The organism is Nitrosomonas communis (assembly GCF_001007935.1).
GTDB lineage: Bacteria > Pseudomonadota > Gammaproteobacteria > Burkholderiales > Nitrosomonadaceae > Nitrosomonas > Nitrosomonas communis.
Window position 1 is genome coordinate 2,710,561 of the sequence record NZ_CP011451.1, and the last position, 922,746, is coordinate 3,633,306.

The window sequence follows — 922,746 nt, forward strand, 5'->3', positions numbered from 1 at the left end:
TTTATCCTTGAGACTAGCCACACCTATCGATACCTTGAAATAAAGCGCCATGCCTGTCTCCAGCGTCACCGCGGTGCAGGCCACTTCCTCGCGCAAGCGCTCCGCAACTTCTGTCGCTTTTTGCAGATCGGTCTCAGGCAGCAATACGGCAAACTCTTCCCCGCCTATACGTCCGATGATATCAACTGTACGCAGCATTTTACGCATGACATCAGACAGCCGTTTGAGCACAGTGTCACCTGCCTGATGCCCATGTCTGTCGTTGATTTTCTTAAAGTTGTCGATGTCGAGCATGAGCGAGGAAAGAGTGTGATGATACCGCTGTGCGCGCATAAGCTCGGCGTTACCCTGTTCCATGAAAAAGCGCCGGTTGAACAATCCGGTCAGATAGTCCTGGCGTGCCTGCTGCTCAAGCTTTTCTTTCAATAGCTCCAGCTCTGTAATATCTGTAGAAATACCGCATAGCCCGCAGATGCTGGTTTTCTTGTCGTTTTCATAAATCGGCGTCTTGATCTCCCAGTAGATACGAAGGTGGCCGTCCTTACCCTTGCAGGTGACTTTCTCTGCAGTATCTTCGCCATGTCGCAGCACACGTATGTCTGTTTCATGCAATCTCGCCACTGTTTCGGGTGGAAAAAAACGTGAATCGGAGCTGCCCGCCAGATCCTCTGCCGAACACTTGAATAGCTCCAGCATCGACCGGTTGGCGTAGATATAACGCCGCTGTTGATCCTTCATAAAAATATACGTGGGGATACGATCCAGTGCAAAACTGAACCGGTCAACCAGGATACGAGCTTGTGCTGCCTCTTTCTCGAGCTTACGCTGGCGGTGTTGGTGGAGAAATAGGCCAATGGTGGAAGCCAGTACAATGACGCCGAAAAATATTCCTTGAGCTAAAATGTGCTGTCGCCATGACTGGAAGATGGAATCGGAATCACGATTGACAGCAACGACCAGGGGTTTGTCCATCTTGAGATCGGCCGGATAAATAGTGCGCAGCGCGAGCATACCATGCTCCTTAGTGGCATACATGATATTCGTGAAGACTTGCTCCTTCTTGCCGCTATTCTGATGTCGCGTAAAGAACGAATCAGGAGGCCTCAGATTCACTCCCTCCATATTTTCTCTTTCGTCAGGTATTGTGAGGAACACCAGGCCATCACTATGGATAAGCGCCACCCACATGCTTGACGCATATTGCACCGACATCATAAGGGTTTTGAAATATTCCGGATCAAGCGTTGCAGAGACAATGCCGGCAAATTCGCCCTGCTCCCCCGCAATCATGCGGATGACGTTAATGACGAATATCCCATCTATGGTTTCAAATGGTGGTGAGACATAAAGCATATCCGCATTGGGATGCTGTTTGACTTCCTGGAAATAATCGCGGAAACCAATATTCATTCCGATCAATTCAGCACGCGTCGAAGCAGTGATGGTGCCTTCTTTATCCACGATGTTCATGGTGCGTATGCCCGGTATGATGCTGGCTGCCTTGAGGTGGCGTATTGCCGCTTGCTGCCCTGCATCGTCTTTCCAGTAAGCCAGATTGCTGCGAACGTTTTCCAGCGCAAGATTCGCACTCGTCAACTGGTACTCCGTGTTCTCAGCAATTACACGCGCCTGAGTCGACAATCTGTCATGCTCACGGACAGCAGTGCGCTCATGCTCAAAATACAGATTAAATGTAATTACCGTACCTAAAGTAATCAAGATCAAGCCAAGCCCAAGCCATTGCACATAAAAAGGTCTTCTTAGCGGAATGATCTGCAACGGCATAGTGCTCTCCTAATTGGTTACTCACCCAATTGACTCTAAGAACACCTGTTCGTTCATATATCAGCCACAGATTCCAATCCACAAACGCGACATGTAGTAGATAATATATCTGGTATTCTTGGCAATTTATATTTTATTACGCCATGCTAAGATGCATGCTGCCAGTCGCAACGATACTTAGAGCGAGGAAGAAAGGATGGGGAAGGTGCTATCAATAAATTTATCAGCTCTCCTTGCCGTATATTGTTTGTATTGCCTGTAATCAGAATGCTTGATTTGACATCAACGCGGTCGCGGTAAATTGCAAAAAACCTTACCCTTCCTCCGAACGCTTACTTATTTTGTCAGGCAAATTCCAGAGAAACCGCCCAGTACTGAGCAGTTGACGGCGTAGCATAGTCCAGTCTTCTGCACGCTTTTTCGCATCCAGGCAGCGCAGCAGTCGCACTCGGAGTGCAGCATTCTGATGGTGCAGTATGGCGGCCCAGAGTGCGTCATTGACGTTGTAAACCCTTCCTTCCTTGAGGCATACCGGGATAACTTGCTCTATTGGTATCGCAAGATCATTCGCAATTGCCTGTACCGCTGCACGAATGCTGATAGCTTTGACATCCTGCTGGTTGCTCAAATCATAGGGAGGCTGCCATGCGCTTGCCGGCCGTAAGAGATCGATATGGCTTACGGCGACCAATATGGGAGGTAAGCGGCGATTCAATTGTGTACTCTGGAATACGCGCAGTGCGTCCAAACAATGCCGCTCAGTTTGTCGATCAGGTCGATTTGCGGGACTGACCCATAGAATAAGATCGGCATTCAGCGCAGCAGTGAGTACTTGTTTCTCATTAAAAAGCGTACTGTCACAGCCTGGGCTATCAAAGATCAGCGCCTGGGTTAATCCTTCGCGTTGCAGTACAAACGGGGTGATGGTCTCGGTAGTATCGGGCAATACATCAGTTGCAGTGGTGAGCTTTCCGAACAGTGCATTGATCAGGCTCGATTTACCGGCGTTGGTTCGTCCCAGCACAAGGATGCGTAGGGGTTCTTCGGGTACGGTAGCAGTTAGTTCGATTTTTTTTAAATCAGCGTGTGAGACCGGTGTTCTCTCTGCAGCCTGTTTGGAGCTTTCCTCCAATGCGACTGGCTGACGGCCACTGTAGAGATCGATCGCATAGTAACCGACCTTGCGCACATAAGCACGTAAAAACCAGCGATGTAGCTCACTGCGAGCGAGACTGAAACTGCGCTCTTGCAGATGCCGCCAGATCTCGCCAAACAGTGCACTCATTGGATTGATCAGTATTCTGCCTGCCCGATAAATGTTGTATGCTTGCTCAGCTTTGGCTTTCCAGCGATGTAATCGAAGCAAGTCACCAATTGTCAGGCGGTCACTAAACGGTATATTTTCAGTTATATCTTTACGTAAATCACGGCTTGCCTGCTCGATAATTAACAGTGTATGCGGCACAGTAAGTTCCAGAAAAGGCTTCTCAGCCTGGGGATAATAGTAGTGTGATACAGTATCCAGCGTGCGCCTGCCTAATACTAATATCCAGGATGAATCTTCGATCGGCCAGTCTTCAGGGTTACACGTCTCTGCCAGTTTTTCAACCTGCTGCCACACGGCCTCCGCCTTGGGTGGCCAGTCTGGATTAGGTTCGGTAGCAATTCCCTCAAGCATTTGACGATCACGTTTCGCTTGCCAATAGAGCAAGCCATAGCTCAACACGCTAAATACCACCATTGCGGTTGCCCAGTAAAGCAGATTGCCTGTCTGCCACAACCATACCATTCCTAGCGCGAATACCGCGAGTGCGGGCACTGCTAATAAAATTAATGCAAATACCCGTAGTAGATCAATTTTGTGCAATAATGTTCTCATTTATTGCGTAATCGCTCCTTAAGCAGGGAAGCTCCACTTTTCAGCGCCTCCATATAGATTCGCCGCAGGGTCTCAGGATCGACATTGAGACCATTCTTACGTCGAGTAAAAAAATAAACTGCAGCCTTACCTAATGCATAAGTGGTTGCGCCGCTGGAGCTGGCACCCCACACTGCTCCCACTGTCTGCCCTAGAACAGGAATAATCTTGGTGACGGTACGGCCCACCAGTCGCGCGAGATAGCTGGACGCGATACCTGCTCCCAACAGCGTAAGAAACTCGGTGGTGGTACGTTTATCCCAGCTTTGTCCGTAAAGAACTGCGAGGCCATGCAATAGCTTTGCCTGAACGGTAGATACTGTCACTAAATCCACGACTGGCAGAGCACCTAGCCCGGCCGCTGTTAGCGAATAGCCGACAATATGCTGATGGGCAGTGCGTTCATAAAGGTCACGCACTTCTTTTTCACTCGTCAACAGGTGCTGCAAGCCAAACGGCAAGAGAGACTCAATTGCCTGCCATAATGCTTCCAGACCATAATCAACAGGCTCATAACCATCTTCAGGTAAAGTGAGATCCACAGCTACGCAGCGCGCAGGCAGGTAACCAGGTAATTTTTCTGCTACAGCACGCTGAGCAAGTAGGGCACGCCGTAGCTCGGTCGGAATCGTATTCGGCAGGGGTTCATCACCATAGGGCCAGGGGCAGATATGCTTGCCATCGGCAGGATAAAGTTCATGCAGGCCAGTTTGTACGATTATCAAGGGCCATTCGGGATGACGCTGACGAACTGTCCGTAGCACTTGATAAACAGGTTCTTGGTGCACGTCTGCCACCTTCATCACAGCAAGCAGCAGATGCGCCTGAGATTCACAATACTGAATATCGTCTGTCGGGTCATAGGCAATTTCCCCAAGACCGCGCGTATCAAGAAACCGCACTAGCGGCATTTCATCAGGGCAATCATAAAAATGGGAATGGCGCGTACATGGCTGGAATCCATTGCCTATCTCCGCTGCTTCATTACCAGTAAGCGCTCGAATGATCGAAGTTTTTCCTGCCTGTGCTTTGCCCAGCAGCCACAATACCGGAAGCGGCAATTTTTTCCGTGCTTCACGCAAAGAAGACTCCAGCGCAGCTTCATCAACCTTCGGTTCGAGTAAAGCTGACTGAAGTTGTTTCCAATATTCTGACCAGTTTTTAAGATTATCAAATTTCATCAATATGGATAAACTATTTGATTATCAGATAGATGAGTGTTGTGAAGCTTTTTTCAAGACTATTTTACGCATTTTGCTATTATTCCACTTAGAAACAAAAAAATATAATTCATGACTCATCTCATTATTACCACTCAACTGCATTTAATGTAATCGATAAAATTAATATTTCTAAACTAGATTGGAGCACAAAGTAAGGGATGATATTCAAGAAATAACGAGAGTTCTTGAAATAATGAAAACTCCCAAGTTATCTGAATTTTTATCGGCAGGTAAAGTCTTTTGCTTTTCGGCAATTACACTCTCCACTCGTAGCTGCACTGTTCATGAACGCTATGGCGATACGGTAGTCCATTATGATGATAACTCTCTGGAGGAACTTTGCATGTTTACTTCGAAATTTTACATCATGGCAGGTATTTTTTTTCTTTGTTTAATGAAAGTGAGTCTGATTTTCGCTGATACATTCAAAGCTGGCACATGGACAACCGTTTCTTCCGCTCCTACTAAACGAACAGAAGTGGTTGCGGCTACGGTCGAAGGTAAAATATATGTGGTGGGTGGATTTAATGAGCCCAAGCTTCAGAATGTGCTGAAATTTGCTATTAGCAGCGATGTGGAAGTATATGACCCCGTTTCTGATTCCTGGTCAATTACCACACCCCTACCAGAGGGACGGCACCATGCTGGTATTGCCTCACATAATGGCATGTTGTATGTAATTGGTGGATTCACCAAATCTTTCTTGTCCATCTGGCATGCAGTTCCTACAGTCTATCAATATAACCCTTCAACAGCAAAATGGCGTGAATTAGCTCCCATGCCAACAGCCCGTGGTGCCTTAAGTGTTACAGTTTATCAAAATCGCATCTACGCTATTGGCGGATACGATGGAAAACATAATTCTGCTGCAGTGGAAATTTTTGATCCAGAAACGAATAGCTGGTCATCCGGTACTATGATGCCTACTCCCCGAGACCATTTGGCAGTAACAGCAGTTCGATCTCGAATCTATGCCATTGGTGGCCGGTCCGATCTGGACTATCACCACAATATGGGGACAGTGGAGGAATATGATCCACAAACTGATCAATGGCGTGCTCGCGCACATCTGCCTACTGCTCGCAGCGGCATTACCGCTGGTGTAATTAATGGCTGGATTTACGTGCTCGGGGGCGAATCTGGTGAGGGTACCTTTGCTACTAATGAAGCATATGATCCAGCGCAAGATCAATGGCATACTATGGCTCCAATGCCGACTGCACGTCATGGTCTCGGGTCCGCCGTAGCCGATGGGCGTCTATATGTCATCAGCGGTGGTCCAACGCCTGGCGGCTCATTCAGTCAAGCAAATGAAGTGTTTACCCCTCCACCGATTAATACCCCTTTAAATCAATGATATTTTTCTGGTAACCACTAGCAGAATATTGAAAAATTATTTATGTTGCGTTGCCACTGCGTGTTCGGTACAAAAAACAGGCTCAGCCTGTTTTTTGTCTATTATCGACTGCCTCAAATACGCTTTTCAACTGCCTGTTAAGAGCTTTATATAACTTTGTATACTTTAGAGGTCATGTTATACATGCCTAATTCCATTTCAAAGAGGACCACAAATCACTGTTAAAAGGCAGAAGGTCTATTCGAATTTTACCCTACGAGATCTTACTTTTGACGTAATATATCACTTCACACTTGAAAAGCTTATTTAGTTAGATCTTGGAGATATGAATGGATATTATAAACATGGTATTTAGCTTTCTAATCGGTACAGCTGTAGGCGTTATTATTGCGCATTCATGGCGCGCGCACGTAGTTAGCCAGGCGGTCACAAAAATAAAGAATATTTTTGATCGATTGTGGCATCAACATCCTAAGCTTTTACAAGAGATGAAGCAGGACATGGATAATCCAGATTACAAGTTTCAAAGAGAATTTTATATTCTCAATAAAAAACAGCGTCTTAATCTGAATCTTCCTAAACCTTGCCTAGCATATTTCAAAGAGGAGCACGATGGCTTACAAGATCAACTAAAAACTTTGGAAGATTATGGCTTTGTTAGTAAAGTAACTGAATCTAATAAAAATAATTTCACCAAGTACCAGTTTAGCGAAAAATTTGTTGAATTGCTTCGTAATAAACAAACTTAGTTGGTAAGAAGGTCATCATCTTCTAGACGATGACCTTTGATAGCAAGCTTTTATTAACAGACTACACTACTCATCCAGACTTTAATATGAACCTCGTTTTGATTCTAAACAAGTAACGATAATTAGATAGTGTGTGTTATTTCGCTACCTGCTTTTCTTTTATTTCTTCCAGCGTTTTACAGTCAATACAAAGTGAAGCAGTAGGACGCGCTTCAAGACGTTTCAGTCCTATTTCGATACCACAGTTATCACAATAGCCATACTCGCCTGCATCAATTTTTGCGAGCGTTTCATCAATCTTTTTGATAAGTTTACGTTCCCTATCTCGATTGCGTAACTCAAGTGTCATATCTGATTCTTGACTAGCTCTATCATTAGGATCAGCAAAAACTGTCGCTTCTTCTTGCATTGTGTGAACCGCCCGATCTATTTCCTGCCCTAGCCCAATTCTAAGATCTTCTAAGATATTGCGGAAATAGGCGAGTTGCTCAGCACTCATATATGGCTCGCCTTTTTTTGGTTTGTAAGAAACAACTGGTTCATGTGACATACTGAACGCTCCCGTTTTTTATTAATTTTACTAGCATAAATCAAACCATACAGGAATAACAGAAAAAGATACATATAGCAAGCCCGCGCTGCCAGATTACTAAAATTCTTACCCGCTACGGTTATTAAAAGTACAATTTTAGCGGCGTAGTATTATACAGAAATAGTCCTGTTCATGCTAATTTTTAAAAATAATCATCCAGAAGTGAGAAAAATGGGCAAGGGTGAAATCCTAGTAAACATTTAGCTCACTCATCGTAACAATAAAAGCCTGATACTTAAATAGAAGATTATTGCCGACTTTATGGACGCAATAAAGTGGCTTTGCGGAAACAGTCTATGGATCACTTTATTCTGACTCTCATAATTCCAGTTTATTTCAAAAAATTAAGAATTGGTCAGCTATAAAAAATTTTTTATCATTAATATCCCTAACAGCATAAACCAATTCATAGCATTCTGCCCCCCCCCCCCCACAATTTCCAGCAAGCAGTTCGCGACCAATAAAAAGAAATATTACAGCCAAACGTGTCATAATAAATCACGTTTGAGCCTTTAAGTGCGTCGCATCCCTTGTCTAGGTACCCCTGTATCATATATATAACGCTCAAGTTCTTTGATGACGAATTGGTTTTCTGAAATGGTATCTTTTACCAAATCACCAATAGAGAGTATTCCTATCACCTTGTCTGCATCTATGACGGGTAAATGACGTACTCGCATCTCGGTAACTAATGACATGCAATCTTCATTCGTGTTATCTAAACCTACATAGATCACTTGTTGCGTCATAATTTCTTTGACCTGCATATCTTTCACAGGTTTATCCAATAAATAGGTTTTACGTGAAAAATCTCTTTCTGTCAGAATCCCAACCAGCTTATCGTCACTCATAACTAATAATGAACCAGTGTTATTATCCGCCATTAATTGCATAGCATCATAAACCGATGAATCTGGATCAATGGTAGTAACTGTATGTCCTTTCTGCTGGAGTAGTTGCTTTACAGTTTTCATAATAATGCTCCTTTATGAGTTAAAAAACCGCCAGTTCATCATTCTCAATATATTGTGTAGTCTATAATATATGAAATACCTCTACCAAGTGACTTATAAACGAAAGAATATAAAATATTAAAAAAGCAGACAAGAAAGATAAATACCTCTGCTTTGCATAATTCTAAAATAGTAGAATAAATGATTCTTATATTAAAATTATCTATTTACACAATATTACAATTTCATAAACATCGTTGAACCTATGATGTGTGAGCCCTAAAAAACCTAGAAGTATTTGTGATTTCTTTTAATTATGGTTGCATGGAGTGTCTGTGATACTCGTACAACCATCTTAAAGGCTAAAAAGACGGCGCTAGCCAAATACATTTGCCAAAATACTTAGAAACTGTTTGGAAACTCCTGTTTTATGTCAAGCGCCTCAACAGAATGCGGGTCATGGTGATTGTAAACCCAGGCTTCATCCGTCCGGGTGAGGCGCTCATAGCTTTTACTAAGCCTGTGTGAATGATTCAGCCGGCCAAAAGTAGCTCGACTAACCAGCGATGAGGCAATAGCACAAATTTCCTGGTTTCCCCTGGGGCGCAACACCACTTCCAGACAGAATTTAAACCGTTGTGCGACCCAGTCTACTAAACGACCGCCATAGCTACTATCCAACCAAATCTTCCTCAATTTTTACACCCTCTGGGCAGATGTCGCAACAGCAGGCGGGCATCGTCACGGTCCTGCACACTGGCAGCAGTTACTGCCACCGTCAACAGTCAATCTAATGCGTCTATCAGAATGTGGCGTTTACAACCATTGATCTTCTTGCCTGCATCGAAAACACGTTGCCCAGGAACTGCACTACATTTGACGCTTTGACTGTCCAGGCAGCCTGCCGTCGGCTGTTTATGTCGGCCACATTTTTCTCGCAAGCGAGAGCGCAATAAATGATGAAGACGTTTCCATGTTCCGTTATAGGGCCAGCGGTAGAAATAGTAATAAACCGAGCTCCAGACTAGAAATTCACGAGGCAATTGTCGCCATTGACAACCTGTTTTTAGAACATACAAGATTGCATTTCCCACCTAACGCATACTCAACTCTCGTGGCCTTCCTACGGCTGATACTGGCAGATGGGGTTTCAAATAACGCCATGTTCCATCACTTAAGTTGCTCGAATAACGTTTCTTTCGTTTTTTTTGTTGATTCATGATGTTGCTTACTAATAGCAAAAAGACGCTACATTAACCCAGAATTCACAATTTCCAAACGGTTTCTAAGTCTTCTGATGCCCAAGCTATAACTGAGAAGTGCAAACAAATTATAACGACAAGCAACAGCATCAATGAATGCCTAAATCTTCCATACTTTCATTTCACTTTCAAAATTCATGTTGTAATCTCTCCTTCAAAAAATTCCTTTAAATTTAATGATCTTCCTGCTTATGCCCAGATATGCTATCTGGGAAAAATGAAGATAGCGCAGCAATGTAGGCAGTTTATTCCCATGAAAAAATCAGTAACAGTCTGTTGAAATCGGATGAGATAGGCAGCAATATTGCAATCGCTTATAAATTTATCCAGCATCAGATTCGGGCACTTTGACCTAAATGAGACATCAGTATTTTCATTTTTTTTAGTTCACTACTATATTTTTTAAAAGTTTTTAACTTCAAAAAATGGCATTATTAAATTTAATATACGATCGATATGATTAAATAGGAGGCAGCCATGAGTCGGTTTTTTATAGCTCTTTTATTTGTTCTATTTGTTACTTTTCCGGTTTATGACGTAAAATCAGCACACGAGAAGCGACTTGATGAGATTGCCGAGCGTGGATCTCATGTCATGCCATTTGATCTCGATAAAACAATCCATATTTTTACTAAAACAAATGAAGGCGGCCTTCAACAAGTTATCGCTAAAGATAAATCCGATTCCGAGCAAATTCATTTAATCCGTAAACACCTCTTAGGCATTTCGACAGAATTCAGCCAGGGTGATTTTTCCAAACCTGCCCAGATTCATGGTGACGATATGCCAGGGTTGGCAGTATTGCAATCTGCCAAAGTAGATCAGATTTTAATTGAATATAAGGAACTTCCCGATGGCGCACAGATTAGTTACTCCTCGCAATCTCCGCCATTTATCGAAGCAATTCATCAATGGTTTGATGCGCAGTTAAGCGATCATGCCCGTCATGCAATGCCTGGACACCCACACAAGCATCAGCATTAATCAACCGACATTCCGCACCTCATTCGCAATTATCTGAATTTTCTTGAGATATGGCTTAATCAATTAAAAATGAGTCAGAATGTATAGAATATGAAGAGCATATCGACGGTTTAGTTTTGTTATTTACTCAGTATTTTGCACAGCGCTTATTTGTATTAACATGGGACTATGAGAATATTTTTTGAATCATTCTTAACTGATCAGGTTATATTTTTTCATACCCATTTTTTCGGAAAAATTAATGAGGAATTATCAGCGAGTTATGGAAAGGGTGCGGAATGTCGGATCAATTATTTTCTCAAATAATTTGGGTTTGCTCGCTTATTCATACTTATGGCACTTGAAATAGCTATCAGATTAGGATTCTTTTGGGTATCTTTGTGCTTTATGGCGATATCGGAAGTATATATACCCAGATGCATTAGACTGTTTCAAAATGTTGTTCTGGCGAAATAATCTAGCACTCACCCTATTCACTTAATACTTCGGTTGGTATTGTCTATAAGAGAGTCTGATGTAACTGCTTATGCTCAAATCAATGGATGGCGATCATCCAATCAGATACAGTCCCACACCTGGTTTGCCATTATAGTAAGCGTAATTTTGCTGGATTGAGTGATTTACTAGCAATACGTGATGATGCATGCCCTTCCCTTATTGTAGCGGATACACTGCGCTCATCATGCTGATCTGGATATCGAGGTAATTCCATTTTCAGTTCAAAAATGTCGCAAAAGCGAGCCGCAGACAGGATCAATAATACGGCAAGGTGAAGCCGACAAAGTCAGTTTGGATTAGAAATGAAACAACAACGGAGGCAAGTTTTCATCCACTAGAAATACTGCTTTCCAAGCTCATCAAATTTGCAGCTATCTTAATCTTGGGTGTATCTGTAGTTGCAGTACCGTTTCTGAATGAGTGCTTAACGCCTTAGCCATGTTCAATCACGCAACATCTGCCTATCGTCCATATTGGATCAGATATTGCATCAGTGACTTGTCATACCTTGTATGGGTTACGTGTATTATTTTATCAACGTGAAAGAAATGAACAGCAATTTCGGATTTATAATCTAGCCATCTGAGATAAATTATTTAGCACATACATAAAAAGGGAAATCTTTAAAGTATTAAATCAAGCTAGAATAATCAATACTTATTTAGTTTTGCACATAAAGTGAATTAAGGGGTACTACACTGTTCGGTAATAAAGCCGTTAATATCGATATAGCACTTCACTCCAGTTCATGGCAGCAGATATCCATTACTCCATAGCAAATAATATTTGATAAATATAAGGAACAATTGATTTGACAAAATATTTCGATGTTTTTAACGGCGATGCGGATGGTATCTGCGCGCTAATTCAACTTCGCCTAGCCGAGCCACTCGATGCGGAATTAATTACTGCCGTTAAGCGCGACATTACACTACTGCAACAAGTGAATGCTACAGCGGGAGACCGTATCACCGTTCTGGATATTTCGCTTGATCGTAACCGTACAGATCTTCAGCGATTGCTTGCAACAGGGGCAAATGTTCATTATTTTGATCACCATTATGCCGGTGAAATTCCGGTACATGGCAACCTACAGGCTATGATCAACGAATCGCCTGATACCTGTACCAGTCTGTTGGTTGATCGCTTTCTAAATGAACGCTATTCCCTTTGGGCTATTGTCGCCGCTTTCGGCGATAACTTGGTTTCTATAGCACAAAAATACTGCTCCGAACTCGGTCTAAATGCAGTCGATATTCAATTATTACGTCAGCTGGGTGAATTACTCAACTACAATGGTTATGGTTCTTATATCGAGGATCTTCATTTTCACCCCGCATCGCTTTTTCGCGCGCTACAGCATTTTGACGATCCACGTGAAGCTTATGGCAGTTCACCTGAAGTAGCTATTCTGGCAAGAGGTTATGCTGCAGACATGCATCACATCTCAGCATTGACACCTTTATTTGTGACTAATACAGCCGCGGTTTATCAGCTTCCGGATGAAGCCTGGGCACGCCGTACAGTCGGTACTTTGGCAAACAATTTATCGCAAACATATCCCGAGCGCGCTCATTTGATTCTTTGTTCTGATGGGCAAGGTTCGTTATCCGTTAGTGTGCGTGCCGCAAAAACGCACCCATATGGCGCATCGGCATTCTGCCGCCACTACCCAGAAGGAGGTGGACGTGAAGCAGCAGCTGGAATCAATCGGCACCCAGAAGTAATGGTAGGAGATCTCATTGCTGATTTTGTGCGAACATTCGGTAGCCCATAAAGGGAAGATCACTATTGTTCGATTTGGTAGAATTCAGATTTTTTGTCGGCTTCACCTTGCCGTATTATTGGTACTGTCGGTAGCTCATCTTCGCGTCAGTTTTAATGTGGAATGGAATAAATCATCCAGAAACGCACTATTACTGAAACTACTATCTGCCCGTGAAGCAACAAGACCTGTTTACTAGATGACTTATCCAAACTGTCATCCGAAAAGGCCAATGCATTATTGATAGCATGGTTGTTGCCCGAACTTAGCCATAAATTGGCTACTTACCAAGTAGATCACTGCGATAAAAGCGATTAAGAGATAATGAGAATAACGCTCGTGCTTACGCGAGTATAACCTCGCACCGCGTCTTCCTGCTGCCTATAGCGCATCATTACCGTTGAATCCAGCTCCAATGCTAATTCGTTAACATGAAGATTGCCAAAAACTAGCGGTATAAATTATCAAATACGCGCGTGTTCATGCTTAATCAAACTTCCTGAGTGACCGCTTGATTGCTTTGAAATTGGCTATTCGTTTAAAACCAAACAGCTTCTTCAACACAATATCATGCCACGAGTCACTTTCTAATTAGGCCCAGCATCCGCTTCATCAGCTCCATGCCACACCAAGCGTTATCTCTTTATTGATAAAGCGAAGCTCAAAATCCACAAAGATTCTCTGGAAGAAAAATGCGCATGAGTCAGGTACCTTAACCTAATATATTATCCATATTTTTCATAACTTATTCTAATGGTCTTCATTAGAAAATCTTCCTAATGCAAAACCTAGCTTTAATGCTGAATATGATTAGAATTAGCTCACACCGAGTAAGTATTTGCTGCGTTACTTGCGACCCTGCGACTCAAGCTAGAATGATCAACCATAACGCTGCGCTTTCGCCTCATTTCCTCCAATTGCCGATAGCTTATGGGATATGGTACATGTCTGAGATATACTGAATTTCATGACCTTATTTGATAGCACATAAATGGACGCAGCATTGATTCTTGTTGCAAAAAAGCCCCTGAGGCCTCATACCTGGGTATCCATACCTTTATTCTGTCCAACCGCTTTTCCTAGAGGTTCATAATCTAATCGGCTTCGTAATCTAACACCATGCGAACAATCATCTTGCTAAATTTGAGTAAATTTATTATCGATTTATTCATAGCTTCATTCTCAAGAAATGAAACCTCCGATAATTCGAAGACAGTTCAATAATGCAATAGAGCCTTCTTAATCTCCCCTTGTATCCTTCTTAGCGCTTGCGGTAGAAAATATGTTCACCATCAGTGATGTGATGGCGCATTTTACGTGACCACTTCGGTTTGACTTTTTTGCTGTGATACCACAGCACTCCATTCATCGCCTTACCATTATCGGTGTATTTATTCCCAAACCGATAATCAGAAACCATTGTCCCGGCCAAGAATAATGCCCGGGCCCAGGCATCACCGTCGTATACCTTATCGGTTTTACCATCGCGAGTCCATGAAAACTGGTGCGGTTGCCAGACCACGCCGCACAGGGTCCTTGGGTAGGCTGGACTATCAAGCCGTTCCAGCGTTACTCTCGCAACATTGATCTGCGCCCTTAATGACTCGCCACGTGCCTCGAAGTAAATATTGCAGGCCAAGCAAACCGTTTCGTCCTGACGCGCCACGTTGCAGTCAAGCACGGCGCTTTGCCGAGGTGCCTTTACCTCAAGCGCTGATGCAGTACGATTCAGAACACATACCGCCGCTAAGGATGTAACCAAAATTTGTGAACGAAAACCCATTTTAGAAAAAATAAATACTTATTTGTACTATCTCTGGTCTAAGCTGGTTAAAAGTTGGGTATTTCTAGTCGCGTTTGTATGTTTCAGATACTGTTTTGAAGAATAATTTTAGGTTTGAAAAGAATAAATAAACAGTCTGCATTTGCATTAAATGATCAAACCGATTTTTATTTGAAGCCAGAGGGATTAAGAGCCGAGACAAACGAAGTTGTTACACGAGAGGCTAATAACAAATCTTGCAGAGGTATATAAAAATCTGAAAACAGATTTTTCCTATAGTTGATGCATTATGGTAGCATTCTCATAATCTACAAGTGCGGTATGAATAGATTTGATCGAGATTGATATTTCATAATTAGAAGCGATAACAATGTTTGTCATTTACCGATAAAGTAAAATAAACTGAGGAATACTTAATTTAATACTTATTAATTAAAATGCGAATTAAGAGCTGAAATAGAAGCCAGTTCATCGATAACGTTAAACTATTGAGGAAGATATCACCCAACCTCAATCAATGTAACGAATGAACTGGCAAGAGCGATTAATAACGATTTATCTCTATGTTTGCAAGCATTATCAGCAAAATCTTTGGACTCATAGTCAAAGAATGAGTCATTACGCAGATTTAAGCTTTAGTGATGAAGAAGTCATTACTCTCTTCCTGTTCGGTGTAATGGACAAGCATCGAGAAATCAAAAGTATTGATGAGTATGCGGATCGTCATTTACGTGATGGGTTTCCGCGACTCCCGAGTTATGTAGCTTATGTTCAGCGCCTGAATCAGGTGGCTGATGTATTTGCGCCCTTATTGGCACTGATTCAGCAGGAACAGGAAACCAGGGATCCCGGGCAGTTTTGGTTGAGCGATTCATTTCCAGTGGCAAAGGCCCCAAGCAAGGCCATCGGTTTAAGGCGTGTGTAGCGAAACAGTTGGCGGATTCAGGCTACTGCTCTACCAGGAAGTTGTACTATTATGGTGTGCGGGTTCATATCATAGGACACCGTCAACCAGGCTCATTGCCGGTCCCTGAGTACATCGGTGTGACTGGCGCCAGCGATCGTGATGGCAAGATATTTGATCAGATTCGGCCACAATTGCACCACAACGAACTGTATGGTGATAAAGCTTATCAACGGCCTGACGCCGAAGAAGTTAGACAAGCTCATAATCTGACTGTCCTGACACCAGTTAAAAAACAAAAAGGGCTACACCATCTGGAACCACAGGATCAATGGTTGTCTACAGCGGTGTCTCGCGTGCGGTAACCGATTGAAGCCTTATTTGCCAGGATTGAAGAAAAGACAGGCATTGAATGTGCCAGCAAAGTGCGTTCTTATAAAGGGCTTATGGTGCATGTCTTCGGAAAGCTGGCTGCGGCTTTATTTTTCTGGAATTATTTGCGAGTTAGCTCTTAATTCGCATTTAAGAGCTCACGTTTCCTTTATTTGTTAAAACCGAGTTCTCGTTTTTCTTCTTCAGCCATTTTTCGATGAATAGAGGCCTCTTTCAAATTCTCTTTGATAGAATTTTCATACTGGCGGATTTTAGCAGTAATATGTGACTGACGGTCTTGGCCTCTCCGGCCATAAGCGTTACTATGACCTTCATATTCCTCAAGCAGTTTTTTCTGTTCCTGCAGCTTTGCTTTCATCTCATTAGCCGCATCTTCGTAATGTTTTGCTATGGCATCATGATTGTTAGGATCTATATTACGCAGCTTAGCACTATAAGCTTCATTGCTCTGAATGCTCCCTATTGTATTCATTTGTGCACAACCAACTAGGGAACCAAGCGTTATTCCAATCATCAATAAAGTCAGTTTTTTAATCATCTTATCTCCGTCAACTTACTTTAATTTCACCCTGTTTCTTTATTTAAAAAAATTATTATCAAAATAATACGTCAGTATTTTATTAACAATAACCGCAATGAAAATGCGTTCTTTGAAGGAAACGATTATAGTTGAATAGACAATTTCAAATGGCGCTTTACTTAATATTTGGATGTGATTTTTTATATTTTTACTCACAATAACGGCATGTTTTTTAATGTATTAACCTCATGATCCGTATTAAAATTCACTCCTATGCTATAGGATACCGATGCAAAAAACAAAAAATAAGTCTTAATAATAGAAATAAATCGTTTCCATAATAGAAACAATTAAACTTTATAAATGCTTAGCTTTAATCTAGATATAGATATAGATAGCTGAGTCAAGCAGCTAACTAGATGAGAGAACATGACATTGAATACATAAAAATGGAATAATTGTAAAGATTCTGTCGCAAAGTCCAGATTCTTCCAAGAATAAACATTCTTACCGATGAGTCCTCCGAATTTCCGGAAAACTCGGAAGTTTGAGTCAAAACCACTATGCCTGGGTCTTTCTACTGAAAATAATATGCCCTTCCCAGCTTTATCGCTAAATGCAGGTTGTCAATCGGGTCCAGCACCCGCGATCGCTGAGCCAGTTTATCCACTCCGTGCTTGACATATTCATCGGTAAGATCAATTGGTATATATCACGATGCCGAATCGCTTCCGCTTTACATAGCCCGATGATAGTCCTTGCCAGCGCATTTTTTAAGAATCTTCTGTAGGCACTATAGAATATTTTACGCCAGCTCCCACTGGAGCGTTCATATTGGAGGGTACTTTGCGCTCATTTACCCTATCGCATCTATTTGCCAAATTTATAGCAATGAAGCTTACTCGAGATCTCCTAGTTCATGCTTTTAGCAGACACACAGACTGGCCGAATGCTTGCAGTCCTTCAATTATTCCGCCATTGTCTAGCTTAACTGGATACTGCAAGAAGATAAATGGTTCATTTCCCCCAATTATTGATACGATTGTCAGACCCAACCGATCCGCCCAACGCTCGATCCCATCATGACCAATAAATAAGGATCGTCTCGAGTTTTCCACAGACCCTCTAATTTCAATCAAACTGCAATGTACGGCTCTCTCTATGGCTCGCTCATGACCAAAACACGCTCTTTCCAACTCTGCCATTAATAATGATTTATTGCCAAGGACCATATTATCTGATCACTTCCAGTTATGCAGGCCGATAAGGGTCCTCTGCCAGGAGATTATCGTAAGGATCTCCTTTTGCCTACAAGCAACTCTAACCACAATAACCATCTTGCGCTAGTATTAGCTTTCTATCTATAGTTTTTTAGTTTTGAATGTATCACACTCACTAATTTTTCCCGATTCCAGCCCCCTTTTAAACCAGCGAACTCGCTGTTCTGAAGTTCCATGAGTAAAAGACTCAGGAACAATATAGCCCTGTGATTGTTTCTGTAAACGATCATCACCAATAGCTGTGGCAGCATTTAAGCCTTCTTCAACATCACCACTTTCCAGAATATTGCGTGCACGTTGTGCATTATTTGCCCATACACCAGCAAAACAATCTGCCTGTAATTCCAGTCGAACAGATAGTGCGTTTCTTTGGGTTTCATTCATACTCCTCCTCAAGGTCATAACATGATTAGAGATGCCTAACAAGGTTTGGATATGATGACCAATCTCATGGGCGATAACATATGCTCGTGCAAAATCTCCAGAAGCACCTAATTTTTTTAAATCATCAAAAAAATCAAGATCTATATAAACCTTCTGGTCAGCGGGACAGTAAAATGGACCCATTGCGGCTTGTGCAAAACCACATGCGGACTGTACAACACCACTGAATAAAACAAGCGTAGGTTCTTTGTAACTTTTATTTAACTGCTCAGGAAATAATACTTTCCAAGTATCCTCTGTATCTGCAAGAATCACGGATGTAAATTCCCTTGCCTCCTCCTGACCAGAAATAATAGGTTGAGTTTCTGTTTGAGATGATTGAACCCCGCCCTCTAAAATTTCTGCTCCTTGCATAATGATACGTGGATCGATATCCAGAAACATCGCTAGAAGGACTAAAATGACGATTCCTATACTTCCGCCCCCAAGTCCAGCTCTAGAGATACGTAATCCACGCCTGTCTTCAATATTCTGACTACGACGTCCAGTTTTCCAGCGCATAAATTTCTCCAATAAGTATTGAACTTAATGCAAGTTTTAAATGTACATCTTATCCCATTTCTAAATCAAACCTGATTTTGTTGGGTTTTTTGTCGTATTGTTTATATAATGTCTACAGTTTGTCTTCGTGTTATTTCTGATTGGGAAATAGAATTATCGGGTCCAGGTCTATCAATAAAGCAAAGACGCGGCCCATACATATTGAACACATCACGCTATCTTTCATCAATTGCTCAAGCACATTCACTGTTATTACCGTAATCGGGTAGATAAGCGTTATAAGAGTAATGGCCAAGTATGCACACTTAATTGTTTGACCCTATTTATAGCACTGATTTATGCGAAATTAGCGCAAAGATTTTTTACTTCATGATCTACAAATGAATTTAAGCAGTCTGGTCTCTTGCTATTTTTCTACCTAGGAACAACACTGATTCAACATTCAACGCTTGCAAATGCTTATTCACAGCGCTTCTTGCTATCTTTTGTGAAAATATCCATTAAATGAATGCATAAGTACGAGACAGACATTCACTCTTGGCGCATGCATCAGTGCAGTTCCGCAATGTACTTATTACACTATATATTCTGCATAGATAACTCATCAAGCCGGATAAACCTGAATATTGGATTACCATGGTTCTAGTTAGTTACCTTAAAAAGCTGAGCAACTCTACTGGCTACTTAAATGCGAATTAAGAGCTAACTCGCAAATAATTCCAGAAAAATAAAGCCGCAGCCAGCTTTCCGAAGACATGCACCATAAGCCCTTTATAAGAACGCACTTTGCTGGCACATTCAATGCCTGTCTTTTCTTCAATCCTGGCAAATAAGGCTTCAATCGGTTACCGCACGCGAGACACCGCTGTAGACAACCATTGATCCTGTGGTTCCAGATGGTGTAGCCCTTTTTGTTTTTTAACTGGTGTCAGGACAGTCAGATTATGAGCTTGTCTAACTTCTTCGGCGTCAGGCCGTTGATAAGCTTTATCACCATACAGTTCGTTGTGGTGCAATTGTGGCCGAATCTGATCAAATATCTTGCCATCACGATCGCTGGCGCCAGTCACACCGATGTACTCAGGGACCGGCAATGAGCCTGGTTGACGGTGTCCTATGATATGAACCCGCACACCATAATAGTACAACTTCCTGGTAGAGCAGTAGCCTGAATCCGCCAACTGTTTCGCTACACACGCCTTAAACCGATGGCCTTGCTTGGGGCCTTTGCCACTGGAAATGAATCGCTCAACCAAAACTGCCCGGGATCCCTGGTTTCCTGTTCCTGCTGAATCAGTGCCAATAAGGGCGCAAATACATCAGCCACCTGATTCAGGCGCTGAACATAAGCTACATAACTCGGGAGTCGCGGAAACCCATCACGTAAATGACGATCCGCATACTCATCAATACTTTTGATTTCTCGATGCTTGTCCATTACACCGAACAGGAAGAGAGTAATGACTTCTTCATCACTAAAGCTTAAATCTGCGTAATGACTCATTCTGATATGGTCTAATAGACCCGGACACTCCAGTTAAGAGAAAATAGTCTTAATTGGAGGATGAAATGGAACCTAGGAAACACTATACAAAGGAATTCAAGCTGGATGCAATCAGCTTGGTACTGGATCAGGGATTAACGATAGCAGAAGCTGCCAGAAACCTGGAAATCAGGGCTAACATGCTTGGGCGATGGATCAGGGAAAGCCAGGCGGATACTAATGGTCAGGCATTCCGCGGTAATGGGAAACTGACACCGGAGCAGGAAGAAATCCGGCGGCTTAAACTAGAAAACAAGCAATTAAAGCTTGAGCGGCAAATACTAAAGGAGGCGGCGGTCTTTTTCGCGAAAGAAACGAAGTGAAGTATTCGTTCATCACCCAAAAGAAAAAGACCTACCCGGTCGGCCTCATGTGCCGGCTATTGGGTGTCAGTCGCAGTGCTTGACTCATGACTATGAACAACGCTGCTGCAATTGCCCGGATGATCTACACCACAGGCAACTACTTAATGCTGTGCAGAATATTGCAAAATCATGCGATTATACCTATGGCAGTCGCAGGATGAAGCGAGCGCTAAGTGCCTTGGGCTATCGGGTTGGTCGCTGGAAGGCGAGAAGACTAATGCAAGAAGCCGGGATACAAGTGAAACACCGGAAGAAATACAAGGTGACGACGGACAGCAATCACCCGTTGCCAGTGTTTGAGAACCAATTGAATCGGCAATTTACGGTTGCCAGACCGGATCAAGTCTATGTTTGCGACATTACCTGCATTTGGACTCAGGAAGGCTGGCTGTATCTGGCGATTGTTATCGATTTGTTCTCCCGAAAGGTGGTGGGCTGGAGTATGAGCTCACGGATGAAAGCAACACTGGTTTGTGATGCATTACGAATGGCGATCTGGCTACGCCGGCCACCGCCTGGCCTGATCGTGCATTCGGATCGTGGGTCGCAGTATGCTAGTAAAGCATACCGCAATCTACTGAAAGCATACGGTTTTATTGGCAGCATGAGTCGTCTGGGAAATTGTTGGGATAATGCGGTTGCGGAAAGTTTCTTTGGCAGCCTCAAGCAGGAACGCTGCCAATGGCGGCATTACCAAACCCGCCATGCAGCACAGCAGGATATTTTGCAGTATATCGCCGTGTTTTATAACAACCAAAGACTGCATTCATACCTGGATTACAAAAGTCCGAATCAATATGAAGCAGAAGCAGCAGAATCGATAAAAGCAGCTTAACTGAGGTGTCCGATTTTACTTGACCACGTCATTCTTTGACTATGAGTCCAAAGATTTTGCTGATAATGCTTGCAAACATAGAGATAAATCGTTATTAATCGCTCTTGCCAGTTCATTCGTTACATTGATTGATTGAGGTTGGGTGATATCTTCCTCAATAGTTTAATGTTATTGATGGACTGGCTTCTATTTCAGCTCTTAATTCGCATTTAACCCGATGTAATTTATATATAACAACACCTCTCACTCATTCTTTAATCCTATTGAGAAGCGAACAAGGATAATCTTTCAAATGCTCCTGCAACTCCTCCTCACGGTAGCGGTTAACTCGCATAACAGCTAAGATTATTACCATGAGAATTGGTAACGTAAATATAAAGACGCCCGTTAATACAATCAGATACTCACCAATATAAAACGATACCACCCAGTTGAAGATAAGCACTGATAAATAGAGAAGCGGCCCTAACAGCGAGCGAAATGGCATAGCAAAAATTCCGTAAGGGGCTTTTTCCTCACCTCTACGGTCTATCTGTTGAAGAACAGCTACTAGCACCAAACTGGTTAACAACCAGCCAGCATAGTTTGAGACCGGTACTCCAAAATGTAACCCTGGCTCGTGATAGTTATATATTTGTCCGAGGAACCAACGATCGCCTTGTAGTGCTACCGGATCTATTATGATATCTAGAAAGGTCTGCAAGAAAGCCCCTAGTATTAAAGCTGCCCATGAATGTCGAATGGCACGCGTCTCTAGTGTAATTAGATCAAAACCGCGTGTAGCCAAGGGCGATAAAATGAATAGTGCTGTAGTGTAACTGCAGTAAGTCAGGAAGACATAGGAAAGTGAATCGAAGAAGGGCACTCCCCAAACCCATAACTCTTTATAGCTTGTGATGTCTATGTAATAGTACCAACCATAAGGAAATCCGGTGCTAATGGAAAGTTTCTCTGATATAAAAGCTATCAGATATGCTGCGCCGGTGAAAGTAAAAGTCTTACGCCAACCTATATGTGGTATACAGATCAAAAGAAATACCATGAAAAAGACAAATACATAGGGACGCATAACAACAGTGTCGAAAAGAATATCAAGCATAAGCAACTCTTTGAAGAAGGAAAAGATGTCACAATAAGATGGATTGCCAGATGTAGAAACTATCTGTTATGCCGCGGATAAAGATCTCACATAAAATCGATAAGTAATACAGCAAGTATGAGTTGAGAACTTACAAAAAAACTATCGTAGAGTTTTTGATTTATATTAATTACTGATGTTACGCAGCCTTTAACTTTTGCAACTCAGCATAAGCCTGTTGGGTTGCCTTAATAGATAGCTTCGCCCGCAGGGCGAAATGGTTGGCCTTATGCTTGATCTTCAAACATTCCAGCTTAAATACGGCGTAAATGGACATGAACACGTGGTTACATTGCGTGGTTACCCCGTCCGGGTCGGCGGCTTTGCTAGCGCCGCATTGGATTTCAACGACTTGTGAAACGCTTCGACTTTCTACCGTTTTTGGTAGATCGCCGCTATTTGTCCACCTTCGCAGAAAAAGCTACTCTAAACCAGATTCAACGTGCCTGTGCTGCCGTCCTTGTTGGTAAAGACCCGCCGTACCAAAAGCACTTCCTGATCGAAGCCTTTCAGCCAGCAGCGCACTGCCTGCCGATCCGATAACGCCAGTTCGCTTACCTTGACGAAATGGCCTTGTTGTTTGTCTTCCAGCGTCAGTGCTACCTGCCGGTTATCCTTCAACGCCGCCACGAAATGCTTACCTGAACGCAGTACCGCCTCAAAGTTCTCTGTCGCCGCGAACTAGATATCAGCACATAACGAAATTTAAGTGGGTTGTTCACGCATGTCTTGAGCATGTCTCGCAGCAACTCGTTCTTGTTGAACTCACTGGCGCGCTTGATTTGGCGCGTTTTGACGACGCAATATTGCAACGGCTTGCGAATCATTTCGTAAGCCACCGGGATCGCTACCTCATCATTGTAATACAGCGCATTCAAAGGCTAATGCCCTTGACCGTCTGCCCTTTACAAGGGTCATAATGCCAGCAAACAACCTCGTTCTCGTCTGTCCAGGCTTTCTGCTGCACCGACTCATCAAAAATCAGATAGCCTTCCTCCTGCTCGATTTGCCGCACTACTGACTTCACTTCCCGCCATAAGTCCCAGGATGTGTATTTTCGTTCCGACAAAAATCGTGTCACTTGATCATGACTCATCTCCCCGTCTAACATGGCCGATAATTCGGTCGCCCTCGCGTAGCCGGTAGTGCTGATCAAATAATCCGTGTATAAATCTAAATACTTTGTTTTCATGCCGGGAATCTTACGCTATCAGAGTGAGGCTGCGTAACATCAGTTAATTATAAAAATAATCTTTTGTATCTCGACACGTCCGATGTACCACATGCGTTTCTGAGCAGTCAGGCAGCGGCACAGCATGAGTGACAGGTACCCAACGAGAAACCGGAGGGCAAGAACCTGAAAAAACTGAAAATCTTCTATCCTAACTCCTCCCTTCCCCATTTTCTTTGGATTTCAGATTTTCAGAATTTCAGGACTCGCTCCTTCACATTCTATATCAACTGATGACCTCCAGAATCCGATGGTTTTCGGGATGTTCCATCCTGCTGACATGAGAAATGGTGTCATAGACTATATTGCAGAGCAAGAGAAAAAAGTATTGTACTGAGGTACATATAGCCAACCTCATATAAATCAATTATAGTTAACGGATAATAGATTTGTTATTCGTTAACTATAAAATTTTATCCGTTCGAGAGAACGGAGGACCTTACCCTCGCACAAGTGGCCAAGCGTTTTTGTGTAGGTCTAGCCAGCGTGACGCGTTAGATCAAAACTCCCGACCCCAGTACAATCCGCAACGAATCTTCAACTAAGATCAGATCGATATGGACATTTTGGCGCAGAACATAAAAATCATCCGGGCGCGCGTATCAGTACGAGCGCGTCGAGCGTGCCAGGCCGTTTAGAGTCAGTACCGAGGGTATCAATCATGCTTTAAGATATCTGGACGTGATCTATAATAAAAGCCTGCGTGTCACCCAAAGACTAGCGAAGAAGAGCGGAGCATTTACCGGGAAACCGCGTCATCGTTTACCTTGATGAAAGCGGCTTTGCTCATGACATGCCGCGCACGCATAGCTATGCGCTTGTGTGTAGGTGTTGCGATAGTGTAAAAAATTGGCATGCAAGAGGCAAAACCAATGTCAAAAGCGCCCTGATCAAAAAGACGCTCCTATAACCATGGATATCTGTTCACAGCCAATATCACCATCGGGTGAAGGGGCTTTTTTCATTAAGAATCAGGATTTAATGATCCCAGAAATTATGCTGGCAGATGGAATAGCAACATAATTCCATTTCGGTAAAAACGGGTCAAACTCAATGGTGATATTTTCTTTAAAGCCATCAGCCACTTTGCGCCCAATTTCAAATACCCTATCCATAATTGAGATAAAGACCTTTAATGCGAATTAAGAGCTGAAATAGAAGCCAGTTCATCAATAAAGTTAAACTATTGAGGAAGACACTACCCAACCTCAATCAATCAATGTAACGAATGAACTGGCAAAATCGATTAGTAACGATTTATCTCTATGTTTGCAAGCATTATCAGCAAAATCTTTGGGTTCATAGCCAAAGAATGAGCCATTACGCGGATTTAAGTTTTAGCAACGAAGAAGTCATTACCCTCTTCCTGTTCGGTGTAATGGACAAGCATCGAGAAATCAAATGTATTTATGAGTATGCGGATCGCCACTTACGCGATTGGTTTCCACGACTTCCAGGTTATGTGGCTTATGTTCAGCGCCTGAATCGAGTAGCCGATGTGTTTGCACCCTTATTAGCACTGATTCAGCAAGAACAGGAAACCAGGAATTCCGGACAAGCTTGGCTGATCGATTCATTTCCAGTAGCGTTGGCCAGGCAAGGCCATCGGTTTAACGCGTGTGTAGCGAAACAGTTGGCGGATTCAGGCTGCTGCTCAACCAGGAAGTTGTACTATCATGGTGTGCGGGTTCATATCATAGGGCGGCGTCAACCAGGCTCATTGCCGGTCGCTGAGTATATCGGTGTGACCGGCGCCAGCGACCACGATGGCAAAATATTTGATCAGATTCGGCCACAATTGCACCACAACGAACTGTATGGCGATAAAGCTTATCAACGACCCGATGCCGAAGAGGTCAGACAAGCCCAGAATCTGACCGTCTTGACACCGGTTAAAAAACAAAAAGGGCAACTCTATTCTCAAACCACAGGATCAATGGTTGTCTACAGCGGTGTCTCGCGTTCGGCAACCGATTAAAGTATTATTTGCCTGGATTGAAGAAAAAACAGGCATTGAATGTGCCAGCAAAGTTCGTTCTTATAAAGGGCTTATGGTACATGTCTTCGGAAAGCTGGCTGCGGCTCTATTTTTCTGGAATTTTTTGCGAGTTAGCTCTTAATTCGCATTTTAGCGTTGTATTAACGTAATGATTCTTGAATCTTCTGAGCATGTTCTAAATGCGAGACGAGCGAGGGCCGAACTTTTTGCAGGAGAGCTTTTAATTCCTCGTTCTGTACGCTAGGTACGAGCTTGGTATCAGCAACATCAATAACCTGCTTGTGAAGCTTAACCTCTGCATCGATATAAGCTTTGTCAAACTCTTTTCCGCTCATATCTTTCAATTTGTCGATATTTTTCTCACCATCTGACTTAAGCGTCTTACTGATCTCATTATCTTTTGGAGTTACATTGAGTTTTTTTACTAGACTCTCTGCTTCCTTATTGACATCTGTATGATCACTGATCATGCGATGCGCATATGCCTTAACGTCTTCATTTGAAGCCTTTTCCTTGGCAAGCTGGCCATTTTTTATGTCTACCTGATTGGCGGTAACGACAATGTGTGCAATTTCTGCATCACTAAGATCGCCTTCTTTACTCTTGGTCTCTGCGTAAACCGCAAAAGTAGTAGGCAGCATTAAAGCAACGGCTAACATGAGTAATTTTTTCATAAGATCTCCTTTTGAAGGTTGATATTACCGGACGGACAACGTGTCTTCCGATTAGCTATCATGAGGGAGAAGGCAAACTTATTCTGTTCGTTACCACACACAAGCCAAACAATAAAGTCAATTACACATAGATTAATTGTAATTTTCAGATGACATATCTGCTATCATTCCGCCGCGAGGAGTATCTGCTCGAGAAAAAGAGGGCCTTATCATCGCGCAAGTGGCCAAGCGTTGTTGTGTAGGTGTAGCGAGTATGACGCGCTGGATCAAAGCGCCTAATCCCAGGGCAATCCGCAACAAGCCTTCCTCCTTTAGGTTACGCAGGCCGTTTTGCCCAACTCCGCCCGTTTGCTAATCGTCATGGACAGTGTGCGACATTCCACAAACAGCAGGATATTAAAACAACCATCACTAATCCGGGCACATACTTGAATACCCGCCATCTTATTCCCCAGACTTCAATGACATATAGCCCAAGTGGACTCAAGCCAAAATAATCAGAAAAAAGAAGGATGTTCCGTTGATCAGCTCTTTAGCGGCTACATGCCTTGAGCCATTTTATGTAGTAGGATCAGCTATAGCTTGACTCAAACTAAAAAGTTTCCAGAAGAAACGGGCCGATAATCAATTTGTGGTTCTATTTGGAAAACAATTTAGGCGTGCTCTAAATTAAGATTTTAAACCGCCCCAACACACTGAATTTCTGACACTACCATCCCATCATAGAGAAAGCACGCCCTCCATACTAAGGCCCTAGCTTTTTCTACAATTAACGACAAGAATCACGCATATGACTCAGTGCATCTTCAGCATGTTTCGCTGTAATTTTGGGATAATTTAATGATGCTTGTTTGATAACTTCTTCTAACGATTTGATAGCTTGATCCATATGCTTGTTATCTTCACCATACTCATTTTTTGCTTCTTTGGCATGTGCCAAGCTTTCTTTTGCATACTGGAGTGCTTCTTTAGTATTTCCCATTTCCGCGTATGCCTGTGCTTTTCCTGCATGCCCCATTGCTTCTGCTACGTGGCAAGCAGCAAATGCATAAACTTGGGTACTCGAAAGTAACGCCAACATTCCAGTTACTATTATAGTTGCCATCATTTTCATGAAAATTACTCCTTCATATAGTCAAGATAAATAATTTCGGAACGCTCTCAACAATTAAGCTATTATCGAGCTTTTAAAAAATATTTGATTGCAAACGTAATCAAGTAAAATCCGAATCAATCTATAACTCATTAACTGTCAGTACCTATCGCATAGGTCAGTTTTCCTTCCTGAATATTGGGACTGTTTTGATCACAGTTATTAAGATTTCCACTTATTTATTTGCTTAACTACTCTTTACTGAACGTTCTATTTGTTTGTTGTTCAATTACAGCCTAATTTTCCGTTTTAGGTCCATATTTTTCTTTAAGTTGTGCAAATACTGTTGGCCAACCTAATCCGATCGCAACCGCTGCTTGAGCAGAGGCTTGAAATAAGCCTACTAAATTTCCCAAAAAACCAACTATTGATGCCGACAAAAACCACAGAAACCATTCTAGAAGTGTTTCTTTCTTAGTAAAGCTTTGTATTTTTTGTGTGTCATCCACCTTATTTATTTGAATTGCATGATCAACTATCTTGACTAAAATACTTATCACACCACAGCCAAAAACAAAAAACCAAAACTCAAAATTTTTAAATTGATCATAAATGGTTTCATTATTTGCTGCACCTTCAGCATAAATATCATGCCATGCGCCTAATAACAGCAAAAGAACTACCCCATTTAAGGTGGATATTTTTAATTTCATATTTCCTCAAAATCATTAGGCTAATTCACGAATCTGATAATTTATGTTACATATCAATTATTTATTATAAAATAAACCAAACTAATATCAATCAAGCCTGCATCTACTAATATTCATGTAGGCTCTCTCCGGGAATCTGACTGTGTTGGGGCCTATTTTGCCGCGTCGCTAGGAGGCTTGTAGAAGTCATGCTTGCCCACTTTTATCGTCTTAAATGCGAATTAAGAGCTGAAATAGAAGCCAGTCCATCAATAACGTTAAACTATTGAGGAAGACACTACCCAACCTCAATCAATCAAAGTAACCAATGAACTGGCAAAATCGATTAATAACGATTTATCTCTATGTTTGCAAGCATTATCAGCAAAATCTTTGGGTTTATAGTCAAAGAATGAGCAACCACGCGGATTTAAGTTTTAGCGACGAAGAAGTCATTACCCTCTTCCTGTTCGGTGTAATGGACAAGCATCGAGAGATCAAAGGTATTTATGAGTATGCGGATCGCCACTTACGCGATTGGTTTCCACGACTTCCAGGTTATGTGGCTTATGTTCAGCGTCTGAATCGGGTAGCCGATGTGTTTGCACCCTTATTAGCACTGATTCAGCAAGAACAGGAAACCAGGAATGCCGGGCAGGTTTGGTTGACTGATTCATTTCCGGTCATCCTTGCGAGGCAAGGTCGTCGGTTTAACGCGTGTGTAGCGAAACAGTTGGCGGATTCAGGCTACTGCTCTACCAAGAAGTTGTACTATCATGGTGTGCGGGTCCATATCATAGGGCGCCGCCAACCAGGCTCACTGCCGATTCCTGAGTATATTGGTGTGACTGGCGCCAGCGACCATGATGGCAAAATATTTGATCAGATTCGACCACAATTGTACAACAATGAGCTGTACGGTGATAAAGCTTATCAACGGCCTGACGCTGAATGCATCAGGCGAGCTCAGAATCTGACCGTCTTGACACCGGTTAAAAAACAAAAAGGGCAGCACCATCTGGAACCACAGGATCAATGGTTATCGACAGCAGTTTCTCGCGTGCGGCAACCGATTGAAGCCTTATTTGCCTGGATTGAAGAAAAAACAGGCATTGAATGTGCCAGCAAAGTTCGTTCTTATAACGGGCTTATGGTACATGTATTCGGAAAGCTGGCTGCGGCTCTGTTTTTCTGGAATTTTTTACGAGTCAGCTCTTAATTCACATTTAATATATTTTCCAGACCAACTAGGAGATGCGTTATGATGATGATAATATAATGCTCCATTGGTTCGATCCGGTAGTTGCCGATTGAGTGCTTTTCTAGCTATTTCCTTGGCGATTGCATAGGGTTCATCCTCCTCTGCATCATCCAAGCGGCCATCACACCACCATGAAAATTGGCAGGCTCCTTGTTCATGTCCTTGTTTGACTACGCCACAAATCGTATTGGGAAAACCTTCATGGCCTAACCGGTTCATAACAACATTAGCAATGGCTTCCATTCCATCAGTCCCATCGCCTCTGGCTTCCCAGTAGATGGTTCGTGAAAGACAGGTGATCGCATCATCTAAAGGCTTTTTGCCAGCAGGGTCGACCGCCTGCGCTTCAGGCTTCGTGACGATTTCAGTAGTTGATTGAGGATTATTGCCACCCTCGGTTGCAGCTCTCTGTTCCAGCACCTCCGCCTTACTCTCAGCATTTTCCGCTTTCTGTGTTTGACCTGCTGCGATCGCCTGGTCCAGGAGAAGGAGCATGGCAAAATAGGCTGCAATGTATTTAAGCTGCATGTTCATTCTGCCTATGGATAAGTTAAATATGACTTCATGTATGGTCGATACTTCAAACGATCTTTCATAACGAACAAGTAAAAACGACTATTCCGACCGTAAGCAACGAGTCATTATGCCGTTTACCTCTTCGGGGCAGCCAGCCTTCTTTTCAGTTGTTAACCCCTACTAATCTTTTAAGTCAGTACTCAAGCGATAGACCTGGTGGCAAGACACATATTTACTCGTCAATTCAGATAATCGATGAATGATTTGATCCTTGTTTATTCCAGCTTGGGTATCTGCTGACAATTTATCAAAATCCTTATGCAAGCCCATACCCAGCATTTTAAATTCAAGCGGTAGCTTCACCATAAGTAAAGGTGAGGCATTGACGGCCATGCCCATATCCGCTGACTTTGCGGCTTTGGAGATAGCAATCATATCGTCTTCATGGAGTCCCTTTAATATGCCATTAATAGATAAAAGCAAACTCTTCATCTCAGCTAACACAAAATCCTTTTCCTCAGCATCCAATTGAATGGCATAGTGCTCATCCGCGCTGATGGATAAGTTGCCTCGTACAGAATAGAAAACAAAAGCGCTCACTGTCACCACCCAAAGCGCAACAGCTATTTTTTTCAACGCTCACATCAATCTTCTTTGACACTCCCTTTCAAGCACGATGCATATCTTTTGTTCAGGTTAAAATCCATGTGCCGCGTTATACGTTAAATAACTCCTGCGATCCTCGTTACACTACGTTTTTGTTTGCCCTTCTCTACCACCATCGTTCCTCTTTCGTTATGAGTAATAATGAACCAGAAATGTTTCTTAAGCAATCTAGTTAGGTTGTCCAGCTTGGGCTGATAAGATAATCTGAATGGTGAACCGTATCTACAATCAGAAAATGCCAAAAAAACAAACTATACAGCTCAAATTTACAAATCATAGAATATATACTCAGCGCGGTAACAATTGCGGATTTTAAAGGTATTGAAGGCCTTAAATTATAAGAGTTTTTCGCATTTCTATTTTCTGCATCTGTGGCCGTGCGGAGTATAGTTAAACACCATGAGTTAGGGATAAGAAAATCAGCAAAAGAAAATTGACTTCCTTATGCTGAAAAGATTTTCAAAAATTGTTTCATCATCAGAAGAATCAGACTCAAGTGGATATTATAGTGTTGATTTTTTGTTTAATTGACGGTTGAGAATTAGAATTACACCTTTCGCAAGAAGAAGCCCCCGCTTAATATCAGACTTCCTCAAGCTCTTCCAATCGTGATGTGATCATTCTTATGTCGAACTCACGTTATATTAGTGTGACCGGCGCCAGCGACTATGATGGTAAGATATTTGATCAGATTCGGCCACAATTGCACCACAATGAACTGTATGGCGATAAAGCTTATCAATGGGCCCGACGCCGAAGACGTCAGACAAGCTCAGAATCTGACTGTCTTGATCCCGGTTAAGAAACACAAAAAGAGTAACATTATCTGGAACCACAGGATCAATGGTTGTCTACAGCGATTTCTCGCGTGCGACAACCGATTGAAGCATTATTTACCTGGATAAAAGAAAAAACAGGCATTGAATGTGTGAGTCAAGTTCGTTCTTATAAAAGGTTTGTGATGCAGTATTCGCAAAGCTGGCTGCGGCTCTGTTTTTTTGGAATTTTTACGAGTTGGCTCTTAATTCGCATATAAATAATACGGCAAGGTAAAGTTGATAAAGCTAGTTTTAATTTAGAAATAGAATAACACTCCTCAACTATTGAGCCGAGAAATTAAATTGGTTACTCTGCGTTGTGATCGCTGATTCTTAACCGCCATGGCTAGCGCTTTGGGTTGCGCAATCATCACAACCAATTGCTTGCCACGCGTAACACCTGTATAGAGTAGATTTCGCTCCAACAGCATATAATGCTGCATCGCCAGAGGTATAACCACCGCAGGATATTCGGAGCCTTGCGCCTTATGGATGCTGATGGCGTAAGCCAACGAGATTTCATCGAGCTCATTAAAATCGTAATCCACGATGCGCTCATCAAATTGAATCTGCAACAAGCTCTCTTCGATATCGACCGAAAGGACGATTCCAATATCCCCGTTAAATACTTCCTTATCATAGTTATTGATCTGCTGAATGACCTTATCGCCTGGCGCATAAATTGAACCGTAACGCATAACCTTAGGTTCACTTGATCCATTCAGTCGCTGCTGCAGCTCAATATTGAGTGAACGCGCACCCAACCCTCCTCGATTCATTGGTGCTAACACTTGTATATCATGAACCGGGTGCAGATTAAACCTCTGCGGTATCCGTTCGAGCACCACCTGTATTAATTTGCTAAAAATCTCCTCTGGCGTCTCAGCATAGACGCAGTAAAAATCACTCAAACCCTGAGCATGAGTGGTTATAGGTAACAGCCCCTGGTTGATCCGATGTGAATTTGTAATGATTTTTGAAGTGCTCGCTTGCCGGAAAATCTCGGTCAACCTGACGGTAGCAATTTTCCCCGAGTCAATGATGTCTGCCAATACTGCACCCGGCCCCACGGATGGCAGTTGATCCACATCACCCACAATCAATAGTGCTGCCTTTGAAGGCATTGCTTTTAGCAATTGATTCATCAATGTTACATCCATCATGGATGATTCATCGATTACCAGACAATCCAATTCCAGTGGGAATTCTTCATTATGTTTGAAGGCAAAGATGGCTGGATCAAACTCCAACAGGCGATGAACAGTTTTGGCTTCCAATCCCGTGGATTCAGACAGGCGTTTGGCCGCTCTGCCAGTAGGCGCACACAGGGCGATTTGGATCTGTTTGGCTTTCAAAATTTTCAGGATACTATTAACCAACGTGGTCTTGCCCACGCCTGGTCCACCTGTGATGACCGCCACTTTATGCCGTAACATTAATTCGATAGCGGCACGCTGGGAAGCTGACAAAATAAGCCCCGTCTTCTCTTCAACCCAGGGGATAGCCTTGTGCGCATCAATGGTTCCCCACGGAGGCTGGCCTTGATTGAGACGTAGCAGGTGATTGGCGCATCCTACTTCCGCTCTATAAAGCGGCGTCAGAAAAATACTTTCTTGTTGATTAATGGTTTCAGCTGTTAGATTGCCTGCAACGAGCTCGGCAGTGATTCCCTCCTCGATAACCGGTGCAGGTATGTCCAGCAGCTTCACCGCCATGTCGCGTAAAGTATCGCGCGCAGCAGCACAATGGCCTTCATTTGACCATTCTTGCAATACATGACGGACACCAGCTTGTGAGCGCATCAATGAATTTGGCGCAATGCCCAGTTTCTGTGCCAGTGTATCGGCTATTTTGAACCCGATACCGTGAATATCCAACGCCAATCGATAGGGATCTTCTCTTACTTTTTCGATAGCCTGTTCACCATAGGTTTTGTAGATACGCACAGAGCGCGATGTGCCGACACCATGCGATTGCAAGAACACCATGATTTCACGAATGACTTTTTGTTCAGCCCAGGCACCGGTAACGCGCTCTAACCGCTTCCGACCAATGCCGGGCAATGTCATTAGCCGATCAGGTGTACATTCAATCACATCAAACACGTCTACACCAAACGCTTTCACTAATTTTCTGGCAAAATGAGGGCCAATTCCTTTGATCATGCCGGAACCCAGATACTTCTCAATCCCTTCTAAAGTAGTAGGCGGAACAATCTTGATAGAGACAGATTTAAACTGTTGCCCGTGTTGCCGATCATTGACCCAGAAACCTAGACAATCGATATATTCGCCTGGCGTGACAGAAGCGGCTGAACCAATGACGGTGACGAGCTCTCTCTGACCTTTGACTTTAACTCGCAAAACACAGAAACCGGATGATTCACTGTGAAAAGTCACTCTTTCTACTGATCCCTGCAGTTTTTCTTGAGGATGATCTGTGTCATGCGGTAAATAAGATGAAGCTTTCATCGATAGCTGCCCATTTAGAAATTCATTCATTTACCGGCTGAATTAACTGTTCTCCTTGATTACTTATCCGTCCTACTGCAGGTGACACTGCCCATAACTGCATGTGTTCCGGAGCAAGTGGTTTCATAAGAATAGACATTAAAATATCATCAGGTAGCTGTGAAGGAGTCAGCCAGGTATCCCAAGCTTGGGGAGGAAGTATTACAGGCATGCGATCATGGATGGTACGCATCAATTCGTTACTATTAGTAGTGATGATGGTACAGCTATTGATAATTACCTTATCTACTGTCGCGGTTTCCCATAATCCTGCGAAGGAGAGCGGACCGTCTTTGGAAGAAATATAGAACGGCTTTTTACTTTTGCTATCTGATGATTGTTTCCACTCGTAGAAACCAGAAGCTGGAATAAGACAGCGCTGCCGACGAAAGGCGTGTTTGAACGTTGGCTTTGTTGCCAGCGATTCGGCACGTGCATTGAGCAGCAAGGGCAGCTTCTTGGTGTCCTTGGACCAAGGAGGGATCAGCCCCCAATGCATCATCAATCCTTCACGACCAGTGACGCTGTCACGAATAACGACAATATCGGTCGAAGGCGCGATGTTATAGCGCGGCTCGATCTCTGGCATCGTCAGCGCATGATACCATTTGATCAGGTTGGCACGTGGATAAGCAAGAGCAAAACGTCCGCACATATTGTCAGTCGTCAAATGAGAGTTTTTTTACATTGTCAGCCTCATCATTTATTAAAGACACCTCATAGCAACCATCGTTCCCTTTGTACTTATACCATTTTCAAATCAAAAATGACGCGAATGTGATCCACAGGCAGTATAAATAATACGGCAAGGTAAAGCCGACAAAGTCAGTTTTGATTTAGAAATGAATAAGTAGTTTATGACCCAGGGTCGGCTGTACCTTTTCACGCGGAAGATGCTGGTATCGCCCGAGATAGAATGTCTAGTAAAAGAACAACAATATTAACTTCTCCATTCAGTTAAGAATATATTCAGTATTTGAAAGAGTATCCTGTTTTTAATTCTCCAGGTTTAGATTATTGCCAGCATTGATCTAAAGCACAAACAAAACCAATTGGGTGATGGGTAAAATGAAGCACTGACATTCGCGCACCGCCATGTGCGTATGCACGGTCTCTGGTAATCCATTCACCGCGTAGCCTCAGCATTGATCCGTTTTGCACTCCTGGAACAGGTCTTGGAAGACCAAGCCGGTCACCAAAACGGATTGAAAGAAAAACTTCCTCCTGATTGGCAATTACCCTCTGAATATCATCATTTACATCTACATCTACATCTATGTCACCTTCGATCGACTGGGTTACTGTCAGCATTATATGCTGATGACGATCTCCACCATTATTATCGATACCGAGGTACTGCGCTACTAAAGCTTCGATTTCAACGATATCTCGTTCGCGACGTTTGCGCATTTGCTTACGACGTGCTTCCAATCCAAGCAAAGCGTTTTCCTGTTGTGCTTCAATACCCTGAGCTCTGGTATAGGCAGTAAGGAATGCCTCGAAACTGTCAAATTGTCCGAAACCAGCCTTGGGTATGCTTGACCTGCGCGGATGTTGAATATCAACAAGACCTCGCAGCGGTCGATCAGTCGTTTCTCCTTTAATTACGTCTGCTGCAAGAACATTAGTACCGAATGAAATGCCTGTGCGTTGTTCGAGGCGAGCAATCGATACTTGGAAATTATTGAAATTACCGACTGGTAGCCGCTCGAAAGGGATATTATGAGCATATTGTTCTTGACTGACAACATACGCGCTAGAGTAGAGCTTGCCTGAGCCATCTACCACGACAACGACTTTCCAGAAGGCTTGTGGGATCTTGACGCCACGGTGAATCTCATCATTATCTTGAAACAAAGGGCCGGTAAAAACGGTGGCACGCAAGTCATCTTGATCAGTATTGGTGAGAATGAAGTTTTCGAGCCCTTGCCAAAGAGATTGTCGTTGGTTGAATTCCCAGTATTGTGGGGTACAGTTTGTCCAATGGAAAGTATCTTCATTTGCGCGCGTCAAAATCGCTACATCACCCCAAACAGGGTCGAGACGCCGCACCAAATGGCCGCGATCAAAATAGTTACCCCCCGATTCATTGCTATATAGTTCATCACCTACCTGAAGATCTTCTGGCAGGCGCGGGTCATAGAACCATGTATCACTTCCTCGATTAAGGCTAACCGATTTCGTTCCATCGATATTCACTGCTGTGAAAAAAGCAAGCCGCCGGTCTGCATTGAAAACAATTGAGAAATGCTCATAGCGTAACTCCCCATCAGTACTACCTTCGATTGGCGCAACTTGGCCGAAACGTAATGCCCGTTCGGTAAGCGTTGGCAAGGAAACTTCTATTCCCAGAAAATTTCGATCATAGCCAGCTCTCCCGGCATAATAACTGATCGGATGAGTACGACGACGTGCACGACGCTCGGCTTCGGCAAACTCAGTAGAGATGACCGTCGGAGCAGGACTCACAATGCTAATTCTCTCGCTGCGGCCAGATAGAGGACGAATTCCATCGATGTCATCCAGAAACGCTTTTACCAGGAGCGAAGGTGCTGCTGCGATCTTTTGCTGTTCTCGGATATGGTTAACGATAGAACTGACTCGAATACCCTCATTCGCCTCCCAGCGTAGTAAATCTTCTGGTAAATTGCTCGCTGTCTCTTCTGATACCCATTCTCCCGTTGTCCGCTGATATTCGGTTGCGCCATTATTTATCCTAGTGACTGGCACCCCGCTATGATGCACCGCGACGACTTGCCAATTATCATTGAATGTTGGTGCACCTGATGATCCGGGTGCAGTGTCTGAGGCATACCAAAGAAAGTCCTTGCGAAACCCGGCCTGACCATCACCAATCTGGATTACTTTGTTCTCCCGAATCGCAATGAACTTTTCATCACCATTGGGATGCTGTATCACAGTAATGAATTCACCTTCCTGCACTTTATGAATGCCGGGTTCCAGTCGCAGAAATCCAAATTTATCGATAGTTGCCATCCCATCGATAGATTCCTCCATAACGGCAACCAACGTAAAATCAAGACTATCTTTTGGTACAGTGATAAAAGTATTGTCTGGATCAAGGCGGAAACGGCGGCTCGTTTTGAATTGACCATTTGCCTCCCGCTCATAACCAAATTCAATTACAGCACAACGCGCTTCTTCTATGGAACTAATGACATGATTATTGGTAATCATCAATCTTGGAGTAATCAGGAAACCAGTACCCCAGTTGCCGCTACCGCCGAAATCTTCAGGAACATCAACTCGTCCGACTGCCGCAGAGGCTAGTTGACCTCGAGTGAGGTAATTGATGGGCAAAAGATCATTGCGACCGATCGAACGTTCAAAGTCGCGGCCCGTAAATCCACCCCCACTTCGCGCAAGATGCGTCAGCCGCGCACCGAGAACAGCATCACTTGGTCGCGAAACAGGACGAGCCTTTAATGATCTGATCAGATCAACAAATTCTTGATTATACTTTTTCTTAATATCAAAGTAAGCCATGGCAATTTCCTCCTGTATTAATAAAAAAGTTTTATACGATTACGTCGTTGTGAACAGTAAATTATGGTTTATAAATACTCCGCGCAGTAAGAGCAAAAGCGATATTAAAATCGCGTGCTAGACCAATTGGCTCTACTAGAATACCCCCATCGTACTTATGCTTATATCTGAGTCCGCATGAGACTTGCTTCAAGGACACCGCCATTTTCATTTATTCGAGCAAGTCGAGAAATTCTGAAACGAATTTCAAGGGGGCCTATGACTTTGAGCTTCATCTAGTGATTTTTGCACGTGAGCCCGTAAGGTGAAGCCACTTGGCTATTGCGTCGGCGTCGAGGAAAGCCTGATAGAGACGCTCCGGATTTGTCTGGAACACGCGGTAAAGCTGGCTGTTACCTGTCGGCATGATCGTGTCTCCTTTCAGGTTACGGCTAAAGAGAGCTGGGCTTTCATGCTAGCATTGATTACTGATGGATGCCATCATGTTATAGTCTGCGAAGGCGGGTAAACTTCTAGTGGGCATCATTTTGCTGGCAAGCTTTAGCAAATGCATGCTGACTGTTGATCTGGTATTCTTTCCTCTTATTAGAATAGACAGAGCAGAAATAACAGAGTCAGTCTCATAAGAACATTTGACAATAACTGTGTCCATTATTCCATTTCTAAATCAAAACCAACTTTGTCGGCTTCACCTTGCCGTATGATTGATACTGTCTGCAGCTCGCCTTCGCGTCAGTTTTGATCTGGAAATAGAATTAGAAAGCAGGCAGTGCTGTTTCGGGTTTTGCTGGTTAGGAAAAGATACGGATTGTCCCTTGAGCAGCAAGCGTTTAGTGTCGATTTGGAGAAAGCGATGAAGATCTCAGTAAAAATCTCTGGGCTAATGTTGGGATTACCGTTGCTGGCCATAGCGGGTCAGTTTGAAGTAAGCGAATTCAAGTTGGACAACGGCCTCAAGGTGCTGGTAAAAGAAGATCACCGCGCGCCCGTGGTGGTGTCACAAGTCTGGTACAGAATTGGTTCCAGCTATGAACACGATGGTATTACCGGCATTTCTCACATGCTGGAACACATGATGTTCAAGGGCACGGAACACCATCCGGCCGGCGAATTCTCTCGTATCATCGCAGCCAATGGTGGAAGCGAAAACGCCTTTACTGGCGAAGATTTCACAGCATATTTTCAGAGCCTCGAAAAATCACGGCTGGAGGTAAGCTTTAAGCTGGAAGCAGACCGCATGCGTTATCTCAAATTGGATGAGGTTGAGTTCGCTAAGGAGCGAGAGGTGGTGCTGGAAGAGCGCCGCTTGCGCACAGAGGACCAGCCTCGTGACAAAACTATGGAGCTGTTCATGGCTTTGGCATTCAGTAATGGCCCCTATAAAAATCCGGTTATAGGCTGGCCGGAGGACATTAAGGAATATACTCTGAGCGATCTGCAAAAATGGTATCGACAGTGGTATGCTCCCAATAACGCCACTGTGGTAGTAGTAGGCGATGTACAGCCAGAGGCTGTGCATGATTTGGCACAAAAGTATTTCGGTGTGCTGGCGCCCAGCCGTTTGCCGAAGCTGAAGTCTCGCACCGAGTTGGACCAGACTGGCTTGCGCCGCATGATTGTAAAGCGGCCAGCCAAGCTGCCGTTTCTCGTAATGGGATATAAAGTGCCGGTGTTAAAGGGTACTGTCAAGGAATGGGAGCCTTACGCCTTGGAAGTGCTTACTGGCATCCTCGACGGTGGCAACGGCGCACGCCTGCCATCCCGCCTGGTACGCGGCAAGGAAATCGCTGCTGAAGCCAATGTCGGTTATAACTTGTATTCGCGACTGCCAACACTGCTCACGATAGAAGCAGTTCCGGCACAAGGTCATGACACAGCGACTCTGGAACAGGCCTTACGTGAGGAAATACGTCAATTGCTGGAAAAGCCGGTAACGTCAGAAGAATTAGCACAAGTCAAGGCACAGGTGGTAGCGCACAAGGTTTACGAACAGGACTCCGGTTTTTATCAAGCGATGGAGTTGGGTATGTTGGAAACTGTCGGCCTAAGCTGGTCCAAGGCCGAGGAGTACGTGGACAAAATCAAGGCCGTCACCCCCGAACAAGTACAAGCTGTAGCGCGCAAATATTTAGTGGAGGATCGATTGAGTATTGCTTATCTAGATCCCCTACTTATTACCGATGGCACGACGACTGCCGAAACGCTGCTGGAGGACACGCATGCACGCTAAATTCTTAAGCGCATTCATTGCCCTGCTGACTCTACTCAGCCCTTGCATGACCCAAGCCACTCCGAATATCCAGCACTGGACGACAGCCCAAGGCACACGGGTGTATTTCGTGCGCACCGAAGGACTGCCAATGGTCGACTTGCACGTGGTATTCGCAGCGGGTAGCGTTTATGACGGCACACAACACGGTGTAGCATCACTGACTTCAGCGTTGTTGGATAGCGGCGCGGGTAAATGGAACGCTGACGACATCGCCCAGCGTTTGGAAAGCGTGGGAGCAGTTATGGAAACTTCAGTCTCAAAGGATACCGGTTCCCTTTATCTGCGCAGCCTGACCGACCCGGACAAGCTGAATGTGGCCGTGGGAACTCTGCACGCGATATTGACCAAGCCTCTTTTTACTGCCGAAGATTTCGAGCGCCAAAAAAGACAGGCACTTCTGAGCCTTCAGGAAAAAGAGGAGTCACCAGGCAATCTAGCCGAGGTAATTTACACCAAAGCTATCTACGGCGACCATCCCTACGGTCACCCGACTGACGGTGAAATTGGCACCGTTACCCAACTAACTCGTAATGATCTGGTCAAGTTTTACCAACGTTATTACGTGGCTGCAAATGCAATGGTGGCCATAGTGGGCGATTTGGCTCGTGCTGATGCGGAAACCCTAGTCGAGCGATTACTGGCTGGACTGCCGCAAGGCGCACCAGCAGAAATTCTGCCAACTGTAGCGGAACCACTTGCTGCTACTACGGTAAAACAATTCTTCCCTTCAACTCAGACCCATGTACTAATAGGCGAGCCGGTGCTGGTTTACAATGATCCCGATTACTTCCCTCTTTATGTAGGAAATCACATACTTGGCGGCAGTGGTTTGGTTGCACGCATTACCCAGGAAGTGAGGGAAAAACGTGGCCTTTCCTATAGCGCCAGCAGTTATTTTTCCCCACGGGCCGACAAGGGACCATTCACCATGCGCTTGCAAACGCGTAACGAACAAACCGACAAAGCGCTGAAAGTCATAATGGAAACGGCCAACAAATTCATCGCCGACGGCCCTACCGACAAAGAGTTGGAAGCGGCCAAACAGAACCTCGTCGGCGGCTTTGTCCTTCGCATCGATAACAATCGGAAAATTGCTGAATATGTGGCGACTATTGGCTTTTACGGCTTGCCGCTGGATTATCTTCATACCTTCACTGCCAAGGTGCAGTCCGTCACTGTGGCCGATATCGTCAAGTCATTCAAGACCCGAGTTGATCCGGCCCGCTTCCAGACAGTATTGGTGGGTGGAGCGGTTGGGAAGTGATGGGTGACACTTTAATCTGCCTGTTGCTTACACTCGAAATGACATAAAGGGGAGCCGCAGACAGTATCAATACTACGGCAAGGTGAAGCTGACAAAGCCAGTTTTGATCTAGAAATAGAATAATGGCTGATATTGAAAAAGTTACTTTGCGAAAACAATACAAAAAGTAAACGATGTCTAGATTGGATTGCAGAAAATATGCTAAGGTTTAAAAGTGGTGTTATCAGCTAATTCAGATTTTACTAGCGACGGTTTATCATGGGAGTTGTCATAACAGTGCAGCGCCATGAGGTAGTGATTTTCTGAAATACACAAACACTACTTTTAAATGGTTGTTATATCCAATCAAATTTTTAGGAGAAATTGCCATGATCAGCAAAAAATCCATCATTTCTATCGCTATTGGTTCTGTGTTTGCCACTACATTAAGTACTGCCACTATCTCAATGGCGAGCGACGATTCGGCCATCATTCAATTTGGAGATAAAAGTTTCATGCTTGCCCAGTCTCATCAGCATGGGCAAGAGAAAGGTAGCGCACAAGGTGGAGATGGCAAGTATGGTGAAGGTCAGCGGGGCGAGTGTAGTAAATACAGGCATGGTCAGGATAAAGAAAGTGGCGGTATGATGAAAGGTGGGCATGATTATGCTCATATGATCATCTCTCATGCTGATGCATTGAAGCTAACCGATGAGCAGTTGGGAAAAATTACCCGCCTGCATCTAAAAAACGAACAAGAACACGGGCAGCTCAAGCAGAAACTACGTAAAAATATGAAAGCGCTTAAAAAGGAAAGCATGAAACTTGACACAAGTGATACCGAAGTGCGTAACCTTGGCAAACAACTTACAGCTGCTTTCAATGAAATGATTGAATTTCACATTAAAGAGCGTCAAGCAATCCAGGCCATTTTATCAGACGATCAAAAAAATCAGCTTAAGACCATGAAAATGGAGCACAATCCACATAGCGATCAGCATGGTCGGCATGGGGATCACTAAATCTATTCATAGCTTTTAACTGTTACAGTGTAAAGCTTACATATAAACAAACTGTAGCTTCATGAGCAAAATGAAAAATTGGTAGTCATATTTGCTCCTTTGCGTGTTGATTATGTTGATATAAGAAATGGAGAGCAGCGCGAATGAACGCACTGCTCTCCCATGTGTCGACCTGTTCATAGCTTTTAACTGTTACAGTGTAAAGCTTACATATAAACAAACTGTAGCTTCATGAGCAAAATGAAAAATTGGTAGTCATATTTGCTCCTTTGCGTGTTGATTATGTTGATATAAGAAATGGAGAGCAGCGCGAATGAACGCACTGCTCTCCCATGTGTCGACCTGTTCCTCTCCCTACTCCATATGTGCATGGCCATCCGCAGGAACCTGGAGCGAGTTTATATTGCTGGAAAAAAAAGTCGTAGGAAGCTGGGAAAGAAAAAGAGATGAGCAGGAACAGTCGTGAGCGCTCTCCATGAACTCTTCTGGTCTGAAGTAAGTTCGCCATCAACCCGGCCTGCGCCTTGACGGCATCGGCCGACACCTCATTCGGAATGTTCCAGGTGAGTCCTTCGTGGACTGCGTCAAGCAAGAAGTTTCGGTATGGCATGGTGGTTCCTTTTTTAGTTGCTTTGGTTGAAATAAAGGACACCACCCGCAAGAGCAAGTGATGTTGCGAATGAAAATAGATCGAGCTTCCAGCTCGGAGCCGCCAGACCCCTCACTCCCATCCAGCGAGTAGTAGTGCTTACGAGGCGGCACAATTAGATCAATAAAGAAGTTAAATAACGTGAGTTCGGCATAAGAATCATTACATCACGATTGGAAGAGCTTGAGGGAGTCTGATATTAAGCGAGGGTTTCTTCTCGCGAAAGGTGTAAGTCACCACCCCGGCTATCTCAGATTAACAAAGAAGTTAAATTGGGATTAAGATCAGGAGAATAAGCGGGTAAATATTCAAGGGTGTGCCCAGCGTTTTGTATGGCATCGCGCATATCCTGCCTCTGATGGAAGGTGGCATTGTCCATCACAACGACGGCATGTGACGGCAATTCAGGCAACAGTTCCTGCCTCGCCCATCCGTGAAACATACATGGACGCCCACTTTTTGCCAAGCCTTCAACTGATGATTTTGAGCAGGTAAAGATTGCAGCCATACCTCCGGACTTTGTATGAGGCATATTGCCTCTGTCCCTGATGGAATTCGCTGAGTAGCGCCTTATCACATCAGCGTGCTCGATGCACTGTGTTTCAGTTAGGTTTAGCCACTCACGGTCTGACCAGTCTCGCCATCATGTCATGATTGCCTGTGCAATCGGTGGTCATCTTTCTCCTTAAACTCGTTTTTATTGCAACATGACCAATACGCTTTTATTCAACCCTTACCATCAATGAGCTGCCTCAGTTATTGCCATAGTGTGATCGGGGTGAAATGTCGCTTTTTTGGTGAGAATGCCCAGATGACGCGAGCATTCTTGTTTGCCAGGGCAACAGCAGCAATGTTTTTATTGCGCCGTGTTATCAGCTTGCATAGCCAGCTTCCGGGCTCGGCCTTTTTCTCGGAAATGCGGATGACTGCTCTTGCTCCGTGGATCAACAGGGTGCGAAGATAAGTATCGCCGCGTTTGCTGATACCGAGCAATAACTGTTTGCCGCCGCTTGCATGCTGCTTGGGCACCAACCCTGGCCATGCTGCTAATTGTCTGCTGCCCTTAAACTCCGTCGCATTTCCTACGGTTGCCACCATGGCGCTCGCTGTAATCGGGCCAACCCCCGGAATGGCTTCAATCTTCGAGGCTGGCCTCACTTTCCTTGTGCCAAAGCTTGATTTGCCACTCTAATTCGTTCACCTGGCGGTCCAGTTCCCTCAGGTGATCATTCAGTCTTTCCAGCAATCGGCGCATTATTTCAGGCAAACCATTTTCAGCATCTTCCAGAATGCCAGGTATACGTTTGCTAATCGATTGGATGCCCTGAGGAATCACGATACCAAACTCAGAGAGTAGACCGCGTATCTGATTTGCCTGTGCGGCCCTGGCCTTGACAAAACCCTGTCTGGCTCGATGCACTGACAGCATGGCTTGTTGCTCAACATTCCTGATCGGGACAAAGCGCATATCAGGTCGAGTGACTGCTTCGCAAATTGCTTCCGCATTAGCCCTATCATGCTTGTTGGTCTTGACATAAGGTTCCACAAACTGGGGTGACATAAGTTTGACGGTGTGCCCAAATTCAGCCAGCTTCCTTGCCCAATAGTGTGAGCTACCACAAGCTTCCATGCCTATCAAACAGGGCTCTGGATTGACGAAATACTTCGCCATTTCACTGCGACGCAATTGCTTCGAACACGGCCTTGCCATGCTCATCTACACCGTGAATCTGAAATACTTCTTTTGCTGAATCAATTCCTATTGTTGTAATCTTCATGTCAGACGCTCCTATCTGGTTGAGTGATTACTGCACCACTACTTTGGCACCTTGATGCCGTTTTGGGTAATGGGCGTCCATTACATCAGCGCTGGTATTGACTGCAAACAGGCTGACGGTGAGCAATAGCTTTCCGATCAGGGCGCTGATCGCGTTGTACGACCTAGCGCATGCCAGTCATGGGTGCCATGGCATCTCTGACCAGCAGGTGCATAACTGTCGTGCGCGGTGCATCCTGCGCAAACCCACTTTCATCAATGTAGACAATGGCCCGGCCTGCAGATTCATAGGCAGCGATCTTCTCCTGGAAGATGCGCCGTGCGTGAGCAATTGCTTTGGGATGCTTCAGAGTTTTTTTATAGGTGATGCCAAGCTTTTTGAGCGCCATAAAAATAGCGTTTTGCGCCACACCCAAACGTTTTGCCCGCTCGTACTGATAAGCATCAGGATAATCGAGAACATCCTGCCGCAATACCTCAAGATCAATCTTGCGTTGGCGAAACCCTTGAGGTTTACGATGGATGTTCTTAACCCAGCGTGTCACGCTTGCCACCCCAATATCAAACCGGGCCGCCACCTCGGCTATCGTAAATCCTTCTTTCTCTCGGACAGACAGGACTTTACGGCGGAAATCCAGTGAATAGGCCATTTCTAGACTATAATCAAAATTATCTGGTTGCGCTATAGTGTCCCAAATAAGGAGCGCGTCAACTCCAGTACCGGATCACGGTCATCCACATTGCCCGCCGTGATTTTGTACTTTCAGCAATTCCCCTTGGTCATTGATGACCAAGTGCAACTTGAATCCATAAAACCAATCCACACTGGTCTTTCCCTGGGCAGCAAACTCTGCCATTACTTGATGCGACCCAATGCGGCGATTGTGGCACACACTGATCCTGGTCGAATCAATGAAGCTGATTCCACTGCATTGCCCAAAGCGGCTAGTTAGAAAACAGCAAAAGGTACCAGGCAACCTTACAATAGCTCAACAAAGCGGTGGTAGTTCACCAACCCTGGAAAATAACCCCGCTGGTACCTCAACACGTAATTCAGGTAATAGTGCTTAAATGTTCGGTAACCAGACAGATGAAGCCCCACCATGATGGTCATGACTTCGCTTAGACACAACGATCCTTGCCGCCGACGCCGTTTCAGAGACGACTCTAATAAGTGCTGCTCCCAACGCGGCTCAAACTCTTTACAAAATTCGTCACTCGCACAAAAAAACCATTCTAGTATCCATGAGAATCTGACTCCTTTCATGATGAAATTCTTTTCCAAAACCACTTCATCATAAGGAATTCAGGTTCCTTTTGCTGCTTTGCTTATCCCGAACTCACGTTAAACAAGGTAAATCCACCGGCTTGGAACCGGAGGATTACCTTATTTATTCACTATTGCTGATTGTGCCATCTATAAGAGTGTTGCAGCATGTGCTTAATGTGCTATAGCTAGCGATAGAGCTGTACTATCGCAAAAAAAACACCGGTTTTCTTTTATTCATTATTTCTTCTCTCATCCTCCAATTAAAAGGCAAGTATGGGACAAGAATCCCACTTTTTCGCTACTCGATAAGTGATTATGCAAGGCACACTCTGTTCCGACCATTCTCCTTCGCTTGATACAGCGCTTTGTCGGCCTGATTGAGCAGCGTGTTCAAGTCGGTGTCTTTATCCTTGAGACTAACCACACCTATCGATACCTTGAAATAAAGCGCCATACCCATCTCCAGCGTCACTACGGTGCAGGCCACTTCCTCGCGCAAGCGCTCCGCAACTTCTGTTGCTTTTTGCAGATCGGTCTCAGGCAGCAATACGGCAAACTCTTCCCCGCCTATACGTCCAATGATATCAACTGTACGCAGCATTTTACGCATGACATCAGACAGCCGTTTGAGCACAGTGTCACCTGCCTGATGCCCATGTCTGTCGTTGATTTTCTTAAAGTTGTCGATGTCGAGCATGAGCAAGGAAAGAGTGTGATGATATCGTTGTGCGCGCATAAGCTCGGCTTGGCCCTGCTCCATGAAAAAGCGCCGGTTGAACAATCCGGTCAGATAGTCCTGACGTGCCTGCTGCTCAAGCTTTTCTTTCAATAGCTCCAGCTCTGTAATATCCGTAAAAATACCGCATAGCCCGCAGATACTGGTTTTCTTGTCGTTTTCATATATCGGCGTCTTGATCTCCCAGTAGATACGAAGGTGGCCGTCCGCACTCTTGCAGATGATTTTCTCTGCAGTATCTTCGCCATGTCGCAATACACGTGTGTCGATATCATGCAATTTGGCTACTGTTTCGGGTGGAAAAAAACGTGAATCGGAGCTGCCTGCCAGCTCCTCTGCCGAACACTTGAATAACTCCAGCGTCGACCGGTTGGCATAGATATAACGCCGCTGTTGATCCTTCATGAAAATATACGTGGGGATACGATCCAGTGCAAAACTGAACCGGTCAACCAGGATACGAGCTTGTGCTGCCTCTTTCTCGAGCTTACGCTGGCGGTGTTGGTGGAGAAATAGGCCAATGGTGGAAGCCAGTACAATGACGCCGAAAAATATTCCTTGAGCTAAAATGTGCTGTCGCCATGACTGGAAGATGGAATCGGAATCACGATTGACAGCAACGACCAGGGGTTTGTCCATCTTGAGATCGGCCGGATAAATAGTGCGCAGCGCGAGCATACCATGCTCCTTAGTGGCATACATGATATTCGTGAAGACTTGCTCCTTCTTGCCGCTATTCTGATGTCGCGTAAAGAACGAATCAGAATGTCTCAGATTCATTCCCTCCATATTTTCTCTTTCATCAGGAAGCGTGAGGAACACCAGGCCATCACTATGGATAAGCGCCACCCACATGCTTGACGCATATTGCACCGACATCATAAGGGTTTTGAAATATTCCGGATCAAGCGTTGCAGAGACAATGCCGGCAAATTCGCCCTGCTCCCCCGCAATCATGCGGATGACGTTAATGACGAATATCCCATCTATGGTTTCAAATGGTGGTGAGACATAAAGCATATCCGCATTGGGATGCTGTTTGACTTCCTGGAAATAATCGCGGAAACCAATATTCATTCCGATCAATTCAGCACGCGTCGAGGCAGTGATGGTGCCTTCTTTATCCACGATATTCATGATGCATATGCCCGGTATGAGGCTGGCTGCCCTGAGGTGGCGTATTGCCGCTTGCTGCCCTGCATCGTCTTTCCAGTAAGCCAGATTGCTGCGAACGTTTTCCAGCGCAAGATTCGCACTCGTCAGCTGGTACTCCGTGTTCTCAGCAATGACCCGTGCCTGAATCGACAATCTGTCATGCTCACGGGCAGCAGTGCGATCAAGTTCAAAATACAGATTGAATGTAATTCCCACGCCCAAAGCGATCAGGATTAGACCGAGCCATAAACATTGAGTATATAAAGGTTTTTTTGGCTGGTGAATTCGAAGCAGCATGGGTTTCTCCTATTCAGCATAGTCAACGAGACCATTCCTTATATGATGTAAAAGATGCAGAACTAGCCAGTTTAAGTGAGTGCTTACGCAATAATTTGGCAGCAAACTTACCAGCATGCTGCGCTCATAATTGCGAATATGGACTTATGCAAGATGCACAAATCCATTTTCAAATCGCTCCACTAACATTCCTCATTCTGGAGATTTAAACTGATTTCTTATCTTTTTTTTAATTGTTTAGGAATGGAATAGCAATCTAAAGAAGTTAGGTACGGAAATCTATTGTACTTTGGAACAAGTGATGTTTTTGATCAGTTGAAAAAAGCCATGACCATCAGTGATGACCCCTAGTGCAACCTACAAACAGATCACAAAGTGATTAAAATCTCACTGTTGTGCAATCATGACCGAATCTAATCAAATATTTTGCCATCATGGTCGCTGGCACCAGTCACACCAATATACTCAGGCATCGGCAATGAGCCCGGTTGGCGACATCCTATGATATGAACCCCCACACCATGATAGTACAACTTCTTAGTTGAGCAGTAGCCTGAATCAGCCAACTGTTTCGCTACACACGCTTTAAACCTATGGCCTTGTTTGGCCAAGGCCGGTAGGTGTCAACATACTTTTCGCTTGAATACATTATTTAAGCAACCTTTTCCATCGTGGTTTTTGGTTGCGTATTACCGGGATTAAGCCTGACTGTTGATTCGTGTGACCAGTTTCGGGTTTCGCCTGACCAACGTTCCGGATGCTTCTTTTTCGCTTCCTCATAGAGACGTTTTCACTGTTCAAGAAGAGTCACATCATCACCATGATGGCGCTGTGTTGGTGTCACATATTTTATGCCGCCATGGCGATGACAGTGGTTATACCAGTCAACAAAATGCAGCACCCATTGGCGTGCCTCGTCAAGACTTTCAAAAGGTTTGGATGGATAAGCAGGTGTATATTTCAAAGTTTTGAATAATGCCTCTGAATACGGATTATCGTTACTCACCGAAGGGCGGCTGAATGATGGAACAACACCCAGCTTCTGCATTGTTGCCAGCATGGTGGCCCCTTTCATCGGGCTGCCATTATCTGAATGTAATACCACCTTCTGGTGGATGGGTAATACTTCAGTCAACCGGGTTTTTCGCAAAACATCAGCAGCTCGTTCCGATGATTCATTCTCATAGACTTCCCAGCCTACAATTTTACGACTATAGATATCCATGAACAGATACAGGTAAAAGAATACGCCTTTGAGCGTACTGGCCAGATAGGTAATGTCCCATGACCACACCTGATTGGGTCCATCTGCCATATAGGTTGTCGGTTTCTTTGTCGTGTCTGGATTGGCCGTACGGCCTCGGCGATGCAATTGGCCAGCATTACGTAAAATGCGGTAGAAACTGCTTTCTGACGCCAGATAAATAGCTTTGTCTGCTAGGGCAGGGACAATCTGTTTAGGTGTCTGGCTGCAGAATTCTTTACTGTTACAAACGTCGAGGATATGCTTTCTTTCCTGCTCACTGAGTTTATTGGCAGGCGTTTTCTCGACTATCTGCCGACGATCTTCCAGGCCAATGTGATGCCAGTATTGCAGCGTGCGGCTGCTGATGCCGATCACCTCACAGGCCAATCGTTGCCGTACACCTTGATTCACTGCTTCTGTTATTAATTGTATGGCCATCTGACGATCCTGCGCGCAGATCAATCTTCCTCGCTCACCCCCCAGATGGCTTCGCACTTTTTTGACAGCACCAGCAGCGCGGCTGTTTCTGCCAGTGCTTTTTCTTTGCGTCTGAGTTCAGCTTCCAGACGCTTTATCTGCTTCCGCTCTTCCTGACGATAGCGATTCTTTTCTTTCTCAGCCTGGGCATGGCGTTGATACCCTGACAGTGCTGCCGTTTTCCATTGATCAATCTGTTCTGAGTACAAGCCTTTACTGCAGCAATATTCACTCAGTTGTGCGCTATTCAAACCAGCTGTTTCTATGACAACCGCCAGCTTATCTTCTGCTGTCCAGTCATCTGCTTTACTGTTATCTCCCGGCACTGCGATCCCCCTATTCCTGTATTCTTTTCTCCATTTATACAGCGTAACATCAGATACGCCTGTTTCTTTACACAATTGGGGAACAGATACCGCATTGGGTGGCATCATCTTCTTGATGACTGATTCCTTAAATTCTTTTGAATAACTCTTTTGCTTCATGTCCTCTCACTTCGCCCTTCAAGTTTTTAGGTTTCAACTGCGGTGAAAGGTATCCTGACACATAGGGGTAATACACGACCTAATTTTCTTACCCTCTTCTTGTTGTGCCCATCGAGGTTATTGAAAAACTTATTAGGGAGCATGAATTTATGGAAACTATTGAAGAACAGCTTCTGCTGTTGAAGGATCGAGTCATAGCTTATAAAAGTGAGCTTTCTATATGCAGAATAAATGCTTCTGCTTTGGCTTATATGATAAGCAACCTTGAATCTGAAAATCAGAATATTAAGCATGAAAATCTCGTATTGAAGGAGAAGATAGAAAGCTTTTATCACGCAAATCTTTATAGTCATCAGTGTAAACATTGCGGTTCGGTAAAGCTAAAAAAAAAATTATTTGTATAGCTGATACTTTCTTCACTTGCCTGGATTGTAAAAAAGAGTCAATCATCACAATCGATACTGTAATGTAGTTTTATTTCACATTTGCTGAATAAGCGGTTTCAGCTATGCTGAGAGAATAGAAATTCGAGTAACTAATCATCATAAAAAGAGGAACCGCGGAAGTTTATCTATCCAAATTATAGTATATCCCCTATAAATTAATTATAATTTAGAGGTCTCTGCATGACTGGGTTTTTAGAGTTTTTCTCTGTATGTGTCACTCATAAAAGCAGTCACTTAGAAATACCAAATTATCCAAAAAACCAGTTATGCAGGAGCCTAATTTAGGGATGACCTATCCGATATCATTTCGCCGTAAAGTATTATCCGTTCGAGAGAAGGAGAATCTTACTATCGCGCAAGTGGCCAAGCGTTTTTGCGTAAGTGTGGCCAGTGTGACGCGTTAGATCAAGACTCCCGATCCCAAGACCACCCGCAACAAGCCTGCCACCAGGATCAACATGGAAATTTACGATCTTGGTTGTAATAGTTAATAAAGGTTATTGGGATGAAAAAAGTATATAGCAGCGTAGAAAATATTGCCGAGCTTAGACGTAAATCAGGCTTGACTCAGGCTGAATTTTGGAACAAGTTGGGAGTAACACAAAGCAGCGGATCACGTTATGAGTCAGGTGAAGGCATACCAAAGCCCATTAGAGAGTTAATAAGGCTGATTTATGTTGAAGAAATTGATTTGGCCAACATCAACAGAACTGATTTGGCCATCGCTGCAATGCTAAAGGCCCAGCATCCTAAAATTTACAAAAGACTCAAAGAGGCGATTAAAATAAAAAATGTATACCCGCTGGACTGAGGACGAGGAAAAACTGTTGGCACATTTCTACCCTGACAGTCACCCTAATGCATTGGTTAAGCTGTTTCAAGGACGCTTTGATCATGGCAAGATCAGAGACAAAGTCCTCAAAAAAGGATTACGCAAATCAGAGCGCTATTACCAAGGAATCTATACCAAAAATGCCAACCCCTGGAACAAAGGGCTCACCCTCAATCCAGCGTTAAAACAATACCAGATGCCAGGCTTTGGCCGTATCACAAGAAATCGTAACGGCTATCTGGAAGTCTGGCATAAGGGAAAATTCCAGGTGCTCTCACATGTCATCTGGGAAAAACACCACGGCAAGCCGGTGCCACATGGCATGACCTTGCGCTATGCCGACGGTAACAAAGGACAACGTAGACCCAAGCAACCTGGTACTGGTGAGTAGAAGTGACGTAATACGCGAACACTCATTCAGCAAATATCCAAAAGAAATCAGGGAAATTCACCTGATGAATAAAGCAATCAATAGGATCATCCATGAATAATCAAAACAATATCACCGAACTGCGCGGATTGAAAGATAAATCTATCGACATCAAGCACGCCAAAGCGATCTCTGACACAGCTCAAGTCATTATCAACTCAGCCAAAATCGAAGCAGACTATGCCAAACATAACAAAAAGAAAACCACATCATTTATGCACGACAAAATCGTAGATTCATCGTCAGACGAATCTAATGACATTGATGATGACGATACATATGATCGACGCGAGCTGGCAGACGTTAACCGCATGGAACCCAAATTAACTAGCCCGAATATTGCACGAGCATCAAAAATAAGAGCGAATTTGCCAGAAACTCATTTTACAATTGGATAAATCAGATCTCTATTCAAAATTTGTTGTGATGGAATGCGTTTTTCTGAGGATTTTGTTGGAAATTATGACAAAAAAGAGGTTTTTCTTTGTTGACAGGCGTAGCCCATCCACCCCATTGCTATTTTATGCGGTAAACGGCGATTCATAATCCTGGGAATGAGTTACCCAGGAGCAAGTCTGGCTGCGGTTTGGAAGAACAGTTTTTGGTAGGGACAGCTGCTTGCCAGTAGAAAGCGAATACGGCGGGTATTACGTAGCATGACGGCACCGATTTTGATCAGTTTGAGGCGTAATGTGCTCACATAGGCCTGAGCCAGTTCGGTACCTTGCAAGGCAAGCCGCCGTATGGTTTCCAGCAAGATGTAAGCCAGCGAGGACAGGAGTAGACGAAATTGATTTGACCACCACCGATGGCAACTGGTGCGGTCTGCAAACAGATCGAGCTGTTGTTCCTTGAGCCGGTTTTCCATTTCACCGCGTAAACAATAAATCTTATCGTACAGAAGCTGCGGTTTACCGGTCAGATTGGTGACGAGATAACGTGGATGACTGCCTTTGTCAGTGTGTTCGATTTTAACAATGATGCGCCGTGTCCGCTGCCAGCTTTTTGCAGCATATTGAAACTCGTCAAATCGTCGTACTTTCTCACCTGATTCAACATACTGCTTCTCTGCCGCTTGCTGCCATTGCGCAGTGATCTCATTCAGCCGCTTGTTTTGGGCGATACCCACGATATAACCCACCTCATGCCGCTCACACCATGCCAACATTCTGCGGCGGCAAAAACCACTGTCACCTCGAAAAATGATACAAACTGCAGGCCAGCTCTGCCTGAACCGTTTTACCAGCAATGACAGAATGGCCCAGGCATGTTTTGCCCCATCAATATTACTTGGCCGCAGGTAGCTTACCAGCAGTTGATCCTGGCAGAACACATACAGCGGCAAAAAGCAGTAGTGATCTGAATGCCATGAAAGAAGCGGCCTTCCTGTTTGCCATGAACCGCATCATCAGTAACATCAAAAATCCAGCATCAGTTCCTTGGGTGGCTGTTTAAATGAAGCCATAAACCGCTCTACCATTACTTGATGAACATGCCAGGCCGTTTGCCGATTCGCCCGATTCTCCCAGCGGCATAAGGTAGAGCTGCTTGCCAATACCTCTGCGCGTTCAACCGCTGATTGAATCGCCAAATCATGGCGTAATTGCTGATGATCATTGAGGTCTTCATAGCCACATGCCAACGCATAAACCCGTTGGCGCAATAGCGTCAAACTATCATGCCTGCAACTTGCCTGCCGACGATTATCGTCCAGCGCTTGAGCAACCGCTTTGCTCAACCCAATGCGTTTATCCATCTGGCGCAATAACATGACACCACCATCTGAAGTAATATCCCCGCCCTGGAAATTCACTTCAACAGTACGCTTTTTTACCTCTGGAAAATTAAACGATTCCTGGGTACACTTTGTCACTGGCAATTCCTTTTCTTTATTCAGCTTAGGTAACTGAATTATAAAGATTTAATGGGGAATTGCCCCTTTCCTTCGTGCAATATTCAGGCTAGCTACGTGCACCGCACTGGCGAGGGAAAGCAGCGTATTCAATGTGAATATCGATTGGAACAAATGATTGAAACGGAACTTACCGCAATGATCGAGCACGAGTCTGTACCTCGGAAACTAAATACTCTGCTTGATTCTGGCTTGTTTCAGGATGGCGTTAGCAAGATTTCTGGAAACAATATTCATGGGCACGGTAAATCGCTTACCGAAGAATGGGTTTTCCCATATTTCATGACTGCCTTTTTCTTGTCTGGCGAATACGCATCCATTTTCGAGCAAAATACTTCGCAATCTGGGATAAATGCTGCCGCCCATAAGTTACAAAGAAATCCGGTCTTTGGCTGTTTGATTTTGTTGAAAGCTTATGATCATAGTGTCAATACTTACATCAACGCCATTTTCTGCGGCAATCTCAGGGGCGATTTTCCACACGCGTTCGGTCAGATCTTCGTATGTCTCGGATTCGGTAGCCAGTCCAATTTCGTCGCATACGGCAATCCACATGCCGGATTCGTTGTCGTGACTCACTTTTACAATAAAGAATGAAGTGTTCATAACTCAAAAGACTACAGCAAATTCAAATTATTGACAAACTCCGCTATGGCTGGGAAAAGCAGCGTATTTAATATGAATACCGGCTCAAATAAATGTTTGAATGGAACTTATCGCAATGATCGAGCACGAGCTTTCTCTTAATTTAAGGCACCTGCTGGGGTCACAACGAAAATTAGAACTGGAGGATCTATCTCAGGATACTCCCAAACCTCAACAACTCGTACAGGAATCGGCTCATATGTTTCAGGATTAACAAGGCAAGGTAGCATAATTAAATCGCCATTGCCTGGCAGCGTATAAGATGAATCACATAATGATTCACATAAAGTCTCACTATGTGCAACTTTACCTTCATCCCATGGATATACTGCCCATTTTACATCAGGTTCAACCATTGTCGTCTCTAGGCAACATTTGTGAATGTGAATGTAAAGGTTATAACAAAATTATGATATTGACAAACTCAATCTATAACGTATTGCACCACTTCGGCCGATCAAACGGCAAATAAAACTAAGCATCTTAAAGGTGCAAGCAGCTTTTCAATGCACGGACTTAATTTTCAAATAACTGAACCGTTTAAAAAAAACCAAAAATCATAACAACTGATGAGGAAAGCAAGGGGCTGTCATTTATGATTGCAAACTATGTAACCATTGAAAAATTCTGTCAGGTGACAGGATACACGCCAGATGCTATCAGGTCTAAAATTAATCGTGGTGACTGGGTTAAAGGTCAAGAGTACACTAAAGCGCCTGACGGCAGAATCTTAATCATTGTAGAGGGGTATCATTCATGGGTGGAAACAAGTATCCAGGAGTCAGAGAGTCAAGCGACTCGTCCATTGAAATTGACTTCTACTACAAAAGGCAGCGTTGCCGCGAGCGTCTCTCACTCAAGCCCTCCCCCACTAACCTGAGAAAAGCTGCCCAGCATCGAGCAGCCATACTCAATACTATTGATGCTGGTGCATTTGATTACTCGTACACATTCCCTGAATCAAAGAATGCTATTAAATTCGCGCCGTCACAGTATATGATCAAAACTTATTTAGCTGAATGGCTTGCTAATAAAAAGCCAACGATCAAAGCCAGTACATTTAATGACTACAGAAAGATAATAAATAATCTAGTAATACCTCAATTTGGCTCTAAATTATTAACATGCCTGAGCCGCAATGATGTAAGAACGTGGGTTGCTAGTATGGATTGCTCAAATAAGCGCATGGCTAATATTCTGAGTCCATTGCGCGCTGCGCTGCAAGATGCCCTCCATGACGATCTTATCCAATCAAATCCCCTGTTGGGATGGACATATCAACGCAATGAAGCGCCAGCAACTAAAGACCATGTGGATCCATTTAGGAACGAGGATTCAATAACTCCAGAGCTTTGAGTTGTAAATTAAGTTGCCGCGGATAGAGTATTTCGGTTATGTTCTGACAATGAAGATAACCACCTATGCCCCGGAAGTCGAAGCGCAAATGCGCAATTTTTATCACAGCTTATCGGAAAAAGACCGCCGCCGCTATGCTGCCGTTGAGGCGGCAAAGCTGGGTCACGGAGGGATCACCTACCTTTGTCAGGTATTACACTGCGATGAAGGCACCGTTAGCCGTGGCCTGAAAGAGTTAAAGATGCCGTTGCTTGAAAAGGAGAAACGTATTCGGCAAGCAGGAGGTGGGCGAAAGTCAGTTGTGGAGACGATGGCAGGGCTGGATGAAGCTTTTTTAGAGATGTTAAAAAATCATACTGCCGGCTCACCAATAGATGAATCCGTAAAGTGGTCAAATTTGAGCCGCAGCGAAATGGCTGAGAAGCTAAAACAGTGCGGATTTAGCGTGAGTGTGACCGTTGTTGATCAATTGCTCGACAAACATCATTTTCGCCGCCGTCAAGCCTTCAAGGTTGAAGCCGGGAAAAAGAACCTGCCGCATCGGGACGAGCAGTTCAAAAATATCGAGCGCCTCAAAGAAGAGTACCGGGTCCAGGGTAATCCGGTGATGAGTATGGACGTTAAAAAAAAGAATTGATCGGTAATTTTTATCGCCCCGGAAAGCTCTATACCACTGAGGTCGTGCGGATCAATGATCATGATTTTGCATCCCTGGCAGACAGTAAAATTGTGCCTCATGGGCTGTATGACATCCATCGCAAAAGCGGCTATATCGTATTAGGCACGAGCCATGATACCTCTGAATTTGCTTGCGCCTGTATCCGGCATGGGTGGTTGAACTATGGTCAACTGGACTATCCAAAGGCGACGAGTATTTTATTGCTCTGCGACTGTGGAGGCAGCAATAATGCACGCCACGCTATCTTTAAAGAGGATTTACAGAAATTGGCAGATGAATTGGCTATTGAGATTCGTATCGCTCACTATCCCCCGTACACGTCAAAATATAATCCCATAGAGCATCGATTATTTCCTCATATCACCAAAGCTTGTAGTGGAGTTATTTTTACCAGTGTCGAGCGGGTCAAAGCAGTCATGAGTAAAGCAAAAACTTCTCAGGGACTAAAGGTCTTTATCTCAATTATGGATAGGGTATTTGAAACTGGGCGCAAAGTGGCGGATGGCTTTAAAGAAAATATCACCATTGAGTTTGACCCGTTTTTACCGAAATGGAATTATGTTGCTATTCCATCTGCTTGCATAATTTCTGGGGTTATTAAATCCTGATTCCTTATTAAAGAAGAACAGCAGGTCATCATTGAAGAGGCAACCGGACAAATCAAGAATCAGTGTATCGTATTTTTCTGGACCGGGATGAGAACATCTGAGTTAATTGCGCTTGAATGAATTGATATTGATTGGAATAAAAAGAAAATAAAAGACAATAAAATGCGAATTAAGAGCTGAAATAGAAGCCAGTCCATCAATAACGTTAAACTATTGAGGAAGAATCACCCAACCTCAATCAATCAAAGTAACCGATGAACTGGCAAAACCGATTAATAACGATTTATCTCTATGTTTGCAAGCATTATCAGCAAAATCTTTGGGCTTATAGTCAAAGAATGAGCAACCACGCGGATTTAAGCTTCAGCGACGAAGAAGTCATTACTCTCTTCCTGTTCGGTGTAATGGACAAGCATCGAGAGATCAAAGGTATTTATGAGTATGCGGATCGCCACTTACGCGATTGGTTTCCACGACTTCCAGGTTATGTGGCTTATGTTCAGCGTCTGAATCGGGTAGCCGATGTGTTTGCACCCTTATTAGCACTGATTCAGCAAGAACAGGAAACCAGGAATGCCGGGCAGGTTTGGTTGACTGATTCATTTCCGGTCATCCTTGCGAGGCAAGGTCGTCGGTTTAACGCGTGTGTAGCGAAACAGTTGGCGGATTCAGGCTACTGCTCTACCAAGAAGTTGTACTATCATGGTGTGCGGGTCCATATCATAGGGCGCCGCCAACCAGGCTCACTGCCGATTCCTGAGTATATTGGTGTGACTGGCGCCAGCGACCATGATGGCAAAATATTTGATCAGATTCGACCACAATTGTACAACAATGAGCTGTACGGTGATAAAGCTTATCAACGGCCTGACGCTGAATGCATCAGGCGAGCTCAGAATCTGACCGTCTTGACACCGGTTAAAAAACAAAAAGGGCAGCACCATCTGGAACCACAGGATCAATGGTTTATCGACAGCAGTTTCTCGCGTGCGGCAACCGATTGAAGCCTTATTTGCCTGGATTGAAGAAAAAACAGGCATTGAATGATGTGGTTCCCTGTAACTGGACAACCTGAAAGAAAGTTCAGCTCTGATATGTATAGTTAAACAGGTTCAGGCAACCCGATCAATTCTTGGATCACTATAGTAGATTTCATCAGGCGTAAGACGGTCAAGGCTTTGATGAAATCGTTCTTGATTGTACCATTCAAACCATGTGGATAAATTCTGCTTTATCTCCTTCAGATTATTGAATTCTCTGGTATATAAAAGCTCATACTTAACTGTCCGCCAAAGTCGTTCAACAAAAATGTTGTCATAGTAGCACCCCTTGCCATCCATGCTGATCTGAATATGATGATCTTTTAGTATGGAGGTAAATGCTTCGCTGGTAAACTGTACGCCCTGGTCGGTATTCATGATCTGTGGACAGCCATAATCCTGGATGGCTGCCTCCAGCGCCTGAGTACAAAAGTCAGTATCCAAGGTATTGGACAAGCGCCAGCTCAACACCTTACGCGAATGCCAGTCGATGATGGCAACCAGATAGCCAAAGCCTTTCTCCATGGGGACATAGGTTATGTCGGCAGCCCAAACCTGATTGGGTTTATTAATGACAAGTTCTCTAAGCAGATAAGGATAGACCTTATGCTGTTTGCTTGAGATGCTGGTCCTGGGTTTTGGAGCTATGCTGACAATACCGAGTGTCTTCATTAAGGAAGAGGCTTTCTTGCGCCCTAACATGATTCCCTGGCGCTGAAACCAGGTAGCATAACTGCGTGAGCCATATTGTGGCGTCTTTAAGTACTGTTCATCCATCATGCGCAGCAGAACCAGATCAGCATTACTGATTGGTTGCGGTTGATAATAATAAATTGAGCGCGCCAGATCCAGCAGCTGACATTGACGAGTTTGACTAAGTTTGCCATGGGGCTCAATCATCTCTTTGCGTTCTACAAGACTTAATGATTGAGCTTTCTTGCTAAAAAATCGCGTTCTACCGCCAATTGACCAATAACCCGGTGCAGGTCATCTGTTGTAGGCTGCTCCTTATTGGCGGCAGTATTATTTTTACAAAACAGCTCGGCAGCTTGCTCAATGAGTTGCCGTTTCCAGCTATTGATCTGCGTGGGATGTACATTATAACGCGCTGCTAATTGGGGGACAGTTTCATCACCACGTATCGCTGCCAGCGCTAGTTTTGCTTTGAATTCGCTCGAATATTGTATGCGCTTTTTACTCATTGTTATTAAGCTCCTTTTTAATTCTGCCAGAGCTTAACAACCTGTACAGTTTTTGGGTACCACTTCAGAATGTGCCAGCAAAGTTCGTTCTTATAACGGGCTTATGGTACATGTATTCGGAAAGCTGGCTGCGGCTCTGTTTTTCTGGAATTTTTTACGAGTCAGCTCTTAATTCACATTAAAGCTTTTACTTCAGCATCGCAGTTGATGAAACCACAAAAGCTAAAACAGGAACGCGAGAGATTGATATGCTGCCCCCAGTTGAGCAAGCCTTGATTAGTCAAAAGCAGCATACCTTATTGCGAGGCGGCAAAATATTTTTTAATCCGCTCACCGGAAAGCCTTGAACTGGTGATCAGCAAATTAGAAAATCGTTTTGGATTCCGTTACGGAAACGCGCAAATGTGAGATATAGAAATCCATATCAAACTAGACGCACATTCGCATCTATGATGTTGTCTGCCGGTGAAAATATAGCGTGGGTATCTCAGCAAATGGGGCATTCTAATGTGTTAATTACTGCACGTACATATGCTCGCTGGATACCTTCCAATGAACAGAAAGGAAGTAAAGCTCTGAATATGTTTGGTCAACATTTAGCCAGCATCAAAAATAAATCATCAAATAATCAATATCCTACAAGGAATATGCGCGGGTTCGAATCTCGCCTTCCCAATATTCCAGTATTTGAGCGGTTATTGGGGTAATTCATGTTTTTTTCCTCTTAATATTCATATTCCCATCAAGAAATATCTTTAATTTTCCAAGTGAAGAAAACCACACACCCGTGGTAATCAATGATTTTGCTTTAGCCAATTGGAGAAATAGACAACTTAGTTTTCTTGCCACGCTTGGCCGGCTGGAACACCGATTCAGATAGCTTCCCGCCCTGCTCTATCTTCTGGTCGACAGTCGAGCTCAAGAGATCCTTGATTCTCGATATGAATCCAGCATATTGACGCGCTCATAATTCCGTTGCTTCTCTCCCGTTGGTCTCACCAGTTCTTCTGCCTTCGCCTCCATTATCGCCAGTAGTTCGCCCTCGACGTCCGGTCGCTCAGGAATGAAAGTATTGATGCCGAAGCCTTCGTCGTTGAAGATGTAGTTCATTTCGTAGTTAACTGGCGTGCTCCTCCATCGCTTCGAAGGAAGGTGAGAAATCCGGTCCTCCGTAGCGGGTGCTGTCAAAGGAGTTGCGCAGAATGGGGAAGTCAATTTCCTGCTCCACGGCAGCGGCGCTGTCGCCGGGTTCCACCATGATCGCATAGCTGTACAGTCGTAGTTATAGGGTTCCCCGGAGCAGGCTTTCGAGATCTGCTGCTGCATCAGCTTTCGAACATCGGGATTGAGGATGCGACTGACCAAGTTAGGATCATTGAGGACTAGTATGGTGTACCCTCTTGTAATTCTAATTCTTAATATAAAAGCCAGCAATTTTTAGCATAAAACTTATTTTTTACAAGGCATGACGTTATTTTATAACTGCTGTTTCTATTGAAAATTAGAATAAGATGGATGAGAAAAAAACAAAGTGCCCAGGATCAATACCTGACCGAGCGCCTGGCAAAGTGCAACACTTTCGGATTATTGAGCTCCAAGCATTGCTAAAGGCTCTTGTGGCAGTTATTGGGTTAAATTGTTTTTGAGGTGATTTATTTTAAGGGTACCTCTAAAAATTCATATTTGCGAGTATCCGCTTCGCGGATTGCCTACTTACCCTGTTTCGTCACGATACTCCGCTGTTCACAAAAAATGTTGACGTAACATATAACTGATATGCAAGGAAACATTTTTTGTTCTCGCCTGGTCTTGTTCAGAATTCTGGATTTTCAGAGGCGTCCTTAAGTACATTAGAAATGGTTTGATTAAGAAGCGGCCAAGTTATTGACGAGTGATAGGGTAATTACAACAATTTTATTGATCAGGTTCGGTGAAGCTTTTGCATCTTTTTGAAGCACTCAAAATAAACATTAGCTCTACTCGACATAGAGCACTTACCCACAGCCTTATTCACGGAAATTGTGAATAAAAGCTTTCATCAATGAAAAGCTAGATTGGCCTTATCTTCACACTGAGACTTCAAGCATTTGTTAGTTACCAAGCTGTAAATCTCTCTTTTTATGTAAGAATAGGTAGATAGCCGGTAACTTAATAATTAATTCTTGCTACATAACACAATCGATGCTAGTAGAAAAAATAGCAAAAAATATTTTTCTTGACGCTCTCGCTCTAATTCCAAGAGAAAATTTTGAAATTAAAGACGAATTAAGTAGCCAGTCGTATTGCTCGCCGACAACGATAAATCGATAAGCTACTCTAGAAAGATCAAATCATCTTTAAACAAGTCAACAGATTTATTAATCGGGTCTATTATTTGTTGTTGCCTCACTTTCATCCTCCTGTGATTCGTTAAGAAATGCCATAAAGGCAGAATAACGAAAGATCAGGTTAAGAAGTAAAACTATTTCCCTTTTCCAAAAAGGAATATGAGGCGCATATTCCTCAATATGAGGATAGAAAATTAAAAACATTGCTTGAATATTATTGATACGTTGCTTTATATCAATCAATAAAGCTATAAAAAGCATATATATCCTTACATGGTTGTTGTTTGTTATAGTTGATTTTTATCTGGTTATCTATGTTTATCGGCTAAATGGCAAGTTTCTGTAGGAATAATTTTATTCAGCATTAAAAAATAAAATAACAAGCAAAAATAAAATAACAAGCCATAAATTGCGAGGAAGAAGTTATGGCGGGAAAAGTAAGTGAAATAATTCAATTAGTATCGACGCGTGAATTATTGAGAACTGTCAAAAAGCAGAAGAGTTGAGATCAGCGCAAGCAGTATGGCTTCCCTTGGAACTAGGTATGTCGACAGAGCAAATAGCGAAGGTCATTGGTCGTTCAGTCAGATGGACGTGTGTAGCCAGCGCATGCGCTACTGTAGAATTGCTCGCTGCGAGGAAGAGGCGCCTCGAACAAAACGGAGTCTGCGTAACCGTGCGATTGTCACGCTTGAGTAGGAAGCACAAATCCTGAATGAGGCTTAATTGCAAGCGACTCGAGGCGGCGTAGTAGTTGTTCCTCCGCTTAAAAAGAAAATCGAGAAATAACTGGACAAGCGCGTAGCGCTCTCAGCAATTTATCGAATGCTGGTACGCCATGGCTGGCGTAAACTAGCGTGCCGGCTACCGCTCATCCGCAAGGAGATGCTGTGCTGTGGGAGGGCTGGAAAAAGAACTTAAGGAACAGCTAAATGAAATGATAGCTAACTGGGGTAATTATCGCCCACTCCGTTTGATGTCTCAGAATAAAGCCCGCTTCGGCCATATTACGGACAAATGTTATTGCTGGTGCCACCGTCCAGATTGCTCGCTGGTGAGTACCATGGTGACGCAGCAATATACTTATGCTTATGGAGCAGCCAGTCCTCACTTGAGACCTTCGACAGTCTGGGAGCGATTACATGCAGGTTTTCATTAATGAGATGGCCAGCCATTACTCTTGTCAGTTGTTATCCTGATGATAATATCGTTCTGATCCTTCATAGCGCTGGTTAGCATAAAAGCAAGGATTTCCATTTGCCTGAAACCTCCGTTTATTATGCCTGCCCTGTATTCACCTGAACGAATCCATAGGCTCATCTTTAGGATGAGCTGCGGTAAAAATACTTTCATAATCGTGTGCTTGACAGTATTTATGCGCTCGAGAATCATTTAGTTACTGCATGAAGTGATTTCGAAAATGCCCAGGCTTTAATTACGAGGGGGTATGTTAACTTCTCCAAAATCGCCGTACACTTTTGACTCAGCGCTATAAATTGGCAGAAAACTTTCCGTTTGTCCAAGGACTTACTACTAATTGTCAAGCTACTGCGTTGCTATCTTTGAACTCATCCTCCTCACATCATCAGAACACTAAATGACCTGCTTTCATGAGACTACTCGCCCACACTGTAATTGCACTCTCATCATTCCTTGCTGATCCAATGAGGTACACCGATAATTCATATTGATTAAGCTAATAACAGTTGAGGAAGGCACTAACTATTCCGTTTTTCTAGCTTTGTTTATTTTGTCTTGTAAATGTTCAGTAACAAACTTCTTGCCACTTATAACGGTAAAGGTTGTCATCGTAGATTTGTTTTTGAACACAATTAGATGTACCAATTGGGGAAATCCGTAAACTTTGAATGGGTTCAACAGAAAGTGGCATTACTGGACAAATTCTCGGTGAACATATCGGTGGAACATCCAAAGTGCTAGAGCAAATGGCACTAACTTCGCCATCCATACATACACACTGACACCCTTGCTTTTGGATAGCGCTAATAGGAATAATTTTTTTATTTTGATGTATGCTATTGAAAATAGATGAACGTGAATGAGTTGAACCAGCTGCACCCCCTTGACTTGCATAATAAAGCGTTACCCCAACAGCAATACCCAGAAGAGTGTTTATTATTATTCTCTCAGTCTCTTCCCTTTGAAGTTGGGTGGGATGCTGACCAACGAGATCAGAAGGGGGAATATCTTCACCCATAGCTTTTAGCGTCAATTTGGCATTTTGGTCGCCGTAGCGACTCGCTTTTTTAAACCAGTATATCGCTTCTTCTTTACGGTCAACCATAAGTAAAGATACACCTAGGTTATTCATTGATGATGGGTTGCCTTCTTTTGCAAGCTCAGCGAAGTGGAAAGAAGCAGTTTCAAAATCTTTTCTTTCAATAGCTGCTAGTCCTATAGTAAAGGAAGGAGGTACCTTGCTACCTAATTGTGAGTTTGATTTACACCCTAATAGAGTAAAAATAATGATAGCTAAAGCCACAATTATTTTATGATCTTTCATCACATCTTCCTTTTTTGGAGAAACAGATTAGATTTAGATTGGTTCGTCTTGCTTAAGGAGGTGGCTCTCAAAAGCATTCCACCATTTATCTAATCCTTTTTTTACAGATTCTGGTGGAGGATTATGGCCATACACAAAACCTTTTACTTCTTTTTTAGGTTCTATATGAAATGTAAGCTGAACCAAGGTTTTATCAAGTTCCTTTGAAGTAATGCTTACGATAGCAGTAATATAAAAATTTCCTTCTGAATCTAGTGAATAAAAATTAGAATAAAATTTACCGACATGATTAGCTGCTATTGCTTGCATCATTGGCTCTTCGATTACTCTAATATTTTTGTACTCGTCCATTGTAAATGGGAGAGGTGTTGGAGCTTTGGCAATAAGTTTCGAATAAATGTCTTCTTCGGTAACCGTAAAACCAAGTTGGGTTATTGCCTTCTTAGCGGCATCCCAACATTTGGGCTTATCTGCAGAATAGATTCTAGAACCTTTGGAAGAAAGTATATTTTTGTTCACCTCACCCCAAAAGGAATCAATTTCATCCATTCCGCTTTGCATTTGCTGCATACTTACGCATCCAGCCACTAATATAAATAAAGTTACTATTAATATCTGTCTGCCAAAAAATTCCATCTTCAAATCCTCTATGAGCAACTAACTTTAAAGTCAAAATTTCTATTTGCTTGTGATGTTTTAGTTTGTTGGTACCCAATCTAATGCAGCAATACACACCTTTATATCTTCCTGTACAAGAATGTTGCGAAACGACTCAACATGATCTGCGCCACACACAAACAAGAGTGGCCATTGATTAAGCTTCTGAATTTGCTCCATCCAATATCGCTCACGTTCTACATGGCTTTCGGCAATTCGTTTCTTGATTTCAGTTTCAGACCAGCCTGAAAGAAATCCTTTCGAACTAATATCAATTATGTGTGCAATGCCTAATTTGGCTCTTTCAGACTGACCTGGATCACAAAAGCGGTGTTCTAGACCGAGTTTAGTCGCAAGTTGCTGAGGAATTGTTGCAAGATGATTAATTGCCATGAGTGATTCATAACTCATTTCCTCTGCTATTGAGCAAATTTCATGCATTTCACATAAATTTTTGAGAAAGACTTCGAATCCAAAATTTTTAACTTGAATAGAATGGCTCGTACCAACAAGAAAAACTTTCATTTATAAGCTCATTGAAATTTATGCAGAAAGGATATGCAGTCTGATCTAAAAACACAATAAAGCTTGGATCAGATCAATAGTTTGAGTTAAAAAACATTATTGCAGCCAACTTGCAGGTACTTGCTATTCTAGCCAACTGCGGGCTAAATGGCTGACTTCAATGATCTGTTGCCCAGTTTCTTAAGTAGTTCTACATAAACATTGATTTCTTCCCGAACGACCACTTCCGGCAACATGGCTTTCATCACAACTGCCTGCCCTAACTGCGGATGAACTCTTATTACCCCTTGACGATCCACTACAAAATCAGCCCGCCGCCAGCGCTGCTTTGCCACCCAGGTAAAAATTACCTGATCAACAACAGGTCTCAGCGGCTCCATCAAATCAAACACCAGCGATGCCCGTCCGTCTTGGTCAGCATGGAGACTACCGACAGCAGTATCTAAGCCAGTAATCTGCAAAGCCCGTTCCACTTGCCCAGCCAATATTGCATAAGCATAATTCAGGATTGCATTAACTGGATGTGTGGCTTTATGACCTTTGCCGGAAATACTGGACGCCCGCTGGGTAAAACTTTTCCATTCAGTTGGAGCGCCTTTCTCTTTCCACTTAAGCGGCCCCTTCCATGCAGACCAATAGGCTAACGCTGCACGGGCCTCAAACAGACGCAGCGCTTCCAACGTTTTAGCCTCGGTAATCGATGCAGCAAAGGTAGCAAATGAGGCGGCTAATTCCGGTTTTACTTTAATGCACGCTTCCAGTTTGCGTTGCAAAATTACTTTCGCCAAAGCAATCGGCTCTACGGTATATTGCAACCGCCGCAGCGATATGACGTGAGGAATGATGGGATGGGTCAAAGCCGTCAAATTGGCATCTCTATCCAATACATACAGGGCAATGCGTTGATCAGAGCACCATTGAATAGCAGCCGTGGACAGATTCCCAGTGGTATTCAATACGATAATCGCCCGGATCGCATGCACGCCACGGGATAAGCGCCTTTCCCGGTCAGGTACTTTAGATGAGGAAAATCCAGAGCGTAACACCAATTGCCCTTTATCTACGTTCAGACTGCACCCATTACCCGCCAGTGTTATAACGTCTTTTTCCTTGATTTGATCTGACCAACGCTGACTAGACTCGGCATATTCTTTACCATTGAGCGTAAATTGAGTAAAGGCCGGAAAACCATCGGTTGGGGTAACGTCAACCGGACGATGGTCGTCAAATGTTACATGAGGCTTTAAAACTCCATTAACGGGAGTCACTTTGATCATGGATAATGCTTTCTCAGCTTGATTGTTCAGTTGTGTAGCAATCTGTTTTCTTTCAAGTGTTCTGCCACTGTTGGAGCAAGGCTTGGAGCAATATTTCGCGCGCTTATCTTTTGTGGCAAATTCACTGTGGCATTGAGGGCATATCAAATAATGCATTCAATTCCTCCGTTGCGCTGTTCAGTATCTTTTTAAAATTTTCCGGAATAGCAAATTCTGGCCAATCCAGCATGTCATTTATGACTTGTTTAATATGTGGCAAAAGCGCTTGCCCGTGCTGAAGGTAGACAAGATAAAAAAGAACCATGACCAGATGTGTGTAGTATCTCAACTTATCTTCCGTAAAAGGATAGGGTTTCTTGCGTCGCAGCTTGCCGGATGGTCTGGGTGCCAGCGTATCGATTAGCCTGGTAATGAGGATATCGTCAGCCACACCTAGCATGGGAAGCTCTTTATTGCTTCCACCCACCAGCAGAAAGAAGCTCGTACCTAAATTCGCAAAGAAAACCACAAGCGGATTTTCATAGATTTGTTCTAGTTGATCAGGCTTGCTGTTTTCGATTAATTTCCGCAAGGCATCCGGCTGAAAGAAACTCGCAAGCTCAGCAATGGATTTAAAACATTCCGCTTCTTGACTCAATCCCTTATAGCCCAGGTTGCACGCGGTAAAGATTGCTTTCACCAGTTCGCCATGGGTTGACATGCGCTGACTGGTCGAGCGTTCAACCTTATCAGCTCGGTCAACCGACTCCAAATTGTGGCCTCTTTCCTGTTTATTCAAGTCGGCAGCCATCTGCTTGCTCAGCGCCAAAAGATGTTTACGTAACAAGTCTCCCCGCACACCCACTCCAGCGGCAATCAGAGCCTGTTCTGCCGCCTTGCGGTTGAGTCGTTCCTCTTTGATGTATCCGGCAATAAGCTGCAATCGCTCGATGCAGCTTTTTTCCCAAAGGCTTTCTTTACGCTCTCCTGGCCCAGCTCCACGTGTTTGTTGTCTAGGTAACAAACCATCCCGCTGCCAGCGTAACAACTTGCCATGGCTGAGCTGTACACCCGGCATTTCCTCGACTTCCATCAGCCTTTCGGCTTCCTTGATCAACTCGGATGTAGTCAAAAGTGTTTTCATAAACTATTTCTCAGATTTTCATAATATTTTCAGATTTTCATTATTTGCCCATTTCTGCATTTGCTAATGACTTCCAGATATCCAAGAATAACGCTCATATTCTAACAAATTAATTAACTACTTAGATTTTCATTAATGGAGACTTTTATGTCAAATATCACTTTCTCAAATCAGCGTTCGAGCACATTACCCGTCGTGCTCCCCATCAGCTGGATAGACCGTCTGACTCAATTAGCCCGCGAACGCGGTATCAACCGCAGCGCTTTGGTACGCGAAGTGTTGCAACAAACGCTGTTTGCTGATGAACAGACTCACTCGGTCGATAACAAGGACGCATAAACCATGGCAAGCAAGCAACGTAACTATAAAGCCGAGTATCAACGACGGAGGCAATTGGCACAGCAGAGAGGACTGACCATTGCACAAGCCAGAGGTCATGCTAGGAAGGATGAAACCAAGGTTTCCGAGCTGAAGCGCTCAGGTGTGATCGATAGCACACGCCTACCCACCCTCAAACGCTTCTACCAAGCAATAGAGGGAATTGCCTCCGGTAAATCCTTAACGCAAGCAGCCAAGGACGCCCATATTTCTGCAGCCACCATCAAGAAGCTTAATGCTGACCGGCATATCTTGTACCGAACACCGGATGGCAGGCATTGGGAAACACGCAGCGCTGCCCAATTTCCAATCCTCACCAAGGAAGGTAAATTGTTCCAGGAAATTCCACTTGATCGCAAGAATGCCAACTTAGTTGGCCTTTATTGGAATGCTACGCAGAAAGCGTACTTGGGAGACGCATCAGCCCTTAATTCTTTCATCCATATAACGGTGTTCGATATGCATGGTAATGATTATCAATTGTTGACTTCAGTCGATGATCTGATTTCCATTTTTGATCAGATAAATGAAGCTGACCGTGAAGGGTACGAACGATCATTTGCTTCCGATCAACGAGCCTTTCGGGTGCTGAATCATGCAGCCTGACTATATAAGCTGTAAACAATGCGGCGAATATCGCAAAGCCGCATTCAAAAAAGCTGAAATCAGCCTTTGCAATAACTGTGATAACCAAACGCACCGGAAAGGGTTTTGCTGGGTCTGCCGCCGCAAACATTTGCCCGTGGAAATACACCATTTGGCAGGCAGAAAGCATGCCTCAAATACCGTTCCCGTATGTCTCAACTGTCATGCCATGCTAACCCGTCGCCAATGTGATGAATGGCCTGATTTTTGGCGGGGTGAGCGGTGTGCTGCATTCTTACTCTTGGGTTTTCTCGATTATTGTGTGCTGGCCAGCAACCCTGCCATACCGTTAGAGCTGTTCAGCGAGCAATGTGAAGAAATGAAAGTGGCAGCTGTTGACAAAGCCGCAGCAGCACTAGTTTTTTTAATCAAAATCATATTGCCTGTCATTCTCCTGGCGCTGATCATAAATGTGCTCATGCAATCAGCAAGCAAACCAAAAGGCTGAATTCATCATGTCAAATAATCACAACAATCCTAAACCTGCCGCGCAATATTTGCGCTGTTTCATTGAAAAAATCGATACAGCGAAAAGTAACTCAGCGGACAAGGATCAGGAGACTAAAAAGAAGCATCAATCTGAAGAACTGAGTGCAGAAGCTCAAGCCATAATGGCAATCGGTCACCCCTATGAAGGTTACTGCCTGGTGTTCGACACCGAAACCATTACCGATCATCGGCAAGCTTTACGTTTTGGTGTATATGCCATTTATGGTATCGGTCCCGAAAAACGTGTCTGGCTTTATCGGCAAGGAACATTGACCCGTAAAGCTTTGGATCATCAGCAAGAAATGGGTATTTTTTATAATCCGGCTGAAATCAGCGAGGACGAGCTTTCAATCATGAAGCATTATGCTTATTTGAATAAACTCAAAGTCTACGAAAAAGCCGATTTTATTCGCAAAGTCTTTTATCCATGGGTTTATCAGAAACAAGCCCTGTGCATCGGACATAATCTGCCGTTCGATCTAGCACGTCTGGCGATGTGCTGGGGGGAAGCAAAGAGTAAATTCTACGGCGGCTTCTGGCTGACACTGTGCGATTGCCGTAATGATGACTCCTGCTTCGACCATCCACCCGTGCGGGTAAAATCTCTGGGTAATAAAAAAGCCTTATTTGATTTTCGCTCGCAGCGCAAGCCCACCGGAAAGATCAATCGCTACCGTGGCCGATTTCTGGATACGGCTACTTTTGGACGTGCTTTACTCGGGCCGGGTGATGCGTCATTGGCAGGTATGGGTAAGCGTTTTAAGGCTAAGGTACCAAAAAAAGAAGGTGACATTAAACACGGTGGGCCTTTATCTGAAACTTATCTACATTATGCCATACAGGATGTCGCAGCCACCTGGGCGCTATACCAGGCGGAACGCGAAGTTTATCGACAGCATGGCCTCACCAAAGCACCTTGGCAGATTTTTTCGGAAGCCTCTATCGGTAAGGCGTATTTAAATGACTTAGGTATTCCACCCTTTTTGAAGCAACACGCAACCTTTCCGAGAACCATCATTGGACAGGCTATGACCGGCTATTACGGCGGGAGAACTGAAGTTCGGATTCGATTACAACCCACCGAAGTAATTTATACCGATTTCACTAGTGAATATCCGACAGTCAATGCGTTAATGAATATTCAAGAGCTGTTGCTTGCTGAAAAGATCGAGGTACAGCCTTGTCTGGAAGAAGCGCAGCATTTTTTAGCGACTATAAATCTTGATGATTTGTTGGAGAAACAGACATGGCCACTCCTGCGCACTTTTGTCAAAGTAATACCGGATGGTGATCTGTTGCCGGTTCGAACTAATTATGGTGATCAATGTGCAGCGACTAATATTGGGTTAAATTATGTTAATTCTGGGCCCGCCGTCTGGTATAGCCTGGCCGATGTATTGGCTTCAAAACTGTTGACCGGCAAAATGCCCCATATTGTAGATGCGTTTAAACTGATACCTCAAGGGCGCATTAAAACCAAAGTATGGAAATTGTTTGATGATGAGCATTTTACTATTGATCTGGAAAAAGATGATTTATTTGCTCGTGTCATTGAGATGCGAGCGGACATTAAGCGACAAATGAAACACCAGGAACGAGATAGTGATGAATTCCTTTATCTGGATGGCCTGCAACAAGCACTTAAATTAATCGCCAATTCGACCAGCTACGGCGTGTTGGTCGAGATCAATCCCGATGACAGCCTGGATAGAGCAGTCCCAGTCAAGGTTTATACCGACCAATGCCAGCATTCGAAAACGAAAGCGCTGGAAGAGCCCGGTCCTTATTTTATGGGGCCATGTGGCGCTTTGATTCCAGCCGCCGGACGTCTATTGCTGGCGATAGCTGAAAAATTAGCTGCCAATCGCGGGATTGATTATGCCTTATGTGATACCGATTCGATGGCCTTTGCCTGGCCTGAAGGCATGGATAGAGCTGTCTTTCATGCAAAGGTAAAGGAAATTTGTGACTGTTTCAAACCGCTGTCACCTTATCGTAATCTTTCTGAGCTGTTGAAGATGGAGGATGTCAATTACTTTAATGGGCAACCTGAACCGTTGTATTGCATTGGGATTTCTGCCAAGCGTTATGCCTCGTATAACCGTACCGAGACAGGCTATCGAATAAGAAAGTTTTCTTCGCATGGTACCGGAGGATGGATGAAGCCGGCTTCCTATGAAGCCACTACGCCCGAGCCCTGTGAAAATGTTTACAAGCTCGGCGGTCACCGCTGGATGTATGATTTATGGTATAGCGCCATTGAAAAAATCGAGCAGGGTAAAACGCGAGTAACAATGGGACATCTGCCATTTCTATCTGCACCAGCTCTTACTCGTGTGACTGCCTCCACGGCAAACCTGCTGAGGCGGTTCAAACACATTCAAGATATTCGACCATTTTCGTTTATGATAATGCTTCCGTCATTGAATCAGTTGGAGCTTCTTGGCAGAATTGGGAGTATTTTTGAGAAATTCAGCGAGCAGACGCCACTCAAATCAGATCAAAACGTTAATTTTTTAGAGTTGAAAGGGGTGGCTTTTTATGCCCCCTATGGAACCGATATTGAGGCTGTTCGCAGTCAGATTCGGCGCATGGACAACAATGAATTAGTCATTATCGAACATAAAACGTTGGCAGAATGCGTGCTACATTATTTTTCTCATCCGGAAGCGAAAGCGGCTCATCCAAAAGGTTTAGGGCGGCTAGAAAGGCAGCACTTAAAAATTATTGAACATGTTTATATCGGCAAGGAAACGCATCGCATCAAGGATGATATTAGCGAAGCAAGCGAAGGTATTTTCGATTATGAGGATGCGGCGGAGTATGGCCGCACGGGGTTGGCTGAATTACTTAAGCAGCGGCCTATGAAAGAATGGGTGCAGTTAACGGGAATTCCTCGGCAGACGCTGTATGATATTCGAAATGGTGCCAAACTGAGTTTTGATACCAAGAAGAAAATCTTAAGTGCTTTGAAGTATAGGTAATAAATCCCGATTTGATCATGCCAAAATTTCACCCCGAATCATTTATCATTTTCAGCAAATCGGTAGTGTACCCGTAACCATTTGGTGGGAACTGTGTCGGTTGAGTAATGCACCCGAAGGCATCCTGCAGCAAGTTCAACAAGTAGCCAATCAAGCGCAATGGGGGCGCTTCATCTACTCATGGGTGGCACAACTACAAAATGCGATGACATTTCAATTAAGCTTATGAAGAAAGAATGCACCGAACCAGGAAAATATGTCGACTCGAAAGGAAAATGAATCTGTGGTCTACAAACCGCTACGATTTTATTATCAACCCGTTTGTATCATGGTCGGTCAAAAAAGTAGCCGAAGAAGACAAAACAAGAACGGCTAGCGCAAATTAATCAGGGATTCGACGCAAAGCATATGTGCAAGAGCAGAAGCGACCTGCACGGACACGGCAGCGAAGAATCTCCCTTGGAGTTCAAGTTCTGTTAATAGCTGCCCTATCAATAAAAAACTGATCTAGAAATTTATGAATTCTAAATCAGATTGAGAATACAAATTAGTTTACAGAACCATCAAAGCCATATTGAATTAGTTCTTCAAATTTACGCGGCTGAACTTTGTCTACTATTAAAGCTAGAATGTCTCCAACATGGTGTGTAAAATCCTGCATTAATTTGAATTGTCTGAAATCATCTACCCCTAAAATATCAGCACCATTTTTTTCAATCAGTTCTTCCAGATTTTTCTTTTCATTCTTCCAGAATACGGCATATTGCCCTCGGCCCAGCGGCGTGTATATATTTGTACACGGCAAAATATAAGTTCGTATGTGCTGTAAAAATTCATCCTCTTCCTGACGACTATTTCGCCAGATTTCGAATAACTCGAACATACAATAAGGTGATTTTAGATATTTATCGCTCAGAATCACAAATACCTTGTCAGCTTTGCCTATGCGTTTCATAAATTTTAAAATACTTTCACCTAATCCAATATTCTCTTTGTCTCTTATGATTTTGATACTATGGTCCTTTTCAGCCACGTTACAGAGCTGATCAACGGTAGCTTCACGTTCTGTGCCTTCTGGTGATGAGTCCTTCCAAGCATAGGAAATATAATATTCGGATTGTGATGCTGCTTCCTGCACAAACTCCAGTTTTGGCTGTGGTTTTTCCGATGCCTCCATTTCTGATGCACCCGCTTCAAAATAGCGATGCTGTGTTTTAAGCGGATTTGAAAGGCTGTGGACGCCCCATCGTTCTTGATCATCACTTAATATTTTGCACAACTGTGTCAATAAAGTTGCTGCTTGTCCTTTCTGGGTTGGACACGAATCTTACCTTGCCAGTCTTCTATGGTTTCCTGTTCAATAAGCGCACGGCTACCCGTATTTTTTTCATAGAGACAAACGCCATTCTTCCAATACAGCGCATTGAGACCTGCCTTACGACCAATCTTTGAAATGAAACTGCGCAATAAGCCTGGATGGTACAATTCATATTCAAACTCCATTCCTTCCGAGGGAAATCCTGAATCCCATTTTTCTTCTAGCTCAGCGCTGATTTCATCTTTATCTGGCAGCAAATCAGGAGCAATATATTCATCTTCAGAATCTTCTGCTTCGTTGCCTTCGTGATGGATAAAACAAATGCCGCAGGATTGCATCATGCTTAGAAAAAGCATTTGCTCATCTTTGCTATAGTTATTCCACACCAGAATTTCAAGTAAAGAACGCGTAAAACGTCCCCGCAGCTGGCGCAACTGCTTATAACATTTTTTACGATGAAATACAGTATAAATGGCCTCTAATGCCCAGCTTTGATCCAGGATTATGCGATCATCAAATAAGCCTTTACGGTAGAAAATAGTCCCAGTGTTATGCAGATACTCCAGTAAATGTTCGGGTGAGCTAATTTTTCCATTGCTTTCCTCGCAAAGCTCACGGAAATATTCCTGACTTAATGTCCGATACTGACGATTCTCTGGTGGAACTGCCATATCGGCATTCCGTAACTCTTCCAATTGACACTTTACCCGGTAGCGCCCAATACCAATCAAGTTTGTTTCTTGTTGCTCCTGTAACCAAATCAATGCGTCTTGCAAGGCTGCATTCAAAGCTTCGCGTCCACGGTTTTTTAAGCTGCTGTAGTGCAACAGTGGCTTACAAAAACGAAAGGTTTCTAGCAATTCACGAGGTATGCCGGGTAAATATCGTGCTTCATCTTCGGGATGGTCACATTGCGTCTGAACGATCAGCACCGGGTTGTTAGATCCACTTAAGTATTTGATATAGTTCAACCAATAACCCAATGGTTCATCGCGGAAAATCATTCCGTCATAAACATGCTCTTGAGCAGAGCTTTCCTGTTGAATCCAGACCAGCATAAAGATCGCCCTGGTGCGCATGAACAAGGCATGTGTGCCATGGTAAATATCCTGCCCACCAAAGTCCCAAATATTTAGCTGGACAGTCTTGCCATGTTTTCGCAGTGGAAAGGGGGTAGAACTGATCAAAATGCCATGAGTCGAAGGAATCTGATCATCAAACTTTTCTCCACGCAAATTGCGGCAGATCTGTGTCTTACCGATTTGTCCATTGCCCAGTACCATCAACTTAACCTCAGCAACCTCAACTGTACCCTGCTCCAGATCAGCAAAATGACTGCGTAAAAACTCAAGACAATTAGCGGTCTTCCTTTGGGATAGCACTTCAGATGGTATGCCGGGAATTTTTGTTTCAAACAAAACAAGTTCCGTTAGAGTTGCTCTGTTTAATAATTCTTTAGGAAAATATGTCAGTGAACAATTAGAGCAATCCAATTTCTTCAGTGCGCTGAGCCCCGCCAACGGCCGCAAATCGTTGATTGGCGTATCGCCACAATGCAATACCTGCAGTGCGCTGAGTCCCGCCAGCGGCGACAAATCGCTGATTGGTGTACTGCTGCAATCCAATACCTGCAGTGCGCTGAGTCCAGTCAGTGGTGACAGAGTCATGATTGGTGTATTGCTGCAATCCAATACCTGCAGTGCGCTGAGTCCAGTCAGTGGCGACAGATCGCTGATTTGAGTCTGTCTGCAATCCAATTTCTGCAGTGCGCTGAGTCCCGCCAGCGGTGACAGAGTCATGATTGATGTATTGCTGCAATCCAATACCTGCAGTGCGCTGAGTCCAGTCAGTGGTGACAGAGTCATGATTGGTGTATTGCTGCAATCCAATACCTGCAGTGCGCTGAGTCCAGTCAGTGGCGACAGATCGCTGATTTGAGCCTGTCTGCAATCCAATTTCTGCAGTGCGCTGAGTCCCGCCAGCGGTGACAGAGTCATGATTGATGTATTGCTGCAATCCAATACCTGCAGTGCGCTGAGTCCAGTCAGTGGTGACAGAGTCATGATTGGTGTATTGCTGCAATCCAATACCTGCAGTGCGCTGAGTCCAGTCAGTGGCGACAGATCGCTGATTTGAGCCTGTCTGCAATCCAATTTCTGCAGTGCGCTGAGTCCCGCCAGCGGTGACAGAGTCATGATTGGTGTATTGCTGCAATCCAATACCTGCAGTGCGCTGAGTCCAGTCAGTGGCGACAGATCGCTGATTGGTGTACTGCTGCAATCCAATACCTGCAGTGCGCTGAGTCCCGCCAGCGGCGACAGATCACTAATTAGTGTATTGCTGCAATGCAATTTCTGCAGTGCGCTGAGTCCCGCCAGCGGCGACAAATCGCTGATTTGAGTCTCGATGCAATGCAATTCCTGCAGCAGGCTGAGTCCCGCCAGCGACGACAGATCGCTGATTAGTGTATTGCTGCAATTCAATACCTGCAGTGCGCTGAGTCCCGCCAGCGGTGACAGATCGCTGATTGGTGTACTGTAGCAATGCAATTTCTGCAGTGCGCTGAGTCCCGCCAGCGGTGACAGAGTTCTGATTGGTGTATTGCTGCAATACAATTCCTGCAGTGCGCTGAGTCCTGCCAGCGGCGATAGATCGCTGATTTGAGTAATGGAGCAATCCAGTATTTGCAATTTTTTTAACTCATTCAACCATGCTAAACCAGCAAGGTCGGTTTTTCCTAAAAACAATTTGTTAAGTTTAGGCAGTTTACTGAGCTGTCCCAAACCGAATTGGATTTTATTTGAAGAAATATTACTGTTTGCTGACAACCACTCATATTCATCATTAATGTAATAAGATCCCAGGTTTAATGACTGTAAATGCTGTAGTTTATATATTTCCTCTGGTAAAGCTGTCAATCCAAGCTGGCCTAAGTCAAGAAAGCCTGTAAAAGCTTCCGCCTCATGAGCAATTCGTTCCCTAGCGATGTGAAATCCATCAGAGTTCTGTTTCACGATAAGAATGATAAAGTTGTAGATTAACTATGATAATGAATTTCTTTATCAGTACCGCACAAATTATAAAAAGACATGCAGATGAAAATAGTTGTTATGTTAGAGATAATAGTAACTTTAATCATTCACTGAATGCCATTCATATAGCATCTATTACATCGAGGTATGTTAACTTGTAGTGATATGCTGTTTGTGAAAAGGCACGTGTTCTGCTCAGGTTATACTTTTGGTCAAAAGTGTACGGCGTTTTTGGAGAAGTTAACATACCCCGCTTTAATTACGAGTATTACCAGATGAAATTGGATTTTTAATACGGTTTTTTTTAATGCAAATTAGAATAAATAAGCCAATACTTTGTACCAAAAAAGTTATATATATATTTTATTCCGCAAAAAATCAAAAAAGTAGTAAGCTAAGATCGTTTATTTAAATAGTACCTATAATTTTTGCGGAAAAGATTTAATTAATCTTGGAGGTATAAATGAACGAAGAATCTTTTAAAACACAATTTATTTCATCATTCTTAGCTGCATGGTGCGCCAATAAATATGAGGAATGCAGCCGTACAGTCGACCATGAAATATTAAGCCGACCTCCAGTTAAAGAAGCTGAATTTCTAGCAAATGCTGCATGGGATGAGTATGTTGATAAGATTATTAATGTGAATACAGGATGAGCATGTTGATAAGATTATTAACGTGAATACAAACTGAGATAATTATTCAGCTCATCCTGAGTCCCGGATGAGCTTGCCATGTGGTCATAACTTTCAGGCTTCATGTTTGCACCAGCGAGAAAAACTTTCAAAAAACGTTCATAAACTGAATTTCACTTGCCCAATGACTATAGCAACCAACGCTATTGTGTGCCATTACATAAAATCCACAATACTCCATTCAACGAACGGTGGCTGTTTCAATGCATCCCGTATACATTCATTCTTGAAGAAATAAGTATCGATATAAATTACTTATTGTTCATCCATTAACTCCTTCTTGTTTATTCATTCCAGCACAAAATGGACCTGGATTTCCATTAATAATATTTACAAAACATCAACAATACCTAATAAACCATATCCTACTTAAAATTCAAAAGCCTTCATTACCTGCCAGAAACATACAATTGTTCGACTGAATTATTGCCTATATTCTCATTGAATAATATGAACAGTTTAAAATTTTCCACGAGATCTTGATCCAGAGAAAATAAGCTACTATGAAGTAGTGAACAATTCTACAGACGAAGATGAGATGTCAAAGACTACCTATGGAAGAACTCATCATACCAACCGTCCATCATTTGTAGCACTCTCAAGAAATCCTTTTTTACAAGGAACAAATTCCGCATAGCCAGTTCCAACATACAAGGCACTGTTGCATAGCGGGCGTTTTGGATAATTGAGTATTTTTAAGTGATTGAGTTTATTAGTCAGATTTAGACAGAAAAGTCTAAAAACAGTTATGCAGAAGTCTCGTCTCTATAAGCAATGTACTTTCATTTTCAGGGGATTGAGTATGATTTATTCTCCTGAATACTATAAATAGGAATTCTTATGCTTGAGACCTGCAATTACAATAGCTCGTCAGGGATCTCTGCAATTGATTTATTTTTGTTTTCAGGAGATTGCTCATGGTCTATTCTCCTGAATATTGTGAATATTAGAAATTCTTACATCTGAGACTTGCAATTATGATAGCTCGTTCTAGAACAGAGAAGTTTTCTTCATCAGAGCTTTAGTCCAATCTTTAATATAACCCTAGATCTCTCTGAGGAGGTTATTATGAAAAAGTCAAATATTTTTTTTCTTGCTATAACTGGAGTCAGCTTATTCGGTTTTATAGCGAATAATGCTATTGGTAAGAACGATAAAGAAGTGTCTAAGGATTCAGATGATGCAGTCGTACGGGCACAAGAAGCTCGAACAGTTGAAAAAAAAGAAATAGACAAACAAACTGAGACTCACGATAAATCGGATATTTTTAAAGCTTCCAATGCCACTCCTCTTTCAGATGCATTTAAAAATCAACCGGATAATGGAAAAATTTCAGGATTTGATTTTTATCGAGATGCGTTAAATTCTAAAAAACCGTTTGAAACTTTTGAAGAAATAAAGAACAAAGATATCAAAGAACGCCCAACCGTTACAAAAACCCAGCAAGCCCTTCTTCAAAAACGTTATGACTTAACTCCTCGTTTAGATCCTGATGCAACGATGACGCGCGGCAAGCCGCTGGCTGTGGGTCCAACTGCAAGATTACCAGATGGTTTAACCTGGCAAAAGCTTGCAAAAATGTCCAGCGACGAAATACGTAAGAAAAATGTTTTCCCCTATCCTTCTCTTCCGCATCCAAAACAGGCAACCGGTGGACAAGTATTCCCCGCTGTTCAGATTAGCATGTTTCCAAGACTCGAAAGGTTCGATGTGGAATTTGATTTACCGGAAGCCTTTTTGCCAGAATTCCCACCCGCAATATTTCTGCAAAATCGTCCAGAGTTAGGAGATGTTTCCCGCGGAGAAGTTGTTTCAATTAATAATTTTTATGAGCTTTTCAAAGATATTTTGACCCCTGTACAATTAAATGGCCTACAAATGCTCCTTACGCCATTACCACAGGAAGAATTTAACCCAACGGATGATCGTAAAACTGAACAACCCAGTCTCGGAGTAACTTGTTTCGATTGTCACGTAAATGGCCATACGACAGGTCAATTTCATCTGAGCCCAGATATCCGACCACAAGAAAGAAGATTCCGCCTTGACACCACAAGTTTAAGGGGAATGTTCAATCAACAGATTCATGGCTCAAAACGAAGCTTGCGATCCGTTGAAGATTTTACTGAATTTGAATTCCGCACAGCTTATTTTAATGGCGATCCTATTCACGCGATGAAAAAAGGATTCCCAGTACTGGATAGAATTCACGTAAGTCATATGGCCCAGTTTCAAAATATGCTGGATTTCCCGCCAGCACCGAAATTAGACAGATTTGGTCATCTCGATAAGGACAAAGCTACGGAACAGGAACTACGCGGTGAAAAGGTTTTTTTTGGTAAAGGCCAATGTTCCACTTGCCATCAACCTCCTGCGTTTCTCGACCATCAAATGCATGATCTAAAGCTTGAACGATTTTTGAATGAACCAGGAGATGGGCCGATCAAAACGTTTACACTTCGCGGTATCAAGGACAGTCCCCCTTATTTACATGATGGGCGTCTATTAACCCTGGAAGATACTGTCGAGTTTTTTAACCTGGTTTTACAACTTCAATTGACGGACGAAGAGAAATCTGATCTTGTGGCATACATGAGGCAATTATAATTTCTCAAGGTCTGTTGGCAATTTGAGATAAGTATTTTAATAAGGTGCAAACTCATCATATTGAGGTTCCTAACCTATAATGAAACGAGTTTGCACTGTCTCCACTGATAATTTGATCATTTTTTACAACTTATCTCAAAATATCACCTTCAGGCTTCAGTGCTTCAGGACGATTGCAGTCATTCATCAATTCAAGCAGGTTGATTTCAATATTCCGTGAGATTGCAGCTAACGGCAGATCGTTCGGATGCAGGCCAAACGGATCTTCAAGCTCATCGCCAATAGCATCGAGTTCAAAGAATGCATACGAAATCATCAGTACCACGAGCGGTGTCAGGATGCCCGTTGTCTCAACTAATCCAAACGGTAAGAGAAAGCAGTAAGAAGCCACAATGCGGTGAATCAATACCCTATAACTAAATGGAATTGGGGTATTTTTAATACGTTCGCAAGCACCGAGTATATTGGATAATTCGTTGAGCTGCACGTCCATAAAGGGGTAACTGAATTCGTTTAGCCAGCGCCGATTGCGTGCGAATGCAAGATCACGACCCAGTTGCTGCAGAATGGCAAGTGGCCGATGTGCGGATTGAATAACCGTGTTTAAATCTTCCGAGGGTAAAAATTTTTTAATTTCTCCTGTCGGATCTTCATTACGCAAATGACAGCGTAGCGCATGTGCAAACGCAATGACACGTTTGACGAAAGCTTCTCGTAAATGTTGCAATTCTACCCTATCCTGGACAGAATCCAGCATAAAGCAAGCTTGGCGCGTCAAGCTACGCGAGGTATTAACTAAGCCCCCCCAAAGCTTGCGACCTTCCCAGAATTTATCGTATGAGGCGTTATTGCGGAAAGCCAAGAAAATGCCCATGATCACCCCGAGCAGCAAAAATGGTGTGGTAGTAAGCGTATAGGCTTGAATATTATAGTACAGTTCTATATAGGTAACAATCATCGAGGTAACCGTTACTGTAAGAATGCGGGGCCACGTTATCATAAAGCTGCTGCCTCGAAAGTGAAATAGCAACCGTACCCACGAAACTTTATCTTTATCTTTAACTATCACGTTAGTAACAGTCTCTTATTGAATTCAATTCGTCCATTTCAGTTAACAAACCACTGATTTCGAAATACTATCCCCAAAAAAGCTACGATAAGTTCATATCATAATCATAAGCCCATACTGTTTATTAAATGAGAATACCTGCCAGCCAAAGCAAATAAAGATGAAGTATGATAAAAGACAGTCCGAGATAATTGACGGGAGAGTTTATGACATACGAACAGCTTGCCTTTGAGAGGAGAATTATATCGAAAACAGATAGTACGCAAAATCCTATATATACGATATAAAGCCCTCTTGATCCATTATTAACCAAGTAGCTTATTCAGAACACAGGCTCTTCGCTACCGCTATAATTTAACTAGGAAATGAACTTAACTATAGCATCAGTGCACAGTAGCCCGGTTAAGGTAGCGCTAGCTGAATCTGAGTAGTTTTACTATTGACGTCGCAAGATTTCGCGCATCGCTAGATTCGCCTCGATCTCGTCCAACATACGCCAGGCGGGGCGAAGTTGCTGTTTAGCAGCTAGCGGTAATTGACTCCCTATCTCGGAAATAGGGTGCTGACTGGCATTGCCATAAGTTGTGAGCACTTGAGCGCGCACAGGCTGTGAGAATTCAACCAGAGCGATATAAGTATCTCCGGAGAATGATTTATATTTGCCATCTTCATCTGGTTCATAAACAATTTCACGAAAGACACCTAATGCAGTGCCGGCACCGTTACCGGGCAAATCAGTCTTGCCACGGCGCAAACGGGCAATCTCGCCCCACGCCACATCGAGTGTGCCTTTAGTTGCCTGCAATTCACTCGCAGCATCCTGCAAGGCCAGTAGCGCCAGCGGTATATCCGCCAAACCATAAGGAGTGGTCAATGGTTGAGTTGCATCAAAAGGTTGAGTATAGAAAAGACTGCCGACAAGCTGATCCGGGGTAAAACTGTAATTGGGATCAGCTACAGTGGCTTTAGCAATCGTTCTTTCCAGCCATTTCTCAAACCACATGCCGAAAAGCCATGCTCCTCGACTTTCCGCCAGATACTGACGATCCCAGTGACCCAATATATCGGCTGCCTGCAATAACAATTGGCTATTGCTCTCGCGCGCAGCGGTGATCAGGTCATCGAGCAATTGATCAGCTACCAGTGCATGTGTTGAATGCTTGGCCGCGATCAATTCTTCGTAACTCATCTGTTGGTATGCATTCAGCATCTTCAATCCACGTAGTTCACGATTATTAGTAACATCAGCTGCGATGTTAGGGGAGTAAAGGCTTTTGTCAAGGAAAGGCATCGTCATATACCACGGTGCGCCGTTGGAATTTTGCACCCAGCCACTGATGGGATCAATCGCTTTGGGCAGATCCGCATAGGAATGCGTCCTACTCCAAATCAGATTAGAATCATTTCCGGGGACAGGCGCTCGCCAGAATGCTGCATCGCCTGTAGTTCGCACAGGAATAATACCATTGTAGACAAGCATAATATGTTTGTCCGCATCTGCATAAACCACATTGAATAAGGGTAGATGCTGACCTTGCAGCACATCCTGGAATTCTTCCAGGTTACGCGCATGCCCCATCTCCCACCATTGTCGGTTCATGCCAGCCAGTAATGGTGTTTCCAATAACGCAAAGCGCACCGCCAGTATCTGGTCATCCACCTCGATTACTGGCCCCTGCTTGGCCCGACGGATGAGTAAAACCTCGTTCGTCATGCTACCATCCTGTTCGCGGCTTTGAATAATTTCGCGAGTAACAGTGAAGGACTGTGTTATCCCATCGAGCAAATATCCGTCATCCAGCTCAGCCCCTGCCCGCTTTAGTTGGTAGAGATCGCAACCATCCATGGTGTTGACAGTGTGCGTCCAGCCGAGGTAATCGTTAAAAGCAATCTGTAGAACCGGAGAGCCCACCAGCGCTGTGCCATAAAGATTCACATCCGCCAGCAGGAAGTGTGACTCATAGAATGTCTCCAGCCCGCGCCAGTCCAGATGCGGATTTGTCAGTAACATGGCATTACCGCTGGCTGAATAGGAAGAACCCAGTGCCCAGCCATTCGAGGCAGCTGGCTGATCAGAAAAATCGAAACCAGGTATTACTGCACCGCATTCGGAAGTACCGGCAATAAAAACGGTCATCACACGCGTAGTGTGTGCAATCACATCCTGCGGTGTCACTGGCAATACCGCTCTGACTGTGTCAGAAATAGTCTGCGGATACTGTTGAGCAAAATCATTGATACCGGCGGCAAATGCATCCAGATTGGCACGAAAGGCAACATCTTGTTCCCTATACCATTTTTCAGCTAGACCTGGAATACCCAATATCCGGACAGACCGGTCCGCGGGCAAATAATCTTCACCAAAAATTTCTGCACCACGACCACGTGCGACGGCGTAGAGCTTAAGTAGCAAATCTGCATGGCTTCGCATCTGTGCCCAGCCAAATGCATAGAAGGCATCGTTATCATTATGTGCAACGATATGCGGCACACCCCAGCTATCCCACAAAATCTCCGGACTGCTATGGATTCGTGTAGGAGGCTGAACGGGTTGGCAAGCACTCAACAATAGCGCTGCCCATAATATGTGCCACAATGCACGCAGCGCGGATTGAATCTTCATTTTAGTTTTCTCAATGGGAGCTGATTATCTAATGAAATCAAAATATATTTGTTGATGAGGATCTGGAAATACAGGCTATTTAAGGCACAGTAGCATGCTCAGCACGCAAAGCTTTTTTATCTATTTTGCCGACACTGGTTTTGGCTATGACTTCAACTAATTTAAATTGCGTGAGTAGCGCGTGTTTTGAAATCGATCCACACTCAATTAGTGAGCGCATTTGATCATGAATAACCGACTCTCTAAACAAAGCTTTATCCACGACCAGCAATGCCATCGGACGCTCACCCCAGCGCTTATCCGGTACGCCGATCACGGCAACTTCCTTGACGCCTGCAACCAAGGTCAAGGCGTTTTCCAATTCCAGTGATGACACCCATTCACCGGCAACTTTAATGACGTCTTTCAGACGGTCAGTAATGTACAAATAACCATCCTGATCAATGGTGCCGATATCCTGCGTATGTAAATAACCACCTTGCCAAAGCACTGTGCTGGCTTCAGGATTATTTAGATAACCCTGCGTCAGCCAAGGTGCACGTACGATGATTTCACCGCTGCCTTGTCCATCATGAACCTGCGGATGCATCGTGTCATCGACGATCCGTAAATCCACCAGCGGTATTGCACGCCCGGCGCAGCATAATGTAGACAGCGCGTCATCCGTAACCGACTCTCGTACACTGTCAAGGGTATTTAATTGTGCCAATGTCAAAATAGGAGCAGTTTCTGATAAACCATAGCCGGAAAAACAATCGACCCCCATTTCCAGTGCTAGTTTAGCTAGCGCTTGCGGCAATGCGGATCCGCCAACGACCACTTTCCAACCACAAAGATCCACACCGGATGATTGCGCTGCAGTCAATATCATTCTTAATAAAGTAGGAACACAATGCGAGAAAGTAACTCGCTCTTCACGAATCAGTTTCAGCAGCATGTCAGGTGTATAACGTCCCGGATAAACCTGTTTCACACCTAGCAGCGTAGCGATATAAGGAATGCCCCATGCATGCACATGAAACATCGGAGTAACCGGCATATATACATCTTCGTTATGGAGGCGTTGTCGTGCAGCCGGTGCAGCTAACGCCATACCAGCTGCCAGCGTGTGCAGCACCAGTTGCCTATGTGTATAGTAAACACCTTTGGGCGCGCCGGTCGTACCGGTGGTATAGAAAACCGTCGCCCGCATATTCTCATCAAAATCCGCAAAGCAGAAATCATCGGCCCGGTCAGCTAGCCAGTTTTCGTATTCATCATCAAATTGCAAAGAGGTTTGTGGCACTGTCGCTCCCTCCGTCATAACGATAATTTTTTTTATGTTAGATAAATTTGTACGGATATTTTCGATAACCGGTATGAAATCAGCATGTAGCAACAATATAGCGGCACCCGAATGATTCAGGGTATAAGCAATCTGTGCCGGTGTCAGCTTGGTGTTGACCGTCATCATAACCGCGCCATACATCGGTATCGCGAAATAGCATTCAAGATAACGGTGACTATCATGATCCATGACCGCGATCACCTCTCCCCGGCGGACACAAGAAGCTCTCAATGCAGCGCCAAATTGACCAATCCGCGTATATACATCGCGATAACTCAGGCGCAGTTGATCACGGTAGACGATTTCCTGATTGACGGCATTTACCAATGGCGTATGCCAGAGCTGTTTCAATAGTAATGGTGACGATGTCATTTTTTCTAAGATTTCAACTTGAGAGTCCACGTATCTGTTTATGAATTTTCTTCTGGCCGGATACTTTCTTTAAGACAACACAACTAACGGGCACCAGCAATAAAGTAACAAATGCTGAGAAAATTTGACCAAATGCAAGCGAAATGACCATTGGCATCAGTTTCTCCGCATCGGAGCTTTGCTCGCTCATGAGAGGCAGCAATCCCATCACAGTCGTTACTGTGGTAAGAAATATCGCACGGAAGCGTGATTTACCCGCCAAAATTACTGCTTTATAAATCGGTATGTTTTTCTGGAGAATTTCATTGATTTTCGCAATCAATATCAGGCTATCGTTGATGGCAACCCCTCCTACGGCAAATAAAGCGACATAAGATTCCAACGATAGAGGAATTTTCAATAACAGATGACCTGCTACTGAGCCGATAAAACCAAAAGGAATGGCTAGCATAATGATGAGCGGTTGCGCATAAGAACGCAGGGGTATTGCCAACAGCGCGTAAATTCCCAGTAATGCCAGCGCTCCATAACTCCATAGATCCGACATTGCTTTTTCTTGTTTTTGCCGAGTTTGACCTGGTTCAATTCTTAGTCCGGGATATTGCGCTTCCAGTTCGGGAATCACATTTGCACGCAAATCGGCAAGAATAGCTTCAACGTGGGCCTCTCCTTTAAAGATATCAGCACTGATTAATTGAATTCGTTCCCGGCTTTGCCGGGTAATGCTCGCAAAACCGGCAGTATATTCAGCTTCTGCTACTGTGGTGAACGGAACAGTATTGCCATTGGTCAAGCTGATTGGCATGCGGTATAAATCATCCAGAGAACGGCGATGCTCGGCAGGAAAGCGTAGCATCACCCTCACTTCATCCCGATCCAGAAAAAAGCGCTGTACTTCCAGCCCAAAAAATCCATGGCGAACTTGCTCACCTAGACTCTGCATTGTTAATCCATAAAATGCTGCTTCTGGTTTAAGCTTGAGGCGCAACTCGGATTTACCTGTTTGCATAGAACTTGTTACGCTGTGCACGCCAGCATAAGAAGAAAGTTTGGTTTTAAGAATTTCACCGACTGTGCTTTGTAGCGCAGCATCTGAGGCAACCAATTTCAATTCAATCGCTTTTGCAGAATGCGTCGTTGGCATGCCAAGATCTTTGGGCCAGAAAGTCTGGAAAGACAGCGTCGCACCGGAAGGAAGCTCACCGAATCGCTCCTGCCATTGTTTCTTCATGCTATCCATCCGGGAACGAATACGCTCATCAATCGCTATTTCGATATCAACAAATCCGGTATTGTCGTCGCTGACAGCAATAATATGCTGAAAACTGTCTTTTAATTTAGTCGATTCGTCGATTCCAAACTCTGTGTTTAACTCAGAGCGCATCTCACTGGCAATGCGCTCCAGCCGCATTATTTGATAATCAACTTCCTCAAATGGGGTGCCCGGCGGAAGTTGGAGAATGGCAAACAAATAATAGTCATTGACAGGTGCTTCCATCACGCTTTGAATACGTCCGGAAAAAACGAGTGCAGCAGTAATCAGTAATATAATGGCAAACACGGATAGCGTGATATAACGAAGCCGTACCAGTCCTTTCAGTAGTGGCGCATAGACATCATCAATAAACCATTGCAATCCTCTATCCACTCGATCTTGCACAGAACTCATAGCAGCGGACCAGATATTACGATCTGTTTTTGAAGGGAAGCTGGCTGCCAAGTGCGAAGGCAAGATCAAAAGTGCTTCCAACATGGAAAATGCCAAAGTTACAATAACCACCAGACATATGTTGTACATCAGATAGCCGCTGAGCCCCGGCAACAAAAGGCCGGGAACAAAAGCAATCATCGTGGACAACACCATCAACACCACTAGGGGTGCCACCTCGAGTGTGCCACTGATTGCACCCGCTAAACCGGGACGTCCCCGCTGCTGATGCGTGTAAATATTCTCACCTACAATAATAGCATCATCCGCTAAGACACCCAGGATAAGAATCAGAGCGGCAATCGAATAAGTATTTAAAGAAATTCCCAGCATCGGCATCAGCCAAAGTGCTCCTAGCAATGAGATCAAAATACCACTGCTTACCCATAACGCCAGATAAAACCGCATGGTAAACATCAATATCAGAAAAACCAGAATAAAACCTGATACTGCGTTTTCCCATAACATGGACATATTATGTTTGTAATATTTTGACCAGTCATCCCACGTTGAAATGCCAATGCCATCAGGCAAGTCAGGGCGGAATGCTTCAATGATTTCATTGACCGCTTCGACAGTTGTCGCAATCCGGTCTTTTGACATTACGAAGAGCTGCGCAGCCGGCTTGCCATCGATTCTTGCCAAAAAATCTTTTTCACTCACTATTTCGCGAATCTGCGCAATATCACCAAGCAGCAAGTGCGCACCATGCGGTTCAGATCGTAGCTTGATCGCAGCATAATCAGCCAAAGACATGGCCTGATTCTTACTTCGCAATAGCAGTTTGCTATCGGATTGCTTAAGCTCTCCTGCCGGTATGTTATTAGATGCAGCCCGAATAGCCTCGGCAATTTCCTCAAAAGTCAGCGCATAGCGGCGTAAATTAGATTCTGTGATTTCAATCGATATTTCATAAGGAGGTTTCGGCCAAGGTGTCAATAATCCGATATCCGGGTGTTTGCTTAGCATGGCTTGCAATCGATCGCGTTGACGCATTAGGGCTAGCATACCAACCTCACCATGCACCATTATAGTTACTGCAGTTGTGCCGATTTTCATTTCCTGAATTTTCAGCTTCTCAGCTTCTTTTGGAAAAGACGTAATGCGATCCATCCTAGCCTGCACGGCAGACTGGAAACGTGTCGTTTCAATCGAGGGATCAAACTCAACGATAATTTCGCATTCTGCCTGGTTAGCAACGGTATTGATATGCCGAACGCCTTCCAAATCATGGATAGCTTCCTCAATAGGAATGCATAGCGCTTGCTCCACTTCTGCAGGTCCTGCGCCAGGATAGCCCATCTCGATTTTCAGTTGATTCTGTGGTGCAGGGGGAACAGTATAGCGCTTGGACACGGTTAGCCCCATCAATCCGCCTGCGACAATAATCAGCATGAGCAAATTGGCAGCAATAGGGTTCCTGGCAAACCAGATGATCAGTTTCATGGAACAATCTCAGTAGGGATGACTTCTATTCCCTCAACCGGATGATGCAGGCCGGACACAAGCACATATTCTCCTTCCTGTAATCCCGTTTTAATGATCACTTGTTCTCGTTCTCTACTGAGTACTTCCACTGTGCGGAAACGTAACTGCTGTTTCTGATCAACGATAACTACCCGATTATTATTGCGTAATGCACTGGCAGGTAAAATAACAAAATCTTCAAACCAGCGCCCTTCAATGGTGGCTTCTACGTACAAGCCTACCGGTAAACTAGTAGTAAACGATTTCGTGCTTTCTGTGCCAGACGAGTTAATTTTTTTTGCGCCAAGACCGAATGGATCCGGGATTTGTGCAACCAGCACTACCATGCCGGTATCTTGCTCAACCACGCCTTCGCTTCGCACAATATGGCCTAGCCAGGTTTGTTGCTGCCCCTGGTAGTTTGCTGTGAACCTTACTGGTGCACCCTGCCTGGATTCATTACGAGTGGGGGAGTCTGAGAAATCGATGAAAGCAAGTTCATGTGTGCTTAATGGCAAGCGCACTTCGGCCAGATCACTGCTGTAAATTCTTCCCAATACCGCACCGCTACTCAGATACTGACCCATCCCTACTTCCTTATTACGTACCCGACCATTAAAAGGAGCGCGTATATCTGTGCGTTGACGTAATAACCTGGCATTCTTCAGCTCTTCTCGCTCTGCTGCCAGCTTAGCTTTCTTTTCCTTAAGCTGCGGAATCCTCAGATTTAACGAATTAGGCTTTCCCTGTCCGAGATGTTGCCATTCATCACGTGCCTGTTCCGCTTCTGCTTCTTCTCGTGTCAGCTGATACTGGGCTTCCATTACCCTGGCTTGTGCTTGCGCTACCCGCAAATCATATTCTGCTGGATCGATTGAAATCAGCAAATCCCCTTTCTTGAAGAATCCACCGCTGACAAATTCAGGTGATATTTTGATGATATTGCCTGAGACACCAGTCACCAGGTCTATTTCTGTTTGCGCCATGACACGCCCTCGCGACCGGACATCCATACGCAGCCGCTGAGGCTTTACTTTGATGACCTGAACGGATAGCGGTGTAACAATATCCTCCTGCTGCTCGGTTTGCGGCGGTGAAGTAACAATGGCAAAGGCAGCCAGTCCCCCCCCAATCGCAATCAGTAGCGCGATGAGTAATTGCTGGCGTGTTTTCATGGAGTAGTAACGATTAAATACCGGTTTCGGATCACTGCATCTGCCTCGTTACACATCTCCACCCAGAGCCAAATAAAGATTGATGCGATTGCTAAGTAACTGCCGAGTGACAGACAAATGGGCGCTCTGTGCATTGAGTGTGCTGCGGTAACTGTCGAGTAAGGTGAGAATTCCGATCAGATTGTTACGATAAGAATAAACAGCCAATCTCTGGCTGGATTCAGTTTGTTCAACCGCTTTCCTAAGGGACGCTTCTTGTTGCCGTAGCCACTCTTCTGCTGCCAGCGCTTGTTCAACTTCGCGGAAAGCATTAAGTGCGGTATTTTTGTAAAAATTCAGTGCTTCCTCTGCGCGTGCCTGATTCCGGAAAATTTCACCTTGGATACGTCCTCCGGTAAACAGAGGTTGCATGAGTCCGACAAATACATTCCAAGCCACTGCCTTAGGGTCAATCAGTTCAGTCAGATCGCTGCTGCGCGTCCCGCCGGCAGCAGTCAGGGTAATACGCGGCAGACGCAGTTTTTTCGAGCTGGCTGTTCGGAAATCTGCAGCCTGCAGACGGTCAAATGCTGCAACTACGTCCGGTCTCCGTTCTAGTAATTCGGAAGGTAATCCAGCAGGGATATCAACAGGCAATTGCGGCAAGGCTATAGCATCTATTTCATTTCCACCCGGATAACGTCCCAGTAAAATTTCCAGGCGGCGCGTGATCATCTGTATTCTATTACGCGTTTGCTTGAGTTGCGCTTCTGCATTGGCCAAATCAGTGAGGGCCAGGCGTAAGTCGAGACCGCGCTCCAGACCTCGTTGGAAACGTCCCCGGACTAAACTCACTATAATAGTTCGATCTTTGACCGATTGCTCGACCACCTTTGCCTGCAGATTTGCTTCAACTAACTCAAAATAGCTTTGTGCTACCCGTGCTGCCAAGGACAGTTTTACTCCATAATAATCGACAGCGGTTGCATCAGCTTCCAAAACTGCAGCCTGCTGAAAATCACGTATTCTCCCCCAAACATCCAATTCCCAACTCATCCCGAACAGAACTTCAAATACATCGAATCTTGATGATCCAAACCCTGCTTCCCGAATTTGAGCTCGCTCATGTTCAGCTGTGAGAAAAAGCTGCGGCCAACGGCCTGATCCATCAATTCGTGCCTGGGCTATCGCTGCATCGACCCTTGCTGCTGCCGCTTTCAGTTCATAATTATCAGCCAGCGCATTGTCAACCAAAGCACTTAGCTGAGGATCACCAAAAGTTTCTACCCATTTAGTCGGCATCGGTTGGCCGAGTGCTTTATCCTCAACCCATTGATCTGGTATCTCTGCGCCTACTTCCTCAACATGTCGCTGCGGCAGCATGTTACAACCTGTCAGGATAAGAAAAAGGATGATGCAAATAAAAATCCTAATCACTTAATCCATCCGATTCTAGTTATAAAAATGTCTAATAAACGCTGAAGGATAAAGATGCATATCTGATCTAACAGTTATTCCGGTTTGGGTAAAACTCATTAGCGAGCGCATTAGCGATATCCTTACGTACCTGATAAGCCTCATTAACAATGCTTCCAAGACGCGCGAAATCATGCGTCATTCCAGGATAAATTCTGACGAGCGTGGAAACATCTGCAGCCTTGAGCCGATCGGCATATGCAATACCTTCATCTATCAGGGGGTCATATTCGGCTAGAATCAGAAAGGAAGGAGCGAGACCACTCAGATTACTCGCTTCAAGAGGCGCAAAACGCCAATCTTTTCGATCTGCTGCATCACGTAAATAATGAGTAAACATCCATTGCAGAGTTGTTGCTTCAAGCAGATAGCCTTGTGCAAAACGACGATGCGACTCGGTATTCTGCCATGCGCTGGTACAAGGATAAAGCAATACCTGATATACAGGTTGTGGCCAACTGCTATCACGCGATGCTAAACACAGCCCGGTTGCCAGCGTCCCACCCGCACTATCTCCTCCCACAGCAATACGTGTAATATCCCAATTATATTCAGTACCTGCTGATAACATCCACTGATAGGCATCCTGTGCATCATAAACAGCTGTCGGGAAGCGATATTCAGGTGCCAGCCGATAGGCAACATTGAGCACACAGCAGGGCGTTAATGCCGCCAAAGATCGACACAAAGAATCATGAGAATCCAGTCCGCCTACACAATATCCTCCACCATGAAAATAGAGTAATACTGGTAAAGGTCCCTTTTCTTCTGCTAACTTAATTGGCTTATAAAACCGTGCATGGATGTGCTGACCATCTCGGCATGGAATACTGATAGAGGTCACACTCTCAACAGCCATCCCAGGAACATCCAATATCTGCGTTGAAGCATCATATTCTACCCGCGCCTGCGCAGGTGTTAACTCATGCATGCTGGGTTTACTTCCGCTCATGACATTAGCTTCAACCAATTCAAGAAATGCAGCGAGATCCGGGTCAAGCGACATTCAATCTTCTCCGATAGTTAATAAAATCCAGCGCTATCGCCTGGCAAGGATACGAATACAACCTAACACCAACTAGAATCTATATTTCAAAGTTCCTACGACGGTTCGTTGTGTTCCAAGAAAAAAATTACCACCAAGATTAGACGATACATATTGGTTATTAAAAATATTGCTAGCGTTAATATTAAATAGCCAAGGTCCATAATCGTAGCGCAGCGTGGCATCGAATAAAGTAAATGCCGGGGTCGTACTGGTATTTTCCGGATCATTGTATACTCTACCGACATAACGAACGCCTCCTCCGATCCCTAATCCCCGCAGCCAATCTATGCCCAGACTCCTGAAAGAATAATCCAGCCAGGCCGAAGCCATGGTATTAGGCACTAAAATAGGCATTTTGTCTAAGTCGATATCGTTGCTTTTGGTAACGGTTACTTCCTGATAGGTAAATGAGCCAATAAAATTCAAGCCAGGTAACAGGTCAGGTAACAGCTCTGCTTTAGCTTCCAGTTCAGCGCCGCGCGAACCGATCTCGCCTGTTTGTATGCTACGAAACGGATCATTGGGATCACGTGTCAGTACATTGGTTTTAGTCAGATCAAATAATGCAAGTGTATAGAGGCTTCTGCCACCCACTGGCTGGTATTTAACCCCCACTTCATATTGAGCCCCACGCGTTGGATCAAATGGATTATTGCTGGAATCAAAACCCGGTTGTGGTAAGAATGATTGTGAATAACTCACATAAGGGGCAATGCCATTAGCAAACCGATAGGTTAAACCAGCCCGGCCGGTAAATGCATCCTGTTTGGCTTTTGTTGTGACAGCACTCAGAAGATCGTTATCAGTAGAATGAATTCTGTCATAACGACCACTTAAGGTCAGAATCCAATTGTCATCGTATCGAATTTGGTCTTGTAAATAAACACCAAATTGATTAATTTTCTGCTTGGCATGGGTACCCAAGATATCAGGCTTAGCAATCGGTAGTGAGTACACCGGATTAAGAATGTCGATGCCAGGTGTAACAGAGCCATCCTGGCTTCCTTCAAAGAATTTGAGTGAAGCATTGGTTACATTCCAGTCTACTCCTGTAAGCACCGTATGATGGACTGGACCAGTATTGAGTTTAGTCTGTAAATGGGTGTCGATTACTGTCTGATTCAGCCGTTCTCTTGTAATAAAGGCCGAACGATCCTGCAATGTAGGTTGATCAACCGTATTATAGCCGAGCGGAAAGAAATCATTAAACCGCCCGTCTTGATCCGTATGGCGAAAATTCTGTCGTGCCGTAAACATCTCATTAAAGTGATGCTCGATCTGATAGCTGAAAGAAGATTGATTTGTCGAGTATCTAACAAATTCTGGATCTACTACCAGAACATTGGTACGTCTGCCACCCGGGTCTCCTAGATAAAAAGCGGATGAATTCGTACGATTGTTAAGCACATCGCCCATGAGCGTGATAGTCGTGTTTACTGTTGGCCGCCAAGTCACCGAAGGAGCAATATAAAAGCGTCTAAGAAATGCGCGATCTCCGCCAGTATTGGGAAATTTAACCTGCGTATCCGTATCCAGTCCCAAGCTTACAAGACGGAACATCAACGTGCCATCACTGTTTGTGAATCCTAAATCGGCAGCAACCCGTTTACGGTCAAAATTGCCATACTGCAACTCTATTTCCCGGATTGGATCAGCACTGGGACGCTTGGTCACACGATTGACGATCCCCCCTGCATCACCACGACCAAATAATATCGAGGATGGTCCGCGTAGCACATCAATTCGTTCCAATCCATAGGGATCGGTAATATAAGAACCAAAAAACAAACCAGTCCCTTGATTACTCAAGCCATCACGAAAATTTGCAGTGTTCAATGCATCGAAACCACGCATGAATAGATTTTCAAAGCCACGCCCCTCAAACCCGAAGTTATCAACGGTAACACCCGGTGTATAGCGTAAAGCTTCAGTAAAATTCTGTACGCTGCGCATATCAAGCTCATCACGCGTAACCACCGAGATCGATTGCGGGATTTCAATAATCGGCGTATCTGTCTTGGTCCCAGTCATACTGCGTTTGGCAGCATAACCATTAATCTGATCAGATGCTTTGCCTTTAACTGTCACCGCAGGTAATACGGTGACATTCGACTTATCCGCGTCTGGCTCAGTTGAGCTGGCAGTAGTCTCTGACTGTGGTTTTTTTGCTTCTGCTGCTTTATCCGCTATTTGTTTTGGTTCTGCAGAACTATTGAGTGATATTGTCAATAACGCCAGTTGCACGGCTGATAATAGGATTACGTTTTTTAGTTTAATTGTTCCTTCGGGAGGCGTTATGATGCTATTCATATTAATATGCTGACTAGTTTAAGAAATATTACCTATTAAGCGAATGCTGTAGAAATTCCACGTTTTGCCTGCATAACGCTTGTTTGATTAGAGTTATTCATGAGTGCCTGAGCAATTTCGTTCGTTCGTACAGCTGTTACTGAGAGCAAGGTATCGCTCAATCCATGGCTTGATTCACAAGCACCTTGCAGAAAAACCGCTGGCTTGAAATTAGGTGTACTGCATAGTCGGTATTGACGGTCCACCGTAAAATCTCCGAAATAGGGAGTGAGTGGCGCTAACAAGGATTTGTGATGATCCCGGTGATAGCCCGTGGCAAGCACCACAGCTTCATAAGTTTCTGTTCGTTCACAATGGGTATTCATATCATGTAAAACAAACTGAATACCTTCTTGCAGGGAAAGCGCCTGCCTGACTTCATGTCGCCGCAGAAAACGATGGCGCTCGCTACCTGACACTTTCTGCCGGTAAAGCACATTGAAAATTTGTTCAATTAAAACCAGATCAGGCGCGGCATAGTTGGTATGCCAGAAGTCATTAAGGATTTCAGCGCGATCTTGCTCAGAGCTATTAAAAACAAAATCCGTGAAGTCAGCATTGAAAATCTCATTGACGAATGGACTGTCATCCGATGGCTTAATCGAGCGCGCACGCATAATCAGATCAACCTGAGTTGTCTGGAAACGATCATGCAAATCCATGAAAATTTCTGCTGCACTTTGCCCCCCTCCCACTACTGCAATCCTATTGGCTGAGGGAAATTGTTTAATCTCTTGCAGATAACTACTGGAATGAAATACACGTGGATCACCCTTGAGTGACAAGAAACTATCTGGAATTCTCGGCTGACCGCCGATACTGATTACCAAATTTCGTGCCAATCGCTCGTGCATAATTTGTTCACTATCGCGCGAACGGATACGCAGCAGCACAGTCTCCTCTCCACGTTTTTCCGGTAATATCTCGATTACTTCCTCGCCATAAGCGCAACAGTGGTCAAAATGCGATGCTGCCCATGACAGATAATCATTGAATTCATGGCGACTCGGGAAAAAGGTCTTGAGATTGATAAAATCCTGCAACCGGTTCTTTTGATGGAGATAATTGATAAACGTGAAATGACTTGAAGGATTGCGCATCGTAGCCAAATCCTTGAGAAAAGAAACCTGCATATGCGCGTTATTCAGCATCATGTTGGCATGCCAGGCAAAACTGGGTTGTTTCTCAATGAAAAAAGACTCGATGTTATAACCAGCTTGCTTTTTTTCTTGGAGCGTAATAGCAAGCGCTATATTGGATGGGCCAAAGCCAATACCGATCAAATCGTAAACTTTCATGATGAAATCCTCAGGATAAAAAAACAGAATGGAGTGGTAACGTGCTGCGTGGCACCCACAATTGTTCAGCAAAAAAGCGTTCTCGTAACAACATCCCGAGCATGGCGCGTTTATGGGGGAAATCGAACTCCTTGAGAAGCGCGTAACCGCATTGAGCAAGATTCCGCATCATCTTGTGATTGTCAGCGCGGGGTTCGATGACAATGCGCTGAGTTCTATCATCATCGAGAAATAAATAGTGGGAAATAGACGGCAGCCAAGCGGTTACGAAAGGTTTGCCTCGTAAATGGGGCTCTCCAATTAACACATGCCAGCCACGATCAAAATTTTCTACATCATAATAGGGAGCAATCCGATCTTCTTTGGCCCAATATATTTCAAAATAACCAAAAGGTTCATCATCAAGGCAAGCGATGAGATTGATCACATGTGGATCACTCTGGATACCCTCGAGGTATGAACGGTGTTTAACGAGATCACCCGTTTCCTGCCAGAATTCTGCCACAACCGGATCATTCATCCAGCGACTGAAACGTGCGAGATCGGTCGCGAGATCGACTGTTCGAAATGACAAAGTGCGCCCCAGCCACGTGATATAACGCCGATAAACTATGCCAGCTGGCTTGGGGGGCCGTAGCGGATGGCGGCGGCCATGACTAAAAACAGGATAAATTGGGTATGGCTGGGATCGCGATGAAGAAAGCCATACTCTAGCCTGCTGCCAGAATAGCCCCACATGCACAACATCTCGGCCGCTTTCAGTCTTAACCACTACCCCCGAGTTGAATAACTCACCACACTGCTTAATGGGTGCAGAGAGATATAACTTTTCCTGATTGGGGTAGTAGACCAATGCTGTTTCAATTGCCGCCAGCAATTCAGTGACATCCGGATGTGCTGTATAAGGATCAGCCCACTCTAGCGTTAATTGATCAGATTGCTTATATAAATGCCAGACCGTTCTTTTTTTATTTTCGCAACCCTGCACGCTCAATGTGGTACCTTCACAGGTAACGACGCAACGTGTTTGATCTGGGAAAGATAACAAGTTCACCGGACACATCGACTGCTCCAATAACGTCTCACAAGCTTGCTCGTTTAATTGATACCGTTCCATTTGTCTCCCAGTTAACTGATTTTGGTAAAACCCTCGTTATACTGATTGAAGACGAATGAGAAGTATTATTATTTACATATTTTATAAAATTTTAGTTATCTAGCATGTAGGGAAGAAATAGAAGATAGTTATGCCATTGATAAGCAGAGAAAATTGTCTGCAATGAGCAGCAGCTAGATGCACTGCTTTAGTAAAAATTAGTGAAAGGATGGCTATATTGGTGTTAAACATTTACCGTGACCATTCGTCTTTTTTGGTATATCTCCTCTCTTTTATGTATAAACCATGCTTAAGTATCTTATCAATCAATCCAAACTATTGCTGTTAAGTGCCTCGTTTGCTAGTATCGTGCATGGCATTTGCAGTGTACTGCTGCTTGCTCAAATCAGTGAAGCACTTACTTCGACAGCATCTGATCAGGATGAAATGGCACTCATTTTTGCAGTAACGGCACTCTGTGTCATGCTGAGTTATATGGTGGCAGCAATTCTCTTTGAACGTCTAGGGCAACGCGCACACTCCGAACTACGCAGTTTTATCGCGCAAAGAGTGATTGCTGCCGATTACCGGCAGCTCGAGCAACTCGGCGCTGCACGAGTACAATCTGCCCTTTCCGAACACTGCACACGAGTGGCTGAATTCTTTGTCAGTTTTCCGGTCATTCTTACCAACGCCGTAGTGGTCGCTGGTTGCCTGGTTTACATGGCGTTTTTATCATGGCAGGTATTCCTGCTCGCCCTCGCTGTGATTGGGTTCGGTTCACTAGGCTATCACCTCGCCCATTTACGTGCTATTAAACACCTTGATATTGCCGCCCAGGAACAAGATAACTTATTTGCCTATTTTCGTTCACTTACTGACGGCGCCAAGGAATTGCGCCTCAATCGCGATAAACGCACTGCTTTTTATGATGATGTGCTTAAACGCTCTATCGAAAAGGTACGTAAGGAGCGAACATTTGGTATGTCTGTTTTTGTAGCCTCAGCAAGCTGGGGTAATTTCCTGATTTACGCATTTATTGGTCTGGTGTTATTTTTGCTGGTAGGCGATGTACCTGATCGGACATTGATCATGACGGGCTACGCCCTGGTGTTCGTTTATATGGTAGGACCGCTCGAAGCATTACTGTTGAATATTCCACGGGCTAACCTTGCTCAGGTATCAGCCAATCATATTGAGGAAATTACGCATTCCATGTTCTCTTCTGAATCCCAGACAGACAAAACCGATCTGCCGCCTCTGCAATCTATTGCATTACAGAGGGTGTTGCACCGTTACTATCATGAGCAAAAGGATGAAATGTTTACGCTCGGACCAATTGATTTACAGTTCTGTCCGGGTGAAATCACTTTTCTGATCGGAGGCAATGGCAGTGGTAAAACGACCTTGGCAAAATTGCTGGTGGGACTCTATCCACCAGAAGAAGGTAGCATCAGCCTTAATGGCAAAGCTATCGATGATACAAACCGTGATTACTACCGACAGTTCTTTACCACTATTTTTTCCGACTTTCACCTTTTTGAGCGGCTGCTTGAAACGGATCATGGCAACGATTTGGATCAAAGGGGAAATCAGCTATTAGCTAAACTTCATCTGCAAAATAAAGTAAAAGTCCAGGATGGCGCCTTTACCACGCTCACCTTGTCGCAAGGACAACGTAAACGTCTCGCGTTAGTGATCGCTTATCTGGAAAACAGACCCTTCCTGGTATTCGATGAATGGGCAGCCGATCAGGATCCAGCATTTAAGGAAATCTTTTATTATGAATTGCTTCCAGAATTGCGCGCGATGGGTAAAGCCATCCTGGTTATTTCACATGACGACCGCTACTTCCATTTAGCCGATCGTGTGCTACGCATGGAAAATGGCCGTTTGATCTTTGATCATCGAAAAGCAACCAATACCCAAGCTGAAATAACCACACCCTCTGTGGTGACTGCCAATAGTGTCACTTAACATCATGAAAAAACATGAAAAAATTTGTTGAATCCACGATAACTGCTGATATCACGCAGCAGGAAAAACAGCCCAGCAAATCCAGAGCAAGTCGCCAACTACTCACACTATTGCACCGCTGGGCGGGTCTCTTTCTGGCATCCTTCCTATTCATTTCAGGATTGACTGGCGCTATTATCTCTTGGGATCATGAGCTGGATGAGTGGCTTAACCCTCAATTATTCGAACGACAAAGTCAGGGAAATCCGCTTCCACCCTTGACGCTCGCTAACCAATTCGAAGCATCTCATCCCAAAATTCTGATTACCTGGCTACCGTTGTCCCTGGAACCCGATCAGAACCTTGGGTTAAGTGTAAACTCTCGCCTTAATCCTGATACTGGCAAAGCATATGAGCTGGATTTCAATCAAGTGGCACTTGATCCCGTAAGTGGCGAAGTACGCGGTACCCGCATGTGGGGTGAAGTCTCACTCAGCCGGGAAAATTTCTTGCCCTTCCTGTATAAATTACACTATAGCATGCATATCCCGGATGCTTTTGGACTGGAATTAGGCATATTGTTTATGGGCATACTGGCGATGGTATGGTCAATCGATTGCTTCATTGCACTCTGGATCTCGTTTCCCCATTTTCAGGCATGGCGCAAATCATTTGCTTTCCGCTGGCAGCAAGGCGGTTACAAACTGAATTTCGATGTGCATCGCTCAGGTGGGGTGTGGTTATGGGCTTGTTTATTGATACTTGCCGTAACCGCTATTTCTATGAACCTTAAACAGGAAATCATGCGCCCTCTGGTCTCTGTCTTTTCCACCCTCACCCCAGATCCGTTTGCGCACCGTACCCCCAGGCCACATGATGAGCCGATCGAACCTTCGATCACACGGCATGAAATCATTCAACTCGCCACGACAGAAGCGCAAAGAAGAAATTGGAACATTCCGCCAGGTGGCATGTTTTATGAACCAGAGTATGGCATTTATGGTGTAACATTTCATGAGCCAGGTCAAGATCACGCAAACTTTGCTCTCGGTAATCCTTGGCTTTATTTTGATGGCCAGGACGGATCCTTTCTCGGTGACAATATCCCGGGGGCAGGCAGTATGGGCGACCTATTCTTGCAAGCCCAGTTTCCCTTGCATTCCGGTCGCATCCTTGGCTTGCCTGGACGTATCCTGGTTTCCTTGCTAGGAATAGCAGTCGCAATAGTGTCCGTAACAGGAGTGATTATTTGGCAGAGGAAACGTTGTGCGCGTGCGAGAATCATTAGAAATTACTGTAAATAGTCTTTATTTATTAACGTGAGTTCGACATAAGAATCATCACATAACAGCTGGATAGTTTGAGGAAGCTTGATATACGGATGTGTGCATGTCTAAAGACCAGCATCAATTCATCTCGCATCATTACATGATGGAAAGACAAACCAATCATAGGTGATTTTAAATGTTGTGCTGCACTGGCTTATTGTCTCCAAAAATGTCCGCCAAATTATGGAGCATGAGCTAAGCTATAAAACTATTTTAGAGCACCAGCGAGTAGCTTAAGCTTTCCAGGTAACGCAAGAAATCGTCTGATCGCACGCAAATAGTAGTGAGTGTTGAATAAAAATTATATTTTTTATGCCATGCCTCACAAAGAATACAATCTGGGGCTTTTTAGATGCATGGTTTCATTGCATTTATACAAAGATAAAGTTAGGTAACTTGAAGATAAAAAAATGAGGATGCCGAACTGGCACTCGCTATAGGCCTCAAGGATAAAGAATGTACAGTAACTTAAGAATAACCTGGTGAGGCCAATAGCTCACCAGGTTATATACGAGCATAATAAAGTTAACACAAATTTTTCGACCCGATTTGCAAAATCTTTACTATTTTCTGGTGGCCGTCATTTTTATTCGACCGTAAAAGTCGTTGACATGCCAGCACTGATGTGATCATTGACATGGCAATGATACATCCACTCGCCCTTGACATCTGGCTGCATATCCAGCGTTTTGGTAGCTGCTGGCAACACTTCAGTTACATCCAGGCGGTTACCATTATGCAATAAAGTGGCGCCATGCCAATGCGGCGTATGAAGATCGACCTCGCTCCCCATGCTTATGATATACCAGCGTACCCGTTCTCCAGTGCGCATCACATAACCTTTATTATTGCCATAAAGCAATCCATTGATTCCATGCTTCAGATTACTTTCCTCAAATTCTTCGCTTTTCGGGTCACAAGAACCAGTGCAAGTGGAAAGATTAATATCTTTATATAAGCTGGCGTTCTCATCAAATACCGTAAAAAGAGAAATAAATTCACGATCTACATCCAGTGGTTTCTCTTTATGGCTTGAGATAATGATCGGGCCAATTAGCCCGGCGTTGGTATCGGCAGGTTCATTGACGTGACCATGGTAAACCCATGCGATGGAAGAAGGATCATTTGGACCAGGACCGGCACGCTCTGGAACCTCCCAAATATAAGTGTGCTCCCCTCCCGGTTCCACGATCCCACCAGATTTATGCTTATCATCTGCTGAATGGGCAGCGCCTTCGTGTGACTTGGAATAACGCACGCCATGTGGATGGATACTTGCCGGAAAACGGGTATTGTTTTTAAAATGAACCGTAATTCTGTCTCCCACGGCTGCCCGAATGACAGGCCCAAGTATACCAAGATGCTCCTCCTCAGCGACGCGCGGTTTTACCGCACCAAACCCGGCGGTATATTCCCGATAGACCGACTTTAAATATCGCCGGCCAATTCCTTGCTCGACGAATACACGCTCTTCCGCAGTAAATTCATTGCCTGTCATCGAATTAACAGGAAATGAAGGTGCATAATCCCACACTACTTCATCCGCTGCTATCCAATAAACTCGGTTTCCACCGTTAGCCCAAACAGGATTGCTGATAAATATAGTCAGCATCAAAACTGAAACAAGTGAAATAATTTTATTTTGCAACATCGAATAATCCCTCCTTAAATAGAGAATCTAATGATTAAAGCAATGTATTATTTGTTGAATTGATGCATTTCATTCTTTGAAGAGCAACAGAAATAGCGATTGTTAATGATAATGAATATTATTTAGCTTTACAAATTAAATTAGTAGTAATGCGATTTCTGTATAACTGTATTTCTAGAGCTCTTTTGTGTATGTGTGGCTCATAAAATGAAACACTTAAAAATACCGAGTAACGTGAGTTCGACATAAAGAGCATGCCACTACAACAGGAAGAGTTTGAGGATGTCTGATATTTGGGAAGGTTTCTTCTCATGAATAATGGTGAAACTCTTTTCCAAAATCCATTTATCATAGGGAATTCAGACCCCTTTTGCTGCTTTTCTTATCCCGAACTCACGTTAACTAAAATTACCTGAGCGCAGCCAGCGCTGCTTTCACCCAATCAAAGCCGATGCGTTCCTGTTCCAGCCGCAAATTCTTGCGCAAGCGGTTATCGCGTAAATCATCGTACAGCGCTTTCTCTTCCGGTGTCAGACGCGACAATTCCCGGCCCGTGGGTTGAGTCTCTATCCCCCACTGTGCTTCGAATGCCAGTAAGGTGGCGCGGTCCATTAGAAACGAAGCAACATGCTGGAACTGACTGCGCAGTTGATCAAGCATAGCAAAGCCATGGGTATCAATATCCCCCCAATAGTAAATACGACAATTCTCTAACTATGTTTTCTTGCGCAACATTTCGAAGCCGTAGCCTGCACCGAAGATAATCAAGCTGTGTTCGATATTGGGGAAAGCCAAAAAATTGATCTCATTTTCAGTGATGAAGACGCGCGACAATTTTGGATTGAGCCGGGCAAAACTGTCGGTATCCAGCGAAATATCTCGTTCACCTACCTCGGGTAACAAAGCATGGGTTCGATCCAGAACACGGAAGCGAATACACAGCGGTTTATCCAAAAAGCCGTAACGCTGTGCAAATTGGTTGGTGCCAGAAGCAATGGGATCAATTGCTTCGGCTGGCAGCACGAGGTCGAGCAATTCGCCGAGCACGCCACGATGGTGCTCGATAAATTTGCTGTGTACTCCTGGGATATCGACTTGCCTGAGATAAACGCCAGGACGCGGATGGACTTTGAGCCAGGCAACAATGGCCAGCAAGCGCTGCCATTTATCGACCAACTCCAGCGCACGCTGCGGCTTTTTAGCGAGCCAATCCAGCAATTCTGGCTGTTGTTGGCGTGTCATCATAACCAGGTCAGTGAAATGGGCAGCTTCGCGTTGCTTGCTGATCAGGCTCAAGGCATCCCCGACTGTGTCGATCCAGACCTCATGGGGGAGCGTGTTAGTGCCGAATAGCCGGTGCTTGAATTCGCGCATTTCCAGTCGGCAGCGCGGCATCTTCCTGAGTGCTTCGATCCAGACGCGCACCTCGCTAAAGTATTCTACTATTTCCGTTGAGGTGGGGCGCTTGAGAGATAAACGCCGCGGGAATAAGGGTGCACCCGTGACAAGACTGGCCAAAATCTCTCCGCGCTCCCATAGCTTATGTAGTTGCGCGCGTAGATCAGCTGGCGTGGTCCAGTTCATCCCGTCATCCTTGCCTTTTCTTGTTGGTATGCTTCGATCGAGAGATTGCGCAATTTGGAGGTACGGCCATCTTCGTTATGAACAAAACCAACACTGGAGACGAAAGGCTCGATGATGTGGATTTTTTGCAAGGGAGTGACGATGAGCAGTTGCAAATTAAGCTGGGCAAACAAGCGCAAGCCATATTGCGCTGACTCGTCCGAACCTCGCCCGAACGCCTCGTCGATCACGACAAAGCGAAATGAGCGCGAGCGCACTGCTCCCCATTCCAGACCAAACTGATAAGCCAAGCTCGCGGCCAAAATGGTATAAGCCAGTTTCTCTTTTTGACCGCCAGATTTGCCGCCCGAATCAGAGTAATGTTCATGTTCACTGTCGTCCTCGCGCCAGCGCTCGCTGGCAGCAAATAGAAACCAGTTGCGCACATCGGTAACCTTGGCTGTCCAGCGCCGGTCCTGCTCGGCTAATCCTTGTCGGCCACGAAAGCGTTCGATGATGTGTCGAACTTGCAAAAATTTAGCTTCGGAATATTGACTATCATCAGATCCGGTCAAAGCCCCTTCGGTGCAAGCGCGCAACTCGTTTTGAAAATCGCGGATATCGGCATCCAGCGTTGACTGGGCTTCCAGGATGATGTAGCGGCCTGGGTTGTAGTCGATGTCGGTCAGTGATTCATTTATGTAGGCAATCCTCTCCTTGATCGTTTCCCGTTCGCGCACCAATTGCGAGTGAAAATTCGCTACTTCCCGTATCGTGTTCTCGTTAAGTAATTCCTTGAAGCGCGCCTCAAATCGTGGCAGATCGTCGCTTTGGAGATGATGCAACATATTACGGTATTCGAAAGCCGCTTCAATACTGGCATCGATCTCTGCAGTCTCCAGCTTGAATTCTTCTTTATAGGAAGTCATTGCCTTGATGATCCGCTCTGCCAGCGAACTGAGCGTGCTGGATTTGCTATCGATCTGCTTTTGCAGCCAGTCGCGCATGTCACGTTCACGTGAATCGCAGGACTCGATCGTGAGCGGCTGCTCACCCAGCGCCTGGCTGCGCATCGTGTCAAGCAGCTCGAAGTAGGCAGCGTGAGTAGCCTGCGCCGAATCATCCACGAGCGCTTGTGTCTGCGCACGCAAAACCTCGGTATCGCTTTTTTTCTGCTCGATTTTGGAGCGCTTGTCCTTGTGCACCTCGAGCTGGCTTTCTGTTTTCTGCAAGGCTGCCACGGCTTGATTTAGCCGTTCAGTCAATTGTTTAAGCACATCGGAAGTCAATTCCAGCTTTAACTTTTCATCCTGTAACTTTGCGAGTTCCACGGCAACCAATTGCCAGTCGAGTTCACCAAAATCAGTATATTCATCCAATTTCGACAACGCGGTCAGCCGTGCCTTGAGTATGCTCTGCTCAGCCTGGATTTTGCTGATGAGGCTAGCCAATTCGCCAAGCTGCCTCTCCAGCTTTTTTGCTTTGGTTTCGAGTACAGCGATCTTGGCCGCATTGCTCCAGCCCAGTACATAGCGGCTGCGGTCATTGAGCCGATGGCGATCGTCTTTTTCATGGCGCTCGCCGGGCGCTTTAATCTGTCCCGTACGCGTGATGGCACGCGTCTCGCGCCGAAACTGCTCTTGTGTGGTGCAGCAGGCAAGGTCAAAACGGTGGGACACCTCCCGTTCAAGCCAATCATAGAAAGGCGAGTCAGGTTTGATCACCAGCTTGCGTGCGAGCGAATCCCGGTGCAAATCTGGAGGTTTGTTGCGAGCACTTGCTCGTACCCGGAAATAAACCAGGCGTCCCTGTAAATGGGTATTATCCACCCAATTTACCACAGCAGGATAATGCTCATCCGGCACCAGCAACGACAAACCAAAGTTGCGCAACAACCGCTCTACTGCGCCTTCCCAGTCGCGCTCATCATCACGTATTTGCAGTAACTCGCCAGCAAAGGGCATCTTCTCCTCAGGCAAATCCAGCGCCTGGCAAAGGGCAGTACGCAGGGTGATTTGTTCGGCCGGGACATTGCTGCGCCTTGCTTTTAAGCTGATGATTTCGGCAGTCAGAGCATCATGTTCCTGCTTGCTTTGGCGCAAGCTGACGCCATACTCGGTCAAATCATTTTGCAGCTGGACATCGCGTGTTTGTGCTGTTTCCGCCAGCGCCGCCAAGCGTTGTCGTTGAGCAAGAAAATCGACCTCATTCTCAGCAGGCATATCATCAATCGTACGCACCAGTTCGGCATAACGCTGCGCTTTGCGCTCCCGCAGCTGGCGTTCCTGCTCTTTTTGATGGATCTCAAGGGCCAACCGTTCCAGGCGCTCGCCGCCGTTATCAGCAATGCTGCGGTTGAGTTCATCCACTTCTGCGCGCTGAGTATCACGACGTGCTTCACTACGTTTGACCAGGGCATCCTGATTCATCCATTCAATGGCTAAGGCTGCAAGTCGGTTTTCCAACAAGTCGAGCTTAAGGCTGGCAAAATAGGGTTTAAGCGCCTCGCGACAGGCACGGCGTTCTTCAATCTGTGCACGCAATGCGGCATGCTGTTCACAGTTGGCGATCAGTGGGGTGAGCAATTCCACTTGGCGTTTCGCTTTCAGCACAGCTTCATGGGCGCGACTGAGGTCATCGAAGTGAGAAAGTAGCGCCGTGATGCGTGGCGCAACGTCGAAAGGTTCCAGCATGTGGTTGCGGACGAAATCGGTCAGATTACCTATCGATTTCATCGATACTGTTTGATGAAACAGCTCTAGCGCCTGTTCGTTTTCGATGCCAAAGCGGCGGCGAAACCAAGCGCCGTAGGGTGGAAAGCTTTCAAATAGTTCGACATCCCGGTTCTCGTTTCCAGCGCGCAGTTTTTTGCGCAACTGCGCAATATCGGAGCCAAACTGGGAAAAATCGGTGATGATCGATAAGGCATGTTCCGCGCAGACATAAAAGCGTGCAGGTTGCCCTTGCCCATCCTTCATCCAAAATACTTGCGCCAGCGTGATCGTCTGGTCGTAGCCCACATTATGAAATACCCCCAGAATCACTGAATAGTTGCTGGCATCGCGTAGTGCCACCGGTTTGGCACTCACCCCCATCTCACTGCGCTCGGATTTGTAATGCCCAAGTACATAGGAACGCAATGTGCGCTCCTTGTTGTCAGCACCGGCTGCCTTGTTGTAAGCGATGCGATGCGCAGGAACCAGCAGGGTCGTGATTGCGTCGACCAGGGTGGATTTGCCCGAACCGATATCGCCAGTCAGCAGACTGTTTTTGCCATTGAGTTGCAAGTTCCACACGCGACTATCGAAGGTCCCCCAGTTGAATACTTCCAGACGCTGCAAACGGAAGCCCGATAGAGTATCATCGGCCACAAAATCAAATTCCAGGGGTTGTCGTTCAGCCATCGCTACTTTCTCCATGTTCATTTGCAAGATATGCCTGGTAGTCTGCTAGCCGTGCATCGAGATTTGCCAACCATTGAGCATCGACAAACGCCTTGAGGATGCGCTTTACTTCGAACACTACGGCTTGTTTGCCAGGAGATGCAGTAACCGGTTTTAGCCGGCGCAGGAATCCCAGTTCCACGATCTTGTTGATATACGTTTCAATCTGATCGATTAAGCGCGCCTCATTGCTCCTTTCAGGCAGGAATACTCGCATCAGCTCGACGATCTCCTCACGGTTGAGCATCAATCGCGTATCGCTGCCACCCGCATCGAATTCAGCCAGCTTCTTGCGCAATAGTGCCAGCAATAAACTTACCGGAAACGACAACGGTCTTCTGGCGATCAGCCGTGGCAGCTTGGGAGCTGCGTCATCATCCGGTTCTTCTTTACGCGCACGCAGAAAGGCGTAACCCTCGGCTTCATCCAGCACCAATTCCAACCCCAGCACGCCCACATAGTCTCGCACGCGTGCTTGGAGTTGTAACAGGGCATGCCACAGAATGGCATCATTTTCCTGATAAATCACGCCTTTGAGTAACGGAATGACCAGTGCTGACAAGTCATAGTCAGTTGTGGTATTTTCAATGGTTGGTTCTGTCATGGCTATTTTACAAAAATTACGCGCGGCACACGCGCTTGCTTGATCTTTTCTTCACCTGCCGTGTCGGTGCCTGGCCAAACGATCGTTTCGGTCACTTCTTCATCCACCACGGTCTTGAAGGAATTGCTGGCAAGTTCCAGGTAAGCTACCAGTTCCGCCAGTCCATGCTGGAGTGGCTGCAGCTCGCACAGCTTGCCTAACGTGATTTGGGAGCGATCCTGTAAAGCATGGCGGATATGTCGCGTCAACCGTCCTTTGTCGATCAGCACTTGTGAGTACAACGCTTGCATTGACCCTGCCTCACTTTCTTCAATATCGCCTGCTTGCAGTTCGATCTCTGCGATAGCCGTTTTGGCACTGACTGTGTACAACGGCCGTTCCATTGGTAGCTCGATGGTAGCAGCCATGTCGATAATGTCCATTATCTCACCTGGCGGAGGTGATTCCCGCAGTGCCAGCGCCTTGACTTCCAGTCCGTGTAAGATATCCATGATGCGACGGTTTTCCAGCCAAGCTTGATCATCCAGAAAGCGCCGCAACTGTTGCGAGAGTTGGGCGACTGTACGCTGCGTGTGCTCCCCTGCTTCCAGCCAGTCATAATGTATCCGGCGAGTGCGGACGTCTGGTTTGAGTTCAGTGACCGGTGGCAAGGATAAAACGCGTTCGAGCAAAGCCGTAAGTTCCTCCTGACGACTGCTTGACATCAGAAAATCCCAGAAAGCACGAAAACTGCGCCCCTGATCCGAATCGGCAATGGCATCGCGTTCACCCATGATTTCTTCTAATAAAGCGCCTTTGGCGCCTTCCCATAGCGCAATGCGTTCGCGCACGCGTCGATCTAAACTGCGAAAATTGTGCTCCACTTCGCGGAAATCGGCGAGCAACTCTCGTGCCAATTGCGTGAATTGTTGAAAGCGCTCTTTTAGCGCGGTATTGTCCAACAGCGAAATGTCGCCAGCTTGCACGCGCGCAATCTCGGCATCGATCTCATCACGGCGTTTGTTTAATTCGGCAATACGTGCCTGCGGATCGGTTTCGCTGCCTTCACTCATTTGTTTAAGTAACTCAAACAAGGTAAGCAGGCGCGATTCCGTGCCGACAAAACTGCGCTCGATCAGCGTGGCTAACCAAGCAATGGCTTTTTCACTGGCTGGGGTCAGATCGAAATGTGGCTCATCCGACCCACTGGTGTAGAATTTGCGCAACCAGCCTTTCTCAGTACTGGCCCAGTCATTGAGGTACTCCAGTGCAGCCTTGGGAAATGCGTCTGCTCCTAATCGTTCGCGCAGAGCAAACAACTCATCTTCCAGCGCCTCCGACAAATCCGCTTGCGCCATCACGCGCACATTGGGCACGATGAAGACGCGCTGTAAAAAGCTCGCCACCAATGGTGCGTGATCGGAGCGCAGTAAACGCCAGGCCGGATGGTTCTGACGCAGCAAATCAAAGGTAGCGTAATCAAGAGTCATTGAAGCATGATAGAAATCGTAGTTCAACCGTTCAATCAGGAAGCTACATTTGGAAAATTGCGCAGAGGGTATGTTTGTGGGGTTTCACTTCGTAAATGTATGTCCACCTCCTTAGGTACCCGTAGAAAGGCACAAAAATTATAACCTCAATACCTTAATTGACAAAAACTAGTTTCCCGATTTTCTAAACTCGTTTAATCCAAACAAGTTCATATTACACTACTACCAGCACCCTATGGTTTCCTGTGTGCGTTACCAGTGTAAACAGCATATCAAAACAAAATACTGAATTTATCGGTTTGTTACACAAAATATCGCATGGCCATGCCATCCAATCGCGCTTTAATCCTCTCCCACTGTGGCATCTCCTGCTTTATTTGCAGAAGGTGCACTCAGGAACAAAGCCTTTCATGACGATGTAATGAGCCGAGGAAGGAAATGCCTGGCCTGTAATCGGTGTTTTAATCATGGCGAGGCTGCTGTTTTTTCTAGGGTCGAAAAGCACCATCATTGTTGTTTGCGACTTTGCATTAGCCAAATCCTTGCTTAGAGTTCAAAGGATATTTACAAGCCAGTCGAAAAAGGTGAATTCCCACATGTGCCGCGGATTGCAGGCAATGTAAGATTGATCATCCCGAATATTATGGAAGCTGCATCAAAAAAATCTTTCCCGTTTACAGCCAGCGTCATGAAGATATTTACGAAGTTGAAAGCTATCTGCTCATAAAGCTGAGTAATAAATTACTGGCTGAATTTATGCAGGTCGCATCAGAACATAAAGAGTAATTAATTTTCATGAAAATCCTTATAATAAATTATTTTTCATGGGCTGTGATCGTTTTTCATGATACTGTTACACTGGCAAGCATAAAATCACAAAGAGCAACTGTTTTTCATGAAAAACAAAAAAAATAATCGATTTTCAGAAGAAGTGAGTATTTTTCAGGAAAGACGCTTGCCTGAAAAGGCGATTCTTGCTGGATATTCTGCTCTGATCAATGCTTACGATTTGGCCGTACCTTTGCCGCACAAATTGTCTGCCATAGGTGCACGTCATAAAATTTATGAAGAAGATGATTGGTATATTTATACGCCTCGCCACATGCCTGAGGCTTCCATCGAAGGACATCTCGTTTTTGCCCTGAAATATGAAGGGCTCGACCTGGCTGTTTTGAAACGGCTTTTTGAAGCCGTTACTCCGGAAGAAATTGAGCATATCATCAAAACAAAGCCTACCAGCAGTTACACCCGGCGTCTCTGGTTTTTATATGAATGGCTTCTGGGTCGGGAGCTGGATTTGCCTGATGCTAAAACCGGCTCATACATCGATATTGTCGATTCGAAGCAGCAATGGGCAATTCATGGCATTACATCTACACGGCACAGGGTACGTAATAACTTGCCAGGTACACGGGCTTTCTGCCCGCTGGTTTTTCGCACGAAAACAATCGAACAGTACGTGGCCAGCAATCTTGCTGAGCGGGCACAGGAAGTCGTAGGCAGAATTTCTGCCGATATCCTGGCTCGAACAGTAGCTTTCCTGCTGCTCAAAGATTCTAAATCCAGCTACGCGATTGAAGGGGAAGCGCCGCCACAAAACCGAATCCAAAGATGGGGGCGGGCTATAGGTGAAGCAGGACGAAGGCCTCTCGATCTGGATGAATTACTGCGCCTTCAACGTATAGTTATTGGTGATAGCAGATTTATTACAATGGGCCTTAGAACAGAGGGCGGATTTGTTGGTGAGCATGAGTTCGGAACGCGCTTGCCTCTGCCGGAGCATATCAGTGCCCGGCCAGAAGACCTTCCTGACCTCATGCGGGGTATGATTGATTTTGACCGCTATTATGCTGGAGAATTGGATGCTGTTATAGCCGCTGCCATTCTTGCTTTCGGTTTTGTTTATATTCATCCGTTTGAGGATGGGAATGGGCGGCTTCACCGTTATTTAATTCATCATGTTCTGGCGCAACGCGGTTTTAACCCGGCGGGAGTTATATTCCCAGTGTCAGCAAGCATTTTAGAGCGAATTGATGAATATCGCTTAGTTCTGGAAAGTTATTCAAAACGATTACTTTCCTTCATTGAGTGGGAACCTACGAAAAAGATGAACGCACATGTTCTGAACGACACAGGGGATTTTTACCGTTATTTCGATGCTACGCCGCATGTGGAATTCCTCTATGCCTGTGTTGAAAAAACAATTGATTTCGATTTGCCACGGGAAGCAGATTTTCTTAAACGCTGTGACCTTTTTAAAACGCGCGTGGAATCTTTCATTGAAATGCCCGATTCTATGATTGATCTACTGTTCAACTTTTTGAAACAAAATAACGGGCATTTATCAAAACGGGCAAAAGAAAAAGAATTTGCTGCTCTTACGGCTGGTGAAGTGGACTATATTGAGAAAAACTACGCTGAAATATTCCAGAATGCCTATGAGGTATGCTGAGTTTTATGGAGTCCAAAGTTTCATAAAATATAGACATGAAATGGAGGATATAGATGGAACAATTACCCCGAACACGATATAGCCAGGAATTTCGCGAGCAATCGGTCAAGTTTTTTTAAAGAAAGTGGATTAACTCTGGTTGAAGCAGCAGAACGATTATCTTTACCTAAAGGAACGTTAAAGAACTGGGTTTATGCTGACCGGCAAGGCGAGCTCATAACTGTAGGTAAAAAGCAGAACTTACTGACTGAGCTTGAACTGGAGTTATCCAGGATCAAACGTGAGCTGGCAGAAGTGAAGATGGAGAGAGATTTCATAAAAAAGTGTGCGGCCTATTTCGCGAAGGAGTCGCGGTGAGATACGGCATGATTGATACGCTGCGACAGCAATATCCGGTTGCACTTATAGCATGTCCCCTATAAATTGATTATAATTTACAGATGACCTATCCGATATTATTTCGCCGTAAAGTATTATCCGTTCGTGAGAAGGAGAACCTCTCAATGGCGCAAGTGGCCAAGCGTTTTGGTGTAGGGGTCGCCAGCGTGATGCGTTGGATCAAAACTCCCGATCCCAAGACCACCCGCAACAAACCTGCCACCAAGATCAACATGGAAATGTTGGCGCAGGACATCAAGAATTATCCGGACGCGTATCAGTACGAGCGCGCCAAACGGTTGGGTGTCAGCAAGCAAGGCATTAACCATGCTTTAAAGCGTCTGGGCGTGACTTATAAAAAAAAGCCTGTGTCACCCCAAAGCCAGCGAAAAAGAGCGGCGTATCTTCCAGCAAAAAATTGAAGACTATGAGCGAGCAGGCCGCGTTATCGTCTACCTTGATGAAAGCGGCTTTGCGCACGACATGCCACGCACGCATGGCTATGCGCCAGTGGGTGAGCGCGTCCATGGCGTAAAAGACTGGCATGCACGAGGTCGAACCAATGTGATTGGCGCTCTCATCGGAAAGACGCTGCTGACCATAAGTCTGTTCATCGCCAATATCACCGCTGACATTTTCTATGCGTGGATAACACAGGACCTTTTGCCTAAACTTCTGCCCGCTTGCGTGATTGTCATGGACAACGCAACCTTTCATAAACGGCAGGATATCCAAACCGCCATTGCCAATGCCGGGCATACACTTGAATACCTGCCGCCTTATTCCCCTGACTTAAATGACATTGAACCCAAATGGGCTCAGGCCAAAGCCATCAGAAAAAAGGAAGGTTGTTCCATCGAGCAGCTCTTTGCCGCTTATGAAATTTAAATCATTTTATATGGGATCTGCTATATGTGCCGTGTACTCGATGTTTCAGAGAGTGGTTTTCATGCCTGGAATACTCGCCCACCTTGTGAGCGTGAACAGAAAAATGCACGGCTGGTAATAGAAATACTGGCAGCACACCAACGCACCCGCGAGACCTACGGCGTGAAACGCTTGCATAGTGAGCTGGTAGATCAGGGGGCCAAATTACAGCATACCGTGTTCGAGCGCTTCGCAAGAAGCTAAATTTGCGTTGTAAGCAAAAGCGTAAATTCAAGGTCACGACCGATTCTAAACATCATTTACCGTTCGCTCCTAATATTTTGAAACGAGAGTTTGCTGTTAGCGCACCTGGCAAAGCGTGGGTCAGCGATATCATCTATAGTGCGCCCATCCTTCGAAGGCGTTATTGATGACGTTGACGAAGCTTGAGCATGTTTGGAATGTATTTTAATCATACTGTAATGAATGGAATACCCGTCTTCTGCTATGAGAAGGCGCGAGGCGAAGTCGTTAAGCCAAGATGCGTCTCCAGGCTGAGTATTGGAAGGTGGAGGAACACGAACCGATTAAACCGCGTCTGTGGGTTGAAATGTCACCACCACCTACACGGCTTAACAGGTGGTATACAAATTGGAACGAACCATATGTAGGGGCTCGTTCCCAAATGCGACTGCACACAAATGGCAGCACGCAGGGTGTAACGGAGAGAACATAGCCAGACCGTTACATTTGTATCGACTTGCAGCAAGCAAGGGTAAAGACTGCGATCGGCAGCCTCACCAATACGTTTGAGTCCGGCATGTGGAATGGGGAAGGTTTATCGTAATGGCAAGGGAATGTGGCCCCGATGAACGATAAACTGGCGGAGTTCCCATAGTAGTCTGAGGCAGGGAGAGCCTGCTACCTGGCGAAGGGGAACAGTTTAAGTAGCTTGTTTGGCAGAATAACTGCCCGTAAAGAGGTGAAGACCTTTGATAATCAGTGAAATGCAGTGCAAGCTGGCAAGATAGTCTTCAGAAGATAAAGAACGCAAGTTTGACCGTCTTCTGAGATATTGCTATGGCTAGAGCCATACTTGAATGAAGAGCCGTATGCACTGAGAGGTGCACGTACGGTTCGGTGAGGAGAAGCAGGGAGATAGTTCGACTACGCCCTGCTTCTTACTCTACTTCCTACAGACGAAGGCTGGCTGTACCTGGCTGGCATAAAAGAGCTATTTAATGGCGAATTAATAGGCTATGCCATGAATGAGAGGATGACGACGGATCTGATTTGATTATACAGGCTTTGTTTCGCACAACTGATAGAAAACTGCCGGAAAAGGGATTAGTTCTTCACTCGGATCGTGGTAGCCAATATTGTGCGCATGATTACCAGGACAGATTGAAACAACTGGACATAGTCTCTTCTATGAGTGGCAAAGGCGATTGCTGGGATAATGCTCCTATGGAAAGCTTCTGGGGAATTCTTAAAAACGAATTGGTACATCATCGAAAATTTAAAACACGACCACAAGCAAAACAGGAGATTACCGAATATATCGAGATCTTTTATAACCGGCAGCGCAAACAGGAAAAATTGGACTACCTATCGCCAGCAGAATTTACACAGCGATACTATGCAAATCTACTCGCTACTTAATTATATGGACTCCATATTTGACAACACATACATGGACGCCCACTTTTTGCCAAGCTTTCAGCTAATGATTTTGAGCAGGTAAAGATTGCTGCCATACATCCGGGCTTTGTATGAAGCGCATTGCCTCTGCCCCTGATGGAATTTGCTGAGTAGCGCCTTATCACCTCAACGTGCTCGATGCACTGTGTGTTGTTCAGGTTTAGCCACTCACGGTCTGACCAGTCTCGCCATCATGTCATGATTGCCTGTGCAATCGGTGGTAATCTTTCTCCTTAAACACGTTTTTAATGCAACATTACCAATATGCCTCTATTCAACCGTCGCGATCAGCGAGCTACAGCAGTCGATGCCATAGTGTGATCAGGGTGAAATGTCGCTTTTTTGGTAAGCAATGCCCAGATGATGCGGTCATTCTTGTTTGCGAGGGCAACAGCAGCAACGTTCTTGTTGCGCCGTGCTATCAGCTTGTACAGCCAACTTCCTGGCCCGGCCTTCTTTTCGGCAAAGCGGATGACTGCTCTGGCTCCGTGGATCAGCAGGGTGCGAAGATAAGTATCGCCACGTTTGCTGATACCGAGCAATAACTGCTTGCCTCCACTTGCATGCTGCTTGGGCACCAACCCTAGCCATGCTGCTAATTGTCTGCTGTTCTTAAACTCCGTCGCGTTTCCTACGGATGCCACAATGGCGCTCGCTGCAATCGGGCCAACACCAGGAATGGCTTCCAATCTTTGGCTGGCCTCGCTCTCTTTGTGCCAAAGCTTGATTTGTAACTCTAATTCGTCCACTTGGCGATCCAGTTCCTTAAGGTGATCATTCAGTCTTTCCAGCAATCGGCGCATTGTTCCTGGCAAACCATTTTTGGCATCTTCCAGAATATCAGGCATGCGTTTGCCAATCGATTCGATACCCTGAGGGATGACGATACCAAACTCAGAGAGTAGACCGCGTATCTGATTTGCCTGTGCGGTTCTGGCCTTAACAAAACCCTGTCTGGCACGATGCACTGATAGCATGGCTTGTTGCTCAACAGTCTTGATCGATACAAAACGCATATTGGGTCGACTCACCGCTTCAGAGAATCGCTTCTGCATCCGCCATATCATGCTTGTTAGTTTTAACATAAGGTTTGACAAACTGAGGAGACATGAGCTTGATGGTGTGCCCAAATTCACCCAACTTTCTCGCCCAGTTGTATGAACTACCGCAAGCTTCTAAGCCAATCAAGCAAGGCTCCAGATTAGCAAAGAACTCAGCTATCTTGCTGCGGCGTAATTGCTTACGCAACACGGCCTTGCCATGCTCATCTACACCGTGGATCTGAAACACTTCTTTTGCCAGATCAATACCTATTGTTGTAATCTTCATACTGGACGCTCCTATCTGGTTGAGTGGTTATTGCACCATTACTTGGGCACTTTTATGCTGTTTTGGGTAGTGGGCGTCCATTCCATTACCTCGTTATGCCATAGCCGAGGTCAGATTGTCTGGTGTATCTGGAGCGTGTATGATTTGTTCGAGTTCAGACCTGATTTCCAACAATAAGGATTCAGACCTCACGATATCAAAATGATCTGCTTCAATCTCAACCGAGTGTATCTCGGCAGGTTTGATTTGTTGTTCAAGCACCAGCCGATCATTCATCTCACGTGTCGTTGCCCACCAACACGTTGTTTGGCATTTCAAAGGACGCAGTGCGCTGGTTTGCAACGACAGCATTTTTAAATGACGTGCCACAAGAAAGATATTCGCCAGTTCTTCCGTTCCCATCTCGGCATAACCTTGCATAGCTGTTTGCCCATTCGTTCGGCTTTCAGCTTGCCGGATAGCGAGTACGCTTTCCAGTAAATCAACGATGACCTGTTTCGACACCGCTCCCACAGATTGACTAGATTGGCTGGCTAACGTTGTCTGAAGTGCGACATTGGGCGTCACGCCAGGAATCGCCACTGAAACAAAATCAGTAAAATCTTGTCGCCAATCATCTTGCTGCGGTGATTCCGTTCCAGGAACGTAGAGATCGATCAGGCCCAGAAACGCGACCGTCTGCCCTGCATCTTCCAGCAACGCGGCAATCATGGCAGCCAGTGTCCCACCCAATGACCAGCCCAGCAAATGATAGGGGCCTTCTGGTTGAACAGCGCGAATCATGCGGCAATAATCTTCTGCCATCTGATTTAAAGAGGTGTCTCGGTGGGCAGAATCGGCAAGCATACGGCAAGGTAAACCATAGACCGTTCGCAGCCCTTGCAGGCGCCGGGCAAGTGGCTGGTAATCAAATACCGTGCCCAGACCCGCGTGCAGGCAGAACAACGGTTGAGTTCTGCCATCGTCAGCCGCCTGGTTGAGCATCAATAATCCCTGATTGGGTTGCGATCGTTTATCCAGACCAAGTAAACCCACGATGGTTGGACGTTGTATTAAATCCCTCAGTTTGAAATCCAACTTCACATCGGTCAGGCTGCGCATGCGTGCCATGACCTTCAGGCTGGATAGAGAATCTCCGCCGAGCGCAAAGAAATTGTCCGTTTCCCCGACACGTTCAACGCCTAGAACTTCCTGCCATATGTTTGCGATCAATCTGGCTTCCAGTGTAGAAGGCGCTTGATAGTGCGCTCCTGGTAAGCAATCAGGCTCTGGTAATGCTTTGCGATCAAGCTTGCCGCTCGGTAAGCGCGGCAAGTTAGTCAGTGTTATAAAATGGGCAGGCAACATATATTCAGGTAATCGCTCGCCAAGCGACTGTCTGAGTTGCGCGATCAAATGTTGTGATGATTGTTTGGTCACATCTTGTTTGGCTGGAACGATGTAAGCTACCAACTGAGCGCCACTTGCTGCCGGGTGAACCGTCACAGCTGCTTCTGCAACACCAACTGCTTCGCGAATACGAGCCTCGATTTCACCGAGCTCGATACGAAATCCGCGTATTTTGACCTGATGATCTGCACGGCCAATATATTCGATATTGCCATCCTCCAGCCATCTAACCAGATCACCCGTACGGTAAAGGCGGCCGCCTTTTTGGTCGAAAGGATCGGCGATAAACCGTTCTGCCGTCAGACCAGCTCGTCCTAGATAACCGCGTGCCAGTCCATAGCCGCCAATATAAAGCTCACCCACGATGCCCATCGGCACCGGCTGCATATCGACATCCAGCACATACACGGCGCGTTCTCCCACTGGGCGTCCAATCGGCGCATAAGCGCATTCGAAGCTGTTGTTGGCATCGGTTTTCCAGATCAGGGGAGTGACGACGGTTTCGGTGGGCCCATAGCCATTGATCAGCATTTGCGGCCGCAATGTCTGGCGTATCAAGTCATAAGATGCTTTTGGCATTGCTTCACCACCAAAGACATAGAGCTCTACCGGTGGCGGATCATTGCGTGGGTTAGCCCATTCCGCAACCTGACCAAGATAGGCGGGAGGAAAGGCAGCATTGGTAATACCGTAATGACGCAAAGCATCATAAGTCTGCTCGGCGGTCCATAATTCCTGATCGCGTACCGCAAGCCCCGCCCCTACCGTCAACGCAGTAAGCCAACGTTCATGCGCGCCGTCGAAGGAAAAGGACATGAACAGCAGTTCACAGGAGCGAGGCGTCATCTCATAAATGCGCGCAGTTGCCTGACAATGCATGGCAAGTGGGCCATGGGTAACCGCCACACCTTTAGGTAGCCCAGTCGATCCCGAGGTGTAAATTACATAAGCGAGATTGTGCTCATGTACTGGTATTTCGGGATTGCACACCTGTTCGGCTTCAAGCTCGATTGTATCCAGAACAAGGATAGGGACAGGCACAGTCGCATTGAATTGGAGCTTTGCGAGTGTCTTACTTTGCGTGATCAGCAGCGATAAGGCGCTGTCTCTCATCATGAACGCAAGCCTATCAGATGGGTAGTCTATATCAAGCGGCACATAAGCTGCGCCTGACTTGAGAATAGCGAGCAGCGTTACGATAACATCCAAGGAACGTTCCATCGCAACGCCAAACCGTATCTCCGGTTTAGCACCCAATTGAATCAAACGATGTGCTAGCTGGTTTGCGCGCCTGTTCAGTTCTGCATAAGTCATTTCTTGTTCGCCCATCAACAGCGCGATAGCATCGGGCTGGTGCACTGCATTATGTTCGATCAGATAATGAACAGGTTGATAGGATTGCGGCCAGTTACTCATTGTCTCCGTATCGCTACGCAGCATTAGCAGCCGATTAAGTTTCTCCTTGGCGAGCCCCCTCAATTCACCCACCACACGCTGTGGGTAAGTCATCATTTCCCGCATCAGGCATTCCATGTGGCTGCGTAATTCAATTACAAATTCATCGGTAAAATCATGGCAACCATAGGCATATTCGATGTCTAACGTATCCCCGACTGTCACTTGTAAATCCATGGCATAGCCGGTCAATCCTTTGCCGGCAATTTCACCGAAACGCAGACCATACAATTCATTGTTGCGCAAGGACGCATCGATCGGATAGTTTTCAAAAACGATGATGCTATCGAATAGCGGTTGTCCAGGAAAACCTGCCCAGCGCTGAACATCCGCAAGCGCACTATGTTCATGATCGCGCAATCGGGCGTTCATTTGCTGTAGCGACTGCAAATATTCGCTTACCGTTAATTCGCTGCGACGTGTTACGGGTACCGGGATCATATTAATGAACAAGCCTAGAATCTCGTCTGCTCGCGGCAGGCTGGGCGGGCGCCCGGCCACAGTTGCGCCGAAAATGACTGTCTGTTTTCCAGTGTAACGCTGTAACAACAACGCCCAAGCTGCCTGGACAAAAGTGTTTAAGGTCACACGCGCTTGTTGCACAAAGGCTTGTAAACGGCGGGTTTCTTCTGGACTCAAACATGTATATATCTGGGCAAAACCAGACTGGTTCTTATTTTTTTCAATCTTAGGGACGGATTCTGCTAACAGTGTCGGTCCGTCGGTGCTACTAAGCTCGGTTTGCCAGAAATGCTGAGCTGCCTGACTGGTTTGCTTGGCCAGCCAGCGTACATACACGCCGTATCCCGGTCCCGCTGGTGGCAGCGTTTCTCTGTTATAGCAGCGCAGCCAATCGCTGATCAGCATAGAATCTCCCCAACCATCCACCAGGATATGGTGTTTGGTCCAGATCAACTGGTGGCGCTTATCGTCTAACCGGATCAAGCTCAAGCGCGCCAAGGGAGGATGAAGAAAATCGAATTCCCGCTTCAGCTCCTGATCAGCATAGGCAATAAGGCATTCTTCTAGGTTATCCTTATCCCGCCAATCCAAATGGATTACTGGAGCCTCGCTTTGCTTGAAGACAATCTGTAAAGGGCGTGCCAATCCCGTCTGCCATAAAAACCCCGTGCGCAGTACAGGATGACGGGCAATCATAGCCTGCCAAGCTTGCGCCAGTCGCGGAGTATCGAGGCCCTCGACTTCGACGCTAATCTGATTCACATACAATCCAGTACCAGGTGCCTCCAGGGTATGAAATAGCATTCCTTCCTGTGTCGGCGACAGTGGGTAGATATCCTCGACATCATCGTTGCTAAAAGGTAATGTTGCCAAGAGACTTTCATCGAGGTAATCTTCTAGACGCGCACGCTCAAATAGAGGTATCAATGAAGGCGTTTCTCCCATAGACTCTGACAGGGGCTCAGCGACTGGTGCGAGTGCAGCGATTGTTTGCCGTTCAAACAATTGGCGTGGCGTGATTTTCCAGCCTGCGCGTCGCGCCTTAGTCACAATCTGCAGACTGAGGATGGAGTCGCCCCCCAGTTCGAAGAAATTATCGTTGCGCCCTACTCGTCCAAGAGCTAATCCTTCGGCCCAAATTGCCGCCAAGGTTTTTTCTACTTCCCCTTCGGGCGCTGCATATTGCTTATCGCTGACAAGTTCCGGTTCAGGCAAGCGTTTGCGATCCACTTTACCGTTTGCATTCAACGGGAGATTTTCCAGCACGACAATTGCCGAAGGCAGCATGTAATCTGGAAGGGTTTGCGCAAGCGCCTCGCGCAATGCTTCCGTTGTCAATGTGCTTGTGCTGCCTGCATGTAATGAAACATAGGCTGCCAGCCGCGTGCCGTTTGGCCCATCCTTGGCGACTACCACCGCTTCCCTCACAGCTGGCTGATGCAGCAATTGTGTTTCGATTTCACCTAATTCGATACGAAAACCTCTGATTTTGACCTGATGATCCACCCGCCCCAAGTATTCGATTTGTCCATCCGGGCGCCATCTCGCCAGATCGCCCGTGCGATAAATCCTTCCTCCCTGCTCCCGGAATGGATCAGCCACAAACCTCTCCGCTGTCAATCCAGCTCTGTTGAAATAGCCACGCGCGAGCAATTCTCCTCCAATATACAACTCTCCCGCTACGCCAGGCAAAACGGGTATCAGATTAGCATCGAGCAGATAAATATGACGTGCAGGCAGCGGTTTGCCAATGGTGACCGCCGGCTCCTGACCGTAGTCCTGTGTCCCTCCTGTGCTTCCGCCACAATCAGCAATGGTTGCTGTCACGATTGCTTCGGTGGGTCCATAAGTGTTCAGTAAAGTTATTCCCTCCAAACCAGCTTGCCGCCAAGCCTTGATGCCTTCGGGGGACATCGCTTCACCGCCTGCATGCACTTGTCGCAATGCACCAAAATCCCGTGGCCCTTCTTTGGCAAAGTCTTGCACGAGCAAGAACCAGTATGCAGTGGTTAAATCGGCAACCGTTATCCGTTTATCGATCAATTCGTGGTAGAACGTTTCACTGTCCCAAAGTGCGGAGCCGCGTAACACGATCGTAGCGCCAACACATAGTGGTGGAAAAAGTTGCTCGATAAAACCATCGAAATTGATAGTGGAAAATTGCAGCATACGATCACGACTGCTTAGCTTAAAGAACTCAACGGCGATCAGTGCATGTTCAACAAGAGCATGATGCGCAACAGCTACCCCTTTGGGTTGGCCGGTAGAACCTGAAGTATAGATGATATAAGCCAAGTGCTCACCATGCAGGGTAACAGTTGGATTATCCTCGGGGGAATAGATTAAATCCAATTTATCCAGTTCCAGCACATGACCTGAAATCGGTTCAGGAATCTGTACTCGAAGAATACTTTGGGTCAGCAGCAGCTCAATGGCGCTATCTGCGACCATATGGTGCAGTCGCTCCCGTGGATAATTCGGATCGAGCGGCACATACACTCCCCCTGCTTTAAGAATCGCCAGCACTCCCACGATCATGTCGATCGAACGCTCAACCGCAATTCCGACCCTGCTTTCAGGTCGAATGCCCAATGTGATCAGCCGATGCGCCAATCGGTTCGCCCGCCGGTTAAGCTCCGCATAGCTGAGCTCGGTATCATTAAAAATCAGCGCAGTTGCTTCCGGACGCATCAAAGCTTGCTGTTCGAAAAGACGGTGGACGGGCTCGACCGATGTAAATCGCTGCTCATTGATTCCCCACGCCTTGAGTTGGCCCTGCTGCGCTTTACTCAAAAAAACCAGATCGCCTAACCGCCTGGCAGCGCTTTGCATAATTTGACGCAGCAGTCTCTCAACTTGCAGCGCGATGCCATTGACCGTCTCTTCTGAAAAATACTTGCAATCGTAACTATACTGCAGAGTAAAACCATGACTCTCAATGACTGATACAGTCATGGGGTAATTCGTTTCCTCACGCCCCTGCGCGTTTGTGATCACGAGCCCACCCGGGGTATCGTGCTTGAACGCCTCATCGAGCGGATAATTCTCAAATACCAGAATACTGTCAAATAATTCCTGCTGACCTGCCCAGCGCTGGATTTCGTATAGTGGGGTGTGTTCATGCTCCCGTGAAGCCAGATTCTGCGCTTGTAGGGCACGCAGCCATTCCCCCACGGCAAGCTCTGGTTTGAGTTCAACCTTCACGGGCAAGGTATTGATGAACAGACCTAGCATCTGATCCGATCCGGGCAAATCGGTCGGTCGACCCGCTACAGTCACGCCAAAAGTCACCATACGCTGGCTCGTGTAATGACCGAGCAATAAAGCCCAGGCTGCCTGCACGAGGGTATTGACCGTAACTCGTTCCTGTCGGGAAAAATGAATCAGCGCTTCGGTAAACTCATGATCGAGTGGACAGGCCGCTTGCTGGTAACCTTCATTGACTGATGGAGATGCAATTGACCCAGCCAGCTTGGTAGGCTCGTCGTTGAATTGACTTAACCACGCCTGCCAGTAATCTTCTGCTGTTTTTCGCTCATGCCCTTGCAACCATGCGATGAAATCCCGGTAACGGGCGCGTGGTGAGGAAGGAAACGCGCCGCCATACTGTCGCAACACTTCACCTAGCAATTGAGAAGTACTCCAACCATCCACTAACAAATGATGAATTGTCATAATGACGTGATAGCGATCATCAGCCAGGTTTACCACAGCAATACGCATCAGCGGCGGCTTCTTCAGATCGAATCCCTGCGCATGTTCCGATTGCGCAAGGTCATCGAGCGCCTGCTCCAAGACCGCTGCAGAAGACATCGTGCGATCTCGCCAATCGATGATGACAAAAGGAAGCTCAGCTGTTTTAGCGACCCACTGTAAAGGAGTATTGCCTTCTTGCAGGAAACCGGTACGCAATATTTCATGCCGGTCAATCGCCGCCTGCCAGGCGCTTCTGAATCGTTCTACCGACAGGCGTCTAATGTCCGCTCTGAGTTGACTGAGATAAGCACCGCCCTCGGTATCGAAGACACTATGAAACAGCATCCCTGTCTGCATCGGAGAAAGCGGATAAAGATCCTCAAGCTGATCGATAGGAATGGGCAGGTGATCCAATTCACCCTGGGTGATCTGGAGTAAGGGGAAATCAGAAGGGGTAACCGCACGAATGCCTTGTGTGCAATGGGCAATCACAGATTCAAGCTCGACCAGGAAAATACGAATAAACGCCTCAATGTTTGCTCGCGTATAGCGCGCTTTGCTGTAGCTTACTTCCAGGCAGAGTTGACCTTCATAAATGTGGCTATTGATCGATAAATCATGTGCTTGCAGCGCATCCCGATCCATTGTGTCACCGCTAGGCTCACTGGCCAATTGCCAGAGACTATCCGATTCAAAACTGGTATCGAATTGCCCCAGATAGTTGAATACGACTTGCGCTTGAGGCAATTTGCTCAGGATTCGTTGCTGCGCTTCCGTTCCATAATATTTGAACAGGCCATAGCCCAATCCTTTGTGCGGCACTTGGCGCAAACATTCTTTGATACGTTTGAGCCGTGTAGCTAAATCGCCTGCAGGATCAAGTACCACTGGAAACAGGGAGGTGAACCAGCCTATCGTGCGGGATAGATCAATATCAGAATAAAGATCTTCGCGTCCATGACCTTCCAGATCGATCAAAATTTTTTCATGCCCACTCCATTGGCATAGCGCGCTACCCAGGGCGGTGAGCAGCAGATCGTTCACTTGCGTACGATACGCTGCTGGTGCGTCCTTGAGCAGAGCCTGCGTATTTGCCTGATCGAGTTTCATAGCCGCACGATCAATGTGCAGCATGGCATTTGAGCCTTCCGGGTAATCGCGAGGAAGTGCAACAGGAATATCTGTCAGATTCTGCCAATAAGCGAACTCGGCAGCATGCGTCGCGGGGAAATGCTGCAGCTGTTGGGACCAGATGGCATAATCGGTCGTCGCCTCAGGCAAGACGATGGTTTCACTGTGCATTGCCTGATCATAAGCGGTTTCGAGATCTTCCAGCAGAATCCGCCACGAAACCCCGTCAATCACCAGATGATGAGCAATTAATAACAAACGCTGCGTATTGTCAGCCATGTCGATCAGCACAGCGCGCAGAAGTGGTCCTTCATGCAGATGCAAGCTGCGCTGTGCTTCATGGCACAGCGCCATGAATTGCTCGCTATCAGCCACGTAACGTATCCACAGCAGATTCTGTGCAACCGAATCAGTCGCGCGCTGCAGCCATTGACCATTGGCTTGTGTGGTATAACTAAAGCGAAGCGCCCGATGATGTTGTACGACCGCTTGCAATGCCTGATCAAGCCACTCGGTTTGCAACCGCTGGTGGCTTTTCAGCAATACGGCCTGATTCCAGTGATGCTGTGCAGGTATGGATTGTTCAAAAAAATCAAGCTGAATCGGCAACAGTGGGACAGGGGCGGCTGCATCAAACCCGACCTCGTTGGTAAAGCCGGTTTTCACGCCTTGTTCCACGGGCTTGGCTAAAACCGCCAGTGCAGCGATCGTTTGCCGTTCAAATAATTGCCGTGGCGTGATTTTCCAGCCTGCCTGGCGCGCTCTGGTTACAATCTGCAGACTGAGAATCGAATCGCCTCCCAGTTCGAAGAAATTATCGTTGCGCCCTACCCGGCCAAGACTCAATACTTCCGACCAGATCCTGGCAAGCATTTCCTCTACTTTCCCTTCAGGTGCGGCATATGCGCCTTCGCTGACAAATTCCGGTTCGGGCAAGCGTTTGCGGTCCACTTTACCGTTCGCATTCAGGGGAAGACCGTCCAGCACCACGATCGCTGAGGGCAGCATGTAATCAGGCAGGGTTTGCGCAAGCGCTTCACGCAATTCGCTAGTGGTCACCACACTGCCTGTCTGCAGCGAGACATACGCGATCAGCCGCATACCGCTCGGCCCTTCCTTGGCTCCCACCACGGCTTCCCTCACATCGGGCTGTGCCAGCAGTTGTGCTTCAATTTCGCCTAATTCGATGCGGAAACCTCTTACCTTGACCTGATGATCCACTCGCCCCAGATATTCAATTTGCCCATCCGAGCGCCATCTTGCCAGATCACCCGTTCGGTAGAGTCGACTTCCCTGTCCTTCAAATGGATCAGCAATAAATCGCTCCGCTGTCAATCCAATTTGGTTGAGGTAGCCACGCGCGAGTCCCATTCCTCCAAGATAAAGCTCACCAGTCACTCCACAAGGCACCTGATTCATTTCTGCATCGAGAATATAGGCAGTCCGGTTACCTACGGGTGAACCAATCGGCAAGTAACTTGAATTGAAGCGGGTTGCAGAATACGCTTTGAAAATGAGCGGTGTAATGACTGTCTCAGTAGGACCGTAGCCATTGATGATACGCGGGGGTTGTAACGTTGCCTGAACGAAATCGTAGCTGCTGCGGCTCATGGCTTCGCCGCCTACGGTGTAGGAACGGATGGGTAAATTCCGGCCTGCACTGCCGGTAAATTCAGCCAGCTGCTGCAGATAGCTTGGAGTAAAGCAGGCAATAGTAATTCGATGCTTCGCGATCTCAGTGGCAGTCCGGTCTGCCGACCATATTTCCTGGTCACGTGGCATCAGCGCAGCACCAAAGGCTAAAGGCACCAACCAGCGCTCATGGGCACCGTCAAAATTGATTGAGGCAAACTGAAGTTCGCGATCGTCTGGTGTCATTCCATACAACTCACCGATGGCTTGCACGTGCATTGCTAGCGGCCCATGTGCAACAGCCACGCCTTTCGGCTGACCAGTAGAACCGGAGGTATAGATAATATAGGCCAGATGTTCGTCATGCAACGTGACAGCCGGATTATCCTCGGGCAAATCAGTCGCATCCCATGTATCCAGCACCAGTACGTTACCGGATAATGGCTCAGGGATACTGTCCTTGACAGAATTTTGTGTCAGCAGCAGCTCGATGGCGCTGTCCGCTACCATGTGGTGCAGCCGCTCCCGTGGATAATCCGGATCGAGCGGTACATACGCCCCGCCTGACTTGAGGATGGCGAGCAGCCCCACGATCATGTCGATCGAGCGCTCCACCGCAATCCCCACCCGACTCTCCGGTTTTATTCCCAGGGCAATTAATCGGTGCGCCAATCGGTTCGCCCGCCGGTTCAGTTCCGCATAGCTGAGCTCGGTATCATTAAAAATCAGCGCAGTTGCTTCCGGACGCATCAAAGCTTGCTGTTCGAAAAGACGGTGGACGGGCTCGACCGATGTAAATCGCTGCTCATTGATTCCCCACGCCTTGAGTTGGCCCTGCTGCGCTTTACTCAAAAAAACCAGATCGCCTAACCGCCTGGCAGCGCTTTGCATAATTTGACGCAGCAGTCTCTCAACTTGCAGCGCGATGCCATTGACCGTCTCTTCTGAAAAATACTTGCAATCGTAACTATACTGCAGAGTAAAACCATGACTCTCAATGACTGATACAGTCATGGGGTAATTCGTTTCCTCACGCCCCTGCGCGTTTGTGATCACGAGCCCACCCGGGGTATCGTGCTTGAACGCCTCATCGAGCGGATAATTCTCAAATACCAGAATACTGTCAAATAATTCCTGCTGACCTGCCCAGCGCTGGATTTCGTATAGTGGGGTGTGTTCATGCTCCCGTGAAGCCAGATTCTGCGCTTGTAGGGCACGCAGCCATTCCCCCACGGCAAGCTCTGGTTTGAGTTCAACCTTCACGGGCAAGGTATTGATGAACAGACCTAGCATCTGATCCGATCCGGGCAAATCGGTCGGTCGACCCGCTACAGTCACGCCAAAAGTCACCATACGCTGGCTCGTGTAATGACCGAGCAATAAAGCCCAGGCTGCCTGCACGAGGGTATTGACCGTAACTCGTTCCTGTCGGGAAAAATGAATCAGCGCTTCGGTAAACTCATGATCGAGTGGACAGGCCGCTTGCTGGTAACCTTCATTGACTGATGGAGATGCAATTGACCCAGCCAGCTTGGTAGGCTCGTCGTTGAATTGACTTAACCACGCCTGCCAGTAATCTTCTGCTGTTTTTCGCTCATGCCCTTGCAACCATGCGATGAAATCCCGGTAACGGGCGCGTGGTGAGGAAGGAAACGCGCCGCCATACTGTCGCAACACTTCACCTAGCAATTGAGAAGTACTCCAACCATCCACTAACAAATGATGAATTGTCATAATGACGTGATAGCGATCATCAGCCAGGTTTACCACAGCAATACGCATCAGCGGCGGCTTCTTCAGATCGAATCCCTGCGCATGTTCCGATTGCGCAAGGTCATCGAGCGCCTGCTCCAAGACCGCTGCAGAAGACATCGTGCGATCTCGCCAATCGATGATGACAAAAGGAAGCTCAGCTGTTTTAGCGACCCACTGTAAAGGAGTATTGCCTTCTTGCAGGAAACCGGTACGCAATATTTCATGCCGGTCAATCGCCGCCTGCCAGGCGCTTCTGAATCGTTCTACCGACAGGCGTCTAATGTCCGCTCTGAGTTGACTGAGATAAGCACCGCCCTCGGTATCGAAGACACTATGAAACAGCATCCCTGTCTGCATCGGAGAAAGCGGATAAAGATCCTCAAGCTGATCGATAGGAATGGGCAGGTGATCCAATTCACCCTGGGTGATCTGGAGTAAGGGGAAATCAGAAGGGGTAACCGCACGAATGCCTTGTGTGCAATGGGCAATCACAGATTCAAGCTCGACCAGGAAAATACGAATAAACGCCTCAATGTTTGCTCGCGTATAGCGCGCTTTGCTGTAGCTTACTTCCAGGCAGAGTTGACCTTCATAAATGTGGCTATTGATCGATAAATCATGTGCTTGCAGCGCATCCCGATCCATTGTGTCACCGCTAGGCTCACTGGCCAATTGCCAGAGACTATCCGATTCAAAACTGGTATCGAATTGCCCCAGATAGTTGAATACGACTTGCGCTTGAGGCAATTTGCTCAGGATTCGTTGCTGCGCTTCCGTTCCATAATATTTGAACAGGCCATAGCCCAATCCTTTGTGCGGCACTTGGCGCAAACATTCTTTGATACGTTTGAGCCGTGTAGCTAAATCGCCTGCAGGATCAAGTACCACTGGAAACAGGGAGGTGAACCAGCCTATCGTGCGGGATAGATCAATATCAGAATAAAGATCTTCGCGTCCATGACCTTCCAGATCGATCAAAATTTTTTCATGCCCACTCCATTGGCATAGCGCGCTACCCAGGGCGGTGAGCAGCAGATCGTTCACTTGCGTACGATACGCTGCTGGTGCGTCCTTGAGCAGAGCCTGCGTATTTGCCTGATCGAGTTTCATAGCCGCACGATCAATGTGCAGCATGGCATTTGAGCCTTCCGGGTAATCGCGAGGAAGTGCAACAGGAATATCTGTCAGATTCTGCCAATAAGCGAACTCGGCAGCATGCGTCGCGGGGAAATGCTGCAGCTGTTGGGACCAGATGGCATAATCGGTCGTCGCCTCAGGCAAGACGATGGTTTCACTGTGCATTGCCTGATCATAAGCGGTTTCGAGATCTTCCAGCAGAATCCGCCACGAAACCCCGTCAATCACCAGATGATGAGCAATTAATAACAAACGCTGCGTATTGTCAGCCATGTCGATCAGCACAGCGCGCAGAAGTGGTCCTTCATGCAGATGCAAGCTGCGCTGTGCTTCATGGCACAGCGCCATGAATTGCTCGCTATCAGCCACGTAACGTATCCACAGCAGATTCTGTGCAACCGAATCAGTCGCGCGCTGCAGCCATTGACCATTGGCTTGTGTGGTATAACTAAAGCGAAGCGCCCGATGATGTTGTACGACCGCTTGCAATGCCTGATCAAGCCACTCGGTTTGCAACCGCTGGTGGCTTTTCAGCAATACGGCCTGATTCCAGTGATGCTGTGCAGGTATGGATTGTTCAAAAAAATCAAGCTGAATCGGCAACAGTGGGACAGGGGCGGCTGCATCAAACCCGACCTCGTTGGTAAAGCCGGTTTTCACGCCTTGTTCCACGGGCTTGGCTAAAACCGCCAGTGCAGCGATCGTTTGCCGTTCAAATAATTGCCGTGGCGTGATTTTCCAGCCTGCCTGGCGCGCTCTGGTTACAATCTGCAGACTGAGAATCGAATCGCCTCCCAGTTCGAAGAAATTATCGTTGCGCCCTACCCGGCCAAGACTCAATACTTCCGACCAGATCCTGGCAAGCATTTCCTCTACTTTCCCTTCAGGTGCGGCATATGCGCCTTCGCTGACAAATTCCGGTTCGGGCAAGCGTTTGCGGTCCACTTTACCGTTCGCATTCAGGGGAAGACCGTCCAGCACCACGATCGCTGAGGGCAGCATGTAATCAGGCAGGGTTTGCGCAAGCGCTTCACGCAATTCGCTAGTGGTCACCACACTGCCTGTCTGCAGCGAGACATACGCGATCAGCCGCATACCGCTCGGCCCTTCCTTGGCTCCCACCACGGCTTCCCTCACATCGGGCTGTGCCAGCAGTTGTGCTTCAATTTCGCCTAATTCGATGCGGAAACCTCTTACCTTGACCTGATGATCCACTCGCCCCAGATATTCAATTTGCCCATCCGAGCGCCATCTTGCCAGATCACCCGTTCGGTAGAGTCGACTTCCCTGTCCTTCAAATGGATCAGCAATAAATCGCTCCGCTGTCAATCCAATTTGGTTGAGATAGCCACGCGCGAGCCCTGCACCACCAAGATACAATTCTCCTGATACTCCTTGCGGAACTGGATTTAGGCTGGTATCCAGAATATATGTTTTAGTATTGCTTATTGGTTTCCCAATTGGGATACTGTGAAATGCTTCAGTGCGGCAAGTCCAATGAGTTACGTCGATGGCTGCTTCTGTTGGCCCATACAGGTTGTAAAGTTTAACGCCGGGAAGCTTTTTGAACACTGCCTCCTGCATTTCCAGTTGAAGTGCTTCTCCGCTACAAATGATTCGTTTTAAATCAGCGCAGGTTGCAACCTCGTTATCCGCCATAAATGCCTGCAGCATTGAAGGAACGAAATGCAGGGTCGTTATTTTGTGCTGCTGAATCAGCGCAACCAGCCGGGCCGTATCGCGATGATCTCCTGGATTAGCCATAGCCAAGCGGGCACCGTACATTAATGGCCAGAAAAATTCCCAGACTGACACATCAAAGCTGAATGGTGTTTTCTGGAGCACAGTATCTTCATGATTTAGGGGATAGGCTTCTTGCATCCAAACTAATCGGTTATGCAATGAGCTATGGCGATTAATGGCTCCTTTAGGTTGACCAGTTGAACCAGAAGTATAGATGATGTAGGCCACATGCTCACCATGCAGGGTAATAACCGGATTATCCTCAGGTAAATCAGTCAAATCCAATGTATCCAGCACGAGCACGCTACCGGATAATGGCTCAGGGATACTGTCCTTGACAGAATTTTGTGTCAGCAGCAGTTCGATGGCGCTGTCCGCTACCATGTGGTGCAGCCGCTCCCGTGGATAATCCGGATCGAGCGGTACATACGCCCCGCCTGACTTGAGGATGGCGAGCAGCCCCACGATCATGTCGATCGAGCGCTCCACCGCAATCCCCACCCGGCTCTCCGGTTTTATCCCCAGGGCAATCAATCGGTGCGCCAATCGGTTCGCCCGCCGGTTCAGTTCCGCATAGCTGAGCTCGGTATCATTAAAAATCAGCGCAGTTGCTTCCGGACGAACCATCACTTGGCGTTCAATTAGGTGATGCACTGGCTCGACCTGTCCATATCGCCGCTCGTTAACTCCCCATAACTTGAATTGAGTCTGCTCTACTTCGCTCAGGAAGGTAACATCGCCTAGACACTGCGTTGGTCGCTCCGCCAGCTGTTCCAGCAGACGCAGATAATGATCACCAAGCCGCGCAATGGTTTCTGCTTGAAACAGTTCGGCTGCATAGGTGAAGCGCGCACTGAAACTGCCATCCGCTCGTTCCAACGTATCTAGCGTCAATTCAAACTGCGCACCCCGTCCCCCGAGTTCAATTTCCTCGACAGTCAATCCTGGCAGCTGTTCCAGCGCGCGATAATCTTCGCGCAAATGATTGAACATCATCTGAAAGAGTGGATGTTGGTGCAAACTGCGCTCAGGCTGAAGCGTTTGGACCAGTTGCTCAAAAGGCAAATCCTGATGAATTTGTGCACCCAGAGCAGCTTCACGGGTTTGCTCGAGTATCTTGTTCAGCGACATACGTCCGTCGAGCTGGCTACGCAATACCTGAGTATTTACCAGACAACCGACCAGGTTTTCGGTTTCTACCCGGTGACGGTTGGCGATCGGCACCCCTACGCGTATGTCGCTTTGCCCGGTATAGCGGTATAACAATGCCTGAAAGCCTGTCAACAGACCCATAAAGAGCGTGGCTCCTTGTGCTTGCAGTTTCTGTTGCAAACGTGCCATCAGTGGAGAAGGCAGCGCAAAATCATGCTGGGCAGCCCGGTAGTTTCCGATTGATAAGCGCGGGTGATCGGTTGGCAATGACAATACAGGGTGAGTTTCGCCTAACTGGTTACGCCAGTAGGTCAATTGTCGTTCTTTCTCGCCTGTTTCTAGAAAATTACGCTGCCAAAGCGCATAATCGGCATATTGAATGGAAAGTGATGGCAGCACAGCAGATTGTCCTTCGCGATGAGCACGGTAACACGCAGCGAATTCATCAATAATGAGACGGTTGGACCAGGCATCCGAAATGATGTGATGCATCACCACCACCAGATAGTGCTCTTCCGTTTCGAGCCGGATCAGCGCTACACGCAATAGCGGTCCTTGCGTAAGATCGAATGGCGTGGTATAGATGCGGATCGCTTCTGCATGTGCACGTGCTGTCCGCTGCTCAGCTGGTAGATCGATCAAATCAATCACCGTCAGTTTGAAGTGACCTTCCGCCTGAATTATCTGCTCAGGCTGACCTTGCGCATTAGCACGGAAAACTGTACGTAGCGCTTCATGCCGCGCGATCAATGTTTGAAAGCTATCTTCCAGTGCTGCGTGATTAAGCTTGCCTCTCAGCCGCAATGTACCGCCTAAATGATAGGCCGTACTATGCGGATCCAGCTGCCATAAAAACCAATGCCGCTGCTGTGCATAGGAAAGAGGTACAGGTTCACCAGCCGCTCGGCGGTGAATGATAGAATCTTGCTGTACCCGCCCTTTACCTGTTTGGAGTCTTTGCGCTAATCGTTGACGCTGTTCTGGGCTCAGGCGCGCTCGCCGTTGCGCAAGATTGTTATTGTCTGTCATAAATAATATTCTTTGAGTTATGAATTAATATGGAGAATTGCTTATGAGCATTCGATTTCATCGAGCAGTTTGGTCTCAATTAATGCCGCCAAACTCGCGATCGTAGGCGATCTGAAGAAATCGGCTGGATGCAAATCGACGGAAAAACCAGTCCGGATTCTGGAAAGCAGTTGTATCCCCAATAGCGAATCACCCCCTAATTCAAATAAATTATCGTCCACGCCAATGGCATCAATTCCGAGCATGTTTTGCCAAATCTCTGCAATGTTCATTTCCAGCTCACTTTCGGGAGATTTGAATGCCGTTGACAACGTTGGTCTCGAAAATCTTCCTGTCTTACCGGGACTGGGCGCCGTAAAAGCAAACGTTTGCGCAACCAAGTCGTGCTGTGTTTGGCTCAGCAGAGTATGCAAATCGTTCGGCGAAACGATTACTTGAGGCATATGCGGACCGTTCACGATCCGTTCGAACACTGCTGCGCCTGCTTGCGGTTCAATTCCTACGCCCTCTGGCATGTCCATGTTTGCAGCCATACCAACTTCCCGCCAGCTATCCCAATTAACTGAAATGACCGGATAGGCAGATTCACGGTAAGCGGCGCGCGCCACCGCATCCAAATAAGCGTTAGCAGCACAATAATCGATTTTATTGAGTCCGCCCGCGATCGTAGCTAGTGATGAGCATAACAGCATGAAATCGAGTGGATCATCCTTGAAAACTGCTTGCAACGCGCGCATTCCATTTATTTTAGGTGCAAATACTCGTGCTATCGCTTCATCCGATTTGGCAGAGATTAATCCACCGCTGAATTCACCCGCAGCATGGATCACACCATTAATCGCACCGAAATATTGCCGTGCCTGTGTCACTGCCGCCTCTAATTCACTCTGACTACCCATATCCGCATTCACGACCAGGATTTCCGCACCTAATGCTTCCAGCTGCCTGATTTTTTCCAGCTTTCTACCTAATGCGCTGTCTTTGCCAATTCCCGACAGAATCTCCAGCCAGCGTTCGCGTGCAGGGACAGGAGAACGCCCCAGTAGCACCAATTTAGCTTGTTGAGTACGTGCCAAATGTTCTGCCAGTGTCAGGCCGACGCCACCTAATCCGCCGGTAATCAGATAAACCCCACCTGATTTGAAGCGGTTCTTTACGATGGTAGAAGGTTGCAGAGGTTCGAAACATTGAAGCCAGCGATGAGGTCCCCGATAAGCAACCACAGCCTTTCGGGCATCCGTTTGCGACTCAGCCAGAATCTGCCTAGCCAACTGCAGTGGAACCATAATACCCTTTACCTGAAAGTCAATATCGATCAGGCGGCAAGTAACATTTGAATATTCCTGTGGAATGACTTTGTATGGTCCGTAGATCAAAGCCTTTTCGGGACACAATATTTCGCTACCGGTAACATCCTCCATTTGATTCGTCACCATGGAAATACTGATTTTTTTAGCTGAAGGAGCGAATGCCTGAGTAGCCTCCAATGCTCTTGCAAGATAGAACAGACTATAGAAATTGCTGTTCATACTGCTTGTCTGAGACTCAGCTTTATCCTCCGTACTCAGACTCCAAAGATAAAAAATATGACCGATCGTTTTACCTTCTGCGCGTATCGACTGTAGTAACTGGTCGAAATCGCGAGAATTTTCCTGAGAAATCCGATAGCGATGCGAACTTTCTCGCTGATAGGTGGTACCAGCAAAAACTTCGATAGGCTCAATTCCAAATAGACGTAAATGACTAGCTAACGCTTCTCCTATTAAATATTCATCGCTGAATATCAAATAAGTACCGGCTTGCTCCGGATGGAAGCTATCGAAGTCAATTTGTTCAGTGCGCTGCCAGGACGGTACATAGAGCCATCCATTTATCGACTGTGCGAAAGTCTGTTCCCGTTTCCTTGCTGCTAAAGTCGGCTGCACACCGGCTTTTGATTCGGATTGCTCATCATCGGCTTTGATCCAGTAGGATTGACGATCAAAAGGATAGGTTGGTAACGGTACGCGATATCGGCGTTCATGCGCATAAAATTGCTTCCAATCGATAGCCACGCCATTTAACCATAGCTTGCCGAGTGTGAGATATAGGTGCTTCTGTGCCGAATGGCTTTTATTGGGATGGGGTAAAGATGACAAAATAAGCTGCCCGGGATTTGCCAACGGATGACGTTGCGCGAGTGTCGTCAACGTTTCTCCCGGTCCAACCTCAACTAATACTTGTGCCGGATCAGCCATCAATGTGTGCAAACCATCATTAAAGCGCACCGTCCCACGTACATGTTGTCCCCAATAATGCGGATCTATCGCTTCTTGAGGTGTAATCCAATCACCGCTCAAGTTAGAGAAAAATGGAATTTTAGGCGATTGACGTTTAACCTGAGCGACCTGCTCAATAAAAGCTGGCAGCAGTGGTTCTACCATATGCGAATGAAAGGCATGCGAAACATGCAGCCTTCGGTAGCTGACATTGTGTGCAGCCAATTTTCTTTCAGCTGCTTCGATCGCCGCAAGCGGACCGGACAATACACAAAGTGCCGGTCCATTGATCGCTGCCAGATCACATCCTTCGAACTGGTAGGATGCGAGTTCTGCTTCGGATAGCATAACAGCCAGCATGGCGCCTGTTTCCATTTGCTGTAACAAGCGCCCACGCAAGGCTACCAAGCTCAGGGCATCCTGCAAAGAAAATACACCCGCTAAACAAGCAGCCACATATTCGCCTACGCTATGACCAATCATCGATGCAGGCTGGATTCCCCATGACATCCACAATTGTGCTAAGGCATATTCAATAACGAACAAGGCAGGTTGTGTGACTTCAGTTTGTTCGAGCCGCGAGGAAGCTGCCAATCTATTGGTTTCATCCGAACCTGGGTACAGAATGGCAAGAAGATCGAAATCAAGGTGCGGCCGCAGCAATTGCAGACATTGATCAAATTGCTGGCGGAAGACAGGCTCCTTTTGATAAAGATCCCGCGCCATATCGATGTATTGTGCGCCTTGCCCTGGAAACAAAAATATTACAGACCGGTGCTCGACTACATTGTATTGAATAAGAAAGCGTTCACTCTCTCTGTTTTGCAATAATGTAATGGCATCCTCGTGATCATGACAAAGCGCAATTGCCCTCTGAGCAAATTGTTTTCTCCCGACCTGCAGCGTATAAGCAACGTCAGCTAACGGCTGCTCTAAATGAGCTTCAAGGTGCTGCTGCAATCGATTCGTGGCTCGCTCCAATGCTTCTTGACTGCGCGCCGACAACACGAGCAGCTGCCAATCGCGCGATGCACCCGAAGGGATACGGTTGGGTGCTTCCTCAACAATCATATGCACATTGGTGCCACCGATACCGAACGAGCTGACCCCGGCGCGCCGTGATGTGGATTGTTCTGGCCAAATTCTGCATTCAGTATTGACGTAAAAAGGACTGGATGCAAAATCGATTTGCGGATTGGGCTGCTCAAAATTCAGGCTTGGAGGCAACATCTGATGTTTCAATGAAAGGACAGTCTTGATCAGCCCGGCTACTCCAGCAGCTGAATCGAGATGCCCCACATTGGTCTTGACCGAGCCGATGGCACAAAACCTGCGTTGATCAGTACTTTCACGAAATGCCTGCGTCAAAGCTGCGATCTCGATCGGGTCACCGAGTGTCGTACCTGTTCCGTGCGCCTCCACATAACTGATCGTATCGGCAGAAATGCCAGCAATGGCTTGGGCAGCCAGAATCACTTCCGTTTGCCCTTCTACACTCGGAGCGGTATAGCCTACTTTGGCTGAGCCATCGTTATTGATCGCCGATCCCTTGATTACTGCATGAATAGCGTCCCCGTCTGCTAAAGCATCTGACAACCGCTTCAATACTACGATACCGACACCACTGCCAATTACTGTTCCTGCAGCCTTTGCGTCAAATGCACGGCAATGCCCATCGGGTGAAAGAATGGCGCCGGGTTGATAGTAATAGCCATCTTCATGCAGCAAGTTAACCCAAGCGCCGCCTGCAATGGCCATGTCGGCCTCATGATTAAGCAGGGCACGGCAAGCAACATGTGTCGCGGCAAGCGAAGTGGAGCACGCAGTTTGGACGGTGATCCCAGGTCCGCGTAAGTTGAGCTTATACGCGACGGTCGTCGTCATGGAATCTTTATTGTTACCATTCATCAACCCCTGCAGCGAAGAAATATCTTGCTTGTCCATTCTGCGCCCGCTCGATAGCAAATTAAGCAGCAGATAAGTATTCACGCCGCATCCTGCGTATACACCGATTGGATCGGTATACCGCGAAGGATCATAGCCGGCATCCTCCAAAGCTTGCCATGCCACTTCCAGGAAAAGCCGATGCTGCGGATCGGTCTCCGCAGCTTCCCGCGGGGTATAACCAAAAAAAGACGCATCGAAGCAATCGATATCATCCAGCTGAGCAACCGCTTTTATGTAATGGGGGTCATTCAATACCTCCGCTGGCACACCGCGTGCATGCAGTTCTTCATCGCTGAGGAAAGTGATGGATTCGACGCCCTCTCGCAGATTGCGCCAAAAAGACTCGATATCGTTCGCGCCGGGGAAACGGCATGCCATTCCGATTATGGCGATATCAAGTTCTGCATCTTCCAGTATTTTTTCAGGATTATCCATTACTGTATCCTCTCTTGTTTCCGTTGAATGAAAGCGCCACGTTGCCGCTGCGCACGCGCCTGGTGGCGTGATAAGGAAGCTGTACCTGTTTTCCCTTGACTCAGAAATTTTGCCAGACTGGCAACGGTGGTATATTTGAACAAATCAACCATGGCAATCTGCTTGGCTAAATGTTCTTCCAGCTTTTGCTTGATTTTGATCAACAGCAGTGAATGCCCTCCCAAATCAAAAAAGTTGTTGTGCAAACCGACTTGAGGCATTTCTAGGGCTTCAGCCCAGATTTCTGCAATGGTTTTTTCCATCAGATTGACAGGTGGGTCATAATCCGGTGTATCAAACTGTTCAGGGGAAGGTAGCGCTTTCCGGTCTAGCTTGCCGTTCGGATTAAGAGGCAGCATATCCAGGAAAATGAACTGGCTGGGTATCATGTAGTCCGGCAGCGTAGCTGTCAGCGCTGTTTTTAATAGTGACGCGTTTAATTGAGTATTGTCGTGCAAAACGACATAGGCAAGCAGGCGGAGACCATGACGTCCCTCGTGGGCAATCACCGCAGCTTCACGTATCCCGGCTAACGTGAGCAAGCGTGCCTCGATTTCTCCCAATTCGACACGAAAACCACGCAGCTTGATCTGATCATCAAGGCGACCGAGATACTCAAGCTGTCGATCGTCTCGCCAGCGCACTAAATCTCCTGTCCGATAAAGACGGCCTCCCGACTGATCGAATGGATTAGCTACAAAGCGTTCACTAGTCAAAGCGGGACGATCGAGATAACCGCGCGCCAATCCTTTCCCTCCAATATAAAGCTCACCGGCTGTGCCGGGTGGCACAAGCTTGAGCTCAGCATCAAGCACATAGAGCGTGCGTTCACCCACCGGCTGGCCGATCGGTGCGAATTCACCGATCACTGACGTTAACGCATTCTCATTGCTCTGATCAATCCATGCGGTTGGTGTGACCACTGTTTCAGTTGGGCCATAAGCATTCACCAAACGAGCTTTCTGAAATATCGCACGAGCCGCGATCACATCTGCTGCATACCATGCTTCACCCCCTGCTATACAGGTACGCACCCATTGCCGGGTACGATCAATTTGAGGGAGTAATAAGCGCAAATAAGCAGGAGGAAGGTGCAGGATCGCTATTTTGTGCCGCTCGATCAGCTCAACAAAACCCTTTCCTGCCAAATGATGATTAGAAGAAAGCACCAGCGTCGCCCCTTCAGTCAGCGGTCCCATCCACTGCTCTGCTGCTGCATCGAAATTCATCGAAAAAAACATTAATTCGTGATCGCCCTGTTGGATCCCATAGATTTTTTTGATAGCAGATAAATGCATGGCTAGCGGACCATGAGAAACCGCCACGCCCTTAGGTCGACCAGTCGACCCCGAGGTGTAAATCACATAAGCGAGATGGTCGCTATGTAAGGTAATATCAGGATTAATTTCATTTACTGCACTCAGATCAAGCGTATCAAGTTCGAGGATCTGTATCCCTTCGCGGTAAGGCAATCGCTCGCTGAGATAAGATTGAGTTAACAACAGTCGAGTCCTACTGTCTTCCATCATATAAGCCAGACGATCATTAGGATACTCAGGGTCAAACGGTATATACGCCCCCCCTGCTTTTAGAATAGCCACAAGCCCTATAATCAACTCGACGGAACTTCGCTCGAGTGCAACGCCTACCCGCACTTCAGGTTTGACACCCAAGTCGATGAGCCGATGGGCGAGCTTATTCGCCCGACGATTGAGCTCGGCATAACTCAGCTCGATATCACCCGAGATTACCGCCGTCATGTGCGGACATCTGTCTGCCTGGTGCTCAATCAGATGATGAACTGGGTGGTTGATGAATGAAGTCTGCTGATGGCCTCCCCAGAGTGTAAGTTGCTGTTTATCCGTTTCATCCAGCAAATCGATGTCGCCGATGGCAATGGTTGGCTGCATTGAAAGATGCTGCAAAATTTGTAGATAGTGGCGCGTAAAGCGCTCGATCAGAGCAGGATGGAACAGGTTAGACGCATAAATGAAACTGGCGGATACATTCCCATCGGGTAATTCAACGGTTTCAAGTCTCAGTTCCAACTGGGCTGCCTGCTCAGGAAGGACATAATCGGTAACCGCCAGTCCAGAGCATTGCTGCAAACTACGGTAGTCTTTCTGTAAATGATTGAGGGTAGTTTGAAATAATGGATTATGGCGTAAATCTCGCTGAGGATGCAGTGCTTCGACCAGTTGTTCGAATGGCAAATCCTGGTGAGCCTGGGCATTGATCGCATCCTCCCGCACTTGATCCAGCAGTTCAGCAAGCGGCATACGCCCATGCAATTGACTCTGTAAGACCTGTGTATTGACGAAAAAACCGATCAGGCTCATCGTTTCGATACGGTGGCGATTAGCGACGGGTACACCGATGCGAATAATCTGTTGCCCTGTATGACGAAATAACAATACCTGGAAGGCGGCCATTAGTGACATAAAGAGGGTCGCTCCGCGATCAAATGAGAATTGGCGAAGTTTTACCAATACCGCTTGTGGCAGATCGAAACTGTGACGTGCGGCAGGGTAACTCGTTACAGGCCGTCGTACTCGATCAGTTGGCAATGTTAAAACCGGATGTGACTCACCTAGGTAACTTCGCCAGTAAGCGAGCTGCTTTTCCTTTTCGCCTGCTTCAAGCCATTTTTGTTGCCAAACCGTGTAGTCTACATACTGAATAGGTAAATGAGCGAGTTGAGCTGGTTTTCCTTGGATATACGCCTGATAATAAGCTGCAAACTCATTCAACAAGATTTGCATGGACACACCATCGGCAATGATATGGTGCATGACAATAACGAGAATATATTCGTACTCAGCTACCCGGATCAATGCCACTCGTAGCAAAGGGCCTTGCGTCAAATCAAAGGGCATCAAAATGATGTGCTGCGCTTCCGCTGTCGCTTGCTCTTCACGCTGCGTAACATCCCAATCCAACAAATCGACATCCGTTATTGCTAATGACGATGTCGATTGTATTACTTGCTCGACCACGCCTTCCGTACTGATACGAAATAAGGTGCGTAATGATTCATGCCGTTCGATCAATGCCTGAAAGCTCGCAACAAACGCTTGTTTATCCAACATCCCTGATAATCGCAGCGCATGCTGAACGTGATAGGCCGTGGTGTCAGGATCGAGTTGCCAAAGAAACCAAAGACGCTGTTGGCCGTAAGATAATGGCAAGCTATAGTGCTCATTCCGCATAGGCATAAGGCGACACGTATTGGCTTCTTGTGAAACTTCCTTCAAAGATGCCAAACGCTTAATTTCCGCAGCACACTCTTGCAGTCGTGGGTGCTGAAATAGATTACGCGGAAGAAACGGAATATGCCAACGATCTGAAATGTGCGCTACGACCTGAACAGTAGAAAGTGAATTACCCCCAATAGCAAAGAAATGATCTCCACGCTTCAATCCCGTACGGTGCAGCACAGTTTCCCAAATAGCTGCCAAAGCAAGCTCTGTTTCATCTTCCAACAGACAAGGGAGCGGTTTGCTCCCACCGAGCACAAAATGACCATATTCGTAGATGGCATAAGCATCCAGCGTGCGCTCGCGCCAACCTTGACGGCAAGCTGAGCGTTGTAACTTGCCACTCGAAGTTTTGGGAAGTGCACCAGGGTTTAGCAGTACCACTACAGACAAGGGCTCATGACAAATTGCACTGACTACCTCGCTGAGGGCTGCCACCAGAGCCTCGGCAGAAACGAGTTTCTGCATGTTGCGTGACACTTCCACTGCAACACCGATCCCTTCCCCTTCTTTTCCTTCGACTGAAAATGCCGCAATCCGCCCTTTACGTACAGCATCCACTTCTTCCTCGATAACTAACTCAATGTCCTGGGGATAAATATTTTGTCCACGAATAATGATGAGATCTTTGAGTCGCCCCATGATGTATAACTGGCGCGCATGGATAAAACCCAGATCACCGGTACGTAACCAGCGTGCGCCTTCATGATCAACAAAGGTTTCAGCAGTTTCCTGTGGACGCTGCCAGTAGCCTTGTGCGAGGCTGAGCCCATCCGTCCAAATTTCGCCGACGTGACCGTCTGCCAGCGGAATCTGCTTTTCAGGTTGCATGATTTTTACCGAATGATTGGAAGCAGGAAAACCACAGGCAACGATCGGGACACCTTGCGTCGCCACCTCTGCTTGACCTTGTGCCAGCTTGTCGGGCAAAAATTCATGCACTATCATGCCTTCTCCACGCACACCTCCCGTCACGAACAGTGTCGCTTCAGCCAAACCGTAGCAGGGATAAATAGTGCCAGCCGGAAATCCAAGTGCACTAAAACGCTCGATAAAAGCACGCATCGTGTCTCTGCGCACGGGCTCGGCACCCGAGAAGGCAACACGCCAGGTCGATAAATCGAGTCCCTGCAATTGCGAGCTTCTCACGCGCTCGATACATAACTGAAAGGCAAAATTAGGTGCGCCACTTACTGTGGCGCGATAGCGTGAAATGACTTCTAGCCAGCGCACAGGACGTTCGATAAAAAACTGTGGCGTCATAAGTATTGCCGGAATTCCTCGGTGTAACGGCTGCAATAATCCCCCAATCAATCCCATATCATGGTAAAGCGGCAGCCAACTGACGAAGATATCGTTCTCCCCGATCGACATGCCTTCTTCAAAAACCCGGGCATTGATCATTAGATTATGATGACTGACCATTACACCTTTGGGTGTAGAAGTCGATCCAGAAGTATATTGCAGAAAAGCAATCTCATCTTTCTCCGGCATGCGCTCATGCCATGCGGACGCCATACCAAACCTGTTATTTTTCATTATGGCGTCAACCGCTAGAATATCAGCGTCTGCCAATTGCGTAATCGCTGCCTCGCTAATCAGCGGTATAATTTCGCTAGTCGTCAGAATGCATCGCGCCTTTGCATCGGTTGCAATTGCGAGCAGCCTTGTCAGATGTTGCTCCCGCATTGATTCGGGTGGAAAAACTGGTACCGCGATCATCCCTGCATAAAGACAGGCAAGGAAACCGACTACATAATGTTCATCGTTATCCATTAACAATAGTATTCGATCACCTTGATCGAATCGATCCTGTAAAACAGCGGCAACAGCCCTGACATACAAATTGAGCGAAACATAATCGAACTGTTTGTCAATGAGTGTATCGCCATTCGCACTCACTACGATCAGAGCTATATCTGTCGGTCGCTCACGAGCGAGCGTTTGCAGATGCATCACAATATTGTCAGGATAACTGCGAGAAGGAATCAGTCTTGTATTCATGATTAATACTTAAAATAAATGCATGCTTCACTGAAAAATTATTAACCCAGCCTGGTTTTGCATACTTCATTGCTTCTGGGATTAATTAGGATAGAAAAGGCTGGCGCTTTGCTAGCGATTGACTTTTATGGGTCAATGCTAATGCTGCCGCGTAGTGAATGGGTACACTAATTGACCAGGCGTTGACTTCTGCCCATTCAGTTTGATCGTGGGTAATACGATAGCTGCCATCATGATTTGGCAGAACAGTTATGGCTGGCAGGTATTCGGAAATGCCACATCCCAATGCTTTCAGCACCGATTCTTTCACGACCCACAGCTCAATGAAGTTCTTGCTTGACCAGATTCTCCACGCCCGTTCTACCGAAGAAAGCACATGCGCCCCCAGATTGGCAACATCCCGATGACACTGCTCAATATCGACACCCACTTCCCCATGAGTAGATAACGCAATCAAAGCAAAATTATCAGCATGGGAAACGTTGAACTCGATGCCGGAATGCGCTGGCAAGTACGGCTTACCAAAGCTGTTCGTTACAATGCGTAATGTCTGAGGTGGCGCCATCACACATTCCGCCAGCAGACGGCGGAGCGCTGCACGTGTCGCAATAAAGCGCACCCGGTCCCGCAGTTGACGAAAGCGAAGTGCGCGCGCTTTTTCTTCAGCGCTCAGCAATGCCCAGTCAACAGCAAGCTGCTTCGAATCGAAATCGAACTCGAGCAACCAAACATCGACTCCAATAGGCATCGTTTCAGGCAATTGCAGGCACTTCAGGTGCTTCATGAGGGACTCCACTTAAACTTTCTGTCAGACGCTTTACCAGAGTGTGCAGAAATACTTCTTCAGACTGACGAAGAAAGAAATGACCACCCTCAAACCAATCCAAGGTGAACGCTTGAGCACCTGCCAGTCGCCAATCATCCAGCTTTGCCGCTTCAATCTCATCCGCACGCCCGCCAAAAACATGGATGGGAATGGGCAAAGGCGGTAGCTCCACATGCTGGAAGCTCCCACATAGCCGGTAATCGATTGCCAATAAATCCAGCGTCATCGCCAGCAATTCCGGATGATTGAACACTTCTTCCGGTGTACCTGCCTGTTTTCTTAGTTCTGCGATCAATGCTGACTCACCCTGTATTTTGCTATAGCGCTCGCTATCCTGGCGATTGGGTGCTGCGCAACCTGAAACGACCAATGCAGTGGGAAGCGGTAATTTCTGAGCAGACAAGCGGTGGGTAATCCCATAAGCTAGCAAGGCGCCCATGCTATGTCCAAAAAAGGCATAATTTTCGGGCAATATGGGCACAAGCTCATTGCTTAAGCATTCAGTCAGCGCTAGATAATTTTCTTCAGGGAATTCATCTATCCGGCTATCACGCCCTGGCAACTCGATCGGCTGCACCGTTATCCAGGAAGATAGTAACCGTCGCCAGCGGAGGTACATAGCACTACCCGCGCCTGCACACGGTAAACAGAACAGGGTGAGTGATTTGCGCATAGATATATTGCTCTAAACCTGGTTATCCATAAAAAGCCGCAAACTGAGCGGACGCATATCAGTCCAGACTTTCTCAATATGATCGAGACAGGTCTTTTTGTCGCCTAGCACACCGGTATCCTGCCAACCACCAGGAATTGCTTTCCATTCCGGCCAAATAGAATATTGTTCTTCATGATTGACTAAAACGCGAAAAACACCATCTTCGCGATCAAAGCAATTCGTCATAGCACACCCTCAGATTTATAAACAAATAGGATTTTTTAATTCTTCTAAATAAGAATGCTTCTTATTCATACTAGATTAGACGAACCGGCTTATTGAGAATACAAAGAAATGTTAAAAATCTTTTTACAAACCCCTAATGCCCTGTTTATTAAATGAGTTAGGAAGTTTCATAGAGAAGTTATTCCGGCTATATCCAATACAGTAAGTGTTTGGGCCTACAAAAAATTGAAAGCATGAAGCTTTTCTTCACTGAGTCAGAACAAATCAGCACCACATGTACGCTAACTTGGAAAAATCAATTGCAAAATACCTTGCTCGATCTGGCTAGAGCTCATATGAAGTACAGATATTGCTCCACTGTCTGCTTTTTTTCGTGCATTAGATGATGATGATTCCAAGTAATTGTGCGCAATTTATGATCAAGAAATAGCCAGAGAATCTTTTGAACCTGCTGGCTATTTAGCCCCAATATTGCACAAAGAGAAGTGGCGATTCCTCAATAATTCTTTATAATTCAGTTATCTATGCTGAGTAAAGAAAAGGAATTTTTTGCCATTGTATGTGTTCTGCCAGGATCAACTGCTGGTAAGCTACCTGCGGCCAGACAATATTGATGGGGCAAAGCATGCGTGGGCTATCCTGTCATGGCTGGTAAAGCGGTTCAGGCAAAGCTGGCCTGCAGTTAGTATCATTTTTCGAGGTGACAGTGGTTTCTGCCGCCACAGAATGCTGGCATGGTATGAGCGTCATGATGTGGGCTACCTCGTGGGGGTCGCCCAGAACAAGCGATTGAATGAGATCAGCGCAATGGCAGCAAGCGGCAGAGAAGCAGTATGCCCTATCAAATAAAAAGGTACGCTGGTTTGACGAATTTCACTATGCTGCCAGGAGCTGGCAACGGACACGGCGCATCATTGTTAAAATCGAACATACTGACAAAGGCAGTCATCCCCGTCATGTCGTTACCAATCTGATAGGCAAACCGCAATTTCTCTATGATAAGCTCTATTCCGCACGCGGTGAAATGGAAAACCGCATCAAGGAACAACAGCTTGATTTACTTGCAGACCGTACCAGTTGCCATCGGTGGTGGTCAAATCAATTTCGTCTACTCCTGTCCTCGCTGGCCTACATCCTGCAGGAAACCATCCGGCGCCTTGCCCTGCAAGGCACCGAACTGGCTCAAGCCTATGTGAGCACATGCGCCTTAAGCTGATTAAAATGGGTGCCGTTATGCTACCAATACCCGCCGTATTCGCTTTTTACTTGCAAGCAGCTGTCCTTATCAGAAACTATTCTTCCAAGTCGCAGCCATGCTGACTTCTCGATAACTCATTCCCAGGATTATGCACTTCCGTTTACCGCATAAAATAGCTATGGGGTGGATGGGCTGCGCCTGTCAACAGAGAAAAATCTCTTTTCTGTCATCATTTTCACCAAAATGTGCAGAAAAGCACATTTCATCGCAACAAATTCTGAATAGAAATCCGATTTATCCACTTGAAAAAGGATCTCTGGCAAATTTACGCTTATTTTTGATGCTCGTGCAATATCCGGGCTAACGCTCAGAAAATACAGCCCACTTTCTGTTAATGTCGAGTCGTGTGAATGTTCTTTCAACGATACTCCGTTTTCGCAGAATAACGAACCCTTTGGTCTGGATTCGAATGTTTGAAGATTTCAACAAGCAAATGTTATTCCTTCTCGCTCAACCCTACAGGCATACTGGCTGACGAGCTAACTCGATAAAAGCTGTTAAGTAATCAATCCCGGCGTCTGTGTCTGTTTTTCTTATACCAAGAAAAATCTGTTTGGCTATACCTTGCCGCCCTAGCCGCACAGGAACAATGTCCATTTTACTTGCATACTCTTCTACCAGCCAGCGCGGCAAAGCTGCTACCCCCCGACAGCTAGCCACCATCTGTAGCATAATGTCTGTCGTTTCAATGATTTTATGACGTTTAGGGCTAATGCCTACAGGCTGTAAAAACTGAGTATAGATATCCAATCGATCAGTTTCTACCGGATAAGTGATCAATACTTCGCTGCTCAATTGTTGCGGCTCGACATAGGTTGCCACAGCCAGCAAATGCTGGCGACTCACCACGAGTACCTGCTCGTAGTCGAACACTGGCTCAAAGTGCAATCCTGGCTTGTATAGTGGATCTGGCGTAACCAGTAAATCGATCTCATGGCCAAACAGCGCACCGATGCCCCCAAACTGAAATTTCTGTTTAACATCTACATCTACATCTGGCCATTGTGCCAAATAAGGCGATACCACTTTAAGCAACCATTGATAGCAGGGATGACATTCTATCCCGATGCGTAACGTACCGCGTTCTCCCTTTGCGAATTGACGCATGCGCTCTTCTGCATGGTCCAGTTGCGGCAGCAGCCGGTTAGCGACTGCCAACAGATACTGGCCAGCCTGGGTTAGCCGGAGGCGATGCCCTTCACGCAACCATATATTCGTGCCAAATTTCTGCTCGAGTTTCTTCATTGCATGGCTCAAGGCGGATTGGGTCAAGCACAACACGCGCGCAGCTTCTGTAAGGGAACCTTGTCGATCAACCTCTCGAATAATAGCCAAGTGAATTCTTTCGAGCATAGTATATGAATAAAATTAATTGATTATTGAAATATTATCATTTTACTTCATCAATTAACGCATCTACCATGTTTTCTTTTTTCCAAATGTTTCAAAGAAAAGGTAAGGTAATATGGTCACCACTCATAATTTAGGCTTTCCACGCATTGGCGCGAAACGTGAATTGAAATTTGCCCTTGAGTCCTACTGGAATGGACAATCCTCCCGGGAAGAACTTGAGATGGTCGGCGCGCAGCTATGCCAACGTCACTGGCAAAACCAATCCAAGCTGGACTGGGTACCGGTCGGTGATTACTCTTTTTATGACCATGTACTGGACATGAGTTTTATGCTAGGCAATCTACCCGAGCGTGTTCAGAGCTTCCATGGCAATGCGCTTGACAACTATTTCCGGGTCGCACGAGGACGCTCAACCCAAACGACAGAAGAGCACAGTGCTTGCTGCAGCAGTGTACAGGCAGGAGAAATGACCAAATGGTTTGATACCAATTATCATTATATTGTCCCTGAGTTCACCGCCAAAACCACCTTCTCTTTAGATGCTTCGCGTCTGATCGCACAAATAATAGAAGCTAAGAAGCAGGGGATCAAAGCCAAACCCATACTCATTGGTCCGGTCACCTATTTATGGCTCGGTAAGGCGAAGGACAATTCCAACAAGCTTGCGCTACTAGAAAAACTATTGCCAGTCTATGCTGAATTGCTGGATCAATTGGCAGCACAGGGCGTAGAATGGGTACAAATGGATGAGCCTGTACTCGTCACTGAGCTCGATCCTGATTGGCAGCACGCTCTTACCCTTGCCTATCATCACCTCAAAACCAACCGCGTCAAGCTACTCCTTGCCAGTTATTTCGGACAGTTACAGGAAAACCTACATCTTGCAACTACCCTGCCAGTCGCAGGCTTTCACTTGGATGCTATCAATGCACGCGATGAAGTTATTCCGCTACTTAACCTGCTGTCTTCTTATAAAGTACTATCGTTGGGGGTAATCAACGGTCGCAACATCTGGAAGACTGATCTGAATGCCGTGCTCGATTGGCTAAAACCCATACATGATACGCTGGGCCATCGCCTCTGGATTGCACCGTCATGCTCACTGCTGCATGTTCCTGTGGACCTCGACAGCGAACAGAAGCTTGATCCCGAGATTCGTTCCTGGCTCTCATTCGCGCTACAAAAGTTAGATGAACTCAAAGTGCTGGCGACCGCGCTAAATGAAGGTCGTGAAGCGGTCAAGACAGAACTGACAGCAAACCAGACCGCTATTACTTCACGCCGTGCCTCTCAGCGGGTAAACAACCCGGCAGTCAAGGCCGCCGCTGCCAACATTACTCCAGAACTGGGCAAGCGTAAGAGCCCGTATGCAATACGAACAACTAAACAGGCTGTCCTACTCGATCTGCCCATCTACCCAACCACCACGATTGGTTCATTCCCACAGACCGCCGAAATACGCAGGGCGCGCAGTCAGTTCAAAAATGGTGAACTCGATGAAGCCGACTACAAGGCAGCCATGTGTGCTGAAATCGCCTATGCGGTGCGCGAGCAGGAGGCTCTTGGCCTGGATGTGCTGGTGCATGGCGAAGCCGAACGCAATGATATGGTGGAATATTTTGGTGAACAGCTTGAAGGTTATGCCTTTAGTCAATTTGGCTGGGTTCAGTCTTATGGCTCGCGCTGCGTGAAACCACCAATCCTGTTTGGCGATATCCGCCGCCCCAAGGCGATGACCGTTGAATGGATCCAATACGCACAGTCGCTGACGCATAAACCGATGAAAGGCATGCTGACCGGCCCGGTAACCATGTTGAATTGGTCCTTTGTGCGGGATGATCAGCCACGCTCGGCATCCTGTTATCAACTGGCTCTGGCAATTCGCGATGAAGTGTTAGATCTGGAAAAGGCCGGGGTGCGTATCATTCAGATCGACGAAGCAGCTCTACGCGAAGGCCTGCCACTGCGTAAAAAAGAATGGCAGCAGTACCTCAACTGGGCAATAGATTCGTTCCGTATAGCAGCCAATGGTGTCTCTGATGAAACCCAGATCCATACGCACATGTGCTACTCAGAGTTCAATGACATTATTGCGTCGATTGCCGGCATGGATACGGATGTAATTACGATTGAAACTTCGCGCTCCGACATGGAGTTGCTCGATGCATTTGACAGCTTTAAATATCCCAATGAGATTGGTCCAGGCGTGTATGACATCCACTCACCGAACATTCCGACTGAGTCACACATCATTAATCTGATGAAGAAGGCTGGCGAGCGCATCCCGGCTAAACGACTATGGGTGAATCCGGATTGCGGTCTCAAAACGCGGAAATGGGAAGAGGTCACCCAGGCGCTAACCAATTTGGTTAATGCCGCCAAGAATTTGCGTGCGACAAAATCAATTTAGATCAATCAACTTGATCAATGCAGACACGGCGATAAATAGCATATATCGTCGCGCTTTTTGTCCCATAAGCACATTCTTTTAAAGTAACCTTGCTGCTTCGGGTATGTCACGGCAGCCCTGAGTATATGGACATGCAGTGGTTCCGGGAACCAATCTCTGGGAAAGGTTAACGCAGCACAGTTCCAATCGTAGTATATATACTCCGCGCGGCCACAGATGCGGAAAATAGAAATGCGAAAAACTCTTATAATTTAAGGCCTTCAATACCTTTAAAATCCGCAATTGTTACCGCGCTGAGTATAGGTTGCCTAGTAAATGGTTTAGAATGTTGCACTAATCAACCGAAAAACGGAAATATTATGCAGCAGCAAAAAGATCTTTTTACGCATCAGGATACCTTGGCTAATTTGCACGAAAATATCCCATTAACAGAAAAGCTGCGTTTCTTGCATCAAATCATTCGCCAGGATTTTCCGTTCCTCGATCGTTTTGCAATTGCACTATTTGATGAAAAAACGCAAATTCTCAAAACTTATACGCACAGTACTGAAGAAAATGATAGCCCCGTAACAATGTATGAAGCCCCACTCAGCTCGGCACCTTCGTTGCATGCCATCATCGAACATCGCCGCCCTCGTTTGGTACAGGATCTTAATATTTTTTCCCAAGGCACACATGAGCACACCAGGCGTATCGCTGCCAAAGGGTACAAATCGAGTTACACCATGCCGCTGTATCAAAGCCGGACCTTTATTGGTTTTTTGTTCTTTAACTCGCTGCAGGAACATCCTTTTACCCCGCAATCATTGCGTCAGATTGATATTTATGGGCATTTAATCGCGCTGATGGTGATCAATGAACTGACGGCTATTCGCACGCTCATTGCCGCAGTACGCGCAGCGCGCAGCATGACGCACTATCGTGACTTGGAGACCGGTTCGCATATCGATCGCACCGCGCACTACGCACGCCTGATTGCTCACGAACTTGCCAGTAAATATAACTATGACATTACGGATGAGCAGATTGAGCATATTTTTTTGTTTTCACCGATGCATGATGTGGGCAAGATCGGCATTCCGGATAACATTCTGCGCAAACCCGGTCGGCTTGACGATAGTGAATTCGATGTCATGAAAACGCACCCGGGAAAAGGCCGCGAAATTGTCGATGCCGTGCTGAAAGACTTCAGTTTAGGTACTTTTGGTCATGTCGATATTTTGCGCAATATTGCGGAATATCACCATGAAGCGATCGATGGTAGTGGCTATCCCAAAGGTTTGAAAGGCGATGAGATTCCAATTGAAGCACGCATCAGCGCCGTTGCAGATGTGTTTGATGCATTGACATCGCGCCGCGTATACAAAGCAGCATGGACGAATGACGAAGCCTTTGCAGTCTTGCAGAAAATGTCGAATGCCAAACTGGACCGTGATTGCGTCAATGCATTGATCAACAATCTCGATAAAATATTAGTGATCCAGCGACAGTTCCGCGATGAGGATTTGATTTGATGGCTTGTTGCATTGACCGCAAAAGCGTACGTTTCAGATGAACAGGTTTGCTATTCTTCAAAACTAGACTCGGCCTATCATTTGTTGAATATTTCATTGGTCAATTAGGTGTGCAGTAAATCACCATTCACTCTCCTACTATCGTCATTAATCTCAAGGAACCGCTAACTTTCCACATCTGTTAGCAATCTTACGTATAAGTGTTCATCTCCCCTAATTATAACCAATACCCAAATCCAACCCTTTACTCAGTTGGTTTTTTGTGCCTGCTCTCGAGTATTTGAGAGTGTTCATGTGGACTATTGCGGACTTCGAGGTTTCATGAAATCCCGTAAATTTACTCATTTTTTCTCTCTTTGCGTCATTATTCTCCTCATCAAAGGTCGCCTATTGCAGCGCTTTTATCGGCAGTGTCAATATGGGAGGTCCTGCTCCTAATCATCATTTACTGCTTGTTGATGCAATTCTTCCGAGGATAGGAAATTAAAATAATCTTGTATCACTTCCACACATTCAAAATCATGTCAATTATATTGAGCCATTTTGGCAGCGATTACAAATTCCATGCAGCTCAAGTTGCTGATGGGCCAGGGTAAAGCCAGTGTTTTGAATGCCGCGCGCGAGCTCCGCCATGACATGCTTTTTGACACCGATCTCTTTAACGCTATGGCAGCGGTCACAAATCAGAAATTGCGGGGTTTCATGTTGATGATCACAGGCAATGTGGGCGCAAGCTATATACAGACTGGCCGTTTCAAGCTTATGAACCAGTTTTTCATGAATTAGAAAATCCAGTATGCGGTAAACCGACATGACCGGCAATGTTTCATTCAACTGCACTTTATATCTTTCCACGATTTCATATGCGGATAGAGGTATCGGGGAACGCAGCAACACGATGAGCACATTTTTGCGCTTGGTGGTTAGTTTAACTCCCGCTGATGCGCATGCCTCTTGAGACTTCTGGATGATATGGTCGATATCGACAGTCATTTCTCACTACTTCCTGTGATTTAATAAATGATTAAACAGTATTCATTACTGGTTCAAGCAAAATCTAAAGTAAGCAGTAGTCGCGTTTCGTTTCTCTCAAGCGCAGGTGAACGATGAACTACGCCCTGATCATTCTGTTCTCCCCATCGCTCACCTTTGAATAAAGCAATATCCCCTTCCTGCAAGCTCTGAATTAGGTATTGTTTTGCGAATGCTTCTGCCTCTTCTTTGGATTCGTTGCAAGCTGCAAGCATAATACGATCAATAGTTTTGTTATCTAACCATTCCGTTCCTTTGCCAGCATAAGTCGTGATCAAGCGGCAAGGTACTTTGTCCGTATGGAAACGCGGACACATGGTTTTAGTAAGAATATTCAGCCGCAAGCCGACGCTTTCCAAATCAAATAAGAAGGCAAACATCTCAACCAGCCAGCTTACATCCTCAATAAAAGCATTAAGCGCGTGATGTTGGGGCAGCCATGTGTTCAAGCGCTCTCTTATGTGCGCTATATTGATTGGCTGCGCCAGCTCGAAGCCAACGTATTCTTGCAGCAAATACGCGATAAATTGTTTGATATTGGCACTGAGCACACGCTGCAAAATGCATATTTTGACAGAGTCATCATAGACTCGCGAAAGTATTTCTGGTTCGTGGCCTACTACGCTTATACTTTGTCTTATTGAAAAATGAGCGGGTAAATCGGTTGATAATGTAGAGGCGCGCATATCAATTTCTCTCCCAAGAAGGAAATGGGTCCTGCAATGTCGTCCAATAATCTTTGCCAGCATTAAATTCGGTATCGGTCAGCAGGCATTCGTCTAGCCATTGACAGATTGCTTGTTCGTCCAGATTCTGCCCGATAAAGACCAGTTCCTGTCGCATATCCCCAAATGGTTCTACCCACTGCTCATGGATTGATGCCAAATAGTCCTCATCCGTGGGCCATTGCTCCTTCGGCACCGCTTTCCAGAACATTCCACCATAACCATAGCGCGCGATACCCCCTGCCTGATTCCATTGCCCGGCATAATCTGGTCGCGTTGCCAGCCAGAAATAACCTTTCGAGCGTAGCAGTTTTCCCTCTGTCCTGGGTTGGTGAAGAAAATCGTAAAAACGTTGAGGATGAAACGGCCTTCTCGCTGTGTAAACAAAGCTGTTGATGCCATATTCCTCTGTTTCCGGAATATGTTCTCCACGTAATTCCTTGAGCCAGCCCGGCGCTTGCTGGGCACGCTCAAAATTGAATTTATAGGTATTCAGCACTTTGGTTAAATCTACCCGTCCATTTTCAATCAGGATGATCTCAGCTTGCGTATTGAGACTGCATAAAATACCACGTAATTTTGTTAACGTGTCTGAAGTCACTAAATCGATCTTATTGATCAGGATAACATCGCTGAACTCTACTTGATCAGTCAGCAAATCGGCCACACTACGCTCATCTCCCTCTCCAAGGCTCTCCCCCGTCTCTTGCAGTATTTTGGCTTCCTCAAAATCTTTAAGGGCACCTCTAAAAATACCTAAAAAAAGCAAATCAATTCAACCAGGAGGGCAATTTCACTTGATTCTCAAAGTTTTTCTGTCCAATAATTAAATTTTTCTAAATTCAAGGTGATTCGGGTTGTTATCTTCTCGTTTTTGCTCCCTTTAAGCCATTTCGGGCGCACTAACCCTATCGAAACTGAAATACCCTTTTCGAATCAGCGTCGCTACACGCTTGATGTTATAGACGAGGTTGAGTAAGCCTATTTGTACTTTTGCTCTCCCATAACCTATGGTACGAATCGTGATTCCGCCCAGTTCATTCGTCATCGAACCAAACACATGCTCGACTCGTGCACGCACCCGTGATTTCTCTTTGTTACTGGATTTTTGTGCTTGCGTGAGGGGATGATTGCGAGCGCCTTTTTCGTGAATCTGACTCGTGTATTTTGAGGTGACCAGACTTTCTTCCTGTGCATTGCTGCGGTATGCTGAGTCCGCATAAATATCTGCGCCTCCCACTTCAGGGGATTGCAGCACTTCTTCCAAAACCTGACTGTCATGAATTTGCGCTGAAGTAACTTCCCATGTGGTTATCAGCTTGGTATCGCGATCCATATTGACGTGATCTTTGTAACCATAAAACGATTCGCTGTTCTTCTTCGTCCAACGCGCATCAATGTCTTTTTGCGCCAGTTTGTGGGGATTCTGTCCCCATTCAATCGGAACGGCATCTTCTTTAATCATCTTGTTTTCTTCACGTGTATTGCGTTGTTTAGGCACACTCACAAAGGTCGCATCAATGATCTGACCTGACTTCAGTTCTACCTCCAACTCTCGTAAACATTCATCGAATTTTGCAAACAGACGATCCATCAGATGGTTCTCTTTTAACTCTTCCCGGAACGACCACATGGTCTTTGCGTCAGGCACTACCCCTGCCAGACCAAGTCCCAAAAACCGCATGAAACTCAACCGGTCCCGGACTTGATACTCCAGCCGATCATCCGACAGATTATTCATTCTTTGTAATACCAGCATTTTGAATAGCATCACCCGATCAAAGGGTTTGCGGCCTGCTTCACTTTTCCGGGGCTTCGTCGTTGTCTCTGCAAGAAGATCAGCGAATAGATTCCAATCGATTATGCGATTCAGCTCTTCAAGCGGATCATTTAACTTACTTAGCTGAGCATATCGATTGTCAAGGTCAAAAAAACCGAGTTGCATGGTGAGGACTCATATCGGGGAGCATAATCTCATTATTATACATTTGAAACAACGTGTTATCCTGGACAAATCAAGAAAATACTACTTTCTCCTAACGCGCCTCATTTTATAGCTTGAATTTTTAGAGGTGCCCTTAAGAAAATTGACCGCATCAACTACGGTGACCATGGTATCCAGCCGCGCGATATCGGATAGGCTGACACCGTTTTCATCTGCAAAGGTAAACGTCTCTGCAATCGGCAATGGCTCAGAGATGCCCGTCGACTCGATCACCAGATAATCAAACTTCTTCTCTGCAGCGAGCTTGCGTACTTCGACCAAGAGATCTTCACGCAATGTACAGCAAATACAACCATTACTCATCTCAACCAATTTTTCTTCGGAGCGGCTGAACGAGATTTCTTTCTCGATCATCAAGGCATCGATATTGATCTCGCTCATATCGTTCACAATAACTGCCACACGCTGGCCTTGCCGGTTATGAAGAATATGATTCAGCACCGTGGTTTTCCCTGCACCTAAGAAGCCTGAGAGGATAGTAACGGGTAAGCGGTAGGTCGGTGTATGTGAAGCATTCAGAACGGGCATACAATCTAACTCCAGTGTTATTTAGTATAAATGATATGATATAACATATCATCATTAAATGACTAATATTTTCTATTTCATTAACGTGAGTTCGACATAAGAATCATCACATCACAATTGGAAGAGCTTGAGGGAGGCTGATATTAAGCGAGGGTTTCTTCTCGCGAAAGGGGTAAGCCACCAATCCGGCTATCAGATTAACAACGAAGTTAAATACGCTGCGATGACGGAAATGGTCAATTTGCGAACTATTCTTCAATTGATCATTGACGGTCTCAATAATCGAGCGTTTACGTAACAGCAGCTTGTCAACAGCGGCAACAGCTTGTTTTTCATGTTCTTGCGTACATTGGTAACGAGTTGCACACCTTGCTCCCGGAGTTGCTCAAAGAGTGGCCGCGAAAAGTAGCCCTGATAACCGCAGAGTTTGCCGAATAAGGAGCGCGTCAACTCGGGTACCGGGTTACGGTCATCCACATTGCCCGCCGTGATTTTGACTCCCAGCAATTCCCCCTGGTCATTAATGACCAGATGCAACTTGAACCCATAAAACCAATCCACACTGGTCTTTCCCTGAGCAGCAAACTCTGCCATTACTTTATGGGAGGTAATGCGGCGATTGTGGCACACGCTGATTTTGGTTGAACCAATGAAGCTGATCCCAACTGCATTGCCCAAAGCGGCTGGTCAGAAAACAGCACAAAGGCACCAGGCTACCTTGCAATAGCTCAACAAAGCGTTTATAGCTCACCAACCCTGGAAAATAACCCCGCTGATACCTCAACACGTAATTCAGGTAATAGTGCTTAAATGTCCGGTAGCCGGACAGATGAAACCCCACCATGATGGTCATGATTTCGCTTAGACACAGTACTCCTTGCCGCCGACGCCGTTTCAGCGATGACTCTAATAAGCGCTGCTCCCAACGCGGCTCAAACTCTTTACAAAATTCGTCATTCGCACAAAAAATCGTTATAGTATTCATGGGAATCTGACTCTCCTCATGATGAAATTCTTTCCAGAACCACTTCATCATAAGGAATTCAGGTGCCTTTTACAGCTTTTCTTATGTCGAACTCACGTTACATAAAGGTTAAAGTTCCGGATTCTCAAACAACTTCTCAATCTCAATTAGAAAAAAATCCATTCTTGTTATTAAGATACTCGGCATAATATTTTTTACATGGAAAAGAATATACCTACTTCTGTTTCTTATGCCCTGCAGCCTTCATACTGGAGGTACGTGACGATGGCAATCCTTGTGGGCATAGCGTGCTATGTCGCACAAGTGTTTTTCACCCTGCCCGATATTAGTGCCCTTCGGGCAACAAATCCTGCATCGACAGCACTCATGGATATGCGTGCTGCTGAGACGCAGCAGAAGGGCATAATAAAGCGGCGTATTCAGTTCTGGGTTCCGTACGAACAGATATCTCCTCATCTAAAATATGCGGTATTAGCAGCGCAGGATGCTACTTTTTTTTCGCGCAAAGGTAGCGACTTAGGCAAGCTGCTTAATTACGTTGATATGAATGGAAAGGAAAAGGAACTAACGAACCAGGGAGGAATTACCCTCACACAGCAGTTAGCCAAGAACCTTTATTCTTCATCTTCGGAAAATCAGTTCTTCAAGTTGCGTGAATTCCTCATCGTCCGGCAGCTCGAAACTGAGCTTAGCAAGCATCGTATTTTTGAGATCTACCTGAATGTGATTGAATGGGGTGACGGTATTTGGGGGGCAGAAGCCGCAGCCAGGATGTATTTCAGAACTCCTGCCTTGAAACTAAACCGCGAACAGGCGGCTTTGCTAGCCGCAGCTATTACCAATTCAAGACTGCCTGCTAATCCATCGAAAAGGCTATTGCGTCGCCAGCAATTCATCCTCGAGCGTATGGATAATGTTGAACTGCCATAATCCAAATGAGCATGATATGCTCTGAAACCATACAAGAATTGACATACAGGCCAGGCTAGCATAAAGGAAGAGGCCTACCAACAGTCGATTCTCCTTTAAAGACTCCTGCACAACTCACTTGGTGCCGGGAACGGATCTTGCTTTCCTCCGTTCATGATTCCTCCCTTAAACTCTATCGATAATTTTGGTTTGTTCGTGCTCTGTGATCTATGCTATTTACGTTGGAATTGCTCTGTGATCGCATTGTATGCAGTAGCGTCAAGGCGCATCCTGAACCCAGGGAGATAAGTTATTGGAAAAATAAAATATTTTTTATAAATAAGGATATGCGTACAGTCAGATATAGCTGATCCAATATAAAACGAATTAAATGCGAATTAAGAGCTGAAATAGAAGCCAGTTCATCAATAACGTTAAACTATTGAGGAAGACATCACCCGACCTCAATCAATTAAAGTAACCAATGAACTGGCAAGAGCGATTAATAACGATTTATCTCTATGTTTGCAAGCATTATCAGCAAAATCTTTGGACTTATAGTCAAAGAATGAGTCATTACGCGGATTTAAGTTTTAGCGACGAAGAAGTGATTACTCTCTACCTGTTCGGTGTAATGGACAAGCATCGAGAGATCAAAGGTATTTATGAGTATGCGGATCGCCATTTACGCGATTGGTTTCCACGACTTCCAGGTTATGTGACTTATGTGCAGCGCCTGAATCGGGTTGCCGATGTGTTTGCACCCTTATTAGCACTGATTCAGCAGGAACAGGAAACCAGGAATTCCGGGCAAGTCTGGTTGACCGATTCATTTCCGGTCATCCTTGTCAGGCAAGGCCACCGGTTTAAAGCGTGTGTAGCTAAACAGTTGGCAGATTCAGGTTATTGCTCAACCAAGAAATTGTATTATCATGGTGTGCGGGTCCATATCATAGGGCGCCGTCAACCAGGCTCATCGCCGATCCCCGAGTACATCGATGTAACCGGCGCCAGCGACCACGATGGCAAAATATTTGATCAGATTCGGCCACAATTGCACAACAATGAGCTGTATGGTGATAAAGCTTATCAACGGCCAGACGCCGAAGAGGTCAGACAAGCCCAGAATCTGACCGTCTTGACACCGGTTAAAAAACAAAAAGGGCAACACCATCTGGAACCACAGGATCAATGGTTGTCTACAGCGGTGTCTCGCGTTCGGCAACCGATTGAAGCCTTATTTGCCTGGATTGAAGAAAAGACAGGCATTGAATGTGCCAGTCAAGTTCGTTCTTATCAAGGGCTTATGGTGCATGTCTTCGGAAAACTGGCTGCGGCTCTGTTTTTTTGGAATTTTTTACGAGCTAGCTCTTAATTCACATTTAAGCTGATTAAAATAGGTGCCGCTATGCTACGCAATACCCGCCGTATTCGTTTTTTACTTGCAAGTAGCTGTCCTTATCAGAAACTATTCTTCCAAGTCGCAGCCAGACTGACTTCTGGATAACTCATTTCCAGGATTATGCACCATCGTTTGCCACATAAAATAGCTATGGGGTGGATGGGCTGCGCCTGTCAGCAGAGAAAAACCTCTTTTCTGTCATCATTTCCACCAAAATGTGCAGAAAAGTGAATTTCATCACAACAAGTTCTGAATAGAAATCCGATTTATCCACTTAAAAAATGAATCTTTGGCAAATTCACACTTATTTTTGATGATTGTGCAATATCCGGGCTAAATTAAAGAGCATTCTTGCAGTGATTCATTGCTTCATGGATGAGAATATTTGCTAAGGAAGTAGAAATACCCAATTCATCTGCAATCATCCGATGCGTATATCCATGTATCCGATAAAGCTCAAAAACCCGTTTTGTACGCTCCGGAAGCTTAGCTAACGCTTCTGCAATCAACTCGAGATGTTGACGATTGATTGCATGAGTTTCTGGTGTTCCCGTCAGAGCTGGAACCTGCAACCCCTCCTCGTCTGTTCCAAAAAGCTCTGACTCGAATACATCACGCCTATAGTGATCGATAGCCAAATTGCGTACGATCTGAAATAGATAGGCCAATGGCTGTCTAACCTTCTGCGCAGCTGCCATCTCAGTGATTTTGATATAAGCGTCTTGCACTACATCATCTGATCGTTCCCAGTCGCCTAAAATTTTATACGCTGCCCGGAGTAATTGGGTGCGGTTCGCGATAAACAAGGTGCCTAATCCTTGAGACCATTTGTCTACTGGCATCATCATAAATTTTGATATTCTTATTGTAGCAATGTTAATGAAAATGACTATGATAATTATTTTTATTTAAATCTTTATATCATCGTTTCTAGCAACCCATTCTTATTTAAATGAATATCCTAAAAAATTAATAATATGAATAAACTTTAATGATCACTTACTGATGCCTTCTGCCAACAACTCGCGAGTATCAGCATTCAAACTTACTTGGCCTAATGACAACCGTATAAGTGCAGAAGCAAAGCTAGCAACTCCTTTACCTTTGAATAACAAGCAAGGCTTACCATGACGTTTGCAAAGCCGTTTTAACTGGTAATAAGCAGCATGGCTGACGCAATCTGTAGGGCAAATAACTGCATCAGCACTATTGATCATTTCTGGTAAACGAGAAAGCGCATGTTGCTGGCCACCATCATGGTGAGTTAAGCGGATACCCATCTGTTCCGCCAACATACGATATTGCGGGAGTTGGGCAATACGCCCACCAACACAAACTACGCAGCAATCCTTTAGTTGGGATGTATCATGAGCGTTCGGATGATTACAAGAATCCTTGCAAGAACTATCGGATAAAAGGAACCTTTCTAGTGCATCACGTTCGGTGGTCAGTACTTTACACTCATCAATTAAAGCTGCTATTTGGTTATGAGCATCTTGCAGTAATTGATCGAGATTATCAGCTTGATGAGCAACACTTTTTAATCGCTCATTTTCCATGGATAATTTCATCAAACGCTGCCCCATTTCAGTCATGGTTTTACCAGACTCAATTGCAGACAGACGGGCTTTTAACGCGACGATCTCTTTCTGATTATGACGTAAATGCTCGCTTTCGGCCAAAGCCTCCTGAAACCGCAGGCGCAATTTTGCTTCGATCCGCGAATGGTGTTGTTTCTGGAGTTCCATCGCTGTTTCTAATTCGGCATACTCTTTCTCCAGCTGAGCTAATCTACGAGTATCAGCAGCCTGATTTGCTCCCATATGGTGAGAATGCATATGCATATCCGCATAGATTTTTCCTCTGGTATCATCGCTAATTCGTTTGTGCGTCAGAGCGGCCCACAAAGCGCCTGCAATTTCTCCCTGTACAAAACATTTTTTCCACAGATCGAATACTGCAGCATCTGTTTTAGCAGATTCGAAACGAGTAAGCGCAGTCTGATACTTTGAGTCGAGGTACTTCTGAATCGCTTCGGAGGCGGGGTTACGTGTAGCCACACAATTCACTGCTTCGACATGCAATAAAAATACATCGGTTATCGACGCTTCAAAATGAAATCGCCGGGCAAAACGTATTAACTCATCTTTCGATAAACAGGTGCCCACAATCGGGCAGCGATTAGCTTCTTTAAGCTCCCAAATTTTGCTGCGTTTGATTGGCGATAATTCAGTTTCAGTGTTTAATTGGGGGATAGGAGCCAAAATCTGATTGTCTGCCAATAAGGGGTCTACTATTGACAGTATCGGCAAGAAAGGTGCATTCATAGCAAAGCCGTCTCCATTCGTATTAGTTACGTACTCAATCAAGTAAAGCAGAAAAAGAATGATGTTCGAGAGATACACTCCCAGTTCAAGCGGGTACGTACCTGGCACCTAATCGCCCACAAATCTGATAACGAGCTATATATCGCTTTACGAGATTAGATGTAATTACGCATGCAGTTAGTTGTTTAATTAAGCAAGCTGCAAAGCGTAGACTTGAAGTTTGTGAGAAATGACACCCTCTGCTCTCAATCAGCCCTAATTTTTTATCCATAAAACCATCTCCTAGTCATTGAAATAATGGCTGGCTGACAAGCAATATGCGCTTTTGTTGGCTGGCTAAATCAAATTTCTTTTTAATGAAAAATCAATAAGGTTGCGGTAGTAATAATATGAGTGCTCGCGCCCCTTTTATTTTCAAATCATATTTGACATTAACATCAAATTCAAATGACTCTTCATGATTTGCAAATAATAATCATTATTATTTGCAGTGTAAATAACATTTATCGCTTATTTTTCTGAAAATAAATTCAGGAGCTATCTTGCATAACACAAAGTCTTGAAAATTCACCCGGCCTATGCCCTCCTCTAACAGGTTTGTGAGTGAACACAAGTACGCCAGGAAAGATTTAATTATGCTGGTGCTCTCTTTATTCTTGATTACTTTCTATCAGAAAATAATAAAATTGGAGCTGAGGATTTTTATTGCCTAACTTGATTTTTTTGATCTGATAGACAGAAATAACAGCTCGATTCATTTTCCTTGCTTTATGAGATTAAAAAAATTACAAATAGGTAACCCATAATGCAAATGCATATAATTTGGAATGTTAGAATTATTTCTATTTTTACATTTTGCAGCACGCACACTGAGATTTTATAATGTAATGAAACCCAAAAATGTTGGATATCTCATATATTAAAGCGCTCACATATACTTATTCTCCTTGCCTGAAATTTTTATAATGCGCCCCATACTGGACATCGCCGCAGCACTTGATCTACACCCAGATGCACTGATGTGCTATGGCGAGCATATGGCAAAACTTCGGTTAAGTGCCTTACCAAAGAAAGAGGCTAAGCCAAAGGGAAAAATCATCCTGGTTTCAGCGATTAATCCCACTCGTAGTGGTGAGGGAAAAACCACAGTTTCTATCGGTTTGGCACAAGGTCTTGCGCGCATCGGTCAGCGTGTAGCACTTGCCTTACGCGAACCCTCGCTGGGGCCTATCTTTGGCGTCAAGGGAGGCGGTACCGGTGGTGACCGTTGCCAGCTCGAGCCTTCAACACGCATCAATATGCATTTCACGGGGGATCTGCATGCCATCGGCGCCGCACACAATCTGCTGGCCGCCTTACTGGACAACGCTATCCATTTTCGCAGCGAACTTGATCTGGAGCACCGCCAAGTGTTTTGGCGCCGTGTGCTGGATGTGAACGACCGCGCCCTGCGTCAGACCGTGATTGGACTAGGCGGACGCCTTAATGGTGTCCCGCGCGAGACCGGCTTTGACATCACCGCAGCTTCAGAAGTCATGGCCATCCTGTGTCTATCTGAGGACTTGGCTGATTTAAAGGCTCGGCTGGGACGTATTCTGGTTGGATTTGATCGCGCAGGCAATGCGGTCACAGCCCAGAGTCTTCAGGCAACAGGCGCAATGGCAGCGCTGCTGCAGGATGCCATTCTGCCGAATCTAGTGCAATCTACCGAAGGTGTGCCCGCTTTTGTGCATGGCGGTCCATTTGGCAACATTGCCCACGGTTGCAATAGCGTGATCGCTACCAGGACCGCCGCCGCCTGCGCGGATTTTGCCGTGACAGAAGCGGGCTTCGGCTTTGACCTGGGGGCCGAGAAGTTTTTTGACATAAAATGCCGCAGCTCTGGCCTATGGCCCAGTGTGGTCGTCCTGGTAGTCACCGCCCGTGCTTTAAGAATCCATGGTGGCGGTGACCCGGCCTCCCCCGGCCCCATTCAGGAAATCGAACGAGGCTTGGCACACCTGGAGCATCATGTTCATAGCGTGCGCGCCTTTGGCTTTGAACCGGTCATCGCCATCAATTGCTTTGAAGGCGACACCCAACAAGAACTGGCTACCATCGAAAAAGGGTGTACCCAGCTTGGACTCACTGCCGCCCTCTTTACCGGTTATACCGATGGAGGCGCTGGGGCTGAAGCGTTAGCGCATGCAGTTATTGCTGCCGTCGCTCAGTCGACACCGCCTGTACGTTATCTTTATGATTTGGATTCTCCTCCTGAAGAGAAGATCGCCGCCATCGCTCGCACTATCTATGGCGCTAGCCATATCGAGCTCAGTCGCACCGCAAGAAAGGATCTTGAACGGATTCGCTCACTGGGTTACGATCAACTCCCCATCTGTATTGCCAAGAGTCACTTATCATTGAGCGGCGACCCAACTTTAGGGAATCATCTTAGTAAATTTATATTGCCAGTTGAATCAGTACGCATCGCTGCAGGTGCCGGTTACCTGCTGGTACTGACTGGTGACATTGTCACTATGCCTGGGTTACCGCATGATCCGGCTGCACATCGAATTGATTTGTCTGAGGATGGAGAGATTATGGGCATTTGACTGTCCTGTCTTGTTGTGCATTCCTAAAAAAGCTGTTTTCTCAGCCGCAGAAATGCATGTTGCCGAACAGTATAGTTTGTTAAGATTAATCCCTAAAAAGCGCCAACTGACGCAGAATGTTGCATAAAGTTTATAGACTGCGCTACACAATAAAACATTCAAAATGTGTAGTAATTTCATTTCCAAATCAAACCTGATTTTATCGATTCTCCTTGCCGTATTATTCATACTGACTGCAGCTCGCTTTCGCGTCATTTTAGCCCATGCGGGAGAATCTATAACATGCATAGTATATGCGAATGTTTCCTGTAACTTACGTTTCTTACTTCATGTGCCTCCTTCCATGGCCTAACGCCTAGTTAACCGGCAGCGCGTGCGGAGAACGTGACGTACGCGTTGAACTGATAGTCATGAATAGATGTTTGCTCCCAAGGAAAATTCATTGAAGGCAGGCCAGCAGACTAATTGAAGGGAATATCTTTGCTAAGAGCTTGATTGCAATTACTTGCCCGGGCGTTGTAAGGGTGAGTTGGTGGAGATTATTCTGATCGTAGAATTTCAGAGCCTCAACCATCCTTGGGTGATTTAATTCAACATCAGTTTGTTGTAGATGAAGGTATTTCTTCTTCATCTCGCTAAAGGTGTTGCCACCCATGATATTTATATAGTTGCCAACTCCAATTGACGCCATGGTTTTTAGCTTTGACGACGTCATGCCCACACACTTCGATAGGAATCGATCATATATAGCGCCGAAAGCTGCATCCAACTCGGCTGGGGTATTGTAGTTCAGTGCTTGGATAAAGTGAAGCGCTGGCAACAGTGCAAGCATCTCGCTGGTTAACTTTGGCACCATCTCAACTGCGGCCTCTATGCAGTTATCAATATAATCTGAGCTCTCTTTTTCGATCCTTGCCTCTAATAGCTCGGCTAGTAGATCAATGTCTATTTTGTGACCTTTTTTTGCAGCGCTTTGGACTGCTGTGTTAAATGTGCATTGAACATCAGGCTGTGCGAGTTTTTCTGCGCTGACTTGATCAATCCTTGACTCAATCTTTTCGAAGGTACTCTTAATCAATGCGTCAACGTTTTCCTTGGCCTTTGTGGCTGCAATGGCTTCCAGCCGGGGGAAATTTTCTGTCATCAATAAATTGAAAAGCCTCTCACAATCGGCAAAACTAATACCTTGATTGAAGTTTCCTGTAACCTGTATTACTTTTGCGCCATCAGTCGCTTGAGCTTTTTGATTCATTGATTTTTTCTGCTCGAACATTTCCGCCTACTTGGATCACTGTGCCGCCTTTAACATTGGCGATTTGCGAAATCGATTTACTTCTTAAAATTTTACTCCCACCCCACACTAATGATATTAATGACACAAGCCCTAAAATTACCCCTGTATAAGTGGCCCAATCGGTGCCGATGTTTTTGTTTAACCAATCAAGCATATGTTTCCTCTACGGTAGGTGTAAGTTTAAATGCATAACGTTCGAAATAACCTGACTAACCTGACCGAAGAAGGCAATTTTTAACCATTTGTTCGCTTCATCATTTCCTATCGATTGAGAGGAACTTAGTCTCGCGTTGAGGTCAGGTAAGGGATCGACGTAAAGTACTCGCCGCCGGATAGCCTCGATCTTTCCCGAGGCGCCGGTGGCTGCGACGTCGAGCAAGTCAGGGTGAGGAAAGCGCTTCCGGACATGAGGCCGCATCTCTTCTTCACTCGAAAACATGTTGTATCGCAGGAAATCCACAACATCCTCACCAGAAAGACCTTGCATCATTTGTATTAGTTTGGGGTCGGGATCGGGCAATGTACTGGCAAAGGATTTAAAGTCCTCGAACGTCTTCGTCGGGACGGAGAAGATTGCCCAATACCAGAACAGCTCTCCGATCTCATCGTATTTTACTTCGCGTTTAAAAAATCGTTTCTTCGGAAGCTCCGGACGTTTAGCTTGGTGTTTGAGACTGACGTATTTCGCGGCTTCCTCAAACGAGAAAATTGATAGGGCAATTGTCGCTGCAAATTGCTCGCGTTCTAGTGCACCAAATGCCTCAAGGTATAGGCGTCCGGAATTCACTTCGATCGCATCAAGTGCAAGCACGATGAAATCTAACGTTTTCAATCAGTGGCGCGAGGTACGAGCGTCCAGCGCCAGAAGGGAGCGTGGTTAAGCGCAGGGTTAGAACGCTTCATCGGTGAGCACTCCAGTAGTTGCATAAAGCCAGTGCGCTTGGTGAACTCCAAACAGCTACACAGTATTGCGATTATTTTCTGGGTCAATACCGAATCTGTACTTGAATGCGCCTTCGACAACAGTATGTGCCTCTAAGGCTTTTAGATCCGGAGAGTCCAAGTCAGGCATGCTGACCAGTAGTTGAATCTTCACTGAGGTATCTCTTGGGAGAATAGAACTAGTGTGCCAAAAGAACAAGCCTCGGGTCACGCGCTCAAAAACTCGCTTGTAAAGTGCAAGAGGGACCAAAAATGTAAGACGGTTGGCTACTTCACCGTTTGGAAGAACCACGGGCACTTCACGAAGTGTGCTCATGAAAGTGGACCGCAATTGCGTGCTACGGAGTATGCTCTTATGCGCTCCCTTCTCCCACAGGATTTTCGCGGCTTCCGTTTGTTTTCCGATTTGCGCGCTAATATACAGGCGCAGTTCTTCGTCGTCTTTAGAACTTCCGTTGTTGCAGGCGCTGCACGCGGGCACAGTACGGAACTGCCCGGATAGTCCCTTAAAGAAACCACGCGGTGGCACATGTTCATCCGTAGTGGCGGGGTTTGTCTCGCATATGACGCAGATATCACTCTTGGGCGGCTGCATGAGGTAAGCGCTCTAACAAGTAATTATATAGTTTCAGCATATTTTCCATGCTTTAGAAATTAACAACAACAAAATTGTTACGTTTGTCAGAATAGCTAACTGTATATCATCCTAAAGAAAAGTTATACAGTTCTGCAGATCATTAAAGTATTCGCTGTCTCATACTATTTAGCTAGATTATCGGAGATTTATTGAGAGAAATTGACTGGATGATTCTGGCCAGAAGCAGCCATTTCAACAGTGCTAATTTAGTGAGGATCAAAGTGAATTATTCCGTATACTTGTCATTCTCCTATTCTCTCAAGGTTTTGGCAACATTCCAGGTTTTCAATACATCCCAATCACAGTATGAATTACTTCTATTTTCACCAAAGGCAATCACATGCGCGCAGTTTTTCTTGATTTCGGTTCCGTCACCCGTGGTGATATCGATTGTACGAGGCTGGAACAGGCTATATCTCCGTGGCATTATTATGAAGATACCGCCACAGAACAAGCTATTGAGAGAGTCAAGGATGCAGAAGTCGTTGTCATCAATAAAGCGCTGTTGGATCGTGCTGCATTATCATCTGCAAACCGCTTGAAATTGGTCTGCATTGCCGCTACCGGTTATAACAATATCGATCTCACAGCCGCGGCTGATTACAATATTCCTGTTTGTAATGTACGCGACTATGCCACACCTTCTGTGGTAGAGCATGTTTTCATGCTCATACTCAATCTTTCACGCCGTTTTATTGAGTATCAGCATCTGGTCAAGAATGGAGGCTGGCAGACAAGCGCCCATTTCTGTCCGCTTGATTTCGGTATTGAAGAGCTGTCAGGCAAAACGCTCGGGATAATCGGCTATGGTATGCTAGGAAAAGCAGTGGCAGAAATAGCCCAGGCATTTGGGATGCAATTATTAATTGCTGAGCATAAGGGCCAGCCTGCCCGCCCAGGACGTACGACATTTGATGAAGTGATTAGTCAGTCAGATTTTATTACCCTGCACTGTCCGCTTACAGACGCAACCCGCAACCTGATCAGTCAAAGAGAATTTGAGTTGATGAAACCATCCGCCTATCTCATTAATACAGCACGCGGTGGCTTAGTGAACGAAGCCGATTTACTAAAAAGCCTGTCTTCTGGCCGCATTGCCGGTGCAGCCACTGATGTTTTACAAAATGAGCCGCCTGTTGCAGGCAATGTATTATTGGAGTACCCGCAGCCCAATTTGATCATCACACCGCACATTGCCTGGGCCAGTAGAGAATCTCGTCAGCGCTTGCTCGATCAGATTGCAGGCAATATTCAGAATTTTTTCCTGAATAAACCGTTTAATCAGATCAAGGATGCATTAATCTCACGCCATAAGCATGATCAATAGCCTATTTCTCAAGGATAAATTCAACCTTATCTGATGGGAGTAAGCTTATTTCCCTGATTCCAGCCGATAATCACTTCGCGATCATGGCTGCGCTGTTTGTCATTGCCACGCTCGCTCTACTTGCAGAAAGAACCCGTGTGGGCGCGCTGCTAACCAGCGCTGTCATCGCGATACTTACTGCCATCATCACAGCGAATGTGAATATCATTCCGCATACAGCCCCTGCTTACGATTTTGTCTTCGCCTATTTTGTGCCTGTGCTGATTCCGCTCTTTCTGTTCAAGGCTGATCTCAGGCGACTCTTTTTTGAAACGACGCGCATGACGATGGCGTTTTTGCTAGCGTGCTTCGGCACTATCAGCGGCACAATCGTGGCCGTGTTGCTGCTCGATCTCTCCTCACTCGGAACAGGAGCGGCAATTGATGCTGCTTCGCGTGAGCCTGCGATCGCAGGGCTGTTTACCTCCACCTACATCGGTGGTTCAGTCAATTATGCAGCCTTGGGGGAAATCACCCGGCTGCGTAAAGATGCCTCATTTTTCTCAGCGGCCACGGCTACGGATAATCTGTTCAGTGCATTATATCTGGCCATGTTGGCGGTGCTGCCAAGTTGGCGCTGGCTTGCGCGACGCTACACTCCCCGCAATCACCATATCGCAAATTCAGAGCTTGAGCTGGGGCGCCCTACTCCATTGACTTTAGCCATGTCTCTAACGCTTGCGCTGCTGGTTGTGGCCACTGGGGATGCGCTGACGGGCTGGCTAGCTATTCCAGACTGGCGTTACGCAATGATTACGCTGCTGGCTGTCATGCTTGCCACCTTGTTTCCCAAGCAAATGGCGCGGCTGCATGGTGACTTTGAACTGGGCATGCTTTTGTCGTTGATATTCTTCGCAACCATCGCTGCAGGAGCCAATGTTTTGGCCATGATACAAATTGCACCGCTGCTGATCCTGTTGGTAGCCATTCTTTTGGTCGTACATGCGTTGATCACTTTCGGCTTCGGCAAACTGCTCGGATTTTCATTGCCAGAACTGATTACTGCTTCAAATGCGGCAGTGCTCGGTGCAACCACCGCGCCCGCCTTAGCCGCTGCCAAAGAGTGGCGCGATCTGATCACCCCTGGCGTGCTGGTAGGTGTTTTGGGTTATGCATTGGGAACCTTTGCCGGTACTGCGGTATATCAATTCTGGTCTTGGGTTGTGAGTTAATTCCATTTCCAAATCAAACCTGGCTTGGTCAGTTTCACCTTGCCGCATTATTGGTCCTGTCTGCAGCTCGCCTTCGCGCCATTTTTGATTTGGAAATGGAATAAGAAACTGATACTGCCATTCGGCTTGTTCAGGTCGAACGCTACGCTACTATTGTAAATGCTATTCCGGTTCGCCCTCCTCATAATGTGGTTAAATCAGTTAAATAAGATTAAGGTTAGGAATTAATCATAGGCTGCTACGGTCATATTGATTGCTATTGTTAATCTGCCATATATCAGGAGGCGCTATGGCACAACAGAGTGAAACAATTGCCTTACCCCAGCCTAATTTAACTGGCTCAACTTCTCTTGAGGCGTTACTAGCAAAACGTCATTGCATCCGTGAATACTCAGTTACTACACTCAAGTTAGCCGAAATCGGACAATTACTATGGGCAGCACAAGGTATTACCCACCCGCAAGGGTATCGTACTGCACCATCAGCCGGCGCCTTGTATCCACTGCAGTTGTACCTGGTCGTGAGGGCGTTGGAGGATCTGGCTCCAGCTGTGTATGGTTATGATCCTGATCAGCATCATTTAGAATGGATGCAAGAGGGTGATCGGCGCAATTTATTGGCGAGCGCTGCCTTAGGTCAGGAGTGGCTGGCCCATGCGGCCGCCATTGTGGTATTTGCTGCAGATTATAAGCGTACTACTCATAAATATGGAGAGCGCGGTAAACGTTATGTTCATATGGAAGCAGGGCATGCAGCGGAAAACCTGTTTTTACAGGCCAATGCACTGGACTTAACTACAGTAATCGTCGGCGCCTTTGATGAGGAGGAGGTTGCTAATGTATTGGGCCTACCGATGCAGGAACATCCGCTTATCCTGATGCCCATCGGCAGGAAATAGTCATTTTCTCTCATAATCTTATCGTATCGCATCCAATGAACGCTCATTTTTCGGTAATGTCTATTCAGTTGCAGAAATATTGCCATGACAAGTCTTTCACTGATCGCAACAGAAGCTCAGGAGCTGGTCAAGCAATTACCTGAAGCGCAGCGCCAAGCATTACAGGATGCCATGGTTGAGCTTTGTGAAGCGCATTGGCAGATTCTGCGCGGACCACAACCGACGACACGATTGGCACAGACACTGTGGTTAATCACTCCACCACTAGCAGATTTGCTGATCGATCTATACACCACAGGTGATACACGATTGAATGATGTATTGCCATGTTATGATTTAGCAAGAGAGCTCGCGCTCCTTGTTTTGGCGGAAATCCAGCATGGTAATGAATTTGGCGTGCAGATCGCCCATGAACCGATGAAAGCATTCGAAACGGTATCGCCACCTGTCGCATGGCTTAATCGTATCGCCGCATTGCTGCGAGGGACGCTCGACGCACCCCCTCTGCATCACCATGAGCGGCATGATGCGCTGTGGAAAGCCCTGGCTGTGATCACCTCCCATACCAGGCGCCTTGATTTGCCTGCAGTACTACAAGTTGTTTATTACCTCACCGAATCTCCGGTTCAGTCTTATGGCTCTAGCGACGCAGCATTGGAAAAATTGCGCCACGATGTGGAGGATGTCGGCATTCACTTTTTAAAAATTAAAAATAACTTGATTCACTTTGAACAACACCATTATCCTCACAAACCTGTACGTGCCAGGCAATTAGGTGAGCTATTGTTGGAAATCAGGCAGCAGTGGTTCAAGTGAATAAGGAAAAATTAGAATACCCAAGGCTATATTTTCTTCACGAATTCTGATTTCAGCTTCATAGCACCAATACTATCAATTTTACAGTCAATGTTATGATCGCCTTCGACCAGGCGGATGTTTTTGACTTTGGTTCCCACTTTAACTACCGATGACGAGCCCTTAACCTTTAAATCTTTGATAACGATGACAGTATCACCATCTCGAAGAATATTGCCAAACGCATCACTAATAATCGTTTCATTATCGATAGGTTTCGTTATCGCTTGCTGTGCCCATTCATGTGCACACTCCGGGCATATATACATATTTCCCTGTGCGTAGGTATATTCTGAACCACATTCAGGGCACTTTGGTAGATCTATCATGTTATCTGTTCTTCCTTTGAGTCACTCTTATTTGAGCTTTACTGGCTTGTCTTCCTGATCAGTTTGATCGAGATAATTGATCAGCTTTTTTTAGCATGGTTGGAATTCTATAGATGCCGTGCATGGAAAGAATGTGCCATTTTGCAGCAGAAAGCGCTTGGCCTATACTTGTAATATAGAGTGGCTGCTTGCTTTTCCCTCTATATAACGCATAGGTTTCGCTAATGCCAGCAAATCGTTTTTTCGCTACACCGATCACCTTCACATTGCCCTGCAATGCATCGTATAGATGCTTACCCAGACCGGGCTTGGCATATCCATCTAAATAAACATAGCCATCAATCACAATGTATTCTGGCTGTAAGCTGTGTTCGCTTAACAGCTTGAGAATACCAGGGAGCTCCCGTTGATAAAACTGCCCAGGAACATAGTCACCAACCTGCTCGATCCTGGTAACATACACATTATCTGGTTCAGCATCAGTCCATTGTTTAAAGGCAACCCCTGCAACCAAACCATTATAGTTATCGTAATGTACGTCTACCGCTAATATCAAAGTTATCTATTGTCAATATTGCCAAGTAAAAACTGCTGCCAGGAAAAGTCATATTTTGGCTATCTTGTAACGACTAATCAAATACTTCTCAGCTTCAACTACCAAAAATAACAGCACACCAAATAACATCACTTTAGTCCAGGCAGCAGGATCAATTGTCGCTGTACCGAACAATTGCTGCATCAAGGGATGGTAGGTAAACAAAAGCTGAATTACTACCGTTTAGCGCCATCTGACCATCCTCAATCCCAAGTTGCATCCCAACTGCCCGTGCGATGGTGATATGATCACCCTTAAATAAACGTATCCATGCACTTCGTTTCCGCGGTGGCCTCAGCCGGTTGAGTCCATACTGCTTGAACCGCTGCTCCGCTTCCGTCTGCATAAGACCATGGTGCCTGATTTGAAGGATTGCCCTCACTTTTAAAAATGATGCGAAGGGGAACCGACAATGCCAAGTTTGATCTAGAAATAGAATGAGTTAATTTGCTCTTCAAATAATGCTACCTTACGCATTAGCATTATTTCTCTGAAACCATTACATGAACTCAATATGAATTCGACACATTACATTATTATATTGCTACTGATCTCTTTCATAAGTATTACTCAAGCAGCTGAACAAGCTCCTTTTGGCAACCAGATTAAAGCAGTCACCAACTACAACCGCGCCACCACACAAGTTGCTACTGGGGGTAAATTGAATGAAGGGGGTGTGCAGGAGCTGGCCGAAAAAGGCTTTAAAACAATCATTGATCTACGCACCGAAGCTGAGGGCACTCTGGCAGAAAAGCGAGCTGTTGAAGCTGCTGGTATGCGCTATATCAATATCCCGGTAACTAGTGCCGGCATTAGCGAGGAACAATTGACTAATTTTAGTAGCATAGTTGAGCAAGCTGCCATCCCCGTGCTGCTACACTGTGCCTCAGGGAATCGCGCCGGTGCGATGTGGACGGCTTATCGCCTGAGCAAAGGAATAGTACCAGATATCGCTTTTGAGGAAGGCCGTACTGCAGGTATGCAAATCGGCATGGAAGAAAAAATCAAAGCTAGCTGTCGTATGAAAAATATGTGTTGAAAATCAGTCAAGAGGATAATCCTGCTGAATCTCTCCACCTTGTTTTCCTAGCAACCACAAGATTCTAAAATCTTTTTCGAAAGGCATAAGGGGTGCGGAATATGTTTTTATCTCACCCACAAATCCATTCTCCTCCATATTCATTGATGGCAACTTACCATAAATACGCTTCACACACTATACACTAACTGATACCTTTTCAGTTCACATGCTGTACAGAAACATAAAATACATAAATACTTATAATCATTGTTGGGCCAAATTCCTGATCCGGTGAATTTGATATTTTCTTAAATCTTTTGCAAGGAGGTGATTAGGCATAGGGCGAAGATGAGTAAGTGAGATAACGTAACTCTCTTCGGTTTTAAATGGAAATTCCAAAGTGCATGATATGCCACCTTCATCTCCCAAATAATGAACATCGATAATTTCTAGGCGTTGATTAGTTTTGAGTTTTATATTTCGCTGTTCTAATAGCGAAACAAATCTTTTAGATGGATAAACAGGAATTGGTAAACAATTCTTCATTTTATTCATCAATTCCATTGCTTCTTGATAATCATCGATCATGACGCACAAACACTTATATTATTATTTACCAATCTGCCGATTCATAGCCATTTTGAGCTAGGCCTAACGAATAACTTTATCCGGTGTCATCTTCAAGTTGCAATAAGCGCTGCTCTATCGACGGGGGATAAACTTTGTTGAACTAAACTCGCGGGAAAGATATGCTTATGAGAATTGTAAGTTTGCGGAAGGAAAAGTCAACTAACAGTTGTGACGAGCAGTATCGGGTGTGCTAAAAAAGAGCGCTCTGGTGTAACTGGACTGTTATGTTTGCTTCTAGATCTTTGTCTGGATGGATCCATCTCAGACCTACTCAGCCTACATGAGCGCACGCATCCTCGACGGATTCATGAAAAGATGGCACTTATTGTCTTACAAAATGAATGAATTAACCGACAAATAAGCTTAGCGGAAAGTAGTTGACTGAAGCATCAAGTTATATCTTTAAAACACCTATTTTTATGTTTCAGAATCTAGAATTCTACATATATCCCCGATTACTTCTTGCAATTTCTTACTGGATAATGACTTCATAGAATACTCTTTATTTAATTCTCTGGCGTTTGAGCTATTATTGAAAGTCTCAATTAATTTTTTCTTTGTCCATTTTTTTGTAACAAATCCAGGGGACAAAATATATTGCTCTGGAAAATACCAAAATTCACTTCCTGTTGAATCAACTATCCGAGTTTTGTTTTCAGCTCCTTCCAAGGGCAAGGATACACAGATTTCAGCCAATTGCTTAAGGTTATGTGCAGAATACAATTTTTCGGAGGATATAATAAGTACAGGATATTCTGGTCTCCTGAGAAAGATTCTAAATTCCACTTCTTCCATAAATTCAATTTCTAGAAATAGTGTCAGTCATTACATCTTACAAAATAAACAAAAAATTAACTGACTGCTTGGTAAGCATAAATTATACTTCATGCACTATGCAATGACTGCCCCCATTCTGTACTGCAATTGCAAACCTGGCGTAATGGTCAACCATATTGCGCTTTGTCGAAAAAAAGTCGCTCAATCTGGAATCTCATTTTTTCACTCAATGACTTCTTGCTCACATATTTAATTTCATAAATATCGGCGTCTTTGCTGCTTTCCAGCAAGTAATCGTCACTAGTTTTCAACTCATCGACCAGCTTCTTTTCCAATGCACGTGTTCCTGGCCAACTTTCACCTGTAGAGACCTGAACGATGTCAATTTCAGGTCGGTGCTGAACGATAAATTCTTTAAACAACAGGTGAATATCCTCTATTTCTTCACGAAATTTAGCCTTCGCTTCATTGGTATTTTCACCAAACATGGTCACAGTTCTTTTAAATTCACCTGCTGTAAACTGTTCAAATTCAATGTCATGCTTTTTCAATACTTTATTAAAATTCGGTATCTGGGCAATTACACCAATAGAGCCTATGATAGAAAATGGCGCGGCCATAATACGATTCCCGACGCACGCCATCATATAACCGCCACTGGCAGCGACTTTATCAACTGAAACCGTGAGTGGAATGTTTTTCTTCCGAATACGCATAAGCTGGGATGCCCCCAGCCCATACCCATGGACTATGCCGCCACCGCTTTCCAATCGTACAAACACCTCATCGTTTTCAGTAGCCACCGTCAAAATAGCAGTAATCTCCTCTCTCAGTGATGATACGGCCGAAGCACGAATATCCCCATGAAAATCCAACACATAGATACGCTTTTTTGGGATGCCATTATTTGTACCGGCAACAATTCCTTTTAGTTTTTCTTTTTCCTCTTTTAGATATTTTTTTAATCCATTCTTATGTAATATGCTGGCATTCATCGCCATCGCCATATCATCATATTTTTTATTCAATTTTTTAATTTCAATAGACTCTTTTTTGCCTGATCGCTTTCTGCTGGACATAAACGCGAAGAACAGCGCCACTGCTATAATAGCAAGGATAATTGTTACGGTTTTCGCCAAAAATAATCCATAGTTAGTAAAGAATTCTGACATTGTCTTAATACCACCTTATATACTAAAGAAGTTAATTATTTCGCCATCTATTATCATCATATTTTTAGCATTATTCTTCAATGAAACTAAGGCACCTGTGTTTACAGTCATCAGCCTCACTTATCTGCTCAATCATTTTGTAAAAATTGATTATCTGAAGTAAACATTTTATTTTTTATCAATACCACCCCCCGATAACAACGCCACATTTCCCCCTACCGCTGCCGTATTGATGGTGACTACCCGTTCAGTAGCAAAGCGTTGCAAGTAGTGCGGACCGCCGGCTTTGGGTCCGGTACCGGAGAGCCCTTCACCACCGAAGGGTTGGGAACCAACCACAGCACCGATCATATTGCGGTTGACGTAAGTGTTACCGCAGCGTACGTGCCGCGTGATGTAGTCGATGATAGAATTGATGCGGCTGTGGATGCCGAGTGTCAGGCCGTAGCCGCTGTGGTTGATCGCATCAACTACTTCATTTAAGTAGCTGGCCTGATAGCGGATGATATGAAGAATGGGGCCAAATACTTCATGCTGGAGTTGACTGAATCTTTCAATCTCATAAATACGCGGGGCGAAGTAACTGCCCTGCTCGCTTCCTTGCGGTAGCGGTATCGCTTTGATCAGGCGCGCCTCCCGATCCATGCGTTCACAGTGCCGTTGCAGTTCGTCGCAGGCTGAAAGGCTGATAATGGGGCCAATATCGGTGCTGAGGTGAATAGGGTTGCCGATAAGCAATTCATCCATCGCGCCACTGAGCATTTCTATGATCTGTTCTGAGACTTCCTGTTGCAGAAAAAGTACGCGCAGTGCTGAGCAGCGCTGACCCGCACTGTTAAAGGCAGAAGTAATTACATCTTTCACTACCTGCTCCGGCAATGCTGAACTATCGACGATCATGCCGTTCTGCCCCCCCGTTTCAGCAATAAAAGGGAGTATACGCTCACCTTGGGTTAGCGCCTGGTTGATCTGGCACGCAGTGCTGTTAGAACCGGTAAAAGCGACACCGGCAATGCGCGCATCGCTTACCAGCTTCATGCCGATTTCGCTACCACTACCGGTAATGAAATGGAGCACCTTTTTAGGAACGCCGGCTTCGTGCAACAGACGCACCATATATGCGCCGCATAAGGGCGTAAGAGCCGCGGGCTTGGCTATCACGCTGTTGCCCGCAGCAAGTGCGGCAGTAATTTGGCCGGTGAAAATGGAAACCGGGAAATTCCATGGGCTGATGCAAATGAACACACCACGCCCGGTCAGCCGCAATTGATTACTTTCACCCGTGATCCCGGGCAATATAGCGGGATGGACAAAATGGTGGCGAGCCTGAGCAGCATAGTAGCGGCAGAAATCAATGGCTTCGCGCACTTCTCCGAGCGCATCATGAATGGTGCGCCCGCCTTCACGAATAATGAGCGCCATCAATTCAGCGCGTTGCTCTTCTAATAAATCAGCCGCTCGCTCCAACCGGGCGGCACGTTCGCTCGCATGCGTATTGCCCCATTCAGGTGCTGCTTGATAGGCAGTCTGGAGTGCTTTGTCAGCTGCGCTGCTATCAGCAAGGGTTACTTCACCGACAACATCAGTGTGATCGGCGGGGTTGAGAATAGTTTTTACCCTTCCTGTGAGAGTATGGCCATCCACTATCGGTGCCGCATGCCATAGTTGCTTAGATGCTATTTCCAATGCTTGCTTGAGGTGTATCTGCGCATCGGAATCAGCAAGATTGATGCCACTGGAATTAAGCCGCTCCTTACCGTAGAGCTGACGTGGCTGCGGAATCCATTGTTGGTGGCGTTCCAGTTCACTTAGCGGATCAGTTATGGTCTCATCAACTGTAACCTGTTCGTTCGCAATTTGATTGACAAAAGAACTATTGGCGCCATTTTCCAGCAACCGCCGCACCAGGTAGGGTAGCAACTCCTGGTAGTGGCCAACAGGTGCATAAACGCGGCATTTAAGCTGTGGGTATTCATCGAACACGGCGGTATAGAGAGCTTCACCCATACCATGCAAACGCTGAAACTCAAAAGACCGCTGCCCGGCCATGATAATAAGGGTGGCAACAGTGCGAGCATTATGCGTAGCAAATTGAGGATAAAAGAGTTCACCATGGTCGAGGAGCCGGCGTGCGCAGGCCAGATAGGAAACATCGGTCGCTGCCTTGCGAGTGAATACCGGATAACCGTCGAGACCGCGCTCCTGTGCCTGCTTGATTTCAGTATCCCAGTAAGCTCCTTTCACGAGACGGACAGGAATCTGGCGTTTACCCTCGCGAGCCAATTGTGCCAGCCAATCGATCACATTAATGGCTCGCTTCTGGTAAGCCTGCACCGCCAAGCCGAAACCGTGCCAACCGCTAAGTAATTCGTGACGATATACCGTTTCAAATAAATCAAGCGAAAGATCGAGCCGTTCTGCTTCTTCTGCGTCGATAGTCATGCTGATGTTGGCAGCTTTGGCAGCAACCGCCAGTTGCAGTATTCGTGGTGATAATTCATCCAGCACTCGCTGCCGCTTGGTATATTCATAACGAGGATGGAGTGCAGAAAGTTTCACTGAGATACCGGGATGCTTATGCAAGTCGCCAGGACTGATCTGTTCGCTAAGCACCGTAATAGCATGGTAATAGTGATCAAAATAACGCTCTGCATCGGCAGCAGTGAGTGCCGCCTCTCCGAGCATGTCAAAGGAATAGCGGTAACGTTGGTTTCTATCCTCCCGACTGTGCCTCAATGCCTCATCCAGGGTACTGCCCATCACAAACTGATGGCTGATAAGGCGCATCGCCTGCTTAATCGCCAGCCGAATGACCGGCTCGCCGCTGCGGCCAATAAGACGGCTGAATAGCGAGGAGGATTCCTCCAGCCTAACAATCCTACCTGTTAACAACATACCCCAGGTGGAAGCATTGACAAAAAATGAAGAGCTATGCCCAAGATGGCGCTCCCATTCAGCATTGGAAAGCTTATCCTGAATCAGTCGGTCAGCGGTCGCAGTATCAGGGATACGCAGCAGTGCTTCAGCCAGAGACATCAACAACACGCCTTCCTGGCTGCTGAGGTCATATTCATGCAATAATGCCCCAATGCCACCCTCTTCCCATTCTCTACTGCGTACCTTGTTCACCAAATGCCGCACTAGTGCCTGCACTTGCGCCTGTTCGCGCTCATTGAGCTGGATGAAGGGAAGTAAACAATTCAGCTGCTCAGCCTCCTCGCAGAGATAAGCATGATTGATAGCAGCTCGAACGGAGGTCAAGGATTGAAAGGGCGGGTCATGACTCATGATAAAGAACTCCCTCTTTTAGTCATTCGATAAAGATATTCAAGTTGCTTCCATCACCTCACGCCAGGTATTTCCACCAGCCCGCTTGGCTTCATACATCGCCAAATCCGCATGACGGCTCAGCTCCGCCAGGCTGCGACCATGGGTAGGATAGTGAGCCAGCCCCACGCTGGCTGATAAGCGATGACTGCGTGTGCCGACATGAACTGGCGCGCGAACCGCTTCCAGCAACCGTTTAATGACAGCTGTGACGATACCCGTACTGGCTGAAGGTGAAAGCAGCACCGCAAATTCGTCGCCACCTACCCGCGCCACCAAATCTTCCTGCCGCACACAAGCCTGCATACGCCGAGTCAAGGCGCACAGCACCTGATCACCTTCAGCATGGCCCCATTGATCGTTGACAGGTTTGAATTTATCCAAATCCACACTCAACAAGCTGAAGCCGTGATCAGCCTCACTTTCAGTATATAGCTTGAAGCGTTGTTCGAGGGCTCGGCGGTTAGGCAAACCGGTTAACTCGTCGATAAAAGCTGCCTTACTTGCATTGCGGAGACTCTTAATGCGCCCTGTCAGGGCTAATGAAAAAACCAAACTCGCCAGAGTCGCTGTCATCGGTATGGCCAGCTCGGTTAATCGGTTCGGTATTAACCACCCGCAGAGACTTAACAGCAAAAGGGTTATACCCGCCAATAGCAAGATATAAGCAACCAGGAAGTAGCGTGCTGACGTCATGCCCTGATACCAGCGCCGAATTGTGATATAAAGCACTAAAGCTGCAACCGGTAACGCTAGCCCAGTCAACACCAGAGATGGTAATTCATGCAAGCTAGCTACACGCATCGCAATGATCAGTAAGTAACTCAGCATGATGATCTGTAACAACCGGTGGGTGTTAGGCAGATAGGTGCGGGTACGAAAAAAACTCATAATGAAACCAGCCAAGGTCAACCCCCACAGGCTGGGTAATACAATGCGCCCCATGACTAGCCAGTGGGGCTCTTCGCGCCACCACCATTGAGCCGCGTGACCGTGCAAATAAACCAGGAGAGCGCCTAAGGCCAAAGTAGTCATCACATGCCAGCCGTAAACCGAGTCGCGCAAACTCAGCGCCATAAAAAGGTTATAGAGGCACATGACCAGCAATCCGCCATAGATGCCGCCTAACAGCAACTCACCCAGATGCTCATGGAATTCAAGATCATCCTCGTGCCACAATGTTACCGGAAAACTTGCACAACCCGGGTCATAGGCACGCAGATAAACTGGTCCATGCTCAGGCAGGACAAAAGCGTACTGACGCCACTCGCGTTCGCGTCCAGCCTTGAACGGCACCCGTTCACCAGATGTGATCTCCTCAAATTCTCCGAGTGCATTGCGTCGGTATAAGCGCAAATCATAGAGGCTGAATGGCTCAACGACCAGCCACCAGGGAGCGCTATATTCTGTCTCGGCGCGACGAAAATCCAACCGCAGCCACTGCGCGCCCGATCCAAGGCCCACGCCGCAGCGACCGCTGGCAGGAATGAAGTGCTGCGGTTCAGCCAGGATCTGTGACCAAGATAGCTGTGCAGTGGCATCGCTTGCTGCTGCTATTTGCTTGTTGATCACCACACCACTCAGCCCTCGTTCGATGAGCAACTCATCGGCTTGCGCTGGTGCGGGCAATCCCAGTAGCAGAGCTAATAGCAACAGTAGCAGACGAACATAATATTCATCAGGTGCGCAGTCACTCAAACGGCTTATTCGAAGCATTGGGCACCAACTGACCAATTGCACTTGTATAAGGATGGGAAGAATACTTAATTTATTTTGCATTATTGCAATGTGCTCAAAACATACGATATGCGTCTAAAAATACTGACAAGAATTGATGGCACCAGGTTGCATCTGGCTATCATCGCACAAACCCAAGAAGACTCGATTGTACTCTGGTGCTATTTAATCCATAGCAGATAAACCAAGTTGTACATCACATCAGCATAAAACCAATCGCTCATTAGTGATGAATGAACCTTATTCCATTCCCACATCAAGAATGACGCGAAGGTGAGCCGCAAGCAATATTAAAAATACGGCAAGGTAAAGCTGACAAAGTCAGGTTTGATTTAGAAATGGAAGTAATTGGCTCAATACAGGAAGACCATCGTTTTATCCGCTAATAACCCACTAGGTTGCGGACAGCGCTTCTCTTTGCCAAACCTTTTCTGGTAAGCAAACCGTGGATGCTGCAGCCACTTTTGTGAAAATCGCTGATTGGTAACAGCAAGATCAGCTTGATTACGAGAGACACTAAAATGCGCACAAATATGCTGATATGAGACACGCCGTTTCCAATAAACATAATGAATGCCATCCATACTCATCCATTCCGGTTGCTGTTCACAGAGTATCAATTGCTTACGTGCTGCTAACTCAATCAAACCCTGATGGATTACCTTTGCTCGTTCAACTGCTTCATTCCTGGAAAGCTGGCAAGAGGGATAAAACAGATTCCGAAAAAGCTGATAGCGCCATTCTGGCATCGATTCAATCGACACAATCGGCAAATTGGTCATGACAATATACGCTGACTGTTTCTGCAATTGCTCGACACACCAGGTAACCCACTGCAGAATTTGGTGTGGCGGGAATCCATAGAGGACATCGTTGCCAATATCAGTCAAAAAGGCATAGGTGGGTCGTGTATTCCCCGCCTCGAGTTGTGACCATAAATCACAAGCAATAATACCTGGTAATTCGCGTATCAGCACTTGACTGCTCTCTCCATAAGAACGACCATGGCCCACAGCAGCCAGCACTTCACTGGGTCCACCACAATGATGTTGAATCTGCTGAATAATCAAGCGCAAAGACAAGGTCAAATTACTGGCACCTAACAGGACAATCCGATTTACTGGAGAAGACTGCTGATATAAGGCCGTTAGCATCGCTTGATTCATGAAGTCATTCACTCTTGTTTTTTTCATATAAATCAAATTACAAGCTTAACCCAGATAAACCTCTCAAGAATAGTGTACGATTTAATCATATTTAGTCATGATAGGCGCTTCTCATATGTATTCTGTTGGTTAAAAGGCTAAAACAGCCTACTATAATTAAACTTATGTTGGTAAATGTTTCAAACCATGCAAATCATTTCGGTAAAAAATCAATTGCGCGATTGCGCACATTTTGCGAAAAAATTTTGATGAAAAAATGCTGCTTTCTCAATATCAGTACTTTTCTTCTGGTATGGATTCTGATCACTGAACCAATTTTTGCAAGTTTATTAATTATTGATACGAAAGGTTATGCTTCTGGCAGATTGAGTAGCGTAAGTCTTGAAAGGACTTTTAACAACGCCTATGTTGGCGAGGTACTACTTGGCTATGACAGCATAACTTTTATCAGTTTTGGCAATCAGCCGCCTAATTTAGTTTCTAATCCGTGGCAGTTTTGTTTTGAAAAAGATCGTTATAAAGCGATCGAAAAGTTTATCGGCAATAATGTTGTGCTTGAATTTAAAACACCCAAGAAAAATTCATTACTTTCTTGTTCTGCAACGAATGAATTAATGGCAATCTATCCAGTAGATGAAACCCAGGCAATAGAACAAGCTCATTTTATTGGCAGCATTCATACCAATGATCCTGAAATATCCTCTGGGGTCGAATTTGGTAGAATAGTCAACGTGATTGAAAATAAAGATCGCTTTAGAAATTATTTCTTGACCATCCAGATGGGAAGTGGAGGAAGCAAATTCCGCCATTTTGTTATGGATGACCCTGATTTATTTGATTTTGCTGTCAAATGCCTAAAAATGGCGGCAAGGGTAAAAATACATTATAGTGAGCGTTTCTCTATGAGAAATCTTTTTGGACTGAGCTCGATGTCATTTGTCTCGGAAATAGAAGTGGTTGATTAAAAACTTCATCCATAAAAAGTAAAGATCAAAATGGACAATGATTCCCAGATGATAAAATTGGTGCCATTAAGTTTTTTGAAAGTCCTTAACAGGCAGTTGAAAAACCAACCCACGACGCTGCTGTTGCGAAATTAAAAACAGGCTCAGAATGCTCATTTATCAGGTATAAACTTCGCTTTTTTTGCCTGTTTTCATCTATCATCAACTACCTCAAATATGCGATTCAACAGCTTATTACTTTTCCTGGTTCGAAGAGCGCCCAGTGCTCTCAAGAAGACAAGATCAAACGCTCTTCGATAATTACCACTAGCTTGCTGGCGTACCTTTTAACTGTATCAACTTAGCTACACTGGGAACACCTTTATCATCCACCACAAACAGCATGTAATGCATAGGGACGGCAAGACCAGGAAAAGCTGGTGCTTGTACCAACAACTTATCCTTCTTTTGCTCAAACCATAGTTTCACATAACGCTTACCCCAGTCCCAGTTATGAGTGATTGGTCCAAATGCAATGAGGGCGACTGATTTGATGTTGCCCGCTCCCTCTGAAAGCTGGATATTAAATCGCCGATGATAGGAAATCTCCTCAGGTGCGTCTTTTATCTCAGGACGGGATCCTCCTTTAAAGAAATAGGGGGGTTTGTAAAGTTGGGCCACTGGTATGCCAAGGTCGATATGTTGCTCATCTCCATGCAAATCCGTCGCATTGCCGCCTAGCAAAGCGACAGTACCATCCGGTAGCAAGGCGATCGTCGAATGATCGTGCCCAGCGATTTTCCGATCGACAAGCGTTTCAATTGTGTCAGTCTGTGGATCATACAGCTGCAGGTGGAACGAATTAACCCACGGTCCCCGTCCTGACACTACCCCACCTGATATAAGTACTTTGCCATCAGGCAGGACGGTGGTATTGTTTTGTTGGACAGGCAAATAAAGTTTTGCATTGCTCTGCTTGTATTTTGGCGACGAATCCTGGAAGTCGATCGTTTCAATTAAGTCCCTGGCACATGTTTCCGGTACAGGGTCTGCATCTGTACCGCTACAATCCCCACCGAAAAGAACCACTTTCTGCGAGACGCCATGGCCTATATTATCAGTTTCCCACAATTGAGCGCCTGCTCCAAAATTATGAGCATTTTTGGCCTGGTCCACGAACTGATAGTAATTCTCAGCCGGGGTGTCACGGCTGGAATCTGCCTTCGTGGCTTTCACGTCAAGCAGATAGGTCTTGCCGGTGTAGGTATATGGATCATATTGTCTGGCGACGCTCAGAAGCGGGCGTCCCAATATTGGCTTGCCGTTTCCATCTTTTTCAAGCGAATTTGGGCTTACCTCACCGATAATCGCTACCTTCCAATCTTTTACTTTATTACCCGTTTGTACCGGGTAAACGCGCGGAAAGGTATTATGGTGCTTTCTCGCATTCTCGAGTGCTATAGTGCTGTCTGTTTCAGGATCATAAATCTCTGGCACTACCTGAGTAACCAAGGAGCAGTTGACGTGCGTGTTGCGCGTCTCTGCGGTGCAACCTCCAGGAGGGTTTCCCGGAAGCAAACTGGTATTACGATCTGTGCCGGCAACGATGAGCACTGTCTCGTCGGGCAATAGAGCCCCGCTCGGGTACCAGCGCTGGTATTTCATGTCGGATGGATCCACAGGATCGGTGTTGTTTTCATTGTTAGCGTTTGGAAAATCAGGAAAATCCTGTGGGAGGCTTTGTGGTGTAAGCTGATCAAAGATATCGAGATAAGCTGCCTTGACCGGCGGGACCACCCGTTGTGCCCAGGATTCGTCTCTAGGATCGAAGACAGTCAGTTTCCGGATACCATTGTTGCCCCCTTTGTCGTGACCGCCAATAAACAGCCATTTTCCATCTGAGAGCGCGACGTTACCGGAACAGAACATGTTATAATCCAAACCCTTACTATTGCCGGCATCGGAGAAGGCGGCATCATTCAAGGCGAAGTCCGCCTTAGTCACTAGTTCATTAGGCGGATCATTTTCATCGATCAGACTGAAGTGATCAGTTTGCTTGAACGCATCCGCATGGGTGACATCCCAACATACAAAATTTTCGCGAGCTGTGTTTCCTTTAGTGTTGCTTTCATCCAGCCCATGCGTTCCCTCACTGAATCCGGCACCACCATAAACAAAATGCCTGAAAGGTTCGAACAGTTGGTCATGCCCATTCTCATCTTTGAAAGTAAGATGAAATCCTGCATACTCCGATGGTCGCATCCCCATGCAGATCTTCGGTTTTGATGCTTTAGTCCATGTCAAGCCAGCATGAATGGCATCTTTTGGAACTGGAATAAGCTTACTAAGTTCACCACACTTTACCGGATCAGTCCCCTTGTCGAATTCGCAAGTGCCGTTAGGGTCATGATGGGCAACTGCGAGTGGTACGCTAGCAAATGCCACTGCTATCGCGGAGAGCACCGCGAGCTGGATTTTTCGTGGCAAGAATAATTTTGAACTAACCATTTTGCTTCCTTTTCTCAAATTGGAAATAAATCATGTCTTTACCAAAACACCTATAAACTCCTTCTTAAAAAGTGAAGTTACAAAAAATAATATTGAGGATAGCCCGGATGGGTTAAGAATCGATCAATTTCCTATACTTCATATAAAGCAACGCAGCAGCAGTAGATGAAAATACAATTCTACAATCCTGTCATATTACAAATGGATATTAAGGGATAGCAAAGAGGCAGACAATAATGCAATTGCATCCATTCTTATCTCTCATTATTAAGATTAAAAAATAAAGCACCAGATTATTATCGAAGTGTTACCAAATAATGGGCACCTCTAAAAATTCAGATTTTTAAACAGGACGAGTCGAGAACAAAAGATGTTGACGCAGCATATAGTTGATATGTAATAATAATTTATGGTGAGCAACAAAGTATTGTGACGAAATATGAATTTTTAGAGGCGCCCTAATAAAAAACCTGCAAAAGCTCTTGACTAACTTTTTAGTATCGTCAGCTATTTATGCTTATGTGTAAGCTCTACGACCTACATATGCATGTTTTTTGTGGCATCTGCTATCCGGAATATCAGCGACCGAACAAAAATCCAAAAACAATTGAAACAGCATGTTCGTGAGTTTAGTCGCTCCAATGCCGAGCTGGAACAATTTATCTATGTTGCTTCCGATGACTTACAAGAGCCTCTACGCATCGTCGGAAGTTTCGCCCAGTTTAAGCCAGCGATATGAAAGAAAATCAGATAAGGACACTAACGAATTCATTGGTTATATTGTCGACGAGGCAAACAGAATACGGGTATTGATTAATGATTTGCTTACTTTTTCCCGAACTAGTACCAGTGGAAAGGAATTTGAGCCTATGGATATCAATGAAGTAGTCAACGTGTATTGCAAAATTTGCAGTTCTCCATTAAGGAAATCCATGCTGAAGTGACATGGGATTTCCTGCCAATATGGCGGCTGATGCCTCTCAAATACATCAGCCTTCAAAATTTAAACGGTAATATCATCAAGTTTCATGAAGAAAAATCACCGTAAATACATATATCAGCAAAGCAAGAGGTAAATAAATTTATTTTCACCGTAAGGAATAACCGTATTGGTATTGAACCCGAGTACGCAGAAAGGATTTTCATACCTTTCTACCGACTGCATGGCAAATGTACAAGACTAGGTTTGACGAGATTTAAAAAAATGCTGAACGCCATGGGTGCGTATCTGGATTGAATCGAAGCCAAGCCAAGGCTCAAGCTTTTTCTTCACTATTCGATATTAAATTAACCTGATGTGGGAACTCAAGCTATAGTTACCACTCAAATCAGACTACCCTTCCGTATCCTCTTAGTGGAAGGCAATCGTTGCTAATTTGCGTTTAACTCAAGAGTTATGTAACGAAACTAAGGAACCTGGATTAGTTCGTCAAGGTAGTCCGTAGTATTGAAGATTTGTAGTTGACCGAAGGCAGATTGCCTTCGAGAGTTGAAGTTGAATAGCAACGATAGTCATGGCATCAGGGATGTCTGATCATGAACAATGAACTCATCAAAGTCTTATTGTTAGAAGATAATCAAGTTGATTTGCCTCTCGTGCATGAGATGCTGAGCGAATCAAGACGAGAAAAATTCGTACTTAAATACGTCGATCGCTTGCAACATGCGCTAGATCTTCTTATTAAAGAACAGTTCGATGTAATGTTACTGGACCTCCAATTACCTGATGCCTATGGGTTATCAGCATTAATTGGAGTACAGACCTTAGCGCCGAATTTACCTATCGTGGTGCGCAGTGAGGTCAATGATGAACAACTTGCTATTGATGCCGTTCATAGTGGAGCGCAGGATTATATCGTTAGAGGTGAAGAAAGTAGTCCTTTACTTATCAAGGCGTTACGATATGCGATTGAGCGCAAACGTAGTGAGCAAAGTCTTGCTTATTTGGCGCATTATGATCCCCTTACCGATTTGCCTAACCGGGAATTATTTCGAGAACGCTTGAATCGAGCACAAGAGCGCACTAAGCGGTCAGGATATATGGTTGCCTTGATGTTTCTGGATTTAGATCACTTCAAGGATATCAATGATACATTGGGACATGACGCAGGCGATCAATTGCTGAAATTTGCAGCCCAAAGATTGAAACACTGCGTGCGAACCGAGGACACCATTGCACGTCTGGGTGGCGATGAATTCACAATTATTCTGGAACAAATAGAGCACAAAAAAGATGCTGCCAATATAGCGCAAAAGATCGTCGATGAAATGTCGCAATCATTTTTATTGAATGATAAAGATGTTTTCGTAACCATGAGTATCGGCATTGCGATATATAAAGAAGGAGACCAGACCTCGGAAGAATTAATAAAACATGCTGATATGGCGTTGTATGCAGCCAAAGCGAAAGGACGTAGCAATTATCAGTTCTTTGAAGCAAAAATGAATACTCTGATTACCCAACGCATGGCGATGATAAAAAATTTAAAGCTTGCCTTGGAGCGAAATGAATTTATTTTACATTACCAACCTCAGGTAGATCTGAGCATAAATCAACTGGTTGGTGTGGAAGCGTTATTACGTTGGCAACATCCTGAAATGGGATTGTTGCAACCTAATAATTTTATTCCTCTATTGGAAGAAACCGGCTTGATTATACCAGTCGGAGAGTGGGTGTTACATACAGCTTGTCAGCAATGTCGCCTATGGCGAGAGGCTGGTTTTCCCAGAGTTCGTATATCAGTTAACTTATCAGCCAAACAATTTCGCCAGCTTCAATTGGCAAATACCGTTAAGAAGACGCTTGACGAAACAGGAATGGATCCAGAACACCTTCATTTGGAAGTGACAGAGAGTCTCTTGTTATCTAATGTTGCCGAAACAATCTCCATCTTAAATGAATTGAATGATCTCGGCGTGCATATATCTTTAGATGATTTTGGAACAGGTTATTCATCATTAAACTATCTGCATCGCTATCCTTTTGCCAGCCTGAAAATCGATCAGTCCTTTGTAAAAAGTATTACTCGCAATTCTAAAAGTGCAGCTATTATTTCTGCGATCATCTCGCTTGCCCACAACTTGGGATTGAAGGTAGTAGCTGAAGGGGTTGAATACCATGAACAATTACCAGCCTTGTTGAATATGAAATGTGATGAAGCGCAAGGATATATTTTTGGTGTTCCCCTGTCTTCAGCAACTTGTGAAACGATGTTCAAAAATATCTTCAATCAGAACTCGAAATTCTATGTTCGCAAGCCCTAAAATTAATGGATGAAAAAAGGACCATAATCATCACCACTTCTTTTTTCTGATTTACTTACAGCACTAATGGCGCGAAGGCGAACCGCAGACAGTATCAATAATACGGCATGAAGCCAACAAATCCAGTTTTGATTTGGAAATAAAATTAACAGAACGTTTCCTCATGGTTCTATATTTACCCAAATACTGCGAAAAACTTTTTCCTGAGACTGAGCCAAATCTTTACAATACTGGCCTTTTCTCAATTTCGATCCATCATCACTGAGAATCTGGACTTTGTTTTTTTCCTTCGGATAAACGATCAATGCCTCTGGATTCATCCCCTCAAAATCAATCTTACTAATTAGTCTGGGTGGCTCGGATGAATTACCTGACCATTGATAAAATTGGAACTTCCCATTATCATCATACGGTCCTGCGATAATAAAGTACGCGCCGTTAATATCTGAATATTCGATACTGCGTATGCCTAAACCATCCAGTGCCAGGTAAATCGGTTTGCCCAACTTTGGCTGTTCATTTCCAGTAATGACTTCTTGCGGATTTTCCAACGGAACCAGTAGTGCCTTTCCGCCTGGAATAGGATTACGGAATCCAATTAATAAATTGCCTTGAGGGGTTCTTGTTAACCCTTCTATGTTGAGCCCATTCATGGATTCTGGCGCTTTTTTGGCAGATTTTCCAAGTTGATAGGGCTTTAGTTCTGCGGAATCGTCGAGAGCTTTAGCTAACCCAACATAAGGTTTGCCAATAGGTTTCAAATAGAACTTACCGTCAATAGTTTCAATTTCCGTCGCAAAGAAACGGTGACGGTTGAGACGCTCCTTGCCATCTTTGTTTGCACCATGCGAGGCGATCCAGTAGATGTAGTTTTGAATAAGAGTGGCTCCTTCAATATCGATTTCTCGGTGCTTTGGATCGATTTCCAGAAATGAAGAAAGATCCTGCGAATAAATCGGCTCACCGGATTTATCCCTCTTATAGATCCTCAGTAGGTTGTCTTCGTCGTTGGCGACGATAAACATATCCGGTTCGACAGGAACAGCTGCGGATGCATCACACATGCCATAGTGCTGGGTAACGGACAAGGACTTATCTGCGATAACAGATGGCACAAGAAATGTGGCCGTGATAGCAATTGTCAAACTGAAAGGTTTTATATTCATAAAAATGCTCCTGGCTTGTTGAGCCATTATTTACCCTGGCATCATTATTGATAATTAAATGAAATTCTTGCATCCTCCGACCAGCTTCTGAAGTCTTGCTAATCACTGTTTTATTCTCTTCTTATTCATCTCTGCTAACTATAAATGAATAAAAAATATAAGCTGGTCAATTCTTCTCGACTATCTGCTTATGGACAGTAAAAACTTCTGGTGAATTGGGGTCAACCACTACTCGCACCCAGTGGATATCCCTGTTACCAAACGTTTCTACGCGGGTGACATTCTCTATGTGCTTCTTACCTGCTCCACTACTGAATAAAGGTTTGTCTAAGCGAAAGTGGTGCGAATCACCATGCGCAAGCATGACGGGTTTGCCAAATTCGACTGATTCTTGTTCTAAAAGGTTAAGAATTTCCTCAAAACCAAGCCGCTTGTCGTTACCTTTAGCTAATTCAAATCTTGGGTTCGCCTGAAAAAGTAAGAATACACCATGGGCATTACTTTCCCTGGCTTCGGTGAAAGTTTGTTTTATCCAAAAAAGGGCGGCATTGATACGGCGCTTGACTTCATCGTCATCAGCTTGAGTGCGCGCTGAAAAAGGCAGTAATCCATTATTACTGCCAACGATATGTAATGTGGCAAATATGACACGATTCTTCTTCCAGCGTATATTTTCCACGAATTCTGAAAAAGCTGCATCCCTCGACTGGGTCGTGACAGTCATTGTGCTCTGTCCCAGACTTACACCGGGCTGCGGATAAAAAAGTTTTCGTAAATAAGCGAGCCTTTCGAGAGGATGATATGAACCTGCAGTGAAACGATGGCAATCTGTCCATTCATTATCGCCCGGCGTCAAGATAAAAGGAAGCTGGAATTGCTGAAAGCGTTTCAGGCGATCGCGCAGCAGCTCATCTGAACAAGGAGATAAACCTGTTTTAATATCTCCTGCATGAAGCACCCACGCTAGCTTTTGATCAGCATTAATTTCCTTAATTAAACGATCAAATTTACGAAAATCCGCGTTAGCATAAGGCATATCGCCAATCAGCGCGAATTCGAATGGCTTAACGTCTTCGCTTTCAGTTCCGCTTGATTGTGCTGAAACAATAGCGGAAAAAAATACCAGAAGAAGTGCTGAAATAATACAAAATCTAAATTGAACCATTGTTTGTATTTTGTTGAACGAGGAACGTTTGTTTGAGTTGCTCAGAATGATATACCACAAGTAATGGATGTTTGGTAGAACTCTATAACTGGTACTTGCTGGCTATACAGATAGGTCTTATTCCATTTCTAAATCAAAACTGGCTTTGTCAGCTTCACCTTGCGTATTATTGATACTGCCTACCTTTCTCATCTTTTTTCAGCTTCCACTTCATAATTAAGAAAACCTTTGTTGCTGGCGGGCATTCACCTGGAAAAAGATATTTTAATCTTTTGTTTTCTTATATTACTGGATCAAAATTAAGTAATTTTCCAATTAATAATTAATATAATTGACAGTCCATTTGGCTTTCGGTACATTGGACTTAAGTAAAAAATCATCTGTTATTCTCTGGGCATTAGCTCAATCATTAAGTTGAACTTAGGTGCAATTCGCGCAGCAAACCTTTGATCGATGCATTGGCAGAACTTCAATCTCAACAGATAGTAAGGTTATCAATAAGGAGATATCACAATGAATCAACAAAATGACAAGCCGAAATCACCGTTACCTGAGCAATCTCAAGAAAAGCCCGGGTTAGATTCTAACATGACCCCGCAGCCGCGCTATAAAGCGCCATTTTATAAGGGTTCCGGCAAGCTTAAAGACAAAGTGGCCTTGATTACCGGTGGGGATTCTGGAATCGGACGAGCAGTAGCTGTGCTGTTCGCTCGTGAGGGAGCAGATGTAGCCATTGTCTATTTGCCTTCAGAGCAGTCGGATGCGGAAGAAACCAAAATTGCAGTAGAAGCAGAAGGCCGCCAGGCTCTCCTCCTTTCTGGGGATGTCACATCACGCAGCTTTTGCGAGCAGGCTGTAGAGCAAACTGTCACGCGCTTTGGAAAGTTAGACATTTTAGTCAACAATGCTGCCTATCAAGAAACACGGTACAGTTTAGCCGAGATCTCTGATGAGGATTGGGATACCACATTCAAAACGAATATCTATGCCTATTTCTATATGGCCCGGGCCGCGTTGGCGCATATGAAAAAAGGAGCGGTGATTATCAATTGTGGTTCGATCACGGGCCTGGAAGGAAGCAAAAATTTGATTGATTATGCTTCGACAAAAGGGGCTATCCATGCCTTCACCAAATCGCTCGCCCAAAATTTAGCCGAACAAGGCATCCGTGTTAATTGCGTTGCTCCTGGACCGATCTGGACACCATTGCAGCCCGTATCGAAACCCCCCGAAGCCGTGGCCCAGCATGGAGCTGATACGCCCATGAAACGTCCAGGACAACCCGAGGAAGTTGCACCTGCCTTTGTCTTTTTTGCTTCAGAAGCCGACTCCAGTTACATCAGCGGAGAAATTATGACAGTCTTAGGGGGTGAAACGCGGGCTGGCTAGATCAACTTTACCTAGAGTGTGCGCTACTCAAGGGCGCACTTCTTTGTAATACTTTAGTTTATTGCTTGCTCATGATTAGTAGCGTTGGCTCTTGCACCGCTAATTCTTGACAATTATCAATTGGATTTGCTGAATTGAATCATTAACGGTGCAAGCTCCATGAGGTCAGCAAGTAAACGAGATATTTAATAATCTGCTTGCTCGCCTTACTGCCGTATCTGCAGATGTGGTTAAACGATCGCAAACAGACCATCCAACTACGCAGATTATCTCCTTACTGCCTAATCCCATAGTAAGAATTAACTTTATTCACCCAGGACTCGTCTGCCATGTCGGGCCAGTCATTCTTATCGAATCCTGGTGCATCTTTAAGACGCTCTTTATCCACATTTAACACAAAACGCTTATTCTCAGTATCGAGCTTCAATGCTTTCCAAGGCACCGCAAAAAGCTTTTCTCCTATACCAAGAACGCCGCCAAAGGACAATACTGCATAACTTACAGTGCCATTGGTGGTATCTATCATGATTTCTTTAATATCACCCAGATCTTCACCCGCTTGATTGCAGACATCATCTCCAATCAATGTATCGGCACCCATCAGTCGAGGTCCAGGCCCCTCTTTTCTGTTTTTGTACATACCATAGGTATCGCGATCTTCATAACTCATGTTTATCTCCTATCAAAACGACTTTTGAAAAGGTTCTTGCGATCATCTTGCGATCGCTAAACCTAGCGAGTTAAACGTGCATGACTATCTCGGCACGCTGTATATAAAACAATACACATAGAACTGAACATGGTCTGTACGCTGGCACACTTATGCGCTAAGCATGTTAACGAGATATTAAACAATCTGCTCAGCATCCTCCTATTATTCCATTTCCAAATCAAAGCTGACTTTGTCGGCTTTACCTTGCCTTATTATTGATACTATCTGCGGCTCGCCTGCGCCTCATTGTTAATTTAGAAATGGAATTACTGCTGTATCTGCAAATAGGCCAGCGAAACACGCAGACCTTCTCCTTACTGCCTAATCCCATAATAAAAATTAATTTTATTCACCCAGAACTCGTCTGTCATGTGATGCTTGCTTTAGGACTATGTCTTACATACAGACCGGTTAAAGAGAAAAAGAATAATGTGCGCTTCCGAACAGACTGATTTTCTCCGGAATGAGAAGCTTATTAAAAGAATTGTTTGTCTTGCATATAAGAGCAGGAAAAGTCAGCTATACACTCCACTCACACCTCCACTAAATGGGTAGATATTAAGGTTCTCCGGAGTGAGTAATTAATGAGGATAAAAATGGCTATCATAAAATGGATTGGAATTGCCCTCCTTACGCTGGTTATTCTAGTTGTATTGTTGCTCGCGTTAATGAGTTCAAATTGGGTGCGGGATATAGCTGCGCAACAGATCAGTGAGCGAACAGGTCGAAAACTCACAATTAATGGTGATTTGAGCATCAATTGGTCCTTGACGCCCCACATAAGGGTTGAACAAATACAGTTTGAAAATGCAGCATGGAGCAAACAACCGAATATGCTAGAGCTTGCGGCTCTTGATCTCAGTATCGATCTGATTGAACTCATTCATGGCCGTGTAATACTCCCTGAAATTATCCTTACTAAACCCAATATTATTTTAGAAAAATCTCCCAATGGCGAACCTAACTGGGAATTACCAATCGAGAAAGAAGATACTAAGGATCGTGCAGAATTACCAATTATTGAGCGATTGCAGATTGAAGAAGGTCACCTCCGTTATCATGATTTATCCGCAAATACAGAGATAAGCGCAAATTTTGAGACGTCTAAAGGACAGGCTGACGGCGAACAAGCGACTCATTTACAAGCCAAAGGAAAGCTTAAGGGAAGCCCATTAGCCATAAATTTAACTGCGGGGCCATTAGTTGCGCTTCGCGAAGCAAAAGCACCTTACCCGTTGACCTTAGATTTTAAAACGGGGGACACCGCGATTAGAGTTAAGGGTACTGTGACAGAGCCTCTGCAATTTAAAGGCGTAGATTTGCAGTTTGCCATGAAAGGCCCTGATCCTGAGCAATTATCAGACATACTCGGGCTACCAATGCCCAGCCTACCGCCTTATCAGTTTAAAGGGCACTTGTCCTTTCATGAAAATACCTTGCAAGTTAAAAAATTAAATGGGCGCGTGGGAGATAGTGATTTTGCGGGAAATGTTAGCGTGAAGATAGGTGAGCAGCAACCTTTTATAAAGGCGAATCTGACCTCAAAAAAAATAGATTTAGATGATTTTGGGCCAATAATTGGCCTGGCTCCCGAGACTGGACCTGGAGAAACTGCCTCTGCAGAACAGAAAGAGCAAGCAAAAAAGCAAGCCGCCAGCCCCTATGTACTGCCTAAAAAGTCTATCAAATTTGATGACTTACAGAAGATAAATGCCGATATTACTTTGCAAAGCAAGCATGTTAAGTCAAAGTTGACATTGGATAACCTTTCTATGGGAGCAGCCATTAAGAATGGTCATTTAATTCTTAATCCTCTAAATTTTAAGATTGCCACTGGAAGTATACAGTCTTCTCTTGAGCTAGATACAAGAACCAAACCTGTCAAAAGCAAAATAGAAACTAAAATACATCACGTTCGTTTAAATGAAATTTTGCGCCGCCTTAATATTTCTGATGAAAGTGCAGGTTTAATCGGTGGCGAAGCTACCTTTTGGTTCAAAGGAAATTCTGTCGCAGAAATGCTAGCCTCGGCTGATGGCGGCTTATTAATGTTAATGACAGGCGGCCAGCTTGATGATTTGTTGGTAGAACTCGGTGGCCTTGACGTTGGGGAAGCTTTGGTATCTTTGTTCGATAAAGAGGATAATACCGAAATCAACTGTGCTTTTATTGATCTTCCCACCACTGGTGGAATCATGGAAATAGGTAATTTTGTTATAGATACTGAGGACACTGTATTTTTCAGCAAAGGGTCTATTGATTTCAAGAAGGAACAATTAGATCTGGTCATTGACCCTAACCCTAAAGACTTGAGTGTATTTTCAGCTCGTGCGCCTCTCTACATAAAAGGTAGTTTTAAAGAACCAGATTTTACTCCTGGTGCAAGAGCGATTGTACGGGGCGCATTCTCACTTGCGTTAATACCCACAGCGCCAATTGTAAGTCTATATGCACTACTTCAGGAAAAAGAAAAAGGCCAGAAAGATAATAATCAACAGAGTGACCGCTGTTCCCGTTTTATAGACACATTAAAAGAAGCTCAAAAATGAAAATTATATTTATTTTCATAAAATATGGAGAAATAAATGAGCCATATAGCACTCCCTATCATAAGAGTAATTAGTTACCTACTCATTCTATGTGCATTGAGTGGCTGCGCTGGTTTATTTTCCCGTGAGCCATTTACCCATGAGCCTTTAATTAAAAAAGAAGATCAAGAAGATCTAACTTTAGCCATGCAAGTAAAAGCAAAACTGATTGAAACGAAGGAACTTAGTGCCGCCGCTATACATGTGGAAGCATCTAATGAAGTGGTGATATTAAGTGGCTTTGTTGAAACAGAATCTCAACGTAAATTAGCCGGTTCTATTGCGGAAAAAGTACCTAATGTGAAGCAAGTAGACAACAAGATTAAAGTCAAATAAGCAAAGCGATTAAGGCGATAGATGGAAGTGGAACTAATTTATAGCTAGAGCGCGCAATTTTCGGCTGAAACTAGTCTGTTTATTCGTCAACAATAGATATAAAAAAAATGGATCTACTTGGTAACTGGCAATTCCAGCTCACCTTACTGGCAACCGTTGCGTTCGCAATGCTGCTCGGAGGTTGCATAGGGTTTGAGCGCGAAATTAGTCAACGCCCGGCCGGCATGCGCACCCATATGCTGATCGGAGGTGCTGCCGCGCTGCTGCTTGGTATTGGCGATCTCCTGGCTGAGCACTTTAGCGAGGAAACCTATTCACAGCTGATCAGAGCCGATCCCATACGTATTATCGGATCTGTAGTCACAGCAGTGGCATTTATCGGTGCGGGCACCATCATCCAGCACGCGCGACATAATTCAGTCCTAGGACTTACAACGGCGGCTTCACTGTTACTGACGGCATCCATCGGCATTGCAGTAGGTCTGCGCCAATACATCCTTGCGATCGGTGTGACTTTCCTGGCGTTAGTGGTTCTGCACTGGCTGCCTAAGCCCAAGGATACAGATTCCTGACCATACGCAGCTACGATTGGTATTAATTTTGTTTTGGATTCATTCAGACTTGGCAATATTTTTAATCAGTATTAGGAAGTCATGCAAAATCTGGTTTCGGGGATGAACATGTAAGTTTCATACTATGGTGCCCCCTATTCCACACATGTGTTTGACAGAAAATTTAACTTCCAGTACATTTCTTATTATCAAAAGGCGTTTATTCTTCCTATATTGCATACAGGAGATGGCCGATGCGTTATTATGCGCTTGCTTGCGATTACGACGGCACTATTGCATTGAATGGGAAAGTGGACGAGCAGACCATGGCAGCGTTGGAGCATACGCGAAACTCTGGCCGCTCGCTTATTCTAGTCACCGGGCGCGAACTCGACGATCTGATGCGGGTTTTTCCTCGAATCGATCTGTTTACCCGCGTTGTCGCTGAAAACGGTGCGCTATTATACCGTCCTGAATCGCGTGAAGCAATTGCACTTGCCCCGCCGCCGCCCCCAGAATTAATTGCGGAACTACAAGCTCGCAAGGTGGCGCCGCTTTCCGTAGGTCAAGTGATCGTTGCAACATGGGAGCCACACGAGACAACAGTCTTGGAAACTATCCGCGATCTCGGTCTCGAGCTAGAGGTTATCTTCAACAAAGGAGCTGTAATGGTGTTGCCGACTGGCGTTAACAAGGCTAGTGGATTGCTTGCAGTGTTGGACGAGCTAGGACTGTCGCCTCACAATGTGGTGAGTATCGGCGATGCGGAGAATGACCATGCCTTTTTACGTATAAGCGAGTGTGCAGTCGCGGTCGACAATGCGTTGCCCAGCTTAAAAGCACGCGTTGATTGGGTAACTACACGTGATCATGGCGCCGGAGTGGAGGAGCTGATCAAGCGATTGCTTGCTGATGACCTGCGCAGCTTGGCCCCGAGCCAAGCACGCCATCAGATCGCTTTAGGCAAGCGTGACGATGAAGTGGTGAGCATTGATTCGTATACTACTACTATCTTGCTGGCTGGTCCCTCGGCTAGTGGGAAATCCACTTTTGCGACTAGTTTTATGGAACGCTTGCGAGAGCAAGCGTATCAATTCTGTATTGTCGATCCGGAAGGTGACTATCAACAATTGCAGGGGGCGATTTCACTAGGCGATAGCCGCCAACCGCCAGTTCTTGATGAAGTACTTAAATTATTGGAACAGCCTAGCCAGAATGTAGTTGTCAACCTGCTAGGTATTGTCTTGGAGGACCGCCCTGCTTATTTTGAAAAACTGCTATCGGCGCTTGTGTCCCTGCGTGCACGCACCGGACGCCCGCACTGGCTGGTAATCGATGAGGCCCACCATCTGCTACCAACGTCGTGGAGTCCAGTTAGGGTAACGTTGCCGCAAGCACTGCATGGTCTTATGATGATTACAGTACACCCTGACCATGTCTCAGGCGCGGCTTTGTCTTTCGTTCAGTTGCTAATTGCTATTGGCCCCACGCCGAAAGAAACGCTGCGTTCTCTCGCCCGTGCCCTGGATCGTCCGGTACCGGCTGACCCACCCGGCCATCTTGAGGCCGGAGAGGCGGTAGCCTGGCGGTTGAACTTAGATGTGCCGCCGTTCGTATTCGAATCGATTCCGCCGCAGGGTGAGCGTAGACGCCACGTACGCAAGTATGCAGCAGGGGAATTGCCCCCGGAGCGGAGTTTCTACTTTCGAGGTCCAAAAGGCAAACTAAATTTGCGAGCTCAAAACTTGTCTCTCTTCTTGCAATCGGCCGAAGGTGTGGATGATGAGACCTGGATGTTCCATCTGCATCAAGGTGATTACTCGCGCTGGATACGCACTGCCATCAAGGATGACGAATTATCCCAAGAGATTGCGCAAATCGAGCGTCTTAATTTATCGCCTCAAGAAAGCCGCGCGCGTATTCGAGAGCGGATAGAACTGCGCTATACCGGGTCGGCTTAGCGATCCCTGTTTCATGAATTGGCGACCTTCACACTCATAGCTTTCAATTTTTTCCTGAAAGATACGCCTCTCTTCTTCATTAGCCTTTGGGTGACGCAGGCTTTTTTATAAGACACCCCTAGACTCCTTAAAGCATAATTGATACCCTGGGTCTGACTCCAGGCCGTCTGCGCACTCGTACTGATACATGTCTAGATAATTCTTGACGTGCTGCGTCAAGGTCTCGATGTCAATTTTGGTGGAAGGCTTATCCGGGTTATCCTGGGATTGGGTATTTTGATCCAGCGCGCCATACTGCAACACCTATGCGAAAACACTGCGCCACTTACACGATGATAAGGTTCACCTTCTCTCGCACGGGTAATCCCTTACGGCAAAATGATATCGGATAGGTTATCCGTAAATCATAGTCAATTTATAATAGAGGCATTAATATAATGACATTTAGATTTTGTTATAAAGATTATAGCTAAGAAAATGATTAAATAAAGAATCGAATCTATAAGGCTCAAGCAAGATTGGGATTATTTCTGGCTTCGTCTCTCAGTTGGCGCACACGCTCGTGATTTCTTTTCACTCCTTCGTATAGTCGCTCTAGAAGTGCACGAAGATTATCGGGCATTTCTTGTCTCAGCGCATTTTCGTAAGCCATAACTGCTGTAGCTTCGCCCATTTCGCATTCTTCCAATACCGCGAGGTTATCTTTTTTAGTAAGTGCCGTCTTAAGATTAATCCAAGTACGATGCAGGCCTCCTGCAGTCGTTCCACTCGTATCTGGATTTCCGCCATAGTGCATGACTTCGACACTTAAAATTCTCACAGCTTCTTCACAACTATGCGCACAGTCATTGAAATAAGCTTTCAAGGCTGGGTCACTTGCATTGTCTGCGCATGTTTTATAACCTTCTGTACCATCGCACGAAATCTCGACAAGTCCATTTAGTAACGTTGCAATTTCTATATTATTCATCTAATCCCCCACAAATAAAGGCTTACATAAAAAATAAAAAAAGCCTAGAGTTGGTTATAAGATTCAGGCCCATTTTAAGGAGTATTGTTTATATTCCACTACGCTGATTTAGCTATGCTTTTTATATAAGAAATAAATAATGTGGGCATTTTTTAATTTAATGTAGGAATCATTCTAAATAATGCCCGTACGAAAACTCTATTTTATTCACCTGCAAGCTGCCTAAATTTTATCAGTCTGGTAAAAGCGCACTCAAAATCATGTATCTAAAAAAGCTATAGATTGTATTTTTTATATTGACATCCTGAAGTAATCCACATTGCTTTCTAAAAAGCGTCTTGAATCAATTAAAACTGCAGAAATAAACAATAAAACAATAAATGATTGATAACAAATAATATTAATATGTGTTTAAATTTTAATCGATCTAGAAAAGGTTATTACAGATAACCATCTTAGCAACAGTATTTACAAGTTACCCACCAAGTTATCCACAGAAATTGTGGACAAGTAATAATTTGATGCAAATCAATTTGCAGAACTATATAAATTACAAATACTTATGTAGCAAGCTAGCTATCTTTATGTTAATGGATACAGATAATAGAAAACAAAAAGCAAAATCTATATTAATAATTGATATCGCGGCCGTTTTAAGGTTCCCTAATTGGTAGAAATTAGGTGCTTTTTTAAGTGGTTATTAATTAATTGAGAGTTTATGATCTATTCAGCTATTAAACTGAAATCTTGTCTTTGCTGATCTTGTGCATTTTTCGATGCATGGCAGCCTCTTCCAAATTTTCTTTGAGAGAGTTTTCTAGATGCCTGATATTAGCCCAAGTATGGAGGGAAATTTTGCCCTTTTCTTACATAATAATTGTATCTTTCATATTCCCCGAACTGTTCTTTTTTTTGGTGCCTTTAATACGGCATGCTTTCTGATGCAAAAAAAGAATGGTTGGATCGTATCATAGAAATGCAAATAAACCGGCTATGATTACACTAGTATCACAACACATAAACAAAAAAACATTGTTATACTGATGAGGCACGTCCACCCTGCCACGAGGAGTTGATCATACGTCAGACCGAATTGTATCTCACCGACGAGGATCGCCAACTGATGAATCGTACCGTACGAAGGGATTGCTCTCAGCGCGAGAGGTTAAGAGCCCATATTCTTGCTGCGCTGGATCGTAGCATTCCCGAAAAAACAAGCGGCTGAATAAGATCAGCGCGCAATGGCAGCAAGCGGCAGAGAAGCAGTATGTACTATCAAATGAAAAGGTATGTTGGTTTGACGAATTTCACTATGCGCCAAAAGCTGAAAACGGACACGGCGCATCATTGTTAAAATCGAACATACTGACAAAGACAGTCATCCCTGTTATGTGGCTACCAATCTGATACGCAAACCGCAATTTCTCCTCTATGATAAGCTCTATTGCGCACGCGGTGAAATGTAAAATCGTATCAAGGAGCAACCACTGGATTTGTTTGCAGACTGTACCAGTTGCTATCGGTGGTGGTCAAATCAATTTCGTCTACTCCTGTCCTTCCTGGCCTACATCCTGCTGGAAACCATACGACGCCTTGTCCTGCAAGGCATAGAACTGGCTCAGGCCTATGTGAGCACATTGCGCCTTAAGCTGATTAAAATGGGTGCCGTTATGCTACGCAATACCCGCCGTATTCGCTTTTTACTTGCAAGCAGCTGTCCTTGTCAGAAACTATTCTTCCAACGCACACCGCCAGACTGACTTCTGGATAACTCATTTTCAGGATTATGCACCATCGTTTGCCGCATGAATAGCTATGGGGTGGATGGACTGCGCCTGTCAACAGAGAAAAACTTCTTTTCTGTCATCATTTCCACCAAAATGTGCAGAAAAGCACATTTCATCAAAGCAAATTCTGAATAGAAATCCGATTTATTCACTTAAAAAAGGAATCTCTGGCAAATTCACTCTTATTTTTGATGCTCGCGCAATATCCAGGCGAGAATGATTATTTTTTGGCAGGAATGTTTTTTATATAGGTCTTACTCTTTTTTATCCTAAAGTTTTAGAAATAAGAGCCGTTAAAAGTATTTCATGGCAGTGCTTGTCATGAAGTTCATATTATATGCTTCTCCCCACCGAATTTATTAGCTGGTTCGGTGGGGTTTTTTAGTTACGGCTAGTCCTCTTTGTATTTTTAAAGTTTTAGCTTTTACTGTGGATACTGACTGCCTACCCTTCCATAGTTAAACGTCTACAAGAAAGTAATTCAGGTTTAAAAAAGTTTACAAGAAATGGCTAAATCTGAATTAGCACATTCTTTAATTATTTTCCGAACAATGATTTCTCAATTGATTGCTCAGAGTATGCCTTGCAATTCTTTGGAAGCCACTATCTACTAACGAAGAAAAAACCTTAGCCCATCCAAAATAAAAGATTATAGAATGTAGTTAAACAAAATATTGATGAGGCTGGAAAGGCGTTAGGATTGCGCTAGAACATTTATTTTTTGGCGGAAATGTGTTTGCGTATACAGCATTATTTAGCATTATTTCAGGCAACGTTAACGGGTTATCAAAATCAATGTTGCAATTTGTTTCATATTTAAAATGCAGAAGGAAATACTGCTAGGCCTTTAACAATCTGGTGGGTTTGTTGTTTCATCCCTTTGCACAAGCAGACAATTTACAGCACCAATACACCGATGCTTTCTTGCCATCGTTAAGACAACAATGCTATGAATGAAAGACCGGTAGCACGTGACCTGTTCGAGAGTACCGATTGAATAAGTCATTACCATGACGCTCAACGTAACATGAATGTTTGGCTTTTTGCTGGCGATGGTAGTATTCATAATGCACTCTTTAATCCACGTCTAAAGTATCCGGTTCATCCTGCCAGCGTATCCGGTTGATGAATTCAGATACAAACTGGCTTTTCACGGTGCAATATAATTTAAGACTTGCGATCGTCTCGTTTTATCAGCCCATGACAACCCCATACCACGATTATCACTACTTGATGCCTTGGCGATCAGCTTACTAGTAAATGACAGCTTTATTCCATTGTCACGTTCGAGTACGATCTTTTCTGATGTGTTATTGGCAGAGGTGTATTTGCTGTGATGATTTCCATGCCGCATTCTCCATAATAAGAGTTAGAAAAATGCTTTTTGGAGTGAGCAGGATTTTCTAGGGCAAGAACAATGGGCAAAACTTAAAAGGCTTGTTAGATAATTCAGCCTTATTAATCAGTAAATTATTTTGCCTATACTGGCGGAGAGAGAGTCCTTCATACAAATGTCTTACAGTATCTTTCTAAATCCAGAAATCATTATGCTATATAGCATGTTGCAAGCTTTGTTGTCTATTAGAGTCTCATAGTGTATGCTCAAATCTTGGCAAATGGGTACGGTAGAAGGTACGGTAAGTATAAGGGTGGATCATGGCGAGGCGAATACAAAATTTGACAGCACGTAAATGCGAAACTATCAAGAAACCAGGCTATTATGCTGATGGACAGAATCTTTATTTGCAGGTAAGCAAAACATTAAGCAAGTCCTGGCTTTTCATTTATAAGTTTCAAGGAAAAAAACATGAAGTTGGCTTAGGTAGCTATCCTGATATTCCACTTGTACTGGCAAGAGAAGCTGCAGCAAGGTGGCGAAAGGTATTAATCGAAGGTGACAATCCAATTGAGATCAAGCGTACCCTGGAAGCTGAGAAACAGCGCAATAGAGTCGATAACCCAACGTTTGCTCAATGTGCGGATAAATTCATCGCAAGCCATCGAGCAGGTTGGAAAAATACAAAACACGCACAGCAATGGGAAAATACATTAAACCAATATGCCTTTCCATTTATCGGCAGTAGACAAGTTAAAGAGATCGACACCAGTTTGGTAATGTGTGTACTTGAACCGATATGGCTAAAGAAAAACGAAACGGCTTCACGTCTTCGCGGACGGATAGAAAATATTCTGGATTGGGCAAGTGTTCACAAATACCGCCAAGGAGACAATCCAGCACGTTGGCGCGGGCATCTCGACAAATTACTAAGCAGCCCAAATAAGGTACAGCGCACACAACACTTTAAGGCCCTGCCCTACCAAGAAATAAATGATTTGCTTTTGGCATTGAGATCAAACGGCAGCGTTTCAGCAATGGCCCTCGAATTTTTAATTCTTACTGCGGCTCGAACTGGTGAAGTTATCGGCGCACAGTGGAGTGAAATCGATCTCAATCAAAAAAATTGGATTATCCCGGCTGAACGCATGAAGATGAAGAAAGAGCATCGAGTGCCGTTAACAAGCCGAGCACTGGAAATTCTGGCTAATGTAAAACAGTTACAGGGAAATGATTATATTTTTCCAGGACGCACTAAAAGCGGTGGTCTAAGTAATGCAGCAATGGATAAGTTACTGCAGGTTACGCTCAATTACGATGTTACTGTCCACGGCTTCAGAAGTACATTTCGCGACTGGGCCAGCGAGATAACAAACTTTCCCCATGAATTGTGTGAAATGGCCTTAGCACACACCATCAAGAATCAAGCTGAGGCCGCCTATCGGCGTGGCGATATGTTGGAGAAACGGCGTGTCATGTTGGAAGCGTGGTTGACATATATTGAAACTAAACCAATACAGGGCAAAGTTATATCTCTGCGAAAAACTAACTTATATTCATAAAATATTAAAGACTTGGATCAAGTATGCAAAATTAGTCCTGATGGGCTCATCACAGCGGATAAATCTGGGCACCGTAGTTCGGTACCATCCTCCTGCAATCAATTTAATGAGTAATTCCTCATTTTAAATGCAAAGCTAGATCAACATCTATAAGAAAACTCACCTCTTTTAGGTTGCTAAAGCAACGATAGGGCAACGTCATCAAGCGAATAATCAGGATTCAGTAGGAAATCCAATCCCCATTATACCCATTCCGGCTCAATCCCATGCTGTCTCAGAAATTCGAGGGCAAGCTCATTCATTCGCTCTTCCCTATAATTGAAGTATGCCTTCACTGCGTCATCATCTTGCACATTCTTTAACCAGTAACCGATTGACTTTGGTCCATAGTAAACACCTGCTGCAGCTTGATATTGCACCTTGTCATCTGTCCAAGGACTAGCAAGAAACTCCTGAAGAATTTGGTGGTGCTTGCCGTGAGATAGGCTAGCGACTTCAAGGAAATTCTCAGGGTGTGTATCAATCAACGCTTTATTCTTTATATTTTCTTCAGCTGAGCACCCATCCCATTCAGCTTTTTGGTCTTCGCTGTATAAATAAAGTATTTCTCCATTCGTTAAATCAAGATACACAGTCCGATCAAAGGGATTTTGGAAGTCAGCATCTGGAAAAAATGCCAAACTGAACAATGATTGGTTAATCTTAAGTCTAGTCATGTTTTGTATCCATGTTAATAGCCGTAAGTTATTTCTAGGATGTGCATTCAATATCACCCACCATAAGACATTTCATAAATATAACGAGAATCTTGGTCGATTTTGTACAGAAATAAATAGCAGGGTTTAACTAACTGATGAGCAATAGGAAATTTTATATCAACTCTTATTACTTCAAAAGTGATTTTATGTCGAAGTCATTGATGACTATCATGGTGTACCTCCTTGAACAATGGATGAGAAAAAGCAAAACGCCCAAGGCCGATTGATGACCGAGGGCGCTTTGCAGGATGCGACACTTTCAGACTATTGAGCCCATAGCGTCGCCGAAGGCTCTTGTGGTTATTGGGTTAGTTCATTGATTGCATTGGAATATTGGAGAGGCTTAGATATTTTGAGTTAGTACGACCAAAGTACAATTTCAATCTGGCTAAGGTAATAAGAAAATCATCATCATCTAATTTCATTTACTGAGGTGGATGATCATGAACTGCAAAACATGCGGTAAAGATCTCGGATTAGGCCCTCGATATGTTCTTCTAGATGAAACACAAATGTGCCTTTGGCGAGCACCCGACGCGATGCCGGAAGTCAATATCGGGGAAGCAGCCATACTCGGTTATTATTGCTGTGAGCAACATGCGATTGAGGCGTGTAGCTCATATTTAACCCTTGCAGGTGCCGAAGCTACATGGCCAGATGTGCTACCGATTGAAAATTGCGGCATTTGCAAAGAAAGTTTTAATACCAATACATGGCATAAAGTACTTGCGTTGAGTAAAGAGCGTGGTCATGAAGACAAACCTGAAACTATCGGTATTAAATATGTGGCTCGATTTTGTCAGAAATGTTATACCGTAGTTTGATGCTCTCACTGGTATAGGACAGCAAATGCCTGATTGAACTAAAAGGAGATCAATATAAACAGCCTAATTCTTCATACCCCACCAGACTGGCTATATTGCTCATTGATTAGAAGATATGAAAAGCGGAGCATCTTTTTAAAGCACTCTGAATAATCATTACTCCTCCTGGACATAAAGCAGTTACCCACATCCTTATCCACGGAAATTGTGGATAAAAGCTTTTTAATATTAGCTAAAAGCTACTATTAAAGGCTCTAAGTATTTTCTGGAATCTTCCCATAATAGATTTTGCTTTTAACGCAATTTATCTTGTTGTTTTGAAAACCGGATTTTTAGCTAGGGTCTGTTGACGTTTTAAGATAACGTGAGTTCGACATAAAAATCACAACACCACGGCTGGAGAAGCTTGATGGAGTCTGATATTAAGCGATGGTTTCTTTTCACGAATAATGATAAAGCTCTTCTCCAAATTCTGATTGCTGAGTCGTGACGATAGCAGGCAGTCTCAGTCAAATCAGGCGTGCTGTGCCAACGCACACTTATTTTGCTTCTGCCTATAACGCCGGGATTTAGATTCATCAGGTTAAAGAAAATCCCTTTGATTCTTCGTCTCACGCAACCGCGTGGGATGTAACAGGTAGGGTTGAATGACGGGAACTGTTGGAACGATCAGAAGGTTGTACCACAGCGGCTGGAAATTGCCGGGCAATTGTCATTTTTTTGCATACTCTCTCATGTTTTTTACACATTTTCTTTATAGCTAATTAAGGTTTTTGCTTATTTTAATGTTCATCAAGAGAATATATTTTATCTGACTTAATTTAAGTATTAAATCAGGTATTTAGCTCAACCTGAGCTGTTAAATCTAAATTAAGTTTGATTTTGCGTGTGATTTAACGAAGGCAAAGGCGTTAGTTCTAACGCTTAAGTAGTTGCTGGTAAAAACAGTCAGTGCATGTTTTTTATTTACTTAATATCCAAGGAGAAGATTCAATGAAAGCTAAATCATTAAAAATGTTTGTCGCTAGTTTTATATCATTGTGCGCCTTTACCGCAACGATGCCTGTCCTTGCGGTTAATAATCAGACCAACGGTGGTGGGGGGACAGCACAAGATAGTACAGCAGCTCTGATCATCGCGGGAAGCGAAAAGTGTGGAATTACAGCCAACAATTCAAATGGTGGGTTGGGAGTAACAGTAACACAGGTTACCCCGGGAAAGCCGTGTGGTGACGCTGGTATCGAAGTAGGTGATATAATCATTGCTGTCAATACTAAGGCAACAAGTACGTTGAGACAATTGGATGACGCAATATCCAATGCAACTGGAGCCGTTCCTGTTATCGTTCAAGATGTCAACTCAGGAGATATCTTTCAGATCATTGTGACATTCTCGTAACGACAATATATGGTTTTCGGCCAGGCATATACTCTTCCCATGGATTCCAGCGATCGTCTTGCAGTAATGACGTGATGACGAATCTATGTGAGGAGTATCAATGAAGAACTTACTGTCACAGCCTTAGTATTCGATATTTGCGTCCATCAGCCAGGGCCGACGTGTTTTTAGAACTATAGCCAAATATGGTGTATGGAGATTCAAGCAGTTATCTGTTTTTGATCTCCTGCTTGTTTAATGCCGTTAACAAATTTAACTCTAGATTCAACAAGTTAATCAAAAAGATGTTATGACATCTCTTATCTCAACACTATTACTGTTATTCCTACTGTTCCCGCCTTTATCTTGGAGCGAGGATGCATATTTTTATGAAAATATCCTGAGTATTGAAGAGGTTTCAGTTCCACCTGGTAAAGTTGTAAATGCTAAATTCAAATTAGCAGAAGATGGTCGATGGGATTTATTGCAATACCAATATGCTGAAGAACAAAAACAAAAGGAAGTAAAACAGATTGCATTTGGGTTTGATAGCGGCTTTTGCTTTGGATATTGCAATACTCATGTATTGATTAATCCATACAAAATTATACTAACAAAGATACCCAACAGATTAAATTCAGCCGACGAACAACTGCCAAACATAATTACAGAAGTTACGCAAAGTTTAGATTCTTGGAGTGCTTTGGTTAAATTAATAGATTTTTCATCATTTGAATCATTACCTGACACTATTGGATGCCCTGGATGTGCAGATGCTCCTAGTTATTTCATCCAGATTGATTATGACAACAAAAATAAGCGCATAGTCTTCGAAGAACAAGACGCACCTAGCGGCGAGTTATTTGTCAGATTGAATCAAATCCTTTTAGAACAGGATGCCAATTTACAATTGGGGATTGAGAAACTTTTCAGAGTTCAAGCTGGAACTCCGTAGCTGAAAAATAGTCGAAAACGCTTTAATTTTGCCTGCACCTACAATGTAAGGGATTAGATTCCATATTTTATCGCCTACTTTCCGCCATTCCCAAATCGGAACTTGCTGGGCTTCCGGTAAACTCCATAGCCCCGCCCTATTCTGCCTAGCCTGCTTCTCCAAAGCGTAGAAGCGTTGATAACGGGCATATTTTCGATACACCCAAGCTGCACCAAGCCTTACCATTTCTGCATTGACATCAGTACCGTCCGTATAGACACGCCCGACTTTACATCCATAGCGATCTGTATCCTGCACTTTGACACTTACCGTTTTTCCATAGACGAGCCGCGATAATTCCTGCTTGGCACGCGATCCATAAGGCTGTGCAGATTCTGGTGTATCGATCTGACCTGGTCTAATGGATCTGGACAGTCCAGTTAAGAGAAAATAGCTTAATTGGAGGAAGAAATGGTAACGAGGAAACAATATACAAAGGAATACAAATTAGATGCGATCAGCCTGGTATTAGAACAGGGCCATACAACATCAGAAGTATCTCGAAGTCTGGAAATCAATGCCAATATGTTGAGGAGGTGGATCAGGGAGTACCAGGCGGATGATGCTGATCAGTCATTCCGGGGGAATGGGAAACTGACAGCGGAGCAGGAAGAGATCCGGCAGTTGAAGGCGCAGATCAAGCAACTCAAGCTGGAGAGGGAAATACTAAAGGAAGCGACGGTCTTTTTCGCGAAAGAAACGAAGTGAAATATTCGTTCATCACCCAAAGGAAGAAGACCTACCCAGTTGGTTTGATGTGCCAACTCGTGGGTGTGAGTCGTAGTGCCTACTATGATTATGTCCGGTGCACTGACAATTGTTCTGCAGACCCGTATCACGAGGAAATAGTTGAAACGGTTCGAGGCATAGCGAACTCCAGCAATCATAGCTACGGCAGCCGCAGAATCGGAAAGGCGCTCAATGCGTTGGGTTATCCGGTTGGTCGCTGGAAAGCTCGAAGTCTGATGCGAGAAGCGGGTGTGCAAGTGAGGTACCGGAAGAAGTACAAAGTGACCACTGACAGCAATCACTAACAACCGGTGTTTGAGAACAAACTGAATCGACAGTTCGATGTTGAAGCCCCAAATCAAGTCTACGTTGGCGACATAACCTATATTTGGACTCAGGAAGGCTGGCTGTATCTGGCTGTTGTCATTGATTTGTTTTCCAGGAAGGTAGTTGGCTGGAGCATAAACTCAAGAATGAAAGCGAGACTGGTGTGTGATGCATTGAGAATGGCTATCTGGCAGCGCCAGCCACAACCAGGATTGATGGTACATTCAGATCGCGGATCGCAATATGCCAGCAGGGAATACCGACGGCTTCTGGAAATACATGGCTTTATGGGTAGCATGAGCCGCACCGGTGATTGTTTCGATAATGCTGTGGCTGAAAGCTTCTTTGGCAGCCTTAAACAGGAACTAGTGCAGTGGCGGCATTACCAAACCCGCTATGCAGCACAGCAAGATTTGCTGCAGTATATTTCCATGTTTTATAACAGTCATCGATTACACTCATACCTGGAATACAAAAGCCCGAATCAATATGAGATAGAAACCGAAAAATTGAAAAAAGTCGCTTAACTGGGTTGTCCGGTTTTACTTGACCAGGTCACTTATAGATCTTTTATCTTCGCTTATTTTCATGACTTCTCCTTCGCTGTGATAGTTTGGTGGAACTTACTATTCTATCAGCATAGGAGAGGGCGCCAATTCAGCCAATGTGTAACAGAGCTATAGCCTAACCAGTTAAGACTGATCAAGATGTATAAGATTTGAAGAGCATCTCAACGGTCTGGCCTTGTTGTCTACGCAGTGCTTTGGCCTGTGCTCATGTATGTTCGATGGGGTTTAGATCAAGCAAATCAAGCGGGCAAATATTCAAGGGTGTGCCCAGCATTTTGTATGGCCTCTTGCGTATCCTGCCTCTTATGGAAAGTGGCATTGTCCATTACAACGACGGCATGTGACGGCAATTTAGGCAACAGGTACTGCATCGCCCATTCGTGAAACACATCCGCATTGATATTGAGTGCAAACAGGCTGACGGTGAGCAATAGCTTTCCGATCAGCGCGCCGATCGCGTTGATACGACCTGGCGCATGCCAGTCATGCGTGCCATGACATCTCTGACCAGCAGGTGCATAGCCATGAGTGCGTGGTGCATCATGGGCAAAGCCACTTTCATCAAGGTAGACAATGGCCTGGCCTGCAGCTTCATAAGCGGCGATCTTCTCCTGGAAGATGCGTCGTGCGTTTGCGTCTGCTTTGGGATGCTTCAGAGTTTTTTTTATAGGTGATGTCAAGCTTCTTGAGCGCCAGATTGCGTTGGCGAAACCCTTGAGGTTTACGATGGATGTTCTTAACCCAGCGTGTCACGCTTGCCACGCCAATATCAAACCGGGCCGCCACCTCGGCTATCGTAAGTCCTTCTTTCTTTCGGACAGACAGGACTTTACGGCGGAAATCTAATGAATATGCCATCTCTAAATTATAATCAAAATTATCTGGTTATGCTATAGCATGTCCCCTATAAATTGATTATAATTTACAGATGACCTATCCGATATTATTTCGCCGTAAAGTATTATCCGTTCGTGAGAAGGAGAACCTCTCAATCGCGCAAGTGGCCAAGCGTTTTGGTGTAGGGGTCGCCAGCGTGATGCGTTGGATCAAAACTCCCGATCCCAAGACCACCCGCAACAAACCTGCCACCAAGATCAACATGGAAATGTTGGCGCAGGACATCAAGAATTATCCGGACGCGTATCAGTACGAGCGCGCCAAACGGTTGGGTGTCAGCAAGCAAGGCATTAACCATGCTTTAAAGCGTCTGGGCGTGACTTATAAAAAAAAGCCTGTGTCACCCCAAAGCCAGCGAAAAAGAGCGGCGTATCTTCCAGCAAAAAATTGAAGACTATGAGCGAGCAGGCCGCGTTATCGTCTACCTTGATGAAAGCGGCTTTGCGCACGACATGCCACGCACGCATGGCTATGCGCCAGTGGGTGAGCGCGTCCATGGCGTAAAAAACTGGCATGCACGAGGTCGAACCAATGTGATTGGCGCTCTCATCGGAAAGACGCTGCTGACCATAAGTCTGTTCATCGCCAATATCACCGCTGACATTTTCTATGCGTGGATAACGCAGGACCTGTTGCCTAAACTTTTGCCCGCTTGCGTGATTGTCATGGACAACGCAACCTTTCATAAACGGCAGGATATCCAAACCGCCATTGCCAATGCCGGGCATACACTTGAATACCTACCGCCTTATTCCCCTGACTTAAATGACATTGAACCCAAATGGGCTCAGGCCAAAGCCATCAGAAAAAAGGAAGGTTGTTCCATCGAGCAGCTCTTTGCCGCTTATGAAATTTAAATCATTTTATATGGGATCTGCTATATAACGCGGGTTCGCGCGGATTATTGCGGACTTCGAGGTTTCATGAAATCCGGCAACTTCGCTCATTTTTTCTCTCTTTGCACCATTATTCTCTCCACCCCTACCCCTCATGCATGTGCGAAGTCCGCAAGTTTGTATTTTTTAGATGATAATAATCAATGAATTGCGCGCGGACTATTCAAGTGGTTTATTTTCGGCATTGGTAGGCGGAGAAAACAGCTCGTTTTAGGGTGAGAAAATGACACATACTGACCAGTTTCGACATGCCTAATATCAACGCCGACATCTTCCATGCATGGGTTATACCGGACCTCTTGCCCAAGCTCCTGACCGCCTGCGTGACTATCATGGACAAAGCGACCTTCCACAAACGGCAGGATATCAAAACCGCCTTTGCCAATGCCAGGCATACGCTTGAATACCTGTCATCTTATTCTCCAGACTTTAATGATATTGAGCCAAAATGGGTTCAGGGCAGAGCCATTTAAGGCGAGTTCCGAGAAAGGCCATTCCCATTGAGGTAGAATTGGGCTTCCACTTATTTAACCACTGAGCTTGATCATGCTGTCCGCCTCTGCCCCGACTGTTACGCCCCTGAGTACGTCCCAAATCGAAAACCTGAGACTGGCGAGTTCGAAAATGCTCGGACCGGAACGCCGATCCTTTCAGGCGGCGATGACGTTGAAATATTGCCGGGGCAACTCCCGCCAGGCGGAGCAGGTGTTTGGCTGAAATCGCGACACGATCGAACTCGGGTTGAATGAACAGCGCACGGGCGTGATTTGCCTGGGGGCGCACGCAGCGTACTGCGGAAACCGCCCCTGGGAGGAGAAGCACCCTGACGTGGCGCAGGCCCTATGGGCATTGGCGCAATCTCACTGTCAGCAAGGCCCGACCTTCCGTACGTCGCTATCGTATACTCGGCTGACTGTGGCGGCGGCGTTGGATCGGTTACGCGCCCAAGGCTTTTCAGAGGATTGCTTACCATCGCCCAGCACGATGGCGCAGGTGCTGAACCGGAATAGCTACCGCCTACGCAAGGTAGTCAAGGCCAAACCCCAAAAAAAACTCCCGGAAACGGATGCCATCTTTGCCAATATCACGGACAAGGACGGAAAACCCATAGCGGACCCAGCGTGTGTGGAAGTTGGGCAGGTCATGCGCCTGAGCATCGACTGCAAGGCCACTGTAAAGATCGGGGAATACTCCCGGGGTGGAAAAACCCGCGGTGACTCCCAGGCCGCCGATCACGATATGGGCTGCGAGGAAAAACAGGTTCCGTTTGGGATCGTGCAAGAGTATAGTGGGCAGTTGCATCTGACGTTTGCAAGCTCCTTCAAGACCAGTGACTTCATCGTGGATGGCTTGGAGGACTGGTGGCAGGCCATCCCCAGGGAAAAGCAGGCCGTGATGACACACATTCAACTCAAAGTGGACAATGGCCCGGAAAGCAGCGGGGTGCGCACCCAGTTCCTCAAGCGCATGGTGGAGTTCGCGGATACGACCGGAAAAATCATCCAACTGCTGTCCTATCCGCCATACCACAGCAAATATAATCCCATCGAACGATGTTGGGGAATTCTGGAACAGCATTGGAATGGAGCCCAACTGGTGGATACCGCAACCATGCTGGCATGGGCGAAAAGCATGACCTGGAAAGGTAGCCACCCGATGGTAAATTGAGCCGTAGGCTCTACCAGAAAGGCGTTGCTCTATCCAGGAAAACTATACGGGAGATCGAAGCCAGATGGGAGCGCAATCCGCTTTTGCCCAAATGGGACATTCTGATTCGGCCTGCCTGATGGGGATGTTTACTTTCGGAAATCGCCTAAGCGATTCGCTCAATGATGAATTTTCCACTCATCTACTCAAGGATGCTGCCATACTGATGAATGACTATTCTTAATAGCAGACTCAAGGCCACGTCGACAATTTTTGCCGAGTGGGTATCGTACATTCTGACCCATCGCAGGCTTAATAATTCTTGTCTTGGTTATCGATCTGCTGCAAGGACGTTGAAAACCAAAATGAGCTACGATTTAGAGTTGTTCAGTGTCGAAGATTTTGTGTTATTGCGTTTAATCGAACGCAACACGGCTTTCTCGATCAGGTAGGCAATGACCATCATTACCATGCCTACCAGTCGCCGTTCCATTTTTCGAGTGAAAGACCCTTTAGGGATCGAATTCATAGAAGTTCCGTTCAACATAACTCTAATTTCAATTGAAGAGCGCACAGAAAAAATAAAATCCTTCTTTTAAAATTCATTATACGCAACCCCGATGTTTAAGCAAATATGGTGCTGAACGGTAAAATAGGCCACCTGAAGAGCCCTTTATCTTTTACGAAAGTGCAGTAGATGCAAAACCATATTCAGATGAACTGCAGTAGGTATGGGTGTGGGTCGGAGTCGATGAACGAATATTTCTCTAAGGACTCTTCTGTCGATAAATTTACTAAGATAGTACGCGCCAACTCATTATAGAGCTCCCTCGTAACATCTAGCTCTAATCCTTTAGCCGTCAGTATGTTTCAGGTAAAAGGACACTCGTACATGGCATCGTAAAGCATCAGCAAGACCGGACTGCCTTAAAACAGATGCATCTCAGGTATTTCTAACTGTTCAGAAAAAATTGGCTAAGCTCGATAGTGAAGAACAACTGGAAATCTGACAGAAAAGGCTCTCTGCCAAATGGAAGCACTCTAATCTCGAACCATTAACTAGTCAGAGTAGCCACATTTTGCAGCAAGACAGAACAAAAATTATAGATAATGTGATTCTTTTTCAATTTTGAGTTCCCATGTTTTTGTAAAATATGCGCTGCAACAAACCAGTTAAAGAATAGGCCCATATAGAGAAAGGATGAAGGCATTCCTGGCTTCGGCCTCTGCAGAGAGCATCGTATCATCAAGAGGATAATACTTTCGTGCGTCTAGATAGATTCTTACCAGATAATAATAGTTTGCGTAACTTTCCGAAATATTAACATTATTGATATCTATGAGGGGGAATTTTTCGAAGAGGTTTAGTTCTATGATAAGGTGAGAGCCAGAACTGGTACAGCGTGCGCTCAATATTTGATGAATCGAATATGAAATGTTCCTTCTACGCACAGCTTAAATTAAATAGGTAGCTTATTAAGATAATAGGATGTACCTCCGGCAATAGTACCAGAGCATTTCAGTAAAGTTCAGTTAAGAATTAAAAAATAGGAGTATTATTTAATATTATGGAGTTGATTAGATTGTGAATGCTGAACTTCAAGACGAAGCTCGCTTTTTGGAGCTGCTCTCCAGTGATTTAAAGCCATTTTATAAGCCGCGTTTACCCTATCACAACTGGGATGAGCATATTGAGCAAGGTCTCGGTTTTATTGGCAACCTTTGTAAGCAGGAAAAGGCCAAAGGCAACCCTATTAACTCTTTAATGGCCAAGGTTGCTTATATGGGCCATGATGCTGGTTTTCCACATGACCTCATAAAACCAGATATTTGGGAAAAGTATGGCAGTAAAGAGAGATATTCAGCCCATATAATGAGTGTTCTCTTGCAAAATTACGGGTTTGAGGAATCATTTATTCGAGGTGTTCAAACATGCATAATGTTTACAAAGATGGGCGAGCAGCTACCAGAAGATGTGGAAGAAGAACTTAGTAACACAGCTGAAGCTGTGCGCACAGCTGACCTTTCTCATGTCTTTGGGCCTTACAAGGACTTTGTCGTCGATAGCTTCAAACTCATGGAAGAAGCCAAAATGTACGGCCGAGAACCGGCCTTAGCAGAATTCAAAAATATCACCAGATTTGTGCTTACAAATTACTTGAGCCTCGGTTTTATTCCTTCTGGTACCTGCAGTATTGTTGATGGCATGAAAAATATTGAACGCTTTGATAAAGATTCACCAAGCCATTTATTGGAAGTTGTCGGGAACCAGGCGAACCGTTTCGCAAGTCTTGTAAAAAGAGAATATGCTTAAATATCTTTAAATACCAAGTTGCTTTCAATAAGTAATTGTGTAAATCTTGGGTTGACTTGTCCTTTTGGTTCTATTATCACTTTTTGCTTAACTGTTCAATAAAAGCCGAGTAGTTAGAAGCATTTTTGCCCTTCATTCGGATCAGCTGGGCTCAAAAAGAACCTGGAACTTCTCAGGTGACCGTGGAAGTGCCTGGATAGACAAGCTGAGATGGTTTAGGATTTTAATGATTGCTGTTTTTTTAGAATCGCGGCAATGATTTTCATGGTTCAGTTAGTCTGCTGGTTTTGCTCAATGTCGATTTCAAGCACCTGCTTGAGCAAATGCACTCCACTGATACACACAGTATTGACCGCCTCAAATAAGATGTTGACTTGTCTCAGTAAGGCAGATTACAGCAACAGCGATTTCACGTACCGAGCTGTTCAAGGACTGTTTTCGCTTCAATCAAGTCGAGGTTGTCGATGCATTCTTTGAATCGGGGGTACAAAGCATTCAAGATGTGTTTGGCATCATCCAATTTGTTGAGTTTCCTCCATAGCTTAGCCATGCTCGTGGCGGCTCGAAGTTCAAGCATTGCTGCATGCTGATTCTGCGCAATCTTCAGCGCTTCATAAAAACACTCTTCCGCTGCTTGTACTGAGTGATCGGATTGTTCGAGCAGCAGTTCGCCTTTTAGTCGAATTAGTTCCGCGTGCCAAAACAGTTCTCCCCCAGTGACAGCAAGCGTCAGTGCTTCCTCTATTGTGGCCAAGCCCTCGTCAATACGTTGTTCTCGTAAATATATGTCTGCCAGCAGAGACAAGGTAAAGGTATTATTGGTACTTGCCCCTGTGGCCTGAGTAGCGGACAGCCCGTTGAGTAATTGGCCGAGCCCTTCTTTATGTCCATTTTCCGCCAACACCCAGCCTTGAAAGGACGTCGCCCACGCCAATCCCAATTCAAAGGAATGTTGTGTGGAAACTGCAATGGCTTCCCTGGTGAGCTCCCCCGTTCTCTCAGCGTTATGGAGAGTGGAATAAATCCAAGAGAGGGACATTAAGGCAAAGACCAGGGTGAATGGGTGCTCTAACTTCCTTGCCAAACCAAGGGCTTCCAGCGCTAGCGGTTCAACATGCTCAATTTCACCTAATATCCACAATGTTCTGGCCAGAAAAATCCTCGCGGTTATTCCCGGATCTTGGCCATAGAAGAAGACCTGTGAACGCTGTTGATTCGGATCATTAACAGATTTTGCAGCAAACAGATGGGTTCTGGCTTCGTCAAATCGGCCAAGAAAGAAATAGGTCACACCCAAATCAAGATGAGCTTCAATCAGCAGATCCGCGCTTTGCTCACGTTGAGCCAGCGCGTGGAGATTTTCAGCTAGGCCGCACGCATTGGCGAGGTGACCTCTTACCAGATGAAATGCCCATAATCCCCGCATGGCTAGAAACTGATGCAAGGAACTGCTGTGCTCCTGTAACAGATCTTTCGCCCTTTGGTAATTTTGTTCCATATCGTCGGAAGCATAGCCTTTGACAGATAGCAAGGGGACTCCGCGTGCAAGTAGGAGCTCCAACTCAAATACGTTTCGCTCCTCGCCATGCGGCAGCTCCTTGAGTAACTTTAGCGCCTGATTAAAATGATTGAGCGCTTCGAGGTTGGCTGATCGTTCAGCATCTCGACAAGCCGCACGATGCCAGAACTCCACGGCCTGACCGGTTAATTCCGCCTGTTCATAATGATAGGCTAAGAGTTCCGGTTCAATGTTTACCCGTTCGGGGAACCGGCTCTCCATGGTTTGGGCAATGCGCGCATGGAGTGCGCGCCGGGGTTTCTTGGGGAGGGTGCTGTAGGCAGCTTCCTGGACGAGTGCATGCTTAAAGTGATAGGTCGCAAGAGGAATCTCGCCCTCCTGGAGTATGAGCCCGGATGCAACGAATCGGTCGAGGGCATTCTGCAACTCGCTGTCCGGTACTTCGACTGTAGCCTGCAACAGCTCGTAGCTAAATTCGCGCCCAATTGCGGCCCCGGCTTGGACAAGATTTTTGGCCGGCCCCAGCCGATCCACTCGTTCCATGAGCAACGCTTGGAGACTGTCCGGGATGGGTAATTCCTTTAATAGACCTTTCAAGGTAAATACATCCTTACCCTCAGTCAGCAGTCCGGATTCCAGCATATTCTCCGTCAAAGCTTCAATATAGAGGGGCACGCCATCGGTCTTAGCCAGAAGCGCCTGCTGCACCTCCGGCGGAAGCGCTTTTCCTCCTATGATAGCCGTAATGAGTTCAGCGCTTTGCCGACGCGGCAGCCGACTGAGCGTCAGAAACGTCACGTGACTGTATTCCGACCACACCGGCTTGAAGTCGGGCCGAAATGTGATCAGCAACAACACGCGCATCTGCCGAATGCGGTTAATGATTCGCGTCATGAGATCTAGTGTTGTAGGATCGATCCAGTGGGCATCTTCCACAATGAACAACACGGGGCTGCGATCGGCCAGCCGTTCTAGATAATACACGAGCGCTTCCAGTGTCATGTGTTTGCATTTTTCGGATGACACTGGAAGTGACGGGTACCGGCAATGTTCTTTGATCGAAAGCAGATCCGCAAATAATGACACTGTCTCCTGGTTCTTAATTCCTCTCTCGCGAGCCAAGGCATCAAGCTTTTCCAGTTGTGCATGAGCACTGTCCTGACTTGCGACTCCCGCTTCATGCCGCAGGAAATTAGTCACTGGATAGAGCGCCGTATTGGTATGGTACGATGAGCATTGAAAGTAAATTGCCTTGTATTGTATATCGGCGAGACGGTTACACAGGCTATTGGCAATTCGCGATTTGCCAATGCCGGCCTCACCACAGAGGAGCACGACCTGTCCTTCGCCCTCGACGGCTTCGCGCCAGCGACCTAATAAAAGTGCGAGCTCCTGTTCTCTGCCGATGAAATTGGTAAAGTGGCCGGCTCGAGAGGCTTCGAACCGGCTGGCCGGCAATAGCCTGAGACTCAGCACCTGCCAGGTTTGAATGAAGGTGTCGAACCCTTTCAGCGACAAGGTGCCATGATCGCCAAACTCGAACTCATGTTCGACAAGACGTTTCGTCACCGTGTCGATGATCAGTTGATTGGGTTGTGCAAGGTCTTGGAGGCGGGCAGCCAGATTCGGGGGCTCGCCGAATACGGATCGTTCCTTGGCGATGTCATTTCCCATAACTTCACCGACGATGACGTGACCCGTCGCGATCCCGATGCGTACTGCAATGGCAGTCTCTGAATGAGGATTATCTAGATTAAGGGACCTCACTGTATCTAGAATAGCCAGTCCGGCATGAACCGCTCGTTCCGCATCATTTTCGTGGGCATGGGGGTACCCAAAATAGACCAACATCCCATCCCCCATGTATTTTGCGATATAACCATTCAACCGGCCAATCTCTTGGCTACAGGCATCTAAAAACCGCCGGATCACATCCTGGAGATCTTCAGGATCCAACCGGCAAGACAGTGCTGTCGAATCCACAAGATCACAAAACATCACTGTCAACTGGCGACGTCCTGCTTGATCTTGTTCGGGAAGTAATGCTTGCTCTTCCGGAGGGACGCCACTGGCGTTTAGACTCAGGACTCACAACTTCAGCGCTCTGTGACAATTGAGCGATCGCGCGCAAGATTTTTTTCCGATGTCCTAGTAAAACGCCCAGCGCCTCCAGATCGCCCTCATTCAGCTCGTGTAGAACATCCCAAGTGATCGCATTGTGCTCAAACGACTCGCCATATATACCGAGACCAAGGCTATCCAGCCATGCTGATACACGACCATTCATCTTGGACAACGCCGATGGTCGATATTCCGCCCCGTCATGGGTAGGAGTAATTGCATTAAGCGTAGGCAGTTAATCGTTATGGATCGTAATCCTTCAATCATTAATAGACCGATGGTGAATGGCGATTCCACAAATAAGATGCCTAAAGGGCCTTTCACTCGAAAAAAGGAACGGCGACTGGGAGGCATGGTAATGTTGTTCTTAACATACCTGATCGAGTGAGCCGCGTTGCGCTCGACCAAGCGCAGCGGCATAAAATCTTCGGCACTGAACATCTCAGCATCGTACACCATTTTATCTTCAACGTCCCCGCATTAGATCAATAATTATACCAAGGGTCAGCAGACTTGCGACAACCCCGAATGTTATCGGTATCCACTCGGCAACAACCGCCGATGTGGCCGTGAGTCCGCTGGATAGGACACTTGCCGCTGCGATTAGGCCGAGCATCAGCCGTCGTCCCGTGTGACGCACTATATCCTCCAGTGAATTGGCTCGGAAGTTCACCACAAGCTTTGAACCGCCAGGTCGGACACCAACGAGGTGCTCGATCGCCTCGACTATGCGCAAGGCCCGTAATTTAAATTTCTGCGATTGAAACAACAATGTCTTTGGGTTGAGCGCGACACCCATGCGTTTGATCATCAGGCGCGTCAAGTACTTGCCTGCCACGTCGTAAGGATCGAGTGCTGGATCGAGCTCGGCAGTAGCTAGCTGTACCTGCGCGAGTGCCTTGGTGGCGAGCGCGAGCGAATGCGGTAGCGGTACCCCGTGCCTTAACGAGACCGCGCTCATTTCTTGCATAAGTGGACCGATCTGCATCTCGGCAAGCGAGGCAGCGCGATATTTTGCCATTACTTCACCGATCTCACTCTGGAATCGGGCCACATCGAGATCGCTGCTATTGACGGCACTTGTCATCATCAATGTGACATCAGTAAGAAATTCGGCATCTTCCTGCCACAGAGCCATCAACATTAACAGGAGATGCTCACGGAGGTCGGCTCCTACCGCGCCGACCATTCCGAAATCGAGAAAATAGATGCGGTCTTTCCACCACATCAGATTGCCTGGGTGGGGATCGGCATGAAAGAAGCCATCGACTATGATCTGTTTGTAGTAGCTCTCCAACAGTTGACGAGCGGCCTGAATGCGTTCTGGACCAGCTGGCGCCTGCTTGATCGGTATGCCTTGGATTTCTTCCATTACTATTAATCGGGACGTAGATAGATCCCGATATACGCTGGGTACAGCAAGGCGATCATAGTCTGCAAGTACCGCCTGCATCCGCTCGATGTTGCCAATCTCCTGAAGGAAGTCGAGCTCACGATGGAGCGAGGTGGAGAGGTGTTTGAACACGGCCTCCATATCGATCACCTGGTTGAGCGCAGGACGCTTTCCAACTTTCTCCGCAAACACCTCGAGTAGGGCGAGATCCTGCTCGATATCATCACGAGAGTTGGGGCGCTGAACCTTGACTACGACCCGATCACCACTTTCAAGTATCGCACGGTGAACCTGAGCGATTGTGCCAGCGGCGAGGGGCTTCGGGTCAATCGACTTGAAAACATCCTCCCATGGGACGCCCAGTTCACGCTCTGCAACCTGTACGACTTCACTCTCAGCCATGGGCGGTACATGGCTCTGCAACAATGCAAGTTCCTCAATATACTCTACCGGAAGGAGATCCGGACGGGTTGACAACACTTGCCCGAGTTTCGAGAATATCGGACCCAGCTCTTCCAAGGCGGCGCGCAAACGCTTGGCTTGCCGCCGGCGGATGGACATATCCGGTTCGTTAGATTGGCCGAACAGCTCCGTGAGGCCATGTTTCGCCATAACAGCTGCGATATGCGTTACACGCGCTACCAGTCGAGGCTCGAAAGGCGGAACTTCAACCTTAGATAGGCGCGCTCGCACCGAGTTCGGGACAGACGCATCGGCCGGTGGAAAGGTGTTCACGATAACCACGGTGCAGTGAGCATTGTGACTGATGCGGTTCGGTACGTTGCCGAGTAAAAACTCCTTACGTCCTGCCATGCCAAGATTGCCGACTACCAGCACATCAATTGCCTCTTGCGCAGCAGCGCGAACAATCGCTAATGCGGGATCGACATCAATAAAGGTCATAGCATGACCCCGCTCTCCCGCGACCTGTCGAGTGAACTGTACCAAGTTATCATTGGCCAAAGCTGCGCGTGTGCGTTCGACTTGTCCGAATTCTGTAGCATGTGGATACTGCGGCACCACCACCTCTACCACGAATAGCTCTGCGTCGTAGCGATCGGCCAACTCAGCTGCCCAGCGGACAGCCTGATCCGCGCTTTCGGAACGGTCGGTACCTACCATAACCCGTCGTATGGCAGTATTTTTCAAATGGTTTTTCATAAACGGTGTAACTGTTTAGTGAGAACAGGATCAGTCTGAATTAGTCTTTAGCTTTTTTAAGTTTAAAAGCTTAGATTGAGCTAGGAGAGCTAAGAGCCTGATTCCAAAATTAATTTAAGTCACATTAAAAGTTATATACTTTTTTAATGAAAATTAAAATAAGCAAAAACCTTAATTTAATCTAAAGAAAGTGTGTGGAAAACAAGAATAGGAAGTTTTGTAAAATGATAGGCCGCTAGACTTTGCAGTATCCCCTGCATGAATTTTTATTCAGCGTGCATGGAAGCAGCTAGCGTGACGATTTATGATGAACCTATATAGCCGCGTAATGCTGTAATTCATGCAAAGAGCGGTGAAGTGTTTTATGTCCTGCCCATTGGGACAATAGTGAACTGGCGATCGTGTATAGGAAAAGTAACACCCTTTTTAATAATAACGTGAGTTCGACATAAGCACATAAGCACATAAGCACATAAGCACATAAGCATTATTTTATGCGGTTAGAAGAGCTTGAGAGAATCTGTTATTTAGTGAGGGTTTCTTCTCACGCATAATGATGAAACTCTTTACCAAAATCCAATTATCATAAGAAATTCAAATTCCTTTTGCTATTTTCCTTATCCTGAACTCACGCTTTTAATAGGAAGATCTAGTGAGGCTCATAAATTCCAAGAAAAATTTATTCTTGCTATTACTTTACCTTGCGTTCCTGTTGCTATTTGCAGCGGCCCAGGAGCATATTGGGCGAGTCGTAGGTGTATCAGATGGAGATACACTCACGATCATCGATAACCGAAAACAGCAAATCAAAGTACGACTCGCTGAGATCGATACGCCCGAATCAGCTCAACCTTATGGAACGCGTGCAAAGCAGGCATTATCTCAGCTTGTTTACGGCAAGACTGTATGGGTCAAAGTACGGGATATCGACCGCTATGGACGTACAGTTGGACGCGTCTATGAAGGTGACATCGATGTGAACGCAGAAATGGTTAGGATTGGCGCTGCCTGGGTATACCGGAAATATGCCAGTGATCAGAATCTCTACACTTTGGAAAAACAGGCTAGACAGAATAAATCTGGGCTATGGAGTCTACCGGAAGCTCAGCAAGTCCCACCTTGGGAATGGCGAAAAATAAGAAGATAAATAGGATCATCGCCATCACGCTATCACCGCTGATTGATGATTTGATCCAACTCGTCTTTCAGTTCCGTAACGCGAAACTCGGCCCAAAGCGGCAGGTGATCGCTAATTTCTTTGCGTGCTGCATTTTTTGGTTGTCCAGCCTCCTGATAGAGCACCTTACCGAAAGGAATTACGCCAAACTTACCGGTGAACTCAAACTCGTCACTCGGTATCCAGGCAATTTTGTCGAAGGTCTTCGTTTGATCAAAATTGGTTCCCAGGCTGTTCATATCGTCTGGCATCTTAAAGTGAGGCGCATCTCCACCGGTGAGTGCCTGAAAGAAACGATCACCATCAATTTGAATGTTAAAATCGCCCACCAAAAAGAAATCAGGATCAAATACTGTGTCCTGCGCACGCCTAGCCTCGCGTTTAATGAATTTAACTAGCTCCTTTATTTCCTGTTCCCGTAGATTGACACCAATCTCTCTATGACGCGATCCTTCAGCGATGTGGACAGAAACAAGTGTGAAATCAAATCGTCCGGCGCGGAAAGATGCGCAATAGGGTGATCGTTGAAACTGAAATACATTTGGATTGGTGATTGTTCCATTGAAGGCTATTTCACAGACCAACCCGGTACTGATTACAGTTCGCTTATCGTAGAGAAATGCCATTCGCTTGTTGTTCCCGGTAGGGTCAGACACGAGACATCTTGTAATTGCCAGGTAGAAGCTCCTGTAACTTTGCCAGTCCACGTAGATTAGACTTTACCTCTTGAATAGCTACGATATTGAAGCGTTCACAGATGTCAGCGATATATTGCAGGGCGCGCTTTTTTTTCTTGTCGGAAAACTGTGCGATATTCCACGACGCAATGAGTACGTTCTCATCAACTGACCGCAATGGAACTTTAGCCAGCAATTTCATTAGTTCCTGGCGTTCACTAGCGATGATTTGCTGTTCTGTAAGCATACTGCGATTTTCCCTTTCATCTTGGTGAAATGGATGCATAGTTAGTTCATAACACCACATCTTCATCACTTAGGCGTCTTGTTAAATAACGTGAGTTGACATAAGAGCCATCACACTATTACCTGCATACGGTATAGCACACCTTTTATCGTCATGCACAAATTGCTCTTGTTATCAATAGCCTCTGGGAACAGAATCTTCAAGTGTTCCAATATTACGAGCTTGCTTTTATTTATGAAATATTTACTTTAAGACGTCAACAGACCCTAGGTCAGTCAGGAAGCAAGTAAGCTAAGAATCAAAAAAAAATGAATAAAACCCTAACGCTCAAAATTCAAAATAGAGTGACCTCGATTATCTTGGAAGAGCGCAAGGCTTTAAATGGACGAAACCATCCGGCGTTCGGGCAGGCCACTATCGGCCGATTCGGGCCAAGAGTGGCCATGCTATCTGGCTTCACGGCTGTTCCCTATCCAGCGGTCGTTTTGGATAAGGAAGACGCCCAGGCTGCTCGCCCGGAATCACGTGTGAACGAAGCCCGGTGTCACACATAGCGTAACCCCAGTTGATCAAGCGCTCTTGGAGATCATCGTCCATTTCATCCAGTCGTGTCGGTATCGCTGCAAGTTTACGGGTTAGGTCGAGGTCCACAGGGATGGGACTGGCTACCGGATAGTCATGGATGTTGCTTCGAATGCCGACGTACATCCCACTGCGGCTGCCGTTCTTGAATGAATCGATGACTTGGCGCTTGCGCAGGGAACGAATCTGGTTGTCAATGACGTCGAGGACGCGCAGCGTGTGTCGTGCCCAGTCAGTCGGTGGAGTTGAGTCGGCTCCCAGATGACTGCCCGCATCACTGACCAGGATGGTGGAATAACGTTTCCAGGCGGTTTCCAGCCCTAAATTGTCATACACCCCTCCATCGCTGAGTTGAATCTCATCGCGGAAGTCATCTTCGGCCAAATCATTACCCTGGTCAGTGACCCACTTCTCGTGGTGCAGGTCGATGGTGCAGGGAGACAGAAACGGTGGAAACGCCGAGGAAGCAGCACCCGCAACAGCTAGCGAGAGATCAGGATGATTGATCCGGCCCACCCTGTAATCAGCGAGGTATCGTTTGCTGAACCGCATGAGTACGCCCGACTCGAGGTTGGTTGCATTGATCACGAATGTGGGTTCATCCGGTAAGTCCTGGAGAGTCGTTTTCGCAAATAAATGCTTGCGGTAGGCTTTAATGGCACGGTCCGAGATCGACGTAAATGGGAGTCCAATGCCAGCGAGTACGGAGGTCAAGTCGATGCTCTCCCTTGCCATTGCTCGAAGGGGGTCCACCACCTGCGGCACAAACATCTCGGCTACCCCGTTCTGGTTAAAGGTCAGGTGCTGCCAGTTCATCGCGAGTACCCCTGCGGTAATAGACCCGCCGGAAACACTGGAAACCCTGTTCAGCTTGGCAAGTATACCCACCTCGTTGAGTCGCCAGAGCACTCCAATGTGAAACAGCATCGCCCGGTAGCCCCCGCCGGATAGGCATAGGGCGGTGCCCTCCTCCAGCTTCTTTGCTGTCTCATTACTGATGTGCCTGACAGGTTGGTCGGTGGCATGTAACTCATTGGGTGCTGGCAGCGGACTCTGCTTCTCTGCGTTCATGATTCCTCCCTTAAACTCTATCTATTAGTTTAGGATTATTGGGCTCCATGGTCTGTACAGATTGCGCGTTGAAACGGCGTTAATGACCATATTGCCTGCAGTAGCGCCAAAACGCTTGCTAAACTCCAAGAGCCAGGTGATTGGAAAATGAAATGCCTTACTAATAAAGTGAAATATACGTACAACCAGATGGAGAGTCAAACTCACTCTTGAACGTCCAAACGAAACTATTTTTGATGAAAGTAGAAATGACTCGACTACTATTCTAGAAAAAACAGCAAAAACTCCTATACCTGATGCTTATTTGATCCTTTCCCACTGTTTATCCCACAATACCGGCGGATCAACCGTCAGATCGAACAAGATAATATTATCTGGCAAAGTATCATCCAGAATCGCAGCGACAATATCCGGCGCAAGCGTAGTTAAATTGACCATGCGACTGACGTAGCTGCTATCTACCCCTTCCCGGGCAGCAATTTCCCTCAAAGATTTGACTTCACCCGATTCCAGCATGGTATGCCAACGGTGGCCTCTAGCCAGGGCCAATTGCAGTGTTGTCACCACCGTGTGGTCCCGAGGTCGAGCCTTTGCAGTTTCGCCGTTGGGCAACGTGACCAGCTTGCGTCCACTTCGACGTTTGATCTGAATTGGTATCGACAGGGTCAGTCTGCCATCACTTGCCTGGAGAATGTCCGGCTCGCCTGTTTTGTGGATTCTGATATCACTCATACCATTGCCTCCTTTTCCTGCTCAATTGACTTCGGACTCATTTCCAGCACCAGCCGCTCTATACCGTTGGCACGAAGCCGTACTTCTAGATCGTTGGGTGATACGATCACCTTTTCAACCAGAAGCTTTACGATACGCGCCTGCTCCGCCGGAAACAGCTGCTCCCAAATCGCATCGAGCCGCGTCATCGCCACAGTCACTTTTGCCTCTTCCAATGTTGGGTCAAGCTTGATCGCCTGGGGTATCACTTCACTTAGCAGATCTGGTGCTCGCAGTATTGCTCGCAACTGGTCAAGCACTGCTGATTCCAGCTCTGCGGCTGGCAGACGCGGCAATCCTGATGCACCCGCATGCTCCTTAGTATCATGCTGCGGAATGTAGTAACGGTAGCGGCGCCCATTCTTTTTGGTCGTGTGCCATGGGGACAAAGCTCGCCCATCATTGCCAAACACGATCCCTTTGAGCAGATACGGCACCTTTGATCGTGTATCGTTGCCGCGAACTCGACTATTGGTAGCAAAGATGGCGTGCACCTTATCCCACAGCTCACGGTCGATGAGAGGTTGATGCTCGGCCTGATACCACTGCTCCTTATGTCGCAATTCCCCCAAGTAAGTGCGATTGTTGAGTATTTTGTATATTAAACTCTTATCGATCAGTCTACTCTGACGGACTTTGGCATCCTGAGTTACCCAAGATTTTTTGTGGCGGCGCTTCCCCTTCAATCGCGTAGCTGGATTTAGAATCTTTGAGCAGCAGGAAAGCTACTGTTCGAGCCAGGATATCGGCAGAAATTCTGCCTACGACTTCCTGTGCCCGCTCAGCAAGATTGCTGGCCACGTACTGTTCTTCAGTTCTTTAACCAAGGTTGTACTGGAACCGAGTTCAGCAAAACGCTGGAAGATATGCCGAATAATCTTGGCTTCGCGCTCGTTAGGTACCAGTCGACGATTTTCCACATCGTAGCCGAGTGGTAGAATGCCACCCATCCACATGCCCTTGCGTTTACTGGCGGCGATCTTGTCACGGATGCGCTCGCCAGTCACTTCTCTCTCAAATAACTTCGATCATCATGGAGAAAACCTCCAGGCAGTTAGTGAACTAAAACAATACTGCCAATCTCGATGTTATTCATCAGGTGCCTCCGAGCAAAGCAAGAGACATTCCCGCCGCAATAGCCGTGATAGTCATGGTCGTCAGCGAATGGTATTCAGTTTTCAGAAGGGAGTTTGATGACAAAATTGTTTTCAGCGTAATGCAGATAATTACTGAAGCCGAGGGTTGGTTTACTGCTGTAAGCTGGCTTTAGACTAGATTAATACGGCTGACTACAACAGATCGAATTCTTACCAGTCAATGTTAGATCCCATTCAGATTAATTTCTGAAGCTGCCAGCTCAAATCCAGAGCTTTTATAGGTGATATGTAGTTAGGTTTTGTATGGCAGTACGGTAGTAAGTACGGTAGAAATATTTAATAGATTAAATTCAATCTATAATCAGCCACTTATCTAGGCAAGTGGCGGAGAGAGAGGGATTCGAACCCTCGATAAGCTTTTTGAGCCTATACTCCCTTAGCAGGGGAGCGCCTTCGACCACTCGGCCATCTCTCCTTGAGAGCCGCAAGGATAACGGGTTAAAAATGTCAGGTCAAATTTTTTATGATTTTTTGCAGCTTTATTGGGCCCGATCTAGATCAAAAGCCTTATGCAGAACCCTGACTGCAAGTTCCATATATTTCTCGTCCACTACTACTGATATCTTAATTTCTGAAGTTGAAATCATCTGAATATTAATTCCTTCCTCAGCCAAGACACGAAACATCTTACTAGCAATACCCGCATGCGAACGCATGCCCACACCTACTACTGAGACTTTAGCAATTTTATCACCACCAATGATATCTCGTGCACCAATATGAGGCAAAATCTTATCCTTCAATATACCCATTGTATTGGTAAATTCGCTACGATTAACAGTAAAGGAGAAATCAGTAGTTCCGTCGTGGCTTACATTCTGAATAATCATATCCACGCCAATATTGGCATCAGCAACAGGACCAAGAATTTGGTAAGCAACACCCGGATGATCTGGTGCACCCAGTATGGTTATTTTTGCTTCATCGCGATTAAAAGCAATGCCTGAAATTACAGCCTGTTCCATAATATTATGATTTTCCTCAAAAGTAATCAGTGTGCCTTCTCCTTCTTCTTCAAAGCTAGAAAGCACTCTGAGCTTAACTTTGTATTTGCCGGCAAATTCAACTGCACGTATTTGTAATACCTTAGAACCGAGACTGGCCATTTCGAGCATCTCTTCAAAGGTAATTGTTTTTAATCTTCTTGCTTCTGGTACGATACGAGGATCGGTTGTATAAATACCATTAACATCTGTGTATATTTGGCATTCATCAGCTTTAAGCGCTGCTGCAAGCGCCACGCCAGTAGTATCCGACCCCCCTCGCCCTAGCGTAGTTATATTATTAGCTTCATCAATGCCTTGAAAACCGGCAACTACCACAACGTATCCCGCTTTAAGATCAGATCGAATTCTGTCTTCATCTATTTTTAGAATTCGTGCTTTGGTGTATGCGTTATCAGTTAATATTCTAACTTGTGCGCCTGTATAACTCTTGGCTTTAACATTAAGCTCTTTCAATGCCATCGCTAATAATGCAACGGTAACTTGTTCACCAGTAGAAACCATTACATCTAATTCACGAGGATCAGGATTAGTTTGAATTTCTTTAGCTAATGTGATTAGGCGATTAGTTTCTCCGCTCATAGCAGAGACCACTACCACTAATTCGTGACCCTGAGCATAGTATTTAGCAACACGTCGGGCTACATTTTTGATACGCTCGGTACTACCAACCGATGTCCCACCATATTTTTGAACGAAAAGAGCCACTGAATTACCCGATCTTACTTAAAATGAAAATAATCGAAACTAATTTTAATTTTACACATTTCTTAAAAAGAACACTATCTCCTTACTATAAATTCAAATAAAAAATCACTTGCGAAATCGTTATGTTGGCTTGTAATATGCCAATAAGGACTTTCATCATGTTGATACTAACTCATAACAAAAAACATGGCCGATCAGAAATATATCATCAGGCAACAGGATAAAAATACTGCGGTAAACTTTATTGATGATCAGATAGCGAGTAAATCATATTGGTTAACTGTAGATGATACTCAACGCCTAAGTGCTGAGCGTGAATATCGAGATGCGAAACACGATTCTATAACACTTAATAAATGGTGCCAAAAATGGTTGAATGAAACCCAGTGGGTACAGCTAATAAATGTGATTTGTATTGAAAGGAATCGCATTGAAAGTCAAAAGCATAGATCACCACTCAAAGTTATTAGTATAACGCATACAGCATGGCAAATTCTTTCCGAATTAGCAAAACATGATGATATGACCATTTCTGAAGTCATCATCAACAGATTGGGAAGTAGCCGGTTAGATCCATATAATGGCACAGAGCTTAGTAATTATAGTAATAATTCAAATCAATCCTGAAACAATATCCACTAATACGTGCTTTAACCATTTTGGATAAAATTAATTCGAAATTACGTTATCACAATAAGTTCTACGATAAGATAAGCAAGCTCTTAGCTTAAAAATAACCTCATCACTTGCGCAGCATGACTAGCAAGTTATAATTATTCAATTACTTATGTTACCATCTATTGCCATTGCTGCTTTTAATCATGTATTAGACGGAGAATCATGGGCATGCAGGCGTCTACAATCTTTCGCAGGTAAATCTTTCCATCTTTCCATTTTCCCACTCATTGATGTGAACATAGTGATACAAACTGATGGTAAATTAGCCATAGCCCCGCCGGCTGGTACCAGTACAGACACTACCCTTAGTGTCGCGCCAAGCTTGCTACCTCGTCTGATTTCTCACGATGAAAGCGTTTTTCATGAAATCAAGATTACGGGAGATACCTTATTTGCGAATGAATTACTATCCACTGCCAAAAATCTGCATTGGGATATCGAGCAAGATATAAGCGTCATTTTTGGCGATGTGCTTGCTCACCGCTTGGTTGAAACCGGGAAAAATTTAATTCATTGGCAATCAGAAAGCATGCTTAATCTACCTCAAGTGCTGACCGAATATCTTACAGAAGAAAAATCTATTTTACCCAACCAATTTCACATGGATCGCTTTACTACTGAATTAAACTCATTACAAGATCACGTGACACACTTGGAAAAACGAATTTATCGTTTAATTAGTTTATTACCCATCAAAGCAGAAAAAAATATTTCTTTATAAATAAGGAGTAATAAAGCGACTCGGAAAAGAGTGAATAATAATTGGTCATCTAATCGACCTATTATTCAGGTTCTTTGTCAGCCATAAGAATAAATGCTTATTTTTCGCTTCTTAAAAATTATTCTAATCGGATTTCGTTTTGGCTTAGATGACATTTTACTTAGCCATCCTCGTTTGCGATTATTGAGACCAGTCTTCACGTTAATACCTTTCAGAGCACGTCTCAAATTACCCCGCGCGGTGCGTTTACGTCTGGCGCTGGAAAAATTAGGGCCTATTTTTATCAAATTTGGCCAAATGCTCTCGACTCGTCGGGATTTATTAGCTCAGGATTTCGCTGATGAACTGGCAAAACTTCAGGATCAAGTCCCTCCGTTTCCTTCAGATTTAGCCATTACCACTTTAGAAAGCGTTTATGAAAAACCCATCGATCAAGTATTTTCTAAATTCCAGAAAGAACCCATAGCCAGCGCATCAGTCGCTCAAGTTCATTTTGCAACTTTATACGACGGTACGAAAGTTGCCGTTAAAGTTTTACGCCCCGATATTGCGCCTGTTATTTCGCACGATATTGCCTTGATGGAAACAGGTGCATGGTTACTTGAAGCTATCTGGCCAGATGGTAAACGCTTAAAGTTACGTCAGGTAGTAGTAGAATTTGCACGTCATTTAGCAGATGAGCTTGATCTCATTCGCGAAGCATCCAACTGCAGCCAATTGCGACGCAATTTCTTAGATTCTTCCTTATTATTCGTGCCAGAAGTTTATTGGGATTATTGCCATTCAGAAGTCATGGTTATGGAACGCGTGCAGGGTATTCCTATTAGCCATGTCGACATCCTCCGTAAGCATAGTATAGATATCCCCCAGCTAGCACGTGTTGGTGTTGAAATTTTTTTTACTCAGGTATTTCGGGATGGTTATTTTCATGCCGACATGCATCCAGGTAATATTTTTGTTGGATTGGATGGACGCTATATTGCAATAGATTTTGGCATTATGGGAACGCTCAGCGATGAGGATAAAAATTATCTGGCACAAAACTTTCTAGGCTTCTTCCGTCGTGACTACAGACGTATAGCACAAGCGCATGTCGAAGCTGGCTGGGCACCAAGAAATACACGGGTTAACGATTTTGAGGCGAGTATTCGCGCTGTTTGTGAACCCATTTTTGATAAACCGCTGAAGGAAATCTCTTTTGGACGTGTTTTATTACGATTGTTTCAGGTTTCACGTCAATTTAATGTAGAAATTCAACCTCAACTTGTCTTATTACAAAAAACCCTGCTCAATATTGAAGGACTTGGGCGTGATCTTGATCCCGATCTTGATTTATGGAAAACAGCGAAACCATTTTTGGAAAGCTGGATGTCGGAGCAAGTAGGTTGGCGAGGCTTGGAAAGCCATATTCAAAAAGAAGCGCCTAATTGGGCGAAGATGCTGCCAGAAATTCCACGCTTGATACACTATCAGCTAGGCCGAGAACGTGCTCAAATAATGGAAGATAGGCTCACTGAACTGGTCGCGCAAGAAAAAAAACAAAGCCGCTTGCTCGCCCTAGTAGCCGTATTGCTTGCGGCCCTGCTTGCTACCCTGGTATTCACACAGTTCTATCTTTAAAATAAAAAATTACATTTGCTAACTCCTATTTTTGAATGATAAGGTTATAGTGCTTCTTGAAGTTGTAGCCATGTAATTTAGTGCTTTGCTAATTAATCGTATAATACGATTAATTATGTTAGCCTACGTCAGCTCTGATCAATCCTTTATCTTGGTAAAGCAATTCCAATAATGCCTCAAATATTGAATTACAAACAGAGATGGCAGCATAGCCAGTTTTGAATTGAAATCAAATTGAGATTGCTCCGATGACTTATTATCATAAACATGTTTTTTTCTGCGTCAATCAACGCAAAGCCGGTGAAGCCTGCTGTAATGATCATAACGCCCAAGCAATGCGTGATTATGCGAAAGATCGTATTAGTGCACTTAACTTGAGTGGTAAAGGAAAAATCCGCATTAACAACGCTGGCTGCCTTGATCGTTGTAACGAAGGACCTGTCATTGTGATCTACCCGGAAGATATCTGGTACACCTATATTGACGAGGAAGATATTGATGAGATTATTAATGAGCATTTGATCAACGGCCGTATTGTTGAACGTCTAAGAATATGAATTTTGCCGCATCTACTTTCATCAGATATACTCCGCGCGGCCACAGATGCGGAAAATAGAAATGCGAAAAACTCTTATAATTTAAGGCCTTCAATACCTTTAAAATCCGCAATTGTTACCGCGCTGAGTATAGATAGATTTGAAAACATCGATTGAACATAAGTTATTTGTTAACGGCCCGGTTGGCAAGTTGGAAACGATGGTCTTAGTTCCAGCTTCTGAACCTTGCGGAATTGCCATCATTGCTCATCCACACCCGCTTTACCATGGCAATATGGATAATAAAGTCGTATATATTCTCTCTAAGGCATTGATTGAATCAGGTTATATCACCGTTAAATTCAATTTTAGAGGAGTGGGTGCGAGCGAAGGAAATTATGCCGAAGGTATTGGCGAAGTGGAAGATGTGCTGGCGGTCGCTCAAGCTATCCGTCATCAATATGACATTGCCCCCTATCCATTACCATTATTACTCGCGGGTTTTTCCTTCGGTGGAGCGATACAAACCTACGCCGCCCAACAACTTAACCCCCACAAACTGGTGCTCATTGCACCTTCTGTTGATCGCCTGAATGCGCCCGCTGTCAACAACCATGCCGATAGCGTACTCATCGTACATGGCGACCAGGATGATATTGTTCCTCTGCGCTCTATTCTTAAGTGGGCCACACCGCAAACAATTCCAGTGATCGTCATTCCAGGAGCTGAACATTTTTTTCATGGTAAACTCACCACTCTTAAGCAAGTAATTTTAAATGCTTGCCAAGTGTAGCTTATCCTTTGTAGTTCTTTCAGGGCATTAAACCTGATGCTTCTTTCAGCAAAAAATCTTTGAATGTCTTCGCTACATTTGAAAAACGCTTATTTTTACGATGGACGATATACCAATAACGCATAATTGGAAACCCTTGTACATCCAGCACTTTGAGTCGGTTTGCCTCCAACTCCAATTCGATTGTATGTTGTGACATGATACCCAACCCCATGCCTGCTTGAACGGCTTGTTTAATTGCTTCAGTAGTATCCGCCTCCATCCCTCTGTGGATTTTGATCTGCTGTTCTGCAAAAAACCGCTCCATCGCACTGCGTGTTCCAGACCCCGGCTCACGTACCAGAAAAATTTCCTGTTCAAGGCGTTTTACAGGAATTTGCTGCTTATCACACAGGGGATGATTAGGCGGCGCAATGATGACCAGTGGATTTTCCATAAAAGATTCAGAGATGATATCTAACCCTTCAGGAGGTTGTCCCATAATTGCCAGATCAGTTAAATTATCTGCCAAATGTTTTAGTACAGTTTCTCGGTTAGAAACGTTAAGGCTCACTGTCACGCCGTGATAGCGCTGATAAAATTTGGCTAATAAGTGCGGAGCAAAATAATTAGCCGTACTCACTACTGAAATATTCAATTTACCCCGCTCCAATCCTTTCAACTCATCCAGAGCAAGCTCCATATCAGCCAATTGCTGTGCAATCGCACGGCTATACTGATACAACTCCTGCCCTGCTTCAGTCAGATATATCCGCTTGCCCATTTGTTCAAATAAAGGAAGCGCTACATTATCTTCAAGTTGCTTGATCTGGATCGAAACAGCAGGTTGCGTCAGGAACAGCTCCTCGGCAGCCCGAGAAAAACTTAAATGACGGGCGACCGATTCAAATACTTTCAATTGACGAAGAGTAATATGCAACATAGACTAAAAATTGAGAGTGAATAAAGGGGTTATTTGATATATAAATAATATCTTATCATAATCATCAAAATTATTAATTTGCTCTTATGTTTAATTCTTAATATAGTAGTTACTGACTTACGAATAGTCTTTTTTAATAATATTTCGTCCTGTTTTTTTCTCTAACTGGAGGAATTATAGGCAGGACTCCCACTAACAGGAGATAGTAAGATGGCTGTTAAAACCTATAGTGCCGGTGTTAAAGAATATCGGCAAACCTACTGGGAACCCGACTATAACGTTCAAGATACCGATATCCTGGCCTGCTTCAAAATCACTCCTCAACCCGGTGTTGACCGTGAAGAAGCAGCAGCGGCAGTTGCTGCTGAATCCTCCACTGGAACCTGGACGACAGTATGGACTGACCTATTGACCGATTTGGATTACTATAAAGGACGCGCCTACCATATCGAAGACGTGCCTGGCGATGATACTTGTTTCTATGCATTTATTGCCTATCCGATTGACTTATTTGAAGAAGGGTCAGTCGTTAATGTATTTACCTCGCTAGTCGGTAACGTGTTTGGCTTCAAAGCAATTCGTGCATTACGTCTTGAGGATGTCCGCTTCCCGATCGCCTTTGTAAAAACCTGTGGTGGCCCACCCTATGGTATTCAAGCTGAACGTGACAAGCTCAATAAATATGGTCGTGCCTTGTTGGGTTGCACTATCAAACCTAAATTAGGCCTCTCTGCTAAGAATTATGGTCGTGCTGTTTATGAGTGCCTGCGCGGTGGCTTGGATCTCACCAAAGACGACGAAAATATTAATAGTCAGCCTTTCATGCGTTGGCGCCAACGTTTTGAATTTGTGATGGAAGCCATTCACAAAGCAGAACGCGAAACCGGTGAACGTAAGGGCCATTATCTCAACGTAACGGCGCCTACCCCTGAAGAAATGTACAAACGTGCTGAATTTGCCAAGGAATTGGGCGCACCTATCATTATGCATGACTATCTGACAGGTGGTTTCACTGCAAACACAGGTTTGGCTAACTGGTGCCGGAATAATGGCATGCTGCTGCACATCCATCGTGCTATGCACGCTGTACTGGATCGTAACCCTCATCATGGTATCCATTTCCGCGTATTGGCTAAAGCCTTGCGTCTATCCGGTGGTGATCATCTGCACTCTGGAACTGTAGTCGGTAAACTGGAAGGTGATCGTGAAGCAACCTTGGGTTGGATTGACATTATGCGAGAATCCTTTATCAAGGAAGATCGTAATCGTGGTATTTTCTTTGATCAGGATTGGGGATCCATGCCTGGTGTATTCCCAGTTGCTTCAGGCGGAATTCATGTTTGGCACATGCCAGCACTTGTTGCAATTTTTGGTGACGATGCATGCCTGCAGTTTGGTGGTGGAACATTAGGGCATCCTTGGGGTAATGCAGCAGGTGCTGCAGCCAACCGTGTAGCGCTGGAAGCCTGCGTAGAAGCCCGTAACGAAGGCATACCAATTGAGAAGGAAGGCAAAGCTATTCTGACTCAAGCTGCCAAACACAGCCCAGAACTTAAGATCGCCATGGAAACATGGAAAGAGATCAAGTTTGAGTTCGATACCGTCGACAAGCTGGACGTAGCACATAAATAAGTAGCCTACTTGTTTCTCTGAATTAGGATAATTCAGAGAAACTTTTACTGATTATCTGGAGTTTAAGAATGTCTGAAATGATTGATTATAAGAGTCGTCTGAGCGATCCAGCCAGCCGGAAATTTGAAACCTTTTCCTATCTGCCTGCATTGAGCGAGGAGCAAATCAGGAAACAAGTTGAGTATATCGTGAGCAAAGGCTGGAACCCTGCGGTCGAGCACACTGAGCCAGAATACCTCATGAGTAATTACTGGTATATGTGGAAATTACCTATGTTCGGCGAAACGGATGTAGATCGTATTCTTGCAGAGGCTGAAGCATGCCATAAAGCAAACCCAAATAATCATGTTCGCCTGGTTGGTTATGATAATTTCTCCCAAAGCCAGGGCACAGCGATGGTTATTTACCGCGGTAAAACTGTTTAATCGCACAGCACGGGATATCCGTTTTATCAGCCCCCGTTGCTGAAAAGTAACGGGGGTCTTATTTTGTACTGAATTATCAAGAATATGATCTACGCCTTACGTGTTAACGCTGGAGAATGAAATGAGCGACGCTATCGAGCAATACCTGATCAAAAATGAACCTTACTACCATCCGGTTGCTGATGAAGTAACGCTGTATGAAGCAGCTTACTCAGCCAGGATACCGATGATGCTTAAGGGTCCTACTGGCTGTGGTAAAACCCGTTTTGTTGAATTCATGGCATGGAAACTCAAGAAACCCCTTATTACCGTAGCTTGTAATGAAGATATGACCGCTTCTGATTTGGTGGGAAGGTTCTTGCTGGATGCACAAGGTACACGGTGGCAAGATGGACCATTGACCACTGCTGCGCGCTATGGTGCGATTTGTTATCTGGACGAAGTAGTTGAGGCCAGGCAGGATACCACTGTCGTCATCCATCCTGTAACCGACAGCCGCCGGATATTGCCTTTAGAAAAAAAAGGCGAGTTAATCAATGCACATCCTGATTTTCAGCTAGTTATTTCCTACAATCCTGGTTATCAGAGTTTGATGAAAGATCTGAAACAATCTACCAAGCAGCGCTTTGGGGCATTGGATTTTAATTACCCAGATCATGACACAGAAACAGAAATTGTGTCACATGAATCTGGTATTGATAAAGCCATCTCCACCAAGTTAGTATCAATCGCGGAACGTGCCCGCAACTTAAAAGGGCATGGGCTGGACGAAGGAATTTCTACTCGCATGCTGATCTATGCAGGTAACTTGATTGCCAAGGGTGTGGAAGCTCACGCTGCATGCCGCGTAGCACTCGTTCGCCCTATCACGGATGATCCTGATATGCGCGATGCACTGGATGCAGCCGTAGCGACCTTTTTCTAATTAGAAATTCATTTTCTTTAGACTCATTTTTACAAGATACGGTATGAGCGTTAACCTGACTGACTACAAAGAGTTACTGGAATCATTGCCATCAGAATCCATGTCATTGCTTGAGAATACTTGGCATGATGCGACCAAAGTTTTCTCACCCCGAGGACTTGATAATTACTTGAAAGGAGCGGCTGCTCTGCAAGGACTGGGACGTGGACGCTCACTGGTGGACACATGGGTTGATGAAGCTCCGCAGGTTGCTAAAGAAGTCGGTGAAGATGTCATCAGTGACCTTGCAACTACGGCTTTGATGCTTGCATCGAAAACCTCTGGAGCCGTGATTGAACTTATCATTGCAACAGCTGTTACTGCAGCCAAGAGGCTCGGCGACGAAGATTTATTTCGTAACTATCTTCAGTTTGTCAGCACCCTCGTTGCTCAGGCACCTCGCGGCGTTCGTCCGATGCTGGATAAACTCGATATTTTACTCGGCCAACTGACGCTTGGCGGCCTGCGTCGATGGGCATTATGGGGAGCACATGCTCATCGCACCAATTACGGGGAACAGATCCAGTATTTCAGTTTAAGCTCAAAGGAATCACAGGCAGTTCTCCAAAAAGAAAGAAAAGGCACGCTATTTGTTGATATCCAGCGCCGCATCAACATTTACTTACGTGCTTTGTGGGCTCGTGATTTCTTTATGCGCCCTACCTCAGGAGACTATGAAACTCGTCAAGGTTATCGACCTTATATTGAAAATTACCTTATTCATCTACCTGATGCCTATGACGCTCATGGTGAAATTGCAGCAAGTGAAGTATACCGTGCTGCAGCTGCACATGCAGCAGCGCATCTGGTAGAAACGAAGTCTCCTATTTCTGCCGAGGCCCTGAATCCGTTACAAATGGCGGTTATCTCAGTTATTGAGGATGCCAGAGTAGAAGCGCTCTCAATCAAGCGCTTCCCAGGTTTGCGCCAGATCTGGTCAAGCTTGCACGATGCAACGCCTGACATGAAAACTACAATCGGTGATTTTCTCAATCGGTTGGCACGTGCACTGCTCGATCCTACTTATGAGGATAACGATGATTGGGTGATGGAAGGCCGTTCCTTATTTACTCAAGCGCAGGGGCGCTTGGAAAATAATCAGACTTCTTGGGACATCGGCGTCCAGCTTGCCCACAAGATCATGGACAAGAGAATCGCGTTCAATCCCCGCACCGATATTTTGACAGCACCTTATCTGGACGATAATCGCTATTTCTGGAAATTCGAAGAATTCGATTTTGAACAATCGCTAACCGCTGGCTATGAAGAGCCCAAACAAATACGCAAGTACGTCAGTGTCATGGAGTTAGCTAATGAAGTCGATGTCGAAACGGCTGGGGATGATGCCCAGGAAATCTGGGTGATGGGAACAGAGTTCTTTCCTTATGAAGATAGCGGCGTTTCTTACAACGAACTGGAAGGTAAAGAACCTGTCTCCCCACCCTATCATTACTCAGAATGGGATTACCAAATTCAGCTGGAACGCCCTGCATGGGTCACGGTTCAGGAAAAACGGGCTAAATTGGGCGATATTCAAACAATTGATAACATTGCTGTTCAATATAAGCGTGAGATTTCGCGTATGAAATTTTTGCTCGACGCCATGCAGCCACAAGGGGTGCAACGTATCAGAAAACTGGAAGATGGCGACGAAATCGATATCAATGCAGCGATTCATTCCACGATTGATATTCGCATGGGCCTGCAGCCTGATCCTCGTATCATGATGCGCTCTGTCCGTAAAATACGTGATATATCCGTCTTAGTGCTGCTTGATTTGTCTGAATCCACCAATGATAAAGTCTCTGGGCAGGATTTTTCAGTGCTGGACTTAACCCGCCAAGCGACTGTATTGCTCGCCGACGCCATCAATAAAATTGGCGATCCCTTCGCGATTCATGGGTTTTGTTCAGACGGCCGGCATGATGTGGAGTATTATCGATATAAAGATTTTGATCAGCCGTATAATGAAATTCCAAAAGCCAAGCTGGCAGGCATGGCAGCACAACTGTCGACGCGTATGGGTGCTGCTATTCGACATGCCAGCTATTACCTGAAATCACAACGATCCAGCAAGAAACTATTACTGGTCATTACCGATGGCGAGCCTGCAGATATTGATGTGCGTGATCCTCAGTATCTGCGTTATGATACTAAAAAAGCTGTGGAAGAAGCTGGTCGTGCAGACATAATCACCTATTGCATGAGCCTGGATCCGCGTGCCGATCAGTATGTTTCACGTATCTTTGGTGCGCGTAATTATATGGTAGTTGATCACGTAGAGAGATTGCCAGAAAAATTACCGTTACTTTATGCAGGATTAACTCGGTAAATTTTTTATTTGGTAAATACTACACATACTTTTATGCTTTTTTATCAGTAGGATGAACGAACAATTTTACGTGGGTATTAATGAAGATATACATGGCGGTCTAACCCATCTCGGACGCATCGTCATCGATGCCTGGATTTTTGGCATCTTGCCAGAATCAGAAACATGTGCAGGCTGGAGCCAGTCACAAATGCAGAACCTATATGAAAAAGTTTATGCCGCATGGGAGCCATATGCTCATTTGCCTAGCCGCTTACCAGCCGATTTACAACAACGGCATATTAAGCTTTATTCACAAATTATCAATGTTGCAAAGAGTAAAGGGTGGAATGCAGAACTAGGTGAGGATGACTGAACGTAAATAGAAAGTACGTTTAAACCTGTGCTCACCACGAACACGTGATGAGCACTTAGTCATTAACTTTGAGCGACAGGAAATTTGATTACTCGTGCAGGCGTTTTGGGTATCTGCTTATCGGCAAGTAATTGCAATGCTTTTGGAAATTCCTTCTGAAGCCTTAGCATAATATCTGCTTGATTCTCTCCATAATAAACTACTTCATATGCCACCGGCTGACCAAGATTAGTGCGATCTTGGGAGTGGAAATTCTGCCATGCAATGTCAATCCAGCATTTACGTTCGCCATCGATAAAAATGAATTCTTCCTTGTCCAGAATAGCCAAGTATTGCATGGACCGAATGGGAACAAATAGATAATCATCAGCACAACGAGTAAGTAGCTGGCGTGCTAGGTTATAAGTGCTAGCAGGTAGAAAATGAGATTCCCGCTTGATCTCAGTATCGCGATAACAAGTAATCTCCATTTGTCAATTCTCCTTCTATAATTTTTGAGATTAGATTGGAAAAGAAACCTTTAATTCATGCGCGCCACACCTTCGAATAAATTACCTTCCAGCCGTCATGATTGGAAAACTATCCGCTCGCTCTTACCCTATTTATGGGAATTCAAAGGGAGAGTCATTGCTGCTTTAATGTTACTGCTTCTGGCCAAACTTGCCAACGTCAGCGTGCCTTTAGTGCTGAAAGAAATTATTGATACGCTTAATCAACCCCTAGTCACCTTACCGTTATTTCTTTTAATTACGTATGGTGTTTTACGCTTTTGCAGTACCTTATTTGGCGAACTGCGTGATGCTGTTTTTGCCAAAGTTACACAGCGTGTAATCCGACGCGTAGCCATCAAGACTTTCAGTCATTTACACGCCTTATCACTACGTTTTCATTTAGCACGACAAACCGGCGGAGTATCACGCGATATCGAGCGCGGTTCGCGTGGTATATCTTTCTTATTGAATTTCATGCTGTTCAATATTTTGCCTACCCTACTGGAAATCGGGTTGGTCATGCTCATTCTAATTAGTCGGTATGATATCTGGTTTTTTATCATTACCCTGCTCACATTGCTAGCCTATATTGCGTTAACGCTCTTCGTCACCGAGTGGCGCATGATTTTCCGCCGCACCATGAACGATATGGACTCCAAGGCTAATACCCGGGCGATCGACAGTTTACTGAATTACGAAACGGTTAAATACTTTGGTAATGAAACCTTAGAAACTCAGCGATATGACGAGCACTTACAGCAATGGGAAAAAGCAGCAGTTCGCAACCAAACTTCTTTGGCCGCGTTGAACAGCGGGCAAAGCGCTATTATTGCAATCGGAATGACCTTCCTGATGCTGTTAGCAGCCGATAAAGCCATCACTGGAGAAATGTCATTGGGTGATGTGGTTTTAGTCAATGCTTTTCTATTACAGCTTTATATGCCTTTACATTTCCTTGGCTTCGTTTATCGTGAGATCAAGCATTCCCTGGCAGACATGGAAAAAATGTTCAGTTTATTGGACGAGCGCCAAGAAATAACGGATCGACCAAACGCGATTGAACTTCCAGCCAATTCTGCTACTGTTACGTTTGAGCATGTGGGCTTTAGCTATGAAATCAATCGCCAAATCTTGTTTGATGTCAATTTCAGTATCCCTGCTGGACACACTATTGCAGTGGTAGGACCTAGTGGCTCAGGAAAATCAACGCTCGCACGTTTGCTTTTCCGTTTTTATGATGTCACTAATGGCAGGATACTTATTAATGATCATGATATACGCAACGTAACACAAGAAAGCCTAAGAGCAATGATTGGGATTGTGCCGCAAGATACTGTCTTATTTAATGAAAGCATCTTCTACAACATTGCTTATGGGCGCTCAGATGCTACCCATGAGGAAATCCTTGCTGCAGCCAAGTCAGCACATATTCACGACTTTATTGAAAGTCTGCCTGATCAATATGAAACACAAGTCGGCGAAAGAGGACTTAAGCTCTCTGGCGGTGAAAAACAGCGGATTGCTATTGCGCGTGCAATTCTCAAAAAACCAACCATACTTATTTTTGATGAAGCTACATCAGCGCTAGATTCAAAAACAGAGAAAAAAATACAAAGAGAATTGAAGCAATTAGCCAAGAATCGTACTACGCTCGTTATTGCGCATCGTCTTTCTACTATTATTGATGCTGATCAAATTTTAGTCATGGATAATGGCTACATAGCCGAGCGCGGAACCCATCAACAGCTTCTTACGATAAATGGTATTTATGCCCATATGTGGGAGCTTCAGCAGCAAGAAGAACTGATTCTGCCTCATGAGCACAGAATGATAAACTGATTATCCCGGCTATCACGTAAAATTGAAATCAAAATCAAATATTAATAAATGTTTTAGCTTACGGTTTGGTACTTCAATGACATCAGTGTATATATTTAGAACAGCAAATAGATTACCTGTACTCTTTTTCCATAAGAAAGCCAGCCAGCTCTAGCTTACCAAATCATCATTTAATACATGGGCAATCTCTCCGCAGCCACATGATAGATAAATCCTCTCATGATCTAAATTTCCCCCATTTAGTATTTCATGCAAAATAATTATCAAGTAATATTATACGAAGTTAGCTAACCACAAGGGAGGGTAAGAGCATGTTTGAAAAATTGAGAAGTATGGTAAGATTTTTAGATAGTGATTCTAAAACAGATTTAACAAAAAAAAGTGATAATGACCATATGACACAATTCATGACTTTAGGTAACTTCAGCTTAGGAATGGGAAAAATTGGCCCCGCCAACCGAGATGATATTGATAAACAAATATTAAATATGATGTATGAACGTGTTGCAGCAGGCGATTTCAACATCCCAGTAGAAAGTAATTTACCAGAAATTTGCGTAGATGGGCGCACAGATAAGAATGGTAGCCGTAAGAGAGTTCCATCGGCTGCGGGTGGTACACTTAGCATAGTTTACGGATTTGATCTTGGAAATTCTGAGTCCGTGGATAAAAAAACAGAAATAGAACTTACAGCTGAAGTAATAGATATCCTTAAAAATAAGAAGCACACAACAGCTGTTCATGGCGATGATCATAGCGATTGTGGTTGTGGAGCATGCGCAAAAGCTCCGGATATTTATCGGTATATCATTAAGGAAATCGACGCTATTGCAACCTTAACCAATAATTATGGTATTTCTATCAGTGATACAGAAAAAGCATATGTTACTAAGACAGCTGAGAAACGCTTGAATCAGTCAGATTTTTTTGCTGAAGATCGCTCCTCAGTTATTGAAGCTGCACGAAGTCATGGTGCCGATTACGAAGAATTAGTTGACGCTCATAATGAACTTGGCATCGCACTAAATGTAAAAGCTGGCACGACTGTTGATCGTGCTGCAATTCGTCGTGAGTTTGGCCACCAATATGATCTTTTCGTTGTTGACGCATGGACTTTTGACAACGCTGCTCGGGAACTCAACGCAGAAAACCATCCCGAAGTCGCTGACCGTATTTCTAAAGCAATTGCTATACAAAATGTAGCGACAGCCTCAATCTTAGGGCATTCCTCTTTACCCATCATCCCTATTAAATAGGAATTATAAGATAAATAACCCTGCTGTAAATAGCGGGGTATTAGAGAGTAGTTATTAGTTATCCTCGCATAACTATTGTAGCTTTGCTCTTCGGGCCAACCGTACTTTAACCGTTCTTTTTGAATAATCTTTTATCCACGGCTTCCAATCTACAACTATTTCTTCACATGAGAGTAATAACGAAATATTTTTTCAGCATATCAATGCAAATTATGTGACCATATTTATGCTTGTATACTAATAGAACGGCACCTTATTCTATTATCAGCCACCTCAGAAATAATTAAAACTAAAAAAGATCAAATGTAAATTGATTTTTTGAGCTCAAACTATATCTTTATCAATGACCAACTAGAATTACTGGGAATAAAAATTGCGGCACGCAATGTGGAGCACTAAGATCTGTTACCAGAGTTGACGCACTCTTTGTTTAGCAAATTCTCAGGTGATCGGATCTACTTCTTCCAGTCACTGTTTGACAAACTCCCAACTCCTGTTACATAAGCGTTCGATCATTGAGACTGCCAATGATCAATTGAAGAATATCTCGCAAATCGTACATTCTTGTCACCTTAAGCAATTTAACCTAAATCCCTCTTTTAACCCGAATTGGAGGCTAAATGAAAGCAAATAAAAGGTTGGTGAATCGATTATTGGCTGATTTTTTGGTCTGGCAGTAAAGATTTTATCGATAAGGTAGCGTACCAAGGCAGGCCAACGTTCCATTTTTGGCAACTGAGGCGCATTTGCCAGAATGAAATCGAACTCCTTACGGATACGGCTGATCATCGTTTTGACTTGATCACCGGTCACGTGAGTTATTGTAAGCAATAGGCAAGATTGACCCGCATGTCGAGTCAGGCGGGCAGCCCCGTTTAATAGCAAAGGGCGACTGGTAATCGCTTCCAGATGTGTTTTGGGGTGTGCCAGGCGAACATACCAGCTCCACCAGTTATAAACGAGCGAGACAACTCGTGCTGAGAGCTTACATCGCTCCAGGTCATGCGTGATATCACATCCCAGCCCCATTGGTTTTTCAACTCATCAAAGCCATTCTCGCAATCTGCCCGGTCCCGATACAATTGACCAAAGGCTTCCAATGAATAATCCGCATTGGTCACTAAAACAGCCTATTCCCATACTTTGATCTTATCTGGATGATCAACGAAGTGCAGAGTTCCTGGTTGGTTACCTGCGTTCATTTCAACTGCCAGATTATCTTTGACCTGACGCCGCAGCATCACTATCCGCCGCGCACGACTCGAGCCTGCCAACCGGATTTGATCTTCTACTGCGTCAAAGCCTTGCCCCACAGGCTGCCACTGGTTTTGCTGCCATTTCCGCTCGATCAAACGTTTAATTCCGGCCGTCTGGCGAAGCTTGAATAGATAGCGCTGACCGATCTCTTCCATTTCAGCCATTACGCCTTCATTGCCACAAGGGCTGTCGCCACGCACCAGCGTGGGACGCTTTTCAGCAGCAAGCCCTTCGATCAGCTGCCGCAGACGGGGTAGGCTATGTTTGGCAGCATGAGATTTACCGCTTTGCATTTCGACATCCAGCACCAGCCTGACATTGCTGATCCAATAGGTATGCAGGGTGTGGCTTGGTCGTCCCGGCTTTCTGGGGTTATAGCTGATATCAGCGCCTGCTTGATGGCCATACAGCAGCTTGACACTGGTATCAGCATCGAGAATCCAGGCGGTATTCAAGGCTTCACCAGTACTCTCGCTGAGCACTGTATCCATCCAGTTCGTACTCTCAATCAGCTGAGCCAAGCAGATAGCGCGTTGCGCCTCATCGCAACGTTTAGGTAAGCTTGGCGCAAGCGCACTCAGCGCGCGACGCAAGCTCTTATCGCTGACAACCTTGCCCATGCCAAGTATCTCAGAAGCCACTTTGTCTCCTCCTAGCCCGACGATGTGGGCGTAACGTCGCTGCCCATCAAGAATGGAGAGTAAACCAGGTACCCAGTAAATCAACTACGGCAGGCGCATTAGGACGCGTGTAAGGCAGCGGGCATCCCGCTACCCAACGGGCAAATAAGCCAGTAACTTCCAGGAACTCGGCAAAAAATGCCAACTGGCCCATGCTGTGGTACTTCCGTTTTCATCCCAGTGCACGTGAACTCGGCCACCAGGCGTCGACAAACACAACTCCTCACCCATTGGGAGACTCCTTTATTCAGCCATAAAGCCTTTACAGTACAATGTTTGCGGTTGTTTTTATAGGTTCAACTAAGGAAAATATATTAAATCGTTTTATTTTGTTATAAACTAATTGACCACTAGTTTGTAAGGGCCGAAAACCCATTGCTGCGATAAAAAAATAAGTTACCTTTAATTTAAGAAATGGAGGTTTCTCAAAAATTGAGTCAAAGTGACGTTATGAGATAGTTTTTGGCGTATTTCAGCTAGCGCAAAAATCACCTGATTGTGAATAATCAGGTGTAAGTATTGGATAAAAATCGTGTTTATTATGCTCTGCCCCCCAGAATTTAATCAGAACCTTTTTTTTAATACATAGTCTCATTGTTTTTTTCTAAAGCGCTTAAAAAGACTGGTAGCTTGCTGGTGAAAAAATGAGGTTTTTTGGCTGGCATTAGTTAATAAACCTAATAAACGTAGCAATTTTGTTGCAGTTATATTGTTATAAGCATAAAAATTGTATGGAAATTTCATAGTTAATCGCTAGGCTCAACTCATATGGCTAAGATAAATACCCACTACGATAACCTTGAGGTGCCACGCAACGCTTCACCGGAGGCGATTGATGCAGCATACAAAAAACTTTCCAAAAAACTTTATTCGGATAAAAATCAGGAAAATACCGAGGCTGCTAGAACCATGTCGATTATCAACACTTCATATAAAGTGTTATCCGACCCTGACAAACGCCAAAAGCATGATCAATGGATTGCCACAATGGAAGCAATAAATTCGGTTAATAAGCAAATGGGTCAGGCATACCACACAACCACTCAGCGTTCTGCTGACTTGGTCGGTAGCATAACTTTATTCAAGTCATTTCTGCCAAAATTCGGTTTTGTTAAGTTATTTGTTATGTGGGCATTTTTTTACATCCTCGGTGTTTTCATCTTACTAGGCGCTCTTTGGTTCATTTATAGCATAGACAATTTTTTTGTAGAAAAAAACCTACCTTCTCATAGCCACAACCACATCAAGCCTCCCCTGCACCAGTCCGCCTTGAATATGTCAAACTTAGCCCTAATATTGTACGAGCATCAAAAATAAGGGCCAATTTGTCAAAAATTCATTTCTGAAATATAGATCGGTTTAATAGCATTATTACCTTATCTAAACCCTGTAGCACATCCACCTAATAGTTATTTTATGCGGTAAATAAATGTTAGTGTAATTCCATTTCTACTTCATAAGTCAACTAATAGAAGCAACTTATGAAAAGAACTATGATCATCGCACGAGTAGCAAGTGGTAAAGAAATTTTGGTGCAAGCCAAGAAATGATGGTTAACAAGCACAATAGAAGAATTAAACTAGTCACAAGCTCGGCGTGCCAGTTTCGAATGCGTCTTATCCGCAATGTCGGCAGACGTGATACAGCCAGGCCTACCCGCGGTGGACAATGGCGCGAAAATCTTTCCCGTGGAGGAGAAGTTGCTTTTCTAGCCCCTTTTATAGAAAAAGCATCGGCAGGAGGTATCTTGATTGTGAGCGTAATCCATGCAGGCATTGGATGCCCGCTTAAAGCGCAAGACATCGCTCGCAGCTACCTATAACCTACTGCACCGTCATGGCTGGCGCAAGTTACTTATGACAAACGCCGCCCCAAAGCAGACGTGCTCGCTCAGGATGAGGGAAAAAAACTTCGCGATGCCCTCATAGAGATTGACCAAGCGTAGCAAACAGAAGGGCAACTGCGCCTGTTGTTTCAGGATGAAGCTCGCTTTGGGCGTGTTTCCGATACAAGATGTGGGTGTCCTCAACCTATATGACCATTATACAAGGCAATGGTCACTCAGGAATATTCTATGCTTATGCTGCTGTCTCGGCCGCTGATGGTGAACTGGATACACTTATCCTACCTCAAGTTAATAGCCATTACATGCAGCTATTTCTGGATGAAGTAGCGTCACGTCATCCCAGGACCGGATTATCCTGGCGCTCAATGGAGCAGAATGGCATCACAATCATACTCGCAAGCTACCACATAATCTGCGCTTACTAATGCTGCCACCCTCCTCACCGGAAAACAATCCTGTGGAGAATCTTTGGGATGAGCCACGAGAGGAATCATTGCACAATTGCGTATTCGACAGCTTGGACGCCCTTGAAAATCACTTGGAAGCAGAAACGCGGGACATGGTAACAGACTCGTGAATATATCTAATCTATCGTTGCATGACCTGGATTATAAATTCATCTACGAAATGAAATGGAATTACATAAGCCATTGCCTCCACCCGGAACGGGAGCACCATTTGTGCCAAAGCTCTCATCGCATCAACTTATTTTATCACCCAATCTGTGACAATTTCGATGGCCCTAATTCTACCGGATCGCTTATGTAGCGAAGCATTCTTTATTTACCATCCTTGGATCGCGGATCTTGGCGAACGTGTGATCGCATACCGTGCGCAACAATGCTGCCTCCGCTTGCGTGTTACTCCCTCTCCTATAGCCTTTATACACTTCCTCAAAACTCATTTACCTGGTCTCTAGCAATTACTTTATTCGTTTCACTTGAAGTCTTCCTTGTATTTCCTCTTAAGCCAGACAAATCTCGTAGTACAAATCCGGACAAACTCGATCAGTTTATTTGTGCTTTATTCTCTACATTGATAGAAATTAAATCTTTACAAAAATAAAATATTGTGAAAAAATTGTGAACAATATGTGAAAAAATAGTAAAATATTTGTAAATATTATATAAACAAATAATATAACCTATTATTTTGACGATATATTTAATCTCTTCGGGTTAAATTCCTCGCCCTTTTAGGGCATTGAAACAGGAATCGCGGCGTCCCTGAAGAGAAAAACGATGCAACTCGCTACCCAAGGTGGGAATAGTCGTTTTTAGGTCATCGCCGCAGTTTTATTAATTTAAATTTATGATTTATTAATTAAAGAGGAAAATTATTATGAGAAAGATTATGAGAAAGAAACAATCTACTACCTATTCTTTGACTATGTCTATGATTCTTGCAGCAATGTTAACTTTGCACGGATGGTTAACTTTTGTTGCACTTAGCTAAAAATAGCAACAAACTAAGATTTCATAACATTAGTTTTTAATATCAATTAGATTAATCTCCCTGCTGTGTTGTTTGAGGAATCTTATTTAGTGTTTAACCAAAAATTCTGACATCCGATAAAGAACGAAAGGTTGCACATAATCTGAAAAATAAAGATTTCCGCAAAATTGAGTAAAACTAGCTGCAAATAAATAACCCTCCCCCGGCAAAGCCGGGGGATTTTTCGTTATGGTTTAAATTTAAAACGACATTATTAGTTGCTTTTTGGCGTATTTTCAGCAAAATGATTTCATACTTCGGCTGAAATTTAAAAAAATATCAGCCTGAAAGACAAATTCCATTCAAGGAAATCAAATATGCGTGGCTCAAAATATCTAGATGCAATTAGATAGAGCTAGAGCTGATTTGATGAATCCCAAATAAATTTGATATGCAATAACACCCCAAGAATATTGCACAACTTATTCCATTTCCAAGCCAAAAATGACGCGCAGGCGAGTCGCAGGCAGTATCAATAATACGGCAAGGTGAAGCCGACAATGTCAGTTTTGATTTAAAAATGGAATACAGTACTTGTACCTGAACGAAGCATTGCTCGTCAAAATTTTGCCTCGCTGGAAAGTGAGCTGCTACTGTCACCCTTGCAGAGCTGAGGATTTCCCCTCATGGATTAAATAATCTGAACAATAGAATACATTTATGAGGTTGATATTTAATTCATTTCTAAATCAAATCTGACTTTGTCCGCTTCACCTTGCCGTGTTATTGATACTGTCTGCGGCTCGCCTTAGTATCATTTTTGATTTGGAAATGAAATAAAAAGAAGAAAGCGTCGTATCTACTGTTCATTTTGATCGCGGCGCTTTCCTTTAATATCTTTTATTTTATCTAATATGAAATTTTTGGCCCTTTGACCCAATCACAGTCAGAGATTAAAAAAATCCCACCTTTTTCTTTCATTCCCGAAGATATATTTTTTGCTAATGTCTCGGCTTGATCTTCCGTACAGGCAATAATTACGAGAATATTTTTCTCCGGAAGAGACATATCATTCGGTCGCCGATTTCCACGAGTTCCAAAACCTCCGGCCTGCGATATGTATGTATAACCTCGAATATTAATAGCCCTGCAGATCTCCTGGAATTCTTCAAAATCATCTTCATCAATAACAATTTCCACTCTTTTTAATGGTACCAGCATCTCTTTATCTAAAACCATAATCCTCTCCTTTCATTTATAAATGAATAGCCTTTTGGAATTAATACTTAGATAAGTATATATTGCCATCTTTATATTGCTTAATTAAGTCGATTAATAATTATAAGCTAGCCATTGAGCAGCGCCATAATATATAGGTATGCCAACCAGTACATTAAATGGAAAGGTTAATCCAAGAGACAAGGTTAGATAAAAAGAAGGATTAGCTTCAGGGACTGCCAAACGCATAGCAGGTGGAACTGCGATATAAGAGCAACTAGCTGCCAGAACTGTTACTAGAGTGACACCTCCGATTGAATATTGAAGCCAAAAATGCCCTATTAGAATCCCTGCAGTTGCACCAATAATTGGCATAATAACGCCAAATATTACCAAGAATATTCCAACATCTTTAAATTCGTATATTCGTTTACCTGCTTCCATACCCATATCAAGTAGGAACAAGCACAAAGCACCCATAAAGATCGTATCAAAGAATGGCTCAATTTTATGCATATTGGTCTCATTAATTATCGACCCAATTGCCATAGATCCGAAAAGCAACAAAATACTACCATTAGTAAAGGATTCTATAACCAAATGCTTGAGCATTCCTTTTTGATGACCGTCCCCTTCTACAGCAGCTACAGCTGGGCCGCCAATACTACTTTGTTGAGCGGCAAGTATACGTCTTGAATAGCCAGCTAATATTAAGCCAATAATAATAGCGGGTGATTCCATGATAGCTAACATAATCACGGGATAAGCTTCATAATCCACACTAATCCCATTTAAAAATGCGACAGCCGTCATATAAGTACCCGCGCTTACCGAACCATAATGCGCTGCAATTGCCGCAGAATTCATTGGATCAATTCTTCCAAGAAATCTCATGATTAAGTAAGCAACAATGGGCAATCCAAAACCTAGTAGTAACGCCGCCATAACGGCCGGAATGGCAGAACTCATCGAAGCCTCGCTCAACGCCTTACCACCGTGTAAACCAATTCCTACTAACAAATAAATTACAATCATTTTGTGCATATCAGGCGGGAATTTCAAATCCGATTTGATAATACACGCAAACATACCGAGCGCAAAGAATAGCACTGCCGGGACTAAAATGCTGGATATTGACATAATAGGCACCTACCTTTCATATGGTCATTATTAAATCTCAAAGATCATTTCGTAAAATTGAAATTCTCTTCAAGTCCAATAAAATCAAATTCTTTCTGTAAGTAATACCTCTTTACCAATTCTTCAGTCCATTCAAAGCTGTTAATCTGAGACTTTAAATTCATCTTACCCATTTATTTCTGCCCCATCTCAATATATAATATCGATCTGGCTTTTTCCCGATCAAAAAATGATGAGGTAAATTGAAGATTGGATTGTCAAAAAATCCTCTTTTAATTAACGCTTCATAAATATGGGCCGAACAATTGGCCTGAGTCTTATGCAAAGACTATGATCATCTCATGTTCATACCATGAGTCGAAAAATCTATTGCTGGATACAAATTAACATACGGGACGTGAAGATTCTGTGAATCTAAACGTGATTAAAATTGATTAGATCAATAAACTATGTAGGAGTACTTCAAAAGCGGTAATGACGAGTATCCGTTGATATATTCTGGAGATGATAAGCATCCTTGATACTGACTCTTGTAGAGAAACTAACGGCCTGATGAGTGGTTCCTCTTGTATTATCACGTGATGGAAAAACAGACCGATGATCAGATTGTAGAATTCATGATCATAAAAGCAATAAAAACACTTTCCCACCCTCAACGCCTGCAGTTTTTCGATATGGGGCTTTCATTTACCATGAACCAGCTGCTTTCACATCACCCCGAGCATTACTTTCTCATTCTCCGGAATAAATACGATAGGATATTATAGTCTCATGTTATATGGACCAAGCTCTGATATCTCTCATTCTATTCTTCCAGGTCTTGATCAAGCGAAGAGAATCTGGGTATCGTCTCACACGGTCAAGTTTTTAATAATCCTCTGATATATCGAAGAATTATCTTATTTAAAATAGTGTGATTCTTAAATTTCTAATGAAGCAGACTTTTCAACGATAGCCTGCTGACCCGAACCATTACTAAAAAAATCAAGGGAAAGTGATATGGAAAGTTGCACCATGCCCTGGTGAGCTCTCTACATCAATCTTCCAGCCATAATAATCACAAATCCGCTTTACAATGACTAGTCCGATTCCTAATCCTTGCGTTTTTTTAGATCCTCGGAAAAAACGCTCATAGAGAAAAGGCATAAAAGCTGGTTCAATTCCAATGCCTGAATCAGCGATTGATAAACGTTTATTACTATAACTTACACGAATAGACCCTTGCTCAGTGTACTGAACAGCGTTGCGCAGTATATTAACAAGCGATGTGTACAATGCCTGTCTGTTTAAGGTCAATACTTCACCCGATTTGATCACCACATCCAGTAAAATTTTTTTCTGATATATTTCTTCACAAAATGGCTCAACTGCATCAAAAACGCACTCAGCAATGGCTACAGGCTCCATCGTTCCCAAGGCTTGCTCACGCGCCAGAAACAACAATGCTTGCACTTGCTCCCCCATTCGGGTAGATACTGCCTCGATATTTTTTATTCGAGCATAAGTTTTGTTGGATAAATTTTGTTCAGCGAGCAATAATTCACAACTGGTCAGAATGGTAGTAATAGGGGTACGGAGTTCATGGCTAATGTTGGCAGTAAATTCCTGCTCACGCTGCAACATTCGCATGATGCGGTATTGATAATCTTCTAAGGTACGGGCAAGCTGAGCCACTTCCTCATCTTGACCAGGCTGACTCAGTGATACGCAATGTAAATTATTTGTTACCAAGCTTTGTCCATTCTGATTAGCTGGTAGTAAACGCTTTACGCGTTCAGCTAAATCTGTCACTTGCTTTACAAGTAAGCCTGCAAGCAAATATCCTATAAAAAAAGCAATCACCACGACGCCAACGAGCGATAAAATGACCAGCAATCTAAATTCACGCTGGCGCTGCTCATGAAATCCAATTTTGTAAGCAACGAGAAATTTTGTTCCATCAACATATTTCACCAGAACGCGCGTTTCTTCATCATGATAAAAAATCTTATGTAATCCACGGTCAAGATTCTGTAGGTGGCGCGGTAATTGCGATTCTTCTTTATTGTTACGTATTACGTAACTTTTAAGACTGGATCCTACCTGTGGCGTAAAATTTGCAAGCTGGCGAAAATGAAAAACTATATGATTCATTTCAGCTTCTATAATCTGTTTGATATGCGCTTCTTCAATGTCATCAGCAGCAAAATAGAGACTTATAGCGAGCGTACCCACAATGATGGTACTAAAAATTGCGAGGGCAAGCGTCACACGCAGACGAATGCCATATTTAATTTTGAACACTTGAAGTTAGACAGTAATCAAGATTTAATTTTGAACACTTGAAGTTAGACAGTAACCAAGACCATGAACAGTTTCAATCGGATCATATCCACCAGCTTTCAATAAAGCTCGTCTCAATACATGCATATGGCTTCGCAAGGTATCACTCGTTTCCAGCTCTTCTTCCCAAGCCTCAAGCTCTAGCTCTTTACGACTAAATACTCGCCCAGGCTCACTCATTAGTAATGCAAGCAATCGCATACATTTCGGTGGAAGCTTAACATCATTATTTGCAAAACGAACGGATAAGGTCTTAGGATCAAAACTAAGATCACCTACCTCCAGTTTGCGTGCAGCGACTTTCCCTTTGTACCGTTTATGCATAGCGATTAAACGCGCTTCTACTTCTTTTAGTGCAAAGGGTTTTATGATGTAGTCATCAGCGCCACTTTCAAAACCTATCAACTTATCATCCAGCGTATCACGCGCAGTCACCATTAATACTGGAATATCAATCTGACATTCTTGGCGAAGTTTTCGACACAACGTCAAGCCATCCAGATGAGGTAGCTTGAGATCAAGAAGAATCGCATCGAAAGGTTGCGTACTGGCCAGACGAAATCCAGTCGCGCCATCAAGAGCAGCATCAACACTATGCCCGCGTGCTTCAAAAAAGTCATAAAGATTCGAAGCTATTGCTTTATCATCTTCAATAATGAGTATACGCATAAATAGAAAAAAGTGGATCGCGTTAAAAATACTTAGCTAATCTATATGATACTTACGACTGAGTGTATGAACAGCTTCCACAAGAGCCAATGCATTCTCAGGAAGAGTAAATTGAGAAATGCCATGGCCAAGATTAAAGACATGCCCCGCACCATGACCATAACTTGCCAAAACTTTTTCGACCTCGGCAGTAATTGTATTGGATGAAGCAAATAATACCGCAGGATCAAGATTACCTTGCAGTGCAACCTGATCATTAACGCGACGTCGCGCCTCGCTCATATCTATTGTCCAATCAAGGCCAATAGCATCACATTTACTATTGACCATACGCTCCAACCATAACCCTCCACCCTTGGTAAAAATAATATTGGGAATGCGCGCACCTTCGTGCTCACGCTTTAACCCCGCAATAATCTGAGTCATATAATGCAAAGAAAATTCCAGATAAGCAGAATGTGACAATGCTCCACCCCACGTATCAAAAATCATGACAGCCTGTGCGCCTGCTTCAATTTGTGCATTGAGATAGGCTGTAACAGCCTGAGCATTTACATCAAGAATATGATGTAACAAGTCAGGGCGTTGATATAGCATCGTCTTGATTTGACGAAAATCAGTGCCGCCACATCCTTCTACCATATAGCATGCAAGTGTGAAGGGACTACCAGAAAAACCAATGAGCGGAACCTGACCATTTAATGCTTTGCGAATTTGCGAAACAGCATCGATGACATAACGCAAATGCACGTCGGGATCAGGTACAATCAGGGAACGTATTTCCCATTCTTCACGCAAGGGACGTACAAATCGTGGCCCCTCCCCTTCGGCAAAATATAATCCCAATCCCATTGCATCAGGGATAGTAAGAATATCAGAAAATAAAATAGCGGCATCTAGTGAAAAACGCGCTAATGGCTGCAAGGTCACTTCTGTCGCAAAATTAGGATTTTTGCATAACGACAGAAAATCGCCTGCACGTGCACGGGTTTGATTATATTCAGGCAAATAACGCCCAGCTTGTCTCATGAGCCATACAGGCGTGTATTCGGTAGGCTGGCGTAGCAATGCTCGAATTAAAGTATCATTTCTTAATTTTGTCATTGAATGATTTATCTAATTCTTATCGATAATAACGGTTAACAGGAAAAATTTAATTTTTGGTTGGAAATTTTTTAATTTCAAAATTAGCTGCATATGTTACCAGTGATTGACTTTGGGTTTGTAAATTTAATATAAGGAATCCTGGAGAAATCACTAAGCAAACTCAATTTCCTCGTTTTTTTCTGTCTAGGCGAGAACCAAGAAAATAAACTGCTTCTACTTAACCTCACTGTGAGATATAAAGATTTTGATGTTTCTCTATTCATTCAGTAAAATATGTGGCGCTGCAGCGTTATGTTATGGCAGTACTTTTTAACCTTGCTTCACCGTAGACATGCAAATTAGCGGGAAGCTTTACCCATAAGGATATTATGAGACATTACGAAATTGTTTTTATTGTCCACCCAGATCAAAGCGAACAAGTACCTGCGATGATTGAACGCTATCGCGGGATAGTGACCGCCAAAGATGGAAAGATCCATCGTGTAGAAGATTGGGGGCGACGTCAACTTGCTTATCTTATTCAAAAAGTACACAAAGCGCATTATGTCCTAATGAATATTGAATGTAACCAAGAAACACTGGATGAGCTTGAGCATGCTTTCAAGTTCAATGATGCTGTGCTTCGACATCTTACAATCAGAATGGACGAAGCTGTCACCACTCCATCTATTATGATGCAAGAAGATAAAGATAAATCATCGATGGCTAGTGAGGACACAGAGGATAATCCAGCGGTCGTACCAAGCACAGAAACCGAGGTAGAGGGTATCTCTGAAAAAGCCGGTGCTGAGGCTTAAAAACAGGTAATTTATTGAATTGTAACCAGACTATTATTTGCGGAAAAATTATAAGAATTGATCCATTGCGTTATACCCCGGTCGGTAAGGCAGTTATAGAATTCGAGGTAAGCCATGCTTCAAGGCAAATTGAGGCAGGTATTGAGCGTCTGGTAGTTTGCAAAATTTTTGCCGTAGCATTAGCTGATATGGCTAAAGCAATTTCCGGTATGGAAGTCGGTAGCTCCGTTAAGTTAACTGGATTCCTTGCAAAAAGAAACAAAATCAGCTCTCAGTTAGCATTACATGTAACGTATATCGATATCTTATAAACATTCAAACATTCAGAAAAAATAGGAAAATCACGATGAGATTTACAAGAAATAAAGATAGTAAATTGAAGAATAAAGAAAAAATGGCAAATCGCCCTTTGTTTAAACGCAAAAAGTTTTGTCGTTTTACAGTAGAAGGCATCAAAACGGTTGATTATAAAGACATCAACATACTGAAAGACTTTATCAGCGAGAATGGCAAAATCATCCCAGCTCGTATTACTGGAACCAAATCATATTATCAACGCCAGCTAAATACAGCGATAGAGCGCGCACGTTTTCTCGCCCTGCTACCCTACACTGATCGGCATTAAGAACTGAGGAGACATATCGTGCAAGTAATACTGATGGAGAAAATTGCAAGCCTCGGACAATTGGGCGACATCGTCAATGTTAAAAGAGGATTTGCGCGCAATTACCTGATACCGCAAGGTAAGGCTAAATGGGCTACTGAAAGCGCGATCGCTGATTTTAAAGCCAGACGCGCTGAGTTAGAGAAAAAACAGGCAGAAGCTATGGCAAACGCTCAGGCATTGGCAGCAAAACTGGATGGTTTGCTTGTGCAAATAACCCAAAAAAGTGGAGTGGATGGTAAATTATTTGGCTCAGTTACCAATGCAAATATCACCGAGGCACTTAAAGAACAAGGTTTCTCAATTGATAAATCGATGATTCGTATGCCAGAAGGTCAAATCAAGCAAGTGGGTGATTATCTCATCATTATCGCGTTACATAGTGATGTATCGGCTAATATTACCGTATCAGTCTTAGGTGAAACAGCCACTTAAGTATTTTTGACTATTTTATGAAAAAGGACTGGCAACAGTCCTTTTTTTATTTCAAACATTCAATGATAAAATTTGCTTCTTTAGTGTTTGCAGATTCTGTCAAATTCCTATGGTTCAATTACCCTCTAGCACTGCTTATAATGAATTATTAGATATTTACAAGACCCCACCTCATTCTGTTGAAGCAGAACAATCAGTATTAGGTGGCTTGATGCTGGATAATCATGCATGGGATAAAATTGCAGACATTATCACCCATACTGATTTTTATCGGCAGGATCATCAGCTCATCTATCATCATATCTGCAATCTTATAGAGCAAAATAAACCTGCTGATGTGATTACTGTCGCGGAATCACTCGAAAATTCAGCTGAATTACAGAATGTTGGCGGGCTCACTTATATTGGCTCAATAGTACAGAATACCCCAACGGCCGCTAATATTCGCCGCTATGCTGAAATAGTAAGAGAACGAGCTATCATGCGTAGGCTTGCTCAGATCAGTACACAAATTGCTGACTCAGCCTATAATCCGGCAGGACGCTCTGCATCAGATCTATTAGATGAAGCAGAAAGCAAGATATTTGAAATTGCTGAAATTGGCGCACGGGGTAAGCAAGGATTTATCGATATCCAGCCTCTCTTAAAGCAGGTAGTCGAGCGCATTGAAATGCTATACAGCCGCGACAATCCGAGTGATGTCACGGGGATTGCATCCGGTTTTCATGATTTAGACCAGAAAACTTCAGGCTTTCAACCCGGAGACCTGATTATTGTTGCAGGCAGACCTTCGATGGGTAAAACAGCCTTTTCTCTTAATATTGCAGAACATGTGGCATTAGGGCTCAATAAGCCAGCCGCTGTATTTAGTATGGAAATGGGCGGAGCACAGCTTGCGATGCGTATGCTGGGCTCAATAGGCAGGCTTGATCAGCACAAGGTTCGTACTGGACGATTGGAAGATGAAGATTGGCCAAAGCTTACTCATGCACTGGGCAAACTGAATGATGCGCCTATCTTTATTGATGAAAGTGCCGCATTGAATGCGCTGGAGCTTAGAGCCCGGGCACGGCGACTTTATCGTCAGCATGGAGAACTGGGATTGATCGTTGTCGATTACCTGCAGCTCATGTCTTCACATACCCACAGTGAAAACCGCGCTACCGAAATTTCTGAGATTTCACGGTCGCTTAAAGCCTTGGCAAAAGAGTTACAAGTACCCGTCATCGCATTATCACAGCTTAATCGCAGTCTGGAACAGCGGCCTAATCCGCATAAACGCCCAGTAATGTCTGATCTGCGTGAATCTGGCGCCATCGAACAGGATGCGGATGTCATCTTATTTATTTATCGCGATGAAGTATATAACCCTGATACCCCGGACAAAGGAATTGCTGAAATCATTATCGGAAAACAGCGAAATGGCCCCATTGGCAAAATCAACTTAACCTTTCTGGGTGAATATACACGCTTTGAAAATTGTGCCCGGCCTGAGTATTATTAATCAAATAGGCAATTGCGTTGCACTCTTCAGCAAGAAGAATGTCTTTCTGTTAATTCCGATCGAGTCGCCGATATTGTATGGCTTCTGCAATATGTCCACTGTTAATCTGCTCACTCCTTGCTAAATCTGCGATAGTTCGCGCCAGTTTCAAGATACGATGGTATGCCCGTGCAGAAATATTTAAGCGGGAAAATGCACGCTCCAGCAACTGTTTACCCTGCTCATCCAACTGGCAATGATGATCTATTTCATGTACCCTCAAACCAGCATTGGTACCATTCTGTCGCACGAGTTGATATTGGCGGGCGGCTTCGACTCGTGCTCTTATTATCCGACTTGACTCACCTGTTTCTTGCTGCAGCAAATCCTTTTTCGGCACAGCGGGCACCTCTATCTGCATATCGATACGATCAAGCAAAGGGCCAGAAATTTTTCCACGATAGCGCGCTATCTGATCAGGTGTGCAGCGGCATTTCCCTCCATAATGACCTAAATAACCACAAGGGCATGGATTCATTGCAGCAATTAGCTGAAACCGTGCCGGAAAATTTGCTTGCCGTGTTGCCCGTGAAATAGTTATTTGGCCCGATTCAAGTGGCTCACGCAGCACCTCCAAGACTCTACGATCAAATTCTGGCAGCTCATCGAGAAATAACACCCCGTGCATTGCCAAGGAAATTTCTCCTGGGCGAGGAATACTACCACCCCCTACCATGGCTACCGCAGAGGCAGTGTGATGAGGTGAGCGGAAAGGACGATGTTTCCAATTTGCAACATCGAAGTAACCGTTGGCAAGCGACTGCATGGCAGCAGACTCAAGCGCTTCTTGCTCTGTCATAGTAGGAAGAATACCCGGAAGACGTTCAGCCAGCATCGACTTGCCTGTTCCTGGCGGCCCAATCATCAATAGACTATGACCCCCAGCTGCGGCAATCTCCAAGGCACGCTTAGCATGCACCTGACCTTTTACTTCAGTCAGATCTGGGTGATAATTTGAATTAGCCTGACTGAAAGTTGTTTCAGCAGGTATTGTGTGCGGCTGCAATAATTCATGTCCGGTTAGATGCGCACAGATCTGAAGTAATGATGTCGCTGGATAAACGCATGCTTCTCTAACCAGGGAAGCTTCTGCAGCATTATGTTGCGGCAGGACAAAATTACGTCCTGATCGTGACGCACCATAGGTCATGGCTAATGCCCCATGGATAGGACGCAATTCCCCACTTAAAGAAAGTTCACCTACCCATTCATACTGATCAAGTTTATTAGCAGGTATTTGACCCGTTGCCGCAAGAATACCCAGTGCAATAGGCAAATCAAATCGGCCACTCTCCTTGGGCAAATCTGCTGGTGCAAGATTGACCGTGATCCGCTGTGTCGGAAATTTAAATCGCCCATTTTGTAGCGCAGCACGTACCCTGTCTTTACTTTCCTTTACTTCCGTTTCAGGTAATCCAACAATCGTGAAGCTGGGTAAACCATTAGATAAATGAGTTTCTACCGTAACCAGTGGTGCTTCGATACCTGATAGTGCGCGACTATAAAGGATAGCCAGTGACATGAAGAATAAGAAATGCGATAAATACTGCTTGTTATCAGAGGATTAACAAATACATGGCAAGACAGTTAAGCAACCAGAAATCTATCCGGTAAAAATGTTTAGTTTAATTGTTAACCTTCATAATTCACATCGCTTGTAGTGGTTGCTGGCGTAGTTGGCTTAAGCTGACTCTCATAATTTACTTCGCTTGTAGTGGTTGCTGACGTAGTTGCCTTAAACTGATTCTCCAAGGCAGCAACTTTTTCCTCTAGCTCAGTCAATTTTGCGCGCGTCCGCTTAAGCACTTCTTGTTGCACATCAAACTCTTCACGCGTTACGACATCCAAACGAGAAAGCATACTCGTCAACATGGCACGCATATTCCTTTCAATATCCTTGGCCGGACTTTGAGCTATAATTTCACTAATCTTGGAACCGATTTCGTCCAGAACATTTTTATTAACCATTTTCTCTCCATTTATATTGGCTGATTACTAAGTATCCATTATATAAGCTTGATTTACAGCATTTACAACATAAAATCTCATACTTCAAACAAATAGGCAACCTGAAAAAGAGTATTCAACATTGTCACAACATAAAATCGTGTGCGATGATCGCCTCTTTTTCATACCATATTGATTCATGACTCTTGATCGTTTACAGCTCCTGGAAAATTGGATAAAAACAGAATTTCCTGGTAAATCTTTTGAACTCTCCGCTGCTTCTGCTGATGCAAGCTTCCGTCGTTATTTTCGTATCATAATAGATCAGCAGTCTATTATTGCCATGGATGCGCCACCACAACTGGAAAACTGCGTACCATTTCTGCATGCAGCTGAAGTATTTGCTACCGCTAACATCCATGTACCGACCATATTAGCCCAGAACCTGACACAAGGTTTTTTATTACTTTCAGACTTGGGAAATACGACTTACCTGCAGACACTGGAAACCAATCCGACTGCTGCAGATAGGCTTTATGGCGATGCAACCGATGCACTCATTAAAATTCAACTGATCAGTCAGGCAAATACATTTCCTGAATACGATGCAACGTTACTCAGAAAAGAATTAGACTTATTTCCAGAGTGGTACATTGCCAGACATTTACAAGTAATACTCAATCAAAAGCAAATCAATGACATGATGGCTATTTTTTCACGCATTCTTGAAAATAATCTTGCCCAGCCTAAAGTATTTGTTCATCGGGATTATCATTCCCGCAATTTAATGATGACTACCCCTAATCCTGGTATTCTTGATTTCCAGGATGCAGTATATGGTCCAATTACATACGACCTTGTTTCGTTATTTAAAGATGCCTATATCCATTGGGAAGAAGAACGCATATTAGACTGGGCCATTCGTTACTGGGAAAAAGCACGTAAAGCAGGACTTCCCATTCCAACGGATTTTGCTGATTTTTACCGAGACTTTGAATGGATGGGTGTCCAACGTCATCTTAAAGTATTGGGAATTTTTGCGCGATTGTTTCATCGAGATCATAAAGAAGCCTATCTCAAAGAGATGCCATTGGTCATGACCTATTTACGCAAGGCATGTGAACGCTACCGGGAGCTTCATCCATTGTTTACTCTATTGGATCAGCTTGAAGGCATACAACCTGATACAAAAATGGGTTATACCTTCTAATTAATGCCAAGTCATTCCTTTAAAGCCATGATTCTTGCAGCAGGAAGAGGTGAGCGCATGCGCCCCCTCACCGATACATTGCCCAAACCGTTGCTTCGGGCCGGAAAACACATGTTGATCGAATATCATCTGCAAAATCTGGTACAGGCTGGCTTTAGGGATATCGTCATTAATCATGCTTATTTAGGTTACATGATTGAGGCCGCATTAGGTGATGGCCAGCGCTATGGCCTCCATATTACCTACTCCAAAGAAACGACTGTACTGGAAACAGCAGGTGGCATCACCAATGCGCTACCGCTATTAACCCGTTGCTCAGCAAACCAGCCCTTCCTGGTCGTCAACGCCGATATCTTTTGCCAGATAGATTACGCCATCTTATTACCGGCATTGCAGCGATTACAAATAAATTCCGATGGTGAGCTTGCCCATTTGGTCCTGGTCGATAACCCCCCTCATCATCCTGATGGCGATTTTTTTCTGGAGCAAGGACGCCTCACTGCAAGGGGGCTTCACAAACTCACTTTTAGTGGAATCGGTGTTTATCATCCCGATTTCTTTAGTCAGGTTGCGCCTGGAACTGCCACCAAACTTTCACTTTTGTTAGGCCAGGCGATCCCTTTAAATAAGATAAGAGGAGAATATTACTCAGGAATATGGATGGATATCGGCACACCAGAACGGCTGCAATGGCTTACTGCACACATTAAAGATATTAAATGGCAGTAAGTTATCCCTTTGGCTAGGTCAGCATGTTATACAACCCGAAACTGTACAGGTATTTATAAATTCCATTTCCAAATCAAAATTGACTTTGTCGGCTTCACCTGGCCTTATGATTGATAGGGTCTGCGGCTCGCCTTCGCGTCATGTTTGATGAAAAATGGGATAGGACCTAACAATAAGCTTTGAATTTATGAAAATGCTACCAAGTAGATATATGAGAAAATAATGAATTAGAAAATTTCAGCATTTCAGCAATTCGCATCCTATGTACCCCATAACCTCCCGCGAGCATGCTCTCTTCAAGCAACTGGTTAAGCTGGAAAAATCGTCACGGGCACGACGATTAAAAAGTTTGACATTGCTCGATGGGGTCCATCTCATCCAGGTTTACCATGCGAGCAAACATATACCGCTAAAGTTGATCGTAAGCGAATCCGGGTATGATCATGCTGAAATCAAATATTTGATACGCGAATTCAGCAAACAATCTGGCATCGATACCATACTATTCAGTGATGCCTTGTTCAAGCAAGTTTCCCCTGTCAGAACACCAACCGGTATCCTGGCGCTGATCACTATTCCCTCATGTGAAGCGAATGCAATCGATAAAAGTCAGGTATTTTGTACCTTACTAGAAGCCATACAGGATCCTGGCAATCTCGGTTCGATGCTGCGTTCGGCAGCCGCCGCTGGTGTAAGTGATGTTTATTTATCCAATGATTGTGCCGATGCCTGGTCACCCAAAACTCTACGAGCAGCCATGGGAGCCCATTTCTCGCTAACCATACACGAGCAATCTAATCTGGTGCAAATAGCTCAGCAGTTCCATGGCAAAGTCATTGCAGCGACTCTACAGTCTACCCGGCACCTTTATCAGACCGATCTCAAAGGCCCGGTTGCCTTTGTATTTGGCAATGAAGGCGCAGGATTATCGCAAGAACTACTCAGAACGGTCAGCGAGCAGGTTACCATTCCTATGACAGATAAGACAGAATCACTCAATGTAGCTGCCGCAGCAGCCATCTGTTTTTTTGAGAAGATGAGGCAGCAATGCTATTGATATTGGATTGCTCTATTTAAACTTTAACTAATATTTCTTGTTTCAGTTCACAACAGGAGAAGAAAACGACAGTCTTACACCTAGGCTATCACCCACCACTGGCTTGGAACGCCTTGGTCGCTTTTCTTTGTAGTCGTGGCAGCCGCTACGTAGAGCAATTAATTGGTAATCGCTATTTGCGCACAATTAAACTCGGCAATGATGCCGGCTGGATTGCTGCTCAGCAGGATCCGATACGTAACCGAATCAATGTGGAAGTATCCCCGTCACTGTTACCTCATCTGGCTCAGCTACAGACTCGTTTACACATTTTATTTGATCTGGATGCGAATCCAGTCCTTATTGAAAACCATCTGAAACGCGACAAAACATTGAAGCCACTCATTATCCATACCCCTGGCTTACGCGTTCCGGGTACTCTGAATGCCTTTGAGTTGAGCTTACGTGCGATAGTAGGCCAACAAGTCTCTGTCAAGGCAGCCACTACCTTGTTCAATCGTTTCGTTACAGCTTTTGGTGAGTCGGTCGATACCCCTTTTCCGGAACTCAATCGCACCGGCCCCGTTGCGAGCGCGATCGCTGATGCAAAGCCACAAACTCTGATCAATCTGGGTGTAACGCAACGCCGTGCTTTAACTATTCAACTGCTTGCCAAGCAAATAACTGATGGAAGACTGAAGCTGGAAGCAGGCAATTCACCTCAGCTCATTGAACAATTGATGGCGCTGCCGGGAATCGGTCCCTGGACTGCTCAATACATTGCTATGCGCGCTCTGGGAGACTCTAATGCAATCCCGGCCTCAGACCTGGGACTCATGCACGCATTACAAGTAGAAAAGTCAGCGGGTGTTCTGAGTCGTACAGAAAAATGGCAACCCTGGCGTGCTTACGGCGTAATCCATTTATGGCATTATTTAAGTATAGGAGGCTAAACAATGCATTACTACACAATTATGGAAAGCCCTATCGATCCACTTTTACTCACAAGTGATGGTGAACATCTTACGGGCTTATATATGGATGTACAAGATTATTTACCTCATATGAAAGAGAATTGGCTATGTGACCCTGCGCTCTTTAAAGAAACCGTTTCCCAATTAAAGGCTTATTTTGCAAAAGAATTATCTGACTTTGAACTCCCGCTTAAGGCAACTGGAACAGCTTTCCAGAGAAAGGTGTGGCAATCACTCACCACCATTCCTTACGGCGAAACGACCAGTTATAAAAGTATTGCCGAACATATTCAAATACCAAAAGCGGTACGGGCAGTGGGTTTGGCAAACGGTAAGAATCCTATCTCCATTATCATCCCTTGTCATCGCGTGATTGGTGCTAACGGTAAACTGGTGGGCTACGGCGGTGGCCTCTCCCGCAAGCAATGGTTACTGGCACATGAAGCAAAACAGGGTGAGCTACTGGCAAGGTAAAGCCGCCCTGCCGATCTGATGAAATTAATCAGCCATCAGTAAAACTACCGGTCTGATAAACCCCAGATAGAGGCTGTGCCAACAAACTCACACGTTGGCAATCAATAGCAGATCAAACCAGCTCACACTTCATAGGGCTCTGGATCTTCGGCTAAAGGTGATTCTGGTCCTGCGGAGGTCGTGGTCATAGCGCTACTGTTCATTGTTCCTGGAATTTTAGGCGTATTGCATACCACATCAGCATTTTGTGCACGATGACGCAAGGCATGATCCATAAGCACCAAGGCCAGCATAGCTTCAACAATAGGAGTAGCACGTATGCCAACACAAGGATCATGTCTGCCATGTGTTTCGACAATGACTGGCTTTCCTGCTTTATCGATAGAGCGTCGCCCGAGGCGTATGCTGGATGTGGGCTTAATTGCCACATTAACAGTGACCGGTTGACCAGTCGAAATACCGCCAAGTATACCGCCAGCGTTATTGCTCAGAAATCCTTCAGGCGTCATTTCGTCCGAATGCTCTGTTCCTTTCTGGCTGACACTCTCAAATCCCGCACCAATCTCTACTCCTTTGACGGCATTGATACTCATCATAGCGTAAGCAATTTCTGCATCGAGGCGATCATAGACGGGCTCTCCCCAGCCAACGGGCACGCCCTCAGCAATGACGCTGATTTTTGCTCCCACCGAGTCACCAGATTTCCGCAGGCGATCCATAAAATCCTCGAGCTCCGGTACGATACGGCAATCCGCCACAAAAAATGGGTTCTGATTTACATCCCCCCATTGTTTGAATGGGATGACGACAGGCCCCAACTGCGCCATATAACCGCGAATGGTTATACCATAAGTTTCATATAACCATTTCTTGGCGATGGCAGCTGCTGCAACCCGAACGGCAGTCTCGCGCGCAGAGGCGCGCCCACCCCCGCGGTAATCACGAATGCCGTATTTCTGCCAATAGGTATAATCCGCATGACCGGGACGAAACACTTCCATGATTTTGCTGTAATCCTTGCTACGCTGATCCTCATTACGAATCAGCAAGGCAATCGGTGTGCCGGTGGTTTTACCTTCAAACACCCCCGAAAGGATTTCTACCCGATCAGCTTCGCGACGCTGGGTAACATGGCGCGAAGTGCCAGGTTTGCGTCGGTCCAATTCTTGTTGTATAAATTCTTGTGATAAAGCTAATCCTGGCGGGCATCCATCGACTACACAACCAATCGCCGGTCCATGCGATTCACCAAACGACGTGACACAAAAAAGTTTTCCAAGCGTATTCCCAGACATTCTCTTTTACTCGTTAAATTGGTGAACCAAGTCTAACATATGCTGGTGTAGATTTTTACTGTTGCTCGCTGACGGATCATTTTATATCAATGCTTACGGCTGAATTTCTTTCCTAGTCGTATCCCTCTAGGTAAAATGATGTTTGCAGATAAAGATTATTATCTAATTGATGTTACTGAGCTAAAAGAGGAGCAATCATGAATACAGCAGAAGTCAAAGCGTTTCTCACTAATTTACAAAAAAGAATTGTTGCAGGATTAGAGCAACTAGATGGCAAGCCTTTCCTGCACGATGCCTGGGAACGTCCAGAGGGAGGCGGTGGACTAAGCTGCGTGATTGAAGAAGGTAATATATTTGAGCGAGGGGGAGTTAATTTTTCTTATGTCCATGGCAGCGGTCTCCCTGCATCAGCTACGGCTGCACGGCCTGAACTAGCTGGCCGTTCATTTGAAGCGACCGGGGTGTCACTGGTTTTGCATCCACGCAATCCCTATGCTCCCACTATACACATGAATGTACGTTTCTTTGAAGCCAAAAAAGAAGGATCAGAATCCGTTTGGTGGTTTGGTGGCGGAATGGATTTAACACCGTATTATGGCTTTGAAGAAGATGCCATTCATTTTCACCAAACGTGTAAAAGCGCACTTCAGCCTTTTGGTGATGAATACTATCCTCGCTTCAAAAAATGGTGCGATGAGTATTTTTACTTAAAGCATCGCAAAGAACCGCGCGGTATCGGCGGTATTTTTTTCGATGATTTCAACCAACCTGATTTCACCACCTGCTTTAATCTAATGCAGAGCGTGGGAGATCATTTTTTATCCGCCTATGTTCCGCTCCTGGAAAAACGCCTCAATACACCGTATAGTGAGCGTGAGCGTGATTTTCAGGCGTATCGTCGCGGACGTTATGTCGAATTCAATTTAGTTTGGGATCGAGGTACGCTATTTGGATTGCAAACAGGCGGGCGTACCGAATCGATCCTGATGTCTTTGCCCCCAATTGTCAAATGGCGCTATAACTGGACTCCTCCACCAGGCAGTGCAGAAGCCGCACTTTATACTGATTTTTTGATTGGCAAAGATTGGGTATAATTGTTAGAAAAATTCTGGTTGAACGCTTCTTTATTAGTATGGTATTCAGCTTTCCTGTTGCCGTCCAATATAAACGTATAGTTTTAGATGATAAATTAGCAAACGTTAAGGAACTTTAACCAGATAATTCACGATCCTGGCATATTGCACTATGGATAAATTCTCTGCCCGTAACCCGGAATCTAAGGCTAAAGCATCAAAATCTTCAGGCATGAGATAATCACGTAACGTATTGCGCAATGTTTTACGTCGTTGTGAGAAGGCAGATGATACAATTTTGCTAAATAACGAATCTTGCTCAGCAGGAATAATCGTTTGCGCCAATGGGCGCATGCGTACAATAGCTGATTGTACTTTGGGGACAGGACGAAACGATTCTGCCGGGACCATCAGGATCTGTTCCATTTCAAAATAATTCTGTAGCATGACAGATAAACGCCCATAATCCGGCGTAGAGGGAAAAGCTACCATGCGCTCGACCACTTCTTTCTGCAACATAAAATGCATATCGGCGATATAGGAACAGAATCGACTGAGATGAAACAAAAGGGGAGTGGAAATGTTATAGGGTAAGTTACCGATGATGCGTAAGCGGTTACCCAATTGAGAAAAATCAAACTTCAGCGCATCTGCTGAATGAATGGTTAGTTTTTCTTCAGGAAATTCCAACCTTAGCTGCTTAACAATATCCCGATCAATTTCTATGGCATGAAGATGATCGACAATTTGCAGTAATGGTCGCGTCAATGCGCCTAATCCAGGGCCAATCTCAATAAGCCGGTCGCCCGAGGATGGTCGGATAGCATGAATGATTTCAGCAATAATCTGTGGATCGATCAGAAAATTCTGACTAAAACGCTTGCGTGGAGTATGCTTCACAATCTATGATGATGAAATCTCAGGATGATTGCCGAGCACACTGCTTTTGAGCCAGCATGATTGCCATTTCTATCGCTACTCGTAAACTACCTGGATCAGCTCGTCCCGTTCCAACCAAATCAAGGGCGGTGCCATGGTCCACCGATGTACGAATAATGGGAAGTCCCAACGTGATATTAACCCCCGTGCCGAAGCTTGCATACTTAAGCACAGGCAATCCCTGATCATGATACATGGCAAGAATGCAATCATAATCCTTTAACCGCACTGGATTGAACAAAGTATCGGCCGGCAAAGGCCCCAGCAAATTCATGCCTTCTGCACGAAGTTTGGTCAGCACTGGGATGATGGTGTCAATTTCTTCACGACCCATATGTCCTGACTCACCTGCATGAGGATTAAGCCCCGCAACGGCAATACGTGGATGATTAATAAAAAAACGATTAGCCAGATCATGATGGATAATACGTAATTTCTGCTCGAGCTTTTCAGGCGTAATCGTTGCAGCGACTTCTTTCAAGGGCAAGTGCGTAGTAGCAAGCGCTACCCGCATGTGGCCCCCTACCAACATCATCACAACTTGACTGTGCGTCATCTCTGCTAGATATTCAGTATGGCCTGTAAAGGGGATGCCCGCTTCGCTGATGATTCCCTTGTGAACCGGTGCTGTCACCATAGCATCAAATATTCCATTTTGACAACCTTGTATAGCATATTGCAGTGTTTCAATGACATAACTTGCATTCGCTGGCTCCAATTTGCCAGGGGAGACAGGTGCGTTTACCGGTATATGCACAAGTTGCAGGCTACCGGGTTTATGTTCACTGAAATGAGCAGAGGGTTTTTCGATTAATTCCATGGGCAGTTGTAACAATGCTGCGCGCTGTTGCAGCATGTCACGGTCTGCAATAACCACGAGTTGGCAAGATAAGGCTTCCTGGGCAATTTGTATGCACAAATCAGGGCCAATGCCAGCAGGTTCCCCTGCCGTCAAGGCAAGTATAGGTATATTATTCATCGACTGGCTATACTGTTAAATATCTTCGGCTCGATATTCAACATAAGCCTGATCGCGTAGCTGCTGTAACCACTCCTGCATCACCATTTCTGCCTTTCTTGCATGAATCGCCTTGCGTGCAGTTTGGCGTTCCTGCTCATTACTGACATCTTGTGATCGACGCTCGATCACTTGAATCAAATGCCAGCCAAATTGGCTCCTTACAGGAGAGCTGATTTGGCCAGGTAAAAGCGCATCCATAGCCTGTTCAAATTCAGGAACCGTATCACCAGGAGAAAGCCAGCCTAGATCTCCGCCGCTTGAGCCGCTGGCATCTTCAGAATGAGCTTTCGCTGTTTCTGCAAAATTAGCCCCTTTATCAATGCGATCTTTAATTTGCATGATCATGCGATGCGCATCATCTTCTGATATCAACTCACTGATTTTGATCAGAATATGACGGGCATTTGTTTGCTTGATAATGACCACCGGAGTTTCCTGTGGACGTCGACCCAATAATTTGAGAATATGAAAACCGACAGGACTTTGAATGATGGGCGTTACTTGACCACGCTGCATTTTCACCAGTATTTCAGCAAAAGAGGGTCCCATCTGCATAATGGGTCGCCATCCAAGGTCTCCTCCCTGCATCGCATTGGGGGCATCGGAAAATTCCGCTGAGACTTGCGCAAATTCCACACCTTCCTGTAATTTTCTCATGGCAGCTTCTGCGCGTTGGCGCTTCGCTTCAATCTGTGCTGCATCCATTTGTTCCAAGATCTGGATCAGAATATGGGCAACATGATATTCATCATTACCAATTGATGAGGTTTCCTGAGTCCGCAGAAAATTATCTATTTCCCCTTCTGTTACATTAATCCGGCTGTTTACCTCACGTTCTTTTAATCGAGCCATAAGAACTTCATTGCGTATCTCATCCCGGAATTGGCTCAAACCAATCCCTTCTTGATCGAGCGCTGCATAGAATTCCCCCATCGATAACTTATTTTCCTTAGCGATATTGCGTATCGTTTTGTCAAGCTCAGTATCATTAACGGATATGCCCAGTTCTTTGGCACGCTGCAACTGGGCTCTCGTCAGGATGAGACGTTCTAGCAATTGTTTTCCCAACACATCAAAAGGTGGCAGTTGTATTCCCTGTTTCTGCAATTGTCTGACGGTATTTTGAATCACATCATTGAGCTCAGTACGAGTAATCACTTCTTCATTAACGACAGCAACAATATGATCAACTGGTATGGCTTGGCTGAGGGCAACAACAGTTTGTTGTGCAACCGCTTTCCCGGTTATTGCCATAATGATTAGCATCAACATAATCTGACAAGCAAAACTTGCCTGGTTAATATGATGGTTAGCTATTCTGCGTATATTTTTCACCATTCCCATTTATTCCGATTATGTATGAGTAAGTATTCATCTTATTTAGAACTGTTGGCTTGTATGTGTATAGCCTGGAATACCCTGGCGCAATACCCGTATCGGATTATTCCCTACTCGCATCAGGCCATTTAATTCGAGTTGGACAAAAAATGCCGTAGAAGTTCTCTCCGTTGCGGTAATAAACCTATTTAGCACCATACGCAATGTCCAGCAACATGAATTGTATTCTACCCCTACCAGTCCAGCTAAAAGCTTATCATCCTGCAATGAGTAGTTCACGCTTGCCATCCCTTGCCAGTTTTTCAGAAAGGGCCATTGAGTGGATGCATCGACCTGTTCCAGAGGTGCTCCTGGAACCGGAAATAGTAAATTAGTACTTTGCACTACTCCAGGCACTCCTCTAGTATAACGATAGCCTAGATTGAATACTTTACCGGGCTCTGGATGATAACTTACGCCAGTGCGAATTTTTTCTATGCGGAATTCTCTTTCATCGAGTTGCACACTCGTGTCAGTCGTGATCATCGGGGTGATTTTTCCAGAAATAGCTGCAATAAAGTCTGTTTTATTACTGGTGGTTTGTTGCCCGCTTAGCACCACGTCGCGATCTGAAAAACGTACTTTCTGACCGACTGCAAGCCGTAGTCGCTCATTCCCTGTTGTTGATTCAATAAGACGCGAAGTCAATGCCAAAGTAATCTCATTGGCGTCATTGATCCGGTCATGCCCGCTGAACCGGTTTTCAGTAAAAATTTGGGCAAAACTGAAATCCATCTCCGCTGATTCAAAGTTGGGGAAGATACTATTATCCTGATTGCGGAAGGGAACATAGAGGTAAAAAATGCGTGGCTCAAGCGTTTGTACAAAATTTTCATTTCTGAATTTGGTATCCCGCTCAAATACTACACCCGAATCGAGGCTGAATAGTGGTACAGTACGATTGATATTGGAATCTCCATTTTCACTTACAGGTTCATTTAAATTATATCGCGTGTGATGCAAGCTTACCTTAGGTTTAATATAGCCAAATGCCGTTTGCAAAGGCAAGCTAACGCTGGGAAAAAGTACTAAGCGCAATCCATCGGCCAGCTTTAATTGCTGCCCATCTGGCAATCGTTGGGTTTCGAAAAAAAAGTTCGTCCAGATACTCGTCAAATCAAAATCCAATCCATAAACATCACGCTGTGATGCTGTCAAGGTAAACTGAGGCAAACGCTTGTAGGGCGGGACAATGAGACTTCTAGGGTCTTGAAGTGTTTGAAAACTCTGGACAAGTGTGGTAAAACTTATCGCACCCTTCTGGCCTAAGCTACCATTATAGGAAGTACTCGCCTGTTGTAAAAGGTTGGTTCTGGCAGTGAGGTTAACGTTAGTGCCAAGATCACGAAAAAAATCACGATCAGAAACGTGATTATAGTCAACATTACCTGACCAGCCTTTACCGAAATACTGAGCATGATTCAAGAAAACACCATAACGCGTCTCATTAGTGATCAGATCATTAGGCAGTATATCGAGAAGCGCTTGCCCACCCAGCGTTTCGCCTATATAGCGGAACTCATTTTCGAACATGATGCCGCGCTTACTCATAGCACGTGCCGTAATCGTTGCATCGTAATTAGGTGCAATATTCCAATAAAAAGGCAGTGACACTTCCACACCGCTTCGCGCCGTATTGCCCATAACGGGTGCAAGAAAACCTGTTTTTCGTTTACCGCTATAGGAAAAATTTAACCACGGTAAATAAAGAAAGGGCACATCCTTGAAGGCAACCCTAACATGACGTGCAGTACCGACTTCTTTCTCTTCATCAATTTCCAAGTCTTCCGCCCGGATGAACCAATCATCGTTTCCGATTGGGCAAGTGGTATAATTACCGTTTTTTAGCCGGTAATGATCTTCTCCTTCAAACAAAAATAAATTTCCACTGCCGCGCCCTCCCCCTTCTTTTAAATAATAATTCGGCTGGCCAAGCTCCCCTCTCAGCGTTTCGAGATTCAACCTGAGATGAGATCCTTCCAACACATCTTTCTCACGTTCAAGATGGACTTTGCTATCAATAATCGCATCTTTTGTGTCTGGAAGATATTTCATATAATCGGCTGATATCACTTGATCGCCACGTTGCAATTTAGCTTTTCCTATCGCTTCCACTTCTTCGTGAGGATGACCTTTTATTTCATCAGCCTCTATAAATACCGGTAGTTTCTTTTTTGAACCACTCAACTGCTCGGCTGCAACCACGACGACAGATGAGCCAAGTAAAATGAAAAAAACGAGAATTTGAATATAATAATTGTTCATTACACGTGTAAGTCATCCTGAAAATCTTTTTTTCAGGAAAATGCTTGTTATAGTCAGGTTGTCAGCCTATCCACATCATAGGAATAATATGAAATAGAGACGGTACAAAAACGAGATAAAGATAATCATTTCACATCAAGCGTGCTAAATGAAAGCTCTTATTCCATTTCCAAATCAAACATGACGCGAAGGCGGGCCGCAGACCGTATCAATAATACGGCAAAGTGAAACCGGCAAAACCAGTTTTGATTGAGAAAATGGAATTAATAGGGTTTTATCACATAAAAGTAATCAACCCGTTCATGATTATTCTCAGGAGTTGTTTTAAAACGTGCAGAATAGAATTTAGTTCATTTATCGTGTCCATTACCCATTCTAAATAAGAGTATCATTTTAGCTGACAAAATTTATTCCATGTCCGATCTTGCTACTATTTTTTCTGAAAACGGCCTGCTAGCCCACACAATACCAGGGTATCGAGTTCGTACTCAGCAATCGCAAATGGCTCAAGTCATTGCTCATATCATTGAACATCATGGTGTATTAATAGCAGAAGCTGGCACCGGAACCGGGAAAACATTTGCTTATCTGGTACCCACCTTATTGATGGGCGGCAAAGTGATTCTCTCTACCGGCACTAAAACATTGCAAGATCAACTGTTTAATCGGGATATTCCTACCATTCGTGCAGCACTTAAAATCCCGGTCACCGTGGCACTGCTCAAAGGACGAGCTAATTATATCTGTCATTACCATCTGGAAAAAACATTACAATCTGATCACCTTAATTTCGCATCGCGTGAGGAAGTCAAATATCTTGGATTGATCGAACGTTATGCCAAGTCGAGTTACCATGGTGATAAAAGCGGGCTCAGCAAAGTTCCGGAAAATGCAGCGATATGGCAATATGTGACTTCCACTCGAGATAACTGCCTTGGTTCGGAATGCCCGAATTACAAGCAATGCTTTGTAATGGAAGCACGCAAACGTGCGCTCTCAGCCGATATGGTTGTAGTCAACCACCATTTGTTCTTTGCTGATGTGATGCTGCGCGATGAAGGGTTATCAGAGCTTCTACCTGCCTGCAATACGGTCATCTTTGATGAGGCCCATCAGTTGCCAGAAGTGGCCAGTCTGTTTTTCGGTGAATCAGTCAGCACCAGTCAGTTGTTGGAACTCGCGCGCGACACCGAAATGGAAGCCTTGCTCAATGCCAAAGACTTCACGCCACTTCCTGAAGCAGTGGCTGCTATGGAAAAGGCAACGCGTGACTTACGATTAACTATAGCTGGAGAAAACACGCGCTTGCCATCTGCTGCCGTGATGCAAAACCCTGACTTTAAAGATACGCTCGCGCTTCTCCAGGAAAAACTCATGCTACTGGTCAGCCTGCTTGAAAATCAAGCGGTACGCTCACAAGGGCTGGAAAACTGCTGGCGCCGTGCTACTGCCCTTCATGCCAGCATCAAACGCTGGTGTGAACAAATTGAAAATGAAGGTTATGTTCGCTGGGTGGAAACGTTCAATCATGCTTTACAGCTCAATGCCACACCCTTATCTATTGCTGAAATATTTAATAAACAATTAAACGCCTCGCCGCGTGCGTGGATATTTACTTCAGCCACTTTGGCAGTCAAAAATGATTTTTCTCATTACCAGCATGCGATGGGATTAGGGGCGGCTCAGTCAATCTGCTGGAGCAGTCCATTTGATTTTCCGAATCAAGCTCTACTTTATGTCCCAACTCACCTTCCTCATCCTAATAACCGCAGCTATTCCGAATGCGTAGTCAAAGCTGCCCTGCCAGTATTGCGGGCAAGCCGTGGCCGCGCCTTTTTTTTATGCACCAGTTTGCGCGCGATGCAGCAAGTTTATGAGCTATTACAAGCAACATTCGGACAGGAACAGCTTGATTATCCGCTCTTGCTGCAAGGACAGGGATCACGCTCCACGATGTTAGATCGCTTCCGTGAGTTAGGCAACGCCATTCTCATTGGTAGCCAATCCTTCTGGGAAGGGGTCGATGTACGGGGTGAAGCACTCTCATTAGTCATCATCGACAAGCTGCCGTTTGCCTCCCCAGACGATCCAGTCCTCTCGGCACGTATCGAAAAAATCAATAAAGAAGGTCATAATGCCTTCATGGAGTACCAGCTGCCTCGCGCCATCATCAGTCTGAAACAAGGGGCCGGGCGCCTCATCCGGGATGAAAAGGATCGAGGAGTGCTGATGATCTGTGATCCCCGTCTGATTACTCAATCTTATGGCAAGCGTATCTGGCAAAGCCTGCCCCCGATGAAACGCACCCGGAATTTAGCTGACGTAGAAATTTTTTTTGCTGAAAAGAGTAATCAAAGCAACCTGGAAGAAGCCACCGGACTAAATCAAGTAAAAGGCAGTTATAATTGCTAATTCCATTTCTAAATCAAAAATGACGCGAAGGCGAGCCGTAGGCAGTATCCAATAATACGGCAAGGTGAAACCGACAAAGTCAGTTTTAATTTAGCAATAGAATAACACCTCGTGCGAACCAGCAACCCCTCATGGTGAGGGTATTGAGGTGTGAACGGACTCTAATCTACTATGCAACAAGTGGGCTAATCCTTTGGCTCCTTGTTGCATCACCTGGTGATGATTCCATCTGAACAAAGGCAGCGCAAGTGGAGCAACGAGATTCATCCACAACCGATTAAGGTGCACATCCCACTCATAGCGCACAACCGTCACACCATCCTCATGAAAAAAATTCCATCGCCCAGTTCCAATCACTTCACCGTTGGCCCGCCCTTCTATTAACTTCAAAGGAACGATTCGCGTCACACGTATATCGAAAACAAGCCGATAAGGAATCCGCCCTTTCCAGATAAAACGATGCACACACTCTACTCCATTCTTATCGCCCGTAACAAGTTTTTCCACTTTCTCACTGCCCAGCCACCATTTTGGCCAATCAAGGCAATGAGTAATCGCCTCAAACACCTCGGCTAAAGAGGCACTGATGCGCCATTCAGTGACCAATTGGAATTTTGTCATGCTTACCTTATTAATCGAAGAAGAAGAAAAATTCTTAATCACCTCAATGGGCTTATTCCATTTCCAAATCAAACATGGCGCGCAGGCGAGCCGCAGACAATATCAATAATACGGCACGGTAAAGCCGGCAATGTGGGTTTTAATTTAGAAATGGGATTACTATCTTTTTCTACACGCACCGCTTGCTAAGGAATATCACGAATTGCTATCTGATTCTCCTCGAATCTATTTCCTCTCTCCCCTTGATTATTGATGACGATAGAATCAGCCAATGCTGCTTCATTGGTACAGATCCGCAGCCGTTCCTCTGCACTTGCTTTAGTATCCCATGACACAGGTCGTATATTCCTGCCTTGCAGCGTTATAGCAATTTGACCGCTTCTGATCCATAGCCATGTTGAGAGCATGCGCCTTGCATCAGATCTCAGGTTGGATAGCTCCAGGAAAATACCCCTTCTATTACCTATTGAAGCGACCTTGAGCATTTGCTTCTCGTCTTTTGCAGAAACTTTTATCGGGTCGTATTTTGCGATATCGTTGCTGCCGCTTTTGTCAGAATGCATCTTCCAGCCGATCACTGGGAAAGCAGATAAAGGTTCACAGCTCCCTTTTCTTTTTTTACTCTCACAACTAGCTTGAGCGCTGGTGTTGCAGTTCTCAAAACCAAGGTCAATTGCGGGGTTTTGCCCAGAGTTCTGAGCGTTTACCGCTGAATATATTGCTATTGTTACAGACTCGGCGCTACTTGGCGCAGAAATAATAATTACAAGCGCTCCCACACAAAGAGTAAGGACTAATCGCTGCATGATTAATCTCCTTCTGTCTATGCGCAGCGTCGATACCGATTTAAAACCGAGAGAGTGTCATAATTGAAGTAATCAGCTACTGCGTTACCTCATCTTTTCCATCTCAGCCTGTAGCCTGAATGCTTATTACCTAAGTCACTATCAGTAGCCGTAATGATCGACGCTCTAACCTCTTAAAGTAGATAATTGATTTTTTTCAGATCAATACCCATAAGTTTTTTCATAAGTTAACTCCAATTATGAAAGTGAGTAAATACGTATAAATACTTATGGATTATCTTTAGGACGCCTCTAAAAATTCATAGTTCTGAACGAGACAAAGAGAGAACAAAAAATGTTGACGCAGCATATAGCTGATAGCTAAGGAAATATTTTTTGTGGACAACCAAGTATTGTGACGAGACGGGGTAAGTTGGCAATCCGCGAAGTGGATGCTCGCAAAAATAACTTTATTTTATCCATGAGTGCCTGTCAGTGCTTGTCACTTGATTCTGGTATCAGAAAGAGAACCAGATTAAGCAAAAGATATTACGAGTTATCCTTCAGATTACAGCTTAGATGCCGCTATAAATCATGATGATTTGGAATATTTTATTAAAACGAAAAAAATAATGAATTTATTAGCGAAATCTATAATATTTGGCCTATTGCTAAGCGTTTCTGTGACACATAGTCACGCTGCTGACTACCGAATATGTAATATGTCAGCCAATGTCACGTTGAGCGGTTATCCTGATTGGTGGTATTTTGACAACAGCTCAAGCTATAATTTCAGCCTGGCTCCTGGAGGATCTACCGATTTAGAGAAAGGATCCTGTATCAAAGGATTATATTCTTCCTACGGAGCATCACCCGGTTGTTCTTATGAAAACCAGGAAAATTGCACCTGGAATAGAAGTTCCACATGCGAATCAAGCACGTTTGTTTATGGCACATCCACTGACGGCACTGTCGAAGGTTGGCAAAGTGTCGATGGTGTGATGGATTGCTTGGATGCAGCTAATCAAATCATGCAATGCCAACAGGCTGGATATGATTCGGTCGGCCCGTGTAGATGCACACGAATAGGCAGCCATTGTAGCAGCATCTTTTCTGAAGTCGCTTGCATGTTTGCTTGCATGCTTTCTAATGCTGGGCAAACTGGCGGTGGGGAACCCGTCGGTGGAGAGGGAGGAGAAGATACCGTGAAGGATGAAAAGCTGAGAGCCTATATCAGGCAACAAAACATACCTAGCTTGAAATAAGCGAAATAGATACAAACTCAATCGCAAAGAAATGAGTAGGTAGGGTGTAATAAGCGAAGCGCATTGCACCATTTGTATCAAAGGCGCAATAATGATTGCGTCCTACGCAGTACACGGGCTCATTAGATTATATAAGAGCATGATAAAGTCATTATAAATTTGTTATTGACCCGATTTACAAAACCTTTACCATTTTTCTTCTGGTGACCGCTATTTTTATTCGACCGTAAAAGTCGTCGTCATGCCAGCCTTGATGTGATCATTGACATGGCAATGATACATCCAGTTGCCCTTGACATCTGGCTGCATATCCAGCGTTTTGGTAGCCGCTGGCAACACTTCAGTTACATCCACGCGATTACCATTATGCAATAAAGTGGCGCCATGCCAATGCGGCGAATGAAGATCGACTTCGCTTCCCATGCCTATGATATACCAGCGCACCCGTTCACCACTGCGCATCACATACCCTTTATTATTGCCATAAACCAATCCATTAATTCCATGTTTCAAATTACTTTCCTCAAATTCTTCGCTTCTGGGATCACAAGAACCTGTGCAAGTGGAAAGATTGATATCACGATATAAGCTATCATTTTCATCGAATACCGTAAAAAGGGAAATAAATTCACGATCTACCGCCAGTGGTTTCTCTTTGTTACTTGAGATAATGAGCGGACCAATCAGCCCGGCATTGGTATCGGCAGATTCATTGACATGACTATGGTAAACCCAGGCGATGGAAGAAGGATCATTTGGACCAGGGCCTGCGCGCTCTGGCACTTCCCAAATATAAGTGTGCTTTCCTCCCGGCTTCACGATTCCACCAGATGTATGCTTGTCATCTGCTGAATGGGCAGCGCCTTCGTGTTCCTTGGAATAACGCACGCCATGCGGGTGGATACTTGCTGGAAAACGGGTATTGTTCTTAAAATGAACCGTAATTCTGTCTCCCACGGCTGCCCGAATGACAGGCCCAAGTATACCCAGATGCTTCTCCTCAGCGACACGCGGTTTTACCGCACCAAACCCGGCGGTATACTCTCGATAGACCGACTTTAAATATCGCCGGCCAATTCCTTGCTCGACAAATACACGCTCATCTGCAGTAAATTCATTGCCTGTCATCGGATTAGCAGGAAAGGAAGGCGCATAATCCCATAATACTTCATCCGCGGCTATCCAATAAACCCGGTTTCCACCTTTAGCCCAAGCTGGATTGCTGATAAGTATAGTCAGCATCAGAACGGAAACAAGTAAAAGAACTTTATTTTGCAACATCGAATAGTTCCTCTTTGATAAAAAATAGCGAGCTTTCAGACTGATCACATAATCTTCGCTCTGACAAATGTGATATCGGTTTAGGAGGTAAGGTGTAATAAGCGAAGCGCATTGCACCATTTGTATCATAAAGCGCATAATGATTGCGTCCTACACGGGCTGATCGTGCTGCAGATCTAAGACCGTTAGTATTGCTTAGTTGACAATGCCATCCTAAAATTACCGATGACAGCAGCTATGTTCGCTCACAGTTTTATGAAAAGCTCTATTTATTCCATTGCCTCAGCAAGTTTTATATCGTCCTTCTGTAGTTCGTTCACTACCGTGAATCGATCAACCTCTCTCTTTAAGGCGATTTTCTCCACAAAAGCTAAAACATCTTCCTAACTGTTTAGGGTGATCGCTTTATGAAGACCCTTATCTCTTCAGTTAATAGAATCATCATACATACCTTAGTTTATAAAATATCACCGATAGTTATCATACAAATGATCCACAGCTTGGCAACACCTTCTCCAAGAGCAATATTGAATTTGCTGAAGGATTAGCCGTAAAGACAAGGTAAAATTACTCGCACTCAACAACATAATTCGGTTTAGTAACTGGGTTACTGATGCGAAGCCGTTAGTATTGATTTACTAGTAAGATTACCTCAATTTGGTCTATAGGTGCAGTAGGTAGGATCGGTTGAATAGTTCCAATCTTGTTGTTCCTATGCAGGCGGAAACCCTGGGTAGTCAACAAGCTGGATACCCGCTTTCACGGGCATGACGATTTTAGGGCCTCAGCGTGTTTATTTCACCCGCATCCCCGGCTGCGCACCCTCATCGGGTGAAAGTAAAAACAGCCCTCCCCCACTGCCCTCATCACTTGCTGCCAGCACCATCCCTTCCGACAAACCAAATTTCATTTTTCGCGGCGCGAGGTTAGCGACCATCACGGTGAGACGACCTTTAAGCTTTTCTGGATCATAAGCTGACTTAATACCAGCAAACACGGTGCGCTGCTCTGCGCCAATATCCAAGGTCAGTTTGAGTAGTTTCTCCGCACCTTCCACATGTTCGGCATTAACAATGCGAGCAATGCGTAGATCGATCTTGCTGAAATCGTCGATCGAGATGATTTCTGCGATCGGTGTAATCGCGCGTTGCTGGATATGCTGTTGCGCTTCTGAATGACGCACGCGTGAGTGAGAATCAGAAGCTGGGGCAATAGTTTGTTTATTGGCTTCAATCAATGCATTGATTTGTTTAGCATCAATGCGCGTCATCAGATGCTGGTAGGGATTGATCACGTGCCCTGCAGGCAAGAGCACGGTAGATAAAGCTTGGCCGGTTTCTTGTTTCGGCCAGAGAAGTGATGCGCAGTTGAGGAAATGTTCAATTCTTGCTGCTGTGGCAGGCAGAATCGGTTTCAGGTAACACGAAAGCAAATAGAACAGTTGAATGCCCAGGCTGCAGGCCAGATGTAATTCGTTGTTGCGCGCAGTCTCTTTGGCGATGTCCCAGGGCGCCAGCTCTTGAATCAGTTCGTTTACTTCATCTGCGCGCTTCATGATTTGCCGCACGGCGGCAGAAAAATCCCGCTCTTCATAGGCTTGTTCGATAACGCCAGACTGCCAGGAAGCGAAGCGCTCATCGATCATTTGCTGCAACGTGCGATATTCTTCGCCCGCTACCAGTTTACCGTCAAACCGTTTAGTAATGAATCCTGCGCAGCGGCTGGCGATATTGATGTACTTGCCGACCAGATCCGAATTCACGCGTGCGGTGAAATCTTCCAGATTGAGATCGATATCTTCCAGTGTGCCGTTCAGTTTAGCAGCATAGTAATAACGCAGCCATTCCGGATTAAGCTGTTGCTGTAAATAGCTTTCCGCAGTAATAAAGGTACCACGTGATTTGCTCATCTTTTCACCATTCACAGTAAGAAAACCATGCGCAAAAATCTGGGTGGGTGTGCGATAGCCTGAATTCTCCAGCATGGCCGGCCAGAAGAGCGCATGAAAATACAGGATGTCTTTGCCGATAAAATGATACAGCTCGGTAGTGCTATCTTTCTGCCAAAATTCATCAAAATCGATGCCACGCTGCGCACACAAATTTTTGAAACTGCCCATATAACCAATGGGCGCATCAAGCCAGACGTAAAAATATTTGCCGGATTCACCGGGTATTTCAAAGCCAAAATACGGCGCATCACGTGAGATATCCCAGTCAGACAGTTTGTTTTCTCCAGCCTCCCCTAACCATTCGTGCATTTTGTTGGCCGCTTCTGCTTGCAGATGGTTAGCTTCCCGTGTCCAACGGCGCAGGAAATCTGCACAGCGGCTATCGGATAAACTGAAAAAGAAATGCTCAGAGGCTTTTTTCACGGGGGCCGCACCCGAAACCGCAGAGTAAGGATTTTTTAATTCTGTCGGCGCATAGGCTGCGCCACAGGCTTCGCAGGAATCACCATACTGATCTTGCGCACCGCACTTTGGGCATTCCCCTTTTACGAAACGATCCGGCAGAAACATATTCTTAACTGGATCATAAAGCTGCTCAATGGCGCGCACTTTGATAAGCCCCATGGCTTTCAGTTTCTGGTAAATGTCTTCCGAATACTGACGGGTCTCTGGTGAATGCGTACTGTAGTAGTTATCAAACTGGATATGAAAGCCGGTAAAATCACGCAAATGCTCACCATGCACCCGGGCAATCAGTGCTTCCGGCGTCATGCCTTCTTTCTCGGCGCGCAGCATGATAGGCGTACCATGTGTATCATCAGCACACACGTAGTAAACGGTGTGCCCTTGCATTTTCTGGAAGCGAACCCAGATATCGGTTTGAATATATTCCACCAGGTGGCCAAGGTGAATGCTGCCGTTAGCATAAGGCAGCGCGGAAGTAATCAGCATCTTGCGTGTGTTCATCGATCGTCGGTATGTTGAATGTTCGGGAAGGTGAATTGTAACAAACTGGATACTTTCCCCCGATATTTGTTAACATCAATCATTTCAATAAATCATGCTCTGCATAAAGGAGTGGCATCGTGGCGATTACAGAACAACAAATAGAAACCGCCCTCAAAGAAACCATCGACCCTACCACGGGTAAAGACTACGTCACCAGCAAGGAAGTACATAACATCAAAATTGATGGCAACAATGTTTCGCTTGATATCGAGCTGGGCTACCCGGCCAAAAGCGTGATCGAATCGATCCGCCAGCAAGTCAGCAATACTTTGAAAACTATTCCGGCTATCGGCAATGTCACTGTCAATGTCAGTAGCAAGATTATCCCGCATAGCGTGCAACGCGGCGTTAAACTGATTCCCGGGGTGAAAAACGTGATTGCTGTCGCTTCCGGCAAAGGGGGTGTTGGCAAATCGGCGACTGCGGTCAATCTTGCGCTTGCGCTCGCTGCTGAAGGCGCCAATGTCGGCATCCTGGATGCGGATATCTATGGCCCATCACAACCCCAGATGCTTGGCATCAGCGGTCAACCTGAATCACCGGATGGCAAAACGATTGAGCCGATGCGTGCCCATGGTATTCAAGCCATGTCCATCGGGCTATTGATCGACGTAGAAACTCCGATGGTATGGCGGGGTCCGATGGTAACGCAGGCCTTGCAGCAACTGTTGAATGATACCCGCTGGCATGACCTCGATTATCTTGTGATTGACCTACCGCCCGGTACTGGCGATATTCAATTGACGCTCGCGCAGAAAGTGCCCGTGACCGGTGCGGTCATCGTGACCACTCCCCAAGACATCGCATTGCTAGATGCCCGCAAGGGATTGAAAATGTTTGAAAAAGTCGGCGTCCCGATTTTGGGTATCGTGGAAAACATGGGCATGCACACCTGCTCAAAATGCGGCCATACCGAGCCGATTTTTGGCACAGGAGGTGGAGAAAAAATGTGCAAAGACTATGAGGTCGAGCTGTTAGGCGCCCTGCCGCTGGATATTAAAATCCGCGAGCACACCGATTCAGGAAAACCCACAGTAATCGCTGAACCAGACGGACAGATTGCCGAAATTTATCGTACCGTTGCACGGCGGGTAGCAGTCAAAATCGCCAACCTATCAAAGGACTACTCTGAGGTGTTTACTAAAATAATTATGGAGAATGACTAATTCCTGATATGACCATTAAATCAGACAAATGGATCCGCAAGATGGCCATCGAGCACGGTATGATCGAGCCATTCGAGCCTGCACAAATCAAGCACAAAGATGGCAACAGCATCGTTTCCTATGGCACTTCGAGTTATGGCTACGATATTCGCTGCTCAGATGAATTCAAACTTTTTACCAACCTGAATTCGACGATTGTCGACCCCAAGCAGTTTGATTCGAATTCCTTCGTGGATGTTAAAAGTGAGGTCTGCATCATTCCCCCCAACTCCTTTGCTCTTGCGCGCACCGTCGAGTACTTCCGCATTCCGCGCAGTATTCTCACAATCTGCCTCGGGAAATCCACTTATGCCCGCTGCGGAATCATTGTCAATGTCACCCCTTTTGAGCCAGAATGGGAAGGTTACGTCACCCTCGAATTCTCCAACACCACCCCGCTACCCGCCAAGATCTATGCTAATGAAGGTGTTGCCCAAGTGATCTTCTTCGAAGCGGACGAAATCTGTGAAACCTCTTACAAGGATAGGAACGGTAAATACCAATTTCAGCAAGGTGTGACGCTGCCTAAGATATAATTTCAGACTAAAGGGTACTTCCTCTAAAAATCCAGAGATGCCCTAAAATCACTGCTTATCTTACACAATATAGAAATGATATATAGCTTAACCAGTTAAGAATGATTTAGAATATATAGGATTAAAGAACATATCGACAGTTCGGTTGTTTACGCAGTTCTATGGACAGCGCTTATTTGTGTTCGATAGGGCAACCCGCGTAAGGCGCAATAACTATCGGGCATTGCGCCGTATGTGCTACCTTACCATCTGGTGCAATGCGTTACACTTATTGCACCTTACCAGCTAAATCAAACATAACTTTGTCGGCTCTTCTTGCTGTATTATTGATATTGTTTACAGCTTGCCTTCACTTCATGTTTGGTTTAGATGAGAATTCTTTTTGAATCATTCTTAATAGGCTATAACAGCTTTGTATCTTCATGACGACAGCGCCTGGTGCGTAACTAGGGAGGGAAATCATGTACATACCCAAGCACATCGTAATCCTGAAATACTTTTACCAGACAAGTCTGTTTGTTTTAGCGCTGATAATTTTGGCTAGCCATGCTCTAGCCAATAAAAGTAATCCATCCCAGAATCAGACTGGTTTTACTCGTTTTGGCTTCGGATCGCGGTTTTGTTAGCAATGAAGAGATTCGGGATGCATTTGCGTCCATTTGCAGAGAATAGAATCATAATTTATTTCCGCAGCCAACCCACGTTACCAGCTCGCGCGTGAGCTGGTGTCACGTCAGCCATTGGCTGTATCTGTTTCATATACCCATCCTTACGGTGAAAGTTTTTTTGCAGTTGAAGATTTGATGGATAAGTTCCATGTTATGGAACATCCTTCGAACGCCCATGTCCTTGTTGTTAGATATAGCGCAACTGATCCCGTCAATGCACAAAAAATGCAGAAGGATTGGCAGCGCATCACAGAAAAGCCGCTGCTGGTTTTAGTTTTAAATCACTTGAGGTAATCATCGCTTATGAGGTAAAAGACGAAGAAACAAAACAGCACGCTGCGCTACTGCAACAAGCAATCATTAACAGCCGTGCAGCACAGGAATGGGACGATAATACCCAAGCCATCGTCGTATCGTTTCATCTTGGCCCCAAGCATGACAGCATGATCTTATTTGATAGCAAGCTCAAACAATTGTTACCCGCTGGCATGCGTTTATTACCCGATAATCAAAGCGACATCGGCAGCCTGAGCGTTTGGTTACAGCGCGAAGCCAGCCTGAGTCAGCCACTCACATCGGAGGATATTAGGGTGGTGCTCTGGCACATGGCGCGGATTTTGACTGGAATGAGCAAATGCGCGAAGCAGCACAGCTATTGATGAATCGCTACCAGATCGAATTCGTATTTTCGATGGCAGATCAGTCCACTATTGAGCGTGCTATACGCAAGCTGGAACGACGCGGTGCCAAAGCAGCCATTATCGTGCGGAGCTTTACCATGATGGAAGAAAGCTTTCGGCGCGAGATTGAACGCATGGTCGGGCTGGATATAGAAAACAAGGCTCAAAACACATCTGCCCATGAAGTTCATGTCGACAAGGATTTGTACAGCATGGCATAGTAAAAAACATTCCTACCCGCATCCGCACTCCTTTACCCATCCGAACAACAGGAGGAATGGGAGCACATCCGCTATTCGCGCCGCCCTGCTTGATCGTGCGCGCACCTTATCTAAAGATGCGGCCAAAGAAAACATCACTCTGGTGGCACATGGCTCAGAAGATGACCAGCAAAACGAGCAATAGCTTCAAACACTGGAAACACTTGCTATGCAGATGCGCAAAACAGGCGTAATGAATTTCGTGCAATCAGAGTCGCAACCTGGCGCGAAGACTGGCCAGATAAGCGTGATCCTTGGATTGAAAAAATTCGTACCATGAGTAAAGAAGCGCAAAAGCAAGCAGGAAGCGCGCTTGTTATTTCTGCACGGATTAATTATGAACGAAGGGCATGAGAAAAAGTTTTTGGCTGGATTGGAATATGAGCTTGTCTCAGGATTTGCGTCACATCCCTTGTTTGTCCAGTGGGTTGAGGAGCAAATCAAAGCAGGCATGGTGCAGCTCGGGGTCAATAAATGAATCTGCTGTATGCTACAATTTTGTATTAGCAAAACTGCATTTTAGCGAAACTTCGTTGTATCGAAACTGCGTTTTATCGAAACTGCGTTTTCACTAACTCATGCTGAATTCTTGACAAAAAAACTTCCTATCACGCCAATGATACGTTAATATTTTGACCATAGCTGGCTCGACTTTGAATGCTGACTACCTGACGTTCTGGAAGAGCACTTAATATCATTTGATCAAACAAAAAGGAATCATCGAGTATGAAAACACGTGCCGCTGTTGCCTGGCAGGCAGGACAACCTCTCACGATTGAAGAAGTCGATTTGATGGCTCCCCAAGCCGGCGAAGTCCTGGTTGAAATCAAAGCAACCGGCATTTGCCATACCGATTATTACACCCTTTCCGGCGCTGATCCGGAAGGATTATTTCCAGCCATCCTGGGACATGAAGGCGCAGGTGTCGTGGTTGATACCGGTCCTGATGTCAAATCGTTGCAGCAGGGCGATCATGTCATTCCCTTGTATACGCCGGAGTGTCGTGAATGCAAATTCTGTCTGTCCCGAAAAACCAATCTATGCCAGGCCATTCGCAGTACTCAGGGTCGCGGCATGATGCCGGATACCACCTCCCGCTTTTCACTCAATGGAAAACTGATCCTGCATTATATGGGTACCTCCACTTTTTCCAATTATGTAGTCGTACCTGAAATTGCACTGGCCAAAATTCGCAAGGACGCCCCCTTCGATAAGGTCTGCTATATCGGTTGTGGGGTCACTACTGGCATTGGGGCGGTCGTTTTTACCGCTAAAGTAGAAGCCGGGGCCAATATCGCGGTATTCGGCCTTGGCGGCATTGGTTTGAATGTCATCCAGGGCGCCAGGATGGTCGGAGCTGACAAAATCATCGGTGTGGATATCAACCCGGCGCGCGAAAAAATGGCGCGGGAATTCGGGATGACGCATTTCCTCAACCCCAATGAAACAGAGAATATTGTCGATGCCATCGTGCAATTGACAGGCGGGGGTGCCGACTATAGCTTTGAATGCATCGGCAATCCGCAGGTCATGCGTCAGGCACTGGAATGTACGCACAAGGGATGGGGGCGCAGCATCATTATTGGTGTGGCAGCAGCCGGCGCTGAAATCAGCACGCGCCCGTTCCAGTTGGTGACAGGTCGTAAATGGGAAGGTTCTGCCTTCGGTGGGGCTCGTGGTCGCACTGATGTTCCCAGAATCGTCGACTGGTATATGGAGGGAAAAATCAAGATCGATCCCTTGATTACGCATACACTGAAGCTGGAAGATATCAATGAAGGCTTCCAATTGATGAAAGCAGGCCAATCCATCCGTTCGGTCGTCATTTACTAACAGCATGACGACTCATCTGGAAACGCGCAGCACCCATCGCTGTTTTGGAGGCACACAAGGTTTCTATCAGCATTTATCAGAAACCATCGGTTTGCCAATGCGATTTTCGGTCTATCAACCCCCGCAGGCTCAGCACGGCTCAGTACCCGTCCTTTTCTTTCTTGCCGGACTGACCTGCACGGAAGAGACCTTCATGATCAAGGCAGGCGCACAACGTATGGCTGCTCAACTCGGTATCATGCTGGTCAGCATGGATACTAGCCCTCGCGAGACAGGTATTCCAGGTGAAGCAGGCGATTGGGAGTTGGGTGCGGGTGCAGGATTTTATCTGGATGCAACTGAAGCACCTTGGTCAAAGTATTTCCGGATGGAAAGTTATGTGACACAGGAGCTGTACCAGCTCATTTTGTCCCATTTCCCGGCACAGCAAAATCGTGTCGGTATCTTTGGCCATTCGATGGGCGGCCATGGCGCCTTAACACTTGCGCTGCGCAATCCAGATCTGTATCGATCCGTTTCAGCATTTGCTCCGATCGCTGCTCCGCAACACTGCCCGTGGGGCCAGAAAGCATTCAGTCATTATCTGGGCGCATCTCGCGAAAATTGGTGCAAACATGATGCAACCGCCTTAATCGAAGCGGGGCATCGACTACCTGCGCTCCTCATTGATCAAGGTCTCAAGGACCCTTTCCTGGCAGAACAATTGCAGCCAGATCGTTTTGAAGCAGCCTGCCGGCTGCATGGGCAACCCCTGACAATCCGCCGCCATGATGGCTATGACCACGGCTATTACTTTATCAGCACCTTCATGACAGATCACTTACAGCATCATTATGATCAGCTTAGTCAGCTATAGCAACTTAATCAGTTTGTGCTAACTACCAAAAGCTCCGTTTGTACCCTGTTTAGCCACACTTTTATCCATTCTGGAATTTCTTCGGCCAATAATGGTTTTGAGACAAAATTACCTTGCGCGAGATCACAGCCAGTACGGCGCAGTAATTCCCAGTCATCCCTATCTTCAACCCCTTCCGCCACTGATTCCATATTTAATTGTTTGGCCAATGCCAGACTAGCATCATAAATCACACGCAGCGTTTCATCTTTCCAGGCCCGGTGGACGAATCCTTGATCGATCTTGAGCTCATCAAAGGGAATATCGCGTAACTGCGCCAATGAAGAATGTCCGGTACCAAAATCATCGATGGAAAGCTGAAAGCGCTTCAAGCGCAGTCGCGTCAGAATCTCGAGCGATACGCGCATATCCCCCATCAACTGACTCTCAGTGATTTCCAGCACCAGTTTTTGCGGTAAAATTCCGATGTCGGCAGCAAGCTTAACAACGTGATCCTGGAAATCCAGAGAAGTCAGATTATCCATAGAAACATTGACGGAAACGCGTAACTCAAACCCTGCCTGTTGCCATTTTTTGGCTTGTGTAAATGCCTGTAAAAGGACGAACTGAGTTAAATCATTGATCAGGCCGTGTTCCTCCGCTACATGGATAAATTGATCCGGAAAAACGAGGCCATCTTCAGCATGATGCCAACGCACCAATGTCTCGACCCCCACGACTGCACCACTGGCAACCGATACCTTCGGCTGATAATAATTGATCAGTGCGCCTTCTTTAATGGCAGTTTTGATTTCTTCCGCGCTATATATTTTTTTAGCTTTAGATGGTTTTGCTGGCACTGGTGGCGCCCATTGTGTCAACAATGCCAGCATTGCTTCAGGCTGGACAGGTTTTTGCAGATAACCAAGCATATGTATTTTATGCGCCTGCACCAATCTCTCAGCCGTTCTCAGCATGCGCTCATCCTCGCCGCTCACGAGAATCAAGCTGCCCGTAAACTGCCGATCAACCAGATAACGCACAAATTCGATCCCGTCCATTCCCGGCATGTTCAAATCAAGCAATATCAGATCAGGCCGGGTTGCCTCGTTATCCACCTGCACTAATGCATCTGGCCCATTATCACAGCAAACAACGGATGTAAATCCGTGTTTTGCCAGCATCCGTGCCAACAATTTGAGCATAAACTGCTCATCGTCAAGAATCAAAATCTTGATCGCAGATCTTTCGATCATGATGTTCCTTTCCAGGGAAAATAATGCGTCATGAGCTAGAATAAACATAGCTCAAACCCGTTTAATCAATCCAAAAAGCGCCTTTTTGACGTTGCAAATACCACTTAGTGCTCCCGTCTTCTCTGCACCCGCCATAGCGAAACGATGGGGGCAGTATGGGAAATTTAAACCGTAAATCATAAAACCAGATACATACTCCTTTTTCAGAGGTGTCAATTCTATCGAATTGTGGAAATACCGCAAACCGTCGGAAATCTGCCAAGGCAGGCTGATGCCAGGCTTCACGTACCAGCATGGTATCAGCAGGAATATCACCAAACCGCTTAACTTGTTGCCACTTTGCTGAATTCAGCGGCTGATAAACGGCAAGCATTTCCGATAGCACGCCATGATCAGGAAACGCCGCCGAGAAATCAGATGACAATTTAACTAATAGAATATGATAAATTTCTTCCTGCATGACAACGATTTGCCAGTTAAAAGGCGAAAAAGGCTGTGGTAACACCCTGATTTCTGCGGCAGGGAGAGCCATTTTCTGGACATAAGCCAGACCAATGCCCCTAGCCCGTTCATGCAAAGAGACTAAAAATATCACATACATCGTCAGGCAAATGAGCGCAGAACCAGCGATAGACTTCTTTTCTGGAAAAATGTAACTCATGACCAGCCCCAAGATGATAATGGCACTGAACCATAAGTCAACGACAAACGCGAGCGGCAGAGAAAATCGTTCGGTAGAAAAAGGCGCCAGCAGCATCACTCCATAAGACGTCATCAAATCTTCTGTGATATGAATGGCAATTCCAAGACCGGACGGAATCAAAAAAAGCTGCCATGAATAACGGCCACGCGCAACCTTGGAAAATAAATGTGCCAGCAGAAATGCCCACAGCGGCAACATCACGAGCGAATGGGTGGGGCCTTGATGCCAATTAAGATAGATCAGCGTATCAATTAACCGTAATACCACATCCATATCAGGAAAAGCTGCCGCCGTCATGCCGGCGATGAGGCGGATACGCACTGGTAGCGCTTTTAATCTCGGCAGCACTGGCTCGGCTGCACGCACCAGCAAGGCACCGCTTAAGGCATGAGTCAAGGTATCCATCGCATGGGATGATCAATGGGTCGAGTATTTGCTGGAAGATGGGCTGATACGAGGCACTAGTGTCAGGATGGCACTTGGCTTGGCACCACCATAAATAGTCTCTCCCAGCCACATTGCTAATTCTAAATTGCGATTCAGGAATTGTCGCGTACGCTTCGATCCAGGTGTTTCATCGCGCATCCAGAAAAAGAACGTCATCAGATAAACAGTGGTCAAAGCCGATTCCTCCAGCGCACGCCGCAGAAATGTGGCATCACGTTGCGCTGCTTCACGAATCCATTGCACAGTTCGGCTAATGCGCATCACTGCCGGAATCTGAATATGGATGTGCCCGGGTTCAAGCTTTGCCAAAATCATTTGGCATGTTACCTTGCGCTGAACCGCCAGGGCATCCAGCCAAATCATGATGAGATCATGAATACGCTGCTGCGGTGTCAGTGCTGAGAAATCAGCAGTCTTTGCCTCTCTGAGCATGATGCCGTCTGCCCGATCAAACCAGGCATCCACCAGTTCTTCTTTTTCACGAAAGTAATTGCGTATCTCATCCAAGGAAATATTCATTTCAGCCGCAATATCATAAAAACGAACGGCCTCCCAAGAAGTACGCGCAGCAATTGCAACAGCAGTATTGACAATGTCATCACGGATATTTTCACTTTCTGTTATCATCTTGCCCTCCTTAAGCGATTGCTTCTCGATTGCGAGAAATACACTTTAATTAGCTAAATTGTGCTTTATATCCTATAAGAAATAAGAGAACATGCTCGCAATTTTTTATCTCGATATAAAGATAGGATACTCTAACCAATTCAATAAAAATAAATTTCAACAAATTAAATTAGAGGTTATTTATATGAAACAATGCATGAAGCCGTTTATTTTATCTGCCTGCTCCCTTGCTCTGCTGGGCAGCACCCATTTTGCATCAGCAGATACTGCCGGTGATGCTGAAACCTTGCTCAACTGGGCTGAAAATACTTATCGTAAATTCTTCCCAAGCCATCAGGCTACGCAAAGTATTGAGCCTTGGCTCTTCAGACATTACCCTGAAGTGGGAATTTATGCAGGCGTCAATAAGACTGATAACGGCGTTTATGTATTAGGCGGACCTTGGGGCAATAATCCTACCTTCATTGACAACCTGCCCAATATGCTCAACCATATTGCCAATTCAGGTGGCAATGGCAGTATCCCTGCCTGCAACACCGCCAATATCCCTGACGGTCTGTTTTACACGCAAAGTGGCAATGTCGTCAATGTCACGACTAATGGGCAATGCATTCCACTTCCCACGAATAGCAATTTGTGTGAGCCCCCCCGCCAGGCTGTTGCAACAGGTATTTCCTTACTCACCACCAGCAACGGTACTCCCCCTGATATAAAAGGAATTACCATGAGCATCCCGGGCATTCCCAACCCATTTCAATCTCTTGCAAGTGATTTCTCCAACATCAAGCATTGCACCATTAATGCACCGGCAGAAAACGCCAATTTAATCATCAACTCAGATGTTTGCTACGACATGACATCCGCATTCGAAGGACAATTTGGCAGTATTCCTGGTATGACGATTACTCCGCCCATCACTATGGCAATCAAAAATACTGTTACCAGTCAGACTGTAGCCGACTGTTTCGCCACAGATGCCAGTAGTATCTCCGATGCCTTCACTAATGAAGTGTGGGTCAAACAAAATGGTTCTTTTATCAAAGTTAACAATTAACTTATTCTACTTTTAACACCCGCTCTTCACCCTTATGTCGCCTGAACGGTGACACAAGGGTGAATTGGCACCCAAAAACTGTACAGATTGTTAAGCTCTGGCAAGATTAAAAAGAAGCTTAATGAAGGTGAGTAACTAACATACTCTATTCGGGCGAACTCAAGGCAAAACTAGCGCTAGCAGTTATACACGGTGCTGAAACTGTCCCACAATTAGCAGCGCGTTATCGTTCTATTTCCAAATCAAAATTGACTTTGTCGGCCTCTCTTTGCCTGTCTGCCGTATTATTGATATTTCTGCGGCTTACCTTCGCATCATGTTTGATGTGGAAATGGAAGAATAAGTAAGAGTTTTTATATACCAAAGAATTCAATCACCTGCTGGAGGTAAAGCAGGATGTATTCATATAATTGGGCAGGTACCCTCAAGAACGATTTCATCAAAGGCTTGACAGTCTTACGCCTGATGAAGTCTACTACCCTTACGGAAGAACCAATCACGTTATAGGGAGCCACTTCAATCCCGTCTTTTTCCTTCAGGAGAAGAATCATGGCATCTTCTTTAATATATGCGAAATACGCTTCAATACGCGCACGCACACTGCAACTAATTGAGCCTCTGAGCGAAGAGGATTGCTGCGTAAAGTCAATAATGCCGGAAATGAGTCCAGTGAAATGGCATCTTGGTCATATCGCCTGGTTCTTTGAAACCTTTATACTGCAGCATTATGAGAAACCATTCAAACCTTTTCACCCGGCATTTCACACCATGTTCAGCTCTTACAATAAGTCTGGCCAGACCCATCCGGATCCCTTGCGTGGGCTATTCACACGTCCATCCTTATCCGTAATTCGCGACTATTGCCGGACAGTGGACGAGCGCATGGCACAGGTCCTGAACTACCATGCTGATGATAAAATGGTAAACACCTTAACCATCCTCGGAATGAATCATGAGCGACAGCATCAGGAATTGATACTCACCGACATCAAGCATTTGCTATCGCAGAATCCGCTTAACCCTTGCTTTATCGTAGCGCAAGATCCTGCACCAACAGCTCCTAAATATCCGCTTGCTTCAGCCCCTCCTCCACTCGAATGGTGCCACTTCGAAGGGGGGCTTGTGGAGATCGGATATAAGGGAGAAGAATTTAGCTACGACAACGAGTCACCTCGACACAAACAATACCTGCTCCCTTATCAACTGGCATCCAGGCTCGTCACCAATGGAGAATATCTTGAATTCATTAAAGCAGGCGGCTACCATAACCCCAGCTTCTGGTTCTCCGAAGGATGGGACTGGATCAAAGCCCACCGTCGCGAGCATCCCCTCTACTGGCGTGGTAATAATGGCAGCTGGCAGGAATTTTCACTCAGCGGACTAGCACTGCTAGATCCGTCTTTGCCAGTTATCCATATCTCGCTTTATGAAGCTGAGGCCTACGCTCGATGGTCGGAGGCAAGGCTTCCTACCGAAGCCGAATGGGAACATGCTGCCTCCCAACAAAAAATAGAAGGATGTTTTGCCGAGAATAACCGGTTTCACCCCTCTACCGCAGTAGTAACCAGTAGAACCGAGCCTGCTCAACTCTACGGTGATGCATGGGAATGGACGCAGTCAAGCTATTCACGCTATCCTGGCTATAACCCTGCAAAACCGAACGATCACGAGCCCATGTCCATCGTCTGGGATGAGGCAGTAGGTGAATATAATAGTAGATCCATGGTGAACCAATACGTATTGAGGGGTGGATCCTGTATTACCCCACAAAAGTGGATCCGTGCGAGTTTCCGCAACTTCTTACCTGCTAGTACTAATTGGTATTTTACGGGCATCCGACTGGCACGCGACGCAACCTGATCATTCGCTTCAAACTGGATGGTAAGTATTTTTCTGACAAAACAGAAAACCTCATGGTCTTCTCACAGAAACTTACTCATCCAATAGCAAGAAAAATTAGGAGTAGTATATCTTTTTGCACATTTCTTAATAAAATATATGCTTAACGAATGAATTTTAATCGCTTATTGGTGCGCCAGCGCACAGAAAATAGTAAATACAGCGGCTATACTCTTAAATAGCTCTTATATTGAACCTATCTAATCCAGGTTCGGGCGCTAGTAAATTTTTCCGCTCCTTACTATTCAGTGAGGAACTTCACTCTTAATTATAATGAGGTAATCTATTATGAATAATCATTTGAAAGTGGTGTTTACTGTCGTGATGTTAGCGTTCATTCTTTCCGCATGTGATTCCAGGGAAGAAAATAGGCGCGAAAACGTACTGGAGCAGAAAGCGGATAGAATGGAAGAGAAAGCGGATATGACGCGTGATCGTGGAGAAGCCGCGGCCGATCGGATAGAAAAACGAGATCCAGGACTGACTGATTCTCCCTCTATTGACCGTGCTGCCGAGGCCACTCGTAAGTCTACAGAGAGAAGCGCCGATCAAATGGAAGAGCAAGCTGATCGTATACGTGAGCAGAAGTAACGGTTGATCTGATCAACACCGGCTCCTCCTTTTAGCGGGGAGCCGCAAGAACACAATATATGCTGGTTACAAAAAGTAGGAAAGTAAGAGTCAAACTCTACGAAATGCTTGATTATGTATATAATTTATTTACACATAAATTTTGGCATATATTTGTACTTTTCAAAAAACCGGGGCACAAGCTGGTACTCAGCTCAGAACTATCAATTTAGTTAGAGTGTAGGACTTTCTAATAAAGAAGAGTCTGAAAGAAATTGGTGAATTTGAGTATTCGAACTTGATTCCGTTTTGGTCTGATTAAAAGTATCTCACTCATATTTTTACCATTGTTCAGCTCTTTACCCTTGGTATCGATAGTTGCCTCAGGAAAGAAGCACGGGCGGTAGAATTAACAGGCGCTCGAAGTTAATATACGGGTTAAAGAGATCGGTACAGAACACATTGACTTTTCTATCAAACCATTACCAAATATGGGTATATCCCTGATGTGTACGCACAACAGCATGGTGTTTGAATTCAACCAGAGCACATTATTGAGTGTTACAAATAGAGTAACTTAGTATTTATAAGAAAGTTGTTATAAACGAAACATTTTTTTCTTAATAAATCTAATATTTTCATCCTCCTAATGTGCGATCCTGAGATTTGAACCATTCGAGCGCGTTTTCAAAGTGTGATGGCTCAAAATCGGGCCAATATTGCTCTACCACATAGATATCCGCATATACTGACTGAGCAGGCAAGAAACCGCTAAGTCGCCTGCCTCCTCCCCAGCGGACGATCAAGTCGATGCGAGAGACCTCTTCGGAGCGCATCCGTCCGGCTCTTAAACCTTTCAAATCCCAATCCCAGCCGTAGTTAACTAAAAAATTCACCTTGATACCCCTTCCTTGCCGTGAACGAAAGCGACGCAAGGCAGCTGGAAAGTGAGATGACTCATCGTCTCCTAATACAAGTAGTGCTGCTCCGCGCGCGGCAATCTCTTCCGCGAAAATGATGCAGGCATTACGGAAGGCTTCTGCCTGAGCGGCCGGTCGATGAGTGTTGTCCTTAGTGAAGCCATAGATTGAGAACTCTTTAATGTCCAGTTTACGGCACATTTCGTACAGCTCTATTCCAGGCAGAATACCATGGGCGTAACCTTCCTCCTTAGCGAGATTCCGTGACTGGGCCCAACGTCGATTGCCGTCGGGAATGAAACCTACATGACAGGGGAGCATGCTTTTCATAATTATGGATTATATTATTTGTGTGAGAGAACCTTTATTTGCTTCTATCGGATAATGTTTAAGTATATTTAGTATCTCCTTACTTTTTTACAAATACAATACGTGTAAGCCCCTAGTCAATCAGACGGGACTTGACATTTAATGATTAAAAAACGCTTGAAAACCATTTTCAACGGCTTATTAAACATCCTCTACCCCGGCATGATCTTCTATCAATAATTTGATGGGATGGCACTTTGCTCTGCGCGTAGTCGTTTGCTGAATCGTAGCTTCTCTTATTGTATTGCTTTGAGTGGTAGGTACAATCAGTCTCCTTGAATTAATGGATGAATATTTGAAAAGATTTACTGACGACACGAATTACCGTGGTGAGTTGCATATATAAGCGAGAATCTATTGTAGAAGAACATACGTCGATTATCTTGTTCTGTTCACCAAAGGACATTGTTTTATTCATTCTCATCTTGCCTGCATAACGAATATTAATTGCATAGTTAGAGCTGTTACCAGCCGTTGGCTATAAATTTCCAACCAAAAGCTCTTTAATGTGTGTTAACGAACAGAAGTTAAGAAATTTGCTAGCTAGTATTGAATCATTCTCCTTTTAAGACGGAGATAAGATCCCAAAAACATTACAGGAAGCAGATAATAGATTTCGTTTGTTGAGGGAAAAATTGCGAAGTTAAATATGAGGAGCTATATCATGACTTCAGATAAAGAGAAAGAAAAAAACGGTGGTGATGGCGGCAATACTGATAAACGAGGTTTTGCTTCCATGGATGAAGAGAAGCAGCGTGGAATAGCCAGCAAGGGCGGCAAAGCAGCCCATGAAAAAGGCACTGCGCATGAGTTTGATTCGGAGGAGGCACGCGAAGCTGGCAGAAAAGGTGGTGAGACAGTCAGCAAGGACAGAGAACACATGGCGGATATTGGCCGGAAAGGTGGTGAATCAGTCAGTAAGGATAAGGAGCATATGTCCGAGATTGGTCGGAAAGGTGGTAAAAGCAGCCATGGTGGCGATAAGGATGAGTAGAATGCCAACAGCTAGCCAGAGCCATTAGTACAAGCGCTGCCTTCCAAAGTGAAATTTGAAGCGTTTAATTGTGATCGCGTTACTCATGCATTGAGTTGATTGCGAGCACTTCATTAATAGCTAAGTCTAAGTTTTATCTGGTCGAATCAACACCCCACTTATCAATTTAACCAAAATATCGACGATAGCGCAAACGGTCGATTAGGTTGTTTGCGCACAGACACGACAAATTTCAATACTCTATTTTCAAGCTTCACTCATTCATCGGCCTATTACTAGAGATTATCGATTAGCCGGACCAACATTTACATCTATTAATATTCTTCAGGTTAGCGCAGGATGGGTTACCTTGAGGAATAAAGGAGAACAAAATGGCACTCAATTTATTTGAAGATAAAGGTTGCCCGTTAGACAGGCAGCGGTTTACCTGGAAGGAACTGGTTCAACCTCCAATCAGCAAACTCGATGATGACGCGTTCACGCGGGTTCGAGTTATTTTGATGAACGGTATGGAAATGGAGGCGATCCGTTTTTCGCATGGGTGTGCCCGAATGAATCGGGAATGGCAGCTACCCCTTGCCCAACTACGCATTGTCGAGCAGCACCAGGCAACGATGATCAATGGACTTTTGGGAGCGGATCATTCAACCCTCGAGACAACCATTGCTTATGAACAAGTTGCGATCGAAGTAACGGCTGCAGTCGCACAGAATGAACCTGATGAGTACCTGGCCCAGGTATACCGTTTTGGTATGTTGGAGGATTTCGACCATCTCTACCGCTATAGCGCAATGTTGGATCGGCTGGAAGGTAAAGATGCCAATAATATTCTTCAATGCTATACGGATATTGTGCCAGGCCGTCCCACGATAGTAGAGCACCGGGCACCTCAAGACAACCTGCGGGAGCATTATGATCGCCTGCGCGCTGCGCCGATTACCAAATTGCATGCGCTGACCATCATGTCAAGCGAGCAGCAAACGCAGAATTTTTATCTGAATGTCGCTCCCATGTATGCTGACCCGGTAGTGCGGCAGTTATATACGGAAATCGCATCCATTGAGGAACAGCACGTGACGCAATATGAATCGATTATCGACCCACGTGAAACCTGGCTTGAAAAATGGCTGTTACATGAGGCTAACGAGGTTTATAACTATTATAGTTGCGTACAGCAGGAAACAAATCCACGTATCAAAGCCATCTGGGAGCGTTGCCTCGATTATGAACTGGGGCATTTGCAGGTTGCGATAGAAATGTTCAAGCAATATGAACGACGCGACCCGGCCGAAGTTTTACCGGGGGACTTGCCCGAACCGATCAAATTCGAGAGCCAGCGCGAATTTGTACGCCGCATTCTTAACCAGGAAGTCGATCTGCGCGCACGAGGTACTCAGTTCGTGAATAAATCTCAGGAAGGAGTGGAATCGCAACAATACCGGCAGCACCTTAACGCGTCAGGTTCACCAACCAATACGGTTGCAGCAGGCTATGAATGGTTTGCGGGCACAGAACTCGCACGTGATGGGGAAGCCACAAGAGAAAAATATGTACGTGGCCAAAAAATCGCCCACTAGGGTTTCTAGGTATGGACAACGAGAGGTGAATAACCATGGATAAAACCACTGTTTTAGGAAAGAATCGTTCAGGAGTAGACATATCCCCGATTGATATAAAGCAAATGATGTCGCTAGCTAAAGTGACTCCCGCTTCCTCACCGGGAGATGAGAAAGCTATTGCACAGATGCGCGAGGAATATATCGCCGAAGCTGACGTGATAGGATCAGTTCCACTGCCAGGCACACTGAAAGGGATGGCAAGCACTGCAATGGAAAAACTGATGGGCAAAAGTCCTGAAGGATTTATAGACAAGCTCGGCTGTCGGCTTGCGTTTGAGCGTACCGGAGTGAGGCTTTATGATGCTCTCATAACAAAGTGTTCAACTGCACCGATGAGCTCCAATATTTCACTCGATAGGCTGAACGAGTTCCGGAATGAAGAGTTTCAGCATTTTAAGCTCGTGGAAAACGCGATCCGATCCATCGGCGCGGATCCAACTGCACAGACACCATCGGCCGATGTAGACGGGGTGATTTCGCTCGGCCTGATACAGGTGCTGACCGATCCGCGCACATCGGTAGCACACTGCCTGGAAGCCATGCTAACCGCGGAGCTGGCAGATAACGATGGCTGGCGGATGCTTATCATGCTGGCCGAAAAGATGGGTATGGAAGATATGGCTCGGGATTTCCAGCAGGCGTTGCGGGAAGAAGACGAGCATCTTGTTTCTATTCGCCAGTGGTTTAAGGAGATGGTCATAAAAGACACGGTCGGAACCTAAGCAATTGTTATAAATTTTGCATCCTGGCGCTGAATGTAACGTACTGATGAAGCCTGGGTTTACATCGCCATGTTTCGTATTATGTTGAGGAAACCAGCTTAAAAGCAGGCACTTCCAAACAGTTTCTAAAGGAGAGTTAACTTCCTTTTTAACTGACTAATACTACATAAGCTAAGCGTCGTGTAGAAAGCTATGATGTAAAAATAGCTTTCTATCCAGTATGTTTTATACGAACCAACTGAATTGATAGCGAAAAATCTGCCACGGCTGAACTCGAAATGCAAGTCAACCTACCGCGCGGCCCTTGATATTCACTGGCGCAAACCGAGCCAACAAGGTACGCGCCGCTTCCATGACAGGACCAGTAGTCTTACGCGGATAGCATTCGCTCAAGCACTCCGCGGTACCACCACGGATGGAATTCAGCAATGCTTGCGGACATTCCGAGGTATTATCGAACCACTTGATATTTTCACACGGCATATAACTCTCGGTCGCAAGCCCTTCCGAGAAGATCACGGCGTGCCGGTCAAGCAGCAAGTGGAAGTATTCGATGTCCTTGATACGAGTATCGCGAAACACAGTCACGCCGTTAATCAGAAATTTGGCGGGAATAAGCTGATTGCGGAAAAAAATTGCATGTTCCTGCGAGACGCAGACATCCCGCTCCGGCAGCGCTGGCCCGAAAGCGCCAGCGGTAATGCGCACTGGAGCACTCTTTGCCAGACCGAAAGGGGTAGCGATGCGTTGCTGTCCAATCCATCGCAATGGTTGCCAGCCGCTGTTCAACGTGTGCACCTCGTCACCCACAGCCAACTCCTCCACCGGGCAGTAACCATGCCTGGTCAGGATGCGGGTGCCGCGAAGGAAACAGGCATGGCCATAGTGATAAGTTTCACTACCACTTATAGAGCCGGGGAATGTTACCGTAACGGTGCCTTCACCAAAATTGAGTCCGGCGCCAGTATACTCATTTTCAAAAACTTTGTTTTCCTCAATGTGCCAATTAAACGTGCCTTTATTTTTATTAACACCATCCACTACGGCATCCATGTGTTGAACTAAAAGAATGGTTTCCGTCAGACCATGTGACCGTAACCGCAATTTCATCCTCTTTTTCTAGAATGCTGTTTTCCCCGTTTATTGCAAAACTACCTTCGCCCCGCACTTTAAAGCCATTTTTAGTAGCATCGTTCTTGGAAATAGAGTTATTACCACCTGCAACATTCTTGATAGTGATACTTGTATAAGTGATAGCCATGCTGTCATCATGATCATCATTTTTAGCCATGTTACTATTCTCCCTAGTACATGAAATAGTGGATAATTCTCCGCGCGTGCATTGCCAATAAAGTTTTGCTTAAACTTCTTTTTGGCAAAAGCGGATCTCAAGCAGCTTCCAGCACTGCTTAAAACGCTATTCGTTTTGCGCAAGCACTTATTCAAGCCTTTCTTCATTTCTTTAATCGAAATAATGAGTGTTACAGGGAATTATCCTGTTCTGATATAGGAATTGTTCCTACATGAACAGTAGATTATTTCGAATGATAACTATATCGGCAACAGTGACTAATATCTGTAGTGTAAGTATTAAAAATTTATTTGCACAATTGAAATTACTAGAGTCTGGATTTTCCACCAGAACCAATCAAGGAAAAAATCTTGGGCAGATTTAACTGATAAATCAGAAAATAATACCTACAACGGTTTTTTGTTCGTTCGTGTAGGTGAGAGATTAAAATTCGGAGAGAATTGGAGCAAAGGCTTGGAAACATTGCATTTATGTCAATGCTAGCGCTAGAGGTTTGCTACAAATCGGCATATTGTGCACGCACTATCCTGGCCGATGGCAGTTTCCGCCATCGGCCAGGATTTAAATTGCTAGTTAACCTACCGCGCGATTCTTGGCATCTGCCGGCGCAAAACGGGCCAACAGAGCACGCGCCGCTTCCACAGCAGGGCCAGTGGTTTTGCGCGGATAACATTCAAGCAAACACTCGGCGGTACCGGCGCGGATGGCGTTCAGTAAAGCTTGTGGGCATTCCGCGGTATTATCGAACCAATCGATATTTTCACAGGGCACATAACTCTCGGTGGCCAATCCTTCCGAGAAGATCACCGCATGCCGGTCGAGCAGCAAGTGGAAATATTCGATGTTATCGATACTAGTATCGTGAAACACGGTCACGCCGTTGACTAAAAATCTGGCGGGGATAAGCTGATTGCGAAAAAAAACTGCGTGATCCTGTGAGACGCAGACATCCCGCTCAGGCAATGCTGGCCCGAAAGCGCCAGCGGTAATGCGCACCGGCGCACCTTTTGCCAATCCGAATGGCGTGGTGATGCGTTGACGGCCAATCCACCGCAGCGGCTGCCAGCCACCGCTCAGTGTGCGCACTTCGTCACCCACCGCTAGTTCCTCGACCGGGCAATAGCCATGCCGTGTAAGGACTCGTGTGCCGCGAAGAAAGCAGGCGTATTCAAATGCTATAGAAGGAGAAGATGCAGTCCCAGAAGGTGTTCCATCTTGTATTTTCGAAGGAAATATAACTTGAACAGTATGATTTGAAGAACCAATTTTAAGAGTGGGAAAAGTCGAAGAGAAACTATTTTCGGAAATTTCCCAAGTAAAATTATTTTTACCAGAACTTGTAACTAAAGCTTTAATATCTTGAGAAAAAATGTTAGTTCCATCAAACCATTCAACTGTAACTAAGATTTCTTGGCCAATGAAGGGAGGAGTATTTCCCGCATAATTACCTGAACCTGTAATTTTAAAGCCTGAAGCATTACCTTCATTTACATCAATTATATTATCTCCAGCAACGCCATTAGTATCTATAGCAATATTTGAGATATTTGTTGTGTTAGCCATGTTATTGTTCTCCGGGGTTCATAAAATAATTGGTAATTCGCCGTGCGTGCATCACAGCAATAAAAAAAGTGTATTAGTCGTTAAATTTCCTAAGTCATAAGTCTTTAAATCATTCGCTTCCTTATCAGGAACGCGCTATAAAACGAACCCAGAGAGTTTTACTAAACTTCATTTTGGCGAAACGTCTATCAATCAGCTTTTGAGTATCGCCTAACAACCTTCGCTTAACACCGTCATTCGTTTCGCAAGCTTTTATCTCAAATCTCCCAAACTTATTTAATCAGAAAGAGAAGAAAGAGATAAGGAATTTACTTTTCTTAATGTAGGATGTTTTCCTACATTAAGAAATATTATAAGCGGTTTTCTAAATATGATGTAGGAATTTTTATTACTTGTATTAAATATTTTATGATTTTTTCTTATTCACATATAGGAACTTTTCCTATATGTGAGAAATATTATTAGATGTGGGTATTGCAGGCGTTTTTCCTATATCAATACAGGAAATATTCTTATATGGATGGTTTGTTATTTTGGAGTTTTATAATGCAGGAGGCTACAGTAACCTATGCATGTGCTATAAAGGTTACCAATTTAACTTCCGGTAGTTAAACCGGGTTGAGGTGCTGTTAATTATTAGAAAATTAAATTACGGATAGAGTAACAATTGGTAAGAAATAATCTATTACGATGAGTCAACTCACTCATTGCAAACGCAACGAGCTGAAAGAACTTATGGAATGGAAATTTTTAATTATGAAGGAATATCAATAATATCAGGCTCTTGAAGCATAGATTCTTGCCCTGAAACCCTGAGTAGTTCGAGTCCAGCCAGCCCCAAACCCAGTTTGCGTGAGTCATTCTTTCCCCAAGCCTGAGGTGAACTGGCGTCTGGTAGTTGAAACTTAATTCGGTACGTACTTTTCCCATCCAGATATTCCGGAGTCAATGGCAGGCGAAAAGGCACGTTGTTCATGGTGCGGTCTAATCTCCAGCATAATAGAGGACGGCTGTTAATACTCACCATCACTCGTTGAAACAAGCGGTCCGGTGGCAAATATGTACGAAGATGGAGTAACAGCTCAATGTGATCGTCCACTGTCTCGGTTTCGAACTGGATAGCCGCATCAGAACCGTCTGTCCAGCGGCCCCATGGCTCATTGGCAGACCAGCCCTCGCCAAAAAATCCCGTCAAAGTGTTTTCTTCATTGGCAGCAATATAACGGCTTAACGGTAGACGTGGCTGGGGAACGATTTTGACGGGCGTGCTGCACTCAACTAACACTTCGGTAGAAGGTGACGAAGAGAAGGAACGGCAATTTTCTTGCAAGGCCGGGGTTAGCGTCGTGCTTATCTTACAAGCTGCCATACTCGTCATTGCCGCGATGCTGTGCAATTGAGGTTTTTTTGCGGCGTCATTTCGGTCGGAAACGCCTGCTTCTGCATTCTGGTGTGTCTGCCGTATCCAGACAAAGAACTGATGCGCACGTGCTGTCTCACTGTGACTTAAACAAAGTTGCTGAGCCAGAACGTCTGTCTCCACAGCCTGGCTGTCTCCCAGAGCTGACATAAAGGCTTCTGTCCCAGCAGGGTTTTCAAAGCAGGCCGGTCCCGCATGTGCATCAAGCACCCGAGTCAGGTTTTCCCGCGTCAGCAGCCCAGCACTGCCCCGCTCATCCGCTATGATAACGGCAGCGCCAGCTGCCGCGGCTTGAAGCGCCGGTTGTCCGGTTGCGATCACACAGCTATAACGTACATAAAACTCGGATGCAATACCCTGCAAGCATGTGGCATAGGACAAGCGTTCGAGCTGCATGCCTAACACTTCGCAGGCAGCCGCTACGGTTGAACTAAAGGCAGCGTCATCGGATATCACGAGTACGCTATTCCGCTGTACGCCATTCCGTTGAGCAGCCATTGACCCGGAAGAAAGACAGTTCTTCTCCTCTATCCCGGCGGCAAGGCTGAATTGCCGATTCAGCGGAATACCGCACTCCACCAAAATCCCTCGCAGCAAGGGTATATCGGAGAGATAACCCACGATGCAGGGATGCACCGGGAAAACACCTTGTAAGATGCCGTAGACCGTTACGCCGTAAACCACAGGCTGACAGGAAGTCCTGCCCAGTATTTCATTGATCGCCGACAGATCCCAACACAGATACATATCTGGCTTTCTCTCCTCCGAATCAAGATCTGTCAGAGACTGGAAGGTTGTCCAACCCGTTTCCTCCTGTAGCGAGCTTGATCCTCTGTTGATAATGATAGCACCGACTGATTCCCGGCTCTGCTCTAAAAAACGCAGAACCCGGCGATAAGCATCGCAAAGCGCCGGTTGAATGGGCGCAATCAGACATAGATTTAAAACCTGTTTTTCCATTGCTTATAAGAAAGAAGGGGAGTAGAACGCCTCCAACTGCTTTTCTGGATACTCAGAACAGTTTTAGCATGACCGCAAGCATTCCATTACCATAATTATTAAGTCGGCATATTGTATGCTAATAATGAGTGATGAATCGAGTTGTTTAACCGCCCAGGAAGGTTGGCAATGTGCTATAAGGATTGGAGAAGCAGAACAATGATTTCCAGCCTTATCTTCTCCTTTAGATCACTCCCTTTATCCGACTTTGCGCAATGTCCACAAAGGAGGATGTGTCAGGGTTGAGCGCGTTCCCAGCAATCCTGCAATAGTTACACCTATCATCCCCACCAAAATACCGACGAGCCAAATCCAGGCGTTAAAGGTATATGGAACATTCAAGACATACTTAGCAATCACATAAGCGAGCACGCTTGCACCGGCTGACGCAAAGATTCCCACCAGACCACCCAGTATGGCAAATTCAGCCGCCCAGGCACGGACCAGTTGCCTACGTTTGGCACCTAACGTGCGAAAAATCGCCGCCTCATAAATGCGCTCATCCTGGGTTGCTGAAATAGCGGCATAAAGCACGATAAAACCAGCCAATAAAGTAAACAAGAACACAAATTCTATCGCGCGGGATACTTGCACAATCATTTTCTGTACCTGCTCGATCACAGTTGCCACATCAACCACCAGCAAATGGGGGAAACTTTTGACCAATTCGTGCATCACGCCGACTTGTGAAGGGGGCAAATAAAAGCTGGTTACATAATTAATTGGATACGCATCCAGCTCGCCGGGACGGGCGATTACAAAAAAATTAACGCGAAAGGTATCCCAGTCAACTTTCCGCAGGCTGGTAATCGTGGCGGAGAACGGGCTGCCCGCAATATCAAATGTTAACCGGTCACCTAATTTGACCCCAATGATTCCGGCGACTTCCTCCTCCAGGGATAATTCGTTCTCAGGCGAATCTGCTCCCTGCCACCAGCGGCCTGCCACAATCTCATTATCCGACTGGAGTTTATCTGCCCAGGACAGATTGAATTCACGGTTGAGCAATTGCTTCTTCCGTGCCTCGGTATAATCATCGATGCGCACTGGCTGGTCGTTAATTGTCATCAAGCGACCCCGCACCATCGGATAGAAATCAGGCTGCTGCATCCCATGCTGTACAAAAAATTCTGCCAAAGGCTGTAACTGATCAGGTTGAATATTGATCAGAAACCGGTTAGGGGTATTCGGCGGTAAGCTGGTGCGCCAATCCCTTAGTAAATCACTCTGAATCAGGGTGAGTACTAGCATCGCCATCAAACCCAGCCCCAACGCAATCGATTGAACCAGACTCGCAATGGTGCGGCGCCGGATATTAGCCAGCCCATAACGCCACGCACTTGCCGCTTGCTGACGTACCAGCATTAATAACTTAATCAATACCCAACCGAGTAATGCAAAAATTGCAATCGCAGCCATGAATCCTAGCATGACCAAGATACCCATGCGCAGTTCGCCTGCTTCCCATATGAATAAAATTGAGAGCGCCAACAGGCCAAAGGCGTACCCTGCCAGACCATGCAGATTAGTTATGCCGAAATCGCGACGCAACACCCGTAACGCAGGCACACGCCGTAAATTAAGCAAGGGGGGCAGGGAAAAGCCGAGCAGCAATACCATACCACTCAATAAGCCATGCACTGCGGGTAAGCCACTGGGCAAAGGTAATGAGGTTTCCACCAAGCCGGCCAACCAATGCGATAGAAACTCTTGTGCAACAAAACCCAGCAAGCAACCTAACCCACTGGCCACCAATCCCAATATGACGAAATGATACAGATACAGGTGCAATATCGTTGACTGGCTTGCTCCCAGGCAGCGCATAATGGCACACCCATCAAGGTGACGCTGGGTAAAACGGCGCACAGCAAGCGCCATGGCTGCAGCAGCAACCACTACACTTGCTAACGCAGTCAGGCTCAGAAATTTTTCTGCACGCTCCAATGCGGAGCGGATTTCCGGACGCGCATCACGTATGCCTTCGATGCGTTGTCCAGGCACGAGTTCCTTCTGCGCCCAGCTACGAAACTCGGCAACCTGTTTTTCTTCCCCCGCCACTAACAGTTGATAGGTGACTCGACTACCTGGCTGAATCAGATGGGTCGCAACCAGATCATCTGCATTCATCAATAATCTAGCTCCCATATTGATAAAGCCGACCGAATAATCCGGCTCACGCGCAACCAATGCAGCTACAGTCATGCAGGTAGCGCCTAGTTCCAGTGTTTCACCCGGAGTAATATCGAGACCCGCCATTAGTTTTTCATCGATCCAGACGGTACCTGGAGAAGGAATCCCTTGCGCCACATAGGTCCTTTCCTCCGTGATGATTTCACTGGCAGTGTGCGCAAGCCGCAATTCACCCCGTAGCGGATAGCCAGCCGATACCGCCCTGATTTCAGCCAGAAGATTATTCTCTTCCTTGCTCGCCATGCTGGAAAACCGGGTCAATGTAGCGGTCTTTAAACCGAGTTGCTCGGCTTTATCCGCATAATGAGCTGACAAAGGGCGATCGCCAATGACGAGTAAATCAGCACCCAGTAATCGATTACTCTCTCTGGAAAGAGCAAGCTGCACTCGATCAGCAAAAAATCCAACCGTGGTGATACTGCTAACCGCAATCATGAGTGCCAGCACCAGTATGCGTAATTCACCTGCGCGCCAATCACGACGCAGCATACGAAAGGAGAGTCGAAAAAGATTCATAAAGAGGATTCCATCAAAAATTTACAGCATGCTATTCATTTTATTCTATTTTCCAATCAAACATGACGTGAAGGTGAACCGCAGACAGGATCAATCATACGACAAGGTGAAGCCAACCAAGTTAGTTTTGATTGGGCAAGGAAATGACTTCGGTAGTGGTCAATCACTCAGGAAGCAGCGCGCGAGGCTGCTTAGACTGTTCGTTGACAGGTGTCTGCCGACTGCCTGAGAATCGGTCCAGATACAGGTAAATCACCGGGGTAATAAACAAGGTGATCACTTGGGAAAACAATAAGCCCCCTATCACTGCCAGCCCGAGCGGTTGCCGCAACTCGGCGCCGGCACCGAGACCAAGGGCAATCGGCAGCGCACCCATCATAGCAGCGAGTGTGGTCATCATAATTGGACGAAAACGAAGCAGGCAAGCTGTATGAATTGCTTGGTAGGGTGTCAGATGTTGCTCCCGTTGGGCGTCCAGTGCAAAATCGATCATCATGATGGCGTTTTTCTTCACAATACCGATCAGCAATAAAATACCGATCATAGCCATGACAGAAAGCTCGATATTGAAAAACCATAAAATACCCAGCGCACCCACCGCTGCGGAAGGAAGACCTGCAAGAATCGTAATGGGATGAATATAGCTTTCATAGAGCACCCCGAGTAACACATAAATAACCAGCAGTGCCGCCACAATCAGGATGAGCTGGCTTGTCTGGGAGGATTGAAAAGCTGCCGCATCGCCAGCAAAGCTGGTCAGAATGCTGTCAGGTAGATTGATTTCATGTTTGAATTGTTCGATCAGTTTAGCAGCTTCCCCCAAAGCAGCGCCTGGCGCAAGATTAAATGAGATGGTCAAAGATTCAAGCTGCCCCACATGATTGATTGCCAGCGGCCCCATTTCGCGCACTACCGTTGCCACGCTCGATAACGGTACGAGCGCACCATTTTTTGCTCGCAAGTGAATGTTATCAAAAGCACTCTCATCGGTACGATACTCCCCTGCCACTTGCAGAATGACGCGATAACTATCGCTTGAGGTGAAAATGGTCGAAACCTGCCGCTCGCCAAAAGCACTGTACAACGCTGACCGAATCGCAGCGACTTCTACACCCAGTAAATTGGCTTTATCACGATCAATTTCGAGCCGCGCTTGTAACCCTTTGAGTTTCATATCACTCGTCACATCCCGGAACACGGCGTGCTGCTGCATACGTGACATGACAGCATCTGCTGCCGCATACAAATCCTCAGTCCGTACGCTGCGCATCACGTATTGATAGCGGCTCTTACTGGGCATACTGCCAATCCTCAGATTTTGCGAGGGCGTCATGAATATCCTGACGCCAGCCATACCGCGTACTTCTTTACGCAATACTTCCAGCACTTTGCTCATCACGGGGCGTTCGCTACGCGGTTTGAGGCCGATAAACATACGTGCGTTGTTAGCGCCTTCGGTAAAGGTAATGCTATTATCAACAAAGGGATGAGCCTGAATGATTTCACTGGTTTGTTCTACCAAGCGGGTCAAGGCGGGAAAGGAAATATCTTCTGCTGCTTCAATCGAAATCATGATTCGGCCCGTATCTTCTTCGGGAAAGAATCCTTTGGGCAGCACCAGAAAGAGTATACCCGCCGCAACAAAGGTACTCAGGGCAATTGTCAGCACGGTGCGCCGATGACGCAACGCCCAGTCCAGCACATAGGTATAGGCTGCCAACAGATGATTAAATCCGTTCTCAAACCATTGCGTCAATCTCATACTCCATCCATCTGATGAATCCAATACCAGATAACGACTTGCCATCATGGGAACCAGCGTGAGCGAAACAACAGCCGATACCAGTACTGCAATACTGACGACCGCAGCAAATTCGTGAAACATCATGCCGATAACCCCTGGCATGAAAAAAACCGGGATGAAAACAGCTACCAGCGAAATCGAAATGGAGAGGATGGTAAAGGTAATCTCTTTCGAGCCACGTAATGCTGCCTGCATTGGCGGCAAGCCATTTTCGATATGTCGCACGATGTTTTCCAGCATCACAATAGCATCGTCCACCACCAGCCCAACAGCGAGGGTAATGGCCAGCAGGGAAATATTATCGAGCGTATAGTCAAAAACGCGCATCAGCATCACCGTACCCAGCAATGAAATCGGTAACGATAACGCGGGAATAAGCGTGACAGCAGGTTTACGCAGGAACAGGAACATGACCAGAATCACCAGCGCAACGGTTAAGCCAAAAGTCAGTTGCACATCAAAAATCGCATCCCGGATAGATTGGGAGCGATCAAGATAAAAGGCCAATTGCACCGAAGCAGGTAATTGCGCACTTATTTTCGGTAAGGCGACCTTGACAGCATCGGAAGCGGCTACGACATTCGCTCCAGGCTGTGCATAAACAAGCAAGCCGATGGATGGCTGGCCATTTGTCCAGCTCGCAGTCTTGACCGATTCCACACTATTTTCCACCATGGCCACGTCTGATAATTTAACCGGATGACCGTTGGGCGTGGTAGCAACAATCAACTCTGCAAAGGCATCCGCGTTATCAAGCTGGCGATTAGCCTGAACGATCAAGGTCTGACGAAGCCCATCCAGTGTACCCACAGGCGAATTGTCATTGGCTCGCGCCAATGCATCTGCGATATCATCCACTGTTAAGTTGCGCGCGGCCAGTGCCAGTGGATTGACCTGCACGCGTACGGCATACTTTTTCTGACCATTAGGTCGTATTTCACCGATGCCCGGCAGCGTAGACAAAGCCGGTACAATCAGCTTATCAGCAAAATTATTCAGCTCGGGTAATGGCATCGTTTCTGATGTCAGCGAAAGGATGGTAACCGGCGTATCGGCTGGATTGACTTTGCGATAGGAAGGCATTGTGGTCATTTCAACCGGCAGCGATTGCTGCGCCCGCAATAGTGCCGCTTGCACATCCACTGCTGCACCGTCCATATCACGATCCTGGTTAAATTCCAGCGTGACCACGGTAGTCCCCTGCGTACTGGTTGAGCTGATGACTGATAAACCCGCAATCGCTAAAAACTGACGCTCAAGAGGAGTAGCCACAGCTGAGGCCATCGTATCCGGGCTTGCCCCCGGTAACACCGCATTGACGGTAATGGTAGGGGTATCAAAACGGGGTAATGCTGCAATAGGAACACCGCTATAAGCCAGAATGCCCGCAATGACGGCTGTCAATGACAACAATATTGTCATTATCGGACGGCGTATACATAATTCGGCCAGATTCATTGCTTATTTAGAGCGATGGAAGGAGTGAAGGGGATGGAGTATTGTTATTGCCAGAATCCGATCTCAACCCACCCTGATCAGAATCAGACACTTGCCCGCAAGTTCTGCTCGGGTTTACCGTAGTACCAGCACGAAGATGCTGAGCTCCTTCAATCACGACACACTGACCCGCTTCTATCCCTTTTACCACCGCAATACCCTCCTGGATCAACTTGACATCAACTCGTTGGGGCATTGCTTTATTATCTTCTCCCACGACAAAAACAAGCTGACCGTTGGGTCCGGTTTGTAGCGCCTGAGTGGGGACGGTTAATGCCTTAGGCAATATACTGGCGATCAACGTCACATTAGCAAACATGCCAGGCCAGAACTTTCCGTCTGCATTAGCAAATTCGGCTTTGATCTGGATCGTGCCACTGGCCGTATCGACTGCACTATCAATAAATACGATACGTCCCTCTCGCTCCTGTTTGTCAGAAAGGTTAAGCTGGGCACTAACGGTTACTTCTCCTTTGGCAAGCGCTTGTTTCAGAGTGGCTAATTCACGTTCAGGCAACACAAAACTCACATAAATCGGATCAATCTGGGTAATGCTTACCAGCAGAGAAGCTTCCGGTCGGACCAGACTGCCGGGATAAACCTGGATAGCGCCCGTCCGGCCTGCAATCGGTGCCACTATCTCTCCATAACCACGGGTAACACGGTCTACCTGCACAGCAGCCTCATCAAATTTCAGTTGATTCTGCAACAACTCAACCTGGTTTTCTGCAACATCCAGTGCTGCCTGAGAAATAAAATTTTTGTGAAACAATTCCTGTTGGCGATGGAGCTGACGCATTGCATTATGCAATTCGACCCTTGTCTTGGCGAGCTGCGCAGCGGATTTAGCTAGATTGGCTTCCTCGGCACGTGTATCAAGGGTAAACAATCGTTCGCCCTTAGCCACGAACTGGCCTTCCTTGATATGAACTGTTTTGATCGCGGCTGCGACCTGCGGCCGTACCTCAACTATTTGTATAGGCGATACGGTACCTTTAGTCTTAAATTTGACCGGCACATCCCGTTGCGAAGTCAGGGTTGCTACGACTGGAATCGGCATGACACTTACTTCATTTTTTGGGATGCGATTGGCAGCTGAATCATGAGTTCGCAAAAACCAAAAACCCGCTGCCAGTACAATGAGCAAAAAACTGATGAAAGCCATCCTCGAATAACCTTTGCCAGCGGCCGAATCCTTCTGGGAAATTGCTGCTGCCGATACCTTATTTGTCATTACTCTATCAAAAATGATCTGAATATAGAGCCATATCTTTTCAATGGATTATTCTACCGCTGGCCATTCGTATTTGCCGCGAGCAGCGAGTAGATAAAGCTTCATCATGAGTCACGAGCACTAGCGTGGTTCCTCGTTCCCGATTTAACTCAAACATCAGTTCGATAATTTGTGCACCCGTTGCAGAATCGAGGTTACCCGTTGGCTCATCGGCAAATAACATTTTCGGCTGAGTTACGAAAGCACGAGCAATCGCAACACGTTGCTGTTCACCGCCCGAAAGCTGCCGCGGATAATGTTTAAGCCGCATTCCCAGTCCGACACGCTCAAGCAATGCCTGTGCTGCCCGTCTCGCATCATTTATACCGGCAAGCTCCAATGGCAACATTACATTCTCGATAGCGGTCAACGCAGGCAGTAATTGAAATGACTGAAACATAAAACCAAGCAATCTACTGCGTAAAGCCGCCCGTTCATCCTCATCCAGCAGAAAAATATCCTCACCATCCAGGTAAACATGGCCACTGGTCGGAACATCCAGACCGGCCAATAGTCCAAGTAAGGTAGATTTTCCCGAACCAGAAGCACCTACTATAGCGATCGATTCGCCTGCATTTACTTTCAGGGAGATATCCTGCAAAATCGTTAGTCGATTATCGCCGGTATCGACTTGTTTAGTAAGGGAGTCTGTTCGCACGATAGGATGTGCCATTTGTTTAGCACGATTATTCATCATGAAAAATTTTTTGATCATTCTTTTTTTTCTATTCCCTATTACGTCTTATGCCGTAGCTAACCCAGCTAATGGCATCACTGTCATGATTTTTGGAGATAGCTTATCGACCGGCTATGGTTTGCCAGCAGAAGTTGGATGGGTTAATCTGCTCAAACAACGAATGCAGGCGCTCTCCCCTCATTATCAAGTCATCAATGTCAGTATCAGCGGTGAAACAACGCTGGGGGGACGTCATCGTATTGAGCAAGCACTCAAAACGCATCAACCGGACATCGTCATCATTGAATTAGGTGGTAATGATGGTTTACGCGGCGCATCCATTCAATCTATCCATGATAATCTAGAGGCCATCATTCAAGTTTGTCAGCGAAATAATGTCACGCCTTTACTCGCTGGGATGCAACTACCGCCCAATTATGGCACAGCCTACACCCAAAAGTTCCGCAATATTTATCCCCAGCTTGCTGAGCGCTATCAATTAAAGCTAGTTCCTTTTCTGCTGGACGGATTTGGAGATAAGCGCGAGTTTTTTCAAGCGGATGGCATTCATCCGGACGTAGCTGCTCAAAAGTTGATTACAGAAAATGTATGGGAAGTGTTATACCCGATGCTGGAATCAAACTACTCTACTGTGCAGAAAAGCATACAACTCGAACCCGCATTTGATAACTAATTTGATAAGAAAAAACAGGATGTCCGTAGATTGTTCACAAGCTGTGAAGAAACAAAGCAAGCGCCCCAAGCGCGAGGTGGGCGAAATGCAGTTCCATGGGAAAACTCGTAAGCTCGTTTTTACGGCCTGGTAACAGGATTCTCCTCATCCAATCTCTGCAGAAAAGTTGTCAGATCATTGGGTAATGCCGCTTCGAGGCCAATATATTCCCCGGTTGCTGGATGCGTCATCTTCAAACTAGCCGCATGCAGAAACATGCGTTTTAAAGCAAGCCTTTGTTTCCCTTTCATCAGTTTTTTATTCAACTCAAAATCGCCATATTTATCATCCCCTACAATCGGAAAACCTAGGTGTGCCAAATGGACCCGAATTTGATGGGTACGGCCGGTTTTTAATTCTGCTTCGAGCAAGCTGAAGTTTTGCCAATTTTTTTTCAAAGTAAACACGGTATGAGCTGGCAATTCTTTTTTTTCCTCATTCTTCCCTGACATCACCATGACACGTCGCTCACCGTCAGCGGTAACAAATTTATTAAGTGATAATTTCACACTTTGTTTAGCATTGCGCCATCTTCCCTTGACCATTACCGAATAACGTTTTTGGACGATTCCCTCTCGAATCTGTCGATGTGCCTCGACCAATGCGCTGCGTTTCTTGGCCAGCAGCAGAACGCCAGAGGTTTCCCGATCCAGGCGATGTACCAGTTCCAGGAATTTCCAGTCAGAGTGATGAGCGCGTAACTGTTCGATCACACCATAACTTATGCCACTACCACCATGCACTGCGATGCCGGAGGGTTTATTAATAGCCAACAGCCATTCATCTTCAAACAACACTTCAAAAGCAGCAAGCGGAGGTTTTATTATTTTTTGAGCGCTTTGGAATGTTCTGATGGGCGGAATACGCACCTTATCATTCTGCTGCAAGCGATAATCTGCATTGATTCGCTTACTGTTGACACGTACCTGACCGCTGCGCAGGAGTTGATAAATGTGACTCTTGGGCACCCTTTTAAAACGCTTGAAGAAAAAATTATCAATGCGTTGCCCATCGGCTTCTTCATTGATATTTTCTACAATGACCATATCTGGCATAATATTTTTGTTTAACGTATTAATTTTACCTATACTCTTCATTTAGAATTCACATATTTACCCATATACTACATAAATCATGTACTAATTACATGATGAGCATAATGACACCGGGTAATGGTTAACTCACTCGATAGGTTTAAAGTTTTGAAGTGTTGAAGAAAATCAGCACTGATTTGGTTAATGTCGCTCACCACCTAAAGTAGCGATAGTAATTGATTTGCGCGCTCAAAGCACATATGAATTTAGTTTCCGGTTTCGTAGTACCCGCCGACGGGATAGACTTTGTCGAAACCTTGTATAACTTGATTTCAATCCTGTTTCCACAATTTACAGGAACCAAGCTACACGCTAGAAATTGGCCAATCTTCACGGAAGGGAAAAATAAAAAAGGTCTGAATAAGAGAAAGAGTGTTGGAAGCACCCAGAGCATGAGCTCCCATATAACAAGCCAGGCAAATCTTGGCGTGGCTCCCTATCATCGAGAAAAACTCAAGGGGTTAAGCTCCGCGATACTGCGATGTACCACTATAACCACTCCATACCGTCCTTTCCTAATACCATGATCCAATTACTGAACAATAAATTCTATTATGCGTAAACGATAGGAAGCTATGCTGCCTGATATGCAGCAATCTGCCCGTGAATTGAGCGCGGGAGGCATAAAATGAAACGCATGTTATTCAATGCGACACAGCCAGAAGAGTTGCGTGTCGCAATTGTAGATGGACAAAAACTGATTGATCTCGATATTGAGACAATTGGTAAAGAACAACGTAAAGGCAATATTTATAAAGGAGTGATTACCCGCTTAGAACCAGGATTAGAAGCCGCTTTTGTTGATTATGGTGGAGACCGCCATGGTTTTTTGCCTTATAAGGAAATCTCCCCCACCTGCTTCGGTGAGAGCCCTGATTTACCGGGTCATCATATTCCAAGCTTACTCCGAGAAGGTCAGGAGCTGATTGTTCAAGTTGATAAGGATGAGCGTGGCACGAAAGGTGCTGCATTAACTACCTACATTTCCCTGGCAGGGCGTTATCTCGTGCTGATGCCCAATAATCCGCATAGTGGAGGGATATCCCGCCGCATCACCGCAGAAGAGAGAACTGAGCTGCGGGATGTCATCTCGCACCTGCAGATTCCGCCCGGGATGAGCATTATTGCACGTACTGCAGGCATTGGCCGCAATGAAGAAGAGTTGCAGTGGGATTTAAATTATTTGACCCAGCTTTGGTACGCGATTGAAGAAGCTGCTAAGAATCAAAGCGGTATCTTTCTGATTTATCAGGAAAGCAGTCTCGTTATTCGTGCCATTCGCGATTATTTTCATCACGAAATCGGTGAAATTCTGATCGACAATTCTGAAATTTATGAACAAGCGTGCCAATTCATGGCTCACGTCATGCCAGACAATGTCGATCGTCTCAAACTGTATCAGGATGATATCCCCCTATTCTCTCGCTTCCAGATTGAACACCAGATAGAAACGGCTTACTCCCGGCAGGTATCCCTGCCTTCAGGCGGAGCTATCGTCATTGATCACACAGAAGCGCTCGTATCTATCGATGTCAATTCAGCACGAGCCATTCGAGGTGCTGACATCGAAAGCACCGCACTTAATACCAATCTGGAAGCTGCAGACGAAGTTGCCCGGCAGCTGCGTTTACGCGACTTAGGGGGATTGGTGGTCATTGATTTTATTGACATGGAAGTCGCCCGTAACCAGCGGGAGGTGGAATCACGTCTGCATGAAGCGCTGCATCATGATCGTGCACGTGTCCAGGTCGGAAAAATCTCACGCTTTGGATTATTGGAGCTATCGCGCCAGCGCCTACGTCCATCGCTTGGAGAAAGCAACTATATCACCTGCCCACGTTGCCATGGTACGGGACATATCCGTGGTACTGATTCATCCGCTCTGCATATTCTCAGAATTATTCAGGAAGAAGCGATGAAAGAGCATACCAGTGCCCTGCATGTGCAGCTTCCTGTCGATGTGGCTACTTTTCTGTTAAATGAAAAACGTTCTGATATCCATAGTATCGAAGCACGCCTGAAAGTTAATATTATCCTCATTCCGAATATCTATTTGGAAACGCCCAATTATAAAATTACTCGGCTACGCCAGGAGGATATGAAATCAACTGAAATACAAGCCAGTTATGAGATGGTAGAGAAAGTTGCAGAGGAAATTATTCTGCCGACAGCGCAGGAAGCCAAGCCAACACGTCCACAGGCCGCAGTAAAAGGAATTACACCCACGCAACCTGCGCCAGCACGTGAAGAAAAAACTCGCGAACAAGCCTCATTCTTGGATAAATTCTTTGGCTGGTTCAAACCAACCAGCCAGGAGCATGCGCCAGAAGAACCTGCTCCACCCAGCCATAAAGAGAAATCCCAGCGTCACGAACGGGGTCGGGGACGTCGGGATCGTGGTCGTGGTGGCCGCAGTAAAGAGCTCCTTACTCATGAACAACGCAAGCATCATGATCTACATGAGCCTCTGCAAGAATTGCCCCAAGAGCCTGCGGGTGTCCTGCTAGAAGAGCAGATTGCTTCTGAACCCCATGGAAGAGCCGTACAGAAAAGTCGTGATAGTCAGCTTGCGCGAAGAAAACAAGCCCATCCGCCGCGTGAAGAAAAAGTACATACAGAGGTAGAAGTACCGACCGAAGAAGGCATCTCGCCAGTTGAGGCATTACCTGAGCAAATGGAAGAACGTGAAGAGCGTGGTCGTTCACGCCGCCGTCGTGGAGGGCGGCAGCGTGATCGCTCTGAGCGATCACGTCTGCATAAAGTAGCTGATACTGAGGAAGCCGCTTCCTTGGAAGAAACTCAGCCTGAAAGTCAATCTGAAAGCCACTTAAATGATCAGGCATCAGCGCCCAAACTCATTACTTTTAAGGCAGAAAGTGTCCTCACTGAAATGAGTGAAACCAGCGAGAAATCTGAATCAGCCGATTATTCTCCTGATCTGCCAGCAACAGCACCACCTGCTCCTATTCCACAATTTGATTTGCCATTCAAGCACATCTCGACGCCAGCAGAACAGGAATTATCTGCTTCCCCACCCAGCTCGCCTCAATCGGATGAGCCGGCTGAGCCATGTCCGGCTTCCGAATTCCCGGATTTGTCCAAAAGTGGCTTAATCATGATTGAGACCGCCCCTGATAAAATTTCTGAAGCAATGGAAGATCTGACTTCTCCCAAGAGACAACGACGTAAGCCAGCAGTCATAAAAATGATTGAATCTGAGCCATTAATTCAGGTAGAGACAAAAGATTAATTTTCTGAATAAAAAAATGGGGCTGTGATTACTTAATTTAATAAGATAAGGATATGAGCGATTTTCCAGAATACGACGAAATCCATGTTATTTCAGACATTCACATGGGTGGCAATAAGGTAGATTTTCAAATTTTGCGTGAAACCGAGCGCCTCGCCAACTATATCGGTTGGGTCGGACAGCAACGGCCTGGCGGACGCGTGGCATTGATATTGAATGGCGATATCATCGATACATTGGCAGAAGACATTCACGGCTATGTGGCCACTGATGAAGCCATTGCCACCGTACAGCGAATCATGAAAGATGCATCTTTTTCCAATATCTGGAAAGCTTTGGCTGATTTTGTCAAATCGGAAGGACGCACCCTGATCATTATCATTGGCAATCACGATATTGAATTATCTTTTCCTGTGGTACAACGCCTGATTATCACGTATCTGGCAGGAGCTGATCAAACAGCGCGCGCACGCATTGAATTTTGCACAACCGGCGCAGGCTACACCTGCATGGTTGGAAATGCACACATCTATTGTACTCACGGGAATGAAGTGGATGCGTGGAATTACAACCGTTATGAAGATCTCGCAAAAGTGGGGCGACGCTTGAATGTGGGCCGTTCACTTAGTCCCAGCGAATGGTACCCCAATGCCGGTACGCGCATGGTTAAAGATATCATGAATGAAGTGAAGCGCAAGTTTGCCTGGATCGATCTGCTTAAACCAGAAACATCTGCCGCCGTCGGTACCTTATTGGTACTTGACCCATCACAAGCAAGTAAAATCAATAAGCTGCTACCGATTGTGGGTGAAAAGGTAGAAGGACAAAAGCAAATTGATCAACGGCTTTCCGCTGAAGGCTTTCACCAGCCCAGTCAGGATGCTGCCATCCCATTTACCGCCGATCGTTTATTAGGGCCCAACCTTAAAGCTGGTGTATTAGGCGCTACCGCAACTGACACCCGTAGCGCTGATGACATGTTGCTCGCTGCGGAAAAGAGCTTTCGTACTGGTGCACAGACTGTCTTAACCGCTAACAGCACCTTAGGCACACCACAACTCATCTGGGATAGTTTAACTGGTTGGATGAGGGGTGTCGGTAAAGATGAAGCACTGCGTCGTGCGCTTAAAGACTGGTTGGAAGATGACAAAACATTTGATATTTCCGATCAGGATGATACTTACAAACAGGTGACGGCCGCAGTCGGATCATCCATTGACTTTATTATTACCGGTCACACGCATCTTGAACGTGCCATCAACATGGGAGGCGGGCGCTATTATTTCAATAGTGGTACCTGGATTCGTTTGTTACAGTTTACCGAAGCCATGTTAAAAAACACAGCTTCCTTCAAACCAGTATACGATGTACTCATCAATGGAAAAATGGAAGCGATTGATCAGGCAAGATTTGATAATCAGCCATTTGTGATGGACCAGACCAGCGCTATATCGATCAAAGAAGAAAGCGGTAAAGTAGTTGGGAGGTTGACCCATGTTGTGGGTGACGGCTCAGGCCTACCTCTTGAGATAAAAAAATTCCCGGAGTAATGATATGAGCACTATTCCCAGCAAAGCCATCCAAAAAGTCAAACTTGAATTTCTCAGACCGGGACCCTCGCACAATCAGTTACTCTCTCCCCTTACGCCATATATTGCGTTATGTGGCGAAGAAGGGCCAGTGACGGTGCAAATGCCATTTGAGCACCGACAATTATTAATGCGCTTGCGCAGGTTACGTTATGAATCCGATAAGGACCCCGCCAAGGATGAGCAACGCCAGGCTGAAGTTCGTGATTTAGGTGAAGCGATTGGGAGAGTGCTCGGTCAGATTCCAGCGTTGCTTTCCGAATTGGGTAATGCCGCAGTGGAAGCCGGAAAACTGGTTCATCTGCGCCTTTCCTTATCTGCGTTTGAGCTTGGCCTGGTTCCATTTGAGCTTGCCGTCGGCGTGGATGGATTCCCAGGCTCTGGCTCCCCGTTATTCCTACAAACACGTGCACCGATCTCAATCACACGAGAAATCCGCCGCGGGCGGCCTCTTCCAATTAATTGGAACCGGCCACCCCGTATCCTCTTTGCTTTTGCAGAACCCGATGGACTTTATGTTCCCGCTCAATCTCATTTACAAGCCCTACGTTCAGCCATCGAACCGTGGGTAAAAATCAGAAACCCAGGGAGGGATAAGGAACGCGTAGAGGATGTTAAAAAGATTTTGACTGTCCTGCCTAATGCGACCTTGAAACAGATCCGTGAAGCATGTGCCCAAGCTGAGTATACTCATGTACATATTCTGGCACATGGTGCACCCTTGGAAAATTCCGGTAATAAACGCTACGGCGTAGCGTTATGTAGCGATTTTGATTCAAGCAAAGATATCATTGATGGTGAAAGGCTTGCCATTGCGCTGACAGCGCGTGATTCATCAGGAAATACAAAATTCTGTCCGACACTCGTTACGCTCGCAACCTGTGATTCAGGCAATATCGAATCGATGCTTACCCCTGGTGGCAGTATCGCACATGAACTGCATGCTGCAGGTATTCCCTGGGTGATTGCATCACAGTTCCCGCTATGGATGAGTGCTTCAGCAATTGCTGCCGAAGTACTTTATCAACGACTACTGGATGGCAACGACCCGCGCTGGGTCATCTATGAATTACGTCAGCGCTTACGCACCGATGCAGCAGGCACTCATGATTGGGCCAGTATCGTCGCTTACGCCACCGTACCATTAGATTTTGAAGACCAGGTCGATGCCTTCCGCGACAAACAAATCAGAAGACGACTGGAAGTCAAATTTGATCGGATCGATGAACTGGTAGGGGCTAATATCGAGATTGAACAAACCCAGCAAACGTTCGATTCTGCTGAACTTGAAGAAGAAATCGGTTTCTTGTGCAAGTCGATTCGTAACGAACTCAAAGCATGGCGTGAGGAGCCTGAAGCAGTGGCATCTTTCGAAATCAAAGCCGAACGCCTCGGCATGAGTGCAGCCAGTGAGAAACGTATTGGCATCGCCTATTCATTACTTGCAAGTAACCATGCGGTTGATCCCAGCAAAATTCCGAAGTGGGCAAAGGAAAGCAAAAAAGCCTATGAAGCTTCTCAAGCATACTATCGCGAAGCCTTGGAATTCGAGCCGCATAATTATTGGGTGATGACGCAATTTCTTTCCATTACAGCCATACCTGCCTTAACCAGTAGTGCAGCTTTTAAATGCTTATCAGAAGAGTATGGTCAATGGTGGATCACGGCTCGCCAAATTGTCGAGTGGGAGTTGAATAAGGCCAGCGGAGATAATCGGGCGTATACCTTAGCAACAATGGCCGAGCTCGCTTTGCTCGGTGTAGCCTATGGTGTACCAGATTTCAATGATCCACACGCAAAAGAGGAGATTATTCGTTATTGCAATGAGATGCGGGCGCAGCTTGATCCTGATGACTTCCCGCTCCTGTCAACACAGCGTCAATTCAGGCGCTACATCAGATATTGGGATAGAGAAGAATGGAGAGGTTTGGCCTATACTGCCTTGGAAACGTTAGGAGGTAGATTATCAGAAGAATCTCTGGAAGATTGATGAGAGCAATCAACCCTGGTATCGCGTCGGCGCCATTACCTTAACGTAGCAAAGCAGCATCTCTTCCAGAAACAATTTGGCGTTGAGAGGATGACGCGCTAATTGCTGGCTCATGATCAAATTGCGCCAGAAGCTGGCAAGCAGCTTGGGATCTGCAGTTGAGGCCAATTTTCTTATAGTGGTTTCTTGATGGACATGGTAGCGAATTTTTCCTATGGTACAAACACATATCAGGTCATAGCACCACTTTTGTAACCAACTGACAATCTCGGGTAAATCCAGTTTATGCAGACTGTTGGCCAGAGAAATAGGGTCAAAGCTGGCTGGCATGCTGATTTTCCGGATAAAATCTGTATGCTGGTTAAAATAATCTTGCTGGCTGAATGCCGCAGCTTGCAAAGGTGAAGCACCTGACAGAGCCAGACAGATATCGGCATGTTCTACTCCCTGCTGTGTCAACCACTTACGCGCAGTGGCCGCATCAGGTATGGGCAGCGTAATATGCTGGCAACGACTACGAATGGTTGGCAGCAGATCTTGCGCACGATGCGCCACCAGAATGAAAAGAATATGGGATGGAGGTTCTTCAAGTTTCTTCAATAAGGCATTGGCTGACGCTACATTCATGGCTTCTGCTGGATGAATCAGAATTACCTTGAGCCCATCCTGATGACCTGAAAGATAAACGAAATCGTTCAGCGCTCGCACTTGCTCGATGGTAATATATTGGCTGGGCTTTTTCCCTGATTTGGTATGATCTGCCTCTTGCCTGTCTATGCCGCTGCTTGCGGAACCCGCTTCGCCAGACGATTCAATAAGTGCTTCTGGTGTCATTAAATAAAAATTTGGATGGGTTTCCTGCTCAAACCATTTGCAGCTTGCACATACGCCGCAGGCAATCTGTTCCACCGTTATCTGCGTACACAATAATGATTTGGCAAGGCTTCGTGCAAAGCCTAGTTTGCCTATTCCTTTTCTGCCTTTCAGCAACAAGGCGTGTGTCTTCAAAGCCACCGAGCCTCTCACTTGTTGCCAAATAGTATATTGCCAGGGATAAAGTTCATTCATTTGCATTTCTAATTCCATTTCTAAATCAAAAATGACGCGAAGGCGAGCCGCAGACAGTATAAATCATACGGCAAGGTGAAGCCGACAAAGTCAGCTTTGATTTAGAAATGGAATAACAATCCATTTTGTGAGCGAATCGCTTCTTTTTCGTAGTATGTTTGCTCATTCCTCACCCTATGGTAGATTCACTCAAATAATGCTTGCTGGATGATAGCTTCCAAGGCGATTGTCACCTCATGCAGCGGTTGGCTTGAATCGACCAAGCAAATTCTTTCGGTAAATTGCTGCGCTCGCTGTAGATAAGTTGCGCGTACCTGGAGAAAAAATTCATCCTGTTCTCTCTCGAACCGATCAGTTATTTTGGCCGATTGCACACGCTGTCTAGCCATTTCTATCGGTACATCGAAATATAATGTAAGATCAGGCTGGAACACGCCCTGTACCCACTGCTCCAGTATGTGCAACTTATCGAATGGCACTCCTCTGCCCCCTCCCTGATAAGCAAAACTCGCATCAGTGAAGCGATCCGAAATGACCCACTCCCCTCTATGGAGTGACGGCAGAATAACTTTATCCAGATGCTCCCGCCGTACTGCAAACATCAGCAATGCTTCCGTTTCCGCATGCATGTGCTGACCAGGATCGAGCAGCAAGGTGCGCAATTGCTCACCCAGTAAGGTGCCACCTGGCTCACGTGTTGTTACGACATCAATTCCTTTATCTTCTAAAAAATTTTCCAGCCAGGCCAAATGAGTGCTCTTGCCTGCGCCATCAAGGCCTTCTAAAGTAATGAATTTCCCCCGCTGCATAAGGTAGCCTGCTTATCTAAATATTCATAAATAAAATCCAACCCCATCTGCTTTGCCTTATTATATCTGTTCAATAACTTAAATTCTGTCATCAGAATAAAACAACATATGCAAATCAATCCTGCCGGTTATCTCGAGAACGTGCGTTTCATTTCTTCACCGAACTGTGATGAACGCCCAACTGAATGTGCTATCAGTTTATTGGTAATTCATAACATCAGCCTGCCACCGGATGAATTTGGCGGAAATGGTGTAATCGAGTTATTTACTAACCAGCTTGATCCGCAAGCGCATCCTTATTTTGAATCATTGCGTCATCTCAGGGTCTCCAGCCACTTTTTCATTCGCCGCGATGGGGAAATCATCCAGTTTGTTCCGTGCATACAGCGCGCCTGGCATGCGGGGGTGTCCTGTTGGCAAGGCAAGGAGCGTTGTAATGACTTCTCCATCGGGGTTGAATTGGAAGGAAGCGATGCTCTACCCTTTGAACCTGTTCAGTACGATCAGCTCATTGCGCTCACGGTCTCTTTGCTCAAGGCCTACCCCATTATCGATATTGCAGGGCATGCCGATATTGCCCCCACGCGTAAAACCGACCCAGGTCCTTATTTTGATTGGGGGCATTATCGCCAGGGATGTTCTAGCGATGATATTCACCAGCACGTTCAGGTTGGTAGGTGACTTCTACGATACGAACGCGCAATACGCCACCGCCAGGTTTTGGCCATTCGATTTCATCTCCTTGAGAAAGACCCAGCAGCGCACTGCCGACCGGCGCAAGAATTGAAATCTTGCTACCGCTGGCGTCAATGTCTCTAGGATAGACCAGTGTTAATTCAAATTCTTCAGACGAAGATTCAACTTTAAACCTTACTGTAGAATTCATAGTCACCACAGTAGGTGGCACATCCATCGGATCAACGACTTCCGCTCGCATCAATTCAGCCTCTAGTTCATCCTTACCCGGGAAAGCATTGCTGGGTAATGAATCAATAAGCCTCTCCAATCTCTCCGCATCAAGCGTTGAAATAATAATTTTTGGTCTGGTTTTCATTTTTACCCTCTTGGCTTTTGCTTAATACAGCTTATCCGCATTATGAAAGAAGATCTCATTCCGTTTCTCAAACAAATCTAACTTTGTCGGCTTTCCCGTGTCGCCTTATTCTGCCCGGGCTCACCTTTGTGTTATATTTGATTTGAAAGGAAATAGCAAGCAGACAGAAGAAACGCACATCATGCGTCATGCCCCTATCGAGACTACAACAGATTGATTGATTAACCGGCGTTTTTTCCAACCCCGATTTTATCTAAACCTCATTATCACATATGTTCAATACGATAATTGGCAATCAGTCTAAATTCACTGCCTGGTTGTATTGTAATGATATCCGTGGCGGCATTGGTCGTTTCCACGCACAACATGCGCAGATAATCGTCATCTTGCAAATCAGCCATCTCTGCCGAAATTCTGGCCCATGGGTTCCACACCACAGCCGTTTGACTGCCTTGAGACGCGATATGAATCCGACGCTTCATAGCAGGATCATGCACGATGATATCGTCTAAGACATCCAGGTAAATGCGATCCACTTCCGAGCTGATGGTCACAGCACCTGATTGCATTTTTTGCTGTCCCCCATCGGCCTTGTCGAGGTACTGCCTGCCCTCCAACCCTGAAACACGGACTTGATGAATATCACCCACACTGAAATAGGTGTGGAAGGCTTGCGTAATGGAGATTGCCTGATCTCCAGTGTTGCGTGTCACTAGTGCTAGATTAAGCGTTTCTCCGATTATAATTTCCAGTCTCAAAATAAAGGCATGTGGCCAGATAGCCTGCGTCTCCGGTGTATCTGCCAATCCTAATACCACTTGATTATCACCATTAGCCGTCACACTCGTTTCAATCACATCCCACATGCGGTTACGCACAAAACCATGCGCCGCGCGGCCTTTTCCTTCTGGATCAGGGCCAAACCAAGGCCAGCAAATCGGTACGCCCCCTTTAATTGCTTTTCCTGCCTGATAATAAGCCTTCTGGCTGAGAAACATCAAATCATCTGTTTTACCAGCCGGCTGAAAAGAAAGCACCTGACCGGCGTAGACTGAAATCAGTGCACTGGCCTTAGCGTTTTTTACTCGAATAAATGGAAAACCACCCTGTCCTTCAAAAAATTCAACCTGCCCAGCAATGCCATGATCTCTATTTAATTGTGCAATACCCATTTTTTACCTTATTTTTTGTCGCAATAAGTTTGGAATGATAAACTCAAACCCAAACTTCATAAACTGCTATTAGTAAATCATCCCGCTTACTTTTAAGGATATGCCATGACTCACACTTTATTCAACTCACTGCAATCGCTACCACTCCCTGATGGCAAAACCGCTCAATTTTACTCTTTATCAGCGTTGGAGGAAGCCGGTCTTGGTAAGGTATCGCGACTTCCTGTTTCTATCCGCATTGTGCTGGAATCGGTGCTGCGTAATTACGATGATAAAAAAGTCACTGAAACGCATGTTCGACAGCTGGCTGGCTGGCAGCCGAATGCCGTTCGTACGCATGAAATTCCGTTTGTGGTTGCGCGTATTGTGTTACAGGATTTTACGGGTGTGCCGCTTCTGGTTGATCTGGCGGCCATGCGCAGTGCGGCAGAAAGGCTAGGGAAAGATCCCAAGCGTATTGAACCGCTGGTACCGGTTGACCTGGTAGTCGACCACTCCGTTCAGGTCGATTACTATGGCGATAAAAATGCACTCGCACGCAACATGGAAATGGAGTTTGTTCGCAATAAAGAACGCTACCAGTTTATTAAATGGGGCATGCAAGCGTTTGATACTTTCAAAGTTGTCCCACCCGGTATTGGTATCGTGCATCAGGTCAACCTGGAATATCTGGCACGCGGCGTGCATCAGAAAAATGGCCTGGTTTATCCAGATACGCTGGTCGGCACCGACTCGCACACCACCATGATTAATAGTATCGGGGTGGTAGGCTGGGGTGTGGGCGGGATCGAAGCAGAAGCAGGCATGCTAGGACAGCCGGTTTACTTTCTCACCCCGGATGTCGTCGGTGTCAATCTAACGGGTCGGCTACGTGAAGGCGTCACTGCAACAGATCTGGTTTTGGCCGTTACTGAAATGCTGCGTAAAGCAAAAGTAGTCGGCAAATTTGTAGAATTCTTTGGCGAAGGAACCGCATCATTAAGCTTACCTGATCGTGCCACCATCGCTAACATGGCGCCCGAATACGGTGCCACCATGGGCTTTTTCCCAGTTGATGACGCCACCCTTCAATACTTTAGATATACGGGTCGCATGAATGAAGAAATCGATGCATTTGAAGCCTATTTCAAGGCACAAGGGCTATTTGGCATGCCAAATAAAGGAGAGATTGACTACAGTCAGGAATTGCAACTGGACTTGAATTCAATTATACCATCGCTCGCCGGACCAAAACGCCCGCAGGATCGTATTGCAATTGGCAATCTTAAATCAACTTTTACTGAGCTTTTCAGTAAACCCATGGCTGACAACGGTTATGGTAAGCTAGCGGAAGATTTGACTCGCCCCTATGCCACCCGCGATGCAACCTACCCGAATAATGTAGTATGCGTCACCAGTCCGATGAATCAGGATGAAACCACTCTTCCGCCTGGCTCTGAGAGAAATGTGGCTGAACTGGTCAATAATCGCCCCACTCAGAATCCTGTCAAAATCAACGGCAAGGTAGATCACCCTATGGAACTGCACCATGGCGACGTCCTGATCGCTGCGATCACATCCTGTACCAACACCTCCAATCCTACGGTACTAATCGCTGCCGGGCTGCTGGCAAAAAAAGCGGTTGAGAAAGGTCTGAGTGTCAAGCGCCATATCAAGACTTCACTTGCACCCGGTTCGCGTGTGGTCACAGAATATTTGACCGCTGCCGGCTTATTGCCCTATCTGGAGCAGCTTGGCTTCAGTCTGGCGGGTTACGGCTGTACCACTTGTATCGGTAACTCGGGGCCGCTGCCCGAGATTGTTGAAGAATGCGTCGTCAAGGAAGACCTCGTATGCTCAGCAGTCCTGTCCGGTAACCGAAATTTCGAGGCAAGGATTCATGCCAATATCCGCGCTAACTTTCTGGCTTCGCCCCCTCTGGTAGTGGCTTATGCTATCGCCGGCACGGTATTGAAAGATCTCGATACCGAACCGCTAGGTGTAGGAAAGGATAATCAGCCTGTGTGGCTGCACGATATCTGGCCAAGCAGCGCAGAAATCGCCTCTCTCATGGAATTTGCTACCCAGGCCGACACTTTCCGCCAACTCTATAGCGATTTCACCAAAGATATCCCTCTTTGGAATAACATCACCTCGGTCACTGGCAAACTGTATAACTGGCCAGACTCCACCTATATCGCTGAACCGCCTTTCTTCCAGGATTTTTCACTGCAACCAGCACTTAACAACCAGTCTGGAGGCATCATGGGTGCGCGAGCATTAGCGATCTTTGGCGATTCCGTTACCACTGATCACATCAGCCCGGCTGGTGCTATCAAGGAAACCTCACCGGCAGGTCAATATCTGCTCACCCATGATGTGACTCAAACAGACTTCAATAGTTATGGTTCTCGCCGCGGTAACCATCATGTCATGATGCGCGGCACTTTCGCCAATGTGCGCATTAAAAACCTGATGGTTCCTGGCAGTGAAGGTGGGGTCACATTATTCCGTGACAACCATACTACTGATGGTGAACAAATGCCCATCTACGATGCGGCTATGCGATATATTGCTCAAAATGTGCCTACCGTAGTGTTTGCCGGTAAGGAATATGGCACGGGCTCTAGCCGTGATTGGGCAGCCAAAGGCACCCAGTTGTTAGGAGTCAAAGCGGTCATTGCGGAAAGTTATGAGCGTATCCACCGGAGTAATTTAGTAGGCATGGGGGTCTTACCTTTACAATTCATGGGCAATCATAACGCCTCCTCCCTTGGCATCAAAGGGGACGAACAATTCGATATTGTTGGCATCGACACCATTCACCCCCAGCAAGAAGTTACTCTTGTTATCCATTACAAAGATGGCAGCCAGCACCGCATCCCGCTGCTCTGCCGCATTGATACCGCAATTGAAGTCGATTATTATCGGCATAGCGGTATTTTACCTTATGTACTCAGGCAGTTACTGGTGAGTTAGAAAATTTCATGCGCGCTGGAGGATATTCTCCAGCATGTTTGAAGCCAACAAGAGCAAGTGCTCTCAACTGATTTGAAAGTATTTAATTTACAGTAGCATCTGGCAATACCACTTATAAATGATCATCTTGGCTGCCTTCGCGCAGACTCAGTAGAAGCTATGAGCGCCTCACTCGGACGGATGAAGCCTGGGTTTACATCGCCATGACCCGCAGTATGTTGGAGCGCTTGACATAAAACAGGAGTTTCCAAACTGATGTGGCTACACTAAACCGGACACATTCCTTAAAATATAGCATGTCCCCTGTAAATTATAATCAATTTATAGGGGACATGCTATATTTTTGATTTCAGCCATTGCATATTCTCCTTTCAATAATAGTGAGCGATACATCCCGTTTGGATGGAGTCGATGGCGCAAGGCAGTATTAGCTGTAAAGGATGATGCGCTCAGCACGCTGTAACTCATCCGGTGAGCCATGCATCACTAGGATGTCGTTTGCTGCAATACTTGTTTCTGAGGATGGCATCACGAGGCGGTCCCCATGTCGAACGATAGTGATGAATGTGATGCCACCCGGGTTAACCTCGCCAAGCTGTCTTCCGATGGACTTACAGTTGGGCGGAATCTCAATTGAATGCACGTGCTCTTCGCTGCTATAGCTCGCTGTCTCAGTCAGCGTGTCACCTCGGAAGAACTCCCGTATCAATCGATATTTTCCGGATCTTTGCTCCTGAATACGCCGCATAACTTGTGATGGCGGGACGTCAAGTAGTAGCAACGATTGTGATGCGATCATCAAACCCGCTTCTAGCGTTTCAGGTACAACCTCTGTAGCACCTGCTTTCTGTAATTCACTCACTCGACTCTCGTCGCGCGTACGAACCATCACAGGCAGTTCAGGGCGAGCCCTCCTTATATACTCAAGGGCTTTTAGGGATGCCGCAACATCGTCGTGACTGATAATAACGAGGCGTGCTCGGTCAAGGCCCAGCAAATCCAAGACATTCCGATCGGTCGCATCACCGTAGTAAACAAGTTCGCCAGCAGCGTGAGCCTGGCGCACACGCGCTGGATCGAGGTCAAGCGCAATATAAGGAATACTCTCCTCGTCGAGTAGGTGCGCCACACTTTGGCCAATTCGGCCGTAGCCGAAAATAATTACATGGTCTTCAAGCTGCGTAATTATACCAAGCTCTAATGTTGGACTCATGGGTGAGTTGCTGGATCGAGACAGGTCTCGCACGAGTAGGCTAGCGATGGCGTGGTTGTGCCGGATGATAAATGGTCCGGCGATCATAGAAAAAAGCACTGACGTGAGCGCAATCTGACCTAGCAAGGTATCGATCACGTTAGCGGAGAGTGCTATGGCCAGGAGGGCAAACCCGAATTCTCCACCAACAGACAACAATAATCCGGTTCGCCAGGCCGTTAGCGGGTCAGTACCTACTTTTCTCACCATAAACGAGACAAGCAGTGCCTTGCTCGTTAGCAAAACTACTGCTCCGAGAATCGCCCAGTGCCAGATACGAGGAAGGCTAGCTGGATCTAGCAACATGCCGATGCCGATAAAGAAAAGACCGAGTAAAACGTCTCTAAATGGCCGAACGGTTGACTCCACTTGGTGGCGGAACTCTGTTTCACCAATTACCATCCCCGCGAGGAATGCGCCGAAAGCAAGGGACAGGCCTAGGCTGTTGGTCGTCCACGCAGCCAGCAAAGCAATAAGCAAGACTGTAAGCGTAAAGATTTCCGCAGAGCGTCGCTCTGCAATGAAATGGAAAATAGGACGAAGAAGCCATCGACCCACGAAGAAGACCAAGGCAAATGCCAAGAGCGCCTTGGCCAGTGCCCAACCCAACGCACCCAGCACGAGTTCCGCCCCCACGGCCATACCGAGAACTGGAATGACTACCACAAAAGGTACGGCCGTGACATCTTGAAACACCGACATCGCAAGCCCAAGCTTCCCATGCCGGCTGTTCTCCTCACCTTGTTCCGCAAGTTGCTTGCCAATAATAGTTGTGGAAGACTGCGCGAAGACGGCACCGACAACGAATGCCGCCATAGGAGTAAGCCCCGCCCACCAAGCCACCAGCCCAACGATAGCGGTGGTAAAGAGGACCTGACCCGTTCCCAAGCCAAGGACTTGATGCCGCAGCGCATGAATTTGCGGCAACGAAAAATTCAAACCAATCGTAAACAGGAGAAACACAATACCGAATTCGGCAAGTGCTCTGATCTGCGGGATGTCGATCACCGGCCCCATTGTGTATGGCCCGAGTATCAATCCAACAAGCAGATAGCCAAGACTGCTTGGAATATCGAATCGGTTGAATGTAACAATCACCGAAACAGTCACCCCCAGCAAGAGCAATACTTGCGCGAAATTCTCCATCAAGTACCGCCTTCTCTTATAGCTTGAGTAATACCAGAAGAAAATTCCTGGACGTCTTTTGTATGCAGCCGAAGGTGCAGCTGGGTATGCGTTATCATGCCATGCGCCAATTCACATTCATCTAGAAATACTGTCCCCAAGCTTTTTTTTCTCAAAATCTCCGCTTCTTCCTCGCTATGTGTACGCAAGATGACGAATATCGATGAATTGAGCGTTTTGGCTATCTCGACCATTTTGCGAATATTGAACGTGTCTGAGATCGCAATGAACAGCCTCGCGGCTCGTGCGACGTGGACCTGGGTCAACACTTCATATAGGATTAAGACCAGCACCATCACGAGGCCTTCAACGATAAACCTACCCACAACTATCTGGTCATTGACTGACTTGAGCAGCCCTTTGGCTTCCGGTGTACGAAGTAACACGACCGTGCTGGCGATAGAGATACACAATCCAAATACCAGGGATACGTTAATGCTCCAGCCCCAGAAGGAGGCTGTCGCTATGCCGGATGCTACCGCCAACGCAATTTGGACAATGGTACTTGGTACGGCAATGCATCGAACAGCCATCAGATCGCCAACAGAAAAGTATAGACCGACACCAAACGTCAGCAGCACCACGCCAATCTCGTCTGGCTGGCATGCAAAGCCGACATCCGCAAGGAAGCCTGGTGTGACGGGGCTAATCATGATGCCGGTAAGCAGATAGCCAACCAATGACAGCATACGAAAGCGCGTAGCAATGAAAGCCAAACACCATCGCGAGGCCAGAATTGGCAGCGATGACAGCAATCAGATTGATGTCGTTAGGCATGCACTATCTCCGAGCAGACTCATCAGCTGCGCCGAGTCGTCACTCGACGCTATTCGTACTTGCGGTCAGCCACGATTGGGTGAAAAATATAGAAAAATTCTACCAGAGTCAACTCTCCATTGGACACCTCACATGCCTCAGAAATCCGCGTGGAATTTCCAGCAAGCTAATTTGTCAGCCAACGCGCCCCAATTGTATGAAGGAACAGATGGTGGAGATTCTTACCTTCGAACAGGTCGCCGGCTATCTGGAGGTGATGCCTCCCAAAAAAAGCAAACTATCCAAAAAGCGCAAGGCGGTAGAGAAAATGGAAGAATTTGTTAAAGCTCGTCGTGCGCACTCAGCAGTAGAGCCAGCAATTGATGCGCTGGAGGCACACGGACGAGACAAATGCCCAGACCATGGCATGGTTGGTTTTAAACGTTACGTTGCACTGGCTATTGTCGCCAGAAACAACCGTTGTATACGTGATATTCTATGGCAGCAGGATGTGGAGTGTGAGTGGCAAAGCTATAAAATATAACTTACAGCACCAACAGGCAGCTTAAGCTAGCCAACTAACGCAAAAGACCGCATGATTGCGAACAATCAGTAGTGAATGCTGGGTAGAAATTAGAATCGTATTTTTAATGCCATGTCTCACAAAAAGTACAATCATGGGCTTTGGGTATGTATGGTTTCAATGTATTTTTACAAAGGCGCTTAAAGATCAGGCTCCATGTTGATAAAAAAATGAGGTTTTCAGACTGACACTATTTATCCTGCCTGCGACTTGTTTTCGCATCATTTTTGGTTTGAAAATGCAAATAGGAGGTAAAACAATTGGTGACTCCTCAACGTAATTCAGAGACTGCGTGGCATCATCGAACAGCCGATGAAGTGATGGCAATCCTTCAAACTAACCGTCATGGTCTTACGCAGACGGAAGCGGAGCAGCGGCTCAAGCAGTATGGACCCAACCGGCTGAAGCCATCAAGAAAACGAAGTGCATGGAGTCGTTTCTTGCTGCAATTTCACAATGCGCTGATTTATGTGCTGTTAGCCTCAGCTATGATTGCCGGATTGCTGGATCACTGGGTCGACACGGCCGTGATTGCCGGGGTGGTGCTCATCAACGCATTGATTGGCTTCATCCAGGAAGGTAAAGCCGAAAAAGCGTTGAATGCGATACGTCAAATGCTTTCACTGGATGCGATGGTTTTGCGAGATAGCAAGCGCATACAAATCCACGCAGAAGAATTAGTTCCTGGTGATATTGTGTTGCTGCAATCCGGCGATAAAGTGCCTGCTGATTTGCGTTTATTCAGCATCAAGAACTTGCGTGTGGAAGAAGCTGCCCTGACGGGAGAATCCGAGGCTATAGAAAAAACAACTGAAGCCGTACCGGCACAGGTAACGATCGGTGATCGTCTGTGCATGGCCTATTCAAGTACCTTAGTGGTCTATGGCCAAGGTGCAGGGATTGTGGTAGCCACTGGTGATCAAACTGAAATAGGACGCATCAGCACCTTGCTGGAACATGTCGATACCATTGAAACTCCCTTGCTCAGACAGTTAGCGATATTTGGACGCTGGCTGAGTGGTTTGGTTATCGTTCTGGCTATTGGCATGCTGAGCTATGGTCTGATTTTAGGTGATTATCACTTAGGTGAGATGTTCATGGCTGCTGTCGGTATTGCTGTTGCCGCCATTCCGGAAGGGCTGCCTGCCATCATGACCATTACGCTGGCGCTAGGAGTGCAAATGATGGCCAATCGGCATGCCATTATTCGTCGCTTGCCAGCAGTGGAGACTTTGGGTGCGGTAACCGTTATTTGCACCGACAAGACAGGGACGCTGACGCGTAATGAAATGACGGTGCAGCGTGTTATTACAGCTGATCATCAAATAGAAGTGAGCGGAATAGGTTACGCACCTGTTGGAGGATTCAGTATGCAAGGTACCGAGCTTCTCAAGAATGAGTTTACCGGGACACTTGAGCTCTTTCGAATAGGGCTGCTGTGCAATGATGCGCAATTACGAGAACACGAGAGCAACTGGACAATTGAGGGGGACCCAACTGAAGGCGCTCTGATCACGCTCGCCTTAAAAGCAGGGCTGGATCCCTCATTCGAACATCAATCGCTGCCGAGTACCGATGCCATCCCTTTTGAATCTGAGCACCGCTTTATGGCCACCTTGCATCATAATCATGCAGGGCATGGCTATATTTATCTCAAAGGAGCGCCTGAAGAAGTTTTGGCTATTTGCAGCAAGGAACGAAGCCTAGATGGCGAGCATCCGCTGGATACCAGTTATTGGCAAGCCGAGATGCAGGAAGCAGCCGCATTGGGGCAGCGGCTACTGGCCATTGCAGTCAAGGCTGCTGAAAAAGATCAGATGACGCTGACTTTCGATCATGTACGTACTGATTTTACCTTGCTTGGGATAGTTGGCATTATTGACCCTCCGAGGGAGGAAGCGATTGAGGCGGTGCATCAATGTCGATCAGCAGGCATACGCGTCAAAATGATTACCGGGGATCATATCGCCACCGCACAGGCAATTGGTATGCAACTTGGCATTGGGGATGGTCAGATGGCATTAAGCGGAGTTGCACTGGATCAGATGAATGATGCGCAATTGCGTGAGGCGGTTAGCACAACAGATGTTTTTGCGCGCGCCAATCCAGAGCACAAGCTGAGATTGGTGAAGGCATTGCAGGCTAACGGTGAAATCGTGGCCATGACGGGCGATGGTGTGAATGATGCACCTGCCCTGAAGCGCGCAGATATCGGTGTAGCGATGGGCAAGAAAGGCACTGAAGTCGCCAAGGAAGCATCTGAGATGGTGATCACGGATGATAATTTTGCCTCAATTACGCATGCGGTGGAGGAAGGCCGTAGGATATACGATAATATCAGAAAAACAATCATTTATATTATGCCCACCAGCGGCGGTGAGGCTGGTATGCTGGTCATCGCCATTCTGCTTGGGATGACACTACCGATTTCTCCTGTGCAGATTTTGTGGGTCAATATGGTCACTGCAGTCACCCTCTCACTATCCCTTGCTTTTGAAAAAGCAGAATCAGGCATCATGCAGCGTCCGCCGCGTGACCCAAGTGCACCTATTCTGTCACGGTTCATGATGTGGCGTATTGCATTTTTGTCCCTGGTTCTTACCAGCGGTGGGATTGGGTTGTTTTTATGGGAACAGGCACAAGGTGGCAGTGTTGAAACGTGCCGGACTATTGCTGTCAATGCACTGGTAATGGGAGAGATCTGGTATCTATTCAATTGCCGTTACCTGTTGACGCCAGCATTATCCTATAAAGGATTATTTGGGAACCCTTATGTATTGCTTGCTATTAGTGGCTTGGTAGTAATTCAGCTTTTGTTTACCTACCACCCCCTGATGCAGCAATTGTTCGGTACAGCGGCAATTGATCCTGCTGCCTGGACTAAAGTGATGCTATTTGGTGTGCTGCTATTTCTGGTGGTTGAAGCTGAGAAGTATTTGATTAGCCGTTACAAGGTAGCCAAAATATGAGTTTTCCTGGCAACAGCTTTTACTCGGCAATATTGACAATAAGGGGCACCTCTAAAAATTCAAGCTATAAAATGAGGCGCGTTAGGAGAAAGTAGTATTTTCTTGATTTGTCCAGGATAACACGTTGTTTCAAATGTATAATAATGAGATTATGCTCCCCGATATGAGTCCTCACCATGCAACTCGGTTTTTTTGACCTTGACAATCGATATGCTCAGCTAAGTAAGTTAAATGATCCGCTTGAAGAGCTGAATCGCATAATCGATTGGAATCTATTCGCTGATCTTCTTGCAGAGACAACGACGAAGCCCCGGAAAAGTGAAGCAGGCCGCAAACCCTTTGATCGGGTGATGCTATTCAAAATGCTGGTATTACAAAGAATGAATAATCTGTCGGATGATCGGCTGGAGTATCAAGTCCGGGACCGGTTGAGTTTCATGCGGTTTTTGGGACTTGGTCTGGCAGGGGTAGTGCCTGACGCAAAGACCATGTGGTCGTTCCGGGAAGAGTTGAAAGAGAACCATCTGATGGATCGTCTGTTTGCAAGATTCGATGAATGTTTACGAGAGTTGGAGGTAGAACTGAAGTCAGGTCAGATCATTGATGCGACCTTTGTGAGTGTGCCTAAACAACGCAATACACGTGAAGAAAACAAGATGATTAAAGAAGATGCCGTTCCGATTGAATGGGGACAGAATCCCCACAAACTGGCGCAAAAAGACATTGATGCGCGTTGGACGAAGAAGAACAGCGAATCGTTTTATGGTTACAAAGATCACGTCAATATGGATCGCGATACCAAGCTGATAACCACATGGGAAGTTACTTCAGCGCAAATTCATGACAGTCAGGTTTTGGAAGAAGTGCTGCAATCCCCTGAAGTGGGAGGCGCAGATATTTATGCGGACTCAGCATACCGCAGCAATGCACAGGAAGAAAGTCTGGTCACCTCAAAATACACGAGTCAGATTCACGAAAAAGGCGCTCGCAATCATCCCCTCACGCAAGCACAAAAATCCAGTAACAAAGAGAAATCACGGGTGCGTGCACGAGTCGAGCATGTGTTTGGTTCGATGACGAATGAACTGGGCGGAATCACGATTCGTACCATAGGTTATGGGAGAGCAAAAGTACAAATAGGCTTACTCAACCTCGTCTATAACATCAAGCGTGTAGCGACGCTGATTCGAAAAGGGTATTTCAGTTTCGATAGGGTTAGTGCGCCCGAAATGGCTTAAAGGGAGCAAAAACGAGAAGATAACAACCCGAATCACCTTGAATTTAGAAAAATTTAATTATTGGACAGAAAAACTTTGAGAATCAAGTGAAATTGCCCTCCTGGTTGAATTGATTTGCTTTTTTTAGGTATTTTTAGCGTAGTAATCCGCTAGAGGCGGCAAGGCGCGCAGAAGAAACAAGCGGCGTCAGAGCTTGAGGAGTAAAGTTGGAATGTCGCGCTGGAGAAGACCGACACATCACTGGTGCTAATCCGCCCGTTTTTTAGCGTGGTCATGGGTCACGTCGGCGACATTGGTGAGTCCGTGGCAACGGACATCCCGTTTGAAAGAGTGAGTACAACGACGTACCTGAACCAGCGCGACATTCCAATAGAGATAATGGAGGATGTCATGGCAAAGTTCAAGCAAAGTAAATTGGAGTTAATCCATCCGAATGCAGCGGGGATTGATATTGGCTCTGCGAGCCATTTTGTGGCGGTACCGCCGGATCGAGATAACAAGCCGGTAAGGGAATTCAAGAGTTTCACCGCAGACCTGAATGGTTTAGCGGACTGGTTAGAGGCCTGTGAAATTGACACTGTGGCAATGGAATCGACGGGGGTATACTGGATTCCACTGTATGAACTTTTGGAGTCGCGCGGGCTGACTGTGTATCTAGTAAATGCGCGGCACGTTAGAAATGTTTCTGGCCGGAAGTCGGATGTACTGGACTGCCAATGGTTACAGCAACTGATGAGCTTTGGGTTGTTGTCTGGCGCATTCCGTCCGAAAGATGAGATATGTGCACTACGAGCCATATCTCGTCAACGCGATATGCTGATCCGTTATCAGGCGCGACATGTGCAACATATGCAAAAGGCTCTGGCGCAAATGAACATACAATTGGCGAACGTGATTTCGGATATTGTGGGCGAAACCGGTCAAAAGATCGTTCGTGCCATCATTACTGGTGAGAGAGATGGGCACATCCTGGCGAATCTCAAGAGCAATCGCATCCGGGCTGGCAAAGACGAGATTGAGAAATCGTTAGTCGGGAATTGGCGGGAAGAACACCTGTTTGCACTCAAGCAAGCGATGTCACTCTATGACGCCTACAGCGAACGACTCACCGAATGTGACCGGCAGCTTGAAACCATGCTGGCGGCACTTCAGGTGCACAAGGTAGAGATCTGCCAGAAGAAGCGCCGCTCCAATGTCAAGAACGCTCCCAAATTTGATTTGCGTGCCCATCTGATTGGCATGTGTGGGGTTGATTTGACGCGAATTGACGGCATCGAAGTGATGACTGCGATGAAAGTCCTGAGTGAAGTGGGCGCTGACATGAGCAGGTTCAAGAGTGCGAAGCAGTTTGCCTCGTGGCTTGGGTTGTGTCCTGGAACAAAGATATCGGGCGGAAAAGTGCTATCGGGGGCAAGCAAGCGCACAGCGAACCGTGCGGCTCAGGCACTGCGCATGGCGGCAGTTTCATTGAAATCCAGCCAGTCTGCACTGGGTGCCTATTACAGAAGATTATGTGGCAGACTCGACAAGGCAAAGGCAATCACAGCGACAGCACACAAACTGGCGCGCTTGATCTACACGATGCTAACGAAAGGAACCGAGTACGTCGATAAAGGGCAGGAGTACTATGAGGAGCGATATCGTCAACGCGTGTTGCATCATCTGACTGTTCGCGCTCGGAAGCTGGGGTTTAATCTTACCCCTGTTCCTGAGGCTACTTAATATTTGCTGTAAAACCATTGTGTTACATTTGTTTCTTGAAAGAGGTGCCCTAAGGTAAGTTCGACTTAAGAATTATTACACCAAGGCTGGAAGAGCTTGAGAGATTGATATTAAGTGAGGATGTCTTCTCACGAATAATCATGAAACTCTTTTCTAAAACTTTTTATCATAAGGAATTCTAGTTCCTTTTGCTGCTTTTCTTGTGTCAAACCCACGTTATTTATACTGTCTGCGGCTCGGCTTCATGTCATTTTTGATTTGGAAATGGAATTAGGCGTTATTCTAATTCTCAATAGAAATAGTAATTTTAGGATTACATAATATATTGTAATTAAATAATTTTATATAAAAATTATTGACTTTTTTATTCGGAATTGGAATTAGATTATGAGATCTGGTGGCAGACAAGATAATCATTTATAGTGGCCTTGCCAGATTCTACTGGAAACTAAATACCTTTAAGTCAGTAGAAGAGTACTTGCTCTTGTAAGCTTCCAACATGCTGGAGGATCCTCCAGCCTGTCTGAGTAAATGATTATCTTGGCTGCCATGAAATACCACAATATAACGCTTAACAAGCAGTTAAATCCATTTCCAAATCAAACATGACGTAAACGCGATCCACAGATGAAAGTATAAAAATAATATGGCAAAGAGAAGTCAGCAAGGAGAAGTCACCAAAGCCAGGTCTGATCTAGAAATGGAATAAATCCTTGCTCACGCTATTTGAGACTTTTGCAACATATCATTTTGCATAATTAACCCTAGCAGTAACGCAGTTTGTTATTCCCACTAATATCTTATTGAATCTCATTAGAAGGTCTAGCTGCTGATTGCTTCTCAGCGATCTGGACAGCGCGGTGTAACTGCCAGGCAAAGGAAGTTCTGCTGAAGGCCCAGAATGGGGAGAGAGGTAACCCCGCCTCTCTCAAGGCGTAAGCTGCATACTGATGACAGGTATGGAGAACATGGTACGAACGTTTTGCGGGATAAAACAAAGAAGTTCCAAAAGCAGTAACAGAGTTAGGGTCCGCTATCGTAGTATCGAGGTGGTGGCGTAGCCGCTGGTAACCTTCTTCACTCAGGCGAAATATGAAAAGATCAGAAGGAGGCTGAGGCGTACGATTGGCCCACACTTGATCATACCAGCCAACTTCAACCACTCCTTCTGTTGGCCAAAAAAGCGCTCGCATCACCCCAGTCAGACCCCATCTTCCTTCTAAATACCAGGCTCGCTCGGCATAACCCCACTCCTCGAAACGCTGATTGCGAATGAAAGGTAAGAGATGGCCTAGGGAAGAAGGCAATTGAGGAAATTGATGTTCTTCTTGGTGTGTACTATTTACTGTCATTTCCTCGCTTTGAGGGAAAGCAATCATTGCATGCCATGTATCAAGCGATACATAAACAGTTCGTGCAGCAGAATCGGGAGGGGGCGGCCATAAATTTTCAACAGGCAAGGCACAGGCCGTGAGCAGAACGCATGCACTTACTAAAAGGAACATCGTTGCATAACGAGTAAAATTTTTCATTGTTGTACAATCTGAGTCAAATTTCAATACAATAAAAAATGATTAAAAATAAGATAATTGTCCGCTATCATTGGAACTACTCTAAATAATTCCATTGCATTTACTCTCTAGCTAGATTTGCATCTTGCCGTTTGATGCGAAGAACACGTATCTTGAATTAGCCATCAATCAACTTGAGGATTGCCAAATATAATGAACATACTCATTACTGGCGCAACAGGGTTTGTGGGCCGACACCTCGTACAGCGCCTCAAACAAGACCATCATACCATTAAGGTACTCAGCCGGAATGGGGTACGTGCAAGCCAGAAGCTGGGTGTACCAGCCTTTAGCTGGAACTATGCAAAAGAGGATGCGCCTGCTGAAGCATTAGAAAATATCCAGATCATCATCCATCTGATGGGCGAGAATATAGGTAGTGGCCGCTGGACTAAAGAACGTAAGCGCGAAATGTATGATTCACGCATAGTAAGTGCTCGCAAGCTGGTAGCCGCAGCCCCTGCCAGTCTGGAATGCTTCGTCTGTGCCTCAGCTATCGGCATCTACCCAGGTGAAGGAGATGATGTTTATAATGAATCCTATGACGTACCTGCCCAAGCAGGTTTTATGCAGACCATTTGCCGTGACTGGGAGGTGGAAGCCGCAAAAATCGAAAGCAAGGGTGTGCGTCGGGTTAGCATCCGGACGGGTATAGTATTGGGTGATGGCGGCATGCTGGATAAACTCCTGCCATTATTCAAAATAGGATTGGGTGGACCGGTCGGTGACGGGCGGCAATGGCTTCCATGGATTCATATTGATGATCTGGTTTCGATATACAGCAACGCTGCACTGGATACGCGCTATCATGGCCCGATTAATGCCGTTTCACCCAATCCGGTTCGATACGGCGAATTTGCAGCTGCACTTGGCAAGACGCTGCACCGGCCAGCGTTCTTTCCTACACCGGCTTTTGTACTAAAACTGGCATTAGGTGAAGCAGCTGCTCTTGCGCTGAACAGTTATTACATCGTCTCTACCAGACTACTGCAAGAATATAATTTCAGATTCAAATTTACTGATTTACCCGCAGCGCTGGAAGACTTATTTGGCAAAAGGTGATGCTGGGTTGTGATAAATTGACGCGCTTGAAATAACAACACTACAGTCTGTTTTCTGGTTTATGTGACATCTGTGTCCAGATGGCAATGTGCGTCTCTCACAAGCTTTGGCAGTTAGTCGACCAGTCTTATCCATTCTTTTTTGATGCAAACATTTTGGATAACCTACCCCATAACAATGTTTTTACCGCGACCCTTCACGATGATTTACAAACAAGTGAAACTTCTAAGAGCGCTGTCTGAAAATTTACCGGCATGCAGTGAATAAAAGCTAAATAGCATGAGATCGATATAATAATCATTACACCACGGCTGGAAGAGCTTGAGGGAATTTGATATTATTTCTTGTCGTAGCTTCCCTCACCGTAACACTGTTTAGTGATAACTCCAACAAGCACTGCTCCCACTATATCTCAAACCCTTCAAAAAAATCGCCAATCGCACATTAAATCACCACTATAGTATCCATCGGAATCTAAATATTCCATAAATCAATTCATCATAAGAAATTCCGATTCCTTTTATCACTTTTCTTATGTCGAACTCACGTTACAATAGAAAACTATTAACCTCGTACCACCATGGTATCACACTCCAGTAGATGCAATAGATTTTGAGCTGTACTTCCAATCATAGCTTTAAGCAATCCTTTGCGGCCTTGTGTACCAAGCACCACAAGGTCAACCTCCTCATGACGTACATAATCGCAGAGCAATACTTCCGGGTATCCTTTCTCAATCACACGATGAAGACGATTTATAACTGATGGTTCTAATGCCATTTCAGCAAGGAAGCTGTCACACTGATCGTTGGCGGTAGCTTTCCGCTTCTCGTTTACCATTGCGTCTCCTCCTAAACTAGCACCCTCATATGTGTGGAAGAGCGTTAGCTGTGCATCACTGAACCAGCGCACCGCAATCTCAAGAGCAGGTTGCGAAGCTGATGAGAAATCTGTTGCTATTACCACATGCCGATACGGCCCTCGAACACGACGGCGCACGATCAACAATGGAATCGATAACTCTTTCAGCAGCTCATCTAGAGTGCTTCCAAATTGAGTACGGGCGACAGGTTCATCGCGTCCTACGCCAGTGATCACTAAATTGCTATTTTCTCTGCTTGCAGCTTCAATTATGATTTTGTGGGGCACACCTTCAGCCATGTATATCTCAGCGTCAATGTTATCTTCCTTTAAGTCCCTGTTTAATCGACGTGATGCAATAGTCTGGTAATCCTCTGAACGGTGCCACGAAGGTAGCTCCTGCGTAATCTTCGTATAGCGAGCAGCATAAGCAGGATCAATTGCATGCACCACTCGTAATGTAGCTTCCCAAGATTTAGCTAGTTGCGCCGCACGGTCCAATGCACGGTCGCATCGACAGCTAAGGTCGGTAGCAAGCAGTAGGTTATGATCAACAGAATTATCTTCCATAAATTAATTCCTTAAAAATAGCTATCATATCTAACCAGTAAAACCAATTTAAGTAATGAAGCATCAAATGTTTATAATTATGTTAATTTTTTCTTAATACTTAAGTTTCTTAATGTAGCGTGAGTTCAACATAAAAGAAACTGTAAAAGGAACCTAAATTCTTTGTGATGAAAGGATTTTGGAAAAGAGTTTCATCATTGAAATCAGAGGAATCAGATTCCGAGAAGATTATAATAATAATTTTTTGTACGATTGAAGGCTTTTGCAAAGGGTTTGTGATGTAATGAGAGTAGCGCTTGTTGGAATTATCGCTGAAACGACGTCGCGGCGAGGGACGCCGTCCGCGACAAGAAGCCCTTACTTAATATCAGTCTCCCTCCAGCTCTTCCAGCCGTGTTGTCGTGATCCTTATGTTATGTTGAATTGATTTTATTCCATTTCCAAATCAAAAATAACGCGAAGGCAAACCGCAGACAGTATAAAAAATACAGCAAGGTGAAGCCGACAAAGTCAGTTTTGATTTAGAAATAGAATTAAATAAGCTATTAATTCTATTTCAGCAATACCATTCCAGTTTGAGTATATAATTTAACGAATACCACCGAAGCTTATTTTTCTCCGATAAAACTCAGACGGTTTTGATCATTTTTTAAATTCTGAAAAGTTATAGCGAGTGAAATTTCTCGAATTTACTTCATAATACTGTATTTTCATGTTTCATCAATTGATACCTACACAATTTATCGCATGAGTGATCCAACTTCTACTCAATTAATCGCCGCTGTGTTGTTTGCAATTGCAGTGATTCATACTTTCTCTACAAAATATTTTGAGCATTTAGCCCATATCCAGCCGCGTCATGCGGGTATTTGGCATCTGCTGGGAGAAGTCGAAGTAGTATTCGGTTTCTGGGCAATGGTTTTGATGCTTTTTATGTTTGCCATAAACGGCAAGCAGGAAGCCACTAGCTATCTCAACTCACGCGACTTTACTGAACCGTTATTTGTATTCGTGATCATGGTAATTGCAGGTACGCGTCCCATTCTTGAGTTCACTGCATTTACCGTACGATGGACTGCACGCTATTTACCATTAAACCAGGGCATGGCCATGTATTTTCTGGTGTTAGCTTTGGTGCCACTAATGGGTTCATTTATCACTGAACCCGCCGCAATGACGCTGGCGGCGCTGATGCTGCGTGACACGCTGTTCAGTAAGGAAATCTCTACTAAACTAAAATACGTCACAGTCGGTGTATTATTCGTAAATATCTCGATTGGCGGCACACTCACACCTTTTGCAGCTCCGCCAGTATTAATGGTAGCTGGCAAATGGAATTGGGATATTTGGTTCATGATCTCTACTTTCGGCTGGAAGGCCGCGCTGGCAGTGGTTATCAATGCAGGATCAGCCATGCTGTTATTCCGGCATGAACTCAAACATATGGGTCAACAAGATAGCACCAATACATCCACAGTTCCGATATCTATGATTTTTGTTCATTTGGTGTTTCTGACAATAGTCGTCGTATTTGCTCACTATCCTGCTGTATTTATAGGAGCATTTCTCTTTTTCCTGGGATTTGCAACGGCTTATCAACGGCACCAGAATCCGCTTATCTTACGTGAAGCATTACTGGTAGCCTTCTTCCTGGGTGGATTGGTAGTACTCGGTGGTCAGCAACAATGGTGGCTGCAACCCATCTTGATGAATATGGATGAGACAGCCGTATACTTTGGCGCTACCGCATTAACCGCGATTACAGACAATGCTGCACTCACTTACTTAGGGTCATTAGTCGAAGGTTTAAGCCAGGAATTCAAAGTAGCATTAGTAGCCGGCGCAGTAACAGGTGGCGGCTTGACCGTCATTGCTAATGCCCCAAACCCTGCTGGTATCGCTATTTTGCGTGGAAAATTTGAGGAAGGAACTATCCACCCGCTGGGACTCCTTATTGCTGCACTACCCCCTACATTAGTAGCCGTACTCGCATTTCGTGTGCTGTGATCAACAGTGACTCGTAGAACCTGGTATAAGATAAGATCACATAATCAAACAACACCTAGATTCTACGAGTGATACTTTATCCCTCGATTACATTGGTTTCCAACATTTTGGATGTTAGGCTTTTCCCGAGAAAGTAATCAGACTTTCTTAAAATTTTGCGTAATCATGGATTTGGTCCGGTGCTAAGGTTGAGTTAATGTGTGCAGGCTTATCATCAAACCAGCGATACAGCATGGGCATGACCACCATCGTCATCAGCGTCGCTGTTGTCAAACCACAGACCACCACAATAGCGAGCGGTTTCTGTACTTCAGAACCCAGGCCTGTCGCTACCAGAAATGGCGCCAAACCCAGAACGGTTGTGGCTGCGGTCATCATCACAGGACGGAAGCGCTGCGCACAAGCTTTTCTCACTGCCTCCTCTACACTCAGTCCTTGCTCACGCAATTCACGAATAAAAGAAATGAGCACCACACCATTCAAAATGGATGTGCCCCATACTGCGATGAAGCCCACTGAAGCCGGGACAGAGAGGTACTCGCCCGTCACAAAGAGACCAACAACTCCCCCCACTGAAGCAAACGGCAAAACTAAATAAATGAGCCCGGCAAGTTTGACTGAGTTAAACAACATGAACAGCAAGAAGAAAATTGCCGCCAGAGTAACGGGCACAATCACACTGAGCGTTGCCATGGCACGCTCCATATTCTCGAACTGTCCACCCCAGACAAAATAATAGCCGGGAGGTAATTTTATTTCTTTCGCAGTACGCTTCTGAAGCTCCGCGACAAAACCACCCATGTCGCGCTCATGCACATTAGCGCCCACCACCACCCGGCGTTTAGCAAATTCACGTGAAATAATCGCAGGACCGTCAACTACCTGAATATCTGCTACTGCACTGAGGGGTATCAGCATGCCACCACCCTTCGCTCCAGCCGCCGGTGCAGCAATGCTGGCGGGCCTTAACAAGAGAAGATCCTTGATCGCTTCCACATCATGGCGAAATTCTTCCGGGAACCTCAAAAGCAGCGTAAAGCGGCGCTCACCCTCAAAAACCTGAGTCACTGCTTTACCACCAATGGCGGTAGCAATCAGCTCGTTGACATCAGACACATTGAGGCCATGGCGGGCAATCGCGCGACGATCAATATTAATGGTCAATTCCTGCTGACCTGATAGACGTTCAATGCGAATATCCCTCGCTCCGCGCGTTGACTTGACAATGCGTGCGACTTGCTCAGATAGCTTGCGCAATTCTTCCAGATCATCACCGAAAATTTTAATTGCGACTTGGGAGCGCACTCCGGTTACCATCTCATCTACCCGCTGTGCAATCGGCTGGGAAAGCACGATATTGACCCCTGGCAGATCTGCCAGCGCTTTACGAATATCTTCTTCAATTTCTGCCTGGGTGCGACCGGACCCTGCCAGATCCAGATCCGCAATCGGGTCAGACTCATTCTGTGAGGCCGGATCAGCGGGCGATTCACCTCGTCCAAGCTTGGACACCACAGATTTAACCCCCGGTATGGTGGCAATCTTCTGCATGGCTTCCATTTCCAGCTCGATGGCTTCTTCCAGTGAGATGGAAGGCGCCCGAATAATAACGGGGGTCACTGCCCCTTCTTTCATGATCGGAATAAACGATTTACCCAAGAGCGGGAACAATGCAAAGGCAACCATCAACGAGCTGATTGCAATGATCATGGTTTTTTTCTGATTACGCATGGCCAGATTAAAGATATGCAAGTAGCCATGCTTGAGAGCAGCAACAATTCTGGTGTCATGCTCACTGCCACCAGTCAATAGATAGTCACTCAGCACGGGTGACAACAGCACAGATACAAAGAGTGCAACCAGCAATGAGATCGCAATGGTGATCGCCAGTGGACTAAATGTTTTTCCTTCCATGCCTTCCAGGGTCATGAGCGGTAAAAATACTAAAATGGTAACGAATACGCCAAAAATAACCGGCGTGCCGACTTCAGCCACTGCCTTAACGATAATCTCGAATTTGGATTGATCCGTTCCGTTTGCTTGGCCCAGACGCTGGTAAATATTTTCAACCACTACCACAGTGGGATCCACCATCATCCCTAAAGCGATCGTTAACCCACCTAGCGACATCAAATTAGCAGGCAGACCGTAGTAGTTCATCACTATAAAGGTGACCAGCGGAGTAATGATCAGTGTGAAGCATACTACGATACTGGTCCGAACAGTTCCAAGAAAGATGGATAGCACCACAATGACGAGAATCAGTGATTCGACCAAGGTGCTCTGAACAGTTGCTAAGGCACCATCCACCAAATCCGTTCGATCGTAAAACGGTACGATCTGCAGGCCGTTTGGCAGCAAGCCGCGCTCATTAATTTCAGCGACTTTTTCTTTAATCCGCCCCACAATCTCCTTGGCATTGCCCCCGCGCAGCATCATGACGATACCCGCAACCGATTCAGTGTAGCCATTTTTAATGCTTGCGCCCTGGCGAACTTCTCCACCAAATTTTACCTCCGCCACATCGCGCACATAAATCGGTACCCCACCCACTTCCTTAAGGATAATATTACGGATATCATCCAATGTGGCAATTAAGCCCACTCCGCGAATCAGGTATTGCTCATAGTGCAGTGCTAATATATTCCCGCTGGCATTGGCATTGTTACTGGCCAGTGCACGATCAACCGCGGTGAGTGTTAAATCGTAATGCCGCAACTTGTTAGGGTCGACGTATACCTGATATTCCTTGACATGTCCGCCAATGGAATTGATTTCTGCCACACCGCGGATCGAGCGCAACATTGGGCGCACCACCCAATCCTGAATCGTACGCCGCTCAGTCAGCTCCTCTTCAGTCAGCGCCCGCTTACCATCATTCGGATGTTCTATCGTGTATTGATAAACTTCACCCAAACCAGTGGAAACGGGCCCAAGTACCGGTGTAATGCCCCGGATCAACCGTGGCGTCACATCAATAATCCGTTCCATCACGAGCTGGCGCGCAAAAAACACATCGGTTTCATCCGTGAAAACCAATGTGATGAGTGATAATCCACTCTTATTCAGAGAGCGCATCTCGACTAATCCCGGTAAGCCTGTCATGGCAATTTCAACCGGCACAGTGACTAATCGCTCCATTTCTTCCGGGCTGCGGCCTATTGCGACAGTAGCTACTTGCACCTGAATATTGGTCACGTCAGGAAATGCATCGACAGAAAGGTTTTTAGCAGCAAAACCTCCAGCAATACATAGCGCTAACCCAATCACCAAAACCAGCAGGCGCTGGTTTAACATAGCACGTACAATTGCTGCCATCACAGATTACTCCAACTCAGCAAGCTTACGCTCGCTGTCTAAATGATAAGCGCCTTCTATCACAATACGCTGATCATCTGTAAGCCCACTCAGCACCGGACGGAAATCCGCAACTTCGGGCCCCAATTCAACCGGTACTCGCTCAAAGCGATCATCGCCTTGCGCGAGAAAAACATAATCCTGGTTCAATTCACGTACCACCGCCGCCTCTGGAACAACCAATGTTTTATGCTGCGCATCGGTAATGTGCATATTCGCCAGCATATCGGGCTTTAGTTTACGATCTCGATTCTCCACTAAAACCCGAGTCATCACAGTGCGCGTTATGCGATTGACGATATCCGAGACAAAAATGATTACCCCATCACGCCCAGTACTGCCTATGGCAGGAACATCAATTTGTACGTGCTGACCGAGCCGAACATCTCTGGCAATTTGCTCCGGTACATCTCCAACCACCCATACGAAAGAAAGGTCAGCAACCTGAAATAATGGGTCAGAAGGCTGCACCACCTGACCTACAATGACGTTACGCTCAATAACGTAGCCTTCTCTGGTTGACTTGATATCAAGCCACGGTAGAATCTTTCCTTCTTTAGATAATTCTTTTACTTCAGCACCACTCATTCCAAACAATCTTAATTGATCTGTTGCCGCTCCAAGCTCGGCCTGGGCAATTTCAAACTCGGACTGCCGCCGCTCCACCTCTGCAAGCGGTATCACATCGGCGGCCAGCAGGTGATGTGCACGCTCAGTCGCTTTCTGAGTCACGATGACACGCGATTGAGCACGTAAATAGGCAAGTTGCGATTGCGTTAACTCTGGGCTGGTAATACGTGCCAGTCGATCACCTGCTTTAACGTAATCCCCCAATACGACAAACAAATTAATGATCCGTCCTGTTACATAAGAGCCAATCTTCGCTGTCCTTTCCTCATCCACTTGAACTCGGCTGGGAACTTGTATCCTATCAGCCAGATCCACCAGCATGGGTTGGCCAATTTTCAGTCTATTTGCCAGCTCTGGTCGGATAGTAATACTATTAATATCCCTTTCAGTTTCTGATTCCTGTTGTGTAACTTCCTCATTTTGAGAAGATTGAGGAGACTCATTCTGATTGCACCCTGCTAGCAGTAGTGCAAATAAAACGAAGCCCACTATAGGTAACGTAATTTTCATTCTGGAATCAACTCCTTGGGGTAATATGCACGTAGCCGGTCAATTTCGGCTGCGGCTGCTTGCAGATCAAAACGCGCTTGTAAAGCATCACCCAGGATGCCACGAAGGACACGTTGAGTATCTAGCAACTCGAGCAAACCACGCTCACCAAAGCGATAGGCAGCCTGGGCAACTTCTACTGCATTCTCGGCTTCCTTGATTAAGCCGCTCTCAAACATTTCAACTCTTCGCTGGGCAATCTGTAAAGCCTGCCATGCAGATTCAAATAACTGGCCCACTTCGTAACGGCGATAATCTAGGGTTTCCCGTATGCGCGCGGAATCAAAGATTGCACTATCAATTTCGCCACGGCGGCGATAAAAAATGGGAACTCTCACGCTTAAACCAGCCGTGTTAGCGGTAAATTGGGTATCTTGAAAATTAGAATATAGAACGTTTACAGAAGGAAGCACAGAAGCACGTTCCTGATCAATACGCAACTTAGTGCGTTCTTGCTCGGCTTGCAAACGTACTATCTCTGGGTTCGTTTCTGGGATTTCCTTTCGCAAGATATCTAATGGAGGCAACGCTACTGTGTCTTTCAAAGAGGCTTTGACTTCAAAATCAGCCGGTAACGCACCTGCTGTAAACTGCAATAAAGCAACCCGTGCCCGCTCGGCATTCAGTCGCGCTGCCTCTTTACGGTTCTCTACACTCTTAAGCTCGGTCTCTGCCCGAATAAGCTCAAAACGGGCCGATTCTCCTCTCTCTACATTTAATTTGATACGCCTGTGAACTTCCTTAAGCAGATCAAAAATACTTTGTTCCAATGCAGCTTGTTCTTGACGCAGTAATAACTCATAAGCCCGCACTCGTAATTGTGCAGCCAAATCAGCCCGCACCTGATCCAGGCTTGCACGTCCAGCCTCAACTCCAGCCTCTGCCGCACCAATGCGTGCGCTGCGCATAAAAGGATTTTCAATCGGCTGGTTAACTGTAACTGTGCGTTGGTCTGTCATTGGTCCGGTTAGGGATTCCGGGATTCGCCTATCGACCGGACCTGCCATTACCACAACCTCTGGATTTGGATAGGCGGATGCAGCGACTACGCCTGCGCTAGCAATATTCACTTGCGAACGTGCAGCCAGGACTAAACCATTTGCTTCCAATCCCAAACGCTGGATTTCTTCGATGGAAAACTTTTTAGCTGACTCTTGAGTCCATACTTTGCCTGGCTCTTGAGCCCATACAATAGGGCTTAATAAAAAAAACAAGCTGAGTAAGATAATAAATTTCCGCATATAGTTTCTAATCAACTTTTAATTTGGATCTTAGGAAAGTTAAGGCAGATTTAAACAAAATGATGATGTATTGCAATGTAAAGGCTATAAAGGCTATCACTGTGATGGCTGGAAAAATAGAATTTTTTCGACAAAAATTAAAAGTAGGTAGAAGATTCCTGAATTTTACTAGGTATTATCAAGCCAGATAATTATTTATGTTCTATTTGTTGCGATGAGCTAATTGCTATTGCTTTATTCCATTTCTAAATTAAAACTGACTTTGTCGGCTTCACCTTGTCGTATGATTGATACTGTCTGCGGTTCTCCTTCGTGTCATTTTTGATTTGAAAATGGAATTAGCAATGAGCACTTTATCTGTTTGACATAATAAAAATAAAATTACTACTAATTGTGATATCAGAATCACATCTAACTAAAAGTACAATTATAAATTTAAAAAATGAATATAACCTGAACAAGCTGTAAAAAAATATAATGCGCCATCATAAATAATTTAGGATTGATTGAATGCTTTAAATATCCTACTTCCAACCTGCTTTGTTTTGAAAAGTAACGAGTTAATTCCGAGAAAAAATAGAGCATCCTGCTTGCTATGAGGTATTAGAATTGAACCTGGATTATAATTATTTACTCAGAATAATCTGCCACCAAGCTACCCATATGGAAGTTATATCATGGCTTCACCCTCTTCCTGATATTTCTATTCGTAATAATTTTTACTTACCTCTTTGACCTTTCTTTAATTTATGCATATACATCTTCTAATTCCAGGATTATTTTGGCCTGAAGCTGGAAGGCCTGAAGTTTATAGCGACTTGTCTTTGTCTGCTTTAGAAGTCATCCTGGCTAAAAGCCGTTATACCGAGAGTCAGCCTCAAGGAATAGAAGAATGGCTATGCCGGTCGTTCGGTGTGTCGAAACAACAAGATTGGCCAGTTGCACCCATCATGTTACAACTTGATGGGGCAGGCAAAGGATTTGATCAGAATGGGTATTGGCTGCGCGCTGATCCAGTTCATCTGCGTATTCAGCACAATCATATGCTGTTAGCTGACAGCCAGGTTTTCTCAATTTCCTTAAAGGAATCGATACAATTTACCGATACGCTCAACCAGTATTACAGCAAAAATGGTATCTTATTTTTACCACTCCACGCTGATCGCTGGTATGTGCGTATTCCCAAAATCCCTTCCTTGCAAACCCGACTGCTCAGCGAAATGATTGGTAAAAATATCAATAATTTGCTCCCACTTGGAAAAGAGAGCTCAGCATGGCACAACATTTTTAATGAGATACAAATGCTGCTACATCAGCATCCGCTTAACCAGGAAAGAGAAGAGCATGGCGAATTGGCGATCAATAGCATCTGGTTCTGGGGAGGAGGAATGATGCCACAGAATATACGCTCAACTTTTAACCAAATATGGTGTGATCACCCTTTTACTCATGCCCTGGCAGTTGCAAGCGGCGTAAACCGTCATCCACTTCCTCCTGATGCAAAAGCGTGGCAGCACCAGGCCATACCAGGTAACCATTTAATCGTGCTTGATTCTCTATGGGGGAGAACCCAATATAGGAATATATATGAATGGCGCGAATATTTAGGCTCGCTAGAAAAAAACTGGTTTATACCCTTGCTGGAAGCAATGAAAAAACGAATAACTTCTCAACTGACGATTACCGTTTTAAATGAAAGTGGCATAAAAAACTTTATAATGACACCCAATAATTTATGGAAGTTCTGGGCAAGAGCTAAATCCTTATCAAATTATGGGCAAAATTGATTAAGATAAAATAAGGGTGCTCTAAAAATTCAGAGTTCTCAACAATACAAGGCGAGAACAAGAGATGTCGGCGCAGCAACCTATCACTGATAGGTCACTCCATTTCCAAATCAAACATGACATGCAGGTGAACCACAGACAATATCAATCATACGGCAAGGCGAAGCCGACAAAGTCAGGTTTGATTCAGAAATGGAACTAAAAAATATACCGCTATGGTAGCTACTATAGCGGTACGCCTTTTCCTACTATATACCAGAGAATAGTTTTCTTCTTTATGACCACTCTACAACCTCTAAGCCTGCTGCTCAGCTTGTTTATATTCTTCCCACTGTTCAGGCGTAAGTGTTTTCATGGATAATGCATGGATCTCTTCTTTCATTTTATCCCGTAAGGCCCGGTAAACCAGTTGATGTTGCTGAACCATACTTTTTCCTTTGAATTGTTCACTAACGATGACAGCGCTAAAATGACGCCCATCTTCTCCTTCTACCTGAATCCATTCACATGGTAAAGATGTTTCAATACATTGTTTAATATAATCTGAGGTAATCATTTTCGATCCTTTAGATAAATAAATTTCATGTTGCTGTACTGAGAATAAACCAGGAAAACGCTTATTCTATTTCAAAACCCAGACTGCTTTATCGCTTTTCCGCGTCGTATTATTAATACTATCTACGGCTTATTTTCGCGCCAGGTTTGATGTGGAAATGGGATGAATAAATTAATCTGTTCACGTTTAATGGCGAATTTTATAACCGCTCTTTAACATCCATACTGTTAGCCAAGAAATCACAATTAAACACGATATCACAACTCCTAAACTAAAATACGGGGAAATATCGGATGTTCCCAGGAAACCATAGCGAAGCCCGTCAACGATATAAAAAAAAGGGTTCAAATGTGATAAATATTGCCATCCGGAGGGAAGTGAATGGATCGAATAAAATACACCTGATAAAAATGTCAATGGCAAAATAATAAAATTCTGGAAAGCAGCAAGTTGATCAAATTTTTCTGACCAAATACCTGCAATAATACCCAGTGCACCTAATAGCATGCTACCTGCAATCGTGAACAATAAACTCCATAAAGGCAACTGTAGTGGCACGTCATATAATAGCATCGTTACCCCGTAAACCCCTAAACCTACTAATAAGCCACGCACTACTGCTGCTCCGATATAGGCCAGGAAAATCTCCAGATAAGATAAAGGCGATAACAAAATAAATACAAGATTACCGGATATTTTGGATTGAATCAGGCTGGAAGATGAATTTGCAAAAGTGTTTTGCAAGACAGCCATAATCACTAAACCTGGAATCAGGAATGACGTATAAGAAATTCCTGGATATACCTGTACACGGGTTTCCAGTACATGGGAAAAAATCAGCAGATAAAGTAAGCTCGATAAAATCGGTGCCAATATTGTCTGAAAGCTTACTTTCCAGAATCTCAATAACTCTTTATAAAATAATGTGTAAAAACCAATCATGATACATCCGAAGATTCGGCTCCCATGATTTTTATAAATACTTCTTCCAGATCAGGCTGCTGTAATTGCATTTCTAGAACTTGGATATGCTCCGAACGCAATATGGCAAGTAAGGTTTCAACCTGGAAATAATCTTTTATTTTGAAGATATGCAACCCCTCATGACGGCTACCAGGCCATTCTTGCAAAATAGGCGGCAGTGCCTCGGAAGATAGCCGAAGCTGGATTGAGCATCCCTGAATCCCATTAATAAGATTCCGGATACTATCCAGTGCAACAATTTTACCCTGCTTGAGCATCGCAACACGATGACATAATGCTTCTGCTTCTTCCAGATAATGGGTAGTCAGAACAATCGTATGTCCCTCTCGGTTTAACTGATTAACAAAAAACCATAGTGCCTGCCTTAGCTCTACATCGACACCGGCAGTGGGTTCATCCAGAATGATGACAGGCGGTTTATGTACTAACGCCTGAGCTACCAATACGCGCCGTTTCATTCCGCCCGAGAGCGCTCGCATATTGGTATCGGCTTTAGCAGTAAGATCCAGACGATGCAAGATCTCATCGATCCAAGTCTCATTCTTTCTAATGCCGTAATAGCCAGATTGAATGATGAGCGCTTCTCTGACAGTAAAAAATGGATCAAACACCAATTCCTGGGGCACTACCCCAAGATTTCTGCGTGAATTAACGTAATCAGAAACAACGTCATGCCCCATAATTTTAGCGTGACCGCTCGTTGCCAACGTCAACCCTGCAAGAATACTGATAAGCGTGGTTTTTCCCGCACCGTTAGGGCCTAGCAGAGCAAAGAATTCACCCGGATGGATTGAAAGATTAATATTTTCCAGGGCAGAAAATGCGCCATAACGCTTATAAAGCTGGTGGATTTCAATTGCTGCAATCATGGCAGAACGAGCTTTGAAGAAAAACGACAATCAGATGGAATAGAGGAAGAGCAGTTTATTGCGTAATAGTATGATCAAACGGAACAAAGTCAGTCACGCCGTATAACTGCATAAGACTGCCTAAATTCGCAGGTAAATTGACATAATAGAGCTGCTGATTCCTGGTATGAGCGACACGCAACCATTCGAATAACATGCTGATCGCGGATGAATCAAGTTCAATCACTTCTGCCAGATCAACTATCAGGCCATCTTCATCAAGAAGAGCGATTCCCTGTCGGGTCATTTCGACTACATTATCGAAAATGACCGGGCCACGCACGTAAATTCTTCTACCTTCACGCTGAATTACCATTGCTTTAAAAGAATGATTGAAGAGAATGCAATCGCTTATTGTCCTTCTAATGATTTATTTTTCTTTGTAAGTGAAGCAATCAGACCCTCTACCCCTGCTTTTTTAATCTCACTATTAAAAGTGCTCCGATAATTTGTTACCAGGCTGACTCCTGCAACGGTCACATCATATACTTTCCACCCATTGCTTGTTTTTTCCATGCTGTAATCGATTGGAACGGGTTCTCTGCCACGGCCTTGGATGACACGTGTTTTGACAGTTGTCGTTTTGGTATCAGGTTGAGATGCCAATGGCGTCACTTCGATCACTTCATCACGGTAATTCGTTAGTGCGTTGGAGTAAGTTCTCACAAGTAAAGTCTGAAATTCACCGACCAGCTCTTTTCGTTGCTGAGCCTCAACCTTAGACCAGTTTTTTCCCATTGCGAGTTGAGTCATACGGGTGAAATTGAAATGAGGAAGTATCTTGGTTTCAATTAAATCCAGTACACGATCTTTCTGACCCTTTTTAATACCATCATCCTGCTTAAGAATAGTGATAACTTCATCCACCGTATTTCTCACTAGCTGATCAGGAGGTATCTCTTTGGCTGATACTGGAACAATCAATAAAAAACAAGTTACTAGAATAATAATTTTTTGAAAAAGTGCTTTCATGTTTACCTTATCAGAATTTATCAATCATTAAGAAATGTTAATCCTCTGCAGCCTTATCGAACAGAAAACGTCCAATCATCTCTTCCAGTACCATGGCTGAATTGGTTTTCATTATCTTATCGCCTTCCGCTAACATCTCTTCATCTCCTCCTGGTGATAGACCAATATATTGTTCCCCAAGTAATCCAGATGTCAGAATGCTCGCAAAAGTATCTTTAGGAAATCGATAATGAGCATTGATAGCCATTGTCACCAGCGCATCATAGGTTTCCAGGCTAAACTGGATATCTGTGACCCGCCCTACCACTACTCCCGCGCTTTTGACAGGCGCTTTAATTTTAAGGCCACCAATATTTTCAAAATTTCCTGTAAGGGTATAGCTTTCGCCAGTATTATAACTCGTGAGATTCCCCACTTTTAATCCGAGTATCAGTAATGCTCCAATACCGGCTATTACGAACAATCCCACCCAAAAATCGATTATTGTTCGTTGCATCAATCTACTCCTCTAAACATAAAAGAGGTTAAAACAAAATCCAGTCCCAAAATTGCCAGCGCAGAAGTGACTACCGTTCGGGTGGTCGCACCTGAAACCCCCTCAGCTGTAGGAGGCGCATCAAACCCTTCAAAAACGGCTATCGCGGTCACTGTCACACCGAAAAAACAACTTTTGATGACGCCATTTACAATGTCATAGCGGAAATCGACTGCATTCTGCATGGAGGACCAAAATGAACCTTCATCCACCCCAATGAAAACGACTGCCACCAGATACCCTCCAAATACGCCTAGAACAGAAAAGAGGGCTGCCAATAGTGGCATAGAAATAACCCCTGCCCAGAAGCGTGGGGCCACCACGCGTGCAACCGGGTCCACCGCCATCATTGCCATGGCAGACAACTGTTCAGTCGCTTTCATCAAACCTATTTCCGCAGTAATGGCAGAACCCGCGCGACTTGCAAACAACAGTGCTGCCATCACTGGTCCCAGCTCTCGCACCAGTGACAATGCCACGAGCGTCCCGACTGCTGATTCAGAACCATATTTCTGCAGTGTCTCGTATCCTTGTAAACCTAGTACCATTCCCACAAAAAGGCCAGACACCAGAATAATGATGAGTGATAATACGCCGACAAAATAAATTTCACGTATAACGAGACTAAAACGTAAGAAGCTTGTCGTTGATTTCAGGAGTACCAAGGCAAAAAAGCGCGCGGCGCGACCTAAACGCCAAATACTATCTATCACCCGATGCCCGACAGCTTGAATACTGGTAATAATGCGTTTAGGCAAAATGATTCTCCAGCCTCAAATCCTCTTGATAAGCTTCTGCAGGATAATGAAAAGGGACCGGCCCATCTTCTTCGCCGTGCACAAATTGGTGCACAAATGGAGTAACCGAATCCTTTACTTCTTGCGGAGTTCCATGTGCTGCGATGACCCCATCTGCCAGAAAATAGACATAATCTACAATTTTTAAGGATTCTTGCACATCATGCGTCACTACGATTGAAGTCATGCCCAGTGCATCTGTCAATCGGCGAATGAGACTACCAATAACACTCAATGAAATGGGATCCAGTCCGGTAAAAGGTTCGTCATACATGATCAGCATGGGATCAAGCGCAATCGAGCGAGCTAAGGCAACACGCCGCGCCATACCTCCTGAAAGCTGTGCCGGCATCAGATGATACGCTCCGCGCAAGCCCACCGCATGTAGTTTCATCAATACTAAATCACGGATCATAGATTCGGGAAGGTTAGTATGCTCACGTATCTGAAAAGCAACATTGTCGAACACAGATAAATCAGTAAACAAGGCGCCGAACTGGAACAGCATCCCCATTTTTCTGCGTAATTTAAAAAGATCATTTCTGCTGAGTTTATGTACCACCTGATCAGCGACTTTGACATAACCGGCAGTTGGTTTGATTTCTCCACCAATCAAACGCAACAAGGTTGTCTTGCCAGAACCACTTCCCCCCATGATAGCAATGACCTTGCCTCGAGGCATAGTCATATTGACACTTCTCAGAATGGGACGAGTATTATATGAAAAAGCAAGATCTTTGATTTCGATCAGTGGGGCAGACATTACTTACGACTAACTATGAATTGATATATTTTAAGCAGAATGCTGGATTTTAATCCATATTGCTCATGGATATGATTTTATCTTCTAATTATTTATAAAGAATCAGTAACTCAATGCTATTTTTATGTTTTTCACAAAAAAAATCAATGATATGTTCAAAATGTAAAAATTACCAAAACTTCAGTAAAGATTGTAATTCCATTGCTAAAATTGTGACAAGACAGAGTAAGCAGGCAATCCGCGAAGCGGATGGTCGCAAATATGAATTTTTAGAGGTGCTCATAATAGAATTATACCGCTACTCAATAAAAGGCACTGTCTAAACTTCATTGTAAAACCATGCAATAGATGAAACCGATCATAACAATATCATTATTCTGGTTGTTGACTGTTTTCATTGGCCTGCATTTACCTGGTTGTGCTGCTGACACCATCTATCGTACCCAAGATGCACAAGGCAATATCACCTATTCAGATATCCCCGCTCCTGATGCCAAACCATTAAATCTCTCACCAATCCCACATCGCACCCGGCATCAAGTAGTTAAAGTATTGGATGGAGATACCGTTGTGTTAAAAGGGGGAGAACGCGTAAGATTGCTGGGTATTAATGCGCCCGAAGTCAAAAGCCGTTATCGCGATGGAGAAGCTGGCAGTATAGCTGCTAAAGAGTGGTTACAGGAAAAATTAAAGAATCAGAAAGTATACCTGGAATATGATCAACAAAAACACGATCATTATAATCGCTTGCTTGCTCATCTCTATCTGCCAAATGGAGAGCATCTTAACCTTATGCTCGTGGAAAAAGGGTTGGCGGTAGTCAATTTACTGCCGCCAAATCTCAGATATGCTGATGCAATGATCAGGGCGCAGCAACGAGCTGAAAGACAAAAATCAGGAATTTGGTCGCTACCTGAATATCAAACGCGGCCGCTTACGCAAATATCGCAGAAATCACGTGGCTGGCAACGTTTCCTCGGAACACCCATGTCATTGAAGAAAAATAAGCGGTATACTCAATTGGTTTTAAATAATCAAGTAGATATTCGAATCGATAATAACAATCTCGCCTTATTTCCAGCACTGGAAACTTACCTTCATAAATCGCTGGAAATTCGTGGATGGGTATCTCATCGAAATGATCACTACTCAATATTGATCCATCACCCTAGCGCACTTGTACTGCACTAACCGCAGCAGTTAATGACCGGAAGTTTCGCCTGTCCGGTTGCCGAGCATTTAAAGTCCCTCACTTTTGAAATCATGAGTGAGCGTGTCTTAATCCATTTATAACTCTAAACCGACTTTACCGGGTTCTCCTTGCCGTATGATTGATACTGTCAGCAGCTCGCCTTCGCGCTATGTTTGATTTGGAAATGGAATGATATGGAATGCAAAATCAAATGCTTTAAAAGAAAAAAAGCAAAAAACTCTCTTCAAATCCAAAAACTACTTTTAGGTTAAAGACAATCCTGAAAATCAATCACTCTAAAAATAAAATTACACCTGCTTAATGATGATTCAAATAATTCAGGTATTTCTAACTCCCCTGAATAATAATTCTACTAAAAATAACCAATAAAAATCAAAGATATATAGTACAACCATCAGATTCTCGAATAGATGAATCAATATCAATAAAATTGTTGTCAGCATCCAGCATGCTATTAACATTACAAAAATCAATATAATCAGTACCATAAAGCTTGCTAATAACTTACACAAGCTTTATATTATTGTATTTATTAAGGTTATTATTTCTGTTTAAACAAACAGCTAAAAAATAGTCGGAAAGCTTTCGTAGTTTTTTGCCCATAGCAATCATGTTTTTTCTTTTTTATTAGTAACTTGGCAACAATATCACATAATATTTAAATAAAACCATGAGCAAACCTAAACGGCAAACACTTAAATTCAAATCGAATGACACCTCTATTATGGATAGACCAGCTCAGGAATTTGCTCGTACTGAGATCGTATCAAATAGCCAAGATTTAATACGATCTAAACCATCAAAAAATTTAGCGAACGATCTTAAAATCATTCGCGCATGGCTTTTTCAGATTGGCGAACCTGAAGAAGACCATCACTTGGTGATCGATAAATGCAAGACAGATCCCGAAGCATTGGCTTATTTTTTACATTACGCCAGGAAATGTTTGCACAAAACTATATGCTATAACACTTAGCCTTCATGGTCCGATAAAACATATTAATGATTTATATCTCTGGTGAATATTATTGCCAGCAATACAGCGTCATCTAATTCAGGTATAATTATGAAAGTGCTTTTGTTGGTCGACCAACGCTCAGCAATCAAGAACTCTAGCATGCACATCAAGCCAGAGTAGAATTTTATATAGGAGAATATTTTTCAGATGAATATTAAATTTAGTTTCGTTTGTATAATTGGCCTTAGTATCGCTCTCATCGGTTGCGACGGAGGACCTCCCGAAGCCAATGCAGTCAATTGTTCGGGGAAAGGAATGGAGAAAGCGCTTACAGCTTTTAGAAATAATGAAACTGAACGGCAAGCATTTATCGATAAATGCAATGCTTTGAACAAAGAAAATTAAACATACCATTAGAAATTCACACCCGATTCAGAAATAGTTTCTAGAACTTTGGAAAAAGCTAAGGTTAAGGTCAATTTTGAGTTTCAAAGAGCAAGAGCAGCAGATCCGGTTTTAGCAAGCTTTAGTCAGACCATACATTTGGCATGAGTAGGTTGAAAAAAGAAAAAGAATGCCAAATGTAAGGTCTATTACCAAGATTTTCCCTTGCGTCAGCTACTGCTTTAATGTCGCTCAATTTGGAAATTTTCCAAAGTAATGACCTTGCTTATGAAAGTCTTACTGAAGCATTTAACGAATGCGCTCCTTTATTTAAAACAGAAACATAGTTTTTTCAGTTGCTATTGACACCGTTTTAATTGAGGGCTCAATTATTCCATCTCAAAATCGAAGCTGACTTTGTCAGCGTCACCTTGTCATATATTATTTGTCCTGTCTGCACCTCCCTCCCCGCGGTATGTTTAATTGGGAAATGGGAGGAATAAGTTCGCCTTGTCTATCAGCACAAACCCAATTCTTTAAGGCTCCATTGGAGAGAGAAAGATAGCTACTTTGCTGTCTCAACCAGGATTTACTTTATTGCTTCTTCAAAAACTCGACTGACTATTCGCAAAATTCCTGACTATAGCGTATCGGGTAATTGTTCTATTTTTATTCTCCATTTCATGGCTCTATTTTAGAAGCTTTGAGTTCCATGCAATTCAGCCTGCCTCGTACGGCACAAAAGAGCGCATGACCTTAGAGACATCGAATTCTTCAAAATAAGAATTATAGCGCCGCATGAAACTCACTACATTCAGCCGGTTGGACGCAAAGTACGTATTTGTCGGTATAGCGCCGCATGAAACTCACTACATTCAGCCGGTTGGACGCAAAGTACGTATTTGTCGGCTGAGTCTTCATTCTTAAAACCTACAATGATGCATTGAATTCGCAGACATCTTGATCTTGGCGTGGATTTCTCAGGGCCAGCTTCCTTCTTATATCACAACTCCTAATCAACGACAAAATAAAACATTCATAAACATTTGCTTACACATTGAATATAAAACTAGTCGCTAATTTGAGACAAATAAATTTCTTTAGAAACATAGTCTTATATATTAAATAGTTATTTATATGAAAATTGAGTAATTATTGACGACATTTTCTGCAATTTTCTTGCCGAAAGGATAGCTCAAGATATTGATAAATAAATAAAATATATCTTGGCATGAATATTGCTTCATATAATAAGTGTAGCAGCTTTTATACGCATCAAAGGAGGACATAAAGGATTTTAAGATAACAATTTTCGATATTAATGTGATAGTAAAAATTATTTAGTTACATGAGCCTGCAATAAAAGGAGAAAAACATGGCTACAAGCAGTGAAAATATGACGAGCACAAGCGGTGACAATGTAAATATTGAAGCTACTAAAAATTTGGCTGGAAGTGACTCCCAACAAGAGAATACTTCTACCAACAGCACGGGTGGCGTTGATGCTACTGCAGTTGATACTTCTACCAACAGCGCGGGTGGCGTTGATGCTACTGTGGTTGATACTTCTACCAGCGGTACGGAAGGCGTTGATACTACTGCAGTGCTTACCTCTACCAACGGGACAAATGGCGATGATACTATCGCAGTACTTCCAGATAAACATTACGCTGGTGGATCGGGGGCAGATAAATTTATTCTCCACGATGCGGGTCATTACAAAATTAACGACTTTAATGCATCGCAAGGAGACAAGCTGGATTTCTCCAAGTATGGTTTATCGCGCGAAGAACTAACTAATCGTGTCACCAATATCAAAATAGAGGCAGATAATCTCATCGTTAACTTTGGCGATAATGTAGAGATCACATTGGCAGGGGTCCAACCTGGTCAAATCAGCTGGGATGATATCATTGTTGACCATGGCGGCAAAGATGATCACCATGGCGGCAAAGGCCCAGGCGGCAAAGATGATGATCATGGCGGTAAAGGCCCAGGCGGCAAAGATGATGATCATGGCGGTAAAGGCCCGGGCGGCAAAGATGATGATCATGGCGGTAAAGGCCCAGGCGGCAAAGATGATGACCATGGCGGTAAAGGCCCAGGCGGCAAAGATGATGACCATGGCGGTAAAGGCCCAGGCGGCAAAGATGATGACCATGGCGGTAAAGGCCCAGGCGGCAAAGATGATGATCATGGCGGTAAAGGCCCGGGCGGCAAAGATGATGATCATGGCGGTAAAGGCCCAGGCGGCAAAGATGATGATCATGGCGGTAAAGGCCCAGGCGGCAAGGATGATGATCATGGCGGTAAAGGCCCGGGCGGCAAAGATGATGATCATGGCGGTAAAGGCCCGGGCGGCAAAGATGATGATCATGGCGGTAAAGGCCCAGGCGGCAAAGATGATGATCATGGCGGTAAAGGCCCAGGCGGATCAGGCGGCAAAGGTGATGACCATGGTGGTAAAGGTCATGGTGGTCATAAACATGTCGACGCTCGTCCTAATGAACATTGCCAAGGTGGCGAAGGAGCAGATAATTTTGTGTTCCATGATCTGGGCCACTGGAAAATTGACAAATATAATGGCCAAGAAGGAGATATGCTGGACTTCACCGGTTATGGTTTAACTCGTGATGAGATAGCCAGCCATATTACCAATATCAAAATAGAGGCCGATAATTTCATCGTTAACTTTGGCGATGATGTATCGATCACGCTGGTTGGTCAACCGCCTACCTGGGATAATGTGATTACTCCAGAGGGTTAATAACGTATCAAGAGAGGGGATCCACTCCCCTCTTAGTAAGTCTGGGGTTTGTAGCTATGGAACTCCAGACATTACTCACCTTTACCGTAAGCAGTAACTATCTGGATTAAAATAACTAGAATTTTTATTTTCTGTAGTTAAAGCAGTTCTCTATGTTGCTCAATAACAGCCATTTCTTGCAAACTGCTTTCATCCTTTAACGTTACACCCGACAGCTTTCGCCGTATCGCTTCTTTTGCCAACCAGAGTAGTTCTTTTGCAGCAGCTTCATAATTCCATTTCTAAATCAAAACTAACATTGTCGTCTTCACCTTGCCGTATTATTTATACTGTCTGCGGCTCGCCTTCCCGTCATTTTTGATTTGGAAATGGAATAAGATAACCGCTCGGAACAAATATTAGTAATGCAAGTTCCGGCCTGCATTACTACAACCAGCCTTGGGCGCATGGTCATATAAATACTCAAGCTGTCAGACGATCGCAATCCTGGGCGTTCGCCAATCAGTATGGCAACGATATCGGCCGACAGCAACTCCCCAATTTCACCAGCCAATGCTACCCATGCCTGCGAGGCAATCACGACGGAACTTACTTTCATTAGTTTGAAATATTCTTTTTTATTCGATAAGCAATAGCTTGGTATGTCGTTCAGCTGCTGATGAGGATAACCCATCGCTAACGATTATGACCGAATTGACTGTACCGAATGGAAATAAACATTTAATAGCCTGTAGCTGCTGTCTACTCTGCTGATTAGCTGCCGTCTATAATCTCGTCGTAATAAATAACTCATGCGATCAGGTGCATTGCTATATACCAACTGGATAGAGAACCCCTGCCCTTCTAACTCCTGCGGCGCGTTTGCTCAAGCGAGTGTTCGATATCGACATCGTGCATTGTCCGCATTGCGGTGCAGCCTTGGAATCATCGCCGCCCTTCTGGAAAAAGCTGCCATCTCCAACATTCCTGATCATCTCGGCTGTCCTCTCGGACGCCGCCCAGAACACCTGGGTAGGTATTTGATCCGTTCGAGCCTATCTGAATCGCAGTCCGGCTTTTTGAACTCTCTTCATGATTGAGCTGACCTTCCCCTTTGGTATTTTTCATGCAGATAGCGAAGAAAAAGGCCTAGACCAACCCTTTTTATTGCTGATTGAACACAAATTTTGCCAATTTCGGATGACTTTCCATTTAGTTGACGATCAAACCGTTTCCCGGTAAATTCAATTGTGATTAAAAAGGTTATTTATTTTTTCTATACACGACCCGCGCGACATGATCGAAGACCTCTGGTATAAAAATGCGGTGATCTACAGTCTCGATCTCGAGACTTTCATGGACCTCGATGGCGATGGCGTCGGCGACTTCAACGGATTGATCCGGCGGCTCGATTATCTGCAGTTTCTTGACGTCGATGCCGTCTGGCTGGCCCCCTTCCAGCCGACACCGAATCGAGACAATGGGTATGACATCACCGACTACTTCGGTGTCGATCCCCGCCTCGGCTCCGGGGGCGATTTCGTTGAATTCATGCACCAGGCGGAGAAGCGCGGCATCAAGGTGCTGATCGACCTCGTTGTCAACCACACCTCAGACGAGCACCCGTGGTTTCAGGACGCACGCGATCCGGAATCATCCAAGCGCGACTGGTACGTCTGGTCGGAAAAGCGGCCGGAGGACTGGAACGAGGGAATGGTATTTCCCGGCCGGCAGGAGGCCACCTGGACCTACGACAAGAAGGCGAAGGCATACTACTTCCACCGCTTCTTCAAATTCCAACCTGATCTCAACATGGACAATCCGTCCGTACGCCAGGAAATCCGCCGCATCATTGGATTCTGGCTGCAGCTCGGCGTAAAGGGGTTTCGCATCGATGCGCTGCCGTTCATGATTGAGAGTGTCGAACCTGGCAAGCAAAAGAAAAAGCGGAGGTACGACTACCTCACCGAATTCCGGACCTTCATGCAGTGGCGCAGCGGGGATGCCATCATGCTGGGGGAAGCCAACGTGCTGCCTGAGGAGAGCCAGAGGTACTTCGGTGACGAGGGGGACCGCATCCACATGATGTTCAACTTTTACGTCAATCAGCACCTGTTCTACGCGCTCGCTAGCGGCGACGTGAGGCCGCTGGCCGAAGCAATTGAGGCGACGTCTGACATGCCGGAGACCGGCCAGTGGGCGCAATTCCTGCGCAACCACGATGAGCTCGATCTCGGCAGACTGACGGATGAGCAGCGTAAGCATGTGTTTGAGCAGTTCGGGCCGGAGGAGCACATGCAGCTATTCGGCCGCGGCATCCGGCGGCGTCTGGCTCCAATGCTCGGCGACCGACGGCATGAGGAGTTAGCCTACAGCGCTATGTTCTCGCTGCCCGGCACACCGATAATCCGGTACGGCGACGAGCTGGGAATGGGCGACGACCTCGATCTCGAAGACCGAAACGCTGTACGTACACCCATGCAGTGGGCGGACACGCTGAACGGCGGGTTTTCCACCGCCGACGATCTCGTCCATCCAGTCATCAGCAAGGGGGTTTGGAGCTACGAGCACATCAATGTAGCAGCGCAAAGGCGCGATTCGAGCTCGTTGCTGAACTGGACAGCGAAGATGATACGACTCCGCAAGGAATGCCCCGAGATCGGATGGGGAAAGTGCACGATCCTCGATACTGGGTCGCCTCATGTATTGGCCCTGCGATATGACTGGCGCGGCAATACGGTGATTGTCATGCACAACTTCGACAAGATCCCGCACGAAATCACCCTCGAGCCAGGTGTAGAGGGTGGTGAATGCCTGTCGAATCTACTTGCCGAGGAGGAGCACGAATCCGGCGAGGACGGCATCCACCGGATGGCCCTCGAAGCGCTCGACTACCGGTGGTTTCGTGTCGGCGGATTGGATTACGTCATCAACCGGGGGCGAACGATGATAAAAAAGTAACGAGCGGGTGATCAGCTCGTGACGGCAGCTCAGGCGATGCAGTATTCTTTCAGATAGATCGGGCCGAAAAAGACCTGGCATGTTCCGTACTCGCTGCTCTCCGCGGGCGCTTTGAACAGCCGGCAAAATTGTTGAAGCGTCTTTCAGCATCCAGCGAGTGCGCAGTATCGTAGTCATTCGTGTACCTTCTTCTGTTTGGTGGAGAGACTCCATACTATTGCCGTGGAAAATCTTGCTCACACAGAACGCATAATAAATAGCCTCATTCCAATTCTTAATAGAAACTGAAATTATAATTCCACATAACGCTATGTAAATAAATAAAAATATATCTAATATTATTTACTTTTCTATTGGGATTTAGAATCAGTCAAATCAGGCATCGTGCTGTGCCAAAGCTCATGGCTTTTGCGTCTGCCTATAACGCCGCAGTTTAAATTCATCAGGCTAAAGAAACCTCTTCCCATTCTTCCTCCAACGCAACCGTGAGGCAGGGTACAAGCGGGGTTGAACAGCGTGGACTATGAGACCGGATAAAACGACGCAACGCTGGCCGCTGGAAATTGTCGGACGATTGTCCGGTATACCGCAACGGTTGCTTCGGACACTGCTCAGTCGAGTAGCTCTTTTGGGATACTAGTTTGTGTTTGCTTCCGAAGGCCCAACTTCTCAAGAATTGTGCTAAAAAACGACATAAGAGATCTCCTCCGTATTGCAAGATGAGCGAAGTTAACTGGGTAAGGAACGGTCATCTACGATCTATAATCAACCTAATAAACCTCTTGAATTCTCAGCGCCATCTTCAGCGCACGAGAAATCAATCGAATATTTGCTTTGTTTTCCAACTGCCGCTCAGGCGTCAAGCGCAAGATCGGCTCACGCACCGCTTTTTCATAACCAGCTGACGGAGTTTCGTAAACGACTATAAAATACTGCAATAGCTTATAGCTTAATACTTCTCGGTCCAAATCGCCCTTTTTCAGCCGCCCCTGTTCGTAAAGTAGTTTGCCGGATTGCTGGTATTTTTGAGTCGCAGCGTCCATTAGTAGTTTCTATAGCCCCATAAATCACCTCTGAAAAACTGCATGATCGCATCAGCCATTCAACTCGTGATTACATGCAGAGACTTTTCCATCATTACTGCTAGAATGTTTGAGCCTCAACGGGGGGATAGCATGCTCCATATCGTGAGGTTGCTGCTGGAATTGATGCCACGGCTGGCTGCGCTGGCTCCCCAACCAAGACTCAACCTCATTCGTTCCATGACGTACTTACGCGAATGACAAGCTTTGCTCCGAGATTATCCCTGGCAGCAAAAAAAAAACAAAAATACCCATCCGATATGAATAAGAATGCACCACTTTCTGTAGTTTCTATGCGCATCAGTTGGGCGCGTTTGCTCAAGCGTGTATTTGATATCAACATCGTGCATTGCCCATATTGCGGTGCAGCCCTGAAAATCATCACTGTCCTTCTGAAGAAAGCTGCAACCACCAACATTCCTGATCATCTCGGCTTGTCCTCACGGACGCCACCCAGAGCACCTGTGCAGATCCTTGATCCGTTCGAGCCTATCTGAATCGCAGCTCGGCTTTTTCACCTCTCTTCATGATTGAGCTGACTTTTCCCCTGGTCATCTTTCATACTAATAGCGAAAAAAGGACCCAGGCCAACTTTTTTAGCTGTTTGAACACAAATTTTACCAATTTCGGATAACTTTTCGTTCAATTAACGATCAAACTGTTTCCCAGTATATTCGGTTGTATTAAAAAGAGCGTTTATTTTTCTTATATACATCAGCGAGACGAAAAAAAGCCTCATCGATATCATTTCTTTGGGAGAACTCAGCGCTATTTGTGAAAACAAAGAAGTTAATCTATTTTTGAATCTGAAGTGTATATTTATTAAGTTTTTTATCGATTTAATTTCAATGACTTGACACACTTAATAATCAATTTTGATTTAGAAATGGAATCAGCGGTAAGGTAAAGGAGAATTTGTAAAACCTCGTAAATAACTTTAAATTTGGAGAAGTAAAAATTGAAAATAAGATGATATGGAAAAGGGATTATGGCTGTTTTGCGACTACGTTCGTCCTTTTTCAAATGGCTCTGTGTGCGAATTTAATATTATTGCCAGCGTTGTTGACCAAATTCACTAACTCTACTGTCTTATTATGAACACTTTATTTCTGTTTCTGTTGTGCCTTCCAACCCTGTTCGCTGCAGTATGGGCTCACCACCGCATAAGTACCCACTCATCCAGTACCCGCTGGATAACGAGAGGGTTTCTGATCGTGCTAGGCCTTGCCTTCGGCTGGGCAATGGCTTTCGTATACACGGAAAGTCAGGGGCTGGAACAGGCCCTGATCTTTATCAGTTCTTTCGGTATGGCTCACGTGCCAGCTGCCTTTGTATTGCAGCTAAAGCACTGGCGCGGAGGCGAGTCGGATAAAGACTGAGGATTCATTCATAAAACGTTGATTATTGCGAAAGTTCAAGGCACTTCTTAGCGCCGCCACCGCAAAAAAGTATTGTGGCATGGGATTGATTTTCCCCAAGGCCGATAAAGGCGACAATCACATCAACAAGATCACTTTTTGCCATAACAGCAATATGTAACTGCAATCATCCAAAATTCGGTTATTGTCACGATCTGCCTGAATACCCCTTTCTTTTTCTCCAGGATCTTCGGGCGCGTTTCTTGTAGATTAGTTCTTGCTCACTTAGTGGATGTAGTTTTAACTGATTCCTCCCATCCGCTTACAAAATTTATAGACTATGAATCCCTCCAGAAGCTTACCGCGCCATCAGTATCTCTGAACCAATACAAACTGCACCAGATAGCTGCAATAAGATAGGGTAAGCCTGCCGGTACCCACATGATCAGACCAGCTAGTTGTTGATCGTTAAAATCTCGCGAATCGTTGTAAAGAGGGATTTGCGCAAAAGTAAGCAAAGCACCAAGCATGCCCGTGTGCATGAGGGTAAACAACAAGGCCAATAAAGTGACCGCCGTGCGCCTGTTTAATACCGACCACCAGAATACACAGGCGCCTAGCGCAAGGCAAATATGTTCGATCAGATGCCACCATGGGTTTGCCAATGCTAAATTATAAAATTTGGGCGTATGCCAGAACCAGATGATGACACCTTGCAAAAAAGCTGTATGCATTGGATAGCGGCTAAAATATAGTAGTGGCTTAAGTAACCAGACAACCGGCCATCCACCTACTGCCACCCATTGGGGTAATGGTCGTGCCAGCATATAAAGCGGCATGATCACAGCCATAATCAACATGTGTTGAATCATATGCATGGCTGAGCTTTCTTCCACCCAGCCACCCAACGGAATGAGCATGGTCAAAACCGCGACCAGGCTAGCCACGTTGAATGCTAACCAACGCTCAATCAGAGATGGAATGCGTCGCGCTCCAATACCATACATACACCAGAAAACCATAAGTGTTATCATGCTGATAGTAAACGGCAGCCACGCATCCCCTACACCTTTAATTCCATCATGCGCCTCTACAGAACTGGCCGGTAGGACCACAGCAACTAACAGGACAAATATTACAAACATGGCGGTAATAGCAATACCATCAAACCCAGACTCAGTGTGGCTATTGCACCCACCAAATTTATACTGGCTCCTAAGTTGGCGATAAACGTGCGTGATGGATCTTTTGGCTTGTTTACTGCATGCGCCGCGCGCCAGCATTGATGGGCCCAATAAAAAAGTAACCCAGTAATCGCTAACGTTGTCAACAATAATGCAACATTAATCCAGGTAAACGAGCCCTGTTCAATCGGTGGTGGCGCTACTTCACACGCGATTCCTAATGCGCCGTACATCAATGCAAACCAGGTAATCCATATCGTTAATCCTAAAGCCAGTTGTAAAGGATGATAAGGAGAAAGCATTTCAATTCACTCCCCAAGCGATAGGTAACAGTAAGATAGCAGCAACACCCAACCAGAACACACTTGTTGTATATAACCACCAGGGTTCCACCACTGCAACTTCATACGGGACAGTTTTTCCGACATAGTCATAAGCGACTCGCCTTGCTTGTAATACTGTCATGATGGCTGCAAGTGCGCTGTGAAATAGAAGATACATCAAGATGACAGTAATAACCGCATCATGCGCAGTTTGTGTTATTGTCAAAGTCGAATTTATCCAAATTCCAATTAACTGCAAACAGTGCACAAAGCCAATTAAGGCGATACCCCATAGTTGACTTTGAAGATGCCTCCCCTCTCCTTCACGCAATCTTCGCAACAGGCGTTTATACCAGATCGCAGCAACCGTCAGCACTCCGCCAGTTATCAATAACGGCAACCAGGGCAGTGGTGGTACCTCGGGTGCTCGCCAATGCGGTGCGATAATCATCAAAAAGAACCAGCCGAATAACAAGGATAAAAACAGTGCACTATCGGCCAGCAGCGTTACGATCATGCCCCATAAACCAGGGCTATCAAAGGTACGTGAATGTAAAGGTGGGTAACCAGGCACAACAGTGGCATCAGGCGCTGCGCCGGGATGTGCACCATTTATCCAGGACCAGCGCAGCAATAATATCGAGCTAATCCCTACCGCGGCCAAAGCTAAATCATAAGTTCGAAGCAAAAGACTAATGCACAATACTGCCAAGACCAAAGCCGTAAAAAAAGGCAACCAGGAGTTCCCGGGCAAATGGATAATTTCACGTATTTTGCCAGTGATGGGATCCGACCCCCAGGTCTCACGTCGTCCATGATCGATCTCGGAAAGTGTGTGACAACCTTCTGCAATCGACGTTTGCAAATCGGGTTTGCGCCACATTGGGTGACGTGTTGGATTATCCGGCAAGCTGATAAAATTATAAGGCTGAGGTGGGGTACTTGTTGCCCATTCCAATGTATCAGCATGCCATGGGTTTGACCCAGCCGGGCGACCCATACGGAAATGCAATAGGATATCGAGCAGAATCATCGCGATCCCCATGGCAAATATAAATCCGCCCACTGACGATATACTATTCGGCAAATCCCAGCCTAGACCAGCATCATAGGTGTAATTTCGTCGTGGCATACCGAGCAGCCCGGTTAAATGCATCACCAGAAACGTGGTGTTGAAACCGATAAATGTTAGCCAGAAACCCCAGCGCGCCAGCTTATCAGATGGCATCCGCCCCGAAAAATGGGGTAACCAATAATACAAACCAGCTATCAAGGGAAAAAGCACGCCGCCAACTATCACATAATGCAAATGAGCAACGACAAAATGCGTGTCATGTACCTGCCAATTGAATGGCACCACTGCTAACATGACACCCGTCAATCCCCCTGCTACGAAAATTACTAAAAAGCCAGTCAGCCAGAGCATGGGAATATGATACACTGGTCGCCCGGTCCACAATGTCGCTAACCAGGCAAAAAACTGAATTCCAGTGGGGATCGCGATCAACATACTGGCCACCGAGAAAAAAGCCTGCGCCAGTTTTGGGATCCCAATGGCAAACATATGATGTACCCATAGGCCGAAACTGAGAAAACCGATCGAAATAACCGCCAGCACAACCCATCGATAAGCTACGATAGGCCGACCCGCAAATACCGGCAATAACGTGGAGACAATTCCAGCGGCTGGCAGAAAGATAATATAAACTTCCGGGTGACCGAATAGCCAGAATAGATGTTGCCAAAGGATGGGGTCTCCCCCGCGTGCGATATCAAAAAAGGGCATACCTGCCGCCCGTTCCAGTTCCAGCAGGATACTGCCAAGAATCAGTGGAGGAAAACCAAATACAATCATAAATGCCATGACTAGAATGTACCAGCAAAACAGCGGCATTTGCAGCAAACCCATGCCGGGACTACGGCTACGCAGAATTGATACGACCAACTCGACACCGGCTGACACTGCCGAAATTTCAACAAAAGTGATGCCGAGCAACCAAAAGTCGATATTGGGTCCAGGTGAGTAAACGGCATTACTCAAGGGTGTGTAAGCGAACCAACCGGCGTTTGGAGCGATTCCCAACAACAAACTAGATAGCAGAATAATGCTGCCAAACAAATAACACCAATAACCAAAAGCGCTGAGCCGAGGAAACAATAAATCACGCGCTCCAATCATTTTAGGAATCAAATAAAGCGCTAATCCTTCGAGCATTGGCACTACAAATAAAAACATCATGATGGTGCCGTGCATCGTAAACAATTGATTGTACAATTCGGCATCGATGATTTCTTGCTGTGGCAACGCTAACTGGGTACGCATTAACATGGCTAATAAGCCACCAATCAGAAAGAACACCCCGCCTGTGACCATAAAGCGGAAGCCGATCGTCGTGTGATTAACAATAGTCAATGCCCGCCAGCCACGCGGATTACCCCACACCTTCATAAAATCGTCATGGAGAGCAGCCGGATCTTTTCTAATTGTCTCATTCATAGCTCTTTTCCTCTTTCCTCCAGCCATGCTTCAAATTCTTCGGGCGTATGCACCACAACTGACAATATCATATGAGCATGACCACGACCGCAAAATTCCGAGCATTGTCCACGAAAATGCCCCGGCGCATCGGCTTGAAGTCTCAGAATATTAGTCCGCCCCGGGATGACATCAATTTTGCCGCTCAATCTTGGCACCCAGAAGGAATGAATCACATCAGCACTGCTCACGTGTACATCCACCGGTATGCCAGCCGGCAAATGCAGCTCATTCATCGTCACCACGCGTGTATCAGCATAACGAATCTGCCATAACCATTGGCGTGCAGTCACCTCTATGCGTAGCGGCGTTTGTTCCTCCAGCGGTAACGGTAACATACGAAAGCCCATCGGAATGCTAAAGCTCAATAGCGTAATTATGCTAATAGTAGGCAGCGCTACCCCTCCACCAATAATCCACCAACTGGATATTCTGCGCGCTTGCGCCTTAGTCATTGACACAGGCTTACGCCACATGGCATACAACCATAATGCCACCATAGTTAGCAGTACTAATACAAAAAAGCCTAGCATTCCCCACCATAAATCGGCTACAGCATGCGCTGAGGGGCCAGCTGGATTCAAGGCAGATTGAGGACCGCTGCAGCCAGCTAGAAAAAAAAGAATGCTAATCGCCTCTAACAGCACTAAACTATGACTAATCGTTAACGTTTTTATTCTTAACTTTTGCCGAGGAGTATAGCCATGGCACAACAACCGATTATCAGTCGTATGTCTATTGGTGGACACCCAATTCATCCCATGCTGATTCATTTTCCTGTTGCCTTCTTGCTTGGATTGGTAGGTGCTGATTTGGTTTATCTGTACACAGATGACCCTTTCTGGATACGCGTAGGTCTGTGGCTGGCTGGCTTGGGCAGTTTGGGTGGCTGGCTGGCAGGAATAGCCGGCTTGATTGACCTGGTATTTGTACCGCGTATTCGTTCCCTGCTTATTGCCTGGATTCATGCATTGCTGGCCATCATGACGCTGGCGCTCGCTTCGTTCAACTGGTTGCTGCGCTATAACAGCGAAAGCAGCTTCGACCCTTGGGGTTTGCATATCTCGCTGCTGACAGCTGTGCTGATAACCATCACCAGCCTTCTGGGAGGACAAATGGTTTACCACCACGCCGTTGGTGTTAATATTAAATCCTGATTTGTTATCCCATATAGATAGCTCCAGATATCGCATGATCAACTCCTAAAAAGGTTTAGTCAGCACAACCCAGATAATAGTTAATATCAGTGTCACGATCCCTATGCCTAAAAATAGGCAAGATAGAATTACTTTTTTGTAGGATGCCTGCTGATTATGCAAAATAATCCAACCGCTGAAGGCATGGCACAAAACTAAGAAAAAGACCAGCGTAAGCTTAAGTATCAGCCAGGAATCTGCTATTTCCTCTAGCAAAAAGATGGTTGTGCCAGAGATAATCGCAATCAACGCAGCGGGTGTCGTGAACAACTTGTAGATCATAACCACTACGTCCATAAGGCGCTGCTGAACGCTGGTAGATTGTTGAGATGCCGAACTAACGATTAATGCGGGCAGATACAGCAATGACGCGCACCAACATAACACGGCAACAATATGTAATAGCAAAAGCCAGACCATAATTTCCCTTTTCCTTTCGATATTTGTGAATCGGGGAAGTAATACTTATCTGTGTTTGCTGCTTTACCGATGTAAAAAGCAATTGGCACTACAACATTTTGTACATCGGTGCTTTAAAGTGTCGACCAATAGACATTAATTGTCAATATAATTAGATCCTGGTCATGTTTTCACTTGCGATTCACCAGCTTGCTTAATTTATAATCTGTTCACAGCAGGCTTGGAATGATTTTTCTCAACTAGTCAATGAAGCCAGCAAGAGAGGCATCCGGATCATCATTGATCTGGTTGTAAATCACACTTCTGTAGAACATCCATGGTTTTTGGATACGCAAAACAGCAGAGATACTAAATATAGGCATTTTTATATAAAAGTAAATGTTTTTGATCAGCAAAATCATCCTGATTCTTTTCTAAATTTTTTTGGCATCTTTCAAGAAACAAATGTAACACAATGGTTTTACAGCAAATATTAAGTAGCCTCAGGAACAGGGGTAAGATTAAACCCCAGCTTCCGAGCGCGAACAGTCAGATGATGCAACACGCGTTGACGATATCGCTCCTCATAGTACTCCTGCCCTTTATCGACGTACTCGGTTCCTTTCGTTAGCATCGTGTAGATCAAGCGCGCCAGTTTGTGTGCTGTCGCTGTGATTGCCTTTGCCTTGTCGAGTCTGCCACATAATCTTCTGTAATAGGCACCCAGTGCAGACTGGCTGGATTTCAATGAAACTGCCGCCATGCGCAGTGCCTGAGCCGCACGGTTCGCTGTGCGCTTGCTTGCCCCCGATAGCACTTTTCCGCCCGATATCTTTGTTCCAGGACACAACCCAAGCCACGAGGCAAACTGCTTCGCACTCTTGAACCTGCTCATGTCAGCGCCCACTTCACTCAGGACTTTCATCGCAATCGTCACTTCGATGCCGTCAATTCGCGTCAAATCAACCCCACACATGCCAATCAGATGGGCACGCAAATCAAATTTGGGAGCGTTCTTGACATTGGAGCGGCGCTTCTTCTGGCAGATCTCTACCTTGTGCACCTGAAGTGCCGCCAGCATGGTTTCAAGCTGCCGGTCACATTCGGTGAGTCGTTCGCTGTAGGCGTCATAGAGTGACATCGCTTGCTTGAGTGCAAACAGGTGTTCTTCCCGCCAATTCCCGATTAACGATTTCTCAATCTCGTCTTTGCCAGCCCGGATGCGATTGCTCTTGAGATTCGCCAGGATGTGCCCATCTCTCTCACCAGTAATGATGGCACGAACGATCTTTTGACCGGTTTCGCCCACAATATCCGAAATCACGTTCGCCAATTGTATGTTCATTTGCGCCAGAGCCTTTTGCATATGTTGCACATGTCGCGCCTGATAACGGATCAGCATATCGCGTTGACGAGATATGGCTCGTAGTGCACATATCTCATCTTTCGGACGGAATGCGCCAGACAACAACCCAAAGCTCATCAGTTGCTGTAACCATTGGCAGTCCAGTACATCCGACTTCCAGCCAGAAACATTTCTAACGTGCCGCGCATTTACTAGATACACAGTCAGCCCGCGCGACTCCAAAAGTTCATACAGTGGAATCCAGTATACCCCCGTCGATTCCATTGCCACAGTGTCAATTTCACAGGCCTCTAACCAGTCCGCTAAACCATTCAGGTCTGCGGTGAAACTCTTGAATTCCCTTACCGGCTTGTTATCTCGATCCGGCGGTACCGCCACAAAATGGCTCGCAGAGCCAATATCAATCCCCGCTGCATTCGGATGGATTAACTCCAATTTACTTCGCTTGAACTTTGCCATGACATCCTCCATTATCTCTATTGGAATGTCGCGCTGGTTCAGGTACATCGTTGTACTCACTCTTTCAAACGGGATGTCCGTTGCCACGGACTCACCAATGTCGCCGACGTGACCCATGACCACGCTAAAAAACGGGCGGATTAGCACCAGTGATGGGTCGGTCTTCTCCAGCGCGACATTCCAACTTTACTCCTCAAGCTCTGACGCCGCTTGTTTCTTCTGCGCGCCTTGCCGCCTCTAGCGGATTACTACGCTAATAAGGATCAGAAAGCAAAATTCTATTACCAGCGAGGGAAATTCAGATGTGATGCAATCTGATAGCAAAAGGTTATAGCATGGTTTTTCAAATATAAAGAAACCTTATTCCATTTCCAAATCAAAAATGACGCGAAGGCGAGCCGTAGACAGTATAAATAATACGGCAAGGCAAAGAAGACAAAGTCAGGCCGCCGAAGTCAGTTTCGATTTAGAAATGAAATGACTTATGGTAGCCTATAATTCATCCTCAAATAAGGTAAAAACCAGCTTTACAACAGATATTATCCCCTTTAGGATGATTCCAATATTTGAGGATGAGCAGTATGGGGATGAAATAAGCTTGAGTGAATTCAATCTAAACTCATATAGTTTTAGATGGATATAGATAATTCCAAGAAAAAAACTAATACTCGTTTAATGCAAATAATATGCTAAACCTTGGCTATCACATATCCCATGAACAGTTTTCACCTGGAGAATTACTTAAATTAGCCAAAAAAGCCGCTGAGGCAGGTTTTTCATTTGGGTTGTCTTCAGATCATTTTTCTCCATGGAATTTTGATCAAGGCCACAGTGGTTATGCCTGGTCATGGCTGGGAGCGGCTTTAAGCCAGACAGATCTTAATTTTGGAATAGTTACTTGTCCATTCTTCCGCTACCATCCGGCAATAATTGCTCAGGCCGCAGCCACCTTGGATGAAATGTTTCCACAACGATTCTGGATTGCAGTGGGCAGTGGTCAGGCACTTAACGAATCTATTTTAGGTGAATACTGGCCAACCAAACCTGAAAGAAATGAGCGATTAAAAGCTTCTGTGGATATTATGAGAGCATTATGGAGGAGTGAAACAGTTACCACTAAAGAACCAATAAAGGTAGTGGAAGCTACCTTATATACCACTCCAAAATCAAAAATGTCGGTAACAGGTGCTGCTTTAACACCCGAGACCGCAAAATGGATGGCTTCATGGGCTGACAGCTTAATTACTATTTCTCAACCAGAGGAAAGACTGAAAGAAATAGTAGATGCATGGAAAGAAAATGGAGGAGAAAATAAACCCATCAAGCTAAAAGTACAGTTGTCGTATGACAAAAAATTTGATGATGCTTTGCATGGGGCGCACCAACAATGGAGAACAAACATTTTTGCTAGTGATTTGCAGTCTCAGCTCCGAAATCCTCAACAATTCGAACAAGCTGCCCAGCATGTTAAGCCTGAAGAATTAAAAAAGATGGTAAATGTCTCAGATGAGCCAGATCAACATATTGAATGGCTCATAAGATATAGAAATATGGGATTTTCTGATCTGATTCTCCATAACGTGAATAAAAAACAGGAGCAGTTCTTAGAAGTGTTTGCTGAAAAAGTTATCCCTGAACTCAAAAGCTTATGATTTCCATTATTATTAACTTTTAACCCAATCTTATAAAAAATTCGGGCTGATATTTAAAGTTACATGAATACATGGTCAAACTGGTCGGGAAGTCTAAAATTTACTCCAGGCAAAATTATTGAACCTGCCAGTGAACAGGAGTTATTGGAGATTGTTGAGACTATTTTAAAAAATAACCAAAAAATCAGGATGCTGGGAGCAGGACATTCCTCCTCTCCCCTGGTGGTTACAGATGAAAATCTTCTTTCTCTTAAACATTTTAGATCAGTTGATAATATAGATAAGGAAAATTCAACGGCATGGATAGGAGCCGGGCTGACTGTAAAAGAGGGGGGAAGCAGATTACTTGACCATGGCTTATCATTCCATAATACCGGTGATGTAGACATTCAATATATTGCTGGCGCAATCAGTACCGGAACTCATGGCTCAGGGATAAAATTGAAGAACCTTTCTTCAATGTTGGTTGGTTGTAGGATGATTTGTTCTGATGGGCATATAAAAGAATTTACTGAAGATCAGCACGGGAAAGAGTTCTTTGATGCATTACGCGTATCTCTGGGCACATTTGGGATCATGACCCAAATGAAACTCAAGCTTTTACCTGCTTTCCAACTCATAAGAAAAGAATGGTGTACGCATATTGAGGATTGTCTTGAACATCTTGTAGAGCTCATCAATGAAAATCGTAATTTTGATTTTTACTGGTATCCACGTAATGATCTGGCGAAATTACGTATTCTTAATGAGCCGGGCAAGGGATTACAAAAGCTGGCCTATGCAAAATGTGTAGAAGAGAAATCAGGTTGGGCTATTGATGTTCTTCCTAAGCAACGAGATTTAAGATTTGATGAAATAGAATACGCGCTCCCCCTCGAGGCTGGTCCGGAATGCTTCAAAGAAATACGAAAAATAATCAAGGCCAAGTTCAGAAAAATCGTTGCCTGGCGAGTTCTTTACAGAACGATAAAAGCAGATGATTTTTATCTTAGTCCCTGCTTCGGACGAGATACAGCTACTATTTCTTTACATCAAAATGCCGGCGCTCCTTTTGAAGAATATTTCAGAACGATTGAAGCCGTTTTTAGAAGCTTTGATGGACGACCCCACTGGGGTAAAAAGCATAATTTAGAAAGCGAAGAAATCAGCCAGTGTTATCCGAGATGGAATGACTTTTTGGAGATAAGAAAAAAAATGGATCCGAGAGGGATATTTATAAACAGATACTTACAAAAGCAAATTTTTGATCTGTGATGCAAGCGATAGGTAAAAAGAAATGGGTAATCCCGGCAGGACATATTCCATTACAAACTACAGGGAAAGAACCTGACTTTTTAAGCCAAGATAGAATAGCCATATTGAATACAGGCATGAGTACAGTGAAATTAAAGTTAACTGTATATCATCCTGATCAGGAGCCTATAGAAAATTATTTTTTTGAAATCAAAGGTCAGCGCTTAAGGAAAATTCGCATCAATGATCTGATCGATCCTTTTCCTGTTTTCCTTGCAACAGACTATGCATTGGTAATTGAAGCAGAGCATGAGGTTATTATTCAATTTCTGCGAATGAATACAGGACATAAAAATGTAGCAATTATGGGAACAATGGCTTATGGAACAGATGGCTGATAAATATGGAAGAGGTTTCAGTTAGCGTAACTGTCCTTACCGCCATGATCACTCCCGCAGTATTAATTCTTGCTTGCGGGTCACTTTTATTGACTACTTCTCAAAGGCTCAATAGAAGCATTGACAGAACAAGAAAAATATCTTTTGAATTCAAAGAGATAAAACAAGGAAATAAATCAGCGCCGGAGCCGGAACAACGAATGCTGTTCCGGCAATTGGAGAAAGCAGCAAAGAGATCTATTTTATTGCAGCGTGCAATGACACTTCTCTATATCTCATTATTTTTTTTTATTGCCACCAGTTTGCTTATCGGTATATTTGAAATTTTGAACTGGATCAGATCTTGGATTTTAATTTCATTCTTTATAATAGGTATTATGATGTTGCTTTGTGCAAGTTTCTTTCTGGTTATGGAAACAAGGCTGGCTCTTAGCGCTGTCCATGATGAAATGAAATTCAGATTAACGATAGATTAAGCATCTGATCGCTAAATTATCAGTAATATACAGGATATGACGATTTCTACAGTCGCCTGTTATTCATGGTTATTCTATTCCCAATCAAAAATGACACGAAGACGAGCCGTAGGCAGTATAAATAATACAGCAAGGTAAAGCCAACAAAGTCAGTTTTGATTTGGAAATGAGATTAGATAGGACAATCCATAAAAATCATCTTAGTGATTCATTCATTCACTGAATAAGCAATAGTCGTTAATAATGCATTTTCTGCTTGTCGAGAATCCAAACGTGTATGTTGAACCACAATAGGAACATCCGATCTGATAACACTTGCATAATCAGTATCTCGGGGAATCTCTTGAGGATCTTTCAAATTATTGAACCTTAAATGCAGGGTGCGCCTTGCCGGCACTTTCAACTTGTAAGGACCAACCGGATCTTTATCAGTAAAGTATATGGTTATTTCGATATTGGCTTCATTATCCCCGGCATTCAAAATACAAGCAGTCTCATGACTGGTAAATTCCGGGTCGGGTCCGGTACTTTGTGAAGGTATATATCCTTCCGGGATAGCCCAGATTTTATGTCCGATAGGTGAATTCATATTAAGCGTTTTCTATTTTTTCATAACATATTCTATGTTATCCCTTTGGCTGATGCCAAATAGTTTAAAAGCATGGCGCACGGTATCAATGGCAGAATTACTTCATGCTTCCATCTGAACTTAACACAGATGAGTAATGATAGAAATAACTATCAATATTTAATGTGTGATAACGAACCGACTAAGTAATAGATATTCACTATCATGATTTACATAAAAACCCTGTTCTCATGATAGTAGCTGTACTACAGATACAAGTAACCCATTGAAGGAGCAAACATGCCTAAAAGAAATATCGACATCGGACCAGGTGATAATGCACCTTGTGTAGAACCAACTGTTCCCCCTATTCCTAAAGACAACCCGCCTCAAAAGGAACCGCCTCGAAAGGAACCTCCTCAACAGGATCTCCCGAGAAGAGATCCTGTTGAAAATCCTCCTGAGCGGGAACCTGATAAAGATATTCCTTTTGAACAAGCCATTCCAGAAAATCCACCGCCTCGCAAGAATATTCCTGAAGAGCCTACCATCAAGGATCGTGACGGTAAAAAATAATGAGTAACTGTTTTCGAAATAAGCTTTTGTTAAGTTTTCCTTAAATAATAAATATTCTTAGATAGGGACAGTTAAAGCAGTTTTCTATGCTGGTCAATAACTGCGATTTCTTGTAAACTACCTTCATCTTTTAGCGCTACGCCGGACAGCTTTCGCCGTATCGCTTCTTTTGCCAACCAGAGTAATTTCTTTGCGGCAGTGTCATAAGATAACCCCTCGGAACAAATATTAGAAATACAGTTCCGGTCTGCATCACTACAACCAACCTTGGGCGCATAAGTCATATAAATGCTCAAGCTGTCAGGTGATCTCAATCCTGGGCGTTCCCCAATAAGTATGGCAACGATATCAGCTGCCAGCAACTCCCCAATTTCATCAGCCAATGCGACACGTGCCTGTGAGGCAATCACAACAGGACCCAGTTTCCATTGCTCAGGAATATTCTTTTTTATTTCGATAAGCAATGGCTTGGCATGGCGCTCAATAGCCAATGAAGATAATCCATCGCCAACGACAATAACCAAATTAACTGCACCAGATGGAATGACAGGTTTGATGGCCTGTAACTGCCGTCTACTTTGCTCATTTAGCTGCCGTCCATAATCTGGTCGTAATAAATAACTCATGCGATCAGGTGCTTTGCTATGTACCAGCTGAATAGAGAACCTCTGCTCTTCTAGCTCCCGCGCAAGGGCTGTCACATTCAAAGCCAGATGGACCGCATCTCTCGCCATGGCATGCGACAAAGTAAAATCCAGTAACTCTTTGGTTGGCAGACTGCTGCCAGCCCTTCCCAAGGCAATCCGTGCGCGAGTGAACCTCTTTAACTGTTGCCAGGGATCTCTGCTCAGGATGGGTTTATCAGGCTTTCTCATTGGGCGTTTTAAAAGTCAACAAATGCTCAGGTATCCCTTGTAATAAAGGATGCGCCGGTTCCACCGGCTGGATCTTACCTTGATCATTCATAATATTCACACGCTTCAGCCACTGTTCGAACTCTGGAGCCACACCCAGCCCCATAACCTTACGTAAATAAAGCGCATCATGGAAAGAAGTAGACTGATAATTAAGCATGATGTCATCCGCACCGGGAACGCCCATGATGAAAGTGACACCCGCAGCAGCAAGTAAAGTCATTAAGGTATCCACATCATCCTGATCAATTTCGGCATGATTCGTGTAGCAAACATCGCAGCCCAGCGGTACCCCCAACAATTTGCCACAAAAATGGTCCTCCAGCCCCGCACGAATGAGTTGCTTTCCATCGTATAAATACTCCGGTCCGATAAAGCCAACGACCGTATTGGTCAGCAAGGGAGAGAAATGACGTGCAACCGCATAAGCTCGTGCCTCACACGTCTGCTGATCTATTCCGAAATTGGCATCGGCCGACAATGCTGATCCCTGCCCTGTCTCAAAATACATGACATTATTGCCGACAGTACCGCGATTAAGAGAGAGTGCGGCCGATCTGGCTTCATGCAGCAACGAGAGATCAATGCCAAAATGCTTATTCGCCTTTTCAGTCCCTGCAATCGACTGAAAGACCAGATCGACCGGTATATTTTTTTCAATTAACTGAATCTGATTGGTGACATGAGTAAGAATGCAGGATTGGGTGGGAATATCGTAGCGTTGAATGATCTCATCTACCAAATAGTACAGATCACTCATAGCAGACAAACTGTCTGATGCCGGATTAATGCCAATGACGGCATCACCTGAACCGTATAACAAGCCATCGAGAATGGAAGCAGCAATGCCACGCGCATCATCAGTGGGATGGTTAGGCTGCAAGCGCACAGAAAGGCGACCAGGCAAGCCAATCGTATCGCGGAAGGCGGTAATCACCCGGCATTTCTTCGCCACTAAAATCAAATCCTGATTGCGCATCAGCTTACACACAGCAGCGGCCATTTCCGGGGTAATGCCTGCTGCCACATGCTTTAAAATGACGGAATCAGTACTGTCTATAAGCAGCCAGTCGCGAAAATCACCCACTGTCAGATGGCTGATCTCGCTAAACGCCTGCTTATCATGCGTATCAATGATTAAGCGCGTCACTTCATCCTCTTCATAAGGAATCAGCAATTCCTCCAGAAAGCGTGTTAAGGGTACTTCCGCTAAACACATTCGTGCCGCCACTCGCTCGGCATAAGTCTCAGCAGCAACCCCTGCCAGGCAATCACCCGAACGAGCGGGAGATGCCTTGGCGAGCAGCTCTTTCAAACCATTAAATTGATAGCGAAATGCGCCTATGCTGAAGCGGTAGACCATAAATAGCTCAATGAGGTTTTTTTTCAGTGTAACACGAGCTGATAGCCTATCCAACCGCCGCCTCTTCCCCTTTACTTCCCCTTTACTCCATTTCCCAATCAAACTTGACGCGAAGGCGAGCCACAGACAAACTCAATAATCGGCAAGGTGAAACCGGCAAAGTCAGGTTTGATTGTGAAAGGTAATTAGCAGTTAAATTCTAGTCAAATCTCATCCAATCCCTCAAAATAGCTCCCCCTGAAATTAAGTCAATTTGATCCATGAGAAATGTTTTTCTATTCCTCCTGCTTATCGCTACTTTGGTCATGCTTCATGGTTGCGCCACAGATAAACAGATCGGGCGTCACCCTCCACAAGTAGATACTCCGCTCACTAGCAAACCCTATAACCGCAAAGACTGGCCGCACTGGATCGACGCAGATGGAGATTGCCAGAATACACGACAAGAATTACTGATTGCGACGAGTACAGCCCCTGTTAAATTCAAAGATTCCCGTCGCTGCACGGTTATAGCCGGGAAGTGGTTTGGTGTCTATACCGGCAAAATATTTACCCAGGCTTCAGATGTCGATATCGATCATATTGTGCCCCTCGCGCATGCCCACCGGCATGGCGCCGATAGCTGGACAAAAAAGCGGCGTAGAGCATTTGCGAATGACTTCGACAATCTTATTGTGGTAAGCGACAAAGCTAATCATGCCAAATCAGATAAAGCGCCCCATGAATGGTTGCCCCCTCGCAAAGCCTATTGGTGTGAATATGGCAAGCGATGGAAGCACATTAAGCATAAATACCAATTGATCTCTACTCAACAAGAACAAGCTGCCTTGAACTCATTAGCCAAAACCTGCCGTTAGCAGTCAGATTCATTCATTGATTTAATGCTCTTTCTGTTCGATTCGTTTAAGCAATCAAAAACAGCTCACTATCGGTTGAAAGCACCAGGCTAGCATCGCCATTTACAATCTTGCGGTAGGTTTCCATGCTCTTGATGAATTTACAAAATTCGGCTGCTTCAGGTTTCTGCGCATAAGCCTGGGCGTAGATTTCCGACGCTTTGGCATCCGCTTCACCACGAATTTCCTGAACACGCTTGTAAGCGGTCGATGCGATCAACTCATCTTCATTGATGAATTCCGGGCTCGGCTTGCGCCAGTATTGCAGGTCATTTCGCGCGTCATTTCTACTTTTTTGATCAAACAGGTCGGATTCAAAAAGTGTGACGTTAAAACAAAATCATCGCCGCCATCCTGGAGAAAGCTGCATCACCAAAATTCTTGATCATCTCGGCTTGTCCTCTCGGGCACCACCCAGAGCATCTGTGCAGGTCTTTGATCCATTCGAGACTAGCTAAATCGCAGCCCAGCTTTTACAGCTCTCTTCATGATTGAGCTGACCTTCCCCCTGGCGTCTTTCATGCAAATAGCAAAAAAAGAGCCCCAACCCAACACTTTTTGTGGCTGATCGAACACAAATTTTGCCAATTTCAGAAGACTTTCCGTTCGGTTGACGATCAAACCGTTTCCCACATATTCGGCTGTTATTAAAAAGAATGTTTATTTTTCCTATACACTCGAAAGGACAAAGCCGAATTTTTCTTCGGTAATTTGTTAAAATTCGTATTTTTGCAAAAAAAGAATTATTGTTTAAGTTTTATTATTTATAGATCTGCAATTACCAGGAAATAACTTTACCTGAAAATCGCTCCTTCTTTTTGAGGACAGAACTGCAGAGTCTTAATTGTTTATAATTGTCTGAAAAATACTTAACTTCTTTCGTTTCAGTAATTAAAAATTTCTGAACGACTGCCCTTGTCGGGAAAAATATCTTACACTGATTTAATTATGGCAGATGACTTGATTCCTGAAGAGGTGCGGCAGTTTATTATTGATAAGATTGATTCCGTCGCTGAATTGGAAGGACTTCTGCTCCTTCGCAATCAAGCGGAAATTGAATGGGACAGCGCGACATTAGCCCAAAGGCTCTATATAAATCCACAGCAAACCCAAGAAATTTTAGCGCACCTTCATGCACAGGGATTTCTGGCAGTCAAGGAAAACAATTTAATCAGTTACATTTATCAACCAAACTCGCCTGAACTGGCAGAAATGGTAAATCGTGTTGCTGAAATTTATGCGAAATATTTAATCCCAGTCACGAATTTGATTCACAATAAGCCGCAAATCAAGGTTCAGAAGTTTGCCGATGCCTTCAAATTCATAAGGAGAGAGGATAAATAAGAATGATCGGAGCGGTTTATCTATTATGCGCTTTAACCGCCTTGTTATGTGCCTGGCTTCTGCTGAAAGCCTATCGTCGGAGCGGATATAAACTGCTGCTCTGGGGTGGTTTATGTTTTATCGGCTTGACGTTGAACAACGCGCTTTTGATTGTTGACAAATTGCTAGTACCGTATTTTGACTTTTCAATGATTCGTTTATTGGTGGCATTTGCGGCAGTTCTGGTGCTTTTGTATGGGCTGATCTGGGATTCGGAATAAGGATAAAATTATGAGTCAATTGTTGCTGGGTGCGATAGCCATGACGAATTTGACGATCGGATTGTTTTTCCTGCGTTTCTGGAAAAGAACGTACGACCGCTTCTTTCTTTTTTTCGCGGTGTCTTTTACTCTGGAAGGAATAAACAGAGCTTTGCTCGGGCTGAGCTACAACGCCGACGAGAATGAACCGGTTTACTATTTGGTCAGACTTCTTTCCTTCGTTCTGATCCTAGTGGCGATTATTGATAAGAACCGGATAAATAAGTCTCAAGGCGATAATTAGTATTTGAAATCTGTTTCTGAAGTGATTTGGCGTCTATACCCGAAAAAATATTTACCAAAGCTTCAGAGGTCGATATCGACCATATTGTGCCCCTCGCGCATGCCCACCGGCATGGTGTCGATAGCTGGACAAAAAAGCAGCGTAGAGCATTTGCGAATGACTTCGACAATCTTGTTGTGATAAGCGACAAAGCGAATCATGCCAAATCAGATAAAGCGCCCCATGAATGGTTGCCTCTTTGCAAAGCCTATTGGTGCGAGTATGGCAAGCGATGGAAGCACATTAAGCATAAATACCAATTGATCTTTACTCAACAAGAACAAGCTGCCTTGAACTCATTAGCCAAAACCTGCCGTTAGCAGTCAGATTCATTCATTGATTTAATGCTCTTTCTGCTCTTTCTGTTCGATTCGTTTAAGCAATGCAAACAGCTCACTATCGGTTGAAAGCACCAGGGTAGCATTGCCATTTACAATCTTGCGGTAGGTTTCCATGCTCTTGATGAATTTATAAAATTCGGCAGCTTCAGGTTTCTGCGCATAAGCCTTGGCGTAGATTTCCGACGCTTTGGCATCGGCTTCACCGCGAATTTCCTGGACACGCTTGTAAGCGGTCGATGCGATTTCGTTAATATCGCGCTCCTTGTTACCATTGATACGTGCTGCCTCCCCCTCACCTTCCGAACGGAAACGCTGCGCAATCTGCAACCGCTCACTGATCATCCGTTGATAGATACGCTCCAGTACTTGCTGATTGTAATGAATGCGCTTGAAGCGAACATCGAGCAATTCAATGCCAAACTCTGCCAATTTAGGCGCGGCTGCGTCGAACACTTCTTGCTCGATCGCAGCACGGCCCACTTTGATCGGCCGTAATTGACCCAGTGTGCCTGTGCCTGTGAGAGAACCCAGGCTCTCATCCTGCAGTGGTTGCCGCTCTTTATCGGAGCACACTGCTTCGATAAGTTCGTGCCGCGCAATAGCTGTGCGCGTTTCGCTACCCAGGATATCTTCCAGGCGTGACTGAGCGCTGCGTTCGTCCCGCAGTCGCAGGTAGTAGCGCATCGGCTCTTGAATCCGCCAGCGGGCAAACGTATCGACCTGCACATAAGTTTTATCCTTCGTTGACATTTCCACCATCGGTCCATCCCAGGCCAGATAGCGTTTATCAAAACTGTTCACGCGCTGGATAAAAGGCACTTTGAAATGCAATCCCGGCGTCGTAATCGGATCCCCTACCGGCTTGCCAAACTGGGTAATAATGACCTGCTCGGTCTGATTGACCGTATAAGTAGACATCGCTACCAGAATCACGACCGCCAGGATAAATACGATGCTTTTTATCGACTGTTTCATTGCGGCATCTCCACTGGGTTGGTTGGAAAAGGCAGCATCGGCAAGATCTGCTGCACCGTATCATCCACGATAATTTGCTGCCTGGCTTGCGGCAAGACTTCACCCAAGGTCTCCAGATAAATACGAGTGCGCGTCACCTCCGGCGCCTTGAGATATTGTTCCAGCAACTGATTGAAGGCAGCCACATCCCCCTCGGCCTCATTAATGCGCTTAAAGCGATAGCCATCGGCTGCACGTATTTTTTGATCGGCTTCACCGCGTGCGCGCGGCACAGCTTTGTTGTACTCGCCATTGGCCAGGTTAATGACATTTTCCCGATCCTGCTGCGCACGGTTGACTTCATTAAAAGAAGGCTGCACCGGCTCCGGTGGATTGACATTTTTCGACTGCACCTGGTTAATGGTCATCCCCAACTGATAGTGCTCTGCCAGCAGGCGAATACGCGCTAACGCAGTTTCCTCAATCTCTTGCCGACCGATAGTAATGATCTCATCGACCGTCCGATCGCCTACAACTTCGCGCATCACTGCCTCGGAAATATCACGTAAAGTCAAGCCAGGATCGCGCACATCGAACAGGTATTTTTCGGGATCAGTAATGCGATACTGTACGATCCATTCCACCAGGGCTGAATTCAGATCGCCGGTCACCATCGATTTCTCCAGCTCTGGCTCATCACCAGCCTGATCGGGGTTAGTATACCCAGGTGTGGCAAAACCGAATTCCAGTTTCTGCTGCCGCTGCGTCGGTACTGAGATAACAGTATCAATTTCTAACGGCAACTTGACGTGTAAGCCCGACGGAACTTTTTCGATATATTTGCCAAAGCGAAGTACAATCCCTTCCGATTCGGCCGGAATGGTATAAAACGCAGAAGTCAACGCCACGACCAGCAGCATAATACCCAACATTCCCAGCAACGGAGAAATGGGCAGTGCATTTAAAGTGCGTCCCAGAATCGACTTGAGATCGTTCATTTACAACCTCCCGTTAAAAAGAGTAATGAGCTTGAACAGCGTTAGAGAGCCTAACTTCAGCTACTCCTTTTGATCAAAAAGAATTGAACGTACTGCTATGGAATGGGAAAGCTAGAACCGTAAACCGAAGCGTCCTCCCAAGGTATCCATACCTTCATTCTCATCTGCGAGAAAGGCATTGGACACGTGATCAAAATAAACCGACAACGAGGTTCTGGCACTGAGGCGATAGCCTATCTCAATCGGAATGTGAAACAGCACACGTGACCCGAGCGCCTTACGATCATGCTGCTCAAAATGAAGTTTACCGTTGTGCACGGCCCCGCCTATACCAATACCGAAAAAAACCCCACTGGTGTGCTCGTATTGCCAACGAATATCCGTATACAACTTGGAGGTATCCCCCGCTGTATTTGCCGACCCGCCAAAGGCGGGACGAATGCTGCCCCCGAGAAATTTGATATGAGGAGAAAAGATGGCTTCCAGATTGAAATCAACCCCGCTCTCGCGATTGAAACCACTCCACAAACCGCCGGTATCATGGTGCAGTATGCCGAACTTGACCTCATGCAACCAGGCAAACGTCTTCTGCTCCTCTGCAGATCCAGCAGACGAAACAATACAAGCCAGGCTGAAAACTAATACCCTAATAATTTGAGTGTGCATAATCAAACGAATATCCCTCACATTTCTATGAAGGTAATTTAACAACAGATGAGATATTTGGTCTATCCATCTTTGCTGAAAAAATTTTTATAGACTTCACCGAATCCTCCAATTCATCTCAAATTCATCCGTCTCTAGATCAGCTTCACTAGATTTTCAGGTTATTCCATTTCTAAATCAAACATGACGCGAAGGCGAGCCGCAGACAGTATAAATAATACGGCAAGGTGAAGCCGACAAAGTCAGGTTTGATTTAGAAATGGAATTAGAGACAAAAAAACGCTGACAGAAATAGCAGTAAATATATGGTACAAACTGCCAGCCTCATTTTGAGGCACTTGAAATAATCATTATCCTACCTCAACATAAAGCAGTTACTCACAGCCTTATCCACGAAAATTGTGAATAAAGGATTTCAATTGATAATATTCAAATTAACCTGCTCATAATTTCAAAACGCAAACGTACTTTATTTTCGGTAGATAGTTAGCCAAACGGATTAATATCAAGATATTGCGTTTCCTTGTTTATGTGTATAAGAAGGTAAATAAAACCTTTATTCCCTTTTTAAATCAAGAATGACGCTAAAGGGAGCCGCAGATAGTATGAATAATACGGCAGGGCAAAACCAACAAAGTCAGGTTTGATTTAGAAATAGAATTACAATTGCACGCTATACATAGAGGTATAAAAATGTCTTTGAAATTTCTGATTTTTCTTGGTTCAGTGCGTGACAGTACACCACCCAGCCCTCCCCGGCTTGGTTTGAGGGTAGCGCAAGCTTGTGTAGTACATATCCAACAGGGAGATCACTTTGCGGAATTGATTGATCCGCTTGCTTTTAATCTGGAGCCCATCTTCAAACCCCACTTCACTTACGCGCGAGGCAAGGCACCCTCTCAGCTCCAATCCTTGGCGGAAAAGATTGAAAATGCGGATGGTTATGTCATGGTGAGTCCCGAATATAATCATTCAATGAGTCCCGCTTTGGCTCACCTGCTCAATCACTTTGGCAGCTCGCTTTTTTCGTATAAACCCAGCGCGATTGTCACCTATTCAAAGGGCCAATGGGGTGGTGCACGAGCTGCAGTGGGAATGCGCACTTTTTTGTCGGAGCTGGGTTGCTTGCCAGTTTCCGCCATGATTCATATACCAAAAGCTCATGAAGTACTTGCTGAAAGCGGAGATTTTGTCAGAAAAATAGATGCTGAGGAATGGAACGACTATTTCGCTCGTACCTTTACTCAGCTCAAATGGTGGGCATCAGCTACCCAAAACCAAAGGCGCGCAATCGATCCGCACAAACTGATACGTGCTTTTAGAAGAGATCCCTCTGAAAGAAACGCTCCGCAGGCATCTGAATAATAACAATGATGATAAAGGTTAGGCATGAACCTATCTGCATAAAATCAACCTGGACAGATCAATCTGAATCTGACAACCTTACCTACCGATCGATAAACTGGCAAATAGTCTGTGCCACGCTTCAAAGGAAAGCTGACAAATCAGTTTTGATCAAGAATGGCATAATGAAAATAAAGGCAGACCATGTGCAAATGCTAGCTTCTTTTTAAAGCAGTCGAAATAACCCTTATTCTCCCTCGGCATAATCCAGTTACCCACAGCCTTATCCACGAAAATTGTGGATAATAACTTTTAGCTATCGGTACAAAGGCTCGAGCTTAGCATCCCTCTGATCTAAACCTTAAAGAAGCAGGTAGCCGGAGAGAATTCATCCCGAAAAAAGCATAAAATTGATGCGGTCTAATAACTTTCATAGGTAAATCTGATGGAATCAAATCGCTACACACGCGGTCAGGAAGCCCTTGCCAGAATTCATGGACATATCGGTGAGGGTGTCATGGATACCCTCAAGGATATCGCACCTGACTTTGCCCGCTTCATTATCGAATTTCCATACGGTGATATTTATTCGCGTGGCGTTTTGTCCCCGAAAGAACGGCAAATCGCCACCATTGCCTCCCTCACCACCCTCGGCAATGCGCCTACCGAATTGAAGGCCCATATCCAAGGGAGCTTAAACGTTGGCTGCACCCGACAGGAAATTGTGGAGGTGATCATTCAAATGGCCGTATATGCCGGCTTTCCGGCCGCGGTGAATGCGCTACTGGTAGCAAAAGAAGTTTTTGCAGAGCTTGATAAAAATAAAGGTTCTATGTGAAATACTGTGGGTAAGTAAACCGAAGTTTTCCACATAAGATAGAAAGTGTAAGCACCTGCATTATTGCTTTGTTATTTATTACTGCTTTATATTGTCAAATAACAAAGTGTGTTTACCTTGATTGTGTCTATTCATTGCTTCAAGGATTTATATGCTTTGTCATATTTCTGGTTTTTAAATCATTTCTTTCTTTGTATTAATTTCTTGCTTATTAGTCAGCTCAAAAAGAATTAACTAATGCAGTTTTCATGCATTAAGCTTATTTCTATGAATGAGCTATAAATTAAGGAGACAAGTTATGTATAAATTAACTTTAACATTGACAGGGACAATCATACTGGCTAGTACATTCATGTTTACCAGCATCGTATCTGCTCAGAATATTACAAATGATCAGAGCCCTGCTGGAAGTACTAGCACGCCTGGAACCCCTTATAGTTCTGGTACACCTGTTAGTCCGGGTACTCCTGGTACGCCAAGTACGCCTGATCGCTCTGTTAGTCCAGATACCCCTTCTAGTCCTGGTACCCCTGGTAGCTCTGTTATTCCAGGCGCCTCTTCTAGTCCTCGCCCTACTGACACTCCGCGTAGTCCTGGTACTCCTATTAATCCTTCTATTCCTAGTGCTCCTGGTAGTCCTACTACACCTGATGCCTCGCGTTATTAATAATCAGCTCGATTATTAACTACTTACTCGTTACCAGAGTAATATTTTTCGGATGAGCAATTCAATCTCAACCTACTGATTCTACAAAGAAGAGTAACGTCACAATGTTATAGATCAGATTCAGAAGCAAAATCCGAAAAAATAGTGCACAACGGGACCACACAGGAACTGTAAATTATCTAGTCTCACCTTCTAATACTACCACTTAGTAAGATGATAGAGCTGAGCACCGTAAACTACTAGTGAACTTCACCATTTTTCCTTAGTAAGAAGGTATTAGAACGTAGCTTGAATAATTTACAGTCTTCGAGATAGATATAGAAAAAGGCCGCATATGCGGCCTTTTTCCAGGTATTGTGTTTGCAAGTATTAAATTACATCAGGTTCTGTCTTGACTCGCTCCTATCCTGATTTTGATGCGCTCTAACATATTTGTTACCAAAAGGGTATATTAGCACGGACAAACCTGGCCGCCATAAACAAGATAAGCAACATGGGCTTGTCGGAAAATTCGACCAAAACGAATAGAAACAAAAATCCAGCAATGTCAGGCCAAGAAAATCGCAAAATTAACGGAAACTTTGGCCTGGGAATCTTTTCCCTCTCAATTTGCCTAATTTCATTTCCAAATCAAAAATGACACGAAGGCGACCCGCAGACAGTATAAATAATATGGCAAGGTGGAGCCGACAAAGTCTGTTTTGATTTAGAAATGGAATAAGCTGGCATATTGAGAGCGAATTTGCCCTATGTATGACATAACGTTATTAGATCAAATTCAATGTCATAAGCGCTTGAGGTTAAAAACCAGCGTGTGGACGCCTACCTGAAACTGCAATTTCACTAGCCCGCTCTATTTCGCCTGGAACCCAAATAAGCAACTTGATTATAAGACTAAATGATCACCCTCAACTTAAAACTTTTGATACCAGCGAATTGTCACCGTGCCATTCCGTAAAAGCGGAGGTGGTTATCCAGTATTCTCACCAGAAAATGATATGCTTCTTTCACGAAAATTTAATTCATATTTTCAAAATATCATTTTTAAAGATAATTAATAGGAATGTACTATGTGGGGGCTCAAACTCGCCGTATGCATACTCTTTGACTTAATTGATTTCACACTGGGGCGCACGCTTTTCATCATTCCCTTTGGAGGAGAACTGATCGGCTGTGCCCTTTGCGCAGCCATGTTTGGTCCAAGCGGATTGCTCTATGGGCTAGAAGCGCTCGATGTGACTGAACAGATTGATGGGTTTATTCCCACTGCAACGATTATTGCGCTGATGAACAGGCCTAAATCTGATAGTAACGCTAACGCGTAACACAGGATAAGAAGGATTTTTAGTATGCAGAAAATGAAGAAAAACAACTGATGCTCACAAGAAAGAGGATCTTACTTTACTACTTCAGTTAATAACTCGGATTCCTCGGCATTTGGGAAATTCAGCACACCCCCAAAATGGGATGCCTGCCTTCTCCCCTTGCTTGGCTATCCGTTTTACCATTGAGCCGCCACATTTGGGGCAGTTGGGCGCATCGATTGGTATGCTAGACGTTGGTGAAGGTACCTGAGAAACCTTCCTTCCAGTAGCAGAACAAATTGACACATTCGCACGCGCTTTCTCGATCATGATCGAAAGCGCAGAGCCGTCAATCAATTCAATATTTCGACCCTTAGCAAATGACGTTGCTTCCGTTGTAAAAACTCCAGAGGTTACCACGAATCCACCCGCTGCTCCTTTTGCTACCATCACGCCAAGCAGCTCGCGTACCACATTGACTGAAACTTTATAAGCTCGCCACTGCTTGCATTGAACGAGAAAAACTTCTCCTTCTTTTTTAAGGACCAGATCAATGCCACCATCAGCTCCTCCCCTGCCTGTCTCAACAACTGAAAATCCATGCATGCGGAAAGCTTCTCCTACCAGCAATTCAAAATCTCTCCAGCTAATATCGCGCAGACTATTACTGGGTTTTCCCTTGCCAACAGTTTGGATAAGATGCTTACGCTTGCGCCGTTTGATAAAAGCTCCCAATGCACCGAATAAAAATAGCAGTGGCAGAATATATTGCCCATAGTAAGCGAAAGTTCGCCCCATTTGCTCAATAATCACATGACTCATCTTCCCCGGAATAAGATTAGTTGGCAGTTCAAGTACAGCATAATGCTGCAAAACACTGTAGGCTAGAACAGCAAGAATAACTCCCATCCACCACGGCAGTGCGGCTGTTATATCCATCAAATCTTCTGCAAGGCTGGTTTTTCTTCTTCCCATCATTTTCTCCAGTAGCTTGAAATTAACTTATACAAATTACATTACTTTATATTGTGATGTTTTACTGCCATGAGACACTTGACGGCTATCTCGCAAACTCATGTATGCCTTTAAACAACAGCAACAACCAAACCAAATTTAATTCGAATTTTATGGTTATTTTTCAGCCACTTCAAAGATAACAAGCGATGTAAGGTAACCGAATAGTATCCGTACCCATCAGAATATTTATGGTTTTTGTGTTAATGCCATTAGAATATAAGACTGGAAGAAAAATGAAGTTCAAAAAAGAATAAAAATAAATGGTCATATCAAATTTTTCAGTATTGAGCCAGCACGATGAGCAATTGCTGCGTCTTGGTATGCTTGCTGAAAAGTATTTCGCAGATAATAAATAATGCATGTTTATTCAAGCAATTACACCGTATTTTTTACCGAAATAGAACTCTCCTGATACTAAGAAATTTTGCAAACTAAATCGAATAATGTCACGTTTTTATGAAATAGAACCTATTGCTGAAAATTATTGGCGTGCCATTATTCTTTTTGGACGCAACTCGGCTTCATACAAATTTGCTCTTGCAAAAACCCTTTTTGATTTTCATTCACTGGGAAAAACATTAATTACCCTTGAAGAACTCGCAGTGCCCTACGCTTCCCATCTCTGCGAACACCTAAAAATACATCCAAAACAAGGTACGAGTGAGCAGAGTACATTTCTGGATAAGCTACGTGCGTTTAATAGCGGTGAAATAGAAAAAAATGAGATGATCTCTCACACTTTACGCTATGGTTTCGTAGATGTGCTGGATGCTTTCCATAACGTACATGGTAAAGAAATTGGTGTTCGTTTTTTTATCAAAGAACGTAACAAGAAAAATGCAATTCAATTAACTGATGATTTTATGCTTCTCGGAGAACGGCAACAATTTGCGAACCTTGCAGAAGAAACCGAGTCACGCTGGCGCTTGGTTGAGTCTGCATGGGAAAACAGTTTATCCCGCAATCTCATGCTTGTCGAATATGAAGAAAAAGATAATTTGCTGATAGGTATCAATACCATACAATGCAGCACAGTCACATCGGCACGACCAGCATTGAATGGTTATCAGAAAGGTCGCTGCTTTTATTGTTTTCGTGAAATATCTATAATGTTAGGAAGCGAAGAAATAGCCGAAGTTGATCATTTTTTCCCCCATATACTCAAGCAGTGCGATAGCCGTAAACCAATTGATAGTATAGCAAATTTGGTTTTAGCTTGCCGAGAATGCAATCGCGGAGTAAATGGCAAGTTTGATAGACTTCCATCGATTGAATTGCTGGAGCGCCTTTTTAATCGAAATGAATATTTGATCACTTCACATCATCCGCTTAGAGAGACCCTTATTTCTCAAACCGGAAGTACCATTGAGAAACGCCAAACCTACTTGCAAAAAGCGTACAACTGTTCAACTCTCCATGTTGGAGCAGGCGGGCGTAAATGGCAACCTAAACAGCAAGGAGTGGCAACTTTTTAAGAACAATATTAGTCCATTCCACGTCCCTATCTTCTTGGTAATCAATTTCGCTGTGCAATAATGTAGTCCCAGCTTGAGTAAACAAAGCAACCAACTTATCCACCTCGATAACACTGTAGAGCTTACCGTTTTCGCGGTGATCTTTACTTTTTGTCCCACGAAAAGAAATAATTAACACACCGTCCTCAGCAGCAATACGTACTAGATTTGTTACTGCATAAGCTATCTGATTATCTGTCAAGTGCATGATAACCGCGGAGCATAACACGTTGGTGAAGGAGAAATCAGCCTGTTTCTTCAATAATGGCAGGCTATCTTGGATAAAATAAGCATTTGGGTTAAGCTGCCTTGCTTGTTGCAACATACCCTCGGAAGCATCAATACTTATAACCGGATACCCTTGTTTGGACAACCATGCACTATCACGCCCTATACCGCAACCAACATCAGCGCAAACCCCTCCTTTAATAAAAAATTTATTAACAAGTTGATAAATACGAGCCGGTACTAGCATTTTGTGTTGCGCAGCAATTTGCTCAGCAGATCTGTCATAAACTGAAATGGTTTGTAAGTCCATAATCTATAATATGCAGTAACTCAAAATCGGCTCCAACTAATAACCTTACACTGTAAGGCATCACAGCTACCGTACATTGCGCTGTATGTGCTATCTCACCATCTGGTGCAATGCGTTACACTTATTGCACCCTACAAGCTTTTTTCGAAGCGTGCTAATTCCCAGAATATTATTGGTCTACTCAGGAGGCGCACCCGTCTTGAATAAAATCATTATTTCTCAAGCAAAAACAAACGGCTGAATCATTACGAACTTTACCAGGAATTTTACCGCTGGAATACTATGCTCAATTGTCGCTTTGTTAAGGTAGCAGGCCACTAGGCATCCAGCCAGAAAGATGAGATCAACCAACTGTTTGCTCTGGTTGACCAGGCGACCAGGCATGCATTGCGAGAAAATTCTTAGCGCATGGAGTAAGAAGCTAATGAAAGCCTGGATTTACTCCCCTACAGGGCGCGTACTTTTACCGTCTTGCCTTTGACCTTGCCCGCGGACAATCTGCGCACAGCTTCACGGGCGATATTGCGTGCGACAGCGACGTAGGTTGATTGATCAGTCACAGTGATTTTGCCGACTTGCTCACACGTAAAACCTGCTTCACCAGTGAGCGCACCCAGAACATCGCCGGGGCGGATCTTTTCCTTACGGCCGCCGAGTATTTGCAATGTCACCATGGGTGATGCCAGTGGGGTAGTGCTATCACTTGGCAGCGTAGCCAGGTCGTGCCATTCTGGTTCGAAGCCCATCATTCTTGCTATCACCTCTACCCGGGGCATTTCGGACGGGCTGCACAAGCTTAATGCCCAGCCGTTTTCATCGGCACGGCCCGTGCGGCCAATGCGATGGATATGGATTTCCGGTTCGGGCGTAACCTCGACATTAATGACTGCTTCGAGTCGTGAGATATCCAGGCCACGTGCGGCCACATCAGTTGCAACCAATACTGAGCAACTGCGATTGGCAAACTGGATCAGCACCTGATCACGCTCACGTTGTTCCAGATCGCCATTCAAGGTCAGCGCATGAATGCTCTGCGCCTGCAACACTTCCAACAGATCACGGCATTGCTGCCTGGTATTGCAAAACGCCAGCGTACTGGCTGGCCGATAATGCCTGAGCAACTGACCCACAGCCTGCAAACGCGTCTCATGGCTTACCTCGTAAAAACGCTGGCGTATCTTGTTTTCCTCATGCTGCTCCAGCAGTTTTACTTCCTGTGGATTACGTAAGAATTGTCGCGCTAATCCCGCGATACCTGCGGGATAGGTGGCCGAGAACAGGAGGGTTTGGCGCTTGGGCGGGCAGCGTTTTACGACGAAAGCCATGTCATCGTAAAAGCCCATATCCAGCATGCGATCAGCTTCGTCAAGCACCAGGGTATTGAGTTGTGTCAGATCCAGACTGCCACGCGCCAGATGATCCATGATGCGGCCGGGAGTACCGACGACAATGTGGGCACCATGCTCCAGGCTGGCCATCTGTGGACGCATGGTACTGCCGCCGCACAAGGTAATAATTTTGATATTGTCTACTGATCGTGCCAGCCGGCGAAGCTCCTGCGTGACCTGATCTGCCAGCTCGCGCGTTGGACACAGCACCATGGCTTGTACTGCAAAGCAGCGTGAATTTAGCCTGGTAAGCAGCGACAACGCATACGCTGCCGTCTTACCACTCCCCGTCTTTGCCTGCGCGATCAGGTCGTGTCCCGCGAGCGTAATTGGTAAACTGGCCGCTTGAATCGGCGTCATCGTCAGGTATTCAAGCTGCTGTAATGTTGCCAGTAAGCCGGGCGATAGCGGCAATTCGTTAAAAAGGCGCCCGACAGAGTTCACTGCGGACGAAGAGGTTGTCTGGATAGTATTATTCATCCGCAATTATCCCAGATATCAGCGGAATACGCATAGAATTGTATGGTCGGCAGAAATAGTGATGCAAAACACGTTGCCTTAGTCCGCGTAAGGCGCAATAACCATCGGGCATTGCACCGTATGTGCTACCTTACCATCTGGTGCAATGCGCTGCGCTTATTGCACCTTACAAGCTGGTGTCGCGAGACACCAACAACGAACCCGTCAGCGTGTTGTTGGAACGTATCCGATTGAGCCATGCAGAAAATGCAGCAAAATCGCAACGTCCCCGCCGCAAGGCGCATGCCAAGGATGCCGTATTTGCGCCAGACCTGCCATCAGGGCAAGTTAGTGTGCTAGAGGAATCCTTATAGAATCGAGGTTGCATGCCAGCGGCTGCAGGCTACCGCAAGGATGCGTTGCTCATGGTCTGAAGCGGGAGTCAAACTTGAATGGGCGTACGATGTTCATCGTGACGCTGGTAAAGTCCGGGTGGTGAGGATTGATCATGATATTGCTTGCTTCCGGTATGACTACTGACGGAATGATGAGGCCTAACTGCTTCCCCTTCATGAGAAAGCCGCTGCCCAGGCTGGCGGCAGCAACTGAGCTAGGTAATTCATTCCATCCAGCCGGTAAGGCCGCGAGGGCGGGTGTCTCGTATAGCGTGGCATCATCTGGCAATTCAATCAGCACCAACACCAGATCAGCCGGAAGAATATCGCCAGTATGGATCAGTTTTTCCAGCGCGGCGATCTCGGGCGTCAGGCCAGCATAGATGGCATGCATGCCAGCATTATTCCAGCGCCCGCCATGCCGATATGCGCCTGTTCCGCTTCGATCTAGAGCAAATTTGTGCTTGGCGATGCGCCAAGCCCGCATCAGACTGCGCCGCCATGGGCAATGGCTGACAGAATCCGCCGGACTTCAGCGGAACCGGCATCGGTATCCAGCAAGGACAAGGGAGATTCGCCCAGTACCAGATTGTTGCTTAGCATCCATTGTTTGGCCAGCTCCGCCGAGCCAAACACCTGTTCTGCTTCTGCCTCGATCAGCGCAATGCGCGTGAGCCGCTCTGATTCTGCTGATCCCAGCTTGTCGCCTGCTTTAATTTTGCGGTCTGCCGTGGCGCTCGATAAACCGATAATCCTGGCCAGTTTGGCGCGCGGCATTTCATAATATTCGCTGGCTTTGACCAATAGCATTGCATCGACGCCTGCCCGAATCAGACGTATTCTTTCGCCAGCATTGCTTTTGAGAATTTTCTTGCTCCAGCGTGAAAATTCCTGGCTGGGGCTTGTACGTTCACTAGTTTCTGCGGCGACAGGAGTAACCAGTTTTTCTTTTGCTGCGCGTGTTGTTTCCATGAAGTCACCTTTACTCATTTGAGTAATGATCATAACTCAATTGAGAGATTCTATCTTGATAAGTTCACGCGAACGCCGCAAGCGCTGCTTTTAGCCACTCGAAGCCTATGCATTCCTGTTCAAGCCGCAGATTCTTGTGCAAACGGTACTCGCGCAAATCATCGTACAACGCTTGCTCTGCCGGCGTCAGGCGCGGCAGGTCGCGCTGGGTTAGTTTGGTTTCCGTGCCCCAGTGTGCTGCGAACGCCAGCAAGGTCCCGTGATCCATCAGGAATGGCGCGCATGCGGAAACTTAACACAACCCGCGTAAGGCGCAATAACCATCGGGCATTGCGCCGTATGTGCCTCACTTCACCATCTGGTGCAATGCGTTACACTTATTGCACCCTACCAGTTATATTATGAGTCTGACTGCTCGCCAGCCATTTCTCTTTCAGAAGCGACCGGCTTCCCGCCAACAATTTCTATTTCCGAGACATATGCCATAGAACTCAGGCCACTCTGGCCAAAAGGATTACTCATCAATAACCGTTCACTATAATGAATTTTTGCCATTACCCCTGCTTGCAGACTTATGACTGCAAAATTATATAAATCATGATCATCGATAAAAAAATGACGAAAGCTATTGCCGCTACTTCCCATCTGCACTGTCATGAAATAATTTCTATGTCCATTTTTATTCTCAATGACATTGACTATTCTGCCAAACTCAACACCACGGGAAATTTCCTGATCATTCGTATTGATGTCTCCAATAAAATGCATTTGATCCAATCCTTGATTTTCCCCAACCGAATGGATGGCGACTAATTCTTTAGTGGCAGAACAAGAAAGCAGTTCATTACTTTTGGGTGTTTTGAATTCAAGCACAACGTAATGACCGATGAGATTTTCAACTTCTTCATAACGGTCTTTTTTAAAACAAAACTCCCATGGATTAGAAACTAAATTAGGAGGTTGATTGCCAACACTGGTGAAAGTGGTACTGTCATGGCCCAGTAAGATGTCGCCTACGTAGGCGCTGCCAGAAGTTCTTTCCAGATTCACCGTACTCAATCTGCCATAAATATAGCCTTTATTATCAATAAATAGAGTTTCTGCAAAAACCAGTTGAGGAAGTAGGGCCAAAATCAAAATCCATAACCAGAGAAAAGTAACTGAATGGGGACTGCAATATTTTTTCATTATGCCCTTTCGCAAAAATGCTTAAAGTATATTTTGGATATTAAAATTAGTGAGTCATAACTTTATACTGAGAATCTTGAACACAAGCTGAACAATCTAAAGTGAGAGAACATGCTTACTTTGCTAGATGACTTATTTTTCTTCCAAATCAAATCTGACTTGGTCGGCTTCACCTTGCCGTATGATTGATACCGTCTGTGGCTCGCATTCACATCAAGATTGGTTGGAAAATGACATAACACGCGAAATACTCAAGCAACCAATAGCTTAAGAACTTTGTCATGAAACTATTTGTCATGAAAAGAAATGTTACAGCAAGGAACCAAGCGGACCTTGCGTTCTTCCATTAAACTGGTTAGCATGCACAATCTTTTTAGTTTATAGACAAGAAACCAGGCTCATGGCGATGCCTGCGCCGCGTTTCTAACTGTCTTCTTCCTTAACCTAACTGCATACCCGATATGGATATGCTTTACTCGAAGGAGAAGTAATGCGTGCTGCACAGATTCTTCGCCATTTTGCCACGGATGGTAAACTCCTGCCCCATGCGGCACTCAGGCTTGCCAAGGCAGAAACCCTGCCTTCCTCTGCTTTACTCAACCTTGAATTTTCTCCGCGTGATTACATCGCGTTTCTGCTCTCAATCGATGCTGAAATCGAACATTGTTTGATGGTGCAGTACTTGTATGCTGCTTATTCCCTCGGTGGGCCGCAGGTGCCGCCGGAATTTCGTGACGCAGTGCGTAGTTGGCAGGAGGTCATTCTCGGCATCGCCAAGGAAGAAATGGGGCATTTGATTTCAGTGCAGAATATCCTGCGTTTGATTGGTGCGCCGCTGCATATGGAGCGCGAGGATTATCCGTGGGATGTACCGTTTTATCCTTTCCCGTTCATGTTGGAGCCTCTTACGCTCGATTCGCTGGCTAAATATGTCTATGCTGAATCACCGGTGGATTGGGATGGGGGTGAACTGGGCGATGAAATCCGGCGACGGGTCGACTCGCAAACTTCAAGCCCTCACCAGGTATCGGAATTATTCAATACGCTGATTCCACTGGTCAAGGATCCGAATTATCTGCCGGATGAAGCATTTCAGGCCGATACCTACCCCTGCCAGGCCAATTGGGCTGAATGGGGACGTGGTTACCAGGGGGGTAACCGGGGCAATAGCATGGGAGCTCAGCCAGCCAGTACCCCTGATGTCCTGGTGGCACCGGTCACCTGCCGGGATGATGTCGTTAACGCGCTCACCGCCATTGCGCAGCAAGGCGAAGCGACTTCGGGTTCAGACCCTTCACATTTTGTGCGCTTTCTGCGTATCTATGTCGATATGCGGGAAAAAATGACGCAGCAAGCCTGCGACACCTGCCTATGGGATCAAGCGCGCCCGGCTGATTTTTCCGAAGAAAAATGGAATCAACTGTATCCCGCCGCACACCTCGGCTATCATGCCAGCGCTGCACCCTGGTCAGCTTCGCGTAAAGTGGCCATCAACCCTTTTGTCTCGCTTGATCCGAATAATGACCCTGCGTTGAGCAACAGCCCGACCACTCCCATTACCCATCCCGAATCAGCGCTGTGGGCGACCCTGCACAACCTGCGTTACCGTATGCTGTTGAACTATTTAATCCATAGCTTCACGTTATATGGCGGCTTGAATGTGGCCGGTTTGATCACGCCGCGCGGTACTATTGTCAATGCAACATTTGGCGAAATGTATAACCTGCGTGCGATTTCAGAAATCCTGATGCAGTTGCCGGTTTCAGCCACTGATCCGAAAGCGGGCTTCGCTGGTCCACCGTTCCAGATGCCGTATACGCTGAATAGCCCATTCGGAGAAGCCAATCGCTGGAGAGCTCACCTGGATTTGTTGAGCGCCGCGGAAAATTTAATTGCAGCGCTATTTCGACTTGCCCCACCTGAACGTCATCCGTTTTTATCGACCTTACGTGAAGCTGACAAAAATATGATGCAAATAGCGACCCGCATCCTGTCCGGCGATATCGATCGTGCACTGCTTTAGGAGATAATGATGCCCATTCTGGAATTACGTATTCTGCCGCCCTTTGCCATTGCCCGCTTAGGGGGTGCCGCCGAGCCGCTGGAAGCCTTCGAGCTGGAAACCAATCCGGGTAATCCCTTTGATTACCGTCGTATCGTACCGCGTCCCAGTTTCCAGGTTGACCCAGAAAGCGGTGAAATTACGTGTTGTTATGTGCCGGAGAGCATTCGTTTTAAAGATGATAACCAACTGGTACGGCCAGTCGCCCCGTTTCTCGAAGTGTATGCCCGCACCAGCCATCAGCCCGATCAATTAGTACCGCTGACAGTCGATTTGCTGAAAGCTGAAAATTTGACGTTGCAAGCTGTGCATTGGAAAGTGGAACTCGGCAATATTAAAATTTACCGCCGTACCAATGATCAGAATGACAAGATTTATGCCAAAATCAGCCAGTTAAATGATCATAAGCTCCATCCAATCAAGGGTGAATGCGCCAATTTCCTACCCAACAAAACGCTGCCCCTTGGCCATGTGCAATTCATCAAGCCCACTGAATGCTTTCCAGAAATACGCCTGCGTTTCACACCTGCCAAAGGATTAGTGTATGGTGCCAGCCTGAAGCGCCATATTTCAGACACTGAGGTGGAAGATGATCCGGTGTTCATTCACAATGAAGACCTGATTTTATACGATTGCAATAAAGGTTCCTGGCGCGGCTATAAGGAAAATCTCGGGCCGGAACTGACCATGCCCGCCCAGATCTATGCCGGCTACAACGATGATGCCGGCAATCATGTCAGTTGGGGTTATTTCGATGATGAATGTGATGGGGTGGTCCGCGTCATATTGAAGCTGGCCGATGGCAACGAATTGCGGGCGCAGGGGCATATCGGTGCAGGGCCGCCCGCCTATGCACCGGATACTCTGCCCGTTCGTGTCATTTCGGATGAAATGGAGCAGATTCTATATGGACCAAGCGTAGCTGAGGAAGAAGTCTCGCTCGATGATGCAACAGAACTGGTGTTGCGCGCGCTGGAATCGGTGCGCCTGATGAATACGGCCGTAATGAACGGCAACCCGGTAAATGGCCGCCTCAATACCGCAAGCACCATGGTGCGGCAAAATACCAATGATTTTGAGCGTTACTATGAACCCATCGCCGCGAGCTCGCTGGTGGATAATCTGGCATTGCGTGCGTTGCATGAACGTGTATTCAGCGCCCTGACGGCTGGAGGGGCGCCCTGGTTTCCCCAGTTGTTGCGCCAGCCGGAAGAAATCGGCGATTTGTCCGCCAAGGGTTTGCGCAAGATGCCTGCCTTGATGCGCGGCGCGGATGGGCGCAGCCTGACGCTGACACGGCGTCATATCGATATGGTGACCAAAGCCGCAAAAAATGCAATGTTTGCCGCTGCTAATCCAACCCATAAGGGAGCTAAAGATGAATGAGAAGAAAATGACCCCTGCCCTCAGTGCCAGTAATCTGACGGCGCAAATCCATCATCGTGGCGCCGGTAACCCGGCCTCAGTGTTGCCGCGTAGCGCGATTTCAAATTGTTTCCCTGGTCTGGAATTTGATTATCGTAATGTCTGGCGACGTGCTTTTGAAGGCATTGTGCTGATCGAAAATAATAATTATGTGATTGCAGCTGAAGATCCCAAATACGATGATTTGGTGACACGGCGTTTATTGCGTTTTGCGGGGCTCGATGCGATGGTGCCGACCAGCGGCCCGGTGTTTCCAGACGGCGATTCCAGCACGCTCGCTACCGGCACTAACCCTAATGCGGTATCGTTCATGGAATGGTCGAATTCATTAGCACGCATTATGCATCTGCAAGGGCAAATGGTTGAGTGTGAATTCACCGCGCACAAGCATGCAGATACGGAAGTACTGGCTGAGGGCACAGAAACCATCAAAGTGCCACTCAAATTACGCGTATTTTTCACGCCCAATACTGCCGCGCTATCAGAAGATCTGCTGCAACCGGGTGAATTGACGCAGGGTTTGTGCTCGCCATGGCAGAATGATTACCGCGAATGTGCCTGCTATTATTGGGCGGCCAGCCGACCGGATTATGTCAATGTAGAAGTGGGTTCCGATGGTTTGAGCCAGGGCGATATGTGGTTTGCCAAAAAGCGTACTGGTAACTATATTCCTGACAATCGAACTGATACACGACTTTGGTCGTACGATGATTTATTCATGGCCTGGCAACAACATTTGCAATTCATCATTCGGGGAAAGGATGCGGATAAGTCTTAATAATCGATTGACACCGCACATCACCCTTTTGGTGGATTAGACCATGACCACCCCATCCATGGACGCCAGCTTTACGGCTGCATTCACGCAGCACATTGTGACCGCCTCGCGTCCGCATCATCCTGATGCGCATCTGGTTGAGGATGCGAACGGTGCGCACTTATTGCTGGTCAACGGCAGCCGCCTTTATCATTTGCCGCCAGAGCTGGCAACTGAATTCCGTGCCGCGTTGCACGATGCCGATGTCCGTGTACTGCAAAGCTTGATCGCCTGGCATGGCTTGCAAGCTGCGTCGCTCATTGATGATACACCGCTTGCGCCCCCTCCTATCCACGCGCTCTCGCTGGCAATTGCACAAAAATGCAATCTTGGCTGCACCTACTGCTATGCCCAGCAAGGCGAATTTGGCGGCAGGGCAAAAAACATGGAGTTAGCGACTGCACAGCAGGCAGTGGATCTGCTGCTGGCGAAAGCGGCACCCGGCTCAAAGGTCAATCTGGCCTTCATGGGTGGCGAACCGCTCGCCAATCGCAGAGTCCTTCGCACGGTCACCGAGTATGCACGAACCCAGGCGGCTCAACGTGACATCCGCTGCCATTTTTCAATCACGACTAATGGTAGTTTATTACAGCGGGAAGACGCTGATTTTTTTGAGCAGCATGGTTTTGCAGTGACGGTCAGTTTAGACGGACCGGCCGAGCAGCATGATCGCCTGCGCCCGTTCAAAGGCGGCAAGGGTTCATTTGATCAAATTGTGGCGCGCCTTGCGCCCTTGCTGGAAAAGCAGCGCCAGATGCAAGTATCAGCACGTGTCACTGTCACACCTTTTAATCTGAATTTGCCGCAGACACTGGACCTGTTTATAGGTATGGGATTTCATAGTGTCGGTTTTTCACCGTTATTGCGTGCCCCCAATGGACAGGCAGAAATGGGGTCAGACGATATGACTAATATGCTGGAAGGAATGATTGCCTGTGGTCTGGCGTTTGAACAACATGTGTTGCGTGGTGAGCGCTACCCTTTTATGAATATGCAGAATGCACTGCGTGAATTGCAGCGCGGTACCCATCGACCGTATCCGTGTGGCGCGGGGGCTGGGTATTTCGGCGTATCGGCTGAGGGGGAGCTGTCCGCTTGCCATCGCTTTGTCGGCGATGCACAAGGGAAAATGGGCGATTTGACGCATGGAGTTGATCCGGCAAGACAAACCCAGTGGCTGGCGGAACGTCATGTACACCAGCAACATCCATGTCATACCTGCTGGGCGCGCTATTTATGTGGAGGCGGCTGCCACCATGAAGTATTGGCGCGTGGACGCAGCGCTTGCGACTATATTCGAGGCTGGTTGCATTACACGATCGGCGCACACCAGCGCTTAAACCAATTGGCGCCTGCATGGTTTACTGGTCCTGGGGCCGGGCGCGTGACCGGCGCAGATGATCCCCTCGGTTGACGTCTTTATCATGGGCGCTGGCCCGGCAGGATTGTGCGCCGCCCTGCGCTTACAGCAATTAAATTACCGCGTAGCGCTGGTTGAACGCAGCCCACGCTGGCCAAGACCTCAGATTGGCGAAGCGTTAACGCCAGGTGTAAAGAACATCATTGATTTCCTCGATGCCAACCAAGCCCTGGAAAAAGTGCCTCATCTCGCACGTTTACCGACCCGCTTGCGTTGGCAAAGCCACACGCCAGAGATCGTGGCCCATTCAAATTCGGCCGTGGTAAACCGGGCAGCATTTGATGCCGCGCTGTTGCAATTGGCGCGTGAGCGTGGTGTACAAGTTTATCAGCCTGCCTCCCTGACCAGGGTAAGCGGTCAGGCTGGTGCCTGGCAGTTGAACTTTGCGACTCCGGCCGGCCAGCAACAGATCCAGGCTTGCTTCATTCTGGATGCACGCGGCCGCAGTCCGCAACATATCGCGTGTGCGCCGCGTTTATCAGCTAGTTGGGTCGAGCTTGCCCATACTGATATACCCGTTGGACTAGCCCACCTGACGCAAGTAGAAGCCGTCGAACACGGCTGGCTTTGGGGTACACATCTACCCGACAAACGTTACCGTGTGATGCTGCTGTGCGACCCGGCCACGCAACATCAATTGATGCCAGGTCGCCCCGAAGTATGGCTACGTGCAAATTGTGCCTCCAGCCAGTTATTCACGGCTATCGCCGAGCTGCCGTTTGCGGGCCGCTTACAGGCTTGCTCCGCTACGCCCTATCTGGCGTATGACAGTTGGCAGGAAGGTCGCTTAAAGCTCGGCGATGCGGCCTTTGCATTAGATCCTATTTCATCGTCTGGAGTGGAAAAAGCAATGCGCTTTTCCCTGCAGGCGGTGATTGCAATTCACACTGTCCATCATACTCAACAAGCCTCGCGCCATGAACTGGCACGTGAGTTTTTCCAGCGGCGTTTAATTGAAACCTGTGCACGACATAGCTTATGGACGCAACGGTATTACGCGCAAGTCTGGTGTAGCCACCACGCATTCTGGCGTGAGAGGGCCGTGCCTTATCCCGATACGCTCAAGTTAACTGCGGATGCCAGCACCCATGCACTATTCGATGCGTTGCAGCAGGAATTTGAGCATCTGCAAAACTATCGCCAGCCGGAACTGAAGCGGCAGCCTTTTTTACGCGAGCATCAAGCGATCCGGTTTAGTCGCGATGTGAAAGTCATCAAAGCACCATGTGTGATGAATGATCAAGTGCAACTATGGCCCGCATTGCAGCATCCGCATTTGGAATCTCCCCTTGCATTTTTGGAAAATGAGGCCTTGCTGCCACGTCTAGCTATCTTATCGCACCAGCCGACGCTGGCCGCAGTGCTGGGTATACTCAGTCAATCGATGAGTATTCACAAAGCACGGCGCTTGCTGGAGTGGCTGTGGCAGCGTGGCTTGCTGGAAGCCACCCACTAAATCAGGCAGGTTCTGTTAGAATCTGTACTCACATCAGTATTATTTTATTAACTCTGCTCAGATTATAACAATTTGAATCATATCCATATTTTTACCGACGGCAGTGTCAATACCCAATCAAAAACAGGGTATGGTGCTTACTTTGCGATAGCTGACTTGGTTACGCCGATAGAAACGCTAAAAGATGCAGTGAAAGTGAAGCGCTTTGAACAAACCAGCTCGACTAAATTGGAATTGCAAACGTTGTTATGGGCGCTAAATGAAACGTATGAAACCATTAACTTAACTGATGCTGGCGATATGCCTTTGGTGATTTATACCGACTCACAAAATATTATGAGTCTGCCAGAGAGGCGAGCCCGTCTTGAACACAATCATTTTTTCTCAAGTAAAAACAAGCCACTGAATAATTATGAGCTCTACCAGGAGTTTTACCGCTTGCATGCCAGGCTCAATTGCAGGTTTATAAAGGTGGCAGGTCACTCAGCCTCTCACCAGAAAGATGAGATTGACAAACTGTTCAGTTTGGTTGATCGCTCATCCAGGCGTGCGTTGCGAGAAAATCGTTAATCCATGATGTAGAGAGTGGATAAAGTATGTGAAAAGAGCAGGCTCTCATTGGAACATAAGTTTCTACTCCCTGTCTTATTTCATTCCAGCTCAAAATTGACTTGGTTCGCTTCACCTTGCCTGATTCGGAAACGGAATGATTCGCTTAGCGCTTAGCAATTTCCGTTTTGACAGATATTGTCGGATTAAATGAATACAATAAGATCACATGAACCCAGATAGAAAATATGCGAAGGACAGCGTCGGCTGGCAGTTTGATAACAGCTATGCCCGTTTGCCAGAATTTTTTTATGCACGTCTGAACCCAGTGCCAGTGCGCGCTCCACAGTTAGCGATGTTGAATCATACGCTCGCAGCATCGCTTGGACTGGATTTCCACATGCTATCCGAAAAAGAGGCTGCCTTGCTGTTTGCAGGTAATGTGCTGCCTGAGGGATCAGAGCCTATTGCGCAAGCCTATGCTGGCCATCAATACGGCCATTTCACTATGCTCGGTGATGGGAGAGCAATATTGCTGGGTGAGCATCTTACGCCCACAGGGGACAGATTTGACATCCAGCTAAAAGGTTCTGGTCAAACCCGATTCTCACGGCGTGGCGATGGCCGCGCAGCACTGGCGCCGATGCTACGTGAGTATCTCGTCAGCGAAGCAATGCATGCATTAAATATTCCCACTACGCGCAGTCTTGCCGTGGTCACCACTGGCGAGTCAGTCATACGCGAAACCCTGCTGCCCGGTGCGATACTCACGCGGGTGGCTGCCAGTCACATTCGGGTGGGTACGTTTGAATATGTTGCGCGGCTGGGCAATAGTGAAGCGATCAAAATTCTGGCCGATTATACTATCGACCGGCATTACCCCGATGTTGCCACGGCTGAGAATGCCTACCTTGCGCTGTTGCACAACGTCATACAACGTCAGGCCTCGCTGGTCGCACAATGGATGCTGGTGGGTTTCATTCACGGCGTGATGAATACGGATAATATGACCATCAGTGGTGAAACGATTGATTATGGTCCGTGTGCCTTTATGGATGCCTACGATCCGGACACCGTTTTCAGCTCGATTGATCAGCATGGCCGCTATCGCTATAGCAATCAGCCCCTGATAGCACAGTGGAATCTCGCACGTTTTGCTGAAACATTATTACCGCTGCTACACCCGGACCAGGAGAAAGCAGTCGCGTTGGCGGAAGAAGCGATCCATACTTTCTCCGCTATCTTCCAGCACCACTGGTTAACAGGGATGCGCAAAAAGCTGGGATTATTTACTGAAGAAGCAGAGGATATTGAATTGATCAAAACCGTGCTGGCATGGATGCAGCAGCATCAAGCTGATTACACTAATACCTTGCGCGCACTGGCCGCGGACACTATGCCGCAAGATGCCCTATTTCAGAATGCCGAGTTTATGGAGTGGCATGGGCGCTGGCAGGCGAGATTATTGAGCCAGGCCGAGCCCAAGCAGGCTTCCTTGAGTTTGATGCGGGCGCATAATCCTGCGATCCATCCGCGCAACCACCAGGTTGAAGCGGCACTGGCAGCAGCTACAGAACGGGGTGATTATTCTCTGCTGCAACGACTGCTGGCAGCAGTAACAGCGCCTTACACCGATGCACCGGAGTATCAGGATTACCGCACTCCTCCGCTACCGTCAGAACGCGTCTGTCAGACCTTCTGTGGCACTTAATTTTATTTGCCGCAAGTACATTATTTCAGGAAGGAGCAGCAATAATCAGTGGGAATTTTTACTTTCATGGTAAATTCACTATTCGCGGGTACGTTAAAAGCTTCCCCACCTTTAACGCTTTGCCAACCAGAGGCCGGCAGGCGAACTTCCAGTTCACCGGCCAGGATTTCCATCAATTCAGGATCAGCGGTATGGAAGGTGTATTCGCCCGGCTGCATGAAGCCCAAGGTTTTTTTGCTGCCGTCGGCAAAAATAAGGGTGCGGCTGTTGATTTTGCCATCGAAATAAACGTTGGCTCGCTTGACGACAGTGACATGTGTGAAGTCTGACATAACGATGCTTTACGGTTGAAAAATTGGGCATGATAACAGATCAATTCATTTTCCGGATCACAAAAAGTCGTGGCGCATGAGGTTTTAGGTAATAGCTCAGCACAGTATCGACCTGAAAATGACGCGGATCAAGTTGTTGACACCATCTGCTCAGGCGCAGGGTTTCTTCATCGCCGCCCACATGACCAGGATAAGCCAGCACGGTCACAATCCCTTGTGCGGTAAGCAACCGACAAGCTATCTCAATAGCTGTCAAAGTCGAGTCGGCTCGGGTAATAAAGCTTTTATTTCCCCCTGGCAAATAGCCCAGATTAAACATAATCACCTGTATCTGGCCGTGGAATGCTTGCGGAATATGCTCATCCATCAAGGAATGACTGGCGTGAATCAGCGTGACTCTGTGCAGCAAATCCCGCTGCTGCAGTAGCTGTGCGGTAATGTGTATGGCCTGAAGCTGCACATCAAAACCAAAAACAGTCCCCCTGCCACCGACCAACTGGGCTAGAAAAGTCGTGTCATGTCCGTTTCCGACAGTGGCATCGACTGCACTGCCTCCCTGCAGTAAATGCTGGCGAACGATGTGATGCGCTGTTTCAGGCAGAGGGAAAATGCGAGTCATAATAACGCCGCACATGCACGGTGTCGGGGATGGATGCAGCCTGATTCAAAGCTGCGGCAAATTGCTGCGCATACCAGGGAATGGCCAGGCTGCCTTTGGCACCAAAGCCGTTAAAAATATGCAAGTGGCGGTAGACTGGATGGGAACCGATAAAAGGCCGTTTATCCTGCGTGGCTGGGCGAATACCTGCCTGATGTTCAACAATCTCAACCGGGTGTAAACCGGGATAGACTTCAGTCAAAGCCTGTATCAACTGGTGACGAGCACGCTCAGTAGGTTGCGTATCCAGATTGGTGTAATCAAAAGTCGCCCCTAGCCTGAATTGATGCGGCTCGGTAGGAATCATCCAATACCCAAAATTGAGAATTCGGATGGGAGAAACTGCCTGGGTTTTACAGTAAAGAATCTCTCCTTTCACCGGTTGGAACGGTAATTTACCAAACCAGGGATTGACTGTCCCCTGATGACCTTCGCAAAACACGATGTGCCGTGGCTGCCAATCCTGCCATTGCAAATGCGGCTGGAACATGATCTCACGGTAATCTAACCTGGCTTGCCGGTAGCAGCCGTTCGCCACAAAAAAATCCTGCAAGCACTTCAGTAGCTGGCGAATTTTTATATAGCCGGTCTGCAGCTGCTGCAGCACGCCAAAAGCAGAGTTAATACCAGGAGGGCAAGATGGCTCATCTGTTAAAAATGCTTGATACTCGGCTTGTACCAGCCTTTGCTGGGCAATATGCCGTTCGTGCTCGCTTTTTAATAAGCGTACCATGGGGATCGGCACAAAAAACTGCTGTTTGAATGCTAACGCCAGTTGTTGGTAGCAATCCATGGCAGCCGGCAATAATTGCTCGATTTCAGCAGCTTTGACCAGCCGCTTACCGGTAACTGGATTGATCAGTCCGGCAGCGACCTGCGACGCATTGGTCTCACCGCTATCGATCACCATGACACGAGCCTGCTGGCGGATCAACTCCCAGGCCAGCAAGCTGCCAGCCAGGCCCTGACCAACAATCAGTACATCAACCGGCCTGCTTGGCAGTTAACACCTCGCCTTGAAGAACAATACCGGCCCAACCATCGCGCATAAAAATGCGGATATTCTGGTGATCATGACCAGCAGGATTTCCCAGCACATCTTTACGATAATAATCACCAAACAAAGCCAAGGTCTGGTTCTGATCTAATCCATGCAGTTTGGCAAAGGCAAAAATCTTGCACGAGCCTTCATTGTGCCCGGCTTCATTCATTAATGGCTGGTGAAGACCATTGCTGAATGTTGTCGGCTGGTAATCATACGCTTCTGCAATCACTGCCAGCGTTTCTTTAAAATCAACCGCCTGCCCGGCTTTAATTCGATCGATAAAATCATTCAACATTAAACCATTACTCTAAAAGTGCGTTAATATTAAGGTATTCTGGATGATAGAAGCTGGCCTGCAAGCGGCAATTATTGCCAGCCGGTCACCTCGTAACCTTTCTCTTGCAAACAGCGGTTCACGAAATTAGCATAAGCCCGATCAGGCTGCGAGGGTTTTGAATAAAGCAACCCTCTCATCAATCCCCACACAGCGCCGCTGACCGCTCCCACCATGGAGCCCGTGCCCGCTGCACCGGTCACAGCTCCGCCAGCAGCACCGCTCGCAGCCCCAACCCCTGCTCCCATCACAGTACTTGAAGCAACATCGCCACTCTTGCCATAGCTTTTTTCCTTAGCCCCAGCTGATTTGGCGAGTTGTTCACACGCATTGATATCTTGCTCCGCAATCTCCTTGCCCACCGATAAAAAATGCGTGTTGGGATATAAGATAGGTTGCATGCTGGAGCAAGCTGAAAGCAATAGCAAGATCAATCCACTACTCAACATCATTACTAACTTCATTGCTTCCCCTTACTACAAATATATCTGATTGAACAAGTATAGCTTGAACTTTACAGGGTAATGGAGTTATTCCCAACTCACTATATTCTATTTTTCTATCCATAATCATCCATAATTCCGTTTCTAAATCATGCCTGACTTTGTCGGCTTCACTTTGCCGTATTATTAATATTGTCTGCGGCTCGCCTTTGTGTCATGTTTGATCTGGAAACGGAATAAAAGGTAAAGCAGAACTAGACGATCCTGCTGAATGCTGAATGACTTAATCGGCAAATCACTTTACAAGTTGTAACCGGAGGGAGAGAAGATATTTTAATGCAGCTATTTTTTCTGGCTGTTACTGATGCAATGATTTCAGAGTAATTTTTACCAATTATTGATATTGCTATCACTCCCTTGTGAACTGCTGTTTATAGATAATTCTATTTCCAAATCAAACATGATGCGAAGGTAAGCCACAGACAGAATAAGGACATCTCTAAAAAATCATATTTGTGGGCATCCGCTTCGCGGTTCACAAAAAATGCTTTCTTACCTATCAGTGATAAGCTGCGTCAACATTTTTTGTTCTCACCTGGTTTTATTCAGATCACTGAATTTTTAGAGGCATCCATAAATAATACGGCAAGGGAATAGCTACGATAAAATCAGGCTTGATTTAGAAATGGAATTGCCTTCTATCCTTTTTTAGGGCGAAACAACAGCACAGAAGCATTAACTTTGGTAATGAGCCGTTCGGCAACTGAACCAATGTAAAAACGCTCTAATCCTTGACGGTGACTCGTTCCTACTGCCAGCAAGTCTGCTCCCCATTCAGAAACAGCAGCGGCAATCGCATCAACAATACCCGCTAAACCATACTCAGCTTCAGCCTTTAAAAGGCTGGTCTCTACGCTTAGAGCGTCAATATTTGATTTGGAGCGCTTCAATATCTCTAAACCTGCCCCTCTATCAACTTCAGTATCACCGCTTATGCAATGGACAATACGCAAGGTTGCATTATAAGTTTTGGCAATATTAACTGCCTCTTCCAGTGCCTGCTGAGCAGCATCACTGCCATCAACAGCGACCATTATTTTTTTGTACATAACTCTACCCCTCTTATTAAAATTTATTTTGTTCGCGGACGACGTTTCGGCCTTTCCGTCCGCAAAGCAATGAATAATTTACTTATTCAATATTTAAATATTCTAGAGATAGTTACTGTAAATGACTGCTGCTGTCTTTTTTTAAATTTTCAAAGTATCGTTTGATGACTTCTTTACCTGGGATATGGTCATGGTTGGTGTAAACTAGAAAATGTATGACACCGTGCACCGCCATAGCAATCAACAGACCTTCAAAAATACCCACCTTGTAAACTAGGCCGCCGGTTAAAATGGCCAATATGAGTGCATAAGGACCATGGTGCGTAACGTGTACCAGCCCTGCAATCATCTTATAGCCAGTAAACATCATAATCGCCGCCAGCGCAAATTTCGGGAGGTAATTGAGATAATGCGGGTTGAAGGTAAAAAAGCCTACTACCCCACCAATAACCAGAACCGAAAACTTAGTCATAGCACCCGCCAGCTTATTAGTTGTACTCTTAGCCAGACCGTCCAGATTGGTCATTCCATGGAAGAAACTTGAGCCCAAATTCGCAATCCAGATAGCAAGCAAGCTATTATTGCTGTTTGTCTTACGTTTTAATGGATCTATTTTCTCAATGGCCGCGTTACTCATGACCTGCTCGATGACATCAACGATGGCCAGCATGGCACAGAAAAGCACCATATAACCAAACATGAGAAATGTTACATCAGCTTGAGGTAACGGCAGTTTAAAATGAAGATCAATATCTTCCACGTTTATCATAGGCACATTAACAAATTGCGCCAGCAATGCTCCCCCAATAATCAGCACGAAATAAGGAATAGCGGGTTGAGTATCTTTGAATTTGGAAAACAAGAATAAAAATAATCCGAGACCTACCGCGGAAATCGCAGCCATCTGGATACGCGTAGCATTCCAGAAAATTTCAGTAACCAGTTCTTCAGGTATTTCGTAAGTAAACTCTGAGAATTTCAGTAGTATCTTTAGCCCAACACCAGCCAACAAGCCTTCGACCAGATAAACCGGAACCGCGACGAGTAAAAATCGTTGCCAGTTAAACTTCCAGATGATCGCTTGCATTACGGCAGTCAAGAAAATACAGAATGCCATATTTTCCCACCCAAAAGTGGCTACGCCCATAGCCAGCACCGGAGCGAGCCCTGCCGCAATTCCAGGTGCTCCAATAAAATTGCCTGGTCTAAGCCAGGCATTAATCCAGCCGATTAGGCAGGCGAAAGCCACAGTTGCCAAGCCTACCTTAATCGGATAATCTGACATAATGGCAATCCCAATCGTCAGTGGAATTGCCATGGCGCCCGTTATCACACCCGCAGCAGTATCACGCAGAAAATATTGAGACTGAAAAGCGGCAGAACCTGGCAAAGTAACAAATTCCCTATCTAGGGACTCGTTTTCCTTCAATTTGGACATAAACTCCTTTTCTCCTACAAAATTGTAAATAACTAACTACAAATCATCATTTTAGCCAGAGCTTGAATAAAAACTGGCTTATGATATCTATATATCTGACATCCGTCCTCACTAAAGATTCTTTATAGCTGACGGTTTTTCTTTGAGGTTTTTCTTTGAAAGAGGAAGCTCATCAACTCAGCTACTGCATGATGAACTTGGATTGTTCCATGGATAACGCTAACTTTTCGTTCATGACTCAATGTTAAATATTCCTTGTAATGCCACGTAAATCCACTTCCAAATCAAAACTGATCAAAACTGATGCGAAGAAGAACAGCAGATAATATAAATTATACGACAAGGTGAAGACGACAAAGCCAATTTTGATGTGGAAATGGAATAACAATTGTTATGGCACTTGGATTGGAACAACTAGATGTTTAAGGTTGGATATTAAAGAGCGTTATTGAGTCTTGCCCTTTTAATCATTTCCTCTCCAACATAAATAAATATCTAAGAGAGGCACTTTCTTAACATAAACTTCATAAAGCCTATGTTAATAATATTGCAACAAAGTAAATCTTTGTCGCGTAATTATTAACTTGGAGGTTACCTGATCATGAAAATAATCGGTATTGTAGTTCTTATTATTGCCATGTTAGATAACATTATAGCGGTAAATGCACAGTACAGCCTCTTATTTGCGCTTGTCATTTCCTATGCTGGCGTAATGCTATTAAAATTTGGTACCAAAAATACTCCAGCCATACCTTACCAGAGCAAACTTACATTAAACAGCAGAAATCAATTTACCCAGATAAGTTCTTTTGGGTTAGAGCGAATTAAAATTAAAGTTGCTGAAGTACTACATAAGATAAGTTCAAGCGTAGATGAAAGAATTGAAATTAATATTTCGGTTGAGAACGCACTATCTATTTGCAAGAAAATCGTTGAAGAAAATGATTGGCGCATTTTAGATACAAGTCCAAATCGTATTCAATGTAAAGAGTTTTTCCAAATATTTTCCTTTTACTGGCCAATTAAAGTTGAAATTATTGTATCTAGTGATGATTTATCGCATACCACCATTTTTCTTCATGGCTCTGTTATTGGGGGTGGCTTGATACAAAATCGACATCTTGAGAATCAGATAAGTAAGCTTAAGAGCAGAATAGAAATAATAGCAATGCGTGAAACACCTGTTTCTTTTTTTGTTGTCTCTTCAGATGATACTCAGAATACAGTTAAAAAAGGGGTGGAAAAGCTGCTAGCACTTCGCCCAGAAAGAGGTACGCTTACTGATAAAGAATTTACCGAAGCAGTAAATGATAAATTATTGAAAGGAGATTAAAGCCAAAAACCTAAATAAATCAATCCTAATATCCTAATTTAATGCGAAGTACTAACGTTATGATTTTACATTATGATATTTTCAGTTGAATTACCTCTAGAAAGTTCGGAGGTAATTCAACCTATTATTAAGTAATTTTTAAACTACCATCTTATTTGTACTAAAAATTAAATTAGCCTTTTTGGGACGAACCAATAGTATCAAAGAGCCAACTTTAGCGATCAGTTGTTCGGCAACTGATCCAACATAAAAATACTCAAATCCTCTACCATTAGCTGTTCCAACTACTAGTGCGTCTGCTCCCCACTCAAAAGTAGCAGCAGCAATCGCATTAGAAATACCATTTATTCCTTCTTCTTTTTTAGCATCCAAAAGTCGCGTTTCGACATTTAATTCGTTAAGATAAATTTTTGCTTTTTCCAGTATTGTAATATTGGTCTTTTCATCGACTTCAATATCATTACCATCCTCTGAATGGACGATACATAATGTTGCATTATGATTACTGGCAATATTTATAGCATCTAATAATGCGGAAATCATATTTTTTATCCTTTCTGTGGACGAATCAATAATACTGAAGCATCAACTTTAGAAATCAGTTGTTCGGCAACCGATCCGATATATAGACGCTCCAACCCCCGACGATTACTCGTACCTACTGCCAGCAAATCTGCTCCCCAATCAGAGGCAGCCGCCGCAATCGAATCAGCAATACCAGTCAAACCATACACGGCATCTGCCTGCAAAAGACTTGTTTCCAGGTTCGCTGCATCAACATATGATTTAGCTTGTTCCAGTATCTGAGAGCCTGTACTTTTATCGGTTTCGGTATCACCAGTTACGCAATGAACAATATGTAATGCTGCGTTGTAATTATTGGCAATATTTACTGCTTCCTCTAATGCCCGCTGAGCAGTATTGCTACCATCAATAGCGATCATTATCTTCTTATACATAAGGTTATTCCTCTATCAGCATTTATTCTATTTATTCTGTTTGAGGACGAAGTCATGTTTTCTTCGCCCTCAAGATCACCGAGTAGCTTATTTATCCAATACGTACCAAGTATATGTATAAATTGTTACTGTAAATTACTGCTACTATCTCTTTTCAAATTATCAAAATATCGTTTTACAACTTCTTTTCCTGGCATATTATCGTGCTTGGTGTAGACCAGGAAATGGATGATTCCGTGTACCGCCATTGCAATCAACATGCCCTCAAAAATACCCACTTTGTACACCAAACCGCCAGTGAAAAGCGCTAACATCAAAGCATATGGACCATAATGTGTCACATGCACCAAGCCGGCAATCATCTTATAGCCGGTAAACATCATAATCGCTGCCAATGCAAATTTCGGTAAGTAATCTAAAAACTGGGTATTGAGCATAAAAAAGCACACTACACAACCAACGATCAGAACAGAAAATTTGGTCATTGCACCTGCTAATTTATTGGTTGTGCTTTTAGCCAGACCATCCAAGTTGGTCATACCGCCAAAGAAACTTGAGCCTAAATTAGCAATCCAGATGGCAAACAAGCTATTATTGCTGTTTGTTTTGCGTTTAAGCGGATCTATTTTTTCAATGGCCGCGTTACTCATAACCTGCTCAATGACATCAACAATAGCGAGCATGGCACAGAAAAAGAACATATAAACCAGCATCATTATCGTTACGTCTGCGGTTGGCAATGGTAATCTCAGTTCAAGAGGAACATCTTCCACCGATATCATCGGCACAGAAACAAACTGCGCCAAAACTACGCCCCCAATGATCAGTGCGAAATAAGGAATAGCAGGTTGGGTATCTTTGAATTTGGAAAATAAGAATACAAATGCCGCAAAGCCAACTGCAGAAATCGCAGTCATTTGGATACGGGCAGCATTCCAGAAGGTTCCTTCAGTAACTAATTCTGCTGGTATTTCGTAGGTAAACTCTGAGAATTTCAAGAGTATTTTTAATCCTATACCTGCTAACAAACCTTCTACCAGATAAACCGGGACAGCAACAAGTAGAAATCTTTGCCAATTGAACTTCCAGATGATCGCCTGCATAATCGCGGTCAAGCAAATACAAAATGCCATATTTTGTATTCCAAAAGTAGCCACCCCCAGAGCCAACACCGGGGCCAATCCAGCCGCAATACCAGGTGTACCAATATAATTACCTGGTTTGAACCAGGAATTGATCCAACCAACTAAACAGGCAAAAACCACAGTTGCCAAACCTACCTTGATTGGATAATCAGACATGATCGCAATACCAATCGATAATGGAATGGCCATAGCACCCGTTATCACACCTGCAGCGGTATCGCGCAAAAAATATTGTGATTGAAAAGCGGCAGAACCTGTTGTTACTGGAGCAGCGCTTTCCGCCCCGCTTGGTCCTACTGGAGCAGCGCTTTCCGCCACGCTTGGTTGTCCGTCTGTCAACGGTTTACTATCTATTTGTGTAGCCATAATATTACTTTTCTCCTATGCTGTATAAGTAATAGATAGACTATAAAAAATACTTTTTGCCCGTAGATTACTGAGACTGCTGTTAGCTTTGTCCTTTGTGAGCAATCAGTTAGTCCGAATGTTGTTAGTCCGAATGTTTTATATAATATTTTTCTTTTTTATGATCTTTAAAGAAGATTCTTATTATTTTCTTACGCTTACTTTTACAAGCGCTGATCAATCGTATCTCAATCAAAACCATGATGTATATTAGGGAAACCATTGTTTTATCATGATGGTTTCCCTGTATTAAAAATAAGCAAAACCCTTATGTTTATAAGTTAATCTATTACTCATAAATAATAGAAACCATTAGATAACGTGAATTTGGAAGATTTAATTGAGATAAATCACTGATTACTTCGTCTATTGTCGTTTGATGAAGTCATAAAAACCGATCCAGTCTGGATGAAAATGAATCTCAGATGCATGCAAGTAAAACCCTTATAGTGGTAGGAAAATCTATTACTCATTAATAATTGAATCCATTAGCTAACGCAGGCTGAGAAGATCTAACTGAGATATATATTAATGAATCACTGACCACTTGATCTGGCAGCATTTCATAATAATTACTAATACTGGTCCATTTGAATAAGGGTGAATCTCAGAGCGAAACTCACCGACAAATAGTGAGGAATGTATATTGGAATTACATAGATCGATGATGTTACCTTCGGATTAGAGCAAAAAATGCAAACTTATTTTGCAGAGTTACTCCCTCCGAAAAAGAGCGCATAATATGAATACTCAAAGCTCGAGATCATGAATAGGCTATCTGGAGGGCGGAATCAATAATGACCCATTGCTTTACCCAGCAGGCGTGAGCCTATCAGTTAGTGCGACTGTTGATGTCGCCAGGGAGACGGCTGATATGATGCTTCTAGAATCGAACTTAAGTATCATATATACCGATGTAATACCGGCGTGCCAGGATGAAGGCGCACCTTCGGCAATATAATCACGTATATCATGATGGGCACCAACACCAATTGTGGCAATAGATTTAACATGGCCGGCTCAGCCCTATTCCTGCTTATGCCACCCACTCAAATATTACTCAATAGTATTTTATATGATTTGCCGAAATGCCGAGCCCTTTGAATAAAGGAGATCCTGAAAAGCCCCGCAAACCGAGAGAATTAGATATAAACTTTATACAAAATTACATGCTGACGATTGGTTCTGTCGGCTCAATGTATGATTCCGGACTCGCTGCGTCACGCTCGCAGCACCAAAATCATACGAAGCGTGGTTCCAGATTGGCTGGTTTATGGAATCACTATACGTTCATGTACTGGTGACCTTCATTATAAATGGAATTAATCGTAATATTCTTTTTGCTTGTAGCGTTTACTGCCATCGTTCCATTTACTCTTTTAGGGTCATACCTTGGTTTCGTTTCACTGCTACTCAGTTCTATTCACTTTTAGCAGCGGTGGCCATGATTCACTTTGTAATAGTTGAAGTTATCAAGAGAACAAGAGAAATTTTATCGATGGGATTACCCATGCGTCGATTGGTGAAACATAAAAGGGACTCAATGGAAGAAACTTAATTCCAAATTCGATAAGACGCTTAAATGCATAATAGTCGAGATAGTCGAGAACTTTCCTTGATATGATTTATGTCACTAGGGCAAAGCTGACTAAACCAAAATAGTGTGTTGACTAATGTCATCCAGTAAATCAGAGTTGAGGAGTTTACTGAAATCACGCTCTCCTTGTTCATTAGGTCACCTAAAGCTATCTATGAACCTGATCAATAGGTTCTTCTGAAAACCAGCGAGTGGCGTAGCGTATCAAATCAGCGCCATTTTTCAAATTCAACTTAGTGCGGATATTGAAGCGATGTGTTTCGATCGTTTTAATGCTACGGTTAAGTAGCGTGGCAATTTCTTTACTACTATGTCCACATCCAATCAAATGCAACACCTCAAACTCACTCGGCGTTAGACTATTAATCAACTGCTCATGCTCTGGATGCCCTGCTACTATGCGATTCAGCAACTTTGCATTCATTTCTTTGCTCAGGTAAACATTCCCTTTCAAGACTTCACGGATAGCCGTAAGCAAAACTTCACCCGGCTCCTGCTTCATGACATAACCTGAAGCACCTGCCCGCAAGGCACGCTCGGCATAAACCGTCTCATCATGCATCGACACAAACAATACTGGCAATGCGGGTTTCAACGCATGCATATATTTAATTACTTCAAAGCCTGAACTTGTTTTGAGCGTGACATCCAATAAAACAATATCAACCCTATCCGCTTTCTTGAGTAACGCCAAGGCCTCATTCCCATCGCCAACCTCAGCGCAAACCTCCAAATCCGGCTCCAAATTTATGAGCATCGCCATGCCATGGCGTAACATGGCATGATCATCCACTAACATTACCTGTGCTTTTGAATTCGTCATATTAAATCAGTTTAAATAAGTTGCATTTCCAAACGCACTTCCGTACCCCCTTCTGGACGCATTAATATTTCTAACTTGGCACCTAGCTGCTTTGCACGATATTGCATAATTTTAATACCCATTCCCTGGGTCACTTCATGCTTTTTATCCACCTCGACAATACCGCTTCCATCATCACATATGGAAAGGGTAAGCATTCCTTCTTCAAGGTTCAAAAATATTCTTAGAGATCGTGCTCCACCATGACGTATTGCATTATTAGCAGCTTCCTGTGTAATTCGATAAAGATTGAGTGCAAGATTATTATCATTAGTAATAGCTTCATTTATAATAGCTTCATTTTCACACACAAATTCACAATCAATCATATAAGTCGAAGCGATTCTCGACGCAAGAGCTTGTAATGCCGCTACCAAACCATTTGCTTCCAGTTCAAATGGTAGCAGTCCCTGAGCGAGTTGTTTGATTTGTACTACAGAAGCCTGGGCTTGCGATGCAATGGAAGCCGCAACGCCTGCCAGATCATCTTTTCCTAAAGCAAAGATTTTTTTCTCCAATGCTCTGGCCTGATAGCCAATTGCAGCAACCCGTTGCCCCAGATTGTCATGCAATTCCTGCCCGATGGTATGCGCCTGCTCCTCGGCAACAAAAACCAACGCTTGTTCCAACCGTTTGCGCTCAAGCCAACCTGCCAGATCGCTTGCAATGGCATTGATAAGTTTTTGCTCCTCAATTACTGGGAATGTTTTGTCTTCTGAATAGAATAAACGTAATTGGCCGCAGACCTCATCGTTGACGATAATTTCAGATAAATAGGTACAAAAAGAGTTTCGATCCTTATGCCAATGATAACCAGCAATCTTATCGGTGATTTTAATCTTTGATCGCAAAGGGTATATAAAACCGTGATCATACTTGCCAGAAATGTATCGCCAGCCATAAAGCTCAATGATGGCAGTCGCTATTTTCGGGAATTGCATGGCTGGAATCAAATGCTCAAAAATATTCTGGCAAACATTATCAATTGATACATCTAATCCCATACCACGACGAATTTCATAAAGACAGGTGATTTCTTTCAGACGTTTACGTAATTCTAATTCCTTATGACTCAATTCTATCGAAAATAGCTCAGCCTTTTCTTTAGCTTCTTGCGCTTCCCGCCTGGATTTAATCAGTTTACGCACAAACCAGTTTAATAGCAGTATTTCTGCAGCGATCAATCCCGCAAGATATAATATGACAAATTTTAATTGCTCAGCTGCTGGCCTAAGTAATTCTTCCTCATCCAACTTCAATACCATGCCTAAACCAATCTTCTCTAATGGAGCATATGCCGCAATTACTTGCATATGGCGATAATCTTTTACAGCCATAACCCCACTTTTTCCTGTTAATGCATTATTTATCGGCAACAGCTCATCTCTCGTTGCCTGAAACAAATGTTTGAATTTGACACCATCCATCTGACTCATCAGACAAGCCATTTCTTTCGCGCTATCCCCTGGAGCTGGAGGTGCGCATAACATAAACTCCCCAGTTTCACCAATTGATCTTATTCCACTAAATCTACGAGTCAGGTACGGCAAAAAACTCTCTGTCGTAATTCTGCCAATGCGATGCCCATCCTGGTCTAACACATCTTCACTAGTGCGCAAAATAAATTGATCATCCCACAAGAGAAAAGTGTTATTTTGTATAGTCAGCGGTAACGAGTGAGTTTGTTTATCAGAAAAATGGCCTACCTGTGACAATACTCTCCCGTGCACATCATAAACGATAGCAGCCGAAAAACCGATTTGTGTTAATGAATTAACGTTGCGATCAAGGTCGTGCAGTGCATTGAAGTTGTCCGGTTGAACATTAAGCTGCTGGATTGGCTGAATCATGAAAGGCCGCATGGCTAGCGCACGTGTGTCCGCGAGACCTTTTTCAATTTGAATCTCGAATAAATACGTTTTGCCTTCTAATACTGCACCCAGTCCTCTACCGAGTGCGGATTCAATCTGGCGATGCATTACATCATAAACTGCAATGCCTGTTGTCAGAGTCAACCCTAGCAGCAATAGACCGCCAATAATACTGATGCTTCGGTGTTCACGAATCATAACCAAGTCACCCGTTTTGTTTTTTTATGTTTATTTGGCTTAATATCATGTGCTTATATGCAAGGCCAGTAAATATAGGGTGTTAAGGCTATCACGGTTAGAATTGTAGGTACAATTACCATACAACTTCAGAGAGGAAAGTCAGCTTTAATATTACAAATAATTAGAAATTGATGACTAAAGATTCTTCTTTGAAGCATTTGTTCCCATAAATATTTGGGTATAAGATTTATCGCAAAAATAAGGCAGCTAATATTCATTGCCTAATTCCATTTCTAAATCAATCATGACGCGAAAACGAGCCGCAGACAGTATTAATCATACAGCAATGTGAAACCGACAAAGCCAGTTTTGATTTAGAAGTGGAATAGTGAGATTAAAAAATATACATAGTCTATAAAGAAAAATAATCAATATGAAAAAAGCTGTACTCGTTATTTTAATGACTACTTTGGTACTATCTGGTTGCAGCACAACTTATTATCTTGAAGGCGCAGAATATAAAGGTAAGAAAAAATATATCGCAGCGAGAGCTGCGATGCATACCCGCTGTATCGAAAGCACCGAACCGCTTCCTACGCCGCTTATTGAGCGAAAGCTCATTGCTTTGATTCCTTCTCAGGAATTGATCAATACAACTATTTTAACGAATCTTAAAGCGATTTCCCCGGATTATCCTATGACCAGGGAAGACCTACGTTATGATCCATTATATTCAGGCGTTAATGAAAATTTCAAAATGGTAGTTGAACTGATAAAAAGGAAAAATTTGTATCAAACAGTTGAAATGATTGAGTACGAAAATTTATCAATCCCCGAAGCTAGCGTAGATACCGATATATTTCATGTTGTGCTGGCTACTGCTACCAACCGGAATGATCGATATTACCTCACCAGAGAAAAGAGAGGAAAGCTAAGAATCGATTATGGCGCGATAAATCCGCCCTGTGTGCATGAGCGCGTTAGCTTCATGTACGTGACTCAATGTGAAACATTCCGTGATAATTTGCTATCTTCTCTTCAGACGCTTGCCTTGCAATAACGCGTTAATATATAACCGAACTTGATTGCTTTTAGGTTAATTAAAATAACATGGGTGCCACAGCTTTGGACGAAACAATCGACCAACAGATGAGTGACAAGCTATGCCACCAGCCAAGCGGTTTCTGGGCAAGACAGACGAGGTAATTGAAGATTAACTTAGAGAGTCTCTGATTTTGAATTGCAAATAATTATCCAAATGGAAAAAACTAGTCCAGAATACGACTTGCTTGCGCGGTATCTGTAATGTAATAGCTATAGCGATGCCGGGTTTTATCCTTCTTCATGCGCAAGATAGTGGTTATAGTGGTTAGTAGTGTTTTGTCACATGGCAGCGACCACCACAAAAGGGTCGATTAAGCTCAGCAATATTCTTCTGACTGATATAAAGCTCACTATCCAGCGGGAGAAACACTTCTTCAGTAGTATAACTTATCGTCAGAACCTGTTGACCCTTGACGGTACGCCCCGTCAATTGATCAAAATGACTGGAAATCCCTGTTATCTTTTACCACGCCTTGTTTTGACTGAATCATCCAGCACAAAAGCTTTCATCTCATGGCCTTCAAACTTATGTTCTATCACGACTTGTCGTGCAATCTGGTAGTGTAGGCGTCGCCTACTGACATCTTCCCACTTGAGATAATCATACATCACATCTTTTCGGGCATCGCTGAAACTTTGCATGGATTTGCGGGAAGTCATGTCAATCGAATCAACCTTTAACCACACCCACATTAACAACCAATAAACAACTTGCGTAAATGTCACCCCCGAGCACTTATGCAAGCCAGCGCGATGCAGCAAAATGACTACATACAATTGATTCCGCAATGATGCGAAAATATTATCAATCTGCAGTTCCGACTGGTCAAATAAATCACCAATTAAACTTGGCAAGCCTAATCGTTTTGTATCACGATTCATCAAAGCCCTCTTGTGGTTAGTTAAGTTCGTCAAGCAAACTATATTTTACCACTTAGGAGGCTTTTATTTTATGTTAATCAATTGGTTATAATGATCTCTTTACCAAAAATGAATTCCAATACTTAAGTAAGAGATAATGACGAAGCATAAACTCGTCATTATCTCTTATTTGACATTAAGCTAATATGCAATTATACTTTCGTTGCTTTTGCCAAGAATCATCAACACGTATAGTATTACAAATCAATGTGTTGGAATTATTTTTTAGTATTATAAAAAGTAGTTTTAAGGAGAAACACAAATTCACCTAGTCCAAAACATAATTCGTTATGTTTATGTCAGAGGTATTAGTAGTGATATATTACAAATATATGCAAAAACAATTATTCATTAATTCTGTCATCCTGATATTTTTCGTGAGCATGCTCACGAATACATTTGGGTGGTCTTTTAATGATAAGGTTTTTGCTCATGAGTTAGATCATCACTACCGTGCTTCTTTGTTTTCCGCTGATCCACAAAAGCATATCGATTTGCATGTTGCTCTTGGCGACGATAATGGAGTGTTGGATGAAGCAACTCATTTATGTCTTCATGCAGCTGGACAATTCATTCCCTTATTCTTTAATGCACCCTTAACTATAATATCTATTCCCGCTAGTAAAGAAGTTTTAGCTTCACTTACTTCCGTTACCGCTCCAGAATTTATTCTGGATTCCTTATTTCGCCCTCCAAAAAACTTCGCAAGCTAGACGACTTCAAGCCAAGCCAAATGTAGTCTTTGATGTTGCCATAGCGACTATGGCCGCTCAAAATAACGCTGAGCACTGAATTAAGCTGACTTTTAGAGAGTATTTAACAATAATTTGATTTTTTGCCATATAGTTGAAATCATAATTTCAACTATTGTATGAGTCTAATGTACCAAAGGTACTAAAGCGATTTATCAGGCAAAGAATGAGCGCTAGTCAGCCACTATTTAGTTCGCAAAGAACCTCGTGGGAAATAGCCGGTTCATAGCAAATGTGCTATCGTCCTTACGGTTCTCTATATCAGCAAAACTGGTGGAACTTAAATTAATATTTTAGAAAGGTTGTGTTAATGAAGAAGTTTTCTATGAAGAAGCTAGCCCAGGTAATCTATATGTAGGCTCACGTTATCAGCTAGCTCAGTTAGCGCGAGGAATAATAACGCACGGTTGTTAACCTTTTTAAGCACTTATAATAATTGTATTCAGCCGATAGTAATGGCTATCGATTATTTCAGCGGCAATGTTTATCTCTTTAATTACGAGAATGATAAACTAATAATATAGGTGAATGACAGGATCATGCTTATCAAAACCAAAGCTCAACACAACAAAACTATGGTTAATTTTACAAAAAGATAAGCATGAACACCCTCCCTTGAGGGAAGGTGTTCATTGCTGATGAATGCAAGAGTTTTATAGCGCTGCTAAGAAAGCGACAAGATCTGCTCTCTCTTTTGCGGTAAGGCCGATATTAAAACGATTATTGTAAAACTCAACTACTGCAGGCAAATCAGCAGCTGAACCATCATGGAAATATGGTGGTCGTGATGCTACAGAGCGCAGAATAGGTCCTTTGAAACGATCAATATCTTTCCATTTACCTGTAACCAAAGCGCGTCCCGGGTCGGTTGTCTGGATCGTTTCACCGGTCTCTTTGTTTCTCAGGGTATAGAGCGGCATATCCGGTGTACGGCGTGAGGCATCAGAGATACCGATATCCAGCGGCACCGGTGTAGAATGATTGCCAGAATTAGGGGTGTTATGGCATGTCGTGCACGTACCTGCAATTACGGGCTCGTCTAAATCATCATTAAGCCCCTTAACACCGGTGATATTGATAGGTTTTGTATTAAATAACGCTTGACCGCGCGCAATAGCAGCACGCGCCTGCGTAGTCCTTTTTGCTGATCGAGTGCGTTTATTAAAACGATTCCAACTATCATAAAGCGACATCGCATTGGGATTAAAAGCCGCACCAGTTTGATAATCACCTTCTATAGTATCATTTATACCAAAATAATAATCTTGTTCCAAAAGTGCTTGAGGACCACCGCGTGCTTTCTCTGCGGTTAGAGAACCTGCCTCATTATCCTCTATCTGTGCGCTGAACAAACTTAATTCAAAATCCACGATCGCTTTTCGCTCCTCTGCGCTCAAATCATTCAACGCTTCAGCATGACCTAAGGTAGCATTGTTGGATTGAGTATTTAAATCTACAGATACAGGAGAAAAACAATGTACAGTTCCAACAATACAATTCGTAGAAGTCAGATCCTCCGTAGTTTCCCGACTATCCCACATGACAGAGCTTAAAAATTTAAGATTGGTACTTGGCATGGGACGGCGGAACAAAGACAGTTCGGTTTCGCTTGCAAAACCGTAAGGATCATCAACATCTGTTAATTCAAATTCTGCGTTAGCAGGAATGCCGATCCCTACGCGTATATTTGCTTTATTCAGCAGCATGCTGTAAGCGTTGCGGCGTTCTTCAAGCGTTAATTGATCCGGATGAGGAGACTCAGGATTATTCGCGCCATCTACCGGCCTAAAGAGTGGATCTAACCCTTCTGTTTTTTCGAAGAGCTCTTGCACTCCTGTGGGTGTAATCGTCCATCCCTGCGAAGAAACATGACAGGAAGCACAGCTACGGCCATTAGATCCAAAACTTTTAAAAAATGGATTATCAAGATCTATAAAACCGGCAGTACTAAATGTTGCTTCGGTACCATGGCTATTCTTCACACGAAGCATATTTGGCTGGTGATTTGAGCTGCTATTGCTTTCCTCAGAGGCTGTTCTTTCCTCAGATGCTGTTCTTCCCGCAGATGCTGTTCTATCTGCAATTACTGGCGCTGCTAGCAACAAAAGTACAGCGGATAATGTTTTCAATTTAATTTTATATTTACTACTCACTACATACTCCTATGATTAGAATCAAATTAATTTGCAAAAATCTTGATGAACCTAAATTTTCACCAAGCACCAAAATCAAGCCGAAAAACTGAAGAATAGCCTTACAACTTTACTGACGACTAAGATTTTGAGATTGTGATTCTTTTTAGTATTAATTGATTAAATAAAAAAACAACAACTACTAATAAAAAGAATTAGTATTAGCGTTATGCAAAGCACTATTCATGCCATGATATATTAATCGATATAAATCAATAAGTTATTTATAGTAAATAGAAAATATAAAGAAATAATTGTCACTGTCATACGACAATCAAAGTTGGTGTTTCATATAACCGTTTATTTTTAAACAATTTATTTTGTATAAAATTAGAGACATATTACTATAGCGTCGCATAACCAGTTAATTTTTAGAAATTTATTTTGTCTTTGTTAAAAATTCTTGAATTCAAGTAATAAGTGCATAACCCATCAATTTTTCAGCATCTGTGCCTGATAATTCGCGTAACACTTCGTAAGGCGTCCTAAACCCCAAGCACTTTCTTGGCATGCTGTTAAGTTTGTGGACAGCCTCCAACACCTGCTGGGTAATCACATCCAGCAGCCCACTGCTTTGGGAAAGTACTGTCGTAACAGCCCGTTGGCGTTCTCGTTCTGGCCACGCTCCCACGAGTGGCAGGATTTGGCAAAATAGGTTTCACATCAATAGCATCCGCCACCTGTTCATGCTTAGCAAACTCCTTACCATTGTCACAGGTAAGGGTACGCACCCTGTCCTTGAATACACCCATCAGGGTGGATGATCCTGTATGTCACCGCCTCTGCAGTTTTATTTGCCACTGGTTAGTGCGCTCTTGTGTCCCTTGCCAATCATGGTGTCTGCTTCCCAGTCACCTAACCGTTCTCGTCGGTTTGCTACCTCAGAGTGTCTATCAATATCTATCCGATTGGGAATGCCCTTACGGCTGCGTGTGAGGCCACCATAGCGTTTGCGGTATTTCCTCGCATGGTGGCGTAAATTCAGGCACAGCTGACCACCTGCCGCCCGTTTAACCTTTAAGGCATGTTGGTAGATGGTCTCATGGCAGATACTGGCCCAGCCTTCCTGTTCGCTTGCGCATGGCGGTAACGGCGCATCCCTGTGTTCCGCGCAAGTTCCCGACTAATGGTGGATTGAGAACGGTTCATATCCCGTGCTATCCGACTCTGCCAATCCCCATGTTTCAGGCGTATTTCGATATAATTCCTTTCCGTAAGGGTAAGTTGTGTGCATAAGCCATAAGATCTCCCGTCAGTGGTATGTCGGAATGCCTTTTACCATACCTTGCTCTTGACTGCCTCGCCTGGCATGCATCTCAGCTTGATAAACAGGTTATGTATTTAGGATACGAATTCAGCACTTATAACGATTGGGAATATTTGCGAACCTTCAGCGATTTAGTGGAGAGGTTTCAAAATCGAATAAACAGGAGAATTTGAGCATGGCACAGCCGATATTTTGAAAAATTGCTTCAATATGCTGGCATTAGAAGCAGATAATGCTCTAATTTACCTGCCAAATGCTTGAGGAGCAGGAGCAGACATCAAACATCTGAATTTCTATGTCTATGGCAATAGAAGAAGCAGACTTTGGTAGCACAATAAACTCAAGGATCAGTTGGGCAATGAGAACAATTTTTCTATCCAATAATACTTTGAGCATATTGCGGAACAAAACAGCATCAATGCTTTCTTCACTTTTACCACAAAGAGAAAACGCACCAGCTTCAGGCAAGCCGTAAATAGGGGGGGCAATAGATTTATGATTTATCTAAGCCAGAATGAGCGGATTTATTTCTTAAAGGATAAATAACTCAACAAGAAAGACGACAAATTCATGACTAAATCGCGGCTTCAGATTAACCAAGTTTTTGCTGTCACGAACTAGCGTTCGAGATTTCTATCAAGTAAAAGAAGAGAGTTCTACGAATTATCGCGCTTACTGTACCAGCAACTGAAGCAATATTTTGTCGGTTATCGGGTAGACTAAGAAAAGATTAGAGATATAGTGCCTAATTCCATTTCCAAATCAAACATGACGCGAGGGCGGGCCACAGACAACATAAATAATACGGCAAGTTGATGCCAACAAAGCCAGTTTTAATTTAAAAATGGAAGAAAACTTCTAAGAAAACTACTTCGGCTCATTCTAAAATAACTCCAAGGCATTAGAATGGTTGATGAAATTCGAACCCATGACAATCGGAATCAGAAATTGGATAAACCAAAAGAACCAGCGCAGTCCATAATACATAAATGAATACTTATTCTGACTCACTTTAGTTTTTTGTCATTTTTTACCCATCAGTGCCCCACTATTTATTTTTTTACCAATCATCTGACCGATAATGGCGATAATCACTATTATCCGTTCATTCGACCATATCCAGGGCCAGGCGCAATAATCGTTGGCAGATTAGTTGCCTCGTACGGGTTTATTTGGAAATCATCGGAAAGCCCTGAAGTAGGGCTTTTCCGCAAGACTAGAGTGGTTTAATACCGGCTACCACCCCCGGTTCCCGAAGGAGCTCCCGTTCCTCCTGATCCCGGAGTACCTGATGGTGATCCATAGCCACCTCCGCTTGATCCACCACCTGAGGTGCCAGAAGAGCCCGTGCCCGGTGTAGTGGAGCCTGGCGTACCTGGCGTGCCCGGCGTGCCCGGCGATCCTTGTCGTTGAGTAGAGGTTGACGATGAATCCCTTGATCCTGACGTGCCGCCGCTACCCCTCATGCTGCTGTCGCCCTGGCTAGCTCCTTGGTCGGACATTGAACCACCTGGCTGCCCAGATCCACTGGTTTGCGCTTGGGCAAAACCCACTAAGCCTACAATCAGGCCTGTCATTAGAACGGATGAAGCGAGATTTTTAACAATAGAAAAAGTTTTCATGTTTTATTCCTCCATATCACATTACACATCACAGCAAACTTGCTGTCCTTATACTCTACTCCGGCGTTCAGCAAATTACTGTTCGCTAGCCCACAGAGCAAGAATATATTTCAGCACCCAATTGATTAATATAAGAATAAGAACAAAACATAACCATACTGAACGCATGATTATCATCGATAGTAAAAGAATTTGGCAGTTTGTTTGAGTGTGGATCAAATATATACCCAGAGTTTAATACGAAATTTGGCTTGAAGAGAGAGCACGGTATCTGCTTTAAAGGCATACAAAGAAAGACACAGACTTGTTTGTGTTATTTCAATTCGCATTAAAAAATGAAGAAATCAAATAAAATAGCCATGTATTATGAGGAAAAAATCATAGCAGGAAGAGTGACTCACCATATTGAAAAAAGACACCTGCAATGTGATAGCTATTATTAAAAAAATGGCTCAATTAAACATAATAGAGAGCGCCCTCTTAAGCTCCAAATTTTGCCAACACATCATTTCTAGGGCACCTCTAAAAATACCTAAAAAAAGCAAATCAATTCAACCAGGAGGGCAATTTCACTTGATTCTCAAAGTTTTTCTGTCCAATAATTAAATTTTTCTAAATTCAAGGTGATTCGGGTTGTTATCTTCTCGTTTTTGCTCCCTTTAAGCCATTTCGGGCGCACTAACCCTATCGAAACTGAAATACCCTTTTCGAATCAGCGTCGCTACACGCTTGATGTTATAGACGAGGTTGAGTAAGCCTATTTGTACTTTTGCTCTCCCATAACCTATGGTACGAATCGTGATTCCGCCCAGTTCATTCGTCATCGAACCAAACACATGCTCTACTCGTGCACGCACCCGTGATTTCTCTTTGTTACTGGATTTTTGTGCTTGCGTGAGGGGATGATTGCGAGCGCCTTTTTCATGAATCTGACTCGTGTATTTTGAGGTGACCAGACTTTCTTCCTGTGCATTGCTGCGGTATGCTGAGTCCGCATAAATATCTGCGCCTCCCACTTCAGGGGATTGCAGCACTTCTTCCAAAACCTGACTGTCATGAATTTGCGCTGAAGTAACTTCCCATGTGGTTATCAGCTTGGTATCGCGATCCATATTGACGTGATCTTTGTAACCATAAAACGATTCGCTGTTCTTCTTCGTCCAACGCGCATCAATGTCTTTTTGCGCCAGTTTGTGGGGATTCTGTCCCCATTCAATCGGAACGGCATCTTCTTTAATCATCTTGTTTTCTTCACGTGTATTGCGTTGTTTAGGCACACTCACAAAGGTCGCATCAATGATCTGACCTGACTTCAGTTCTACCTCCAACTCTCGTAAACATTCATCGAATCTTGCAAACAGACGATCCATCAGATGGTTCTCTTTCAACTCTTCCCGGAACGACCACATGGTCTTTGCGTCAGGCACTACCCCTGCCAGACCAAGTCCCAAAAACCGCATGAAACTCAACCGGTCCCGGACTTGATACTCCAGCCGATCATCTGACAGATTATTCATTCTTTGTAATACCAGCATTTTGAATAGCATCACCCGATCAAAGGGTTTGCGGCCTGCTTCACTTTTCCGGGGCTTCGTCGTTGTCTCTGCAAGAAGATCAGCGAATAGATTCCAATCGATTATGCGATTCAGCTCTTCAAGCGGATCATTTAACTTACTTAGCTGAGCATATCGATTGTCAAGGTCAAAAAAACCGAGTTGCATGGTGAGGACTCATATCGGGGAGCATAATCTCATTATTATACATTTGAAACAACGTGTTATCCTGGACAAATCAAGAAAATACTACTTTCTCCTAACGCGCCTCATTTTATAGCTTGAATTTTTAGAGGCGCCCTCTATATTTCTATGCTTAGCACGAAGACAACGAGCAGGCGAATCTGCTCGTTGTTATTGCTGATTAGCGATTTTTATGGCTTTGCCTGCCTGCTTCCGCATGCTGCTCAGATGTGCCGCCACGAGTAGAGGAAGAGATGATTTACCTTTATCCTCGGAGTCGCCTTTACCACGCGAATATCTACCTTTGCGGCCCGCCTCACGCGCTTCTTCCGAGCTAAATTCATGGGCTGTAACTTTTTCATGGGTAGCATGACCTCCTTTCCTGCCTGCTTCGCGTACTTCCTCCGAGGTAAACTCATGTGCAGCACCCTTCTCGTAAGCTGCATGGCCGCCCTTGCTCGCAATTTCACGCTGTTTTTCTTCGTTTATGGAAGCAAAACCACGCTGGCTGGTGCCCTTGTTGTCCTCATCCTTTCCTTTATTCGAAGACATAATACCCTCCTATTCGATAAGTTCAAAAAACACTCATGATATGTTTGGGTTCTTTATCTCTGATTTGATAAAACAAAGATTAATTTAGAGCACTCTTCGAATCGGGCTTTATCTGTACGTAAAAGCACATAAGCCTAGAATTAAAGCTTGAATACAGGTTGGGATTTTATCTACAAAAAATTCAATGCCTTGTCATCATGTTACAAGTGGGGCAGGATCTTGAATGCGCTGAACATTGATCATGATTAGGAGTGGAAATTTATTGAGGACAGCTCCTAATCCCCTTCCCAAATCAAAAATGCGGCGAAGACGAGCCGAAGACAGTATTAATAATAACGTGAGTTCGACATAAGAAAAGCTGTAAAAGAAACCTGAATTCCTTATGATGAAATGGTTTTGCAAAAGAATTTCATCATGAGAGGAGTCAGATTTCCATGGATACTACAACGATTTTTTGTGAGAGTGACGAATTTTGTAAAGAGTTTGAGCCGCAATGGGAGCAGCACTTATTAGAGTCATCGCTGAAACAGCGTCGGCGGCAAGGAGCGCTGTGTCTAAGCGAAATCATGACCATCATGGTCGGGTTTCATCTATCCGGCTACCGGACGTTTAAACACTATTACCTGAATTACGTGTTGAGGTATCAGCGCGATTATTTTCCAGGGTTGGTGAGTTACCACCGCTTTGTGGAGCTGTTGCAAGGTAGCCTGGTGCCTTTGTGCTGTTTTCTGACCAGTCGCTTTGGGCAATGTAGTGGGATCAGTTTCATTGATTCGACTAAGATTAGTGTGTGCCATAATCGCCGTATTGGGTCTCATCAAGTAATGGCAGGGTTTGCTGCCCGGGGAAAGACCAGCATGGGTTGGTTTTATGGATTCAAGCTGCACCTGGTCATTAATGACCAGGGAGAATTGCTAGGGGTAAAAATAACGGCGGGCAATGTGGATGACCGTGACCCGGTACCAGAGGTGACGCGCTCCTTGTTTGGCAAACTCTTCGGTGACCGGGGCTACATTTCGCAATCACTCTTTGAGCAACTCCGCGAGCAAGGTGTGCAGCTCATCACCAAAGTACGCAAGAACATGAAAAACAAGCTGTTGCCGTTGTTTGACAAGCTGCTGCTACGTAAACGTTCGATCATTGAGAGCGTCAATGACCCATTGAAGAATATCTCGCAAATCGAGCACTCCCGCCATCGCAGCCCAGTTAACTTTTTTGTTAATCTGATAGCCGGATTGGTGGCTTACACCTTTCGCGAGAAGAAACCCTCACTTAATATCAGGCTCCCTCAAGCTCTTCCAGTCGTGATTTGATGATTCTTATGTCGAACTCACGTTAATAATACGGCAAGGTGAAGCCGACAAAGTCAGTTTTAATTGAGAAATGGAATAAGACACACCAGCATAATGAGGAAACACAGCATATCAAGAAGCCGCAGGCCATCCGGTAAAAGCCATGCAAAAAATACCGCAAAGATTCTCTGGTGGTTGTAATTATGGTTTAACAGTTGAATTTGAAGTTATTGATAGAAATGTGAGTGATCGTTCTGTAGCACCGAGGCTGATTGCCAAATTACCTGATGCGCAGGCAATGGTGGCGAACAAGGGGTAAACCAGTGGGTGCATATGGGAGCAAATCGTAAAAAAAGAGCTAGAGCGGTAAGAGCAAGAGAGGTAACTCGGCTAAAGGTAATACAGACATAGATTGGGGTTTATATAGAGTCGTCATTGAGTGAAAAACACTTTTGCCCGATTAAAGCAGTATCGAGTAGTGACAACACAAATGACAAGCTAAAGAGAATTTAGGAAAGCATAATGGCCATGGCTTGCGGATATCTCTTGTTATCTATGAGAAATACCAACAAGCCCTAATGAAATATCGGATTTAATAACCAAACATAAAGTTGGCATTACCAGTACTAATACCCATGAATAAATGACCCGGTGCTACGCCATACGCAGGCGCAGGCGGATAATACACAGGTGCAGGGGGATAATAGACAGGCGCAGGGGGATAATAAGACTGGTTGTAATAAATGTTCGGCGGGTTGTAATGATGATGGTGACGATGATGGCCATGGTGATGGTGATGGTGATGACCATGATGGTGGTGATGGTGATGGCGATGGCCTCTTCCAGCTTCAACTATCATGGGAGCAGCCAGAACAACACTCAACAACATTCCAGATAATAATTTTATCGGCATGTCTATTTTAATGCTCGTTTTCATGTTAAACCTCCTCCATTGTTATTTTGTTTATCAGAATTTCTCATGATAGCAACAACTTTATACTGAAGAACATGAATACAAGCTGAATAATCTGAGAAGAATAAAAGCAGGATAGCAAGCACTTTGTTAGACAAAGATTGGGAGGCTTACTATTTAAAAAACAATATGCTTTTTGTGCCTGAGTGGTGGCACGGTTTGACTCTTGGTGAGATTAACGCCTTGGAAGCGTTAGCTTGTTGCGGTGCCAAAAAGTAAAATCTGTCTATTAAAAAATCAAATTGAGCAGTGTGATGAGAAAAGCGAAGCATTAATGTCCCGTAATTTACGGAACAGTTGGGTTAGAAAGATATCATTGCTTGACTTTATTGGGGTGGCTGATGGGGATTGAACCCACGACAACCGGAATCACAATCCGGGACTCTACCACTGAGCTACAGCCACCATCTACGCTAAATCGGTATGCTAATCACTTTAGCAATGACATTTTTTAATTTAAAGATGTAACCTTGGCGTGCCCGACAGGAATCGAACCTGTAACCCCCAGCTTAGAAGGCTGGTGCTCTATCCGGTTGAGCTACGGGCACTACTCAAGCCGGGTTTAATCCAACACAGCAGAATATACTGGTCGGGGTGGAGAGATTTGAACTCCCGACATCCTGGTCCCAAACCAGGCGCGCTACCAGGCTACGCTACACCCCGGAAAGTCGGCTAATATACCTTCTTAGAAAGTATTCGTCAAATTCCAATTTATATTTACTCGCACAGCAAATTTTTATTTCTACAGGATGGCCGGCTAATAAGGCTAAAGCAAAGACTTTTCCAGCTCATTTGCAGAATTAGTATCAGGATAAATATGAATGATTCAATATTAATTGAAATAAACCATTTTGTCTCTATTCAACAACTTTTATTTATTACTATTGAGCAGCCACAAATTATTGATTATTGACCTGTCACAAATGGATAAAAAGCTAATAACAGATAACATCTACGCCCTCCTCCGTCCTTTATTTCTAATATTTCTTGATTAATACAACACCTTATCTATTCCTTTAGATTCTTCATTGTATGAGAAAATCCAGATACGTTGCCGCTTACTGAAAATAATATTTTGATAGCTTGATACCTGAAAAGAGAATGATTCATACAACCATCTTGTTTCACTAACTTAGCTAAGGTATAGTGGCGACCTGCCATTTAATATATCCAAGCAGGAGAGCGCGCTTTATTTAAGCGCCGCCGAAGGCGTAACCCCCCCGGAATCGCTCAGGTATAGTTATGAAAACAGCATTGACTAAAAAACTGCTTGCGACAGGCAATCTGGAGAGCGCCGAACTAACTGTGAGTTCAGCCACCGAAGGGGCACGCGGACAGAATTCTACCGTAAAACTCTCAGGTAAAAGGACAGAGGGGTGAAGCCCAAGAGAAGGCTTCATTTTTTATCTTAGGGAGAAAATCTGTGCTAAAAATAACCCCTCTTAATCAGACCCACCGAGAAATGAACGCAAAAATGGTTGATTTCGGTGGTTGGGATATGCCGCTTCATTATGGATCACAACTAGAAGAACACCATAAGGTCAGGCAGGATGCAGGCATGTTCGATGTGTCACATATGCTGGTTGTCGATATTCATGGTGAGAATGTTCGTCATTTTCTGCGGCAACTGGTTGCCAATAATGTAGATAAGCTTACTGTATCAGGTAAAGCACTTTATACCTGTATGCTTAATCCTGATGGCGGGATCATTGATGATCTTATTATCTATTTTTTATCAGAATCCTGGTTTCGATTAGTAGTCAACGCAGGTACTGCAGATAAAGATGTTACATGGATCACCTCACAGCGTGATAAAACCGCACCTCATCTCGAAATAAAACCACGCCGTGACTTGGGAATGATTGCCGTACAAGGCCCCAAAGCACGCGTTAAAGTCTGGCAAGTCATACCCGGTGCCCAGGCAACCACGGAAAATCTAAAGCAATTCCAAGCAGCCACATTCGAGCAATATTTTATTGCACGCACGGGCTATACCGGGGAAGATGGCTTTGAGATCATTTTACCCGCCAATGACGCTGTGGATTTCTGGAAAAAACTATACGCAGCGGGTGTAGCGCCGGCAGGGTTAGGTGCGCGCGATACGTTGCGTTTAGAAGCGGGAATGAATCTTTATGGTCAGGACATGGATGAAACCACTAACCCACTCGAATCAGGATTAGCCTGGACAGTCGATCTGAAAAGCGAGCGGGATTTTATTGGTAAGCAAGCGCTCTTGCAAACTACTACCAAACGACAATTATTCGGTCTATTATTATTGGATAAAGGTGTACTTCGTAGTCATCAGAAGGTGGTAACGCACCATGATCAAGCTGAGGATGAGGGAGAAATTACCAGTGGTGGTTTTTCACCCACGCTTAATCAATCAATCGCTTTGGCACGCCTGCCAGCAGAAGCCGCCATTGGTGAAGAAGTTCATGTACTGGTACGAGATAAAAAACTTGCTGCCAAAGTCGTAAAATATCCATTTGTACGAAACGGTCAAATTTTGGTTTGACCCCGAGACCAATAAAATTTTCCTAATTTTGGAGTTAAAAAATGAGTATCCCAACACAACTAAAATATACAAAATCACATGAATGGGTAAAATCCGAAAGTGATGGCACAATCACGGTAGGCATCACCCAGCACGCTCAAGAATTACTCGGAGACATGGTATTTGTTGAATTACCAAAAATTGGCCGCACGCTTGCACAAAAAGAGGAATGCGTCGTGGTTGAATCTGTCAAAGCTGCCGCCGATGTTTATTCTCCTGTAGCAGGTGAAGTGGTTGCAGTGAACTCTGAATTGGAGTCTTCACCAGAGAAAATCAATCAAGATTCCTATCAAGCATGGTTATTTAAATTGAAGCCAGCCAATGCTGCTGACCTAGCAGGTCTACTTGATGCGCAAGGGTATGAAAAAGCATTGGAAAGCGAAGGGCATTAGTTTCCAGTTCTTTTCTTTTTGATTCATTGCAACAAACTATTTTAAAAACTATCAATCATGCCGTTCATTCCTCATACTGAAGAAGATGTCAAAGAGATGCTTGCCAGTATCGGAGCAAGCTCTATTGAAGAATTATTTGATGAAATTCCGTCTGACCTAAAAACAGGCGCATTAACACGTGTACCTCCAGGCATGTCTGAGATGGAGATCTCAAGGCTCATGCTGGAGCGCGCGCAAGCTGATGGCTTTTATCTCAGCTTCATTGGCGCGGGGGCCTATGAGCACCATATTCCTGCAGCAGTCTGGCAAATCACCACTCGCGGTGAATTCTATTCTTCCTACACGCCCTATCAAGCTGAAGCGAGCCAGGGTACGCTCCAATTATTGTATGAATACCAGACAATGATGGCCTCATTGACTGGCATGGACGTATCCAACGCCAGCCTATATGACGGTGCCACAGCACTTGCTGAGGCTGCTTTGATGGCTGTTCGCCAACATAAGACATCGCGCCGTATTCTGGTGCCGCGCACGGTTCATCCTGTTTACCGTAAGGTATTAAGCGCTATCGTCAGAAACCAGGATATTGAGGTGGTGGAAATTCCTTTCTGCCCTGAGTCAGGACAGGTTCTGCTTGAACATCTTGAACCATTTGGGCAGGAAGATTTTGCTGCACTCGTCATTCCTCAACCTAATTTCTTTGGTGTTCTTGAGCAAGTCGATGCGATGACAGACTGGGCGCACGCAAAACATTCATCAGTTATTGCTGCCGTTAACCCAATGTCATTGGCAATGCTGGTGCCCCCAGGTGAATGGGGTGCTCAAGGCGCAGATATTGCAGTGGGTGAAGGTCAACCTCTGGGTATTCCTCTTTCCAGCGGTGGACCTTATTTCGGGTTTATGACCTGCAAGCATGACTTGGTTCGCCAAATGCCAGGGCGCATCATCGGCCGGACGGTTGATTTAGATAATAAACCAGGTTTTGTGTTGACTTTACAAGCACGCGAACAACATATCCGTCGTTCCAAAGCCACCTCGAATATCTGTACTAATCAAGGATTAATGGTAACAGCAGCCACCATTTATATGTCTTTATTAGGCCCTGAAGGATTACGGCAGGTAGCGGCTCAATCACATGCCAATATGTTACAGCTGGCAGAGCAATTGGAGCAATTACCTGGGGTAAAACGAGTCTATAGCGGACCTTGTTTTCATGAGGTCGCACTGACACTGCCGGGACCGGTTAATGAAATTCTGCAAGCCCTTAAGGAACAAGGAATTCTTGGCGGATTAAACTTGCAAGAGCATTACCCTGAATTGGAGAATGCTTTGCTGGTATGTACCACCGAAACGAAAACAGCTGATGATTTGAACAAGTACAGCGAAATGCTCGGGAAGATTCTTAAAAAATACGGTTGAATCGAATTCCCATTATGATGCAGTTTTAGTTGCTTTGAATTAATCTCCCATTATGTAAAGATTATATGTTGATATTTGAACACTCACGACCTGGACGGCGTAATCGCTCGCAATTTTCAACCACCACAGCAGAAAAAAAGAATATTCCACAAAATCTGCTACGCAAGTCGCCCATGCTTCTGCCGGAGGCTTCAGAGATGGATGTAGTGCGTCATTACACCCGTCTTTCTCAAAAGAATTTTTCGATCGACACGGAATTCTACCCACTGGGTTCCTGTACTATGAAATATAACCCGCGCGCTTGCAATGCGCTCGCGATGTTACCGCAGTTTCTGGCACGACATCCTTTGGCGCCCGAAGACACAGGACAAGGCTTTCTTGCCTGTATGTATGAATTGCAGGAAATATTGAAGGATGTGACCGGGATGGCAGGGGTCAGTCTGACACCTATGGCAGGTGCACAAGGTGAGCTCATCGGAGTCATGATGATACGCGCCTACCATGAAGCGCGCGGTGACAAAAAACGCACGGAAATCATCGTGCCTGATGCTGCGCATGGCACCAATCCGGCTACTGCTGTCATGTGCGGCTACAAAGTTGTCGAAATAGCCACAGATAAAGAAGGCAATGTGGATATGGCTGCATTAAAAGCAGCGGTCGGGCCACAGACTGCAGGTTTGATGCTGACCAATCCCTCAACTTTGGGAGTTTTTGAGAAAAATGTTTCCGAGATGAGCCGTATCGTTCATGATGCAGGTGGGTTATTGTATTATGACGGAGCCAACCTTAACGCTGTACTCGGTAAAGTCAAGCCAGGCGATATGGGGTTCGATGTTATTCATATCAATTTACACAAAACTTTTTCAACACCTCATGGCGGCGGTGGCCCTGGCGCGGCCCCAGTAGGTGTCGCCGAGCGTTTGCTGCCCTATTTACCTGTACCTATGGTTGCTCATGAAAAGGGAGTTTATCGCTGGTTGACTGAGAAGGATGTACCACACACAATCGGTCGATTATCCGCACATATGGGGAATGCGGGGGTATTGCTGCGAGCTTATGTTTATGTACGTTTGCTGGGCGTAAAAGGAATGAACCGTGTTTCTGAGTACGCTACGCTCAACGCCAATTATTTAATGGCAGAATTGAGCAAAGCCGGCTTTGAGATTGCCTTCCCGACACGACGCGCCAGCCATGAGTTTATCGTCACACTGAAAGATATCAAAGAAAAAACAGGTGTCACTGCGATGAATTTAGCTAAACGACTCCTGGATAAAGGCTATCATGCGCCTACCACCTATTTTCCAATATTAATTCCCGAGTGTTTGCTCATTGAACCTGCCGAAACAGAGTCCAAAGAGACGTTAGACGCATTTACTGCTGCCATGAAGGAAATTCTGGTAGAAATTCAGGAGCAAACAGAAATGGTAAAAAGTGCTCCGCATGATATGCCTTTACGCAAACTGGATGACGTCAGAGCTGCCCGGGAATTAGACTTAACCTGGAAGCCATAATCAATTGCGATTGTACTTCACATATTAGCTGACTCCCCGACTGATCTGTTTGAATATTGATTTGTTCGGGGAGAAGCTGTTCTAAGGTATCTTCAATACTCTCGAGCTCTCATACTTATAATCCATGCATACACTTATATGCGGCTCTATTGCTTATGACACCATAATGGTGTTTCAAGATCATTTTAAGCACCATATTCTACCCGACAAGCTTCATGTGCTAAATGTGGCTTTTCTGGTGCCCGACATGCGTCGTGAGTTCGGAGGATGTGCTGCCAATATTGCTTATAATCTAAACATGCTGGGTGGAAATCCGATGATCATGGCCACCGCAGGCAATGATTTCCAACCTTATGCCTATCGGTTAGAGAAATTGAATTTGGCAAAAACCTATATTCGTCAGATAAATGAAGCATTTACTGCGCAGGCATTTATTACGACTGATTTAGATGATAACCAAATTACGGCCTTTCATCCTGGTGCTATGAATTTTTCGCATTATAATTCTGTAAAAGAGGCCAAGAATATCAGTCTGGGCATCATTGCACCTGATGGTCGCGAGGGGATGATTGCTCATGCACGCGAATTCCAGGAATGCGGTATTCCTTTTATATTTGATCCTGGTCAAGGACTACCGATGTTCAATGGTGACGAATTGATTGATTTTGTCGCTAAAGCTGATTATATCGCAGTCAATGATTATGAAGGCCAGTTGCTGCAAGAACGTACAAAATACACTTTGAGTGAGCTTGCCGATAACGTGAAAGCCCTGATCATTACTAAAGGCGCACAGGGATCGACAATTTATGCAGAAGGTCGCCAACTTGAAATTCCTTGCGTTAAGTCCGATACTATTATCGATCCCACGGGTTGTGGTGATGCTTATCGAGCTGGATTACTTTATGGCATCGCCCATGATATGGATTGGCAAACCACTGGCCAGCTTGCTTCGTTATTAGGTGCCATCAAAATTGCACACCGTGGCGGCCAGAATCATCGGTTTAGTCATGACGAAATCGATCAGCTTTATTTTGAAGCATTTGGGAATCGAATCTTCTAGAAGAAACGGAATTTGGATCAGGACTGAGATAAATCTACTCTACTCTTCCTCAAGGTGCATTAACCGCCTTATGATCTCATGAACAGCATCCAAACTTCTAAAATGATTCAGATCATCCGACTTGTGAGGTTATTGCTGCATATCTTTTCTGGTTTGTTTCAGTCCATTGCCTATCCTTATTTTAGTCGACCCAGGCAAAGATATATGGTACGCAAATGGGCAACAAAACTGCTTAAAATTTTGAATATTAAATTAAGTTGTCATGGCTCCTTGCCTACTGAAGATAAGCAGCGTGTCATATTAATTGCCAATCATATCTCCTGGCTGGATATCATAATTATTTTGGCGCTCTATCCTGTCAGATTTGTAGCTAAAACTGAGATTCTCAGCTGGCCCTTACTTAATATCTTATGTGATAGAGCGGGGACCATTTTTATTGCACGCGGGAAACGCAATGATACGCGACGCGTTAACCAGGATATCGGCGAAGTACTGGTTGCCGGAGATAGTGTTGCCATCTTTCCAGAAGGCAGAACCAGTGATGGGACAGTCCTTCTGCACTTTCATGCCTCTTTGCTCCAATCTGCGGTAACCGTGCAAGCCATTCTATACCCGGTTGCCATCAGATATCGTGATATGGCAGGAGCGTCTAATACTAACGTTGCCTATGTCGACTCGACTATCGTAGAGTCACTAAAACTTATACTGAAGCAACCTACCATTAAGGCGGAATTATATTTTCTGGATCCGATCAACTGCACAGGCAAGAATCGACGAGAATTAACGCGCTTATCAGAGCATGCTATTGCTGAAACGCTGCAATTACCTGTTTTGCGCAAGGTACCTGAAAAACTTTGCGGTCTTCCAGACGAATAGCAGTAAGCTTTCCTTTCCAAAAACAACCTGTATCCAACGCTATCAAGTTTTCCCTTATCTGTAGGCCAAGCGCAGACCAATGACCAAAAATAACGGTAGTTGATTTGCTGGCACGATCAGGTACCTCAAACCACGGTAGGTAACCTTGAGGAATAGACTGCAGCGGACCTTTATAGGTGAAATCCATTCTACCGTCCGCTGTACAAACACGTAGGCGAGTCATCGCATTAATAATGACGCGCAAGCGTTCATAGCCAGTCAAGCCGTCATGCCAGAAATTGGGTTCATTGCCATACATATGTAACAAAAATTCCTGATAATTTTCTTTACATAATGCAGTTTCTACTTCATGTGCAAGCTCTGCTGCTTGAGGAATATCCCAGCATGGTAATATCCCAGCATGGACTAAAGCATATTCATCCTCAACATAAAACAATTTTTGATGGCGCAGCCAGTTGAGTAAATCATTACGATCAGGCGCATCCAGTATATCCTGCAACGTATCACCTGAATGCTGTTTGCTCAAGCCTTCTGCAACCAGAAGCAAATGTAAATCATGATTACCCAATACTGGAATAACTGCGTTGCCTAGTTCTATGATGGAACGCAACAAAATGAGTGAATCCGGCCCACGGTTGACGAGATCACCCACTAACCACAATTTATCTCTTGTAGCGTTAAACCCAATTAATTCAACAAGCTGTTGGAATGATTGATAGCAACCTTGCACATCGCCAATAGCGTAAGTCGCCATAATGAGACCGGATAATTAGGATTTGATTTTCTTTACCGCAGGCCTAGCACATCTTGCATATCAAACAAGCCATTACGTTGCGTAGCAAGGAACCGGGCAGCGCGTAATGCTCCGACAGCAAATGTTTTGCGACTACTAGCCTTGTGAGTGATCTCTATGCGTTCACCTATACCCGCAAAAATAGCAGTATGATCACCTACTATATCGCCGCCACGAATCGTTGCAAAACCAATTGTTTCAGCAGCACGCTCTCCGGTGACGCCTTCACGGCCATAAACTGCGACTTTCGTGAGGTCTCTGTTCAATGTTTGCGCAATTACTTCGCCCATACGCAAAGCCGTACCAGATGGTGCATCTACTTTATGCCGATGATGTGCTTCTACAATTTCTATATCGTAATCATTAAGTAACTTGCTTGCAGCCACTTCTAATAGTTTGAACATGACATTTACACCCACACTCATATTGGGAGCAAATACGATCGCAATATCCTCCGATGCCGCCTTGAGTACTTCTTTCTCAGCTGCCGAAAACCCAGTGGTGCCAATGACCATTTTTATGCCAGCATTACGGCAGATGGCGAGATGTGCCAGTGTGCCGGCTGGACGCGTAAAATCTATCAACACATCACTACCAGGTAACGCTGACACAAAATCACTCTTAATCGGGATACCACAAGGTGATCCAATCAGCTCACCCGCATCCTTCATCAAGAATGGATTATCTTTTTGGTCCAATGCAGCAGATAAGCGCATATCTGATGACTCAGCAATCATTTCCAGCAGGACTCTACCCATGCGCCCGGTACTTCCAGCCACAGCAATATTCAGAATTGTCATTTTTCCAGAAAGACTATCTAATTAGTTAATTCCATTCTACCCCATTCCGAGATTGAACTGATTGGATATCTGTAGATCCAATAATAGGGTTAATTATTCCTCACCACTTGCTACAGCCTGTTTGTCAGGCTATTCTATTCATGGGAACCTTTATCATTTTCACCCTGATCTTCTTTCAAGTATGGCAGACGCTCTTCTCCCAGACGAGGCGTCGCTGACAACAAACTATCTGAAGAAGGAGAAAGTGAAAAATCGCCGTTAATATGAGAAAGCCGATCGCCATCAAAAATTACAGTAAGCGTTCGCTTCTCAGACAATGTTCCACGTGGTGCCAAATAATAAAAATAGTCCCAGCGATTGTTATGGAATACATCAGTAATAAGTGGTGTCCCTAAAACAAAACGCACTTGCGACCGGGTCATCCCCGGTTTTAATTTCTCTATCATTTCTTGAGTAACTACATTACCTTGCTGGATATCGATTTTATAAGGCAGTGCAGGGATATAAGTACAACCAAAAAATAAAAAAGCAACCAATAACAGTAGTATTTTTAGATGCATACTAAGCACGAGTGTGATGTTCAAAAGAGTATTTTCAAAGTGAACTAAGCACTATACTATATGATACAGCAAATAATTTCTCGGATTGATTAAACCATGAGCAAATATGAAGATCTCAAAGGCATTGACCTCAAAACAATTGGCTTAAAAACGACCCTGCCCCGCCTCAAGATACTCAACCTGTTTGAGAATAGCTCGGTTCGTCACTTATCGGCAGAAGATGTCTATAAGGAATTACTCAATGAAGGAGAAGATATTGGTCTTGCGACAGTCTACCGTGTATTAACGCAGTTTGAGCAGGCTGGTTTACTTGAACGCCATCATTTTGAAAGTGGCAAAGCTGTGTTCGAACTGAGTAGTGACTCCCATCATGATCATTTAGTTTGTTTACAATGCGGTCGTGTAGAAGAATTTTATGATGCAGAAATCGAGAAACGCCAAATCAGAATCGCCAAAGACCGTGGATTCAGTTTGCAGGCGCATTCACTGTCGCTCTATGCTGATTGTACTAAAACAGATTGCCCTTATCGAAAATTATGAAATACCCGCTGCGAAATATTAGGAACAGGGTATTACGATTTATCGGAATCAGTTATGGATGGAGTACAACATCATTTGTTTTCCTTCCTCTTTGCTTGCTGCTGATTTCACTTTCTGCACAAGCACAATCTGTTATTGACGAGCAAATTCGTCAACTAGAAACTGACTTATTACAAATAAATCAGAATCAACAAAATATCTATCAGCAATTCCAGATGACGCAAGAGCTTCGTCGTAATGAATTACAACAGCAAGAAGAAATCACTTCTATTCCTCCCGTGGGAACATATCCTCAAACAGGAGCATCTCCCGAACTGGGGTCAGCCAGAATGAGCGATTTTTTACCAGAAGTAACGATCGGCGGTTCTCCACCAAGTTACGAAGAAATGGTCCGAAAAAAGCGAGAGCGCCAGAAACGGATACAGCAATACAACTCGGATCTGGATCGACTCCATGCCCAATACCAAGAGTTGGAAACTGAAAAAAGAGTTCTAATGGAACAAATAACTGACTTGAGGCGAAGCAAACAACAAGAAGAACTCACTCGATAAAATAAAATGGCGTGACCTAGGTTAAATAAGCCTTCTAGTCACGCCTCAATTCACACTACACTTTATCATTTTATTATTATCAATATATTTTCTTCTCAGTATTACTTCGATCTTTAGCGATATTCCCTGTTTTTACCGTATTTCCACAGTGATAAGCATCACCAGAAGCATGTGGATAAGAATCAGATTCTGTTGAATTTTCTCGCCATACGAGATGGGTAGCTCTAAGCTCCGAAGCCATTCTTAAGGCTCTGTCTTCCGCCTTGTGCTTTCTCGCATTCATAGATAATTTACCCCAATCTGAGCTTCCCCAGACTTTCCCCAGATAATTACAACTTTTACTCTCTATCTCGGCTTTGGCAACTTCAACAATGTTATATGAATTTCCTGCTGCTACGGCAACTGCTGTCACAAAGCTGATAGAGATAACCAAGGCTTGTATGCCGATCAGAATTATCCGCGGTAGTGCAATTATGAAATTAAATAATTTAATTTTCATTTCACTTATACCTGTAAATTTTCAATTATTTTCTACTCAGTATAATTGCATTAGTATACGTGCTCATCCGTCAACAGTAATATGCTTGCTTTATACGAATAATAATTTCACTTCCCGTCTCTATTAAAAATTATACTAATCAGGTGCTCTTGAATTTCACCTGTAAATTCCAATATAAACAAATGAAATTTTTTATGATCTAACTTTTGAGCTTCTTCTTAAGGATGAATGATATTGATAAGAGAGTCAGAAAATAAGTAGGCTAGAATGAAATATATTGTTGTTTGTAAGGACACAATAAAATAATTTATAATTTGATATTTGGTTATGATGAGAAATTAATTTATGCAAGATCTTAATCTGATTGCCACCTTTGCACGTGTTGTAGAAGCAGGCAGCTTTGCTGAAGCAGCCCGCCGCATGGATACTTCTCGCTCTGCAGTAAGTAAAGCTGTAGCTAAACTTGAAGTTGATCTAGGCGCAAGATTGCTGAATCGCAGCACGCGTCATCTTAGCTTGACCGAAGTAGGTAGTGCCTTTGCCGAACATTCGGTACGCATCCTGGAAGAAGCAGAGCATGCTGAGCAGGTGGTTACAAGCCTACATGCCGAGCCGCGGGGTATGCTGAGAATTTGTGCCTCGGTGGCATTTGGTACCCTTCACGTTGCACCTGCCCTGGCTGATTTCCTTGCTCGATATCCCGAAATTCGAATTGATTTGACCATTACGGATCGTCCAGTAGATATCGTGGAAGAAGGATACGATGTCATCATTCGTGTCACTGGCGAACCAAACCTTAATTTGATTGCTCGTAAGCTGGCTCCCGTACGTCGAAAACTGGTTGCCACACCGGACTATTTTCTTAGACGCGGCGTGCCACTCACACCGAGTGACCTGGTCAAGCATAATTGCCTCGACTACACCCTTTCAGGTGAGCAGGGTTACTGGCGCTTTAAAGGGCCGGAAGGAGAAATTGCCGTACCTGTTTCAGGAACACTGCGTATCAACGATGATGATGCGCTTTCTCAAGCTGTGCTCGGTGGTCTGGGGATTGCTCTGTTACCCACCTTTACCATTGGAAAAGAACTGCAAAATGGTCATTTACAGGCAGTATTGTCTGAATATATCCCGGTAGAACGCTATGTGTATGCGTGTTATCTTCCTAATCGTTATCTGCCAGCCAAGGTTCGCTCATTTATTGATTTTCTTTTAGCACGGATTGGCAAAGAACCTTATTGGGATAGCCCATCTGCACAACCCGAACCTAAAAATCACTCATCAGACTCAATGAAACATGAATGATAAAATTATCGCCTAGGCATATATAAATCGGTTATCGTATTCTCTGCCATTTCCGCAGAGAAGAAAATCGTTTCAGATAAAGTCGGATGAGGATGAATGGTCAGGCTGATATCTTGCGCATCGACGCCCATCTCCAGTGCGAGTACGGTTTCTGCAATTAACTCACCAGCATGCGTTCCGACAATACCTGCACCCAGGATTTGCCGAGAATTTTTATCTAATAACAACTTGGTGAAGCCTTCTTCCCGTGCCATGGCAATCGCGCGGCCGCTGGCTGCCCAAGGAAATATCGCTTTTTCATAATCAATTCCTTGTTTTTTGGCTTCGATCTCAGTCAAACCCATCCAGGCAATTTCTGGATCAGTATAAGCCACTGAAGGGATAGCACGTGCATCAAAGGCTACTTTATGCCCAGCAATCACCTCGGCAGCAAGTTTACCTTCATGCGTCGCCTTATGCGCCAGCATAGGCTCTCCTGCAATATCACCAATCGCAAAAATATGCGGGATATTGGTGCGCATTTGCCCATCCACCGGAATAAAACCACGCTCGTTTACCTGCACATTTGCATGTTCTGCACCAATCATTTTTCCATTAGGACGACGCCCAACTGCAACCAGAATACGATCATATAATTGAGGCTCAGGGGCATGATCCCCCTCGAAAAACACGTTTAATCCTTTCTCCCCGGCTTCAATCTTACTGACCTTGGTGCCGAGATAGATCGCTTCATAACGTTTCAATATATGCTGGTAAAGCGGCTTGACTAGATCATTGTCAGCCCCTGGAATGAGTTGATCCATCTGCTCGACTATGCTTATTTGACTGCCCAGCGCATCATACACGGTCGCCATTTCCAGGCCGATAATGCCCCCACCGATCACCAGCATCCGTTTAGGAATATCCCGCAATCTCAATGCATCAGTAGAATCCATCATACGATCATCATCGTAAGGAAAACCCGGAATACGCGCGGCAGTAGAACCTGAAGCGATAATACAATGATCGAATGAAACCGTTTTGATACCGTCAGCGGTGTTCACTTCCATCATGTTAGGGGAAACAAACTTACCGGCACCCTGGATAATTTCTACCTTGCGCTGTTTAGCCAGTGCTGCCAACCCTTTAGTGAGCTTACCCACAACAGATTCTTTCCAAGTTCGCAACTTATCGATAGCGATCTGAGGTTTGCTAAAAACGATGCCCTGTTGCTCGATTTCTTTAGTCTCAGCAATCACTTTCGCCACATGCAGCAGCGCTTTAGAAGGAATACAGCCCACATTCAGGCATACTCCCCCTAATGTTGGATAACGCTCTATCAGTACCACTTGCTTACCCAGATCAGCTGCACGGAAAGCTGCCGTGTAACCACCCGGCCCTGCCCCCAGCACAACGACTTCGGCATGTTGAGTCCCACGCGTGGTTGCTGCTGGCCGAGTCTCAGTTGTAGTAGCTTCTGGTTCTGGTTCTGGTTCTGGTTCTGGTTCTGGTTCTGGAGCGGGAGCATTAGCTTCTAACGTTATAATCGGTGATCCTTGCGATACTTTATCTCCCACCTTAACGAGCATTTCCTTGACAACCCCTGCTTCAGGAGAAGGTACTTCTATCGAGGCTTTCTCCGTCTCCAGGGTAATTAATGAAGTTTCTTTTTCAATCTTATCACCTGGTTTAACCAGCACTTCAATGACGGAAACCTCTTTGAAATCGCCAATATCGGGAACTTCTACTTTAACTAGATTTGCCATACTTCTTGTTTTTTAAATTGAGAAGATTTGAGGGTGATCAATTCATCGGTTACTGTCGTATCTGGCCATCACCGAGCACGATAAATTTCTGACTTGTCAGTCCTTCCAATCCTACCGGACCACGCGCATGAATTTTATCGGTGGAAATACCAATTTCTGCCCCCAGCCCATATTCAAAGCCATCAGCAAAACGTGTGGAGGTATTGACCATGACTGAACTTGAATCCACTTCGCGCAGGAAACGGCGAACGTGACTATAGTTTTCTGTCACAATTGCATCGGTATGCTGAGACCCATAGGCGGTGATATGCTCGATCGCCTGATCCAGACCACTGACAACGCCGATATTCAGGATAGGCGCCAGATATTCGGTGCCCCAGTCTTCTTCCGTGGCCAGTTTCATTTGCGGAATAATGGCACAAGCCGCCTTGTTACCTCGCAGCTCGACCCCTTTATCCAGGTAGATCTTGCAAAGAGGAGGCAAAACTTGTTTGGCAATACCTTCATGCACGAGCAAAGTTTCCATGGTATTGCACGTGCCATAGCGCTGAGTCTTGGCATTGTCAGCAATACGAATAGCCTTTTCCAGATCGGCTTGATCATCAATATAAACATGACAGATCCCATCCAGATGCTTGATCACAGGGATGCATGCCTCATTGGAAATGCGCTCAATGAGTCCTTTGCCTCCACGTGGCACAATGATGTCGACAAATTTTTTCATGGTAATCAGCTCACCCACTGCCGCACGGTCGCTGGTTTCAATTACTTGCACGGCTGTTTCCGGCAGCCTGGCAGCCCGTAGCCCTTCTTTCACACAAGCAGCAATGGCTTGATTGCTGTGCATCGCTTCCGATCCGCCGCGCAATATCGCTGCATTGCCTGCTTTCAGGCATAGACCCGCCGCATCCGCGGTTACATTCGGTCGCGCTTCATAAATGATGCCGATCACCCCCAATGGCACGCGCATTCTGCCTACTTGAATACCGGAAGGACGATAATTCAAATCGCTCATCTCGCCAATAGGATCAGACAAAGCCGCAATTTGCAGCAAGCCATCTGCCATGCTTGCGATACTCTTAGAAGAAAGCGCCAAACGATCAATCATCGCTGAGCCTAATCCTTTGGCTTTCGCATTCTCGAGATCACGTGTATTGGCTTCTAACAAATTTTTCTCATCGTGCCTGATCGCTTCGGCCATCGCAATGAGCGCCTGGTTTTTGCTTGCCGTATCCGCTTTTGCCATTAAACGCGAAGCGGTTCGGGCATTTTGTCCAACCGCTTGCATGTAAACTTTAATATTTGTGATATCCATCAAGTAACTCCAAAGTGAGCAGTAGCCCGAAACGGACAGCATCTTAAGAAATCAGATAATTTTTCTCACTCTAATTTTTAAAAATAATTGATTCTATCCAAAGCTAATAAGAAATATAGCGCATTATTTTACATGGCGTATTGATATGTCACATGCTTTTTTGGATGCAGAGTAATCTACTCTAATCGATTAACCTGGGGAAAGTACCAACCAAATTTATGCAACTTAGAAAACTTGGCATTTTAATAGACTTACGGCTTACAACCATTGTGCCCACAAACGCCCTGCTCTTTCCAAGATGCGCGTACTGATTGGGCGTTTTCTCCATTCTTCTAATGTAACCAGCGTGGAAGATTTCAAATCATTCTCAAATAATGTTTGCATTTGCGTACCGAAATCCTGCCCCAGGATGACTGCGTTGACTTCCTCGTTGTTAAGGAAACTAAGCCAATCGAGGTTAGCTGAGCCTATAGTCGACCATACACCATCGATAAGCGTAGTTTTAGCATGTAATAATGCATCCTGCCGCACATAAATTTTCACGCCGGCGCTCAATAGCTCATCATAATATGAACGCGAAGCATAATACACCAGGGCCGAATCTGTTTTCCCGGGTAATAATATTCTCACGTCTACTTTGCGCTTAGCGACTGCCTTTAATGCACTAAGCAAGTTTGGATCCGGCACAAAATAGGCACTGGTCAGAAAGATCTGGGTTTCTGCACTATTAATGGCTGAAAGCAAAGTTATATAGATCGGGTTATAAGCTTTTTCTGGCGAGCTGCCGATTGCGCGCACTACCTCAGAACCTTTATTAGCGAGCTCAGGGAAATAATTTCGCTGGGCCAATAACTCACCTTTTTGCTCATTCCATATGGACATAAACAGCTTCTGAAATTCACTCACCACTGGGCCTACTATTCGCACATGGGTGTCTCGCCACGGATTATCACTTCTGGTTGATTTAGATCTGGCGGTTGGTTTAGATCTGACGAGTGACCCCCTCGAGTACTCGGTGCTGATATTGGCACTACCCACAAAAGCAATCTGTCCATCGACAATCAAAAGTTTTCGATGATCACGCCGGGTAACCTGCCAATTTTTTGGGGCAATGAGTGGGTTGACAGGATTGAATTCCAGGACATTAACACCACTTTCTTTCAGTGAATCGAAGAACTCACGGGGTGTATCAATAGATCCTACACTATCATAAATGAGGTTTACTTGTACCCCATTCTTTTGCTTTCTAATCAATAGCTCAGCAAAAAGATTACCAATTTCATCATCCTTTAGAATGTAAATCTCCATATTGATATGGTCCTTGGCATTCTCTATGGCTGCATACATGGATCGATAAGTGTCTGGACTATCTATCAACAGCTCTACTTTGTTGCCTATCATAAGATGGCTGTCAGTAATTTCTGATGCGAATGGCAGATGCCTATCGAAGATATGGGTCTCTACATCATTATTTTTCAGTCTGGAAAGAATCTCGTTGCTCTGCTTTTGAGATAAGGGTCCATGAGCGTCAAAAAGCTGTACAGGATGCGATGACTGCATTGCCATGTCTGGCACTATGAGGGGTATTGTTGAGCTACACCCTATAAGAAGGGTCAGGCAAAGAACTGCTAGGAGCCTAACAATATTGATATACCCGATTTTCTTTAAATACATCAGTTTTCCCTCTAAGCAGTTTTTTCTCAATTTTATGAATTAAAAAAGTGAAATCAGCGAATATTTTCAGTGGATACCTTAACTTGTGCAAGGTAAGCCTAAGCATTGTTCTTAAGCCACATTATAGACATGTGTTATCTATTTCTAAGTTTCAAACATTTATAGAGATTAACAATGCCAGGCTGGCTTTGGTGGAAGCCTGTTCTTCATAAAAAGGGGACTTGGAATGGAAATTAGCAATAGTTTTGCTGCATCAATCAAGCGGTAAATACAATTCCCCTTATCCTTAACCATTGGGTGGATTTAGGGTATGGCATGTCGGGGATCAAACCAATCTTAAAGGCGAAGGCTGCTTGATTGATATATTAGCTAACGAAATTCTAGAGAAGAAAGAGCACAAAGGTTGGCTGACTGCTAACGCCTATTTTCCCGTGATGTATTTGCTCACCTGAATGCCTCCTTCTGATCAATGAAGAAAAAATAAATACTTCATTGACTAATGAAAGAATATCGATAAGCCCGGATTTTTCATTAGAAGCCTTGTTATTTGATCCCTAAGAGGAGACTCAAAAAAGAATAGTAAGATAATTTATCGATTTCATTAAAAATGATTCTCATAGAAAATTTTAAATAAATTGAAGCCTTCTTAGTTTTTGACCTAAACAATCACTGTGTCTTGAATAAGCTTAGGAAATAACAAATGAAAAATGATTATTGGCTGGATCGATGGAAACATGGAGAGATTGGTTTTCACCAGAACGAAATTAATCCTTATTTGTGTCAATATTGGCAAGAGTTACATCTTGCTCCTGGTAGTGAGGTATTTGTACCATTATGCGGAAAAAGTCGTGATATGCTGTGGCTGCGTGAACAAAAACATTCAGTGCTCGGGGTTGAATTGAGCGCTATCGCTGTGCAGGCGTTCTTCGAGGAAAACAGGCTCTCACCACATCACATGATTAGCGGAAAATTCGATCGCTATGACGCGAACTTTATCAGTATTCTGCGCGGTAATTTCTTTGACTTGAGCAAAACTGATCTGGCGAAAGTGAGTGCAGTTTACGACCGTGCATCACTGGTAGCACTACCGCCAGAAATACGTAAACGTTATGTATCCCATCTGCTGAGCATCCTGCCACCCGCAACAAAAATTCTACTCATTACCTTTGACTACCCTCAAGCAGAAATGTCAGGCCCGCCGTTCGCTGTTTCTCCAGACGAAGTAGCAGCACTTTACCAGGAGCACGCCGAAGTACGACTATTGACTCAATTGAATGTACTCGTACAGAATCAACGCTATCGAGAGCGTGGACTGAGTCAATTACATGAAAACATTTTCCTGCTGACTCTACATTAAGGAAACAGAGCATCTCACTCGTAATTCCATTTCCAAATCAAAAATAATATGAAGGCGAGCCGCAGGCAGTATATAAATAATAAGGCAAGGTGAAGCCGACAATACCAGTATTGATTTAGAAATGGAATAAAAGACGAAAGTATCGATTATTTTTAAACTTTATCGGCCTATTAAACGGCCTGATTCGTCAGGAGGAAAATAAATGCGTTACTGGCTAATGAAATCTGAACCAACAGAAGTCAGCATCGATGATCTGGCGTCAAAACCCGAGCAGACTGTTGCGTGGGATGGGGTAAGAAATTATCAAGCACGTAATTTTATGCGTCATCAAATGCAGGTTGGCGATCAGGCATTCTTCTATCATTCCAGTTGCGCTGAGCCTGGCATCGTTGGAATCACGACAGTTTCCAGGCTGGCTTATCCCGATGTCACGCAATTTGATTCCAAAAGTAAATACTATGATCCCAAAGCCACACATGAAAATCCACGCTGGTTTAATGTCGAAGTCACGCTCGTCAAAAAAACCCGCCTACTTTCCCTCAAGGAATTACGCAGCCACCCCGAACTCGCTAATATGAGAATCCTGCAAAAAGGTAATCGATTATCCATCACGCCTGTCGACCCGGCAGAATGGGCATTTATTATGGGTATATTATGAGCAAGTTGCTTTTATTACTTGCAGCGATGCCATTTTTAGTGCTAACAGCTTAAGCTGGATACCTTTAGCTAAACAGCATGGAATGTGGTTAATTTATTTATTGCTCGGCGCTGGGGTTGGCTTTCTCGCGGGTTTGCTGGGAATTGGCGGCGGCTTGGTCATTGTCCCCGTGCTGGCTTATATCTTTACCGCCCAGGATTTTCCGTCAGACCGTATTTTGCATCTGGCACTCGGTACCACTATGGCGACGATCATTTTCACTTCACTTGCCAGCTTGCGCATGCATCATGCCCATGACGCGGTTAACTGGTGGATCGTCAGATATCTGGCGCCGGGCATTATCCTGGGAACGCTGGCTGGTTCTACATTTGCCGGACGATTATCCACCGAAGTATTGGGCATGATCTTCGTCATCTTCATCTATTATGCGGCAACGCAGATGTGGCTTAACATTACGCCCACTTCCAGGCATGCCCTGCCTGGCAAATTTGGAATGGTGGTGGCAGGTAGCCTGATCGGTGCACTTTCCAGTCTGGTCGCGATTGGCGGAGGTCTGCTGACGGTGCCTTTTCTTTCTATGTGTAATGTCAAGCTGCAATACGCGATTGGCACATCGGCTGCAGTGGGTTTTCCGATTGCACTAGCAGGTACGATTGGTTACATTATCAATGGCCTGTTACAGACGCAGCCGCTTCCCGATTACAGTTTGGGCTATGTTTATCTGCCTGCGCTCGGCTGGATTGCAGGGGCGAGCATGCTGACCGCTCCACTTGGCGCTAGAGCAACACATCGCATGCAGACAGCAACGCTCAGAAAAATATTCGTAGTTTTACTTTATTTCCTGGGTACTAAAATGCTGTTTAATTTATTTTAGGATTAGCAAGTTTTACCTGGTTAATCGATATAGCGCTTCCTCATATCGCTCTATCGTTTGGGTAAGAATGTCATCAGGAATAGGCGGTGCAGGAGGTTGTTTATTCCAATTGAGCTGTTCCAGCCAGTCACGAACAAACTGTTTATCATAACTTGGAGGATTTTTACCCGGCTGATACTGATCGGCTGGCCAGAAACGTGATGAATCCGGTGTCAACACTTCATCGATCAGGTAGAGATTGCCTGCCCCATCCTGGCCAAATTCGAATTTGGTATCAGCGATGATCACTTCGTGGGTAGCGGCATAATCGGCGGCTTCAGTATACAGTGCGATTGCTTTACTGCGCACTTCTTGAGCAAGCGCTTGACCCACTAACTGTTCACATTGCTCAAATGAAATGTTTTCATCATGGGCCCCTGCCACCGCCTTGGTAGAAGGCGTAAAAATAGCGCCTGTTGGTAGTTTTTCTGCTTCCTGTAAATTTTGCGGTAACATAATGCCGCTGATGGCGCCTGTTCGCTGATAATCCTTCCAACCTGAACCGACAATATAACCCCGCACGATTGCCTCGATTGGCAACGGCTTTAATCGTTTGACAACAAAGGCGCGGTCGATCACCTGCTCGCGCTCTTCAGGCGCTACCACAGATTCAGGCGAAATGCCGGTTAAATGATTGGGCAGGATGTGATGCAGCTTTTTGAACCAGAAGTTGGATAATTGCGTCAAGACCTTACCTTTGCCAGGAACCGGTGTTGGCAATACCACATCGAATGCTGACAGACGATCGGTCTGAACAATCAATAAATTATTCTCATCAACTGCATAAATATCACGCACTTTGCCCCGGTGCAGCAAAGGGAGGCTTTTCAGGTTGGTTTCAAACAAAGCGATGGAATGAGTCATGGATCAATTTTAATTAAATTTTTCAATAATAATTTAGCAATTTTTTAACGATACCTTGATCGCTTCTGCTTGTTGCAAAGCCTGTTCAACCGTATCAGCGAGCACCGTAAAATGCCCCATTTTTCTGCCCGGCCTCGCCTCATGTTTGCCGTATAAATGGAGTTTGGCATTGGGATTGCTTAATACCTTATTCCAATCCGGTTCTCCTGATTGCCATAGATCACCCAGCAAATTCACCATCACGACCGGCGTGTGCAGCGCAGTGCTTCCTTGCGGCAAGCGGCACAATACCCGAGCTTGCTGCTCGAATTGTGAAGTAATACAGGCATCCAGGGTATAGTGGCCACTATTATGCGGACGGGGCGCAATTTCATTGATAAATAACCGCCCGTCGGTAAGCACAAAGAACTCGATGCAGAGCACCCCGCGGTAATCCAGTTGGATCGCGACGTCAGTGGCCATTTTTCTGGCTTGTTGCACAATGCCTGCCGATATTCTGGCAGGAACAATACTCATATCGAGAATGCCATGCATATGCTGATTCTCAGCTACTGGAAACAGGCTGATCTCATCGTCAAAGCCACGCGCAACAATCACGGAAATCTCGCATGCAAGGGGTAGCAATTGCTCCAGCACACAAGGCTGCTGTTGCAAGTAAGTGAAAGCATCCGATAATTCATGAGGAGTATGGATTCTTACCTGCCCTTTGCCATCATAACCGAACTGGCTGACTTTAAGGATGCCAGGAAAAAATAGCGCATCGATTGCAGTCGACAAATCATCCTTATTTTGAATTGCCAAAAAGGGCGCAACCGAAAAACCATTTGCTGCTAAAAACTGTTTCTCCAGCAGGCGGTTTTGTGCGATAGAAACACTTCTCGCAGGGGGACTCACGACACAATGTTGTTCCAGAAACCGCAGTACGTCAGCAGGAACATTTTCGAATTCCGTGGTGACGCCTGCACAGGTAGTACTGAGTTCATGTAAAGCAGAAGCATCATGATAATCCGCGCATAAATGCCGTTCAGCGATACTGCCAGCAGGACTGCCTTCAGCAGGATCCAGAACCGTCACGCGATAGCCCATACTTTGTGCGGCCATGGTAAACATGCGTCCAAGCTGGCCACCACCCAGCAAGCCCAGCATTGCTCCGGGTATAATACTACTCATGATTCAGGCAAAGTCATGGCAGCCACTGAATCTGCCTGTGCTGCTCGAAATGATTCAAGGCGCTTGGCCAGTGTGCTGTCTCCCATCGCCAATAATGCAACAGCAAAAAGCCCGGCATTGGCTGCGCCTGCTTCACCAATGGCAAAAGTGGCAACGGGCACCCCTTTTGGCATCTGCACAATAGACAGGAGTGAATCCACTCCTTGCAAGTACTTGGAAGTCACTGGCACACCAAGTACCGGCAAGGTGGTTTTGGCCGCGATCATGCCAGGTAAATGCGCCGCCCCCCCTGCCCCTGCAATGATGCATCGGATACCCCGTTCTATTGCTGTCGCTGCAAATTCAAACATACGGTCCGGTGTGCGATGCGCTGACACGATCAAGGCTTCGTGCGGGATATCAAAATCTTTGAGGATCCGGGCAGCCTGTTGCATGATACTCCAATCACTGCTACTGCCCATGACAATACTGACTAATGGATTATCCATTCAGAACGGAATACTGGATTAACAATCTTAAATAATGACGAAAGTGGTAATAATAAACTAGAATTTGATTTTGAAACCGGATGTTTAACAGTTTATTCCACATCTTGTGGTAATCTCACCCATTAGCACGTATTAATTGGCAAGCAACTTTATGAATTTTCAGCGTGGTCAAAAAAAAGAAGAGCCGGAGATCAATCTTGTTCCGATGATCGATGTCCTGCTGGTCATCCTGATTTTTCTGGTGATTACTACGACCTACTCGAAATATGCCGATCTCGAGATTACGCTGCCAGAAGCAACCGCTACGGAAGCTGATAAACAAAGCGAACGACCTCATACCATTGATGTGACCGTAAGCGCAACAGGTAACTACACCGTCAATCGGGTACCCCTAACCTTTTCTAACACTGAAGGATTACGCAATGAATTGCAATCTGCCGCCAAGGATGAGAAAAATCCAGTTATCATTATCACTGCAGATGCAAAGGCTACACATCAATCGGTGATAACGGTCATGGAAGCTGCTCGGCTTGCCGGGTACAATCAGGTGACATTTACTACAGAAACTACAGAAGCAAAAAATACCCCCAAGTAATTTAACTTCGGATAATATTTTTTATTGATCGATTATTAATCATATGCCAATAGCTTCTTTGTTCAATTTCATTTTTAAAGGAAGAAAAATGAGCACTAATCTGGAAAATTTTTCTAAAGCTGCACAATCCGGTAACACTTATGTCCTCGCTCCCCTCCCCTATGCAGACAATGCACTGGAACCGGTTATTTCTGCCCATACCATGAGCTTCCACTATGGCAAGCATCACAAAGCGTACGTTGATAATTTGAACAAATTGCTAGCAGATAATAATGCATTGGCTGGACAATCACTGGAAAATATCATCACTGCCACTGCAGGTCAGGCAGATAAAGCAGGTATTTTCAATAATGCTGCTCAAGTCTGGAATCATATGTTTTATTGGCACAGTCTCAGCCCTGAAGGTGGTGGCGAGCCTCCTGCGAATTTGAAACAAAAAATTGAAGCCTCATTTGGTAGCGTGGACGCCTGTAAAAAGGAATTTGCCAATGCCGCCGTCACGCAATTTGGCAGTGGCTGGGCTTGGCTGGTGCAGGAAGGAGACAAACTGGCTATTCTCAAAACGAGCAATGCGGATTCGCCGCTTACCAAAAATAGCAGACCTTTGCTGACTATTGATGTTTGGGAGCATGCCTATTATCTCGATTATCAAAATCGCCGGCCTGATTATGTCAATACGATTCTCGATAAACTCATCAATTGGGAATTCGCTGCTTCAAACCTGCGTTAATTTCTCGTATTTATGGCAAATATTACCATTGCGCTTTCAAAAGGACGTATTTTCGAGGATACTGCGCCTTTTCTGAAAGCAGCCGGGATCGTCGCACAGGACGATCCCGACACCTCACGGAAACTGATCATTGCAACCAATAATCCGAAGGTGCGTCTTATCATGGTACGCGCCTCGGATGTACCGACTTATGTGCAATATGGCGCAGCTGATCTGGGTGTTGCCGGAAAAGATGTCATGCTGGAGCATGGTGGCATGGGTCTTTACCAACCGCTCGATTTACAGATTGCCCGCTGTCGCATGATGGTCGCCGTACCAGAGGATTTCGATTATGAATCAGCAGTTTTCCAAGGCGCCCGCTTACGGGTCGCCACTAAATATCTCAAAACTGCACGTGATCATTTTGCTGATAAAGGAATGCATGTCGACCTCATCAAATTATATGGCTCAATGGAGCTTGCGCCGCTGGTCGGTCTGGCAGATGCCATTGTCGATCTCGTGTCGAGCGGTAACACCTTGAAAGCCAATCAATTGAAAGCGGTAGAAGAGATCATGACCATTTCAGCACGATTGATCATTAATCAGGCAGCGCTCAAACTAAAACGTGAAGCGATTCAACCGCTGCTTGAAGCATTTAAAACAGCCATTAAAACCGTTTAAAGCAGAGGCAGGGGTGCTTATATCCTCGTTGCCTACTGCCATTATTCTTCAAAGCCCATAGTGATATGATTAAACTCAACCGATTGTCTTCCACCGATGCTACATTTGATGAAGCCCTGCACGCTTTATTGGCTTTTGAAAGCACGCAGGATGAAACCGTTAATAATACGGTCAACCACATCCTGACCGATATCAAAAAACGTGGAGATGATGCGTTACTTGATTATACTCGCCGCTTTGATCATTTAGAGCTCTCCTCAATCAGCGAGGTTGAACTGCCTAAAAGCGACTGGCAACACGCTTTACAGCGGCTTCAAACCGCCGAAAGAGAGGCACTGGAACAAGCTGCGCAGCGCATACGTCTCTATCATGAAAAACAATTATCACAATCCTGGCAATATACTGAGCCAGATGGTACCTTGCTGGGGCAGAAAATTACTGCACTCGATCGCGTAGGATTGTACGTACCCGGTGGTAAAGCTTCGTATCCCTCCTCTGTACTGATGAATGCCATTCCGGCCAAGGTAGCGGGTGTTAACGAACTGATTATGGTCGTTCCCACACCCCATGGTGAAAAAAATGACCTGGTGCTTGCTGCCGCAGCCATTGCTGCAGTCGATCGTATTTTTACCATTGGAGGTGCTCAGGCAATCGGTGCCTTGGCCTATGGCACAGGGATCATACCTAAAGTCGATAAAATCGTAGGACCTGGCAATGCTTATGTAGCAGCGGCCAAACGCTTCGTATTCGGTCTGGTGGGTATCGATATGGTCGCGGGCCCTTCAGAAATACTGGTAATTTGTGATGGCAATATTGATCCCGATTGGATCGCCATGGATTTATTTTCACAGGCCGAGCACGATGAACAGGCACAAGCCATATTGCTTTGTCCTCATCAAGATTTTCTTGATGCAGTGGCGGCAAGCATCACCCGGCAGCTTGAAGCCATGCCTCGAAAAGAGGTCATTCGCGCCTCGCTGGAAGCACGGGGAGCTTTAATCAAGGTACGCGATTTAGAGGAAGCCTGCCTCATCGCCAACCGGATTGCCCCCGAGCATCTGGAGTTATCCGTATCCAATCCAGAGCAGTGGATTGACAAATTGAAACATGCCGGTGCAATTTTTATGGGGCATCATACTTGTGAAGCACTGGGTGATTATTGTGCCGGGCCCAATCACGTGTTGCCGACTTCCGGTACCGCGCGTTTTTCTTCACCCCTGGGTGTTTACGACTTTCAGAAACGCACCAGTCTGATCCAGGTATCCCCGCAAAGCGCCTCTACACTGGGTACGATCGCGGCTACTCTGGCCAGAGGCGAGGGATTACAAGCCCATGCTATGTCTGCTGAATTTCGCTGTAAATAACTCGTTGAAACAGAGCAATACTTACATGAGCAAAGCATTTGTCAAAGAAACGGATACAGCTGACGAGTTTGATGAAGAAGTATTTCTTTCGCCACTCCCGCCTGCTAGCAAGAACTATATTACTCCAGGTGGTTATGCTCGTCTGAAAGAAGAATATTTATGGCTGCTCAATAAAGAGCGACCTGATGTGACTGCAATGGTGGCATGGGCCGCTGGCAATGGAGATCGCTCTGAAAATGGCGACTATCTCTACGGGAAGAAACGTTTGCGTGAAATAGACAAGCGGCTACGCTTTCTATCCAAACGGCTGGATATGGCTGAAATCATCGATCCGACAGCACCGCGTGAAGATCCCTCACGTATCTTTTTTGGTGCAACCGTCTGCTATGCTGATCAAAACGGCCATGAAAAAACCGTTTCTATCGTCGGAATAGATGAAATCGATCCCTTGAGCGGCTATATCAGCTGGATCTCTCCTGCAGCGCGCGCGCTGATCTCTGCGCGGGAAGGTGATACTGTTACTCTGCTCACGCCTGCCGGCACCGAGAGACTCGATATCCTGTCAGTCGATTATCAACCCATTTTTATTCCGCCCTTTAAACCTGTTACCTCAGAATAACTCTCTTTCGAATTGAGCTTTCCACACCCAGGCCTCTTATGCCGCCATGTGTTAATTTAGGAATCTCATGCTACTCGAATCATAACCTATTGAATTTTATTATAAAAATAAAATTAATATATATTGATTCATTTGGATTTGTTACCAAAATAATTAAATAAAGTCTAATTAGCTGTCGAATTATCGATTTAATAATTATTTATCATAGTATACTTAAATTGGATAATGCTTTACATAATTAAATAAATCGCAGTCATATTATAAACCAGATTGCATAAGCTTATTTTGATATAGATCATAATTCCATGAAATATTTACAATATCTTCCTTAGTAATACTTTAGTAATATCAAGATTCATCAGGATATTACAGATAGTTTGCTCGATGATTAGGCTCATCTTACTACTATTCGGGCAATCACTACTCGGCCAGAAAATCTTGATTTCACCGTAACAGCTATATAAGGAATTAAATGAATCACGCTATGAGAATAGCTGATAGCGATGAGTTAAAATTTAGCTCATCACTTCTCAGTTTCAAGGGAACCACACAGGCATTATTAGAAGCTTGCCATCAAGAAGATGCGCCAAACAGTGAAATTGCCAGGCTCATTCAAACTGATTCAGTGCTCTGCAGCTACCTTATTCGTCTAGCTAATGTATCAAACCAGGCTACCCATGTTGTTACCTCACTATCAGAGGCTGTTTCTCTTGTGGGTATACCCGTTATCAAGCAATTAACTATAGGATTTTCACTGGTAGATCAATTTCGAAGTGGTTCCGTTAATGGGTTTGATTATCAAGAATTTTGGTCACATTCGTTGTTGATGGCGCTTGCTATGCAGGAATTAGGTAAAACAGCTCGAATTTGCGCACAAGATGAGCTATTTGCTTGTGGTTTAATGGCACGTATCGGGTGTTTAGCATTGGCTACCACTCATCCAGATAAATACGCTACATTAATCAAGCAAAAACAAAACTCGAGTATTTCTCTGGCTACACTTGAGCAGCAGTATTTGCAGACGGATCACAACGAATTAACCGCCACCCTGTTGAGTGATTTTGGTCTTCCCAAGATTTTGGTAGAAGCGGTTTATTACCATGAAATACCCGCAGAGTCGGGCTTTTCTGAAGGTTCTTATCCATTTCAACTCGTGAACCTGATATATTTAGCTAAACAAATCGCTGATTTTGGACTAGCTTCGGAATCAGAGCGTACTGTTCGAATTTCTGAGCTTATGTTACTCAGTGGAAAAATTGGTCTTGACACAGAATCATTTGGCAACCTTATAGACCAGATTATTCAGGAATGGCACGCTTGTGGAAAAATACTTCAGGTAAAAACCATCAAGCTTCCGTCTTTCCATAATATGATCAGCGCTTCTGTACCCTACCTGGAAATGACAACGAGCGACGCTCCTTGGAAGGTACTTTTAGTTGAGGATGATCCATTCGGCCTTGAAACTGCTGAAGAGGTGCTGGCCGATATGCTCGGTTACACCGTATTCTCAGCCACTAATGGCAAACAGGCATTATCACTGGCCATGGATATCATGCCTCATATTATCGTAACAGACTGGGCTATGCCAGTCATGGACGGCCTGGCACTAACTCGAGCCTTACGCACTACAGCCTGGGGTCAAAATATGTACATCATCATGCTTACAGGCTACGAAGATGATAAGAAAATTGTAGAGGCTTTTGAAGCCGGGGTTAATGATTATGTGACAAAACCAGTCAATGTTCCCGCCTTTCGTGCCAGATTACATGCTGCCTGGCATTATAGAAAACTACAAGAAGCTTGGGAACGTGACCAACTTCATCTCAAACGTTTTGCCGCTGAATTGGCTGTCACTAACCAGAAGCTCAAACATGATGCACTAACCGATATGCTGACAGGCATACCTAATCGTCGTGCTGGCATGAAAGCATTAACTGGAGCCTGGAATAGCGCTAACCGTTCTGGTCAATCCATCGCAGTCATGCTGATCGACATTGATCATTTCAAAAAAATCAATGATACCTATGGTCATGCCATCGGTGATAAGGTACTCAAAGAGGTGGCTACTTCCATCCGAAATATTACCCGTAAGGGAGAAATTTTTTGCCGTATAGGAGGAGAAGAGTTTTTGATGATTTGTCCGAATGGCTGCACCGATGCGAAATCTGCTTTTCCTCTCGCAGAAAGGCTACGTCAGCATGTAAAAATGCAAGAAATCAATATTGATGAAACCCGTATTCAGATTTCTATCAGTATCGGCATTGCCTTAAAAGATGCAGCAATGAAAAGTGATGAACAGCTGGTAAAAGCAGCAGATAGAGCCCTGTATGCGGCTAAAAATTCCGGAAGAGACAGAGTTTATTTAGCTATTGAAAATCAACTGATTAGCTCTAATTTTTACTGAGAGATTTTTTACTCCATTTCTCAATCAAAACTGACTTTGTCGGCTTCACCTTACCGTATGATTGATACTGTCTGCGATTCGCCTTCGCGTCACGTTTGATTCGGAAATGGAATAATCAACTTTACTGCCTGATAAGGATTAAATAATAACTTAATCTTTAGCCGATAAATGACAAGGTGGATGCGTGCTTTCTGTTGTGCGGGTCAACCTTTTAGTCTTGCCAACCATCGGAATACCGATATAAGCACGTAAATTGATAGTATTTTCATCTGCCAGACGTAAATTGGCACTGTAATATTTATTTTCATCCGCTTTGTAAAGGGTACCTCCTACCCATTCAGTAGGGTCACCCTTTTTTGATCGCATATTCCACAATACTTTAGTGCCACAGAGTGCCGGATTTTCTGTATTGGCTTCAGGGCTGAGCCAGGCAATGTGACCGCACAAATTCTCATTATCGCAGTATTCTAATCGCACGGCAACGTCCTTTTTTTTGCTTAACCACAAACCCGTCACTTCCTTATTGCTGTCAGCATACAGGACTGCTGGGAATGTCAGGATGACAAATAATGAGATTATAATCGAATATGGCATGGCGTACTGTCTATAAAATTTATTTTAAAAAGTAAAAATACCTAGCAAAATCAGATATCGCCAGATAAGAACCCGTTGTTTATTTGCCCAATATACCAAAAAATGAGAAGACATGTCATAGACTTATAGTTAATCGTGTAACCATAGTTTTTTCAATTTTTACAAGACTATTTTCACTGTTCAGCCGTAAGCTTTCTTACTAAAATGTAGTGTCCCAGGTCTTATCTCAGTCATAAATCATTTTCATTACTAAGAGAAATCATTATGCGCCCCATCCCTCCTCGCCCTCCAGGTTCTGATTTCTTTGTGCGTCGACTGGCAGCGTTGACGTTGGCTGTTATTATTTTGATGCTGCTGTGGCGTTCGCTGCCCATGATCGAGTCACTTTTCACACCTGAATATAGTAGTGTCCGCACGGTGACTGCACGCGGCGACCTGGCCGCAGACGAACGTGCAACTATTGAGCTTTTCGAAAAATCCCGTGACTCGGTGGTATTTATCTCAACATCCAGGTTAGTTCAAGATATTTGGACACGCAATGTTTTTGCCATTCCTAGAGGCACAGGCTCGGGCTTTATCTGGGATGATGCGGGTCATGTCGTCACGAATTTCCATGTGATCGAGGGCTCCAGTGAAGCAACGGTTAAGCTGGCTGATGGGCGTGATTATAAAGCTGCGCTGGTAGGTGTGAGTCCAGCACATGATATAGCCGTCTTAAGAATCGGCATAGGCTTTAAACGCCCTCCTCCTGTTCCAATTGGCACCAGTCATGATTTAAAAGTAGGACAAAAAGTCTTTGCCATTGGTAATCCTTTCGGGCTCGACTGGACATTGACCACGGGGATTATCTCTGCACTGGATCGCTCGCTCCCTAGCGAAAGCGGCACGACTTCCATTCAACATTTAATTCAGACCGATGCAGCTATTAACCCTGGAAATTCGGGCGGACCTCTGCTGGATTCAGCGGGTCGCCTGATTGGCATTAACACTGCAATCTATAGTCCAAGTGGAGCATCTGTTGGTATCGGCTTCGCTGTGCCGGTCGACACTATGATGCGCGTGGTACCCCAAATCATCGCCAAGGGTAAATACATACGTCCGACACTGGGCATTGAAGTTGATGAACGCCTCAACGCACGCGTTACAGCCATGCTGGATATTGAGGGGGTAGTCGTGTTCCGCGTAACCCCTGATTCAGCGGCTGATAAAGCGGGTTTGGAAGGCGCCAGCTTAACCCCGGATGGCGGTATTATTCCGAAGGATGTGATCGTAGCCATACAAGGTAAGCAGGTAGATTCCGTCTCTAAACTGCTAGCAATAATAGATGATTTCAACGTGGGCGATCGAGTGCAGCTGACCATCTTGCGCGATGGGAAAACAAGAGAGACCGACGTCATTCTCCAGCCAGGCGCGTAAACTTGGCACAGTGCTAACGCCAGAAGCCACCAAAATACCAGCGCGGTGAAGAACGCACCCGCCCATGCGATGTAAAGGAAATGGGTTGAGCAGGCCACTGAATAGTGGGAGTAGCGCGAAGTGATAGTAAACGCTTAATGCGTTCTTCCGTCGCGGGATGTGTTCTAAGCCAGGAAGGTTGAGGATTGCCCCAGCCAGGAAATAAAACGGCACGCCAAGATTGACTGGCTCGTTCGATCTTGGCGAGCGCCAATGCTAGTGCTTCGGGATCTTTGGTAAGTTCGCTCGCCCTCAGATCAGCGTTAAATTCCCGTACACGCGAAAGCCCCAGTTGCAACAGCACAACCAAATGGGGTGAGAAGAGTAGCAGGAACAGCACAGCCCAGTTAATGGTTGCATAACCGAACAGAATAGAAGGTAACGCTAAAAATAACAATATCTGGCCAATCAGTGATAATATGCTTGTCAGACGACTAATATAATCTGCTAAACCCATCACTAAAAGATCGCCATTTGCCACGTGAGCAGTTTCATGCGCCAGCACAGCAGCAAGTTCACGTGTCGACAAATGACGCAACAAACCATCAGTAAGCGCAATAGCAGCCTGCTGGCGGCTACCGACAGTGAATGCATTGACCATGGGGCTTGCAACATAGTATAGCGTGGGCACATTGTTCAATTCGGCGCGTGCTGCGAGAAACGTCATGATTTGCCATAATTCCGGCGCTTCATGGCGTGCAATGGGGCGGGCGCGGTAGAGCGCCAGCGTCAATCGCGAACCTAATGCAGGTTCCATCAACACGATGATCACACTGATCAGAGCAATTATCCATAAACCATTTTCGCCAAATAATAACCAGCCAGCGAGAATAAAAACACTCAGCAACAAACAAACCAGCAAAAGAGTTTGTAAGCGGTTAAGCCAAGAATGTGCACAAATACTTAACATAATCTATTCCAGCTGCCTCCCATCCGGTAATTGCTAACCCTATCTGAGTAATGCACCAGCAAAAAACATTCGATACAATATTCATGAATCCGATGCCAGTTCTTGTGGGGTAAAGATAAACTACTTTGCTCCCAGCTCTATACCTGTGGGGCCGACAAAACAGGACTGATTCAGAGCCCCTGCAGTTTGTTATTGCTATAACACTTTGGAAAAACACATTTGCTCATGGTTCAATGTAATTTAATCACAATTTTGGATGTACAGTTGGCTGAACGCTAGATATTGACCTCTCACAACCTAGTATTATCGGTTAATCTTGCTGTCGGCTATTCTCAAATCTGGCATAAGCAAAAAGTGAAAGGGGAATCTCATGGCACATAAATCTGAGCAGATGCAGGAATCGGTCGTTGCAGAAATACAAAAAGAAATCCTACAACAGGGTTGCCCCGATGATATTCAGCAGGTCAAACAGTATGTCAAAACCCTGAAAAAACACTCAGCATTCTATGGAGCAAGTAAATTATTAAATCTGGCGCGGGATAAACAACGCACATTGCGTCAGCAGCAGGAAAACAACCAACAAGTAGATGGGTCAGAAAAAGTGTGGTGGCAAGAAGATATTGCCCAGAGTGAAGTTTGGATCATCCAGCAACAAGCTCAGTGCATCTATAAAAATGAAGAACTCCCCCCTAGGACGCGTCTGGATCAAGCTCTGGTTCTGTTGGAAGAAATTGGTTTGCGCGACCCTAACAACAAGAATGCGGAAACCCTGGGTGTGGGAGGTGCCATATACAAACGCAAATGGCAGCAATTTGGCCAATTAGAGGATTTGCATGAATCTCTGTCTTTTTACCGCGCTGCTTTTGAGCGCAACCGACAACAGGATATGGGATATGGCGGCATCAATGCCGCATTTATTCTGGATGTGCTGGCAAATCGAGCTAGACTCATTGCACAACGCAGCGGTACTTCGTTAAATGAAGCAAAGCGTTTGCAAAAAGAAGCAACAGAATTACGGCAGCAAATTGCTGAGCTAATATCCAAACAGCTAGCTGAAGATCAAAACCTAGATAAAGAAAATCTCTTCTGGTATCAAGTTACGCTGGCTGAAGCATATTTTGGCATGCAGGATTATGCGAAAGCCGGTGAATGGCTTTCCAAGGCAAATGAAGCCAAACCTGACCCCTGGCAACAACAAACCTTATTTCTCCAACTGCTGCAAATCACAAATCTGCAAGGGATCGCTATCCCACAAGAAACAGACAATCCCGCTGCTTGGCATCCAGCCTGGCAAGCGCTCTCTGTGGTGGTAGGCAAAGAAAATGCCTTGCGGGCATTTACAACAAGCACCGGTAAAGTTGGGCTCGCGCTCTCGGGCGGAGGGTTCCGTGCCTCCTTTTTCCATTTAGGCGTAATGGCACGGTTAGCGGAGATCGATGCCCTGCGCAGCGTGGAGGCTTTGTCCACTGTATCTGGCGGCAGCATTCTCGGCGCATATTATTACCTTGAAGTGCAAAACTTGCTGCAAACCAAATCAGACAATGAAATTACGCGCGAGGATTACATCGATATCATCCGGAGAATTCAAGAAAAATTTATGGAAAGTGTCCAGACCAATATCAGAATGAAAACTTTCGCAAGACTGAAGGATAATCTGGATGTCCTTTTTCGCAAAAAACACTACTCACGCAGTCATCGGCTCGGTGAGCTGTATGAATCCGAGTTGTATCAGAAAGTAAACGATGGCCATGCTTATGACTCACCACGAACGATGGCTGAATTGTTGGTGCAGCCAAAGGGCGAATCCGATGCAGCCTCATTCAAACCGAAATTTTCCAACTGGTTACGACGCGCCAAAGTTCCCGTATTAGTCCTTAACAGCACCTCCCTCAATTCCGGTCACAACTGGCAGTTTACCGCCCGCTCGATGGGCGAGCCACCCAGTTTGATCGAGGAAGAAATTGATGCCAACGAGCGCTATCGGCGTATGTATTACGAAGATGCACCTGAAGATTTGCAAAAATACCGCCTAGGCTATGCCGTCGCTGCATCGGCTTGTGTGCCGGGTTTGCTTGAACCTCTCACTATCTCCGGCCTTTACCGAGAGCGCATTGTTCGACTTGTGGATGGTGGTGTGCATGATAACCAGGGTGTAGCTGGTCTGCTCGATGAAGGTTGTACTCGTATTCTATGCAGTGATGCAAGTGGACAGATGAATGATGTTCATAACCCATCCGATACGCCTGTAGGTGCTATTTTACGCGCTAACCGTATTCTGCAGGACCGGGTGCGAGAAGCTGAATATCTGGATTTACTTAATCGCCTGGATAGTCATGCTTTAAATGGTTTGTTTTTTGTCCATACAAAGAAAGAACTGGAAACGGCCCCGCTAGACTGGATTAACTGCCAGGATCCGCAGATACCAGCAAAACCAGTAAGCAACGTAACTTCCTATGGGGTGGATCGGGAATTACAAAAAAAGATTGCCGGCATGCGTACTGATCTGGATGCGTTTACTGAAGTCGAAGCATATGCATTGATGGCGAGCGGCTACCGAATCGCCAAGCGCGAATTTGAATTGATGCAGGAGCAACACCGCAAAGATGGTAATCCCGGCACTTGGGGTAGCTATCAGATTGACGCGGCTGAAGTAGAGTGGCCATTCAGGCCGTTGGAACCCCTCCTTGCACTGCAACCAGATACCAATGCTCAAAGCAAAGATCTAAATTTGCAATTGCATGTCGCACGCAAGCTTTTCTTCAAAGCATGGGATTTGATACTGGTTTACAAGATTCTGGCTGCACTCACTGGGATGCTTGTCCTGGCGGGTTTGGGTATTCTGATAGTGCTGGCTTGGGATACAACGGTTATTCCGGCATTTTCAGTAGGGGCTTTGATTACCTTGAGTATTATGGCACTCATTGGCTTTCTTCTACCGATATCCCGCTGGCTAAACCCAGGGGACGAAGCGAAAAGCGCCTTACTTAAATTTGCCATTGCTGCTATAGGCTATATTTTGGCCAACATCCACCTCTACTTGGTTGATCGATGGTTTCTAGCCCGAGGTAGACTGGATCGATTGTTAAAACTAAAGCCATAAACCAAATGATGCCATTACATAACCCTTGAACCTCAAGGACGTATGTATATTGAAGTGCGCTTTATATTGGACAGAGTTTTATTCTTGTCAGCGATATAATACTTTACAAGGCCAGCAAACCTCTGCTGGCTAACCGAATAAGTTTATAATTTTCTCCAACTCATCGGTATTTTCATTTCGTGCTTTTCTGAAATTGAGGATTTTCTTCAGATTGTCCTTTGTGGTACCAAACATCCAGCTTTCGCTTGCCATAGGTTTAGCGTCATAAAAAAATGTCTCCGCCTCGGAATATCTAGTTTCGATCACCGCCAATTCGAGTAAGGTTGCATAGTCCCAGTAATCAGGTGTCTTTCGTTTCATCTTGGCACATACGGCATACTCTACCGCAGGCGCTAAACGCAGCGCTTTTTCCCTTTCTCCCAGCAATTCCAGGCAAGTGACATAATTGACACCCGGATAGGCATCGCGCGGATCAGATTCAAATCCCTTTTCATAATACTTTAAGGCGTTCTTTAGATGGAATTTAGCCTCATTGATATTGCCGGCTTTGTAGGCCCTTTCAAACTTGTCTTTGTGTATTCTTCCCCAAATGCCATAAGATTCACTACTCGCCTTCCCTTCCTGTTCCAGCTTTCTCAGAACTGATTCAGCTTCCTGTATCATCACTTCATCAACGGGTCTTGCTTTGCCAGCGTTGCGGTTGAGAACAAAGGCATATTGCTCCTGCACCATCACGGTTTCAAACACATAGCGGGGTAATTGTTTAATAAAGTCATACATTTCATTGAAGGCCTCAATGTTCCGGTAGGAAATCATGATATCAATCAATACGGCTGTTTCCATGTTTTCAAGCGGCTTATATTTATCAATCACCCGATTAATAGCCTCAATTCGTAACGATTTGATCTTGCTCGGGTCATCATTTGTTAAATTACGGGCATAGGCCAATTCCTTTTTAATTGCTTCATCGTATTTGACTCTCTCCCGGAAAATATCCGTCTTTTCATGGGCCACTGCATTTTGGAAAGCAATCCCATTGATCATGTCATATAGCGGACTGTCGGTTGACCTGTTCTTCTTGGCATGCTGCAGGATATCCGCCAGCTTGTTTATGTCATTTTCTTTATCAGACAGATTAAAATCCTTGTCCACCTGGTATGGAAAGGTACGGTTAGAACCAATGTCGAAAGGCAGCGGAAAATGAGAAGAAGCGATAATCGGAATCGTGGTAAACGGTTTAACCGCATAACGCATACCGAGCTCATAAAAGGCGTTCGGATTCAAATTAGTCAGATCAGCGATGCAGAATTCACACAAAATGATTTTTTCGTACATCGTCTTGTGAATAGACCCGAAGCCCTTTTCTTCTCTTTCTATCAGAGGCTCCAAGCCCGCTTTGATTATGGCAGGTTTGATCAGATCATCGTAGATTTTATCGAAATCAATCTTCTGTACAGGATCATGCTGCCCCGCCAACTGTTTCGACCTCAGGTCATTGAGGTTTTCTTTCTTACCAAACGAAGTGATAACAAAGCAATAAGGATTCATGACGACACCTTTTAAATAAGCAACTGATTCAGCATAATGTTAACGAATAGACCATCAGGTAAAAAATATCCGAAACCCTATTCCATTGCTAAATCAAAAATGACGCGAAGGCTAGCCGCAGACAGTATCCATAATACGGCAAGGTGAAGCCGACAATGTCAGTTTTGATTTAGAAATGGAATTATTTATTCCAGAACCCCAAAGAACTGAACTTATTGAGTTTAGAACTAGCAAATACCTCAAATTAGTGTTGCAACTCCATCAAGGCACATACCCTTCTGCAGTAAAAACCTAGAAACATAAACTAGAGATACTTCAATAATTTATGAGCTAAGTCAGTGATATTATTTAGGTTATCTATGCGGAAATATTGATATTTACTCAAACTGGCTGGCAGGTGGCTATCTTGCCCGACAAGGATCGGTATCAAAGGTTTATTACTGTGTTTAGCAGATTCAATTTCCTGACAAAGCCATAGACTGGGGCGCCCGGATATCACGAAGACGACGACATCTGCTTTGGCAATAAGGCTGTCGATGTAAGTCTGCAATGGGATACCGGCAGGAACATCCGTCGCATCCTTAATACACAGATTCAGCTTCTTCAAGGACTCACGTAGATGTCCTAATACTTCGGCATCAGCAGCTCCTCCTGAAATGAATATCATTTTTTGAGGAAGATGTTTTACAGTTACATCGATCGCCTTGCGAGAGAATGCTTGTGCAGTATTTTTAAGAACTGGCATAACTTTACCTATGTCCGAAATTAACTCTTTACCTTCTTGCTCCGTATTATCTTCAGAATCAATCTCTGACGTCAGTCGCAGATCATGGCTGAGTTGTTGATGCTTACCATCCTTGTATGCAATATCAATATAAATGGTAAATTCACCCCAGCCATTGGACTCTAATCGAAATCCCCCTTTCCTTGTATGAATTTCTCTGACCGGGTTAGGAAATGTTGGATGTAAGGTATACGTCACGTGGTCTATCTGGTCCAGATCTGCCGTAGAGCCGGTGATCCATACCGACCAATTCCACCGCCTATTACCTGCATAAGTCGAGCTTTGTTCGATACAAATACTCATTTATTAGTACCTCCCGCCTTGAGTTGAATCATCATCCACTGTGAAGTGGCTGGTGATTGCCAGACTTTGCCAGGTTCTTCCACACGTATCTGGATAAGCTGATCTTCCCTCACCCCGTCAATATATATAAATGTGCCGCCAGTTTCGGGTACCGGAATGACTTCTTTCCAATCAGTAAATTTACCTTTTTGCCAGAGCCGATGCCGGCATGGAATCTCACCCTCTCCCAGCTTTGCTGCAATATCTTCAGGGGCGAGCTGTACCTTGATCGATCGACCAGCCTCCTGCTGCCAGCCTGCCACTGTCTCTGCGAGTCTCAAAATGGCCTCCAGCGGATTTTCCCGCTGCAAGGGGATATATTCATGAGGCTGGAACATGCCGTCTATGGCCACACCTTCCTCAATTAGCGCGATAGCCGGTTTACCTTTTCCACGTGCCCATGCTAACTCGTCCTTGACCCATGTATGGGTAGTCCAGCCACCCGAAGCAAGTTGATCACGTTTTGTAAGCAGCGCTATTAGTGCATCACTATCTTCAATGCGTCTTTGCACTATAGGTGTCAGCATCTCACCACCAAGGTTTTCCCCTGTTTTGCTTTGCACGAATTGACTAGCAAGCAGCCGATCTATATAACTGACCAAAGGCTTGTCCACGTCCCTGAATGCAAATGCGAGAAATATGTTCATTCAATCTCCTTGCCGCTTTTCCCATTCGCCATAATAGATTTGAAAAAGATACCTACCAGCGGCTGTGTTCAAGCTGTCCTCGGACTCAAAGCTGACTTCCAGCCTTTCTGCCAGTTGTTTCGCAACGTAAGAGTAACATAATGCGTTTCACCATCGATATCTACCTTGAGCAATTCTGGGCACTAAGCATGCTCACCACCTGCAAGTACTTTTAATTCCATTTCTAAATCAAAACTGACATTGTCTGCTTCACCTTGCCGTATTATTTATACTGTCTGCGGCTCGCCTTTGCGTCATTTTTGATTTGAAAATGAAATAACGCCAAATATTTTTTCATCTTGTGAGAAACCCCATTTTAAAACAGCTTTCCAATGAATTGGAATATTACAATAGAATAGCTAAAGATTACTTAGCAACGATAAGGATATGTACCTGCCTGCAACCATTCGGAAAAAAGGAGGCCTTATAATGTCTATCTTAGAATCCGTTGCTGACCGTCAGGCGATCTGGTCAGAAACAGCGAATGCTCTAAAATCAGCCACCGATCGCGCACGTTACTCCACCTTTATTGCTTCATTCCTAGGTGCTTTGTTTGCCGCATTCGCAGTCCAGCAAATCAACCCCAACATTGCCACTTATCTGGCTATACTCAGTGCGGTCAGCCTTGCATTTGTCACGTTTATCACTGCAAGATGGCTGAACAAAGATGTCCTCGACCGCCACTTGCGTGCACGCATCGCGTCGGAAGCATTAAAAAGAGAGGCTTTTCTCTACGCTACCCAGTCTGGCCCCTACCATGATCCTCAAACACGCGACAAAATTCTGCTGAATCAGAAAGGTGAGATTGAAAATAAGGTAAATGATCTGCTTCTTTTTGAGCGGATAGTTAAAGGTTTGGGGAGTTGCCCCAGGCAGGACCTGAGTCTAAATGAATATGTGGAGCAGCGGATCGATAAGCAAATCAAGTATTACCGCGATCGGTCGACGAAATATGACACCTACTCCCAACGATTGCACGCGCTGGAATGGATGCTTTCGCTCCTCGCTGCCATCATCGCTGCACTCGCCGCATCCCCTCTTCTCAATATTGATCTGGCAGCCATTACCGCTGTGCTAACCACGTTAGGCGGTGTTGTGGTATCGCATCTGGAAGCCACCCGCTTTGACAAGCTGATCCCGATCTACCGTGCAACCGCTAACCGGCTGGAAAACCTCAAGCTAAAAATACAGATTGATAAAGCAACCCCAACCGATTGGATAAAAGAATGCGAAACCGTGCTGGTCGCAGAAAACAGCGCCTGGATGGGTTTATGGATGGAATCTTAGGTTCTGAAAATAGTGATGGGATTGAGCAATCGACACGATTGCACACTATGGTTATGAGGAATAAATCATGAGAGGGGCTACTCGACCCACTCCTGAGAACGCTGTTTTTATCAGCTATGCCCGCGCGGACAACGAACAGCCACCCGATAAAAAAGCAGAAGGATGGGTTTCATTTTTCTGGAATCAATTGCGGTTTGAATTAACGGATCGCGGTGCCGCAGAAGCCAAACTTTGGCTTGATCGCTATGAGATTGAACCGCACGAAGCCTTCACCCCCAAGATTGAACAAGCTTTGAAGCAAGCAAAGCTTTTGCTCCCGATTCTTTCAAGAAATTGGATACAGCGGGAATGGTGCCAGCGCGAATTGGAATTATTCGTTGAGCAGCATGCAGATGACGATGACTGCTATATCCCCGTTTTCAAGCATCGGCTTGAGCGGAAACACTTACCGTCACTCATGCAAAACAGCAATGCACGTACAGGCTACCAGTTTTTCGAAATTGATCCCACGGGTAAAACACGCGAATTTTACTGGCGCGGATTGAAAGACGAAACGGCCTACTATGATCTCGTCAGAACAATTGCAGAAGTCATTTCTGACAAGCTGGGCATCGTTCGACCGGTCACTATGGCTTCCTCTGTGACCCCGGCGAGTCAGACTGTATTTATCGCGCTTGCAGCCAGTGACCTGCATGATGCACGACAAAGACTGGTCAATGATTTGCAAAAAAATAGTATCAAGGTCGTGCCGGAAGTGGACACATTGCCTGATACGGCCGAAGCATTTGAAAGCATGATCAGAGAGGCGCTATCTCAAGCCGTGTTTGCCGTGCATCTGCTCGGTGAAAAAAATGGCAGCATGCCAGAAGGCGCTACCGAACCGATTGTTCCGCTCCAATTGCGGCTGGCACGCGAAATGCCCTACCAACGCATTCTGTGGGTGCCCCGCTGGCATCGTACGGAAACCGGGGACAAACGGAATCCTGTCGATGTCGTCACGAAGCATTTTGGGGCACTTCAGCAAAATGAAGAAATATTTGGTAAAGAGGTGACTGATTTATCGCAATTGTTGCGTGAGCGACTCAAACCAGCCTCGCAGGCCGAGAAATCTTCCTCGGGTGCAACATTTAACCAGCTATTGATCGCAGCAGCCGACCCTGAAGATGAAGAGCTGGCAACTGAACTGGCCAATTTAATCCAGGAATGCAAACTTAACGTTCAGTTATTCGACCCTGAAACTTACGCTGAGCTTACACCGGAGACCTCTGCTGTTTTAATACCCTGGGGTATGGCCAGTAAAGAAAACCTGCAAGCCCTGTTATCCAGATTGTTACCGCCTCCCGCCAAAATAGTGTGCCTGCGACTGCCTGGCGGAAATGAGGTCGAAAAACGGCGATTTTTTCAGAAAGGGATTATTTCGAAAAAAATAGAGGTATTGCCAGAGAATACTCAGAAATGCCAAGATCTGCTGGAATCACTGGAAATTCTACTCCCTTACGGGAGCGAATCATGACAAGCTCATCCATCCGGCCTCCTTTTGTCGGGCTACGGCCGTTTGAAATGGCTGATCACCACTGGTTCCGTGGTCGTGACCAGGAAATTGCCGCTTTACTGCACAAAGTCCGCAGCAACCGCTTTACGGCAGTCGTCGGCGCCTCAGGTTCAGGAAAGTCATCACTGGTGCGCGCAGGTATTCTGCCCCTACTCACGGATAAAGGGTGGCAAACGATCATTACCAAACCGGGCTCAGCACCGATTGCAAAACTTGCGTTGGCTCTTTCAGAGAAAGCGCGCGAGGATGAAATCGACCCACTGACCAGCGCCCGCACCTACCGTTACGACATGACTCTGCGCCAATCAGCCTATGGCCTAAGCGAGACTACTGACAAGTTAACGCCTGACGCTCCAAGACTGCTGTTAGTCGTCGATCAGTTCGAGGAACTGTTCCGTTATGGAGAAGAAGCGCAGGGGCTTAAAAAAGCCGCGATGGCAGAAGAAAGCCGCGCATTTGTCGAACTCCTGCTGACCGCAGCGAAACAATCCAATAACCGCCTGCATGTGATTATTACCATGCGCTCGGATTTTTTTGGCAACTGTGCGGCCTATACCGGCCTGGCTGAAGCCGTCAGCAGCTCACAATATCTGGTGCCGCTGCCTGGCCGGGATCAACTGGAAGCGATCATTCGAGGACCGATCCATGATGCAAGCGGCAAGATCGATAACTTGCTGGTGCAACGGCTATTGCTGGATATCGAAGAAGAAACCGATCTGCTGCCTACCTTGCAACACACCTTGCGGCGCTTGTGGGAAGTTGCACCAGGAGAACCCAAACGCCTGCGGGATGAAGATTACCAAACGATTGGCGGCATCAAAGGCTCCATCCATGTCAAAGCAGAGCAATTAACCGATTCACTGGCACAATCCCATCCCGATGATTTCATAACGCTGGAACGATTAATGAAAGCCATCACGCAACTGGATGAACAGGATCGCGCCACCCGCCGTCCCCAACAATATAGTGCGCTGCTCGCATTGATCACGGAGAGATTAGATGATGAGCCTGATCGTGCCAAAGCCTCGCTCGATCGGGTACTGGCACAATTCAGCAGTGAGGAAGCAAGCTTCATCCAGCAAGGCAGCGGCGAGGATCCTGAAATCGATATCGGTCATGAAGCGCTGATTCGAAGCTGGCAGCGGTTATGCGGAAAAAAACGTGACTTCAAGCAAGGCTGGTTATTTGAAGAGCGGGATGATGGGCGGCAATGGTGGGATCTGATACGACGCGCAGAAAAAAACCGCTACCCTTCACTGCGCGATAGTTGGCACATTCGCCGCTGGATAAAACAGAAAAAAATTGGTCCGAACTGGTGTCAACGCTATGGCGATGCCTGGCAGACTGTCGGGCAATTCCGCAATAGATGCTTCATCTTAAATAGTATAAAAGTCAGCGCTTCTCTACTCGTGCTCCTATTGCTAGCAGCGAAGGGCATATCTTTGCACCAAGAGAATCAGGCGCAGCAAGCTGAAATTCAGCGCCAGGCAAATGAAACTCTTCGCCAGGCACGCGCCGGCGCCTTGGCAGCCGCAGGCTTGTCGCGTAGTTATGCCAACAATGGTAATGCGCGGATCGGCGCGCTAATCGCGCTCAGCGTCACGCCAGAAAGCCGACGCAATGATGACCCCCGTTATGTGCATGAAACCAGTGTAGCGCTGACTAATGCGCTGACCCGCCCGATTGAAATCATGCGCCGTTATCACACTGGAATTATCTCGAGTGTCGCTTTTTCCCCAGACGGCCGCCGCGTCGTGTCAGGCAGTGCAGACAATACCCTACGCCTGTGGGATGCTGAGTCGGGACAACCTATCGGCCAACCCCTGCAGGGGCATACCAGCTCTGTTTTGAGCGTCGCTTTTTCCCCGGAGGGCCGCCGCGTCGTGTCAGGCAGTGGGGACAACACCCTACGCCTGTGGGATGCTGAGTCGGGTCAACCCATCGGCCAACCCCTGCAGGGGCATACCGGTCCCGTTTGGAGCGTCGCTTTTTCCCCTGACGGCCGCCGCGTCGTGTCAGGCAGTTTGGACAATATCCTACGCCTGTGGGATGCTGAATCGGGTCAACCCATCGGCCAACCCATGCAGGGGCATATCGGCCCCGTTTGGAGCGTCGCTTTTTCCCCTGACGGCCGCCGCGTCGTGTCAGGTAGTGCAGACAACACTCTACGCCTGTGGGATGCTGAGTCGGGACAACCTATCGGCCAACCCCTGCAGGGGCATACCAACTCTGTTTCGAGTGTCGCTTTTTCCGCGGACGGCCGCCATGTCGTGTCAGGCAGTGCAGACAACACCCTACGCCTGTGGAATGCTGAGTCGGGACAACCCATCGGCCAACCCATGCAGGGGCATACCGGCTCTGTTTCGAGTGTCGCTTTTTCCGCGGACGGCCGCCATGTCGTGTCAGGCAGTGCAGACAACACCCTACGCCTGTGGAATGCTGAGTCGGGCCAACCCATCGGCCAACCCATGCAGGGACATACCGGCCCTGTTTGGAGCGTCGCTTTTTCCCCGGAGGGCCGCCGTGTCGTGTCAGGCAGTTGGGACAATACCCTACGCCTGTGGGATGCCCAGTCGGGTCAACCGATCGGCCAACCCATGCAGGGGCATAATCAGCTTGTTTCAGGTGTCGCTTTTTCCGCGGACGGCCGCCGCGTCGTGTCAAGCAGTGCAGACAACACCCTACGCCTGTGGGATGCTGAGTCGGGACAACCCATCGGCCAGCCCCTGCAGGGGCATACCGGCCCTGTTTCGAGTGTCGCTTTTTCCCCGGACGGCCGCCGCGTCGTGTCAGGCAGTGCAGACAACACCCTACGCCTGTGGGATGCTGAGTCGGGCCAACCCATCGGCCAACCCATGCAGGGACATACCGGCCCTGTTTGGAGCGTCGCTTTTTCCCCGGACGGCCGCCGCGTCGTGTCAGGCAGTTGGGACAACACCCTACGCCTGTGGGATGCTGAGTCGGGCCAACCCATCGGCCAACCCATGCAGGGACATACCGGCCCTGTTTGGAGCGTCGCTTTTTCCCCGGACGGCCGCCGCGTCGTATCAGGCAGTGCAGACAACACCCTACACCTGTGGGATGCTGAGTCGGGTCAACCCATCGGCCAACCCATGCAGGGGCATAATCAGCTTGTTTCAGGCGTCGCTTTTTCCGCGGACGGACGCCGCGTCGTATCAGGCAGTGCAGACAACACCCTACGCCTGTGGGATGCTGAGTCGGGTCAACTCATCGGCCAACCCATGCAGGGACATACCGGCCCTGTTTGGAGTGTCGCTTTTTCCCCGGACGGACGCCGCGTCGTATCAGGCAGTGCAGACAACACCCTACGCCTGTGGGATGCTGAGTCGGGACAACCCATCGGCCAACCCATGCAGGAACATACCGGCGAGGTTGGGAGTGTCGCTTTTTCCCCGGACGGCCGCCGCGTCGTATCAGGCAGTGCGGACAACACCCTACGCCTGTGGGATGTCAGCTCTTTTATGCTCTCACTCAAAGATTTGGCAACGCGTGCCGAAAAACTCTGTCCGTTGAGTGAAGCTGAGCGTCAGCAGCTAGGGCTTTTTGATCCGCGAAACCAAACCACAACTCAAGCGTTGACACCCGAGCAACGCTCGGCGTGCGGAGGAGAAGAAAGATAAGAAAACATTGATCCAGTCATTTTTTAAACACCAGGAGAATGCATCATGCCCAAAATCTATTATGGAACAAAGGATGAGCCTGCTTTTGAATTGGAACAAAGTGAGGATTTGATTGTGGTGAGGACGCGCAGTGGACGATCACTGACACGATCGGCTAGACCTGTCGCACAACCGATCTCAGCCGAGCTGGATGATAGTGTTCTGGTGGTGTCTTATCCTGAAGCCGGAGTGGAGGTGTACCGCGTGCCAACCGGCCGCCATGCCAAATCAGTCACTGAGCGCAAATCCGCGCTGCGTGCTTCACCTGATGTACAGTTTGCCGGTGGTGTGCTGGTCGATCCGGCTTCCAGAGAGCCTGTACTGTATACTGAAAACATTTTCATCAAATTCATCGATACCGCCGATCCAGATGACTGCACGGAGATCATCCGCAACGCGGGTATGACCGTCAAGTCGCAGCTTGATTACGCGACTAATGCCTATTTCCTCCAAGCACCTGCCGGCACAGGCCAGCATGTTTTCGATATAGCGAATGATCTATTAAAACTGGACAGCGTTGAATATTGTCACCCGGAATTGATTCGTCCACGTGCGCGCAAACGAATCTTTCCACAGCAATGGCATCTGAAAAAGACCATTATTAATGGGTTTACGGTTGATGCCAGTGCCAATGTCGCAGCTGCGCACGAGATTACCCGTGGCGAAGGGATGATCATTGCCATCATTGATGATGGTGTTGACATCGATCATCTGGAATTTTCTAGCGATAGCAAGATTGTCGCGCCGCGCGATGTGACTTTTCAAATCAATGATCCGCGCCCGAAAGACCGCTTTGGAACCGGGCCGGATGGTGATAATCATGGTACCGCCTGTGCTGGCGTGGCATGTGCCAATGGTGTGGATGGTGCATGTGGAGTAGCCCCCAAAGCCCGGCTGCTCCCGATCCGGCTTGCCTCGGGTCTCGGATCTCTGCAGGAAGCAGAAGCTTTTAAATGGGCAGCAGACAATGGTGCCGACGTGATCTCATGCAGCTGGGGGCCATCCGATGGTCGCTGGTGGGATAAAAACGATGCTCAACACCATAGTGTTTTTCAATTGCCTGCCAGCACGCGACTGGCGATGGATTATGCTACCCAGAAAGGACGCAATGGCAAAGGCTGTGTCATCTTGTTTGCCGCCGGCAACGGCAATGAGTCGGTCGATAATGATGGTTATGCCAGTTACGAGAAAGTCATTGCGGTCACGGCGTGCAATGATCGCGGTACCCGTTGTGTGTACAGCGACTTTGGCAAGGCGGCCTGGTGTGCCTTTCCTAGTAGTGACTTTGGCCATGCATCCTTCAATCATCCTGAACCCCTCACACCGGGTATCTGGACAACTGATCGGATGGGGAAACAAGGCTACAATCCGGATGAGAGGGAGCATGCAGCAGGTGATGCGGCCTTTAATTACACAAACAGTTTCGGTGGCACATCAAGCGCATGCCCGGGTGCAGCTGGGGTGGCAGCATTGATTTTATCGGTGAATCCTGATCTGAAATGGCTGGAAGTTAAAGAATTACTCAAACGAGCGTGTGACAAAATCGATCTTCAAGGTGGGGATTACGATGCAGACGGTCATAGCCCGAAATATGGTTATGGCAGGCTGAATGCGCGTACTGCAGTTGAACTCGCCAAACCACAACCGATCAATGCTGTAACCATCAGCCGCAGATTCGATGCACCTATTCTGGATATGCAGATGGTATCGTTTTCCCTGCAAGTGGCTGATGATACGCCTGTCGAATCACTGACTGTCAGCGTAGATATCCAGCATACCTATATTGGTGATTTGATTATCTCCTTGCTGCCACCTGAGGCAACTGGCATGGATAATGTCTTGCTCTATTCCAGAGCCGATGGTTCCGCAAAAAATCTGAAGCAGACATTTGATGCCATGACGACACCTATGCTCGCTAAATTCTCTGGTAAAAAATGTCAAGGAAGCTGGACACTGCAAATTCAAGATGCCGCTGCTCAGGATTCCGGTGTCCTGATATCGTTTGGCATCAGCCTATCGTTTCCGCGTACCGATCGGGTTGTGCCTGCGCCAGAAACGAAAAAATCTAAAACAGCCAGTAAAACTTCCAGATAGCTGCTCTCCTCCATTAAGTACATTCAGAAAAGAATTGACTGAATGGAGCTTGTGTAATTCCATTTCTAAATCAGAAATTACGCGAAGGCGAGCCGCAGCAGTATGAATAATACGGCAAGATGAAGCCGACAAAGTCAATTTTGATTTAGAAATGGAATAATACTTAAGGAGTGAAGGTATCTCCCTTATTGAAATGTTCCTCCTGATGAAATTTTATCTTCAGGAACTGGCAAATCAGGGCATTGCTTCCGATATTTGATCTCAGGCGACACCCACTCATGCCATTCCATTTGACTCATATTGCGTGTCAGTTTATTGCAAAGTGTCTCACTCCAGGTTACCGTCGCTGGCCACAGACGTACCGTCTTATCTGCGCTGCCCGAGACAATGCGTGTACCATCAGGGCTGAACACAGCGCTCGATACCCATCCCAGGTGTCCAGGCATCGGATTGCCCATGGGCAGGCCACTGTTGACATCCCATAAGCGGAGCATCATATCGTGGCTGCCTGAAACGATACGATGGCTATCAGGACTGAAGGCAACGCTATTGACACGTGCTTCATGCCCTAGTAACGGTTCGCCGACAGGCTGACCGGTATAGGCATCCCATAGTCGCACCGTTTTATCTTTGCTGCCTGAGACAATATACTGCCCATCCGAGCTATAGGCGACATTAACCACAGGCCCTTTGTGTCCGCGCATAGGTTCCCCTGCGGGTTGTTGGCTGTTCGCGTCCCACCGCTGCAAGGTATGATCGTAGCTGGCAGAAACTATAAATGCACCATCCGGGCTGAAAGCGACACTTCTAACCATTTCCTCATGTCCTCGCATCGGTTGCCCGATCGGTTGGCCAGTGTGCGCATCCCACACGCGTACCGTATTGTCTTTCCCTCCTGACGCAACCCGCATACCATCAGGACTGATTGCAACCGTTTCTACGCCGTCTTCATGACCATACCATGGTTGCCCCATTTGCCTGCCGTTAATGGCATCCCACAGCCGCAAAGTCTTATCGCTGGCAGCCGAAACAATGCGTGCGCCATCGGGCGTGAACACGGCGCCATTGAGCGTGCCTTCATGTCCTTTCATCGGTTCGCCAATCGGCTGGCCCGTGCTCGCATCCCACAAACGCAATGTTTTATCATCACTCGCCGAGAGAATGCGGTTGCCATCCGGGCTAAAAGCCACACTCGTCACCATATCTTCGTGCTCCTGCAACGGCACATCGATCAATTGGCTATTGCTTGCGTCCCATAGCCGCAATGTCGCATCACGGCTGACTGATGCAATTTGTTTTCCGTCTGGGGAGAACGCAACACTGACCACCGCACTTTCGTGCCCACGCATGGGCTCACCAATGAGTTGGCCGGTACGGGTATTCCACAGTCGCAAGGTCTTATCCTCGCTGCCCGAAACCAATTGTGCGCCATCAGGTGAAAAAGCAACGCTGGTAATGGCGCCATTATGCCCCGTTAATACCTGCATCAGCTTTTTTGTCTGAACATCCCATAGCCGCAGTGTTTTATCCTCGCCACCCCATACCACCAGACCAGCGTCAGGAGAAAAGGCAGCGCTGCGTATGGCACCCTCATGCCCCAGCAACGGTTCACCCATTGATTCACCAGTCCGAAGATCCCACAACCGAAACGTGCTCTTACTTACCGTCATCAACTGGTTACCATCAGGGGAAAAAGCGAGACTGTAGATGGGCTCATCGCTTGATAACCCATCCAACTTATTACCAATGGGTTGCCCGGTGTCGATATCCCATACACGCAGCGTTCCATCCGTATTACCTGTTGCCAGCCGTTTGCCATCAGGCGAAAAGGTGAGACTGATCACACCTTTCTCACTGATAGCTATCGGCTCCTCGAGTAATTGGCCCGTCTGAATACTCCACTCCCTGAATATCCCATCATCACCAGCAGAGAGCAAACGCCTACCATCTGGACTGAATGTAATCGCACTAACCGGAATACCTATATTCCAGATTTTCTGGGTATTGGATGTTCTGTTCAATGTCGTGATAAGTGCCGCATCCACTTTTTTGTTGCCCGGTGCGATTTGTTTTGCTGCCAGCAACTGCAGCAGGGCACGCTCATCCCCGCCTGGGCGAATGCCATTCGAGATATCCAGGCTTTCAGACACCAAACGCAGGCTAAGGGCTTCGCGTTGTGCCAGCTTTCTCTCTTTTTTTTCAAAATTAGCATGATACAGCCCATAGCCTGCCACTCCGAACAAAATAATGACCGTCAATAATGCGCCTTGCAGTTGTCGCGCCTGCTTGCGTAACCGTGACGCATCTGCTAGTGCTCTTTCTGTGGCCCTCAGCCGTTCTGCTGCCAGTGCTTCTGCCGCCGCCTGTTTTTCCAGTGCAGTTTCGAGCACCATCCGGCGTCGCTGTTCCTCCTTCTCAGCCTGAAGCCGCTGGAGTTCCGCCTGCCGTAGGCGTTCGTCACGAGCTTTACTCACCACACTGACCAACCGGTCGTGAATCAACTCGATCCGATTGATGCCTGACTGCTGATCAATACGTAGCAGCCGGTGTTTATTTGCCAGCAGTGAAAGTTGATCCCTTGTCAGAAACCCATCCTGCAACGCTTGCTCAACAGGATAGCTGCTGCGATAACGATTTCCTTGAATCAAATGGGTTTCAATGAACTCTGAAACAGCTGCCGGCATACCCGCCAATGCCTGGTGATAAAAATCCTGAAGAATATCCTGGCCAGCCTGGCGCAATAGCGCGATATCAATCTTCCCATCCGGTGAGCGACGCTGATTAAGCTGATAGCAACACAAACTCAGCAATACTGGTTCGATTACAGGCAGCACACCGCTTGTGGTGGAATCAAGATTGCCGACAAAATCAACCAGTGGTTCAGCCACGTCCGCTGTCAGCACAGCCGCGCCCTCGGCCATAACCGCCTCAATGGCCCGCTCACGGGACATGGGCAGTAAACGCAAGCGGTTGCGCAATAAAGAGGGGACTCGCCCCTGCCATCCTTCAATTTCCGGAAGAAAATCTTCACGAAAGGACAATACCATACGATAGCGTTGCGCCTGCAATGCCAACTCAGACAGAGCACGCCGACTGGCATCACCAATGGTGAGCTCACTCGGAATTCGGTTTTCAATCAAATCGGCCAACGCATTCAGAGTATGCTCAATCTGATCAGGTGTTTTCTCTCCTTGAGAGAAAATTTCTTCGAACTGATCAAATACCAGTACCGGGATCAGCAGATAATTGTCTCGACTCCAGATTTCGAGCTCACGACGATGTAGATAGTGCCACAAGCTTTCCTCTTTTGCCGGCGCTGGAAATTCTGCGCCTGCTTCGGTCAGCGTATCCTGTAATTTCTGCATCGCTTGTTCGAGCGGAGAGAGTAACGCCGATGGCGCAAAATCGAGCCGCAGATGAACAGGAAAATAATGCTCAGCCCGCAATAACGGATACAACCCTGCCTGTAATAAGGATGTCTTACCCAGGCCGGATTTACCATAGAGGACGGTTAGCGGCGCCAGTCGAATCATGCGCAATAATTCGGCTGCTTCCTCTTTACGGCCAAAAAAGAAGTTACTTGCGCTCTCACTGTAAGCTGCCAACCCTGGCCACGGTGATTGCTCGCTGAGCATAATACCTGTCTTTGAATCACCGCTGTTAGAAGCAGATCCAGGAACGTTAGCTAACAAAGGTTTGTCTGGCGTATTCATTGCTTAAACACTACGCTGTCGCTCAGCCCGGATAAGTTTCTTCAGTAACGCATTCGTCTGTTCATCTGGAAGGCCAGCTGGCGCATAACCAAAATGCAAGGCATCCTTCCATTGGCGCGGCACACGCTGGTATTGTTCCGGATCATAAGTTTGATCGACGATGATGGGAACGACAAAAGTTCTTCCTTGAATCGATTTACTCCGGTCTAGCGCTTCGTTCCATTCACGTCGAAAAAATTTTTCGTCCAATTGATCAGCCGAACTGGAGATGACTGGTACGAAATAGCGGCAGGTGCGAATACCACTCAGAATACATTCCCGAAAATCTTGCCCTGGCTCGATCACGGATTTATCGAACCAGATTTCGTTATCTGCCACACCCAGCGACTTCAACGATTCAACCAGCTTAACGGCGGCAGGATAATCTGGCGCACGACAATAGCTGATGAAAAACAGCGTATTATGAGGAACAACCTCAGCTTGCGCAGGCGCTAACACCTCTGTCTCGCCATAACGCGCCAGCCAGCGCTGATGCAATTCGGCGATAAATGCTGTCGGTGATATATCAGACAGAACTTCTGTCCCCTCGCTATAGCTTTTTAGAAAATAGATTAGCTCCTCTTCCGGTTTTAGTGCTTCAATCATCCATTCGCGTTTTCTTTGCGTATTCGACAGTCGATGCAGGTTAGTAAGACGCAGAAAGAACCGGTTCAGCCAGCCAGGAAAATTGCAGCCAATCAACAGCAAATTACGCTGCTGCAATTCGGCAAAAAACTTGATCGGGACATGGCTGCCGCGTGCAATGATGTTATGCACATATTCCAGAATGTCTTCATCATGAATGGCAAACATGGGTGCAGGCCGTGATTTACCGAACATATAGAGCAAGTACACCTCTCCCTGGCGCGATAACCAGTCAGTGGGCAAATCTGTGCCTTCGCTCGTGGGCAGATAGGGAGAATGCACAATCTCATTAACTGCGCATCGTGTCCTCAGGCTACGGGCGAGCAAATCGTCGGATGTAAGAGTTACAAATAGCCGGAAATGGGTAATCGCGGCAATTTGTCTGACCGGTTCCGGAATGGCCGTATCACTTTTTGGTGCCAGTTTCCCGATGGCATCATGAATATCGCCATACAGGTCCTGTATGGGATGATCGTGCTTAAGACGCGTGACCACCTCATTTAATTCGCGAAATGGCGGCAACGGATTACTACCCGGCTCACTGCTATAAAATTCCAAAAGTTGACGCGCTACCTGCGCCTGAAAGGAATCGTTGCTGCCTGTGGCAATCAGGGTTTGAGCACCGAGCACGGGCACCACCAATCCATCTTCGATCGATTTCAGTAAACGGTCCCAGCTTCTTTCGTTCATTGCGTGTTTACCGTTTTTCCATATGACAATTGAAGTGGATGTTATGAGAGCAGCAACTATGATTAAAGTCTACCATACTGCCGCATCAACCTTTTAATACAGCGAGTAGAAAAGCCTCACTTATTATGCTTATTTAATCAGTAGCGCTAATGTGCTGCAATGTATTTACCCATCACTCATTGATCTTTTTAAACAAGAATTTTATTCCATTTCCCAATCAAACATGACGCAAAGGCGAGCCGCAGACAGTATCAATAATACGATAAGGTAAAGCCGACAAAGTCAGTTTTAATTTGGAAATGGAATGACAACTCCCTTGCAATGGCTTTGTGTCTTTTCTCTGCATGCTGATCAGCACATCATTTTTTATCGGCTGGCATATACGAAAAAGTGATAAACAAATGAAATAATATTATTTCTATGCATAAAGAATGACTGTTAAAGTGCGTAGCCATAAAACAATACACTCTCTCAATGCAATGATACATAGCGCGACACCACAAAGCAGTCAATTGATTCCCCAGGATATCAAGCAGGAGATCCTGCGAGCGATTGCCCGTATTCAATTTGGCTCAGTCGAGATCATTATTCATGATGGTCAAGTCATGCAAATCGAGTGTCGTGAAAAAATTCGCGTCCGTCACGCTGATCCTATTCAAAAAACCAAATAACGCATTAGCCATTTAATTCAATTATGTTTGCTCAGAAACTTAACATCACCTCGACCAGAAGACTGGAGAAAGAAAAAAATAAACAGCAATGGCTTGACCGGATGACCGGAAAGACATTGGGGAGAGAAGAATGAACTATTCCTGGCGAATCATTTTGCTTTTTACAGCAAACATGTTGCCTCTTGCCTCGACTCAAGCAAATGGAAGTGTTACATTGCTTGAAAATTCTCAAGTAGGACAGCAACCCATGTTGCAAATAGTACAAGCAACTGGAAGTGATACCTATAAATGGGCGATCAAACCCAAGGAACAACCTGCAGCCGCAAAACCAGAAACACCCCAAAAGACCACTTATTTTCAGCGTGCGCGCAGCTATGCTACGACACCTGAATCTGATCCCCCTCGCTATGTGCGTAATATGGCCAAGACTGAATATCCCACATTCAAGGATCTTCACTGGCTGGATTTTGGGGTGGATCATCGTACACGGTTTGAGTTGCGTGATGACGATATCCGGCGCAACAATCTTTTAACGGATTACCCCTTCCTGCTGCGTACCCGCACGTACGTGGGAATTAAAAATATTCTCGATCCGTTTCGTATGGCAGTCGAATTTCAAGATTCGCGCGGTTATAACAGCGAGTTTCCCAGAGATAACCGTGACTGGAATCCATATGAGTTGATTCAAACCTATGGTGAACTGTATTTCAAGGATGCGCTGGGAAAAGATGATCTGGGAAATAACCGCCCAATCCGAATTCGTGGTGGCCGCATGGCTTGGGAGGCAGTAGATCGACGCTTGCTCGGTAATAACCAATGGCGCAATACCACCAATAATTTTGAAGGTTTTCGTGTGACCTTCGGGCAGGAAGCCAATGATTGGGAAATCGATACCTGGGGCGTACAGCCAGTCATTCGAGACATTGATGATTTTGATGGGCGCAATAAAAGCCAATGGTTTTACGGTGCAATTGGACATTGGCGCAAGTGGTCTGACGTTATCACAATCCAGCCTTATTTTATGGGCCTCAAGCAGGATGATAGAGAAGGACGTCAACCAGAGCGCGATATCTATTCACCCGCCATCCGTGCTTACGGAGTGCTGCCAAAGACTAACATCGATTTTGATCTGCATACCATCTATCAGTTTGGCCGCGATAATAGCTTGAAAAAATCAGCCTGGTCTTATCTGCTTGAGTTTGGCTACACCTTCAAGCATGACTGGAAACCGAGGCTAAGCGCGTTTTATGGTTTTGTCAGCGGTGACCGCGATCCTAATGATAATGTCGACAATCGTTTTGAACGCTTCTTCGGATTTGCTCGTCCCTGGTCACCTGATGACTACATCGTCATGGAAAATATCAAAGCGCCCAAAATAGTATTTGAGTTTTCACCTCATAAGGATGTGTCCATCGACGGCGGTTATAGCTGGTTCTGGCTAGCCAGTGACACTGATCGATTTAACAATCTGTTAAACATTTCAACCCCTAACCCCTTCAATCGCGATGCAACCGGCCAAAGCGGCGACTTTATCGGGCAATCGATCAATGCACGCGTCAATTATAAATTAACGCCGCTGGTCGACACCACTATCGGGTATTCGCATTTTATGAATGGAGAATTTACCAAAAACCGGCAAATGGCAGCTTTAGGAGAATCCAGAGACAGCTCAAATTTTTTCTACGTGGAAGTCTCCATCCGAGCATTTAAATAAGCGTGTTCAAATTACTCAAACTTATACATTAAAGGAAAAACATGAAAAAAAATAAATGGTTAAAGATTCCCCTGTTGGCAGCAAGCTTACTGATTGGCAGTAACGCATTTGCGGACAAAGCGCTACTGAATGTATCCTACGACCCAACACGCGAGCTGTATCAGGAATTCAATCCCGCCTTCAGCAAATACTGGCAGGCACAGGCTGGCGAGAAGGTCACTATCAAGCAGTCGCATGGAGGCTCCGGCAAACAAGCACGCTCTGTAATTGATGGGCTGGATGCCGATGTGGTCACTCTCGCATTGGCGGCAGATATCGATGCCATCGCAGCGCATGGCAAGCTCCTGCCGGACAATTGGCAAACACGGTTGACCCATAACAGCTCACCTTATACCTCAACCATCATTTTTCTGGTACGCAAAGGCAACCCGAAAGGCATCAAGGACTGGAACGATCTCGCGAGACCAGGTATCGCGGTGATCACCCCTAACCCCAAAACATCCGGGGGCGCGCGCTGGAATTATCTGGCTGCGTGGGAATACGGCAAACAGAATTTTGGTGAAGCCAAAGCGAAAGAATTTGTCTCGGATATCTTTAAAAATGTACCTGTACTGGATTCCGGCGCACGGGGTTCAGCCACGACATTCATCGAACGCGGTATCGGCGATGTGCTCATTTCGTGGGAAAACGAGGCGTTCCTAGCACTTAAGGAATATGGCCAGGATAAATTTGAGATCATTGTACCTTCGCTCAGTATCCTTGCCGAGCCTACTGTTGCCCTGGTCGACAAGGTGGTCGACAAAAAAGACACGCGCAAAGTCGCTGAAGCTTATCTCCAGTATCTTTATTCGGATGAAGGCCAGGAGATTGCTGCCAAACATTTTTACCGGCCGATCAATGAAAAGATCGCGGCAAAGTATGCCAATCAGTTCCCGGCTATCAAGCTGTTCAAGATCGATGACGCATTCGGGAATTGGAAAAATGCACAAAAAACTCACTTCGATGATGGTGGTACGTTTGATCAGATCTATCTGAAATAACTAAACAGGGGTTAGGCAACCCTCCTCGTAAACAACATTTAAGGAAAAAAACATGAGTGTGTTAATTGTTGGCGGTGATCAGGTTGAGTCGCTGAAACGTCAAGTAGTTGCGCAGGGATATACTGAAGTCGAACATTGGCATGGGCGTAAGAAAGGATTTGTGAAACGCACGTTCTCTAATCATACCCGCCTGATTGTTATGGTGTGCGATTACGTCAATCATAGCCTGGCCATTTCACTGAAAAATCAGGCTAACCGCAAAGGCATACCCCTCATTTATTGCCGCCATTCCATTCATGAGCTCAGACATAAATTATTGCACTGGGGAAAAACTGATGAGGACTGTTGTGCTTGCTATAGTTTTTGAGCAATGAGTTTTCAGTGGCAGAAAAGTTATCTTGATCTGGTAAATGATTTGAAGAAATCAAATTAATCGTTCCTCATAAATAAAACTCTGCTGGCTATGCAGAAATAGAAACTGGAATGACCACCGCCCAACAATGAAACAACTTCTGCCACGCAGATCAATACCTCATTTAACAGGAGTTTTTCCATGTCTATTCCTACGATTGATACTTTTGCTAACGAAGCGAGCTTGTCACGTAAACTCGAACGTATTCTGGGAGCTACCGACTATCCGGTGCAACGCTCCGGAGAAGGTTGGGTTACAGGATCTTTCTATAATTGCCAGTTGTCCAGTGTTTTCCAGCCTATCTTTGGCACTGACGAGAACAAGACCATTGGCCATATAGCTTATACCCGCTCTGAATCAAATGGGCAATTCTCTACTGCTCCATGGCATATTTCTGCTCTTACACCAGAAGACAGCCCAATAGCTAAACTCGATCGTTTATGCCGTACGATCCACGCCCTGAATTATTTTAATCATATGTCCTATCAGAAAGGTAAATTATTTGTCAGTGTGCAGCCACGATTATTGGAGAGTGTCAAAGACGATCATGGCCAGGCATTTGAGCATGTATTGAACCTGATTGAAGTTCCCACCTCACGCGTGGTGATCGAACTGCCGAGTGAAATCAATCGTGATTGGAAAATGCTCAGAAAAATCATTCAGAACTACCGCTCGCGTGGCTATCAGATTGCAACTCATTTTAATAGCGGCAGTAACGACTGGATGTTAGAACTGATGTTGGAGCTTGGCGGTTTATATCCAGATATCTTACGTATTCCAATAGGTGATCTGTTACGGTATAACGCAGTAGCGCCCCTGATAGAAACCATTCATCGCTTTGGTGCAATCGTGATGGCCTACGATATAGGAACCTCCGATCAAGCCGCTGAGGCCGTCAAGACTGGAGTAGATTATCTGCAGGGAAATTTTCTCAGCAAGCCAGCACGAGCTATTCATATGATTGCACCAGAGTTTATTAAAGAAAAAACAGGATTAACAGGAGTTTTTCCATGAATACTTTTGCTCCCCAAAATTTTGTAGTTAAAGATGAATTTGAGTTAATCCGATCGGCTACAGACTACTCTCTGGAACGAGACCAGGGTGGCTGGATAAGTGGACAATTTTATCGTTGCAGGTTAACCAGCGCTTTTCAACCTATTATCGATATGGCTCAAAATAAGACGATAGGGCACACTGCTCATATCCGCTCAGAGTCGGATGGAGAAATTTCACTCTCGCCCTGGCAAGTTTTTGCTCAAGCGACAAATGATGAGCAATTGGTTCATTTGGATCGCTTATGCCGGGCAGTGCACGCGCTCAATTATTTCAATAATAAAGCTACCAGATCAGACGAAAAATTATTTGTAGGGGTACACCCGCTTCTTCTGGAAACGGTTAAGGTCGATCATGGGCGTGCGTTTGAAGACTTTCTCAATTTGATTGGGGTGAAAACTTCCCGAGTCACCATTGAAATCCCTCCCACCATCAATCATAACCGAGAGTTACTGCAGAAAATAATTAACAACTATCACTTACGCGGCTACGCCATTGCAGTTACTTATCATAGTGGTTCGAATAACGCTTGGATGCCAGAGCTAGGTAGCTTATATCCGGAGATCATACGGATCAAAGCATCCTATCTGTTCAATTATCGTGTCATCGATACCATCATTAAAGCTGCTCACCATTTCGGATCCAAAGTTCTGGTATGGGATATTGCCACATTTGAGCAGTTAACTATCGCCAAACGTCTTAATGCTGATTATTTGCAAGGTCATTTTCTCAGCGAGCCAGCGCGCGCCATTCACACCATTTCACCTCAACTGATCCAAGAAACCCTTGATCCGAATTTGGCACAAACACTGGAAGAGTCAAGGAAATTTGAATCTAAGAGGAAGTATAAGTGAGTACATTCAAACAGCATAGCGTATTGCCGGGGTTTAACCTCGCACTGGGTTTTACCATACTTTATCTTAGTCTGGTCGTGCTCATTCCACTTTCGGCGGCGTTCATTAGAACTGCCGAACTGACCTGGCCGGAATTCTGGGCGACCGTGACGACACCGCGTGTGTTAGCCTCGTATCGGCTAACCTTTGGCGCTTCATTTGCTGCCGCACTCACCAACGCAGTATTCGGGCTGCTGGTAGCCTGGGTGCTGGTTCGCTATCATTTCCCTGGCAAACGAGTTGTCGATGCACTGATCGATCTGCCATTTGCTCTGCCGACTGCTGTAGCGGGAATTGCCCTTACCGCCCTTTATGCCGGCAATGGTTGGATCGGTCAACTGCTTGAGCCGCTTGGGATCAAAATTGCCTTTACCCCGCTTGGTATTTACGTGGCACTGACATTTATTGGTTTGCCATTTGTGGTGCGCACAGTACAGCCTGTCCTGGAAGATATCGAAACTGAACTGGAAGAAGCCGCGGCCATGTTGGGTGCCAATCGGCTGCAGACTTTCTTGCGCATCATTTTCCCGACTATTTTTCCAGCATTGATGACAGGTTTCGCTTTGGCCTTTGCGCGCGCTATTGGAGAGTACGGGTCCGTCATATTCATCGCGGGCAATATGCCGATGATTTCGGAAATCACCCCATTATTGATCATTACCAAGCTGGAGCAGTATGACTATACCGGCGCCACCGCCATTGCGGTTGTCATGTTGGTGATCTCTTTTATTCTGTTACTCATTATCAACCTGTTGCAATGGTGGAGTCGCCGCCGCAACGCATTAGCATGAGAATTTTGCCATGACCACGTTCACCATCACTTATCCCAGTAAAGTACAACGAACGGCTCTTACCCAGGAACCGGTATGGGTACGCTGGGGGTTAATTGCGATAGCACTTACGTTTCTGACAGTATTCCTTTTTGTACCCTTGCTTTTGGTATTCTATGAAGCGCTCAAAAAAGGCGTCGATGTTTATTTTGCTGCGATCACGGACCCGGATGCAATTGCGGCCATCAAACTGACACTGACTGCGAGTGCCATTGCAGTACCACTTAATCTGGTATTTGGTATCGCGGCGGCCTGGGCGATCGCCAAATTTGAATTCCGTGGCAAGCACATCCTGATCACGCTGATTGATCTCCCCTTCTCCGTCTCGCCCGTCATTGCCGGTCTAATCTATGTGCTGGTTTTCGGTTTACAGGGATGGTTAGGGCCATGGTTAGCCGAGAACGATCTCAAAATCATCTTTGCAGTACCCGGCATCGTCCTGGCGACGATTTTTGTGACCGTCCCATTTATTGCGCGTGAATTAATCCCACTCATGCAGGCACAGGGAACCGAAGAGGAGGAAGCAGCTGTGGCATTGGGGGCAAGTGGCTGGCAGACCTTTTGGCGTATTACTATCCCCAACATCAAGTGGGGTTTGTTATACGGGATTATTCTGTGCAATGCACGCGCCATGGGTGAATTTGGCGCTGTCTCGGTGGTGTCGGGGCATATACGCGGCAGCACTAATACCTTACCGCTGCACGTTGAGATTCTCTATAACGAATACAGCTATGCAGCCTCCTTTGCAGTCGCATCCCTGCTCGCATTGCTGGCCCTGATCACACTCATCATCAAAACTTTCTTAGAGGCAAAAGTAGCTCATCAAAAAGGAGAATTAACTCATGAGCATTGAAATACGTCATCTCTCCAAGCAATTCGGCTCATTTGCTGCATTGCGCGACATCAACCTGAACATTCATTCAGGCGAACTCCTTGCGTTGCTGGGGCCTTCAGGATCTGGTAAAACGACATTACTGCGCGTCATTGCCGGGCTGGAAACCGCCGATTCAGGTCAAGTGCTGTTTAATAATGAAGACGCCACCAGTCAACCTATCCGGGAACGGCAGGTGGGCTTTGTTTTCCAGCATTACGCACTGTTCCGTAACATGACGATTTTTGAGAATGTCGCGTTTGGATTACGTGTTCGTCCCAGACAGAATCGTCTGAAAACTCAGGAAATCCACGAACGCGTCACCAATCTGCTGAAACTGGTGCAACTCGACTGGCTGGCAGACCGTTACCCCCATCAACTCTCTGGCGGGCAACGTCAACGCATTGCTTTGGCACGCGCTTTGGCGGTAGAACCCAAAGTATTGCTACTGGATGAACCATTCGGCGCGCTGGATGCCAAAGTGCGCAAAGAATTGCGTACCTGGTTAAGAAGATTGCATGATGAGATGCATATTACCAGCATTTTTGTCACTCATGATCAAGAAGAAGCGCTGGAAGTCTCCGATCGCGTTGTGGTCATGAACGAAGGACGCATTGAGCAGATTGGCACACCCGATGAAGTCTATGAGCGTCCAGCCAATCCGTTTGTGTATGAATTTCTAGGACACGTGAACCTGTTCCATGGCCGCATACATCAGGGCCGTGCCTGGATAGGTGATGTGGAAATCGATGCGCCTGAACACGCCGAAGCCGAAGATCTGGCTGCGGTTGCCTACGTACGGCCACACGATATTGAAGTTGACCGCGTCATGAATGGAGAATCGGCATTGCCAGCACATGTTGTTCATATTCTCTCGGTAGGTCCGGTCGTCAAACTAGAATTGGTGCAAGAAGGTAACCAAAACAAGAATCTCATTCAAGTTGAAATCAGCAAGGAGAGATTCCGCGACTTGCAGTTAGTCAAGGGTGACCAGGTTTTTATTAAGCCACGCCGTCTTGATTTGTTCCTCCATCAACTGCATTAATATAGCGCAATTCGATATTAACAAAGGATTTAACCATTGAATTTCCAGCAACTTCGTATCATAAGTGAAACCGTTCGTCAGCATTACAATCTGACGGAAGTCGCCAATGCCTTATTCACCTCACAATCCGGGGTCAGCAAGCATATTAAGGATTTGGAAGATGAATTAGGTATTGAATTATTTATTCGCAAAGGCAAGCGATTGATTGGATTAACTGAGCCCGGTAAAGAACTGATCAAGATCGTTGAGCGTATCCTGCTGGATACGAGGAATATCAAACGCTTGGCTGAGCAGTTCAGCCAGCACGACCAAGGTCAGCTAACGATCGCTACGACCCACACCCAGGCACAATATGCCTTACCTCCCATGGTGCGGCAGTTCAAGCAAGCATTTCCCAAGGTGCACCTGGTGCTGCACCAATCCAGTCCAAGCGAAATCGTATCCATGTTGCTTGATGGCCAGGCAGATATTGGTATCGCAACGGAAGCATTGGAAAACACAGCCGATTTAATCTCTTTTCCCTACTATACATGGCACCATGCCATTATCGTACCTGCAGGACATCCGCTGCAGTCGGTCGCTCCCCTTACGCTCGAAGCCATTGTAGAATTTCCGATTATTACCTATCACCACGGATTTACCGGGCGCTCAAGGATCGATAAAACATTCGCTCAGGCAGGGCTAGAGCCTGATTTTGCCATGTCTGCTTTGGATGCCGATGTAATTAAAACCTATGTCGCACTAGGACTGGGTATTGGCATTATTGCATCGGGAGCGTTTGTGCCAGAGCGAGATTCCATGCTGGTCAAATTGGATGCCTCCCACTTATTTGAACAGAATACCACTTACATTTCGATTCGTCAGAACCGTTATCTACGCGATTTTGCCTATTATTTTATAGAGCTTTGCATTCCTACGCTCAGAGGATCCAGTGAATCTCCTCTCGTTTGGTTGAGATCAGAAATACCCTAAACCGCAGCGAATAATAAACTTTAGCAAGTCCTTATTCCATTTCCCAATCAAAACTGACTTTGTCGGCTTCCCCTTGCGGTATTATTGATACTGTCTGTGGCTCGCCTTCGCGTCATTTTTGATTGGGAAATGAAATTACTCGAGATCAAGCATTGAATCATTTATAAATGAAATTCCAGCATCTAAACGCTTCAGGTAAGTCTCGCCACGGGCAACCAATCATCCATATCCGGTATAACACGCTTCCTATCGTCATGCGCAGATTGCGCTTGTCATACATCACTTCATGAAGCAAAATTTTCTCTAGCTTCGGCCAGAATTCCTCTTTGAGGATCAATCAGAGCATCGCACACTCGTTTTAATGGATATGAGCTTCTCAATATTACAAGTTTGCTTCTATTTATGAAATACTTATCTCAAAATGTCAACCAGCTTTAATTAGATCAGGATATTTGGTTATTTTCCCATTGTCCTAATAAAGTATCTATCTACCGTATGGAGATAAATAATGATCGGTATAGCAAATATCAAAGGAAAAATAAGACGAGTAAATAGACCCGTAATGAACTTCATTGGACTCTTCAATATTTTATAGAAGATAGTAATCCATTTACCCGTTCCTTTGAGAAGTAGATCAGCAATTTTCGATAGAATAACTACTACTAAAAACAAATAAAGAGCGGGTGCCATATCAAACATGAATTGTTGGAAGCTTTTTGGGTCACTTATAATCTTCCATATATTGATATCTAACATGCTCTCTAGAAAATAATGAACAAGAAAGAAAATGAGAACAAGGCTTAGCATAACAGGCAAACTTACTAATATTAAACCCAATGACTGCATCATACCTGTAGCTCCCTTGATGACGTACATTAGCGGTTTGAAAATTCTGTAGCGGCCTTGCTCCAGCTGATTCAGTATTTCAGGATCACCTGCTTTTAGCATAGGTTGATACTGACTGAATTGCCAGTTTGCTTGAAGAGGTTGAGAGGATACATACGGTTTCAATTTTAACAGCTCTGGTTTTGACATTTGATAACCGTCCGCTTCCAGACATCCAGCCTCCACATCGGTGAAAGAATCCAGATCTGTACGGATTTTTGATAATGCACGTTGCGCTTCCTCAGAAACATCAAATTGGGAGGTTAAAGAATCAGCCTCTATCTCTATTTTGTCGCTGGGCGCCCAATCGATCTTTCTGGCAGATAACCCACGCGTTAAATGGAAATAAGCAACGCGTTTACCTCGGGTTTTTATTAGATTATTGACTACCTCCTCTCGCACTCGCCTTAACAAAATGGAGGTAGTCAAGGAAAGTATCGGTAACAGATCGGTTCGAGGTTTATTAATCGCCTCAATTTGACCAGATGCATCGCTGAGGATAAAATCAGAACATACGCAATCAGGATCGAGCAAACTTGCCACTCCCTGATTGTCATAAACTCCACCGTCAACAAGTTGTACTCTACGATCTTTGTATAAATTAGAAATAGCCATAGGTGGAAATAGACCTGGCACACCCGCCGAAGCAGCCACTGCATTTCCTAATAGAAAGTAAGGTTTCCTTCCAGTGGAGGCTTCATCAATCTCATCATAGTTCATACGTCGATATCGATCCTTTTTATCAATATCACGGAAAGTTAAATCTCGTGGAGGTACTTCACCCATACTCATGGCGGTAAAGTACCAATTGTGACCGGAATTCAGACTGGTTGCATTGATCATTAGTACAGGCACTTTGTGTTTACGCTTGGGATTACCATTTACAGCATCCCATGGATGGAAGGGCTGTTTTACCCCCTTTGGCTGAATTAATAAATCACTCATCCGTATGCGGCGATTACCCGCGTTTATCAATGGCCGGTAAATGTAGTATTCGTACAATTCACCTATGGTATCTGAGCGGGAATAATTAGGCATACTCATGCGTATATTCTTGAGTGGATTAGCAAAAGTCCGCATACGCAAATTTTTTTGTATCGCGCTTAGGAAATGCTTTTCCAATTTTTGCACTATTTCAATATAGTCCGAATCAGTAATCTCATGGTCAGTTTTGGATTCCAGCAAGTCTTTCAGCAATAGATAATAAGCTGCCCCTACTATAGAACCACCCGATACCGTTGAAAGAGATTCAACGTGCTTCAACATACCGAACTCTGCCATTCTCGCAAGAACGCCGATATGATAGAATGATGCTCTAAACCCTCCTCCCGATAAAGCTAGTCCCAAGCGTTGATTACTTTCTATAGCTTTCATCATTTTCTCCCTTTCGTGAGAATTTTACTAAAGTATGTATTTTCTAAATACTCTTGGTACCCGGGAATTTTTTGGAATAGCTTAGATTAGCGCCTAATTAATCATAACGGCATAAAAAATGCTAATCGAATTTCTCATCCCCGGTTGGTTCGAGATGGGTAGTCTCATTCATCTCTTGACGGAATTTGGATAACTCATAATACATTCTAAAGCGGGCTCGATTTATATTACCTAATGGCCGATGTTCAGGAAGGCAATGCCAAGGATTCATTTTCAATCGTCTACCAAACTCAAACTGCGCATCCGAATCAAACTTTTGTTTCGGAATATGAATGGTGGCAGCAGGGATAAACGGAGAAAGCTTTTCAGGCCAGCGTACTGAGCTATCTTCAATAGGCATTAAATGAGGATCGGTTTGTATTTGAATCATAAGATCAAATTCAATATCTTTCTCATTCAGCGTCTTGATCATATTTTCCCGCAGATAATTGAATGGCGGTGTGCCAAAAGGCAGGCCGGGGATATGTCTTTCAACGTCTTTTGTTTGTGGTACAAATGAATACATCATCGCCTGCCCTTCACCTAACAGATAAGGCGTGCAACTCCAGTAGCGCTGTCCCAATGGATTATACTGAGTAGCAGTCCACAGACTTTGCATAAAGAAGTCAAGCAAATGGGAGTCTTTAGGATTGAGAAAATAATAAAGTGTCATATCCACCAGACTCCAGTATTGCAGTTTAGCGTTTTCGCGCGTATTGGGGGTAACAAACGTCGCGCCCCCGCTGGTGGCGATAAAGTCTTGCGTAAATTTTTCTTCACTCGTGAGTTTCTTACCTGGGACACCCATGAGTTTCACCGCCATACTCATAAAGCCGACATCGTTAATATCAGCAGGCACATTCGGCCCCGGTCCGGAATAACGGACATAGGCTGGATAACTGCGTGGATTGGCGAAAATACCTTTACGGCAATGCTCTGGCAGATCATCACGTATGGTTACCGTGGCACGCACAATACCATGTGTTTTGGTATTACCACCTCGCTCATACCCCCCTGGCTTGAAGCGTCCACGCATCTGATCCATCATAAGGTCGATAATTTTATTGAGACTTTCTTCTTCATCAGGATCAAATCTTTCCTCAGCCAATTTAAGATTAAGATCCTTGTTCTTGCGCCGCCGATTAATCAAAAACTGGATAAATCTTGAGCCAGGTTCGCGGAAAAGATAGTCCCACTGTGGCCGAAACCAAGGTTCTAACCGGCGTTCAATACGCAGCAGCAAAATCAGAAAATTGTGAATAGCTTTGAGAATTCGATCCTTGATTGTCCTCATGATGATCTATTACCTCCGTTAGCAGGTAAGGCTGAAATGTACTTTAATGCACGCAACCCAGGCATAAAAAAATATCCACCACCATGAACAGCAACAAACTGCGGCAAATGGCAGATTTTCTGCATCGGTCCGGATGGATCAGGACGATTAAAATGATCGGTACTTTCCCCACTCATTAACGGCTCACGATTTCCGAGCAAGGGGTCGGGTTCCTCGTGCAGCCCATTAAATTTACTATTCGCAATCCAGGCATTCTGGACAAATTCAAACTGCCGCGATATGTTGGCTACCAGGCAGATAAACTGGAGGCCATGTTTGGCAGCAGGAATATCCGGCTTGATCGCATCTTCCGGTGCAAGGACATTACCGTAGCTGCGACCGCGTCGGAACAAACGATGGAAACGGGAGGAAGCAACCAGATCTTCTTCCGGTTTTTGCCCAAACCCCAGGATTTTAGTCAACCGGCGGATAAAGCCGATTATACCCACATCTGTTATATTGCCTGGCAAGTCGCCTGTACGAGGATTAGCCCTGCGAACATGGGCACTGATCGGACAATGATTTCCTGTGGCATCTAAGTCATAAGTAAAATGATTACCATGATCTTTGCGTGAAATGCCTGGAATGTGTTCCGCGATCAATGGCGTACCATTACGCTCTCTCCCAACCATCGCAGCGGCAAGTTGTTCACGTTTTTTCGGCTTTGAATCCGATGCCTTGTCGAGAAATTGCCAAAAACCGGGAACATCCTGACCTAACTCTCGCAGCACTAAATATGTGCCATTACGCGCAAAATCCTTTAGCGTGGGATCATCTTCAGCATCTGGCAGATCGGTTGCAAGGTGGTCTTTTTTGGGATCAACGAGTGGTCGCGCAGTGTACTGCCCATATTCATTTGGGTAGCCAAGCACCATCTCTCCCACAGCCAATAAATTAGAGTAACGATCACGTTCATGTGGGTCTGTGCTTTGCCGATAAGTCCAGTCAATCGTGGGCTGACTGATACTATCATCGAATCCGAAAGGTTCAAATCGCCCTAAATTTGAAGTAGGTAATTGTCTCAGTAGCTGAAATGCTTGTGAAAAACGTTCATCTTCAACAGTTTTCCGCCAAGCTTCGAGCTTTCCTTTTTTGGCATAAAGCAGCAATAAGATATGCGGCATCGTTGTTACCGAATCATTCCCCCACTCCCAGCGTTCAGGCGCATTACGACCAATATCACCTAGTCGTCGAGAACAATTTTCATTTCTGGTCATGCCATAAATGAATTCATCAGAGAAATCGCTTATAATCGATTCACCTATTCCCAATATACGTAAACCATGCACAGAAAAAGCAATCTGCAGCACCGTATCAGGCGGAGAATCCATCGTAACAGCATTACTGATGGGTGCCGTCTTCAACCATTGCTTAGCTGCCTCAACATTTGCAATATTCAGCAACATGAAACAGCTATCGGTTAATTTTCCATATCCAAAGCGCAACAATCCCTGCAGATCATCGAATTCAAAATCGTTTGATTTTTTCATTTCCATACTCCCAGTTCAGATCAGGCTGAGCCATTCACGGATTTCTGCATCGTTGGATTGACGAATCTCAACACCCTGCCGGATGCGGCTATTACGTGCCAAATCAACGGCTGTTAGCCCTGGATAAGCCTTATACCAGACTTCTGTAGGTATTTGATGTCGCCTTTGCGTATATTTGAATGCAAGCTCCCGCTGAGCACCTTCTTTAATGATCCATCTCGTGGTAGGGTAGCCTACCGCATTACTGAAAGTAAGATTCAAACCCCAGCCAACCTTGTTAATGAAATCATCCATATAACTCTCATGGCTACCATCATAATTGCTGGCAAAAAAAACTCTATGGTTATTATCCATAAACACCCAGCGCGCAAAATGGATGGTTTTTATTCGAGCGAGAAAACCACGATTGTATACATGTCTTGCAAACCAGTTGGTCAGCAGAAGTATAAATTTGAAAGTCAGCAGACGGAACAACCCCGGCTTCACATCCCCAAACACGCTATACTGATTACTGACATCCCAATCTTCCTGTTTTGAAAGTTCATTGATATGTTCATAGCTAGGCCGGATAAAGAGCTCAGGGTCGGAACGCTCCAGCATTCTCAGACGTAGGGCAAAGAAAGGTGCGATAGCTAACAGCAGCGGGGATAGCAGAAGTAGAATTAACGGCACCCCAATCATATGCAGCAGATTGCGTATTTTCCAGTCTGTGGGTGTTGGTTCGGGTGGTGATAATGTAAGTCTACCTTTATATTTTTCCATTTCGACATGTGACAAAAGCTTTTGTCGTAAGGTACGGACATTTTCCCGGCCAACATCATCAACGATTTTCTTTAAATAGGTAGACAGGCTTCGATGGAGTGCAGCTTCTTCATGTATTTGTTTGACCGTTCGACCAATCCAGTTAACATAATTTGCTTTGGGATTGATAGTGTGCGCTTGCATCCATTCAAGCAAATTTTGATCTTCCTTAGAAAAACCATCGCAATGGGAAAAGATTTTTTTCAGACCTGATTCTGCTTGTTCCGCAAGTTCTGCTAAAAAAGTATGCATATCCCCATCAATGTCGCCCAGAAAGGCGAGAGTCGGTCGCCAAAGTCTTGGTTTTACGCCAAATTCTTTAATTTCGTGTGTCGTAGTGGCTTCTATGATGACAAAGCGCGCAAAATGCAAGCGATTAAAACGACTGAATGGAATCAAGCTATTATCGGGGTCAGCATGACCAGGCACTTTGTTCATTGAAGCCAACAAAGCACGCAGGTTTTTCAACTGCCCAACACGCACAGTCGCGACAATCATGAAGGTAGATTGAGGTGTCATAGTTTTCTATCTCAAGTAAACATTTACATGATTTCTTATCTAGCATCATTTCGTGTCAGGGCAAAATCCAGAACGCGTGTTTTACCCCACCATACTTTCCCAAGATAAACACCAGGCTCGATCTCACGAATTTCATCGCGGATCACTTTAGCAACGAAGGAAGTTTTAGAATAATCGATGACGATGGTATCTTTCCCATCTAGCCAGCTTTTGTCACGATATACCTTGGCAATAATGAATGTCAGGCCAAATGGTGTAATCTTGTTGACAAGAACACCAGCCTGACCGCCTGGGCAAAATAAATCAAACACTTTACCTTGCCAAGCAAAGAGACGGGCAAAGGCTGCCACGAGTTTTGAGAAGATTGATCCTGCCAGAATTGCTGTGCCTTGTGTATCGCCAGTTGGAATGTTTCCTGGGTTGGCATTACGATAAATTTCATCTAATTCTTCACGTGATTTACTCAACCAAGTTCTTACTGTATTGTTCATTTTAGTTACTCCTCATAGAGTTATATCAAAAACAAGTAAACAGAATGCCTGACAACACTTGATTTGTAATAATCCAAGTAACTCTAAAGCACATACACAATGATAAAGGCTTAGAATCAATTAAAAATTTTTTAAACTAATAATCTAGATTTACCCTTCTCCTCTTTCTATTTAATTGCTAACGGTTTTTTTATAACAGGAAACCCGCTCTCGCTTATCTGTAAAAATTTATTCTAAATGACTTTATTCTAAGTTTGTTTAATGTGCAAGAATTAAATACGCGATAAAAAGATCTTTGCAAAAGGCATATTGAATATTAATTAAAATTTATATAGTAAAAATTGTAAATAAAGTAATATAGTTACTGAAAGAAAAGAGAGATTATTTTAAGTGTTTTGCTAGTGGTAACTTCGAATTCCAGTATGTTTGATCAATCACTAATTCTGGAGACTGCCATGAAAAAATATAAAAAAATCCTGCCCTTTATTGGATTCAGTTTAGCTTTATTTCTTGCAGGGTGCTCAGACGACCGATCGCTAAAAATCGCGAGCGAATGTATCAAAGGTGGTAATGCCAAGTCGGGATCAATCATGGACGAGGCGCAATGTGTGAACAGATCTGCAGAAAGTTTTCCCGCGGCAGATGAGGATTATTTCATAGATATGGATTATGGAATCAGCCAAAAACCTGATGAAGTAGTCGCTGCGTTACAACCATTTTGGTCTCCTACTACCGCTATATCCCCTGAGGAAGCGGTTACCCGTATAGTCAAAGGCCGCAACAACTGGATTGTTTGGACGGGCGGTAATGACAAGCTCTGGGATAACATGAATGCGCAGAGCTTTGGCAGTTTTGATCTGCTAAAAGTATTGTCGAACCACCCTAAGCTCCAGGAGAAGAATCCGAAGCACAGTCGTGATCATCGATGGGAGTGGTTTGGCCTCGTCAATGAACCGTGTTTTATGAAAAATACTGACCCGGAAGGCAAGCTGGCTGGCCGCGAGGATCGCTTCGGCTTATATCTGGATGTACGAGACCCGGATTGTGCTGCCGATCCTTTCGAGAACGAAAAGAAATATCCAGGCGTCAAAATCGGGGCACGTGGCAAGACTGTGCCTGTGGGTTCCTATTATGGCTACGCAACCGGGATTATAGGGCTTCGTTTATTTCCCAACCCTGATTTTAATGAGGCAGCAAAAAAACGCTGGGATGCAGAAAAATATTATTCTGATCCTGCATACTACAATGATCCCAAATTAGTTAAACCTTACCGGGTAGGGATGTCCTGTGGCTTCTGTCATGTGGGACCCAATCCAACCAATCCGCCCAAAGACCCGGAAAATCCACAATGGGCCAATCTCAATTCCAATCCCGGCGCGCAATATTTCTGGTTTGACCGTGTGTTTGCATATGAGGCGGATAAAACCAGTTTCGCCTACCAGACTCTCCATACTAATCGACCAGGCGCACTGGATACCTCCCTTATTTCCACCGACTATATTAACAATCCTCGCACTATGAACGCGATCTATAATCTTCCTGCACGCATGCTCCATGCATTACGTTGGGGAGAAGAAGAATTAACCGATGGTGAACGAGGTAATAAACAGTTCAATCATTTTGAAGAGGTTCCTGCTGACAGCTCACTTAGAGCATTTTTCAAAGCATCAAAAGAGGTTGATAAAGTGCTGACACCACGTGTGCTTAAGGATGCTGCAGACTCAGTGGGTGGATTGGGCGCACTGAATCGTGTTTTCATTAATATTGGTTTATTTAGTGAAGAATGGCTACAGCATATTACTCCTTTGGTAGGTGGCAAGCCTTTTACACCTTTTCCGATCAAAGCAGCAGAACAAAATTCCAGCTATTGGCGGGCGACTGAGCAACAAACTCTGGATGGCGCGTTATTTTTTCTCGCTGCAACCCCTCCTGATTATCTGAAGAATGCGCCTGGGGGTGAACGCTACCTGACCGATGATGAAAAAACTCTCGAGCGCGGCAAAAAAGTATTTGCCGAGAACTGCGCTGCTTGTCATTCAAGCAAATTGCCAGAGGAAGCATACCAGTTTTTCCCAAACAACGGCTGTGTCGGCCCTGATTACCTGGATTGCTGGAACCAATACTGGCACTGGACCAATTCCGCTGAATTCAAGGAGAAAATGACAAAAATTGTATTAGAAGAGGATTTTCTTAAGGAAAATTTCCTTTCTACTGAGTTGCGCGTGCCGGTTACTTTGCTGGAAACCAATATCTGCGCTTCTATAGCGACCAATGCAATCGAGGGAGACACCTGGGATAATTTTTCGTCTACTTCTTACAAAAATCTGCCTTCGGTAGGCGAGGCCATCATTCACCATCCGATTACTCGTGAGCAAACATTTTATGAAATACCTCCTAACGACAAGGACAACAAGGGTGGACGTGGTTATATCCGGCCACCTTCTCTTACCAGTATATGGTCTACCGCGCCGTTCCTGCTAAACAATACGCTAGGTAAATTTTATTGGTCAGGCTCGGTAGAAGACCGTATGAAATCCTTCCGGATCAGCATAGAGCAATTGCTGTGGCCCGAGAAGCGTTACTGTGATCAAAAAGATTTGTATGCTGCTGAGTACGATGGGAAGGAAGGCGCATACACTGAGGAAGGGGCATATATTTATGGCTCGGAAACAGCAAGCAGCTGTGAGGGAAAAACCTACCTCACCCGATCAGGCAAAGAAGTTCCCGGGATTATCGACCGAACCACTGAAAGGAGCGAGTTAAAAATACTAAAGAGTTATCTTCCTTGGTATATAAGAATATTTCCTATTGGCGATGGACTGGAACTTGGTCCATTTCCTGAAGGTATCCCGGTGAATCTGATTTCCAATATCAATATGGAAATGGACCTAGGTCAAAAAATTTCCCTGTCGTGGGATGTCTTAAAGTACGTTGGATGGGATATCTTTACTTTGTGGAAAGCACAGGAAGACCCAAAGAGCATTACCGATGAAGAATTGCGCAAAATCCTGAGTGGCATACTCGATCCTCTACTGGAAGTGAATAAATGTCCAGATTTTGTGGTCAATCGGGGGCATTATTTTGGTACGGATTACCTGCCAGCAGAGGAACACAGAACGGCACTCAATGACAGTGATAAGCGTGCTTTGATTGAGTTTCTTAAAACCATGTAATTTTTCATAAATGAGATACCCCGCTATAAGCAGCGGGGTATCTACTGTGTTTCTGAGTTTCTAAGCTTATTTGGTTTTCAACCAGCCTTCTTCTTCGGAAGAAAGAATCATCTAAGTATTGCAAACCAAGCTCTTGATTAATTAAGCACAAATTGATTGTGGTGTTTATCGGTACAATGACGCTATTCCGGAAAAATCTATCAAAAATTTTTGAATCATATTGGAGATAATTTGTGGATAAGCCTGGCCCTTTGAAAGACCATCAGAGCGATAGTAACGATTGCGAAAAGTTTGATTACATCGTAATAGGCTCCGGTGCGGGTGGAGGACCGCTTGCTTGCAACCTGGCCATGGAAGGTTTCCGTGTATTGTTACTGGAAGCGGGTGGCGATGATGAGCCGTGTGATTATAAAGTCCCGGCATTTCATGCCCGCGCATCTGAAAATGAGGATCTTCGCTGGGATTACTTCGTGCGTCATTATGACGACAAAACTCAGCAAGAGCGGGATTATAAGTTTAGTAAAGAAAAAGATGGGGTGCTCTACCCTCGCTCAGGAACACTTGGTGGATGCACCGCACATAATGCTATGGTTCTGATGTATCCCCACAATAGTGATTGGGATTACATTGCAAAACTAATGAATGACCCAAGCTGGGATAGCCGAAATATGCAAAAGCACTTCCAGCGCTTGGAACGCTGTGAATATGTTCCAAGATGGAAAATCTGGAGTCATCATGGATTTGATGGCTGGTTGCCAACTAACCAAGCTAATCGCTGGATGCTATTGAAGGACAAAGTACTCACAAAACTGACGGTCGCTACCGTATTAGAATCCCGGCGCATGATGAATCCGCTAAAACGTTTTTTTCTAGGAATTCTGAAATTTATTATTCGCTTCGATCCCAATGATTGGCGTTTAATTCGCATTATTCCTGAAGGTTTATACAAAATTCCGTTAACTACTCAACACGGCAAGCGGGTGGGCGCCAGGGAGTACATCCTGCGGGTTCGTGAACAATGCCCTGACAAATTGATCATAAGAACCCACTCATTGGTTCAACGTATTTTGCTCAACGAGCATAACAAAGCTTACGGTGTGGAGTACCGTGTAGGTGCTCATCAATACCGCGCTGATCCTCGGCACAACGAGGCAGTTGTGTCCGAAGCAAAAACAGTTCGTGTGAAACACGAAGTCATTATAGCCGCTGGTGCTTTCAATACCCCCCAACTGCTCATGCTATCCGGGATTGGTCCGCGGGAAGAGTTGGAAAAACATAAGATTGAGGTAAAAGTAGAATTGCCAGGTGTAGGAAAAAATTTGCAGGATCGCTATGAAGTAGGAGTGGTAACAAAACTTAAAGAAGATATTCCCCTGATCAAAGGAATGAAATTACGCCCTCCTGAACCTGGAGAAGAACCAGACCCACAATACGCCCAGTGGCTGCAGGAAAAAGGACCTTATACAACGAACGGTGCCACGATTGCCCTTATCACACGCTCCTCTTCTAAGCGTCCAAATGGTGATCCGGATCTATTGATTTTTGGATTGCTCGGAAATTTTAGTGGATATTATCCAGGTTACTCTAATGACATTTGTAAGGAAAATAATCGCTATCCTAATGCTCTATGTAATAAGAATGGCGACCACTCTGATACTTGCAAAGAAAATATCTTTACCTGGGCCATTCTTAAAGCGCACACCAGCAACACAGGCGCAGTTACCTTGCGGTCTAACGATCCACGCGATGTTCCTGACATTCATTTCAATTACTTTCCTGAAGACCTAGAGGGCAACGATGGTAAGAAAGATTTAGATTCAGTAGCTGAGGGAGTAGAAAGTGTCCGTAACATCATTGGACATTGCAGAGATTTAATTGACGAGGAGATTCTTCCAGGCACAAAAGTCAGAAGCCGCGATGAAATCCGTCAATTCATTAAAGATCAAGCTTGGGGGCATCATGCCTCCTGTACCTGTAAAATGGGACCAGAAAGCGATGAAATGGCAGTCGTTGATAACCGGTTTCAGGTTTATGGCACGAGTAACTTGCGCATCGTAGATGCTTCGATATTCCCTAAAATACCCGGTTTCTTTATTGTATCCGCTGTCTACATGATCAGCGAGAAAGCCAGTGAAATTATCATTGAAGATGCGAGAAAGCGTGCTTCATAACTTTTTTACATGCACATAGGGATTACTTAGCGAACGCGCTATCCCCCTCAGCACCACGCCGAGGTTCCCATTCGGTGCTGTAATATTTCCCCCGATCTCGCGCCCAAGGATCAAATACATTCATTACTCCTGCGAGTTCATCTTCCAGTTCTGGTAACGTTCTCAGAAGAACACGCTTTAAAGGAGAGACCGGCTGTTGATGACCATTCGACATCCCCTGCTCCATCTTTTCCAGACCCGGCCCATTGTGCATTACCCACTCGACTCCAAGAGTGCTATAGAATTCCGGGCGAAAACTTGATGTAAAAAAGCGGTCGCTGAAAAGTCTGCGTGAAGCATTGAGAATGAACACAACAAATTGAGTTTCTGAAATAGCAAAACCATGCGGCCGCTTGAATTCCGCCAACCAGCCAACCATCGTATCCACATCCTCAATATTGTCAATGAGGCTGCCGTTTGGATGCCCTAAACAATCATTGATGGGTGAGTTATCGTTGTTCAGTTGAGCATTTGTAATCTGTTTGGATTCATCACAGCGGTGCTGCCCGTATACCTCGCGCAACGTCTTCACAAGCTGCTCCTGCTCGCGCCGAGCGGGAGAATCCTCGGGCAAACGCGGATCGATAAAGTCTTCAAAACGAGTCAGCTGCTTTAACCCGTACTGTCGGCGAAACTCGTTATAACGCGGAATACCTCGTTCCCGATCGCGAAGGAGGTCGAGTGCGGCAATATCAATCTGTTGTGTGAACGATTGCAAATGCGGCATCTTCAGGTTTTGCAAAAACTGCGGATGGTTCTGAAGCGTCAGCTCTCCCGCCCGCTGGCGGCCCATGCTGAGCGCCCAATTCGCCAAGCCCTTCTGCCGTATCGCCTCAGTTGCTTTTCCGCGAAACGTATCAATAATAGGTATTTTTTGCTGAATGACATTCGGATCCTTATTCCATTCTCGGTATTCGATCAGATCCGGCAGCAAAGGATGCAACCGGTAAACGGTGACAAACTCTTCAGGAAAATTGAAAGGAGAGCCAAAATGGTTGACCCCGCCGTTGATGTCATCATCGCTGGAAAGTGTCCAGAGATCCTTCCTGCTGCGATCGACTAAAGAATAATAAGATGTTCCTTCATATCGGTGGTTACCTAGCCCGAAAATGCCCGCTCCGACTGCAAAAACTGTATAGAGACTGTTGTTGGCAGCATCTACGTCATCAAGTTGGCGGATAATTTCTCTTAGCGCCTCAGATACCGCTGTATGTTCATGAAAAAGACCATGCCAATTAGCATTCATGCCCCGATACAATGGTTCATTATACAGCAGTTGCGTCGTCCATTCGATGGTATGGATCTTGGCTATTTCAGCAGAAACAACCAGCCGGGCAACATTAAACAACTCGTCCGGTGTAACATCTTGATAGTGAATAATAACCTCTGGTCTGCCTGGGTTTCTTAAACCGCTGTCGGCATCGGGAGTTTTCGCTGCCTGCTTGTGGAACTCATCAACAAAAGCATTGTGCTCTCTCGCAAATACGTTGTGAAAGAAGCTCAGCCCGAAAGACCAGTTATCGGGGAAAGCGGTAGATTCCTGACCTGACCATTCTGGTTTGATGGGATCGCTAGCGTCGAAGATCGGCAAGTATCCACCCTTATCTCCCTCACCTCCCCCCTCTCTCACCGGCACCAGCAGTATCTTGGCTGGATCTCCGGGATCTCGCTTCACTCGTTGACTAGATCGTTTATCATAGCCATACAGTTGTGAAGCATCCCACCAGGCTGTCACATGATTGCGTGTGGTCTTCGGTGCGCGTGTGAGGTAGGTTCGATCGTTATGCATAAACGATTCGGGCGGCGTATCGTCAGCAACAGGCGCAACATTGATTTTGTCATCCGGCCGACAGCCCAGTTGCGTGACCTCCTCCACCGTTAATGGTTGTTCGCTATTGTCGACCCGTTGAGTCGCACAACCAACTTTCATCCACTCTGGCTGACTGGATTCTTCATCAACATGAGAAAACCAATCATGGGTCATGAATTGAATCCAAAAAGCTGCCAGCACATTAAAGGTTGGAGCCTTTTTGTAATCACACTCGGCTTCTTCAGGGCTGTTGAGCAAGCCGTAACCGTTCTGGCATTTGTCAGGGTGAGATTGCATACGTGTCAATATTTTCCGGCTAATCACCTGTGGATCGGGCTTCAGCAAGGCTAATCGTTCGCCATGGCGATTTCTGGTCAATTCGTGGAGGCCCAGGTCAGGGAAAGTCGTGTCAAACTGAACGTTGCGCGCAAAGAGCTGATGAGTTGAACCCATCAATGGGTTGTAAATATCATTGCAGATGCCAGTAACAGTGCGAAAACGGATTAAATCACCCCTGCAGACTTGTTTTTGCTCACTCTCCACATCCTGATAATTGAGATGAGTTGGCGGCAACTGCATTTCTGGCCAGGCTTGCAACATGGGACCCGCCTTACCATCACGGCCTGTGATATAAGCCTGGTAAGTTCCATTATTGTCGAAAAGATTGAACTTGATGAGTTCAATGCGTTGTAACTCTAGTTCATAGAGTGCACCATTGATACCGCGCGCATTGGGGCCGAAAAATGTGCCATCTAGTAAAGTAAGCGGGAATAGTGACAAGCCATCACCTGTAGCCCAGAAATTTGGCCAATCCAGCCAGGGGCTCTGGTTGAGCGTAACGGCACGATCTCCACCAAGACAATGCGCCCGCTTTTCTGGAACCTTGCCAAGAAAACGCTGCTCTCTGGTTTGTGCCACATGCTGAATATCACCTTGCAGGAGAATCTCAAAACAGGAGAGCTCAGAATTCCAAGTATTGCAGCCACTGAGCAGAAGCAGACCTGCCATTGCAGAAAGCAGCGATGAGCGGCAACATCTGAAGTAGGGATAAATCAAATAATAATTACTACGATCATGAAAGCAAGTATCCATTCTCTCTTTTCCCTGACTGATTTTATTTAACCGTATTTCTAATTGCCGATTACGCTTAGAAATTCATTAGGATGTCTCCTCAAATGATATTGTTATTTGCATGGTTTATGATTAATCCATCATAATGAATATAGTCAATGATTGAACGAACAAACAGCCTCTGCACCCTAAACCCAGGTTTGCCCATTTGTGTTCTGACCCGTGACCGCCATCGAACCAAAGGTGAGATTAGCACCCTTTTGATCGATGAAGCCAGCCCTAGCGCTTCTGCTATCATTTTCAAATTCATGTACCCCTCCGTGCATAGCCGTGGAATAATGACGGGAATAAACTTCTTTGTGCTAATCGCATAGCTGATTTCAGCTCCCAAAGTGCTCATTAACAGAAGGTAGGTTTTGTCTATTAACCTGCATCGCCAGGGAGAGACTGTTCCCATCCTTATCAGTGGCAAGCGCACTTTTTTACTTTTTTCTTGGAAGCTTTTGATATCGATATGACATAATCGCCGCGAGCGTAACCGCGCAGACTCCAACCTGCCTTTTGCCAAGGTGTAACCCCCGCACACACTCGGAAAAAACGATCTGCATCATATTTGGCGGTAGCGTTGTTAAATGTGATGCTACTAGAACTTAAAACGCTCCGAGTGGATTCATAATTAACTAAAGCATGATCACCTGTTAAGCTCAGATAACTTGTTAGTTTGAGCGTATTATCTTCCTGTACTTTGCACTCCCACGCAGGAATAATTGCTGGCCTCGGTGGAATCCCCCATTATTGATGCATACCGATCACAATAACTTGGCCGGGCAGCAGACAACAGACTGCCAAAAGATCGTCAGCATTATTCAAAGCTTCTGGCGGTAGCTCATACGTCTTAGCTTTTTGATTTCCCAGAGAAGCTTTTTTAGGCTCACCCCCATCGTACTTATTTTATTAATTGCCATCCGCCAATCACTTCCAGAAGTAAAATAAGGTATAAATACATAGAATTTAATTAGTATCATAGCAGCCTCTTATTAAACTGTTACACCATTTGGGATGGACCTTGGATTCATGCGATCATAAGCGACGAAACGCTTACTATTTCTTTGATCGATTTCCCTTTCTATTTCTTTTAGCCGATTTCTGAACCGTTTTATTACATCGCACGCTGGTGGATCGAATTGCCGTAATGGATATTGACCAATACGGTTGACAGTAAAATTCGTCTGGAAATAGGTCCATGTTTGCGAATAAGCAGCTCGAAATGCTGGTTGAAACTTCAATAGCCCAGCCTCATCCATTTCAGTGCATTTTCCCGTCGGGGGTGGCACATAAGCCGCATGCGGCATATTGGGAACAAACCCCGGATATTTATATTGGTTGAAATGAATGCTCGAATGAAAAGCAGTGCATAGAAAAATAATATGACCAAGCGTCTCAGCCAGCTCTTGTTTGGATTCAAATTTAGCAGGAAACCCGGGTATCCTACCGCGATCTTGTGCACTGATGTCATTGGCCCATGCCTGGATTTCGTAGTCTTCACTCACATCTGCATCAGAACGGTAATAGACATCTACATAGTCTCTAATAAAACTTTGAATGGCATTCCATAACAACATACCGTCATCACGGTAGGGATAAAAAAGATCAGGGTTATCTACTTCCCGGCTTGCTATATCATCAGGAAAGGCAGATGCTCTAAAGTTAAAGCTCGTCATGCCATTGGCCATGCACTGGGTGGTCGCTTCATAGTCCCCAGCAAATAACTCACCAAACCGTCCAGGACGCCCTTTTTGATCCTTTAGGAAAGTATGCTGATGATTCACATTAAGGGTATGTTGCAGATGTGGATTTAACAGAACAGAGAGTGGGTGGGATTTATATAGCTGCCTGCGTGAGGCCATGATAATAGCTTCCATGACATAATGAATCCGGGTAGCATGGGTATATAGAATATGGTGGTTACCGTCTGCGACTTGGGCAAACAGTTTTGCTACCAGCCAGAGGTTGCCGTCCCTTGCGGTATAAATTGGATTATCAAACTTAGAATCTTGATATAGCTGTATGGCGATCGGTCGCAACATACCATCTGATTGCATAAATAACACCACTATCGGAGTGGTAGTATATTGTTTACGTCCGCCATCAATATGCCCGGGGTTTTGCTGCAATATATCCAACACTGCATAATCCAGGACGTACATGCGCTTCTGTTCGATGGCTGTCGCATAGTCAATTTCCTTAATGTATTCAACAAAAATGCGCTGGATTTCAGATTCTGTCAGTTTTTCTGGAAGAGAATGCCGAGAAGTCACAGCGCGCAATACAACAGGATTTACTCCAATGACACGCTGCAAACCAAATATCAGATCTTGTTGAAAATTATTAACCAGATCGGGATTCGGCGGGCTAAACGGATAAAAAACATAGTCTTGATAACTTTCCATGGGCTTGCCGAATAAGTGGCGCAAATAAGTAACTGCTAAGCTTGGCAAGCTTGGAATCAAGCGTAACAGATTTAGTCCTCCCCGCAGCCAATATCCAAGCCCCGGTATTTCCCGATACGGTAATTTACGCACGACAGCGATCGTATTGGCATACTCATAGGCATACTGATATTGAGCTTGCCTTTCCAGAAGATAATTTTTCCGATTTTCTACTTTACGTCTATTGTCTTCATGTTGTGGTAGCTTATTCATTATACGGCGCTCCTTTACATAAAATAAAATCCGTCCGGTTTCGCTATTACTTCCACATTTAAGTTAAAAATCAATTAGCTCTCTGATGGCACAGTGGATGTTCTGAAGCTTGCAACGACCGTGTCGCTATCCTTCACGTTACGTTTAACAATGTCTGCAAGCGAATTTGTTTCTTCGATGATCGATTGCCCAATTTTGGTAAATGTTTTTTCATTGAACACGTAGGTCGATACCAATGGATTGGTCAAGGCATGGGTAAATGCATCGTAACCAACCATACGTACCATAAGACGACCAAGACTAAAACCTTCATCATGATCTTCAGCAAAGATACCCACAAGCCATTCCAGATCATCGATCTGGTCATTATAGAGTTCCTTCAGTTCTCGCTGCAGTTCAGCATCTTCCGTTAATTCTTCAAAACTTCTCAAGCGCGGCATGCTAAATGTTTCGCGATAATCGTTGAATGATCGTAGTTTAGCCTGACGAGCCATCTCAACAGTGCGCTCCATGATGCTTCGATTATCATCGCCAATAGGCAGTGGATGGAAAAAGAAACGATGGGTATTGTAAAGACCAACACGACCGGCTCTTTGCCTCGAAGCAGCTGTTATTAATGGCCCAATGCCATATTGCAAAACTAAAGGTGTATTGTTACGAAATTCATCAAGCTCGTATGCTTCATTACCGACCAGGTAGTGCTCCGGTACCATTGGGTGCCAACGGTAAAGGAGATTAAATTCCAAGGAGATCCAGTTAGTACGGTACCAGCGCTGTCTTTCCGCCATACCTGGTGTGGGATCAAGAGTGAAATTAAACTGTGTAAAGTGCGAAACGTAATCCCGTAACACAACATTGATCAGTAGCACAATCATGATGTTACGGGTTGTCTGGAATAAGCGTTCATCATCCCAATTTGGGAAGGCTGCTTTTAGCAAGTCACAAATGCGATTGTGTTCGCGCAGCATGATGGTATTCATGATGGTATAACCAATCGACGAATTGCCATGTTCCAATCCAGTGGCAAACATGCGTTTTAGTCGCTCTTCAGGAACATTGTTAAAGACATATTCCAAAATATAGCGTGAATGCAATTTCTCAAACTCTTCACTAGCGAACACCCAATTACCCGTGGTCGTTTCTTCAATTTTAAAAAGGTAGGGAAGAAATATTTCTCCATCGATGACTTGATATTTCAACTTTCCATCTTTTTTTAGCCGCAACAAATGGGTAGTTTCTTCACGCAAGCCATAAATCTGGCAAAGATCAATTTCGTGATTTGAGGTATTTTTTCGACGATCGCGAAAATCAGTCCTCAGAAAACTATCCGTGAACCATTGGGCAAAGAAAGAAAATAATATGCTGGTATCAACCGACGGAATTTCTTTATTTTCTTTTCTTTTCCATAGGTTAATAACTCTCTCCAGACTCGGAAGATTCTGTAACCCTTCTGCTTCTGGCAGATGCCGTCCGGTAAATGTTCTGTCCGTCAGTGATTGCCATGTTGTATACGGTGCAGCCATGGAAAACGGTCTAGGACGAGGATTCGTAGCATAAGCCTGCCAATTGATAAATTTATCGCTCACAAACCGCCGCAGCCAAGTTATGCGCGAGGCAATGCTACTTATCCAGGGGAATCTATTTATAAGCCGAAAAACTATCTGAAAAAAAAATTCATCCATAGCTTCACCCCTATTTTTTCATTTATGATCTGGTTAAGTTTTTATTGAGAAATTATTTGTCATATCAGAACAGATAGACAGATCCCTATTGAAATATCTTTCTGTGCATTCTCCATCCTAAGTCGGGAAAGCTAGACGCAGATCCGAAATCTTTTTCTACTTCGGGTTAATGCAATATTTAATTTTGTTCAGTGCAGCTACCAACTTCTCACTTCATACTGCTTACCTCACACCATTGAATCAGTTTGAATAGAATGTCTAATCGCTTGCCAATCTCAACATTGGTCTGATTACGCTAGTATTTATCCACTTTAACCTTAGAATTCAGCATGAATGTTCAGCGCCTTGATCTCTCTATCTTTTTAATCTCTGCAAATTCTAACCCTCCCCCCAGTTGACCAAATGTATATACCCTTAGACGTCGAATTGCTGGTTCTTGACTCCTTCTCCTAGACTCAGACGAGCCGCAGCCAGCGTCGCCAAAATTCCATCTAGGCTTTAGCTGGTGACCCAGATTGCTTGATTACGGGTTTATGATGGGTACGCAGTTCTGTAATTGAGGCTTCCAACTGCAGCCAAACCGCATCCAGCACTTCATAGAAAACTGGGGCATACCATATTCTTAGCATTTTTCTCGGTCCAACAATTAGATCGAACTGTGCATCAGTTGGCCAATCTTTTAGGTCAACAGGCTCCGTACCGCAAAATGTAATTATTAAAATATGAGAATCAGCGCGAACAAATGCCTGGGTATCGATAAACCGTTTCTTTGAGGCACTAATAGTCTCGAATTGATCAAATTCCCACTTTATCAAATCTGCTGCCCGCATCGAATCATACTCTTCATACACCAGATTCGAAGCCGAGGCGATGCATAATGCATTATTTGGCGCGAATCCGGTTGATGGAGGATTACAAGGTTTTTTTTCGCGATCATAATAGCAATCTCTCTGGCTCATTAGGAGCTCTCCTACAAGCACATGAATGTTAATAAAAATCAATGACTCTATATAAATCTTTATAATTATTAGGAAAATATCCTAAAATAGGAAGTAAATAAATACGTGCAAATACGTAGAAGAGTAAAGGACAGCAAGATCTAATTCCACTTCTATTTCATAAGTAAAATAATAGATGCCTCTTATGAAAGGAAGTGCTGTGATGGCGCGTATAGCGAGTGAAAGAGCAGCTGGAACAGGCGCAGACTGTAGTGCTGCTTTTGGAGTTTGGCTTATCAATAGAGCAGACAGCTACCGCAATAGGTACTTCAATAGGCTGGGTGTGCCAGCTTCGAAGGCGTCTTATCCGCAATGGCGGCATACGTGATACAGCCAAGCCCACCCGTGGTGGACGACGGTGCCAGGATCTTTCCCGTGAAGAAGAAGTTGCTTTTTTAGCGGCCTTGATAGAAAAAGCATCGGCTGAAATGGTCAATATTATAAGACATGTCGCTATTCCCTCATGGTGGAATGCAAAATGTAAAAAATTCATGCCACCAGATTGGAATAAAAACTGGAACTCAGGATGCAAATAAAGCAACAACATGTAATACAACAAAAAAAGATCAAGCGCATTACATTATTCAAGTTGGAAAAAATTCCAACTGTGGGAGATGGTTTACTCTAAACTCTAGGCTCTTATTTCACATTCAAATACACAAAAAAGCCCATTCCATCGCAACAAATTCTGAATAAAAATCCGATGTATCCACTTAGAAAATGAATTTCTGGCAAATTTGCTCCTATTTTCGATGCTCGTGCAATATTCGGGTTGCACCATTTTAGTTCTTTATTTGGCTAACGGGTAAGTTGTGCAGGAGTCTCTCAGACATGCTCGTTGCGATCATTTGGTAATCATTCTAGCTGGCCGTTTAGCTTCTGTTGCTGTTGGAGAACTTGCGAGAGTTTGAGCGTACACATACCAATGTGTTTCCATCAACCTGTGGCTGTGGGGCTGACGGAAACACCTATTACCTGCTCTGGTATTCCTACGTATATTTCACACATGGACTTATTTCAATTGCTCTCTTAACCTATTGAACTCAGGATCATTCTGTAATAGCTCAGCAGCTGTACTTCGCAATGCCTTAACCGTGTCGACAGGAAGCTTGAATGTAGTTGACAGATTTTTAAAATAAAATCTGGTTTTTGGATCTTCAATAAGATCTAATGAGATGTGGCTGACATATATATCCACGGCGTAGAGATCTTTTCCTGGGAGCTTTGCTTCTGGGCAAGTGTTTTGAAGAATGCTTTCACATGCTTTGCGGGTGCGTACTGCATCATTGTATTCCTTTGCGATGGCACGCGCCCTTTCCACCGTGTCAAACGAATATCTATCTAATGGGATAGTTGCTGCCGTCATCAGCGTATCAACCAACCCCGGTACTTTTGCTTTGGTATCGCGATTTGTCTCGGGATCAGTTGCTGCATTGACAACGATGATAAGCAGTTTTTGAATCTCCTGTCTGTTAATACGTTTTTGCAGACTATAGGGCGAGTCGCCGCTCTGAAGTGCAAATAAAATCCCGCGTAATCCAATATTATCAGACACACCTCCATCAATGAGATGCACGTAGCGTTTTTCTACTTCCCATGCGTTATTCGAGTAATAGCTTCGCTGACGTTCAGCTATCTTCGCCCGTTCTGGAGCAATGCGGTGATCTTGACTAGCGAGCTCGACCCATTGCGGTTCCTGATAATCACATGTACCAGCAAAGTTCCGGTACGTCAAGGGGGTCAATATGCCCGGAAAAGCAGACGACGATGCCACAGCACGAGCAATAGGTAATTTAGTCAGGTCGGAGCAAATCAGATCGAATTGATCCTGAATGAAAGCAAACGGTTCTCCAATACTCATATTACTCGCATTCAAGATGACGAACGGCCGCGTGTTCTTCTTGATAAGATCAGCATAGGTTGCGCCATGAAAAATCGATGTATCATAGTATTCGGCAGCCAGATCGCTCCTTCCGTAACTCCAACCAGCGAGCTTCAGCCAGTGAATCGGCCACAGGGTTTGCATAAACAAATCATGCTCAATATCTTTGTTGAGAAACTTACGCTCGAAGCTACCGTCAAACAGTCCGTCGCCATGTAATGCATAGTAGGCTGAGGTAAAGCTACCACCGGATACGGAGGAAATGATGTCGACCTCATCGAGTAGGCGTTTCTTTTGGTTAGCCCATATAATTTCGGTATCGCGCAGCACCTCCATCACGCCATAGGAAAAAGCAGCAGCACGGGTACCACCGCCCGAGAAGGTCAGAATGACAAACAGACTATCTGTATTCTTCGCATCTGGACGCAAGTTATCGAATCGGTATCCTTGTGCAGGATCATGCTTTTCAAGTTTTGGGTTTTCGGGAAAAGTAGCACAGGCGAAAAGGCCAACAACGAGCAGAAGACCAACACAAAGGCGAAGAACTGATTTCATGTGCTCACCTCCTTCTCAAACACGATGACTGCAGGCTCTAATGGATTCGTATTCCAGATGGTTTGCACGATTTCGCTCGGATGATAGTTTTTTGGCTCACCCAAATGAAACCGATGTGTTCCCGTTTGTATGTACAAGGTAGCATCCGTCAGACCACACAGTTGCCCATCAATGAACACTTCCCGCTTTTCTGGATACTGCACCACGATGAACTCCAAAGCCATCCTGACTTCCTCCTTCATTGCTGTTTACAGAACCTATGAATAACTGATTATTCCTGCAGAACGAGAAATTGTCTAGTAAGCCTTTGAAAATAAATATATCTTCAGTTTAAAAATCTGTTTTTAAAAAAACCTTTCATTACTGAGTGGTACTATCCATCTGATCGATAAATTTTAAAACAGAAGACCAAATTGTTTTCCAGCAGCACTGGTGAGTAAAGTTCTCAAGGTACAAAATCTGTGGCTCAGGCTGACGCTGTAAAGCAAGCTTGACAATTGTCGGTGGTATATTGCTATCAGCATTGCCCAGTAAATGCAATTGCCTGATATGAGAAGGAAGTGGTTCTAATGAGGCGGGGTTAAGAGAACCTTCTAATGGGCTATATGTATGTAATTTACTCCAAGCATCGATATCTAGATTGCCCGCAATAGTAATCACTGCTTTTACATGTTGCAAGCGCGGAGCAATTAACATTGCTAGAGTTCCTCCTCCGCTATAGCCAATTAACGTTACCTTACAATCAGGATGCTCAGCAAGTTGCTGACGCAGGGCAGAACTCATAATATCGACTACAGATGCTGAATACCTCCAATATGTCCAGTATAAGGAATGACAAGCTTCACTCTGATGCTGTCCATGGTAACAGGGACGCCCAAGATATTGTGAGGCTGTATCATCGAGCGCCATTAAATCTAGAAGCAATGAGTAACGTGAGTTTGGATCTAAAGCGATACTATTACGTGTACTCCATGGTGCACCATCATCTGGGATGTAAATATGTATTTTATTTTCAATGCAAAAAGGTTTATTAAAATACGAAATTAGAATAAATTGTTTGCTAATTAATTGTTGACTCATAAAATCATGCGAAATTGCCTGCTTATGAATCAACTCTGAGGGTGTTGCGCAAGCAGTTAGCAGTAAAGCAAAATAGAGATACCAAAAATGATTAGCAATTCCCTGAATATATTTAAGAAATTGGCGATACATTGCATTATGATTTAATAATTACTTTGTAAGTATTCAGCCATTAGATATGGAATTTAACGGTGTTTTTCTAGGCAAAAATACAAAATATAGTATGCTTTGGTGACAGCAAAGTCTATGTAGTAGATGAATAGCTTTGCTTTATGTTGATCAAGACGCTATATGTTGTAACTGATGGGCTTGAAAAGCCGTTATATAGTATTTGAATAATTACGATACTTTTATTGCCATCATAAAGCAAAAACCACCATCTTTCTTGGACTCATACGCAGGTAATATCAGCGGCATAAGCTTGGTTTTGTTAGCTGATTGAAAACTGTCTGTTTAATACATTTTCAAACACCGGTTATTGATTGGCCAATCGAAGCATCTTCTGATACTCAGAATCACGGAAGCTTTACTGCTCTCATTCTGATAACGATATAAATCATTAAAAGTTACACTCAAGAGTTGACGCATCGGGTCAACAGGTCAAATCTTTTTATGTATGGCGATAAACGAGTATTTTATCTCGTTTCTTTGACTTGGATTCCCGCCCTCTTTTTAACATTTTTTCTCCATCTTTAAGCGCCGGCTCTCTTCTTTTGGTGGAGGATTTCTTCCTGCTCCCATATCAACCTGCCATTGCCATGCAAGGCTTAGCCGCCATCAACCTGTTACTCATTCTAGAGTAAAAATAAATTACGCCTTAACTAGGTTGATCAATTCTATTGAACAACATCAAGATTTTAACATCTATAGTCAAGGAGTAAGCCATCTCTACCGGATTTTTTAAGTCTTTAATTCTTTGCACTTTGATAAGTTATGCTAGAGCCTCGTACAATAAAAGGTAAACCAATTGTAATTTTCACGAGCCAAGCCAGCCAACGCTGGCCGCAACAGTGCGCCTGTTTTCTCCTTAGCTTGTTATCAGCTTATATTTTAATAAGCTGTGCTTCCAGCAGATCTATTCATACAGAAACAGAAATTAATGCTGAAAATGTTAATAAATTACAAATTATTGATTGTTTATTGCCTGGCCAACTCAGACAACTGGGAACTAGTATGACTTATCTGACAGCTAGGCGGCCGCTGCGTACATCAGCTGCTGATTGCGAAATACGAGGTGGTGAATATGCGGCATTTGATCGTGCGAACTATGCAACCGCCTTAAAAATTTGGCTCCCTAAAGCATCTGAGGGTGATGCAGAAGCACAAACCTATGTGGGTGAAATTTATGAGAAAGGTTTAGGTATTGCTCCTGATTATGCTATGGCTGCTGTTTGGTATCGAAAAGCTGCAGAGCAGGGAAATCCACAAGCTCAAACTAATCTGGGCTATCTTTATGAAAAAGGCTTAGGTGTTGTACAGGATCCAATTATGGCTTTGAACTGGTATCGCAAGGCATCAGGATTAGAAAACACTGATATCGCTTTTTCAGCTAGTGTTGAAGCCTCCAATGCTGAAATTGATAAGCTACGCCAGCAAGTATCACAGTATAAAATCGAGTCAGCTCATCATCAGCAAGAATCAGCTGCACTTAAAGAAAGGCTGTCGGATACCCGTCAGCAGCTTAATATTACCCGTGAACAATTAAAACAGCGCAAACAGGATTTGTTAAGAGAACAAAAAGCTGCTGACCAAATACGTGAAGAATTACAGCAGAAATTACAACAAATTGATCTAGATACAACTCCCAATAAAATCAAGTCAAGTGAAATAGTAAAGTTCGAGCAGGCATTAAAACAAAAAGAAGCTGAACTGGAGCTTAGCCAAAGAATCATCGACAAATTGGAAAATGAAGCTCAAGAGCAGAGCAAAAATCTGAATGTTCTCAAAGAGGGCACTGAACGACTTACCATCGAAACAAATCGCGAACTAACCGCATTACGCACTGAACTTGAACAAAGTAAAGTAACTTCTGCTCAGTTAGAGTCCGAGTTACAACAAACCCAGATTCAGCTATCTTCATCGCAAAATGCTCTCAGCGAGAAAAACGATCATTTGAAAAAACGAGAAGAAAAACTAAAAGTATTACAGGAAGAACTCAATATAAAAAGAAAAAATGCAACCACAGCACAAGATAACACCGAAGTGGAAAATTTAAGTAAGGCATTGAACGATCTTGAGCTTGCCTTTCAATCCCAGAAGCAGACACTAGACAAGTTAAACAAAGAACGAGCAACGCTGATTAAACAGAGTCATGAAAAACAGAGAATCTTGAACGAGAAAAACGAACAAATTAAGATTCTGCAGGAACGTATTACACGCGAGAAAAAAGAAAAAACTCTGCCAGAGGTCGCAACAAACAAACTGAGTCGATTAACTGGACCACAAATTGAAATTATCGAGCCGCCACTGATTCTTCATAGCGGCACATTATCAATCAACACCCGTTCAGGATTGGCTAAACGAACGATCATCGGCAAGGTGACTGCTCCTGCTGGATTAGTTTCTCTAGTTGTGAACGACAAAGAAGAAGCAGTGGATAAAAGTGGTGTATTTAAGGTAAACGTGCCCCTAGTATCAGTAACTACACCTATTGAAATTGTTGCGGTTGATCAAAATAGTAAACGCACTGAAATGAAGTTTACCATTGAGCAGTCTAAAGTTGACATGCAATCAACTGTCGCAACTTCGACATTTGAATCAAGTTCAGAATCTTCGCTGAAGAGTGTATTGCCACATTCATTGTTCGGAAAATACTACTCACTATTGATTGGGAACAATACCTACTCCAAATTACCTCACCTTGCTACGGCAATTAACGACGTAGAATCGATTGCAAAAATATTGAAGAGTAAATATGGGTTTGAAACAAAAGTGTTACTCAATGCAAACCGTTACGATATTCTAAAAGCATTAAACGACTATCGTAAGATACTGACAGAAAAAGATAACTTATTAGTCTATTACGCTGGCCATGGAATATTGGACAAAGTGAATGACAGAGGGCACTGGCTACCAGTTGATGCTGAACCTGACAGTTCAGCTAACTGGATATCAGTAGAGAATGTTACAGATCAGTTAAAAATTATTGAAGCGAGGCATGTTTTAGTAGTTGCCGATTCATGCTATTCCGGTTCACTTACACGTAGTTCCGTCGCTCGACTTGAAGGCAACATGACAACCGAAAAACGAGCACACTGGATAAAGTCCTTACTAAACGCCAGATCTCGCTTAGCCTTATCATCAGGGGGCTTAGAGCCTGTGCTAGATGGAGGTGGTGGAAATCATTCCGTTTTTGCCAAAGCATTTATTGCGACTCTAACAAAAAATAATGACATAATGGAATCGCAAGCTCTCTATCGTAAAATTTCAGGAGTGTTTGCAGATGCTGCTAAAGAATATGATTTTCAGCAAGTACCTGAATATGCTCCGATCCGCCATGCAGGGCATGGTGCTGGAGAGTTTTTTTTCTACCCCAGGTAATCATCATTATAAGTCCTTACTGAGAACACGGAGAACGTTTAAATGTAAAAAGTAATTTTCAATAAAATAAAGGAGAATCAGATATGCAAAAAGAGCTTTTTATGTTTTTTCCATGGATTTTCCTGGTTTGTTTTATATGTTTGACAGGCTTGGTAAAAGCTGATGATGTAAGGCTTGTTAATAAAACACAAGAAAGCATGTCAAACGCCATGGCCGATGTTTGCTCACAGGAAGGATTTAATCAGCAAAACTTGAACAATCGATGTGCCGAACTGTTAAGAGAAGTTAATGGTAATGCTGATGAAATCAGACTTGTTGTTGGTACTGATGCTAGCCAAAATCCTGTAAATGATGCCATTACTCAGATCGCACCTGAACAAGCAATTGTCCCAAGTGTACAAGCAACACGTACCATGCGAGGAATGTTGGGCGCCGCTAACGCAACTATTATTTCGCGCATGATGTTATTACGCGCACAAATGCGTAATCCTCATGCCATTCGATTCGCTAACCGATCACAACACAATCCGGGGCTTTTCTCCTTTGATTTTAGACCAACGCAAAGCGGTGGCTCTGCAGGTATTGCTGACATCAGTCGCTTGGGGATTTGGGGTAATGGCAATTACACCGGCGGTAATGTTGATACTTCAACTAATCAATTAGGATTTAGCTTTAATAACTGGGGAGGAGACCTGGGCGCAGATTATCGTATTAATAATAATATCGTAGTTGGTGCTGCATTTAGTTATATGGGCACTAATGCAAACGTTGTTAATTCAGCAAGTACTGTAAAATCTGACTCGTATACTGGTTCGATTTTTTCTATGTATACGCACGATAGCGGCTTTTATGTTGATGGTATTGCCTCTTATGGTGGTGTTAATTACGAACTTTTTAGAAGTATTCAATATGATACGCTAAATACGGCAGGTAATCCGTCTCTGGCTAGTATACAAATTACAGGTAAACCAGATGCTTTACAGTATTCATTTGGAGGAGGAATTGGTTATCAGTATAGTATCGGCGCTACCTCAATTGAGCCATTTGCACGGGCTAATTATCAAGAATTAATAATTGATTCATTTAATGAAAGTAATGCTGCCTGGGCTATGCATTTTAACAAGCAACACATTAGCTCTTTGCCTACCACTGTTGGTTTAAGACTAAGTCATGCTTTTAGTACCTCTTGGGGCGTCTTTCAACCGCAAGTCCATGGAGCCTGGAATCACGAGTTTTCGGATGATCAACATATCATTCAGGCTCGCTACATAAATAGCACCAGCCCTGATAATACATTTAGTGTCGTAGCGCAAAGCCCCGATCGTGATTATTTTACAGTTGGTGCGAGTTTGGTTGCGACTTTGTCGCATGGTATTTCTGTATTTACCCAATATGGCACGATACTTGGTTATCAGGATCTTTCAAGTCATCGTGTAGCTTTTGGTGGACGTATTGAATTTTAATTATTTATTGTCAGATAACATTGGTCACTGTATCGAATGAGCAAATCCCTACATGGGAAATTCGAAATATATAGACTGCTTCATTAGGTGATTCTGAATTGGGGAGTGCCTAGCCTCCCATCTGGGTTGCTCTTCTAATCATGTGTAAGAATCAGTTGGCTTATTCACAGTTTGATGACATAGCCTGAAAAAAAATGACATGTTCAATTTTGTAACAATTGTGACTTTTCAATTTAAACTTTTATGATTTTTTTCTGTTAATTAAGTACTTTTTTACCTTGTTAGTTATTATTTTTGTAAAGCATTGCGTGCTTCGTTATGCCCTTGTATAGCTGCTTTTAGATACCACTCCACGGCTTTAATTTCATCTTTAGTAACACCTCTACCATTTTCATACATCAAGCCGAGGTTGTATTGCGCAGTGGCATATCCTTGCTCAGCCGCTTTTCGATACCACTCCACAGCTTTGACTTCATCCGGGGTAACTCCCTTCCCTTTTTCATACATCAAGCCAATATAGGTCTGTGCCCAAGCATCGCCTTGCTCAGCTGCCTTCCGATACCATTCCATAGCTATGGTATCATCCTGGACAACTCCCCTTCCCTCTTCATACATTACACCGAGACTGTTTTGTGCAGTAGCATTTCCTTGCTCAGCCGCTTTCCGATACCACTCTACGGCTTTAGCTTCATTTTTGGCTACACCCCTACCACTGGCATACATTAAGCCAAGGATGTTTTGCGCCTCGGCATCTCCCTGCTCAGCGGCTTCCATTAATTCAGAGATAGTAGAATCTTCTGTCAATTCGGTTATCTTATCAGTTTTGGCCAACTCAGAAGATGCTACATCCGTTTTCTCTCTTGTTTTTTGTTCATTCAGCAGCAGACTTCCCATAATTTTCTTTAAGGATATTTGGTCGGTCAGCGTCAGACCTCCTATTAAGATTATTATTAACACGCCAATGATAATTTTGACTTTACGCGGCTTTTTCTTACTTAGTTGATCTTTTAAGGTTTGAGTATCGTCCGGGCCGTGTGCATGAGTTGGTTTGGTGAAATTAATTGGTGTCAGGTCAGGCAATACTTTTTCCAGCGCGTGGATCAGTTTATTAACATCATCATGAAAACGCGTATCACTGATTTCATAAGCATTGCGTCGTACTAATGAAGCAAGCACTTCAGGAAGTTGTGATGACTTAGGCATCACTGCATCACCAACTAAAACTGGGATGGCATGTATCTTTCTTTCCAAAATTGTTCCGATTTCGAGACGCACGAAATCATCTGGGTTATCCAGACGTTCTTGTCCAGTCGCATCAGTAATATTAAGCCAGTGCTTGCCAATCAAGATGATGGCTACCTGTGCAGAAGTCAATTTCTTTTGAATAACCTCAACGAAATCTTCACCTGGCTCAATATGATCGATATCCATAAATACATGATCATGACCAAAATATTCCGCCAACTGGTCATACAATCGACCAGCGTATGCTGCACTATCATCTCGGCGGTAACAAATGAATATTTCTGTCATAGCTGGCCGATCCTATTTCCTCAGAAGCTATTTGGAAATTGTGAGCTCTAGGTTAATGTAACGTCTTTTTGCTATTAGCAGACAATATCATGAATCAACAAAAAAACGAAAGAAACGTTATCCGAGCAACTTAAATGACGGAGCTGCGTTATTTGAAACCACCAGTATCAGCCGTGGGGAGACCACGAGATTTGAGTATGCGTCAGGTAGTAAATGCAATTTAGTATGTTCTAAAAACAGGTCGCCAATAGCGACAATTGCCTCGTGAATTTCTGGTCTGGAACTCGGTTTATTACTATTTTTACCACTGGTCCTATAACGGGACATGGGGACGTCTTCATCATTTGTTGTGTTCTTGCTTGCGAGAAAAATATGGATGACGCAAGCAGTCGACGGCAGGTTGCCTGGACAGCCAGAGCGTCAAATGCGCCACGAAGCAAGCCATAGGTCATGAGTTGTTGCAGCCATTGGCAGTCGAGCATATCGGATTTACAGCCCGAGACGTGCTTGACGTGGCGTGCGTTGACTAACAGCACGGTGAAGCCGCACGACTCCAGCAACTCGAACAAAGGAATCCAGTATACACCAGTAGACTCCATGGCAACCGATCTACGTCGCAGGCGTCGAGCCAGTCGGCCAAGGCATTAAGGTCATCCGTGTGAAGCTCGGAAACTCCCGTATCGGTTCATCATCCCGGTCGGCTGACACAGCAACAAAGTGAGAGGCGCTGCCAATGTCGATGCCAGCTGCGTTGGGGTGGGTGATGGTCAGGGCGGCCCAAGATTTGCCCGGTCATGGTTTGCTCCATCATTCATGGTGAAATGTGGCGCTGCATTGGGCACATTGTCTTGCTCACTCTCTCAAACGGGATATCGTCTCTATGGTTATTTCGCCGAGCCGATTCACCAATGCCGATGATGTCACCCATGACATGACCACGCTACTCTACGGGCAATATGCACTATTGCTCTATCGGTCTTTTGCAGCGCTACATTCCACTTTGCCATAATCTAGCCACTTTGTGTTTTTTCCGCACGATTCGCAGCATCGAGCCGATTACTTCGCTATCCTCTCAAGAAATAGAGTCTCCTGTAAACCCGGGGCGATTATTTTCACATGAGAACACAAGCGTAATATCTCCCGCGCCCTGATGCTCTTAATCAGCAGTACCAGCTTTGTACCGCTGTAGGTGGAAATCAATTGCTCTAGAAAATGCACATGATCTTTATCTGTTTTATCTCCAGAAATTTCAGCTGATAATGATTTTCCAGCTCAAGACAAATACCTTGTAGCATCTTGTCCACAGCATTATCAAATAGCCTACCGATATTTCGCTGCAAATACCTGATGGTATGTATATCAGCACCGTAATATTTTTTCTTGCTTGCGCAAAATATTGGTATAGACGAGTACTTTTCGCCCCAATAGCGGGGAAACGAACCCGAAGAAATTAATCCACAACAACATCATCATTTAATGCTTTCCATTTTGCACAGGCAAGGAAGAAAGCACAATCAGGTCACGAATAAAATCACTTATGCTATCGCCCCAGATTTTAATGTGATCTGGTATCAGTTTGCCATCGACATATATATTGAGATACGGGTTCAATGGTTTCGTATTTCCCAGATGGATCAAATCTACATCTTCAAAATGCAAAGTGCCTTCATTGATTTGTTTTGACCAAATGTTTTTCAGATGGCTATACTTGGCATCATCGCTACGTAATTGCTTTGTTGTAGCAGGAACCAACTCGTGAGTGTGATAGGGTTTAAAATGACCAATTGCATTTCGGTCTGCTTCGCCTTGCTTAATAAATATTTCTTTTGGTCCATTCGCAGTACAGTGATGCCGCTTAGATGTTGTATGGGTTTCAAATATAGTTGAGAAAGAACGGCCAAGCGGAAAAGCAAAACGAGTTGCATAATCTTTTTCTGAAGTCAGAATCACCATGCGTGGTAACTGACTGGGGAAATAGTTGCGGCAATCTTGTTGCGAGATGTCATAAAGCGTGGCAAAACGTATTGCTTCAAATGCCGGGTTCATCAGTATCACCAGGTCACCAAAACCCTTGGCATCATCGCTATAGGTTTTGTTCGGGCGACTATCAATAAAACGATCAGCCATAATTTGTTGCAATGCAGTATACAGTACTGTACCACCAAAGCTGTGGCCAATGACAATGAGACGATTATTGCGGGTTTTAGGTTCTTCAGTAGATGCTATCCCCATTTTAATATTAGTAATTTCTTCCATTTTCAACAATAGCTCGGTGACGCCCTCCAAACCAATCTCATGAGCTGTATTTTTGCGCTCCCAAAATGTTATTTTATTGAGAATTGGGATCTCAATTGATTCCCCACGCCACCCTACATACAAGCCCAATATCTTTCGAGGAGCATGGCTATTAAGATTAGCACTAGTATTTTCGATACGAGCAATTTTTTCCAGCAATTTTCGAAATTCATGAATATTATCATCCCCGGGTCTGGCACTATGATGCCACCCATGGATAAACAGAATGAGCAGCACATCATCTTTTGCTGCAACGGTAAAATAATTGTCGAGCACTGCTTCCATTTGTTCACGTTGACGTAATTGACCCTGATCATCAAATTCAACAAATCCCAAGCGATATTCTGCTGCTTGGCTGGGTGCATAATACTGTAAGGCGTTCTGTGAACAATCCCCCGGTTGGTTAAATGTGCAAGGGGCAAAATTGATTCGATAGGCATCATTTTGTGCACAGCCATTGATAATGAGAAAAACAGAAAAAATTAAATATAATTGAATACATGATTTGATATTAATGTTAGTTGGATTTTTTATCATCTCTTCTCCTTCTTAAGAAAGAATCCACATTCTCAAATCCTAATTTCATATTACACTCGATTATCAACATCTGGATTTGGGCCATGCATTTATTGATCCGACCAGATGAAGTTTTAACTACCTAACATGGGTTCGACATAATATAAAAGCTGTAATTCCATTTCTACTTCATAAGTGAATAATTGAAGCAGCTTATCAGACCTCTATCCTGTTGAGAATTTTTGGGATGAGATACGAGGGAAATCATTCTACTACCGTGTATTCGACAGCCTGGATGCACTTAAATCACCTGGAAGCAGCAATGCGGGACATAGAAAAAGATCATGAATGTGTTCAATCACTCGTTGCATGGCCCTGGGTTATAAATTTACTTATGAAATAGAAATGGAATAAAAGGAACCTGCACTCCTTAAGATGAAGCGATTTTAGAAAAGAGTTTCATTACTGAAGAAGCCAAGATTCAGACGGATACTATATACTGTCCAGCTCGCAATAGACCTGAAAACCTTTACTTTATTAATCCACTAGCCCTTGGAAGAATTATTTTGTTCCAGCGCCTAAATACAACTTTGCTTTCGCATATTACGTAGTCGGGGCCTCAGTTAATGGCTTATTGATCGTATTCAATAGAAATTACCCATACGTGTTTGCACGTATTTTTTTTATCAGTAAATCTCGATAGTCTAATGAACTATCAAAGCTTGAGTAGGGAGTTTACTAAACTAACCTACGAGTTCCGAAGCGCCATTACCACAAATGGTTGAAACAAAAAGAGCTTGAGCTTGGTTGCAAATTTTTAGAAGCTTTCAGTAGTGCCCTGAATAACAATAAACATTTACAGAAGGACGAACAGATGATTAACATACGATATTCGTTGATTATTAGTCTGATAGTAAGTATTGCAATGGTGCTCTCTCCCGTTACTCAAGCTGCGGAATTCAGCCAGGTTACCCAGCAAGCTCAAATAAAACTTGCACAACTGGGTTTCGCTCCCGGTACGGCAGACGGCATTCTCGGACCGCGTACCAGTGCTGCAATCAAAGCATTTCAGCGACAATCTGGACTGCCGGAGACTGGCAAGCTTGATAATGTTACTTTGAAGCAATTAGAGCTCAGTACCCCGGCTCCTCAAGTCAGCACAGTCGAAGACTGGAGATCTGTTCCATCACAGGACGAGCTGGATGATCTAGTTGCCCATACGATCAATAATCCCAATTTTCCCTACACCGATTATCGGCCGAACGCACCAGCAGCCAATCTGGATCTTCCAGGATTAGCCATACTAGCTGCTATGAAGACGAGCTCGGATACTTTTGGAAGTGGACCACCCGGAACTCCCAATTCTACTCCTAAAACCCGTAAAACCATGACAGATTGTCTAATGACCAAACCAACGCATTGGGCAGATATTACCCTGCACTACTACTGCCAAATGGCATTACCAAGGCAGTGTTACACTTATGCACTCCGCGGGATGAACACTCCTGGTAACAAAAAATTTACACGAGTAGAAGCTTATGAGAGTTGCGCATTAAATAAGTTACCCCATTCGACTCATTTTACTTTTGTAACCAAAACACAGCCACAGGTTTTCCAATATGTGATGTTCGGCCAGACCAATGCATTCAAACCTGAGCAAGAACAAGCCATCATTAATGCATTCTATGGGGTAAAAAATCCTGCGGATCCAAGAGAATGCCGTCTCAAGCGGCCCCGGCGCGCAGAAGATCCTAATGATGGAACACATTGTCTGGTAAACAAAAAGATGACGCCAATGCTGAAAGGAAAAGATACTTAATCTATGATGGGAAATACCTCAGTATAGCCCTGATCTTTACCCGGAATTCACCTTGCTGGACACAGCGTTATGTATCATAAGGTTCATCCCGAATTCCTGACGAGAAAACCAGGCTGCTATACCACCTGCATGCTCCAGATTCTAGGCCGTTATGCTCATAGTATGACACGAGCAGCACACAGCAAAAATCCGGCTGGAAGCCACGCCTGCTCCAGGAGACAGGAAGATACCTTGCACTCGTTATGCGAGAACAAAACTTAATACCGCAAAAACTGCAAAGAGAATCAGATTGGATGCGGCCAGCGTCCAATCCATCATCAGAAACCAATCTTAAGGCTTATCGCATATAAATTCTGCTCATCCATTTTCAGTGCGCTACGCCGCTCCAACGAACCGAGTCTGAGCATTGCACGCAGTGATTCCTGCATGGTGATCTCTGAAGCATAGCGGCCAAGACACTTATGCCGTCCATAGCCGTGCTGCAGGTAAACCAAGCTTTGAGGCGCTTCTCGGGCACGCTCATGATCCTGCAAATAAGGCTGCAGCTGCTCATCACGAGTAATATCAAAGGCGGTTGGATTCGGCATCACTTCCGTATCCAGCATGGCTGCAGCATAGGCGGCAAATACGAGTGTTCCTTTACGCAGAGGAACGCCAGCGAGCACATCATTGTCTTTTACGCACATCCGCAATAACACCTCTCCTTGGGGCTTGAGACGTAAGGCTTCCAGAGCATATTTACGCAGTCCTTCCAGACTTTGCGCATAATCTGCCTCATCCGGTTTTACTGCAGCCCAATGTAATGCTTGTTCAAAGCTGGTGCCGTTTAACATTTCGTACTTACCTTCCTTTAAACAAAGCATGGAATCGAGAATACGCGCAGTCGCCTCTTGAGGGTTCACTACCGCACCGACCACCGTACCGAATACATTAGAACGGATCATTGAATCCGACAGGCGTCGTGCTAACTCACCTGCTGGTAGCGATGCACCCAGTAGCGTGGCAAATTCCTTTTCCAGCTTATCGGCATCTCGTTCCAGCTCAAGCTGCATGCAAAGCAGTCTCGTCAGCATGGTATCTGGTACAGTCTCCCCCTGCTGCAAGTGTGCTTTGTAGTGTTGAAGTAAAGCGAATACGTAGGCGCTAAGATATTCGGTCGCAATAATGCCGCGCTCACGGAATTCAGCAAATTTTGGATAAGCTTGATTAAAGTTATTGAAGATATTTCGAAAAGCATCTTTCACCCAGCTGAATAGATCCTCCGCGGTAGGCACTTTACCTTCTTTTATTTTAGTAAAGGTAAAGACTTTCTGCAGGTTATCGTCAAGGGGAAAAGAATCTCCTCCTTGCAGTCCAGGTAACACTGACGGGGCGCCCGCATCATAATAGTGGACCCCCAGATAATCGCCTACGATACGTAGTGGTACAAACTTAGCGACCGTGGTAACCACATCAATTTCACCTACACCCTCGGCTTGCGCCTGGCGTATCCAGCGTTCAGCTTCATCACGTGTCAAGCGTAAGAGCGTATCTTTGTCAGTGCGTGATACTGCGCGCCGCAATATCACGTCATCCAGCCGGTAAAGATCATCGCGGTCAGTACCCAGCATAAAATGCGAGTAAGCATCGGAATGCTTCGCTTCGTCATCCGTGGCCCGCGCCATTTCTGCTGCGTATGGATCCACAGTAAAGAGATCGGTGCGCTCCAGGCAACGGATGACTTCCGAATGACGCATAACCACTACAGGGCCAATCGCTGGTTTGAAGATAGGCATCGTCTCCCTTGGTTGTGCCAGCAGCTCGTGGAACATCGCATAGGGCATAGTAGCTAACCATTGGGAGATCACTTGCGCGACAGCGGCACCACGTACCTTCACGGCTGCGGTAAAAGCCGCAGCTGCTGCTTCCGCCGCCTGCTTATCTCTGGTGTAAGCATCAGGATCGTCAACATACTTGGGATCATCTGGACTGGGAAAAACAGGGGGCGGTGAAGGTACAGGCGAACCTGCTTCAGCTTTTGCAATATCGTTTAAAAAGCTTGTCCTTTGGGTGGGAAGAGGTGGAGAATCTGGTGTCTCCCCTTCCCCATGCGATGAAGCTCCTTGCTTCTTTCCCAATGCAATTTTGATCAGCTTGATTATTCTGCAAGCCATACCATAAAGCTGTTCCTTTATCGTCATACCGTTTGGTTTGGCCATAGCGCCTCCTGTCTTTATAACGTTTTCATGTATTCGATAACGGCACGAACCTGATCATCAGTCCATTCACTGCCATAGATATGACCAGCATTCGAGTTGCCGCGCAGTGTCGTATCATGTTCAGCAAAATGCACGGCATCGCCAGGGCCATATTCATCGAGCGCAGGCGCTTTGTCCCAGATAAAACCAACCTTTTCTTCGTCATACCTGATATTTCCGCGAATAAACTTGATTGGCCGCTCAGCAGGTCGGAACATGTGCCATAAAGTTGGTACCGAACCGTTGTGGAGATAAGGCGCCAGCGCCCAAGTGCCGTGGAGAACATCAGCTTTATAGCCCGATTCCTCACCGCGTGGCGTGATGAAATACGCTTCATCATCAGCAGCACGGCTACCTCGCTTAGGCAGGCACCAATCACTGCCGCCTTTCTCCACGTAAAGCTCGCAAGCCTCACGAGTCAATTCAAGCAACCCCAAACGCGCTGTTGGCGTGATCTGTATTGCTCGATTCATGTCAGTCCCCACGTTATAGACCTTTTTATTCTGAGAAAAATGGCACGCAGATGCGCACTGTTGCTCGAAAAGTGGTTTCCCTTTGCCGGCCAGATCAAGATCTACTGTAAAGGGATAAGGAGCGGGTGGCAAATCATTGATAAATGGATTCATCGCTTCATGAATGCGAACATTCACCTTAGATGGATCACCTACCGAAGAAACACCCGATGCAAGTACCCGAGCCTCAGGTGCCTGATTTGAGTCCCAATTAGCAAAGCCATGGTCACGAGAAAACCACAAGCTCTTAATATCTGAAGCACCTGGATCATGCGGCATCCATTCAGCAGCGGTCTTAAATAATCGCTCGCCAGCTTGTTTAATCCGCTCTTCCTTTGGTAGGTTTTCCAAGTCGGCAAAGAAGGGGTGATCATCCGGTAAGCGCGCAAAGAAGCTGTCTCGTTTAGTATGCAAGGCGACCAAACCCGCAGCAATACCAAACGCATCCATGCGCCCCGGACGCGGGCCAAATACACCGGGTGCTTTTTGTCCATCTTTGTCGGTATACATCAGCTTCGAAGCCAGCGCCAGATACATCAATTCCGTCTTTTTGGCCGAACCAATCAGAATCTTGGCTGCATCTTCCATGTGACTTAATATACGTTCCACCTGAATCCTGGCACGCTCGGCATTGGCTGACCGCTGCTCCGGTGTCTTGCCGCCATAAAACCAGGCTGGATCAGCTTCAACTTTGTTCCTGAGAAATGCGGCAATTTTGGCAACTTCATCAGAATCAACCTTTATTTTGCTTGGATCAGGACTATCAACTTTGATGAGCTTTTTACCGGTCTGATATAGGAGTCCTGCATAAGCTTGCGCATCGATTTCGCTATTGGATGCACCTATAAAATGCCGCACCCGGTCTTTAACGTATACCCTACCGGTATGGCATGCGCTGCATGAGAAAAAGACATTATCAGTCCGATCATCTTCCGGAACATCGGTATCTGGCACAGTAAAGAAGCCATAAGGTAGAGGATGACGCTGCTCTGGCGGAAGCAGCTTACCTGATTCAGGATCATAATCGTCCGGGTGGGGGCCGAACCCCAAATTACCCAATGAACCTTCACCTTTCCATATTTCAGGGTATACTTCGATGATGGCGCGCAGCAGTATATAAGGCACGCCATTGAAAGCGAGCGGATAGGCTTTGAACCATTCGTAGCCTAACTGATTGCTGTACCAGGATTCACGGGTTTCGCCGTCAGTCTCGATTCGCTTGACGGTCGTATCTTTTATATAAGTAGCTTGCTGTTGTTCTCGTTGCGCGCGCTCCTCATCCCAGCTACGAGCCTGCTGATCGGGTGGCTGGCCATCTCCTGTCTGGGAGTCTTTACACGAAATGAGCGCCGCAAGGATAAACATGATTACTCCGCAGCGGATCATGGTGAAAGTAAAAGAGCTCGGATTCTTCATTAAAGCCTCCCGAGTAGTTAGTAAGAAATTATTCTAACCTACTTTTTCCAGAATAACGGTGTCAATTGAGTAGCGGAATATTTTACGGAAATAGCTGTATTTCTAAATTTGACTTTTATTACGCTTATTGCAATTATGGCGGCCATTGCAAACGTTGAATTCCTTTCTTTTGCGCTCGGCCAGAACTATTGAATGCGACATTTTCCAAATAAGTACCGCTGGATACAGGTACAGCAGATGCAATCGAGGAAAATTCAGGGTCTTTATAGAGAGCCGAATATAATGGCTTGCTTCCATCTGGGCTCAATACAGCAACACCAGGGCGCGTGTTGCGACAATAGCAATGAAGTTGGCAAACGCATCAAAGTGGGGTGATCCAAGCATTCTCATGCAACCACGTCAGCAATAGGCTTATTTCGGTGAACGTTGAGAGCCAGATTCGCTCCTTTACATCCCGATCCATTCCATCGCGCATTCCCGGAAGAGTATCAATTACGACCGCGAAATTTCCCGCTTTAGTGCCATTGATATAAAACCGTTATCCGGAAGAGCGATGTTTGAGTAACAATTACCGACTCTTCACAGGCAAGACCTGGAGGCGGGTCATAGGGTATACCATTGATAAATTGAAAACCTTCAGTAATAAACCGGGTCGTACCACTCTAGGTATCATAGCACCATAAACGGCCATTGGGAGCAAGTGCAATGGCTTCATCAATTGCGTCATCTGCTAAAGCATTCTCATAAGAGAAAGACTCGGAAAGTAGATAAGACGACCATCTTCACTTACTCCCAGATTGTCACAGACAGCAATCTTACGAATAGCAGTGCCGCTGCCATCGCCCGCTATTTCAGAAGCATTTGCATCGCTATCAGCGTAAACGACGGGTTGCTGGAGATTAATTTTTGAATCCGAGACTTTCAGACAAGCAGCTCTATTGAATGCGTGCTGATATCAAGTCGATATAAACCAGCCACTTCACCAGGCGGTCTGTTTTTATAAGAGCCGGAAGCACAGAAATAGATATAGGACAGATTGCCAGGAGCCTCATGAATACCCCAGGCCATTAACGGTACATCGACTAGAGTTTCAGCGGCAATGCCAGCCAAATCTACTTTCCAGATTTTTCCATCATGCGGTAACTAGCGCAGTTACCCATCATCCAGGAAGACGGCATCATCATATGCCGGCAAGCTCCAGAAAAAGCGTTTCTAAACCAGCAGGAAACTTCTCAGATTGGTCTACTGCAACAATCTTTTGAGCAGTGGCAGGGATGATAAGCCATGGAATCTGCAATGCAACAACAAATCTCTTCCCGCGGTGCAGCCATATTCCCTCATGCTATCAACACACCAACTAATATCGCAGCAATAACCCATTTTTTCATCTACCCTCTCTTCTATTTCATCTTGGCCAGAAAAATTGCGCAACGAACCATCTAATCACTCGTGGAAAGAATTAGGTCAAATAAATCAATGACCTTTGACGGCTTCCGATATTGCTTTATTACCGCGATATTTTAGTCTGTCATATTTCTATCATACATTTAATTTAATATCTATCTCTAACCGTTCACTGTATCCATATCATCAACAATACAGTTCATCTACTAATACTTATTTTTTACCTGCTTAGTAGATATTATTTAACTTAAGAAGTTAGATTTACCCAAGATTGAATAATGGAATAGGGCTAATATATTAAAAATAATAACCTTATTATTAGTAATTTTATTTATGTTTGATTCCAGGTGATGACACAGCACATCACGCCTAACTGGTGGAACTGGCAAATTAATTAGCAATATGTTTCCTGTCAAGAACGTATTCATAATATGGTTATTCTCAGCTTTTCAATAAAATAGTTAAATAGAAACTTTTAAAGGTAGAAAGGAGTGGAATTTAAGTTGTTTAATGGAGGTAGCATCATGAAGAGAATATCTTTTTTGTTGTCCGGGCTGATGTTTATGATTTTGTCTGCCTGCGCACAAATGAATCCTGTAGGAAGTGTTCAAAATAACGAAATCCATAATACTCACCGTCTTACCATAGACCATAGCAATCACGAGTCTTTAGCAAAATATCATGAAAATATAGCTAAAGAGATGCAAACGAAATTAGAAAAGCAAAAGAAACTACTTCAGGAATATGAAGATCATAGCCAATACTATGGCAGGAAGGGGTTAGATCTCAGATCTCATGCCAAGGCTAACATACGCTATTATGAGCAATCAGTAAAAGAAAACCTAAAAGAAGCCGCCACTCATAGCAAAACGGCAAAAGAGCAAAAAGCGTTCAATTATACTGACGCAGAGAGAAACACAATTCCGATTCAATTAAAAGAGGGAGTATCATCCCCCCTTAAAGCTAAATCTCCTGAAAAATCTGAAGAATCATTATAGAAATTAGAAATTGAGCAAGCTGTGTAATCAACAGATGAGCAACGTCCGTAGCTTGCTTCATAGTTTTTTATTTTATTTCCAAATCAAACATGAGATGAAGGCGAACCGCAGACAGTATAAATAATACAACAAGGTGAAGCAGACAAAGCCAGATAAGATTTACATTAAAGAAAGCCTCGTTAAAAAGGCAACAAAAAATCAAGTGAAAATAAAATTTGATCCTTATTGCCAGCAAACGGTCTATAAGCAGGCGCTTTATAAGCATCAACCCTATCATAGCGTATATTAGGGCGGATATTGAGTTTTCTTAATGCGTCCCATTTAAGTTTTAGCGCCTTAGCTGCTTTCCAGTTCATTCCAATAGTAACTGCATAATAATCGGCAGGCGTGACCGTTACACTGTTAATATCGCCAGCAAAACTGGCTACTCTTCCATCAACAATATTGGTGGCAGCCGCTACTCGGAAAGGTGATGGATTACGAAAACCATCAGCATCACGATACCATTCGCCACGAATACCTACTGATAAATTATCAGTTAAATCATAGTACAGATGCATGATAAAGCTATACCATTCTGCATCTTTAACGACATTGGTATATTTCAAATTATTCAGCAAGACCCCGCCAGCATGCCCATATACATGATGGAGAACAAGCAGTGTTTTAGGAGTAATTTTATGCTGCAACACAATGTTATAAAAGCCCCATAGCTCGCTGCTGTGCGTGGAAGTTTCACTATAAGTACCAGAAAGATGAAATGTCGTAGCGTGATTGTCGCTGGTCCAGGTAAAACCACCAATCCCTCCCCAGTTACCTAATTCTTTATCCCACCCACCATCCCATCCACCCATCGCGCTGCCAGTAATCCCGCCTCCCATGATTAACCAATTCTCATTAAGATTATAGTTAACCAGAAAACCTGTGTGGGTAAAAGGTTCCCCGATATTCAAAGTATAAGCACGTGAATAAAAAAAGTTATTGGGTGCTGGAACTGTTTCAAAGCCTGTTGGAGTATAGAAGTGGCCTAGCTTGATATTGATCCCATTTCCAATGGGTGCATAAGTCTCCAGGTAGGCCTGTGGAAGTGCAATCCCGTAGGTACGTGTAGAAGAACAGCACAAATCCAGATCCCAATTACTTCTACTTAATGGTTCGCCGGTATTGACATCAAATGGCGGCACACCAAAAGCCTGAGTGAAAATGGCGTCTGTACCAAACAGGAAGTCGAAGCGCCCGCCAACATCCCATGACTCTCCCGTGGACACCACAGGACGCTGCATAAACACATTAAATTGATTGAGCTGAAACTTGTTGGCTTGATCATTAAAAACAACAGGACCATTATATCCATCAATTTGACTGGGGTTAAAAGTTGCCCCCGCATTAAGCCAGCCACCAAATTCTATCCTCTTTTCTTTAATAAAGTTGATTAAATTATTAGCCCGAAGGTTATCACAGTGCAAGACGATAAATGGCATACTAACTGTCAAGACACATAACAGCCATTTTAGATATTTCAGTATGTATTCCAACTTAGCAACTACTCCGCAAAATCAAGAATAAAAAGCTCTGTCACTTTTAAAAATTGAGAGTTGCTCACTCTATTACTGCAAGGGGAAGCAACTCATTGGGGCAGGATATTATTGAAATAATTATTAACTGTAGTCACTCATATAAAGATACATACCTATAGTATTTTATGCGGTATTCTCTGTTTCACTTTCTTTTCAACCAATGCCGACTAATGAAAAAAGCTAAGCAATCCACAAGAAATCAATCCCAATACTATACTTAGCTTTATTCTGAGAAAAATTCACGCGCTTTTTCCATCCATGATTTTGCCCGTGGGCTATGACGGGAATCATCTTTCTGACTAATATCCTCAAGTTCCTGTAATAATTCTTTCTGACGTGATGTTAGATTGACAGGTGTTTCTACTACGACATGACATAGGAGATCACCAGCAGCATGACTACGAACCCCTTTTATTCCTTTGCCCCGCAAGCGAAAAATTTTGCCTGTTTGCGTTTCTGGAGAAATCTTGATCCTTGCATGACCATCCAGTGTTGGCACCTCAATTTCTCCTCCCAATGCTGCAGCAGTAAAACTGATAGGTATCTCACAATGTAAATCATTGCCATCACGCTGGAACACAGGGTGGCTTGACAAATGAACCACCACATACAAATCCCCTGGCGGGCCGCCATTGATCCCTGCTTCACCCTCGCCAGTGATGCGAATACGATCACCTGTATCCACACCTTCCGGAATTTTAATATTCAAGGTTTTATGCTGCTTGACTCGACCTGCACCATGACACGATGAACATGGCGTACTAATTATTTTACCACTGCCATGGCATTTGGGGCATGTTTGCTGAATAGAGAAAAAACCTTGTTGCATTCTGACCTGGCCATGTCCATCACAAGTCGTACAGGTTTTGGGAGTAGTTCCAGGCTTGGCACCGTCACCGTGACATGTATCGCAAACCACCATAGTTGGAATGCGAATTTTAGTTTCAGCACCGCGAGCAGCTTGCTCCAAGGTGATCTCCAAGTTATAGCGTAAATCAGCACCGCGCTGAATATTAGAGCGCCCACCACCACCACCACCACCACCACCTCGCATACCAAAGATATCAGTAAAAATATCACTGAACACATCACTAAATCCATGCGCTCCGGCTCCTGCCGCACTCGCTTCTACCCCTGCATGACCGTATTGGTCATATGCCGCCCGCTTACTGGGATCAGACAGTATCTCATAGGCTTCTTTAGCTTCTTTAAAACGCTCCTCAGCCTTGGCATCACCGGCATTTCGGTCTGGATGATATTTCATTGCCAGCTTACGATAAGATTTTTTTATTTCATTTTCGTCAGCATCTCTGCTGACACCAAGAACGTCATAGTAATCACGTTTACTCATAAAAGTTTCCGACTTATCAAGACATATCATCAAAGCAGCAAAATTTATTGGTCAAATATTCTGCTAGATATACCCATATCCCGATTGAATTCTGATTTATAAAGTTAACCACCTTTTAATAAACACCAAGACGCAGAGTAAGCAAGGCATCCTTTTATACCTTTGCATCTCCGCGTCCTGGCACTAATACAACAAATTGAGAAAATTATTTTTTGTCTTTTACTTCTTCAAACTCAGCATCAACCACTTCACCTTCTACTGGCTTCTCCTCTTTTTTTGCAGAGGCTGATTCAGCAGACGATTGTGTCGACTGTGCCTGTGAATAAATCTTTTCTGCCAGTTTTTGAGAAGCTTCAGTCAGCTCTTGAGTCTTTTTATCAATAACATCTTTGTCATTCGATTTAAGCGCTTCTTCCGCTTCTTTCAGTGCAGCTTCAATTTTTGATTTTTCATCTGCCGTCAGTTTGTCGCCATATTCTGTCAGAGATTTTCTGACTGAATGGATCATAGCATCACATTGATTACGGCTATTGACGAGCTCCAGCGCTTTCTTGTCTTCTTCAGCATGCGCTTCAGCATCCTTGACCATGCGTTTAATTTCGTCTTCTGCCAAACCCGAGCTTGCCTGTATTTTGATTTTATTCTCCTTACCGGTCGCCTTATCTTTAGCTGACACATGCAAAATACCATTGGCATCAATATCGAACGTTACTTCGATTTGCGGCATACCACGTGGGGCAGGCGGAATATCCGTCAGGTTAAATTGTCCCAGGCTTTTGTTCCCAGACGCCATTTCCCGCTCACCTTGCATCACATGAATTGTTACCGCAGTCTGATTATCATCAGCTGTTGAAAACACCTGTTGCGCCTTGGTCGGGATCGTCGTATTCTTCTGGATCAGCTTGGTCATGACACCCCCCAGGGTTTCAATACCCAACGACAACGGTGTCACATCCAACAACAATACATCCTTGACTTCTCCTTGCAGGACGCCGCCTTGTATAGCCGCACCAATTGCAACAGCTTCATCGGGATTGACATCCTTCCGGGGTTCTTTACCAAAAATCTCCTTGACTTTATCCTGTACTTTGGGCATACGGGTCTGCCCTCCCACCAGGATCACATCATCAATATCTGAGAAAGACAAACCGGCATCTTTAATGGCAGTACGACATGGCGCAATGGTACGTTCGACCAATTCTTCAACCAGACTTTCCAATTTCGCACGCGTGATCTTTATGGCAAGATGTTTCGGCCCGGAAGCATCCGCTGTGATATAAGGCAAATTGACCTCTGTCTGCTGACTGGAAGACAATTCGATCTTCGCTTTCTCTGCCGCATCTTTCAAACGCTGCAATGCAAGCATATCTTTTTTCAGATCAATACCGCTTTCTTTCTTGAATTCATCAACCAGATATTCGATTACACGCGAGTCAAAGTCCTCACCGCCAAGGAAGGTATCCCCATTGGTAGCGAGCACCTCAAATTGATGCTCACCCTCCACCTCTGCAATTTCGATAATGGAAATATCAAAGGTACCACCGCCCAAGTCATATACCGCAATCTTACGATCACCTTCTTTTTTATCCATGCCGAAAGCCAAAGCTGCTGCAGTCGGCTCATTGATAATGCGTTTGACTTCCAAACCAGCAATCCGGCCTGCATCCTTGGTAGCCTGCCGTTGTGAATCATTAAAATAAGCGGGGACTGTAATCACTGCCTCCGTTACCGATTCTCCCAAGTAATCTTCAGCAGTTTTCTTCATTTTCATCAATACTTGTGCTGAAATCTCTGGTGGCGCAATTTTTCTGCCACGCACTTCAACCCAAGCATCACCATTATCCGCACGAACGATGCTGTATGGCACCATTTTAATGTCTTTCTGTACCATCTCTTCGTCAAAACGACGACCGATGAGCCGTTTTACGGCAAATAAGGTATTCTTTGGATTGGTCACAGCTTGACGTTTAGCCGCCGCACCTACCAGAATCTCATTATCTTCCGTATAGGCCACGATGGAAGGAGTTGTGCGTGCACCTTCTGAATTTTCAATCACCTTGGGCTTGCCACTCTCCATCACTGCTACACACGAGTTGGTAGTACCCAAGTCGATCCCAATTATTTTTCCCATATTTACTCGATCCTTTAACAAGTTAAAACTAACAATTTATCTAAAATCTGGAAATGGAGACTTCTGCCGAAATCTCAAGTATCTTTACCCTTTGCAACCGCTACCATTGCCGGACGAATCACCCGATCATGCAGCATATAGCCTTTCTGTAATACCTGGGTAACCGTATTGGGGGCAAGCTCTGATTCCACCATACACATTGCCTGATGCTGATGGGGATCAAATTTCTCACCCTTTGGATCGATGGACTTAATATTAAATTTCTCAAAAGCAGCCGTCAGCTGCTTGTGTGTCAATTCCACCCCATTTTTAAAATTTTCCAGTGTTGCATTCTCGACTACCAGCGCAGCTTCCAGGCTATCCATAACCGCCAGCAATTCACTCGAAAACTTTTCAATAGCATATTTATGCGCATTGGTAACATCTGATTGAGCGCGCTTACGGATATTTTCGGTATCTGCCTTGGCACGCAACCAAGCATCGTAATGTTCCGCCGCCTTTAACTCGGCCTCTCTTAATAACTCCTCCATAGAGGGCATGATCTCTACTTGAGACTCGGTCTCTTGGGCCTTTCTCTCTTTGGAAGCTTCAGCTTCATTTACTTCATTATTTACCGATATCAACTCTTGTTCGTCTGTTTGTGGTTTGTTTGATTCTTGCATATTTGCCTCCCGTTTTTGGGTAGTTAATTGGGGCAGTTACACCAATTTCAATCCATTTCACCCATTTAACATCAAAAAAATAACATAATCACGAGTAAAACTGATAAAGCACTTTTATAAGGCATTGATATTTTGAAAAAATATCCTCGCTAGCTATCAATTCTCGCAGCCAACGGAGTTGCTAATCCTGTGTAACTTTGTGGGGTTAATTCCAATAAACGTTGCTTATCAATTGCTGGAATATCTAGATTATCAATAAACTGACGCAACGTTTCTTGAGTAATCCCTGCTTTTCCACGTGTCAGTACCTTAAGCTGCTCATAGGGATTAGCTATTCCATAACGACGCATCACTGTTTGAATAGGTTCAGCCAGCACTTCCCAGGCATCTTGTAAATCTTGTTGCAATCGTGTGCGATTGACCTCTAGTTTACTCAATCCTTTCGTACAGGAATCATATGCTAACAAGGTATACCCAAGTGCTACGCCCATGTTGCGTAACACGGTAGAATCGCTCAAATCGCGCTGCCAGCGAGATATGGGGAGCTTGTCGCTCAAATGCCTGAATAAGGCATTGGCCATCCCCAAATTACCCTCCGAATTCTCAAAATCGATTGGGTTAACCTTGTGTGGCATGGTAGATGAGCCTACTTCTCCTTCCTTGGTTTTTTGTCTGAAATAACCCAGTGAAATATATCCCCAGATATCGCGGTCCATATCCAGCAAGATTGTATTGATACGTGCATAAGTATCAAACAGCTCCGCGATGGTGTCATGCGGCTCAATCTGCGTGCTATAAGGGTTAAAAACCAGGCCTAGTTTCTCTACAAAAGCGCGGGCAAATTTTTCCCAGTCCAGCATAGGATAGGCTATCGTGTGCGCATTGTAATTGCCTACTGCTCCATTGATTTTGCCTAAAATGGACACGCTCGCAAGTTGCTTATAGCCACGTTGCAGCCGATACACTACATTCGCGATTTCCTTACCCATGGTTGTGGGGGTAGCAGGCTGGCCGTGCGTACGAGCCAGCATGGGAGCATCCGCCAGTTGATGCGCCAAGTGCGTCAGGCTATCGATGATCTTTTTGAGCATGGGTAGCATGACCTGGTTGCGGCTGGCTTGCAGCATCATGCCATACGAGAGATTATTGATATCCTCTGAAGTACAAGCAAAATGAATAAATTCAGTGACTCGGCTGACTTCAGTATTTTCAGCCAAAGCTTCTTTCAGCCAATATTCGACCGCCTTGACATCATGGTTTGTACGTACTTCGATAGCCTTGATTGCTTCTGCATCAGTGATGGAAAAATTGTCTGCCAGATGATTCAGTTGTTGAATCGTGGTAGCAGAAAAAGCAGGTACTTCGGGGAGGGCCGGTTCATTACTCAACGCCTTGAGCCATTCAATTTCTACCCGTACCCGATAATGAATCAATGCGAACTCACTGAAATAAGGCCGTAAATCTGCTACCTTACTGTGATAACGACCATCCAGCGGAGAAAGTGCGACAATAGATGAAAAACTCATTTTTGCAGTATCCTTGTTTTAGCAGGTATTTTAACATAGGCCGTTATACCCATGAATGACGCAGACACCTATAATCAGCAATTAAGGCATCGTCAAAGGATAACACTATGAAACTGATTGGCTCGTTGACCTGTCCCTATGTACGCAAAATTCGCATCATTCTGGCTGAAAAGCAGATTGGCCATGATTTTGATCTAGACACGCCCTGGGATACCAATACACACGTTGAGTACCACAATCCACTCGGTAAAATACCTGTGCTACTCATGGATAATGGGAGAACACTGTTTGATTCACGTGTCATTGCAGAATATCTGGATTCTCTCGAGAATACCGGCTCCGCTTTTCGCCTTATTCCAGAGCCTGGCCCTCAGCGGTGGAGCGTCAAGCGTTGGGAAGCACTAGCAGATGGTATTTGTGATGCGGCAGCCACCATTTTCCTGGAACTTAAACGCCCTGATATTCAGCAAAGTCATGCATGGATAAGCCGTCAGCAAAATAAAATTGATCTGGGTTTAGCAGCTGCCGCAATGGAATTGAGCAATGATGACTGGTGTGAAGGAGAAACCATGACGTTAGCCGATATTGCACTGGGTTGCGCGCTCGGCTACCTGTCCTTTCGTTTCCCACAAATTGAGTGGCGCAACACTTATTCCAATCTTACCAAGTTGATTGACAAACTGGCACAACGTGACTCATTTATCAGCACGGCACCTAAGCATTAAGCCAAAGCATGCTGGATATTTTGCTTGGGCACAAAAAATAGATAGGCGAAGAATGAGTCCTACCCACTACCGTAATAAATCATTCGCTGCCAGCAATCACCCCCCCACCCAGACATACCTTGCTTTCATACACGACCACTGATTGTCCGGGTGTGACTGCCCATTGAGGCTGTGCAAAATCAATCTGGCAACTGCCTTCATCAATACGATTAATAGCACAGGGTGCATCAGTCTGTCGATAACGTGTTTTAGCGGCATACACCCAGTTGCAATGAGGCGCTTTACCGCTAATCCAGGATAGATCGGTTGCCCATAAGGTGGAACGAAGCAATGCCGGATGATCATGCCCCTGTACCACGATCAGGACATTTTTCGCTCTATCCTTACCTGCAACAAACCATGGCTTGTCATTGCCATCTTTTACTCCACCAATACCTAACCCCTGCCGTTGGCCAATGGTGTAATACATCAAACCGATATGCTTGCCAACCCTTATTCCATCTGGTGTCTGGATTTCACCTGGCTCATGCGGTAGATATCGGTTGAGAAATTCACGGAAAGGACGCTCGCCGATAAAACAGATACCGGTACTATCCTTCTTGGAAAAATTGGGTAAATTATGCGCACGCGCGATTTGACGCACCTCGCGTTTGTAAAGATGCCCGATAGGAAATAGCACTTTAGACAGTTGTGCCTGGTTTAGACGATAGAGAAAATAGCTCTGATCTTTGCTGCCATCCTCACCTTTCAACAACCGATACGAACCATGAATGTGACATACCTGCGCATAATGACCCGTGGCAATAAAATCCGCACCCAGCGTAATAGCATGATCAAGAAATGCCTTGAATTTAATTTCAGCATTGCATAATACGTCCGGATTGGGTGTTCGCCCCGACTTATATTCTGCAAGAAACAAACTGAATACACGTTCTTTATACTCAGCCGAGAAATTGATAACTTCCAGCGGGATATTGATGATATCTGCCACTGATACTGCATCAAGGAAATCCTGGCGGGAAGAACAATATTCATCAGTATCATCCTCTTCCCAGTTCTTCATGAACAAACCAATGACCTCGTAACCCTGCTCTTTCAATAGTAAGGCAGCAACAGAAGAATCCACTCCACCGGACATCCCTACTATGACACGTTGTTTTTTCATATTTTCAATCGTAATGTATAAGAATTTCCAGAGGATAGCGTTTGCCAGCCAAATAATCCTCAATACATTGCATGACGAGCGGGCTGCGATGGCAATTTCTTCGTTCACGAATCTCATCCAGATCAAACCAGGCAGCACGCAAAATCCCAGTATCCAGCGTACGATTTGGATCAAAGCCGGTCACGACACCAGACAGCGCGAAGCGCAAAAAAGTCGTATCAGCAGCACGAGAATGCCAATGATAAATACCAATCAGCCATTGCGGAATAAAAGTATAAGCGGTTTCCTCTAGAGTCTCCCGGATACTGGCCTGAATAATCGACTCGTTGGGCTCCAAATGGCCGGCGGGTTGGTTAAGTTGCATCCCCAGTTCCTGTTGATCTTCCTCTACCAATAGATATTTGCCATTTTGCTCGATAATGGCAGCAACCGTAACATTAGGTTTCCAAATCATAGTGGTTGTACGGATTAATTTAATAAAGAAACGTATCTACAAAACTTGCTATCATCATGCCAGTAATACATTGATGAGAGTATATTTTTCATGCATATTTCAATCATTATTCCAGCTTTCAATGAAGAACGTTTGATTGGCCAGTGCCTACGATCTGTTACTGAAGCGCTTGCGGCCAACCATGACTTTGGTTTTACTCACGAAATCATTGTGGTCGATAACAATTCTACCGACAACACAGCCAATCTGGCAAAACAGGCCGGGGCGCGCGTCGTTTTTGAACCCATCAACCATATTGCGCGCGCACGCACTGCCGGCGCTGCCGCCGCGACCGGTGATTGGCTGATATTTCTGGATGCAGATTGCAGGTTGAATACCGAATTATTAACCGACATCTTTCGATTGATCAAGCAAGGCAAGCATGTCGGCGCTGGCAGCACGCTGCTGATGCGAGGACTGCCTTGGTGGGCAAATGCAATATTAAAGCTCTGGACCATGCTGTCTGTTCTATTCGGCTGGGCGGCGGGTGCATTAATGGTATGTAACAGCAGGGCATTTCATGAAATAGGGGGGTTTAATCTGGAATTATATGCAGCAGAGGAAATTGAATTCAGCCAGAAACTCAAGAAATGGGGGCAAGCCCATCATCTCAAATTCACCATTTTAACAGCACATCCACTTGAAACCTCTGCAAGAAAAATTAAACTCTATAGCAGACGAGAAGTTTTTGGACAATTTTTGCGTCTTATCCTTCACCCCTACCGATCGCTACATAACAAAAAATGGTTATCGATGTGGTATGACGGACGACGCTAGCACTTAATAACACCTATGAATCCTACGGAAAATACCGATAAAAGAACGGCTCCTATACAATGGCCCCATGTCCTACTCATCGTTTTATCTACCATTGTCATCACCATCGCCGGCACTTACTGGGTACTTAAAACCTATATTTTCGCTACCGCATTTATCCCAGTGGTACTGAACACCCAGGAAGAAAAAACCCTCCAGGCTAAACTGCATGCCCTCGGTTATGAAGCTGGATTTTCATCAAATACTACCGATACTACGCATATTACGAATCTGAAAAAAAACGGCGAAATCGATGAAAGCGGATTCCTGAAACCAGAACCCTACTCCGAAGAAAATGCCCCGCGAGCAATCAGTTTCACCGAACGTGAACTGAACGCGTTACTCGCTAAAAATACCGATCTTGCACAAAAACTGGCTATTGATCTCACTGATGATCTCGTAAGCGCAAAACTGCTTATCCCACTTGAAGAGGATTTCCCGGTACTGGGCGGCAAAACGCTCCGTTTCAATGCCGGCATCGGCATGGCCTATCAGCATGACCAACCTGTCATCATCCTCAAAGGTATCAGCATCATGGGTACCCCCATCCCTAATGCCTGGCTGGGTGGAATAAAAAACATCGATCTTGTCAGTGAATTTGGTGTCGATCCAGGATTCTGGAAATCCTTTTCGGAAGGAATCGAGGATATTCAGGTAACTGAGGGCCAAATCAATATCAAACTCAAAGAATAGCCTGCTTTCTTGCAATAAAATTGGGGTGAACTCTATAACCTTATAAACCATCATCGAAAAAAGAACCGCTTTCAGGATGATTGGCTTATTATCACTTTACTTTTGAACGTGCTAATTCCATTTTTAAATCAAACCTGACTTTGTCGGCTTCACCTTGCCGTATTATCGATATTGTCTGCGGCTCGCCTTCGCGTCATTTTTGATTTAGAAATGGAATAACTGGCAGTCTCGGACAATTGTCTTTATATTCTTGAACGCTATCTTTTCTTTTCCAAAAATTTAAGGATTACCCGCTATGCTTTGGATCAAATCGTTACATATCATTTTTATGGTTACCTGGTTTGCCGGATTGTTTTATTTACCCCGGTTATTTGTTTATCATGCCATGTGTACCGATCAAGCAGGAATTGATCGCTTCAAAGTGATGGAGCGTAAACTTTACTACGGCATCATGACACCTGGCGCACTATTGACGTTGCTATTTGGAACTTGGCTATGGCTTGGTTATGGTTTTTCCGGGGCCTGGCTATATGCTAAATTAGCTCTGGTCGTGCTGTTAATCGCCTACCATATATATTGCGGTAAGCTATTAATCGATTTCAAGCATGATCGTAATCAACACGGCCATATTTATTATCGTTGGTTCAACGAAATGCCTGTTGTCATCCTATTTGCAGTAGTCATCCTCGTCGTGGTCAAACCCTGGTGATCTCTGACGTGAATTAGTCATCCATGACTTCTTGCCCGGGAAACAGCACATCGGTAAAACCGAACGTGCGAAAATCTGTGATTCGCATCGGATAAAGTATACCATGCAGATGATCACATTCATGTTGAACGACCCGTGCATGGAAGCCTTCTACCCTTCGGTCTATTACATTCCCAAACTGATCAACTCCCTCATAACGAATCCGGGTATAGCGCGGTACCATACCGCGCAGACCGGGAACACTTAAACACCCTTCCCAGTCTTCTTCCATTTTTTTCGATAATGGCGCCACAACAGGGTTAATTAACACAGTGAAAGGAACGGCTTCTGCCTCTGGATAGCGTGGATTATAGTCCACACCAAATATCACCACTTGCTGGTCGACACCAATTTGCGGAGCAGCCAGCCCTGCACCATTGAGTGCCGCCATAGTATCCTTCATATCCTGAATGAGCGCATCAAGTTCAGGCGTATTGAATTTATTCACTCTCCTTGCCTCTTGCAGCAGGCGTGGATCTCCCATTTTTAAAACAGCTCTAACCGTCATTTATTTTCACCAAATGTCCTAATATATTTCGCACACTTACCATGGCTTTTTCCAAGACAGCGTAAACCTCTTCTAGTGGAATTGCGCGTACGCTTGTGCCACGTCCTGCTGCATGATTCGCAACAGCCGCAATCGCAGCATAAGGCAACCCTAACTCCTTGGCAAGTGCCGCCTCCGGCATACCTGTCATGCCTACCATGTCTGCCCCATCCTGTTCCAACCGGTTTACTTCTGCTACTGTTTCAAGTCTCGGCCCTTGGGTCACCGCATAAACTCCCCCATCGATAATTTTCTCGTTGGCCTTTTCCGCTGCTAATAGCAGATGACGGCGGGTTTCCAGACAAAAAGGATGGGTAAAATCAGTATAAGTAATCGGCCTGTCGGTTTTATCAAAATAAGTGCATTTCCGACCATAGGTATAATCAATGATTTGATCCGGAACAACCACCGTGCTTGGAGTCAAATCTGCGCGTATACCACCTACTGATACGACCGCGATTACACTTTTTGGTTTAAATAAACTCAACGCCCAAATATTGGCCTGGTAATTTACTGCATGCGGCGGAATAGTATGACCATGACCATGCCGTGCCAGGAATACAATTTCTTGATTATCTATTTTGCCAAAGGTTAATGGACCAGATGGTTCACCATAAGGTGTTCTCACAATCTGACGATGTGATATCTCGAGAGAAGCGAGTTTGGTCATTCCGCTCCCACCAATAATTGCAAGCATACCTTTTTCCACTTTCTTCCATTTCCCAATCAAACATAACGCCAAGATGAACCGCAAACAGTATGAATAATACGGCAGGGCGGAGCCGACAAAACCAGTTTTGATTTGGAAATAGAATTACTCTTTCAGAGCAAAGATCGCAGGTAAATTCCGCCATAGACCCTTTATATCCATACCATAACCAAATATATACCGGTCTGGTAATGACATACCTATAAAATCCGCACTGATCGGCTTCGTTTTACCGATAACTTTATCTACAAGTACGGCGCTATAAAAAGCTTTTGCACCTTCTTCCATAATGCGCTGCCGGATTGCCGCAAGCGTGAATCCTTCGTCAAGAACATCATCCAAAACAAGCACGACTCTTCCCTTTAAATGAGCCGGAGGCAATACTTTCCATTCAATAACACCGCCTTGCAGCATATGATTATAGCGAGTCGGGTGCAAGTAATCGAAATCCAGGGGAAAATGAAGTAACGGTAACAATTGTCCTGAAAAAACCACGGCACCGCTCATTACACAAAGAACCAATGGATATTGCCCTGCTAATACCGTTGTAATATTTTTAGCCATCCGCTCAACTGTTTCTGACAACATATGAGCAGAAGCGATCAATTCTGCATGTATTAAAAATTGATTTGCTTCTTTATCAACGAATACGGCCATATCAATTGCCGACTCCAGAACTGTCTTGCAACAATTTCACTAGCCCTGCCTCATCAAGTATCTTAATACCCAACTTTACCGCTTTGTCATATTTGCTACCCGGATCGGCTCCTGTCACTACATAATCAGTTTTTGTAGAAACACTGCTCGTGACTTTTCCACCCAAGTGTTCAATTTTTTCTGTCGCCGTATCTCGTGTCATATTGGATAAAGTTCCTGTCAGCACAAAGGTCTTGCCATAAAGTAGATGACTCACCTGCTTTACCTTTCCTGAATTCTCTTCCCATCTGACCCCACAGCTACGTAACTGCTCGATCACCTCCAGATTGTGCTTCTCTGCAAAAAAATCAACAATACTTAGCGCCACCACAGGCCCGATATCTGACACCTCCTGTAACTGCTCCACGTTCATACCCATCAGTTGGTCAAGCTCGCCCACATAATTCGCCAGATCCTTGGCAGTAGATTCACCTACATGACGAATGCCCAGTGCGTAAACGAATCGAGCGAGTGTGGTCTGTTTACTTTTTTCAATCGCTACTAGCAAATTATTCGCTGATTTCTCTGCCATACGCTCCAGATCAGCCAGCGCGGAAAGACCAAGCTTATAGAGATCAGCAGCCGTACGCACGATTGAATTTTCCACTAATTGATCTACCAGTTTTTCACCCAGCCCTTCGATATCCATCGCCCGGCGTGAAGCAAAATGAAGAATAGCTTGCTTGCGCTGTGCAGGACAAAATAACCCCCCAGTACAACGTGTCACCGTTTCTCCTGGCAGACGCACTGCTCGAGCGCCACAGATGGGGCAGTGATCAGGCATCAAGAAAGGTTTTGCATACAATGGGCGCTGCTCAGGAACCACAGCCATTATCTCCGGAATGACATCTCCAGCTCTGCGCACAATTACTTTATCGCCTATCATAATTTGCTTTCGCTTGATTTCATCTTCGTTATGTAAAGTTGCATTGGTGACTGTCACACCACCAACAAAAACAGGTGCTAATCTTGCAACCGGCGTGAGCGCTCCTGTCCTTCCCACTTGAACATCAATGCCTACCAGGTCAGTCACAGCTTCTTGCGCAGGAAATTTATGGGCAATGGCAAAACGAGGCGCACGGGCAACGAAACCAAGTTTTTCCTGCTGCGCAAAATCGTTCACTTTATACACGATACCATCAATCTCATAAGGCAGCTTATCACGTAATGTAGTCATCTCATGATAGTAAGCAAGTAATGCTTTTACACCAGTGACTACTTTATAGCCGCGGGCTATTGGAAAATGCAGTAATTGCAAATAATTCATCACTTCACTTTGTTGAGTATAGGGAGGAGTTACCCCTTCATGGACACCCACGCCGTAGGCAAAAAAAGCCAATCTGCGCTTCGCAGTAATAGATGGATCAAGCTGCCTGAGTGAACCTGCTGCAGCATTGCGTGAATTAGCAAAGGTTTTTTTACCTTTTTCCTCTTGCTCCAGATTGAGTTTGTCAAAATCTGCTTTCAATATGAGCACTTCACCCCGCACTTCAAACAAAGATGGCGGCTCTTCAAGAGACAATCTTAAAGGAATCGATTTAATGGTACGCAAATTGAGGGTAATGTCTTCTCCTTGATAACCATTGCCACGTGTAGCACCACTTTTCAATATACCTTTTTCATAAGTCAAATTAACAGCTAATCCATCGTATTTAGGTTCTACCATATATTCGATCTGATCAATTTTTAATTCTTCACAGATACGCCGATTAAATGCTTCCACCTCACTATCTTCAAACGCATTATTCAGTGAAAGCATGGGTGTGTGATGCGTTATCTGTGTAAATTCTTTGAGCGGTGCAGCACCTACGCGCTGAGTAGGAGAATCAGAGGTAATGAGCTGAGGATAATGCTGCTCGAGCTGCTGCAATTCGCGGAACAACCGGTCATATTCTGCATCAGGAATGGTCGGTGCATTTAAGGCGTAATAACGATAATTGTGCATATCAATCGTTTCACGCAATATCTGAATTTGCTGTTGAATTGTTTTGATGGAATCGTTCATATCAATTTTGAGACACCCATGCGTAATCATAACTCTGGGGGCAAGTCAAGTTAGAAATAGTGCTGCGAATTCTTTTTATTCTAGATATTTTTCAACCAATAATAACTCTAGAATAGCAATTTTTTTTTGAAATACTCAAACTTGAAGAAGGCACCGTTAGACGAGATGGTGCGTACGATGAGACCACGATGTCATCCCCTGCAGTAAAAAGCACGCTGTCTTCGTACCTGGAGCAACCCATGATACACCTCGAAGCCGCATCACTCTTCCGGTGAATAAGAAAATTCCAAAAATGTCTGCCTGTATCATGGGCTAACTCTCCAATTAGGCGGTCAGTTGCGGGCTTAAGCTAACTATATTTCTTGGAGATTTATACTTTTCCTATCGATTTTATTATTGAAACAAACCATCACTTGACAGCGGTATATTCCAAGAGCATTATTTAAAAAAAGCAATCTATTATAAAAAATAAATTTAATTTCAATACTTTATTTCAGACCAAGAAAAAGCTTATGAGTATATCTTTGACGTTCAAAGAAACCATGTCGGGTTATTTTACCCTCGGAGTAACTGATCCGGCTGAAGGAGCTAAGATAGGTAAGCAAAATAACACTCAGCTCGCCATGCATGCCAAAGTTAGTTTAGATGACCTGGATCGCTTTTTAAGCGACCCGAACCATCTAGGATCGTTGAGCGGCACGGTAGATTTTCCACCTTTTGGAACTGGCATTGCGGCGAATTCTGGCATTTTCAACCTGTTCAAACCTACCCATGATCCCGACATGACCTATATGGTGTATGAATTAGCGTTTCAGCATCAAGGACAAGATTATTATTTAGCGGGTCATAAGAACGTCAAGGACGATCCTGGCTTTGATCTCTGGTCTGATACGACCACTTTGTATACCTGTTTATATCAAGGTAAAGACAAGAATGGTCCGATCGTTGGTGCGGGTATATTGACATTAGGTGTTAAACAACTGGCTGATCTGCTTTCCACTATTAAAGTACCGGGAGCGACCAGCCTGGCTGAGAAAGCACACACTATTGAAAAGTTTGGCGCGTTTTTTGCCGGAAAACTATGGGATAGTTATGTTATTCCTAAATTCGGTAAGCAGTTACTCGATAAATCTCATGATGAGACACTGCATTATGATGTAATCGTCATTGGTAGTGGCTTTGGTGGTGCGATAACTGGCTGTAGATTAGCGGAAAAGGGACTGAAAGTCTGTATTCTCGAACGAGGTCGCCGCTGGGAAGTCAAGGATTATCCACGCGATCCAAAGAACGCTTGGTGGTGGTCCAATGAAAAACCAGCTGAATTGAATGGGTGGATTGATCTGCGCACCTATCCTAACATGTCGGTTGCCCAGTGCAGTGGCGTGGGTGGCGGCTCACTTATTTATGCAAATATTTTTGTTGAAGCGGAGCCATTTGTTTTTGATATGGGCTGGCCCAAGGAGATCACTTACGAATCCTTAAAGCCTTATTATGAAAAAACCGGCAAAATGCTCAACGTCCAGGAAGTTCCTGATAATCAGTGGCCAGCCAAGATGAAGCTGATGCAAGAAGCCGCTGAGAAAAGCGGTTACAGTCACCGTTTTCGTAAAATGCCACTCGCCGTCAACTTTGACCCTGATTTTAGCTATGATCGTGCCGATCCCTTTGGCAATCAGCATACTAAATATCACATCAATGCGTTCGGTCAGGAGCAAGGAACCTGTATTCACTGCGGCAACTGTGACATTGGGTGTCCAGTCAAGGCCCGCAATACCCTTGATTTAAATTATATTCCTCTGGCTGAACAGCATGGTGCTGTGGTCAGACCACTGCATTTAGTGCAACGGATCACACCATTACAGAGCGGTACAGGTTATCGTGTTGATTTCAATGTAATCGATATTGACAGAAAAAAACTGGCCCCTGGCTTTCTCAACGCTAAAAAAGTAATTGTTGCAGCCGGCACCATGGGAACTAACGAATTGCTCCTGCGCTGTCGTGATCAATATGGCACCTTACCCAATCTTAGCTCCGTTCTCGGAACGGGATGGAGCTCTAACGGCGATTTCCTGACGCCGGCTGTTTTTAACAATCGTGATATTTCACCGACTCAGGGTCCGACGATCACCAGTGCCATTGATTTTCTGGATGGTTCCTTTAAAGGGCAGCGATTCTGGGTACAAGATGGTGGTTTACCCAATTTGATCAAAGATGCCGTGACTAGTTTAAGTACGGATCATCAATTTAGTCATTTTTTTAGTGTTCTGCAAACTCTGGTTAAAAACAATAGCCCTTTATCTTGTGTCATGCCGTGGTTTGGGCAGGCAGTTGATGCTTCTGATGGCGTGCTTAAACTTTCACGCAGCCGGATTCCGCCATTCCGCCACAAGATGCAACTGAATTGGAATATTAAAAACTCAGAAAGTGCTGTGCAAGCATTAATCGATATGCATAAAGAACTCTCAAAAGCGACAGGAGGATCTGCTGAAGTTCCTTTAACTTGGACTGTTCTGAAAAATTTAATTACCCCGCATCCGTTGGGAGGTTGTCGGATAGGTACGAATAGTACAGATGGTGTTGTTGATCATAAGGGAGAAGTATTTGGACATACTGGCCTTTATATTGCCGATGGGTCCATTATCCCTAAAGCCATTGGATTAAACCCTTCTCGCACGATTGCTGCCTTAGCAGAACGTATTGCAGAACTTATCAAGCCTTGATTCAAGCTATAACAAACTATATTGAGAGAATAACATCATGAGTCTGATGGAGCGCACGGTTCCTTTCACGGCTGGCGACGGCATGGCGTTGAACCTGATTAATGTTCGCTCAGCCACTCAGCCACCTAAGCAAGGGCCCATAATCCTGGTTCACGGCGCAGGAGTTCGGGCAAATATTTTCCGTGCACCCGAAAAAGAAACGATTGTCAATGCACTTATCGAAGCTGGTTATGATGTCTGGTTGGAAAACTGGCGTGCCAGCATCGATTTTCCTGGCAATACCTGGACGCTCGATCAAGCCGCACTTTACGATCATCCTTACGCAGTGCGTAAAATCTGCGAAAAAACAGGGTACAAAACCATGAAGGCGATTATTCATTGCCAAGGTTCTACCAGTTTTATGATGTCTGCCATGGCAGGCCTCCTGCCGCAGGTGACGACCATTGTTGCCAACGCAGTAACCTTGCATCCTATAGTCCCCGCCTGGTCAGCGTTTAAGCTGAATTTTGTTGTACCAGTGGTAAATATGTTGACCCCCTATGTAAATCCTCATTGGGGCGTAGAGGCGCCTAGCTGGATTGCCAAGATAATGACATCTCTGGTCAAATTGACACATCATGAATGTAATAATACAGTCTGCAAGTGGGTGAGTTTCACTTATGGCAGCGGCTTTCCAGCTTTATGGCGGCATGAAAATCTCAGCGAAAATACCCATGAGTGGCTTAAGGAGGAATTCGGTAACGTACCCTTGAGATTTTTCCAACAGATGGCTCGTTGTGTCCATAAGGGCAATCTGGTGTCAGTAGAAGGCTTTCCTGACTTACCAGCAGATTACGTTGCGACGCCACCCAAAACGGAAGCGCGTTTTTCATTCTTTTGTGGTGGTAAAAATCGCTGCTTTTTACCGGAAAGCCAAGAAAAATCCTGGGCCTATTTTGATAAATTGCGGCCTAATTTCCATACTTTTCATAGGCTTCCCGAATACAGTCACTTGGATATCTTCATGGGTAAGCATGCTGCGCGTGACGTATTTCCCATCATGATCGAAGAACTCTCTAAATAATGAGGAGATAACTAACTACATGGGCATTCCAAAGCGAATCAAAGCAATTTCTGGCCAACATTCCCTGGTTGACGGCATCCCTTTTCAATTACCTGTACAATGCGCGCCTTCCCCCGTACTGATGGCTGCATTTCCCATCAATGCAGACAAGGCCAAAGCAGTATTGCCAGCAGAGGTCCATCCGCTGCGGCTCCGCAATAATAAGGGACTGCTGGTGATAACCGTCATCAATTACTTAGGTACCAACATCGGTAAATATATCGAATATAGCATCGGCATCGCCTGCACTCATGGGCTTAAACCTGCTCCACCGTTACTTCCCTTGTTACTGATGAATACTTTCGGTACAGGGCAATATGTGCTCGAATTACCAGTCTCTACAAAGATTTCTGTAAAAGGTGGCAAGGGTATCTGGGGTATGCCCAAACATCAAGGTAATCTGAACTTTAATATCAGTGATAAAACCGTTAGCAGCCAATATGATCTGGATGGAAAATTGGTGACTTATATAGAAATCGCTCGTCCCTCATTCTCTTTCCTGCCATTATTGAACATCCCTGCTGTCAATTACTGCGCTTTCCGCGGTATGCTACTCAAATCCAGCATTTACATTAGAGGAACAGCGGGCATGAAGCTGTTTAAGTTTGCCAATGCCAAACTCGTGCTGGGTGATCATCCACGTGCTGATGTCTTGAAAACCCTGGAAATTGAGAATCAACCTTTGATGACTGCATTCATACCGGATGTTATCGGCACGCTTGATGATCACATCGAATCCTGGTTCCTTCACGAAGCCACTTCCCCATCAACCCTGCCAGAAGGATTTGAAAGCGTTATAGATTTGCCGCTGGATGAAACGTGGCCATCACCGCCAAGTGCACCGATTATCGGTGAAACGTTTGGTAACCTCAACCGCTAAAGATCACTAGCATGAATACAGACGCATTCATCTCCCTGGCAGCCCCGCAAAAAACCGGTGAACCCAAGCGAGCCCTGGTATTGCCGGGTGGTGGCCTGCGCTTATCTTATCAAGCAGGCATCCTGGTGGCACTCGAGGAAGCAGGCATGGCCTTTCAGTTCATGGATGGTACCTCGGGTGGTAGTTTGAATTTATCCATGCTGTTATCAGGCATCTCGCCAGAAGAAATATCTCGGCGTTGGCGCACTCTGCGTATGATGGACACCATTTCATTCTTACCACTCGAGGATTATCTCAAAGCTGAGAATTTACAAGGTATGGGTGATGCAGATGGTTTCCGCAACAAAGTACTACCCCATTTTGGGATCAATTTTGCCACCATACATCAGGTGAATACGGTCAGTGCCAACTATAACGTCCTGGATTACGCGAATAAAACCGTTAAGACCATTTCCCATCGGAATATTGATGAAGATATGGTCATTGCTGGCATGTCTTTACCAGGTGTCTTTCCTCCCGTATACAAGGATGAAGGGATTTATCTGGATACAGGTTTTGTTCAGGATGCCAATCTCATCGAAGCAGTCAAGAATGCTGCTGAGGAAATTTGGGTACTTTGGGGGCTGGGCAACACGGGAGTATACCGTGGTGGAGTATTACATCTTTACGTGCAAATGCTGGAAGTCAGCGCCAATACCGCTTTGAACAACCAATTGGAACTCATACGCCAACTCAATCACCGTATTGAGAAAGGTGATAGTCCCTATGGACAGACTCGCCCAATTCAAGTCCACGTGATCCGGCCTGATTACCCTTTGCCATTGGACCCAGATTTGTATCTTGGCAAAATTAATCATGCCACTTTGATCGAAATGGGGTATGCTGATGGCAAGACTTATTTACAGAACCTCACCAAGATACCTAATCACACTATCCCTGGCAACCCTTCCCGTATGAAGAATCCGGTGCCAGGCATTCGTTTTTCGCAACAGCTACAGGGCCGCCTAAATTTTCAGGAACAGACACCCTTTACCAGTGAGGAGTTGAAACTGAGTCTGACCGTTCACATTAACAACCTGAACGCTTTTATTGATGATTCATTACACAGCGCAAGAGTGACTGGTCATCTGGAAAGCCCCACTCTCGGACCTTGCAGAATGCTCACTCATGGTAATTTTACGCTGGAAAATATATCTAAAAAAATGCGGAGAATGAACTATTTGTTTGATGTTGAAAAAGATCATCAAAATTACAGTTTTCTCCTTGAGCAAGTTCTCAACGACGATCCAGGCCTCGATATGTGGCGCGATTTATCAAACATGAACCTAAAATTATTCAAAGGACAGGCACGGGATGGAAATCTTGTAGCTAGTGGCACGCTGCATCTGCCTTTGAGGGGTATCAAAGACTTAATCAAGGGCTTTCATGCTACGGAAGCCACCTCGTTCACTGAAGAAATTGCAATCAAAGGACGTTTTGCCCGCTTTTTTCTAGGTGAATTGTATGATGTTTATTGTTAATATTTGCGAACGAAGCTTTTTCTTACTTTCATGAAAACGTATTGATGTCTACAAAACTTTCCTTTCAGAAAATTTTGCCTTGCTGCACGATATACTAAATTTATCTAACCCTGATTAGACCGGCGGTACAAATTGTGTTTGCCTAAATCTATCTAGAAGCGCTTGTTCATTAGCACCTGCATCATGTTTCAGCCAGCTTATTCTATTTTTAAATCAAAATTGACTTAGTCAGCTTCACCTCACCGTATGATTGATATTGTCTGCGGCTCGCCTTCGCGTCATGTTTGATTTGAAATGGAATGAATGAATGAATGAATGAATGAATGAATGAATGAATGAATGAATTATTCAGGATGATAGCTTGCTGAGATATTTTTAAACAGTGATACTATTAAAATCTTCTCGCTGTTTAATCTATTGGGCTCTACAATAGTCAGTAAAGCTCATTAAGTTCTAATCTATTTTCATTATGAATGACCAGCAACTCAAGATTCGCATCAAACTCAATCAAGTTCCACAATTCTCCGAAGCCAGCAACTCAGAAGAAACAGTCAATCAAACAAAACCTCCTTTTGATTGGTTAAAAATATCTACAGCAGTATTGCTATTTGTGATAATGCTGAGTGGAACTTTATTGTGGTTGTTTTCCGAAGAAAATGAACAGCCGATTAAGGAAACTTTATCAGCAGAAAATACTCAGTCCAAAAATTTGGACAGTTTAGCTCATGATAAGGATATAGAACCCAATGATCTATCGACTAGCAATAGCAACACAAGCAGTGAAATCCCCGCTCCTACTATGAAGCTAATTCCTGTAGACACACGCGCTCCAGAGTCTATTAAAGCAACGGCAAATCTTGGACATACCATTATTCCCCTCAGAAAGCCTGAAATAGCCAAGAATAAAATAAACAACCAATCAACCAAGACAAAAGCTACTACCACTGATTGATCTCATGTTATCAAAGCCCAATTGACAAGTGCTATTCAGCAACCAGAACCCATTGACAATATCGATCATGTCTGGCTTGCTCAAGATCAAGATCAAGATCAAGATCAAGAAATCAGTATAAATTGGTTTTATCAAAATAAAGAAGTTGCGAAAATCCCGCTGGTAATTAAAAATGATGACTGGTGTACGCATTCCCATAAAATATTGAATAAAACACAATTCACTCCATAAAACAATAGATGAGTATACCGATATCAAAAAATTTACTATGCTTAAACATTGCTCATCGACTGAAGTAAAATTATGAAATTTTGTAGTAGCTGTAGTGCCACAGTCGAGTTATATATACCAGAAGGTGATACGTTACCACGTTTTGTTTGCTCTACTTGTCATACCATTCATTATCAGAACCCAAAAATAATCGTGGGATGCATTCCTGAATGGAAAGACAAGATTCTACTATGCCGCCGTGCAATTGCACCCCGCGAAGGGAAGTGGACTGTGCCGGCAGGATTTATGGAAAACAACGAAACCTTAGCGCAGGCAGCTGCCCGGGAAACGCTGGAAGAAGCCAATGCGCGGGTAGAAATTGGTGAGCTATACGCTGTCTATAGCTTACCTCATATCAGCCAGGTCTATCTCCTGTTTCGGGCTCACTTGCTGGATCTGGATTTTTCTCCTGGTATAGAGAGTCTGGAAGTCAAGCTCTTTGATGAGCGCGAAATTCCATGGAATGAAATCGCTTTTCGCGTCATTCATGACCCTTTGAAACGCTATCTGCAAGAACGGCGTAAAGGGCAAATCAGCTTTCATGAGGGTGTTATTGACCAGCCTTCACCGTAATTTCTTTCAGTCTGTTGAAGTAGTTACCAAGCAGATAATGAAATCATCAATAATGCGATACTTGTCAGAAACAACCGCTCGTGGTTGCTAGTGGGCTGGACGACGATATGCTTGCATTTGTTTATCGAGCAAAGTGCTGCTTTCCAGGAAATGAATACTGGATCTGATCACGCTTGCTCATGACCGCCTCCGATAGCTATCAGCAAGCTAGCGTCATTGTATCTGCTCTCGCGAAATGCTGGAGCATACCAGAATCTGTGTAAAAGTATTTAATACCCAGTTACTTTTATCGAAATTTATTCCAATCAATATAAATCTACTAAAATAACACGGACAATTAAATCCAAAAAAGACTATTTTATGGTGCAGCATTATTCTATTTCCAAATCAAACATGACGCAAAGGCGAGTTGCAGACAATATCAATCATACGGCAAGGTGAAGTCGACAAAGTCAATTTTGAGTTAGAAATGGAATTAAATAAACTGCTAAACAATTTTTCAATATCGAGAAAATTCAGCTTCTCCTCTCGGTGCAGCAAAAGCTAAAAATGATCATAAAACGGTCTGATCTTAAAAAAGCGAAATAAACGACTGATAACGGATTGCAGCACATCATTCTAACTGCAAAGGTTTAAGGCCAGTTACTGACATTAATTTATCAAAATGAAACGCATACGCTCTTTGCTGGAATCTTTTATTCTCACCAAATTGAAATTAACCTTCCTATCGCAGCTAACAGTTTGTTCGCTTGCGATAAGCGGAGCTTCTCCCTCTTTTGCAGGAACATTTAACTTCGCTGGGGAAGAATATGGCGTAGATGTCATTACTCATCCCCCAGGTTATAGAGGTGCAGGTGCCAACTTGACCGTAACACTTGGCATCTCCCCTTCATCCATTCATGCAGAAGAGATGGTGATTCCTATCCAGAATATCATCAGTACTTGGAATAATTTACTTCCCACCATTAATAATACTGTTAAAGAAGGAAGCAATGTTCCTGCTGATCACTTTGATTTTGAATCAGTTGTCCTGCACGAAGTGGGGCATTGTCTTGGGCTGGGGCATCCTAATCTGGCATCCGAATCAGGTTTAGATCCCGAAAATAGAAACTTCACTCAATCTATTAAGGGAGTTGACAATCAATTCAACCTTGACAGAGGCCCTGACGGTATTAGTGGTTCGGGTGATGATTTACGTGGTGATGATATTAATCTTCACTGGTTTCGTAAACATAACAATAACCCATTTAATATCGCGACAACGGTGGATATGACCACCTACAGTCGTGAGCTATCTGATCTACCGCCTGGTAATACCTTTGCTATTAATGCTGATCGTAGAGTTGCTGCATTATTCGGTCTTCAGAATACTGAAGCTATTATGCAACAAGGAGCGCGTCCCGGTGAAGCCCAACGCACATTAGCAGCAGATGATGTGGCCACGCTACGACTCGCCATGAATGGCTTAGACAGAGTGGCAGGTACAGCAGACGACTATTCGTTAAAGCTAGAATTTGTCGGGTTCACTGACATGGCAGATATCGTTTTTATTTTCGATGACAATCGAACATCATTTTCAATGAGTGAAATTATGGCAGAGCAAATCACCCCTACACACTTTGTGATCACTCAGGCACGAACTTACTTTAACAGCAATAATCTATGGTTCTTTAATAACATTCCTTCCCCCTCTCCTCCTCTGCATTCAACCCCTGCACCTACTATTTTTGTCAATAACGCAACTGGTTCTATAACTTTGTCACAGAATGATCGCTTAACTCTTACCGTATCACTTAATCCTGGCGCCTATGGGGGAAACCAAGTAGACCAATGGATACAGGCAATTACTCCGATGGGAACCTTCTGGTTAAATAATAGGCTTGAATTTATCCCGTCAGATCAGCCTCTTCGAGTATATGAGGGTGAATTATTTGCTATGGATCACATTCCCATTGCGAGTATTGCTGCTAATACGCTGCCTGTGGGTACTTACAACCTAACTTATGCTGTTGATGATAATTTGGATGGTATCGCTAATGGCACTTTTAGCAGTTCAGTCACAATCACGATCACTCCTTAATGTGAATCTCACATGGTGAGGCCCCGCTACGAGGTGGATCCTCTTGCACCAGGCGCGAATGCGGCGTTGCTCTGCGTTACAGGAAACGGTTGTGCATTCATCGCATCTTGCCGCACACCTAGGATCGCTTCTTCGCTCCACCCCATCCAATTACGGTTTTTAGGTTAAATCCAGGGTTAGCCTTGCAAAGAAGAAACAGCAATAACTCGCTTACTGGTTAATCTCAATAGGTGTTCCCACTATTACTCGATTAAATAAATCCAGCAGGTCACCATTGTGCATGCGAATACAACCAATCGAACCAGGTCTACCCATTTCTGCGCTATCGGGGCTGCCATGAATATAGATATAACGGCGCATCGTGTCAACCAGGCCTAGCCGATTGAAACCAATTTCACAGCCTGATAACCACATGATACGCGTCAGGATCCAGTCCCGACCAGGATAGCGGGCAGCCAGCTCCGGGGTATATATTTCTCCGGTAGGACGACGTTTGACAAATACTGTATTGATCGGTTGCTTATCACCAATTTTAGCGCGGATAATATGCTTTCCCAGCGGGGTGCAAAAGCTCCCTCGTTGCTGACCGTTACCGTTTCTGGCAGAAGAGATTAAATAGCTCCTGACAATCTTATTTTCATCATTTATCAAGTTGAGTTGTTGTCGAGCAATACTGATATGAATTCTCATAATAAAAGGGCCTTGCCTGAATTTCGCTTTGAAATAAAAAACTGTCTTAGCAGGCTGCCTGCTTCGGTTGCCAGCACACCCCCGATGACTTCCAGATGATGATTAAGTCTTGTCTCTGCTGGTAAATTTAACAGGCTTCCACAGACACCGGTTTTGGGATCGGCAGCAGCATATACCAAGCGCTTGATCCTGGCATGGAAAAGTGCTCCGATACACATTACACATGGTTCAAGTGTTACGAACAATGTGCAATCCAATAAACGGTAATTACCCAAATTCTGAGCTGCATCACGTAATGCTACCACTTCTGCGTGTGCTGTCGGATCCATGGCTATGATAGAGCGGTTATAGCCACGACCTATAATTTCATCATTTCTGACGATTACTGCACCCACTGGCACTTCTCCGAATTCCTGCGCTTTGAATGCGAGATCAAGTGCTGCATGCATAAAATATTCTTTATCCATCAATATCATTAATAGTGTTATTTAACCTACAACCGCAATTGGACGGGGTGGAGCGTAGGATAATCCCGGTACGAGACAAGCCATAATGAAGTCACACACGGCCGTTCCAGCAACGCGAGCAACGCGCTGCATTCCGCCTGCAACAGCATAGAATACACCCCTTAGCGGTTTCACCATTCGGTGGATGAAAAAAATTCGGAAATGCCTTCCTATATCATGAGCTTAGCTGTCCAATCAAGGGGATCAACTCGGCTCTCAGGTTTAATCAAATAATTTGAGCATCAGCGTACCTTTTATGCTACATTCGCTTCCTATGCAAACACTCCTTTATTGCCAGATATGGTGATCTCTTCCCAAGAATCTAGAATTTCAATGATCAATCATGCTAGCAACGAACTACGCACTTTGCGCGATCTGTTGCGTTTCACAGTGAGCTATTTTAATCAAGCTGACTTATTTTATGGTCATGGATTCCCCACAGCTTATGAGGAAGCTGCTCATCTGATTTTAAACGCGCTGCATCTTATCCCTGATCAATTAGACTTGTTTTTGGATGCACACATTACCCAGCCTGAGCGCGAACAAATCCTCTATCGCATAGAACAGCGTGTAACAGAAAGAATTCCAGTAGCTTATTTGACGAATGAGGCCTGGTTGAGCGATTTCAGTTTTTACGTCGACAAACGCGTTATCATCCCGCGCTCATTTATTGCTGAATTATTGCAAGACCGGCTGGCACCCTGGATTAAACAGCCTGATGCCATTCATACCACACTGGATCTGTGTACGGGTTCAGGTTGTCTGGCTATATTACTAGCTCATGCGTTCAAGCATGCAAACGTTGATGCCGTGGATATTTCTGCTGAAGCGTTGGAGGTCACGTTTAAAAATATAGCTCGTTATAATCTAGCGCACGTGATCGAGCCGATTCAATCTGATTTATTTAATGCATTAGCTGGGAGACGCTATGATGTAATCATTAGCAATCCACCCTATGTCAACGCAGAATCGATGGCAGCACTTCCTGAAGAATATCGCCATGAACCACGAATTGCGCTAGCAGCTGGTCCGGATGGATTGGCATTAATACAAACGATACTGAGTGAAGCTGCCAATTATCTGACCGAAGAAGGACTATTAATCGTAGAAATTGGTCATAATCGAGATGCCCTTGAGCAATCCTTCCCGCATCTACCTTTCACCTGGCTGGAAACAAGCGCAGGTGATCAATTTGTTTTCATGTTGAAGCGCAGTGATTTAATTACCACGTTTCGCAATAACGCCAGAGGAAGCAGTACCATTAACGAGTGCTAACAGGTTGGCAGTTTCATTTTCATCCAGCTCATGCCACATGCCGCGCTTCAATCTGGGAGGTAGATGAATCGGACCAAACCGTACGCGAATCAGCCGACTGACGGTTAAACCCAATGCTTCAAACAGACGTCTCACCTCCCGATTTCTACCCTCTTTTAATACTACGTGATACCAACGATTAGCACCTTCCCCACCTTGTTCCGACAAATCACTCAATTTTGCCAACCCATCTTCCAGCTCAACACCCATCAATAACTGGCTCTTTTGCTCTGGCGTCAAACGCCCGATGATTCTAACTGCATATTCACGTTCGACTTGGAAACGTGGGTGCATAAGCCGGTTTGCCAAGACACCGTTAGTGGTAAATATCAATAGCCCACTGGTATTGAAATCCAATCTACCAATAGCAACCCAGCGAGATGATTTCAATTGTGGCAATTTTTCAAAAACAGAGGGACGCCCTTCGGGATCATGACGACTCACGATTTCACCTTCTGGCTTATGATAGAGAATAATGCGCGGTAAACGTTCATTGGTATTGAGCCGTATAATACGCTTATTCACACGCACCAGATCTCTTGCCCCTACTCGATCTCCCAATTTGGCACTCTTGCCATTGATGCTGACCTGACCTGAGGCAATCAGAGCTTCCATCTCACGCCGGGAACCCAAACCGCTTTGTGCCAATAACTTATGAAGCTTATGGGTAACCATTAAATCAGGCTTGATGGCAGTATTGTCACTCAACGGTACCGAAGCCTGCTTTTTCCTCGCACTGAGAGCTCGCTTAATATACATTTACTTTACTTCGCAATAGGGAATCATCTAATTGAAAAAAAGGCGCTGAATTTCAATAAACAAAATAAACAATCTAAGGTTTAATTTGATGCATTCGATCTGTTACTCAGAAAGGCAGCTTCATGCCGGGAGGCAATCCCAATCCACCTGTTAAACTCGCCATTTTTTCTTGTGTGGTTGCCTCTACCCGACGCACCGCATCATTCACTGCAGCAGCAATCAAATCTTCCAGCATTTCTTTATCGTCGCCGATCAGACTATTATCGATATGGATACGCTTGACATCATAGCGGCAAGTCATCACCACTTTAACCATACCCGCTCCTGATTGCCCTTCAACTTCTATCGTCGCCAGCTGTTCTTGCATTACTTTCATATTTTCCTGCATCTGCTGCGCTTGCTTCATTAAATTGCCTAAATTCGCCTTTATCATTATTCTGTCTCCATTATTCAATTGGTTTAATCGAAGAAATGATGAGTTTCGCATCAAAATTTTTTACTATTTCTCTTACAAAGGGATCTGCTTCCATTGCCGCAATCGTTTCTGACTGCTTTGCCTGTTTTTCACGCTCCTGTATGACGAGTGACGTCATCCCCGTAATAGTACCGATCGAAAACGTAACTTTAATTGGTTTGTTAAAATAGTGTTCTAATGCAGCTTTCAGTTTATCCTGATAAGCCTTTTCTAACAGATATTTATGCATTTCCGGCACACACAACTCAATCACATCAGTTGTGAAGAGCTTAGCTTCACAATGCTGCGCCAGCATCTTAGTCATCCCATTCAAGCCCAACTGATTTACAATTGATAACCAGCCTTCATTAGAAGAACTAGCAATCTCAGCCTCGTTTTTATGGGCTGGTTGGCTTTTATCTGCTGCCTGATTCATTACTTGGATAGGTTCTTGCCTGATATTCCTATCTTCTCCAGAATTCTTAGCAATCTCTCCTGGGACTATTTGCTCGGGTATAAATGCCAGCATCCGTATTAAAGTCATGGTAAAACCCGCATATTCATCTGGCGCCAGATTCAAATCATTACGTCCATGAAGCACGATCTGGTAATACAATTGGACATCTTCAGCTGTAAAATACTTTGCCAATGCAAAAAGTCGCTCACATTCAGGCAATGTCTCATCAATCGCCTGAGGTGCAATTTGCACTAATGCAACACGATGAAGTATAGCTGCGAGCCCTTGTAAAGCACTATCGAATGCTAAGCTGCGCGCTTCCATCTCATCAGCAATTGATAACATTTTTACACTGTCTTTTCTCGCGAGCGCTTCTAACAAATCATATAAACATTCTTGATCTATTACACCCAGCATAGCATGGACATCAGCTTCTTGGATAACCCCATTGCCATAGGCAATAGCTTGGTCGAGCAGGCTCAGCGCATCTCGCATACTTCCTTGGGCAGCTCTTGCCAAGAATTGCAAGGAGGCAGCATCGAATACAATCTGCTCTTGCGATAATATTTTGCCCAGATGCACTGCAATCAAAGAGGAGGGAATTTGCTTTAAATTAAACTGAAGGCAACGCGATAATACCGTAATAGGAATCTTCTGCGGATCGGTGGTTGCCAGTATGAATTTGACATGTTCGGGAGGCTCTTCCAGAGTTTTGAGCATAGCATTAAAAGCTGATCTGGAAAGCATGTGCACTTCATCAATGAGATAAACTTTATACCGGCCGGCGGTGGGCGCATAACTTGCGCTCTCAAGGAGTTCGCGCATACTGTCAACTTGGGTATTGGATGCGGCATCCAATTCTACCAGATCAATAAAATTTCCCTTATCAATTGATATACAAGCCGGGCATGCTCCACAAGGCATGGATGTCACGCCAGCTTCGCAATTCAATGCTTTAGATAAGATTCTGGCAATGGTTGTCTTACCGACTCCACGTGTTCCTGTAAACAGATAGGCATGATGCAATCGATTCTGCTCAAGTGAATGAGTAATTGCTTTAACGATATGGTCTTGCCCAGTCAATTCAGAAAAGTTTCTTGGGCGCCATTTCCGAGCAAGAACTTGAGTTTGAGACACGATATTAATCAAATGAAGGAAAAAGAGTAGATCATTATCAATAACCTATCTATTAGTTAGGGTGGCGAGCCGAACCCCCGGCACTTGCAAAAAATAGCTGTGGCTGCTTCCTTCCGGACCTGACCAGGTTCACTACCCTGCAATGCGGGGAGGCCCGCCATAAGACAATTTTACATCAATCAACATTACTGATTGGTAAATAACAATAGCCCGGTTAAAATTTTTACAAACTATTCAATAGATCTTTTGATAAACCGCCGCCACAGCAGAAACCAAAATTTATATATAATTTACGGCGCTAAAGATTCTGTTAAAAAGCCCTTTGCCAATATTCAGCAAAGGGCCTGTAAATGCTTGGTGTCATCTTCCGAGTAACTTAAACCAGTCATTCAATGGTCGCGGTAACTCGCTCTAGCCTTGCCCTTCAATCAGGCAATTTTGCCTATTACAAGCAAAAGGAAAACAATGGGTGCGCGAGCACACAATCATCTTAACCTGCTCTATCGCAAGCGGCCTTTCAAAATGCAATATTACCATACAACAAATAGAAATAGGAGGTTTTAGCTTTAATCGTGTTCTAATGGCTATTTTTAGATGTGTGTCATTCCATTTCCGAATCAAACATGACGATAACGCGAAGGCGAGCCGCAGACAGGATAAATCATACGGAAAGGTGAAGCCGACAAAGCACTTCTGATTTAGAAATGGAGTGGCATATTCTCTATGGCTGCATGAATGCAGTAGATATGATAGTAAGCAAGATATACTTGTATATCAACTATAGCAGAATCTCAGTGTAGAGAACAAATAAACTGTCCGGACTTGTAGCAAATGATCTGTCCGGTTTATATGGAATCCTGGGAGGATTTCAGATGAAACGGACAGAATGGCTACAGGAGACCAGGAAGATGAGATTTGAAGAAGCGTATGAAAGCTATAGAAAAAGGAGCCTTACGCAAATCGGAAGCGGCGTTATTGCTTGGAGTATGTGATCGCACATTCCGGCGCTATATGAACCGGTATGATGAGGATGGTTTGGATGCGTTATTAGATAGGCGTCTTGTGCAGGTATCACACCGACGGGCACCAGTAGATGAAGTCATGCGGTTGGTCGAGCACTATCGCAATCGCCACATGGGTTGGAATGCCAAGCACTTCTATGCCTGGTATCGTTCTGGCGGTGGTAATCGCAGTCATACGTGGGTTAAAAACCGGCTACAGGAAGCCGGACTGATTGAACATACCAAGAAGCGAGGCACGCACCGTAAGAAGCGTGAGCGGGCTCCTTTGATTGGTATGATGATTCATCAAGATGGCAGTACGCATGAATGGGTTTTGGGACAGAAATGGGATTTGATTGTCACGATGGATGATGCCACCAGTGAGCACTACTCGATGTTTTTCGTTGAGGAAGAAAGCACTATGAGCAGCTTCCAGGGCGTACAGGAAGTCATTGAGAAGCACGGGTTATTTGCCTCATTTTACTCCGATCGTGGCAGCCACTACTGGTACACGCCAGAAGCAGGAGGCAAGGTTGACAAACAGAATCTCACTCAATTTGGACAGGCCATGAAACGATTAGGAATCGAGATGATTGCAGCCTATTCGCCAGAAGCACGCGGACGCAGTGAACGCATGTTTCGCACGCACCAGGAACGTCTGCCTAAAGAACTAGTATTAGCTGGGATTACCGATATGACAGCAGCTAATCGGTATCTGAAAGAAGTCTATATGCCTACTTTCAATGCCGAGTTCGTACAACCGGCATCCGAGGAAGGTAGTGCTTTTGTACCATGGATTGGTGGAGAGCTTGCGGACATCCTCTGTGAGCGTCATGAGCGCGTTGTTGGCTATGATAACTGTGTTAGCTTTGAAGGTTTAAAGCTTCAAATCCCGGCAGATCGTCATCGCTGCCATTATGTGAAAGCAAAAGTCATCGTACTGCGCTATCCAAATGGACAAATAGCTATCACGCACGGCCCAAGGAAGCTTGCGACATATGATTCGTCTGGCAAGGAAATAAAACTGAACAGTACAGTTGTTGCGTAAATCCGCCGCCACAACTGCGCAATGAATTAATAGACAATTCATTGCGTTTCAAAGTGGACAATTTATTTGCTACAAAACCGGACAATTCTATTTGTTGCTAACACTATAGCAGAATCTCAGGATTGATAAGCATGCATTACCTATCAACTATTCGCGTTTCAGGCTGCTAAAGAAGCTTTCTGTAGTAGAATTATCTCAAAGTCTCCCTTATAGCTTTTAGCTACTCTATGCCACGTTCTTCAAGCTATTGTTGATATTTTGTATATACCGGCTGAAGATCTTTGTGGGTATCGATATTTCCAATGATGATTTAATGTAATATTTTAATGAGGTTGATTAGCCACATTTCCAAAAAGAATGGTTTGTAATTACTGAAAAATATATTACTAATAGATAATATTTCGATAAATACCCTTAAGTAAAATTACCACAAGCTAAATGCATAGCCTCCTTTTAAAATGAATAAAGAAGCTAATTCAAATACAGGAGGAAATGTTTGCTTAAGCTTGCTCAATGACCAATACAGAGAAAGCAAGGTGGAGCTTTCAAGAAGAGCTGGAATAAATGACAACTATTCAATTGAATTGCTTTATAAGCCAAAAAAAGGGAGGGAAGAATATAGGCGAAGATAGAGTAGAAAAAAAATAGAAATATTTTTTCTTGGATGGTTTGAACAATCCAAGGTAAAATCATCAGCATGGAATTTTTTATGCAAAGCCAATACCTATTTCTGTCGGGATATAAAGCGGAGATGGTGGGCATCCAAGTGTTCAACAATATCCGGAAGGTTTCGCCACCCGCTGCGTCATGTGCCCGGCTGATAACCCAAGATGCTCCGCGCTAAAGTTAAGGGAGATGATGTCTCCTTGTATTAAATACGACAAACTCATTGTGATCGACCCAATCATATACCCAATCCAGGCAAAGACTTTGTAGTAAATTTACGGGATGGCAGATAAATACTAAAAATTTACCTCTACCAGAGACGCAGAGAAATTACACTTGGACCAATCAATAACAATCACGGCAATATCACTGTTGGCCTAAATCAGATCGAAGACAGGCATGTCATCGCAAATCTGCCAAGCGGATCGGTTTATAAGATCACCAGATCGATTTAAAAAATTAGGGGCTGTAGTTGATTAGCTTAGCATCCAAGCTAGTCAACTACAGCCCCTAAATTAATAACAATAAAAGGAGATCCATTCAATATGGGAATATCTGACCCATTTTACTACACCATTGAAAAGGGACAAATTGCTGTCAAAATCAAAGGGAACCCAGTTGTTGAACAAGAAGGTCAGTTTAATTATGGAAGCCTATTGGCTGATGATTTTATTATTAAGCGTGCTGGCCATTTTAGAATTGAGGATTTTCACAATGACCAAGGAGATCAATTAGTATTTGATACAGGTTATGGATTAGTTTCGAGGGAGCAATTGATAAGTTTTGTGACTGATATGCGTTTTGAGGATGATAATTTTATTGTTAACTTTGGAGATTCCGCGTCTATAACTTTAGTGGGAGTTCATCAAAATCAAATTAGCTTTGATGATATTGTGGTATTAAGTTGACATTGACTTAATGAGGATAGAACACAGCGATAAGCGACATTAGGTTTAAAGAGCAGATTCTAAGATGTCATATGCGGGCGCGGTACATGACTATGAGAAAAAAGATAGGAAACAATATGCCAGCACCGCATGGCAACCCAATTAAAAAAACAAAGAACAAGGTACACGACTGCACAAGGCGAAATGGAAAGACGCCAGCAGATATGTACCGCCATATTTCTAAAATTTAGCTTGGTAGCGCTTGCCAGAAAAGCGAGAGTAACAATGAAGACCAGGTTATGTAATCGTTTTATATTATTGGCTTTTTGGAGCGGGCCAAAGCAATGTAATTTTTTTATGATGTTCTTTTTCCTGAACATATAAATCACGATGCAAGGTATCCCCCTCGTAAGTAGCATCAAGTGAATATTTTCCTGGAGGAAGTTTAGCAAGCAGATAAGGTCCTTTGGACATCGTTTCCAGCACAGTGGAACCGGATGCATCCCTGATAACAATCTGGACATTACTAATATATACCGCCTGAGCCGTACCAGCTTTGGCAAGTTCAAGCATCAGTGGCCATTTTTTCCCTTCCTTGAATATCGCATGGGATTCATCTTGACCAATGCCTCCAGTCATAAACACGACTTCACCTTGATTCTGCACTGGTGGAAGCGCAGATTCTGTTGGTACAAGCTCAACTTGTGAAAAACTGGAAGTACTAATGATACCAAGTAAAATCATAACAGAAGCTATCCGAACGAGTTTAGTAGTATTCATTATTATTTAATCCTTTTAGGTTTATGAATGCGTCCTGTCAAAAAAATCACGCGATAAACGAACTGAGCCTCAATGCTTAATCTTTTGTCTCTCTTAGATTGCCTTGCTTTCTGGGTATTGACCTCCTCATTGCTTATTGCCTCTAGCATTATTTCCGCAACAAAGCAAAGTATCATCGGGTTTATTAAAAATTAACCAGCATGGCATACATAGCGAGAAAAAGAGTAAAAATAAACTATGCACTGCAATGGATAATACATATACACAACCATCATAATTCCATTTCTAAATCAAAACTGACTTTGTCACCTTCACCTTGTCGTATTATTGATACCATCTGCGGCTCGTCTTCGTATCATGTTTGATTTAGAAATGGAATAAGATGTTAAGAGAGGACGCCACTGAAGTGTATTGAAACATTCTTAAATTACAGGAATATTAATAAGACTGATTCTCAACAAAAGAAGTTCAAGCAAAATCAAAGCCAAAGCTGGCGACTGCCTGCTGCAAATTTTCAAAATTAAGGAATCATGGCTGAGTTGAAAACAACCTGATAATGGATGTGTAGCAGCAGTAAGCTTGTTAGCAGCAAATGCAAAAATCAGAATCTTTTCCGTCAGCTCCAGTTCCAGAATCTTGCTTTTTAGTCCATTTAGAGAGAACTATGGGTTTTGATTCGATTTCTAAATCAAAACTGACTTTGCTGGCTTCACCTTGTCGTATTATTGATACTGTCTACGGCTTGCCTTCGCGTCATTTTTGATTTAGAAATGGAATGACATTGAGATTGAAACACTCATCTAGAAAATACCCTACCACTAACAAGCAAGCTGGCCATCAGTCTACTGATTCTGATTACCGCCTTGACCCTGAGTATTTGTGACAATCTGAGCGAATACTATACCGGTAAACCTGAAAATAACAGTCAATGCTATTGTAAGGGTGCATACAATTTTTATTTACAAAGAAATATTTAGGAAAAATAGATTGGCAGATCGGATTGAAATACCGGTCAAGTGAGCTGTACTAGTATCTGTAAAATCCAGCGAAAAACAGTAAATAAGTTGCTATATTTTACTTCTGTGATTTGAAATCGGCGAGCAGAAGTTCACGCCTAATGATTTGGGCTTGCTGGAATTACTAAGACAATAAAAGTATGAGGTTGCATTTCAGGATGCTCCTGAATTTCAACAACACGGACGAGAGTCGGCTCAAATGTCTCAGGATCAACAATAAAAGGCCGAATGATGAAATCGCCTACCCCTGGCAATGAGTAGGGGGAGTGGGATGGATCATATAACTCATCGACATATAAAACTTTATCTACATCCCATGGAAACACAGCCCATTTTACAGCCGGAAAACTCATTGTCGTCGTTTGGCAACATTGTGAAATGAATGCCGAAGACTACAACAAATTTATGATATTGGCAAACTAAAATAGATATATCAACTATATGAATCAAAATAATTTATTATAAATCACATTACTCAAGATCAACGACCAAATAGCCGACTGACCAAGAAGAAAAATATGACTGATCATATCATCAAGACGACATGCCAGATATATCGGACATGCCTGATACTAACGTTTATTTACTAGATGTGAACAACTGAATTAACTACAATCGAAAAAGCTGATTCTTAATGATTTAGGTCTGCAGGAGTCACTACAAAAACGAGAGTATGGGGCTGCATTTCAGAATGATCCCGAATCTCAGCAACACGCACAGGAACTGGTTGACGTGTCTCAGGATCGATAAGAAAGGGCCGAATGATTAAGCTGCCCTCGCTTGGCAGTGTACAGGGTGAATCCCATAATTCTTCGATATATGAGACTTTACCTTCATCCCCTGGATACACAGCCCATTTTACAGCAGGAGTATTTATTGTTGTCATTTAGCAACATCATAAAACAAATATGAATGTTACAACAAATTTATGACAAAATTATGATAAAATTATGATATTGATAAACTCAATTCATCATCCTTGTTCTTGCACTCCGGTTCTTCAAAGACCTACAGTTGAGCCAAAGCAGTCATCCACGCCAGAAAGCAGCAGCTTCTTACGTTCATAGCTTTCTATGGTCGACTATGGTCGAGCGTGAGATGAATACAATAATGGCAAGGGAAACCACTCCACCTGTCTTTGGTCAGGCTCGAAGCGAGACTACCCGATGCCGCTGATGGTCAACTCTTTTTAAAGTAGCAAAGATCATGATTAAGCAAAGCACGGCATATTTACGCGCATCGTCTTTTCATTCCAATCCACCCATAACCGTACTTTTGCCAAAGCTCACGGCGAGCCGTACCTTTGTGTCAAGGATATTTGTGAAATATTAGGTGAGCTAAATAATAGCAAGGCAATAAAAGATGATGGCCATGAGTACATTGATAATCACACGATCTAACACGATCAGCCCCTTATTCCATTTCTAAATCAAAACTGACTTTGCCAGCTCACCTTACTGCATTATTGATACTGTCTGCGGCTCGCCTTCGCATCATGTTTGATTTGGAAATGAAATCGATCTTATGTACCGCTTGATAGCATAAACATTCTTAGCTCCGCTTAGCCTATATTCTTCTTGCTGCATTGTACTTGAAAGAAATGAATGCTACAGCCATATCGACTGCGGTCAGCTTCACGATTATACTTTTCTAAAAATGTGATAACTGTATCGCATCGTAATCTGGTTAGGAATCAGGATTTAATAACCCCAGAAATTATGCAAGCAGATGGAATAGCAACATAATTCCATTTCGGTAAAAACGGGTCAAACTCAATGGTGATATTTTCTTTAAAGCCATCAGCTACTTTGCGCCCAGTTTCAAATACCCTATCCATAATTGAGATAAAGACCTTTAGTCCCTGAGAAGTTTTTGCTTTACTCATGACTGCTTTGACCCGCTCGACACTGGTAAAAATAACTCCACTACAAGCTTTGGTGATATGAGGAAATAATCGATGCTCTATGGGATTATATTTTGACGTGTACGGGGGATAGTGAGCGATACGAATCTCAATAGCCAATTCATCTGCCAATTTCTGTAAATCCTCTTTAAAGATAGCGTGGCGTGCATTATTGCTGCCTCCACAGTCGCAGAGCAATAAAATACTCGTCGCCTTTGGATAGTCCAGTTGACCATAGTTCAACCACCCATGCCGGATACAGGCGCAAGCAAATTCAGAGGTATCATGGCTCGTGCCTAATACGATATAGCCGCTTTTGCGATGGATGTCATACAGCCCATGAGGCACAATTTTACTGTCTGCCAGGGATGCAAAATCATGATCATTGATCCGCACGACCTCAGTGGTATAGAGCTTTCCGGGGCGATAAAAATTACCGATCAATTCTTTTTTTTAACGTCCATACTCATCACCGGATTACCCTGGACCCGGTACTCTTCTTTGAGGCGCTCGATATTTTTGAACTGCTCGTCCCGATGCGGCAGGTTCTTTTTCCCGGCTTCAACCTTGAAGGCTTGACGGCGGCGAAAATGATGTTTGTCGAGCAATTGATCAACAACGGTCACACTCACGCTAAATCCGCACTGTTTTAGCTTCTCAGCCATTTCGTTGCGGCTCAAATTTGACCACTTTACGGATTCATCCATTGGTGAGCCGGCAGTATGATTTTTTAACATCTCTTTCAAGAAACAAATGTAACACAATGGTTTTACAGCAAATATTAAGTAGCCTCAGGAACAGGGGTAAGATTAAACCCCAGCTTCCGAGCGCGAGCAGTCAGATGATGCAACACGCGTTGACGATATCGCTCCTCATAGTACTCCTGCCCTTTATCGACGTACTCGGTTCCTTTCGTTAGCATCGTGTAGATCAAGCGCGCCAGTTTGTGTGCTGTCGCTGTGATTGCCTTTGCCTTGTCGAGTCTGCCACATAATCTTCTGTAATAGGCACCCAGTGCAGACTGGCTGGATTTCAATGAAACTGCCGCCATGCGCAGTGCCTGAGCCGCACGGTTCGCTGTGCGCTTGCTTGCCCCCGATAGCACTTTTCCGCCCGATATCTTTGTTCCAGGACACAACCCAAGCCACGAGGCAAACTGCTTCGCACTCTTGAACCTGCTCATGTCAGCGCCCACTTCACTCAGGACTTTCATCGCAATCGTCACTTCGATGCCGTCAATTCGCGTCAAATCAACCCCACACATGCCAATCAGATGGGCACGCAAATCAAATTTGGGAGCGTTCTTGACATTGGAGCGGCGCTTCTTCTGGCAGATCTCTACCTTGTGCACCTGAAGTGCCGCCAGCATGGTTTCAAGCTGCCGGTCACATTCGGTGAGTCGTTCGCTGTAGGCGTCATAGAGTGACATCGCTTGCTTGAGTGCAAACAGGTGTTCTTCCCGCCAATTCCCGACTAACGATTTCTCAATCTCGTCTTTGCCAGCCCGGATGCGATTGCTCTTGAGATTCGCCAGGATGTGCCCATCTCTCTCACCAGTAATGATGGCACGAACGATCTTTTGACCGGTTTCGCCCACAATATCCGAAATCACGTTCGCCAATTGTATGTTCATTTGCGCCAGAGCCTTTTGCATATGTTGCACATGTCGCGCCTGATAACGGATCAGCATATCGCGTTGACGAGATATGGCTCGTAGTGCACATATCTCATCTTTCGGACGGAATGCGCCAGACAACAACCCAAAGCTCATCAGTTGCTGTAACCATTGGCAGTCCAGTACATCCGACTTCCAGCCAGAAACATTTCTAACGTGCCGCGCATTTACTAGATACACAGTCAGCCCGCGCGACTCCAAAAGTTCATACAGTGGAATCCAGTATACCCCCGTCGATTCCATTGCCACAGTGTCAATTTCACAGGCCTCTAACCAGTCCGCTAAACCATTCAGGTCTGCGGTGAAACTCTTGAATTCCCTTACCGGCTTGTTATCTCGATCCGGCGGTACCGCCACAAAATGGCTCGCAGAGCCAATATCAATCCCCGCTGCATTCGGATGGATTAACTCCAATTTACTTCGCTTGAACTTTGCCATGACATCCTCCATTATCTCTATTGGAATGTCGCGCTGGTTCAGGTACGTCGTTGTACTCACTCTTTCAAACGGGATGTCCGTTGCCACGGACTCACCAATGTCGCCGACGTGACCCATGACCACGCTAAAAAACGGGCGGATTAGCACCAGTGATGTGTCGGTCTTCTCCAGCGCGACATTCCAACTTTACTCCTCAAGCTCTGACGCCGCTTGTTTCTTCTGCGCGCCTTGCCGCCTCTAGCGGATTACTACGCTAAAAAAGCTTCATCCAGCCCTGCCATCGTCTCCACAACTGACTTTCGCCCACCCCCTGCTTGCCGAATACGTTTCTCCTTTTCAACAACGGCATCTTTAACTCTTTCAGGCCACGGCTAACGGTGCCTTCATCGCAGTGTAATACCTGACAAAGGTAGGTGATCCCTCCGTGACCCAGCTTTGCCGCCTCAACGGCAGCATAGCGGCGGCGGTCTTTTTCCGATAAGCTGTGATAAAAATTGCGCATTTGCGCTTCGACTTCCGGGGCATAGGTGGTTATCTTCATTGTCAGAACATAACCGAAATACTCTATCCGCGGCAACTTAATTTACAACTCAAAGCTCTGGAGTTATTGAATCCTCGTTCCTTATCGGGCAAAACAATTTGCTCATCATTGGTTATTCTGTTTCTTTACTTTGGGAGAATGCTATGAACAACCAACAACGAAAAGCAACCCCTTGCTCGCAAGTGTACTAAAATTAATAGTTCTCTTGATGTTTTGCAACACAGCAGCGGCTATTGACTCTTCGGTAAAATCTAATACCACAACGATGCCCAACACAGAGTGTTTGTTAAACTGGGCGCAGCCATTCTACCCTAGTTTATTTTCGTCAGCGCTGCAAGAGGTGCAATTGTCCGACTGTAGAGAACAAATAAACTGTCCGGACTTGTAGCAAATGATCTGTCCGGTTTATATGGAATCCTGGGAGGATTTCAGATGAAACGGACAGAATGGCTACAGGAGACCAGGAAGATGAGATTTGAAGAAGCGTATGAAAGCTATAGAAAAAGGAGCCTTACGCAATCGGAAGCGGCGTTATTGCTTGGAGTATGTGATCGCACATTCCGGCGCTATATGAACCGGTATGATGAGGATGGTTTGGATGCGTTATTAGATAGGCGTCTTGTGCAGGTATCACACCGACGGGCACCAGTAGATGAAGTCATGCGGTTGGTCGAGCACTATCGCAATCGCCACATGGGTTGGAATGCCAAGCACTTCTATGCCTGGTATCGTTCTGGCGGTGGTAATCGCAGTCATACGTGGGTTAAAAACCGGCTACAGGAAGCCGGACTGATTGAACATACCAAGAAGCGAGGCACGCACCGTAAGAAGCGTGAGCGGGCTCCTTTGATTGGTATGATGATTCATCAAGATGGCAGTACGCATGAATGGGTTTTGGGACAGAAATGGGATTTGATTGTCACGATGGATGATGCCACCAGTGAGCACTACTCGATGTTTTTCGTTGAGGAAGAAAGCACTATGAGCAGCTTCCAGGGCGTACAGGAAGTCATTGAGAAGCACGGGTTATTTGCCTCATTTTACTCCGATCGTGGCAGCCACTACTGGTACACGCCAGAAGCAGGAGGCAAGGTTGACAAACAGAATCTCACTCAATTTGGACAGGCCATGAAACGATTAGGAATCGAGATGATTGCAGCCTATTCGCCAGAAGCACGCGGACGCAGTGAACGCATGTTTCGCACGCACCAGGAACGTCTGCCTAAAGAACTAGTATTAGCTGGGATTACCGATATGACAGCAGCTAATCGGTATCTGAAAGAAGTCTATATGCCTACTTTCAATGCCGAGTTCGTACAACCGGCATCCGAGGAAGGTAGTGCTTTTGTACCATGGATTGGTGGAGAGCTTGCGGACATCCTCTGTGAGCGTCATGAGCGCGTTGTTGGCTATGATAACTGTGTTAGCTTTGAAGGTTTAAAGCTTCAAATCCCGGCAGATCGTCATCGCTGCCATTATGTGAAAGCAAAAGTCATCGTACTGCGCTATCCAAATGGACAAATAGCTATCACGCACGGCCCAAGGAAGCTTGCGACATATGATTCGTCTGGCAAGGAAATAAAACTGAACAGTACAGTTGTTGCGTAAATCCGCCGCCACAACTGCGCAATGAATTAATAGACAATTCATTGCGTTTCAAAGTGGACAATTTATTTGCTACAAAACCGGACAATTCTATTTGTTGCTAATAGAGGTGCAATTGTCCGACCCTTATACTATCGCTATTACCCTAACACCAATTCTTATGTGGGTGCTTCCTCTGCAGATAACCATGTTTACTACCAAGGACCGACCGATCTCTCACCAAGAGACATGGGTGATTTATCCATTTTCTTAAAAAAGTCAGGATGTGGAGCATTGGCATACCCTGTTATTTTTATTCATGGCTTAGCCTCTTCAGCCGAAACATGAGCAGCATTTAGAGACTATCTAATCAATAATGCTAAATGAACATTCGGTGGAATCCCTTCTTACACTCATGACACAAAAACGGTTAATATTAGCTGCCCATCAAATCCTAGCCCGCCTATTAGATGTACGGGTGATGTGGGCGATTTTTACACGTTAAGTTTCTCTGATAATCAAGGACTCTCTTTAGATGTCCAAGGCGGTAAATTAGCAGCCATCATTAAAACCGTTTTAGATAACAATCTCCAAGCCACAAAAGTTCTTCTGATTGGGCATAGCACGGGTGGGCTTGCTGCAAGAGAATATCTGCAAGGATTAGCAAGAGTACTCGATGCAGAAACTCCAATCCTATACCGGGAGGATGTCGCGAAAATTATTACTATTGGAGCCCCGCATCAAGGAAGCTTTTGGGCCGAGGCATGTAATGCCCAATTCGATATTCTTAATAATGCCGGTATCTGCAAGCTTTTTCATTTGAATATTGATCCGAATAATATTGTAGTCGAGGAACTCCAACCAAATAGTTCAGCTTTAAACAATCTTAATGATTTAGCTACTCACCCGCTTCCATCCAATATAGTTTATGTTTCGGTAGTTGGAATAGGCCAACCTATTTTGTCTAGTTTAACTGATTTCCACGATGGGGATGGTATTGTATCGGATAGCTCCCAGAATCTAATATCAGTAACTGAGAGTCTACCTCTCCAACAGCAATCGATTAAAGTTAATATTCCTTTCAGAGAATGCAGTAATAGAAAGAAATACCGGATGTCGGGAGTGTCGGTTAAACTCACACCTGTGAGACAACCGATATAGGTGTAGGGGCAGAAATTTTAAGAAATTTACAGTGAATTTAACAAACAAACGCACTGATTTTCTCTGCATCACAAAATAAACAGATAGAAGATACTCCACCCGGCTGACAATATACTATTGATCTACCTCTTAATCATGAGGACTATTTTCTCTGCAATCATTCCCAAAATTGGAATGATTACAGTGGCTCTACCTAACTTGCGGGGAACTCTGCGCTCTGTATCATCCTCGATATATCTGATAAATGCTGCAGCATCATTCTTTTTGGAATTAGCTTTAAAACAAATAACGGAGACCCGATGCGAGCGTAATTTAACACCGTCGAGTATAAAAATTTTATAGCAAACGAAATTATTATCTATATACAAGCTTCTAAATTATATCATCGACCACTTAATTAATAAGGGGATGGAAATGAAAAACTTAACCCAAACTCAAATCAATTATCTCAGGGAAAAGCTTGAATTAATCAGTTCTGACGAGGAATTATTCCGTGGGTCTTTGCCTGAATTATCAGCGGAAGATAAGCTGATACTGGTAAGGGACCAAATTAAAAAATTACTTGCTTGGGTAGAATCTGGAATGAGGGTACATGAAGAAGCATACGTAGGCAAAGAGGTAGAGCATAGTAATTTTGGGAAAAGATAGTAGAAGATATACAAAAGCACGGCGGCACGCTCGGAAGAGAGCTGTCGCAGGTCAGAAGGAAAGATTGCAGTAATTTACCAATCTGCACCAGATGTAATTGAATTCTTGAGCAAAAAAGAGAAATAAGCTAGTCAATGGCGAGTTGTGGACTGAAATAAAACAAGACAGGTTAGCCGCTTTGAGTAAGATAATAGGTGATGGTTGCGGGAGTAGGATTTGAACCTACAACCTTCGCGTTATAAGTCCGAAAAATTTAGCATTTATCTGTATTGATCATTATTTAATTTAAATTAGATTTGTTTAGAAGGTTGCTGTGATGTTTTACCATGTAGCATTCCCCCTATGAGTTAGAAAATGCTTTTTGGAAGTAGTAGAATCTTCCAGGATAAGAAGAACAGCAGGACCAAGGAAGGCCAATGAATTATTTTCTTTATTTAATTAATCAATCCATTATTTAACTATAGCTGGCGAAGAATACTGAGACCAAAGCAACCTTATCCTCATTTACTTCGGCCCCAAATTTTCCAGTATTAGCAAGAGAGGGAATGAGGTTTCCCTTTCTATTGATACGCTATCAAAATAGCTGAGCGCAAATTACGTGATCCCAGGTGGGCGGTTGACCTACCACCGTAATCGATACATCGTCACCAAAGTTGACGATCAAGGTATCAGCCTGAATGGTGACATCTGTGACATGACTAGCGATCTCATCACGAGTCAAACCATACCCACTGAGATCCAGCCTATCGCCTTCCTGCCAAGCAAAGTTGTCAATTTCCCAGTCTCCCATCCCCTGAAAAATAAAATTATCTGCCCCCTGCTCACCATGGCAAGGTTGATCTGGACGTGTGTCGACATTCCTCTGATAGTAATTTTTGTCTTGACCGCCTAGGTTACCTTGGCTATCGTTACCATTGACATCATTACCACCCTGGTCTTTATTACCTTCTTTGTTGCTGCCTTGATCTTTACTGCCAGGCCCACCACTCATTCCACTAGATCCTAGGTTATCTTGGCTATCTTTACCACCAAGGTCATTACCGCCCTGATCTTTATTGCCTTCGTTTTTGCCGCCTTGGTCTTCACTGCCAAATCCACCACTCGTTCCATTGGATCCTAGGTTACCTTGGCTATCTTTACCACCAAGGTCATTACCGCCCTGATCTTTATTATTTTCGCCGTTGCTGCCTTGGTCTTTACTGCCAGGCCCACCACTCATTCCACCGGATTCATGAACATCATGTTTATGGCCATCATTTCCTTGCTGATCTTTTCCTTGCCCGTCATGTCCTTCTCGATCATATCCTGGTCGATCATATCCTTCTCGATCGTATCCTGGTCGGTCATATCCTTCTCGATCATACCCTGGTCGATCGTATCCTTTTTGATCATACCCTGGTCGGTCATACCCTTCCCGATCATATCCTGGTCGATCATACCCTTCCCGATCATATCCTGGTCGATCATATCCTTTTTGATCATATCCTTGTGCATCATATTCTTTTTGCTGTTCATTGCCAGTACTCATGATTATCTCCTATAATGAGCGGAATTCATGGGGTAAAAGCGTCCATAAAAATAAAGTACATCCTGTTTCTCAACAATACCCCTCCAGCGAGACATGCTTTAATAAACAGCCCAATTAACTTTATAGTAAAACCTTAAAAATAAGCTATGACCCTGATGAACAATTGTTTTCTTTTAAGCATTGCCTGCTAAATAGATAAGCGGAATAAAGCAAGCGGACTGAAATGTGCCATAAAGTAAAGGTAAACACCGAGCTAATTAATGCTCCAGCTTTATCTACGAGTATGCTATTAAAGATAAAATGTCATATCAATAATGCAATTGCATACATTTATATAATAATTAGGGTTTGTGTCTATATCCTATCAGACCAGTTTAGACAACTGAACTGATTGACCAAGAGATAGAAGATAGTTTTGGTTCATCGATAACCATAATAAGAGAGGAGCGATAGTGATAGAGAAAGATAACCAGAACCGTAGTGTTGAGAAACCGTGCGAGATATTCAACGCGCAACACACCGCAAAAAAATCCTGCACAACCCCCAGTCAGCCAAATAAGTAACTAAGCCAGCGCCCCGTTTCACCTGACCGTGAAGAATCAATAGCGCGGCTAGGCTACTTGATGCGTTGGCAATTAGCTCACTAGTGAATGATAATTCCTTCCATTATCACGCTGTACTACGATCTTTTCTGATATGTTGCTAGTGGGTTCACTGTGATGGTTGCCATGTAGTCCTTTTTAGTATTGAGAAAAATTTCCTACATAGAGCCTACACAAGCGTACTAAATGAAAAAAGCACTTAACACGATATCGGTTAAATGCTTGATTTGATTGGTTGCGGGGGCAGGATTTGAACCTACGACCTTCGGGTTATGAGCCCGACGAGCTGCCAGACTGCTCCACCCCGCGCCAGAACTGAGTAGATTAACAGGTAATGCCTATCCCGTCAAATCATAATGCTTTACTATTCGTTTGATAAGGCAATGATTGGATCAACACCCCAGCCCTTAGAATAGAATGATGCGCTCATATCTCTTATTAATTTAGTGATCGAGGCTATTGCTCATATCAATACTGTTGTAGTCGACGACTTGTCCAACGCTCCCGCTTGTATTTTTGCCAAGCCATCTCCTTTTTTAAGGTCACGTTAATAGCATCCAAAACACTATTTAAATTAACCGGTTGAGTTTTCTCCTCAGTATTTCCGCTCAAATTAACGTCCAAATGCAATTTTCCTCTCTGATAAAGAGACCAAATCTCGGAACCATAATCGGTATATGCCAGTTCTGGAGCAAACCGGCTTAAATAGGCAGTAATATTATTAACATCGCGTTTAAATATTCTTTGGGAATTGTAATTATTTGCTGCAGAAATCGCCTGAGGGAAATCGATGATAACAGGACCTTGGTTACCGATTAACACATTGTATTCAGATAAATCACCATGAACGACATCATGGCAAAGCATACGGACAATCTGCCTGATTAAGAAATCATGATATATCCATGCCAGCGCAGGACTCAATGTCAAATCATTCAACCGGGGAGCAACATCACCATTGCTATCAGTAATCAGCTCCATTAATAATACCCCTTCAAAAAAATTATAATATTTTGGTGTTGGCACACCGACTGTAATCAGATGAGACATGGTATCTACTTCGGTACTTTGCCACGCTTCTTTCTGTGCCATACGACCAAAATGACTTCTCCTTTGAATCGCATGCAGAGATCTCCCTTTTCTAACCAATCTGCCCTTGGTATAGCTTACATTCTGGCGGAAATTTTGTTTGTTTGTTTCTTTATAAACTTTGGCACATAGGAGCTCGCTGCCACAACGCACAACGTACACCATCGCCTCTTTGCCACTCATAAGTTGGCAAATTACTGAATCAATCAGACCTTCTTCCACCAATGGCTCAATTCTTTTTGGGATTTTCATTAGCTCTTATGTAAACATGTCAATACAGCACATGTTTTCCATACTCCTGTCAAATAAATAATTCTCTCTACTTAACTGGTGAGAAATCACGTAGCTATTACCTCACCTTCCACTATTAATTAATTCTGCTGAAACCTTGGTGACTTGCTTCGATGCCAGACCGTATCCTCGGGCGCAATATCAATATGTTTGACAATAACGAGGGCTTTACTCACGCTATTCTGGTCTGTTGTTAATGACTGCTTTCTGGTTGCAGTAAACTTCATATGAAACTTATCCAGCAGAATCTGATACAAATTAATTACTTTATGTTTAAAAAACATCTCCATCTCCTTGATTGCAGTTATTACTTGTTACGGTAATAATCAACCACGTGATTTGCATTGTAGAAAGAAAAAAACACTCTTGGAATGTGGCAAATTGCCGCAGGGCAATTTGTCGCAGCCATTTATTTTTAGTTGACATAAAACAACCGCCCAAACAGTTGTCTTAATATAATAGAACTGCTTGATGACAAAATTATTACCTTTTGATCCGTTATTCTCTTATGACATAATGGTTTACGCTGATAGAACCACAGCAGATTTCAAAGCCTGGTATCATAAGGAGTGCTGCTATGACTTCCAAGAAAGAGGATTTGTTTTCACATCAGGATGCACTCGCCCAATTGCATGAGAGCCAGCCCCTGTCTGCTAAATTAGATTTCTTACATCAATTGATCCGTGAAGATTTTCCGTTTATCGACCGTCTAGCCATTGCCTTACTCGATGAGAAAACTGGCATACTGAAGACTTATATCCATAGCACTACCGGTAGCGAAAGCCCTTTAATTGCCTATGAGGCACCGCTTGATAGCGCCCCCTCATTACGCGAAATCATGCAGCATCGCCGTCCACGGATCGTACAAGACCTGGCAATTTTTAAGAAAGGTGCTCACCCACACACAGAGTTGATAGCAGCTAAAGGTTATAAAGCAAGCTATACCCTACCGCTTTACCAAAACGACGTTTTTGTTGGCTTCTTATTTTTCAATTCGTTTGAATCCCATCCATTTGTACTCGCCGTGCTACGCCAACTCGATATTTATGGCCATTTGGTCGCGCTTGTGGTCATCAATGAGCTAGCGACTATCCGTACCCTTCTGTCGGCAGTTAAAGCGGCCCGCAGCATGAAGCATTATCGCGATGTAGAAACAGGCTCACATATCGATCGGACTGCCCATTACTCACGTTTGATCGCACGTGAATTAGCCCCGCGCTATCATCTCAGTGATGAGCAAATCGAACATATCTTCATGTTTTCGCCTTTACATGATATTGGCAAAATCGGCATTCCTGACAGTATCTTGCGGAAACCAGCCAAACTGGATGAACGCGAATTCGATATCATGAAAACCCATCCGGAAAAAGGCCGGGAAATCATTGATACTATTCTCACAGATTTTAATCTTGGCGCTTTTAGTGATGTCAATATCCTGCGTAATATCGCTGAATATCATCATGAAGCAATCGACGGCACAGGTTATCCTAAAAGTCTGAAGGGTGAAGAAATTCCCATTGAAGCCCGCATCAGCGCAGTGGCAGATATATTCGACGCATTAACTTCAAGTCGCGTCTATAAACCAGCCTGGTCGAATGAAGAAGCTTTCGCTATGCTACGACATTTAGCCGGTGATAAACTGGACCGGGATTGTGTCGATGCCTTGCTCAACAATATCGATAAAATTCAGGCAATACAGCAACGTTTTCAGGATAATTAACGAAGCAAGTTCCAACCGAACAAAGCGTTATCAGTATACGCACAGCTTTTAACTTCCCCAGCAAAATAGAATCTATGACCTCATCCATCACACAAACACTTTCAGATGAAACACAACAAAAAATCGTACAGCTTATTGCTAAGGAACTCAGCGTTGCTCCTTCGCAAGTAGCAGCGGCAATCAATCTGCTCGATAGCGGCGCAACCGTACCTTTCATTGCGCGTTATCGCAAAGAAGCAACCAATAATCTAGATGACACGCAACTGCGGGAAATTGAAGAACGTGTTCAGTATCTGCGCGAACTGGAAGATCGGCGCATGACGATCCTGGCTTCGATTGAGGAGCAAGGCAAACTTACCGATGAACTGCGTCTTGCCATCGAACAAGCTGCAACGAAGCAACTGCTGGAAGATATTTATCTACCTTACAAACCCAAACGACGCACGCGTGCCCAAATCGCACGTGAGGCAGGACTGGAGCCGCTAGCTGATGCGTTGTTGCACGATCCGACGCTCGTTCCCGAGCAGGAAGCAGCCAAATACATCAAAGTACAGCCAGCCGCTGAAGGAGTGGAAGCGATCAACATTCCAGACGTGAAAACCGCGCTCGAAGGCGCGCGTGATATTCTGGCTGAGCGTTTCGCCGAAACGGCTGAGCTACTCGCTGCCCTGCGAAATAAACTCTGGAATGAAGGGATTGTGACTTCGAGGGTTGTAGCGGGTAAAGAAATGGCAGAAGAAGAAAAATTCCGTGACTATTATGCCTATTCGGAGCCGATTCGCTCCATCCCTTCGCATCGAGCGCTGGCATTGTTTCGTGGCCGCGCCTTGGGTGTACTCAAAATTGTTCTCGGTCTGGATGAAGCGGCTGAAACTATGGTACCGCATCCCTGTGTCGCCATGATCGCGGCTCATTTCGGCATTGAAAATCGCGGTAGAAATGTCGATAAATGGCTGGGGGATGTCTGTCACTGGACATGGCGGGTCAAAGCACACCTGCATCTCAGCACCGAATTGTTGTTGCAATTGCGCGAAGCAGCCGAAGCGGAAGCCATCAAGATTTTCAGCCGAAATCTGCGTGAATTAATGCTAGCCGCCCCGGCAGGTCCCAAGGCTGTACTCGGTCTTGACCCTGGCTACCGCACCGGCTGCAAAGTGGCGGTAGTCGATGCGACCGGGAAACTACTGGCAACAGACACGATTTATCCCCATCAGCCGCGCAATGACTGGCAGGGAGCCCTGGCCACCCTCACACAATTAGTGGTCCGCCATGGCGTTGAACTGATCTCAATTGGTAATGGCACTGCCAGTCGTGAAACGGACAAGCTGGCTGCCGAGGTCATCAAGCTGGTGGCAGAACAAAAACCAGAGCTTAAAGTAACCAAAATCGTCGTGAGCGAGGCCGGTGCCTCGGTCTATTCCGCTTCAGCTTTTGCCGCAGCCGAATTTCCAGATCTCGATGTCAGTCTGCGCGGTGCCGTGTCCATTGCCCGGCGTTTGCAGGATCCATTGGCAGAGCTCGTCAAAATAGAACCCAAATCGATCGGTGTCGGCCAGTATCAACACGATGTCAACCAACGCGTCCTGGCGCGCTCGCTCGATGCCACTGTGGAAGACTGTGTTAACGCAGTCGGTGTGGACGTCAATACTGCATCAGCCCCCCTGCTGTCGCGGGTTTCCGGCTTGAACCGCATACTGGCTCAAAACATTGTGGAATATCGTGACACCCATGGCCCCTTCCCAAATCGTCAAACGATACGCAAGGTACCACGCGTCGGCGAAAAAACCTTCGAACAGGCAGCAGGCTTTTTGCGTATCAACGACGGCGACAACCCCTTGGATCGCTCGGCCGTGCACCCGGAAGCCTACCCTGTGGTCGAGCGCATCCTGGCGCGCCTGAAAAAAGGCATTGAACATGTCATGGGTCGACCGGAAGTGGTGAAAGAACTCTCCCCCAACGAATTTACCGATGACACCTTTGGCCTGCCGACAGTTAAAGATATCCTGACTGAATTGGAAAAACCCGGTCGCGACCCACGCCCGGAATTCAAAACAGCCCTCTTTCAAGAGGGTATCGAGTCGTTCGCGGATTTACAACCCGGCATGATCCTCGAAGGGGTTGTAACTAATGTGGCTGCCTTTGGCGCTTTTGTCGATATCGGTGTGCATCAGGACGGCCTGGTGCATGTGTCCGCTTTGGCAAGCAAATTTGTCAAGGATCCCCATCAAATCGTCAAACCCGGCCAAATCGTTAAAGTGAAAATACTGGAGGTCGATGCCGCCCGGCAGCGTATCAGCCTGACCATGCGTCTGGAAGATAAAGCGGACATTCCCTCCCCTAGTGCCGACAACCGCGATCGCCGCCCTCATGAACAACGCAAACGGCAGTCACGTGAAGCACAGCAAAAGATCTCGCGCAGACCTGAGCCTGTTAGTGCGCTTGCATTAGCGCTGGCACGGGCTAAAGAGAAAAAGTAGGCAAATACTTTTGTAAGATCACAGATTAAAGTCTTGCATTGCAGCAATCTTTGGGCTATTTTTCGGTTCGTTGAAATTAAGGAATTTACAATGACGAGATCGCTAAAAACAGACCATGGGCTAAATTGGGTTACATCACTCTACTATTTAGTTGGATTATTTATAAAGCACAAATCAGTTTCTGCGCGCGAAGTTCATTAAAAGCAATCCACTGCCGAAAGACGCAGGTTTCTATGAGCTCTGGGTTTGGTTCGACAAGTTCCACGCAGCAGAAGCGGACACCAATGCGAACAGCATATAACAGCGCCTTTGAGAGTGACCTCAGAAAGCGCTGCGCGCTTTTCTCGGTACCTCAAGGCGAGCGTTGGGCCTGAACGAGAAAATAATATGGCAACCTGCTTTGTTATTCAGCCGTTTGACGCTGGTAAGTTCGACAAGCGTTTCGAGCAGGTCTTTAAACCGGCAATCGAAGCAGCAGGACTCGAGGCCTACCGCGTAGATAAGGACCCAAGAGTAGATATTCCCATTGACGCAATTGAGGAGGGCATTCGCTCAGCAGCCGTTTGCCTCGCTGATATCACCACAGATAACCCCAATGTTTGGTATGAACTCGGTTATGCGTTTGCGTCTGGTCGCCCGGTGGTTATGGTTTGCTCAGAAGAACGTACCGGTAAGAAATATCCTTTCGATATCCAACACCGCACAGTGATCTCGTACCTCGTCAAGGCGCCAGGTGACTTCGATAAACTCCGTGACACCCTTACTGAACGGATAAAGGCGCTCATCGAACGAGGAGCCGCATTGGAAAAAATAGCGGAGTCAGAGCCGGTAGCAACTTTAGAAGGCCTATCTCAGCCTGAGTTGCTCCTTCTTGCATTGGTAGCCGGTGACGCATCTCTGCTAAGATCTAGCACCAGCCTCTACTCGGTAAGACGAAGTGCGGAGCAGTCTGGTTTGACTAACGTTGGTTTTTCTCTTGGTGTTCGTCGTCTTGTGTCAAAGCGATTTGTCGATCTTGGAGAGGACACCGACTACAATGGTGAGCCCTACGACATTATGATTATTACGGAAGTCGGTTGGTCTTGGATCGAATCGAACGAAAATCTGTTCGTGATTCATCGTCCCAAGAAGCACGCAACAGCTCCAGACGTAAAAGGGTTTGAGGATGATATCCCGTTCTAAGAGCAGCCCAACAACCGCTTTCAACCGACGCCGAAGCTTTCGCAACGTCGCTGCTGAAGCAGGGTGTTAGGCATTTCGTCACCCTGCAACCAAAGGAGTAAATTTATGGAATTATCGGCCGTTTTAAGCCTTGTCCCGGAAGGGGATATGTCGCATTCAACCCTGACACCGGCACGGCTACGCAAGGCGAAACCGCAGAAGAAGCTTTAGCCAATCTGTGCGAGGCAACAGAGCTATATTTCGAAGAATTTCCCCTTGTTGTTTCAGGTCGACCATTGCTGACTACGTTCGAAGTGCCAGAAAATGTCTAAATTACCGGTTGTATCTGGTGCCGAGGTCGTGCAGGCCTTGGAACGACTCGGCTTCGTCGTCGCCCGTCAACGTGCTAGCCACATAGCCATGCGTCGCGGTTTGTCTGGCTGCGTTATTCCCAACCATTGAGAGTTGAAGATTGGTACGCTGGCTAGCTTGCTCAAGGCAGGCGGGCGTTTCCACCGAAGAGTTTGTTGAAGCCCTTCATGCCTAGCCTGCACTTCCGTAACCTGAAATAGTGGAAAAGGTGTCAATAAGTACCAGTTATTAAGCGACCCTGAAATTTAGACAGAACCGTATTCGATCTGGCAGTCGATCTGCCAGCGTTGAGGCAGAGCAGCAGGTTCGGATCGAATGCGTTTCATCAAAATGAATTATCACATATACCCTATAAATCAGGTATTTTCTGCAGGATAAGTTGTTGTGATAGAACCAAGCTTGTGTTTAGATTTATTTGTAAGCAAGCTGAAGTAATATAATATTTTGTTTATTTTAAGTGTCTTATGTCTAAATTACTCACTAAGTGAAATCGACGACATAATCTACGCTATTTTTACCTCAATACAAGTAAAGTTAGATCTCATGAAGGGGTTTTCATGCTAGGCGGTGTTCTCTTTTGTGTACATTTGTCAGTAGACACAAATTTTCTCGCTATAAGGCCTTCAGACTTAATGGGAATAAAAAAAACACAACTCTATATTCTCTTTAATATTGACGACTCGGTGCTAACAGTAATTAAAAGTGTCAAAACTACAAAAGCTTCTTAAAGATTAGGCTATGTCAAATTCAGTTAAGGAAGAACGTCGGCAACTATTTGAAAGCTATCATCAATGCACTCCTTCGGAACAGGCCGCAGTTAATTTATTGGCAGTTGCTTGGGGCGGGCTTAGCAAATCGCAGATTACAACGCCATTACGCAGAATTTTGAGTGCGGGTGAGGCAGCTAACATCAAGCTGGAGCGTCTGCAGCACAGCAGGCTGCTCAAAATCGAGAAAACATCGTGGAATAATCAACGCCTAAGGTGCAATAAGCTTATCGTTGAACTGGTGACGCGCGAACTTGTCGCAAGCGGCGCATTCGAACGCTATGTCGATCTGGTACACCTTGCCGCACCTTTGCAAACAGCCTATCAGAAAACCGCCAAGGATGACATCCAGTTCCGCGACGATGACGAACTGATCCGGGAAGTACGCATCGGTATTTACCGGGCGGACGTGCTTTACATTGATCGCTTGTTTGAGATGCTGGGGCGGGTGCAGTATTCCTACTGGAACGGTCTACCCCAACGCTGGTCTGAACCTGCGCCAATTTACGCAATGGTTTGTGATAATCCCTTCGAGCGTGACTGGTTTGTACGCTTACCCGCAAAAATCAGAGAACCTGCCTTGCCGTTGATCTTGTTGCAGCAGGCTGCAGGTTGGGAGCAGGAGGCAGCGGCCTTCGATCTGTTGCGCGAAGCATGCGAGGAACCAGCTACGTCGGTGCCCGAAGATTGGCTACTATGCCTGACCCTGATCTCGATTCTAAGGGGTGAGATGCAGGCCGCGCAGGCTGCATTGTCCCGTTGTCCGGTCAGCTTCCGTGAGCGTACCTATCATGGTTTGCTTTTGCTACTGGAAGGAGATCATGACAATGCGCTGCGGTATTATCGGGAAGGTCTGAGCCTGCTGCGCAAAGGACAAGTTAAACGCAGGTTTTTCTTTCCGGGAGTTACGGGGTTTTTCTTCGTGTTGGGTTTGTTTCAGCGCAACCAAGCCGGCGACCTGGATGAGGCTCAAAAACTTCTGGAGATGGTTCCTGAAGATCACTCCTTTGACTCAGTCTTTATGCTGATGAAGTCCGTTCCAGCGTTGGAACGAGATCAGCCCGGTGCGCTGACACAATTGAATATGCGATTTGAGCAGATTCTACACTATGGCCATATGAGCCCCTGGATTTTCTGGATCGGCTTGTGGCTGCTCCATCAATACGAGCAGGCTACAAAATTAGCTCCCTATTTGTCGCAAGCGAAGACTTATCAGGAACAAGCCAGTCATTACGGTTATGGCTGGCTTGCAGCGGAGCTAGCGGCACTGATCGCGCGCATCGAACCGAGGCAGACCGACATGAAAAGTGCGGCCGAGGCCTTCGAGCACTCTAAGGGTATCAGGCTGCTGGTCAATCGTATCCAATACCAGGAACCTTGGGAGCGCGCTCTGAACGCCATCAAGAATACCGTGGTGCGTGCTACGGCAACAGGTAAGCGGGACGAAACAGCCGAGTATCGTCTCGCCTGGTTGTTGTCACGCGGGCACGCCTATCTTGGCTTCACGTTGGAGGCACGGGAACAGAAACGCAATGCCAGTGGCGGCTGGAGTAAGGGCAAGCCCTTGTCGATGAAGAAAGTGGCTGAAATGGCAGAATCGACAGCTTATTTTTCCGAGCAGGATCGCCGCGTAGCCGCGCATATCGCTCCCGACCCGTACACAGGAGGTTATGCCTTGTCCAGCCGCGGCTGGCTAGCGATGGTGGGCGCGCCCAATGTGTCATGGAAGGATAGTGGCGTCGCTGTGGAGCTGGTCGCTGCTGAGCCGGAACTGCGGGTCAAGAAAAAGCCTAAGGACGAGCAAGTCAAAATCGAATTCTGGCCGTTGTGCGATGAGGAAGAAAGTGTGGTGCTGGCCGAAGATGGCCTGACCCGTCTCAAGATTGTCGAACTTAAGCCAAAGCACCATCGTCTCGCGGAAATCATCGGTAAGGGAATCGAAGCTCCGGTCTCCGCCCAAGAGCGCATTCTGGCCAGCCTGGGTTCAGTATCCGCCCTGGTGACCATCCATTCAGACATCGGTGGCGGAGAATTGGCTGCCGCCGAGACAGTCCCGGCTCATGCGCGTCCCCACGTGCAACTGATTCCAGAAGGCGAGGGACTACGCCTCGCTATCCTGACCCGACCCTTTGGCGAACAGGGTTCGTATTGCACCCCCGGTTCCGGTGGCTCCAGCTTGATTGCGGAAATCGGTGGCAAGCGCCTGCAAACCCTGCGTGATCTCAAGCTGGAGCGAAAACTGGCGAATGAACTCATCGCGCTTTGTCCCAGTCTCGGCACTCAGGCGCAAGAGGTAACCGCTTTTCACTGGCTGCTGGCAGATACTGAAAGTAGCCTGGAGTTTTTGCTGGAACTGCAGAAAGCAGGTGATAAGACCCAGATCGAATGGCCGCAAGGAGAAAAATTCAAGGTGCTGGGACAGGCTGGGTTAAGTCAGTTCAGCATTAAGGTCAAGCAGCAGCGTGACTGGTTCAGCGTCAGCGGCGAGCTCAAGCTGGACGATGGACAAGTGTTGAATATGCAACGCTTGTTGGAATTGACGGAAGGCGCCCAGGGCAAATTCATCCGCCTTGATGAAGGACGCTTTTTGGCCCTGACCGAGGCATTCAAGAAGCGCTTGGACGATCTGCGTGCTTATTCGGAAAAACATGGCAAAGATCAGCGGCTCCATTCGTTGGCGTTACCGGTCATGGGTGAAATCGCCGAAGAAGTGGGTGAGTTCCAAGGTGATGCCACTTGGCGCGCGCAATTGAAGCGATTGCGCCAGGCAGAACAAATCCAGCCGAAGCTCCCGTCCACTTTACAGGCGGAGTTGCGAGATTACCAACGCGACGGCTTCGAATGGCTGTTTCGGCTGGCCACTTGGGGCGTAGGAGCTTGCTTAGCCGATGACATGGGTTTAGGAAAGACCTTGCAAGCCTTGACCATGATCCTGTGCCGCGCCAGCGAGGGGCCGACACTGGTAGTTGCGCCGACTTCGGTTTGCATGAACTGGCAGAGCGAGGCGCAACGTTTTGCGCCGACCCTCAACGTTCACATCCTGGGCGGCGGTGATCGGCAAAAGCTGATCGAGAGCTTACGTCCAATGGACCTGTTAATTTGCAGTTATGCTCTATTGCAGCAGGAATCGGTCGGTAAATGCCTAACCGCACCTACCTGGCAAACCATCGTACTGGATGAAGCTCAACTCATCAAAAATCCGGCAACCAAGCGTTCCCAGCAAGCCATGGCTCTCCAGGGCCTGTTCAAGATCATCACCACTGGAACACCAGTGGAAAACCATCTGGGCGAGCTTTGGAATCTATTCCGATTCATCAATCCCGGCCTGCTCGGTTCTCTGGAAAGCTTCAACCGCCGCTTTGCGGGCCCTATCGAACGCAACCAGGATCGGGAAGCGCGCCAGCGGCTAAAACGCATGATTCAACCTTTTATCTTGCGGCGAACTAAGACACAAGTGCTGGATGAGCTGCCGCCACGTACCGAGATCGAGCTGCAAGTGGAACTGAGTGAGCAAGAAGCAGTATTTTACGAAGCCTTACGCCGCAAGCTGTTGAATGAGCTGAACGAAACTCAGGCAGCCGAGGAAGATAAACGTTTCAAAGTATTAGCAGCAATCACCAAGCTGCGTCGGGCCTGCTGCAATGTGCAGCTTGTTGCGCCGGAGCTGGGCCTTTCGAGTAGTAAGCTGGCGTTGTTTGGCGAGGTTATGGATGAGCTTCTCGATAATCGCCATAAAGCCTTGGTGTTCAGCCAGTTCGTCGATCACCTCAACCTCATTCGTCGCTATCTGGACGAAAAAGGCATCGACTATCAGTACCTGGACGGCCAAACCCCGCCAGCGGAACGCAAGCAACGGGTAGATGCCTTCCAGGCAGGACAGGGCGATGTCTTTCTCATCAGTCTTAAAGCCGGTGGCGTAGGACTCAATTTAACGGCTGCGGACTATGTCATCCACATGGATCCTTGGTGGAACCCGGCTGTCGAGGATCAAGCCTCCGACCGCGCCCACCGCATCGGTCAGCAACGCCCCGTCACCGTATACCGGCTGGTAACGAAAAACACCATCGAGGAGCAAATCGTGTCGCTGCACAAGCACAAACGTGATCTTGCCGATAGCGTGCTGGAGGATGGTGAAATCAGCGGTAAGATCAGTACGCAGGAATTGCTGAATTTGATCCAACTTGGATAAGTTTGGTAGCTCGAGAGAAATGGCTGGAGTTCCTGCTTCTGAGTTTTCTCATAAAGCATAAGGGGTCAGGTACAGAGTCAAGAATTCCTGTTCTTGCGAACCATAGCTTCAATCATCGTTGAATGCAATTAATCAAACTCTCCCATTTATCGCTGGCTGTATGCGCCTGTCTTGTAAGCAACACTAATCGCTGTTTTACAGTTTTTGTATTGCGCCGCAACTTCCGACCAAGGTTTTGCCATCAACTCTTTTTACTGCTTGGGTATATTTAAACCGTCTTTTTTTCCCAATTCTCTTCTACTCATTTTTCTTCTTTCGCAACCTGTCCCCAATTCTAAGCAAGAAGTGTTGCGTTTTTTTCATGAGGACTATTCAGAACCCGACGGTATCGTAATCGCAACTACGATTCGTGAGTAGTCCTTTTGCTTTTGTCAAGGACGGCAACAGCATGGCCGAGTCCTTGCAATCGTTTGCCTATCCTTCAAACACCAGCAGAGCAAAGGGCTTGCCGCTGCCGTCGCACACGACATGAAATTTTGAGTTCAAGCTGCCTTTTGTACAGCCGATATAGTAGTGAGTATTCCTCTTTTAGCAAGCTGGCTGCTGTGCGGTGCATCTTGAGGTAGTTGCGCTAACCATCAGCCGATCCGGTGCTTTGGCCTTACCGGCCAGCTTAGCAAGGATATGGTTGAAGACACCCACACGGCTCCAGCGCACAAAGCAGTCATATAGCATCTTGTGCGGCCCGTACTCTTAGAGCTCATTCTCTCATTGCAGGCCATTCTTGATGTCATAAACGACCCAATGATCACGCGCAGATCATCCCCACGTGCAACGCCGTGAGGATAGCCAGAAATAAGACTTCATACTTTTTATCTAAAGCGCATAAAAAAATTGCCGATAGCATTTTTAATTGAAGGATTCACCAAATACTTCAATTAGATTTTATAAATTCCAATGTGAGAGGAATTAACCAATGACCGGACTTAAAACGATCAACGTCTCTAATTTTTCTTTTATCACTCCCCCTTCACTTAATAAAAAGATTTTCAGTTTAGAAACTATTTATCCCAAAAAGTAAAAAGCCAGCATTACTTAAAAGCCGTTTCACGCATCAATTTTTACCAACCCAAAAACCGGAGCTTCGCTTATGTCACAAGCTAATGCCTACGAACAACACATGCTACAACTTATCAATGCTGAACGGGCTAAGGTTGGCGCTCAACCGCTCGCTTTCGATGACAATCTTAATACAGCAGCAGAGCGTCATAGTAACTGGATGATTGATACAGACACATTTTCTCATACTGGCATAAATGGATCAGATCCAGGCGATCGCATGGAATCAGCAGATTATGATTTCTCCGGTTCCTGGGCCTGGGGAGAAAATATTGCCTGGAGGAGTGCTCGCTCACCGTCCGGTTTTGCAGACGAAGTAGAGCAAATGCACATTTCATTGATGAACTCACCCGGCCATAAAGCCAATATCTTAAATGACAATTTTCGTGAAATTGGGATTGGCCTGGAAGTCGGCCCATACAGTAGATTCGACGACGCTGCTTTCATTACCCAGGATTTTGCCAAAACATCAACCAATCCTTTTTTGGTGGGGGTCGCCTTTGATGATCTGGATGGTGATAAGTTCTATGATATCAATGAAGGATTAGATAACCTCACCGTCACTGCCAAAAACAATACCACCGGCACCATCACAACGACGCAGACAAGCCCCGCTGGTGGCTACCAGTTGGAGCTTGCTGCCGGTAATTATACTGTCAGTTTTACTGGTAACGGGATAGCCACAACGACCTATCAAGTTAGCATCAACAGCAAGAATGTGGAGCAGGATCTGGTCGACCCAACCTTGAATGGAGGTACTTCTCAATCTAGCACGGATACTTCTATTCCTCAACTTAACACAATCATTGGGACATCAAGTTCAGATGAACTGGAAGGAACATCTGGCGCTGATGCCATCTCAGGTTTGCGCGGTTCAGATCAACTTCATGGCCACGAGGGCAAAGATACCCTTGATGGCGGCAGCGGCAATGACATTCTATGGGGCGGAGCAGATGCTGACACCTTAACAGGTGGAACGGGCAGAGATATTTTTGTTTTTGATACGAAATTGGACGGTACTGTCGACAAAATTACGGACTTTACCCCGGGCAACGATATTATCTATTTGGAGAACAACATTTTTACCAATCTGACCAGCGGAGACTTTCTCAGTGCCAGAGCCTTCTACATCGGCACTCAAGCACACGATAGCACGGATCGAATTATTTATAACACACAAACTGGCGCTCTCAGCTATGACGCCGACGGTATTGGTGGTGCTAGCGCCCAGCAATTTGCCCAATTAACGGGTGGGCTTGCACTGACTAATGAAGATTTTTATGTTGGCTGATTAAGTTGAACCTTTAAATAAAAACTGTGGGAGGATGCATACTTAAAGCGAAGCGGGTGCAATTTTGAATCAGATAATTCAATACACGAGTGGAACTGCACCCGCTTTTTTGATGCTAAGATAAGATAACGCTGGCAGGCAGATGAAATCCAGCAGCAATTGTTTTTACTTATCATAAATATTGGTCAAAGAGCGAATGGTACGCCCGCTAAATCTGGTCCAGATGGGTTTATTCATCTCATTGGCACTCATTCTGATCTCTGATCGCTGAGCTAAAAATTAACATGTGATACTCCTCCGTAAACAGACCGCAATCTAATAAAAGGGAGATTGCGGCCTGTGCTTTCCAAGAACAAGCTCAAACTCTGAATCATAGGCAGCTTGCCACGTAGCTTGTGAAACTCACGATTGTCAATCGGTCTCACTATTTCAACAAAACCAATCAGACAGCATCTTCACCCCGCTTCAAGCTGGCCTCGATAAAATCATCCAAATCGCCATCCAGAACTGCTTGCGTATTGCCGATTTCAACATTAGTCCGTAGATCCTTAATGCGCGATTGATCCAGCACATAAGAACGAATCTGATAGCCCCATGCAATATCAGTCTTGGCGTCTTCAACAGCCTGCTTGGTCTCATTACGTTTGCGCAATTCCGCTTCGTAGAGGCGTGATTTCAGCATGGCCATGGCATCGGCCCGATTCCGATGCTGAGAGCGACCACTTTGGCATTGCACTACGATATTGGTAGGAAGATGAGTGATCCGGACAGCCGAGTCGGTCTTATTGATGTGCTGGCCACCTGCCCCAGATGCTCGAAAGGTATCGACACGTAAATCTGCCGGATTGATGTCAATCTCGATACTATCATCGACTTCCGGATAGACGAATACACTGGCGAAAGAGGTATGGCGGCGGTTGCCTGAATCAAACGGCGATTTACGCACCAGGCGATGTACCCCTGTTTCGGTTCGTAAATAGCCATAGGCATAATCACCCGTTACCTTAAGCGTAGCACTTTTAATCCCTGCAACGTCACCCACAGACTCTTCAAGCACCTCTACCCCAAAGCCGCGGCGCTCGCAATAGCGCAAATACATTCTTTCCAGCATAGCTGCCCAATCTTGGGCCTCTGTGCCCCCTGAACCAGATTGAATATCAACAAAACAATTGCTGGGATCCATAGGATTTGAGAACATACGGCGGAACTCCATATCCGCTACTTCCTTCTCAAGTTGTGCTACATCCAATAGGATGCTTTGCAAGGTTGCTTCGTCATTTTCTTCTTTCGCAATTTGCAGTAATTCATCGGCATCCTGTAATTGCCTGTCGATCGCCTCAAGTGTCAATACCACACTTTCCAGTGTTTTCTTCTCGCGCCCTAGCTCCTGAGCGCGCTGCGCATCGCTCCAGACTGCGGGATCTTCTGCTTGCCGCGTGACTTCAGTCAGACGTAACCTCTTATTATCGAAGTCAAAGATACCTCCGCAATGCTTTTTCTCGATCATTGAGACCCGTAAGTTGGTGAATCAGGCTGTTGAGTTGTTCTGCTTCCATACGTTTACAATCCGAAATAAATAATCAAGGGAATATTGTAGCGTTTATTCGGTTAAATTGCCTGATTACAAGGTAAGCTCAGTTTACAAGGTGAGCTCAGTTCCTGACGGGATTAAGCAGACTAGAATGATGCTATTAATTTTTACCCTGGTATCTTGGCGTAAATACTATTAATGTAGCCTCTATTAATTAGCCTTCTACAGCTATCAATCATTTAGCACTAACATATTTGGCCAAAGCAGAAGCGATTGCTATGATATTAAACTTAGTGTTTCTCATTGTTATCATTAGTTGGGAAAGTGTATGAAATCTGAAACCAAGCTAATCTAAATACGTTCAATCTGAGCTAAATGTTCTCTCGCGGGGATTAAAAGACCATTGAGCACCCTTAAAAATATCATAAAGGTGGATGATGACGAGAATAGAATCAAGATTCACTCTGTTTAAAACAGAAATAATTCCGGTATGCAATCTATTTACAATCAAATTGATAGAATTGCGAACGACTATCAATTTACCGCTTGCAAGTATTACCGGGATATTGATATTGCTGATCGCCTTTTTATCCAGTGGCTGTTCTATTCCTACCAAATCTTCTACCTCATCCTTATCTCGAAGCAAGCAAAATGCACCGTACAATAGACCCTACAAAGTAGGAGGCAAGACATATTATCCAATATCCTCAGCAGTAGGCTATCGTGAGAAAGGGATTGCTTCATGGTATGGCAAGGAATCGGGTAATCGAACTGCAATGGGTACACGTTTTAACCCGCAAGGCTTAACTGCTGCACATAGAACTCTCCCCCTGCCCACCAAAGTAAGAGTTACCAATCTTCGTAATGGACGTGCTGTAGATGTCATTGTTAATGATCGCGGCCCTTTCAAAAGAAACAGATTAATTGATCTATCACATGGTGCAGCTAAAAAGATTGGTCTACATGGTCTTACCGAAGTAAGGGTAGAATACCTCGAAAATATGGCCAGCAATCCATAATAGTCCACTGTCACGGATCCATCGTTCGGAATAGCTATCGCTATAATATTGATATTTTGTGTGTGATTCCATTTTCAAATCAAACATGACGCGCAGGCGAGCCGCCGACAGCATCAATCATAGGGCAAGGTGAAGCCAACAAAATCAGGTTTGATTTAGAAATGGAATGACTAAGATTAAATAAAATTTTCATCTAAATGATGAGACATAAAAGGTATTATTCCGTTTACAGGTATCATTCCCTTTAGGATATACACTACTATTTTCTAATAAGTATTACCGGAAAGATTTTAACTCGAGGTTATTAAGGAGGACTCTTGGAGCGCGGATTCTATACAATAATGGTGGCACAATTTTTTTCGTCATTAGCTGATAATGCATTATTGGTGGTAGCGATCGCGCTATTGACTGACTTACAAGCCCCTACCTTTCTTACCCCCATGCTCAAATTTGTATTTGTGCTGTTTTATGTCATGCTGGCACCCTTTGTGGGTGCATTTGCTGACTCCATGGCGAAGGGTCGAGTCATGTTTATCAGCAACTCGATTAAAATAGTGGGCTGTACCCTTTTGTTCTTTGCGATAGACCAATATGTTGCGCTCAGTGCTTATGCCATAGTGGGGCTGGGTGCAGCAGCTTATTCTCCTGCAAAGTACGGCATATTGACTGAATTGCTGCCCCCGGAAAAATTGGTCATTGCCAATGGCTGGATTGAAGGATTAACTGTAGCCTCTATTGTACTTGGCACAGTGTTTGGCGGGCTTCTCATTACCCCAGCCATTTCGGCTGCTTTACTATCGCTTGATTTTCCTTTTATTGATACAGGCATCGATACCCACATAGAAGTAGCGCTTCTGCTTGTTGTAGTGTGTTATACGATTGCAGCCACTTTTAATTTATACATACCCAATACAGGAGTCGATCATCGCATACTCAAAAAGAATCCTTCATTCCTGATTCACGAATTTGCACACTGTGTCAAATTGCTATGGACCGACAAGCTTGGGCAGATTTCGCTTGCTGTCACAACTTTGTTTTGGGGGGCAGGCGCGACTTTGCAGTTTATTGTTTTGAAATGGGCTGATATTGCACTGGGCTTTCCACTCAATCAAGCCGCGCAATTGCAAGGCGTAGTGGCAGTCGGCATTGCTCTCGGAGCGGTTTTAGCAGCTAAATTAGTTTCTCTGCGGGATTCAGTAAAAGTCATTCCACTCGGTATTGCCATGGGTATCGTCGTGATGACGATGATTACTGTGCGAGACTTATGGATTGCGGTGGTGTTGCTTGTCTTGATCGGCGGTCTAGCAGGTTTTTTTGTGGTACCAATGAATGCCCTGCTACAGCATCGCGGACATATTTTGATGGGTGCCGGTCATTCCATCGCAGTCCAGAATTTCAATGAGAATTCCAGTATTCTGGTGATGATATTGCTGTATGCGCTGCTCATCCTGCTGGATGTGCATATTTACGTTGTGATTGCGCTATTTGGTTTATTGGTGGCTATCGCTATGCTTCTCATCCGTAAATGGCACCTGTTCAATCAAAGCAAAGAGGACTCACTTCATCTGATTGGCATGCATAAAGTCCATTGATGATCATACTATTCCATTTCCTCATCAGAAATGATGTGAAGACGAGCCGCAAATAGTATAAAAACTAATATAGAAGGAGAAGCTGACAATGCCAGGTTTGATTTAATAATCGGATCAGGGGTTTCCTGAGAAAATCATTGCGCCAACAATGATTGCATGGTTGCTTTGGCGAAGCATAAATCTTCCCACGCCTTGGCTTTGTCCGAGAGCGAACGTAACAGATAAGCTGGATGATAAGTAACAATCAAAGGAATATCTGCATAGGAGTGTAGCATGCCACGCAGATTGCCAATATTTTCATTAGAATGCAATAAATTCTGGGCTGCCACCTTTCCCAACGCAACAATAAGTTTAGGTTTAATCAGAACGATTTGTCGTTCCAGATAGGGCCGACACTGTTCAGCCTCGTCAGGTTGAGGGGCTCTGTTATTGGGCGGTCGACATTTTACGATATTGGTAATATAAACTTCCTCGCCACGCCGTAACTGAATAGACCTCAACATATTGTCAAGCAATTTACCCGCTTGACCAACAAATGGCTCGCCTGTTTTATCTTCTCGCGCACCGGGCCCTTCTCCGATAAACAACCAATTGGCTTGCTCATCCCCCACCCCGAACACCGTTTGCGTTCTTGACTCACATAACGGACATGCTATGCAGCCAGCAACGGTAGCTTTGAGCTGCGCCCAATCCATCCTTGAAATTTGTGCTTCTCGATCATTGGTTTCTCGATCATTACTGACTTCTTTTGCAGCATTGACTTTTGAAACAGACTGATCACTCCCCAAAATCAAGGGTACTGACTCGCCCAGAGCACTGTTTGCCCTGCGATGCCAAATAGGGGTTAAACCAAGCTCGTGCAGTGTCTCCTTGCGTCGTCGACTCATAACTCCAGCCTCATCACCAGTGCATCTTCACGCCCACACATGGCAGGATAATATCCTGTACGTATCGCGATTTGTTTAAAACCTAGTCGTTGGTACAAATTGGCCGCAGCAATATTGGACTCACGCACATCCAACAAGACTGCTATAGCCTGCTGTTGTCTGGCAAGATCAATGAAATACTGTAGCATCTTGCAACCCAAGCCTTGATGCTGCCATTGAGCGGAAATGCCAATTGTTAGAATATGGGCCTCATCGGGACCTCTCATCATAATAGCATAGCCTATCAGCAAATCGTTGAGTTCTATCACGCGGCAGTGGTAGCCTGCTCTGATCGAATCAGCAAAATTCATTTCTGACCAGGGGAAAAGAAATATCTCACGTTCGATGAGAATGACGCGACGCACATCTTCCAAGCGCATTTCCCTGATCTGATAGGTTTGCTGCAAGGAATGGCTCATCGCTCATTTTCCTTCAAAGCGACCTTATTTCGTATATAAACAGGAGCAGCCTCTTCGGGAGCGATGCCCAACCCTTTCAACAATTTTGGCGCAGCCAGTCGCGCAATTTCCTGGGCATGGGGATAACATCCCTGTTCAATCCGATACAAATTATTGCTGTAAAGATGGCTTAGCAATTCATGATGCTGATCGAAACCACTACCACACCCAACCCAGCAGCGCCCGCCCGGTAGCTGAGGTATATGCTGGGGCAAACAGAGAATAGGTGCTTGTATAATTGACCAGCCATCAGTTGTTTGAGTATAAGCAGCATAATAAATTTCACCCATACGCGCATCCAGCGCTGCCATGACATGGTTTGCACCAATTCTTTGGGCCAATGCTTCCAACGTGCTAATCCCAATAACAGGCAGGTCTGTCGCAAATGCCAATCCCTGCACTATGCCACATGCTATGCGCAAACCCGTAAATGATCCTGGACCGGCACCGAAAGCAAAGCCATCCAATTGGGTCAAAGCCAGTCCGGATTCGGCTAACATTGCTTGCAACATCGGCAGCAGTAACTCAGTATGCTTTTGCCCTGCCAATACTTCTTTGCACAGCACGTTACCATCCAGCCAGAGTGCGAGTGAACAATATTCAGTAGAAGTATCGAGCGCTAGGATTTTCATTAGGTACTCAAGGAATTTTATGAAACAAAATGTAATAACGGGATTCAGGTTTCTTCCAGAGGCCAGCGATCAAGTGACAAATAGACCGTGCCCTGATCGGTCTGTTTGGATTGCACTAATGCCCATTCATTGACGTGCCAGGCGATCGAAGCCGTCAAATGTGGCAAATTTCCGCATAACGCTTTTCTTACCAAAGTAATATGTGGAATATAACGGCGTTTTTCCAGCGAAAAGCCAGCCTGAGACAATCTATTCTGTAAATCGTTTACTAATGCAGAAAGCTTAGCAGGACATTGGCTTGGACCAATATGGACAATGCGATTATGTTGCCAGTACTGAATTTCATCCATAGTCAAATAGAAACTTGATTGTTTGACTTCATTCGCTACTTGGCATAGTGTTTCAAGTTGCTGACCAGTTACATTTCCAACAAATACTAAGGTGAGATGGATCAAAGGGAGGTTGATTGCCCTCCCCCTACAAAGGCTGGCGAGTTGGCTGGCTAGCTTGCTCAGTCTTTCTTGAGCAGCGGCATCAGGCCAGACTGCAAAAAAGACTTTTATAGTCTCTTCGGGAGAAATATTGGTTTTAATCACAAATGTCGTCAGTTTTTGTGATTAAACAGATGGCTTCGGCTACAATCCCCTCACCCCGACCTATAAAGCCAAGCTTCTCCGCAGTTTTTGCCTTGATATTAATGTCGCTGGTAGACATATTCAAATCCTGGGCAATGTTAGTCACCATCGCCAAGATATAGGGGGCCATTTTAGGTGCCTGAGCAATAATAGTGGCATCGATATTGATGACCCTGTAGCGCTTGCTGATCAGCAACCGATGCACCTCACGTAATAGTACGCGGCTGTCAATATCTTTGTAACGTGCATCCTTGTCGGAAAAATGCTGACCGATATCCCCTAATGCAGCTGCACCGATTAATGCATCACACAACGCATGCAGCAGAACATCTGCGTCAGAATGCCCCATTAGTCCTTTCTCGTAAGGAATCGCTACCCCACCAATGATCAGATCACGACCTTCTACCAGTGGATGCACATCAAAACCCTGACCAATTCTTATATTCTTCAATTTGTTTCCTTTTTTTGCAAAATAAGTTCGGCTAAGGCCAAATCTTGAGGATAAGTCACCTTGAAGTTATAAGCATCGCTCAGCACCAATCTGGGATCAAGACCTAAAGCTTCGATCGCGCTGGCATCATCCGTTATAGCGGCACTATTCACTTTACTCAGTGCATCCATTAACAGGCCCAGGCGAAACATCTGCGGTGTTTGCGCTTGCCATAAGCCATTTCTGGATTCTGTCCCCATCACACGTTGATTTAAATCGGCGCGTTTTAAGGTATCTGCAACTGGGATCGCCAATAAGCCACCAACCTCATCCAGTGCAAGTGCATCAATGAGTTGGTCAAGTTGAAAGATAGTCAGGCAAGGGCGGGCTGCATCATGTACAAGAATCCAATCATCCTTAACGATAGATCCGTCTGTTTGTTGCATTGCCTTCAATCCATTCAATACACTGTCAGCGCGCGTTGCTCCTCCGCAATACTTCACGACTAATTTATCAGCAAAGGATGACCAGTCGTAACGGTTCCATTCATGATCATCCGGGGCGAGAATAACAAATACTCTAAAGATATGCGAGGAATGGCACAAAGTGTGTAAAGCATGATAAATCATTGGCTTCCCAGCCAATGATAAATACTGTTTTGGTAATTCATTATTCATGCGCGAGCCGGTGCCTGCAGCAGGAATCAAGGCGATAAATCTAGGCATGCTTGGCTTTTCAACTGGTTTAATGGTTTTAATGGAAATAAGACTAGACGGTATTTAGGTTCTATTTTTTTAGCTCAAAAATCAACCTTACTTAATGCTGCGGATAGTTCATGGTGCCTTATTACTTATTAAAGTATCTTTTCCTCATTATCGCATATCCTTTCTGATCTGACGCATTACAGCACGTAGCACTCAGGCAGAGGAGCATTGCGCAGCAATAAAAGATGCACAATTTAAGACAGAAATAGTCTGAATTGCAAGAATTTCTATTAACGCTTTATTCGGATGATAAAAGACACTCCAATGTTCTTACCCGGCTCAATAAATAAGGCACCATCATATGCCTGAGCAATATCCCGTACAATAGCCAAGCCAATACCGTGACCTGGCATCGCTTGATCAGCCCTGACCCCACGTTCAGTGAGTCTGCCTATTTCTTCTTGCTTGACACCAGGACCATCGTCTTCTACTTTAAGCACGATATCATCGTGCACACACTGGGCTGATATAGTGACTGTCCGTCGACACCATTTGAAAGCGTTATCAATCAAATTGCCAAGCAATTCCATCAAATCGCCCTCATCTACCCTCAAACAAAACTCAGACCCAATTTCAATGACAATCTGCGGGCATTTGTCATAGTGGGCACGATTGACCGTATTCACAATTTTCTCAACGACTGGACGTAATGCGATCAGCCTTGTTCCAGGCGAACTGCCAGCTGTCGCCGCACGACGTAATTGATATTGAATGATACTATCCATCCGGTTGATCTGTTCATCGAGAACAGTTTTCATATTCACGGAAAGCTTTTCAGTTCTGATTGTACCCTGCAGGATAGTCAGCGGTGTTTTAAGACTGTGCGCTAGATCAGCTAGCGCATTGCGGTAACGCTGCTGATGTTTTCGTTCGTGTTGAATGAGCGAATTGATATTGTCGGTAAGGCGTTTTAATTCGACTGGATAGAGCCCTTGCACGCTTTCCTGCACGCCTGATTCAACGGCATTTAACTCAGATGAGACCTGTCGCATCGGTCGAAGCCCCCAATGCAATACCAGCATCTGCATAATCAATAATAAAAATCCCATCACTCCCAACCAACCCCACAAGTCTGTACGATAGCTGTCTATTTGCGCCTCAAGCGATGCACTCTCTATGATCACATGAAAAGTAAAGGGATAGTCACCTCCATCTGTTTCCCAGGCTACAGCAAAACTGTAGATAAAGTGAGGCTCATCATTAAGCATAATCTGCTCGAATTTTTTCTCACCTTCTAATAGAGGGGCTCGTGACGGTATGGGAATACTTAAAGTAGAAAACGATTTCCAGACAAGAGTATTGGTTTGATCGGTAATAAAGGCATAAACACCTGAATTGAGCTGCTCAAATTCAATCAGAGCTGGCAGTTCTTCTGGCATGGATAGACTACCCTTCCGGTCAACTTCAACCTCTCCCATCAGCAGAAAAAGCTTGCCAAGCATGCGGTCCTGTAGCGCCCTCTGGCCGCTATCGTAAAAGGCACGATCCAGCGTCAACGCAGTACCTACAATAAAGATAAAAAGTACTAATGAGGCACTGAATAAAATCCGCTGATTGAGTGATCTCATAATGATGAGGATTTGATCGCAAAGCGATAACCGCGTCCACGTAATGTTTCTATTGGGTTAAGTTTTCCGTCAGGATCAAGTTTACGGCGCAAGCGTCCAATCATAACCTCTAACACATTACTATCATGATTATCATTGTGGGAATAAAGATAGTCAGTAAGTGTTTGTTTGGAAATGACCTCACCTTGATGGCGCATTAAATGCTCCAGCAAGCGATATTCAAAAGTAGTCAGATCAACCACGTCATTACCTAACTTGACCGTTTGTTCGGCTGTATCCAGTGTGACAGGCCCATACTTCAATGTTGTACTCGGAATGGCAGTTGCACGGCGTAGAAGCGCCTTGAGTCTGGCCTGCAACTCTTCCATTTGAAATGGCTTGGCAAGATAATCATCCGCCCCCATCTCCAAACCTTTAACCTTATCTTGCCAGCTATTACGCGCGGTAAGAATAAGTATGGGCAGTAAGCTGCCTCGCTTGCGTAAAGCAGCAATCACTTCAAGGCCAGATAAACCAGGTAAACCAATATCAACAATGGCTGCATCTAATGGATATTCACTTGCAATATACAAACCTTCCTCGCCGTTATCACAAGTATCGACCATGTATCCATCTGCCTCCAGTTGCTGACTAATTTGCTTTTGCAGCTTGATTTCATCTTCAATAAGCAAGATTCGCATGATGTCAATCGAGTAGCTTAAATAGTCAAATACTGTGTTAAACCTAAAAATCTGCAAACGTGATCATACTAGCTTATTTCACTCAATCACTTAGATAGGCAGAATTACATGGGAATTTTTCTATTCTAATGAGTAGCAATAACGGCGCCGCTATTAGCGTTTATGGTCACAATGCGTACAGTTCCTCTGTTACTTAAAATCTTGACACGATAACTATCAGGCACACGCTGAACAGATAGAAGACGCCCTGGAATATGCTGCTGTGCAATAGCAACGGCTTGCTGTTGGGAAATTTCCATGTGCTGATTGCTCGGTTGATAATAAAGAGAATCTTTCTGCGCAAGCGTAGCGGTAGGCATGATAAATAAAAAAAAAATAGCAATCACCAAGCAATATCGATAGGTCATCATTTTTCAATAGCTATAAGCCAGCCAGTGGCAGAATAAGGGTTTCTGCTACCGGCTATGATGCTTAATAGCCTAACATAAAACGGGCATTTCCCGTGTTAATGCCAAAGAAAAAGTTTCTCGGGGCGACACCGTAATAACCACCGTAAGCAGGCGGATAAGCGGGAGGATAGTAGGACTAGTTGTAATAAATATTTCGTGTATTGTAATGATTATGGTGATGGTGGCGATGATGATCATGATGATGATGATGGCGATAATGATCATGATGATGGTGATGTCCTCTTCCAGCTTCAACCACCATGGGAATCACTAAAACAATACTTAGCAACATTCCAGATAATAATTTTATCACTAAGTCTATTTTAGTTCTCGTTTTCATGTTACACCTCCTTAATTGTTTTTTTATTGATCAGAATTTCTTCTGTTGGTGATTACTTTATCGCGGGGATCATGAATACAAACTGAACAATTTATAAAGAGAAATAGGATGACAAATGCTGATACCTTAACTTGGCTTAAGTAATTGACATCAATCTTTACAAAGATGAAACAATTCCCACTTGCTCTTTGAGGTTCATGCTTGTAATCTTTTGAGCGAAAAGCTTGAAATAGTCATTTAAATAAGATGTAATCAAGCAATGATGCAGAAATGTGCTGCATTAGCAGCTTCATCCAATAACCAGATCAGGCGGAGGGAGAAAATTGAGTAACTATCGCTTTATTGTGCGCAAGGCCGCAGTGCTGGGAGCAGGAGTCATGGGAGCGCAGATTGCAGCGCATTTGGTAAACGCTAATATTGAAACACTTTTATTTGAGCTGTCTACTGAAGAATCTGGTGATCCTAGTGCGCTTGCTACAAAAGCAATCGAAAAACTGAAAAAACTTGAGCCTGCTCCGCTATCAGTGGCTTCCAAAGCAGCTTGTATTCAGCCGGCCAATTATGATCAGCATCTGGGATTACTCACGGACTGTGATCTTGTCATTGAAGCGATCGCTGAGCGTATGGATTGGAAAACCGATCTGTATACCAAGGTTGCGCCTCATCTTGGTCCGCATACCATTTTTGCCAGTAATACATCCGGTCTATCGATCAATCAATTGGCGCAGGCTTTTCCTGAAGAATTACGTCATCATTTTTGTGGTATCCATTTTTTTAATCCCCCGCGTTATATGCATTTGGTCGAGATGATTCCTTGCAAGGAAAGCGATGCCGGAATACTTGATAATCTGGAAGCATTTTTAGTGACTTATCTGGGTAAGGGAGTCATTCGTGCGAAAGATACCCCTAACTTTATCGCTAACCGTGTAGGTGTGTTTTCTATGCTGGCGATTATGCATCATGCAAAAGAATTTGGCTTAGGCTTTGATCTGGTTGACAAGTTGACGGGGCCCCTCATTGGTCGCCCCAAGAGTGCTACTTTCCGTACTGCGGATATCGTAGGCCTGGATATTCTCGCCTATGTCATCAATACTATGCATAAAGCACTGAGCGATGATCCCTGGCATCGCTATTACGTCATCCCCAACTGGCTACAAACCTTGATCGATCAAGGCGCACTCGGCCAGAAATCAGGCAAAGGAGTTTATCGGAAAGTTAATAAAGAAATTCAGGTACTTGATCTAGCTACCAATACTTATCATCTTTCCGAAAGCACATTGGATAGCGAGGTAGAATCGCTACTCAAGCAAAAGAATCCAGTTGAAAAATTTGCAGCTCTGCGACTCAGCGAGCATCCACAAGCTCAATTTTTGTGGGCAATCCATCGTGATCTGTTCCATTATTGCGCTTTTCATTTATCATCCATCGCAGATAATGCGCGCGATCTGGATCTCGCGATCCGCTGGGGGTTTGGTTGGAATCAGGGGCCGTTTGAAATCTGGCAGACTGCTGGTTGGAACCAGATTACTGCCTGGATCAATGAAGATATTGCCGCTGGCAAAAGCATGAGCAACATTCCTCTTCCTACCTGGGTACAAGAGGTAGGGCAAAATGCGGCGCCAGAGGTCCATACCGCGCAAGGCTCCTACGCACCGGCAAACCATGCGATGCAACCGCGATCCACATTGCCGGTATATCGCAGACAAGCATTTCCTGATCACTTGGCGGGTGAAGAAAGGGTATATGGTGAAACCATCTTTGAAACAGATGCAATACGAATGTGGCATACTGGAGATGAAATAGCGATTGTCAGCTTCAAGAGCAAGATGCATACGATCGATATCGAAGTACTCAATGGATTGCAGCGGGCAATTGAGGAAGCAGAGCGTCACTGGCGTGCACTCGTGATTTGGCAAACCGAACCTCCTTTCTCGGCAGGTGCTAATCTGCAAAAAGCGACAGAGAAACCCAAAAGTGAGGAACCTCCCTCCGCTTTTGATCAATTCGTGAAGAAAGTTAAGAAAACAGCTCAATCGACCATTCTGCAAGCTGCGCGAAGTCTGGATCTAGCAGATGCATTGATGGCTGGCAAACTCGCAGAAGTAGAAACGCTGATCACGCGCTTCCAGCAGCTATCGCAGCATCTGCGGTACTGCATGATTCCAACGGTGGCGGCTGTCGATGGACTTGCTCTAGGAGGAGGCTGTGAGTTTGTAATGCATTGCGATCGAACTGTAGCCACCTTGGAAAGCTATATCGGTCTGGTTGAGGCAGGGGTGGGCTTGCTACCTGCCGGCGGGGGATGCAAAGAACTGGCATTGAGAGCAGCACGAAATGCAATAGATGATGATCCTTTTCCTCAACTAAAACATTACTTCCAGACAGTTGCAATGGCTCAACTTGGAAAAAGTGCCGAGGAAGCAAAAAAACTGGGTTATTTACTCCCGGCTGATCCGATCATCATGAATCGTTTTGAGCTTCTTTACACAGCAAAAACACAAGCACTTGCATTGACACAGTCAGGTTATCGTCCGCCTTTGATGCCACGCGGGATTCCAGTAGTGGGATCTACCGGCATTGCGACACTCAAAGGAACATTAGTCAATATGCTAGAGGGGCACTTTATTTCTGAGCATGATTACCTGATCGCCAGCAAAATTGCTTATGTCATGTGTGGAGGAGATTTGACGCCGGGCAGTCTGGTAGATGAAGAGTGGTTTCTCAAGCTGGAGAGAAAAGCATTCATTGAATTGCTGGCAACAGAGAAAACTCAAGCACGTATCGCGCACACCTTGAAAACAGGGAAACCACTCAGAAATTAGCCATCGTGATGAGATCCTTATTTAAAGATTGATGGAGAAAAACATGACCAAACAAACTCAGGATGCCTATATCGTCGCTGCTGCACGTACACCTGTTGGTAAAGCCCCACGCGGTATGTTTAAAAATGTTCGCCCCGATGACATGCTTGTCCATGTTCTCCAAGCAGTATTGAAACAGTGTGAAGGACTTGATCCGGTTGCAATCGAAGATGTCATCGTCGGTTGCGCTATGCCGGAGGCGGAACAAGGAATCAATGTAGCACGTGTAGCATTGTTGCTGGCTGGGCTGCCCAACAGCGTGTCAGGCATGACAGTCAACCGCTTTTGTGCATCCGGACTGCAGACAGTGGCATTGGCTGCAAACCGTATTCGCCTCGGGGAAGCAGATGTGATGATTGCGGGTGGCACTGAAAGCATGAGCATGATACCAATGATGGGTAATAAAGTTGCCCTGAACCCAGCTATGTTCCTGCACGATGAAAATGTAGCCATTGCCTATGGAATGGGCATTACCGGCGAAAAAGTAGCGCAGCGATGGAAAATCTCTCGTGAGCAACAGGATGAGTTTGCGCTGACGAGCCACACACGAGCCTTAAAAGCCATCGAAACGGGCGAATTCAACCAGGAGATTGCCCCCTACCCGATCGAAGAAAAAAGACCGGATTTAACTTCACATGAAGTCGTAACTGTAAAATCTGTGAAAGACACTGATGAAGGACCTCGTGCCGATACCAGTTTAGAAGCGCTTGCGAAATTGAAATCAGTCTTTGCAGCCAACGGCTCGGTCACGGCAGGAAATAGTTCACAGATGTCTGATGGTGCAGGTGCGGTAGTACTCATGAGTGCTACCGCATTACAACGCTTCAATTTAAAACCAATCGGAAGGTTTATTGGATACACAGTTGCAGGCGTTCCACCTGAGATAATGGGAATTGGTCCAATCAAGGCGATTCCTAAGGTCCTGAAACAAGTGGGTATGAAACTGGACGATCTTGATTGGATTGAGCTGAATGAAGCATTTGCTGCACAAAGTCTCGCTGTTATTGATGAGTTAGGGCTGGATCGCGCTAAAGTGAATCCTTTGGGAGGGGCTATCGCACTGGGTCATCCACTTGGTGCAACAGGTGCAATCCGTGTCGCGACACTGCTGCACGGCTTACGTCGGCGCCATCTGAAATATGGCATGGTTACGATGTGTGTAGGTAGTGGAATGGGAGCAGCTGGGGTATTTGAAGCATTATGACTAGCCTGTAATAAGGTTGTCGTTTCTTTGAGGCATTCCATTTCCAAATTAAACACGACACTCAAGCGAGCCGCAGACAGTATAGAATAATATGGCAAGGTGAAGCTGATAAAGTCAGGTTTGGTTTAAAAATGGAATAAAAAATCAAGAATAAATTTATTTTTTTAATACGAGAACGTATTCATTTTTTGTAATTTTGCTTTTTTTTGAACGAATTCCACTTTATGGAAATATCCTCCCACAGCTTCCGCGACTCGTCTAAATTCAACAGCAGGAATATCTTGAGGAACTATAAATACTTGACTAGCCCCTGATCTAAAATAAACCAGAACTCTCATAATATCTCTCCCTGTAGCTCGTTTTTGTTTAATTCAATATTTCTCTTTGGGGAGAAATCCCCGAGTTTTCTCCTCATGGCCAAGATGAATGATGGCTTTTACCGCATTAACCGGGATTGGGTGAGCAACATGTTCAGACACTACCTAAAAAGAATCTGATGACCTCAGGCATGGCGGTTAGTAGTTACTTAAGTGGTTCACCCCATGATATCTCACAATAATTCTTTATCTCAAGACCGACCTAAGTTTCCTGCTTGTTTTATTAGAGAATCGACAACTGAACATGAAATAAAATCAATAATAGCCATAGGATAATTTTACTCATCAGGTGAATAATTTTTTTCGCTATAATTTCGCTGCAATAATCTGCTCACTTATCAATTCAATGATACACTGAGAGGTGAGATTGCTTGCTTTGCAAGTTGAGCTGTTAAGCTAGCACATTTCTGATTAGCCATACTATAATCAATAGATGTAAAAGATGTTCTCCTTGAGCGAATTCAACCTTGCCTTATCTCTATCAACCGTTCTGTACTCCTAATATATCCTCATCTGGCAGTCTTTTTGGCTTATAAAAACGGTGATAACTCGCGATCCAACTCAAATTGTTAAATATCAATGATGAAAGATTAAATTAAAATCGGCAGCGATTAAATACGTACAAACACGTAAGGATTAACCCTTATATGACATACTTTTTAACTGAGATCGAACCTGAGAAATCAGCATTAATATATAATTGATTTCATTCATCTATTTTGGTTTTATCCAAAACAGGGAACATTTATGGTATTTGTGAATCTTAAGGCGATAATAATATTAATATTGGCACCCATCCTATGCAAGTTGAGAAAATAGCTCATAAAAATATTGATAAATAATAACTTATAACCAGATAGACGTACTCATCATAATGTCTTTTCGGTCATTATCTTATTGACTATTAAGAGCAGGCATTGCCGGTCATTAGGTTTGTTCGCACATTAAAACCTTCAACTAAAAGATGAGTAATATCGTGATTAACTATCATTGCATGCTATTGAAGGCCTAAATTTAATGAAGTGTAACCAATAAACGCGTAATTCCATTTCTAAATTAAACCTGACTTTGTCGACTTCACCTTGCCGTATCATTGATACTGTCTGCAGCTCGTCTTTGCGCCATTTTTGATTTAGAAATGGAATAATAATCAAATTAACTACCGGGAAATGGGCTGGTAAAATATACAATTTTCCAGCCTAGGTGCGAAAGCAAAGTTCATTATTCGGTATCAGGCTAACCAGCACAACAAAAAAAGCCCAAATTTTAGAGTAACGATTAAATACAAATTCCTAATCATCCCTATCTTTCCTTTACTTTATGACTCAATATGTTTTAACCATGAATCGTTTAAGCAAGGTTGTTCCACCTAAGCGCACGATTCTTAAAGATATTTCACTCAGTTTCTTTCCCGGTGCAAAAATAGGGTTACTAGGCCTAAATGGCTCAGGCAAATCCACGTTATTAAAAATTATGGCTGGTGCAGACAAGGATTTTGAAGGTGAAATTACGCCAATGCCTCATCTCAAGATTGGGCATTTACCGCAGGAACCCCAACTCAATCCGGAACAGACTGTACGTGAAGCCGTTCAGGAAGGGTTAGGTGATATATTCAGCGCTCAACAGAAATTGGAAGAAATTTACGCAGCTTATGCTGAACCAGATGCAGATTTTGATGCGCTGGCTGCAGAGCAGACACGGCTGGAAGCCATCATTGCAACAAGTGGGGGTGATACTGTCCAGCAAATGGAAGTAGCCGCTGATGCGTTGCGTCTGCCTGAATGGGACGCTGTCATAAACACTCTTTCTGGTGGTGAGAAACGGCGTGTAGCACTGTGCAGGCTGCTGTTATCGAAACCGGACATGTTATTGCTTGATGAACCTACCAACCACCTTGATGCTGAATCTGTAGAGTGGTTGGAACAATTTCTAGTGCGTTTTCCTGGTACGGTAGTCGCTGTAACGCACGATCGCTATTTCTTGGATAATGCCGCGGAATGGATACTGGAACTTGATCGTGGCCAGGGCATTCCCTGGAAAGGCAATTATTCAAGCTGGTTAGATCAGAAAAGAGTCCGCCTCAAACAGGAGGAATCTTCTGAATCTGTCCGGCAGAAAGCGCTCAAAAAGGAGCTGGAGTGGGTACGACAAAATCCTAAGGGACGGCAGGCCAAATCTAAAGCGCGGATTGCCCGTTTTGAAGAGCTCAACTCCCAGGAATATCAAAAGCGCAACGAAACACAGGAAATCTTTATTCCGGTGTCCGACAGACTAGGTAATGAAGTCATTGAATTCAATAATGTCTCCAAAGCATTTGGTGATCGATTGCTGATTGATAATTTGAGCTTCAAAATACCCCCTGGCGCGATTGTCGGTATCATTGGCCCCAATGGCGCGGGTAAATCAACGTTATTTCGCATGATTATCGGTCGTGAGCAACCTGATACGGGGGAAATCAATCTCGGCAACACGGTCAAAATCGCTTATGTTGATCAGTCGCGTGATATCCTCGATAGCAATAAGACTGTCTTTGAAGCCGTATCAGATGGGAACGATATCCTCACGGTCGGCAAATATGAAACGCCATCTCGTGCTTATATTGGCCGCTTCAATTTCAAAGGACCTGATCAGCAGAAAATGGTCGGACAGCTTTCAGGAGGGGAACGGGGACGTTTACATTTAGCCAAGACACTGATTTCTGGCGGCAACGTTCTGCTGCTTGATGAGCCATCGAATGATCTCGATGTAGAGACATTGCGCGCGTTGGAAGATGCGCTGTTGGAATTTGCAGGCTGCGTGCTGGTTATTTCGCACGATCGCTGGTTTCTGGATCGTATTGCGACGCATATTCTGGCGTTTGAAGGCAATTCTCAAGTCACCTTTTATGCCGGTAATTATCAGGAGTATGAAGCAGATAAACGCCAACGATTGGGTGAAGAAGGCGCAAAACCGAAACGGATCAGATATAAACCGATTACGCGCTAACAAAGCCTCGCATAGTTGCCTACATGCACATTGCTACATTAGATAGTACTCGTAGTTTCGCTTATTTATCAGCATGTGGCTACGGTAAAACTTCGTTTGCCCGTTTTCCAGACGCCGTCTATCTTGCGTAGCAACTTATTCAGTACTTTTCTGGCTAGACCATTGACTCTGGTTATCAAGTTATGTCCTCTGCACTCAAAATCTGGACGTTACTCACCGGAAGCATACGCTATGAGAAAACTATTTCAACGCGTAATCGTGGTCAGGGGCAGTGGATTGAAGCACCTATTCTGGCTTATCTGATTGAGACATCCAATGGACGCATCCTATATGACGTAGGGTGCGACTACCGGAAATTGACCAACCCTGCTCTTCGCACCCGCTATTTTACTTCCCTGCCCTCTTCTATAGAAACGCCCAGAATGCAAGCAAACCAGCGTATTCCACACTATCTTGAACGATTAGGTTTGACGTCTTCCGATATTGATTTAGTATTTATCAGCCATTTGCATTTCGATCATGCAGGTGGTTTGTGTGATCTGCCTGGATGCGAGGTTCACATCCATCGGGATGAGTTGACAGCAGCCAAGAGTAGATTAGATAGCGGAGTATTCGCAGATGAGCTGGTTAAATCGGATCAGTGGTATGTACAAACAAGTGAATACGAAGTTGCGCCAGGAGTACAGGCTATTACCACACCTGGTCACACTGCAGGGCACATGTCACTGCTCATCCAATTGCCCAAAGGCCGCCCCGTCATTCTTTGTGGTGATGCAGCCGATCTGAATGAGAATTTATCCGATGAGATTGCACCTGGCTGCTGCTGGCAGGATAATGTAGAGCAGGCACTGGCCAGTATCCGCAAGCTTAAATCAATTGCTCTCATCGAGAACGCGCAGCTCTGGCCCAACCATGACCTTGCTTTTTTTAAAACCTTGCCTGAGTTTCCACTATGGCGCGACTAATAAGTCTGCCCCTATCATCACCCGTTTATCCGCTACTACTTTATAATTTTACTCATGCTCGAATTGCTTATTATTTCATTTCCAAATCAAAAAAGACGCAAAGGTGGGCCGTAGACAGTATCAATAATACGGCAGGGAAAAGCCGACAAAGTCAGTTTTGATGTAAGCATGCAATATGTTGTTATCTTTAATTACCCTGCTATTTTTATAACTTTAATCAGGTGATCTTCACCTTTAGCAATCAATAAATGAATATGCGTAATAAAATCCCACGTGTTGGTTTCGTTTCGCTTGGTTGTCCCAAGGCAACTGTTGATTCCGAGCGCATCCTGACGCGTCTGCGGACAGAAGGCTATCTTATTTCACCCAACTATGAAGATTCAGATTTAGTCGTGGTCAATACTTGTGGCTTTATCGACAGTGCCATTGCTGAATCGCTCGACGCAATTGGTGAAGCGCTCACCGAAAACGGTAAAGTCATTGTCACTGGTTGCCTTGGCGCGAAAGGGGATGTGGTGAAGCAAGCCCACCCCAATGTATTGTCTGTCACAGGCCCGCAGGCAACTGATGAAGTCATGGAAGCCATTCATGCATATTTACCGAAATTGCACGATCCTTATGTTGATCTAGTACCCCCACAGGGGATAAGGCTGACACCTAAACATTATGCCTATCTAAAAATTTCCGAGGGCTGCAACCACCGCTGTACCTTCTGCATTATTCCCAGTATGCGTGGCAATCTGGTCAGTCGTCCAGTAGGTGATATCATGCAGGAAGCACAAAGCCTGGTGGATGCTGGTGTCAAGGAATTATTGGTTATTTCACAGGATACTAGCGCCTATGGGGTTGATCTGAAATACCGCAGTGGTTTCTGGAAAGGTAAATTTGTTAAATCGCGGATCACTGAACTTGCCCAAACTATGGGTGAATTGGGCGTATGGATACGCTTGCATTATGTCTATCCCTATCCTCATGTCGACGAGCTCATTCCGCTGATGGCAGAGGGTAAGATCGTTCCCTACCTGGATATCCCCTTTCAGCATGCAAATGCGCGTATTCTAAAGCTTATGAAACGCCCTGCGGATAGTGAGGATGTGCTTAGCCGTATCCAACAATGGCGCACGATTTGCCCTGATCTCACATTGCGCAGTACGTTTATCGTTGGTTTCCCGGGGGAGACAGAACAAGAATTTGAAGAACTACTGGATTTTCTTAAGGCAGCTCAACTGGATCGCGTCGGTGCATTCATGTATTCTCCAGTTGACGGTGCAGTCGCCAATAGTTTACCCAATCCTATTTCACCCGAATTGCAGCAGGAACGTTTAGCACGTTTGATGGCGTTACAGGAAAAAATCAGCGCACAACGGCTTGCACAGAAAGTAGGCAAAACTATCCAAGTGCTGGTTGATGAGGCTGATAAGCAAGGTGCGGTTGCCCGCAGCTATGCGGATGCACCGGAAATCGATGGGCTGGTTTATATAGAGAATGGCCAGTCATTAAAACAGGGGAACGTCATAACCGTACGCGTCACACATTCTGACGAACATGATCTTTGGGCGGAAATCATTTGATAGATCAGCATTAGCTGTTATTTTTGTTTAAGGAGGACAATTTGGAACTTATCCTATGGCGCCATGCGGAAGCAGATGATGGATTCCCTGATGCCGCACGCAAACTGACTGAGAAAGGAGTGCAGCAGGCTCGCAATATAGCTCAATGGCTTAAACCAAGATTACCCAAGAACACGCGCATTCTGGTCAGTCCCGCAAAACGAACTCAGCAAACGGCTTTGGCACTGAGCAATAATTTTGAAACAACGCTGGAAGTAGGAACCAGTACTACTGCCGATAGAGTACTCGCCGCGGCTAGCTGGCCTTACGAGGAAGGTACCATCCTGATAGTTGGCCATCAACCTACCTTGGGCAATGTTGCAGCTTCATTGATCTGCCCTGACCGTACCGGCTTTAGCATCAAAAAAGGAGCCATCTGGTGGTTTAGCTATAAACAAAATGCCGATACTGAAAATACCATCTTGCGTGCTGTTATCTCTCCCGATATAGTGAAAACATAACCATGCATTTTCTCGCTGGAATTAAGCCATGGCACACTTGATTCTTTTCAACAAGCCATACGGAGTAATTTGTCAATTTACACCCCAAGCTGGATATCAATCATTAAAAGATTTTATTCCGATAACTGATTTTTACCCAGCTGGACGACTAGATGCCGATAGTGAAGGATTAGTCATACTCACTGATGCTGGAGTATTACAGCATAAAATCAGTGATCCAAGATTCAAGCAAGCAAAGAAATATTGGGTACAAGTAGAGGGTATACCCGATCAATCAGATCTCCAACCATTACGCGAAGGAATAATATTAAAATGTTATAGAACTCGACCTGCAAAAGTTCGTCTAATACAACAGCCATCTCATATTTGGTCACGAAACCCACCCATACGCTTTCGCAAAAATATTTCTACTTCCTGGTTAGAACTTATCCTTACCGAAGGCAAAAACAGGCAGGTACGTCATATGACAGCAGCGATCGGATTCCCTACCTTACGTTTAATTCGAACAACAATTGGCAAGTACACACTGACAAACCTTCCCCCAGGTAAGTGGAAGATTATTAAATAATTTTATACCACGCTATCTATTGGAAAATTTCATAAAAAAAATTGCATAACTTTTGTAATAAATCATTACGAAATATCTTGACTAACCTTATACATCTCTTTAGATTTCATTATTGAACCATAGTCTGTTTTTCACGGAGGAATAAAAATATTATTATGGACATAGACATCGTTTCAGCATTATCAGGACTTATAGATTTACCGTGGTGGGGGTATATCGTGGTTACGTTAGTAATCACCCATATCACGATCGCAAGTATCACCATTTATCTTCATCGACATTCAGCTCACAGAGCGCTAGATTTGCATCCTATTCCCAGCCATTTTTTTCGTTTCTGGCTATGGTTGACTACCGGTATGGTTACCAAGGAGTGGACCGCTATTCATCGCAAGCATCACGCAAAATGTGAAACTTTAGATGATCCACACAGCCCTCAAATTTTTGGAATTAAAAAAGTATTGACCGAAGGGGCAGAGCTTTATCGGTTAGAAGGAAAAAACAAAGAAACCTTGGAAAGGTATGGGCACGGTACCCCAGATGACTGGATAGAACGCAATGTTTATAGCAGATTTAGCGCAAGTGGCGTTGGATTAATGCTAATTATCAATTTCATTCTATTTGGCCCTATCGGTCTTACCATTTGGGCCATACAGATGATGTGGACACCTGTATTTGCTGCAGGAGTCATCAATGGCATTGGTCACTATTGGGGATATCGTAATTTCCAGGCAGAAGATGCCAGCCGTAATGTAGCTCCTTGGGGCATTCTGATTGGGGGAGAAGAATTACACAATAACCATCATGCCTACCCTACTTCAGCCAAACTATCCAATAAATGGTTTGAATTTGATATTGGCTGGCTATATATACGTATCCTGGAAATGATGGGATTAGCAACCGTCAAGAAAATTGCACCCAAGCTTAATATCAACAAAACTAAAACCCAGTGCGATTTCGATACCCTGCAAGCTGTAATTGCTCATCGTTATGAGGTACTGGCGAAATATACCCAATCTCTCCAAGCAATGTTTAAGAAGGAAGTAGAGCATTTACGAGAAGTCGCTTCCCACCATGGAATAGATGGGAACACACTTAAACGTTGGATATTGGCAGATGCGAAAACCTTGCAAGAAGAGGAACGTATTAAACTGAATCTGGTTTTAAGTAAAACCAAAAATCTTGATAAAGTTTATACCATGCGTGAAGAACTGGTAGCCATATGGCAACGCTCTACCGCTTCGAAAGATGAATTAGTTAAACAACTCGAAGATTGGTGTCATCGTGCGGAAGAAAGTGGAATTGAAGTTCTGGAAAAATTTTCACGTCGATTACGTTGCTATGCATAAATAAGCTATAACACCACGCTATAACTTCCGGGCAAAGGCTATAAGATTAATGCTTACCTTTTGCCCGATAATTCTTATAACTCAGCGGCAATCTCAGCATTTATTTATTATTTAGATCAAAATAACATCATACTGCTCTTGTGTATAAGACGCTTCCACCTGCAAACTAATAGGTTTTTCAATAAAGTCAGCAAGTTGCGCCAAACTTTGTGACTCCTCATCCAGAAATAAATCGATCACATGCTGCGAAGCAAGGATACGGAATTCATTCGCTTCAAATTGTCGTGACTCACGTAACAGTTCACGCAAGATTTCATAACAGATCGTTTGCGCTGTCCGGATTTGCCCTCGTCCTTGGCAAATTGGACATGGTTCACATAAAATATGAGCAAGACTTTCACGTGTACGCTTCCTTGTCATCTCTACCAAACCTAAGGCAGAGAAACCATTGACCGTCATACGTGTCCTGTCCTTCATCAATGCTTTGTTGAGTTCTGTCAATACTGCCTTTTTATGCTCTTCATCCTCCATGTCGATAAAATCGATGATGATGATGCCCCCTAAATTTCGCAAACGGAGTTGCCTCGCTATGACTTGGGCTGCTTCCAAATTGGTCTTAAATATGGTGTCATTAAAATTACGCACACCAATGAAGCCACCCGTATTGACATCCATGGTAGTTAGCGCTTCGGTCTGATCAATAATGACATAGCCACCTGATTTGAGATCAACCCGCCGAGCAAGTGATCGTTCAATTTCTTCTTCGACCCCATATAAATCGAAGAGGGGGCGCTCTCCGGTATAATGATCGATTCTGCTTGCAACATTGCTCATATAGTTTTGAGCAAAAATGATCAGTTTCAAGTAAGTTTCGCATGAATCTACCAGAATGCGGTAAGTATCATCATTAACAAAATCACGCAACATGCGATGACTTAGATCTAAATCCTGATAAAGTAGCGCAGGAGCGCTAACTGTTAATGCTTTATTTTGAATATCATGCCAAAGCTTATGCAGGTACTCTATATCTGCATGCAGATCCGATTCGCTTGCCGCTTCAGCCATCGTTCGTATGATGTAGCCTCCCTTGGCATCAACTGGAAGAATATGTTGCAGTTTCTCACGTAATGATTCACGCTCGACATTATCTTCAATACGCTGAGAAACACCAATATGGGATTCCTGCGGTAAATAAACAAGCATTCGACCAGCAATACTGATTTGGGTAGAAAGTCTTGCTCCCTTTGTACCAATGGCATCTTTAATCACTTGTACGAGAATATTGTTCCCCTCGTGCAGCAATCGCTCAATAGGTTTATCCTCTGTAGCGTTTGAACTTAATTCCTTGATATCTCCTATGTGGAGAAATGCTGCTCGTTCCATGCCAATGTCGATAAAAGCCGATTGCATACCTGGCAGGACACGGCTAACCCGGCCACTATAAATATTACCAACAATTCCCCGGCTGCTCGCTCGCTCTATATGTAACTCCTGTACAACCCCCTGCTCTATAACAGCAACACGTGTTTCCTGTGGGGTAACATTAACAAGAATTTCATTACTCATTTAGAAGGATAGCGCAATCTATTTTTCTAGCTCTCGGGAAACACTTTTATTCCAGACTCTTCCAGTAATTGAGCTGTTTCAAACAATGGTAAGCCCATAACCCCACTATAGCTACCAAAAATCTCAACAATAAAGGCTGCTGCCATACCTTGAATTGCATAAGCCCCTGCTTTATCAAAAGCCTCGCCGCCCGCAATACATGCTTGAATTTCTCGTTTACCAATCTCACGAAAACGCACTGTAGTAATTGACAAACGATGCTTGATCGTCCCCTGCAAATTCAGAGCAATCGCAGTCAAGACCTGATGCGTTCTGCCTGAAAGTGCAGTCAACATCTCCTCGGCATGAATGGCATCCTTCGGTTTTCCGAAAATACATCCATCCAATGCAACAATCGTATCAGCCGCCAAGACAGGAAATAATGGCAACTTGCGCTGGATCAAACGTATCCTCCCTGCTTCCGCCTTGGCATGGGTAATACGATAAACATAATCAGTTGGAGATTCATCCAGAAGGGGGGTTTCATCAATATCAACAGCTCGAGATACTGTTTCTCGCATGAGCAACACACTATGTCTTACCCCAATTTGTTTCAGCAGTTCCCTTCTACGGGGGCTGCGCGAAGCTAGATAGATATAATGTCCAGCAAACGTCATGATGTTTAAAATTTATAGAGTAAGTGTTTGTTAAATTTATTCTTTAATAACTTCTTTTTACACAGTAGACTCATTACAACTTTTATAAACTCTCTACCGCAGGCTACACACGATGATAAGGATGCTGTCTGATAATTGATAAAGCTCGATAAAGTTGCTCTGCCAATAATACACGAACTAGACCATGGGGAAATGTAAGTCTGGAAAGTGCCAGCATTTCATTAGCCATAATCTTGATATCACGGTGTAATCCATCTGCACCTCCAATAACAAATACAACATCTCTACCATTTCTCATCCAATCAATCAGCGTCTCAGCTAACTGAATGGTAGTGAACTGTTTACCTCGCTCATCCATGACAACAATGTAACAAGCCGATGGGAGGGCTGCCTGAATACGTTCTCTCTCAGCAAGTAACAACTGTTCATTTTGCTTACTGCCCCGTTTATCTGGTTTAATTTCGATCAGATGAATGGGTATTTCCCTTGGCATGCGCTGGGTATATTCCATAAAACCAGCCACTACCCAATCAGGCATTTTATTTCCTACAGCCAAGATATAGAGTTTCATTATTTATCTCATTTCTAAATCAAACCTGACTTTGCCGGCTTCATTTTGCCGTACTATTTTTACTGTCTGCGGCTCTCGCCTTCGCGTCATTGTTGATTTGGAAATGGAGTAAAATACGCTTGCTCTTTTCATATTACCTCAAAGCATTTTTTTCTTGACTGCATTGGATTCTGCCCATAACGATTCCAAATCGTAGTATTCACGAATAGTAGGCTGCATGATATGCACTACGATATCGCCTAAATCTACCAATAACCATTCTCCAGCTTGCTCGCCTTCAATACTATAGACTTTACCTCCCGCAGCTTTCACTTTTTCCTGCACATGATGAGCTAACGCTTTGGTCTGGCGTGTTGAAGTTCCGCTAGCAATGATCATATAGTCAAATAATGAGGTAATTCTTCCTGCTTCCAATACAAGAATATCTTGTGCTTTCAGATCTTCTAGTGCAGCAATGACTATCTTTAGTAGCTCATCTGTTTTCATTTTCCCTCGTGTAAACATGGTGTGTGCCGATGTAATTCAGTACATTATCGGGAAGCAGATAACGTGCACTTTTTTCTGCTGCGATATAGGCTCGGATGGTGGTCGAAGAAATGTCCAATAATGTGGTCTCTGCTGTAAAAACAAATCCAGATGATACATGCTTCAAGGCGTTTACATCATCTGTCCAGCGATCTGAGCATGCCTCCTGTAACTTTGGTGGTAAGCACGCTTGATGCTGAAAAGAAATATGACCTGGACGATTGACAATAACCAAATGACTTAATTCAAATAACTCACGCCAAAGATGCCAATTTGGCAGTTTCAGAAATGCGTCTACTCCTATAATAAAACAAAATGCCACCTTTTTTCCTTTGAATTCCTCTTTTAATTCACGTAGCGATGCTACACTATAGCTTTCTCCAGAACGCCTGAGCTCTCGATCATCCAGAAAGAATTTTTTATTATCACGAATAGCTTCATAAAGCATGATTTTACGGTGATGCTGCGAAGCAATAGGCTCATTGCGCAAGCGTGGATGCCCTGCAGGAACAAAACGAATTTCATCCAATTGTAAAATTTCAATAAGTTCTTCTGCCACCCTTAAATGTCCAAAATGAACTGGATCAAATGTCCCTCCATAAATCCCAATCAGGGAGAATGTTTCATTAGACATTACTTAAGAAGAAATTTAGAGGAAGAGAGGTTAAGAACAATGTGCTCTAGCTGAATAATGCTATCTTGGAAACTTTAAAATAAAGCAAGGCGCATATCCGCCAATATATTCGCTAAATGTGAAGTAAAACGTGCAGCCGATGCCCCATCAATGACCCTGTGATCATAAGATAGCGACAGAGGAAGAATCAAACGAGGAACGAACTCACCATTACGATAAATTGGCTTCAAGTTCGCCCTTGAGACTCCCAGGATGGCCACTTCAGGGGCATTGATAATAGGCGTAAAGGCCGTGCCACCTATCCCGCCAAGACTAGAAATGGTAAAACTAGCCCCTTGCATGTCAGTCGGTTTTAATTTCCCTTCTCGCGCAACTGAAGAAAGTTTACCTAACTCATCAGCTATCGCAATTACACCTTTCTGATCAGCATCTCGAATAACAGGCACGACAAGACCATTGGGTGTATCTACCGCAAATCCTAAATGATAATAGCGTTTGAGTACCAGAGAGAATTCTTCATTATGCCTATCCAATGAGGAGTTAAATTCTGGATATTTTTTTAATGCTGCAGTCACAGCTTTCATGAGAAAAGCAAGTATGGTTAATTTGATCCCATTCTCTTGCTGTTTTTCATTATATTCTTTTCTAAGCGATTCTAGATCAGTAATATCCGCCTCGTCGAACTGGGTTACGTGTGGAATCATGACCCAATTACGGTGTAGATTAGCAGCTGAGATTTGCTTAATGCGACTTAACGGCTTCAATTCAATTGGCCCAAATTTCGCAAAATCGACCTGAGGCCAGGGTAATAAATCCAGTCCACCACCCAAACCTGATGTTGGTGATTTCATTAACTCTCGTTTGACAAAAGCCTGGATATCTTCCTTAAGTATGCGCTGTTTGGGACCGCTGCCAACTATCTTGCTTAAATCCACACCCAATTCCCTGGCAAAACGTCTAACTGATGGGCCAGCATGGGGCTTAGCCACAGGTGTAAGAATGGACTGTCCCCCTTCCGCATACTGTGCAGGCAACTGTAATAGCTTGCTTGAGTAGGTTTCTTGACTTGGAGCAGGCATTTCTACTGCGGTTTCAGGCTTAGTGCTCACAGTCTTGCGATCCGTTGCTGTTTCTTCAGAAATGGCTCCAGCCGAAATCGTTTTACTCTCTTCTTCAGAAATAGCTTCAGTAGCAGCCGGCTTATTCTCTTCTTCGGCTGAAACTTCCATAACAAGAATTTCTGAACCTTCAGATACCTTATCACCTACTTTGACAGTAATTTCCTTGACAGTACCGGAATAAGGGGAAGGAACTTCAATAGTAGCCTTGTCTGATTCCAACGTAATAAGCGAATCCTCTGCCTTAAGTTTATCGCCAACATTGATAAGAACTTCTACGACTGGCACATCCTTAAAGTCGCCAATATCTGGAATCATTACCTTTTTGATCTCACTCACGCCCTATCCTTAATCTACATTTAATCTATCAATGAGCAACAAAAGACCACCATGATGTAGGCAATCAATATACCCGCCGTCTATTGCGTAACGGGATCTGGTTTATCCGGATTGATGCCGAACGCCTTGATTGCCTGAGCAACCTGTTCTGCTGGGACCTTACCTTCTTCTGACAGAACATTCAATGCTGCAACGGTAATGTAATAGCGATCCACTTCAAAAAAATGTCTGAGTTTTTCACGCGTGTCAGAACGCCCAAATCCATCTGTACCCAGCACACAATAGCGACCTGGTATAAATGCTCGTATCTGATCCGCATAAATCTTCATGTAATCAGTGGCAGCCACCACAGGCCCTTCACGATCTTTCAAACAACTTTCTACATAGGGCACTCTAGCAGATTCATTCGGGTGCAGCATATTCCAACGCGCGATACTCAACGCCTCACGTCGTAATTCAGTAAAGCTGGTGACACTCCAGATATCTGCAACCACCCCATAGTCCTTTTGCAAAATGTCTGCTGCCGCAATCACTTCGCGTAATATCGTCCCCGAACCAAGCAACTGGATACGTGTACTTTTATTATTCCTAGCACCTTCACGCAGCAAATAAATTCCTTTCAATATTCCTTGCTCAACTCCTTTAGGAAGATCAGGCTGAGCGTAATTTTCATTCATCACAGTAATATAATAAAACACATCTTCCTGCTCTTGATACATACGCCGCAAGCCATCCTGGACGATCACCGCCAGTTCATAGCCATAAGTAGGATCATAGGATATGCAGTTGGGAATAGTAGAAGCAGCAAGGTGACTATGGCCGTCTTCATGTTGCAGACCTTCACCGTTCAATGTGGTTCGCCCAGCTGTTCCACCTAGCAGAAAACCACGACAGCGCATATCGCCCGCAGCCCAAATAAGATCCCCTACACGCTGAAAGCCAAACATGGAATAAAAAATATAAAAAGGAATCATTTGCACATGATGGGTGCTGTAGGCTGTGGCTGCTGCAATCCAAGAAGACATAGCGCCAGCCTCATTGATGCCTTCCTGGAGAATCTGGCCATTCTTATCCTCTTTGTAAAACATAAGCTGATCAGCATCCTCGGGGATATAGAGCTGCCCTACTGATGACCAGATACCGAGTTGACGGAACATTCCTTCCATACCAAACGTCCGTGACTCATCCGCGACGATAGGCACAATATGTTTACGGATATTTTTATCCTTGGTCAGAATATTAAGAATACGCACAAATGCCATAGTAGTAGAAGATTCTCTTCCTTCACCTCCCCCTTTCAATAAGGTCTCGAATGCTGACAAAGGGGGTATTTGCAAGGCTTCTGCCTTCCGTTCACGATGATGTAAAAACCCACCCAAGGCTTTACGTCGATCTTGCATATAAGTAAATTCCGGTGAATCCTTATCAAATTTAAGGTAGGGAATCTCGTCGATCTTGTCATCCGGGACGGGCAAACCAAATCGATCACGAAATGCCTTGAGTGAGGTTGTGCCCATTTTCTTCTGCTGATGAGTGATGTTCTGTGCCTCACCTGACTCACCCATTCCATACCCCTTGACAGTCTTGGCAAGGATCACGGTAGGTTGCCCTTTATGTTTGACTGCAGCAGCATAGGCAGCATAGACCTTGTGCGGATCATGCCCACCCCGATTTAGTCGCCAAATATCATCGTCTGACATATTAGCAACCATTTCGAGTAACTCAGGATATTTACCAAAAAAATGCTTTCTGACATAAGCCCCATCTCGGGCTTTGAAAGTCTGATACTCTCCGTCCACACATTCCATCATGCGTTGCTGAAGAAGCCCTTTGGTATCTTTTGCCAGAAGAGGATCCCAGTAAGAACCCCAAATGACTTTAATAACATTCCAGCCCGCTCCTCTAAACGTTGCCTCCAATTCCTGTATGATTTTGCCATTGCCCCTGACAGGGCCATCCAGGCGCTGAAGATTACAGTTCACTACAAAGATCAAGTTATCAAGCTTTTCGCGTGAAGCAAGTGAAATGGCCCCTAGCGACTCAGGCTCGTCCATTTCACCATCACCTGTGAAAGCCCAGACTTTACGCCCCTCGGTATCGGCTAATTGGCGACTACCCAAGTATTTCATAAAGCGCGCCTGATAAATCGCCATGTGCGGCCCCAACCCCATTGATACGGTTGGGAATTTCCAGAAATCCGGCATCAGCCATGGATGTGGATAGGATGACAGTCCTTTACCCCCTATTTCTTGACGAAAATTATCAAGATACTCCTCAGTTAATACTCCCAGTAAAAATGCATAGGCATAAATTCCAGGCGATGAATGTCCCTGAACATAGACGAGGTCAGCTCCCTTCTCCTCACCCGCTGCTCGCCAGAAATGATTGTAACCAACATCATATAAGGTTGCCGCTGAGGCGAAACTGGCGATATGTCCTCCCACATTGGTATTTCGATTGGCGCGAGCGACCATCGCCAGCGCATTCCAGCGTACGTAAGAACGAATACGGTGCTCTATGGCGTGATTACCCGGCGAACGCTGCTCTTTACCCACCGGAATGGTGTTGATATAAGCCGTATTAGCACTATAAGGAAGATATGCGCCAGAACGTCGCGCTTTTTCAACTAATTTTTCCAATAAGTAATGTGCTCGCTCTGCTCCTTCATTGGTAAGAACAGATTCCAATGCCTCCAGCCATTCCTGTGTTTCCTGTGGATCAATATCTTGTGAATTCATATTGAATTGCAGCTCCGTCTTTCAGTTTGGTAATAATATACTGGTCAATTTTAGACAAAAATCACATAACCGCCCTAGCGCGCTCAGCCGCTTCAATGGTATTACTCATTAACATGGTAATCGTCATCGGTCCAACTCCTCCAGGAACAGGTGTAATATAGCCGGCTTTTTCCTTTATCGACATAAAATCCACATCTCCGCATAGTGTCCCATCCTCCATACGGTTAATCCCAACATCAATTATAGTTGCGCCTGACTTGACCATTTCAGCCATAATCATACGTGGCTTCCCGGTAGCGACGACTAAAATATCTGCGTTGCGAGTGTGTTCAGCCAAATTTCTTGTTTTAGAACTACAAATGGTGACGGTAGCTCCTTTCTCCAGAAGCATTAATGACATTGGCTTACCCACAATATTACTGCGCCCTACAACCACAGCATGCTGTCCTTCGATTAATACTTCGTGCTCTTTTAACATCATCATGACACCATAAGGGGTACAAGGAAAAAATAAAGCATTGCCCGTTACGAGTGCACCGACGTTACAAGGATGGAATCCATCCACATCTTTCTCAATCGCGATAGCAGCAATGATTCGATGACTTTCAAAATGTCGTGGCAAAGGTAGCTGCACTAAAATGCCGTGAATCTCAGGATTTGCATTTAATACATGGATCTGCTGGAGCACGGTTTCTTGAGACGTTTTACCAGGAAAATTGTACACCTCAGAGCGAATTCCTGATTCTCTACAGGCTTTGGCCTTGTTACGCACATAAATACCAGAAGCTGGATCATCGCCTACTAGAATAACAGCCAAGCCCGGCTGTATACCCTCTTTTGCAAGATTCTCAGCACGTATTTTTAATTCTGCACGGATTTTACGCGCTATAGTATTGCCATCAATGATATCAGCACTCATTACTTTGCAAGAAACAGGCTAAATTAAATAATTGCACAAAAAAGCTCTTTTTAGGTTCCAACTATTATTACCACATGTATGTATCACAACGACATCTACCTTTAAACTGCATTTATTATGCAGCAGGGGGTATGTCTGGATGTTTTCTTTTCTTGAATTTAATACGATAAATCAGTAGTCCAATTACAGATACTGAAGCTATAAAAAGAAAGGCTGTCAGCAGACCAAAAGCTAAAATAAAAATATCACTGCTTTCAGGCAAAAAAATGGTGACAAACCATACTCCAGCAAAGCCCGTCAATAATCCACCAAATAATATGATTTTTTTTCCAAGATCATAATGCCGCCATACAGAACCAGAAACTCCAATCTCATCAACATAATGATCAAAAACCTCCGCCAGACTCTCATCTCCAGGCGACGATTCATGACCAATTGCTATCGCCAAAGCATCATCCCCATCTTCTAGTTTAGATATTCTCTTAAGAAAATCTACTTGTTTTTGTGCTCGCTTAGGTTTGATACCATCCTTCATCATCATTGAGCATAGCGTTGAGAATGCTTTCTCACGAGCTATTTCTGTAGAATCATGCTTTTCATAGAACTGCCACATCACGCCAACCAGATAAAGTTGAATGGTCATCTCCTTGAATTGAGGAGCAAAATCATATTTTTTACTCTTAATATGCGCGATCTGTTCATCCAGCACTACTTTCGCATGCTGAATGCAATCATCTAGTGTTACTGCTTCTTGATTGACTATTGAATCATTCATGCTTATAACCTTTATTTTTTCCGAGCAAAATTTACAACCCAATACATTATAACCTGCTAGCGAACACTAAACCCAGAAAATACGAGACAAGCAAATTATGGGCGCCTCTAGAAATTCAAAATTCTAAACAAGACAAGGCGAGAACAAAAAATGTTGACGCAGCCTATAACTGATAGGTAAGAAAACATTTAAAACATTTTTTTTGTAAACCACGAAGTATGGTGGCGAGACGGGGTAAGCAGGCTATCCCCGAAGCGGATGCTCGCAAATATGAATTTTTAGAGGTACCCTTAAATATAATAGTGACTGTGCCTAGGGCATCAACCACTTATACGATAGACTTAGCTTATCTCTTCCTCGTTATAATAGCGCCTTATTAAATTGATTTTCTTATTATGACAGTATCAACTCAATGTAATTATAAAATCCATCTTTCCCAATTACTGCTTCTGGCTACCCAAAAGATTCTTCCTCAAAATTATGAAATTAATATTGAATTAGCACGTCCCAAGCAAGCTAATCATGGCGATTATTCCAGTAATCTGGCAATGCAATTAAGCAGGTATTTGCACAAAAACCCACGTGAAATCGCAACAGCACTCATTGGTGCATTACCTGATTCACCTTATTTAGAAAAAGCTGAAATTGCCGGCAATGGATTCATCAATCTCTTCTTGAAAATTTCAGCAAAACAGCAGTTTTTATCCGGTGTGTTATTACAGGGCGATAAATTTGGCCATAATAATTCAGGAAAAGGGGAAAAAATTCAAATTGAGTTTGTTTCTGCCAATCCTACTGGGCCTCTACATGTTGGGCATGGCCGTGGTGCAGCCTATGGTGCCAGCCTGACAAACATTATGGTGGCTAATGGTTATTCTGTCACTCGAGAGTATTATGTGAATGATGCGGGTAGACAGATGGATATATTAGCACTCTCAACCTGGCTACGTTACCTTGAGCTCTGCGGGTATACCTTCCCTTTCCCGGAAAATGCTTATCAGGGCAAATATGTGGCCGACATGGCCAAGCTAATTCATGAGGCGCATGATAATCGCTATGTATCCCAAGCTAATTCGATTCTGCAGGAACTCACCCAAATTGAAACAAGACTTGATGCTGATGAGCATTTAGACAAGTTGATTGCTATCGCAAAACAGACATTAGGAGAAGATTACGTTTATATTCACAATTTTGTGCTGACTGAACAATTGGGTGATTGTCGCAATGATTTAATGGAGTTTGGCGTGGAGTTTGACACCTGGTTTTCAGAACAGTCGCTATTTGATAGCGGCATAGTAGCACGTGCCATTCAATTACTCGATGAAAAACATACTTTGTATAAGCAAGACGGGGCTACTTGGTTTCGCTCTACTTATTTTGGGGATGAAAAAGATCGGGTAGTACAACGCGAAAATGGGCAATACACTTATTTTGCTTCCGATATAGCCTATCATCTTAACAAATTTGAACGCCATTTTGCCCATATCATCAATGTGTGGGGAGCAGATCATCATGGTTATATCGCACGAGTAAAAGGCGCAATCGAAGCATTGGCTCTTGATCCCGACAAACTTGAGATTGCTTTGGTTCAATTTGCTGTGCTCTATCGGAATGGAAAAAAAGTTTCTATGTCTACCCGTTCTGGAGAATTTGTTTCACTACGGGAATTACGCCAAGAAGTTGGCAATGATGCGGCGCGATTCTTTTATGTATTACGTAAAAGCGATCAACATTTAGACTTTGACTTGGATCTTGCAAAATCACAATCCACTGATAATCCGGTATATTACGTTCAATATGCTCATGCACGCATCAATAGTGTACTAACTCAATGGGGAGAAAATGAAACCACACTCTCGACTGTGGATACCGATTTGTTGACGAGCCAGCCAGAGCTGATGCTTCTACAAAAATTGATCGATTACCCGGATATAGTCGAAGCAGCAGGAAGGGAACGCGCTCCTCACCTGATTGCCTTTTATCTTAAAGAATTAGCTAGCGAATTCCATAGTTATTATAATTCGACTCGTTTTCTCGTGTTAGAAGAATCTGTTAAATTGGCGAGACTAGCATTAATTGCAGCGATTAAGCAGGCTCTGGCAAATGGGTTGAAATTATTAGGCGTAACCGCTCCCAGCAAAATGTAATAGAAATCATATATAGTATAGGAATTTTCATGAGCAGAGACTACAAATCCAAGGGTATGGCAACCGCGAAAAGCAGTGGTTCACTTATTCTAGGACTCTTTATCGGATATGCACTTGGTATAGCAAGCGCAATAGGCGTATGGGCACTCATCAATCAAGCTCCAAGCCCGTTCCTAACTGAAGAAAAATCAGCCAAAACTAAGCCTCAGGAAAGTATTGCCAAAAATTCACAAAATAGTAGTACTCACAAGGAAACTGAGCAGGCCAGTGCAAACAAGCCTCGTTTTGATTTCTATAATATACTTCCAGGTATAGATGAGCCTTCAGCCGAAGAACCCTTCAATCAAGGGAAGCGGCAATCACTACCTGCCGTAACAAATGACGCAGGTTCGGCAAGTGATTATTTCCTACAGATTGGTTCGTACAAGAATCCAGGTGATGCGGAAAGAATGAAAGCAGAACTGGCATTACTCGGCGTCATTGCTTCTGTTCAAACAGCAGAATCTTCTGATAAAGGCACACGATATAGGGTACGTATAGGTCCTTATGCAAAAATCACCGAGATTGATCAAATACGAAGCTCATTACATGAAAATGGAATAGAAGCCAGCTTTGTCAGAGTTCCTAAGAAAACGCCATAGCCATCATGATTCAGTAAATTTTATGATTGGATAATCGTTAGCTAAACAATTTATAGAAGAGCACAATAAAATATGAATAAATTATTTAAATTTTTCCTAGTCTTCATTACTCTTAATCTCTCAGGAATATTGTTTGCGCAGGCAGAAATCATTGAAGGGCGCGATTATATTGTTCTCGCAACTCCTCAGCCAACCGAAGATCAACGAAGCATTGAGGTCATTGAGTTTTTCTGGTACGGTTGCCCACATTGCTATGAATTACATCCACATATCGATAATTGGCGCAAAAATGCGCCCAAGGATGTAAAATTTCGATATGTTCCCGCAATTTTCCGTGCTAATTGGACGCCTGCAGCCAAAACTTTTTATGCAATGGAAGCGTTAGGTATTACAAAAGAACTTCACGATAAGGTGTATAAAGCGATTCATCGTGACAAAATTGATTTATCAAAAGAAGCCGTACTATTTGATCGGATTGAGAAACAAGGAATTGAGCGCGCAAAATTTATCAATGCGTATAATTCATTTTCCGTTCAAAACCAGGTTGCCAAGGTTTCACAAATGATAAGGCAATATAAATTAACCGGTGTACCAGCTTTAGTAGTGGAAGGAAAATATATCACGAGTGGAAAAATGAGCGGCACACCGCGCGACACGATTCAGGTATTGAATGAATTAATCGATAAAGCGCGAAAAGAGCGAGCCTCGAATTAAACCTAAAAGCATCTCGTTTACTATTTTATGGAAAAATTGAATCGATGTGATTTATATAGGCTTTTGAAATTTTCTTACTCACCAGAATATTAAGGCCGCTATAAGACACATCCTATATTGCACCAGCTACAAATGCGGTCTTGCTCTTCGCCATTCCCTCTTACAAAACAAACATAACGCGAAGGTAAACCGCAGACAGCATCTATAATCCGGCAAGATGAAGCCGACAAAGTCAGTTTTGATTTATAAATAGAATTACAGGAAGTGATCCTACGGGCCTCATCATACCTTATTTTACATTTAGATTACTCCCCCTCTACCCCGCCCAACTGATTTTTAGAGGTTAAATTATCCCAAACATCATTATAGAATGGTGACGTGGTCAAGTAAAATCGGACACCTCAGTTAAGCTGCTTTTATCGATTCTGCTGCTTCTGCTTCATATTGATTCGGACTTTTGTAATCCAGGTATGAATGCAGTCTTTGGTTGTTATAAAACACGGCGATATACTGCAAAATATCCTGCTGTGCTGCATGGCGGGTTTGGTAATGCCGCCATTGGCAGCGTTCCTGCTTGAGGCTGCCAAAGAAACTTTCCGCAACCGCATTATCCCAACAATTTCCCAGACGACTCATGCTGCCAATAAAACCGTATGCTTTCAGTAGATTGCGGTATGCTTTACTAGCATACTGCGACCCACGATCCGAATGCACGATCAGGCCAGGCGGTGGCCGGCGTAGCCAGATCGCCATTCGTAATGCATCACAAACCAGTGTTGCTTTCATCCGTGAGCTCATACTCCAGCCCACCACCTTTCGGGAGAACAAATCGATAACAATCGCCAGATACAGCCAGCCTTCCTGAGTCCAAATGCAGGTAATGTCGCAAACATAGACTTGATCCGGTCTGGCAACCGTAAATTGCCGATTCAATTGGTTCTCAAACACTGGCAACGGGTGATTGCTGTCCGTCGTCACCTTGTATTTCTTCCGGTGTTTCACTTGTATCCCGGCTTCTTGCATTAGTCTTCTCGCCTTCCAGCGACCAACCCGATAGCCCAAGGCACTTAGCGCTCGCTTCATCCTGCGACTGCCATAGGTATAATCGCATGATTTTGCAATATTCTGCACAGCATTAAGTAGTTGCCTGTGGTGTAGATCATCCGGGCAATTGCAGCAGCGTTGTTCATAGTCATGAGTCAAGCACTGCGACTGACACCCAATAGCCGGCACATGAGGCCGACCGGGTAGGTCTTTTTCTTTTGGGTGATGAACGAATACTTCACTTCGTTTCTTTCGCGAAAAAGACCGCCGCCTCCTTTAGTATTTGCCGCTCAAGCTTTAATTGCTTGTTTTCTAGTTTAAGCCGCCGGATTTCTTCCTGCTCCGGTGTCAGTTTCCCATTACCGCGGAATGCCTGACCATTAGTATCCGCCTGGCTTTCCCTGATCCATCGCCCAAGCATGTTAGCCCTGATTTCCAGGTTTCTGGCAGCTTCTGCTATCGTTAATCCCTGATCCAGTACCAAGCTGATTGCATCCAGCTTGAATTCCTTTGTATAGTGTTTCCTAGGTTCCATTTCATCCTCCAATTAAGACTATTTTCTCTTAACTGGAGTGTCCGGGTCTATTAGACCATATCATGGTTACCTACTGAGCTTTTAAAATAATAAAAAACGCCTAATTCTTCGCTCGACCGAGTTTCACAACTTCGTCAATATGCCTCAACCCTCGCATGATTTGAGCAAGATGCTGACGATTTCTCGCCTGCAGAATGAATTGCATCGTGGTGTAATCCTTATCACTTTCCATAGTGACATCATCGATATTCGAATCTGCTCTGGCAATTTCTGCAGCAATTCGAGCAAGCACACCACGTTGATTGACCGCTGTCATGTTAATGCCTACTTCAAAAGTTCTGGCGATCTCTTTGCCCCACGCTACATCCAATACATTCTCAGATTTTTTCTGAATTCTCATCACAACAGGGCAATCATGCACATGAATCACTAATCCCTGATCTTTTTTAATCAGCCCAACGATAGTATCCCCAGGAAGGGGATAGCAGCACCGCGCAAACTGCACTGTCATACCCTCCGTTCCGAGAATCACAACAGGATTACTAGCATTAGTGACTTCAGATATGGTTTCTCCAGGTACGACCAAACGTTTAGCAATGACGGCCGACAGTTGTTTGCCTAAGGTAATATCGGCGAGTAAGGCTTTCTTTGACTTGGCACCACTGTCCTTGACAAGTCTTTCCCATTGTATGTCAGTAATAGCATCAGGGTTGACCCCAAATGAGAGTAGAGCTTGATTGAGTAAACGCTCACCTAACTTTACTGACTCTTCATATTGAATGTTTCTAAGAAAATAACGTATACTTGAACGCGCCCGTGCGGTAGCAACATAAGAGAGCCAAGCAGGATTAGGGTTAGCATAGGGCGCAGTTATAATTTCAACACGATCACCATTCATTAATTCAGTGCGCAAGGGTATATTTTCCCCGTTAATTTTAGCTGCAACACAACAATTACCCACATCGGTATGTATCGCATAAGCAAAATCCACTGCGGTAGAACCTCTTGGTAACTCAAGTATTTTTCCTTGTGGCGTAAACACATAGACTTCACCAGGAAACAGATCGACCTTGAGGTGCTCCAGAAACTCAATTGAATCGGAAGAATCGCTTAATGTTTCCAGCAAGCTTTTTAACCATTGATTGGTTTTTAGATGTAGCTCATTTACCTCTGCACCATTGCTTTTATAGAGCCAATGGGAAGCTACACCCATTTCAGCAATCCGATGCATCTCATAGGTTCGGATTTGTATTTCTATTGGTAATCCATAAGGCCCCAGCAAAGTATTATGCAGCGATTGATAGCCGTTAAGCTTAGGAATCGCAATATAATCCTTAAATTTACCAGGAATGGGTTTATATAAACTATGTAAGGCGCCTAATGCTAAATAACATGAAGCAATATCCTTCACCAGCACACGAAAACCATAAATATCCAGTACTTCCGAGAAGCTCAGATGCTTCTCACTCATTTTTTTATAGATGCTATAAAGATGCTTCTCCCTTCCAGTTACTATTGCATCTATCCCTGCATCTTTAAGTCGGTTTTTTATCGCATCCAGGATTTTACCCACTATTTCGCGACGATTGCCACGAGCTGCTTTAGTCGCTTTTACCAGTACTTTGTAACGATTAGGGTAGAAATAACGAAAACCAAGTTCCAGCAATTCCTGGTAAATGCTATTCAAACCCAACCGATGAGCAATAGGGGCATATATCTCCAAAGTTTCCCGTGCGATGCGACGCTGCTTGTCAGGACGCAAAACTTCCAGCGTACGCATATTGTGTAAGCGGTCAGCCAGTTTAATAAGGATAACCCTTACATCCTGCGCCATAGCTAATAACATCTTGCGGAAATTTTCAGCTTGAGCATCAGCTTTGGTCTGGAATTCAATCTTCTTTAATTTTGAGACACCATCTACTAGCTCTGCCACTGATAGGCCGAATCTTTCACTGATTTCTTCCTTGGAGATAGTCGTATCTTCAACCACATCATGTAATAATGCAGCAGCAAGCGTGATGACATCTAGATGGAGCTCACTGAGGATATGAGCAACCGCCACAGGATGAGAAATATAAGGTTCCCCAGTTATACGGAATTGCCCAGAATGGGCACCTTGACTAAAAAAATACGAACCTTTGAGTAAAGCTAGTTCTTCAGGCTTAAAATATTTCGATACCTCAAAAAATAATGACTCAGCTTCAGGCATTATTACATGAGAGTTCGACAATGAAAGCTCTGACATATAAGCGTTTCCCAATTTTTTGCGGTAGCTAATTCAACTTTATTTACAAATAGTAGGATAAATTCTATGTTTGCAACGACAATATTAGAACAATAAATATTCCTGATCGATTCGATGGAGATAATAATCAGCATCATATATCCAGAATATCACTGAATTTATAGCGAATTCTGTATTATGCAAGATAGGGGAAATGAAATAAAATACTTAATGAATAATTTGATAATGCTACCGTTCTATCGCCAGGGAATCTGTTACTTACAATATAGTAGATTACTTCAATTTTTTCTGTTACAGCTTAATCTTGTTACCGTTATCTTTTAACGTATGGTATTAAGAATTTCAAGCCCTACCTTCCCTTTAGCCAATTCACGTAGCGCAATGACAGTAGGTTTATCTCGAGCAGCATCGACCATCGGCGTAGAACCAATTGCTATCTGCCTTGCGCGTGCAGTCGCAGCCATTGTCATATCAAAGCGATTGGGAATCATTTTTAAACAGTCATCAACAGTGATACGAGCCATCATTCATTCCTTTTTTATTTAAAAAATTTACTCAATCAATATTATTTAGGCAAATTGTGCTAATAGTGTATGCTGTTTGACCAGCTGATGCATCATTCTGAGGCGTTCTGCCCGAATAATACAACAAATATCTTTGAGTGCTTTATCCAATTCATTATTGACCACAGCATAATCAAATTTGTTCACTTGACCTACTTCTTCCCGAACTGCTTTTAAACGTCGCGCAATAGCTACTGGATCATCTTGCCCACGCTGTTGCAGGCGAGCTTTTAACGATTCTAGAGAAGGAGGCAAAATAAAAATGCTGACTGCTTCAGGAAAAATTTGTCGTACCTGTTGCGTGCCCTGACAATCAATCTCCATCAAAACATCTTGACCTGACGCCATGGTTTCCTTAACCCAATGATGTGAGGTGCCATATAAATTTCCATAAACTTCTGCACTTTCAAGGAATTCCCCTCGCTCCAACATTTGATTAAAAATATCCCGATCAATAAAAAAGTAATCTTGCCCATTTATCTCATTAGGACGGGGTTGGCGAGTGGTGTGAGAAATCGATAGGCTCAAACCCATACGAGTCTGAAGTAATGCTTTAATCAAGCTGGTCTTACCAGCCCCTGAAGGAGCACTGATGATAAATAAGCTACTCATATCATAATTATATTGAATTTCTCCTACATTTTGACAAAATAATTTCCATTAAAACTATTTTAATGCACCCCATGTTTTTTAAATAACGCTGGTGATATTCTTCCGCAGGATAAAACTCAGGAGCTGGTAAAATTTCATTTATGCTCGGATCGCGCCGCTGTCCGCTTTGTTACAATTTATCCCGCAAAGTTATCGCAGCGGCTTTCTGTCCTAGAGCATATAAGAAAACATAGTCGATCGATATTAATAACCTATATCAGATTTTTGACAATTAAGCGTAGTAGGATCAAGGCAACACCAGAAAGTATCCAGTAAATTCTCGAAAGAAGTTAACTAATCTTAAACCCCCAGGATGAGAAGAAACGTTTTATCAAGGCAGAAAAATAATAGGTCGATGTGCCTTGAACGCGCATCGACCTTCCCTCCAAGATTCGTATTACTTAAGCGTCAAAATGAATTCTGCTAGCTTTTTAGCGTTTTCATCGCTTACATTGGCGTTAGGTGGCATTGGAATGGTCCCCCATACTCCATTACTACCATTTTTAATTTTTCCTGCCAAGTAATCAGCTGCATCAGCTTGACCTGCATATTTCGCAGCAACATCTTTAAGTGACGGGCCAACCAATTTAGTATCAACATTATGGCAGTTTAGGCAACCACTGCTTTTTGCTAATTCAGCATCTGCTTGTGCACTGCCAATCCATAATGCAGCAGATGCTGCCATTACACCTAACAACACTTTTCTCATCTTATTTTTTCCTTATTTGAATTATAAAGGGAATATCATTCTACCCTTAACTTTGCAGGCTTGCAGCAATTCCTGTAAGTTTTTGATTTCGGGCAAGCATGTCTCACCTTGACAAACCCAGGCATTGACACTTTGATCTACAGGCAAGGCTTTGTTCAAACTTTGCGGTAATCCAGCCAGCTCTATCGGTAATGCCAGCACAATGGCAGCTGGCGCATGCAATGTCAGTGCGCGATGCCACTCACTGAGGAGAGCGCCTTTTCCACGCAAGATAACAATTTGTGGTGGTGTCAGCCATTCTTTCAATGCAAGCAATAAACTACAGTAAGCACTAGGATGTCGCTGTATTTCAGGATAAAACAATTTAAGTGTATGTTCAGCTGATTGCAAATAACGATATTCCCCGAGCAAATAACCAAGTCGTTGAAGCGATATCGCTGCCACACCATTGCCAGATGGAATGGCATTGTCCTGACCTGCTTTGGGTCGATGAATGAGCTTTTCATGATCGCGACTCGTAAAAAAGAATCCACCTAACTGCTTATCTTCGAACTGATCCAGTAATACCTCTGCCAATGCTCTAGCCAACTCCAGATCAGACTGACGAAATTCGGCTTGCATGAGCTCCAGCAGACCATCTAGCAAAAAGGCGTAATCATCGAGATAAGCATTGTGGCGCGCCTTGCCATCCTTGAAGGTGGCGAGTAGCCGATTATTTTTCCAGAGGGTGGTGCCGATAAAATCTACCGCCAACATGGCGGATTTTATCCATTCGCTCTCCTCAAAAATCCTGCCTGCTCGCGCCATGCCCTTGATCATCAAACCATTCCAGCTAGTCAGAATTTTTTCATCACGACCAGGGTGAACACGTTGCTCCCGTTTACTGAAAAGTTTGCGCCGCGCCGTTTCAATCCATTGTTGCACTTCCTCTTGACTTATTCCCCTATCGCTGGCTATAGCTGCAATGGCTTGCATGATTTCGAGATGCCAATATTTATTTTCAAAATTGGGAGGGCGTGAAAGACCAAAGTAAGGGGCGATGACAGCATACTCATCAGCTGTCAAGACAAGCTCGATTTCATCTTTATCCCAGACGTAAAATTTTCCTTCTTCATGTTCCGAATCTGCATCTAAGCTCGCAAAATAGCCTTCTTCCTTGGGCCCGGATTGCATCTCACGCATTAACCAGCCAACTGTCTCATGGGCAATCCGTTTAAACAGGGAATAATGGGTTGCAAGCCAGGCGTCGGCATAGAGCTGTAACAGGAGTCCATTGTCATACAGCATCTTTTCAAAATGGGGAATACGCCAGTACTGATCGGTACTATAACGAAAAAACCCTCCTCCTAATTGATCGTAAACACCCCCATTAGCCATTTTCTCCAAAGTATAAGCTGCGATATGCCAGGCTTGCTTATCCTCTTCAGAAAAATACCACTGCAGGCAGAATTTCAACTCTGCAGGATGAAAAAATTTTGGCGCAGCACCAAAGCCCCCATGCGCTTGATCAAAGTTTTCTAGCAGCTGGGCACTTGCCTGCTCGATAAGATGGCAGGAAGATGCAGAAATATCGGTAGTTGTTGCAGGTAAAGTCTCAGCAAGCATTGCCAGTAGCGCGCTATTTTGCTGTTCAATATCTTCTCTGCGCGTACGATATAGCTCAGCAATTTTTGGCAGTAACTCAAGAAAACCAGGCAGGTTATAACGAGGCTCTTTAGGAAAATAAGTACCTCCAAAAAAGGGCTTCTGTTCTGGCGTAAGAAATATCGTCAATGGCCAGCCACCATGGCGATGGTTAAGGATGTAATGCGCCGTCTGATATATTTGGTCGAGGTCAGGACGCTCCTCACGATCTACTTTAATATTAATAAAGTATTTATTCATCGCTGCAGCGACTTCGTGATCCTCGAATGATTCGCGGGCCATCACATGGCACCAATGGCAGGCGGAATAACCGATAGAAAGTAAAATGGGCTTATCTTGAGTACGCGCCAGTGCGAGCGCTGTCTCTCCCCATGGGTACCAATCTACCGGATTATCCGCATGTTGCAACAGATAAGGGCTGGTTTCACCTGCCAGATGGTTGGACATAGCATTGGTCAATAAATGATTCAATCATGCATTCTTAGGATGAGTCATACCAATCCTGGTGGAGAAGCTATAAATAAATTTATTACGCACTCCAATCGCGGTATTGGGCGGGACTCGCCTTACCTATTTTTATCTATTTAATAGGTCACTCCGCTGAAAATTTGATTGATCGAAACTTACTTCGTTCCTTCTCTCGTCACTATGTTCCGTCCATCTTGCGTTTGGAGTTTCTTGCAATTTTTGGCGAAAACTGCGTTTCCGCACTATCTGCGTCATTCCGCTAATCGGTAATTGCTCCGCGGCTGGCAGTCGATACCAGTTTGGCATATTTTGCCAGCACACCGCGTTGATAACGCGGCTCACGCGGTTGCCATGCTGCACGGCGTCGTGCGAGCTCATCTTCAGAAACATTAAGTTGCAACAAACGCTGGTTCGCATCAATCGTAATTGAATCTCCCTCCCGCACCAACGCAATGGTTCCCCCCACAAAGGCTTCCGGTGCCACATGGCCCACCACCATGCCATAGGTTCCGCCGGAGAATCTTCCATCAGTGATCAGCCCAACCGAATCCCCTAACCCTTCCCCGATCAGCGCTGACGTGGGCGATAACATTTCCCGCATACCCGGCCCACCTTTTGGACCTTCATAGCGGATTACCACGACATCTCCTGGCCGAATTTCCTGGGCAAGGATGGCATTCATGCACGCTTCCTCAGACTCGAATACACGCGCAGGTCCCGTAATTTTTGGATTTTTTACGCCGGTAATTTTGGCGACTGATCCTTCCGGTGACAGATTGCCTTTAAGGATCGCCAGATGACCTTGTGCATACATAGGATTTTCCCATTGCCTGATGATATCCTGATCCGTGCGTGGTTTCTCCGGCACATCACGTAATATTTCTGCTATCGTTTCACCACTGATCGTCATGCAGTCACCATGCAACAGCCCATGCACCAATAACATCTTCATGACTTGAGGAATGCCTCCGGCATGATGTAAATCTGTGGTTACATAGCGTCCAGAGGGTTTCAAATCACACAATACGGGCACTCTTGCGCGTATTGTTTCGAAATCATCAATACTCAGGTCTACATCAGCAGCATGCGCTATCGCCAACAGATGAAGTACCGCATTAGTTGATCCACCTACTGCCATCACCACCGAAATCGCATTTTCCATAGATTTACGTGTAATCAGATCGCGTGGACAAATCTGCTTTTTGATGGCGTTGACCAAAACTTCTGCAGAACGTGCGGCACTGATTAGTTTTTCCTCATCTTCCGCCGCCATAGTGGATGAATAAGGCAAGCTCATTCCCATGACTTCGATGGCCGACGACATGGTATTGGCGGTATACATGCCACCACAGGCACCCGCGCCGGGACAGGCATGCCGCTCTACTTCCAGTAATTCCTTCTCATCGATTTTATGGGCAGTATACTGCCCCACGGCTTCGAACGCGCTCACGATGGTCAGATCGCGCCCTTGGTAATGGCCCGGTTTGATGGTGCCGCCATAAACAAAAATAGCGGGCACATTCATTCGCGCCAGCGCAATCAAGGCGCCCGGCATGTTCTTGTCGCAACCCCCGATCGCAATCACGCCATCCATGCTTTCACCCTGTACCGCCGTTTCAATGGAATCAGCGATCACTTCGCGTGATACCAGTGAATATTTCATGCCTTCGGTTCCCATGGAAATACCATCGGAAATCGTAATCGTGCCAAACATTTGCGGCATTGCCCCGGCCTTTCTCAAGGCACGCTCAGCGCTGAGAGACAATTCATTGAGCCCCATATTGCAGGGCGTAATCGTCGAAAATCCATTGGCAACACCAACGATGGGTTTATCAAAGTCGCCATCGGCAAAACCCACTGCCCGCAACATGGCGCGGTTGGGTGAACGTTTTGCTCCTTGAGTGATGGCTTGACTGCGTTTATTGTCTGGCATGATTTCTCCTGAAAAACCAAAAATGCGATCTAATTGATTAAGCAGTTGCACACTGCTGCGGCAGGCTTAGTTACCGTATAATACATATTTTACCGTAAATCAGCTTGTAACCTATGCTTATCCATCCTCAGTTCAATCCGGTCGCAATCTCCGTTGGTCCGCTTTCCATCCACTGGTACGGCCTAATGTATCTGATAGGTTTCTTTCTCTTTATTGTGCTGGGCCGTTATCGAATCAAACACAATCCACAATCAGTTATTACCCCTACCCTACTCGATGATGCGCTCTTCTATGGCGTGTTGGGAGTCATTCTGGGAGGGAGGCTCGGACACATTCTGTTTTACCAATTCAGTTATTACTTACAGCATCCCTTGGAAATATTTGCAATCTGGCAAGGCGGCATGTCATTCCATGGCGGCTTTATCGGTGTCATCTTGGCGATGGCGCTGCTAGCACATAAGCACAAATTACCTTGGCTGGCAGTAACTGATTTTATTGCACCGCTGGTGCCGCTTGGGTTGGGAGCAGGCCGCATCGGCAACTTTATCAATGGTGAATTATGGGGACGCCCCACAGACGTTCCCTGGGGCATAATTTTCCCCCATGTCGACAATCTGCCGCGTCATCCTTCTCAACTGTATGAATTTGCTTTGGAAGGGATTGCGCTGTTCATTTTGCTGTGGATTTATTCCAGCAAACCACGACCAGTAGGGGCTGTCTCCGGTATGTTTTTGATTGGGTATGGTGTATTCCGCTCGTTTGCAGAATTTTTCCGCGAACCTGATGATGGCTTCATGGGGATATTAACCTGGGGTGTTAGCATGGGGCAATGGCTGTCACTGCCGATGATCGCTGCAGGTATCGGAATGCTGTTTTGGGCATATCGTTCCTCGAACAAACCATTGCCAAAAACCAGAAGTCGTCGTTAGTAAGCTGGCAAAACAGATTCTCGCTTTCACTACACTGTTCTTATGTTATCAATACATCATAAGAATACTCAGTTAGCAGATCGTAACGCTATGCTATCTAACAAAGAGTCTTTATCTACCACCAAATAAGGCTTGTGGATAAGTGCGAGCTTGAGAAGTTGTCGGATGAACGCTATTTATTGGAGCCTATGGATATATTTGTCACGTATCAGTCAGCTGCGGATTGGTTAAATAATAATCAAGGTGTTCTTGGCTTACTGATATTCGTCTTTACCCTTCTTCTAGGGTGGGTTAGTGGAATATTTTCGGCTTTGCGCCGGAAACCGAAATTTAAAATCAATCTGATTGACGGGCCGACTTACTGTTGTACTTATCTCACAGGAAAGAGCCACAGAGACTATGAAGTGCACCGAACGGGAATAGTTCTTTATCTATCTATTGCGAATGTTAGCTCATCAGCGTCTAGGATCGAGAGAATTTCAGTAGGTTATCACTGGCATCTACGGCCTTTCAGTAGCCTATGGATGCGAAACACGCTAGGCTGGTTCTGGCTAACAGATCAGGCCATTGCCTTGGAGGACTTCCAAGTTCGCATTGGTAAAAGTATCAAGGTTTATCCGTTTCTGATACAGAGAAACAATCTTTCTCCAGTAGAGAATAAGACATACCTCGAAGTTGGCAGCGCGACGAGTGGTGTTGTGTATTTCGAGCAAGCTGATAGTTGGGGTGGCTGTTTCCCAAGTATTCAAAATGGCCAAGTTAAAGTAAAAGTGAAAATTGAAGATGTATTTGGTAGAAGTCACTTGATGATAGCGTGGATACCAGCAGTTTCTTTTGAAGATGCCTGCAAATTCAATCCTTCGTTCGGCAAGACTCTTGCAAATCTACATAGACAGCCCCTTTCCACAGAACAAATCTAACTGTAGGTTGCAAATGAGGCCGATAATGCTCCTTGGCAAAAGACACATAAGCACGCACATAAGGGCCAATCTTGCGATGAGATATCTAACTTTTTTCTATTTTTTTTTAACAACCCGACTGACAGCACCGTAGGGTGCAATAGGCGAACCGTATTGTGCCGTCATGAAAGGTTTAACATTCGGCGCAATACGCTTCGCTATTACGCCCTACACGAGCCACACGAGCTGCTAGGCAGGCTCTCTCTTTAAAATATTGAAAGCACAGTATATTTTCCATTATGTGCGGCACCGCACAGACAGTTTTTAGCTTTGTCACCAAAATTGAAATGCTAGATATGCGTTCGAAGGTATCGCTCATGGGTATGCTTGGGGAACCTTAAACACAGGATAGAAATTGCTTGGAATATATTAAAAATGGCTGCTCTAGTGAAAGAGAAGTTTAATTGGCCTGTTGAGTAACATTAATATTGAAATCGTTAGCGCCATTATTGGCAGCCTCCTGTCCTGTTAGGTCTGCTACTTCATCGGACCAGTATGGGCAGTCATAGCAGGAGTTGTTGTGTTATTAATTGTAGTGAAGTGATCGTGAAGCTTAAAGAATCAATCCTAACTTTATATGATAAAGGAGAGACATTATGAGCGAGCTAGATGCATACAAACAAAAGCTAGAAGCCGAGATAGAACAAGCAGAAGCTAAATTGAAGGACTTGAAAGCCGAAGCGAAGAGTTCTGCAGCCGATGCCCAGATCCGTATGCAATATGATCAACGCACTCAAGAACTTGAACAACATATTGATAATGCGAAAGCCAAGCTGAAAGAGCTCGGAGGAGCAGGTGAGGACGCTTGGGAGGAGCTTAAGGAAGGTATAGAAAATGCTTGGGATTCATTAAGGAATGCTGTGCGAGAGGGCGCCGCCAAAGTGAAAGAGAAATTTAAAGATTAAATACCTCTCTCATATTAAAATCCAGAACATATTCAGGGGCAGGAGGCGATCGAATTTATTCTTGATTACATGGCAACATTCACAGATTTACGCTTCCAGCCCCGAGCGATCCAATACTTTGATGTGCCCGCGGCTGTAATCAATCAATCCGGCTCACTACAATTTTCCAGCAGTCTCTGTAATACCTTCACTACGCCTACCCGGCATATAGGCGAACCCAGCATATAGGCAATCATTTCCTGAGTCATGGTTACTCAAGGGCAGGAGGCGATCGAATTCATCCTTGACTACATGGTAACATTCACAGACTCGTGCTTCCAGCCCCGATCGATCCAGTACCTTAATGTGCCCACGGTTGTAATTAATCAATCCTGCTTGCTGCAATTTTCCAGCAGCCTCTGTAATCCCTTCACGGCGTACACCTAGCATATTGGCAATCAATTCCTGAGTCATGGTTAACTCGTTTGAATGAAGCCGGTCAATGCTGAGCAGCAGCCTCCGGCAAAGTTGCTGGCCTACCGAATGATGCCGATTACAAACTGCAGTTTGAGCCATTTGAGCAATGAGTGCCTGGGTGTAGCGCAACAATAAATGAAGTAGCGCATCATGGCGGTTAAATTCCTGCATAAACAAAGGTTGCCGTATCCGATAGGCGTAACCCGCACTCTGCACTAAAGCTCGATTAGTCATGGTTCCGCCGCCCATGAATAACGTAATCCCGATTGCACCCTCATTGCCGATAATGGCGGTTTCTGAAGACCCTCCGTCTTTCATGGCGTGAAGCTGCGATACGATGCAATCCGTAGGGAAATAGACGAAATGCAACTTTTCTCCTGGTTCATAAAGAATATCACCACAGCTCATCTGGGCCAGCTCTAGATGAGGTAGAAGACGTTCATATTCGGTTGAGGGTAAAGCATTGAGCAGTTGGTTTTGTCGGGGGCTTGGTATGTTAATCATAATTTCTACTCCTCCCAATAAAGTAAGGTGCTATAGCTCTAATAAACTTATTAAATTAGTAGAAAACTAAGGGCCTTGATTATGAATTAAACTCAGCTCTGTCCTGTAACGCAGAGCATTCTGATCTTCAAGTTGTCAATAGGCTATCAAGTCTCTGCCAAGCGTAACGGGTGCTGACAATTCAACTCAATCACCGTCAGTAGAATTATCCTAAAAAGTTTTCAGGATAATGTGTGATACCGTACAGATAATGCCCAATCATACCTTTAAACTGTTAGTGACATTTTCCCTCAAGGAGGTTTCATGAATACCGCAACCTAACTTGTGTTAACACTGATGAAAGGGATATTAATTTTGTGAGTACCGAGATAATTTTTAATTATCTTATGGCTGTCAATTTAACTGCCAACAGGTATTTTGGAATTAATACAGTATCGTTTTGTGTGAAGCAAGCTCCTCCAAAAATACATGTACAAATTATGGGACAATATCATTTTCTGACAGTTCCCTTATTATGTATTTATCTGCTTGAGATGCGATTGCAATCTTTTCATTTTTATTGCTAAAGGATAAATAATAGGAAAGTGATTGAGTTCTTGCTCTTGTGAATAAAACGGGGGAGATATTCAAGCGTATGCCCGGCATTGGCAATGGTGATTTTGATATCCTGCCGTTTGTGGAAGGTCGCGTTGTCCATGACAATCACGCAAGCGGACAGGAGCTTGGGCATAAGGTTCTGCGTCACCTACGCATAGAAGATGTCAGCGTTGATATTAGTGGTAAACAGGTCCATGGTCAGGAGCGCTCCTTTGATCAGAGCGCCGATCACATTGGTGCCACCTGTTGCATGCCAGTCTTTTACACCATGACAGCGTTCACCCACAGGCGCATAGCCATGCGTACACGGCATGTCATGCGCAAAGCCGCTTTCATCAAGGTAAACGATGACGCGACCTTCGCGCTCATAGCCTTCAATTTTTTTCTGGAAGATACGCCGCTCTTCTTCGCTGGCCTTTGGATGACGCAGGCTTTTTTTTATAAGTCACATCCAGACGCTTTAAAGCGTGATTGATGCCTTGAGTACTGACGCCAAACCGTTTGGCGCGCTCGTACTGATACGCGTCTGGATAATTCTTGACGTCTTGCGCCAACATCTCCATGTCGATCTTGGTTGCAGGCTTGTTACGAGTTGTCCTGGGATCCGGAGTTTTGATCCAGCGCATCACGCTGGCTACCCCTACACAAAAACGCTGCGCCACTTGCGCAATTGAAAGGTTCTCCTTCTTGCGAACAGATCATACTTTACGGCGAAATGATATCGGATAAGTCATCCATAAATTACAATCAATTTATTGGGGATATGCTATACAATGACTAATCCCTTTTCAACTTGTTGCTAGAGCGTGTTGAACATTACCGAGTAGAGTTTGCTATGAATCGGAAGAAATACAGGAATATAAAACCAGGTGGGAAGCAAATACATAATGATGCATCCGCCCAAAATTTCGCGATGCTTCTTCGTAATCACATCCCGCCTTTTGTGATCGCTCAATTGAGACCAATTAAGGAAAAATTACGAAATAACGCACAAGGATTTGCCGAAACCGAATGGACAGCAGCCTTGCATGCGGAGATTTCGAGTGCAGCAGTATCGAATGACACGGAGTGGAAAGATTGGAGCAACAAGTACCTAACTGCCTTTGCTAAAATGGATGATTCAGGCTTTACTGACTCTTTCAAGCAAATTCCCGATCCACCGCCAGAGCCGCCGGAATTGTGGTTGAGGTTAGCCACGCAGGCGAAAGAGGCAGGAAATAAAGGAATAGCGGCTTGCTTGCTACTATACACGCTAGCCTGCGCACGTGCCCTGCGAGAGTTTCGGGTTGGCAAGCACACAAATGGTGACGAACCTAATTTTACCCAACGAGAAGGTTAAGAAAACGCTCGTTCTAACCATACAGCTGTCTTTTCAAACCACTGCGCTCAAGGATATTGGTGCTAATTTCTTCAATAGAAATGTGCGTTGTATCCAGGTAGGGAATATGAAATAGTTGAAACAAGGATTCCTGTCATTTAATTTCAAGTTGACACTGGGCGAGCGATGCATACTGACTTTGAGGGCGACGTTCTTGGCGAATAAAATGCAATTGTGCCACGTTGAGTGTCAAGCCAAAGAGCTTGTTTCTGACAGATTCAAGTACTTTGGGAAGTTGGTTAGCAGACATATCTTCCTGCGTGAACGGATAATTTGCGGCAACAATACCGTATTGTAATGCTAGATAAAGACAGGTAGGGGTTTTACCGGTGCGGGAAACACCCACCAGAATAATGTCTGCTTCGGTAAAATTTTTTGGATTAACGCCATCATCGTGCGCCAACGCGTAATTGAGCGCTGAAATCCGCTTGAAATAGGACAGAGATTGCTGAAGACCATGAGCGCGTCCAACCATTCGGGCAGAGAGTTGCTGAAGTTCTTGCTCGATTGAGCTAATAAATGTTTCAAAAAAATCATACACTCGGCAGTTTGCCTGTTGGATCACTTCCAGGATATCCTCTCTAAGCAAGGTACTAAAAACTAATGGTCGATGGCCATCAGATTCGGCAGCACGATTAATTCGTTCCACCAAAGTCCGGGCTTTTGCCATATTATCCAGAAAGGGAACGTTGATTTTTTTCCATTCAATCCCGTCAAACTGGGTCAATAAGCTGTGCCCAAGCGTTTCCGCAGTGATGCCGGTACGATCCGACAAATAGAAGACAGTACGCTTCTGTTTGTTCACTATTTGTTCAACTTGGCGAGATGCAGCCAGGTATCCACAACGGTATCGGGATTCAGCGATAAACTCCCAATCCCCTGCTCAACCAGCCAAACTGCAAAATCAGGATAATCAGACGGCGCCTGACCACAGATACCGATATATTTACCTTGTTCGCGACAAGCGTCGATCGCCATCTTCAGAATCTTTTTAACGGCCGCGTTGCGCTCATCGAATAAGTGGGATACCAGACTGGAATCACGATCGATGCCCAGCGCCAACTGAGTCATATCATTTGAACCAATGGAAAAGCCGTCAAAATATTGCAAAAACTCTTCTGCCAGCACCGCGTTGGAAGGAATCTCACACATCATAATCAAACGTAAACCATTCTGGCCACGCGCCAGCCCGTGCGAGGCAAGCAGTTCCGTAACTTGCCGGGCTTCTTCCACAGTACGGCAAAACGGGATCATGACCTCAACATTAGTCAGCCCCATCTCATCGCGTATCTTACGCAGCGCCCGGCATTCCAGCTCAAAACAATCACGAAACGCGTTTGCCAGGTAGCGTGATGCTCCACGAAAACCAATCATGGGATTCTCTTCGCATGGTTCATAACGTTCCCCACCGAGCAGATTGGCGTACTCATTGGATTTAAAGTCGGACGTGCGCACGATCACAGGGTGGGGATGAAAGGCTGCGGCCAAAGTAGCAACCCCTTCCACCAGTTTATCCACATAAAAGCTGACGGGATCAGCATAACCGGTTATACGTTGCCCAATCTCATCTTTCAATTCCTGCGGTAATTGCTCAAACTCCAGCAATGCTTTCGGATGGATGCCGATCATATTATTAATGATAAATTCCAGTCGCGCCAACCCAACCCCTTGATTGGGCAAACGGGAAAAGGAAAATGCATGGGATGGGTTACCGACATTCATCATGATTTTAACGGGTAGATCGGGCAGTTTGCCGATATCGGCAGTCGTGTGCTCAAACTTGAGTAATCCTTCATAAACATAACCGGTATCTCCTTCAGAGCAGGAAATAGTGGTTTCCACTCCATCCTTGATTTGTGTCGTAGCATCGCCACAACCCACCACTGCCGGAATCCCTAGTTCGCGTGCCACAATCGCAGCGTGACACGTGCGCCCTCCACGATTGGTAACAATAGCGGCTGCCCGTTTCATGATTGGTTCCCAATCCGGATCAGTCATATCGGTAACCAGCACCTCTCCTGTTTGAAGGTGTTGCATCTGGTCAGTATGCATGATCAGACGCGCCACCCCCTGTCCTATTTTTTGCCCGATGGCGCGGCCTTCAGTCAATACCTTTCCTTGCTCACTTAATTTGAAATGCTCTACTGTGAGGCTCTTTCGGCTTTCAACCGTTTCTGGGCGAGCCTGGACAATATAAAGCTGCTTATCGAGTCCATCCAGCGCCCATTCAATATCCATTGGACGGCCATAATGCTTCTCAATGAGTAACGCCTGCTGTGCCAGTGCTTCCACTTGCGCATCAGACAAGCAGAAAAGCTGGCGGCGCTTGACTTCAACATCACGTATCAGCGTGGATGCGCCCTGCTCACCTTTTTCATCATAAATCATTTCAATGGCCTTAGCCCCTAAACGTCGCGAAAGAACGGACGCACGGCCTGCCTCCAACCCTCGCTTATAAACATAAAATTCATCCGGATTGACCTTTCCCTGCACAATGGTTTCTCCTAAACCATAAGTTGCCGTGAGGAAAATCACATCCCGAAACCCTGATTCGGTGTCCAGTGTAAATATCACACCACTCGCGCCCAGGTCGCTACGCACCATTTTCTGAATTCCTGCGGACAGATGTACCTTATCATGCTGAAATTTATGGTGAACGCGATAAGCGATAGCGCGATCGTTATATAACGATGCAAACACAATTTTGATCGCCGCAAAAATTTGATCGAGGCCATGCACATTCAACAAAGTTTCCTGTTGCCCTGCAAATGAGGCATCAGCCAAATCTTCAGCCGTTGCTGACGAACGTACGGCAAAGGAAATAGCATCATCGCTATCAGCCACCAATTGCTGATAGGCCTGAGTTATTGCTTGCAGCAAAGCATCGGGCAATGTGGCAGCCAGTAACCAATTACGAATCGTTTTGCCTGTAGTGGTCAGCGCGTTGATATCACTGACATCCAGTTTATCCAGTAATTGCTTAATGCGCTCAGTGAGGCCATTACTTGCCAGAAAATCACGATAGGCGTGCGTGGTGGTGGCAAAACCATTCGGGACATTGACCCCTGCTTTGCTAAGGTGGCTGATCATCTCGCCTAATGAGGCATTCTTACCACCCACAATGCCAAGATCATCCTTACTCAACTGGTCAAACCACATAATATAGTTATTCATTATGACCTCCTGATTTTTGGGATAAAAGTCTCCAGTTACCATCATTATAACTACGGATGTGGGCACTCCGTGAATGTCTTCTCATTCAGAATGCGATCCAGCTAACAGTTCATCTTGTGCCTGATCTTTTTAACAGCCATAGCCTACCCACACCCCGGCGTCAAAGGGAGTCAGCTTGATGCGGGACCATTGACTTATTGGCTCAACAAAAGTTGACCCGGTAAAGTACATTGATCATTACACCATGGCGATACTGGATTCCAATCCAGTCCATGATCTCAGAATAGCATTTTGAATATTTCATCTGAGCTAGGCCACAACTTAGGCAATACTGAATATTTGGCTTGGGATCATTACTAAGTGATGCATCAGGTGTAACGGTTGCCGTTACCATATATAAAAGGTTCTTATAAAGGCACCACCACCTGCGCGTGAAATAGCTTCTGCTGTGGCTCAGTCTCAGTTCTTATCAAACTCTGCCAGAGAATATCCACAGCCGAAAAGATACCAGCCATACGATAAAGCACCGATTCAGCTGGCCCAAGGATAGCAACAATTGATATAGCAGATCCCATATAAAATGATTTAAATTTCATAAGCGGCAAAGAGCTGCTCGATGGAACAACCTTCCTTTTTTCTGATGGCTTTGGCCTGAGCCCATTTGGGTTCAATGTCATTTAAGTCAGGGGAATAAGGCGGTAGGTATTCAAGTGTATGCCCGGCATTGGCAATGGCGGTTTGGATATCCTGCCGTTTATGAAAGGTTGCGTTGTCCATGACAATCACGCAAGCGGGCAAAAGTTTAGGCAACAGGTCCTGCGTTATCCACGCATAGAAAATGTCAGCGGTGATATTGGCGATGAACAGACTTATGGTCAGCAGCGTCTTTCCGATGAGAGCGCCAATCACATTGGTTCGACCTCGTGCATGCCAGTCTTTTACGCTATGGACGCGCTCACCCACTGGCGCATAGCCATGCGTGCGTGGCATGTCGTGCGCAAAGCCGCTTTCATCAAGGTAGACGATAACGCGGCCTGCTCGCTCATAGTCTTCAATTTTTTGCTGGAAGATACGCCGCTCTTCTTCGCTGGCTTTGGGGTGACACAGGCTTTTTTTTATAAGTCACACTCAGACGCTTTAAAGCATGATTAATGCCTTGCTTGCTGACACCCAACCGTTTGGCGCGCTCGTACTGATACGCGTCCGGATAATTCTTGATGTCCTGCGCCAGCATTTCCATGTTGATCCTGGTGGCAGGTTTGTTGCGGGTGGTCTTGGGATCGGGAGTTTTGATCCAACGCATCACGCTGGCGACCCCTACACCAAAACGCTTGGCCACTTGCGCGATTGAGAGGTTCTCCTTCTCACGAACGGATAATACTTTACGGCGAAATAATATCGGATAGGTCATCTGTAAATTATAATCAATTTATAGGGGACATGCTATATTTCAATCGGTGTTTCACTGAAATTGAGTCAACCACCTCACAGTCGGTGGCATGGATTGGCTGAGCGGTAGTCACAACCAATCCACTATGTCGGGATTTTATGATTATTTCATTTCTAAATCAAAAATCACTTGGTCGGCTTCACCTTGCCGTATTATTGATACTGTCTGCGGCTCACTTTTGCGTCATTTTTGACTTGGAAATGAAATTAAAAGAATTAACTAAATTTTCAACTGTAAATTGATGTGGTGCTCAATTCAGTGCCGGCAAAGGTCAATATCGAGATTTATTAATACACTATCGGGGCAGATGCTGGTAAACGAAGTCAAAATCAAACATGGCATTAGGATGTTGAGAAGATGAAGCTAGCTCAATTCAGGTATCAATCGTGCAATGAGTGTTTGATCTCAACTTGGGACGACATAAAAAAGCCTCCGGTTAACGGAGGCAATTAACTCTCTTAAAGTACCTTTAATCTGGTTTATGACGTGATTATCTTTATCTATTGATTACGAGAACCAAGCCATTGGCGCCAGCGTCCTGATTGTATCAGTCGATACATTAGCCACGATAAGAATAGCACTGCTATGAGAGGACCTGCCCAGGCACGGGCTACCTTCCCATAATCGATCATATCCACGCGAAGTTGATAAGCGTATTGCAAAGGCGGGATACCTTCTGCTGTCACCACTACTGAATAGAGCCCTTTATCCAGCTTACCTATTCCGCTGATCACACCATCAGGATGATAATCAGCCATTACCTGGGCAACGGTCTCACCCTCATTATCATCGCCACGAAAAATTTTTAAACTCACAGGCATACCCCGCAACGGCTGATCGACCAGATCCACCACAAAGTAAGTATCTCCTGCTATCGGAATCTCTGTACAGTATTGCTCCTTTTGGTCATATTGTGGCTGGTATGCACTTAAGTGCACCATATTTCCCCCTACATGACGCGCACAGGGATCTTCTGCCATCGCAACTCTCCCATGACCCATAGCTGTGCTTGCATAAAATATCACAACTAAAAGGCAAACCGCAGTAATTGATTGTATTGATTGCTTAATCAAAGCAAACCCCCGTTAAAATAAATGAATAATAGTCCTTCTGCTATCCAAGCAAGAGATCGCCATTCATTTTTATATAGCTGCTTCTTACTTTAAAATGATCCGACAATACAAGCTGTATTTTGTTCTGAGAAACAAAAAATATCGGTTCCCTTCTAGTTTTGGACTAAATCCCACCGCATCCTATTAATTAAAGGACAAAACAATTCTACAATATTGCAATTCCATAAAAAATGGTGCAATAATCTATAAGTGCCAGCTTGAAAGCAAATTATTCCATTATTTAACCATTTACTTTAGCAGGCGTCAGCTATCCGCTCATGGATGTGCCCAAGTGCTTGTTCCACCTGATCAACCAGGATGAGGCAAAGTTCGCCTGCTTGCAGATTGGTCAGCGCCGTATCGATCGCTTTGAACTCCCCATGTATTTCGCTCACTTTACGCACACGCTTGGCATTCTCCAACCCTGCTCGTAACAATCCTAGTACTTCACCATCGTCACGTCCACGTTGGCATTTGTCTTGATAAAGCACCACTTCATCAAACACTTCTCCTAGAATCTGGGTCTGTAACCGAATATCTTCGTCACGGCGGTCACCCGCAGCGCTGATGACGACCATCCGCCTTTTCGCGGGTATACTATCAATCGCACTTGCCAGCGCTTCCATCGCATCTGGATTGTGCCCATAATCTGCAATCAATGTAGCATTCCGGTAATTGAAAAGGTTAAATCTCCCTGGAGCAGTTTGCGTATCACTGATGAAATCAGTTAAACCGGCACGAATAACAGCCCATTCCAGTCCCAGTGCCCATCCGACGGCAATCGCTGCCATAGCATTTTCAACCTGAAAACTGATGAGACCATTCTTGGTAAGGGGAATTTCACTCAGAGGTATCTTTTGCTCAACTTCTGCTTCTGATGCAACAATAAAATGATCCTCAAGATAAATGACGCGTTTACGTTGTGCACGTTGCGATAATATCACTGGATTATGGCTATCTCGAGAAAAGAACATAACAGTACCCGGGCAATGAGCAGCCATTTTGACAATATGAGGATCATCTGCATTGAGCACAGCGATACCTTTCTCAGGTAAGACGTTCTCTACGACAAGGCGTTTAACGGCTGCTAATTCATCGATGGTATTGATATTAGCCAGGCCGAGATGATCACCCCGGCCGATATTGGTTACGACAGCCACCTGGCAATAATCAAAACCTAACCCTTCACGTAACATGCCCCCCCGCGCGGTTTCTAGCACGGCAGCATCGACATCAGGATGGAACAGAACATTTCTGGCACTTTTCGGTCCACTGCAGTCCCCGGTATCGATACTTTGCCCATTGATGAAGACTCCATCCGTACACGTCATACCAACACGCAACTGGTTATTTTCCAAAATATTGGCTATCAAGCGCACCGTTGTCGTTTTGCCGTTAGTGCCTGTTACTGCAATAACCGGAATACGCGCATCATCACCTTGCGCGAACATATTATCGATAATTGCCGCTCCTACTGGACGTCCCTTACCATATAAAGGCTGCAAGTGCATACGCAAACCAGGAGCTGCATTGACTTCAATAATGGCACCGCCTTGCTCCTCCAATGGTCGCATGATGCTCTCGCAAATCAAATCAATTCCGCAAATATCTAGTCCCACCATTTGTGCAGCAGCAACCGCGTTGGCTGCAATTTCAGGATGAACATCGTCCGTGACATCAGTTGCCGTACCACCTGTGGACAAATTGGCATTATTGCGCAACACAACCCGCATGCCTTTAGCTGGAATAGATTCTGCTGCCAGTCCTTGGCTAGCAAGGTGCGTCAGTGAAATCTCATCCAGATGGATTTTAGTCAGTAGATTTGCGTGACCTTCACTGCGCAGTGGATCACGATTGATTTGCTCCACTAATTGATAAATGCTATGAACGCCATCCCCTACTACTTGCGGAGGATCACGTCTCGCAGCAGCCACCAGCTTTTTGCCCACAACCAGCAAACGATAATCATGCCCGGTCACATAGCGTTCAACCAGCACATTGTCACTAATTTCCGTAGCTTTCACATAAGCTGCTTTGACCTGTTCATGATCAACGAGATTAGCGGTTACACCTTTACCCTGATTGCCATCCTGTGGTTTAACCACCACTGGCGCACCAATTTCGCAGGCAGCAGCCCATGCATCCTCAGCATCGATGACTGGCCGCCCCACAGGAACAGGAATTCCCGCCGCAAGCAAGAGCGCTTTGGTTAGTTCCTTATCCTGCACAATAGATTCGGCAACCGCACTGATTGAATCACTTTCAGAAGCTTGAATACGCCGCTGCTTGCTTCCCCAGCCAAACTGTACCAAGCTTCCGTTTGTCAAGCGACGGTATGGAATACCACGCGCGACAGCTGATCGCACAATAGCGCCAGTGCTTGGTCCGAGACGGATATCCTCATAAAGCGCGTGTAAGCGGAGTAACGCTTTGGATAAATCAAAGGGTAAATTTTCTATTGCAGCGTGACAAAATTCTAAAGACAGCTCAAAAGCAAGTCTTCCCACTGCTTCTTCACTGTATTCCACAATAATCCGGAAAGTATTGGCTTCTGATGTCTGAGTAGTCTGACTGAATGTAACTGGACAACCTGCTTGTACTTGCAAACCAAGTGCAGCAAATTCAAGAACATGGGCCACAGTCGCTATTTTATAACGATCGGCGGGCAGGAGCAGTGCAATTTCAGGAAAGCGTTCACGCAAGCGGGTTTCAAAACCCGGGATTCTGTCGATAGTATATGCGTTCTCGCTAAAAACAACTGTTGCTTCAATAGAGGTATGCTTACTCCACAGATTGGGACCGCGCAATGCACGGATTTGGATCACTTTCATAGTAAATTTCCTTAAATTTCTTGTTTTTCTAGAAAATCCTGATATTCAGTTTTACTCTTTTCTTGGCCGAATCCGAATGTTTCAATGCCCAGCCGAATAAGCCCAAGCGAAATACCCAATGCCCAGGCAGCGCCTACTGCAGCTAATACATACTCTATTTCTCTCACTGCGCGATCACCCACAGCAGGCTGCAACTCAGCCAGTTTGATTAATGACGTCTCATCCGATCCATTAGCCAATACAATTCTTCCATTACGAACAATGACAGCTCGTTTACCCTGGGTAGGACCTGTCCCTTGCTGGCGATGTAAGTTGACAACCGGTAACTCTGGATCACAGCTGAAGTAAATGACTTCACCATGGCATAATTCCGACATTTCGATCAGCATAGGATCTTTTGCATTAAGAACTGCCACTCCTGTCGGCAAGACCACCTCTTTCAGAACATCGCCAATCGCAGCCGCGGTCGGTGACACGACATCAACCTGGGTACGCAGCACAGTAAAAACTTGTTTAGAGGTTTCAATGCCATGCCGGCCATAATATAAAGTCGGCTCAACATTGGTCACGACACCTACCTGACAGCTATCGTAAGCCAATCCTTCTTGCAGAATAGTATCCAAGCCGTTCTCAAAAACTGCCGCTTCAACAGTACGATTCATTAATGTGCGATTAGCTGCGTGCCAGTTGGCACAATCACTTTTATCAATTTGCTTATGATCGAGATAAAGTCCGTTGCTGCATGCTAACCCTGTACGCTTACCTGAAAGCGTAAGTAATCGGGCAATCAGATGAGCAACTGTGGTTTTACCATAACTGCCGGTAATGCCAACAATAGGAACTCGACCATGGTCTTGATGCGGGAAAAGATGATCTACAATCGCCTGACCAACGGGTCGGGATTTCCCTACAGCAGGTTTGATATGCATGAGCAGGCTAGGACCAGCATTTACTTCAACAATTGCACCGCCTTGTTCTTCCAGTGGGCATGAGATATCACTGACTACCAGATCGATACCAGCAATATCCAGCCCCACCACACGCGCTGCTAAGGATGCCATTTTGGCAATGCTTGGATGAACGTCATCCGTTACATCAAAAGCATGATTACCATTGCGTTGAATCAGTACTTTGACTCCCACTGGCACAACAGAATCAGGAGTATAGCCTTGATGAGCAATCTCCATCCTGGCTGCACTATCCAGACGGATAATGTTGAGAGGATGGTCTTCAGAAGTTCCTCGCCGTGGATCCGAGTTAATCTGCTTTTTAATTAAGTCAATTATAGTAGAGACACCATCACCGATGACCGATACCGAGTCACCCCGCGTCGCTGCTACGAGTTGCCCACTGACAATGAGTAAACGATGCTCAGTCCCCGGAATGTAGCGTTCGACCAGTACGTCAGTTCCTTCTTCTAATGCAATGGAAAAAGCGGATTCGATTTGTTCACGCCTGCTTAACTCAATAAACACGCCTCGCCCATGATTACCATCACATGGTTTGACCACTACCGGCAAGCCTATCTCTATAGCCGCTTGCCATGCATCTTCTTGACTGGTCACCATACGTCCTTCCGGAACAGGTACGCCACAGGAACGGAGCAATGTTTTGGTCAGATCTTTGTCACGGGAAATGCTTTCAGCAATAGCAGATGTCCGATCTGTTTCAGCCGTCCAAATATGCCGACTGTGCGCACCATGTCCCAATTGAACGAGGTTTCCTTTGGAAAGTAATCGCATCGCTGGAATATTACGGGCTACCGCTGCATCTACAATACAAGCGGTTGAAGGACCAAGCCATAACGAATCGACCATGTCGCGCAAATGCTCAATAGCCCCTTTCACATCATAAGATTGCTGATGAGGATCAAATCCCATCGCTGCCAGAATGAGCTCCCGAGCCAAGAATAAAGCCTTCCGTGTAATCTCTGCATGCCAGGCACTCACAACGACTTTGTAGACGCCTCTGGTCGAAGTTTCGCGCGCCCTGCCAAATCCACCGCGCATACCTGCAAGGTTTTGCAGTTCGAGCGTCACATGCTCAAGAATATGGCAAGGCCATGTACCTTCTTTGACACGACGCAAAAAGCCGCCACGTTCTTCATAGCTGCAGCGATGCTCAATCAGGGTTGGCAGCCACAAAGATAAGCGCTCATAAAAACCAGGAATGGTATCGGATGGAAAATCCTCAAGTTCACCAATATCGACAATTGCTTCAAGTACCGGATAGTAGGTCCAGATATTGGGCCCATTTAAATGGCGGATTTCAAGAATTTTTAGATCTTTTTTACTACTGCTATCCAAATTGGAATTATTTGACATAATTTGAAGTTGGGAATGAGTAACACTTCTATTAACGCAGCGGGTGCCAATGGGTTTACATCAATATAAAGATTTATGTTTTTTTCCTATAAATAGGAAAGTAGGTACAGAGGAATTCAGTTACAGAGAAGCGTTTATAAAGAAGAACAAAAACGTAGATTCAGTCTTCAGTATGATATTTTATGACATAAAATATCGATAAACAGAAAATTCCATTTCTAAATCAAAACTGACTTTGTCGGCTTCCCTTGTCGAATTATTTTTATACTGTCTACGGCTCGCCTTCGCGCATTTTTGATTTGGAAGTGGAAAAACAACTCGTACATATAAATATGTACAGCAAATGTTGCATTAGAAATTATATGACTTTTGCATACAGCAAACAATCATATCTCTAAAATAACTTGTGCTATGGCATTAAACTTAAAAGCAGTTTTTAGGTTTAAATAAATAATGATTTTCTTCATCCAAATTGCAATCTTTGACGCGGTAGGCAATCAGTCTGTCCGTCAAGGAAAGTAACTATTTTGAAATGGAATCAACCAAAATCGTTGAAGAATTTTGGATGCATAGTTATCAAGATTTAAAGAAAACGATCCAGCAACCTGGCGCTGTGGCGATCAAGCAGCAAACGATTTCGAATCAGGAAATTTATCCCATTACTATCAGCAATTAACAAAGCAGTAGGCGATAAACGACGAATATCTTCTTCACCCTTGAGCACGAAGGTGGTATCTCCTCGATCTGTTTTAACCCACCAGGTGCTCGGCGTGACAAAACTGGATACTTTATCAATATGCTTTATCTCTGGCATAAACTCACGATTAGCAAGCTCTGTTTCGAGCAATATACGAAATTCTTCGGGTAACTCAGCCAGACATTCGATCCAGGCTAGTTCTTGACCATGTGCATTGACGAGCGCGATGCCCTCATCAGATGCTGTAATTGGAAATGCTCGTACTGGCACGATACCTTCATGTAGCTGCTGATCCTTATCCAGAAAAACTAGCCGTCCAAAGGCATTTCGACTCAGTTGATAATCAGGCTTACTCATGTCCGTTCTCCCTTAGCACCCCTTTCGGTATCCAACCTGAGCAAAGGAGACTCCGTATCAACATTACGCGCCTGAGATTGGTAAAGGTGATAGTAAAATCCGTGACGGTCCATCAATTCGGCATGATTACCCATTTCGATGATTTTTCCCCCATCAAGTACCACCAATCTATTGGCTTCACGCAAAGTAGACAAACGGTGGGCAATGGCGATCGTGGTGCGACCATGGACCAGATTATTGAGTGCTTCTTGAATCTCTTTCTCGGTTTTACTATCGACAGAAGAGGTTGCCTCATCGAGAATCAGGATACGTGGATCAATCAACAAGGCACGGGCTATCGAAATACGCTGGCGCTCACCCCCAGAAAGCGCTTGCCCACGTTCACCTACCAGAGAGTCGTAACCATGAGGTAACCGCAGGATAAATTCATGCGCATACGCAGCACGAGCTGCAGCGATAATCTCTTTGCGCGTTGCGCTGGGCTTACCATAAGCAATATTTTCTGCAATCGTGCCAAAGAAAAGAAATGGCTCCTGTAGCACCAGACCAATATGTTTGCGATATTCTGCTACAGGTAGTGAACGAATATCTACCCCATCGATCAGAATGGCGCCTTCGCTCACGTCATAAAAACGGCAGATTAGATTAATAAGGGTACTCTTACCTGAGCCGCTATGCCCAACCAAGCCAATCATCTCCCCGGGCTCAATTGTCAGGCTGATATCTTGCGTGACACTACGAGTTCCATAGCGGAAACCGACATTGCGCAATTCAATGTGGCCTTTAATCACAGGCAAATGAACCGGTTTGGTGGGTTCTGGTACACTGGAAACATGATCAAGAATATCAAAAATACGTTTGGTTCCGGCAGCAGCCTTCTGCGTTACGGAAACTATCCGACTCATTGAGTCCAGTCTCAGGTAAAAACGACCAATATAAGCTAGAAAAGCAGTCAGCACCCCGACGGAAATCTGATTCTCCGATATTTGCCAGATACCAAAAATCCATACCACCAACAAGCCAATTTCAGTTAATAGCGTTACGGTAGGCGTAAACAACGACCAAATCTTGTTGACCCGATTATTTATTTCCAAATTATGCTGATTAGCTGCACGAAAACGTGCTACTTCCCTATTTTCTTGCGCAAAAGCTTTGACCACACGAATGCCGGGAATGGTGTCTGCCAGTACATTATTGACCTCTGCCCAAACTCGATCGACTTTCTCAAAACCAGTGCGCAATCTGTCGCGAACCAGATGAATTAACCAGGCGATAATTGGCAGCGGACACAGTGTCACGAGTGCTAACCAGGGGTTAATCGAAAATAGAATAATGACCGTCATGCTCATCATGATCACATCTGTGGCAAAATCAAGCAAATGGAGTGAAAGAAAGAGATTGAGACGGTCTGTTTCCGCACCGATACGTGCCATCAGATCACCTGTTCGCTTACCGCCAAAATATCTATGTGAAAGCTTAAGAAGATGCTCATACGTCGTCGTTCGTAAATCTGCACCTATCCGCTCGGATACTTTCGCCAGCAGATAAGTTCTCGACCAGCCCAGTATCCAAGCAAGAAAAGCTGCCCCCAGCAAACCAGAAAGATACATGACGACAAGATCCACGTCGATTGGCTTACCATTCTGATAGGGAATCAGCACGTTATCCATCAAAGGCATGGTCAGATAGGGAGGCACCAATGTAGCAGCCGTACTGCCCAGCATCAGCAGAAAGCCAGTGAGTAAGCGCCATTTATAAGGTCGCGCAAAACGCCATAGACGAAACAAAGTCCATGTAGAAGGAGCAACATGAGCCCCCTGATCGCATACCGGGCAAATTGCCTGATCATGGGTTAAAGCTGCTCCACATTTTGGACACTTAGCAGCTATGGGCTGTATCTGATTTTCCCCGGTTAACTGGGCATTAAGAAGTTGGGTGAATTGTGCGATAAGATGGCTCGCTCGAGCACCCTTGCTCAATGTATAGCACCAATGAGCCAGCCGTGCATGCGCATCAAATAGCTCAAGATTGCCTACACCGGCATAATCACGGCACATTAATACCAAATCCGGTTGATAATTCCAATCATGCCAATTTTCTTCTTCCGCCATTTTTGCTATCAGTCGTCGATTAGTTAATACGATGAAGCCGGAAGAAAAATGTAATTGAATATCAAGATCAACTTCTAGCCAAGCCAATACGGTTTCTTCCCTTGCCAAATGCGCCTCAACTTGAGAAGCCCAGACGGAAGGAAGCGTAAGCGTAGCGTCATTATGTAATGGATAAAAATTCTGCTGCATTTGCTTAAGTACCATCAAAAAGAAGGAAAAGGCAAAATGGTTTAGGTCATTCCATTTCTAAATCAAAACTGACTTTGTTGGCTTCACCTTGCCGTATGATTGATACTGTCTGTGGTTTGCCTTCGCGTCATTTTTATTTTTGAAATGGAATAAGATATTTTTAACAGACAAAGCTTATAGTTACAGTACCTGACTACGAGCCCTTTTAACTCAATCAAGGCCTAATGTCTCATCATCCGACAAAGTAGTCATCACTTGAGCTTAATAATGGTGTAAATAATGACTATTTACTGTTATTTCCTAGTAACCCTTCGGGTTTGCGCCATTTTTTCTTAACTTCCTGGCGCTTGTCAGTTGGTAATTGCTTTATTTTTTTATATCGTTCCCGAGCCTGCGTTCGTTGCTCAGGAGTCAAAGCACTCCAGCTTCGCATCTGAGATTGTATCCGCTGTTGCTCCTGTGGCGTCTTCTCTAAATAATATTTAGTCATCTTCACCCATCTCTTTTTCTGGTCTGGTTCCAACGTATCCCAGTCCTGTTCAAGAGGATGCAAGATTATTTTCTGATAAGGCTGAAGCTCCGCCCATGAAGGCTGCTTTAATTGCGCTAAAGTTCCCGTAGAAAATGTAATACATACATACAACACCACTATCGAGGGGAATCGAGCCATAAATCAAACTCATCACTAAGATAAACATCAATGGGTAAATCGTCAGCAAGTAGCATCGTATCGAGTGCAGCATTTTCATCAATATCGTAATTTGATTTTAAATGAAGACTTACCATCAGAATAAGCAATATAACTAATGAAAAAACCAATTTGTTGGCGCGAGCAAAAAACCAGCCATATCCGCTATGTGCAGAAATTCCTCTGCCGACATGAAATATCTGCTCGTTTGGTTGATAATTCTCTAGAACAGATCTGCGTACCATTTGCAACCGATAAAGCGTATTCTGATCAATATCAGCTAAACCAAGATTCAATAGTTTGGCGACCTCTTTTCCCATTCTATCTTCTTCATTCATAATTTGACCCCTTTTTTCTCCAGTAGAGTAGCAAGTGTATGTACTGCACGAGAACAATGTGTTTTTACACTTCCCTCCGAACAGCCCATCACCTTGGCGGTTTCACTCACATCCATTCCTTCCCAATAACGCAGCAGGAATGCTTCTCGTTGACGCGCAGGTAATGTTTTAAGTCCTTTCTCGACTAAATTTAAGAGTTGTGACTGCTCCAGTTCCTTATGTGGATCGTTATTTCCATAAGAGTCTTCAGCTATCGGTAATGTTTCCAGTAAATCATAATCTTCATTTCCTTTTTCATCATCGTCGGATTTAAAAGCCGAGAATAGTGTGATCCACATCGATCTGGATTTCTGCCTTCGGTAATAATCACGAATGGTATTTTGTAAAATACGCTGAAACAAAGGAGGCAGCTCTTCGAGTGGTTTATCCGCATATTTCTCGATGAGCTTCATCATTGAGTCTTGTACAATATCTAATGCTACATGCTCATCAAGTACTGCAAATAGCGCTTGTTTATATGCACGTAACTCAATCTCACTCAAGAAATCTGCAAATTCTTGTCGCGTAGCCAGAATGGTTTACCTTAAATGAAGAACTAGAATCAATTTTTAGGCGACATAGTATCAAAATATTTTTGATTCTTTTTAGGAATAAATAATCTTAATATGGTCTAGTCTTGAAAGACGATTTGAAATAAATAGCACTAACATTCCAGCTTAAAAAAAGTAAGATATTTTTTTCTTCTTGTTACAAATAATAGCCGATTATTTCAATGACAAAATCATTTTTTTCTCCTGACTGATAACATCAATGCAAGCTGGTTCACCGAGAATACCGCTTATTGATGTGCTCAAGGCGACTTCATGTTTGCTGATTGTATCTCATCATTTGGCATGGTATGGTCCAATGTCGGATTATGCCTATCCCTTAATCCCCAGCCTGATTAACTGGCTTAGCGAATATGGACGAATTGCCGTACAAGTCTTTTTTGTCACAGCAGGGTTCTTGTCGGCCAAAAAATTTGCACCCACGAAGGGATATCTCTTATCACTGATCCATTTCATCTCATCAAACGACGTTATCTTAGGCTGGTCACACCCTATCTTGCTGCACTCACTTTAGCAATCGGATGTGCAGCATTGGCAAGAGCATGGATGATTCATGACTCTATCCCCAATCCACCCAATTTTTTTGAGCTCCTTGTGCATATATTTTTGTTGCAGGATCTTCTCAATCAGGAAGCGCTCTCCGCAGGTATCTGGTATAGGAAAACCAGTTAGCAATGATGCAAAGGTATTCTCATTGTCTTATAGAACACAAATGGGAGCAGGCCAAGGCACTGAGTAAACAACAAAACCAAACCTCGATATGTTCTTCAAATCCTAAACATTCTGAATCATTCTTAACTGGTTAGGCTATATGTGGCGATTGATTTTCAATTGTATACCTTTTTTGTTACCGTGCTTGGGTTCACAAGCCGCATCGAAAACCGCAACCTCGATCTCAAATTAATCAACTCAATCTTGATTACTGGACAGCATTAATTTATTTGGGATGATTCTTGCCCTGTGCGTCAGTAGTATTATGGGCGCCATTTGCTATTCAAATTGATTGAAAATCGCCCTTTCACGAGCAAGATACGTTTATGGTTGCCCCTGAGCTTCATGACGAGCGGCCTACTCATAGTGCTGATCAGCCATAAGGGATAGTGGGAAAGAAGATATGTCTTTGGAAAGAGAATCACTGTGAGAGTTAATTTTTAGAAATAGGGACAGATAAGGACCATGTCCATTTTCTGATTCAGTTAGTGTCAATGTATTTTTGAGGAAGATTGTACAAGTGATTTTATGAAGACAAGCAGATGAGGCTATTCCAGGCACAGACTCTAATCCACCGCAGCTTGCTGCGGGGATACTTTATTGAAAATCTCCGCAGCGAACGCTACAGAGATTTGGCTATATTTATTTTGTATAAGATTAGGCTTACTGAATAGAATGAACAGAAGAAGCCAATTTCTTAGCTCCATATCTGGCGCCAAGAATGCTTGCAATTAAGGCGACAATATAACTAATAAACATTAACCAGAGAATTCCAGCTGCATACTCTCTGGCTTCATCAGCTTTCCTCTGAATATCTTTACCAATTTTATCAGCTTTGGTTTTTACTGAGCTGACCAGTTCGTCGACTTCTTTTTCATCTAAATCGGTATTACTTGCAATAATTTCCTTCGCCTGCTGCTCATCACCTCGTATTAATGCGGTCGCGATTAAACCTAAAGCTTGTGGATCAATTTGTTCGGCAGCTTTCTCTAATTTTTTTTCATCTTGAGAAGCTCCTTTCCTAATCCCTTGTTTAATTGAGGCGATCAAAGGCTGGAAAGAGGAAGGTAATTGTGATGTGGCTCCTTCTCTATCGGATGCCACTGCTTTCGTTATATTCGTACCAGCTGTAGCTGTGGTTTTTATTGCCCCAGCCGCAGAGCTCAACAAGTTAGTAACGCCCATAGAGGCCAATGTAACGGTAATAATAATTGTACATGACCACACCACTACGCCATGCAATGTCGCCGCACGGTGATCAATATTACCCGAAAGCTTACCAGCAAGGATGCCGCCTAAAAAATACGTGATAAAGGCAGTCACAATGAACCATGCATACAGTGCAAAACTAACGGTTAATCCCTCTGATTCAGTATCTATATGCTTGATGTCTGGAACTTCTATGAGACTGAAGCCGATCGCCGAGCTCAGAGTGAATATTAGCCAGCTTAAGGCATAAATGAAAACCAAGCTTGCAAAAACAGCGCCCCAATTAATTGTCCACCAGCCTGTTTGTGAAGATAGCACTACGTCTCTTTGTGTATTAATACTCATAGTAAACTCCTATTAAATGACTTTAGAAAGTGTTTTTGCGATCATCTTGCGGTCGTTAAACCTAACGAGTTAAACGTGAACGACCATCTCCACACGCTTAAACATAACAATACCTACGCAACTGAACACGGTCTGTACGCTGACTCACTTATGTGCTCAGCATGTTAACCAGCCTTAACCCATCTACTCAGAAGTTCCCTCTCCGAGTCTGTTTCAAAACTCAACATTCGGAGCAAGTCTTCGTGATAGCAAGTCTTCGTGATATGAGGATTATTATGGAGGTGTAAAGAATGAAGAGAAGGTAATCCCCCTGCTATGTCGGGGAATTATTAAAGGTTTGACCGTGTGATACAGTCACCATGGTTCTTTTAGCTTGATCAAGAGCTAGGAGAATCAAATGAGAGATTATCAGAGTTTGCCCCATACGACATGGGACTGTAAGTACCATATCGTATTTATTCCAAAAAAGAAGGAAGATTATGGGGAAATCGAGGAATTTCACGGGTGAAAATATTTGGGCACGTGGTTATTTGGTACCCACGGTAGGATTAGATGAAGAGAGAGTCAGAGGATATATCCGGCACCAAGAGAAAGAGGATAAGCACTATGAGCAGCTCAAGCCTGGTATATGATGCCACTTTTAGGTAGTAACAATTTTTGTCCCTTGAGGACCTAACAGTAATAAGCCTCCGTCTTTGCCGTAGGTAATTTAACTTTAACAAAGCCAGAATGATACCGATCAAAGCGTTTGAGCTATTCTCATATCACTACCCCTGTATGTACTTTCTTAGCATAAATAAAATCTTATTTCACTTGGATCCCGGATGATCATGAATAAGCGCAAAACAGAATCTACTCGGCATAAATTATCGATATTTCGCCAACATTTTGAAACAGCTGGTCGCTATTTGGTGGCATCCGTACCACGCGCACTTCCAACCGAAACCGTTGCCACTGTCTGTACAAATTTATCTAAGCAAGTTTACGAAAATATTGAGCTGATATGTGTAACCGAGCCGACTGGCAAGTTGGTTGGCGTTATTTCGGTTTCCGAGTTGTTTGCTGCCGCACCCAATGCACATCTCGAGGATGTCATGCACAAAAATCCGCCATATGTGTATCCAGAAGTTGATCAGGAACGGGTAGCATCGATCGCTTTGCATCATAGACATAATGCTGTGGCCGTCGTCGACCATCATCACTTTTTGTTAGGCACTGTCCCTTCTGATGCGTTGATGCATATCTTGCGGCGTGAACACGTCGAGGATTTACACCGTTTGGTTGGTATCGGACGCGAGTCCGATGTCGCACGTGAGGCTCTCGAATTGCCGCCACTCCGACGCGTGCGTCACCGTTTACCATGGCTGATCATCGGTTTGCTTGGTTCGATGATGTCAGCATTGCTGGTTTCATCATTCGAAGCGGAGCTGACCCGGAATGTTGCGATCGCGTTTTTCGTACCGGGTCTGGTGTATATTGCTGATGCAATAGGAACACAAAGTGAAGCTGTTGCAGTACGCGGGTTATCCCTGTCTCAAGCCAATTTGCGTCATCTGGTGAGGGGGGAATCACGCACGGGGATGATTATTGGCGCCATACTAGGTTTACTAATTTTTCCTTTCGTATGGATATTTTTTGCTGATTTCAATTTAGCAATAGCTGTCTCACTATCACTTATCATTGCGTCTTCGATAGCCTCAACGATCGGGATGGTTCTGCCATGGTTACTGCAGCGATTAGGCACTGATCCTGCCTACGGAAGTGGTCCACTTGCGACGATCATCCAGGATATTCTGAGTTTGCTGGTGTATTTCCTGATCGTAAGCATATTTGTCTTCTAAGGTAGAGGTGTGTCAGCATGACTCAGAACCACCCCATTTACTGGGCCTGGTCATCCGAGTAATGAAAATCACTAGAATCAATAAGTTTGCCACCTTGCGAAGGAGTGATGAGGGCGGCGCACGTGATCCTCAGCAGTAGACTGCAGCTCTTGCTGGACATACCTGACTAAACGCAGGCGGAAGGAATACTGCTTCATTGCCCAGCATCAATGCTCATACAGATAAAGAATATAGGTGTTGAACAGGTAGACAGCGAACATACAGAGACTCGTCCAGCCGACAGTATAGAGAACACGACCGTTGGGCCGGTAGAAAAGCCCGATAATGGCCAGACTAATCATCATCACTGCGGAAAATGCTGAGACTCCATGTACGGGTGAAACATGCGCCAATAGTGGGCCGCGAGTATAAAACACATCGTCGATTGCAAGAATGAATATATTAAACAAGTTGCTGCCCAATAAATTGGCCACTGCCATATTCAACGCGCCAATGCGCATAGCAGCGATGGAAACCACAATCTCTGGAATAGTGGTAGCGAAGGCGATGAATATCGTTCCTACAAAGCTCTGGTGCCAGCCCATATCCTGCGCAATATGCTCACCGACGAAAGGGAGTGCGGTAGCCGCGACCACTACTACTATAGCAGCGGCTGCAAAGCGTGCTACAGACTGGAAGAGACTCAAGTCTGGCCGCCGATCTGGCGCATGATCGGCAAAAGCTGCCATGTGTTTTTTTTCGTAATAGAAGACACTGCGTACCATCACACCGTACATTATAACTATTATAAATGTGTAAAGCCCTACATATCCGAAACTTAGCTGATAGCCATGGTGGGATAGCAAGAGACTGAAGCCAACAAAACTTATCATCAATACGCCGAAGCTGGCCGAGAGGATGTGTCCCTGACTCGATTTCTGAAAGACAGACTCGCCACGATGCAAAAAATCCAGTAGCACAAAAATAAAAAGGTTCATGACACAAGCACCCAAGACATTACCAACGGCGATATCCGGCAGTCCAGCGACGCTCACGGAAATCACGCCTGTCACCAGCTCAGGCAGCGAAGTAACAGTAGCCAGCATTATCAAACCCACCCAGCTACCACCCAGGCCGGTTTTGTCGGCGATCACATCGCCGAATACTGATAGTTTGACGCCGGCATAACCGATTACGATCAGGCAGAGCAGGAACTCCAGCCAAGGTGAAGCGTAGGTCGATATCAGCAAGCAGAGTCCTCCCTTTTTTTCAAGATATTGTACTTTGGACGTCTATAAACAAGTTAAACATCCTTTTTCTCTTTTAATCGAAGCTCAAACTACTTAAACTCGGATTGACTGCCAAACACATTAATAAGCATGTAAATTGACAATGAGCTGTCTATTTTTATACCATGATTTTATACAATATATCGATTGTTAATGATTAACTATAAGAAATCATCATATAAAAGCATGCAATCGGCAACAATCTAGTTGAACCACTTGCTCTTAACTTGCTCTTAACTTGAGTTAATCATTAAAGGATTCAATTATGCTCAGCTTCCCAGGCATCAAAATCATGCATTTCTTGCCAGGGCGTGTGCGCCTAAAAGTGGAGAAAATAAAAAATAATATAACTTTTGCAAAGAAAGTCGAAACGGAACTGTTGAATACATTGTGTATCACTGGAGTAGAAATTAATGTGCTGACAGGCAGCGTATTAGTCAAGTACGATAAGTGTGCCATTAAGGATACAAAAAATTCTAATCACTTATTAGTAACTTTGAAGAAATTATTTCCGGATTTGGATACGGAAAAATTACGGCCATATCTGGATGAATAAGTATAATTTATTGATATATATAAATTCGCGCAACGCTTGGTGAAGTAGGGAACATTCGCCTACAACGTATTGTCTTTAAGTTTATGCTAAAAATAATATTTTTAATTCATCGAATAAACACAGCGCACTTTTTATTACGAGGTGATGATGGCAGTTGAAGATTTCTTTAAAAACAATACTGGAAAAGGTATTGCAATAGGCATTGCTGCAGCCATTCTGGCGCCAGCCATACTACCCGTGGTTGTACAAGCTGCAAGACCTTTAGCGCGTGCAGCAATTAAATCCGGTCTCCTGTTTTTGAATAAGAGTCGCGAAACCGTGGCCGAAATGGGAGAAGTTGTTGAAGATCTGGTCGCAGAAGCTCGGGCAGAAATTGATGAGGAACGCACGAAAGCAAACTCTGCAACGGTAGCAACCGAGGATATTATCGAGGATAGCGTAGACATTGCTGAAGCAGAGTCTGAAGCAGAGTCTGAAGTAGTTTCAAAAAAGACGATCTCGCCATCATCCTAGTTTTATGAAACTATCCGCTCAAATCATTCATACCGCTCCAGGAAGAATTCGTTTCCGAGTACCCGCAAAACGTCGTGATACTTTTTTTTTTGAAGAATTGCAAAACGATTGCAGTGGCTTTAGTGGCGTAAAGCAGGTCTCGACGAATGTTTTAACCGGTAGTGTTTTGTTGCTATATGAAGATATCGAACCAGACGCACTGATTGGGCATATTAGGAACCACCCTTTACTTGACTTCGAATCCAAAGATTATCCGATCGGACCATCTGGCGAGATATTGACAGCAACTCACCAACAAACTGCTGCGCAAAAAGCCTCAAGCACGTATGCATCATTGGATTCTACTCTAAAGGAATTCAGCAATGGTTTTATAGACTTACGTTCCGTGCTATTTATTAGCCTCGTAATATTTGCTGTCCGACAGCTCACACAAGGCGCTGTGTTTGGCAACGCAATCACCTTGTTTCTGTATGCCCTTCAATTGATAAGACCTAAAGAGCCATAACATAGCGAAAAGGGTCATCCATTAATTACTGCAAATTTTCGAATATTGCCTAATGCAGGCAAGCTATTTCCCCGCAAAGGAACGAGCTTATAGGTTCTAACACTCTAGCCGGATAATAAATTAATTAAATCTGTTTTTTCCCAAGGCAACTCGATATCATCCCTTCCTACATGACCATACACCGCGAGCTTCCGATAGAAACCCTCTTTATTAGCAGACAAATTTCGCAAGTCAAACTGTTTAATCACAGCACCAGGTCGAAAATCAATGACATCGAGTAAACGCATCGCAATGTCATGATCAGAGACAGTGCCAGTACCAAACGTGTTGACTTGAACGGTTACTGGCCTCGCCTGACCGATACAGTAACTCACCATCACTTCACACTCTTCAGCCAAACCTGCCGCAACGACATTTTTTGCGGCATAACGCGCGATATAATTGCCAGTACGGTCAATGCGCAAGGGATCCTTGCCACTCAGTGCAGCACTGCCCATACGGCAATATTGACCATAGCTATCGATAGCGACTTTTCTGCCGGTAAGTCCAGAATGTACTTTTGGACCACCGCCGAAGAAAGGTCCTTGCGGATTGATATAAATATGAGTACTTTCATTAATACCAATACCATTTTGCTCTATGACTGGCTCAACTACATGTTTGATTAATGCCGCATTTAAATCTCCGGCATTATCGCTATAAACCTCATTGTGACTAGCAACCAGCACCATACTGTGAATGCGTTCCGGCTTGTTGTTTATATATTCAACTGCGACTTCCGACATTCCATCGGGCAACAAACCGGATATAAGTTTACTTTCACGCACTAGCGACAATTGCCGCGCGAATTGATGTGCCAGCCAGATTGGCATAGGTAGCATGGTTGGCGTTTGCTTACAGGCATAGCCAAACACGGTTGCATGATTTTCCGCAGTAACCTTGTCTAACTCCACATCACTCATTTGAGTTTCGTCACCTAAGCTACATCCATCCGCAGGTAACTCAGCGAAATTGGTGAGTATGGTACAGTCTTTAGCATTAAAATCAGGCTGATTGTAACCCACATTTCCAATCACATAGCGAGCAATCTCAGGAATATCCACCACCGCATGCGATGCAAACCGTGCCGCAATGAATACTACCCCACTCGCGACTGCACACTCTGCATTTATGCGCGAACAAGGATCATGCTGCAGAAATTGATCAACAATAGCATCGCTGATTTGATCACATAGTTTATCAGGATGGCCTGCAGTTACCGACGCGGAGGTAAATATGAAGTTTGCTGTCATGCAGCCGTCTCCTTATTTGTTTGTGAAACATTAATGGTAGATGTGTATGTGTCACTTTGATTATGTGGGTTGTGTATTTCAGGTTGGATGATGTGCTTGAAACTGTCATTGATCAGCATGGGTGCTACAGCTCCTCCTGCAATGGCCAGCAAATCGAGCACATTAAGCGGCGTTGAACCGAGCCCACTGCGTAAACCAGGAATTAACATTGCCATAACTTGTAATAGGCCAGACCCGGCAATAGCATAATTCAAATAGGGATTACGCGGCAATGTGCCACGATTAAATATGGAATGGCTTTCTGAGCGGCAGGTAATCGAATGGAGCAATTGCGCGAGTGTCAGCGAGTTGAAAAGTATAGTATTAGACTGCGGACCAATCCCGTAGCGTAAAAATCCATAGCCATATGCTGCCATAGATCCGGTGGTGATGATGGTGGACTCCCGCGCCATACGTATTAAATCCTGGCGTCTGATGATTTTCTCTTGAGGATCACGTGGCGGCTGCCGCATTAAATCTGCTGCTGGCGCTTCCATGGATAAAGCAAGCCCAGGGAATATGTCAGTGACAAGATTAATCCACAGAAGTTGCTTCGGACTTAATACTTCACCCGCCCCCACCGCAATACCGGCCAGCATCACTTCGATTTCGGACATGTTGGTGGATATCAGATAGTGAATAGATTTGCGGATGTTGTTATAAATAGCACGCCCCTGTTCCACAGCGGCAACCATGGTATGTAAGTTGTCATCTTCCAATACGACATCTGAGACTGAGCGCGCCACATCGGAAGAAGCGCCACCCATAGCAACCCCGATATTAGCTGCCTTTAGCGCGGGACCATCATTAATGCCATCCCCTGTCATGGCAACAATCTTGCCGCTCTTCTGGATAGCTTGCACAATTTGCAGTTTGTTGGCTGGGCTGACACGGGCAAACACATGCACATTGTGAATCAAGCCACTTAATATTTTTTGATCGAGTTTTTCCAAGCGGGTGGAATCAAGAATTTGCAAGGGCTTCCCGTTACTTAAATTCAGTTGCTTGCCAATTGCATAGGCAGTACTGGATTGATCTCCGGTAATCATGACGGTATGAATGCCAGCACGGTGGAACAAGCGCATCAAATCCGGCATACCGGTGCGTAAAGGATCCGTCATTCCCACCAAACCAAGCCATATTAAATTTACAGGCGCACCTTCGTCTTTTATTGGTCTGATTGGCCTTTCAGCGTAAGCCACAGCCAGCACACGTAGTGCATCTCCTGCCATTTGATTGTTAATGTTGCTCATCGCTACACGAAACGCATCGTCTATCGGATGTATACCATCTTGGTCCTGATAAGAATCACACAACATTAATACTTCCTGCGGACTACCTTTCACGGCAATCAAATGCCGTTTTCGCGGCAAACGGTGAAAAGTGCACATATATGGCCGGTTTTCGGCGCGATACTTGATTTTATAGTGAGGGTAGTGCTGCCGCAGCGCATCAATGTTCAAATCACTACATCTGGCAAGCTCCAGCAAGGCGTTTTCTGTCGGCGTGCCATTTATGCGAATCTGCTGCCCGCTATTCTGTTGCACTGATTCATTGCACAAGCTGATAATCTCTAAGAAGCGACGATAGCAATCATCAAAAAATCCGGCAAAAGGTTGATCCTCCACGAACAATTGCTCGCCTGACACAAAATAGTGCTTTCCGCCCACATAAGCTGTAACAGCCGTCATACGGTTTAAAGTTAAGGTGCCGGTTTTATCCAGACAAAATACTTGCACCGAACCGAGCGTTTCGACTGCGTCAAGATGGCGCACTGCCACGTTATATTGGCGCATTTTGCGAATACCGAGTGCAAGCGTAGTCGTGGCCACAGCGGGCAATCCTTCCGGCACGGCTGCTACCGCTAGCGAAATTGAACTCTTGAGCATTTGCAATAAACCATAGCCGCGTAACATGCCAAGGGCGAATACCCCCAAACAAATCGCACCACTGGTGAGTGCCAATCGGGTACCAATATGATCGAGTTCCTGCTGCATCGGCGTTTCAGGCGCGTGCGCTTCGCCAACAAGATTATGTATCTGTCCAATCTGAGTGTTAACACCGGTCGCGATAACCACACCTACGCCATTTCCGCCAGTTATCATGGTGCCCATATATACCATGTTGCGCCGGTCAGCGAGCGGCGTGTCCTGCCTGGCGATGGGTGACGTATTTTTTGAAACAGGCATGCTTTCACCGGTTAAGGCTGACTCATCCACGGTGAGCTGACTGGTTTTAATCACACGCGCATCGGCTGCAATAAAATCGCCCGGCTGCAACACCAACACATCCCCCACAGTCACATGCGCATGCGGGATCGATTGCATTTCACCATCGCGTATCACTTGTGCATGCCGTGGCGTAATTTTAGTCAGTAAACTAATAATCTTTTCCGCCTGCATTTCCGTGAAGAAACCAATACTCGCGTTAATCAGCACCACGCCCACAATAATGCCTGCATCCAACATCCCACCTGTTGCCAGCGAGACTACCGCAGAAACTGCGAGTAGCCCTACCGGCAACGTAAACAACTGGCCAAGAAACATGCTAAGCGGTGAGCGCCGGGCCATCTCCGGCAATTGATTCAAGCCATACTGTTGCAGCGCCCGCTGCACTGCATGCTTACTCAGTCCCTGGTGCACCTCTACCTGAAGTTTTTCAAGAATAGGGTTTACCTCAAGGACATGCCAATCGCTATTATCTTGAGGTGCCTTTGGGCTTGCGGAGATGCCTTGCGTGGAAGCGAATAAGCTTTGCGTATGTTTCCACAGCGCATCGAAATAGGCCTTGAAATGGATTAACGCTTTAGTATCAGTTTTGTTGAATGATCTGGTAAAGCGAACATCTTTAATGGCTTGCTTGCAGGCTTCAAGTAGCAAATAAGGCAGCTTATCCAGTGCGATATCTTTGCCATAAACAATCACTACTGATCCACTCAAGCTATTCACTCTAATGGTCATAATGCCTGAGATCGCTCCCATTTGCTGCTCCAGCTGCTGCCCCAACGCACTCGCACGGTGTAAGATATTGACATGATAGCGCGCTCTACCCGGCACACAAGTATGAACAGGTTTGATCTGAATTTTAACGGATGGTTTACCCAAACCAGGCGAGACTTGCGGCGTAGATTTAGATTCTGTATGGCTGATCATCATATAATATTTTATTGTACAGATGAGTTCACTTTATTGCTAAATCAAACCTGACGCAGGTACGCTGCAGACAATATAAATAAGACGGTAAGCACAAGCTGTTAATATCAGCCTTGAATTAGAAATAAATTATTGGTTGGACAACACTACAGCGTATTAGTGTACCCACAAAAGGAGCTTACTTTATAGTCTAGCTATTATCCTTTGACCTAGCCTTTTCTAATTATTTCCGCTCCGCCCGGCTGAAAATATCGTATTCGCGCCGTACCAGGTCGGGGCCGTATTTGCGCTCCAGCCGGCGCATCGTAAAGTGAGCACGAGCAACGTCTTGAAAATGCTGAATAAAAATAATATTCACCATTGCTCCACTCAGGGCGCCCAGAATGGGCACCATCTGAGCAGCCGCCTTCTCAGTCACCACGACCCCGAAACGGGCAGCAATAGCAGCGATCAATACCACTAAGGCTGGGTGGGAGGGCTGAAGGATGCCTTTTTCTAAGGCCTTTTCCGGGACCTTGGATAGGTGCAGAGCCAAGGCTATGCGGATGCCATAGTAGCCGGTTTCTGCAGCGTCATCCTCTTCAGTGCGGCCGCCTAGGGCCAGGACTTCCAGGCAAGCAAGGCGGGTGTGCAAGTCACCCAGATTTTCACCTTCACTGCGCGCGATATCAGCAATAGCGCGCAAAGTAATGATGGTAGACATCGGTAATTCGGCAATAACAGCGGGTAAACCAAAAAAACCACCGACAGCCCCTGAGGTCGCTGCCAATAACTTATGGTAGCCTTCTTGCGCAGCTATACCAGAATGACTATCGAGTGGGCTGATAACGCTTTCCAGCGCAGTCAGCAGAGTACGGTTCATGCCCTGACGCAAATTCGCGTGCCAAGTCTTAGGCAACAACTTGAGACTGCGCTCAATGGGCATACCAACAAAATGGGTCAGACGAACAGCCATGCTGGGATGCTCCAGATGCTTATAGGCAACACTGAGTGCCTTCACATCTTCAGGTGTGAGTTGCAGGGTTATAGTCATTTCTTACCTGGTAAATGAGAGATTATCCACAATGCCTCTATATGTCATGAGTCTAGCCCCTTCCAAACAAGCGGCCAATTACGGCCCTTTAGTTGAATATTCATCACTTATCCTAGTAAAACTAGAACCAGCATAGCGATACTGAAGATAAATAAATGTACTGTGAGAAAAATTCTAGACCAAACTATTCAGTATTGGTTCAAGTCTGTTCCATCTCAGAATGTCGAATATCCTCCCCGCTAACCATATATACTACATACTCCGCCAAATTACGCGCGTGCTCACCAATACGTATGAGTGATTTCATGACGAGTACAATATTGATGATGTGCCCAACGTTTCTTGCATCTTCCAGCACATATGTGGCAAGTCTTCGCAAGCCTGCCTGGAATTCTTCGTCCAGATCATCGTGACTGTTCAACAATTTTTCAGCTCTCTCCAGATCAAGCAGATCCAGAGTCTCAATGGCCTCTTTTAATAAAGTACATGCCAGCTTGCCTATTACCGCGATGTCACGCAGCAAGTAACTGCTTGGGTTAGAGTGCTCGTTGTTATACAGGGTGGTTGCTATGTAGGCTATTTTAGCAGCCTCATCGCCCAACCGCTCAAGGTCGGTAACCAATTTTGAGAAAGCCATGATGGCCCGCAAATCACGCGCTACCGGACAGCGTTTTGCCAATATTTCAGTAATGGTACTGTCTATGCTTTTTTCCATAGCATCTACCTGTGTTTCTCGTTCGGTGATCACGCGTATGATATCCAGCTTTTGTTGCTGAAAAGATTCAAGTGCCATTTGAACTTGATCATAGACAAGATCAGCCATTTGGAGTATTTCAGTATTAAGGCCATACAACTCACCATCGAAACGTCGAAAGGTATGACCTTCAAGTCGGGTAGCCATGTTTATTCTCCTCGATTCGCTTTAAGCATTTAACCAAAACGGCCAGTAATATAATCTTCAGTCAATTGATGCGCGGGAGCGGTAAAAATCTGCTCGGTGGTGCCGACCTCGATGAGATCGCCGAGGTGAAAATACGCGGTACGGTGTGACACACGCGCAGCCTGTTGCATGGAATGCGTTACAATAACGATCGAATAATTGGTACACAGTTGATCCATCAATTCCTCAATTTTGGCAGTCGCGATGGGATCAAGCGCAGAACAAGGCTCATCCATGAGAATGACTTCCGGATTCACTGCAATCGTACGCGCGATACACAAACGCTGCTGTTGCCCGCCTGACAAGCTTGTTCCTGGCTGATCCAGACGGTCTTTGATCTCTTCCCACAGCCCCGCTCTTTTCAAACTTGTCACCACGATTTCATCCAGCTCGACCTTGTCTTTGGCCAGGCCATGAATACGTGGTCCAAATGCAATATTTTCGTAGATGGATTTGGGAAAAGGATTGGGTTTCTGGAAAACCATTCCAATTTTGGCACGCAAGGGCACCACGTCAATTGATTTGTCATTGATATCCTGTCCATCCATCATAATGCTTCCGGTCACACGACAGCTTTCTATGGTGTCATTCATTCGATTAAGACAACGCAGAAAAGTGGATTTTCCGCAACCGGATGGGCCAATCATGGCAATAATCTCTTGGCAACCTATATCAATTGTCACATTCCTGAGGGCATGCTTGTTCTCATAATAAACATTAACATCCGTGCAACGTATACGAGGGTCAGCGACAGTCACCTCTCCCACGGTTTGCCTGTCATCACGGGAAACTGTGGCTCTTGACAAGTTTTTTCTAGCGTATTTTCTTCGTTCTACTTTTCGCCGTTCAAGCTGATTGCCTGGTAGTGCTATTTTAGCGATATCGATCATAAAAAATCCTATCCCAAATCATCTCACCAGCGATGTTCGAATTTCTTGCGAAGAATGATCGCCAGCGCATTCATGGCAAAAAGAAATCCGAGTAACACGATAATTGCTGCTGAGGTACGTTCAACAAATGCTCGTTCCGGACTGTCTGCCCATAAAAAGATTTGTACTGGCAGTGCCGTCGCTGGATCAAATATGTCTGACGGAATATCCACGATAAAAGCGACCATGCCGATCATTAACAAGGGTGCTGTCTCACCCAATGCACGAGCCATGCCAATGATCGCTCCGGTGAGCATTCCTGGGATAGCAATGGGCAACACATGAAAATAGACTGTCTGCATTTTTGATGCACCCACACCAAGGGCTGCATCACGTATGGAAGGGGGTACCGATTTTAAAGCTCCACGGCTGGCAATGATAATCGTAGGCAAGGTCATGAAGGCAAGCACCAATCCTCCAACCAGCGGCGCTGAACGAGGAAAGCTCATGAAATTAATGAATACGGCCAGACCAAGCAGTCCAAAAATAATGGACGGCACAGCAGCGAGATTATTGATATTAACTTCGATTAAATCTATCCATTTATTTTTGGGAGCGAATTCTTCCAGATAAACTGCTGTGGCAACCCCCATGGGAAGCGATAATATCAAGGTGACGATCAGCGTATAAATCGATCCCATCAATGCTCCCCATATTCCAGCAAGCTCCGGTTCACGTGAATCACCGTTAGTAAAAAATGCCGTATTAAACTTAAGCGTCAGCTTTTCTTTGGCTTCTAACTGATCAAGCCATGCAATCTGTACATCCCGCAGACGGCGTTCTGCCTCGGGCACATCTCGCATGATATGTCTTTTCATTAACATATCGACTTCATCATCCGCCGGCACCCATACCTGTTGGGTCTGCCCAATCAGGGCGGGGTTATCCATCACCCTCTTCCTCAACTGATAAGCCGCACCCGTACTGACGAGACTATATAACAGGCGCTTTTCATTACGATTAGTTACCTCAGGGAACTGCTTGCTCAAACTTACTTTGACTAAACTACTATAGTCGGCAGTAGAAAGTGCATCGGGTTGTCGTGTTCCTGCCGGATTGAGCAACTGTTCGTCAAAATTCACTTCCAGTTGAATAAATGTTTGCTGAAAAGCCGTGTAGCCTTTTGACACAATGGTGTAGAACAGCACAAAAAGAAACATCAGACTTATCATGATCGAGATCAGACCCATGCTGCGAAACAACTTTTCAGATAAGTGTCGTTTAGGCAGACTTGCCTTGACCTGATCAATCGTTTTTGTTCTGGAGGAGGCTGATTTATTCATATTGCTCCCGGTATTTTTTGACCACATACAATGCAATCACATTGAGTATGAGGGTGACCACAAAAAGCACCAGCCCCAATGCAAATGCTGCCAATGTTTTCGGACTGTCGAACTCCTGGTCGCCAACCAGCAAAGTCACGATTTGGACAGTTACAGTCGTAACGGATTCTAATGGATTGGCGGTCAAATTAGCTGCGAGGCCCGCGGCCATCACCACAATCATGGTCTCACCAATCGCACGTGACACTGCCAGCAGAATACTGGCGACAATTCCGGGAAGCGCTGCGGGTATCACGACTTTTCTGATAGTTTCCGATTGCGTCGCTCCCAGGCTATAAGCACCATCTCGCAATGATTGGGGCACTGCATAGATCACATCATCAGAAAGTGATGATACAAATGGAATAATCATGATCCCCATCACCACACCTGCAGCCAGGGCGCTTTCAGATGAAATCTCCAGTCCCAGTGATTCCCCCCAACCTCGGAAAAAGGGAGCAACCGTTAATGCTGCAAAAAATCCATATACAACTGTGGGAATGCCTGCAAGAATTTCTAGCATGGGTTTGCTCAAGGCACGCACACGTGATGAGGCATACTCAGATAAATAAATGGCGGACATCAGGCCGATGGGCACAGCGACCACCATGGCAATGAGCGATACCAGCAGGGTGCCAACAAACAAAGGTACAGCACCAAATGCGCCCGATGCACCAACCTGACCAGGCCGAATAGCAGTTTGAGGGCTCCATTCCAGTCCAAATAGAAAGTCGGTAAAAGGCACCGACTGGAAAAAGCGTATTGCCTCGAATAAAACTGACAATATGATACCCATCGTGGTAAATATTGCGATGGTCGAACAGGCTATCAGAAAAACCAGTATCGTATTTTCAACCTTATTGCGTGCCTTCTGTTGCTGATCAACATGAGATAATGCATAGGTAGCGCCAGTCAAACCGAGTGCTGTCATCACGACGAGTAATGCAATGTCACTGATGGTTTGTAAATGCCGATAATGGTCAGCCGCTGCGGCAATTTGTGGGAGAGCCGTGTCAGCTACCATGTTTCCGCTTACTACATTGCGAATTTCGTTGATGACAAGATTTAACTGTTGTTTTGAAGATGAAGTGACATCTTCTGGAAGACCTGCAATAACTAAATTGGTGATAATCGCTGACTCAGAAAATTGCCAGAAAGTAAAAATAATGAGTGCCGGAATACCGCACCAGAGCGCTACGTAATAGCCGTAGTAACGGGGCAATGAGTTTAGCTTACGAATATTACCATTTGAAACCACTAAAGCTCGCCGACGTCCATAGTAGAAACTGGCCACTATTAATACAAGTATAATAAGAAAAAGGATGAGCATATGCATATGCAATCTCAAGTCAGTAAAGGTGGCGCAGATACTATTGAATCCGATTAAAATCTGTTAATTACAAATTATGTTCGCCTTTAGCTGCTTAACAGTCTGAGCAACTTCAGCACGCTCTGCGGCTGGCAAAGGAACCAAGCCTCTGTCTGACAAATAACCTTCATCGCCCCAAGCTTTCTCACTGGTAAACTCGTTTAAATATTCCTTGATTCCTGGAATCATGCCAACATGCGCTTTTTTCACATAAAAGAACAGCGGACGGGAAATTGGATAGCTGTGATCTGCGATGGTATCGAATGTTGGTGCAGCATCATCTATAATTGAACCCTGTACCTTGTCAATATTCTGATCCAGGAAGTTAAACCCGAAAATACCCAACGACTTTGGATTTGTCTGCAGCTTCTGCAAGATCAGGTTATCATTCTCACCCGCATCGACATAAGCACCATCTTCACGGATGGTTTGACAAATTGCCTTATATTGCTTTTCATCCTTTTTTTCTATCGCAGCAATCCAGTCAAAGTTTTTACATCCTCCCTCCATGGCAAGCTCAACAAAGGCATCGCGGGTACCGGAAGTTGGGGGCGGACCCAGCACTTCAATGGCAACATCGGGTAATTTTGAATTGACCTGTTTCCAGGTCTTATAGGGATTGGGAACCAGTTTTTCGCCCCCCCTGGGATCGGGTACATTCTTGGCTAGCGCTAAAAACAAATCTTTCCGTGAAAACTGCAATGCCGTGGTTTTCTTGGAATTGGCGATGGCAATACCGTCATAGCCAATTTTTACCTCAATAACTTCAATGATACCGTTTGCTCCACACAAATCGATCTCTGATTTTTTAATCGCACGAGAAGCATTGGTGATATCAGGATGCGCCACCCCTACCCCACCACAAAAAAGCTTAAAACCGCCGCCTGTCCCTGTAGATTCAATTTTCGGCGTTTTAAAACCGGTTGTCTTACCAAAAGTTTCCGCCACTACTGTAGCAAAGGGATAAACCGTGGAGGAACCAACAATATTAATATAATCACGCGCAGCTTGAGCAAAACCGGGACTGGCAATCATCAGCATAATTGCTAGAATAAATGATTTTTTAAACATTTTTTCTCCTGGGCACAACACGCTGGTCAGTTTCAGAATGGGTAAATAGATTCTCCATTCACGACAAGGCTATACTGTATACTGCGTTTGTTACATAATTATGACAATACGAGCCTACGAGTCCCAAGGCATACACCATCCTGAAACCCAGGACTTGCTTTCCCAACCATGAAATTCCCTGACTGAAAGTTTTCAATTTGCTCAGATAACTTCACTTACGCACAGCCATATATTCCCCAGACAGACATAAGTACGCCTACTCTTGCCATCAATAAACAAACAAGAAAAATTATTCTTTCTCCAGGCAGGAGAATTTCTTAATTACTGGATTGCGAGTTCCTTGATAGCTCTCACATGTTTTTTTGGCAGCGTCAATTCTAGTACGCCGTTTTCATATCTTGCCTCAGCCTTATTCACATCGATTTCCTCATCTAATTTAAATGTCCGGGAAAGAGGTTCCTGAGAGCGTTCGAAAGAAATTATTTTTTCACCTTCTTTTTGGCCTACCTTTTCCCTTCTTTCTACATTAATAACAACACAGCTACTATCCAATTGAACTTTTATGTTGCTTTTATCTACACCAGGAATATCTACATAAAGCGTATAAGCAGAAACATTTTCAGTTAAATCAGCTTTCATTTTTGGAATCTCTCCTATATGTATGCCTAAATTATTGAGCCAATCTCCAAGCGTAATAAGTACGTCAGTTACATTACCGGGCAGCACTGATAATGGTTTTATAGTCGTCTCTTCACAAGGCAGTGGCTTGGCACTTATCTCACGAGGGGATTGCTGTGGAGTTGTTGTCTCGCCACGCGAACTAGAAGGTGACTTTTTGGCACCTGTTTCCTGTGTAGTGGTTGTCTCGCCGTGTGAAATTGAGTGTGACTTTTTGGTACCTCTTTCATCTTCCTCAGATATAGTTGATGTCTCGCCATGTGAAGTAGAGTGTGACTTCTTGGCACCTGTTTCATCTGGGTGAGATGAAGAGTGGTGTTTAGTACTTGTCATAATCGTTCTCCTCTCATCTATGAAAAGCGACCCTTTCTTTAAATCAATGCGTTTCTCAAATCAGTAACTATAGAAAGAGTATGGATTACACCTCATCGTCTTCATTTTATTCGTAGGGAGATATTGATTTGAGTTTACGCTATGCCCTTTCATACTCGACCCGTTTCCAAGTATTAATAAAAAAAGATTAGATGAAATAAGAGTCGAATACCAAAAGTAATATCCATAATACGCACCTAAAAAGAAAAAAAAATACGTATTAATACGTATCTAACGAGAGTTCAAGATAAGAAAAGAAGCAAAAGGAATTTGAATCGTTTATGGTCAAGCTGTTTTGAAAAAGGGTTTCATCCTAAGAGGAGTGAGATTCCGATGGATGCGATAGCGATTTTTTTGCAGTTGGCGACTTTTGTAAAGAGTTTGAGCCGTGGGGAAGTAGCACTGATGTTTATGTAAATGCTCGATCATTGAAACCGTCAAGGCCCCATTGAACAGCCCTCGCAAATCGAGCATTCTCGCCATCTCATCCCATTTAATTTTTGTTAACCGGTAGCCTGATTAGGGGCTTACGCATTCCCTGAGAAAAAACTCTTCAATATTAGGCTCTCTCAGGCTCTTCCAATCGTGATGTGATGATTCTTATGTCGAACTCACGTGTCGTTAATAAAAGCGTAACGTTCTTACACCAGAATTCACAGCGCCAGATGGATTTAATCATGTACTCTCTGATTTATCCGGCAAAATTTAATTTATTCTGCTAGGAATACTGTTATGAAAAATAAATCTTCTTTTATATTTGTGGTTGCTGCTTTGGTTGCTGGTTCTTCAATGCATACTGTTGCCGAAGGTGTTACCGGACCTTCTAGCTCTGCCTCCCCTTATCTGACACCCTTAACCAAGGGTGTAGAATTTACTTCTATTCTGACGGTAGGCGACAGCGTCAGGCTCAAGCATAAAGGCAACGAGACTTATCGCATGGTCGGCATTCCGGATGGTTTGGGTGCCTATGACAACAATGATGACACCATTACCGTAATGATGAATCATGAATTGCGCAACACAGCCGGGGTGGTACGTAACCATGGCGACAAAGGCGCGTTCGTGTCCAAGTGGCAAATTCGAAAGAACGATCTCAAAGTACTTAATGGCGAAGATTTGATCAAGAAACTTGAACTAACCAATCCCGACCAGACTGCCATCAATCGTCTATGCTCCGCCGATCTCCCAATGCCAGGCGCTTTCTTCAACAGCAACACCGGCAAAGGCTTTAGCGAGGGGCGCATCTTCATGAGTGGCGAAGAAGTTGATGCTGTCGGCCGCGCCTTTGCACATATAGCGGAAGGCCGTCAACATGGCATCTCTTATGAACTGCCCGCTTTGGGCAAAGCAGCTTGGGAAAACTTGGTAGCAAGCCCCTATGAGCAGGATAAAACCATTGTGGCTGGATTGGATGACGGCAGCCGTCTTGCCAGCAAGGTCTACTTTTATGTCGGTAATAAGCAAGAAGCCGGTAATCCAGTTGAAATGGCCGGTTTGACCAACGGTATCAGCTATCAGCTTCTGATTGGTTCTCATGTAACTGAGGCCACCATCCCGAATGGCCATACTGATCAATTTAACTTGGTCGCATCCGGCGGTACTGGTCTCAATCGCGTCGAAGACGGTGCATGGGACACAAAAAACCCAAATCGTTTCTATTTTGTAACTACTGACCAATTTGATGGTAATAGCCGTTTGTGGAGCGCTACATTTCAAGACATCACTAAACCAGAATCAGGCGGTGAAATCAAGGTGCTGATCGACGGGGCCGTGAGTGGTCCACAAATGATGGATAACATGACGGTCGATAGTGCCGGCAATGTCTGGATTCAGGAAGACGTTGGCAATCAGGTTCACCTCGGCAAGATCTGGAAATTCGAGCCGACTACCGGCAATCTGACCACCATTGCTCAACATGACGCCGAGCGCTTCATCTCTGACGCTTCAGCCGACATTGATGGTGCGGGCAATAAGCAATCTGACGAAGAGTCCTCCGGCATTATAGAAGTTACTGAGATGTTTAACGGTGTTCCTGGCTACGACACAGAGAATAGCCGTTATTTCCTGTTAGATGTGCAGGCACACTACAGTACCGTTAATGGCGTCGCACTTGATCCGGAACTGGTAGAGGGTGGTCAACTGTTGATGATGAAAGCGCCCAAGTAAAAGATCGCAGTCATGTCAGGGGGGCGCTTCCTGACATGATATTTTAACGTGAGTTCTACATAAGAATTATCGCCTTCCAGCTGGAAGAGCTTGAGAAAGCCTAATATTAAAGAGTTTTTTTCTCAGGGAATGCGTAAGACCCTAATCAGGCCACCAGTTAACAAAAAATTAAATGGGATGCGATGGCGGGAATGCTCGATTTGCGAGATGTTGTTCAATGGGTCGTTGACGGTTTCAATGATCGAGCATTTACGTAAACATAAGTGCTACTTCCCCACGACTCAAACTCTTTACAAAAATCGTCGCTTGTTTAAAGGTAATGTAAGGGGAAACACAGCAGCACCAGCAAATAAATCAACCGATAAGTTAATGACACACTGAGATATAAGAGCGGCCTTTGAAGGATGTATCGCTATTCATACATAAAACCTCCATGTTTGTTAACGGAGGCATTCAACTTTCTAAGAAAGCAGGGATGAGCTAATTTAAAAATCGTTTCTGATCAGCCTTACCTCGTTAGTACAAAAATCGTCTATCTTCATATTTCTGCAATAATCCATCAGTATTATAAAAGCCATCTAGGAATTGTCAGAAAATCATGGAATCGATTTCTAGCCATAGGTAGCTACTAGCTAAACTTCCTCCCATCAGGTAGTTACCTATTTTAAACCCTCAAGGGAGACGCAGCTGGCGAAGTGTATACCACTTGCATAACCTTTGCCGGGTATTTTTAAAATACGCTTACGAATCAGGTTGTGAAAAGTATTTAACCTCGTACCTATGCCGATCAATAAGCAATAACTTGTTATAGAAAGGATTATTAAATGATTAAAAGTACAAATTCAGCTACTCAATTATCAATCGAGAACAGGCCAGTTGATTATTTTTCTTCGGTGCATTCTTTGGGGCCAATTTTACACATGTTGAATACTCCATCTTCTACAGTTTGCGCAAACCGTGAGCCAAATTCACAGTCTTTCCTATATTTGAAACTAGCTAATTATTCAATGCTCGAAGCGATGGCAAGACATATGGGTATTAGTCTAAACGAGATGACAAATGAAGTAGTGACTATAGGTATTGCATATATTCTCAGTCATCTGAAAAAAAACTCAAAGAAGGAAATTAATGAATTGGCTGAGAAGGTTGTTCAGGAGGTTGAATTAGAAAATCTGTTGTGGGAAGAAAAAATGCCTAACGAACTGAATGATACAGTAGCTTAAATGTGTTTTGATAAAGCATATGAAAAATTAAAGTGATTTTTAGCGGCAAAGAACACGGAAACTATTGGAACTAAAAGCTTCCGCCTTAAAATTGATCAAGTTCCCAGAATTTTTAGAAATGTGAGTCCGATATAAGGATCACGTCACCACATCTGGAAGAGCCTGAGGGAATCTGATATTAAGTTGATGCTTTTTTCACGAAAGGGATAAGTCACTAGTCCAGCGATCAGATTAACAAAGAAGTTAAATGGGCTGCGATGGTGGAATGCTCGCTTTAACAGCACAAAGGTACCACAAGCCACTTTATAGCAGCTCAACAAAGCCGTTTTAACTCATTACTTGGAAAATAGCACCGCTGATGCTTCAAAACTTCACTAAAGAAACCATGCCATGGTTATCATGACTTCGCTTAGACATAGTTAGTTCTCCTCATCGCCGGTGCCGTTTCAGCGATAACTGTGATAAGCGTTGCCCCTACCACGGCTCAAATCCTTTACAAAAGTCATCAATTGCACAAAAAGCCACTACTATACTATGCATTAAAACCTCACTCCTCTTGTGATGAAAGCTTTTATCAAAACTGCTTCACCATCGGGGATTCAGATTGCTTTTGCTGTTCTTCTTATCCTGAACTCATGTTATCTAGTTACCTGCAAAGCTTTCTCAAATCATATGCTCAGAAACATACCAGGGACCACTAGAATTACTATTTGCACAATCAATTTCAGATAACAGTATGCCAATGTCGTTATCCTTACTCTTACTTTCATATTCATTTTTTCTAATATAAAAAGTTTATCAAAATCATACCTTCAGGGATATCTTCAGGACTAAGCCTGAAACATTACGATATCTCTTTCATGTGACAATTTAATGACGCTTATAAAAAACATTAAACAATGCTTCGTCACTAGACAAATTGCTAGAGAAAAGTTACTGAAATGCGTTGATTAATAAGTAATTTAGATTAATATCTATGCGGAAATCATACTAAGGACACTGGCAGAGAGAGTCATAAAATTGACTGAGCAATACTACAGTTACGATTCAAGTGAGAATGTCAAGCACTTCTATGCAGGCACCCATTGAAGCTAAGAAAATTAAAAAAGACCAGTATTTTGGGCAAAATGTTTTTATCTGTTTTTTTTGATAAGAAGAGGTGTATATTTTCTTATTCCATTTCCACATCAAAAATGACACGAAGGCAGGCCGCAGATAGTGGAAATAATATGGCAAGGAGAAGCCGATAATGTCAGTTTGGATCTAGAAATGGGATCAGCCCCCTTTCAGCGATAATCAATCACATCAAAACTATGGCGAAACGTGCTAAAAAAATTTATGTATTGGATACTTCTGTTTTACTCTTCGATCACAACTCCATCAAAAATTTTGAAGAAAATGATGTAGCCATTCCTATTACCAGTTTGGAAGAGCTGGATCGCTTTAAAGTAGGAAATGAAACAAAAAACTTTGAAGCAAGAGAAGCCATCCGATTTCTGGATAAGCTTTCAGGAAATTATGGTCTTAACAACTGGATCGCGCTGGGAACAAAAAAAGGAAAACTGAAAATTGTAATGTCGAATCTAGTTAACGGAATGGATGCAGAAGAGATCTATGGAAAAGGAAAGAATGATCATAAGATCATTAATGCTGCGCTGACGCTAGCTCATTCCGAAAAGTCTGCCAAAGTTATTTTGGTCACCAAGGATATTAATCTACGCCTGAAGGCCAAGGCCATAGGGCTACCTTCAGAAGATTATGAAACTGGCAAAGTAAAAAACGTCAAAAATATTTCGACTAGCTTTCCAGTGATCGAAGATATCTCTTCCAATATGATTAATGAGCTTTTTAGGAAAGGCAGTATTAATGCAGGAGATCTACTCGGCAAACATAAAATTGCCAATGGTTATTACATCCTTAAAAATGGTAGTGACTCTGTTCTGGCACGATACAATGAAGCTCTGGATACGATAGAACGGGTCGAAAAAACGTATGTTTATAATATTAAACCTAGAAATGCCGAGCAGGCTTTCGCTGTGAATGCCTTATTGAATGACCATATCAAGCTTGTTGCTCTGCAAGGTGTGGCCGGGACCGGAAAAACGCTATTGGCGCTAGCATCTGCACTCGAGCAAAAAAATAAATATGACCAGATCATTCTCGCCCGACCTATTATTCCATTAAGCAATCGCGAGATCGGATTCTTGCCTGGTAGTGCTGAGGATAAGATTTCTCCCTACATGCAGCCATTGTGGGATAACCTGAAATACATCAAAAGCCAATTCCGTACTACTGAAAAGAAAGCCAGGATTTTGGATGACATGGAAGAAAGCGGTAAGCTTTCAATCACTGCGCTGGCCTTTATCCGGGGACGAAGCTTGTCCAATATCATGTTCATCATTGATGAAGCGCAGAACCTGACACCTCATGAAGTGAAAACGATCATCACGCGTGCCGGTGAGGGAACAAAAGTAGTGTTTACAGGTGATATCAACCAAATCGATACCCCCTACATGGATGAACAATCAAATGGCCTTACTTACCTGATCGATCGTTTGAAAGGGCACCCTTTATTCGCGCATATCCGGCTTGAAAAAGGGGAACGCTCAGCGCTGGCAAATCTCGCGAACGAGATGCTGTAATTCTCATGCGGTGTGTTATTAAGGCAAGTGCTTTTAACTTAAAAACCACTTTAAGTTAATACCATTTTCATCCCAGCTCGAGACTTGGATAAAAAATACTGAGAGCATCTCAAGCACACGCTCACAGCGGCTGGCTTATCCTGGGTTAAGTTCTTAACCGACTGAAGCCCTGGGTAGGTACGGTCTTAGTTAGGAAAACCAAAATATTGAGTTATGCCATCTCTAAATCAAAACTGACACGAGTTGAACCGCAAGTACTGGAAAGCTGATAAAGTCAAATTTGATTTCGAAATGGCAATTAGTTATAGATAACTTATTATGCAAAGCTAAGATTTTCAATAACCCTTGCATGACTTTCAATATAGCGTTGATGTTTTTTTTCTTTAATGCTATCGATATGGACAAGAATCAAAGCATCCACACAATTAGAAAAATCAGGATCAATATTAAAACCCAGAAATTCGCAACCTCCTGGATGACATAGCTCTACATACTGTTTATATAGTATAGGGATCTTTACACCTAAACTATCCAGCTGTTCTTTAAGAATGGCAAATGCATACTTGTATTCAATTTCGCTTGATACCTTTTTAAATGGTATAAATTCCTTAATCTGTATAAAATTAAATGGAAGTCTGGGAACGGAAAGCATTTTGTCGTTGCCAAAAAGTTCTGTATAAAAACTTGCAATGACTTTTTGTGCGGGTTCAGGCAATGAAGTGCTCAAGGAAACAGGCCCAAACATATATTGTATTTCCGGGTGCAAATAAAGATAAGCGCCAATCCCATACCAGAGATAATCCAGACTACGTTTTCCCTGATATCTGGGTTGGATAAAACTACGCCCCAGTTCTATAGCATTTTCAAGATAGGGAATGAAAGACTGATCAAATTTAAACAGGCTGTTAGTATACAGACCCGTTTCGCCGTATTTCCTAAGAATCTTGGCTGCTTCCCCTATTCGGTAGGAACCAATAATTTCCAGCTCATCTTCGTCCCATAAAATAAGGTGCCGGTAATAGCGATCATAATTATCGATATCTAAAGAATTACCCGTGCCTTCCTGCACTTGGCGGAAGGATAATTCGCGCAGACGTCCAATTTCACGCATTACACTGGAATTGGAAATGTAATCGAATAGATAAATATGCTTGCCATCCTGTGTTTTACCGATTAATTGTGAAGCTTTTAGTTCTTTACGAATGAGCTTGGTTTTAACTGGATGGATAATATTCTCAATGGGCTTAAATAGCTCCTTTTTCTTCTTCTTACCCAATAAGTAAACCTGCTTGCGCATTAATTTCGCAATACTTTTTTTGGGCATATCCATTGCTGCTATGGATTCCCACGGGATAGGCTTGCCAATCCTGAATGAAATTTCACAGCCTTTTTGATTAAACATTTCATTGACCAGCATCATGGTGCCCAACGGTTTATAGATACTGGAAAGACCATAAAAAAGCATGGAATTTTTACCGCCAATATATACAGGAACAATCGGTGTATTGGTTTTTTTAGCTAGAGATAAAAAACCGGTTTTCCACTTGCCATCACGGATCCCAAGAGGAGAGATACGTGAGACCTCTCCAGTAGGAAACATGATGACAGCTTGTTCTGCTTCCAGTGCTTCAACAATTTGCAGCATACTATCGCGGTGCTTCGCTGTTTTTGATAAATTATCAACCGAGAGAAATAAGCCTTGCAGGGGATCGATACAGCTCAGCAATGTAGTCGCAACAATTTTTACGTCAGTTCTGATCTCTGATATCAATTTAAGAAGCGCCAATGCGTCCAGAGAACCAAGCGGATGATTAGCAATAATCAATACACGACGCTGGTCAGGTATATAAGCCCGGTCTTTGCTAGAAACCTGAAAAGTAAAATTAAAATGTTCAAGAACGGCATCATTGAATTCTAATCCTTCCAGATATTGGTGAGTTTCAATAAAAGAGTTAATTTCATCCTGATGGAAAAGTTTTTTTAATACAGAAGAAGCGACCTTCATCAGAGGTTGATCAATGGTCTCATCCACACTCTGAAAGTAATCTTTCAGCAAGACATCAACATCAAGCATATACCTTCTCCCAATTACACAAATTTAATACTGGATAAGATATAGGATCAATATGACCAAGAAATGACGTAGAAATTACTCGAAGAAAATGAACTCGAAGAATTGAACTAAGATATTACATTTGGAAAATTTTTTAATGAAAAATATGGATTTATTTAACGTGATTTCAAGATAAGGAAAGCAGCAAAAGGAATCTGAATTCTTTATGATAAATGGATTCTGGTAAAGAGTTTCATCATTATGCGCGAGAAGAAACATTCGCTTAACATTAGGTTATCTTAAGATCTTCCAATCGTAGGTGAATAATTCTTATGTCGAACTCACGTTAAATATGTTTCCTATGGCTGCTTCCTGCGCTTTGTTTCACAATGAAGTTGGCAAAACCCATGCGTGCCTCGAAATCGGCATTCAGGCCTTGCGAGCGGCACCAACCAGAAAACATTTTGGGATCGATACGGGTGCGCACAACGGTATACCCATCTTGCTTAAGATTGTCCTCATCTTGCTCCGCTTCAGCAAGCCATACGTCGAAGCTTTGTGGCAGCTTATGACTATCAGTCATGATTCTGAGGATGGCATCGTAATCTTCGCGATAGTACCAGACCATGCCTATTTTAAAACGAGTTGATTTTTCCATGGTGTTTCTTTTGTTAATGAATAGCTGGTGCAACTTCATGCTTTATCGGTATCAGGCAACCAATCCTAAGCACAGGGTGTGCTGGATATTAGAAAATCATGGAAAGTTCAATAATACATCGGGCCCAAGAGAATTTAATATGGAGGAATTCAATGTTAATTATTGTTGGTGACAATTTCTCTAAATCATTGAAGCGTGTTTTTGTCTCCGATGTCATTTATGAAGAGATCACTGACATCCGGTTGAGTATTGGCAATGAGGTAGTCACGGATGGAGCAAGCTTTTTTGCTGGGAATGTTAAAGACAAGCCAGCCGAGTCCTGCATTCCTGCACCCGAATCTGATTCTGTCATCTTTGAGCTTTACAATGATTAGCCGTGGCTAGTCTTGCCCAGACATACCTTCATCACTTTTAACTGGTGGTGTTTTTGGCGCTTCATGGAGCATATTTGCTCTGACAACTGCGAACTCGGCTATTAATGTTTTCAGCTCGTGTGCTGACAATGTTTCATTGATTGACAAGCTCACAGGTTTTTTGTTTTCGCTTAGTTTCATCGGTTCTCCTTTGTTGTTAATAGTTGGGTGGAACTAACTATTCTATCAGCATAAGAGAAGATGCCTATTCAGCCAATATATATATAAAGAAGCTATTTAAGAGCATCAAGCGTAATTACTGATTCTTTATCACAATCCAGACAAGTGAAGGAAGCATCGACTATGCCCATATCTCCAAATATTCTATGTGGTGCACCGCCTGTGCTTATTAGCTTTGTCGAACTGCAATATCTACATCGATAAACCTGAGGATTTCTGCTATGGAAACTTTCAATCCTTTCATTCAATGCGCCGTTTTCGAGCTTAAGATTCTGAATTTCAGATTCAAGATTACACATCAGATTCGCCAAAGCAGAAGTCTTTATTCTGTATGCACAAAGCTCATTCTCGTAAGCTACGATCTGGTCCTTCAAAAGCAGAAGCTGCTCTTTAAGATTTTCAATAGATTCATGTTCATTAATAAGTTTTTCAATAATTTCAATGGTCATGATAGGGCGAGGGTAAAAAGATTAGGTTGTGTAATACTCACGAATCTTGCTACCAAAAAAGTAGTGCAGTTTGATAAGTCTGATTTCCATCATTCTGTCATTACTAAAATTGCCATTCTCAAATCGATTGAAGTGAGAAAATAATTTATTGCGGATTGTCAGAATTAGTTTACTGGCTATTCGTTAAATTTTTGTGTAGCAATCAAGTCATATTGGCAGTAGGTGGATAAGGATGAGTAATAAGAAAATCCTGTACGTAACCAAATGTATCAAATATAAGGCTAGTGCAAGTCGGGTCTGTCATATCAGTTTTTCTGCTGCTTTGCGTAACGAGCACGAAGGATTTTTGCAGTTTTCTTTTGATGTCGAGACCTAAGTGTCAGCGGTGATGAGCCGCAATCGCTAAGCTATGCGGCTTTTTTATTGCCTTATGTGTGCCCTCCATAGCCGGACCTGGCGGGGAGCCAGAAGGCTCATCGGCGTCTGTTGGAAGCGTAGCTTGTGGTTCGTTCAACGAACAAGAATCAGCACATTATCATCACTAACGTGAGTTTGGGATAGAAAAAGCAGCAAAATGAATCTGAATTTCTCATGATGAAGCAATTTTAAAAAGAACTTCATCACTAAAGGAGTCAGATTCCTATGGATACCATGCTATTGATTATTTGTGCAATTAACGATTTTGCAAAGGGTTTGAGTCGCAGTGGGAGGAGTGCCTGTCGGAGTCATCGCTAAAACGGCATTGTCGACGAGGGAATCTGTGTCTAAGTGAAGTCATGACAATCATGGGCGGAATTTTATCTGTCGGGCTACCAGACGTTTAAACACTATTATCTGAATTACATGTTGAGGTATTAGCCACCTATTTCCCAGGATTAGGGAGCTACAACCGCGTTGTTGAGTTGCAACAAAGGCAGCTTGTGGTACCTTTATGCTGTTAAAGCCAGCATCCCCATCGCAGTCCATTTAACTTTTTTGTTAATCTGATAGCTGAATTGGTGCCTTACGCCTTTCGTGAGAAGAGACCTTCAATTAATCTCAGACTCCCACAAACTCTTCCAGATGTGATGGTGTGAGCCTTATGTCGAACTCACATTTTTATAAGGTTCTAGAGGCTTGACCAACTTAAACCAAAAGCTTCTAGTTTTGATGTTTTCCATGCTATTTGTCTCTAAAAATCAATTTAACTTTTCATATGATTTACCAAAACACATTTAAGCTGCTGTATCATTCAGTCCGTTAGGTATTTTTTCTTCCCTCAAAAGGTTTTCTAATTCGACCTCCTGAATAATTATCTCAGCCAATTCATTAATTTTCTTCTTAGAGTCTTTTTCCAAATGACTGAGAATGTATGCAATCCCTATATTAATCACTTCATTTGTTATATCGTTTAGACTAATACCCATGCGACTTGCCATCGCTTCGAGCATCGAATAATTAGCTAGTTTCAAATACAGGAAAGACCGGGAATTTGGCTCACAGTTTGCGCGAACTGTTGAAGATGGAGCATTCAACATATGCAAAATTGGTGCCAAAGAATGCATCAGAGAAAAATAATCACTTGGCCTGTTCTCGATTAATAGTTGAGTAACTGAATCTGTACTTTTAATCATTTAGTAATCCTTTCTATAACAAGTCATCGCTTATTGATCGGTATAGGTATGGGGTTACATGCTTCTCACAACCTGATTCGTAAGCGTATTTTTAAAATACCCTCAAGGGTTTTGTGCAAGGACGTATGCACTTCACCGACTACGTTTCTCTTGGCAGATTAAAATAGATAGCTACCTGATGGGAGGAAGTTTAGCTAGTAACTACCTATGGCTAGAAATCGCTTCCATGATTTTCTAACAATTTCTAGATAGCTTTTATAATACTGATGGATTATTGCAGAAGTATGAAGCTATACGGTTTTTTATACTAACGAGGTAGCACTGACTAGAAACGATTTTTCATTTAGCTCATCTCTGCTTTATTAAAAAGTTGAATGCTTCCGTTAATAAACATGGAGGTTTTATGTATGAATAACGATATACCCTAAAAGACCGCTCTTACATCTTCATGTGTCATTGAGTTATCGGTTGATTCATTTGCTGGTGCTGGTGCTGCTGCTGTGCTTTCCCTTACATTACCCTTAAACAAGGGACGATTTTTGTAAAGAGTTTGAGCCGTGGAGGGCAGCACTTATGTTTATGTAAACGCTCAATCATTGAAACGCCGCCAATGACCAATGGAAGAATAGTATCTCGCAAATCGAGCATTCCCACCATCGCAATCCATTTAACTTTTTAATTAATTGGTGGACTGACTAGTGGCTTACACGTTCCATGAGAAGAGACTCTTTAATATTAGGCTTTCTCAAGTTCTTCCAATCGTGGTGTGATGATTTTTATGTCAAACTCACGTTATTTAAATTCCAGCAGTTGAAGAAAAATCAGAGTTAAACCATTGCTTGATGATATTTGCCAGCCACTCTGGCTCATCCAGTGATAGATCATGGCCAGCCGTATCATGCTGCATATAGTTTGTTTGCCAAGTCTGCGCCAATTTCAGGCTACAGCGATAATCGACCAGGCGATCAGCCCGACTGGCTACAATAAGTACTGGTTGCTTCGGTTTGGAGGTTACCGAAAATTTTAACGCAGCCAGGAATTGGTTTCTCGCGCTGACAGTTGACACTGGGTTTTCTTGTTGCCATTGTTGCCAGGTCGCCAGCAATTTACTGTTGTGGCTGTGACGATTTGAAGTCAGAGTCAGAATATCCGATTCCTTTTGCAAAGATGACCGAAAAATCATTTTTATAACATGGGGGTAAATCGCCCAGCGTAGACGGTGATAAAACGGTGAAAGCGGCCTGGCACTGGTATTGATTAAAACGGCCGCTTCCACTTCATCCGGATAGCGCATCATCCAATCAATCGCAATCATCCCTCCCATGGAAAGTGCAATCAGTCTGAACGGCTGGTTGTTGGACACTTTCTCGCGCAATGCTTCTGTCATGCCTGCAATCGTTTTTGGGCTAGTAACATCATGCAACCGACCATTACCAGGAATATCCAGCATAATAATATTCGCATGAGGAAACTGTTGCTGCAGATACTCGGTAAACCCTCCCCAGTGTCTGGTTTCACGCAACAATCCTCGAATCAATACAAAATGCTCGGAATATTTCATGTGTACCACAGCGCCCGCGCTTGTTGCTCTAATTCCAGTGAGTCACTCTTAATAAGCCAGTTTTCATAAGATAAAGTCGCGTGTAGCAAAAATTCCATCAGTATTAAATGACCCCTCAGCACTCGGTTAAGCCGGTGTGGTTTTATCGGATGATAAAGCCCCTGTAATTGACGTAACTGCAGCGGATTTTTGCGAATCCATCGCCAAGACCCCATTTCCAGCGTTAATGGCAGAAAAATATGATCACTTGCCAACGATTTCAGATAAAGAAAATCCCAAAGATCACCATGTACCAGGTAATGTTGTGATTGTGGCTCAAAAAGATAATCTTGATAGGGATAAGTCTGCATAAAAAGCTTACGCAGATAAAAAACTTCTTTTAAATGTTTAATAGGTTCAAGTCGGCTTCTGGCATAAGGAAACCAGATCTGATTACGTGTCCCAAAACCGGAATGGCAATCCAGAACCAGGCTGAACGGGGCAGAAAAAACCTCCCGGGTAATAAAGTCACATAACGCTTGTGCTTCAGGCTGCATCCCTTCAGAAGCCTTCCCACGGTACCATGGCAAATAAGATGAAATCCGGTGCCCCCCTGCCAGCCAGATGGTCTTTTCATGGCTATCTACCGGGGCATTACGCATCAGGTCAACCCCTTGCCCATTCGCACGGGTATAGTTAAGCATACCAACCGGATTGATGAGCGGTAAAAAATTAATGCATACCCGCTGCAGAATATCACTCAAAACCTGATCCCACTTCAAGCGTTCCAGCAGAGCTTCCAGAAAAGCAATAACGACTTGTGTTCCAATGCGCTCTAGCCCATGGACACCTGCAACATAGGTAATACAAGGAATAGTTCGTGCCCTGTTACCGAGTGTTATGGCATAAATTGGCAAGATACCATCATCACAGGATACATGACAAAGCACTTGACTGCTTAAACCTGCTCTATCACCCAAATGAATCATTGCTTCAATTTGTTGTAGCTCAGGTAACAACTGTTTCAAGGTATTAGTGGTATTAGTAGCAGGCATAAAAACTCGTTCTCGGCAAACTATCTCATCTGTGATAGATCATTTTTTCCTAACAAAGATTTCATCAATATTTAACATAAACTTCAAGAAAGTTTAATCAATTCTTTTTAGAATTCATTTCCCTACTCAACTTTTTAAAAGCGATTTATAGGGTAATAATGAAAAGTATAGTTCCCCTTGAAAAATTTTGCTGTACTGCAGAACCCAGCAGCCATGAGTTCAAAAATACATCCACCTCGCAGCTAATAGCATACATCTCATACGTAGTAACATAAACTCCGGGAGATCTGTTGTGCAACACAAATATGTTTTGAGTTTAGATGGAGGCGGTAGCCATTTGTTAATTCAACTTAGCGTATTAGCTTGTCTGGAAGAGGATAGCAGTTCTTCAACCTACAATTTATTTGACATGGTTGCTGGCTCATCATCCGGGGGACTGATTGCATGTTTAATTTTGGGCCGGACATTGACTGCCAAAGAGATAATCCATACTGTTCTACAAGAGAAAATGTTAGAAAAAATGATGGCAGAACATAGGATGAGCAGATTGCTAAATCTACTGCAAATTCGCCCCAAATATAAAGGCACACCCAAAAGCCTGGTATTAAAAAAGGCATTAGGAAACTTAAGGCTTTCATCACTTAACAAACGAATATTGATTCCCAGCTTCAACCTTAATCGGGATCAATTAGAAATTTTCACCAATGAGAGCCAGCCGGATTTTCTTCTTAGCGAGGTGGCAGATGCTTGCACGGCTGCACCAGCCTATTATCCTCCAGTACAAATGGAAGATGGAAGCTGGCGAATCGATGGAGGCATAGGTATGAATAATCCTGGCCTTAGTGTCTATCTTCATGCTAAAAGGTTTTGGAAGGAATACGATATAAAAGTACTTTCCATTGGATCAGGCTGGCGCAGTTTCGCTATAAATGGCATAAAAGCCTGTGGATATGGCGGAGTTCAATGGTCAGCAAAAGGAGTCGCTTCATTAATTCTTAGGGAAAAAATGATTGCCAATGTCAAAATTACTGAGGAGATATTGGGTGATCGTGTGTTATATATTAATCATTATCTAAAAAACTATGATATGCCAGGTAATATGGATTCTGCAAATAATCCAGTATTCCAGCAAAAGGCATTAGAAATTGGCAGAATGTGGTATGCGCAACATCGGGAACAGATTCAACAATGGTTGCAAATCTGATTAATCACGAGTGCCATAATCCCAAGAGCGATCTTTAGGATTATCCCTCTCTTAACAAAGGGGAAAATATATTGAAAGATTTCAGACTGGATGTCCACATATCCTTACTCATGACCAAGCATCAAACTATTTCCCGGATTTGTAATTTCATTTCTAGATCAAACTGATTTTATCGGCTTCTCTTTGCCGTCGCCTTCGCATCATGTGTGACTTCCAAATGGTATTAGGCACTTACATCCATCCCCCAGCTCTGTTTAATTTATTTAGCTTGCTTTATACGGCTTGAGCCTCCTCAGATAAGCCAGCGATCATGATATTGGCACTAAGAATCAGACCGGCAATTGAAGCGGCATTCTGCAAGGCACAACGTGTCACCTTGGTGGGATCGAGAACGCCCATTTCCAAAAGGTCACCATATTCCTCAGAGGCCGCGTTATAACCAAAGTTACCGGTGTTTTTCAATACATTGGCCAGCACGATAGAGGGATCACCTCCCGCATTGGTTACGATCTGCCGTAAAGGCTCTTCTAGTGCCCGCAGTACAATCTGAATACCAGCATCCTGTTCAGAATTATCACCTTTTAGTAGCCTGATCGCTGTTCTGGCTCGTAATAAGGCAACCCCTCCTCCTGGTCCAATCCCCTCTTCCACAGCAGCGTGAGCCGCACGCAAAGCATCTTCAATCCGGCTCTTTTTCTCTTTCATTCCCGTTTCAGTAGCGGCACCAACTTTGATGACTGCCACTCCGCCAGAAAGCTTGGCGAGACGTTCCTGTGATTTTTCTTTATCGTAACCGTTTGAAGCTATTTCAATCTGTTGGCGAATTTGTTGGATACGACTTTGAATCTGTTCAATCTTTCCCATTCCGCCAATCAAAGTAGTCGTTTCCTTATCCACTTCGACACGCTTGGCCTGTCCAAGATCTTGCAGTGTCATCTTTTGAAGTAGAAGACCGGTTGTCTCAGCGATTACCGTGCCGCCAGTGAGAATGGCCATATCTTCCAGCATCGCCTTGCGTCGGTCACCCAATCCCGGCGCTTTGACAGCTATAGATTTAACAATGCCGTGAATATTATTGATCACCAGTGTTGCCAACGCCTCTCCCTCAACATCCTCTGCAATGATCAGTAATGGGCGATTAGCCTGGGAGACTTGCTCCAGTAACGGTAATAGGTCATGGATATTGCTTATTTTCTTTTCAGACAGAAGGATATAAGGATCATCCAGCTCTGCCTTCTGCTGGTCTGGGTGATTGATAAAGTAGGGAGATAAGTAACCTTGATCAAACTGCATTCCTTCTACTATTTCCAATTCGTTTTGCAGGCTCTGGCCATCTTCGACCGTAATGGCCCCTTCCTTGCCTATTTTCTCTATGGCTTCAGCAATAATTTCACCGACCTCAGTATCTGCATTAGCAGATATTGTCGCCACCTGAGCAATTTCTTTTCGGGTTGAGCAGGGTTTGGATACTTCCTTAAGTGCTTTCACTATAGCCGTAATCGCTATGTCGATGCCGCGCTTCAAATCCATTGGATTCATTCCTGCTATCACAAACTTCATCCCTTCATGCACGATCACCTGGGCCAGGATAGTCGCAGTGGTAGTCCCATCGCCAGCCACACTGGATGTTTTACTGGCCACTTCTCTCACCATGAGCGCACCCATGTTTTCAAATTTGTATTCAAGCTCGATTTCCTTCGCCACCACCACGCCAGAATTGGCAACAAGAGGTGGGCCATCAGGGCGCTCGAGAATGACGTTGCGGCCGCACGGGCCTAGTGTGATCCTGACTGCACTGACCAGAATATCCATGCCCCTGACAATTTTACTGTATACCGAATCCGGAAACAGGATTTGCTTTACCGGCAACGGAGCCTCCTGAATGAATTTTTTATGGTCTTGATCTGATTTTTTATTACAGCAGAACTATCCAATAAACTGAGCTGAGGCAAAAATCCAGTTCATCTTCTTCATCTGATCATAATTTATACTGAGGTTAGAACAAGAACACAAGAACACAAGAACACAAGATCAAAGTGACACGTAGCCCCAGTTTGTAAACCGTCATTTTCCTCTAGGCATACGTACCTCGGCAGCAAAAAATGCTCGCCTCTCTTTAATTATTTGATCTCAAGCTGCTTGATAGCTTTCACATGTTTTTTTGGCATCGTCAATGTTAGCACACCATTTTCATACCTAGCTTGAGCTTTATTCACATCAATTTCCTCATCCAGTCTGACTGAACGGGAAATAGATTCCCAAGAGCGTTCTCTGGAGATAAACCTTTCCCCCTCTTTTTGTTCCACCTCTTTCTTTTTCTCGACTTTGATGGAAATACGGTTACTTTCCAAATCAACTTTTATATTCTCTTTATTTACACCAGGAATATCAGCAAGAATAGTATATTCAGTATCATTTTCTGATAAATCAAGTTTCATTACAGATAACTCTCCTATACGTATGCCTAAGTTACCAAGCCAATCCTCAACAGTAGCAAGTAGATCAGATCGAGCAACGATACTGGGCTGAGTTGAAGATGGTTGCGTAGCACTTGGTTTACTTTGCAGAGATGAAGGGGGGCGCTGGGCACTTTTCATGATAGTTCTCCTTATCTAAAGCGGCGAAATTTTTTGGAAGCCTCGTCAGCCAGTCTCCATAACATCGCGACTGATAAAATCGGCATAAATTTACTCAATCACTGTTTTATCAATTAGCAACGTAATTCTGACTGACTCCCTCGTCATCTATTTTCTCTCTTATCTTGTTATGCCTGCTCACACGATTGGCTTTGCAGAGTTTTAAGAGGCAAGAAAGATTAATAGCCGAGATAATGATTTATCTTAGACTACCCATAAAGAATAATAAATAAGTAGAAACACGTATTTCTGATGGAGAAAAATACCGAGGTTTTTTCTCATTTCGATGGATCGCTTATACACGAAACTTTAATAATACTGTCATTTGTTTGTCATCATCAATTGGTAGCGTTCCATTAGTGTTAATATTTTATGATTTAGGTTGATTTCCACTAATCGAGTGAAAATTTTTGCAATTCAGAAAATTATTCAAGATTTATTCTAGTTTTAAAAGTTATTCACTTGAAAGAAAGTCAACCCAATTTTAGTCAAATAAAATCCCGCCGTGATTGATTCGCTTACCCATTTATTAAAAAACTAAATTAACGAAGTATTTAGTTAATCAGATATCTATTAATTTTCCGTGAAAAATGAAAGCGCATTTCTGCCAAAGGGAACACTGATTACCATTCCCTCTCCTCAAAAAGTATTAATTATTTTCAATCCTATTTCCAGTGCGGGCAATACAGAAACATTAGCCCATGAATATGGGAAATTTCTTGCTCATCATGGGATGGCGGTGGAGGTCTGCGAGTCAAAGAAAAAAATGAAATCTTACCTACTTCTCGAGACAGCCATGACAGGACATGATCTTATAGTAGTGGTCGGGGGTGATGGAACAGTCAGAAAACTCCTTCCTTTACTTAGTAAAACAGATACCCCCGTTTACATGGTTCCCGGTGGAAACGAATCCCTATTTGCCCATTCCTATGGAATGAGTGCAAACCCAGAGGATTTGCTGCGAGCGATAACGGATGGAAGATGTCTGGAGCAGTTTTATGGCCTGATCAGCGGCAATGGGATTCAGGGAGAAAAGCCATTCTTTATCATGGCTTCGATGGGTTTTGATTCGCTCACAATCAAGCAGATTGGCAAACGAAAAGGACCGATCAGTGATTCTGCTTATGTTTGGAGCGGACTTAACGCCCTGGTTTTTTTACACCACCCTATCGTGACAGTCCATGTTGATGGGCAAGCTGTCATTGATTGCCAATCAGGCTATGTCATAGTGGCTAATAGCGCAGCTTATGCAAGAAATTTACAACTTGTTCCTACTGCCAGCCCATCTTTAAAAAAGCTTGTCCTTGGTTTTTTACCTGGCGCAAAGCGTCAACATGAATTGATTAAAGCATTGCGTATGCTTCAACACAAGCCCGCAGGATTTCCTCTGCAATATTTTTCAGGAGAAAGCATATCCCTTACCTTACACAGACCCTCCTACCCTCTGCAGGTAGATGGCGATTATTTCCGCAACCGTGATATTGAAGCAGGAAGCACAATAAAATTCAATATCAGTCAAAAACCAATCAAAGTATTGATTCATACAGACCTGCCTCCATGCGTTTAGCAGGTGAGTAAAACCGTATCCTACACTAGGCCAATATCCTCAACTATTGGCACGAAGCAGGAACGGAAAAATGCGACCAATTTCCCCAGCATCTGCGAAAGCCAGCGGTATCAATTGGGTTGGGAAAAATTTGTCCAGAAGCGTTTGTTCATCTCCGTTTACATTATGGTACAGGGTAGCTGATGAAATATAGGACTCATTACTTTTTTCATTCCCCCCAAACATGACACGGAGGTGAGCCGCAGACAATATAAATATCCTACGACAGGGAGGAGCCGACAAAATCAGGTTTGACTCTTTGGAATTTCATAAAAGCGACATAATAAATTCATGAAGTTCCTCAAGAATGCTAGGTAATGAGTGAGAAAAATAATCAGTAACCTAACATTAATAAAAGGAGTCAAACATGATTGCGCCACTTACATTTAATAGCGAATCATCTATTTTCCCACAAAAAATAATTCCAGCTCCGAGGGCTGCACCACTCATTTCTACAGATAGAGTGAAAAAATCCAATATCGTGACCACATGGGCAAAACGTCAAAGTGAGGTTCGTGAAGCGCAGAAGTTGAGATATGAAGTGTTCACAGATGATATGGGTGCAATTCTTCCCACTCATATTCCTGGTTTTGATATCGATGACTTTGATGAGTATTGTGAGCACTTACTCGTGCGAGATCGTGAAACCTGGCAGGTCATTGGCACTTGCCGCGTCTTGACCCCTGCACAAGCCCAGCTTGCAGGTCGAACATATATCGAAGGCGAATTTGATCTATCTCCCTTGCAACCGTTGCGAGAGCATATGGCTGAATTAGGCCGAAGCTGTGTGCACAAAGATTACCGTAATGGCATGGTTATCCGAGCGTTATCGAAAGCATTGATCAGCTTTATGATACTTAAGAAGTTAAGCTATCTGATAGGTTGCGTGAGCATACCGATGAATATGAGTTTAGCAAGCAATAAACGAGTATGTTCGGGAGATGTAGCTGCAAGTATTTGGCGCCAGGTTAGGGATCGGCATATGGTGGAGACTCACTATCAAGTCAGACCCCGTTTTCCCTTGCCGGTTGATTGCTTGGATCAATCTTTAAAAATTGACCCACCTCCCCTGCTTAAAGGGTATCTCCGCTTAGGGGCAAAAGTATTAGGAAAGCCTGCCTGGGATCCTCACTTTAATACTGCTGATTTGCCTATGTTATTGCAAATAACAGATTTACCAAGCCGCTACCGTAAACATTTTCTGAGGTAATCATGAATAAGCTCAATGGTTATTTTTATGCTAATGCTTTAAAAGCTTCCATCTTAGACAACAAAGATTCTTCAACAATAATTACTAAACCCAGAGTTCGTACAGTTTTTATCTCCGATATTCATCTGGGTACCCCAGGTTGTCAGGCACAAGCCTTGTTGGAGTTTTTGAGAGCTTATCCAAGCGAACAGCTCTATCTAGTAGGAGATATTATCGATGGCTGGCAGTTACGCCAAGGTTGGTATTGGCCACAGTCTCACAATGATGTCATACAGAAGTTACTACGCCGTGTCCGGAAGGGTTGCAAGGTAGTGTATGTGCCAGGTAATCACGATGAGTTTGCCCGTCAGTTTTTGGGTCACTCTTTTGGTGGGATAGAAGTCGTAGAGGAAGTTATCTATCAGACTGTTGATGGTCGGAAATTCTGGATAATACATGGTGATTATTTTGATGGCGTTGTGCAGTGTGCTAAATGGCTTGCTTACGTCGGTGATAATCTTTACGAATTAACCTTAAAGCTCAATCGTTATTTGAATTCTCTTCGCGCTCGGTTAGGTATGCCCTATTGGTCGCTTTCTCGCTATCTTAAACATAAAGTCAAAACAGCAGTGAGCTATGTTACTTCTTTTGAGCAAGCCGTGGCTATGGAAGCACGTCATCGTGGGTTGGATGGTGTCATATGTGGACATATACACCACCCTGAGATACGCGATATCAATGGGATTACATACTGTAACGATGGAGACTGGGTCGAGAGCCTTTCGGCATTAATCGAACACTTCGATGGACGAATCGAACTCGTTCACTGGCCTCAGTGTCAGCGAGAGCTGGAGAATCAAAGTTCGGCTAGTGTGGACGATACTTTGGTTATCCCTGACCATATGCCTGCTACGGCAAAAGTCAAAGAAAAAGATGAGGCACTCGCATGAGACTGGCCTTAATAACGGATGCATGGCACCCCCAAGTTAATGGTGTAGTAACCACTCTGATAGAGCTGGTTAGAGAGCTCGAAAAACTCAATCATAGTGTGAAAATCATTCACCCCAATCTTTTCAATACTCGTCCTTGCCCAGGTTATCCAGGAATTGATCTGGCGATTCGCCCCAAAAAGCAAATGGCGCAAATACTGAAAGCACTTAATCCTGATGTCGTTCATATTGCTACTGAAGGCCCGCTGGGCTGGGCAGCCCGTTCCTTATGCCTGCAATCAGGCTGGCCTTTTACCTCTGCATTTCATACAAAATTTCCAGAGATCTTTAATGCATCGGTCAAAGTCCCCGTTTCCTGGGGATATGCTCTGCTTAGACGCTTTCACCAACCTTCAGCAGGAGTGATGGTTCCGACACAATCTGTTTTATCTGGTTTGGAAAAGCGAGGTTTCCAGAATCTCAAACCTTGGACGCATGGAGTAGATACTGATTTATTTAAATATCATCACCGGTCCGTTTTTTTCCCAGCTTTAGGTACGATACCCAGACCTGTCGCATTATTTGTGGGCCGTATTTCATATGAAAAAAATATTGAAGCATTCCTGGAAATGGATTTTCGGGGAAGTAAGATCATTAGCGGGGCAGGACCACTGGAGAAGCAACTCAGGCAACGCTTTCCTGAGGTATATTGGTTGGGAATATTGCCACGCAATGAATTAGTTACGTTATATGCAAGTGCTGATGTTTTTGTATTCCCTAGCAAAGCGGACACCTTTGGATTGGTTCTACTTGAAGCGATGGCAACAGGTACACCTGTCGCTTGTTATCCTGTTGATGGTCCGTTAGAAGTGATTGGTAATAGCGGCGGCGGGGCCATGTCAAATGATCTGGAAGATGCCGTTTCAAAAGCCCTGCAAATTTCCCGGGAAGAAGCACGAGCAAGAGCCGAAGCTTTCAGCTGGTATGCTGCTGCGAAGGATTTTATTGATTATTTAGAACCTATTCGGTAATAGAAAATATTCTATCTTTTAAGCGTAGTAATCCGCTAGAGGCGGCAAGGCGCGCAGAAGAAACAAGCGGCGTCAGAGCTTGAGGAGTAAAGTTGGAATGTCGCGCTGGAGAAGACCGACACATCACTGGTGCTAATCCGCCCGTTTTTTAGCGTGGTCATGGGTCACGTCGGCGACATTGGTGAGTCCGTGGCAACGGGCATCCCGTTTGAAAGAGTGAGTACAACGACGTACCTGAACCAGCGCGACATTCCAATAGAGATAATGGAGGATGTCATGGCAAAGTTCAAGCAAAGTAAATTGGAGTTAATCCATCCGAATGCAGCGGGGATTGATATTGGCTCTGCGAGCCATTTTGTGGCGGTACCGCCGGATCGAGATAACAAGCCGGTAAGGGAATTCAAGAGTTTCACCGCAGACCTGAATGGTTTAGCGGACTGGTTAGAGGCCTGTGAAATTGACACTGTGGCAATGGAATCGACGGGGGTATACTGGATTCCACTGTATGAACTTTTGGAGTCGCGCGGGCTGACTGTGTATCTAGTAAATGCGCGGCACGTTAGAAATGTTTCTGGCCGGAAGTCGGATGTACTGGACTGCCAATGGTTACAGCAACTGATGAGCTTTGGGTTGATGTCTGGCGTATTCCGTCCGAAAGATGAGATATGTGCACTACGAGCCATATCTCGTCAACGCGATATGCTGATCCGTTATCAGGCGCGACATGTGCAACATATGCAAAAGGCTCTGGCGCAAATGAACATACAATTGGCGAACGTGATTTCGGATATTGTGGGCGAAACCGGTCAAAAGATCGTTCGTGCCATCATTACTGGTGAGAGAGATGGGCACATCCTGGCGAATCTCAAGAGCAATCGCATCCGGGCTGGCAAAGACGAGATTGAGAAATCGTTAGTCGGGAATTGGCGGGAAGAACACCTGTTTGCACTCAAGCAAGCGATGTCACTCTATGACGCCTACAGCGAACGACTCACCGAATGTGACCGGCAGCTTGAAACCATGCTGGCGGCACTTCAGGTGCACAAGGTAGAGATCTGCCAGAAGAAGCGCCGCTCCAATGTCAAGAACGCTCCCAAATTTGATTTGCGTGCCCATCTGATTGGCATGTGTGGGGTTGATTTGACGCGAATTGACGGCATCGAAGTGATGACTGCGATGAAAGTCCTGAGTGAAGTGGGCGCTGACATGAGCAGGTTCAAGAGTGCGAAGCAGTTTGCCTCGTGGCTTGGGTTGTGTCCTGGAACAAAGATATCGGGCGGAAAAGTGCTATCGGGGGCAAGCAAGCGCACAGCGAACCGTGCGGCTCAGGCACTGCGCATGGCGGCAGTTTCATTGAAATCCAGCCAGTCTGCACTGGGTGCCTATTACAGAAGATTATGTGGCAGACTCGACAAGGCAAAGGCAATCACAGCGACAGCACACAAACTGGCGCGCTTGATCTACACGATGCTAACGAAAGGAACCGAGTACGTCGATAAAGGGCAGGAGTACTATGAGGAGCGATATCGTCAACGCGTGTTGCATCATCTGACTGTTCGCGCTCGGAAGCTGGGGTTTAATCTTACCCCTGTTCCTGAGGCTACTTAATATTTGCTGTAAAACCATTGTGTTACATTTGTTTCTTGAAAGGCTGTGAATATAAAAGATACTGGAAGGCTAGGCATACGTGACATCGTAGCCAACATAATTTTTTTCAGTAAAGTAATTGCCAATGATACGGTCGAACTAACTTACATTAAGTAAGTCTATTACATCTATATCGACAGATATATTCCCTTTGAGTCGGGAACATTGATCTCCACTCTCGGACCCAAAATTATCCCAGATTTTCCATTAAGGCAATTGTCTTATGGAAACTATTAAATTAATAAATTGTTAAAATAAAGATAACTTGTTAAGTTGTTAGTTTGATTCATGCACGTTTTTCTTCCGGAGGATCTCCGTGGATTTTGAGCTTCGCTTTATCAATAAAGAGATAATACTTTTGGGTAGGCATAGGGTTGATGAAGCGGATTCTGGACCCACGAATGGGATTCAGTGAAGCGTGGTTTGCCGCAATCTACTACGAATCAAGGTTATGCGTCGATTCAGTTACTTTTACAGTTCATGACATCAGCCTGTTTGGTAATCTACACCGCTGGTTTTTTGGCAACCTTCACGTTGACGGATTAACATTGGATCTGGATTCAACAATAATGACCCCCTATGGCAACAGTAAGGCACAATGCGAGCACAATCTGCACAAGCACACGCGCTATTCTCATCATCCTTTCATGGCTTTTATCGCGAATACTTGCATAGTAGCCAATGTATGTCTAGGGCTCGACAACGGCCATAGCATTAATAATGCATTTTCCTTTTTGGACGGCAGTTTAGATAAGCTGGATGGTAGCCAGGTCGTGTTGCTTCCGGCTGATAGTGGTTTTAGTGACAGTGCGTTTTTCGATAATTTAGACTGGCGTGACATACATTCTTTGATTACCTTGCACCTCAATCAGCCATTAATTGCTTCTAATGAAGCTCTGTAAATACTTATGATGTTTTAGGATGGCAAGGCTGACGGCAAATTGTTTTGGTAAATACAGGCATTTACTTTGCTTCATACAGAAAGGCTAATAATAATACCTGGATCAAAAGTTCTCATCGTTAATAACCATCCAATTAGTTTGTTTGCATAAAATAAGACTAATCATATTATAAAAGAACAATCATATGCTCAGACCGAAAGTTCTTATCGTTAATGACCACCCAGCTAGTTTGCTTGCATTGGAAAGTCTCTTAACCCAAACGGCGGAAGAAAATGGCTTTGATATGGTGACTGCACAATCCGGTGAAGTAGCCTTGCGGCATGTACTGCATCAACAGTTCGCCGTCATCTTGCTCGATATCAACATGCCTGGAATGGATGGTTTCGAAACTGCGGAGATCATTCATTCCCATCCGCGCTCGGCTTCGATTCCCATTATTTTTGTCACGGCGCATCATGATGACGAAATGGATCGCCTTAAGGGGTATCAGAAAGGTGCAGTCGATTACCTTTTTATTCCTGTGATTCCCCAGATATTGAAAAACAAGGTGCTGGTTTTCGTCGAGCTTGCCAAAAAGAACCTGCAGCTGCAATATCAGACTAAGCAGCTGGAAGAACTCAATTACGATCTGCAGATAAAGCAGATGCAGGATCTCAAGAAAATTAATGCCGCGCTGGAGGCCGAGATCATTGAGCGTCGGCAAGCGGAAGAACGTGCGCATAGCCTGGCAACTCGGGATGCGCTTACCGGTTTGCTGAACCGCCGCTCGTTGGTGGAACACCTGAAAGAGGCGATCGCGCGCGCTAAGCGTCAAAACAAAAGCCTGGCAGTGCTGTTCCTTGACATGGATAACTTCAAAACCATCAATGACACACTCGGCCACGATGTCGGTGATGATTTGCTGATACAGATGGCAAAACGGATTAGCGATGCTGTACGCGGATCTGATATAGTTGGGCGGCTTGGAGGCGATGAATTTGTGGTGCTGATGGAAGGCTTGCTATCTTATCAGGACGCGGCGGTGGTGGCCAAAAAGATTGTGCAAACCAATATGCCGCCATGCACTATCGGCGTACATAGCCTGAAGACCTCGGTCAGCATTGGCATCAGCCTGTTTCCACAGGATGGAGATACGGTACAGACCTTGATGAAACATGCTGACCTGGCCATGTACCATGCCAAGCAGCAAAGGCGCGGCAGCGTGCAATTCTTCCACGAAGAGTTGAACAAGCGCCTGCTTGAGCGCATCCAGCTTGAACAGGAAATACAACACGCATTAGAAAGAAACGAATTTGAGCTGTACTATCAACCCAAAGTGGATATTCTTTCTAGCCAGGTCATCGGCCTCGAAGCGCTACTGCGCTGGCACCATCCGCGCCTCGAACTGATTTCTGGAACCGATTTTATCTCCGCAGCCGCCGACAGCGGGCAACTGGTAACAATAGGCGAATGGGTTATCAATGCCGCTTGCGAACAAGCCAGGCGCTGGCGCGATAATGAGTCAAGCTTAAGCAAGCTACCGATCGCAATCAATATCGCGATTCCGCAGATTTTTGCAGGACTCCCCGGGACCCTCCGTAGGACGCTTCACAAATACGGCATTCTCCCATCATCGATACAACTGGAAATCACTGAATCGCTTTTGATCCACGACCTGGAAATGGTGACATCGGTGTTGCGCCAAATTAGCGAAAGCGGTATTTCAATCGCTATCGATGATTTCGGCACTGGTTATTCCTCGCTTTCGGTGCTGAAAGCGCTACCGATCGATATCCTGAAAATCGACCAGTCCTTCATCCGCGACCTGGGTAAAACGACCAGCGATACCGCCATCGTGGCAGCTATCATCAATATGGCGCGTGCGCTTGCAGTACGCGTGGTGGCTGAAGGCGTAGAAACCAAGGAACAACTGGCGATACTCAGATCACTCAAATGCGATGAAGTTCAAGGTTTTTATATTGGCCAGCCACTACCAGCCGATACACTGGCACAGCAATTATTGCAAACGACCAGCGCATGAGTTATATGGTAGATGACCTTCACTCGCCACTTCGTTTGAGGCATATGCTCTAACCAACTGCAAAACAAGGTACACTTGATGGATATGACGGCTGATTTGACTGAAGAGCTGGATGTAAGGCTCTTACTTAAAGTATTGACTGCTCTCAAAAAGGGTAATTTTGTTATTCGCATGCCGTCCGACTGGACCGGGTTACCCGGCAAGATCGCCGATACGCTGAACGATATCATCGAAATAAATCAGCAAATGGCAAGAGGACTCACCCAAGTCAGCCGGGTGGTCGGTCGTGAAGGGCAGCTCACGCAACGTGTCCCGGACTTGAATGTGGCAGGTGGCTGGGCTGCCAAAATCAAAGCTGTCAATACACTGATTGACGATCTGGTTCGCCCGACCACAGAAATGGCGCGCGTGATCAGCGCGGTCGCCAAAGGTGACCTGTCGCAAATGGTGGCATTGGATGTTGACGGCCGTCCGCTCAAGGGGCAGTTCCTAAGTGCAGCTTCTACCGCAAATACGATGGTAGACCAGTTGAATTCGTTCGCCTCGGAAGTTACGCGAGTAGCGCGTGAAGTCGGCACTGAAGGCAAGCTCGGCGGCCAAGCCCATGTACCTGGAATCGCTGGCATATGGAAAGATCTGACTGACAGTGTGAACTCGATGGCGGGCAATCTTACCTCGCAAGTGCGTAATATCGCGGAAGTAACCACGGCAGTCGCTAATGGCGACCTATCGAAAAAAATTACCGTGGATGTGAAGGGCGAAATCCTAGAATTGAAAAATACAATCAATGTGATGGTGGACCAATTAAATTCGTTCGCCTCGGAAGTTACGCGAGTAGCACGTGAAGTCGGCACTGAAGGCAAGCTGGGCGGCCAGGCCCATGTGCCTGGAGTCGCTGGTACATGGAAAGATCTGACTGACAGTGTGAATTCGATGGCTGGCAATCTTACCTCGCAAGTGCGCAATATCGCGGAAGTAACCACTGCAGTCGCCAATGGCGATCTATCGAAAAAAATCACTGTGGATGTGAAAGGCGAAATCCTGAGATTGAAGAATACCATCAATGTGATGGTGGACCAGCTCTCCTCATTTGCAGCAGAAGTAACGCGGGTAGCACGTGAAGTGGGTACCGAAGGAAAACTGGGGGGCCAGGCTTATGTGCCAGGGGTGGGCGGTACTTGGAAAGATCTGACGGATAATGTCAACTCCATGGCATCCAATCTGACCGGTCAGGTGCGCAATATTGCTGAAGTGACGACTGCGGTAGCCAATGGCGACCTGTCGAAAAAAATCACCGTGGATGTAAAAGGTGAAATCCTGGAATTGAAAAATACCATCAATGTGATGGTGGACCAGCTCTCCTCATTTGCAGCGGAAGTGACGCGAGTGGCGCGCGAGGTCGGTACCGAAGGCAAGCTGGGCGGCCAAGCCAGCGTGCCGGGCGCGGCCGGAACCTGGAAAGATTTGACTGAGAATGTCAACCAGCTCGCAGCTAATCTGACTAACCAGGTGCGCGCGATTGCAGAAGTGGCGACCGCGGTGACGCGCGGCGATCTGTCGCGCTCGATCCAGGTAGAAGCGCGTGGTGAGGTGTCTCACCTCAAGGATAATATCAATGAGATGATCCGCAATCTCAAGGAAACTACGCAAAAAAATGCGCAGCAGGACTGGCTCAAGACCAACCTGGCACGCTTCACGCGCCTGTTGCAGGGGTACCGCGAGCTCGATACGGTGACCAGGCTGATCCTGTCCGAACTGGCGCCGCTGGTATCGGCCCATCATGGCATATTCTATTTGATGGATGTCACGGAGCAGGACGAGCGGCTTCGCATGGTGGCTAGCTATGGCTACCGCCCTGGCGATAATGGGTGGCCGACTTCATTTGCGCTAGGTGAAGGGCTGGTTGGCCAGTGTGCGCTGGAGAAGAAATGCATCTTGCTTACGAATGTTCCGGGCGACTATATCAAAATCTCTTCTGGCTTGGGAGCGGCAGTGCCTACCAATATTATCGTGCTGCCTATCCTGTTCGACGAGCAAATTAAGGCAGTGATTGAAATCGGATCGTTGGAGTGCTTCACCGAAACCCGTCTCTCCTTCCTCGGCCAATTGATGGAATCGATAGGCGTAGTGCTCAACATGATCGAAGTCAATAGCCGGACCGAAAGCCTGCTGGCGCAGTCGCAATCCCTGGCGCACGAATTGCAGCAAACCAACCGTGAACTGGGGGAAAAAGCGCGCCTGTTGTCCGAGCAAAACATTGAAGTGGAGCGCAAGAACCGCGAGGTCGAGCATGCCAAGCTCGCGCTTGAGGAAAAAGCGGCCCAGCTGGCGCTGTCGTCCAAATACAAATCGGAATTTCTAGCTAATATGTCGCATGAGTTGCGCACGCCCTTGAATAGCCTGCTGGTTCTGGCCCAGCAGTTAAGCGACAACCCTGCAGGCAATCTGACCCACAAACAAGTCGAATTCGCCAACACCATTTACAGTTCAGGCAGCGACCTACTGACGCTGATCAATGATATTCTTGACCTGTCAAAGATCGAGTCGGGCACGGTTACGCTGGAAATCAGCGAATACAGCTTCCAGAACCTGTGCAATTATCTGGAGCGGACCTTCCGCCATATGGCCGAAGCCAAGCGCATCAGTTTCTCGGTAGAGCTCGCCAGCGACCTACCATTCTCAATGATGACAGATATCACCCGCTTGCAACAGATACTAAAGAATCTGTTGTCGAATGCATTCAAATTCACCACCCATGGCTCTGTATCACTGAAGATAGCGCTGGCGCAGGAGGGCTGGAGCGTCGGTCACCCCGCCTTGTCGCAAGCTGCTGCGGTACTGGCTTTTTCTGTGACCGATACTGGAATGGGCATTACCCCGGATAAACTGCAACTGATTTTTGAAGCCTTCCAGCAGGCGGACGGCAGCACTGCACGCAAATATGGCGGCACCGGTCTGGGGCTGTCGATCAGTCGCGAACTGGCGTGCATGCTGAACGGGGAAATCCGGGTACAAAGCAAACTCAACATCGGTAGCACATTCACTCTATTCCTGCCTTACGACAACAGTGTTCTTACCAATGATGAATTAGTGAGCCAGTCATCGTCGCAAGCGGCAGCGCTGACTGACAATGTCATCTATATGCCCGAGCAAGCGTTCGATCATACCAAACCGGCCGAGCCGGCCAATACGGTAGTAATGACCACAGTGGAGGATGCGACCCTGGATGACAGGGCGCTGATTGCATCCGGTAGTCCGTCCATCTTGATCGTTGAAGACGATCCGCGCCTGGCTCAAACCCTGCTGGATTGCGCTCACGAAAAGAATTTTAAGGGGATCGTGGCAGCGTATGGTGATTCTGTACTGGCCCTGGCGCGTGATCACCTGCCGACCGTGATCTTACTGGATATCGATCGGCACGAGGCTGATGGGCTGTCAGTGCTTGACCGCTTGAAGCGCGACCCGGGCACCCGCCATATCCCAGTCCATATCCTCTCAAATCAAAAGGAAGGCGAGTACAGTTTACGGCTCGGCGCTATCTCTTACCTGGTTAAACCGGTGAGCTTGGAGCGGCTGCAGGAAGAATTCATCCACATGCAGCAGTTCCTATCGAATCACAAGCGAAGCCTGCTAGTAGTGGAGAATGACCGGAAGCGGCGCAACGCCATGATTGACTTGATTGGCGAGTCCGATGTACATATCGTTACTGCCGAAACCGGGCAGCAGGCGCTGGACATACTCCAATCCGATCATTTCGATTGTATGGTACTGGACCCCACCCCGCAGGATATAAATGGCCTTGACCTGCTTGATATGATAAGCAAGGATGAAAGTTTGCGCACCATGCCGGTCGTGATCTACGCAGCCAAGAAACTCGAGCGCAAGGAAGTGGCAAAACTCAAACATATCAGCAAAACTATCGTGGTTAAGGAAGCCCGTTCGCCGGAACGCTTGTTGGATGAGACCGCGCTATTCCTGCATCGTCCTCTAGCCAGCCTGCCCGAGCCGAAGCGGCGCATGCTGGATGAGAGCCAAGCTGCCGATAACGGACTGAGCGGACGCCAAGTCTTGATTGTCGATGATGACTTGCGCAATCTCTTTGCGCTCAGTTCGGTACTGGAGCAACAGCAGATGAAGGTATTATTCGCAGAAAATGGCAAGGATGGCATCGAAGTTCTGAAAAACAATCCATCGATTGAAATCGTATTGATGGATATCATGATGCCTGAGATGGATGGCTACGATACGATGCGGACCATCCGCTGCATACCCCGCTTCAAGCAATTGCCTATCATTACGCTGACTGCCAAGGCAATGAAAGGTGACCGTGATAAATGCATTGCGGCTGGCGCATCCGACTATATCACCAAGCCGGTTGATGTTGCGCGGTTACTTTCGATGATGCGAGTATGGCTACATAAATAACTACTTCAAAAATGCGCGAAGGCGAGCTGCAGACCGTATCAATAATACGGCAAGGTGAAGCCGATAAAGCTAGTTTTGATTTAGAAATAGAATAAAAAGAAAGCTGCGATGATGTAACTTTCTTTTTATCGCACTATAAATACCTCAACAGAAGGCAGCGCCGAGTTTATTCATCACTGCCTTCACTTATCGGAATCATTGGGGCTACTGCTAGAACTATGGCGTAACCAGATAAGAATGATTCAGAATCTATAGAATTTGGAGAGCATCTCAACGGTTTGGTTTTGTTGTTTACGCAGTGCTTTTGCGTATGCCCATTTGTGCTAGATGAGACAATGAGAATACTCTTTGAATCATTTCTAGCTGGTTTTGCTATACTTATTTTAACGTGAGTTCGGGATAAGAAAAGCAGCAAAAGGAATCTGAATTCCTTATGATGAAAGGGTTTTCAAAAAGAGTTTCATCATGAGAGGAGTCAGATTCCGATGGATACTATATTATTGATTTTTTGTGCAATTAACGATTTTGTAAAGAGTTTGAGCCTAGATGGGAGCAACGCTTATCGGGGTCATCGCTAAAACGGCGTCGTCGCCGAGGGGACTGTGTCTAAGTGATCATGACCATCATGGTGGGGTTTCATCTATCCGGTTACCGGACGTTTAAACACTATTACCTGAATGACGTGTTGAAGTATCAGCGGCCCCATTTTCCAGGGTTGGTTAGCTACCATCGCTTTGTTGAGTTGATGCAAGGTAGCTTGGTGCCTTTGTGCTGTTTTCTGACCAGCCGCTTTGGGCAATGTAGTGGGATCAGCTTCATTGATTCGACTAAGATCCGCGTATGCCACAACCAGCGTATTGGGTCGCATAAAGTAATGGCAGAGTTTGCTGCCCGGGGAAAGACCAGCGTGGGTTGGTTTTATGGATTCAAACTGCACCTGGTCATCAATGACCAGGGAGAATTGCTAGGGGTAAAAATAACAGCGGGCAATGTGGATGACCGTGATTCCCTACCGGAACTGGCGCGCTCTTTGTCTGGGAAACTCTTTGGTGATCGGGGTTACATCTCGCAAACGTTCTTTGAGCGACTCTGGGAACAGGGCGTGCAGCTTATTACCAAGGTATGCAAGAGCATGAAAAACAAACTGTTGCCACTATTTGACAAAATCCTGTTACGTAAACGCTCGATCATTGAGAGCGTCCATGACCAATGGAAGAATATTTCACAAATCGAGCATTCCCGTCATCGCAGTCCAGTTAACTTCTTTGTTAATCTGATAGCCGGGCTGGTGGCTTACACCTTTCGCGAGAAGAAACCCTCCCTTAATATCAGACTCCCTCAAGCTCTTCCAGCTGTGGTAGCGTGATCCTTATGTCGAACTCACGTTAAAATACAATCTCGGAATTTGGGGAGTGGAATGCGCGTGACAGTGACGCAATATTATGGTAAACGAAAAGGTGCAGACAGTGAGGTGGGCGGATCAGATTGTCGAACAAAGACGTCCTGGTCACCGGCAGTGACCAGGGCATCAGCCGTGGCATTGCGACTTGCGCCTGGCCGAGGAAGGTGCCGACGTGGTGCTCAACGGTCGCGAGGATGATCAGGAGCCACGCGAAAGTCTCGAACAGTTGCGCGACAGCGGGCGCGGCGGGCGGATTATCAACAACAGCTCGGTGCACGAGGAGCTGCCCTTTCCCAACTTCACCGGCTACTGCGCCAGGCAAGGGCGGGCTGAAGATGCTGATGCGCTAACCTGTGGCCATCGAGCTAGCGCTGCGGGGCATCACGGTCAACAGCGTCGCTCCGGGGCCATCGAGACACCGATCAGCAGCGCACTGATGAACCATCCGGAGAAGATCGCCGCACTGCTCGGCGACATTCCCGCCCAGCACCTTGGCCAGCCGGGTGACGTGGGCGGCGCGGTTGCTTTTTGGCATCGGATGACACCAGCTACATGACAGGAACGATACTTTTTTTCGATGGAGCTTTGCTATGGAATTACCGCGAGCAGTGAATGACCAGACCGGCCGCTTCGACACGGACATCGGCGCGATTTCCAGCGCCGACACCCTGACCCCCGCGCAGCGCTATCAAGAATTGTTCGTCGCGGTCCAGATGCAGCGCGTGTTCCCGGACAGCAAGACCTTCGTCGACTGCGCCCCGCGAAAGCATCCGGAGCGGATTCTCGAAGCCTATCGCGCCCGCTGCGAGGTGCCCGACTTCGACCTCGCAGCCTTCGTGCACGAACATTTCAGTCTGTTCGAGATGTCCGCGCAGGAGTTCGTGGCCAACCCGAACGACACCCTGAGCGAGCACATCGACCGGCTCTGGCCGGTGCTCACCCGCCATCCCCGCGAGCATCCCGAGTATTCTTCGCTGCTGCCGCTGCCGCACGACTACGTAGTACCAGGCGGGCGTTTCACCGAGCTGTACTACTGGGACTCGTACTTCACCATGCTTGGCCTGGACGAGAGCGGACACTGCGACTTGCTGCGCGCCATGGCCGACAACTTTGCCTACCTGATCGATACCTACGGGCATGTGCCCAACGGCAACCGCACTTATTACCTTGGGCGCTCGCAGCCGCCGGTCTTCGCGCTGATGACCGACCTGTTCGAGGAAAACGGTGTGCATCGCGCCAGTGACTACCTGCCACAGTTACATAAGGAACACTCATTCTGGATGAGCGGCGGCGACGTGCTACGCGCTGGCGAAGCTGCCCGGCGCTGCGTGCGCCTGGTCGACGGCGCATTGCTCAATCGCTACTGGGACGACAGTGACGCGCCGCGCGAGGAGTCCTATCTGGAAGACATCACCACCGCGCGCGAATCCGTGCGGCCGGCCCATGAGGTCTATCGCGATCTGCGCGCCGGCGCCGAATCGGGCTGGGATTTCAGCTCGCGCTGGCTCGACGACAGCCACCGGCTATCGAGCATCCGCACCACCAGCATCGTGCCTGTGGACCTGAACAGCTTCCTCTACCAGCTGGAGCGGCAGATCGCTCGGCTCAGTGAGATTATGGGCAAGCATGGGCCAGCCTTGCGGTTCCGCCAGTTGGCCGAGGCGCGCCAGGCGGCAATAGGCCGCCATCTGTGGAGCGAGGCGACCGGCGCCTACCTGGACTACGACTGGCGCCTGCGTCAGCAGCGGCCGAACCTCACCGCCGCAACGCTGGCACCGCTGTTCGTCGGCCTGGCCAGCCAACGGCAGGCCGACCGGGTAGCGCAGACCGTCGAAGCGCGCCTGCTGACGCCGGGCGGCCTGGCCACCACGGAGATCGGCGACAGTGGCGAGCAATGGGATCGCCCCAACGGCTGGGCGCCGTTGCAGTGGATGGGTATTCGCGGCCTGCAAAACTACAGGCATGACGCCATGGCCGCGGAAATCGAGAAGCGTTGGCTGTCCATCGTCGCCACACTCTACGAGAGCGAAGGCAAACTAGTGGAAAAGTACTTGCTGCGGCCCTGTACCGAACATGCCGGTGGCGGCGAGTATCCGCTGCAGGACGGTTTTGGCTGGACCAACGGAGTGACCCGCAAACTGATGCAGGAAGACCCCAGCCATCAGGCGAACCGTTGCCGCGCAAGCAGATAGGGCGCCTCGTTGAAGCCCACATCCCCGGCCAGACCCAGCGCCTGGCGTGCCACCGACCACGCTGAGATGCCCACCGGCATGCTCAACACCGCTTCGACGTAGCCGCGGCACGCTGCCCCGCTATTCGCTGACGCCGCTCGCCAGGCTCCGGCTGTCGACTTCGTCGAGCACCACTCCGCTGTAATCGATGGCGATGTCATTGGGGTTCTGCAGGCGCAGCTTGACCGCCATGCGCAGCTCCAGCCCTTTGCCCGGAAGCGGCTCGATGCCGTCCATCTGGACATTCAGCGGATTCCGCTCAGAAGCTGATTAGCTGACTGCGCTTCAGTGATATCATCACATCCCCTTCAAGTAGAGTTACTGCATACTTCGGTATGATTAAATCGCAATTTTGGATAAATGAGCAACACTTAACTCAGAAATTTTTTAAAGGTATAACTATTGGGGTAGCATATCCTTACTAAGTTTAAATATTATTTTATATATAGTAACTTATAATACTTTTTGGGTAGTCTCCGCCCAAAAACCAATCCTTCATCCGGTTGGTTTTTTTGTGCCTACTCTTGCGTGTTTGCGCGGGTTCATGCGGATTCTTGCGGACTTCGAGGTTTCAAGAAATTCCCAAAATTCGCTCAATTTTTCTCTCTTTGCGCCATTATTCTCTCCTACCCTACCTGTCATTTGAGAACGAAATCCACAACCTTGTATTATTTTGGTTAGGTAAATCAATAGTTTACGCTCGGACTAATCAAGCGGTTGATTTTCAGCATTGGTAGGAGGAGGAAACAGCTTACTTATGGAAAATAGATGTTGCTAATAAATTAACGTAAGTTCGACATAAGAAAAGCGGTAAAAGGAACCTGGATTCCTCCTTATGATAAAAAGATTTAGGAAAAGAGTTTCATCATTATTCGCGAGAAGAAACCCTCGCTTAATATTAGAATACCTCAAGCTTTTCCAGTCGTGATGTGATGATTCTTATGTCGAACTCACGTTATTTTATTTACTTTACTGATTTTAAAGTCAATAACCATTGGAGGAAAACCATTAATACGATATGCTTGGTAAGCAAACGTAGAATTTACTGCTCAATCTAAGTGCTGCTTATGCAATATCCTATAAAGTATTTCCAGAAATTATGGTAAGAATTTGTGGTTTATTTTCATTTTATTAGAAAATAATATAGGAAATAACATGAAAAAATATTTATATGCCTTGCTGTGCTTGTTTCTGCCTGCAGTCAGCGCCATCGCTACAGAGAATACCGCACCTGCAGAAGTCATGGGAGCGGTCACCGTAGACACAGCGGTCGCTAAACGATTATACGATCAAGGCAATATTTTTATCGATGTGCGTAATTTGGAATATTTCAATTATGAACATATCCGAGGGGCCAAGCATCTGGATGTCAATAGTGAACTTTTCACGGCCGGCGATTTGAATATCCTTGCCGAGAAGGATCAAGGCGTTGTGTTTTATTGTAATGGAATTCATTGTCTGGGCAGCTCTAAAGCCAGCAAAAAAGCAGCAGAATGGGGATGGTTCAAAATTTATTACTATCGAGAAGGATTCCCAAAATGGAAAGAGGCTGGCTATCCTACTGCCTCTTTTGAATATCCAGAGAGCGTAGCACACTGATTGACTTTATAGAGCACATTTTATAGCGTCTTATCTTGACCAGCTAACCTGGATAGCTCACCAGGTTAGCATAGACCAGCTAATCAAATGGGTGGTTGAGTTCGTTACTTGGATGTTTGCTGGAGCGCTTGCTCGATTGTTGCTACCATTTCCGGATCAAAAGGTTTGGTATGAGGACTAAATTGCTTGATCAGCCTACCATCCTTATCAATCAAAAATTTATGAAAATTCCAGGTAGGATAGGTACCGGAAACTTTTGCCAGTTGCTGAAAGAATGGGTGGGCATCTTCTTTCTTGACGGTTATTTTCTCAAACATGGGAAATTTGACACCATAAGTTAACCGGCAAAAATCCTGTATTTCTTCCTCCGTGCCAGGTTCTTGTCCCATAAAATCATTGGAAGGAAAGCCAAGCACTGCAAATCCTTGTTTCTTATATGTCTCATGCAATTTCTCCAACCCATCATATTGAGGAGTATAACCACATTTACTGGCGGTATTCACCACGAGCAGCACCTTACCAGAATACGCATGACATAAGTTTACGACCTCACTGCCTGCGAGCTTTCTAAAATTCTGATCGAGCAAGCCATCCTGGCAACTGAAAACAGGTTGAACAAAAAAAACTAGTACGAATAGCAATAAAATACGCATCAATGCCTCCTTCTGTAAAAATTAATCCTATGGCGCACTCACTACAAATAATCGCGATCCTTGTCGATCCTTTTCCTACCTTTCAGCGGACCCGAAAAACCGCCTGCGCTCTGCCTTAGTGTGCTGAGTAAGCTGGCAAGCAATACGGTAAGCACGAAGTACTTTCTGCGCATATCCCAACACGCTGTCATAAGGATAATGGATCACTTCGTTCAGATCTGCTTCAGGCGCGAAGCCAGCCGGAAAATCGGTTAGCAACTCAATGCCTTCACTCACATGTTCTGCAGTATAAATATGAAACAAGCCTTGAGTAACGGCTTCGATTACATGATATGACAGCATGAGATGCCTGCGGTTGCGATGAGGAATCAGCACCCCATGCGTCCCATCCAACCCTGCTTTCTCACAAACATTAAAGAACCCTTCTATTTTCTCATTGAGGCCCCCTACCGGCAGGATTTCACCATACTGATTAATTGCCCCCGTTACTGCAATTCCCTGTTTGAGTGGCACGCCTGATAAGGCAGAAAGCAAAGCATACCATTCTGCACACGAGGCAGAATCTCCTTCTATTCCATTGTATTCCTGTTCAAATACAATAGAAGCACTGAGTGCAAGCGGTGCGATATGCGCAAACAGGGCCGCTAAGTAGCTCTGCAGGATAAACATACCTTTATCGTGGATCGGCCCGGAAAGCCCTACCTCGCGCTCGATATTTAACACGCCCCCATTTTCACCCGCGAACGTGTGCGCGGTAATACGTACCGGTGCGCCAAAACAATGATCTCCCAAATCTATTTGTGTCAAACCATTAATCTGCCCAACCTTTTTTCCTTCGATCACAATCGAAACATCCCCATCTGCAATCGATTCCTGCAAACATTGATCCGGGTAATTATGCCGATGGATACGTGCTTGCAACGCATTCTCGACATCAGCCACATCCACGAGGCAACCGGTGTGGGCTTTGCACTGAGCCGCGCTCTCCAATACCAGTGTTTCTGTACGGCTAAAAATAGCACTCTGACGGGATTGATCGTTAGCTGCCCGGTGACAATCTTCCAACAATCGCGCAACCGCAGCTGCGGTAAAATGGGGCAAACCGGCTTCATGGCAGGCGTGCGCCACAAAAATGGAAGAAGCAAGGCGACTTTGTGCGCTAGCTATAAAGCTATCGGCAAAATCAACCTTGATACGGAAACGCCTGGCAAGCTCTGGATTCTCTTCCTGTAATATATAGTACTGTTCACGCGAGCCGATCAATATAATCTTAACCTGAATCCGCACTGCTTCCGGTTCGAGCGAAACAGCTGGAATCTGGGTTAAGGTCGTGCCGGGTTCTTCAATTTGCAGCAAATGACTGCGCAGCAGGCGGCATAATTTTTCCCAAAGCAGGCTGTCCACTAACACATCATCGAGGTGCAGCATGAGAAATCCTCCATGGGCCTTGAGCAAACTACCCGCGCGAATGCGCGTAAAGTCTGTCTCCAAAACGCCTTCTACGGATTGATACTCGATACTGCCAAACAGCGAGCGAATAGACGGACTTTCTTCGATAATGACCGGTGCTCCCTTCAAATCATGATTATCTACCACCAGATTAATCTGATAGCGTACTAATAAGGATTTAATTTCCTCTTTGCGTTTTTCTTCGTCAGTATCAGAGAATTTGAATAACGCGACATTCTCGAGAATATCCTCTTCCATCTTCCCCAGATAGCGGTCGAATTTGCTACGGTCTTCTGCGGATAATTTCAGCATACTGCGAATTGCCTTTAATTCACCTTCCAGTAGCAACTTGACCTTATTACGCTGCAACGTTATCAGAGCCTCATCTTTGATTCGCTCCAAGGGGCGTATCTTTTCAAAATAGCGTGCAATTTCAGCCTGTAAGGCTTGTTCTACTTCCTCAATTTCAGCTCTTCGCTCCTTAGGTAACGCCAACACTTGAGGTTCAGTCAAGATTTTTCCAGATTTATCCATTAGCGTGAAAACCATACGGCCGGCTTCCCGCTGAATAGCGAAATGATGTTTCTCAGCAAATGCATCAAGCTCGGCAAAGGCTTTAGCCCCTTCCAGTTTAAAGTTTTTTTCGATCCGTTTGCTTTCCGCCTTGAGAGCAGGCTCCTCAAGACACCGGGGTATTTCTGTCTGTAGATATTTCGCTAGCTGTGTCAATTTTTGGCGCAACAGACGCCCCTCTCCTGCCGGTAAATGCAAGGCTAAGGGCCTTTCTGGTACACCGAAGTGATGCAAATAACACAAATCAGGCGGAACAGGCTTGTTTGACGCTACTTTCGCCATTGCCTGCCGCAGCAAGGAAGACCGTCCACTCCCTACTTCCCCAAGCACGAATAAGTTATAATCCGGCTGCTCCATTTCGAGCCCGAAGTAAGCAGCCTTCTCGGCACGCTCCTGCCCGATCCAGGAAAGTGGTTGACCGACCAGTTCTGAAGTATTGGTAAATCCAAGTAAATCAGGATCAATCGTCAGGCGGAGCTGGTGCGGAGTCAGTTCAATAATTGGCATTTATCAGTATTTTTATTGTTAACAAGAAATCCACAATTGTAACCGTTTAATCATTGTTCCTGACAGGAACAATGACAACCACAGTGTCACTATCACGCGCCATACTGTTTCAGGTTGTGCTATTTTATTAGATGAGCAACTTACTTCCGATTCGATTTCCCAATCAAACAGGTTCGAAAGTGAGCCGCAAACAGGTATCAATAATCAATAAGAAAAATCCGACCAAATCAGGCTTGATTCAGCAATGGAATGAGTTAGCGAGCGGCTGAAGAATATATGAATATATTCGAGACCATTCATGATAGGCGAAAAAAGCCGATTTATTTTATACCGGATAAATGAGTATTTTGAGCCCTTTTCATACCACAGCAGCTACATAGATCATTTCTAGACAGCCTCATTCCATTTCCAAATCAAACATGACGCGAAGGCCAGCCGCAGATAGTATAAAAATAATACGGCAAGGGGAAGCCGACAAAATCAGTTTTGATTTAGAAATGGAATTAGCCCTGTTACGGATGCTCTCTGCCTGACTACCTACCATTTATTCAAATTAAAACACGATGACTCATCCCATTCGGCCTTTTATTGTCACCCACCATCTGGTTTTTACCCTTGCCGCTCCGATGACCCTCGCTTATCTGACGACACCTCTACTGGGAGTAGTCGACACGGCTGTAGTGGGCAGGCTAGGAGAAGCGTTCATGATTGGTGGGCTGGCGGTTGGCGCTATTTTGGTTGATGTGATTTTTACCACCTTCAACTTTCTGCGTTCTGGCACTACCGGTCTCACTGCCCAGGCTTATGGTCGGGAAGATGAGACTGAAATTCAGGCAACGCTGTTGCGCTCACTGATAATAGGCGTTGCCAGCGGGATCATTTTACTCATGCTTACTCCGCTGCTGTTATCGCTGGGTCTTTATCTGATGGAGCCAAGTGAAACGGTTGCTATTGCTACACAGCAATATGTGCTGATCCGTATGCTCGGTGCGCCGGTGACACTGGGGAATTACGCCTTGTTAGGCTGGTTCATCGGGCTGGGCAGGACCCGGACTGGACTGCTGCTACAGATTGCGCTCAACGGCAGCAATATTATTCTTTCGATCTTTCTTGGTCTGCACCTGTCCCTAGGGATCAAAGGCGTCGCAGCCGCGACTGTCATAAGCGAATTGCTGGCTTTCCTGCTCGGCTTGCTGATTTGTTATCCATCCCTTAAATGCAGCACACGGCCGTCCTGGCAGCGATTGCTGGATCGGGCTGCGCTCTGGCGCTTTGCTAATCTCAACCTGGATATCATGCTGCGTTCCTTTGCGCTACTGTTCGCTTTTGCTTTCTTTACTACCCAAGGGGCCTATCTGGGCGAGCAAACGCTTGCCGCCAATGCCGTGTTGATGAATTTTTTCATGCTGGCCAGTTATTTCCTGGACGGACTGACCTCTGCTGCAGAGCAACTTGCCGGTCGCGCCATCGGTGCAAATTATCGCGACGGCTTCATGCGCAGCCTAAAGTTGACCTTAGGTTGGAATACCGTGATGGCAAGCTTGCTGGCGATGATGCTCTGGTTCTTGGGTGAGCCCATGATCGCGTTGATTACGACGCTGGAATCAGTACAAACGGAAGCAGCACAATACCTACTGTTAGTCGCCCTGCTACCGCTCACTGGAGTGCTTGCCTTCCAAATGGATGGTATCTTCATAGGCGCTACCTGGTCACGTGACATGAGTCTGATGATGCTGGTTTCGCTCGGTGTTTATCTGGCAACATGGTGGTGGCTGCGTGATCTTGCCAATAATGGCTTGTGGCTCGCTTTGCATGTATTCCTGCTGGTACGTGGCCTTACTTTGTCTGCACGCCTGCCGGTAAGAATAAGACAGACATTCAGTCAAACTAAGTGAAATCAGCTATCCCATTCATCTCATTTCACTGCCAGATCAAAATGGACGCGAAGTTGATCAAAGGCGAGCCTGGAGCGTCAAAGTCATACGAGAAGCAAACTTCATATTTGTTTTTTACCTAACGGTTTGATGTTTTGCGGTCTGATCACTCCCGGCCAAAGGTTATGATGGGTATCCAGAAAAACCAATTCCATTTCACGCAGATGACGTAAGTCTCGTTGCCGTGTCTTATCATTTAGCTTCAAATATAGGCCTGTGTACCAGGGTGTCTGACGGATTTCATCCAGTGGCATTGCGCGACGCCTGCCCAGCAGCTGGGAAACAATCGTATATTGACGCACATTGATGCGCTTTTCCTCAAGTAAGCGGTGCAGCTTACTTTCAAACAGTAACAGTGCCGTCATCTGGTTTACCCTGTCTTGCAGTGTGTTGATCGTCTGACGGATACCCTCCAGGTAAAACTCGACAAATGCATGATTAGGCCAGGCCTGCCCTTTTTCTGCGGCTTTGCGGCAGGTATTAAATAGCGTGAAATAACTATCGATGTTAGCAAGATAATAGCGCGCCAAGGCAAACGGTGCATAGCGATAACCTGCCGCTTGCAGCAGAGTGGCTTCGATTACCCGCCCTACCCGGCCGTTACCGTCCCAGAAAGGATGAATGAGCTCATAATAGAGATGTACCAGCGGCGCTCGAATCAATCCAGGCACACCAGATCTTTCCATTTCCGCATGCCAACCGATAAGCGCATCCAGCAGGCGATCAATATCCCTACCATATTGAGGTGGCTTATAGCGTCCACCGTGGCCCTCATCTCCGACATAGGTAATATGATGCTTCGGATTATTGCGAAGCTTGCCAGGCTGATTATTGGGATGAGGGATTTGCTGCGTAATAAGGCGATGCACCTCAAGAATGAATTCCCGATTCAGGGACCACCCGGCAGTTCGGGCAACCTGTTGCGATAAGTCATAAGCAGCCTTGATGTTCACTGCGCGACGCTGTTCAATTTCCTTGACCTGCGCTGGATCAAGCATTAAAGCATTGGCAGTTTCATCTTCACTCAGCTTGCCTCCTTCAATGGTATTCGTACCAAACACACTGCTGACCACCACTTCTCGCTCCAGCTGATTAGCCACTTGAGAAAAAGGTGAAGCAATAAAACGGTCATGCGTATCTTCAGCACGCTGAAGTGCCAGTTTGATCCGAGCAGCTTCAACGCCTACCTCGAAAACAAACGGACCAAATCGATCAGTGTCAACGCGACGTGTTAAACATTCCAAGCCTGGTGCCAATTCGATGTCAGGCATAATGTCCTCACATATGTCTCTTAATTCATAATTAATTCGTATATTATTCAGTATATTATACGACTAAATAGATTATCGATGACTATAAAATGTCTCTCTAGTCTGAGGCCATTTATTCAACTTGCTCGATGGAACGGTTTTCTAGTACAGAATTCCATTTCCAAATTAAAAATGACACGAAGGCGAGCCGCAGACAGTACAAGTAATACGGCAAAAAAATCTACAGAGCCGGATTTAATTTACAAATGGAATAAGAAATTCAGCCACTCTTTGATTAATAAAGCTTTCCAGCTCACAGGAAGTAGTTAAAAGCGCTGGATAACCAGGCAAGCGCGAGATTACTTCTTGCTTTCAGCTATCATTAAGAACGAGGCGCCAGAATCAAGGGTGGTTTATTAAATCTGTGGCGGATGGAATTAATTGCTTTCAATATACTGTGCTGACTAACAATCCTAGCTTCCAACTCACGCTTTCTGGGAAAATCCAGTAGAGAAATGCCAATCAGCATGGTCAGTACACCCTGCCCCGGTACAAACAGCATAATAAACCCAGCCAGAACGAACACACTACCGACCAGATTTTTAATGATTAATCCCATTACCCGTAGCACCGGATGATGATCTTTCATCCAATGGCGAGGCGTGCGCGTGTCAAAATAGTCCGCTGGTAAACGGATCAGAATAATGGGAATAGCGATCAAGGTACCAATAAAGCCAATAATCGAAGCTATCGTGATCCCGATCAGGATATGGGCTGGAATCCATTGTTGAATTGTTTCAAATACTTCACTCATAATGCATATCTTAGCATTTCTTACAGTTGCAGATGAAGAATTCTGCGGTCAGACAGCATGATCCGTAATGAAATGCGGCACTCGCATGATTACTGTGGCATAGTTGTGCTCAGAACAAATAGGTTGCTCCAGCATAACGTTTACCAAAGTGCTGTCCGGACCGAGCTGTCATTCCATTTCCAAATCAAACATGACGCGAAGACGAGCCGAAGACAATATCCATCATACGGCAAAGTCAAGCCGACAAAGTCAGCTTTGATTTGGAAATGGAATAAGAAGTAAAGGGTTTACTGGAACGGTCCCTTAGATTAAATATCTATTTTTATATCCTTAATAGTGACCGCTTCCAAGGCATCAAATTTGACAGGATCCATAATTTCTTTCAATAAGGTTTTAATGTCTTCCAGACTCGCTTTAGATAAATTGATGTCTAATTCAACGGTTACTTCCACTTTCATTCATATCCTCCTTTAATTATTTCTCTGTATCTTCTATGGCGCTTCTTTGTTCAAAAAGAATTGGATTTAATTCAATCTGGAATTCGCGTTCAGGCTTCTTTCAAAGCGACAATGCATCGTATCGCGCCTCTGTGGATACAGTCTCCCTCAGATCATCTACCTCGGTAAAAACCGGTTAAACCCATGCGCAAGTGGTATAAGTATACCTCTCATTCAGACTCTTCTTTGATGAGAAGAATAGTTTCAATTAGTTTATTTAATCTTGCACTTGCTAATTATTCTTAAATGAGCGTGGTCGGTATTGTATTGCCGCACTTGAACTTGAAATAAGCGCAACGAAATGACATGTTTTTTTCTTCCCTAATTGGAAGAGACATAGGCGTTCCGTACTGTAATTTTCTCGAAATCGGGTGCTCAGATGTATGCTAAATCTGGCTGGCGATGATTCATTTACCGTCGATCTTCAGCAAATTATGTCACTTTTCACCTGCTTAATAAAAAGCCCCTTAATCAACCCTGCGAAAAATTTTTTCCATCCTCACCCAGCTCGCTGGCTGGTTGTACAACTAGCTCAAGAGGACAGTTATGAATCTATTGAGGAAGTAGTTGGAATGTTAAGCTCAATGCTTATGTATGAACTTATGACATTGTCTATACCTCTAAAAATGTAGATGAGCTGTAAATGAGCATTTATAACCCAAGTTTTTTAATCTAAAAACCTCAACAGATCTATTTTAGATCCTTCAATCCTTCAGGAGAACCTTGCATGAAACAACTCAATAACCGTTTTTTTGCTTTTCTATTAATCGTTCTAATGGCTTTTTTCTTAGGCGGCACATCAGCGTTAGCGGAAGAGGAAACAGCTGGAGAATATCTGGATGATTCTATTATTACTGCGAAGGTCAAAAAGGCAATTTTCGATGAGCCCGGCCTGAAATCCGGTGAAATCAAAGTGGAAACCTTTAAGGGTGTTGTTCAATTGAGCGGCTTCGTAAGTTCCCAGAACGATATCGACAGAGCGGTCGAAGTTGCGCGTGAGGTTGAGGGCGTAAAATCTGTCAAAAATAGCATAGAAATCAAGGGACAGTAGATTAGTGTAATTTGATATTAAATTCACTGAAGTTATCTCATGTTTCAATCTTCGCCCAGTGTCACTGGCAATGTAAAACCCACAAACGGCAATGTCAATTGACTCCCCTGGGGCAAAATTTAATTGCCGTTGACAACCCGCTCGTTGGCTGGGCGCTACGAGCATACTGACGCACTAGCGGAGCATATAAGCGCAAGGTGCAAAACTACGGATCGGAATGCAGTGTTATTGCCGACTAAAAGAAAATGATGACATCTATAGCGCAATGATAACCAATGAAAAAGATATTAAAATCACTCAGCTTGTTGCTGATCTTGCTATTTCTTACAGGATGCGTCTCAGTGTCAAAGAAAGAAACTGCGGTGTCGACTCACATAAATGTTGGATTTGTTCGAGACTTGGCGCATTGTAATTGGAATTGAAAATAAAGCATTCATTTTCACACCCATCTTGTCCGCTAGTTTTATTCTATTTCTCAATCAAAACTGACTTTGTCGGCTAAACTTTGCTTGCTGCCTTGCCGTATGACTGATACTGTCTGCGGCTCGCCTTCGCGTCATATTTGATTTAGAAATGGAATTACAAGGCATTGATGGGGCTTCTTATCAAACCATACCGCAATCGTTAGCTAAAACAACACTGGCAAAAGAAAACAAAGAACCGGTGCAAGTTTGAAACATACTTCGTATATATCACTCTCCGTCGGGATTGAATGAGTACTTGGCATCTGTTCTCCACAATGGGTTGGGTGATTCAACCCATTTTTGATTATATGAATCAAAGAAATAAACCTCCCTCCCAGTCCTGGCCCATTCGATGATCATTTCGGCGTGCGGGTGGAGATTGCATAGCATATATTCATGCACCAGATTGGCATCATCAGTTTTATGATACAGGAGCGTTAATGCATAAGCACTGCTCCCGCTAACTATATTTGATTCCTTGCCGTTAATATCGCGCCACTTGAACCCATCCTTGGCGCTCATCATCTCACTGATCTGCTCTTTACTTCCGCTGAATTTTTTCCAGGTGGGCATTAGTCATCTTCCTTTCTCAATTCAATTTTTTACAACCTTTTCCACATTCTTACATCGCTGTTTCAATGGCAAATAACACTGCCACACCTACGCGAGAAGGTACGGCTTCTGGATTACCGATATCGTCATAGCCAAGGGCAGATAATCATCTATCAATCTCATCTTGAGTTATCTACGTTCTCGATGAAGGGGCTCTTTTGGCTACTTTACTCCCTTAATAAGATTCTGGGGCAACCATTTCCATTCTGTTCAATCTTCACCCAGCGCATTGGCTGGGCGCCACCAAAAATGGCTAATAAACGTCCCTCACCCACCATGGCATACGCTGAGATGAGAGAGAAAATGCTATCGAATCCGACTGTTCGAGCTGAAGTTGAGTTGCTTGAGCGAGAGGAAAGGCCAATGCTGGACGCCATTCTCAACGCCCGCAAAGAAGAGGGGTTAACCTAGGAGCAGGTAGCCGAGCGCATGAGTACTAAAGCAACAGCAGACGCCCGACTCGAAAATGCACTTGTTACCGAACAACCCTCTCCTTCGCTAAATGCTCTACGTAAATATGCCGCTGCTCTTGGTAAAAAACTGGAAGTGCGCTTCTCGTAAGAATTGGAGAATAAAAAATGAATAAAATCAAACTTCGACGCTGGGATAGCGCAGAGCACCTGAGCAGAGGGATAATGCTTGATGGATTGAGTGTCAACAGCGTCTTGATTGCAACACGATAATGTAATGAGTAGTTCGGTAAACTGATTCTGGTAATTTGCAATAAGTTGTTGTCTTGACTCAATCGAGGTGAAAATGGCAATTTTGATAATTACAGAACGATCAAAACCAGATTGCTCAAGCTGCGCTACTTCTTTGGTAGCGTCTATCAGGTGTATTACACAATCTACTTTCTTCCCCCTTGCCCTATCATGCTCATCGAAAATACAGAAAAACTTATTGATGAAAATGACTCTACTTTGATTATTAAAGAGCGGCTTCTGCTTTTGAAAGATCAGCTCGTTGCTTATGACAAGGAGCTTACTGGATGCAGAAAAAAGGTTTCCGCTTTAGCGGATATGATTTGCTACCTCGAATCGGAAATTCAGAATATTAAGCTCGAAAATTTCACATTTACTGAAAATATGGAAAAACTTCATAGCCCAGATCCTCATGATTATCAATGTAGTCTTTGCGGATCAATAAAGTTAAAAAGGATAGAAAGCACATTCCAAGAAACGTTCGGAAGATTCGACGCAAAAAATGCTTTTTTCATTTGTCTTGATTGCGGAAAAGAAAAAGTAATCAAGATTGATCCCCCCTAAATAGCTTTTACTTGACCTTTGGCTGAATAGGCGGCCTCTCCCATGCTGATAGAACAGTAAGTTCCACCCAACCATTAACAACAAAGGAGAAGCCTGGAACTATTTGTTTCAATCCTCGCCCAGCTCGTTGGCTGGGCGCTACCAATTCTGAATCCAGCCAAAGTCACCGGCATAAAAGTTTTAATCCTCGCCCAGCTCGTTGGCTGGGCGCTACCTTAACCTCGATAGTTGAGGTGCTGATTGCGGCTGTTTCAATCCTCGCCCAGCTCGTTGGCTGGGCGCTACACACGGGCGCACTGGTTAGTGTGGGCGGCGCAATGTTTCAATCCTCGCCCAGCTCGTTGGCTGGGCGCTACAAGTACCGGCAGCACCGATATCCGTCAGCGCATGAATGTTTCAATCCTCGCCCAGCTCGTTGGCTGGGCGCTACGACAGAGATACAAGCGGGGGCGTTGAACACGGCGGTTTCAATCCTCGCCCAGCTCGTTGGCTGGGCGCTACACCTACGGTCACCTTTGTTGCCTGGCCATGCTTTCCCGTTTCAATCCTCGCCCAGCTCGTTGGCTGGGCGCTACCTCCTGATTCTTCGTCAAACATCTCACCATTGTCTGTTTCAATCCTCGCCCAGCTCGTTGGCTGGGCGCTACTCAAAAACAGTGTATTTGTTATGGGCACAGTGCAGTTTCAATCCTCGCCCAGCTCGTTGGCTGGGCGCTACCGTTTATTGCTCGATGTATTGTTTGGCACGGTCTGGTTTCAATCCTCGCCCAGCTCGTTGGCTGGGCGCTACTCTTTATTCGGCCATCTTCTGCCCTGCTCAATCCTGAGTTTCAATCCTCGCCCAGCTCGTTGGCTGGGCGCTACAGCATGTGAAAGTGGAATATATAGGGCAAGCTAGAGTTTCAATCCTCGCCCAGCTCGTTGGCTGGGCGCTACAGTACAACTACAACATCATCATACATCAGTAAAAATTGGTGTAAATGCGCGAACTGGCATCTACCAAATTTTTTTAGAGAGTAAATAAACTGATTCACTCCAGGAATATATTTTTGTTTCATATAGTTAGGAACAGCGCGAACATCCTGCAATTTTTCGATCACTTTCCGTTCGCGCAACTCAGACAATTAAAGGGCCATCAAAATCAACCGACTTGACATTACCATACTCTTTCACGTGTAACTCAAAGGGTTCCGTCAAACGATATAGACGAAGACTGTCTTCTTTTTCATCAATCTCAGTCAATAGTCGTCGTTCTATAGCTTATCCCATATAAAATGATTTAAAGTGCATAGGCGGTAAAGAGCTGCTCGATGGAGCATCCTTCCTTTTTTCTGATTGTTTTGGCCTGGGCCCATTTTGGTTCAATGTCATTGAAGTCTGGAGAATAAGACGGCAAATATCCAAGCGTATGTCCGGCATTGGCGAAGGCGGTTTTGATATCCTGTCGTTTGTGGAACGTCGCGTTGTGCATGACGATCACGCAAGCGGACGGGAGTTTGGGCAAAAGGTCCTGCGTAACCCACGCATGGAAGATGTCGGCGTTGATATTGGCTGTGAACAGGCCCACGGTCAGGAGCGTTTTTTCGATCAAGGCGCCGATGACATTGGTTCGGCCTCTTGCATGCCAATCTTTTACACCATAGCAACGCTCGCCCACAGGCGCATAGCCATGCGTGCGCGGCATGTCATGAGCAAAGCCACTTTCATCAATGTAAACGATGGCGCGGCCTTCGTGTTCATAGCCTTCAATTTTTTCCTGGAAGATGCGCCGCTCTTCTTCGCTGGCTTTTGGGTGGCGCAGGGTTTTTTTATAAGTCACGCCCAGACGTCTTAAAGCGTGATTGATGCCCTGGGTGCTGACTCCAAGCCGTTTGGCGCGTTCGGACTGATACGCATCGGGATGATCCTTCACGTCCTGCGCCAAAATTCCCATGTCGATCTTGGTTGAAGGTTTGTTGCGGGTTGTCCTGGGATCGGGAGTTTTGATCCAGCGCGTCACGCTGGCTACACCTACGCAAAAACGCTTTGCCACTTGCTCGATGGTAAGGCCCTCCTTCTCCCGAACGGATAATACCTTACGACGAAATGATACCGGATATGTCATCCAGTAAATTATAATCAATTTATATGTGATTCGCTATAGTTCCTCGAATTGCATTAGATTGACCCTACATTCAAATACTGATTTCTGGACGCGTTGCCCGTGCCCTTCACATACTTTTGCAACACGTCTTAGTCTTCTCCGGCCTTCTCTGGTTTCAGTCGAAACATCATAAGTTATGATAATCAGCATCATTACCTCACCAGAAAAGGAATGTAATCATCCATCTCACCCCGGATAGTGCGAGACAGGAAACGCGCCTGAAGCTGTGGTAGCAGCCCAAATGGTACTTTGGAATCCAGTAGTGGATGCGTAATTTCTTCCTGTTTGCGTTCCTGATACGCTGTCACAACGATTTTTCGGGCGCTATCTTCCAGATAAACAGCGCCACCTTCCCGCTCTTGTAAATCTCGTTCGGTAACCTGGCCCCGATTGATCAAGGTTAAGGCAAGACGATCTGCTAGTATGGAACGAAACTCTTCCATTAAATCGAGCGCCAGCGCCGCCCTGCCGGGGCGCACGCTGTGCAGGAAACCTAATTGTGGATCAAGGCCTACGCTCTCTATAGCAGAACGGCAATCATTCATTAACATAGAATAAAGAAACGACAACAACGCATTAAAACGATCTCGCGGCGGCCGACGTGACCGTCCGTTCATGGTAAAAAAAGGACGTATATCCCGTCGCACTAAATAAGGCAAAGCAGAAAAATAATTTTTGGCTGCATCTCCTTCGATCCCACGTACGCTATCCAGATCACTAGCTACTGACAGATTACGAATAGAGTTAGCCAAAGATTTTGCCGTTTCGCTTAATCCTTGCTGATCACTCACATCTGCTGCTTCACGCGCGCCACGCAATAACACTTGACGGCAATTGCGAAGTTTTCCAGCAATTACTGCCTTAGCAATCGCCAATGTAAACTGCACATCTACTGCCTTACGGTACTGTGCCTGGCGCAATAGAATATTTCCACTGACAGCACTTTCCAGTCTTGCTTTGAACCGCCCATTCCCATCAAGCAGTACAAAATTAATGCCTTCATCAGCACAACGATGCATTATTGCTGGAGATATCATAACGTTGCCAAAACAAACGACCGTTCCTAAATGGTGTAATGGCACTTGTAGTTTCTTCTCTCGCTCTACATCGATACGCAAGGTATTGTTTTCCAAATGCACATAGGAATTTGGCGTCATGACATACAATGTATTAAGTATTTGATACATATTGTTTTCACTATTGATCTAGTTCAAATAATTCCACATGCATTTTTCTCTGCCTAGCTTTATTGGTCAAGGCTTCCGGCTGGCAAATCTCCTTCAGGGAGCATTCCTTACAACGTGCATCATTGACTGGCGGCGGCAATTTTCCGGATGCGAGTAAGGCGCGCACTGCTTTCACAGTTTCCTCCACCTGCTGACGCAGTGAAGTAGTAATGGCAACCTCGCGACGACGGCGGGACGAGTGATGGTAAATTGCACCATGCATCACTGCTTTACCGGTCATTTCCTCCAAGCATATCGCCTGTGCTGCAAGCTGGATATCATCATGGGCTTTTGCACGCTTTTTGCCATGCTTGTATTCCACCGGATAAATGCGTCCATCCGGATAAAATTCGACGACATCACATTTACCGATTAAACCCAATTTTTCTGACCACACTGGTAATGCATATTCAGTGCGTACGCCCTCGAAAGACCCCAACCCGGGCTCATCGACACGCTCATGCACGGCATTACCCCGCATGGTATGCACATTCTCGTCAAAAGCCTGTTCTATATGGATCAGAGCACACTGGCGCGGACAATAGCTGTAGTGCTGTAATGCCGATAGCATGATAGGATCATCAATTTCAGCTACATCCATTAGTCGTTCCCAAATAATTTTAGTATCACATCCTCTCTCGATAAGGAATGATGTTTTGCTACCTCGGTCAAAATGGATGCCAGCGTGCCAATACGCAATGGATCATGCAAAGGAATGGTTAAATGATGCTGCTTCGGCAATTGGCACTCCAGTCGAAATGAATACCAGTCTGCCGGGAAATTTCATAACCAAGCCGATTCAGCACCTTGATTAATTGCACACCGGATACATTGCGCGGCAACTTCATGCCTGAATAACTTCCTCACGCACGAAATGAAGGCGAATTATTTCCGGTGCCTTACCTTCATCAAAATGGCAATGCACGGCATCGCGCACTTGCTGATGCAAACTATCAAGATCATCTGCCTCGCTAAAAATCGATTCGTCCAGCGCACGAGCAGTGTATCCACCTTCAGGCGCTTCTTCGACCAAGAATAAGATTTCATTCATAGTAGCTCACCTCTATAACCTTATTCCCTTCCTATAGTTAGCAGTTATCTTCCTTATCATTTAAATTGAAAGGGCATCGTAACTGGCTTCGTTAAATCTCTGGACAAGCAGCAAAAAAATTCTCATCAGTTAGCAGCGTCAGAATCATCGACTAGCAGTCCAAGACTCTATCGCTTCCTCTCATAATACAGAGCTCATCTTTCATACAGTCACGAATGAATGCGAATACAGCTTGCAAATCTTCCGTGGTCAGATGTGGATAGCTTTCAAGTATTTTCGCTTCATTCCACCCAGAGGCTAATAAATCAAGAATAAACTCGACTCCGATACGAGTTCCCTTAATGTGTGGCTTGCCGAATAAAATATCCGGATCAGAAACAATGTGTCCTCGCCAATCCATATCAGCATCCCCTAAAAATAACTACTGAAAATTCAGAAGTAATATCCAATAGATCTCAGCAATGAATTAACACGACGAATATCTTAGCCTACTTTTCGCAGCAACTGCACACCGGAAGGCATATTGGCTTCGTTAACAGTAACTTGATAATCTTCGAATGAACGTGGTATGACAATGCCATCTTTTAGTCTGGGTTGAATACGCTCAAATAAGCTGTAGGCGGGCGCATTGCCCAACTCACTTTCATGCTTAAAAACATATAAACCGCGTGTAGCCATCTCTCCCCGCGCAGCAGAGCGATCATGCTCGAACATGTTAACAAGCGATTGCCAGAGTAATTCAAGATCTTCCCCGCTGAATCCAGTCTGATTGGCAAGATGAGCTGAAACAAAACCGTGAGTGGCATAAAGGCCATAAGGAACAGTAAATTTACGACCCATCGTGCGATTATCGCCAGATTGCTTTTCAGCTTCTGCTTCGGTAGCAACCGCCATACGCGTGATGGAATGTTCTTGCGTCACAATGGGATCAATAGAACGTGCAAAAGTTAACTGAACTGGCCCACGTACCTGACCGCAATTGATGCCAGTAGACATGACTGCACCAAAAGTGCGCACATCATAAAAATTTTTACACATCCACTGCCTTGCTTCATCAACAGCATCGCCACCTTTGCGCTTTTTATCATCTCCCTCTAAAAGTTCTGATTTACCAATGCCAATATAAGCCCGTTTATTTTGGTTATTAAGTATTGCTTTCTCTTTAACATAGACTTCAAATGGCGGCTGTTCTCCCTTAGTTAAACCTACAAAATTGCGTACTTTGCGCTTCAAGCTCACGTCGGTTACCAAGCCACGTCCAGTTTCCGCATCTACGCGCGGTAAATTGCCTGCATCCGGATCGCCATTGGGATTGCCATCTTTTACGTCGAACAGTAAAACGAAGTCATAACGGTTGTTTAGTGCCATGATGATGATTATTCTCCCTTGTTAGTAGTAGGCTCGGACTTGGCGAAGAAAGCTTGCCGCTGGTGGTAATAGCCAATCGCAAAGCGGCCCTGATCTTGCAGGTTCAGGTGTGTAGGAAAATCGGGAACATTATTAAAGATTATCGCTATGTAATCGTCCGGTTTATTGTCTTCAAATGCCCGATAAAGAATTTTTCTCCCACGCTCATCCAGCTTGGCTACATGGTGATTCTTTAGCTTAAGCAGGGTTGAAAATACAGAGACAGGAGTGCTTGATGCCGCACCATAAAATCGATCCCGGATTGTGGCATTGATATTGGGTTGAGCCACTTCTTGGATTTTCTCCAGTACCGCAAACAGCCTGCCCAATCGGTAGGCGGAATTGGTATTATTTTCGTCCAGTGACACTTTGAGTTTCTCCTTACCTGATTGACGATTAATGCACGCTTTGATAATTGAGGCGCGCGGATAAGTGACTTCGTGTTCGGCCCGAATTCGGCGAATCGCACCGGAAAGCAGGGTTTGCGGATAGGGTAGTCCCTCTATCACGTTGCGCATGACATCACCGCCGAGGTTGGGTGGGATATTTTCCGATTTGCCTAGCATTGCTGTCGCGACCAATAAACGGAACAGTGATAATGTTTCCGGCTCATGCGGTGCATGAACAATGCGCAAATCATCAAAGTGGCGCCGAATGTTGACAGCTAGTTCACCCACGGTTTTGATGTGCCAAAAGCGGACGGCGATACGTGCCGCATTGGGCGCAAGGCCCAGCACATAAAACGGGGTGCCATCATCTTCAAAGCTGCCCGCACCGGTTCTTGGTGCACTTAGTAACGCAGCAACTGCTGAGATGCCGAGATCGGGGTTATCTTTTGGTGGTTCACTAAAAAAACCGGAAAATAATTCCTCCATCGGATGCTCTGGTGTATCGGCCCAGAAAACCGTCGATGCGTCGCCAACCTGGATGCGTTGCTTCGAGTCTTTCGCTAGCAAATGATTAAGCGCTGTTGTATACGAAAATACAGCTCGCTTACCCACTGGTGCATTACCACCCTGTGTTTTGCCATGCGAACTGAACGCATCCAGGTTGAATGAAACGATACTAGCACCGGAACTTTGCGCGCCCCATACGCCTTTGATGGAAGGGTGCAGCCGTTCAATAACATCTTCTTCGCCTAAGACCAAACAAAGTGAGGTTTTCTCAGAAACGGAATCGTCCTTTGTGGATAGTGCAGTCATCACTGCCGGGCGTTCACATACTGGTTCGGAGTCGCCCTCCAGCCGGAATGTCAGATTGGCGCCAGTTTCTTGAATTTCTGGCCATAAAGGGTGCAAAAAAACTGATTCAAAATCACCATGCTCAAGAAAAGATAATACCGCCTGAATGCCTACATCATCGGAAGCAGCAAAGCGAGAGCGAATGGCTTCAAGGAATGCTGAATGTTGTTCTTGTGCGCGTTCCAGCTTCCCTTTACCATCAACACCAAACACATAACCCGGGTGATCCCATAATAAATTAGCCGCTACCCCTGATGATCTTTTGACGGTCTGCGGCACAAGATAGATTTTCGCAACCTTTTTCTTGCCTTTACCTTCGCGCGTATCAGCCAAGCCAGCGAAATTACCATCCGCTGTCAGAACGATGAGAAAAGGAATTGATTTATGCTCGAAACCGGGGGGAGCCAAGTTGTTAACCGGCAACCGAGTTTTACGCTGGTAATATTCGTTTAGTGCTTGCAGAATCATCCTCGCACCTCCTCACTACTCCAGGCAGGAACCCTCAGCACGCCATCTTGCAGCGCAGCACGAAAAAAGCGCGGCTGCGGATCGGTAGCGTTGCTATAGTCCATGTCATATAGCATCCAGCCTAGGTCACGGGTTTCCGCTACAGGATCCGTTTGTAACTGCGCAGAATCGACCAACCGGAAATCGCAGGCAAACTCACGGCAACCGAGATAAGGCTGATTAACGCATTGCCCTTTTTCTACGCGACGTTCGAACATATCTAGAAACTTCGCTGATGGATTGTTTTCTCTGGCGTTCGGTTGCAACTCGAAATGCGCATGGATACGATACGTAACGTCGCGTAGAAACAATCCAGCACGCTGCTGGCGCTCATCTTCGATATTCAACCCAAGACAACCTGTACCCTTATTCATCGCTTCCTGGGCATTGCGCACCGAAATAACCGCACCTACCTCATTGCGTCGGATGGAGACCCAACGTATCGGTTTAAGCACCTCGATTTTATCGATGTGCCAGCGGATAGCCGGTTTCCACAGAATGGATTCGAACACTGCACGGGCGGACGATGGGGTCATCACATCGTAGCTTACACGCTCGACTTTCATTTCCGGTCGAGTGAAGCAGGCAAAATCTCCGTTGACTTCAAGACAATACATTTTCAAGTTAATGCCTCCCATACATAATGCCAATTAGCACAATTAACAAGAGCAACCACACACCCCAAAATCTAGAAGGTGGCAATTGCTGCAAAAGTAACCGAAATTCTCGGATTACTTTCCAACCCATAGTATTTCCCTCGTACTCTACAAATGAGCGCAGAGTATAATATATACTTCATAATATGGGTAGCAACAAACTAATAATTCATATATTATGATTTTGCGTTCTAATTAACTAGAACGAGGATTGAAACATAATGTGTGTAGCAGAGAGAAAGAGCGAGAGTTACAATTTAGTAACTTTTGCTCATTTCTAGCTTATTAATTCTGATGCCGAGAGAGCATAACCGGTAGTAAACAAACCAAGTCTTTCGTCATACAGTCCAGTGGTTATCTGCATATACACTCCCGGGAAAATCTCCTTAATGTCCTTGGAGTCACATAATTTCCTGCACTCATGCTCACGAATATTTACCGTGTAGCGCTGCAACTTGCGTAGTATGCCTCGGTGTTCATGTGGCAGCATATTCTGACTTTTCTCGAGTGCATCGATCAGTCTCAGACTTTCGCCATAGCGCACGATCACAGCAATTTGGCCTTCTTCATCGATTAACCGGAACAGTCCAGATGCGGTACGGAAGCTAAACTCTGCTTTTCTTGCTTCAGCTTGGTTATGTAAATCCAACAAGCCAACAATGTCTGCTTTATCTAAGCTATTCAGACTTCCGTAATAGTGCTTGAAGTACGCCTCAAAGCGCTCACGAGTCAATGGATCGCCATCAGCCAGTCGCAAGATTTCTTGCCCGCTTTGCTGTGCTTTACGCAGCAATCCAGGAACCGCAGGATTAGGTGGAACAAAAATGACTACTTTACCCAACTGCGGTAGCATACCTTCACGATTGCATCGTCCTGCCGCTTGCGCCACGGCATCCAATCCTGCCAATGCGCGATAGACTATTGGAAAATCCATATCAACCCCCGCTTCGACCAATTGAGTGCTGATCACACGTGTCGGAATGCCATCTTTCAAACGCTGCTTGATTTCAGCGATAACCTGACTGCGATGCTGCCCGCACATCAATGCCGACAAATGAATCGTATCCTTAGGCATCAATCTGTGTAATTCACGGCAGTCCTTGCGCGAATTAACTATGCAAAGTACAGATTCATATTGCTGCAGTTCCTCTGCAATAGAATCCCAGGTACGAGAGCTGGTAAAATCATCAGGCAGTTCGGCTTCAACGCGTTTGAGGTCGGTATAAAGTTGTGTCGGATCATCCATGAGCTCACGCACATCGTTTAAACCAGGAAATTTAGGACGCGGAGAAAAAGCCGGTTGTGTCGCAGTGGACAGCATGAAACTGACTTTGTAGCCATTTGCCAAATCCTGCATCACGTGCAAAATAGGCGCAAGGAATTCTGGCGGCAATAACTGCGCTTCATCCAGCACCACGATACTGTTAACAATATTGTGCAGCTTACGGCAGTGGCTGGTTTTTGCAGCGAACAGTGACTCGAAAAATTGTACATTGGTAGTAACGATGATAGGAGCGTCCCAATTTTCTGCTGCTAACCGTGAACGGGAATCTTCGCGATCTGGATCGAGATTGCTATGATGTTCGATGACATTTTCAGCGCCAAAAATACCTCGGTAGACTTCCGCTGTTTGTTCGAGAATACTGGTGTAGGGAATCACATAGATGACACGATTTTTCTGATAATGCACTGCATGATTGAGTGCAAACGCCATGCTTGAAAGCGTCTTTCCCCCACCCGTTGGCACGGTAAGTGAAAACAAGCCGGGAGGTAATTTGGCTTTTTCACGGCATTGGCACAATACTTGTGATCGGATGTGATTCACAGGGCTATTTTTAACCTTGATAGCCTTTTGGGCCATATACTGATCGAATGCGCTTTTCAGCACATCTATCGAAGGATATCCAGAGCGTAAACTACTCTTTTTATCATCCATGAAAGCTTCCGTATCCAGAAAATCTGCGTCCACCAAACAAGAAAAGAGCATCCTGAGCCACAATGCCAGCGATCCCTTGGGCGGCAGCGATATAGGACGGGATTGGTTAAGAATTTCAGAAGGCGGCACAGCGTTAAGTGCTTCTTGCAGATAACCATTTTGCTTGCCAGTCTCGATACGTTGAAATAGCGTAGATTGACCACCTTCAGCATTATTCCAATCTGGCAATCCGGCATGATGCCCAGCAATCAGATAAGCCAGGATACGCCCATGCAATCCTAATTTTTCAATGGCATGAATTGCTCCCGCCGTGGAATGATCAACCCGTCCCGGTGCACCTTCAATATGCGCTTCCGTATTGTAGCCACTTACTGAGTTGATATATTTCTGAAATTTCTCACGATATTTACCCAAGTCATGCCACAACCCGGCAAGCTGCGCCCAGTCCTCATTGCCAAATGCAATGGCAGCTTCTCCTGCGCGCCGCGCGACCTCATGCAAATGCTCATCAAGAGCATGCTCTTTCCACTCACCATTCGAATCTTGACGAACATGCGCAAGCGCATGAGTTTTATTCTCTTTCGCTTCCATAAGTTGTACGTTCATATCTACCACCTCACCTCCACCATGAGCCGGTTCCACGGATTATTGCTTTTTTTCTTCCCTACTATTAAATCTGACCAATAACGAATTGCGGCCAAAGTGTTTCACTGTGATAAAACATAAATCCAGCCAAGGGAAAGTCTTGTGAGGTATTCCAAGCTGTCTGACTCGGCTGGATATTCGCAACTTCAGGCAAAATGAGCCCGCTGGCCAATGTTGCGAGTGATTTCAGAAACAATTGTCGCGACATGATGCTCCCCTATAAAAGAGTTTACGGTTGTTCTTATTATCCATACCCACAGGCTCAAAATATGACCTTATGCTAACCATATTTTTCAATTGCTGCTTCCAGCCGATTGATGACTTCCTGCCGTAATGCGGCCGGCTCCAATACTTCCACACCCGCGCCATGTTTCAGAATATCCATCACGAGTTCTTTGCTATTAGCATAAGGGATGCTTAGTTCATAGCTGCCATCGGGTAATAGTTTGCCTTGTTGCTGGGAGTGCCATTGTTCATCGGCTACCCAGCGGGCACGCTCGGGAGAGAAAAGCAGCACGGCAGTTGCTTGCGGTTGGCCGGCAAAAATGCCGTAGCTGGAGGCGAAGTGAGCATCGAGTTCGACCTCATCGAATTCGAGCGCAACCTGATCGAGTGGATGGCATGCGCGGATGCGGTCGACAGCAAAGCTGCGCAGCGCATTGCGTTTGTGGCAGTAGGCATCCAGATACCAGTTGTCACGATAATGAGTCAGCCGCTGCGGCGAAACCTCGCGTTGGCTGGTTTGATCGTCGCTGCGCCCATGATAGTGGATGTGCAGCCGTTTTCTTTGCAGCAAGGCGCTGGCTACAGACTGGAAGTGTTCACTGGCGGTATTCCTCGCTGTCATCCGTAGAATACGGATGCGCTTGGCGATTTCATCCTTATTGAGCTGCACGGTGGCGAGAATTTTTTCGAGGCGATTTTTGATTGGTTTGAGGTAATCATCCAGCAAGCCGGGTTGGGTTTGCTGCAGTAACTGCTGCACGGTTAACAGTGCGTACAGTTCATTGGCATTGAACCAGAGCCCAGGCAATTCAAAGATCCCTTCCCTCTGGGTATCGTAAAAATAGCCATTGTGTTCTCGGTTGTATTCTAGCGGTGCGTTAAAGTACAACCGCAATTCATCAATCAAACGCTTGACCGTGGCAGGTGAGCATTCAAGCCTTGCTTCGAGTGTTTTCCTTGAAACGGGGAATCGACAATTAGTTAATATTTGATGTAATTTGTATATACGCTGCAGGTGATCCATACGGGACTTACTTTTTATTTTTATAATTACCGCATAATTATTGAATACTCAAAACAACCTGTTTACGCGCATTAACGAGGCTTTGCTCCTGTGACGCCACAAGATAATGAATAGCACAATAGTCTATCATCATACTGCCGCCATTGTGCAAATGTATCACCCGATTGTCATTTTATAGCGTTTGTCATGACTCAGAGCAAGGTAGCTGGAATTCAATGATTCCTGTATGCCATATCTATTTTCATGGCCATCACTTGAAATGGCTCAATATTCATAGAGACGGCCAGGTGCGTTCAGGCAACAAGCATGGCGAGGATAAATTGACAAAGTCAGGTTAGAAGATGAGAGTGATCTATCCGCTTCTCACCTGCTGCTGCAAGGAATAAAACAACTGTCCTTCTCTCAGAATTTTAGTCTGAAGCCGTTCATCAGTGAGCTTGTCCCAGTGCAGCAGATCCACCTTGAACACGAGAGGCAAGTCATCGATTGCGTTCCATAATTTGCTGAAAGTATCGTCATTCATGGTCGGGGCAATGACCGCCAGATCGATGTCTGAGCTGTCTTTGTAGGTGTTTTTGGCACGTGAGCCAAAAATAAGGACGCGTTCGATCTCGGAATAATGCCTGAATATCCGATGAAAATCAGCCACAATGGCAGGTGCCAATCCGAAAGTCATTGAATATTCGTCTGCCATGTCTTGGCCTCCGCCACCAGTTGCTGAAACACGGCCAGGCCTTGGGCAGTGATAGAGTAGTAAACCGGTTGCGCCAATGTTTGGTCATACATTTGACTGGTTAGGTTGCGCTTCGGTAAGTTTACTGCAAACGGTAAACGGTTTATTGAAATGATCTACTCGTTTTTATCAATTCATACGGATTATCCACAAATTTCGTGGATAAGGCTGTGGGTAACTGCTTTATGTCACAGAAGCGTAATGTTTATTCCGCGTGCTTTAAAAAGAGGCTAAAGGATTTGTCATTTTGGCCGAAAATCAAATAAAAGTACCTACTTTGATATACTCCCTTCTAACCCGGAGAGTTTCACCAGTCACTCTCCGGTTTTTTTATTTCGTCCAGCAGTTCATTGTAAAGCCAGTTAATATCTCTACTGCGACTCGCTGTGAGGTTAGCTACAAGCTCAAAATGCTCATTTATCAGAAATAAGCTCTGCCTTTCTCGCCTGTTTTTGCCTATCCTCGATACTCTTGGATACGTTTTTCAACCGCCTGCTAGAAAATCAATTGGATCCAGGTTAATTTACTGCCCCCGTCGTAGTTAATGCTTATATCTTTTGCGAACTTCTGCGCATAAGGCAGACCCCTAACACATAGCCGGTGGCCACATCAATAAAGAAGCGAGCCCTTCTCAATCTCCTGTTTCCGCTTTAAATACTCATCGCGGGTCATCTTACCTGCCTTGAAGTCTGCTTCCAGCTTATCCAGCTGGTCCTTGTGCTTGTACTCATAGGCGCCCCCAGCCGCGCCTGCACCAGCCAACAGCCAGCAGCCAGTCAAAGGGCTTAGCGCCAGCAAGATAACGATTAATCTGAGTAGTTTATGCATCATGATTCCTCCATATGTGAAATGTCGTTCAGGTGAGCTTGGCCTCAGCCGTGAGATTGAGCATTTCCGCTTTTTGTGTCTCAAATTTTGATACTACTCTCTCACTACCACCTGTCGATTAGCACTTGTCATTAGGGAAAATAAATATTCTTTAGTAATATTTTTACCTCAACAGTTTATCGAGTTACTTGGATGGATAAAATACGTGTAAACACGTAGGCAGGCATAAGCGGAAAAAATAGCCATAATAGCCGATGGAGTGAGATAGCCTGAGTGGCCATAAAAAACACATTTCGAGGTTATTTACTCCTACTTGGTATCCACATTTTTCGGGGATAAGATTGTGGATAACCACCTTATGTTGAGGAGGCATCATATTTATTCAGGCTGCCTCAAAAATAGGCAAAGAGTATAGACTAACGGACCTAGTGGCTGATTTAGATTATCCTTGTAAGCACACATAAGAATGCCACTTGAATTATTCAAGCTGCAATGCATGACATTTACGCATAAGGCAGCATGACCGGCAGTAGAATTCATACCCTAATGCAAGCAAGGAACCTCCATTGTCTGAAGGGGCTAATACCTCGCACTACGCGGTTATCAAGAAGAATTTCTGGTAGAGATGCTGATGCCCTATGTCGCTGTAATTCCAGCTCTAAATCAAACACGATGCGAAGGCGAGCCGCAGACACTATCCATCATACGGCAATGTGAAGTCGATAAAGTCAGTTTTGATATAGAAATGGAATAAGGTAACCTCATTCTCGTATGATAGTGCCAAGAGAGATCAAATAAGCGGACAATAATGCAACGCATACAATTGAATAGTAAGTGGGGTAAGTCCAAATTTTATTATCCACAATTTTCGTGGATAAGGCTGTGGGTAATTGACTTATATCATAGAAAGATAATGTTTATTTCAGATGCTGCAAAAAGATGCTAAAGTAAAAGCTCCTTGGTCGCAATTCCTCATCCTGGCAGCAAAATTTGTTAGCAGTCGAAAGTGTCTAGTGAAACAATATTAGGCAGCTAGTGCTGTCATCGTGTCTGAAACTTCAAATTGCTGGTTTCCAGTATAAGGGAAAATATCATGACAACCATTAAGCAGAAGATAGTTCCACATCTATGGTTCGACAAGGAAGCCAAAGAAGCTGCCGAATTTTACACGTCTATTTTCAAGAACTCTCGGATCAAGCGCACTACCACGCTTCACAATATGCCTTCGGGAACAGTCGATGTCGTAACCTTCGAGCTCTTCGGACAAGAGTTCATGGCGATCAGTGCAGGCCCACTTTTCAAATTCAACGAGTCGCTATCGTTTATCGTCAAGTGTGATACACAGGAAGAAATTGATTTCTACTGGCAAAGACTTGCCAGCGAAGGTGGGCAGGAAGTCGAGTGTGGATGGCTTAAAGATAAATATGGCTTGTCATGGCAGATCGTTCCTGCTGTTATGGATGAAATGATGCAATCACAAGATCCTGCGAGATTGACGCGCGTTACCCAAGCATTTCTCAAAATGAAGAAATTTGACATCGCGGCTTTACAAAGAGCATATGACGGAAAATAACTCCATTTTCCCATTTCCAAATTAAAACTGACTTTGGCAGTTTCACTTTGCCGTATGATTGATATTGATACTGTCTGCGGCTCGCCTTCGAGCCATTTTTGATTTGGAAATGGAATGATTGCCTGACTTGGGTTAAATTCAGGCCATCAATGGCAAATTTCTTCCATTAGCGCTGCGACAATCGCGCGTACCACGCTCGTTTATTCTGCGCAGTGAGATTCTCCCGTTTTATTCATTTGCCACAAATGTCCATTCCCGCCATTGCCCAAGTAACGTAAAATACAAACCCAGGCGTATGGGGCGTTGTTCCTCCATCTGTTGCAGTAAATTGGCGTAGCGTTCCAGTTGCGGGCGATAGCGCAGCTGCTCATTATCGAGAAAGGCTTCGATATCTCCCCCCTTGTGAATACCTGTTTTATAATCAATAATCCAACGGGTTCCTGTGGTATCGATAAAAGTTCTATCTATGACGATATGATCGATTCCCTCTTTGCGCACACCGCTCAACGCCCATTCACAACGTGCCTCGGCATGTTGGCCGCTTAGAATCCAGCGCGCTCTCTCGTCCTGCCATAATCGCTTAAGCGCGGTGGACAGTTGGGTTAGTGCCTGATCAAAATGGTTCTGCGTGACGCCCATTTGCAGCAATAATGCGCGACCCGCACGCTCCAGGGGGGACACATCCTGCGGCGCAAAATGTTCGATACCGATAGTGCCGATATGCTGTAACAATCGGTGGATCGCTGTACCGACCCGCCGCGCGGTTTCACTCGTCCAATCAAATTCAACTGATTCTTCCGGATTATGATAAGCAGCCGCAATGGCCACTTTGATCGCCTCGGGCGGCGCCGGCAGACTCCATTCAGTCGCTAACCGCAACCGCTTGCTGGAGTAGAACGGAGCTTCGGTCATTCCTTCTTGCGCGGTATTTTCCGCGGCTTCTTTCGTCAGCGTGTTAGCCTCCTGCAACAAAGCCTGAAAATGGGCCGCAGCAACCGGCCATAAACGCGCCAGCAAGCTGTTCGATGGGGGTGCCTTGATTTCCCTATTCTCGGGCAGCTCTGGCTGACTCACATGTCCGAACAGATGCAGTTGATGTTTGGCGCGCGTGGCGGCAACATAGAGCAAACGACCATCTTCCCACTCACCTTTTACTTGGTCCAATTTGCGTAAGTAAGCAGTAATCGGATTGGCCTCATCACCTACCGCATGGATCGGTGCCAGCAGCAATGCTGGCTCGCCTGATTTCAATTGGTGTTTCATCCAGTACAGTAATCTGGCTTCCTCATTTTTACCTCTGTGACCCAGGCCGGGTAGGATGACGGTGTCAAATTCGAGCCCTTTCGCCTTATGAATGGTCATCAGTTGTAACGAATTATCCGCCGCTACATCGGGCAAGGCATAGAGCTGCTCGACATGCTCACTGAGGAGCTCGATATCCGGCGGTTGACCTGTTTCCTCCAGCTTTTCCAGCAATTGAAAATAAACTTCCGCATCATCCAGATCAGTTTCATCTGTCACACAGGCCGGCCCGCCCAGGGCAAGCCAGGTCCCTTCCACATTCTGGCGCAACGAGCGTTTCGCCTGCTGAGCAATCGCACTCTCAAGGATAGGCAATACACGGCTCAGTCGCTGTTGGCCATCCTCACTCAGTTGGCTATCACCACTAAGCTGCATAAGCCGGGGAACATGCCGCAGCTGGTCAATAATAGTTTTCTGCCAATCCTGGCCCGCCAACACATATAAATCCTGCAGAGTCAGTCCACACCAGGGTGCGCGCAATATCGCCAACCAGGCAATACGATCGCCATGGTGCAGCAAGGCGCGGGTTAACGCGAGTAAGTCCTGAACCACAGGACGATGAGTAAGCTGTTCGATTTCAACTGCCTGAAAGGACAGTCCTGCCCGTTTCAGATGAACAATAATCTGCATGAGATGACTACGGTTGCGCACTAGAACGGCGGTCGTCCCATTCGGGTAAATCTCTTTAGCCCGCTGCACTATCGATACAATCTGTTGCGCTTCAGCAGAACCATCACGTTGCAGCGAGGGATAAAAAATCACTGGTTCTTTGGCTGAAGTCGCATGAAAGGCGACTGACGGCGCATACGAAACGGCACTCAAAGTCATGTCATCCTTCTCTGGCAAAATAAGAGGGAAATGCTGATTGATCCAATGGACGATGCCTTGCTGAGAACGGAAATTGACCGATAAGCGCAGGAATTCCAGCGGAATTTGGCCAAACGCTCCACGATCACGAATTTCGAGAAATAACCCGACCTCGGCTTGCCGGAAGCGATAGATGGACTGCATCGGATCACCCACCAGAAACAAGGTGCGCCCATCGTTCACTTGCCAGCCGGCGGTCAATCGCGCCAGCAATTCTGCCTGGTTGAAGGAGGTGTCCTGAAATTCATCTACCAGCAAATGCTGGATACGATAGTCCAGCGCCAGTGCTAGATCGGTCGGGGCATCAGGTTCTCCCAGCGCCTGAATTGCAGCCAGGGTCAGCGCTGGGAAATCAACCTGCCCCATTTGCCGGAAAGTGATTTCGAGATAACCTGCTGTCAATCTAAGCAATTTGAATAATGCTTGCAGCGTCTCCCACTCTTCTTCCTGGTATTGATAGGCAGGAAGCTCTCGCAGCTGTGCCAGATGCTGAATAAATTTACTTTCAGCTGCCAATGCTTCCAGCAAAGCTTCCATGCGCCGCTTCATGTCGCGACAGTGCGCTTTTTCTTCTGGGTTATTTCCCTGAGGGGGAGGAAAGCCTTCATTTTTACTGATTCTCTTCCGTAATTCTCCTTTACTCGTCAGCAGCAAGCTGGCCAGTCCTTTCCATTGCGACAGATCATCAATTTGCGCACCTGGTAACATATGCATGTTCTGGCAATCCGTAATGGCAGAAGCGCTCTTTTCGCCTTCAAGCTGATTGGCAGCAAATCTTGCCAATGTCACCATTTCCTCCTTAGCCGTTGCCGGAATATGATCGACCAATCGCCGCAAGGCATCGACCACAAGTTCAGCCAGTGCCCCTTCCAGCTGATCACGCATGAGCCCGGCATGATTGGGATCGGCAAGAAAAGACAACCATTGATCCCGGCGTGCGAGCATGCTGGCCAGCAGTTGCTGTAGTTTGTCTAGTTGGTTATCGAGATGTTCAATCAGATGAGCAATCGCATGCGACCATTCATCCCCCGTTTCCACTGCTTCAATCGTTTGCCTGGCCGCCTGTTGATAAAGTTCTGTTGCATCCTCAGCAATGGAGGGTAGCGCACCTAGTTTGGAAAGAATAGGCATTTGGCTAACCAGTCTGGCGCATAAGGAATCGATCGTCTGGATGCGTAAACGGGCAGGATTTTCCAGTAATTGCCACTCATTGGCTCCATCATGCGCCAGTACGCGCTGGGCCAGCTGCCAAGTTTGATGTGCATACTGATCCTGCGGTGGCAGCGGATTTTGAGCATCCGTTAGCGCCTGCAGAATGCGCTGCCGCATTTCACTCGCTGCCTTGCGGGTAAAAGTAATCGCCACGATTTCTTCCGGCGCGTCGACTCTTTCCAGCAGCACCAGGAATCGCTGGGTCAATAAACCGGTTTTACCTGAGCCAGCGGGTGCCTGCACAATAAAGGAGTGTTGCGGATCAAGCGCTCGCAACCGCTCAGCCTGATCAGCCACACCTGGCTGCCTTGTCATCCCTCATTCTCCTCTTCTTCAATATTCACTTCACCTGACTGAGCTAATTCAGTGATACGGCATAATGGCTGCAAGGCGCAATAGGTGCAAGTGGCAGGGTATCGCTTGGGATTAACGGCAGCTTCTCCACGACAAAAACTGTCGCTGAGCCTTTCCAAGGCTTCTCGCCAATAATTCAGTAGTTGTGACCAGTCACTGATCTCACGATTCTGACTAAATTTTTCGTATGATTTCACCTCTGGCAAGAGGCCCTCTTCAATCGTGATTCCGCTGAATGCCATCCGCCCGGCTCGTATCTGGGCAAAGGCGATGCCTGCGAGATCATTGGGAAAAACCAGGCTATATAGCGGCAGTTGCGGCTCATCGGGCGGATCGCCAAACCATTGACTGGCTTTAGCCCGGCCTGTCTTGTAGTCTATGATCAATTGATGACCCGATTCAATCTCATCGATGCGGTCAATTTTAAGCTGAATGCTGAGGGCACCCACCGTCAATTCATATTTTCTTTCTCTGGCAATCACACGAAAAGGCAAACGCTCTTTTTCTAACGCTAGCCACGCCATTATTTGCCGATGCAAGCGCTTGATTTCCATCTCGCGGAAACGTTGGCTAAATGTTTGCGGATAATGCGGAGCCGTCATGTGAATGACTTCATGCACCTGATCCAGTACCAGTTCATTCAACGCAGTATCTGCTAATGTTATCAGCTGTTCATGTGAATCAAGTTTCTCCCACACTTTCTCCATGATTCGATGTAACACATTGCCACGGGTCATGGCGCTCAAGCCAAATTGGATTTGCCCAAGCGGTCGCGCGCCCAACCGCAGTTCTGCAAATGCGCGAAAAGGACAGGCGGCCTGCAGCTTGAAAATGTAACTGCCACCTTTGGTTGCTGTCTGCTCCAGCACAGGAGCAGGATCGTGTAACAATTCACTCAACTGAAGATGATTATGAATCATTTCACGCCATGAGGTCATCTTACTCGCTGCCAGTGCACTCGCTGCAAAAGCGGGATAACCCTTGATCAAAGGGCTGGCGCGTAGCTCCTCGTCACCATTGCGCTGTGGATAGCTTAGCACGACCTGATCAGCGCTCGTCACAATGCGCTGCATGAACAACCGGGTCATTAATAACTCACGCTGTTCACTCGAATGCGGCAATGCATGATTGCGCTGTAACAGCAAGGGGATAAAAGGATTAGGCTGCGGCGATGCTGGCCAGATGCCATCATGTAACCCCATCATCCATAAATAATCAAACTGAAGGCTATGGGCTTCAAGCGGTCCAAGTACTTGAACCGGGGCAACCCCTGTCTGAGGTTGAAAAATACGCTCTCTTGCCATCTGCCAAAGCTGACTTAACGCATCGGGTAATGAGATCTCCCCCCTTACCCAATCGAGCGTGGCCAATTCTGCTAACAACGTACGCCATGCTTCCAATGTCTGATACTCTTCACTCGATAAGGAATAATCCTCCAGCCAACCAATCGTCCTGAGCAAGTGGTCGAAATGCCGCACCCACTGTTCGGGGTGCTCTCTACGTGAGCAGGTGGATAGCCATCCTTTCAGCATCTCGAGCTTTTTCGCCAGCATCGGGCAGGCATAACTGTGGCTGGTGTGTGAAGCATAATACGCCAAGGTACCAATCGATATGCTGGACTCACCTGTTTCACGCAATTGGACATCGAGCAAAGCGCGTGCACTCGACTCCTGCGCCCACCCGCCAATAAAGGGTGAGTGAAGTAATTGGCTGATATCTGACAAACTGATCGCAGGCTTCAACAGATCAAGCAGCTTCAATGCGGTCGTCACCAGTGGAAAGGTAGCCAATGGCTTGCCAAGTGAGATATTGTAGGGACGTTCCTGTTGCGGATATCCCGGATGGAAGGTCGAGGGTATCAGGATTTCATCCAATGCGTGCACGATGATTTCCCGCATATCGGACAGGTCTGGTGCGACAATACCGATTTGTGCCGCGGGATTATCTTCCAGTCTCTGCCTTACCCAGCGCGCCATAAGCTTTGCTTCCTGCCGACGGTCGGTACAGGCTAGCTGTGCAATCTCACTGATCCTTGGGTTTAGTTGTAACCACTGCACGTGGCAGCCTGATCGATTGAATATTTCCAGCAAAGCTAATTGCTGAGGATTCAGTTCATCAAAACCGATCAGGACTAATTCAGCTGGCGGCAGTAATATTCCCTGCTCAAAGTATTGCTGCAGCTTGTCTGGCAAGCAGCTAGCAGATAGCCAACCTTTCTGCTGACAGGTACGTTGAAATAGCAATTGCCACTTCCAGAATAACCTGCTGTCCTCGTTATACTGGAAAATCGACTCGTTTTGCGGCAAATGCCATTCCCACAGTAATTGCCAGGCTTTTTGCACCTGCACGGCAGTTTTACCCATCGGCTGGAATGGCAGATCTGAGCTAAGCAGCTCTTGCCAAAGGGCGCGTTCCTGCTGCGGCGCGAGCAATTGTCCAGCTTCAGGAACCTCCCCAGAGATCAACGATTCCTCCCAGAAACGCTGTAGCCAACCATGCCATGGCAGAATGTCCGGTGTCGGCCATACTTTCGCGTCCTTGAGGATGGCTGCCTGATCAAACTGCTGACGAAACACATGAGCCAGACGCTGGTTTCCGGTAATCACGGTAATGCCCTGACTTAATTTAACGAGGATATCCTCACTATCCGCTAGCTGTAGATTAGGTTGATATAATTTCATGTGCTCCAGATTACTCCTCTACTACTTCTTTTGGTATAAATTTACCATCATCTGTTGACTGTTCATATCTATCTGAAATAGGTAGAATTGCGAATCAGAAACAGAAACACTTTTATTTAGAAGAGAAAGAAGGATATCAGGAGAACGAATGAACAAAAAATTAATCGGCAGCATGTTTCTTGCAATGACGTTACTATGGGCAGCTCAGGCACAATCTGAGGAAACAGAATCAGCAGAATCTTCTCAAGAAACTGCTTCCTCTCCCCAAGAAGCTGCTTCATCCTCTCAAGAAGCTGCTCCATCCTCTGAAGAAACTGCTGCGCCAAAAGCAGCTGAATCGTTGCCAAGCGGCTTAGGGTGGCGAGTGGTCCGCGTGTTGGAAATAGGATCTTCAGGTAAATTTGTGCATATGGTACTGGTCGATCTGAATAAAGAAATGGATAAAACGGTTTATAGCGCTGCCATCAATCAGATTTGCGGCAAAGCAACTGAATTCTGCCGGATAAGATTCTGGACTCAGGAACGCTCCATCCCTGAGAAAGTGACACCGACAGCCGAGCAGCTCAAACAGCAGAAAGCTGAGTTCCTATTCAATAAAGCAGCCGGTATCCGCCAGACAACCTGGTCTTGCGCTGTCAATCCTGATAGAACTCAGTGTGTAAAATATTAATAACAGCTAACCCCACATCGTGTTCTTTTGGCAATGTGGGGTAGCGATTATCCGGCAGTATAACTCGCTAGCTAATTGACAAGCTTAGTTGATAATTAGATATGCAACGCACGTTTATCTACTGCTAAAGCGGCTTCATGTAATACCTCAGATAACGAAGGATGCGCATGAATGATGCGGGCAATATCTTCGCTGCTGGCAGCAAATTCCATCGCAACCACGGCTTCTGCAATCATTTCAGAAACATAAGGGCCGATCATATGTATGCCCAGGATGCGGTCTGTATCAGCATCAGCAAGCACCTTGACAAAACCACTGGTTTCTCCCAAGGCACGTGCGCGCCCATTGGCCATAAAGGGAAATTGTCCGGCGCGATAAGCAATACCGGCTGATTTAAGTTCCTGCTCTGTTTTCCCTACCCAGGCGATTTCCGGCGAGGTATAGATTACCCATGGAATAATATCCAGATTAACTTTAGCAGACTCGTTGGCATGACCTTGCTTAGTGGAAGCAATCATTTCTGCCACAGCCACGCCTTCTTCTGAAGCTTTATGTGCCAGCATAGGACCTCTGACCACATCGCCAACGGCATATACTTTTGACAGACTAGTGCAGCAGTGCTCATCGACTTCAATATAACCTCGTTCATTTATTTTTAACCCAATCTCGTCTGTAGCTAGACCAACTGTATTGGGAACTCGGCCAATTGCGACAATCAATTTATCGACTTCCAGTTTTTGCGGATCAGCTTTAGCGTCAGCATAATCAACCACTATCTGCTGCTCCTCCACCTGGATCGATTTGATCTTGACGCCCGTCTGAATAATTAAACCAAGCTCACGTGTAAAGATTTTCTGTGCTTCCTTGGCAATATGTTCATCTGCGGCCATGAGAAAATTTGGCTGCGCTTCCAGCACGGTCACTTCCGAGCCCAGCCGACGCCATACGCTGCCCATCTCGAGGCCAATCACGCCTGCGCCAATGACACCGAGACGTTTGGGTACTTCTGTTAGCGCCAGCGCACCGCTATTATCCAGTATGCGATGATTATCTACTTCGATGAAGGGCAATTGGCGGGGTGTTGAACCGGTTGCAATGATGATGTATTCAGCCTGGATTTCTTCGACCTCAGAATTATTCTTTACCTGAATTTTCCAGAGACCATTCTCCTGTTTAAGCAAAGTTCCCCTGCCATGCAAAGAAGTCACCTTATTCTTCTTGAACAGCATGGCAATCCCGCCGGTAAAAGCTTTCACAATTTTATTTTTGCGCGCAATCATCACCGATACATCCATGGACAAACCTTCCAGATGAATGCCATGATCAATAAATTTATGCGCAGCACGTGCATAGTTCTCGGAAGATTCCAGTAACGCCTTGGATGGAATACACCCTACGTTAAGACAAGTGCCTCCCAGACTCGCTACGCCTTGCTCATTTTTCCATTCATCAATACAAACAGTATTAAGACCCAACTGAGCACAACGGATAGCCGCCACATAACCGCCCGGACCTGCGCCAATTACAGCTACATCGAAAGATTTAGTCATGAATCACCTTATAAAAATGAGTCGTTATAAACGAAGGAAAATTCGTCATGAGAAACTATCGTTTCAGTGACAATGCCTTCCACACGGCAATCTATCAAGAAGGTACCTTTGAGGTTGATTCAATTAAAATAGCAATTGCTGGCCGTCTATTCCAATTTCATTGATTTCCCTGGCAGCCAGCATGAAATTTGCATCGTTATGGAGCGCGATCATTGATGGCACATGACGTCGTCCACGCATACGTGCTAACCGCGCCACACTTGCAGCAGAAATTTCCCATTGCAATGTTTCCAGCAATTGATCAGTCGCCTGAAAATCATTGCATACCAGTACCATATCGCACCCTGCTTGTAATGCTGCCTCAGCACGCTCAGTAATGCTGCCATATCCTTTCGTGCCTTGCATGCTCAAATCATCACTAAAAATACAGCCATCAAACCCCAAATTATTGCGCAAAATATTTTTTAGCCAGAAGTGGGAGAAGCCGGCAGGATGTCTATCCATTTCGGGGTAGATGACATGGGCTGCCATGATGCCTGCCAGACCAAAACCAATCATCTGACGAAATGGAATCAGATCATCCAGCTCGATATCGGCAAAGGTACGGCCATCCACAGCGATCTCAAAATGCGTATCTGCCTGACTATGTCCATGCCCCGGGAAATGCTTACCGACGGCCACCATGCCTGCTGATTTCAACCCCAGCATTAAGCTATGCGCCAGCTCAGCAATGGCTTGCGGGATGCGATGGAAAGCGCGATCACTAATCACACTACTTTGCCCAAAATCGACATCAAGTACCGGAGTAAAACTCAAATCAATACCACATGCAGATAATTCAGCTGCCAGCACATACCCTGCTTGCTGTGTCAGATGACGCGCCCGGCGGGGAGATTTGTCCCATATCCTTCCCAGCTCGCGCATCGCGGGGAGTGGAGTAAAATCTTTGCGGAAACGTTGTACCCTGCCACCTTCATGATCGACAGCAATGAGTAACGGTGGGGTTCTGAGTGCGTGAATCTCGGCCGCTAAGGAGGTCAACTGCTCAACTGAATCATAATTACGGGTGAACAAGATAACGCCCCCCGTGAGGGGATGAAGTAGTCTTGCTTTATCTTCGGGCGATAATTGAGTGCTCGTAATATCGAGCATCACAGGACCCAGCGACATCATGCCTTCTCCAGGATGACAAAGGCACTGGCCAGATTCAATTCATCGCTAAGGGAAAGATGATGCCCAATGATTCCTTCACGCTGGATCAATTCGGCCAATTCAGGGTGAAAGCGAAAATACGGCTGGCCAAGAGGGGTATGGGCAACCGATATATTGTTTAACGTGACAGGAGATCGCAAGCCAGTACCCATTGCCTTGGAAAGCGCTTCTTTGGCTGCAAAGCGTTTTGCTAAAAACATCACTGGCTTAGCATCCTTAATATAATCAGACCATTCATGCTCGGCTAACAACCTACGCGCAAAACGTTCGCCATATTTTTCCAGTGATTGAGCAATACGGGAAGGCTCGACGATGTCGGTACCGATGCCATAGATCATTGACTGGCTTCCTGGATGAGTTGCTTCATTTCCTTAACCGCTTGGGCTAAGCCAACAAATAATGCATGCGACACAATCGCGTGCCCGATGTTGAGTTCTGAAAGACCATGTATCGCGGCAATTGGCTGGGTATTTTGGTAATGCAATCCATGACCAGCATTGACTTTTAATCCTCGACTCAGACCATGGGCAACAGCGGTGCAAATCTTTTCCAGCTCGCATTGTTGCATATCATTATTGTTAGCATCAGCATAATGACCTGTATGAATTTCGATTACCGGCGCACCGGCTCTAGCCGCAGCCTCTATCTGCTCATACTCCGCATCAATGAATAATGATGTACGAATACCAGCATCCGTTAACTTACTACAAGCCTGTTTCACCTGTTCGAAGTGTCGTACCACATCCAGTCCCCCTTCCGTCGTCAATTCCTCACGGCGCTCTGGAACGAGACACACATCATGTGGCTTGATACGGCAGGCAAAGGCAATCATCTCTTCAGTCACGGCACTTTCCAGATTCATTCGGGTTTGAAGTCGCTCGCGCAAAACTTCCACATCCCGATCCTGAATATGTCTTCGATCCTCACGCAAGTGGAGCGTAATCGCATCTGCTCCTGCAGACTCAGCAACGAATGCTGCTTCCACTGGGCTTGGATAGGCCGTTCCGCGCGCCTGGCGCAATGTCGCGACATGATCAATATTCACACCCAAAGCAATCATGATGGTTACGTACCTGTAAACAAAAATCGAGAAGCTTTCCTGTTACTGTTAGCTCCATGCGTGCATGTATTGTTTTTATTAATCATTTAGCTTCTTCAATCTTATTCATACCCTAAACTCTTCAATGTATTGATATCATCAGCCCAGCCATTTTTTACCTTAACCCATACTTCAAGATAGACCTTGCTGCCAAATAATTTTTCCATATCTTGCCGCGCCTGGGTAGCAATTATTTTAAGTTTTTCACCATTCTTGCCAATAACGATGGCTTTCTGATTGGATTTTTCCACTAGAATACAGGCAAAAATTCTGCGCAGATTTCCTTCTACTGTAAATTGATCTATGCGCACCGTCGACGAGTAAGGTATCTCTTCCCCCATTAAACGAAATAATTTCTCACGTATCATCTCAGCTGCAAGAAAGCGCTCACTGCGATCACTAATTTCATCTTCGCCAAACAAAGGCGGGCTTTCTGGCAAATAAGGCCGGACCATATCGATAAGTTCAGTCAGTTGTATTCCTCTCGCCGCACTGACTGGAATGATGCCAGCAAAGTTAAATTCCTTAGCCATACTTTCTATGAATGGCAGTAATTGAGTTTTCTGAGCCAATTGATCTACTTTATTAATTACAAGGATAACTGGTCGGTCGGCGGGTAAGAGTTTTAATACCCCTTTATCACATTCATCAAATCGTATTGCTTCGATCACGAAGAGAATGATATCAACTTCGCGTATGCTTTGAATGACCGTTCGGTTCATTATTTGATTAAGCTGGCTGCTATGGCGTGTCTGGAAACCGGGTGTATCTACAAAAATAAATTGAGATTGCTCATCGGTTAAAATACCATTGATCCGATGGCGCGTGGTCTGGGCCTTTTTAGAAGTAATACTGATTTTTTGTTGGATTAAATGGTTAAGTAAAGTTGATTTACCGACATTAGGACGTCCAACAATGGCAACATAACCAGTTCTGAAATGAGGGGAAGCCATAAATGGGGATATTTCTATTTTATTTAGCGTTATGTTGGTTTGGTAATAGCTTGAATTCGTAAATCACTTGGTCCCTAAAACTACCCTTATAAAGTGGGTAGTTTAAAGGCATGAGTACGAATAAAATGGTTCAAAGCTGGGGAGGACTTAGAAAAAATAAAAGTTATATAGGCGCTCCTGGTAATGGAAGCATTGGCGACTATTAATATTGAACGATTAATTCATACGCCTGTTTTGCAGCTTCCTGCTCAGCCCGGCGGCGGCTTGTTCCTTCGCCAACAGCTCGAACATTAAACTTTGCAATGGCGCATTCCACTCTAAATTTCTGCCGATGTGCTTCTCCGCTTGTAGCGATGACAGTATATTCCGGCAAGGCTACCCTGCGACTCTGCAGATATTCCTGCAGCATCGTTTTGGGATCTTTACCTAAAGTTTCCAGATCTAAATCTTGTAATAAAGGCTTGTAAAGATTGTTAACAAAATTTTCTACTTCAATGAACCCACCTTCCAGGTAAATGGCGCCTATCACTGCTTCCAGCGCGTTGGCAAGAATTGAGGGTCGGTAATGTCCTCCACTTTTTCGTTCTCCTTCACCCAGCCTGATTAAATCACCTAATCCAAGTGCCGATGCCAGCTCAAATAATGCCTGTTGGTTAACAAGATTAGCGCGGAGCCTGGATAAATTTCCTTCTGGTAAGAGCGGAAACTCTTTGAACAGTAAGGCTGACACTGCACAATTCAATGCGCTATCTCCAAGAAACTCAAGGCGCTCGTTATTCGGATAACCAAAGCTGCGATGGGTTAATGCTTCTTGCAACAATTCCGGTTGCTTAAAAACATAGCCGATTTTGTGAAAGAAATTGCTCTGATCTTTTACCGGGAAATTTTGTGGACGATGCATATTTAAGCCATGTGAACTCATCGATTGCTAGCAGCAGTAAAATCAATAGATAACGAAATATTAGCAAATAAAGGGGTTTTAACGGAATAGCTTACACCCAAAACTGTTTGTCCCCCTACTTTACTAATTTGAATATCGTGACTATTGACAGCGGTAATTTGATCGATAACGGCACGCTTACCGAATGATTGGCGTATTTCCCCAGGATGAGCATTCTGCAAACCTGGGTCACTGGCTATGGCAATCAACGCTCGCTTGATAGCAGCATATTCCATATAGGAGGGAAGTAATTTCATTCCTAGAAGCGCAAATATCACGACTACAGCTGACCAGATTAGCATTCCAGAAAGACTGATACCTTGTTGTTGCTTTCTCATTACATGGCGCATCTTCCTTACTCCAAGTCCGCTCCCGCATTCATTAGTTTATTGACAAGCCAATTCGACTTAAATCACTAAAATTCCACCAAACCATAAAAGCTTTCCCCACAATATTTTTCTCTGGAACAAAACCCCAATAACGGCTATCGCTACTGCCATCACGATTATCCCCTAACGTAAAATAATTTCCCTCTGGCACTTTACAAGTAAATCCTTTCATATCAAATGCGCAATTCTCTCTGAAGGGAAAATAATGTACGCTGGATAACAGCATATGGGGCATCTCTTGATTGATAAGTATGCTATAACTTTTATCGTCTATAAGTTCCTTAAAACGCTGGGTGTATACATAAGCCAAACCTGATTCAATATATTTGTAATCTCCATTCAACTCTCTTTCTACTGGCACACCATTAATGCTGAGTTTTTTATTACGATACGTAACCGTATCTCCAGGTAAACCAATTACTCGTTTAATATAATCTATCGATGGATCTTCCGGATAACGGAATACCATCACCTCTCCGCGCTTGGGTTGATTCATTTCAATGATCTTGTGATTGATTACGGGCAATCTGATCCCGTAGGTAAACTTGTTTACCAGGATAAAATCTCCCACTAGTAAAGTAGGAATCATCGAACCCGAAGGTATTTTGAAAGGCTCCACCAGAAAAGAGCGGAGACAAAAAACAATCAGGATGATGGGAAAAAAACTTTTAGGATATTCCACCCACCAAGGCTCTGTGGCACCCGCTGCGCGTTTGTGTTTCAAAAAGAGGGAATCGAGCAACCAGATACAGCCAGTCACAACTAGTAAAATTAATAATACTAAAGGAAAATTCATTTCATTTCCCCTCATGAGCTAGCAAGCATATAACATAATGGGGAGGGCAAATTTTCATGTTTATCACTCAATTAATTTGATTTTTCAGCAGTTAATTATTTACCAACCTGCAGAATGGCCAAAAATGCCGCCTGGGGAATCTCTACATTACCGACGCGTTTCATACGTTTTTTTCCTGCCTTCTGCTTCTCAAGCAGTTTACGTTTGCGCGTGATATCTCCACCATAACATTTGGCCAAAACATTCTTACGCAACGCTTTAACATTTTCTCTTGCCACGACATGGGCCCCAATAGCTGCCTGCACCGCGATATCAAACATTTGTCGGGGAATAAGCTCACGCATTTTTTGTGCTAATTCACGACCTCTTTGTTGGCTGCTAGCACGATGCACGATTAATGACAATGCATCCACTTTTTCACTATTGATCAATATATCGAGTTTCACCAAATCGGCGGCGCGAAATTCTTTGAATTCATAATCCAGCGAAGCATAACCTCGACTAACCGATTTGAGTCTATCAAAAAAATCCATGACAACTTCATTTAGCGGCATTTCATAAACAAGCATTACTTGCCTGCCCATATATTGCATATTTCTCTGAACCCCACGCTTACCGGTGCATAACGACATAACAGTACCCACATATTCTTCTGGCACTAATATCGTTGTGGTAATGATCGGTTCTCGAATCTCTTCAATTTTAGAGAGGTCGGGCATTTTGGATGGATTCTCAATTTCAATCACTGTCCCATCACGCAACGCAACCTGATAAATAACGGTTGGCGCAGTGGTGATAAGATCCATATCATATTCCCGCTCCAGCCTCTCCTGAACAATATCTAAATGGAGTAAACCTAGAAAGCCACAACGGAAACCAAAGCCAAGCGCTTGAGACGTCTCGGGTTCAAACTGTAGCGATGAATCATTCAATTGCAGTTTTTCTAATGCAGCGCGTAAGGCATCATATTGATTGGATTCGACCGGATAAAGCCCGGCAAATACTTGTGGCTTGATTTCTTTAAATCCAACCAAAGGTTCAGCGGCAGGATTATCAGCCAAGGTGACGGTATCACCTACCTTGGCTGATTTCAATTCCTTAATACCAGAGATAACGAAACCCACTTCACCCGCACTCAGCGAATCACGATTTTCTGCTTTAGGTAAAAATATCCCCACTTGTTCACATAGGTAAGCCGCGTGGCTAGCCATGAGCATGATTTTGTTGCCGGCTTTCAATACGCCATCGACCACCCGTACCAATATGACAACACCTACATAATTATCAAACCACGAGTCAATAATGAGTGCTTTCAATGGTGCATTTGGGTCTCCCTTAGGGGCGGGGATACGCTTAACCACTACTTCCAGCATATCCTGTATGCCTTGACCTGTCTTAGCACTCACGCGCAAAGCATCTGTTGCCTCTATCCCGATGATATCTTCTATTTCTGCAATCACTCGGTCTGGGTCAGCTGCAGGCAAATCAATCTTGTTCAAAACCGGTATCACCTCGACGCCCTGCTCGATTGCGGTATAGCAATTCGCTACCGTTTGAGCTTCTACTCCCTGGGAAGCATCTACGACCAATAAAGCTCCTTCACAGGCAGCTAAGGAGCGGGACACTTCATAAGAGAAATCGACATGACCCGGTGTATCAATCAAATTCAGCAGAAAAGTCTGACCATTACGTGCCTGGTATTTTAAAGCAACTGTCTGCGCTTTAATGGTAATGCCGCGTTCACGCTCTAACTCCATAGAGTCGAGCACTTGCTCTTCCATCTCTCGATCAGATAAACCACCACAAAACTGTATGATGCGATCAGCTAATGTAGATTTACCGTGATCGATATGCGCGATAATAGAAAAATTGCGAATGTGTTGCATTCGATTGGGATTTTAAATGTCAGTCGGGAATGTTTGCTGGTGCTCAATGCAGATGTAATTTACTTGTAAATAAAATAGTCGCTATTACTAACCGACAGCATTCTATCGAATTTTAGCAAAATAAGCATCTAATGCAGCTTCATCAAGGTAATAATGGCAGATTTCGTCTTGTTTATCATTTGCTGACACCAATACTGGAATTCGCTCATTATACTGATTTACCAGCTGAGGATCGCTATCGATATCAATCACTTCAAATTGAAACTCGATTTGCTTCTGTAATTTTTGTAATGCTGCAATCATTTCCTGACAAAGATGACAATCCCTCCGACCATACACAATCAGCTTTTTTCTATCCATAAAATTAACGGTATATACGCTTTTAATTATCGAGTTTCATCGTAATGAAAGTAGTCATATCGCCTCTTTTTATCAATAGCGCAATATTTCGCCCTTTCTCAACCTTGCTAAGCAACTGATTAAACTGTTTGACGGTTGTGACATCCTGGCTATTAAAACCGAGAATAATGTCACCCTGGCGTATACCAGCACGATTTGCAATGCCACCTTGTACTTCCTCAACCAGCAAACCATTCTCGATACCCAATTGTTTCTTTTGTTTATCAGAGAGCTCACTCAGAGCCAACCCGAGTGGATTCGAAGTATCAGGGGCCTTACTTTGCTTGCGGCTGCGATCACCTTCATCTGAAGGCATTTCCCCTACCAAAACAGTTAAATTCTTAGTGGCACCGTCCCGCCAGACTTGCACAGGTACTTTAGATTTAGGTTTAGTGTTTCCGACAAGACGCGGCAGATCACTGGAAACAGCAATATCTTTGCCGTCAAATTTCAAAATAACATCTTTCACTTCGATACCTGCTTTGTCTGCTGGACCATCTTTTTCTACAGAAACAACCAGTGCTCCGCGTGCTTGAGATAAGCCAAAGGATTCAGCCAGCTCTTCAGTCATCTCCTGAATCATAATGCCTATTTTCCCGCGTGAGACTTTCCCATGTTCCTTAAGTTGAGTGGCTATCTCTGTTGCCACGTTGATCGGAATAGCGAAAGACAACCCCATAAAACCACCTGTTCGGCTATAAATCTGCGAGTTGATACCGACTACCTCGCCCGTCATATTAAAAAGGGGACCACCAGAATTACCGGGATTAATCGCCACATCGGTCTGGATAAAGGGAACATAGCTTTCCTGCGCAAGCGAGCGGCCTTTCGCGCTGACTATCCCTGCAGTTACACTATTTTCGAAACCAAAAGGAGAGCCAATGGCAATGACCCACTCCCCTACCTTGAGCTTTTCCGGATCACCCTGAGTTACCACAGGCAAGTCTTTCGCATCAATCTTGATAAGCGCGACGTCAGTTTTACGGTCCGTACCAATAACCTGTGCATTAAATTCTCTTTTATCGGTTAGTCTGACATTAATCTGATTGGCAGCTTCGACGACATGCGCATTTGTTAGAATATATCCATCCTTACTTATAATGAAACCAGACCCTAACGATTTGGATTCATACTTCTTAGGACCTGAGAATGGGTGCATATACCTGCGAAAAAATTCGTAGAAAGGGGAATCTTCTGGAATATTAGGAATTTCAGGAAAAATCTGATTTCCTGTAATCTGTTGTGTTTGTACTGTACTAATATTTACCACTGCTTCTCCATATTGCTCAACCAGACCTGTGAAATCAGGCAGCTCCTTTGAATGCACAAAACCGATGGAACAAAATATCAGGAAGCACAGTAGAACAATTTTTGGCATATTTTTTCTTGATAAAAAAAATGGGTAAAATACTGAAAACATAATAATCAAATAGAGGAGCAATTAAATCTTACCAATAACAAACGATAACAGCTATTTGTTTGGTCGAAATCAACGAAACCTTCGATCAAACAAATAGCCTGCGGACTATCCATAAAATTTCAATCCTGAAAGCTTACCCCACACCTTATCTGGATTTCTCTTCCCTGCTTTCAACCTGATGTACACCCGTTATGGGTGCTTGCATCTTCGTATGCGGTGAAAGTTCTCTATGGATCAATGAATAATCACCTGGATGGTGAAGCGTAAATGGAAGCGAAAAGGCTGGGGAAGGCTGGAAAGCTACCGGATGATCAACTTGAACAACTGCCTTATTATTCACTTTCTCGGTAACAAGCACTTCTTGCTGAACATCTGCTATTTGCATCACTAACCAGCCACTTACTAAGGCAGCACAGGATGCAGCAGCTGAAAGTGTAACAAATTTCCGCTTGTGTGCTTGTGATACACGCGGCATAAACAAGGTTGGTTCGATTATTAAGCGTTCACTTACTCGACTCGCCACATTGATGTGGAATGATACTGCTGGCTGTCGCAGTGCTTCACCGATCATATGATAGGTTTCCCAATCATTCAATAAATCATGCTTTTTCTTTAACTCTGTAATCACTTCATCAGCATCCACCGGCTCCAATTCACCGTCCATCAGCTCTGACATTTTATTTTTCATAAAACCACCCCTTCATTACCACCTCTTGTCTTTACTTGTTCCTAATAAAGGCCGCAGTTTTTCAGCTATGGCCTCACGTGCACGAAATATACGAGAGCGAACTGTTCCAATGGGGCAGTTCATAATACTCGCAATCTCTTCATAACTTAAACCTTCAATTTCCCTCAGAACAATTGCCGTCCTTAATTCCTCAGGTAATGCGTCTAATGATTGATTAACCGTTTGAGCAATTTGTTTGGTCATCAGTTCACTTTCTGGTGTACTGACTTCTCGTAATCTACCTGCTTCTTCAAAATTCTCTGCTTCTTCATTATCAAATTCGCTAACAGTCGTGGGCACTTTTCTTCCTTGGGATACAAGAAAGTTTTTGGCTGTATTGATACCAATACGATATAGCCAGGTATAAAAAGCGCTTTCACCACGAAATGATGGTAAAGCACGATATGCCTTAATAAAAGTTTCCTGGGCGACATCTTCAACCTCAGCAGCATCACGAATAAACTGTGATAACAAACGTGCCAGCTTTCTCTGATATTTGATCACCAGTAAATCAAAAGCATGCTTATCGCCATGTTGGACGCGCTCAACCAATTGTTGATCGATTTCACGATCACCCATGCTGTTTTTTTCCCCGAAATTAAAAATAGATAACAATTGAACCCTCAATAAAGTATACATTGTTCGGGGATCTGCCGTGAACTATCCGAAGCCGGAATAAAGACAATAAAGCAGCTTGATTAGTTCACTGCTTTTATTAATAAGCATTGCAACGAAGTCAACGAAACTTTAGTTATTGAGTTATGATTAAATAAAATAGCTTCAGTTTACAAATAAATTAAAATAACCCATGCAACAATATCATTTTGATACGCTGATCATCGGCAGTGGCCTGGCCGGGCTTACACTCGCGCTCAATTTAGCACAAAATCAGAAGGTAGCCATTGTCACTAAACGATCATTACAGGATAGCTCCAGTACTTGGGCACAAGGCGGGATTGCTGCTGTACTTTCAATGGAGGATTCTGCTGATGCTCACATTCGCGATACATTAGTGGCTGGTGCCGGCTTATGTGATGAGGCAATTACCCGCTGTGTCGTTGAAAACGGACCACCAGCTATCAAATGGCTCATTTCTCAAGGGGTCAACTTTACACGTGATAGCAATAATGAAACCGGCTATCACCTCACCCGAGAAGGTGGGCATAGTGTACGGCGAGTTATTCACATCAATGATGCCACCGGTAAAGCAGTACAATCTACACTCAGCACAAAAATTCGCACCCACCCGAACATTGCCATACTCGAGCACCATATTGCAGTTGACCTGATCACAAGTTCTAAATTGACTCATCATCCTGATAATCAGAATGACCGCTGTTATGGTGCTTATGTATTAGATATCAAAGCAGATACAATTCACACCATTTCTGCCCACAACACGGTATTAGCAACAGGGGGAGCAGGAAAAGTCTATCTCTATACAACCAATCCCGATACCGCCACAGGTGACGGCATCGCTATGGGATGGCGTGCAGGCTGCAGGATAGCCAATATGGAATTCATCCAATTTCACCCTACCTGCCTTTATCATCCCCATGCTAAATCTTTCCTGATTAGTGAAGCCGTTAGAGGTGAAGGCGGACTATTAAAACTTCCTAATGGGGAACGCTTTATGCCGTGGCATGATAAACGTGCGGAACTGGCACCACGCGATATTGTGGCACGTGCTATTGATTTTGAAATGAAAAAAAGAGGTCTTGATTGCGTCTATCTGGATATTTCTCATAAATCATCCGATTTTCTCAAGCAGCACTTTCCTACTATTTATACTCGATGCCACGAATTAGGAATTGATATTACACGCCAACCCATTCCAGTCGTTCCCGCTGCACATTACACATGTGGCGGTATCGTTGTTGACCGGAAAGGCAAAACTGATCTAGGCAACTTATATGCCATAGGCGAGACTGCTCATACTGGATTACATGGTGCTAACCGGTTAGCCAGTAATTCTTTATTAGAGTGTTTAGTATTCGGCCAGGCTGCAGCCGAGGATATTCTCAGTCTATCACCTGTCCCTCCCATCTCACTTCCCAAATGGGATGAAAGTCGCGTGACAGATGCAGATGAGGAAATCGTCATTTCACATAACTGGGACGAGCTACGCCGCTTCATGTGGAGTTACGTGGGAATTGTACGAACCAATAAACGCCTGCAACGTGCTCAACACCGCATAAACCTGCTACGGGAAGAAATCAATGAGTACTATACTAATTTTCGCGTGACAGGCGATTTGTTAGAATTACGTAACTTAGTTACAACGGCTGATTTGATTGTGCAAAGTGCCATGCTTCGCCATGAGAGCCGTGGCTTGCACTACAGCCTTGATTATCCAAATCTATTACCGCAAGCCCAGAATACAATCTTAAGACGAAAAGAATTTGAATTGGCTTCAGAAAATTCGGTACCCATATAGTCAATAAGCACAACAAATCTAGGATTTGTCGTTTACTTCTGATACTTTTATCAGAAAGATTCCCTTGCCGGTATAATGAGCTGTAGTTTAAGGCTCATATCTTCATTATTAGATAAGAAACACAGACAGACTCTAGCAGGCTGTTAGAAAATATTTTCGAGGCAGTCAATAATAAACAAAAACAGATCAAAGAAGCCAAGTTTATACCTACTAAATGAGCATTTTGAGCCTGTTTTTAACGCCGCAGCGGCAACATTGATAGCTTTATAGCAACTTAATCTATGAGATAGTATAGAGGATAGAAGTATTGAGAAGCACGATAGATTCTGTTACGCCAGAAACGGATGATAAACCGGATATTACCCCTCAAGCAGAGCTACGTCACAATCCCACATCCTTTCTTAAATTGATCTTGCTCGGGTTTTCGATAGTAGGATTACCCTTAATCGCTGCGCTAATCTACAGCGCCATACGTATTGATCAGCTTGCCGAGCAGAGCCGCCAAACCATCTATCAGGCCACAGAAATTACTCATGGCAGCAGTATCTTGATTGATGAAATTATCGTGATGGAGCGGAGTGTACAGCACGCGCATATTTTGGAAGACATATCCTTACTCGAAGGTTATTTTCAGGCACATACCAATTTTGAAAAAACGGCGATAAAGCTTATGGAAGCTTCTCCCTACCTGGAACAACAGCTTTTATTGGAAAAATTACAATTATTAGAGGCAACTATTTTTCGTGAAATACTGACTTCATATAATACTCCTCAGAATCTTCGAGATTTACTCAACCAGTTTGCTAATCTGCTTATCCTTGCACAGAATTTCTCTACAGAAAATTATCGGATAATTGGACAGAAAATAAATGAAATGAGTGAGATGGCTTTACGTACTCGCACTTTGGTTGAGTGGGAATTACTCATTCTGATCCCATTTGTTATTTTGCTCGCCCTCGCTTTCTCAGTATTCATAGCACGACCGCTTCGTCAGCTTGACGAAGCAATTTATAATATGGGCCAAGGTAAATTATCTAGCGCAGTAAGAATTGCTGGTCCTGAAAATTTAAAATACCTGGGTTCTCGCCTAGATTGGATGCGTCGCCGCTTGCTCAAATTGGAAGAACAGAAAATACAATTTCTACGACAAGTCTCCCATGAACTTAAAACACCCCTCTCCGCTATTCGTGAGGGAACAAACCTCCTTGCAGAAGGAGTAACTGGCGATCTTAATAAAAAACAGAAACAAATTGTTGATATTCTCCAAACCAGCAGCATCCAATTGCAGAAACGTATCGAAGATTTATTAAGTTTTAGTGCCCTTCAGGCAGACAAAGTGGCACTGATTAAACAGCGCACAAATCTTGCTCATATCATCACCACTGTCTTGAAGGATCAGAATCTGTCTATCATGAGTAGAAAGATAAAAATCGATTTAACATGCCCAGATCTCATGCTCGAATGCGACAAACAGAAAGTTGGTATTATAATTGATAATCTTTTATCAAATGCCATAAAATTCTCTCCACAAGACAGTTGCATCAAGATCTCTGCGATACAAATGGATCAAACTATCCAACTCGATGTCATCGACTATGGTAGCGGGATTGATATCACCGATGAGGATAAAATTTTTGAACCCTTTTATCGGGGGCGTAGCAAACCTAATAGCCATATCAGAGGAACCGGGCTTGGCTTGTCAATTGCCAGGGAATATGCACTTGCACACGGTGGGAATATTAAACTTGTTAAACATGGCGGTCAGGGAGCGCATTTCTGCCTAATCCTGCCTATTCAAGATCCTGAGGTTCAGCCATGAATGTTGCTTCAAAGTCGTTATTATTTTCTATATTTTTTTTTGTATTAGTTGGGTGTACAACAGCGACTACTTATCCATCACCAGACCCTGCTGACAAACCAGTCTCCGAGCAAGATAAATTAGATCAATATGATACATTAGATGAATTGATGTTGTATTATGGTCAGCTGCAAAAAAAGAATGCTGCTCAACTAGTCGCGGAATACAACTCTACCAAGAAACATTTTAATAGAAAAAATTCCGATGCGAAGAGTCGTCTAAAATATGTTTTACTTATCAGTTTACCCAAAACATCTTTTACAAATATTCAGGCTGCGCTCGATTTACTGAATAATTGGCCACAAGATATTACAATGTCGACTAACGTAGCTAATTTCAGGAAATTACTCATATCGCTACTCAGAGAACAGCAAATTGCAAGAACTGATGCGAAAAATTTTTCTCAAAAATTAAAAGCTTCAGATGAGCAAATACAAGCATTGGAAGAACACATTCAAACATTGCAAAATAGAATAGATGCGATAAAGAACATGGAAAAGCATCCAATCCGTAGAATAACACCCTGAATGAAAACATATGGTACCGTCTAAAAAAATCTTAATTGTCGATGACGACTCAGACCTTCTTGAATTACTCTCGATACGTTTAACGGCTGCAGGATTTGAAACCATTGTAGCTACCAGTGCAGAAGCCGCATTAAACTGCCTCGATATCACACGGCCCCATCTCGTCATCAGTGACATGCAAATGAGCGGAATGGATGGTATGGCTTTGTTTGAACATATTCATCAAGCCAACCCAACGCTACCGGTCATTATTCTGACAGCATATGGCACGATCCCGGATGCGGTCGCCGCAGTTCAGCGTGGTATTTTTGGTTATCTCACCAAACCCTATGATCCAAAAACCTTGCTCGATCAAATAGATCAGGCTCTCAGACTTACATGCAATAGCGGAAATAATGAATCCTGTGAGGAATCACGAGTTGCATGGCGTAAAAGCATCATTACCCAAAATGCTGAAATGGAAGATATTCTGACCAAAGTAGAACGCGTTGCGGAAGGAAATGCGAGCGTGCTACTTCTTGGAGAAAGTGGTGTTGGCAAAGAATTATTTGCACGTGCTATTCATCAAGCATCCAAGCGTTGCCGCCAACCTTTTGTTACTATCAATTGCGCAGCCATCCCTGAGCAATTACTGGAATCAGAGTTATTTGGACATGTCAAAGGGGCTTTTACCGGCGCTATCCGGGACCATAAAGGTCTGTTTCAATTAGCCGAAGGGGGCACATTGTTCCTTGATGAAATTGGTGATATGCCGCTGCTACTGCAAGTAAAGTTACTGCATGCCCTGCAAGAAAGGATCATCAGACCCGTCGGGTCTACGCAGCCAATCCCAATTGATGTCCGGATTATTTCTGCTACTCACCGTGATCTCAAAGCTGAGATTACGGCAGGAAATTTTCGTGAGGATCTGTATTACCGGCTCTATGTGGTTGGTTTAACAATTCCCTCATTAGCTCAACGCCGTGAAGATATTCCCTTGCTGGCTAATCATTTTCTTCGTACCTTTGCTGAAAAATACGAGAAAGAAATCAATGGTTTTTCGCCGGAAGCAACCAATCTTTTGCTCAGTGCTTCATGGCCGGGTAATGTTCGACAATTAATGAATATCATAGAACAAAGCGTCGTCCTGAGCGCGAACCCTCTTATTTCATATCAACTGGTCTATGATGCGATGCATCAGGAGGAAGCGCAACTCGTATCATTTGAAGAAGCACGCAAACAGTTTGAAAGAAATTATCTGGTACGTTTACTAAAAATCACTGCAGGCAACGTAACGCAAGCAGCCAGATTAGCCAAACGTAATCGAACAGAATTTTATAAACTTCTTCAGAGACATCAACTGGATTTTACTCTTTATAAACCAAAAGAAAAAAGCAAAGAGTTTTGTTAAGTATTCTCCGAGAAGCAATATCACAATCACATGAGCAAAGAAATCGCGCTATAACCCATTTACATCGTATAAAAAAATCATGATTGCTGTTATTCCATTTCTAAATCAAACCTGACTTTGCCGGCTTCTCTTTGCCGTATTATGGACATTGTCCGCGGCTCGTCTTCGCGTCATTTATAATTCAGAAATGGAATGACAAGCCATCTTGATAACTTGTTTATTTTTCTAGCGCAGGAAACTTGGCAACAATCTCAATCTCGCCATTCCCGCGCTTGACTTTGAGTGGCAACCACGTACCTGGCGCCTGACGTTTGACCACAGCAATGAGGTCTCCCATTTCCATCACTGATAATCCTGCGATCTCAGTGATGATATCGTTTTCCAGCATATTAGCTTTCTCGGCAATACTGCCTCTTTCAACCTCCAGAACACGCGCTCCGCCATCCTGTGAAGCTATCTCATAACGAATACCCAGTCGCTGGCGCAAAGGTGTAGTTTCCGCACTAGCCGGGCTAACGCCAAACACGGCATCAGCATAATCTGCCACTAATTGTTGACATGGTTTGTTTGTATCCCATGGTAATAATGAAGTAATTTTTGTTATCCCCAGATCTTTCAATTGATGAGGAACACCGAAACCATGCATGATATGACCCGATCCCATAATAGCAACCACTAGCGGACTTTTCCCTTGACCCTGCGTGCTAAATACCCCATGAATTTCATGAGCCATTGCCCGGTCCCATAATTGCTGACCAATAACGAATCGTAAGAAATCAGGATCATAACGACTATTCCTTTCCTTTTTCTTATCTTTACGATCATGTGCCTCATATATGGGTAACAAAAAATCAAGGTATCCGGCACTAGGAGGTGCTGGACGCGTTACGCCTTCACGCTCATTCTCGGGAATACTGTCAAAGCCTTTCTCAGCTACCTGCTTTCTGAGTTTGGTATCAATATTAAGCGCTCGCATCGGAATACGATTCATGCGTGCAAAATGAAATAATGGCAGATAAAGACTGGCATCTGTTCTCCATACCGTATCCCATTCTGAAGCTTTCAGGAAAGCAGCTTCAGATAACTCACCCGCCACCCATTGATCGAGTACTCTCTGGACTCGACGTGGGAACATTTCGAAACCAATCACCATATCAGGACGAGCAGTATACAACGCTGCCAGCATTTGTAATTGCCAACGATGGTGCTCCCGATTAACATGGGTTTCACCTAGTAAAATGACCGATTGATTTGCTGCACGCTTAATAATATCGGATAAGTCAGTCTTACCCTTCCCTGGGATAACCCACTGCGCTACCGGCACACATTCCCGCACAGAATCACTGCCAAGAGATTCAGGTTTTTGAGCAGGAATGATTTGTGCTGGCAAATTTTCGGAATGTACTGCCCACACTAACAACATTATGCTTACCAATCCGCTTCGGATGCTAACTTTCCACTTAGTCATGTTATCGATTATTCTTAAAAGTATTGATGATCTAGAGAATCACGTAGGTGTACCCCAGGAAGATTAAAGACCGCGCATGATAGGTTATACACACTTACCCTACCCATTTACGCGCATTTCTGAACATCCTCATCCAAGGAGAATCTTCTGGCCAGGTATCGACATGCCAGGAATGCTGAACGGTACGAAAAACCCGTTCAGGATGCGGCATCAGAATGGTAAACCGACCATCGGTCGAAGTCATCCCGGCTATTCCTTGCGGTGAACCATTAGGATTAAATGGATACCGCTCAGTCGCCGTACCGTAGTGATCAACAAAGCGTAATGGAACATAGGATAATGCTGATTCCAATTGCTGATTATGGCTGAAGGCTGCATAGCCTTCTCCATGTGCTACCTGGATCGGTAAACAACTCCCAACCATGCCATCAAAGAAAAGGGAGGGATTCTTTGGGATCTCAACCATAACAAAGCGCGCTTCAAATTGCTCAGATAGATTACGTTCGAAATGCGGCCAATGATCGGTACCTGGAATAATTTCATGCAAATTGCTCATCATCTGGCAGCCATTGCATACCCCCAGTGCAAAAGTATCACTACGCTCAAAAAAAGATTCAAATTCATTGCGCACATGTGCATTAAACAAGATAGATTTCGCCCACCCCTCACCAGCCCCAAGCACATCACCATAAGAAAATCCGCCACAGGCGGCAAACCCCTTATAGTCGCTCAATGAAACGCGCCCTGTAATGATATCGCTCATATGCACATCAACAGCCTCAAACCCGGCACGATCAAAGGCGGCCGCCATTTCAACATGACCATTTACCCCTTGCTCACGCAGAACGGCCATCTTGGGTCGGATACCGGCTTGGATAAAGGGTGCTGCAATATCCTCTTCGATATCAAAAGTCAGTTCCGCGCTCAAGCCAGGGTCAGAAGTATCAAGGATACGATCAAATTCTTGTTGTGCGCATACGGGATTGTCACGCAGTTTCTGCATCTGGTAAGTTGTTTCTGACCAGGCACGCTGCAAATTAACCCGTTTGTCTTGAAAAATGATTTTATTGTTAAGCAAGAAACGGATCTCATCCTGTTCATTGGGGTTACCCAGCACAAAGCTCTCATCACGTAGGCCAGCTTCTGACAGGATTTGTAGCACTGTTTCAACATGTTGTTTTTTTATCTGAATCACTGCCCCCAATTCTTCATTAAATAAAGCCGCCATCGCGCTTTCCAAAGATCTGCCAGGCAGCATCTCCGACTTAATTTCATAACCGGTATCTTTAGCCAATGAATCAAGGCACAACGGGTCCAGGTTGATCGTCATGCCCACATGACCAGCAAAAGTCATCTCGCACAAAGTCACAAACAATCCACCATCTGAACGGTCATGGTAAGCTAGAATTTGATCCGCACAATTCAGTTCTTGTATGATCGAAAACAAACGTTTAAGTTTTTCTATTTCTGCAATAGTCGATATATCTGGGACAATATTGCCCAATTGCCCATAAACTTGCGCCAATGCCGAACCACCCAAGCGGTTTCTCCTGCTTCCTAGATCAATTAGAATAAGCTCGGTTTCACCACAATCAGTACGTAATTGCGGGGTAAGCGTTTTGCGCACATCACGCACTCTTGCAAAAGCAGAAATAATCAATGAGAGAGGCGCAATCACCTCTTTTTGTTGACTGCCTTTATTTCCATTTGATTCCTGCCAGGCGGTTTTCATGGACATCGAATCTTTGCCAACCGGAATACTAATCCCCAGCTGAGGACATAACTCCATCGCCACAGCATGAACAGCGTCATAGAGTGCAGCATCCTCACCTGCGTGCCCGGCAGCTGCCATCCAGTTAGCAGACAGTTTGATCTCGCTCAGATCGTTTATCGCAGCAGCAGCCATATTAGTGATGGCTTCTGCTACTGCCATCCGCGCAGAGGCCGCTGGATCAATCAATGCCAGAGGTGCGCGCTCACCAAGCGCAAATGCCTCGCCAAGATAAGTCTGATAGCCCATGGCTGTCACTGCGACATCTGCCACTGGTATTTGCCACGGTCCCACCATCTGATCACGCGCGGTCATTCCACCCACACTACGGTCACCAATCGTGATCAAAAAAGTTTTATCTGCGACAGCAGGCAATCTTAAAACCCGATAAGCAGCTTCTTGCAAGGGTATCTCAGTCAGATCAAATGGAGGAAACACGCTACTAATATGCGAGACGATACGCGTCATTTTGGGCGGTTTACCTAATAATACCGAAAGCGGCATATTTATCGGCAAGATGCTGGATTTCTCATCATTAACAATTAGTTGCTGCTGAATAATCGCTTCGCCTACCACGGCATAAGGGCATCGTTCTCGTTCACAAATTGTCTGGAACAAAGTCAGTGATTCCCGTCTAATAGCAAGCACATAGCGCTCCTGCGCTTCATTACACCAAATCTGCATCGGCGACATACCGGATTCTTCCAAAGGAATTGCACGTAAATCAAAATGCCCTCCGCAACCAGCTCCATGAACAAGTTCGGGCAAAGCATTGGATAAGCCGCCTGCACCGACATCATGAATCGAAAGAATGGGATTAGGCTGCCCACTGCGCTCCAGCTGCCAGCACCGATCGATTACTTCCTGCGCACGACGTTGCATTTCGGCATTACCACGCTGTACCGAATCAAAATCCAGGTCTTCCGTATTAGTGCCGGTATCCATACTGGAAGCAGCCCCACCCCCGAGCCCAATCAGCATGCCCGGTCCGCCCAGTTGAATCAGTAAGGCATCTTTTGAGAAATCCTGCTTTGCGGTATGTCGTTCAGAAATCTGTCCAATGCCGCCAGCCAGCATGATAGGCTTGTGATAGCCCCGCATCTCACCGGCGACTTGCGCTTCGAATGTGCGAAAATAGCCTGCAAGATTAGGTCTGCCAAATTCATTATTAAACGCAGCACCACCAATAGGCCCAGTTAACATAATTTCCAGAGCTGAGGCAATACGTACAGGCTTGCCATAGCCATTTTGCCCCTGCCATGTTTCCCAAGGCTGAATAAAATCCGGAATACGCAAATTGGACACAGAGAAACCGGTTAATCCAGCTTTGGGTTTGGCACCTCGCCCGGTTGCTCCCTCATCCCGAATTTCTCCTCCCACCCCTGTTGCGGCTCCTGGAAAAGGAGAAATTGCTGTCGGATGATTATGGGTTTCCACTTTTATGAGCAGATGAGTAGGCTCTAGTGCATAGCCATAAGCGTGATTTTTTCCGGGATAGAAGCGATGGATGGTTGCCCCTTCGATAATGGCAGCATTATCAGCATAGGCCACAATGGTGCCTTGTGGACGCTGTTGATGGGTATGACGTATCATTGAAAACAGTGATTGGTTTTTTTGTTCGCCATCAATAATCCAGTCTGCATTAAAAATTTTATGCCGGCAATGTTCTGAGTTTGCCTGGGCAAACATCATTAACTCCACATCGGTAGGATTACGCCTGACATGAAGAAAATAATCCAGGAGATAATCAATTTCATCAGGAGATAAGGCTAACCCCATTGCTTGATTAGCCTTAACCAGAGCCGTCTTGTCTTCTTTGAAGATATTGATTTCTTTAAGCAGTGCCGGTTCCACATGATGGAACAAAGCCACTGCTTCAGACAAAGAATAAAAAACCGCTTCAGTCATGCGATCATATAGAATTGCCTCGATTGCACGCCTGTTCTCTTTAGAAAACGCCGCTTCATGCTGGACATAAAATGCAATCCCTCGCTCTACTCTTTCAATCACATCGACTCCACAATGATGAACAATGTCCGTTGCCTTAGATGACCAGGGTGAAATGGTACCGGGGCGCGGTACAACTAACAAAAACTCACCTTTCGGTACAGGCGGTTGTCGCGCTGGATCAATGCCAAGTAACTTCTGCAGAATATTGAGTTCATTTTGCTTCAAATCGCGTTTTATTTTACAAAAATACCAATACTCAGCGTCAATAACCGAAATTTCGGGTACGATGGATTTGATCAGATCAGATAATTTTTGTAATCGAAAGTGAGATAGCGCCTTATGGCCTCGAAATTGCAACATCAATCAAAATTATAGTAAGTTAAATTAAGAATAATTATTTTACACGAGAAGACACCCAATCAGATGAATAACCCGATCCCTCTCTATTCCACTGCTGACATTCGTGAAATCGAACAGCTTGCTGCCGCTCGACCTAATCCTCCGAATCTCATGGAAAAAGCTGGATTAGCGGCTGCTCATATCACCAAAAATAAACTGCTCAGTAACGATAAAAGCAACCTCCTGGTGCTAGCCGGACCAGGCAATAATGGAGGAGATGCCTTTGTGACGGCACGCTATTTGCGCGCATGGGGTTTTCAGGTCACTACTATTTTTACTGGTGACCCCTCTAAATTATCGCAAGATGCCAAGCAGGCTTTACAAAACTGGCTGAACGCAGGAGGAGAATTACATAACGATATCCCCTCTTCCGGTTCGTGGCATGTCATCATCGACGGATTATTCGGCATTGGCCTGAACCCTGATAAATATCCATTAGATGAAAAATATCAGCGCCTGATCGCAGCCGTTAACCATATGAATTTACCCGTACTTGCGCTCGATATTCCCAGTGGCCTCAGTGCCGATAACGGAATCGCACCGAGTACTGCCATCAAAGCAACGATCACGGCTACTTTCATTGGTCTGAAGCCAGGCCTTCTGACGCATGATGGCTGCGAATATGCCGGAGAAATCATTTTATGTGATCTGGATCTCGACGCAGTCTCTATGAAAAGTCCACAATCATGGCTACTGGATCAATCCCTGATAAAAACTTTATTGCCTGCTCCCCGCCCAGCTAACAGTCATAAAGGCATCTTTGGCAGCGTGGGGATCATAGGAGGAGCATCAGGCATGGTCGGGGCGGCGCTATTAGCAGGCTCAGCCGCACTTAAATTGGGAGCCGGGCGAGTCTACCTTGGCCTGCTTGCCAATCAACCGTCAACTGTCGACCCAGCACAGCCAGAGCTCATGCTGCGTCCAGTGGACGAGCTATTCGAGCTTGATCATCTCACTTGTCTGATCGTGGGTCCTGGACTCGGAAAGGAAATCTCGGCCTGTCTTTGCCTGGAAGAAACTTTGCAGACTTCCTTACCCGTGGTTTTGGACGCAGACGCCCTCAATCTGATTGCACACCATTCCGAGCTCGCGAGCGCATTACGTAGCCGCCATGCGCCCTCTCTTCTCACGCCGCATGCTGCTGAAGCAGCACGGCTGCTCGGTACCGATATTGCCACCGTTCAGAACCACCGTATGCAAGCAGCAGAGGATCTAGCCAGGAATTTCAATTGTTCAGTTGTGCTGAAAGGGGCAGGAAGCATCTGTGCATTTCCAAACGGTCATTGTTATTTTAATGCCAGTGGCAACCCTGGCTTAAGCAGCGCGGGAACAGGTGATGTGCTTTCCGGCATGACCGGCGCGCTACTCGCTCAGGGGTTAACTTCAGAGAACGCATTACTACTGGCTGTTTATCTGCATGGTGCAGCAGCGGATGCCCTGCTTGAAACTCTGGCTGGTCCAATAGGGATGACAGCATCGGAAATTATTGATTCAGCTCGTCATCTCTTGAATCAGTGGGTATATGGCCATCATGCTCGCTTCAGATATTCTCATGCGTATAGCATTTATTGATCATTTAATTTCCGTACTCACTGAAAAAAAATAAAATCTCATATTTTTACATAAAAGATATTACTGACGACGCCAGGTTGTCCCCTGCACACTATCTTCCAGAATAATGCCTGCGGCTGCCAGTTGTTTACGGATATTGTCAGCTTGAACAAAATCTCGGTTCTTGCGCGCGTCTAAACGCTGCTGAATCATTTGTTCAATCGCTTCCTGAGAAAACAAATTTTTTTCTGCTGAATGTAAGTTTTGGAGATAAGCTTGCGGATTCTGCTGCAACAAACCTAAGGTGCCACCTAATGCTTTAAGCAGGACTGCAAGCTGAGCATTATTCGTTCGATTGATCTCCCCGGCAAGATCAAACAGGACAGCGATAGCTTCGGCTGTATTGAAATCGTCGTTCATCGCTGCCTTGAATCGTTCAGCATACGACTCATCCCAGTTTATTTCGGTGGATGGCAAGCTATACTCTTTCAAAGCGATATAAAGCCGATCAAGCGCATTCCTGGCATCATTGAGATGCTCATCTGAATAATTAAGGGGGCTTCGATAATGCGCACGTAAAATGAAGAAACGTACAACTTCCGGTTGATAGCGCGCGAGCACTTCCCGTACTGTAAAAAAGTTACCCAATGATTTGGACATCTTTTCGTTATCAACACGTACAAAGCCATTATGCATCCAATAGTTAACGTAAGCATGATCGTGTGCACCTTCGCTTTGCGCTATTTCATTCTCATGATGTGGAAATTGTAGATCCTGACCACCGCCATGAATATCAAAGTGTTCACCCAGATAATGCTCACTCATCGCTGAACATTCAATATGCCAGCCCGGCCGTCCTTTCCCCCAGGGAGAGTCCCAGCAAGGTTCACCGGCTTTAGCAGCTTTCCATAGCACAAAATCCAATGGATCTTTTTTATTGAAATCGATGTCTACACGTTCACCCGCACGTAGATCTTCGAGTGATTTGCCAGAAAGTTTTCCATAATGCGGAAATTGATGAACTGAATAAAACACGTCGCCATTAGCTGCAACATACGCAAGCCCCTTCTGAATGAGGGTGAGTATCATGCCAATCATATCCTCGATACATTGAGTAGCACGAGGTTCGTATGTAGGCTGAGCAACGCCCAACCGCGCGGCATCTTCATACATGGCATCGATATAACGTTGGGTCAAGGTATTGATAGTTTCACCATTTTCCTGCGCACGTTTTATGATTTTGTCGTCGATATCAGTGATATTACGCACATAGGTTACCTTGAAACCCATTACTTCTAGCCAGCGCACAACCGTATCAAAAACCACCAGGACACGAGCATGACCCAAATGACAGTAATCATATACTGTCATCCCGCACACATACATTCTGACTTCACCAGGTTTAATCGGGACAAATTTCTCTTTTTTACGAGTTAGGGTGTTATAAATTTTAAGCATCGCAATGAATGAATAAGCGAATGAATGATTGTGAGGGGAACGATCTTCTTGGTAGAATCCGTTAATTATAGAATTTTATCCTTAAAATAAAAGATAAAGCTCCATCTTACCTCATAGCAAAACCGGGGAATTGTAACACAAGGGAAGGATTACTTTTTGAACCGGCGTATGCACTCCACTCATTGAATAGGAATGACACCATGACCCGATTTCTCATTGTCATGTTACTGATGATCAGTACAACACTTTTTGCTGCTCCGCCAAAAATCAGAATAAATACCAATCTAGGCCCCATCATCGTGGAACTTTATCCTGAGAAAGCGCCTAAAACAGTAGAGAATTTTTTAAATTACGTCAATGAAGGTTTTTATAATGGCACGATATTTCATCGTGTTATCGCAAACTTTATGATCCAGGGAGGAGGATTCGATCAATCGCTCACCCAGAAGCCAACAAAACAACCTATTGAGAACGAGGCTGCTAACGGATTAAAAAATGAAATCGGCACCATAGCTATGGCAAGAACCAATCAACCGCACTCAGCAACCGCCCAATTCTTTATCAATGTTGCGAATAATTCATTTCTCAATCATACTGCCCCAACCATACAAGGATATGGTTACACAGTATTTGGCAAAGTGACTGAAGGTATGGAAGTCGTCAATAAAATAGCCACGACACCGACAGGACCAAAGGGAATGTTTGCGAGCGATGTGCCGAAAAATACTATTGTTATCGAATCTATCGAACTTCTCTCAGATTCTCCTGATCATTAACTCAATTAGGAATAAACATGATAAAGCTACATACTAATTATGGAGTCATTGGAATAGAGCTTGATAGCGACAAAGCTCCCATTACCGCGCAAAATTTCCTGAATTACGTTAATAATGGACACTATGACAATACATTATTTCATCGCGTCATAGATGGGTTTATGATCCAGGGTGGTGGCTACGAGCCGGGCATGAAACAAAAAAAAACCCTGGCTCCTATCAAGAATGAAGCTGCCAATGGTCTTAAAAATGATGCCTATACTATAGCCATGGCGAGGACATCCGATGTGGATTCAGCCACCTCTCAGTTTTTTATTAACGTTAACGATAATAATTTCCTTAATTATACTGCCCCTACCACTCAGGGTTTTGGCTATTGTGTCTTTGGTAAAGTAGTCGAAGGAAAGGATGTCGTTGATAAAATCAAGAAAGTAAAAACAGGGAACAATGCTGGGCACCAGAATGTGCCACTGGAGGACGTCATCATCACAAAAGCTGAAATCTGCTAACTTTGGATCAAGATAATAACCCCCGCGCCAGATCTGCTTTAATATCTTGCGGGGATTCGAGACCTACAGCAATACGCAATAACCCACCCGTAATTCCTGCTGCATCACGCGCTTCTTGGCTGATTCGACCATGTGTAGTTGTAGCAGGATGGGTCAATGTGCTCTTAGTATCACCCAGATTAGCCGTGATCGAAATTAATCTTGCACTATCTATGACGCGCCACGCAGCTTCTTTTCCACCTTCTACCTCAAAGGTGACAATGCCTCCTCCTCCAGCTGTTTGCTGACGCCTGGCCAGTTCATACTGTGGATGAGACGACAGCCCCGGATAAAAAACACGCGTTACGTTCTTTTGCTTTTCTAGCCAGTGCGCAATTTCCATGGCATGCGCACAATGTGCATCCATTCTGATTTTGAGCGTCTCCAGTCCTTTCAGAATAACCCATGCATTAAATGCACTCAATGTGGGCCCGGCTGTACGTAGAAAACTAAAAATACCGCCGTCCATCAGCAAATCGCGTTTACCCAGTACCGCTCCACCGAGTACTCTGCCTTGGCCGTCCAGATACTTCGTTGCAGAATGGACCACTAGATCAGCACCCAACTCCAAAGGTTTCTGTAATATAGGCGTACAAAAACAATTATCTACCACCAACCATGCATTCGCTTGCTTGGCAACTGCTGACAATGCCGAGATATCGGAGATCTCAGTCAATGGATTGGAAGGCGTTTCCAGGAATAACAGCTTGGTATTCACCTTGACTGCCGAGCGCCATTCATCAATATCGGTAGCAGACACAAAAGTCGTTTGAATGTTGAAGCGATTGAGGATATTGGAAAAGAGATTAACCGTTGCGCCGAATAAACTACGCGAGGCAATAATATGATCTCCAGCTGACAGTAATCCCATCACACAGGCAAGTATGGCTGACATGCCGGAAGATGTCGCCACGCATGCTTCAGCTCCTTCCAATGCAGCAAGTCGCTCTTGCATGGCCGTGACGGTAGGATTGGTAAAGCGCGAGTAAATATTTCCGGATTCTTCGCCTGAGAAACGTGCAGCTGCCTGAGCTGCACTTTCAAAAACAAAGCTGGAAGTAAGATAGATTGCCTCAGAATGCTCATTGAATTGGCTGCGATGAATTCCTGTATGTAGTGCTAACGTTTCTGGCTCTAAATCATCCAACATCCCGATTTTTCTCCAAATTTAATTTGTTTGCTTGTTATCCGGAAGCAATAATTAATGATCCTGCTCAGTCAGTTTTTTTCTATTAATCCGTCAATATCAGCCCCAGATCAAGCTGAGTACTATATCTATTAGATCGAGATACTTTTAAACCAGAATTACGCTGCGATTCAATCCTGGCTAAATATTCTGGGGTAACATCCTTAGTTATATAATCCCCATCAAAGCAAGAACTTTCAAAGTTCTTCACGAGCGAATCTACCGATGATATCGCCTTTTTGAGAGACTCAAGATCCTGGTAGACAAGACCATCCGCCCCGATCTCGCGGCAAATCTCATCATTATCGCGGCCGGTTGCAATTAATTCTTGCCGGGTCGGCATATCAATCCCATAAACATTCGGGAAACGAACGGGAGGTGCTGCTGATGCAAAATATACCTTATGCGCCCCCGCTTCTTGCGCCATTTGTACGATCTCTCGACTGGTCGTTCCTCTGACGATGGAATCATCTACCAACAATACATTCTTTCCACGAAACTCAATACTGATTGCATTGAGCTTCTGGCGGACAGACCTACGTCGATGTTGCTGACCCGGCATAATAAAAGTTCTACCGATATAACGATTTTTAACAAAGCCTTCACGAAAATCGATGCCAAGACAATTAGCGAGTTGTAGGGCACTTGGGCGGCTTGAGTCCGGGATGGGAATCACGACATCGATATCAAGGTGCCGCATCGTTTTTTTTATTTTATCCCCAAGACTGCTCCCCATATTGAGCCGACTTTCGTATACGGAAATACCATCCATGATGGAATCCGGGCGTGCCAGATAAACATACTCAAATATACATGGATTAAGATCAGGGTTGACTGCGCACTGTTTACTATAGAAATTGCTTTTATCATCAATAAAAATTGCTTCTCCTGGCTCCACATCACGAATCAGTTTGAAGCCTAATGTATCGAGGGCCACGCTTTCGGATGCTACCATATACTCTATCCCATGATCTGTTTCTGTTTTACCAAAAACTAAAGGGCGAATGCCATAGGGGTCACGAAAAGCCAGCAAGCCAGAGCCAGCAATCATTGCGATTACTGCGTAGGCACCTTGACAACGGCGATGGACACCAGAAACTGCAGCAAAAATGGTAGCAGGATCTAACTGATAGCTTGAAGCACATTCCTGTAATTCATGCGCCAACACATTCAGTAACACTTCTGAATCAGAATGCGTATTGACATGGCGTCGATCTGATTGAAATAATTGCTTATCAAGCTCTGCTGCATTAGTCAAATTACCATTATGCCCCAACACAATCCCGAAGGGTGAATTGACATAGAACGGCTGCGCCTCAGCTGCCGATTCTGCAGAACCAGCGGTTGGATAGCGCACATGAGCAATTCCCATATTACCTGGTAGAGCACGCATGTTACGCGTGCGGAAAACATCTCTTACCATACCCAACCCTTTATGCATATGGAAAGTGTTTTCCTGCGCTGTCACAATACCCGCCGCATCCTGCCCACGGTGCTGTAACATTAACAAACCATCATAAAGTATCTGGTTGACTGGTGATTGAGTAACTATACCGAGAATTCCACACATAATTAACCTCGGAATAAGCTTGTTGAACTACAAAAAAAAGAAAATAAGCTCTTCATAATGAATCTGAAAGGCTCCCAATGGATGTATTTCTCTGAGCAATAGGTTTATCTATTTCATCCCCGCAATCCGTATCGATCATTTATTAAAACTTATATACTCTTTGAGATTTTGTGGCAACCACTGAATTGCTTGTGTCGCTATCTTCTCCAGTGGCTCTCTCAGTAAAGCTTGTTGCCAGAAAGATTGTTGCGGCAAAGCAGTAAAACCTGCCGCTATTATTATAAATAAGACAATTAACACTCCGCGCGCAAAACCAAATACTGCCCCCAGAATTCTATCGATCAAACCAAGGCCGACACTACTGACCAATTTGGATAACAGCAGTGAAATCACCATTACTACTATTAGAGCTGCAAAAAAGGTCATCACAAATACAATCAACATACGCAGAGAGCCATCTTCAATGGTCTGAGGTAAGAGTGGTTCAAAATTTGCCGCATAATGGCTTGCTATGAAAAAAGCTATGATCCAGCCAAGTAATGACACTACTTCACGTACCACACCACGAGTAATACTAATAAGGACAGAAATGAAAACTATACCTAAAACTATATAATCAAAAATGGTCATTTACTATCACTTTAAGATAAGATGAATCAGTCCAAATTATCTACTGGTTACCACGCCACTCAACCCCATTTTCTTCAATTTTTCATATCCCTCTTCTGCTGCCTTCCGTGTTGGGAAAGGGCCGACACGCACACGAACCATTTCATTTCCACCTACTTTTATTGTTTCAATATAAGCGTCAACGCCGCTAGCCGCAAGATTCTGTTGCTGCTGCTTCGCCTTGGTTGGATCAGCAAATGCGCCCAGCTGTATTACAAATTTTCCCTCCACCTTATTAGGAGACTCTGTTTTTGCTGTTTGTACAGATTCTGGTTTTGCAGCTTGAATAGATTCTGGTTTTGCAGCTTGAATAGATTCTGGTTTTGCAGCTTGAACCTTGGGAGATTCTGGTCTTGCAGCTTGAATTGAGGATTTATTAGTTTGAGTTACAGGTTTATTAAATCGAGGTTTGGAAGAAGGTATCGGAATACGTGAAACACTATATCCCTCCGTCGATTCATCATCTGATTGTGGAAATTCTGGCACGCTGAATGGCAAGAGTTCTCCCGATCCCGTACCTGCGTTGCTATCCTGATCGATGGGTTCCCCAGGCGTCATCCACGGAATGGATTCACTTACCACATCTTCTGACGGAATTAGAATATCAACTTCTTGCTGCTCTTGTTTCGGCTCACTGTCAAGAATCATAGGTAAAAATACCACAGATAGAATCACCAATGTGACCGCCCCTACTAAACGTCTGCGCGCACGTTTTCTTAGCAATGCTTCTTCTTCACTAACATTCTTGACCATCTGAAGTTACCTTTTGATCATTTATAACTTAGCTCTTCTGTAATACCCCTAATACAGCACTCACTGTATAAAACGAGCCAAAGACACATATTCTATCATTCTCGGCCGCATGCTCACGAGCAAAAACATAAGCTGCTGACGCATTTGGAAAAACATGAATCTTATCTTTATCTGTTATTCCTACTTTTTTTAGCGCTTGAATGATTTCATCAGCAGAGGCACCACGGGAAGTATGCGTACTTGCTATCAGCCAAGTGTTTACGCACATTTTCAAAGCCAGCACAACGGAAGCGATATCCTTGTCTTTTAACATGCCAATAACGCCATAAGTATACTGATGAAAACCTAAAGCGCCAAGATTATCAGCTAGTACTCGTGCAGCCGCAGGATTATGCGCCACATCTAAAATTGTCATCGGTTTTCCTGGTAAAACCTGAAATCTGCCCGGCAAAGTTATTTCTAACAGCCCTCGTCGAATGTCATTTGCAGTAACTGGCAGTTTGTCTCTGAGCATATCCAATGCAGTCAAACAGACACTGGCATTTTTTAGCTGATAACTTCCACGTAAAGCTGGATAAGGTAAGGAAGAATAGCTACTTCTTGGTCCCTTGTAATTCCATTGAATCATATCGGCCTTATAATCAAAATCCTCACCCATGCAACTCAATTTTGCACCAATGGTAGTTATCTGTTTACGTACGCCTTCTGGAAGATTTGTCTCACCACAGATAGCAATTTTATCCTTTCTAAAAATCCCTACCTTTTCAATTCCGATTTCTTCCCGTGTGCTGCCGAGATAATCCATATGATCTAAATCAATATTAGTTAATATGGCACAATCTGCATCGAACACGTTGACAGCATCCAAACGCCCTCCTAACCCTACTTCCAGAATCGCGACATCCACTTTTAATTGAGCAAAAAGATACATTGCTGCCAGTGTTCCAAACTCAAAATAAGTCAGAGAAAGGTTACAGCGAGATCTGGCGGCTTCTATGACATCAAAAGCGCAACAAAGCTCCTCATCTGAAACCGCTCTTTGCTCAATACGAATACGCTCGTTATATTCCAGCAAATGAGGAGAGGTATAACATCCCACGCGATATCCCGCACAACTCAGAATTGACTCGAGCATGGTACAGACTGAACCTTTCCCATTAGTACCTCCGACCGCTATGAGCGGAAATCTCGGAATAAGGTCCGCAGTGTCTTTCACTTGCCTTACTCGATCCAATCCCATATCGATCGCTTTGGGATGGAGATGTTCAAGATACAGCAGCCAATCAATTAGCGAGGTAGGCTTTGCGGTTTTTTCCGCCATCGAGATATCTCAACAAACCAAAAATAGTTGCATAGCAGTAAGACGAGGCTATCAATTAATTAGATCAGATATTAATATAATGGCTTATCAAATTTCGTTCTAATCATGAGAGGCAGTTACAGTTAACTGAGAGACAGAAGCTGGTATGCGCATTAATAACGTGCACAAATTGACCAGTTTATCGCGTATCTCTCTACGATCGACAATAAGGTCTATTGCACCATGCTCCAGTAAAAACTCGGCTCGTTGGAAACCATCAGGAAGCGTCTGGCGCACTGTTTGCTCAATCACGCGTGGTCCTGCAAAACCAATCAATGCTCCCGGTTCAGCAATAACGATATCCCCAATAAAAGCAAAACTTGCTGAAACACCGCCCATAGTTGGGTCAGTCAAAACTGAAATAAAAGGCAATCTTTCCTTATTGAGTTGTGTAAGCGCTGCTGATGTCTTTGCCATCTGCATCAGCGAAAACAATCCTTCCTGCATGCGTGCCCCCCCACTCGCAGCAAAACATACAAAAGGCAGATGTTGCTCGATACAAACTTGTACACCACGGACAAAGCGCTCACCAACGACCGAGCCCATGGAGCCTCCCATAAAACCAAACTCGAAAGCGGCCACAACCACTGGCACGGCTCTGATGCTTCCTCGCATGACTACAAGCGCATCATCTTCATTTGTACTCTCATTAGCTTGAGTCAATCGATCAATATAACGCTTGCTATCTTTAAATTTGAGGGGATCCTGTGGCGCTATTTCTGCTCCAATTTCACTACGTTCCTCTGGATCCAGCAGCATATCAATTCGTTTTCTAGCAGAAATACGATTGTGATAACTGCACTTAGGGCAAACATCTAGATTTTTAACCAGATCGGTGTAATACAATACTGCCTCACAAGAAGCGCACTTACTCCATAATCCTCCCGGTACCGCCTTCTTTTCACCATTTTCTTTACGCTTGATTTTGGGCGGGATAATACGTTGGAACCAGCTCATAGCTTGCCAGCATTCACAATTTGAGATGAATTTGCGCTGTTGACTTCGTCAAGCGCTACACGTAAGGATTTTACTAAATCATTGATATTATCCAACAAAGCAGAACGAGTGGAATTTTCAATTTCTTCGATAATACGACTCCCTACCACCACTGCATCGGCTAGCTCAGAAACTGCCCTTGCTGCCACGCTATCCCGTATCCCAAATCCAACTCCAATCGGAATAGAGATGAGTGAGCGCACCTCTGCCAGTTTATTGCTTACATCGACTAAATTAAGATGCGAGGCCCCTGTGACGCCTTTTAGTGACACATAATAAACATAGCCTTTTGCCAGTTTTGCTACTTTCTCCACCCGTCTTTTAGGTGTCGTCGGTGACAATAAAAAAATCGGATCGATCTTTTGCTCTTGGAGTTGTTGCACCCATTTTTCACATTCCTCAGGCGGATAATCAACAATTAAGACACCATCCACGCCGGCTTCCTTGGCTGTCAGCGCAAAATTGCCATGTCCCATCGCCTCGACTGGATTAGCATAACCCATTAATACTACGGGCGTAACTGAATCCGTTTTTCTAAATTCGGCTACCATGGTCAATACATCTGCTAAACCAATGTGATAGTGCAGCGCCCTTTCAGAGGAACGCTGAATGGTCGGACCATCTGCCATCGGATCAGAAAAGGGTACCCCTAATTCAATAATATCAGCCCCTGCTTGCACCAGCGCATGCATCAACATAACCGTCATTTCCGGTTCTGGATCACCTGCAGTAATAAATGGAATCAGTGCTTTTTTATTTTGCGCTTTGAGGATAGAAAAAGTTGATGTGATACGGTTCATCTTTAAATAAATATAAGTCAGTCAATGCAAAGCGAACATTGCTTTTGGATTAGGCATCTTATTATTGCGCATCTCGGATCTCTTCACTAAGCTAAGGAAGATTTTATTCAAATACTATCCCGGACTGCTGCGCAACAGTAATCATATCTTTGTCACCCCGTCCTGATAGATTAACCAACAGCAATTGATCTTTCCCAAGGGTAGGCGCAAGTTTAGCCGCATAAGCTAAGGCATGGCTTGATTCAAGTGCCGGGATAATTCCTTCAAATCGGCATAAAGCATGAAATGCTGATAGTGCCTCGTCATCCGTTATAGCTACATATTCGGCTCGACCCCAGTCTTTGAGCCATGAATGTTCAGGGCCTACACCAGGATAATCCAATCCAGCAGAAATAGAGTGAGTTTCAATGATCTGACCATTGTCATCCTGGATCAAGTAAGTACGATTGCCATGCAGGACACCTGGCCTGCCGGTTACCAAGGTGGCAGCGTGCTGGTGGGTATTAATTCCCTTACCTGCAGCTTCTACACCTATCATGCGCACATTGTTATCCTGTATATAAGGATAAAATAAACCAATAGCATTTGATCCGCCTCCTACACAGGCAATCAATGCATCGGGTTGGCGCCCGTATTCCTCTTCCATTTGCACTCTGGCTTCTCGCCCAATGACAGCTTGAAAATCTCGCACCATCATTGGATAGGGATGGGGACCAGCAACCGTGCCAATGATGTAATAAGTATTTTCAACATTGGTCACCCAGTCTCGCATCGCTTCATTTAACGCGTCCTTAAGCGTACGGGAACCAGACTCAACCGGAATGACTGTCGCACCCAGCAACTTCATTCGATAAACATTCGTTGCCTGACGTTTCACATCCTCCGAGCCCATGTAAACGATGCATTCCATGCCATAACGTGCAGCAACTGTCGCACTTGCTACCCCGTGTTGACCCGCACCTGTCTCAGCAATCACTCGAGTTTTGCCCATGCGTTTTGCTAGCAATGCTTGTCCTACGGTATTGTTTATCTTATGGGCACCGGTATGATTCAGATCTTCCCGCTTGAGCAGGATTTGGGCGCCACCAAGATGAGCTGACCAACGCTTGGCATGATAAATCGGGCTAGGTCGTCCGACGTAATGCTTAAGTTCATGAGTGAATTCTGCCTGGAAATCGGCCTCATCGCGAAAATGCTGATACTGAGCAAGCAATTCATCCAGTGCCGCAATAAGTGTTTCTGCTACAAATGTACCACCATACGGACCAAAATGTCCGTGTTTATCAGGAAGATCATAAATCTTCACAATTCTTGACTCCTTGCATAAAAGCAGAAATTTTATTCACATCCTTAATGCCTTTTCTGGCTTCTACCCCACTGGATACATCGACGGCCCATGGTCGAACTTGCCTAATCGCATTCACCACATTATCAGAATTAAGGCCGCCTGAAAGCACGAGTGGCAGAGGAAAATCCGTTGGAATCAAACTCCAGTCAAACACCTGACCAGTTCCACCTGGCATTCCTGCCGTATAAGCATCTAGTAATAATCCTTTGGCATTCTGGTAAAGCTCTGCGTATTGTAACAAATTCATCTCCCTCCTGACACGCAAAGCTTTAATATAAGGCAATTTAAATTGATTACAGAACTCAGGCGTCTCTTCCCCATGAAACTGGAGTAAACTCAGTCCAGCTGTGATGGATGTTTCCTCTACCCATTCTGGAGACGGATCAACATAAACACCGACTACATTCACAAAAGGCGGTAAACGCACTACAATCTCACGTGCCTGGGCAGGCGAAATAAAACGTGTACTCTGGCGCCAGAAAACGAATCCAATCGCATCTGCTCCGTGCTGTACCGCTACGAGTGCATCTTCAACACGTGTTATACCACAAATCTTTACCCGAACCGACACAAAACACTCACTCCATCAATAACATATAAATATCCTATTTCTTATTCCATTTCCAAATTAAACATGACGCGCACGCGAATCGCAGACAGCATCAATAATACGGCAAAAGAAATCGATAAAATCAGATTTAATTTAAAAATGGTATGACCTATCCAGGTAATTTAATCATGCTTGATATCTCAAGCAAATTCTATACTTTTATCAGAGACCTATTTGCATTTAGCATCATAGTGGCAAGTGGCGATTGATAGAAAGAAGGCAAATTCCATCTGGCATCGTAGCTAATCCCTGCCAAGTATAACCCATAAGGAGAAAATGTAGGTGCAGCAAGGGTTCGATCACGATTTTGTAGTAATAGCTGCATCCATCCAGGAGGATATCTACCATGACCAATATATATCAAGCTACCTACAATATTACGCACCATATGATGCAAAAACCCATTAGCACGAAATTCGAATATAAAAAAATGGTCATTTTGCGTAATCTCTAGCATGGTTAAGTTTCGTACTGGATCTTTCGCTTGACATTCGGCAGTACGAAAAGCACTAAAATCATGCTCACCCAATAACATGGCTGCCGCCTCTTGCATTTTCTCAAGCTCTAGCGGTTTATGAAACCACCCTACTTTCCTTTGAGATACCCCAGGCCGAATGGGATGGTTCAGCAAATAATAAAGATAACGCCGTTCGATAGCACAATAACGTGCATGAAATGTTTCATCCATCTCTGCTGCCCACAATACAGCGATATCATCAGGTAATAATGCATTAACCCCTCGTACCCATGCACTCATAGGTCTCTGAACGGGTGTTTCAAAATGAACCACTTGATATAGTGCATGAACGCCCGCATCTGTTCTACCTGCCGCAACGACGCCGACTCGACAATTTGCAATTCTGGAGATTGCTGTCTCCAGCTCCCTCTGAATTGAGATACAAGCAGGCTGGCTTTGCCACCCATAATATCGCTCCCCGCTATATTCCAGAATTAAGGCTACTCTCACAAGAATTCAACAATTACACTAATGTAACGATACCACTGAGTTGGAAAATTTTAGATTCTCTGAATAAGAAGTGCCCTTCTTATATATTGGATTAATTTCAAGATTCATAGCCATCTCATGGCTGGATATAGCCTGAGCCTGCTCTTTTGTACCAAACATTTCTGCCTCATTCACATTTTAAGGGCGGTCTATTGGCGTAAGCGTAGAGTTATTACCATTATTTTCCACATCAAATTTAGTTTCAGAACCCTGTTTAGCAGATATCTCTTCTGATAGATCAAGTGCCATTTTGCCACGATCATGATTTGAATCATCACCCCGATCAATGACAAAGCCTTCGCTTAAGTTTTTGCCAGAGAAGATCCCAGAAGCAGATTCAGATAAATGGCCTTTCAATTCTTCAGATTTTAGAAATTTAGGATCTTGAGAAAATTCAGAAGTCATTTCTCCTTTTGTGGCAGCCTGCATCTCACTCGATATCATTGTCTGCGTTGACGCTGATTTTGCCATGGGTGAAGCTCTCACGCTACTCTTGGTAGTTTCTTCGGGATAGTCAAAAGCATCATCATCCATGCTATGGCTTCTGCCCCTACTTCGGCGAAGCATGGATATACTCAGCCAACTCGTGAGCAAAATTACAAGCGCTCCCGCTGCTAGCTCCAAATCATCTGAAACAAAGCCTACAATTTGATCCAATAAGGTAGCCTCTATTAATTCAGAAGAATGAGGAACTAAAACCTGGTTAACAGTTTGCTCGGCAGACGGCGTAGATATCACCGTTTTAGAGGGTTCTAAGCGCTTTATATCATGTATTGGCGCGATATCTCTTGAATCATTAGGTGTTGTTTCGGCTGTGACTGGTTCAGCCAGTGTCGGTGTTAACGCTGCCGCTGCCTGGGTTTGAGCATCTGTCATGCCTGTGCCTTTAATCTCGAGCAAACGTTGCAATCTTTCAATATTCTGTTCCAATAAAGCAACTCGTTCATTGACCTCTTTCAAAGCACGATCTTTGGCAATGGCATCTTCTTCCATCATTCGTAAATAATCTTGCCCAGCGCTATTTTTTTCCCCATTAAGGCTTTCAGCCTGGCGACTTTCAAGTTGTTCACCCTTTGAAAGCATCAAAACTTCTTCAGGCGGTATCTTTTTAACTGCATGGTTTTTTTCTTCTGGAACAGTCGCAGATATCCTTGTTGCTGCGGATGGTGTTACTTCTTCCTTTGGCCTTGATGAGAAACCCATCGCTGCACCAGCCAGCTTTTGGCGGTTAACATGCCAGTTTGCAGCTTGAGTTCCAATCTCACGCGTTGCCTCTACCTGGCTAACAGTTAAAATTTCATTTTGATCAGGAATACGCAGAATTGCCCCGACTTTCAGCAAATTCATATCTTTCCCAAAAAAAGCATTCTGATTTGCCTGATAAAGTGCAATCAGCATTTGATTAAGATCAACCCCTTCAGGTGTAACTTTCTTAGCAATTCTGGTCAAGGTTTCTCCTCGCGCAACAGGGCCATAAGTGACTCTTCCCTGCTTATTTGAGGTCGATGAGTTTGCTCGGTCAGTTATTGACTTCTGCCCAGTCTTAATTTGTGGCTGGATCACTTCAGCGGATGTTAGGGCAGTTTTGGACAAACCAGGCGTATGTTGGATTATTTGATTAACTGGCGTAGCTGTTTGCGTGTCGGCGGGATCAAGCAAAACAGTATACTCACGCAATAAACGCCCTGATAATCCGTTAAGCTCTATCAGTAAACTCACGAATGGTTCATCGACTAGCTGTGGCGAAGTAATCTGAATATAAGGCTGGCCATTGACGCGTTTCTCTATGGAAACACTCAAGGAGGAATGATAAGGTGCATAAGGCACACCTGCCTGACGAAAAACTTCAGGCGAGGCCAAACGCGCACTTAAAGATGGGATCTCATCTTTAGCTACAGAAACGAGTTCTATCTCCGCTTTAAATGGCTGCCCCAGAAATGAACCGTGAGTTAATTTCCCCAAACCAGCCGTATAAGCCAACCAAGGAAATATCAATAAAAGTATTAACCAACATGCCTTAAAATGAATATTATTCAAATAGATACCCTTTCATTTCTTGGAACAGGATACATGCTGCCACAACCTCACTTACAAAAAATAAGGCCCATAGGGTTACTTTTTGCCTCATAGGCCAACTCAACCACTTCAAATGATCAGAGCAGATTAAAGAAACAATATACTTAATTTATTGAAAGATAATTATTTAGTTCTGGATTAGTATCCGCAACATCCTACGTAACGGCTCCGCTGCTCCCCACAGCAATTGATCGCCTACAGTGAAGGCGGAAAGATACTCTTCACCCATATTAAGTTTGCGCAACCGTCCAACATGAACATCCAGCTTACCGGTAACAGCAACTGGCGTGAGCTCCTTTGTTGTCCTTTCTCGCTCATTAGGAATGACTCGCACCCAATCGTTTGACTGAGCAATGACATCCTCGATTTCATCCAATGGAATGTTTTGCTTAAGTTTGATTGTCAATGCCTGACTATGACAGCGCATTGAGCCAATACGAACACAAATACCATCAACAGGCACAGGTTTATCAGTATGGCCCAGGATTTTATTCGTTTCAGCCTGACCTTTCCATTCTTCACGACTCTGCCCATGAGCCACTTCCTTGTCAATCCAGGGAATCAAGCTCCCTGCCAAAGGCACACCAAAATTCTCAACAGGAAATTCTTTGTCACGCAGTTTCTCGGCAACTTCGCGATCAATATCTAAAATGCTTGAGGCTGGATCACTTAACAGATCCTCAGCCACACGGTGGGTTTCGCCCATTTGCAGAAGTAATTCCCGCATGTTTTGAGCGCCTGCCCCCGAAGCCGCTTGATAAGTCATCGCACTCATCCAATCGACCATATTTTTTTCAAACAATCCACCCACTGCCATCAGCATCAAGCTAACAGTACAGTTACCCCCGATATAATTCTTTACACCCTCATGCAGGGCTTGCTTGATAACTGGCATATTGACAGGATCCAGAATGATTACAGCATCATCTTTCATTCTAAGAGTGGATGCTGCATCGATCCAATAACCTTTCCAACCTGATTCACGTAACTTACCAATAACCTCATTGGTATAATCGCCTCCTTGGCAGGAAACGATGACATCCATCTTCTTGAGTTCTGTCACATCCCTGGCATCCTTAAGGGGGGGAATATCTTTACCGATATCCGGTCCCTTTCCTCCTTTCTGAGAGGTCGTGAAAAATACCGGCTCTACCAATGAAAAATCATCTTCTTCACGCATGCGCTGCATGAGAACAGAACCTACCATACCACGCCAGCCTACAAAGCCCACTTGTTTCATTAGTTTTCTATAACCTTTACGCTGAATAGTCTTGCAATCTTAGAGATAATTCCTGATCATTAATTCTTGATTATTAATTAGTGATCAATGAGACAAATTACAACCTATAAACCTAAACCCCAATTAAAAAACCAGACAAGCTTGAGATCGCTGTCATTGACTGATCCATCTGCGTCCAACTTGTTCATAAATTTGCTAACACGGCATCACCCATCTCTCTCGTACCCACTTTTTTCATACCAGGCTCATAAATGTCACTAGTACGAAAGCCTTGCGCCAAGACTTTTCTAACGGCATGCTCAATACGCATGGCAACCTCTTCCTGAGCAAAGGAATAACGCAGCATCATGGCTATTGATAATATTGTTGCCAGAGGGTTAGCCAGGTCTTTTCCTGCGATGTCCGGTGCGGATCCATGAATCGGTTCATATAATCCCTTATTTCGATCATCGAGCGAGGCAGAAGGGAGCATACCTATTGACCCGGTCAGCATAGAAGCTTCATCAGATAAAATATCGCCAAACATATTGCCTGTGACGATCACATCAAATTGCTTGGGATCACGCACCAGTTGCATTGCTGCATTATCTACCAGCATATGGGAAAGTTTCACATCTGGGTATTCCTTACCCGTTTCAGTCACGACATCACGCCATAACTGAGTACACTCCAGCACATTCATTTTATCTACAGAACATAACCTGCCTTTTCGTTTGCGTGCTGCTTGAAAAGCGACATGAGCAATCCGGTTTATTTCCGCTTCGGTATAAATCATAGTATTAAAACCCACGCGCTGACCTTCTCGTCGCTCAATACCTCGTGGCTGGCCAAAATAAATATCTCCGGTCAATTCACGTACAATCAGGATATCCAAATTGGAGACAATTTCTGGTTTCAAACTCGAAACACTCGCTAGTTCGGGGTATAGAATAGCAGGCCGCAGATTAGCAAATAGATTTAGCTCTTTACGAATAGCAAGCAGCCCTTGTTCGGGGCGCTTCTCACGAGGCAGACCATCATATTTTGGACTCCCAACCGCTCCCAGCAGTACAGCATCTGCCTCTTTAACAAGCCTCCGGGTTATCTCCGGGAAAGGCTCACCAGCAGCATCCACTGCGCATCCACCCAGTAAACCAGGCTCCAGCTCAAGTTTTAACCCATCACTTCTCAGCGCCAATAAAATTCTTTCAGCCTGCCCAGTAATTTCTGGTCCAATCCCATCCCCTGCTAACACTGCAATTTTCATATTATTCTTTCCTGACACGGAAAATTCATTTCAAGCGAACAACCAAGGCTGCTTCTTTCGTCGCTTTTCCTCAAACTGTTTAATTTTATCAGCATGCTGCAAGGTCAAACCGATCTCATCCAATCCATTGATTAAACAATGTTTTCTAAATGGATCGATATCAAAACCATAGGTTTCATTAGTCGGCGTTATGACTGTCTGGGCAGAAAGATTAACAATCAGACAATAACCACTGATCGCTATTACTTCATTGATAAGCCGATTCACCACATTTGAATCGAGCACAATCGGTAATAACCCTATCTTGAAACAGTTATTATAAAAAATATCAGCGAAACTCGGCGCAATAATTACCTGAAAACCGTAATCCTGCAGTGCCCAAGGCGCATGCTCGCGACTTGAGCCACAACCAAAATTATCATGTGTAATTAATATTTCCGTTCCCTGATAACGAGGTTGATTAAGCACAAAATCAGGGTTTATTTTACGCTGCGATACATCCATCCCCGGTTCACCGTGATCAAGATAACGCCATTCATCAAATAAATACTGGCCAAAGCCAGAACGCTTGATCGACTTCAGGAATTGTTTAGGGATAATAGCATCCGTATCCACGTTTGCCCGATCCAGCGGGACCACCAACCCTTTACAATATTCAAATTTTTTCATATTTATATATTTATTGAGCAGCTTTCTCGATTGCCTCTCCCCCACTCTGGATATCCTTACCAAGTCCCTGCATGGTATGACAGCCAGTCAACTGCAGAGCCATCAACCATAATCCAATTGATACAGATATTATTTTCATTTGTATTTCCATAAACAAAAATAGAGTGTCCGGCTATTCATTCATTGCACCAACATCAGCAAAATGACCCGCTACTGCTGCTATGACAATACAGTATTCAAGTTTTTTCATATCTTTGATTATTGAGTAGATCTCTCGATTGCTTCTCCTCCACTCTGAATATCCTTACCCACCCCCCGTATGGTATGACAGCCAGCCAACTGCAGAGCAATCAACAATAATACAATTGATACAGATATCATTTTCATTTGTATTTTTCCTTAATAAAAATAAAGACTTAAGTTATTTATTCATCATACGAACATCAACAAAATGGCCTGCTACTGCTGCTGCTGCTGCCATGGCAGGGCTGACCAGATGTGTTCTGCCTCCCGGTCCCTGTCGTCCTTCAAAATTACGATTCGATGTTGAAGCACAACGCTCACCTGGCATAAGCCTGTCTTCATTCATCGCAAGGCACATGGAACAACCCGGTTCTCGCCACTCAAACCCTGCTTCCTGAAAAATTTTATCGATTCCTTCCTGCTCAGCTTGAGATTTTACCAAACCCGAGCCTGGAACCACGAGAGCTTGCTTGATATTAGGAGCAATGTGCCTGCCTTTCAATACGGAAGCAGCTTCTCGCAGATCTTCTATTCGTGCATTGGTGCATGAGCCAATAAAAATCTTGTCAAGGAAAATCTCACTGATTGAAGTATTAGGTGAAAGCCCCATGTATTTCAGAGCATTTTCCATATCGTGGCGCTTGACCGGGTCAACTACCATAGTAGGGTCCGGTACCATGCCATCAATTGAAGTCACCATCTCCGGAGAGGTTCCCCAGGTTACCTGAGGTTTGATCTGTTCTGCCTTAAGTTCTATTACCCGATCAAATACTGCTCCCTCATCGCTTTTTAAGATACGCCAATAGGTGACCGCTTGCTCCCATATCGCCCCTTTCGGTGCAAAAGGCCGGCCTTTAATGTATTCAATCGTGGTTTCATCCACCGCGATCATTCCTGCACGTGCACCTGCCTCAATTGACATATTGCAAAGCGTCATACGGCCTTCCATAGAAAGTGATCGTATAGCACTGCCTGCAAATTCAATCGCATATCCTGTACCACCTGCTGTACCGATCTCACCAACAATCGCCAGTGCAATATCTTTGGCCGTCACCCCATGCCCTAGTTTGCCTTCGACCAATATTTGCATTGACTTGGATTTTTTGGTCAACAAACACTGAGTGGCCAGTACATGCTCTACCTCGGATGTGCCGATACCAAAGGCAAGGCAGCCAAAGGCACCGTGCGTACTGGTATGCGAATCTCCACAGACTACCGTCATACCAGGTAACGTCGCACCCTGCTCTGGCCCAATGACGTGCACGATCCCTTGTCGCTGGTCATTCATTCGGAACTCAGTTATACCTAGCTCCTCGCAATTCTGATCCAAAGTATCGACTTGCAAGCGCGAGGTGGGATCGCTGATACCACCGCTCCGATCAGTGGTAGGAACATTATGATCTGCTACCGCCAGAATCGAATTCACTCGCCAGGGTTTGCGTCTAGCTAACTTCAATCCCTCAAATGCCTGAGGACTGGTTACTTCGTGTACCAGGTGACGATCAATATAAAGAATGACCATGCTGTCGGGCCCGTCTGATTCGGCGTGCACTACATGGCTGTCCCAGAGTTTGTCGTATAACGTCTTCATCTTACAATATTCCAAAATAATAAGTTCATTATCACATAAAGCAGTATTAAGCAGTAGGTTGTCATTCAAGCATTCATAAATTTAGCTATCTGATGAAGAGAACTTCCTTCCGACCGCATGAATGGTACAATTTTCCTGTTCATCATTCGCTTAAAATAATGAAATAAAGGATTGACCTATGTCTACCATTAAATCCATGCTGCATGAAGCACGTGTCTTCCCTCCTTTACCGGAATTTGTTGAACAGGCTAATCTGGCTAGTATGGAAGCGTATCAAGCGTTGTGTGCTGAAGCTAAAAAGGATTACCCCGGTTTCTGGAGTAAATTGGCGCAAAAACATATTCTGTGGCATAAACCTTTTACAAGTGTCCTAAATGACTCAGACCCTCCGTTTTATAAATGGTTTGAGGATGGTGAACTAAATATTTCATATAATTGTCTCGATCGGCACTTAACCAGCCAACCGGACAAATTAGCCATTATTTTTGAGGCTGATGATGGCAAGGTAAGCCGTTGCACCTACCGTGAACTCTACCAGCGCGTTTGTCAGTTTGCCAATGGTTTGAAAGCGCTTAATATCAGAAAAGGTGATCGCATTATCATTTATTTGCCAATGCGCATTGAAGCAATCATCGCTATGCAAGCTTGTGCGCGTATTGGTGTCATTCACTCGGTTGTTTTCGCTGGATTTTCTGCTAAAAGTCTACATGAACGCATCGTTGATGCAGGTGCAGTCGCTGTCATAACTGCAGATGAGCAAACGCGTGGTGGTAAACATTACCCGCTAAAAGCCACTGTCGATGAGGCCCTTAGTATGAACGGAACAGACTCGGTTAAATCAGTGATCGTTTATCAGCATACCGGGATGGATACGCCATGGCAGGCCGGTCGCGATATAGGGTGGCATGAGCTTACCCAGAACAAGCAAACTGACTGCGAGCCTGAATGGATCAATGCCGAGCACCCTTTATTTACCCTTTATACCTCTGGCTCCACGGGTAAACCCAAAGGCGTACAGCACTCATCAGCAGGCTATCTACTGGGTGTGATGGTAAGCATGCAATGGGTCTTTGATTATAAACCGACCGATATTTTTTGGTGTACCGCCGATGTTGGTTGGATTACCGGTCATAGCTATGTAACGTATGGACCATTGGCCATGGGCGCAACTCAAGTTGTCTTCGAGGGTGTACCTACTTATCCCGATGCTGGACGCTTTTGGAAAATTATACAAGATCATAAAGTAACCACCTTCTACACCGCGCCCACTGCTATTCGCTCTTTGATTAAGCTGGGAGTAGATTTACCGGGTCAATATGATTTATCCTCACTGCGCCTGCTCGGTTCTGTGGGTGAACCCATTAATCCCGAAGCCTGGATGTGGTATTACAATGTGGTCGGGCAATCTCGCTGTCCCATCGTAGATACCTGGTGGCAGACTGAGACTGGCTGTCACATGATCGCACCGGTCCCTGGTGCGGTTCCCCTCAAACCTGGATCATGCACATTCCCTTTACCTGGAATCAGTGCTGCAGTAATCGATGAAGCAGGTCATGAGGTTGAACAGGGAAAAGGGGGATTCCTCGTTATCAAACAACCATTTCCTTCGCAGATCCGCACATTATGGCGAGATCCTGAGCGTTTCAAGAAAACATACTTTCCTCAAGATATCGGTGAGGGTCATTTTTATCTGGCAGGTGACTCAGCACATCGTGATAACGATGGCTATTTCTGGATCATGGGACGTATCGACGATGTATTAAATGTATCGGGTCATCGTTTGGGAACCATGGAAATTGAGTCAGCGCTTGTGGCTAATCCGCTGGTTGCTGAAGCAGCGGTCGTAGGAAAACCACATGAAATTAAAGGAGAAGTCATAGTTGCATTTATTGTTCTAAAAGAAAAATGTCCTCATGGCGAGCAAGCTTCTAAAATAGCTAACTCACTCAGAGAATGGGTTGTACACGAAATCGGGCCGATCGCCAAACCCGAAGAAATTCGTTTTGGCGACAATCTGCCCAAAACACGTTCAGGCAAAATCATGCGCCGATTACTCCGCACGCTTGCCAGAGGAGAAGAAATTACTCAAGATACCTCTACACTCGAGAATCCTGCCATTCTTGATCAACTTAAACAACCCATCCTTTAAGTTAAACAAGTATTTTATTGTTCAACCCAGCTGTAGACATATTCCCGCAAAAAAATATGAATTTACCCAATATCATCGACTACGACTTTGGAATTACTGCCATCGATGCCCAATATCATCGACCCGGCCGAGCAGCTATTCACCTGATTGTCGAAAAGGGGGTTGCTGCCTTGATTGACACGGGGACTCAATTTTCTGTACCAGGTGTCATGCAGGTGCTACAAAACAAGCAGCTTGCTCCTGAGAATATCGCTTATGTGTTTCTTACACACATCCATCTTGATCATGCTGGTGGCGCAAGTGAATTCATGCGATTGCTGCCCAATGCCAAGCTGGTTGTCCACCCACGTGGTGCAAAATATATGATTAATCCTGCCAAATTAATTGCAGGGGTAATGGCAGTTTACGGGAAAGCAGAATTTAAACGTTTATATGGCGAAATTTTTCCTATCGACGAAAATCGTGTTCTTGAAGCCCCCGATAAAACGTGCATCGAGTTGAATGGTCGTCCTCTGTTGCTGCTTGACACACCTGGGCATGCCCGCCATCACTATTGTATTTTTGATAAAAGAAGTCAATCCTTTTTCACGGGGGATACCTTTGGCGTTTCTTATCGAGAACTTGATGTAGATGGACTGGAATTCGTTTTTCCAACTACGACTCCAGTACAGTTCGATCCGGACGCCGCCCATGCTTCATTAGAGCGGATCATGAGCTATCAGCCACAATATGCTTTTCTCACACACTACAGTCGTATCGGTCATTTGCCACATCATGCATTGCAAATGCATGATCTGATTGATGCGTTTGTCAATATCGCCCATCAAGCAGCTAACACAACAGCGGAACGGTATGAGTTTATTGTGCAAGCATTAAAAGACTTATTATGCCAACGGCTCGCCATGCATGGCTGCACTTGGCCGCCTACTGAGATTTATGAATTATTACGTGTCGATATCGAACTAAATGCCATGGGGCTGGAAACATGGCTAGATCAATCTGAGAAATCAAATAAACTATAAATATTCCAATATAATGATAGTTTTTTTAATATGATTCTGTGGGATCCCACGTTGATCTGTTTATTGTCAGACCTAAAATTTGATAGCCTATACTATCAAGCTTATTTATATAGCAAAAAATAGAGCAGGTTTTTCCTGTTGTTAATATTCCAGGTTCTGATTGGGGAGTAATGGATGAGTGAAATAAATGAGTTTATAGCTGACCTAGTAAATCATTTTTCTTTAAGTACCGTTACAGATAGAAGCTGGTTCGGAATTGCTTCAGTCTTCGGTTATTTTCATCCTCTCACCTTATTCGGTTTGAGCTTCATTCTACAAAAAAGAAATTAGAAAATCATTACCTAGATGACCTGCCTTTTACTTTCTTTGCTTTTTTACCTTACGAATTATTCCGCCAATCTACTGCTATATCCAAGGCCCAGGCAAATATCAGTGAGATGCAAGCCAGTCTAAAAGCATTCCTTAATAATTCAGATCTAAAGCATATGGAAAATTTAGCCGATAAAGAGGTAGCTGCCAGCATGTTGGAAGAGATGATGGGCAATCTCGATCAGAAAGAAAAAAAGAAGTATTACTTATTTCATTATTGACTGCTGAACATGAAAGGCAGCCATTACGCTTTCTTGAAGATAAATATAAATACTTTTCTGATGAAATCAAGTCAAGCATCAGCGAAGCAAAAAAAGAGATTGTTAATATGAGAGAGCCAGTCGGTAAAATATCGAGTGACATTCTGAAGCGGACTGATAGGGATATCAGCCTTCTTATTGAAAATAAAATACACTCTTTCCATCAAATAATTGATCATTCACTCAAGTCTTCCCAGCAAGGAATCAATTCTTTTGTTGAGAATGAACTTAAAACATACGGGAAAACATTCGTTACCCTTACTCAAAAAGGTGTTAGTGAACTAGGAAGTGAACTAAAAAATTACACTAACGAAGCGAAACAAAAAATGGCCAATCACATGAAATATGTGAACAATGAATTATTACAGAAACTCGATGCCACTCAAAAAAATCGATCAACTGGGAAATATGGTGAAAATATCAATCAGGACAACTTGGTTACCCACCTCAAATCACTGTTAGCTTCCATTGATTTGCTTCAAAAACAAAATAAGGTACACCTCGAATTTAGCGAATGTCTCAAAAGTGTAGAGTAGGTTGATTTGCTCGGTAAGGAAGAAGAATGCAAGAAGAATCTGTATACGAACATGAATGAATTAATCAGTAAGTTCCATTAATTTTATCAGGTTATATTCAAATTTTATCCTAATGAATGGATAAAACATCAATGAGTTTTTAAAAGCTCAACTACAACCCGGCTAATACTTAGCATGATTTAGCCAGAAAACTCAATTCACAAGTAGATAGAAAAATATTCTATAAATCATATATTGGAGAACATCAAATATGACTAAACACTTTACTTCGATGCTTCTTACCAGCCTAATCATTTATCTAATCCTTGGCTCAAACATCACGTTAGCCAAAACAGGTTATGCTGTACATTACAATGATAAATATCAAGGCAAGAAAACAGCTAATGGTGAAATTTTCAATCAGAGTGGTCTCACTGCAGCGCACAACGATTTTCCCTATGGCACACTCGTAAAAGTTACTAATCTGGAGAACAATCGCAGTATAGTCGTCAAAATAAATGATCGTTTAGCTCCTGACAACAGCAATGTTATCGATGTCACCAAGCGTGCAGCTGCGGAGTTAGGTTTCATAAAAAAAGGACGAGCTCATGTTAGCCTTGAAAAAGTCAAATAGAACAAGACAATTTTTGCATCTTGTTTATCGGTCAAAGCGCTGATAAGAGACTCAATAATATCATTATCCTATCCTGTACATACAATTCTGTTTTTTTTAATTATCATTGCGAGCCTCTCTATTTCCACTTGAATTGCTCAGTTGGATAGACGGCTGTGGAGTTTTACGGGTGTGGGGCAAGGCGCAAAGAGGCGAAATGATTGTTCCATTTCAAGGAGTAGCAACGCAGTCATGTGCTTGTAGAATCGTACAATCCAACCAGAGCGTAACCCCTAAAAATTGCGAGTCAATTTTACGTAAATTCTAGAATATTCATATATAGTGTCGGCCCGAAAACCCTCTTCTTCTATAATAAACATAGGGTTGCGTCTAATTCAAGAAAAGAAGATTGCTGAAAAAATGAGTGAAAGTGCCGTTATTAGGTGGTTTTGGCGTATTTTCAAGCAAAACAATTTCAAACTTCGATTCAAATCAGCGAAAATATTGTCGTCAAAGACAAACTTCGTTCAAGTGGAAATCAAATGCGCGTAACCCAAACTTCCCAGATGGAATTAGGTGAAATTGATGTATCCCACATCAAATTTGACTTGAGATCACGAGATGATATTCCGAGGATACTGCGCGGCTTACAGCACCTGTACCTGGATGAGGCATTGTGCCACAAAGTTTTTGCCTTACTGGAAAGTGAAATTGCCCCCAAGGTGGATAAGCACAATGGTCGTCCTGGCATGACCCTATGGAGTGTCCTGGTATGTGGCGTATTACGGCTGGACTTAAATGCTGATTATGACCGTCTGCACGAATTGGTCAACCAGCACAGGACCTTGCGCGCAATGTTGGGGCATAGTCTGTACGATGAAGACAAGCAATATGCCTATCAAACCCTGGTGGATAATGTCAGTTTGTTCACGCCAGAATTGCTGGACAGATTAAACCAGATCATCGTCGAGGGAGGGCATATCCTCATAAAAAAGGACGAAAGCGCCCTGCGTGGGCGGTGCGACTCCTTTGTGGTTGAAACCGATGTGCATTTTCTAACCGACATCAACTTATTGGGGGATGCCCTGCGCAAAGCGATTACGCTGACGGCGCGCTGGTGCGAAAGCCAGCACTTAAGCGACTGGCGGCAATATCGCTACAATCTACGTCAATTAAAACGACTTATGCGCAATGCACAGAGCAAGAAGCGCCGCAAAGCCGCAGACCAACAAAGCAACCTACAAACGATTCAAGCGTATCAGGCCTATATTGAGCAAGCCCAATGTTACGTGAAAAAAATTCAAACCACCTTAACCAAGCTGGCTACAACTGCTACGCGCGAGTTGCTGCAAAAGATTGAAATTGAAGACTACCTCCAACATGCCAAGCGCCAAATAGACCAAATTGAGCGTCGTGTTATCAAAGGCGAAATCATTCCTCACCAGGAAAAAGTATTCTCCATTTTTGAACCCCACACCGAATGGGTCAGTAAAGGCAAAGCCGGTGTGCCTGTCGAGTTAGGCGTCAAAGTGTGCATTCTGGAAGACCAGCATCAATTCATCTTGCACCATCACGTAATGGAAAGACAAACCGATGATCAAATTGCGGTAAACATGGTCACGCAAGCTAAAAAACGCTTTCCCATACTCAATGCCTGCAGCTTCGATAAAGGTTTTCATTCACCTGCTAACCAGGCTGAATTAGCCCAACATCTTGAGCAGGTTACGCTGCCCAAAAAAGGCAAACTATCCAAAGAGCGCAAAGCAATAGAACAAATGGAAGAATTTGTTAAAGCCCGTCGTGCGCACTCAGCAGTAGAGTCAGCAATCAATGCGCTGCAGGTGCACGGACTAGACAAATGCCCAGATCATGGCATGGGTGGTTTTAAACGTTACGTTGCACTGGCTATTGTCGCCAGAAATATCCGCCGAATAGGTAATATTCTATGGCAGCAGGATGTGGAGCGTGAGCGCAAAGCGATAAAACGTCATTTAAAGCACCAACAAGCAGCTTAAGCTCTCCCGCTAACGCAAAAAACCGCCTGATTGCGAGCAATCAGTGGTGAGTGCTGGGTAGAAACCGTATTTTTCATGCCATGCCTCACAAAAATACAATCAGAGGCTTTTTTGGATGTATGGTTTCGTTGCATTTTTACAAAGGCACTTAAAAATTAAGCAGATTACTGGTGAAAAAATGGGGTTTTCGGACTGGCACTATATAACAATTAACTGGGGAATCAAGGCTTAAAGCTGCTAAATTAAACATAACTTTAACGTGAGTTCGACATAAGAAAAGCTGTAAAAGGAACCTGAATTCTTTATCATAAAATGGTTTTGGAAAAGAGTTTCATCACGAGAGCAGTCAGATTCCCATGGATACTGCAACGGTTTTTTGTGCGAGTGACGAATTCTGTAAAGAGTTTGAGCTGCGGTCGAGCAGCCCTTGTCGGAGTCATCGCTAAAACAGCGTCATCGACGAGGGGAGCTGTGTCCAAGCGAAGTCATGACTATCATGGTGGGGTTTCATCTATCCGGTTATTGGACGTTTAAGCACTATTACCTGAATGACGTGTTGAGGTATGTGGTAGCGTAATCCTTATGTCGAACTCACGTTAACTTTACCCGCTTCGCACTATCGTATTATTTAGGGTGCCCTAAAGGTTCAGAGTTTTAAACAAGACAAGGCGAGAACAAAAAATGTTGATGCAACCTATCACTGATAGGCAAGCGAACATTGTTTGTGAACAATAAAGTATTGTGATGAGACGGGAGTAAGCAAGCAATTTGCGAAGCAGATGCTCGCAAATATGAATGTTTAGAGGTACCTTATATTGTCTACGCCCCCACCTTCGCCTCATTTCAAGCCTGGAAATGGCATTACTGTTCTTTGACCTATTATTTGCTTATACAATAAAATTCCTTCTGGAATACTCCTTATCTATATAAAATTATCCCAGCTTCATCATGAGGAAATATTAATGGAGAACAAAGAACGCACTACTTCTGAATTGCTCCAATTAATAGTAATACCAAATAGAAGCGAGAATATGAGTGTCGGTGACATCAAAAATTCTCTTCGTGAGCGAGGGTTTGGTATCTTACTTGCTCTTGCTGTTTTACCCATTTGCCTTCCTGTTCCTGTTCCCCCTGGCTATACCACTTTCTTTTCCATACCACTTTTTATTTTCTCAGTACAAATGATGTGGGGAGTAAAATCTCCTTGGTTGCCTGGATGGATCAATAAAAAAGAAATTAGCAGAAGAAGTCTGGAAAGATTAATTGAAAAAGTCACCCCATGGTTACGTAAAATTGAAAGCTATCTGCATGCAAGACTTACTTATATCAGCGTACACGCCTGGGAGCGAATTATTGGTATTTTTGCCTTTATATTTACCATTCCTATTGCCTTACCTATTCCTTTAATCAACGTTCTCCCTGGCTGGGGAATTCTCATCATGTCGCTAGGCTTACTTAATAAAGATGGATTAACTATCATTGTAGGTATGACAGTGGGCACGATCGGTATAGGAATAGCACTTATCATTCTTGCGCTTATATGGATGGGCGTGTCAGTACCCTCTTTTTATTAGTTGTAGGCCAAAGTAAGCAAAGTATTGCAAAAGCCAGACTTAGGAGAGCCGTTCGTTAGTTTCTCCAATTCCGTGTATGATCCAATTGCCAATACAATAATCGGCTAGCCACGGCTGGGAAAAAGATAGGAAGTTGTAGCAAGCGCATAAATATGGCAAGATGCCCTTTCGCATATAATGATGGCAAATGTAAAAATGACCTTATATCGCTATAAATTGCTGGTTTTAATATTTTTAGGGAATATATTAATTGGTTGTGCTTCGGTTGAAAATAATAAGCGAGACCCGCTAGAGTCGATGAACCGGGCAGTATTTGCATTTAATGAAAAGTTTGATGACTATGTAATGGAGCCTGTAGCAAAGGGCTATCGGGCAATTACTCCAGATCCTCTTGAAATGGTCATCGGCAATGTTTTATCTAATTTCAGTGATGTGGTAATTACTGCCAATGCGTTATTGCAACTGAAATTCGATGCCGCAGCAGCTAGCGCAACTCGAGTTGTCATTAATACAACATTTGGTATGTTTGGCATCATCGATATCGCAAGCGACATCAGCGCAGTCAGTGATATTAATCTCAGCAAGCGTAATGAGGATTTTGGTCAGACGCTCGGCCGTTACGGTATTGGTCCCGGGCCTTATTTTGTCATACCTTTCCTAGGTCCCAGCACAATACGCGATGCGATAGGGATTGCAGTGGATAGTTCGGTTTTCCACCCTATTTGGTCGGTATATCCTGATTTTGATTTTCTCACCGTTCGTTTACCCGCCTCGGCGGGATGGTCTGTTGATACGCGTGCCCAAATGCTAGATACGGATAAAACGCTTGAAGAAGCTGCACTAGATAAATATGAATTTGTACGTGATGCCTATCTGCAACGACGGAGAAATCTGGTTTACGATGGTAATCCTCCTGAAGAAGAAGGACTTGAAATTAACGGAAATAATGAAAGCATAGATGATGAAATTGAAGATGAGGATGTGATCGAGGATGGAGATAAGGAAAAGAAAAAAAATAACGAAGTAATCAAATAATCCGCAACAGAGAAAGACGAAGTGGTGTTAATAATCAAAAGTTATTTATGTCATAGCGTCGTTAATCCTAACAACCTCTCTCCTCTTAGAGTAACTTTTCTTCTATATTACTATTAGAGTGGAAAACGAGAGGATCCAATAATGGTTATCCTCTCGTTTACTTAAGACCTCAACTTGTTGCTTCACGTAATGCTGCAATCCGTTCGTCCAGTGGAGGATGTGACATAAATAAACGGCCAAATCGACTCCCTCGACCTGAGATACCAAGCGCTTCCATTCTGTCTGGTAAATGGGAGGGTTCATATTGTTGTTTCAGACGTTCCAGTGCAGCGATCATTTTATTGCGTCCCACTAACCTTGCGCTGCCTGCATCTGCCCGAAATTCACGCTGCCTGCTAAACCACATCACGATAATACTCGCAAGGATACCTAACAAAATTTCTGCAATGATACTTGTGATCATATAAGCAGGTCCGTGCTCCTCTTCAGTCCTGAAGACAACGCGATCTACTGCATGACCGATAATTCGGGCGAAAAAAATTACAAACGTGTTGACTACCCCCTGTATTAGCGTAAGCGTCACCATATCGCCATTGGCTACGTGGCTTACCTCATGTGCAAGGACAGCTTCGACTTCGTCTTGTTGCATTTTTTGCAGTAGCCCTGTGCTGACTGCTACCAGGGCATTATTTCGATTCATGCCAGTAGCAAAAGCATTGGCATCGGGTGAATCATAGATAGCGACTTCTGGCATGCCGATATCAGAGGCTTTTGCTTGTCGACGTACAGTTTCAACTAACCAATGCTCTGTAGCATTGGAAGGTATATCTATGACAACAGCACCTGTCATATTTTTTGCACTCCATTTAGACATGGCAAGCGAAATAAGCGAGCCTCCAAAGCCTATAACGGCAGCAAACGTAAGTAATGAACTATAATTTAATCCGCCACCTTGAGCTTCTAATATGCGATCAACACCCAATATCCTTAGCGTAATACTTAGCACAAATAAAATGGCTAGGTTGGTTGCAATGAATAAAAAAATACGTTTCATAAATAACGACCTGTCAGGGTTTATTAATAAATATTTGAATAGCCTACAAGGCAATGGTTCAATGTCTGCCTGTGTAGATTAAATTGAAATTATATTTTATAAGCATGAAAAAGAAATGGAAAGAAAGCAGCAAAATCAAAAACAGGCTCCAGTTAAGGTTGAGGTACAATTAAAAGAATATCTGATCATCCAATAAGAGGAACTTGAAAAATAATGAGGAAATTTCAGTGCAAAGTGTGTGGTTTTATTTATGACGAGTCGATGGGCGATCCAGATCATGGTATTCCAGCGGGAACCTGCTGGGAAGATATTCCTGAAAGCTGGGCTTGCCCCGAATGTGGCGTGGTTAAGGCTGATTTTGAAATGGTAGAAATGATATGAGTCATCAACCAGTTGTAATCATTGGCAGTGGTCTGGCAGGTTATGCTGTTGCTAGAGAGTTACGCAAACTGAATACAGAAATTCCGATAATTATGTTATCCGCTGATCATGGTGGATTTTATTCCAAACCGATGTTATCCAATGCATTGGCAACAGGCAAAACACCAGCATCGATCTTGACTTCGGATGCGGCACTCATGTCCAGTCAGTTAAAAATAACGATACGGCCGTTTACTCGCGTCAAAACCATTGATCAATCCGGTAGTAGCGTGCTCCTTGAGAATGGAGAAAGTTTATCTTATAGCCACCTGGTGCTGGCTGTAGGAGCTGATCCAATCCGCTTACCCTTGTCAGGGGATGCAGTGGAAGAAGTGCTATCCGTAAACGATCTCGATGATTACCGTCGTTTCCGTGAAGCGCTGAAAGATAAAAAAGAAATTGCTATTTTGGGTGCTGGATTGATCGGCTGTGAATTTGCCAATGATCTAGCGATCGCAGGTTATCAGGTACATGTTATTGATATTAGCGCACATCCATTGGGTAGGCTACTCCCCGAGGAAGCAGGTAAGTATCTACAGGATAAACTGGCAGCAGCAGGGATTAGATTTCATTTAAAATCCAAGGTACAGCATATTGAACGAGTGGGAAGTCGCTATCGTTTAATCTTCGAGAAAGGGCAGATAATCGAAGCAGATTTTGTCTTATCAGCAGTAGGTCTGCGCCCACGGACTCAACTCGCTGAAACAGCAGGCATTTATGTCAATCATGGTGTAGTAACCAATCGATATTTACAAACAGAGAATACCAATATCTTTGCATTGGGTGATTGTGCTGAGGTAGAAGGTAAGGTATTACCATTCGTAATGCCTATCAGCCATGCAGCTCGTGCCTTGGCAGCAACAGTGAGCGGTACGCCTACCCCTGTTCACTATCCGCCAATGCCGGTATTCGTTAAAACGCCGGCCTGTCCTATCGTTGTCTCTCCACCCGATCCAATTGTGATAGGTGAATGGCAGATTGATGCCAATGAGGACGGTGTTAAAGCTCTATTTCAGGACATGGCGGGCAGTCTTCATGGCTTTGCTTTATTAGGTGCGGCCACAAAAGAAAAAAATGCAATTACTCCTCAGTTACTGCCTATACTAGCGTGAGTCTAAAAATTATCATTGCTTTGTAAGGGAGATAGCTGCTTCCAGCTCTGAGGCGATAGCTGCATGTTTTCTGCAAATTCCTTGCCATTGTCAAAGGCTAAAGTGTCGCCTTTGTGCTGGTAAGGAGGTAGCAGATGGTTGATGCTTTCTGTTACCCCTTCAATCAGGCCGTCGTCATACCGCTATGCCGTAACAATGCCTCTATGCTGGGCTCCCGGCCCCGAAAAGCAATAAAGGATTCCAGTGCTGGACGACTACCCCCTACTGCCAAGATTTCATTCCTGAAACGCTCGCCAGTCTTGCTGGTAACTACCTGGCCCGTACCATTTTCTTCAAACAAACTGTAAGCATCGGCAGACAAAACTTCTGCCCATTTATAACTATAATAGCCCGCCGCATAGCCTCCAGCGAAAATATGCGAAAAACTGCTCGGGAAACGATTAAACGCAGGAGGAATAACCACGGCCATCTGACTACGGATGTCATCGAGTAATTGCAACACGGTTTTCTCTCCCTGGGGATCAAAATCATAATGCAGATGCATATCAAACAAGGCAAACTCAATCTGCCGCAGTGTCTGCATACCGCTCTGGAAGTTCTTGGCAGCCAGCATCTTTTCGAATAGCACTCTTGGCAGGGGCGCACCACTCTCAATATGAGCCGTCATATGAGTTAGCACTTCCCATTCCCAGCAAAAATTCTCCATGAATTGACTAGGTAGCTCAACCGCGTCCCATTCCACACCATTGATTCCGGAGACGCTCAGATCCTCAACCTGGGTCAACAAATGATGCAGGCCATGACCAAACTCATGGAATAACACGATGACTTCATCATGCGTAAATAAAGCAGGACGGATTTGCCCATTGATTGTCACTGGAGGAGAGAAATTGCAGGTCAGATAAGCCACAGGGATCTGGATAGCTGATTTTCCGGCTCCTGGTAATTCCATACGCCGTCGAGTAATCGCATCATCCATCCATGCCCCACCTCGCTTACTCGCGCGTGCATAAAGATCAATATAAAATTGGCCAATCAGCTCTCCCCTGGCATCATGGATATTGAAAAATTTAACATCAGAATGCCATAATTGAACATGGGAAGAAGGTGGTACCTGAGTAATGCTAATACCATAAAGCGCCTCCACTAGTTTAAACATACCGGGTAATACCTTATTTTCAGGAAAATATTGTTTGACTTCCTGATCAGAAAAGGCATAACGCTCCATACGTAATTTTTCACTGGCATAAGCCAGATCCCATGATTCGAGTTTTTCCAGCCCCAGTTTATCTGCAGCAAATTGCTTCAACTCCGTCAGATCGCGTTCTGCATAGGGTCGAGCCTTAGCCGCAAGTTCATTTAGAAAATCCAATACTTGCCTGGGTGATTCAGCCATTTTAGAGGCCAGAGAAACTTCTGCGTAGCAATCAAACCCCAGCATTTTGGCTTCTTCCTGCCGAAGTTGAAGAATTTTATTGATCAGCGGCATATTGTCCCAGTTAGATGTACCATGCGCAAGACTGTCAATCTCGCTCGCTCGGGTCACATAAGCACGGTACATATTCTCACGCAGCACCCGATTATCCGCATATTGCATAACGGGTAAATAGGAAGGGGCGTGCAAGGTGAATTTCCAGCCAGGTTTGGAAATACTCGCATCTTTCTCCGCAGCCTCTCTGGCCGCATGCAGCACATCGTCAGGAATACCTGAAAGCTCACTTTCATTTTCTATGAGTAGAATAAAGTCATTAGTGGCATCGAGCAGGTTATCACTAAATTTTGCAGAAAGTGCTGATAATTCTTCCTGAATTTGCATAAAGCGTGCTTTCTTCTCCCGGGGCAGCTCTGCGCCACCGAGTCGAAAATCACGTAATTCATTCTCAACGATCTTTTTCCGGGCGCGACTGAGACTGTCAAACTCCTCACTGCTCCGTAACTGCTTAAATTTCTCAAACAATGCCTGATCTTGCGATAACTCAGCATAATATTGAGTAATACGCGGCAAATTAGCATTGTATACTTCACGTAATTCTGCACTATTCATCACAGCGTTCAAGTGCGAAACTTGCCCCCATGCACGTGACAACCGTTCATTTGCATCAACCACGGGTTGCACAAAATCTTGCCAAGTAGGTAAAGTGGTCGTAGCACGAGCTTTGGCGACTACTTCTCGGCAATCATGCAGCAATTCTTCCACTGCAGGGGTAATGTGCTCCACTTTAATGTCTGCAAAACGAGGTAGTCCAGAAAAATCAAGTAAAGAATTCATGATAATAGTTGTCTAAAATTATTATTTTTGGATGCACATAAAAACATGTTTCATGACATCTTCTGCCTGGTTAAAAAATACTAAGAGATAAGGTAGAAAGCGTTGTAGTTACTCCTGATTATCCTAAATCCTAAGAAGAACCGAATAAGCGAGCGAGGCGAATAGATGCAAGACACTACCAAGCACAGAAACGAGTAAACCAGCTTGTGTATTTCGCTAAACCAAACATAGTATAAGTTTCAGCAAAATATCGTTTCGGCACAACCCCATTTTAAATAAATAGGCAAAAAAAGCGGGGACTGTGCAACGAAGCATGTGCCACAATATTCACCTATTCAGGCTTTCCATAAAAGACTGCCCGATGCTGCACTTGGTATTTCATTTGCTGATTTTCACCCTATTCTCTGAAAATTAACTTTCATACACAATATTACCATCGGTTAGCGTAAACTTTACCCGTCCAGGCAATTCTCTACCCAAGAATGGAGTGTTCTTACCCTGACTTTTAATCGTGGCAGCTGATACATGCCAATATTCTTCCGGATCGAAAATACATATATCTGCTGGTGCATCAAGCGTTAAATGTCCCGCATCAATACCCAATATTCTGGCAGGTGCCAATGTAACCGTATTTAATGCTTCAATCAGCGGGATATTCATACTTGCTGCCCACTTAAATGTCAGCGACAGTAACAATTCCAGACCCATTGCGCCAACTTCAGCTTGCCCAAATGGTAATAACTTGGCGTCTTCATCCACCGGTGCATGATCCGAGCAAATAGCATCAATAGTACCATCAATTAACCCTCTAGAGAGCGCGTCTCGATCATGTAAGCTTCGCAAGGGGGGAACAAGATGGCAATTAGTGTTAAAGAAATCAATATCCATCTCCGAAAGATGAACATGATTGATTGAGACATCACAAGTAACAGGCAATCCTTGCTGCTTGGCAGCCCGCACCAGGGACACCCCTTCTGCGCTGGAAATTCGGCAGAGATGGACTTTTACAGCAGCTTCACGTGCCAGATAAATGATATTCGATAAAGCAATCGTTTCAGCACAAACCGGAATGGGAGGCAAACCGAGGCGTGTTGCTATTTCACCATCATGTGCTACACCATTGTTTGCTAGACTGGCTTCCTGCGGACGCAACCAGACACTAAAACCGAAAGTCGATGCATATTGCATAGCCTGCATCAACACACGCAGATTGACCAGAGGAGCATCGGCATGACTGAAGGCAACACAACCTGCATCTCGCAATTCAGCCATCTCCGTTAAAAGCTCACCTTTAAGTTTTTGAGTAAGCGCTCCCACTGGATAAACATGAACCTGATCCAGATTTTTAGTTCGATGTTTCAGCATTTCAACCAGCCCGGGTTCATCTAGTGGTGGATCAGTATCGGGTGGACATGCCAGGCTGGTAACGCCTCCGGCTGCAGCCGCTTCCAATTCTGATTCCAAAGTGGCTTTGTACTCAAGCCCAGGCTCACGTAAACGCGCCGATAAGTCGACTAAACCCGGACACACAATCAATCCAGTAGCATCAATTACTCGACAAGCTTGAAAACCTGCAGGAATACTGTTTATTGAAGCAATTTTACCTGCAGCAATGCAAAGATCGCCGATCGTATCGACACCATTCTTCGGATCAACCAAGCGTCCATTCTTGATATGGATTTTCATAGTAATAACAAATTGTTATGCGCAAACGATCCAAATTTGAGATTCAATCCGAAGAACTCATCAATTTCCAGCGAGAATCGACATCACTGCCATTCGTACCGCAATGCCGAATGTCACTTGAGGCAGAATCACCGACTGTTTCCCATCAGCTACTGCCGAATCAATCTCGACTCCACGATTCATTGGTCCAGGGTGCATGACTATTGCATCCTGTTTAGCCAGTGATAATTTCTCCTGAGTAAGCCCATAATATTTAAAATATTCTTCAGTGCTGGGCAAGCTTGCTCCTAACATGCGCTCGTTTTGCAGGCGTAACATAATGATTACATCGATATCTTTCAAGCCCTGAGTTATATCATGGTAAATATGCACACCCAGGCGCTCCACCTTGCTAGGTAACAAAGTCTTGGGTGCAATGACGCGCACCTCAGGGACACCTAATGTAGTTAGCGCATGAATTTGTGAGCGTGCCACCCTCGAGTGCAAGATATCTCCAACAATCGCTACCCGAAGGTTATGAAAATTTTTTTTGTAACGGCGAATAGTAAACATATCCAGCAATGCTTGCGTAGGATGGGCATGACGCCCGTCACCGGCATTGATGACATGTATCTCCGATTGGACATGACCTGCTATCATATGCGCCGCACCACTTTGTGAATGGCGCACGACAAACATATCGGCATGCATGGCAGAAAGATTATTAACGGTATCCAGTAACGTCTCCCCTTTAGATTGCGCAGAAACCGCGATATTAAGATTGATTACATCTGCTGACAGTCGTTTGGCAGCAATCTCAAAAGTAGTCCGAGTACGCGTACTGGATTCAAAAAAAAGATTGAATACGGATTTCCCACGCAGCAGGGGAATTTTCTTGACTTCCCGCTCAGTGACACCCGCAAAAGATTCTGCTGTGTCCAAAATATGCAGCAAAATGGACACAGGCAATCCTTCGGTAGTAAGCAGATGCTGTAATTCACCGTGCTTGTTTAACTGAGGATTTCTGTTCATTTCTCTGAGAAACGGATATTGCGTAAGCTGAGGCTCAGTTTCCCATCAGCATCCTGCTTCAATTCAAGCATTTTGTCTGCTGGCAAGGATAATACCGCTCCAGCATATTGAGCGACAATAGGAAGCTCTCTGCCTCCTCGGTCAATAAGTGTCGCCAAGTGTATGCTTGCGGGTCGCCCATAATCAAAAATTTCATTCACAGCAGCTCGGATTGTCCTTCCCGTATAAAGCACATCATCGACCAAAATAATGTGACTGCCTTCAACTTCAAAAGGTAAATCCGATGGTTTAACTTGGGGATGCAAGCCGATCTTGCTGTAATCATCACGATAGAAAGATATGTCGAGAACACCGAGTGGTAGACTGAACCCTAATGCCTGATGCAACCGTTTTGCTACCCATGCTCCCCCTGTATGAATACCGATCATGGCAATACGCTCATCGACAACAGGACGTAGCTGCTCCGTCAAATCAGCCAGTAATTGCTCTGCATCAGGTAGTTGCATAGTTACCATCAAAAAATGATTGTAGAATATGCTGCGCTGCAATCTGATCCAGCATGGGTTTTTGTTTTTTTCCTTTAATACCCAACTCACCTAATGCAGATTTGGCAGTAATCGTCGTATAGCGCTCATCGACCAAGACCGATTTAATTCTGTAACGTCCTTCCAAACGACGTGCAAACCGTCGACTTAGTTGAGTAAGTTCATGCTCTGTTCCATCAGCATGTACTGGCAATCCAACTACCAGTAACACGGGCTGCCATGTTTCAATCAACTTGGCAATAGCCTCAAAACGTTGCCTGGTCATTTCCCCATGAATGGTCATAAGTGGATGTGCTAACCGCATCTCCTTTTCTCCGACAGCGACTCCAATACGTTTCTTTCCAAAATCAAAAGCCAGTACGGTACCCTTTGGTAACCTTCCCATCTCTGATACATTTTCAACCCCATGTACTGAGCTATTAATCGTTAAAGTCGCTTGAATGCAGTTATCCGAGTTAGGCATGCCCTACTTCATTTGATAAATTAGAAAAATTAATCCCCAGTGACTGCGCTGCTGCCGGCAATCTTTCTTCAAAAGACATCTCAAAAATGATATTAGAAGAAGCGGGAACAGTCAGCCAGGCATTTTGCGCCAACTCTTGTTCAATCTGCCCAGGCGCCCATCCAGAATAACCTAGCGAAACCAGCATTTGTTCAGGACCTTCGCAATTTGCTATCGCTTCTAAAATATCAACAGAAGAGGTCAATCCAACTGTTTGGTTGACAGCTAACGTAGATTTCCACTTTCCTATAGGCTGGTGTAACACAAATCCGCTGTCGATCTGGACGGGCCCACCAAACAATACAAATCGCTCTGTTGGGAACGAGTCTGTAAAAGGAATGCCAAGTTGCTCAAATAATTTCTCCACAGTAAGCTCTGTCGGACGATTAATTACGAGCCCAAGTGCGCCGTTTTCATTGTGTTCACAAATATAAGTAAGGGTTTTTGCAAAAAATGGATCGTTCAAATTAGGCATAGCAATCAGAAAATGATCTGTCAGGTTGATATTCTTCATAATAAAGACCTCTTTACTACCTATGCAAATTCGCAATTCACACGAGATGATCAATCTGAAACATAAAATGGCTGTTAATTCCTGCTCCTTCCCAATTCTGCTCTTCAAACCCAGTATGCTGTTTGTGTCATCACTTTCGAGCTCATTTTCATGAGTAGTTTTACTGGCAATGGTAATTCCTTGCCACCATGAGATAATGCCATCGTTGCATGGTTGGCTTCATCAATTTTCATTTGTTCAACAATAGCGCGACTTTTCAAATCCTGTCGAGGTAATCGCTGCAAATGCTCTGCAAGATGGGTTTCAACCTGATGCTCTGTTTCAGCTAGAAAACCGAGATTCCATTTATCACCAAGCAGTCCCGCAGCTAAACCAATAGTAAAAGAGCCGCCATACCATATTGGATTGAGTAAACTTTTACGACCGCCTAATTCAGCAATACGACGTTCTGTCCATGCCAAATGTTCAGTTTCCTCGCGTGCAGCCTGCGTCAATGCGTTTTGTACTTTTTGATTTCTTGCAGTCAGCGCTTGCCCTTGGTAAAGGGCCTGAGCACATATTTCCCCTACATGGTTAACGCGCATCAAGGCACATGATTCATTTTTCTCGTCGTCAGTTAAATCGTTTTCTGACAGATTTTTTCCCGGCACAGTACGTAATGTTTGAGCTGGCACTGTGAGTGTACGCAATGCATTATCAAAACCAATAATGAATTTGTCTATATTCAGCATGGCATCAACTCCAATTATCTTATAAGCAGATCAAATGATTTATTTTATTATTGTATACCTATTTGCCGGGCTAGCAACGTAACCGGGTGCAATACTTCCACTTTTTCCTCTTGATTGCTTAATCCACTCGCAAGATGTAACAAACAACCGATATTTGAGGTCACCAGATAGCTGGTTTCTACTGATTGAGCTAATGCCCTCATTTTATCGTTCAATAATACTTCTGCGATTTCTGGCTGATCAAGAAAATAGGTACCCGCAGCGCCACAACAGAAGTTATTGCCATCAAGCTCCAGGATTTCAATATCAGGAATACGCGCTAGCAGCTGATAAGGATAAATAGAGGCACGTAACCCATTTCGCATACTGCATGGATCATGCACTACGACTTTTTTTGGCAAAGCTCTGAGTTTCACTTCGCTCCAATCCTGCTCAGCTAGAAATTGATTGATATCCATTATCGGAGCTGAAAAATTTTTCCCCTGATGCTGTGAGCATGATTCTACCAGATGCGAACCACACCCAGATGCTGTACTGATGATTGCGTGTATGTTTAGCCCAGCAAATACTTTTCTGTTCCGCTCAATTAAATACGCTGCCTTGGTGAGGCGACCGCTGTGCTGGTACAACGCTCCACAGCAAGTTTGCGCACGCGGAACATATACTGTGTAGCCTAGGTGGTTAAGCACAAAAATTGCTGAAATACTCGTTTCGGCATCAACTAATCGTGCTACACAACCTAAAAACAAAGCCACCTCACCACGCTTCCTTCCCATTGCCGGATAAACTTCCTGCCACCTATGGAACGGAAAGCGAATCAAGGACAATTTTGATAATAGCAGGCCGAGTTTAGTCCCTTTTACCTTGCTTGATTGCTGCAATTTTTCCTGCAAGCCCACTGCCTGAAAAAGATGGATGAGTGGACGTAATAGATCAAAACGCTTTGTCTTATCAATAAATATTTTTTCTAACCAGCTTTTGAACCCGTTCTTTTTTCTTATTACCCTTTCTTCTGGCAAATCCGATAGGGAAGCTGTCAGCATGTCGCGCGCCTCATCAATCAACTGTCCATAAGCGACCTGACTGGGACAAGCAGCCTCACAAGCACGACAAGTCAAACATCGGTCTATGTGCTCAGCAAAACGCGCATTCATCGGGATACGCTGACTCGCCACCCCACTTATCATCGCAATACGTCCTCGCGGAGAATCCGCTTCCGACAACGTTAAGCGGTAGGTTGGGCAATGTGGCAAACAAAGTCCACAAGAAACACACCGATTTGCTTCCGCCAGTAAGCTGGAGCGAGAAGATTTAATTAGAGAATCATTCTTAGTATGCACGCTTAATTCCTCTAAATAATTGTGTTATGACTTTTTCCTGAAAAGAAAAAAGGAAAATAAATAACAATACATCTATTAAAAAATCATGTTAATCCAATAAGTTCTTTATTTTTTATTTTTATAGCTTGCTAAGTTACAGAAAATTACCATAAAATTGCTTGTTTTTAAGTTCGATTTGTTAATATACAATCAATATATGGTTATTATTCGACTGGCGCGCGGCGGCGCTAAAAAAAGGCCTTTTTTCAATATGGTAGTTACAGATTCTCGTTGCAGACGCGATGGCAGATTCATTGAACGTGTTGGTTTTTATAATCCCCGAGCAACCGGGAGCGAGGAAATGTTACGGATCCAAATGGATCGACTCACGCATTGGCAATCTCAAGGAGCTCAATTATCCAGCACAGTTACAAGACTGGTAAAACAATTTGGCGCCCAACAAAAAGAAGTCACACAAGAAAGCTAATCTCCATTGTTCAACTGAATCCATGGTAACCATGGGCCATATCACAGGCCCTTTTGGTATTCTAGGCTGGGTTAAGATCGTTCACTATACTGAAAATATCGAGAATTTGCTTGCCTATCCGGTATGGTGGTTAAGCAAAGGTGGCGATACTTGGTCAGCCATGAATGTAGCATCATACAATATCCATGATGACAAATTGATCGTTGCATTTGAAGGATGCCTTGATCGAACACAAGCAGCACAATTAAAAGGCATGCAGATAGCAGTACCTCGTGACCAATTACCCCATCTCGCTGAAGATGGCAAAGAAGGTTACTACTGGTCAGATCTGGTTGGAACACGTGTGTTTAATTTACAGGATGAAGCATTTGGGAGCGTAATTGGCTTATTAAGAACGGGAGCCAACGATGTATTACAGGTTCAATCTGCGAGCGGAGATCAAAAAGAAAGATTGATCCCTTTCATTGATCAGGTTATTGTCGATGTAAATTTAAAAGATCGCAGAATAACCATTGATTGGGGATTGGATTACTGACAGAGGGCAAAATCTTGTCATTTGAAATTGACGTCATTACGCTATTTCCTGACATGCTGGATGCTATTACAAAATATGGCATCACAAGTAGAGCAAGCAAGAATGAAATTTTTCGATTGCATACCTGGAATCCACGTCACTTTGCAAAAGATAATTATCGCACAGTAGATGATAGCCCGTACGGTGGAGGGCCAGGCATGGTAATGCTGGCACAACCTCTGGATGAGGCTATAACTCATGCCAGAACAAGGCAGCTAGCAGAAGGAATAAACGAAACAAAAGTCATTTATCTTTCTCCACAAGGTGAACTTCTTAATCATGAGAAAATTTTACAATTATCTAAATTACGGGGAATGATATTACTTTGTGGCCGTTATGAAGGGATTGATGAGCGAATAATCATGCGCCAGGTAGACGAAGAAATTTCAATTGGAAACTACGTTATTTCAGGGGGTGAACTGGCGGCAATGGTTTTGATTGATAGCATAGTGCGACAACTCCCTGGAGCATTGGGTAGCGCTGATTCAGCCAGCGAAGACTCTTTTGCCAACAATTTATTGGAATATCCGCAATATACACGACCGGAAATATATCGAGGAGATGCTGTACCTCCTATTTTGCTTTCAGGAGATCATGCCAAAATAAATCGCTGGCGATTGCAGCAGTCCCTTGGTAAAACATGGTTAAAGCGACCCGATTTATTGGATCTCAAATACAAGCAGGGCATTTCCAAGGAAGAAGAAAAATTATTGGAAGAATTTAAACAAACTAAAAATTTTAGAATAAACTAATCCCAAAAAATACTAGGAGATAACAATGAATTTGATTGAACAATTAGAGCGAGAAGAAATAGCACGTCTTGGCAAGATTATCCCGGATTTTTCTCCTGGTGATACAGTTATAGTCAATGTCAATGTGGTGGAAGGTGACCGCAAACGTGTTCAGGCATATGAGGGCGTGGTCATCGCCAAACGTAATCGTGGTCTTAATTCATCTTTCATTGTACGTAAAATCTCCAGTGGTGAAGGTGTCGAGCGCACTTTTCAGACCTATTCTCCTATTATTTCCAATATTGAAGTTAAACGTCGTGGGGATGTGCGTCGGGCAAAGCTTTATTATTTAAGAAGCCGTTCTGGCAAATCCGCGAGAATTCGCGAAAAACTTCCTACTCGTATTACAGCCAACAACGTGACAGAAGAATAAATTCTACTTCAAAATGATTGGTTATTAATAAGGCGGTAAGGCAAAGCTTTGACCGCCTTCCTTTTCTCTTTAGCAGAAAATAAAATTTTTCTTTATTACTCTAGTAATTTCTTCACATTTTCTGGTGGTCTGCCTAATATTGCCCTATCACCTCGCACTACAATAGGGCGTTGGATCAGATCCGGATTTTTCACCATCAGCTGCAACAATTCCTCATCAGTTGCAGATTCCGTACCACGAGCCATAGGTTCGTCTGTACGCAGAATATCACGTGCTGACATGTCCAGCTTATGCAGAAGCTCGCGCAATAATTCTATTGTCATAGGCTTTTCGTAATAATTGATATTATCAAATTCTTCACCATTCTCTTTCAGTAATGTCAAAGTAGCCCTGCACTTACTACAAGTAGGCTTCTGATAAATAGTTATTTTGTCAGTCATATTACCTTTATCTTTATAAGTTGTAGGCTACTAATGCAATATGATGATGCTAGATTAGATTTATTAGCCACAGAACTAGCTATTTAACACCACATTCTTTGGAAATAGCACTATAAGCAGCAGATGAACCTTTTAATCCAAATGTATCCGTGGTAGTTTTATCGCGTGCAGACATGCCTTTAATAACTAATGAGTTACCACTACGAATTGCATTGGTTAGCCTATTATCCGTTTCCTCATCAGGCGCCCAGGCTGTTTCATTTTGGGTAAATAGCTTAATATTCTGGTTACCCACGCTCACCGTTACTTCGCTATCCTTTTTGAATGGATAGCCGGCAACAAAACTGAAGACATTTTTACTTTTTTCTGCAGGTCGGTGTGTAATAAGCGCAAAAACATCACCTCGTTTATTATAATTTCCTTCTTGTTTTTTAGGTTTGCTCACCATATAACAAACCTTGTTATTACCTTCCAGATAAACATAAGCCGTCCAATCATTGAATTCATCAATTAGTTTGGGATCAGCTGCATAGACCAATCCGATCATCATGAGAGTAGCCAGCAAGGTAAATTGTTTTATAAAAGTCAGTCTCATTATATAAAAATCCTAAAAGTTATCAGCTGCGGCCTTTCGTCCAGCCATTGTGCTATTTACAGCCTTCCATTTTATATATGAAATAACCGTCTTTATTGATGGCTTCAACCACATCGTCAGGTGCGCTCTGACTATGACAAAATCTGCATTCCTTGTTAGTCACCACTGCATCTTCTTCTCCGATCGAAGCTAACCATTGTTTAGCATATTCAACCGCCTTTTTCTCATCCTTGACAGAGGTAAATACATCAAAATGCATGATATGCCCATCTTTAGCTCTGACATAAGTATCGTAAACATGAATTTCCATAACTACTCCTTTCTGAATAACTTAAATAAATTGTAAATTGATTAAAATTAATTAACATAAAAAGTACTCAAATTTCTTCACTTTGATCTTTTATGCACATTTTTTATTATGCCACCTTTCTGCGTGCCACAATAACACCATCACGCGTTGGATTGATAAAAGCATCAAACTCTGGATCATTAAAAATCAGCTCATTATGCGTGAGAATGGCTTCTGTCCACCCGGAAACAATGTCAGTAAAGTTTTCTATTGCAACACGTCCATGCCAAAGTACATTATCGGCAATGTATAAGCCACCTGGGCGAATTCGGTTTTTTGCCATTTGCCACACGTTAGGATACTCACCTTTATCCACATCGTTGTAGCAGATATCGAACACACCTTCTGTTTGCAAGAATATTTCCTGAGCATAGCCAACATGGAAATCTATCCTATCCCATAAACCGGCTGAGGATAAATATTGCTCAGCTTTTACCTTATTAGCAGCATTCCCATCAGTACATACTACCCTTCCTTCAGCACCGACTGCTCTTGCAAACCAATAAGCAGAATAACCATAACCACTGCCAAACTCAAACACACGCTTAGCATTAATCATTTTTGCCAGCACTTCCAAGGAAGTGCCTACTAATCGATCAACAATCGGAAAATTTTTCTGCTTAGCCAAGGCTTCCATTTCAATCAATACCGGATGATCCGTTTTTTTTACCAGGCTACGCATATATTGCTCGATCGCAGGATTTACTGGGAGCAAAATATCCGGGTTTTCTATTGTTGGAGACTGTATTTTTGCCATCATCTATCCTTCCTAAGCATAAGCATTTAAATCCAAACTAAAATTAGATCGCTATAAATTTTTATATTTTTAGCAGATTGTGTGTTCCGATGATTGGTCTCTGCCAGCAAACTATTATTGCCGTGATGACTAGCAAGATGATCGGTATCCTGTTGTAAAGTAAAAATGTATCTGTCAATCCTGCCAGGAATACATAACAAATCAATACCATCCCAAGCAAACTCAATTGGTGATTCTTCAATGTCTGAAACCAGCTCCAGAGGAGAAAAACAAGCGCAAAAATACCAAGCCCTCCCAAATGCATACCAATCTCTATCCAGTCATTATGGTAATGTGAAGTTTTCTGGAATTCAGGTAAATCTTTATATATCCCATTTTTGTAGGTATGTATGGTCTCTTCAAAATATATTTCCGGCATACCCGTCCCATACCCCAACAAAGGCCGCTTCGCAATGCCATGCACTCCGACATCCCATATTGCGAGACGATAACCTAAGCTAGTCGTATAGTCGCCTTGCAAAACTAAGTTAAGATCATTTTTTACAAGTTCTAATCTTTCCTGGAAGTCATTACTGCTCAGCGCAAATAAGAGAATCACAGTCATAAACAAAGCTAAAATACCGAGAAACTTTTTGCCTTGAGATCTATAACGTAAAAAAATCAAAAGTAATAGCGTCAATATTGTAGCTAACAATAATCCTCTTGCGCTCTGGTGAAATTGTAAAAAAAGCAGAAAAATTGCAATAGCCCAACATAAGAAGGTTATTTTCCTTGCCTGGCAGATACTCCCTAAGAATGCCATCAAAATAATTCCAATTCCTAACATGGCTGAAAAAGCAAGGTATGAGATCTCGAAAAAAGGCGCCCCTTTTTCTCCTGAAACGATCCACTGATAGCAGCCCGTCAATAACACACCTAAATAGCCGATTAAAAAAGCAGCCATCACCCAGGGTAATCGCTCTTTATTCAACAAAGAAAGAAAAGGAATAAATGTCAAAAGAATGAAATATTTCTTCCACTTATTCTGACCCACATCTGAATAATCACTCCAAAGCAATCCCAAGACTAATACACCACAAAATACCAGAATACCCAAGACTAAAGGTTCCTCAATCAGCCTGCCGAATTTCTGGAGCCCGCCATCAATAATCCATGCAGATGTGAGAAGGAAAAAAGCATAAAAAAGTGACCATTTCTGCCATAAAGCAATACAAAAGAAAGCTAGCGCGCATCTTGCAAAAATGTCACGCCAATTGCTTGCATGTATGTTCTCTCCCGGGCAAAATGAACTGATGAGATGTTCACGCATTTGAAATGTCAGTTGTTAATAAATAACTTTATTAAAGAGGAAATGCTCTCATACTTTGAAGCTCTCATACTTTGAAAATCTGTTTTCTTATAAAAATTCAAGGCTCGAATCGAGATTGAGTTTGACCAATACCACCTGAATGAGCTATTTTCCTTCAGCCTGTGATTCCAGCAATGTCACATAGTGAGGCAAAACATCAGTACCTGGCACATCTAGCATCTCTTTTATGAATTGTTGCCGATGCGATTCAATATAATGAGACTGATAGCCATTTGTAAGAAATTCATCGATTTTTTTATACACATCATCACGGCAACGCAATTCAGTCTCCGGCATATAGACTGCTGCAGCAGAACGCCCTGCATGTAAATAATCAGCAGCCAAGACAGGCTTACCTGTTCTAATTGCTTCATAGGCAACTGAAGTTGCCAGATCGATGATGACATCAGCCCATTGCAACAAATGGACGGAATGAATGTCATCTCCTATCATGGTTACATTTGTCAGACGCCGCAGTACAACATCCTTAGTCAAAGATTGTTTCCAGCCACCGCGCGTATGAGGCTTAATCGCCAATTCCACATCAGGAAATGCTGCGATCAATTGCACGACCTCACCCACTTCTTCCCAGAAAGTTGTGAAATTGGCTTTTCTAAGAAAAATGACAACTTTGAGTCGGTTATCAGAGCACTTTAACGGGGATGAAGGCATAAGCGTGGCCAGCTTGGTTAACCACTCTTCACAGTAGCGCGGTGAACCTAACACAATGAGCTTCTGATTATCAAGGAAAGGACGAAAACGCTTGGCACATAACTCATTCGGCACCACGACTTTATCAAACATGGCTGCTGCTGAAAATGACGTATCTGGCTTGAGTTGCCATTCGCCATGTCGTATCAATTGACTTGCATGAGGACTATCGCCATGCGGGAGCGAAACCGTTCCAAGCCCTTGGTTACGAGCGATACCCACCAGAGTCTCTACCCATTCGACACAAATTTCTGAATTTCTCTCGATCCAGTCAAATACCACCACCCCTTTTCTACCACCGGGAAAGCTTCTTTCCAGTAAATACCGGGTCGTATGCAACCAGGTCGCCTTGCGCCGCTTAGCATGATAAAGCCTGGCCAATCCCTTAACCAGTGGGCCAAAAAAAGATCGATATGAACTTCTAACGAGTAATAATGTTTGCAGACGCCATTTCGTAAATTCTACGAATGACAATAAATCACGCAGATGAGCAATTCGTACCCCCTCTAATTTTTTTAGAAATTCGATACGATAATCTCCATCAAATCGTTTCTTACCAATCATCACAATGTCGCAGGCATGACCTCGTTCCACCCATTTCACAATAACCGGCGTAATGTGATCGATATCGTTATAATGACGAAGGAAAAAAAGAGCTTTCATGCACGAAAATCAATTTAATTAAAATTTTAAGAAGAGATTTAAGAAATTTTATTTTTTTCAAATATAAAATAGGTCTCACCCCAGTTTTTATTCGCTTTTTGTTTCAACTCGAGCCCAGCCTGCTTCATGATGGTAATGGCCTCTTGTTGTTCTGCAGTCGTACCAAGTTCAACGATCACTGACTTAAGATTGGGGTGGCTTAATACTTTTTCTGCTGCCTTAAGAATAGGAATTTCTATCCCATCGACGTCAATCTTAATATAGTTTGGGTAAGGAAAACCCCACTTGCCACATAAATCATCCAAAGTTACTCCAAACATACCTTGAATATGTGAAGTAGGGACTTTCATCGTATCCAGCGATTCTTCTCCAAATTGGGAACGATTTCCACCCGGAATAAATTTAGGTACATACAATTTAGAGAATTCACTTTTGCCTGAGACTGCCACGCAATAAGCACTGATGTGATCTTTAAGATTGTTATAAAAAATATTTTTGTTGAGTGCGTAGTAATTATTGCTCTGCGGTTCGAATGCATAAATCTCAACTTCACGACCGTATTTTTTGGCAGGGTAAAGCGAATACTGACCTATATTGGCACCAATGTCGAAATAGCATGACCCTGGATCAAAATGATCAATCCAATCCAAGGTATCCGGTTCTTTAACCGTATAAGTTTTTGCTCGTTTGAGAATGCGCCAATGATCTATTGTGATCAGAATAGATAACCCTCTGACATTGATATTGGTATAGCCGCCTTTAATCCAATAAGCGCCTACTATCAGGTCTTTTAGAAAATTAATCGAAAAAACATATTTTATTGCAGTCCATAAGGATCGCATAAACTCATTGACCTCATCAAAATAAAATCTTGCTAATAACCTTAGTGACGCCCCGCGGCTGTCTCAAGTAATGCGACATAGCGAGACAATACTTCTGGTCCTGATACATCGAGCATTTCTCGCAGAAAATGTTGGCGATGTTCTTCAATGTAAAAATCATGACAGCCGTGAGAAAGAAAATTATTTATTTTTTCATATACATCATCCCGGCAACGTAATTCAGTCTCGGGCATGTAAACGGCGATGGCTGAGCGACCGGCATGAAGATAATCGGCAGCCAATACTGGCTTCTTGACTCTGACAGCTTCAAAGACTACGGAAGTAGCCAAATCAATACAAATATCTGCCCAGTTCATCAAATGAATGGAATGCACCTCATCGCCTGCAATGGTGACATTCGGTAATTGCTTCAGGGTTTTGTTTTTGGTCAAAGACTGTTTCCATCCACTGCGTGTGTGAGGTTTGATCGCAAGCTCCACCCCGGGAAAGGCGGCAATCAGGTGTACGACCTCATTCACCTCTTCCCAGAAGGTCGTAAAGTTTGCCTTTCTCAGAAACATGACTATCTTGAGACGACTATCGGAGCGAGTTAAAGGCGAAAGAGGCATCAGTTTTGCCAATTTGGCTAACCACTCTTCACTGTAGCGCGGTGACCCTAATATGGCGATCGAGCGCTCTTCCAGGAAAGGTCGGAAACGTTTTGCGCAAAGTTCATTTGGAACCACGAGTTTATCGAAGATCTGCGCTGTTGAGAATAAAGAATCAGGGCCAACATGCCACTCTCCTCGTCGGATAAGTTGATTGGCATGCGGACTATCACCGTGTGGCAATGAAACCGTACCTAATCCTCTTTCTCGCGCCATGGCAACCACAGTCTCAACCCACTCCACAGCAATCACGGAGTTTCGTTCAATCCAGTCAAAAGCAATCACACCCTTGTTGGAATGCTCAAAGCTGCGCGTTAGTAAATGCTCTGCAGTAGCTCGCCATAATGGCGCACGCCGCTTAGCATCGTAACTATCTGCCAACCAACGGATAAAAGGCCCGATAAATAAGCGGCGTAAATTACCCGTCAACAATAACATCTGCAAGCGCCATTTGAGAAATTGAACAGTTGAAAATATTTCGCGGATATGCGCAACCCTAACGCCTGACAGTTGACTTAAAAAGGAAATACGAAAATCATAGCGAAATCGCTTAGCCCCAATCAAAATGACATCACAGGTATGGCCCGCATCGATCCACTTGGAGATAACGGGGGTAATATGATCGATATCGTTATAATGACGAAGAAAAAAGAGAGCTTTCATACCTGTGTTATGATTACAAGCGTTTAAGATGAATAATCTATCTGCAATTTTTTATGAGTCAGATCAGAAATAATCAATATTCTGAGTATCAGGCAGTAGAAGTTATGCGAAAATCCATGTGAACAATTTTACACGTCCAGTTCCTTATTTACCAAAAAAGCAGCCAGGTTACTTTATTTTTGCAAGAGATTCGACTTCCTCCCAATCAATCTTCAGGACAAATGAGATAGTCTTTCATGGCTTAAACTTGACTTCCTCGCCTCTTAATCCCGATAAATAAATCATTACCAAGCATTAACTTATCATGAAAACAATCGCTATCATTCCCGCACGTATGGGCTCATCTCGCTTCCCAGGCAAGCCACTTGCCAAATTGCTCGGACGCACCATGTTAGAACATGTTTATAAACGCGTTGCTTTAAGTGATGCACTCGATGCAACTTATATTGCGACCTGTGATGAAGAAATTCAACAAACTGCAGAAGCTTTTGGTGCATCTGTCATCATGACTTCAGACAAGCATGAGCGTGCGAGTGATCGCGTTGCAGAAGCGATTGCTGGCCTGGATGCAGAACTCATTGTAATGGTCCAGGGCGATGAACCCATGACACACCCGCGCATGATTGATACTGCGGTCGCCCCGTTTCGTACCGATCCACAATTAGGTTGTGTCAATCTTGTTCGACGTATCGAAAACGAAGCTGATTTCTATGATGTCAATACTATTAAAGTCATCATGAATCAACGAGGAGATGCCTTGTACATGTCACGCCAGCCCATTCCTACATTGGCTAAATCAGGCTTTGCCTCAACTTCTGCTTATAAGCAGGTTTGTATCATTCCTTTTAGACGCGCCACGCTACTCCATTATACCCAATTACCGACCACGCCATTGGAGCAACTTGAATCAATTGATATGTTGCGTTTACTGGAACACAACATTCGAGTCAAGATGGTAGAAACCGAGTTCAACAGTCAAGCCGTCGACACTGAAGCCGATTTGGCACGTGTTTCCAAGCTGATGGAACCAGATCCATTGCTGAGCAGCTATTAACGATTTTCTTTAAGGACTTTTCATGCAATTAAAAGCAAAACTTGCACGCTCCGAGTTGACGATTGGTTCATGGATTACACTTGGGCATCCCGCTATTGCCGAAATTATGGCTTCAGCCGGCTTTGACTGGTTAGTGCTGGATATGGAGCATAGCGTGCTGGAATTAAGCGAAGTACAGACAATTATCCAGGTACTCGATGGTAAACACTGTCCGGCAATTGTCAGACTTACTTCCAATCATCCGGATCAGATTAAGCGCGTGATGGATGCAGGCGCAACGGGCATTATGGTGCCCATGATCAAATCTGCCGCAGATGCTCAAGCAGCAGTAGAAGCCGTGTATTATCCTCCGGAAGGAAAACGAGGAGTTGGATTAGCACGTGCGCAAGGTTATGGTGCTCTTTTTCATGAATATCGGCAGTGGTTGAAAAATAATGCAGTAATCATTGCCATGATTGAACATGTAGATGCTGTCTATCACATTGATTCGATTCTTTCGGTACCAGGGATAGATGCTTATATCATTGGTCCTTATGATTTATCTGGCTCAATGGGGCGGCCAGGTGAACTTGATCATCCACAAGTACACGATGCCATCCAGCAGATATTGGATGCCGGACATCGCCTGAGCAAACCAGGAGGCATTCATGTCATTGAGCCTGAGCCAGATGCATTACAACAACGTATTAACGCCGGTTTTAATTTTCTTGGCTACAGCCTCGATATCCGTATTCTTGATACACTCTGCCGCAATCACATGCAAACCATAAGATCCCAGCTATGAATAAAGTCGTCATTTCCACTTCTTCATTTGACATTGACAACAACCCATCCATCCAGCATTTGCTCAAAGCGGGATGGACGGTTATGACTAATCCTCATCGGCGCAAGTTAACTGAAGAAGAAATTATTGCATTATTAGATAAAGACACGGTGGGCTTGTTAGCAGGGATTGAACCCCTCACTGAACGTGTCTTTGCTGCTGCAAACCGCCTCAAGGTGATTTCGCGCTGCGGAACCGGTCTGGATAGCGTTGATTTAGCTGCCGCCAAACAGCGCAATATCGCTGTTTCTAATACTCCCCAAGCGCCAGCCCAGGCAGTTGCCGAACTGACACTCGGGCTGATGCTCGCCACACTCCGACAAATAAGCCAGACTGACCGGATGTTGCGCACTAGTGCATGGCCACGCACGCAAGGGCATTTACTGGCTGCTCAAACAGTGGGTATTGTCGGCCTGGGATATATTGGTCGACGTGTTGCGCGGCTATGTCAAGCTTTTGAAGCAGCCGTAATCGCGCACGACCCTTATCTTTTACCGCAAACGCCCGCTGGTGTCACGCTCATGCCGCTGGAGCAACTTTTGGCAGAAGCAGATATCATTAGTCTCCATCTCCCCTATAGCAGCGCTACCCATCATCTCATAGATGATGCTGCATTCAAACGGATGAAAAAAGGCGCTATCGTTATCAATGCGGCACGGGGCGGACTAGTTGATGAAATGGCGCTTCATGATGCATTGGTCTCAGGATATTTAGGGGGCGCTGCACTCGATGTATTCGAACAGGAACCATATCAAGGTCCTCTACTCCAATGCGACAATATTACGTTAACGTCGCATATTGGATCGCTTGCCAAAGAATCACGCTACCGCATGGAAGTGGAAGCAGCGGACAATTTATTGCATGACTTAGTCAACATAGGGTTAATTGATGGAAAATAAGTTAGCATCTGATGAAATTGCTGTCGTATTTGGTGCCAGTGGCTTTTTAGGTAGCCATGTCGCAGATGCGCTGTCGGAAGCAGGCTATCGGGTTCGCCTGTTTGATCGTTCCCCCTCCCCTTACCAAAGACCTGATCAGGAAATGATCGTTGGGGACCTCATGGATATTGAACAAGTAATCGAAGCGGCAAAAGGCGCGGCTGCTGTTTACAATTTTGCCGCTATCGCTGATATCGACGAAGCACATGATAAACCACTCGCCACCGCCACCATCAATGTGCTGGGGAACATGCATGTGCTGGAAGCAGCACGATCAGTGGGCGCGCGCCGTTTTATCTTTGCCAGCAGCGTGTATGTGTATTCTGAATCGGGCTCCTTTTATCGTGCCAGTAAACAAGCAGCCGAACGTTTCACCGAAACTTATCATGAACGTTATGGATTGGAATATACCATTTTGCGCTATGGCTCATTATATGGTCGGCGCTCCGATCTGCGTAATGGTATTTATCGTATGTTACATGAAGCGGTGCAAAAACATACGATCACCTATCACGGCAGTGGCAATGCCATGCGCGAATACATCCATGTCGAAGATGCTGCGCGCATGAGCGTGCAAGTGCTCGCTCCAGAGTTTGCCAATCGACACTTGATCCTGACAGGTCAGGAAAAACTGCGTATCCGCGACGTAATGACCATGATCTCTGAAATCATGCCATGGTCAGTTCAATTGCATTTTGAGGAAGCTAACGCTGTCCATCATTACGAGATCACGCCTTATGCCTTTCAGCCGCGCATCGGACGTAAACTGGTACTCAATGAACACGTCGATTTAGGCCAAGGGTTGCTGGACTGCCTCAGGGAAATTCACCAGCACATCCATCATGCGAATGAAGATGATGACGCCACTCCCTCCACCTCTGACAATAAAGCCTGAATATGCATATAAAAGACTGGCAAGCCATTATCTTTGATTTTGATGGTGTCATCGTTGAATCTGGTGATATCAAAACTCAGGCTTTTGCTGAGCTGTATCATTCTTACGGTGAGCAAATTGTCACTGAGGTAATACGCTACCATCAGCAAAACGGCGGCATGTCCCGTTACCACAAATTCCGTTATTTTCAGCAGCATTTGCTAGGTAAGCCCTCCTTGACAATGAAAGAAGAACAATCGCTTGATCAACGTTTTTCAAAACTTGTGATTGAAGCTGTTATCGCTAGCCAAGCTGTGCCAGGTTCTGAGGCATTGATTCAGAAGGCAGCTGCAACGATTCCTTTGTTTGTCGCTTCTGGCACACCGGAGAATGAACTTAAAACGATTGTTGAGCGACGTGGTCTATCACCTCACTTTACCGAGGTACGGGGCTCTCCACTCTCTAAACAGACCTTAATTGCAGAAATATTGACTAGCTATGCGCTCATTCCCGAACAGGTCCTGATGATTGGTGATGCCATGGCCGACTATCACGGCGCTACTATGAACGGAACAGCATTCCTGGGCCGTGTCCGCCCAGGTGACGAGAATCCTTTTCCCAGACAGGTCAAGATTGTTCCTGATTTGTGTGCACTCACACTATGATTGAACGTCGTTTCTATAACAGCATGCATGAGTTAAGTGCTTCTTTCGCTGATTTTGCTGCCTCGATTCTGCGCGATGCGCTCATGCAAAACAATAATGTAAGCTTGGTGGTACCCGGTGGGAAAACACCACGTGATTACCTGCCTGCACTCGCCCGTCAGGCCTTGCCATGGGAACGTGTCTATATTACGTTAAGCGATGAACGTTGGGTGGAAACCCAAGCAGATGCCTCCAATGAACGGCTGGTACGCAGCTATTTGCTAAAGGATAAGGCGGAGAAAGCTCATTTCATCGGATTGAAAACACCGCATGCTCACCCATCCGAAGCACTGGCTACGGTGCATGAACGACTCTGCCAGCTCCCGCGACCGTTTAATCTGACAGTCTTAGGATTGGGAGAAGATGGGCATATTGCCTCCCTGTTTCCTGGCATGACTCCCGATCAGGATACGCCCTATTTGTGCCAGGCAGCTGAACCACCGTTGGCACCGAGTTCGCGCATCAGTCTGGCCCTGCCGGTACTGGCCAGCAGCTGTCATATTGCGCTTGTCGTTACAAGTATTGCCAAACGACAATTACTCGATCGATTAATCAATCATCCTGATCCCTTTATTCCGTTTGTACAACTGGTACAGCAGTGTCAATCGCCGATCACTATTTTTGAAACCAATTAGCCGCTGCTCTTTTATGAAAAGTAGTTATGTCGATTTTCAGCGCCGAAAACTGCTCCGATATGGTTGCATCGGATTAGCCAGCCTGATGACTCACCATTTACTGGCTGTCAGCACCAGCAAAGCAGCCACATCAAGTCTAGCATCAATTGGGCCTCTGCAAGCCCCTGACCAAAATGGGGTTCGCCTACCCAAAGGCTATTCCTCTCGCATTGTTGCCTATTCCGGGCAAAATCTGTTTGGTTATCGATGGCACGCTGCACCTGATGGGGGCAACACCTTTGCTACCGATGAGGGTGGCTGGATTTATGTTTCCAATAGCGAAATGAAAAATAGGGCTGGCGGAGCAGGCGCACTTCACTTTGATCAAAATGGAAAGTTGATCAATGCCTATCCCATCCTGAAAAATACCCACTTTAATTGTGCCGGTGGAGCCACACCGTGGCAGACATGGCTCTCTTGTGAAGAAGTTAAACACGGTTTAGTTTGGGAATGTGATCCCTATGGAAAAAAACCAGCACAAGTCAGAAAAGCGCTCGGACGCTTCAGACATGAAGCCGTAGCTGTCGATACACGAAATAAACAGCTTTATCTTACCGAAGACGAGCCTGATGGTTGTTTCTATCGTTATACCTCCTATTCACTCAATGCTGCTGGCTACCCTGATCTGGAAGATGGTTTTCTGGAAGTAGCTGAAATACTGGGTGATCGTCAGAAAACGGTACGCTGGCATCGTCTACCTGATCCTGAGGCGATTAGAATTGCCACACGCAAACAAATCAAACAATGTAGCCGTTTTAATGGCGGTGAAGGAATCTGGTATCACCACGGCATCATTTTCTTCACAACCAAAGGCGATAATCGGGTATGGGCTTATGACACCCATACTCACCATCTTGATATCATTTATGATGCCGCCCGCTATACTTCACCCGCTTTGAGCGGTGTGGACAATATTATCGCCAATGCTGCCGGTGAACTGCTGGTCGCAGAGGATGGCGGAAATATGCAAATCGTGATTTTATCCGATAAAATAATCAAACCCTTGCTACAACTGGTCGGCCATGACCACTCAGAAATAGCAGGACCTGCTTTTAGTCCCGATGGATCACGCTTGTATTTCAGCTCGCAAAGAGGAAAAACCGGCCGTAATGAAAATGGAGTGACCTTTGAAATAACGTCTCCATGCTAGTAGGTTTCTGAAAAACATTGGAATCATATTCAAAACGCCGACGTTGTTCCAGTACTAACTCAGATAGGCGCTGCTCCCACCACGGCCGAAATCTTTTACAAAAATCGTCAATCGCACAAAAAATCGCTATAGTATCCATCGGAACCTACCTCCTCCCATGATGAAACCTTTTCCAAAATTGTTTCTTCATAGGAAATTCAGGTTCTTTTTACAGCTTTCCTTATGGTGAACTCACGCTACAAGACTGATACTTCAATCTTGAATCTATCTTTAAATAAGGAGAAGTTTATGAAACAGAATCACATTGTGTTACGTTCTCCATCAACAATCTCACGCAATACGCTCCTCGGACCTTCTAATCTACCTACTGCCGACGCATCCATGGGTGCGCCGTTGTTAGTAGAAATTGAACATATCGAACGCCAACAGGTTCATGCATTGACCGAGAAACGGGACGTGCTGGCCGTCGCTCCCTCTATTCCCATGAAGCTAATTGCCCCACTTGAAGCTACTGCGACTCCTGCCGCCGAAGATGTCACCTGGGGAGTAAAAGCTGTGGGAGCGGACACTTCTCCATTTAGTGGCAAAGGCATTACCGTGGCTGTCCTCGACACAGGCATCGATGCAAATCACCCTGCGTTTGCCGGAGTGGAAATTATCGAAAAAGATTTCACTGGCGAGGGTAACGGTGATCAGCATGGCCATGGCACCCATTGTGCTGGGACTATCTTTGGACGAACTACTGGAAGCCAGCGGATCGGTGTGGCAACTGGTGTTAGTAAAGCCTTGATTGGTAAAGTATTAGGGCAGAATGGAGGTTCGAGCGAATCCATCGTCAAGGCGATACAATGGGCGGTAGATAATGGTGCCAATGTGATTTCCATGTCACTGGGCATTGATTTCCCCGGACTCGTTAATGATTTGGTAACGCAAGGGTATCCGTCTGAATTAGCAACTTCCCGAGCATTGGAAGGCTACCGAGCCAATGTGCAGCTTTTTGATAGAGTAGCGTCCCTGCTCAGAGCTCAAAACGCTTTTGGACAGGCATCTGTGATCATAGCCGCAGCCGGCAACGAGAGTCGAAGGGACGTTAATCCTGATTTTGAGATCACTGTTTCTCCCCCCGCAATCTCGGAAGGTATCATTTCTGTTGCGGCCTTAGGGCAGGGAGAGCAAGGTTTAACAGTAGCCTATTTCTCAAATACCGGTGCTAATATTTCCGGGCCAGGTATGAATATCACTTCTGCCAAGCCAGGAGGAGGCTTCCAAGACATGAGTGGAACTAGTATGGCCACACCTCATGTCGCCGGCGTTGCAGCCCTTTGGGCTGAGCAAATTAAGAGCGTCGGTATTCTTACTCCCTTGTCATTAACAAGTCGACTTGTCGGTAGCGCGACCCTTCAAGGTTTACAAACCGGCCTGGATCCTTTTGATATCGGAATAGGTCTGGTTCGTGCTCCTCAAGCATAACCGCCCGATGAATTTCTGATAGTTTAATACTAACAAGCGTTTAACTCGAGGGGAAAGTTGTAGGCAGGCGATCTTTCTCCTCCTAATTTACAAATAAGCAGGAAGCGTAGTTTATTGTTCTTACGAAGAATTCAGGATGACCGAGAAAAAAATTTGTATTCTTTTCTGTGCCGGCACCACAACTTATGACCTACCCTTGTCTCTGGCCATCACTTCTCGCGATAAGTTTGCGAACATCTATTTTTAAAGAAATTATTGAATCATTATCAGTTTCTTTATTGCTACCTATATACAAAATCCTTTACCGATCCACAGTATTGTATTACTCGTGCTACTGAGAAGCATCACGTTGATCCGACTCGTGAGCTCCATGGTGATTTTGATGGCTTCGGATTTGGCTTGTATGGTGTTACTTGGCCTTCCTGTTCGCCTGCGTATAGTGTAACCGCACAGCCCTTGCTTCAGACGCATTTCGATAAGGACATAAATTCACCCCTTAGGATGTCGTCAAAAATAACTTCCAGAAATTGGATTAGAATGTTCATGCAGGATTATGGATAATAAAGCCAATTTATAATTGGTGAATGACAAATTGTGGCTATTTACGATAAAAGCATTGAACTGAAGATGCAGCGGTTGTTTCTGATGCTATCAGAAAAGGATCGGCGGCGGTATGCGGGGATTGAAGCGGCCAAGCTAGGGCACGGCGGTATTGAGTATGTGTCTGGGTTATTTGATATGGATCCCAAGACGGTGCGACGCGGTCTGGTAGAACTGGAGGTGAGTGAGGATCCTGCGCCGAGCCGGATCAGAAAAAAAAGGTGCGGGACGTAAAAATGCAATGGTTCACAAGCCTACCCTGGAAGAAAATTTCCTCAGGCTACTTGCGGAATTTACCGCCGGCGATCCGATGCGCGAAGGTGTCTTATGGACCAATCTATCACGTTGCGAGATTAGTCGCCGCCTGGCTGAAATGGGCACATCAGCAAGTCGGTATACGGTACGTAAATTATTAAAGAAACATGGTTTAGGACAGCGTAAAACGCGTAAGAAAAAAACGCTGGGAGCCCATCCTGATCGGGATGCCCAGTTTCAAAACATTGCCAGACTTAAGGCAGCGTATATGGCCAAGGAAGAGCCCGTGATCAGTATTGATTCCAAAAAGAAGGAATTGATTGGCAATTTCAGTCGAGAAGGTTACACCTATACACAGACGCCTGTAGATGCTTTGGATCATGATTTTCCCAGTGCCGGTGAAGGCAAATTGATTCCGCATGGCATCTATGATCTGGCGCGAAACGAAGGGCATATGAACCTAAATACCAGCCACGATACCAGTGAATTTTGTTGCGACAGTATTGCGCATTGGTGGAAACAGCAGGGTTGCCAGCACTATCCCAAGGCCCGGCGGTTGTTGCTTCTCTGTGATGGTGGCGGCAGTAACGCCGCCAATCGACATGTGTTCAAGGAAGCTTTGCAGGTACTTGCCAAACGGCTGGGACTGGAAATTCGTGTTGCCCACTATCCGCCTTACTGCTCAAAGTACAACCCTATTGAACACCGGTTGTTTTCGCACATTACGCGTGCCTGCCAGGGTGTGGTGTTTCATTCGGTCGCCATTGCCAAACAATTTATGGAGAAGACTAAAACCTGCAAGGGTTTAAAAGTAACCGTGGATATATTGACCGGGATTTACGTTACAGGAAAAAAGTGTGCAGAGAATTTTCTTGAAAATATGAGGATCATCTTTGATGACTATCTTCCTCGCTGGAACTACCGGGCAGTCCCACAAACAATCTGATTTCGGGAAGTTATTTTTAGCTAAATCCTAATCTTCCCGTCGCAATTGGGGAAACAAAATAACATCCCGAATACTGGGGCTATCGGTTAGCAACATGATCAACCGATCGATACCAATTCCCTCTCCTGCCGTTGGCGGCAGTCCATATTCCAGTGCCCGAATGTAATCCGCATCATAATGCATAGCTTCTGCATCGCCTGCTTCTTTAGCTTTGGCCTGCTCTAAGAAACGTGTGGCTTGATCCTCCGGATCATTCAATTCTGAAAAACCATTGGCAATTTCACGACCTGCGATATAAAGCTCGAAACGATCGGTAATTTCTGGGTTATGATCATTGCGCCGCGCCAGAGGAGAGACCTCTGCGGGATAATCGATAATAAAAGTAGGTTCGAATAATAGATGTTCTGTGGTTTCATCAAAGAGGGAAAGCTGTAATCCGCCTAGCCCATCCTTAGGATTATACGCAATGTTCAATTCCTCCATCCGACCAATCAGAAAAGTGCGATCATTCAGCTGAGCAGCGGTATATTCCGGGTAATGCTTTAGTATCGCCTCAGTGATGGTCATCCTGGCAAAGGGTCGTGAGAAATTGATTTCACGCTCCTGGTAGGTGAATCGGACTGTTCCGAGTACTTTCATCGCGACTTCCCTCAACATGGACTCAGTTAAATCCATCAAATAAACATAGTCCTGGTAGGCTTCATAAAATTCCAGCATGGTGAATTCAGGATTGTGCCGGGTAGAAATGCCTTCATTCCTGAAATTCCTATTAATCTCAAAAACTTTCTCCATCCCGCCGACTACCAGGCGCTTCAGGTAGAGCTCAGGCGCAATGCGCAGATAGAGCGCCATATCGAGTGCATTATGATGAGTGATGAAAGGTCGCGCAGACGCACCACCTGGAATAGCATGCATCATGGGTGTTTCTACTTCAAGATAGTGCCTCGCTACCAGAAACTCCCGAATAGCCTGGATCACTTTAGAGCGTATTGTGAAAACCTGACGTGTCTCTTCATTGCTCATTAAATCAAGATAACGTTGGCGGTATTTCTGCTCCTGATCAGCCAGACCATGAAATTTCTCCGGCAATGGACGCAAGGATTTAGTCAGCAGCTGCAAATGAGTGACGCGTACAGATAATTCGCCCGTTTTGGTTTTGAACAAAACCCCCTCAGCCCCCAAAATATCACCTAAATCGTAATGCTTGAACGCTTCATGCTCAGCCTGGCCGGTATGATCATTGGAAACATATAGCTGGATGCGTCCACTCATGTCTTGAATGATGGCAAAACTTGCTTTACCCATGACGCGCTTGAACATCATACGCCCTGCTACCTTCACTACAATTTGCTCTGTCTCCAATGCCTCCTTGCTATGCGCGTGATAGTGATGATGCAATTCTGAGGCTAGGCTATCGCGGTGAAAATCATTGGGAAAAGCATTACGGCTTTTGCGCAGCTCGGCCAGTTTAGCACGCCGTTCTGCAATAATATGGTTTTCGTCCTGGGAAATGGCAGATTGAGTTTCTTGAGTCATAACAATTTAAAATACTTGATAAAATTCGGTTCTGATCTGTTTAAGCAGCTTGCGCTGCGTTCATTTAACACATTTATTCTGGTTTTTGCAGGTCAAACACACTCTATAATAAGATGGCCTGTATTATAGTTCTTTTAATGATCGCATTCGCAACCCAATTAGAAAGATAAATTTGTGAACACCTTAACTATTTCTTCAAATTTCATTCGTAATATTATTGATGAGGATAACCGTAGCGGTAAATGGAATGGACGAGTAGAAACACGTTTTCCACCAGAACCCAATGGTTATCTCCATATTGGCCACGCCAAGAGCATCTGTCTCAATTTTGGCCTTGCTCGCGATTATGGTGGTGTCTGTCATTTGCGCTTTGATGATACTAATCCAGAAAAAGAAGCCCAAGAATACGTAGATGCCATCTGTGATTCTGTCAGATGGTTGGGTTTTGATTGGGGAGAGCATATTTATTATGCATCTGATTACTTTGAGAAACTATATGAATTCGCTGAATATCTGATAACAAAAGGTCAGGCGTATGTCGATAGCCAATCCGCAGAGGAAATCCGGCAATTGCGCGGCAGCTTGATTCAGCCAGGGCAAAATAGCCCTTATCGCGATCGCCCCGCAGCAGAAAGCCTGGATTTGTTCCGGCGCATGCGTGCAGGTGAATTCCCAGATGGCACACATGTATTACGCGCTAAAATTGACATGACTTCTCCCAACATTAATATGCGCGATCCGGTCATTTATCGTATTCGCCATATTCATCATCAGCGGACTGGTGATAAGTGGTGCATTTATCCCATGTATGATTTTACTCATTGCATCTCAGATGCACTTGAACATATCACCCATTCTCTTTGCACGTTGGAATTTGAAGACCATCGCCCACTGTATGATTGGGTGTTAGACCAGTTAGTTGAGCAAGTTCCCTGCCATCCCCAGCAAATCGAGTTTGCCCGGCTCAATCTCACTTATTGTGTGATGAGTAAACGCAAGCTGATTGAGCTGGTAGAAGGTCATTTCGTGGAGGGATGGGATGATCCCCGTATGAATACCCTGGCGGGTCTGCGTCGCCGTGGCTATACCCCGGCATCAATTCGCCTGTTTACTGAACGTATCGGCATCAGCAAAGCGGATTCCTGGATAGACATGACCGTTTTAGAAGATTGCCTGAGAGAAGATCTCAATGAGCATGCTTTACGCCGAATTGGCATATTAAAACCATTGAAACTCATCATTGATAATTTCCCGGAGGATCAGGAAGAAGCATGTTATGCACCGAATCATCCGCAAAAGCCAGAATGGGGTAAACGCATGTTGCCCCTGACCAAAACCGTTTATATTGAGCAGGATGATTTCATGGAAATTCCGAGCAAAGGCTATTTCCGCCTCTCACCTGGGGCAGAAGTTCGGTTACGCTATGCCTACCTGATAAAATGTGTCTCTGTGGTCAAAAATGACCAAGGCATGATAGAAGAAATACATTGCGTTTATGATCCAGCTACCAAAAGCGGCACAGCCGGCGCCGATATCCGCAAGGTCAAGGGAAATATTCACTGGTTATCTGCCAGGCATGCACAACCAGCAGAAACAAGAGTGTACGATCGGCTATTCAATCATCCCTACCCTGATACTGGCGACAAAGACTTTAAATCCTACTTGAATCCTCATTCAAAACAAACCATAACCGCCTTGGTTGAACCTTCGCTACTTGACGCACAAACTGAACAATGTTTCCAGTTTGAACGTCATGGCTATTTTGTGGCGGATCGCATGGAAACCCAACCTGGAAAACCGGTATTTAATCGCGCGGTTACTTTACGTGATACATGGGGAAAAATGGCTCAGGAGCAAGCGCCTATCACAGCTAAAGGGCGTTCTAAATAAATCTGAAGCAGACTATTGATTAACTGGCACCGCTCGCGGCTCCCCATCCACTATTATCAATGGGTCAATCACTGAAACCACCCTTCAGATATTAACCATTCTCATTTAAGAAATGCGATAGATTGTGCTATTGTCATGTTTTATGAGATTACTTTAACAGGGTAGCTGCATTAAGCGGATGCAGTTACTGTATTATTTTGATTTAGGAGAACTCAATGAAAAAATCTATCGCATCGCTGCTGTTATTGTTCACACTGGCATTCTTTTTTCCAACCGCAACAATGGCAGCTGATTACCCTATTCAAATTGGAGAAAAACTGGCTACTGGTGTCGCCAATGCAGTCACTGGTGTAGTAGAAATTCCTAAAACCATGATGATTAAGGGTCGTAGTCAAGGCGCTGCCTATGGCATGACGGCTGGTTTCTTTACTGGGCTTGTTCATGCAATAGGACGTTCTTTGTGTGGAGCACTCGATATTGCCACTTTTCTGATCCCAACTACACCCATACCGAATCCTGCCTATATATGGGATGATTTCAACAGAGAAACGACTTATTCCGCTTGGCGCATGCGCTAGGATATAACGTAATTTTTATATTATTTTTCCAGAATCCACTCTACAGCTGATTCTGGAGAAAATGCTATCCTTGCCGAATGTTATACCCACATCAGGCAGCAGCAGTAAATCAACTATTTCTCATGCTGCCACAGTGCCCATCGGACATGCTCACGTACTAATGGCGAAGGATCATGATTGCGCGCTTGCAGCGCCTCAATGACCGCCGGAGATGAGGGTGCATTGCCCAACCCAACTGCAATATTGCGCAACCATTGCTCATATCCGATGCGACGGATAGGGCTACCCGCAAGTTTTGATTCGAACTCTTCCTTGCTCCATTGAAACAATTCCACCAGTGAGATATCATCCAAACCATTACGCACGGCGAAATCGGCTTCTTGTGTAATTTTGGCAAATTTATTCCAAGGACAAACCAATTGACAGTCATCACAACCATAAACCCGATTGCCGATTAGCGTACGCAAAGCTTCAGGAATACTACCCTTAAGCTCAATAGTCAGATAAGAAATACATCGTCTTGCATCTAACTGGTAAGGCCCAATAATGGCCTGGGTAGGACAAATATCGATGCAGCGGGTACAGCTACCGCAATAGCTTTCAACCGGATCGTCTACAGGTAGCGGCAAATCAGTATACATTTCTCCGAGAAAAAAGTACGACCCCCCTTCTCTGGATAACAACAAAGTATGCTTGCCACGCCAGCCAAGGCCTGATTTCTTTGCCCACTCTACTTCCATTACTGGCGCACTATCGGTGAAAACTCGATAATTAAATGGACCTATTTTGCCCGAAATGTTATCAGCCAGTTTCTGCAGTCGTATACGCAGCACTTTATGATAATCACGCCCAACAGCATAGCGTGAAATAAATGCTTTGTTGCCATCCTCGAGAATACTCCAACCCTCCTTCACTGCTGGCGGAGTATAATTCATTCGTACAGAAATCACGCGCAGCGTGCCAGGTACTAGCTCTGCAGGGCGAGTTCGCTTGGTGCCATGTTTTACCATATAATCCATGTCACCATGGAAACCTTTATCCAACCATGCAGATAGTTCTGCTTCAACTGAAGACATGTTAGCATTAGCATCAGCAACACGCACATCTTGAAAACCAAGCTGTCTACCCCAATTTTTGATAGATTCTTTTAACAAAATAACATCTAGTGATGAATTTGTGGAGGTCTCTTCTTGCATAATCCTTTTCTTTCTGATCCCGGTTCAGAGCAATCTTTTATTTTACAGCTTGCCGATGAAACAGCAACGTTAGCGCTGGGTGAGAAGTTTGCTAATATATTGCATCCTGGTTTAATCGTTTTCCTTTGTGGCGACCTCGGAGCCGGGAAAACCACGCTAACACGCGGCATCTTGCACGCGATGGGTTATCAGGGGAAAGTGAAAAGTCCAACCTATAATTTGGTTGAGATCTATAAATTCTCTAGGCTATACTTGTATCACTTTGATTTTTATCGTTTCAACGATCCCATTGAGTGGGAAGAAGCCGGTTTCCGTGATTACTTTAATGAGAACACAATTTGTCTACTAGAGTGGCCAGAAAAAGCTGATAAATTATTACCAGATGCAGATATAAAGGTTTTTTTTCGATTTCATCAATCGGGTCGGGAAATTAAGATTCAGGCTGGAACTGAAAAAGGAAAACTATGCTTAAAACATTGGTAACCTCTGCAACTACTTCCCCTATCATTGCAGCTAGACTTCCTCAGGTTTTATTGCTAGCTTGTTTCTCATTAATATGCACGTTCATTACCTTATTTAGCCATAGCGCCTTCGCCAACACAAAGATTACTTCTACACGTCTTTGGGCAGGTCCAGAATATACCCGCCTGACGCTTGAATCCGATTTACCGATCAACTATACCCTCGATACATTAAATAATTCCAGAAGAATTATTCTGAATCTGGAAGGGGTAACGCTTACCCCTGCACTGGAAAGCCTGCCGGGAAAAGTTGATGCTAAAGATCCTTTTATTCGTGATGCGCGCGTAGAACGCTCAAGACCTCAGATGCTCCGCCTGATTATCGGACTAAAAATGAACGCTGCGCCTAAGACATTTACCCTTGATCCTATGGACGGATTTGGTCACCGCCTTGTCTTGGATATCTATCCGCCCGAACAGGCTGCCATATCTAATAAAAAAGAAGATCCCTTAATGGCACTGGTACAAGAATTTGAAACCAGGGTGCCGACGAAAAATAATAGTCACAAGCCGCCAGAAGGATTATCAACAAATCTTGATCGTAATGCCCGCAAGCCATCAAAAAATTATATCGTGGCGATTGATGCGGGGCATGGTGGTAAGGATCCCGGTGCAATTGGGCCGAGTGGTACCCGAGAAAAAGATGTCACTCTCGCTATTGCAAAAAAGCTTAAGGCCAGAATTGATAAGGAAGCCAACTTGCGTGCGGTATTAATCCGTGATAATGATTATTTTCTCCCCCTGGAAGAACGACGCACCAAAGCACGCCGCGCAAATGCTGATTTGTTTATCTCTATTCATGCGGATGCTGTCCCGAGGCTTCAAGTGCGCGGCTCTTCTGTCTATGCATTATCTGAAAATGGAGCAACTTCCACGACAGCAAACTGGTTAGCAAAAAAAGAAAATGAATCCGATTTAATCGGAGGAGTTAAGCTTGATAATAAGGATCACTATCTTAAAAAAACATTAATAGATTTATCGTTAAATGCGACTATCAATGATAGTATCAAGCTTGCCGGAAACGTACTATCTGCAATTGGTAATATCAATCCTCTCAACAAGAGGAATGTAGAACAAGCAGGCTTTGCCGTACTCAAATCACCGGATATTCCTTCCATTCTGGTGGAAACCGCATTTATCAGTAATCCAAATGAGGAAGAAAAATTAAGAAGTGAAACATACCAGGATAAAATGGCGAATGCGATCACTGCCGGAATTAAGCGCTATTTTTCTAGCAACTCAGGATTCGCACGCACTGAAGTCGCTCAGTCTGAGTAATGATTACCACACGCTGTATTTATTTCCACATTCTGTCAATCACTGCTATAAATAGAAAATAGCAATCCCAGAATGGGACAAATACTTGTGCCAATCAAAAAAACCAAGGATCATATCTTTACAGATGAACCAAATTCTCAACAAGAAGTTGATTCGTTCCAAGAAACTCTATGAGCGCTACCAGAAGATCACTTATGCCGGATGCTTCCCTCCGGCAATACCCAGAGAGGGTTGATTTAACAAGCCTGACTCATTTACGCATGAAAAAAAGGTGATTAGGTACATTTAGTCGTTATGACGCTTTTGCCAGAGCAAAAAAACTTTTAATCATGCAGCAAAAAATAAGAATAGCGATTGGATTACTTAATATTTTTTGTTATTTTAATTTTGTTTCTTTGTACTTAACATGTTTTCTTACCACTGGATCATATTTGGTAAGCTCTAGTTTTTCAGGTTTAGTGCGCTTGTTTTTGGTTGTGGTATAAAAATGACCTGTTCCAGCTGAAGATTCCAGTTTGATTTTTTCACGCATAATTACATTCCCATCTTAATTAAAGTAAAGGCTGTTACCTTATACACTAAACACACTAACTAAACGTTCCCGCCACGCGCACGCATTTTGGCAAGTACAGCATCAATTCCATTTTTATCAATAGTACGCAGTGCTGCATTGGTCAAGCGTAAGGTAATCCAACGTTTCTCACTTTCCACCCAGAATCGGCGGTGTTGTAAATTTGGCAGAAAACGACGTTTTGTTTTGTTATTAGCATGGGAAACATGATGACCAGTCATGGGCCTTTTACCAGTCACTTCGCATACTCGCGCCATGGTTACGTACTCCTCATTATAAAAACAAATAATTATATCCTGATTCAGATGAATTCTTCAATTCATATCAGACCCTGTTCAGCAAACGAAAGCGTGTCTCGACCACCGATAATGAAATGATCCAATACCTTGATGTCGACCAGTGCAAGCGCCTGTTTCAGCGATTGAGTCAGTATCTCATCAGCCTTACTGGGCTCTGCAACGCCAGACGGATGATTATGCGCAAAAATTATCGCCGCCGCATTATGATATAAGCCACGTTTAACGACTTCACGCGGGTAGACACTGGCTTGAGTCAGTGTGCCCGTAAATAATTCCTCAGTAGCAATAGTGCGATTTCTGGCATCCAGGAAAATACCCACAAACACCTCGTGCTCCCTGCCACCCAGGCTAAGGCGCAAGTAATCACGCACTGATTGAGGCGAATCCATGATATCCCCACTTTTTAGTTCTTCTCTGAGCGCACGTTGCGCCATTTCCAGAACAGCCTGTAACTGTGCATACTTGGCCACCCCCATCCCAGGCAATTGACAGAGCGCCTCTTGATCAGCCAGGAATAATTCGGTCAGACTTCCAAAATGTTTTAATAACTCTCTGGCCAAATCCACTGCACTTTTTCCTGCAATACCCGTGCGTAAGAAGATGGCCAATAACTCAGCATCTGAAAGATGTTTTGCTCCTTTGTTCAGGAGCTTCTCACGCGGGCGTTCGGATTCAGGCCAGTCTGTAATTGCCATTGTTTAATGAACCAGATAAAAAAATCGTCGTGACTAAATTAACGGCTAATTTTTCCAAGAATGTAGTAAATTACTTAGGCTGGCTTATTCATATTTTTCTATTTTCCATTAATCCGCGTGTATAAATAATTGTGACAGATTCCCCGATTAAAAAGAGTGTGTTACTGGGTATCACTGGCGGTATCGCAGCGTATAAGGCTGCCGAATTTGCACGCTTACTGATACAAGATGGGTTTGAAGTACAAACCGTTATGACAGAGGCAGCTTGTCATTTTTTAGGACCAGCCACCTTACAGGCATTGACCGGTAAACCGGTCTACGCGCGGCTCTGGGATGAGGCTGTTAATAACAGCATGGCACATATCGAATTATCGCGTGCTACTGATGTTATTTTAGTGGCACCTGCCAGCGCTGATTTCATCGCCAAAATTGCTCACGGTCTGGCGGATGATCTACTGTCAACGTTATGCCTTGCGCGTAATTGCCCGTTGATGGTTGCACCCGCCATGAACCGCCAGATGCTCGAAAATCCTGCAACACAGCGCAACCTGACTATTTTGCAAAAAGATCATATTACTGTGCTTGGCCCTGCTTATGGCATACAAGCTTGTGGTGAAACCGGTATGGGGCGTATGCTGGAGCCACAAGCACTTTTGGAAGCCGTGCGCAATTTCTTTCAGCCAGGGCTATTACAAGGGAAGCGTGTGCTCATTACGGCCGGGCCCACTTTTGAAGCGATTGATGCAGTGCGCGGCATTATTAATTTAAGCTCTGGCAAGATGGGCTACGCCCTCACGCAAGCTGCCCTTGAGGCAGGCGCAGAAGTCACGCTCATTTCGGGTCCAGTCTGCTTAACCAGTCCTGTTGTTAAAAAACTCATCCCGATCACCAATGCTAACGATATGTTCACTGCGGTCAAGAATGAGGTAACTTTTAACGATATTTTTATCAGCGTCGCTGCAGTCGCAGACTATCGTCCTGCCATCGCTCACACCCAGAAGATAAAGAAATCCGATAATACAATGGTGCTGGAACTTGTTCCCAATCCAGATATCTTGCAATACGTTGCTAATTTGCCCGCCCCCCCTTTCTGTGTTGGTTTTGCGGCTGAAACAGAAGATATTGATCAAAACGCAGAAAGCAAACGCCGCAAAAAAAAGCTGCCGTTGCTTGTGGCAAATTTGGCCCAGGAAGCCATGGGAACAGATGACAGCACCTTAATACTGTTTGATGAGAAGGGCAAACATACGCTACCTAAAGCAGCCAAAATTGATCAAGCGCGCCACTTAATCGAGCATATCGCCACCTTATATCAACAATATCCTAACTAATTCGTTTGGTATGAAAAAAATTGACATCAAAATTATGGATTTGCGACTAAAAGATCAACTGCCAGCTTATGCCACGCCCGGGTCGGCAGGACTCGATCTGCGCGCATGTACTGAATATCCCATTCAACTACAACCTGGTGAGGCACAATTAATTCCCACCGGTATCGCAATTCATTTGAATGATCCAGGTTTAGCGGCAATGGTGTTACCTCGCTCTGGCCTCGGTCACAAGCACGGTATCGTCATGGGAAATCTGGTCGGATTGATCGACTCAGATTATCAGGGACAAATTTTTGTTTCTTGCTGGAACCGTGGACAGTCAGCGTTCCTACTCAACCCGTTAGAGCGTATTGCCCAACTGGTGATTGTTCCTGTGTTGCAAGCGCAATTCAATATAGTTGAAAATTTTGAACCTACCACCCGTGGTGAAGGGGGTTTTGGAAGTACAGGCAAATGTTAAGGTGTCGATTCTTCACGCTCATTATTTTGCTGCTGCTCGCGGTGGAAAGCTCAGCGACTCAAACCGTACCGCCAGCGATTCCTCTTAAGATTTTAAATCACAGGCTCTCGGCAGAAATAGCGCATACTCCAACTGCGCGCTCCAAAGGATTAATGCATCGCACGCAATTAGATAAAAATAGTGGCATGCTGTTCATTTTTCCCAAAACAAATATTTATAGCATGTGGATGCTCAATACTTTTATTCCGCTCAGTGTGGCGTTTCTTGACGAGAAAGGAGTCATTCTCAATATTGCCGATATGTCTCCGCACTCACTCGCTTCGCATTCTTCAGCACAACCAGCCAAATATGCGCTTGAAATGAATCTTGGCTGGTTTACTGAAAAAAATATAACAACTGGGGTTCAGGTAGAAGGGCTCGAACAGGCACCCCAAGCAGAATAAAGCTAGAATAAATTTATCCTGAGAAGGTTTTTTCCTTCTCCCATAGAGCCTGCTTAATTCTAGCGCATTTGGGGTAACATTCCTTTTACTGCGCGCATCATCTTGGCCATCCCCCCTTTATTGACCATTTTCATCATTTTGCGCGCCTGTTCAAATTGCGAAAGCAGGCGATTCACCTCCTGCACAGAGACGCCCGAGCCGACTGCAATACGACGCTTACGGGACGCCTTAATGAGCTCTGGCTTGGCACGCTCTTCTCGTGTCATGGCATTAATAATCCCTTCTGTGCGATTAATTATTTTATCGTCCACTTTCATATTCTGGGCTGCTTGTGTTAATTGATGCGGCAGTTTATCCAGCATGGCACTCATTCCACCCATTTTTTTCATCTGCTGGAATTGCATTTTGAAATCATCCAGGTCGAACCCTTTGCCTGATTTCATTTTTTTCATGAGCTTCTCAGCTTCTTTCTGATCTGCGCTACGCTGTGCTTCTTCAATCAGCCCCAGTACATCGCCCATACCGAGGATACGAGAAGCCATCCGATCTGGATAAAAGGGTTCGAGGCCAGTCAATTTCTCGGCCACACCAGTAAACTTGATCGGTTTACCCGTCACATGCCGCACCGATAAAGCTGCTCCGCCGCGTGCATCTCCATCCAGTTTAGTTAAGATCACACCTGTCAAAGGAAGCGCATCAGCAAATGCCTTGGCCGTATTGACAGCATCTTGCCCCTGCATTGCATCAACCACAAAAAGTGTTTCGATCGGTTTTAGCAGCACCTCAAGTTCAGTGATCTCGTCCATCATCGCTTGATCAATACCGAGGCGGCCTGCGGTATCAACGATTATGATGTCATGATGATGTTTGCGCGCATAATCCAGGGCAGCCACGCAGATGGCTGCGGGTTGCTGCCCTACTTTTACCGGGAAGAAATCAGCGCCAACCTGGCTCGATAACAGCTCTAATTGATCAATTGCGGCGGGTCGATAAATATCGCAAGAAACCAGCATTACTTTTTTCTTTTTATTATCTATCAGCCATTTAGCCAATTTACCACTACTGGTGGTCTTCCCTGCACCTTGCAACCCTGCCATGAGAATAACGGCAGGCGGTACGGTGTTTAGGTTGAGATCCGCTTTTTCTCCTCCCATGATGGCCATGAGTTCTTGATGCACCACGCCTACTAATGCCTGTCCAGGAGAAAGACTTTCCATGACCTCCCGACCGATAGCCTTTTGTTTTACCCGCTCAATAAAATCCTTGATAACAGGTAAGGCCACATCAGCTTCGAGCAGCGCCATGCGCACCTCACGCATGGCAGCTTGAATGTTACTCTCGGTTAACCTTGCTTCTCCACGCAGTGATTTGATCACACCGGAAAGTCGACTCGTCAAATTGTCAAACATAGCTATCCCTCAAAAATAATTGGCGCTAATCGCATAACACCATAAAATAATAATTTGCTAAATTCTAATAATAGCGCTTTAAATTTATACCAGTGCAAGGTAGACTGAACAAATCAGCTTTTTGATCAGTATATATTTGTATATTAATGCCCAGCATTCTAGTTTATATTTCAGCTTTTTTGTTTTATGCATTGGTTGGATGGTATTTCTGGCGTAGTCGCTGGAAAAATCAATCCATCTCTCCCAAGGCTAAGGCTGACATAAATGCTCCATCAATTGCCACATGGGAGCACTTCCTTATACTTGTTCCACTCACACTACATGGCTTCATCCTTTATCAATCCATCTTTGTAAATGATGGGCTCAGTTTTGGTGTGGGTAATGCAATTTCATCGATTGTATGGCTGACAGCTTTAATTTACTGGTTCTCAGGTTTCTTTTCACGGCTGCAGGAACTACAGAATTTGATCGCACCCATCGCAATGGTGGCAGCAATCGCGGTATGGCTGCCGTTAGTACTACCTTCTCTGCGCCCCCTTGCCAACACTGAATTACCTGCATTTAAAGCACATCTGCTGATTGCTCTGCTTGCCTATAGTCTGCTTACTATTGCAGTACTCCATGCCATTCTTATGACGATCCTGGAGTATCGCCTGCATCATCCTGCCATGTCACGGATGCTGATGAATTTACCCCCGCTTCTTGTGATGGAAAAAATGCTGTTTCGCATTATCTGGGCAGGTTTTATCCTGCTCACTTTGACACTGTTTAGTGGCATAATATTCTCACAAGAAGTTTTTGGTCAATCGGTAACATTTTCCCACAAAACGCTTTTCAGTTTTATCTCTTGGGGAGTATTTGCAGCCCTGCTGGTAGGCAGGCATTTTTATGGATGGCGAGGACGTACTGCTATTCGTTGGACTTTAACGGGTTTTACTATTCTTCTACTTGCCTATATCGGTAGTAAATTTGTACTGGAAATTATTTTGCAGCGCTAGGAATAGATCCCATCCAGTGACAACTGCTATGAATATGCCCTCGCGTAGAAGATCCCAACTCCTCAGCAACTGCCTTATTCCATTTCCAAATCAAACATGACGCTATGGCGAGCCGCAGACAATATCAATCATACGGCAAGGTGAGCCGACAAAATCAGCTTTGATTTAGAAATGAAATGATACTAATTATTCTCCTTTTTTTGCCCGGATAGATATCGATCTAACAGCATGCCATTGCTGTCAATCAGTTCAACTTGCAGAGGCATTTTACCCAATGCATGCGTGGCACAGGAGAGACAGGGATCATAAGCACGCACGGCCACTTCGAGATGATTAAGCAATGCTTCGGTGATTTCCTGACCATCCAGGTAAGTATTCGCAACCACTCGCACGGATTCATTCATGGCCTGATTATTACTTGTGGTTGAAACGATCAGATTGGCTTGGGTAATCAATCCTTCCTCATTGACCCGATAGTGATGAAAAAGTGTGCCGCGTGGCGCTTCGATCACACCGATTCCTTCTTCTTGCTTGAGTCCTTTCGGAACAAGTAATTCAGAGCCGGTAATTTCCTTATCCAGCAATAAGGCATGAATTGATTCAGCACAATGCAGCATTTCGATCATTCTCGCCCAATGATACGCAAGCGTGTCATGGACAAAACAGCCCTGCCCATATTCCATAAAGCGCTTACGCGCAGCTTCTGCCAAGGGAGTGGAAATCGTATCACAATTATTGACGCGCGCCAGAGGTCCGACACGATACCAGCCTTCAGTTGGACCAAGTGCCGTTAAAAACGGGAATTTCATATAACTCCATGAGCGTACTTCTTCATGGATTATCTGATGGTAGTGACGGTAGTCAAACTGATCGAAAATCTTTTCCCTTGTTGCTGAGCTAGCACGCAGACCGCCATGATAAAACTCGATCTCTCCATTTGAGCCGATCATGCTTAAAAAAGGAGTATGCAGGGTTGCAAAATGTCGATGTTCGGGATGAGCTACATGAATGTGCTCATTAAGTGCTATTCCGTCCAAGCTCCAGCTCACAATAGCTTCAATCTCAGCGAGCAAGGCATCACGCTCAGTCAAGGTGAGTGATTTATTCATGCCACCTGGTATGGTAGCGGCACCATGAATACGTTTTCCAGTTACCGCCTCGATAATTTGCTGGCCATATTTGCGTAGCTTGACACCTTTCAAGCCGATTTCAGGGTATTTCTCCAAGATAACGGCAATATTGCGCTGTAAGGGATTACTGCCGAAACCAAACAATAAATCGGGAGCAGATAAATGAAAAAAATGCAGCGCATGCGATTGCAGGATTTGGCCAAAATGCAACAAACGACGTAGCTTGGTTGCTGTCGGTGTTAGTTGATCGACTCCAACCAATTGATCCATTGCCTTGGCTGCTGCCAGCTGATGGCTGACCGGACAGATGCCGCACAGGCGCTGAACGATAAAGGGCACTTCCCAGTAAGGCCGCCCTTGGATAAACTTTTCAAAACCGCGAAACTCGACGATATGAAAGCGCGCCTGCTGCACATGATTATCCTGATCCAGCAGCAAGGTAATGCGACCATGCCCCTCCACGCGGGTAACAGGATCAATGGCAATCCGTCTGGTTGTGCCGAGTGATGGTTTATCTTGCCCGCTAGTTGGCATGACTATTTTCAGGGAATACTGACTATTTCAGTATCCCACAGATAGGCAAAATTTTGGAATTTTTTTACAGCCTCAGTGCCTAAGTAGGATGCTTGCTTGCATGAATCCTGGGATGCAAAGGTTACATTGGTCCGCTATACCACAAATGTAACGTTACCCTAACAGCAATGGATCAAACTCATTCAATTTAGCTGTAAAATGACGATAAGGACTAACCAAGCAAACAATAATGATTGATTGCATACAGTTTATCTCCTCATTACTATAAATAGCGCAAGAAATTTATCCCTATGCTCATTGCAACACGTACATTTGGAACATATACTTGAATTCAACGATGATTATGCCAAGCCAGTTTGCGCTACTGGCTTCATTCCGCATGACTCCAGGGTTAACTGGAAAACTGACGAGGCATAACACAACATATAAGAATTAATACAACTCGCTTCGATAATTACTTTCTCAACAAAGCTACTGATATTATTTTATGAAGTTTCTTTTTGATCTCTTTCCCGTCATCCTGTTTTTCGTTACTTTTAAGATTTATGGCATTTATGCTGCAACTGCGGTAGCCATTGCTGCCACTTTTGTGCAAATCGGCTGGGTATGGTTCCGTCACCATAAAGTCGACAATATGTTATGGGCAAGTCTTGTAATTATCGTCATCTTCGGCAGCGCAACATTGATTCTGCAAGACGAAACTTTCATAAAATGGAAACCGTCAGTGCTTTATTGGCTGTTTGCTGTCGCACTATTATTGGCACCTTTAATCTTCAAAAAGAATTTGATCCGCACAATGATGAAAGAACAGATCAAACTGCCCGAGCCAATATGGGTTCATCTCAACACCACCTGGGCAGCATTCTTTGCATCAATGGGGGCTGTCAATCTGTTCGTGGCCTATAATTACTCCACCGAAACTTGGGTTAATTTCAAGATGTTCGGTTTTATGGGTCTGATGCTGGCTTTTATTGTTCTGCAAGGATTGTTTCTGGGAAAATATATCGAGAAGAACGACGGTAAGGAAATATGAAAACTTCCCGGATTAGCAACCACAGCTATATTTCTTTGTGTTAATTTATAAGTACCCTGGCATCTCAAAAAGTGAGCAATCAGCATCATGGATAAAAAGAAATTGGCATACCTACCACCCTCTAACAGGCATTACACTAATTAAATGACACGCCAGCAAGCCGCCAATCGGATGCTTCTTTTAACTCATGGAAAACACAACCACGAAGTACAAAGTAACAAATGATGAATAATCAAATTGCAGAGTATAATGCAGAATTAAGAAATAAGCCCGCATTAGAGATTGTACGTTGGGGCATTGCTCGGGCAAACCATCGTGCTATTGTGTCAACGAACTTCCGACCTTATGAAGCAGTGATTCTTCATCTCTGCGTTCAAGTGCAACCCGATATTCCAGTCATATGGGTAGATCATGGTTACAACCGACCAGCAACTTATAGATTTGCTGAGCAGCTCCGTAATCGTCTCAATCTTAATCTTAAGATTTATCTTCCCAAGCTATCCGCTGCTCATCGTGATGCCATTCATGGCCCAATTCCAGGTATTGACAATGAAGCTGAACTGGAGAAATTCAGTGCAATGATGAAATTAGAACCCTTTGAACGGTGCATGCAGGAATTGGCGCCTAACGTCTGGTTTACCGCATTACGCAAAGTACAAAATCCGTATCGCGCTACACTGGATATTCTCTCCGAGGATGAGACTTATCATACTATCAAAGTCAGCCCGGTTTTCTACTGGACAGACGCCGACATGGAAGCCTATCTTAAGCAATATAATTTACCAAATGAGTGGGATTACTTCGATCCAACGAAAGCTGATGAAAAACGTGAATGCGGCCTACACATTAAATAATGTGAGTTGACGAATGTGCACTAATCTTGCCTGAGGAGTACGTATATAGGCCGCACATTGATTCAAAATGAAGTTATTCTTAGCTTGATACCCATTTAGATACACTATTGGCATGGTTAACAACCATCAAGTAAATGGAATAAGAAATACTTCATATCGTTCAATCATCCTTGACTTCGTCTGCTTGCGCATGCTTTCCAACACAGACCGGATATCTTCAAATGCCCTCAGGCTGATTCGCTTGAGTATTCCTTCCTCATCCCCAGAGTCTACGATATCCACATGGTCATGAACAGGCTCTCAGAAAATATAAATGGATATCTTAAAATCATCTTCTTCAGACGTGACTAAGTTAGCCAATCCAGTCAGGAGAGGGATCGATTCTATAGTGCTGTGGTGCTGCCATACATTAATCAAGTGTAGACAATTGTTTCAGCTTAGTAATAATATTACCAAGGGTGAATTCAACACTACCTGAACCAATTTGGCTAAGTTGCTGTTTGTTCATGTCATGATATTCATCATGCAAACCTAGCCGTCCGATGATAATTTTCAAATCCGGGAAGCGCGCTTGAACACGTTTGCAAACATGGCGTATATGCGCTATTCCTCCAGGAGGAATAGATAGTATAGCCAGAACATCAGGTGATTTTTCTTCTATTAATTCTACTACTTCAGATACCATGACTCCGGGCTTAATCACATATACGTCCAGGCAACCAGGGTCGACCAGTTTAGCTAGCGTTTGGACGGCGATTTCATCGATATCGTCCTTCGCAGGCATTAAAAGCACCTTTTTCTTACTTTTCATCGTGGTAGGAATACTTTTCTCGGCCAAATCCTTCGTTACTTCACTAAGGTCGGTTACGACCTTATTATTCAGATCGACTAGTTCCTTGTACACATTTTTATCTAGCTTGCCAGAGTATAAATCGCCGCGCGCCAGAGCCAGTGCTGGAGCGACAATCTCGTCAAACGTTAATGCTAGCGATCCTTGATTATTACCAAGATCGGACTCTAGTACATCAAATGATTCGTCTTCGTCATTTGCTAATAACCTCTGGTAGTATCGATGAACTGACGATAAGGCCGGGCGGTCGCTTAGTAAAATATCAATAAATTTTAAATCCGGAATGTACCGGCTCATCACAACCAGACACACGGTCAGTGGTGAGGCAAGTATTAAACCAACCGGACCCCATAACCAAGTCCAAAAAGCCACAGCAATAAGTAATACTGTCTGGGATACGCCTATGCCGCGCCCATAAAGCAGAGGCTCAAGAATCATGTTAGTAATAAGTTCCAGAATTACGAACAGTGATATTACCTTTATGGTAATACTCCACTCCGGTGAAATCAGCAAACTGAGTGAAATCGGCAGTATGGCTGCCAGCCACGCTCCTAAATAGGGTATATAGCGTAACAGTGCCGCAAAGAATCCCCATAACAGGGGATAGGGTACCTCGAAGAGCCACAACCCGATACTAATAACTAAACCATAAAAGCAATTAATCAGTAGCTGTATTAGCAGATAGCGACTGACCCTATATCCAGCGTCTTCCAACGCGCGTGTGGTATCGGTCAGCTGGCCTGTGCCTATTAACGAGATTAATCGATCGCGCATATCTTCTCTGTTAATTAGCATGAAAATAACCAATACCAATATAAAGCCCAAATTCGCAATCGGCTCGAGCAATGGTCCGGCAAAAGACCATAGCTTTGACATACTAAACGGGCCTTCCTCTACAATTTTGACAGGTTGTGGAATGATAATCTCTTTATCTTTTGCGGCCGCAGGAGCTGAGTCGTCTTTTTTTTGCGCTAACTCCAGTTGATTTTCAATACGCTCAGTCACAGCCTGCAACTTTTCTAACGTTCCGTGGCGGCCGAGTTCCTGGTATTCAGAGATTTTCGCAGTAATATTCTCTTCATATTCTGGATATGAATCAATTAGACTGCTTATTTGTTGGGTTACTCCAAAGGTAGCCGCTAATAGTAATCCCAGCAGAACCGTGGTTGCAATTATCACGGCAGGAACGCGCGGAATAAAGTGATTCTCCAGCCAATTAACTGGAGATATGAGAAGAAAAGTAAACAGTATTGCAAGCGCTACTGGAATAATGATAACTTTAGCCCAGTACATCAAGGCTAATATTATCACAGCAGAAATGAGCATCGATACTCTGTCATCTGGACTTTTGATTTTGAAAGGATCCGAATTCATTTATGTCTCCTCCTTGATAACTCAGCTAAAAACATACTACCTGAACCCTGCAATTTTGTCGTAAACCAATTGTAAGTTTCTAATTACATCAGCATCTTTTTATGATCATTTGCTAATTTGATCATTCCTCAAATTTGAGATCGGATATAGATGGTTCTATATAAAATGTTGCAAAGTGCATAGACGGCAAAGAGCCGCTCGATGGAAGAGCCTTCCTTTTTCTGATTGTTTTAGTCTGGGTCCATTTTGGCTCAATGTCATTAAAGTTTGGAGAATAGGACAGTCGATATTCAAGCGTATGCCCGGCATTGACAAAGACAATTTTGATGTCCTGCTGCTTGTGGAACCCCGCGTAGTCCATAACAATCACGCAAGCGGGCAGGAGTTTGAGTAAAAGCTCCCGCGTAACCCACGCATGGAAGATTGAGGTATGCTGAGTTTTATGGAGTCCGAAGTTTCATTAAATATAGACACGAAATGGAGGATATAGATGGAATAATTACCCCGAACACGCTATAGCCAGGAGTTCCGCGAGCAATCGGTCAAGTTTTTTAAAGAAATTGGATTAACTCTGATTGAAGCAGCGAAACGGCTATCTTTACCTAAAGGGGCGTTAAAGGACTGAGTTTATGCTGACCGGCAAGGCGCACTTCACAACCGTAGGTAAGCACCAGAAGTCACTGACTGAATTTGAACTGGAGCTATCCAGGTTCAAACGTGAGTTGGCAGAAGTCAAGATGGAGCGAGGCGAGACTTCATAAAAAAGTGTGCGGCTTATTTCGCGAAGGAGTCGCGGTAAGATACGGCATGATTGATACGCTGCGACAGCAATATCCCGTTGCACTTATGTGCCGTGTACTCGATGTCTCAGAGAGTAGTTTCCATGCCTCGATTATTCGACCACCTTGTGAGCGTGAACAAAAAAAATGCACGGCTGGTAATAGAAATACTGGCTGCACACCAACGCAGCCGAGAAATCTACGGGGTGAAACGCATTAAAGCATGATCTCTTCCATGAGTGCTAAAGGTGATTGCTGGAATAATGCCCCTATGGAAAGCTTCGGGGAACTCTCAAAAATGAACTGGTACATCATCGAAAGTTTAAAACACGACTACAAACAAAAAAGGAAATTAACGAATATATCGAGATATTTTATAACCGGCAGCGCAAACAGGAAAAATTGGGTTATCTATCCCACCAGTAGAATTTACACAGCAATACTATGCAAATCTACTCGCTGCTTAATCATATGGACTCCATATTTGACAACACACTTCACTGGGAAGTGCGTGCAAGAAAACCAGTCCACGTCTAATCAATTTGCATGAAGTATTTTGTACAGTGTCGTATTTACTTAAGAAAGCTTTGCTGATTTTTTCAAGCTCTTGTACAGATCAGGATACTGTGCTTTTAGCATTGCAGCCACAATCAGATCATCTCGCTTAATTTTGGTCAAATCAATCCGATCAATATGAACTAAACGTACCAACTCTCTGACAGCTTTCGGTATTTCTCGCCCGCTCTCATAACGGGAGCCGCCACTTTGGGTTACTCCTACCTTGCTCCAGAATTCCAACTGATTAAGACCAAGTTCTTGCCGTATTTCCCTTGGGTTTGGTATTTTCTTAAAAAGTTTCATAATGTCTGTTCTCAGATATCATAATGTTTGTTTACACAAAAATAGACCGAAAGGTTTATTTTTTGTTCATTTTTAAGAAACCGATGCAATTGTAATAGTATTTGAATGTGAATTAAGAGCTGACTCGTAAAAAATTCCAGAAAAACAGAGCCGCAGCCAGCTTTCCGAATACATGTACCATAAGCCCGTTATAAGAACGCACTTTGCTGGCACATTCAATGCCTGTTTTTTCTTCAATCCAGGCAAATAAGGCTTCAATCGGTTGCCGCACGCGAGAAACTGCTGTCGATAACCATTGATCCTGTGGTTCCAGATGGTGCTGCCCTTTTTGTTTTTTAACCGGTGTCAAGACGGTCAGATTCTGAGCTCGCCTGATGCATTCAGCGTCAGGCCGTTGATAAGCTTTATCACCGTACAGCTCATTGTTGTACAATTGTGGTCGAATCTGATTAAATATTTTGCCATCATGGTCGCTGGCGCCAGTCACACCAATATACTCAGGGATCGGCAGTGAGCCTGGTTGGCGGCGCCCTATGATATGGACCCGCACACCATGATAGTACAACTTCTTGGTTGAGCAGTAGCCCGAATCCGCCAACTGTTTCGCTACACACGCGTTAAACCGACGACCTTGCCTCGCAAGGATGACCGGAAATGAATCAGTCAACCAAACCTGCCCGGCATTCCTGGTTTCCTGTTCTTGCTGAATCAGTGCTAATAAGGGTGCAAACACATCGGCTACCCGATTCAGACGCTGAACATAAGCCACATAACCTGGAAGTCATGGAAACCAATCGCGTAAGTGGCGATCCGCATACTCATAAATACCTTTGATCTCTCGATGCTTGTCCATTACACCGAACAGGAAGAGAGTAATGACTTCTTCGTCGCTGAAGCTTAAATCCGCGTGATTACTCATTCTCTGACTATAAATCCAAAGATTTTGCTGATAATGCTTGCAAACATAAAGATAAATCGTTATTAATCGGTTTTGCCAGTTCATTGATTACTTTGATTGATTGAGGTTGGGTGATGTCTTCCTCAATAGTTTAACGTTATTGATGGACTGGCTTCTATTTCAGCTCTTAATTCGCATTTGACTAATAGATATGGTATTCCTCGATTCTATTCAAAAAGGACTTGGATGCAGCCAAAGTTACAATATATTTATCTTTTGAGCGTTCCTGGTATCACCTCTAGTATTGACGCGGGTTTCAATTCTTCAGGGTTAGCTCGACATAAGAATCATTACACGACGGCTAAGAGAGCTTAAAGGAGCCTGACCTGAGCTAATACGATTTAATTGATGAACTCAAGAATGACCGGTTAACCCCATCCGAAAAGGTAATGGTAACAATCTCCCCAGCGATAGCGGTTATCGAACCCTCCCCATATTTGCGCACCTTCACTTTTTGTCCGAGTTCAAATTTTGATTTTTTTAAAGAGGATTGAAGTTTAGGAATCGTTACCGCGTCACTTTCTTTTACAGCAATTGGGGGATTCATACAGTTGTCACAAGTACCGCAATTGGCTAAGTTGAATGTTTCACCAAAATATTCCACTATGTTGAGCCAGCGGCAACGAGCATTAAAAGCATAAGAAATTAATTGTTCTAACTTAATACGATCATTCTCATATCGTTGATTGTAATTTTCTGCTATTCGAACAACATCATCATCATTTAATTTTTTCTGAAGCAGAACATATTTACCACGCTCAACCTTTACAAACCCTTCATCACGCAGGGCTTTAAATACAACCCGTACTATTAGAGAGGGCAATTTTTTAGCATATTTAGCCAACTCAGATACTGTTTTAATTGAAGTGGCAGATTCAACCAATGTTTGCCATAGTTGCTGAATATCTGAGGGAGTGATGTACTGGCCTGCAAGAAAGAAATTCTGAATGCGTCGATCATTATGGTTAAATAGTAAAATGCATTTTGCTATTTGATCATCCCGCCCTGCTCGGCCTGCTTCTTGATAATAAGCCTCCACTGAGGATGGCATTTGATAGTGTATTACTGCTCGGACGTCAGGTTTATCTATGCCCAAACCGAAAGCGTTCGTGGCCACCATTATATTATTTGATAGCGTCATAAATTGCTCTTGAGCTTGACGCCGTTGTTCCGAACGCATCCGTCCATGGTAAATTTGTACGGGATAGTTTGCTTGCTGCAAATGGCCATACACAGCCTCGGCAGCTTTCACTGTAGCAGTATAAATAATTATGGAACCCTTGACATTTTGCAATATTCGTTCAAGCTCCTCCATTTTTTCAGATTCTTTACTTACTTGTTTAACGGAAAAATGTAAGTTAGGACGATAAACACTAGCATTGATTACCTTCATTTGCGGTCTGCCAAGCTGAGTACAGATATCCTGAGCAACCTCTTCTGTTGCTGTAGCAGTTAAAGCAAGAATAGGAGGGTTGCCAAGCGATTTAAGTACATATGGAATTTCTAGAAAGGCGGGTCGGAAATCATGCCCCCATTGAGAGATGCAATGAGCCTCATCTATTACCAAGATATCAATAAGTATGTTTGATAAATGCTTTAAAACCTCAGGCGTTTGCAATCTCTCTGGTGTTAGAAAAATGATCTCATTTTTTTCTTCAGCAATCTCATTGAGAGCCTGCATTTCATCTAATCGGTTTTTTGTGCTGTTGAGTACTGCAATGTCTACACCATGACTTTCAAGTTTTTTTGCTTGATCATCCATTAATGCGATTAAAGGAGAGATCACCACCGTCATTCCCGGCAAAGCCAAGCTCGAAAGTTGATAACAAAGCGACTTTCCAGCACCGGTAGGCATCACAGCTAATGTATCAATGCCTCGCAGGACGTTTTGAATGACTTCTTCTTGTCCTGGTCGGAATTCATTCAATCCGAATCGGTTGCGTAATAAACGTTTGAGGCCGGTTTTAGTAAGGTTTGAGCGCTTACCAGAGCGTTGACTCATAGGATAGAGGCTTACTTATAATGTTATAGGGGTTGGAAGGCTGCACGGATACCCGTAAGCCTTTGAGGTCAATGTGCATCTGCTCTTTCATTTATTAACTGATTGATGCTTATCCCAATTAATAGATTTCTCTTTCAATGCATTTAAACTTTTTATTTCTTCTACAGATAAGTTAAATTTATATCCCACCTTGTTCTAGTTTTCAATAGAAACAGCAGTTATAAAATAACGTCATATCCTATAAAAAATAAGTTTTATGCTAAAAACTATTGGCTTTTAAATTAGGCAACAGCTTGTTTTTCATATTCTTGCGTACCTTGGTGATGAGCTGCACGCCTTGCTCCCAGAGTTGCTCAAAGAGTGACCGCGAGATATAACCCCGGTCACCAAAGAGCTTTCCAAATAAGGAGCGCGTCAACTCTGGCACCGGGTCACGGTCATCCACATTGCCCGCCGTGATTTTGACTCCCAGCAATTCTCCCTGATCATTGATGACCAGGTGCAGCTTGAACCCATAAAACCAACCCACACTGGTCTTTCCCCGAGCAGCAAACTCTGCCATTACTTTATGCGGCCCAATGCGGCGATTGTGGCACACGCTGATTTTGGTTGAATCAATGAAGCTGATCCCAACTGCATTGCCCAAGGCGGCTGGTCAGAAAACAGCACAAAGGTAGCAGGCTACCTTGCAATAGCTCAACAAAGCGGTTATAGCTCACCAACCCTGGAAAATAACCCCGCTGATATCTCAACACGTAATTCAGGTAATAGTACTTAAACGTCCGGTAGCCGGACAGATGAAACCCCACCATGATGGTCATGATTTCGCTTAGACACAGCACTCCTTGCCGCCGGCGCCGTTTCAGCGATGACTCTAGCGCTGCTCCCACCGTGGCTCAAACTCTTTACAGAAGCCGTCACTCGCACAAAAAATCGTTATAGTATCCATAGGAATCTGACTCCTCTCATGCTGGAAATTCTTTTCCAAAACCACTTCATCATAAGAAATTCAGGTTCCTTTTACAGCTTTTCTTATATCGAACTCACGTTAAATAATGTTAATCATGAGCTTCAGAGACTGAGCATCGTAAATTTAGCGATGCTCTTACTCTTCCTAATACCATAAAACTTATTAAGTTGGAGTTGATATCTCAGACAATGCCTCGGTTACAGGCGCAAGATCAGAACTTTCAACAGCAAAATCTCCAAGTGAAACAATACCGACTAAATGATGATCTTCATCAACCACAGGCAAACGCCGAATCTGATGATCGCTCATTAACCGAGCGGCATCTTCCAACGAATCGTCCTGGTTGGCAAAAACTATTTGTTTAGACATTGCATCTCTTATCGGAGTATCAACATCCATACCTTCTGCGACAGCACGCACAACAATATCTCGATCAGTAATGATCCCTATCAAATTATCCATATCACCGACAGGTAAGACACCAAAATCGCCATCTCGCATTTTTTGTGCTGCCTCCTGTAAAGTCGCATCCGGGCTGATTACTTGCACATCAGTACTCATCACGTCACTTACTGTTTGCATTTTTATCTCCTAGGTTAAGGTTTAAGACTAAACTATATTTAATAAAATTTTCATTAATACAATGGATTTTTCAGCAATTAATATTGCAAAATATGGTTTATAGCTTTGACTGACGGCTCTGGCGTATTGCTCAGATATGCCATCACGCGTAGAACTCGACATTTAATGAGAGCCTTGACAATGGCTTCCTGTGCCAGAATCAGAACCTTCGTCTCTGCCATGACTGCTCTGCCCGCCTTTACGGCCAGCTCACGAGCTTCTTTGGAGTCAAACTCATGGGCAGTACCCTTCTCGTGAGCTGCACGGCCGCCCTTGCTCGCAATTTCTTGCTACTTTTCTTCGCCCATACAAGCAAAATCACGCTGGCTGCTGTCCTTGTTCTCCTTATCCTTTCCTTTATTCGCAGGCATAACTACTCTCCTATTAGGTAAGTTCAAAAAACACCTATGATGTGTTTTGGCTATTTATCTCCGGTTTGATAAAATGAAGATTAACTTTAGCGTACTCTTCGAAGCAGGCTTTCTCTGTGCGCAAGCGCACAAAACTAAAGCTTGAATATACGACCCATCATTATCAAGGAACTAAAAAAGTATTATTGCCAGGACGGTAGCGACTGATCTAATTTTCGATAGGAATACTCTATTGGGACCAGATGCGCATGACGGTAGAAGGTATGCCATACCGAATGCAGGTTATCTATATGAAATGTTAATAAGTCCTAGGGTGCAGACTCTCTAATTAACATGAGTTCGGGATATGAAGTATGCTGAGTTTTATGGGCTCTATATTTGACAACACACCTCAATGATTCTTATGTCGAACTCATATTAAGGAACGAGGATTCAATAACTCCAGAGCTTTGAGTTGCAAATCAGGTTGCCGCTGATAGAGTATTTCGGTTATGTTCTGACAATGAAGATAACCATATACGCCCCGGAAGTCGAAGCACAAATGCGCAATTTTTATCACAGCTTATCGGAAAAAGACCGCCGCCGCTATGCTGCCGTTGAGGCGGCAAAGCTGGGTCACGGAGGGATCACCTACCTTTGTCAGGTATTACACTGCGATGAAGGCACCGTTAGCCGTGGCCTGAAAGAGTTAAAGATGCCGTTGCTTGAAAAGGAGAAACGTATTCGGCAAGCAGAGGGTGGGAGAAAGTCAGTTGTGGAGACGATGGCAGGGCTGGATGAAGCTTTTTTAGCGTAGTAATCCGCTAGAGGCGGCAAGGCGCGCAGAAGAAACAAGCGGCGTCAGAGCTTGAGGAGTAAAGTTGGAATGTCGCGCTGGAGAAGACCGACACATCACTGGTGCTAATCCGCCCGTTTTTTAGCGTGGTCATGGGTCACGTCGGCGACATTGGTGAGTCCGTGGCAACGGACATCCCGTTTGAAAGAGTGAGTACAACGACGTACCTGAACCAGCGCGACATTCCAATAGAGATAATGGAGGATGTCATGGCAAAGTTCAAGCGAAGTAAATTGGAGTTAATCCATCCGAATGCAGCGGGGATTGATATTGGCTCTGCGAGCCATTTTGTGGCGGTACCGCCGGATCGAGATAACAAGCCGGTAAGGGAATTCAAGAGTTTCACCGCAGACCTGAATGGTTTAGCGGACTGGTTAGAGGCCTGTGAAATTGACACTGTGGCAATGGAATCGACGGGGGTATACTGGATTCCACTGTATGAACTTTTGGAGTCGCGCGGGCTGACTGTGTATCTAGTAAATGCGCGGCACGTTAGAAATGTTTCTGGCCGGTAGTCGGATGTACTGGACTGCCAATGGTTACAGCAACTGATGAGCTTTGGGTTGATGTCTGGCGCATTCCGTCCGAAAGATGAGATATGTGCACTACGAGCCATATCTCGTCAACGCGATATGCTGATCCGTTATCAGGCGCGACATGTGCAACATATGCAAAAGGCTCTGGCGCAAATGAACATACAATTGGCGAACGTGATTTCGGATATTGTGGGCGAAACCGGTCAAAAGATCGTTCGTGCCATCATTACTGGTGAGAGAGATGGGCACATCCTGGCGAATCTCAAGAGCAATCGCATCCGGGCTGGCAAAGACGAGATTGAGAAATCGTTAGTCGGGAATTGGCGGGAAGAACACCTGTTTGCACTCAAGCAAGCGATGTCACTCTATGACGCCTACAGCGAACGACTCACCGAATGTGACCGGCAGCTTGAAACCATGCTGGCGGCACTTCAGGTGCACAAGGTAGAGATCTGCCAGAAGAAGCGCCGCTCCAATGTCAAGAACGCTCCCAAATTTGATTTGCGTGCCCATCTGATTGGCATGTGTGGGGTTGATTTGACGCGAATTGACGGCATCGAAGTGATGACTGCGATGAAAGTCCTGAGTGAAGTGGGCGCTGACATGAGCAGGTTCAAGAGTGCGAAGCAGTTTGCCTCGTGGCTTGGGTTGTGTCCTGGAACAAAGATATCGGGCGGAAAAGTGCTATCGGGGGCAAGCAAGCGCACAGCGAACCGTGCGGCTCAGGCACTGCGCATGGCGGCAGTTTCATTGAAATCCAGCCAGTCTGCACTGGGTGCCTATTACAGAAGATTATGTGGCAGACTCGACAAGGCAAAGGCAATCACAGCGACAGCACACAAACTGGCGCGCTTGATCTACACGATGCTAACGAAAGGAACCGAGTACGTCGATAAAGGGCAGGAGTACTATGAGGAGCGATATCGTCAACGCGTGTTGCATCATCTGACTGTTCGCGCTCGGAAGCTGGGGTTTAATCTTACCCCTGTTCCTGAGGCTACTTAATATTTGCTGTAAAACCATTGTGTTACATTTGTTTCTTGAAAGCGACAGCACACAAACTGGCGCGCTTGATCTACACGATGCTAACGAAAGGAACCGAGTACGTCGATAAAGGGCAGGAGTACTATGAGGAGCGATATCGTCAACGCGTGTTGCATCATCTGACCGTTCGCGCTCGGAAGCTGGGGTTTAATCTTACCCCTGTTCCTGAGGCTACTTAATATTTGCTGTAAAACCATTCTGTTACATTTGTTTCTTGAAAGATGTTAAAAAATCATACTGCCGGCTCACCAATAGATGAATCCGTAAAGTGGTCAAATTTGAGCCGCAGCGAAATGGCTGAGAAGCTAAAACAGTGCGGATTTAGCGTGAGTGTGACCGTTATTGATCAATTGCTCGACAAACATAATTTCCGCCGCCGTCAGGCCTTCAAGGTTGAAGCCGGGAAAAAGAATCTACCGCATCGGGACGAGCAGTTCAAAAATATCGAGCGCCTCAAAGAAGAGTATCGGGTCCAGGGTAATCCAGTGATGAGTATGGACGTTAAAAAAAAGAATTGATCGGCAATTTTTATCGCCCCGGAAAGCTCTATACTACTGAGGCCGTGCGGGTCAATGATCATGATTTTGAGTCCCTGGCGGACGGTAAAATTGTGCCTCATGGGCTGTATGACATCCATCGCAAAAGCGGCTATATCGTATTAGGCACGAGCCATAATACCTCTGAATTTGCTTGCGCCTGTATCCGGCATGGGTGGTTGAATTATGGTCAACTGGACTATCCAAAGGCGACGAGCATTTTATTGCTCTGCGACTGTGGAGGCAGCAATAATGCACGCCATGCTATCTTTAAAGAGGATTTACAGAAATTGGCAGATGAATTGGCTATTGAGATTCGTATCGCGCACTATCCCCCGTACACGTCAAAATATAATCCCATAGAGCATCGATTATTTCCTCATATCACCAAAGCTTGTAGTGGGGTTATTTTTACCAGTGTCGAGCGCATCAAAGCAGTCATGAGTAAAGCAAAAACTTCTCAGGGACTAAAGGTCTTTATCTCAATTATGGAGAGGGTGTTTGAAACTGGGCGCAAAGTGGCGGATGGCTTTAAAGAAAATATGACCATTGAGTTTGACCCATTTTTACCGAAATGGAATTATGTTGCTATTCCATCTGCTTGCATAATTTCTGCAGTTATTAAATCCTGATTCCTAATTAACTGCCAAAAAAGCAAAAGCCATGTCTTGATAGGCATGGCTTTTAGTTTTGTCGTGTTTCAGTTTAAAATTTGACCTTCTTTATCTCGTTTGATCGTTCATTTTGAACAGCAAATATTGCCAATCTATATTATCGATTAACGAACGGTCCAACTGAGACTATTTGCCCAGCATTCAAAATTACGGCTAGTGTGGATACCTCGCACACGCACTTTCATTTCTCCCTTAGATGAAACATATTTATCTGGACTCAGATTAATCACGGCAGATACAGTTACATCATCTGTATTTCCAACCGTGCGCTTATCGAGCAGATCCCAATTGGCGGTCTTATAATTATACAAATACAAGCTTTGCATAACGTTTTTTCTAGAATATTGCCCCTTATAACTTAGGGACAACTCGGACATACTTGCCGGCCAATCTTGTATTGTTGTGGTCGCATACCAGTCAGTACTTCTCCCATCAGCAGTTTGGAGAGATTTAATATCATAAGTATCTTTATCAGCCTTTTTGAAACTCTTAAGCGTTCCCCACTGGTATTCACCTGTGCTAACCGTAACAGTTTCCGGGAAATAAGTTGCTGGCGTCAGCATAGGGTGAGTAATGTTGACATAAACAACAGCTTTAGCCCCCATATTCCGATCATCAACAATTGTATAGTTGAAGCTATCCGTACCTAATATATTAGGAGCCGGTTTATAGGTATAGATGTTGTCGCCATTGTTGAAAATAGTGCCACCTCGAGAGCTTGTGGTATCGACCGTAGCAACGTTAATCCCATCATTGTCTGGATCAGAATCATTCTTTAGTAACTCCAAAGCGGTAATAATAATTGGCCTGCCTTCAAAGGTGGTCACATTATCGTCATTAGCTATGGGTGCTTGGTTCGGCGACGCGGCAGGACTGAATCTGCCAGTATGCGTGCTGGTATCCACTTCAATAACACCTGTAGTGGTGTTACGATAATGAATAGGAGGTTGGGCATTAGGCAAAGGATGTATCACAGAAGAAATAAACTCTCCAATATCTCCCAGATTGGGTCTTGCATGAAAAGGCAAAGCGTTTGAGCATGTTCCCCATGATGAAAAACCGCTGGGCTCGCCCCATGCCATGAAATCAAAACCATATAGCAATGTTGACCACCATGCATAATCGAATTTATTTTCTTCAAATAACAGAGTGCAATCTGTTTGGTTAGGGAAAACATCTGCCTGAGTCGTAATGGTGGCAATCTGGGTGCCGTATTTCTGCTTATAGGTATATGCTTTATCTGACCTATCTATCCAGATTTGCGGCTCTACGAAACTACCATTTATGACTTGGTAATGCTCCAATAAGTAGATATCCATAGCACCCAGACGTGGCGCTACACCTTGTGGGTTCATTTGAACTGATGAGAGGGTATTTGCGTAATAACCCGTCGTATAAGATATTTCATTGATGATATCTGTGCCAAACACATCATCTGGGTTATAACCATTAATGAATGCCTTCAGGGATTTACTATGAACATAATCTACAATTTCGTTCTGCACTGTTCGAGTACTGCCAAAACCATATTCAGCTTCGTCCAGAAAGATACCGACGACACCCATATTAGCCCATGCGTCAATACGTGCTTTCATTTCATCAACAGTAAGTGGCACAGGAATGCCGTTACACTGCCGTGCAGTATTTTCACCACCAATAGATACATAGCCATATACCTGCGTCTTACCTGAGGGTGGCTGCAGCTGCTTAATAATTTGTTGAGTTAAGTCGTGATCGAAATGACTATTTTGATCGCATCCAAAATACGGTATCTGGCCAAATGCTCCGGTGTATTGCGGGAACTGGAGTGAATCCCCAAAAACGACCGCATCATAATCGTTAAACACATCTACAGCGGTACTAATATTGCCATTCGCACCGTTGACTAAACTTGGCATGCCGTAATAAATAGCAATATTCTTCGGAGCTATAGTGTTCTGAGCATGCACTATATTAGTTAACCATACTGATGGCACCAAAGCAAAGAACAAGCATCCACGCATAAAATATTGCGTAAATCTTGCTGATAAATTCATATCAACACCTCATTTAAAAATTGGTTATTTTTAATATTTTTACTTTTTAATATTGAGTCTCCAGCGTAATTACCAAAATAGTCTGCAATCCTGACTTAATCATTACAGCGAAAGTATCCTACTTTATTTAAGATTTCTGGAATTGTACTAAGGTACAACATGGTATTTTATCTTCTGGGAAATAGACCAGGAGCGTCATCAGGAAAACCGCACAGTAATTGCACAAGCGTAAGCCGATAATGAACCATAACTAACAGATCATGGCTTATGACTGACAAAACCTTTCTCCATATCGAAAGCGGAGCGCATCAGAAATGTGGGAGCATGAGGATCAAGCCGGTATCCATGCAAATTACTGAACCATTTAAACAGCGTGGTGTGGCTAATTTATCGGCTGTATTTGAATTCTAGAGTTTAGAGTAAACCATCTCCCACAGTTGGAATTTTTTCCAACTTGAAGAATGTAATGCGCTTGATCTTTTTGTGGTATTACATGCTGTTGCTTTGTTCACATCTTGAATTCCAGTTTTTATTCCAATCTGGTGGCATGAATTTTTTATATTTTGCATTCCACCATGACCGAATAGCAACATGCCTTAAAATATTGACCAGTCCTGTACGAATCTGCCCGGCAGTTTGGGGCTGATGCTTGCGCCATGGGGAATGCTGACACAGTGCCGCTACTGCCAGCTGTTCAAGCAACTCAATAGCTGGACCAGGCCGTAGCCTGCCATGGTAATGTGTACCCAGCGGTGAAGTGTTTGTCGTGTTTGCTGCCATGCCTCTTTCATTCCCCAGGCTTGTTTCAATTGATTGAACTGGGTTCAATCGACCAGCGCAGGCTATAGCTTTCTACGATCTGTTCCGCAATTAACGTGGTGTCAGTGCTTAACAGAAGACTGGCTGTTTTCCATTGTCCGGGCTTATGGTCATTTTCAAGCTCGCACCAGACGGCCCGAACCAACTGACCGTTCAGAAAGCGCACTTTTGCCAGGGTGCAGCGCAAACGGACACGTTGTTCTTTACCATAGATAGGCAAGGTAGCAACCCAACGATGCAACTGCTCAGCCTGTTCGGGCGTAAGCTTCTCGCCGTATTTCCGGCTTCGCCCCCGTTGGCTCTTCAGCCTCGGCGCAGGTAGATCATATAGACGGGTATCTCTTCTGACCTGACCAATTACATCAAAGCCGCGATTGAGCATCGTGCTGATAACATATTGCCGCATATACCAGCTATCCATCAATACACGCACCCTCAAACCTCGCAACAGGCTCTGCACAGCACGCACCAGCGTATTAGCTGCAGCCAGTTTGCCGGTGTGGCTACCAGCTGGCATCAAGCGGGAAAGTAATGGCAGCGCTACCGGCTCCTTGCTGGCTCGACGAGTGATGATTGCCAGATTGACCCAGCATTGGCCTTGCACAAATGCAGGCAGATTGATCTTGTTGCCATGCTGGTGGTGAATCCGGCTGCCTGGTGCTTTGTTCGAAGCGCGCAACGTTACTGTATCATCAATCGCCAGATGGACCACATCGTGTGTCACGCTCGCTAACACCAGCCGCATAAATTGCCGTGCCAGCGCCAACCAGGACCATTTTCCCTGTTGCAACCATTTGTAATAACTCGTCCAGTGATTGCGCATCGTCAGCATCAAATACGCATCCGTGACAAATCCTGTCGGCGTCAACATCGCCCCGATCAACAGCTCAATAAAGGTGCCTGTTGATCTTGGGGGTAGCGCTTTGGCTAAAAATGTTATCCAATTACACAGTTCGCCAGGGATACCAGCCTGTCCTTTTGCGTTCATCGCGGCCTCCAGAAGTAAAATGACATTTCTTTCTAGAGGCCGCCTTTCTAAATAACTTTTAAGAACAAAGCTATTTAGAAAGGCGGCAACGATTTTTTCGTTGCTTTGTCAAGTTTTTTGCTACTCTTTTATCTTTGGGTAATTTTTTCCTTTAAGGGTGAAACTCTAGACTCTAGTTACTCATAACAATGCCTGAAATTCCCAGCACTCGGGGGCAGTCATACGGATAGTTTCCGGTAGTAGCGACCGCTCATAATTGGTAACTGGCGCATCAAATTATGCTTTTAGACCTGTGTTAGAGATAGCGCTATTGGCCAAAACCAACCAGTCAATTTCTCTGAATGAATCTCCAATATTTAGCCGAATAATATGAGACAGCCCTATTGTCATGATGCTGGAATTGTATATCGCTTCGTTTAGGATGATATGCAGTGAGCAAACTTGACAAACATAACAATTTTGTTGATGTCAAAGCATAGAAGATATATGGAAATTATATAATTACTTGTTAGCTGCAAGGAGATGCTATGACCGCTTGGTGGTATGCCGATAAAGACGAGAAAATCGGCCCGATTGGAATAGATGAGCTTAAGCAGCTTATCAAGTCCGACAAAATCGATGCTAAAACAATGCTGTGGCACGAAGGGATGGATGCCTGGCGACCTCTGGACCAAGTTGAAGAATTAAATGAGTTAGAGGCTGTAGTCTTGCCATCTTTGCCACCAAAGGCTGATACTGACACGCTGAGTTATCCCATGGCTAATCGCTGGTTACGATTCTTTGCTCGTATTTTTGATATGTGTTGGGAACACTATGCTCGTAGCCTTCATCTTGGGAGCTGTATTTAGCCGTTATTCCGCTAATTTTGTTGAGTGGTTTTATGAATCTGGTGCAAGTTGTCAATTATTCGGCTTGCTGTACCTACCAATTGCATTTATTTTAGATGCCTTATTATATCGAGCCATCGGAAATACACCCGGCAAGGCTTTGCTCGGACTGAAAGTAAAAACACTGGATGGTAAATCCTTAAGCTTTGCTCAATACCTCAACCGCAATTTCTCGATGTGGGTAAGCGGACTGGCTCTGGGGTTCCCTTTATTTACTCTATTCACGCTGGTACATCAGGCAGGCAGGCTTGGTGAAGGACAGCAAGCGAGTTATGACGAATCCACGGGATTTTGCGTGCACTCAAAACCTGTGGACTGGTGGCGCAAGACCGCTTTTGGTTTCGCCTTCGTGAGCCTTTTCGTAATTATAATGGCGCTAAACACCATGGAGCAGACCGGCCACGTGGAGCCATATTGAGCGCTACTCAAAAAGCTACTCTTGGGAAAATCCGCTTACGCGGTTTAACGCCCAAATTAATTCTAGATGTAAATAGTTCGATCAACCAAACGATGCCGGCCAATAGGTATATAAGTTCTCCAGGCGGGCTGATTGTGCTGTGGCTCTTGGCTTGGAACAAGATGCTAGCTATGCCTTAGATGACTATGTGAATACAGTCCAGAAAAGCACAGTTACCAATGAAACTTACCATTATCTCGATTAAATTAGAATTTTGTACTATTAGCTGCCCCGTCTGAATCTCAAAGCAACAATTCTACTGATCGGTAAGCGGCCTTTCGTATGACAGTAGCGCACCTTCATGATTGGCTGTATTGCCGGTACCGTGCCTTCCACCATGATTTAGTGTTTAGCTAGTTTTTGCTTTCTGCCATCGTGTAGGTTTTTATCAGCGCGAGTTGGCCTATCATTCTGCATGGGAAGCTTCTCTAATCTTCGAAAGTGCTACTAATACACTTCTCGAGGATGGTAACACATCTGATCAAGTGACGGTGCCGGTGCAGTAATAGACACAGATTTCGCTTAATCAAGATTAAATTCTTATCGTGAATTTTATCAGGTATGAGTTTTTATAAATATTTCACGATGCATTTTCTATAGACAATTCTATGTGAAAATGCTGCATGTAGACCGTCGAACTCTTACCAGTTTCGACGGCTTTTCTATTCTTTTCAGATATTGCCCTCAGTTTAAGCGAAAATTTAAAATCCCTACTAAACCTTTAACGGTCTGGCTTGTGTTGCTTTGATGGTTTCCATGATGCATTCTCCATAAATTGATTAGAAAAATGCTTTTTGGACTGAGTAGAATTTTTTAAGGTAAGAACTAAAGGCAGAACTGAAAAGGTTTAATAGATGTGTTACCCTTATATATCAATCACTTATTCTAACTATACTGGCGGAAGCGGTGAGATTCGAACTCACGAACCCTTGCGGGTTGCCGGTTTTCAAGACCGGTGCAATCGACCACTCTGCCACGCTTCCAATGAAGATTAAAATAAACCAGCAGATACATGACAACATACCAGAAGTCATTTTTTTCTTCTGTTTATTTAATGCTGGGTAATGCTACAAATCAGACTGGTTGGAATGATACCTTTTTAAAGCCGCTTTTACCAGCAGAACCCACCCTATCGATTAACTATTTCGTACCGCAGCGAGCTGCTCAGTTAGCCGCTTGATCTCTTCTTCAGCCCGCCGTTGTTGCGTCACGTCATATTGCACGCCCAGGTAATAAAGGACATTGCCGTGCGCATCAAACAGAGGGGTAATGATTAAATGGTTATAAAACATTTCGCCATTTTTTCTATAATTTTTGAGCGTGATTTCAACAGGCTGCTTATTTGCAATGGCTTCTTTCAACTGATAACGTTCTTTCTGGTCACGATCAGTGCCCTGCAGGAAACGGCAATTTTTCCCTACCGTTTCCTCTTGACTGTAGCCCGTTATTTTTTCAAACGCTTTATTGACATAGACTAACGGCATATCCTCCTGATCAGGATCAGTCAATGTGATACCATTAACACATGAATCAAGAATTTTGGATAATACTTTTGGAATCAATCCAGGGTCTTTCTCAACGATAAAATCCATCTTTTTCTCCAAAATTTTTCCTGTAATTAATTAGAACTTATGGCTTGGCAGACCACTAAGTTAATCACAACAAGTCAGCTTCTATTAGACGCTTGATGTTTCTGACTGTTCTTTCAGCCCCGTCCTGAATGGCGATGCGTATAAGCTTCTCAAACGGCCTCATATGCAATTCGAGACTGAGTAACTCAAAAGTAAACGTGATTTGAGTAGCGGCTGGATCGGCAGGCTGCAATAAATAATCGCAGCGGAAAGGATTCGATACGCCGGCGAAACAAATATGTACATGAGGCTCAAAGCTGACAATTTTAAACGTGGATTCTGAGCGGTTGCCTTGATCAACACGCACCTGCCGACATAGCGTTCCCAGTCCTAGCGGACCATCGGTCAGTTTCTCCAACTCACGCACTTCCGGCGACCACCTTGGGTAATTATCAAGCAGCCCGGTCCCGATAAAATTAAAAACATGCTGCTCAGACTTCTGAATCACTGTGCTTGCCTTCCCTACAACCGGCTTATCGTTAAACAAATTAAACATAGCCCAGCCTCCTGCTTATCGATATCTTAAATCAGATAAGTATCTATTCCAGTCAATAGCAAATCATATTGTGCCTCTACAATCTCTTTAATAATTGAGGCTGCTATACCGGTTACCACATTATTTTCGAGCGCCAGCCAGCCAACTGCATCCGTCGGCCCCAGGCTAACGACATAGCCTATATCATGGTGGATATAAGGTTCAAGTATTTTAAGCACTCCGGAATGCCGTAAAATATTGCGTGCTGCAAGCTTTCCCTTACGCACCGCCGATTGCGCGGTCATCGCATTAGAGCCGAAAGACTGGTAATGAGAGCAATCACCCGCAATAAAAATATGCGGTAAGGATTGACGGTTAATAATAACTTGTCCGAAAGCATTCGCCATAAGCTGGTTCCTCTGCTGCTTGCCAGAAAATAATAGCGCTAGACTGGAAGAAAGTTCATACTGTCTACCGGTATTCTTTTCTTCCAGTAGTATGAAGTTCTCCTGCTGTCCGCGGAAATAAGTATCGGGACAAAAATCAATATCAAGCTCAGCCATACGGGATTGCGCATAGTGAGCCAATCTGTCGGGAAACTGTCTGAGCACCCGCTCCCCGCTTTCAATCAGACGCACTTTGTTTTCTAATTTGTGCCGCTGGAGAAAATGTGCAATCTCAAACAGAAACTGTATCCCGGTGGCACCTCCTCCTATCACAGAGATAGGGGCTTTGCTGTCATCTCCCCCAGCCAGATGACTGCTTAGCAATGTTGAACCGGCCGTACTCATAAAATCATTCAAATCCAGGACGTGGGCTGAGTGATGATGAACTCCCTCTCTTGCAGGCGCGCCTGTGGCAATCAGCAGATAATCAAATGGCAATGAATAATCATCCACTGTGATGCATTTATTATTCTGCCATTGCTGTAGAGTATCTTCGTCGAGCACGAGCTCAGCGCAAATATGACGACAGCCAAATCGCTGCTCTAGCGTCGTAAAGGGTACAAGCAAATCAGATAAAGGATAGCGAAATGTTTCTTGAAGATGTGTAATCTTAAGGTGATGTGTTCTCGGGTCAATTATTGTGACTTCAGCATCCGGCATATATTCCAGCAGAGTGGTCAGTGCAGCGATGCCAGCATAACCCCCACCTACGATGGCTACTTTTAACTGCTTGCGAGCAGGTATATAAAATGGCAGAAAAGCCACATATTCTCCTTATTTTTTCCTGAATGAGAGGCTAGTTATTTCATTCTAAATCAAATATGACTTTGTCGGCATCACCTTGCCGTATAATTGATACTGTCTGCAGCTCGCCTTCGTGCCATCTTTGATTTGGAATCACTACACATGAGAGTAAGATGCATGGTTAGCGTAGCATGAAAAAATCCTATCCATGGTAGATTCAGAGTAATTATTCACAGTTCACTCATAAAACGATTTCCTTTAGGTATTTTTTCTGCCTGCCAGTTTGCCTGCGCCCATTGCCAGAAGGAAGTGATATCCCCCTCGACTAACTCATCAGGTGGATTCTGGCCAAGAAAACGAAGCGTTGCAACCAGTTGAGGGAGCGGTCTAGCCAAGTCGATGGGTGTAGCCAATGTTTGCTTACTTAGCTTTTCTCCTTGTTTATTCACGACAAGCGGCAAATGCAGATAGACAGGGGTTTGATAGCCCAGAAGCTTCTGTAGATAAATTTGACGGGGAGTCGAATGAAGTAAATCCATACCGCGCACGATATGAGTCATTCCCTGCCAGGCATCATCTACCACTACGGCTAATTGATAGGTATAAATCCCATCTGCCCGACGCAAGACAAAATCACCAATTTCCTTTTGCACGCATTGATGAACCTTTCCTTGCAAATGATCCACGAATTCAATCCGGCTGTATTCGGTTTTAACTCGCAGCGTATGGGGACGACCCCCATAATTGCCCGATAGACCATTACGACACTTTCCTGAATAAACAGGTCTTTCACTATTCATCACAGCAGAATCAGCAATTTCTCTACGTGTACAAGTACAAGGATAAATTAATCCATTTTTATTAAGTTCAGCCAGTGCGGCTTGATAGCTAGCATGACGCTGACTTTGATAGACAACTTCACCATTCCAATTCATTCCAAAGGATGCTAGCGTATGCAATATTTGCCGGGATGAATCCGGAATAACCCGTGTTGAATCCACATCTTCAATTCGGACCAACCATTCACCATGATGGGTTCTTGCCTCAAGATAACTGGCTACTGCCGTCACCAATGAACCCAGATGCAAGGGACCTGTCGGTGAAGGCGCAAAACGCCCACGATAAACGGATAGTGGCATAGCAGGATGCATCTTCAGCACTCAGCCAGCCATTGAGCATCTTGCTGATAGCTCATTACTTTCAAACGTTTTCTATAAAAAATACTTTTTAGCTGTTGAAAAATAATCCACACTACTCTTCTTGTTAAGCTTAACAAGTATAATTTAAGCTTTAAAGTAATGAGAAGGTTTACGGTGCATATTCATATCCTCGGCATTTGCGGTACATTCATGGGCGGCCTTGCCGTACTGGCGCGCGCTTCTGGTTTTAAAGTCACTGGTTGTGATGCCAATGTCTATCCACCCATGAGTACGCAACTGGTTTCTCAGGGCATCGAATTGATTGAGGGGTACGCGCCACAGCAAACCCAGCTCAAGCCAGATCTGTTTGTGATCGGTAATGCTATTTCCCGCGGCAATCCCTTAATGGAAGAAATCCTAAACAGGAATTTGCCCTATATATCCGGCCCGCAATGGCTCTCAGAATATGTTCTGAGAGCCAAGTGGGTGCTAGCGGTGGCAGGTACTCATGGCAAGACGAGCACCAGTTCGATGCTGGCATGGATACTGGAATACGCGGGGTTGGCTCCCGGCTTTCTCATTGGCGGCATACCTGAAAATTTCGGTATCTCCGCACGATTAGGTGATAAAAGTAGCCATCAACCAGATCAGCAGGAATCCTCATCATTTTTTGTCATTGAGGCTGACGAATACGATACCGCATTTTTCGATAAACGCTCCAAATTTATCCATTATCGCCCCAGAACGGCAGTATTCAATAACCTTGAATTTGATCATGCGGATATCTTTCCTGATCTAGCTGCAATTCAGCAACAATTTCATTATTTGGTAAGAACCCTTCCCGGTAATGGATTAATTGTTGCCAATGGCCTTGAAAAAAACTTGCAGCAGGTACTCGCTCAGGGTTGCTGGACACCTATTGAGAAATTTGGGGTAGATGAGGGATGGCAGACCAAAACGCTGACTGAGCAAAACATCGAAATCACTTACCAGGATAAATCCTATGGGCGACTGCGATGGGATTTATTAGGTGAACATAACCGCATGAACGCACTGGCAGCCATTGCAGCAGCCCGTCATGCTGGCATCCCTCCTGATATTGCCATTGCCGCCTTGTCGCAGTTCAAAAATGTCAAACGACGAATGGAAATACGAGGTATCGTCAATGGCATCACCATATATGATGATTTTGCGCATCACCCAACTGCGATTAAAACGACCTTAAACGGTTTGCGTCATAAAGTAGGCAATGCGCGCATTATCGCTGTCCTGGAACCACGTTCCAATACGATGAAAATGGGTATTTGGAAAGATAATCTGGCAGCAAGTCTGGAAATAGCGGATCAAATTTATTGTTATGCCAATCACTCAGAATGGGATGTACAAAGCGCACTCAGCCCTTTAGGGAAGAAAGCCAATGTGCATTATGAGCTGGTACAGTTGATCAACTCCATTGGGGTGATTGCTTGTCCTGGTGATCATATTCTCATTATGAGCAACGGTGGTTTTGGCGGAATACATGAGAAGCTAATGAAGTCTCTGGCCCATCCTCAGTGACAGAGGGAGCTGCAAAAAACATTTACCATAGCGCATTCTGTTATCAAAATTTTTGAGCATTTTATGAGGCGGATAGTCAAAGGTGTGACAATTTGTCACATAGCCTAAATTTCTAATTTACGCTAAGGTTGTATCGGCAGAAGCCAAATAGAAGATGAGTCCTCTTAATGTTTAATATTCTCCATCAGTCACCGCTTAGCAAAAATCTGCATAGGCTATTTCTTTTAAGAAGTATTGCGATTGTGGCGCAATGCATTTTATTTGCTTTAGTCTATTCAATCATTGAGCTGGATGTACCATGGGCCAAGATGACCATCGTGGTAGTAATACTCACCCTCCTCAATTTTTTTACCTGGGTTCGGCTGCATCATACCTTTCCTGTTTCCAATCTTGAGCTTTTTGCCCAATTACTCATTGATATTTTTGCTTTAACCGCATTGCTTTATTTTGCTGGTGGCTCAACCAACCCTTTTATCTCGCTCTACCTGCTGCCTCTCACTATTGCGGCAGCCATCCTGCCATGGCGCTATACCTGGGCGATTGCAGGCATGACAATCACTTGCTATACCATTCTGTTATTTGAATATATCCCGTTGCCCCATGATCACTCTGATGATCATAGCGCTCATCTCATGGAGTTCAATCTGCATATTTCAGGTATGTGGTTAACCTTCGTGTTAAGTACCCTCTTGATTGCCTGGTTTGTCGTCAAAATGAGCAGCTCCATTCGCGATCGTGACAAAGATCTCGCTCAGGCAAGAGAACAAGCATTACACAATGAGCAAATTATTGCGCTGGGTACGCTGGCTGCAGGCGCAGCACATGAATTGGGCACGCCTCTCTCAACAATGGCAGTTATTGCGGGTGAGCTACAACAGGAATATCCCCAGGATGAAGAATTCCAGAATAATATTCGTATCCTGCGCAATCAAATCATGCATTGCAAGCAAACCCTGACGCAGTTACTCGCTAAAGCAGGGCAAGCACGAACAGAAGACGGAAATAGCCAGTCAGTTGATTATTTTCTGAAACAGATACTCGATAAATGGCAACTGATTCGCCCTTCGACCAAATTCAGCTATCAATGCGATGGGGTCCAACCCGTTCCTCTTATCATGAATACACAATTACTGAGCCAATCCATCCTGAATTTACTGAATAATGCGGCGGATGCCTCTACCAATCAAGTCAGCATCAAAAGCACTTGGGATCAGCATACGCTGAATCTGGAAATTCATGATGACGGGGAAGGCCTGACTGGAGAAACGGTTCAACGCGCAGGGGAAGCGTTTTTTACCAGTAAGGCTCCTGGCCAAGGGTTTGGTATCGGTTTATTTCTTGCCAACGCCAATATTGAACGTTTTGGTGGTACTGTACGTTTGTTTAATCATCCAGAGGGAGGCGCTTGCACCCATGTCACGCTTCCCCTCATTCCTAACATGACTTAACTTTTCTTTCATCAAGTCAGCTCCAAGAGGAAAATCTTATGACCGGGTCCGTTGAGCAACCAAGTTTACTCATCGTCGACGATGATCCCGTTTTCTGTGATGTGCTCGCTAAAGCAATGACCAAACGCGGATTCGATGTCACCTATACACACACCATTTCATCCGCCTTGGAAAAAGTTGAATCCCTTATGCCTGAATACGCCATTATCGATCTCAAACTATCGGATGAGTCCGGATTAATACTCATTGATAAAATAAAGAAACTTGATCCTGGAACCCGGATCGTTATGCTGACGGGTTATGCCAGTATTGCGACCGCAGTGGAAGCAATCAAGCTGGGTGCCACCCATTATCTCGCCAAACCAGTGGATGTTAATGACATTATGGCAGCTTTTGAGCGTACCAGCGGGGATACCGAGGTGCCGATAAGCTCGCATCCGTTATCAGTTGGACGGCTGGAATGGGAATATATCCATCGTATTCTGACTGAAAATAATAATAATATCTCCGTTACGGCAAGAATTCTGAATATGCATCGCAGAACACTGCAACGCAAGCTTGCCAAGAAACCTGTTTAGAATTTAATCATTCAGCTCAAGACTAGAAAATTTTGCCGTTACCCGAATATCTTGTCCGATCATACGAAGATCGGTTAATTCCAGTGTATGCTTGTCGGATAATCTGGTCAGCATCGGCAAATTCAACATGCCCTGTGCCTTATCACCAAGCAGACAAGGTGCAAGATAGATGACCAATTCATCGACCAATTCTTCTTGTACCAGAGCGCCAGACAAAGTACTTCCTGCCTCTACTAGTACTTCGTTGATCTCGAAATCAGCGAGCTTAACCATCATTTGAGCCAGATCGACTTTGCCACCATGAGTAGGCAGCATCATGACTTTCATCCCCTTCTCCTCCAGCAATTTTTTTCTGCTCTCATCCGGCGCAGCAGTGAAAATCAATATTTTACTACCCTGCAATAGTTTTGCATCAGCGGGTATATCCAGTCGGCTATCAATAACGACGCGCCATGGTTGCCGGGTAGTCTCGACGTGACGGACCGTTAATTGTGGGTCATCTTTTTTTACTGTGCCAATACCCGTTAAGATGGCACAAGAAAGAGCACGTAAGCGATGGGCATCCAAACGCGCTGGCTCGCTAGTAATCCATTGGCTTATACCATTCTCCAATGCCGTCTTTCCATCCAGACTCGCCGCCATTTTCAATCTTATCCACGGCCGATGGCGAGTCATGCGGGAAACAAAACCAATATTCAGTGCGCTTGCTTGTGCTTCCAATAAACCGGATTGCACCATAATACCCGCATCTCTTAACCTAGCTGCACCATTTCCTGCAACCAGAGGATTCGGATCGAGCATTGCTATCACGACTCTTGCCACGCCTGCATGGATGAGTGCCTCCGCACAAGGGGGCGTACGCCCATAATGGCTGCATGGCTCTAATGTCACATAAACCGTAGCATTTCGGACGGTATCATCCGCAGAACAAAGTGCATTAATTTCAGCATGCGGCTGACCAGCCCGCTCATGCCAGCCACGACCTATTACGCGATTATTTTTAACCACGACACAACCCACCCGCGGATTAGGACTCGTTGTGTATAAACCCTTTTCTGCAAGTTTTAATGCCTGAGACATGTAGGCATAATCACTGGCTGAAAAAATCTCGGAATCTTTAAGCACAAATAGATCCTGAATATGTACCTGATCGTACTTCGAATGCGAAATTTGAATTTCTTAAGAATGAGTTTTAATGTTGATTCTGAACTTCTTTGATGACGTCCTGAAAGTCACCAACATCCTGAAAGCTTCTGTATACAGAGGCAAAGCGTATATAGGCCACTTTATCGAGTTTATAAAGCTCTTTCATCACTAACTCGCCGATAGTGCGTGAAGAGATTTCCCTTGCACCCGAGCTCAGCAACTTCTGAACTATACGGTCCATGGCTGCATCCACATGTTCAGTGGGAACTGGGCGTTTATGCAATGCACGCAAGAAACTGGTATGAAGCTTATTTCGATTGAATTCCGCACGTGTGCCATTTTGCTTAACCACTTGTGGCAAACGCAGTTCTACTGTTTCATAGGTCGTAAAACGCTTGCCACAAGCTGCACAATGCCGCCGTCGACGGACACGATCTCCCTCTTCACTGACGCGTGAATTAATTACGCTGGTATCTTCAGCGTTACAGAAAGGGCATCTCATTATTTAATACCAGTTACGCTAATTAATTCATTAGCTGGTTGCTATCTCAAAACGAATCTATGGGGGCATCTTCAAACAACAATCCAAAAATCTCTCGCTACTTAAACACATCAATTTACATAAACTGGATATTTTGCGCACAGCATCTTTGCTTCTTGTGCCACACGATCCAGAACGGCTGCGTCATTCGGCGTATCCAATACATCCGCAACCAAATTGGCTAATTGCTCCGCCTCAATTTCTTTGAAGCCACGCGTTGTTATGGCGGGGGTTCCAATGCGAATACCGCTGGTGACAAAAGGCTTCTGAGGATCATTTGGAATAGCGTTCTTGTTAACTGTAATATGGGCGGTTTCCAAAACTGCTTCAGCTTCCTTACCTGTCAAATTTTTGGCGCGAAGATCTACCAAGAACATATGGCAATCCGTCTGTCCAGAAACGATACGCAAACCACGACTTTGTAATACCTTAGCCATCACGCGTGCGTTCTCGATAACTTGTTCCTGATAATCGCGGAATTCCTTAGTCGCAGCTTCTTTAAAAGCCACTGCCTTGGCTGCGATGACATGCATGAGTGGACCACCCTGAATTTGAGGAAAAACGGCCGAATTAAGCGATTTCTCATATTCCTGCTTGGCCATAATCACGCCACCTCGAGGGCCGCGAAGTGTCTTATGAGTCGTACTGGTCACAAAATCAGCAATTCCCACTGGATTAGGATAGAAGCCAGCCGCGATCAGTCCCGCATAGTGAGCCATATCGACAAATAAATAAGCGCCCACCTCATCAGCTATTTTACGAAAATGCTTCCAATTGATTATTCTTGCATATGAAGATGCGCCAGCAACGATCATCTTCGGCCGATGTTCATGCGCCAATCGTTCCACTTCCTGGTAGTTAATTTCTTCAGTTTCAGGCACTAGCCCATAAGTTACAGAATTGAAAATTTTACCACTTAGATTAACTGGAGCACCGTGAGTGAGATGCCCGCCATGTGCAAGAGACATTCCCAATAACGTATCACCAGGTTTTAGTGCAGATAAATATACTGCCGCATTAGCCTGAGAACCAGAATGAGGCTGTACATTGACATATTCAGCATTGAATAACGCTTTTAAACGATCAATAGCCAGCTGCTCCACTTTGTCAACATATGTGCAGCCTCCATAATAACGTTTGCCGGGATATCCCTCTGCATATTTATTAGTAAGAACTGATCCTTGCGCCTGGAGGACTGCGGGACTAGCATAATTCTCAGAAGCAATCAATTCAATATGATCTTCCTGTCGCTGTATTTCACCTTTAATTGCTTGCCACAAATCTGGATCGACACTTTCTATCGTTTTTTTATAGGAAAACATGACAGCATTTACTCTTTGAAAAATTGAGATATTTAAAAATAATGCATTCTACCATTTAGAATGGTAACAGCATATAAAGCGAAGCCAAACAAAGATAATGAGCATAAATTGAAGATATTTAACTTATTATGCTCATCAAGAAAAACTAGTAGAAAAGAAGACCATTCATTAGGTCTTGCGCACACTAGATAGTATTTGCAAATCTTCAAGCAAATACCTTAAAAAATAATCTGCAAATTAAATAAAAACTAACTTAATAGCAATGAGAAAAGTAAGTTAAATTTTTATCCCTTCTTTATCTACCCAAGATGAAATATTTTAACTGCTTTTATGAAGTGCTCCCATTCAAAGCGCGTCGACTTTATCATCTTCAAATTGAAGTATCACTTTTTCATCACTATTGATATCTACCGTTACTTTACCTCCATTACATAGCCGCCCAAAAAGCAATTCATCTGCTAACGCACTGCGTATCATATCCTGAATCAGGCGTGCCATGGGGCGTGCGCCCATCAGTGGATCAAAGCCATGCTCAGCCAGATAATTACGTAAATTATCAGTGAAGACGGCTTCTACTTTTTTCTCATGTAATTGCGCCTCAAGCTGCATTAAAAATTTATCCGTGACACGCAAAATGATTTCTTTACTCAGCGACGCAAAAGAAATGATCGCATCTAACCGGTTACGGAATTCAGGAGTAAACAGGCGTTTAATTTCAACCATTTCGTCACCTGTTCTAGCAGATTTGGCAAATCCGATTATCGACTTGGTCAGCGACTCAGCGCCTGCATTGGTAGTCATGATGATAATCACGTTGCGGAAATCTGCTTTACGCCCGTTATTATCTGTCAAGGTACCGTGATCCATCACTTGGAGCAGAACATTGAATATATCGGGATGCGCTTTCTCTATTTCATCAAGCAATAAAACTGAATGAGGTTGTTTAATAATCGTTTCTGTCAGCAACCCTCCTTGCTCAAAGCCAACATAACCAGGAGGGGCACCAATCACTCTCGAGACTGCGTGGCGCTCCATATACTCAGACATATCAAAACGATGCAATGGCACACCCAGGATATAAGCAAGCTGACGCGCCACTTCAGTTTTCCCTACCCCTGTTGGGCCAGAAAAAAGGAATGAACCGATAGGCTTTTGCGGATTTCCCAAGCCACTTCTAGTCATTTTTATCGCTGCTGTCAGCGCATCAATGGCTGCATCTTGTCCGAAAACGATAGATTTCAGATCACGGTCGAGCGTTTTCAGTTTGTTACGATCATCGGTTGAAATGCTTTGTGAAGGTATCCGGGCAATCTTTGCAATAATATCTTCGATCTCATGTTTACCGATAATTTTACGCTGCTTTGATTTTGGTAAAATCCGTTGCGCCGCACCCGCTTCGTCAATCACATCAATTGCTTTATCAGGCAAATGTCGATCACCTATGAAACGAGCTGATAATTCCGCCGCAGCTGTTAGCGCTCCTGCAGTGTATTTGACATTATGGTGCTTTTCATAACGAGATTTGAGACCGCGCAGAATAGCGACTGTCTCCTCGATACTGGGTTCAGAAACTTCAATTTTCTGAAAACGGCGGGATAATGCATGATCTTTTTCAAAAATTCCTCGATACTCATTATAAGTCGTCGCACCAATACACTTGAGTCGACCTGCACTTAACATGGGTTTTAGCAAATTAGAAGCATCTAATGTACCGCCAGAAGCCGCACCGGCACCGATTAAAGTATGGATTTCATCGATAAACAAAATAGCTTTTGGATTATCCACCAATTGTTTTAATACAGCCTTAAAACGCTGCTCAAAATCACCCCGGTACTTGGTACCTGCTAACAATGCACCCATATCCAGCGCGTACACTTGATGATAGGCCAATACCACTGGCACATCTCCTTCAGTAATTCTTCTAGCCAGCCCCTCTGCAATAGCTGTTTTACCCACACCCGCTTCGCCCACTAATAAAGGGTTGTTCTTTCTGCGACGACATAAAATCTGTATCACACGCTCAACTTCTTTTTCACGCCCGATCAGAGGATCAATCCGATTCGTCAGTGCTAAATTATTGAGATTAATAGTATAGCTTTCAAGTGTATTGGCTGAATTCTGTTGCTGCTCGTTATCACTTTCATCTTCAATCTTATGATCATTATTTTGTGACACTTTACAAATCTTATGCGAAATGTAGTTCACTACATCCAGCCGTGTTATACCCTTCTGCTGTAGAAAATAAACTGCGTGAGAATCTTTTTCTCCGAAAATTGCTACTAAAACATTAGCTCCGGTTACCTCTTTTTTCCCTGATGACTGAACATGCAATATTGCGCGTTGGATGACACGTTGAAATCCAAGGGTGGGTTGAGTATCGACTTCTCCATTGCCGCTTACAATAGGTGTATGACGATTAATATGATCCTGAAGCAAAGTTCGCAAATCTTCAATATCAATCGCGCAAGCAATTAACACTTCTGATGCACTTGGATTATCTAGCAAGGCAAGCAATAAATGTTCTACCGTAATGAATTCATGGCGCTTCTGGCGTGACTCTACAAATGCCATATGTAAACTTACTTCTAACTCTTGTGCGATCATGTTAGTTTTTCTCCATAATACACATTAATGGATGCTGATTCTGTCTAGAAAATTTATTTACCTGTTGAACTTTGGTCATCGCAATATCATTGGGATAAATACCGCAAATACCAACCCCTTCTGTATGAATCTTAAGCATAACTTGAGTTGCCTTTTCTTGACTCATAAAAAAGAATGTTTGCAATACCATTACTACAAAATCCATCGGAGTAAAATCATCATTTAATAACATAACTTTGTACAAGGGAGGTAATTTAATCTTACTTTTATTTTCCTCTAGCACTCCATTCTCACGATCTTCTGTTACCATGATTCACCTACTTAATTTAAAAAAGAAAAGCGCGAGCAAAAAAATCAAATAATTTTTTTCTTTCTTAGTTTTGTTTTTATCATATTTGACGATTCCTACAAAATTTTCAAGCGCAATAAACAAATCTTTTTATCTTTATCCAAAAGCAGCTCAAAATTTCACCCGATATCTTGACTTGAGTCAGAAATTTGCGTAAAAATGCAACTGGCGTTTGGCTTCAAGTTCTCTGCAGTACTGGTTAGAGCCGTTTGCGGTCTTGAAATTCAAATAGTATTAGGGTTTCCAGCCCAGTTTTTTTATAGGAAGTAAAAATGGCAACAGGTACAGTAAAATGGTTCAATGACTCCAAAGGGTTCGGTTTTATCACTCCTGATGATGGTAGCGAGGATTTATTTGCACATTTCTCCGCAATCAATATGACAGGTTTTAAAACCCTGAAGGAAGGCCAGAAAGTGAGCTTTGAAGTTACACAAGGACCCAAAGGGAAACAGGCTTCAAACATTCAGGCTGCCTAAGATATTGCAACATTCATAAATCATTGTGTCATTCATTTAAAGAAGTAATTAGCCGTACAAGAATCAGCTAATTGCTTTCAATTACCCTAACTACTCATCGCCATTATAAAACTGGCGATGAGTAGTTATACAGCAAATTAAATATGATTTGCTGTATCGTTCCACTCCTAGCCCATTCTTGCTATCATTGCATTTCCAAATCCAGAGCATGTGGCTTCAGTTGCGTCATGCATTTGTCTCGCAAAATCATAAGTTACCATTTTATCTTGGATAGTTTTTTCCATCGCTTTAATAATCATATCTGCAGCTTCATTCCAGCCGATATGTCTTAGCATCATTTCAGCTGAAAGAATAATTGATCCAGGGTTGACCTGATCCTTACCCGCATATTTAGGGGCAGTTCCATGCGTAGCCTCAAAGATCGCAACCGAATCACTTAGGTTTGCTCCTGGGGCAATGCCAATTCCCCCTACTTGTGCGGCTAAAGCATCTGAAATGTAATCACCATTTAAATTTAAAGTCGCAATCACATCATATTCATCAGGGCGCAATAAAATTTGCTGCAGGAAAGCATCGGCGATAACGTCTTTCACCACGATTCCTCCCTTATCCTCAGGTAATTTCATCCACGGCCCGCCATTTAACAATTCAGCACCGAATTCCTTCATGGCCACGTTATAGCCCCAATTCTTGAAAGCCCCTTCGGTAAATTTCATAATGTTACCCTTATGCACCAAAGTTACCGATTTTCGCTCATTATCGATCGCGTATTGTATTGCCTTCCGTACTAACCGTTCAGTTCCCTCTCTTGAGACAGGCTTGATACCAATACCAGAAGATTGAGGAAAACGAATACTCTTTACTTGCATTTCTTTAATCAAAAAATCGATCACTTTCTTTGCAGATGCTGATTCTGCTTCCCATTCTATTCCCGCATAAATATCTTCTGAATTTTCACGAAAAATGACCATATCGACTTTCTCAGGATTTTTTACCGGACTAGGTACACCCTCGAAATAACGAACAGGACGCAAGCAAATATATAAATCAAGCAACTGGCGTAATGCTACATTAATAGAGCGGATACCGCCGCTTACAGGCGTTGTCAAAGGTCCTTTGATAGAAACAACATATTCTCTCGCAGCCTGTAATGTTTCATCAGGTAACCAAATATTCTCACCATATAACTTGGTTGATTTCTCGCCAGCATACATCTCCATCCAGAAAATTTTGCGCTTATCGCCATATACCTTATACACTGCGGCATCCACAACTTTTATCATTACAGGCGTAATATCAATTCCTATCCCATCTCCCTCAATAAATGGAATAATTGGGTAATCTGGCACAGTCAGCGAGAGATCGCTATTGACAAGGATTTTTTCGCCATCAGGAGGCGCTTTGATATGCTGAAACATAAAATCTCCAGTAAAATAATAGTTTATAGAATATATTTTAATTTAATCTTGAATAATTGAATAAATCTATATCAACAAATATTGATTTAATTGCTATTGACTATTCATTCAATTGCTATCTGACCAGTCGTGCTAACCCGTAATATCATTTTGTCCCTGGACTGAATAACTTCAACTCTACGCAAGAAATTCTGCCCAAGCAGACCCACTTTTCCCTCCATACCTATGCCTACACTTAATCCCTTTACCAAAATACCACCTACCTTGATATCTTGTTCAGATACAATTTCACCCAGGAATTTACCGCTAGCGCTTGAAAAACTTGCTAGCCTACCATTTGGCAATTTTGCAGCACGTGCTAACTCATAGCTTATAGAAACGATACTTGCCCCGGTATCAACCATAAAATCAACAGGGTATCCATTGAGTTCCCCCCGAACATAATAATGCCCATCCCATGATCTGGGAATCACAACCTCATTGCCTACCAGGCTATCTGGGATAATAGCAATTTTGGGTTTTTGCCAATTCTCAAAAAATAAATAGGCAGCACTAAAAACGATTAACCAGATAATTAAAGCGGTAACATAACCCCATGGAATATAACTGCGCATTGTAAAATTATCTATTTCTTAGATGGAGGGATATAGCTCAGTCAAACAAAAAAATGGTAGAAAATCGTGTAGAAATTAAATACACCCATATTGTTAACTGGTATTTTATGGTTTCATTGATCAGAAATATTACATTTTAAATCAAATTTATTACTTTCTATTTAATTAAGCATTTGTCTTATCCGTTCTACTCTTGATTGTCATGATAAATGAATGGGCTAAATGATATGATTCAGGAGAATACGGATGGGTAATTAGTAAGCAACCTTTTATTGCTTGCTGAAAAATACGCTAAAATGTAGCTTTTGAACTTTTATCGGGAGCCTTTAATGTCAATGGCAGACCGCGATGGAGTAATCTGGTTCGATGGAAAAATGGTTCCTTGGCGAGATGCTACCACGCATGTACTTACTCACACTCTACATTATGGAATGGGCGTATTCGAAGGTCTACGTGCTTATCAAACAAGCAAGGGACCGGCCATTTTCCGTTTAGTTGAGCATACTGACCGCCTGTTTAATTCAGCGCATATCTTCAGAATGACTATTCCTTTTGATAAAGCCACACTGATGCAGGCGCAAAAGGAAGTAGTGAAACAGAACCATCTTGAATCTGGTTATATTCGCCCTATCGTCTTTTACGGCGCAGAAGCAATGGGATTATCTGCCAAAAATCTATCCGTCCATGTCGCAATTGCAGCTTGGCCATGGGGAACTTATTTAGGGCCAGATAGTTTAGAAAATGGTATTCGTGTTAAAACCTCCTCCTTTTGCCGTCATCATGTCAATATTAATATGTGTCGTGCAAAATCAGTCGCAACCTACACCAATTCTATCTTGGCGCACCAGGAAGTTGCGATGGATGGCTATCATGAGGCATTACTTCTTGATGTAGATGGGTATATTGCTGAGGGTTCGGGAGAAAATATTTTTATCATCAAACAGGGAAAGCTTTATACACCTGATTTGACCTCTTGCCTTGAAGGCATTACACGCAATTCAGTGATCGAGCTGGCACAAGAAATGAATATTCCTGTAATCGAAAAACGCATTACCAGAGATGAGGTTTATTGCGCAGATGAAGCTTTCTTTACAGGGACCGCAGCAGAAGTTACCCCAATTAGAGAGCTTGATAATCGTACCATTGGGAATGGCAAGCGCGGTCCAATTACTCAGCAGCTACAAGCTTTGTTTTTCGATTGTGTCAGTGGTAAAGCAACCCATCATACCGACTGGCTACACTATATTTAACCTAGTTTAATAGAGCCATCCATGAATACCATGAATAAACAACCCACTACCCTTAATCAGCGACAAATAGAAATCACTGAGGACGATTTACCTTTACATTGCCCTACACCATCAATGCGACTATGGAATGCTCATCCACGTGTATTCTTACCTATTGAAGCTACCGGTGAAGCGCTATGCCCTTATTGCGGTACGCGCTATATTTTGAAAGGTGGAGTAAAAGCAGCGCAGCATTAAATCAAATCATGAATCATATTTCCGATCAATTCATATCGAAATGCTGATATAAATTCCCAAAGATAATTTTATTCTGATAGAAATTTCTAAAGCATAGAATATCAAAGGTATCGTAGATATCGCGCTAATTAGCAGTATAGTTGAAATGACTGCTCACGCTATTTACTCTCAAGCGTATATGCGTAGACTAAATTTATGGTTTATGGTTGTAATAGAATGGAATTGCAGACTATTTAACCCTTCCCTTGTTCGAGTATTGGCAGCAGGGCTATAAAAGCAGCATTTAAGCTATGGAAACAAGGATAGTTCCCATGCTGATCCTCTTAATAAAGGCTGTGAAGTGATAACATTATTTTACGGAATAAATGAAACCTTATCACAATACTGCGGCTGGAAGAGCCTGAGCGAGGCTAATACTAAGGGAAGGTTTCTTCTCGCACACCTCGAAGCCACTAGTCCGGCTATCAGATTAATAAAGAAGTTAAATGAGCTAAAATGGTAAGAATGCTCCATTTGCAACGAGATATTGCTTTCAATTGATCGTTGACTGTTACAATGAGCGCGTGTTTACGCAATGAAAGTATATCAAACAGCGGCAACAGCTTGTTTTCATGTTCTCGGTGACGAGCTGTACGCCCGGTTGCCATAGTTGCTCAAAGAGCGCTTGGGGGAGGTAGCTCCCGGTCATTAAAAAATTTCCCAAATAAGGCGCGTGATAGCTTCAGCTCCGCATCACAGCCATCAGCCTTGCTTGCCATTATATTCATTCCCCGCAGTGCTTCTTGCTCATTGAGGGCTAAGTGTAGTTTGAACTCATGAACCCAACCCACACTGACCTTCCGCTGGTCAACAAACTCTACTATCGCGTTATGCGATTGGATACAGCGATGGTGAAATATAATGTGTTTATTCCATTTCTAGATCAAAACTGACTTTGTCGGCTTCGCCTTGCGTATTATTGATAGTGTTTGCGGCTCGCCTTCGCGTCATGTTTGATTTAGAAATGAAATTAGACACAACTCTTGTCGCTGCTGAAGTTACTTGAGCGGTAACTCTCCACCAAGCGCTGCTTCCACCGCGGATCAAATCCTTTACAAAAGTCGTCAATCGCACAAAAACTCGCTATAGTATCCATCTGAATCTGGCTTCGTCAGTAATGAAATTCTTTTACAAAATGGCTTCATCATAGAGAATTGAAGCTGCAATTGAAGCTCTTTTACAGCTTTTCTTATGTCGAACTCACATTAATTTTAAATAAATGAGAGCTTTTAACTCATTTAATAAATTTTTTTGCCGCACTTGTAGCTACTTGTAAACCATTGGTCATGAATTCGCTAACAAGAAAAACATTTCTTTTTGAACAGGCTATGAGAAAAACCTCTAGGTTATGCGCAACTCAATCAGATTAATTATCTCTGCAATAACACGCCGTCCTTCTAGTTAAACTTAATCAGTTTCTTCTGACAAGCAGTACGCTGCTAAAAAGTAGGGGAACTTGGTTTGCGAGTAATCATCAAATTGCCATGAAATTTTACTACCTGATCATAGTCATACCATTACTTTTCCCTGCACACATTTTCGCAGAAGATGATCTTCCGGATCTTGGTGATATATCACAAGCCACTATCACTCCTCGGCAAGAGCGACAGCTCGGTTTAGAGATTATGCGAAAAATTCGCGCAGACCCTAGCTATCTAAATGATGCCGAAATAGACGGCTATCTTAATAATTTAGGTAATAAGCTCATTTCTTCATCAAATGAAACAAAACCAGATCAATCATTTGAGTTTTTTGCACTCCAGGATCCATCCATCAATGCCTTTGCTTTACCAGGTGGATTTATGGGTTTCCATAGTGGACTGATTATCGCAGCACAAAGTGAATCTGAATTAGCGGGCGTTATGGCTCATGAAATTGCGCACGTCACTCAAAAGCATTTAGCAAGGATGATTTCTGGGCAGCAGCATATTGGACTCATTACGACTCTTGCTGCTCTCGCTCTCGCTATTCTTGCCTCTCGCTCCAATCCTCAAGCAGGGCAAGCCATACTCGCTACCGCACAGGCTGGAGCCATTCAATCCCAATTGAATTTTACACGTAATCATGAAAAGGAAGCTGATCGAATCGGTTTCAATATATTACATAAAGCAGGATTTGATCCTCATGGGATGTCAGCTTTTTTTGAGCGCTTACAGAATGCTGGGCGATATTATGAAAACGGTGCCCCATCTTATCTGAGAACCCACCCGCTCACTCATGAGCGTATAGCCGATATTGAGAATCGCACACGGGAATTTTCTTACCGACAAGTTCCCGACAGCCTTGATTTCCACTTGGTTCGAGCCAAGCTGAAGGCCATTCTGGGAAATTCTACTGATACCGTAAAGGAATTTGATGCCCGTATACAAGATAAGCGTTACGCAAATGAAATTGCAGAACGCTACGGTCTAATTTATGCTCTATTACGTGACAAGCAACCTAAGCGTGCAGATAAAGAATTAAACGAATTATATCGTATTATCTATTCTGATCATGCTGCCAGCTTACTTAAGAATCATCAATTGGGCAAGCCCATTCTAGTTGAAAGTGAATATTTACAGTCAGGAGCCATGATCGAAGTGCTTGCTGCACGAGTTAAACTAGCTAACAAACAAATTAAAGAGGCGCTTAAAATTTACCAAACTGCATTAAATGCCTATCCGCAAAATCGCGCACTTATTTATGATTATACATTAGCGTTACTAAACCACCAAAATGCTCAGGCTGCTCTTGAATTCCTCAATAAGCAGTCAAAAATGATTCCAGAAAACATTCACCTTCATCGGCTAGAAGCACAATGTTATTCTGCTCTAGGAAACCATATGCTCCAGCATCGCGCTCAGGCAGAAGTTTATATTCTAGAAGGAAAATATAAAGCTGCAATCGAGCAATTAGAGATTGCTTTACGTAAAGATAATAGTAATTTTTATCAATCATCCAGTATAGAAGCACGCTTGAGACAGCTTAAGGAATTCGTTGCTGCTAATGAAAAAAAGTAGTAACCTCGCTCCCTGCTTGCTAATACCTAAAATCAGCCACCACTGATGATAATCCTATTCCATCATTTCATTATGCAAATATGATTTGATTTGGTTCTCCCTAATGACTCATCTTAATCTTAAAAATAAGTTAATTGTTTTACTCATTCTTTTAGTAGCTGGTGCAATTTATGGCTATACCAATAAAAAGCTAGAATCAGAAAAAGATGAATATCGAACCAGAACTGTTGATCGTGGAGATATTGTTCAAGTGATTTCAGCTAATGGCACAGTGACACCTCTTGAGCTTGTCAATGTTGGAACACAAGTATCAGGCACTGTATCTAAAATATATGTCGATTTTAATGATCAGGTAAAAACAGGCCAAACATTGGCAGAACTTGATCCAGCCCTTCTCAAAGCTCAACTACAACAATCGGAGGCGAATCTTAAGAGCGCTCAGGCGACCTTAAAAAATGTCATAAGTAAAGTAACCCGTAGTCGCATTCTGTTAGAAAAAGGATTTATTTCCAATGAAGCATTAGACGAAATTGAACAACAACTCGATATTGCACAAGCCCAAGTAGCGATCAGCAAAGCTAACGTAGAACGTGATCGTGCCAATCTGAATTACAGTGTCATTCGATCACCGATCTCAGGAGTAGTAATCGCGCGTGATGTAAATGTGGGACAAACTGTTGCCGCTAGCTTCCAGACACCCATTCTGTTTCAGATCGCCCGCGATCTTCGACAAATGCAAATCAATATTAGTGTCGCTGAAGCCGACATAGGCCAGATATACACTGATCAGGAAATTTCTTTTACAGTAGATGCGTTTCCAGAACGAGAATTCACAGCTCATGTTAAACAAATACGATTGAATCCTGCAATTCAGGAAAATGTGGTTACCTATAACGTAGTGGCAATGGTGATCAATGATGATGGCACATTGTTGCCTGGCATGACAGCGAATGTTCGTTTCATCGTCCATCAAAAAAATGCTGCCCTTCGGGTGCCTAATGCCGCACTTCGTTATAAGCCAAAAAATGAAATACCCGCCTCCAACCTCTCCCCTTTGGCACGAGCGCGTCAACCCTTGCTATACCGCCTCAAAAATAACGCGCCTATACCCATAAATGTAGTAACCGGAATTACAGATGGAAATTTCACTGAAATTATTTCGGATGAGCTAACAGAAGGAGATGAGGTCATTATCAGCGATGCTACAAGCAAAAAGCAGAATGAAGCATCCATGAGCAATTTTAGATTCAGGATGTTCTAGTGACAAGTCAAGGCTGCACCCCAGATCAGCCATTGATTCGGGTGGAGAATCTATACAAAACTTACCAATTAGAGGGCCAAGCAAATCAGCCGATTTGCCATCAGGTGCTGTCTGATATCAATCTTGAAATCCACTCGGGAGAATTCATTGCTATCATGGGGCAATCCGGCTCAGGAAAATCTACCTTGATGAATATACTGGGTTGTCTTGATGCGCCTACAAGCGGCAATTATTGGTTGGGTGGCCGCAATGTTGCCTCCCTTTCCAACAATGAACTGGCACATGTACGAAATTGTAGTATAGGCTTCGTATTCCAGGGTTTTAATTTACTCAAGCGCATAACAGCACTGGATAATGTAGCGATACCATTACTGTATGCAGGTATGAACCGCAAAGAAAGCCGCAAACGCGCCTTAACCTTATTACAACAGACCGGTTTGGGCCAGTTTACATTACATTATCCCAATCAGCTTTCTGGAGGACAACAACAGCGTGTAGCCATCAGTCGAGCATTAATTAATCAACCACAGCTTATCCTGGCTGATGAACCAACTGGCAATCTTGATACACAAACCAGTCATGAAATCATGACATTATTCAAACAACTTAATGAGAATCAAGGCATATCTATTATTCTGGTAACGCATGAAGATGATATTGCCTCCTATGCAAACCGTCTCATTCGATTAAAAGATGGCCGCATTATCCAGGATAAAAAATAAATGCGGGATTTATTTATGAGTACCTCTAAAAATTCATATTTGCGAGCATCCGCTTTGCGGATGGCCTGCTTACCCCGTTTCGTCACCATACGTGGTTGTTCACAAAAAATGTTGTCTTACCTATCAATGACAGGCTGCGTCAACATTTTTTGTTCTTACCTTGTCTTGGCTAAAACTCTAATTTTTTAGAGGCACTCTTATGTTATTTCATGATAATAGAATTTCAACTTCCGCATGAACTTTCTGACTATTACCGGTGAAGCTTTCCATGCGCTGCGGGTCAATCGTTTGCGCACCGTGCTCACCATGCTTGGTATGATTATTGGAGTTGCGGCTGTGGTATTGATGTTATCAATCGGACAAGGAGCCCAAATCCATATTAATAACACAATTGCTTCTATGGGGAGCCATCTTTTGCTGGTACTACCAGGCGCAACCTCCTCAGGCGGATTACGATTTGGAAGTGGAACTGTTAAAACACTGACTGTGGGTGATGCCCAAGCTATAGCAGAATTATCTTCAATTGAAGCGGCTGCGCCCGTCATTTCTGGCATCGCTCAACTTAATCATGGTGCAAATAACTGGAGCACAACGATAACTGGTACAACCCCAGACTATTTTTCTGTTGGTAATTGGTCTATAGAGAGTGGTGCAATATTTTCAGAAGTAGACTTACGCTCTGCTACCCGTGTTGCTGTCCTGGGAAAGGTAACTGCTGAGAATTTATTCGGAAATGAAGATCCTACGGGAAAAATATTTCGTATCGCTAACAAACCATTTCTGGTAGTGGGTGTGCTTACAGCCAAAGGACAGAGCCTTAGTGGGCGAGACCAAGATGACAATGTACTTATACCCCTTACCACTGCTCAACGTCAAATTCTAGGCAACCAATTTCCTGGTTCAATTGGTCATATGCTAGTTCAAGGAAAATCCGCAGACAGGATGGAAGAAGCAGAATCGGAAATTACTCGCTTACTACGGCAACGCCATCGTATCTCTGACAGGAAGGAAAACGATTTTACTGTGCGAAACCTAACGGCCATAGCAAGTGTTGCAAGCACTACAGCAAAAGCAATGGCTTGGATGCTAGGGGCTATTGCCTCAATCTCACTGTTGGTTGGCGGTATTGGCATCATGAATATCATGCTGGTATCAGTTACGGAACGTACCCGCGAAATTGGCATTCGTATGGCGATAGGAGCTAGCCACCGCGCCATCCTCATGCAATTCTTATTGGAAGCTATGATAATTTGTATCCTAGGTGGCTTAACCGGTGCGATATTGGGAATTAGTGGCGCATGGATGATAAGTCAGATTGTAGATATGCCTATCGTCATTACCTTCAGCATGATTGGTTTGGCTTTTACCTTTGTAGCTATTATTGGCATATTCTTTGGTTTCTATCCTGCTAATAAAGCGGCTTCATTAAAGCCAGTGGAAGCGTTACGTTATGAGTAAAATTCTTGCCGTAAATTATCATGCCCTCAGCAAAGGATAGTAATTCCATTTCCAAATCAAAACTGATTTTGACGGCTTCACCTTGCTGTATTGTTTATACTGTTGCGACTCGCCTTCGCGTCATTTTTGATTTGGAAATGGAGTAACCTACAATTCAGTGGCTGAGAAAACCAGGGGATCAGGGACAACTAATTAGTGTCGGCCCGAAAACCCTCTTCTTCTATAATAAACATAGGGTTGCGTCTAATTCAAGAAAAGAAGATTGCTGAAAAATTGAGTGAAAGTGCCGTTATTAGGTGGTTTTGGCGTATTTTCAAGCAAAACAATTTCAAACTTCGATTCAAATCAGCGAAAATATTGTCCTCAAAGACAAACTTCGTTCAAGTGGAAATCAAATGCGCGTAGTGCAAAATACCCAGATGGAATTAGGTGAAATTGATGTATCCCACATCAAATTTGACTTGAGATCACGAGATGATATTCCGAAGATACTGCGCGGCTTACAGCACCTGTACCTGGATGAGGCATTGTGCCACAAAGTTTTTGCCTTACTGGAAAGTGAAATTGCCCCCAAGGTGGATAAGCACAATGGTCGTCCTGGCATGACCCTATGGAGTGTCCTGGTATGTGGCGTATTACGGCTGGACTTAAATGCTGATTATGACCGTCTGCACGAATTGGTCAACCAGCACAGGACCTTGCGCGCAATGTTGGGGCATAGTCTGTACGATGAAGACAAGCAATATGCCTATCAAACCCTGGTGGATAATGTCAGTTTGTTCACGCCAGAATTGCTGGACAGATTAAACCAGATCATCGTCGAGGGAGGGCATATCCTCATAAAAAAGGACGAAAGCGCCCTGCGTGGGCGGTGCGACTCCTTTGTGGTTGAAACCGATGTGCATTTTCCAACCGACATCAACTTATTGGGGGATGCCCTGCGCAAAGCGATTACGCTGACGGCGCGCTGGTGCGAAAGCCAGCACTTAAGCGACTGGCGGCAATATCGCTACAATCTACGTCAATTAAAACGACTTATGCGCAATGCACAGAGCAAGAAGCGCCGCAAAGCCGCAGACCAACAAAGCAACCTACAAACGATTCAAGCGTATCAGGCCTATATTGAGCAAGCCCAATGTTACGTGAAAAAAATTCAAACCACCTTAACCAAGCTGGCTACAACTGCTACGCGCGAGTTGCTGCAAAAGATTGAAATTGAAGACTACCTCCAACATGCCAAGCGCCAAATAGACCAAATTGAGCGTCGTGTTATCAAAGGCGAAATCATTCCTCACCAGGAAAAAGTATTCTCCATTTTTGAACCCCACACCGAATGGGTCAGTAAAGGCAAAGCCGGTGTGCCTGTCGAGTTAGGCGTCAAAGTGTGCATTCTGGAAGACCAGCATCAATTCATCTTGCACCATCACGTAATGGAAAGACAAACCGATGATCAAATTGCGGTAAACATGGTCACGCAAGCTAAAAAACGCTTTCCCATACTCAATGCCTGCAGCTTCGATAAAGGTTTTCATTCACCTGCTAACCAGGCTGAATTAGCCCAACATCTTGAGCAGGTTACGCTGCCCAAAAAAGGCAAACTATCCAAAGAGCGCAAAGCAATAGAACAAATGGAAGAATTTGTTAAAGCCCGTCGTGCGCACTCAGCAGTAGAGTCAGCAATCAATGCGCTGGAGGTGCACGGACTAGACAAATGCCCAGATCATGGCATGGGTGGTTTTAAACGTTACGTTGCACTGGCTATTGTCGCCAGAAATATCCGCCGAATAGGTGATATTCTATGGCAGCAGGATGTGGAGCGTGAGCGCAAAGCTATAAAACGTCATTTAAAAGCACCAACAAGCAGCTTAAGCTCTCCCGCTAACGCAAAAAACCGCCTGATTGCGAGCAATCAGTGGTGAGTGCTGGGTAGAAACCGTATTTTTCATGCCATGCCTCACAAAAATACAATCAGAGGCTTTTTTGGATGTATGGTTTCGTTGCATTTTTACAAAGGCACTTAAAAATTAAGCAGATTACTGGTGAAAAAATGGGGTTTTCGGACTGGCACTAATTATGCGCAACTATGATCAAAAAAAACCGCCCTATAAAGAGCGGTTTAAAATTTTGATCATTCTATTTAATTAATTAATTAATTATTTTTTTTGTTCATCGGCTTTATCAGGCATGGAATCACGCTCCATCATAGAACTAGGTGGATATTGAGCTGGTTTAGGATCACCACAAGCCGTCAATGCCAGCGCTGAAAGTATTGCTACTAAGAGTGCAGATTTCATTTTCTTTATCTCCTATATAAACAAATATGATGAATTAATTATATTTAAATATACAACACATCTTTGGTCATTCATATCTAGAATGACGCTATTCTTAATAACAGAATTATAATGTACTGTCCAGTAAATTAAATAATAATCTATTGAACATCGAGTATTATAAAGCATATTACAGCAGTTTATTCTTATAATACCCTAAGTAAAAACAGCGAGATAGATAAAATAAATCCAAGTATGACTATTCAGGTTTTACTATAAGAAGATCTGACCTACTTGTTATTACTATTTTACTGATTCTCCTGCTTCGGCTCTACAGAGTTTACTTTGTTCAATCTTAATAACTCATCAGAAATTACCATACAGACTTTATCCTAAAATAAAAAGTTTATTTTTGAGAAGAATCAGAACTCGATTTCTGACGGTAATTTTCCAGACGTGCTAATTCAAAATGGATAAAGGCTAATGCGGTTAATGTCGGAGCAAACAAATTCAGTACGGGTATAAATTGAATGAGACCAGTTAACAATCCTAAACCCCATAGTGATAATTTATTGGTAGCCAGTAAAATCTCTAACTCTTCTTTACTGGCGTGCTCTGATAATGCATCATAGCTAAATAACCGCTGATTTAAATAGGCTGCGGCTAAAAAAGACATTAACATTCCAATACCAACAAACCAAAAAGGTAAAGAAATACCCAACAATACAATAAATATAATAATTGCGGAAATAACGTGAACTAAACTACCCACCAGACTTCCTCCGTTTTTCCGCTGAAGTAGTGGATAATATCGCTTAGCAACAAAATCGATCAGTGACGACATAACAAATAGAGCAGTTATTATCATGGCAGTCACAATCACCAAAATAACAAGAATAATTACATTTAATATACTCCCTATACCATCAGTAATCTTGAGTAAGGCTGACTCATCAAACCACTCTTTCATGAAGGTAAATGAAATAATCTCTGCAATCCATTCAGCTGAAGGTGTCCAGAAAAAGACACCCACTATTAGCCAGAATAAGCTAGCTACTAAAAGAGGCCAAACCAGTATCCATAAAATTTTAACGTTAAAAAGATTACGAAAAGATAGTGAGAATGCATTAAAAATCTGTATCATGTAATATCGTTTTTAAGAATTCAAGACTCTTTTAAACTATAAAAGCTTATTAATTATATGCTCAAAAAAACATCAGTTATTTTTTATTTCGGGGGAAATGAATTAAGAATATAAATGTATAACATGTAATACAATGGATATTAGAAAAAGTATGGGTTATATATTTACACAAAGCAAAATAGTTTGGGTAAATATCACTTAATTATCAATATTTCTATTAAAAAGGATTTTTATCTTGAAAATAGAAAATACGAATTCAACGCGAGTAACCAGTATTAATAATGATGATGAGCAAAAATATAATGACAAAACTTCCTCTAACGATGAATCGCCATATTTTTCTCAATTAAAAAATAATTTGCATACTAACTCTTCTATTTTATCGCACCCCATCGAAAATAATAATAAAATTGTAGATACAGCTAAGGTGGCAAAGATTAGGCAAGCAATAATCGAGGGTCGCTTTAAAGTTAACCCAGAAGCAGTTGCTGACCGATTGTTAGAAACAGTAAAAGAGCTTATTGAATCGAAGAAAAATAATACATAATTTAAATGCAGTCGTTATTTGATGGAATATTTCTCCAACAAAATTAAAATTATAGGTGGATATTCTTGTATTACAAAAAATGATCAGAAATTACATTGGGTTGTATCACTTGTTTCAGCTTTAATTTTGCTTCACTAAAATATCATTAGAACCAAGTTATTCGATGACGTTAATAGAATCAATTATTAGCTTATACTAGGCATCATGCCTATAGAAGCGATAGAAATCACTCCTACTGAAGAATAAATAGGTTATCTGGAGAAAATGGTATAAAACCATAGCGCCAGGCGCAGGTAGATTAAGAAAGAATCATTTTAGCCTGTGCTACAGGCAAACAGAATAGAGCAATTACTGCAGAATGTGACTCCTTATTCCATTTCCAAATCAAAAATGACGCGAAGGCGAGCCGCAGACAGTATAAAAGTAATACGGCAAGGCGAAGCCGACAAAGTCAGTTTTGATTTTTTAGAAATGGAATTAGAATGGCGTGTCAGAAATAGCACGTAGCCAAAGCACGCTATTGCCAGACTTGAGAATGAGCGGTAACCCTGGCCAACCTGAAATATATGGTAAGCGTTTGGGCATAGACTGTTATCCAAACTGAAATAATCTACTTCTTTCGCCACAATCATCGAAAAAAATCACTTCACCGCATCAGCCCTCTTGAGCAATTTGTTATTTGCTTAAATATGTCAAAGCAAAGATCTAGCCAAAGCGTCCTGTAATATAATCTTCTGTTTGCTTGTTCTTTGGTTTGATAAAAATAGTGTCTGTTGTATCAAATTCTATTAACTGACCTAAATACATATAAGCAGTATAGTCAGAAACCCGAGCAGCTTGTTGCATATTATGAGTTACTATAAGTATGGTCACTTTATTTTTAAGATCAGCGATCAATTCTTCAATGCTGGCAGTTGCAATTGGGTCTAATGCCGAAGTAGGTTCATCAAATAATAATATTTCAGGGTCAGTTGCAAGCGCTCTTGCAATACATAATCGCTGCTGCTGTCCACCAGATAGATTAAAAGCAAGGTCATTCAGCCGATCTTTAACTTCATCCCACAAGGCTGCATTACGTAACGCATCCTCCACTTTCTCTTCCAACATTGCACGTTGCTTAACGCCTCTTACTTTCAACCCATAAGCGACATTTTCATAGATTGATTTAGGAAAAGGGTTCGGTTTTTGAAATACCATGCTGATACGCATTCTTACTTCAATCGGGTCAACATGAGAAGACAGAATATTCTCGTTGTCTGGGTAAAGAATGATCTCACCTTCATACCGATTACCTGTATAAAGATCGTGCATCCTATTAAAACATCGCAGAAAAGTAGATTTACCGCAGCCTGATGGGCCTATTAGTGCAGTTACCTGCTTTTCATGTAAAACCATATCAATATTTCTCAACGCATTAAAATCTCCATAATAAAAATTTAACTTTTTAACTATGGATTTATATTGAGCAGGAGAGAGTTTATTTGCTTCAGGTTCTACTAAATTATTTTTTACCATTTGATTTTTTTACGCATACGATAGCGAAGATAAATAGCCAATGCATTCATTGCAAGCGTCATAACAACCAGGACCAGTCCTGCTGCTGCTGCATTAAACTGAAACTCCTCTTCAGGTCGTGATACCCAATTAAACATTTGTATTGGCATTACCGTGAAAGGTGCTGTCAACCATTCAAATGATATAAATGGAAATTCACTTTTTATTGGAGAGGGAGGTAAGAATGCAATAAAAGTTAATGCGCCAATTGTTATAATAGGGGCTGTTTCACCAATTGCTCGAGCTAAGCCGATAATGATACCGGTCAAGATACCTGGTGCAGAATATGGTAATAAATGATCAGCAACTGTTTCCCACTTGGTGGCACCTAAAGCATAAGAACCTTCCCGAATCGCAACTGGAATAGATCGTATTGCCTCACGAGTTGCTACAATTACAATAGGTAAAATTAAAAGAGCCAGAGTTAATCCAGCAGCCAAAATACTCTGCCCCAGACCTAATTGATAAACAAACAGACCCAATGCTAATAAACCATAAATAATAGAAGGTACTCCCGCAAGGTTGGTAACATTAATTTCTATTAGTTCTGTGAATAAATTTCTAGGCGCATATTCTTCTAAATAAACTCCGGCAGCTACCCCAAGCGGGATAGCGGCCATTGCTGTAACCAACATTACTAGCGTAGTGCCAACCCACGCTGAAAGTATACCCGCAGATTCTGGGCGACGCGAAGGGAATGAAGTAAAAAAATCCCAGGATAAACGTGGTGCACCATCTATGAGCATTTGTGTAAATAAAGCAATAAATGTCAATATAGCGAGCATTAAAGCAAGCATACCCGAAATTAAAAAAATTAAATCCCAAAGTCTATGTCGGGCAATAACCACACGTAATTCTTCTAATTTCTTTTCATCACTCATAAATGCTGGTTAATAACAATAAAATTTTCAAAAAATACTTAACAAAGCATTGATAATAACTGCATCGATTTAATAGCGGCGGCCTAACTTAAATATAATCCGAATCCAATTTTAGAATAGTAGAAGCTTCTTTAATATGTCTCACGATATCGCTTACGTAGCAGATGACCAAGTATATTAAAAATTAATGTGATCAATAATAAAGTTAGCCCTGCTGCAAAAATAGTTTGGTAGCCAATACTACCATGTGGCAAATCACCCAAACTTACCTGAACAATATATGCAGTGATTGTTGCTGCTTGTTCCATGGGATTCCACGTTAGATTTGGTTGCATTCCAGCAGCAATAGCTACGACCATAGTTTCTCCAACTGCCCGAGAAATAGCTAAAATATAAGCAGCTGCGATACCTGAGAACGCTGCAGGCATTACCACTTTGATAGCCGTCTGAAACCTTGTGGCACCTATGGCATAAGAACCTTCCCGTAAATGCATTGGCACAGAACGCATCGCATCCTCAGTCATTGAACTTACATAAGGAATAATCATTATTCCCATTACTAGTCCAGCGGATAGCAAGCTAAACCCTGGTAGATCAGGAATAATTACCTGCAATAAGGGTGTAACGAATAAGAGAGCGAAATAACCATAAACGATGGTAGGGATACCACCTAGCAATTCCAGAAATGGTTTTGCAATCTCTCGTACCGTATATGATGCAAATTCAGAAAGGTAAATAGCTATCGTTGTACCTAATGGAAGCGCCACTAGAAGGGCAATAGTTGAACTTACTACTGTTCCTGAGACTAAGGGAAGAATTCCGTAATGCGCATCATCAAATAATGGTGTCCATTGTTTCTCTGTAAGAAATTCCCAAATTGAAACATGCTGAAAAAATGTGATCGATTCTTTTATCAGCATGAAAACAATAGAAAAGGTAATTACAACTGAAAAAAAAGCTGCCAAAAGTAGCAGCAGTTCTATAAATTTCTCTCTTAAATGGCGCTTATAGCTATACCGAAGATTACCAGTTGATCTGCCTCTCTTCTCACATGTACTCTTTATATTTTTTGAATACATATTAATTTTCTATATTAATTTAATTTGTTTTTATTCAAAAATAAGAATCAATTTGTTTTATGAGAAGCAGTCCATCGATATGATGTGATTCATTAATATTGAGTACTGAAAAATTCTACTCATAACTTAACTTCTTGCTAGAAATGTGTGATCACATTATGGAAGTTAATTAATCTTTATTTCACCAACTTTACTTTGTAAATAAAGAATTAATAAAATATTCCGCTGAAAAAAAAAAGAAATTCCCTCGCTCTCATCAACCTATCGATTCTGAAACGACGTTCACTCTATGAGTGAGCGTCGATATCATAATGATAAAGTCCTCCGATTTTGATGAGTCAAATATTAATTAATCATCATCATCGGAGCCTTCTTCGGAAGCATTTTCTTCAGCTTCTTCACTATTTCCCTCTTCTTCGTCATCTTCATCCTCAGCCTCCTCGTCTTCTTCCGGCTTCAACACCATCTTGCCAGCAGCTAGGCTCGCATTTAAATCCGTCATCGGAGCTTCTTCATGGACCAGGTTCTGATGGCAATCGATACAGGTGGCTCCCTCAGTTTCCATTTTCTTGTGCTCGGCCTGAGCGCTTTCGCCAGGTGGTTGCGGATCTTTATGACAGGTTCTGCAGGTGATGCTATCCCACTTTTTGAGGTTCATACGCGCATCATGCGCCATGATGAGTCGACGCTCATTGAATTTTTCCAATGTGGAATAATCATTAACCAGTTCAAGGTAGAGCTCACGCGCACCATCCACAATATGGGTGGCCACTGCCAGATGGAAGTTCTCAAAGCCTTGCGGAATATGACAATCCTTGCAGCCGGGATTAACGCCTAATGCGCCATAGTGTGAGGACTGCTTCAATTCTTTTTGCGGATAACTCATCGAGTGGCAGCTCGTACAGAATTCTTCTGTGGAAAGCGCTGCTTCCCCTCCGAATACGACGGCTACCAATACTATTCCCAGCAACCCGCCAATCAGCAAGCTGCCAATTGATCCTTTTTGTAGTGCGGTCATTATTCTTTTCCTTTTTTTACAGTTTTACTCTTCTTTTCCTTTTTCACCTTCTTTAGCACTGGCCTGGAATTCATCGTGATACTTGAATTTAGGTTCACCCACAAACACACCATCGAGTTTGAAGTGCTCGTGCATGGCTTTCACATCTTTGACCATTTTATCAAAGTCAAAGGCGTATTTCGGATCCACGTCCGGAGTAAAGGGGGTGTAAGGCGGTTTCGCATCTTTCCAGGGCGAACCTTCATAGTTCAGGTGACAGGCATTGCAGCTTTCTTCAAACGCAAAGTCTTGTCCTTTGTCTGCCAGGGTTTTACGCGGCGTGGTCTTGTTTGATTTCTCAAAAGCTTGCCCGGCCTTGCGGTGATCGCCACGGTAATTTTTGCCCGGTCCATGACAGGATTCACAGCCTACTCCTGTCAGCGGTTTTTTCGGGGCATCAATGCTATAGCCGCCTGTTTTGCCAAATCCGTCGACATGACAGCCGACGCAGTCTTTGTCCTGGGTATAGTCTTTCTCAGGATCCAGCTTGGCTTTGACTTTGGCTTCCTTTTTGGTATTGGGCTTGAGCGATTCCATCGCTTTGGCATGGGCGGTGTCTTTCCAGGATTTGGCTTGCGATTTGTGACAGTTGCTGCATTTGGTGCGACCTTCAAATGGGGCGTCTGAGGCGGCGATAGCAGCGCCTGTCATGAATGCAAACATGGCTGCGATAGCAACGGCATAGGCTGTAATGTACTTCATGTTCTCTCCTCTCTTTTAATTTGGGTCTTGATTATCATCCGGCTAAGCCTCAATTGTACGCGATCATCGGATTGTGTAAATGGTTTTGATGCGATCAGGGGTATTGGTTGGCGGCTCGCTTCATGGCAGCTTGTATACCCAGTATCCCCCTTGTTGATAAACGAGTTGCACCGCCTGGAGGTTCAGTGGCGGCTCTTTCTCAGTAAAAGGCAGCAGACGCGCCATGAGGGTCTGCGTGCTGGGCTCGTCGGCAAGAAAGAATGCCCGGATGTCGCGATCAGACAGGGATTGCAGGGTATAGGTGTTGTAATCATGTTCTTTCATCTCGACTTTCATGTGGTTGATCAGCCCATGGATATTGCCGGTCAGCATGAAGTTTTTGTAGGCAACGCCAAATTTGTCCGGGTGCAGCAGTCCTAATTTGTATAAGTCAGAGACATGGATCACGAGGTAGGCTTCCTGGTTGGGGCCAATCAGGTCACGCAGTTTGGCTGCGCCTGCTTCGGGCGGTTGCAGCAGGGCTTCAGTAAAGCGCTGGAACTGGTCTCGTTCTTGTGCGGTGGGCACACTGTGTGAAAGGTCGCTTTCATAGGTACGGATGGTGTCGGCATGCTGCTGCCAGCGCGCCGGAATGATGAGCGGTTCATTTAAGTGTGCGTTAAACAGGGTGTTGCGTTCGGACAGCAGGTGTATTTGACGCGAGGTATCCCACCAGGCCAGGATAAGGGCGTCCGGCGAGACGTATTTGCCGATGGCGCTGGCTAATGCGCTCAGCTCCGAGGGTTTGCGCTCCAGGGCAAGCAGCGGTTCTCCCGTTTGATTTTCCCAGTTGAGCAGTACCGGCCCTTCTTTTTCCTTTTGCCCGAAATAGGCCAGCGCAATGGGCTGGTCTTTTTCTGCTATGTGTATTTCATATTTGCTGACCTTGAGCGTCGGCCAGGCTTCCAGTTCGAGTTCCGGAAATTGGTTCGCTTCCCCTTCTGCGATCAGCTGGTAGTGATAGGGGGCTGTCTGCGGTGTCAGCCAGAGATAAGCAAACCAGCTAAGTAAAATGAAACCTCCCGTTACGAGCGTGATGCCTAGTAACGGGAGGAGCTTGTCTTGCCAGCGCCCCCCGGGGGGGCGCTGTTTGTCATTGGCAGTACTCAAGCTTTGTTTTGCTTACGTTTACGCCAGCCGATCAGCGCGAGCGTGCCAGCCAGCAGCAGGCCACCGCCGAGTCCGCCCAGTGAGATTTTTTCACTGTTGCTGTTCAGGTCAAGCAGACTGGTTTTGCTTCCTTCCAGTTTGTTGACGCGTTCCTGCAGGGTGAGCATTTCGCGCAGTCGGGTGTGTTCGTCCTGAATTTCGACATAGGCGCGATTCATTGGACCCCATCCTTCCGTATAGGTCCAGCCACCGGGGTTGACGTGGGCAAAGCCTACGTGCATTTTAGCAAGGTCGTTCTCAGCCATTTCGAGTACTTTGAGTTCCATCGAGGCCGGGTTGTTGCCTTTTGACCAGAACAGCTGGGTGAATTGGCCAAAGCCCGGTTTGTCAGGAGCAGGCGGGGCCGGACGGTTGGTTTTTTGTCCGGTCAGCAGGCCTTCATCGTAGAGCTTCTTGACGATGTCATGGGCTTCCTGATATTTGGCCAGGCCTTCGAGCGTGCCTTTGTCCATGAGTTCCAGGTAGGTGCGCGCAAAACGCTCGGAGTGACATTGACTACAGGTGGCTGCCCAGGAGTCGAGTCGTTTTTCTGACCATTCGCTGGTGATGTTTTCAGCCACACCGGGTACAAACGGATAGTTGGCCCAGCGTACTTTTCGTACCATGTTGTGCGCGTATTCGCCTTCATATTCCATGTGGCAGCTGGCACAGGTGGGGGCGCTTTGGCCGCCTTTTTCAAAGGCGTCTTTCAAGGGCACGTCCCAGTTCCATTTGTCGCCCATCATGGCGGTGACTTTGCCGTGTTTGGACATGGAGTAGGCTTCCCAGTTGTTGTGGTCTACCCCGCTGTGGCAGGTGGCGCAGGCTTCCGGTTTACGGGATTCTGCCGCAGAAAATTCATGCCGGGTATGACAGCCGTCACATTTGTTCTGGTTGTAGTGGCACATGGAGCAGCCTTCAGCCACTTCGCGCTGCGGCATAGCAGCCCAGACGGTGGTTTCGATGTTGGCTTTCCAGTCCAGTGCATGCGAGGGGCGTCCTTCCGGCCATTGTCCATTCGGGAAAATCATGGTGTCGCGTTCCGATTCACGCTCGGCAAATTCGCGCAGGTGACAGGTGCCGCAGGCGTCAGCGGTCGGCATGCGGATGTCTTTGGTGTGATCCGCTTTCTTCTTGGTGTTTATTTCGACGTGGCAGTCGATACAGCCTACTTCCTTCAGATTCTCCTTGGCACCCAGTTTACCGAGAGAACGCAGGTTATTTTCGACTTCCTCCAGCTTTTCCTTTTTGTAATATTTTGCATCTTCCGGTTTCAGTTTACGTACTTCGTCCAGGTTAGCATGGGTGCTGCGTTTCCAGGCTTGTACCCAGACCGGTGATTCGTCGGAGTGACATTCGACGCATTCTTGACGCGTGACGACTTCCTTGACCGATGAAGGGGATTTGTAAAAGGTGGTCGGGTCCAAATACATGCTATAGGGAATCGGCTCCCAGTATTCAGCCATCGTGCCACGTCCTGCTCCCTGAGCAGGATCCTTGTAGCGCTTGACCAGCGCGTCGTAGGTCTCCTTCGGCGTTGCCTTGCTACGATCCAGATTCAGTGCCTTGTATGTCTCATCCGGCACGGTCGACAGGTTCGCATGCACTGCTCCCGCCATCATTACTCCACAGGCTATCGCTAGCCCTTTCAGCCATTTTCTGGCATCCATTCCTCTCTCCTCCCTTCTTTGCTTTTTGTTTTTAATATATGAAATTTCTATCCAGAGCCAGATTATCACACCATAGCTTTAATCGAGCTTGCTAACCGGCTTTTATGCCGTGCGGCCTTGTTTTTATGAATAATCCCCTTATTTGCAATAGAATCCAAAACACTGGTTGATTTCTTAAACACAGTTTCAGCTAGTTCTTTATCACCAGATTCAATTGCTTTTCTTATGCTTTTGATCGCAGTTCGCATTCTGGATCGCAAACTAAAATTTTCCTCTCGCCTCACGACAGTTTGTCTAGCTCGTTTCTTGGCTTGTGCTGTGTTGGCCATATAATTCCTCAATCAATTTTTGCTAAAAAAACCTCGGATGTTACGTTTATTCTAAAAATAATGCAACATTACGTCATCATTAATATTCTTCGATTAAATTACTAACAGTAATCCACTCAAAAACCAAGTCTTCCATTATAGAATAGAATTTCTAATGGCCACCTCTAAAAATCTATATTTTCGAGCAATCCGCTTTGCGGATTGCTCGCTTATCCCGTCTCGCCATAATACTTCGTGGTTCACAAAAAATCTTCCTTATCTAAATCAGCTATATGCCGCGCCAACACTATTTGCTCTCGCCTGATCTTGGTTAGAACTCTGAACTTTTTTTAGAGGTGCACTAATATCTATCTGTTTTTTAGAAATATTCTGAAAAAGAATGCTAATATGCTCTTCTAATTTGAATTTTGCTTTATCCACTTCATCCATATCTATCGATATCCTGCCTCGCCTTACATCATAAAAGACTATCAGAATCTACCTAGACAGAATCATCTTTCATTGAAGATATATTCGCTGAAAATACGCGTTCACATCAGATTCATTTCATAATGGAAGACAGGGTAATCGCGCTTAAATTATCCCAATAACCTGACGTAAATACTCATTATCCCATCCGGCTTTTAAACGCTTGATCTTGATGCCAACCCTGGAGGTTTTTTCGGCCTTGATCAGATTCAGGGCGATATGCCGGATCACAGCCAGATTCGCAGCACTATGTCCCTTATTCGCAGCACTATGTCCCTTGCGAGTCCGATTGCTGTCTTCATCAAAGGCGATATCAAGCACCCAGTGCAAATTGTTCTCTATAGCCCAATGCGCCCGCACCACACGCTCTAATCGCTCCGGATCATTCGCATCAAGGCTACTGATGAAATAGCGTATTTCCTCGGTCACTTTGTTATCGGTTTCTCTTGTGGCGGTAATGGCAATAATGCTTCGTAAGCTTTTCCAGTCATGCCGTTCCTGGAGCCAGGCTATATCGGCTGTTGCTCGAATTGAGCGGGTTTCAATTCGGCCATGCTCACCTTCATAGCTAACCGAGGTTACTTTCGGCGATAAAGATGACGTGAAAAATGTCTTCACATCGTCGTGTAGGGTGCCCTGATTGCCTTTCAGGCTAAACACATCGTCACCGCCTTGCTGTTTAATCTGTTCGGCAATTTTCTTCTGGCAGCCTATGGCGTCGATCGTAATCACTGCCCCTGCGATATCAAGTCTTGAAAGCAATTTGGGAATGGCAGTGATTTCATTTGATTTGTCATCGACTTTAACCTGGCCTAACACCAGATGGTTGTGCTGAGCCCAAGCGCTGACCATATAGATGGCGGCTTTTTTTGAAGACTGGTCGAGGCTACGTCTTAAACACTTACCATCTATCGCAATCACTTCGCCTTCGGTGATGGTGGCCAGGTCAGCAACCCAGCGGGAAAAAAAAACGCTGAACTGCTCGGTATCAATGGCGGCGTAAACTTCTCCGAAGGTATCATGCGAAGGGATGCCATGCTTTAAACCCAGCAATTCGGTGAACCATGCCTCTTTTGCCAAGCCAAATTGTTCAATAGCAACCCACATCTGCACCACAAATCGTAGCGCAGATACTGATAAAGAAAATATCTTGTAGCTGATGTCTCTTTTGTCTGTTTATTCGCGGGTCTTGAATACTCGAAAAGTGATGGATAATGAAAGGTGTTGGCTTTACTGTCATTTAAAATCTAAATGATAACGTTATTACCTTATCTAAATTCTATTTTCAAGCACTTTTAAGCGCGATTGCCCTGTAATGGAAGAGGCTGGAAATTGACAATTCCGTATGAGTAGCATAATATCTCTGATTAATTTGTGTTTAAAAAGAAAACACTCCATATAAAAAGAGCGAGATAAGTCCAGTGAAAACCTTTTCAGCTAAACCACATGAAGTCCAACATGATTGGTTTGTTATAGATGCGACCGATAAAGTTTTGGGAAGATTAGCCGCAGCAATAGCACATCGTTTGCGGGGCAAACATAAAGCTATTTATACTCCTCATATTGATACAGGAGATTATATCGTTGTTGTTAATGTTGATAAGATCCGTGTAACGGGCAATAAAGCAGAAGATAAGAAATATTATCGTCATAGTGGCTATCCTGGAGGAATATACGAAACTAGTTTCAAGAAGATGCATGCACGTTTTCCTGGAAGACCTCTAGAAAAAGCAGTAAAAGGCATGTTACCTAAGGGTCCTTTAGGTTACGCTATGTTCAAAAAACTTAAAGTGTATGCAGGAGATACTCATCCTCATACCGCACAGCAACCAAAGTTATTAGAAATCAGGGCTTAATTTATGGCAATAAATTATAATTACGGGACTGGTCGCAGAAAAAGCGCTGTAGCTAGAGTCTTTATTAAACCAGGGAGTGGCTTATTTACCATTAATAATAAACCAGTTGATGAATATTTTTCACGTGAAACCGGACGCATGATTGTTCGTCAGCCGCTTGAGTTGACTGGCAACATGGCAAATCTAGATATTATGGTTAATCTCTGCGGTGGTGGGGAATCCGGACAAGCAGGTGCAGTGCGCCACGGAATAACCAGAGCTCTAATTGATTATGACGCTTCTCTTAAACCGGTTTTAAGCAAGGCAGGCTTTGTGACACGTGATGCACGTGAGGTTGAACGGAAGAAAGTTGGCTTACGTAAGGCGCGTCGACGCAAACAATTCTCTAAACGTTGATTTATTAAATTTTCCAAAAAAAGCCGCCCTATATTGGCGGCTTTTTTTGTTTTACCGGAATTAAAATATATTAAAATATATGTTCTAGTACACAGGAACTCTATGATAAAAGTCGGTATAGTGGGTGGGACAGGCTACACAGGAGTGGAGTTGTTACGCATTCTTGCACAACATCCGGAAGTTCAACTAAAAGTAATCACTTCACGGCAGGAAGCTGGCATGTCTGTGGATGAATTATTTCCCAGCTTACGCAAGCAAGTAACTCTTAAGTTTACTGATCCCGGCAAAGCAGAGCTAAATAAATGTGATATCGTTTTTTTTGCAACGCCCAATGGAGTTGCTATGCAACAGGCAAAAGCCTTGTACGATGCCGGCATTCTCGTAGTTGATTTATCTGCAGATTTTCGTATCAAAGATGTGGCAGAATGGGAAAAGTGGTATGGAATGTCTCATGCTTGCCCGGAATTAGTTGCAGAAGCAGTGTATGGTTTGCCTGAAATAAATCGTGAGCAAATAAAAAATGCGCGACTAATCGCTAATCCTGGTTGTTATCCTACCGCAGTGCAATTAGGTTTCCTGCCTTTAATTGAAGCTGGAGTAGTAGATATGAATCATCTGATTGCTGATACTAAATCAGGTGTATCCGGTGCAGGACGTAAAGCAGAAGTCCATACCTTATTTTCAGAAGCAGCTGATAATTTCAAGTCTTATGCAGTACCAGGGCATCGTCACCTACCTGAAATAAAGCAGGGTTTATCCAATATAGCTAAAAAACAGGTTGGTCTTACCTTTGTGCCTCATCTTACACCCATGATTCGTGGCATTCATGCAACACTCTATGCAAGACTGACCAAAAAGGTTGATTTGCAGACTTTATATATGGATCGTTACGCTAACGAACCATTTGTTGATATATTACCAGCAGGGAATCATCCAGAAACACGTTCTGTCCGAGGATCTAATTATTGCCGAATTGCAGTGCACCGTCCCCAAGATGGGGATATTGCGGTAATACTTTCGGTAACAGATAATCTCGTAAAAGGTGCAGCGGGGCAGGCAGTGCAAAATATGAATATCATATTTGGATTTCCAGAAACATTAGGGATTGAGCATATTCCCTTATTGCCTTAACCCTATTTTGAGCTTAATTTATCTATAAAATAAGAAACTGTTACAAAAAGAATACTTCTAAATCAAGTAAATCTTACTCATAAGTTAATTTTCTACATACCAAATAACAATACGCCTTATTCAAGATTTTTATTTAATCATAGATAAAATAGGTGGAATGATATGAGCACAATAAACACCCATTTAAATACTGAAAAGCAGTTACCTTTAATGTTTACTGCGAATGCAGCAGACAAAGTTAAGCATCTTATAGAAGAAGAAGGAAACCATAATTTAAAATTAAGAGTCTTTGTAAGCGGAGGGGGATGCTCAGGCTTTCAATATGGCTTTACTTTCGATGAAATCATCAATGAAGACGATTTTGTTATGGAAAAAGAAGGGGTAAAACTCTTAGTGGATTCAATGAGCTTTCAATATTTAATTGGTGCCGAAATTGATTACCAGGAAAACCCTCAGGGCGCACAGTTCATTATTAGAAATCCCTCTGCAGCAAGCACATGTGGTTGCGGCTCTTCTTTCTCTGTTTAATTGTTTAGCTATCGAAGTTTAGGCAGTATAAATTGCCCCGAGAATCCGATAGCCCTGTGCACCGGTAACTGCGGGAAGATTACTAGGCAATTTATTTATCGTTTGTTTGGCTAACCAGGCAAACGCAAACGCCTCCATCCAATCTGCATTGACCCCTAATACATCGGTCAGATTCACTTCTTTCCCGGGCAAAGCTGTCTTTAGCTCAGCTACCAGCTTGCCATTGCGGGCCCCTCCCCCACACAAATAAATTTCTTCAGCCTCTGGAAAATGAAGCCATATAGATAGAGCAATGGCTTCAACAGAAAGCTTCAGCAAGGTTGCCTGCACATCTTGGGGCGATTCTTTCCCATGCAAATAGCTTTTCAACCAATCACTATTAAATAGTTCTCTACCTGTACTTTTCGGTGGAGGTAGAGAGAAAAAGGGAAATGTCAGCAATGCTTCCAATAATTCTGGGAGAATACATCCTGTTGCGGCCCAAGATCCATTGTGATCATACAGGCTCCCTGTGTGCTGTAAACACCAGGCATCCAACAAGATATTTCCTGGACCACAATCAAAACCAATCACCTCCCGCTTAGGTGGAAGACTGGTAACGTTTGCAATACCGCCAATGTTCACTATAATGCGATGTTTTTCTGTATGGCCAAACATAACTTGATGAAATGCGGGTACCAAGGGCGCACCTTGCCCCCCTGCTGCGATATCACGACTTCTGAAATCTGCAACCACCGTAATGCCAGTCAGCTCAGCTAGAAGTGCGGCATTACCTAATTGGATACTATAAGCTCTTTCAGATTGGGGACAATGTCTCACAGTCTGACCATGACAACCAATAGCAGTAATATTTTGCGAGCTAACCCCACTTTTGCTTAGAAGCCCTTCTACTGCGTCAGCATATAATCTAGATAGTTTGTTACTTACTAATGCAGTACGATGCAGCTCATCATAGCCAGCTTGATTTAACGCCAACAGTTGCTCCCGTAAATATTGATCGTACATCACGAAATAAGTCTCGATCAAAGAAGGAGTCGAAGAATTAAAGTCGACTAATGCCGCATCTATTCCATCGAGGCTTGTTCCTGACATAATCCCAATATAAAGAGATGATCTCAAAAGATCCACCTACTAGACTGGAGAAAATTCGTAAAACTCAAGGATCAATTGGCGGAAGCGAAATTGGCATTACGAAGCAAATCTAAGCGAGCAACCAGCTCTTTGGTATCTCGATGAAACGCAGCTTTGTTTCTTTTGCTGATAGGGTACGCAGCAGGCATTACCACTTTTGATGGATCGCGCTGAACTCCATTGATACGGAGCTCATAATGTAGATGGGGTCCTGTTGCCATTCCGGTTGAACCAACATATCCAATCACTTCACCTTGCTTAACATATTTCATTTTTTGTATCCCTTTTTTGAAAGCGGATAAATGTCCATAAGCAGTACTGTATTCTCCCCGATGCTTCAATACGATCAGGTTACCATATCCATTCTTCCGCCCAGTGTATTCTATTGTTCCATCTGCCGTCGCCATCACAGGAGTCCCTGTTGGCGCAGCATAGTCGATGCCCTTATGAGCTCGCCATTGCTTCAATATCGGATGGAAACGAGCATTTGTAAATCCTGAACTGATCCGGGAAAACTCTAATGGCGCTCGCAAAAACGGTTTGCGTAAACTCTCGCCGGAAGGGGTATAGTAATCACCCTCATCATCAGAAGCCTGGAAATAGACGGCCCGGTAAGACTTACCCTTGTTGATAAACTCAGCCGCTAAAACACGTCCATATTGAGTATTCTCGCCATTATCATGAGAAGTCTCATAAACGACCGTGAAACGATCACCTTTTTGCAAGTCACGGTAAAAATCGATATCTGATGCAAAGATATTAGCAATCTGAATGGCGATATTTGTCGGCAATCCAGCAGCATCCGTAGCTGCAAACAAAGAACTTTCTATAACGCCAGATCCAACACTGACACCTGTGTTTACTCCAGCAGACTGCTCGCTCAATTCATAAGTGTCATCCACCTTCTCCATCAGGAATTGCTCACCATTGCCGTAAAAATATCGTAGCGCTAACAATTCCCCATCTGCTGTAGTTTCAGCATGAATGACTTCTCCAGGCTTGAGTTGCCGCATCGCTTTACTATCTTTGGCAACGCGCAAAAAATCAGTTTTATCCTGCTGATTAATTTCCAAGCGCGCAAGAATCGCAGCCATCGTATCCCCACGACGAATGTTCTCCTGACGCCAAAATGCACTATTCGTATCATCGGAAATGGCCATTTCAGGAAGCGGAAGAGTACGAACAATTTTACGTTCTGGAATATCTGGTAAAGAAGTATTGGGTGCGATGCCAAATGCAGTGACTATGCCAAATAGGGGCAGACTGGATAAGATTGTTAGCCAACGTAATCTTTTATGTATAAATACCGATGGCTTTTGCGCTAAAATCCTTATTTTATCGCGTGGTGACGTATATAGCATCTTATGTTACATCTCCTATTTGTTGTGAGCCGGCCGGTAAGTCTAGCACAAAAATGTGCAATCCCTAGCCTGGCATTCCATAGTAAACAAACTTAAAATAAGCAGATTTTTAAGACTCTAAAATAACCCATTGTATTTATTGTGATTAACTCAATCTCCGAACAACTAAAAATAATCAAACGCGGATGTCATGAGCTGCTGATAGAAGAAGAATTAATCCAAAAGCTCAAAGCAGACGCACCTTTGAGAATTAAAGCCGGATTTGATCCTACTGCACCTGATTTGCACTTGGGCCATACGGTATTACTGAATAAGTTACGCCAATTACAGGATATGGGCCATCATATTTTGTTTTTGATTGGTGATTTCACAGGAATGATAGGTGACCCTACTGGTAAAAATTCAACACGTCCTCCGTTAACACGTGAGGAAGTCGCGCAGAATGCCAAATCCTATACCACTCAGGTATTTAAAATCCTTAGATCCGATCAAACCGAAGTGGTGTTTAACTCTACCTGGATGGATAAACTTAACGCCGTCGATCTCATCAAACTTTCTGCAACTTACACGGTTGCCCGAATGCTGGAAAGAGATGACTTCAGCAAACGTTATCGTACTAATCAACCTATAGCTCTCCACGAGTTTCTCTACCCGCTTATTCAAGGCTATGACTCAGTTGCCCTCAAAGCCGATATCGAATTAGGTGGAACTGACCAAAAATTCAATTTATTGATGGGACGTGAATTACAGAAACATTTTGGTCAGCCACCCCAATGCATTCTCACCATGCCATTATTAGAAGGGCTGGATGGCATCAATAAAATGTCCAAATCCTTGAACAACTATGTTGGCATCACGGAAAGCGCTAATGATATCTTCGGAAAGCTCATGTCAGTTTCCGATACTTTGATGTGGCGCTATATCGAATTACTGTCATTTGAATCATTAGATACTATCCATCATTGGAAGCAGGAAGTAAAACAAGGTCGAAATCCACGAGAAATTAAAGTACTGTTTGCTCAGGAGATCGTAGCCCGCTTTTATAACAAAATGGATGCTGAGAAAGCACTGATTGATTTCGAAACCCGCTTCAAGAAAGGGGCGATACCTGATGATATTCCTGAAAAATTACTTCAGATTAATGAAGCAAATATTCCTATTGCCCAGTTATTAAAGCAATCTGGGTTGACGTCGAGTAGCAGCGAAGCATTACGCATGATTGAGCAAGGAGGAGTAAAGCTGAACGGAAATAAAATTATTGATAAGTCAATCCATCTAGCAGTGGGTGAAACATTCGTGGTCCAAGTAGGCAAGCGTAAATTCGCTAAAGTCACCATAGTTCCAACTAAATACTAGCATTTGTTATGCCTAAAACCAATCTACTCCTCAGCACTGGAAGGAAACAAAACTCTATTTTTTTGTGATAATGGGTAATCATTTTTTTCGCATCGCTAATGAAAAGACTCGACATATTTGATAATTCATGTATAATCCTTTGGCTATAAAAATAGTAGCCATCTTTTTAGATTCCATCGTTTCTGACCTTCTTCCGATTTTCCCACTACATAGTCTGGAAATTGTGTAATACCACTGGTTAGCTGCGATGTTTTATATCTGCGCCAGCGGTATTTGTTGCCTACGAGTTTCTGGTCTCAATCCCTGCTCGCGTATTTTTTATTTATACACATCAGGAAAAAAACGTGTCTTTTGAAGATTTGAATTTACATCCCTCTATTATTAAAGCCATTAATGAGTTAGGTTACACCTCTCCTACACCTATCCAACAACAAGCTATTCCAGAATTAATTCAAGGTCATGATGTCATGGCATCGGCTCAAACAGGCACTGGCAAAACAGCTGCATTCATGTTACCTGCACTGCATCGCCTGGCTACCCCTACAAAAGTACAAGGTCGTGGGCCGCGCATCCTTGTATTGACACCCACTCGTGAGTTAGCGTTGCAGGTCTCTGATGCAGCAAGCAAGTATGGCAAATATCTGTCTCGCATCAAAGTCGTTAGTATTTTGGGTGGCATGTCCTATTTTTTACAAAATAAATTATTATCTCAAACGGTAGATATTTTGGTCGCAACACCCGGTCGCCTAATCGATCATATTCAACGAGGACGTATTGATTTCTCACGGCTGGAAATGCTGGTATTAGACGAAGCAGATCGTATGCTTGACATGGGATTCGTTCATGATGTTGAAAGTATTGCTTCCACAACACCAGCAAGTCGCCAAACTTTATTATTCTCCGCTACACTAGACTCAACGATAGACAAAATTGCAGCACGATTACTGAAATCCCCTAAACGCATACAAGTTGCCTCACAACGCGCAAAACTTGAAAATATCGAGCAACGCCTTCATTATGTGGATGATCTCTTGCACAAAAATAAGCTGCTCGATCATTTATTGCGTGATCAATCGCTCAAGCAAGCTATCGTTTTTACCGCAACCAAGCGGGATGCAGACGATTTAGCTGACGATCTTGCAGCACAAGGGCATGAGGTTGGGGCACTTCATGGTGATATGAGTCAGCGTGAGCGTACACGTACGTTGACTAAATTGCGTAACGGAAGACTTCGTATACTGGTTGCCACGGACGTGGCAGCAAGAGGAATTGATATCGCCGATATCACTCACGTTATCAATTTTGATTTACCGAAATTTGCTGAAGACTATGTACATCGTATCGGGCGAACAGGCCGCGCTGGTGCTTCAGGTATTGCTGTTTCCTTCGCTTCCGGGAAAGATAGCATCAGCCTGAAAAGAATTGAACGCTTCACGGGTCAGCGTATTACCCCTTCTGTCATTCCAGGTATAGAACCAAAATTCAAGCCACGAATTCGGCAAAATGAAGGGAAAGCGCAGAAAGTTCCACATGTTGTTCATAAGCGCAATCGCTCTTGGGCATCAAATGA

At 44.7% G+C, this 922,746-nt stretch carries 784 protein-coding genes, 6 tRNA genes, 1 other RNA gene, 41 pseudogenes, 1 CRISPR repeat array and 2 riboswitches (2 of these 835 cut by a window edge); of the genes and pseudogenes, 354 read left to right on the forward strand and 478 right to left on the reverse strand.

From position 1 onward, the window contains the following. The 3 genes from AAW31_RS19075 to AAW31_RS12380 all read right to left on the reverse strand — a co-directional run. On the reverse strand, positions 1 to 1,785 hold the 5' portion of the coding sequence (locus tag AAW31_RS19075) for a diguanylate cyclase (RefSeq protein ID WP_052752235.1). Its footprint begins 90 nt before the window's first position; the window shows 1,785 of its 1,875 coding nt (coding positions 1–1,785); it begins with the start codon at positions 1,783 to 1,785; the stop codon falls past the left edge of the window. 313 nt (positions 1,786 to 2,098) lie between these two features. Further along, a complete protein-coding gene (locus tag AAW31_RS12375; protein WP_046850462.1) occupies positions 2,099 to 3,664 on the reverse strand; it encodes a GTPase family protein in 1,566 nt (521 codons plus the stop codon). Beyond that, on the reverse strand, positions 3,661 to 4,884 hold the full coding sequence (locus AAW31_RS12380) for a YcjF family protein (RefSeq protein WP_046850463.1): 1,224 nt from the start codon (positions 4,882 to 4,884) through the stop codon (positions 3,661 to 3,663). Before AAW31_RS12380 ends, AAW31_RS12375 begins: the two co-directional genes overlap by 4 nt. Before the next feature lie 385 nt (positions 4,885 to 5,269). Between AAW31_RS12380 and AAW31_RS12385 the strand changes: the two genes are divergently transcribed. Continuing rightward, complete coding sequence (locus tag AAW31_RS12385) at positions 5,270 to 6,283, forward strand: Kelch repeat-containing protein (RefSeq protein WP_046851753.1); 1,014 nt, start codon at positions 5,270 to 5,272, stop codon at positions 6,281 to 6,283. A 329-nt stretch (positions 6,284 to 6,612) separates the two neighbouring features. Beyond that, positions 6,613 to 7,032, forward strand: a complete 420-nt coding sequence (locus tag AAW31_RS12390; RefSeq protein WP_046850464.1) for a hypothetical protein — start codon at positions 6,613 to 6,615, stop codon at positions 7,030 to 7,032. A 136-nt stretch (positions 7,033 to 7,168) separates the two neighbouring features. On the opposite strand, the gene dksA is transcribed toward AAW31_RS12390, so the two are convergent. The 5 genes from dksA to AAW31_RS23200 form a co-directional block, all read right to left on the reverse strand. Beyond that, a complete protein-coding gene (gene dksA, locus AAW31_RS12395) occupies positions 7,169 to 7,582 on the reverse strand; it encodes an RNA polymerase-binding protein DksA (protein WP_046850465.1) in 414 nt (137 codons plus the stop codon). Between the two features lie 554 nt (positions 7,583 to 8,136). Then, on the reverse strand, positions 8,137 to 8,598 hold the full coding sequence (locus tag AAW31_RS12400) for a CBS domain-containing protein (protein ID WP_046850466.1): 462 nt from the start codon (positions 8,596 to 8,598) through the stop codon (positions 8,137 to 8,139). Positions 8,599 to 8,979: 381 nt separating this feature from the next. After that, positions 8,980 to 9,258 (reverse strand): hypothetical protein, encoded by a 279-nt coding sequence (locus AAW31_RS22220; protein WP_046850467.1) that lies wholly within the window; start codon positions 9,256 to 9,258, stop codon positions 8,980 to 8,982. Between the two features lie 104 nt (positions 9,259 to 9,362). Then, the gene (locus AAW31_RS22225) at positions 9,363 to 9,671 is read right to left on the reverse strand and encodes a transposase (RefSeq protein ID WP_200899626.1); all 309 of its coding nucleotides are present in this window, start codon (positions 9,669 to 9,671) and stop codon (positions 9,363 to 9,365) included. Continuing rightward, the gene (locus AAW31_RS23200) at positions 9,672 to 9,797 is read right to left on the reverse strand and encodes a hypothetical protein (protein WP_258920398.1); all 126 of its coding nucleotides are present in this window, start codon (positions 9,795 to 9,797) and stop codon (positions 9,672 to 9,674) included. Between the two features lie 519 nt (positions 9,798 to 10,316). Between AAW31_RS23200 and AAW31_RS12415 the strand changes: the two genes are divergently transcribed. Together AAW31_RS12415 and AAW31_RS12420 are read left to right on the forward strand one after the other, a co-directional pair. After that, a complete protein-coding gene (locus AAW31_RS12415; RefSeq protein WP_046850468.1) occupies positions 10,317 to 10,823 on the forward strand; it encodes a hypothetical protein in 507 nt (168 codons plus the stop codon). A gap of 1,309 nt (positions 10,824 to 12,132) precedes the next feature. Beyond that, on the forward strand, positions 12,133 to 13,098 hold the full coding sequence (locus AAW31_RS12420) for a hypothetical protein (RefSeq protein ID WP_046850469.1): 966 nt from the start codon (positions 12,133 to 12,135) through the stop codon (positions 13,096 to 13,098). A 1,249-nt stretch (positions 13,099 to 14,347) separates the two neighbouring features. On the opposite strand, the gene AAW31_RS12425 is transcribed toward AAW31_RS12420, so the two are convergent. Further along, positions 14,348 to 14,869: a cell wall hydrolase gene (locus AAW31_RS12425; protein WP_052752236.1), complete on the reverse strand. Its 522-nt coding sequence runs from the start codon at positions 14,867 to 14,869 to the stop codon at positions 14,348 to 14,350. 526 nt (positions 14,870 to 15,395) lie between these two features. Here AAW31_RS12425 and AAW31_RS22230 point away from each other — a divergent pair. Then, positions 15,396 to 15,794: a hypothetical protein gene (locus tag AAW31_RS22230; protein WP_046850470.1), complete on the forward strand. Its 399-nt coding sequence runs from the start codon at positions 15,396 to 15,398 to the stop codon at positions 15,792 to 15,794. Beyond that, positions 15,728 to 16,138, forward strand: coding sequence for a hypothetical protein (locus AAW31_RS22235; RefSeq protein WP_200899627.1), 411 nt, complete (start codon positions 15,728 to 15,730; stop codon positions 16,136 to 16,138). Before AAW31_RS22230 ends, AAW31_RS22235 begins: the two co-directional genes overlap by 67 nt. Positions 16,139 to 16,314: 176 nt before the next feature. On the opposite strand, the gene AAW31_RS12440 is transcribed toward AAW31_RS22235, so the two are convergent. The 3 genes from AAW31_RS12440 to ypfJ all read right to left on the reverse strand — a co-directional run bounded on the left by AAW31_RS12440 (position 16,315) and on the right by ypfJ (position 18,911). Next, the gene (locus AAW31_RS12440) at positions 16,315 to 16,704 is read right to left on the reverse strand and encodes a hypothetical protein (RefSeq protein ID WP_082110445.1); all 390 of its coding nucleotides are present in this window, start codon (positions 16,702 to 16,704) and stop codon (positions 16,315 to 16,317) included. A gap of 899 nt (positions 16,705 to 17,603) precedes the next feature. Further along, a complete protein-coding gene (locus AAW31_RS20810) occupies positions 17,604 to 17,804 on the reverse strand; it encodes a hypothetical protein (RefSeq protein WP_144412953.1) in 201 nt (66 codons plus the stop codon). Positions 17,805 to 18,047: 243 nt separating this feature from the next. After that, the gene (ypfJ, locus tag AAW31_RS12450; protein WP_046850473.1) at positions 18,048 to 18,911 is read right to left on the reverse strand and encodes a KPN_02809 family neutral zinc metallopeptidase; all 864 of its coding nucleotides are present in this window, start codon (positions 18,909 to 18,911) and stop codon (positions 18,048 to 18,050) included. Positions 18,912 to 19,128: 217 nt separating this feature from the next. Here ypfJ and AAW31_RS23700 point away from each other — a divergent pair, with 217 nt between their 5' ends. Beyond that, a complete protein-coding gene (locus tag AAW31_RS23700; protein ID WP_082110446.1) occupies positions 19,129 to 19,284 on the forward strand; it encodes a DUF4372 domain-containing protein in 156 nt (51 codons plus the stop codon). 472 nt (positions 19,285 to 19,756) lie between these two features. Here the strand turns inward: AAW31_RS23700 and AAW31_RS22240 are convergent, their stop codons facing one another. Beyond that, positions 19,757 to 20,167, reverse strand: coding sequence for a hypothetical protein (locus tag AAW31_RS22240; RefSeq protein WP_200899627.1), 411 nt, complete (start codon positions 20,165 to 20,167; stop codon positions 19,757 to 19,759). After that, positions 20,101 to 20,415 (reverse strand): hypothetical protein, encoded by a 315-nt coding sequence (locus AAW31_RS20820; RefSeq protein WP_046850474.1) that lies wholly within the window; start codon positions 20,413 to 20,415, stop codon positions 20,101 to 20,103. The genes AAW31_RS22240 and AAW31_RS20820 overlap by 67 nt, the downstream gene beginning before the upstream one ends. A gap of 65 nt (positions 20,416 to 20,480) precedes the next feature. Here AAW31_RS20820 and AAW31_RS12470 point away from each other — a divergent pair. Beyond that, positions 20,481 to 21,654, forward strand: a pseudogene (locus AAW31_RS12470) (IS3 family transposase). Positions 21,655 to 21,901: 247 nt separating this feature from the next. Here AAW31_RS12470 and AAW31_RS12475 read toward each other — a convergent pair. The 4 genes from AAW31_RS12475 to AAW31_RS20825 all read right to left on the reverse strand — a co-directional run bounded on the left by AAW31_RS12475 (position 21,902) and on the right by AAW31_RS20825 (position 25,138). Then, positions 21,902 to 22,753, reverse strand: a complete 852-nt coding sequence (locus AAW31_RS12475) for a carotenoid biosynthesis protein (protein ID WP_046850475.1) — start codon at positions 22,751 to 22,753, stop codon at positions 21,902 to 21,904. Between the two features lie 465 nt (positions 22,754 to 23,218). Beyond that, the gene (locus AAW31_RS22245; protein WP_200899628.1) at positions 23,219 to 23,422 is read right to left on the reverse strand and encodes a hypothetical protein; all 204 of its coding nucleotides are present in this window, start codon (positions 23,420 to 23,422) and stop codon (positions 23,219 to 23,221) included. 244 nt (positions 23,423 to 23,666) lie between these two features. Continuing rightward, positions 23,667 to 23,984 carry a hypothetical protein gene (locus tag AAW31_RS22250; protein WP_148906926.1) on the reverse strand — a complete coding sequence of 106 codons (318 nt, stop codon included), beginning with the start codon at positions 23,982 to 23,984 and terminating at the stop codon, positions 23,667 to 23,669. A gap of 1,010 nt (positions 23,985 to 24,994) precedes the next feature. Beyond that, positions 24,995 to 25,138 carry a hypothetical protein gene (locus AAW31_RS20825; protein WP_144412954.1) on the reverse strand — a complete coding sequence of 48 codons (144 nt, stop codon included), beginning with the start codon at positions 25,136 to 25,138 and terminating at the stop codon, positions 24,995 to 24,997. 113 nt (positions 25,139 to 25,251) lie between these two features. Between AAW31_RS20825 and AAW31_RS12490 the strand changes: the two genes are divergently transcribed. After that, complete coding sequence (locus AAW31_RS12490; protein ID WP_046850476.1) at positions 25,252 to 26,001, forward strand: hypothetical protein; 750 nt, start codon at positions 25,252 to 25,254, stop codon at positions 25,999 to 26,001. Positions 26,002 to 26,162: 161 nt separating this feature from the next. Here AAW31_RS12490 and AAW31_RS12495 read toward each other — a convergent pair whose 3' ends face one another. From AAW31_RS12495 to AAW31_RS12505, 4 genes are all read right to left on the reverse strand, one after another. Continuing rightward, positions 26,163 to 26,696: a DUF4142 domain-containing protein gene (locus AAW31_RS12495; protein WP_052752237.1), complete on the reverse strand. Its 534-nt coding sequence runs from the start codon at positions 26,694 to 26,696 to the stop codon at positions 26,163 to 26,165. A 132-nt stretch (positions 26,697 to 26,828) separates the two neighbouring features. Next, on the reverse strand, positions 26,829 to 26,996 hold the full coding sequence (locus tag AAW31_RS21400; protein WP_158441511.1) for a hypothetical protein: 168 nt from the start codon (positions 26,994 to 26,996) through the stop codon (positions 26,829 to 26,831). A 469-nt stretch (positions 26,997 to 27,465) separates the two neighbouring features. After that, positions 27,466 to 27,810, reverse strand: a complete 345-nt coding sequence (gene smbP, locus AAW31_RS12500; RefSeq protein ID WP_046850477.1) for a small metal-binding protein SmbP — start codon at positions 27,808 to 27,810, stop codon at positions 27,466 to 27,468. 275 nt (positions 27,811 to 28,085) lie between these two features. After that, entirely contained in the window at positions 28,086 to 28,502 is a 417-nt protein-coding gene (locus tag AAW31_RS12505) for a hypothetical protein (RefSeq protein WP_046850478.1), read from the reverse strand. Between the two features lie 307 nt (positions 28,503 to 28,809). Between AAW31_RS12505 and AAW31_RS12510 the strand changes: the two genes are divergently transcribed. After that, entirely contained in the window at positions 28,810 to 29,700 is an 891-nt protein-coding gene (locus tag AAW31_RS12510; protein WP_046849350.1) for a transposase, read from the forward strand. On the opposite strand, the gene AAW31_RS12515 is transcribed toward AAW31_RS12510, so the two are convergent. After that, positions 29,683 to 30,270: a cell wall hydrolase gene (locus tag AAW31_RS12515; protein ID WP_046850479.1), complete on the reverse strand. Its 588-nt coding sequence runs from the start codon at positions 30,268 to 30,270 to the stop codon at positions 29,683 to 29,685. The two genes, AAW31_RS12510 and AAW31_RS12515, sit on opposite strands and share 18 nt — an antisense overlap. 168 nt (positions 30,271 to 30,438) lie before the next feature. Then, entirely contained in the window at positions 30,439 to 30,894 is a 456-nt protein-coding gene (locus AAW31_RS12520; RefSeq protein WP_046850480.1) for a hypothetical protein, read from the reverse strand. Positions 30,895 to 31,549: 655 nt separating this feature from the next. Here AAW31_RS12520 and AAW31_RS21405 point away from each other — a divergent pair. Next, complete coding sequence (locus AAW31_RS21405; protein ID WP_158441512.1) at positions 31,550 to 31,726, forward strand: hypothetical protein; 177 nt, start codon at positions 31,550 to 31,552, stop codon at positions 31,724 to 31,726. 294 nt (positions 31,727 to 32,020) lie between these two features. Here the strand turns inward: AAW31_RS21405 and recD2 are convergent, their stop codons facing one another. From recD2 to AAW31_RS12540, 3 genes are all read right to left on the reverse strand, one after another. Further along, the gene (gene recD2, locus AAW31_RS12530; protein WP_200899629.1) at positions 32,021 to 34,243 is read right to left on the reverse strand and encodes an SF1B family DNA helicase RecD2; all 2,223 of its coding nucleotides are present in this window, start codon (positions 34,241 to 34,243) and stop codon (positions 32,021 to 32,023) included. Beyond that, entirely contained in the window at positions 34,236 to 34,907 is a 672-nt protein-coding gene (locus AAW31_RS12535; RefSeq protein ID WP_046851758.1) for an SOS response-associated peptidase, read from the reverse strand. Before AAW31_RS12535 ends, recD2 begins: the two co-directional genes overlap by 8 nt. Positions 34,908 to 35,266: 359 nt before the next feature. Continuing rightward, positions 35,267 to 37,759, reverse strand: coding sequence for a DNA/RNA non-specific endonuclease (locus AAW31_RS12540; protein WP_052752239.1), 2,493 nt, complete (start codon positions 37,757 to 37,759; stop codon positions 35,267 to 35,269). A gap of 304 nt (positions 37,760 to 38,063) precedes the next feature. Between AAW31_RS12540 and AAW31_RS20830 the strand changes: the two genes are divergently transcribed. The 4 genes from AAW31_RS20830 to AAW31_RS12560 all read left to right on the forward strand — a co-directional run bounded on the left by AAW31_RS20830 (position 38,064) and on the right by AAW31_RS12560 (position 42,296). Next, the gene (locus tag AAW31_RS20830) at positions 38,064 to 38,267 is read left to right on the forward strand and encodes a hypothetical protein (RefSeq protein WP_144412955.1); all 204 of its coding nucleotides are present in this window, start codon (positions 38,064 to 38,066) and stop codon (positions 38,265 to 38,267) included. 345 nt (positions 38,268 to 38,612) lie between these two features. Beyond that, on the forward strand, positions 38,613 to 39,989 hold the full coding sequence (locus tag AAW31_RS12550) for a M16 family metallopeptidase (protein WP_187426918.1): 1,377 nt from the start codon (positions 38,613 to 38,615) through the stop codon (positions 39,987 to 39,989). Beyond that, positions 39,979 to 41,295, forward strand: coding sequence for a M16 family metallopeptidase (locus tag AAW31_RS12555; RefSeq protein WP_046850482.1), 1,317 nt, complete (start codon positions 39,979 to 39,981; stop codon positions 41,293 to 41,295). Before AAW31_RS12550 ends, AAW31_RS12555 begins: the two co-directional genes overlap by 11 nt. Before the next feature lie 368 nt (positions 41,296 to 41,663). Next, a complete protein-coding gene (locus tag AAW31_RS12560) occupies positions 41,664 to 42,296 on the forward strand; it encodes a Spy/CpxP family protein refolding chaperone (RefSeq protein WP_046850483.1) in 633 nt (210 codons plus the stop codon). Positions 42,297 to 42,576: 280 nt separating this feature from the next. Here the strand turns inward: AAW31_RS12560 and AAW31_RS20835 are convergent, their stop codons facing one another. The 9 genes and pseudogenes from AAW31_RS20835 to AAW31_RS12595 all read right to left on the reverse strand — a co-directional run bounded on the left by AAW31_RS20835 (position 42,577) and on the right by AAW31_RS12595 (position 50,388). Continuing rightward, entirely contained in the window at positions 42,577 to 42,906 is a 330-nt protein-coding gene (locus tag AAW31_RS20835; protein ID WP_144412956.1) for a hypothetical protein, read from the reverse strand. 201 nt (positions 42,907 to 43,107) lie between these two features. Next, positions 43,108 to 43,223: pseudogene (locus tag AAW31_RS23915) on the reverse strand (IS982 family transposase); the annotation flags it as partial. Between the two features lie 56 nt (positions 43,224 to 43,279). Continuing rightward, positions 43,280 to 43,477 (reverse strand): annotated as a pseudogene (locus AAW31_RS22255) (hypothetical protein); the annotation flags it as partial. Between the two features lie 224 nt (positions 43,478 to 43,701). Continuing rightward, positions 43,702 to 44,723, reverse strand: a pseudogene (locus AAW31_RS12570) (IS110 family RNA-guided transposase). A 163-nt stretch (positions 44,724 to 44,886) separates the two neighbouring features. Continuing rightward, entirely contained in the window at positions 44,887 to 45,372 is a 486-nt protein-coding gene (locus AAW31_RS12575) for an IS630 transposase-related protein (RefSeq protein ID WP_200899630.1), read from the reverse strand. A gap of 35 nt (positions 45,373 to 45,407) precedes the next feature. Further along, positions 45,408 to 45,965: pseudogene (locus AAW31_RS23920) on the reverse strand (transposase); the annotation flags it as partial. Positions 45,966 to 46,305: 340 nt separating this feature from the next. Then, on the reverse strand, positions 46,306 to 48,180 hold the full coding sequence (locus AAW31_RS19085) for a diguanylate cyclase (protein ID WP_052752240.1): 1,875 nt from the start codon (positions 48,178 to 48,180) through the stop codon (positions 46,306 to 46,308). 413 nt (positions 48,181 to 48,593) lie between these two features. After that, positions 48,594 to 48,791, reverse strand: a complete 198-nt coding sequence (locus AAW31_RS20850; protein WP_200899631.1) for a hypothetical protein — start codon at positions 48,789 to 48,791, stop codon at positions 48,594 to 48,596. Between the two features lie 41 nt (positions 48,792 to 48,832). Further along, positions 48,833 to 50,388 (reverse strand): annotated as a pseudogene (locus tag AAW31_RS12595) (IS3 family transposase). A gap of 149 nt (positions 50,389 to 50,537) precedes the next feature. Between AAW31_RS12595 and AAW31_RS12605 the strand changes: the two are divergent. From AAW31_RS12605 to AAW31_RS12620, 4 genes are all read left to right on the forward strand, one after another. Then, the gene (locus AAW31_RS12605; protein ID WP_046850487.1) at positions 50,538 to 50,792 is read left to right on the forward strand and encodes a hypothetical protein; all 255 of its coding nucleotides are present in this window, start codon (positions 50,538 to 50,540) and stop codon (positions 50,790 to 50,792) included. 547 nt (positions 50,793 to 51,339) lie between these two features. Next, positions 51,340 to 51,645, forward strand: coding sequence for a helix-turn-helix domain-containing protein (locus tag AAW31_RS12610; RefSeq protein WP_046850488.1), 306 nt, complete (start codon positions 51,340 to 51,342; stop codon positions 51,643 to 51,645). Then, on the forward strand, positions 51,626 to 52,057 hold the full coding sequence (locus tag AAW31_RS12615; RefSeq protein WP_046850489.1) for a hypothetical protein: 432 nt from the start codon (positions 51,626 to 51,628) through the stop codon (positions 52,055 to 52,057). Before AAW31_RS12610 ends, AAW31_RS12615 begins: the two co-directional genes overlap by 20 nt. A 92-nt stretch (positions 52,058 to 52,149) precedes the next feature. Beyond that, a complete protein-coding gene (locus tag AAW31_RS12620) occupies positions 52,150 to 52,494 on the forward strand; it encodes a hypothetical protein (RefSeq protein WP_046850490.1) in 345 nt (114 codons plus the stop codon). Positions 52,495 to 52,655: 161 nt separating this feature from the next. On the opposite strand, the pseudogene AAW31_RS12625 reads toward AAW31_RS12620, so the two are convergent. The 4 genes and pseudogenes from AAW31_RS12625 to AAW31_RS12635 all read right to left on the reverse strand — a co-directional run bounded on the left by AAW31_RS12625 (position 52,656) and on the right by AAW31_RS12635 (position 55,009). Further along, a pseudogene (locus AAW31_RS12625) lies at positions 52,656 to 53,969 on the reverse strand (IS1380 family transposase). A gap of 207 nt (positions 53,970 to 54,176) precedes the next feature. Next, positions 54,177 to 54,374: a type II toxin-antitoxin system HicA family toxin gene (locus tag AAW31_RS20045; RefSeq protein WP_082110449.1), complete on the reverse strand. Its 198-nt coding sequence runs from the start codon at positions 54,372 to 54,374 to the stop codon at positions 54,177 to 54,179. Positions 54,375 to 54,377: 3 nt separating this feature from the next. Next, positions 54,378 to 54,614, reverse strand: a complete 237-nt coding sequence (locus AAW31_RS20050) for a DUF1902 domain-containing protein (RefSeq protein WP_074666191.1) — start codon at positions 54,612 to 54,614, stop codon at positions 54,378 to 54,380. A gap of 137 nt (positions 54,615 to 54,751) precedes the next feature. Further along, positions 54,752 to 55,009, reverse strand: coding sequence for a hypothetical protein (locus AAW31_RS12635; protein WP_046850492.1), 258 nt, complete (start codon positions 55,007 to 55,009; stop codon positions 54,752 to 54,754). A gap of 400 nt (positions 55,010 to 55,409) precedes the next feature. Here AAW31_RS12635 and AAW31_RS12640 point away from each other — a divergent pair, with 400 nt between their 5' ends. The 3 genes and pseudogenes from AAW31_RS12640 to AAW31_RS12650 all read left to right on the forward strand — a co-directional run bounded on the left by AAW31_RS12640 (position 55,410) and on the right by AAW31_RS12650 (position 58,300). Beyond that, on the forward strand, positions 55,410 to 56,009 hold the full coding sequence (locus AAW31_RS12640; protein WP_052752241.1) for an Arm DNA-binding domain-containing protein: 600 nt from the start codon (positions 55,410 to 55,412) through the stop codon (positions 56,007 to 56,009). Positions 56,010 to 56,349: 340 nt separating this feature from the next. Then, positions 56,350 to 57,296 (forward strand): annotated as a pseudogene (locus tag AAW31_RS22265) (ISAzo13 family transposase). 254 nt (positions 57,297 to 57,550) lie between these two features. Beyond that, positions 57,551 to 58,300, forward strand: coding sequence for a hypothetical protein (locus tag AAW31_RS12650; protein WP_046850493.1), 750 nt, complete (start codon positions 57,551 to 57,553; stop codon positions 58,298 to 58,300). Positions 58,301 to 58,408: 108 nt separating this feature from the next. Here the strand turns inward: AAW31_RS12650 and AAW31_RS12655 are convergent, their stop codons facing one another. The 5 genes from AAW31_RS12655 to AAW31_RS12675 all read right to left on the reverse strand — a co-directional run bounded on the left by AAW31_RS12655 (position 58,409) and on the right by AAW31_RS12675 (position 62,126). Continuing rightward, entirely contained in the window at positions 58,409 to 59,236 is an 828-nt protein-coding gene (locus AAW31_RS12655; protein WP_046850294.1) for an IS3 family transposase, read from the reverse strand. Between the two features lie 20 nt (positions 59,237 to 59,256). Next, positions 59,257 to 59,538, reverse strand: coding sequence for an IS3 family transposase (locus tag AAW31_RS12660; RefSeq protein ID WP_036503716.1), 282 nt, complete (start codon positions 59,536 to 59,538; stop codon positions 59,257 to 59,259). Between the two features lie 918 nt (positions 59,539 to 60,456). Then, the gene (locus AAW31_RS12670; protein WP_046850494.1) at positions 60,457 to 60,648 is read right to left on the reverse strand and encodes a hypothetical protein; all 192 of its coding nucleotides are present in this window, start codon (positions 60,646 to 60,648) and stop codon (positions 60,457 to 60,459) included. Between the two features lie 7 nt (positions 60,649 to 60,655). After that, positions 60,656 to 60,796, reverse strand: coding sequence for a hypothetical protein (locus tag AAW31_RS21410; protein ID WP_158441518.1), 141 nt, complete (start codon positions 60,794 to 60,796; stop codon positions 60,656 to 60,658). Positions 60,797 to 61,895: 1,099 nt separating this feature from the next. After that, positions 61,896 to 62,126 carry a hypothetical protein gene (locus tag AAW31_RS12675; protein WP_046850495.1) on the reverse strand — a complete coding sequence of 77 codons (231 nt, stop codon included), beginning with the start codon at positions 62,124 to 62,126 and terminating at the stop codon, positions 61,896 to 61,898. 634 nt (positions 62,127 to 62,760) lie between these two features. Between AAW31_RS12675 and AAW31_RS12680 the strand changes: the two genes are divergently transcribed. Then, positions 62,761 to 63,024 carry a hypothetical protein gene (locus tag AAW31_RS12680; protein ID WP_046850496.1) on the forward strand — a complete coding sequence of 88 codons (264 nt, stop codon included), beginning with the start codon at positions 62,761 to 62,763 and terminating at the stop codon, positions 63,022 to 63,024. Positions 63,025 to 63,630: 606 nt separating this feature from the next. Here AAW31_RS12680 and AAW31_RS19095 read toward each other — a convergent pair. The 5 genes from AAW31_RS19095 to AAW31_RS12710 form a co-directional block, all read right to left on the reverse strand. Beyond that, positions 63,631 to 64,389: an SEL1-like repeat protein gene (locus AAW31_RS19095; protein ID WP_052752243.1), complete on the reverse strand. Its 759-nt coding sequence runs from the start codon at positions 64,387 to 64,389 to the stop codon at positions 63,631 to 63,633. A 33-nt stretch (positions 64,390 to 64,422) separates the two neighbouring features. Continuing rightward, positions 64,423 to 65,025: a hypothetical protein gene (locus AAW31_RS12695; protein WP_046850498.1), complete on the reverse strand. Its 603-nt coding sequence runs from the start codon at positions 65,023 to 65,025 to the stop codon at positions 64,423 to 64,425. Positions 65,026 to 65,085: 60 nt separating this feature from the next. Beyond that, on the reverse strand, positions 65,086 to 65,571 hold the full coding sequence (locus AAW31_RS12700; RefSeq protein ID WP_046850499.1) for a hypothetical protein: 486 nt from the start codon (positions 65,569 to 65,571) through the stop codon (positions 65,086 to 65,088). Between the two features lie 143 nt (positions 65,572 to 65,714). Further along, positions 65,715 to 67,004, reverse strand: coding sequence for a CRISPR-associated endonuclease Cas1 (gene cas1 / locus AAW31_RS12705; RefSeq protein WP_046850500.1), 1,290 nt, complete (start codon positions 67,002 to 67,004; stop codon positions 65,715 to 65,717). Further along, positions 66,970 to 67,971 (reverse strand): hypothetical protein, encoded by a 1,002-nt coding sequence (locus tag AAW31_RS12710; RefSeq protein ID WP_046850501.1) that lies wholly within the window; start codon positions 67,969 to 67,971, stop codon positions 66,970 to 66,972. The genes cas1 and AAW31_RS12710 overlap by 35 nt, the downstream gene beginning before the upstream one ends. Before the next feature lie 147 nt (positions 67,972 to 68,118). On the opposite strand from AAW31_RS12710, the gene AAW31_RS12715 reads away from it, so the two are divergent. The 4 genes from AAW31_RS12715 (at position 68,119) to AAW31_RS12730 (ending at position 72,467) form a co-directional block, all read left to right on the forward strand. Further along, on the forward strand, positions 68,119 to 68,310 hold the full coding sequence (locus AAW31_RS12715) for a ribbon-helix-helix domain-containing protein (protein ID WP_046850502.1): 192 nt from the start codon (positions 68,119 to 68,121) through the stop codon (positions 68,308 to 68,310). Positions 68,311 to 68,313: 3 nt separating this feature from the next. Beyond that, complete coding sequence (locus tag AAW31_RS12720) at positions 68,314 to 68,955, forward strand: hypothetical protein (protein ID WP_046850503.1); 642 nt, start codon at positions 68,314 to 68,316, stop codon at positions 68,953 to 68,955. 136 nt (positions 68,956 to 69,091) lie between these two features. Next, positions 69,092 to 69,442, forward strand: coding sequence for a hypothetical protein (locus tag AAW31_RS12725; protein WP_158441520.1), 351 nt, complete (start codon positions 69,092 to 69,094; stop codon positions 69,440 to 69,442). 7 nt (positions 69,443 to 69,449) lie between these two features. After that, positions 69,450 to 72,467: a DNA polymerase domain-containing protein gene (locus AAW31_RS12730; protein WP_046850505.1), complete on the forward strand. Its 3,018-nt coding sequence runs from the start codon at positions 69,450 to 69,452 to the stop codon at positions 72,465 to 72,467. 547 nt (positions 72,468 to 73,014) lie between these two features. Here the strand turns inward: AAW31_RS12730 and AAW31_RS19100 are convergent. Both AAW31_RS19100 and AAW31_RS19105 read right to left on the reverse strand, forming a co-directional pair. Continuing rightward, on the reverse strand, positions 73,015 to 73,755 hold the full coding sequence (locus tag AAW31_RS19100) for a toll/interleukin-1 receptor domain-containing protein (protein ID WP_052752244.1): 741 nt from the start codon (positions 73,753 to 73,755) through the stop codon (positions 73,015 to 73,017). Further along, positions 73,752 to 76,799 carry a leucine-rich repeat domain-containing protein gene (locus tag AAW31_RS19105; RefSeq protein WP_052752245.1) on the reverse strand — a complete coding sequence of 1,016 codons (3,048 nt, stop codon included), beginning with the start codon at positions 76,797 to 76,799 and terminating at the stop codon, positions 73,752 to 73,754. Before AAW31_RS19105 ends, AAW31_RS19100 begins: the two co-directional genes overlap by 4 nt. A 481-nt stretch (positions 76,800 to 77,280) precedes the next feature. On the opposite strand from AAW31_RS19105, the gene AAW31_RS12745 reads away from it, so the two are divergent. The 3 genes and pseudogenes from AAW31_RS12745 to AAW31_RS12750 all read left to right on the forward strand — a co-directional run bounded on the left by AAW31_RS12745 (position 77,281) and on the right by AAW31_RS12750 (position 80,121). Next, positions 77,281 to 77,475 carry a hypothetical protein gene (locus AAW31_RS12745; protein WP_046850506.1) on the forward strand — a complete coding sequence of 65 codons (195 nt, stop codon included), beginning with the start codon at positions 77,281 to 77,283 and terminating at the stop codon, positions 77,473 to 77,475. Positions 77,476 to 77,530: 55 nt separating this feature from the next. Further along, positions 77,531 to 77,752 (forward strand): annotated as a pseudogene (locus AAW31_RS23705) (hypothetical protein); the annotation flags it as partial. Between the two features lie 830 nt (positions 77,753 to 78,582). Beyond that, the gene (locus tag AAW31_RS12750; protein ID WP_046850507.1) at positions 78,583 to 80,121 is read left to right on the forward strand and encodes a hypothetical protein; all 1,539 of its coding nucleotides are present in this window, start codon (positions 78,583 to 78,585) and stop codon (positions 80,119 to 80,121) included. A gap of 130 nt (positions 80,122 to 80,251) precedes the next feature. Here AAW31_RS12750 and AAW31_RS12755 read toward each other — a convergent pair whose 3' ends face one another. From AAW31_RS12755 to AAW31_RS12800, 10 genes are all read right to left on the reverse strand, one after another. Next, positions 80,252 to 81,190, reverse strand: a complete 939-nt coding sequence (locus AAW31_RS12755) for a bestrophin family protein (RefSeq protein ID WP_046850508.1) — start codon at positions 81,188 to 81,190, stop codon at positions 80,252 to 80,254. Between the two features lie 436 nt (positions 81,191 to 81,626). Then, positions 81,627 to 83,813, reverse strand: a complete 2,187-nt coding sequence (locus AAW31_RS12760; protein ID WP_052752247.1) for a penicillin acylase family protein — start codon at positions 83,811 to 83,813, stop codon at positions 81,627 to 81,629. Between the two features lie 79 nt (positions 83,814 to 83,892). Next, complete coding sequence (locus AAW31_RS12765) at positions 83,893 to 85,512, reverse strand: fatty acid--CoA ligase (protein ID WP_046850509.1); 1,620 nt, start codon at positions 85,510 to 85,512, stop codon at positions 83,893 to 83,895. Positions 85,513 to 85,525: 13 nt separating this feature from the next. Beyond that, a complete protein-coding gene (locus AAW31_RS12770; protein WP_046850510.1) occupies positions 85,526 to 88,666 on the reverse strand; it encodes an efflux RND transporter permease subunit in 3,141 nt (1,046 codons plus the stop codon). Next, complete coding sequence (locus AAW31_RS12775) at positions 88,663 to 89,862, reverse strand: efflux RND transporter periplasmic adaptor subunit (RefSeq protein ID WP_046850511.1); 1,200 nt, start codon at positions 89,860 to 89,862, stop codon at positions 88,663 to 88,665. The genes AAW31_RS12770 and AAW31_RS12775 overlap by 4 nt, the downstream gene beginning before the upstream one ends. Before the next feature lie 48 nt (positions 89,863 to 89,910). Next, entirely contained in the window at positions 89,911 to 91,278 is a 1,368-nt protein-coding gene (locus tag AAW31_RS12780; protein ID WP_046850512.1) for an efflux transporter outer membrane subunit, read from the reverse strand. A gap of 67 nt (positions 91,279 to 91,345) precedes the next feature. Continuing rightward, positions 91,346 to 92,323, reverse strand: coding sequence for an alpha/beta hydrolase (locus AAW31_RS12785; protein ID WP_046850513.1), 978 nt, complete (start codon positions 92,321 to 92,323; stop codon positions 91,346 to 91,348). A 72-nt stretch (positions 92,324 to 92,395) separates the two neighbouring features. Beyond that, positions 92,396 to 94,675, reverse strand: coding sequence for a TonB-dependent siderophore receptor (locus AAW31_RS12790; RefSeq protein ID WP_052752248.1), 2,280 nt, complete (start codon positions 94,673 to 94,675; stop codon positions 92,396 to 92,398). A gap of 35 nt (positions 94,676 to 94,710) precedes the next feature. Next, positions 94,711 to 96,012 carry a lysine N(6)-hydroxylase/L-ornithine N(5)-oxygenase family protein gene (locus tag AAW31_RS12795; protein WP_046850514.1) on the reverse strand — a complete coding sequence of 434 codons (1,302 nt, stop codon included), beginning with the start codon at positions 96,010 to 96,012 and terminating at the stop codon, positions 94,711 to 94,713. A gap of 10 nt (positions 96,013 to 96,022) precedes the next feature. Then, positions 96,023 to 97,129: a GNAT family N-acetyltransferase gene (locus tag AAW31_RS12800; RefSeq protein ID WP_144412960.1), complete on the reverse strand. Its 1,107-nt coding sequence runs from the start codon at positions 97,127 to 97,129 to the stop codon at positions 96,023 to 96,025. Positions 97,130 to 97,414: 285 nt separating this feature from the next. On the opposite strand from AAW31_RS12800, the gene AAW31_RS12805 reads away from it, so the two are divergent. Both AAW31_RS12805 and AAW31_RS12810 read left to right on the forward strand, forming a co-directional pair. Continuing rightward, the gene (locus tag AAW31_RS12805; RefSeq protein WP_046850515.1) at positions 97,415 to 99,085 is read left to right on the forward strand and encodes a cyclic peptide export ABC transporter; all 1,671 of its coding nucleotides are present in this window, start codon (positions 97,415 to 97,417) and stop codon (positions 99,083 to 99,085) included. Between the two features lie 14 nt (positions 99,086 to 99,099). Continuing rightward, entirely contained in the window at positions 99,100 to 100,368 is a 1,269-nt protein-coding gene (locus AAW31_RS12810; protein WP_082110452.1) for a PepSY-associated TM helix domain-containing protein, read from the forward strand. A 610-nt stretch (positions 100,369 to 100,978) separates the two neighbouring features. On the opposite strand, the gene AAW31_RS12815 is transcribed toward AAW31_RS12810, so the two are convergent. The 5 genes and pseudogenes from AAW31_RS12815 to AAW31_RS12835 all read right to left on the reverse strand — a co-directional run bounded on the left by AAW31_RS12815 (position 100,979) and on the right by AAW31_RS12835 (position 109,122). After that, the gene (locus tag AAW31_RS12815) at positions 100,979 to 102,043 is read right to left on the reverse strand and encodes a multicopper oxidase domain-containing protein (protein WP_046850516.1); all 1,065 of its coding nucleotides are present in this window, start codon (positions 102,041 to 102,043) and stop codon (positions 100,979 to 100,981) included. Positions 102,044 to 102,451: 408 nt separating this feature from the next. Next, positions 102,452 to 103,627, reverse strand: a pseudogene (locus AAW31_RS12820) (DUF3322 domain-containing protein). Further along, on the reverse strand, positions 103,624 to 107,031 hold the full coding sequence (locus AAW31_RS12825; protein WP_235264372.1) for an ATP-binding protein: 3,408 nt from the start codon (positions 107,029 to 107,031) through the stop codon (positions 103,624 to 103,626). The pseudogene AAW31_RS12820 and the gene AAW31_RS12825 overlap by 4 nt, the downstream one beginning before the upstream one ends. Continuing rightward, positions 107,003 to 107,653 (reverse strand): DUF4194 domain-containing protein, encoded by a 651-nt coding sequence (locus AAW31_RS12830; RefSeq protein WP_046850518.1) that lies wholly within the window; start codon positions 107,651 to 107,653, stop codon positions 107,003 to 107,005. The genes AAW31_RS12825 and AAW31_RS12830 overlap by 29 nt, the downstream gene beginning before the upstream one ends. A 2-nt stretch (positions 107,654 to 107,655) precedes the next feature. Next, positions 107,656 to 109,122 carry a DUF3375 domain-containing protein gene (locus AAW31_RS12835; RefSeq protein WP_046850519.1) on the reverse strand — a complete coding sequence of 489 codons (1,467 nt, stop codon included), beginning with the start codon at positions 109,120 to 109,122 and terminating at the stop codon, positions 107,656 to 107,658. A gap of 895 nt (positions 109,123 to 110,017) precedes the next feature. On the opposite strand from AAW31_RS12835, the gene AAW31_RS12840 reads away from it, so the two are divergent. The 6 genes and pseudogenes from AAW31_RS12840 to AAW31_RS12860 all read left to right on the forward strand — a co-directional run. Further along, entirely contained in the window at positions 110,018 to 111,574 is a 1,557-nt protein-coding gene (locus AAW31_RS12840; protein WP_082110453.1) for a Fic family protein, read from the forward strand. Positions 111,575 to 111,652: 78 nt separating this feature from the next. Further along, the gene (locus tag AAW31_RS23710; protein WP_407667752.1) at positions 111,653 to 111,931 is read left to right on the forward strand and encodes a transposase; all 279 of its coding nucleotides are present in this window, start codon (positions 111,653 to 111,655) and stop codon (positions 111,929 to 111,931) included. A gap of 83 nt (positions 111,932 to 112,014) precedes the next feature. Beyond that, a complete protein-coding gene (locus AAW31_RS12845; RefSeq protein ID WP_046850521.1) occupies positions 112,015 to 112,374 on the forward strand; it encodes an IS630 transposase-related protein in 360 nt (119 codons plus the stop codon). Continuing rightward, positions 112,370 to 112,840 (forward strand): transposase, encoded by a 471-nt coding sequence (locus AAW31_RS12850; RefSeq protein WP_144412830.1) that lies wholly within the window; start codon positions 112,370 to 112,372, stop codon positions 112,838 to 112,840. The genes AAW31_RS12845 and AAW31_RS12850 overlap by 5 nt, the downstream gene beginning before the upstream one ends. A 9-nt stretch (positions 112,841 to 112,849) precedes the next feature. Next, positions 112,850 to 113,226, forward strand: a pseudogene (locus AAW31_RS22860) (IS3 family transposase); the annotation flags it as partial. A 773-nt stretch (positions 113,227 to 113,999) separates the two neighbouring features. Then, positions 114,000 to 114,481: pseudogene (locus AAW31_RS12860) on the forward strand (IS3 family transposase); the annotation flags it as partial. Positions 114,482 to 114,807: 326 nt separating this feature from the next. Here AAW31_RS12860 and AAW31_RS12865 read toward each other — a convergent pair. The 7 genes and pseudogenes from AAW31_RS12865 to AAW31_RS12895 form a co-directional block, all read right to left on the reverse strand. Next, positions 114,808 to 115,849: pseudogene (locus AAW31_RS12865) on the reverse strand (IS110 family RNA-guided transposase). Positions 115,850 to 115,942: 93 nt separating this feature from the next. After that, positions 115,943 to 132,430 carry a non-ribosomal peptide synthase/polyketide synthase gene (locus AAW31_RS12870; protein WP_046850523.1) on the reverse strand — a complete coding sequence of 5,496 codons (16,488 nt, stop codon included), beginning with the start codon at positions 132,428 to 132,430 and terminating at the stop codon, positions 115,943 to 115,945. 41 nt (positions 132,431 to 132,471) lie between these two features. Further along, on the reverse strand, positions 132,472 to 137,070 hold the full coding sequence (locus tag AAW31_RS12875; RefSeq protein ID WP_046850524.1) for a type I polyketide synthase: 4,599 nt from the start codon (positions 137,068 to 137,070) through the stop codon (positions 132,472 to 132,474). After that, entirely contained in the window at positions 137,070 to 142,370 is a 5,301-nt protein-coding gene (locus AAW31_RS12880; RefSeq protein ID WP_046850525.1) for a non-ribosomal peptide synthetase, read from the reverse strand. The genes AAW31_RS12875 and AAW31_RS12880 overlap by 1 nt, the downstream gene beginning before the upstream one ends. Before the next feature lie 85 nt (positions 142,371 to 142,455). Then, positions 142,456 to 143,154, reverse strand: a complete 699-nt coding sequence (locus AAW31_RS12885; RefSeq protein WP_052752250.1) for a 4'-phosphopantetheinyl transferase family protein — start codon at positions 143,152 to 143,154, stop codon at positions 142,456 to 142,458. Continuing rightward, on the reverse strand, positions 143,123 to 143,869 hold the full coding sequence (locus AAW31_RS12890; protein WP_046850526.1) for a thioesterase II family protein: 747 nt from the start codon (positions 143,867 to 143,869) through the stop codon (positions 143,123 to 143,125). The genes AAW31_RS12885 and AAW31_RS12890 overlap by 32 nt, the downstream gene beginning before the upstream one ends. Before the next feature lie 12 nt (positions 143,870 to 143,881). Further along, positions 143,882 to 144,097 carry an MbtH family protein gene (locus AAW31_RS12895; protein WP_046850527.1) on the reverse strand — a complete coding sequence of 72 codons (216 nt, stop codon included), beginning with the start codon at positions 144,095 to 144,097 and terminating at the stop codon, positions 143,882 to 143,884. Positions 144,098 to 144,658: 561 nt separating this feature from the next. Here AAW31_RS12895 and AAW31_RS23715 point away from each other — a divergent pair. Next, a pseudogene (locus AAW31_RS23715) lies at positions 144,659 to 145,313 on the forward strand (IS1380 family transposase). Between the two features lie 158 nt (positions 145,314 to 145,471). Here AAW31_RS23715 and AAW31_RS21415 read toward each other — a convergent pair. Further along, positions 145,472 to 145,717 (reverse strand): hypothetical protein, encoded by a 246-nt coding sequence (locus AAW31_RS21415; RefSeq protein ID WP_158441522.1) that lies wholly within the window; start codon positions 145,715 to 145,717, stop codon positions 145,472 to 145,474. Positions 145,718 to 145,811: 94 nt separating this feature from the next. Next, the gene (locus AAW31_RS12910) at positions 145,812 to 146,708 is read right to left on the reverse strand and encodes a LysR family transcriptional regulator (protein WP_046850529.1); all 897 of its coding nucleotides are present in this window, start codon (positions 146,706 to 146,708) and stop codon (positions 145,812 to 145,814) included. 112 nt (positions 146,709 to 146,820) lie between these two features. On the opposite strand from AAW31_RS12910, the gene metE reads away from it, so the two are divergent. Continuing rightward, a complete protein-coding gene (gene metE, locus AAW31_RS12915; protein ID WP_046850530.1) occupies positions 146,821 to 149,118 on the forward strand; it encodes a 5-methyltetrahydropteroyltriglutamate--homocysteine S-methyltransferase in 2,298 nt (765 codons plus the stop codon). 359 nt (positions 149,119 to 149,477) lie between these two features. Beyond that, positions 149,478 to 150,632, forward strand: a complete 1,155-nt coding sequence (locus AAW31_RS12920) for an HD domain-containing phosphohydrolase (protein WP_046850531.1) — start codon at positions 149,478 to 149,480, stop codon at positions 150,630 to 150,632. Between the two features lie 528 nt (positions 150,633 to 151,160). On the opposite strand, the gene AAW31_RS12925 is transcribed toward AAW31_RS12920, so the two are convergent. From AAW31_RS12925 to AAW31_RS23720, 6 genes and pseudogenes are all read right to left on the reverse strand, one after another. Continuing rightward, a complete protein-coding gene (locus AAW31_RS12925) occupies positions 151,161 to 151,625 on the reverse strand; it encodes a Fur family transcriptional regulator (protein ID WP_046850532.1) in 465 nt (154 codons plus the stop codon). Between the two features lie 53 nt (positions 151,626 to 151,678). Then, the gene (locus tag AAW31_RS12930; protein ID WP_046850533.1) at positions 151,679 to 152,350 is read right to left on the reverse strand and encodes a DUF1826 domain-containing protein; all 672 of its coding nucleotides are present in this window, start codon (positions 152,348 to 152,350) and stop codon (positions 151,679 to 151,681) included. Position 152,351: 1 nt separating this feature from the next. Further along, a complete protein-coding gene (locus AAW31_RS12935) occupies positions 152,352 to 153,158 on the reverse strand; it encodes a GTP-binding protein (RefSeq protein WP_200899632.1) in 807 nt (268 codons plus the stop codon). Positions 153,159 to 153,272: 114 nt separating this feature from the next. Continuing rightward, positions 153,273 to 154,334 carry an IS5 family transposase gene (locus AAW31_RS12940; protein ID WP_046850534.1) on the reverse strand — a complete coding sequence of 354 codons (1,062 nt, stop codon included), beginning with the start codon at positions 154,332 to 154,334 and terminating at the stop codon, positions 153,273 to 153,275. 123 nt (positions 154,335 to 154,457) lie between these two features. Next, a pseudogene (locus tag AAW31_RS12945) lies at positions 154,458 to 154,922 on the reverse strand (GTP-binding protein); the annotation flags it as partial. Between the two features lie 106 nt (positions 154,923 to 155,028). Continuing rightward, positions 155,029 to 155,907, reverse strand: a pseudogene (locus tag AAW31_RS23720) (IS982 family transposase). Positions 155,908 to 156,171: 264 nt separating this feature from the next. Between AAW31_RS23720 and AAW31_RS12955 the strand changes: the two are divergent. The 3 genes from AAW31_RS12955 to AAW31_RS23725 all read left to right on the forward strand — a co-directional run bounded on the left by AAW31_RS12955 (position 156,172) and on the right by AAW31_RS23725 (position 158,323). Next, positions 156,172 to 156,837, forward strand: coding sequence for a transglycosylase domain-containing protein (locus AAW31_RS12955; protein ID WP_052752252.1), 666 nt, complete (start codon positions 156,172 to 156,174; stop codon positions 156,835 to 156,837). Positions 156,838 to 157,300: 463 nt separating this feature from the next. Beyond that, positions 157,301 to 158,191 (forward strand): transposase, encoded by an 891-nt coding sequence (locus AAW31_RS12960; RefSeq protein ID WP_046850536.1) that lies wholly within the window; start codon positions 157,301 to 157,303, stop codon positions 158,189 to 158,191. 15 nt (positions 158,192 to 158,206) lie between these two features. Continuing rightward, positions 158,207 to 158,323, forward strand: coding sequence for a hypothetical protein (locus AAW31_RS23725; protein ID WP_392390534.1), 117 nt, complete (start codon positions 158,207 to 158,209; stop codon positions 158,321 to 158,323). Positions 158,324 to 158,556: 233 nt separating this feature from the next. On the opposite strand, the gene AAW31_RS12965 is transcribed toward AAW31_RS23725, so the two are convergent. Beyond that, positions 158,557 to 159,066 carry an RNA polymerase factor sigma-70 gene (locus AAW31_RS12965; protein WP_235264373.1) on the reverse strand — a complete coding sequence of 170 codons (510 nt, stop codon included), beginning with the start codon at positions 159,064 to 159,066 and terminating at the stop codon, positions 158,557 to 158,559. A 147-nt stretch (positions 159,067 to 159,213) separates the two neighbouring features. Then, entirely contained in the window at positions 159,214 to 160,653 is a 1,440-nt protein-coding gene (locus AAW31_RS12970) for a DUF2325 domain-containing protein (RefSeq protein ID WP_144412962.1), read from the reverse strand. A gap of 839 nt (positions 160,654 to 161,492) precedes the next feature. Here AAW31_RS12970 and AAW31_RS12975 point away from each other — a divergent pair. Beyond that, positions 161,493 to 163,136: a formate--tetrahydrofolate ligase gene (locus AAW31_RS12975; RefSeq protein ID WP_309567360.1), complete on the forward strand. Its 1,644-nt coding sequence runs from the start codon at positions 161,493 to 161,495 to the stop codon at positions 163,134 to 163,136. 439 nt (positions 163,137 to 163,575) lie between these two features. Here AAW31_RS12975 and AAW31_RS12980 read toward each other — a convergent pair whose 3' ends face one another. The 4 genes from AAW31_RS12980 to AAW31_RS21420 all read right to left on the reverse strand — a co-directional run bounded on the left by AAW31_RS12980 (position 163,576) and on the right by AAW31_RS21420 (position 165,526). Further along, on the reverse strand, positions 163,576 to 164,409 hold the full coding sequence (locus AAW31_RS12980; protein ID WP_200899634.1) for an LPO_1073/Vpar_1526 family protein: 834 nt from the start codon (positions 164,407 to 164,409) through the stop codon (positions 163,576 to 163,578). Continuing rightward, positions 164,363 to 164,584 (reverse strand): hypothetical protein, encoded by a 222-nt coding sequence (locus tag AAW31_RS12985; protein ID WP_046850540.1) that lies wholly within the window; start codon positions 164,582 to 164,584, stop codon positions 164,363 to 164,365. Before AAW31_RS12985 ends, AAW31_RS12980 begins: the two co-directional genes overlap by 47 nt. A 9-nt stretch (positions 164,585 to 164,593) precedes the next feature. Beyond that, the gene (locus AAW31_RS12990) at positions 164,594 to 165,262 is read right to left on the reverse strand and encodes a hypothetical protein (protein WP_148906863.1); all 669 of its coding nucleotides are present in this window, start codon (positions 165,260 to 165,262) and stop codon (positions 164,594 to 164,596) included. Between the two features lie 126 nt (positions 165,263 to 165,388). Further along, positions 165,389 to 165,526 (reverse strand): hypothetical protein, encoded by a 138-nt coding sequence (locus AAW31_RS21420; RefSeq protein WP_158441524.1) that lies wholly within the window; start codon positions 165,524 to 165,526, stop codon positions 165,389 to 165,391. 201 nt (positions 165,527 to 165,727) lie between these two features. Between AAW31_RS21420 and AAW31_RS21425 the strand changes: the two genes are divergently transcribed. From AAW31_RS21425 to AAW31_RS13015, 5 genes are all read left to right on the forward strand, one after another. Next, positions 165,728 to 165,874, forward strand: coding sequence for a hypothetical protein (locus AAW31_RS21425; RefSeq protein ID WP_158441526.1), 147 nt, complete (start codon positions 165,728 to 165,730; stop codon positions 165,872 to 165,874). A 475-nt stretch (positions 165,875 to 166,349) separates the two neighbouring features. Further along, positions 166,350 to 167,336, forward strand: a complete 987-nt coding sequence (locus tag AAW31_RS13000; RefSeq protein WP_046850543.1) for a 2-hydroxyacid dehydrogenase — start codon at positions 166,350 to 166,352, stop codon at positions 167,334 to 167,336. Between the two features lie 83 nt (positions 167,337 to 167,419). Beyond that, positions 167,420 to 168,547, forward strand: coding sequence for a DUF819 family protein (locus tag AAW31_RS13005; protein ID WP_200899635.1), 1,128 nt, complete (start codon positions 167,420 to 167,422; stop codon positions 168,545 to 168,547). Between the two features lie 289 nt (positions 168,548 to 168,836). After that, positions 168,837 to 169,445, forward strand: a complete 609-nt coding sequence (locus tag AAW31_RS13010; RefSeq protein WP_046850545.1) for a SagB/ThcOx family dehydrogenase — start codon at positions 168,837 to 168,839, stop codon at positions 169,443 to 169,445. 84 nt (positions 169,446 to 169,529) lie between these two features. Continuing rightward, positions 169,530 to 170,261, forward strand: coding sequence for a hypothetical protein (locus AAW31_RS13015; protein ID WP_046850546.1), 732 nt, complete (start codon positions 169,530 to 169,532; stop codon positions 170,259 to 170,261). Between the two features lie 26 nt (positions 170,262 to 170,287). Here AAW31_RS13015 and AAW31_RS13020 read toward each other — a convergent pair whose 3' ends face one another. From AAW31_RS13020 to AAW31_RS13030, 4 genes are read right to left on the reverse strand one after another with little or no spacing between them, the layout of a single operon-like run. Continuing rightward, positions 170,288 to 170,629, reverse strand: coding sequence for a zinc ribbon domain-containing protein YjdM (locus AAW31_RS13020; RefSeq protein WP_046850547.1), 342 nt, complete (start codon positions 170,627 to 170,629; stop codon positions 170,288 to 170,290). A 58-nt stretch (positions 170,630 to 170,687) separates the two neighbouring features. Continuing rightward, entirely contained in the window at positions 170,688 to 171,185 is a 498-nt protein-coding gene (locus tag AAW31_RS13025) for an endonuclease V (protein WP_046850548.1), read from the reverse strand. Positions 171,186 to 171,233: 48 nt separating this feature from the next. Continuing rightward, positions 171,234 to 171,368 (reverse strand): hypothetical protein, encoded by a 135-nt coding sequence (locus AAW31_RS23730; protein ID WP_082110457.1) that lies wholly within the window; start codon positions 171,366 to 171,368, stop codon positions 171,234 to 171,236. Then, on the reverse strand, positions 171,337 to 171,606 hold the full coding sequence (locus AAW31_RS13030) for a cation-transporting P-type ATPase (RefSeq protein WP_258920399.1): 270 nt from the start codon (positions 171,604 to 171,606) through the stop codon (positions 171,337 to 171,339). The genes AAW31_RS23730 and AAW31_RS13030 overlap by 32 nt, the downstream gene beginning before the upstream one ends. 132 nt (positions 171,607 to 171,738) lie before the next feature. On the opposite strand from AAW31_RS13030, the gene AAW31_RS13035 reads away from it, so the two are divergent. Next, positions 171,739 to 172,263, forward strand: coding sequence for a fused DSP-PTPase phosphatase/NAD kinase-like protein (locus AAW31_RS13035; protein WP_046850550.1), 525 nt, complete (start codon positions 171,739 to 171,741; stop codon positions 172,261 to 172,263). Positions 172,264 to 172,509: 246 nt separating this feature from the next. Here the strand turns inward: AAW31_RS13035 and AAW31_RS13040 are convergent, their stop codons facing one another. The 6 genes from AAW31_RS13040 to AAW31_RS13065 all read right to left on the reverse strand — a co-directional run bounded on the left by AAW31_RS13040 (position 172,510) and on the right by AAW31_RS13065 (position 181,081). Continuing rightward, complete coding sequence (locus AAW31_RS13040) at positions 172,510 to 172,833, reverse strand: hypothetical protein (protein ID WP_052752253.1); 324 nt, start codon at positions 172,831 to 172,833, stop codon at positions 172,510 to 172,512. A gap of 459 nt (positions 172,834 to 173,292) precedes the next feature. After that, complete coding sequence (locus tag AAW31_RS13045; RefSeq protein ID WP_046850551.1) at positions 173,293 to 173,670, reverse strand: hypothetical protein; 378 nt, start codon at positions 173,668 to 173,670, stop codon at positions 173,293 to 173,295. Positions 173,671 to 173,819: 149 nt separating this feature from the next. Continuing rightward, positions 173,820 to 174,824, reverse strand: coding sequence for a protease SohB (gene sohB, locus AAW31_RS13050; RefSeq protein ID WP_046850552.1), 1,005 nt, complete (start codon positions 174,822 to 174,824; stop codon positions 173,820 to 173,822). A 168-nt stretch (positions 174,825 to 174,992) separates the two neighbouring features. Further along, on the reverse strand, positions 174,993 to 178,112 hold the full coding sequence (gene putA, locus AAW31_RS13055; protein WP_046850553.1) for a bifunctional proline dehydrogenase/L-glutamate gamma-semialdehyde dehydrogenase PutA: 3,120 nt from the start codon (positions 178,110 to 178,112) through the stop codon (positions 174,993 to 174,995). Positions 178,113 to 178,151: 39 nt separating this feature from the next. Beyond that, the gene (locus AAW31_RS13060) at positions 178,152 to 179,867 is read right to left on the reverse strand and encodes a diguanylate cyclase (RefSeq protein WP_158441529.1); all 1,716 of its coding nucleotides are present in this window, start codon (positions 179,865 to 179,867) and stop codon (positions 178,152 to 178,154) included. A gap of 374 nt (positions 179,868 to 180,241) precedes the next feature. After that, positions 180,242 to 181,081 (reverse strand): hypothetical protein, encoded by an 840-nt coding sequence (locus tag AAW31_RS13065; protein WP_235264374.1) that lies wholly within the window; start codon positions 181,079 to 181,081, stop codon positions 180,242 to 180,244. A 137-nt stretch (positions 181,082 to 181,218) separates the two neighbouring features. On the opposite strand from AAW31_RS13065, the gene AAW31_RS13070 reads away from it, so the two are divergent. Continuing rightward, positions 181,219 to 182,019, forward strand: coding sequence for a hypothetical protein (locus tag AAW31_RS13070; protein WP_046850555.1), 801 nt, complete (start codon positions 181,219 to 181,221; stop codon positions 182,017 to 182,019). A gap of 306 nt (positions 182,020 to 182,325) precedes the next feature. On the opposite strand, the gene AAW31_RS13075 is transcribed toward AAW31_RS13070, so the two are convergent. Then, on the reverse strand, positions 182,326 to 184,506 hold the full coding sequence (locus AAW31_RS13075; protein ID WP_046850556.1) for a galactose oxidase early set domain-containing protein: 2,181 nt from the start codon (positions 184,504 to 184,506) through the stop codon (positions 182,326 to 182,328). 556 nt (positions 184,507 to 185,062) lie between these two features. Here AAW31_RS13075 and AAW31_RS19115 point away from each other — a divergent pair. From AAW31_RS19115 to AAW31_RS13085, 3 genes are all read left to right on the forward strand, one after another. Further along, positions 185,063 to 185,245, forward strand: coding sequence for a hypothetical protein (locus AAW31_RS19115; RefSeq protein ID WP_144412963.1), 183 nt, complete (start codon positions 185,063 to 185,065; stop codon positions 185,243 to 185,245). Between the two features lie 315 nt (positions 185,246 to 185,560). Next, complete coding sequence (locus AAW31_RS23735; protein ID WP_392390535.1) at positions 185,561 to 185,743, forward strand: hypothetical protein; 183 nt, start codon at positions 185,561 to 185,563, stop codon at positions 185,741 to 185,743. Between the two features lie 299 nt (positions 185,744 to 186,042). Then, positions 186,043 to 187,770, forward strand: a complete 1,728-nt coding sequence (locus AAW31_RS13085; RefSeq protein WP_046850557.1) for a GGDEF/EAL domain-containing response regulator — start codon at positions 186,043 to 186,045, stop codon at positions 187,768 to 187,770. 161 nt (positions 187,771 to 187,931) lie between these two features. On the opposite strand, the gene AAW31_RS13090 is transcribed toward AAW31_RS13085, so the two are convergent. Together AAW31_RS13090 and AAW31_RS13095 are read right to left on the reverse strand one after the other, a co-directional pair. After that, positions 187,932 to 188,936 (reverse strand): DUF3616 domain-containing protein, encoded by a 1,005-nt coding sequence (locus tag AAW31_RS13090; RefSeq protein WP_052752255.1) that lies wholly within the window; start codon positions 188,934 to 188,936, stop codon positions 187,932 to 187,934. Between the two features lie 166 nt (positions 188,937 to 189,102). Next, on the reverse strand, positions 189,103 to 190,101 hold the full coding sequence (locus AAW31_RS13095; RefSeq protein WP_052752256.1) for a metallophosphoesterase: 999 nt from the start codon (positions 190,099 to 190,101) through the stop codon (positions 189,103 to 189,105). 513 nt (positions 190,102 to 190,614) lie between these two features. Between AAW31_RS13095 and AAW31_RS13100 the strand changes: the two genes are divergently transcribed. Then, positions 190,615 to 191,490, forward strand: coding sequence for an SDR family oxidoreductase (locus AAW31_RS13100; protein ID WP_046850558.1), 876 nt, complete (start codon positions 190,615 to 190,617; stop codon positions 191,488 to 191,490). Positions 191,491 to 191,764: 274 nt separating this feature from the next. Here AAW31_RS13100 and AAW31_RS13105 read toward each other — a convergent pair whose 3' ends face one another. Next, on the reverse strand, positions 191,765 to 192,160 hold the full coding sequence (locus AAW31_RS13105; protein ID WP_046850559.1) for a PRC-barrel domain-containing protein: 396 nt from the start codon (positions 192,158 to 192,160) through the stop codon (positions 191,765 to 191,767). A gap of 638 nt (positions 192,161 to 192,798) precedes the next feature. On the opposite strand from AAW31_RS13105, the gene AAW31_RS13110 reads away from it, so the two are divergent. The 4 genes from AAW31_RS13110 (at position 192,799) to AAW31_RS13125 (ending at position 197,638) form a co-directional block, all read left to right on the forward strand. Next, a complete protein-coding gene (locus AAW31_RS13110) occupies positions 192,799 to 194,751 on the forward strand; it encodes an AsmA family protein (protein WP_046850560.1) in 1,953 nt (650 codons plus the stop codon). 36 nt (positions 194,752 to 194,787) lie between these two features. Further along, positions 194,788 to 195,126 carry a BON domain-containing protein gene (locus tag AAW31_RS19120; RefSeq protein ID WP_052752257.1) on the forward strand — a complete coding sequence of 113 codons (339 nt, stop codon included), beginning with the start codon at positions 194,788 to 194,790 and terminating at the stop codon, positions 195,124 to 195,126. Positions 195,127 to 195,233: 107 nt separating this feature from the next. Continuing rightward, positions 195,234 to 195,698 (forward strand): MgtC/SapB family protein, encoded by a 465-nt coding sequence (locus tag AAW31_RS13120; RefSeq protein ID WP_046850561.1) that lies wholly within the window; start codon positions 195,234 to 195,236, stop codon positions 195,696 to 195,698. Between the two features lie 233 nt (positions 195,699 to 195,931). Further along, a complete protein-coding gene (locus tag AAW31_RS13125; RefSeq protein WP_046850562.1) occupies positions 195,932 to 197,638 on the forward strand; it encodes an HAD-IIB family hydrolase in 1,707 nt (568 codons plus the stop codon). Between the two features lie 508 nt (positions 197,639 to 198,146). Here AAW31_RS13125 and AAW31_RS13130 read toward each other — a convergent pair. Further along, a complete protein-coding gene (locus AAW31_RS13130; RefSeq protein ID WP_046850563.1) occupies positions 198,147 to 198,608 on the reverse strand; it encodes a ferritin-like domain-containing protein in 462 nt (153 codons plus the stop codon). A gap of 1,472 nt (positions 198,609 to 200,080) precedes the next feature. On the opposite strand from AAW31_RS13130, the gene AAW31_RS19125 reads away from it, so the two are divergent. Both AAW31_RS19125 and AAW31_RS13145 read left to right on the forward strand, forming a co-directional pair. After that, positions 200,081 to 200,368 (forward strand): transposase, encoded by a 288-nt coding sequence (locus AAW31_RS19125; protein WP_082110458.1) that lies wholly within the window; start codon positions 200,081 to 200,083, stop codon positions 200,366 to 200,368. 1,683 nt (positions 200,369 to 202,051) lie between these two features. After that, positions 202,052 to 203,293 carry a tyrosine-type recombinase/integrase gene (locus tag AAW31_RS13145; RefSeq protein WP_046850565.1) on the forward strand — a complete coding sequence of 414 codons (1,242 nt, stop codon included), beginning with the start codon at positions 202,052 to 202,054 and terminating at the stop codon, positions 203,291 to 203,293. Between the two features lie 242 nt (positions 203,294 to 203,535). Here AAW31_RS13145 and AAW31_RS13150 read toward each other — a convergent pair whose 3' ends face one another. Continuing rightward, positions 203,536 to 204,060 (reverse strand): UPF0158 family protein, encoded by a 525-nt coding sequence (locus AAW31_RS13150; RefSeq protein WP_144412964.1) that lies wholly within the window; start codon positions 204,058 to 204,060, stop codon positions 203,536 to 203,538. A gap of 434 nt (positions 204,061 to 204,494) precedes the next feature. Here AAW31_RS13150 and AAW31_RS13155 point away from each other — a divergent pair, with 434 nt between their 5' ends. The 3 genes from AAW31_RS13155 to AAW31_RS13165 all read left to right on the forward strand — a co-directional run bounded on the left by AAW31_RS13155 (position 204,495) and on the right by AAW31_RS13165 (position 207,207). After that, complete coding sequence (locus tag AAW31_RS13155; protein WP_144412965.1) at positions 204,495 to 204,875, forward strand: hypothetical protein; 381 nt, start codon at positions 204,495 to 204,497, stop codon at positions 204,873 to 204,875. A 993-nt stretch (positions 204,876 to 205,868) separates the two neighbouring features. Next, on the forward strand, positions 205,869 to 206,273 hold the full coding sequence (locus AAW31_RS13160; protein WP_046850568.1) for a PDZ domain-containing protein: 405 nt from the start codon (positions 205,869 to 205,871) through the stop codon (positions 206,271 to 206,273). Between the two features lie 289 nt (positions 206,274 to 206,562). After that, positions 206,563 to 207,207, forward strand: a complete 645-nt coding sequence (locus tag AAW31_RS13165) for a hypothetical protein (RefSeq protein ID WP_046850569.1) — start codon at positions 206,563 to 206,565, stop codon at positions 207,205 to 207,207. Here the strand turns inward: AAW31_RS13165 and AAW31_RS13170 are convergent. Then, positions 207,157 to 207,675 (reverse strand): thermonuclease family protein, encoded by a 519-nt coding sequence (locus AAW31_RS13170; protein WP_052752259.1) that lies wholly within the window; start codon positions 207,673 to 207,675, stop codon positions 207,157 to 207,159. The two genes, AAW31_RS13165 and AAW31_RS13170, sit on opposite strands and share 51 nt — an antisense overlap. On the opposite strand from AAW31_RS13170, the pseudogene AAW31_RS13180 reads away from it, so the two are divergent. Continuing rightward, positions 207,658 to 208,829, forward strand: a pseudogene (locus AAW31_RS13180) (IS3 family transposase). The gene AAW31_RS13170 and the pseudogene AAW31_RS13180 overlap by 18 nt on opposite strands. Positions 208,830 to 209,110: 281 nt before the next feature. Here the strand turns inward: AAW31_RS13180 and AAW31_RS13185 are convergent. Continuing rightward, the gene (locus AAW31_RS13185; protein ID WP_158441531.1) at positions 209,111 to 209,551 is read right to left on the reverse strand and encodes a transposase; all 441 of its coding nucleotides are present in this window, start codon (positions 209,549 to 209,551) and stop codon (positions 209,111 to 209,113) included. Then, complete coding sequence (locus AAW31_RS20075; protein ID WP_082110461.1) at positions 209,463 to 209,729, reverse strand: IS630 transposase-related protein; 267 nt, start codon at positions 209,727 to 209,729, stop codon at positions 209,463 to 209,465. Before AAW31_RS20075 ends, AAW31_RS13185 begins: the two co-directional genes overlap by 89 nt. Before the next feature lie 70 nt (positions 209,730 to 209,799). Between AAW31_RS20075 and AAW31_RS13190 the strand changes: the two genes are divergently transcribed. The 3 genes from AAW31_RS13190 to AAW31_RS23740 all read left to right on the forward strand — a co-directional run bounded on the left by AAW31_RS13190 (position 209,800) and on the right by AAW31_RS23740 (position 211,137). Then, positions 209,800 to 210,159, forward strand: a complete 360-nt coding sequence (locus AAW31_RS13190) for an IS630 transposase-related protein (RefSeq protein WP_046850125.1) — start codon at positions 209,800 to 209,802, stop codon at positions 210,157 to 210,159. Further along, positions 210,155 to 210,625, forward strand: coding sequence for a transposase (locus AAW31_RS13195; RefSeq protein ID WP_144412826.1), 471 nt, complete (start codon positions 210,155 to 210,157; stop codon positions 210,623 to 210,625). The genes AAW31_RS13190 and AAW31_RS13195 overlap by 5 nt, the downstream gene beginning before the upstream one ends. A gap of 350 nt (positions 210,626 to 210,975) precedes the next feature. Next, positions 210,976 to 211,137: a transposase gene (locus AAW31_RS23740; protein ID WP_392390564.1), complete on the forward strand. Its 162-nt coding sequence runs from the start codon at positions 210,976 to 210,978 to the stop codon at positions 211,135 to 211,137. Here the strand turns inward: AAW31_RS23740 and AAW31_RS22270 are convergent. Next, positions 211,094 to 211,486 carry a hypothetical protein gene (locus AAW31_RS22270; RefSeq protein WP_200899636.1) on the reverse strand — a complete coding sequence of 131 codons (393 nt, stop codon included), beginning with the start codon at positions 211,484 to 211,486 and terminating at the stop codon, positions 211,094 to 211,096. The genes AAW31_RS23740 and AAW31_RS22270 overlap by 44 nt on opposite strands. A 6-nt stretch (positions 211,487 to 211,492) precedes the next feature. On the opposite strand from AAW31_RS22270, the gene AAW31_RS20085 reads away from it, so the two are divergent. Both AAW31_RS20085 and AAW31_RS21430 read left to right on the forward strand, forming a co-directional pair. Continuing rightward, complete coding sequence (locus AAW31_RS20085) at positions 211,493 to 212,332, forward strand: ISAzo13-like element transposase-related protein (RefSeq protein WP_200899637.1); 840 nt, start codon at positions 211,493 to 211,495, stop codon at positions 212,330 to 212,332. 64 nt (positions 212,333 to 212,396) lie between these two features. After that, positions 212,397 to 212,555 carry a hypothetical protein gene (locus tag AAW31_RS21430; protein WP_158441533.1) on the forward strand — a complete coding sequence of 53 codons (159 nt, stop codon included), beginning with the start codon at positions 212,397 to 212,399 and terminating at the stop codon, positions 212,553 to 212,555. 126 nt (positions 212,556 to 212,681) lie between these two features. Here the strand turns inward: AAW31_RS21430 and AAW31_RS21435 are convergent, their stop codons facing one another. Further along, positions 212,682 to 212,840, reverse strand: a complete 159-nt coding sequence (locus tag AAW31_RS21435) for a hypothetical protein (RefSeq protein WP_158441535.1) — start codon at positions 212,838 to 212,840, stop codon at positions 212,682 to 212,684. A gap of 1,056 nt (positions 212,841 to 213,896) precedes the next feature. Here AAW31_RS21435 and AAW31_RS13215 point away from each other — a divergent pair. Continuing rightward, the gene (locus AAW31_RS13215) at positions 213,897 to 214,625 is read left to right on the forward strand and encodes a hypothetical protein (RefSeq protein ID WP_046850573.1); all 729 of its coding nucleotides are present in this window, start codon (positions 213,897 to 213,899) and stop codon (positions 214,623 to 214,625) included. A gap of 409 nt (positions 214,626 to 215,034) precedes the next feature. On the opposite strand, the gene AAW31_RS13220 is transcribed toward AAW31_RS13215, so the two are convergent. The 4 genes from AAW31_RS13220 to AAW31_RS13230 are packed head-to-tail and all read right to left on the reverse strand — an operon-like array spanning position 215,035 to position 220,819. Continuing rightward, on the reverse strand, positions 215,035 to 218,142 hold the full coding sequence (locus tag AAW31_RS13220) for an ATP-binding protein (RefSeq protein WP_052752260.1): 3,108 nt from the start codon (positions 218,140 to 218,142) through the stop codon (positions 215,035 to 215,037). Beyond that, the gene (locus tag AAW31_RS22870) at positions 218,132 to 218,431 is read right to left on the reverse strand and encodes an SAM domain-containing protein (protein ID WP_052752261.1); all 300 of its coding nucleotides are present in this window, start codon (positions 218,429 to 218,431) and stop codon (positions 218,132 to 218,134) included. Before AAW31_RS22870 ends, AAW31_RS13220 begins: the two co-directional genes overlap by 11 nt. Further along, entirely contained in the window at positions 218,428 to 218,706 is a 279-nt protein-coding gene (locus AAW31_RS13225) for a hypothetical protein (protein ID WP_158441537.1), read from the reverse strand. Before AAW31_RS13225 ends, AAW31_RS22870 begins: the two co-directional genes overlap by 4 nt. A gap of 25 nt (positions 218,707 to 218,731) precedes the next feature. Next, complete coding sequence (locus tag AAW31_RS13230) at positions 218,732 to 220,819, reverse strand: AarF/UbiB family protein (protein WP_046850575.1); 2,088 nt, start codon at positions 220,817 to 220,819, stop codon at positions 218,732 to 218,734. Positions 220,820 to 221,471: 652 nt separating this feature from the next. Here AAW31_RS13230 and AAW31_RS13235 point away from each other — a divergent pair. Further along, entirely contained in the window at positions 221,472 to 221,966 is a 495-nt protein-coding gene (locus AAW31_RS13235; protein WP_235264375.1) for a thermonuclease family protein, read from the forward strand. 23 nt (positions 221,967 to 221,989) lie between these two features. On the opposite strand, the gene AAW31_RS13240 is transcribed toward AAW31_RS13235, so the two are convergent. From AAW31_RS13240 to AAW31_RS13265, 7 genes and pseudogenes are all read right to left on the reverse strand, one after another. Next, a complete protein-coding gene (locus AAW31_RS13240) occupies positions 221,990 to 222,622 on the reverse strand; it encodes an exonuclease/endonuclease/phosphatase family protein (protein ID WP_046850576.1) in 633 nt (210 codons plus the stop codon). Between the two features lie 22 nt (positions 222,623 to 222,644). Next, complete coding sequence (locus AAW31_RS13245; protein ID WP_046850577.1) at positions 222,645 to 222,959, reverse strand: hypothetical protein; 315 nt, start codon at positions 222,957 to 222,959, stop codon at positions 222,645 to 222,647. 417 nt (positions 222,960 to 223,376) lie between these two features. After that, positions 223,377 to 223,838, reverse strand: a complete 462-nt coding sequence (locus AAW31_RS22875) for a hypothetical protein (RefSeq protein ID WP_235264376.1) — start codon at positions 223,836 to 223,838, stop codon at positions 223,377 to 223,379. A 27-nt stretch (positions 223,839 to 223,865) separates the two neighbouring features. After that, positions 223,866 to 224,573: pseudogene (locus AAW31_RS23745) on the reverse strand (patatin-like phospholipase family protein); the annotation flags it as partial. A gap of 300 nt (positions 224,574 to 224,873) precedes the next feature. Continuing rightward, positions 224,874 to 225,305, reverse strand: a complete 432-nt coding sequence (locus AAW31_RS13255; RefSeq protein WP_046850579.1) for a hypothetical protein — start codon at positions 225,303 to 225,305, stop codon at positions 224,874 to 224,876. Continuing rightward, positions 225,302 to 226,030, reverse strand: coding sequence for a recombinase family protein (locus tag AAW31_RS13260; protein WP_235264378.1), 729 nt, complete (start codon positions 226,028 to 226,030; stop codon positions 225,302 to 225,304). Before AAW31_RS13260 ends, AAW31_RS13255 begins: the two co-directional genes overlap by 4 nt. A gap of 75 nt (positions 226,031 to 226,105) precedes the next feature. Beyond that, a complete protein-coding gene (locus AAW31_RS13265; RefSeq protein ID WP_200899638.1) occupies positions 226,106 to 226,294 on the reverse strand; it encodes a hypothetical protein in 189 nt (62 codons plus the stop codon). Between AAW31_RS13265 and AAW31_RS20870 the strand changes: the two genes are divergently transcribed. Then, positions 226,284 to 226,538, forward strand: a complete 255-nt coding sequence (locus tag AAW31_RS20870; protein ID WP_144412967.1) for a hypothetical protein — start codon at positions 226,284 to 226,286, stop codon at positions 226,536 to 226,538. The genes AAW31_RS13265 and AAW31_RS20870 overlap by 11 nt on opposite strands. Before the next feature lie 285 nt (positions 226,539 to 226,823). Here the strand turns inward: AAW31_RS20870 and AAW31_RS13270 are convergent. Next, a tRNA-Ser gene (locus tag AAW31_RS13270) sits at positions 226,824 to 226,916 on the reverse strand. Between the two features lie 64 nt (positions 226,917 to 226,980). Continuing rightward, positions 226,981 to 228,213, reverse strand: coding sequence for an aspartate kinase (locus AAW31_RS13275; protein WP_046850581.1), 1,233 nt, complete (start codon positions 228,211 to 228,213; stop codon positions 226,981 to 226,983). A gap of 186 nt (positions 228,214 to 228,399) precedes the next feature. Between AAW31_RS13275 and AAW31_RS13280 the strand changes: the two genes are divergently transcribed. The 5 genes from AAW31_RS13280 to AAW31_RS13300 all read left to right on the forward strand — a co-directional run bounded on the left by AAW31_RS13280 (position 228,400) and on the right by AAW31_RS13300 (position 232,561). Further along, positions 228,400 to 228,840: a hypothetical protein gene (locus tag AAW31_RS13280; RefSeq protein ID WP_046850582.1), complete on the forward strand. Its 441-nt coding sequence runs from the start codon at positions 228,400 to 228,402 to the stop codon at positions 228,838 to 228,840. A 160-nt stretch (positions 228,841 to 229,000) separates the two neighbouring features. Continuing rightward, positions 229,001 to 229,612 carry a ubiquinone biosynthesis accessory factor UbiJ gene (locus tag AAW31_RS13285; RefSeq protein WP_046850583.1) on the forward strand — a complete coding sequence of 204 codons (612 nt, stop codon included), beginning with the start codon at positions 229,001 to 229,003 and terminating at the stop codon, positions 229,610 to 229,612. A 93-nt stretch (positions 229,613 to 229,705) separates the two neighbouring features. Further along, positions 229,706 to 231,232, forward strand: coding sequence for a ubiquinone biosynthesis regulatory protein kinase UbiB (ubiB, locus tag AAW31_RS13290; RefSeq protein ID WP_046850584.1), 1,527 nt, complete (start codon positions 229,706 to 229,708; stop codon positions 231,230 to 231,232). A 248-nt stretch (positions 231,233 to 231,480) separates the two neighbouring features. Next, entirely contained in the window at positions 231,481 to 231,789 is a 309-nt protein-coding gene (locus tag AAW31_RS13295) for a (2Fe-2S) ferredoxin domain-containing protein (RefSeq protein ID WP_046850585.1), read from the forward strand. 139 nt (positions 231,790 to 231,928) lie between these two features. Beyond that, on the forward strand, positions 231,929 to 232,561 hold the full coding sequence (locus AAW31_RS13300; RefSeq protein ID WP_235264379.1) for an alpha/beta hydrolase: 633 nt from the start codon (positions 231,929 to 231,931) through the stop codon (positions 232,559 to 232,561). Positions 232,562 to 232,580: 19 nt separating this feature from the next. Here AAW31_RS13300 and AAW31_RS13305 read toward each other — a convergent pair whose 3' ends face one another. Then, entirely contained in the window at positions 232,581 to 233,483 is a 903-nt protein-coding gene (locus AAW31_RS13305; RefSeq protein ID WP_046850587.1) for a LysR family transcriptional regulator, read from the reverse strand. A 210-nt stretch (positions 233,484 to 233,693) separates the two neighbouring features. Between AAW31_RS13305 and AAW31_RS13310 the strand changes: the two genes are divergently transcribed. From AAW31_RS13310 to AAW31_RS13330, 5 genes are all read left to right on the forward strand, one after another. Then, positions 233,694 to 235,115 carry a form I ribulose bisphosphate carboxylase large subunit gene (locus AAW31_RS13310; RefSeq protein ID WP_046850588.1) on the forward strand — a complete coding sequence of 474 codons (1,422 nt, stop codon included), beginning with the start codon at positions 233,694 to 233,696 and terminating at the stop codon, positions 235,113 to 235,115. A gap of 68 nt (positions 235,116 to 235,183) precedes the next feature. Beyond that, on the forward strand, positions 235,184 to 235,540 hold the full coding sequence (locus AAW31_RS13315) for a ribulose bisphosphate carboxylase small subunit (RefSeq protein WP_046850589.1): 357 nt from the start codon (positions 235,184 to 235,186) through the stop codon (positions 235,538 to 235,540). Positions 235,541 to 235,661: 121 nt separating this feature from the next. After that, complete coding sequence (locus AAW31_RS13320) at positions 235,662 to 236,465, forward strand: CbbQ/NirQ/NorQ/GpvN family protein (RefSeq protein WP_046850590.1); 804 nt, start codon at positions 235,662 to 235,664, stop codon at positions 236,463 to 236,465. Between the two features lie 43 nt (positions 236,466 to 236,508). Beyond that, the gene (locus tag AAW31_RS13325; protein ID WP_046850591.1) at positions 236,509 to 238,836 is read left to right on the forward strand and encodes a nitric oxide reductase activation protein NorD; all 2,328 of its coding nucleotides are present in this window, start codon (positions 236,509 to 236,511) and stop codon (positions 238,834 to 238,836) included. Positions 238,837 to 238,888: 52 nt separating this feature from the next. Next, positions 238,889 to 239,191: a hypothetical protein gene (locus tag AAW31_RS13330; RefSeq protein ID WP_046850592.1), complete on the forward strand. Its 303-nt coding sequence runs from the start codon at positions 238,889 to 238,891 to the stop codon at positions 239,189 to 239,191. Positions 239,192 to 239,253: 62 nt separating this feature from the next. Here the strand turns inward: AAW31_RS13330 and AAW31_RS13335 are convergent, their stop codons facing one another. After that, positions 239,254 to 239,661, reverse strand: a complete 408-nt coding sequence (locus AAW31_RS13335; RefSeq protein ID WP_046850593.1) for a hypothetical protein — start codon at positions 239,659 to 239,661, stop codon at positions 239,254 to 239,256. A gap of 57 nt (positions 239,662 to 239,718) precedes the next feature. On the opposite strand from AAW31_RS13335, the gene AAW31_RS13340 reads away from it, so the two are divergent. The 3 genes and pseudogenes from AAW31_RS13340 to AAW31_RS23750 all read left to right on the forward strand — a co-directional run. Next, positions 239,719 to 241,521: an ABCB family ABC transporter ATP-binding protein/permease gene (locus AAW31_RS13340; RefSeq protein ID WP_046850594.1), complete on the forward strand. Its 1,803-nt coding sequence runs from the start codon at positions 239,719 to 239,721 to the stop codon at positions 241,519 to 241,521. A 311-nt stretch (positions 241,522 to 241,832) separates the two neighbouring features. Next, on the forward strand, positions 241,833 to 242,777 hold the full coding sequence (locus tag AAW31_RS13345) for a cadmium-containing carbonic anhydrase (RefSeq protein ID WP_046850595.1): 945 nt from the start codon (positions 241,833 to 241,835) through the stop codon (positions 242,775 to 242,777). Between the two features lie 487 nt (positions 242,778 to 243,264). Beyond that, a pseudogene (locus AAW31_RS23750) lies at positions 243,265 to 243,348 on the forward strand (transposase); the annotation flags it as partial. A gap of 304 nt (positions 243,349 to 243,652) precedes the next feature. Here AAW31_RS23750 and AAW31_RS23755 read toward each other — a convergent pair. The 3 genes from AAW31_RS23755 to AAW31_RS21440 are packed head-to-tail and all read right to left on the reverse strand — an operon-like array spanning position 243,653 to position 244,868. Next, positions 243,653 to 243,898 carry a hypothetical protein gene (locus tag AAW31_RS23755; RefSeq protein ID WP_392390525.1) on the reverse strand — a complete coding sequence of 82 codons (246 nt, stop codon included), beginning with the start codon at positions 243,896 to 243,898 and terminating at the stop codon, positions 243,653 to 243,655. A 9-nt stretch (positions 243,899 to 243,907) separates the two neighbouring features. Then, positions 243,908 to 244,759 (reverse strand): transposase, encoded by an 852-nt coding sequence (locus AAW31_RS22890; protein ID WP_235264381.1) that lies wholly within the window; start codon positions 244,757 to 244,759, stop codon positions 243,908 to 243,910. Continuing rightward, on the reverse strand, positions 244,722 to 244,868 hold the full coding sequence (locus AAW31_RS21440; protein ID WP_158441539.1) for a hypothetical protein: 147 nt from the start codon (positions 244,866 to 244,868) through the stop codon (positions 244,722 to 244,724). The genes AAW31_RS22890 and AAW31_RS21440 overlap by 38 nt, the downstream gene beginning before the upstream one ends. Before the next feature lie 614 nt (positions 244,869 to 245,482). Between AAW31_RS21440 and AAW31_RS13360 the strand changes: the two genes are divergently transcribed. From AAW31_RS13360 to AAW31_RS20885, 4 genes are all read left to right on the forward strand, one after another. Further along, a complete protein-coding gene (locus tag AAW31_RS13360) occupies positions 245,483 to 246,031 on the forward strand; it encodes a J domain-containing protein (RefSeq protein WP_046850596.1) in 549 nt (182 codons plus the stop codon). Positions 246,032 to 246,323: 292 nt separating this feature from the next. Then, entirely contained in the window at positions 246,324 to 246,536 is a 213-nt protein-coding gene (locus tag AAW31_RS13365) for a hypothetical protein (RefSeq protein WP_046850597.1), read from the forward strand. A 212-nt stretch (positions 246,537 to 246,748) separates the two neighbouring features. After that, positions 246,749 to 246,985 (forward strand): hypothetical protein, encoded by a 237-nt coding sequence (locus AAW31_RS20880; protein WP_144412968.1) that lies wholly within the window; start codon positions 246,749 to 246,751, stop codon positions 246,983 to 246,985. Then, positions 246,916 to 247,137, forward strand: coding sequence for a transposase (locus tag AAW31_RS20885; RefSeq protein WP_235264575.1), 222 nt, complete (start codon positions 246,916 to 246,918; stop codon positions 247,135 to 247,137). Before AAW31_RS20880 ends, AAW31_RS20885 begins: the two co-directional genes overlap by 70 nt. A 1,766-nt stretch (positions 247,138 to 248,903) precedes the next feature. On the opposite strand, the gene AAW31_RS13375 is transcribed toward AAW31_RS20885, so the two are convergent. The 5 genes from AAW31_RS13375 to hemE form a co-directional block, all read right to left on the reverse strand. Next, complete coding sequence (locus AAW31_RS13375; RefSeq protein WP_235264382.1) at positions 248,904 to 249,233, reverse strand: P-II family nitrogen regulator; 330 nt, start codon at positions 249,231 to 249,233, stop codon at positions 248,904 to 248,906. 93 nt (positions 249,234 to 249,326) lie between these two features. Next, positions 249,327 to 250,352, reverse strand: a complete 1,026-nt coding sequence (locus AAW31_RS13380; RefSeq protein ID WP_046850598.1) for a sodium-dependent bicarbonate transport family permease — start codon at positions 250,350 to 250,352, stop codon at positions 249,327 to 249,329. Positions 250,353 to 251,336: 984 nt separating this feature from the next. Further along, positions 251,337 to 252,635 carry a sensor histidine kinase gene (locus AAW31_RS13390; RefSeq protein ID WP_046850600.1) on the reverse strand — a complete coding sequence of 433 codons (1,299 nt, stop codon included), beginning with the start codon at positions 252,633 to 252,635 and terminating at the stop codon, positions 251,337 to 251,339. Between the two features lie 24 nt (positions 252,636 to 252,659). Next, positions 252,660 to 253,343: a response regulator transcription factor gene (locus AAW31_RS13395; protein WP_046850601.1), complete on the reverse strand. Its 684-nt coding sequence runs from the start codon at positions 253,341 to 253,343 to the stop codon at positions 252,660 to 252,662. 36 nt (positions 253,344 to 253,379) lie between these two features. Beyond that, positions 253,380 to 254,447: a uroporphyrinogen decarboxylase gene (gene hemE / locus AAW31_RS13400; RefSeq protein WP_046850602.1), complete on the reverse strand. Its 1,068-nt coding sequence runs from the start codon at positions 254,445 to 254,447 to the stop codon at positions 253,380 to 253,382. A 371-nt stretch (positions 254,448 to 254,818) separates the two neighbouring features. Between hemE and rpsF the strand changes: the two genes are divergently transcribed. The 5 genes from rpsF (at position 254,819) to dnaB (ending at position 257,850) form a co-directional block, all read left to right on the forward strand. Next, entirely contained in the window at positions 254,819 to 255,247 is a 429-nt protein-coding gene (rpsF, locus tag AAW31_RS13405) for a 30S ribosomal protein S6 (protein ID WP_046850603.1), read from the forward strand. 14 nt (positions 255,248 to 255,261) lie between these two features. Next, entirely contained in the window at positions 255,262 to 255,558 is a 297-nt protein-coding gene (priB, locus tag AAW31_RS13410; protein ID WP_046850604.1) for a primosomal replication protein N, read from the forward strand. Positions 255,559 to 255,593: 35 nt separating this feature from the next. After that, positions 255,594 to 255,872: a 30S ribosomal protein S18 gene (gene rpsR, locus AAW31_RS13415; protein WP_046850605.1), complete on the forward strand. Its 279-nt coding sequence runs from the start codon at positions 255,594 to 255,596 to the stop codon at positions 255,870 to 255,872. An 18-nt stretch (positions 255,873 to 255,890) separates the two neighbouring features. Further along, positions 255,891 to 256,346, forward strand: a complete 456-nt coding sequence (gene rplI, locus AAW31_RS13420) for a 50S ribosomal protein L9 (protein ID WP_046850606.1) — start codon at positions 255,891 to 255,893, stop codon at positions 256,344 to 256,346. A gap of 109 nt (positions 256,347 to 256,455) precedes the next feature. Next, positions 256,456 to 257,850 (forward strand): replicative DNA helicase, encoded by a 1,395-nt coding sequence (gene dnaB, locus AAW31_RS13425; protein ID WP_046850607.1) that lies wholly within the window; start codon positions 256,456 to 256,458, stop codon positions 257,848 to 257,850. 49 nt (positions 257,851 to 257,899) lie between these two features. Here the strand turns inward: dnaB and AAW31_RS13430 are convergent, their stop codons facing one another. Together AAW31_RS13430 and AAW31_RS13435 are read right to left on the reverse strand one after the other, a co-directional pair. Continuing rightward, complete coding sequence (locus AAW31_RS13430) at positions 257,900 to 259,411, reverse strand: YifB family Mg chelatase-like AAA ATPase (RefSeq protein WP_046850608.1); 1,512 nt, start codon at positions 259,409 to 259,411, stop codon at positions 257,900 to 257,902. 110 nt (positions 259,412 to 259,521) lie between these two features. Beyond that, complete coding sequence (locus AAW31_RS13435; protein ID WP_082110464.1) at positions 259,522 to 259,857, reverse strand: accessory factor UbiK family protein; 336 nt, start codon at positions 259,855 to 259,857, stop codon at positions 259,522 to 259,524. A gap of 178 nt (positions 259,858 to 260,035) precedes the next feature. Here AAW31_RS13435 and AAW31_RS13440 point away from each other — a divergent pair, with 178 nt between their 5' ends. The 5 genes from AAW31_RS13440 to AAW31_RS13460 all read left to right on the forward strand — a co-directional run bounded on the left by AAW31_RS13440 (position 260,036) and on the right by AAW31_RS13460 (position 264,259). Next, entirely contained in the window at positions 260,036 to 261,046 is a 1,011-nt protein-coding gene (locus AAW31_RS13440) for an aminoglycoside phosphotransferase family protein (protein WP_046850609.1), read from the forward strand. A 3-nt stretch (positions 261,047 to 261,049) separates the two neighbouring features. Next, complete coding sequence (gene murU, locus AAW31_RS13445; protein ID WP_046850610.1) at positions 261,050 to 261,775, forward strand: N-acetylmuramate alpha-1-phosphate uridylyltransferase MurU; 726 nt, start codon at positions 261,050 to 261,052, stop codon at positions 261,773 to 261,775. Positions 261,776 to 262,037: 262 nt separating this feature from the next. Beyond that, a complete protein-coding gene (locus AAW31_RS13450) occupies positions 262,038 to 262,832 on the forward strand; it encodes a TrmH family RNA methyltransferase (protein ID WP_046850611.1) in 795 nt (264 codons plus the stop codon). A gap of 32 nt (positions 262,833 to 262,864) precedes the next feature. Then, positions 262,865 to 263,764 (forward strand): DNA-3-methyladenine glycosylase family protein, encoded by a 900-nt coding sequence (locus AAW31_RS13455; protein WP_258920436.1) that lies wholly within the window; start codon positions 262,865 to 262,867, stop codon positions 263,762 to 263,764. A 3-nt stretch (positions 263,765 to 263,767) separates the two neighbouring features. After that, a complete protein-coding gene (locus AAW31_RS13460) occupies positions 263,768 to 264,259 on the forward strand; it encodes a methylated-DNA--[protein]-cysteine S-methyltransferase (protein WP_046850612.1) in 492 nt (163 codons plus the stop codon). Positions 264,260 to 264,381: 122 nt separating this feature from the next. On the opposite strand, the gene aroC is transcribed toward AAW31_RS13460, so the two are convergent. Next, positions 264,382 to 265,554 carry a chorismate synthase gene (gene aroC, locus AAW31_RS13465; RefSeq protein ID WP_046850613.1) on the reverse strand — a complete coding sequence of 391 codons (1,173 nt, stop codon included), beginning with the start codon at positions 265,552 to 265,554 and terminating at the stop codon, positions 264,382 to 264,384. 197 nt (positions 265,555 to 265,751) lie between these two features. On the opposite strand from aroC, the gene hemF reads away from it, so the two are divergent. Then, complete coding sequence (gene hemF / locus AAW31_RS13470; protein ID WP_046850614.1) at positions 265,752 to 266,648, forward strand: oxygen-dependent coproporphyrinogen oxidase; 897 nt, start codon at positions 265,752 to 265,754, stop codon at positions 266,646 to 266,648. 105 nt (positions 266,649 to 266,753) lie between these two features. Here the strand turns inward: hemF and rsmA are convergent, their stop codons facing one another. Genes rsmA through AAW31_RS13490 form a run of 4 tightly spaced genes read right to left on the reverse strand, consistent with a single transcriptional unit; the run spans position 266,754 to position 272,229 of the window. Continuing rightward, positions 266,754 to 267,527, reverse strand: coding sequence for a 16S rRNA (adenine(1518)-N(6)/adenine(1519)-N(6))-dimethyltransferase RsmA (gene rsmA, locus AAW31_RS13475; RefSeq protein ID WP_187426869.1), 774 nt, complete (start codon positions 267,525 to 267,527; stop codon positions 266,754 to 266,756). A 19-nt stretch (positions 267,528 to 267,546) separates the two neighbouring features. Further along, on the reverse strand, positions 267,547 to 268,545 hold the full coding sequence (gene pdxA / locus AAW31_RS13480) for a 4-hydroxythreonine-4-phosphate dehydrogenase PdxA (RefSeq protein WP_046850616.1): 999 nt from the start codon (positions 268,543 to 268,545) through the stop codon (positions 267,547 to 267,549). A 15-nt stretch (positions 268,546 to 268,560) separates the two neighbouring features. After that, positions 268,561 to 269,925, reverse strand: coding sequence for a peptidylprolyl isomerase (locus AAW31_RS13485; RefSeq protein ID WP_082110573.1), 1,365 nt, complete (start codon positions 269,923 to 269,925; stop codon positions 268,561 to 268,563). A 42-nt stretch (positions 269,926 to 269,967) separates the two neighbouring features. After that, positions 269,968 to 272,229: an LPS-assembly protein LptD gene (locus AAW31_RS13490; RefSeq protein ID WP_046850617.1), complete on the reverse strand. Its 2,262-nt coding sequence runs from the start codon at positions 272,227 to 272,229 to the stop codon at positions 269,968 to 269,970. A gap of 414 nt (positions 272,230 to 272,643) precedes the next feature. Between AAW31_RS13490 and AAW31_RS13495 the strand changes: the two genes are divergently transcribed. Further along, complete coding sequence (locus AAW31_RS13495) at positions 272,644 to 274,641, forward strand: ATP-dependent DNA helicase (RefSeq protein ID WP_046850618.1); 1,998 nt, start codon at positions 272,644 to 272,646, stop codon at positions 274,639 to 274,641. Positions 274,642 to 274,770: 129 nt separating this feature from the next. On the opposite strand, the gene AAW31_RS13500 is transcribed toward AAW31_RS13495, so the two are convergent. Both AAW31_RS13500 and AAW31_RS13505 read right to left on the reverse strand, forming a co-directional pair. Then, the gene (locus AAW31_RS13500) at positions 274,771 to 275,262 is read right to left on the reverse strand and encodes an SRPBCC family protein (RefSeq protein ID WP_046850619.1); all 492 of its coding nucleotides are present in this window, start codon (positions 275,260 to 275,262) and stop codon (positions 274,771 to 274,773) included. 185 nt (positions 275,263 to 275,447) lie between these two features. Further along, the gene (locus AAW31_RS13505) at positions 275,448 to 276,068 is read right to left on the reverse strand and encodes a hypothetical protein (RefSeq protein ID WP_046850620.1); all 621 of its coding nucleotides are present in this window, start codon (positions 276,066 to 276,068) and stop codon (positions 275,448 to 275,450) included. 662 nt (positions 276,069 to 276,730) lie between these two features. On the opposite strand from AAW31_RS13505, the gene AAW31_RS13510 reads away from it, so the two are divergent. Continuing rightward, positions 276,731 to 277,312 carry a hypothetical protein gene (locus AAW31_RS13510; protein WP_144412970.1) on the forward strand — a complete coding sequence of 194 codons (582 nt, stop codon included), beginning with the start codon at positions 276,731 to 276,733 and terminating at the stop codon, positions 277,310 to 277,312. 216 nt (positions 277,313 to 277,528) lie between these two features. On the opposite strand, the gene AAW31_RS13515 is transcribed toward AAW31_RS13510, so the two are convergent. Together AAW31_RS13515 and metG are read right to left on the reverse strand one after the other, a co-directional pair. Next, the gene (locus tag AAW31_RS13515) at positions 277,529 to 278,593 is read right to left on the reverse strand and encodes a multicopper oxidase domain-containing protein (protein ID WP_046850622.1); all 1,065 of its coding nucleotides are present in this window, start codon (positions 278,591 to 278,593) and stop codon (positions 277,529 to 277,531) included. A gap of 793 nt (positions 278,594 to 279,386) precedes the next feature. Next, positions 279,387 to 281,510, reverse strand: coding sequence for a methionine--tRNA ligase (metG, locus tag AAW31_RS13520; RefSeq protein ID WP_046850623.1), 2,124 nt, complete (start codon positions 281,508 to 281,510; stop codon positions 279,387 to 279,389). Between the two features lie 119 nt (positions 281,511 to 281,629). Between metG and apbC the strand changes: the two genes are divergently transcribed. The 8 genes from apbC (at position 281,630) to fghA (ending at position 287,590) form a co-directional block, all read left to right on the forward strand. Continuing rightward, positions 281,630 to 282,718 (forward strand): iron-sulfur cluster carrier protein ApbC, encoded by a 1,089-nt coding sequence (gene apbC / locus AAW31_RS13525; protein WP_046850624.1) that lies wholly within the window; start codon positions 281,630 to 281,632, stop codon positions 282,716 to 282,718. Positions 282,719 to 282,726: 8 nt separating this feature from the next. Then, positions 282,727 to 283,293, forward strand: coding sequence for a dCTP deaminase (gene dcd, locus AAW31_RS13530; protein WP_046850625.1), 567 nt, complete (start codon positions 282,727 to 282,729; stop codon positions 283,291 to 283,293). 904 nt (positions 283,294 to 284,197) lie between these two features. Then, positions 284,198 to 284,620: a hypothetical protein gene (locus AAW31_RS13535; protein WP_046850626.1), complete on the forward strand. Its 423-nt coding sequence runs from the start codon at positions 284,198 to 284,200 to the stop codon at positions 284,618 to 284,620. Then, complete coding sequence (locus AAW31_RS13540) at positions 284,596 to 284,862, forward strand: hypothetical protein (RefSeq protein WP_046850627.1); 267 nt, start codon at positions 284,596 to 284,598, stop codon at positions 284,860 to 284,862. The genes AAW31_RS13535 and AAW31_RS13540 overlap by 25 nt, the downstream gene beginning before the upstream one ends. Next, positions 284,831 to 285,046, forward strand: a complete 216-nt coding sequence (locus AAW31_RS20890) for a hypothetical protein (protein WP_144412971.1) — start codon at positions 284,831 to 284,833, stop codon at positions 285,044 to 285,046. The genes AAW31_RS13540 and AAW31_RS20890 overlap by 32 nt, the downstream gene beginning before the upstream one ends. 192 nt (positions 285,047 to 285,238) lie before the next feature. After that, positions 285,239 to 285,379 carry a hypothetical protein gene (locus AAW31_RS21445; protein WP_158441541.1) on the forward strand — a complete coding sequence of 47 codons (141 nt, stop codon included), beginning with the start codon at positions 285,239 to 285,241 and terminating at the stop codon, positions 285,377 to 285,379. A gap of 248 nt (positions 285,380 to 285,627) precedes the next feature. After that, on the forward strand, positions 285,628 to 286,734 hold the full coding sequence (locus AAW31_RS13545) for an S-(hydroxymethyl)glutathione dehydrogenase/class III alcohol dehydrogenase (protein WP_046850628.1): 1,107 nt from the start codon (positions 285,628 to 285,630) through the stop codon (positions 286,732 to 286,734). Between the two features lie 4 nt (positions 286,735 to 286,738). Continuing rightward, a complete protein-coding gene (gene fghA, locus AAW31_RS13550) occupies positions 286,739 to 287,590 on the forward strand; it encodes an S-formylglutathione hydrolase (RefSeq protein ID WP_046850629.1) in 852 nt (283 codons plus the stop codon). 8 nt (positions 287,591 to 287,598) lie between these two features. Here the strand turns inward: fghA and AAW31_RS13555 are convergent, their stop codons facing one another. The 3 genes from AAW31_RS13555 to AAW31_RS13565 form a co-directional block, all read right to left on the reverse strand. Next, positions 287,599 to 288,825 carry an EAL domain-containing response regulator gene (locus AAW31_RS13555; RefSeq protein WP_046850630.1) on the reverse strand — a complete coding sequence of 409 codons (1,227 nt, stop codon included), beginning with the start codon at positions 288,823 to 288,825 and terminating at the stop codon, positions 287,599 to 287,601. Between the two features lie 61 nt (positions 288,826 to 288,886). Next, positions 288,887 to 289,933 (reverse strand): metal-dependent hydrolase, encoded by a 1,047-nt coding sequence (locus AAW31_RS13560; protein WP_046850631.1) that lies wholly within the window; start codon positions 289,931 to 289,933, stop codon positions 288,887 to 288,889. A 12-nt stretch (positions 289,934 to 289,945) separates the two neighbouring features. Next, positions 289,946 to 290,602, reverse strand: coding sequence for a TetR/AcrR family transcriptional regulator (locus tag AAW31_RS13565; RefSeq protein ID WP_046850632.1), 657 nt, complete (start codon positions 290,600 to 290,602; stop codon positions 289,946 to 289,948). Positions 290,603 to 290,786: 184 nt separating this feature from the next. On the opposite strand from AAW31_RS13565, the gene AAW31_RS13570 reads away from it, so the two are divergent. Then, entirely contained in the window at positions 290,787 to 291,656 is an 870-nt protein-coding gene (locus AAW31_RS13570; protein WP_046851786.1) for a hypothetical protein, read from the forward strand. 353 nt (positions 291,657 to 292,009) lie between these two features. Here AAW31_RS13570 and AAW31_RS13575 read toward each other — a convergent pair whose 3' ends face one another. Continuing rightward, on the reverse strand, positions 292,010 to 292,207 hold the full coding sequence (locus AAW31_RS13575) for a hypothetical protein (protein WP_046850633.1): 198 nt from the start codon (positions 292,205 to 292,207) through the stop codon (positions 292,010 to 292,012). Between AAW31_RS13575 and egtB the strand changes: the two genes are divergently transcribed. Next, positions 292,206 to 293,516, forward strand: a complete 1,311-nt coding sequence (gene egtB, locus AAW31_RS13580) for an ergothioneine biosynthesis protein EgtB (RefSeq protein ID WP_046850634.1) — start codon at positions 292,206 to 292,208, stop codon at positions 293,514 to 293,516. The genes AAW31_RS13575 and egtB overlap by 2 nt on opposite strands. 327 nt (positions 293,517 to 293,843) lie before the next feature. Continuing rightward, positions 293,844 to 294,146, forward strand: a complete 303-nt coding sequence (locus AAW31_RS13585; protein WP_046850635.1) for a hypothetical protein — start codon at positions 293,844 to 293,846, stop codon at positions 294,144 to 294,146. A gap of 617 nt (positions 294,147 to 294,763) precedes the next feature. Here AAW31_RS13585 and AAW31_RS13590 read toward each other — a convergent pair. After that, positions 294,764 to 295,375, reverse strand: coding sequence for an undecaprenyl diphosphate synthase family protein (locus AAW31_RS13590; RefSeq protein WP_046850636.1), 612 nt, complete (start codon positions 295,373 to 295,375; stop codon positions 294,764 to 294,766). 703 nt (positions 295,376 to 296,078) lie between these two features. On the opposite strand from AAW31_RS13590, the gene AAW31_RS13595 reads away from it, so the two are divergent. From AAW31_RS13595 to AAW31_RS13605, 3 genes are all read left to right on the forward strand, one after another. Then, complete coding sequence (locus AAW31_RS13595; RefSeq protein ID WP_046850637.1) at positions 296,079 to 296,408, forward strand: KGG domain-containing protein; 330 nt, start codon at positions 296,079 to 296,081, stop codon at positions 296,406 to 296,408. A 371-nt stretch (positions 296,409 to 296,779) separates the two neighbouring features. Beyond that, complete coding sequence (locus tag AAW31_RS13600) at positions 296,780 to 297,985, forward strand: ferritin family protein (RefSeq protein ID WP_046850638.1); 1,206 nt, start codon at positions 296,780 to 296,782, stop codon at positions 297,983 to 297,985. Positions 297,986 to 298,020: 35 nt separating this feature from the next. Continuing rightward, positions 298,021 to 298,749: a ferritin-like domain-containing protein gene (locus AAW31_RS13605; protein ID WP_046850639.1), complete on the forward strand. Its 729-nt coding sequence runs from the start codon at positions 298,021 to 298,023 to the stop codon at positions 298,747 to 298,749. A 285-nt stretch (positions 298,750 to 299,034) separates the two neighbouring features. On the opposite strand, the gene AAW31_RS19140 is transcribed toward AAW31_RS13605, so the two are convergent. The 8 genes from AAW31_RS19140 to AAW31_RS13645 form a co-directional block, all read right to left on the reverse strand. Then, positions 299,035 to 299,853, reverse strand: coding sequence for a Hint domain-containing protein (locus AAW31_RS19140; RefSeq protein WP_158441543.1), 819 nt, complete (start codon positions 299,851 to 299,853; stop codon positions 299,035 to 299,037). Beyond that, positions 299,777 to 300,040, reverse strand: coding sequence for a hypothetical protein (locus AAW31_RS21450; protein ID WP_158441545.1), 264 nt, complete (start codon positions 300,038 to 300,040; stop codon positions 299,777 to 299,779). The genes AAW31_RS19140 and AAW31_RS21450 overlap by 77 nt, the downstream gene beginning before the upstream one ends. Before the next feature lie 594 nt (positions 300,041 to 300,634). After that, on the reverse strand, positions 300,635 to 301,624 hold the full coding sequence (locus AAW31_RS13620) for a Hint domain-containing protein (RefSeq protein ID WP_046850641.1): 990 nt from the start codon (positions 301,622 to 301,624) through the stop codon (positions 300,635 to 300,637). 754 nt (positions 301,625 to 302,378) lie between these two features. After that, the gene (locus AAW31_RS13625; RefSeq protein WP_046850642.1) at positions 302,379 to 304,004 is read right to left on the reverse strand and encodes a hypothetical protein; all 1,626 of its coding nucleotides are present in this window, start codon (positions 304,002 to 304,004) and stop codon (positions 302,379 to 302,381) included. 237 nt (positions 304,005 to 304,241) lie between these two features. After that, entirely contained in the window at positions 304,242 to 306,749 is a 2,508-nt protein-coding gene (locus AAW31_RS13630) for an ABC transporter permease (protein ID WP_046850643.1), read from the reverse strand. A gap of 163 nt (positions 306,750 to 306,912) precedes the next feature. Then, on the reverse strand, positions 306,913 to 310,011 hold the full coding sequence (locus AAW31_RS13635) for an efflux RND transporter permease subunit (protein ID WP_046850644.1): 3,099 nt from the start codon (positions 310,009 to 310,011) through the stop codon (positions 306,913 to 306,915). Positions 310,012 to 310,018: 7 nt separating this feature from the next. Then, entirely contained in the window at positions 310,019 to 311,284 is a 1,266-nt protein-coding gene (locus AAW31_RS13640; RefSeq protein ID WP_235264385.1) for an efflux RND transporter periplasmic adaptor subunit, read from the reverse strand. Between the two features lie 40 nt (positions 311,285 to 311,324). After that, positions 311,325 to 312,020, reverse strand: a complete 696-nt coding sequence (locus AAW31_RS13645; RefSeq protein WP_046850645.1) for an ABC transporter ATP-binding protein — start codon at positions 312,018 to 312,020, stop codon at positions 311,325 to 311,327. Positions 312,021 to 312,030: 10 nt separating this feature from the next. On the opposite strand from AAW31_RS13645, the gene AAW31_RS13650 reads away from it, so the two are divergent. Then, positions 312,031 to 312,693: an arylesterase gene (locus AAW31_RS13650; RefSeq protein ID WP_407667742.1), complete on the forward strand. Its 663-nt coding sequence runs from the start codon at positions 312,031 to 312,033 to the stop codon at positions 312,691 to 312,693. 119 nt (positions 312,694 to 312,812) lie between these two features. Here AAW31_RS13650 and AAW31_RS13655 read toward each other — a convergent pair whose 3' ends face one another. Further along, positions 312,813 to 313,829 (reverse strand): RluA family pseudouridine synthase, encoded by a 1,017-nt coding sequence (locus AAW31_RS13655; RefSeq protein ID WP_046850647.1) that lies wholly within the window; start codon positions 313,827 to 313,829, stop codon positions 312,813 to 312,815. A 625-nt stretch (positions 313,830 to 314,454) separates the two neighbouring features. Here AAW31_RS13655 and AAW31_RS13660 point away from each other — a divergent pair. Genes AAW31_RS13660 through AAW31_RS13670 form a run of 3 tightly spaced genes read left to right on the forward strand, consistent with a single transcriptional unit; the run spans position 314,455 to position 320,655 of the window. Next, positions 314,455 to 317,076: an Rne/Rng family ribonuclease gene (locus AAW31_RS13660; protein ID WP_046850648.1), complete on the forward strand. Its 2,622-nt coding sequence runs from the start codon at positions 314,455 to 314,457 to the stop codon at positions 317,074 to 317,076. A 53-nt stretch (positions 317,077 to 317,129) separates the two neighbouring features. Next, the gene (locus AAW31_RS13665; RefSeq protein WP_046850649.1) at positions 317,130 to 318,626 is read left to right on the forward strand and encodes a metallophosphoesterase; all 1,497 of its coding nucleotides are present in this window, start codon (positions 317,130 to 317,132) and stop codon (positions 318,624 to 318,626) included. A 4-nt stretch (positions 318,627 to 318,630) separates the two neighbouring features. Beyond that, positions 318,631 to 320,655, forward strand: a complete 2,025-nt coding sequence (locus AAW31_RS13670; RefSeq protein WP_046850650.1) for a CHAT domain-containing protein — start codon at positions 318,631 to 318,633, stop codon at positions 320,653 to 320,655. 9 nt (positions 320,656 to 320,664) lie between these two features. Here AAW31_RS13670 and holB read toward each other — a convergent pair whose 3' ends face one another. Both holB and tmk read right to left on the reverse strand, forming a co-directional pair. Continuing rightward, positions 320,665 to 321,729 carry a DNA polymerase III subunit delta' gene (holB, locus tag AAW31_RS13675; protein WP_309567361.1) on the reverse strand — a complete coding sequence of 355 codons (1,065 nt, stop codon included), beginning with the start codon at positions 321,727 to 321,729 and terminating at the stop codon, positions 320,665 to 320,667. Positions 321,730 to 321,908: 179 nt separating this feature from the next. Then, positions 321,909 to 322,532, reverse strand: coding sequence for a dTMP kinase (gene tmk, locus AAW31_RS13680; protein WP_046850651.1), 624 nt, complete (start codon positions 322,530 to 322,532; stop codon positions 321,909 to 321,911). Positions 322,533 to 322,640: 108 nt separating this feature from the next. Between tmk and ampD the strand changes: the two genes are divergently transcribed. Continuing rightward, on the forward strand, positions 322,641 to 323,213 hold the full coding sequence (gene ampD, locus AAW31_RS13685) for a 1,6-anhydro-N-acetylmuramyl-L-alanine amidase AmpD (RefSeq protein ID WP_046850652.1): 573 nt from the start codon (positions 322,641 to 322,643) through the stop codon (positions 323,211 to 323,213). Here the strand turns inward: ampD and rnk are convergent. After that, positions 323,173 to 323,586, reverse strand: coding sequence for a nucleoside diphosphate kinase regulator (gene rnk, locus AAW31_RS13690; RefSeq protein WP_046850653.1), 414 nt, complete (start codon positions 323,584 to 323,586; stop codon positions 323,173 to 323,175). The genes ampD and rnk overlap by 41 nt on opposite strands. A gap of 266 nt (positions 323,587 to 323,852) precedes the next feature. After that, positions 323,853 to 324,758, reverse strand: a complete 906-nt coding sequence (locus tag AAW31_RS13695) for a D-hexose-6-phosphate mutarotase (protein WP_046850654.1) — start codon at positions 324,756 to 324,758, stop codon at positions 323,853 to 323,855. A 105-nt stretch (positions 324,759 to 324,863) separates the two neighbouring features. On the opposite strand from AAW31_RS13695, the gene AAW31_RS13700 reads away from it, so the two are divergent. After that, positions 324,864 to 327,716, forward strand: coding sequence for an aconitate hydratase (locus tag AAW31_RS13700; protein ID WP_046850655.1), 2,853 nt, complete (start codon positions 324,864 to 324,866; stop codon positions 327,714 to 327,716). A gap of 427 nt (positions 327,717 to 328,143) precedes the next feature. Here AAW31_RS13700 and AAW31_RS13705 read toward each other — a convergent pair whose 3' ends face one another. Then, positions 328,144 to 329,670: a cation:proton antiporter domain-containing protein gene (locus AAW31_RS13705; RefSeq protein WP_407667743.1), complete on the reverse strand. Its 1,527-nt coding sequence runs from the start codon at positions 329,668 to 329,670 to the stop codon at positions 328,144 to 328,146. Between AAW31_RS13705 and AAW31_RS23760 the strand changes: the two genes are divergently transcribed. After that, positions 329,656 to 330,141 carry a hypothetical protein gene (locus AAW31_RS23760; RefSeq protein ID WP_407667744.1) on the forward strand — a complete coding sequence of 162 codons (486 nt, stop codon included), beginning with the start codon at positions 329,656 to 329,658 and terminating at the stop codon, positions 330,139 to 330,141. The two genes, AAW31_RS13705 and AAW31_RS23760, sit on opposite strands and share 15 nt — an antisense overlap. On the opposite strand, the gene AAW31_RS13710 is transcribed toward AAW31_RS23760, so the two are convergent. Beyond that, positions 330,114 to 330,869 carry a cation:proton antiporter domain-containing protein gene (locus AAW31_RS13710; RefSeq protein ID WP_235264386.1) on the reverse strand — a complete coding sequence of 252 codons (756 nt, stop codon included), beginning with the start codon at positions 330,867 to 330,869 and terminating at the stop codon, positions 330,114 to 330,116. The two genes, AAW31_RS23760 and AAW31_RS13710, sit on opposite strands and share 28 nt — an antisense overlap. Positions 330,870 to 331,180: 311 nt before the next feature. Between AAW31_RS13710 and AAW31_RS13715 the strand changes: the two are divergent. The 4 genes and pseudogenes from AAW31_RS13715 to AAW31_RS13730 all read left to right on the forward strand — a co-directional run. Then, positions 331,181 to 331,483, forward strand: a pseudogene (locus AAW31_RS13715) (ISNCY family transposase); the annotation flags it as partial. 272 nt (positions 331,484 to 331,755) lie between these two features. After that, positions 331,756 to 334,461 (forward strand): cation-transporting P-type ATPase, encoded by a 2,706-nt coding sequence (locus AAW31_RS13720; RefSeq protein ID WP_046851790.1) that lies wholly within the window; start codon positions 331,756 to 331,758, stop codon positions 334,459 to 334,461. A gap of 176 nt (positions 334,462 to 334,637) precedes the next feature. Continuing rightward, positions 334,638 to 335,699 carry an IS5 family transposase gene (locus tag AAW31_RS13725; RefSeq protein ID WP_046848937.1) on the forward strand — a complete coding sequence of 354 codons (1,062 nt, stop codon included), beginning with the start codon at positions 334,638 to 334,640 and terminating at the stop codon, positions 335,697 to 335,699. Between the two features lie 390 nt (positions 335,700 to 336,089). Continuing rightward, on the forward strand, positions 336,090 to 337,421 hold the full coding sequence (locus tag AAW31_RS13730; protein WP_046850659.1) for an IS110 family RNA-guided transposase: 1,332 nt from the start codon (positions 336,090 to 336,092) through the stop codon (positions 337,419 to 337,421). Between the two features lie 800 nt (positions 337,422 to 338,221). Here AAW31_RS13730 and AAW31_RS13735 read toward each other — a convergent pair. Further along, complete coding sequence (locus tag AAW31_RS13735) at positions 338,222 to 338,953, reverse strand: DUF2459 domain-containing protein (RefSeq protein WP_046850660.1); 732 nt, start codon at positions 338,951 to 338,953, stop codon at positions 338,222 to 338,224. Between the two features lie 192 nt (positions 338,954 to 339,145). Between AAW31_RS13735 and AAW31_RS13740 the strand changes: the two genes are divergently transcribed. Beyond that, positions 339,146 to 340,054 carry a TIGR01777 family oxidoreductase gene (locus AAW31_RS13740; protein WP_046850661.1) on the forward strand — a complete coding sequence of 303 codons (909 nt, stop codon included), beginning with the start codon at positions 339,146 to 339,148 and terminating at the stop codon, positions 340,052 to 340,054. 564 nt (positions 340,055 to 340,618) lie between these two features. Here AAW31_RS13740 and AAW31_RS13745 read toward each other — a convergent pair. Next, positions 340,619 to 341,485, reverse strand: a complete 867-nt coding sequence (locus tag AAW31_RS13745; RefSeq protein ID WP_046850662.1) for a universal stress protein — start codon at positions 341,483 to 341,485, stop codon at positions 340,619 to 340,621. A gap of 747 nt (positions 341,486 to 342,232) precedes the next feature. Between AAW31_RS13745 and AAW31_RS13750 the strand changes: the two genes are divergently transcribed. Then, positions 342,233 to 343,492 carry a putative Na+/H+ antiporter gene (locus AAW31_RS13750; protein WP_046850663.1) on the forward strand — a complete coding sequence of 420 codons (1,260 nt, stop codon included), beginning with the start codon at positions 342,233 to 342,235 and terminating at the stop codon, positions 343,490 to 343,492. 147 nt (positions 343,493 to 343,639) lie between these two features. On the opposite strand, the gene AAW31_RS13755 is transcribed toward AAW31_RS13750, so the two are convergent. Genes AAW31_RS13755 through AAW31_RS13765 form a run of 3 tightly spaced genes read right to left on the reverse strand, consistent with a single transcriptional unit; the run spans position 343,640 to position 349,269 of the window. Further along, a complete protein-coding gene (locus AAW31_RS13755) occupies positions 343,640 to 346,813 on the reverse strand; it encodes an efflux RND transporter permease subunit (RefSeq protein WP_046850664.1) in 3,174 nt (1,057 codons plus the stop codon). 3 nt (positions 346,814 to 346,816) lie between these two features. Next, positions 346,817 to 347,989 (reverse strand): efflux RND transporter periplasmic adaptor subunit, encoded by a 1,173-nt coding sequence (locus AAW31_RS13760; RefSeq protein ID WP_046850665.1) that lies wholly within the window; start codon positions 347,987 to 347,989, stop codon positions 346,817 to 346,819. Then, on the reverse strand, positions 347,986 to 349,269 hold the full coding sequence (locus tag AAW31_RS13765; protein WP_052752264.1) for a TolC family protein: 1,284 nt from the start codon (positions 349,267 to 349,269) through the stop codon (positions 347,986 to 347,988). The genes AAW31_RS13760 and AAW31_RS13765 overlap by 4 nt, the downstream gene beginning before the upstream one ends. Positions 349,270 to 350,018: 749 nt before the next feature. Here AAW31_RS13765 and AAW31_RS13770 point away from each other — a divergent pair. Next, on the forward strand, positions 350,019 to 351,056 hold the full coding sequence (locus AAW31_RS13770) for a phosphoglycerate mutase (RefSeq protein WP_046850666.1): 1,038 nt from the start codon (positions 350,019 to 350,021) through the stop codon (positions 351,054 to 351,056). A gap of 295 nt (positions 351,057 to 351,351) precedes the next feature. On the opposite strand, the gene AAW31_RS13775 is transcribed toward AAW31_RS13770, so the two are convergent. The 8 genes from AAW31_RS13775 to AAW31_RS13810 form a co-directional block, all read right to left on the reverse strand. After that, positions 351,352 to 351,612: a BolA family protein gene (locus AAW31_RS13775; RefSeq protein WP_046850667.1), complete on the reverse strand. Its 261-nt coding sequence runs from the start codon at positions 351,610 to 351,612 to the stop codon at positions 351,352 to 351,354. Positions 351,613 to 351,798: 186 nt separating this feature from the next. Next, entirely contained in the window at positions 351,799 to 352,554 is a 756-nt protein-coding gene (locus AAW31_RS13780; RefSeq protein ID WP_046850668.1) for an ABC transporter permease, read from the reverse strand. Continuing rightward, a complete protein-coding gene (locus tag AAW31_RS13785; protein WP_187426898.1) occupies positions 352,551 to 353,465 on the reverse strand; it encodes an ABC transporter ATP-binding protein in 915 nt (304 codons plus the stop codon). Before AAW31_RS13785 ends, AAW31_RS13780 begins: the two co-directional genes overlap by 4 nt. A gap of 55 nt (positions 353,466 to 353,520) precedes the next feature. After that, complete coding sequence (locus tag AAW31_RS13790; RefSeq protein ID WP_046850669.1) at positions 353,521 to 353,820, reverse strand: STAS domain-containing protein; 300 nt, start codon at positions 353,818 to 353,820, stop codon at positions 353,521 to 353,523. A 35-nt stretch (positions 353,821 to 353,855) separates the two neighbouring features. Continuing rightward, entirely contained in the window at positions 353,856 to 354,476 is a 621-nt protein-coding gene (locus tag AAW31_RS13795) for an MlaC/ttg2D family ABC transporter substrate-binding protein (RefSeq protein WP_046850670.1), read from the reverse strand. A gap of 37 nt (positions 354,477 to 354,513) precedes the next feature. Beyond that, positions 354,514 to 354,972, reverse strand: a complete 459-nt coding sequence (mlaD, locus tag AAW31_RS13800) for an outer membrane lipid asymmetry maintenance protein MlaD (RefSeq protein WP_046850671.1) — start codon at positions 354,970 to 354,972, stop codon at positions 354,514 to 354,516. Further along, a complete protein-coding gene (gene mlaE, locus AAW31_RS13805; protein ID WP_046850672.1) occupies positions 354,972 to 355,769 on the reverse strand; it encodes a lipid asymmetry maintenance ABC transporter permease subunit MlaE in 798 nt (265 codons plus the stop codon). The genes mlaD and mlaE overlap by 1 nt, the downstream gene beginning before the upstream one ends. After that, positions 355,762 to 356,571, reverse strand: coding sequence for an ABC transporter ATP-binding protein (locus AAW31_RS13810; protein WP_046850673.1), 810 nt, complete (start codon positions 356,569 to 356,571; stop codon positions 355,762 to 355,764). The genes mlaE and AAW31_RS13810 overlap by 8 nt, the downstream gene beginning before the upstream one ends. A 348-nt stretch (positions 356,572 to 356,919) precedes the next feature. Between AAW31_RS13810 and AAW31_RS13815 the strand changes: the two genes are divergently transcribed. The 4 genes from AAW31_RS13815 to AAW31_RS19145 all read left to right on the forward strand — a co-directional run bounded on the left by AAW31_RS13815 (position 356,920) and on the right by AAW31_RS19145 (position 361,893). Then, entirely contained in the window at positions 356,920 to 357,762 is an 843-nt protein-coding gene (locus tag AAW31_RS13815) for a thermonuclease family protein (RefSeq protein ID WP_052752265.1), read from the forward strand. Between the two features lie 692 nt (positions 357,763 to 358,454). Further along, positions 358,455 to 358,760, forward strand: coding sequence for a hypothetical protein (locus tag AAW31_RS13820; protein WP_046850674.1), 306 nt, complete (start codon positions 358,455 to 358,457; stop codon positions 358,758 to 358,760). A gap of 189 nt (positions 358,761 to 358,949) precedes the next feature. Then, positions 358,950 to 359,147, forward strand: coding sequence for an entry exclusion lipoprotein TrbK (gene trbK, locus AAW31_RS13825; RefSeq protein ID WP_046850675.1), 198 nt, complete (start codon positions 358,950 to 358,952; stop codon positions 359,145 to 359,147). Between the two features lie 1,354 nt (positions 359,148 to 360,501). Next, positions 360,502 to 361,893, forward strand: a complete 1,392-nt coding sequence (locus AAW31_RS19145) for a hypothetical protein (RefSeq protein WP_052752266.1) — start codon at positions 360,502 to 360,504, stop codon at positions 361,891 to 361,893. Positions 361,894 to 362,200: 307 nt separating this feature from the next. Here the strand turns inward: AAW31_RS19145 and AAW31_RS19150 are convergent, their stop codons facing one another. Together AAW31_RS19150 and AAW31_RS20900 are read right to left on the reverse strand one after the other, a co-directional pair. Next, entirely contained in the window at positions 362,201 to 362,491 is a 291-nt protein-coding gene (locus tag AAW31_RS19150; RefSeq protein WP_158441547.1) for an ethanolamine ammonia-lyase light chain EutC, read from the reverse strand. A gap of 326 nt (positions 362,492 to 362,817) precedes the next feature. Continuing rightward, positions 362,818 to 363,000 carry a hypothetical protein gene (locus AAW31_RS20900; RefSeq protein ID WP_144412974.1) on the reverse strand — a complete coding sequence of 61 codons (183 nt, stop codon included), beginning with the start codon at positions 362,998 to 363,000 and terminating at the stop codon, positions 362,818 to 362,820. 168 nt (positions 363,001 to 363,168) lie between these two features. Between AAW31_RS20900 and AAW31_RS13840 the strand changes: the two genes are divergently transcribed. After that, positions 363,169 to 364,833, forward strand: a complete 1,665-nt coding sequence (locus tag AAW31_RS13840) for an alpha-amylase family protein (protein WP_046850676.1) — start codon at positions 363,169 to 363,171, stop codon at positions 364,831 to 364,833. 770 nt (positions 364,834 to 365,603) lie between these two features. Here AAW31_RS13840 and AAW31_RS13845 read toward each other — a convergent pair. Further along, the gene (locus tag AAW31_RS13845) at positions 365,604 to 365,876 is read right to left on the reverse strand and encodes a hypothetical protein (RefSeq protein ID WP_046850677.1); all 273 of its coding nucleotides are present in this window, start codon (positions 365,874 to 365,876) and stop codon (positions 365,604 to 365,606) included. A 42-nt stretch (positions 365,877 to 365,918) separates the two neighbouring features. Between AAW31_RS13845 and AAW31_RS13850 the strand changes: the two genes are divergently transcribed. From AAW31_RS13850 to AAW31_RS20905, 3 genes are all read left to right on the forward strand, one after another. Further along, a complete protein-coding gene (locus AAW31_RS13850) occupies positions 365,919 to 366,116 on the forward strand; it encodes a hypothetical protein (protein WP_046850678.1) in 198 nt (65 codons plus the stop codon). After that, positions 366,113 to 366,412, forward strand: coding sequence for a hypothetical protein (locus AAW31_RS13855; protein WP_144412975.1), 300 nt, complete (start codon positions 366,113 to 366,115; stop codon positions 366,410 to 366,412). The genes AAW31_RS13850 and AAW31_RS13855 overlap by 4 nt, the downstream gene beginning before the upstream one ends. A 597-nt stretch (positions 366,413 to 367,009) precedes the next feature. Continuing rightward, the gene (locus tag AAW31_RS20905) at positions 367,010 to 367,294 is read left to right on the forward strand and encodes a hypothetical protein (RefSeq protein ID WP_139297530.1); all 285 of its coding nucleotides are present in this window, start codon (positions 367,010 to 367,012) and stop codon (positions 367,292 to 367,294) included. Between the two features lie 22 nt (positions 367,295 to 367,316). On the opposite strand, the gene AAW31_RS23205 is transcribed toward AAW31_RS20905, so the two are convergent. The 5 genes from AAW31_RS23205 to coxB form a co-directional block, all read right to left on the reverse strand. Beyond that, positions 367,317 to 367,439 carry a hypothetical protein gene (locus tag AAW31_RS23205; RefSeq protein WP_258920400.1) on the reverse strand — a complete coding sequence of 41 codons (123 nt, stop codon included), beginning with the start codon at positions 367,437 to 367,439 and terminating at the stop codon, positions 367,317 to 367,319. 172 nt (positions 367,440 to 367,611) lie between these two features. Continuing rightward, complete coding sequence (locus tag AAW31_RS13860; RefSeq protein WP_046850680.1) at positions 367,612 to 368,418, reverse strand: cytochrome c oxidase assembly protein; 807 nt, start codon at positions 368,416 to 368,418, stop codon at positions 367,612 to 367,614. Beyond that, positions 368,409 to 368,759, reverse strand: coding sequence for a hypothetical protein (locus AAW31_RS13865; RefSeq protein WP_046850681.1), 351 nt, complete (start codon positions 368,757 to 368,759; stop codon positions 368,409 to 368,411). The genes AAW31_RS13860 and AAW31_RS13865 overlap by 10 nt, the downstream gene beginning before the upstream one ends. A 1-nt stretch (position 368,760) precedes the next feature. Next, on the reverse strand, positions 368,761 to 371,277 hold the full coding sequence (gene ctaD, locus AAW31_RS13870; protein WP_046850682.1) for a cytochrome c oxidase subunit I: 2,517 nt from the start codon (positions 371,275 to 371,277) through the stop codon (positions 368,761 to 368,763). Next, the gene (coxB, locus tag AAW31_RS13875) at positions 371,274 to 371,900 is read right to left on the reverse strand and encodes a cytochrome c oxidase subunit II (RefSeq protein ID WP_200899640.1); all 627 of its coding nucleotides are present in this window, start codon (positions 371,898 to 371,900) and stop codon (positions 371,274 to 371,276) included. Before coxB ends, ctaD begins: the two co-directional genes overlap by 4 nt. A gap of 120 nt (positions 371,901 to 372,020) precedes the next feature. Here coxB and AAW31_RS13880 point away from each other — a divergent pair, with 120 nt between their 5' ends. Beyond that, on the forward strand, positions 372,021 to 372,473 hold the full coding sequence (locus tag AAW31_RS13880) for a DUF2231 domain-containing protein (RefSeq protein ID WP_046850683.1): 453 nt from the start codon (positions 372,021 to 372,023) through the stop codon (positions 372,471 to 372,473). 45 nt (positions 372,474 to 372,518) lie between these two features. Here the strand turns inward: AAW31_RS13880 and AAW31_RS13885 are convergent, their stop codons facing one another. Beyond that, positions 372,519 to 372,932, reverse strand: a complete 414-nt coding sequence (locus tag AAW31_RS13885; RefSeq protein ID WP_046850684.1) for a CopD family protein — start codon at positions 372,930 to 372,932, stop codon at positions 372,519 to 372,521. Positions 372,933 to 373,135: 203 nt separating this feature from the next. Here AAW31_RS13885 and AAW31_RS23765 point away from each other — a divergent pair, with 203 nt between their 5' ends. Continuing rightward, positions 373,136 to 373,408, forward strand: a complete 273-nt coding sequence (locus AAW31_RS23765; protein ID WP_407667753.1) for an alpha-amylase family glycosyl hydrolase — start codon at positions 373,136 to 373,138, stop codon at positions 373,406 to 373,408. Here the strand turns inward: AAW31_RS23765 and AAW31_RS13890 are convergent. Further along, positions 373,405 to 374,736 carry an IS110 family RNA-guided transposase gene (locus tag AAW31_RS13890; protein WP_046850685.1) on the reverse strand — a complete coding sequence of 444 codons (1,332 nt, stop codon included), beginning with the start codon at positions 374,734 to 374,736 and terminating at the stop codon, positions 373,405 to 373,407. The genes AAW31_RS23765 and AAW31_RS13890 overlap by 4 nt on opposite strands. 686 nt (positions 374,737 to 375,422) lie before the next feature. On the opposite strand from AAW31_RS13890, the gene AAW31_RS13895 reads away from it, so the two are divergent. The 4 genes from AAW31_RS13895 (at position 375,423) to AAW31_RS13910 (ending at position 378,495) form a co-directional block, all read left to right on the forward strand. Next, positions 375,423 to 376,388: a TIGR03885 family FMN-dependent LLM class oxidoreductase gene (locus tag AAW31_RS13895; RefSeq protein WP_046850686.1), complete on the forward strand. Its 966-nt coding sequence runs from the start codon at positions 375,423 to 375,425 to the stop codon at positions 376,386 to 376,388. A 63-nt stretch (positions 376,389 to 376,451) separates the two neighbouring features. Further along, on the forward strand, positions 376,452 to 377,642 hold the full coding sequence (locus tag AAW31_RS13900; protein WP_046850687.1) for a D-arabinono-1,4-lactone oxidase: 1,191 nt from the start codon (positions 376,452 to 376,454) through the stop codon (positions 377,640 to 377,642). Beyond that, entirely contained in the window at positions 377,642 to 378,019 is a 378-nt protein-coding gene (locus AAW31_RS13905; RefSeq protein WP_046850688.1) for a sensory rhodopsin transducer, read from the forward strand. The genes AAW31_RS13900 and AAW31_RS13905 overlap by 1 nt, the downstream gene beginning before the upstream one ends. 5 nt (positions 378,020 to 378,024) lie before the next feature. Further along, positions 378,025 to 378,495: a DUF2721 domain-containing protein gene (locus tag AAW31_RS13910; RefSeq protein ID WP_052752268.1), complete on the forward strand. Its 471-nt coding sequence runs from the start codon at positions 378,025 to 378,027 to the stop codon at positions 378,493 to 378,495. A gap of 208 nt (positions 378,496 to 378,703) precedes the next feature. Here the strand turns inward: AAW31_RS13910 and AAW31_RS13915 are convergent, their stop codons facing one another. Next, the gene (locus AAW31_RS13915; protein ID WP_046850689.1) at positions 378,704 to 379,084 is read right to left on the reverse strand and encodes a sensory rhodopsin transducer; all 381 of its coding nucleotides are present in this window, start codon (positions 379,082 to 379,084) and stop codon (positions 378,704 to 378,706) included. Between the two features lie 279 nt (positions 379,085 to 379,363). Here AAW31_RS13915 and AAW31_RS13920 point away from each other — a divergent pair, with 279 nt between their 5' ends. Continuing rightward, on the forward strand, positions 379,364 to 379,639 hold the full coding sequence (locus AAW31_RS13920) for a hypothetical protein (protein WP_046850690.1): 276 nt from the start codon (positions 379,364 to 379,366) through the stop codon (positions 379,637 to 379,639). Between the two features lie 71 nt (positions 379,640 to 379,710). Here AAW31_RS13920 and eutC read toward each other — a convergent pair whose 3' ends face one another. After that, on the reverse strand, positions 379,711 to 380,514 hold the full coding sequence (gene eutC / locus AAW31_RS13925; protein WP_046850691.1) for an ethanolamine ammonia-lyase subunit EutC: 804 nt from the start codon (positions 380,512 to 380,514) through the stop codon (positions 379,711 to 379,713). After that, the gene (locus AAW31_RS13930) at positions 380,501 to 381,970 is read right to left on the reverse strand and encodes an ethanolamine ammonia-lyase subunit EutB (RefSeq protein ID WP_327135680.1); all 1,470 of its coding nucleotides are present in this window, start codon (positions 381,968 to 381,970) and stop codon (positions 380,501 to 380,503) included. The genes eutC and AAW31_RS13930 overlap by 14 nt, the downstream gene beginning before the upstream one ends. Positions 381,971 to 382,176: 206 nt before the next feature. Here AAW31_RS13930 and AAW31_RS13935 point away from each other — a divergent pair, with 206 nt between their 5' ends. Continuing rightward, positions 382,177 to 382,773, forward strand: coding sequence for an HNH endonuclease family protein (locus AAW31_RS13935; RefSeq protein WP_046850693.1), 597 nt, complete (start codon positions 382,177 to 382,179; stop codon positions 382,771 to 382,773). Between the two features lie 46 nt (positions 382,774 to 382,819). Here AAW31_RS13935 and AAW31_RS13940 read toward each other — a convergent pair whose 3' ends face one another. After that, the gene (locus AAW31_RS13940) at positions 382,820 to 383,032 is read right to left on the reverse strand and encodes an SPFH domain-containing protein (RefSeq protein WP_046850694.1); all 213 of its coding nucleotides are present in this window, start codon (positions 383,030 to 383,032) and stop codon (positions 382,820 to 382,822) included. A gap of 728 nt (positions 383,033 to 383,760) precedes the next feature. Here AAW31_RS13940 and AAW31_RS13950 point away from each other — a divergent pair. The 4 genes from AAW31_RS13950 to AAW31_RS13965 are packed head-to-tail and all read left to right on the forward strand — an operon-like array spanning position 383,761 to position 385,058. Further along, positions 383,761 to 384,156, forward strand: a complete 396-nt coding sequence (locus tag AAW31_RS13950) for a hypothetical protein (protein ID WP_046850696.1) — start codon at positions 383,761 to 383,763, stop codon at positions 384,154 to 384,156. 2 nt (positions 384,157 to 384,158) lie between these two features. Beyond that, positions 384,159 to 384,416, forward strand: coding sequence for a DUF5985 family protein (locus AAW31_RS13955; protein ID WP_046850697.1), 258 nt, complete (start codon positions 384,159 to 384,161; stop codon positions 384,414 to 384,416). A 10-nt stretch (positions 384,417 to 384,426) separates the two neighbouring features. After that, positions 384,427 to 384,699 carry a DUF5985 family protein gene (locus tag AAW31_RS13960; protein ID WP_046850698.1) on the forward strand — a complete coding sequence of 91 codons (273 nt, stop codon included), beginning with the start codon at positions 384,427 to 384,429 and terminating at the stop codon, positions 384,697 to 384,699. Positions 384,700 to 384,725: 26 nt separating this feature from the next. Then, positions 384,726 to 385,058 carry a GmrSD restriction endonuclease domain-containing protein gene (locus tag AAW31_RS13965; RefSeq protein WP_052752269.1) on the forward strand — a complete coding sequence of 111 codons (333 nt, stop codon included), beginning with the start codon at positions 384,726 to 384,728 and terminating at the stop codon, positions 385,056 to 385,058. A gap of 21 nt (positions 385,059 to 385,079) precedes the next feature. Here AAW31_RS13965 and hflC read toward each other — a convergent pair whose 3' ends face one another. The 3 genes from hflC to AAW31_RS13980 form a co-directional block, all read right to left on the reverse strand. Then, positions 385,080 to 386,054, reverse strand: a complete 975-nt coding sequence (hflC, locus tag AAW31_RS13970; RefSeq protein ID WP_046850699.1) for a protease modulator HflC — start codon at positions 386,052 to 386,054, stop codon at positions 385,080 to 385,082. Then, positions 386,051 to 387,031: an FtsH protease activity modulator HflK gene (hflK, locus tag AAW31_RS13975; protein WP_046850700.1), complete on the reverse strand. Its 981-nt coding sequence runs from the start codon at positions 387,029 to 387,031 to the stop codon at positions 386,051 to 386,053. Before hflK ends, hflC begins: the two co-directional genes overlap by 4 nt. Before the next feature lie 111 nt (positions 387,032 to 387,142). After that, positions 387,143 to 387,697 carry an acyloxyacyl hydrolase gene (locus AAW31_RS13980; protein ID WP_046850701.1) on the reverse strand — a complete coding sequence of 185 codons (555 nt, stop codon included), beginning with the start codon at positions 387,695 to 387,697 and terminating at the stop codon, positions 387,143 to 387,145. Positions 387,698 to 388,390: 693 nt separating this feature from the next. On the opposite strand from AAW31_RS13980, the gene AAW31_RS13985 reads away from it, so the two are divergent. From AAW31_RS13985 to AAW31_RS14005, 4 genes are all read left to right on the forward strand, one after another. Further along, positions 388,391 to 389,062, forward strand: coding sequence for an NADPH-dependent FMN reductase (locus tag AAW31_RS13985; RefSeq protein WP_235264387.1), 672 nt, complete (start codon positions 388,391 to 388,393; stop codon positions 389,060 to 389,062). Positions 389,063 to 389,486: 424 nt separating this feature from the next. After that, positions 389,487 to 389,879 (forward strand): carboxymuconolactone decarboxylase family protein, encoded by a 393-nt coding sequence (locus tag AAW31_RS13995; protein ID WP_046850703.1) that lies wholly within the window; start codon positions 389,487 to 389,489, stop codon positions 389,877 to 389,879. Between the two features lie 298 nt (positions 389,880 to 390,177). After that, positions 390,178 to 390,546, forward strand: a complete 369-nt coding sequence (locus AAW31_RS20910) for a hypothetical protein (RefSeq protein ID WP_144412977.1) — start codon at positions 390,178 to 390,180, stop codon at positions 390,544 to 390,546. Between the two features lie 1,070 nt (positions 390,547 to 391,616). Continuing rightward, entirely contained in the window at positions 391,617 to 391,871 is a 255-nt protein-coding gene (locus AAW31_RS14005; protein WP_046850705.1) for a hypothetical protein, read from the forward strand. Between the two features lie 84 nt (positions 391,872 to 391,955). On the opposite strand, the gene AAW31_RS14010 is transcribed toward AAW31_RS14005, so the two are convergent. After that, complete coding sequence (locus tag AAW31_RS14010; RefSeq protein WP_200899641.1) at positions 391,956 to 392,825, reverse strand: restriction endonuclease; 870 nt, start codon at positions 392,823 to 392,825, stop codon at positions 391,956 to 391,958. A gap of 485 nt (positions 392,826 to 393,310) precedes the next feature. On the opposite strand from AAW31_RS14010, the gene AAW31_RS14015 reads away from it, so the two are divergent. Further along, a complete protein-coding gene (locus AAW31_RS14015) occupies positions 393,311 to 394,342 on the forward strand; it encodes an HNH endonuclease family protein (protein ID WP_046850707.1) in 1,032 nt (343 codons plus the stop codon). Here AAW31_RS14015 and AAW31_RS14020 read toward each other — a convergent pair. Both AAW31_RS14020 and dbpA read right to left on the reverse strand, forming a co-directional pair. Further along, positions 394,314 to 394,919, reverse strand: coding sequence for a class I SAM-dependent methyltransferase (locus AAW31_RS14020; protein WP_052752270.1), 606 nt, complete (start codon positions 394,917 to 394,919; stop codon positions 394,314 to 394,316). The genes AAW31_RS14015 and AAW31_RS14020 overlap by 29 nt on opposite strands. A gap of 446 nt (positions 394,920 to 395,365) precedes the next feature. Beyond that, the gene (dbpA, locus tag AAW31_RS14025; protein ID WP_046850708.1) at positions 395,366 to 396,787 is read right to left on the reverse strand and encodes an ATP-dependent RNA helicase DbpA; all 1,422 of its coding nucleotides are present in this window, start codon (positions 396,785 to 396,787) and stop codon (positions 395,366 to 395,368) included. A 122-nt stretch (positions 396,788 to 396,909) separates the two neighbouring features. On the opposite strand from dbpA, the gene AAW31_RS14030 reads away from it, so the two are divergent. Then, positions 396,910 to 397,140 carry a hypothetical protein gene (locus AAW31_RS14030; RefSeq protein ID WP_046850709.1) on the forward strand — a complete coding sequence of 77 codons (231 nt, stop codon included), beginning with the start codon at positions 396,910 to 396,912 and terminating at the stop codon, positions 397,138 to 397,140. Positions 397,141 to 397,189: 49 nt separating this feature from the next. On the opposite strand, the gene AAW31_RS14035 is transcribed toward AAW31_RS14030, so the two are convergent. From AAW31_RS14035 to AAW31_RS14050, 4 genes and pseudogenes are all read right to left on the reverse strand, one after another. Beyond that, on the reverse strand, positions 397,190 to 397,648 hold the full coding sequence (locus AAW31_RS14035) for an RES family NAD+ phosphorylase (protein ID WP_046850710.1): 459 nt from the start codon (positions 397,646 to 397,648) through the stop codon (positions 397,190 to 397,192). Continuing rightward, positions 397,648 to 398,133: an antitoxin Xre/MbcA/ParS toxin-binding domain-containing protein gene (locus AAW31_RS14040; RefSeq protein ID WP_082110575.1), complete on the reverse strand. Its 486-nt coding sequence runs from the start codon at positions 398,131 to 398,133 to the stop codon at positions 397,648 to 397,650. The genes AAW31_RS14035 and AAW31_RS14040 overlap by 1 nt, the downstream gene beginning before the upstream one ends. Before the next feature lie 64 nt (positions 398,134 to 398,197). After that, positions 398,198 to 398,407: pseudogene (locus AAW31_RS14045) on the reverse strand (Wadjet anti-phage system protein JetD domain-containing protein); the annotation flags it as partial. A 125-nt stretch (positions 398,408 to 398,532) separates the two neighbouring features. Next, positions 398,533 to 399,264 (reverse strand): hypothetical protein, encoded by a 732-nt coding sequence (locus tag AAW31_RS14050; RefSeq protein WP_144412978.1) that lies wholly within the window; start codon positions 399,262 to 399,264, stop codon positions 398,533 to 398,535. A gap of 547 nt (positions 399,265 to 399,811) precedes the next feature. Between AAW31_RS14050 and AAW31_RS14055 the strand changes: the two genes are divergently transcribed. The 7 genes from AAW31_RS14055 (at position 399,812) to AAW31_RS14085 (ending at position 408,761) form a co-directional block, all read left to right on the forward strand. Then, the gene (locus tag AAW31_RS14055; RefSeq protein WP_046850713.1) at positions 399,812 to 401,344 is read left to right on the forward strand and encodes a ferritin-like domain-containing protein; all 1,533 of its coding nucleotides are present in this window, start codon (positions 399,812 to 399,814) and stop codon (positions 401,342 to 401,344) included. 9 nt (positions 401,345 to 401,353) lie between these two features. Next, the gene (locus AAW31_RS14060; RefSeq protein WP_046850714.1) at positions 401,354 to 402,769 is read left to right on the forward strand and encodes a hypothetical protein; all 1,416 of its coding nucleotides are present in this window, start codon (positions 401,354 to 401,356) and stop codon (positions 402,767 to 402,769) included. Next, positions 402,762 to 403,586, forward strand: coding sequence for a hypothetical protein (locus tag AAW31_RS14065; protein WP_046850715.1), 825 nt, complete (start codon positions 402,762 to 402,764; stop codon positions 403,584 to 403,586). Before AAW31_RS14060 ends, AAW31_RS14065 begins: the two co-directional genes overlap by 8 nt. A gap of 43 nt (positions 403,587 to 403,629) precedes the next feature. Continuing rightward, a complete protein-coding gene (locus AAW31_RS14070; RefSeq protein ID WP_082110468.1) occupies positions 403,630 to 405,039 on the forward strand; it encodes a radical SAM/SPASM domain-containing protein in 1,410 nt (469 codons plus the stop codon). Continuing rightward, the gene (qhpG, locus tag AAW31_RS14075; protein WP_144412979.1) at positions 405,023 to 406,501 is read left to right on the forward strand and encodes a flavin-dependent monooxygenase QhpG; all 1,479 of its coding nucleotides are present in this window, start codon (positions 405,023 to 405,025) and stop codon (positions 406,499 to 406,501) included. Before AAW31_RS14070 ends, qhpG begins: the two co-directional genes overlap by 17 nt. Positions 406,502 to 406,573: 72 nt before the next feature. Beyond that, entirely contained in the window at positions 406,574 to 407,071 is a 498-nt protein-coding gene (locus AAW31_RS14080) for a ribonuclease HI (RefSeq protein WP_046850717.1), read from the forward strand. A gap of 208 nt (positions 407,072 to 407,279) precedes the next feature. Then, positions 407,280 to 408,761 carry a protein adenylyltransferase SelO gene (locus tag AAW31_RS14085; RefSeq protein WP_046850718.1) on the forward strand — a complete coding sequence of 494 codons (1,482 nt, stop codon included), beginning with the start codon at positions 407,280 to 407,282 and terminating at the stop codon, positions 408,759 to 408,761. 20 nt (positions 408,762 to 408,781) lie between these two features. Here AAW31_RS14085 and ppnP read toward each other — a convergent pair whose 3' ends face one another. From ppnP to AAW31_RS14120, 7 genes are all read right to left on the reverse strand, one after another. Continuing rightward, positions 408,782 to 409,093 (reverse strand): pyrimidine/purine nucleoside phosphorylase, encoded by a 312-nt coding sequence (gene ppnP / locus AAW31_RS14090; protein ID WP_046850719.1) that lies wholly within the window; start codon positions 409,091 to 409,093, stop codon positions 408,782 to 408,784. 40 nt (positions 409,094 to 409,133) lie between these two features. Beyond that, positions 409,134 to 409,712 carry a class I SAM-dependent methyltransferase gene (locus AAW31_RS14095; RefSeq protein WP_046850720.1) on the reverse strand — a complete coding sequence of 193 codons (579 nt, stop codon included), beginning with the start codon at positions 409,710 to 409,712 and terminating at the stop codon, positions 409,134 to 409,136. Continuing rightward, on the reverse strand, positions 409,687 to 410,754 hold the full coding sequence (locus AAW31_RS14100; protein WP_046850721.1) for an NAD(P)/FAD-dependent oxidoreductase: 1,068 nt from the start codon (positions 410,752 to 410,754) through the stop codon (positions 409,687 to 409,689). Before AAW31_RS14100 ends, AAW31_RS14095 begins: the two co-directional genes overlap by 26 nt. Next, positions 410,735 to 411,091: a HopJ type III effector protein gene (locus AAW31_RS14105; RefSeq protein ID WP_046850722.1), complete on the reverse strand. Its 357-nt coding sequence runs from the start codon at positions 411,089 to 411,091 to the stop codon at positions 410,735 to 410,737. The genes AAW31_RS14100 and AAW31_RS14105 overlap by 20 nt, the downstream gene beginning before the upstream one ends. A 71-nt stretch (positions 411,092 to 411,162) precedes the next feature. After that, on the reverse strand, positions 411,163 to 411,594 hold the full coding sequence (locus AAW31_RS14110) for a glycine zipper family protein (protein WP_046850723.1): 432 nt from the start codon (positions 411,592 to 411,594) through the stop codon (positions 411,163 to 411,165). Positions 411,595 to 412,271: 677 nt separating this feature from the next. Next, complete coding sequence (locus tag AAW31_RS14115) at positions 412,272 to 412,682, reverse strand: universal stress protein (protein WP_046850724.1); 411 nt, start codon at positions 412,680 to 412,682, stop codon at positions 412,272 to 412,274. A 112-nt stretch (positions 412,683 to 412,794) separates the two neighbouring features. Then, positions 412,795 to 414,120 (reverse strand): SulP family inorganic anion transporter, encoded by a 1,326-nt coding sequence (locus tag AAW31_RS14120; protein WP_046850725.1) that lies wholly within the window; start codon positions 414,118 to 414,120, stop codon positions 412,795 to 412,797. 601 nt (positions 414,121 to 414,721) lie between these two features. Here AAW31_RS14120 and AAW31_RS14125 point away from each other — a divergent pair. Next, a complete protein-coding gene (locus tag AAW31_RS14125; RefSeq protein WP_046850726.1) occupies positions 414,722 to 415,453 on the forward strand; it encodes a hypothetical protein in 732 nt (243 codons plus the stop codon). Between the two features lie 138 nt (positions 415,454 to 415,591). Here AAW31_RS14125 and AAW31_RS19155 read toward each other — a convergent pair whose 3' ends face one another. The 5 genes from AAW31_RS19155 to AAW31_RS19160 all read right to left on the reverse strand — a co-directional run bounded on the left by AAW31_RS19155 (position 415,592) and on the right by AAW31_RS19160 (position 422,490). After that, a complete protein-coding gene (locus AAW31_RS19155; RefSeq protein ID WP_052752271.1) occupies positions 415,592 to 415,996 on the reverse strand; it encodes a universal stress protein in 405 nt (134 codons plus the stop codon). A gap of 5 nt (positions 415,997 to 416,001) precedes the next feature. Next, positions 416,002 to 416,412, reverse strand: a complete 411-nt coding sequence (locus AAW31_RS14135; protein WP_046850727.1) for a universal stress protein — start codon at positions 416,410 to 416,412, stop codon at positions 416,002 to 416,004. A gap of 125 nt (positions 416,413 to 416,537) precedes the next feature. Next, positions 416,538 to 417,923, reverse strand: coding sequence for a SulP family inorganic anion transporter (locus AAW31_RS14140; RefSeq protein ID WP_082110469.1), 1,386 nt, complete (start codon positions 417,921 to 417,923; stop codon positions 416,538 to 416,540). A gap of 1,784 nt (positions 417,924 to 419,707) precedes the next feature. Next, positions 419,708 to 420,382, reverse strand: coding sequence for a response regulator (locus AAW31_RS14150; RefSeq protein WP_046850729.1), 675 nt, complete (start codon positions 420,380 to 420,382; stop codon positions 419,708 to 419,710). Between the two features lie 11 nt (positions 420,383 to 420,393). After that, entirely contained in the window at positions 420,394 to 422,490 is a 2,097-nt protein-coding gene (locus AAW31_RS19160; protein WP_052752272.1) for a sensor histidine kinase, read from the reverse strand. A 415-nt stretch (positions 422,491 to 422,905) separates the two neighbouring features. Here AAW31_RS19160 and AAW31_RS14165 point away from each other — a divergent pair, with 415 nt between their 5' ends. After that, on the forward strand, positions 422,906 to 423,532 hold the full coding sequence (locus AAW31_RS14165; protein ID WP_046850730.1) for a hypothetical protein: 627 nt from the start codon (positions 422,906 to 422,908) through the stop codon (positions 423,530 to 423,532). A gap of 309 nt (positions 423,533 to 423,841) precedes the next feature. On the opposite strand, the gene AAW31_RS20915 is transcribed toward AAW31_RS14165, so the two are convergent. Further along, positions 423,842 to 424,006 carry a transposase gene (locus AAW31_RS20915; protein WP_144412980.1) on the reverse strand — a complete coding sequence of 55 codons (165 nt, stop codon included), beginning with the start codon at positions 424,004 to 424,006 and terminating at the stop codon, positions 423,842 to 423,844. 26 nt (positions 424,007 to 424,032) lie between these two features. Then, positions 424,033 to 424,458 carry a hypothetical protein gene (locus AAW31_RS14170; RefSeq protein ID WP_046850731.1) on the reverse strand — a complete coding sequence of 142 codons (426 nt, stop codon included), beginning with the start codon at positions 424,456 to 424,458 and terminating at the stop codon, positions 424,033 to 424,035. A 371-nt stretch (positions 424,459 to 424,829) separates the two neighbouring features. Between AAW31_RS14170 and AAW31_RS14175 the strand changes: the two genes are divergently transcribed. After that, the gene (locus tag AAW31_RS14175) at positions 424,830 to 425,210 is read left to right on the forward strand and encodes a hypothetical protein (protein ID WP_046850732.1); all 381 of its coding nucleotides are present in this window, start codon (positions 424,830 to 424,832) and stop codon (positions 425,208 to 425,210) included. Positions 425,211 to 425,902: 692 nt separating this feature from the next. Here the strand turns inward: AAW31_RS14175 and AAW31_RS14180 are convergent. From AAW31_RS14180 to AAW31_RS14210, 7 genes and pseudogenes are all read right to left on the reverse strand, one after another. Beyond that, a complete protein-coding gene (locus AAW31_RS14180) occupies positions 425,903 to 427,402 on the reverse strand; it encodes a hypothetical protein (protein WP_235264388.1) in 1,500 nt (499 codons plus the stop codon). A 554-nt stretch (positions 427,403 to 427,956) separates the two neighbouring features. Further along, a complete protein-coding gene (locus tag AAW31_RS20920; RefSeq protein WP_046850733.1) occupies positions 427,957 to 428,193 on the reverse strand; it encodes a hypothetical protein in 237 nt (78 codons plus the stop codon). 265 nt (positions 428,194 to 428,458) lie between these two features. Beyond that, positions 428,459 to 428,659: pseudogene (locus AAW31_RS23770) on the reverse strand (helix-turn-helix domain-containing protein); the annotation flags it as partial. 286 nt (positions 428,660 to 428,945) lie between these two features. Beyond that, positions 428,946 to 429,176 (reverse strand): hypothetical protein, encoded by a 231-nt coding sequence (locus AAW31_RS14190; protein ID WP_046850734.1) that lies wholly within the window; start codon positions 429,174 to 429,176, stop codon positions 428,946 to 428,948. A 758-nt stretch (positions 429,177 to 429,934) separates the two neighbouring features. Continuing rightward, positions 429,935 to 430,330, reverse strand: a complete 396-nt coding sequence (locus tag AAW31_RS14195; protein ID WP_046850735.1) for a hypothetical protein — start codon at positions 430,328 to 430,330, stop codon at positions 429,935 to 429,937. A 659-nt stretch (positions 430,331 to 430,989) separates the two neighbouring features. Continuing rightward, on the reverse strand, positions 430,990 to 432,051 hold the full coding sequence (locus AAW31_RS14205; RefSeq protein ID WP_046848937.1) for an IS5 family transposase: 1,062 nt from the start codon (positions 432,049 to 432,051) through the stop codon (positions 430,990 to 430,992). A gap of 186 nt (positions 432,052 to 432,237) precedes the next feature. Further along, positions 432,238 to 432,618 carry a KGG domain-containing protein gene (locus tag AAW31_RS14210; protein WP_082110470.1) on the reverse strand — a complete coding sequence of 127 codons (381 nt, stop codon included), beginning with the start codon at positions 432,616 to 432,618 and terminating at the stop codon, positions 432,238 to 432,240. A 434-nt stretch (positions 432,619 to 433,052) separates the two neighbouring features. Between AAW31_RS14210 and AAW31_RS14215 the strand changes: the two genes are divergently transcribed. Next, positions 433,053 to 433,931, forward strand: a complete 879-nt coding sequence (locus AAW31_RS14215) for an IS982 family transposase (RefSeq protein WP_046850737.1) — start codon at positions 433,053 to 433,055, stop codon at positions 433,929 to 433,931. Between the two features lie 142 nt (positions 433,932 to 434,073). Continuing rightward, positions 434,074 to 434,229: a hypothetical protein gene (locus AAW31_RS21455; RefSeq protein WP_158441549.1), complete on the forward strand. Its 156-nt coding sequence runs from the start codon at positions 434,074 to 434,076 to the stop codon at positions 434,227 to 434,229. 273 nt (positions 434,230 to 434,502) lie between these two features. On the opposite strand, the gene AAW31_RS14225 is transcribed toward AAW31_RS21455, so the two are convergent. The 4 genes from AAW31_RS14225 to AAW31_RS14240 form a co-directional block, all read right to left on the reverse strand. Further along, positions 434,503 to 434,847 (reverse strand): hypothetical protein, encoded by a 345-nt coding sequence (locus AAW31_RS14225; protein WP_046850738.1) that lies wholly within the window; start codon positions 434,845 to 434,847, stop codon positions 434,503 to 434,505. Between the two features lie 366 nt (positions 434,848 to 435,213). Then, positions 435,214 to 435,288: transfer RNA gene (locus tag AAW31_RS14230), tRNA-His, on the reverse strand. Between the two features lie 66 nt (positions 435,289 to 435,354). Continuing rightward, positions 435,355 to 435,431, reverse strand: a tRNA-Arg gene (locus AAW31_RS14235). A gap of 38 nt (positions 435,432 to 435,469) precedes the next feature. Beyond that, positions 435,470 to 435,546 (reverse strand) — tRNA-Pro (locus AAW31_RS14240). Between the two features lie 502 nt (positions 435,547 to 436,048). After that, positions 436,049 to 436,145, forward strand: a riboswitch (glycine riboswitch). A gap of 12 nt (positions 436,146 to 436,157) precedes the next feature. Further along, a riboswitch (glycine riboswitch) is annotated at positions 436,158 to 436,265 on the forward strand. A 41-nt stretch (positions 436,266 to 436,306) separates the two neighbouring features. Between AAW31_RS14240 and gcvT the strand changes: the two genes are divergently transcribed. From gcvT to AAW31_RS14270, 6 genes are all read left to right on the forward strand, one after another. Beyond that, positions 436,307 to 437,398 (forward strand): glycine cleavage system aminomethyltransferase GcvT, encoded by a 1,092-nt coding sequence (gcvT, locus tag AAW31_RS14245; RefSeq protein ID WP_046850739.1) that lies wholly within the window; start codon positions 436,307 to 436,309, stop codon positions 437,396 to 437,398. 41 nt (positions 437,399 to 437,439) lie between these two features. Continuing rightward, positions 437,440 to 437,829, forward strand: a complete 390-nt coding sequence (gcvH, locus tag AAW31_RS14250; protein ID WP_046850740.1) for a glycine cleavage system protein GcvH — start codon at positions 437,440 to 437,442, stop codon at positions 437,827 to 437,829. A 57-nt stretch (positions 437,830 to 437,886) separates the two neighbouring features. Then, positions 437,887 to 439,248, forward strand: coding sequence for an aminomethyl-transferring glycine dehydrogenase subunit GcvPA (gcvPA, locus tag AAW31_RS14255; protein ID WP_046850741.1), 1,362 nt, complete (start codon positions 437,887 to 437,889; stop codon positions 439,246 to 439,248). 65 nt (positions 439,249 to 439,313) lie between these two features. Beyond that, complete coding sequence (gene gcvPB, locus AAW31_RS14260; RefSeq protein ID WP_046850742.1) at positions 439,314 to 440,759, forward strand: aminomethyl-transferring glycine dehydrogenase subunit GcvPB; 1,446 nt, start codon at positions 439,314 to 439,316, stop codon at positions 440,757 to 440,759. A 124-nt stretch (positions 440,760 to 440,883) separates the two neighbouring features. Continuing rightward, positions 440,884 to 441,819 (forward strand): carbohydrate kinase family protein, encoded by a 936-nt coding sequence (locus AAW31_RS14265; protein ID WP_046850743.1) that lies wholly within the window; start codon positions 440,884 to 440,886, stop codon positions 441,817 to 441,819. Between the two features lie 102 nt (positions 441,820 to 441,921). Then, the gene (locus AAW31_RS14270; protein WP_235264389.1) at positions 441,922 to 442,695 is read left to right on the forward strand and encodes a lysophospholipid acyltransferase family protein; all 774 of its coding nucleotides are present in this window, start codon (positions 441,922 to 441,924) and stop codon (positions 442,693 to 442,695) included. Here AAW31_RS14270 and AAW31_RS14275 read toward each other — a convergent pair. The 3 genes from AAW31_RS14275 to AAW31_RS14285 form a co-directional block, all read right to left on the reverse strand. After that, positions 442,622 to 443,449 carry a symmetrical bis(5'-nucleosyl)-tetraphosphatase gene (locus AAW31_RS14275; RefSeq protein WP_046850745.1) on the reverse strand — a complete coding sequence of 276 codons (828 nt, stop codon included), beginning with the start codon at positions 443,447 to 443,449 and terminating at the stop codon, positions 442,622 to 442,624. The genes AAW31_RS14270 and AAW31_RS14275 overlap by 74 nt on opposite strands. A gap of 32 nt (positions 443,450 to 443,481) precedes the next feature. Beyond that, on the reverse strand, positions 443,482 to 444,288 hold the full coding sequence (gene dapB / locus AAW31_RS14280) for a 4-hydroxy-tetrahydrodipicolinate reductase (protein WP_046850746.1): 807 nt from the start codon (positions 444,286 to 444,288) through the stop codon (positions 443,482 to 443,484). Positions 444,289 to 444,422: 134 nt separating this feature from the next. After that, positions 444,423 to 444,872 carry an outer membrane protein assembly factor BamE gene (locus AAW31_RS14285; RefSeq protein WP_235264390.1) on the reverse strand — a complete coding sequence of 150 codons (450 nt, stop codon included), beginning with the start codon at positions 444,870 to 444,872 and terminating at the stop codon, positions 444,423 to 444,425. A gap of 72 nt (positions 444,873 to 444,944) precedes the next feature. Between AAW31_RS14285 and fur the strand changes: the two genes are divergently transcribed. Both fur and AAW31_RS14295 read left to right on the forward strand, forming a co-directional pair. Further along, positions 444,945 to 445,388, forward strand: a complete 444-nt coding sequence (fur, locus tag AAW31_RS14290) for a ferric iron uptake transcriptional regulator (protein WP_046850747.1) — start codon at positions 444,945 to 444,947, stop codon at positions 445,386 to 445,388. Next, positions 445,385 to 445,939, forward strand: coding sequence for a hypothetical protein (locus AAW31_RS14295; protein WP_144412981.1), 555 nt, complete (start codon positions 445,385 to 445,387; stop codon positions 445,937 to 445,939). Before fur ends, AAW31_RS14295 begins: the two co-directional genes overlap by 4 nt. A gap of 79 nt (positions 445,940 to 446,018) precedes the next feature. On the opposite strand, the gene AAW31_RS14300 is transcribed toward AAW31_RS14295, so the two are convergent. Continuing rightward, the gene (locus AAW31_RS14300) at positions 446,019 to 446,438 is read right to left on the reverse strand and encodes a hypothetical protein (RefSeq protein WP_046850748.1); all 420 of its coding nucleotides are present in this window, start codon (positions 446,436 to 446,438) and stop codon (positions 446,019 to 446,021) included. A 345-nt stretch (positions 446,439 to 446,783) separates the two neighbouring features. Between AAW31_RS14300 and AAW31_RS14305 the strand changes: the two genes are divergently transcribed. Then, positions 446,784 to 447,740 (forward strand): LysR family transcriptional regulator, encoded by a 957-nt coding sequence (locus AAW31_RS14305; RefSeq protein WP_046850749.1) that lies wholly within the window; start codon positions 446,784 to 446,786, stop codon positions 447,738 to 447,740. 5 nt (positions 447,741 to 447,745) lie between these two features. On the opposite strand, the gene lpdA (AAW31_RS14310) is transcribed toward AAW31_RS14305, so the two are convergent. The 3 genes from lpdA (AAW31_RS14310) to cls all read right to left on the reverse strand — a co-directional run bounded on the left by lpdA (AAW31_RS14310) (position 447,746) and on the right by cls (position 452,360). Next, positions 447,746 to 449,485, reverse strand: a complete 1,740-nt coding sequence (gene lpdA / locus AAW31_RS14310) for a dihydrolipoyl dehydrogenase (protein ID WP_046850750.1) — start codon at positions 449,483 to 449,485, stop codon at positions 447,746 to 447,748. A gap of 49 nt (positions 449,486 to 449,534) precedes the next feature. Beyond that, the gene (locus AAW31_RS14315) at positions 449,535 to 450,800 is read right to left on the reverse strand and encodes a glutamate-5-semialdehyde dehydrogenase (RefSeq protein WP_046850751.1); all 1,266 of its coding nucleotides are present in this window, start codon (positions 450,798 to 450,800) and stop codon (positions 449,535 to 449,537) included. Between the two features lie 258 nt (positions 450,801 to 451,058). Then, positions 451,059 to 452,360, reverse strand: coding sequence for a cardiolipin synthase (gene cls / locus AAW31_RS14320; protein ID WP_309567362.1), 1,302 nt, complete (start codon positions 452,358 to 452,360; stop codon positions 451,059 to 451,061). Between the two features lie 407 nt (positions 452,361 to 452,767). On the opposite strand from cls, the gene AAW31_RS21460 reads away from it, so the two are divergent. The 4 genes from AAW31_RS21460 to AAW31_RS14335 all read left to right on the forward strand — a co-directional run bounded on the left by AAW31_RS21460 (position 452,768) and on the right by AAW31_RS14335 (position 455,363). Continuing rightward, a complete protein-coding gene (locus tag AAW31_RS21460) occupies positions 452,768 to 452,926 on the forward strand; it encodes a hypothetical protein (protein ID WP_158441551.1) in 159 nt (52 codons plus the stop codon). 248 nt (positions 452,927 to 453,174) lie between these two features. Beyond that, on the forward strand, positions 453,175 to 453,831 hold the full coding sequence (locus AAW31_RS14325) for a thiopurine S-methyltransferase (protein ID WP_046850753.1): 657 nt from the start codon (positions 453,175 to 453,177) through the stop codon (positions 453,829 to 453,831). Between the two features lie 202 nt (positions 453,832 to 454,033). Next, positions 454,034 to 454,489 carry an EVE domain-containing protein gene (locus AAW31_RS14330; RefSeq protein WP_046850754.1) on the forward strand — a complete coding sequence of 152 codons (456 nt, stop codon included), beginning with the start codon at positions 454,034 to 454,036 and terminating at the stop codon, positions 454,487 to 454,489. Between the two features lie 82 nt (positions 454,490 to 454,571). Then, positions 454,572 to 455,363 (forward strand): sulfite exporter TauE/SafE family protein, encoded by a 792-nt coding sequence (locus tag AAW31_RS14335; protein WP_046850755.1) that lies wholly within the window; start codon positions 454,572 to 454,574, stop codon positions 455,361 to 455,363. Positions 455,364 to 455,375: 12 nt separating this feature from the next. Here the strand turns inward: AAW31_RS14335 and AAW31_RS14340 are convergent, their stop codons facing one another. The 3 genes from AAW31_RS14340 to purE are packed head-to-tail and all read right to left on the reverse strand — an operon-like array spanning position 455,376 to position 457,924. Continuing rightward, on the reverse strand, positions 455,376 to 456,266 hold the full coding sequence (locus tag AAW31_RS14340; protein WP_046850756.1) for a phosphoribosylaminoimidazolesuccinocarboxamide synthase: 891 nt from the start codon (positions 456,264 to 456,266) through the stop codon (positions 455,376 to 455,378). Between the two features lie 33 nt (positions 456,267 to 456,299). Beyond that, entirely contained in the window at positions 456,300 to 457,436 is a 1,137-nt protein-coding gene (locus AAW31_RS14345; RefSeq protein ID WP_046850757.1) for a 5-(carboxyamino)imidazole ribonucleotide synthase, read from the reverse strand. Next, on the reverse strand, positions 457,433 to 457,924 hold the full coding sequence (purE, locus tag AAW31_RS14350; protein ID WP_046850758.1) for a 5-(carboxyamino)imidazole ribonucleotide mutase: 492 nt from the start codon (positions 457,922 to 457,924) through the stop codon (positions 457,433 to 457,435). Before purE ends, AAW31_RS14345 begins: the two co-directional genes overlap by 4 nt. A gap of 151 nt (positions 457,925 to 458,075) precedes the next feature. Here purE and AAW31_RS14355 point away from each other — a divergent pair, with 151 nt between their 5' ends. The 6 genes from AAW31_RS14355 to AAW31_RS14380 all read left to right on the forward strand — a co-directional run bounded on the left by AAW31_RS14355 (position 458,076) and on the right by AAW31_RS14380 (position 464,296). Then, positions 458,076 to 458,519 (forward strand): ExbD/TolR family protein, encoded by a 444-nt coding sequence (locus AAW31_RS14355; RefSeq protein WP_046850759.1) that lies wholly within the window; start codon positions 458,076 to 458,078, stop codon positions 458,517 to 458,519. Positions 458,520 to 458,607: 88 nt separating this feature from the next. After that, entirely contained in the window at positions 458,608 to 459,249 is a 642-nt protein-coding gene (locus AAW31_RS14360; protein WP_046850760.1) for a superoxide dismutase, read from the forward strand. A 12-nt stretch (positions 459,250 to 459,261) separates the two neighbouring features. Continuing rightward, positions 459,262 to 459,909 carry an ATP phosphoribosyltransferase gene (gene hisG, locus AAW31_RS14365; protein ID WP_046850761.1) on the forward strand — a complete coding sequence of 216 codons (648 nt, stop codon included), beginning with the start codon at positions 459,262 to 459,264 and terminating at the stop codon, positions 459,907 to 459,909. A 65-nt stretch (positions 459,910 to 459,974) separates the two neighbouring features. Beyond that, on the forward strand, positions 459,975 to 461,273 hold the full coding sequence (hisD, locus tag AAW31_RS14370) for a histidinol dehydrogenase (protein WP_187426866.1): 1,299 nt from the start codon (positions 459,975 to 459,977) through the stop codon (positions 461,271 to 461,273). Between the two features lie 25 nt (positions 461,274 to 461,298). Next, positions 461,299 to 461,892: a transcription elongation factor GreB gene (gene greB / locus AAW31_RS14375; RefSeq protein ID WP_046850762.1), complete on the forward strand. Its 594-nt coding sequence runs from the start codon at positions 461,299 to 461,301 to the stop codon at positions 461,890 to 461,892. 484 nt (positions 461,893 to 462,376) lie between these two features. Continuing rightward, complete coding sequence (locus AAW31_RS14380; protein ID WP_046851811.1) at positions 462,377 to 464,296, forward strand: GGDEF domain-containing response regulator; 1,920 nt, start codon at positions 462,377 to 462,379, stop codon at positions 464,294 to 464,296. Between the two features lie 150 nt (positions 464,297 to 464,446). On the opposite strand, the gene AAW31_RS19165 is transcribed toward AAW31_RS14380, so the two are convergent. After that, entirely contained in the window at positions 464,447 to 464,890 is a 444-nt protein-coding gene (locus AAW31_RS19165) for a DUF2147 domain-containing protein (RefSeq protein ID WP_052752275.1), read from the reverse strand. 264 nt (positions 464,891 to 465,154) lie between these two features. Here AAW31_RS19165 and AAW31_RS14390 point away from each other — a divergent pair, with 264 nt between their 5' ends. Then, positions 465,155 to 466,306 (forward strand): S1C family serine protease, encoded by a 1,152-nt coding sequence (locus AAW31_RS14390; RefSeq protein WP_046850763.1) that lies wholly within the window; start codon positions 465,155 to 465,157, stop codon positions 466,304 to 466,306. A gap of 13 nt (positions 466,307 to 466,319) precedes the next feature. Here AAW31_RS14390 and AAW31_RS14395 read toward each other — a convergent pair whose 3' ends face one another. Further along, positions 466,320 to 467,255, reverse strand: a complete 936-nt coding sequence (locus AAW31_RS14395; protein WP_046850764.1) for a zinc metalloprotease HtpX — start codon at positions 467,253 to 467,255, stop codon at positions 466,320 to 466,322. A gap of 370 nt (positions 467,256 to 467,625) precedes the next feature. On the opposite strand from AAW31_RS14395, the gene AAW31_RS14400 reads away from it, so the two are divergent. After that, positions 467,626 to 470,355: a patatin-like phospholipase family protein gene (locus AAW31_RS14400; protein ID WP_052752276.1), complete on the forward strand. Its 2,730-nt coding sequence runs from the start codon at positions 467,626 to 467,628 to the stop codon at positions 470,353 to 470,355. Between the two features lie 129 nt (positions 470,356 to 470,484). On the opposite strand, the gene AAW31_RS14405 is transcribed toward AAW31_RS14400, so the two are convergent. From AAW31_RS14405 to AAW31_RS14415, 3 genes are all read right to left on the reverse strand, one after another. Then, entirely contained in the window at positions 470,485 to 471,903 is a 1,419-nt protein-coding gene (locus AAW31_RS14405; RefSeq protein ID WP_052752277.1) for a TRAFs-binding domain-containing protein, read from the reverse strand. A gap of 304 nt (positions 471,904 to 472,207) precedes the next feature. Continuing rightward, positions 472,208 to 472,990 (reverse strand): pYEATS domain-containing protein, encoded by a 783-nt coding sequence (locus tag AAW31_RS19170; RefSeq protein WP_052752278.1) that lies wholly within the window; start codon positions 472,988 to 472,990, stop codon positions 472,208 to 472,210. Beyond that, the gene (locus tag AAW31_RS14415) at positions 472,987 to 473,676 is read right to left on the reverse strand and encodes a hypothetical protein (protein ID WP_046850765.1); all 690 of its coding nucleotides are present in this window, start codon (positions 473,674 to 473,676) and stop codon (positions 472,987 to 472,989) included. Before AAW31_RS14415 ends, AAW31_RS19170 begins: the two co-directional genes overlap by 4 nt. Before the next feature lie 468 nt (positions 473,677 to 474,144). On the opposite strand from AAW31_RS14415, the gene AAW31_RS14420 reads away from it, so the two are divergent. The 4 genes from AAW31_RS14420 to AAW31_RS14435 all read left to right on the forward strand — a co-directional run bounded on the left by AAW31_RS14420 (position 474,145) and on the right by AAW31_RS14435 (position 482,328). Then, positions 474,145 to 475,002: a DUF4231 domain-containing protein gene (locus tag AAW31_RS14420; protein WP_046850766.1), complete on the forward strand. Its 858-nt coding sequence runs from the start codon at positions 474,145 to 474,147 to the stop codon at positions 475,000 to 475,002. A 67-nt stretch (positions 475,003 to 475,069) separates the two neighbouring features. Continuing rightward, positions 475,070 to 476,515, forward strand: a complete 1,446-nt coding sequence (locus AAW31_RS14425) for a toll/interleukin-1 receptor domain-containing protein (RefSeq protein ID WP_046850767.1) — start codon at positions 475,070 to 475,072, stop codon at positions 476,513 to 476,515. Continuing rightward, complete coding sequence (locus tag AAW31_RS19175; protein WP_052752279.1) at positions 476,512 to 480,195, forward strand: nSTAND1 domain-containing NTPase; 3,684 nt, start codon at positions 476,512 to 476,514, stop codon at positions 480,193 to 480,195. The genes AAW31_RS14425 and AAW31_RS19175 overlap by 4 nt, the downstream gene beginning before the upstream one ends. Positions 480,196 to 480,240: 45 nt before the next feature. Continuing rightward, on the forward strand, positions 480,241 to 482,328 hold the full coding sequence (locus AAW31_RS14435) for a S8 family serine peptidase (protein WP_082110473.1): 2,088 nt from the start codon (positions 480,241 to 480,243) through the stop codon (positions 482,326 to 482,328). Between the two features lie 185 nt (positions 482,329 to 482,513). On the opposite strand, the gene AAW31_RS19180 is transcribed toward AAW31_RS14435, so the two are convergent. Both AAW31_RS19180 and AAW31_RS14445 read right to left on the reverse strand, forming a co-directional pair. After that, positions 482,514 to 486,041: an nSTAND1 domain-containing NTPase gene (locus AAW31_RS19180; protein ID WP_052752280.1), complete on the reverse strand. Its 3,528-nt coding sequence runs from the start codon at positions 486,039 to 486,041 to the stop codon at positions 482,514 to 482,516. A gap of 3 nt (positions 486,042 to 486,044) precedes the next feature. Continuing rightward, entirely contained in the window at positions 486,045 to 487,415 is a 1,371-nt protein-coding gene (locus AAW31_RS14445) for a toll/interleukin-1 receptor domain-containing protein (protein WP_046850768.1), read from the reverse strand. Positions 487,416 to 487,846: 431 nt separating this feature from the next. Here AAW31_RS14445 and AAW31_RS14450 point away from each other — a divergent pair, with 431 nt between their 5' ends. The 10 genes from AAW31_RS14450 to AAW31_RS14495 all read left to right on the forward strand — a co-directional run bounded on the left by AAW31_RS14450 (position 487,847) and on the right by AAW31_RS14495 (position 496,916). Further along, positions 487,847 to 488,086 (forward strand): YezD family protein, encoded by a 240-nt coding sequence (locus AAW31_RS14450; RefSeq protein WP_244505692.1) that lies wholly within the window; start codon positions 487,847 to 487,849, stop codon positions 488,084 to 488,086. A 130-nt stretch (positions 488,087 to 488,216) separates the two neighbouring features. Continuing rightward, positions 488,217 to 489,800 carry an alginate export family protein gene (locus AAW31_RS14455; protein WP_235264392.1) on the forward strand — a complete coding sequence of 528 codons (1,584 nt, stop codon included), beginning with the start codon at positions 488,217 to 488,219 and terminating at the stop codon, positions 489,798 to 489,800. 41 nt (positions 489,801 to 489,841) lie between these two features. Then, on the forward strand, positions 489,842 to 490,840 hold the full coding sequence (locus AAW31_RS14460; protein WP_046850769.1) for a sulfate ABC transporter substrate-binding protein: 999 nt from the start codon (positions 489,842 to 489,844) through the stop codon (positions 490,838 to 490,840). A 52-nt stretch (positions 490,841 to 490,892) separates the two neighbouring features. Continuing rightward, positions 490,893 to 491,207 carry a DUF2325 domain-containing protein gene (locus AAW31_RS14465; RefSeq protein WP_046850770.1) on the forward strand — a complete coding sequence of 105 codons (315 nt, stop codon included), beginning with the start codon at positions 490,893 to 490,895 and terminating at the stop codon, positions 491,205 to 491,207. 186 nt (positions 491,208 to 491,393) lie between these two features. Further along, positions 491,394 to 492,266, forward strand: coding sequence for an EAL domain-containing protein (locus AAW31_RS14470; protein WP_046850771.1), 873 nt, complete (start codon positions 491,394 to 491,396; stop codon positions 492,264 to 492,266). Beyond that, the gene (locus AAW31_RS14475; protein ID WP_046850772.1) at positions 492,263 to 493,159 is read left to right on the forward strand and encodes an EAL domain-containing protein; all 897 of its coding nucleotides are present in this window, start codon (positions 492,263 to 492,265) and stop codon (positions 493,157 to 493,159) included. The genes AAW31_RS14470 and AAW31_RS14475 overlap by 4 nt, the downstream gene beginning before the upstream one ends. Further along, the gene (gene cysT, locus AAW31_RS14480; protein WP_046850773.1) at positions 493,156 to 493,989 is read left to right on the forward strand and encodes a sulfate ABC transporter permease subunit CysT; all 834 of its coding nucleotides are present in this window, start codon (positions 493,156 to 493,158) and stop codon (positions 493,987 to 493,989) included. The genes AAW31_RS14475 and cysT overlap by 4 nt, the downstream gene beginning before the upstream one ends. Positions 493,990 to 493,999: 10 nt before the next feature. Continuing rightward, a complete protein-coding gene (cysW, locus tag AAW31_RS14485; RefSeq protein WP_046850774.1) occupies positions 494,000 to 494,881 on the forward strand; it encodes a sulfate ABC transporter permease subunit CysW in 882 nt (293 codons plus the stop codon). Further along, a complete protein-coding gene (locus tag AAW31_RS14490; protein WP_046850775.1) occupies positions 494,871 to 495,944 on the forward strand; it encodes a sulfate/molybdate ABC transporter ATP-binding protein in 1,074 nt (357 codons plus the stop codon). Before cysW ends, AAW31_RS14490 begins: the two co-directional genes overlap by 11 nt. Before the next feature lie 36 nt (positions 495,945 to 495,980). Beyond that, positions 495,981 to 496,916: a CysB family HTH-type transcriptional regulator gene (locus AAW31_RS14495; RefSeq protein ID WP_046850776.1), complete on the forward strand. Its 936-nt coding sequence runs from the start codon at positions 495,981 to 495,983 to the stop codon at positions 496,914 to 496,916. 456 nt (positions 496,917 to 497,372) lie between these two features. On the opposite strand, the gene AAW31_RS14500 is transcribed toward AAW31_RS14495, so the two are convergent. The 5 genes from AAW31_RS14500 to AAW31_RS14520 all read right to left on the reverse strand — a co-directional run bounded on the left by AAW31_RS14500 (position 497,373) and on the right by AAW31_RS14520 (position 503,848). Then, positions 497,373 to 499,175 carry a patatin-like phospholipase family protein gene (locus AAW31_RS14500; protein ID WP_052752281.1) on the reverse strand — a complete coding sequence of 601 codons (1,803 nt, stop codon included), beginning with the start codon at positions 499,173 to 499,175 and terminating at the stop codon, positions 497,373 to 497,375. 121 nt (positions 499,176 to 499,296) lie between these two features. Continuing rightward, positions 499,297 to 500,508 (reverse strand): catalase family protein, encoded by a 1,212-nt coding sequence (locus AAW31_RS14505; protein ID WP_046850777.1) that lies wholly within the window; start codon positions 500,506 to 500,508, stop codon positions 499,297 to 499,299. Continuing rightward, positions 500,505 to 502,037 carry a Dyp-type peroxidase gene (locus AAW31_RS14510; RefSeq protein ID WP_046850778.1) on the reverse strand — a complete coding sequence of 511 codons (1,533 nt, stop codon included), beginning with the start codon at positions 502,035 to 502,037 and terminating at the stop codon, positions 500,505 to 500,507. The genes AAW31_RS14505 and AAW31_RS14510 overlap by 4 nt, the downstream gene beginning before the upstream one ends. Positions 502,038 to 502,052: 15 nt before the next feature. Then, positions 502,053 to 503,357, reverse strand: coding sequence for a hypothetical protein (locus AAW31_RS14515; RefSeq protein WP_046850779.1), 1,305 nt, complete (start codon positions 503,355 to 503,357; stop codon positions 502,053 to 502,055). Between the two features lie 35 nt (positions 503,358 to 503,392). After that, complete coding sequence (locus AAW31_RS14520; RefSeq protein WP_046850780.1) at positions 503,393 to 503,848, reverse strand: hypothetical protein; 456 nt, start codon at positions 503,846 to 503,848, stop codon at positions 503,393 to 503,395. A 455-nt stretch (positions 503,849 to 504,303) separates the two neighbouring features. Here AAW31_RS14520 and AAW31_RS14525 point away from each other — a divergent pair, with 455 nt between their 5' ends. Together AAW31_RS14525 and AAW31_RS14530 are read left to right on the forward strand one after the other, a co-directional pair. Then, the gene (locus AAW31_RS14525) at positions 504,304 to 507,021 is read left to right on the forward strand and encodes a c-type cytochrome (RefSeq protein WP_052752282.1); all 2,718 of its coding nucleotides are present in this window, start codon (positions 504,304 to 504,306) and stop codon (positions 507,019 to 507,021) included. Positions 507,022 to 507,254: 233 nt separating this feature from the next. Further along, on the forward strand, positions 507,255 to 509,192 hold the full coding sequence (locus AAW31_RS14530; protein ID WP_082110476.1) for a GMC family oxidoreductase: 1,938 nt from the start codon (positions 507,255 to 507,257) through the stop codon (positions 509,190 to 509,192). Positions 509,193 to 509,214: 22 nt separating this feature from the next. On the opposite strand, the gene AAW31_RS14535 is transcribed toward AAW31_RS14530, so the two are convergent. From AAW31_RS14535 to AAW31_RS14555, 4 genes are all read right to left on the reverse strand, one after another. After that, complete coding sequence (locus AAW31_RS14535; RefSeq protein ID WP_082110477.1) at positions 509,215 to 512,133, reverse strand: peroxidase family protein; 2,919 nt, start codon at positions 512,131 to 512,133, stop codon at positions 509,215 to 509,217. A 1,016-nt stretch (positions 512,134 to 513,149) separates the two neighbouring features. Then, positions 513,150 to 514,814 (reverse strand): lipoxygenase family protein, encoded by a 1,665-nt coding sequence (locus tag AAW31_RS14545; protein WP_046850782.1) that lies wholly within the window; start codon positions 514,812 to 514,814, stop codon positions 513,150 to 513,152. A gap of 74 nt (positions 514,815 to 514,888) precedes the next feature. After that, positions 514,889 to 516,400 carry a peroxidase family protein gene (locus AAW31_RS14550; protein ID WP_235264393.1) on the reverse strand — a complete coding sequence of 504 codons (1,512 nt, stop codon included), beginning with the start codon at positions 516,398 to 516,400 and terminating at the stop codon, positions 514,889 to 514,891. Positions 516,401 to 516,987: 587 nt separating this feature from the next. Next, positions 516,988 to 517,455, reverse strand: a complete 468-nt coding sequence (locus AAW31_RS14555; RefSeq protein ID WP_046850784.1) for a hypothetical protein — start codon at positions 517,453 to 517,455, stop codon at positions 516,988 to 516,990. Between the two features lie 218 nt (positions 517,456 to 517,673). Here AAW31_RS14555 and AAW31_RS14560 point away from each other — a divergent pair, with 218 nt between their 5' ends. Then, on the forward strand, positions 517,674 to 518,030 hold the full coding sequence (locus AAW31_RS14560) for a COG3415 family protein (RefSeq protein ID WP_046850785.1): 357 nt from the start codon (positions 517,674 to 517,676) through the stop codon (positions 518,028 to 518,030). A gap of 476 nt (positions 518,031 to 518,506) precedes the next feature. Here AAW31_RS14560 and AAW31_RS14565 read toward each other — a convergent pair whose 3' ends face one another. The 3 genes from AAW31_RS14565 to AAW31_RS14575 form a co-directional block, all read right to left on the reverse strand. Next, positions 518,507 to 519,931 (reverse strand): patatin-like phospholipase family protein, encoded by a 1,425-nt coding sequence (locus AAW31_RS14565; protein WP_046850786.1) that lies wholly within the window; start codon positions 519,929 to 519,931, stop codon positions 518,507 to 518,509. After that, the gene (locus AAW31_RS14570) at positions 519,928 to 520,155 is read right to left on the reverse strand and encodes a hypothetical protein (RefSeq protein WP_046850787.1); all 228 of its coding nucleotides are present in this window, start codon (positions 520,153 to 520,155) and stop codon (positions 519,928 to 519,930) included. The genes AAW31_RS14565 and AAW31_RS14570 overlap by 4 nt, the downstream gene beginning before the upstream one ends. Before the next feature lie 136 nt (positions 520,156 to 520,291). After that, positions 520,292 to 521,143 carry a lipase family protein gene (locus AAW31_RS14575; protein WP_052752283.1) on the reverse strand — a complete coding sequence of 284 codons (852 nt, stop codon included), beginning with the start codon at positions 521,141 to 521,143 and terminating at the stop codon, positions 520,292 to 520,294. 801 nt (positions 521,144 to 521,944) lie between these two features. On the opposite strand from AAW31_RS14575, the gene AAW31_RS14580 reads away from it, so the two are divergent. After that, positions 521,945 to 524,551, forward strand: a complete 2,607-nt coding sequence (locus AAW31_RS14580) for a caspase family protein (protein ID WP_052752284.1) — start codon at positions 521,945 to 521,947, stop codon at positions 524,549 to 524,551. Between the two features lie 83 nt (positions 524,552 to 524,634). Further along, entirely contained in the window at positions 524,635 to 526,014 is a 1,380-nt protein-coding gene (locus AAW31_RS14585; RefSeq protein ID WP_046850788.1) for an autotransporter outer membrane beta-barrel domain-containing protein, read from the forward strand. 288 nt (positions 526,015 to 526,302) lie between these two features. Here AAW31_RS14585 and AAW31_RS19185 read toward each other — a convergent pair whose 3' ends face one another. The 4 genes and pseudogenes from AAW31_RS19185 to AAW31_RS14600 form a co-directional block, all read right to left on the reverse strand. Next, complete coding sequence (locus AAW31_RS19185; RefSeq protein WP_052752285.1) at positions 526,303 to 527,547, reverse strand: toll/interleukin-1 receptor domain-containing protein; 1,245 nt, start codon at positions 527,545 to 527,547, stop codon at positions 526,303 to 526,305. Positions 527,548 to 527,969: 422 nt separating this feature from the next. Further along, positions 527,970 to 528,282: pseudogene (locus AAW31_RS20935) on the reverse strand (IS110 family transposase); the annotation flags it as partial. A gap of 375 nt (positions 528,283 to 528,657) precedes the next feature. Beyond that, positions 528,658 to 528,900 (reverse strand): annotated as a pseudogene (locus AAW31_RS22900) (transposase); the annotation flags it as partial. Between the two features lie 120 nt (positions 528,901 to 529,020). Further along, positions 529,021 to 530,379 carry a hypothetical protein gene (locus AAW31_RS14600; RefSeq protein ID WP_046850789.1) on the reverse strand — a complete coding sequence of 453 codons (1,359 nt, stop codon included), beginning with the start codon at positions 530,377 to 530,379 and terminating at the stop codon, positions 529,021 to 529,023. A gap of 853 nt (positions 530,380 to 531,232) precedes the next feature. Between AAW31_RS14600 and AAW31_RS14605 the strand changes: the two genes are divergently transcribed. Both AAW31_RS14605 and AAW31_RS20940 read left to right on the forward strand, forming a co-directional pair. Further along, positions 531,233 to 532,177 (forward strand): peptidoglycan-binding domain-containing protein, encoded by a 945-nt coding sequence (locus AAW31_RS14605; RefSeq protein ID WP_144412983.1) that lies wholly within the window; start codon positions 531,233 to 531,235, stop codon positions 532,175 to 532,177. A 69-nt stretch (positions 532,178 to 532,246) separates the two neighbouring features. Beyond that, the gene (locus tag AAW31_RS20940) at positions 532,247 to 532,438 is read left to right on the forward strand and encodes a hypothetical protein (RefSeq protein ID WP_144412984.1); all 192 of its coding nucleotides are present in this window, start codon (positions 532,247 to 532,249) and stop codon (positions 532,436 to 532,438) included. Positions 532,439 to 532,494: 56 nt separating this feature from the next. Here AAW31_RS20940 and AAW31_RS14610 read toward each other — a convergent pair whose 3' ends face one another. The 3 genes from AAW31_RS14610 to AAW31_RS14620 form a co-directional block, all read right to left on the reverse strand. Beyond that, positions 532,495 to 534,375, reverse strand: a complete 1,881-nt coding sequence (locus tag AAW31_RS14610; RefSeq protein WP_046850791.1) for a cytochrome P450 — start codon at positions 534,373 to 534,375, stop codon at positions 532,495 to 532,497. Positions 534,376 to 534,389: 14 nt separating this feature from the next. Beyond that, positions 534,390 to 536,342: a c-type cytochrome gene (locus AAW31_RS14615; protein WP_046850792.1), complete on the reverse strand. Its 1,953-nt coding sequence runs from the start codon at positions 536,340 to 536,342 to the stop codon at positions 534,390 to 534,392. A gap of 921 nt (positions 536,343 to 537,263) precedes the next feature. Next, positions 537,264 to 537,452, reverse strand: a complete 189-nt coding sequence (locus AAW31_RS14620; protein WP_046850793.1) for a hypothetical protein — start codon at positions 537,450 to 537,452, stop codon at positions 537,264 to 537,266. A gap of 818 nt (positions 537,453 to 538,270) precedes the next feature. On the opposite strand from AAW31_RS14620, the gene AAW31_RS14625 reads away from it, so the two are divergent. Beyond that, on the forward strand, positions 538,271 to 538,744 hold the full coding sequence (locus AAW31_RS14625; protein ID WP_052752286.1) for a hypothetical protein: 474 nt from the start codon (positions 538,271 to 538,273) through the stop codon (positions 538,742 to 538,744). A 179-nt stretch (positions 538,745 to 538,923) separates the two neighbouring features. Here the strand turns inward: AAW31_RS14625 and AAW31_RS14630 are convergent, their stop codons facing one another. From AAW31_RS14630 to purB, 5 genes are all read right to left on the reverse strand, one after another. Further along, positions 538,924 to 540,225 (reverse strand): porin, encoded by a 1,302-nt coding sequence (locus AAW31_RS14630; RefSeq protein WP_046850794.1) that lies wholly within the window; start codon positions 540,223 to 540,225, stop codon positions 538,924 to 538,926. A 319-nt stretch (positions 540,226 to 540,544) separates the two neighbouring features. Then, a complete protein-coding gene (gene dnaJ, locus AAW31_RS14635; RefSeq protein ID WP_046851829.1) occupies positions 540,545 to 541,672 on the reverse strand; it encodes a molecular chaperone DnaJ in 1,128 nt (375 codons plus the stop codon). Between the two features lie 205 nt (positions 541,673 to 541,877). Next, positions 541,878 to 543,803: a molecular chaperone DnaK gene (dnaK, locus tag AAW31_RS14640; RefSeq protein ID WP_046850795.1), complete on the reverse strand. Its 1,926-nt coding sequence runs from the start codon at positions 543,801 to 543,803 to the stop codon at positions 541,878 to 541,880. A gap of 74 nt (positions 543,804 to 543,877) precedes the next feature. Next, on the reverse strand, positions 543,878 to 544,465 hold the full coding sequence (gene grpE / locus AAW31_RS14645) for a nucleotide exchange factor GrpE (protein ID WP_046850796.1): 588 nt from the start codon (positions 544,463 to 544,465) through the stop codon (positions 543,878 to 543,880). Positions 544,466 to 544,614: 149 nt separating this feature from the next. Then, positions 544,615 to 545,991, reverse strand: coding sequence for an adenylosuccinate lyase (gene purB, locus AAW31_RS14650; protein WP_046850797.1), 1,377 nt, complete (start codon positions 545,989 to 545,991; stop codon positions 544,615 to 544,617). A gap of 107 nt (positions 545,992 to 546,098) precedes the next feature. Here purB and AAW31_RS14655 point away from each other — a divergent pair, with 107 nt between their 5' ends. After that, positions 546,099 to 546,716, forward strand: coding sequence for a glutathione S-transferase (locus AAW31_RS14655; protein ID WP_046850798.1), 618 nt, complete (start codon positions 546,099 to 546,101; stop codon positions 546,714 to 546,716). 79 nt (positions 546,717 to 546,795) lie between these two features. On the opposite strand, the gene mnmA is transcribed toward AAW31_RS14655, so the two are convergent. Further along, complete coding sequence (mnmA, locus tag AAW31_RS14660) at positions 546,796 to 547,881, reverse strand: tRNA 2-thiouridine(34) synthase MnmA (protein WP_046850799.1); 1,086 nt, start codon at positions 547,879 to 547,881, stop codon at positions 546,796 to 546,798. 4 nt (positions 547,882 to 547,885) lie between these two features. After that, positions 547,886 to 548,335 (reverse strand): NUDIX hydrolase, encoded by a 450-nt coding sequence (locus AAW31_RS14665; protein WP_046850800.1) that lies wholly within the window; start codon positions 548,333 to 548,335, stop codon positions 547,886 to 547,888. Between the two features lie 90 nt (positions 548,336 to 548,425). On the opposite strand from AAW31_RS14665, the gene AAW31_RS14670 reads away from it, so the two are divergent. The 3 genes from AAW31_RS14670 to AAW31_RS14680 all read left to right on the forward strand — a co-directional run bounded on the left by AAW31_RS14670 (position 548,426) and on the right by AAW31_RS14680 (position 550,592). After that, positions 548,426 to 549,151, forward strand: coding sequence for a glycosyltransferase (locus tag AAW31_RS14670; RefSeq protein WP_046850801.1), 726 nt, complete (start codon positions 548,426 to 548,428; stop codon positions 549,149 to 549,151). A gap of 15 nt (positions 549,152 to 549,166) precedes the next feature. Next, positions 549,167 to 549,883 (forward strand): hypothetical protein, encoded by a 717-nt coding sequence (locus AAW31_RS14675; RefSeq protein WP_046850802.1) that lies wholly within the window; start codon positions 549,167 to 549,169, stop codon positions 549,881 to 549,883. A gap of 295 nt (positions 549,884 to 550,178) precedes the next feature. Continuing rightward, positions 550,179 to 550,592, forward strand: coding sequence for a CopD family protein (locus tag AAW31_RS14680; protein ID WP_046850803.1), 414 nt, complete (start codon positions 550,179 to 550,181; stop codon positions 550,590 to 550,592). Between the two features lie 13 nt (positions 550,593 to 550,605). Here AAW31_RS14680 and def read toward each other — a convergent pair whose 3' ends face one another. The 4 genes from def to ligA all read right to left on the reverse strand — a co-directional run bounded on the left by def (position 550,606) and on the right by ligA (position 554,588). Further along, positions 550,606 to 551,139 carry a peptide deformylase gene (gene def, locus AAW31_RS14685; protein WP_046850804.1) on the reverse strand — a complete coding sequence of 178 codons (534 nt, stop codon included), beginning with the start codon at positions 551,137 to 551,139 and terminating at the stop codon, positions 550,606 to 550,608. Next, positions 551,129 to 551,875 (reverse strand): S-methyl-5'-thioinosine phosphorylase, encoded by a 747-nt coding sequence (locus tag AAW31_RS14690; RefSeq protein WP_046850805.1) that lies wholly within the window; start codon positions 551,873 to 551,875, stop codon positions 551,129 to 551,131. The genes def and AAW31_RS14690 overlap by 11 nt, the downstream gene beginning before the upstream one ends. Positions 551,876 to 551,992: 117 nt before the next feature. Next, positions 551,993 to 552,544 carry a hypoxanthine-guanine phosphoribosyltransferase gene (locus tag AAW31_RS14695; protein ID WP_046850806.1) on the reverse strand — a complete coding sequence of 184 codons (552 nt, stop codon included), beginning with the start codon at positions 552,542 to 552,544 and terminating at the stop codon, positions 551,993 to 551,995. Position 552,545: 1 nt separating this feature from the next. Then, entirely contained in the window at positions 552,546 to 554,588 is a 2,043-nt protein-coding gene (gene ligA / locus AAW31_RS14700; RefSeq protein WP_046851830.1) for an NAD-dependent DNA ligase LigA, read from the reverse strand. 512 nt (positions 554,589 to 555,100) lie between these two features. Between ligA and AAW31_RS14705 the strand changes: the two genes are divergently transcribed. From AAW31_RS14705 to AAW31_RS14740, 8 genes are all read left to right on the forward strand, one after another. Beyond that, positions 555,101 to 557,308, forward strand: coding sequence for a GMC oxidoreductase (locus AAW31_RS14705; protein WP_200899643.1), 2,208 nt, complete (start codon positions 555,101 to 555,103; stop codon positions 557,306 to 557,308). A 46-nt stretch (positions 557,309 to 557,354) separates the two neighbouring features. After that, a complete protein-coding gene (locus AAW31_RS14710; RefSeq protein WP_200899644.1) occupies positions 557,355 to 558,371 on the forward strand; it encodes an alpha/beta hydrolase family protein in 1,017 nt (338 codons plus the stop codon). A 19-nt stretch (positions 558,372 to 558,390) separates the two neighbouring features. Then, positions 558,391 to 559,290, forward strand: a complete 900-nt coding sequence (locus tag AAW31_RS14715) for an acetoacetate decarboxylase family protein (RefSeq protein WP_046850808.1) — start codon at positions 558,391 to 558,393, stop codon at positions 559,288 to 559,290. Positions 559,291 to 559,301: 11 nt separating this feature from the next. Next, positions 559,302 to 560,810, forward strand: coding sequence for a patatin-like phospholipase family protein (locus AAW31_RS14720; RefSeq protein ID WP_052752287.1), 1,509 nt, complete (start codon positions 559,302 to 559,304; stop codon positions 560,808 to 560,810). Between the two features lie 469 nt (positions 560,811 to 561,279). After that, positions 561,280 to 561,762 carry a hypothetical protein gene (locus tag AAW31_RS14725; RefSeq protein ID WP_046850809.1) on the forward strand — a complete coding sequence of 161 codons (483 nt, stop codon included), beginning with the start codon at positions 561,280 to 561,282 and terminating at the stop codon, positions 561,760 to 561,762. A 21-nt stretch (positions 561,763 to 561,783) separates the two neighbouring features. Next, a complete protein-coding gene (locus tag AAW31_RS14730) occupies positions 561,784 to 561,993 on the forward strand; it encodes a DUF2914 domain-containing protein (protein ID WP_046850810.1) in 210 nt (69 codons plus the stop codon). A gap of 72 nt (positions 561,994 to 562,065) precedes the next feature. Next, on the forward strand, positions 562,066 to 562,605 hold the full coding sequence (locus AAW31_RS14735; RefSeq protein ID WP_046850811.1) for an NUDIX hydrolase: 540 nt from the start codon (positions 562,066 to 562,068) through the stop codon (positions 562,603 to 562,605). Positions 562,606 to 563,269: 664 nt separating this feature from the next. Continuing rightward, positions 563,270 to 564,685, forward strand: coding sequence for a hypothetical protein (locus tag AAW31_RS14740; RefSeq protein WP_046850812.1), 1,416 nt, complete (start codon positions 563,270 to 563,272; stop codon positions 564,683 to 564,685). A 210-nt stretch (positions 564,686 to 564,895) separates the two neighbouring features. Here AAW31_RS14740 and AAW31_RS14745 read toward each other — a convergent pair whose 3' ends face one another. The 3 genes from AAW31_RS14745 to AAW31_RS21465 are packed head-to-tail and all read right to left on the reverse strand — an operon-like array spanning position 564,896 to position 566,019. Next, a complete protein-coding gene (locus AAW31_RS14745; RefSeq protein ID WP_046850813.1) occupies positions 564,896 to 565,375 on the reverse strand; it encodes a L,D-transpeptidase in 480 nt (159 codons plus the stop codon). Next, on the reverse strand, positions 565,372 to 565,842 hold the full coding sequence (tadA, locus tag AAW31_RS14750; protein ID WP_187426865.1) for a tRNA adenosine(34) deaminase TadA: 471 nt from the start codon (positions 565,840 to 565,842) through the stop codon (positions 565,372 to 565,374). Before tadA ends, AAW31_RS14745 begins: the two co-directional genes overlap by 4 nt. Positions 565,843 to 565,863: 21 nt before the next feature. Further along, positions 565,864 to 566,019 (reverse strand): hypothetical protein, encoded by a 156-nt coding sequence (locus tag AAW31_RS21465; RefSeq protein WP_158441553.1) that lies wholly within the window; start codon positions 566,017 to 566,019, stop codon positions 565,864 to 565,866. A 195-nt stretch (positions 566,020 to 566,214) separates the two neighbouring features. Between AAW31_RS21465 and prmB the strand changes: the two genes are divergently transcribed. Next, the gene (gene prmB, locus AAW31_RS14755; RefSeq protein WP_046850814.1) at positions 566,215 to 567,156 is read left to right on the forward strand and encodes a 50S ribosomal protein L3 N(5)-glutamine methyltransferase; all 942 of its coding nucleotides are present in this window, start codon (positions 566,215 to 566,217) and stop codon (positions 567,154 to 567,156) included. Here prmB and rluB read toward each other — a convergent pair. The 4 genes from rluB to ffs all read right to left on the reverse strand — a co-directional run bounded on the left by rluB (position 567,100) and on the right by ffs (position 570,161). Next, positions 567,100 to 567,954: a 23S rRNA pseudouridine(2605) synthase RluB gene (gene rluB / locus AAW31_RS14760; RefSeq protein ID WP_046850815.1), complete on the reverse strand. Its 855-nt coding sequence runs from the start codon at positions 567,952 to 567,954 to the stop codon at positions 567,100 to 567,102. The two genes, prmB and rluB, sit on opposite strands and share 57 nt — an antisense overlap. Positions 567,955 to 568,060: 106 nt before the next feature. Continuing rightward, the gene (locus AAW31_RS14765) at positions 568,061 to 568,384 is read right to left on the reverse strand and encodes a YbaB/EbfC family nucleoid-associated protein (RefSeq protein WP_200899796.1); all 324 of its coding nucleotides are present in this window, start codon (positions 568,382 to 568,384) and stop codon (positions 568,061 to 568,063) included. 16 nt (positions 568,385 to 568,400) lie between these two features. Next, positions 568,401 to 570,002, reverse strand: coding sequence for a DNA polymerase III subunit gamma/tau (dnaX, locus tag AAW31_RS14770; protein ID WP_046851834.1), 1,602 nt, complete (start codon positions 570,000 to 570,002; stop codon positions 568,401 to 568,403). Positions 570,003 to 570,062: 60 nt separating this feature from the next. Next, positions 570,063 to 570,161, reverse strand: an RNA gene (gene ffs / locus AAW31_RS20125) — signal recognition particle sRNA small type. A gap of 768 nt (positions 570,162 to 570,929) precedes the next feature. On the opposite strand from ffs, the gene AAW31_RS14775 reads away from it, so the two are divergent. Next, positions 570,930 to 572,051, forward strand: coding sequence for an ISNCY family transposase (locus AAW31_RS14775; protein ID WP_052752288.1), 1,122 nt, complete (start codon positions 570,930 to 570,932; stop codon positions 572,049 to 572,051). A gap of 1,211 nt (positions 572,052 to 573,262) precedes the next feature. After that, positions 573,263 to 573,625: a hypothetical protein gene (locus tag AAW31_RS14780; protein ID WP_052752289.1), complete on the forward strand. Its 363-nt coding sequence runs from the start codon at positions 573,263 to 573,265 to the stop codon at positions 573,623 to 573,625. A gap of 294 nt (positions 573,626 to 573,919) precedes the next feature. On the opposite strand, the gene AAW31_RS14785 is transcribed toward AAW31_RS14780, so the two are convergent. From AAW31_RS14785 to AAW31_RS14810, 6 genes and pseudogenes are all read right to left on the reverse strand, one after another. Continuing rightward, positions 573,920 to 574,384, reverse strand: a complete 465-nt coding sequence (locus tag AAW31_RS14785; protein WP_052752290.1) for a carboxypeptidase-like regulatory domain-containing protein — start codon at positions 574,382 to 574,384, stop codon at positions 573,920 to 573,922. Between the two features lie 1,114 nt (positions 574,385 to 575,498). Next, a complete protein-coding gene (locus AAW31_RS14790) occupies positions 575,499 to 575,753 on the reverse strand; it encodes a hypothetical protein (RefSeq protein ID WP_046850817.1) in 255 nt (84 codons plus the stop codon). A 278-nt stretch (positions 575,754 to 576,031) separates the two neighbouring features. Beyond that, entirely contained in the window at positions 576,032 to 576,286 is a 255-nt protein-coding gene (locus AAW31_RS14795; RefSeq protein ID WP_046850818.1) for a hypothetical protein, read from the reverse strand. A gap of 807 nt (positions 576,287 to 577,093) precedes the next feature. Beyond that, positions 577,094 to 578,040: pseudogene (locus AAW31_RS14800) on the reverse strand (ISAzo13 family transposase). Between the two features lie 44 nt (positions 578,041 to 578,084). Then, positions 578,085 to 579,416 (reverse strand): IS110 family RNA-guided transposase, encoded by a 1,332-nt coding sequence (locus AAW31_RS14805; protein WP_046850819.1) that lies wholly within the window; start codon positions 579,414 to 579,416, stop codon positions 578,085 to 578,087. A 253-nt stretch (positions 579,417 to 579,669) separates the two neighbouring features. After that, positions 579,670 to 579,993, reverse strand: coding sequence for a hypothetical protein (locus AAW31_RS14810; protein WP_144412987.1), 324 nt, complete (start codon positions 579,991 to 579,993; stop codon positions 579,670 to 579,672). Positions 579,994 to 580,389: 396 nt separating this feature from the next. On the opposite strand from AAW31_RS14810, the gene AAW31_RS14815 reads away from it, so the two are divergent. The 3 genes from AAW31_RS14815 (at position 580,390) to AAW31_RS14830 (ending at position 583,350) form a co-directional block, all read left to right on the forward strand. Then, positions 580,390 to 581,565, forward strand: a complete 1,176-nt coding sequence (locus AAW31_RS14815; protein WP_046849345.1) for an ISNCY family transposase — start codon at positions 580,390 to 580,392, stop codon at positions 581,563 to 581,565. Between the two features lie 459 nt (positions 581,566 to 582,024). Next, complete coding sequence (locus AAW31_RS22905; RefSeq protein WP_052752292.1) at positions 582,025 to 582,702, forward strand: PGAP1-like alpha/beta domain-containing protein; 678 nt, start codon at positions 582,025 to 582,027, stop codon at positions 582,700 to 582,702. A 414-nt stretch (positions 582,703 to 583,116) separates the two neighbouring features. Then, positions 583,117 to 583,350 (forward strand): hypothetical protein, encoded by a 234-nt coding sequence (locus tag AAW31_RS14830; protein ID WP_046850821.1) that lies wholly within the window; start codon positions 583,117 to 583,119, stop codon positions 583,348 to 583,350. Positions 583,351 to 583,924: 574 nt separating this feature from the next. On the opposite strand, the gene AAW31_RS19195 is transcribed toward AAW31_RS14830, so the two are convergent. The 4 genes from AAW31_RS19195 to AAW31_RS14855 form a co-directional block, all read right to left on the reverse strand. Beyond that, positions 583,925 to 584,878, reverse strand: coding sequence for a hypothetical protein (locus tag AAW31_RS19195; RefSeq protein ID WP_144412988.1), 954 nt, complete (start codon positions 584,876 to 584,878; stop codon positions 583,925 to 583,927). A gap of 834 nt (positions 584,879 to 585,712) precedes the next feature. Next, positions 585,713 to 585,789, reverse strand: a tRNA-Met gene (locus AAW31_RS14845). Positions 585,790 to 585,948: 159 nt separating this feature from the next. After that, positions 585,949 to 586,821 (reverse strand): PA4780 family RIO1-like protein kinase, encoded by an 873-nt coding sequence (locus AAW31_RS14850; RefSeq protein WP_046850823.1) that lies wholly within the window; start codon positions 586,819 to 586,821, stop codon positions 585,949 to 585,951. A gap of 119 nt (positions 586,822 to 586,940) precedes the next feature. Continuing rightward, positions 586,941 to 587,144, reverse strand: a complete 204-nt coding sequence (locus AAW31_RS14855; RefSeq protein WP_046850824.1) for a hypothetical protein — start codon at positions 587,142 to 587,144, stop codon at positions 586,941 to 586,943. Positions 587,145 to 587,437: 293 nt separating this feature from the next. Between AAW31_RS14855 and AAW31_RS14860 the strand changes: the two genes are divergently transcribed. The 5 genes from AAW31_RS14860 to AAW31_RS23775 all read left to right on the forward strand — a co-directional run bounded on the left by AAW31_RS14860 (position 587,438) and on the right by AAW31_RS23775 (position 597,546). Further along, positions 587,438 to 588,580: an HD-GYP domain-containing protein gene (locus AAW31_RS14860; RefSeq protein ID WP_046850825.1), complete on the forward strand. Its 1,143-nt coding sequence runs from the start codon at positions 587,438 to 587,440 to the stop codon at positions 588,578 to 588,580. A 74-nt stretch (positions 588,581 to 588,654) separates the two neighbouring features. Continuing rightward, the gene (locus tag AAW31_RS14865; protein WP_046850826.1) at positions 588,655 to 591,057 is read left to right on the forward strand and encodes a Tex family protein; all 2,403 of its coding nucleotides are present in this window, start codon (positions 588,655 to 588,657) and stop codon (positions 591,055 to 591,057) included. 387 nt (positions 591,058 to 591,444) lie between these two features. After that, positions 591,445 to 592,239: a TIR domain-containing protein gene (locus AAW31_RS14870; RefSeq protein WP_046850827.1), complete on the forward strand. Its 795-nt coding sequence runs from the start codon at positions 591,445 to 591,447 to the stop codon at positions 592,237 to 592,239. 303 nt (positions 592,240 to 592,542) lie between these two features. Next, positions 592,543 to 592,680, forward strand: a complete 138-nt coding sequence (locus AAW31_RS22280) for a type II toxin-antitoxin system HicA family toxin (protein WP_200899645.1) — start codon at positions 592,543 to 592,545, stop codon at positions 592,678 to 592,680. Positions 592,681 to 596,046: 3,366 nt separating this feature from the next. Continuing rightward, positions 596,047 to 597,546 (forward strand): DEAD/DEAH box helicase, encoded by a 1,500-nt coding sequence (locus AAW31_RS23775; RefSeq protein ID WP_392390536.1) that lies wholly within the window; start codon positions 596,047 to 596,049, stop codon positions 597,544 to 597,546. A gap of 588 nt (positions 597,547 to 598,134) precedes the next feature. Here the strand turns inward: AAW31_RS23775 and AAW31_RS21470 are convergent. Next, positions 598,135 to 598,281, reverse strand: a complete 147-nt coding sequence (locus tag AAW31_RS21470; protein WP_158441555.1) for a hypothetical protein — start codon at positions 598,279 to 598,281, stop codon at positions 598,135 to 598,137. A 415-nt stretch (positions 598,282 to 598,696) separates the two neighbouring features. Between AAW31_RS21470 and AAW31_RS14885 the strand changes: the two genes are divergently transcribed. Further along, complete coding sequence (locus tag AAW31_RS14885; protein ID WP_046850829.1) at positions 598,697 to 599,956, forward strand: CAP domain-containing protein; 1,260 nt, start codon at positions 598,697 to 598,699, stop codon at positions 599,954 to 599,956. Between the two features lie 442 nt (positions 599,957 to 600,398). Here the strand turns inward: AAW31_RS14885 and prfB are convergent. Continuing rightward, positions 600,399 to 601,512 (reverse strand): peptide chain release factor 2 gene (prfB, locus tag AAW31_RS14890; protein WP_144412989.1). Its coding sequence is split into 2 segments (ribosomal slippage): positions 600,399 to 601,430 and positions 601,432 to 601,512, totalling 1,113 coding nucleotides; the frame shifts between segments, so codons are not numbered across the junction. Positions 601,513 to 601,999: 487 nt separating this feature from the next. Between prfB and AAW31_RS14895 the strand changes: the two genes are divergently transcribed. Together AAW31_RS14895 and lplT are read left to right on the forward strand one after the other, a co-directional pair. Further along, positions 602,000 to 602,506: a septal ring lytic transglycosylase RlpA family protein gene (locus AAW31_RS14895; protein ID WP_235264394.1), complete on the forward strand. Its 507-nt coding sequence runs from the start codon at positions 602,000 to 602,002 to the stop codon at positions 602,504 to 602,506. Between the two features lie 317 nt (positions 602,507 to 602,823). Beyond that, positions 602,824 to 604,098, forward strand: a complete 1,275-nt coding sequence (lplT, locus tag AAW31_RS14900; protein WP_046850830.1) for a lysophospholipid transporter LplT — start codon at positions 602,824 to 602,826, stop codon at positions 604,096 to 604,098. A 134-nt stretch (positions 604,099 to 604,232) separates the two neighbouring features. On the opposite strand, the gene AAW31_RS14905 is transcribed toward lplT, so the two are convergent. The 10 genes from AAW31_RS14905 to AAW31_RS20140 form a co-directional block, all read right to left on the reverse strand. Then, the gene (locus tag AAW31_RS14905; RefSeq protein ID WP_046850831.1) at positions 604,233 to 604,985 is read right to left on the reverse strand and encodes a uracil-DNA glycosylase; all 753 of its coding nucleotides are present in this window, start codon (positions 604,983 to 604,985) and stop codon (positions 604,233 to 604,235) included. Further along, positions 604,982 to 605,443, reverse strand: a complete 462-nt coding sequence (rimI, locus tag AAW31_RS14910) for a ribosomal protein S18-alanine N-acetyltransferase (protein WP_046850832.1) — start codon at positions 605,441 to 605,443, stop codon at positions 604,982 to 604,984. The genes AAW31_RS14905 and rimI overlap by 4 nt, the downstream gene beginning before the upstream one ends. Continuing rightward, positions 605,440 to 606,114: a tRNA (adenosine(37)-N6)-threonylcarbamoyltransferase complex dimerization subunit type 1 TsaB gene (tsaB, locus tag AAW31_RS14915; RefSeq protein WP_046850833.1), complete on the reverse strand. Its 675-nt coding sequence runs from the start codon at positions 606,112 to 606,114 to the stop codon at positions 605,440 to 605,442. The genes rimI and tsaB overlap by 4 nt, the downstream gene beginning before the upstream one ends. Positions 606,115 to 606,158: 44 nt before the next feature. Further along, entirely contained in the window at positions 606,159 to 606,710 is a 552-nt protein-coding gene (thpR, locus tag AAW31_RS14920) for an RNA 2',3'-cyclic phosphodiesterase (RefSeq protein ID WP_082110483.1), read from the reverse strand. Then, positions 606,703 to 607,200, reverse strand: a complete 498-nt coding sequence (gene ispF, locus AAW31_RS14925; protein ID WP_046850835.1) for a 2-C-methyl-D-erythritol 2,4-cyclodiphosphate synthase — start codon at positions 607,198 to 607,200, stop codon at positions 606,703 to 606,705. Before ispF ends, thpR begins: the two co-directional genes overlap by 8 nt. Then, positions 607,197 to 607,904 carry a 2-C-methyl-D-erythritol 4-phosphate cytidylyltransferase gene (gene ispD / locus AAW31_RS14930; protein ID WP_046850836.1) on the reverse strand — a complete coding sequence of 236 codons (708 nt, stop codon included), beginning with the start codon at positions 607,902 to 607,904 and terminating at the stop codon, positions 607,197 to 607,199. The genes ispF and ispD overlap by 4 nt, the downstream gene beginning before the upstream one ends. A 269-nt stretch (positions 607,905 to 608,173) precedes the next feature. Continuing rightward, on the reverse strand, positions 608,174 to 609,511 hold the full coding sequence (locus tag AAW31_RS14935) for an ATP-binding protein (protein WP_046850837.1): 1,338 nt from the start codon (positions 609,509 to 609,511) through the stop codon (positions 608,174 to 608,176). Then, positions 609,508 to 610,191 carry a response regulator transcription factor gene (locus AAW31_RS14940; protein WP_046851841.1) on the reverse strand — a complete coding sequence of 228 codons (684 nt, stop codon included), beginning with the start codon at positions 610,189 to 610,191 and terminating at the stop codon, positions 609,508 to 609,510. Before AAW31_RS14940 ends, AAW31_RS14935 begins: the two co-directional genes overlap by 4 nt. A 125-nt stretch (positions 610,192 to 610,316) precedes the next feature. Beyond that, positions 610,317 to 610,601: a PepSY domain-containing protein gene (locus AAW31_RS14945; protein WP_082110484.1), complete on the reverse strand. Its 285-nt coding sequence runs from the start codon at positions 610,599 to 610,601 to the stop codon at positions 610,317 to 610,319. Between the two features lie 175 nt (positions 610,602 to 610,776). After that, positions 610,777 to 610,980, reverse strand: a complete 204-nt coding sequence (locus tag AAW31_RS20140) for a hypothetical protein (RefSeq protein WP_082110485.1) — start codon at positions 610,978 to 610,980, stop codon at positions 610,777 to 610,779. A gap of 323 nt (positions 610,981 to 611,303) precedes the next feature. Here AAW31_RS20140 and AAW31_RS14950 point away from each other — a divergent pair, with 323 nt between their 5' ends. The 8 genes from AAW31_RS14950 (at position 611,304) to AAW31_RS14990 (ending at position 623,357) form a co-directional block, all read left to right on the forward strand. Continuing rightward, positions 611,304 to 613,802 carry a 3-hydroxyacyl-CoA dehydrogenase/enoyl-CoA hydratase family protein gene (locus AAW31_RS14950; protein ID WP_046850839.1) on the forward strand — a complete coding sequence of 833 codons (2,499 nt, stop codon included), beginning with the start codon at positions 611,304 to 611,306 and terminating at the stop codon, positions 613,800 to 613,802. A gap of 43 nt (positions 613,803 to 613,845) precedes the next feature. Then, positions 613,846 to 615,045, forward strand: a complete 1,200-nt coding sequence (locus AAW31_RS14955) for an acetyl-CoA C-acyltransferase (RefSeq protein ID WP_046850840.1) — start codon at positions 613,846 to 613,848, stop codon at positions 615,043 to 615,045. Between the two features lie 1,697 nt (positions 615,046 to 616,742). Further along, positions 616,743 to 618,407 (forward strand): energy-dependent translational throttle protein EttA, encoded by a 1,665-nt coding sequence (ettA, locus tag AAW31_RS14965; RefSeq protein ID WP_046850842.1) that lies wholly within the window; start codon positions 616,743 to 616,745, stop codon positions 618,405 to 618,407. Positions 618,408 to 618,589: 182 nt separating this feature from the next. After that, positions 618,590 to 619,372, forward strand: coding sequence for an N-acyl homoserine lactonase family protein (locus AAW31_RS14970; RefSeq protein ID WP_046850843.1), 783 nt, complete (start codon positions 618,590 to 618,592; stop codon positions 619,370 to 619,372). A gap of 254 nt (positions 619,373 to 619,626) precedes the next feature. Continuing rightward, positions 619,627 to 620,943 carry a 30S ribosomal protein S12 methylthiotransferase RimO gene (gene rimO, locus AAW31_RS14975; protein WP_046851842.1) on the forward strand — a complete coding sequence of 439 codons (1,317 nt, stop codon included), beginning with the start codon at positions 619,627 to 619,629 and terminating at the stop codon, positions 620,941 to 620,943. Between the two features lie 41 nt (positions 620,944 to 620,984). Further along, positions 620,985 to 621,443, forward strand: coding sequence for a SixA phosphatase family protein (locus tag AAW31_RS14980; RefSeq protein ID WP_046850844.1), 459 nt, complete (start codon positions 620,985 to 620,987; stop codon positions 621,441 to 621,443). A 28-nt stretch (positions 621,444 to 621,471) separates the two neighbouring features. Beyond that, positions 621,472 to 622,011 carry a pseudouridine synthase gene (locus tag AAW31_RS14985; protein ID WP_046850845.1) on the forward strand — a complete coding sequence of 180 codons (540 nt, stop codon included), beginning with the start codon at positions 621,472 to 621,474 and terminating at the stop codon, positions 622,009 to 622,011. A 155-nt stretch (positions 622,012 to 622,166) separates the two neighbouring features. After that, positions 622,167 to 623,357 (forward strand): DesA family fatty acid desaturase, encoded by a 1,191-nt coding sequence (locus AAW31_RS14990; protein WP_046850846.1) that lies wholly within the window; start codon positions 622,167 to 622,169, stop codon positions 623,355 to 623,357. Between the two features lie 111 nt (positions 623,358 to 623,468). Here the strand turns inward: AAW31_RS14990 and rng are convergent, their stop codons facing one another. The 9 genes from rng to AAW31_RS15035 form a co-directional block, all read right to left on the reverse strand. Then, positions 623,469 to 624,923, reverse strand: a complete 1,455-nt coding sequence (gene rng / locus AAW31_RS14995) for a ribonuclease G (protein WP_046850847.1) — start codon at positions 624,921 to 624,923, stop codon at positions 623,469 to 623,471. Positions 624,924 to 624,949: 26 nt separating this feature from the next. Further along, on the reverse strand, positions 624,950 to 625,579 hold the full coding sequence (locus AAW31_RS15000) for a Maf family protein (RefSeq protein ID WP_046850848.1): 630 nt from the start codon (positions 625,577 to 625,579) through the stop codon (positions 624,950 to 624,952). A 103-nt stretch (positions 625,580 to 625,682) separates the two neighbouring features. After that, the gene (rlmH, locus tag AAW31_RS15005; protein WP_046850849.1) at positions 625,683 to 626,150 is read right to left on the reverse strand and encodes a 23S rRNA (pseudouridine(1915)-N(3))-methyltransferase RlmH; all 468 of its coding nucleotides are present in this window, start codon (positions 626,148 to 626,150) and stop codon (positions 625,683 to 625,685) included. 138 nt (positions 626,151 to 626,288) lie between these two features. Then, on the reverse strand, positions 626,289 to 626,636 hold the full coding sequence (gene rsfS / locus AAW31_RS15010; protein ID WP_046850850.1) for a ribosome silencing factor: 348 nt from the start codon (positions 626,634 to 626,636) through the stop codon (positions 626,289 to 626,291). Continuing rightward, on the reverse strand, positions 626,623 to 627,309 hold the full coding sequence (gene nadD / locus AAW31_RS15015) for a nicotinate-nucleotide adenylyltransferase (RefSeq protein WP_046850851.1): 687 nt from the start codon (positions 627,307 to 627,309) through the stop codon (positions 626,623 to 626,625). Before nadD ends, rsfS begins: the two co-directional genes overlap by 14 nt. Before the next feature lie 74 nt (positions 627,310 to 627,383). Then, positions 627,384 to 628,766, reverse strand: a complete 1,383-nt coding sequence (gene aceF, locus AAW31_RS15020; protein ID WP_046850852.1) for a dihydrolipoyllysine-residue acetyltransferase — start codon at positions 628,764 to 628,766, stop codon at positions 627,384 to 627,386. Between the two features lie 80 nt (positions 628,767 to 628,846). Further along, the gene (gene aceE, locus AAW31_RS15025; RefSeq protein WP_046850853.1) at positions 628,847 to 631,504 is read right to left on the reverse strand and encodes a pyruvate dehydrogenase (acetyl-transferring), homodimeric type; all 2,658 of its coding nucleotides are present in this window, start codon (positions 631,502 to 631,504) and stop codon (positions 628,847 to 628,849) included. Positions 631,505 to 631,565: 61 nt separating this feature from the next. Next, on the reverse strand, positions 631,566 to 632,423 hold the full coding sequence (gene folD, locus AAW31_RS15030; RefSeq protein ID WP_046850854.1) for a bifunctional methylenetetrahydrofolate dehydrogenase/methenyltetrahydrofolate cyclohydrolase FolD: 858 nt from the start codon (positions 632,421 to 632,423) through the stop codon (positions 631,566 to 631,568). A 115-nt stretch (positions 632,424 to 632,538) separates the two neighbouring features. Further along, positions 632,539 to 633,198 carry a hypothetical protein gene (locus AAW31_RS15035; protein WP_046850855.1) on the reverse strand — a complete coding sequence of 220 codons (660 nt, stop codon included), beginning with the start codon at positions 633,196 to 633,198 and terminating at the stop codon, positions 632,539 to 632,541. 395 nt (positions 633,199 to 633,593) lie between these two features. On the opposite strand from AAW31_RS15035, the gene argS reads away from it, so the two are divergent. From argS to AAW31_RS15050, 3 genes are all read left to right on the forward strand, one after another. After that, complete coding sequence (gene argS, locus AAW31_RS15040; protein ID WP_046850856.1) at positions 633,594 to 635,345, forward strand: arginine--tRNA ligase; 1,752 nt, start codon at positions 633,594 to 633,596, stop codon at positions 635,343 to 635,345. 29 nt (positions 635,346 to 635,374) lie between these two features. Then, positions 635,375 to 635,986, forward strand: coding sequence for an SPOR domain-containing protein (locus tag AAW31_RS15045; RefSeq protein WP_046850857.1), 612 nt, complete (start codon positions 635,375 to 635,377; stop codon positions 635,984 to 635,986). A gap of 72 nt (positions 635,987 to 636,058) precedes the next feature. Continuing rightward, positions 636,059 to 636,700: a thiol:disulfide interchange protein DsbA/DsbL gene (locus AAW31_RS15050; protein WP_046850858.1), complete on the forward strand. Its 642-nt coding sequence runs from the start codon at positions 636,059 to 636,061 to the stop codon at positions 636,698 to 636,700. 405 nt (positions 636,701 to 637,105) lie between these two features. Here the strand turns inward: AAW31_RS15050 and AAW31_RS15055 are convergent. The 8 genes and pseudogenes from AAW31_RS15055 to ilvD all read right to left on the reverse strand — a co-directional run bounded on the left by AAW31_RS15055 (position 637,106) and on the right by ilvD (position 646,492). After that, positions 637,106 to 638,279 (reverse strand): annotated as a pseudogene (locus AAW31_RS15055) (IS3 family transposase). A 100-nt stretch (positions 638,280 to 638,379) separates the two neighbouring features. Then, positions 638,380 to 640,488 carry a RelA/SpoT family protein gene (locus tag AAW31_RS15065; RefSeq protein ID WP_046850859.1) on the reverse strand — a complete coding sequence of 703 codons (2,109 nt, stop codon included), beginning with the start codon at positions 640,486 to 640,488 and terminating at the stop codon, positions 638,380 to 638,382. 356 nt (positions 640,489 to 640,844) lie between these two features. Continuing rightward, on the reverse strand, positions 640,845 to 641,048 hold the full coding sequence (gene rpoZ, locus AAW31_RS15070) for a DNA-directed RNA polymerase subunit omega (protein ID WP_046850860.1): 204 nt from the start codon (positions 641,046 to 641,048) through the stop codon (positions 640,845 to 640,847). Positions 641,049 to 641,093: 45 nt separating this feature from the next. Then, entirely contained in the window at positions 641,094 to 641,699 is a 606-nt protein-coding gene (gene gmk / locus AAW31_RS15075) for a guanylate kinase (RefSeq protein ID WP_046850861.1), read from the reverse strand. A 7-nt stretch (positions 641,700 to 641,706) separates the two neighbouring features. Continuing rightward, positions 641,707 to 641,844, reverse strand: a pseudogene (locus tag AAW31_RS23780) (hypothetical protein); the annotation flags it as partial. Positions 641,845 to 642,135: 291 nt separating this feature from the next. Next, positions 642,136 to 642,447 (reverse strand): c-type cytochrome, encoded by a 312-nt coding sequence (locus AAW31_RS15080; protein ID WP_046850862.1) that lies wholly within the window; start codon positions 642,445 to 642,447, stop codon positions 642,136 to 642,138. A gap of 21 nt (positions 642,448 to 642,468) precedes the next feature. Continuing rightward, entirely contained in the window at positions 642,469 to 644,562 is a 2,094-nt protein-coding gene (locus AAW31_RS15085) for a thioredoxin domain-containing protein (RefSeq protein WP_309567363.1), read from the reverse strand. A gap of 256 nt (positions 644,563 to 644,818) precedes the next feature. After that, entirely contained in the window at positions 644,819 to 646,492 is a 1,674-nt protein-coding gene (gene ilvD, locus AAW31_RS15090; RefSeq protein ID WP_046851844.1) for a dihydroxy-acid dehydratase, read from the reverse strand. A gap of 113 nt (positions 646,493 to 646,605) precedes the next feature. Here ilvD and lgt point away from each other — a divergent pair, with 113 nt between their 5' ends. The 3 genes from lgt to AAW31_RS15105 all read left to right on the forward strand — a co-directional run bounded on the left by lgt (position 646,606) and on the right by AAW31_RS15105 (position 649,285). Then, complete coding sequence (lgt, locus tag AAW31_RS15095) at positions 646,606 to 647,421, forward strand: prolipoprotein diacylglyceryl transferase (protein ID WP_046850863.1); 816 nt, start codon at positions 646,606 to 646,608, stop codon at positions 647,419 to 647,421. Between the two features lie 524 nt (positions 647,422 to 647,945). Beyond that, positions 647,946 to 648,341, forward strand: coding sequence for a hypothetical protein (locus AAW31_RS22285; RefSeq protein ID WP_200899646.1), 396 nt, complete (start codon positions 647,946 to 647,948; stop codon positions 648,339 to 648,341). Positions 648,342 to 648,976: 635 nt separating this feature from the next. Then, positions 648,977 to 649,285, forward strand: coding sequence for a sll1863 family stress response protein (locus AAW31_RS15105; RefSeq protein ID WP_046850865.1), 309 nt, complete (start codon positions 648,977 to 648,979; stop codon positions 649,283 to 649,285). Positions 649,286 to 649,441: 156 nt separating this feature from the next. On the opposite strand, the gene AAW31_RS15110 is transcribed toward AAW31_RS15105, so the two are convergent. The 4 genes from AAW31_RS15110 to AAW31_RS20150 form a co-directional block, all read right to left on the reverse strand. Beyond that, positions 649,442 to 650,245 (reverse strand): Crp/Fnr family transcriptional regulator, encoded by an 804-nt coding sequence (locus AAW31_RS15110; RefSeq protein ID WP_082110486.1) that lies wholly within the window; start codon positions 650,243 to 650,245, stop codon positions 649,442 to 649,444. A gap of 562 nt (positions 650,246 to 650,807) precedes the next feature. Then, positions 650,808 to 650,975: a hypothetical protein gene (locus tag AAW31_RS21475; protein ID WP_158441557.1), complete on the reverse strand. Its 168-nt coding sequence runs from the start codon at positions 650,973 to 650,975 to the stop codon at positions 650,808 to 650,810. Between the two features lie 15 nt (positions 650,976 to 650,990). After that, positions 650,991 to 651,284 carry a transposase gene (locus tag AAW31_RS23255; protein ID WP_327136313.1) on the reverse strand — a complete coding sequence of 98 codons (294 nt, stop codon included), beginning with the start codon at positions 651,282 to 651,284 and terminating at the stop codon, positions 650,991 to 650,993. After that, positions 651,217 to 651,504, reverse strand: coding sequence for an IS630 transposase-related protein (locus AAW31_RS20150; RefSeq protein ID WP_200899647.1), 288 nt, complete (start codon positions 651,502 to 651,504; stop codon positions 651,217 to 651,219). Before AAW31_RS20150 ends, AAW31_RS23255 begins: the two co-directional genes overlap by 68 nt. Before the next feature lie 173 nt (positions 651,505 to 651,677). Here AAW31_RS20150 and AAW31_RS15120 point away from each other — a divergent pair, with 173 nt between their 5' ends. Further along, positions 651,678 to 652,181 (forward strand): hypothetical protein, encoded by a 504-nt coding sequence (locus tag AAW31_RS15120; protein ID WP_046850867.1) that lies wholly within the window; start codon positions 651,678 to 651,680, stop codon positions 652,179 to 652,181. A gap of 133 nt (positions 652,182 to 652,314) precedes the next feature. Here the strand turns inward: AAW31_RS15120 and AAW31_RS15125 are convergent, their stop codons facing one another. The 13 genes from AAW31_RS15125 to AAW31_RS15185 form a co-directional block, all read right to left on the reverse strand. Then, positions 652,315 to 653,025, reverse strand: coding sequence for a pyruvate, water dikinase regulatory protein (locus AAW31_RS15125; protein WP_235264395.1), 711 nt, complete (start codon positions 653,023 to 653,025; stop codon positions 652,315 to 652,317). Beyond that, entirely contained in the window at positions 653,025 to 655,394 is a 2,370-nt protein-coding gene (gene ppsA, locus AAW31_RS15130) for a phosphoenolpyruvate synthase (protein ID WP_046851846.1), read from the reverse strand. Before ppsA ends, AAW31_RS15125 begins: the two co-directional genes overlap by 1 nt. A 407-nt stretch (positions 655,395 to 655,801) precedes the next feature. Beyond that, positions 655,802 to 655,990, reverse strand: coding sequence for a hypothetical protein (locus tag AAW31_RS15135; RefSeq protein ID WP_046850868.1), 189 nt, complete (start codon positions 655,988 to 655,990; stop codon positions 655,802 to 655,804). Continuing rightward, the gene (locus AAW31_RS15140; RefSeq protein ID WP_309567624.1) at positions 655,980 to 656,513 is read right to left on the reverse strand and encodes an IS630 family transposase; all 534 of its coding nucleotides are present in this window, start codon (positions 656,511 to 656,513) and stop codon (positions 655,980 to 655,982) included. Before AAW31_RS15140 ends, AAW31_RS15135 begins: the two co-directional genes overlap by 11 nt. Beyond that, entirely contained in the window at positions 656,446 to 656,805 is a 360-nt protein-coding gene (locus AAW31_RS15145) for an IS630 transposase-related protein (RefSeq protein ID WP_046850870.1), read from the reverse strand. Before AAW31_RS15145 ends, AAW31_RS15140 begins: the two co-directional genes overlap by 68 nt. A gap of 539 nt (positions 656,806 to 657,344) precedes the next feature. Beyond that, on the reverse strand, positions 657,345 to 657,845 hold the full coding sequence (locus tag AAW31_RS15150) for a hypothetical protein (protein ID WP_235264396.1): 501 nt from the start codon (positions 657,843 to 657,845) through the stop codon (positions 657,345 to 657,347). Positions 657,846 to 658,210: 365 nt separating this feature from the next. Beyond that, complete coding sequence (gene cphA / locus AAW31_RS15155; RefSeq protein ID WP_046850872.1) at positions 658,211 to 660,787, reverse strand: cyanophycin synthetase; 2,577 nt, start codon at positions 660,785 to 660,787, stop codon at positions 658,211 to 658,213. An 11-nt stretch (positions 660,788 to 660,798) separates the two neighbouring features. Further along, entirely contained in the window at positions 660,799 to 663,111 is a 2,313-nt protein-coding gene (locus AAW31_RS15160) for a cyanophycin synthetase (protein WP_046850873.1), read from the reverse strand. 583 nt (positions 663,112 to 663,694) lie between these two features. After that, the gene (locus tag AAW31_RS15165) at positions 663,695 to 664,165 is read right to left on the reverse strand and encodes a cyanophycin metabolism-associated DUF1854 family protein (protein WP_046850874.1); all 471 of its coding nucleotides are present in this window, start codon (positions 664,163 to 664,165) and stop codon (positions 663,695 to 663,697) included. Continuing rightward, positions 664,162 to 666,465: a cyanophycin metabolism-associated ABC transporter gene (locus tag AAW31_RS15170; RefSeq protein ID WP_046851847.1), complete on the reverse strand. Its 2,304-nt coding sequence runs from the start codon at positions 666,463 to 666,465 to the stop codon at positions 664,162 to 664,164. The genes AAW31_RS15165 and AAW31_RS15170 overlap by 4 nt, the downstream gene beginning before the upstream one ends. A 283-nt stretch (positions 666,466 to 666,748) precedes the next feature. Beyond that, complete coding sequence (locus AAW31_RS15175; protein ID WP_046850875.1) at positions 666,749 to 667,135, reverse strand: DUF3106 domain-containing protein; 387 nt, start codon at positions 667,133 to 667,135, stop codon at positions 666,749 to 666,751. Beyond that, entirely contained in the window at positions 667,114 to 667,491 is a 378-nt protein-coding gene (locus AAW31_RS15180; protein ID WP_046850876.1) for a DUF3619 family protein, read from the reverse strand. The genes AAW31_RS15175 and AAW31_RS15180 overlap by 22 nt, the downstream gene beginning before the upstream one ends. Next, positions 667,488 to 668,063: an RNA polymerase sigma factor gene (locus tag AAW31_RS15185; RefSeq protein ID WP_046850877.1), complete on the reverse strand. Its 576-nt coding sequence runs from the start codon at positions 668,061 to 668,063 to the stop codon at positions 667,488 to 667,490. The genes AAW31_RS15180 and AAW31_RS15185 overlap by 4 nt, the downstream gene beginning before the upstream one ends. Positions 668,064 to 668,301: 238 nt before the next feature. Between AAW31_RS15185 and AAW31_RS15190 the strand changes: the two genes are divergently transcribed. Then, entirely contained in the window at positions 668,302 to 668,613 is a 312-nt protein-coding gene (locus AAW31_RS15190; RefSeq protein ID WP_052752294.1) for an acyltransferase family protein, read from the forward strand. A gap of 860 nt (positions 668,614 to 669,473) precedes the next feature. On the opposite strand, the gene AAW31_RS15195 is transcribed toward AAW31_RS15190, so the two are convergent. After that, complete coding sequence (locus AAW31_RS15195; RefSeq protein ID WP_046850878.1) at positions 669,474 to 670,364, reverse strand: hypothetical protein; 891 nt, start codon at positions 670,362 to 670,364, stop codon at positions 669,474 to 669,476. 397 nt (positions 670,365 to 670,761) lie between these two features. On the opposite strand from AAW31_RS15195, the pseudogene AAW31_RS20155 reads away from it, so the two are divergent. Both AAW31_RS20155 and AAW31_RS15205 read left to right on the forward strand, forming a co-directional pair. Beyond that, a pseudogene (locus AAW31_RS20155) lies at positions 670,762 to 670,996 on the forward strand (hypothetical protein). 198 nt (positions 670,997 to 671,194) lie between these two features. Then, positions 671,195 to 672,205 carry a magnesium transporter gene (locus AAW31_RS15205; RefSeq protein ID WP_046851849.1) on the forward strand — a complete coding sequence of 337 codons (1,011 nt, stop codon included), beginning with the start codon at positions 671,195 to 671,197 and terminating at the stop codon, positions 672,203 to 672,205. A 206-nt stretch (positions 672,206 to 672,411) separates the two neighbouring features. Here the strand turns inward: AAW31_RS15205 and AAW31_RS15210 are convergent, their stop codons facing one another. Further along, positions 672,412 to 673,434, reverse strand: coding sequence for a sodium:calcium antiporter (locus tag AAW31_RS15210; protein WP_235264397.1), 1,023 nt, complete (start codon positions 673,432 to 673,434; stop codon positions 672,412 to 672,414). 304 nt (positions 673,435 to 673,738) lie between these two features. On the opposite strand from AAW31_RS15210, the gene AAW31_RS15215 reads away from it, so the two are divergent. The 3 genes from AAW31_RS15215 to AAW31_RS15225 all read left to right on the forward strand — a co-directional run bounded on the left by AAW31_RS15215 (position 673,739) and on the right by AAW31_RS15225 (position 675,047). Beyond that, positions 673,739 to 674,029 carry an HMA2 domain-containing protein gene (locus AAW31_RS15215; RefSeq protein WP_052752295.1) on the forward strand — a complete coding sequence of 97 codons (291 nt, stop codon included), beginning with the start codon at positions 673,739 to 673,741 and terminating at the stop codon, positions 674,027 to 674,029. Between the two features lie 147 nt (positions 674,030 to 674,176). Further along, complete coding sequence (locus tag AAW31_RS15220) at positions 674,177 to 674,542, forward strand: DUF5132 domain-containing protein (RefSeq protein WP_200899648.1); 366 nt, start codon at positions 674,177 to 674,179, stop codon at positions 674,540 to 674,542. A gap of 4 nt (positions 674,543 to 674,546) precedes the next feature. Then, positions 674,547 to 675,047, forward strand: a complete 501-nt coding sequence (locus tag AAW31_RS15225; RefSeq protein WP_046850879.1) for an HMA2 domain-containing protein — start codon at positions 674,547 to 674,549, stop codon at positions 675,045 to 675,047. A gap of 104 nt (positions 675,048 to 675,151) precedes the next feature. Here AAW31_RS15225 and metK read toward each other — a convergent pair whose 3' ends face one another. The 9 genes from metK to AAW31_RS19200 form a co-directional block, all read right to left on the reverse strand. Next, complete coding sequence (metK, locus tag AAW31_RS15230; RefSeq protein WP_046850880.1) at positions 675,152 to 676,339, reverse strand: methionine adenosyltransferase; 1,188 nt, start codon at positions 676,337 to 676,339, stop codon at positions 675,152 to 675,154. Further along, positions 676,336 to 679,533: a cation-translocating P-type ATPase gene (locus AAW31_RS15235; protein ID WP_052752296.1), complete on the reverse strand. Its 3,198-nt coding sequence runs from the start codon at positions 679,531 to 679,533 to the stop codon at positions 676,336 to 676,338. The genes metK and AAW31_RS15235 overlap by 4 nt, the downstream gene beginning before the upstream one ends. Positions 679,534 to 679,753: 220 nt before the next feature. Continuing rightward, positions 679,754 to 680,563 carry an EcsC family protein gene (locus AAW31_RS15240; protein ID WP_046850881.1) on the reverse strand — a complete coding sequence of 270 codons (810 nt, stop codon included), beginning with the start codon at positions 680,561 to 680,563 and terminating at the stop codon, positions 679,754 to 679,756. 199 nt (positions 680,564 to 680,762) lie between these two features. Next, entirely contained in the window at positions 680,763 to 681,464 is a 702-nt protein-coding gene (gene phoU, locus AAW31_RS15245) for a phosphate signaling complex protein PhoU (protein WP_046850882.1), read from the reverse strand. Positions 681,465 to 681,493: 29 nt separating this feature from the next. Further along, positions 681,494 to 682,393, reverse strand: coding sequence for a phosphate ABC transporter ATP-binding protein PstB (gene pstB / locus AAW31_RS15250; RefSeq protein ID WP_082110488.1), 900 nt, complete (start codon positions 682,391 to 682,393; stop codon positions 681,494 to 681,496). Between the two features lie 23 nt (positions 682,394 to 682,416). After that, the gene (pstA, locus tag AAW31_RS15255; RefSeq protein ID WP_046850883.1) at positions 682,417 to 683,715 is read right to left on the reverse strand and encodes a phosphate ABC transporter permease PstA; all 1,299 of its coding nucleotides are present in this window, start codon (positions 683,713 to 683,715) and stop codon (positions 682,417 to 682,419) included. Beyond that, complete coding sequence (gene pstC / locus AAW31_RS15260; protein WP_046850884.1) at positions 683,708 to 685,090, reverse strand: phosphate ABC transporter permease subunit PstC; 1,383 nt, start codon at positions 685,088 to 685,090, stop codon at positions 683,708 to 683,710. Before pstC (AAW31_RS15260) ends, pstA (AAW31_RS15255) begins: the two co-directional genes overlap by 8 nt. Positions 685,091 to 685,147: 57 nt before the next feature. Next, complete coding sequence (locus tag AAW31_RS15265; protein ID WP_052752297.1) at positions 685,148 to 686,194, reverse strand: PstS family phosphate ABC transporter substrate-binding protein; 1,047 nt, start codon at positions 686,192 to 686,194, stop codon at positions 685,148 to 685,150. A gap of 321 nt (positions 686,195 to 686,515) precedes the next feature. After that, a complete protein-coding gene (locus AAW31_RS19200) occupies positions 686,516 to 687,205 on the reverse strand; it encodes an Hsp20/alpha crystallin family protein (protein ID WP_052752298.1) in 690 nt (229 codons plus the stop codon). A 771-nt stretch (positions 687,206 to 687,976) separates the two neighbouring features. Between AAW31_RS19200 and AAW31_RS15280 the strand changes: the two genes are divergently transcribed. Next, entirely contained in the window at positions 687,977 to 689,410 is a 1,434-nt protein-coding gene (locus AAW31_RS15280; RefSeq protein ID WP_046850886.1) for a hypothetical protein, read from the forward strand. Positions 689,411 to 689,556: 146 nt separating this feature from the next. On the opposite strand, the pseudogene AAW31_RS20160 reads toward AAW31_RS15280, so the two are convergent. Further along, positions 689,557 to 689,673: pseudogene (locus tag AAW31_RS20160) on the reverse strand (transposase); the annotation flags it as partial. Between the two features lie 561 nt (positions 689,674 to 690,234). Here AAW31_RS20160 and AAW31_RS20955 point away from each other — a divergent pair. Then, the gene (locus tag AAW31_RS20955) at positions 690,235 to 690,633 is read left to right on the forward strand and encodes a hypothetical protein (protein WP_144412994.1); all 399 of its coding nucleotides are present in this window, start codon (positions 690,235 to 690,237) and stop codon (positions 690,631 to 690,633) included. 138 nt (positions 690,634 to 690,771) lie between these two features. Here AAW31_RS20955 and AAW31_RS23925 read toward each other — a convergent pair. Continuing rightward, a pseudogene (locus AAW31_RS23925) lies at positions 690,772 to 690,893 on the reverse strand (IS982 family transposase); the annotation flags it as partial. A gap of 1,053 nt (positions 690,894 to 691,946) precedes the next feature. Between AAW31_RS23925 and AAW31_RS15290 the strand changes: the two are divergent. Next, complete coding sequence (locus AAW31_RS15290; protein WP_046850888.1) at positions 691,947 to 693,275, forward strand: PhoH family protein; 1,329 nt, start codon at positions 691,947 to 691,949, stop codon at positions 693,273 to 693,275. A 316-nt stretch (positions 693,276 to 693,591) separates the two neighbouring features. Here AAW31_RS15290 and AAW31_RS15295 read toward each other — a convergent pair whose 3' ends face one another. Together AAW31_RS15295 and AAW31_RS15300 are read right to left on the reverse strand one after the other, a co-directional pair. Then, positions 693,592 to 695,349 (reverse strand): GNAT family N-acyltransferase, encoded by a 1,758-nt coding sequence (locus AAW31_RS15295; RefSeq protein ID WP_046850889.1) that lies wholly within the window; start codon positions 695,347 to 695,349, stop codon positions 693,592 to 693,594. Positions 695,350 to 695,674: 325 nt separating this feature from the next. Continuing rightward, positions 695,675 to 695,986: a hypothetical protein gene (locus tag AAW31_RS15300; RefSeq protein WP_046850890.1), complete on the reverse strand. Its 312-nt coding sequence runs from the start codon at positions 695,984 to 695,986 to the stop codon at positions 695,675 to 695,677. 152 nt (positions 695,987 to 696,138) lie between these two features. On the opposite strand from AAW31_RS15300, the gene AAW31_RS15305 reads away from it, so the two are divergent. Next, positions 696,139 to 696,360: a hypothetical protein gene (locus tag AAW31_RS15305; protein ID WP_046850891.1), complete on the forward strand. Its 222-nt coding sequence runs from the start codon at positions 696,139 to 696,141 to the stop codon at positions 696,358 to 696,360. Between the two features lie 6 nt (positions 696,361 to 696,366). On the opposite strand, the gene AAW31_RS21485 is transcribed toward AAW31_RS15305, so the two are convergent. Further along, complete coding sequence (locus AAW31_RS21485) at positions 696,367 to 696,540, reverse strand: hypothetical protein (RefSeq protein ID WP_158441561.1); 174 nt, start codon at positions 696,538 to 696,540, stop codon at positions 696,367 to 696,369. A 92-nt stretch (positions 696,541 to 696,632) separates the two neighbouring features. Then, entirely contained in the window at positions 696,633 to 697,028 is a 396-nt protein-coding gene (locus tag AAW31_RS20960; RefSeq protein WP_144412995.1) for a hypothetical protein, read from the reverse strand. Positions 697,029 to 697,720: 692 nt separating this feature from the next. Between AAW31_RS20960 and AAW31_RS23930 the strand changes: the two are divergent. Continuing rightward, positions 697,721 to 697,966: pseudogene (locus tag AAW31_RS23930) on the forward strand (IS982 family transposase); the annotation flags it as partial. A 276-nt stretch (positions 697,967 to 698,242) separates the two neighbouring features. Here AAW31_RS23930 and AAW31_RS15315 read toward each other — a convergent pair. The 3 genes from AAW31_RS15315 to AAW31_RS15325 form a co-directional block, all read right to left on the reverse strand. Beyond that, a complete protein-coding gene (locus AAW31_RS15315) occupies positions 698,243 to 698,641 on the reverse strand; it encodes a hypothetical protein (RefSeq protein WP_046850893.1) in 399 nt (132 codons plus the stop codon). 796 nt (positions 698,642 to 699,437) lie between these two features. Then, positions 699,438 to 700,202 (reverse strand): alpha/beta fold hydrolase, encoded by a 765-nt coding sequence (locus AAW31_RS15320; protein WP_046850894.1) that lies wholly within the window; start codon positions 700,200 to 700,202, stop codon positions 699,438 to 699,440. Then, positions 700,199 to 701,236 carry a M14 family zinc carboxypeptidase gene (locus tag AAW31_RS15325; protein WP_046850895.1) on the reverse strand — a complete coding sequence of 346 codons (1,038 nt, stop codon included), beginning with the start codon at positions 701,234 to 701,236 and terminating at the stop codon, positions 700,199 to 700,201. The genes AAW31_RS15320 and AAW31_RS15325 overlap by 4 nt, the downstream gene beginning before the upstream one ends. 292 nt (positions 701,237 to 701,528) lie before the next feature. Here AAW31_RS15325 and AAW31_RS15330 point away from each other — a divergent pair, with 292 nt between their 5' ends. After that, positions 701,529 to 702,440, forward strand: a complete 912-nt coding sequence (locus AAW31_RS15330) for a patatin-like phospholipase family protein (protein ID WP_046850896.1) — start codon at positions 701,529 to 701,531, stop codon at positions 702,438 to 702,440. A gap of 273 nt (positions 702,441 to 702,713) precedes the next feature. Here AAW31_RS15330 and groL read toward each other — a convergent pair whose 3' ends face one another. Together groL and AAW31_RS15340 are read right to left on the reverse strand one after the other, a co-directional pair. Continuing rightward, positions 702,714 to 704,309, reverse strand: a complete 1,596-nt coding sequence (gene groL, locus AAW31_RS15335; RefSeq protein ID WP_052752299.1) for a chaperonin GroEL — start codon at positions 704,307 to 704,309, stop codon at positions 702,714 to 702,716. 251 nt (positions 704,310 to 704,560) lie between these two features. Beyond that, positions 704,561 to 705,037 carry an Hsp20/alpha crystallin family protein gene (locus AAW31_RS15340; protein ID WP_052752300.1) on the reverse strand — a complete coding sequence of 159 codons (477 nt, stop codon included), beginning with the start codon at positions 705,035 to 705,037 and terminating at the stop codon, positions 704,561 to 704,563. 622 nt (positions 705,038 to 705,659) lie between these two features. Here AAW31_RS15340 and AAW31_RS15345 point away from each other — a divergent pair. From AAW31_RS15345 to treF, 12 genes and pseudogenes are all read left to right on the forward strand, one after another. Continuing rightward, on the forward strand, positions 705,660 to 706,643 hold the full coding sequence (locus tag AAW31_RS15345; RefSeq protein ID WP_046850897.1) for a diacylglycerol/lipid kinase family protein: 984 nt from the start codon (positions 705,660 to 705,662) through the stop codon (positions 706,641 to 706,643). 406 nt (positions 706,644 to 707,049) lie between these two features. Further along, positions 707,050 to 707,892: a GNAT family N-acetyltransferase gene (locus AAW31_RS15355; protein ID WP_082110490.1), complete on the forward strand. Its 843-nt coding sequence runs from the start codon at positions 707,050 to 707,052 to the stop codon at positions 707,890 to 707,892. Between the two features lie 2 nt (positions 707,893 to 707,894). Then, positions 707,895 to 708,821, forward strand: a complete 927-nt coding sequence (locus tag AAW31_RS15360; protein WP_082110491.1) for a UDP-2,3-diacylglucosamine diphosphatase — start codon at positions 707,895 to 707,897, stop codon at positions 708,819 to 708,821. Beyond that, positions 708,818 to 709,831 (forward strand): glycosyltransferase family 4 protein, encoded by a 1,014-nt coding sequence (locus AAW31_RS15365; protein ID WP_046850899.1) that lies wholly within the window; start codon positions 708,818 to 708,820, stop codon positions 709,829 to 709,831. The genes AAW31_RS15360 and AAW31_RS15365 overlap by 4 nt, the downstream gene beginning before the upstream one ends. 276 nt (positions 709,832 to 710,107) lie before the next feature. After that, positions 710,108 to 711,439 (forward strand): IS110 family RNA-guided transposase, encoded by a 1,332-nt coding sequence (locus AAW31_RS15370; protein ID WP_046850900.1) that lies wholly within the window; start codon positions 710,108 to 710,110, stop codon positions 711,437 to 711,439. Between the two features lie 416 nt (positions 711,440 to 711,855). Further along, positions 711,856 to 712,380 carry a transposase gene (locus AAW31_RS19205; protein ID WP_052752301.1) on the forward strand — a complete coding sequence of 175 codons (525 nt, stop codon included), beginning with the start codon at positions 711,856 to 711,858 and terminating at the stop codon, positions 712,378 to 712,380. 184 nt (positions 712,381 to 712,564) lie between these two features. Further along, a complete protein-coding gene (locus AAW31_RS15380) occupies positions 712,565 to 714,400 on the forward strand; it encodes a two-component system response regulator (protein WP_046850901.1) in 1,836 nt (611 codons plus the stop codon). Between the two features lie 78 nt (positions 714,401 to 714,478). Beyond that, on the forward strand, positions 714,479 to 718,825 hold the full coding sequence (locus AAW31_RS15385; RefSeq protein ID WP_046850902.1) for a response regulator: 4,347 nt from the start codon (positions 714,479 to 714,481) through the stop codon (positions 718,823 to 718,825). A 485-nt stretch (positions 718,826 to 719,310) separates the two neighbouring features. Next, a pseudogene (locus tag AAW31_RS15390) lies at positions 719,311 to 720,191 on the forward strand (IS982 family transposase). Positions 720,192 to 720,248: 57 nt separating this feature from the next. After that, on the forward strand, positions 720,249 to 720,425 hold the full coding sequence (locus AAW31_RS22290; RefSeq protein ID WP_200899650.1) for a hypothetical protein: 177 nt from the start codon (positions 720,249 to 720,251) through the stop codon (positions 720,423 to 720,425). After that, positions 720,400 to 720,783 carry a Rossmann-fold NAD(P)-binding domain-containing protein gene (locus AAW31_RS15395; RefSeq protein WP_200899651.1) on the forward strand — a complete coding sequence of 128 codons (384 nt, stop codon included), beginning with the start codon at positions 720,400 to 720,402 and terminating at the stop codon, positions 720,781 to 720,783. The genes AAW31_RS22290 and AAW31_RS15395 overlap by 26 nt, the downstream gene beginning before the upstream one ends. Positions 720,784 to 720,817: 34 nt before the next feature. Next, on the forward strand, positions 720,818 to 722,419 hold the full coding sequence (gene treF, locus AAW31_RS15400; protein WP_046850904.1) for an alpha,alpha-trehalase TreF: 1,602 nt from the start codon (positions 720,818 to 720,820) through the stop codon (positions 722,417 to 722,419). A 120-nt stretch (positions 722,420 to 722,539) separates the two neighbouring features. On the opposite strand, the gene AAW31_RS21490 is transcribed toward treF, so the two are convergent. After that, positions 722,540 to 722,695, reverse strand: coding sequence for a hypothetical protein (locus AAW31_RS21490; protein ID WP_158441563.1), 156 nt, complete (start codon positions 722,693 to 722,695; stop codon positions 722,540 to 722,542). Positions 722,696 to 723,613: 918 nt separating this feature from the next. Between AAW31_RS21490 and AAW31_RS15410 the strand changes: the two genes are divergently transcribed. Next, positions 723,614 to 724,057: a rhodanese-like domain-containing protein gene (locus tag AAW31_RS15410; RefSeq protein ID WP_046850905.1), complete on the forward strand. Its 444-nt coding sequence runs from the start codon at positions 723,614 to 723,616 to the stop codon at positions 724,055 to 724,057. 104 nt (positions 724,058 to 724,161) lie between these two features. On the opposite strand, the gene AAW31_RS15415 is transcribed toward AAW31_RS15410, so the two are convergent. Continuing rightward, the gene (locus tag AAW31_RS15415; protein WP_052752303.1) at positions 724,162 to 724,710 is read right to left on the reverse strand and encodes a glutathione peroxidase; all 549 of its coding nucleotides are present in this window, start codon (positions 724,708 to 724,710) and stop codon (positions 724,162 to 724,164) included. Positions 724,711 to 724,785: 75 nt separating this feature from the next. Continuing rightward, entirely contained in the window at positions 724,786 to 727,239 is a 2,454-nt protein-coding gene (locus AAW31_RS15420; RefSeq protein ID WP_046850906.1) for a Lon protease family protein, read from the reverse strand. Positions 727,240 to 727,802: 563 nt separating this feature from the next. Between AAW31_RS15420 and AAW31_RS15425 the strand changes: the two genes are divergently transcribed. Next, entirely contained in the window at positions 727,803 to 729,134 is a 1,332-nt protein-coding gene (locus AAW31_RS15425; protein WP_046850907.1) for an MATE family efflux transporter, read from the forward strand. Between the two features lie 101 nt (positions 729,135 to 729,235). Here the strand turns inward: AAW31_RS15425 and AAW31_RS15430 are convergent, their stop codons facing one another. The 3 genes from AAW31_RS15430 to AAW31_RS21495 form a co-directional block, all read right to left on the reverse strand. After that, positions 729,236 to 730,444, reverse strand: a complete 1,209-nt coding sequence (locus AAW31_RS15430) for a Fic family protein (protein WP_046850908.1) — start codon at positions 730,442 to 730,444, stop codon at positions 729,236 to 729,238. Between the two features lie 361 nt (positions 730,445 to 730,805). Then, on the reverse strand, positions 730,806 to 731,237 hold the full coding sequence (locus AAW31_RS15435) for a PGPGW domain-containing protein (protein WP_046850909.1): 432 nt from the start codon (positions 731,235 to 731,237) through the stop codon (positions 730,806 to 730,808). A gap of 308 nt (positions 731,238 to 731,545) precedes the next feature. Then, positions 731,546 to 731,695, reverse strand: a complete 150-nt coding sequence (locus AAW31_RS21495) for a hypothetical protein (RefSeq protein WP_158441565.1) — start codon at positions 731,693 to 731,695, stop codon at positions 731,546 to 731,548. A gap of 766 nt (positions 731,696 to 732,461) precedes the next feature. Between AAW31_RS21495 and AAW31_RS15445 the strand changes: the two genes are divergently transcribed. Then, a complete protein-coding gene (locus AAW31_RS15445) occupies positions 732,462 to 732,785 on the forward strand; it encodes a BON domain-containing protein (protein WP_046850911.1) in 324 nt (107 codons plus the stop codon). A gap of 692 nt (positions 732,786 to 733,477) precedes the next feature. On the opposite strand, the gene AAW31_RS15450 is transcribed toward AAW31_RS15445, so the two are convergent. Then, positions 733,478 to 733,822, reverse strand: coding sequence for a hypothetical protein (locus AAW31_RS15450; RefSeq protein WP_046850912.1), 345 nt, complete (start codon positions 733,820 to 733,822; stop codon positions 733,478 to 733,480). A gap of 183 nt (positions 733,823 to 734,005) precedes the next feature. Here AAW31_RS15450 and AAW31_RS22295 point away from each other — a divergent pair, with 183 nt between their 5' ends. From AAW31_RS22295 to AAW31_RS15460, 3 genes are all read left to right on the forward strand, one after another. Beyond that, positions 734,006 to 734,272 carry a hypothetical protein gene (locus tag AAW31_RS22295; protein WP_200899652.1) on the forward strand — a complete coding sequence of 89 codons (267 nt, stop codon included), beginning with the start codon at positions 734,006 to 734,008 and terminating at the stop codon, positions 734,270 to 734,272. 18 nt (positions 734,273 to 734,290) lie between these two features. After that, complete coding sequence (locus AAW31_RS23210) at positions 734,291 to 734,422, forward strand: hypothetical protein (RefSeq protein ID WP_258920401.1); 132 nt, start codon at positions 734,291 to 734,293, stop codon at positions 734,420 to 734,422. A gap of 272 nt (positions 734,423 to 734,694) precedes the next feature. Next, the gene (locus tag AAW31_RS15460) at positions 734,695 to 735,126 is read left to right on the forward strand and encodes a hypothetical protein (protein ID WP_144412996.1); all 432 of its coding nucleotides are present in this window, start codon (positions 734,695 to 734,697) and stop codon (positions 735,124 to 735,126) included. Between the two features lie 105 nt (positions 735,127 to 735,231). Beyond that, a CRISPR array of direct repeats spans positions 735,232 to 736,062; the repeat unit is 37 nt; unit sequence GTTTCAATCCTCGCCCAGCTCGTTGGCTGGGCGCTAC. A 180-nt stretch (positions 736,063 to 736,242) separates the two neighbouring features. Here AAW31_RS15460 and AAW31_RS20170 read toward each other — a convergent pair. From AAW31_RS20170 to AAW31_RS15535, 16 genes and pseudogenes are all read right to left on the reverse strand, one after another. Beyond that, a pseudogene (locus AAW31_RS20170) lies at positions 736,243 to 736,383 on the reverse strand (CRISPR-associated endonuclease Cas2); the annotation flags it as partial. Positions 736,384 to 736,405: 22 nt separating this feature from the next. Continuing rightward, complete coding sequence (locus AAW31_RS20175) at positions 736,406 to 737,230, reverse strand: IS630 family transposase (RefSeq protein ID WP_082110492.1); 825 nt, start codon at positions 737,228 to 737,230, stop codon at positions 736,406 to 736,408. Between the two features lie 36 nt (positions 737,231 to 737,266). Beyond that, positions 737,267 to 737,419, reverse strand: a pseudogene (gene cas2 / locus AAW31_RS20180) (CRISPR-associated endonuclease Cas2); the annotation flags it as partial. A 2-nt stretch (positions 737,420 to 737,421) separates the two neighbouring features. Then, complete coding sequence (gene cas1c, locus AAW31_RS15475) at positions 737,422 to 738,456, reverse strand: type I-C CRISPR-associated endonuclease Cas1c (protein WP_046850915.1); 1,035 nt, start codon at positions 738,454 to 738,456, stop codon at positions 737,422 to 737,424. Between the two features lie 10 nt (positions 738,457 to 738,466). Further along, positions 738,467 to 739,096, reverse strand: a complete 630-nt coding sequence (gene cas4, locus AAW31_RS15480; protein ID WP_170828878.1) for a CRISPR-associated protein Cas4 — start codon at positions 739,094 to 739,096, stop codon at positions 738,467 to 738,469. Between the two features lie 118 nt (positions 739,097 to 739,214). Continuing rightward, a complete protein-coding gene (locus AAW31_RS23215) occupies positions 739,215 to 739,343 on the reverse strand; it encodes a type II toxin-antitoxin system HicA family toxin (RefSeq protein ID WP_258920402.1) in 129 nt (42 codons plus the stop codon). Continuing rightward, a complete protein-coding gene (locus AAW31_RS15490; RefSeq protein WP_046850916.1) occupies positions 739,340 to 739,546 on the reverse strand; it encodes a 2-oxoisovalerate dehydrogenase in 207 nt (68 codons plus the stop codon). Before AAW31_RS15490 ends, AAW31_RS23215 begins: the two co-directional genes overlap by 4 nt. Positions 739,547 to 739,697: 151 nt before the next feature. Next, positions 739,698 to 739,946: a DUF433 domain-containing protein gene (locus AAW31_RS15495; RefSeq protein WP_046850917.1), complete on the reverse strand. Its 249-nt coding sequence runs from the start codon at positions 739,944 to 739,946 to the stop codon at positions 739,698 to 739,700. A gap of 83 nt (positions 739,947 to 740,029) precedes the next feature. Continuing rightward, a complete protein-coding gene (gene cas7c, locus AAW31_RS15500; protein WP_046850918.1) occupies positions 740,030 to 740,914 on the reverse strand; it encodes a type I-C CRISPR-associated protein Cas7/Csd2 in 885 nt (294 codons plus the stop codon). An 8-nt stretch (positions 740,915 to 740,922) separates the two neighbouring features. Continuing rightward, on the reverse strand, positions 740,923 to 742,662 hold the full coding sequence (cas8c, locus tag AAW31_RS15505) for a type I-C CRISPR-associated protein Cas8c/Csd1 (RefSeq protein WP_046850919.1): 1,740 nt from the start codon (positions 742,660 to 742,662) through the stop codon (positions 740,923 to 740,925). Then, positions 742,659 to 743,318: a type I-C CRISPR-associated protein Cas5c gene (cas5c, locus tag AAW31_RS15510; RefSeq protein WP_046851865.1), complete on the reverse strand. Its 660-nt coding sequence runs from the start codon at positions 743,316 to 743,318 to the stop codon at positions 742,659 to 742,661. The genes cas8c and cas5c overlap by 4 nt, the downstream gene beginning before the upstream one ends. A gap of 316 nt (positions 743,319 to 743,634) precedes the next feature. Further along, on the reverse strand, positions 743,635 to 745,899 hold the full coding sequence (locus AAW31_RS15515; protein WP_082110584.1) for a CRISPR-associated helicase/endonuclease Cas3: 2,265 nt from the start codon (positions 745,897 to 745,899) through the stop codon (positions 743,635 to 743,637). A gap of 64 nt (positions 745,900 to 745,963) precedes the next feature. Further along, positions 745,964 to 746,146 (reverse strand): hypothetical protein, encoded by a 183-nt coding sequence (locus tag AAW31_RS15520; protein ID WP_046850920.1) that lies wholly within the window; start codon positions 746,144 to 746,146, stop codon positions 745,964 to 745,966. Between the two features lie 72 nt (positions 746,147 to 746,218). Continuing rightward, positions 746,219 to 747,187: a helix-turn-helix transcriptional regulator gene (locus AAW31_RS15525; RefSeq protein ID WP_046850921.1), complete on the reverse strand. Its 969-nt coding sequence runs from the start codon at positions 747,185 to 747,187 to the stop codon at positions 746,219 to 746,221. Between the two features lie 352 nt (positions 747,188 to 747,539). Then, complete coding sequence (locus AAW31_RS15530) at positions 747,540 to 747,881, reverse strand: nucleotidyltransferase domain-containing protein (RefSeq protein ID WP_082110493.1); 342 nt, start codon at positions 747,879 to 747,881, stop codon at positions 747,540 to 747,542. A 648-nt stretch (positions 747,882 to 748,529) separates the two neighbouring features. Then, positions 748,530 to 748,748 carry a hypothetical protein gene (locus AAW31_RS15535; RefSeq protein ID WP_144412997.1) on the reverse strand — a complete coding sequence of 73 codons (219 nt, stop codon included), beginning with the start codon at positions 748,746 to 748,748 and terminating at the stop codon, positions 748,530 to 748,532. Positions 748,749 to 749,841: 1,093 nt separating this feature from the next. On the opposite strand from AAW31_RS15535, the gene AAW31_RS15540 reads away from it, so the two are divergent. After that, a complete protein-coding gene (locus tag AAW31_RS15540; RefSeq protein ID WP_046850923.1) occupies positions 749,842 to 750,321 on the forward strand; it encodes a VOC family protein in 480 nt (159 codons plus the stop codon). 228 nt (positions 750,322 to 750,549) lie between these two features. On the opposite strand, the gene AAW31_RS15545 is transcribed toward AAW31_RS15540, so the two are convergent. Together AAW31_RS15545 and AAW31_RS15550 are read right to left on the reverse strand one after the other, a co-directional pair. Beyond that, entirely contained in the window at positions 750,550 to 754,017 is a 3,468-nt protein-coding gene (locus AAW31_RS15545; protein ID WP_046850924.1) for a UvrD-helicase domain-containing protein, read from the reverse strand. After that, a complete protein-coding gene (locus AAW31_RS15550) occupies positions 754,014 to 756,737 on the reverse strand; it encodes a PD-(D/E)XK nuclease family protein (protein ID WP_046850925.1) in 2,724 nt (907 codons plus the stop codon). Before AAW31_RS15550 ends, AAW31_RS15545 begins: the two co-directional genes overlap by 4 nt. 148 nt (positions 756,738 to 756,885) lie before the next feature. Between AAW31_RS15550 and AAW31_RS15555 the strand changes: the two genes are divergently transcribed. Beyond that, entirely contained in the window at positions 756,886 to 757,407 is a 522-nt protein-coding gene (locus tag AAW31_RS15555; RefSeq protein WP_046850926.1) for a hypothetical protein, read from the forward strand. A gap of 95 nt (positions 757,408 to 757,502) precedes the next feature. Here AAW31_RS15555 and lpdA (AAW31_RS15560) read toward each other — a convergent pair whose 3' ends face one another. The 13 genes from lpdA (AAW31_RS15560) to rpoE form a co-directional block, all read right to left on the reverse strand. Further along, entirely contained in the window at positions 757,503 to 758,957 is a 1,455-nt protein-coding gene (lpdA, locus tag AAW31_RS15560; protein ID WP_046850927.1) for a dihydrolipoyl dehydrogenase, read from the reverse strand. A 123-nt stretch (positions 758,958 to 759,080) separates the two neighbouring features. Beyond that, positions 759,081 to 760,127, reverse strand: coding sequence for a beta-N-acetylhexosaminidase (gene nagZ / locus AAW31_RS15565; protein ID WP_046850928.1), 1,047 nt, complete (start codon positions 760,125 to 760,127; stop codon positions 759,081 to 759,083). Then, positions 760,127 to 760,507, reverse strand: coding sequence for a holo-ACP synthase (gene acpS, locus AAW31_RS15570; RefSeq protein ID WP_046850929.1), 381 nt, complete (start codon positions 760,505 to 760,507; stop codon positions 760,127 to 760,129). The genes nagZ and acpS overlap by 1 nt, the downstream gene beginning before the upstream one ends. Continuing rightward, entirely contained in the window at positions 760,504 to 761,229 is a 726-nt protein-coding gene (gene pdxJ, locus AAW31_RS15575; protein WP_046850930.1) for a pyridoxine 5'-phosphate synthase, read from the reverse strand. Before pdxJ ends, acpS begins: the two co-directional genes overlap by 4 nt. A gap of 101 nt (positions 761,230 to 761,330) precedes the next feature. Beyond that, on the reverse strand, positions 761,331 to 762,221 hold the full coding sequence (era, locus tag AAW31_RS15580; protein WP_046850931.1) for a GTPase Era: 891 nt from the start codon (positions 762,219 to 762,221) through the stop codon (positions 761,331 to 761,333). Between the two features lie 202 nt (positions 762,222 to 762,423). Further along, positions 762,424 to 763,122 (reverse strand): ribonuclease III, encoded by a 699-nt coding sequence (gene rnc, locus AAW31_RS15585; protein WP_046851868.1) that lies wholly within the window; start codon positions 763,120 to 763,122, stop codon positions 762,424 to 762,426. 17 nt (positions 763,123 to 763,139) lie between these two features. After that, positions 763,140 to 763,499, reverse strand: a complete 360-nt coding sequence (locus AAW31_RS15590) for a DUF4845 domain-containing protein (RefSeq protein ID WP_235264398.1) — start codon at positions 763,497 to 763,499, stop codon at positions 763,140 to 763,142. A 43-nt stretch (positions 763,500 to 763,542) separates the two neighbouring features. Then, positions 763,543 to 764,346, reverse strand: a complete 804-nt coding sequence (gene lepB, locus AAW31_RS15595) for a signal peptidase I (RefSeq protein WP_046850933.1) — start codon at positions 764,344 to 764,346, stop codon at positions 763,543 to 763,545. A 95-nt stretch (positions 764,347 to 764,441) separates the two neighbouring features. Further along, positions 764,442 to 766,232 carry a translation elongation factor 4 gene (gene lepA / locus AAW31_RS15600; protein WP_046850934.1) on the reverse strand — a complete coding sequence of 597 codons (1,791 nt, stop codon included), beginning with the start codon at positions 766,230 to 766,232 and terminating at the stop codon, positions 764,442 to 764,444. A gap of 102 nt (positions 766,233 to 766,334) precedes the next feature. Next, positions 766,335 to 766,592 carry a glutaredoxin family protein gene (locus tag AAW31_RS15605; protein ID WP_046850935.1) on the reverse strand — a complete coding sequence of 86 codons (258 nt, stop codon included), beginning with the start codon at positions 766,590 to 766,592 and terminating at the stop codon, positions 766,335 to 766,337. Positions 766,593 to 766,614: 22 nt separating this feature from the next. After that, positions 766,615 to 768,009: a DegQ family serine endoprotease gene (locus AAW31_RS15610; protein WP_046850936.1), complete on the reverse strand. Its 1,395-nt coding sequence runs from the start codon at positions 768,007 to 768,009 to the stop codon at positions 766,615 to 766,617. A 187-nt stretch (positions 768,010 to 768,196) separates the two neighbouring features. Beyond that, entirely contained in the window at positions 768,197 to 768,739 is a 543-nt protein-coding gene (locus AAW31_RS15615) for a sigma-E factor negative regulatory protein (protein WP_046850937.1), read from the reverse strand. Between the two features lie 15 nt (positions 768,740 to 768,754). Continuing rightward, the gene (gene rpoE / locus AAW31_RS15620; protein WP_046851869.1) at positions 768,755 to 769,357 is read right to left on the reverse strand and encodes an RNA polymerase sigma factor RpoE; all 603 of its coding nucleotides are present in this window, start codon (positions 769,355 to 769,357) and stop codon (positions 768,755 to 768,757) included. A 229-nt stretch (positions 769,358 to 769,586) separates the two neighbouring features. Here rpoE and nadB point away from each other — a divergent pair, with 229 nt between their 5' ends. The 4 genes from nadB (at position 769,587) to AAW31_RS15640 (ending at position 774,990) form a co-directional block, all read left to right on the forward strand. Further along, positions 769,587 to 771,215 (forward strand): L-aspartate oxidase, encoded by a 1,629-nt coding sequence (gene nadB / locus AAW31_RS15625; RefSeq protein WP_046850938.1) that lies wholly within the window; start codon positions 769,587 to 769,589, stop codon positions 771,213 to 771,215. Positions 771,216 to 771,522: 307 nt separating this feature from the next. Then, the gene (locus tag AAW31_RS15630) at positions 771,523 to 773,034 is read left to right on the forward strand and encodes a HAMP domain-containing sensor histidine kinase (RefSeq protein WP_082110495.1); all 1,512 of its coding nucleotides are present in this window, start codon (positions 771,523 to 771,525) and stop codon (positions 773,032 to 773,034) included. Further along, complete coding sequence (locus tag AAW31_RS15635) at positions 773,031 to 773,600, forward strand: hypothetical protein (protein ID WP_046850939.1); 570 nt, start codon at positions 773,031 to 773,033, stop codon at positions 773,598 to 773,600. The genes AAW31_RS15630 and AAW31_RS15635 overlap by 4 nt, the downstream gene beginning before the upstream one ends. Before the next feature lie 10 nt (positions 773,601 to 773,610). Next, positions 773,611 to 774,990: a sigma 54-interacting transcriptional regulator gene (locus tag AAW31_RS15640; RefSeq protein ID WP_046850940.1), complete on the forward strand. Its 1,380-nt coding sequence runs from the start codon at positions 773,611 to 773,613 to the stop codon at positions 774,988 to 774,990. Between the two features lie 217 nt (positions 774,991 to 775,207). Here AAW31_RS15640 and AAW31_RS15645 read toward each other — a convergent pair whose 3' ends face one another. Both AAW31_RS15645 and purL read right to left on the reverse strand, forming a co-directional pair. After that, positions 775,208 to 776,458: a ChaN family lipoprotein gene (locus AAW31_RS15645; protein WP_046850941.1), complete on the reverse strand. Its 1,251-nt coding sequence runs from the start codon at positions 776,456 to 776,458 to the stop codon at positions 775,208 to 775,210. A 94-nt stretch (positions 776,459 to 776,552) separates the two neighbouring features. After that, positions 776,553 to 780,539 carry a phosphoribosylformylglycinamidine synthase gene (gene purL / locus AAW31_RS15650; protein WP_046850942.1) on the reverse strand — a complete coding sequence of 1,329 codons (3,987 nt, stop codon included), beginning with the start codon at positions 780,537 to 780,539 and terminating at the stop codon, positions 776,553 to 776,555. Positions 780,540 to 780,602: 63 nt separating this feature from the next. Between purL and AAW31_RS15655 the strand changes: the two genes are divergently transcribed. Further along, complete coding sequence (locus tag AAW31_RS15655) at positions 780,603 to 782,150, forward strand: bifunctional ADP-dependent NAD(P)H-hydrate dehydratase/NAD(P)H-hydrate epimerase (RefSeq protein ID WP_046850943.1); 1,548 nt, start codon at positions 780,603 to 780,605, stop codon at positions 782,148 to 782,150. A gap of 60 nt (positions 782,151 to 782,210) precedes the next feature. Here AAW31_RS15655 and cysS read toward each other — a convergent pair whose 3' ends face one another. Beyond that, positions 782,211 to 783,587: a cysteine--tRNA ligase gene (gene cysS, locus AAW31_RS15660; protein ID WP_046850944.1), complete on the reverse strand. Its 1,377-nt coding sequence runs from the start codon at positions 783,585 to 783,587 to the stop codon at positions 782,211 to 782,213. A gap of 200 nt (positions 783,588 to 783,787) precedes the next feature. Between cysS and AAW31_RS15665 the strand changes: the two genes are divergently transcribed. Continuing rightward, positions 783,788 to 784,363, forward strand: a complete 576-nt coding sequence (locus AAW31_RS15665) for a peptidylprolyl isomerase (RefSeq protein ID WP_046850945.1) — start codon at positions 783,788 to 783,790, stop codon at positions 784,361 to 784,363. 17 nt (positions 784,364 to 784,380) lie between these two features. Further along, on the forward strand, positions 784,381 to 784,872 hold the full coding sequence (locus AAW31_RS15670) for a peptidylprolyl isomerase (RefSeq protein WP_046850946.1): 492 nt from the start codon (positions 784,381 to 784,383) through the stop codon (positions 784,870 to 784,872). 7 nt (positions 784,873 to 784,879) lie between these two features. On the opposite strand, the gene AAW31_RS15675 is transcribed toward AAW31_RS15670, so the two are convergent. The 17 genes from AAW31_RS15675 to leuC all read right to left on the reverse strand — a co-directional run bounded on the left by AAW31_RS15675 (position 784,880) and on the right by leuC (position 802,274). Then, positions 784,880 to 786,061, reverse strand: a complete 1,182-nt coding sequence (locus AAW31_RS15675) for an O-succinylhomoserine sulfhydrylase (protein ID WP_046850947.1) — start codon at positions 786,059 to 786,061, stop codon at positions 784,880 to 784,882. Positions 786,062 to 786,143: 82 nt separating this feature from the next. Then, on the reverse strand, positions 786,144 to 787,667 hold the full coding sequence (purF, locus tag AAW31_RS15680) for an amidophosphoribosyltransferase (protein WP_046850948.1): 1,524 nt from the start codon (positions 787,665 to 787,667) through the stop codon (positions 786,144 to 786,146). 135 nt (positions 787,668 to 787,802) lie between these two features. Then, entirely contained in the window at positions 787,803 to 788,297 is a 495-nt protein-coding gene (locus AAW31_RS15685) for a CvpA family protein (RefSeq protein WP_046850949.1), read from the reverse strand. A 36-nt stretch (positions 788,298 to 788,333) separates the two neighbouring features. Beyond that, positions 788,334 to 789,089, reverse strand: a complete 756-nt coding sequence (locus tag AAW31_RS15690; protein WP_046850950.1) for an SPOR domain-containing protein — start codon at positions 789,087 to 789,089, stop codon at positions 788,334 to 788,336. A gap of 28 nt (positions 789,090 to 789,117) precedes the next feature. Further along, positions 789,118 to 790,410, reverse strand: coding sequence for a bifunctional tetrahydrofolate synthase/dihydrofolate synthase (folC, locus tag AAW31_RS15695; protein ID WP_046850951.1), 1,293 nt, complete (start codon positions 790,408 to 790,410; stop codon positions 789,118 to 789,120). A gap of 99 nt (positions 790,411 to 790,509) precedes the next feature. Then, positions 790,510 to 791,406, reverse strand: a complete 897-nt coding sequence (gene accD / locus AAW31_RS15700; protein ID WP_046850952.1) for an acetyl-CoA carboxylase, carboxyltransferase subunit beta — start codon at positions 791,404 to 791,406, stop codon at positions 790,510 to 790,512. Next, a complete protein-coding gene (trpA, locus tag AAW31_RS15705; protein ID WP_046850953.1) occupies positions 791,403 to 792,245 on the reverse strand; it encodes a tryptophan synthase subunit alpha in 843 nt (280 codons plus the stop codon). Before trpA ends, accD begins: the two co-directional genes overlap by 4 nt. A gap of 103 nt (positions 792,246 to 792,348) precedes the next feature. Further along, positions 792,349 to 793,551, reverse strand: coding sequence for a tryptophan synthase subunit beta (gene trpB, locus AAW31_RS15710; protein WP_200899653.1), 1,203 nt, complete (start codon positions 793,549 to 793,551; stop codon positions 792,349 to 792,351). Further along, positions 793,538 to 794,164, reverse strand: a complete 627-nt coding sequence (locus tag AAW31_RS15715; RefSeq protein WP_046850954.1) for a phosphoribosylanthranilate isomerase — start codon at positions 794,162 to 794,164, stop codon at positions 793,538 to 793,540. The genes trpB and AAW31_RS15715 overlap by 14 nt, the downstream gene beginning before the upstream one ends. 190 nt (positions 794,165 to 794,354) lie before the next feature. Continuing rightward, positions 794,355 to 795,170, reverse strand: a complete 816-nt coding sequence (gene truA, locus AAW31_RS15720) for a tRNA pseudouridine(38-40) synthase TruA (RefSeq protein WP_046850955.1) — start codon at positions 795,168 to 795,170, stop codon at positions 794,355 to 794,357. 177 nt (positions 795,171 to 795,347) lie between these two features. Continuing rightward, positions 795,348 to 797,246: a type IV pilus assembly protein FimV gene (locus AAW31_RS15725; protein ID WP_052752307.1), complete on the reverse strand. Its 1,899-nt coding sequence runs from the start codon at positions 797,244 to 797,246 to the stop codon at positions 795,348 to 795,350. A gap of 166 nt (positions 797,247 to 797,412) precedes the next feature. After that, on the reverse strand, positions 797,413 to 798,525 hold the full coding sequence (gene asd / locus AAW31_RS15730) for an aspartate-semialdehyde dehydrogenase (protein WP_046850956.1): 1,113 nt from the start codon (positions 798,523 to 798,525) through the stop codon (positions 797,413 to 797,415). Positions 798,526 to 798,709: 184 nt separating this feature from the next. Then, positions 798,710 to 799,771, reverse strand: a complete 1,062-nt coding sequence (gene leuB / locus AAW31_RS15735; RefSeq protein WP_046850957.1) for a 3-isopropylmalate dehydrogenase — start codon at positions 799,769 to 799,771, stop codon at positions 798,710 to 798,712. 30 nt (positions 799,772 to 799,801) lie between these two features. Further along, positions 799,802 to 800,440, reverse strand: a complete 639-nt coding sequence (leuD, locus tag AAW31_RS15740) for a 3-isopropylmalate dehydratase small subunit (RefSeq protein WP_046850958.1) — start codon at positions 800,438 to 800,440, stop codon at positions 799,802 to 799,804. Between the two features lie 10 nt (positions 800,441 to 800,450). Further along, positions 800,451 to 800,579: an entericidin A/B family lipoprotein gene (locus tag AAW31_RS20185; protein WP_139297449.1), complete on the reverse strand. Its 129-nt coding sequence runs from the start codon at positions 800,577 to 800,579 to the stop codon at positions 800,451 to 800,453. Between the two features lie 119 nt (positions 800,580 to 800,698). Next, the gene (locus AAW31_RS15745; RefSeq protein WP_046850959.1) at positions 800,699 to 800,827 is read right to left on the reverse strand and encodes an entericidin A/B family lipoprotein; all 129 of its coding nucleotides are present in this window, start codon (positions 800,825 to 800,827) and stop codon (positions 800,699 to 800,701) included. Between the two features lie 34 nt (positions 800,828 to 800,861). Then, complete coding sequence (gene leuC / locus AAW31_RS15750; RefSeq protein ID WP_046851873.1) at positions 800,862 to 802,274, reverse strand: 3-isopropylmalate dehydratase large subunit; 1,413 nt, start codon at positions 802,272 to 802,274, stop codon at positions 800,862 to 800,864. A 178-nt stretch (positions 802,275 to 802,452) separates the two neighbouring features. Between leuC and acs the strand changes: the two genes are divergently transcribed. The 9 genes and pseudogenes from acs to AAW31_RS15785 all read left to right on the forward strand — a co-directional run bounded on the left by acs (position 802,453) and on the right by AAW31_RS15785 (position 811,826). Continuing rightward, positions 802,453 to 804,423, forward strand: a complete 1,971-nt coding sequence (gene acs / locus AAW31_RS15755) for an acetate--CoA ligase (protein WP_046850960.1) — start codon at positions 802,453 to 802,455, stop codon at positions 804,421 to 804,423. A 56-nt stretch (positions 804,424 to 804,479) separates the two neighbouring features. Continuing rightward, positions 804,480 to 805,445: an MBL fold metallo-hydrolase gene (locus tag AAW31_RS15760; protein ID WP_046850961.1), complete on the forward strand. Its 966-nt coding sequence runs from the start codon at positions 804,480 to 804,482 to the stop codon at positions 805,443 to 805,445. A gap of 437 nt (positions 805,446 to 805,882) precedes the next feature. After that, positions 805,883 to 806,035: a hypothetical protein gene (locus tag AAW31_RS21500; RefSeq protein ID WP_158441567.1), complete on the forward strand. Its 153-nt coding sequence runs from the start codon at positions 805,883 to 805,885 to the stop codon at positions 806,033 to 806,035. Further along, complete coding sequence (locus tag AAW31_RS15765; protein ID WP_046850962.1) at positions 806,032 to 806,610, forward strand: hypothetical protein; 579 nt, start codon at positions 806,032 to 806,034, stop codon at positions 806,608 to 806,610. Before AAW31_RS21500 ends, AAW31_RS15765 begins: the two co-directional genes overlap by 4 nt. Positions 806,611 to 806,860: 250 nt before the next feature. Then, positions 806,861 to 807,223 (forward strand): septal ring lytic transglycosylase RlpA family protein, encoded by a 363-nt coding sequence (locus AAW31_RS15770; RefSeq protein WP_082110497.1) that lies wholly within the window; start codon positions 806,861 to 806,863, stop codon positions 807,221 to 807,223. 521 nt (positions 807,224 to 807,744) lie between these two features. Next, positions 807,745 to 809,217, forward strand: a complete 1,473-nt coding sequence (locus tag AAW31_RS15775) for an ISNCY-like element ISNco1 family transposase (protein ID WP_046851874.1) — start codon at positions 807,745 to 807,747, stop codon at positions 809,215 to 809,217. 418 nt (positions 809,218 to 809,635) lie between these two features. Next, positions 809,636 to 809,782: pseudogene (locus AAW31_RS21505) on the forward strand (IS982 family transposase); the annotation flags it as partial. Positions 809,783 to 810,179: 397 nt separating this feature from the next. Further along, on the forward strand, positions 810,180 to 810,791 hold the full coding sequence (locus AAW31_RS15780; RefSeq protein ID WP_046850964.1) for an exopolysaccharide biosynthesis protein: 612 nt from the start codon (positions 810,180 to 810,182) through the stop codon (positions 810,789 to 810,791). 180 nt (positions 810,792 to 810,971) lie between these two features. Next, positions 810,972 to 811,826, forward strand: coding sequence for an MlaA family lipoprotein (locus AAW31_RS15785; RefSeq protein ID WP_235264399.1), 855 nt, complete (start codon positions 810,972 to 810,974; stop codon positions 811,824 to 811,826). A 169-nt stretch (positions 811,827 to 811,995) separates the two neighbouring features. Here AAW31_RS15785 and htpX read toward each other — a convergent pair whose 3' ends face one another. Further along, positions 811,996 to 812,880, reverse strand: coding sequence for a protease HtpX (gene htpX, locus AAW31_RS15790; protein ID WP_046850965.1), 885 nt, complete (start codon positions 812,878 to 812,880; stop codon positions 811,996 to 811,998). Positions 812,881 to 813,093: 213 nt separating this feature from the next. Between htpX and AAW31_RS15795 the strand changes: the two genes are divergently transcribed. Beyond that, a complete protein-coding gene (locus AAW31_RS15795) occupies positions 813,094 to 813,261 on the forward strand; it encodes a rubredoxin (protein WP_046850966.1) in 168 nt (55 codons plus the stop codon). Beyond that, positions 813,258 to 814,412 (forward strand): NAD(P)/FAD-dependent oxidoreductase, encoded by a 1,155-nt coding sequence (locus AAW31_RS15800; protein ID WP_046850967.1) that lies wholly within the window; start codon positions 813,258 to 813,260, stop codon positions 814,410 to 814,412. Before AAW31_RS15795 ends, AAW31_RS15800 begins: the two co-directional genes overlap by 4 nt. A 163-nt stretch (positions 814,413 to 814,575) precedes the next feature. Here the strand turns inward: AAW31_RS15800 and AAW31_RS15805 are convergent, their stop codons facing one another. From AAW31_RS15805 to AAW31_RS15840, 8 genes are all read right to left on the reverse strand, one after another. Continuing rightward, positions 814,576 to 816,681, reverse strand: a complete 2,106-nt coding sequence (locus AAW31_RS15805; protein ID WP_046850968.1) for a M3 family metallopeptidase — start codon at positions 816,679 to 816,681, stop codon at positions 814,576 to 814,578. Positions 816,682 to 817,092: 411 nt separating this feature from the next. Further along, entirely contained in the window at positions 817,093 to 818,367 is a 1,275-nt protein-coding gene (locus tag AAW31_RS15810; protein WP_046850969.1) for a dihydroorotase, read from the reverse strand. 60 nt (positions 818,368 to 818,427) lie between these two features. After that, the gene (locus AAW31_RS15815) at positions 818,428 to 819,378 is read right to left on the reverse strand and encodes an aspartate carbamoyltransferase catalytic subunit (protein ID WP_046850970.1); all 951 of its coding nucleotides are present in this window, start codon (positions 819,376 to 819,378) and stop codon (positions 818,428 to 818,430) included. Further along, the gene (gene pyrR / locus AAW31_RS15820; RefSeq protein WP_046850971.1) at positions 819,375 to 819,884 is read right to left on the reverse strand and encodes a bifunctional pyr operon transcriptional regulator/uracil phosphoribosyltransferase PyrR; all 510 of its coding nucleotides are present in this window, start codon (positions 819,882 to 819,884) and stop codon (positions 819,375 to 819,377) included. Before pyrR ends, AAW31_RS15815 begins: the two co-directional genes overlap by 4 nt. Continuing rightward, a complete protein-coding gene (gene ruvX / locus AAW31_RS15825) occupies positions 819,871 to 820,308 on the reverse strand; it encodes a Holliday junction resolvase RuvX (protein ID WP_046851876.1) in 438 nt (145 codons plus the stop codon). Before ruvX ends, pyrR begins: the two co-directional genes overlap by 14 nt. 70 nt (positions 820,309 to 820,378) lie before the next feature. Next, positions 820,379 to 820,939 (reverse strand): YqgE/AlgH family protein, encoded by a 561-nt coding sequence (locus AAW31_RS15830; protein WP_046851877.1) that lies wholly within the window; start codon positions 820,937 to 820,939, stop codon positions 820,379 to 820,381. 104 nt (positions 820,940 to 821,043) lie between these two features. Next, a complete protein-coding gene (coq7, locus tag AAW31_RS15835; RefSeq protein WP_046850972.1) occupies positions 821,044 to 821,670 on the reverse strand; it encodes a 2-polyprenyl-3-methyl-6-methoxy-1,4-benzoquinone monooxygenase in 627 nt (208 codons plus the stop codon). Positions 821,671 to 821,717: 47 nt separating this feature from the next. Further along, entirely contained in the window at positions 821,718 to 823,010 is a 1,293-nt protein-coding gene (locus AAW31_RS15840) for a (Fe-S)-binding protein (RefSeq protein WP_046850973.1), read from the reverse strand. A 196-nt stretch (positions 823,011 to 823,206) separates the two neighbouring features. On the opposite strand from AAW31_RS15840, the gene rpsP reads away from it, so the two are divergent. From rpsP to rplS, 4 genes are read left to right on the forward strand one after another with little or no spacing between them, the layout of a single operon-like run. Next, positions 823,207 to 823,476: a 30S ribosomal protein S16 gene (rpsP, locus tag AAW31_RS15845; protein WP_046850974.1), complete on the forward strand. Its 270-nt coding sequence runs from the start codon at positions 823,207 to 823,209 to the stop codon at positions 823,474 to 823,476. Between the two features lie 31 nt (positions 823,477 to 823,507). Then, positions 823,508 to 824,011 carry a ribosome maturation factor RimM gene (gene rimM / locus AAW31_RS15850; RefSeq protein WP_309567364.1) on the forward strand — a complete coding sequence of 168 codons (504 nt, stop codon included), beginning with the start codon at positions 823,508 to 823,510 and terminating at the stop codon, positions 824,009 to 824,011. Between the two features lie 14 nt (positions 824,012 to 824,025). Then, positions 824,026 to 824,802, forward strand: coding sequence for a tRNA (guanosine(37)-N1)-methyltransferase TrmD (gene trmD / locus AAW31_RS15855; RefSeq protein WP_046851878.1), 777 nt, complete (start codon positions 824,026 to 824,028; stop codon positions 824,800 to 824,802). A 25-nt stretch (positions 824,803 to 824,827) separates the two neighbouring features. Continuing rightward, complete coding sequence (gene rplS, locus AAW31_RS15860; protein WP_046850976.1) at positions 824,828 to 825,214, forward strand: 50S ribosomal protein L19; 387 nt, start codon at positions 824,828 to 824,830, stop codon at positions 825,212 to 825,214. Positions 825,215 to 825,309: 95 nt separating this feature from the next. Here the strand turns inward: rplS and AAW31_RS15865 are convergent, their stop codons facing one another. The 8 genes from AAW31_RS15865 to AAW31_RS15900 all read right to left on the reverse strand — a co-directional run bounded on the left by AAW31_RS15865 (position 825,310) and on the right by AAW31_RS15900 (position 832,229). Beyond that, a complete protein-coding gene (locus tag AAW31_RS15865; RefSeq protein WP_046850977.1) occupies positions 825,310 to 825,654 on the reverse strand; it encodes an arsenate reductase family protein in 345 nt (114 codons plus the stop codon). Positions 825,655 to 825,733: 79 nt separating this feature from the next. Next, positions 825,734 to 826,249 carry an invasion associated locus B family protein gene (locus AAW31_RS15870; protein ID WP_046850978.1) on the reverse strand — a complete coding sequence of 172 codons (516 nt, stop codon included), beginning with the start codon at positions 826,247 to 826,249 and terminating at the stop codon, positions 825,734 to 825,736. Between the two features lie 52 nt (positions 826,250 to 826,301). After that, the gene (locus tag AAW31_RS15875; protein ID WP_046850979.1) at positions 826,302 to 826,559 is read right to left on the reverse strand and encodes a DUF2024 family protein; all 258 of its coding nucleotides are present in this window, start codon (positions 826,557 to 826,559) and stop codon (positions 826,302 to 826,304) included. A gap of 106 nt (positions 826,560 to 826,665) precedes the next feature. Beyond that, entirely contained in the window at positions 826,666 to 827,355 is a 690-nt protein-coding gene (locus AAW31_RS15880) for an O-methyltransferase (RefSeq protein WP_046851879.1), read from the reverse strand. A gap of 61 nt (positions 827,356 to 827,416) precedes the next feature. Further along, positions 827,417 to 828,451, reverse strand: coding sequence for an O-antigen ligase family protein (locus AAW31_RS15885; protein ID WP_235264400.1), 1,035 nt, complete (start codon positions 828,449 to 828,451; stop codon positions 827,417 to 827,419). A 357-nt stretch (positions 828,452 to 828,808) separates the two neighbouring features. Beyond that, positions 828,809 to 830,077 (reverse strand): hypothetical protein, encoded by a 1,269-nt coding sequence (locus AAW31_RS15890; protein ID WP_046850981.1) that lies wholly within the window; start codon positions 830,075 to 830,077, stop codon positions 828,809 to 828,811. 38 nt (positions 830,078 to 830,115) lie between these two features. After that, entirely contained in the window at positions 830,116 to 830,919 is an 804-nt protein-coding gene (locus AAW31_RS15895; protein ID WP_046850982.1) for an FkbM family methyltransferase, read from the reverse strand. Positions 830,920 to 830,960: 41 nt separating this feature from the next. Continuing rightward, positions 830,961 to 832,229: a hypothetical protein gene (locus AAW31_RS15900; RefSeq protein ID WP_046850983.1), complete on the reverse strand. Its 1,269-nt coding sequence runs from the start codon at positions 832,227 to 832,229 to the stop codon at positions 830,961 to 830,963. A gap of 304 nt (positions 832,230 to 832,533) precedes the next feature. On the opposite strand from AAW31_RS15900, the gene AAW31_RS15905 reads away from it, so the two are divergent. The 10 genes from AAW31_RS15905 (at position 832,534) to AAW31_RS15950 (ending at position 841,717) form a co-directional block, all read left to right on the forward strand. Continuing rightward, positions 832,534 to 833,283: a 3-deoxy-manno-octulosonate cytidylyltransferase gene (locus AAW31_RS15905; RefSeq protein WP_046850984.1), complete on the forward strand. Its 750-nt coding sequence runs from the start codon at positions 832,534 to 832,536 to the stop codon at positions 833,281 to 833,283. Between the two features lie 22 nt (positions 833,284 to 833,305). After that, the gene (locus AAW31_RS15910; protein WP_046850985.1) at positions 833,306 to 834,067 is read left to right on the forward strand and encodes an HpcH/HpaI aldolase family protein; all 762 of its coding nucleotides are present in this window, start codon (positions 833,306 to 833,308) and stop codon (positions 834,065 to 834,067) included. Then, positions 834,064 to 835,005, forward strand: coding sequence for a phosphoglycerate dehydrogenase (locus AAW31_RS15915; protein WP_046850986.1), 942 nt, complete (start codon positions 834,064 to 834,066; stop codon positions 835,003 to 835,005). Before AAW31_RS15910 ends, AAW31_RS15915 begins: the two co-directional genes overlap by 4 nt. Next, a complete protein-coding gene (locus AAW31_RS15920; protein WP_046850987.1) occupies positions 834,995 to 835,939 on the forward strand; it encodes an NAD-dependent epimerase/dehydratase family protein in 945 nt (314 codons plus the stop codon). The genes AAW31_RS15915 and AAW31_RS15920 overlap by 11 nt, the downstream gene beginning before the upstream one ends. A 2-nt stretch (positions 835,940 to 835,941) precedes the next feature. Continuing rightward, entirely contained in the window at positions 835,942 to 836,583 is a 642-nt protein-coding gene (locus AAW31_RS15925) for an HAD family hydrolase (protein ID WP_046850988.1), read from the forward strand. Next, positions 836,580 to 837,257, forward strand: coding sequence for a 6-phosphogluconolactonase (pgl, locus tag AAW31_RS15930; RefSeq protein ID WP_046850989.1), 678 nt, complete (start codon positions 836,580 to 836,582; stop codon positions 837,255 to 837,257). The genes AAW31_RS15925 and pgl overlap by 4 nt, the downstream gene beginning before the upstream one ends. Positions 837,258 to 837,270: 13 nt before the next feature. Further along, positions 837,271 to 838,446, forward strand: a complete 1,176-nt coding sequence (locus AAW31_RS15935) for an alkaline phosphatase PhoX (RefSeq protein ID WP_046850990.1) — start codon at positions 837,271 to 837,273, stop codon at positions 838,444 to 838,446. Between the two features lie 288 nt (positions 838,447 to 838,734). Further along, entirely contained in the window at positions 838,735 to 839,916 is a 1,182-nt protein-coding gene (locus AAW31_RS15940) for a S8 family peptidase (RefSeq protein WP_046850991.1), read from the forward strand. A 627-nt stretch (positions 839,917 to 840,543) separates the two neighbouring features. Continuing rightward, positions 840,544 to 840,750 (forward strand): hypothetical protein, encoded by a 207-nt coding sequence (locus AAW31_RS22300; protein ID WP_046851550.1) that lies wholly within the window; start codon positions 840,544 to 840,546, stop codon positions 840,748 to 840,750. 7 nt (positions 840,751 to 840,757) lie between these two features. Continuing rightward, a complete protein-coding gene (locus AAW31_RS15950) occupies positions 840,758 to 841,717 on the forward strand; it encodes an ISAzo13 family transposase (protein ID WP_052752119.1) in 960 nt (319 codons plus the stop codon). A 27-nt stretch (positions 841,718 to 841,744) separates the two neighbouring features. Here AAW31_RS15950 and lysS read toward each other — a convergent pair whose 3' ends face one another. Then, on the reverse strand, positions 841,745 to 843,253 hold the full coding sequence (gene lysS, locus AAW31_RS15955) for a lysine--tRNA ligase (RefSeq protein ID WP_046850992.1): 1,509 nt from the start codon (positions 843,251 to 843,253) through the stop codon (positions 841,745 to 841,747). A 174-nt stretch (positions 843,254 to 843,427) separates the two neighbouring features. Between lysS and AAW31_RS15960 the strand changes: the two genes are divergently transcribed. Together AAW31_RS15960 and AAW31_RS15965 are read left to right on the forward strand one after the other, a co-directional pair. Then, a complete protein-coding gene (locus AAW31_RS15960; protein WP_046850993.1) occupies positions 843,428 to 845,143 on the forward strand; it encodes a glutamine--tRNA ligase/YqeY domain fusion protein in 1,716 nt (571 codons plus the stop codon). 215 nt (positions 845,144 to 845,358) lie between these two features. Beyond that, positions 845,359 to 845,721 (forward strand): exosortase system-associated protein, TIGR04073 family, encoded by a 363-nt coding sequence (locus AAW31_RS15965; protein WP_046850994.1) that lies wholly within the window; start codon positions 845,359 to 845,361, stop codon positions 845,719 to 845,721. 113 nt (positions 845,722 to 845,834) lie between these two features. Here AAW31_RS15965 and queG read toward each other — a convergent pair whose 3' ends face one another. Then, positions 845,835 to 846,917: a tRNA epoxyqueuosine(34) reductase QueG gene (gene queG, locus AAW31_RS15970; protein ID WP_046850995.1), complete on the reverse strand. Its 1,083-nt coding sequence runs from the start codon at positions 846,915 to 846,917 to the stop codon at positions 845,835 to 845,837. Here queG and tsaE point away from each other — a divergent pair. Both tsaE and AAW31_RS15980 read left to right on the forward strand, forming a co-directional pair. Next, positions 846,912 to 847,400: a tRNA (adenosine(37)-N6)-threonylcarbamoyltransferase complex ATPase subunit type 1 TsaE gene (tsaE, locus tag AAW31_RS15975; protein WP_052752308.1), complete on the forward strand. Its 489-nt coding sequence runs from the start codon at positions 846,912 to 846,914 to the stop codon at positions 847,398 to 847,400. The genes queG and tsaE overlap by 6 nt on opposite strands. Further along, positions 847,382 to 848,716, forward strand: coding sequence for an N-acetylmuramoyl-L-alanine amidase (locus AAW31_RS15980; protein WP_082110500.1), 1,335 nt, complete (start codon positions 847,382 to 847,384; stop codon positions 848,714 to 848,716). The genes tsaE and AAW31_RS15980 overlap by 19 nt, the downstream gene beginning before the upstream one ends. A 376-nt stretch (positions 848,717 to 849,092) precedes the next feature. Here AAW31_RS15980 and rpmG read toward each other — a convergent pair whose 3' ends face one another. From rpmG to radC, 3 genes are all read right to left on the reverse strand, one after another. Further along, the gene (gene rpmG / locus AAW31_RS15985) at positions 849,093 to 849,248 is read right to left on the reverse strand and encodes a 50S ribosomal protein L33 (protein ID WP_046850996.1); all 156 of its coding nucleotides are present in this window, start codon (positions 849,246 to 849,248) and stop codon (positions 849,093 to 849,095) included. A gap of 59 nt (positions 849,249 to 849,307) precedes the next feature. Continuing rightward, positions 849,308 to 849,544, reverse strand: a complete 237-nt coding sequence (gene rpmB, locus AAW31_RS15990) for a 50S ribosomal protein L28 (RefSeq protein ID WP_046850997.1) — start codon at positions 849,542 to 849,544, stop codon at positions 849,308 to 849,310. Between the two features lie 62 nt (positions 849,545 to 849,606). Further along, on the reverse strand, positions 849,607 to 850,281 hold the full coding sequence (gene radC / locus AAW31_RS15995) for a RadC family protein (protein WP_046850998.1): 675 nt from the start codon (positions 850,279 to 850,281) through the stop codon (positions 849,607 to 849,609). Between the two features lie 131 nt (positions 850,282 to 850,412). Here radC and coaBC point away from each other — a divergent pair, with 131 nt between their 5' ends. Genes coaBC through AAW31_RS16010 form a run of 3 tightly spaced genes read left to right on the forward strand, consistent with a single transcriptional unit; the run spans position 850,413 to position 852,515 of the window. Then, positions 850,413 to 851,612, forward strand: coding sequence for a bifunctional phosphopantothenoylcysteine decarboxylase/phosphopantothenate--cysteine ligase CoaBC (coaBC, locus tag AAW31_RS16000; RefSeq protein ID WP_144412999.1), 1,200 nt, complete (start codon positions 850,413 to 850,415; stop codon positions 851,610 to 851,612). A 10-nt stretch (positions 851,613 to 851,622) separates the two neighbouring features. After that, positions 851,623 to 852,072, forward strand: coding sequence for a dUTP diphosphatase (dut, locus tag AAW31_RS16005; RefSeq protein ID WP_170828875.1), 450 nt, complete (start codon positions 851,623 to 851,625; stop codon positions 852,070 to 852,072). Then, positions 852,066 to 852,515 (forward strand): DUF192 domain-containing protein, encoded by a 450-nt coding sequence (locus tag AAW31_RS16010; protein ID WP_046851000.1) that lies wholly within the window; start codon positions 852,066 to 852,068, stop codon positions 852,513 to 852,515. The genes dut and AAW31_RS16010 overlap by 7 nt, the downstream gene beginning before the upstream one ends. A 59-nt stretch (positions 852,516 to 852,574) precedes the next feature. Here the strand turns inward: AAW31_RS16010 and ffh are convergent, their stop codons facing one another. Then, on the reverse strand, positions 852,575 to 853,924 hold the full coding sequence (ffh, locus tag AAW31_RS16015) for a signal recognition particle protein (protein ID WP_046851001.1): 1,350 nt from the start codon (positions 853,922 to 853,924) through the stop codon (positions 852,575 to 852,577). A 146-nt stretch (positions 853,925 to 854,070) separates the two neighbouring features. On the opposite strand from ffh, the gene AAW31_RS16020 reads away from it, so the two are divergent. Then, a complete protein-coding gene (locus tag AAW31_RS16020; protein ID WP_046851002.1) occupies positions 854,071 to 854,922 on the forward strand; it encodes a cytochrome C assembly family protein in 852 nt (283 codons plus the stop codon). Between the two features lie 182 nt (positions 854,923 to 855,104). On the opposite strand, the gene AAW31_RS16025 is transcribed toward AAW31_RS16020, so the two are convergent. Further along, on the reverse strand, positions 855,105 to 856,586 hold the full coding sequence (locus tag AAW31_RS16025) for a Ni/Fe hydrogenase subunit alpha (RefSeq protein WP_046851003.1): 1,482 nt from the start codon (positions 856,584 to 856,586) through the stop codon (positions 855,105 to 855,107). 487 nt (positions 856,587 to 857,073) lie between these two features. Between AAW31_RS16025 and AAW31_RS16030 the strand changes: the two genes are divergently transcribed. After that, entirely contained in the window at positions 857,074 to 857,619 is a 546-nt protein-coding gene (locus AAW31_RS16030) for a septation protein A (RefSeq protein ID WP_046851004.1), read from the forward strand. Positions 857,620 to 857,840: 221 nt separating this feature from the next. Next, positions 857,841 to 858,473, forward strand: coding sequence for a phosphoadenosine phosphosulfate reductase domain-containing protein (locus AAW31_RS16035; protein WP_187426904.1), 633 nt, complete (start codon positions 857,841 to 857,843; stop codon positions 858,471 to 858,473). Between the two features lie 409 nt (positions 858,474 to 858,882). On the opposite strand, the gene AAW31_RS16040 is transcribed toward AAW31_RS16035, so the two are convergent. Further along, a complete protein-coding gene (locus tag AAW31_RS16040; protein WP_046851005.1) occupies positions 858,883 to 860,697 on the reverse strand; it encodes an AI-2E family transporter in 1,815 nt (604 codons plus the stop codon). A gap of 121 nt (positions 860,698 to 860,818) precedes the next feature. After that, a complete protein-coding gene (locus tag AAW31_RS23785) occupies positions 860,819 to 861,121 on the reverse strand; it encodes a transposase (RefSeq protein ID WP_082110501.1) in 303 nt (100 codons plus the stop codon). Positions 861,122 to 861,220: 99 nt separating this feature from the next. Between AAW31_RS23785 and AAW31_RS20190 the strand changes: the two are divergent. Further along, positions 861,221 to 861,943: pseudogene (locus AAW31_RS20190) on the forward strand (IS3 family transposase); the annotation flags it as partial. 109 nt (positions 861,944 to 862,052) lie between these two features. On the opposite strand, the gene AAW31_RS16050 reads toward AAW31_RS20190, so the two are convergent. The 7 genes and pseudogenes from AAW31_RS16050 to AAW31_RS21510 form a co-directional block, all read right to left on the reverse strand. Beyond that, positions 862,053 to 862,337 (reverse strand): helix-turn-helix domain-containing protein, encoded by a 285-nt coding sequence (locus AAW31_RS16050; protein ID WP_046851006.1) that lies wholly within the window; start codon positions 862,335 to 862,337, stop codon positions 862,053 to 862,055. 112 nt (positions 862,338 to 862,449) lie between these two features. After that, positions 862,450 to 863,106, reverse strand: coding sequence for a transposase (locus tag AAW31_RS16055; protein ID WP_046851007.1), 657 nt, complete (start codon positions 863,104 to 863,106; stop codon positions 862,450 to 862,452). A gap of 12 nt (positions 863,107 to 863,118) precedes the next feature. Beyond that, positions 863,119 to 863,340 carry a hypothetical protein gene (locus AAW31_RS22305; protein ID WP_046851008.1) on the reverse strand — a complete coding sequence of 74 codons (222 nt, stop codon included), beginning with the start codon at positions 863,338 to 863,340 and terminating at the stop codon, positions 863,119 to 863,121. A 286-nt stretch (positions 863,341 to 863,626) separates the two neighbouring features. Further along, a complete protein-coding gene (locus AAW31_RS16065) occupies positions 863,627 to 865,297 on the reverse strand; it encodes a RecQ family ATP-dependent DNA helicase (RefSeq protein ID WP_046851009.1) in 1,671 nt (556 codons plus the stop codon). Positions 865,298 to 865,580: 283 nt separating this feature from the next. After that, a pseudogene (locus AAW31_RS23935) lies at positions 865,581 to 866,246 on the reverse strand (IS982 family transposase); the annotation flags it as partial. A 183-nt stretch (positions 866,247 to 866,429) separates the two neighbouring features. Then, the gene (locus AAW31_RS16075) at positions 866,430 to 866,849 is read right to left on the reverse strand and encodes a CBS domain-containing protein (RefSeq protein WP_046851010.1); all 420 of its coding nucleotides are present in this window, start codon (positions 866,847 to 866,849) and stop codon (positions 866,430 to 866,432) included. Between the two features lie 77 nt (positions 866,850 to 866,926). Then, the gene (locus AAW31_RS21510) at positions 866,927 to 867,070 is read right to left on the reverse strand and encodes a hypothetical protein (RefSeq protein ID WP_158441571.1); all 144 of its coding nucleotides are present in this window, start codon (positions 867,068 to 867,070) and stop codon (positions 866,927 to 866,929) included. Positions 867,071 to 867,761: 691 nt separating this feature from the next. Between AAW31_RS21510 and AAW31_RS19215 the strand changes: the two genes are divergently transcribed. From AAW31_RS19215 to AAW31_RS16090, 4 genes and pseudogenes are all read left to right on the forward strand, one after another. Beyond that, positions 867,762 to 868,055 carry a hypothetical protein gene (locus AAW31_RS19215; RefSeq protein ID WP_144413001.1) on the forward strand — a complete coding sequence of 98 codons (294 nt, stop codon included), beginning with the start codon at positions 867,762 to 867,764 and terminating at the stop codon, positions 868,053 to 868,055. 248 nt (positions 868,056 to 868,303) lie between these two features. Continuing rightward, a pseudogene (locus AAW31_RS16085) lies at positions 868,304 to 869,635 on the forward strand (IS110 family RNA-guided transposase). A 35-nt stretch (positions 869,636 to 869,670) separates the two neighbouring features. Beyond that, a complete protein-coding gene (locus AAW31_RS20970; RefSeq protein ID WP_144413002.1) occupies positions 869,671 to 869,853 on the forward strand; it encodes a hypothetical protein in 183 nt (60 codons plus the stop codon). A gap of 42 nt (positions 869,854 to 869,895) precedes the next feature. Further along, positions 869,896 to 870,842, forward strand: a pseudogene (locus AAW31_RS16090) (ISAzo13 family transposase). A gap of 146 nt (positions 870,843 to 870,988) precedes the next feature. On the opposite strand, the gene AAW31_RS16095 reads toward AAW31_RS16090, so the two are convergent. Beyond that, positions 870,989 to 872,920, reverse strand: coding sequence for an Ig-like domain-containing protein (locus AAW31_RS16095; RefSeq protein WP_046851011.1), 1,932 nt, complete (start codon positions 872,918 to 872,920; stop codon positions 870,989 to 870,991). A gap of 267 nt (positions 872,921 to 873,187) precedes the next feature. Between AAW31_RS16095 and AAW31_RS21515 the strand changes: the two genes are divergently transcribed. After that, positions 873,188 to 873,331, forward strand: a complete 144-nt coding sequence (locus tag AAW31_RS21515; protein WP_158441573.1) for a hypothetical protein — start codon at positions 873,188 to 873,190, stop codon at positions 873,329 to 873,331. Positions 873,332 to 873,409: 78 nt separating this feature from the next. Here the strand turns inward: AAW31_RS21515 and AAW31_RS16105 are convergent. Beyond that, positions 873,410 to 874,727, reverse strand: a pseudogene (locus tag AAW31_RS16105) (IS701 family transposase). Positions 874,728 to 875,254: 527 nt separating this feature from the next. Here AAW31_RS16105 and AAW31_RS16110 point away from each other — a divergent pair. Both AAW31_RS16110 and AAW31_RS16115 read left to right on the forward strand, forming a co-directional pair. After that, entirely contained in the window at positions 875,255 to 875,575 is a 321-nt protein-coding gene (locus tag AAW31_RS16110; RefSeq protein WP_046851014.1) for a DUF4339 domain-containing protein, read from the forward strand. Next, complete coding sequence (locus tag AAW31_RS16115; protein ID WP_082110502.1) at positions 875,541 to 876,032, forward strand: RDD family protein; 492 nt, start codon at positions 875,541 to 875,543, stop codon at positions 876,030 to 876,032. The genes AAW31_RS16110 and AAW31_RS16115 overlap by 35 nt, the downstream gene beginning before the upstream one ends. A gap of 934 nt (positions 876,033 to 876,966) precedes the next feature. Here AAW31_RS16115 and AAW31_RS16125 read toward each other — a convergent pair. The 5 genes from AAW31_RS16125 to gluQRS all read right to left on the reverse strand — a co-directional run bounded on the left by AAW31_RS16125 (position 876,967) and on the right by gluQRS (position 880,518). Next, positions 876,967 to 877,054: transfer RNA gene (locus AAW31_RS16125), tRNA-Ser, on the reverse strand. A gap of 153 nt (positions 877,055 to 877,207) precedes the next feature. Beyond that, a complete protein-coding gene (locus tag AAW31_RS16130) occupies positions 877,208 to 877,663 on the reverse strand; it encodes a PAS domain-containing protein (RefSeq protein ID WP_046851017.1) in 456 nt (151 codons plus the stop codon). A gap of 64 nt (positions 877,664 to 877,727) precedes the next feature. Further along, the gene (locus tag AAW31_RS16135; protein ID WP_046851018.1) at positions 877,728 to 878,198 is read right to left on the reverse strand and encodes an SRPBCC family protein; all 471 of its coding nucleotides are present in this window, start codon (positions 878,196 to 878,198) and stop codon (positions 877,728 to 877,730) included. Between the two features lie 26 nt (positions 878,199 to 878,224). Next, positions 878,225 to 879,388 (reverse strand): NAD(P)/FAD-dependent oxidoreductase, encoded by a 1,164-nt coding sequence (locus AAW31_RS16140; protein WP_046851019.1) that lies wholly within the window; start codon positions 879,386 to 879,388, stop codon positions 878,225 to 878,227. 209 nt (positions 879,389 to 879,597) lie between these two features. Continuing rightward, on the reverse strand, positions 879,598 to 880,518 hold the full coding sequence (gene gluQRS, locus AAW31_RS16145) for a tRNA glutamyl-Q(34) synthetase GluQRS (RefSeq protein ID WP_046851020.1): 921 nt from the start codon (positions 880,516 to 880,518) through the stop codon (positions 879,598 to 879,600). Positions 880,519 to 880,680: 162 nt separating this feature from the next. Between gluQRS and mpl the strand changes: the two genes are divergently transcribed. The 3 genes from mpl to AAW31_RS16160 all read left to right on the forward strand — a co-directional run bounded on the left by mpl (position 880,681) and on the right by AAW31_RS16160 (position 884,089). Continuing rightward, positions 880,681 to 882,063 (forward strand): UDP-N-acetylmuramate:L-alanyl-gamma-D-glutamyl-meso-diaminopimelate ligase, encoded by a 1,383-nt coding sequence (mpl, locus tag AAW31_RS16150; protein WP_046851021.1) that lies wholly within the window; start codon positions 880,681 to 880,683, stop codon positions 882,061 to 882,063. 167 nt (positions 882,064 to 882,230) lie between these two features. Further along, entirely contained in the window at positions 882,231 to 883,511 is a 1,281-nt protein-coding gene (locus AAW31_RS16155) for an ATP-binding protein (RefSeq protein ID WP_046851022.1), read from the forward strand. 38 nt (positions 883,512 to 883,549) lie between these two features. Then, entirely contained in the window at positions 883,550 to 884,089 is a 540-nt protein-coding gene (locus AAW31_RS16160) for a response regulator transcription factor (protein WP_046851023.1), read from the forward strand. Between the two features lie 3 nt (positions 884,090 to 884,092). On the opposite strand, the gene ribD is transcribed toward AAW31_RS16160, so the two are convergent. The 5 genes from ribD to clpS all read right to left on the reverse strand — a co-directional run bounded on the left by ribD (position 884,093) and on the right by clpS (position 890,012). After that, complete coding sequence (gene ribD, locus AAW31_RS16165; protein ID WP_200899801.1) at positions 884,093 to 885,196, reverse strand: bifunctional diaminohydroxyphosphoribosylaminopyrimidine deaminase/5-amino-6-(5-phosphoribosylamino)uracil reductase RibD; 1,104 nt, start codon at positions 885,194 to 885,196, stop codon at positions 884,093 to 884,095. A gap of 85 nt (positions 885,197 to 885,281) precedes the next feature. Continuing rightward, positions 885,282 to 885,737: a transcriptional regulator NrdR gene (nrdR, locus tag AAW31_RS16170; RefSeq protein ID WP_046851024.1), complete on the reverse strand. Its 456-nt coding sequence runs from the start codon at positions 885,735 to 885,737 to the stop codon at positions 885,282 to 885,284. A 110-nt stretch (positions 885,738 to 885,847) separates the two neighbouring features. After that, on the reverse strand, positions 885,848 to 887,098 hold the full coding sequence (glyA, locus tag AAW31_RS16175) for a serine hydroxymethyltransferase (protein ID WP_046851025.1): 1,251 nt from the start codon (positions 887,096 to 887,098) through the stop codon (positions 885,848 to 885,850). Positions 887,099 to 887,443: 345 nt separating this feature from the next. Further along, the gene (gene clpA / locus AAW31_RS16180; RefSeq protein ID WP_046851026.1) at positions 887,444 to 889,702 is read right to left on the reverse strand and encodes an ATP-dependent Clp protease ATP-binding subunit ClpA; all 2,259 of its coding nucleotides are present in this window, start codon (positions 889,700 to 889,702) and stop codon (positions 887,444 to 887,446) included. Between the two features lies 1 nt (position 889,703). Beyond that, the gene (gene clpS, locus AAW31_RS16185) at positions 889,704 to 890,012 is read right to left on the reverse strand and encodes an ATP-dependent Clp protease adapter ClpS (RefSeq protein ID WP_046851027.1); all 309 of its coding nucleotides are present in this window, start codon (positions 890,010 to 890,012) and stop codon (positions 889,704 to 889,706) included. Positions 890,013 to 890,323: 311 nt separating this feature from the next. Between clpS and AAW31_RS16190 the strand changes: the two genes are divergently transcribed. Then, entirely contained in the window at positions 890,324 to 890,527 is a 204-nt protein-coding gene (locus AAW31_RS16190) for a cold-shock protein (RefSeq protein ID WP_046851028.1), read from the forward strand. Between the two features lie 167 nt (positions 890,528 to 890,694). Here the strand turns inward: AAW31_RS16190 and icd are convergent, their stop codons facing one another. Beyond that, positions 890,695 to 891,945: an NADP-dependent isocitrate dehydrogenase gene (gene icd, locus AAW31_RS16195; RefSeq protein WP_046851029.1), complete on the reverse strand. Its 1,251-nt coding sequence runs from the start codon at positions 891,943 to 891,945 to the stop codon at positions 890,695 to 890,697. Positions 891,946 to 892,049: 104 nt separating this feature from the next. Next, entirely contained in the window at positions 892,050 to 892,559 is a 510-nt protein-coding gene (locus AAW31_RS16200) for a retropepsin-like aspartic protease family protein (protein WP_046851030.1), read from the reverse strand. A 329-nt stretch (positions 892,560 to 892,888) separates the two neighbouring features. On the opposite strand from AAW31_RS16200, the gene AAW31_RS16205 reads away from it, so the two are divergent. Both AAW31_RS16205 and AAW31_RS16210 read left to right on the forward strand, forming a co-directional pair. Further along, complete coding sequence (locus AAW31_RS16205) at positions 892,889 to 893,809, forward strand: branched-chain amino acid transaminase (protein WP_046851031.1); 921 nt, start codon at positions 892,889 to 892,891, stop codon at positions 893,807 to 893,809. A gap of 30 nt (positions 893,810 to 893,839) precedes the next feature. Next, the gene (locus AAW31_RS16210; RefSeq protein ID WP_046851887.1) at positions 893,840 to 894,046 is read left to right on the forward strand and encodes a zinc-finger domain-containing protein; all 207 of its coding nucleotides are present in this window, start codon (positions 893,840 to 893,842) and stop codon (positions 894,044 to 894,046) included. A gap of 464 nt (positions 894,047 to 894,510) precedes the next feature. Here AAW31_RS16210 and AAW31_RS19225 read toward each other — a convergent pair whose 3' ends face one another. Next, complete coding sequence (locus AAW31_RS19225) at positions 894,511 to 894,693, reverse strand: hypothetical protein (protein WP_052752314.1); 183 nt, start codon at positions 894,691 to 894,693, stop codon at positions 894,511 to 894,513. 6 nt (positions 894,694 to 894,699) lie between these two features. Then, positions 894,700 to 894,948: a transposase gene (locus AAW31_RS20200; RefSeq protein WP_082110503.1), complete on the reverse strand. Its 249-nt coding sequence runs from the start codon at positions 894,946 to 894,948 to the stop codon at positions 894,700 to 894,702. A gap of 621 nt (positions 894,949 to 895,569) precedes the next feature. On the opposite strand from AAW31_RS20200, the gene AAW31_RS16220 reads away from it, so the two are divergent. The 5 genes from AAW31_RS16220 to AAW31_RS16240 all read left to right on the forward strand — a co-directional run bounded on the left by AAW31_RS16220 (position 895,570) and on the right by AAW31_RS16240 (position 902,444). Next, entirely contained in the window at positions 895,570 to 897,084 is a 1,515-nt protein-coding gene (locus tag AAW31_RS16220; protein WP_046851032.1) for a beta-barrel assembly-enhancing protease, read from the forward strand. Between the two features lie 103 nt (positions 897,085 to 897,187). Next, on the forward strand, positions 897,188 to 898,345 hold the full coding sequence (locus AAW31_RS16225) for an efflux RND transporter periplasmic adaptor subunit (RefSeq protein ID WP_046851033.1): 1,158 nt from the start codon (positions 897,188 to 897,190) through the stop codon (positions 898,343 to 898,345). Continuing rightward, entirely contained in the window at positions 898,345 to 899,067 is a 723-nt protein-coding gene (locus AAW31_RS16230) for an ABC transporter ATP-binding protein (RefSeq protein WP_046851034.1), read from the forward strand. The genes AAW31_RS16225 and AAW31_RS16230 overlap by 1 nt, the downstream gene beginning before the upstream one ends. A 234-nt stretch (positions 899,068 to 899,301) precedes the next feature. After that, a complete protein-coding gene (locus AAW31_RS16235; RefSeq protein ID WP_046851035.1) occupies positions 899,302 to 900,525 on the forward strand; it encodes an ABC transporter permease in 1,224 nt (407 codons plus the stop codon). 395 nt (positions 900,526 to 900,920) lie between these two features. Continuing rightward, positions 900,921 to 902,444 carry an ISNCY-like element ISNco1 family transposase gene (locus tag AAW31_RS16240; RefSeq protein WP_046851888.1) on the forward strand — a complete coding sequence of 508 codons (1,524 nt, stop codon included), beginning with the start codon at positions 900,921 to 900,923 and terminating at the stop codon, positions 902,442 to 902,444. Positions 902,445 to 902,678: 234 nt separating this feature from the next. Here AAW31_RS16240 and AAW31_RS22310 read toward each other — a convergent pair whose 3' ends face one another. Together AAW31_RS22310 and AAW31_RS16245 are read right to left on the reverse strand one after the other, a co-directional pair. Further along, the gene (locus AAW31_RS22310) at positions 902,679 to 902,819 is read right to left on the reverse strand and encodes a hypothetical protein (protein WP_170828999.1); all 141 of its coding nucleotides are present in this window, start codon (positions 902,817 to 902,819) and stop codon (positions 902,679 to 902,681) included. Positions 902,820 to 903,204: 385 nt separating this feature from the next. Then, complete coding sequence (locus AAW31_RS16245; protein WP_046851036.1) at positions 903,205 to 903,942, reverse strand: EI24 domain-containing protein; 738 nt, start codon at positions 903,940 to 903,942, stop codon at positions 903,205 to 903,207. Positions 903,943 to 904,177: 235 nt separating this feature from the next. Between AAW31_RS16245 and flgM the strand changes: the two genes are divergently transcribed. Beyond that, a complete protein-coding gene (gene flgM, locus AAW31_RS16250; protein ID WP_046851037.1) occupies positions 904,178 to 904,489 on the forward strand; it encodes a flagellar biosynthesis anti-sigma factor FlgM in 312 nt (103 codons plus the stop codon). A gap of 705 nt (positions 904,490 to 905,194) precedes the next feature. Here flgM and pstB (AAW31_RS16260) read toward each other — a convergent pair. The 10 genes and pseudogenes from pstB (AAW31_RS16260) to AAW31_RS16300 form a co-directional block, all read right to left on the reverse strand. Next, complete coding sequence (gene pstB / locus AAW31_RS16260) at positions 905,195 to 906,004, reverse strand: phosphate ABC transporter ATP-binding protein PstB (RefSeq protein ID WP_046851039.1); 810 nt, start codon at positions 906,002 to 906,004, stop codon at positions 905,195 to 905,197. Further along, on the reverse strand, positions 905,998 to 906,924 hold the full coding sequence (gene pstA / locus AAW31_RS16265; protein WP_046851040.1) for a phosphate ABC transporter permease PstA: 927 nt from the start codon (positions 906,922 to 906,924) through the stop codon (positions 905,998 to 906,000). Before pstA (AAW31_RS16265) ends, pstB (AAW31_RS16260) begins: the two co-directional genes overlap by 7 nt. A gap of 131 nt (positions 906,925 to 907,055) precedes the next feature. Further along, positions 907,056 to 908,003: a phosphate ABC transporter permease subunit PstC gene (gene pstC / locus AAW31_RS16270; protein WP_046851041.1), complete on the reverse strand. Its 948-nt coding sequence runs from the start codon at positions 908,001 to 908,003 to the stop codon at positions 907,056 to 907,058. Between the two features lie 349 nt (positions 908,004 to 908,352). After that, positions 908,353 to 909,021, reverse strand: coding sequence for a NapC/NirT family cytochrome c (locus tag AAW31_RS16275; protein WP_046851042.1), 669 nt, complete (start codon positions 909,019 to 909,021; stop codon positions 908,353 to 908,355). Between the two features lie 24 nt (positions 909,022 to 909,045). Further along, the gene (gene cycA / locus AAW31_RS16280) at positions 909,046 to 909,762 is read right to left on the reverse strand and encodes a cytochrome c-550 CycA (protein ID WP_046848851.1); all 717 of its coding nucleotides are present in this window, start codon (positions 909,760 to 909,762) and stop codon (positions 909,046 to 909,048) included. A 120-nt stretch (positions 909,763 to 909,882) separates the two neighbouring features. Further along, positions 909,883 to 910,911 carry a hydroxylamine oxidation protein HaoB gene (gene haoB / locus AAW31_RS16285; RefSeq protein ID WP_046848852.1) on the reverse strand — a complete coding sequence of 343 codons (1,029 nt, stop codon included), beginning with the start codon at positions 910,909 to 910,911 and terminating at the stop codon, positions 909,883 to 909,885. Then, positions 910,908 to 912,620, reverse strand: coding sequence for a multiheme c-type cytochrome (locus AAW31_RS16290; protein ID WP_046851043.1), 1,713 nt, complete (start codon positions 912,618 to 912,620; stop codon positions 910,908 to 910,910). The genes haoB and AAW31_RS16290 overlap by 4 nt, the downstream gene beginning before the upstream one ends. Positions 912,621 to 912,685: 65 nt before the next feature. After that, a complete protein-coding gene (gene rpsT, locus AAW31_RS16295) occupies positions 912,686 to 912,949 on the reverse strand; it encodes a 30S ribosomal protein S20 (protein ID WP_046851044.1) in 264 nt (87 codons plus the stop codon). 264 nt (positions 912,950 to 913,213) lie between these two features. Further along, the gene (locus AAW31_RS21520; RefSeq protein WP_158441575.1) at positions 913,214 to 913,378 is read right to left on the reverse strand and encodes a hypothetical protein; all 165 of its coding nucleotides are present in this window, start codon (positions 913,376 to 913,378) and stop codon (positions 913,214 to 913,216) included. Positions 913,379 to 913,522: 144 nt separating this feature from the next. Beyond that, a pseudogene (locus AAW31_RS16300) lies at positions 913,523 to 914,657 on the reverse strand (ISAs1 family transposase). Positions 914,658 to 914,838: 181 nt separating this feature from the next. On the opposite strand from AAW31_RS16300, the gene rplM reads away from it, so the two are divergent. The 4 genes from rplM to erpA all read left to right on the forward strand — a co-directional run bounded on the left by rplM (position 914,839) and on the right by erpA (position 917,328). Continuing rightward, entirely contained in the window at positions 914,839 to 915,273 is a 435-nt protein-coding gene (gene rplM / locus AAW31_RS16305) for a 50S ribosomal protein L13 (RefSeq protein WP_046851045.1), read from the forward strand. A gap of 3 nt (positions 915,274 to 915,276) precedes the next feature. After that, positions 915,277 to 915,669: a 30S ribosomal protein S9 gene (gene rpsI / locus AAW31_RS16310; protein WP_046851046.1), complete on the forward strand. Its 393-nt coding sequence runs from the start codon at positions 915,277 to 915,279 to the stop codon at positions 915,667 to 915,669. 102 nt (positions 915,670 to 915,771) lie between these two features. Next, the gene (argC, locus tag AAW31_RS16315; protein WP_046851047.1) at positions 915,772 to 916,800 is read left to right on the forward strand and encodes an N-acetyl-gamma-glutamyl-phosphate reductase; all 1,029 of its coding nucleotides are present in this window, start codon (positions 915,772 to 915,774) and stop codon (positions 916,798 to 916,800) included. A gap of 162 nt (positions 916,801 to 916,962) precedes the next feature. After that, positions 916,963 to 917,328 carry an iron-sulfur cluster insertion protein ErpA gene (gene erpA, locus AAW31_RS16320; RefSeq protein ID WP_046851048.1) on the forward strand — a complete coding sequence of 122 codons (366 nt, stop codon included), beginning with the start codon at positions 916,963 to 916,965 and terminating at the stop codon, positions 917,326 to 917,328. A gap of 18 nt (positions 917,329 to 917,346) precedes the next feature. On the opposite strand, the gene AAW31_RS16325 is transcribed toward erpA, so the two are convergent. Next, the gene (locus tag AAW31_RS16325; protein WP_187426916.1) at positions 917,347 to 918,447 is read right to left on the reverse strand and encodes an anhydro-N-acetylmuramic acid kinase; all 1,101 of its coding nucleotides are present in this window, start codon (positions 918,445 to 918,447) and stop codon (positions 917,347 to 917,349) included. Positions 918,448 to 918,491: 44 nt separating this feature from the next. Beyond that, a complete protein-coding gene (locus tag AAW31_RS16330; protein WP_046851050.1) occupies positions 918,492 to 919,820 on the reverse strand; it encodes an OapA family protein in 1,329 nt (442 codons plus the stop codon). A gap of 144 nt (positions 919,821 to 919,964) precedes the next feature. Here AAW31_RS16330 and tyrS point away from each other — a divergent pair, with 144 nt between their 5' ends. Further along, entirely contained in the window at positions 919,965 to 921,176 is a 1,212-nt protein-coding gene (gene tyrS, locus AAW31_RS16335; protein ID WP_046851889.1) for a tyrosine--tRNA ligase, read from the forward strand. Between the two features lie 344 nt (positions 921,177 to 921,520). Further along, positions 921,521 to 922,746, forward strand: partial view of a DEAD/DEAH box helicase gene (locus tag AAW31_RS16340; RefSeq protein WP_046851051.1) — the 5' portion only. 142 nt of this gene lie beyond the right edge of the window; only the first 1,226 of its 1,368 coding nucleotides appear in the window; it begins with the start codon at positions 921,521 to 921,523; the stop codon falls past the right edge of the window.

Bases quoted from the DNA above. Each gene is read 5' to 3' on its own strand.
- AAW31_RS12375 (WP_046850462.1), bottom strand. From the start codon at position 3,664: ATGAGAACATTATTGCACAAAATTGATCTACTACGGGTATTTGCATTA.
- AAW31_RS12380 (WP_046850463.1), bottom strand. From the start codon at position 4,884: ATGAAATTTGATAATCTTAAAAACTGGTCAGAATATTGGAAACAACTT.
- AAW31_RS12385 (WP_046851753.1), top strand. From the start codon at position 5,270: ATGTTTACTTCGAAATTTTACATCATGGCAGGTATTTTTTTTCTTTGT.
- AAW31_RS12390 (WP_046850464.1), top strand. From the start codon at position 6,613: ATGGATATTATAAACATGGTATTTAGCTTTCTAATCGGTACAGCTGTA.
- dksA (WP_046850465.1), bottom strand. From the start codon at position 7,582: ATGTCACATGAACCAGTTGTTTCTTACAAACCAAAAAAAGGCGAGCCA.
- AAW31_RS12400 (WP_046850466.1), bottom strand. From the start codon at position 8,598: ATGAAAACTGTAAAGCAACTACTCCAGCAGAAAGGACATACAGTTACT.
- AAW31_RS23200 (WP_258920398.1), bottom strand. From the start codon at position 9,797: ATGAATCAACAAAAAAAACGAAAGAAACGTTATTCGAGCAACTTAAGT.
- AAW31_RS12415 (WP_046850468.1), top strand. From the start codon at position 10,317: ATGAGTCGGTTTTTTATAGCTCTTTTATTTGTTCTATTTGTTACTTTT.
- AAW31_RS12425 (WP_052752236.1), bottom strand. From the start codon at position 14,869: ATGGGTTTTCGTTCACAAATTTTGGTTACATCCTTAGCGGCGGTATGT.
- AAW31_RS22230 (WP_046850470.1), top strand. From the start codon at position 15,396: ATGAACTGGCAAGAGCGATTAATAACGATTTATCTCTATGTTTGCAAG.
- AAW31_RS12440 (WP_082110445.1), bottom strand. From the start codon at position 16,704: ATGATTAAAAAACTGACTTTATTGATGATTGGAATAACGCTTGGTTCC.
- ypfJ (WP_046850473.1), bottom strand. From the start codon at position 18,911: ATGCGCTGGAAAACTGGACGTCGTAGTCAGAATATTGAAGACAGGCGT.
- AAW31_RS20820 (WP_046850474.1), bottom strand. From the start codon at position 20,415: ATGAGTCATTACGCAGATTTAAGCTTTAGTGATGAAGAAGTCATTACT.
- AAW31_RS12475 (WP_046850475.1), bottom strand. From the start codon at position 22,753: ATGCTTGATATTCTTTTCGACACTGTTGTTATGCGTCCCTATGTATTT.
- AAW31_RS22250 (WP_148906926.1), bottom strand. From the start codon at position 23,984: ATGAAAACAAAGTATTTAGATTTATACACGGATTATTTGATCAGCACT.
- AAW31_RS20825 (WP_144412954.1), bottom strand. From the start codon at position 25,138: ATGGATAGGGTATTTGAAATTGGGCGCAAAGTGGCTGATGGCTTTAAA.
- AAW31_RS12490 (WP_046850476.1), top strand. From the start codon at position 25,252: ATGAACTGGCAAAATCGATTAGTAACGATTTATCTCTATGTTTGCAAG.
- AAW31_RS12495 (WP_052752237.1), bottom strand. From the start codon at position 26,696: ATGAAAAAATTACTCATGTTAGCCGTTGCTTTAATGCTGCCTACTACT.
- smbP (WP_046850477.1), bottom strand. From the start codon at position 27,810: ATGAAAATGATGGCAACTATAATAGTAACTGGAATGTTGGCGTTACTT.
- AAW31_RS12505 (WP_046850478.1), bottom strand. From the start codon at position 28,502: ATGAAATTAAAAATATCCACCTTAAATGGGGTAGTTCTTTTGCTGTTA.
- AAW31_RS12510 (WP_046849350.1), top strand. From the start codon at position 28,810: ATGAACTGGCAAAATCGATTAATAACGATTTATCTCTATGTTTGCAAG.
- AAW31_RS12515 (WP_046850479.1), bottom strand. From the start codon at position 30,270: ATGCAGCTTAAATACATTGCAGCCTATTTTGCCATGCTCCTTCTCCTG.
- AAW31_RS21405 (WP_158441512.1), top strand. From the start codon at position 31,550: ATGTCGAACTCACGTTATATTAGTGTGACCGGCGCCAGCGACTATGAT.
- recD2 (WP_200899629.1), bottom strand. From the start codon at position 34,243: ATGAATGAATTTCTAAATGGGCAGCTATCGATGAAAGCTTCATCTTAT.
- AAW31_RS12535 (WP_046851758.1), bottom strand. From the start codon at position 34,907: ATGTGCGGACGTTTTGCTCTTGCTTATCCACGTGCCAACCTGATCAAA.
- AAW31_RS12540 (WP_052752239.1), bottom strand. From the start codon at position 37,759: ATGGCTTACTTTGATATTAAGAAAAAGTATAATCAAGAATTTGTTGAT.
- AAW31_RS12550 (WP_187426918.1), top strand. From the start codon at position 38,613: ATGAAGATCTCAGTAAAAATCTCTGGGCTAATGTTGGGATTACCGTTG.
- AAW31_RS12555 (WP_046850482.1), top strand. From the start codon at position 39,979: ATGCACGCTAAATTCTTAAGCGCATTCATTGCCCTGCTGACTCTACTC.
- AAW31_RS12560 (WP_046850483.1), top strand. From the start codon at position 41,664: ATGATCAGCAAAAAATCCATCATTTCTATCGCTATTGGTTCTGTGTTT.
- AAW31_RS20835 (WP_144412956.1), bottom strand. From the start codon at position 42,906: ATGCCATACCGAAACTTCTTGCTTGACGCAGTCCACGAAGGACTCACC.
- AAW31_RS12575 (WP_200899630.1), bottom strand. From the start codon at position 45,372: ATGGCCTATTCACTGGATTTCCGCCGTAAAGTCCTGTCTGTCCGAGAG.
- AAW31_RS19085 (WP_052752240.1), bottom strand. From the start codon at position 48,180: ATGCTGCTTCGAATTCACCAGCCAAAAAAACCTTTATATACTCAATGT.
- AAW31_RS12605 (WP_046850487.1), top strand. From the start codon at position 50,538: ATGGAAACTATTGAAGAACAGCTTCTGCTGTTGAAGGATCGAGTCATA.
- AAW31_RS12610 (WP_046850488.1), top strand. From the start codon at position 51,340: ATGAAAAAAGTATATAGCAGCGTAGAAAATATTGCCGAGCTTAGACGT.
- AAW31_RS12615 (WP_046850489.1), top strand. From the start codon at position 51,626: ATGTATACCCGCTGGACTGAGGACGAGGAAAAACTGTTGGCACATTTC.
- AAW31_RS12620 (WP_046850490.1), top strand. From the start codon at position 52,150: ATGAATAATCAAAACAATATCACCGAACTGCGCGGATTGAAAGATAAA.
- AAW31_RS20045 (WP_082110449.1), bottom strand. From the start codon at position 54,374: ATGGGCGGCAGCATTTATCCCAGATTGCGAAGTATTTTGCTCGAAAAT.
- AAW31_RS20050 (WP_074666191.1), bottom strand. From the start codon at position 54,614: ATGAACACTTCATTCTTTATTGTAAAAGTGAGTCACGACAACGAATCC.
- AAW31_RS12635 (WP_046850492.1), bottom strand. From the start codon at position 55,009: ATGGTTGAACCTGATGTAAAATGGGCAGTATATCCATGGGATGAAGGT.
- AAW31_RS12640 (WP_052752241.1), top strand. From the start codon at position 55,410: ATGGGTGGAAACAAGTATCCAGGAGTCAGAGAGTCAAGCGACTCGTCC.
- AAW31_RS12650 (WP_046850493.1), top strand. From the start codon at position 57,551: ATGAACTGGCAAAACCGATTAATAACGATTTATCTCTATGTTTGCAAG.
- AAW31_RS12655 (WP_046850294.1), bottom strand. From the start codon at position 59,236: ATGATTGAGCCCCATGGCAAACTTAGTCAAACTCGTCAATGTCAGCTG.
- AAW31_RS12660 (WP_036503716.1), bottom strand. From the start codon at position 59,538: ATGAGTAAAAAGCGCATACAATATTCGAGCGAATTCAAAGCAAAACTA.
- AAW31_RS12670 (WP_046850494.1), bottom strand. From the start codon at position 60,648: ATGAACTACATCTTCAACGACGAAGGCTTCGGCATCAATACTTTCATT.
- AAW31_RS21410 (WP_158441518.1), bottom strand. From the start codon at position 60,796: ATGGTGGAACCCGGCGACAGCGCCGCTGCCGTGGAGCAGGAAATTGAC.
- AAW31_RS12675 (WP_046850495.1), bottom strand. From the start codon at position 62,126: ATGCTTTTTATAGCTTTATTGATTGATATAAAGCAACGTATCAATAAT.
- AAW31_RS19095 (WP_052752243.1), bottom strand. From the start codon at position 64,389: ATGAAAGATCATAAAATAATTGTGGCTTTAGCTATCATTATTTTTACT.
- AAW31_RS12695 (WP_046850498.1), bottom strand. From the start codon at position 65,025: ATGGAATTTTTTGGCAGACAGATATTAATAGTAACTTTATTTATATTA.
- AAW31_RS12700 (WP_046850499.1), bottom strand. From the start codon at position 65,571: ATGAAAGTTTTTCTTGTTGGTACGAGCCATTCTATTCAAGTTAAAAAT.
- cas1 (WP_046850500.1), bottom strand. From the start codon at position 67,004: ATGCATTATTTGATATGCCCTCAATGCCACAGTGAATTTGCCACAAAA.
- AAW31_RS12710 (WP_046850501.1), bottom strand. From the start codon at position 67,971: ATGAAAACACTTTTGACTACATCCGAGTTGATCAAGGAAGCCGAAAGG.
- AAW31_RS12715 (WP_046850502.1), top strand. From the start codon at position 68,119: ATGTCAAATATCACTTTCTCAAATCAGCGTTCGAGCACATTACCCGTC.
- AAW31_RS12720 (WP_046850503.1), top strand. From the start codon at position 68,314: ATGGCAAGCAAGCAACGTAACTATAAAGCCGAGTATCAACGACGGAGG.
- AAW31_RS12730 (WP_046850505.1), top strand. From the start codon at position 69,450: ATGTCAAATAATCACAACAATCCTAAACCTGCCGCGCAATATTTGCGC.
- AAW31_RS12745 (WP_046850506.1), top strand. From the start codon at position 77,281: ATGAACGAAGAATCTTTTAAAACACAATTTATTTCATCATTCTTAGCT.
- AAW31_RS12750 (WP_046850507.1), top strand. From the start codon at position 78,583: ATGAAAAAGTCAAATATTTTTTTTCTTGCTATAACTGGAGTCAGCTTA.
- AAW31_RS12760 (WP_052752247.1), bottom strand. From the start codon at position 83,813: ATGAAGATTCAATCCGCGCTGCGTGCATTGTGGCACATATTATGGGCA.
- AAW31_RS12765 (WP_046850509.1), bottom strand. From the start codon at position 85,512: ATGACATCGTCACCATTACTATTGAAACAGCTCTGGCATACGCCATTG.
- AAW31_RS12770 (WP_046850510.1), bottom strand. From the start codon at position 88,666: ATGAAACTGATCATCTGGTTTGCCAGGAACCCTATTGCTGCCAATTTG.
- AAW31_RS12775 (WP_046850511.1), bottom strand. From the start codon at position 89,862: ATGAAAACACGCCAGCAATTACTCATCGCGCTACTGATTGCGATTGGG.
- AAW31_RS12785 (WP_046850513.1), bottom strand. From the start codon at position 92,323: ATGTCGCTTGACCCGGATCTCGCTGCATTTCTTGAATTGGTTGAAGCT.
- AAW31_RS12790 (WP_052752248.1), bottom strand. From the start codon at position 94,675: ATGAATAGCATCATAACGCCTCCCGAAGGAACAATTAAACTAAAAAAC.
- AAW31_RS12795 (WP_046850514.1), bottom strand. From the start codon at position 96,012: ATGAAAGTTTACGATTTGATCGGTATTGGCTTTGGCCCATCCAATATA.
- AAW31_RS12800 (WP_144412960.1), bottom strand. From the start codon at position 97,129: ATGGAACGGTATCAATTAAACGAGCAAGCTTGTGAGACGTTATTGGAG.
- AAW31_RS12805 (WP_046850515.1), top strand. From the start codon at position 97,415: ATGCTTAAGTATCTTATCAATCAATCCAAACTATTGCTGTTAAGTGCC.
- AAW31_RS12810 (WP_082110452.1), top strand. From the start codon at position 99,100: ATGAAAAAATTTGTTGAATCCACGATAACTGCTGATATCACGCAGCAG.
- AAW31_RS12815 (WP_046850516.1), bottom strand. From the start codon at position 102,043: ATGTTGCAAAATAAAATTATTTCACTTGTTTCAGTTTTGATGCTGACT.
- AAW31_RS12825 (WP_235264372.1), bottom strand. From the start codon at position 107,031: ATGAACATGGAGAAAGTAGCGATGGCTGAACGACAACCCCTGGAATTT.
- AAW31_RS12830 (WP_046850518.1), bottom strand. From the start codon at position 107,653: ATGACAGAACCAACCATTGAAAATACCACAACTGACTATGACTTGTCA.
- AAW31_RS12835 (WP_046850519.1), bottom strand. From the start codon at position 109,122: ATGACTCTTGATTACGCTACCTTTGATTTGCTGCGTCAGAACCATCCG.
- AAW31_RS12840 (WP_082110453.1), top strand. From the start codon at position 110,018: ATGAAAAACAAAAAAAATAATCGATTTTCAGAAGAAGTGAGTATTTTT.
- AAW31_RS12845 (WP_046850521.1), top strand. From the start codon at position 112,015: ATGACCTATCCGATATTATTTCGCCGTAAAGTATTATCCGTTCGTGAG.
- AAW31_RS12870 (WP_046850523.1), bottom strand. From the start codon at position 132,430: ATGACAGACAATAACAATCTTGCGCAACGGCGAGCGCGCCTGAGCCCA.
- AAW31_RS12875 (WP_046850524.1), bottom strand. From the start codon at position 137,070: ATGGATAATCCTGAAAAAATACTGGAAGATGCAGAACTTGATATCGCC.
- AAW31_RS12880 (WP_046850525.1), bottom strand. From the start codon at position 142,370: ATGAATACAAGACTGATTCCTTCTCGCAGTTATCCTGACAATATTGTG.
- AAW31_RS12885 (WP_052752250.1), bottom strand. From the start codon at position 143,154: ATGAAGCACCTGAAGTGCCTGCAATTGCCTGAAACGATGCCTATTGGA.
- AAW31_RS12890 (WP_046850526.1), bottom strand. From the start codon at position 143,869: ATGCGCAAATCACTCACCCTGTTCTGTTTACCGTGTGCAGGCGCGGGT.
- AAW31_RS12895 (WP_046850527.1), bottom strand. From the start codon at position 144,097: ATGACGAATTGCTTTGATCGCGAAGATGGTGTTTTTCGCGTTTTAGTC.
- AAW31_RS12910 (WP_046850529.1), bottom strand. From the start codon at position 146,708: ATGCTCGAAAGAATTCACTTGGCTATTATTCGAGAGGTTGATCGACAA.
- metE (WP_046850530.1), top strand. From the start codon at position 146,821: ATGGTCACCACTCATAATTTAGGCTTTCCACGCATTGGCGCGAAACGT.
- AAW31_RS12920 (WP_046850531.1), top strand. From the start codon at position 149,478: ATGCAGCAGCAAAAAGATCTTTTTACGCATCAGGATACCTTGGCTAAT.
- AAW31_RS12925 (WP_046850532.1), bottom strand. From the start codon at position 151,625: ATGACTGTCGATATCGACCATATCATCCAGAAGTCTCAAGAGGCATGC.
- AAW31_RS12930 (WP_046850533.1), bottom strand. From the start codon at position 152,350: ATGCGCGCCTCTACATTATCAACCGATTTACCCGCTCATTTTTCAATA.
- AAW31_RS12940 (WP_046850534.1), bottom strand. From the start codon at position 154,334: ATGCAACTCGGTTTTTTTGACCTTGACAATCGATATGCTCAGCTAAGT.
- AAW31_RS12955 (WP_052752252.1), top strand. From the start codon at position 156,172: ATGGCAATCCTTGTGGGCATAGCGTGCTATGTCGCACAAGTGTTTTTC.
- AAW31_RS12960 (WP_046850536.1), top strand. From the start codon at position 157,301: ATGAACTGGCAAGAGCGATTAATAACGATTTATCTCTATGTTTGCAAG.
- AAW31_RS12965 (WP_235264373.1), bottom strand. From the start codon at position 159,066: ATGATGATGCCAGTAGACAAATGGTCTCAAGGATTAGGCACCTTGTTT.
- AAW31_RS12980 (WP_200899634.1), bottom strand. From the start codon at position 164,409: ATGTTCGAGCAGAAAAAATCAATGAATCAAAAAGCTCAAGCGACTGAT.
- AAW31_RS12985 (WP_046850540.1), bottom strand. From the start codon at position 164,584: ATGCTTGATTGGTTAAACAAAAACATCGGCACCGATTGGGCCACTTAT.
- AAW31_RS21425 (WP_158441526.1), top strand. From the start codon at position 165,728: ATGCGCTCCCTTCTCCCACAGGATTTTCGCGGCTTCCGTTTGTTTTCC.
- AAW31_RS13000 (WP_046850543.1), top strand. From the start codon at position 166,350: ATGCGCGCAGTTTTTCTTGATTTCGGTTCCGTCACCCGTGGTGATATC.
- AAW31_RS13005 (WP_200899635.1), top strand. From the start codon at position 167,420: ATGGCTGCGCTGTTTGTCATTGCCACGCTCGCTCTACTTGCAGAAAGA.
- AAW31_RS13010 (WP_046850545.1), top strand. From the start codon at position 168,837: ATGGCACAACAGAGTGAAACAATTGCCTTACCCCAGCCTAATTTAACT.
- AAW31_RS13015 (WP_046850546.1), top strand. From the start codon at position 169,530: ATGACAAGTCTTTCACTGATCGCAACAGAAGCTCAGGAGCTGGTCAAG.
- AAW31_RS13020 (WP_046850547.1), bottom strand. From the start codon at position 170,629: ATGATAGATCTACCAAAGTGCCCTGAATGTGGTTCAGAATATACCTAC.
- AAW31_RS23730 (WP_082110457.1), bottom strand. From the start codon at position 171,368: ATGCAGCAATTGTTCGGTACAGCGACAATTGATCCTGCTGCCTGGACT.
- AAW31_RS13035 (WP_046850550.1), top strand. From the start codon at position 171,739: ATGAATTCGACACATTACATTATTATATTGCTACTGATCTCTTTCATA.
- AAW31_RS13040 (WP_052752253.1), bottom strand. From the start codon at position 172,833: ATGATCGATGATTATCAAGAAGCAATGGAATTGATGAATAAAATGAAG.
- AAW31_RS13045 (WP_046850551.1), bottom strand. From the start codon at position 173,670: ATGGAAGAAGTGGAATTTAGAATCTTTCTCAGGAGACCAGAATATCCT.
- sohB (WP_046850552.1), bottom strand. From the start codon at position 174,824: ATGTCAGAATTCTTTACTAACTATGGATTATTTTTGGCGAAAACCGTA.
- putA (WP_046850553.1), bottom strand. From the start codon at position 178,112: ATGAGTCATGACCCGCCCTTTCAATCCTTGACCTCCGTTCGAGCTGCT.
- AAW31_RS13060 (WP_158441529.1), bottom strand. From the start codon at position 179,867: ATGCTTCGAATAAGCCGTTTGAGTGACTGCGCACCTGATGAATATTAT.
- AAW31_RS13065 (WP_235264374.1), bottom strand. From the start codon at position 181,081: ATGAAAAAAACAAGAGTGAATGACTTCATGAATCAAGCGATGCTAACG.
- AAW31_RS13070 (WP_046850555.1), top strand. From the start codon at position 181,219: ATGTTGGTAAATGTTTCAAACCATGCAAATCATTTCGGTAAAAAATCA.
- AAW31_RS13075 (WP_046850556.1), bottom strand. From the start codon at position 184,506: ATGGTTAGTTCAAAATTATTCTTGCCACGAAAAATCCAGCTCGCGGTG.
- AAW31_RS13085 (WP_046850557.1), top strand. From the start codon at position 186,043: ATGAACAATGAACTCATCAAAGTCTTATTGTTAGAAGATAATCAAGTT.
- AAW31_RS13090 (WP_052752255.1), bottom strand. From the start codon at position 188,936: ATGAATATAAAACCTTTCAGTTTGACAATTGCTATCACGGCCACATTT.
- AAW31_RS13095 (WP_052752256.1), bottom strand. From the start codon at position 190,101: ATGGTTCAATTTAGATTTTGTATTATTTCAGCACTTCTTCTGGTATTT.
- AAW31_RS13100 (WP_046850558.1), top strand. From the start codon at position 190,615: ATGAATCAACAAAATGACAAGCCGAAATCACCGTTACCTGAGCAATCT.
- AAW31_RS13105 (WP_046850559.1), bottom strand. From the start codon at position 192,160: ATGAGTTATGAAGATCGCGATACCTATGGTATGTACAAAAACAGAAAA.
- AAW31_RS13110 (WP_046850560.1), top strand. From the start codon at position 192,799: ATGGCTATCATAAAATGGATTGGAATTGCCCTCCTTACGCTGGTTATT.
- AAW31_RS19120 (WP_052752257.1), top strand. From the start codon at position 194,788: ATGAGCCATATAGCACTCCCTATCATAAGAGTAATTAGTTACCTACTC.
- AAW31_RS13120 (WP_046850561.1), top strand. From the start codon at position 195,234: ATGGATCTACTTGGTAACTGGCAATTCCAGCTCACCTTACTGGCAACC.
- AAW31_RS13125 (WP_046850562.1), top strand. From the start codon at position 195,932: ATGCGTTATTATGCGCTTGCTTGCGATTACGACGGCACTATTGCATTG.
- AAW31_RS13130 (WP_046850563.1), bottom strand. From the start codon at position 198,608: ATGAATAATATAGAAATTGCAACGTTACTAAATGGACTTGTCGAGATT.
- AAW31_RS13145 (WP_046850565.1), top strand. From the start codon at position 202,052: ATGGCGAGGCGAATACAAAATTTGACAGCACGTAAATGCGAAACTATC.
- AAW31_RS13155 (WP_144412965.1), top strand. From the start codon at position 204,495: ATGAACTGCAAAACATGCGGTAAAGATCTCGGATTAGGCCCTCGATAT.
- AAW31_RS13160 (WP_046850568.1), top strand. From the start codon at position 205,869: ATGAAAGCTAAATCATTAAAAATGTTTGTCGCTAGTTTTATATCATTG.
- AAW31_RS13165 (WP_046850569.1), top strand. From the start codon at position 206,563: ATGACATCTCTTATCTCAACACTATTACTGTTATTCCTACTGTTCCCG.
- AAW31_RS20075 (WP_082110461.1), bottom strand. From the start codon at position 209,729: ATGGCATATTCATTAGATTTCCGCCGTAAAGTCCTGTCTGTCCGAAAG.
- AAW31_RS13190 (WP_046850125.1), top strand. From the start codon at position 209,800: ATGACCTATCCGATATTATTTCGCCGTAAAGTATTATCCGTTCGTGAG.
- AAW31_RS21430 (WP_158441533.1), top strand. From the start codon at position 212,397: ATGGGAGCGCAATCCGCTTTTGCCCAAATGGGACATTCTGATTCGGCC.
- AAW31_RS21435 (WP_158441535.1), bottom strand. From the start codon at position 212,840: ATGAATTCGATCCCTAAAGGGTCTTTCACTCGAAAAATGGAACGGCGA.
- AAW31_RS13220 (WP_052752260.1), bottom strand. From the start codon at position 218,142: ATGTTTTGTGATCTTGTGGATTCGACAGCACTGTCTTGCCGGTTGGAT.
- AAW31_RS22870 (WP_052752261.1), bottom strand. From the start codon at position 218,431: ATGAATGGTCGTGTATCAGCATGGCTGGATAGCCTTGGTCTCGGTATA.
- AAW31_RS13225 (WP_158441537.1), bottom strand. From the start codon at position 218,706: ATGTTCAGTGCCGAAGATTTTATGCCGCTGCGCTTGGTCGAGCGCAAC.
- AAW31_RS13230 (WP_046850575.1), bottom strand. From the start codon at position 220,819: ATGAAAAACCATTTGAAAAATACTGCCATACGACGGGTTATGGTAGGT.
- AAW31_RS13240 (WP_046850576.1), bottom strand. From the start codon at position 222,622: ATGGCATTTCTCTACGATAAGCGAACTGTAATCAGTACCGGGTTGGTC.
- AAW31_RS13245 (WP_046850577.1), bottom strand. From the start codon at position 222,959: ATGCATCCATTTCACCAAGATGAAAGGGAAAATCGCAGTATGCTTACA.
- AAW31_RS13255 (WP_046850579.1), bottom strand. From the start codon at position 225,305: ATGAGTGATATCAGAATCCACAAAACAGGCGAGCCGGACATTCTCCAG.
- AAW31_RS20870 (WP_144412967.1), top strand. From the start codon at position 226,284: ATGCCACCCATCCACATGCCCTTGCGTTTACTGGCGGCGATCTTGTCA.
- AAW31_RS13265 (WP_200899638.1), bottom strand. From the start codon at position 226,294: ATGGGTGGCATTCTACCACTCGGCTACGATGTGGAAAATCGTCGACTG.
- AAW31_RS13280 (WP_046850582.1), top strand. From the start codon at position 228,400: ATGGCCGATCAGAAATATATCATCAGGCAACAGGATAAAAATACTGCG.
- AAW31_RS13285 (WP_046850583.1), top strand. From the start codon at position 229,001: ATGTTACCATCTATTGCCATTGCTGCTTTTAATCATGTATTAGACGGA.
- ubiB (WP_046850584.1), top strand. From the start codon at position 229,706: ATGCTTATTTTTCGCTTCTTAAAAATTATTCTAATCGGATTTCGTTTT.
- AAW31_RS13295 (WP_046850585.1), top strand. From the start codon at position 231,481: ATGACTTATTATCATAAACATGTTTTTTTCTGCGTCAATCAACGCAAA.
- AAW31_RS13305 (WP_046850587.1), bottom strand. From the start codon at position 233,483: ATGTTGCATATTACTCTTCGTCAATTGAAAGTATTTGAATCGGTCGCC.
- AAW31_RS13310 (WP_046850588.1), top strand. From the start codon at position 233,694: ATGGCTGTTAAAACCTATAGTGCCGGTGTTAAAGAATATCGGCAAACC.
- AAW31_RS13315 (WP_046850589.1), top strand. From the start codon at position 235,184: ATGTCTGAAATGATTGATTATAAGAGTCGTCTGAGCGATCCAGCCAGC.
- AAW31_RS13320 (WP_046850590.1), top strand. From the start codon at position 235,662: ATGAGCGACGCTATCGAGCAATACCTGATCAAAAATGAACCTTACTAC.
- AAW31_RS13325 (WP_046850591.1), top strand. From the start codon at position 236,509: ATGAGCGTTAACCTGACTGACTACAAAGAGTTACTGGAATCATTGCCA.
- AAW31_RS13330 (WP_046850592.1), top strand. From the start codon at position 238,889: ATGAACGAACAATTTTACGTGGGTATTAATGAAGATATACATGGCGGT.
- AAW31_RS13335 (WP_046850593.1), bottom strand. From the start codon at position 239,661: ATGGAGATTACTTGTTATCGCGATACTGAGATCAAGCGGGAATCTCAT.
- AAW31_RS13340 (WP_046850594.1), top strand. From the start codon at position 239,719: ATGCGCGCCACACCTTCGAATAAATTACCTTCCAGCCGTCATGATTGG.
- AAW31_RS13345 (WP_046850595.1), top strand. From the start codon at position 241,833: ATGTTTGAAAAATTGAGAAGTATGGTAAGATTTTTAGATAGTGATTCT.
- AAW31_RS21440 (WP_158441539.1), bottom strand. From the start codon at position 244,868: ATGGGCCAGTTGGCATTTTTTGCCGAGTTCCTGGAAGTTACTGGCTTA.
- AAW31_RS13360 (WP_046850596.1), top strand. From the start codon at position 245,483: ATGGCTAAGATAAATACCCACTACGATAACCTTGAGGTGCCACGCAAC.
- AAW31_RS13365 (WP_046850597.1), top strand. From the start codon at position 246,324: ATGCGTCTTATCCGCAATGTCGGCAGACGTGATACAGCCAGGCCTACC.
- AAW31_RS20880 (WP_144412968.1), top strand. From the start codon at position 246,749: ATGACCATTATACAAGGCAATGGTCACTCAGGAATATTCTATGCTTAT.
- AAW31_RS13375 (WP_235264382.1), bottom strand. From the start codon at position 249,233: ATGGTTTTAGATAAAGAGATGCTGGTACCATTAAAAAGAGTGGAAATT.
- AAW31_RS13380 (WP_046850598.1), bottom strand. From the start codon at position 250,352: ATGTCAATATCCAGCATTTTAGTCCCGGCAGTGCTATTCTTTGCGCTC.
- AAW31_RS13395 (WP_046850601.1), bottom strand. From the start codon at position 253,343: ATGCGTATACTCATTATTGAAGATGATAAAGCAATAGCTTCGAATCTT.
- hemE (WP_046850602.1), bottom strand. From the start codon at position 254,447: ATGACAAAATTAAGAAATGATACTTTAATTCGAGCATTGCTACGCCAG.
- rpsF (WP_046850603.1), top strand. From the start codon at position 254,819: ATGAGACATTACGAAATTGTTTTTATTGTCCACCCAGATCAAAGCGAA.
- rpsR (WP_046850605.1), top strand. From the start codon at position 255,594: ATGAGATTTACAAGAAATAAAGATAGTAAATTGAAGAATAAAGAAAAA.
- dnaB (WP_046850607.1), top strand. From the start codon at position 256,456: ATGGTTCAATTACCCTCTAGCACTGCTTATAATGAATTATTAGATATT.
- AAW31_RS13430 (WP_046850608.1), bottom strand. From the start codon at position 259,411: ATGTCACTGGCTATCCTTTATAGTCGCGCACTATCAGGTATCGAAGCA.
- AAW31_RS13435 (WP_082110464.1), bottom strand. From the start codon at position 259,857: ATGGTTAATAAAAATGTTCTGGACGAAATCGGTTCCAAGATTAGTGAA.
- AAW31_RS13440 (WP_046850609.1), top strand. From the start codon at position 260,036: ATGACTCTTGATCGTTTACAGCTCCTGGAAAATTGGATAAAAACAGAA.
- murU (WP_046850610.1), top strand. From the start codon at position 261,050: ATGCCAAGTCATTCCTTTAAAGCCATGATTCTTGCAGCAGGAAGAGGT.
- AAW31_RS13450 (WP_046850611.1), top strand. From the start codon at position 262,038: ATGTACCCCATAACCTCCCGCGAGCATGCTCTCTTCAAGCAACTGGTT.
- AAW31_RS13460 (WP_046850612.1), top strand. From the start codon at position 263,768: ATGCATTACTACACAATTATGGAAAGCCCTATCGATCCACTTTTACTC.
- aroC (WP_046850613.1), bottom strand. From the start codon at position 265,554: ATGTCTGGGAATACGCTTGGAAAACTTTTTTGTGTCACGTCGTTTGGT.
- hemF (WP_046850614.1), top strand. From the start codon at position 265,752: ATGAATACAGCAGAAGTCAAAGCGTTTCTCACTAATTTACAAAAAAGA.
- pdxA (WP_046850616.1), bottom strand. From the start codon at position 268,545: ATGAATAATATACCTATACTTGCCTTGACGGCAGGGGAACCTGCTGGC.
- AAW31_RS13485 (WP_082110573.1), bottom strand. From the start codon at position 269,925: ATGGTGAAAAATATACGCAGAATAGCTAACCATCATATTAACCAGGCA.
- AAW31_RS13490 (WP_046850617.1), bottom strand. From the start codon at position 272,229: ATGAACAATTATTATATTCAAATTCTCGTTTTTTTCATTTTACTTGGC.
- AAW31_RS13495 (WP_046850618.1), top strand. From the start codon at position 272,644: ATGTCCGATCTTGCTACTATTTTTTCTGAAAACGGCCTGCTAGCCCAC.
- AAW31_RS13500 (WP_046850619.1), bottom strand. From the start codon at position 275,262: ATGACAAAATTCCAATTGGTCACTGAATGGCGCATCAGTGCCTCTTTA.
- AAW31_RS13505 (WP_046850620.1), bottom strand. From the start codon at position 276,068: ATGCAGCGATTAGTCCTTACTCTTTGTGTGGGAGCGCTTGTAATTATT.
- AAW31_RS13515 (WP_046850622.1), bottom strand. From the start codon at position 278,593: ATGTTGCAAAATAAAGTTCTTTTACTTGTTTCCGTTCTGATGCTGACT.
- metG (WP_046850623.1), bottom strand. From the start codon at position 281,510: ATGAACACACGCAAGATGCTGATTACTTCCGCGCTGCCTTATGCTAAC.
- dcd (WP_046850625.1), top strand. From the start codon at position 282,727: ATGACCATTAAATCAGACAAATGGATCCGCAAGATGGCCATCGAGCAC.
- AAW31_RS13540 (WP_046850627.1), top strand. From the start codon at position 284,596: ATGCGCGAAGCAGCACAGCTATTGATGAATCGCTACCAGATCGAATTC.
- AAW31_RS20890 (WP_144412971.1), top strand. From the start codon at position 284,831: ATGTCGACAAGGATTTGTACAGCATGGCATAGTAAAAAACATTCCTAC.
- AAW31_RS21445 (WP_158441541.1), top strand. From the start codon at position 285,239: ATGAACGAAGGGCATGAGAAAAAGTTTTTGGCTGGATTGGAATATGAG.
- AAW31_RS13545 (WP_046850628.1), top strand. From the start codon at position 285,628: ATGAAAACACGTGCCGCTGTTGCCTGGCAGGCAGGACAACCTCTCACG.
- fghA (WP_046850629.1), top strand. From the start codon at position 286,739: ATGACGACTCATCTGGAAACGCGCAGCACCCATCGCTGTTTTGGAGGC.
- AAW31_RS13555 (WP_046850630.1), bottom strand. From the start codon at position 288,825: ATGATCGAAAGATCTGCGATCAAGATTTTGATTCTTGACGATGAGCAG.
- AAW31_RS13560 (WP_046850631.1), bottom strand. From the start codon at position 289,933: ATGGATACCTTGACTCATGCCTTAAGCGGTGCCTTGCTGGTGCGTGCA.
- AAW31_RS13565 (WP_046850632.1), bottom strand. From the start codon at position 290,602: ATGATAACAGAAAGTGAAAATATCCGTGATGACATTGTCAATACTGCT.
- AAW31_RS13570 (WP_046851786.1), top strand. From the start codon at position 290,787: ATGAAACAATGCATGAAGCCGTTTATTTTATCTGCCTGCTCCCTTGCT.
- egtB (WP_046850634.1), top strand. From the start codon at position 292,206: ATGGCATCTTCTTTAATATATGCGAAATACGCTTCAATACGCGCACGC.
- AAW31_RS13575 (WP_046850633.1), bottom strand. From the start codon at position 292,207: ATGATTCTTCTCCTGAAGGAAAAAGACGGGATTGAAGTGGCTCCCTAT.
- AAW31_RS13585 (WP_046850635.1), top strand. From the start codon at position 293,844: ATGAATAATCATTTGAAAGTGGTGTTTACTGTCGTGATGTTAGCGTTC.
- AAW31_RS13590 (WP_046850636.1), bottom strand. From the start codon at position 295,375: ATGAAAAGCATGCTCCCCTGTCATGTAGGTTTCATTCCCGACGGCAAT.
- AAW31_RS13595 (WP_046850637.1), top strand. From the start codon at position 296,079: ATGACTTCAGATAAAGAGAAAGAAAAAAACGGTGGTGATGGCGGCAAT.
- AAW31_RS13600 (WP_046850638.1), top strand. From the start codon at position 296,780: ATGGCACTCAATTTATTTGAAGATAAAGGTTGCCCGTTAGACAGGCAG.
- AAW31_RS13605 (WP_046850639.1), top strand. From the start codon at position 298,021: ATGGATAAAACCACTGTTTTAGGAAAGAATCGTTCAGGAGTAGACATA.
- AAW31_RS21450 (WP_158441545.1), bottom strand. From the start codon at position 300,040: ATGGCTAAAAATGATGATCATGATGACAGCATGGCTATCACTTATACA.
- AAW31_RS13620 (WP_046850641.1), bottom strand. From the start codon at position 301,624: ATGGCTAACACAACAAATATCTCAAATATTGCTATAGATACTAATGGC.
- AAW31_RS13625 (WP_046850642.1), bottom strand. From the start codon at position 304,004: ATGGAAAAACAGGTTTTAAATCTATGTCTGATTGCGCCCATTCAACCG.
- AAW31_RS13630 (WP_046850643.1), bottom strand. From the start codon at position 306,749: ATGAATCTTTTTCGACTCTCCTTTCGTATGCTGCGTCGTGATTGGCGC.
- AAW31_RS13635 (WP_046850644.1), bottom strand. From the start codon at position 310,011: ATGAATCTGGCCGAATTATGTATACGCCGTCCGATAATGACAATATTG.
- AAW31_RS13640 (WP_235264385.1), bottom strand. From the start codon at position 311,284: ATGACAAATAAGGTATCGGCAGCAGCAATTTCCCAGAAGGATTCGGCC.
- AAW31_RS13645 (WP_046850645.1), bottom strand. From the start codon at position 312,020: ATGATGAATAATCGTGCTAAACAAATGGCACATCCTATCGTGCGAACA.
- AAW31_RS13655 (WP_046850647.1), bottom strand. From the start codon at position 313,829: ATGAAGAGTATAGGTAAAATTAATACGTTAAACAAAAATATTATGCCA.
- AAW31_RS13660 (WP_046850648.1), top strand. From the start codon at position 314,455: ATGAAACGCATGTTATTCAATGCGACACAGCCAGAAGAGTTGCGTGTC.
- AAW31_RS13665 (WP_046850649.1), top strand. From the start codon at position 317,130: ATGAGCGATTTTCCAGAATACGACGAAATCCATGTTATTTCAGACATT.
- AAW31_RS13670 (WP_046850650.1), top strand. From the start codon at position 318,631: ATGAGCACTATTCCCAGCAAAGCCATCCAAAAAGTCAAACTTGAATTT.
- holB (WP_309567361.1), bottom strand. From the start codon at position 321,729: ATGCAAATGAATGAACTTTATCCCTGGCAATATACTATTTGGCAACAA.
- tmk (WP_046850651.1), bottom strand. From the start codon at position 322,532: ATGCAGCGGGGGAAATTCATTACTTTAGAAGGCCTTGATGGCGCAGGC.
- ampD (WP_046850652.1), top strand. From the start codon at position 322,641: ATGCAAATCAATCCTGCCGGTTATCTCGAGAACGTGCGTTTCATTTCT.
- rnk (WP_046850653.1), bottom strand. From the start codon at position 323,586: ATGAAAACCAGACCAAAAATTATTATTTCAACGCTTGATGCGGAGAGA.
- AAW31_RS13695 (WP_046850654.1), bottom strand. From the start codon at position 324,758: ATGGGTATTGCACAATTAAATAGAGATCATGGCATTGCTGGGCAGGTT.
- AAW31_RS13700 (WP_046850655.1), top strand. From the start codon at position 324,864: ATGACTCACACTTTATTCAACTCACTGCAATCGCTACCACTCCCTGAT.
- AAW31_RS13705 (WP_407667743.1), bottom strand. From the start codon at position 329,670: ATGTCGGTGTTTCAAGATGTCACGGCCGTACCTTTTGTGGTAGTCATT.
- AAW31_RS13725 (WP_046848937.1), top strand. From the start codon at position 334,638: ATGCAACTCGGTTTTTTTGACCTTGACAATCGATATGCTCAGCTAAGT.
- AAW31_RS13730 (WP_046850659.1), top strand. From the start codon at position 336,090: ATGGCAAAGTTCAAGCAAAGTAAATTGGAGTTAATCCATCCGAATGCA.
- AAW31_RS13735 (WP_046850660.1), bottom strand. From the start codon at position 338,953: ATGAAAAATTTTACTCGTTATGCAACGATGTTCCTTTTAGTAAGTGCA.
- AAW31_RS13740 (WP_046850661.1), top strand. From the start codon at position 339,146: ATGAACATACTCATTACTGGCGCAACAGGGTTTGTGGGCCGACACCTC.
- AAW31_RS13745 (WP_046850662.1), bottom strand. From the start codon at position 341,485: ATGGAAGATAATTCTGTTGATCATAACCTACTGCTTGCTACCGACCTT.
- AAW31_RS13750 (WP_046850663.1), top strand. From the start codon at position 342,233: ATGAGTGATCCAACTTCTACTCAATTAATCGCCGCTGTGTTGTTTGCA.
- AAW31_RS13760 (WP_046850665.1), bottom strand. From the start codon at position 347,989: ATGAAAATTACGTTACCTATAGTGGGCTTCGTTTTATTTGCACTACTG.
- AAW31_RS13765 (WP_052752264.1), bottom strand. From the start codon at position 349,269: ATGCGGAAATTTATTATCTTACTCAGCTTGTTTTTTTTATTAAGCCCT.
- AAW31_RS13770 (WP_046850666.1), top strand. From the start codon at position 350,019: ATGCATATACATCTTCTAATTCCAGGATTATTTTGGCCTGAAGCTGGA.
- AAW31_RS13775 (WP_046850667.1), bottom strand. From the start codon at position 351,612: ATGATTACCTCAGATTATATTAAACAATGTATTGAAACATCTTTACCA.
- AAW31_RS13780 (WP_046850668.1), bottom strand. From the start codon at position 352,554: ATGATTGGTTTTTACACATTATTTTATAAAGAGTTATTGAGATTCTGG.
- AAW31_RS13785 (WP_187426898.1), bottom strand. From the start codon at position 353,465: ATGATTGCAGCAATTGAAATCCACCAGCTTTATAAGCGTTATGGCGCA.
- AAW31_RS13790 (WP_046850669.1), bottom strand. From the start codon at position 353,820: ATGGTAATTCAGCGTGAAGGTAGAAGAATTTACGTGCGTGGCCCGGTC.
- AAW31_RS13795 (WP_046850670.1), bottom strand. From the start codon at position 354,476: ATGAAAGCACTTTTTCAAAAAATTATTATTCTAGTAACTTGTTTTTTA.
- mlaD (WP_046850671.1), bottom strand. From the start codon at position 354,972: ATGCAACGAACAATAATCGATTTTTGGGTGGGATTGTTCGTAATAGCC.
- AAW31_RS13810 (WP_046850673.1), bottom strand. From the start codon at position 356,571: ATGTCTGCCCCACTGATCGAAATCAAAGATCTTGCTTTTTCATATAAT.
- AAW31_RS13815 (WP_052752265.1), top strand. From the start codon at position 356,920: ATGAAACCGATCATAACAATATCATTATTCTGGTTGTTGACTGTTTTC.
- AAW31_RS13820 (WP_046850674.1), top strand. From the start codon at position 358,455: ATGAGCAAACCTAAACGGCAAACACTTAAATTCAAATCGAATGACACC.
- trbK (WP_046850675.1), top strand. From the start codon at position 358,950: ATGAATATTAAATTTAGTTTCGTTTGTATAATTGGCCTTAGTATCGCT.
- AAW31_RS19145 (WP_052752266.1), top strand. From the start codon at position 360,502: ATGGCTACAAGCAGTGAAAATATGACGAGCACAAGCGGTGACAATGTA.
- AAW31_RS19150 (WP_158441547.1), bottom strand. From the start codon at position 362,491: ATGAAAGTAAGTTCCGTCGTGATTGCCTCGCAGGCATGGGTAGCATTG.
- AAW31_RS20900 (WP_144412974.1), bottom strand. From the start codon at position 363,000: ATGAAAAATACCAAAGGGGAAGGTCAGCTCAATCATGAAGAGAGTTCA.
- AAW31_RS13840 (WP_046850676.1), top strand. From the start codon at position 363,169: ATGATCGAAGACCTCTGGTATAAAAATGCGGTGATCTACAGTCTCGAT.
- AAW31_RS13845 (WP_046850677.1), bottom strand. From the start codon at position 365,876: ATGGACGCTGCGACTCAAAAATACCAGCAATCCGGCAAACTACTTTAC.
- AAW31_RS13850 (WP_046850678.1), top strand. From the start codon at position 365,919: ATGATCGCATCAGCCATTCAACTCGTGATTACATGCAGAGACTTTTCC.
- AAW31_RS13855 (WP_144412975.1), top strand. From the start codon at position 366,113: ATGACAAGCTTTGCTCCGAGATTATCCCTGGCAGCAAAAAAAAAACAA.
- AAW31_RS20905 (WP_139297530.1), top strand. From the start codon at position 367,010: ATGAACACTTTATTTCTGTTTCTGTTGTGCCTTCCAACCCTGTTCGCT.
- AAW31_RS23205 (WP_258920400.1), bottom strand. From the start codon at position 367,439: ATGGCAAAAAGTGATCTTGTTGATGTGATTGTCGCCTTTATCGGCCTT.
- AAW31_RS13860 (WP_046850680.1), bottom strand. From the start codon at position 368,418: ATGTTTGTAATATTTGTCCTGTTAGTTGCTGTGGTCCTACCGGCCAGT.
- AAW31_RS13865 (WP_046850681.1), bottom strand. From the start codon at position 368,759: ATGCTTTCTCCTTATCATCCTTTACAACTGGCTTTAGGATTAACGATA.
- ctaD (WP_046850682.1), bottom strand. From the start codon at position 371,277: ATGAATGAGACAATTAGAAAAGATCCGGCTGCTCTCCATGACGATTTT.
- AAW31_RS13880 (WP_046850683.1), top strand. From the start codon at position 372,021: ATGGCACAACAACCGATTATCAGTCGTATGTCTATTGGTGGACACCCA.
- AAW31_RS13885 (WP_046850684.1), bottom strand. From the start codon at position 372,932: ATGGTCTGGCTTTTGCTATTACATATTGTTGCCGTGTTATGTTGGTGC.
- AAW31_RS13890 (WP_046850685.1), bottom strand. From the start codon at position 374,736: ATGGCAAAGTTCAAGCGAAGTAAATTGGAGTTAATCCATCCGAATGCA.
- AAW31_RS13895 (WP_046850686.1), top strand. From the start codon at position 375,423: ATGCTAAACCTTGGCTATCACATATCCCATGAACAGTTTTCACCTGGA.
- AAW31_RS13900 (WP_046850687.1), top strand. From the start codon at position 376,452: ATGAATACATGGTCAAACTGGTCGGGAAGTCTAAAATTTACTCCAGGC.
- AAW31_RS13905 (WP_046850688.1), top strand. From the start codon at position 377,642: ATGCAAGCGATAGGTAAAAAGAAATGGGTAATCCCGGCAGGACATATT.
- AAW31_RS13910 (WP_052752268.1), top strand. From the start codon at position 378,025: ATGGAAGAGGTTTCAGTTAGCGTAACTGTCCTTACCGCCATGATCACT.
- AAW31_RS13915 (WP_046850689.1), bottom strand. From the start codon at position 379,084: ATGAATTCACCTATCGGACATAAAATCTGGGCTATCCCGGAAGGATAT.
- AAW31_RS13920 (WP_046850690.1), top strand. From the start codon at position 379,364: ATGCCTAAAAGAAATATCGACATCGGACCAGGTGATAATGCACCTTGT.
- eutC (WP_046850691.1), bottom strand. From the start codon at position 380,514: ATGAGAAAGCCTGATAAACCCATCCTGAGCAGAGATCCCTGGCAACAG.
- AAW31_RS13935 (WP_046850693.1), top strand. From the start codon at position 382,177: ATGAGAAATGTTTTTCTATTCCTCCTGCTTATCGCTACTTTGGTCATG.
- AAW31_RS13950 (WP_046850696.1), top strand. From the start codon at position 383,761: ATGGCAGATGACTTGATTCCTGAAGAGGTGCGGCAGTTTATTATTGAT.
- AAW31_RS13955 (WP_046850697.1), top strand. From the start codon at position 384,159: ATGATCGGAGCGGTTTATCTATTATGCGCTTTAACCGCCTTGTTATGT.
- AAW31_RS13960 (WP_046850698.1), top strand. From the start codon at position 384,427: ATGAGTCAATTGTTGCTGGGTGCGATAGCCATGACGAATTTGACGATC.
- hflC (WP_046850699.1), bottom strand. From the start codon at position 386,054: ATGAAACAGTCGATAAAAAGCATCGTATTTATCCTGGCGGTCGTGATT.
- hflK (WP_046850700.1), bottom strand. From the start codon at position 387,031: ATGAACGATCTCAAGTCGATTCTGGGACGCACTTTAAATGCACTGCCC.
- AAW31_RS13980 (WP_046850701.1), bottom strand. From the start codon at position 387,697: ATGCACACTCAAATTATTAGGGTATTAGTTTTCAGCCTGGCTTGTATT.
- AAW31_RS13985 (WP_235264387.1), top strand. From the start codon at position 388,391: ATGTCTTTGAAATTTCTGATTTTTCTTGGTTCAGTGCGTGACAGTACA.
- AAW31_RS13995 (WP_046850703.1), top strand. From the start codon at position 389,487: ATGGAATCAAATCGCTACACACGCGGTCAGGAAGCCCTTGCCAGAATT.
- AAW31_RS20910 (WP_144412977.1), top strand. From the start codon at position 390,178: ATGTATAAATTAACTTTAACATTGACAGGGACAATCATACTGGCTAGT.
- AAW31_RS14005 (WP_046850705.1), top strand. From the start codon at position 391,617: ATGTGGGGGCTCAAACTCGCCGTATGCATACTCTTTGACTTAATTGAT.
- AAW31_RS14010 (WP_200899641.1), bottom strand. From the start codon at position 392,825: ATGGGAAGAAGAAAAACCAGCCTTGCAGAAGATTTGATGGATATAACA.
- AAW31_RS14015 (WP_046850707.1), top strand. From the start codon at position 393,311: ATGTCACGTTTTTATGAAATAGAACCTATTGCTGAAAATTATTGGCGT.
- AAW31_RS14020 (WP_052752270.1), bottom strand. From the start codon at position 394,919: ATGGACTTACAAACCATTTCAGTTTATGACAGATCTGCTGAGCAAATT.
- dbpA (WP_046850708.1), bottom strand. From the start codon at position 396,787: ATGAATAATACTATCCAGACAACCTCTTCGTCCGCAGTGAACTCTGTC.
- AAW31_RS14035 (WP_046850710.1), bottom strand. From the start codon at position 397,648: ATGCGGGCTTGGCGCATCGCCAAGCACAAATTTGCTCTAGATCGAAGC.
- AAW31_RS14040 (WP_082110575.1), bottom strand. From the start codon at position 398,133: ATGGAAACAACACGCGCAGCAAAAGAAAAACTGGTTACTCCTGTCGCC.
- AAW31_RS14055 (WP_046850713.1), top strand. From the start codon at position 399,812: ATGCGTGCTGCACAGATTCTTCGCCATTTTGCCACGGATGGTAAACTC.
- AAW31_RS14060 (WP_046850714.1), top strand. From the start codon at position 401,354: ATGCCCATTCTGGAATTACGTATTCTGCCGCCCTTTGCCATTGCCCGC.
- AAW31_RS14065 (WP_046850715.1), top strand. From the start codon at position 402,762: ATGAATGAGAAGAAAATGACCCCTGCCCTCAGTGCCAGTAATCTGACG.
- AAW31_RS14070 (WP_082110468.1), top strand. From the start codon at position 403,630: ATGACCACCCCATCCATGGACGCCAGCTTTACGGCTGCATTCACGCAG.
- qhpG (WP_144412979.1), top strand. From the start codon at position 405,023: ATGATCCCCTCGGTTGACGTCTTTATCATGGGCGCTGGCCCGGCAGGA.
- AAW31_RS14085 (WP_046850718.1), top strand. From the start codon at position 407,280: ATGAACCCAGATAGAAAATATGCGAAGGACAGCGTCGGCTGGCAGTTT.
- ppnP (WP_046850719.1), bottom strand. From the start codon at position 409,093: ATGTCAGACTTCACACATGTCACTGTCGTCAAGCGAGCCAACGTTTAT.
- AAW31_RS14095 (WP_046850720.1), bottom strand. From the start codon at position 409,712: ATGACTCGCATTTTCCCTCTGCCTGAAACAGCGCATCACATCGTTCGC.
- AAW31_RS14105 (WP_046850722.1), bottom strand. From the start codon at position 411,091: ATGTTGAATGATTTTATCGATCGAATTAAAGCCGGGCAGGCGGTTGAT.
- AAW31_RS14110 (WP_046850723.1), bottom strand. From the start codon at position 411,594: ATGAAGTTAGTAATGATGTTGAGTAGTGGATTGATCTTGCTATTGCTT.
- AAW31_RS14115 (WP_046850724.1), bottom strand. From the start codon at position 412,682: ATGTACAAAAAAATAATGGTCGCTGTTGATGGCAGTGATGCTGCTCAG.
- AAW31_RS14120 (WP_046850725.1), bottom strand. From the start codon at position 414,120: ATGTCCAAATTGAAGGAAAACGAGTCCCTAGATAGGGAATTTGTTACT.
- AAW31_RS14125 (WP_046850726.1), top strand. From the start codon at position 414,722: ATGAAAATAATCGGTATTGTAGTTCTTATTATTGCCATGTTAGATAAC.
- AAW31_RS19155 (WP_052752271.1), bottom strand. From the start codon at position 415,996: ATGATTTCCGCATTATTAGATGCTATAAATATTGCCAGTAATCATAAT.
- AAW31_RS14135 (WP_046850727.1), bottom strand. From the start codon at position 416,412: ATGTATAAGAAGATAATGATCGCTATTGATGGTAGCAATACTGCTCAG.
- AAW31_RS14140 (WP_082110469.1), bottom strand. From the start codon at position 417,923: ATGGCTACACAAATAGATAGTAAACCGTTGACAGACGGACAACCAAGC.
- AAW31_RS14150 (WP_046850729.1), bottom strand. From the start codon at position 420,382: ATGACGAATTCAAAAGCACAGGTAATGTTAGTGGATGATCATGCCATG.
- AAW31_RS19160 (WP_052752272.1), bottom strand. From the start codon at position 422,490: ATGATTCGTGAACACCGAAGCATCAGTATTATTGGCGGTCTATTGCTG.
- AAW31_RS14165 (WP_046850730.1), top strand. From the start codon at position 422,906: ATGAAAAAAGCTGTACTCGTTATTTTAATGACTACTTTGGTACTATCT.
- AAW31_RS14170 (WP_046850731.1), bottom strand. From the start codon at position 424,458: ATGAATCGTGATACAAAACGATTAGGCTTGCCAAGTTTAATTGGTGAT.
- AAW31_RS14175 (WP_046850732.1), top strand. From the start codon at position 424,830: ATGCAAAAACAATTATTCATTAATTCTGTCATCCTGATATTTTTCGTG.
- AAW31_RS20920 (WP_046850733.1), bottom strand. From the start codon at position 428,193: ATGGGTGTATTCAAGGACAGGGTGCGTACCCTTACCTGTGACAATGGT.
- AAW31_RS14195 (WP_046850735.1), bottom strand. From the start codon at position 430,330: ATGAAAACTTTTTCTATTGTTAAAAATCTCGCTTCATCCGTTCTAATG.
- AAW31_RS14205 (WP_046848937.1), bottom strand. From the start codon at position 432,051: ATGCAACTCGGTTTTTTTGACCTTGACAATCGATATGCTCAGCTAAGT.
- AAW31_RS14210 (WP_082110470.1), bottom strand. From the start codon at position 432,618: ATGTCTTCGAATAAAGGAAAGGATGAGGACAACAAGGGCACCAGCCAG.
- AAW31_RS14215 (WP_046850737.1), top strand. From the start codon at position 433,053: ATGGATACTACAACGATTTTTTGTGAGAGTGACGAATTTTGTAAAGAG.
- AAW31_RS21455 (WP_158441549.1), top strand. From the start codon at position 434,074: ATGCAAAAAATACCGCAAAGATTCTCTGGTGGTTGTAATTATGGTTTA.
- AAW31_RS14225 (WP_046850738.1), bottom strand. From the start codon at position 434,847: ATGAAAACGAGCATTAAAATAGACATGCCGATAAAATTATTATCTGGA.
- gcvH (WP_046850740.1), top strand. From the start codon at position 437,440: ATGAGTATCCCAACACAACTAAAATATACAAAATCACATGAATGGGTA.
- gcvPA (WP_046850741.1), top strand. From the start codon at position 437,887: ATGCCGTTCATTCCTCATACTGAAGAAGATGTCAAAGAGATGCTTGCC.
- gcvPB (WP_046850742.1), top strand. From the start codon at position 439,314: ATGTTGATATTTGAACACTCACGACCTGGACGGCGTAATCGCTCGCAA.
- AAW31_RS14265 (WP_046850743.1), top strand. From the start codon at position 440,884: ATGCATACACTTATATGCGGCTCTATTGCTTATGACACCATAATGGTG.
- AAW31_RS14270 (WP_235264389.1), top strand. From the start codon at position 441,922: ATGATTCAGATCATCCGACTTGTGAGGTTATTGCTGCATATCTTTTCT.
- AAW31_RS14275 (WP_046850745.1), bottom strand. From the start codon at position 443,449: ATGGCGACTTACGCTATTGGCGATGTGCAAGGTTGCTATCAATCATTC.
- dapB (WP_046850746.1), bottom strand. From the start codon at position 444,288: ATGACAATTCTGAATATTGCTGTGGCTGGAAGTACCGGGCGCATGGGT.
- fur (WP_046850747.1), top strand. From the start codon at position 444,945: ATGAGCAAATATGAAGATCTCAAAGGCATTGACCTCAAAACAATTGGC.
- AAW31_RS14295 (WP_144412981.1), top strand. From the start codon at position 445,385: ATGAAATACCCGCTGCGAAATATTAGGAACAGGGTATTACGATTTATC.
- AAW31_RS14300 (WP_046850748.1), bottom strand. From the start codon at position 446,438: ATGAAAATTAAATTATTTAATTTCATAATTGCACTACCGCGGATAATT.
- AAW31_RS14305 (WP_046850749.1), top strand. From the start codon at position 446,784: ATGCAAGATCTTAATCTGATTGCCACCTTTGCACGTGTTGTAGAAGCA.
- lpdA (WP_046850750.1), bottom strand. From the start codon at position 449,485: ATGGCAAATCTAGTTAAAGTAGAAGTTCCCGATATTGGCGATTTCAAA.
- AAW31_RS14315 (WP_046850751.1), bottom strand. From the start codon at position 450,800: ATGGATATCACAAATATTAAAGTTTACATGCAAGCGGTTGGACAAAAT.
- cls (WP_309567362.1), bottom strand. From the start codon at position 452,360: ATGCAGTCATCGCATCCTGTACAGCTTTTTGACGCTCATGGACCCTTA.
- AAW31_RS14325 (WP_046850753.1), top strand. From the start codon at position 453,175: ATGAAAAATGATTATTGGCTGGATCGATGGAAACATGGAGAGATTGGT.
- AAW31_RS14330 (WP_046850754.1), top strand. From the start codon at position 454,034: ATGCGTTACTGGCTAATGAAATCTGAACCAACAGAAGTCAGCATCGAT.
- AAW31_RS14335 (WP_046850755.1), top strand. From the start codon at position 454,572: ATGTGGTTAATTTATTTATTGCTCGGCGCTGGGGTTGGCTTTCTCGCG.
- AAW31_RS14340 (WP_046850756.1), bottom strand. From the start codon at position 456,266: ATGACTCATTCCATCGCTTTGTTTGAAACCAACCTGAAAAGCCTCCCT.
- AAW31_RS14345 (WP_046850757.1), bottom strand. From the start codon at position 457,436: ATGAGTAGTATTATACCCGGAGCAATGCTGGGCTTGCTGGGTGGTGGC.
- purE (WP_046850758.1), bottom strand. From the start codon at position 457,924: ATGGATAATCCATTAGTCAGTATTGTCATGGGCAGTAGCAGTGATTGG.
- AAW31_RS14355 (WP_046850759.1), top strand. From the start codon at position 458,076: ATGAATTTTCAGCGTGGTCAAAAAAAAGAAGAGCCGGAGATCAATCTT.
- AAW31_RS14360 (WP_046850760.1), top strand. From the start codon at position 458,608: ATGAGCACTAATCTGGAAAATTTTTCTAAAGCTGCACAATCCGGTAAC.
- hisG (WP_046850761.1), top strand. From the start codon at position 459,262: ATGGCAAATATTACCATTGCGCTTTCAAAAGGACGTATTTTCGAGGAT.
- hisD (WP_187426866.1), top strand. From the start codon at position 459,975: ATGATTAAACTCAACCGATTGTCTTCCACCGATGCTACATTTGATGAA.
- greB (WP_046850762.1), top strand. From the start codon at position 461,299: ATGAGCAAAGCATTTGTCAAAGAAACGGATACAGCTGACGAGTTTGAT.
- AAW31_RS14380 (WP_046851811.1), top strand. From the start codon at position 462,377: ATGAGAATAGCTGATAGCGATGAGTTAAAATTTAGCTCATCACTTCTC.
- AAW31_RS19165 (WP_052752275.1), bottom strand. From the start codon at position 464,890: ATGCCATATTCGATTATAATCTCATTATTTGTCATCCTGACATTCCCA.
- AAW31_RS14390 (WP_046850763.1), top strand. From the start codon at position 465,155: ATGCGCCCCATCCCTCCTCGCCCTCCAGGTTCTGATTTCTTTGTGCGT.
- AAW31_RS14395 (WP_046850764.1), bottom strand. From the start codon at position 467,255: ATGTTAAGTATTTGTGCACATTCTTGGCTTAACCGCTTACAAACTCTT.
- AAW31_RS14400 (WP_052752276.1), top strand. From the start codon at position 467,626: ATGGCACATAAATCTGAGCAGATGCAGGAATCGGTCGTTGCAGAAATA.
- AAW31_RS14405 (WP_052752277.1), bottom strand. From the start codon at position 471,903: ATGAATCCTTATTGCTTTGTTATCACTTCGTTTGGTAAGAAAGAAAAC.
- AAW31_RS19170 (WP_052752278.1), bottom strand. From the start codon at position 472,990: ATGAGTATTTGTATCGAACAAAGCTCGACTTATGCAGGTAATAGGCGG.
- AAW31_RS14415 (WP_046850765.1), bottom strand. From the start codon at position 473,676: ATGAACATATTTCTCGCATTTGCATTCAGGGACGTGGACAAGCCTTTG.
- AAW31_RS14420 (WP_046850766.1), top strand. From the start codon at position 474,145: ATGTCTATCTTAGAATCCGTTGCTGACCGTCAGGCGATCTGGTCAGAA.
- AAW31_RS14425 (WP_046850767.1), top strand. From the start codon at position 475,070: ATGAGAGGGGCTACTCGACCCACTCCTGAGAACGCTGTTTTTATCAGC.
- AAW31_RS19175 (WP_052752279.1), top strand. From the start codon at position 476,512: ATGACAAGCTCATCCATCCGGCCTCCTTTTGTCGGGCTACGGCCGTTT.
- AAW31_RS14435 (WP_082110473.1), top strand. From the start codon at position 480,241: ATGCCCAAAATCTATTATGGAACAAAGGATGAGCCTGCTTTTGAATTG.
- AAW31_RS19180 (WP_052752280.1), bottom strand. From the start codon at position 486,041: ATGAATACGCCAGACAAACCTTTGTTAGCTAACGTTCCTGGATCTGCT.
- AAW31_RS14445 (WP_046850768.1), bottom strand. From the start codon at position 487,415: ATGAACGAAAGAAGCTGGGACCGTTTACTGAAATCGATCGAAGATGGA.
- AAW31_RS14450 (WP_244505692.1), top strand. From the start codon at position 487,847: ATGACTGTTAAAGTGCGTAGCCATAAAACAATACACTCTCTCAATGCA.
- AAW31_RS14455 (WP_235264392.1), top strand. From the start codon at position 488,217: ATGAACTATTCCTGGCGAATCATTTTGCTTTTTACAGCAAACATGTTG.
- AAW31_RS14460 (WP_046850769.1), top strand. From the start codon at position 489,842: ATGAAAAAAAATAAATGGTTAAAGATTCCCCTGTTGGCAGCAAGCTTA.
- AAW31_RS14465 (WP_046850770.1), top strand. From the start codon at position 490,893: ATGAGTGTGTTAATTGTTGGCGGTGATCAGGTTGAGTCGCTGAAACGT.
- AAW31_RS14470 (WP_046850771.1), top strand. From the start codon at position 491,394: ATGTCTATTCCTACGATTGATACTTTTGCTAACGAAGCGAGCTTGTCA.
- AAW31_RS14475 (WP_046850772.1), top strand. From the start codon at position 492,263: ATGAATACTTTTGCTCCCCAAAATTTTGTAGTTAAAGATGAATTTGAG.
- cysW (WP_046850774.1), top strand. From the start codon at position 494,000: ATGACCACGTTCACCATCACTTATCCCAGTAAAGTACAACGAACGGCT.
- AAW31_RS14490 (WP_046850775.1), top strand. From the start codon at position 494,871: ATGAGCATTGAAATACGTCATCTCTCCAAGCAATTCGGCTCATTTGCT.
- AAW31_RS14500 (WP_052752281.1), bottom strand. From the start codon at position 499,175: ATGAAAGCTATAGAAAGTAATCAACGCTTGGGACTAGCTTTATCGGGA.
- AAW31_RS14505 (WP_046850777.1), bottom strand. From the start codon at position 500,508: ATGAGGACAATCAAGGATCGAATTCTCAAAGCTATTCACAATTTTCTG.
- AAW31_RS14510 (WP_046850778.1), bottom strand. From the start codon at position 502,037: ATGAAAAAATCAAACGATTTTGAATTCGATGATCTGCAGGGATTGTTG.
- AAW31_RS14515 (WP_046850779.1), bottom strand. From the start codon at position 503,357: ATGACACCTCAATCTACCTTCATGATTGTCGCGACTGTGCGTGTTGGG.
- AAW31_RS14520 (WP_046850780.1), bottom strand. From the start codon at position 503,848: ATGAACAATACAGTAAGAACTTGGTTGAGTAAATCACGTGAAGAATTA.
- AAW31_RS14525 (WP_052752282.1), top strand. From the start codon at position 504,304: ATGAAAAAATATAAAAAAATCCTGCCCTTTATTGGATTCAGTTTAGCT.
- AAW31_RS14535 (WP_082110477.1), bottom strand. From the start codon at position 512,133: ATGGATACTTGCTTTCATGATCGTAGTAATTATTATTTGATTTATCCC.
- AAW31_RS14545 (WP_046850782.1), bottom strand. From the start codon at position 514,814: ATGAATAAGCTACCACAACATGAAGACAATAGACGTAAAGTAGAAAAT.
- AAW31_RS14555 (WP_046850784.1), bottom strand. From the start codon at position 517,455: ATGAGCCAGAGAGATTGCTATTATGATCGCGAAAAAAAACCTTGTAAT.
- AAW31_RS14565 (WP_046850786.1), bottom strand. From the start codon at position 519,931: ATGAAATCAGTTCTTCGCCTTTGTGTTGGTCTTCTGCTCGTTGTTGGC.
- AAW31_RS14570 (WP_046850787.1), bottom strand. From the start codon at position 520,155: ATGGCTTTGGAGTTCATCGTGGTGCAGTATCCAGAAAAGCGGGAAGTG.
- AAW31_RS14575 (WP_052752283.1), bottom strand. From the start codon at position 521,143: ATGTATCGCCAATTTCTTAAATATATTCAGGGAATTGCTAATCATTTT.
- AAW31_RS14580 (WP_052752284.1), top strand. From the start codon at position 521,945: ATGCTAGAGCCTCGTACAATAAAAGGTAAACCAATTGTAATTTTCACG.
- AAW31_RS14585 (WP_046850788.1), top strand. From the start codon at position 524,635: ATGCAAAAAGAGCTTTTTATGTTTTTTCCATGGATTTTCCTGGTTTGT.
- AAW31_RS19185 (WP_052752285.1), bottom strand. From the start codon at position 527,547: ATGACAGAAATATTCATTTGTTACCGCCGAGATGATAGTGCAGCATAC.
- AAW31_RS14600 (WP_046850789.1), bottom strand. From the start codon at position 530,379: ATGATAAAAAATCCAACTAACATTAATATCAAATCATGTATTCAATTA.
- AAW31_RS14605 (WP_144412983.1), top strand. From the start codon at position 531,233: ATGATTAACATACGATATTCGTTGATTATTAGTCTGATAGTAAGTATT.
- AAW31_RS20940 (WP_144412984.1), top strand. From the start codon at position 532,247: ATGTATCATAAGGTTCATCCCGAATTCCTGACGAGAAAACCAGGCTGC.
- AAW31_RS14610 (WP_046850791.1), bottom strand. From the start codon at position 534,375: ATGGCCAAACCAAACGGTATGACGATAAAGGAACAGCTTTATGGTATG.
- AAW31_RS14615 (WP_046850792.1), bottom strand. From the start codon at position 536,342: ATGAAGAATCCGAGCTCTTTTACTTTCACCATGATCCGCTGCGGAGTA.
- AAW31_RS14625 (WP_052752286.1), top strand. From the start codon at position 538,271: ATGAAGAGAATATCTTTTTTGTTGTCCGGGCTGATGTTTATGATTTTG.
- AAW31_RS14630 (WP_046850794.1), bottom strand. From the start codon at position 540,225: ATGCCATTTATCGTCTTGCACTGTGATAACCTTCGGGCTAATAATTTA.
- dnaJ (WP_046851829.1), bottom strand. From the start codon at position 541,672: ATGAGTAAACGTGATTACTATGACGTTCTTGGTGTCAGCAGAGATGCT.
- dnaK (WP_046850795.1), bottom strand. From the start codon at position 543,803: ATGGGAAAAATAATTGGGATCGACTTGGGTACTACCAACTCGTGTGTA.
- grpE (WP_046850796.1), bottom strand. From the start codon at position 544,465: ATGCAAGAATCAAACAAACCACAAACAGACGAACAAGAGTTGATATCG.
- purB (WP_046850797.1), bottom strand. From the start codon at position 545,991: ATGAGTTTTTCATCTATTGTCGCACTTTCTCCGCTGGATGGTCGTTAT.
- AAW31_RS14655 (WP_046850798.1), top strand. From the start codon at position 546,099: ATGAAACTGATTGGCTCGTTGACCTGTCCCTATGTACGCAAAATTCGC.
- mnmA (WP_046850799.1), bottom strand. From the start codon at position 547,881: ATGAAAAAACAACGTGTCATAGTAGGGATGTCCGGTGGAGTGGATTCT.
- AAW31_RS14665 (WP_046850800.1), bottom strand. From the start codon at position 548,335: ATGATTTGGAAACCTAATGTTACGGTTGCTGCCATTATCGAGCAAAAT.
- AAW31_RS14670 (WP_046850801.1), top strand. From the start codon at position 548,426: ATGCATATTTCAATCATTATTCCAGCTTTCAATGAAGAACGTTTGATT.
- AAW31_RS14675 (WP_046850802.1), top strand. From the start codon at position 549,167: ATGAATCCTACGGAAAATACCGATAAAAGAACGGCTCCTATACAATGG.
- AAW31_RS14680 (WP_046850803.1), top strand. From the start codon at position 550,179: ATGCTTTGGATCAAATCGTTACATATCATTTTTATGGTTACCTGGTTT.
- def (WP_046850804.1), bottom strand. From the start codon at position 551,139: ATGACGGTTAGAGCTGTTTTAAAAATGGGAGATCCACGCCTGCTGCAA.
- AAW31_RS14690 (WP_046850805.1), bottom strand. From the start codon at position 551,875: ATGCTTGCAATTATTGGTGGGAGCGGAATGACCAAACTCGCTTCTCTC.
- AAW31_RS14695 (WP_046850806.1), bottom strand. From the start codon at position 552,544: ATGGCCGTATTCGTTGATAAAGAAGCAAATCAATTTTTAATACATGCA.
- ligA (WP_046851830.1), bottom strand. From the start codon at position 554,588: ATGAACGATTCCATCAAAACAATTCAACAGCAAATTCAGATATTGCGT.
- AAW31_RS14705 (WP_200899643.1), top strand. From the start codon at position 555,101: ATGAGTATATCTTTGACGTTCAAAGAAACCATGTCGGGTTATTTTACC.
- AAW31_RS14710 (WP_200899644.1), top strand. From the start codon at position 557,355: ATGGAGCGCACGGTTCCTTTCACGGCTGGCGACGGCATGGCGTTGAAC.
- AAW31_RS14715 (WP_046850808.1), top strand. From the start codon at position 558,391: ATGGGCATTCCAAAGCGAATCAAAGCAATTTCTGGCCAACATTCCCTG.
- AAW31_RS14720 (WP_052752287.1), top strand. From the start codon at position 559,302: ATGAATACAGACGCATTCATCTCCCTGGCAGCCCCGCAAAAAACCGGT.
- AAW31_RS14725 (WP_046850809.1), top strand. From the start codon at position 561,280: ATGAATGACCAGCAACTCAAGATTCGCATCAAACTCAATCAAGTTCCA.
- AAW31_RS14735 (WP_046850811.1), top strand. From the start codon at position 562,066: ATGAAATTTTGTAGTAGCTGTAGTGCCACAGTCGAGTTATATATACCA.
- AAW31_RS14740 (WP_046850812.1), top strand. From the start codon at position 563,270: ATGAAACGCATACGCTCTTTGCTGGAATCTTTTATTCTCACCAAATTG.
- AAW31_RS14745 (WP_046850813.1), bottom strand. From the start codon at position 565,375: ATGAGAATTCATATCAGTATTGCTCGACAACAACTCAACTTGATAAAT.
- tadA (WP_187426865.1), bottom strand. From the start codon at position 565,842: ATGGATAAAGAATATTTTATGCATGCAGCACTTGATCTCGCATTCAAA.
- AAW31_RS21465 (WP_158441553.1), bottom strand. From the start codon at position 566,019: ATGGTGAAACCGCTAAGGGGTGTATTCTATGCTGTTGCAGGCGGAATG.
- prmB (WP_046850814.1), top strand. From the start codon at position 566,215: ATGATCAATCATGCTAGCAACGAACTACGCACTTTGCGCGATCTGTTG.
- rluB (WP_046850815.1), bottom strand. From the start codon at position 567,954: ATGTATATTAAGCGAGCTCTCAGTGCGAGGAAAAAGCAGGCTTCGGTA.
- AAW31_RS14775 (WP_052752288.1), top strand. From the start codon at position 570,930: ATGAAAGCTATAGAAAAAGGAGCCTTACGCAAATCGGAAGCGGCGTTA.
- AAW31_RS14780 (WP_052752289.1), top strand. From the start codon at position 573,263: ATGGGAATATCTGACCCATTTTACTACACCATTGAAAAGGGACAAATT.
- AAW31_RS14785 (WP_052752290.1), bottom strand. From the start codon at position 574,384: ATGAATACTACTAAACTCGTTCGGATAGCTTCTGTTATGATTTTACTT.
- AAW31_RS14790 (WP_046850817.1), bottom strand. From the start codon at position 575,753: ATGAGTTTTCCGGCTGTAAAATGGGCTGTGTTTCCATGGGATGTAGAT.
- AAW31_RS14795 (WP_046850818.1), bottom strand. From the start codon at position 576,286: ATGACAACAATAAATACTCCTGCTGTAAAATGGGCTGTGTATCCAGGG.
- AAW31_RS14805 (WP_046850819.1), bottom strand. From the start codon at position 579,416: ATGGCAAAGTTCAAGCGAAGTAAATTGGAGTTAATCCATCCGAATGCA.
- AAW31_RS14815 (WP_046849345.1), top strand. From the start codon at position 580,390: ATGAAACGGACAGAATGGCTACAGGAGACCAGGAAGATGAGATTTGAA.
- AAW31_RS14830 (WP_046850821.1), top strand. From the start codon at position 583,117: ATGAAAAACTTAACCCAAACTCAAATCAATTATCTCAGGGAAAAGCTT.
- AAW31_RS19195 (WP_144412988.1), bottom strand. From the start codon at position 584,878: ATGAGTACTGGCAATGAACAGCAAAAAGAATATGATGCACAAGGATAT.
- AAW31_RS14850 (WP_046850823.1), bottom strand. From the start codon at position 586,821: ATGAAAATCCCAAAAAGAATTGAGCCATTGGTGGAAGAAGGTCTGATT.
- AAW31_RS14855 (WP_046850824.1), bottom strand. From the start codon at position 587,144: ATGTTTTTTAAACATAAAGTAATTAATTTGTATCAGATTCTGCTGGAT.
- AAW31_RS14860 (WP_046850825.1), top strand. From the start codon at position 587,438: ATGACTTCCAAGAAAGAGGATTTGTTTTCACATCAGGATGCACTCGCC.
- AAW31_RS14865 (WP_046850826.1), top strand. From the start codon at position 588,655: ATGACCTCATCCATCACACAAACACTTTCAGATGAAACACAACAAAAA.
- AAW31_RS14870 (WP_046850827.1), top strand. From the start codon at position 591,445: ATGGCAACCTGCTTTGTTATTCAGCCGTTTGACGCTGGTAAGTTCGAC.
- AAW31_RS22280 (WP_200899645.1), top strand. From the start codon at position 592,543: ATGTCTAAATTACCGGTTGTATCTGGTGCCGAGGTCGTGCAGGCCTTG.
- AAW31_RS23775 (WP_392390536.1), top strand. From the start codon at position 596,047: ATGGGTGAAATCGCCGAAGAAGTGGGTGAGTTCCAAGGTGATGCCACT.
- AAW31_RS21470 (WP_158441555.1), bottom strand. From the start codon at position 598,281: ATGCTATATGACTGCTTTGTGCGCTGGAGCCGTGTGGGTGTCTTCAAC.
- AAW31_RS14885 (WP_046850829.1), top strand. From the start codon at position 598,697: ATGTCACAAGCTAATGCCTACGAACAACACATGCTACAACTTATCAAT.
- AAW31_RS14905 (WP_046850831.1), bottom strand. From the start codon at position 604,985: ATGAGTCGACGACGCAAGGAGACACTGCACGAGCTTGGTTTAACCCCT.
- rimI (WP_046850832.1), bottom strand. From the start codon at position 605,443: ATGAGCCATTCCTTGCAGCAAACCTATCAGATCAGGGAAATGCGCTTG.
- tsaB (WP_046850833.1), bottom strand. From the start codon at position 606,114: ATGAAAATCCTAGCGCTCGATACTTCTACTGAATATTGTTCACTCGCA.
- ispD (WP_046850836.1), bottom strand. From the start codon at position 607,904: ATGCCTAGATTTATCGCCTTGATTCCTGCTGCAGGCACCGGCTCGCGC.
- AAW31_RS14935 (WP_046850837.1), bottom strand. From the start codon at position 609,511: ATGAGATCACTCAATCAGCGGATTTTATTCAGTGCCTCATTAGTACTT.
- AAW31_RS14940 (WP_046851841.1), bottom strand. From the start codon at position 610,191: ATGCGAATCTTGCTTATTGAAGATGAAATCAAGCTGCAAAAGCAAATT.
- AAW31_RS14945 (WP_082110484.1), bottom strand. From the start codon at position 610,601: ATGATGACCTATCGATATTGCTTGGTGATTGCTATTTTTTTTTTATTT.
- AAW31_RS20140 (WP_082110485.1), bottom strand. From the start codon at position 610,980: ATGAAAACGAGAACTAAAATAGACTTAGTGATAAAATTATTATCTGGA.
- AAW31_RS14955 (WP_046850840.1), top strand. From the start codon at position 613,846: ATGACCAAACAAACTCAGGATGCCTATATCGTCGCTGCTGCACGTACA.
- ettA (WP_046850842.1), top strand. From the start codon at position 616,743: ATGACTCAATATGTTTTAACCATGAATCGTTTAAGCAAGGTTGTTCCA.
- AAW31_RS14970 (WP_046850843.1), top strand. From the start codon at position 618,590: ATGTCCTCTGCACTCAAAATCTGGACGTTACTCACCGGAAGCATACGC.
- rimO (WP_046851842.1), top strand. From the start codon at position 619,627: ATGCGTAATAAAATCCCACGTGTTGGTTTCGTTTCGCTTGGTTGTCCC.
- AAW31_RS14985 (WP_046850845.1), top strand. From the start codon at position 621,472: ATGGCACACTTGATTCTTTTCAACAAGCCATACGGAGTAATTTGTCAA.
- AAW31_RS14990 (WP_046850846.1), top strand. From the start codon at position 622,167: ATGGACATAGACATCGTTTCAGCATTATCAGGACTTATAGATTTACCG.
- rng (WP_046850847.1), bottom strand. From the start codon at position 624,923: ATGAGTAATGAAATTCTTGTTAATGTTACCCCACAGGAAACACGTGTT.
- AAW31_RS15000 (WP_046850848.1), bottom strand. From the start codon at position 625,579: ATGACGTTTGCTGGACATTATATCTATCTAGCTTCGCGCAGCCCCCGT.
- rlmH (WP_046850849.1), bottom strand. From the start codon at position 626,150: ATGAAACTCTATATCTTGGCTGTAGGAAATAAAATGCCTGATTGGGTA.
- rsfS (WP_046850850.1), bottom strand. From the start codon at position 626,636: ATGAAAACAGATGAGCTACTAAAGATAGTCATTGCTGCACTAGAAGAT.
- nadD (WP_046850851.1), bottom strand. From the start codon at position 627,309: ATGTCTAATGAAACATTCTCCCTGATTGGGATTTATGGAGGGACATTT.
- aceE (WP_046850853.1), bottom strand. From the start codon at position 631,504: ATGAATTCACAAGATATTGATCCACAGGAAACACAGGAATGGCTGGAG.
- folD (WP_046850854.1), bottom strand. From the start codon at position 632,423: ATGAGTGCTGATATCATTGATGGCAATACTATAGCGCGTAAAATCCGT.
- AAW31_RS15035 (WP_046850855.1), bottom strand. From the start codon at position 633,198: ATGAATGATTCAATAGTCAATCAAGAAGCAGTAACACTAGATGATTGC.
- argS (WP_046850856.1), top strand. From the start codon at position 633,594: ATGACAGTATCAACTCAATGTAATTATAAAATCCATCTTTCCCAATTA.
- AAW31_RS15045 (WP_046850857.1), top strand. From the start codon at position 635,375: ATGAGCAGAGACTACAAATCCAAGGGTATGGCAACCGCGAAAAGCAGT.
- AAW31_RS15050 (WP_046850858.1), top strand. From the start codon at position 636,059: ATGAATAAATTATTTAAATTTTTCCTAGTCTTCATTACTCTTAATCTC.
- AAW31_RS15065 (WP_046850859.1), bottom strand. From the start codon at position 640,488: ATGCCTGAAGCTGAGTCATTATTTTTTGAGGTATCGAAATATTTTAAG.
- rpoZ (WP_046850860.1), bottom strand. From the start codon at position 641,048: ATGGCTCGTATCACTGTTGATGACTGTTTAAAAATGATTCCCAATCGC.
- gmk (WP_046850861.1), bottom strand. From the start codon at position 641,699: ATGAGTAGCTTATTTATCATCAGTGCTCCTTCAGGGGCTGGTAAGACC.
- AAW31_RS15080 (WP_046850862.1), bottom strand. From the start codon at position 642,447: ATGAGAAAAGTGTTGTTAGGTGTAATGGCAGCATCTGCTGCATTATGG.
- ilvD (WP_046851844.1), bottom strand. From the start codon at position 646,492: ATGCCAGACAATAAACGCAGTCAAGCCATCACTCAAGGAGCAAAACGT.
- lgt (WP_046850863.1), top strand. From the start codon at position 646,606: ATGCTTATCCATCCTCAGTTCAATCCGGTCGCAATCTCCGTTGGTCCG.
- AAW31_RS22285 (WP_200899646.1), top strand. From the start codon at position 647,946: ATGCGAAACACGCTAGGCTGGTTCTGGCTAACAGATCAGGCCATTGCC.
- AAW31_RS15105 (WP_046850865.1), top strand. From the start codon at position 648,977: ATGAGCGAGCTAGATGCATACAAACAAAAGCTAGAAGCCGAGATAGAA.
- AAW31_RS15110 (WP_082110486.1), bottom strand. From the start codon at position 650,245: ATGATTAACATACCAAGCCCCCGACAAAACCAACTGCTCAATGCTTTA.
- AAW31_RS21475 (WP_158441557.1), bottom strand. From the start codon at position 650,975: ATGCCCAAGCTCCTGTCCGCTTGCGTGATTGTCATGGACAACGCGACC.
- AAW31_RS15120 (WP_046850867.1), top strand. From the start codon at position 651,678: ATGAATCGGAAGAAATACAGGAATATAAAACCAGGTGGGAAGCAAATA.
- ppsA (WP_046851846.1), bottom strand. From the start codon at position 655,394: ATGAATAACTATATTATGTGGTTTGACCAGTTGAGTAAGGATGATCTT.
- AAW31_RS15135 (WP_046850868.1), bottom strand. From the start codon at position 655,990: ATGAAATTTAAATCATTTTATATGGGATCTGCTATATCAATTGTTGCT.
- AAW31_RS15145 (WP_046850870.1), bottom strand. From the start codon at position 656,805: ATGACCTATCCGATATTATTTCGCCGTAAAGTATTATCCGTTCGTGAG.
- AAW31_RS15150 (WP_235264396.1), bottom strand. From the start codon at position 657,845: ATGGGTCATGGGAGAGTTGCGATGGCAGAAGATCCCTGTGCGCGTCAT.
- cphA (WP_046850872.1), bottom strand. From the start codon at position 660,787: ATGAAAGTGATCCAAATCCGTGCATTGCGCGGTCCCAATCTGTGGAGT.
- AAW31_RS15160 (WP_046850873.1), bottom strand. From the start codon at position 663,111: ATGTCAAATAATTCCAATTTGGATAGCAGTAGTAAAAAAGATCTAAAA.
- AAW31_RS15165 (WP_046850874.1), bottom strand. From the start codon at position 664,165: ATGAGTAAGCCTGATTATCAACTGAGTCGAAATGCCTTTGGACGGCTA.
- AAW31_RS15170 (WP_046851847.1), bottom strand. From the start codon at position 666,465: ATGCAGCAGAATTTTTATCCATTACATAATGACGCTACGCTTACGCTT.
- AAW31_RS15175 (WP_046850875.1), bottom strand. From the start codon at position 667,135: ATGGCTCGATTCCCCTCGATAGTGGTGTTGTATGTATGTATTACATTT.
- AAW31_RS15180 (WP_046850876.1), bottom strand. From the start codon at position 667,491: ATGAATGAAGAAGATAGAATGGGAAAAGAGGTCGCCAAACTATTGAAT.
- AAW31_RS15190 (WP_052752294.1), top strand. From the start codon at position 668,302: ATGCAAGCTGGTTCACCGAGAATACCGCTTATTGATGTGCTCAAGGCG.
- AAW31_RS15195 (WP_046850878.1), bottom strand. From the start codon at position 670,364: ATGAGTATTAATACACAAAGAGACGTAGTGCTATCTTCACAAACAGGC.
- AAW31_RS15205 (WP_046851849.1), top strand. From the start codon at position 671,195: ATGAATAAGCGCAAAACAGAATCTACTCGGCATAAATTATCGATATTT.
- AAW31_RS15215 (WP_052752295.1), top strand. From the start codon at position 673,739: ATGCTCAGCTTCCCAGGCATCAAAATCATGCATTTCTTGCCAGGGCGT.
- AAW31_RS15220 (WP_200899648.1), top strand. From the start codon at position 674,177: ATGGCAGTTGAAGATTTCTTTAAAAACAATACTGGAAAAGGTATTGCA.
- AAW31_RS15225 (WP_046850879.1), top strand. From the start codon at position 674,547: ATGAAACTATCCGCTCAAATCATTCATACCGCTCCAGGAAGAATTCGT.
- metK (WP_046850880.1), bottom strand. From the start codon at position 676,339: ATGACAGCAAACTTCATATTTACCTCCGCGTCGGTAACTGCAGGCCAT.
- AAW31_RS15235 (WP_052752296.1), bottom strand. From the start codon at position 679,533: ATGATGATCAGCCATACAGAATCTAAATCTACGCCGCAAGTCTCGCCT.
- AAW31_RS15240 (WP_046850881.1), bottom strand. From the start codon at position 680,563: ATGACTATAACCCTGCAACTCACACCTGAAGATGTGAAGGCACTCAGT.
- phoU (WP_046850882.1), bottom strand. From the start codon at position 681,464: ATGGCTACCCGACTTGAAGGTCATACCTTTCGACGTTTCGATGGTGAG.
- pstB (WP_082110488.1), bottom strand. From the start codon at position 682,393: ATGATCGATATCGCTAAAATAGCACTACCAGGCAATCAGCTTGAACGG.
- pstA (WP_046850883.1), bottom strand. From the start codon at position 683,715: ATGAATAAATCAGCCTCCTCCAGAACAAAAACGATTGATCAGGTCAAG.
- pstC (WP_046850884.1), bottom strand. From the start codon at position 685,090: ATGCATATGCTCATCCTTTTTCTTATTATACTTGTATTAATAGTGGCC.
- AAW31_RS15265 (WP_052752297.1), bottom strand. From the start codon at position 686,194: ATGTTTAAAAAATCATTTATTCTAGCAATTATGCTGATGATTGCCAGT.
- AAW31_RS19200 (WP_052752298.1), bottom strand. From the start codon at position 687,205: ATGACAAGTACTAAACACCACTCTTCATCTCACCCAGATGAAACAGGT.
- AAW31_RS15280 (WP_046850886.1), top strand. From the start codon at position 687,977: ATGAAAAATAAATCTTCTTTTATATTTGTGGTTGCTGCTTTGGTTGCT.
- AAW31_RS20955 (WP_144412994.1), top strand. From the start codon at position 690,235: ATGATTAAAAGTACAAATTCAGCTACTCAATTATCAATCGAGAACAGG.
- AAW31_RS15290 (WP_046850888.1), top strand. From the start codon at position 691,947: ATGGCGAAACGTGCTAAAAAAATTTATGTATTGGATACTTCTGTTTTA.
- AAW31_RS15295 (WP_046850889.1), bottom strand. From the start codon at position 695,349: ATGCTTGATGTTGATGTCTTGCTGAAAGATTACTTTCAGAGTGTGGAT.
- AAW31_RS15300 (WP_046850890.1), bottom strand. From the start codon at position 695,986: ATGGAAAAATCAACTCGTTTTAAAATAGGCATGGTCTGGTACTATCGC.
- AAW31_RS15305 (WP_046850891.1), top strand. From the start codon at position 696,139: ATGTTAATTATTGTTGGTGACAATTTCTCTAAATCATTGAAGCGTGTT.
- AAW31_RS21485 (WP_158441561.1), bottom strand. From the start codon at position 696,540: ATGAAACTAAGCGAAAACAAAAAACCTGTGAGCTTGTCAATCAATGAA.
- AAW31_RS20960 (WP_144412995.1), bottom strand. From the start codon at position 697,028: ATGACCATTGAAATTATTGAAAAACTTATTAATGAACATGAATCTATT.
- AAW31_RS15315 (WP_046850893.1), bottom strand. From the start codon at position 698,641: ATGATTAAAAGTACAGATTCAGTTACTCAACTATTAATCGAGAACAGG.
- AAW31_RS15320 (WP_046850894.1), bottom strand. From the start codon at position 700,202: ATGAAATATTCCGAGCATTTTGTATTGATTCGAGGATTGTTGCGTGAA.
- AAW31_RS15325 (WP_046850895.1), bottom strand. From the start codon at position 701,236: ATGCCTGCTACTAATACCACTAATACCTTGAAACAGTTGTTACCTGAG.
- AAW31_RS15340 (WP_052752300.1), bottom strand. From the start codon at position 705,037: ATGAAAAGTGCCCAGCGCCCCCCTTCATCTCTGCAAAGTAAACCAAGT.
- AAW31_RS15355 (WP_082110490.1), top strand. From the start codon at position 707,050: ATGATTGCGCCACTTACATTTAATAGCGAATCATCTATTTTCCCACAA.
- AAW31_RS15360 (WP_082110491.1), top strand. From the start codon at position 707,895: ATGAATAAGCTCAATGGTTATTTTTATGCTAATGCTTTAAAAGCTTCC.
- AAW31_RS15365 (WP_046850899.1), top strand. From the start codon at position 708,818: ATGAGACTGGCCTTAATAACGGATGCATGGCACCCCCAAGTTAATGGT.
- AAW31_RS15370 (WP_046850900.1), top strand. From the start codon at position 710,108: ATGGCAAAGTTCAAGCAAAGTAAATTGGAGTTAATCCATCCGAATGCA.
- AAW31_RS19205 (WP_052752301.1), top strand. From the start codon at position 711,856: ATGAAGCGGATTCTGGACCCACGAATGGGATTCAGTGAAGCGTGGTTT.
- AAW31_RS15380 (WP_046850901.1), top strand. From the start codon at position 712,565: ATGCTCAGACCGAAAGTTCTTATCGTTAATGACCACCCAGCTAGTTTG.
- AAW31_RS15385 (WP_046850902.1), top strand. From the start codon at position 714,479: ATGGATATGACGGCTGATTTGACTGAAGAGCTGGATGTAAGGCTCTTA.
- treF (WP_046850904.1), top strand. From the start codon at position 720,818: ATGGAATTACCGCGAGCAGTGAATGACCAGACCGGCCGCTTCGACACG.
- AAW31_RS21490 (WP_158441563.1), bottom strand. From the start codon at position 722,695: ATGGACGGCATCGAGCCGCTTCCGGGCAAAGGGCTGGAGCTGCGCATG.
- AAW31_RS15410 (WP_046850905.1), top strand. From the start codon at position 723,614: ATGAAAAAATATTTATATGCCTTGCTGTGCTTGTTTCTGCCTGCAGTC.
- AAW31_RS15415 (WP_052752303.1), bottom strand. From the start codon at position 724,710: ATGCGTATTTTATTGCTATTCGTACTAGTTTTTTTTGTTCAACCTGTT.
- AAW31_RS15420 (WP_046850906.1), bottom strand. From the start codon at position 727,239: ATGCCAATTATTGAACTGACTCCGCACCAGCTCCGCCTGACGATTGAT.
- AAW31_RS15425 (WP_046850907.1), top strand. From the start codon at position 727,803: ATGACTCATCCCATTCGGCCTTTTATTGTCACCCACCATCTGGTTTTT.
- AAW31_RS15430 (WP_046850908.1), bottom strand. From the start codon at position 730,444: ATGCCTGACATCGAATTGGCACCAGGCTTGGAATGTTTAACACGTCGC.
- AAW31_RS15435 (WP_046850909.1), bottom strand. From the start codon at position 731,237: ATGAGTGAAGTATTTGAAACAATTCAACAATGGATTCCAGCCCATATC.
- AAW31_RS21495 (WP_158441565.1), bottom strand. From the start codon at position 731,695: ATGAAAGTGGAAGTAACCGTTGAATTAGACATCAATTTATCTAAAGCG.
- AAW31_RS15445 (WP_046850911.1), top strand. From the start codon at position 732,462: ATGAAACAACTCAATAACCGTTTTTTTGCTTTTCTATTAATCGTTCTA.
- AAW31_RS15450 (WP_046850912.1), bottom strand. From the start codon at position 733,822: ATGCCCACCTGGAAAAAATTCAGCGGAAGTAAAGAGCAGATCAGTGAG.
- AAW31_RS22295 (WP_200899652.1), top strand. From the start codon at position 734,006: ATGAAGGGGCTCTTTTGGCTACTTTACTCCCTTAATAAGATTCTGGGG.
- AAW31_RS23210 (WP_258920401.1), top strand. From the start codon at position 734,291: ATGAGTACTAAAGCAACAGCAGACGCCCGACTCGAAAATGCACTTGTT.
- AAW31_RS20175 (WP_082110492.1), bottom strand. From the start codon at position 737,230: ATGACATATCCGGTATCATTTCGTCGTAAGGTATTATCCGTTCGGGAG.
- cas1c (WP_046850915.1), bottom strand. From the start codon at position 738,456: ATGTATCAAATACTTAATACATTGTATGTCATGACGCCAAATTCCTAT.
- cas4 (WP_170828878.1), bottom strand. From the start codon at position 739,096: ATGGATGTAGCTGAAATTGATGATCCTATCATGCTATCGGCATTACAG.
- AAW31_RS23215 (WP_258920402.1), bottom strand. From the start codon at position 739,343: ATGAAGTTGCCGCGCAATGTATCCGGTGTGCAATTAATCAAGGTGCTG.
- AAW31_RS15490 (WP_046850916.1), bottom strand. From the start codon at position 739,546: ATGAATGAAATCTTATTCTTGGTCGAAGAAGCGCCTGAAGGTGGATAC.
- AAW31_RS15495 (WP_046850917.1), bottom strand. From the start codon at position 739,946: ATGGATTGGCGAGGACACATTGTTTCTGATCCGGATATTTTATTCGGC.
- cas7c (WP_046850918.1), bottom strand. From the start codon at position 740,914: ATGGCACTAAACAACCGTTATGACTTCGTTTTACTGTTCGACGTAAAA.
- cas8c (WP_046850919.1), bottom strand. From the start codon at position 742,662: ATGATTCTGCAAGCACTAAACGAATATTACCAGCGTAAAACTCGGTTG.
- cas5c (WP_046851865.1), bottom strand. From the start codon at position 743,318: ATGTATTGTCTTGAAGTCAACGGAGATTTTGCCTGCTTCACTCGACCG.
- AAW31_RS15515 (WP_082110584.1), bottom strand. From the start codon at position 745,899: ATGAACGTACAACTTATGGAAGCGAAAGAGAATAAAACTCATGCGCTT.
- AAW31_RS15520 (WP_046850920.1), bottom strand. From the start codon at position 746,146: ATGTCGCGACAATTGTTTCTGAAATCACTCGCAACATTGGCCAGCGGG.
- AAW31_RS15525 (WP_046850921.1), bottom strand. From the start codon at position 747,187: ATGGATCACCTGCAGCGTATATACAAATTACATCAAATATTAACTAAT.
- AAW31_RS15530 (WP_082110493.1), bottom strand. From the start codon at position 747,881: ATGGCAGACGAATATTCAATGACTTTCGGATTGGCACCTGCCATTGTG.
- AAW31_RS15535 (WP_144412997.1), bottom strand. From the start codon at position 748,748: ATGCATAAACTACTCAGATTAATCGTTATCTTGCTGGCGCTAAGCCCT.
- AAW31_RS15540 (WP_046850923.1), top strand. From the start codon at position 749,842: ATGACAACCATTAAGCAGAAGATAGTTCCACATCTATGGTTCGACAAG.
- AAW31_RS15545 (WP_046850924.1), bottom strand. From the start codon at position 754,017: ATGACAAGGCAGCCAGGTGTGGCTGATCAGGCTGAGCGGTTGCGAGCG.
- AAW31_RS15550 (WP_046850925.1), bottom strand. From the start codon at position 756,737: ATGAAATTATATCAACCTAATCTACAGCTAGCGGATAGTGAGGATATC.
- AAW31_RS15555 (WP_046850926.1), top strand. From the start codon at position 756,886: ATGAACAAAAAATTAATCGGCAGCATGTTTCTTGCAATGACGTTACTA.
- lpdA (WP_046850927.1), bottom strand. From the start codon at position 758,957: ATGACTAAATCTTTCGATGTAGCTGTAATTGGCGCAGGTCCGGGCGGT.
- nagZ (WP_046850928.1), bottom strand. From the start codon at position 760,127: ATGTCGCTGGGTCCTGTGATGCTCGATATTACGAGCACTCAATTATCG.
- acpS (WP_046850929.1), bottom strand. From the start codon at position 760,507: ATGATCTATGGCATCGGTACCGACATCGTCGAGCCTTCCCGTATTGCT.
- pdxJ (WP_046850930.1), bottom strand. From the start codon at position 761,229: ATGATTGCTTTGGGTGTGAATATTGATCATGTCGCGACATTGCGCCAG.
- era (WP_046850931.1), bottom strand. From the start codon at position 762,221: ATGGCTTCCCCTCATTTCAGAACTGGTTATGTTGCCATTGTTGGACGT.
- rnc (WP_046851868.1), bottom strand. From the start codon at position 763,122: ATGCATCGTCCACAAAATTTCCCGGTAAAAGATCAGAGCAATTTCTTT.
- AAW31_RS15590 (WP_235264398.1), bottom strand. From the start codon at position 763,499: ATGAGAAAGCAACAACAAGGTATCAGTCTTTCTGGAATGCTAATCTGG.
- lepB (WP_046850933.1), bottom strand. From the start codon at position 764,346: ATGAATTTTCCTTTAGTATTATTAATTTTACTAGTTGTGACTGGCTGT.
- lepA (WP_046850934.1), bottom strand. From the start codon at position 766,232: ATGCAACACATTCGCAATTTTTCTATTATCGCGCATATCGATCACGGT.
- AAW31_RS15605 (WP_046850935.1), bottom strand. From the start codon at position 766,592: ATGGATAGAAAAAAGCTGATTGTGTATGGTCGGAGGGATTGTCATCTT.
- AAW31_RS15610 (WP_046850936.1), bottom strand. From the start codon at position 768,009: ATGCCAAAAATTGTTCTACTGTGCTTCCTGATATTTTGTTCCATCGGT.
- AAW31_RS15615 (WP_046850937.1), bottom strand. From the start codon at position 768,739: ATGAAAAATAAAATGTCAGAGCTGATGGACGGTGAATTGGAGCCGGTG.
- rpoE (WP_046851869.1), bottom strand. From the start codon at position 769,357: ATGGGTGATCGTGAAATCGATCAACAATTGGTTGAGCGCGTCCAACAT.
- nadB (WP_046850938.1), top strand. From the start codon at position 769,587: ATGCAACAATATCATTTTGATACGCTGATCATCGGCAGTGGCCTGGCC.
- AAW31_RS15635 (WP_046850939.1), top strand. From the start codon at position 773,031: ATGAATGTTGCTTCAAAGTCGTTATTATTTTCTATATTTTTTTTTGTA.
- AAW31_RS15640 (WP_046850940.1), top strand. From the start codon at position 773,611: ATGGTACCGTCTAAAAAAATCTTAATTGTCGATGACGACTCAGACCTT.
- AAW31_RS15645 (WP_046850941.1), bottom strand. From the start codon at position 776,458: ATGACTAAGTGGAAAGTTAGCATCCGAAGCGGATTGGTAAGCATAATG.
- purL (WP_046850942.1), bottom strand. From the start codon at position 780,539: ATGTTGCAATTTCGAGGCCATAAGGCGCTATCTCACTTTCGATTACAA.
- AAW31_RS15655 (WP_046850943.1), top strand. From the start codon at position 780,603: ATGAATAACCCGATCCCTCTCTATTCCACTGCTGACATTCGTGAAATC.
- cysS (WP_046850944.1), bottom strand. From the start codon at position 783,587: ATGCTTAAAATTTATAACACCCTAACTCGTAAAAAAGAGAAATTTGTC.
- AAW31_RS15665 (WP_046850945.1), top strand. From the start codon at position 783,788: ATGACCCGATTTCTCATTGTCATGTTACTGATGATCAGTACAACACTT.
- AAW31_RS15670 (WP_046850946.1), top strand. From the start codon at position 784,381: ATGATAAAGCTACATACTAATTATGGAGTCATTGGAATAGAGCTTGAT.
- AAW31_RS15675 (WP_046850947.1), bottom strand. From the start codon at position 786,061: ATGTTGGATGATTTAGAGCCAGAAACGTTAGCACTACATACAGGAATT.
- purF (WP_046850948.1), bottom strand. From the start codon at position 787,667: ATGTGTGGAATTCTCGGTATAGTTACTCAATCACCAGTCAACCAGATA.
- AAW31_RS15685 (WP_046850949.1), bottom strand. From the start codon at position 788,297: ATGACCATTTTTGATTATATAGTTTTAGGTATAGTTTTCATTTCTGTC.
- AAW31_RS15690 (WP_046850950.1), bottom strand. From the start codon at position 789,089: ATGGTCAAGAATGTTAGTGAAGAAGAAGCATTGCTAAGAAAACGTGCG.
- folC (WP_046850951.1), bottom strand. From the start codon at position 790,410: ATGGCGGAAAAAACCGCAAAGCCTACCTCGCTAATTGATTGGCTGCTG.
- accD (WP_046850952.1), bottom strand. From the start codon at position 791,406: ATGAGCTGGTTCCAACGTATTATCCCGCCCAAAATCAAGCGTAAAGAA.
- trpA (WP_046850953.1), bottom strand. From the start codon at position 792,245: ATGAACCGTATCACATCAACTTTTTCTATCCTCAAAGCGCAAAATAAA.
- asd (WP_046850956.1), bottom strand. From the start codon at position 798,525: ATGAAACAAGTGGGCTTTGTAGGCTGGCGTGGTATGGTAGGTTCTGTT.
- leuB (WP_046850957.1), bottom strand. From the start codon at position 799,771: ATGAAAATTGCAGTGTTAGCAGGGGATGGGATTGGACCAGAAATTACT.
- leuD (WP_046850958.1), bottom strand. From the start codon at position 800,440: ATGAAAAAATTTGAATATTGTAAAGGGTTGGTGGTCCCGCTGGATCGG.
- AAW31_RS20185 (WP_139297449.1), bottom strand. From the start codon at position 800,579: ATGAAAATAATATCTGTATCAATTGGATTATGGTTGATGGCTCTGCAG.
- AAW31_RS15745 (WP_046850959.1), bottom strand. From the start codon at position 800,827: ATGAAAATGATATCTGTATCAATTGTATTATTGTTGATTGCTCTGCAG.
- leuC (WP_046851873.1), bottom strand. From the start codon at position 802,274: ATGAAGACGTTATACGACAAACTCTGGGACAGCCATGTAGTGCACGCC.
- acs (WP_046850960.1), top strand. From the start codon at position 802,453: ATGTCTACCATTAAATCCATGCTGCATGAAGCACGTGTCTTCCCTCCT.
- AAW31_RS15760 (WP_046850961.1), top strand. From the start codon at position 804,480: ATGAATTTACCCAATATCATCGACTACGACTTTGGAATTACTGCCATC.
- AAW31_RS21500 (WP_158441567.1), top strand. From the start codon at position 805,883: ATGCAAGCCAGTCTAAAAGCATTCCTTAATAATTCAGATCTAAAGCAT.
- AAW31_RS15770 (WP_082110497.1), top strand. From the start codon at position 806,861: ATGACTAAACACTTTACTTCGATGCTTCTTACCAGCCTAATCATTTAT.
- AAW31_RS15775 (WP_046851874.1), top strand. From the start codon at position 807,745: ATGCGCGTAACCCAAACTTCCCAGATGGAATTAGGTGAAATTGATGTA.
- AAW31_RS15780 (WP_046850964.1), top strand. From the start codon at position 810,180: ATGGAGAACAAAGAACGCACTACTTCTGAATTGCTCCAATTAATAGTA.
- AAW31_RS15785 (WP_235264399.1), top strand. From the start codon at position 810,972: ATGGCAAATGTAAAAATGACCTTATATCGCTATAAATTGCTGGTTTTA.
- htpX (WP_046850965.1), bottom strand. From the start codon at position 812,880: ATGAAACGTATTTTTTTATTCATTGCAACCAACCTAGCCATTTTATTT.
- AAW31_RS15795 (WP_046850966.1), top strand. From the start codon at position 813,094: ATGAGGAAATTTCAGTGCAAAGTGTGTGGTTTTATTTATGACGAGTCG.
- AAW31_RS15800 (WP_046850967.1), top strand. From the start codon at position 813,258: ATGAGTCATCAACCAGTTGTAATCATTGGCAGTGGTCTGGCAGGTTAT.
- AAW31_RS15805 (WP_046850968.1), bottom strand. From the start codon at position 816,681: ATGAATTCTTTACTTGATTTTTCTGGACTACCTCGTTTTGCAGACATT.
- AAW31_RS15810 (WP_046850969.1), bottom strand. From the start codon at position 818,367: ATGAAAATCCATATCAAGAATGGACGCTTGGTTGATCCGAAGAATGGT.
- AAW31_RS15815 (WP_046850970.1), bottom strand. From the start codon at position 819,378: ATGAACAGAAATCCTCAGTTAAACAAGCACGGTGAATTACAGCATCTG.
- pyrR (WP_046850971.1), bottom strand. From the start codon at position 819,884: ATGCAACTACCTGATGCAGAGCAATTACTGGCTGATTTGACGGAGCAG.
- ruvX (WP_046851876.1), bottom strand. From the start codon at position 820,308: ATGGGAAGGTTACCAAAGGGTACCGTACTGGCTTTTGATTTTGGAAAG.
- AAW31_RS15830 (WP_046851877.1), bottom strand. From the start codon at position 820,939: ATGAAGAATATCAACCTGACAGATCATTTTCTGATTGCTATGCCTAAT.
- coq7 (WP_046850972.1), bottom strand. From the start codon at position 821,670: ATGCTGAATATAGACAAATTCATTATTGGTTTTGATAATGCATTGCGT.
- rpsP (WP_046850974.1), top strand. From the start codon at position 823,207: ATGGTTATTATTCGACTGGCGCGCGGCGGCGCTAAAAAAAGGCCTTTT.
- rimM (WP_309567364.1), top strand. From the start codon at position 823,508: ATGGGCCATATCACAGGCCCTTTTGGTATTCTAGGCTGGGTTAAGATC.
- rplS (WP_046850976.1), top strand. From the start codon at position 824,828: ATGAATTTGATTGAACAATTAGAGCGAGAAGAAATAGCACGTCTTGGC.
- AAW31_RS15865 (WP_046850977.1), bottom strand. From the start codon at position 825,654: ATGACTGACAAAATAACTATTTATCAGAAGCCTACTTGTAGTAAGTGC.
- AAW31_RS15870 (WP_046850978.1), bottom strand. From the start codon at position 826,249: ATGAGACTGACTTTTATAAAACAATTTACCTTGCTGGCTACTCTCATG.
- AAW31_RS15875 (WP_046850979.1), bottom strand. From the start codon at position 826,559: ATGGAAATTCATGTTTACGATACTTATGTCAGAGCTAAAGATGGGCAT.
- AAW31_RS15880 (WP_046851879.1), bottom strand. From the start codon at position 827,355: ATGGCAAAAATACAGTCTCCAACAATAGAAAACCCGGATATTTTGCTC.
- AAW31_RS15890 (WP_046850981.1), bottom strand. From the start codon at position 830,077: ATGAAAGCTCTTTTTTTCCTTCGTCATTATAACGATATCGATCACATT.
- AAW31_RS15895 (WP_046850982.1), bottom strand. From the start codon at position 830,919: ATGCGATCCTTATGGACTGCAATAAAATATGTTTTTTCGATTAATTTT.
- AAW31_RS15900 (WP_046850983.1), bottom strand. From the start codon at position 832,229: ATGAAAGCTCTCTTTTTTCTTCGTCATTATAACGATATCGATCATATT.
- AAW31_RS15905 (WP_046850984.1), top strand. From the start codon at position 832,534: ATGAAAACAATCGCTATCATTCCCGCACGTATGGGCTCATCTCGCTTC.
- AAW31_RS15910 (WP_046850985.1), top strand. From the start codon at position 833,306: ATGCAATTAAAAGCAAAACTTGCACGCTCCGAGTTGACGATTGGTTCA.
- AAW31_RS15915 (WP_046850986.1), top strand. From the start codon at position 834,064: ATGAATAAAGTCGTCATTTCCACTTCTTCATTTGACATTGACAACAAC.
- AAW31_RS15920 (WP_046850987.1), top strand. From the start codon at position 834,995: ATGGAAAATAAGTTAGCATCTGATGAAATTGCTGTCGTATTTGGTGCC.
- AAW31_RS15925 (WP_046850988.1), top strand. From the start codon at position 835,942: ATGCATATAAAAGACTGGCAAGCCATTATCTTTGATTTTGATGGTGTC.
- pgl (WP_046850989.1), top strand. From the start codon at position 836,580: ATGATTGAACGTCGTTTCTATAACAGCATGCATGAGTTAAGTGCTTCT.
- AAW31_RS15935 (WP_046850990.1), top strand. From the start codon at position 837,271: ATGAAAAGTAGTTATGTCGATTTTCAGCGCCGAAAACTGCTCCGATAT.
- AAW31_RS15940 (WP_046850991.1), top strand. From the start codon at position 838,735: ATGAAACAGAATCACATTGTGTTACGTTCTCCATCAACAATCTCACGC.
- AAW31_RS22300 (WP_046851550.1), top strand. From the start codon at position 840,544: ATGCAGCGGTTGTTTCTGATGCTATCAGAAAAGGATCGGCGGCGGTAT.
- AAW31_RS15950 (WP_052752119.1), top strand. From the start codon at position 840,758: ATGGTTCACAAGCCTACCCTGGAAGAAAATTTCCTCAGGCTACTTGCG.
- lysS (WP_046850992.1), bottom strand. From the start codon at position 843,253: ATGACTCAAGAAACTCAATCTGCCATTTCCCAGGACGAAAACCATATT.
- AAW31_RS15965 (WP_046850994.1), top strand. From the start codon at position 845,359: ATGAAAAAATCTATCGCATCGCTGCTGTTATTGTTCACACTGGCATTC.
- queG (WP_046850995.1), bottom strand. From the start codon at position 846,917: ATGCAAGAAGAGACCTCCACAAATTCATCACTAGATGTTATTTTGTTA.
- AAW31_RS15980 (WP_082110500.1), top strand. From the start codon at position 847,382: ATGCTTAAAACATTGGTAACCTCTGCAACTACTTCCCCTATCATTGCA.
- rpmG (WP_046850996.1), bottom strand. From the start codon at position 849,248: ATGCGTGAAAAAATCAAACTGGAATCTTCAGCTGGAACAGGTCATTTT.
- rpmB (WP_046850997.1), bottom strand. From the start codon at position 849,544: ATGGCGCGAGTATGCGAAGTGACTGGTAAAAGGCCCATGACTGGTCAT.
- radC (WP_046850998.1), bottom strand. From the start codon at position 850,281: ATGGCAATTACAGACTGGCCTGAATCCGAACGCCCGCGTGAGAAGCTC.
- dut (WP_170828875.1), top strand. From the start codon at position 851,623: ATGAAAAAAATTGACATCAAAATTATGGATTTGCGACTAAAAGATCAA.
- AAW31_RS16010 (WP_046851000.1), top strand. From the start codon at position 852,066: ATGTTAAGGTGTCGATTCTTCACGCTCATTATTTTGCTGCTGCTCGCG.
- ffh (WP_046851001.1), bottom strand. From the start codon at position 853,924: ATGTTTGACAATTTGACGAGTCGACTTTCCGGTGTGATCAAATCACTG.
- AAW31_RS16020 (WP_046851002.1), top strand. From the start codon at position 854,071: ATGCCCAGCATTCTAGTTTATATTTCAGCTTTTTTGTTTTATGCATTG.
- AAW31_RS16025 (WP_046851003.1), bottom strand. From the start codon at position 856,586: ATGCCAACTAGCGGGCAAGATAAACCATCACTCGGCACAACCAGACGG.
- AAW31_RS16030 (WP_046851004.1), top strand. From the start codon at position 857,074: ATGAAGTTTCTTTTTGATCTCTTTCCCGTCATCCTGTTTTTCGTTACT.
- AAW31_RS16035 (WP_187426904.1), top strand. From the start codon at position 857,841: ATGATGAATAATCAAATTGCAGAGTATAATGCAGAATTAAGAAATAAG.
- AAW31_RS16040 (WP_046851005.1), bottom strand. From the start codon at position 860,697: ATGAATTCGGATCCTTTCAAAATCAAAAGTCCAGATGACAGAGTATCG.
- AAW31_RS16050 (WP_046851006.1), bottom strand. From the start codon at position 862,337: ATGAAACTTTTTAAGAAAATACCAAACCCAAGGGAAATACGGCAAGAA.
- AAW31_RS22305 (WP_046851008.1), bottom strand. From the start codon at position 863,340: ATGAACTGGCAAAACCGATTAATAACGATTTATCTTTATGTTTGCAAG.
- AAW31_RS16065 (WP_046851009.1), bottom strand. From the start codon at position 865,297: ATGAGTCAACGCTCTGGTAAGCGCTCAAACCTTACTAAAACCGGCCTC.
- AAW31_RS16075 (WP_046851010.1), bottom strand. From the start codon at position 866,849: ATGCAAACAGTAAGTGACGTGATGAGTACTGATGTGCAAGTAATCAGC.
- AAW31_RS21510 (WP_158441571.1), bottom strand. From the start codon at position 867,070: ATGGCAGAGACGAAGGTTCTGATTCTGGCACAGGAAGCCATTGTCAAG.
- AAW31_RS19215 (WP_144413001.1), top strand. From the start codon at position 867,762: ATGAAGATAACCATATACGCCCCGGAAGTCGAAGCACAAATGCGCAAT.
- AAW31_RS16095 (WP_046851011.1), bottom strand. From the start codon at position 872,920: ATGAATTTATCAGCAAGATTTACGCAATATTTTATGCGTGGATGCTTG.
- AAW31_RS21515 (WP_158441573.1), top strand. From the start codon at position 873,188: ATGACTGACAAAACCTTTCTCCATATCGAAAGCGGAGCGCATCAGAAA.
- AAW31_RS16110 (WP_046851014.1), top strand. From the start codon at position 875,255: ATGACCGCTTGGTGGTATGCCGATAAAGACGAGAAAATCGGCCCGATT.
- AAW31_RS16115 (WP_082110502.1), top strand. From the start codon at position 875,541: ATGCTCGTAGCCTTCATCTTGGGAGCTGTATTTAGCCGTTATTCCGCT.
- AAW31_RS16130 (WP_046851017.1), bottom strand. From the start codon at position 877,663: ATGGATTTTATCGTTGAGAAAGACCCTGGATTGATTCCAAAAGTATTA.
- AAW31_RS16135 (WP_046851018.1), bottom strand. From the start codon at position 878,198: ATGTTTAATTTGTTTAACGATAAGCCGGTTGTAGGGAAGGCAAGCACA.
- gluQRS (WP_046851020.1), bottom strand. From the start codon at position 880,518: ATGCATCCTGCTATGCCACTATCCGTTTATCGTGGGCGTTTTGCGCCT.
- AAW31_RS16155 (WP_046851022.1), top strand. From the start codon at position 882,231: ATGTTTAATATTCTCCATCAGTCACCGCTTAGCAAAAATCTGCATAGG.
- AAW31_RS16160 (WP_046851023.1), top strand. From the start codon at position 883,550: ATGACCGGGTCCGTTGAGCAACCAAGTTTACTCATCGTCGACGATGAT.
- nrdR (WP_046851024.1), bottom strand. From the start codon at position 885,737: ATGAGATGCCCTTTCTGTAACGCTGAAGATACCAGCGTAATTAATTCA.
- glyA (WP_046851025.1), bottom strand. From the start codon at position 887,098: ATGTTTTCCTATAAAAAAACGATAGAAAGTGTCGATCCAGATTTGTGG.
- clpA (WP_046851026.1), bottom strand. From the start codon at position 889,702: ATGATCGCACAAGAGTTAGAAGTAAGTTTACATATGGCATTTGTAGAG.
- clpS (WP_046851027.1), bottom strand. From the start codon at position 890,012: ATGGTAACAGAAGATCGTGAGAATGGAGTGCTAGAGGAAAATAAAAGT.
- AAW31_RS16190 (WP_046851028.1), top strand. From the start codon at position 890,324: ATGGCAACAGGTACAGTAAAATGGTTCAATGACTCCAAAGGGTTCGGT.
- icd (WP_046851029.1), bottom strand. From the start codon at position 891,945: ATGTTTCAGCATATCAAAGCGCCTCCTGATGGCGAAAAAATCCTTGTC.
- AAW31_RS16200 (WP_046851030.1), bottom strand. From the start codon at position 892,559: ATGCGCAGTTATATTCCATGGGGTTATGTTACCGCTTTAATTATCTGG.
- AAW31_RS16205 (WP_046851031.1), top strand. From the start codon at position 892,889: ATGTCAATGGCAGACCGCGATGGAGTAATCTGGTTCGATGGAAAAATG.
- AAW31_RS16210 (WP_046851887.1), top strand. From the start codon at position 893,840: ATGAATAAACAACCCACTACCCTTAATCAGCGACAAATAGAAATCACT.
- AAW31_RS19225 (WP_052752314.1), bottom strand. From the start codon at position 894,693: ATGGCAACCGGGCGTACAGCTCGTCACCGAGAACATGAAAACAAGCTG.
- AAW31_RS16220 (WP_046851032.1), top strand. From the start codon at position 895,570: ATGAAATTTTACTACCTGATCATAGTCATACCATTACTTTTCCCTGCA.
- AAW31_RS16225 (WP_046851033.1), top strand. From the start codon at position 897,188: ATGACTCATCTTAATCTTAAAAATAAGTTAATTGTTTTACTCATTCTT.
- AAW31_RS16235 (WP_046851035.1), top strand. From the start codon at position 899,302: ATGAACTTTCTGACTATTACCGGTGAAGCTTTCCATGCGCTGCGGGTC.
- AAW31_RS16240 (WP_046851888.1), top strand. From the start codon at position 900,921: ATGCGCGTAGTGCAAAATACCCAGATGGAATTAGGTGAAATTGATGTA.
- AAW31_RS22310 (WP_170828999.1), bottom strand. From the start codon at position 902,819: ATGAAATCTGCACTCTTAGTAGCAATACTTTCAGCGCTGGCATTGACG.
- AAW31_RS16245 (WP_046851036.1), bottom strand. From the start codon at position 903,942: ATGATACAGATTTTTAATGCATTCTCACTATCTTTTCGTAATCTTTTT.
- pstB (WP_046851039.1), bottom strand. From the start codon at position 906,004: ATGGTAAAAAATAATTTAGTAGAACCTGAAGCAAATAAACTCTCTCCT.
- pstA (WP_046851040.1), bottom strand. From the start codon at position 906,924: ATGAGTGATGAAAAGAAATTAGAAGAATTACGTGTGGTTATTGCCCGA.
- pstC (WP_046851041.1), bottom strand. From the start codon at position 908,003: ATGTATTCAAAAAATATAAAGAGTACATGTGAGAAGAGAGGCAGATCA.
- AAW31_RS16275 (WP_046851042.1), bottom strand. From the start codon at position 909,021: ATGACCGCACTACAAAAAGGATCAATTGGCAGCTTGCTGATTGGCGGG.
- cycA (WP_046848851.1), bottom strand. From the start codon at position 909,762: ATGAAGTACATTACAGCCTATGCCGTTGCTATCGCAGCCATGTTTGCA.
- AAW31_RS16290 (WP_046851043.1), bottom strand. From the start codon at position 912,620: ATGGATGCCAGAAAATGGCTGAAAGGGCTAGCGATAGCCTGTGGAGTA.
- rpsT (WP_046851044.1), bottom strand. From the start codon at position 912,949: ATGGCCAACACAGCACAAGCCAAGAAACGAGCTAGACAAACTGTCGTG.
- AAW31_RS21520 (WP_158441575.1), bottom strand. From the start codon at position 913,378: ATGGATGAAGTGGATAAAGCAAAATTCAAATTAGAAGAGCATATTAGC.
- rpsI (WP_046851046.1), top strand. From the start codon at position 915,277: ATGGCAATAAATTATAATTACGGGACTGGTCGCAGAAAAAGCGCTGTA.
- argC (WP_046851047.1), top strand. From the start codon at position 915,772: ATGATAAAAGTCGGTATAGTGGGTGGGACAGGCTACACAGGAGTGGAG.
- erpA (WP_046851048.1), top strand. From the start codon at position 916,963: ATGAGCACAATAAACACCCATTTAAATACTGAAAAGCAGTTACCTTTA.
- AAW31_RS16330 (WP_046851050.1), bottom strand. From the start codon at position 919,820: ATGCTATATACGTCACCACGCGATAAAATAAGGATTTTAGCGCAAAAG.